The following is a 922,746-nucleotide window of genomic DNA, read 5'->3' as shown; positions in this document are numbered from 1 at the left end:
TGGGAAACTGTAGATGCCGAACAGCTCTTCCACTTTTACTGAACCTTTAACCGCTGATTTGGTCAAATCGTGACGAACCAAATCTACAATCATCACATTTTCTGACTGTTCCTTCACGTCGTGTCTGAGTCGGATTTTGATGTTCTCATCTTCACTTGGGTTTTCATTTCTCCTTGCCGTACCTTTAATAGGTTGCGAAATTAACTTCGGTCCCCGTTTGCAAAGAAAACGCTCTGGAGTAGCTGATAAGATATATTGATTGTAAACTTTGAAATATCCGGCAAATGGAGTAGGAGAAATCTTATTTAGTAGACTGAAAGTTTCCACAGGGTTAATTTCTGCATTCTCGGCAAAAAACTCCTGACAGAAATTGACTTCGTAGATGTCGCCACGAAGAATGTGGTCTTTGAGTTTTTCGACGCTTTCTATATATTGATTCCGGCTAATTCTTTGGTTAATGTTTACCTGATGTTCTATAACCTTTTCTGGTGGATTAAAATTATCGATTTCGTCTAACAATGAATCTGATCCAATTAAAACATCCGCTTTGCCATCTTTAAAGGCAATCAAATACTTCGGAATGAAAAAGTATAAATCTGGAAAATTTAAGTGATCGATGTTATTCGATTCAAGATTTTCAATTTCATTTTTAAGGTCGTAGCTGAAGAAACCAAACATCCATTGTTTGTCTTTTTCATAAAACATTTTCAATGCTTCAAAAGCATTTTCGCTAGAATGTTGCAGCTCTTCTTGAACACCAGCAGCGATAATAAAATCGTATGCCGAATAAGTATCTATATATTGGTTTGAATCTAAAAAGCAGCAAACTTCGAATTGGTTTGCCCAATGCAAAGCTTTTTGTTTAAAAGCAGATTTGGTTTGTGAGGTTTTCAAGCTGCGGCAAAGGTAACTAAACCCGACATAAGTGGAAAGCTCCCGAAGCACATTCTTTCAATTTCAACTAAGCTTTCAAACGGGACTTGAAACATTGGCGGGAGTAACGTTGATAGTAGCGGTTGCTGAGCTTTCCAAATAAAAAAAGCAACCCGAAATGGATTGCTTTAACGTTTTTATGGTTAGCTAATGAAACGATCTCTCCGTTACAGTCGAGATGAGTAGCCTACTAGCGTAATTCTAAAGTTTGTGCTCTATCTGGTCCTACTGATAGGAACTTAATTGGCACTTCTAATTCTTTTTCCAAGAATGCGATGTAATCGTTCAATTTCGCTGGAATCTCTTCAACAGAAGTAATTTTGGTTACATCTGTAGCCCAACCTTCAATTGCTTTCAACACCGGTTTTGGTTCAATCGAAATGATATCGTAAGGCATGTAATCGATCGTTTCACCATTATATTCGTAATGAGTACAAGCGTAAATCGTATCGAAAGTGTCCAATACATCGGCTTTCATCATAATTAATTCGGTAACACCGTTCAGCATGATTGCATATTTTAATGCAGGAAGATCGATCCAGCCACAACGACGGGCACGGCCTGTAGTTGCGCCAAATTCGTGACCTAAAGCACGAAGGTTTTCACCCACTTCGTTATCTAATTCGGTTGGGAAAGGACCGCCGCCAACACGCGTACAATATGCTTTGAAAATACCATAAACTGCACCAACTTTGTTTGGCGCAATGCCTAAACCTGTACAAGCACCTGCAGTGGTAGTGTTGCTCGAAGTTACGAACGGATATGAACCGAAATCAACATCTAACAAGGTACCTTGCGCACCTTCTGCCAAAACCGCTTTCCCTTCTCTTAGATAGCCATTAACAAAATGCTCGCTATCTACATGAGGTATACTTTTCAGGAATTCAATTGCTTCAAAGAAAGAAGCTTCTTTTTCAGTCAAATCATATTCGAAACCTTCATAATGCGAAAGAATTTCAGTATGTTTTTCTACCAACTTGGCATAACGCTCTTTAAAATCAGGAAGTGTGGTATCACCAACGCGTAAACCATTACGGCCGGTTTTATCCATATAAGTTGGACCGATACCTTTTAATGTCGAGCCAATTTTATTCTTACCCATCCGAGCCTCGTTAGCGGCATCCAATAATTGGTGGGTTGGTAAAATTAAGTGTGCTTTACGGGCAATCACCAATTTGCCTTCGGCAACCGGATCATGACCAGCTTTTTTTAAATTATCTAGCTCTCTTTTTAAAATGATTGGATCGATAACTACTCCATTACCAATAAGGTTCATGGTTTTTTCGTTGAAAATTCCTGATGGGATAGTGTTTAAAACGAATTTTTTACCATCGAACTCTAAAGTATGTCCGGCATTTGGGCCACCCTGAAAACGGGCAATAAGATCATATTTTGGACTGAGTACATCAACGATTTTTCCCTTTCCTTCGTCGCCCCATTGTAGGCCGAGAAGTACATCTACTTGCGTCATTATTAAAAATTTAAGCTGGTTTTATTGTGGATTGATTTAATTTGCTTCAAGCTTTGCCGCTCCGGCAGTTTCATTTACTTTTCTGGCCATGCTGCAATCTGAGCAAAAACCATACAGGTTTAAAGAGTGGTGTTTTACGTCAAATTTTAAAAGGTCACCCACCATTGTTTGAATTTGGTGAATACGGGGATCGCAAAATTCTACAACCTTTCCGCACTCAATACAAATCACGTGATCGTGTTGACGATAGCCATAAGATTTTTCGAATTGCGCCATGTTTTTACCAAACTGGTGTTTGGTAACCAGATCACACGAAACCAATAATTCCAGCGTGTTATAAACCGTAGCACGGCTTACGCGATACTTCTGGTTTTTCATGTGGATGTAAAGGGTTTCAACATCAAAGTGATCATTTCGGGAATATATTTCTTCCAGGATAGCGAAACGCTCAGGTGTTTTCCGTAGATTTTTGTTCTCTAAATAAGCCTCAAAAATCTTGCGAACGAGCTCATTTGTATTTTGTTCAGACATAGTTTTTAAACTCCGTTCAAAGGTAGTTAAATTGTTTGACTGTTTAATTTTTAGATTGTTGAAATGTTGTAATAAGTCCGAAGGTATCAGCCCTTGGTCGACAGTCATGAATCAAAAAACATTTCGATTTGCGAACTAGACTTCGGACTTATTATGCATCAAACCGGGTTACTCCTGTAACGCCTTTCACTTTTAACAAATTCCTAATCAGGTTCTCCAAATGTTCGGTGTCATTTACAAAGATCATAATAGAACCGTCAAAAATCCCTTCGTTCGTATCAACCGTAATCGATCTCATGTTAACTTTAAAGTCTGTTGAAATTACCCTCGTGATGTTATTGATTAATCCCACATCATCGATTCCAACAATACGCAGCCCTGTTAAGAAGGTTAATTCTTGCTGTTTATTCCACTTCGCTTTTACTACACGGTAGCCGTAATTAGCCATCAGTTGTGCCGCATTAGGGCAATTTGTCCTGTGGATTTTTATGCCATCACTAACCGTAATAAAACCAAAAACGTCATCGCCAGGAATGGGATTACAGCATGCGGCAAGCGTATAATCAATACGCTGCATATCTTCGCCAATCAAAAGAATATCAGAATCACCGCCTTTTATTTTATTTTTGATCCCATCAACAGATAGGTTTTCAGGGCGTTCTGGCGCACGGCTCTCTACTTCTTTCTCCGTATTTAGATACTCCTTAATGTCTTTAAGCTCAATTTTCCCTAAAGCCACATTGACAAAAAGCTCTTGTGTTGATGGCAGTTTAAAGAAATAGCTCAGTTTCTGCAAGTTGTCAGTATTGTAAGTGATCTTCAAAGATTTAAGTTTACGTTCTAAAATCTCCTTGCCATTATCAGCAATTTTGCGTTTTTCTTCTTTTAAAGATGATTTAATTTTTGACTTTGCCTTCGCCGTAACCACAATATTCAGCCAGTCTTCTTTTGGAGTCTGCTTACTGGAAGTAATAATCTCTACCTGATCTCCATTTTGGAGCTTGTAAGAAATTGGAACTAATTTGTGGTTAACCTTTGCTCCAATGCAGGTAGCGCCCACGCCGGTATGAATTTCGAAGGCAAAATCTAAAGCGGTAGCACCTAAAGGCAATTGAATTAATGCTCCTTTTGGTGTAAAGATGAAAATCTCATCTGAAAACAGATTCATTTTAAAATCATCAAGAAAATCCAAAGCATTGGCTTCCGGATTATTAAGCATTTCTCTAACTTTTTGAATCCATTGATCCAAACCGTTATCATTGCTCGATTCCTTGTATTTCCAGTGGGCTGCAAAACCTTTTTCGGCAATTTCATTCATCCGTTGCGTACGGATTTGCACTTCTACCCATTGCCCACGAGGCCCCATTACCGTGGTATGCAAACTTTCGTAACCATTTCCTTTTGGCGAAGAAACCCAGTCGCGTAAACGGTCGGGGTTTGGGCGATAAAGGTCGGTTACGATAGAATAAGCTTTCCAGCAATCGGCTTTTTCGTTTTCGTAAGCGCTATCCAAAATAATCCTAATGGCAAAAAGATCATAAACTTCCTCGAAAGGAATGTTTTTCTTTTTCATCTTATTCCAGATCGAATGAATAGATTTTGGACGGCCATATACATCGGCTACTAAACCCTGCTCATGAACGATCTCGTCAATCGGCTCAACAAATTTTTTGATGAATAATGCCCTTTCTGCCTTTTTCTCGTTTAGTTTTTTTGCAATAAATTTATAGGTATCAGGATCAAGATATTTCATCGAAAGATCTTCCAATTCTGATTTTATAGCGTATAAACCTAGTCGATGGGCGAGTGGAGCATATAGGTATATCGTTTCCGATGCGATTTTAAGTTGCTTATGGCGAGGCATAAAATCCATAGTGCGCATGTTATGCAAACGATCTGCAAGTTTGATCAGAATTACCCGAACATCATCCGCCAGCGTAAGCAACATCTTACGGAAATTCTCTGCCTGTAAAGAACTATTGGTATCGAAAACGCCTGAAATTTTGGTTAATCCATCAATAATTTTCGCAGTTTTCTTGCCAAATTCACGCTCAATGTCTTCTAAAGTAATGTCAGTATCTTCCACCACATCGTGAAGCAGGGCACAAACAATTGAGGTAGTACCTAAGCCAATTTCTTCTGCAGCAATTTGAGCTACAGCAATTGGATGATAAATATAAGGTTCGCCAGATTTTCGACGCATGTCTTTATGGCTTTCCAATGCCATATCAAAAGCTTTTCGAATCTCTTTTTTATCTCCTTTTTGCAGGGTAGATTTGCTTGCCCTCAGTAATGCCCTATATCTTTTAAGAATCTCTTGCTTTTCCGCCTCTAAATCAATCACTAACTCTGTTTTCATTTGTTTTTTTTGCGTAAAAATTTTCGTCTTATCTATTAATAAAACTTATATTAGTTCTGTTGAACGACTAATATATGAAATAACACCTAACTTTGTGAAGGTATAAATTTATGAAATTTAAAGGGCTAATCATTCTGTTTATTGTCATGATTTTTAGTGAAAAGCTAAAAGCTCAAGACCCTGTCCAACCGGTTTTTCCAAAACTGGGAAAAGCAGATACCATTCGTGTAGCATCAACAAATGATAATGGTGTGATGATTCCCTGGATGCAGCTGTTGGATGTGAGTATTTACGCAAACAGAATCTGGAAATCGCCTGCAGAGAAAGCTGCCTATAATCGCTTGCGTTACAACGTTTTAAAAGTTATGCCTTATGCTAAATTCGCGAAACGGAGATATGAGCAATTAGAGGAGGAAATAGCAAGAACACCTGAAAAGAGAGAACAAAAAAAATTGGTTAAACAGTGTGATAAGGAAATTAAAGACATGTTTAACCGCGAAATAAAGGAGTTAACCATTACGCAGGGACAAATACTTACTAAGCTTATTGACAGGGAAGTGGGCCGAACCACTTATGATATTGTTAAGCAAACCAAGGGTGGGTTCGCTGCATTCTCTTATCAGATTGTGGCCAGAGTAGTGGGGCATAATTTAAAAAGCACCTATAATCCTAACGAAGATAGAGATATAGAATCGATCATTCGTACTTCTGGATTTTATCAATAATCTAATGCAAAAAAGCATTCCTAATATTTATTCCTTTAAAGTTAAAAAGATCAATGGTGAAGATCAGCCTTTATCGGCTTATCGAAATAAAGTTGTTTTGATTGTAAACACTGCGTCTGAGTGCGGCTTTACTCCGCAGTTGAAAGAGCTGCAGCAATTGAAGGACGAAATCGATCATCCTGACTTCGAGATTTTAGGTTTCCCTACGAATGATTTTGGCAAACAAGAACCGCTAGATGGATCAGATATAGTCAGTTTTTGCGAAGTTAATCATGGCGTAAAATTTCCGGTTTTCGATAAAATTATGGTTCGTGGCGCAAATGCACATCCGCTTTATCTCTTTTTAAGTGAGAAGAAGCAGAATGGTAAGCTAAACGCTAAACCCCGGTGGAATTTTCATAAATATCTTTTGAATAGAAAGGGAGAGTTGGTTGATTTCTATTTTCCATTCACTAAACCTTTGAGTTCGAAAATCAAAAAGAAAGTCCATCAACTATTGAATGAAAATTCCAATCATAAATAATGAAGTTAGATATTTTAGTGATAGCCGTTCATCCTGATGATGCAGAGCTTTGCTGCTCAGGAACTATTTTAAAGCACATTGCCTTAGGTAAAAAAGTTGGAATTGTAGATTTAACACGTGGTGAATTAGGAACCCGTGGAACCGCAGAAACCAGAGATGAAGAAGCCGCAGATTCTGCTAAAATTTTAGGACTGCACGCACGCGAAAATCTTTGGCTTCGCGACGGATTTTTTCAAAACGATGAGTTTCATAGGCTCGAAGTGATCAAAATGATCAGAAAGTACCAGCCTGAAATTATTTTAAGCAATGCACTCGAAGATCGTCATCCAGATCATGGTAGGGCAGGAGATTTGGTGTACGATTCTGTTTTTTTATCAGGACTCCCTAAAATAGAAACTGAATTAGATGGTGTAAACCAGGCGGCTCACCGACCAAGATTGCTATTGCAATATATTCAAGATCGTTATTTAAAGCCAGATATTATCGTTGATATTTCTGATCACATGGATAAAAAAATTGAATCCATTAAAGCTTTCAAAACGCAATTCTATAATCCTGATGTAGATGGATTACAAACTTATATTTCTTCGCCAGAGTTTTTTGAAACTGTAATTGGTCGGTCGAGGGAGTTTGGTAAAAGCATTGGCGCTACTTTTGGCGAGGGTTTTACTTCAAGGAAATTACTAGGCGTTGATAATTTATTTGACTTGAGGTAATGCTAAAATTATTTAACCGCAAAGAAAAGGAAGTATTCGCAAAGAACACTAAGGCAAACTTTTTATAAAGCATTTTTCTACTCTTCTTTGGATAGACTTTGCTCTGTTTGTGGTTAACTCGCAAGTTCCAACAAAACCGTCACTCATTTGTTATTCTCAAAACGAATAATAATGGCGAATATATTCTCTTCACTTAAAAATGCGTACAATCTCTTTAAACACGTAGATTTTGCTAAGTTAGATGCTTTATCGAAAAAAGTTGACTTGCCTAAAATGGTCGAAACCATTTCAAATCTTGATCATAAGCAAATATCGGGAATGATGAAAATGATGGGTGGAAGCTCTGGTAAAAAGAAAGAATTGCCACCAATTGAAGGTGATTTTTATCGTTTGGGAGATGAAGCTCTGAAGGATGAAGACAGGGCTTTGCAATTAAAGGTGAGGGCTTTTTTAGAGAAAGAAGTCAAGCCAATTGTAAATCATTACTGGAATAAGGCAGAATTTCCTTTCGAAATTATCCCTAAACTCGCTGAGCTTAATATCTGTGGCTTAACTTATCAAGGTTATGGCTGTCCCGGAAAATCGAATTTGATGGAGGGGATTTTGGCAATGGAAATGGCCAGAATCGATACTTCGATATCTACCTTTTTTGGCGTTCAAAGTGGTTTAGCCATGGGTTCTATTTATTTATGCGGCTCGGAAGAACAAAAACAACAATGGCTGCCGCTTATGCAGCAGTTCAAAATTATAGGCGCCTTTGGTTTAACAGAACCTGAAGTTGGCTCAGCTGCTGCAGGTGGTTTAACAACAACCTGCAGAAATGTGGGCGGTAAATGGATTTTAAACGGACAAAAGAAGTGGATCGGTAATGCAACTTTTGCCGATATTTTAATCATTTGGGCTCGTGATGAAGCCGACAATGAAGTAAAAGGCTTTATCGTAAAAAAGGACAACCCGGGTTTTGCAGTAGAAAAGATGCAGGACAAAATGGCCCTTCGCATCGTTCAAAATGGAATCATTACGTTAACCAACTGTGAAGTGATGGAGGTAGATCGCCTACAAAATGCCAATTCATTTAAAGATACAGCAAAGGTTTTGCAAATGACAAGAGCAGGTGTAGCCTGGCAGGCCGTTGGCTGTGCCCGTGGTGCTTACGAAAATGCGCTGGAATATACCAGAACCCGAAAACAATTCGGCAAACCCATTGCATCGTTTCAGTTAATCCAGAATCATTTGGTAGAAATGTTATCGAATTTGACTGCGATGCAAACGCTGTGTTTTCGGCTTTCGCAATTGCAAGACCAAGGCCTTTTGAAAGACGAACATGCTTCGCTAGCGAAGGTTTTCTGCTCCTTACGTACCCGTGACGTAGTAAGCAAAGCCCGGGAAGTAATGGGAGGGAATGGAATTTTATTGGAGTATAATGTGGCCCGCTTTGTGGCCGACGCAGAAGCCATTTACTCGTATGAAGGTACTAAAGAGATTAACACACTAATTGTAGGTAGAGCGATTACCGGGTTTTCGGCATTTGTATAAGCACGATGAATTTGTTGCTTGGTGTTTGATTTGGAAATGAAAGTCAGTCTTTCATAGGTCCTTTAGTCCCGCCATTCGCTGTAGTCCCGATGAAAAATCGGGAGCTGCCGCTACTGTCTGGTTTATTGAACTTTGTTCTGCTTTTCAAACGGTGGGTCTGTTTACCCAAAAAGCATCAAACTTTATTTATAAACCCGGATGGACGGATGCCGGTTTTTCATCGGCAGGAGGGAAAACCGGGCTGAAAATGCCAAAAGTTTCAAACCGATTATTTTCAGATAATTAACCTATTATTTTTCTGTCTGTGAGGGCACATACCGAGGGGAAAAGCATTAGAATTCCCACCTGCCTGGGAAGAACGATTTTAAAATGGATACTTATTAAGTACCGCCTGGCTCATTGCACTTTTCTCGTATAAGGCGATGCATGATTTATTAAATTGGGGATCAAAGTTTACTTCTCCTGGCTGCAGTGCTTGAGGCACATTTGCGCTTTCCATAAAGAAGTAAACTTTGGTATTTCCATATTTGGTGTGTGGCATTAAATTACCATAATCTTCTATTCCTTTCCAAATGGAATCTTTAACAGTAACTACGTAAATACGCTGTACGGGGCCAGTATTATTTGCATTTCTATATTTCACTATTTCTTTAAATCCAGCTTTCATATCTTCAATTCCAGGTTGGTTAAAAGTATCTTTAACCATAAGGAAGACTAAAATTACAACCGCTCCTGAAACCAAATAGATAAGTGATTTTCTGTTCATGGCTACAATAAAGGCAATATTTTTTCCATAACCGTCAGGCCTTCGTCAATATGTTTTTGTTCTATGCAAAGTGCTGGGCGGAAGCGAATTGTTTTCTCTCCACAACCCAAAAACATAACGTTTTGTGCTAGTCCTTTGCTAAGAAAATCATTCCGCATTTCTTTATTTGGAAAGTCGAAAGAGCAGAGTAATCCCCGGCCACGAACGTTGCTCATTTTATCGAATTTATGGGCAAACGTGGAGAGGTTATCCTTAAGGTATGCTCCAACCTGAGCCGAGTTCTCGCATAATTTATCTTCTTCAACTATCTGAAGAATTTGCGATGAGCGAACCATATCTACCAAATTTCCTCCCCATGTCGAATTGATTCTGCTTGGCACTTTAAATACGTTTGTTTCAATCTGATCTACCTTGTTCCCAACTAAAATACCGCAAACCTGCATTTTTTTTCCAAATGCAACAATATCTGGTTGAGCTTTTTCACTGAAGTGCTGGTGACACCAAAATTTTCCTGTTAAGCCAACTCCGGTTTGAACCTCATCAAAAATCAAGAAAGCATCATTTTCATCGGCCAGTGTTTTGAGTTGAATTAAAAATTCCTCACGCAAGTGATTATCGCCGCCTTCAGATTGAATGGGCTCGATGATAATAGCACATATATCGTCCTTATTTTCAGCGAAGGCTTTTTTAATTTGTGCAATAGAATCTTCTTCGGTTTGGATAGCACGATCTAAATTGCTGTCTGAAAGGGGAAATTTAACATCGGGAATAGAAACCCTGGGCCAGTCGAATTTGGCAAACCATTTCGTTTTATCTGGTAGTGTATTTGTTAAACTCAAAGTATAGCCAGACCTTCCATGAAAAGCTCTTTCGAAGTGCAAAACTTTAAAGCCTTTTTCTTCGGTATAACCCTTGGCAAAGTTTTTCTGCACTTTCCAGTCCATAGCTACCTTAATTGCATTTTCTACGGCCAATGCACCACCAGCAATAAAAAAGGCGTGGGGCAAATAATCCGGAATGCCAACCCTTGAAAAAGTTTCTAAAAACTGGGCGTATTGTTGTGTGTATACATCAGAATTTGAAGGGTTTGCCATGGCAGCCAACAACAAGTTTTTCTTAAAGCTTTCGTCGTTAACCATTTTTGGATGATTATATCCTAGTGGCACTGACGCAAAGCAGGTAAAAAAATCAAGTAGTGTTCTATTGTGTTTTGAGTCATATATATATGCACCCTGGCTTTTCTCCATATCATAGGTCAGGTCGAAACCATCGGCCAAAATGTGTTTACTAAGAGACTCGTTAACGCGATCGGCGGGTACTGTTAATTGGTACATAAATTTGGTTTTGGTGTAAATCAAATTTAGTTAAATGTGCCTAAAATCAAAATTTAAGCACTTTTTGTACCATCAATGCAAAAAATAGGTTTAAACAGTTTAAAGTACGATTATAGACAAAAACATGTTTTGGACTTCTTTAATGTGGAAAACTTTTTTGGTAGAAACGGCATGATTCCGCTAAAATGTAGTGCTTTGAAATACAAAAATATCTTTTTCTGCAACAGCATTTGCCTTCGTACAATGAACTAAAACTTATCTTTCATTCCCAGTATTCCCAGTAAACCGCCGGTATGAATGGCTAATATTTTATCCGTTGCTTTAATTGCACCTTTCTTCTGAAGATCAAGGATGGAATAAAACATTTTTGCCGTGTAAACTGGATCAATTAATATTCCGGTTTGAGCGGTAAAGCTTTTAATGAATGCTATTAATTCAGGTTGCGTTTTGGCATAACCACCAAAATGATATGTGGTATGCAGGTTGAGATTTTCGGAGATTTTAGTGAATTTAGAAATTTCTTCAAGAATAAATTCTCCACCTTTTAATACGGGTATCACATGGAGTTGAGTATTCAGGCTTTTATTTTGTATCGCTTTTAACAGGCCAGCAGCTGTCGTTCCTGTTCCTGCTGCAACAAAGATGTGGTCGTAAGTTTCTCTTAGTTCATCAACAATCTCTGCGCAACCCTTCACGGCTTCTGTCGATGCGCCACCTTCATCAATAAAATAGGCATTATTATCCTGGCCGAATTTTTTTTCGAACAATAACGGTTTATCCTTGTAACCTTCCCGATCAGTAAAAATGAGTTGCATCCCATACAGCGAACAAAGTAAAAGCATTTCGTTTTTAACTTCTTCTCCGCGAACGAATGCTGTAGATTGAAATCCAAATTTGGCTGCTGCCGCTGCAGTGGCTACCAAATGATTAGAATATGCGCCTCCGAAGGTAACCAAGTGGTTTTTATTCTGCCGAATGGCACTTTCTAAAATATATTTTAGTTTACGCCATTTGTTCCCAGAAATGTAAGGATCAATTAAATCATCTCGTTTAACAAATAGATTGCTAAATGGATTAATTTTTAAGTTTTGGACCGGACTGTAGATATTTTGAAACACCTGTAAAAATAAAAAACACCTGTTGAATGCAAGTGTTTTTTTGGCGTTTTTTTTTAGATTTACTCTACTTAAAGTATATTTTCCTAACTAAATAAGGAAAAAAATTAAGCACAATCTTAACGTTTTGAGTAAAATTTTTCATAATTGTTATCGATTAGATCATCACAACTACAAAAAATAAGCCAATATTGTTTTGTTGACAAATAAATTAATTTCTTAACATGAATTTAACTTGTTGTCCATCAATAGGTATACATTTGTTTTTATTTTTAGCAGTGGTTGTATACTTTATAAATCAACCGACCTAATTTTAGTAAAACTTAATTACGGTAAAAAATCTTGGGCTCAAAAACCTATTTTTGCACCATGGAAAATGAGGTAGAATTGCAGGAATCGGAAGAGCAGGAATTATATGAACATTTAAAAATCATTGTAGACAAAGGGCAGTCTTTGTTGCGCATTGATAAATTTTTAATGGTTCGTGTGGAGAATGCTTCTCGGAATCGGATTCAAAATGCAATTGATGCGGGCAATGTTTTGGTTAATCAAAAGCAGATAAAGGCAAGCTATAAGGTGAAGCCTTTTGATGAAATTTCGATTGTTCTACCTCATCCTCCTCGCGACACTGAAGTTTATCCTGAAGATATTCCACTTGATATTATCTATGAGGATAGCGATTTGTTGGTCGTCAACAAAGTGGCGGGAATGGTTGTTCATCCTGGTTTTAATAATTATACAGGAACTTTAGTAAACGCACTTGCTTTCCATTTTGAACAATTGCCTCAACTACCAGGCAACGACGGAAGACCTGGGCTGGTCCACCGAATTGATAAAGACACCTCGGGACTGCTTCTTATCAGTAAAAACGAGAAATCGATTACGCATTTAGCAAGGCAGTTTTTTGATCACAGCATAACCAGAAAATACATTGCCTTAGTGTGGGGCGATATAGAAAATGATGGAACGGTTACCGGTTACATCGGTAGAAGTGTGAAAGACAGACGGGTGATGGACATTTACGATGAGGAAGCAAAAGGTAAATGGTCGGTAACGCATTATAAAGTTTTGAAGCGTTTAGGCTATGTTACGCTCATCAGTTGCGAATTAGAAACTGGTCGTACCCATCAAATTAGAGCTCACATGCAGCACATCGGACATCCGCTATTTAGCGATGCAATGTATGGAGGCGATAAGATTTTGAAAGGAACTACGTTTAATAAATACAAGCAATTTGTAGACAACTGTTTTGAGTTGCTACCCAGGCAGGCTTTACATGCACAAAGCTTAGGTTTTATTCATCCAACAACAAAAGAATATATGCATTTTGAATCACCTCTACCTAGCGATTTTAAAGCTGCATTAAATAAATGGGAAAATTATATTGCTGTATCATAAAATATGTCTCAACAGTACCTTCTTTTTAACGATGAATTTCATGCGGTTGATGTTCCCATCCTGACAGCTTCTAACAGAAGTTTCAAATTTGGCGATGGGCTTTTTGAAAGCATGCGGATGATTGACAATAAATTGCAGTTTGCAGATTTTCATGCAGACCGTTTAGTTGGCGGAATGAAGGCACTGAAAATGGATGGACATGCTTTGATGGACGATTATTTTCTTCGCCAAAAAACAGCCGATCTAGCTAAAAAGAATAGATGGAATGGTAATGTTCGGTTCCGATTATCTGTTTATCGTCAGGGAGCTGGAGTTTACACACCCGAAATTAATAAGGCTGGATATGTTTTGGAAGGCATACCGCTGCAAAGCAGTCGATACGAACTGAATAGTAAAGGGTTAATTATTGATGTTTACGACGAAATTACGAAGCCAATAAACAAGCTGTCAAACTTCAAAACATCCAACGCATTGCCTTATGTGATGGCGGGAATTTTCAAGAGCCAAAACCGTTTGGATGAAGCCATGATTTTAAATCAGAATGGTTTTTTGTGCGAAAGCATTAGTGCAAATGTATTCATTGTTTATAACGATCAGATTTACACACCAGCTTTAACCGAAGGTTGTATTAGCGGAGTAATGCGTAGCGCTGTAATGCAGTTATGTAGAATGAATGATCTAACTCTGACTGAGGCCCAAATAAACCCTGAAATTTTGAAAGAAGCTGAAGAAGTTTTCATCACTAACGCAGCTCAAGGTATTCAATGGGTAATGGGCTACGGCAGGAAACGTTATTTTAACGAGGTTTCGAAGTTTTTAATTGATAAGCTGAATAGTCTTTAAAATTGAATTATTACTAATAAGAATTACAACCTCATTCCTCGAAGAAAATCTTCAATTAACATTCGTTTTTTACCTTCATATTGAATATCAATCAGTTTGATAAAGCCGTCTTTCGCAGCAAATTTCAGGTAAGTTTTTCCGTCCGTTAAAAAGCCACCTGCTGCAATTCCTGGCTCTTTACTTTCCAGTTCCGCTTTAAAGACTTTTAGGGTTTTATCATTTAAAAATGTGAATGCTGTTGGATAAGGGCTCAGGCCGCGAACGAGATTATAGACCTGTTGTGCAGGCTGATTCCAATTTATTTTGCAATCTTCCTTAAAAATTTTTGGCGCATGTTTCAATACTTCGCTCTGTGGTTGAGGCTGTTCCTGGTAATTATCCTCCTTAATCGCTTTAACCGTTTTAACCAATAGCTCTGCGCCAATCTGCATTAGTTTATCATGCAGTTCACCGGCAGTTTCATCATCAGCTATTTGGGTAGTGGAGCTTTGAATAATATCGCCCGTATCAATTTCATGGGTTAAGAAAAAAGTGGTTACTCCGCTTTCCTTTTCCCCATTAATAATAGCGTGGTTAATTGGAGCAGCCCCCCGATATTGTGGCAGAAGCGATCCATGTAAATTTATAGTTCCCTTCTTTGGCATGTTCCAAACCACCTCGGGTAACATTCTAAAAGCTACAACCACTTGTAAATCTGCATCAAATGATTTTAGTTGCTCTAAAAACTCGGGGTTTTTTAATTTTTCGGGCTGTAAAACAGGAATAGTATGCTCAACAGCATATTTTTTTACTGCACTTTCATTTAGTTTTTGTCCGCGGCCAGCTGGTTTGTCAGGAGCAGTTATGACTGCTACAATATCGAAATCGGCTTTAACTAAAGCATCCAACGAAGCCACTGCAAAATCGGGCGTACCCATAAAAACTATTTTCATACGAAAGTGTTGTGTTTCTAAATCAACGTAAATATTTACATTAAGTTTTTTTTGCAAAATAACTAAAAATAAATCATCCTTATAGGTTAAAATGGTACAAGGGAAAGATGTGGTTAAAGCTAGCGGATTGGTCTACGTAACCGATTCCATGCCTGGTATTTATCGTAAAGGTAAACCCGGTAAATTTCATTATGAAGACAAAGATGGCCAACAAATAAAGGATGAAAAACATCTCGACCGAATCAAATCTTTGGTTATTCCGCCAGCCTGGCAAAAAGTATGGATAGCCAACAAGCCAAATGCTTATCTACAAGTTACGGGAATTGACGCTGCGGGGAGAAAACAGTATAAATACCATCCAAAGTGGACAAGCCGTCGCTCTGATGATAAATATTTTAGATTATATGAGTTCGGTAAAGCCTTACCCGAAGCAAGAAAAAAACTGGCTAAGGATTTAAAACGGAAAGAATTGGATGAGCGGAAAGTGCTTGCAATTTCTGTTGATGTTCTTCAAAAAACTTTAATTCGGGTTGGCAATGAAAGTTATAAGCAACTTTATGGCTCTTTCGGACTCACGACATTGAGAGACAAGCATGTTAAAATAAATGGAAGTAAAATTCATATCGATTTTATTGGTAAAAAAGGAGTTAAGCAAAACGTGGTACTCAACGACAGAAGCCTGGCTAAACTTGTAAAGAAATGTCGCGATATTCCCGGACAGGACTTATTCCAATATTATACAAATGGTAAGGAGCATAGAGGGATCGACTCGGGAAAAATCAACAATTACATTAAAGAAATAACAGGTAATGATTTTACTGCAAAGGATTTTAGAACCTGGGGTGGAACGCTTGAAGCCTTACGTCAGTTTTCTAAATGTGCTGCCGATAAAGATTGGGAACTTAATACCAAGAAAACGGTAGTTAGTGTTTTAGATTGTGTGGCTAAAAAATTGGGCAATACCCGGGCTGTTTGTAAAAGTTCTTACGTATATCCCATTTTGATTACTGCTTATGAGAACAATGAACTTGAAAAGTATTTGAAGAAAATGAATAACCACAGAGCCATCGGAAAAGTAGGTTTAGAGCATGATGAAAAAGTGCTTTTATCTTTTTTAAAAGCTACAGGCAGTAAGTAGATTGATTATTTTTGTTTAATAGTATGCGAATAAATTTACAAGACAAAGCTTCTTTATTTTCTATCATAACTGAAGAATCGGCGATGCCTATTGGTTTGTACGTAGGCGAACAACTCATCATTGAGATGGCCAATAAAGCGATTTTAAAGGCCTGGGGAAAAGATGAGTCTGTAATTGGAATGCCTTTAGAAGTTGCTTTGCCTGAATTAAATGGTCAGCCATTTATCCAGATATTAAAAAATGTTTTTGAAACCGGTATTGCCTACGAAGCAAAGGAAGATAAAGTTGAATTAATTAATAATGGTGTTCTTCAAACGTTTTACTTTGATTTTATTTACAAACCTTTAAAAGACGAAAGTGGTAAAGTTTGGGCAATATTAAATAATGCTACAGATGTTACAGAATTGGTAAACGCTAAGTTGAAGTGTAAAGAAAGCGAAGAGCTTTTTAGGCAAATGATTTACGATGCACCGGTTGCCATTGGGATACTTCGCGGTAATGATTTTGTAGTTGAAGATGCGAATGATGAGCTTCTTAAAATTTGGGGCAAAGACAAAAGTATCTTGGGACAAAAAATAATCGATGCCTTACCTGAAATCAAAAATCAGCCTTTTCCTAAATTATTGCAGGATGTTTATCAAAACGGCGTAGCACATTATGGTTATGAAACTTATGCAAAACTGGAATTCAATGGCTTACTAGAAGATTGCTATTTCAACTTTGTTTATGATCCCATTCGTGATAAAGATAACAATATAACAGGGGTAATGGTGGTTGCTAATGACGTAAGCATCCAGGTAAAATCTCGTCTGGCTTTTGAAGAAAGTGAGCGACGCTTTAAAAATTTGGTGCTTGATACTCCCATGGCCACAGCTTATTATGAAACAGAAGATATTATCGTATCTATCGTAAATGATGAAATGCTCAAGTTTTGGGGCAAAGATAAAAGCATTATTGGTTTGCCGTTTGATGAGGCAATTCCAGAACTTAAAGGCCAACCTTTTATCAACTTATTGAAAGAGGTCTATCGCACTGGTGTACCTTACCATGCAGATCAGCAGATGGCTTTTTTGCCTGTAGATGGAGAGATGAAGCCGCAGTGGTTTAACTTTACCTACAAGCCTTTGCGCAATGCCGAAGGAAAAGTTTACGCCATTTTGCATGGCGCTACTGATGTTACCAAGCTGGTTCAGCTTCAAAAACAGAAAGATGAGTTTTTAGGCATTGCCAGTCACGAATTGAAGACGCCTGTAACCAGTATTAAGGCTTACACACAAGTGTTGGAAAGGATGATTCGCAAAGAAGGCGATGAAAAGAAAGCCAATATGGTCCATAAGATGGACATACAACTTAACAGGTTAACTGGATTGATTGGCGATTTGCTCGACGTTACTAAAATTCAATCTGGAAAGATGACCTTCAACCCCGTTGATTTTAAGTTTGATGCGTTGGTAAATGAAATGGTCGATGAAATACAGCATACTACCTCACAGCATCGGATTGAATTAGATGTGAATAGCAACGCTTCAGTTTATGCCGATAAGGAGCGAATAGGGCAGGTAATTGTTAATTTTCTTTCAAACGCAATTAAATATTCCAATGATGCCGAAAGTATTTTTGTAGCGAGTTATTTGTATGATGATGAAGTAATTTTGAGTGTTCGAGATTACGGAATTGGGATTTCAAAAGACTTACAACATTTGGTTTTTGATCAGTTTTACCGCGTAGGTGGAAATCTTCAACATACTTACCCAGGCTTGGGGCTCGGGCTATACATCTCTTCAGAAATTGTCAAAAATGAAGGTGGCAGAATATGGGTTGAAAGTGAAGAAGGGGAAGGGTCGACTTTCTATTTCTCTTTGAAAGTAAAGTAGTTGTTAAAATGAAAGCCAAGTTCAAAAAACTTGGCTTTCATATAAATCTATTTAAATTATTCTTTGGGTGCCTTTTTAATTGGGTTTACCGGCTGTTCTTCATTTTCCCGCTGCTTAGCTGGATTTTCTGTTTTTGGCGGTTTATTTGGCAAGCTATCATTCGGTTTTCTCACCGTTTTATGATCTTCCGGCTCCCTGCCTTTAGGTACTTCTTCCTGATAATTACTTCCTGGATTATTATTTTCTTCTTTTGGACCGCTCATAATGTAAATAATTGATTTTTGTGTTAGACTATGATGAATGCCATTATCTCTTTTTAAAACAACGTTTTCAGCAGTATTGTTTCAATTATTGGTTCTGTTCACTGAATCGCTCATTCATTCACTCACTCACTCATTCCATCTTCACTCATTCCCACATTATTTATAAAGCAAGTATTTTAATCTCATTTTTTTGTAGGCACTCAATCCCGGCTCCCAACTTGCTCTAATTTCTTGTTCGCTTTTTCCATCAATTACTTGTTGCCTAAAATCGCCAACGCCTACTAGTTTTTCAATCGTTCCCATTTCTTTACTCAGCTTGTTGTTAAAAAAATATTCTTTCTTCGGCGACGCATTATATAATTCAATCAACCAGGAAATATTAACCTGTTTTGTTTTGCGGAGTTCAGCAGTATCATATTTCCTTAAATCTAAACCGTAGCAAACCTGATCTTGAAACAATGGCGTTTCTGACATGCCTTTGATACTTTTTGGTGTAAAACTGAAATTGAATTTCCCTTTCAGGTAAGGTGCACCAACAATGGTAAATGGAAACATTGTACCACGACCGTGGTTTAAATATGTTCCTTCGAATAAACAGGTAGATGGATATAGCAGTATAGATTGCGCAGTATTTAAATTAGGGGATGGTTTAACTGGCAACACGTATTCCATATCATGGTTGTAATTTGCATTTTTAATTACTGTGATTTTGCATTTTACCTTATCTTTTAGCCACCCTTCGCCGTTAAGCATTTGGGCATATTCGCCGACAGTTAGTCCGTGTGCAATTGGAATAGGTTGAATACCGATACCAGATTTAAATTTAGGATCAAGTAGTGGGCCATCAATTAAATAACCATTAGGATTTGGACGATCCAATATCAAGAGCTCTTTTTTATTGTTAGCACAAGCTTCCATAACATGTTGTAAAGTGTTAATGTAGGTGTAAAAACGTACTCCAACATCCTGAATATCAAATATCATCACGTCAATATCAGCCAAGTCTTCTGTAGTTGGGGTACTGTGCTTACCGTAAAGTGAAACAGCTTTAATTCCGGTTTTGGCATCAACGGCATCATCTATTTTGACCCCAGCACTTGCATCGCCTCTAAAACCATGCTCCGGGCCAAATATTTTTTGAATTTTAACACCGAGTTTCAATAAGCTATCAACCGATGTTTGTGTACCGATAATTGATGTCGGGTTAACAACCATCCCTACACGTTTTCCTTTTAAAAGCGGCAAGTATTTTTCGGTTTGTTCCGCTCCAGTTCTAATAGTTGTTTCTACAGGAGTATTAATTTTTCTAATAACTGTTTTTTTACTTGGAACGCCTTTTCCAACTTCTTGCTCTAAAGTTTTTGGTCCCTGCCCACAAGCAGAAAGGGCAATTAGTGAGGTTAGTGCAAAACTGATGTATTTTTTCATTTGGGATAAATTTTACGATTTGGTTTTGGATGTTAATCAACAAAACAATTTAGCAACTTATTTGATTATTGTTATTTGGATCTTGTTGTTTAAAGTTGACCAATATATTCCAAATATATACCATTTTTAAAAAGGATTTAAGCATTTTTGCTGTTACAAAATAATCAAATTGAATTTCGAATACTTTATAGCCGGCCGTATCGCTATTAAATCTGAGCGACCATTTTCCAAACTCATCGTTCGCATCGCCATTGCAGGTGTAATGCTTAGCCTTGCCGTAATGATTCTGACTATCGCCATTATTAAAGGCTTTAAAACCGAAATTCAAGATAAAGTCCGGGGCTATCTGGGCGACGTTCAAATTACCCGTTATGATTTAAACAACTCTTTTGAACATTCTCCATTTGTGCTGGATAGCGAAACGAGAAAGAAGCTAATCAACAATCCAGATGTAGAATATTTCTATCCCTTTGCTACCAAACCGGCCATTTTATCGGCTAATGATGAAATTGAAGGCATAAATTTTAAGGGTGTCGACAAAACCTACAACTGGGATTATATTAAACAACACATTATAAGCGGAACTATTATCGATTTTTCGGATAGCACTGCTGCCATGCAAGAATTGCTGGTTTCTAATTATACAGCCAATCGCTTGAAGCTTAAAACTGGAGACGATTTCATCATGTATTTTGTTCAAAACCAGTTGCGCCCACGTAAATTTAAAATTGTGGGGATTTATGATATTGGGGTGGAAGATATCGACAAAAGCTTTGTGCTTGGGAACTTAAATATCATTAAACGCTTAAACAACTGGAAGCCAGATCAAATTGGTGGGATCGAAATCCGGATTAAAAACTTTAAAGCTATTAATAAAGTTTCGGCAGATATTTTTGAAAGTTTACCGCAAACTCTGCGTTCGTTTTCCATTATCGAAAATTTTCCAAATATATTTACCTGGTTGGGCTTACTGGATGTAAACACGAGGGTTTTATTAATCCTGATGCTGATTGTAGGTGTAATTAATATGGTTACTGCATTGTTAATTATGATTTTGGAGCGTACAAATATGATTGGAATACTTAAGTCATTCGGGGCAAGCAACTGGAGCATTATGAGAATTTTCCTGTATAATGCCGCCTACCTTATTGGGATCGGCTTACTGCTTGGAAATATTTTAGGCCTCGGCTTAGGGTTCTTTCAACAGGCAACACATATTTTTAAACTGAACCAATCATCGTATTTTTTGGCTTATGCACCAATAGAATTTCATTTTTTAGATGTATTAGGTTTGAACGTTTTAACCGTATTGGTCTGTTTAATCGTATTAACTATTCCCTCTCTGCTTATCAGCAAAGTTTCGCCATTAAAAGCGATTAGGTTCAAATAAATTAAAAGAGGTTTTTAAATCTAGATATGCGCTTAGGTTTATTCCTCACTAGAGGAAAAAGCTTTGATTGTGTAGGTGTTATAGCTGGGAACAAAAATAAATAGGCTTTTCCCCATCCAGGGAAAAGACCTATCGTTTTTAACTAACCTATTCCAAACCTGGAACAGAACTAAGAATTAAGATTTTATAAGATGTAATATGAGCCTACCTGAGCCAATTCAGTTTGTGGCTTATCTTCCAGTATCTTGTTATCATCGATCATTTGGCAAAGATCACGCTCAATTGTTCTACAAATAGTAGTGGTCGGCGTATCGGTTGGCTTGTTTTCGAACGGATCTTGCAGATGAACAGCCATTTTCTCTACCAAAAGGAAAAACGCAGCAATTGCAACAACCAAGGGAACTTCCATGTAACCGAAATATTCAATCAAACCAAACGGCAATAAAACGATGAATAAATGAATCGACATATTAATATACTTGCTATAAGTTACCGGAAAAACGGTGTTTTTAATCCGTTCACAGCCTCCCATATGGTTACACAAAGAGGTAAGAGTTTTGTCGATTTCAATTTGTTGATATTTGTTAATCCAGCCTTTATTCAAAGCTTCCTTTAAATCCATCGCATGTAATTCCAACAATGTGGCAGTAACATTTTTACGTCTTTTAATGAACTCCATTTCATCAGCAGATAAATATTGTTCTAAGCCTTTGCGTGGATTAAAGCCTCTTAAAGCCTGACTTAGTGCATAAGTCCAGGCAATTTGCCTTTTGATGAATTTCTCTTTGAATTTTTCAATCTCATCAGAACCATATGGGTTTTCTACAAAAGAAAGAATCTGTCTGGAAAGTGATCGGGAATCGTTAACAATGGCACCCCATAAAATCCTGGCTTCCCACCATCTATCATAAGCTTGGTTCGACCTGAACGCTAGCAAAAGAGAAATAATTGTACCCAGCAAAGCTGGCACTGTAATGGGAATTGAGATTCGGGTAACATGAAAGTTTTGATAAAGAATGACGATTCCAACTGAATAAGCAATTACAAAAAGCAATTCTTTTTTAATCTTTCCAAATATATAGGTGAGGGGAATATTATTTCGTAACAGCATGGTCTTAAGTTTGTTTCGTTAATAATTAAGCGTTTGCCGCTTTTAATTCGTTTTCATGAATTTTAGTTTCAATTAAATTTTCTTGATTATGAAGCGTCATGATATTTAATTCCAACACTTCGCGGCCACAACGAGCGGTTAGTACTTTTGGATCGATACTATATTTGTTGATTTGCTTAAAGTTATAATCTTTAGGATAGGCAATAAAGTCTATATCAAAAGCTTCGATGAAATTTTTGAAAGCAACCACGGTGCTGCCATAGAAATACTCTATGCTAATGGTATCTATCTGATTAGCAAACTTCGCTTTGTAATTATTCAAAGTCTGGTAAAACTCGTCGCTAATGTTTTCGTAATCTCTGCTTCTTCGGCTTAACATTAGCATATCAGTAATAGAATCTGATAACTTAAATGCGTGGACAAAAATTATATTAAAGGTTTCGTTGGGTTGAGTCTGCGTTAAACCATCAATGATTTTTGTACTCTCTAAATTGAAATCTGTTGGTACTAATACTGTTTTCATGGCTTTATCTTGTTAAATGAATAAATATTTATACAAGTTTACAGCGATAAGATTACAGCGAAATAAGAATGAGATTAGAACGGAATTAGAATTTATAAAATCTAGAGATGCAGGTTGTAGAAATTGCGATTTTCAAAGATTTATATACAAAATTAGAAATTTTAAGGAATTTCAGAAAGAAATTCAACCAATAACTTAGTAAATACTGGTAAGCGGAAGTAAAACTTTAATTTCTGTTCCTATTCCTTCCTGCGATTTAATAGCAATGCTGCCGCGATGTAATCTAATGATGTTCAATGATAGAGGTAGCCCTATTCCGTACCCTTTAAAATCATTTGTGTTTGAAGCCCTGTAAAATGGTTCAAAAATATGTTGAATATCTGTTTGAGGAATTCCAATACCCTGGTCGGTAACTGCGATTGAAAGCGAATTAGCACTTGTTTCGATGGCAACGTTTACCAATTTATCGTTCGAATATTTACATGCATTGCTTACAATATTGGTGAGGGCAAGTTTAATCAGGTTTTTATTGATTTTCAAACTCAATAATTCATCGTCATCAGGAAGTTTAGAAAAGTCTATTTCTATTTTACTTTCTGGATGAACCTGATTTACCGAAGCCTTGATTTCCCAGAGCAACTCATCCATCCTAACCAGTTCCCAAGGTTGGTTTTTTCCATTAAAGCCAGATTGTGCAAGACCTAACAAACTGGTTAAAATATGTTCCAATCTTTCGGCCTCACCTTTAATTTTTTCTAAAGCTAACTGCTGCTTCTGTGGGTCGGTATTAGCCCTCATGGCCAGTTCTACCTCTCCACTAATTACTGTTAATGGTGTTCGAAGTTCGTGGGAAGCATTACTGATAAAATTATTCTGCGTTTCAAAGGCGGTCTCTAACCGGTTTAGCATGTTGTTAAATGTTTGCGCCAATTGTGACATCTCATCACTACCGCTTTTAACCTCTAACCGCATATGCAGGTTTTCTGCTTTTATCTTTTTAACACTTTTAATGATGTTCCGCAAAGGCATCAACATATAATTAGAAAATTTCCATCCAACCACAAATGAGAGTAGAACAGAAAGAAAAAATCCAATAATAAGGATCCGCTGAAGATCTTTAAGTTCCCTAAAACCCACCGGATCATTTGCAGAAACAATAACCAGATAATCTTTATTGTTTATTTTGAAGGCTTTGCCTGCATAAAAGTGATTTTCTGAACGGTAACGCGACATAGAGCCCGCATTTATTTTCTTATAAAAGCTTTGTGGCAAAACACTGTCAATTCGATGTTTACTGATGTCTTTAGCTTCGAAAATGAATGCTTTTTCCGATGGTAAACGTTCCAGATACCGGTTGCGCATTTTGGCGTAGGCAGGGTTATTGGCATCTTCATAAAGCTTGATTTGCGCAGAAATATTTACCCTGGCTTCTAAACGTTTATAAAAATCTTCAAAAGCAAACTCATTAGAAAAATACCAAACAAATCCACTTAATAATGAAATAATTACTGCTGAAAGTATGGCAAATAATAAGGTGATTTTTTTGGCAATATTCATTTTTTAACCTTTTAAAACATAGCCTAAACCTACCGCTGTATGAATCAGTTTTTGATCAGCATGCTTATCTATTTTTTTACGGAGGTAGTTTACATATACATCAACCACGTTGGTGCCCAAATTAAAATCAATATCCCAAACGCTTTCCAAAATGTCTATTCGGGATAAAATTTTAGATTTATTTTTAGCCATAAACTCCAATAGACGGTATTCTGTAGCCGTTAATATGATTTCTTGATTATTGCGCTTAACCGTTTTTGCAGTCAGATTAATCTGCAGATCTGCAATGTTAATAATCTGATCCAAATTAGCAGCACCATTATATCTACGAAGCAGCATTCGAATACGGGCAAAAAGCTCAGCAAATTTAAATGGCTTTATGAGGTAATCATCAGCACCGTTATCTAAACCATTAACCACATTTTCTGTAGTGCCTAAAGCGGTGAGCATAATAACAGGAACGTTTGGCGTTTCTGATTTAATGATTTTGCAAAGCTCCAATCCATTTATGCCTGGAAGCATGATGTCAAGTATAATTAAATCGAATTGATTGTTTGCCGCAAGCTGCTTTCCGATCAATCCGTCGGGCGCTACACTCACCGTAAAACCTTCATCACTTAAACCTCTCGAAATTACAGAAACCACGTTTGGCTCGTCTTCTACTAATAATATATTCATTCGTTGGTTAATAATCTAAAATAAGGAAATAAGAAAATCTACTGGTCGTAAATTTTAAGATTATTGATTTTTAAACGCAATAACGGCATAAATGTTTGTTTGTCAAAAAATAACCAAAAACAAAGCCCCTTAAGCGTAAAGTTAAGAAGCTTTGCAAAGAAGTAAATGATATTAATTCCCTTTCTCTGATTTTCCTTTCAGGCTTGCTAATCCGCTTTCAAAATCTTTACCGATCATTTTATCCATTCCACCCATTACTAAACACATCCATTTGCTAATGATGTTGTTTTCTCCGCTCATTGTCCAGGTTACTTTGTTAGCTGTTCCTTCTGGCGTAATATCAAATTTTGTATCAGCCAAGCTTTCAAAAGGCTCAATAAACATTAAATCGATATTGACGTTTTTATTGAGATTTACTGAAGTGATTTTCATATAACCAGCGCCGGTTTCTTTGCCTTTCCAGTTGTATTGATGACCTGGATTGTTTGGCGTTCCTGTAAATGATACCTGAGCGCTCGGCTCCATTTTTGCCCATGGATTCCATTTGTAGAATTCCTTAAAATCAGCGATGTTTTTATAAATAATGCTGTCTGGTGCATTAATTACTGTCGACCTGGAGACTGAGTAGTTCTTTGGCAGAAGTAAACCGCCAACTACAATAATGATTGCTAATACGACAATGATGCCTAGCAGTACTTTTAAAAATTTCATGTTTAATTTATTTGGTTATCTAAATTTAGTAAGAAACCATCAAAAATGAAACAATACTAAACGATATTGATTTTGAGTTTTGGTGAATTTAACTTAAAGTGCATTAAATCTGCTATAGATTGTGCTTTTTGCTTAATTACCGTAGCGTTTTCTCCCTCGAATAATTCATCAACGGTATTAAAAAAGATGTTTTTCCAGGTGTCAAATTCTTCGTTTTTTAAAGCTGCTTTTTTGTTAATATCGAAATGGGTGAGCATTGGATTTCCCTTGTATATTGCTTTTCCGAATAAGATGCTTTCCCAAAAGTCGTACATTTTCGGGAGGTGATGGCCCCAATCTACTTGCACTACCTGGTTAAATATCGGACCAATGCGCTCATTTTGCTGAACTTTTTGGTAAAATGAATCCACTAATAATACAATATCATTTCGATTAATAATATCTTTTTTCACTGGGATTATTTGTAAAGTCTAAGTGCCGATTTTTCGTAATTGATAACCGCTTTATATTGCATTAAAATATCACCACCAATAATTCCGATAATTGGTGGGTGGCCGAATTGCTGATAGGTATCAGTAACAGACTGCAAATCAAAAGCAACAGTTTCGTAGTTTTTAATCCTCAGCCTTCCTATCTTAACCTCAGGAATGGTAGCCTGAATGGTACTTGTTGTGGTAAATAATGTTGCCGCATTTATCTCTTCTGAAACTTGCAAAGTTTCAGCCAGATGTTGCTCAATTAATTTTTTATCGAATACACTTCTTGATGCACCAGTATCTAAAACGGCAAAATGCTTTTCCTTAAAAACAACAACTTCCACCAAAAGATGGAAGCCATCGTCTTGTAAGTTTATTAATTTTAATGGGATGGAAATTGGACTCATTTACACCAGTTTCATTTCAGCTAAAACGCTGTTCATGTTTCTAACCGCATCAGCACTTTTATTGAATGCCGCTTGTTCATCATCAGTTAATTTAAAATCGATGATCTTCTCCCAGCCACTGCGACCAATAATTACAGGGACGCCCAGGCATATATCTTCTTGTCCGTATTCTCCTTCGAGAGAAACACAGCAGGTAAATAATTTTTTTTCATCGCGAAGAATAGCTTCTACTAAAGCTGCTCCCGCTGCACCTGGTGCATACCAGGCAGAAGTTCCGATTAGTCCCGTTAAAGTTGCACCGCCAACCATCGTATCAGCAGCAACCTTATCAAGCGTAGCTTTATCTAACAAATTGCTTACCGGTAAACTTTGATAGGTAGCTAAACGAGTGAGCGGAATCATAGTGGTATCGCCATGGCCGCCAATAACAAAACCCTGCAAATCATTTGGATTGCAATCTAGTGCCTGCGATAAATAGAATTTAAAGCGAGAACTATCAAGCGTTCCACCCATACCAATGATGCGGTTTTTTGGTAAGCCTAAAGATTTTAAAGCCAAATAGGTCATGGTATCCATTGGGTTGCTAATTACTATAATGATCGCCTCAGGAGAAAACTTTAAAATATTCTCTGCAACACCTTTAACAATTCCAGCATTGATGCCAATAAGCTCTTCACGGGTCATGCCAGGTTTACGCGGTAAGCCTGAAGTAATTACAACAACATCAGATCCTGCTGTTTTACTATAATCGTTGGTTACACCAGTAATTTTTGTGTCGAAGCCCAAAAGCGTAGCAGTTTGCATCATATCAATGGCTTTACCTTCGGCAAAACCTTCTTTAATATCTAACAAAACGAGTTCATTCGCTAGTTCTTTTCTGGCAATATTATCTGCACAAGTAGCGCCAACTGCGCCCGCACCTACAACCGTTACTTTCATATATTTAATTTTAAAGGTTTGCTGTTAATTATCTATCGAAGATAAAAACAAATACGAGCTTATGAAACGCTTTTATCAACTTTATGTTTGCTGCTCTAATTTCGTCAATCCTGAGAAATTGATATCGTTTAAACACGATTTAGGTGAGCGTTGCGAACGGGATTTGTATTCCTTAATTATTGATGGTATGGATTTCAAACCCGCATCACATACAGCCGAGATTATAAATTTCGGTCGACAGCGCGCATCAACACTTTATTCTTTTGTTGATAAAATTTGACAAATCCGCTAGTCAAATTGCCTATTTTTGATGAACCGTTCATATTCTATAACGGCTAATTCTTTACAAATAATATGTACTTAATTTTTGATACTGAAACCACGGGTTTGCCACGTAATTACAATGCTCCAATTACCGATACGGATAATTGGCCGCGTTGCATTCAAATTGCCTGGCAATTGCATGATGAGATGGGGAGGATGGTTGAACATCAAGATTATTTAGTTAAACCAGAGGGATTTAATATCCCTTACGATGCGGAGCGAATTCATGGGATTTCTACTGAACTCGCAGCCGAGCAAGGCATATCATTAACTGAGGTTTTAGAAAAATTTAATGCTGTTTTATCAAAAGCGAAATTCATTGTAGGTCAAAATGTAGGCTTTGATGTAAATATTATGGGGTGTGAATTTCACCGTTTTGGCGTTGAAAACCGCATGGCAGAAATGCCTGTTTTAGATACCTGTACCGAAGTAACTGCAGAGCTTTTAAAACTTCCGGGAGGTAGAGGCGGTAGATTTAAATTGCCCACATTAACGGAATTACACTCTTACCTATTTGGCGTTCCGTTTAATGAAGCCCATAACGCCACTGCCGATGTGGAAGCCACAACGCGTTGTTTTCTGGAATTAATTAAAAAAGATGTCTTCAAAAAAGAAGAACTTTTAGTTGATGCAGAATATTTTCCGCGTTTTCGTGAATACAATTCCGGTTCCATTCCAGACTTCGGAATTCCACATGTTAACTTAAAGGCCGCTTCTGATGAGATTCGTAAACGCCTTCAAAAAGCTGAAGGTGGCGGGGTTTCTAAACAGGAGCTTGCAGAAAATAAACAGGAGCTTGCTGCGGCAACTTTTGTGCATTTACACAATCACACACAATTTTCGGTACTTCAAAGTACCATTAGCATCCCAGCACTTGTAAAAGCAGCGGCATCGCAGAAAATGCCTGCTGTCGCCATGACGGATCATGCCAATATGATGGGCGCTTTTCACTTTGTAAATGCGGTTTTAAATCATAATAAAGCAGCTGAAGCTAAGAACGCAGAAGCCATTGAAGCTGGAGAAAGACCAACTGAAGTGGTAATGACACCAATTATTGGAGTAGAGTTTTTTGTTTGTGATGATCACTTAAATAGAACGGTGAAGGATAATGGTTACCAAATGGTGCTGTTGGCGAAGAACAAAAAAGGCTATCACAATTTAGCCAAAATGTCGTCCATTGCCTACACAAAAGGCTTTTATTACGTTCCGCGTATTGATAGAAACGTAATTGAGCAATATAAAGATGATATTATTGTGTTATCTGGAAACCTTTCGGGAGAGATTTCGAATAAGCTTTTAAATATGGGTGAAAACCAGGCTGAAGAAGCTTTGGTTTGGTGGAAAGAAAAATTCGGCGAAGATTTCTATGTTGAAGTGATGCGCCACAATCAGGAGGATGAAGACCGCGTTAATGCTTCGCTTGTTGCGTTGGCACGGAAGCATGAAGTGAAGCTGATTGCGACCAATAACACCTATTACATCAATAAAAAGGATGCGAATGCGCATGATATTCTCCTTTGTGTAAAAGATGGTGAAAAGCAGGCCACTCCAATTGGTCGCGGCCGCGGTTACCGATATGGCTTGCCGAACCAGGAATACTATTTTAAATCGGGTGAGGAAATGAAAGCGCTTTTTGCTGATTTGCCCGAAGCAATTTTGAATATACAAGAGGTTGTAGATAAGATAGAAACCTATAAGCTTGCTCGTGAAGTGCTCTTGCCAAAATTCGATATTCCTGAAGAATTTTTGGTTGCTGAAGATGAGACTGATGGTGGAAAACGTGGGGAAAATAAATTTTTACGGCATTTAACCTATGAAGGAGCCAAAAAACGCTATGGCGTATTAACACCCGAGGTTACCGAACGATTAGATTTTGAGCTGGCTACCATCGAGAAAACGGGATACCCGGGTTACTTTTTGATTGTGCAGGATTTTATTGCCGAAGCCCGTCGCAGAGATGTGTCTGTTGGTCCGGGCCGTGGTTCAGCTGCAGGCTCTGTAGTAGCTTATTGCCTTTGGATTACCAACATCGACCCCATTAAATACGATCTCCTTTTTGAGCGTTTCTTGAATCCGGATCGTGTTTCCATGCCCGATATCGATATCGACTTTGACGATGAGGGTCGTGGTAGAGTAATGGAATACGTAATTAATAAATACGGCTCCAGTCAGGTCGCCCAAATTATTACCTATGGCACCATGGCAGCGAAATCTTCCATCCGTGATACTGCCCGGGTTTTAGATTTGCCTTTATTCGAGGCAGATAAAATAGCGAAGCTGATTCCAAATATGAAGCTCGCAAAAATTTTCAACCTGGATGAGAAAGCACTGAAAGATGCGCTTCGTCCGGATGAATACGAGCGTGTTCAGGAGTTAAAAGCGATGGGGCTTTTGAAAGACCTAAGTGCAGAAACCATTCAACAGGCACAGGTTTTAGAGGGTTCGTTAAGAAATACAGGTATTCATGCCTGCGGTGTAATTATCACGCCAAGCGATATCACCAACTTCGTTCCGGTAGCTACGGCAAAGGATTCTGATTTATATGTTACCCAGTTTGATAACTCCGTTGTAGAAAGTGCTGGTCTGTTAAAAATGGACTTTTTGGGTTTAAAAACCCTTACGTTAATAAAAGATACCGTTAAACTGGTAAAGAAAAGGCATGGCATTAATCTCGATCCGGATACGTTCCCAATTGATGATGTGATGACTTATGAGCTTTTCCAGCGTGGTGAAACGATTGGGATTTTCCAGTATGAGAGTCCGGGTATGCAAAAGTATATGAAGGAACTGAAGCCTACGGTTTTTGATGATTTAATTGCCATGAATGCACTTTATCGCCCAGGACCGATGGAATATATTCCAAGTTTTGTTAGGCGGAAAAATGGCGAAGAAGAAATACAATATGATTTAGATGCCTGCGAAGAATACCTGAAGGAAACTTACGGTATCACTGTTTATCAGGAGCAGGTGATGCTTTTATCCCAAAAATTAGCAGGTTTTACCAAAGGTGAGGCCGACGTTTTGCGGAAGGCGATGGGTAAAAAGCAGAAAGACGTTTTGGATAAAATGAAGCCTAAATTTGTAAAACAGGCAGCAGAAAAAGGTCATGATGCTACAACGCTTGAAAAAATCTGGAAAGATTGGGAAGCATTTGCCTCTTATGCGTTCAACAAATCGCACTCTACCTGTTACGCTTGGATTGCTTACCAAACGGCGTATTTGAAGGCGCATTACCCGGCAGAATATATGGCTGCGGTACTTTCCAATAATATGAGCGATATTAAACAGGTAGCTTTCTTTATGGAAGAATGTAGACAGATGGGTGTGACCGTTTTAGGTCCCGATGTTAACGAATCTGATTTAAAGTTCTCTGTAAATGTTAGGGGCGAGGTACGTTTCGGTATGTCGGCGGTTAAAGGAGTAGGCGAGAAAGCAGTAGAAAGTATTATCGAAGAACGATTGGGAAATGGTCCTTATGCTTCTGTTTACGATTTCGCAAAGCGATCTAACACCCGTATTGTAAATAAAAAGGCATATGAAAGTTTCGTTTATAGCGGTGCTTTTGATGCATTTGGTGGCCATCGGGCACAGTATTTTTATATAGGTCCGAATGATAAAATGAACGGGATCGAAAAAATCATCAAGTTTGCTAACGATTTCCAAAATAACGAAAGTACTTCGCAAGGGTCATTATTTGGTGGTTCAAAGGCCGATTTAATATTAGAGCCCACTTTACCGGTTTCTCCTGAATGGGCTTTGATGGATCGATTGAAGTATGAAAAAGATGCAATCGGGATTTTCCTTTCAGGCCATCCACTGGATAATTATAAATTGGAACTCGATAAGTTTTGTACCCATGGCGTAAGGCAGCTTAGCATCATCAATAAAGTAAGGATGGGCGATACTAACGAAGAAGTATTAGCTGAATTTGCTAAACTTCAAAACCGTGAACTTTGTGTGGGTGGTTTGGTCGTAGCGGCATCTCAAAGAATCACAAAGACAGGCAAACCTTTCGGGACATTTGTATTTGAAGATTATGAGGATGCTTGCGAAATGGCGCTATTTGGAGAAGATTTTCTGAAATTCAAATCTTTTTTAACCGAAGGTTACTTTTTACAAATCAGAGGTAGAGTAGGTGAACGCTTTGGTAAAGCAGGAGATTGGGAGTTTAAAATAACGGCCATCAATTTAATGTCTGAATTAAGGGATAAGCTAGCTAAGAGTTTAACCATACAAGTACCGATTGAACGTGTTAATGAAGAATTGATGCGAGAAATTGAACTCATTTTAGCAGACAATAAGGCAAATTCAGAGCAGCAAAACTGCCAACTTAACTTCGCTGTTTTCGATACCGAGAAGCAAATTATGTTGGATCTGCCTTCGAAGAATTTGAAAATCAATCCTAACAATAAGTTCTTAGAACAATTGGTCGGGCTCAATGTTGTAAACTATAAGTTAAACTAAGTTTCTTGAGATTAAGAGTAAAAATCTAGATTAGAAAGATTGTTTACTTGCTCTTAATAAGCGTTAAATGAAACAAACCACAACAATGTCAAATTGACATTACACTATAGTTGGCATTACAATTGAATACCTATATTTGAACATAAAAAAAATAATTATGGCATTAGAAATCACAGATGCAAACTTTGAGGAGCTTGTATTAAAATCAGATAAACCCGTATTAGTAGATTTTTGGGCAGAATGGTGTGGCCCTTGTCGCATGGTTGGTCCTGTAGTAGAAGAAATAGCGAAAGAATACGATGGTAAAGCAGTTGTTGGAAAAGTGAACGTTGATAATAACCCTCAAATTTCGACACAATTTGGTATCCGCAATATTCCAGCTTTATTATACTTTAAAGACGGTCAGGTTGTTGACAAGCAAGTTGGTGCAGTTCCAAAGTCAGTATTAGCTGAAAAATTAAACAAGCAATTAGCTTAAGAAAAAAGCTGAAGTTTTAAGCTAGGACAATTAGCAGTCTGAGCATTTAGCTTAAGCTTGTAACATATTTAAAACCCGGGTTCTTTAAAAGGATACGGGTTTTTTTATGAAAAAATATTTTCGTTTCTTTAAATTAAAAATCCATATCCCCATGAAATTAATTAACAACAAGGTATTAGGTATATTCATCGCTGCAGTAGCTGTAAATTGTTTTAGCGTTACCGATGTAGCTGCCCAAAATCCTGTAGAGTCCGGCAAACCAACTGCCGATTATAAACCAGCTTTCACTGGGCAAACGCGTATTACCGGCGTAAAAACTTCCACTCCTTTAGCAATATCGATCATCAATGGAAAGCTTGAAAATCCATGGGCAATTTCGGTTTTACCCAATGGCGGATTTCTGATTACTCAAAAGCAAGGAACCATGGTGGTGCTTACTGCTGATGGAAAATTAAGCAAGAAAATCACAGGCCTGCCAAAGGTAGATGCCTCTGGTCAGGGTGGTTTGTTGGATGTTACGCTAGATCCTAATTTTGCAAAAAACAGAATGGTCTATTTTGCGTATTCAGAACCGCAAACTACAGGAGTTGTGCTTGCAATAGCAAAAGGAAAATTGTCTGCTGATGAAACGAAGATTGAAAATCAAAAAGTAATTTATCGTGCAACACCGGCCCATACGGGTAAATTGCAGTACGGGTCGAGAATTGTTTTCGATAAAAACGGAGATATGTTTGTGAGCACCGGTGAACGTTCGGATAAAGAAATAAGAATTCAGGCACAACATTTAAATTCTTCTTTAGGCAAAATTCTTCATTTAACAACAGAGGGTAAAGCTGTAGCCAATGGACCTTTTGCTGGCAAAGCAGATGCTAGGCCTGAAATTTATGCTTACGGACTTCGTAATCCAGACGGTTTGGCCATCAATCCACAAACTGGCGATTTATGGGAAGCGGAATTCGGTCCGCGTGGTGGCGATGAGCTAAACTTAATTAAACCCGGCAAGAATTATGGCTGGCCAATTATCACTTATGGTATTGAATATAGTGGAAAGGCAGTTGGAGAAGGCATTCAACAAAAGGAGGGAATGGAGCAACCGGTTTACTATTGGAACCCTGTAATTTCTCCAGGCTCGATTGCTTTTTACAATAGCAATGTAATACCAGAGTGGAAAGGGAATTTGTTTGTTGGCGGATTAAGTGGCTCACATATTATTCGGTTAGTAATCAAAGAAAATAAGGTTGTAGGCGAAGAGCGTTTATTGGAAGGTAAAGGCGAGCGCTTTAGAGATCTGGTAGAAAAGGATGGAGTACTTTACGCAGTGACTGATAATGGTAACTTATATAAGATAGCTAAAAAGTAGTTAGTTTCGGCGGGTGGAGACACCAATGCTATTAACTTATCGTTATAAGTATTTGATATTCAAATATTTATGGCTATATTTGAATATCAAAACAACAGTAATAAGATGAGTATAATTTCTTCAAATCACAAAAGGGAGCAACATAAAGTGGCTCCTAAAAAAAACATTTGATTTCATTCAGGATAAAAATAATTTTTCTCAATATCTTAAAGAGCCAATCTTTTTTACGCGCAAGCGAAGTTTAAGCTTTCCAGTTGTGGTTTCTACAATATTGAATCTTTTTAAAGAATCTGTAGAGTACAACATTTTTACAATTTTGCCCAGTATATCATCAAAAGTGGTTACAGGAGCAGCCTTTTCTAAGGCTCGATATAAAATATCCCTTTCTTTTTTCAAGGATCTCAACGAGATACTGGCAGATCATCACAAATATCATCCATCACAACTTTGGAGGGGATATCAATTGATTGCCGGTGATGGCTCTACAGTTGGGCTACCACCTTCCCGACAGATAAAAGATTTTTTTGGAATATATTCACAAAAAGGTGAAAGTATAAAGAGTTGCCTGGCACAGATTTTTATGTTTTATGATGTTTTTAGTGGCGCAATTCTTTCCAAAAGGATATCAAAGATGGAGAACGTAGAGAGAACACTTTTTAATGCATGCCTTGAAGAACTACCATCCCGTAAATCCGTAGTTATTTTAGACCGGGGATTCGGATATTTTCATATTTTCAAAAAACTTTGCACACTCAAACAGGATTTCTGTATTCGTATAAGCAGTGCGCAGTCCTGTTTTGCAAAACGGATAGTTCAGGAGTGCGAAAATGATTTTATAACAGAGTGGCACCCCAGTCCAAAAGAAATGGAATCCTGCTTAAAGCATGGGTTAGATACTAAAACAATTACGGTCAGGGTTACCAAAATCGAGTTAAATACTGGGGAGATCGAAATTCTCGTATCCTCTTTATTAGACATGAATGATGTATGCACAGTGAATATGAAAGCTCTTTATGGGCAGAGATGGCCAGTAGAAGAAGGTTTTAAGAAATTAAAACCAAAGATGAAATTAGAACAGTTTGGTACTCGGAAACCCGATGGAATATTCCAGGAGTTTGAAGCCCATGTATTCATGATGAATCTGGTTGCATTATTTGGTATCCAGGCACAGCAGAAAATCGATAAGAACAAGAAACGAAAACTAAAATATAAATACAATTGGCAAAATGCTTACAGGTTTGTCAGAAAAGCAATTATTCAAATACTAAATACAGAACACCCGGAAGATATAATTCAATCTCTTATTAAGCTAATAGCATCATCTAAAATACCTATAAAACCGGACAGAAGCTTTCCTAGAATAACATTTAAAAAAAGAAAAAACAGAACGCATCAGACATATAAATAGCTTAAGTTAATAGCATTGGTGTCTTCACCAACCATCTTTTGAGGTTTCGGCAGGTGAACACACCAGCCGATAGCAGAAATCCTTCCTTCTAAATCTTGTGTCTCCCAAAACCGCGTTTTCAAAATATTCTTATTCTGCTTCTCTAAAATATTGTCGTTATGAATGCTAAAAACCTATTTTAATTCATAAATCTTTTATTAGCTTTACGATATGCAGACGGTAAGGTATGAAAGTGAAACCAGTTTTGGCAATCTGGAATTATTAGCAAAGCAAGTAGTTGAAGGCTTTATCACCGGGCTGCATAAAAGTCCTTTTCATGGATTTTCAGTAGAGTTTGCTGAGCATCGCCAATACAATAATGGCGATAACGTAAAAAATATCGACTGGAAGCTCTACGCTAAAACCGATAAACTTTATAGCAAGCGCTTTGAAGAGGAAACAAATTTGCGCTGCCAGTTTGTAATCGATGTTTCCTCTTCGATGTATTTTCCGGAACCGAAAAAAAATAAGCTCACCTTCGCCATCGAGGCCAGTGCTTCACTCATGTATTTATTAAAAAGGCAGCGTGATGCCTTTGGTTTAAGTCTTTTTGCTGACGAGGTATTACTGAATTCTCCTGCAAAATCTACAACCGCCCATCAAAAGTTTTTGTTTGCTCAGCTGGAAGATCTCTTGGAGAACCCAAAGCTGAATGCCCATACAAACTTAAGTGGCGCTTTACACCAGGTGGCAGAATTGATTCACAAACGTTCACTCGTAATTATTTTCAGTGATTTGTTTAGTACGAAAATCGACAACCAAGCCACCGACGATTTTTTTGATGCTTTACAGCATTTGAAATTTAATAAACACGAAGTTGTGGTATTCAACGTGGTTGATAAAGCAAAAGAAGTGGACTTTGATTTTGAAAACCGCCCATATCAGTTTGTGGATATGGAAACAGGAGCCACTATTAAAGTTCATGCGAACCAGGTGAAAGAGAATTACAAAGCTTCAGTTTCTGCTTACAGACAGGAGCTTGCTTTGAAATGCGCTCAAAACAAAATTGACTTGGTAAATGCAGATATCAACGATGGATTTTACCCGATTCTGCAGGCTTACCTCATCAAACGGCAGAAGCTCGGTTAGCAATTACATCAACTAAAAACAACATTTACTTACTCGTGTTGGTTATATATTTTAATTCTTAAAACCCATAACATGTTAGAAAAAGGAACCAAAGCACCAGATTTTGAATTGAATGCCACTCCCGATCAAAAAATTAAGTTAACAGATTTTTTAGGTAAAAATGTGATTCTGGCATTTTACCCGGCAGACTGGAGTCCGGTTTGCAGCGACCAAATGGCACTTTACAATGAAATGCTGAAGTATTTTAGTAAACACGATGCCCAGATTTTTGGTATTTCTGTGGATAGTGTTTGGTGCCACCTAGCTTTCGAAAAAGACAGAAATTTGCATTTCCCGCTCCTGGCAGATTTTGAGCCAAAAGGAGCAGTATCTAAGGCTTACGGCGTATATGATGAAGGGGTTGGCGAAAGTAAGCGGGCACTTTTTGTTATTGATAAAGATGGGGAAATTGCCTGGAGCTATTTATCGCCTACGGCAGTAAACCCAGGTGCTGATGGAATTTTGGATGCATTAGAAGCGTTGGATAAAAAATAGAAACTATGAGTAAGCTAAAACCGGAAGTTACGGAAAAAGATCATGCACAGGGAAAACAAAATGCACCAATTACCATTGTAGAATATGGCGATTATCAATGTCCTTACTGTGGGGATGCCTATCCAATTGTAAAAGAAATTGAAGAAACCTTTGGCGATCAAATCAACTTCGTATTTAGGAATTTTCCACTACAGGAAGCACATCCATTCGCTTTTCCGGCAGCAATAGCTGCTGAAGCAGCAGCCTTGCAAGGTAAATTTTGGGAGATGCATGATGCTCTTTACGAAAACCAATATCGTTTGGATGAAGATTTATTTGATGAATTAGCAGAAACGATTGGTTTGGATATTGAAAAATTTCAAGCGGATAGTACCAAGGTTGAAGTGAAACAAAAGGTAGAAGATGATTTTGAAAGCGGCGTGAGAAGTGGCGTAAATGGTACACCTTCATTTTATGTTAACGGAAACAAGTTTGATGGCGCAGCTACTGATTTATACCAGATGCTTAAAGAAAGTACAGAATAAAAAAACCTCATGTGTTTTGCAACACATGAGGTATCAGATAAGGGTAACCGGAAAACTAAAAAACTAATTATGAGTTTTTAGAATTTAACAAAACAGAAATCGCTTCGTATTTTGTTATTCAAAGGTGCATTTCATTTATGAAGTTTTAGTGAAGAAGATAATCCTGGTCGGATTCCCAGTCTGTAAACAGTCAGATTCGATTATTCCTTTTTCTGGCTGCAAACAATTGTAAGCAAGAGAATATTTATAACCTGTCATCATCATAGTGATGTTGATCATAATCTAAAATTGTATGGCCAAAAATGTTGCTGAGCAACTTGTAGAAATGCTTGTTGAAGCTGGTGTAAAAAGGGTTTATGCCGTTACTGGCGATAGTCTGAATTATTTCAATGATGCAGTAAGGCGAAATGGTAAAATTAAATGGATTCATGTCAGGAATGAAGAAGCGGGTGCTTTTGCAGCAGCTGCTGAAGCTGAGCTAGATGGAATAGCATGTTGTGCAGGAAGTTGCGGTCCGGGGCATGTTCACTTAATAAATGGCCTTTACGATGCGCACCGATCTCATGTGCCGGTGATTGCCATTGCATCTACTATTCCTACCGGCGAATTTGGAACTGAATTTTTTCAGGAAACCAACACCATAAAACTTTTTGACGATTGTAGTTACTATAATCAGGTGGCTACCACTGCCGAACAAGCTCCTCGTATGTTTCAAACAGCTATTCAAACCGCTATCCATAAAAAAGGCGTTTCGGTTTTTGGCTTACCTGGTGATGTGGCCGAAATGGATGCCGTGGAAAGTGTTACTGCGATGCAAATATTTCGCAACAAGCCTGTTATTCGTCCTTCAGATGGAGAATTAGCTGCATTGGCTGAGCTGCTGAACGAAGAAAAGAAGGTGATGGTTTATTGCGGTATTGGCGCATCTGAAGCACATGATGAAGTGGTTGAGCTGGCTTCTAAGTTAAAAGCACCAGTTGGCTTTTCATTCAGAGGGAAAATGGGTATTCAATATGATAACCCATATTCGGTGGGGATGACTGGTCTTTTAGGACAACCCTCTGGTTATCACGCCATGCATGAGGCAGATTTAGTACTGCTATTGGGAACTGATTTTCCTTACGTCAACTTCATGCCGGTGAAGAACAAAATTATCCAGATAGATGAAAGACCAGAGCGGCTTGGAAGAAGAGCGAAATTAACCATGGGTTTGTGTGGCGATGTAGCTGATTCTTTGAAAGCACTTCTCCCACTATTGACGGCCAAAACAGATGATAAATTTTTGAAATCACAACTTGAATTTTACGAAAAGGTAAAGGAAAACCAACAGGTTTATGTAAAGGATCAAGGTAAGGAAAATAAAATTCAACCTGAATTTGTGGCTGAAACCATTAACCGTTTGGCTGCTCATGATGCGATTTTTACGGTTGATACCGGAATGTGTTGTGTGTGGGGAGCTCGGTTTATTGATGGCACCGGCAAACGCAAAATGTTAGGCTCGTTTAACCACGGTTCTATGGCTAATGCAATGCCTATGGCAATTGGCGCTGCTCTTGCACATCCGGAGCAGCCAGTAATTGCTTTATGCGGAGATGGCGGTTTATCAATGTTATTGGGTGATTTGGCTACGATTAAACAGTATAACCTTCCTATAAAATTGGTTGTTTTTAATAATAGGGCGCTAGGGATGGTGAAACTCGAAATGGAAGTTGATGGCTTGCCAGATAATGAAACAGATATGGTTAACCCTGACTTTGCACTCGTAGCACAAGCCATGGGTTTCAAAGGTATAACAGTTTCAAAGCCTGATGAAGTAGAAACCGCTATTGCTAACGCATTAACCGAAAGCGGACCGGTGCTGCTAAATATCATGACAAATCCTAATGCGCTGGCCATGCCGCCAAAAATAGAGTGGGCTCAAATAAAAGGAATGACAGAATCGATGGCGAAGTTAATGCTGGGTGGAAAAATGACCGAGGTTTTCGATACCATCAAATCCAATTATAAACACTTCGGCGAAGTGCTTTAAATGAAAAGAAAAAGCCAGGTCATCTGGCTTTTTGTTTAAGTTATTTTTTTGAATACAGGTTTTGTAGGTGTAACAAAGAGGCAATCAGTTTGTCCTCATTTCCAGCCAAACAATAGTATTTAATCCCATTTTTATCGTTCTCTGGCTCGCCATCTCTTTTCTCGAAAATTGGATAGACGGTTTTCAACATTGTGTTGTTAGTTGACGGATGAACCTTAAAGCCTTTCCAATCGCTGATCATCGTAATACGGTCTTTTTTAATTGATTCATTTTCGCTCTCGAGTTTGATTACAAAGTGACCGCTCTTGTCGTCATCATCAACTTTAAAAGCATTTTCTGTGATTTTCAACTGAGTAATCTGCCCTTTAATTAAGATACTGTCAGTACCGCCAATAGCGCTAGCTAATAATTGATTGATGGTTTGAATTGTTTCGGATTTGTTTTGTGAAAATCCTTTGAATGTGATCATCAAAAGGATCAGCAGAGTCAATTTTGTTCTCATAATTATTTGGTTTTTTTGTGTGTACCTAAAACTAATCAAATAATTTGAAAAAGCACATACCTATAAATCAGTAAATAACAAAGCAATCTCATGTTAAAGAGATTGCTTCGTTCTCGAAATGACGACTTATTTGAAGAACCTATAAATTTCCTCTTAACTCTTGTTCACGTTCTAAAGACTCGAATAATGCTTTGAAATTTCCTGCACCGAAACTTTGAGCGCCTTTGCGTTGGATAATTTCAAAAAATAGTGTCGGGCGGTCTTCTACCGGTTTGGTGAAAATCTGGAGTAAATAGCCTTCTTCATCACAATCAACTAAAATCCCTAAACTTTCCAGCAACGAAATTTCTTCATCAATTTTGCCTACTCGCTGTGGCATCATATCATAATAGGCTTCAGGTGGCGCACTTAAAAATTCAACCCCCCGAGATTTAAGTTCTCTCACTGTTTGAACAATGTCTTTCGTAGCTACAGCAATATGTTGTACGCCTTCACCTTCATAGTATTCTAAGTACTCTTCAATTTGCGATTTCTTTTTCCCTTCTGCAGGCTCATTAATAGGAAATTTTGAGAAACCATTACCATTACTCATTACCTTGCTCATCAAAGCTGAATATTCCGTGTTGATTTGTTTATCATCAAAAGAAAGGATATTTACAAAGCCCATTACGTCTTCGTACCACTGCACTGCTTCATTCATTCTGTTCCAACCTACATTGCCCACACAATGATCGATGTATAAAAGCCCGGCATCTGCAGGTTTATAATCACTTTCCCAAACCCGATAACCTGGCATAAATGTGCCAGAATAGTTTTTTCTTTCGATAAACATGTGCACCGTTTCTCCATAGGTGTAAATGCCGCTCATTTTAACCTCACCATTTTCATCAGTTAAGGTTTTAGGTTCCATGTAGGATTTTGCGCCACGTTTCGTCGTTTCTTCAAATGCACTATAAGCATCATCAACCCAAAGGGCAAGCACTTTAACGCCGTCGCCATGTTTTTTAACATGTTCTGCAATCGCATGGTCAGATTTCAAGGCCGTGGTTAGGATTAACCTGATTTTTCCCTGTTGTAAAACATAAGATGCCCTATCGCGAACACCAGTTTCCGGACCAGCGTAAGCCAAGCTTTGGAAGCCAAAAGCCGTTTTGTAATAATGAGCAGCTTGTTTGGCATTGCCCACATAAAATTCTATATAATCTGTTCCATTAATAGGCAGAAAATCCTGTGCCTTGGCTATTTTCTCTGCGAATGTTAGTGTTTCCATATTTTTTTGATAGTCCGGAATCCGATTTAGATATCCGAAGATTTAAGTTTTTACTAAGTCCGAGGTCGGGCGGCCGAGATCGGATAATTTTATTTTAATAAGCCTAAAGTCAACTTTAATTGCTGTTTAACTACGCTATAGCATTAGACTTCAGTATCCCAACCACCTATTCTATATTAATCTGCCAGCTTTTGTGGTAATGTTCATCTTCTATATCAATTGCATCTTGCGTAAGCATCAGCGGTTTAAAAGGATCAATCATTACGGCTAACTCATCTGTTTTTTCTTTTCCAATTGATTTTTCCACTGTTCCTGGATGCGGACCATGAGGAATGCCGCCGGGATGGAGCGTAATTTGTCCTTTAACCACGCTTTTGCGACTCATAAAATCGCCATCGACGTAATAAAGCACTTCATCGCTGTCTACATTGCTATGGTTATAAGGTGCCGGGATAGAATCTGGATGGTAGTCGTATTTTCGTGGAACGAAAGAGCAAACCACAAAATTATGCCCTTCAAATGTTTGATGTACCGGAGGCGGTTGATGCAGACGGCCAGTTATGGGCTCGAAATCGTGGATCGAGAATGCGTAAGGATAATGATATCCATCCCAGCCTACATAGTCAAAAGGGTGTGTGCCGTAAGTGTAAGGGTAAATTAAGCCTTGTTTTTTAATGAGTACCTTAAAGTCGCCGTATTCATCATGCGTTTGCAAATTTTCAGGCAACCTTAAATCTCTTTCACAGTATGGCGAATGCTCCATTAATTGTCCATACTGGTTTAAGTAGCGTTTAGGAGGCCTGATCGGACTAAAACTTTCAACAATGAACAATCTATTCGCCTCACTGTCAAATTCCATTTGATAAATTGTTCCCCTTGGAATGATCAGATAATCTCCGTAACTAAATTTAATTTCTCCGAAACCCGTTTTCAGTTTTCCAGAACCCTCATGAATGAAGATCATTTCATCAGCCTGGCTGTTTTTGTAGAAATAATCAGTCATTGATTTTTTCGGAGCGGCCAACACGATGTGTAAATCGCTATTCACCAAAACGGGTTTTCTGCTTTTTAAAAAATCATCTTCAGGCTTGATATTGAAACCGATTAAGCTGGTATGTTTAAGGTGCTTTTCACGAGCAATTTTTGGTTCCGCGCTGTAAGGTTCACTTAAATGTTTTACAATGGTAGGCGGATGGCAGTGGTAAACCAAGGAATATAAACTCGAAAAACCTTCGGTTGAAACCAGTTCTTCGGCATATAAATTTCCATCGGGTTTACGGAAAACCGTGTGACGTTTTGCTGGTATTTGCCCCAATTTATGATAAACAGGCATAATGATATATGTTAGGTTAGAAATAAGATCTAAAAGAATAAGCAATCAAAACGCAGAGGCGTTTCAATTATAGGGAAAGGTGATGAGAATTACAGAGAATATTGAGCCATGATTAATTTAGATAGCATTTTATAGCGACGGGCAGCAATGGCATCGTTCACTAAATTGATATGTAATGCTTTTAAAATCATGGTTTTGATGATGCTAAAGTAATGATTTTATTTTTAAGATGAAATTTCTTTATCTTTAATTCTAAACTAACTTTGATGAAAATATTCTTAACGCTCCTCATCTGCTTCCTGACTTGCTTCACCGTATCGGCTCAAAAAAAATGGAAATATAAAATTAAGGTTGTTGAGCACTCTGGCAAGCGATACCGTGGTTTTTTCTATGCCGCAGAAGATAAACAACTTATTTTGGTGAGAAATAATGGTGATACCAGCGTACTGAAAGCGGAAAATATTGACAAGTTATTTATTCACAGGCGTGGAGTAGTGGCACCATTTGCAATTGCAGGTGCCCTTGTTTTTCTTGCCCTCTCGGTAGAAAGCTCAAATGTACTGGAATCGGTAGTTCTGATCATTGTTGGTATTCCTGTTGGCGTTTCATTGGGTCTGTTAACAGGTGAGCTTTTCGCGAACAAACGATATTATAAAAAGTTGGAAGCGAAAGATTTCCCATTAATTAAAAAAGATCTGCAAAAATATACTGAACTTAAATAGTGCAGGCATTTTTCTTTTCCTGTCCTAAATTATTAGCTTTACCACGTACTTTAACCAAATTTATATGAAATTAGTAAGTTATAAAACTGAAGATAGAGAGCGCCTTGGCCTGTTCATAGATGGCCACATCTATAATTTAAACAGTTGTGATAAGCTGCTTCCTGATACGATGAATGAATTTTTGCAAGGAGGAGAAGTACTGATGGAACGGGCAAAAAAGATTGATTTACAAATTAAAGATGGATCGTTATTGGCTAAAGAGGAAATCTTTTATGAAATTTTGGCTCCGGTTCCTCACCCATCCAGTTGTAGAGATGGTTATGCTTTTAGGCAACATGTTGCAGCAGCACGAAGAAACCGCAAAGTTGATATGATCCCTCAATTTGATGAGTATCCTATATTTTATTTTACAAACCATAATGCTATTGAAGGTACGGGAGAAATTGAGTGTATGCCAGATCACTTCGATAAATTGGATTTCGAACTTGAGCTGGCGATAGTGATTGGTAAAAAAGGCAGAAATATTAAAGCAGCAGAGGCTGATGAATACATCGCTGGCTATATGGTGATGAATGACATGAGCGCCCGCACTTTGCAAATGGAAGAAATGTTGCTCAATCTTGGTCCGGCAAAAGGGAAAGATTTTTCTACTGTGATTGGACCGTGGTTGGTTACGCCAGATGAACTTGAAAAATATAAAGTGCCAGCAAAGGTAGGCCATGTGGGGAATGCTTACGATTTGAAAATGACTTGTCGTGTAAACGGGATAGAGGTATCTCAAGGCAATGCTGCGGATATGGATTGGACCTTTGCCGAGATCATTGAGCGGTGTGCTTATGGGGTCGACATTCTGCCAGGCGACGTAATTGGGTCGGGAACGGTAGGTACGGGCTGCTTCCTCGAACTAAACGGAACCGGTTTATTAAATGATCCGAATTATAAAACACAATGGTTGCAGCCTGGCGATGTGGTGGAAATGGAAATTACAGGTTTAGGTGCGCTAACCAATAACATTACAAAAGCAGACACTGATTTTTCGATCTTGGCTTTGAAGAAATAAAACTTTTATCCTCTGTTAAAAAATTGAAACGTTTTAACGTTGAAACGTTCAGGTCGTATAGTCACAATACATGTAAATTAATCATTTAACGTTTTGGTTATGACAAAGATTGAAAAGTTTGAGGATTTGGAAATTTGGCAGTTGGCAAAACAAGTTGGGGTAGAGGCTTATCGTATTTCTGATTCTGAACCGATGAAATCTGACTTCGGTTTAAAGCACCAATTTCGACGAGCAGCCATGTCCATGTCTGATAATGTTGCTGAGGGTTTTGAATACAATAATAATCCTGATTTTGTACGTTTTTAAACTTATGCCAAAGGTTCTTCACGTGAGTTTAGAAATAAAATAATAGTCGTTCAGGCAGCGAACAAATTATCGCAAACTGATTTTAATTTTTTGTATGATAAGTGTATTGAATTTTCAGCAAAAACTAAGCGATTTATAGATTATTTGAGAGATTTTGAATTAAAAAAGAAGAACCTCAAGAGCAAAAAGTAGTATCAAACATTTATAACTTTAAAACATTCCAACTTTCCAACATTAGAAAACATTCCAACTTTCACGCTTTCCAACGTTAAAACATTTCAACAACTAAAACATTCCAACTTTGTTAACCCTAAAAACCGAAGATTTAAGTGCTGTGCAATTGCAGGATTATCTGCAATATGCTATTGCACCCCGTCCAATTTGCTTTGCCTCTACTATTGATGCTGACGGAAATATTAATTTGAGTCCCTTTAGCTTTTTCAATATGTTTAGTACAAAGCCGCCCATTTGTATCTTTTCGCCAGCAAGAAGGGTTCGTGATAATACCACAAAACACACATTGGAGAACGTACTGGAGGTAAAAGAATGCGTTATCAATATTGTAAATTACGATATGGTACAGCAAATGAGCTTGGCCAGTACCGAATATGCAAAAGGTGTGAATGAGTTTGAAAAAGCGGGATTTACGATGCTAACTTCTGATTTAGTCTCTCCACCGAGGGTTGCAGAAGCACCAGTTCAGTTTGAATGTGTGGTTAATCAGGTAATCCCTTTAGGCGATAGCCATGGTGCTGGTAATTTAATACTCGCTGAAATAAAGTTAATCCACATCAATGAAGATATTTTGGATAACAGTGGGAAAATCGACCAAAAGAAAATTGATTTGGTAGCCCGCTTGGGTGGCGATTGGTACTGCCGGGTTACTGAAAACAATTTATTTAAAGTGGCTAAACCTTTGGCTAAGCTCGGAATAGGAGTGGATGCTTTGCCTAAAGCGATTCGTTTATCTAAAGTGTTAACCGGGAATGATTTGGGGATGTTAGGAAATGTTGAAGTGCTGCCAGATGAGCAGGAAGTTGACTTGGTAAGCTCGCATCCTGAAGTGAAGGAAATTTTGGATGCCACAATAGGTGATGCTACCAATAGGGAACGAGAGCTGCACGGACTCGCCAAAACCTTTCTCGAGAGCGGGGAGGTAACACTTGCTTTAAAAGTCGTTTTACTTTAAATTTAATTTCTAAAACCAAGCACCATGCATACTATCGTTCAGGTTGATCAGTACATTATTAATTCTGCTGAATTCGCCATTCCAATTTTGGATCATTTAAGAAATCTAGTTCACAAAGCAGATGCCCGGATAGAAGAAAAGATGAAATGGAGCATGCCATTTTTTGAGCTAAAAGGTCCGGTTTGCCATATGGCTTCATTCAAAAACCATTGTGCTTTTGGTTTTTGGAAAGGCTCATTAATGACAGACGAACTCAATCTTTTCAAAGATCGAACGAACGCAATGGGTGCACTCGGAAAAATCAAAACGTTTGCAGATTTACCACCAGACGAAGTGCTGATGGCTTATATCCAGCACGCTATACAGCTTAATGAAGCAGGTATTAAACTTCCGCCGAAACCAAAAAGTGCTGAAAAGCCGCCGTTAATTTTGCCCCAGTTTCTTGTTGATGCTTTACAGAACGATCCGGTTGCATTACGTGTTTTTCAGAATTTTAGCGAATCAAATAAAAGAGAATATGTGATTTGGCTAGAAGAGGCAAAAACTGAAGCTACTAAACAAAAGCGTTTAGAAACCGCTTTGGAATGGCTTGGCGAAGGAAAGCCGAGAATGTGGAAGTACCTAAAGAAATAACTCTATAAAATACTTACAATCTTCATGAAGCGGTTTCTGTAATGTCCGTTAAGCTCGGTAATGGTTACACTATGAGCTTTTCCCGAAGAGGCGTGAATAAACTTTATTCCGTTTTCATCGATAGAATAAACGATGCCTACATGACCAATACGTCTTACTTTAGAGTTACTGCCTGTAAAAATTAAAACGTCACCAACTTTTGCGTTTTCCAGGTTGGTTTCTTTACCTGCGCCACTAAATTCACGTGATGAACGCGGTACCTTAAAACCAAAATTGCTAAAAACATAACTTACAAAACCAGAACAATCAAAACCTATTTTCGGATTGCTTGTAGCGTAACGGTAGCGAATACCTAACATGCTTTTAGCAAAATCGATAAGTGTTTCAGACTTTGTTTCTTGATTACCTGATGGAGCCTTAGCTTCTTTTGGTAGATTAGCAACCAGTTTTTTAACCATTTCCTGGTATTGTGCTGGTATGATGGTTTGAGCTTTTCCTGCGGTTGCAGACAAAATGAAAAACAGAATTGGAATGATTATTTTCTTCATATGTTGGAGCCAAAGATAGAAAAATAATCTAAGGCAGCTCAAAATGTGGAAAACCAGTTAAAACAAAAGAAGCTCAAGTAAACTTGAACTTCTTAATTAACTTTGAAATTTTATTATATTCCAGGAAACAAAGTCTGTGCTTTTTCTCCAATTAACGGAATTGGCTTTTTCTGACCATTAATTGCTCCAATTAAACCAATAATCCAAAGTACAAAAAGACCAATCTGAACGATTGTCGCAATAATCCCTAAAGAAGCAATATTAGTAGAAACAATTAAAATAGTCAATAAAATACTTAAACCCCATCCTAGCACCGTTGATACGATTGCAAAAAGCAACGTTTGTCTTAATTGATAGCTACCAAGTTCGGTTTTATTGTCTTTATGGATTGCGAAGTACGCAATTAGCCAACCAATGATGGTAAAATAACTTACGATGCCAGCCGTTTTGCCATCGCCCGTAGTGGTGAAGTTTTTGTTTGTTTCCATAAATTTAAATTCAGATTGATATATAGTTTATTCTCGGGACAATTAATTAGTATTTAATTTAGGAAAAGTAATCAAATCCTTTAAACAAAAAGATAAATTACCATTATAAAATTGTTATTAGGGTGTAGTTACCGCAACTGGCAATACTTTTCCATTAAAAAATTTGTACCCGGTTTTAGCGAAATCAGCAATATATTTACCCATCTCAAAGGCCATAACCGGACTTTGATATCCCGGAAACGCTGCCTCCAGCATTTCAGTTTGGGCAGAGCCTAAGGCCAAACAGTTTACTTTAATTCCGGTTTCGGCCAATTCAAAAGCCAGGCATTCCGTCAGTGTGTGCAAAGCCGATTTACTGGCAGAATAAGCCGCCAGTCCAGGAAATTTAACGCTGCCCTGAAAACCTCCCATACTTCCGATGTTAACAATGTGTCCGCCAGTTTGCATGAGTGGTAGAATTTGTTGAATCATCCTAAAATGAGAGATCACATTACTTTGGAGCATTTCGGCAAGATCTGCTTCTGTAGTTTGCAGAAAAGGTTTGTTAATTAATGCACCCGCATTGTTAATTAAAATATCTACATGTCCCAATCGCTCTTTCAAAAATGGAATAAGCGCTGCATAATCGTCATTTACGATGTCAAACTCTACAGGTAATAATGTACAATCAGGGTTAATTCCCTTCGCAATTTCTAGTAGCTTCCGCAATTTATCTGCAGTACGGGCTATGGCAACAATTTTGTTTTCTTTTTGTAAACTGAATTCTAAAGCTGTTTCGAAACCAATTCCGCTGCTTGCCCCGGTAATTATAATGTTCATTTTATTCTTTTGATTGATATCAGCTTGAAATTGCTGTTGTTTGCTAAATTAAAATTAGTTCGATATCAAAATCGACTTAAAACCTTTATCGGAGGTAACTAGTGGAATTTGCAAAAATTTTGAAGTGGCAGCGATTATCGCATCGGGAGTTTTTACTCGATATTGCTGACGAATTGAGATCGCAATATTTTTTATTTCAGAATTCAATTCAATTATTACACAATCTTCTAATAAAGATTTTAGTCCTAATCTCTCGTTCTCCTTAAGCAAATGCCAGCCTAATAATTCAATTTCAGATATTACTGAAACGATTGCAGTTCCATCTAGAAAGGGTTCGGTTTTTTCTAAACCCTCGTGAACATTAATGAGAAAGTTTGTATCAGCAACAAAACTAAATGAACTCATTTCTTATTTTTTGTTGATAATCAACGCCATCAAGTCCACGCTGAAGTTTGCCGAAGTGCTTACGTAAGCTTTTTTTTGCAGCTCCTTCCGACACTTTTTTTATTGCTTCTTGTACTTTTTCTTTAGTAACGGGTTGCTGAATTTCAATTATCATAATCAAATTTAATCAATTAAAATCAATTTTTGGCAGGCTTAAATTATTTGTATTTCGACTATTCCGCAACTAACTGGCTCACCGGATATTTAATCACATGCAAACCATCATTAATTAATTTACGATGATCGGCTTCTCTGGCTGCCTTAAGCTCAAGGTAAATCAAAACGTCTCTTTCCAGTTGATGGTAGATTTTTTTATGGTAAACAAGTTCCAGAATTTCCAAGGCACAAAGCCAGTCTTGCCTGTGGTTGGTTCTAAGTTGATCAAATATATCAGGCAGCTGTGCTAAGTGATCACCGCTTTCCCTAATCTCCCGAACGGTTTTGTATAGTTGATGAAGTTTTAAGGTCTTATCATCATAAACGATTTGCTGAGTTTTTTCCAAACTAACCAAGGTAATTTCTTCGAAAGCATCTTTATCTGCAGCTCCATTAAACACAGATACAATTTTATCTCCAACGGCCATGTCGTAAATTCCCCATTCGGGTTTAAATAAAACATTGCCATTGCCTTCGGTAACGGTACATTCCTCAAACGTTATTAATATTGTCTTTTCCCCTCTTTTTAAAATATTATTCACCTTGCCTGCTACAGTAATACCACTTTCAAAGGTCAAATTGGTTTTATTGCCGAGGTAAAGCCCAGCCAATTCCATTTCTTCATCACTATAATTTTCGAGGGGCTTTAGCGAACTTTTAAGTCTTCCAACGGGAGAGGAAAACCCATCTTTATGATAATCTTTGCCGTGATTTTCAAGCTGCTTTTCTGCGAAAGCCAATGCCGAAACGCCAGTAGTTTTAATAAATGTTACTTCATCATCAGCGTTTAGGCCAATATCAGTAAATACGCCGCTTACCTGCAAACCCGAGCTATACACTGCGGTAGCAACGTTCTTGCAAGCAATTGCTTTCATTACACTTTCTGCACCTCCAACCCTAAAAGCCATGGTATTTGCGAAGGTTTCTAAAACATCGATTAAATTTTGGAAAGTTTCTGTAACAAATAGTTGCGGCTGTGGCTTAGTAATGTCGTAAGCATAATTAATGGTATCCATGTTATACCAACTTTTTTCAACATCCCTTTGCATGCAACTCGCACTTTCACCGATGGAAGAAAGTAATCCGGCACCATAGATTTTTGGATTTTCCAAAGTCCCAATTAAGCCGTATTCCACTGTCCACCAGTGCAGCCGACCCAACAATGCCATTTCCGATGGTTCGCCCATATTCTCATTAATGTACCGAAGTTCTTTTTCTGCTTTGGCGATCTCGCTTTCGTTGGCATCAACAGCTTCCTTCAAAATAGAGAGCTTTCTAATGGCTTCATAAAGTTCAAAATCTTTGGCAGAGAACATCGCTTTTGCGCCAATAGAACCAAAATAACTGAGGTAATTGTTATAGTCAGTATCTGCAATGATCGGAGCATGCCCAGCGCTTTCGTGAATAATATCTGGAGCAGGCGTATATTCAATGTGGTTAATTTGCCTGATATCAGCCGCAATAACCAACACCCGATAAGCCTGGTATTCCATAAAGGCTGCAGGCGGAATAAAACCATCAACAGTAACTGCACCCCAACCAATTTTACCTAAATTATCATTCATGGTTTGCAAATCAGGAATATGTTCTATACTCAAACCCGCTCTTTGTAAACCCTTTATGTATGGATAATAAGCCACGTTTTTTAAGTAGCTATAATTTTGTCGCATCACATACCGCCAAACCGCCTGATCTATAGGCGTATATTTCTCGTAGTTTTGGTCAACAATAAACTGTTTTAAATGCTTGGGTAGTTTAGCTACCTGGGCATTATTAAAGTCATTAAAATGGCTCATGGTTTATGAAAATAAGTTGGTTGGGAGCTAATATATGGTGTTGCCTTTATGTTAGCAAATAAGCGACTGCTTAAATTAACAGCACAGCGTAATAAAGGTTTGAGGCAATAAATGCTAATTTTAATAAATAGATTAATCATTTGAAAAGCTAAACCTGCCTTTCATTTCAATGGGTAGCCGGGCTGTTCGCTAAATCTTTTACGCATTAAAAATGCGTAAAAAGGATACCGCTTCCATCCCGTTTAATCACACCAGGCTGTGCTCATCAACATGGTTTTTTTTGGGAATGTGCTCTCAACCATAAACAGAACAACGACCAAGGCTAGCTAAACCCGACTTAATGGAAAACACGCAATCCCGATTTTTCATCGGGAGCGGATTTGAAATGAGGGCGGGGCCGGATTAACCTAAATGCTGCTGACCCTGCTTTTCAAAAAGAAGTTAGTGCTTTTTGGCAACTTTTTTATCCCCGATTTTTTTAACTCTGAAGGTAAAGTAATGTTGGTAGAGATAACTAAATCCGGCAATGCCAACTGATACAACCAACCGCGAAATGGTAGGGTAAATTCCCAGCATTTCTACAAAAAATTTCAATAACACATAGTTTAACAACATGTTAATGAACTGCAGATTTAGAAATCGAAATAATTGAGTACGCGATTTAACTTCGCTATGCGTAAAAATTACATATTTATTGAGTAAAAAGCTGTAAGGAATCACAATTGCAAACTCAACAATTAAAGCCATCGTATTCCGTTTCAGCGTCATAGCTAAAACTTTAACTTCTTCTGTTAAAAACAAATAATTATAAGCCAGATAGAAGACAACCAAGCCGAGTACGAAAGTACTTCCGCCGGTAGCTAAATACCTGAAATTATGTAAGGAAATAAATCTTTTAAACGGTGGGTAAAAAAAATCGATAAAAGATAAAATGGCTTTACGCATTATGGAATTATTTGGCCAAAAATATAAAGATTTGGCACAATTGTTAAATAAAATGCAAAATGATGCTGGCTAAAGCCACTTTGAATAAGTTGAGTTAACTAATTAGAAGGCCCAGTATTTATTTCGCGTTGTTTTGGTAGGCGGGCTGTGCAACAAAATCAATCACTGCACACCAGGTGTATGTTGGGTGGCCTTGAATGCTAATACCAACTGTGTTAAGTTTGTTTTTTTGATCGATAATGTTAAATCGATGCCCTAGCTCGGGCACCCCGCAATCCAGAAGCAAATGGCAAACAATGTCTAGGCTTTTTGAATAGCCAAAATCAATATTTTCGCTTTTGGTGAGGTTGGGGAAAAACTTTGAAAGACGTTTTGTGAATGAATTGCCATTACTGCTTTCATGCGAACTTAAGCTGTATTTTTTTAAATCTAAGGCATGGCTCTTACTCAATGCACTCAATTTCTCATCAGGATAAAACATCGGCAAATTTTTAACGCCGCGTAAATGCTTAAGCAGTGAGGTATAGTAAGGGTTATCTTGGGTGATACGCAGTTGATTATAGTTGCGGTATTTTCGAACTTTAGCATTGTAGTTATAGATGTAATCATCCAGAAAAGTATAATAGAATTTTTCTCCATCCATGCGGATTAAATTCATGTACATCACAATATCTTTTTCTTCATTTGTTAAATAAGCTGCATTTGCGGCCGTATTGGCTCTATGGAATTCGGCGTCGGTCCAAGTTTGAGCTTTTACCTGCCTGCCGATAACAATAAGAAATAAAACGGCTAAAAATAGTTTGTTCATCAAAGTGACGGTATTCATCAATAACGCCGTTAAAAATCATTTATTTTTAGATATAGAAATTAAACCAAAATCTGGACAGGTAAGTGATTAGTTACAACTCATTGAATACTGAGATAATGGATTATTACTAATTTTAGAACATGATACGAATGTTTATTCTGGCTCTGCTACTTGGGACAACAATATCTTTAAAAGCACAGGTTGATACCGCCGCTTACAGGGTAATTGCTAACGCTGTAAAAAAAGAATTTGCGCCAGATAAGCGATCAGTTTACTTTAACGTTGGTTTTAAAGGCGATACCATTTATGCAGAAAGCACTTCTGAAAAAGCATTACAAAGTTTAGCTGCTAAGTTGAGCAAGGTAACCGGACTTGTAAAAATTAGCGAGCTTTTACCATCGAAATCACTTAATGGTTTGGAGTTTGGTTTGGCTAATCTTTCGGTTTGCAACAATAGGGCAGCGCCCCAAAACGCGGCAGAAATGATGACACAAATGACTTTGGGCACTCCTGTGCAAGTATTAAAAAAACAGGGCGGATATTATTTGGTTAAAACACCAGACGGCTATATCTCCTATACGGATGGAGCAGCGGTTAGCTTGATGAATCGTGAAAGCTTTGAACATTGGAAAAAAGCGAAGCGGATGATTTATTTGGCCGATTATGGTCACGCTTATAGCAAAGCTGATGAAAAATCTCTTCGGGTTTCTGACCTGGTGAAAGGGAACATTTTGGAAGTAACAGCTGAAGTGAAAAACTTCTATCAGGTGGTATTTCCTGACAAGAGAATAGGGTATATTAAAAAAGCCGAAGGAACTTCGTTTTCAACCTGGCAGAAACAAACCAACCCGACTGCGGATGGAATTTTAAGCAGTGCCAAAACACTTTTGGGCGTTCCGTATTTATGGGGAGGCACATCAGTTAAAGGCGTTGATTGCAGCGGCTTTACCAAAACCAGCTATTTTCTAAACGGGATTGTAATTCCTAGAGATGCCTCGCAGCAGGCGTTGATTGGTGAGAAAATTGAAGTGCTCGAAAATGATTCTACTAGCATTGATAAGTGCCTGAAGAATTTAAAAGCGGGAGATTTACTATTTTTCGCAGCCGCGAAATTGAGGGGTGACTTCAAGGGGCGAATAACGCATACGGCCATTTATATGGGCAATGGGGAGTTTATCCAGTCAGCAGGAATGGTTAGAATTAATAGCTTAAAGCCTGGAGTATTCAACTTCGATGAGCGGGAATATAAAACGCTGGTAGGTGCCAGACGGTATCTCAATCAAATCGGGAAGCCAGAGATTACCAGGGTAGATAACCATGAGTGGTACGGGATGTAGAAGGTTTTGTCTTCCTAAATGTGCTTTTAAAGCAGATTTTGAGTTTGTAAATTCTGTCTAAATAATGATGATTTGAATAGTGTTCTTGGCTTTTTTAAACAAAAAAAAGTCGCAAGTTTTTAAACCTGCGACTATATATGATGTGATGCTGCGCTAAATTCAAAGCCAAAGAATTGCTTTAGCGCATGTAGATTCTTTTATGCCAAAAGCGTTCTCCAGCTTACCGCTTTTCCCACAATGTCAGCTAAGTCTGCAATTGCAACACGTTCCTGATCCATGCTATCGCGGTGGCGAATGGTAACAGTATTATCTTCTAAACTTTGGTGATCAACTGTGATACAAAATGGGGTACCAACAGCATCCTGACGGCGGTAGCGCTTTCCAATGGCATCTTTTTCTTCATAAATACAGTTGAAATCAAATTTCAGAGTATCCATAATTTCCCTAGCCTTTTCTGGTAAACCATCCTTTTTAGTTAATGGGAAAACAGCCACTTTGTAAGGTGCCAAAGCAGGGTGTAAGCGCAATAACGTACGGCTATCTTGTTTTTCGTCGGTGCTTAAATCTTGTTCTTCGAAAGCATTAATCATCGTTAACAAGAACATGCGATCTAAACCGATAGATGTTTCGATTACATAAGGAACATAATTTCCGTAAGGTTTGCCATCTTCATTTAAATCGTTGTCGAAATACTGCATTTTCTTGCCAGAAAACTCCTGGTGCTGCGTTAAATCGAAATCGGTTCTGCTGTGAATACCTTCCACTTCTTTAAATCCGAATGGAAATTCGAACTCAATATCAGTTGCCGCATTTGCGTAGTGCGCTAATTTAACGTGGTCGTGGTAGCGGTATTTTTCTGATGAAGTTCCCAAAGCTTTGTGCCATTTTAAACGAGCCTCTTTCCAGTACTCAAACCATTTTTTGTCTTCTCCCGGACGCACAAAGAATTGCATTTCCATTTGCTCAAACTCTCGCATGCGCATAATAAACTGACGGGCGATTACTTCGTTTCTAAAAGCTTTTCCAATTTGTGCAATACCAAAAGGAATTTTCATTCTTCCTGATTTTTGAACGTTCAAAAAGTTTACGAAAATACCTTGAGCAGTCTCCGGACGAAGATAAACTTCATCACTACCTTCTGCCATAGCTCCAAATTGAGTGCTAAACATCAGGTTAAATTGGCGAACATCTGTCCAGTTAGATGTTTTCGAGATAGGGCAGATTACCTTATAATCAACAATTAAATCTTTCAGCTGTGCTAAATTCTCAGCTTTAAGTGCGAGGTTCATTTCTACCTCCAGGGCTAAACCTTTTTTAACAAATCTCCAGCTTGCTTCATCAACAAAAGGATATTTTGCGGTATCTAAAATTCCTTCCTCATCTTTAAAACTCGGTACCCAGCTTGCCTGTCCTTCATCGCTTAAATTTAAAATCTCCTGCTGAAATTCTTCAAATTTAACTTTGTTTTCAGCACTGAAATTAGAAAGTTCAGCATATAGTTCATCAATTTTATTCTCTAATAATTGATCGGCACGATAACGTTTTTTCGAATCCTTGTTGTCAATCATCGGGTCGTTGAAACCATCAACGTGTCCGCTTGCTTTCCAAACTTTCGGGTGCATAAAAATCGCAGAATCAATGCCCACAATGTTTTCATGCATTTGTACCATGGCTTTCCACCAGTACGTTTTAATGTTATTTTTTAACTCGGCACCCAATTGGCCATAGTCGTAAACGGCGCTTAAGCCATCATATATTTCGCTGCTTTGGAACACGAAACCGTATTCTTTAGCGTGTGATATTACATTTTTAAATTGTTCGTCGTTATTCTTTTGAGCCATAATGCAGGCAAAGATAATTATTTTGAGCTGAAAGACTAAAGCTGAAAGATTAAAGTAAAAACCCCTGCTTTGATGTTCTTAAATGCCTTAAATGTTTAAAACTTTTTCGAAAAGCAAATACAGTGCTTATCAGTTTATTTCAGTCCCGCTTTGCGCTTTACTTCGTTGCACTACGTGTTCGCTGCAATCGGGTTTAAGGTGGCTAAAGTTGCTAATCTATTCACGTTTAAAATGCACAACCCCAAGAATTCCATTTTACATCATCCATTTTTTCCTATTTTTGAAACATGAAATTTCACTATCTACTTTTCTTTGCTGCAATCTCAGTTTTTACTGCCTGCAAACAAGAAGAAAAAGTTCATCATTATATTAAATTCAATAAAACCGAAGAATTATATCAGTTCTTAAAATGGTCGCCTGAGAAACGCTTTCCATTAATTAGCGCTCACCGCGGCGGACCAATGCCCGGATTTCCTGAAAATTGTATTGAAACTTTCGAAAACGCCACCACGTATAACCCGATGGTGATCGAATTTGATATTGCATATAGCAAAGATTCGGTAATGGTGATTATGCATGATGATAAGCTGGATAGAACTTCAACAGGCAAAGGAGAAATAGGAAGTTATACTTACGAAGAGCTCCAAGCTTTTAACCTGAAAGATGATGATGGAAAAGAAACCAGTTTCAAAATTCCAACTTTGGATAGCGTATTGAGCTGGAGCAAAGGCAAGGTTTTGCTCACCATCGATTTAAAACGTGGAGTGAGTTATGCAAAGATAATTGAGAAAGTGAAGCAGTATAAAGTTGAAAGCAACTCAATCATCATCACTTACACTGCAAATCAGGCACAGGAAGTCCATCAGTTGGCTCCTGATTTGATGATCTCCGCATCGGTACAAAAAAAATCTGAACTGAAACGATTAAACAATTTGGGCATCCCAAATAATAGAATTGTAGCTTTTGTGGGGGTAAGTGCACCTGATAAAGAACTATATAGTTATCTACATGAAAAAGGTATCACAACCATTCTCGGTACAATGGGCAACATCGATAAAAGCTCGATTGCCAATCCTGCCAAAAATGTTTATTATCATTTGGTAAACAATGGAGCAGATATTTTGTCATCGGATAACATTGCCCAAGCTGCCGAACAATTGGATAAATTTCGGTACAATAAGAAGCTGAGTTCAGCCAATATTAACTAATATTACCGTCATAGCGATGTACAAAGCAATCTATATTGCCAGAGAGATTGCTTCGTGCCTCGCAATGACGACTGATTTATAAAAAAACAAAATGAGTATTTTAGTAAAAAATCTGTCCAAACACTATCATAACCAAAAGGCGGTAGATGCGATTAGTTTTGAAGCCAAACCGGGACGGATTTTAGGTTTCCTGGGGCCGAATGGTGCAGGGAAATCAACTACAATGCGCATGCTTACCGGTTATTTGGAACCCACTTCTGGCCACGCTGAAATTGCAGGAAGAAATATTTTAACAGAAGCCATTGAAGCAAAAAAGCATATTGGCTACCTGCCCGAAAACACACCGCTTTATACGGAAATGTACATCAAGGAATTTTTGAATTTTGTAGGCCAAACCTATAAAATGAAAAATTTAGCTCACCGTATTGATGAAGTAATTAAAATGGTTGGCTTAACACCTGAGCAACATAAAAAAATAGGAATGTTATCTAAAGGTTATCGTCAGAGGGTTGGTTTGGCTCAGGCTATCATTCACAATCCTGATGTTTTAATCTTGGATGAACCTACTTCTGGCTTAGATCCAAATCAATTGGTAGATATCAGGGGATTGATCAAGGCGCTTGGCAAAAACAAAACCGTAATTATCTCCACGCACATCATGCAGGAAGTTGAGGCCATTTGCGATGATATCATCATCATAAATAAAGGCAAGATTGTAGCTAACGATTCACTCGAAGGAATCAAAAACTCAAATAATAACAGCTCATTAGAAGCTATTTTTAGAAAACTTACAGCTTAATCTATGTTTAAAGTACGTTTCCTGGTTCTTGCTGCTATCCTTTTTTTATGCTTAAATGCGAAAGCACAAACTTCTTCTAATATCAGCATCGGTGCCGAATTCGGACTTCCATCTGGAAATTTCGTTAGTTTATCTGGAATAGGTTTGGGCGCTTCTGCGAAGGCAGATTTTCCAGTGTCATCACAAATAGCGCTAACCGTTAATGCAGGTTTTATGAGTTTCTTCGGAAAACGCAACCAATTAATCAATCTACGCGATTTAACTTATATTCCACTTAAAGCGGGGATTAAATACCAAAGCCAAAGTTTTTACGCTGAAGCTCAGGTAGGAGCAGGGTTGTCAATTAACGGGCAACGAAATGTATTTATCTGGTCGCCCGGAATAGGGAACCAATTCAAATTATCAGGTAATAACAAACTTGATGTTGGCATCCGTTACGAAGCTTGGGCAGGTAAAAATGAAACCAGCATTTTGGGTATTAATAATTCGAGCTCAAAGGGATTTGCAGGTATTCGTGTTGCCTATGTTTTTGGTCTGTAGAGTAATAAATAGAATTGGCACTATTAAATTAATTTTTTTGGTTTGATATTATTATTACTGATAATCAGGTAGATGTGATTTTTGTCGACCGATTTGCGTAACTATTTGATGATAATTAACGTCTATTGCATCAACTAAATATACGTTTAATCAAAAATCAAATGAAAAAAACATTATTATCTTTATTAATGCTTGCTGGCATAGGCTATGCAGCATCAGCTCAAACAAGTAAACCTGTAACCTTTGGCGTAAAAGCGGGTGTTGCTTTCCCAAGCATGAGTATTTCTGCTGGAGGTACATCAATTGGTTTCGACTCTAAAACATCATTTTATGTTGGTGGAACGGCAGAGTTTGCATTGTCAGACATTATTTCCATTCAACCGGGCTTAAGTTTTATTGGAAAGGGAAGCAAATTGGGCGGCGAAACTTTCGATTTCGAAGAATCAGATTTAACTAACGAGTCAGCTACTTTAAACTTGAATTATCTTGAGTTGCCAGTGAACGTTCTTGCAAATTTTAAAGTGAATAATGCAGGAAAAGTTTTTATTGGTGCTGGTCCTTATTTTGCTTATGCTTTAAGTGGAAACGTTAAATATGGTTCTGAAAAGGAAAAAATCGAATTTGATTCAAACGATGGTATCAAACGTGGAGAATTTGGATTAAACTTTTTAGCTGGTTTTCAATTCAATAGTAAATTAAATATCCATGCTGGTTATGGATTAGGTTTAAGTAGCGTTATTGATGAGCCAAGTGAAGTGGATGTTAAATTCAAAAATAAAGTATTTTCGGTAGGCCTGGGTTATTCTTTCTAAGCAATACAATCATATTTGAAAGCTTCTTGATTAATTTCAAGAAGCTTTTTTTGTTTAAAATGAATACTTACAACCCTGTTGTTGATCATTTCATTTTATAACTTGGGATCAGGACCATCCGGGCATCGGATTATAAAACCCAATCACGAAAGTATTACCGATGTCAGGGAATTATTTAAGGGGTATTTACTTCGAAATCATCTTTAATATGCTCAAATAAATGGTTAACTTCGAAGTTTTATTAGCACATGTACGCAGTTTTTAGACGCGAGTTATTCAGTTTTTTAAGTTCGATGGTTGCTTACATCACCATCGGCATTTTTTTATTGGTTTCTGGTCTTTTGCTTTGGTTTTTTCCTGATACCTCCATTCTTGATTATGGATATGCTGATTTAGGTGGCTTCTTCAGCCTGGTTCCCTATTTATTTATGTTTCTTATTCCTGCAATTACCATGCGATCTTTCGCTGAAGAAAGACGTGAAGGGACCTATGAATTGCTTATTACCCGGCCAATTACCATTTGGCAAATCATTATCGCAAAATACTTAGCCAGCTTAGTATTGATATTGTTTTCGTTGATCCCAACTTTAATTTACGCCTATTCTATATCAAAACTGGGATTTCCGGAAGGCAATGTAGATTCTGGAGCGATAATCGGATCTTATATAGGCTTATTTTTATTAGGTGCAACCTTTACTTCAATTGGCTTATTTTCTTCAGCGTTAACGAAAAATCAGGTTGTTGCTTTCGTAATCTGTGCGGCCTTATGTGCTTTTGCTTTCTTGGGTTTCGATTACAGCAGTCAACTTATTTCGCTGCAAAACATAGAAGGTTTTATTACCAATTTGGGTATAAATCAACATTATAACTCCATTAGTAGAGGTGTGCTAGATACCAGAGATTTAATCTATTTCATCACAGCCTCTTGTCTGTTTTTATTTTTTACCAAGTTAGTGATAGGAGGGAAACGATAATGGCTAAGAATAAAAAATGGATAAACTCAGTTGTATTTATTGCGGCCTTAGTTCTGCTAAATGTAGCAGGTAATTATTTTTTTCATCGCTTTGATTTTACTGCAGATAAACGCTTCACTCTAAGCGAAAAAACGAAAGCACTTTTAACCAATAACCGAAAACCAATTACGATTACCGTGTTTTTAGATGGTCAGCTCCCGCCAGCTTTTAAACGTTTGCAAGCAGGTGTTAAAGATTTGCTTTATGATTTTAAGGCTTATTCTACTGCTGAAGTGAAACTGGTTTACGTAGATCCTTTAGCGGGATTAACAGTTGAAGAGCAAGATACCGTAATTTATAACATGGCCCAGGATGGGATTGAGGCTACAAGAACAGCGTTAAAAACCGAGAGTGGTACTACCGAAAAAATTGTTGTTCCGGCAGCTGTAATTGAGGTTGATGGGATACAAATGCCGGTTAAACTGCTGCAAAACTTTAATGTTGCAGGCGGCTATGAAGAAAATATTAATCGATCGATAGAAAATTTAGAATATACCTTTACTTCTAATTTAAAAAAGGTGCTTAATGGTTACAATCCACGGATTGGTTTTACGGAATCTAACGAAGAATTGACCGATTTAGAATTGGAGGATGCAAGAGTAACTTTAGCTAATAATTACATTGTAGGCCGTGTCAATTTAAATACGATCACTAAAGAAGGGTTGGATAAGCTGGACATGATGATCATCGCGAAGCCTAAAAAACCTTTTACAGAAACTGAGAAGTATAAAATAAATTATTTTGTAATGAATGGCGGTCGTGTGCTTTGGAGCATCGATCAAAATAATGCAGATTTAGAAAATTTAAGAACCCAAAACGGCCAGCTGGCAACGGCAAGAGACCTGAATTTAGATGATATGCTGTTTATGTATGGCTCCAGGGTAAATTACAATATCATCGCTGATCCAGCGAACAATGTTGAAATTCCGGTTTCAACCGGAGCAGTTGGCGGCCAAAGTCAAATGCAGTTGATGCATTGGATTTATTATCCGATTCTACTTCCCGATACCACTCACAGCGTTGTAAAGAAATTAGATGGAATTAAATCTGAATTTCCAAGTACAGTAGATACAATTGGTGTAAAAGGTGTTCAAAAATCTTATATTTTATCCACTTCGCCTTATAACAAGATCTATAATTTGCCTAAACCTTTTAGTTTGCAGATGATTGCAGAGCAACTAGATCCCCGTGAGTTTCAAAGTTCACCACAGCATGTAGGTTTGATGTTAGAGGGCAATTTTCCGTCGGTTTTTGCAGGGCGACCACTACCTGCAGGGATTGATCAACCTTATACAAATGTCGCCAACAGTAAATCTTCAAAAATGATTGTGTTGGGAGATGGTGACATTTTTAAAAATCAGATTTCAGAAAAAGATGGTTCTGCATTTCCCCTAGGTTTCGATCGTTATTCGCAGCGCACATTCGGTAATAAAGCACTTTTATTAAATATAGTAGATTATTTTACTGATGATGATAACTTAATTACCTTACGTGATAAAGAAGTTAAAATAAGATTGTTGGATAAAGCCAAAATTAAACTCGAAAAAACCAAATGGCAGTTTATAAATGTAGTTGCTCCATTGCTATTGTTAATATTCTTTGCGATTTTTCAACATTATTACCGCAAATACAAGTACGCTAAATAATTTTTATATTTTTGAAGAAGACTAAATGATATCATGAGATTTATTGTATCCACATCAACTTTATTAAAACACTTGCAAACTGTAAATGGTGCGTCAAGCAGCAGTACAGTTTTACCAATACTAGAAAATTTTCTTTTCGAAATTAAAGACGGAAACTTAACGATCTCTGCAACCGATTTACAAACGAGCATGACAACTGCTTTGGCTGTAGAATCAAAGGAGGAGGGTAAGGTTGCGGTTCCATCTAAAATCTTATTAGATACACTTAAAACGTTACCAGATCAGCCAATTGCTTTCAATATTGATGATACTTCTTTCGCAATAGAAATTAGCGCTGGCGATGGAAAATATAAACTAAGTGGTGAAAATGGTGATGATTTTCCAAAAATCCCGGTGGTTGAAAATGCCTCATCCGTTAATTTGCCTGCATCAGTTTTAACTGAGGCCATTACCAAAACGATATTTGCAGTGAGTAACGATGAGTTGCGTCCGGCAATGACTGGTGTATTCTGCCAATTATCTCCTCAGCATATTACGTTTGTAGCAACTGATGCACATAAATTAGTTCGTTACCGCAGAATGGATAGTAAAGCTGATAAAGCAACATCATTTATTTTGCCCAAAAAAGCTTTAACACTTTTAAAGGCAGCTTTGCCATCAACAGATATCAATGTGTCAGTTGATTATAATGCTACAAGTGCATTCTTTAAGTTCGAAAATATCAACTTAGTGTGTCGTTTAATAGACGAACGTTATCCTGATTATGAAGCAGTAATTCCTCAAAATAATCCTAATAAACTGGTTATAGACAGGGGATTATTTTTAAATACACTACGTCGTGTAGTTATTTTTGCTAATAAAACTACCCATCAGGTAAGATTAAAAATTAACGGTAGCGAGTTGAATATCTCTTCAGAAGATTTGGATTTTGCGAACGAAGCACACGAGCGTTTAAGCTGCCAATATGATGGCGAAGATCTTGAGATTGGTTTTAATGCCCGTTTCTTAATCGAAATGTTGAGCAATTTGAGCGGTGATGAGGTTACTTTGGAATTATCCACTCCAAATAGAGCTGGACTTTTAATTCCTCAAACCAACGATGAAAATGAAGATGTATTAATGTTAGTGATGCCTGTAATGCTTAACAACAGTTATTAAAATATTGTTTCTAAAGTTAGAGTATTAAAGGTGGCTTGGTTTTTGACCGAGCCATCTTTGTTTACCGACCAAATAATCTAACTATGAAAATCTTTATTAAATGCTCACTCTTTCTATGCTTCGTATTATTTATTAACTGTATCATAGCCTGTAAAAAACCAGATCCAAATGTAGTAGTAAAAGGAGAGGCTAAAGTTAAATTCATAAATGCTACGTTAACAGAAGCCAATCAAGATATTTATGTAGATGGCCAAAAAAATTCGACCAATGCAATTGCCTTTACTGAATCAACTGACTATTTAAAAATTGTTTCGGGAAGTAGAAGCGTTAAATTCATGGGTTCAGCAAATCTCCCAACAGAATCTACCTTTAATTTTACCCCATCTTTAACTTACTCTACATTTTTAGTTGGTAATCGTACCGGAGCAAGAGAAATTATAACTTTTGAAGATAATTTAAGCAATACCGAAGCAGGCAAAGCCAAAATTAAACTCATTAACTTAACGCCTTTTTTTTTAACGGGCATAAATGTCAGCGTTCAAGCGGGCACTCAGTTTGTTAACGGTTTACTCTACAAAGAAGCATCTACTTATTTCCAGGTGGATGCTGGAATGAGCCTTAGGTATAATGTTGTAGGCTCGGGAAGTATTAAAACCATTGATGGAACTTTACTTGAAGCAGGAAAAATTTACACCATCTGGTTTAGTGGAAGCACAGCCACAGCTTTAGAAGCGCACATTATAACTGATAATTAATTCATAAGTTCATATGCTTTCCATTATCTTTACGTTTTATAACAACAGTATTCCTTTTTATGAAAAGACGTAATTTTTTGATTTCTTCAAAGCTGATAATTTTAATTTTTGCTGTTGTTTTATTTAGTGCTTGTATTAAAAACGATAATTCAATTGTTGGAGATGCAAAGGTGAGGATATTTAACACAGTCATTTCTGATACCTCTCAAAATTTTTATTTCAATCAAGCTTTATTTAATAGTGTTACCGGGGTTTCGGCTTTGGCAACCAGTACAAATACGGCGTATTTTGTTGTAGAAGGTGATAAAGAATATCTAATTGATTCCAGAAATAGCGTTACCGGCGTTACAAACAATTCTGTGAAACAAAGTTTTGCGTTAGGTAAAAATTATTCAATTTATTACACGATAAAAAACACTTTGGCTACCACAAAACCAGAAATGATTATTTATCAAGATACCGTTAGGCAAAATAATAACGTTGCACAAATCATGTTTATTAATTTAGGCCACACATTACGCTCCAAAGTAGAGATTAAAGATAAAAGCGGAAATATTGTAGAAAGCATTGGTTATGGAGAAAAAACAACTTATAAACAAATTTCTGATGTAGGCAGGAGTAATACATCGATCATACTAAACTTGGTAGATTCTACTGGCGTGTTAGATTCTATTTCATACACCAACTTTGCAAAAGGCAAGGTCTACACTGTAATTATTGAGGGTGCCAAAAATGGAAAGCTTAAAGAGCGATTAGTGGCAAATAATTAATTCTTAGAACAGTTCTCCATTATCCCTTCAATATTCATACTTTTGACAAATTAAAAATTAACATCACTTGGAATTTTTCGACTTACTCATACAATTACTTACTAATACAAAAGAAACGTTAGAAGTAATTATGCAGGAATACAAAACCTGGACTTACCTGATTCTTTTCATTATTATTTTCGCCGAAACCGGCTTTGTGGTTACCCCATTTTTACCAGGTGATTCCATGTTATTTGCTGTAGGCGCTTTAGTGGCTGGGGATGGAACAGGCTTAAACATCTGGTTTATGCTTCTTATTTTAATTGCTGCTGCTATTTTAGGTAACTCCGTTAACTATCAGCTTGGTAAATATTTTGGGATCAAAGTATTTAAAGAAAATAACAAAATTCTCAAACTGAAATATTACCACCAATCTCATGAGTATTTTGAAAAACATGGTGCTAAAGCCATTATTTTTAGCCGTTTTTTACCGATCATCAGAACTATAGCACCATTCGTAGCCGGGGCTGCAAGAATGTCGTTCGGTAAATTTACTTACTACAATATCTTAGGGGGTATTGCCTGGATTGCGAGTTTACTGTTTGCTGGTTATCTGCTCGGTAAAATCCCATTTGTAGAAAAGAATTTCGAAATTTTGGTGCTAATTATTGCAGTTGGAACTTTCGTGCCTGTAATTTATGGTGCTTTAAAGTCAATTTTTTCAAAGAAAAAAGTTGAAGAGATTATTGAAGAAGAAATAAAAGAAGACTAAAATAAAAGTTTGATACTTTAGGCCGCAAATAAGCAGATTTTACTGTTTATTTGCGGCTTTTTCATTTATTTTTACAGCTCCCTTCCAATAACGGTGCCCTGCTGATATTTCTTTTCCGCCTCTTCGGTTGCTTGCTTTTCGGCGGGGTCAGTCTCTAGCTTCACCAAGTTCTTAAGCTCCGGTTGTCCTGCATCTACCCAGGCAGAATACCAAAATGATCCGATTTTCTATAATAGCAGATCGCATTTGCCGCTCAACCATCTTATTCATTTAATCATGATAGGTTTTTGAATATTCTACGGAAAACTGTTTTAAAACGGTATTGTTTCGTTCAGAGAAGCTATATTTTTTATCGGAAGGAAAAGCTGCTGCCAGTGTTGCTTCCAAGGTTAAAACCGTATCCACCAGGCTATGGGTATGTTTAACGATCTTCCATGCTTCTTTTAAAGGATTTTCGATGTATTTCGCTTTGCCGACAACAAAGTTATAATTCGAAGCAAATAACTCCGGTAATCTACTCTCCCAAAAGGCATGAATGCCAACCTGATTTGTTAATTGGCCGTTGTGGTTTGCAGTAGTGTGCAACGGTACGTGAGCATCACCTATATAATGACCTAGATCTGCAGAATATTTTAAAATTTTAATCGAATCACGACTAGCAAATGCTTTTACCAGACTAAAATAGGTACGCTGAATTTGCCATGGCACTATCCCATTTGTATTGAGATGTTTTTCGCCATATTTCGCTAATGCATCGTTCCATTTTTCAGGAATACTATCGATATCTTTCTCATATTTTTCTACATCGAGATAGTGCCTGGGTGCTTCCAGGGTATCAGCATATCTTCGTTTATTAGGGTCTATGTTCAGTGATAAACTTTGTATTTTTCTTGTAAAATACGATCATGCCTTGCGGAAGGGTGAAAATTTCAATGTTGTTTATTCTTTGGTGCGCAAAGAAACCCCAGGAAGTGCATAGAATGAAAGAGATGATTAACACAATTAAATTCGTTAATCTTTTCATACTATGAATTTACATAAATAAATTAAATTCTAAGCTCCAAACTGATTTGAGTGATGGTCTAAGTGCTTGTAAAACATATTGTTCCATTCTGTTTTGGTTAGCTTCCCAATAGAGTGTGAATCTTTTCCGTTGAAATCATCTTCGCCCAACTCTTGTGTTTAATTGATGTAAGAAATTAAGCGATTTTTTTTCTCAAATTCCTTCTCATCAGTAACTACGAACGATGGCGCAGTTTGGCTATTTCTTTTATAAGGTTTTTCGCTTACGACAATGTTCTTTACAAGAGCTTTCATGATGAATTTCATAAATGGATTAGGCTTTGCATGTTTGGTATCATACACCAATTCATAACTTACATTGCAATGGGCCAGCATTTGAGAAACGTTCATTTTACCCCAAAGCTGTGAGGTATGTGGGCTTAATTTGTTATTCTTTCAATTACTTCGCTAGTTACTGCGAATTGAAAAATGTTCTTCATGTTTTTAATTAATCAGATGATCTCTGCATTTGTCTCTATATAATTAACATGAAATATCAAACTTCTTAGCATATCGAGTTTTCGATGTCATGCTTGACTTTTATTATAATAGGATCTTAATTCCTCAACATTTTAAATGAAAACCAACCTAACAATGCTATAATAACTGCCATTAATACCCATAACCAAGCCTTGTTTTCAAATAATGGTTTCTCAATTTTTTCAGTATACGCTGGATTTTGCTCCTCTTTGCCAATGGTTAAAGCAGCTAAAACAGACGGGATTTTGCTTTCAAACTTTTCAATTTCATAATTTGGGGCAACAACTGTGTTATTTCTATAATATAAAGCGTAATGGAGAGTTGGGATATCGAAACGAGCAACCAGTTCGAAAATATTTCCTTTCAGTTCTAGCCCGCTGACGCTTAAAGGTTTATTGTCGTTATTTTGTATGGTTATTTTCAATGTCGAGGCAATGGTGTTTGGAAAATTAAATTCTGAGGGCTCGAGCGAACTCAAAGTTCCGTTATATAACTCAGCATAATTAAATTGCATGCCTTTTTCTGTTCTGACACTGTCAGTAGCGTATTCGATTTTAAAAGATCGATAAAAGTCAAAGTCGCTGTTAACATTAAGCTTAAAATTTGATACAGGCGTTAGACGGGTTAAATCAACGGTTATGACTGTCTCCTTAGCTTTTGCATCATTATATAATTGATAAGTTTTATATTTTACATCCTGATAAGTGCCATTTATAGTATCGGTTTTAAAAATTTTTGCTTCTAATAATTCTGGCTGAACTGGGCTTTTCAAAGCAATTCTGAAATACTGATATTTTGAATCTGGAAAACTCAATTTAGTAAACTGATAATCGGTATCAATATTTTTAATTGAAAGAATGCGGTAATCTTTCAAAATAGAAAACCATTTTAAATTATCGTTGCTGCCTTCCAAAGTAGCCTGCCAATCAAAATTACTTTGTTTGAATGATAAATTAATTTGATTAATTGTAGTCGCCACATTGGCTTGAAATGTGAAATAATAAAGGCCTAAATCCGAACTTTTATTAATTATTGCAAAGTCTACTTCCTTCGAAATAAATTGATCTACCCGCTGCTTTAGCAAATAAGGAACTTCAGTGGTATCTTTTCCATTTACACCAAAAATCCTTAAGTCCTGGAAGCCCTTATTTTCGGCTGTATACAGTTGTTCGGGTAATTTTATGCTATGCCAAATTGCATTAACACCGCTAATATCTCTTTTAAATTTATAGCGGCTGGTTTGTGCTTGAGCAATTCCATGACCAAGCAAAAGCACTAAAAGAATACTAATTTTCAGTTTTAACATCATCAATAATTAAATGTTTGTATTTGTTGTAGAGAAAAGAAATTATAAGTAAAAGCACACCTAAAGAAACAAAAACCACAGTTTTAGCGATTGTACTCAACGAATAAATATCATAAAAGAAAAGTTTAATTAACGTTATGCCAAATAATACTATTGCTCCAATCCTTAAATGTTTTTTGTTTTTTGCAAGTCCCATTCCGATGAGGAATAAGGAGTAAATTCCCCAAAGAATGCTCAAACCAAGTTTGTAACTCTTATCTGTTCCGGATAGCTCCAAAATGTTAATCAACTCACTGCTAATTACCCATAAAATTGAAATGTAAAGCAGGTACTCGAACATAGTTTTGAAGTTCTTTTTAAGCAGCCCTGAGTTTTGCAAATAATAACATTGAGCGATAAGAAGTGCAAAAAATGCTATCGATATATATCGGATAACAATATTAAATGAACTGATATTAAAATATTCGTTTTTCGTTGATAAATAGTTATCACGCAGTTCACTAAGCGTGTATAATCCATTAGTTAGGAAAAGTAAAATCATCACCAGGTTGATGATAAGATTTGCAATGGCAAGTTCGTTTTTCTGAATTTTTTTAATATTTAGAAAGGTTAGCGCAGTTGCAAAAAACATAGAATAGATATAAAGCCAAGCCGTTGTAAGGGTTTCGTAATTATAATTGAAAGCATGACTTGCATCGTCAAAACCATTTCTTTGACGGAGTGTAACTTTTGTTGACTCTAATAAACCGCTGAAATAACGGACAATTTCTATTCGGAAAGTAATGTAAACAGTTAAAACAAGAATTGATGGAAGCGCATAATTCAAAATGCTTCTTATCCAGAGCCACTCGCCAGATTTTTGGGTTTCCTTAGTGTTGATGTTCAGCATCCAGGCAAAACTACCAATGAAGATACAAGCAGTTAAAAAGCTAACATTAAAGAATGGAAGCACATGTGGTGCATTTCCATAATCTATGTCGTTAAACCTTGCCCAATCTTCTAAAAGACTGAAGAATGCTAAAAGTATTAATGGAAATGATAACTTTTCGTAGATAGCAATTCCTTTAACCCTAGCCAAATAGAAGAGTACAGCGCCCTCAACTGCCCAGAAAATAGTTACCCAACCGCCATTAAGCTGCACCGGAACCGCCATCGTAATAAAAGTGATCACCATGGCTAAAATCAAGTAAAATAGGTTTTTGTCAGCAAGCTGCTTCTTGTAGATAATTAAGCTTACTGCAAAGTGGATCACTGCGTTGGCGAGCGTAAAAAGCCCCAGTAATTCAACACTATTTTTGTTAGCAGCTAGAATAAAATATCCGATTCCGTAGTAAATGAAAGAATTCAAAAGCAAAACAACGACATCACTAAAGCCAAACATTTCCTTTTTTGACATCTTATAAGCTAAATTGGTAATGTAAAAAATGATGAAAAACACTGAAGAAAATAAAAGCGATAGGGCGAAATGATCTTCTTGGCCTCTTAAATTTAATCGCCAGGAAAGAAATATGATCCAGGTTAGGCCGAAAGATGCATAAAAAAGTGGCTTCCAATATTTTTTAAAACTCAAAATCAGGATGCCGATGTTGATGATAGCCATATAGGTAAACAATACGCCAATCTTTCCTGAACCATCGCTGAGCAAAAATGGAACAGCATAAGCACCAACCAAACCAATATGGGCAATAACCTGTTTGTTGTATTTTATGGCAGCTACAACAGTAAAAGAAGTGAAGACAACCATCAGCAGAAATGCTAAGGCTTGCGGAATAAGCGAATAGAAATCATAAGCTGCATAGGTAATAAAATACATGATGGCGATGGCACCACTGACTAATACAGCCGAAAAGTTTTCGTATTTCTCTTTCAGTTTAATTGCGAAAGCCATTAATCCGGCACCAACCGCATAGCCCAAAACAATCCGGGTGAGCGGGCTGATCATATCATGATCTATAGCGTATTTTGCCCCGATGCATACACCAAGAATTAATATGAGAATACCAATTTTGCTGATCAGATTTTCTCCGATGAACTTCTCAAAATCCGATTTAACCATGTTTTCCCGTGTAAACCGATCTGCAAAATTACTTTGCGGTTGATTTACGGGCGGTTGGAATGGACTTGGAGCAGCTTGTGGTGCAGGGTTATTTTGATTTACCGTACTTGGCGGAGTATTTCTAGGTGGAGGTGCAAGAATAGGTTCGGCAATTGGTGTTGAAGGTTGAACATAAGTAGCGCCAGGCGATTGTAAAGCCCTCACTTCCTGTTTTAAAGCTTCTATTTCTGCCTCAAAACCTTGTTGCCTTATCAGTAAATTTTCGAGCTTCACTAAAAGCAAGTTTAATCTCTCTGAATTATCCATTCTATATTTTCGGTAGTCGTTAATTTATTAAATATAGGAATGAATTTTACAAGGTTAAGGAAAATATTCGATTGGTGTATTTAAATTGGTAGCTTTGAAAAAAAGATAAATGGAAATATCCTGTCCCATCTCTGCAGAAAGAGTAAATGAAAATGTAGTTAGATTGATTGCATTTATAGTTGCATGCATTGCAATTGGCTGTGTTATATTCTCAAATTATTGGGTGATGTTTTTCCTAACCGTCGATTTTGCTTTAAGGGCTTTTAGTTCTGGAAAGTTTAGTCCGATGAAGTTTGTAGCCATTAATTTAGCTAACGCTTTCAGCTTAAAGCCTAAAATGACCGATTTAGCGCCTAAAAAATTCGCGGCAACCATGGGCTTTGTCTTCTGCCTATTGATTACCGCGACATTTATACTGAATTTCTTAACAGTGGCCTTAACACTAACTGCTATAATAATAATTTTTGCCTTGCTCGAAAGCTTATTAGGCGTTTGTGTAGGTTGTTATGTTTATACTTTCGTCAATCTGATTTCGAAAGGTAACAAGTATTAAGCGTTTATTACGTGCTTTTTTTGAGCCGAGCCAAGAATTTTCAAAAACCGAAGTTTGCCATTTCAAAGATTTCTCAATCGCGAAAAGCTCATTTCGAAAGGACGATCTGAGACTATTTGCTCAAAGCTTTTCTCACTTCCGGGGCGATTTTGTGTCCGAAGATTTCTATCGATTTCATCATTGCCACATGTGAAGGTCCGCCAACGTCCATGTGTGCTGAGAAACGGGTTAAGCCAAAGGTTTCTTCCATAGCAAGGATTTTATCCACAGATTCTGCGGCATCGCCAATAATCAAAGCGCCGTTAGCACTTCTGCCAGCTTCAAATTGATTTCTTTGGAACGGAGGCCAACCACGGCTTTTTCCTACTCTATTCATTTGAGCGGAGTATAAGGGATAATAATAATCTGCTGTTTCCTGGCTATCCTCGCCAAATAGTGAGTGCATATGTACACCGACTTCAAATTTATTCATATCGTGCCCGTAAGCCTGATAAACTTTTTTGTAGTAATCAAATAGCGGTTTAAATTGGGAAGGCTGCCCACCAATAATCGCAAACATCACGGGTAAACCCAATCGTCCCGCACGTTCAACCGATTCTGGTGTACCCCCAACAGCCACCCAGATTTTTAAATGATCATTAACAGCCCGGGGTAGAACCTCCTGTTTAACCAGCTCTGGCCTGAATTTTCCCTTCCAGGTTATTTTTGGTTCTTCGTTAATTTTTAAAAGCAGCGCTAATTTCTCCTCATAAAGTTCATCGTAATCCTGAAGATTGTACCCGAATAATGGAAAGGATTCTATAAAACTCCCGCGACCAGCCATTAATTCGGCTCTGCCGTTTGAAATTAAATCGATAGTGGCAAAGTTTTGGTAAAGCTTTACTGGATCTGATGAGCTAAGAACCGATACCGCACTACTCAACTTAATATTTTTGGTAACCGTTGCGGCTGCAGCCAAAATAATCTCTGGACTCGAAACTGCATAATCAGGACGATGGTGTTCACCGATGCCGTAGAAATCTAATCCTACTTCATCCATCAATTTAATTTCTTCTATAATTTCCTGAAGTCTTTGTTGGGCGGGTTGAATTTCTCCCTTTGCATTAACTTGCAAATCGCCGAACATGCCGATACCTAATTCCATAATTGCTAAGATTTATATAGCAAAGTTAATAGGTTAGGGGCAGAGAAGTTTTGATGTATGGTAAGAAAAGGAGAATTAATTTTCCAGATTTCCTAAGGAATTGAATATGGTTTCTAGCTCCTCTATTGGATAATCAAAGTTGGTCGCATTAATCCTGATTTTTTTCCCATTATTCAATATTACATTTAAAAATTTATTCTTATTTCTATCATAGCTAAATAATGAAGTCCTTTCAGACTTTATGCTTTCAATTTCTCTCCATTCGTATTTCCCGATATTTCTGATTGTTATTTCATTCTCATCAGCAATAATTGCATAAACATCTTCTTGACCTTTCAAGAATTTTACAGCAAATACCATATAAATAATAAATATTATGAATATTACAATAAAAGCTTTCAAATAATCTAAACTAAAAATTCCAGAAGCCGCAAGAAAAAATAAAGGAAATAAGCAAATTGGGATTATTATAAATCCTAAGTTTCCATTGTCTTTAACCTTTATTTGAGCAACCATTTCCTTAAAATTTCCTATCCAATCTAGGATTTTGATTTCAGAGCTTAACATGACGAATTTTCAAAATTTTAAGAAGTGTAATTTTCATTAAAATCGAACTGCATTAAACTTCCTTAAATCTCTTAGATGGTAAATCAAAAAATCCGAAACACATTCAGCATGGCTATTTAACCTAAATTATCAAACACTCATCTTCAGCCTTACTCTATCTTCTTACCTTTCATCGCTGTGGAAATCGCCGCGTCCATTACACGTTCAGCAAACGGACGAGTGAACTCATTCAACTCATCGGCTTTTTTCAAAATCGTATCTTTTTCCTGTGTGGCTAAAGCCGTTTTCAAAGCTTCGATATGAACTTTTGTTTCTGCAATTTCTGCTTCTGTTAAATGTTCAGCATGCTTTTCAATAAACCGCTCTGCAGTGTAAAGGAGTTGTTCGCCCTCACTTCGAGCCTCAATTAACATGCGTTGTTCCACATCGCTTTGCGCAAATTCAATGCTATCTAACAACATTTTTTCAACAGTATCATCGCTTAAGCCATAACTTGGCGTAATCTCAATTTCCTGTTTTACACCCGAACGGAGTTCAATGGCCTGTACAGTTAAAATTCCATCAGCATTTAACAAAAAATTGATGTCTACTTTTGGCAAACCTGCAGGCATCGCCGGAATCCCTTTCAAATCAAATTCCGCTAGTTTACGATTCTCCTTTACCAAATCGCGTTCACCCTGGTAAACAGAAATTTTCATATTTACCTGCCCATCAATCGAAGTGGTGTATTGGCGACCAGCTTTGGTAGGTACTTTGCTGTTACGAGAGATAATTACATCCATTAAACCACCCATCGTTTCGATCCCAAGCGAAAGAGGCGTAACATCAAGCAATAAAATATCAGAACGATTTCCTGCCAAAACATCAGCCTGGATAGCAGCCCCTAAGGCCACAACTTCATCAGGATTAATATTATCCTGCGGTTTTTTGCTAAAGAAATTCTCTACCGCCTGCTTTACAAATGGCGTACGGGTAGAACCGCCAACTAAAATTACTTCATCAATATCTGCTGAAGTTAAATCTGCATCTTTCAAAGCATTTTTACATGCAGTGATGGTTTCATCCACCTTTGCGGTAATGAGTTGCTCAAAAGTTTGCTTATCCAAAGTACACCAGATTTCGCCAACCTGCTCGTTGTATAAATTTTGAGTAGAAAGCGCTTTTTTAGCTGCTTCAGCCTTTAAACGTAAGGTTTGCATTAAAATATTATCCGCAGCAACCGCTGCAAAATCAAGTTTATTATTTTCAATCCAATAGTTTAAAATCGCCCGGTCGAAATCATCGCCGCCGAGGTAAGTGTTGCCATTGGTAGCCAAAACCTCGAAAATTCCATTTTGAATTTGGAGGATAGAAACATCAAAAGTTCCTCCACCTAAATCGTAAACGGCAATGGTTTTTTGCTCAGTCGGATCAAGCCCGATTCCGTAGGCCAAACTTGCTGCGGTTGGTTCGTTAACAATCCGCATTACGTCAAGGCCGGCAAGTTTTCCGGCATCCCTTGTGGCCTGCCGCTGACTATCATTAAAGTACGCCGGAACAGTTATAACGGCCCGATTCACAGGTGTTTTTAAAGCATGTTCTGCCCTTGCTTTCAGTTCTTTTAAAATTTCAGCAGATAATTCGATTGGCGTATAAAAACGATCTCCTGCCTGAATTTTTACCAAAGCATCTGTGTCATCATCAATCACTTTGTAAGAAAATATATCTTTGTGTTCAGCAACATCTTTGTAAGAGCGGCCAAGTAATCGCTTCACTGAAAATATGGTGTTGGCTGGGTCTGTAGTTAAGAATTCTTTCGCTTCATTACCCACAATCGCTTCGTTTTGGCTGTTGAAATATACCACCGAAGGGACCAAAATCCCCTTACCAGCATCATTAATTACCTGCGGGTTTTTATCAGGATTGATAAAAGCAACCAAACTGTTTGTGGTGCCTAAATCTATACCTACTATAATTTCTTCCTTTTGAAACGAACCTGTAGCAAGGTTAATTGAAATTTTTGCCATGCTGCGAATTTACGCAGATTGTTGCAATGTTTAGAGATTGAAATGTTTTAATGTTGTAAAGAAAGCCGATAAGCCCAAGAGCGGAAAGTTCGGAGATAAAAGCCGTAAGTTCTGTTTCATCTTTCAATCCTAAAATCCTGGGCCGTAATCTTTTCCTATCCTGAAAATCTTTAAATCCTGATTGGAAATGAATGGTTCTGTAATCCTTCGCGAAAAGCAGCCCTGCTTTTGGTACAAGCCAAACAGAAAAAATTTGGGCTTTCCCCGCCAATCAGGTTTATGAACAGAAGTAAAACGCTTTTGGGAAGCAAACCACCCCCAACCCTTCCTTGAAAATAAGGAGGGGAGCTGAACACTGCTACTAAACAGGTAGAAACACTCGGCAGTGTTCATTTCTATCAAGAAAAAGGGGAAAGCCTGTCTGGCTAAGACAAACTACTTTCTATTCTTCTCTTCAATCCACAACGACATATACTTTGTGCTTTGCATAGTATGATGATTTAAAATCTGACCAATAAAATTATGCTGGCGATGTTTCTGGATATCCAGATTTTCCAAAACACTTATAAATGAGTCAGCAAAATGCGTAGACAAATATCGCTCATTAATGATCTTAATGCCATTTTGTTGAGCTACAGACCAAACCGTTTTATCATTGTAAAGCAAAATCGCTTTCTCGATAAAATCCACTAAGTCATCTTCAATAAATCCATCCCAATCCAGCGAACCTTTCATGGCCTCAGCACCAACTGAAGTGGTAATAGATGGCGTTCCGACTTGCATGGCATCGATAAATTTGCCTTTAACACCTGCACCGAACTGGATAGGAGCGAGTAAAATTCTGTGCTTCGAAATCGTTTGCCTTGCATCAGTGGCTCTTCCACGAATAAAAAACTTTTCGTTTTTATTTTCTAACTGTAACACTTTTTGAGAGGCATAAGAACCGTATATATTCATATTTACGCCAGGTAGTTTTTTCCTTAACGCTGGCCAGATTTTGGTTTTCAATACCTGGACGGTGTTCCAATTTGGTTCGTGTAAAAAATTACCGATGAAAACAAAATCTGCCCTTTCTTCAAAAGGTGTCCAATTTTTAATGGACTCTTCTGTGATTTCGTTTTCAAGAAACGGGAGGTAGTAGAGTAATGAAAGATCGATTTTAAAAGTTTCTTCCAAAATTTTCATTTCCACCTCAGAAATAATTAATGAAAGATCGCAACGCAGAATCGAAGCAATTTCTCTTTTTGCTGTATCAGAAAATAAATCGATTTCCGACTGCTTCTTATCACTTTGCTGTCTGGCACTTCGCAGGCTATGTAAATCTTCAGTGTCTAAAATCCGAAGCGCATCGGGGCATTCCTGCTGGACCCGCCAACCATATTGTTCCTCAACCATAAAGCGATCAAAGAGTACAATATCGGGGTTTAACTTTTGAAGAAATAAATTGAAACTTTCATCATTCAGTTTTATTGACTCCTCAACTACTGAAGTGTGTGAGAAATCAAAACTGAAATCACTTTTCGATGCCGCGGAGGCAAAAGTGACCTGACAACCTTTCTGCAAAAACAAATCAACCAATTGAATCATTCTTGTTCCCGCTGCTGATGAAGTAGGCTCAGGCCAAACCAATCCAATGATTAATATTTTTTTTGCACTCATTATTTAAAATTTCTGTAAAATAAAGGTTTTTATTCGGGTAGAATTAATTTTCCGTAGATTTAAGATGATAAGGTTCGCAGATGGTCGCGGATTTAGAATAGAACTTATGAATCTATTTCAATCTGCGGTTTTTAATTCTGCGTCGATCTGCGGGAAATTCTTAATTTTGCAGCTCACTTACACCACCACATGTTAGGATTAAAATTGTTGACAGACCCACGTTGGGCAAATATTGCGGAATCGAATTTAGAGGAAATTTTATCTGACCATGCCTGGTGCGAACAAAAAGCAGCATCAAACGCCATTACTTTAATCACTCAGAATTCTGAGCACCAGGATTTAGTTGATGAATTAACGGCCATTGCTATTGAAGAAATGCAGCATTTTCAAATGGTAATTGAAATCATTAAACACCGCGGTTACACTTTAAGCAGAGAAAGGAAGGATGATTACGTTGGCCGTTTAGTGAAGTTCAGTAAAAAAGACGGTAGCAGAAACCAGGCTTTTGTTGATCGGCTGTTGTTCGCCGCCATGATTGAGGCCAGAAGTTGTGAGCGTTTTCGAGTGCTGTCTTTGAATATTAAAGATGAAGAACTAGCGAAATTCTACCATGAGCTTATGGTTTCGGAGGCTGGTCATTACACTACTTTTCTAAATTTCGCCCGTAAATATTCTACAGATGTTGATGTTGATAAACGCTGGAAAGAGTGGCTTGAATTTGAAGGGGAGTTAATCCAAAGTTTCGGAACGAGAGAGGCGATACATGGATAGAAGTTGAAAGTTATAAGTGGTAAGTTCTCGTTTTAACTTTAACTTTCAACCTTTAACTCTTTTTTATGAATATTCCAGAGCCAAATCACGATATCTTGATAGCTATCAATTCCTTTAGGCTGGTTGTTGAGCTTTAAGAAACTATCGAAAGCGGCATCCATGTATCCAAACATGTCACCATTGTATTTTCGCCAGAACTCTTTTTCCGCTTTAAAATCAGCTAAAACTTTTTCAGATAATTTATCGTGAAGTATTTTGTAGTCCTCAGGAGATTTCATCCTGATCTCAAACAAAATATACCTCAACATCTCGTAATTAGCCGAATATTGGTAGTTCAAATCGGGACTATTGCTGGCAGTTAAATAACCAAGCAAATTAGCCTCATCTTCGTACGAAATGCCTAGTTGATGTGCAATTTCATGGCAAGAAACATACGGTTTTACAAAATCAGGCAAAGCCATATTCATGTTTGCCTCGCCTGTTAATGGCGCATAATAACCTTCTATTCCTGCTTTGCTCACTAAATAAGGACTTAAAACAGATTTTAAACAAGGGTTTTTGTAGCAGAATAATCGATTCCTTTTCTCCATTAAGTGATAAGCTTTTGATGAGCTAATTTCCAAGTACTTGATAGCGGAAGCGGGAATTTCCGTCTGCTTTAACTTTAAATCATTTGTTTTTTTAACAAAATGTTCTCCCAGTAAAACCAACTCTTTTACGCTATACTTTTCATTTCCAATACCTAGTTCGTTGCTCACACTTGGCCGACTGTAATTTAAGCCCCAAACCAATTTGAAAATAATGTTAAGAATTAAAAAAAAGTTTAAAACCTGTAGCGGTACAATAATTCTGTGTTCTCTCTTTAAAGATTTTGTTTTTTTGAAAAACCTGATGATCCGGTAAACGACAAAACCGATCAACAAGGCATAAACAATATCACCAATGGCAAAAGGGAAAATAGAGGATAGAAACCTTAGTGAAGAAGAAATGTAAGGATAAATACCTGTTGAATAATATTTTTGAACTAGGCTTGGGAACAGTCCGAAGATGTAAACTAACAGGGCTATGCTAAATATAGCGACAGTTTTTAAAGAAAGTTTTTTTATTGAGGTCATTATTTGTAATGGCCTTTTAAGGAATATATGTAAGGAACATCTCCTTTGACTTCATATATTATCCTATGCTCTTCGTTAATTCTACTAGACCGTTTATCAGAAAATTCGTGTTTTAGCGCTTCTGGTTTTCCTATTCCATCATATGGGTCTTCAAAAATGGCCAATATTAATTGCTCAATTTTCTTTTGTATAGCTTTATTCCCGGGTTTCTTCCAAAATTTGATATCTAATAAAGAATCGTCAACGAACTGAATTTCCATCTGCTATTTCCACAAATCCTCAACAGCAATCTTAATACCTTTTCCAGCTTTTTTTTGTTCTTGACCTCTTTTTATTTTAGCAACAAATTCTGGATTATAAGAACTCTTTTCAGTTTCAAAATCAATGTTCAAAACTTTCATAACCGCTTTCAAAGTAGTAGCCTGTTCTTCATTTTTAGGATGCACGATTAAAGTTTCCATTTTGATGTTGCTTGATAAACAAATATAACAAATCTATCTGGCAAAAGTTAGGCGCTTTCCAATCTGGTCGGTAGTGAATCTGCCTTTCTGATAAGCCAAATTTCCTGACACAAAAGTGTGTGTAACGCTTGCTTGGAAAGTATCTCCATCAAAAGGACTCCAGCCACATTTGTAGAAATTATTCAACTTGGTTACTTTCCATGAGTCTTTTAAATCAACCAAAACTAAATCTGCCCAATAGCCTTCACGAATAAATCCACGTTTTTCAATATCAAAACAGATAGCCAGGTTATGCGCGGTTTTCTCCACTATTTTCTCTAATGAAATTTTGCCTTGCAAATGCATTTCCAATAAAGCAGGCAAAGCATGTTGAACTAATGGTCCGCCTGATGGCGCTTGTGAATAAGGCTGTTGTTTTTCTTCCAAGGTATGTGGCGCATGGTCGGTGGCAATTACATCAATATTATCATTTAAAACGCCCTGAAGAATACCATTCTGATCCTCTTTGGTTTTAACAGCAGGATTCCATTTGATGAAGTTTCCTTTAGTTGCGTAGTCTTTATCATTAAACCAAAGGTGATGAACGCAAGCCTCCGCAGTTATTTTTTTATCTTTTAATGGGATGCTATTATCGAAAAGTGCAATTTCCTTCGCCGTTGAAATATGAAGAATGTGCAAACGCGTTTGGAAGGCTTTTGCCAGCTCAACCGCTAAAGATGAAGATTTGTAACAAGCCTCAGCACTACGAATTAAGGGATGCATTTCTATCGTTAAATCGTCACCGTATGTTGCCTTAAATTCGGCTAAATTATGGCGGATAGTGGCTTCATCTTCACAATGGGTAGCTACCAAAATAGCTGCTTTGCTAAAAATATTTTCTAAGGTTTTCTCATTATCAACCAACATATTGCCGGTGGAGGAACCCATGAAAATTTTAATGCCACACACATTTTTTGGGTCGGTTTTTAAAACTTCTTCAATGTTATCATTGCTGGCACCCATGTAAAATGAGTAATTGGCTAATGAAGTTTCTGCAGCAATAGCATATTTATCAGCAAGTAAATCTTGTGTTAAAGTATTTGGAACCGTGTTTGGCATTTCCATGAAAGACGTAATTCCGCCTGCTACAGCTGCCATACTTTCCGTAAAAATATCCGCTTTATGCGTTAAACCTGGCTCGCGAAAATGCACCTGGTCATCAATCATTCCTGGTAGAAGGTACTGTCCCTCGGCATTAATTTCCTGTACATTATCTGCAGAAAGGTTTTGGCCTATTTTGGCAATAAATCCATCTTTAATTAATACGTCGGCAACAAATTTCTGCCCTTCGTTTACAATTGTTGCGGCTTTTATCAAGTAAGCATTCATGGTTTCAAAGGTAGTGTTTTAGTAGAAAGTGGGAAGTATAAAGTATTAAGTAAAAAGTATAAAGTAGCGGGATTGGGCGGATGAGAGGTGTGAAATTAAGTTTGATGTTGCTGTTTTGACTTAAAACAAACCTAATAAAGTGGAAATACTTTTTCATTTGCAGCAACCCTGAAAATATTTGTCATGCTGAGGGTTAATTTATTTCATAAAATCAATATAAATGACGTAAAGTTAAAAACGTCAATGGTAGGTACGAAGCATCTGTAACCAATGAAAGAGATTCTTCGTGCCCCAGAATGACAGAAGTTAAAAAAGATTGGAACGATAGAAGAACTACGTTTATTGCTTTCCCCTAAATCTCTTTAAGTGATTTTAGCTTCATTAGCTCACGACTCCGAACTTCAGACTAGTTTAAGCCTTTCGGCTTAAAAAGCTTATCTTTGTGCGCTATGGGAAAACCGTTCGAAGAATTTAAGTTAAACAGGCAAATTTTAAATGCAGTTGCCGATGCAGGTTATACCGTTGCCACCCCGATACAGGAAAAAGCAATTGCACCGGTGCTATCAGGACAAGATATTTTTGGTATTGCCGAAACTGGAACTGGAAAAACTGCGGCTTTCGTTTTGCCCATTTTAATGCAGTTAAAATACGCTCAGGGTGAAAATCCGAGAGCTTTAATTTTATCTCCGACACGTGAACTGGCCATGCAAATTGCTGAGCAGGTGAAGCTATTCTCTACTTATACAGACTTGCGCTCGCTGGTAATTTTCGGCGGAATTGGTCCGAAAACGCAGAAAGAGCAAATAGCAAAAGGCGTTGATATTTTAATTGCTACGCCTGGAAGATTTTTAGATTTATATTTAGATGGAGATATTAACACGCAAAGCTTGAAATTTTTGGTGCTTGATGAGGCCGACAAAATGATGGATATGGGCTTTATCGGTTCGATACATCGGATTTTAGAAATCGTTCCACGCAAACGCCAAAACTTGTTATTCTCTGCAACAATGAGCGATTTAGTTCAAAAAATTGCTGGAGATTTCTTAAATAACCCCTTGGTGATTGAGGCATCTGCACAGGCTACACCTGCTGCCAATGTGACGCAAACCTTATATTACGTTCCAAATTTCAAAACCAAAATCAATCTCTTACAACATCTTTTAAAAAATGATGAGGCTTTTACCAGGTTGATTATTTTTTGTAAAACTAAAACAGTAGCAGATAATATCTTCAGTTTTATTGAGCGGAGATATGGTGCCGACAATGTTCGGGTGATTCATGCTAATAAAGGACAAAATACCAGAATTAACTCCATAAATAGTTTCAAAGAAGGTAACATCCGCGTACTAGTGGCCACTGATGTAGCCAGTAGGGGGATTGATGTAAGTGATGTAAGTCATGTTATAAATTTTGATGTACCTATTATTATCGAAGATTATGTGCACAGAATTGGCAGAACGGGTAGGGCTTTTGCCAAAGGCGATGCCATTACTTTTGCTACCGATGCTGAAAAATACTACATCCGCAAGATTGAAAAATTAATTCGCCAATATATTCCTGTAGCTGAAATTCCGGAAGGTGTTTACATTGATGAAACCCCTTACGAGGAACGCCAGCATATTGCCAAGGAAATTGACATGCAAAAACGCAAGGAAGATCCCGATTTTAAAGGTGCTTTCCATGAGAAAAAACATGCTGCAGCAATCGATAAGAAGGCAAGAGAAAAAGCTAAAGCTAAGGCTGGAAAAGAAGTGAAAAGTTTTAAAAAAGGTAAACGTTTCGATAAGAAGAAGTAGTGAAATGAAATTGAGGATTACCCCTTTAAACATCATTGGAGCCGCCGGTTTAGGCTTAGCGGTTTTTAATCTATTAACGGCTAAAGATACTGCACCACGACAGATTGACATGAGTGGTTTTTATCTGCTTATTTTAGGATGCCTGATCTTGGTTACTTTTATTACCGATTTAATTTTCCGTTTTACACTTAAAGATTTGAAGAAAATTTGGCTTGTAGAATCTATCTTTATCGTTATCACCGTTATCCTGATCATTATCATTAGAAAAATAGCGTAATTCAAGCGTAAAAAAATCTTTCCAATTCATTCATCGGTGCAATCAAATCAAAAAATAAGCATCTTTGCAACCGTAAAAATAAACTGATAACTGCATACTTTTTATCGGTATAATCAATTTTTGAAAATGAAGACAGCAGAAATAAAACTAACAGTTGAGTTAGACGAGGCAAATAATCCCGATAACATCCTGTGGGAAAGTACTGATTCTGGTAATGCGGATAAAGTACCAGCTAAAGCGATGTTTTTATCCGTTTGGGACCATAACTATAAAAATACTTTGAAAATAGATCTATGGACAAAAGATATGCCTGTTGATGAAATGAAACGGTTTTTCTACGAAACGCTGCAAACCATGGGCGATAGCTTTTTAAAGGCTACAAACGAAACCTTAATTGTGGAAGATTTACGTGATTACTGTGCGCATTTCGCGGAAAAGATGGGGATTATTGAAGGGCAGTAATTGAGTCGTTAGTCATTAGTCATTAAAAATGCGAAACTAATTAGTGATAAGATATGATCTAATAGCAAAATCAATTATTAAGATCTGTGAAATCTTTAAATCAGTGTAATCAACCCGCAGGAAAAAATTAAAATCTTGAATCAAAATGTTAATTCTAAATAAATTCAGAGCCTGGTTAGGCATTGTGTTATGTGTAGTGGCAGGTTTTTGTCCGATGTTAAAGGTGCCGATAAAAGGAAATTGGAACTTATATCAGTCTGATGCCCGTCTATTTTTTATTACCTATTCAATCATCGCAATTTCTGTTCTTTTCCTTTTTATCAGAAAAGCGGGTGCATTTCGGTTTATAAGTTTCGTAATGGCCATCTGGTATGTGCTGGCAGTTATAGCAGTTTATTTTACAGCCAATAATTATACTAAATATGGTTTTGCAAATAAGTTAATTGGAAAGGTAGTACATTTTCAATGGGGATGGATTGTACTTTTAGTAGGAGTGATTTTTATGCTTTTCAGTGCTAAAAAGGGAGAAAAATTAAGTAACCCAGGTTCTTTGAAGTAATTTGAAATGAGACACAATATTGCTCTATTTGTATCTAGTTAGCTGTAAAATGGTCATCAGCACCATCTTCCAGCGGGATATAAATCCTTTCCCATTCTTCTCCATCTAAAATTTCCCAGGTGTGTCCTTCACCAAATGTATCTGCAGCTATTAAAATGATTCCAGGTTCAAGAATGAAGGATTGACCGTTACTTACCGTAAATTTTAATTTCCCTTTCAGCGTAATAACGTACTGCCTGCGTGGCGCTGCATGGGGACTGTATTGTAAGGAAACATCCGTTTGAGCGAAGAAGTAATTAGCATTTATATGCTGCCTGATTGGTATTGTTCCTGATTCAAAATCACACTTCCCGTCGGTAATATTGATTAAACGAATGGCTTTTATATTTTTCGTATCGGCTTTATCTGATAATTTATCCATGCTAAAATTTTAATTCTGTTTGACCTTTCTTTGAAACCTCTCTTTCGTGTTGCAGCAACCATTGTTTTCGCCATAAGCCACCGGCATAACCCACCAATTTTCCGCTGCTACCAATTACTCGATGGCAAGGAACCACTATAGCAATATTGTTTTTGCCGTTAGCAGCAGCTATTGCCCGAATGGCTAAGGGTTGATGTGCAGAAAACTTAGCATACGAGGTAGTTTCGCCATAAGGGATGCTAAGTAGGTTTTGCCAAACCCCTTGCTGAAATTCAGTTCCTTTTTGTTTTATTGGAAAATCGAAAGCTTTTAAATCACCTTGAAAATAACTTTCAAGTTGCTTTGCCACAATTTTGGTCAACTCATTTTCCTTCAACTTATCAATATCTTGCTCTGAAAAAGTGATGGCGTAAACAAAATCATCATCAGCTAAGATGGTTATTGTTCCAATTGGCGATTCTAAAACTGATGCGTAGTCCATATTTTTTACCACAGATGTTCACAGATAAACACAGATTTTGGCTTACAATAACAATCAAATAACTTATCTGTGTTTATCCTTTTCATCTTTGGCTAATATTTCAGTGTATTCTGGGTTTCCGTGGCTGAGTCTCTTTTCTAACTAGCTTCGTCTTTCGTCGTTATAGTCCATAAAATATTTTTGCCACGGAAGCAGGGAGTTCACGGAATAAAACAATTATTATTTACTTTTTAAGTAATCTAACAGAAAGTTTTCCTTGTATTCTGTGTTTCCGTGGTTAATATTTAACAGCTAAAACTTTAAACAATATTACAACAATCCAACAAATTACCCTTACAATATTTATCAATAAAAGTATCTTTGCGGTTATGCAATTGGCCAATGAGGTTAAATATTTAATCCACAAGGAAGTGCTGTTAGAGTGGCGCTCCAAATATACTATCAACGGTGTATTATTGTATGTAGTTTCCACCATTTTTACCTGCTATTTATCTTTTGTCAGCTTAGGTGATAAGCTTGCCTGGAATGCATTGTTCTGGATAATTATTTTGTTTGCATCTATCAACGGAGTTTCAAAAAGTTTTTTGCAGGAAACTAAAGGACAACAGTTATATAGCTACGTTTTAGCAAGTCCGGCTGCGGTTTTAATATCGAAAACAGTTTATAACGTTTTGCTGATGTTGGTATTAACTACCATCGCATTGGGTTTTTATACTTTGGTGTTCGATTCGTTTACACCGCCCGATTTGCTTTTATATTACGTAGCCGTAGTGATGGGTAGCGTCAGTTTTTCAACGGTTTTTACTATGGTTTCAGCCATTGCAAGTAAAGCCGGAAACGGTGGGATGCTGATGGCAATTTTAAGCTTCCCGATTATTATTCCTGTACTCATACTTTTAATAAAATTAGCAAAGAATGCAGTTGATGGCTTGCCCTGGGAGAATAGTTATGATGAAATTGGAATGTTGTTGGTTGTAAATGTGCTTACCGTTGCCACCTCATTATTGTTATTTCCTTACCTTTGGCGGGACTAAAAAATGATTGAATGATAGAATGAATGATTGAGAGAATGTGAATTTCTATCGCTTAAAATCATTGAATAACAGCGGCAATATTCACTCCTTCAAAAATCACTCCTTCAAAATTAATATATGTATGAATAAAACTTGGTGGAAAATTTTAGGTTCAGTGCTGGTAGTTTATACTGCAATTGCAGGTTTGTTGCTTGGCGTGCCTCGTTTGCCTATTTTAAATGAATCAATCAGGAATTTATATTTCCACGTACCTATGTGGTTTGCCATGATTGTATTGTTCTCCATTTCTGTCTTTTACAGCATTAAATCTCTTAGCTCCAAAAGTGAAATTGATGATATGAAAGCTGTAGAAAGCGTAAATGCAGGGATCATTTTTGGTCTGTTAGGATTAGTAACAGGTGCCATCTGGGCAAAATATACCTGGGGCCAGTTTTGGAGTTTCGATCCTAAACAAAACTTTGCAGCCATTTCAGTTTTACTCTATTTTGCTTACTTAATTCTTCGCAATGCGATAGATGAGGAACAAAAAAGAGCTAAAATTTCTGCCATCTATAACATCTTCGCTTTCCCGATGATGGTGGTTCTGCTTTTCGTTTTACCACGTCTAAAAGATTCATTACATCCTGGTAATGGTGGTAACCCGGGTTTTAACAGCTACGATTTAGATAGCCGAATGCGGATGGTATTTTACCCGGCATGCTTAGGCTGGATATTAATTGGTTACTGGGTTTACACCATTAAATTCAGATTACGCTCCCTAGAAAACAAACAACAAGCAAATTAGATTAAAGAGCAAGGACAAAGGATTAAAGACTAACCATCCAAGATTAAAAACACCAAAAAAATTAAAAACTAACATGAAAAAGATATTGTTCTCCTTAATATTAATGCTTGTTACAATCCAGCTATCTGCGCAAGATAATGGCGTAGAAATGGCGGATGAGTTGCGTAGCGATGGTAAAATTTACGTTGTTGTTGCCTGCATAGTGATCATTTTGCTTGGATTATTGGCTTACCTTTTCTCTATCGATAAAAGATTAAAAAAAATCGAAAAAGAAAACTTACCTAAAAACTAAGTTTAAACAGTTTGAAGCTGTCTTTCTCTCCAGTTTTAATTGGTGTTGGCTTTACACTAAGTGTTTTTTCATTTGGATATATGCGTTTTTTTTAGGCAATTTTGCGGCATACTTAATTCATAAAAAAGAAATAATGGCTAATCTAGCAGACGAGAACAAGTTTTTTGCTGATGTATGCAAGAACTTTGACAGTGCGGCTCAATTCACCAACCATCCTGAAGGTTTATTGAACCAGATTAAAGCGTGTAATAGTGTTTATCGTTTCCAATTCCCAATTCGCCGTGGAAATGGTTTCGAAGTAATTGATGCTTGGCGTGTTGAGCACTCGCATCATATGAGTCCGACAAAAGGTGGTATTCGCTATAGCGAAATGGTTAACGAAGATGAGGTGATGGCGCTTGCAGCCCTTATGACTTACAAATGTGCCATCGTAAACGTTCCATTTGGTGGCGCTAAAGGTGGTATCAAAATCAACACTAAACAATATAGCGTTGCCGAGTTAGAAACCATCACTCGTCGTTATACAACAGAGTTAATCAAGAAAAATTTTATTGGTCCTGGTATCGACGTTCCTGCTCCTGATTATGGATCAGGCGAACGCGAAATGAGTTGGATCGCAGATACTTATATGACCATGAATCCTGGTCAGTTAGATGCATTAGGTTGTGTTACTGGTAAGCCAATTGCACTCCACGGTATCCGCGGACGTAAAGAAGCTACTGGCCGTGGTGTTGCGTACGCTGTACGTGAATGCGTAGATGTTGCAGAAGATATGGCTAAACTTGGTTTCAAAGCCGGTTTGGGTGATAAAAGGGTAATTGTTCAGGGTTTGGGTAACGTGGGTTATCACTCTGCTAAATTCCTGGCCGAATTTGGAGCAACTATAGTAGGTCTATGTGAGTACGAAGGAGCAATCTATAATCCGAACGGCTTAAATGTAGACGAAGTTTTTGCACACCGCAAAAATACGGGTTCAATCCTTGGTTTTCCAGGTGCTACAGATTTCAAAAACTCGATGGACGGCTTAGAGCAGGATTGTGATATCCTTGTTCCTGCAGCTTTAGAAAACCAATTTACAGAGCATAACATCCGCAACGTTAAAGCAAAAATTATTGCCGAAGGCGCTAACGGACCTACAACTCCAGAAGCTGAGGCTATTTTCACAGATATGGGCGGAATAATTATTCCAGATATGTATTGCAATGCCGGTGGTGTTACGGTTTCTTATTTTGAGTGGTTAAAAAATCTTTCTCACGTAGCTTTTGGCCGCATGGAAAACCGTTACGCAGCTAACTCGAATGCTAATCTGATTAATACATTAGAAAACTTAACAGGTAAGACTATCCTTCCAGAACACCGCTTAATGATTGTTAAAGGTGCATCTGAGATCGAATTGGTGAACTCTGGTTTGGAAGATACAATGATTCATTCTTACCACGAGATCCGTGAGACTTTGGTAAATAAACCAGCGACCCAAACATTAAGAACAGCGGCATTTGTTAATTCGATTGATAAAATTGCTGTTTCTTACATGAATTTAGGTGTTTGGCCATAAGCCTATCACAGTAATTGCGAATCTCGATTTTATCAAGATTCGCAATCTTATTATAAATCCTTGCAGATATAAAATTTGCAAGGATTTTTTTTGGAAATTTTAGTTCTTTGCTTTGAACGGTCGTCCTTGCGAGGTACGAAGCAATCTTATGATAAAATAATACCACAAATGAGATTGTACCAAAGGCATTCCTCGGGAGCTTCAATCGATAAAAATCGATTTCGCCTGAATGCCGCAGGCAAGCAACGACGCAAAGTTAAAACCTCAATGGTAAATCCTTATTCAGAGGAAGTGATACTCAATTCTTCCAAATCTAAACGCCATTCTTCTTTTCTGATAATATCGTCGTCGTAGTTTTTATTACTTTTCAAATGATGTAATTCATCCCTTTGAACCTGAATCAAAGCCAGCACAATTTCATGATATGCCTTCAAATCTACCTGATCAATCTGTCCAGCTTTAAAGGCTTTCAGGGTATCTTTCTTTTCAATTAACGAGTGTTGGAGTTCGGCTTTCAAATTTACCATTAACTCATTGTGGGTACATTGATATTGATAATCAGCTTTCAATTTATCCAACGAGAGATCAATTAATTTAAGTTTAATCTGGCTGGTCTGTTCCTGTTCAGATAATTTATGTTTCGGAGCTGGAATATTTAGCCACTTGATAAAAAAAGGTAGCGTTAAACCCTGTACCACCAGCGTTACGAATATAACCACGAAGGTGATAAATAAGATCAGGTTCCTTAATGGAAATGGAATCTGATCGGAAATCATTACCGGAATAGATAATGCTGCGGCCAAAGAAACTACGCCCCGCATTCCGGCATAAACAATTACTAACGAAGAATGCCAGGTCATGTCCTGGTAGCGCACTCTTGTTTTTTTGTTAAAAATCCTGGTGATCCTGGCAGTGGAGAAGAGCCAGATAAAACGCACTACCAAAGCAAGTACACTTATTCCCACCCCATAGCCTATTGCTCTACCTATCGGGTAATCTGGGCCAAGACCTGCTACGATATCTGGCAAAGCCAAACCTATCAAAATAAAAACTACACCATTTAACAGGAATATCAAGGCAGACCAAACCGAAACGGTTTTAATTCGCGAGCTTGAGGTTAAAATAATATGAGATTGACTGGAGAGTAATAAACCTCCAGAAACAACTGCCATTACACCCGAACCCTCAAAATGTTCTGCTACGATATACATGAAGTAGGGCGTAATTAGTGTAAGCACGGTATCAATGTTTTCGGTTGTTGGAAGCCATCTGTGTATGGCGTAAAATATACCGCCAATAGCCAAACCAACCAAAATACCACAACCCGCTACGGAAACAAAATCTATAGCTGCATCATGCAGAACGAAAGTTCCGGCGGTGACTGCGACCAATGCGAATTTAAACACGATTAAACTGGAAGCATCGTTTACCAAACTTTCGCCCTCAAGTAAAGCAATTACCGTTTTTGGAATTTTTAATCCTTTAAGTACTGCGGCTGCAGCAACGGCGTCTGGCGGCGAAATAATTCCACCCAATAAAAAACCTAAAGCCAAAGTGAAACCCGGTATAAATGCCACGGAAGCATAAGCTACAGCCATTGATGTAATAATTACCAAACCAACGGCCATTAAAAAGATCCCACCTTTGTATTCCCAGAAATCCTTCCAGGAGGTAAACCATGCAGCCTCATAAAGGAGTGGAGGTAAGAAGAGCAGGAAGACAATATCGGGATCGATTTTTATATGGGGGATACCAGGAATAAATCCGATAATTAATCCTGCTAATACTAAAAAAATAGGGTATGAAATCTTTAATTTCTGACCAACCATCACCAATAATGTCACGCCGAGTAACAAAATAAGGATTAAAATAAGATTGTCGTGGAGCATATTTGCTATTAGTTTGTTGCACTAAATTTATTAAGAATATAGGAATGATAAAATTCTAAAGGGTCGTCAAGAGTTGATAAAGGGCATTAATGTCTTGATTGTTCATTTCTAATTTTCCTTGTAAGGCGATTTTCTTGTCACGGGTAGCTTGAGCTGTGACGGTTAAATATTTCAGGCTTTCCAGATACCTGGAGATTATTGGCAAGCTAACCTGTCGGTTTAATTGTTTAAAATTGACATTCAAGGCAAGGAAGTTATTGTTTTTTTGCGAATATTGATGAAGGGAAGGTTCTTTCGTTGTGCTGAGGGTAAGTTGCTTGCTATTTCCCCCAACAAATACCTGGTAAAGAGGAAAGACTGATTTGTTAACCACGCCGCTATCCAGGTAAATAACGTTTTGACGGGCCAGGTAATTTTTTAACGGCAAAGCATCAGCAGAAATATTGATAAGGACATTTGGAACATCTTTTTGCTGAAGCGTTACTTTCTGCACCTTTTCGAAATCATCGTTGTATTCATAAGTAATAATTGAATCCGTTTGCTTTATGGTATTTATCCATTCCATATCAATGTGCCCCTGATAATATTTAACCAGGCTATCTTGCTCAATAACCACATTTTTTAGCTTGAATTCTTTTTTGATGTTTCGTTCGAAATCTGCATTCAGCCAAAAGTTCATTACATGGTTTGTATTGGCTGGCTGATGGCTGTTCAGCCCGCTCTTAATTTTCATTCCTTCTAGTGTATTAAAAATGCCATTGAAGCTGATTTCGCCACTTTTAAAATCAAGCTCCGCAAGCTGAGCATTTTCTTGAAAAGCGACGTGACTGCTAGATTTGATCAGCTGGCTAAATCCACCATCGCTCATTTCTTTAAAGTCTTTTTCATTCAAAACATCTTTCAGGACTGCATCAAAATTTGCAATCTGACTTGAAAAAACTACTGCAGCACTTTTTTCATCGTACCAAATTGCTACGTTACCCAATACAGATTTTGCATAGTTAAGCTTATTGCTCACCTTTTTAATTTTAAACCCTACGGCCTTGCTTAAAAAATCTTCAAAATTTTGGAGATTCCTGATTTTAAATCTGGCGAAAAACGAGGTATTCGGTTGATCCTTTATGGTATACAAATATAGGTTTGCAGGAATGCTTAATCCATGGTCTATGCGCTTAAATGAACGCCCAACATTTTTCCCGGTATCTGATTTAAAGTAATGAACCGGGTTTGAGATGGCATTGAAAGCCAATGTTTTTGCAATTTTATCAACACTTATCTTTACTAAAGAAGTGGTATTTTTTGGAATAGCTATTTGATTGGCACTGTAATTCCTGTACTTGAGCGTACCAAGAAAAAAAATCAGCAGCGATATTAAAATCACTGCTGCTATTTTTAGAAATTTCTTCATACGTCATTTTTTGCCGCAGATTTTCACAGATGAACACAGATTTTTAACAAGTTAATTTCGTGTTCGTCATTTTTACCTGTGGTTAATTGTTGAGTTATTTCGAAGCATTTTCAATTAATGAAAACAGATATTTTAAAGCATTCTCATGTCCATTAGGTATTTCAGCACTAATGTCTGCAGAAACTACATTTCCTTTAATTGGATTCGATTTCATATAGATATTTCCCATTTTGCCCAAAGTTTTATTGAATTTCTTTGCCGTTTCTTCGCCTCCAATTTCTTCGGTAGGAACTTTGCCTACCAGGTTTTTCGCATTGAATAAGAAACTAAAATTGTTTTTTGCCAAAAGCGTTTTATGCGATTTACTAATGGCCGGAACGAAAGTATTGTTGCTGATACTTTCCATTTCAGTTATTGAATTGCCAAAGAAAACGATACCATCTCTAATCATAAAGTAAATATCGATCGGGCTTTTCTTCTCCTCAATTTTATAAATGTTGTTGTTAACCGTAACATAGTTTTTATTCATGCCATACTTAATCAGCTTGTTCATCAATCGATGATCTTCTGATGAAAACATAAACAAGAAATCAGGTAAAGTTTCTTTTTTGGTTTTTGTTACTTCTTTTCGATTATAATCATCATCATAATCGTAAGTGGTGTAGGTAACATCTTTGGTATTTAAGCCATTAATTACAAACATGGCATCGCCTTTCACTACCATGCTTACCGCTTCTTCATCTAACAAAAGCGAAAATAAATCGGTTCCCAATTCAATTTCTTCTCCCATGTTTTTCCCTAAAAACGAACCATAAGTCTGTTTCATTAATTTAGGAAATTCTTCTAAATAGGCTTTTGTATCAATAGAATAACCCATAAAGCCAATTGCTTTATCACTATTAACATACTTCAGAAACTTTTTATTTAATTTCCTATTCATTATTTTTTTGTAGGCATCGGCTTGATCTTTGGCTAATTCTAAGCCTGTAGAAATGCGGAAACTTTTTTCATCCATAAAAAGCTTGGCATTTAAACTGCCATAACCTGTCATTAACCCCGATTTGCCGTAAGTACCAAATTCGGGAGCAATGGAATTGTAAGCATCCTGTAGGCTGGAAACCCAAAGTTCGGCAATGGCTTTGCTATCTAAACTAGAAGCATAAGATTTATTTTTTTCTATGGATTCATAATTCTCGGTGAATATTTTATTGGCTTCGGCAGTCATCCAAACCATAGCCAGCTCTTTTTTCAAGCTGTCCTGTTCTTCTCTTTCCTTTCGATATTCATCATACCGGTCGTCAGCATCGCCGGCTTCAGTCATTACAGCGGTGCTATCGGTTGTGTATCCTTCTTCCATGTAAGGTGAATCCACGACCTCAATCATTGGTTCCTTTATTTCTATAACTTTTTTTGGTTTTTTAGCAATCGCTTTAGGTTTGCTTTTTGCGCCCTTCTTTTTTCCTTTTGATTTCTTTGCAGCACTTTTCTTTTTTTGTGTCGGGTGCTTCTTTTTTACTACTTCACGGCTTTCCATTTGAGGATATGATTCGCCAATGGTGGGCGGTGCAGGAACGTCGACAACTACCACATCGCTGGCAACAGCTGCCGTACTATCTACAGTTGTAGTAATTTCTAGCGCAGCAACATCTCCATAATTAGTTTGATATTTAATGTCCTTAATGCCGTAGCGGGCAGAATTTGCCGAATCGGCAAAGAAAGAACTTCGGATGCTCCCTGTAATGAAATACAACATATCCTTATTCCACTTGATAATAACGCCTCCGTTATCGGGCATTTTCAATGTTCTCACATCGCCATCAACTATGATTTTTTTGTCTTTATCCTCTATCAGGCTTTCAAATTTCGTAGCATCTTTGAGCGGAATCAAAAAACAATTGTAGGTAATACTATCACTCAATTGGTTGAAATAGTACATGTTTTTTTCCAGATTCACACCAAAATCTTCAATACTATTTAGATTTTGATCAAGGGATTTTGATGTTTCTGTTAATAGTTTTTTGCCGAGAAACGACTCATTAAAATCTTTAACAAACATCAGTTTAAATACATTGTCGCCTTTGATGGTAGCAACAGTAAAAGCGTTTGAAGGGATTTTTTTGACTAGATCTTGAGCGTAATTTAATTTAGCGAGAAATAGAATGGAGACCGCAATTAGAATTTTTTTCATTTTTATTTAGATAGTTGTATTTGATTGGAAACATTAATTTTTCCATTAATTAAATCCATTACACTTGCTTTAAGCATAACCGCTTTTTTTGATTTTGATAGATTTGAGGCGGAATTGGTAGTACTGATAACTGGAGACTCAAAGCGGTAAATGCTGGTATACATTGCGCCATTAAACACCGCTTTATCTTTACTTTTAAGTTTATTGTACTCGGTTTTTGCTGATGCAACCGCTTGATATTTCCGGCTAAAAGTTTTGGTTGTTTTATTATAAGTGTATGAAGAGGTATTTGTTGCTTTGATTTTCTGCTGCGCAAGGATATTTTTGGTAATGTTGTTGATATTCGAAACATCCTTGAAAGAAAAACTGATGGTAGCGATGTAATTATTAAAATCGCTGGTGGTTTTAACATTGGTAATGCCTTCACTTTTACGCAAATAAGCTGCTGCCTCATTTAGTTCCTTTTGAATTTTTTGCTTACTGGGCACTTTATACCCTTGAACACTATCCAACAGCATTACTGATGCTACTTTAGTTTTACTTTGGCTCAAATTAATGGTTAACATCACATCGCCAGTGCCATCGTTTCGCATGGTAATCTCTTCAACAACCTGAAAACATGAACTCAATATGGGTATGATAAATGCAACTGCAACTAAAATGTAGAACTGTCTAAGGTTCATAAAAATTCTTTAAATAAATGGGACGCAATTGAGGAATAATCTGAAGCTTCAAACTTAATCATTAAAGACGAAATTTTAATCGATTTTCATTTCCAATTTGAAAGCACTGCCGATTTCGAAAGTTGAAGGACACTATCTGACAAGAAATTTTAAGAGGTGGTCGTTTCCATGCGGTTAACCTGGGTTAATAAACCCCACAGAAAGTGGTAGCCCCGAAAGCCAATTTTTCATTGGATGAGGGCTAAAGCAAATGGCGGGATTGATTAAGCTAAGAATTGCTATTTGGTCATTTTCTAAATATTATTTAATGAATTTTTTTAACAGTTATCGATTTATAAAATCTTAACCAAAATTTGGTTTCCGTATTAATCAGCTAATTGTCAATATAAAGACAAGAAAATTGTTAACTGGCGTTCGCTATGGCTATTTTTCTATCTTTGTTGCCAGCTTTTACACTAACATACAAAATGAAAAAAAGTGCAATCATCGGTTTGATTACCATTGCTATTTCGGTGGGAATCTTATTTAGCTTAAACGCCAATACAGATACTTATTCAAATTTCAAAGAAGCGGCTTCTTCACAAAAAGAGGAGCACGTAATGGGTTATTGGGAAAAATCAAAAGGAATGTATTATGATGCTGTGAAAGATGCTAATCATTTTGCATTCCATATGAAAGATGAAAAAGGAGAAGTTCGAGAGGTGATTTATAATGGCACAAAACCTCAGGATTTTGAAAAATCTGAGAAATTAGTTCTTATCGGAAAAATGGATAAGGACAAATTCTACGCGTCGAAAATTTTAATGAAATGCCCATCTAAATACAATGATAATCTCGTTGAAGTGAATAAAGATGGTAAGGTGGATACAGTTGGTAAGTACGGCGAAAAAAAATATAATTAATTTTAATGGATATTCAGTTTGTAGGCGAAAACCTGTTGCCGGGTAAAATCGGGCAGTTTTTTATTGTGTTGGCTTTTAGTGCATCGTTACTTTCAACAATTGCATATTTTTTTGCCAGTCGCAAAGAAAATTTAGAAGATAAATCTTGGCGTAACCTTGGTAGAATAGGCTTTTTGGTTAACTGGGCGAGTATAATTGGCATCGGCGTAGTGCTTTTTTACTTAATCCTTGGCCATTACAACGAGTATAATTATGTTTATTTCCACTCTTCGAAAGAACTTCCGATTTACTATATCGTTTCTGCTTTCTGGGAAGGACAGGAGGGAAGTTTCTGGCTTTGGGCTTTCTGGCAATCATTTTTAGGTGCACTTTTAATTTGGAAAGCTAAAACCTGGGAACGCCCTGTAATGACCGTTGTGGCATTTTCGCAAGTGTTTTTAACCTCAATGATGTTGGGAGTAGAAATTTTTGGCGAACGCATTGGTAGTTCTCCTTTTATCTTACTGAGAGATGCGGTTGATTTAAAAGCGATGGCTCCTGTAGTTTTCGCAAATCCTGAAAACTTTGCGAAATACTTAACATTTATAACCGACGGAAGAGGCTTAAATCCACTATTGCAAAATTACTGGATGGTTATTCACCCGCCAACCCTGTTTTTGGGTTTTGCAAGTATGGTGGTGCCTTTTGCTTACGGAATTGCTGCTTTGTGGCAAAAACGTTATAAAGACTGGATTAAACCTGCAATGCCATGGACGCTTTTTGCGGTGATGGTTTTGGGTACCGGAATTATTATGGGGTCATTCTGGGCTTACGAAGCGCTAAACTTTGGAGGTTTCTGGGCCTGGGATCCGGTTGAAAATGCTTCGCTGATTCCGTGGCTAACCTTAATTGGTGCAGTACACGTAATGATTGCTTACAAAAACACAGGTCATGCTTACTTTACCGCAATTGCCCTGGTTTTCTTAAGCTTCTTATTGGTATTGTATGCTTCATTCTTAACCCGAAGTGGAATTTTAGGTGATACATCGGTACACTCATTTACCGATATGGGCATGTTTGGCCACTTGATTTTATACAATGTGGTGTTTGCTGCCCTTGCTATATTCTTGGTGGTTAAAAGATGGAAAGAATTACCGATAACTACTAAAGATGAGGAAACTTATTCGCGTGAGTTTTGGATGTTTATCGGTGCGTTAGTGGTAACTGTTGCTTGTATTCAGGTGATTTTTTCTACCTCAGTTCCTGTATTTAATAAAGCATTCGGCACTAACTTTTCTCCTCCAATTGATGCAGTTAAATATTACAACAAGTGGCAAGCGCCTTTTGCGGTTTTGGTAACGTTAATTTCAGGTTTCTCTCAATATCTAAAATACAAAAGAACTGATCCGAGAAAATTTTACAGCAGCTTAATCTCAGTGATATTGTTTTCGCTGGTTTTAACCGCTGGTTTGGTATACGTTGCAGATATCTACACCAATACCATGTATATTCTGATCACGTTTAGCTGTATTTTTGCAGTACTTTCCAATGCGGCAATTCTCTATCAAGCTTTCGGAGGCAAGGTAAAACTGGCTGGTTCGGCAATAGCGCACATTGGTTTTGCATTCTTAATTTTGGGTGCCCTTATTTCTGCGGCTACGAATAAACCACTATCTATCAACGCAAATAATTTCATTCCTGTAAAGGATTTCGAGAAGACTGAAAAGCCGGGTGAAAACATCATGTTATATAAAAACGAGCCCAAACAAATGGGTAAGTATACGGTAACTTATGTTTCAGATACCACTCAACTGCCAAACACGATTTATACTCTTAATTTTAAGGTTTTAGATAAGGAAGGTAAAGTGAAAGAGGATTTCAATTTACATCCTCACGTTCAGGATAATGAAAAGATGGGATTGATTGCTTCACCAGATACCAAGCACTATTTAACTTATGATGTGTATACGCACATTACCAGTGCTGCGGTAAAGCAGGCCTCTCACGAAGATCATGAAGGTCATTCTGATGATGAAAATTATAAAGCACCAAGAATTGTTAAGGTTTCGGTAGGGGATACCATTCATACTTCAAGTGGAATTGTAACCGTAAAAGCGTTAAATAACAAACCTGTTGCTAAAGATTTGGTGTTGGCCCAAGGCGATTATGCTGTTGGCTTACCTTTGGAAATTAATGCCGCTGGTAAAGTTTATACTGCCGAGCCAATGTTTTTGATCAAAGGGAATAACACATTCGATTTTGCTCGTAAGGTGGATGAGTTGGATTTGAAATTCCGTTTTGCGCAGGTTTTGCCTGACGAGAAAAAGGTTGAACTTCAAATTTTTGAGAAACCTCAACAAGCAAAAGACTGGGTAGTTTTTAAAGCCATTGAGTTTCCTTTCATTAACTTATACTGGGCAGGTACTATTATTATGGTCATAGGTTTCTTGCTATCTATTTTTAGAAGACGAAAAGAAGCTAAAGTAGCATAAGTAGATGAACATTGTTTTAATAGGATCTGGAAATGTAGCCACACACTTAGCTAAGGCATTAGTTGCCAAAGCAGAAAATGTAGTGCAGGTTTATAGCCAGAATCTGTTAAATGCCAGTTTACTTGCGCAACAAACAAATGCCGAAGCAATAAATCAGTTATCCGAAGTTGATCAGACTGCCGATTTATACATCATCTCAGTTAGGGATGATGCTATTGAACACGTTGCTTCAGCTTTAAAAAATGTTGAGGGGCTTGTAATTCATACTTCAGGTACAACGGATATTTCTGCGATTAAGAATTACACAGCAAGAGCCGGAGTTTTTTATCCACTGCAAACTTTCTCCAAAGTGAAGGAAGTTTCTTTTGATCATATTCCGCTTTGCATCGAAGCGAGTAACATCAATGATCTAGAGATTTTGAAACAACTTGCTGAAAAGCTAAGTGATCAGGTTTATGAAATAGATGGAGAAAAGAGAAAAGCACTTCACCTTGCTGCTGTTTTTGCCTGTAATTTTCCAAACCATCTTTATGCTTTAGCAAATCAATTTCTTATAGAAAATGGGCTTGATTTCAACATTATCAGACCTTTAATTGCTGAAACCGCAGATAAGGTGATGGATAATTTACCAGAGAAAGTGCAAACTGGTCCCGCTGTGCGCGGAGATGAGAGCACTATGAATAAGCATTTAGGTTTGTTAGAAAGCCAACCTGAATTGCAGAACATTTATCAAACTTTAAGCAAGAGCATAAAATTAATACCTAAATAGCATTTTTACGGCTTTTGCTTCTTACTTTTGCAAAATATTATGAGCATTTTTAAACTAAAAATAAATTTCGAAGAAGCAGATCATGCACCTGTAGAATTACCTATAGCAGCTGGCGAGTCGGTTTTAGATGTTTGCCTGGATAATGGCATCGAACTTCAACACAACTGCGGCGGTGTTTGCGGATGCAGTACATGCCATGTTTATGTTACCCAGGGAATGGATAACATTGAAGAAATTTCTGATAAAGAAGAAGATTTTATTGACAGGGCGGTAAGGCCTCGAATAACCTCACGTTTGGGCTGCCAGTGTGTAGTGATTAATGGCGATATTGAAGTTACCATTCCTGATCAATCTGGATTTATGGGACATTAGGCTTCTTTAATATGAAGTTTTCAGTCTAGAATCCGAAGGTCTGAAGCTCCAAACTCGTAGCTTAATAGCCTTAAAACTTTCCAACAAAATTACCCAACATTACAACCTAAAAATAAAAACATGAACAACGATAAATTTGCCTTACCCTTTTACTGGAGTGATTATGAAGATATTGCAATGTCTTTATATGAGAAATTTGGAGATGAGTTTGGCGAAACTAAGATTTACCGCATCCGTTTTACCGATTTGTTAGAGTGGGTTTTGGAATTACCTAACTTCAAAGGCACCCGTGAAGAAAGTAGCGAAGGCCATTTAGAGCAAATTCAATCTGCCTGGGTTTACGAGTGGAGAGATAATCAAGATTAGTAATGAGTTACGGGTTGTAGGTTACAGGTTATAGGTTTGAAATTATCATTTTGACGCTCTAACTTGTAATATAATCCAGCAAATTTTGTGCGGTTTAAGGTTTTAAACACTCTGTTTACAAACCCTGACTAATAACCTGTAACTCTCAACCCACAACACAGCATGTTTCTCCAAAAATTAAAAGAAATTACAACCTTCATTTTTGATGTTGATGGTGTGCTTACCGATGGTTCTGTTCAGGTAACTGATAATGGCCAATCATTGCGTACTTTCAATATCAAAGATGGTTATGCCATGCAACTGGCGGTTAAAAAAGGTTATAACTTGTGCATTATTTCAGGAGGAGATGGTATTGCGATGGGAAAACGATTTTTCAATCTAGGCATAACTGATGTATTTTTGGGGGCTGGCGATAAGGTTTCCATCTTTAAACAATATCTATATGATAAAAAAATCACGGCAGGAGAAGTGCTTTACATGGGTGATGATATTCCTGATTTAAAAGTGATGAAATTAGTCGGATTGGCTACTTGTCCCGCTGATGCTGTGGAGGAAATCAAAGCTGTTTCTACCTTCATTTCCCCATATCCCGGTGGCAAAACCGCTGTTCGCGATATTATTGAAAAGGTGATGAAGGTGCAAGGCAAGTGGTATGATGAACATCCTAACGCTGCTGATTCAAGCAAATAATTATATTTCCTAAAACTGAGGCTGCTCTCTATCCGCTATTCGCAATCGAAAAGCCAATTCGATTTGCAACAGCGAAGTTACACTCTTCCTTTAAACTTTTGATTTCAGATTTACTCCAACAAGTCTAAATTTCAGAACAAAAAAAATGAAAAAATTAATGATGATTTGTGCATTGTTATTCTCAGTAATAACTTATGCAAATGCGCAGCAAGGTGGCGGTCGCGGCGGTATGATGATGAAACCGGAAGATCGTGTAAAACAACTTGATGAAAAGTTGAAGCTAAACGATGATCAAAAAACAAAGCTGACCACTGTGTTTACTGAGCAAGCTGATGCAATGAAAAAAATGCGTGAGGAAGCTCAAGGTGGAGACAGAGAGGCAATGAGAGAGAAAATGCAAAAATTTCGTGCAGATGGAGACGTTAAGGTGAATGCCGTTTTAACTGAAGATCAAAAAAAGCTTTATAAAACATGGCAAGAGGAGCAACGTGCTGAAATGCAGAAACGCATGCAGGAACGCGGTGGAAATAACTAAGTTTTAAATAAAATGATAATAACAAAAGCGGCTTTTCTGTCGCTTTTGTTATTTTAGCGCTTTCCGAAATATTATGTTGAATAAAATTCCCATTACACTCGCTTCAAAATCTCCACGCAGGCAAGAGCTGCTTAAACTTATGGGCCTTAACTTCAAAGTCGAACTTAGAGATGTGGATGAAAGTTACCCCGAATCTTTAAGTCCTGCTGAAATAGCCGTTTATATCTCAGAGCAAAAAGCAAAAGCCTTTGAAGCAGGCAACGAAGTAGTGATCACTGCCGATACAATTGTCGCCCTGAATGGAGAAATATTGGGAAAACCAAGAGATAAAAATCATGCACAGGAAATGCTTGCTAAGCTATCAGGAAATAAGCATGAGGTTTATACTGGCGTAACGCTTGTTAAAGGCAACAAAATATTTTCTTTCTATGATCGAACCGAAGTTTATTGTAAAGCTGTTACAGGCGAGGAAATCGATTTTTATATTGATAACTATAAACCATTTGATAAAGCCGGAAGTTATGGTGTCCAAGATTGGTGGGGACTTGTAGTGGTAGAACGCATTGAGGGATCTTATACTAACGTAATGGGTTTACCGACGGAGAAACTGTATCGAGAATTAGAAAAATTTGTAAGTTTTTAATCCCTCGGAGTTTTTTTTATTTCTATCTGTGGAATCCTAAACCATTTTTCATCATGTAAGCAAATACACCGAAAGATGAAAAATTCAAACGCACTAGTGACCATTGCTGAACCTTGCACTCAAAACTGGGAGGAGATGGATCAAAAAGATGGATTTAATTTTTGCCAGGCTTGCAATAAATGTGTGGTAGATTTTACCGGATATAGTAACGCTGATATTATTAAAACATTAGCCAATGGTTCGTCAGAAGTTTGCGGAAGGTTAACCGAGACTCAACTCAACCAGCTTAATTACCATCTGGTAGTGGCGCCTGCCAATAGAAACTGGATGAAATATATTGGGGTTTTAGCCATTGGCGTAAGCATTTTTACGCAGAACGTTAATGCTTCGGTACTAACGGAAAAGCCAGAAACGCAAATCGTCGAAAAACTGCGTAGCCATGCAGATGAGAAGAAACCAATTACCATAAAAAAGATTAGCGGCAGAATTTTAGATGAAAATAAAAAACCGCTGACAGGAGTTAGAGTGGTTATTCTGAATACTAAATATTATGCTTCTACTGATAAAAACGGTAATTACGAGATAAAATTCACCAGCGGAATCAGAAACGAAAACAAAATCCTTGCAGTTCAAAGCGCTCGGTTCTCTGGCAACATGACCTTAAATTATGCTGTAGAAAAGCAAGTTGATTTGCTCTTAAGAATGGAACCGATGATTGTAGGAAAAATAATGTATGTTCCGAAAAAGGGAAATACAATCTTATAAAAAGCCTGCAAGCGAACCCATTTTCAAATCGTAAGTGGAGAGGATGATTTCATTAATTTTTGCTCTGCCCAGTACGTAGTTTGTAATTAGCGTGGCCATGACAATCATATCTACCCGAAGCGGAATCATACCTTTCATGGCTGCTCGTTCCGAATGATTGTGATTTAAAAGTTCAATAGCGGTTTCGATGTATTCATCATAGTTAAATGCGTAGGTTTTGGCTGTCGCAATTTCTACCGGATAATTCTTTTTCTTGATGATCAGTTCAGCAAAGGTTTCAAGTGCACCTGCAGATCCAATTAAAATTTTGGGTTCGTACTGTTCACATTTCTCAAATAGCGCTGCTAATTCAGTTTGAATATGATATAAAAGTGCATTTTTGTCTTCATTATTAATAGGGTCGGATTTGAAAAACTGTTGCGCTAAACGGGCGGCACCGATATTATAACTCTTTTTCCAAAGCAATTTTTCGGTATCACAAAGGATAAACTCTACACTTCCGCCCCCAATATCCATAATCAAAGATGATTGTTTGATCGCACCGCTCAGCTTTACACCTTGATAAATCAGCTCTGCCTCATCATCGCCACTAATTACTTCAATCGAAATTCCGCAGGTTTGTAAAACAGCTTCAACGAAATCCTTTCCATTTTTGGCACTTCGCACAGCTGAAGTTGCGGTGGCCTTAAGCTGCTCTACCTTAAATTCTTTGATGGTTTCTGCAAAGTTTTCCAAACAGGCTATACCACGATTGAAAGCTGATGGTATTATGATATTCTCGTTAATCCTTCCTTCGCCGAGTTTAACTGGTACATTGGTTTTGTAAAGTATATCGAAGTTTTGCTGTGCAACTTCTGCAATAAGCAAATGAAAAGTGTTAGTTCCTAGATCGATAACTGCGATTCGCATTTTGTAATTATAAAATAAAACGGTGCAAGGGCTGCCATTGATAGTAGCAGAAAGTTATTTAATAAACCGGATTGAAGCGATATCTTCCGATGGCTTTGCCGAACAGTCGGCACTAAATACCATTGGGAATTTAGCAAAAAGCCGGACTTACCTTAAAGAATTCGCTGCTTTTGCTTTCCCGGTCAGAATAAATTCTTCAAACCATCAAAAATACTTTCGAAAAAGGTGCCAATATTCAAACCGCTACTGTGGTTAAAATAAACAAATATTAAAAAGGCTAGAACAACAAAAATGATGAGTTTCCTGAATGCAAAAGCAATAATCACCAGCGCAATAGGGATAATAAAAAGCCATAAGCTGCTAATAGCATAAGGGGTGAGGTCAGCATCTTTCTTATACACGTAAACCAGCTTGCTATGGGTGCCCGTATCGTTTTGATGTTTGATATACACAAATGTAGATTTATCGATAGGAAGGGGTAGCACCGCAATTCCATCGTTAAATTTTAATACCTGGGTAAAGCCGCTAACGCTAAAGGTATAGGTGCCATTAATATTTTCGTTTGGAACATTTAATGAATCGGCAGCTATGATGGCCAGCTTATTATTTTTAAGCAAATTTTCTTTTACGAGAAAATTATTGATGGCTGCAGTTTGTGCCGAGCTAAAAAAACCGATTAAACACAGGGATAATAGTAAAATGATTCGCTTCATTCGATAGAACGTTTATTGTAAATTAGATAACCGATATGTAATAATACACCATTTCTTTTAATTGCATCGTTATATAAATTGTAGCTTAAGCTTACAGGGCCCACAGGCGTATGATAAACTACGCCAGCTGTAGCCGCATAGCGTATTTTGCTTATGGCTTTCGCATAATCTACATCTTGAAAATTATTTAATTCGAACTCTTTATGTGGCAAAAATAAGTATCCTTCCAATCTAAAATCCAAATTTTTTCTAAAGTTATAAATGTTTTTTATTCCTCCTGCTGCGTATGTGGTGGCTCTAAACTTATCTAAAAAGAGCGATCGGCTATCTTGTATCGGGTAAAATGCCGGAGAAACCAAAAGAGTAGAATAATAATTACTAAACAGGGGTTGGTTCGAAATTACTCCCTCAACAATGTAGCCTAAAGTGTATTTGTTAAGGTGTAAAAAATAGTTTTCCTGGGTGAGTTTGATACTTCCCCATTGCCGTAACCTGCTTACGCCAATTGGTTTTGAAAAACCAGGGATATTACGTGATATGTTACCTGGATTATAATTTTCGCGACCGGTTGTGTAATTTACACTGAGAGAAAAACTTTGACCATTAGTGGCATATTGTTTTCTATTTAATGAATTTTTCTCCAGATTTAACGACCCTCTAAAACCGTTGAAAATAGTTTGATCCAATAAATCGCCTACCGAAAAAGTATTGTTAGGACTGTAGCGGTCGTTATTATTGATGAAATTAGCATGCAAAACTACCTTTGTATTGTAGTTCAATGGTACACCCATCATCAAATCTATTTTTCTATCCGACTGCTCTATATAAATGGGACGGGGATTTTCGATAAAAATTTTGCTCGTATTGTAGAAGTTCCAGTGGTTATAAGTAAGCTCAGCCGCTAAAAAAATGGGCAGTTTTGTGGGATAATCGATCCGGCCATTAACCTGAACAGATTCATAAAATCTGCCTGAATAAAAGCTGGTGCCAAAAGTATAAGCTTTTCTATTGAGGTAATTATATTCTGCACCCAAAAAAACGTTGCTTATTGGCCTGGTCGAAATGTTGCCACCTAAATCGAGTTTGAAGCTTTTTTTTGGTTGTGCAACCACCTCAAAAGTATAATTGTCAGTAACGGCCTGGTATGATATTTTAGGGTAAATGGTTTCAAAAGTTTGATCGGCGACTAGTTTATAGTAACCCCGTTTGATATCTTCAAGATTAAAGGTGGCCTTATCACTTTTAAAAAGCCGCTCTACATATTTTTTTTGCTGACTATTTACGCCGGAAACAATAATATTGCTAAAATTTAAATCGGGTTTACGCGAATTAAATGCTGCCCTTTTCCGTTCCAGCTCCAGTGGGTCGACTCTCTTTGCGATCAGGGCTTTAATTCGAGGCATATCAGCCATGGTGGCATCATATCCTTTTTTAATTAAATCCTCGACAGGCGCAAAATTGGTTACACTGTAAGTGCCCAAATCGGGCTGGATATAAATGCCGTTTTTGCCAATCATGGTAGAATCGGATTTAGATAGAAACATGTAAACCAAAAAGCGGTTCATCAGCCTATCATCAATATTTTTTGGATATTCGTTATAAGTTTTTGAAGAAACATTTGCGCCAATTACATAATCGGGTTTAAACTCTTTTTCCATTACATCGGCTGGAAAGTTATTGTACAAACCTCCATCAAAAACATATTTCCCATCCAACTTAATTGGCCTGTAAACAATGGGAACAGTCATTGTAGCTCTCACAGCTTCGGCTAAACTTCCTTTACTTACGGTGATGCTTTTCTGCGAAAGTACATCGGCAACCATACAACGATAAGGCACAAAGAGGTTATCAAAATTATCTTTCGAAACTGCCGATGCTTGAGAAAAGAGTTCCAAAAAAGCAAAATTAAGTGGAATATCGTTGATGATATTGGAGCGAAAGCTAAAGTGGAAACCAGTATCAATGGCCACTTTGGCTGTTAACATCGATGCATTTGGTGCGTTTTTTTGAAAGTAATACGTATAATCACTCGTGTATCTTCCGTTTACCCAGTTTTGAAATTCTTTGCTTACCGCAATTTGTTCAATTTGCTTAGGCGAATAGCCCGCGGCGTACATTGCACCCACAATCCCGCCCATTGATGTTCCGGTAATATAATCTATCGGAATTTGGTTTTCCTCTAATGCTTTAAGTGTACCAATGTGAGCAAGTCCTTTGGCGCCGCCACCACTAAATACAAGGCCTACTTTTTGCGCATGTAGCTCAGCACAGCACAAAATGAAGAGCATCAGCAAAAATCTTTTAAAAGCTACCACTCCTCTAAAATAGTGTTTTCTTTTAAAATTAATTCAACATGAAAATGCTATAAGTTAAAAATGATGCGAAACCTACCCAAAGAATATAAGGTATGAATAAATAGCCCGCCCATTTATCGATCTTGTGAAATGCAATAGCATTAACCACAATTACGATCAGTAAGATGAGGATTTCGAATAATGCGAAGCCTATTTCATGAAGGGAGAAAAAGATAAACGACCAGCATAAATTTAAGATCAATTGGATAAAATAGATCGCTAAAACCCTTGGAAAATGGGCGATTTTATCTCGCTTTATCCAAACTAAATAAGCCGCAATTCCAATTAATATGTAAAGGCTCGTCCAAACCGGAGCAAACAACCAGTTTGGTGGGTTAAAAGAGGGTTTGTTTAATGTAGGATACCATGTTTTAACCGATTCAGAAGTTGCCAAACCTCCTAAAGCGCCAATACCCAGGGTGATGACAATATTTATTAAGAACGCTACAGGTTTAAATTTCATCCTAATTTTTGGAAACTAAACAACCACAAATCTTAAAAGTTTCATTAGCGGCCAATTCCTGGAACCACAGGTAAACTCTCACTACCATCTTTACCAACACTTTGTACCGCAAATAAATAATTGTCTTTACTATAAGGGACCTTTAATTCGGTTGCTATAGTAAAAAATTTCTTTTCCCAAACTGGGCTGCTCGTTTCACGCATTAGCACATAATAACCTTTTACAGGGCCATTTGTTGGTGCTTTCCAATACAAATATGATGAATTGCTCAGGTTCTTTACATCGATTTTTACCTCTACAGGGCTCGATGGGGCTTTTGCCAGATTGGCCAAAACTGAAATGTTTACAGCAGTATTTTTCCGGAGATATTCAAAATCCATAAACTCCTGTAAATCGCCATAACGAATACCATTTTCGGTTCTTAAGTCCTGATGTTGGTGGTCAAAATTTTCGTTCATTTCAGTAATTCTCACTGCCGGAAATCCATTTTCAACAAATGGTGTATGGTCGCCACCACGCAAGAAACGGTCATTTCTATAAATAAGCTTCACTTCGAGTTGATCCACGTATCTTTCGCCAACTTCTTTTACATATCGAGCCAATTGCCGGCTTTTCCCATCATTTTCTAGACCAAACTGACGGATGGCTTTTGCATTCTTATCCAACTCGTAACTAGGTAAGCCTTCGCTAAAAACCCTCAGTCGGGTATTGTCGATAATTTGCGTTTCGCTGCTATTGTTACTGCCAATCATATCATTGTTGAGCATTGCATCAATATTCCAACCTTCTTTTTTGGCTTTGGCTGCCATAAATCCAGATCCTAATAATGATTGTTCTTCGCCACTCACCGCAACAAAAATAATTGTGGCAGAAAATTTATATTTACTCATAATGCGGGCCGCTTCAATCACACCTGCAACCCCACTACCATCATCATTAGCACCAGGCGCATCGCTGGTGCGGTTCATTACGTCGGTTACGCGACTGTCTAAATGACCACTAACAACATAAACCCGTTTATCATTTGTATCAGTTCCTTTTAAAATAGCTACCGCATTGCCTAACAAAGTTGCTTTATCAATTCGTTTTCCGTCTGATTGGAAAGTTGTAGTATCTAAAAAGGCTGTTAACCTTCCGTCGCTTTGCTTCGCAAATTGATTAAACTTAGCAACTACCCAATTTCTTGCTGCGCCAATTCCCCTGGTTTTACTTTTTATATCACTTAAAGTACTTCTTGTGCCAAAATTAACCATGGTCGAGATATACTGCTTAAGCGAATCCTTATTCACAGATTTTACCATCGATTCGATATCCTGATTTCGATTAACAATAGTTTGAGCCTGGGCATAAGCGCCAAAAGCAATCAGGAAAATAGTAGTGTAAATTTTATTCATCTTGAGAAATAAATTATTAGGCTAATATATCGAATGATTGCTGAATGTTTAGAGCGATTTAGGCAAAAATCTGTAACATTTAAGCATAAAAAAGCCCTTTGAAGTTTAATCAACGGGCAAAATCACTGCATTATATAAAGCTATTTTGAAGTTACTTCGTTTTGATACACTTTATTGGTGTTCCATAAACCGAAGGCCTTTTTCACTGAAGCTTTAGCCGAAACTGTGTTTACATCACCAGCAATCGTTAAGAATATTTTCTCCAGAGAGATTTCGTTGTAGAAGTTCAAGACATCGCTAAATGTTAAATTTGCTATTGAAGGTTCATTAACGATTCGATCGTAATCATAATCAACTTTAGGCTCAATAATAGTTTTGTCTTACCTGTATTAAATGTCTTCTCATTAATGTTTGCATTTTGCAAAAGAGAAGTCATACTTGAAAGTTCTTTATCGAAAGTATCTGCGGAGGCAGCTAATTGCCACTTTTATCTTTCAAAGATAAATTGTCGCTTGTTATGCTTTCGTTCAAAACTGCGTTTAGCATTTCAACTATACCGTCTTTGCTGTCAGCGAATGCTTCTTTATCTAAAGTAAAACTTGCATAAGCTTTTGGCGAGCGATTATTTTCTGAAATGATAATGTTCATTCCGTTTTTAAGTTTATAAGCAACAGGTTCCTTGAATGATTGTGCATGTAGAGAGATTGATACTAAGCTTAAGAGCGAAAGTGTAATTGTTTTAATTGTGTTCATGAGATTATTCTAATTTTTTAAATGATTTTCTGCTGTCAAAAGTATTTCTAAAAGCTTCTCAGGTAAATATTCTGTCGATAGAAAGGCACTTTTGCAAGCTGAATGGGATTACATACGTGTTGAAAATTTTATTGGTTTTTTGGTTTTGTAAACAATTATTCATTTCATTCATTTTAATTATGTTGGAATGACTTTTCAAGAAATTAGTTAGCTTTAGCGCACCGCTAAACCGATAAAATGAACTGTCTGATTATTGATGATAATGCAATAGCGAGAAGTGTCCTCAAAAATTTATTCAAAATTGAGGACTCTCTAAAGCTAATTGCAGAATGTGAGAATGCTGCAGATGCTTTTAAGATATTGGCAAATAATAAAATTGACTTACTACTTCTTGATGTTGAAATGCCAAGAATTACTGGTATTGAGCTTGTTAAAGTTTTAGGAGATAAAAGGCCCTTGATTGTTTTTATAAGCTCGAAACGAGATTATGCATCTGATACATACGATTTAAATGTAGTTGACTTTATTGCCAAACCCATAACGCCCGATCGGTTTTTAAAGGCGATTATCAAGGCGAAAGAAATTTACAAGAATCAAAATTTGTTTATGCCTTCCAAAAAGGATGAATTTATATTTATCAGGGATTCCAATATTATCGGGCGAATAAAGCTTGCAGACATCAATTATTTGGAGGCTAAAGGCGATTTTGTAAAAATTTATATGGATGAAAAAAATTACGCAACTCATTCCTCTTTAAAGTCAGTGGAAGATAAGTTGCCGATGGATATGTTTTCTCGGGTGCACCGTTCTCTCATCGTAAATATTAGTAAAATAGATACCATTGAGGGCGGAACGCTGATTATTCAGCAACATTTTGTTTCAGTTTCTGATGCTTATAAATCATCACTAGACAAGCGGATGCAAATTCTTTAATGTATTGAATAGATTTTTATGAGAGAACAAATTGACGTTTTAATAGTAGAAGATAACTTAATTGACCAAAAGCTAATAGCCAACTATTTAGGAGAATACGATTTTAGTTTCAAAATTGCCAGCGACGGACACGAAGCGCAGATTTTGCTCGAATCGCACTCATTTTTTTTAATAATGGTTGATCTTATGTTACCTAAAATAGATGGTTTCGAACTGACTAAAATCATTCGTCAGAAACTTAAGCTAGAGATACCGATTGTAGCAATAACGGCCTTTAATATTAACGAAGTTAAGGATAAATGCTTTGCCGCTGGCATGAATGGATATTTTAGCAAGCCTATCCAAAAGATTGAACTGGTTGGAATGCTTACGCAATTTTTACCAAAGGAGAAGCTAAAATCTGGAGATCAATATGCCTATGAAGTTATTGATTTAAGCTATTTAAAAGAGGTTAGTTTAGGTGATAAGGAATATGAGATCGAAGTAATCGAGAAATTTATCGAGACGATTGACCAGGACTTGTCAGAATTACAACAAAATTTCGCAGAAAAAAGAGGAGAAGAGATCAAGATGATTGCTCATCGTACGCTCTCAACAATTTATATTATGGGCTTAAGGTCTAAATTGGAGACCAGTTTACGTTCATTAGAAAACATGGATGTATCCGAGATGGGATCACGATTGAATTGTATTCAAGCCATATGCAATAAAGCAAAAGCGGAAGCCAAACATTTTATAGATTCAGTAAAGCAGAAATAAGCTAGGCATAGAGCTCATCACGTGTTGTGTGAAGAGAATGTAAAATAAACTGTGTCAAAAGTTAAATTACTAACTTTAGATACAGTTTATTATGACGAGAGAAGAACAGCTCGCTTATGAGTTAATGAAACAAAAAGCCCTTGAGCAATTGCGTTCGGGTAAATCCTTGTATGGCAAAGATGGTGCATTCGCTCCTTTGCTTAAAAGTTTTCTTGATTCTGCCCTTGAGGCAGAAATGGAAACCCACCTTGACGAGAATGAGCGTTTTTCAGGTAACCGGAAAAATGGTAAGACCTCGAAGGACATCAAAACCTCCGTTGGGACAATCTCAATTCAGACTCCCCGCGATAGAAACTCCACTTTTGAGCCTGAGATCGTCCGTAAAAGGGAGACCATTCTGGCTGAGAGCCTGGAGAGTAAGATCATCGGCATGTATGGTCTTGGGATGAGCCTTCGGGATATTTCGAGGCATATTAAGGATATGTATGATACTGATATCAGTCATACAACACTTTCCGCTATTACCGATAAGATTATACCCGAGGTAAAGGAATGGCAATCTAGGCCTCTTGAAGAGCTCTACACAATCGTTTGGCTTGACGCTATGCATTACAAAGTAAAAGAAGATCACCGAATGGTTTCACATGCTGTCTACAATATACTTGGAATAAACCGTCACGGACATAAAGAACTTTTAGGAATGTACGTTTCTCAGAGTGAGGGTGCCAATTTTTGGCTGAGCGTAATTACCGATTTGCAGAACCGGGGAGTTAAGGATATTCTAATCGCCTGCATTGATAACCTGAATGGATTTCCACAAGCAATCAATGCCGTTTACCCGCAAACGGAAATACAAACATGCATTGTTCACCAGATACGGAATAGTTTAAAATATGTTGCATCAAAAGATCAAAAGGCCTTCATGAAAGATTTGAGGCCTGTCTATCAAGCTGAAACCCTTGAGCTGGCAGAGCTGAGGCTAGATGAGCTCGATGAGAAATGGGGCAAGAAATATGAAAAGGTACTGGAGTCCTGGAGAAGAAACTGGTCCAAACTCACCGCCTATTTTCGATATGATGCTGCAATCAGAAAACTCATTTACACCACAAATACTATTGAGGGATTTCACCGACAGGTTCGAAAAGTCACCAAAACAAAGGGTGCATTTACTTCAGATATGGCGTTGCTGAAATTGATCTATCTGGCGCAAAAGAACATTAGCCAGAAATGGACTATGCCTCTGAGCAATTGGGCTACAACTGCTCAGAAACTTGCCATTTGGTTTCCTGATAGAATGATATTAGATTTGAACTAGATTTTTTTGAGAAGCATTATTTTAGATTGACACAGTTTGTTTTACATACCCTGTGTGAATATTTTCATGAGCAATAAAATTCTTAATCTCCCTTATGGTTTCTTCAGGTTCACTAATGTGTGGAAAATGCCCGGTCGCTTTCATCACCACAAAGAAGTTATTTCTTGTGTTTTGATGAATGTATTCACCCGCAGATAGGGGTGCCATGATATCATTGCTACTTTGCAGCGTTAAACTCGGAATATCAAATTTCTTTAAATCATCGCGGTAATCTGCTTTAAATGTAGCCATAGCGAAGGCCAGAGCAATGCTTGGCTCTGTTTCTTCAAAACAACCTTGTAGAAAACCAGCTAATTCTGGTTCTTCAGCTTTATTCATCACTATTGGCGCGATTGCTTTAGTCCAGCTAACATAATCTTCGGCAATTTGTGTGAAGATGGTTTTAATATCAGCGGCTTCAAACCCGCCAATATAATCCCTATCGTTAAGGTATCTAGGAGAAGGACCGATAAAAATAAGTTTCTTAAAAGCCTCGGGTTTTTGCAAAGCGGCAATCATCCCAATCATACTACTTACCGAATGTCCAACGAAAATAATGTCTTTTAGTCCAAGAGTTTCGATAATATCAAGAACATCACAGGCATAACCCTCTAAAGTGGAGTATTTGTGATAATCATATTGAGTTTTATCCGAACTGCCAGATCCAACGTAATCAAAGAGTATTACTTTGAAATCATCTAGAAATGCATCTGTCATGTACTTCCATGAACTCTGTGCGCACCCAAAACCATGTGCAAATACAATAACTCGATTACCTTTACCGAGTATTTTTACATTATTCCTGATGAGTATAGGATGCACGATACAGACGTTTAGATGAAAGAGATAATAAGCAGTTTGTGAAAGTTAGAAAAATCGGTGAATATTTTCAAATAAATTTAATAATGAACAGAAAAGCCTCATTCAGAGGCTTTAAAGTGGTTTTTTATTTATTTGAATGTGACTCAAACGTCTTGTTCATTTTTTTAAATCTGTTTGAGCGCAGCAAGAAACGCGATTTAATTCTGCACCTTAATTTCAGTTCTTCTGTTTACAGCTCTTCCTTCCTCACTTGCATTGGACGTAAGTGGCTCCTTTTCACCGTGACCCAAAATTGTGAAAATTGAACCATCTAGTCCGGCGTTAACAAAATATGATTTTACCGCATTCGCCCGATCGATTGAAAGCGACATGTTATGTTCTGGAGTACCTTCTGCAGATGAATGGCCATGGAGAACAAATTTAGTGTTTGGGGCTTTCTTCATTTCAGCTACAGCTTTATCTAAGATTGCAAACGAAGACGTTTTTAACACAAACGAATTGAACTCAAATTGAATATTATCTAAATTGAAGTTTGGTTTTTCAACAACTGCAACTTCATCTTTCGCTGGTGGAGCTGCAATTGGTTTCTTTTCTTCAACTGGTGGCGTAGGTTTTGAAACAGGAGCAGGATCTGGTTTGGTTATTAATTTCTTGCTCTTGCAAGAGTACATTGTTACAGTAGAAAGGCCAATAATTGCGGTTAAAAAAAGATTTTTGGTAATGTTCATGTTAAAATTTTTGTTTTAGGTTTAATTTGTGTTTCAATCAAAACTACAAATAACGATTAAACCTATAACGAAATTTTTTCAAAGAACTTGTATTGAATTCTATTTTATCAGGAACATCAACCTCAAGTTTTATTCAAATAATATTGATTTTACCTTCAATAATACAAGAAACTAACATTTTGATTTTCTATATTTGCAGCCTTGCTCCCGTAGTTCAATGGATAGAATTATGGTTTCCGGTACCATCGATATGAGTTCGAATCTCGTCGGGAGCACACCTTCAACCACCATAATTATTTTGTGGTGGTTTTTTGTTGGAATTAATCTCAGTTCTATCTTTTACCGATGCCTTTCTAAGTTGTTAATAATTCAGATATTGTGTTAGTTTGATTTAATAGGAAGTCAAAATTTAACATGCTGTTAACGTCTAAATTGGCATTTCTAAAAATAAAAATGCACCTTTGCGAACCGCTAATAAAGGTTTAGGCATGTAAAGAATAAAAGAATCGTTTATGGAAGAATTGGTTGTAGAAGAGGTTCAGCAATTGCTTGAAAAAGAGAATGATAAGGCGTTAAAGCGTTATCTTGATGAACTGAATATCTCGGATGTAGAAGAGTTAATTGACGAGCTTCCACAACACGCAGCCAAATTTATCGAAACGATATCTTCAAACAGAGCCGTTAACGTTTTCCGAATTCTGGATTTTCCTACTCAGGAAAGAATTATCAAGAAACTTACTGGAAATAAACTAAATCAGATCATTAAAGATCTGCCTCCAGATGATCGTACCGCACTTTTTAGCGAGCTGAAGGGTGATGTAGTTAAGAAAATGATTACCCTTTTGCCTCCAGAAGAAAGAAAAGAATCTCTTGCACTTCTAGGTTACAAAGAGGATAGTATCGGTCGTTTAATGACTCCAGATTACATCGCTGTAAAACCCGAGTGGTCAATCACCCGAGTTTTAGCACACATCAGGAGGTACGGTAAAAATTCGGAAACCATTGATGTGGTGTATGTAATTGATAAAGATGGGGTTTTGCTTGATGATATTCGAATCCGGGAAGTTCTACTGGCCGATCCTGAAGCGATAATAGGGGAGTTAACCGATAAACGTTTTATCGCGTTGAAAGCGAATGATCCGCAGGAAGACGCTATCAGCATTTTCAGGATGAATAATCGGGTGGCTTTGCCTGTTGTTGATGAGAATAATATTCTTTTGGGTATTGTAACCGTTGATGATATTCTCTGGATCGCAAACGAAGAATATACAGAAGATATTCACAAAATAGGGGGGTCTCAAGCATTAGATGAACCTTATTTGGATGTCCCTGTTTTTGAATTATATAAAAAGCGAGTGGTTTGGTTGATTGTTTTATTTTTCGGAGAGCTCCTAACTATCGCTGCGATGTCGAATTTCGAGAATCAAATTGCTCAGGTTGTAATTTTGGCAACATTTATTCCTTTAATCATTTCAAGCGGTGGCAATAGTGGTTCGCAAGCTGCAACTTTAATTATTCAAGCTATGGCTCTCGGCGAAGTTACCGTTAGAGATTGGTGGAATGTAATGCGACGAGAAATCTTCTCTGGCATATTATTAGGCTGTACTTTATGTTTGTTAAGCTTTGCAGTTATCGCCTCATGGCAGCTATTTTGGCCTGGCTTTACCGATCATTATATTAGAATTGGCCTGGTGGTAGGCTGCTCCTTAATAGGGGTTGTACTTTGGGGAACCTTAATGGGGTCTATGTTGCCCTTGCTTCTTAAAAAGGTAGGTGCCGATCCGGCAGTGTCTTCTACGCCTTTTGTGGCTACGTTGGTCGATGTTACCGGTTTAATCATTTACTTCTCTTTTGCCATATTGTTTTTAAGTGGAATCTTACTTTAATTTTTAAAAATGCAAACGAAAATTACTACGCTTTTCACCGATATTGGTGGGGTATTGTTAACAAACGGATGGGATAGGCAAGCAAGGGGCGAAGCTGCGGTATTATTTAATCTGGATTCTGTTGATCTGGAGGAACGCCATCACCTTACATTTGATACTTATGAGGTGGGAAAACTTACCTTGGATGCATATTTAGAACGCATTGTTTTCTTTCAAGAACGGTCGTTTAGTTATGATGACTTCAAAGAATTCATGTTTAGTAAATCCCTAGATTATCCTGAAATGGTTGCATTGGTTTGCGATTTAAAGAAAAAGTATCATTTAAAAGTTGCAGTAATCAGTAACGAAGGGAGAGAGTTAAATCAATATCGAATCAGCACTTTTAAATTGAATGAATTTGTTGATTTTTTCGTGTCATCGAGTTTCGTTCATTTCCGTAAACCCGATGCCGATATATTCAAAGTGGCGATAGATATTTCGCAGAGCGATGTAGAAACCAGTTTATATATAGACGATAGAATGCTTTTTGTTCAGGTTGCCGAAGGTTTAGGGCTGAAAGGCATTCATCATACCAGTTATGAGGATACAAAAGCGCAACTGGCAGCTTATGGTTTAGAAATTTAGTTTCGCTTGTGCCGGTTTGAAAAGAGATCGTAAGGTCGATTTTTAGTTTGTTTCGTTTGTTTGAAAAGCAAAGACAGCATCTCCTTTTATTGTCTGTTCCCGCTTTCCATTATATCCCTGATGAAAAATCAGGGGATGTCATTTCAACCGGGTTTAAGAAATTAAGATCGAGCAACTATTTAAGTTTTGCAGAGTTGGCCTTTCAATATTGCTATTCAAGCCTAATTCAATGTTTTCTGGCAAAATAAATCCAAAAAAAGCCACTCTCTCGAGTGGCTCTATACCTTTAAATTTCATTTAGAGAATTTATGGGTTATACATTGAACCTAAAGTGCATAATGTCGCCATCTTCTACTACATAGGTTTTTCCTTCTACGCCTAATTTGCCTGCATCTTTACAAGCATTTTCCGAACCCAGTGTTACGAAGTCATTGTATTTAATTACTTCAGCACGGATAAATCCTTTTTCAAAATCTGTATGGATTACACCGGCTGCTTGTGGTGCCGTAAAGCCTTTTGTTATGGTCCAAGCTCTTACTTCCTGTACTCCTGCAGTGAAATAGGTATACAAATTTAATAATTTATAAGCTGCACGAATTAGTTTGTTTACACCAGACTCATCTAAGCCTAAATCTGCCAAAAACTCCTGGCGCTCCTCATAGCTTTCCAATTCGGCAATCTCCGATTCGATTTTTGCTGAAATAACCAAAACTTCAGCTTTTTCATCTGCTACATTTGCTTTGACTAAATCAACATATTTATTTCCGGTTACTACCGATGCTTCATCAACGTTACAAACATACATTACTGGTTTTTGAGTAAGTAAGCCTAAATCTTCGATAAAATCGAAGTCTTCCTGAGGCATTGCTGCGGTGCGGATAGATTTTCCGTTTTCTAAATGAGATTTAACAATAGTTAAAATTTCATAAGTACGTTTAGCATCTTTATCGCCACCCGTTTTTGCCATCTTTTCCACCTTTTGAATACGTTTGTCAACAGTATCCAAATCCTTTAATTGCAACTCTGTATCGACTATTTCTCTATCGCGAATGGGATCAACAGAACCATCAACATGGATCACATTGCCATCATCGAAGCAACGTAAAACATGGATAATTGCATTCGTAGCACGAATGTTTCCTAAAAACTGGTTGCCTAAACCTTCACCCTTCGAAGCGCCCTTTACCAAACCCGCAATATCAACAATTTCAATCGTATTGGGTTGTACCTTGTTTGGTTTAACCAGTTCAGCCAGTTTGGTCAATCTATCATCAGGCACAGTAATTACGCCAACGTTTGGCTCAATTGTACAAAACGGAAAGTTAGCAGCTTGTGCCTTTGCATTTGATAAACAGTTAAAAAGAGTCGATTTTCCAACATTTGGTAAACCTACAATACCACATTGTAATGCCATTTATATTTTTTAATTTACGATTTACGATTTACGATTTACGATTTACGATTTCACTTCTCACTTCTCACTTCTCACTTCTCACTTCTCACTTCTCACTTCTCACTTCTCACTTCTCACCTTTTTCAGGCGGCAAAGATAAGCTTTTAAACCTTTATTTAGAGATTCGAATTTGTAGCGCCAGTATATTTTATCTAAGTTTATCGAAAATTAAAACAAGATGATAGAAGAATTTGAAGAGCAGAAACCGGCTGAAGTGAAACTAGCAGTAACAGAAGATATACGCAGTTATCTCTATGATATCACTAAATGGGCAAAATTTCTTTCCATAGTTGGTTTTGTTGTTTCAATTTTTGTAATTATTGCGGCCTTTAGCATACCTGCGTTAATCAATAGTAACCCTGCTGTGGCCACTCAAATGGGGCAATTGGGCTCAAGTGGAACAACCATAATAACGGTGATTTATTTCGTACTGGGTTTGCTGCTTTTTTATCCAAGCATTTTACTTAATAAAATAGCCAATAAAGGTAAACAAGGCGTCTTATTCGGTGATCAGGAAAGTTTAAATTCAGCAATGGCGAGCTTAAAATCCTTATTTAAATTTTGGGGATCGATTACCATTGCAATAATAGCGTTTTACTTTTTGCTAATATTTATGGTTGGTGCTGGCTTGGCCGTTGCATAATGCCGTAGAAAACTCAAGTACATAAAAAAGCCCTTGTTGATGAAACAAGGGCTTTTTATTTTGAAATTATAATTTATTAAAAAGAAAAATCATCATTTGTTTTTGTGCTATGTTCTCCGTTTTCAGAATATTCATAACGTTTTTCCACAACATCCTGGTGAGTTTTAATATAATCAACAGTTTCGTTTAATCCTTCAGCAAATTTTTCGAAATCTTCTTTATATAAAAAGATTTTATGCTTTACGAATACACCGTCTTCTAATCTTTTCTTGCTCTCGGTAACGGTCAAATAATAATCACCTGAGCGAGTAGCCTTCACGTCGAAGAAATAAGTTCTCTTACCTGCTCTTACTTTCTTTGAAAAAACTTCTTCTCTTTCCTTGTTGTCGAATTCTCCCATGGTTGGTATTGATGTTGGTTTTTGGTTTCGGTAAATATAAAGCAAATATTTAAAGTACAAAATACAATTTTGATACAATTTAAATTGTTCTTGTTTCCTCCTCCAATAATTGGTTATGATAAAGCTCAGTATAACTTCCGTTTAGGTTAAGCAATTCATCATGTGTACCTTGTTCTATTATTTTACCATCGTCCAATACCAAAATCTTATCTGCATTTTTTATGGTTGAAATCCGGTGCGCAATTAAGATACTGGTTTTATCTTTCATAATTTTGCCCAAATTCTGGAGAATTTCCTCTTCTGTTTTAGTGTCAACAGCGGATAAACAGTCGTCGAATATCAAAATTTTTGGAGATTTAATTAATGCCCTTGCAATGGATACACGTTGTTTTTGTCCCCCGGAAAGTGTGATTCCTCTTTCGCCCAACATGGTTTCAAACTTTTCATCAAAATCAATTATGTTATGATAAACCGAAGCATTTTTGGCAGCATCATATACTGCTTCATCCGTAACTTTATCTAAACCAAAAGCAATATTGTTTTTGATCGTATCAGAGAAAAGAAAAACCTCTTGCGGCACAAAGCCAATCTGGTTGCGGTAATATTTAAGGTTTAACGATTTTAAATTTTCCCCATCAACACTGATAGCTCCTTGCTCCACATCATACATCCGCATAATTAAGTTTGCCAATGTTGATTTTCCAGAACCTGTTTTTCCAATAATTGCCACAAACTCACCGCTCTTAATTTCAAAACTTAAGTTTTGAAGCGCTAGTATTCCGGTATCAGGATAAACGAAGCTAACATTTTCAAATTTGATGTTGCCTTGAATTTCTTTCTCTTCATTGTTTGTTGATTGAATATCCGAAGGAATGTCTAAAAATTCGTTAATTCTCTTTTGAGAAGCCGCCGCCCGCTGTATTAAAGAGGTTACCCAACCCAGCATGGTTACGGGGAAAGTTAACTGATTGATATAGATGATGAACTCAGCAATGTTTCCTGCTGTAATACTGCCATTCATTACCTGGTTGCCACCAACATAAATAGTTAAAATGGTACTCAAGCCAATTAATAAAAGCATTGTAGGGTAAAAAAGGGCAGAAACCTTTACCAAACTCATCGAATCTTTTTTATACTCATTGCTTTGAATCTCAAACATGTTGCGGGTATAATCTTCGCGTACATAAGATTTAATAATTCTGATACCTGAAAAACGTTCTTGCACGAAGCTTGATAGATCTGATAAACGTTCCTGGATTTTTCCGCTTTTTTTGAAAATCAAAGTGTTTACATAATAGATAATGATGACTAAAAAGGGAAGGGGCAACAAGCAATATATGGCCAATTTCGAGTTTACATCAAACATAGACCAGATGATGAGCACAGATAAAACAAATGTGTTAATGGTATACATAATGGCTGGTCCAACATACATCCTCACGCGATTCACATCTTCAGTTGCCCGGTTCATCAAATCGCCGGTATTGTTGCGGCGGTAAAAACCCAGACTTAATTTCTGATAATGCTGATAGATATCGTTTTTCATATCAAACTCAATGTGCCTAGACATGAGAATGATGGTTTGCCTCATAAAAAACAGGAACAAACCCCTTAATACGTACAATGCCACCACCAGCAATCCAAAAAATAATAGGTTGCTGCTAAAAATATCGTAAATGATTTCCTGACGATTAAAACCTCCAAAAAGATTATAAACCTGAACATTTTCAGTAATTAAATCTACCGCATAGCCGATTACCTGAGCTGGCACCACGCCAAAAATATTGGAGATGACCACGAAAATACTGCCCGGAATAATCCACCACTTATATTTTAAAAAGTATTTGTTTAATCTGCTAAGATGTTTCATGCAATACAAACTTAGATAAATTTGTTATTTCGTGCCGCATATTTATGTTTCAATAGCTAAGCTTTAAAAAAATAATGACATTATTAGGTTTTGAAAGGTTAAGCTAAAGAGATCGAGGAGGTTGTTTGATTTAACGCATTATCAATAACAGCTAATTAAATAACACAGTGCCTAAAAAATACCTTTTGTTAAGACACTTTAAGCTAAAACCAACAAATATTATAGCGCAAACCCGTCAAAATTTTGGCAATCGAGAGATTGTATTTGCAGAAATACAGCGGAAATTGCATTTGAGAAAACCATATAAATAATTGTTTGTAGTAGCAGCGCAAATAGTTTATTTATATAAGTGTATTAATCGTTTTTTATTTTAATTTTGCAGCAGATTAGCCGAACGTTCAATATGCCAGCAAATTCTTCGTCAGATTTTTCCATTTTAGAGCAATTGAGTGCTTACGGGCATAAAAAATTGGTTTTTTGTAATGATCCTGATACGGGCTTAAAGGCAATTATCGCGATACATGATACTACCTTGGGTCCGGCTTTAGGCGGAACGAGGATGTGGAGCTATGCAACTGAGGGCGAAGCTTTGGAAGATGCCTTGCGTTTATCGCGTGGGATGACCTATAAATCGGCAATTACCGGATTAAATTTAGGGGGCGGAAAAGGCGTAATCATTGGCGATTCTCGTAGAGATAAAACAGAAACTTTAATGCGTAGCTATGGTAGGTTTATTAAAAACCTTAATGGCGAGTTTATTACAGCTGAAGAAATGGGGACCAATACTCGGGACATGGAGTATATCCGCATGGAAACCAATTATGTAACAGGTGTTCCTGAATCAATTGGAGGTGCAGGAAATCCAGCTCCGTTTACGGCACAGGGGGTTTATTTAGGTATTAAAGCTAGTGTGAAAGAGGTTTTTGGAACCGACATGCTCGCGGGTAGGACAATTGTAGTACAAGGAATTGGCAACGTGGGCGAACATTTAGTAGCTTTGCTTAGAAAGGAAAATGCGGAGGTTTTAATTAGTGATATTAACCAGGAGCAATTGACTTATGTTGCCCGAAAATATAAAGCAAAACCTATTGAAGCTGATAAAATTTTTGGTTGTGATGCCGATGTTTATGCGCCATGTGCGATGGGAGCAACGGTTAATAATAAAACCATTGAAAAAATGAAGTTTGCAATTATTGCAGGTTCGGCCAATAATCAGTTAAAAGATGAGGTTTTAGACAGCGAACTGCTTTTGAAAAAAGGCATTTTATTTGCGCCTGATTATTTAATTAATGCTGGTGGCTTAATTGCTTGTTACTCTGAATGGACTGGCTTTGGAAAAAAACGTACAGTGCAACTTACCGAAAATATTTACGAGGCTACACGTAACGTAATCAAGTTGAGTAAAGCCGAGAAAATATCAACAAATATTGCTGCAAACAGAATTGCTGAAAAGCGTATTGCAGATGTTAAAAAAATTAAATCATCATATTAAATAATTATTAAAATAGGTTTTATAAACCGCACTCGTTCTTACATTCATGTTAAATAGAAGGCACTTAAGAATCAAAGCTTTGCAAAATATTTTTGCTTGGCACATGGCAGACAAAAAAGACATTAAAGGAGATTTGAAAACTTTAATGCAAAGTATTGATAGCGTGTACGAAATGTACATCTGGATGTTATCATTGATGGTTGAAGTTACAGAGTTTACAGCAAACGATGCTGCAGAACGTGCTAACAAATACCTTAAAACCGCTGAGGACTTAAATCCAAATATGAAACTGCTACACAATAAGTTTAGCGTTTTAATGCAGCAAAACCCAGAATATGTTTCTGCGGTAAAAAAATACAAAGTAGACTGGGGCTTCGATCCAGAAATTCGTAAAACAGTTTATAATTCTTTAAAAGCATCTCAGGAGTATGCCGATTATCTTGCAGATCCGAACGAAAGCTTAGAGTCGTCAAAAGATATTATCAAATATATTTTCAGAAAAATTATTTTAAAAAACCAGGGTATTATTCAGGTTTTCGAAGAGAAATTTATCAATTGGCAGGTAGATCACGAGGTGATGAAAGGAATGGTTGCAAAAACGTTGAAGAACTTTACGTCTGACGATCCTTTCAAAAATAAACTCACCGAAATAAGTGCTGATTGGGTAGAAGACAGCAAATTTGTGCAAGATTTATTTGTCCACACCTTGCAGAATGACGCTAAATACCAGGAATTGATTGCGGAGCGTACAAAAAATTGGGAGTCGGAACGGATTGCTTTAATGGATACCATTTTGATGAAGATGGCTATCTGCGAGCTTTTAAACTTTCCATCAATTCCTGTAAAAGTAACCATTAACGAATATTTGGAGCTATCAAAAGATTACAGTACGCCGAAAAGTAATTCGTTTATTAACGGTATTTTAGACAAAATTTTAGGCGACCTTAAGAAGACAAATACGATTAAAAAAATCGGTCGCGGATTAATTGAAGACTAATAATGAAAAAATTATTCATCCTTGCTATTGCAGCAATCTCTTTCACAGCTTGCCGAAATGCAAACAATTCTACAGATCAGGTTGCAGGAAATGATTCGTTGGCAGCAGCTACAATTGCCTCACCTGACGCACCAATAATTGTTTTTGAGAAAGATATTTTTGATTTCGAAAAAATTAACCAAGGTGAAAGTGTAGAACACCAATTCAAATTCAAGAATATAGGTAAAAGCCCTTTAATCATTTCAAATGCTACAGCCACTTGTGGTTGTACAGTTCCAGAAGTGCCGAAAGAACCCATTCAACCTGGAAAAGAAGGTGTAATTAAGGTTGTTTTTAATAGTACAGGAAAAGACGGAATGCAGGATAAAGTGGTAACAGTAACTTCAAATGCAAACCCAACAGTTTCAACGGTACACTTGGTAGGCGAGGTGCTTACAAAAAAATAAATGGTAAGGTTGGTTTTGTACCTATACCCTTACTTACAATCAATAATCAAATAAATAAGAAATGACATCAACAGTAATTTTACAAGCAGCAGGTGGATTTGGCCAATACGGACAATTAATTATGTTAGGTGCTATCGCGGTAGTATTCTATTTTTTTATGATTCGTCCCCAGGTTAAAAAAGCTAAAGACCATAAAAAATTAATAGAAGGATTAAAGAAGGGTGACAAGATTATCACTACTGCAGGTATTCACGGCCGTATCGCTGATATGAACGATACTACTTTCTTAATCGAAGTAGAAGGTGGAGTGAAAATTCGCTTCGATAAATCGGCGGTTTCTTTAGATGCAACTAAAGCAGTTGTTCCTCCTGTAGCAAAAGCATAATCAATGCATTTAGCATGAAAAAGGGTTCCGAATTTTGGAACCCTTTTTTGTTCGTGTGCGCCGGGCATGGCAATCGAGTATAGGGTTAGAGTCCCGAACACGCTTAGCAGTAGGTAGTGTTAGCTTAAAACAAGGGTGTCGTGGGTGACTGCGAATCTGAAGGAAGTTGGCGGCAAATATGGGGGTTTACGAACAGAAACTGTATACGAGGCGGATTTAGTCCGGGTGATGTTGCGAAACAAACAGAAGCCCAATACTGCACGGGGACTATTACGCAGATACAGAGGCCACATCCATAGCAAGTAGATTGTCTTACCTCGGGAGATCTGAATGAGTTCTGTCAATTGTAAGCGCGATTACAGGAGAAGAAACACTTAGCGGGGACGCTAAATGACTCATTTAGAAGTCAGCAGCGGTAATAGTACTGCATTTTAAGGTGCAGGAAGGACCAAATGTTAGGATGGCAAAGGAAACAGGAAGTTTATGGCAGAGCGTTTACAGCGGAACCACATTAGCGAACTGCTTATATGAGGGTAGGACGGAATCCGAGAGTAAAGTATAAGAGGAGCTGAGCCGAGCCGTGCAACCAATGTGCACAATGCCTGGGAAGGAGTTTTTTTTTAGTATTATGCTTGAAGAAATATTAGACATCCGAAATGTACAAAGAGCCTTTAAGCAGGTTACTGCCAATAAGGGTGCTGGTGGTATTGATGGTATGCAGACCGATGAACTTCGCGACTACCTGAGTGCTAACTGGCAGAGATTACGAGCTAATATTTTAAAAGGCGATTATCGACCAAGCGCTGTGAGAAAGGTAGAGATACCCAAAAGCAGTGGTGGTAAGAGGATGCTTGGCATCCCAACGGTCATTGACCGGTTGATCCAGCAGGCCATCTCTCAATGGCTGAGCCCCAAGTACGAGGGCGACTTTTCCTCTGATAGTTATGGTTTCCGGCCAGATCGCAATGCCCGTCAGGCAGTGCTAAAAGCTCAGGAATATCTTAACACAGGTTACACCTGGATTGTGGAACTTGACCTGGACAAATTTTTTGACCGGGTAAACCATGATAAACTTATGTACCTGCTGTCAGTAAAGATAAAGGATAAGCGGACATTGAAGCTTATCCGTCTTTATTTGAGCGCTGGTATCATGGAGAATGGATTGGTCCGCCCAAGAAAAGAAGGAACGCCACAAGGCAGTCCCAATGCTATTAAGTTAAGCTACTTATAGGCTTGATAAAGTCTGGGCTTATGTTTTGTGTCCCTAATTCTCACAAAAACTCTATCAGGTTTTATTGCTACTATCGATTTACAAATCTGAATCACTATACTTTCAACCAACTTGTTGATATCCTTATAGTTTATTAATTGAAGGATTTTGTGCCTTACGAATCTGAAAGCATTCTGCCAATTATATTTGTATTTAAGCTTTCGTCCCACACATCTTTTCTCTACTTCATCTTGCGCTTCGATACCCAGTAATGCCACCATGTTCATCATGAATATATGGGACTCAAATTCCTGAACTACACCTTCCGGTTTACGACTTCCAAACTGTTCAAGTTTCATTTTTGGCTTCAGTTTTTTAAATCCTTCCTCGATTCCCCATCTAAGCTTATACAGTTCATTCATTTGTAACAAGGTGAATATCTTAAACAGCTTTGGTGAAGATATGAGCACTTCAATTTCGCCTGTTTTGAGCCTAACCTTTGAAACTCTGACGATGATGCTTTTCTTCTCATGCTCGTGCCGCTTAAGGGTTTTTTTTCTGTTTTGCTTGGTTTCCATTCAGCAATAAAATCATTTGAGGGATTACTCAGTACCATTCTACCAAAGTCAGTGGCCGTTTTCAGTCTGATACAAAAATCCTTTTTCATATCTAAAAATCGTTTACAGGTAATGAAATGCCCAAATCCTCTGTCTAGTAAGATGATGTTGTTCCCATCTGGGAAATCACTGAGACAATCGCTTAGCAGCGTCCGCTCTGAGTTTCTCATCGTACTTATTCTACTGGCGATAACCAGATTTGTATTTAAATCATAGAGCATGAATATTTGGGCCATGCATTTCTTCACACCCTTATTCTCAGAATGAATACCATAATGCTTTTTCATCGTACTGGATGCTGGTAATGCAACAGTTGATCCGTCACCAGCTATTAATTGGAATCCGTGCCAAAGCTTCATCTGGTGCTCCTGGTGAAAATCGACAACTATCCTGTTAAGTTCCTTAAAGAAGGAAATATCAATCTTATAGCGTGCAAGCGAAAATGCTGCACCGGAAACGGGACTCAATTTGAAAAAGGGTAACAGCATTGAAATATTATACTCCACAGATTCCTTGAAAAGATTCAGTATCATACAAACCACTACCGGAAATGTTAAACTCCTGTTTCTGCTGAAAAAGATTGGTTTGAGGAAATACTTTTCCGTGGAAGAATTATTGTGGATAAAGTCAAATGTTTTTTTTAGAAGAAACTTTATGTTTCTCCCCGCTTGTATTCTGGGATATTAAGCTCATTTTTCTTTTTCTTTTGTACAGTAAATTTACTAAAATCCTACCAATAAACATAGTGAAATTTGCTTAACTTAATAGCATTGAAGGCAGTCCATTAAGTCCGTTACTATCAAATGTTATCCTTCACGAACTTGATGCGAAGCTCGAAGCGCGTGGACACAGGTTCGTACGATATGCTGATGATTGCAGTATCTATTTAAGAAGCAGGAAATCAGCACATCGGGTAATGGCAGGTATTTCAGTATATCTGGAAGAGGGGCTGAAACTGAAGGTTAACATGGAGAAAAGTAAGGTCAGCAGACCGGGCCAAAGTAGTCTGCTTGGGTTTTCATTCTATGGCAGCAAAGAGGGATGGAAGATGCGAATTTCATCCAAATCTCTAAGCGCGATCAAAGAGAAAATAAGGGAGCAGACCAGGCGCAACCAACCCTTTCCATTACACCAACGGATATCGAAGCTTCAGGAAATCATTCGTGGTTGGGTTAACTACTTCTCTATTGCAAATGCAAAGGGGTACATGGTAAAACTGGACGAATTGACGAGAACCAGACTGCGGATTGTTCTTTGGAAGCAATGGAAGAGTATAACGGGCAGAGCGCGGAACTTAATGAAGATGGGTTTGGAAAAATCAAGGGCCTATCAGTTGGCCAACACCCGTAAGGGGTACTGTAAGACTGCAAACAGCCCAACATTACTTACAACCCTTGACAAGAAGTTTTTTATGAGGCTTGGACTTGACGGATTTGGTAATTATTACTATTGGAAAACGACACACCAAACGAAGTTATTCTAGCAAACCGCCGTATACCGATCGGTACGTACGGTGTGAGGAGACAGCAGGGAAACTAATTCCCTGCTTCTTACTCGATTATTGTTGCGCCAGGTTGATATTGATATTGTAAGACACCTTTACTGGAATGCCATGTTGTAACCCCGGGTTCCAATTGCGGCACTCGTTCAAAACACGGATGGCTTCTTCCCTGGTTCCATAACCCAGGTCGTTTTTAAACTTATAATTAGATAACTTCCCGTCTTTTTCGACAACAAAACTGATAAATAATTTCCCCGATATTTTATTTCTTAGGGCTTCAGATGGGTATTTAAAATTTCTGGATAAATATCTGTAGAATTCAGTTATTCCACCCGGATAATCTGGCTTCTCTTCTTCGGTTCTATACTTTTTTGTCTCTCCGTTTTCAAATGTTGCAATACCGTCAATAAAATATCCATTATTATACTTTTCAACATAGCTATCTTTACCTATTCTACCTTTCCACTCACCATCTTTGTAACCATTCACATAATCTCCTTCTTCACGTTTATTCAGATTAAAGTGTCCGTTGCCATCTTTTATAAATTGATTTCCCAGCGAATCGAAACCCGAAATCAATTTGAAAGCAGAACGTTTCTGTTTATCAGATTTACCAGCATCATCGTATAGAATAACTCTTGCCAACTGCCCATTGGCATAATATGATGATGATTCGCCAATTGGCTTACCATTCAGATAATTAATTTTTTCAATTAAAATTCCTTTTTTATTAAAGCGTTTAAGCTCTCCCTCATAAACCAGATTGGGTTCAAATTTAGATAGCTTGCCAATTGTTTTATCCGTATTATCTGCGTAAAACTCGTAAAGGTTATAAAATTTCGAACCAGAGTCTGGTTCTTGGATAACCCTTCTGTAATCGGCTGACTCATTGTTTTTTACAGGAACTCCATCTTTAAAATAATAAACGTTTGAACGTTTTTGACTAAATGCATAACATGATAATGCGGAGAGAAGCAGTAATAAGATTTTTTTTTTCATAATTCAGATTGATGATGCTAATATAGAAAACCTCTTTTCAAAATCAGTTTTCTTTTATTACATAGGAATTAATAAATTGTTACATTTGGAAGAATTGCTTTATCGAGCACAAATGATGCGGTAAGTTGTTTAATTTATAATATGCCCTTTATTAGATTAACTAAAATTGAAAGACGACGTGTTTTAACACTATTAGCCTGTTTATTTTTGGCTATAGCGGCTTGGCTCTTCATGGCATTGAATAACAAATACAATTACATTGCGAAAACGGTTATTGTATTCAAAAATAAACCTGCTAAAAGAGCTTTTTATCCTTTACAAACTGATACACTAGATTTAGAGGTGGAAGGCACAGGTTGGCAACTTGTCTTTGCCCGATTGAGGATAAGTCCGCCATCAATTTCAGTTAATTTGAGTCAACTAAACGCAAGGGACTTTGTAGTTCTATCCGATCAGCTTTATAATATTAATAAACAGGTAGGAAGTGCACAAAAGGTGATATCGGTAAAGCCGGATACCTTGTATTTCGATTTTACAAAACAGATCATCAAGAAGGTAAATATAAAATTGGTAAGTCAATTGGCATTTCATAAACAATATGGATTGGCAAGTGAGGTACTACTTAACCCAAAAACAGTAACTGTAGCCGGTCCACAAGAAGAATTGAGCAAAATTATTGCTTGGCCTACAGATACTTTAAAAATCAATAATTTACAAAACAGCACCACAGCTCGAATCGGTCTCCAACATAGTATTCATAAAAACGTAAGTATTTATCCGTCATCAACCGAAGTAAAACTTTCAGTTGATGAGTTTACTGAGAAGACTGTTGAGGTGTCGTTAAAGATATTAAATAACAGAAATTACAACAGCATTAAGCTTTATCCAAAGAAAGTTAAGGTAACGTTTTTGGTTGCCTTGGGCAGTTATGCACAAGTTGATGCAAATTTCATAACGGCAACCATTGATGTTGATGAATGGAAAAACCTCAAGCATCGCCAGTTTGCTGTAAAAATCACAGAGTTTCCCGATTATTGCAAATTAATTAGCGTAAGTCCATCGAAAATAGATTTTGTAGTAGAAAAATAATGTATAAAGTTGGGATTACAGGTGGAATTGGTAGTGGCAAAACAACCGTATGTAAGGTTTTCGATGTTTTAGGTGTCCCTATTTTTTATGCTGATACTGAAGCCAAAAATATGATGGTTGAAGATGATTTGCTTATTGAAGCTATAAAATTAACCTTTGGTGAGGAAAGTTATTTCGAAGACGGAAAGCTAAACAATAAACACATCGCAAGTATTGTGTTTAATAATGAAGCCGAATTAGCAAAGTTAAACGCCTTAGTTCATCCTGCGGTTTTTAGGGCTTTTGATAAGTGGGAAGCCAATGTGAATGCTAACGCTCCTTACACGTTAAAAGAAGCTGCCTTGCTTTTTGAAAGTGGTTCTTACAAAATGTGCGATACAACAATTCTGGTTACAGCGCCAACGGATGTGAAAATAAACCGTGTGATGCAACGCGATAATAGCACTGCAGAGCAAGTTAAAGCAAGGATGAACAAGCAGATGACTGATGACGAAAAAGCTAAAATGGCCAATCATTTTATAATGAATGATGAAACACATTCTATTATTGAACAAGTTCTTGCCCTACACAAAGAGTTTTTAAACCTGGCCGCCAATCCGCTTAGTTAATACTCATCTCAAATATTTTATCAAATCATTTCTTTAATAATATGTCTAATAACCTAAAATCCTGCCTTATCCTCAAATCCAACAAATCCTGGTCATGATTTTGGACGATTTTATCACCATCACGCCAACAGGTTTATATTGTGTTTATGGGGATTTTTATTTAGACCCGCAACAACCTGTAAATGATGCCGTGGTTTCTCATGCGCATGGCGACCACGCTATCGGTGGAAGTCAGAATGTTTACTGTACGGTTGCCACAGAAAGCTTTATGAAACATCGTTACCGTAAATTTGCGGCGGTAGATTTTCAGCTTAAAAAATACCATGAAACGTTTAAAATTAAGGATGTAGCCATTACATTTTATTCTGCAGGGCATATTTTGGGTTCAGCGCAGGTTTTAATGGAATATCAAAATGTAAAATACCTTTACACAGGAGATTATAAGATAGAGCCAGACGCTACTTGCGAGCCTTTCGAGTTTGTGAAAGCAGATGTTTTAATAACGGAAAGTACGTTCGCCAACCCTGAAACCAAGCACCCTTCTCCAATTGATGAGATTAAGAAACTGAACGAAACTTCAGCCAATATTATGCTGGGCGCCTATGCTTTAGGGAAAAGTCAGCGTATTATTCAGTTGTTAAGCGAACATTGTCCTACAAAAAATGTGATGGTCCACCATAGCATTATGCCCTTTGTTAAAATTTACGAAGACTTCGGGATGAAAATTGGTAACTATAAAATGTACGATAGAAAGGTGATGAAGAATAATCATGAGCATCAGGTTTATATTGTTCCACCAATGGTTTTTCACAGTTACCACAAGGCGATAAATGTTGTTCGGGCTTTTGCATCGGGTTGGAAGAATCTGCAACAACAAAATGGAATTTCTCTTTACATCTCCGATCATGCAGATTGGGATGCGATTTTAGAAACTATTGAAAAAGTACAACCAAAACAGGTTTGGACCTTGCATGGAGATGGCAATCAATTAAAAGAATATTTTGAGGGTAAGCTGGAGGTAAAAATACTAAACTAATGAGCAGGATTTTTATTATTTAAGGATTTCAAGATTATGATGATTGCAAACATTCACTCATTCAAAATTCAATCATTCACTCATTAATTATGAAAGAGGGCGAAGATTTTTATTTTAACGAAGACGGATTAATGGTGTTTACAGCGGCATATCATTTAAAACGTGGATATTGTTGTAAAAATAAATGCAAGCATTGTCCCTGGGGTTATGGGAACAAGAAAGAAAAAAAATAAATTTCTAGAAACGAACTCGATTGTAAATATCACTCAAAACTACCTCAAAACCCATTGAAACAAACGTAACCGTGTCTTCAATTTGTTTGAATTCTATCAGTTCCCAGTTTTGTTTTTCGTTTAAGTAAAAAGCCTCAACTGATATGGATTCAGAATCAACAAGGACATATTCTTTAAGCGTTGGAAATATCTTTATAAAGGTCGAATTTATGCCTTCTATCATAATCCCTTGTTGATGGAGAAAGTATTTCGATAATTACTGGGAGTTCAACAAAGCTTTCTTCATCAATATTACTTTGGTTTAAGCCACTACAATAAATTGAAATGTCAGGATAAGTGAATAAACCATCTGCGGTTATCTGGCTACGAACGTCGATGCCATAAGTGAGGCAAGGTTTACCTTTCAGTTTACCTTCAATTTCTAAAAACAAATTGGTGAAATCTCATTATGATTTGTGCTTGCGCCAGCCATTGAAAATATTTCGCCATGAAAATACTCATGCTTTTCTTGCGATGCCTTTTCCATCTCTAGATATTCTGCAACAGTAAAATGCCTCTTTTGTATTCTACATTTGGCTCATTTACAATTTTTTCCATACTCTAATGTGCCGAAAAATTTTCAGTTTGAGATTTATCTTAGGCCGAAAAATACTAATGAGAATGCCCGGCAAAGAAACCAATTAATGCTACGCCAATTCCCAGTAGAACAGCAATCATTTTTCGGGTGTTAATTTTATGGTCTGCGCTCGATTCGAATAAAATCGTAGTGGAAATGTGTAGGAAAATACCAATTACAATTCCCATGATTTTGTTGAAATAAGCATCGATACCTCCAATGGTTCCGTTACTCAAACCAACACTTACATAAAAGCCAAGCGGGGCCATCATGGCGAAAATTATCAAATACATGATGATGCTTCCTTTTTTGAAATGGTTTTGCATTAAAATGCTTGCCAAAGCAAATGCCGCTGGAATGTGGTGTAATGAGATTCCAAAAATAAGTTCGTTATGCTGATCTTTGGCAAGTGGCATACCCTCTAAAAAAGCATGCAGGCAAAGGCTAATCATAATTCCGAATGGAAAAACATTTCCATCGTGGTGTTTATGGATATGCCCGTGTTCTACACCCTCAGAAAACTGCTCTAAAAAAACCTGCAATAAGAAACCTACCAATATAAAAATACCAATCTCGCCTTTGTCGGGCCCGCTGTAAGCGTCGGGTATAAGGTGCAGAACTGTAATAGCAAATAGGTAAGAGCCACTGAAAGAAAGGATTAATTTCAGTAGTTTTGATTTATCACTTTTGACCAAAAAAATGGCCGAGCCGCCTAAAAAAGCGCAGAAAAAAAGTACGGCAAATTTCCAAGCTTCCATTAAAATTGGGGTTGTAATTTTTTAAATATTCTCGAACAGATAAAACCAATTAAAGTTCCCAATAGTGCACCTGTAGTTACATCTATCGGGTAATGAACGCCCACGTAAACTTGTGCAAAGCTAATTATTCCTGCCCAAAATATCCCAAGAGGCAAAATAGGCTTCCAGCGACTGTAAAATACGCAAATTAAAAACACAGCAATAGCAAAATGATTGGTAGCATGGGCTGAGGGAAAACTTAATCCACTGCCGCATGGCACCCGGTGAATAATATCATTTGCCAAACTGAAATCATTGCAGGGCCTTACCCGAGCCACAAACGGTTTTATTAAACGAGATGCGATCAGATCTCCTGTGGCGAAGGTAAAAAGTACCATTCCAATAATATAGTATCCGTGTTTTTTGTACTGCTTAATGCAGAAAATAATAATAAAAATATACAGCGGCGACCAAAAAAAACGATTGCGCATTAAAGGCATCAGCCAATCGAAAAAGCCATTAGAAAGCCCACGGTGGATTTTCATAAAAAGCTCAACATCAAATTGCTGTATGCTTTCTATCATGCCTTTTTACAAATTAAAATTAAACGATCGGAGTTGCATTCGTCGAATTTGTCGAGCGCATAACTGCCAAAAGCTTTTTGAACCACCAGGCCTGCTTTGGTTAACATACGCTCAAAATCTTCAAAACAAAAAGCTTGCACCCGTTCTTCGAAATTGTATGTTTTGCCCTTATCATCGAAATTTATTTTTTTGATAATCTTGCCTTCCACTACATTTTTAGTGATATTGAAGGCAATGCCATCAAGCGATTTAATTTCGCAATGATTTAAATTTCTGACGATTTTTTCAGTATTAAAATAGTCTATAACCAGAGTTCCATTGGTTTTTAAACATTTTCTAAACGTTTTAAGCGCATTAACATGGTCTTTCTCGGTGTCGAAATAACCGAAACTGGTAAATAAGTTTAAGGCAACATCAAAATAGTTGATATAAAACAGTTTGCGCATATCATGTACCAAAAAATGCAGTTTATTGTTTTCGAATTTCCTGGCGTATTTTATACTTTGTTCTGATAAATCGATTCCTGTAACATCAAAGCCTTTTTTATTGAGATAAATAGAATGCCTACCTTTCCCGCAAGCAATATCAAGCATTTTCGAATCGACCGCCGGACTAAGATATTCTGTTAACTTATCGATGAAAAATTCGGCTTCTGCATCGTTTCTTTGTTGATAAAGAATATGATAATATGGCGAATTAAACCAATATTGAAACCACTTACGTTGCATATAAAAAGCCTTTTTGTTTTGGAATTTGCAAACTTAGATAAAATTGAGATAAACAAAGTACATTAATTTCACAGCGAAGCAATTTATAATTTATCGATAAGGAGATTGGTCTTTATATTTTGGAAATCGGCGTTCACATTTTGTCGGGACCTGCAGCCCTGCCATTCGCTGTAACCCTCGTAGAAAAACTCCGGGCTGCCGCTGTTGTCAGGTTTAATAATAAAGGCTTGTAACTTTTTGGTATGAACCCACCCCCCAACCAATCCTTGAAGTTAAGGAGGGGAGCAGGGTAGAGCAAATAAAATTAGCACAGAATTAGGTTTCGGGTTAAAAGTATATGCTTTAAAAATTGGCTAACTTGCCCTTCTTTGGCTACTCCCCTCCTAACTTAGCAGGGGCAAGGGGGGGGTAAAACTAACCTCAGGATTACGGAATAATCTTTCTAAAACCGACTTAGTGGAAAACCCGCAATCCTGATTTTTTATCGGGAGCGGATTTGCAACGGGGGCGGAACTGCAGAAACCGATGCACGATTGCGCTTGCTTTCCAAAAAAATAAAAACCAATCACACGTTTGACTAAAACCTTAGCCGAATTTCTATTAAATATATCGTATAAATAGATATAAAAACAATGTAAATTAACATGCCAAGGCCGCCTAAAATAGCTGCTATCTTGTTTTTTTTCTTATTTTTGAGCCTTAAATAAAATACACAAAGTGACTTTAATAAAATCGATTTCAGGAATACGAGGAACCATTGGCGGACAAGCTGGAAACGGCTTAACACCGATAGATATAGTAAAATTTACAGCGGCTTTTGGTAGCTGGGTAGTACAAAAAACAGGAAACAAAAGAATCGTATTAGGTCGCGATGCACGTATTTCGGGCGAAATGGTGAACAATTTGGTTATTGGCACCCTTCAAGGATTAGGGATTGAGGTAATCGATTTAGGCCTTTCAACAACACCAACAGTAGAAGTTGCTGTTCCGGATGAACACGCAGGAGGAGGAATTATTTTAACCGCCAGCCATAACCCGAAACAATGGAATGCCCTGAAGTTGCTAAACGCGGATGGAGAATTTATCAGCGATTTAGATGGAAAAGAAGTGCTCGATTTAGCAGAAAGTGCAAGTTTCGAATTTGCTGAGGTGGATCAATTAGGTAAGGTTATTCAAAATAATACTTACCTGCAGAAACATATAGATAAGGTTTTAGCATTGCCATTGGTTGATGTAGATGCCATTAAAAAAGCCGATTTTAAGGTTGTTATTGATTGTGTAAATTCGACAGGCGGAATTTTTATTCCTGCTTTGTTAAAAGCCTTGGGCGTAACAAGAGTTACCGAATTATATTGCGATCCTAACGGTCACTTTCCACACAACCCTGAGCCGCTTCCTGAGAATTTAACTGAAATTTCAAAAGAGGTACAAAAGCAAAATGCCGATTTAGGTATTGTGGTTGATCCAGATGTGGACCGTTTATGTTTTGTAAATGAAGATGGAAGCATGTTTGGCGAGGAATATACATTAGTTGCCGTTGCCGATTACGTGTTAAAAAATACGCCAGGAAACACCGTTTCTAACCTTTCTTCCACACGGGCTTTACGAGATGTTACCGAGAAAGCTGGTTCGGAGTATAATGCATCAGCGGTCGGCGAGGTGAATGTAGTTAACAAAATGAAAGAAACCAATGCAATTATTGGCGGCGAAGGCAATGGCGGCATTATCTATCCAGAATCGCATTACGGCAGAGATGCTTTGGTTGGTATTGCATTATTTTTAACTCATTTAGCCAAATTTGGAAAATCAATTTCATTGTTGAGAAGCAGCTACCCACAATACCATATTTCAAAAAACAAAATTACCCTTACACCAGAAATGGATATCGATAATTTGTTAAAACAGGTTGAGGAAAAGTACAAAAACCAACCTTATAGCACTATCGATGGGTTAAAAATCGAATTCGATAAAACCTGGGTTCATTTGCGCAGATCTAATACCGAGCCAATTATCCGTATTTATAGCGAAGCGGAGAACGAAGCCACAGCAGAAAATTTAGCGAACAAAATTATTTCGGACATCAAAGAAATACTTAAATTAAACTAGTACATGAAAAGAGTTTATTTAGATAATGCAGCTACAACGCCATTGGATAAAGAGGTAATTGCTGAAATGACCAATGTAATGGAAAACCATTTTGGCAATCCATCTGCTATTCATGCATTAGGGAGAGAGGTTAGAACGCTCGTAGAGAAGGCTCGTAAAACGGTTTCTGGTCTTTTAGGTGCATCACCTTCCGAAATATTTTTCACTTCTGGAGGTACCGAAGCAGATAATACTGCTATCCGGTGTGGCATTTCTGCTTATGGAATTAAGCATGCCATCACTTCTAAAATAGAGCATCACGCGGTAGAACATACCTTAAATACGATGCTTAAAAATGGCGAAATTGATAAATTAAGTTTTGTAAATATTGATGAAAAAGGTAATGTAGATTATGCCCACCTGGAAGAGTTATTGCAAAACAATGATCGCACTTTTGTATCGCTAATGCATGCAAACAACGAATTGGGTACTTTAACCGATATGCTTAAAGTTGGCGATATCTGCGAAAAATATAACGCCATTTATCATGCCGATACAGTGCAAACCATGGGGCATTACGTACACAATGTGCGTGAATTAAAAGCCCATTTCATTGTATGTGCGGCACATAAGCTACATGGTCCCAAAGGGGTGGGTTTCTTGTATGTAAATAGCAACATCAAGATTCCACCGATGATTTATGGGGGAGCACAAGAGCGTAACATGCGTGGTGGTACCGAAAATGTTTACGGTATTGTTGGCCTGGCCAAAGCGTTGGAAATTGCCTATGCAGAAATGGCATTGCATCAAAGCCACATTCAGGGGTTAAAAGATTATCTAAAAGAACAATTGATTGCAGAGATTCCGGGAATTGGTTTCAACGGAGAAACAGATGCAGACAAGAGTCTTTATACCGTTTTAAATGTGTCATTTCCGGAAATGGACATGGCCGATATGTTGTTGTTTAATTTGGATATCAATGGAATTTGTGCCTCTGGCGGCAGCGCTTGTTCTTCAGGCTCGAACATTGGTTCTCACGTTTTAAATGGCATCAAAGCCGACCCAAATCGCCCATCAGTTCGCTTTTCTTTTAGTAAATATACTACCAAAGAGGAACTGGATTACGTTATTGATAAAGTTAAAATGGTGGTAAAGCAAAATGCTTTAGCCTAAAAATATCACTAACCAAATAGGAAACAGTCTCGGAGCAATTCGAGACTTTTTTTTGAGATTTTTTTTGAAAGCAAGTGCAACTCATTTATTAAGGTTAGTCCTGCTTTCTATACTAACCAAAGCAGAAAAAGCTTTTGGTTTCCACGGCAATCAGTATATTTAACATGGGTTTGGGTGGTTGGGAAAGGCATTAAATTTTCAAAACCGCTGCTGAAGCAGGACGGCAATGATATTTATAGCTTCAGTTCTAAGTTGGTTGCTTTTCATTACTGTTAACTTCACTCAACGACAATTTTTAAATCCCTTGCAAATCTCAAAAGAAAAACTTATATTTAATTAAGATAAAGGCTATCCACAAGCCAAGACACATGAGTTCCTTAACGAAACCTTATCAAATATCTCTTTAGGATAAGGTTAGGCAATTATAAAACAGCTTTGCAGAATTTTCTTAAAAAGAGAAACAAACGCATTTTTTGAAAATTGAATTCACCCTCAAAAGCAGCTAATGCTTTTATAAATTTATCGTTATGGAAAATCAAAAAACTAATGCTCAAGCAGCAAATACTGATAATCTGAACTCGTTAGACAGCAGAAAGCATATTTACAAATTCATTTTATCACCGTTTTCCTGACTTTGTCGCTATTTCTTCAGTCAATTCATAAACAATTGATTCGCTGTTATTTACAAAAAATGCATCACCAATTTGGGTGACGCAAAGCGATTAAGCGCTATATTTATGAATGTTTGTCCGAAAAAAAAGAATCGTTCTGGCACTACCAGCATCGTTGTAGCGGTAAAGATCCAGGGTAAATTTAAGGAAGTTAAGACCATCGGTGTATCCAGGGATGATTTGGAGATTGAACGCTTCTATAATGAAGCTAAGGTTTGGGCAGATAATCAGGTGAAAGGAGAAGATTTATTTAGGCGGCATACTCAGGATACTGAGGAAGCATATCTTACCAATCTGTTCCTCTCAAATATAGAAAATATCCTTCATAATGGTGCTCAGCTCATATTAAATAGAGTCTATGAATCTATCGGCTTTGATACTATAGATGATTATATCTTGAGACAACTGGTTATCTCAAGATTAACTCAACCGATGAGTAAATCCGCAACCATTGAATATCTAAAATCACATTTTGATGAGGATCTTCAGCTCGGTAAAATTTACCGATATATGGACAAGCTCTATAATGCCCAGCAGGAATCTATTCAAAAAATCAGCGTTGAGCATACCAGAAAGATTCTTGGAGGTAAGATCGGTTTAATGTTCTATGACGTAACCACACTATATTTTGAATCAGATTACGGGGATGGTTTCAGGGAACCCGGCTTCTCCAAAGATGGTAAGCATAGTCAACCACAGATAGTTTTAGGGTTGTTAGTTAGTCAGGATGGCTATCCATTATCATATTCGATGTTCAATGGAACGCAATACGAAGGGCATACAATGATTCCGATTGTAGATGATTTTGTAAGGCGTTTCAAACTGGATGATTTTGTATTGGTCGCTGATTCTGGTCTTATAAATAAGAAGAATATAGATTTTCTAAAGGCACATGGATATAAATATATCATAGGTGCCAGGATAAAAAATGCAAATAAGGTTCAAAAAGATTGGATACTTTCACTACAAAAGGTCGAAGGTAATTTTAATGAAACTCCCGTTGGACAAGGTAGATTGATAGTGGGTTATTCGGAAAAGCGTGCAAAAAAAGATGCTTATAATAGGATCAAGGGAATTAGTCGACTGGAAAAAGCTTTTAGGGCAGGCACCATTTCTAAGGAAAATATAAATAAGCGTGGCTATAACAAGTTCCTGGTGATATCAAAAGATGTGCAGGTGAGCATTGACAAAAGCAATGTTGAGGAGGATGCAAAATGGGATGGATTGAAAGGATACATCACCAATACGGACCTTCCTGCAGCAGAGGTATATGATCAGTATAGCAGTTTATGGCAGGTAGAAAGAGCTTTCAGAATTACCAAAGGGACGGTTGAAATGAGACCGATGTTCCATTTCACACCTAAACGAATAGAAGCCCATGTATGCATCTGTTTTGTTGCTTATAAAGTCTACAAAGAACTTGAACGCATATTAAATGAAAATCACTATAAAATAAGTGTGGACAAAGTCTTGGAAATCGCTAAAACCATTACTACGCTAAAAATAAAATTGCCTCAAAGTGGGAGAACCATCAATAAAACAATGATTATTACTGAAAGGCAAAAGGAAATTGAGTTGTTATTTTCAGACGACTTTTGGAAAACTCAATTTGGGTGACGCATTGGCGAAGTCAGGAGCAGCTAATGCTTTTATAAATTTATCGTTATGGAAAATCAAAAAACTAATGCTCAAGCAGCAAATACTGATAATCTGAACTCGTTAGACAGCAGAAAGCATATTTACAAATTCATTTTATCACCGTTTTCATTCGAGTCATCCCATCATTTTAACAAAATTCATAAACGAAAATTCAATTCTTTTGGTTGTATTCACGAGTTGAGAAAGCTGTCAGGCTCAATGCTGTAAGTTCAAATTTAAAGCGAATAAGACTTTTCCATGGAAACGAGTGGGTATATTGTGTCAGAATGATTCCTTAAGGTATTAAAAAAAACAATATTCTATTTTCGCTTGTTGCTTTAGTATATCAATTTGAAATACTATGGAAACTAATAAAGAAAAGGGAAAAGTTATTCAGAATGACTTACTAGATAAAGAAGTTGAAGATGTAAGAGAGCATGATTCTCTTGACAATAATAAATCTTCTAAACAGGCTACGAATTTATTCGAAAAGGATAAAAACCGAAAGAACAATGCATTTGGACCAGGTCATGAGCCAGGTACTACACCGGGTTCTGGCATTTAGAGCATTGGTATTTCGGGTATAAATTTTTAAATTTAAGCCACAGCATTTGTTGTGGCTTTTTATGTTGATTAAAAAATGGAAAGAAGAAATTTTATTAAAAATTCTGCATTGGCAATGGCCTTGCTCTCAATTTATAAAACAGATGTTTTTGCTCAGCAAGAGATGTTGCGGGCGTATAACTTCAAGCCATTGAGAAACAACGTCGGTATTTTCACCGAGCAGGGCGGAACTATCGGCTGGTTAAATTCATCAAATGGCTTTGTTGTTGTTGATGCACAGTTTCCAACATCGGCACCGCATGTTATCGAAGAATTGAAAAAACTTGGCGAAAAACCTTTTAAATATTTAATCAACACGCACCATCATAGCGACCATACTGCGGGTAACATCGCTTTCAAAGGTTTGGCGGAAAAAGTCGTGGCGCATCAAAACTCGCTTGTTAATCAGAAAAGAGGGGCAGAGAAAGCAAATAGTTTAGATAAACAATTATTGCCAGATACTACATTCGGTATCGGCTGGAAAGCACCTGTAGGCGATGAAAAGATTAGCGCTTACTACTATGGTTCTGCCCATACAAATGGCGACGCTGTTTACCATTTTGAAAATGCAAACATCGTTCATGTCGGCGACCTGGTTTCCAATAGAAAATACCCTTATATCGATAGAGAAAATGGTGCTCATATCGGCAATTGGGTTACCGCTTTAGAAAAAATACATAATCAGTTTGATAACGATACCTTATTTATCTTTGGCCATAGCCGTGAGCCAGAAAAAGTTACTGGAAACAAAGCTGATATCAAGGCATTTCAAAATTATCTTCAAAATTTGCTGAGTTTTGTCGGCGCTGAAATAAAGGCAGGTAAATCAAAAGAAGATATATTAAAAGCAACTGCAATACCAAATGCTACGGAATGGCAAGGCGAAGGTATTCAAAGGAGTTTAACAGCTGCTTATGATGAGCTAAAAGGCGTTTAAATTTTTGCCGTAGATCTGCGATGTTTTAAAATTGACCTACAAATCTGCGGCTTCATTTTGCCAAATCTTTTTCCAATTTATAAACATTCTATATTTGAAAAATAAGGAGATAGCCATTTGTTAACTACTTAAAGCTACCTCTTATCTGTTATATTTGTCTATACAAATCCAATATCAGATATGGATGATTTTTTAGCGGCACGTTCGCAAATGGCTCTTTCCCTGGGCTTTCATATTATTTTTTCTTGTATCGGAATGGTGATGCCATTTTTTATGGCGGTTTCTCACTATAAGTGGCTACGAACTAATCAGGAAGTTTACAAAAACCTCACAAAAGCCTGGAGTAAGGGAGTTGCCATCTTTTTTGCCACCGGTGCGGTGTCTGGCACGATGTTATCATTTGAGCTGGGCTTGTTATGGCCAAGGTTTATGGAACACGCAGGGCCTATTTTCGGGATGCCCTTCTCTCTGGAAGGTACTGCATTTTTTATCGAAGCCATTGCGTTAGGCTTTTTTCTTTATGGCTGGAACAAGCTAAACAAATGGTTTCATTGGTTTACGGGGGTAGTTGTTGGTGTTAGCGGCCTGGCTTCAGGGATATTGGTTGTTGCTGCAAATGCCTGGATGAACAGCCCTGCAGGATTCGATTTTGTAAACGGCAGGTACTTGAATATCGATCCTATACAAGCTATGTTTAACAAGGCATGGTTTTCGCAAGCCTTGCATATGTGTTTAGCTGCTTTTACGGCTACAGGTTTTGCGGTGGCCGGCGTCCACGCACTTATGATTTTGCGGAATAAAAACAGAGATTTTCATTTCAAAGCATTTAAAATCGCGGCTGTTTTTGCTTGTATTGGAGCTATATTGCAACCTTTGAGTGGAGATATTTCTGCAAAAGATGTAGCTGAAAGACAGCCTGCAAAACTTGCCGCAATGGAAGCGCTTTATAAAACAGAAAAACCAGCGCCGCTATTAATCGGAGGAATTGTTAACGAAAAAGATAAAACTGTAAAGGGAGCGATAAAAATACCCGGTGCACTCAGTTTCCTGGCGCATGGCGATTTCCATGCAGAGGTTAAGGGCTTAGATCAAATTCCTAAAAATGAACATCCACCGGTCGCGATTACGCATTATGCCTTTCAAATTATGGTGGGTATCGGTACGCTCTTAGCTCTTATTTCAGCGATCTTCTTTATCAATATCATCAGAAAACGATCAGTTATAGATAAGCGCTGGCTGCTTAAACTCTTTGTAGCATCTATTCCTTTGGGCTACATCGCCTTAGAAGCTGGCTGGGTGGTAACTGAAGTGGGAAGACAACCATGGATTATTTATGGAATCATGCGTACGAAAGATGCCGTTACGCCTATGCCCGGTATTGCTTATTCATTTTACATTTTCTCAGCAATTTATATCTCGTTAAGCATTGTAGTTACTTTTCTCCTTTATAGGCAGATTAAAATGGTGCCCGTTGTTTACGATAAATCTGATAGCCACGATTTGAAATCATAATATGGAATATGTTGTAGTTACTTTCTTATGTCTGGCTATTTTGCTGTACTTCTTATTGGGAGGTGCTGATTTTGGCGCCGGGATTATCGAGCTCTTTACCTCTACGAAGAATAGAAGCCGAACCAGGAAAACAATGTATCAGGCCATTGGTCCCGTTTGGGAGGCAAATCACATGTGGCTGATCATTGCAATTGTGATTCTATTTGTGGGTTTTCCATACATTTATACCACCATGTCTGTGCATCTCCATATTCCATTGTTAATCATGCTCATTGGAATTATTGCCCGTGGTACGGCCTTTGTATTCCGTCATTACGATGCAATTAAGGATGACATGCAATGGCTTTACAATCGAATTTTCAGGTACTCCAGTTTCATCACGCCTTTATTTTTAGGAATCATCGCGGGCAGTGTAATTTCTGGCCACATTGATCTTGATGCCAAAGATTTTTTAACAGCCTACGTTTGGAGTTGGTTAAATTGGTTCTCTATATCCGTCGGCTTATTTACTGTGGCCTTATGCGGATTCCTTGCAGCCATTTACCTGATTGGTGAAACTGATGATGAACAAGATAAGCGAAGGTTTATTAAAAAAGCAGAGTACATGAATATTGCTGCCGTCGTATTTGGGGCAATGGTTTTTATTGCAGCACAGTTTGATGGGATTCCACTAATCGATTGGGTTTTCAAAAATACAGTTGGTCTTGCTTCTATCATTTTGGCAAGTCTGTCACTCATTTTATTATGGTATCTTCTAATAAAAGGAGAAACAAAAACGTTAAGGATTTTAGCCGGCTTTCAGGTAACAATGATTTTGTTAGCCATTAGTTATGCACACTTTCCGAATTTTATACTCTTGAAAAATGGTGACGCCATTTCGTTATTTGAGGCGATTGGCCCGCCAAAAACGATTTATAGTTTGGGCGTAGCCTTATTGTTAGGTAGCATTTTAATTTTGCCGTTTCTGGGTTATTTGTTTTATAAATTTAAGAAAAAAGAGGAGTAGTGGTTGTCTCTCCATTACCACGTATAAACCTTTCTCTAACGATTTAATTTGAAAAGCACTTGTAGTAGTTCTTCGGTTCCGAAAGTCCCGCTATCGTTCCAATCTTTTTTAACTTCAGTCAGCTTGCAACCATTCGTTAATGCTACAGGAGAATGACGAAGCAATAGTTTGAGTACGGGCTACAAAAAAGTATTTACACTTTATCGGGTTATGCTTAACGGCAATGCATTAACACATCCATCAAAGAAAAAGAGCATCCATTTCTGAATGCTCTCTTGATCTATTATTTGCTTACAACCCCCCTTTTCTGGTAGCTTTTCTTGCTTCGGGCCAGGTAACTTGTTTTCCCGTACGCTCGTTTACTGGTAAATCTGTTGCTTTCTCTGTCGAAGTTTTTTCAGGATCTTCACAAGCCATATAAACCATAATCGCAGCTAGAATTACATTGCTTCGAATTTCGTCGAAAACCAATTTGTCGTAGCTATCGCGATTGGTGTGCCAGGTGTAAGTTCCGTAATCCCAGCTTGTAGAGCTTAGCGAATAACCCAATGCTCCTGCAGCTACAAAAGATGCAAAATCAGAACCACCTGCTCCAGGCATCCCAGGGAAACTGGTTTTAATCTGATTTTTAATAGTATCCGGTACAGCCGCTAACCAACGGGTAATGTAATCTCTGGATTTTGCAAAACCTTGGCCACCTATATTAACCACACGGCCTGTGCCATTATCCTGATTGAATAGAGCCTGCAAATTACCAACAACTTCCGGATGATCTTCTACAAAAGCTCTCGAGCCATTTAATCCTTGTTCTTCACTTCCCCAATGGCCAACCAAAATGGTGCGTTTCGGATTTGGATAAAGTTTCTTCAAAATGCGCATCGCTTCCATCATCATAATTGTTCCAGAACCGTTATCGGTTGCACCGCTGGCACCATCCCACGAATCGAAGTGGGCCGACAGCATCACATATTCTTTTGGCTTTTGCTTGCCTTTAATTTCTGCAATGGTATTGAATGTTGGTACTACACCATTTTCCTTCGATTCAGACTCAATTTTTAACATAGGCTTATTCCCACTTTGTGCTAAACGATAAACTAAACCATAATCTTCAACCGATAAATCTAAAGTTGGGATTTTTGTAGTATTGGCGCCGAAAATTTTATCTACACCAAAACCTTGCGACCAATTATTGATGATAATTCCTGCAGCCCCTGCATTTTCGATAGCAAGTGCCAGTGCTTTTGCATTTAGCCCTGTTTTAGCGATGCCTGCTGCAAATGTCTTTAATGCTTCTGCTTTTTCCTTTTTATATTTTTCGAATAAATCTTTTGTTGCAAATTCTTCCCAGTTTTTCTCTGGTCTGCCAGAAATTTGATTCATAGAAATGAGAACCAATTTCCCTTTTGCGTTTGGTAACCATTTTTGAAAGGAAACAGAATCAGTAATTGCAGGCAGAATAATGGCTTCGGCATTGATCGCCTTTCCATTGGTAGATGGACTCCAGGCTAATTGCGTGCCTTCTAGAGTTCTTAACCGCGGACTTACCAAATCGATATGCGTAACACCTCTTTCCCATCCACGCCATTCGCCCCATTTTTCATTTTTGGCAGAAATTCCCCAATCGCTGTATTTCTTTACCGCCCAATCATTCGCTTGTTTCATTTGCGGTGAACCCACTAAACGCGGCCCAACAACATCTAAAAGCTCATGCGCTAATTTTTCTAATTGTGAGTTCTCATTTACTTCTTTTACAATGTTGTCGATTAACTTTTTGTCTTGTGCAAAAGCAAAAGAGGAAGTGAAGAGTAGTAATGTTGGCAACAGTAGTTTTTTATTCATCTGTATATATTTATTTTTTAGGTTGTCAGATGGAGTTACCATAATCTGTTTTTATGGTAGGTTCATTTTGTTTATTAATAGACTTCTAAATTAGGTAATAAGTCGGTTTTGAAGCTTTTTTAATAGAAATGTTGCAAAGGTTAATGTCAGTTGTGTAAGTCTGCTATCTTATGTTTGCATATTAATGTGCTGAAAAGAAACTTAACATATCATTTAGGGCATTTTCAGCATGCATTAAATCCCCATTATCAAGTGATTCCTTTGACACAATAGCAGCTCGTTTAAGCATGCTACTTTCATAGGTAGAAATAGCTTCAAGTAAAGTTTGATGCTGGTCTGACGTTAGATTTTCACTTAATTCGAGCGCATCAAGCATGGCCATATTTACGCCTTCTCCAGCGAATGGGGGCATAACATGTGCTGCATCTCCAATTAGAGTTAAATTAGATAGCGACTTCCATTTTTGATCTAGAGGCATGCAATAAATTGGGCGGGGAATGAATGGTACTGTTGTACATTCAAACAATTCGTTCCATATATTACTCCATCCTGTATAGTTTGCTTTAAACCAATCTAACATTTGGGCTCTATCGCTATAATTCAGTCCATTAAGTCCATTATTCTTAGCCCAGCTCTCATCAGTTTTAAAACTAGCATAAAATCCAATCTCTCCATTGCCTTTTTGACCCATCAGTATGTTTTGTTCATTTCCAAAAGCCATGATTTTTCCACCTCTTAATAGCTTAAAAATATTTGGAGCTTCTTTTTCCGCATTATATATATTTCCTTCGAGCATAGTGATACCAGAATAAAATGGTATGATGTCTGTAACGTAAGGACGGATTTTTGAATTGGCTCCGTCAGCAGCAATTACAATATCAGCATATATAGATTCCTTGTTTTTAAAATGAAGCATCCAACCATCGTTCTTCTGTTCCATAGCAATAAAGTGGCTATTCCAAATGATATGAGAAGGATCTATAGACGCTAACAAAATTTTCCTTAGCGCACCGCGATCTATCTCTGGACGGAAATGTTCGTTTTCGAAATTTTCTTCGATTTTATAGTCATGATCGCTAAAAAGTATTTCCGCATGCTCGTTCATGATGAGTTTTTTATCGGCTCCTGGAAGAAAATTATTTTTAAACTCTTTCAACAGATTTGCTTTGCGAAGCGCCGCCAAACCAGACTCGTCGTGCAGATCAAGAGGAGAACCTTGTACTCGTGCATTTTTATCGAAATCTCTTTCGTAAACTTTAATATCTGCACCTTTAAGTGCTAAGAGTTTGGCTAGTGTCAGTCCGCCGGGACCACCGCCGATAATGGCAATTGATTTATCTTGTAGTAACATAATTTAAAATTTATGCTACAAAATTATTTCTTGTCGTAAACTAAAAATTGTAAAAAACGGTCGTTTTCATTTTTAAATAACTCTTTCGGAGAAACGCCAGAAAGCTTTTTTATCTCTTTGATAAAGTGCGATTGATCGGTAAAGTTCAGCTGCGGAGAAAGTTGTCCGTCTTTAATGTGTGGAAGTGAGGCTTGAAAACGCAGGATGTTACAGTAGGCTTTTAATGAAATTCCTAGTTGCTGGTTAAAATAGCGATTGATTTGTCGTTCGCTCCAAGCTACTTTTTCAGAAAGTTCTTTGATGCTCATTTCGCCATTATTGGCAAAAATTAGATGAAATAGCTTTCGCTTGCGTTCATCTACTTCTTTAGAAATAAGTGATTTTATTTTACGTGATGCTTTTTCACAAAATTTGCCAAAATTATTGAGGTCATCTAAGCCAAAATCCCAAAAGTTGCTTTCTAATATTTTGCCGCTATTCAATATGTCAGCAATGGGTTGATGTAAGATGTATTCTATAGCAAGAGGCGTGAAACTAATGGAAAAAAATGATGAAACATTGAGTTTCGGTATCAATTTTGGCTTTGTTTCTAAACCCATTAAGGTGATTTGAAAATGATTGTCTACAGTTTTAGAGAACAATAAATCAATCCTCCCGTTTGGAATAATGATGCCATTGTTTGCGTCAGATAGATTTTCAAGTGACGAAAATCGATCCACAAAATCGGCAATTGAACATTCGGGTTTGATGTATTCGTAGCTTGGATTATCATTCATGAGGTACAAGTTGTTGTAATTTACTGAATTAATAAATCCAAATCTATTTTGGTTATCTTAAGTAAATCACATTCGGTAACACACTCCAAATTTTTTTTCGTTTTGTCTGATTGATAAAGCGGAAACTCTCCGTTATTTAAACCTGATTGCCGCGGTAGCTCCCGATCTTTTCGATCGGGCCTACAAGCAAAAAGCAGAACTGAAATAACCGAAGTTATCAAGCCCTGCTTTTCATATCTTTTTTTAAATCAATTAGTCATTTTGCACCAGTGAACCAATGACTAATGAACCAATGTCCGGTGAACTATTGACCAATGGCTATTGAACCAAATTAATTATTCATCATCTTAATAAAAGCGCCTATTTTAGCTTTCATAGCTCTTCTATCTACAATAAAATCAAGGAAACCATGTTCCAAAACAAATTCTGAAGTTTGGAATCCTTTTGGTAAGTCTTTTTTAATGGTTTCTTTAATCACCCTTGGGCCAGCGAAACCAATTAATGCGCCTGGTTCTGCAATATTAATGTCGCCAAGCATGGCATAAGATGCTGTAACGCCACCCGTCGTAGGGTCGGTAAGCAAAGAGATGTATGGAATTTTAGCCTGACTTAACAGCGCCAATTTTGCAGATGTTTTAGCCATTTGCATTAATGAAAATGCAGCTTCCATCATACGGGCACCACCTGATTTTGAAATCATCAGGAACGGAATTTTGTGTTTGATGCTATAATCGATTGAACGAGCGATTTTTTCGCCAACAACCGAACCCATTGAACCACCAATAAAAGCAAAATCCATACAGGCAATCACTAAATCCTGTCCTTCGATTTTTCCTACACCAGCACGGATAGCATCTTTTAAGCCGGTTTTAGCCTGACTTTCAATAATTCTATCGGTATAAGGTTTGTTATCGTTAAAATTTAAAGGATCGCCGGAGGTTAGATTCGGGAAAAGCTCTTTAAATTCGTTATTATCGAATAAAACTTCAAAATATTCTTTGGAACCTACTCTCAAGTGGTAGTTGCAGTAATGGCAAACGTACTTGTTTTCCTGTAACTCTGCCTGATGTAGCGGTTTTTTGCAATTCGGACACTTATTCCACACGCCATCTGGTGCCTCTTTCTTCTCTTCGGTTGTGGTAATGATACCTTTATTTTCTCTCTTAAACCAAGCCATATAATTTTTTAAAGAATTGGATTGCAAAGAAACGAAAAATATATGCAAGTTTGATATTAACCAATAATCAAATTTAAATTATCAAATTAATAAAGTAACGCTGACAATCTATTTTTATCGACAGACTCTTTTAAGCGTTACTGATGCGCTATTTCAACTTAATTCTAAGTAAGACTTGGTATATAAAAAAAAGCTGTTAGCGTTAAGAGTGTGAATTTTACACTAAGGATAATGTTATTTTTACACCAAACCGGCCTTATATGCTTGTAAGGCAAATAATTCTGTTGTTACAAAAGCTTGGATTGTAATTTTTTTTTATAACTTCGAACTTAATAAAATTAACAAGAGATGAGTTTAAAAGGCTACAAAGGCGTAATTTACGGAGATGCCGTTCAAGAATTATTTGAGCAGGCTAAGAAACATCAGTTTGCTTTACCAGCAGTTAACGTAACCGGTACAAACACGGTTAATGCGGTAATGGAAACTGCAAAGGCAGTAAATTCGCCAGTTATGATTCAGTTATCTAATGGAGGAGCGCAGTTTTACGCAGGTAAATCTTTGGATAACGAAAAATTGCAAGCATGTATTTTAGGTGCTGTATCGGCAGCTAAACATGTGCATTTATTGGCAGAACATTATGGTGTTGCTGTGGTTTTACATACCGACCACGCCGCTAAAAAATTGTTGCCTTGGATTGATGGCCTTTTAGAGCACGGTGAAAAATTCTTCGCTGAAACTGGAAAACCTTTGTTTTCATCACATATGTTAGATCTTTCGGAAGAGCCGATTGAAGAAAATATGGAGATTTCTGCAAAATATTTTGCACGCATGGCGAAAATGAACATGACCATCGAAATCGAGCTTGGTGTTACAGGTGGTGAAGAAGATGGTGTAGACAATAGCGATGTAGATAGCTCGAAATTATATACCCAACCAAGCGAAGTTGCTTATGCTTACGAAGAATTAAGCAAAGTTTCTCCTCGTTTTACTGTTGCTGCTGCATTTGGAAACGTACATGGCGTTTACAAGCCTGGTAATGTAAAATTACAACCGGTTATTTTGAAAAATTCTCAAGACTTTATCAAAGAGAAATTTAACCTGAGCGCTGAAAAACCAATTAACTTTGTTTTTCATGGTGGTTCTGGTTCTTCTCAAGAAGAAATCAGAGAAGCAATTTCTTATGGTGCTATTAAAATGAATATCGATACAGATATGCAATGGGCATTCTGGGATGGTATTTTAGAGTATTACAAAAAGAATGAGGCTTATCTTCAAGGTCAAATCGGTAACCCTGAGGGTGATGATAAACCAAATAAGAAATACTACGATCCACGTGTTTGGTTACGTAAAGCCGAAGAGGCTTTTGTTAAACGTTTAACCGTTGCTTTCGAAGATTTGAATTGCATCAATGCGAACGATAAATTATAAGTTGAACTGAATTTTTTAAGCTGAAATAGTTAATCAGTCATTCAAAAATCATCATTCGATATTTAGACGGAGGCGCCATAGGTTTAAAAACTTATGGCGCTTTTGTTTGTTTTTATTTTTACATTTAAGCAAACATATTGCGATGATAAATAGAACTAACGAACCAGTAAATAATAATTTTTTTGAACGTTTCGCTAATGCCGCCACCAAGTTTACAGGTAGCTCTGCTGCATTTATTGCAGCCACAGCAATTGTTGTAATCTGGGCAGTTACAGGACCAGTTTTTCACTATTCTGAAACCTGGCAGCTGGTTATTAATACTGGTACAACGATTATCACTTTCCTAATGGTTTTCCTGATTCAAAAGGCACAGAATAAAGATGGAAAAGCTATTCAGCTTAAATTGAACGAACTTATTGCTGCGCAACAGGGGGCAAGCAACCGGATGGTTGATATTGAGGATTTGAGTGAAAAAGAATTAGATCAGTTACATCACTTTTATGTAACCATTGCTGCACTTGCCAAGAAAGAGGCTGATATTCGCTGCTCACATTCTATAGATGTGGCTAAAGAATTAAATGAGGAAAAATTGAAATTGAATAAACACTTTAAAAAAGAAAAATAATGAGCTTACAGGTTCAAAAGGTGATTCACCCCGAAGATTTAGATAAAGTATTTGCCATTAGAAAAATTGTATTTGTTGATGAGCAAAACTGCCCACCAGAATTAGAATGGGAGCATGAAGATGAATCAATTCATTTCCTGGCTACGCACAATGGCCAACCTTGTGGTGCATGCCGTTGGCGCAAAACGGATTTAGGTTATAAATTAGAGCGCTTTGCGGTGTTGCAAGACTTTAGGGGTCAGGGTGTAGGGAGAGCACTCATTGCAGAAGCGCTTTCTGATTTACCTGAAGATGCACATTACATTTACTTAAATTCCCAATTAGATGCGATGAGTTTATATGCTAAGTTCGGCTTTGTTGCCGAAGGTGAACAATTTGAAGAGGCAGGGATTCAGCATTTCAAGATGGTGAAGAAAGTGTAGCTATTAACTAGTCTTCATTGCGAGGCACGAAGCAATCTTTATGCTTTTGCTATAGATTAAAAGGCTTTTGATGTAAATCATCAAGCTTGCGTTAGCCGACACAACCTTTGTAGAATTGCTTCATTATGGACTTGACTAAAAATATTTTATGATGGAGTGAGGTGGCTGTGTTTACATAATGACAAACTCCTTAATAATATTTATATGTTGGAGTCACATCCGAATTAGAAACTAGAATTTGGCAGCATAAAAACAATGAGTTTCCAAAGTGTTTTAACTTCGAAATATAAATGCTACAACTTGGTTTACTTTATGTTTTTCCAATCATTGAAGATGCAATTGCAGAAGGAAAAAGGATAAAGGGAGGGAATTGACATCAAAAGATTAATTACTTATTGAATTAAATCAGAATTCGAAAGATTTGTATGATGACTTAAATTACGTATGTCGTCATTGCAAGGTACGAAGCAATCTTAAAGCATTCGCTATAGATTAAAGGCATTTTAGAGTCAATTACTAAGTTTACATTCCTAACCCCAGTAGTAGGATTGCTTCGTGCCTCGCAATGACAACCATCTAAAAAGCACAATAAATTAGCTTACCCAAATATCTTTCCTGACAAAGCCATCGCCTCATTCCATTTATCCGTATTAAGATTAAGATCTTCACCTTTTGAGTTTAAAAAACTTATTACATCTTCAGTAGCGATATTACCTGTTAAATCGTCAGCAGCCATCGGGCAACCGCCAAAACCTTTTAAGGCAGAATCTATCCGTTTTGCCCCAGAGCGGTATGCGGCTTCAATCTTTTCAAATCGTTCTACAGGGGTAGAGTGCAAGTGAATACCAATTTCAGTTTTGTTGAATTTTGTAATCAGTTTTGGAAGTATGGATGTGAGTTTTTCAGGAGTTGAAACACCAACGGTATCTGCTAATGAAAGAATTTTAACGCCCTTAGCAACTAAAATGTCAGCCCACTTTTCTACAATTTCATAATTCCATTCATCTCCGTAAGGATTACCAAAACCCATGGAGAGATAAATAACAGCAGTTTTGTTGTTTTGATCACAAAGAGATAACATTTCTTGAACCGTATTTAAGGATTGCGAAATGCTCGAATTTGTATTGCGTTGCTGAAATGTTTCCGATATGGAAAATGGGAAACCTAAGTAACTGATTTGCTCGTATCTTATAGCGTCTTCTACACCCCTTAAATTCGCTACAATTGCCAATAGCTTTGTTGAGGTTTGAGTTAAATCTAAATCGTCCAACACTTTAGCTGTATCTGCCATCTGCGGAATAGCCTTTGGTGATACAAAACTTCCAAAATCGAGCGTGTCGAAACCCACTTGAAGCAAAAGATTAAGATATTCTGATTTCAAATCCGTTGGGACGAAATCATGTAAACCCTGCATGGCATCACGTGGGCATTCCACAAGTTTGAATCTTTGATTACTCATTTGGCTCAGTCGTTATTAATCGCAAAGTGCGTAAAGTTTTTCGCAAAGAAAAGAAGATTAAAGAAAACTGTGAGCTTCAAATCGAGTTTACCGTAATGACCAATGACCAATGACCAATGACCAATGACCAATGACCAACGACCAATGACCAATAACCAATGACCAATAACTAATGAACTTCCTTCACGCTGGGTACTTCGGCTCTGTAATCAACACTTCGGTCTTTGGCAAAGGTTCTGATAATTAATCTAGTTCCTCTATCATAACTAAAATAACTCCAAACCCAATTTACAAATACAATAATTTTATTTCTAAAGCCCACAAGGGTCATTAAGTGAACAAACATCCAGGTAAACCATGCAAAAACACCTTGAAAACGGATTTTACCGATATCAACCACAGCTTTGTTCCGGCCAACTGTAGCCATAGAACCTTTATCGAAATACTTAAATTTCTCTAACGGTTTATTTTCTTTGATGTTAATTAAGTTTTTAGCTAGATGATGCCCCTGCTGGATAGCGGCTGGTGCTACTCCGGGATGTCCGTTTGGAGTGGCCTCATCAATTATTGCCGCAACATCGCCAATGGCATAGATATTTTTATAACCGACAACCAGATTTTGGGTATCAGTTTTTAATCTGCCACCACGAACCACTTCTGCTTTGTCAAGGCCCGGCAATACCACGCCTTTTACTCCAGCGCTCCAAATTACGGTCGAACTTAATATTGGCGCCTTATCTTGTAAAGAAAGGGTGTGACCATCGTAACCTAAAACACGGGTATCGTTCATTACCTGGACACCCATTTTAATCAAAAATTCTTTAGATTTTTGTTGTGCCTGGGGTGACATTGGTCCTAAAAGCTCAGGGGAATTTTCAATAAGATAAATGTTCACTTTACTCACATCCATTTCTGGATAATCGTTAGGAATAACATGTCTTTTCAGTTCTGAAATTGCTCCAGCAGTTTCCACGCCTGTTGGGCCTCCACCCACTACCACGAAGTTTAATAGAGCGCTTTTCTTATCTAAATCCTTCTCGATTAACGATTTCTCGAAATTTTGCAAAATCAAACTTCTTAAATCTAAAGCCTCTGGAATAGATTTCATCGGCATTGAGTTCGCTTCAATTTCTTTGTTGCCGAAGAAATTACTAGTCGAGCCAGTTGAAATCACCAAATAATCATAACTCACCTTTCCAATATCTGTCATCAAACAGTTTTCAGCAGCATTTACTTCCGTCACTTTAGTTACCCTAAAGATTAGGTTTTTTTGTCCTTTAAAAATCTTTCTCAAGGGAAATGCAATGGAGTCAGCTTCCAATCCGCCTGTTGCTACTTGGTAAAGTAAGGGTTGAAAAGTATGATAATTATGTTTATCAAGCATGACTACTTGAAAAGGTTTATTTTTTAGTCGTTTAGCTAACTCTATTCCGCCAAATCCACCGCCAACTATAACTACTCTTGGGTATTCACTTTCAGGAAGTTGTAAATCCATTTTAAATCGCTTTATCTGTTATTAATGTAACAAAAAGATAGCCAAAAGGTTTAAGAATTAAGGTTCTGAAGCCAGTTTCTTAAGAGCTTCTATAGAGATATAACTTTGATATGACCGAGTTGGTTTTCGCTGGTTTTTAGGACTGTTTTGACTAAAATAAACCAGAGGGACACGAGCATGGATCGCAGTGAAATAAAGTGGACAGCAGGGCTGAGGTTGCCGAAGAAATTCGGGTTTTGCTTTTTAAAAAACCTCACCGTATTATTGTCTGTGGTATTGGGTATCTAGTGCACGTCAATCGTATATAGGCAATTAGAGAGATAAAGCCTCGCCCTATCAACGTTTGTGGTTATAGGAAGTTAGTGCAAATCCCTCTCGGGAAGAGAGGAACAAAATGATGTGGTTTGAACCGATGGGTTTAAATCACAGTCTGTCAAAACCTTGTCTTCCGGAGAGGGCGGCTGGAAAACTTTCCATACCACGAACTTCCAAAGGGTGAGGCTGTAAAAACAAACCGCCTTCCTGATTGATCAGGAAGGCGGTTAATATATTCTTAGAATCTAAATCTTATTTTTTCTTCTCTTCCGAACTTCCCAAATCGATTACGATAGGAGTGGAGATACATAATGATGAATACGTACCGATAACACGGCCGATTAACAATGCGAAGATAAATCCGCGGATGCTATCGCCACCAAAAATGAAAATCACCAATAACACGAAGAACACGGTTAACGAAGTCAAAATCGTCCGGCTTAATGTACTGTTTAACGCAAAGTTGATTAATTGGTTACGTTCTTCACCGTGTAAATCTTCTTTACCAGCTTCTTTTAGTTTCTCACGAATACGGTCAAATACAACAACAGTTTCTGTCATGGTATAACCCATTACTGTTAAAATTGCTGCGATAAAATCCTGACCAATTTCTAATGAGAATGGCAAAACACCATCTAAAATGGTATAGAAAGAAAGTACCATTAAAACGTCGTGTGCTAATGCCAATACAGCACCTAAACCATATTGCCATTTTTTAAATCTCACTACGATGTAGATAAACATAAAGATACATGAAATCAATACCGCGTAAAAAGCTCCATTAACAATATCGCTAGCGATAATTGGAGTCACTTTCTGTGAACTTACAATTTCATATTTAGAACCTGCTAAGCCTTTGTTTAAAGCATCTTCAACCACTTTATCAGTTTTCACATCTTGATCTTCGATGTGGAAAGTAGTGGTGATTTTAACCTGACTGTTTTCTCCTGCTGTTTTAACCTCAGGAGTTTCGTTACCGAAAACAGGAGTTAACTGAGATTTGATATCTTCAGTGTTAACCGCTTTATCGAAGTGTACAAGGTAAGTTCTACCACCTTTGAAATCTACGCCAAGGTTTAAACCACCATGTTTGAAATACATGCCGATACCAGCTAGGATGATCAATGTAGAAATGATATAATAGATTTTACGACGGCCAACAAAGTTGAAAGCTAAATTTTTAAATGCATTACGTGTAAATTGATTATCAAAGCTAATTTCCATTTTACGATCTAACATCGCTTCGAAAACCAATCTTGAAATTAATACAGCAGCAAATAATGAAGAAAGGATACCGATACATAAGGTAGTTGCAAACCCTTGAACCGGACCGCTTCCGAAAGCGTAAAGAATAGCACCTAAAATAAATACGGTAATGTTTGCATCTAAGATAGATGGCATTGCATGTTTAAAACCTTCTTTAATTGCACTAGGAATATTTTTGCCCAAGGCAAGCTCTTCACGTACACGTTCGAAAATTAGAATGTTCGCATCTACAGACAAACCAATGGTAAGCACGATACCGGCGATACCAGGCAATGTTAACACCGCACCAAGCGATACCAAAATACCGATGATGAAAAACAAGTTAACCAATAAGGCAAAGTTTGCAACCCAACCTGCACGGTGATAATACAATGCCATGAAGATCAGGATCACGATAAACGCAATCACAAATGAAATTAAACCATCATGGATAGCTTGTGCACCTAAAGTTGGACCAACGATATAACTACCAGCAATACGAGCAGGAGCAGGTAATTTACCAGCTTTTAAGATGTTTGATAAATCCTTAGTATCTGCCTGTGTGAAGTTACCGGTAATTGATGAAACACCACCACCAATTTCATTCTGAACAGTAGGAGCAGAATAAACCATGTTATCTAATACAATAGCGATAGATTTTTTATTGTTAGGATCAGCGGCAGCTTCAGCAGTAATTTTTTTCCATTTCGCAGCACCTTCGCTGGTCATGTACATGGTTACCTCTGGCTTGCCTTTTTGATCAAAGTCAGCACGCGAATCGCTGATTGCTTCACCACCTAAATCTGGTTTACCATCAGCACTGGTAACTTTAATAGCGTAAAGTTCAAACACTTTAGAACCTTCTCTAGGTTTAACGCTCCACATAAATTTCATCGTAGATGGAATTGCTGCGGCAACCTCAGGAAGTTTTAAGTAGTTATTAACTTTTGCAGTATCTTTTTGTAACGACATACCAACAACTGCACCTGGCATTAATTGTTGTTGTCCGTTTTCGCCTTGATAAATAGGAAGACTTAAAACTGCGTATAATGGATTTGATTTTGCTAATTCAGCTCTTACTGCGGTAGAATCTTTTTTACCTAAGCCAGCTAATTTGCCGCCTTTTGCAGTGGAGTCTTTAGCAGCATTCTCTAAGCCGGCTAATTTGCCGCCAGCTTTAGCAGCCGTATCTGTAGTAGCCGCGGGAGTTTCAGTTTTTAAAGTTGCCGCTAAAGTTTTGTTAATGTTTTCTAACAAAGGTGCTACTTCCTGTACCTGGTATACTTGCCAGAACTGTAATTCGGCAGAACCTTGTAAAAGTTTAGCAATACGTTCTTTATCCTGCACACCTGGCATCTCAATTAAGATGCGGTTACTACCTTCTTGTTTTTGCATGTTCGGACTCACAACGCCGAAACCATCAATACGAGAACGTAAAACAGTAAATGAGCGATCGATAGCACTTGTAGCCTCTTTCTCTAAGAAAGATTCAACTTCGCCATTGCTAGCACTTGGTTTTAATTGCGATGCATTGTCTTGATTAGAAAAATAGTCAGCAAGTTTTACACCTGGACTTAATTTTTCAAATTCATCAACAAAAATTTTGATGTAATCTTTACCACCAGCATTTAGCTGAATTTGTGCGTTCTGAACTGCTTTATTAAAGTTAGCATCAGTAGGGTTGCCCGCTAAAGATTTAACCAATTCCGCTAACGATATCTCCATCGTTACGTTCATACCGCCTTTTAAGTCTAGACCTAAATTAATCTCTTTCGATTTAACTTCGCCGTAAGTGAACCCAACAAGCGGGTAAACTTTCTCGGTACTCATCGAATCTAAGTAAGCCTTTTCTTTGGCTGCATCACCTTTCGCATAGTTTTTTGCGTCTTTCTCTACTTTGGATGCTACCAAAGTAAAGGAAAGTGCATACGCACAAACGATAGCCAATACTATCGCTATAAACTTAATAAAACCTTTTCCTTGCATTGTTTGTTTAAAATAATTTGTCTTTCGCTGTTTTTTAACAAGTCGGCAAATCTAATTAAATTTTTAAATTATAGAACCCCTTAGTTGATAATTTATTAAGATTAATTTTTGTCAGATAATTATACCCATGCATTCGATACATAGATCTTCTTTTTGCGCCAAAATTAAGGTCTGATTTATTTGGAAAGCAATTGCAGTAGCATTTGGCTTTTGTTCGGTCCTGCCAACCGCTGTAGCTCCGATCAAAAAAATCGGAGGCTGTCGCTATTGTCAGGTTTAAGTGGCCAGGGAGGTAATACTATTTTCGGCTAAATGCATAAACCTTCCCTGATTTGCAAGGTTTTTACCTAACCGGCAACAATAGGAAGATTTCAACCAATTATAAACGCAAACCTTTATAGCAAACGCATTAAGATTGCTTTGTGCCTCGCAATGACGACTTTTTCTGATTACTTCCTTTTAAGTACCTCAAAAGTATAATCATACTTGTTTTTCTCATCAGCTTTATGCGGATCGCTGCTCACAACTTCCCAATCATTTCTGTCGATCTCTGGGAAAAACGTATCAGCGTCAAAAGTATGATGAATTGTAGTTAAATAAAGTAGGTCCGTTTTTGGTAAAGCCTGGCGATAAATTTCCGCACCACCAACAACAAAAACAGGTTTTTCTTCTGCTTTGGTAATTTCTAATGCTTCATCAAGACTATTCACGATCTCAACGCCATCGATTTTTAATGATGAATCTCTCGTGATGACAATGTTTCTGCGATTTGGTAAGGGTTTACCGACAGAATCGAAGGTCTTGCGGCCCATTACAACCGTGTGCCCAGAAGTAGTTTGTTTAAAAAACTTTAAATCGGCAGGCATGTGCCACAAAAGCTGGTTGTTTTTTCCTATGGCGAAGTTTTCACCTACCGCAACTGCTATAGCAAGTGAAGGGTTTTTTAGTTCATTGGTCATTAGTTCATTAGTTTCATTTGTTCCTTAGGTTTATCTGTTCATGATTTCATGCCAGACTGACCTTTTCCAATGTATTTTATATAAGCGTTAAGCTTTATATGTACTGTTTCTAGTTTGGCAAAAAGTTGTGTGTAAATTTCTTCATTGACGAGCCCTCTATGTCGCGTTTTTCTTAAGAAAGACTTGGTTTCTAAAATAGAATCTCTGCTGTAGTAACAAAAGTTCTTATTTTCCTTGAAATGAAAACGACCATAACCTTCGGCAATATTTGCACTAATTGAATCTGCAGCCCTGCAAATTTGTTTCGTATGGTATCTTTAGCAAAAAAGTCCCATGTCGTTGTAATATCCCAAATTTCATTTGATAAATTTTCAGCAAGCATATACACCTCCAAATCTTCAATTCGATTGTAACTCATAATTATTTCGTTCACACATTAATTATAAGGGATTAATTTATAAATAGAGATTTTTTATAAGCGTTTAGCCTAATGATACTTATGAACTAATGAACTATTGAACAAATGACTAATAACCTATACCGCCACCACTCCTTTAATATGTGGATGTGCCTCGTAATTCTCTAATGTAAAATCCTCGAATTTAAAATCAAAGATGCTTTTTACTTCAGGATTGATTTTCATGGTTGGAAGCGGTTTCGGCTCTCTGCTTAATTGCAAATGTGCCTGTTCGATATGGTTATTGTACAAATGCGCATCGCCTAAAGTATGAACAAAATCGCCAGCTTCTAAACCACAAACCTGTGCAACCATCATGGTTAATAAAGCATAAGAAGCGATATTAAAAGGGACGCCCAAAAAAATATCGGCACTACGCTGATAGAGTTGGCAGCTTAATTTTCCATCGGCTACGTAGAACTGAAAGAAAGCGTGGCAAGGAGGCAAAGCCATATTCTCTATTTCTGCTACGTTCCATGCAGAAACAATAATTCTTCGCGAATCTGGATTGTTTTTAATCGTATTAATGATGTTGGTAATCTGATCGATGTGTTGTCCATCGGGAGTTGGCCAACTTCTCCATTGCGAACCATAAACTGGGCCGAGGTTTCCCTCTTCGTCTGCCCATTCATCCCAAATGCGAACGCCATTATCTTTTAAGTATTTAATATTGGTATCGCCAGTCAAGAACCAGATTAATTCATGTATGATAGATTTTAGATGTAGCTTCTTCGTGGTAACCATCGGAAAGCCCTCCTGCAAATCGAAACGCATTTGATAGCCGAAAACGCTAATCGTTCCTGTTCCCGTGCGGTCGTGTTTTTGAGCGCCGTGATCCAGCACATGTTGCATTAAATCTAAATATTGTTTCATAACTCCGAACCCTAAAGGGGCTTCCAAATCTTAAATAAATTATTAATTACAAATATGTAAAAAATCTTAATCACGAAATCTTTTAGTTTTCTACATTAACGGATTTTTAAACAAGCCTGACTTTTGTATGTTTGCATCAGCACTGTATTTGACTTTGAGGGGGAAATCTCAAATCTCAAATCTCAAATCTCAAATCCGAATGTTATCTTTTCCAAACGCAAAAATAAACCTGGGCTTAAATATTACTGAGAAACGCAACGATGGTTACCACAACCTCGAAACCGTTTTTTATCCTATTAATATCAAAGATTCCGTTGAAATTACCGATGCTGATTTCACCTCCTGCAAAATTCATGGCATCGATATTCCTGGTGATGCCAATGATAATCTGTGTATAAAAGCTTACCATCTCGTTAAACAAGATTTTGATATTCCTGCGCAGCAGATTAATTTATTGAAAAACATTCCCGTCGGTGCGGGTTTGGGAGGCGGCTCAGCAGATTGCGCTTTCCTGATAAAATTATTAAACGGTAAGTTCAAGTTGGGCTTATCGGTTACAGACATGGAGAATTACGCCCGTAAGCTTGGTGCAGATTGTGCCTTTTTTATCGAAAACACACCTGTTTACGCCTTTAACAAAGGGGATGAATTTGAAAAGTGCGAAGTAGATTTGTCAGCCTGGTTTAAAGTTTTAGTGAAACCGCCTGTACACGTGAGTACAGCGGATGCTTATGCGCTTGTAAAACCTCACAAGCCTTTGCAATACTTAAAAGAAATCATACATTTGTCGCCAACAACATGGAAGAATAAGGTTATCAACGATTTCGAGCCATCGGTATTCGCAAAATATCCCCAAATTCATCAAATAAAAACCAGTTTATACGATGCAGGCGCAACATTCGCTTTAATGAGTGGTAGCGGTTCGTCGGTTTTTGCAATTTTTAACGCACCTGTTAAATTGCCCGAACTGGAAAAAGACAATTTAGTTTATTATAATATTTAAAAAGAGCTGAAAGGTAAAGGATGAAAGACTAAAGCAAAATCGTCTTGATACTTGAAACTAAATACTCGATACTACAAAATGAATATAAATCTGATCCGCAAAAGCGGAAAATTTAATTTCGAAGCAGTAAATGAAAGCGGTTTTACCGTCGAATTAGATGCGAAAGTTGCTATTGGTGGTGAAGGCAAAGGTTTCAGACCTATGGAAATGCTTTTGGTTGGACTTGGTGGTTGTAGTGGAATAGACATGGTAAATGTGTTAACCAAACAGAAAGAACCACTTGAAGATATTAAAATCGCCATCAATGCCACCAGAAAAGATGAAGAGATGCCGCCTATTTTCGACGAAATTGAAATTCACTTCGATTTATCAGGCGATTTAAATCCGGCAAAAGTGGAAAGGGCTTTGGCTATGACGTTCGATAAATATTGTTCCGTATCGAACATTTTAGGTCGCTCCGCAAAAATTAATTTTACATACAACATAAATAAGGTTTAAGGTAAAAGGTTTATGGCTTAAGGTCTGGAATCTCGTATCACCAATCTCAATACTCATATCACAAAACAAAATGAAATCCGAAAATTTTGAAACCATAGCTATACGCACTCAAACCGAACGCAGTTCGCACAAAGAACACTCTGCACCAATTTATCTCACTTCGAGTTATAAGTTTGATGATGCTGAAGAAATGCGGGCTTTATTTGCAAACGAGAAAGAGGGCAATGTGTATAGCCGTTATTCAAATCCAAACACCTCAGAGTTTATAGAGAAGATGTGTTTGTTAGAAGGTGCTGAAGATGGTTTTGCTACTGCAACGGGTATGGCTGCTATTTTCACCACATTTGGTGCCTTCTTAAAAGCCGGCGACCATATCGTTTCCAGTCGCTCAGTTTTTGGATCAACACATCAGCTACTTACCAATGTTTTCTCTAAATGGGGTGTAACTTTTGATTATGCCGATTTGGATAAGCCTGAAGATTGGGAAGCTTTGATTAAGCCGAATACCAAAATGATTTTCGTTGAAACGCCATCAAATCCCGGTATTGATATTATCGATTTAGCTTTCCTTGGCGATTTAGCCAAAAAACATCATCAGCTTTTAGTAGTTGATAATTGCTTTGCAACGCCATATTTGCAGCAGCCGATCAAATTAGGTGCGCATCTTTCTATCCACTCGGCTACTAAATACATCGATGGACAAGGAAGAGTGCTGGGCGGAATTGTTTTAGGTACGAAGGAATTAATTACTGAAGTTGTTGCATTTGCCCGTCATAGTGGCCCGGCTTTGTCGCCATTTAACGCCTGGATTTTATCTAAAAGTTTAGAAACGCTGGCTGTTCGCATGGACCGCCACTGCGAGAGTGCTTTAAAAGTGGCTGAGTATTTGGAAAAACATCCAAAAATTAAATTAGTTAAATATCCGTTTCTTCCTTCTCACCCTCAGTATGAAATAGCTAAAAAGCAGATGAAGCAGGGTGGTGGTATCGTAACTATTGTGGTTGAAGGTGGCGTTGAAGGCGCCCGCAAATTTATGGATGGCCTGAAAATGTTCTCCATCTCTGCAAATTTGGCCGATACACGTTCAATCGCTACGCACCCGGCAACAAGTACGCACAGCAAACTTACAGAAGAGGAACGCAATATTGTGGGTATTGAGCAAGGCTCTATCCGTTTGTCAATCGGTTTGGAGCATGTTGATGATATTTTAGCAGATATTGAAGAGGCACTTTCGTAATTACGATTTTAGATTTACGAATTACAATTTTTAGAAAAATAAGTGCAGTGGGGCGTCGGTTGCGATAGCCCCATTTGTTTTGATAGCTTGCATGTCCTTATCGGTGATCAATTTCAACAAAGCTATATGGAGGACTCCTAACTTCGAACCGCTAGCTTGACACTCAAAACCCCAAACTTTCTTACCCTACATCAATGCACAGGTTTCAAACCTGCAGTAAATTTGTATCATAAACAAGAAAGGAAATTTATGTCACAGTTTATTTTGCACAAAGAAAACACCAGAGGCCATGCAAATCATGGTTGGTTAAATGCTCACCACTCATTCAGTTTTGCTAACTACTACAATCCTGAAAGAATGCACTTTGGAGTTTTGCGGGTTTTAAATGATGACTTGATTGATGGTGGAATGGGTTTTGGAACTCATCCACACGATAATATGGAAATCATTACGATTCCACTAGCCGGTGCCATTGCACACAAGGATAGCATGGGAAATTCGGCAGTGATTAAAAGTGGAGAAATTCAGGTAATGAGCGCCGGAACCGGGGTTAGCCATAGTGAATTTAACGCTTTGGCAGACGAACAGTTAAATTTATTACAAATTTGGCTGTTTCCTAACAAGAAAAATGTTACGCCACGTTACGACCAGCAGACTTTAGATGTTGAAGCTCGTCACAACAATTTTCAGCAGATTTTATCACCAAACCAAGATGATGCTGGAGTTTGGATTCATCAAGATGCCTGGTTCTCATTGGGTAAATTTGATGAAGGCTTCGAAACCGAATACAAAATCAAAAAAGCTGGAAACGGTGTGTACGCTTTTGTGATTAATGGAGAAGTTACCATTAACGGCCAAACATTAAACAAAAGAGATGGTTTAGGGATTTGGGATACGGACAGCATCAGCTTCAAAGCAAACTCTGCAGACGCAGAAGTGTTATTAATGGATGTTCCGATGGAATTATAATTCAGTTACGTGTTAAAAGTTGCGAGTGATAGGGCTAAAGCTCTTACTCGCAACTTTTTACGTTTAAATTTAACGAAAATATGATGCAAACTACTATACTTTATATCGGTCGAGACACAGAAATTACTATTGTAATGAACAGGTTGCTTAACGCCCGACCTGAATGGAAAGGCATTTGTGTTTGTACAGACCAGGAAGCCATGTCTGTTTTAGAAACGCAGGATATTGATTTGGTGCTTTTAGGTAACGGAATTGATCTTGAGTGTGAACAGGTGCTTAGAAAGCGTATAAAAGAGCTCAAACCTAATGTGAAGATTGTTCAGCATTACGGTGGCGGAAGTGGATTGCTTTATGGCGAAATTATGATTGCGCTAGGCTAATAGTCTTTGACTAGGATTTTTAAGATTAAAGGATTTCAAGAATTTGGTTTCCGAGGTCAAATCCTAAGGGCCTTTATCTCATTAAACTGGTCTTTTGTTTTCAGGATGATTGGTGTTATACACTCTTTTAAAAATCAAGCTCTTGCTACCAAAATTTATAAGCAAACCAACAGGAAGATTGTAAGCCTCTAAGTAATTTATGGCTTGATTTAAGTGTGCATCAGTTAATTCAGATACTGCTTTGAGTTCAAGCATGATCGTATCTTCAACAAAAAAATCTACTCTTCTTATACCAATCTGAATGTTATCGTAAAAGATGGTCATTTCCATTTCTCTGCTAAAACTTAAATTTTGTTTTTGCAATTCTATAGAGAGTGCTCGTTGATAAATCACTTCCTGAAAGCCCGAACCCAAAGTGCCATGTACTTTCATAGCACAGCCGATGATTTTTCCCGTTAAATCGCCATATTTCATTTTGGTAGAATTAAATTGTACTTTCTAGAAATAGGGATGATCTAATATTCATCAAATTTTTAATCCATTACAATTCCTCGGCAAATTATTTTCAAACCTAACAAACCTAGAACTAGTAAAATAGTTTAGTTCTGATCCTTTCAATTAAATTGATCTAGCATTGCAAATCCTAAAATCATTCAATCCTTGAAATCTTGGTAACTTCTGCTTTTAACTGATATAATCCCTGTCCTCATCACTTAATTCCTTTTTGTTGCTTACTGGCTGATTTTTCTCAATTTCATTATCGTAACTACTCACCGTTTTTCTAGGTCGGCCTGCGACGAAGCCGATAATAAAACCAATCACTACACAAACTCCGATCACGATCAGTTTAGAAACAAAAACACCATCCACAATAATGAAATTGAATGCTACTTCATCACTGTTTAGGAATAAGAAAGCAGTTAGTAATGCCGTAAGGATGATGATGAATATGGTTTTTCCACTCATAAGTCTGGTATTTGTTAAAACTGATTGATAAACAACAAATTGTATTATTGGTTTGCTTCTTTGTTCAAGTATGGTGAAAATACTCTTTTTTTTGATTCTGATGAAAGAAAAATCTTAACAAGAAAATGTTTTGCTTTACTTAAAATGAATAATTGAAAGAAAATTCTAATATCGGGTTTTGGTTGTAAATTTTGTTAACGAAAACCAATCTCACCCCAACATCAACAACGGGTTGATATCTTAAAAGATTTAAACTACTGTTTAGTTCTACACCATAGGTTTTAGGTTGGCCAATGTTGCTGTCTACACCAATGTTTTCATAATGACAAAACAAACCCGCTCTAAAATTTCGCACATAGGCTAAAGAGCTCAGCTCCCAATCTGGAAAAGCAAATGGAAAACGATAATTGAGAAGCAAGCTGTTTTGCAATTTGCTTTTCGCGAGGATATTGTTGTAGCCGTAAACCGTTGCAATTTCTGTAGCATACTGATTGGCACCGCTTGCTTTTTGGTAGTTGAAACTTGCCAGGAAAGAATGGTTTTTCGCTAGGCCTGGGAAGTACAAGAAACTTTCCAGTGCAAGGATTTCGCCAGTTAAATTTTTATCAAATGGTTGGTGGTTATAAGTTGCCCTTAAAATCTGTGCCCATCTTGGCGCAATGTCTCGTTCGGTGGTTCGCACACTGTGGTTAAAGGTAAAATTATATTCCATTGGAAATTTCAGCTCTCGAATGAAATTAGTCGGCATATTCTCTGCAAGGTATCGCTGTGTAAAACTGGTTGCCGCATTGAGTGTGAAAGAGTAGTTTTGATTCCTTGCATTAAATGATAGCGGTACCGATGCGTTAAGTTTGATGAAGTTCTCTCTCCAATTTCCTTGCTGAATCGCGTTTTTAGATCGATAGAACGTTCGTTTTGGTCGGTTGCGATATAGAACACTAAAAACAGGGTAAAGCGCCTTATAGCTAATATCTGCCGTATACTCAAAACGCTTTAAGTCCCGATGGTATTTTGCACCGGTGTAGAAGTCCATCGTATTAAGCAAATTGTTCGACTGCAGCTCAAGGCCGAAAACATATTCATTGTCGATTACGGGAATTACACTATGAAAACTGAACAGGTTTGAGCCCTGACGAAAGCGCTTGCTCTGGAAAACGCTGTCGGGAATATTTTCGAAAATATTACCCGCACGTTCTTGCTTTTCTGCTGCTGAAGAGAAATCTACAAAGGTGTTTTCTCCAACTGGATTTTCGGTTATTGCTTTCTCTGCAATTTCATAACCGTTGATATTATAATCGTTAAAAATGATTTTTTCATGATCAGTTTCGGTCGCGTTAAATGCGCCATATTTTGAATTGCTCAAAGCATTTATTTTTTTAGAATTGATACCAATACTGTAGATGTTATCGATGCCATTAAAGTGTGCGTTGAAAACAATTTTGTCACCGATAAAAATTGGCCGACTGAGTTGTTGTCTGCTGTTAGAAATGAGTTGCGTTTTTTTCTCGTCCTCTAGCAGCCATAAGTTTTTTCCATTCTCGCTTACGCTGATGTAGGCAATTCGCTTTCCGGTTTTGTCGAAGCTCGGTGTTTGTAAAATTTCGTTTTCAGTGTTAGGGTAAGTTTTCAAGATCTCACCAGATGAGGCATCAATTTCTACAAGGTTAAACTGATTGTTGAGTTCAACTTTTGCAGCGATTATTTTTTTGCCATCACTTGAAAGGCTAGGGGAGAAGAGTCGGCTTTGACTGCTGAGCTTTTTGAATTTTTTCGTGTTAAAATTGTATGAGCAAATTACACTGTAACTTCGCTGCTTGTATCTGGGGTCGTAGCGAATTTCATCCCAAACCAAAACGTTATTTTTGTAACTGAACCAGGGCTGTTCCTGGTAACCAATTCCAAATAATTTTCGTTCACTTTTATCTTCATTTATGATCACAAAATAATGGGCATCTTGCTTGCTTTCTTTTAGCGCTAAACTCTGGTTTTTATTTAAACGAACTGGAAGAAAATAGTTCGTTGCCAGTGAAGTTTCTTTATTTAAATTTTCATACTCATCTTTTGAAGTTTCTTTATCCTGTTTTTTCCAATTTTCGGTTAGCTTTTCTTGTGTGGAAAGGAAATATTTTTTTGTGTTTTTTCCGGTGATTTTTTTCAGGCTTTGCGAAAAAGGATAAAGCCTTAATGGTCTTTTTCTGATGTCGCCCATTAAGCTGTCGGAAATGAACTGTCCATGCCTTTCTCTCATGTCGGCAACCATTAAGTATCCGGTTTGATAGTAGCCTGGAGTTACCTCTTTGTTAGATCCGAAATAAGCTTTGCTGTAAGAGAATTTTTTGCCTTCTAAAACCGATGTCCGAAAAGGCATGATCCAATTGGGCTGCCTCCCTCGTCCTGATTGGGTGAGTGCAGTCTCATTCACCACGGCATCTCCCTCGAAAAACCAGATTGGTAAGCCGGCGCCGAAATAGGCGAAGTAAACTAGCTCTGGAAAGGGACGTCTTTGTGATCCTGTCAACTTGTCAAACTGAGCAATGTGTCGAAGTTCATGGACTGCGAGGTTATTCAGCCAATCTTGACTATCAAAATATTGTGGTGGTGTGGTGTAAAATTCAGACTTCTTCGGCCCCAGCTGAACGAAGCCATTTGCTATGGTTCCGCGGTTCTGTAAGAGCAGCGGGATGAAAGTATTTTGTTGCCTCAAGCCTAAACCGATTTTAGGGTAGATGAAGGGCAGTGTATTTGCCATTCTTTGTGCGTCTTTCTCCAGTTGTTGAGGATAGATAATTTTGAAGCCTCCAGACTGGATATAGTTCCATCTTACACTAAGTGGGTTCTGGGCTGTGCTGAAAATCTGCCCAAAAACGGATAGTGAAAAAAAGCTTAATATAATAGTAGTTAAATGCTTGATAAATAGTATAGTGTTTGTGTTATTTGAATGCATTTGAGGTGATTGCTAAAATATTTAGTTTTAATTGTTTTTTGACTTTTAATTTTTGTGCATTTTTTCTTGATATAAAAATATATAAGTTATTGATTTTGAAAATTATATGTAAATTAAGTAAATTTAGATGTTGCCACTTTTTATATAACAATTTAATTAATAATTGAGATCTAGTGGGATGATTTTATAATTTTTATAATCTTTCCAAATCTGCCATTAATGTACACTTATTAATCGATTTTCCTTTAAATTTTTTACTTAATGCTGCGAAGGGTGTTACGGATTTGAATTTATTTTTTCCGACTTTTATAGAAATTTTCGATGTGAACTGCGCTCAATTAACACCGATTTTTAAGTAAATTCTGAAACATTTGATGACATTTTTTTTGCTTTGGATCTTGGTTTTACCTATCAATTTTTCAGTGATAGACCTGGTTTTTTGTCATCATAATTGCCTCATGATCGCTAAAGTCATCTGGTGATTGTAGCTTGTAGGAAAAGTTAAATCGTTTAAACTAAACACTCCATATTTTAAGTACGATGACAATATGTCATTAAATCGTCTCGGCTGATATCTTTGAGAGAACCTCGTTTCCAAAGTTTTTTTAAGAGAATATAGTTTAACGGTTTTGGGTACTAGGCTCTTTCGAATCTATAAAAAGTATTATTTAACAATTTTTATACTTTGAAAATCAATCGTTTTTTTCGGTATTTCGGATTTAACTTTTCTCCAAAATGTATATTTTAAGGTGAGATTTAGGTATCAAAAATGCCTGATTTGCCTTTTTAAATTGCAATTCCTTGCAATATCCGTCTATAAATAAAAAAATATAAGCTATAATGAAAAACTCATTTTTTCGACTTAATTTACTGTTTATGAGTTGTTTATGATAATTTTGAATAAGTGATCTATCTTTCTATCACAAGCGGGAAATTTTATTAAATATTCACTTTCAGCTCGCACTAACGCTCAAATAGACAGCAAAAATTTAAATAGCACACCATTAAAATTTAGGTGCCTATTTGAGAAATTTACTGTTAGAATGCTTGATAATGTTTACTTAAAATTTGCAATTTTCCAGTTAAAATTATTGGTTGTCGAGTCGGGAATTTAACCAAAGTCTGGTCCTATGGAGATGTGAATTTATACGGTTTCATCGTATTAATTTGCTTCATTTTCATTGTCGAAAATTGCCAACAAATTCCATACAATTTGCAGTTCATTCGCACATGAGATCAAGCTAATTGAAGAGGAAATTATAGTATAAATTCCAGATTTAAATTATCCTTTATTATACCTCTTTTTATAAACAGGATAAAGAAATACAGCGCCTAAAATAATCATTGCTCCGATGTAAAAACCACCAGTCATTTGCTCTTTATCTTTAAAAAAAAAGTAAGCGAGTATGATGCCATAAACGGGTTCTAGATTGGTTACTAACGCTACGCGAAAAGCAGATAAAGTTCTCATTACTGAAACGCCTGCAATATAGGCAACGGAGGTGCAAAGTGTACCAAGAATGCCAATATAAATCCAGTTATTTACACTTAAATTAAAGCTCATATTTTGGAACGAACCATCATAAATGCGGTATATGGTAATCCAAAATAAGCCACCAACCAATTCATAAAACCCAATAATGGAAGGCTCACTTTTTTGAACGAGCGTAGAATTTATGGTAGAAAAAAGACTCGAGGCGACTGCTGCTAAAAGTCCGAAAATAATCCCCAAAGTATATTGGCCTTCGAATTTGAAGATCATATAAATCCCCAGAATTATTAGTAACCCGATTAGAACATCACCCATTTGAATGGATTGTTTTTTGATCAGCGGTTCTAAAATGGCTGTGAATAATGTAAAAGAGGAGAGGCAGACCAGCGTTACCGAAACGGTAGAAACCTTAATTGCATGAAAGAAAAATATCCAGTGAATGGCTACAATTCCGCCTGTTAAAAAGAACTGTATAAACTGCAGTTTTGTGATTTTTATATTCTTCTTAGTAGCGATAAACCAAAGGAAAAGAGTTGAGGTTCCAATCAAAACACGATACCAAACTAGCGGTACTGCATCTATCGAAATTACTTTCCCCAGCACTCCGGTGAAGCCCCAAATTAAAACCGTTAAATGAAGAATAATTAAATTCTTTTTATTGATGTCCATCTCTATTTTGGAGCTTTTCGGAGAAGGTAAATGCCTAACATACCGAATACGATTGTAGGTAAGATTACTGCTAAAAATGGGGGCAACCCACCTTTTGTAGAAAACATTTGTGTGAATTGATTAAACACGATATAGGCAAAGCTAATAAAGATGCCTATTCCCAATGATACTCCAACTCCACCGCGAACTTTTCGGGAGGATAAAGCAACACCAATCAACGTTAAAATGTAGGCAGATAAGGGATGTAAATAGCGTTTGAATTTCTCAAATTCGAGATCGTTCATGATACCAGTTCCGCGAATTTTCTCCTTTCTGATCTTCTCTGAAAGTTCCTTTGTAGATAGATTTTGAACCACATTATCATAGGCAGAAAAATCATCAGGACGCATGTCTAAAATGGTATCTTTTACTTTACCACTTCCATAAATCATGCTTTCTTTCAGCCCATCAATTTTTCTGATAGAATAGTTACTCAACTGCCATTTTCTCTTTAACGAATCCCATTTGATGTTATCTGCAACGATTTTTTTTACCATGACATCTCCATTGAAATTATCCAGAGTGAAGCGATATCCATAGTTGGTTTTATTATCGAAACTCTCAATATAAATGTAAGTTCTGTTATCCAGTTTCATATGGATATTTGATTTGGTTGAAGGGTCGTTTCGTTTTACAAAGGTATTTTCGAAGCTGTTTTTTAAAGTGTTGGTATAAGGTAAAATGTAAAGATTAGAAACCAAGTTTGCTGAAAATATGATGGTAGCCGATACAAAATAAGGGAACAAGAATCTATTAAAGCTTACACCGCCACTTAAAATGGGAACAATTTCAGTTTGATCAGCCATCTTCGCAGTAAAAAAAATTACGGCAATAAAGTTGATGAGTGGCGAGAGCATGTTGACGTAAAAAGGGATGGAGCCGGCGTAGTATTTGGTGAGTACACCCCAAAAGCTAAGCCCACTTTTCATGAAATCATCCATCTTTTCAGATAAATCAAAAACAACAATAATGATCACGAAAATAGCCAGGGTATATACGAAAGTACCCAGGTATTTACCAATAATATATTGATCGATAATTTTAATTCTCCCTTTTATTAGACTCATTTTATAGTTTATTGCCTAAAATTTTGACCATTTTGTTTTTCCATTCGTAAAATTCGCCAGCAATTATTTTTTCTCGGGCTTGCTTCACTAACCACAAATAGAAGTGTAAATTATGCAATGTTGCAATTTGTGCGCCAAGCATTTCTTTGCTATGAACCAGATGTCTGAGGTAAGCCTTGCTGGTCACCTGGTCGGCGTGTAAGTCACTTTCTGCATCTAAAGGAGAAAAATCATTTTCCCACTTCTTATTTCTGATATTGATTATTCCATTTCGGGTAAAAAGCATTCCGTTACGGGCATTTCTTGTAGGCATTACACAATCGAACATATCTACACCAAGCGCAATGTTTTCCAGGATATTAATTGGTGTTCCAACGCCCATTAAATAACGGGGTTTTTCGTAAGGTAATATATCGCAAACCACTTCCGTCATGGCATACATTTCCTCAGCAGGCTCTCCAACAGATAAACCGCCAATGGCGTTCCCTTCACGGTTCATGCTGGCAATAAATTCTGCCGATTTTATCCGCAGATCTTTATAAACCGACCCTTGTACAATAGGGAACAACGTTTGGTCGAAGCCATATTTTGGGTCTGTATTATCAAAATGAGTGCAGCATCGCTTCAACCAGCGATGGGTCATTTTAATTGATTCGGCCGCATAGGTATAATCGCAGGGATATGGGGTACATTCATCGAATGCCATGATAATATCAGCGCCAATAGTCCGCTGAATGTCCATAGCATATTCTGGTGTAAACAAATGTTTTGAGCCATCAATGTGTGAATGAAACGTTACGCCTTCTTCTTTTATCTTACGAACTTTACTTAACGAGTATACCTGATAACCGCCGCTATCTGTTAAAATCGGACGATCCCAGCCTATAAATTTATGCAAACCTCCAGCACCTTCTAAAATATCCAACCCTGGTCTTAGATATAAATGGTAGGTATTTCCTAGTATAATTTGAGCTTCAATATCTTCCTTTAGCTCTCGTTGATGCACAGCCTTCACAGTTCCTGCGGTGCCAACAGGCATAAAAATTGGTGTTTGTATCTCTCCGTGGGCGGTTGTAACCGTTCCTGCTCTGGCTTTTGATAAAGGATCTTTAGCCTGTAAAGTAAATTCCATATAGGTTGCAAAAGTAACAAATTTAGCGCACCTGTAGGTAATGTTCTAGCGTTTAGTGCCTAAAGCTAATGGATAGAATAATCCCTTAAATTTAATTATGGGTTTATGCGACCTATTTTTTTCAACATCAGGAGTATTGCAGATTAAAAATGTGAAATTTGCGCCTATTTATTTTAACATCGTGATATTAACCCTGCTAGAAATTATTTTGCTGTCTTTATTAGCTTTTTGCTTACTGGTACAGCTTTATTACGTTCTTTTCGTTCATTTGAAACTCGCTAATACCAGTATTGAAGAAGTACCCAAAATAGCTCAGAAGCCATTAAGTGTAATCATCTGTGCGAGAAATGAGATTAAAAATCTCGAACAATATCTTCCTTCAGTGCTCAACCAGAATTACCCGGATTTTGAAGTTGTGGTGGTTAACGACCGCTCTTGGGATGGTACAGAAGAATTTTTGGAGGCCTGGGAGAAAAAGTACGCTAATCTGAAAGTGGTGAAGATTTTAGATAATGACAAATTTCTGGCGGGTAAAAAGTTTGCTGTAACCATGGGAATTAAAGCTGCAAAATACGATTGGTTGGTTTTTACTGATGCTGATTGTACACCTGCTACTGATAGTTGGTTAATGGATATGCAACAGCCAAGCGATGAAAATGTAGAAATTGTTTTGGGCTACTCACCTTATTTAAAACAAAGAGGCCTATTAAATGCCTTAATTCGTTTTGAAACCTTTTTTACAGCGGTAAATTTTCTGGGTTTTGCTATAAAAGGGATGCCTTACATGGGAGTAGGTAGAAACATGGCCTATAAAAAATCGCTTTTTTTTAAGCACAAAGGTTTTGCCGCTCACATGCATATCCCTTCGGGTGATGATGATTTATTTGTTAACGCACATGCCAACAAGCACAATACCGAAATTAGATTAAATCAAGAAAGTCATGTTTGGAGTGAGCCGAACCATACCTGGGCCGGCTATCTGCGCCAAAAAAAGCGTCATTTCGGTGCGGGTAAAATGTATAAGCCGAAACATAAATTCATTTTAAGTCTGCAGATCATTATCCAATTTCTATTTTATGGATTCTTTTCAGGATGTATGTTTTTAAGCCGGGAAGCCCAGTACATTGCTGGTGGAATCTTGCTGCTGAGCATCGTGATCAGGTGTTTCGTCTATCCGAAATTGTTGAAACGTTTAAACTATGGCGATTTACGTTGGTGGTTCCCAATTTTAGATATACTTTTGTTTTTCTTTTTAACCCTTAACGGATTTCTTGCCCTATTTGGGAAGAAAAAAGTGAATTGGAAGTAAGTGAAAACCCTTTAAGAATTACCCCATGGCTGATGTAAAACCTGATATCATTCTAAAATATTTTCCCGATTTAACTGCGCAACAAATCGATCAGTTTGCGCAACTGTTTGAATTATACGTTTTTTGGAATGCTCAAATCAATGTAATTTCCAGAAAAGACATTGAAGAATTATATGAACGCCATGTTTTGCATTCGCTTGGAATAGCCAAGATATGCACTTTCAAAGCCGGAGAATCGGTTTTAGATGTGGGTACAGGCGGAGGTTTTCCTGGCATCCCATTAGCTATTTTGTTTCCAGAGACCCAGTTTCAATTGGTCGATTCAATTGGAAAAAAAATAAAAGTGGTTAAGGAAGTGGCTACTGCTTTGGGATTGAATAATTTAAAAGCCGATCATTTAAGGGCAGAACAGGTTAAAGAAAAATTCAACTTTGTTGTCTCCAGAGCAGTAACTCGTTTAGGCGAATTTTATCCTTGGATTCAAGGTAAATTCAAAAAAGACGCCATTAATGCCATTCCAAATGGTATTTTATATTTGAAAGGTGGCGATTTAGAGGAAGAAATAAAAGAATCAAAGCTGAAAGCAGAATTATATCCGCTTTCAGAATTTTTTGAGGAAGATTTTTTTGAAACTAAGTATGTGGTGTACGTTCCGCAGTAGCTAAAACTTATTTACCTTCTGCGGATTATCCATCATCCTCATTTTGTCTTTTAATGATTTTTGCAAACCAGTTTGTTTATCTACTGCTTTAACAACCTCTAGAACAGCATTCGCGGCATCGCTAAAAAATGGTTTAGTGATTGTAGAATACTCATCTGTTTCTTTATGATAATCTTTATGGTCTTCAACGCCAAAATATAAGAAAGGAATATTTTTAGCATTGAATGCTCCTTGGTCGCTTTGGTTTGTCCAATCATCATGCCCCATTTTGGGGTCATCATGACCTAAAATAACTTTGATTTCTTTTCTGTTGGTATCAATATATTTCTTTAACTCTGGATATTTGAATGTACCAGCTATGTACAGTTCACCTTTGTCGCTATGGCTAATCATATCCATATTTATGTTTACTGCGATGGTATTGATATTTACAGGAGGGTTAGCCACAAATGCTTTTGCGCCCTGTAAACCCATTTCTTCTGCATCAAATGAGGCGAAGATGATCGTATTGTTAGGCTTGTTCTTAGCAAAGTAGGCAGCAATTTTAAGTAAGCCTGCCGTACCCGATGCATTGTCATCGGCACCATTAAATACCTGATCCTTAACGACTCCCAGGTGGTCATAATGAGCTGAAACTACAATCACATCTGTTCCTTTGCCAGGAATGTAGCCAATGATATTTGTGCCGTTTACTTTTGCTCCACCTCTGGCATTAAATGTAAACTCTTGTGCGTAGTTAACATTTTGAGGATAAGATTTTAGACCAAGTTTTTGAAAACGCTCAATAATGTAAGCTCTTGCCATTTCAGCACCTTTTGTGCCGGTTTTTCTCCCCTGATAGGCGTCTGAAGATAAAACCTCCACATCTTTTAAAAGTTGGTTATCTAGTTTGCCTGAGCTGGCGGAAGTTTGATTTTTAACTGATGAACAGCAACTTAGCATCATGGCTAAGGGGATAATATAAAGGATTTTCATGTTTTTTTTTTCGTCATTGCGAGGCACGAAGCAATCCTAAAACTTAATTAGAAATTAAAGAAGGAGATTGCTTCATGCTTCGCAATGACGTGATGATTAAATTATGTTTAAAGATATTAATTATTGAGACATTGAAATGGAAATATATTTTTATGCTGTTGTGGAGTTGTGGTTTGCAGATGCTTCGTGCCTACTATTGACGGTTTTAACTTTCCGTCATTGCCTGCCTGCCGCAGTCAGACAATGGCGACCGTTCTTAAAGTCATTTATATTGATTTTTGTGAAATAAATTACCTCCTCAGCATGGCAACAGTTACATTATCGTCTTCAATTTAATAATGTTCTAGAAAGCATTTTTAGATATTAGTATTCTGCTTTAGCCACTAAGCTCTCAGCTTAAGCTGCAACTTCTCTTAAATCAACCGCTACAACTCTAGAAACACCTTGTTCTACCATCGTAACGCCATAAATAATGTCGGTACTGGCAATAGTTCTTTTGTTATGAGATACTATAATAAACTGTGATTGATCGGAAAATTTTCTAATAATATTGTTAAACTTATCGATGTTGGTATCGTCCAATGGGGCATCAACCTCATCGAAAATACAGAATGGAGCAGGTTTCAAAAGGTAAAGCGAAAACAGTAAAGCAGTGGCAGTAAGTGTTTTTTCACCTCCAGATAACTGGTTGATCGATAGCGGTCTTTTACCCTTGGGCCTCGCAACGATGTCGATATCTGCATCTAAAGGATTGTTGACATCAGATAAGATCAAATCACAGCTGTCTTCCTCGTTAAAAAGAGACCGGAAAACCACAATGAAATGTTCCCGTGCCTGTGTAAAAGCCTGCATAAATTTTTCTTTTGCAGTATCATCAATCTCTTTTATGGTTTGCAAAAGATCGGTTTTCGCTGCGTTGAGATCTTTTTTCTGATTTTGAATAAAGGTATACCGCTCTTCCATTTCCTTAAAGGCTTCCATCGCCATGGAGTTAATGGCGCCAAACTCATCCAGTTGGCGCTTCATTTTTTCTACTTTCTGACGAATTTCAAACTCACTTTCAGATGCTTCTACTTCGCTTTCCGTATCAAGAAGATCGTTAATGTCGATATTGAATTCTACTGCTAATCGCTCTTTTAGGGAGTTCAGGTCGATTTTAAGTGTATTTTTTTTATCCTTTATCTCGGTTAAAAGGAAATCCGTTTCCTCCCGGCTCTTGCGAATATTGGTCAGGTTATTCTCCAGCTCATTAATATTGCCTTTGCTTTCGAAGTACTCTTTTTCAACATCAGCAAGGCCTTTTTCCATTTCTTCACGCAGTTGATACATTTCCAAAAGCGTGTCATCGCTCAAATCGGTATGTTGTAAAGTTGCTGTAATTTGCGTTAAAGTTTCCTGAAGTTCTTTGTCATTTTGGGCAATGCGCTTATTCAATGCTTCTTCCTGTACAAACCGATAATCTAAATCTTTCTCCAGGCTCGATAGTTTGTTTTGTTGTTGATGGAAGCGGATATTGTCCTGGTTATACTTACCAGCTGAGTCATTTACCTGGTCGGCCAGCTCCTGATAATTGATTTGTTGTTCCTGAAGATTCAAATGGTCTTGCTGCTGCTTTTTCTGTAAATCAACCAAAGCAGGCAATTTTTCCGATAGAGATTTCTCTATGGAAACGATTTTCTGGGCGATATCGGTTTTGCGATTTTCACTGGTTGTAATAAATTCCTGGTACTGGTCGCGTCTGGTTTGAACAGAAATTTGTTCGTTAATGAAACGATTCAGCTCTTGTTGCAAAGCATTAATCTGGTTTACTTTTGATGCTTCTTTTAGATTAAAAATATTATCAGTTTCAGCGGTAATTGCCGCATTGTATTGATTGACTAGCGATTCTGAGGCTTTAATTTCCTTTGCTAAATTCTCCAGGTTTTTAGCACGACCGATTCTTTTACCCTCAAACAATCCTACTGAACCACCTGCCAAAGTGAACTTCGTCTGCGCATATTTTCCATTTTTTGCCAGAATGGTTGCGGTTTCGGTTGATTTGGTTCTGAAAAGATTTTCCTGCTCTTCAACAGCGATATATACATTTTGCAAAAGTAAGTTGCAGAGATGCTGGTACTTTTTATCTACTTCGATAACAGATAGGGCTGAAATTAAGCCTTCATATGTATTCAACGTTGGGTTTTTATTAGGGATATTTTCCAAAATGAAAAAGTTCGCCCGCCCACGACTGGCATCCGTTAAAAGGTTAATTGCGTGAACGGCATCGGAATATTGATCAACCACATAATGGTTCATTACCGGTTCCAGATAATTTTCGATTGCAATCCGGTAGTCCTCGTTACAGAATAAAATATCTGATAGGAGCAAAGCACTTTTTGCAAAAGCATTATTCTTTTTTAGGAAACGGATAGACTCTGGAAAGCCCTCCAGGCTATCTACAAGCGATTTTGTAAGGTTGTATTCATTCTGCTTGGCATCTTTCTTACGGTTTTCGGCGGTAAGTTTTTCCTTGTTAGTGCTTAAGTTAATTTCCGATTGAGCTAATTTTTCCTTTAAGATTTCTTCAGCCTCTTTTAGCTGTTTAATCTGGCTTTGCTTTTCCGTAACCTGAATATCCAATTCAGCCAAAGCGTGATCAAAAGCTTTCAGTTCTGATGTTTTCGTTTCAGTATCATCAACATTTCTGTTGGTTTCCTGTACCAGAGCATCCTTTTGGATGTTTAAAATGTCTATCTCCTTTTGCGATTGATAAACCTGGTTTTGTAATTCATTAACGGATTTTATCAGGTTATCAACTCTGTTTTTTTCTGTCTGCTGTTGTTCGCGAAGCGTATCCAGAGAAGATTTTAGAAGCTTTAAGTCAGATTCTAGTTTGTTGAAAACTTCTGTTTCAGTTAAAACTTCTTCATTTAAACGCTTGATATTGTATTTGATGTGGTTAACCTGGTTTTTATCTTTCTCCAGCTCCCCCGACAAACGCGTTTCTTTTTCTTGCAAAAAACGCATTTGTTCATTTTTTACTTTCTTCTCGCTTTCGTAAGCACGAATTTTTGAAACCAGTTCGTTAGTTGCTTTTTGCTGAATGGAAAGGTTTTTTTCTTGACTTATACTGCCCAGTTTGAGCTTTTGCAGTTCAGCTTCATGAGTATCGATTTTGGTGCTGAGTTCAGTTCTTAGCACCTGCTGGTTTCGCTCCTGGCTCTCCAAAGCATTTAAATCAGTACGGAAAAAGGCAATTCGATGGGTGGCCAATTGAACACTTAACTCACGATATTGCTCCTTTAATTTATAGTAGCGTTCGGCTTTACGAGCTTGATTTTCGAGGGTTTTTAAGTTTTTTTCGATTTCAAAAAGCAAATCTTCCACACGCTCAAGGTCGGCTTCAGTGTCTTTTAATTTACTGAAAGTTTGTTTCTTGCGGAGTTTGTATTTCGATATTCCTGAGGCTTCCTCAAACAAAGATCGTCGGCTATGTTCTTTATTTGTGATAATTTCATCGACCATTTTAAGTTCGATAATGGAGTAACTATCAGAGCCAATTCCGGTGTCTAGAAATAGGTCGGTAATGTCTTTCAAACGGCATTGAACATCATTCAAACGGTATTCGCTATCGCCATTCCGATAGAGTTTACGGGTTACTGTAACCTGAGAGTAAGCTGTCGGGAGAATGTTTTTGGTATTATCAAAGCTTAAGGAGACCTCTGCTAATTGGGCTTGTTTACGGTTTTTTGTGCCATTAAAGATGATGTTTTCCATCTTCTCAGAACGCAAGGCTTTTGTACTTTGCTCACCAAGCACCCATCTCATGGCATCAATTACATTCGATTTTCCACAACCGTTCGGGCCAACAATTGCTGTAACACCTTCATTAAAATTGATGGTCACCTTGTCGCCAAAGCTTTTAAATCCTTTAATTTCTAATCGGGTGAGTTGCATGGTGTTTCAACGAGAGAACGGAAGCCAATATTAAGGAAATTTTGGGGTTTTTCAAGTGTTTGTTGTCCACGAAATAAATAAATTACAACACATCAGTCAATTCTTAACACCAATATCAAATTCTTACTCATTGATACTGGCAATTCGCTAGGCAGTAACCGTTATTTGCTCATTTATCTGATTAACAGCTGTTTAAAATTACAACTTCGTATCAGCTTAATCGATTTAAGTGATGTAGTTAAAGAATTATCTTACCTCTTATTTAAACTATAAATGTTATGTCAAATTTATCATCATTAAAAGTTTCTGTAGAAGCTTTAAAAGGTTACAAGTTTCCTAAGAAACTAGAAACCGCGGTAATCTCAAGTATTGAGTCGAAGTTAAAAAAGCGCTTCGATGAACTGGGTGGAAGCAAATTTCTTGGTCAGCTTTTAAGGAAAGATGGGATTGCCTGGTACGGCGAATTGGCCTGTGTTTGTTACAATAGCAATACTAGATCGGTATTGGAAATCCATGGTGCCATTTACCAAAAGTGGGTTGCTTTAGGTGGCGTAAATTGGGGCATACCCAATACCGATGAATCGCCTTGCTGGGATGGAACAGGGCGATTTAATCACTTCAACGGCGATCAAGCCACCATCATATGGTCGCCACAGACTGGAGCTCAAGCAATTTGGGGCGACATTCGCAGGAGATGGGCAGAATTGGGTTGGGAAAGATCGTATTTAGGTTATCCAACCTCAGATGAAAGTAACTTTCCAGATGGTGGAAGGGTTAATTCCTTTCAACGCGGCGGTATTTACTGGTGGCCAGATACCGGTGCATTGGATTTAAATGATGTTGTGCTCCACTATACCGGCTTGGTTTGTTTGAGAGAAACAGGCGAAACATCTGGTGCAGATGAGCCATATGTATTGATGGGAGTAGTCTCACCATTTTCTGGTGCCGCCTTTAGATCGCAAACCTACAGCAGTGTAGATTCTGATACATCAAGACCTGACTTGATTGAAATTTACAGAGGCAAACCCAATGGTTTGATTCTTGAAATCACGTTAATGGAGAATGATCATGGTGATCCTGAAAAATTTAGAAAGGAAATTCAGGCCGCTATGACAGCAGCACATGGTTTAGGAACTGCCGCTTTGGGACTTATTCCTGTTGTTGGCGGTGCAATTGCAGCGGTGGTTGGCCCCTTGATTCAAAAATTTATTCCCGAGGTGGCCAAAGCGGTAAATAATTTATTTGGTTTTGGCGATGATAAGATTGGAAGCGAAAGGATTGTACTCACCGGTAAAGACCTTATCCTCCTGGCCAGACGAACCAACAATTCAAATTATAAAAATGTAGGTTACAAGTTTTCTACCAATAACCTTCGCGGCCACAATGCAAATTACAAAGTATATTTTGGCATAGTGCCGGCTTAAATGGGTTGTATTGATATTGTGTAAGGCAACTAGGCCTTATACAATATCAATTTTTCACAATCATCAATTTAGCAAATTTCAATAACAACTGCTTGTTGCCTAAACCCTGGAAAAATACCGTCGCTTTTACATCGGGTAAATTTCCTTCCAGACTAATAATCTTTCCAAAGCCAAATTTTTCGTGTTCTACTTCCATGCCACCTTGAAATTCGTGTGGTTGTGAAGGGGCAAAACCAGGGGTTGGAACGTGTGCTTTTGCCAATAGCGAAGTTGTTTTCGGACGAGGCGATGGGGCAGAAGTAGTGCTCGCAGGTTTTGGTTTGCTAAAGAAATCACGAGGTTGAGAAGTCCAGGTTTTGCGTTCATCATCAAAGTTGCCTTCAAAAACGTTGCTTTTAGCAGGTTTCACATCCAACTCTAAAAATCTGGGATTAATTTCGTTGATAAAACGGCTTGGTTCACAGTTAGTTAATGTTCCCCAACGGTAACGAGAAGTAGCGTAAGTTATGGTTAGCTTAATTTCAGCACGTGTAATGGCCACATAAAATAAACGGCGTTCTTCTTCCAAATCGGAACGGGAATTAACCGACATTTGCGATGGAAAAAGGTTCTCCTCCAGGCCGACAATAAATACGTTTTTAAACTCCAAACCTTTGGCAGAGTGAATCGTCATCAACGAAACCGTATCCTTGTTTTTGTCGCCGTCCTTATCATCATTGGTTAAAAGCGCTACATCCTGCATAAAAATATCCAGGCCTTTTTCTTCGATATCTTCACGCTCCGCAAACTCTTTTATACCATTTAATAACTCCTGAATGTTTTCGTATCTTGCTCTACCTTCAACGCTATCATCGGTATAAAGTTCCTTCAATATGCCTGCGTGTTGTGCAATAAACAAAGCTGAATCGTAAGCATCAAGCTTTTTAGCCTCTGCCTGAAAGCTCTGAACCATCATCGAAAAGTCGTTCAGCTGGTTAGCCAATCGACCGTCAACGTATTGATGCGCATTTGAAATTACATCCCACATGGTGATATTATTTTGATCTGCAGCTACGATGATTTTATCGATGGACGTATCTCCAATTCCACGTTTAGGATAATTAATTACCCTTTTAATGGCTTCTTCATCCTTCGGATTAAAAGTTAAACGGAAGTAAGCAATTAAATCCTTAATCTCTTTACGTTGATAAAAAGAAGTACCACCATATATTTTATAAGGAACATTCAGCTTGCGCAAGCCTTCCTCCATTGCTCTGCTTTGCGCATTGGTACGGTACAGAATGGCAAAATCGTGGTATTGATAACCTTTCAAACCGCGTTCCTGAATAATTGATTCAGCTACCAATTTACCCTCTTCATTATCGGTAAAAGCACGGGAAACCTTAATTCTATCGCCCTCTACATTTTCTGAGAAGACGTTTTTTTCCAGCTGATTTTTGTTGTTGGCGATAATGCTACTGGCGGCATCAACAATATTTTGGGTAGAGCGGTAGTTCTGTTCCAGTTTGTAAACCTTTAAATCGGGATAATCGCGTTCGAAGTTTAAGATGTTTTGAATGTTGGCTCCACGAAAGGCGTAGATACTTTGTGCATCATCACCAACCACGCAAATGTTCTGGTAAGCAGCGGCCAGTTTTTTCACAATGGTATATTGCGAAAAATTGGTATCCTGATACTCATCCACCATTAAATACCTGAATTTTTGTTGATATTTATTCAACACCTCAGGGTGTTCTTTTAACAGAATATTGGTTTTAAATAGTAAGTCATCAAAATCCATAGCACCAGCCCTGAAACAGCGTTTTGCATACTGCTCATAGATCTGGCCAATTAAAGGACGCTTATTTTGAATGTCTTCCGCCTGAATCTGATCGTTTGACTGATATTCACCCCAGGAAATAAGATTATTTTTTGCCGAAGAGATACGTCCAAAAACAAAGTTTGCGGCGTATAACTTATCGTCTAACTGCATTTCCTTTAAAATGGCACGGATAACACTCTTACTATCATCGGTATCGTAAATAGTAAAGTTGTTTGGATAACCAATTTTCTCTGCCTCTACCCGTAAAATCTTCGCGAAAACAGAGTGAAAAGTACCCATCCAAATGTTTTTAGCCTCAGCACCAACCACTTTTGAAATACGCTCACGCATATCTTTACTCGCTTTGTTGGTAAAGGTTAAAACCAGAATATTAAAAGGGTCGGTTCCTGTTTGAATGAGGTGTGCAACGCGATAAGTAATTACACGGGTTTTGCCCGAACCAGCACCTGCAACAATCATTACCGGTCCTTTTGTATTCTCTACTGCTGCTCTTTGTTGTGGGTTTAATCCTTCTAAATAGTCCAAATCGGCTCCTGTTTTTTTGAGGTTCAAAAATAACAATTCAAAAGTTTTTTATTGAATTTGTGGAGAAATAGAGGCCCGTTTTTTTTGAAAAGCAAAAGTCGAGTATAATATAAACTTCCCAATGATGATCACTAATCAAATCACGAATAGGAGAACTGCAATCTATGTTGAAGGAAATCTAACTGGCTAAATTAGTTCGTAAATTAGCAATCACTGATTTTTTTCTGCCAAAATTTCACCTTATCCATTTGGGAATAAAATTTGATATGTTTAAGTTATGGAAGAGAAAAAAATAAACAAGGACATAGAATTCACTAATATCCCAGAGGGAAACAGTACAGATATTTACGCTAACTTAAAAGAGAAGCTGGAAAGTGTAGAAAAGTTTCCAGGCATCTACAACTTTAAATTTATCTTGACGGGCGGTGTAGAGAAAATCCAAGATCTTCGTGCTGTTTTGCCAAATGATGAATTTTTAGAACAACCTTCTAAAACAGGCAAATATGTTTCGATAACAGTAAAGAAACAGATGCAAAATGCTGATGAAGTAATTGCGATTTATAAACAGACAGCAAATATTAAAGGTATAATGACGCTATAATTTATCCCGCAGATGTCTAAATAGTTTTGGTAGGAAAATCTGCGAAAATCTGTGTTATCTGCGGGAAAAATTTGCCACCTATTTCAGTATTTTGAATCTTTTTAGGCTTGCAGACTAAAGATGATTTCCGCAAAAAAAGAATGGGGTTAACCTAACTGATCTGTTGCAACAACCTTCAAGCCATTACATCCAATTTTCATTCCCACTCTCCACCTGGTAAAGCCAATAGTTCACTAAAGTTTTGATCTCGCTGTAATTCCCATATTTGAAATGAATTTGTCCAGCTGCAGTATGTAGGCACAAATGTCCCACATCTACGCTTTTGTGCCATGGATATTGTGAAGCCGTAATTGCCTGGATTTTGTGTGGAACGATTACTTCATTTGAAATATCCCAAATTCCACTTTTCTTGATAATAAACTGCTGATTTACGGAGATCCGGTGCCTTCGGTAACTGATGTAAATCATCAGAATTCCGACAATGAAATAGGCTGCTGCGAAGCCCAGAAAGGGTTTCACTTCTGGAACATTAAAAGCAACAAGCATAAAGATCGTCACTGGTAAGATCAGTTTAAAGAAAATAGGCAAATTCAAAAAGCGCCAATCGGGAACGAAAGTTTTCCCTATAGTTGGAACCTGTCCAAGTATCATCTTCAATAGTTCATCCCTTTCAAAAGTATCACATCCCACAATTTCGAGCGTATTGCCCTGCATTTCTTTACCCTTTTTACTTTCGCCAAAATGCGCCTGTTTTAAACTGATGTTGAGGAGATTAAGTTTCTTTTGAAAGTAATTTTGGCTATGTTTCGTAATCTGAACTTTAGTAGGGTTAATTAAGGTATTTTTTTTCGCAATCAGGCCAGACGATAACAGCAGGGAATTTTTATGCTGACTCACCTCCAGTTGGAAATACCGATAAAAAGTTCTGATGAGGTTGATTGACAATAGCACAATCAAAAAAATAACCACAATTACTGCAACAGAAAATAAGGTGGCCAAACCTAAAACAGTGCTTTGCACAGCTCCTTTATCAAGCCCGAAAATGTCCATAATATGCCGTGCTTCCTGAACGGTATACATAAAGAAGACGAGGATTACAGTTAAACTTTGCCCATAATTGGAGGTTAGCCCAACCTTAAACAGTGTCCAGGTACTTACCCTCAAAAACGGAATCTCATCGATTATTGGTAGCTCATTTGTTAATATATTGGCGTGTTCGGTAGCTTCAGTTTTGCCTTTTAATAAATGCTCCTTTAAATTATAAGCAGAAACTTCGTCAATGGCTTTGATACTTACTTCTTCTCCACTTGCCCCGGCGGTATCTATTTTGAGGCCATAAACGCCAATCATTTTCTGCAAGATATTTTGGTTGATATTAACCTGCTGAATCTTGTCTAACTGAACAATTACCTGATCGCGATTTAAAATTCCCTTGTTAACTACGAATTCCTGCTTTTCCTTATCTAGAAAAAAAGTAAAGTTTAGATACCATAAATAAGAAAAGACTACACAAAGCAAAATAATTACACCAACACCAAGAAGTACATATGCGGTGTAGGCTGCACTCATTTTTACAAAGGCATAAATAACCAGGAAAAATGTTGCCTTACCAATTTTAAAAGCAGTATGGGCTGCCATTACGATTATTCCGAAAGCAGACTCTCGTTGGGGTTTACTGAAATCGCTATTCATTAACTTTCAGTTTAGTTTCAATTTCAGGTGTCTCAAGCAACTCGAGTTTATTCAATAGCAAATCTCTTATGCTCTTTGCTTCATCAATTGGTATGCCCGCAATGTGGAGGTGACCTGTTTGGCCGCTTGCAGTAAATATTTGCAGCGAACCCAAATTAAACATTCTTGAAAAAAAACCTTCATTCAGTTCGATATGCTGAATCCTGTCTAGCGGCACAATCGTAGTTGATTCGGCAATGATGCCACTCTTATAAATTACATCCTTGGTTCTGATGGCATATCCACGTTTCTTAAAACTAACATAGAAAAGCAAAACGGTAACAATGGTAACTACTACATAAATGCCAACAATGATTAAGGCATGTGGCTGTATTTTCTCATTAAAAAAAAATAGTAAAACAGCAGTAATGCCAATAACTAGAAAAGTGAGGATTAAATTAATGCAAATGATTTTCCAATAATTGGAGTGGGGTTTTTTCAGAGAAATTTCTTCGTATTTCGGTAACGAATTAATATCAATTGCTTCGTTTGTAAAAGTGTCAGTAGGCATTTTTAAAGATATAAAACTAATTAATCTGTTTTAAGACTAAAGCAGTAATCTTTTGTTACCTCGCTACGATAAACTTTTTTGCGGCATTGTACTGCCCTGAATCGGAAGTGAGTTTGAAAAAATAGATCCCCGGTACAAAAGTAGAGGTATTTATTTCCAGAGTATGCTTACCAGTATTAATATATTCATTCAAAACAGTTTTTACCAACCTGCCCATCATATCATAAACCTGTATGGTAAGTTTATCTGTTTCTGGCAAAACCACATCAAGGTAAGTTTGTGTTCCGGCTGGATTTGGATAGTTTTGTGAAACCACAAACATTAAAAACTTATCAAAAATCGCTTTGTTAATGGCATCGAAAATGACATAGCTGATTAATCTATAACCTCTGGCGTTTGGATGAAAAGCATCCTGATACAAGGTGAAATCTCTCCGCATCGCTGCATTTACATCTGCTAAATATATTTTATATTCAATGGCCAAACGCCTATAAACAACATTTAGAGCCCTGACGTTTACGTTTGCCTGAGCCAGCGGAGCGCTGTTTCTATCGTCTACATTTTGTAGTGTACAAAGAATTGGAACCAGGTTTTGCTTTAAACTGATGCTAATCAAAGAACGCATGTTGGCCTCCGTTTCGGCCACGCTTCCTTTACCGTTAACCATTGCCAACGCATCATTAATGCCCATCGAAATTACAATAAAACCTGTTCGGTCTTTTATCGCATTATCTATTCGTAACAAGCCTTGAAAAGTAGTCTGACCGCCGATACCGTGGTTGGTAATATCAACAACTTTGTTTTGATAGCAATTCAAAAAGTTATTTCTCAGCATAGTTTGAAAACCAGCTCCATTAACCCCTTCAACTGTACTTGCACCAAAAGTTACAATGTTAATACTGTCTCTAGCGTAAAACTGAGCTGCTTCAGGGCAACTTACCCGAGGTGGGCTTGTTGTTTGCGTAAAACCAGAAATGCTGATGGAAAATAGCAATACTAAAAAAGTACTGAACTTTATGCTAATTTTCATTGTGAAGAATCATTTCTTGGCTTTTTGGATAATTTTAAAAGTGCAATTTACGAAAAAATGGTTTAAAAAATATTTCGTAAAGTTGAATTTTATTTAAAAACAACAATTACTTAACAAACTAAGTGTCTTGTCAAATTTAAGTGATATCAACTAATTTCTTCCTCAAAAAACACACCTTCTAAAAGTAAAATACAAACGATAAATCAAGGGCTTTTATGGTAAAATCATATATTTGCTCAAATTCATTTTGTTATGCAAGAGATTAAAAATTACGTAGAAACGCACAAACAACGCTTTTTAGACGAGTTGTTCGAACTATTGCGTTTTCCATCAGTGAGTGCCGACCCAAAAAATAAAGCTGATGTTTTAAAAACAGCTGACTATGTGGCGCAAAAACTAAAAGATGCCGGTGCGGATCACGTTGAAATATGTCCAACCGCTGGTTATCCAATTGTTTACGGTGAGAAAATAATAGACAGTGCTTTACCAACCGTTTTAATTTATGGTCACTACGATGTGCAACCTGCAGATCCCCTGGAATTATGGCATACACCACCATTTGAGCCGACCGTACGCGATGGAAAAATCTACGCCCGTGGTGCCTGTGATGATAAGGGCCAGTTTTACATGCATGTGAAGGCGTTCGAATTGATGATGCAAACCAATACTTTGGCCTGTAACGTTAAGTTTATGATAGAAGGCGAGGAGGAAGTTGGTTCGGCAAATCTTGGTATTTTTGTTAAAGACAATGCAGAACGTTTAAAAGCCGATGTGGTTTTAATTTCTGATACTTCGATGATCAGCATGGAGCATCCTTCAATAGAAACGGGTTTACGTGGTTTAGCATATATGGAAGTGGAAGTTGTTGGTCCGAACCGCGATTTACATTCGGGTGTTTATGGCGGCGCAGTGGCTAACCCGGCTACAATATTGTGCAAAATGATTGCTTCGCTACACGATGAAAATAACCACATTACCATTCCTGCATTTTACGATAAAGTGGTAGAATTGAGTGATGAAGAGAAGAAAGCTTTAAATGCTGCTCCTTATGATGAAACTGAATATAAGGAAGATTTAGCTATTGATGAGGTTTGGGGTGAAAAAGGTTACTCTACTTTAGAGCGTACAGGAACCCGCCCGACTTTGGAGGTTAACGGAATTTGGAGTGGTTATATTGGTGAAGGCGCTAAAACCGTGTTGCCAAGCAAAGCGAATGCGAAAATTTCGATGCGTTTGGTGCCAAATCAAAGTTCTGAGGAAATCTCAGAAATTTTTACCAAACATTTTGAAAGCATTGCCCCTAAAAATGTAAAGGTAAAAGTAACGCCTCATCACGGTGGCGAACCGGTGGTTACCCCAACCGATAGTATTGCCTATCAGGCTGCAGAAAAAGCGATTGAAGATAGTTTCGGTAAAAAAGCCATTCCAACACGTGGAGGAGGAAGCATTCCAATCGTAGCCTTATTCGAAGATGTTTTGGGTATCAAATCTGTCCTTTTTGGCTTTGGATTAGATAGCGATGCCTTGCATTCACCAAACGAGAAATACGACATCTACAATTACTATAAAGGAATTGAAACTTTGCCTTTGTTCCATAAATATTTTGCAGAACTAAGTAAATAAGTCGAATCTCATTTTAAATTATCCCTGTTTGTTTATTCAGACAGGGATTTTTTTTGAAAATGAAAGGCAGATTTTCATTGGTACTGTAGTCCTACCATTGCTCATAGTCCTTATTTCGCTGCGCTGCATTTCGGGCTATTTAGCGCTGTCAGGTTTATGGTTAACGGTTGTAATTTGACAGCACCATACTGGCAGTTTAAACCCGATCAAAGTGTATGCTCCCGATTTAAGCATCTGCATTTATTTTTTTTTGCATGCTTGCTTGTTGCACAGGTTTCATCGGAGCAGAAACGGCGAGCGGGGCTGAAGAAACCGATGGTAACGAGATCTTTGCTTTTCCCAAAATCATATTCAATTTTATAATTCATATTTTTTCATAAATTGTGCACATGAAATACATATTCTCATCTCTTTTACTTTTAGCAGGACTTAGTTCTTTTGCTCAAAGTACTAAAACGATTAAGCAGTCAGGAAATCCCATATTTCAGGGTTGGTATGCAGATCCGGAAGCGGCGATTTTCAATAACAAATATTGGGTTTATCCCACCTACTCTGCAAGGTATAAAGAGCAGGTTTTTCTGGATGCTTTCTCTTCTGATGACTTGGTTACTTGGAAAAAACATCCCCGTGTTTTGGATACTGCTGCGGTGAAGTGGGCAAATAAAGCCATGTGGGCCCCGGCAATTGTTCAAAAAGATAAAAAGTATTACTTGTTCTTCGGAGCAAACGACATTCAAAGCGACAACGAAGTAGGTGGAATTGGAGTTGCCGTTGCTGATAAGCCTGAAGGACCATACAAAGATCATTTAGGGAAGCCTTTGGTTGATAAATTTCATAATGGTGCACAGCCCATTGATCAGTTCGTTTTTAAAGATAAGGATGGTCAGTATTATTTAATTTACGGAGGTTGGAAGCACTGTAACATTGCCAAGCTGAACAAGGATTTTACCGGTTTTGTGCCTTTCGAAGATGGAACTACTTTCAAAGAAATTACGCCGGAAAACTATGTTGAAGGTCCTTACATGTTTATTAAAGATGGGAAATATTACTTTATGTGGAGCGAAGGTGGCTGGACTGGTCCGGATTATTCTGTAGCCTATGCCATTGCAGATTCGCCGTTTGGTCCGTTTAAAAGGGTTGATAAAATTTTAAAGCAAGACCCGGAAGTGGCAAGAGGAGCGGGGCACCACTCTTTATTGATTAACGAGAAAAAAGGTACTTATCACATTGTTTATCACCGCAGGCCATTAAGTGAAACGGATGGTAATCATCGGGTTACCTGCATTGATGAAATGAAATTCGATGCCGATGGGAAGATACTCCCTGTAAAAATTACAAACGAAGGCGTAAAAGCACAAAAGGTGAAGTAGTTTATACAGATAACAAATGGCGATTTGATAGTCGACCTTTAACAAGGTATTAATTTGTATAAAAAAGTTCAAAGCGGAGCAAATTTAAAATCTGCTTTGAACTTTTTTTAGTTATGGGTTCTGTGTTACAGGTTATAAATTGGAAGTACAAGATGGTAGTGTGGTGCTGTTAAGTTTACTAGCCAATGCCGTTTCAGACAGGAAGATCGTGCTCAACTTGGAACTTGGACCACTGAACTTTCAACCTTGAACTTTGACTTTAAACTTTCAACCCTCAACTCCCAACTCCAAACTTTCAGTTTTCACCTTCCCAAGCCCGTTAAATCCCCATGCGCAGCACAATAACATACAGGCAAGGCCGAACCAAAGCCAATTATAGCCCAGGTTTTTAGCAATGAAAAAACCAGCCAACGGGCCGATTACCTGAGCGCAAGACCAGCTCAAGGTATAACCAGCAGCATATAGACCTCTATTATGCTCGTTACTCCTGCTAATAACGATTGTGTTGATAAAGGGCAGCGAGAACATTTCCCCGCCTGTAAATATTACGATTACCAAAACTGCACCAACCAAATGGAAGCCAATTGGTGCGCTCAACATCAGGTAAGAAAGTGCGAAGAAAATCGCCCCGATGATGATAAAGAACATGGGTGGTCGTTTAGCTTCGATTTTATTGATCATAATCATCTCAAACAAAGCGATTACTGCGCCATTGATTCCTATAATAATCCCGATGGCAAACTCATCAATGTGCCATTGTTCTTTAAAGAAAACAGGAACTACCCTAAACATCAGGAAAGCACAGGTAATAAATATGGTGGTTAATAAGATGAATTTCACATAAAATATATCTTTCCAGGGTTTCATAATTACCATATTCAAAGCATTTTCTTTAGCTTTTTTAATGAATCCTTTTACCTGTGGAAGAAAAGATAAAATGAGCAAACCTACGATGATACTTACGCCACCTTCAACAATAAAAAGTAGTTTATAATTGAATGAGGCAATAATTCCAGCTAGACTAATGCCAACCGACCAGCCAATATTTACTGCCAACCTGTTTAATGAGTAAGACCTTGTGATGGTTCCTGCGGTAGCATAGTGTGCAACCGCCGTAAAATTCGCCGGTCGAAAGGCCTCTGAAAAAAAGCTGATCACCACTGCCAGTATACACAAGCTAGTAAAATGTGTAATGGTGGAAAATAAAATGAATAAAATGCCACCGATAATAGACGAAAGGATTTGCACTGGTCGGAAACCAATCATATCTGTTAATTTTCCGCCCGTTGCCGAACCCAGGATGGAACCCACGCCGAACAACGTGATAATTAGGCCGGCATCCATTTCGGAGCGGTGCAAACTTTGCGTAACATATAAACCCATAAATGGAACGGCCATGCTTCCGCATCTGTTAAACATCATTACAATGCTTAGAAGCCAGGTTTCTCGGCTTAATCCACTGAAAGACGTTTTATAGGTGTTGAGTATGAGCTTGAACATGATTTATCTGGTGCGCAAAAGTAATGAACTTTTTATTTAACTATTGGATTTAATTCCAGTTCGACAAAGTCAACATCCTGTCGAAGTATGCAGCAAAACCTTTTTATTTGTTCTTCATTTTCCTCAACTTAGTACCCTCAAATAAACTATGCCCCCAGAGAAGAGAAAAACCGTTACGAGAAAACCTGTTACCAGAAAACCTGCGGTACGTAAAAAGAAATCTAAGCCTTTTCCTACGCAGTGGAAGGTGGTTATTGCTGGTTTATTGCTGATTCTATTTTCCCCATTTTATTACGGCTACATTCTGAATGGCTTTGTGGCCACCTGGCGATGGATAAAAGATTGGGGGCAAGACCCCAACTATCGCACTTATGAAAGTTTCAACATTAAAATCCCGAAAAAATATACCATCCATGGAATTGATGTTTCTTATTACCAGGGAAAAATAAACTGGCAAAAAGTGAAAGATATGGAGGATGATGGGGTGAAAGTGAAATTCGCATTTATTAAAGCGACGGAAGGCCTTTTACAAGTTGATCCTTATTTTCAAAGAAATTGGCGTGAAGCCCCGAAAGTGGGGATTATATGTGGTGCTTATCATTTCTTCAGACCAAAGCGAGATGGAAAAACCCAGGCGAAGTTTTTTCTACAGGTGGTGAATATTGAAAAGGGCGATTTGCCGCCAGTGGTCGATATTGAAAGTTTAGACGGTGTTTCTCCAGGCAAAATGAGAGCTGAGCTGGCCGATTTTCTAAACTATGTGGAAGTTAAAACCAAAGTAAGGCCTATTATTTATTCAGGCTTGAAGTTTTATGAGGATTATCTCGAAGAACATTTCGATGAATATCCCTTATGGATTGCGCATTACTATCAACCAAAATTAAGGATGGATAAAAGTCGTTGGAAATTTTGGCAGCATTCTGATAAAGCCAAAATTAATGGCATTGGTCACGTTGTGGATTTTAATGTGTTTAATGGCGATAGTTTGGCGTTAGATAGACTATTAGTTCACTAGTCATTGGATCACTGGTCATTATTTAATCAGGAGTAATGCCTAACCGTTTTCGTGATTGCGAGAAGGCTTTTTTCAGCCGACAAAGCAATCTGTTATTAGGTTCAATTGGTCGTTTATCAATAATGAATTGGTATTGATCATTGATTAATCTTAAAATTCGCTAACGAATAAATTAATTTCTAAAGGCGCAGGTAGGAAAACTAATGAACGAATGGACAGCTGAACTAAATTGTCCAGCTTTCACATTTCTCCAGGAAAAATTCATCAGCTTCTGCGCCTATTCCAACTTCTTCAGGAACATCAAGAAAATAACCATTATAGGTTAAACCCCCAACGCATGGATCGGCTAAATGACCTAACAACGCTGTATCTAAATCAAAAAAGTCGACATTAGGACTGGCCAGTGCAAAATGAAGGTTAGCAGTCAAGGCTATTCTGCTTTCCAGCATACTCCCTATCATACATTTTACCCCAGTTTGCAGCGCTTCTTCGTGAATTTTTTGCGCTTCTAAAATTCCACCTGATTTTGAAAATTTGATATTCAAATAGGTTGTCGATTGGCTGTTGATCAGTTTCCGGGCATCGTGATGGTTGTAGCAACTTTCATCAGCCATTAACTTAATCGGGGAATTGACATTTAACTCCGGCAATTTATCATCGTACCAGGTTCTCATAGGTTGTTCACAAAACTCAATGTTGTATTTCTCCAATGCACCAAGGGCAAATAAAGCATCGTCAAAGCTCCAGCCTTGATTCGCATCCAGACGTAAAGTAATACCGTTGCCAACAGCCTCCCGAATATGTTTTACCCTTTCAATATCATCGCTCACTTTTTTGCCCAGCTTGATTTTAATGATTCCACAACCCTTTTGTACATAGCCTAGCGCTGTGGCTGCCATTCCTTCGGCGGTGTCAATACCAACGGTCATATCTGTTTCGATGGTTCTTCTTGTCCCGCCTAAAAACTGGTAGAGTGGTAAGCCCGCATGTTTTGCTGCAATATCAAATAATGCCATGTCAAAAGCGCTCTTTATGGTATTGTTATGGTCTGCATAACCCAGCAATTCGTTCATCCGCTCAGGAATTTCCAGAGGATCTTTTCCTTTCAATATAGCAGCAAAGTCTTTCGCCATTGCTATACAAGTTTCCTGAGTTTCACCCACAATCATCGGAAACGCCGAGCATTCGCCTATTCCATGAATTCCGGCATCAGTGTAAATTCTGATCAGCACATTTTGTGCAAAATGCATGGTGCCCGTGGCAATTACAAATGGCTCCATCGGGATGCTGAAGCGGTAGATTTCGGTATGGGTGATTTTCATTTTATGATCAAGTAGATTTCCAACTAAAGTATAAAAACAAAAACTAAATCGAAACAGGCTTGTAGATAATTTATAGATTTACATTTTTTAAATTGATCCAAATCGCCATGTCAAATACACATTCTGAGCCCAATAGTTTAATTAATGCATCCTCACCATATCTGTTGCAACATGCTTACAATCCTGTTCATTGGTACGAATGGGGAACAGAGGCATTAGAGAAAGCAAAAGTTGAAAATAAACTCATTCTGGTAAGTATTGGTTATTCTGCCTGCCATTGGTGCCATGTGATGGAGCGGGAGAGTTTTGAAAATCATGAAGTTGCCGAGGTGATGAACCAGCATTTTGTTTGTATCAAAGTCGACCGGGAAGAGCGGCCGGATATTGATCAGATATATATGTATGCCATCCAACTGATGACCGGGAGCGGTGGCTGGCCATTAAACTGTATTTGTTTACCCGATCAACGCCCAATTTACGGGGGGACTTATTTCAGGAAAAATGACTGGATCAATATTCTGGAAAATGTTGCCGCATTGTGGACAAACGAACCTGATAAAGCCATTCAGTATGCTGATAGATTAACATCTGGCATCAAGGATAGCGAAAAAATCATCCCGTCCCCGAAGGAGGAGGAGTATACAGAGGCGCATTTAACGGAAATTATCGAACCCTGGAAAAGGCATTTTGATATCGGTTTCGGAGGATATAATCGTGCTCCTAAGTTTCCGCTTCCCAATAACTGGGCTTTTCTTTTACGCTACGGATTTTTAAAAGACGATGAATCAGTGTTTACGGCCGTTTGCCATACACTAGAAGAGATGAGCCGCGGAGGAATTTATGATCAGACTGGAGGTGGTTTTGCCCGTTATTCCGTTGATGATAAATGGCATGTTCCCCATTTTGAAAAAATGCTTTATGATAATGCCCAGCTGATCAGCTTATATATTGAGGCCTACCAATGCACTAAATTTGATTCATTTAAGCAAACGGCTGTCGAATCAATCGATTGGGTATTTAAAGAAATGACCTCGCCAGATGGTTTGTTTTATTCAGCTTTAGATGCGGATAGTGAAGGTGTTGAGGGGAAATTTTATGTGTGGGATAGACAAGAGTTTGATTCCATATTGGGTGATGACGCAAAGTTGTTGGCAGACTATTACAATGTTACAACAGACGGGAACTGGGAAGAGGAGCAGACCAATATTCTAAGAAAAACAATTGCTGATGATGATCTCATTGAAAAATATGGAATTAATGCTGCAACGCTGTATGATAAAGTTCAATCTGCAAAAGCAAAACTCATCGAAGTAAGAGATAAGCGAATAAGACCTGGTTTAGATGATAAATGCCTTACCGCTTGGAACGGGATGATGATTAAGGCATTAGCAGATGCAGCAACAGTGTTAAACCATGAATTGTACTATTCCAAAGCTGCGGCTGCGGCGAAATTCATTCTGACAAATGTAAAAACCAAAAACGGTGGATTGTACCGGAATTTTAAAAATGGCAAAGCATCCATCACTGGATTTCTGGATGATTATGCATTTTTAATTGAAGCGCTTATTGGTTTATATGAATACGATTTTGAGGAGTATTGGCTGACTGAAGCAAAGGCGCTAGCCGATTATGTGATTACAAACTTCAGTGATCCAGATTCGCCAATGTTTTTTTATACTTCGGCCGAAAGCGAGAGTCTGATTGCCCGGAAACATGAGATTATGGATAATGTGATTCCTGCATCAAATTCTACAATGGCTCAAAATTTAAAAAAACTCGGTTTACTTTTCGATGTAGAAGCATATATTAACCAGGCAGACGAAATGCTGGCCGCAATTTTTCCTAAGATAAAAACCTACGGATCGGCCTATTCCAACTGGGCCATTCAATTGCTCAATGAGATACAGGGAATAAATGAGATTGCTATTGTTGGTTTAGAAACCGATGCTATTAAATTGGAGTTAAGCAATCATTATATTCCAAATAAAATTACATTGGGTGGAACAAAAAGTAACTTGCCGCTGTTAAAAGGTAAGCAAAGCAATGAAACAAAAGTTTATATTTGCCGAAATAAAGTATGCCAGTTACCGGTTAAAACTGTTGAGGAAGCATTAGCGTATTTACATTAAAACAATTTAAATGAATATTTCACCGAACACAGTAGTCGCAGTAACTTACGATTTGCACACTACTAACGAAGAAGGACAACAAGTTTTTGTTGAAAAAGCTGATGAGCAAAATCCTTTAGTATTTTTATATGGCGTTGGCATGATGTTGCCTAAATTTGAAGAACATTTAGCAGGCTTAAAAACTGGCGATGAATATGGCTTCGAATTATCTGCTGCTGATGGTTATGGAGAAATTGATCCAGGTGCTTTTGCAGATTTGCCTAAAACGATGTTTACAGAAGCAGGTGGTGAAGTTCCGGCTGTGGGAGATGTGATTCCTTTACAGGATAACAACGGAAACCAGTTTAGAGCTGGTGTTACTGCCGTTCATGATGAAACTGTTGCAGTTGATTTAAACCACCCAATGGCTGGAAAAAATCTTTTATTTGCAGGAACAATTTTAAACGTTCGCGAAGCAACTCAAGATGAATTAGCACACGGTCATGCGCATGGAGCTGACGGTCATTCTGGTCACTAGTATCAGATGATTTATAAAGAAAAATCCCGATTTATGATCGGGATTTTTTGTTTAAAGCAATTTCGAAGTGGATAAAAGCACTGGTGGATTATCCATCGTATTGGCGTTACTCAATTTTAGCACCCCTTTAACAGTGATGGGTTGATAAGTAAATTTTATAGGTTCGGCCATTTCTACCAAAACCATAATCGGAATTCCATTTTTACCACAATAAAAACATTGGTTGATAGGAAGGGTAGAGAGCATAAACTTAGTTTGCTTCATCCCATCTTTTATCGGAACAATATAGCCTGAAAGCTCAAAAGGCTTATTTTCAAATTTTTTAATCTTCGCATTGTAAACAGCGTATTTCTCTGTCGGTTTAACGGTTTTGAAACTGATGCCTCCAATTACATCCCAGTTTGGAGAATCCATCTGATCGCTTGGGTCATGTTGTGCTTTCGCACTAAAACCAATAAAAAGTAAGAATATAAATCCCAGCTGTTTCAGCTTTGCGCTCCTCTTAATCATCTACAAATATAATAAAGATGTATAATGGCAATTGTAACTCGTTTATAACAATCGTTAAAAATCGATTTTCAACCTTAAACCACCGTTTGTAAGGTTAAGGTTGTCATTTGAAAAGGTTTTCATCGGAAGCCTTAAAAATGGTTCGATGGCGAAATCGGTTTTCTTCGAGATTTTTTGTTTGTAACCTAATGAAAAGTTATAAAAGCCAATATACTTATCAGTAACCTGCAACGATTGGGCTTGAGTTTCTGAAACACGTTCGGTAACGATGAGCATTTTCTGTTCTGCAATGCCGGCAGTATTAGCCACGGTAATATTTCTGCCAGTGCTTACCAAATAATTATTGTCTTGTTTGTTGTTTAAAATAGCCAAGGCCGAAACCCCAACACCAGTATAAAACTTCTTGCTAATATTATATTTCAATTCCAGTGGAATATTAATGCCCCTAACACTGGCATTAACGGATTCTAAACTTCTCGAATTGCTTGAATAAGAGTTTATTGGACTCGAATTCGGCACAGAACTCGCTACAGCATCACTTGCGGCTCCAATTTGGGTTGATGGATTGCTGGTTGAACTCAATGATGAATAGGCAATTCCCGAACTTATAGAAAGTTTATCGGCTACGTTATATGAAAGTGAAAAACCGTAATTCATGTTCACTTTGTTATCATTTCCCATTGCAGGTGCCACGTAAATTCCAGGTTCCCATTTAGAATTAATTGGGGCTTTTGTTGTGCCTTTTAACGCACTCACTTTACTATCTTGGGCCAACAAATCCTCAAAAGTTGGCTTTTTGAATGTTTTTTCTTGTTTGTTTTCTCCTTTAATTTCAAATTTTCGGTTGCTGGATGAGCTTAGCGTAATGGAAGATAATGAATTGGCTAGCGTATTGCGAATGCTTTTTATAATAGGAGTGGTATTAGCGGGAACAGCCTCCTCAATTGGATTCACCGTTAATCTGGTTACCTCTATTGCTCTGTTTTGAGTTTGTGTATTATTTGCTAAGGGTGTATTTAAATGGCTTTTAGGCGTAGTATTCGGTTCCTGGGTTTTAGGCACATGATTATCTTCAACTCTTTTCTGCTCAATTTTTTTTGGCTTGATAACCGCTAAATCGCCTTGGTGATTTTGATTATTAAATACCAGGAACGTACCTCCAACAAGCAATAGTAAAGCAGCAGCAACCCACATCGGCCACAAAACGAAACGGCTTCGTTTATCTTTCTTTTCAGAAAAACGCTCCCATGCACCTGGAACGTATTGTTCCTCGTGCTGTTGAAGTTGTTTGGCGATATGATCAATTAATTCTTTATCCATTTTTCTTGTATGATCCAACCATTGTATTTTGATAAAGTGTGCGAAGTTTATTTTTAGATCTCGTGAGATAAACCCGACTGGAACTTTCTGGGATGTTTAGCATTTTCGAAATTTCTTCATGTGCAAAGCCTTCAATCTCATATAGGTTAAAAACCAGCCTTTGTGTATCGGGTAAGTGATTAAGCAAATTTAAAATGTCATTTACATGCAGTTCTGATGCAATAGAAACCTGCGTTACAGGATGTTCGTCTTCACCCAAATCATCAACATAAAATTGCGCCTTTGTACTTCTGATTTTATCTATCGCTGTTCTTGATGCGATTTGTGCAATCCAACCTTTAAAGGAGCGTTGTAATTCTTCAGGATTTTTCGGGGATTTAAAATTAGCAACGTGTTTAAATATTTTAATAAAGCTGTCGTTCACAAGTTCCTCACTGTCCGAAACGTTCTTTGTGTATCTTAAAATAATACCCATTAGGTAGCCATAGAAAGATTTATACATCATTTCTTTACAGCTATTGTCGTTTTTTACGCAGCCTTTTAAAATTTCCTCAAAACTGAGTATCTTTTTTATCACTCCTAGGAAGGACTATTTTTACTTTGATTAGTATGCTTGTTTTTAACTTTTCCGGTTGCAAAATTAACGAAATAACACCATTCCAATTTAGAACGATGTTATTTCATTGGTAGTTTTACTTGTTAGTCATTACAGCCAAACCAAATTTAGTACTGTCGGTAGTGCTGCTAAGTCCTTTTGCCCAAATGGTATAAATTTTTCCTTTTTCGATTTTTACAGCTGGTAAGCTTGCTTTAACCGTTGCCGAACCGGCTTCTTTTACCTGGAAGGTGTAGCTATCTGAAGGATTAACGGAACTGAAAGTAGAATATTCTTTAAATGCTTTTGCTGTAAACAATGCAGTAGCATTACCTTCAACTGCTAAATCTAACTTACCAGAACCTGGACTTAAGTTAATAAAGCGCACTTTGGCTTTGTCAGTTTCAGGAGCTTTCAAATCATCTTCAACCAATAAAATTTTGGTCGATTTCAATGTATCGACTACAAAAGCCGAATAGAAAGATCCGCCCTTTAGAGTTGCTGTACCACTTGTCAAATATTTCAATGAGTCTTTCTTTGCTACACCGATAATCCTGGTGCCTGGGTAAGCTGCGTAGTAACCCCGATCATTAGTGTAAGTAAAATTGCCGATTTTAGAGTTGTCTAGAACAAAATCAAGCGATCCGGTGCCTGGCGATGCATGAACATATCCAATACCAGCGGCTTCAATTGGGGTATCATCCCAATCTTTTTTACAGGCAGAAAATATAGTGGTTATAACGAGAAGAGAGAGAGTAATTTTTGTAGTTAAGCTAAAGTTTTTCAAATGAGTTTTCATGTTTTAAATCAATTTCTAAATAAAATTGGTTAATGGCCATTAACACTTTTTATCATAAAACGATTAACGAGATGAAAACGCTACAGCTGTAAGTAGATATTTTTAATCGACTGTAATTTTGCTTTCATAAATAATTTTGCTGGCAACGCGTCTGCCATTTACTATTGCAGGTGAAAATTCAAAATCTTCCTCTCTAAGTCTATTTAGATTTATTGTATCTATTTTTTCGTTGCCCGCCGATACGATTCTAATTTCGTATTTTGTCAACCTGCCATTATCGTCCAAATGGAAAATATAAAATAATTCATGTACTCCACGAAAACTCCTAATATTTGAGGGTATCTTAAAAAAATCGAGAAGGTAGTACATAGCATACGTAAAGCCTCCAATTTTAGCTGGATATACTAGCTTGTCGCCTGTTTTCAGTGAATCAATTACACAGTTTAGGTTTTTAGTTGATGCATTAGATTCTACTTTTTTTGTTGTGTAGTTATAAATTTGTTCAAGGCTATCTTTGCGATCGAAAAACCTTCATCTGCCATAACGCTTGTCATCTTTATAGATGCCCGATGCGATAACTTTTCTGCCAGATTTTATTTCAGCTTCTCCATTTCTGATGTACTTTTCGGATTTTAGTTCTGTAGCGTGTTCAATCGTTCCCCGAATATTCTGTAATAAATTCTTGTAGAATCACTTTTTTGCGCAAAGGTTGCGAGGCTTGAGCTTATGATGAGGAGAGTAAAGAGCGTTTTCATAGAACTTGATTAGTCTATAAAGAAAAAGCGTTTTGAGTTAATATCAAAACGCTTTTCAAAATATATTTTAGCAGTAACTATTATGCGTACATTTCCTCACGCAGTTTTGCAACATCAGGGCTGTTAATATACTCATCGTAAGTCATCAACTTATCAATAGTACCCTTTGGCGTAATCTCAATAATTCTGTTTGCCACCGTTTCCGTTAACTGGTGATCTCGTGAAGTAAACAAAATGGTTCCTTTGAAATCTTTCATACCATTATTTAATGCTTCGATTGATTCTAGATCCAAGTGGTTAGTTGGCTCATCAAACATTAAAAGATTGGCTTGTTGCAACATCATTCTGGAGAACATACAACGCATTTTTTCTCCTCCTGAAAGTACTTTAACGTTTTTCAACACCTCCTCGCCAGAGAATAACATCCGGCCTAAAAAGCTGCGTACAAACTGCTCATCAGCATCTGTTCCGGAGTATTCACGTAACCAATCGACAAGGTTTTCATCTTTTCCATCAAAATATTCAGAGTTATCATTCGGAATATCTGCTGTGCTGATGGTGACACCCCATTTAAATTCGCCTTTATCTGCTGGTGTTCTACCTGTTAAAACATCGTAAAATGCTGCGGTAGCTAAACTGTTTTGCGATAACACGGCAATTTTATCGCCTTTATTTACCATGAATGTTACTTTATCGAATAACACACCGTCATTTCCAGATTTTCCTAAAGCATCAACCTGTAAAATCTGGTCACCCGCTTCACGGCCGGTATTGTTAAAAATAATAGCAGGATATTTACGGCTCGACGCCTTAATTTCAGTGATATCGATTTTATCTAAAGCTTTCTTACGCGAGGTAGCCTGCTTCGATTTTGATGCATTGGCACTAAACCTGCGGATAAATTCCTGCAGCTCCTTCACCTTATCCTCCATCTTCTTGTTCTGGTCGCTACGTTGTTTTAACGCCAACTGACTCGATTCGTACCAGAAAGTATAGTTACCCGTATAGATGCTCATCTTCGCGAAATCGATATCCACAATGTGCGTACAAACGGCATCTAAAAAGTGCCTGTCGTGACTTACCACTAACACAATATTCTGGTAATCTGCCAAGAAATTTTCCAACCAGGCAATCGTTTCGATGTCCAAATCGTTGGTAGGCTCATCTAGTAATAAAATATCTGGGTTACCGAACAATGCCTGAGCCAATAACACCCGGACTTTTTGCGTATTATCCAGCTCTTTCAGCAATTTATAGTGGTTGTCTTCCGTAATACCAAGGTTGCTTAACATGGTTGCTGCGTTGCTTTCCATGTTCCAACCATCCATTTCAGCAAAGATATTTTCCAACTCTCCGGCACGCTCGCCATCCTTTTCGGTAAAATCTTCTTTCATGTAAATGGCATCTTTTTCTTTCATGATGGCATACAGTTCTTTATGGCCGATCATCACCGTTTCCAAAACCGAAACCTCATCAAATTCGTAGTGATTTTGTTTTAAAACCGCCATTCTTTCGCCTGGAGTAAAGGCAACGCTACCCGAAGTCTGGTTTACTTCACCCGATAAAATTTTCAAGAAAGTAGATTTACCTGCGCCGTTAGCTCCAATTACACCGTAGCAGTTGCCCTGGGTAAACTTTAAGTTAACATCTTCAAATAGTGTGCGTTTGCCGTATCGTAATGATAAATTAGAAACTGAAATCATAATAAATAGAAATAAGCCGCAAAGATAGGGTTTATAGTCCGAAGAGAAAAGGCAATAGTGGGGTAGTGTTTGCTTTTATTTGAAAATCAGTGTTCCGTATTTCATCGCAATTGCAGTCCCGCTTTCCCTCCAATCTTTTTGTTTCTGTGTGGGAAAAACATGTTAAAAATCTATAACAAAAAGTATTTCCGCTCAATCTGGTTTATTAAACAAAATTCGGTGCTTCGAATGGAGAAATGGCCCAAATCCTCAGATTCAATTTTTTACCAATTGGGAAATTAGAAATCGTCTTCTTGAACTTTTTTCGGCAGTCAGTTAATGATTCAATAACTTAACCCTAGTTAAAAGATTTCTCCGTTTCGATAGAAAGGGCGATAAGTGCAACGCAAATCGCTAATAATTAACCACCCCCCGAACCCCTCCTTGAAAATAAGGAGGGGAGCTGGAAATTACTCATTTTAATTTTTAGGGGTATATTGAAGTAGGTGGGTTTACAGTACCAAACCAGAATTTGCGTAAATACATCACCTTACTGCTAGCAATTCCCCTCCCAAGTTAGGAGGAATTAGGGGTGGTAAATGTGTTCATCTATCCTGCTAAAATACAAGGGTTCAGAAGGTGGTTTTGTTGAATTGGACTCTTCAAGGTAGTAAAAATAAGGAGGGGAGCTGGAAACCACTCATTTTAACGTTATGGGTATATTGAAGTAGGTGGGTTTACAGTACCAAACCCAAATTTGCGTAAATACATAACCTTACTACTAGCAATTCACCTCCTAAGTTAGGAGGGGTTAGGGGTGGTAAATGTGTTAATCTATCCTGCTAAAATACAAGGCTTGAGATGGGGTTTTTGTTAAATTGGACGCTACAGGTAGTTTGTCTGAGCGAAGTATTCATCAACCTTCCTCCGCTTATAGGTAAATGATTCAGGATCATAATATTTAGTATAATTCATCAATTTGTTTCTTTGAAACCATAAGCGGTGATGTGCATTTTTCTTGTTCATTGCCTTCGGCTTCAGCCGACGGAACTGAAAAAAATACCTAATTTTATGGTGCGATGCAAAATTTATTAGCTGTCATAAGCCGTCCTGTTGGGAAAGTTGAAGTTGAGGCGTTGGCCGCCATGGAAATTTTTTCTTCTAAAGATCTAATCGATTTAAGTTTTCATCATCATGAACAAATCTCTTTTAGGGCGGCTTGGATTTTAGAGCGTGTTTACTCCAATCATCAGGAACGCTTTTTGCCCTTCGCATATTATTTTCTCGAAAAACTCCCTTCACAACAAAATTTATCTTCACTTCGGCATTATGTCAAAATTTTGGCTTTTATGACGCATAAGAAAGCCACCACGGAAGTGCAAGAATTAGTAATGAACTATAATACTGATTGCATTGTTGAAGTGGTTTTTGCCTGGCTCATTGACGAAAAGATACCTGTTGCGGTAAAATCGCACTGCTTGAATATTCTGGCCAATTTAATTCCAAAACATCCATGGGTTAGAAACGAATTAATTGAAACAATGGAATTTTTAGTGGATCAGGAGAGTATCGCATTCTTTGCTAAAGTAAAGCAGATCAGGAAACAACTAAAAAAGTAGAAAGTGAAAAGTAGAAAGTTGAGAGTGGAAAGTGAAAAGTGAAAAGTGAAATTTTCGAGACAGTGGAAAGTAAAAAGTTTTAGGTTTTAACACATTTGATATATGCTTTAAGCTGTAATCTTTTTGCTTTTAACTATTTTTACCAAATGACCAATTACGAAATTGTATCTCAAATTATAAAAGAACGTCGCAGTATTTTTCCAGCGAGTTATATTAAAAAAGAAATCTCGGTTGAGGTGATCAATCAGATTTTAGAAAGTGCCAATTATGCGCCCACACATAAATTAACCCAACCCTGGCGCTTTACAGTAATTAGAAAAGCAGGTCTAAAAAAATTAGGGGAGGAGCTTGGAAGACTTTATCAGTCGCACGTTTCTCCGCAACAATTTCTTCAAAAAAAATATGATAGTTTTGCCGAAAAAACCGGTCAGGCAGATTGTATCATTGCAATTCAACTGGCAGTAAGCGGTAAAATACCCGAATGGGAAGAGTTAGCTGCGGTTTCTTGCGCTGTTCAAAATATGGCCCTAACTGCCGAAAGTTTAAAAGTTGGTGCTTATTGGAGTTCGCCACCATTAATCGATCATCTAGGAGGATTTTTAAGTTTAGACGAAAATGAAAAATGTATCGGGCTTTTCTATATGGGGTATCATAACGAAAAACCATGGATGCCAAACCGCAGTTCAATGGAAGAAAAAGTAAAGTGGATTGAATAATAAGTCTGGAGTTATTAGGCGTAAGTCGCAAGTCTCTTTGCTAGTTTCCATCATTTATTTTTCAATATTCATTTAATATTTTTCCCTAAAATATGTCAACATTAAAATCTCAACTTTATCAGTTGTGCTTAACTTTTATTCAAAATAGAATAGAAAATATTGAGTATTCCATGCTGCAAGCCAGGCAGGCATCAAACGACGATACGAAAAGTAGTGCTGGCGATAAATACGAAACTACGCGTGAAATGATGCAGCAGGAAATGGATAGAAACAGCAAATTGCTTTATGAGGCGGGTCAGCAAAAAATCGCTTTACAGCAAATTGAAAATGTTGATACAGCCAAGGAAGTAAAAAATGGTAGTTTGGTTTTAACTTCTGAGGGCAATTTTTACATCGGCATTAGTGCTGGCGAATTAAACCTTGAAAACCAAAAATTTATCGCTGTTTCTCAAGCGGCACCCATCGGAAGAGCGTTTATTGGGCGTAAAGTAGGCGACGAAATCAGCTTTAATGGAAATAAGTACTTGATCAAAGAAATTCTTTAGGTTTTCTTCGGTGGAGATTTTAGAAATTCGTTATTGGTTTGTGGATTTTTAAATCCACAATTCTAGTGTCTGGATTGCAAATCCAGACCAGCGAGCCATCAAAACTTTATCAGCATCATTAACTTATTCCGAGTCTTTTTGCGAAATCAGGTCTTAAATAGGTTTTTAACTCGCTAAAAGGAATAAATACAACAATCTGGCCTTGAGCGTAACTGGCAACCTCGTAAGGGTTATACATAAACGCCAGCCCATTTTTATTGAAGTAAAAGTTATTGTTCGGTTTTAAGAAATTATCGAACAAAACCGTACTGATTTGATCTTGAGGCTTAATATTGTATTGCTTGCGAAGGTTTTTTTCCAGCAAATCCTGCAGTGAGTTGGAATCAATCTTAACAATATCACTTAATGCCATCTGTTTTTTATTCACTACATCAAGGCAAAACATCGTGCTGCCGTAGTTACCATGCGCACCGCCTGTGTATGCATCCGTTAAGAAATCGATAACCACAAAACCATTTTGATTATAGGAGATAGATTGCTGACTGTTGCTCGAGTAGTTCATCCATAGCTCATATCCACGATCGGGACCAGATTTTTTTTCCGCTCCAATTTCTTTTTTGTAATCTTCCAGGTAGGTATTTGCAATTTTTTTGAAACCTGTTGCTCTATCAGCAGTTCCTTTGTCGATTCCCGAAATTAGCTTAAGTTGATCATCTAGCCATTTTCCAGCATCATCATTATTAACTGCCTTTAAATATTCGAAGCCGATAGTGGCATGGGGCGACTTGTCATTGCCTGCAAAAGCTTTAACAGAATCGGCATATGATCCGGTTGTAAACCGATAACTTCCCTCTGGGTACTTTTCTGCAAGTAAAACCGGGAAAGTTTTACTTCCGCTACCATCAGACCAAGTGCCTTTGAAGCCATTACCAGTCCATTTTAATCCTAAATGGTTTTGTTTTGCATCTTTATCAAAATAATAATCGTAAAAGCTATTCTCAAAAAGTACTACACTATCTTTACCTATCAGGGTATCGATAGACAGGTTTAACCAAGAGCCCTCGTAAAAATAGTTGCCTTCAATCTCGCCATTTAATCTTTGCAAGTTCATCACAACAGGCTTTCCTTCAATTGTTCCTTCAAGCCTTTTGTAAAAATTTTCTTTAAGTTCAGTTTTTACAGTAGACTCTTTGCCAGAATCATCTGTAGCAGCTTTATCGTTTTTGGAACTGTTGCAAGCAAATAAGAGCGCAACGCTTAGGAGCAACAAAAGGAAATTATTTTTCATCTGTATCAATAAATTTTTTTGAGGGATAAAAAGGTTTTATCTAAATCTACATCAGTTACAGATAGAACTAGCTTTTTGTTTTATTAAAGCTTTTATTAATGCTATAATACAGGTTTTTAGCTGAATACCTCCCCGGATCTATGATGCGGCGGATGGTGTAAAGTGGATAATTCTCATCCCTTGCTGTAGATAAAATAAAGGCCGCTTTAAATCCATGCTCTTTCAGTTTATGCAAATTTGCCGCTTTGAAAACGCCATAAGGATAGGCGAAATATTCGACCTTTTTCCCGATTATCTCCTCAAGTTTTTTTGTGGGTTCGTCTATCTGGGTTTCCCAATCCTCTTCGGAAAACTGTGCAAAGTTTTTATGATCGTAGGTATGACTGGCAATGGTATTTCCCTCGTCAGCCAATTGCTTAATGTTTTCTTTGGTCATATAACTGATGCGGCCTTTTCTTCCGATAGAAACCGTCATGATGAAATAAACCCCTTTAAAACCATATTTTTTAAGGGTAGAATTCCCAACTGTAAACTGATCCATGTCCGTATCATCAAAAGTGATCATGATTGGCTTTTCAGGCAGTTTAGTTCCATAAACCAAATAATTGTAAAGTTGAGCGGGAAGCACTGTGTGGTACCCGCTATCGGCCAGCATTTTGATGTGTTGCTTAAATTTATCAGGAGAAATGATATCATCACCAGCTCGTTTGCTATCGCTGGCTAAAGCATTTCTAATCTGGTGATAACATAATACCGGCACTTCCCTCCGGGCCAGGATTGTTTTCGCATCAGCGGGTTTTACTTCGGCTTTTGTGGTGTCGGGTATAGCTGTAACTGCATTATTTTTTTGTTCAGATTTTTTTTCAGCGCTATTGCTGTTGCACGAAGCTAATGTTAATCCAATCGATGTGATCAGCAGAAGGCGTTGAGCATTTTGTTTGAGATTCGAGATCAATTTTTGATGTATTTTACTGATCAAAGATACTGCGTTTTCAGATAAAATAAATTCTTTTTCAAAGGCATCCCATTCTTTATTACTAATGCCAGATTTTAAACCACGGACCTTTAAATCAAATTCAATTGAACTTCGTTTATAAAACAAAACCCCGACTTTCGACGAGGTTTATGATCATTAAAAACTATTTTTAATGCTGTTGCTTAATGTTTTAGGACTCCAATAGCCGCTTGCAATAATTCTACGGATGGTAAATAATGGATCCTTTTCATCGCGTTTGGTAGATAGTTGGTAAGCCATTCTAAAACCACGTTTTTTTAATTCAGGAATCCCTTCGGCATTCCACAATCCAAACGGATAAGCAAACTCCGTCATTTTTTTACCCGTAATTTCTTCTAAACGTTTTGTTGGTTTATCTAACTGCTCCTCCCAATCTTTACCTGCGTATTTTTTAAAGTTTTTATGGTCATAGGTATGAGAACCAATCACGTTTCCTTCATCAGAAAGTTGCTTAATCTGGTCGCTGCTCATGTAATCAACAAATTTTCCTTTTTTGCCAATGGAAACAGTCATGATGAAATAGACAGCTTTATAGCCCAGTTTCTTTAAAGTTGGGTTTACGATGGTAAACTGATCTAAATCCGTATCATCAAAAGTTAACATGATAGGCTTGCTCGGTAGGGCTGCACCCGTATTTAAGTAAGCATAAAGCTGATCGGGCAAAATGGTGTGGTAGCCACTGTCGGCTAACATTTTCATTTGGTCTTTGAAGTTTTGAATCTCTACAATATAATCTTTACCTACCTTGCCATCAGTTGGTTTCCAGTTTCTTACCTGGTGATAACACAAAATAGGAACTTGTTTTCTGGCTAGAATTGTTTTTGCATCTGCTACTTTTATCTTCGATACATCAACAGCAGTTTCCGTATTTTCTACTGATGTAGATGCTTGCGCTGTAGAATCCTTGCCATCAGCATCGCTGGTTTGAGATTTAGATTGACAGCTTGTAAATAATATTATTCCAGCTGATATAATCGTTAATAATTTGTATTTCATATTTATGTATATGATTACAAAACTATAAATTCTGCTAAGTTATTATACAGGTAAACAACCGTTGTTGATAAATATTTTCTCAATGAGAAAATAAAGCTAACTAACTGTTTTATTACAATCTGCGGGGATATAATCAGCTTTTATTAAATAATTTAGCGGCTCATAACCAACTTTGATGAACAAACTCTACAAACTCGTTCTTTGTGCGCAGTTTTTATCGCTAACGGTAGCGGCACAAAACAAAACTTTTACTTTAACCGAAAATAATCCGGCTCAGCCGAAGGCAAATTATCAACTTGCTTCGCGATTTTCGCCAAATAAGTTGAAGAAAATGGTATATTCTACCTCAGTTGACCCGCATTGGCTCAAATTGAGTAATCGCTTTTGGTACACTTTCGAAAGTCCGAAAGGAAAATTCTGGTATGTAGTGGATCCGGCTGCCAAAAGCAAAAAATTAATGTTTGATAATGCCAAAATTGCTGCAGACATTACGCTAATTGTACGCGATCCCTTTGATGCGGAGCACCTGCCTTTGGAGAATCTAAAATTTGCTGCCGATGAGAAAAGTGTTTCTTTTGAGGTTAAAAGCTCCATCGATGAAGTAAAGCCCGATCGTAAAGATAAAAAAGCGGCCGATTCATTACAGAAGAAAATCTTTTCATTTAAATATGATCTGGCTACGGCTAAACTCACCGAGGTTGCAAACTTCAGCAAACCAAAACCAAAACCAAGTTGGGGAGCTGTTGCGCCAGATTCATCGGCAATTATTTTTTCCCGGAACTACAACCTGTATTGGATGGATAAGGATAATTATAAAAAGGCCGTTAAAAACGAAGAGGATAGTACCATTGTTGAACATCAACTTACAAAAGATGGCGTTAAATTTTATTCTTATGGAAGTGATGGAGATGGTGAAAACAATGTAGAAAACGAAAAAAACAATAAAAAGCGTAGGGGTGCTTATGTACTTTGGTCGCCAAATGCTAAATATTTCATCCTAAATCGTACCGATTCCCGCAAGGTTAAAGATTTGTGGGTAATTAATAGCGTTACACCTGGTCGCCCAACTTTAGAAACTTATAAATACCAAATGCCGGGAGAAGCTGAGGCACCTCAAGACGAGATTTTGTTGTTCGATTTTGCAGCGAAATCCTTTAAGAAATTAAATGTTTCAGCCTTTAAAGATCAAAGTGTTTCCGTTTGGAGCAAACCTTCCCTGGCAAAAGATCGTGATAATGAATTTCGTCCTTCCATCTGGTTAGGTGATGACAGCAGATTTTATTTTTCACGTACCAGCCGCGATTTAAAACGAATTGATATTGGAACAATTGATATCGCCACGAGCAAAGTTAAGCCCTTAATTGATGAGCGATTTAATACTTACGTAGAGGTTAATCGCCCTGGTTTAGTAAATAACGGCAAAGAATTAATCCACTGGAGTGAACGCGATGGTTGGGCTCATTTCTACCTTTTCGATGGAAACGGCAAACTGAAAAATCAAATCACCAAAGGTTCATTTCACTGTGAAAGCATTGTGAATATCGATGAAAAAAATCGCATACTTTATTTCACAGCCAATGGGAGAGAGGCTAAAGAGGATCCATATTATTTGCATTTGTACAGCATCAATTTTGATGGCTCCAACCTTAAATTGTTAAATTCCGGCGATTACGATCACGCCATCAGTATGAATGATAATAACACTTTTTTCGTTGATAATTATTCGAGGGTAAACACGGCGCCGAAATCTACTTTAAATGATAAAAACGGTAGAAAGGTAATGGACCTGGAAACTGCTGATTTATCGCTATTAATGGTTGCAGGCTATAAATTTCCTGAACCTTTTACTGTTAAAGCTGATGATGGAATTACCGATCTCTATGGTGTAATGTACAAACCATTTGATTTTGATCCGAATAAGAAATATCCAATTATTGAATATGTTTATCCTGGACCACAAACGGAAGCGGTAAATAAAGCTTTCAGTAAATCAATGGATCGCACTGAACGCCTGGCGCAATTTGGTTATATCGTGATTACAGTTGGTAACCGTGGCGGAAACCCTTCACGCTCGAAATGGTACCACACTTACGGTTACGGAAACCTTCGCGATTATGGTTTGGCAGATAAGAAAACTGCAATTGAACAACTCGCCGCTAAATACAACTATATTGATGATACAAAAGTAGGCATCACCGGTCATTCAGGTGGTGGATTTATGTCTACCGCTGCCATGTTGGTTTATCCTAACTTTTTCAAAGCAGCAGTTTCTAATGCGGGTAACCACGACAATAGTATTTACAACCGTTGGTGGAGTGAAAAGCACCATGGTGTAAAGGAAATTGTATCTCTAAAAGGTGATACTTCATTTAAATATAGCATTGACAAAAACCCTGATCTGGCAAAAAATTTAAAAGGTCATTTATTATTGATGCATGGCGATGTAGATAACAATGTGCATCCGGCAAACTCCATTCGGGTTGCGAATGCCTTAATGAAAGCTGGCAAACGCTTCGATTTTCTGATAATCCCTGGTCAACGCCACGGTTTCGGCGATATGACAGAATATGCCTTCTGGAAATTAGCAGACCATTTTAACAAGTACCTGATTGGCGATTTTTCTGATCCGGCGGAAGTTGATTTGGTAGAGATGGATCGGGATGTGGAGAAAACCGGAAAGTAATTATTAAAATTTTTAATTCAGTATTTAAGAGGGTGTCATATCTTTTTTGACATCCTCTTCCTGTTTTTAAACGAAAAGGTTAATGATGTTCTTTAACCTAATCTTTTCTCAATAGCTCTTTACCTCATTAAAATCCGGTTTGTTTATTTTTCTTCTGAATAGCAGGAATTGCAGGGTGGTAAACAGTAGATAGGCTATCGAGAAGGTTAACAGATTTCTAAATATGGTAACCTCGTCGTGTTCTAAAAGCTTTTCAGGTATCATTACTCCTGCAATAAAAATAACACCGCATACTGGTAATCCTAGAAATGTTAATACCGAGAGGTAAAAATTATTTCTTATTTTATCAATCAAGTTAAGGAAAATCGCTGATGAACAAATCGCCATTGCGATTAGGTATATAAACGAATAGGCTAAGTTTAACAGTATGTCTAAAATCTGTAAAAGCCACATCCAAAAATCTCCGTCCTCATGATTTGTTTCCGATATCACAATTCTAAAGAAGATATATAAAGCTATGCCTGTCAGGATATTAGTTAACCAAAATCTAAATATTACGTTATTCATGTATTGTTGTTAGGAGCGTAATCACACTTTATTGGGAATCAAAAGATGCAACTACAGACAATCTTAAAGAAAAAAGGGTGATAGTTTACAACTTGTTTCGGTAAAATAAATATTCTGTCGGAACCTAGCAAATTACCACTACTGTTTATTAATTACCTTGATGTTCCTATTCTCACATCCGCCTTGCTTTTGGCAAGGTGCTGTTATATGCCGGTTTTCTTTCTACATTCGTTTACTAACGTGTTGGTCAATGAGTCAAATCGTTGTTGAAATTTGAGTTCTTCTCTTTCGTCTCTTACAGTTGTGTCTTTATTAAAAACAGTAAAGTCTGTGAAATGAATTGCTAAAGGAGAATCACTTGATGAAGCTCCATCCGGCATTGCTCTCCCCATACTACCTGAGCCACCTAATAATACTCCTGGTAATTCTGTCGTCTGTTGTTTGTAATCCCAAAGCCGATTTATTTTTTTTCGATTTCCTTTTTTGTCAACGAGGAAATATTCATGATCAATAGTCCCGGCTTCAAACTTCGGTTGAATGATTAATATTCCGTTTTCGGGGATATTTAAAACTCTTCGGTCGTTTTCAAGAGGTGGGTTGATGCCACACATTTCTCCATAAACGACTCTGAATTCTCCTTCAAAGTCATTGGGTATTAGATATGTTTCTTTTTCTGGATGTGTCAAATATGAACTTACAAAAGAAAATAAATACATACTGATAACTAAAAGAATTGATGTCAGCGGAAATGAAAGCAGGCCAAGTATAACCTTTGAAGCTTTTGGCTTTTGCGTCTGTTTTGGTAAACGCCAACAAAGAAATAGAAGTTGAAAAATTGAACCGCCGATCCATAAATAAAGAATCGGAATGCTAAAAGCACCAATCCAAGGTCCTAAAACTAAAGCTACACAATATGCCCAGCCGATTGAAAGTAGTCCAGCAGTTAAAACGATAAAGAGGAGTCGTAAGAGAAAATGTTTTGTCCGAAACAGATTTACGATTGTGTTGCCAGTTACGCTAAGTCCAACCGCGAGGGGAACAGTCCAGAAAAGAAAAGCGTAAGTGTCACTTTTGCCAAACCAGTCTTGTCGGTATAACACAATTGTCACGGCAACCAAACCAGTCAACATGTTAATTAGCCCGCTAATAATTTTTATGATAATTGGTCTGTCCATGGTTGTATTTAGATGGCTTATAACGTTTCGGGGCTTGGTGAAGATTAGGTAAAATTACTTAAAGATTGGAAAGGTTGAAGATGAATTTTTGGCCACTTTTGCCAGACCGCTTCAATTCTTTCGGCCTATATTTTATCGCTGTGATCAGGGTAAAGTCCAATATCTCCAACCGCTCCAGTGTTGTTTGTAATAATAACTAAAGTCTTTGTAGTCTGGTCTTGTGTCAAGATTTTTAGCTGTCAAGAAATTTAAATAACCATTCTCCTGTTCAAATGTATGAACACTGTTATCTGCTAAATCATAAACAAAATATTTTTCATCATAATTTTCATTTGCGTCTGTCAAACCATACACGAAATCGTTTGTAATTATAAATTTATTAAGAACCAACGCACTTATGCCTGTTCCTTGAATGTATGCTTGAGTTCCGTTGGTTTCCTGTATTTCACGCTGATGTCGAAGTGGAATTCTTGCACTGTCACCTAGTCCATGGTCACCATAATGAGTGAACATAAAAATGAAAAGTGTAATCGAAATAATTAAGCCACTTATAAACCAAAGCTGCATTTTTTTCTTTGAAACTCTATCAAACCAACTATCTGGATTATAATGTCCGATGATTTTAAAAGTTTCAAGTGTTAAGAACGCATATATGCTCCCTAAAATTGAAATTTTTAATAGTTCAAATACAAAGTGAAGTAACACTTCCATAGTCTGTTGTTTGTTGGTTTACGGTTGTCTTGGATTGACGAATAACGTTTCAGGGCTTTGCGAATTTCTAATTCTACTTAATGAAATTATCCTATGCTAACGTAATAAATAATTACTAAACTCGCATATCGCTTGTCGCCCAACAATTTGCAAAGCCGCTGCTATAAGCTGGCTTTACCTGTAAAATAATTTTCTAACTTTTTTAAACCCCTACTAGTAATTCCGAAATCTATAATTCCTTTACTTCCGTAGTCAGAGGCTTTTGCATTTAAATAATAAAAATCATTGTCAAATGCGATAAAGACATCTACTGAAACCCATAATTTACTTCTGTATTGAATTTTATAAATGTCTTTTTCGACCGACAAACTTTTAATGTTTATGGTCGTTATGAATTCCTCAATTATTTTCTTCTTTTGCTCTAAGGTCTGGTTGGATAAAACTTTAACAATCTTGTAATCCTTCGATATCCTCCATAGTCCATAACCGCCAAGAATTAATAGAAATAAGGCTGGAAAAATAACTTGATAAGTTTCACTATTTTGTAAGCTCCCCCGTTTTTCAGACCATTCAAAAGTATAATTTTGTCCTCAAATTTCCTGTAATAAATCTACCGGAGATTTGAAGTCTAATGCCTGGTGTGGTCGATGGTAATTGTAATCCACCATCCATTCCTCCACTTTCTCCCTTACATCATCCAGGGAGTGAAATATGTAAGCATTTAATAATTCTCTTCTTATGCTTCCATTCAATCTTTCAATATATGCGTTCTGTGTTGGCTCTCCTGGCTGGATAAAAACTAGTTCAACATTGTTTTCCTTTGCCCATTCATCCAACTTATGCGAGATGAACTCCGGCCCATTATCCATTCTTATTTTTTTTGGAAGCTCCCTATATTGTTTTAGTTCATCCAAGGCTCTTATAACTCGCAATGCCGGAAGTGAGTAATCTATCTCCATATTAAGGTAAGCAGCCTACCAATTACATCTTTTAAATAACTTTCACGATGTTTTTCTTTGCATAAAAGAAATATATGAGAACATCAGAAGAAAAAATGTTAGCAGTTGAGGCTTGGCGCACCAGTGGGCTTAGCCAGAATGAATACTGCAAGACCCTTGGAGTCAAACGTACCACTTTTGCTAACTGCGTATCGTGCAATAGACGAAAAAAAGCTGTTCCCAATTTTGTTAGAGTTACCATCCCTCCAGTTACAATTTCGACAGCTGTAGAGGTTGTTTACCCAAACGGAGTAATTATCAAGGCACCCGGCAATGACCTGAAAATGCTATCGCATTTAATAAAGCTGTACTAGCTATGTTTTCATTGAGTTCTTCCCATATTTATCACCTCTATAAGCCCGGCTGTGACATGCGCAAAAGTTTTGACGGCCTCTGCGGGCTGGTTAGTTCCGAGCTGGGCAGCTCCCCTATAAGTGGGGATGTGTTCATTTTTCTTAATAAAAGTGGCACACGCATCAAGCTTCTCCACTGGGAGCATGGAGGGTTTGTACTGTATTATAAAAGACTTGAAAGTGGTACTTTTCGCCGTCCCACCAAAGATGGTAATCTTATATCCTGGAGCGATCTTGTTCTGATGGTTGAAGGTATACACGTGGTGAGGAGTATAACAAAAAAACGGTATTCATTAGTCTAAAAACACACTTTTTACTTGCCCAAGCCATGGCTTTTTTGTATTTTTATGGTATGGAAACGGCACTGGAAAACTTATCAAAGGAAGATCTTTTAAAGATCATTTCCGCCCGTGACCAGATTATTTCCGAGCATAAAAAAGTTATTCAGAATCATGAGAAAGTTATTCAGGACCATGAAAAGATTATGCTCAATAATGAAACTGCCATTCTTGAAAATCACAGTACTATCTCGGCGCTCGGTGAGCAGGTAGACTACCTGAAAGCACAGGTTGCCATGTACAAACGCATGCAGTTCGGACAGAAGCGTGAACGCTTTGAGGGTGATCCAAACCAGGCAATGCTTCCCTTTGAAACTCCTGTTCAGGTGACCCTGTTACAGCAGGAAGAGGTCAAACAAAAGATAGAATATGTGCGCAAACGCCCCAATCACCATGGACGTGCAAAGTTACCATCCCACCTTCCCGTAGAAGAGATTGAGATCCATCCACAGGGTGATCTTACAGAAATGGTGTGTATTGGGAAAGAAATTACCGAGGAACTGGAATGTGAACCGGCACGCTTTTTCATAAAGCGTTATATCCGCTACAAATACGCAGGAAAAAACGGGGATGGGGTAAGTATTGCAGAACTGCCCGAGCGTGTCATAGATAAGGGAATACCGGGAGCAGGTTTGCTGGCCTCCATACTTACCGACAAGTATATCGACCACCTTCCCCTTTACCGGCAGAAGCAGCGCTTCGCCAGGGAGAATATCCAGATCCCTTCTTCCACAATCGAAGGCTGGACAAAACAGGCACTCGAAAAACTTGAACCACTATATGATCAGCTCGTCTTCAACACAAAAACAAAGGGATATCTACAAGTCGATGAAACCCCGATAAGGGTAATGGATAGTGACAAAAAAGGCGCTTGCCATCAAGGTTATTACTGGGTCTACCATTCTCCCTTGGATGGAACCGTATTATTTGATTACAGTCCTACCCGTGGGAGTAGTGCGCCTGTACCAATCCTGGGCAGCTTCAAGGGCTACCTCCAGACTGATGGCTATGCGGTATACCAAAAATATGCACAAAGCAAAGATATCATACACCTGGCCTGCTGGGCCCATGCCCGACGTGAGTTTGAAAAAGCACTTGATAATGATAAACCAAGAGCTGAAAAAGCCTTGTTGATGATCCAGAAGCTTTATGCTGTGGAACGAAAAATCAGAGAACAAGGTTTATCTGCAGATCAGGCAAAAGAACTCCGCCTGGAGAAATCATTACCAATGTTGAATGATATCGGCAAATGGATCTTTGAAGAAATCAAGATAACATTGCCCAAAAGCCAGATTGGAAAGGCAATGGCCTATGCTTATGCAAGATGGGATGCCTTAAGTGCATACCTTTATGATGGCAGCCTTCAAATCGACAATAACCTGGTAGAAAATGCAATAAGACCGGTGAGCCTGGGCAGGAAAAACTATCTCTTTGCAGGAAGCCACCAAGCGGCGCAAAGATCAGCAATGATCTATTCTTTCTTTGCGATCTGCAAAAAACATGAGGTTAATCCCTACAAGTGGCTTAAATACACGCTGGAAAATATTATGTCCATAAAACACAAGAAAATTAAAGACCTGTATCCACAGAACTTTAAAAATATAAATGGTTAATTAGATATGTACTTTATAGGCTGCATACGTCTTCTGTTCCAATATGCAATGTCCATTCATTATTGTCTGCTTGTATCGCGTCCAGGTGTTCTCCCGTCGCTGTGTCGAAGGTTATTTCGTCATTGATTTTGTCAAGCAAACAATAGGTTTCAAGCTTTTCGACAATTGAAGTCGTTTTTTCAATCCTAAAAATCCAGCCGAAACTGTCAGTCAAGCTGTCGCCATTATAAAGCGGGACTTTTATTTTAAATGAAACGATTTCAATTTTGTGTCCGTTTGTTTTAAAAATTTCCGAACTGCCGTTTTCATATTTCTGTGTTTCAATAGCACGGTCTCGTCCTTTACAGATAAATCCGCAACGAATAACTCCCAAAGGGGTCTTAAATTCTCGTTTTATTTCAGTTGTCAACAACAAATTCATCATTGAGCATAACTTTGGTTCCAGCAATAAAATCTTGATTTCTTTTCCATTTGTCAATTATGCGAAATATGTTGATACCTAATTTCTGTCCGTGTAGTCACAAAATAGTTCCCATTCTTTTGTCGGTGTGAACCATTCCCAAATTCTTGTGAAGTCTGCAACATTATCTCCTTCAATTTCATATAGGTCTTCAATAAATTCGTTCTTGAATTTATTGAGTTCGTCATCCTTTTTTTATCTAAAATATCAATCAAAAGATTTTCTGCTTTGTGTAACTCGTCAAACAATTCAAACAACTCCCATTTTTTCCAATATTCAATTTTGGAAAGTCCGTCAGATTTACGTTTTTGAAATAGTCGTTTGAACATAATGTTGGTTTTTAAGCTTGCAGCTAACGTTTCGGGGCTTGGCGTTCGGGCGGGATTTCGAACCACAGAAGCTGATATTATTACTAATGTTCAATTGAAAAATTGCTGTTGAATTTTGCACTTCTGCCCGCCTGACGCAAAACCCTTGTTAGCTGATGTTTATTTCCTTTTTCGTTAGTTCGTCTAAACTGTCAAATACATATCTTTCATTTGTCCCAATTCCGTATTCACCAAGTTGAAATTTTTTCAAGCCCAAGTCATTTTCAGCGATAAGAATTTCATCTGTTAAAGGGCAGTTTACTTCTCCATTATTTACTTCAATTGCTGAACAAATTAAAAAACTATTTTCAGTTCTAAATTCGATTTCTTGTGGAACAAAATATTTTCCCCAATTCGATTTCGTCCAATAAATTGCGGTATTTGTAATTTGTTGTCCGACAATTTCAGAAGGGTAAACAACAGGTTTCTTATCTTCAACGTTTTCAAAATCAGTGGTTTTCCCAACTAAAATATTCAGTCCATTATAATTTTTACCAAAGAATAAGTTACCTAAACAATATGTCTGTCCAGAAATTTTAATTTCGATTGCATTCAAAAGGCTTTTACCGTATGCGTTTGGCTGTTCATTAAAATCAATGTCATCTTCGTCCAAATAAAAAATAACTCGTTCGATTTTTTGTCCAACTAAAGTCTGGCAAGTCCTAAATAACTTGTCATATTCATTTGTTTCTTCTGTTGTCCAAGGTTCTGTCATAAAATATCAGCTAACATCTATCTTTACGCAATTGCGCAAATCTAAAATATATTCAGTGCATAAAACCTCAAAAAAAACATGGCTTTACGAATATCTTATTAAATAAATCAGCTCATACTAAAATTGGAAAAAATGATAAGAGCGTTCAGATATAATTTAATTCTACTAAAATAGAGAATATTTGCACGATCGCAATAGGGGGGAACCATAAATCGTTTCGCATCTGGAGCCTTAATATTTTACTGTTCTCGCCATCTAGCCCCGATAGTAATGATTAAGTTTTGATTTGTAATTACTTTCCTATCGCCAGCTTATCGATGTTTAAAACTTAAGATGGATAGCGGGAAGCTAAATCAAAAAAATGCTTCTGTTGGTGCGCTCCAGATCCTTAAAACATCGAATCGCTATTTTTTCTTAAATTACCAGCTTAAAATATTTTCAATGAACAAAATCTTATTTTACGGGGTGGCAATTGCCTTGTTTGCTCACTCCTGCAAGCAGGCAAAAGAAAATAGTATTAGCAACGGCCCAGATTCGCTGGCCATCAAAGCCATCAACGATTCGAGCTTAACTCATTATTTATCAGCAATTGCTGCAGACAGCCTGGAAGGGAGAAAACCCTTTACCAGTGGCGAAACTAAGACCATTAATTATTTGAAACTGGAATTTGAAAAATTAGGTTTACAACCCGGCAATGGCGATAGCTTTTTTCAGGAAGTGCCTATGGTGGAGATTAAATCCGTACCTGAAAGTAAGATGGTGATTCAAGGGAAATCAGGGAGTTTAATTCTGGATTATTTAACGGATTTCGTTGCAGGATCACGCCGTGTACAAGATGAAGTGAACATAAAAAATTCGCCTTTGGTTTTTGCTGGTTATGGCATTGTAGCTCCAGAATACGGCTGGGATGATTATAAAAATTTGGATGTGAAAGGCAAAACGGTTGTGGTTATGATCAACGATCCGGGCTTTTCGGATTCGACTTTGTTTAAAGGTAAAAACATGACTTACTACGGTCGCTGGACTTATAAATTCGAGGAAGCCTCGAGGCAGGGTGCTGCGGCAGTTTTAATTATTCATGATACTGAACCTGCAGCTTACCCTTGGACAGTGGTGCGCAGTGGCTGGTCGAAATCGAAACTGAATTTGCAATCGGTAGATAACGGCATGAATAGAACGGTTATTGAGGGTTGGATTTCTTTAGATAAGGCCAAGGCACTTTTCAAAATGGCTGGTCAGAGTGATGCCTTATTTTCGGCTGCCAGGAACAAAAATTTTAAGGCGGTAGATTTAAATGCAACCACTTCCTTAGTCGTAAAGAATACGATCAAAAAGTCGGTTACTTATAACGTTTTGGCAAAAATACCGGGCACTACCCGAAAAAATGAGGCTATTATTTATTCAGCTCACTGGGATCATTTAGGCATTGGTGAGAAGATTCAAGGAGACTCCATTTATAATGGTGCAGTTGATAATGCAACTGGTATAGCGTCATTGTTCGAACTCGCTTCGGCATTTAAGAAGTTGCCAAAAGCACCAAACAGAACTATTTTGTTCATCTCCTACACCGCGGAAGAGCAAGGTTTACTGGGATCAGAATACTATTCCAAACATCCTTCTTTTCCTCTAGATAAAACGGTTGCCAATATCAATATGGATATGATGGGGATTGCTGGCAAAACCAAAGACATTGTGGTTTATGGCTTCGGTCAGTCTGAGTTAGAAGATTACGCCTCTGCTTCAGCTAAAAAGCAGGGTAGGGTTGTGGTTCCAGATCCGGTTCCTTCTTCTGGTTTATACTACCGCTCTGATCATTTTAACTTAGCGAAAGTTGGTGTACCATCGCTATTTACGGGTTCTGGAGTTGATAATATAAAGAATGGCCGGGAGTGGGGTTTAAAACAAGTATCTGATTTTACCAAATTCAGATATCATTCACCGCAAGATAATTTTGATGCAAAAACCTGGGATTTATCAGGAATTGTTGAAGATGTGAGATTGGTTTTTGATATGGGTTACCGTTTAAGTAAGGAAGATGTTTATCCGAAGTGGAAAGATGGATCGGAATTTAAAGCGATAAGAGAAAAGAAATAAGAATCAGTAGTTCATTGATTTTTTTCACCCGTTCGGCCTCCTCAATTTATTTAAGGGTGTTACTCATTTTTTAAAGATTTCTCCACTTCGGTCGAAATGACGAAAGCAAAAAAAAGGCCTCAGAATCTGCGAATCTGAGGCTTTTTTTAAGATAAACCGTTCCGATTAAAAGTGGAACTGAACGCCCAATTTTGGAGCGAAAGTATTTGCTTCTAAACCGAATGAGTTTGAAGAAACTTCGCCTCCAGTGATCTCATTTTTAACATTTAGGTTATTGTATCCTAAACCGTTAACTGATACTTCGATACCAATTCTTTTGGTAGGAAAAAAAGCAAAACCAGGTGCAATGTTTACACCAATGCTGGTTGTAGAGGCTACTTTAGCACCAGTATCGCCATTATCGTTTACTATTTTATTGTTTCCAAACGCCATCGGAACTGATAATTGCCCGAAAAATTTGAATTGATCTGATAAACCAACATAGTAACGGCCAAAAGGTGCTACTACGAATGCCTGGTTTAAGGTATTTTCACTTACTTGTTTGTTGTAATTGTAACCTACGCCGGTACCAATTGCGAAATTATTGTCAACAAAATAACCAACACTTGGTACTACGCTGAAGCTAACATCAGATTTTGCCGCACCTTCTACTTTTGTAGAATTGAAGCCCACATTACCACCTAAAATTACTTTTCCTTTTTCTGTTTGTGCATTTGCTCCATACACTAAACCTGCAACTGCTACTACTGATAATAATAGTTTTTTCATCTTTTTTTATTATTTATTTGTTTAAAAAAACAGTCAGTTTTACTTTTTTAATATCTGACTATATTTGGTTAAAAGTCAATGTCAGTGCCAAAAAATGCTGTCAGCGTCATTAAAAAATCAGTTTTTAGCCAATCGCCTAATAGCGAATTAGATATAAAATCTATGTTAATTCTTTATTATTTTTGTGTGACTAAAACTTAATCGAGTGATTAATTTTTGGTAGGTGCCAAATTGACAATTTAGTTTATTTCCGATTCTTGTCAGTTTTTTTCGGAAGCTTTGACATCTTTTAGGAATATCACTGAAAGGAATTATTAGGTTGTAGTGGAGGATATCGAAGCTGAGCCTTCAATATGATTTAAGATTTGCAGTCGTGCTGCGGGTTCATTTAATCAAAGATAAAATCACAACTGTGAGAAGCAATTTTTGTTTACTTACAAAGTGAGAAGGCTGTATCATAAAGACCATTTTGCCCAGATGCTGTCCTGTTGAGCCTGTCGAAACACCTGGGCTATATTTGACCAAGTCTTTCGACAAGCTACGCAACCTCAACGGATAATAATCATCATTTCAAGCGAAGAGCCTATAATCTTTTGTAAAATCCCTTAAACCTTGGAGGCAACAATCAGGTTCTCAATCTTTCTCTTGATCAAATTGATGGTTTTCTCATCCGTTAGATTACCCTCCTCATCAAATTTATCTTGTGCTTGCGCAATTAAAACTTCCGGTTGCAAAACGGGGTTCATATTCAAAAAAGTAAAAATTGGAAGAAATGCAGTTTGCATTCTAACTGTACCCCACATGCCTTGAGTAGCACCTAGTAGCGCAACGGGTTTGTGCATTAATGGCGCATCTTTTCCTCTACTGGCCCAGTCAATTGCATTTTTCAATCCTCCGGGAACAGAATAATTGTACTCTGGGGAGGCAATGATAAAAGCATCTGCCTGAGCCAAAGCTTCTCTAAATTTAACTACGCTAGATGGTCTTTCTGGCATTTCAGGTGTATCGTAATCGGCGTTATAAACCGGAACATCATCATAAGAAACGATTTCAAATTCTGTACCGGCTGGTACTAACGTTCCAGCAAATTTAAGCAACATTGCGTTGTAAGAGCCTTTTCTAAGGCTTCCACAAAGGCCCACAATTTTTCTGTTTTTTTCCATAAGGATTAAACCACATCTCGGTAAAAATGTTTGAGAGTCACGCTGTAGCGCTTAATTATGTTAGAAATTTTTATCACTACTTTTGCCATCGTATTTATTTCCTTTTATGAACGAGCAGAATCCTTCTAAAGCCATTATCGAAAAAACCATATTCCCGATATTGTTTGCCTTAAGTTTTTCACATTTATTAAATGATACGATTCAATCGCTTATTCCGGCGATTTATCCTATCATTAAAACAAATTACAAACTCAGTTTCTCTCAAATTGGCTTAATTACGCTAACCTTCCAGCTGGCCGCCTCTTTATTGCAGCCATTTGTAGGGATGTATACTGATAAAAGACCGCAACCATATTCACTAGCGGTCGGCATGGGTTTCACTTTAATCGGCTTAATTACCTTGTCGCAATCCACCCATTTTTACACCATGTTAATTTCGGTGGCGCTAATCGGTGTCGGCTCATCTATATTTCACCCTGAAGCATCCCGAATGGCGCATGCTGCATCTGGAGGGAAAAAAGGTTTGGCACAATCGGTTTTCCAATTGGGTGGAAATGCAGGGAGCTCTTTAGGGCCGCTTTTAGCTGCTTGGATTATTGTACCCTATGGCCAATTTAGTGTGGTTTGGTTTTCTATCATCGCATTATTGGCCATTGTGATTTTGAGTTATGTAGGTAATTGGTACAAAGGTTTTGTCCTTTCCAGAAGCAAAAAAGCTGCTGTTGCTACTGTCGCCAATCAATTCTCGAGAAATAAAATTGTTTTTTCGGTAGTTATCCTGTTGTTGCTTATTTTTTCGAAATATTTCTACATGGCCAGTCTAACCAGCTATTTTACTTTTTACCTCATCAATAAATTTGACGTTTCTGTACAAACCTCGCAGATTTACTTATTTGTATTTCTATTTTCGGTAGCTGCGGGAACGTTATTAGGTGGTCCAATTGGCGATAAAATTGGGCGTAAATATGTGATTTGGGCTTCAATTTTAGGCACAGCACCATTTGCATTATTGCTACCTCATGCCAATTTATTTTGGATAGGTATTTTAATCGTTCCTATCGGGATGATTTTGGCTTCGGCCTTTTCTGCCATCCTGGTTTATGCACAAGAATTGATTCCTGGGAAGGTTGGCTTAGTAGCTGGATTGTTTTTCGGTTTTGCTTTTGGAATGGGAGGGATAGGCTCTGCACTTTTAGGTAAACTTGCAGATGCTACCAGTATTGAACATGTTTTTAATATCTGTGCCTTTTTGCCTCTGATAGGATTACTAACCGGATTTTTGCCAAATATTGAAAGCAATAAAAAATAATAAATCCCGCCGTTATCCAGGCGGGATAAATTTCTAAAAATGGAAATTTAAACCTAAATTAGGTAAAAATGTATTTAAGCCAAAAGTGAAACTATTGCTTTTATAAGCGGTTACGTTTTGATTATCATCATCGCCCTTACTGTTTTGTTTGCTGTACGCCAGCAGCGGAAAAGAGAACTCAACTGCCCATTTCTTCGCTGGAAAAAACGCGAAACCAGGGTTAATTGAAGCGTTGTAGGTTGTCGATTTGGATACTACACTTTGATAATCGAAGTTGCCGGTTCCGCTAAGTGATTGGTTAATTTTTCCAAATGCAACATCGAAATTAGCCTGGCCAAAAAATTTGAATTTATCTGTAATATCTAGATAATATCTCACAAACGGGCCGACATTAAATGACTTATTTCGTTGAATTGAAGTAGTTACTATTGGCGTATTGCCGATAGTGAAAAATTGATCTGATACATTTTTTGTTTCATTGTAGCCAATGCCTAAACCAATTGCTAGATTTTTGCTAAAGAAGTGGCCAACCCTTGGCACTACATTGAAAAAAGTAGATTCGCTAGCGCCATAATTTGTCGTATTGGCTGGTTTCAGCTCATTTTTACCATACCCGATTGATCCACCAATCATCGTGTTGCCCTTATCGGTTTGAGCATTCGAAATAAATGCAGCAGTACATAATACTGCTACTAATAATAGTTGTTTTTTCATTCTATGTGTTTATATTTTGGCGCAATTATAACACAAAAAAAAACAAGAACTAGCTTTTTAGGTGGTTTTAATGAAATGTTTAATTTTGGGAAAATGAAAAAGCATCGGCTCAAATGCCAATGCTTTTAAATGGTTGAATTTTAACTGAAAACTGCGATTTGTTAGGATACTATTTTCCTAAATCGAATGCAACGCCAATGTTAAAAGAGAATTGATTGTTCAATCGCTCATAGCCGATTGCATCATCATTATATTTTGCAATCGGAAATTGCGCTTCTGTAAAAAGCCCGAAGCCTTTATCAAAGAAAACTCTTCCGCCAACATGAGCGCCAAAGTTTTTTAGGCCCAGATTTAATCCAGGGTATAAGTCTACATTAGCGGGCAAGCCAATCACACTTCCTAAATTTGCGTTAAATCTGGCTTTAAGATCAAAACGGTCGCCGAAGCCTGGTTTTTCTATCCCATCAAAAGATTTTACGCCAAGTAAATAGCCGGCCTGTGCGCCGATGGAGAAGCTTTGGCCTAAGCCATAATCAAGCGTAGTCACAATTCCGGTACCCCATTTTTGGAGACTTGCACCAACCTGAAATCTTAAATCGTCTTTGCCTTTGTAGGCATCACTTTGTGCATTTGCCTGTGTGTAGGCAATAACCAGTAAAAATAAGCAAGTAATAATTCTTTTCATTTTAAACAATTGATTTTATGGGTAATTAATAAATTCTGGTCTTCATTCTCTGCCTGTATTCCAGAAACTAGCTTAGTGCGTCTGTTGGAAAATAATTTATCCCGATAGGAGATAACCGTTTACAAAGAAAAATTTAAATTTAATGCAGCTTTAATAAAGCTGGTATTACAGGATGTAATTGCTATAAGGATATTTAGCAAGCCGATTTGGCGATGGAAATATATAAGAAAAGATTTTTAAGGAAATTATAACGGAATAAATTCTGTCGGCTTATGGTTTAAATGGGTTTTCAGTGTATATTAAATAAAAAAGAGGAATGTATCATATATATTAAATGATAACCCGAACCTATCGTCCGACTTGCTCTAAAGCCTTGTAGCCGTTTCGAAAGGCTCAACGCGACAACGTTCGGGGGATATTGATTTATGATACATCCTATAAACTTCTAAATCTTAAATTATTGGCGATTTAACCGTTCAATTAAATAGTAATTGTCTAATGCATCTTCAGAATCCAGATCGTCACCTTCATTCTGAATAGATTTTACCTTGCCATCACTTTTTGGAGAATTAGTAAAATTGTATTCGAATTTAATGGAACCGATGGATTTTATTTTACCGGTGATTCCGGGCAAGGCAGATAAATAATATTCTACATTTTTATTGCCAATAGATTTTATTTTACCATTAAACTCTGGTATGGCACTGAGGTAATATTCTACTGAAATATTTCCAATGGCTTTAACTTTTCCATTAAATTCAGAAAGTGCACTCAGATAATATTCAATCTGTACATCATCAATGGATTTAATTTTTCCATCAAATTCAGATAGTGCACTACTGTAATAATCTATTTTCCCACGGAATCTTTGTGCATTTGCCTGCATAGTAATGACTAGCAGAATAACTACAACGGAACTTCTTAAGCCCATAACTTGGTTTAGCAAATTTTTCATATGAGTATGTTTAGAAGTGGAAGTTTATGGTAAAAGTGGGTGTGAAGTTATCAAGTGCCAGTCTCAGGTTATTTTTCTTATCAAAATTATATAGTGATTCTTCGGCATAATAATTTTGGTGGAAAAAGCTTAAGATTGGGAATGAAAAATCGAGGCTTGAATCATCAGATAATAGATAGGTGAAGCCAGGAGCTAAGCTAGCGCCCCAACCTTTTGCTCGTGCATCTGTTCGAATCAGATAACCTGCATCATCTACTCGATTGAAAGTGTTAATTTGCAGGAGCAGATTCGCCTGAACGAAAAATTTGAATCGTTCTTTAACCTCTATGTACTTGCGAATGAAAGGCGAGAGCCCGAAACTGAATTCTTTCGGACCATAACGGTCTTCGTAGCGCCCATCTTCTTCATCCCATGTAATGTAACTTTCACCGCGAAGCTTTGAAAGATTTAAAGGAATTTCAAGCCCGATAGCGAGATTATTTGCAATGAAATAGCCGCCCCTCGGCGTTGCCGTAAAGGTGTTAATACTGGCTGTAGCATCGTTTTGTTTCGAGGTTCCGAAGCTCAGGCTTATTCCGGCGAAGCCAGAACCTTTTTCAGTTTGCGCATGGCTACGCCAACTGATGGCGCATAGAAGCACCAAGATGATTAATTTAGGTTTCATTTGTGTTGTGTTTTTGTGTGTAATCAATAATAATCATTATCGATACAAAAAACAATAGCCTAAAATGAACGTATTGCATTGTAAAATCAATTTTACAGCTGCAGGTTTGTTGACGTAATAGGTGTTTAAATGCCAAAATGAACCGGCGTCATTCTCAGCTTGGCTGGGGATCTTAAAAATCAACGTTATCAGCCGGCATCACGATTCTGTTTTCACGTGAAGGACGAAGGGCCTAAAGAAGAAGAAAAATTGAAGACCAGGTATTAACGATAGTCATCCTTCGCTTAACTGCGAACATTAAAATGCATTGTTATGGGCGTAATCAAAAAAAATCCCGCAGAAATTAATCTGCGGGATTTCATTTACCGATATAATATTTAATCTTGTTTCTGGTTCAGGAACACAAAATTGTGATCAAACATATCTAACTTAATTTTACTGTCTTTATCGATCTTACCGGCTAATATTTCCTTCGATAATTCATTCAAGATTCTTTTTTGAATAACTCTTTTCAATGGTCGGGCACCAAACTGCGGATCGTAACCAAGCTGTGCCAACCAATCAAGTGCTTCCTCACTTGCATCCATTTCAATTCCCATTTCGGCAAGTGTTTGCTGTACATGTTTAAATTGTAATGCCACAATATCTCTAAGTTCATTGCGATTTAACGGCGTAAACATGATTAATTCATCAATTCGATTTAGAAACTCCGGTCTGATGGTTTGTTTTAATACCTCGAACAATTCGTTTTTAGTTTTTGCAATTACTTCATCCCGGTTTTCATCAGTTAGATTTTTGAAATTATCTTGGATTAAGTGCGCTCCAATATTCGATGTCATGATGATGATTGTATTTTTAAAATTCACCGTTCTGCCTTTATTATCAGTTAAACGGCCATCATCTAATACCTGCAATAAGATGTTAAACACATCCGGATGCGCTTTTTCAATCTCATCAAGCAATACAACCGAATAAGGTTTACGCCGAACAGCTTCGGTTAATTGCCCACCTTCATCGTAGCCTACATATCCCGGAGGCGCACCAATTAAGCGGGAAACAGCGTGGCGCTCCTGGTATTCACTCATGTCGATCCGGGTTAAGGCATTTTCATCGTTAAATAAAAATTCCGCCAAAGCCTTGGCCAACTCTGTTTTACCTACCCCGGTTGTACCCAGGAAAATAAACGAACCAATTGGTTTGCGCTTGTCTTGTAAACCTGCACGCGAGCGGCGAATCGCATCAGAAATGGCTTCTATAGCCTCATCCTGTCCGGCTACCCGCTGGTGCAATTCGTGTTCGAGGTTCAATAATTTCTCCCTTTCGCTAGCAATTAACTTGGTAACCGGAATGCCTGTCCATCTACCTACCACGCCTGCAATATCGTCAGCAGTTACTTCCTCTTTTAGCATCCGGCTATCTGTTTGCTGGTTTTCCAAATCGGCTTTCAGCTTTTCTACCTGATCCTGCGCTTCTTTAATTTTTCCGTAACGGATTTCGGCAACTTTGCCATAGTCTCCGGCACGTTCGGCCTGTTCAGCCTCTAATTTATAATGCTCAATCTGTTCCAGTTGATTATTTACCGCATCAACAAGGTCTTTTTCGCCCTGCCATTTTGCTTTCAGCTCATCGCGTTCAGCAGATAAATTGGCAATTTCTTCTGATAGATCCTGAACTTTACGGTCATCTTTTTCGCGTTTGATCGCCTCACGTTCAATTTCAAGTCGCATAATTTCGCGATCCAAAGCATCTACATTTTCTGGAACACTGTCCATTTCCATGCGTAATTTCGAAGCCGCTTCATCCATTAAATCGATGGCTTTATCTGGCAAGAAACGATCAGAAATATAACGCTGACTCATTTCTACTGCAGCGATAATTGCTTCATCTTTAATCCGCACTTTATGGTGGGTTTCATAGCGTTCTTTCAAACCGCGAAGAATAGAAATTGCATCCTGTGTATCAGGTTCCTCTACCATCACCTTTTGGAAGCGACGTTCCAAGGCTTTATCTTTTTCTAAATATTTTTGATATTCATCCAAAGTGGTGGCACCAATTGCCCTTAATTCACCACGAGCCAAAGCTGGTTTTAAGATGTTAGCGGCATCCATAGCACCTTCTCCGCCGCCTGCGCCCACGAGGGTGTGAATTTCGTCGATAAATAAAATGATGTCACCATCGCTTTGCGTTACCTCTTTCACTACCGCTTTCAATCGCTCTTCAAACTCACCTTTATATTTTGCTCCAGCAATTAATGCGCCCATATCAAGGGAATAAACGGTTTTACTTTTCAAATTTTCAGGCACATCACCTTTAATAATTCTGAAAGCAATTCCTTCGGCAATTGCCGTTTTACCCACACCTGGCTCACCAATTAAAATTGGATTATTTTTCGTTCTTCGAGATAATATTTGAATCACCCGACGGATTTCTTCATCACGGCCAATTACCGGATCGAGCTTTCCGCTTTCGGCATACTCATTTAAATTACGGGCATATTTGCCTAAAGCCTGATAAGTAGCCTCAGCATTTTGGTCGGTTACACGGTTATCGCCACGGAGTTCAGTAATGGCTTTTTTAAGGTCTTTTTCGTTAACACCTTGTTCCTTTAATAATTTGGATGTACTGTCATTCACTGCCAAAATTCCTAACAGGAGGTGTTCTACCGATACAAATTCATCTTTAAATTCTTTTAAAAATGTTTGTGCCTTTTGCAGAACACTATTTGTATTTGATGACAGATAGACATTGCTTCCGCTAACTTTCGGGAATCTTGCAATCTCTGCATCTAGATTTTGGTTGAGTAAATTAAGGTTCACGTTTAGTTTCTTCAAAACATAAGAAACCACGTTTTCATCAACAGTAAGCAAACCTTTAAGCAGGTGTGCCGTTTCAATAGCCTGTTGCTGGTTGCCTTGGGCTATTTCAGAAGCCTGTTGAATTGCTTCCTGGGCTTTTATTGTAAAGTTGTTGAAGTTCATATAACCGTTTTAATCAAAACAAATGCCACAGCAAATTTGATTTTGCAATCGGAAATTTTGTCTGTCTGATTCAAGTTATAATGACTAATTTACTGATTATTAAATATTTGTGCTGAAATTTTGTCTTGTTAAATAGTTTAAATGATTTGGAAACATAAGTAAGTGGTTCTTGGCAATTGTAGCCCTTCTTTCCATTAAAAGTCCCGATGAAAAATCGGGCGCTTTCCATTTCAATAAGGTTTAGGTGGGCAGAGTACTGCATGTATCAAAGAAACCTAAACGCACAAAAAAAGCATCTGCGTTTTTGGTCAACAGATGCTTTTCGATATGTTTTGGCCTATTAATGTTTTTAGGCTCATTTAATTAGTTTGGCAATTAGCGATATTTTACCCCAAAATTTCTTTTAATTTCTGGGTCTGATGATCGACCAATTTTTGAAGTGGACCAGAAGCCAACATTTTCATCATCATATTCAAATCTGCAGAGATGATGTGTTTTGCAGTGGTCGTGCCATTTCCATTATCGGCAACTGTCCATTTTAATTCCACCTCAAAAGGTGCTTTTTCAGTGGGAATTGCTGTTAATTCCTGGTTTTCAACACGATTAGAAATGGCGATCGCTAATTTTGCCATGTTTTGGATGGTGAAACGAGCTTCGTCTTCTGTAGATTCCCAGTTATAAATATTTTCGGGCATCAATTGTTGATGGTTATTCATGTTTGAGAGAAAAGCATAAACTTCCGCAACGGGCTTACTTACCTCTACAGCGCTTTCAATAATCGTCATTATATATTTTTATAGGGTTAATTTTAAATACTGCGAACTCTGGATTTAAGACTCAGGACTGATAACTTGTCCCCACTCTGATGGGTTTAAGCGCCATTTTCCTAATAACTCCATGTCGCTTTTGGCGATTATGCTGTGCTCGGCAGCATAATCAATTAAGGCAGCATAGTTTGATAAAGTTAGGTAACGACATTTAGCGGCAGCGAAGTTTTCATCTGCTTTTTCAAATCCGTAAGTGAAAATTGCAGCTAAACCAGCAACTGATAAACCGGCGCTTCTCAATGCATCAACAGCTTGTAAACTGCTTTTTCCTGTAGAAATGAGATCTTCAATCACTACTACTCGTTGCCCTTCTACCACTTCACCTTCAATTAAGCTTCCTGTACCGTGTTCTTTTGCTTTAGCTCTAACATAAATAAAAGGTAATCCCAACTCTTGAGCTACTAAAACGCCTTGTGGAATTCCAGCGGTTGCTACTCCAGCAATAACATCTACCGAACCAAATTCTTCTTGGATGGCCTGTGCTAATTTCTGGCGTATGTACGTTCTCACCTGTGGATGAGATAACGTAATTCGGTTATCGCAATAAATTGGCGACTTCCAACCAGATGCCCAGGTAAAAGGATTATTAGGTTGTAATTTAATTGCCTTTATTTGTAATAAAAATTCCGCTACCTTTAGTTCAATATCACTTTTATTATACATGGCCCAAAAATACAGAATTTATATTAACGATAACACCCTCTTTATATCAGATGTTCTACCAGAACAAAAAGAAAAAATTCAACAGCTTGAATTTCAGGATTTTGATTTGCAGACATTTTACAAAAAATTAAAAAATGGGTCTAAAAAAAGCTACATCTTCTTAACCAAAAACCCTCAGGAAACATTCAGGAAGCTTAAAAAGAACTGCGAAATTATAAAAGCTGCCGGCGGGTTGGTAGAAAGCGTTAACGGGAATTATCTCTTTATTTTTAGGAATAAAAAGTGGGATTTGCCAAAAGGAAAGCTGGAGGAGGGTGAAAATATGAAGGAAACAGCGGTAAGGGAAGTGGAGGAGGAATGCGGAATTAAAGTGGCTAAACGAGAAGAAAAGCTTTGTAAAACTTACCATGTTTATCCTTATGGTTCAAAAATGGTGATCAAGAAAACCAACTGGTATCGAATGACTGTAAAAGGCGAGCCAAAGTTGGTTCCTCAAAAGGAAGAGGGGATAGACGAGGCCGTTTGGCTTGATAAAAACCATCTTGGTCCGGTAGTGAAAAATACTTTTCCTTCCATTATGGACGTGTTGAGGGCTGGAGGGATTTTGTAATTAGCGATTAAATCGCTTTGTTATTTATGCGCTTGTTAGAAACGAGCGCAGGCGTAAATTCAGCATAACGATCGGTTAAAGAAAACGACCAATTCTCATTAAACTAATATTTACTCAAAATCCAGCTCATCAACTATAGTTTTAACACGTTTCAAATATCTTCCATAGTAGTACCATGCCCATAATTCAGTAATTACTCCAATAATTACAATGGTTATAAAACAATTTAAAAGTATGTAGGTTGGTGAAAGCTTGGCTAGAACTTTGTTTATTGCACCAGTTTTTTCGATAAGTAAATAAACAGATATAAAACCTACCCATATAAAAGCAATAATATATGTCAGTGCTTTGTATAGTTCTATATTCAGTTTCATCTCATAGAAAAACCAAAGAATACTTTTTCTACTATCCATAGTCATATCGCATGAGTTTTTGTAAAATCGGTAAAATTTAAAAAAATAATGAGCCGTGAAACCACACGTTATCGCAAAAAAAGCTAGGAAAATTAATTTCATATGGGGAGAAAAACCGAATAAGTAAGGGAATGCAGCCATTAAAATCAAAGCAACAATCTGGTAAGTAAATTCGTGTTTCATTTTTCTTCTGATGATATCAACAGGAGTTCGGGCTTGTTTTATTTTAAGCATATCCGCTGAGACATTAGGTTCTGATGAGCTTTCAGCATTCCAGTCGTTTTTCAAATCGTCAAAATTCATAGCCATTCTTCTTTATGATGAATTGTAATTTTTCTTTGGTTCTATTGAGCTTTACCCTTGCATTAACTTCTGTTATTCCAAGGTTTTCGGCAATTTCTCTGTGTGATTGGTTTTCAAGGAAAAGAAAAATCAAAGCCTTTTCTACAGCATTTAATTCTTGAACTGCCTTATATAAGTAAGCCAGTTTTTCTTCTTTTAATTCACTTTCATTTATATCAACAATGTCGATGTTTTCATCAAGAGGTGTTTTATCTACTTTTCTATTGTCCTTTTTAAAGTAAACCAGAGCCGTGTTTAATGCAACACGATACATCCAAGTGGAAAATTTGCTGTTCCCTTTAAAAGATGGGTAAGCTTTCCACAGCTGCATTACTATTTCTTGAAAAAGATCGCGTTGCAACTCTACATCGTTCAGATACATTTTCGAAACTTTATGTATAATCGCTTTATGCTGATTAATCAGGGTCAGAAATGTCGTTTCAGTTTCCTTCATTAATGGCATTCGATATTTACTTAATGACCAGAATTAGTGACGAATTCAAGAAACTTTTCATCACAGGAAAATCCACCAATCGAGTTTTCATTTATATTTATTTACTCCATTGGTAGCGGATTTTCGAAAACGTTACATTTTTTTTATCAGAAAATTGATTTGCCAGAAGGGCTATAAAAAACCTAAAGCCTCTTTGGGTACAAATGGACTTACATCGCCATGATTTCTTAAAATATCGCGGACGATAGTAGAGCTGATGGCTGAGTATTCTGGTTTACTCAAAAGTAGAATGGTTTCTACTTCGGGCATCATGGTTTGATTAATTTGAGCAATCGCTCTTTCGTATTCAAAATCTGAAGCAGAGCGAATACCACGAACCATATAAGTTGCATTTATTTTGCGGCAAAAATCTACAGTTAAACCTTCGTAAGTTTGGATTTCGATGTTTTGATAACCCGCAAAAACTGTTTCTAAAATTTGAAGTCGCTGCTCAGCAGTAAGAAAATTTTGCTTGGAACTATTTAAACCAATGCCAATTACAATCTTATCAAAAAGGGGAGTAGCACGTTGCAAAATGTTAACGTGAGCGATGGTAATGGGGTCAAAGGAACCTGGGAATAGCGCTATCTTCATATTTCAAATATAGATTTTTAAGCGGAAAGGAAAAAGGGTAGAGCACAAACCTTTTCATACTCACGTCATTGCGAGGTACGAAGCAACCTTAACCGGATATATACATTCCTAAAAAAAGATTGCTTCGTGTCTCGCAATGACGACCATTTAAGTAATCAGTTAAAACCTTTGTGCTCTTTGCGAAAATTAACTAAACTCAAAAAAACTGAAAGAAGAATTTCCATATTTTCTGGTTTCGGTGTAACCAGGCTGGCTATTTAGTTTCATATTACTTTGATGTTCCACAACCAAAAGTCCATCAGGCTTAAGTAGCTTTTGCGCTGCGACTAACACAGGTATTTGGGGAATGTTCGGCATGTTGTACGGCGGATCAGCAAAGATGATATCGTACGAACCCGTCATTTGATTCAGCAATTTGAACACATCTCCTTTGCGTACTTCAATTTGATTGAATTCGTACTTTTTTGTAGTAGATTTTACCCAGTTTACGCAACCGTAATCCATGTCGATTGCTAAAATCTTTTCTGCATTGCGGGAAGCAAATTCAAATGTCAGGTTTCCCGTACCACTGAATAAATCCAAAATGGTACAGCTTTCAAAATCAAACTGATTATTTAAAATATTGAAAAGAGCCTCTTTGGCCATATCCGTTGTTGGGCGAACGGGTAGATTTGCAGGAGGCTGCAAACGAATCCCCTTTAGTTTGCCTCCAATTATTCGCATAAATCTAAAGCAAGTAATCCGCTAAAATAGTGTTTAGGCATATCGGCCAACAATTCACTGTTTTGTTTTCCTGCGGGAAGAAAAAAGTAAAGGTTATTAAAATATTTTAGAAGTGTATTGTAATAATCGTCGTCTTCGTTGATGATGCCCTGCAAGTAAACCGGAATAGCATCCGTTAAACCCAATTGCTCTATAATCAATAATAAAAAGTAATTAAACTCTTCCGGATTCTCCGCTTCGTAGTGATTTTGAAAATTGACCTTCTTGTCTTTTACGAGAAGCACATTGAATGAAGATGCCGTAAAATCAATCAATAAAGCATCAGCTGATAAATGACTAAACAAAGCTAATAAGGGTGAAGACTGAGGATAAAATTTTGTGTCTTCAGGAAGTTTTTTCTCCACTTTTTCATCCAATGAGAAAAGTGTATTGAAGCCTAATTCATTATGGTGTTTGGTGTAAATTTTGCCGTCACCACCTAAAAATTTGGAGTAAACGGATAGATCAGCAGCATCAAACCATTCGTCAGGAATAAAAATGAAATTTGAGGTATGAATAGCAGCCTTTATCGCACCATAGTTTTGAGATAGATAAACATCAGTTTCAAAGGCAGATTTCAAATCTTTTTCCAAATCTTCGCAGCCTTGTTTATCAAAAATAATACTAACCTCATCAGAATCTTTGTTAATCACTGCATAAGAAAAGCTGTCATTCGTTATTTTTAACAATAAATGGCAGTTTACCGAGGCATCAGTTTTAATATTCGGATCGACTAATAAAAGACTGTTTTTACTCATTGAAACAAAAATAGAGTTTTTTAAGGATTAACCGAAAACCTCGCTAAGTTTTTCGCAAGGGGCGCAAACTTGCTGGGTTTTAGGCGGTCGTTATTTCTAAATTTAATTCGGGATGACATGATGCTTAGTTTTGCCACGAAAACACAGATTTACGCGAAAATTTACTATCTGTTTTCCATTCCGTGACTTCAGTGTTCCTGCGGCAAATACTTTACTCAAAATTTTACCTTATACGCTGCACCCAACTTCGTGTTTCTTGCGGCTTTTGTGGTTAACAAAATCTTTACACTCTTCGCGGTTAAAATCCTCGTAAATCTTTTTACCAAAATCAAACCTTTCGCTTATTTAGAATCTGAAATATTCAACCTAAATTCGGAACATGAGTTACAAGCCTACTTATAAAGCTGCCAATACTGTTTCGGCTAAAATTGAGCAACATTTTGTTAAACTGCATGCAAATGCAGCTGCCCAAGGTGAGCTCGATCTGGCCACCCAGCCAAATCGAAAAATCATCGAGGCATTGATTGATGTCGCTTTTTGGAGTAGCTTAAGAAAAGAAGAAGGACATTCGCCACGTATTTCTATTGCTTTTCTACCCCCATCGCAAACCTCCAAACCTTTAAAATTTGCTAAGCCACTACAACTTAATGCGAATACCATAACTAAGGTTGCGCCTGGTGTAGAACGTTCGGGTATTCACCTTGGTGTGTGGGAGGAGGATGGCGAACTTTATATTTGGGGAACAACTTTAAATATACCTAATTTCTGTTTCGTTGTTGATGTTTCGGAGCCAGGACTCATCGTTATTAAGCACCGCAGAATTTACGGAATAGGCAAGTACACCAACGTTGCCGTATTAAAAGGCGAGCAGATTAGAATTGTAGATGATACATCTTGTTCTAACCGTGATTGCCCACCGATTTTGAAAGCATTATTGGATTTAACCGTATTGGCTAGTTGGAACGATCCGATTAATATTTTGATCCAATTTTCGGTTTCGATGCGGAGCCACGGAAGGGGCGGCGCACTGCTAATTGTACCTAAAAACGATACCAAGTGGCAGGAGTCAATCATTCATCCTATACAATATCTGGTTGAACCACCGTTTTGTGGTCTATCAAATCTGGCTAAACAAGGTGGAAATCAAACGGAAATTTTTTCTCAAGGCGCCTTGCGTCGGGAAGTAGAACATTTAGCTGGATTAACCGCGGTTGATGGTGCTACTATCATTAACGAGGATTTCGATTTGATTGCTTTTGGCGCAAAGATTGGCCGGGCGAAGGGTAAACCCACCGTAGAACAAATTGCTTTTTCGGAACCAATTGTTGGGGGTGAAGATGCAATTTTGTATCCTGGGCAATTGGGAGGAACCAGGCATTTTTCGGTCGCACAGTTTGTTAATGATCAACCGCAGGCGATTGGTTTAGTGGCCTCGCAGGATGGACATTTTACTATTTTTAGCTGGAGTAAGCAGCAGAATATGGTGATGGCACATCGGATTGAAACGTTGTTGTTGTAAGTGAAAAGTCGTCATTGAGAGGTATGAAGCAATCTTAATCCATTTAGTTCAAGCCGGCAATTTTTCTATTTAAGTTAATGTTTTGGCTTTTTCCATTTCGCCGGGACTAACATTAAAAATACCTCTATATTTGCCACCTAAACCGTATTGCAGCGGCATCTTTTTAAATTGCAGCAAATCGTTTACATAGTCATTCTGAGGCACGAAGAATCTGCAAACGATGAAACACCTGCCTGCGGTAGGCAGGGATGCTTCGTGCCTCAGCATGACAGCAGTTTTTAAAAGATACAGCGCCCGCCTGCCGGACGGGCAGGGAAAGACGGACTGCAGCAACTGATTAGCAAAACTATTGCTTTCCAAATTATTAAAACAAACGCTGCTTAAAACAATTTTAAAGTAGAACCATTCAACAATCCATGTACCTCGATAAAAGTGAACTCATTGCCCAAGCTTATGCACACACGCCGACAAAAGAACAGTTGCTTTTTTGCGAGCGGATGTCGAAATTTCTGCAGGAGGACGATGAGTACAGGTGTTTTGTGTTGAAGGGTTATGCCGGAACCGGTAAAACGACCTCCGTGGCCGCGTTGGTAAAAGTATTGGCGAAGTTTAATTTGAGGAGTGAATTATTGGCTCCAACCGGGCGGGCAGCCAAAGTAATGAGCCAGTATTCTTATCGCAAAGCCTTAACCATCCATAAAAGAATTTACAGAAAACGTTCAGCAGCATCACCTGAAATGCAGTTTCAACTGGCGCCAAATCTATCAGAGAATACTCTTTTTATTATCGATGAGGCCTCAATGATCGCTGATGAATTCAATGAAACAGGTTCTTCGATTTTGAGAGATTTACTCGAGTTTGTGTACAATACCAAAAACTGTTTCCTGCTTTTTGTGGGTGATACGGCACAATTGCCCCCTGTTGGAAGTTTGGAAAGTCCTGCTTTAAACGAGCAATATTTGAAAGATAAATTTGCATTGACAGTCACTTCAGTGGAATTGAAGGAAGTGGTTCGACAGGAAAAAAAATCGGGCATTTTAGCCAATGCAACCATGTTGAGGAACCAGATTTCTAAAAATCCTGAAAATCCTTTGCCAAAATTTTTAACGAAGAATTATAAAGATATTTACAACATGGCAGGCGCCCGGTTGGTTGAAGGCTTGGAATATGCTTACCGAAAATTTGGAATGGAAAATACGCTGGTGGTTTGCCGCTCGAATAAATCTGCAAATGTTTACAATCAGCAAATCAGGGCCAGGTTGTTGTATCGCGAAGAGGAATTGACCGGTGGTGACCAGATTATGGTGGTTAGGAACAATTATTTCTGGCTTCCTGAAAACGAGGAGACAGCTTTTATTGCCAACGGCGACATGGCCAAAGTAATTAGAGTAAGGGGAGAAGAAGAGCGTTACGGTTTTCGCTTTGCCGATGCCACGTTAGAATTTATGGATTTCTCTGCTGCTGGGCAAATAAGTTGTAAAGTGATGCTGGATACGTTGAATCTCGAGTCAGCAAATCTACCTTATGAGCAAAATAAAAAACTTTTTGATGGTTTGAATGAAGATTATGAACATATAGCAAATAAAAGGGAGCGGATGCTGGCTATCAAGGCCGATCCGTTTTACAACGCTTTGCAGATTAAGTTTGCCTATGCGGTTACTTGTCATAAAGCTCAGGGTGGCCAATGGGATGCTGTTTTTGCCGACCAGGGCTATTTGACAGAAGAAATGATTGATTTGGATTTCCTGCGCTGGTTGTATACGGCGGTAACCAGGGCCAAAAAGGAGTTATATTTGGTTAATTTTGCGCCACAGCTTTTTGCGAAAACTGCACAGGAAGATTATTTTTAGATGATGATTGCACAGATTTACTTGCCCTAATAAAATATTAACCACGGATGGACAAGATAAACACAGAGAGAATTACCGTTATAGCAGATTAAAATATTAACATAACAGACATTCAAGAACATAGTAGATTAATTGTTCTTATGGTTAGAAATGATATCTTTTGCAGTTATTACGCTTTAATTCTTACCTTGACTCGCTAACCAAATCTATACTATGAAATTCGCATTTAGCCTTAAAAACAAACTGAAGATAGCTTTCTTATTGTTTTGCATTATGTGCTGCACTTTGCTCATTCGGTTTTTGGAAGATAAAAGTGTAGATAAAATTAACGAATCTTTCATCTCAATGTATAACGACAGATTGGTGCCAGCGACCGATTTATACTTTGTTGCGGAAAATCTTTACCATAAAAATACCATTCTCCAGGATGCTTTGGTAAACAATGAAAGTCATTCCTTAAATAACCAGTTACAGATTAAAAAACACAATCAAAAAATCGATTCCGTTATCAATAAATACGAATTAACCTTACTGGTAAAACAAGAAAAAGCTTTTCTTAAAGATTTAAAAATTGCGCTAAATATTCAAGAGCAATTGGAAAGTAAGATGCTTGCGCTTACAGGTAATGAACGAAAACAAATCTACGAGTCAATTGGGAGAAGTGCCACTGCTCAAACGCTAACAAAACTTTCGGCCCTAATTAAAATCCAGTCGAAAGTGGGCGATGAACTGATTAGGGATTCTAAAATCTTTGTTTCAGGAACGAAAATCTATTCAACCTTTCAAGGTATTCTGGCCGTTTTTATCGGAATTATGATTGTGTCGATTATCTCGGCATCAAACATGGTAAAAATCCAGAATGATAAGTTTAATTTGAATTAAACTCTGCCGCAGATTCGCAGATTATCTCAATTGATGAAGAAAAAATATCCTGCAAATCTGTGGCGAAAAGTCTATTTATTCTGCATCATCGTCAGTTAGTAACCGAATCGAATCATCAGAAAGTACAATTAAACGCTCTTTATAAAGTGAACCAATCGTTTTCTTAAAAGCACTTTTGCTGATCTGGAAACAGTGGTAAATTTCTTCGGGAGAACTCTTATCGCCCAGTTCAATGATACCGCCATTTTTCTTTAATTCGGCTAAAATCATTTCTTTCGAATCCAGAATATGACCATATCCGCTCGGTTGTAAAGTCAAATCTATTTTGCCCTCTACACGGATCTTTTTGATCCAGCCTTTACGCTGCTCTCCAACCTGAATATTATCAAAAACTTCATTATGGTACAGTAAGCCAATGTAAGTGTTATTAATAATCGCGTTGAAACCCAAATCTGTTTCTTCAGTAATTAACAAGCTCACTTCATCGCCCTCTTCGAAATCGAAATCTTCCTCCTCAACAAAATCGTATAATTTTGACGAAGCCAAAAGGCGTTCGTTATTTTCATCTAAATATAAATAAACCACATATTTATAGCCTTTTTGCATCGGCCGTTTTTGTTCTTTGGTCGGTACATAAACATCCTTATCAATACCCAAATCGATATAAGTGCCAACTTCTCCATCCGAAACAACTTTTAGAAAAGCAAAATCGCCTACTTCGGCATAAGCTTTCTGGGTAGTTCCTGTAAGGCGACCATCCTTTTGGATATAAACAAAAACGTTTACATTGTCGCCAATTTCCAAGCCTTTTGGTACATATTGGTATGGCAGAATAACCAATTTATCGCCGTCTGTTAGGTTTAAACCAGCCTCTGTTTTGCTTAAAACCCTTAATTCGTTATATTTTCCTATTTCAATCATAATATGGAAACCATTTTCTTCAATGGTTGTGCCGTAAAGGTAGCAATGTTTGCTTGTATTATGTTTTAAAAATTATTTGGAAAGGTGCTGAAGTACTTCATCGGGAATTGCAGCCGGGCTGTTCGCTAAATCTTTTTGTAAAAAGAGTTTTGACCAATTTCTTTCTACAGCGCTATTAAAGTTGTCAAATCTCAAAAAGGATATTGCTGCCATCCCGTTTAGTAACAAAGGATGGAGCAAAGCGATGCCGTTCTGCCTTACAAGATTCCCGCATTTGCGAGAATAAAGGTAGATTGGGTTACCAGGTTAACTTCAATAATTTAAATTAAACATAACATCTATTCAGATAATTGGGTTAAATTTGAATTTTACAAAAGTTCGTATCCAACATGGCAAAACCCAAAGAGGCTAAAAAACCGAGTGTTTTTAGTTTGCTTGCATCATACAAAGGCTTAATTTTTCTGCTGATCTTATTCGCATTGTTAAGTAATGGAATTAATTTATTGCTACCGAAAATTATCGCTCAAGGAATCGATTCTTACACCAACAACACGTTTAATTTAAATTCGATATTACTTCAATTTGCCCTGGCAATTGTGCTGGTTTTTATCTTCACCTACTTGCAAAGTATTGTACAAACGTATGCCTCCGAGAAGGTGGCAAGAGATCTGAGAACTAAACTTTCCGACCAGATTTCGCGTCAGAGTCATGCTTATATTCTTCAGGCAAATCCTTCAAAATTGCTTACAAACCTTACTTCCGATGCCGATTCGATCAAGATGTTTGTTTCTCAGGCCATTGTTTCGCTTGCCTCATCAATATTTTTAATTGTTGGTGCCAGTATTTTACTACTGATGATTAATTGGAAGCTTGCCCTTTGCGTTATTGCGATTGTACCTATTATTGGCGGCGCTTTCTTTTTTGTACTAAAAAAGGTGAGGGTATTGTTTATCAAAAGTCGCGAGGTAATCGATTGGCTAAACAAGGTCATTAGCGAAAGTATTTTAGGCTCGGCGCTTATTCGGGTAATTAATTCGCAGCAACTCGAGTATAATAAATTTCTCGATGCAAATGCAAAAGCCAGAGATTTAGGCTTATCCATTCTTCGTTTATTTGCAGGTTTAATTCCTATTATCGTTTTCGTGGCCAACTTATCTGGCTTGACCATTTTAGTACTGGGTGGGCACTTCGTGATTGCCAATAGCATGAGTTTGGGTGAGTTTGCAGCCTTCAACAGCTATTTAGCGCTCATCATTTTTCCTATTTTGGTAATTGGTTTTATGAGTAATGTAATTGCTCAGGCAACAGCTTCCTATCAACGCATTGAAGGTGTTTTAAATGCGCCAGAAATTAAGCATCCGGGTTTGTTAACAGCACCGATTATCGGTAATGTAGAAGCCAAAAACATTTCGCTAACCATCGGACAAAAACCAATCCTGAAAGCGATTTCATTCAGTGCCAAGGCAGGTTCGAGAACTGCTGTAATAGGTCCGACAGCTGCAGGGAAAACGCAATTGCTATACATCTTAACAGGATTAATTACTCCAAACTCTGGGGAAATACTGTTTGATGACAAGGACCTGAATCAATATGATCAGGAGAATTTCCATAAACAGGTTGGTTTTGTCTTTCAGGATAGTATTATGTTTAATATGAGTATTCGCGAAAATATTGCTTTCAGCGATACCGTAACTGATGAATCTTTGGCAAAAGCAATTCAAACTGCCGAACTGAAAGATTTTATAGAAAGTCTTCCAGAGAAGTTGAATACCATCGTTTCCGAGCGGGGCAATAGCCTTTCTGGTGGGCAAAAGCAGCGTATCATGTTAGCTAGGGCATTGGCGGTAAATCCGAAAATTTTATTGCTTGATGATTTTACCGCCAGGGTAGATACCAACACCGAAAAACGGATTTTAGAAAATATCCAACAAAATTATCCCGGTATAACCTTGTTATCCGTTACTCAAAAGATAGCCTCCGTCGAAAATTACGATCAAGTTATTCTGCTAATGCAAGGCGAAATTATCGCGTCAGGAACCCATCAGGAACTGCTAAAAACCAGTCCTGAGTATGTTCAAATTTATAATTCACAACAGAGCACCAGTAATTATGAAATACAATCTTAACCAGCTGCAATCACAGCAGGAAAAGCAATCCACCTATCAGGCGCTTAAAAGATTGCTCCAATTCATTTCTGGCGAGCATAAAAATCTTTGGTTGGCTTTGATTGCCATTTTAGTAAACTCAGGATTGTTACTGCTCGGACCGCTTTTGGTTGGACATACTATCGATGCGTACATCAGGACCAAGCAATTTCATGGTGTGTTGGTTTTTGGTGGAATTTTATTGGTAATGTATCTTATTGCCATGGTTACCGGCTATACGCAGACGAAATTAATGGGTGGAATTGGGCAGAGGATGCTATTTACGCTGCGTAATGCTATTTTTAATAAACTCCAGGAATTACCAGTTTCGTTTTTTAATGAGAACAAGGCTGGCGATTTAATTTCGAGGGTGAACAGCGATACCGACAAGCTTAATCAGTTTTTCTCGCAATCGTTAATGCAGTTTGTAAGCAGCATTATCACCATGATTGGTGCCGGTGTTTTCCTTTTGTCCATTCATTTTGAACTGGGTGCTGCAGCGCTTTCGCCAGCAGTTCTTATCGTTATTTTTACCATGGCTTTGTCTCCATGGGTGAAAAATAAAAATGCTAAAAACTTAAAAAGTGTTGGCGGTTTAAGTGCCAAAATTCAGGAAAGCTTAAACAATTTCAAGGTTATTATTGCTTTTAACCGTCGCGATTATTTTAGAAAACGTTTTGACGAGGCAAATAAAGAGAATTACAAAACAGCTATTGGAGCCGGATTAGCCAATAATATTTTTGTTCCAGTTTATGGCTTACTCTCTAGCTCGGCACAATTAATTGTTTTGCTATTTGGTATTTATCTAATTTCTTTTGGTCATTTTTCCTTGGGTTTACTGGTAAGTTACCTCTCTTACTGCACTAACTTTTATAACCCTTTAAGGCAGTTAGCCGCACTTTGGACTAGTTTCCAGGTAGCAATGGCAAGCTGGGATAGGGTTTCGCAGATCCTGTTTTTACAAACAAATTTAGGTCAGGTTGAAGATTCAAAAGCCACTACATCTGATGCTTTGTTGGAATTTAAGAATGTTCATTTCTCTTACGATGATTCGAAAGAGATTTTGCATAACATCAATTTGAAATTCGAGAAAGGTAAAACTTATGCTTTAATCGGACCCACAGGAGGTGGAAAAACAACTACTGCTTCATTAATTTCACGCTTATACGATGCCACAAAGGGAACAGTGTTACTTAATGGCAAAGATATTCGTTCGTTTACTGCAGAAGAACGTACTAAAAAAATAGGTTTCATATTGCAAGAGCCGTTTTTGTTCACCGGAACCGTGAAAGACAATATCCTTTATGGCAATAGCCAATACCAACAAGTGAGTGATGATGAACTGAAAAAAATTATTCATGATGCAAACCTGGATGCCCTTTTGGCTATTTTTGATGAAGGATTAAATACACCAATTACTTCTGGCGCTGATAGTATTAGTTTAGGACAAAAACAATTAATTGCCTTTATGAGGGCAGTTTTACGCAACCCGGAATTGTTAATTTTAGACGAAGCCACTGCAAATATCGATACTATTACCGAACAACTGCTGGGAAGCATTCTAGCAAAATTATCAAAGGAAACTACGTTGGTAATCATTGCGCACCGCTTAAATACCATCGAAAACGCCGATGAAATTTACTTTGTAAACGAAGGCGAAGTGCAGAAGGCTGGAACCCTTAATGATGCGCTTGATATGTTACTCAAAGGAAAACGAGTAAGTTAACTAGCGTACCTGCTATTGCAACATTAAAGCCTTCCTTGGGCACCTTCTTTGGGCAGGCAGACTCTAGTATGGCAATTTATTTTTCCCTTTTCTGTCATTCTGGATGAAATGAAGAATCTGTAAGCGATGAAACGCAGAATCAATTAAAAGAGGTTCTTCATTTATGTTTTCTGTGACGAATTGGTTAGGGATTCTTTACTGCGCTCAGAATGACAGTGCAAAATAATTACACAACATTTTTACTTGCATCGCAATAGATAAATCCCCACTTTGCCCAACCAAATATCAACCCATGAAAAAATATTTTTCCTTCTCTTATCTCATCTTAGTCACCTCATTTTCATATGCACAATCTCCAAAGCCAATCTTTGTTCAGGATAGTCTAAAACTTATTTCTTCTCAGTTCAAATTTACCGAGGGTGCCTCAGTAGATAAACAAGGAAATGTTTTTTTTACCGATCAGCCTAATGATAAGATATGGAAATATGATACGAATGGAAAGCTGAGTTTATTTATGGATAAATCGGGGAGAGCTAACGGCACTTATTTTGATAAAAAAGGAAACCTGATTGTTTGTGCTGATGAAAATAATGAAATCTGGTCTATCGATAAAAACAAAAAAATAACGGTTTTATTTTCCGATTTTGAGGGTAAAAAAGTTAACGGACCGAATGACATTTGGCTGGATAACAAGGGAGGAATTTACTTTACCGATCCCTATTATCAACGCAATTACTGGAAAAGGGAAAAACCAGAACTCGAAAAGCAACGCGTTTATTATCTTCCAAAAGGCAAGAAAATTGCCATCATTGTTGCAGATGATTTACAAAAACCAAATGGAATAGTTGGAACACCCGATGGGAAATTCCTGTACGTTGCTGATATGGCTGCCAATAAAACCTATCGATATAAAATTAATGCTGATGCTTCTTTAAGTAATAGAGAAGTTATCATCAATCAAAATTCTGATGGTATGACGCTAGATAGCAACGGAAATATCTTTGTAACAGGAAAAGGCGTGAATATCTACAAGCCAACTGGCGAACAGATTGGTCATATTGACATCCCCGAAGAATGGTGTGGTAATCTTTGTTTTGGAGGAAAAAACAAAAATATCTTATTCATCACCGCATCAAAATCCCTTTACAAGATAGAGACTACGGTGAAAGGCATTGAGTAAGTGCGCAACTAGTTATTGCTTTTCTTGAATTAGTTGTAATTAATATTTTATTTTCAGTATATTTTGAAAGTTTGAGATATTAATTTATGTTTGTTTAAAGATTAACGCAATGAATCAATCAAACAAAAAGATTTTAGGTTTCGTCATTCCAAACCTGATCATCCTATCTATCATCGGTAATAATAAGATGCTTAACCCATCCAGTGGGGGTGTATTGGTATTTTCCGAATTTATTATTCTACCAATGCTAATGGGAATTATGAGCGCCTGGTTTTGGAAAGACTATAAATTATCTAACAAAACCTTGATATGGAATTCTATTTTAAATGGTTTTATCGCAATATTACTAAGCTATTTTTTTCTTGGAGAAGGTACAATTTGTTTGATAATTGTATCTCCATTGATATTTGCATTTGTAGTTACCGGAGCATTTATTGGAAAGGTGATGTTTAAAAGGCGTGGCCAAAAAATGAACATCAGCTTTGTTTCCCTTCTTTTATTAATCTTTATTGCCGATTCGGTATCCGACCACCAATATGAGAATATGGTTTCAGACGAGATCATCATTAGAGCAACGCCAGATAAAATATGGAAAAATGTTATTGCATTTGAAAAAATTAAGCAGCCAAATCAATATTGGTTATTCAAGCTAGGCATGCCGAGTCCGATGCAAACCACAGTTACCGCAAATAAACTTGGCGCCGGTAGAAAATGTATTTTTAGCAATGGATATACATTCGATGAGAAAATAGTTGCTTTTGAAGTGAATAAAAACCTAACTTTTGATATTGTCAATCAACCTCAAGATCCAGAGATTATGGGGCATATCGATATTGATAAAGGACAATTTATTTTAAAAGACAATGGCGATGGAACCACAACACTTATCGGGAATAGTTGGTATAGACTTCATGTCTTTCCAATATGGTATTATGATATTTGGGCAGAAAGCATTACCAGGAATGTTCATTTAAGAGTTATGGATCATATCAAACTATTGAGCGAGAAATGATATTTCGCTTTGTTATAAAATATTTAGATTTTTTAAAATCTGTCCCGTTATTCGGTTTGATTTACGATAGTTTAATAAAAATATGGATATGCATTTCAAATCCGCAAATGCTTTCTTGGTTCGACGAAATCGAAGAAGAAGTATTGAATTGGGACGGTACGTCTATCTCTTTACACAAATTCGGCGGTACGCAATTTAACTATCAGCAAAAAGAATTAGGACATTTGCACAGCAATGGTATTCTTGACATACGTTTTAGTGTACAGACAAAAAAGGCACTTATTGCCGATGGAATTGCACGAGAGCATCACATTTTTGCAAAATCGGGTTGGGTAAGTCTTTATATTAAAAACCAAACTGATGTAGAAAATGCGCTTTCGTTGTTAAGTTTAGCCTATAATAGAAGGCAGAAACTTTAAATCATTTCAAGAAATAAATAATTCTGTTCAGTTTATTCATACCTCAAAATTATTAACCATGTTAGTTAATTTTGTTATTCCTAGAATATAGGGATAGACAACAAAAAAAGCCCTTTCAGGATTGAGGGGCTTTTTTATTTTAAAAAAATCAGCATTAACTAGGCTGTTTAAAATAATCTTCAATTAAATGATGGGTATCCTTTGATAGGGGATGATGAGTATAATTAATTAATTTATGTTGAGATGAATTATACTTCTCAATAAAAGTTGCTTCGGTGTTACTAAATTTCAAATAACCCTGCTCGAAAAATCTTTCCTCTATTTCTGCCGATGAATCCATCGACCGAAACCATAATTTAACCATTGAAAAGGTCAGCTTATCCAGGTATAGCCAGTGATAGACCTGTGCGATATCAGTACCTTCAGGTAGATCAGTACGCTTAACTTCCATGATCAGGGTTTCAGCGTTTTCAAAAAGATATAGTATTTTATAGTTGGACAACATTGTAGGCAAAAGTAATACATCCTTGATTACTTATGGGATGATGTTTTCAACAATTAAACAAACTTATTATATAAATAATGGCTCATCTATGGATTTCGGTGATGAAAACTAAAATCTTTCATGTGTTAATAATTTTATCTTAATTATAAGGCATTAATAGAATGACTGAATATTGTAAATTCCATCTTCTTTAATTACTTCCAAATATCCATTGGTATATTGAGAAAAATCTACCCCCATAACTGTTTCGTCCAATGCAAAACTTTGTCCGGGATTTAAACCAGAGCCATTATATGTTACTGGCACCTTTGGGTTGATGCTGCCTTCGACAACATCAAATATTTCTGAAAAGCTTACCTTCATAATTATTCTTTTAGTAATTAACCAAAAAAGTAACTGAAGGTTTTGACTGAAATTACTGCTTAGGTTTTATTGAAATAATATTTGATGAATAAATTTAGGAGAAATCTGAGATTAAATATTTTCTTCAGCTATCTTATGTGTCTATTTGGCTTGCTTTTTGTATATTTGCAGTCCTGTTTACAGTTGGTTTGATGTTATGTTAAATAATTGAGAACTATCAACTGAAAACGAACTGGGGCCGTTCTTGGATTTGACAGGGTGGCGAAGGTTATGTTAGCATGCAGTGCGTTGTACGGAGAGCACTTAAAAGAGAACGTTCACATTTTAGTTGGCGAAAATACTTACGCCTTAGCTGCTTAGTTTAGAACTAATTAGCTTTTGTCCCTCTAACTGCTGCATTGTTGGGTTAGAATCTGGGGCATCGAAACAACAAAGCTGGCTTCAAAGAGATGCGATTTGAAGTGAGATAAAGCATCTAAGGATTTAAATAAGGTCGGTTTTCAGCCCGTTTATTTCCCGAAAATCAATTGAAAAATAAGCATGTAGAAGGTATAAGTTATCTCACAACTGGACAAGGGTTCGACTCCCTTCGGCTCCACCGAAAAAAGACTCACATATTAAGTTATGTGGGTCTTTTGTTTTAAAATGCTATTTTTATTTGAATAATTTAGATTATTAGATGCAATTTTAGGCACTAAAAAAGGTACTTAGTCAGTACCTGAAATAAAATTGGTGTTGAGATTTTAAATGCACACGTGACACGCGTGCGCCAGCGAAGGGAATATACTGGCTCCACAACAAAGAGGTTGTAGCATAGACGGAAGATGTCATCCTGAGCCTGTCGAAGGACTCGTTAAAATTGGTTTAAATAGCGTTTCGATAAACTCAACGTGACAATATCCAGGGAGAAATTGATTTATGATACAACCCCTTTTTAGTTTAATCTAGCTTCTATTATATTTTCCTTCCTGGATATTGTTGTAACGCAACTTCCAAGCAGTCCATCGCTGTATTTAAATCAGCAATATTTAACACGTAGGCCATGCGAACTTCATTTTTGCCAGAACCGGGTGTAGAGTAAAAGCCAGTAGCTGGTGCCATCATCACGGTTTGGTTCTCATAACTGAAATCTTCCAAAATCCACTGACAAAATTTGTCGGCATCATCAATAGGAAACTTTGCAACCACATAAAATGCACCCCCTGGATTAGGGCAAAAAACACCTTCAATGTTATTTAAACGGTTAACTAAAGTATCTCTACGTAAAGTATATTCAGTATTTACTTTTTCAAAATAACTATCAGGCGTATCAACAGCTGCTGCACCAGCAATCTGTTCAACCATGCCTGGACTTAATCTCGCTTGCGCAAATTTCAATCCCGAAGCAATAACATCTTTGTTTTTAGTAATTAAACAGCCTAACCGAGCACCGCAAGCGCTATAACGTTTAGACACTGTATCCATAATCACCACATTTTCATCTAATCCATCCAGATGCATCGGCGAGATAAATTCCCGGCCATCATAGCAAAATTCGCGGTAAGCTTCATCAGAGAATAGAAACAAATCATATTTTACACACAATGTTTTTAAAGCTTCTAATTCTTCTCTCGAATATAAATATCCTGTTGGATTGTTAGGATTACAAATGATAATCGCCTTAGTCTTCTCTGTGATTAGCTTCTCAAATTCGGCAATTGGGGGCAATGCAAAACCATTTTCGATATATGATAAAATTGGTTTTACAACCACATTACTCATGCAGGCAAAACCATTGTAATTTGCATAAAAGGGTTCAGGAATAATGATTTCATCGCCCTCGTTAACGCAAGTTTGCATGGCTATGGTAATGGCTTCTGAGCCACCAACAGTTACTAGGATATTTTCTGGCGTAATATTGTAGCCTAGCTTATTATAATATTCCGTTAATTTTAAACGATAAGCCAATGTACCTTCTGAGGGGGTATATGCCCAAACATTAAAATCGATGTTTTTTATAGCATTTAGCATTCCTTCAGGCGTTTCGATATCTGGCTGGCCTATATTAAGGTGAAAAACTTTTTTTCCATCCTGTTTTGCTCTATCTGCGAATGGAGTTAATTTTCTGATTGGCGAAGCAGGCATCTGCAGGCCTTTTTGTGAAATTTTTGGCATGATACAAAAATAAAAAAGTCCCGATGAAAATCGGGACTTTTAACTATAATTTAAATTAAATATTATTTAGATGTAGCTGCAACAGTTTCACCTTTAATATAAAGCACTTTAATAGGTGTTTTAGCATTTGAAGAAATGGTTACTGCTTTTGAAAACGGTGATGGACCTGCAGCTGCGTTAAAAGTAACTGAGATTACACCTGATTCGCCTTTCTTAATAGGTGTAGTTGTGTATTTTGGAACTGTGCAACCACAGCTTGCTTCTGCTTTTGAAATAATTAACGGCTCTTCACCCACGTTTGTGTATTTGAAATCAAAGGTAACAGGCTTATTTAAAGCGATTTTTCCGAAATCGTGAGTTTCAGATTCAAATTTAAATTCAGCTGGTTTAGCCTGCGCATTTGCCGCGATACCAAAACCTAAAACAAAAGCGAATAATACTAAGATCTTTTTCATGTTATGTTGAAATTATTTTCCAATTTTTATTAAAACAAATTTAATGTTTTCAGTTTAAAACAAAAACTATTCCAATTATATTTTCTCCTCCCATATATAATTTTACAATTCAAGATAAAGGCAAACTTTTAATTTTGTATATATTTGCCGCAACCAATATTTGATTATGATGCAGAATGAAAAATTTATAACCAACTCTATTGACCGTTCCGAATTAAGTTTTAACGATTTTAAAAGTATCGTTATTAATGATTATAAAATCGCCTTTGAAAGCAGACAAGCTAGTGTTTTAGGGCGTAGGGAAGTGTTAACAGGGAAGGCTAAATTTGGCATTTTTGGCGATGGTAAAGAAGTACCGCAGGTGGCAATGGCTAAAGCTTTTAAAAACGGCGATTGGCGTTCCGGGTATTACCGCGATCAAACATTTGCATTTGCTACGGGTATATCTACCATCAAGCAATTCTTCGCACAGTTATACGCAAATCCAACCGATGGGGCAGATCCATTTTCTGGCGGAAGACAAATGAATTGTCACTTTGCTACCAAATCTATCAATGAAGATGGAAGCTGGAATGATTTAACTCAAATAAAAAATTGCTCATCTGATATTTCTCCAACTGGGGGTCAAATGGCCCGACTGGTAGGTTTAGCTTATGCGTCTAAACTTTTTAGAAATAACAAGGAGCTTGACTATCTCAAAAATTTCTCTGTAAATGGAAATGAGGTGGCTTTTGGTACAATAGGCAATGCCTCAACATCAGAAGGTGTGTTTTTTGAAGCCATAAATGCTGCAGGAGTATTACAAATTCCAATGGCTATTTCAATTTGGGATGATGCTTATGGCATTTCAGTTCCGGCTAAATACCAAACCACAAAGGAAGATATTTCTGAAGTTTTAAAAGGTTTTCAAAGAGATGCACAACAACCGGGTTACGAAATTTTCAAAGTAAAAGGATGGGATTATCCGGCTTTATGCGAAGTTTACGAGAAGGCTATTGCCGTTTGTAGAGAGGAGCATGTACCTGTTTTAATCCATGTTACCGAGCTTACGCAGCCACAAGGACATTCTACTTCTGGTTCTCATGAACGATACAAATCCAAAGACCGATTGGCTTGGGAAAATGAGCATGACTGCATATTAAAAATGCGTGAATGGATGCTTGATTCTGCTGTGGCATCCGACGAAGAAATTTTAGAAATAGAAAAAAATGCAAAAATATTTGTTCGCAATGCACAAAAAGAAGCATGGAACGAATTTTTGGATAGTATAAAACCAGAGCAAAAAAAGGTTGTCGATCTTGTAAATAGAATGGTTCAACACCAACCAGAATTGGCAAAAATCGCGGCTCAATTGGCGGCAACGGCAGATGCGCAACGCCGGGAAGTGTTTACTTCTGCCAGGAAGGCTATTCGCTTATCAACAAAATTTCCATCAACAGAAAGAGATGAACTGCTAAAATGGTATAAGGCGCAAGAGGTGTTGAATCAGGAGAGATACAATTCCAAACTCCATACAGATGGTAAGGAAAGTCCCGACCAAATTGAAGTTATTAATCCAGTTTACGACGATCAGTCTAAAATGGTTGATGGCAGGGAAGTGCTGAATGCTTGTTTCAACGAAAATTTTGCTCGCGACCAGCGATTGGTTGCGTTTGGGGAAGATTTAGGAAACATTGGTGATGTAAATCAAGGTTTTGCCGGCTTACAAGCCAAATATGGTGAATTGAGAATTACCGACACCGGTATTCGCGAAATGACTATCATGGGGCAGGGAATAGGTTTGGCCATGAGGGGATTAAAACCTATTGCTGAAATTCAATACCTGGATTATTTAATATTTGCACTGAATGTGTTAAGTGATGATTTAGCATCATTATCTTACCGAACAAAAGGAATTCAAAAAGCGCCGGTAATTGTACGTACCCGAGGACATCGTTTAGAAGGGGTTTGGCATTCGGGTTCGCCAATAAGCATGCTTTTAGGTTCTTTAAGAGGAATGCATCTGTGTGTTCCTCGTAACATGACTCAGGCTGCGGGGATGTATAATACGCTTTTCAGGGCTGATGAACCGGCAGTGGTTATCGAGTGCCTTAATGGTTATCGCTTAAAAGAAAACCTGCCCAGCAATGTGGGCGATTTTACCATTCCGGTTGGCATTGCCGAAGTTTTAGAAGAAGGAACAGATATCACCGTAATTTCCTACGGTTCATCCTTAAGACTGGTTCAGGAAGCGGCAGAAGAATTGGCAACGATGGGTATCTCGGTCGAAATCATTGATCCACAAACATTATTGCCTTTTGATAAAACTAACATTTGCGCAAGCTCATTAGCGAAAACAAACAAGTTATTAATTGTAGATGAGGACGTGCCAGGTGGCGCCTCAGCTTATATTTTACAGAAGATATTGGAGGGTCAGAAAGGGTATTTTAGCTTGGATGGCCAACCTAAAACATTGACGGCAAAGGCTCACCGGCCGCCATTTGGGTCAGATGGAGATTATTTTAGTAAACCTTCGGTTGATGATATTATTGAAACCATATACGAGATGATGCATGATGCCAACCCATCAAAATATCCTTCTATCTATTAAGTTTCGTTTAAAAAAATGTAATATGCGCAGATTCGGAAGGCACTTATAGAATATTATTGATAATTCAGTTACGTTTGTAATAAAACAGTTATATTACGAGGTTATAAGTTTATCATCCCTACTATGTTTCCTATTTCCCAACTGCGCATCATTGATGCTATAAATTCTTCCTATACTTATCTTTCTTAAGGTTTCAATATTTTGTGGAAGTTAACAACATATTTCAGCGGGAGGAGATCTTATACGCGTATAGATAGCAAGCTTTTGTTATTTGCGCTGTTTATTATCTGTGCACTCTTGTTTCCGTTATTTTCAATAGGTCAAACTGCAGATCAATACAAACAGCTTGATAGCTTACTGGCTAAAAATCAGAGTTATAATCAGTTCGACAGCACTAAAGTTAAAATACTTACCGAAGTGTATCGGCAATACATGCGCATGAAAGATGTAGATCGCATGGAAGATTATGCCGATCGTACAATACAGCTGGCTCAGCAATTAAAACTTAGAAAGTATGTTGCAGTCACTTTTTATCGAAGAGGTTTGTTTTATCATGGTCGCGCCAATTATGGTAAAGCTGAATCCAATTATCTTTTCGCAATAGCTGAGTATAATCAGCTCAAAACTTTAGATATGATTGCGGGTACCTATTTAAACTTAGGAGCCATGTACGCCGGAATACCAGATTATGCCAAATCACTAGAGGTAAACCAAAAAGCGATAGCCATTTATGAAAAAATGGGGAATGAAACAGACATGGCGAGTTGTTATGCCAACATCGCCAGTATATATCAGAATCTTGGAAAAGCCAGTCAATCACTAATTTATCTTCAAATGGCCCTTAAGGTTTTTATGAAAGATGATGAAAGTTTTAGAGGAGTTTCTGTGGTCTATAATTTAATGGGTTCTGCCTATTTCTATGCTTCAAAGGAGGAATTAAACAAGATGGGCAACTCAGATAAAGAACGTTTGCAAATTGCTCTTTTCAACTTTGAAAAATCTCTGGCCCTCGCCGAGTTATTAAAAGATAATGGATTAATCGCATCAAATAAGTGCAACATCGGGAACGTTTACAATGAAATGGGTGAAAATGATCTGGCCTTAAAATCTTATCAAAAAGCTATTCAAATAAGTCAGCTTGGTGACGATAAGAGTATGTATGCTGAATGTCTTTATGCGCTAGGCAACTTTTACCACAAGCAGAAAGATTTTGATAATGCAATAGTACTCTATTCGAGCAGTTTTGCAATTGCGAAAGAAAATAATTTTTTAGAAACAAAGCAAAACGCGGCTCTAGGGTTAAGCGATGTTTATGAAGTTTCAAATAATTACGATGAATCATTGGCGTTTTACAAAGAATATATTCTCGTACGAGATCAAATTTTTAATAAGGAAAAGGAACGAGAAATTACCCGCAGGCAAATGCAGATCGATTTCGGTTTTAAAGAAAAGGACTATCAGTTTAAACAAAAGATAACCGATATTGAGTTACAAAAACAGGTTTTATTAGCCAGGCAACAACAACAGGAACTATTTTTAAGAAAGCAGCAACTGATTTTGAGTGATAAGGAGAAAACACTACAGCGCTTTACCTTTTTAAAAAAACAAGCTGATCTGGAGATGGATCGGCAATTGCAAAAGAACAAGTTTGAAAGAGCAAAGCTGCAATCAAAGTATGAAACTTCGCTACGCGATAAACAAATAATCAAGCAAGAACAGCAAATCAACTTTGATTGGCGGGTTAAAATATTTCTTACAGTTGCAATTACGCTGGTGCTTCTAACTGCATTTCTTATTTTTTTAAATCAAAGGAAGACTACTCGCCTGAATATCATTATCAATACCCAAAAAAGGCAGTTAGAACAGTTAAATAGAGTAAAAGATCGAATATTCAGTGTGGTGAGTCATGATATGCGAACGCCTATAAATTCACTCATATCATTTATACAACTCCTGGAAGGTGGAAATATAGAACAGGAGAAATTAACGAAATATGCCTCATCTTTAAAAAATAATTTAAGTTATACTTCAACGATGATGGAAAATTTATTGAACTGGGCAGCCAGCCAAATGCAAGGCTTTAATCCACATTTGGAGGTGCTCAAACTTCAAGAGCTAGTGGAAGAAGTGACAAAATCAATGCAAGATCATGCTCAGCAAAAAAATATTTCCATAGCAAATCATATAAACGAACAAGTGAAGTGTAAAGCAGATGCAAATATGCTGGCGCTCGTCATCCGGAACCTTTTAACAAATGCAGTTAAATTTACACCTCAAGGCGGTGAAATTACATTGAGTTCCATATCAAGTGCGAATAATATTGAAATAAAAGTTGCCGATAGTGGTGTTGGACTAAGTTCTGGCCAGATCAATCATTTCAACAAATCAGAATATTTGGTGACTGGTGAAAGTAGTTTGGGCACCAATAATGAGAAGGGGACTGGGCTAGGATTAATGCTCTGCCGAACATTTATAACTTTAATGGAGGGCCATATAAGGGTAGAGCCAAATGAGGGTGGAGGAACTACATTTACGATAACCTTACCTAAATAATGGGATTGGTTGTTAGTCAAATCTAAACTCTATCTGGTCAACAGAAAGAATCAGTAACTTATTTAGTAAATCTGGATAGTATTTTTTTATCTATTGAGTTTTCCATCAATTCTTGTCTATTTGCCGAACTAATTGGAACTACGAAATTGAAATCTAAATGAACCTCATGGTTGGTTAATGTGGCAATATGGTTTATATTGATGATATATTGCTTGTGCACACGTGCGAAGATTTCTTTCGGAAGCTGCTTTTCCAGATTTTTTAGGCTAACTAAGATAATGTGTTTATCGCTGCTGGTAAACAGTTTGGAAAAGTCTCCCATACTTTCGATATAGATTACATCATCATATTTTAGCTTGCTTATGCCTTTGGTTTCCTTAAAATAGAAAAAATCTTTTTGATCATTTTTAGATTGGCTATGATCGGTTCCATCATTAATGAATTGTTTTTTTAACTCGAGATATTCAATTGCTTTGTTGGTAGCCTTTAAAACTCTTTCGAATGTGGCTGGTTTCACTACAAAATCAATCGCATCTAAATCGTAGCTCTCTACCGCATATTGACTATGCGAGGTAATGAAAATAAATAAGGGCTTTTGTTTAATAATCTTTAACAGGGAAGTTCCAGATAGCTCAGGCATGTCAATGTCGGAGAACACAATCTCGATATCAGTATTGGATAATATGCTAGCTGCTTCAATAGCGTTTGTACAAACCTTTACAATTTCTAATGATGGAATTTTTTTGAGGTGCATTTCGAGAGCATCTCGCTCAATTTCATTATCGTCAACGATAATACATTTATACAACATTGTTGGATTTATTAAATTTATAATAATACAGGCTTAACACCGTATTGTTTTAAATATACTTCAAAATAATGTCGATTGATATAAAATTTTTTTAATAGCGCTATTCGTTATTATTACTGTTCTTATTTCTTATGTTTTTTTTCTCCTGTAAATTTTTTTTCTCCTGCTTTTATGGCTAATTCCAGGTTGTTCTCTTCTGGAGGGACCGGGCAGCGATAACCATCGCTATAAGCACAATAAGGATTGTACGCTTTGTTAAAGTCCACTTCTATTTTGTTATTATTAATTTCTTTGGAGCTCAGGTCGATATATCGGCCGCCGCCGTAAGATTCTACATTATTCGTTTCGTCAGTAAAGGGCAGAAAAAGTAAATCTTTATAAGCTGGGTTACTGGACAAAGCAATGCTTTTGTATAAAATCATCGTTATGGCATTATCATTTAAATTGAAATTAATCTTTGCATAGCGATAAAATTCCTTGCTCGTTCCATCGTAGGTCGGCATTTTGAAAACCTTCTCATTTTTTAGCATCTCCACATCGGCTGAAATTTTATAATTGCTGTCTGCATCATAAAAGTGAAGATTTTGCAAATCGTGCTCTTTCAAAGGAGAATTGGATTCTTTTATAAAAGCTTGTTTATATTTTTCGCGGTGTGTCCTAATTTGCTCGGAATAGGATTGAGCGAAAGAGTTTAAACCAAAGAAAAGAAATAGGATAGGGAGGAGTTTTATCATGATCTATCGTTAATATATGTTGTCAGCCTGAACTTGTCGAAGACTTTTTAAGTGCTTTCGGGTTGAGTGTTAAGAAAGGAAGAAATCCTGGAATCAAGTTTATTATCCAAAGATTTCTCCACTGCGGTCGAAATGACGGCTTAAATCTAGATCACACTAACTTTATTTCTCAAAAACTGGTCTGCCAATACTAATGCTGCCATGGCTTCAACAATTACAACCGCTCTTGGTACCACACACGGATCGTGGCGGCCTTTCCCTCTAATTTCGGAAACCTCACCGGCTGCATTTATCGTTTGCTGATTGTGCATAATGGTAGCAACAGGTTTGAAAGCCACTTTGAAAGTAATATCCATTCCATTGGAAATACCTCCCAGAATGCCACCAGCGAAATTTGTAGTCGTTTTAAATATTTTTGAATCAGCAGTTTTTGCTTGAGGAATATCGTTGTGTTGAGAGCCTCTTAATTCACTTCCGGCGAAGCCAGATCCGTATTCAAATCCATGTACGGCATTGATGCTTAACATCGCTTTACCTAAATCGGCATGCAGTTTGTCAAAAACAGGTTCACCTAAACCAGCCGGACAGCCTTTAATCACGCAGCCAATTTTACCGCCAACGGTGTCACCATCTTTTCTAACGGAGTCGATAAATTCAATCATTTCATGAGCCGTAGCCGGATCTGCACAACGAACAATGTTTTCTTCCCGAATCTTAAGCAAAGCTGGTAAATCGTTGCTTTCTAAATTTGGAGCCTCGATGGTTCCAACTGAAGTTACATGGGCGAAAATTTCGATCCCTTGTTGCTTTAAAAACAATTTGGCAATTGCACCTGCGGCAACTCGGGCAGCGGTTTCACGGGCCGATGAACGTCCTCCTCCTCGATAGTCGCGGATCCCATATTTTGCATCATACACATAATCTGCATGGCTAGGGCGATAGACATCAACATTATGGCCATAATCTTTCGACCGTTGATCTTCATTTGGAATTAACAAAGCAATCGGCGTTCCTGTGCTTTTCCCTTCGAAAATACCAGATAGAATTTGAACAGTATCACTTTCTTTCCTTTGTGTAGTAATTTTAGATTGACCTGGCCTGCGTTTATCCAGTTCGGTTTGGATAAAATCCATGTCGATATCCAATTGCGCCGGACAGCCATCAATAATTACCCCAATAGCTACGCCATGAGATTCGCCAAAGGTGGTGATGCGAAATAGTTGTCCGAATGAGTTGCCTGCCATATTATTTTAGATGTTAGATTTGGGATATTAGATTTGAGATTTCCCCTCAAAGTATATCTAAATTTGATTGATTTCTTTTATTGTTATTTGAGTCTCACATCTAGTGTCTCAATTCTCATTTCTCTTTCACGTCGAATCCAGCTTTTTTCAAATCCTCCCAAAAATAAGGATAAGATTTTTCTACAACTTGCATTTCTTCAATTTCTACTTCATCAATTAATAATGCAAGAGGTGCAAAAGCCATCGCCATTCTATGGTCTTCATAAGTTGCAATGGTAATCTTATTAGAAAAATGAAGTTCGTCGGTATTAAGTGTGTAAACCAGGTTGTTTTCAGTGAGCGTAACGCCGATTTTAGCAAGCTCATTTTGTAATGCCGCAATGCGATCAGTTTCCTTAATCTTTAAGGTTTCCAAACCTGTAAACGACATATTCTTGCCTAAGGCTGCTGCGATGACAATAATGGTTTGCGCTAAATCAGGGCAGGTTTTTAAATCTAGAACCTGCGTTGTTTCCAACAATAAGCCTAAGTTGCTGATGGAAATCCCCTTTTCAGTTTTATTGGTAGCAATCCCGAAAATCTTCATTATTTTCTGGATTTGACTATCGCCCTGTAAACTTTTTTCTTTTAGGGCAGGCAAATCGATTTTAGCTTCATCAGCTAAAGCCGCAATGCTATACCAATAAGAGGCTGCACTCCAATCTGGTTCAACAACCAATGTTCCTGGTTTAAACAACTGTGGTTTTATCGTAATAGAATTGCCATTCCATGAGTGTTCAATACCAACTTCGGCCAGCATATCCAAGGTCATATCTACATACGGCTTTGAAGTAAGTTCACCTTCTATTTCCAAAGTTAAACCCTGAGGCAGAATAGGGGCAATCATCAATAAAGCCGAAATATATTGACTACTGATATCACCTTTAATTTTTACCTCGGCTGTCTTTTGATGCAATGGACCAATGATGTTTAATGGCGGAAAGCCGTCGTTTTCTGCGTAAGAAATATCCGCACCCAATGTTTTCAAAGCTTCTGCTAAGATTCCAATTGGGCGTTGTTTCATACGCTCGGTTCCGGTTAATAAAAAGTTTCCATTCTTGGCAGAAAGATAAGCCGAAAGAAAACGCATCGCTGTTCCCGCAGGACCAACATCTACTGTTTTAGATTCCTGGATTTCTACATCTAACTCTTCTTCAAGATTATTAAGGATACCATTAAGTGTTACTGTATCGGCTGCATTTGATAAGTTTTCTACCTTAACCAATTTTTTGCTTAAAGCGCTTATAATCAAGGCTCTGTTACATTCGCTTTTCGAGCCTGTTAACTGGATTTCCGTATTAATATTCTTGGTTCCCTTAAAAGAAACTAAGGCATTTTTAGACATTTTATTCTGGTTTTATTCTCGATGCGTTATTTTTTTTCGCTTGTCATGTTGAGCCTGTCGAAACGATGTTAAAAGTTCTTCGACAAGCTCAAAATGACAATGTATAAAATACAACATCATTATATTTTGTAATCCTAATTACGAGGATAAGTAAATTCTAATGTTTTGAACATTAAGATTGCTTCGTGCCTCGCAATGATGTGTTGTGGAGAAATTAACGATTAAGTATTTAGTTTTAACTTTGCCTTAAACTTTAAACCCTCTACCTTATTTCGAAACCTCAGTATGTTGCTCAGCAGCGATTCCTTTTGCAGCTTTGCCAGCATTCATGATTTCAGTTTGTTTACGGATTGACTCACCGTGCATCAATTCCAGGAATTTCTCTGTAAAGTTTAAATCTAATTTCAAAGCCTTTGCAAAAGCATGACCTTTTTTGATGATGGCATCCCAACGGTTAACCTGTAAGATAGTTACTTGATTATCGCGTTTGTATTCACCAATTTTCTCTACAATAGCCATCCTTTCAGCTAGTTTTTGCAATAATAGATCATCAATTTTGTCAATGTTTTTACGCAGATCGGCAAGTTTATCAGCAAAAGCTTCATTCGGTGCCTCTGGCTCACGAACAGTTAAACGATCTACCAATTCAGCAAGTGCTGCTGGCGTAACTTGTTGTTTAGCATCTGTCCAGGCTACTGATGGATCAACATGCGACTCAATCATCAAGCCTTGCATATCCAAATCTAATGCTTTTTGTGAGATGTATGGGATTAATTCACGGTTCCCGCAAATGTGACTTGGATCATTGATGATTGGCAAATCCGGGCATAAAGTTTTTAATTGAATAGCCAATTCCCACATTGGTTCGTTACGGAAAGAGCTTTTTTCGAATGAAGAGAAACCACGGTGGATTGCTCCAATTTTGGTAATGCCAGCTCCGTTAATTCGCTCAATAGCACCAATCCATAGTTGTAAATCAGGGTTCACCGGGTTTTTAATTAAAACCGGAACATCGTGACCTTTCAAAGCATCAGCAATTTCCTGAACCGTGAAAGGGTTTACTGTAGAACGTGCTCCAATCCAAAGAATATCAACACCAGCTGCTAAAGCCTCTTCAACGTGTTTTGCATTGGCAACTTCAACAGCGGTTGGTAAACCAGTTTCGGCTTTAGCACGTTTCAACCACTCTAAACCAATGCTTCCAATGCCTTCAAATTCTCCCGGGCGTGTACGTGGTTTCCAGATACCAGCTCTTAAAACGGATACTTTACCTGTTGCAGCCAACAAGTGTGCTGTAGTGAGTAATTGTTCTTCAGTTTCTGCACTGCATGGTCCCGAGATGATTAATGGTTCGTTGTTAACGTTTAACCAGGTGTTTAATGGTTGGATGTTTAAATTAAGTTTCATGATTTATGGGTTGTTTTTTAGTCCGGATTCTGAAGTCCGAAAATATATTTTGATAGTTTTTTAATTTTTTAATCGTAATTCGTAGGTCTAAAATTGTTACTCTTCTACACTTTGTCGTTCTTTTGATATTCGCCCAATATGTTAAAGTTTGAAGTATATTTAAGCACTTTTCGGACCGCTTTGTCGTATTTTTCAGTGCTGGGCCATTCTAAATCAACGTAAAAATAGTATTCGTTTCTTTTCCCTAACACCGGCATAGATTGTATTTTTGTTAAGCTTACCTCTTGTTCTGCAAATATGTTTAATACTGTTGCCAATGAGCCTGCCTTGTGACCTACCTGAAAGCAGATAGATGCCTTGTTTATTTTTTTACCCTCATCGGTTTTGTCTTTTTTAAGGATAAGAAAACGGGTATAGTTTTTTTTATTTGATTCAACCCTTCTTTCTAGAATATTAAGGCCATATAACTCTGCTGCTAAACTATTTGCAATAGCCATTGTATCTGTTAATTTTTCCTCCTGGATACGTTTTGCGCAAGCTGCTGTGTCATTACTTTCAACGATTTTAATATGTGGGTAATCGTAAAAAAAATCGATGCATTGGCGGATGGCGATAGGATGTGAGGTGACGATTTTGATATCTTCGAATTTTACACCAGGCAAGGCCATTAAATGTAATTGGATAGGCAAATAAATCTCCCCAACTACCGAGAAGCCATAATCTCTGATTAAAGTGTAGTTTGGTAAAAGACTGCCAGCAATTGAGTTTTCGATAGCCATCACTACGAAGTCGGCATCATTTTTCTCTAACTTATCGCAGGTTTCTTTAAAGGAATTACATTCTACCGTTTCAATGTTTTTACCAAAGAACTTGTAGGCTGCTTCTTCATGAAAAGATGCTTTAATACCTTGAATTGCTACTCGTTTTGTCTTTTCCATTTTTGCGTAAAACAAAAAAGTCCCGGCTGTTTGCCGGGACTTTTTTATACATTTTAATATTGTTATCTATCATTTTGCATATTAGCCCCGGCTCTTACTAAAATAGTAAAAGTAACCAAAGTAATATGTGTTGAATAATTTCATTTTCGTTTTTGAATGAGCCAAATGTAATAACAAAATTTAATTTGTCAATAGGAAAGTTAAAATATTTTCAATAAAATTTAATTTTTTCTGATTTAGACCGTTTTGGAGATGAGTATGAAAGATAGATTTAAAGTCTTTACAGGCTGTCGATTATTTTCTGAATATCTTTCTTTGAAACTGTTACTTCTTCAGATTTATTATAAATGTAAACCATTGTGATGTCATCTTCAGTGTGAAGATAGGTAATGAATCTGTAACTTCCACTCTTGCCTTTCACAGCGAGTCTTATTCTAAAAACTCCATTACCTAGATCGCTGCCGGTGGTTGGCTTATATTTCAGTCGCGATCCCATTTCACTTAAATCATTTACTAACGATTGATGTTTCTTTTTTAATTTTTTTGATGAAAATAGGAGAAGAACTTATTTTGATTCCCGTTGTCATATATCACTTTTGTCATATATCACTTAAAGATAAAGGGGCAATTTTTCCATTTTTAATACCTTTAGCTCTGTCATTATGAGGGTTAATTTATTTCATAAAATCAATATGAATGATATTAGGAACGGTCGTCATTGCTGCCTGCGGCAGGCAGGCGAGGCACGAAGCAATCTCCTTTAATAAAATAATATAACAAATGAGATTGTGCCAAAGGCATTCCTCTGGAGCTTCTCTCGATAAAGAATCAGGATCGCAAAGACGGAAATTATTACGTTAATGTTAGGCACGAAGAATCTGCAACTATGAAACAATCTACCTGCAATAAGCACATATTCTTCGTGCTAAGAATGACATAAGTTTTTTAACAATTGAACAGCAGCACTCAATAAGCCAAAAGTACCGAGCCATTCATTTCCAAAATCTCCTCAAACAAAAAACGATCTGTTAGATACAGACCGTTCGAATATTATCCTGTTGAACTTAGCGCTCGCTGTTTTTCATTAAAACCTTTAACATTATTGGTTGCTAATGCTTCGGCTTCGCGTAATTCTTGCTGCATAATTTTCGCAATCTTGGTGCTTCCATCGTGGCTCCAACCCGGAGGATTAAAAATATATTTTACCTTATCCATGAAAGTAGGAGCCTTTTTAACATCAGCAGAAAGGGCAATAAACTCGTGGAAAATAATATTAACGGGGCCAGTATCTTTTGGCTGAGTTGTTAAGCCATATTTGATTTTATCTTCAGGCAGTTCGGCTTGGAAAGTGCCAAACATTCTATCCCAAAGGATTAAAACCATTCCCATGTTTTTATCCAGGTAGCGCACATTACTGGCATGATGAACTCGGTGATGTGATGGCGTTACAAAAATATATTCGTACCATTTGGGAAAATTAATTTTATACTGAGTATGAACCAGGTTTCCGTAAATCTGCGTTACCAGATAAGCGAAAAGGATATCCATTGCTGTAAACCCCATAAAAGCTAGGGGCAAATAAAAGAGTACCCTATAAAGCGGCTCAAAAACCGTAGACCTGAAACCTGTAGTTAAATTAAAATGCTCTGACGAATGGTGCGTAACATGCATTGCCCAAAAGAAGCGAACATAATGGCCAACTGTATGCAGAAACCAATAAAGAAAATCCTGTGCCAAAACAAGGACTAACCAATAGATCCAAATATTAGAGATTTCAAAAAGACGGAACTGATAACAATATTCCAGAAGGAAAAATGTTGCAGTTTTCATTCCAAGGTTAATCACCACGGCAACAATCATCAGATAAATATTTGTCCAGGTATCACGTTTGGTATATAGCTTTTTATCGTGTGCATAGCTGAAATACATCTCCACCAGGGTGAGTACAATCACAAAGCCAAACAAACCTCCAACCGATACGTCGCTTCCGGTAAACTTCATTTTATAAACTATTATAGTACGCTAAACTGCTTAAAATATCGGCTGTGCTTACACGGCAGTTGAACGTGCATTTGCCTGTTGTTTCTAAAAGGGAGAACAGAATATTTCCATTCTCGTTTTTTTTGTCGCTTTTCATTAACTCTAAAAGTGTTTCGAAACTTTCATTTTCAATCTCATATTTAGGATATAACGATAAAATATAATCGCTGATATCTTTCAATTCTTCCTTTGCTAGCCCGCTGTTTTTAACAGATAAAGCTGCCTCACAAACGAAACCAATAGCAATTGCTTCCCCATGAGTTAAGGGATTTTCGTCATTAGCGAGTGAATAACTTTCTACGGCATGCCCAATAGTATGGCCGAAATTCAGGATCTTCCGCAGATTTTTTTCGTGTGGATCAATCGTTACTACTTCGTTTTTAATTTCAACTGACCGATAAATATCTCCGGCAGATGGTGTTAAATAATCAGTAGTTTTTAACTTCTCGTAATAGGCTTTGTCGTAGATTAAACCGTGTTTTATCATTTCGGCAAAGCCTGATAGCAATTCGCGTTTGTGCAGGGTTTTTAAAAATTCAGTTTCGATAAAAACCATTTGAGGTAGGGTGAAGGTACCTACCATGTTTTTTACATTATCGATGTCAATGCCGGTTTTACCACCAACAGAGGCGTCAACCTGAGAAAGTAGAGTAGTAGGAACATTGATAAAATCAATGCCGCGTTTGTAGGTTGAGGCAATAAAACCACCCATATCCGTAATTACGCCACCCCCTAAATTTATCATCAAACTTTTACGGTCGGCTTCAAAATCCAAAAGGGTTTTCCAGATCCCAATACAGAAGTCGATGTTTTTGTTTTCTTCTCCTGCAGAAGTTTCAATCAAGTCGAACTCCGCGAAATCATCCATCATCGATTGAAAAACGGGCAAGCAAATTTCGCTGGTATGTTCATCAGCAAGAATAAAAACCTTGCTGTATTTATTGCTTTCAAGAAGATTTTTTAAGGCATCTAAATTACTTTCGAAGTAAAGCGAATGGCCGGCGCTAGTTAAAGTTTCCATTATATTACCTCGATTTTATCTTGTTCAAAAGAGATGATATCGCCAACCCTTACTTTGTATCGCTTGCGGAATTCTACTTCGCCGTTGCATTTTACCAGACCATCCATCACAGCCGCCTGAGCGTCGCCACCAGTGCCAACCAATCCGGTCGCCTTTAACAATTGGATAAGTGGAATAAATTCGCCTTCTAATTTAAATTGTATCATTTTGCTGCAAAAATACGATTATTTAGAGGTTTTACGTTCGTAGAATGGATGCTTTTTATAATTTTGCATCTATCTGACTTATTATATAACAAATGATTGAATCATCACCCAATAAACAACCTAATTTCGACAATACAGAAGTAGCCTTTCGTCAAAAAAGCAATGCTGAACTAAAAAAAGCATTTTGGTTGTTTAAAATGATTGGGAGCAACTTTCTAACGAAAGTTGGCCCGCCGATCACTAATTTCTTTCTTAATATAGGTTTACCTATTCAAGGAGCCATTAAAGCCACTATTTTTCAACAGTTCTGTGGAGGAGAAACCATTGCCGAATGCGATAAAGCTATTGAACAACTGGCGAAAGGTGGTGTTGGAACGATCTTGGATTATTCGGTTGAAGGTGAGGAAGAAGAGGTGGTTTTTGATGAAACATGCCAGGAAATTATTCGTACTATTTTGCGTGCTGATGGCGATAAAAATATCCCGATAACAGTTTTCAAAATTACAGGAATTGGTCGCTTTGCATTGTTAGAGAAATTAGATGCGAAACAGGCTTTAACTGCAGATGAAAATGCAGAGTTTGAAAAGGTGAAATTACGTTGTGAAATGATTTGTCGCACCGCTTTTGATAGAGGCGTACCAGTAATGATTGATGCAGAGGAAACCTGGATTCAAAATACGATTGATGAATTAGCGCTGGATATGATGCGTAAATTTAATAAGGAACGCATAATTGTTTACAATACTTACCAGATGTATCGCCATGATAAGCTAGCCGATATGAAGGCAGATCACTTAATTGCTAAAGCTGCTGGCTTCATTTTGGGGGTAAAAATGGTTCGTGGTGCCTACATGGAAAAAGAACGGAAACGTGCTGCAGAGATGGGTTATCCTTCTCCAATTCAGCCAGATAAAGCTTCTTCAGATAGAGATTACAATGAATCTTTACGTTATTGTATAGATCATATTGAGGAAATTGCCATCGTTTGCGGAACGCATAATGAGGATAGCAGTCGATTGTTAACATATCTTTTAGATGAGAAGAAGATAGCGCATAATCATCACCATGTTTATTTTGCGCAGCTTTTAGGGATGAGTGATAACTTGAGCTTTAATCTTGCCGATGCCAACTATAATGTAGCAAAATATGTCCCTTACGGACCGATAAAAGCGGTAATGCCCTATCTATTTAGAAGAGCGCAGGAAAATACTTCTGTTGCCGGACAAACGGGTAGGGAATTAGGCTTAATTGAAAGGGAATTGAAAAGAAGAAAGCTTTAATTGTTTCTCAAGGATGCTGTTGATGATTTGGAAATGAGCGTTCAGTATTTTTTCGGATAATTCAGTCCCGCTTTTTGCTTCAATCTTTTTGTCATTTTCAGCCTAAGCTTGTCGAAGATGTGCACCAAAAAGTATTTACGCTGCAATCGGGTTTAAAGAACTTAAGTTGGTTGGATAATCCGCAATTATTCATTTTTGCGTGTGTTCTGTGTTTCCGTGGCAACCTTTTGCTATGGATAAGATCCTAGATGAAATGGAGAAGAGGACTCTACTATTTCTTCGCCACAAATTCCTGTTTTCCTGTTAGCAAATCATAAAAAAGAATAAAATCGCTGGCTAAACTATAACCTGGATATTGAAATGTAGCAGGTTTTTTTTTCTCGAAAAAGAAATGCCCCACCCAGGCAAAGCCATAACCCAAAACCGGCATTGCTAAGAAGAAACGCCAATCGTGGAATAAAAAGCCTGTAAAAAACGCCAACACCACTAGGCAAGTTCCAATAAAATGAAGTATTCTGGATGTTGTGTTGCTATGTTCACTTAAATAGTAAGGATAAAATTCTTTAAGTGATTTGAATTTCTGTTCTATCATTGTTCAACTACAAAATGCCATTTTTCCTCAAGAAATTATCAAGTTGAGCAGGTTTTTCGGTCATCAACAGGGTGTTTAATCCCACCTTTTTCGCACCTTCAATATGTTGAGGACTGTCGTCGATAAATAAAGTCTCGGCTGGATCCAAATTATTTTCTTTCAAAACCTGTTCGAAAATATTTGTATTTGGCTTACGCAATTTCATGTGTTGAGAAAAGTAAGCTCTCTCAAAATAGTCATCGTAATTATTTAGTTCAAAAGTAGTTTTTAAGTAATTGATGATCCAATCGTAATGAATTTCATTGTTATTACTCAACAAAAATGTACGGTATTTCTTCTTTACCTCTAATAATAAAGCATGGTTCTCCTGAATTGTTCCGACTAATAAACTATTCCAGGCTTCATCAATTTGTGCATCCGTTAGGTCTGGTTTATTTGCAGCATTTCTGATACCAGCTCTAAACTCGGCTGGTGAAATTGCGCCTGTTTCAAAATCATCAAACAATTGATTATGTGCTTTATGCGCAAAGAAATTTTCTATATCAGTTATGCCAAGCTTTTGAAACGAAGCTTGAGCGATTTTAAAATCAATATCGAAAATTACGTTTCCGTAATCAAAAATGATGTTTTTAATGTGTTGCATGAGTAGTTAAACTTTTTGCAAATATCTCCAAATATTTAATAATGTAGGCAGAAAACTGAAAAACACTGTTTGCAGTCGCAATTATTTAATTACCAGAATCGTTCCATCATCTTTGATTTTATAATAGTATTGTTTCTCTTTTTTTCGATCAAGTATCTCAATTTGTTCAACTTCACCTTTTTTTCCAGTATCATCTTTGATCAGATCTCCTTCTTTAACATCATCAAGCACTTTCGATGACGTTTTTTTATTTACATTTTTCATGATAGGAATATTTTTTTGTTATATAATATTAAACATTTCTTAACGATTATAAGTTTTTTTAGATGCCAAAGCTTTGCTCGCTTTAAGTAATCAACTTTTAATCATTTAAAATCGAATATTTGAAATTGCATGTCTACTACATCGCATTCATTAATTCTAATTTAATAGCTTTACACAAACGCTCAACTAAATAAACCATGAACGGTGTAATTACAGCTTACAATAAGCAGAGAGGTTTTGGCTTAATCTCCCAAGAATTAGTAATACCAAGTATATATTTTGATATCTTATTGCAAAGCAAAAGGACTATATATTGGTAGCGCGGTAGAATGCGATCTTGCTATAACGAAGAAAGGAACAGTTGCCAAAAACATTATGGGCGTCTCCAAAAAGGTTGGAGTATAAACGACTTATGGACATTACCTAGAACATCGCTAAACTCTTTCTTTAATTAGCAATTGTGTAAAAACCAAAACTATAGGTTGTATTTTACATAAATCATTTCAATGTCATGGAAAATGTTGTAGCTTACATAAATGGACGACAAATTGAACTTTATCTTAGGCCTTGTATTTATTTTGAGTGGAATTTCTGTGTTTTGGGTAATTTTTGCAAGTAAGAAAATATAGCTAAACCAGCCATAGATATCGCACATTTAAAAAATTGCAATCATTGTAAGTCTTCATGATTTTGGTGTTATCCACTAAACTCTGGTTTAGCAGGTTCCTTTGCAATTTCCTTTCCAAGCTATTAAGTTTTTCAAACTTTATTTATTTTGATTTGTTTATAATCTAAAACGTTCAAAATAAATGCAAGGCACAGTTAAATTTTACAATGAATCAAAGGGTTTTGGTTTCATTAAAGCTGAAAACGGAGAAGAAATCTTCGTTCACATTACGGGATTGGTTGATAAAATCAATCAAGATGACGAGGTAGAGTTCGAGGTCACTCAAGGAAAAAAAGGATTAAATGCTGTAAACGTTAAATTGGTTTAAGTGATGCGGTTAGGAACAGTAAAATTTTATGATGATGAAAAGGGATTCGGCTTAATAACGCCTTCAAACGGTGGGAAAGATTTGGTTGTTTCCGCTCAAGGATTGGTAGATAAAATTAAAACAAAAAATATTGTGGTCTTTGATTTGAATTTTTCTAATAGTAACGTGGAGGTGATTAAAGTTTCAGTATTAAAATCTTAAGTCATCATCTATTAATAATATTTAAAAAGCGAACTAATACTAGTTTGCTTTTTTTTTGAGTAAAATTCGGCGTCCGGATGCATTGATATGCTATATAGCTTGCGTTTAAAATGAAAGACCATTTGATAAAAATGCAGCGCTAACTCTTATATGGATTGCGGTTCAAAAGATATCTTCTGAAAATTTAATGCACTGCAAAGACGCTAAAATTATAAAAACTTAATATATTGTACCTAATATCTAAATCACTGTCTCATATACAATGCGAACGAAATCCTTTAAAAAAGCTTAATACCTCTATGATACAGCTGGAGGTTATCACCGGACATTACAAAAGTGAAATGGCGTTGCCAGCCAATTTCCCAATGAGAATATTGGTTGTAAAAGAGGCTCGCGGATGTTTGCGCATGAATTCTGGAGATTACGATTTGTTAAATGGAAGAATATTTTTTATCCCTGAGGAAGGTTTAGTTCGGTTGGATGGAGAAGTAATAACAGCCTATTGGTTAACTTTTAGTAGTGTTTTGTATGCAGAATTCCTCCTTCAACACCTCGATCCGTTGGCAAAAAATCTTTTTCTTAAACTCTCATACCAGGATTTAGATGAGAACGGGTCGAAAAAGACTTTTAGTTTGCTCAAACAACTTCAAAAAGAGATTGATGCGCAAAAAGATGCTGCATACCTGTCACAATATTTGTCGTTATTTTTAGGTTACACCGCAAATTTAGATGGCTATCTGGCTGCACTCAGCCTAGATGAACTTCAACAAGTTTTACGCTTTAGGGCAATTTTAGAACAATTTTATAAGCAAGAACGTTCTATTAAATTTTACGCCGAAGGCATGGGGATAAGTCCAAGGAAATTGAACTTGTTTTTGGACCATGTTTTAGGCAAAAGTCTATCGGCACTGATTAAGGATAGAATAATGAGAGAGGCAGAAGAACTTCTGTTACATTCTGATTATTCGGTAGATGAAATTGCAGCTATTCTGGGTTTTGAAAGAACTTCTAACTTTACAACAAACTTTAGAAGATACAAGGGTATTTCGGTAAATCAATTTACGCTTCAGGAATAAAAAATTAATGCTGCTTTTAAGAAATAGATCTGATTAGATTTAATTTCTTGCAAGAAACAGGTTTTATTACCTCACCACATATCTTGCCTCGGCGCCATACGCGTAAAGTAGTCTGGCTGTTTCTATTCAGCCGCATTAATTTAAAGCTAAATTAAAAATTCTATTTTAAAAACAAGAAATTTTAATCCAAATTAAATGTCAATAACGAGCTAAAGGTAAGGGTTAATGCTAATCTTCAAAGAGATATCCACTATAAGCTAATCCCTTCGCCACACTTTTAAAGTTATCTCCAGAATTTAGCGGAATATGGGGGAATTTGGTTCTAAATAAATTCTGTATCGCAGAAACCATCGATGTTCCTCCAGTTAAAAATAAACAATCGATCTCATTGGCGTTTATTTTATAAGTCTCCATAAATTGATTGAGGTAAACTTCTATCTTATTTACATCCTTTTCGATAATGTCATTGTATTGATTTAATGAAATATTCTCATCAATTTCAATATCCATGTTAGAATACTTAAAGTCGGAAGCAGGAAGGTCAGACAACTCTATTTTTGTTTTTTCTATCGATCTAAATAAGGAGTAGCCGAGGTTATTTTCTATCAGTGTAATTAAATTTTTAAACTTCGGATCATTTCCTGAATAATAATAATACTCCTCAATCTCTTTTTGAATCTTTAAACCATTAAAGAAATTCATTTTATCCCAAGTACAAATGTTAGCAAATAGCGATTTAGGAACATTTAATATTTTGCCTGGTGTAGCTTGATAGGTAGTATTTTTTCCAAAGTATGGTGTTCCTCTATCCCACATAAATGCAGAGTCCAAACTATCGCCACCAATGTAAATGCCTCCCGAAGCTATCATATCATTCTTCCTGTCTTTGCTGCCAACTTTTTGCGGATCTAGAATTAAATAGGTGAAATCTGTTGTTCCTCCCCCTAAGTCGGCTACCAACACCCGTTCTTTGTTAGTAATCGTTTTTTCATAGGCAAACGCGGCGCCGATCGGTTCAAATTGGAAACGGACATCTGTAAAGCCCGCATTTTCTGCGGCTTTCTTTAATCGGCTCTGCGCCAGACTATCTTTTTGGGTGTTATCATCATCAAAAAACACCGGACGTCCGATTACTGCCTTTTTGCATTCCCCACTAATAATTTTATCAGCTTTTGCCTTTAGATCTTGCAAAATCAACGTTACCAAATCGGCTGCGGTGTATCTTTTGTTATGGATCCTGGTTTCGGTAAAGGTTGTTCTTGATAGAATTTGCTTAATAGATTTGATAAATCTGCCTTTCATTCCATCATTCAAATAGGCTTCAATTGCCTTTTCGCCAACAATATGACTTTCGCCATTTACAAAGCTTTTCGCTTCTGTAAAATAAATTAAAGAGGGTATGGAGATGGTTTCCACAATCACTTTTTTTTCTTCATCATATATAGATAGCGCCGAATTGGTTGTCCCAAAGTCGATACCGTACAGAAACTTACTCATGGTTAACGAATTTTTGTATGTGTTTAAGAAATCCTTATTTTAAGCAGGATCTATATTCAGCTATGCTGAAATGATATGATAAAACTGATTAAACAAAAGCTAAAAACTACTTTTTCGTAATAATTTAAGGCGCAAATGTTGCAAAAAATTGCTTGATAAATAACAATATTGAAATTTATTTTAAAGCGATAAAATAAGCGCCTGAAAACCAAAGTATATCATATTACGTTCATATCTTTACACGTCATCCAATTGTGGATGTCATCTTGATGAACTCGGAGTATCGCCCCTGTACAGCGGGTAGGTAAAACCAGAAAAATGAAAATCATCACCAAATTTCCTTCAGCAGGTTGTAACAGTTTTTATGCAGAAGTTAGGCAAAGGGTAAATCAAGGTTTTATAAATCGCGGTTTAACGATTAATGCTGATGGATTTATGTGGCTGAAAACAATTATATTTCTAAGCATTTTCTGCATCCTGTATTTTACCATTTTATTTTCGGATGTAAAGTTTATTTATTTAACGCTGCTCACTTTGAGCCTGGGCGTTACCTGTGCATTTATAGGTTTTAATGTTTGCCATGATGCCATTCATGGTTCATTTTCTGCAAATAAAAAGGTAAATAAAGCGTTAGGGATGATCTTCCACTTGCTTGGCGCCAGTCCGTATGTTTGGAATATTACACACAATGTGGTTCACCATACTTACACTAATATTCCTGGTCATGATGAAGATATTGAGATTGCGCCAGGACTAATTCGAATTTGTAAGGAAGATGAACTAAAGCCGCATCAACGCTTTCAACAGTGGTACGCTTTTCCATTATACGGCTTGGCCTCGATCTCATGGGCATTGCGAAAAGATTATAAAAAATTCTTTCAGAAGCGGGTTGGTGCGAGGGAAAATGTTCATCCGAAAATCGAATATTTTAATCTGTTTTTTTATAAGTTTCTATATTATTTTTTATTTATTGCGGTTCCAATTCTGGTGATGGATGCTGCCTGGTGGCAGGTGTTAATTGGTTTTGTGATCTTGCATATTGCGCAAGGGGTAACCATGGGGTTAGTTTTTCAATTGGCACACGTAGTCGAGGGAACGGCCTTTCCTGTTCCTGATGCCGTTGGTAATATGGAAGAAGTTTGGGCTGAACATCAAATGCATACCACAGCAAATTTCGCTACAAATAGTCCTGCTGCTGCCTTTTTTCTTGGCGGATTAAACAGGCAAATTGAACATCACCTCTTTCCGAAAATATGCCATGTTCATTATGGCTGGATATCAGGAATAGTAAAAGCAACAGCATCCGAATTCGGATTGCCTTATCATGAAAACCCGACTTTCTTAAAAGCCTTGGCTTCCCATTATCGCATGCTTAAAAAAATGGGTACTAACGAAGTTTAATTTTTATAATAGTCGGTTTACCATTTATTGACTTTTAAAAATGATCATCTAGGAAGATCAAACTCGTACTATTTATTATAAATTGGCATTTCTTAAAATTTATTTATTTATGGCAAAATTAGAAGTTTGGCAGAGAGGACCATTACAGGACCTCGAACCACTGTTACAGCCCGTGGGACATGCGATTTTACAGGCGCAAGAAGAATTACAAGACTATTTGCTCGATTTTCCTGATACACTTTTGTGGCAAAAGCCTGCCGGTATGGCATCTGTAGGCTTTCATCTGCAACACCTTTCAGGTGTGTTGGATCGTGTTTTTACTTACGCCAGAAATGAAAGTTTAACACCATTTCAGTTTAGGCAACTGGAAGACGAGGGGTTTGATAGTGAAACCCGATACACTGTCCAATCATTGATGGAGAGGTTTGATGGGCAAATTATTATCGCCATGAAGCAACTTAGAGAAACTGACATAAATACCCTGACTGAGTTTAGAGGGATCGGTAGAGCGGGTTTGCCTTCTACCGTTATGGGCTTACTTTTTCATGGAGGGGAGCATACCATGAGGCATTTAGGACAATTAATGGTCACAGCGGCTGTGGTAAAGGAAAACTATACAAATCAATAGTTCATATCTAAAGCAATTACATCTTCGGCTTTGATACCATGTTTGATTTCTATCTGTCTTTTGGCTTTGTCAAGATGACTTAACTCATCAGAAATTTGTTTTAAAAACAGTTCTGCTTGCTTATTGGCCAAGTAATTTCCTGTTTTTTGAATGATGGTATCAGCCAAAAATATTTGGATACCCAGAAAGGAAACTAAAAATATATAGTGAGAAAAAATAATTTGCTTTGTCCCATTTAAGCCTAATCGATAAGCCAAATAATCTAAAATAATTGGAATAATTAGTATAGGAAGAAGAGAATAAAGCTTGGATTGGAGCTGTATCTTTTTTTCAGTTTCTTCAACCTGCAATAGTTGTCTTTCTAATTTCGCTTTTAAAGGCAAATCTCGATTGGATCTTGATTGGTCGATTTCTGCTAATTGTTTCCCAAACGCAACGTCTATTTGGCTCATGCTTTCCAGCAGTGAAAGCTCATCATCATTTAATTTTTCCTGATCGGCAACAATCGCTTCCTGCTCGGTAATTAAACGCTCCATTTCATCCAGGTCTTCTGGAATCCCTAAATAGAGTTTCTGTTCAACAACTAAAATCCTATCTTCTATCGTTTGTCTGATATCTTTAAGTTTTTGGTGCTGCTTCCTTAATGCTTCTTTTTGCAAATCATAATTGCCTTGAACCTGCAATAAGTTTACTGCAAATTCCAATTTTTCCAATTCGGTTTCATTAACAGATACACGTTTGTAAATTTCTCTGATTAATTCAAATTTATCTTTGGTTGAGGATAATTGTACAAGCTGCTTATCGTAGTTTGAAAGGTCTTTTGGCGAAAGAGAAAAGATTGGCATTAATGATTAATGTTAGGAAGTAAAATTATAAAATTTATTTAATGACACGTGTTTAAATAACGCCATATTTCATAGTATGGTTTTTTTAGTTTCAGCTGTTTAGATAAAAAAGATATCGCTCAAATTTTAGACTACCGAACGATGAGTTTAATAAAACTACATTTCCGGTCCCCTGAAGCATATTTTTTAAAGCGAATGCTACATTTGTTATAGATTTAGAAACAATTTTTATACCGCTTTATAGCGCAAAGCATTAACATTGCTATTGTTAAATCTCTTTTCGATTTGACAAACTAACCGATATAAACTTATTTCTAAATGATGAAAAAAAGCCGAACATCTTTGCTTAAAATCTGTCGTATAACAGACGGATATCTACTTCTCTCAACAAAACAAAACCAAATGTAAACATTATGAAAAAAAGAAATTTACTCAATCTATTTCATGTCCATCAGGTTGGTAACTTCAAGCGCTTAGTTGCTTTGCCCTTGGTAATGGCAGCGATTATTACGCCGGGTTATGCCTCCTCAACAAATAAAAATGCTTTAGAGATTAAAGCTTTTAAAGCCGACATTCAAATTTCAGGAACGGTAAAAGATGCCAGCGGTGAAACGCTGCCTGGAGTTTCTGTTAGCGTTAAAGGCGGTGGTAAAACAGTTGTTACTGATGCAATGGGAAAGTACAGCATCACCGTACCGGAAAATGCTACGCTAGTTTTTAATTACATCGGCTTCAGCGCAAAAGAAGTTGTTGTCGGGTCAAATGCTGTAATTAATGTAACCTTAGAATCATCTAATACTGCTTTAGATGATGTTGTGGTCATTGGTTACCAAACCATCAGAAGAAAAGATTTAACCGGTGCAACGGGTTCGGTAAATACCGGAAACACTGAAAAACTAGTTTCCCGCTCACTTCCCGAAGCACTTCAGGGTCAAACACCTGGTGTTTCTGTTCGGAATGGTGGAGCACCAGGACAAGAGGCTGTAGTTAATATTCGTGGTTTAGCCACGTTCGGTAATGCAAGTCCGCTTTATGTTATTGATGGAATGATTGCAGACCCGAATACTACCGTTAATCCAAATGATGTAGAAGACATTCAAATTTTGAAAGATGCATCTGCAGCTGCCATTTATGGTTCAAGGGCAGGTAATGGAGTTATATTAATCACTACGAAAAAAGGTAAAGAAGGGCCAGCCAAAATCAGTATTGCAACCAGATACAGTATTTCTCAGGTTCCAAAAACTTACGATATGATGGATGCTGCAGAATATGCGGCAACAAACACCCGTGCTTATCAGGCATCAGGAATGGCTATTCAACCTGGTGTGGCAAACTACAATGGTAGAATTAATACCGATTGGGTGGATGAAACATTAAGAACAGGTTCTGTTCAGGATTACAATGCCAGTATCTCTGGTGGTGGTAATGGTTCAAAATACCTTATTTCTGGTGGTTATTTCAAAGATAAAGGCGTATTAATTGCCCGTGAATTCGAACGTGCATCCTTCCGTGTTAATACCGAAACAACTAAAGGTCGCTTCAAATTTGGCGAAAACCTTGCTTTCTCTACTTCTACCTCGAAATCGCCGTTTCAAGGTGGTGCCTTTGCCGGCAACCCATGGTACGATATGTTTTCAAGTGTTCCATTAATTCCGGTTCAGGAAAATGCTTTAATCAGTACTGCAAATCCAGGAGGGTGGGGTTATGGTTCAAATGCGAACATCAACACTTTTTCACGTAATCAGGTTGCCATTTCCAACATTACTTCTGTTAGATCTAATTTTGCAAAGTTAATCGGTAACGCTTACGTCGATTTCAAAATTATCGAAGGCTTAAATTATAAGTTTAATGCCGGTATAGAAACCAGTTTTGATAAAAGTAAATCGGTTAGGAAAGATGGTTCATGGTATCAAAATCAGTCGCCAGAACTTAGTCAACTAGGCGAACGTCGCTCACAATTTTTAAGTTATTTGTTAGAGCACACGTTAAATTACAATTATAACATCGGTAAACACAGCATTAATGGCGTTGTAGGTTATACGCAGCAAACTACACAAACCGACTTTGTTTCAGGTAACGCTAACAGCCTCACTCAACTTAATGGCGAATACTTTACTACGCTTGTTTCTAGTCCAACGGCCAGCAGAACATCTTCTGGTGACTTGTATAAAAGTTTATTGGATTCTTATTTAGGCAGACTAAACTATACTTATGATGAAAAATACTTAGCCACTTTTACCTTTAGAGCGGATAAGGATTCTCGTTTCTCTCCTCAATTTAGAACAGGTTATTTCCCATCTGGTGCTTTAGGATGGAGAATTTCCAAGGAAGATTTCTTTAAAGTTGATTGGGTTTCTGATTTGAAATTACGTGGGTCTTATGGTGTGCTGGGCGTGAATACATTGAGTCCGTTTCAATTTATCGGTTTCTTAAACCAGGCGCCAGACGTAGTTTTGGGGCCAAATCAGGTAACTACAGCAGGTGCGATACAAGCAAAACTTGCTTCTGGAGATTTAAGATGGGAAAAGAAAAAAACAACCAATTTAGGTTTTGATGCATCTCTTTTTAAAGATCAGTTTACTATCAACTTTGATGTGTTTAGATCAGTTTCTGAAGATGTATTGCTAAGCCAGCCGTTGCCAAGATATTTGGGTAACTTACAGGGTGATCCTATTGTTAATATTGGTTCCATCCAAAATAAAGGGGTAGAACTTAATTTAGGGTATCGCCCAAAATTACAGGGCGATTTTAAATGGGATATTGCTGGTAATATCAGTATCGTAAGAAACAAAGTATTATCGTTAGGTAATTTGGGTATTGATACCGAAACAGGTTTACCAAAAGATTATATCCAGTCTGGCAATACCAGAACGCAGGTTGGTCGATCGATTGGAGAATACTTCGTTTTAAAAACTGATGGCATTTTCCAGAATCAGGCAGAAATTAATGCACACCGGGCACAAAGTGCTTATGCGAAACCAGGCGACATTCGATATCAAAATACTGTTGATGGCGGAACAAATGATGATATAAACGATAAAGACCGCGTTTATGCAGGATCAGCATTTCCGAAATTTACAAGCGGTTTGCAATTCAATTCCAGATTTAAAGATTTCACCCTTTCTATCCAGTTATATGGCGCTTTCGGACAAAAATTATATAACGATGTATTGAGAGATTTAGACAGCTACGGTAACTCAAACTACAGAAGAGATATTAATCCATGGACACCCAATAATACCGATACGACTTTCCCTAGATTGGGCTATCAATTTGCTGCTAACGATAGAGGAATCAATGAAAATGCAAGAGGAAATAGCGACAGATGGGTTGAAGATGGTTCTTTCTTAAGATTACGTAATGTAGAATTGGGTTATAGTTTCCCGCAGAAATTAATTTCTAAAGCCAACATCAGCAGCGCAAGATTGTATGTGAGCGGACAAAACTTGTTCACCATTACGAAATATAGCGGTTTAGATCCTGATGTGGTAGGTGCAAATCCAAACCTTGAGCCAGGAGTAGATAACGGAAATTATCCATCCTCAAGAATCATTTCATTTGGTTTAAGTGTAGGTTTTTAATTTAATAATAGAATCATGAAAAAATATATAGTTATATTAACTGTTACGATTATAGCATTAGCAGGCTGTAAGAGAGATTTTGATGCAGTTAACCCAAATGCACCAACAATTGCAAGTTTCTGGAAAAACGAAACTGATGCGACAAAAGGAATTAATGCAGTTTACGGTACTTTTTACCGTACGGCGAGTTTATATTCCCGATGGATTTATTACCATGGAATTTTAAAATCTGATGAAGGTTTTGGATCCGGTGGAGATGGTGGATTGAACAATCTAATGCGTTTCAATCAAACCAATTACAATGATGGGCTTACAGCCGATACCTGGCAAACACTCTATGTTGGTGTTTTCAGAGCCAATCAAGTGATTGCAAATGTGCCTAACATTACAATGAATGAAACGACCAAGAAAAGAATTATTGCTGAGGCAAAATTTCTAAGAGCATTATTCTATTTCAATTTGACGCTTTATTATGGTCGCCCGCCGTTAATGTTGGCGCCTTCGCAACCGAAAGATGTCCCGAGAAATGCCACTACAACGGAAGCTTATGCTCAGGTGGCAAAAGATTTAACTGAAGCCATTGTGGATTTACCGGTAAGTTATCCGCCAGTTGATTTAGGTAGGGCCACAAGAGGTGCGGCTTATGCACTTTTAGGTAAAACTTATCTTCAGCAAAAAATGTATCAGCAAGCAGCTGATGCCTTTGCGTACTTGGTTACTGGTGCAGGTGCTTCAACTTACACTTTAACAGCCGATTATCGCGACAATTTTATCATCACAAAAGAAAACAACAGCGAATCTATTTTTGAGATTCAGTTTAACGAAAATGTAAATGAGAATACAGATGATGATGTAAATGAGGGTGCGATTAACAATACCGGTACCTCAATTGCACAATTTTTTGCGCCTCCGGGTGTAGGGTTTTCTGATGGTGGTGCCCGCAGATGGGTAATTGACGAGTTTTTGCAGGAAGGAACCGTAGCCAACGCGCAAGATCCACGTTTAGCAGCATCGTTCATTTTTAATAATGCAAATCCAGCGGGCCCAACTGCAACAATCGTTTATGGCCAAACCTTTCAAAGTCGTTATGGCAATGGACCTGATGCGAATGGCGTTTGGTTTCGTAAATTGTTAAATGATCACTGGAAAAATCAGGAAGGTTTCCGCTCGCCTAACAACTATCGGTTAATTCGCTATGCAGATGTTTTGCTGATGTATGCAGAGGCACTAAATGGCTTAAACAGAACTGCCGAGGCTTATCCTTATGTAGATAGGGTGCGCCAGAGAGCTGGATTAGCCACCTTATCAGCAGCAAAACCAGGTTTAAACCAGGCTCAGTTTTTAACACAGTTGAAACATGAGCGTGTAACAGAATTGGCTGGAGAAGGCTGGCGCTGGGCAGATTTGCAACGTTGGGGCGATTTAAGTCCGGCGTTAGCTACCAGAGATGCTGATTTCACCGGATTTATTGTTGGCAAACACGAAGTTTATCCAATACCACAGGGTGATATTGATTTGAATTCTAATTTGACGCAAAATCCAAAATATTAATTATACTAAGGTTAGCTGTATGGCTGCTAACCTTTTTAACATCACCTATATGAATATTTCAAAATCAAAAGGACTAAAAATTCACCTGCTTTGGTTAGGGATTGCGGTCTCGGTGGGTTTATCCTGCGGAAAAACGACTAATCCAACACCCATCGATCCTGAACCACCGGTAGCGGTTAGTACATTCTCCAATCCGTTAATGAACGGTGCCGATCCATCGGTATTTCAAAAGGATGGTGTGTATTATTATCTGCAGACTAACGGCGTTTCCATTAATTTATGGAGTACTACAGCCATGTCTAAACTAAGTTCTGCTGTGCCAAAAACGGTATTTACGCCAGTTGCTGGTGCTGCAAACTCCAGAAATGTGTGGGCACCAGAATTGTTCTTCTTCGATGGTAAATGGTACATCTATTACACTGCAGGAAATGGTGCAGACCTTAGTCAACGAACATGGGTATTGGAAAACAGTAGTCCAGATCCAACAACGGGAACCTGGGTAGATAAAGGCAAAATTTTCAGTCCAAGTGCTGATTTTTGGGCAATTGACGGTTCTGTTCTTGAAGTGAATGGCAATAGGTATTTCATTTGGTGCGGGCGTCCCGATGTAACGAATGTGAATTTGACACAAAATATTTACATCGCTAGAATGACCAATCCAGTTACCTTAGAAGGAACGGTAACAAAGTTAACCGAGCCAGAATTTGCCTGGGAAAAGAATGGATTTGGCGTTAATGAAGGCCCGCAGGCACTAATAGGGCCAGATAACAAACCTTTTATAATTTATTCTGCCAGCTATTGCGGAACAGATGATTATGCCTTGGGTCAGCTTAGTTTAAAAGCGGGAGGAAATCCTTTGGTAAAAGCCGACTGGACAAAATCTACCGCTCCGGTTTTTAGTAAACAACCCGGCAGCAATGCATTTGGCCCAGGGCATAATTCGTTTTTCAAATCTCCGGACGGGAAAGAAAACTGGCTCATTTATCATGCGAACTCTGCAACCAATCAGGGCTGTGCCGATTTAAGAAATGTGAGGATGCAAAAATTTACGTTTAAAGCAGATGGAAGTCCGGATTTCGGTACTCCTGTAGCAACAGGATTGCAAATTCCCAGACCATCAGGAGAAAAGTAATATGAATAAAAAAAATAAAATCTATAAGGTTGCCCTTACAGTTTGTATCCTTCTAGTTGCAAAGTTGGGTTTGGCGCAAACCTTCACCAATCCTTTGCTGCCTTCTGGTGCAGATCCGTGGAGCATTTACAAGGATGGCTATTACTATTACACCCATTCCATGCAGAACAAGCTGGTCATTTGGAAAACCAAAAATCTGGCTGATTTAAAAACGGCTGAAAAGAAAACCATCTTTATACCACCGCCTAACACTGCCTATTCTAAAGAACTTTGGGCACCAGAAATTCATTTTATTGCAGGCAAATGGTACGTGTATTTTGCTGCTGATGATGGGAACAACAATAACCACCGGATGTATGTGCTTGAAAACTCATCAAAAGATCCGCTAAAAGGAGAATGGATTTTTAAAGGGAAAGTGGGCGCTGCAACCAATAAGTGGGCTATCGATGGTTCGGTGTTTACCTACAAAAAACAGTTGTATATGATTTGGGCTGGCTGGGAGGGAGACATCAACCAGAAACAAGAAATATACATTGCAAAAATGAAAAACCCCTGGACAATTGATGGTGCAAGACATAAAATTTCTACACCACAATTTGAATGGGAAAAACACGGTGATTTAAACGATCCAGGCAATCCGCCACATGTTGATGTAAATGAAGGACCGCAAATTTTGTTCAACAAAGACAAGGTGTTTTTAATTTATTCTGCTAGTGGCTGTTGGACTGATTTTTATGCTCTGGGGATGCTCACATTGAAAGGAAAAGATCTTTTGAATGTTTCATCCTGGGAAAAAAGCCAGCAACCAGTGTTCAAGCAATCACCAGAAAATGGAGTTTACGCTCCGGGGCATAATTCGTTTTTTAAATCTCCTGATGGAAAAGAAGACTGGATTTTATATCATGCAAACTCGGCACCCGGACAAGGCTGCGGCGGACAACGATCGCCAAGGGCACAAAAGTTTACCTGGAATGCCGATGGTTCGCCAAATTTCGGGGTTCCTGTAAAAAGCGGTCAGGAATTGCAAATTCCATCACAAACTAAATAATTAATAGGGCTTAAAAGTCCTGCTAAAATTTACATCATGAAAAAATATTTCAGTTACTTATTAGTAACTTTTTTGGGTCTCAGCACTTTGGCTAATGCTCAGGAACCTACACCGGTTGTTGGAAAGGTATGGTCGATAGAAAAGGCAAATGCCTGGTACAAACAATATAAATGGATTAACGGAGCAGATTTTTTGCCAAGCACAGCCATCAATCAGTTGGAAATGTGGCAGGCTGATACTTTCGATGCGGCAACCATCGATAAGGAATTGGGTTGGGCAGAAAGCATCGGGTTTAATACCATGAGGGTATATTTACATAGCCTGGCCTGGAAACAAGATAAAGAAGGCTTCAAAAAACGAATGGATCAATATCTCAGCATTGCTGATAAGCACAAGATCAAAACCATCTTTGTGTTTTTTGATGATTGCTGGAATAAGCAAGCGAAAATCGGCAAGCAACCTGCCCCAAAACCGGGTATTCACAATTCGGGATGGGTTCAGGATCCAGGCGACCCAGATTCAAAAAACGAGGCAAACTTTCCGGCTTTGGAGAAATATGTGAAAGATGTAATGAGCCGTTTTAAAACTGATAAACGCATTTTGCTATGGGATTTGTACAACGAGCCAGGAAACTCTGGTAAGCTGACCACCTCATATCCCTTACTAAAGGCGGTGTTTACATGGGCACGAGCGGTAAATCCAGAGCAGCCAATTAGTGTCGGACTTTGGGCTTGGGATTACAGAGAGCTGAACGCCTTCCAGGCCTTAAACTCTGATGTAATTACTTACCACGACTATGAAGAACCACAATGGCATCAACGCGTTATCGATATGTTAAAATCTCATGGCAGGCCGATGATTTGTACCGAATACATGGCTCGTACAAGAGGTAGCCGCTTTGAAACGGTGATGCCAATTTTGAAAAAGGAAAATATCGGTGCCATTAACTGGGGTTTGGTGGATGGCAAATCAAATACCAAATATGCCTGGGATACGCCACTACCAAATGGAGAAGAACCCAAAGAATGGTTTCATGAAGTTTTTAGAAAAGACGGAACACCTTACAAAAAGGAAGAGGTAGAAGTAATCAAAAAACTTAACGATATAAAATAGCGGTGCTACACAGCAAAGATCGCTATATTGTGTGCCCTATCTAGCCATTATATGAAATTCAAAAAACTAAGCAGGGCGATAGCTCTGCTACTTTTTTTTAGTTTTTTTCTGACGATAAAAGGATCTGCCCAAAAGATTTTTTTTCGGCATTATACCGTTAGTGATGGATTGTGTGCCAATACCATTTGGGATATTGAGCAAGATGATCAGGGTTATATGTGGTTTGGAACCAAATATGGTTTAAGCAGGTTTGATGGCTACGATTTCAAGTCTTTTCAATACCAAAAAGGCGTTTCAGGAACATTAGGTAATAATTTTATCAGAAAAATTTTCGAATATGATTCAAAAACCTTTTGGATCGGAACAGATGAAGGTATTTATGTTTTCAATTTAGAGACAGAGAAGTTTACGCTCTTTCAACCCCTCAAAAATTTTTTCATAAACGATATCATGCGCTCCAAAGATGGGAAAATTTGGATTGCGACCAAGGAGAAGGGCATCTACTGCTACACGCCGAAAACACGGGGATTACTCAATTTCTCCACTTCCTCGGCTGTTAAAATTTCATCGAACGAAGTGCCGAAAATTTTGCAGGACAATACCGGCGACATTTGGCTGGGGACCTACGGAAAGGGGATCGATGTTTTAAACCCCAAAACACATCAAGTTCGCCATTACACCACTTCTTCAACATCAAAGTTATCCAGCAACGTAATTCTTGATTTGTATAAAGATGACAGCGGAGATATCTGGATTGGTACGATGGCAGGCGGTTTAAACCTATGGAATCATCAAACCAATCAATTTACCATCTATCAAAAATCTGCCGGAAACTCGATTAGCGACAATATCGTTCGCACGATTTATGAACCCAAACCTGGCTACATTTGTCTGGGCACCGAAAAAGGCTTAAACATCTTAGACCGGGAAAATAATCGCTTTACAGTTTATCAAAACAAAAATAACGATCCATTCAGTATTAACGACGATGCCGTTTACAACGTTTTTAAAGATAAAGAAGGGGGTATTTGGGTTGGAACTTATTTTGGCGGATTGAATTATTACCACGAGGGAAGCTCAGGTTTTGAATTCTATTATCCATCGGGAGTTAAAAATTCGCTATCTGGAAATGCGGTAAGTGCATTTTTAGAAACTAAACCCGGCCAGATGTGGATCGGAACTGAAGATGGTGGCTTGAACTTTTTTAATAGTGCTGATAAAACTTTTAAGAAGTTCCCATTTTCGGCAGGGCAAGACAGTCTATCATACCACAACATTCATGCACTTTACAAAAGCAAATCTGGAAATATCTGGATTGGGATGTACACGGGAGGTTTAAATATCTTAAATCCATCAACGGGGAAGATAAAAAGATACAAAAGCGATCCGAATAATGCTAATACCTTAAGTGATAACAGTGTTTATTCGATAGAAGAAGATCGGCAGGGTAGAATTTGGGTGTCCACCATTTCAGGTTTAAACCTTTATGATGAAAAAAATGATAGATTCATCAGAATAAAAGGAAAGAACCTGGAAAAGAGTTGTATTTATCAGGTTTATCAGGATGCAGAAAACATTATATGGATTGCCACTTACGATAATGGATTGATTCGAATGGATCCGAATAATCAACTTACGCAATATGCTTACTCGAAAAATGCAGGCGCTATAAGTTCGAACAAGGTAATTTGTATCCTAGATGATGGAGAAGGCAATCTTTGGTTGGGAACTGATGGAAGCGGACTTAACGTGCTGAACAAGAAAACAGGTAAATTTAAATCATACGATGATGAAAACTGGATAAAAAGTGCCGTGATTTATGGTATCGTGAAGGATGATTTCGGTAAAATGTGGTTTTCTACCAATAACGGGGTGTTTGAATTTGATCCTAAAACGAAGGCAAAAAAGAGCTTTGGTAAATGGGATAATCTTCAAAGTCAGCAATATAATTACAAGGCGTATTACAAAGATTCATCGGGCAAATTATACTTCGGCGGTATAAATGGTTTTAATGCTTTTTATCCCAACCAGGTTCAAAGCAGTACAACAAACCCGAAAGTCTCTTTTACCAACTTTCAGTTATTTAACAAAGATTTAGATCTGAATGATGAAAATAGTCCATTAAAACGTTCCATTAATTATACGGATGAGGTGGTGTTAAACCACAATCAATCGGTTTTGAGTATCGAATATGCCTCTTTGAGTTTCATAGCGCCTAACAAATTGCAATACGCATTTAAAATGGAAGGTTTTGATAAGGGCTGGAATAACGTGGGCAGTCAGCGTAAGGCAACTTATACCAATCTTCCAGCGGGTGAATATAGCTTTCAGGTGAAAGTAATTGATGATTTAGGCGCAGATACGGGAAAGATTTCCAGTATTAAAATTAACATTCTGCCACCATTTTATAAAACCATACCGGCTTACATTTTTTATTTTCTGATCCTTGTTTCGGGTGCTTTTTGGCTGCGAGGATATGTTTATGCGAAAGCACGTAAGCGCAATGAAATTAAACTTGAGCGACTTAAAAATAAAAATGAGCAGGATTTTTACAAACAAAAAATCGAGTTTTTCATGGCTATGGCCCATGAAATCCGTACGCCATTATCGTTGATTATCGCTCCGCTAGAAAGGCTTTTATCCCGAAAGGAAAAAGACGCCGAAAGCTTGAGCCAGTTACAGGTGATGGAAGAAAACTCAGACCGGTTGCTCACTCTGGTTAATCAGTTATTGGATTTCAGGCGGATTGAAAGTGATATTTTCGAAATCCATCCAGAACCCATTGAACTTATTTATTTGATAAACAGCATCCGCGATCGCTTTGCCCCAATTGCTACCAAACGCGAATTAGCGTTTTCTGTACAAAGCCATTTTAAAACATTAGAAGTAAACGCTGACCCAGAGGCCTTGATGAAGATATTGAGCAATTTATTAATCAATGCGTTTAAATTTGCAAGAGAGAAACTGGAAATAAAAGTTAACGATTTATACACGAGTGAAAACGGGGTACAAATGATTTCCATTAGCGTGGAAGATGATGGAATTGGGATTCCGAAAGCACAATTGGACTCAATTTTCAAGAAATTTTTTAAGGTTTCTACAGCAGAACATCAATATACAAACTTAGGCGGAACAGGGATTGGCCTTGCTTTGGCAAAATCGTTAACGGAAAAGCATGGCGGTAGGTTAGAAGTGCAAAGCTCCGAAGGTGTAAAAACAACTTTCACCGTTTTAATCCCGTTTATTCAAAACGAAATAAGCATCACTGATGACTTGGACACTTTAAATGACGATCAGGAGGGCAAACAAATAGTATTGGTAGTAGAAGATGATCCCTCATTGTTAGATTTTTTGGTAAAAAGTTTTATTGCTGAAGGTTATCATACTTTAAAAGCAAAAAATGGAAAAGACGGGCTGAAACAACTGGATAATCATCAGGTCGATTTAGTTATTTCTGACGTGATGATGCCGGTGATGGACGGGATTGAGCTCTGTAAAATCATAAAAAATGATATTGATTACAGCCATTTGCCCGTAGTGCTGCTTACGGCTAAAACCAATACCGATGCAGAAATACAGGGATTGGAAAGTGGAGCAGATGCTTATATTTCAAAACCATTCAAGTGGAAACAGCTTTCGTTAGTCATCAAGAATCTGTTGGAGCTGCAATCGAATTTGAGGCAACGCTTTGCTCAAAGCCCCTTGGAAGGAACTGAAATTTTAATCAGTGGCAATAGGGATAAAAAATTCCTTGAGAAAATTACGCAGATAATCGAAGGTAGGATTTCCGACCCGCAATTATCAGTAGAAGATTTAGGTAGGGAAGTGGGTTTAAGCCGATCGAGTTTATACAAGAAAATTAAAGCTAAAACCGGTCACGTACCTAACGAGTTTGTTCGATTGATCAGGTTAAAAACAGCTGCAAAGTTACTGGTAGAACAAGAATACACGATCTCAGAAATTGGTTACATGGTAGGTTTCAACTCCCATTCGTATTTTAGCAAATGCTTTTTTACGCAATTTGAACTCACGCCAACAGAGTTTGCTGAAAAATATAAACGGGATATTCCTGTAGATTAACTATTGCAACATCCCGAAATAAACCTGTTTTTTTTAGTTTTGTAGCTGTTTTGTACCTGCTTTGTAGTAAAGCTCGGCTATCGTTTTTTGGTAACTCGAAATCATACTTTCTTGTTTAATTTTCATGTCGATTAACTTTGTTTCCCTACTGTTAATTAAAAACAAGTTACTTTCTCCGAGTGTAAATTTTTGATTTTCGCCGTTAACCAAAACTTGCTGATTCTCTATGCTTTTTTGTTGAAGAGCCAATTGAGCGGAGTAGGCAGCAACGTCATTGTATGATGCTACGATGTTGTTTCTAATTTCCCTGGCAAATTGCTGCAGCTCAAAATTTAGCTCTTGCTGTTTTATCTTTACTTCTCTAAGCTTACCACGTTCAGATCGTAAAAATAACGGGAAGGCAAATTCGATCCCTAACTTGTAATTGCTCCAGTTAAAATCATAGTAACCTGGAATATCACTGTTAAAGCTGGTTCTGTTCGAAATTAAATTACCAATAACATTTAGTTTAGGTTTCAACAATTCCTGGCGGTAACTTCTTTCAATGGCTAATTGAGCACCTTTTGTGCGCAACTTTACCAACTCTGGGTGTTGGTTTGCCGATTGGCCCAATAGCGAATCCAGAATTAAAGGGTTTATCTTAGCAGGGGTTTCGGTTGCATTTTGCGGAATAGCATCGGCAGGTAATTCCAATGGATTTCCATCTTCATTCCAAAGGTGGTTTGACAAAACCAATCGAGCATTCTGCAGCTCTATTGCTGATTTAGCCCGCTGGATCATCCTTTCTTGAACGGTAATATAAGCTTCTACTGAATCAATACCGGGTTTATCTCCCAATATGGTTTGCCTACTTAATGCCTTAAACCGTTGGTCGGCCAAATCAAGTCCCTCCTCAATCAACTCATATTGCTTATAAGCATAATACCAGTTCCAATAATCTTTGGCCACCCCATACCAAACACCGTTTATTTGTTTAAGTTGATCAGCTTCTGCATATTCCACCATAATTTTCGATTGGCGCAAGGTGTTCCTACGGGCATCAATAATTAAACCTTGTCCTAGCGGGATGCTGATGCCAATTGCCGAAAGACCCTGTGAATTGGTTTGACTCTCTGGATTAACGTAAGTTCCAACGTTGCGGTCGTAACCCACTTTTAAATCCGCACCGGCCAACCATAAAGGGATTTTAAGCTCGCTATCCCATTTATTATAATATTCAGTGTTTCCAAACAATTTTCTGGCGAACCCTGTTTTTAGTGTAGGGTCAAAATAGCCCAGCGACTGCAAAACATTAGCCCGTGCAGCCTCACTTAATAATGCCGCTTGTTTAATAATTGGATGATATTTAAATACCAGCATTTGTAAATCTTCCAAAGAGAAAACACGGGCGGTATCGTAACTTTTTTTAATAGCCACATTCGGCTTTAGCTGTGCAAAACTAATTTGGCTTATTAACAAAATCCATATTAAGCAGACAGAAAAGCTTTTCAATTTTATGTTCATCTTAAATGCTTCTTTATTTTGTATCTGTCAAACTTTTTGGAGGTTCTCTTTCTAAACTTGGAGGGAAACCATTAAGTTGCCGCCAGATTTCATACCATAATGGAACAGACCTAAGAATAATGCGGCCGAAAACACCAGACCCCTGACGTAATTGCGGTGGCCAGGGCTCATCGTCTTTAGGTACTGGATTGGTTTGGCTAATTAAAACGCGATATTTTCCATCAGGGCTGCTTACTTTATCAATAGAGAATATTTGGCCAGCAAAGGTGCCCACTGCAACAGATGGCCAGCCCGAAAATTGAACAGATGGCCAACCTTCAAATTGCAAACGTACATTGCTGGTATCCAGGATTAGTGGAACATCCATGGCGCTCACGTATAATTCTGCTGCTACCATTGGCGATTTTGGTTGCAAGGTGGCTACTGATTCTCCTTCTTTTATATTTTCGCCAATACCAGCCTTAAGCGTTTTTACCACATATCCATTTTGTGGTGCACGAACAACGTATAAACTTCTCCTTACATTAATGTTGGAAATATCGTTTCTCAATTTGGCAATTTCACCCTGCGCACTTGCCCTGCTAGAAATAGCCGAACTCATATCAGACTGCGCTTTTGCTAGCGATTCTTGATACTTCGCCCTGATGTTATCCAGTTCGATAATCGAATTCAATAGATTTTGGCGGGAGTTACCCAACTTATTTTGCTGGCTGATTACTTTTGCATTGTCTTCTTGTAATTTTAATCTACGGGTTTCGATATCTGTTAAAGAGAATAGGCCGTTTTTGTAACCCGCTTCATATCGTTCTAAACGAGCTTTTGCAGTTTCATAAAATTTTTGACCAGCTAAAAGATCTGCACTATCTATGCTTAAGTAGTTCCTGGCCTGAAGAACCTTGTTTTCTGCAGCTTTCATTTGGAACCGCAAGCCATCGCTCAATGCATCAATTTGAGATCTGGTGGCATCCATTTTTTGTGCTGCTGCTGTTTCGCTTCCGCGTTTTGCGTCTAATTGCTCATTTAGCCGGGTGGGTAGTTCTGGATCGAAGTACGACTGGCTCGTTTCAGAAATCACCAAAATAGTATCTCCTTTTTTTACTTCCTGACCTTCTCTAACTGCCCAATGTTCAATTCTTCCCCCAATTTGATTCTGTACAGTTTGAGGTCTATCTTCAGGCCGCAAAGCGGTAACTGTACCTCGGCCAGGTATAGTTTGTCGGTATGGAAGAAATAGGAGGATAATGAAGAAAACAAGTACAAACAATGCAACCTTCCCTAACCGTTTCGAACCTTTGGCATCAATAATTCTGCTATTTGCATATGTTGAAAGCTCTTCCCAATTTTTAATCTGAGCCAAATTGTTGCTAATTTTACCCATGGTTCAAGTCTCCTTCCTCTAATTCTAAATCGGTTACAACGGCTAGTTTTTCGCTTCCGGTAACCATATCAAACACCGTATTTAAATTGGTCATCAACTTCTCGATCGCATAACTAATTTGTACGATAATCACTTCTGCTGCCACAAACTGACCAAAAGTGATTTGTCGTTCTACTACAAAGTAAGATCCCATTAGCAGTAGTGCTCCCATTAAAACGGTACGCAATGCCACTGCGCTCATAAAAAAGTTTCTTAAAACAGTGAAATGATCATTACGGGCTTGAATATAATTTGCGGTAATTTCATCAGTGCGATCTATAATTTCTTTCCTTTTCGAACTGCTTTGGCGGTAAGTATCTAAGTCTCCGGCAATCTCTTCCAGATATGCTACCACTTCATATTTATAGCTCGATTCTTCCATGCTGGTTTGTACACCTCGACGATAATATAGCACCAACACCAAAACAATTACAAACAATACAAATGTTCCGAAGGCCATAAAAACAGGATGATAGAACGATAACAAAATCACGCTGAAGAATATTTGGACTCCAGCCGCAATAATGTCGACCAGTAATTTTGTTAAGCCTTTTTGAATGGTTAAAATATCGAAGAAACGGTTAATTAATTCAGAGGGGTTCTCACCTTCCAGCGCTTTCTTTTTGATCCTAGGTAAACGAAACGCAAATTCTAACGCAGCCTTGGTGAATATTTTTTGCTCTAAAAATTCGACCAGCGTAAGTTGGCCAATTAATAAAATTCCACCGATTACAATGCCCACCAGGATTACTGCAATGAGGATATAGGTTGAACTATAAACAGCTCCATTAGATAGTAAGTTAAAAACTGCACTTGTTCCCAGAGGAAGGGACAAGCCAATTAGACCGATAAGTAGCGCATATACATAGATGTAATTGATGGTTTTTCGCTCTAAATGGAGCATGCGTACTAAACGTTGCCAGGGCGTTGGTGCACCGGCAATATGTTGATTTTTCATTTATATTACGATTAAAAATAGTTTAAATGCTTTGCAGAAAACTGAAGGAGATAGCAGGATGTAATAGGAGACCTAATCACGTCCGTTCATCCTGTTTGAAATGAATCAAATAGATTATATCAAAAAGTCGGGAGGCGGTGTTGGAACATTACGGGGAGGAAAGATATGCAGTTTCGTTTTTTGCATTTGAGCGGGAAGTAACATCCGGTTAATGTAATGCAAATTTTCCTTTTGAGTTGCTGAAGATTCGTAAAGCTGAAGTTTCTTTTTTGCTTTCTCAAAAGACTCCTCATCTTTATCTTTGTTATCTTCTGCGCCTTTTTCGGTGGAATATGAACTATTTGATGATGTGAATGTAGAAATAGAATAAGAAAAGAATTTTAACATCAGCATGCTCAGCAGCAAAAAGCCAAAGGTGCTTTTGGTGAAATTATTTCTCAGGTGCTTCATCATCATCGCTTATATACAAAGATAGGGGCTAAAATGTTTGTATCGGATACTAAGCTTCATGCAAAAGTCAATTTCATAAAGTTTGAACGTTTAATAACTTAAATGTTATACTATTATTAAAACAGGATTAGAAAAGGAGTGAGTGGAAATTATAGACTAGCTATAGTCGCTTAATGTTAACGAATTTGCCCTGAAAATCCGCGAATAATAATTGGAGGAGATTTTTAATGTAGGAGGTTGTTATTTTTAACGACAGAAATTTAAACTTATTCATTATAAGACTAAATGATATGGGAGAGAATACAGCAGCACCATCTAAAAAACTAACCACCGGCGGAATTTTAGTTCTCTTATTCGTGGTTCTGGCTTTTGTTGGCTACGGCTATTATGAATTGGTTTGGAAAGCAAAAATCAACGGTTCTACTTTAATTGATAATCCTACAAATAAGGCTTTAATAGTTACCATCGACAATCAGCAATACGAAGTTCCAGCAAATACGTTTTTAAAAGTCGATTTAGAAATGGGTCATCATAAAATTGACTGTAAAGATTATAATATAGCTGGCGAGGATTTATATCTACATCCGACAGAATACAGTGTAATAAATCCAACAAAGTCAACGTATGTAATTTATAATATTATCTACACCAAAAAAGATTTAAAAAGTCAGTTTAAAGCTTATGCAGTAGAGGGCCGGGAATTTATTCGCTTTTAGGCAAACCTGAAGTGACCACCGATTTATTTATTCCTGACAGAACAATGGGCAAGGGTAATATCGACGATGAAGAGCCGGATTTTGAAGATTATAATCGCGTTAATCAGGATAATTCTTACCTCACAAAAATTTTCAGATTGAACGACTTTTTCAAGTTTTATGATAAAAACAATAAATAGAGTTCTCCTTATTCTTTAGCCAACTGAAAAACATCTTGAGGCACCAGCTGTTATCATTATATAAATTACTTGTTATCGATGATGCTTTTTTAATGCCAGTTTACATCCTTACACTCAGAATAGATCAAAAATGCCAGGCTTTTTTTGATCAGCAACGCAAGGCCTATTTTCCAAAAGACAGAAATTTACTTGATGCTCACCTAACGCTTTTCCACCATTTGGTTAATTATGACGACATTGTGAATTTTTTGAAAAGCCTGGTTGTCAAACAATTTGATTTGGAAGTAAACTCCCTGCGTTTTTTAGGCAATGGCGTAGCTTATAAAATTGAAAGTAAGGAATTAAACACCTTTAGATCAAAAATTGCGCAACATTTTTGGAATAACTTAACGGCACAAGACAGGCAAGGTTATAGGCCTCATATCACTGTTCAAAATAAAGTTAAGGCAGAAGCGGCAAAAGAACTTTACCATACACTCTCCGGAAATTTTGTTCCATTCACTTGCTATGCATTAGGTTTGGAGCTGTGGGAATATCTTGGCGGACCTTGGAAGCATGTTGATTATTTTCCACTTGCTTAAAATTTATTGCTGAAATACAATGTTTTGAATATTTAGCCAATAATTTTTTTCAAAAAGATTTGCCAATATTCGAAGCAAATTTGTAACATTGCACTCTCAAAAAAAACGAAAGTTTTTTGGGCCTATAGCTCAGCTGGTTAGAGTAGAAGACTCATAATCTTTTGGTCCCTGGTTCGAGCCCAGGTGGGCCCACATACAAAAAGTCGCCCTTCAGTTTGTTCTGAAGGGCTTTTTTGTGATTTGTTCATTACTTGCATTTCAATATGAGATTACTCAATCTCCTCAACTGTAACCGCTCCATCTACACAATAAATTAATGCTTTAGTATCATCACGTTTATCATTTACCAAAACTTTGGTATTGATAATGCACAATTTGGCGGCAAGTTCATCAGATATTTCCGACCATTCTTGGCTTACTCTTTCTAAGTGCGCAATTTTACGCTCCCTTTCTGCATAATTAGTCACATATTTTTCTGCTTCATCCGCAGAGATATAATCTTCCTCGGAAAGATCTTTCAATGGCGTTTCATCAATATTTTTCTTCGCTAATTCAACCTCCAATATAATATCTTGGTATTGATCGAAAAGTTGTTGTATGCTTAGTCCATTCATGAAGATATAACCAATTAAAGTTTATTAGGTTTTAATTTTAGCAATCAATTGTTTAGCAAAGTGCTAATGGCAACAACAATTACCTCGAAATAGATGTTGAATAGTAGCTTATGAACGACATCAACACTGAAAAATATTATCTTGGAACAAGTGGTTTGCTTTTGCCAGTACCAAATAAATCTTTCTATCCGATAGAATTTCAGGACAAATCGAGGTTGTTTTACTACAGCAGTTTAATGAATAGCATAGAAATTAACAGTTCTTTTTATAAAATTCCGCAACCATCAACAGTAAGCAAATGGCGGGAAGAAGTTGGAGAAGACTTTAAGTTTAGTTTTAAACTGTTTAAGGGAATTACCCACCAAAAAAAACTGGCATTTGATCCTGCAGAAATATCACAATTTTTTAATGTAATCAACTGTGTTGAGGATAAGCGAGGTTGCCTATTGGTTCAGCTACCGCCGAGTATTCGCCTTGGCGATTTCTCGCAGCTCCGAAGCTTGATGGAGAATTTACACAGTTACAATATCGGTAACAAATGGAAGATTGCGATAGAGTTTCGGCACCCATCTCTTTATGTGGAAGAAATTAGCGAATTGTTAACCGAATTTAGTTTCGCTTCTGTTATTCACGATAAGTCCTTTAGTGCTAGTCGGATGGAGTTTAATGAAGTTTCATTTTTGTACTTGCGGTTTCATGGACCTGGCGGAAATTACAAAGGGAGCTATGACGAGGCATTTCTTTCTGAATATGCTAGCTATATAAAAGATTGGATGATGGAAGGAAAGGAAGTTTTTATTTACTTCAACAACACAATGGGTAATGCACATGGGAATATAAGTACACTTCAATCTATGATTAGAGAATCAAGCAATATCGGCGAATACTAAAACCAGATGTACGTGAAGGATCGTTCAGCAAAAGAAAAATTATCCACGCCGTCCTATCTCAAATTTGACATCTTCAAATATGCCTGGAAGCCAGATGTCGATTATAGGGAAAATCCAGAAAAGTACAAGGTTGGAAAAGGTGAACAAGGCGTTTTAATCTGCGAACCCTATAAATCAGAAATCGGTCCGTTTTGGCGATTTAAAAATCCGGAAATCGCAAAGGAAAGCGCTGAAAAAATCTATCAATTATTTGAAACTTATTTATCAAACAACGAATTTGTTGGTGCTGATCTTGCCAGGAAATACCTGCAAATGGGTTATACCAGGGCAAGGAGATATGCAAACTATAAAGGCGGCAAAAAGTACGATGCAAATAACGGTTACTCACCTCTAGAGCGTGGCACTGGTGAGGAGGAGAAAGCACAAGCTGCCCATATATTTTACCGGTTTTGGAAAAGGGCAGAGAATGATCCGGATTATCGATTTCAGAAACAGCAATGGAAAATTAAATTAGGTTAGCTTAAATATAAGTTTCATTGCGGGGGTTAATTTCTTAACATCGACGGTATAAAACTTAATTTGATAAAACAAAGCCTCCAAATAAATGATTGTGTTATTAATTGGATAGTTAAAAACTGATAACATTTATCGCAATGGAAAGAGAAATTATCGGAAAAGATCATGTTCCAGTACATCAAAGTGGAGCTGAAACAGATGCAGTAGAAAATGTTGAATTCGACAGCGAGCAAGAAGCTACCGCATTTTATCAAGTTGTTAAGCATCGGTTATCGGATGTAAATAATTGGGGTTCGTTATCCAGCATTCCATTATCATCTTTCAAACTTTTTGATCGTGCTGGCCGTGCCTGCGATCGTGAAGTGGAGGAGGGGGACTACATCCGAATTGATATTCCCGGACCAGGAACGCGATTAGGAAAGGGTTACGATTGGGTACATGTAGAAGCAGTGTTTTCAGAAGTAGATTTCGATCAGGACATTTTTACCATTCGGGTTCGTCCATCATCTCATCCACTCGAGCCAGATGGAAAAATCGCTCACTTTCTAACTTCACGAGCCACCTCTACATTTCAAATTAAACGAATCAAAAACTTCGTGTATGCAGAGGAACATGCCCGAAACGAATCGCCAAATTTTGAAACCGGTAATGGCTTAGATAATATACGAAATGCTATAGTAGGTACGGCCGCCAGAATTGGGTTTTCTTATCCACAATGGAAAAGCCTGGTAAGAGGCTTACTTAAAGTGAATTAAAATTAATATTACAGAGAGGATAAATAGAAACCCTTTTATTCTTTCTGTTTCAATATTTATCCCTCGTTAATATGGCGATGTAGATATTCTTCAACGTTAATTAAATCGTGATCAACCTGCTCTTTAGCTGTTGCCGAATCATAATGTAAGGAGTCCTCGGCGAATTCGCTTAGTAAGGTGATTTTTAAATCTTGATCATCGTCTGATGCATGCGATTCATTACTGCGACCTACTACTATGAATATTCCTTCTACATTATCATGTAAAAAACTATATTTCACTTCAAACCGATCGCTATCTTCGGTTGGCACTTCTGCAATTTCGGTGTATTCCCGTTCTTCAACGGTTTCTAACCCTTGCTTTAACAATTTTATTGCTTGTTGTTTTTTTTCTTCAGTCATAATATCGGATATTTTTAAAACAAACACATCTTCTTACACAAGGTTTTATTAGGCCTTATATTATACACCTAATGGTTAGCATCTGCGGGAGCATTTGTTGTAGAATCTGCCATGTTGTTTGCGTTGGTACTATCTTTTGTCGTCGTACCCAAAGATGTTGAATCAGTGTATTGATTCATTTTATCGGCATTTTCCTGATCGGCTTGTTTGCCATTACACGCTGCAAAAGATGTACAAATAGCTAAGCCAATAATTATTAATTTGGTTTTCATAATCGATTTGTTTTAGTTAATGTATTTACCCAGCGGCTGAAACCGATTCACTCAAAGCGCCAACATATTCGAATGTGGCAAAAGCATTTCCATGTTTTGTACGAACAATTCCTCTAAAGCTTGATGGATAATCTCCAACAGATTCCCAAACCAATTTTGCCGCATTGGCATAAACAACCAAATCGGTATCATCTTTTACAATAATGGTCATCGTGTTGTCTCCTTCAACGCCGCCCCGAAAACTATTTATAAATTGGGTTCTGTAATAATCATTGGGAATTAATAATCCCTCGTCACTTATTTTCATCATAGAATTTTAAATGTATTAAGCGCAACCGAACTGAATTGGCCTAGTAACTTAACATGATCTTTTTAAATAAGTTTGGAAAATTGAATCATTGGAATGAAAAACAATTAGTTAATTCATATTATTATTGGATCATCATGATATTTAAAAAGTTGTTAATTTATCCTACAACTATAATGTTTGTAAACAAACTTTAGAGGCCTCATTTTGTTCCGTTGATAAATCATTCACTTTGGAAAATTCTCGCCCAATTGATCTTGCTTTATTAGTTCAGCACAAACTTCGTCTTACCAGGAGGAAGCAATTGCTTCCAGAATTAGCTGTGTTAGAAAATTTGTTCGATTGTCTCTTTTATTCTAGTATGTGCAAAGAGGAAAGTGATTTGACCCGAGTTACAGTTACGTTAATCAATCCCGATAATCCCGATCCTGCTCCGCCAGCAAACTTAGTTCCAGAGCGCTGGAGTTGTATTGCTTTCGAACGAAGAATCCCCATGACGACCAAATCATTGGCCAAATTATCAAAAGCAGCTGACCCTTCGAGCACTTCTTTGGCAGTATATTTTGACGATAAGGGGTGTCTTTATGTTTGGGGAATGATTGATCAGGCCATGCACTATCAAAATTTTCTCAACTACGAATCTGACATGTACTCTGAACAACCAGGGTTATTTCAGGTGGCTGTAAGCGATATTGGAACACTGCATGTATTTTTTGATTATGAACTTTTAGCTACACTTAAACAAAATGTTCTGGTTAAAAGGTACCTGGACGTACTTACCATTGGACCAATATCTAAAATGATTAAGAAAAATGCTGACTTTTTGAAAGTTGCATTGAGAACTTATATCGATCAGGTTCATCCAATGGAACAATACACAGAGTGGGAAGAGTTTTTGGATGGTTTATGGATTCAAACTTTTTCAAGACTGTTGTTGAAGATTCAAAACTATCAGCACGGTGGTGCAATTTTAATCGCTCTAGACACAATAGACTTAGATGTTAAATACAAAATCCATTACGATCGGCTTGCACAGGCCTTGATTGCACATGCAAAAGCATCAATAGACCAGTATGTAGTTGAAAATAGAATTTACAATGATTTTAAAAAAGGGCGAAAATCAGTTGCCCGAAATACCTATCAAAAAGAAACAGAGCTGTTCTTCCATAAAAAAGGCACAGCTGATGAAATTAAGGGCGCTATTAGTTTTATAGCATCGCAAAGTTGCGTAGATGGCGTGATATTATTTAATGAAAACATGGTTGCAAATGGTTTTGGAGTAGTTTTAAGATCGAAGAAAATGCCTCGAAAAATCTTTGTTTCAAATACTTCTACAGCTACTCCGAAATCGCTTGTACCGCATGATCCTAAACATTACGGAACCAGACACAGATCTATGATTTCCTATTGTTGGAATCATCCTTCGGCGCTTGGTTTCGTGATTTCGCAAGATGGAGAAATTAGAGCCTTTTCTAAAATTGAAGATAAATTAATTATGTGGGAGAATATAAAAACACAGCAGTATAAAACCAGCCGCTCGGGCAGGCGAAACCAACAGTAGATATTCAGACATTCTAAATCTTTCACAATCAATAATAGAATTGTAAAATATAGAGCTGAATACAAGTCTGAACCTTCCTGCGTCACTTTTGTAAAATTTAGCGTAATTTTATATTTAATATTGGCAAACAATTTTGGCCTTAAAGTATTTAAAGAAAATGCATTTCTTCCAAACAAATAAATTAGTACAATTAGAATCTATTCATGAGCTATAAACAATTGCAGGAGAACGTAGAAAAGTACGTAAGCGATTATTTTCGCAACCACAGCGATCCGCGATTGGTTTATCATAATTTCGAGCATACTGAAGAGGTCGTAAAGGCCGCTCAGCAAATCGCTAACCACTACCAGCTTAGTGATCAGGATTTCTTCACGGTAACCGTTGCAGCATACTTCCACGATACGGGTTATTACGATGATGCTTTAAATCATGAAGTTAAAGGGGCCGAGCTTGCAGATAAATTTTTGGTTGAGCAAAATGTGGAAACTGAAATTAGAGACCAGGTAAAAAGTGCTATTATGGCTACAAAAGTACCACAGTCTCCTAAAAATCAGATCGATAAAATTGTTTGTGATGCAGATTTGTTTCACCTTGGATTACCAGATTTTCGCAAAAAGGGAAAGCTAATGCACAAGGAGGCCGAGCTCATCCATAAAAAAGACATTAGTAAGTTGGAATGGCGAAAAAAAGATATTCAGTTTATGGAATCTCACCGCTACCAAACCGATTATGCCATTCTTTTACTTAACGACCAAAAGCAAGCCAATATTAGCAAGCTGAAAAGCAAGTTAACGCCTCAGCAAGTTATCAATACCGAATTGCAGGAGCCGAAAAACTTTGCGCCGGCAATAGATTTGTCAAAGGTTAAAAAGAAAGATAAAGATGATCGGCCAGACAAAGGTATTGAGACGATGTTTAGGATTACGGCAACGAATAACCAGCGTTTAAGTGATATGGCTGATAATAAAGCCCACATCCTGATTACCGTAAATTCTATTATGCTTTCCTTAATTGTGAGTTTATTGCTAAGAAGGTTAGAAGATCATGGAAACTTAATTATTCCAACGTTTATTCTGCTTATTGTTAGTTTAACCTGTGTCGTGGTTTCTATTTTATCAACCAGACCTTCGATCCCCAAAGGAGAATTTACGCAGCAAGACATGGATGATAAGAAGGTTAATTTACTTTTCTTTGGTAATTTTTACAAAATGAGCCTGCCTAGTTATACCGAAGGTATGATCAAAGTAATGAACGACAAAGATTTTCTTTATGGAACTTTAATAACCGATGTGTATTCGCAAGGGGTAGTATTAGGGAGGAAGTATAAACTGATTCGTTTAGCCTATAATATTTTTATGTGGGGGTTAATTGCTGCGGTTTTTGCATTTGTAATTGCTTATGCGGCTTACGGTAAACTTTAATGGCTGCAATGATCGAAACTTCTTTTTTTAACCGCGATTTAAGCTGGCTGAAATTTAATGAACGTGTGCTAATGGAAGCCGAACGCGAATCGGTTCCATTGCTGGAAAGAATTAAATTTTTATCGATTTTTTCATCTAATCTTGATGAGTTTTATCGGGTACGCATGCCGGTACTTTTAGCTTTGGAAAAATTGAGCAGTAGAGAAGATAACGATATCCATATCGAGGAAGATTTGTTAAAAAGAGCCAATCAATTAATTTCTGATCAGCAACAGCGCTTCGGAAAAATATTAAAAGGCAATATTATTCCAGCCCTTAAATCGAATAAAATAAATCTCGTTTATGGAGAGATTTATCCAGCAGATATTCAAAAATCAATCACCCAATATTTTTTAAGTCAGGTTTTAGCTTTTTTGCAGCCAGTTTTTATTGATGAGAAAACACAATTCTTTCCAGCTAATAATGAGCTTTACTTCTTAATTACAATAAAAAAAGATTCAGATACTAAAGCTGTTATTTTAAATATTCCCTCAAATGAATTGCCTCGTTTCTATAAAGTAGAATCGGCGAATGAAACCTTTGTTGTTTTTTTGGATGATATTATCCGTTTTCATTTAAATCGCATTTTTCCGAATGATGAGATTACTGGATGTTTTAGTTTCAAAATAACTAGAGACGCGGAGATTGACCTCAAGGATGAATACTCCGGAAGTTTGTCGGAGCAGTTAGAGAAGCAATTGCAAAAACGCGATTTAGGTTTAGCTACCCGTTTTCTCCACCAGCCTGGAATTCCAATTAATGTGTTGGTATTAGTGAAGAAAATCTTCAATCTAAAAAAAGCCAACAATATAGAGGGAGGTCAATACCACAACCTGAAAGATCTGATGTCCTTTCCTATAAAATCGGATAAGCTTTCCAATGGTTCCTGGCCTAAAATATGTAATACCGATCTTATTGACGGTTCTTTAACTGAAGCTATTTACAAAAATGATATCATTGTACACACCCCTTACCAGAGTTACGATAGTGTTTTACGTTTCTTTAATGAAGCTGCCATTGACGAAACTGTACAGGAGATCTATGTTACACTCTATCGCGTAGCTAGCGATTCGAAAATTGTAAATGCCTTGATCAGCGCTGCAAAAAACGGGAAAAAAGTAACTGTTTTAGTAGAGCTTAAAGCCCGTTTCGATGAAGCAAACAACATTAAATGGGCAAAAAAAATGAAAGCGGTTGGGGTAGATATCATCTACAGTGTTACTGCTTTAAAAGTACATGCAAAAGTTGCCTTGGTTAAGCGCAAGGTTGAGGGTAGAATGCATTACGTAGGCTTATTTGCTACTGGCAATTTCAATGAAATAACCGCTGGTTTTTATACAGATCATATCCTGATGACGGCCAACAAAGAGATGTTACGCGAAGTAGAACTGCTTTTTATTTTTCTGGCCAAACGTGTTAAACCAAGCGCAAATAATTTTATCGAATTTGATGAGTTATTGGTAGCGCAGTTTAATTTGCAACAAACGTTTATTTCACTTATTGAGCGTGAAATTCAATATGCAAAACAAGGAAAAGCTGCCGCGATTACCATAAAAATGAATAACCTTGAAGAAAAGGTTTTAATTAACAAATTATATGAAGCCTCTATTGCGGGTGTGCAAATTGAAATGATTATTCGCGGCATTTGCAGGCTGATCCCAGGCGTAGCGGGCATGAGTGAAAATATTAAAGTTATCCGAATCGTCGATCGTTATTTAGAACATGGTCGGGTTTTTGTTTTTTATAATCTTGGCTCAGAAGAGGTTTATATGGGCTCGGCCGATTGGATGAACCGGAACATTTACCGTAGGATAGAGGTTTGCTTTCCTATATATGATCAAAAAATAAAGCAAGAATTATTAGATATTATCAACCTCCAGAAACAGGATAATGTGCAAGCTGTTTTTATAAATGAAAACATGGATAACGTATCAATTAAAAACGATCAAAATCAAGTTTCATCACAGCATGCTATTTATCAATATTTAAAAAATAAAAATTAATTTTTTTCCCCATGATTAAAAATAGATCTAAAACAGCAACGGCTATTGCGTTAATGGCTATCGCTTTTATTGGTGTTTCTTGTGTAAACGAAAAACGCGACGATAACTCAAAAACTACCGAAACCGCTCAAAATAGTGAGGCTAAATCCAACCTGCCTTATGATTTAGAAAATCCCGTCAAATACAATATGCCACAAAATCTTTTTGAAATTTCTGGTATTGTTTTTCACAAAGGCGACCCAGGTAAGGTTTTCGCTATTCAGGATGAAGATGGAGATTTGTTCTATCTGGGCTTGAGTGAAAAGGAATCTAAGTTTACCAAATTTGGAGGAAAAGGCGATTATGAAGACGTAGCGATTGTAAAGGATTATGTGATCGTGTTAAAAAGTAATGGCGAACTGCATACTTTTCCCATTTCAGAAATTAATAAGCCTGAAGCAGCAAATGTGGGGAAAACGAAAGACTTGGTTCCAAAAGCTGAATATGAAGGCTTAGCAGCCGATGAAAGTACAGGAATGGTATATGTTTTAACTAAAGAGGTTAAAAAAGAAAAGAAAGAAGCAACTGATATTTTTGCTTTTAAATTCGAGGGAGGGAAATTTACCCCTGCTGGAATTTTCTCCTTACCATATAAAGGAATCGCTGATTTGGCAGGTGAATCAAAACTTAAATTTCGTCCTTCGGCTTTGGCTAAAAATACTTCAACAGGCGAATGGTATGTTCTTTCTTCGGTTAACAAGTTATTGGTAATTACCGATGCTGACTTTAAAGTGAAGGCAACTTATCCATTAATAGGTACTTCATTCAATCAGCCGGAAGGAATCGCTTTTGATCGGGACAACAATCTTTATATCTCAAACGAAGGTGGTGAGTTATCTGCCGGAAATATTTTAATGTTTAAGCTGAAAAAGTAAGCAGTTTAAATTATCCTATCTTTATACAAACGCCTGGCTATGATTAAAAGATTTACCCTTTTAGCAATCTTATTTTTAACCCAACTTATTGCCTTTGCGCAAAGCGATGTAAAATATCGTGTTATTCTTTTCGGCGATGCCGGCGAGATGAATACCGCTCAAATGCAGGATTTAAAGAATGCTGCAAAACAGATTATCCCTAAAAAAACCACAGTAGTTTACTTGGGCGATAACATTTATCCAACGGGTATGGGTTTACCAGGAAGTTTGGAAGAAGAAGATACCAAGAAAATTTTGCGCTCTCAGTTTGAGCCTATGCGCTCAATGGGTGCTACGGTTTATTTTATTCCTGGTAATCATGACTGGGATAAATCCGGGCCAAAAGGCTTGGCAAAAATTAAAGCACAAGATGATTTTTTAAAGGCTCAGGGCGATCCGCTTTTAAAATTAATTCCTGATAATGGATGCCCCGATCCGGTAGCTATTAAATTAACAGATAAATTAACCGTTATTGCTTATGATAGCGAATGGTGGCTGTTTCCTTACAACAAAGCCAATGCGGCCAGTGAGTGCGATTGCAATACAAAGGATGAGGTTTTAGTGAGAATGGAAGAATTGCTGGAGCAAAATAAAGACAAAGTAATTTTGTTGGCTTCGCACCATCCGTTTCAAAGTTACGGCCCTCATGGCGGTTACTTTAATCTAAGAAATCACCTTTTTCCCTTAACTTCTCTTAGCAAAAACCTTTATATCCCAATGCCGGTTTTAGGATCGGTTTATCCTTTTCTAAGGTCAACGCTTTTAAGCCCTGAAGATCTAAATCATCCAGCGTATAAAGATATGATCAGATCGGTAAACGGAGTATTTGGCGATTATCCAAATGTAACTTATGTAGCTGGTCATGAACATGGTTTACAGTTAATCAAAGGAAAGCAACTTCAGATTGTGAGTGGTTCGGGTTCAAAAACCTCTCCAAATAAACAAGGTAAAACCTCTCTTTTTCATGCGATGGAGCAAGGTTATGTTGTTGCCGATCAGCTAATGAATAACGATATGCGTTACGAGTATTATGTTTATTCTGATACCAGTGTTAAAAAAGTATATAGCTATGTCAAGAAGTTCGAAACCATTCCTTCAAAGGTTCGTAACCGCGATAAACCAATTACCGCTGATAGTATTTTTGTGAAAATTAAACCTGAATACGATAGTGTTGGGCGTTTTCATCGCTATGTTTTTGGCGAAAATTACAGAAAGGAGTATGCTGAGCGAACCAAAGTTCCGGTACTTCATGTTTCAAGAATGATGGGTGGCTTAAAAGCAACTCAGCGTGGAGGTGGTAATCAATCACGGTCTTTACGTTTAGAAGATAAAAACGGAAAAGAATACGTTCTACGCAGTGTAGAAAAATTTCCCGAAGTATTGCTACCAGAAGGCTTAAGAAATACTTTTGCGAAAGACATTATTAAAGATAATATGTCTGCACAACATCCTTTTTCTGCATTGGTAGTGCCAGAATTGGCTAAAGCTGCAAACATACCACATTCAAATCCGATAATAGGCTGGGTTTCACCAGATGATGGTTTAGGTGAGTTTGAATCTGCTTTTGCCAATACATTATGCTTGTTCGAAGAGCGTGAACCTGTTGGAGAATCAGACAGTTCGCCAAAAATGGATAAAAAACTAACTGAAGATAATGATAACAAATTAGATGGTCATGCTTGGGTGAAAGCAAGAGCATTGGATGTTTTACTGGGCGATTGGGACAGGCATGAAGACCAATGGCGGTGGAAGGAAACGAAAACCAAAGAGGGCTCAACCTATTCTCCGGTTCCCCGCGATCGGGATCAGGTTTTCTTTCGTGGCGATGGAAAATTACAACGCTTTACGCAATCCTCTTCATTATTACCTATGATGCAGGGCTACGAACGCCCAATTCAAAATATCAATTGGTTTTTATGGGAAGGAAGAGAAATTAGCAGTCGTTGGACGGCAAATATAGACGAGGAAGAATTTAACAAGATTGTTAAAGATTTTTGCGCAAACTATAATGATGAAGTTTTTGAAAAAGCATTAAAGAAACTGCCAGAACCTAGCTATTCCCTTCATCACGATGCATTTTTAACCACACTGCGTGAGCGTGTAGCCAACTTGCCAAAAATGATGAACGATTATTATCATTTTTTCAATCGCATTGTCGATATTGAAATGACCGATAAACACGAACTTATTAAAGTTTCAGATACCGAGCATGATGGGTTAAGGGTTAAAATTAATAAGATATCAAAAGAAGGAAATATCAAAGATGAGCTGTTTGATCGCAAGTTTGATCCTAACGTAACAAAGGAGCTCAGGATTTACATGCACAATGGTAACGATAGTTTGATTTTGGATAATAAAAACTCTAAGATCAAAATTCGCATTATTGGTGGTAAGGGAAATAAGTTTTATGATTTTGCAAATAGCAATAGTACCGTAAAGTTGTACGGAAGAACCGATAAAGCTACTTATCAAGGAGAATCTCAGGATAAAATCCTAAAAATAATTTCTAACGATACTGCCAATTTTAGCTACATTCCAAAAGATATGTACGTTAGAAGATCGTACAACCTTAATGCAGGTTACAACAGAGATGATGGAATTTTACTGGGATTAGTCTACAAGCAAACCAACCCTGGTTTTAGGAAACAACCTTGGGGAAACTCGCAGACTGTTTCGTTTTTGCATTCATTTTCTACCAAAGCATTCCGTTTTAATTACAAAGGAGAGTGGTTAAAGGCTTTGGGTAAAGGCGATTTGCTGGTCAATGCCAATGCTTATGCTCCGAACAATACGCAAAACTTTTTCGGTTTAGGTAATGACACCCGTTTTGATGAACATGGAGATGATATCAGGTATTATCGTGCTCGATTTAATCTTTACCAGGTTGATGCCGCCATTCGCTGGAGAAGACCCAAGTCTACTCTTTCTATTGGTCCATCTTATCAGTATTATAAATTTAACAAAGAGGACAACGATGGTCGTTTTATTTTAAATCCTGGTCAGCTTCATTCAGCTGACAGTTTGACAGTTAGGAATGAAAAAATGTTTGCAGGGGCGATTGTAAATTTTGTAAATAATACACGTGATAACGACTTGCTTCCAACGTTAGGAAGCTATGTAGATTTCAAATTGCTTGCGTATAAGGGTGTAAACAAGTATTCCAATTCTATTGGTCAGCTTACCGCCAGTGTATCAGTGTACAAAAACTTAGATGGAAGAAAAAATTTCATTCTGGCCGATCGTTTCGGTGGAGGAGTAACCGTAGGACAACCAGCTTTTTACCAGGCCTTATATCTTGGCGGACAAGGCAACCTTCAAGGTTATCGGCAGTTCAGATTCGCTGGAGAGCATATTTTTTATAACAATTTAGAGTTAAGAGCAAGACTTGGTGATTTAGTCAGTTACGTTTTACCCGGACAAGTTGGCTTACTTGGCTTTTATGATGTGGGCAGGGTTTGGAAACGCAATGAAATTTCAACAACATGGCACCATGGCGTTGGGGGCGGCATTTATTTCGCTCCAGCATCACTCACAGTTGTAAGATTTGTAATGGGACATTCGTCTGATGGCTGGTATCCATACCTATCATTAAATTTTAGGTACTAAATTTGTGTAACATCCTTATAGATACTAAATCCAAGTATTACGTTTCAAAGACGATTTTGATTTAACCAGTGCTTACCTTTGCAACGGATTAATAATTAATTAGATAACTATAAAATTTACACTATAGAAAAACTTATACAATGAATACCAACGTAATAAAAATACATAAAAATGAATGTATAGGTTGCCAGGTAGAATCTTCTCTGTCTTTTCGACCCCTTGTGGAGTACTTAAAAGATAGATTAAAAACAGAAAAATCAGTTAAGTCTGAATTTTACAGATTTTTACTCGAAAAAATTGAAAAAGATAAAGTGCTTTTAACAAGCATCAGCGCTGAAGAATTATCTAAATACAAAGATACATTAGAGTTAATTTTTACCATCCTTACCCCTTTAATGGGTGATGAAGATGATTTGTTCTGGGCATTAAGTACGCCAATACCCGATCAGATTTTCTTTAGTACTAACGCTTTTTATAAATTTTTCAAAGATCACGATCCGAAAAATAAAGTAACAAAAGATAGTGAGCCTGTTGAAAAAAAACAGCTTAAATTTATTTATAATATCATTTTAAGCCGTTTTTATAACTTCAGTTATGTACTTAAAAATGAAATTATTTACGGGCATGTTAACGAAGAATCGAAGCTTACACAGTATTATAATATTCAAACCGATACCAAATTTGTAGATATTAAACATAAAGGCGATCTGCCTAAAATTAATTTTGAGGAATTAGGGCGTTATTTTCAGGAAGATAATGAGCTGGAATATTTGATTACGCATTTGCCATTGCAAAACTTCCGCTTTGAAGGTTTCAGTATCATCTCCATTACCGATGTTACCTTGCAAAACTCAATAGATGGTATTCGTGATGCTCTGGTAAATCACAACTATCAAACCGAGGCTTATACCCACGTTATTCAGGCTTTAAAAAGTTTAAGTGGTAATGGGGATTTAGAATTTGGACTAATGCCATTTCTAACTGTAAATAATAAGCTGGTTTTCGATAATAAAGAGTTTTCTCAGAGTATGTTGATCAATTCGGCAAAGGCAGCAAACCTCGAAGAGGAAGTATTTTATTCATTAGTTGATAAATACAAGGAAAATCCAAAGGCGATATTTGTAAGCGCCATTAATGACGATCAAATTTCGAAAGATCCATTTTTAAGGGTGTTAAAAGCAGCCGGAGTTTGTTCTTATTCTGTTTTACCAGTGTACTACAATAACCAGCTAGCTGGTGTATTAGAAGTTTATTCTACCCATGAAGTATTAGTTGATGATAAATTGCTTTCCAGGTTACGTCCGGCAATGCCGTTAATTGGCCAGCTTTTTCAATATAGCATTGAAGAGTTTGATGCCAAAATGGATGAGGTATTGATGGATAAGTTTACTGCTTTGCAACCATCAGTTCAATGGAAATTCAATGAAGCGGTATGGCATTTTCTTCAAAGTCAAAATTCAAATAGTAAAGTAAAAGAAATAGAAACTGTTACTTTTAAGCATATGTACCCATTATTTGGTGCAATCGACATTAGAAATTCGACAACAGAACGCAACAAGGCACTTAAAGATGATTTAAACGTACTATTAAATCATTTAATGGATGCACTAAAGGCCATAAAAAAAACAGTTAAACTTGATCTTATTGATAAGCTTTTATTTAATTGTAAAGATTGGATTAAACAGATTGGAAGTTTTGCTTCATCGAATGAAGAAAATCGTTTAAGAGAATTTTTAGAGATGGAAGTTTATCCGTTCTTATCGATTATCAAAACAAATCATCCAGAAACTGCAGAAATTGTTGATGAGTATTTTACTGTAATTGTGCCCGAAACCGGAGCTGCCTATACAAATCGTCGGCAATTGGAAATTTCGATGCAGTTAATCAATACGGAAGTAAGTCAATACTTAGAAAAATCGCAGGCTAATTTGCAGGCATCTTATCCTTGTTATTTCGCCAAGTTTAGAACTGATGGGGTAGAATATGATATTTATATCGGACAGGAAATTGCTCCAGAAAAACCATTCGATATTTTATACTTAAAAAATATCCGATTATGGCAATTGACTTCGATGGTTGATATTGCCCGCTTATCGAAAAGCCTAATTGGCGAAATGCCACGGCCTTTAGAAACAACACAGTTGATATTTATCCATTCAAACGCCATTGATATCAGTTTCAGAAATGACGAACGACGTTTCGATGTAGAGGGCGCTTATAATATCCGCTATGAAGTTGTTAAGAAGCGAATAGATAAGGTTTTGATTAAGGGTACTAGCGAACGCTTGACGCAACCACATAAAATTTCGATGGTTTATTTTAACCAGGAAGAAGCTAAGGAATATCTTGAATACATTAAATACATGCAGGTTCAAGGTTATTTAACTAACGATGTTGAATTACTCGATCTAGATGAATTACAAGGCGTTTCAGGATTAAAAGCTCTGCGTGTAGGCGTGAAGTATTTAGATGACAAACGCGATGCTACCAAGAAGCTAAAGCCAAGAGAACTCAAATCAATTGAAAAAGAGATAGCTAAAATGCTCCAGAATTAGCATCATAAAATATTTGATGCCTAATTAAGGAATAGTGTTGAAGATTGTAGAGAAATGTATAGATTTTAGATTATCTTCAACAGAATTTTAGCGATAAATTAAAAAGGGCTTTCTGATTACCTCAGAAAGCCCTTCGTTTTATTTGTGTGTTTGAACTATTAGTTTATTGAAGCAATTTCCTTTTCGATAGCAACTGTTTCTACCGAGCTCATGTTCGTTTTCAAAGCTGCAAACTTATCGATAGTTAGTTTTTGAGTCTTGCCCATTACCAATGTGTGGCTGTCGGTAGAACCGCTTAATTTTAAATCGGCATTATCTTTAATTACTGTGTATAACCCTTCGGTGCTGGTGTTGATATCTGCATGTGCGTTGCCATTCAAGAAAATTTGTAAAAATTTGGTAGTCAATTTGCCTTCAGTTTTAACAATGGCATTTTCCGATGCCTCTATCCTAAAAATATCATTAACATAAACGATTACTTTGGTTAGGCCCTTATCCGATGATGAGATTTTTAAGTTATCTCCATCTTGAAAAACTTTTGCACTTCCAATATTATCATCTGCATAGGTTACTCCAGCTTTTGATCTTTGAATTAAAGTAATTTCAACATTTCCTTTCACCGAAATTCTTTTAAAATCACCAACTCTCGAAACTTTTACTAGTGCAACTTCGGTAGCCGAAATGCTGGTAGAAAATAGAGTTGTAGATAAAACGATTGCTGTAAATGAAGATGTGATTAGGGTTTTGATTGAGGTTTTCATAATGTTTTTTATTTAATAATTAAATGTTAATTAATTGTTATTGAATTGTTTAAGTGATTTTGTTCTTGTTTTGTAGATAAGACGCTCCCAAATCGAAAACGTTGCAAGCGTTTTGTGTGTATTATACCAGTCTCATGTAATTCTCGACGAACGGGCATAAATTCAAGACGAAAACATGAGACTTTCTAGAAGTTTTTGAACCACGTTAATTTGAAACTTCAAGTGTACACTGTTGTTGACACGTAAAAAAAGTAATAGTGTCTCTTGCAACTATTCTTTTTGCTATATTTATGGATTAATATTCCTATTTAGTTTATGAAGAAAAAGGTTGTACTTGTTCAGGATAATAAAGATATTCTTGATATAATGGACCAAGTGTTAGATGAGGAGGGTTTTGATGTTACGCCATCTTTAACCACCGAACCTATCGAGAATATAGAAAAAATTGATCCTGATTTAGTGATAGTAGATGACCATATCAAGGGAAAAGTTAAAGGATCTGAGATCATAAAGGCACTAAAATCTGATCCGGAGACGGAAGATGTTTCTGCAGTACTTACATCAACTTCTGCCGATTTGCCAAAAACCGCAGAAGAGTGTAAAGCTGACGATTACATCGAAAAACCATTTGATATAGATCATATGGTTGACGTAGTAAAGAAAAACGCTTAACGTTAAGCCGCTATTAAACTTCTCACGCCAATTCTGATGAAAAATAGTCCTTATCGTATCTTAATATCCGTGATGATTTTGCTCCTTATTTCTTGTAAAAAAGATCAGCCAATCGGAAAGTGGAAAGATAATATCAAATTATCTCAGAAAGCGGCGACATTAAACGCCAATTTAAATTCGATAACCATTAATACCGAATCAACTAGTTGGTGGCTAAATAACATCATGCTTAACAAAGTTGATGTTAATTTGTTGATAGTAAAAAAGACAGATAAAAATTTCGTTGTCAATAATGCTGATTTCAGAGTGGAAAGAATAAATGGCAATACAATAGTTATTACCATGAATCGAAATACGACCGGCTTTGATAGATTGTTAACCATAGGTTTGCAAAACGGAAATTATTTCGATGAAATAGAAATCACGCAGCAAAAATAACATCTAAATTTGGCACAAAAGTCTGAAACTACCTATTAAGCGTTGGCTCGTAAGTATCCGTGCTAACCGTAGCCTGTAGCTCATGCAGAATTTGATAAAGCCCAAAATTCGTTCTGTTTACATAGATAAAATGCTTTACGCCTCTAGCTTGTTTAAATTCAGGCATTCTAGAAATTTTTTCGCCATAAGCATATAGTTGATCAAAAAACTCAGGTTTACTAAAGTCAAATATCTTATTGATATAGGGCTTAGCAAAAAGGCTGATCATTTCTTTATAGGCTTTATAATAAAATTCGACTTGATTTTCCGTATCATCATTGTGAATCATATCAAGCCTTCTAAAAGCATCAATGGTTTTTTGTTTATCATTGATTACATCAGTAGAAATTAATGAGAAAAATGGATAGTAGAAATCATTTGGTAATTCTTTAATACAGCCAAAATCAATTACACCTAAATCTTCATTTGGGGTAATCATAAAATTTCCCGGATGTGGGTCGGCATGTACAGCTCTTAACTCATGCTGTTGAAAATTATAAAAATCCCACAAAGCCTGCCCAATTTTATTTCTTAGCTCCTGTGATGGATTTGTTTTCAAAAACTCTTTTAAATGCAAACCCTCAAGCCAATCCATCGTGATAATGCGCTTACCAGAAAGCTCAGGATAGTATTTTGGGAAAACAACGTGATCTAAGTTCTGGCAATCCTCTGAAAATTGAATAGATCTTCTGACTTCCAATTCATAATCGGTTTCTTCCAATAGCCTTTCTTCAACTTCTTTAATATAGATGTTAAGTTCTCTCTCAGACATGCCCAGTAGCCGAAATGCGAACGGTTTAACCAGTTTTAAGTCTGAGGAGATACTGTCCCCAACACCAGGATATTGAATTTTTACAGCGAGTTTTTTGCCATTTAAAGTGGCTTGATGCACTTGGCCTATTGAAGCAGCATTGCTTGAGTTAAGGTTAAAGGTATCGAAAATCTGGTCAGGCGTTTTACCGAAATTTTTGGTAAAAGTTCTCACAATGAGTGGTCCGGAAAGGGGAGGAGCATTATATTGTGATTGCGTAAACTTATCTACATAAGATTTAGGCATGATATTCTTATCCATACTCAGCATTTGAGCAATTTTCAATGCACTGCCCTTTAGCTCACTTAACGATTTGTAAATATCGGTGGCATTATCTTCGTTAAGCTGTTCTCTATCCATGTCAGGATTGAACAATTTTTTCGAATAATGTTTAATGTAATTGCCCCCAATTTGAAAACCTGTTTTAACAAATTTTGCTGAACGTTCTACTTTTGTTGTCGGAATACTGTCTTGTGCCCTCATCAATTCTAAAATCCCATCTTTTCTTTAAACTTTCCGTTACGCGATAAAAACTTTCCGTAATCAATCAAATTATCTATAGGAGAATGTTGAAAGAGATCGAAAGTTACATTAATGCCTTTTTCAATGGCTTCGTCACTTTTTTCAAAGCCATCGCTGTCATCATTGATCCAAAAATTAACTATAAATGAAAACTGAACCCAGAGTGCATCTTTATATCTTTTAGTTAAAAATTTGCGTTCCGCTAATTCCCCGCTATCGAGGCCTTCATCAATAATTTCTTGAGCAAAGTTTTCAAAAATAGGTTTCACTCCTGCCAAAACATTAGGTATAGAAAATTTACCCTGATAATTTTTAAGGCTATAAATTACAAAGCTACGTTCGCTTTTTAAGTTCTCCAGGTAGCTGTAGAAAAAGGATAGCATTTTCTCTCTGGATGTATATTGGTGCCAAACTTCCTGGTCTTTAATTTTACTAATCGTTTCAAAAGTAAGATCGAACCAAATGGTCTTTTCAATGCTTTCAAATGAGGAGTAGAACTGATAAAATTCTGCCTCAGTAATTTTTAATTTCTTAGCAAAACTATATACCGTTTTTGGTTTCTCATCGTTGGTTAAAACAAAGTCAATATATGCAATTCTTATTTGTTGAGCAGTGGCCATATTATTCCTTTTTTACAATGATAACGTTAAATATCAAACCTTGTTTTCTGATGATAATTATTGTTAATCATGCAATTGTAATAATAGCTTTCAAAATAATTGAAAGTTGGTTTTTTGCCTAGTAAATTTAGCAAATATAATGCTACTGTGGAAATAAAAAATTTTATAAAACTAAAAATATTAGTAATATTGAGCTCAATTTAATCTTCATTAATATGATCCAGCTAAACGACTTTTTATATGGTAAAATGGAATTTCCACAACTATTCTCTGACCTGCTAAATACTGAAGCTTTAAAACGTTTAGCTGGAATTCATCAAAGCGGCGCTATTTTTTTGGTAAATCCCGACATTTGCCATTCACGACTGGAGCATGCAATAGGAGTAACAATGCTAATCAAAAAGTTAGGAGGTTCGGAATTGGAGCAAATAGCTGGTTTATTACATGATGTTTCGCATACCGCCTTTTCTCACGTTGGCGATTATGTGTTTGAGCACATGGATGAAGATTACCACGAGAAGGTTTTTGCTGAGGTAATTTATAAATCGGAAATTCCTGACGTTCTGCTGAACTATGGTTATGATGTGAATCAAATTCTTTACGGAAAGTTTAACATTTTAGAACAACCATTACCATCACTTTGTGCGGATAGATTAGATTACACTTTAAGGGATGGTGTACATGGAGGGATTATATCACGGCAAAGAGCTCGTGAGTTTCTTAGCGCTATAGTGATCAATGAAGGTAAAATTGCTGTGAATGATAATGCTCAGGTAAATTGGATAAATGACGTTTTTGAAAAATTGAACAATGAGTTTTTTAAGCTTCCGCTACACTTATATGCTAACGGCAAAATGGCCGAGTTAATAAGAAGTTTTATTAATAAAGGTATTTTAAAAGAGAGCGATATGTTTAAAACGGATACACTGCTGCTAAATAAAATTAGAACCACCTACGCAGGTTACGAAGCAATTAAATCCATTAAGCAGCTTCGTGGGTTTGCAGAATATATCCGACATGGAGATTTGCCTAAAATAAAACCCAGAACCTTGAAAGCTTTGCTTGTTTAATTAAGCTGGAAATAGAAACAATTATATTTCTTTGCTGTATATTAAACAAAATTGTATGATATGTCTATAATAGAAATTATTTTAATAGGTGTAGTTGTAGTATTAATTTTTGGTGGCAAGAAACTGCCAGAGTTAATGCGTGGAATTGGAAAAAGCGTTAAAGAATTTAAAAGTGCAAAGGAGGAAGGTTCAAGTAAATAATTTTTATTTATCATTAATACCTTTCCAATAATGACATCACGATTCAAACTTTAAGTTAACTTTTGTGTTTTATTTTAAACGCAAAAAGCATGGAAATTCAGGGTCAAGAAAAATCAAAGAAAAATTCGAGCGAAATAATTGAGAAAGATTCTTCTAAGGGTTTGAATGATTGGAACGATCGTTTAGATGAAAATCTTGAACCAGAAGATCGTAATGATACTACCGCAGACATTAAGGCAAAGGAATACTCTGAGAAGTTTGACGGTAAAGCGGATTAATGAATACATATAGTTTGAGCACTTTGAGTCAATTTCTGTAGTAGTCATCATTTAATGGTGTGTCCAAATCTTATGAGGAAAAGATCATGTTGCTGTAAGACACAATTTCCTCTGTTTCTTTAATATCATATAAAGCGCCATCTAGCTTTTTAATAGTTGCGTCCAGTTGATTCTTATCCGTGTCGTCTAACTGATTTTTGATTAATCCGAAACCATCTTTTATTGCGTTATTAATATTTCTCTTAAAAGAGAAAAACGCATTTCGATAATTCAAAAATAAAGATTCATCTTTTTTAGAAGCATGTTCTAGTCTAAATGTGCTTTTTCAACTTCTTTATAAAGTTCCAAATCTGCCCCTTCGTTCACTCTCGCAGGATAAATTTTTTTATTAAGTAATGGTAGAAATTAATTAGCTTTTCCATCTTTTACAATCTTAAATTGATAAATGGGATGAATGCCGTTGTATTAGGGAATAATTATTTGAAACGGCTTAGAACGTGATTTGGTATTTTTAATATTTTTTTTACATCAACCCCTTAGATTATTACACGAAATGGCTATTATGCTCTTTGAAAATTTATAAATCTTCATAACCTATTTTTCTTATCTGCTATAAATAGTATATTGCATCTCTATAACTTTCCAAATGAATTACCTTTCTAATTAGCTAATACCAATGAAGCGAGCTGGATTATTAGCTTTACTAATATTTTTATTGGTTTCAATGCGCTCTCGTGCTCAAAACGTTTCCAACGAAGGGACAGATTTTTGGGCAGTTTTCCCCACGCATGTACCTAGCCAAAATAGCTTAGCTAACATTACGGTTTTTGTAACTTCCAAATTCAATACAGAGGTTACGGTTAGTTGCGGCACATGGTCGTTAAAAAAAACAATTCCAGTCAACCAAGCTATACGATTTGATGTACCTAGAGCGTCGGCGTATATCGAAGAATCAGAATCAAATACAGTTTTATTAGATAGGGCAATACGCATTCGAGTAACCGATGGTTTACCCAAAGTTTCTGCATATACCCACATCTGGGGAAGAGCTAGATCAGCTGCTTCGTTGATACTTCCATTTGAAACACTTGGCCAAACCTATTATTCCATGAACTACACTCAATCTGAAGGGGGAAAAAATTACTTGGCCATCGTAGCTGCAGAAGATAATACAAGTGTTATTATTCATGAAAAAGGTGGCAGTACTTTACCAGTTACTTTAGCCAAAGCAGGCGATGTATACGAATACATCACCGGTACGGGAGATTTAACCGGAGTTTATGTAGAAACAGATAAAATAAAATCATCTTGCAAACGATTTGCTGCTTTTTCTGGCTCATCTGCAATTGTAATAGGCCCCTGTACCGGTTCTCAAGATCCACTATATCAACAACTTTATCCAACGGCAAGCTGGGGAAGAAACTATGGCGTTGTTCCATTCAAAGATAGGCGGTACATCTTAAGGATTTTGGCTCAAGAAGACAATACAAAATTCACTTTAGATGGTACTTCTATTACTTTAAATAAAGGCGAATTCTATGAAAGTGGCATTTTAACCCAATCTACATTTATCTCTGCCGATAAACTAATTAGTGTTGCACAATATTCACTTACTCAAAATTGTTCTTCAGCTTTGGGTAACGCTATCATTGGCGATCCGGAAATGGTTATTCTTAATCCAGTTGAATTCAGCATTAAAACAGTTACTGTTTTTTCATCCGACTTGGAATCAATAGTGGATAAGTACATCAACGTTCTAATTAGAACAAATAAAGTAAGCAGCTTTAAAATTAATGGAGTAGCGCCAGCAGCATCATGGAGTACATTTATTGGCAATTCCACCTATTCGTTTGCTCAGATTCCTGTTATAGCAAGTAGTTTAACGTTGACCGCTGATGACGGATTTAATGCAATTGCGTATGGATTTGGTAATGCCGAATCATATTCCTATTCAGCAGGGACTAATTTATCATCAAACAATTATTTAACGGTTATTGATGAAACCCGAAATGAGGAAAGTCCTAATGGTTGCATTGGCCAAACTGTTGATTTTAAGGTCAATTTGCCATATGAACCAGATCGTATCACCTGGACTTTGGAAGGTGGGGTGCCAGAAACAGTTCTAAATCCTGAACCAGATAAAAAAGTTGTAAACGGACAAACTAGTTATGTGTACAGATATCCCGTAAATAAAACCTATACTCAAACCGGTGAATACCATTTAGAAGTGGTTTCGCATGTACCAACGAATGCGAATAATTGTATCACAGGCGATATTACCACCAACTATGTTTTTAATATTTACGATTTGCCTATAACCGATTTTGAAGCCAAGTTGACGGGTTGTGCTAATACTGAAGTTCAGTTTACTGATAAAAGTGATTCAAAAACAACCGATTTTTCGATTGTAAATTGGCTCTGGGATTTTAGAGATGGCACAACCTCAACCGATCAAAACCCAAAACATGCTTTTTTAAAAGAAGGTAAATACAAGGTTTTATTAACGGTAAAATCTGGAACAGGCTGTTATTCTGAACCCGTTGAAAAAGAAATAGAAATTTACCCACGGCCAGTTTCAAATTTTAAATCTCCTGCTGAAACTTGCACCAATACCGAATTTACAATTCAAGACTTATCAGAGATAAGCAATGATATATCTGTAAATACCATTCAAAGCTGGGCCTGGAATTTTGATGACGGAACAGCAATTTCAACTGATCAAAATCCAAAACATAGCTATACTAAAATAGGAAAGTATACCATTTCATTGGTAACAACCTCGTCGAATAATTGCGTAAGCGAAGCAAAGAAATGGGAAATCAATGTTACAGAACTACCAAAAGCAGGTTTTAAAATGCCAGATATCTGTTTGAAAGATGCTGTTGCTAATTTTACCAGTACAGCAGTAAATATAGACGGTACGGCTGACGGATTAACTTATAAATGGGATTTCGGAGACAAATATTTATCGGCAGCTGATTTGGTAAAAAACACATCAAGTGCGAAAGATGGTTCACATACTTACACTGTAGCCGATAATTACGATGTTACCCTGACCATAACTAACACTACTGGATGTACTGATATTGTTAAACAACAATTTACCGTAAACGGATCAGTCCCCAAGGCCAACTTTGAACCCTTGATTACTAATAATTATTGCAGCAATACGGTAATTTCAATTAAAAATACATCAACGGTAGATTTTGGAAAGGTAACCAAGATTGAAGTTTATAAAGATTTAGATAATCAGCCAGAGAGCATGGAAACTTTTAATTTTCCAATACCAGATCAAATAGATTTGAATTATGCGCCTTTTGGCTCTCCGCTAACTAAAAATGTTCAAATTAAAGTAGTTGCCTATTCGGGAGGGCAATGTTCTGATTTTATCATTAAAACCATTACTTTGAACGCATCACCAACAATAACAGTTGATGAAATTTTGCCTGTGTGTGAGAATGATGGTAGTGTTGTTATCAATCAATTTCATGAAACCACCGGAATTTCAGGTATTGGAGTTTATAGCAGTGATGGAAATGGTTTAAAGCCTGATGGAACGTTTAATCCGAAACTGGCCGGGCTTGGGCCTCACAATATCACCTATACTTTCACAGCAGATAATGGTTGTAGTGCTACCGTTACAAAATCAATTTTTGTAAATAAATCACCAGTGGTTGATGGCGGCTCAATTATTTATATCTTAGCAGGAGGAGAAATACAAATTCCTGCTGTAGCAACAGGCGAAGGATTGAAATATGAGTGGTTACCGGCTACAGGGTTGAATAATAACAAAATCATGAATCCAATTGCCTCACCAGAAAAAGATATTGACTATACCTTAACTGTGACTACCAGCCCGGAGCAATGCACTACAGTACTACGGGTATCGGTAAAGGTTTTACAGGCTGTTAATCCTCCAAGTAGTTTCACTCCAAATGGTGATGGAATTAATGATGTATGGAATATCAAGTATTTAGAAAGTTACCCAAAGGCAACTGTACAAGTGTTTAACCGGAATGGGAGCCGAATATTTTTTAGTGCTGGATATAGAACCCCATTTGATGGGAATTATCAAAATGAACAACTTCCGGTCGGTGTTTATTACTACATCATAAATCCACGAAATGGAAGAAAAAACGTTACCGGACCGCTCACAATAATCAGATAAATTTTGAAAAAGTACATCCTCATATTTGCCTTACTTGTTTCTACCAAAGCTTTTTCACAGCAAAAGCCGCAATACACCCAGTACATTTTTAACCAATATTTGCTCAATCCGGCACTTTCGGGGATAGAAAATTATATTGATTTTAAAGCAGGTTATCGGAAACAGTGGGCTGGAATTAACGATGCGCCACAAACCTCTTTCATATCAGCACATTGGGCGTTGGGCGATAATCAATTGTGGAGTAATGCGCTAACTTCATTTCCCGAAGAAACAGGCAATCCAATGGATCGGAATTACATGCAGAATTATACTTCGTCACCGCCACATCATGGCATGGGTGTTACCGCCGTTTTGGATAAAACAGGCCCGATAAAGAGATTGGATGCCAATGTTACTTACGCCTATCATTTGCAGTTGAGCAATAATTTTAATTTATCTGCAGGTGTTGCAGCAGGTTTATCTAGTATTTCGTTAGATATAAATGCATTGACATTCGAAAATCCTTATGAACCATCACTCAATAGAGCAATAACCAACCAACTACGTCCAGATTTAAGCGTTGGCGTTTGGTTATATGGTGCAAGAATATTTGCAGGAGTATCGGCTCAACAAATATTGTCTCAAAAATTAAGTTTTTCAGGAGATGAAGCCTATAATCAAGGAAAGGCAGTTCCGCATTTCTTCGGTACAGTGGGATATAAATTCTTTCTTGATGATGAAATTGCTGCAATTCCTTCCGTTATGGTCAAATATGTGCAGCCAGCGCCAGTATCGGTAGATGTAAATATGAAAATAGCCTTTAAAGACAAGTTGTGGCTTGGGGGAAGTTATCGTAAGGACGATTCATTTTCGGCAATGGCCGGTTTCAATATTGGTAAGATGTTGAATTTGACCTACTCTTACGATTTTACCACTTCAGATTTGAATCAGGTAAGCAATGGCAGTCATGAAATTGTTTTGGGATTACTACTCAACAACATTTATAAAGTACCTTCTTATATCCGAATGTGGTAAAGCAGTACTTATGTAATTTCTTTTTAAATGGATAGCCAAACTGATAACCAGAAACTGAATACTGATGGATACCACCTGAAAACTGAAAATTGCCGCGTACTAAAGTTCCTTTCTTAACCTCGCCACCGGAATATTCATTTGCTCTCTGTATTTAGCAACAGTTCTACGGGCGATGTTATAACCTCTTTCTTTTAAAATATCGGTCAATTTCTCGTCGGCAAGAGGCTTGCGTTTATCTTCATTTCCAATACAATCTTCCAGTATTTTTTTTACTTCTTTGTTCGATACCTCTTCTCCATTTTCTGTCTGAATGGCTTCTGAGAAAAAAGATTTTAATAAAAAGGTACCAAATTCAGTTTGCACATACTTCGAATTGGCTACACGAGATACGGTAGAAATATCCATGTCAATTTTATCAGCAATATCTTTTAAAATCATTGGACGCATTTTGCGCTCATCAGCTGTTAAAAAATACTCGTACTGATAATGCATAATTGCATTCATCGTTTTTAACAAAGTTTGTTGCCTTTGTTTAATGGCATCGATAAACCACTTAGCTGAATCTAATTTTTGCTTCACAAACTGCACAGCTTCTTTAAGTTTTTTATCTTTTGATGAAGCTTTGTCGTAATGCTCAAACATTTCCTGATAAGAGCGGCTTACTTTTAACTCAGGTGCATTTTTGGAGTTCAGCGTTAAAATTAAGATTCCATCATTATTACTAATATGAAAATCCGGAATGATTTGCATTTGTTTGGTTGTTACCTGATTTGCATCACCTGGTTTTGGATTTAAACGCAAAATCTCGTTAACTACCTCTTTAAGTTCTTCGCTATCTAGTCCTAAGCTTTTTTCGAGTTTGTCGTAATGTTTTCTCGTGAATTCGTCCAAATAGTTTTCTACAACATTCATTGCTTTAACTATTATCGGATTATTTGGGTCTTTCCTTTTTAATTGAATGAGTAAACATTCTTTCAAGTCTCTTGCGCCAATGCCTGGAGGGTCGAAACTCTGAATAAGTTTTAACATTTCCAATACATCTTCTTCCTCAACCATTACATTTTGAGAAAAAGCCAAATCGTCAATCATAGAACCCAATGGGCGACGTAAATAGCCATCATCATCCAAACTTCCGATAATTTGCTTACCGATAATAAAATCCTGGTCTGATAGAGGAATAAGATCTAATTGCTCTTGTAAACTTTCAAAGAAGGTGCTTTCAATAGCGATTGGAGTTTCTTTTTTCTCTTCGTCATCATCACCATTGTTGTAATTTGTACTATAATCGTTGGTATTGTCATCTTGCAGATAATCATCTACATTAAACTCATCCATGCTGGTATCTTCAGATGGTCCATCGAAGTCTTCAGGGCTGTCGTTTAAGTCATCATATTCGCTTTTAGGCTCATCCTGTGTCATCAAACTAGGATCTTCTAAAGCAGGATTATCTTCTAATTCTTCTTTTACACGCGTATCTAAAGCAACCGTTGGCACCTGTAACAACTTTATAAACTGAATTTGTTGGGGTGATAACTTTTGTAATAATTTTTGTTGTAGATGTTGCTTTAGCATATTTTGTATTCAGGATTGCAGCAAAAATAAACAAATCATTTCAGATATTCTTTCGAATTAATGTAAATGCTTTTGAATGTTTGGTTTAATTGTTTGCTAAACATTTGGATTCAGTTGAATGTTTGCTATTTTCGTATATAAATCATCTAAGCTTAAAAATTATGGGTTTTGTTAAAGAATTTAAAGACTTCGCGGTTAAAGGGAACGTGCTTGACCTAGCTGTCGGTGTTATCATCGGTGCTGCATTTGGAAAAATTGTAAGCTCACTAGTGGAGGATATTATTACGCCATCAGTGCTGGGCCCGGCGTTAAAAGCAGCCGGATTAGAAGATCTAAGCCAACTCACTATTGCGGGTACAGCAATAAAGTACGGAAATTTTCTATCGCAAGTAATTACGTTTATTATTGTGGCTTTGGTGTTATTTGTGATTATTAAAGGTGCCAATAACCTCAAAAAAAAGGAAGTTGCGGCTCCTGCAGCTCCATTACCACCAACAAAAGAAGAAGTTCTTTTAGCTGAAATAAGGGATTTGCTTAAAGCAAAAGCATAAAAAAACAAAGATCTGCTCAATGGTAAATCTTTGTTTTTAAAAACTTCTTTTCACTTTCGGATCCGTGATTACAATATAATCGCCAAGGTTTCGATGTTTTTCCCACTTCGGATTCTCAAAATTTTCATCACTAAATGAAGAAATATTAAGAATTTTTAGCGTTGGAGCATATTTTTGAAGTTTGGCCAATGTTCCAAGCTTTTCATCGCTATGAAATCGGCCATTTAGTTGTAGAATTTTAATTCCTTTATTTGCTTTCGCAAACTTAGCGATTGACCAAGCCATGGTAGCATCCCAAAAATTTTGAGTCTGATAGACTTTCATCAAACCCATGCTATGCCCTCCCAATAGTTCAGTGAATTTTTCCAGATATCTTCCGGTAGCCGTATCAATAGGGAGAGGTGCCAAATTGTTTAGGGATGATTTAGGAAAGCCACTTAAAACAGTCAACCCATTTTTGGTCACTGCATTGCTATAGCGAGTGGCGGCGTTGCCAGCAATTACAGCAAGCTTGTTTTTTTTGGCATATTCAACTAAGGGTTTATAGTCTTTGTAGTTTGACCACGCCCTTCCTTCTTTAATGAAATTCTTTTCTGATATTAAGTCGGCTAGATATTCATCTACTATGGGTTGAATATCGGTATGGAACATTTCTAAACTAAGAGCGGTTTTTTTAGGGAATTGTTCAGCTAATTTTTTGAAAATAATAAATTCCAAAATATGCCCTATTGAATCGTTATGCTCTTCTCCAAAAAATAAAACATCAGCCTTATGCATGTCGGTAATTACTTCATCTAAAGAAATTACTTTTTGCTTTTTAACATCATAAACTTTATAGTGTGATATTAAATCTTGGGCAAATACATCATAATTGAAAATAATGAAGCTTATAAATAGTAAATATTTCATGTGCTCAAAATAAGAAAATATTTTTCGCCGATGAAATGATACCACTTACCGCCATTCTGCGCATGCTGAAGAAAACAACAGTTGTTAACTTTTAATTTATAAATACTTTTGAATATTAAATAAATGAAAACATGGAAAATGTAAATGAAAATAATCACATCAAAAACTCGGGTAGAGTTTGGAGTGGTTCCATCATATTAATCATTGGGCTAGCATTTTTACTAGATAATTTGGGTTTGAATATTCCAGGTTGGGTATTTAGCTTTTGGACATTTCTAATTGCGCTTGGGGTGTTTATTGGTGTAAGAAAAAATTTTAGGGGCGTTTGGTGGCTTGTTCTTATTTTATTTGGCGTATACCAAACGGTAGATGACATGGGCTTCGATTTCGATATATCTAAATACGCCCTGGGAATAGGTTTAGTAATTGTTGGTGGCTTTTTAATTTTTAAACCAAAGGATACGCTAAAAAGGAAACAATCATTTAAAGGTGCACTTAAGAATCAGTTTGGTGTAAATGATGAGATAGATCTTGATGAAGAAGCAGATAAGAAAGCAAATAGAAATGACATAATTGATGTCGCAGCGGTTTTTGGGGGATCAAATCAAACCGTTTATTCTAAAAATTTTAAAGGAGGAGATGTTACTGCAGTTTTCGGCGGATCGGATATTATAATGACACAAGCTGACTTTACGGATTCTGCGGTGATTGATGTAACTGCAGTTTTTGGAGGTATCAAATTAATTGTGCCACCAAATTGGGCAATACAATCTAATGTTACAGCAATATTTGGTAGTGTAGAAGACAAGAGGGGACACATGTTGCCGATAGATCAAATGCAGAAAACCTTAGTTTTAGATGGAACTGTACTTTTCGGGGGAATCGAAATCAAAAGTTTTTAAAACCATAATCAAAAGTAAATGATCAGAGATTTTCTGGTCGTTTACTTCGTTTATCATTACCTAAACAAATAACGCTTTGACAACTAGACCTCTATCCATCCCACAAATTCAAAAAACCTCTGCAGCTATAGCTGTCGCTTGGTTTATTCTATGTGCTGTTGGCCTACATTATGTGGTGAATTTTTCTTGGTTAATTTCATTTGCAGATAGCTTTTTGAGTAATTTCTTACTGGTGATGGCCTGCATTGCCATAAGTAATATGCTGGGCTACTATCAGCCAAAAAACGAACGAATATTGTATGTGCTCATCATTACATTGGCGCTTACGTTCGTAATTATTTATGCTGCAAAATATGCGATGCTATACATATTTTCAGATTTTAAGGAGTATTTGGATTTTTATAATTTCTCTTTTGCCTTCCGTGGTTTAATTTCCTTTATGTGTTTGGGCTGGTGTGCATTGGCCAATATTTTATGGTACAGACTGGAGGAACAATCGGAAACACACGAAAGGCTTTCGGCGGCAAAAAGTTTGGCAAAAGAAGCCGAGCTAAACAAGCTTCGTCACCAATTGCAACCCCATTTTTTGTTCAATAGTTTAAATTCGGTATTTGCGCTTACAATGGTAAACCCTAAAGAGGCAGGTGTAATGATTACCAAGTTAGCTTCTTTTCTTCGGGGAACCTTAAAACGAGATGACGAATTGTGGGTATCTGTAGAAGAAGAAATGGAATATATCCAGCTTTACCTTGACATTGAAAAGGTACGTTTTAGCCATCGCTTAAATATTGAGGTAAATGTAGCTGACGATACTTTGAATTTATGTCTGCCGGGAACTTTACTACAGCCGATTGTAGAAAATGCCATTAAGTTTGGTTTGTACAATACATCTGCCGGTATAACTATCAAGGTTGATGTAACAGTTGATCGTAATATTCTGGAGCTGCGGGTGCAAAATCCTTTCGATCCGGAGATGAAAGCCGCAGGAGGAACTGGCTTCGGTTTAACGGCTATTAAACGTAGATTATATTTGTTATTTGCAAATCCGCATTTGCTGCAAACCGAAATTGAGGCAAATAATTTATATATTACCACTCTAAAAATCCCACAAAAAAATGATCAGAACGATATTAATTGATGATGAACCTTTAGCGAGAGATATTGTTAAATTTTATCTTACCGATCATCCTGAAATTGAAGTTGTTGCTGAATGTTGCGATGGTTTCGAGGGATTAAAAGCCATCACTTTACATAAGCCCGATTTAATATTTCTTGATATTCAAATGCCAAAAATTAGTGGCTTCGAAATGCTGGAATTGGTTGAAGATAAGCCCGCTGTAATTTTTACAACTGCTTTTGATGAATATGCCATTAAAGCTTTTGAAGTTAATGCCGTTGATTATTTGCTCAAACCAATTGATAAGGCACGTTTTGATGCTGCCATCAAAAAGCTGCCTTCCAGATTAAATCAAACAGAAAATACGGAAGCTGTTTTGGATGCCGCTGCTTTGAGTCCTGCACAAAATAATAGAGTAGTAGTTAAAAAGGATGGCGTAATTAAAATTATTCCAACTGGAGATATCAATTACCTTGAGGCTGATGATGATTATGTTAAGTTAAGTACAGCAGACGGTGTTTTCTATAAAAATAAAACGATGGCTTACTTTGAGCAAACTCTTGATCCAGGCCAATTTATCCGTATTCATCGCTCTTATATTATTAACCTTGCTCAGGTTACAAAAATCGAATTAAAGGAGAAAGATAGTTACGTGGTGCTGCTCAAATCAGATATCTGGCTGCCAGTGAGTAAAACTGGATACATAAAATTGAAAGCAGCGTTGGGCTTGTAATCTCGGATCTCTTTATGTTTATCGCTGTGGTAATTTTCAGGCTGGATAAACAATAGTTTTTGGAAAGCAATCACATCGTAACACATATCGTTAGTCCTGTTTTTAGTTTCAATCTTTTTGCGAATGGCAGCTTAGAATAGGTTTTTGGGTGTACCAAAAAGGATTTCCACTACAACCAGGTTTAGTTGGCATGGCTTTTAATTCTCTTTAAGATTGTTTCAGATGAACTATAAACAAGAAATGTTCCTATGGAACGAACAAACAAACCTTCATATATTTTTTCTACCGATGAGTCGTCCTTACGGGACGGTAAGCAACTTTTCTTGCGGTGTTGAGCTAGGCTGTGTTTTAGAATGAAACCTCGAATACTTTGTTTCAATTTGGTCGATTTTTGTTGCACTTAAGATTGTCGATTTTGCACACAAAACCTTCCTAAGGAACGAAAAATGAAACGTTTCATAGATTTTTTCTACTGTTGAGTCGTCGCTACGTTACGGGGGGGACATTTTTCTTGCGGTGTACAGCTAGGCTGTATTTTTACATAAAACCCTGAATGCTTTTTTTTTAATTTGGTCGATCTTTGTTGCGCCTAAGATTGTCGATTATGGGTACAAAACGTTTCTACTGGATGAAAGAAGCAAACTGTTCATAGATTTTTTCTATCGATGATTTTTTCCAATGAGATGAGAGATAATTTTCTCGGAGTGTTTTGAAAAATGATATTTTTATACCGAGAGCTAATTTACTACCGTCCAGTAGGGCGCCTCCTCGGTAGCAAAAATTGTTTTGCAATCGTTTCGTTCCGTAGGAACGTTTTATGAATTATCGCGTGTAGGATATCATTACATCATTGTAGTGGCCAATATAAAATAAACCCGACCGAAGCGAAATGCCGGCTTTTTCTGCCGGCAGAAGCGGGGGCGGGACTGAATTTTAAAAAGAATTACTACATTTGCTTTTCAAATAAAAAATAAAACTAAACAGACTTGCATTTATAGAGAAATCGCTTTATATTTGCTCCTCTTAATTTTGAAATTATAATAAGATAATATACAGTCATGAAAAGAACATACCAACCTTCGCAAAGAAAGAGAAGAAACAAACACGGCTTCCGCGAAAGAATGGCAACAGCTAACGGCAGACGAGTATTAGCATCACGTCGTGCTAAAGGAAGAAAAAGATTAACAGTTTCTGACGAACGCAAGCATAAAGCATAATTTTTGATTGCTTTTCCGATTAATCGGAATCGGCAGATCAAAATCTGCAATTATCAATCAAAATATATGTACACATTCAGAAAAGAAGAACGGTTATGCAGCAGAAAACATTTAGATCTGCTGTTTAAAAAAGGTTCTTCTTTTTTATTATATCCTTTTCGTATTTCTTACATGTTTATTAATGAAGCTGCTCATGTTCCGGCGCAGGTAGTAATTAATGTTCCTAAAAAGAGATATAAACGAGCTGTAGATCGCAACCTGCTCAAGCGCCGCATTCGCGAGGCTTACCGACTAAATAAACAAGAAGAGTTTTACAGTCAATTACCTGATGATAGAGGATTATTGCTTTTTTCCATCCAATTTGTGGGGAAGGAGAAGTATGAATTTATTTTTATTCAAAAAAAATTGGTGTCAACTTTTAAGCGCTTTAAAACTTTAATTCAGCCAAATGAAGTTCATTAATAATATATTTGGTTCGCTTTTTTTGGGGTTGATAAGGATTTACCAATATGCCATTTCGCCTATGCTTGGCGCAAATTGTAGGTTTACCCCAACTTGCTCGCAATATGGGATTGAGGCTATTCGGAAATTTGGCCCATTTAAAGGTGGCTGGATGGCCTTAAAGCGTATAGGTCGCTGCCATCCATGGGGCGCACATGGACACGACCCTGTTCCGTAACTTTTAGTTATCAATTGCGAGTTATGGCTTGCGAGTTACCAGTTTGAATGCAAAAACATTGAGAATCGTGGATTTTGATGCAGAAAAAAACAAAAAAATCAACTTATTAAACCTTCGGAGAAAACAATTATAAACCCATAACTCATGTAAAATGGCTAAAATATTTCAAATAGAAACAGCTACACAGGCTTGTTCTGTAGCTTTATCGATTGATGGGGAAACAGTTTCTACCAAAGAAGAGATTGGTCAAAACTTGCACGCCAGTAACCTTACTTTATTTATTGATGAGGTGATTAAGTCTTCTCACTTCACTTATAATGATTTAGACGCCATTGCGGTTAGCAAAGGCCCAGGATCTTATACGGGTTTGAGGATAGGCGTGTCTACAGCAAAAGGGCTCTGTTATGCATTAGATAAGCCATTGATTGCTGTTGAAACGCTAGAAATGATGGCTAATGGTTTTATGACTGAAAACCCGACATACGCTGGACTAATTTGCCCTATGATTGACGCCCGAAGAATGGAAGTTTACAGCGCTGTTTTTGATAGCAATTTGAATGTTTTGGAGCCAACCTCTGCTAAAATAATCGATGAAAATAGTTATTCAGAATTGCTCCAGAAAAATGAAATTACTTTTTTAGGAGATGGAGCTGCAAAATGTAAGGAAACTTTAAATCATCAAAATGCGCTTTTCAACGATAATAATTTTAACTCTGCAAAGTATATTTCGGGTTTAGCATACCAGGCATTTCAAGCGCAAAATTTTGAAGACGTAGCGTATTTCGAACCTTTTTATTTAAAAGACTTCGTAGTTACGCAACCAAAAAAGAAAGTTTAGGTTACTTCCGTTTAAAAATTGAAAATAGATTTTTAAAGAAACTGCCCCCTTCATTGTCATTTATACCAGGCATCACATCGCTGAACTGGGGGTGATTGACAACATTTCCAAATTTAATCCCTATACCCATATATACTGAAGCGCCGACTCCGTTAGTAGAAGATCCTGTACTTCCATTGCTGGATATTATGCCCTTAGTAGTATAGGCAGTAGAAACTAAATTGTCTGATCCAAGAAAAATTTCGAAGTTTGGCGTTTGATATTTACCTTGTAAACCAACCATAAAAATATTGTTAAGGTTGTAAAGCGGCGTAACACTTCCAGAGAAATTTTTATAATTAAAGGTGTTAACCAAAGCAATATCTCCACCCTTGTAAAAAAGACTTTTCGACACAATAAACGAAGGTTTGTAGAAGCCATATATTTTTGAAACATATAGATCAATCTTTGCATTTGTTGGAGCAAGGAATTTTTTGCTTTCCTGAGCTTCAGTAAATATATCGGTAATGCTATTATTAATGTTGTTTCGATTTGCAAAAGTATTTATCGTAATATTCGATGAGTTGACGATTGTTTCTTGAGTACTTTTTCTCCACCAAATAAAACCCAAATCTTTAATGTTTGCCATCAACATTAAACCTTTTTTTGAGGTATAATTCGTTCCAAAGCTCAACGATAATCCAGGATTTTTGAATGGAAGCAATGTTTTTTTTCTGAGTTCTCTTCCCTCTGTAAAATTACTTCTATAGTTGGCTGCCAACCCTAAATTGAGGGTGTTTGATTCTGGGTCTGAATATAAATACGAATCAGTGATGTCGATTTTATTGTACAAAATACCACTTAATAAACTAGCTTTTAAACCAAAGGCTAATCGCTTATTGTAATTTTCGCGGTAGCTTATACTAAATTGATGATAAGATTGTTGGTATCCGGATGAATTGAAAATTCCACGTAACGGAGTATTGATTGGAAATTTATTGGGAGAATCAAAAATTGCAAGCGTTTCATTGGTGTAATCAATTTGCGCATCAGAACGGATTTGCCACGCCAGGCCGATTTCTTTTTGGTATTTGTATGAATGAAATAACCTGAAAGTGGCAACATAAATATTGCTGTTTTGGTAAAAGTGGTTTACATCACCATTCAATAGGGGTAAGTCTTCCGTATCAAGATATCCGGTTTGAGCAAGTCTCCTGATTACGTTATTTGCTTCACCCTTGTTTGCCGCATTAATGCCGAAATAGGGCATGAAAAAATTAGAGGAGAATTTGCGAGAGGAATCTAATGTGAACGATTTCTGAGAAGGATTCTCGAAAGCATCGAACATAGTTTTCGTGCCAAAAAGGGCGTATTGCTGAGCGTTTGCAGCCTTAAAACTAGCAACTATAAGTAAAGCAAGTAAAAATTTCTTCATAAATGTATTGGTTTTCAGGCTGGTTTTCTTATTAACGGATACTAAGTGAATCTGGTATTGGTTGTTGTACATATTTGTTTAATAGTACATTAGAGATGAATTTATTCTTATCGGCTATCAGTTGGTAGCAGAAAGTATCGAAAGTTTTAAGGCCACTATCTGCCCTAAAATGTTTGTAGTATTTTGATGAAATATTATCTCTCAAAATATTCTCAGATTTTCGAAGATCTACATAATAGCTAATATTCGAAGTAGTAGAGATTTGATTCATGGCATCCATGTAAATAGGATTCTGGATCATTAACCTATTGTTTTTATAGCTGTTTAAAAAGGATGCTATTGTACTTGCATTGTTAGCCACAATTAAATAATTATCGATAATGGCATAAAATGGTTTATTAAAATTTTTAAATGCGTCTCCAAAATATACTTGAAGAATGTTTGCAGACTTAAAAACTTTAATTTCATCACTATAATCTGTACTTACGTCAAATAATAATTGTTTCACTTTCTCTCCATTAGTAAGTTGTATTGCCCCCAGTTTTTCACTGGTACTTAATTGAAATGTTGCAAATTGATTTTTAGCATACAATGGAAATATTAAATTTAAATCTGTTCTATAATCATTTTTAATTGAACTAATCGTTTGGTCTGCCTGGGTAATTTGATTGGCTTTAATCTGTAGAGCTTTTAGGTTTTTAAACCAGGTTTTATAATCATCAAATGCGTAGATCGCATAATTTGCCGTATTATCAGGTAAGATATTTTGAATATTTGTAGCCTGCGCTGCGCTTTGTTCAAATAATTTGAGGTAGCTAGAATCATCTTTTAACGTAGTGCTGCCGTTAAAAAGAATACGCTCTTTGCTAAAATTATAACTTAAAGAGGCAAATGCATTTTGCTTATTTAAAACTTCAATACTTCCATTTAATTTACCAATCAAAATGTTCTTTAGCACCAGTGGTATATGATTAAAGTTGATATAGATTTGTGCCAAGGCACTTCTGCTAACAGCATTATTCCCTTTTATATAATCAGTGAAAGGATTTTCAGCTAATCGAATAGCAGCATCATTGATAAGTTTTAGCGAGGTTGACAGCGTTATTACTCTATCATTGAGATTTGCGTAAGCAGAAACACTATCTTTAAGCTTCAAGGAATATTGCCCGTTCTGTAATGGGGTAATGTAGTTTTTCGATTTGATTACCTGATTAAATTTATTCAGGTCTTCATCTGCCTTAAGTTGAACAGTGATTAAAAAATTAAGGTTTTTATTGGAGTCTGGAAGTACGCTAACATAAATATACTGATCTTGAAAAAAATTATTTAGCGCATTATCGTTAATAATTAAATCCTTAAGCTGAATCAGTAATTGAATTTTATCTTCGCCTAATACCTGCTGAATAAGGTTTTGCGCTTTAATAATTTCATAAAATCCCTTATCATTTTGAAATGAAAATACTATTGCAGCATTATTCGTTGCAGATTGCAATGCTAAATCTTTTGCATTATTTTCATTGCCCAATTTTGAGAAATATAGATATGCCATCCCTGCAATACCCAAAAATAATGCAATGGCTAAAATGATAATTTTTTTCATGTGCGTGCAACAAATTTAATTTATTACATTGATTACAGCGAAGTTCTATGTCATTTTATTAATTTAGCGATTGCTTCAAGCAATAACTATGAATAAACGAATTATACTTACTGCTTCTTTTTTTGGCGTAGTGGCTGTTTTACTTGGCGCTTTCGGTGCTCATGGTTTAAAGGCCGTAATAGATCAACCCTCAATAGAAATTTGGCAGAAAGGGGTAGAATATCAATTTTATCACACCTTTGCGCTTTTGTACCTTTCAACTTTTGCCAGATATAGAAACAAGTTAATCAACATTGCCTATTTCTGTTTTACATTCGGAATTGTTCTCTTCTCGGGATCTTTGTACTTGTTGGCAACCCGAAGTATGTTAAAGTTGGATTTTGTCAATCTAATAGGCCCAATCACGCCTATTGGTGGTCTTTTGTTTGTTTTAGGTTGGATAATGCTGTTCTTCGCTGCATTTAAAGATAAATAATGGATAGCTTTGGAAACGATATTTTTGCAGAAAGAGAAACACTTTTTGTTGAAGTTATCTTGCCTTTGTCTTTGGCAATAAACTATACCTATAGGGTACCATTTGATTTAAATGATCAGGTTGCGATTGGGAAAAGAGTTGTTGTTCAGTTTGGTAAGCATAAAATATACACCGCTTTAATCAGTGCCATTTCTAAGAATCCTCCCGGAGTTTATGAGGCGAAATATATAATCGATATAATTGACAGTGAGCCGGTAGTAACCCCCACCCAACTAAAGTTTTGGAGTTGGATGACGAATTATTATATGTGTAATGAAGGAGATGTGATGTCTGCGGCGTTACCCGCTAGTTTGAAACTTGCCAGCGAAACCATACTCGTTCTTCGCGATGATTTTACGGATGAGATTGTACTTACCGAAAAAGAGGAGATAATTATTTCGGCGCTAAAAAAGCAAGCAAAACTGACAGTAAATGATGTTTCAAAATTGTTAGGTCAAAAAACAATTTATCCAATCATAAATCATTTATTAGAAAAAGAGCTAATTCTGGTGGCAGAAGAAGTGGTGCAAAAGTACAAACCTCTTTTGAAATCGTTTGTGACTTTAAATGAGTTCTATACGGATGAAGAGAATTTAAAGGAACTTTTTAACGTTCTTGAGAAAGCACCAAAACAACTTGATGCTTTACTTGCCTATCTGAAACTGCAAAAATTAAATCTTCCAATCTCTAAAGAACAGCTTTTAGAAGAGAGCAACTGTGGTGTAAGTGCCTTAAAATCACTAACAGATAAAGAGATTTTTATAGTGATGAAACGTCCTGTAAGTAGGTTAGCTAATCATGATGAAGAGTTTAGTGTCAATTTTCAATTAAATACCGGACAACAGACCGCTTTAAATCTGATCAATCAATCGTTCGAAGAAAAGGATGTTGTTTTACTTCACGGAGTAACTGCTTCGGGGAAAACACAGGTTTATATTAAATTAATTGAAGAAATTATTCAAAACACTGATGGACAAGTTCTATTCTTATTACCTGAAATTGCTTTAACCACTCAAATAGTTGAGCGTATTAAGCGTTATTTTGGAAATGCAATTGGCGTTTATCATTCGAAATTTAATAATAGCGAAAGGGTTGAAATTTGGAATAAGGTAAGGACAGGCGCATATAAGGTAATACTTGGAGCAAGGTCAGCCGTATTTCTACCATTTCAACACTTAAAATTAATTGTGGTAGATGAAGAGCATGAGCCATCTTACAAACAATATGATCCCGCTCCTAGATATCAGGCGAGAGATGCCTCGATTTATCTCGCTCATTTGCATCAGGCTAAGGTTATTTTGGGCTCTGCAACTCCATCACTAGAAAGTTACTATAATGCGCTGCAAGGAAAGTATGGGTTAGTTGAGATGAAGGATCGCTTTGGCGGTGTGCAATTACCCAATCAGCAGGTGGTTAGTATTGCTGAGGAAACCAAGCGTAAAACCATGGTTTCATACTTCTCTAGCGTATTAATTAAAGATATTGATCTTGCCTTATCAAAAAAGGAGCAAATTGTTCTTTTTCAAAATAGAAGAGGCTACGCAACCATTTTAATTTGTGCAACCTGTGGCTATACTCCAAAATGTGTGAATTGCGATGTAAGCTTAACCTATCATAAAAGTAGTGGTAAACTGCATTGCCACTATTGCGGTTTTCAACAGAGCAGCGTTAATATTTGTCCGGCATGTGGCTCTGTTCACGTAGAGCAGAAAGGCTTTGGAACGGAGCGTATCGAAGAGGAGCTAAAATTACTGTATCCAGATATTACTATTGCCCGTTTGGATATGGACAGCACACGGACAAAAAATGGTTTGCAACAAATTTTAACCGATTTCCAGGAAAAGAAAACGGATATTCTGATCGGTACGCAGATGGTTGCTAAAGGCTTAGATTTCGATAATTTAAATTTGATTGGCGTTATTAACGCAGATACACTTTTGGGTTATCCAGATTTTAGGGCTTATGAACGTAGTTTTCAGCTGTTAGCGCAGGTTGCAGGAAGGGCTGGGAGACGAGCTGACCAAGGAAATGTTTGCATTCAAACTTACGATGCCGATAATCGGATTATTAAACAAGTTGTTAATAACGATTACGAAGGCATGTACAATGATGAAATAGCAGAGCGTGATAAATTTCTATATCCGCCATTTTCTCGGATGATATTTCTTTACGTCAAACATAAAGATTCTCATGTATTAGATCATGCAGCACTAACATTGGCAAATATTCTTAAAGCTAAATTCGGTAAACGTGTATTAGGACCGGAGCAGCCATTAATCAGCCGTGTACGTAATCTGTACATCAAACAAATTATCATTAAAGCCGACAAGCATACCGCCATTCAAAAAGTTAAAGATGCGCTTCGTGAAACACTAACGCAATTCAATGCTACTAAAGATTTTAAAGGCGTTTTTACTCAAATTGATGTAGATCCGTACTAATTTTTACTATTAAAATTAAATTGAATACCTGCAGAAACGGGGTTTAATAGAAATTCCCATTTGTTAAATGTAGTTACAGTTCTATCTGCAACATTTATAGGCGTTCTATCTTGTTTTTCGTAAGAATAATAGAAATCTAAGCTACTTTCGGCGAAGATTGATAGATAGGGTATAATGTTGACCTTAAAGCCTAAAGTGGGCGTAATAACTAATCCGTTTTTTGTAGCATCTGCTGATTGATTCGTGGTTCCTATTGAGCCATTTGTAGGCGTTAATGTACCTGTAAAACGGTTTGATCTGTATCCTAGATCGAATGCAAAATAGGGTTGAATTCTTGAATAGTTGAAGTTTTTTTCAAATCCAATCTTGAATGAGTAATCTGTTACTTTTCCACTAGCTATTTCGCAGGTTTCGCAAGTATTTTGAAAACGAACCATCGGATCGCGAAAATAATTCCCACTTATTCTATAGCTAATTTGATTGTCGTTAAATTTCAAAATTGCACCATTGCCGTACATTTTGGTGTAATCCTGAGTGTTTGTTTGGTTTAAAATTTTGGGCAGCTGCATTAAACTAAAACCTCTAGCGGCTATGGAGTAGTTAAAGTCCGCTCCAGTTTGAGCGAAGCTTGAAAATGAAATACACGCAACAAAAACACTAAGTATAATTTTTTTCATAAAGAAGAAGGCAATTCAATTTGTAATTGGACTCAAAAGTAAAGATAATTCCTTAATACACACAATTGATGCATTTGCTTTGTCAAAAGACAAAGATTTTAGTTTTGATTTACTGTAAGTTATATTAATGTTGATTTCTTTATCTTGTATCACCGCTTGAAAAAGCTAATTTTGAGACTTCATGGCCTATAAATTTGTTGATAATTACCGAGAGCGTGGCGCGAGAAAGAAGTTGGTTGAACTCCTAAAATCTCGCGGAATTGAAGATGAAAATGTACTAAAAGCAATTGGCAAAGTACCACGTCATTTCTTTTTTGATGAGACTTTCTGGAATCAGGCTTACAAAGATATTGCCTTCCCAATTGGTGATGGACAGACCATTTCGCAGCCCTACACTGTTGCCTATCAAAGTGAGTTGTTACACATTAAAAAAGGTGATAAAGTTTTAGAAATCGGAACTGGTTCCGGATATCAAACATGTATTTTAATGGAACTTGGTGCAAATGTTTTTACCATCGAAAGACAAGAGAACATTTATAACCGAACCATTCAGGTATTGCCTGGCATGGGCTACAGACCAACATTTTACTGTGGAGATGGTTCAAAGGGAATTGCAAAACATGCTCCTTACGATAAAATAATTGTTACCGCTGGTGCCCCGCTTGTTCCAGAGATTTTATTGAAACAATTGAAAATTGGAGGTATTTTAGTTATCCCTGTTGGAGATGAAAGCACGCAAAAAATGGTTACCGTTATTAGAGTAAGTGAAACGGATTATGATAAAATAATATTAGATACGTTTAGATTTGTGCCTTTGGTGGGCGATCAGGCATGGTAATAGTTAGCAATTTTCAGTTCAAACTGAACTGAAAATTGCTAACTATAGACTATCTTTTCAATGCTCTATCTAACTCACGTTTAGTATCTCTATCCTTAATGCTATCACGTTTATCAAATTCCTTTTTACCTTGGGCCAACGCAATTTCCATTTTAGCGAAACCTCTTTCGTTAATGAAAATCCTTAAAGGCACTATGGTATAACCCTTTTCTTCACCCTTAAGACGAAGTTTTCTGATTTCCTTTTTTTGAAGTAGTAATGCTCTATCTCTTTTTATATCATGATGATAAAAGGAGCTATGACTATATTCAGAAACATGAAGGTTTCGAACATACAAAATTCCGCCTATGAACATGCAAAACGCATCGGTCATATTGGCTTTACCTTGTCTAATGGCTTTTATTTCTGTTCCCAAAAGTGCAATACCTGCCACATATTTATCAAGTAAATTATAGTCAAAGTATGCTCTTTTATTTTTTATATTGATATCGTTTTTCAAACTATTTGTATTTCTGGGTAGATTTGCTTCTACATTTAAAAACAGCAAAATGCTGGGTTGCAAATATCTTAAAATTTGATGTTATAATTTCGTTTTTATTTATTTCGTTGTCAGCTATTAGTAACACTTTGTTATCTTCATCTGTTTGTAAAAGCTAAACGATAAATCTATTGCTTGTAAAAATTATATTTATGTTTGATTTTTAAACATTATTATGAAATTTAAAATCCTTGTTTTAGCATTATCTTTTTTCTTCTTCGCTCATGTGAAAGCACAGCAACCTACAATTTTGCCGCAATTCACATTTTTTAAATTAGATGGTAAAGCATTTTCGAATAAAAATCTTGTTCCGGGCAAACAGAATCTGTTTATGCTTTTCGATGTAACCTGCGAGCATTGCCAACGAGAAACTAAGCTGCTCGGTGCCAATTATGCCCAATTTAAAAACGTAAATATCTATATGATTACCTTGGATGAGGCTTATATCATTCCACAATTTTTTAATACTTACGCTAAAGGTTTGAATGCAAAACCAAATGTGACCGTTCTTCAAGATAAAAATAAACTTTTCATTCCGTTGTTTTTGCCAAAAATGTATCCTGCTATGTATTTGTATTCTCCAGCAGGAAAACTTATCATTCATAATTCGGGTGATGGAGGAATTAAAAAGTTAATGAAAGTAATTAAAAATTAGTTATCTAATAATTAATACGGGAATATTCACTTTGTGCCTCACCGAATCTACTGTTGTACCAAAAATCAAATCTTTAAGTCCTTTATGACCATGAGCGCCCATTACTAAAAGTTCCAGTTCGTTTTTATTACTAATATCTGCAATTTCTTTAGCAGTGCTTCCAAAACCTATAAATGGCGTTGAATCATAACCCAAGTCTCCTAAGTTAGCTTTGTATTTTTCAAGATTTTCCCGGTCACTTTGTGTTTCATGGTCCATAACTTCTTGGCCGTGATATCTGGCGGCGGCAGTTTCTACTACGTGGATTAGGTAATAGTGAGCATCTTTTCCACCTTGAATAAGTGCGTGTCGGATGGTATTCCGGTCATTTTTAGAAAAATCTACTGCAATACCAATTCTGGAATAGCTAATCTTATCAATTTTCCCAATGTCCAAAGCATTACCATGCGGAACCATTTGCCTGTTTCTATTTTTTTCTTCAATCATCGGATGAAAGAATACATAAAGTAGTAGAAACACAATAAATATTAAGGCGGGAACGATAATTACATAAATCCACCAGGTATTGGCTTCTTTAGTCCACCCACTTATTTCTTCAACTACCAGTTTGACATTTAAGGCGATGATAGCCAATGCACTGGCCCATGCTAATACTTTAACCCATGTTTTTATCGCAAAATCTTTCATCAGTTTTTTATCTGATGTAAAGTGGATTAAGGGTATAATCGCAAAGCCCAGCTGCAAACTCAACACCACCTGACTCAAAACCAAAAGTCCACCCAGAGCATCATCACCATAATGAAGAATAGTGAAAAATGCGGGAATGATTGCCAATAATCGGGTAATCAATCTTCGTAACCAGGGCTGGATTCTTAGATTAATATGTCCCTCCATGATAATCTGACCAGCCAATGTACCCGTAACAGTAGAACTTTGCCCTGCGGCAATTAAAGCAATTGCGAAAAGAGCTGGCGCAACATCACCAAAAATATTTGATAATAATTTGTGTGCATCTTGAATTTCTGCCACTTCGTGTAATCCATTTTTATAAAACGCAGCTGCAGCCAATATCAAAATCGCCGCATTTACGAAAAAAGCCAGGTTCAGTGCAACCGTGGTATCGATTAAATTAAATTTTAAAGCCTCTTTAATGCCTTTATTTGTCCGTTCGATTTTTCTGGTTTGAACCAATGAAGAGTGCAAATACAGGTTGTGTGGCATTACAGTAGCGCCAATAATGCCAATAGCAATATATAAAGCATCGCCGCCTAAAATAGAAGGTTCGAAACCTCTAACAACTTCTTTTAATGAGGGTTCAACAATAAACATTTCCACTAAAAACGATATTCCAACAATGAAAACCATTGAAACTATAAAGCCTTCCATTGCTCGCATTCCTTTGTTAAGAAGAAATAGAAGCAAAATGGTGTCAAATATGGTAATGGAGATTCCCCAAATTAACGGTAAACCAAAAAGTAACTGTAAACCGATTGCCATCCCAATAATTTCAGCTAAATCGCAGGCAATAATAGCGGTCTGCGCTAATCCAAATAAAGGAATATTTGCCCAGCGGGGGTAAGCATGTTTAGAGGCCTGTGCCAAATCTAATCCTCTAACAATGCCTAAACGAGCACTTAACGATTGAAGTAAAAGCGCTATTAGATTTGACATGAGCAACACCCATATCAGTTGATATCCAAATTTACTTCCACCTGCTAAATCTGTAGCCCAGTTTCCTGGGTCCATATAGCCTACGCTTATTAAATAAGCAGGTCCAATAAAAGCTAAAATGCGACGCCAACCTTTTCTTTTGTCTGTGCTTACACTTTGGTGTACCTCACTAAGCGATTCAGTTTTTGCCATTACTGCTAATTAAAATATGCTTTGCCACTTCTCTACTAATATTAATTTGTTTGTCTGAAATCACAATTTCTACAGAACCATCGAAATCGGTAACATCATTAATTTGAATTTGTTTGCCTAAGGTCAATCCCAACTTTTCAAGATGTTTAAGAAATGCTGAACTGTGTTGACTAACACCAGTGATTGTTCCTGAATCCCCGATTTTCAATTCGATCAGTTTTGTAAACTGCGTTTTTGCAAACCTTCCATTTTTATCTGGAATAGGGTCGCCATGAGGATCTGATTTCGGGAAACCAAGAAACTCATCTAACCGTTCGATTAACGAAGTTGATTTTATATGTTCTAATTCCTCGGCAACATCGTGCACTTCATCCCATTTGAAATTAAGTTTGTCAACTAAGAAAACCTCCCAAAGCCGGTGTTTGCGTACAATATCTATAGCGGCATTCCTTCCTTTTTCTGTCATGGTAACGCCTTGATATTTAACATAATCTATAAACCCCTTGTCGGCAAGTTTCTTAATCATATCCGTTACTGATGCGGGTTTGGTCTGCATTTGCTCAGCAATGGCATTGGTTTGTACGTTATTAGTATTTTCTGCTAAATGATAAATTATTTTAAGATAATTCTCTTCAGTAAAACTTTGCATTTATATCTATCTAATTAAATTTTTAGGTAAATCTAAAAAAAATAATTTAAAATATATTAGATAAATTTTGTTAAAATTTAGAATATAATTTGGTTATGTTTGTGTTCTCAATACCTTTGAACTAATATGGCATCAGAATTAGATAAGATCGATTTTAAAATTTTAAGAATCTTACAAGAAAACGGTAGAATTACTAACTTACTTTTATCACAAGAAATTGGATTATCGCCCGCACCAACTTTGGAGCGTGTTCGTAAATTGGAAATGGCTGGTTTTATTAAAAGCTACCATGCTTTAGTAGACGAAGAAAAATTAGGTTTAGGCATTAAGACTTTTATTCAAATTCAACTTGACTTCCATAAAAACAATACCATTCAGATTTTTCTTGATGAAGTAAACCAAATTAAAGAAATTACTGAGTGTCACCACGTAACAGGCCAGGCAGATTTCCTTTTAAAAGTTTATGTGAAAGACATCAAATCTTATGAACGATTGATTATGGAAAAAATCAGCAAAATTTCTGTTGTTAAAACTTTTCAAACCATGATGATTATGTCGACAACAAAGAAAGAACCTATTGTTCCTTTGGAATATTAACCCAAACCTAAGGAGGAGTTTTTCTAGCCATCGCCATCGATATTTTCGATTTTTATCTGAACGGGGCAATCTTATGCGTTGATGATTAATTGATTGATGATCTCCGAGATTTCGGCTGCATTTTGATAAACCATGAAATGGGTTCCATTTTCAATTACAAAATCGGGTTTAGATTTTTTTGCATACAAAATTTTATCTTTCGTGCCGTGAATGTGAAATAATCGTTTAGGTATTAAATCGTTTCTCCAGCTCAAAATACTTCCAATTGCCCATTTTAGGAATCGTCGATCGGTATCGTTAATAATCTTTGTTAGTAGTTTTTTTTCAGCATTTGATTGCGTACCAAAAAGAAATTCTGGGTAAGCCTGTTGGAGGACTTTATCAACCATGACGGAATTATTTCAACCAACTTCAGCTTACCTGCAAGTTTATAAAGCGGAGGTAATGTATTACTTAGAATGGTACTCGAGATTACAATTGTAAAAACCGGATTTAGAATTTTAGCGATCTCAACCGCAATCATTCCGCCAAAGGAAACGCCAACCAATGCAAATTCTTCCGAGGTATCTATTATTTCGCTTAACCTTTTGGCATATTCAGACAGCGATTCTTTCCTTAATGGATTGATCCATTCAACATGGATAATGTTAATGCTTCGGTGTAATTTTAAACGAGAAAATATACGTTTATCAGCGCCTAATCCGCTAATGAAATAGGTATTCATTAAGCGGGTAAATTCCAGTCGACTGGTTTCAGATTATTCTGAATCAGCAGCTGGTTTGTTTTTGAGAACGGCCGGGAACCCAAAAAGCCAGTATGTGCAGAAAAAGGAGAGGGGTGAGCAGAAGTTAGAACATAATGTTTTTTTTGATCAATTAAGGTCGCCTTTTGTTGCGCATATTTCCCCCAGAGTAAGAAAACTACATGTTCTAGTTTCTGAGAAATGGCCTTGATAATTTCATCTGTAAAAATTTCCCATCCACGATTCTGGTGTGATCCTGGTGTAGATGCTCTGACTGTTAACGTCGCATTCAATAGCAAAACACCCTGTTCGGCCCAGTGGGTTAAATGACCATGATTAGGAGCTTTGAACCCTTCGATATCGCTTTCCAATTCCTTGTAAATATTTTTTAACGATGGGGGGACAGCCACGCCACGCTGAACAGAAAATGATAATCCATGAGCCTGGCCTGCTCCGTGATACGGATCCTGACCCAAGATCACCACCTTTACCTTATCGAATGGAGTGGTGTTCAGCGCATTAAAAATATCTGCGTTTTTAGGATAAATGTTAACACCCGCGTCCTTTTCAGCTTTGAGGAAAGACTTAAGATTGATCATATAATCTTTTTCAAATTCCTGCTCTAAAACAGATAACCAACCAGGTTCGAGTGCTGCAGACATGTATTTATTGTTATATTTTTAAGAGTTAGTAGTTACTTTGTTGGAGGTAAAACCAAAACCCGCACCTAAAAGTTTTATGATTTCTTTTTATAGATTTCCAACAAATCTGCTTCAAGTGTTGCTTTAGGATGTTCCACTATTCTACCCAATTCTTTTCCTTTCTTGTCAAAAACGATAAACGTTGGTACTCTTTGGATATCTAACCCGTCAATAATGCCGTTTTCTGCTTTCTTGTTTCCATCAACAGCAATTATTTCTACATTCTTTTCTTTGAAGTGAAGCGCATCTAAAACTTTGAAAAAATTAGGAACATTCACTTTGCTATCTCCGCACCAAGTGCCGAAAACAATTTTGATCTTTTCGTTCTTAACCAGCTTTTTCAATTCAATCAGTGTAGCTGCATCAGGAACATAAGCCGCATAAATTGGATCGTACATTTCCTTAAATTCTGGGAATGTGGTGATACCTTCCCTTGTACACACATTTATTAATACATCTTTATTTCTAGCTTGGTCGTGAATTTTTTTGTTGATTTCTTGAGCTGAGACGTTCATGGCAAGTACAATTAGGGTTATGGATAAGAGAATTTTCATATTAATTTGATGAATTGTTTACACTGTGAAATTTTTAATGAAATTATTGTTTTAAAATCTAAATTATGCCATTTAAAAACGATATTTGCAAAAAAAAATAATTAGAATAAATTTTATGCCAAATATTATCAGATTAATTGCGGGGGTTGTTTTACTGGGTGGCGCAGTAGCTTTATTTATTTTCGGTTTTTGGCCATGGGGAATTGTGGCTATTTTATTAGGGCTAATTATATTGGTAACCTTCTTTTTTAACGAAAACATGCTTTTAGCACAGTGGTTTCTAAGAAAAGACAATATGCCAAAGGCAAAGGCTTACTTAGATAGAATTACAAATTATGAAAAGCAGTTGATTAGGGTGCAACATGGTTATTATAATTTACTTGTTGGTTTAATTGAAAGTAGAACTGCTCCATTAAAATCAGAAAAATATTTTAAAACGGCCTTGAACCTAGGCATGCAGATGGAACATAATGTTGCCTTGGCAAAGTTAAGTTTAGCTGGAATTGCAATGGCTAAGCGCAATAAACGTGAAGCAACGATGTATTTAGCAGAGGCTAAGAAAGCCGATAAAAATAAATTATTAGCTGATCAGATAAAACAAATGAAAGATCAGATGGGGATGATGGACAAACAACAGCAAGTTCGTTATAGATAAATTCCCGATATTGAAATAAATTAAAGCCGATGCGAATCGGCTTTTTTTGTGCTTAAAAATAGACCAATTAAAGTCATAATCTAAAAAATAATTTAGACTAGTCGAAATTATTTAATATTTTGGGGATTTACGTATCCTTCAAGAATATTTATGGAATTATATTACTCTTTCTCCGTTCTCATCGTACTAGCCTCCTTCTTTTCCTACCTCAATCTTCGCTACCTCAAACTACCATCAACCATTGGTATAATGATTATTGCGATGTTAAGTTCAATAGTTTTGGTTTTTACTGGGAGTTTGTTTCCAAAAACCTTCGATCATTTCTCTACTCTTTTACAAGATGTAGATTTTACAGAAGTGTTGATGGGAGCGATGTTGAATTTTCTATTATTTGCTGGAGCAATTCACATCAATTTGGTCGATTTGAGAGAGCAACGTGCTCCCGTAATCATATTTTCTACCGTTAGTGTAGTGATATCTACTTTGGCAGTTGGTGCACTAGTGTTTTATATTTCCCCACTATTAGGATTTCAGGTGTCGTTTATTTACAGTTTATTATTTGGAGCCTTGATTTCACCAACCGATCCCATCGCAGTGATGGGTGTTTTGAAGGATGCCAATGTGCAAAAATCTCTGGAAACAAAAGTTGCAGGCGAATCACTATTTAATGATGGTGTTGCAGTAGTAATTTTTGCGGTTATTCTTCAGCTAGCACAGGGAAGTGATATCGCCATCAGTTTCACCAATATTTCCTGGTTACTAATAAAAGAAGCCTTTGGTGGATTTCTATTGGGGACGTTGTTGGGCATTGGTGCTTCTAATGCCATGAGAAAGATTGATGATTACAAAGTTTCAGTTTTGATTACCTTGTCAGTGGTGATGGGCGGTTATTTACTTGCACACTCCATTCATATTTCTGGTCCTTTAACTATGGTTGCTGCAGGTATTGTAATAGGTAATTATGGAAAACGGACTGCAATGTCTGCAGTTACCAAAGATTACCTTAACAAATTTTGGGAGCTTATCGATGAAATCTTGAACGCCATTTTATTTTTATTTATTGGCTTCGAATTGTTAATCATTAGAAATATTACAGATTACTGGTTGATCGGATTATGCGGTATTCTCATCGTCTTGTTTTCACGTTTTCTATCCATTTATATTCCTGTTAAGGTTATTCCATTTAAAAACAAGTTTAGTAGCGGAACCATAAAAGTTTTAGTATGGGGCGGGCTGCGTGGCGGTGTTTCGATTGCACTAGTGTTATCAATGGATGAAGGTCCGTACAAACCACTATTGGTAGGAATAACTTACTTTGTTGTGGTATTTTCTATTATTGTACAGGGATTAACAGTGGGTAAACTGGCTAAGAAAGTTCTTTCTGTCGAAGAAGTTTAGCCTACGTTTGAAAGCCATGCTTTCACAATTTTGAATATCTAAATTCAGGTTTATGTTTGCTAAACCTGTTAGAACGGTTGTACTTTTTGTTGCACAAAGTTTAAATAAACGATAGCCGCTCGCAAAAAGATATTAGTGATAGCAGGGCGAACCTGGATAGTAGCAATTACATTGCTTTTCAAAATTTAAAACTAAACTCGCATTCTTATTGTAGTAAATAGAAAATTCTATACTATGGCAACATCACAAGAAGGAAGTACTAACAATACTCAGGAAGAAGATAATATTAAAGATTTAGGTGGCAAAGAAGCGGTTGAAAAATTACGCAGCCTTGCTGAAAAGGCAGAAAGCTGCTTTTTTTGTACCAATATTAAAACCGGAGTTCCTTTATCGGTAAGGCCAATGGCTATTCAGCAGGTTGATGATGAAGGAAATATTTGGTTTATGAGTATGAAAGACAGTCATAAGAACGACGAAATAGCTACTGATCCATTTACACACTTACTATTCCAGGCGGGTGCACATTCGGGCTTTGTGAACATTTATGGCATTTCTGAAATTAGCAGAGACCAGGCTAAGATTGATGAGCTGTGGAGTCCATTTATTAAAACCTGGTTTCAAGGTGGGAAAGAGGATCCAAATATCACGTTGATAAAAGTGATCCCATCAGAGGGTTATTATTGGGACACTAAAAATGGAACGGCCGTGGCATTTTTAAAGATGGCAGCCTCGGTTATTACAGGCAAAACAATGGATGATTCGGTGGAAGGTACGTTGGATATAGATTAGTTAGTGAATGGTTAAAAGTTAAATTTTGTATTTACAACTTTTGATTTTTAACCTATTTATCGTCTAAATTATCATATCCTTCTAACTCTTCTCTTTGAGATCTTTTGCTCAAAATATCATCATCTTCATTTTGAACTTTAGAGAAGAATAATGCTTCGGCTTGTATTCTTTTAATTAATTGGCGGACAAGGGTTAAATCAAATGCATCTTTACTCAGTTTGATGCAGTATTCTCTTTCGTTAATTTCTAAGCTTGAAGTATTCATAAGGCAATCTTTTTCTATTGATTGCTGTAAATATAGAAAAGGCTTGCTAAACAATTGTTAGCAAGCCTTTTAAATTTTTGTTATGTTTATGTTAAGGTTTTTATTTATGCGACAAAAACAAACCTTCGTCGGTTTTGGTAACTTTTAAAACCCCTTTACCGGTAAGACCTTTAAGGGTGGTATCCCACTTTTTGTTGCTCCAATCTGTAAGTTTAGCCTTAACAACGGTTAATAAAAGTTGTTCGTCTTCTTTTACCAAAACAAATAATTCAGTTTCTTCCGGAGATAATTCAATCTTCTTTTGCTCAGGGCGCATTTGTGGGAAAAATAATACTTCCTGAATGGTGCTTTGGTTGGTCATTAACATTACAATTCTGTCGATACCGAAACCTAACCCTGATGTTGGCGGCATACCATATTCCAAAGCACGAACAAAATCTTCATCCATGGCCATTGCCTCATCATCACCACGATCTGCAAGTGTCAATTGATCTTCAAAACGTTCTTTCTGATCGATAGGATCATTTAACTCTGAATAAGCATTTCCGATTTCTTTACCATTTACAAAAATCTCAAAACGTTCTACTAAACCAGGAGCAGACCGGTGTTTTTTAGCTAACGGCGTCATTTCGATAGGATAATCGGTAATGAAAGTAGGCTGAATGAGGTTCGCTTCTACTTTTTCACTGAAAATCTCGTCTACCAATTTACCACGACCCATGGTAGAATCGGTTTGAATACCCAAAGTTGCACAGGTTTGAAGCAACGCTTCTTCATCCATTGCAGAAACGTCAATTCCTGTATATTTTTGAATTGACTCGTACATGGTTAATTTCTCATACGGTCCTTCGAAATTGATATCGTTATCGCCCACTTTAACCACAGCTGAGCCGTTGGTTACAATCGCTACTTTCTCTAAACATTCTTCAACCATGGCCATCATCCAGATATAATCTTTATAGGCTACATATATTTCCATTGAAGTAAATTCAGGGTTATGGGTACGATCCATTCCTTCATTACGGAACATTTTACCGAATTCATAAACGCCATCGAAACCAGCAACAATCAATCTTTTTAGGTACAACTCATTTGCAATACGCAAATAAAGCGGCATATCTAAAGTATTATGATGCGTAGCAAAAGGACGAGCGGCTGCACCGCCGTGAATTGGTTGAAGAATAGGCGTTTCTACTTCCATCCAACCTTGTTCATCAAAATAGTTGCGCATGGAGTTAATTACCTTACTCCGTTTGATGAAAATTTGTTTGTAATCTGGATTTACGGTTAAATCAACGTAGCGCATTCTATAACGCAATTCCGGATTAGTAAATCCATCGTAAACGTTGCCCTCATCATCCCGTTTAACAATTGGAAGGGGGCGAAGTGATTTCGCTAATACTTTAAATTCGGTAACGTGGATAGAAATTTCACCAGTTTGAGTAGTGAAAACATAGCCTTTAATCCCAATGAAATCGCCAATATCCAAAAGTTTTTTGAATACGGTATTGTATAATGTTTTGTCTTCGCCTGGGCAAAGCTCATCTCTTTTCAAATAAACCTGAATACGGGCAGTAGAATCTTGAATTTCGGCGAAAGAAGCTGCGCCCATGATGTTACGCCCCATAATACGACCAGCCAAGCTAACCGTCTTATAAGCAGTTTTATCCTTTTCGTAGTTCTTCAATATATCAGCAGCACTTACATTTACATCATAAGATTCTGCAGGATAGGGCTCGATGCCTAACGCTCGTAATTGTTTTAGCGACTCACGTCGTAATATTTCTTGTTCTGATAATCCTATACTCATTTCGGGTATTTTTTGCAAAAGTAAGAATTTTGCAAGATGTTTAATAATAGTATTTGCCTCTCCTCACGCAGAAAAGATTTATACCTTTTTATTTTTCCTGTTGGAGTTGCTTTTAATTGAAATGGTAAAGGAATATTACGTTGCCGGTATAGGCTGTTTTGGTTTGGCCTTTAATATCAAGATTGGCTTCGATTACCACTTTTGTAATGCCTCTTAAATCAGATATTGCTTTCAGTTTCGCCCTTAATTGAACTTCATCATTTACTAAAACAGGTTTGTTAAACTTAAACTTTTCAATTCCATAGTTTACCTCCATTTTTACATTCTGAATGTCAGCGATTTGTTTCCATAAATAGGGGATAAGAGATAGGGTCAAATAGCCATGAGCAATAGTAGAACCGAATGGTCCTTCATCTTTAGCTTTCTGTTCATCACAGTGGATCCATTGAAAATCCAAAGTTGCCTCGGCAAATTTTGTGATTTGTTGCTGATCTATTTTGTGCCATTGAGAGCTGCCAATTTCTTTTCCCAAAAATGATTCGTACTCTTCGAAACTATTAATTATAACCATATTCACTTCCGTCGCGTTTAAAAGAGTGATGTGAATTACATTACTCTGACAGTTGAAAGGTAGGTAATTTTTATAGGATAAAAGAAATTATCAATTTAAAGCCATTAATCGATAATAGCTAGGGTAAATGATGAACGTAATTAATAGCAAGTTACTCTTTATGATTCTGCCTCGATCCCTTCTTCATACATTGAATCGATTGTATCACTATATTTCTTTTCTACAATTCTACGTTTAACCTTCATTGTAGGTGTAATCTCACCTTCATCAATACTAAATGGATTGCGTTTGATTTTGAAATTCTTGATGCGTTCGAATTTGGCAAGTTCGTTTGAGATTTTCTTGATGTCTTGCTCCATCCAGTCAATTATTTCCTGTTCGCGTATAAATGGATCGGCAATCTCGAAATAAGATGATTTTAGTTTAAACGTTTCTTCTAATGTTTCCCTATTTGGAATTATGATAGCGGTAATGAATTCTCGTTTATCTCCTATTAAAAATAACTGATCGATCTTCGGGCTTTTTAGATAGATATTTTCTACAGGAGTTGGGTAAACGTTTTTGCCATACGCATTGACGATCATGTTTTTGAGGCGATCTGTTATTTGTAGGTTACCTTTATAAAATCGACCAATATCACCAGTGTGGAACCACATGTCCCGATCGATTGCTTCAGCTGTTTCTGCTGGTTTATTGAAATATCCTTTCATTACACAGTGGCCCCGAACAATTATCTCGCCTTCAGCGCACTGAAAATCTTCGTTAAATGTGTCATGCGTTTGGATGTTAATGATTTCCTTGCTTTCTACATCCTGAACGCCCACTTCAATACCTGGAATTATGCGACCCACGGTGCCATAAACCTGGCGATGGTATTCGGTTACAGACATTACCGGCGAAGTTTCGGTTAAGCCAAAACCTTCCAATACTTTAATCCCTAAATCGCCGAAAAACTCACCCACATTTTTCGGTAGGGCAGCCCCGCCAGATATCATAAACTTTAAACGGCCTCCGGTTTTCTCCTTAATTTTACTGAAAACTAATTTCTCGGCAACTGCCTTTTTAGTCGAAAGAATAAATCCAGGATTTTCACCTGCCTCTTTTTTTACACGATATTTTTTGCCGTTTTCTAGCGCCCAAGTAAATATTTTAGCCTTAGTACCTCCGCCAGCTTTACCAGATTTAATTGCTTTATCATGTATCCGTTCCAATAATCTAGGTACGCAACTCATTACCGTCGGCCTAACTTCGCCCATATTTTTCGCCAGTAGTTCCAAGCTTTGAGCGAAAGCAATTTTACAGCCTTGAGTGCAACAGACATGATAGGTGGCTGTGCGCTCAAACACATGCGACAGAGGTAAAAATGAAAGGAAAGTTTCGGTTTGATCGATTACCGGGATTTGTTGCAGACAGACCTCCACATTTTTAACAAAATTATGGTGCGTAAGCATTACCCCTTTTGGCGTTCCTGTAGTACCCGAGGTATAAATCAAAGACGACACATCTTCTGGTAGCACTAAACTTCTGCATTGATCTATTTCTGCTTTTTCTGCTGCTGTAGTTTGGTGCTTCAAGGCCAAGATGTCGGAAAAGGATATAATTTCTACATCAACATCTGATGGCACTTTTACTTTCTCGAAATCTTTAAACGCGGGAATAATATATTTTAGATCTTTACAGTTTGACGCAACTTTTAGTACCTTTCTATAGAGAAAATTGTTACCAACTAATATTCCTTTAATGCCAGAATCATTAATGATGTAGCCTACTTCTTGTTCTGATAGCGTTGGGTAAATAGAAACATTTATTACGCCAATTTGCTGAATGCCTTGATCATAATAGACATATTCGGGTGAGTTTTCGATCATTAATCCTAACCGATCGCCTTTCTTTATTCCTTTTTCCAAAAAGAAAGCAGAAACTGCATCAGCTCTTTTTAAAGTATCTTCAAATGATATCTCCACCCATTCAGCACCTTGTTTATGTATTAAAAAAGTTTCTTCGGGTTTGTGAATGTTTTTTACAACATTTCTTAAAAGGGTAGGGATGGTTGAAAATTCGTTAATTAATGGCATCGCTCGTTATTTGGTAGTCAATATAATTAACAATAATAATGCTTTTTGGTTTAAAAAAGCAAATCGATATACGCTCGCCCGTTTTGATTGGAATATGTTTTCCCGTAGATTAGAGAAATCTACGAAGTTTTGGATTAAAAAATCCGTTATCTTTTTAAAATCTAAGCTCAGAAATCATTTTTAGTCTGCGAGATCTGCGTTAATCAGCGAGAGAAGATATTGGTGTTCCTGAGAATTTGATTTATATCATGTTGATAAAATTTATATCCCGCAGATTAACAAGATTTACGCGGATTATAGTATAATCGCCACAGCGAGGAAAAAATTAATCTCCTTTATTCTTTGAAATCAGATTGTTTCATCAGCAATAATAAGTGCTTTAAACGCAAAAAGGCCTCGAAAAATCGAGACCTTTAAATATTATTTGTTAGAAATTCTAAACGGAGAAACTCTCGCCACATCCACAACTGCGACTGGCATTTGGATTGATAAAGTTGAAACCTTTTCCATTCAATCCATCAGTAAAATCTAACTCCGTACCCGCCAGGTAAAGGAAAGATTTCATATCTAATGCGATTTTAATTCCTCTGTCTTCAAAAAACTGATCGCCTTTTTGTTCTTCGTTATCAAAATCCAGGTTATACGATAAGCCAGAACAACCGCCACCTTTTACGGAAACACGTAAGAAATAATCAGAACCCATTTCTGAATCCTGCATTAAATGCGTGATTTTTTCTTTTGCTTTATCTGTTATAGTAATCATTTCTTTTCGTATTTAGTATAAAGTAGCTAGATCAAATTCGTAATCATCCTACTTTTAATAACATTGTAGAAAGACAAATAGCGTACCAATCTAAGTACCCAATACTTTCTACTATATACTTTTCTAGTGGTGTGACTTTTCCAATACAATTGCCTCTAAACCATTTTTAACGCGGTAATCGTTAATGGCAGATTTAATTGCATCTTCTGCCAACACCGAGCAGTGAATTTTTACTGGAGGTAAAGCCAATTCTTCAACAATATCCATGTTATCGATAGATAAAGCTTCATCAATTGTTTTTCCTTTTAACCATTCTGTAGCTAAAGACGAAGATGCGATAGCCGAACCACAACCGAATGTTTTAAATTTAGCATCGGTGATGACATTATCTTCTCCAACCTCAATTTGTAAACGCATCACGTCACCACACTCAGGTGCGCCCACCAAACCAGTTCCTACAAATTTGCTGTCTTTATTTAATGTACCTACGTTGCGTGGGTTATTGTAATGGTCAATTACTTTTTCTGAATATGCCATGATTTATATTTCTTTAAATCCCTTGCGGGATGGTTTTAATTTTTGTTATACGTTTCTAGTTGCGAGTTAAAGGTCAGGTGTCAAACAAGTTGCTTATGCTCCCGGACTTAAAACTTGTGACTTACAACTTTTAACTCATAATTTGCTTCGCAAATTAATGTTCTGCCCACTCAATTTTACTCAAGTCAATTCCTTCTTTAAACATTTCCCAAAGCGGAGAAAGTTCTCTTAAGTGATTAACTGCTTTTTGAGTAACCGCAATTGCCTGGTCAATTTCTTCTTCGGTAGTAAATCTTCCTAAGCCATAACGGATAGAAGAGTGTGCTAAATCATCAGATAAACCTAAGCTCTTTAATACATAAGATGGCTCTAAAGATGCTGAAGTACAAGCTGAACCCGAAGATACCGCTAAATCGCTCATGGCCATCATTAAACCTTCACCCTCAACGTATTTAAAAGAGATGTTTGCTACATGTGGTAAACGGTGTTGTGTATTACCATTAACATAACTTTCTTCCATTTGGTTTAACGTCGATTCTAATTTATCACGTAAACCAGATAAACGAATTGCTTCGCTTTCCATCTCTAAACGACAAAGTTCGCATGCTTTACCCAAACCAACAATACCAGGAACGTTAAGTGTACCAGAACGCATGCCACGCTCGTGGCCTCCGCCATCCATTTGTGAAGTAACTTTAACTCTTGGGTTTTTTCTGCGAACGTAAAGTGCACCAACGCCTTTCGGCCCGTACATTTTATGTGCTGAAAACGCCATTAAGTCGATTCCGTCTGCATTAACATCAACTGGAATCTTACCAACTGCTTGCGTAGCATCCGTCATAAATAAAGCACCATGTTTGTGTGCAATTGCCGAAATTTCTTTAACCGGTTGGATTACGCCAATTTCGTTGTTACCATACATAATCGATACTAAGATCGTTTCCGGAGTCATTGCAGCTTCTAACTCAGCCAAGTCAATTAAACCATCTTCTTTAACGCCTAAGTATGTCACTCTAGCGCCGTTTTTCTCCAGGTGTTTACAAGTATCTAAAACGGCTTTGTGCTCTGTAACCGCAGTAATAATGTGGTTACCTTTATCTTTATACATTTCGAACACACCTTTAATAGCCAAGTTATCAGCTTCGGTTGCGCCCGATGTAAAAATTACTTCTTTTTCAGTACAGCCGATTAATTTGGCTACCTGCTCACGAGCATAATCTACTCCCTCTTCAGCCACCCATCCAAAAGCGTGATTACGGCTTGCGGCATTTCCAAATTTTTCAGTAAAGTAAGGTAGCATCGCTTCCAACACTCTAGGGTCTAAAGGTGTTGTTGCGTTATTATCTAAATATATCGGCTGTTTCATCTCTATTCTGTTAATTATGATCACAAAGATACAAAAAAACTTTTTGAACAATTATAATTAATAGCTATGACCTTATAGATAAAACACTCATTTTTACATTCAACCAACCTTTTTAAACGATGAACAAGATAGAACATATCGGTATTGCCGTAAACAACCTCAATAAATCAGTTCCACTTTATGAACTCTTATTAAATACCTCCTGTTATAAAACGGAAATTGTTGCATTAGAACACGTTAACACTGCATTTCTAAAAGCAGGCGAAAATAAAGTTGAACTTTTAGAAGCGACTTCCGACGATAGTATAATCGCGAAATTTTTGCAGAAAAAAGGAGAGGGGATTCACCATATTGCCTTTGCGGTTGATGACATTATCGAGGAGATGGAGCGACTAAAAGCCAATGGTTTTACACTGCTTAACGACGTTCCAAAAAAAGGCGCCGATAATAAAATGGTATGTTTCGTACATCCAAAAGATACGAATGGAGTTTTAATAGAGCTTTGCCAGGAAATTAAATGGGTTTAGAAAGATAGGTGATGGTTATTGAGAATAGGAATTGACAAGGTTGACGAATGCGACTAATTTGTTTTATTTGAAAATGAACGGTTCTGATTTTATCGCTTACGGCAGGCCTGCTAACCGCTATAATCTCGATGAAGAATCGGGAGCTACCGCTTTTATCAGGTTTAATTTAACGTCATGCAGTAATTCTAACCTAACAAATAACCAAACTAAGCCTAAAATCTTTCAATCCCAAAATCTAGTTTCATGTCGCTAATTAAAATTATAAATAAAGATTTTGATCTTCCTGATGAACTTTCTGAACGCCAACTTCGGGAAACATTGGTTGATGCATTTGCTTACCTAGTGGATAATGACTTTCCTAAACTCGTTCAAATTTTATATAAAGCAGATGTTGATCAGTACAAATTGAAAGAGTTGTTGGAAAATGTGGAGGGAAAAAGTTCAGCAGAAGTAATTGCAGATGCCTATCTCGCCAGACAAATTGCAAAAATTGAAACCTGGAAAAAATATAGTAAGTAGCTGCCGACAAATTTATTATAGTCTAATTATTTGTATTTTGATACCTTTAAATAATGAGTTGCCGTTTCCTGACCATCTTACTGTTTCCTGTTTTAGTTTTGGCTCAAAGAAATTCGAATTCCGAACTTGAGAAGAACGATCAGGATTTCGTTTTAAAAGCATTTAACAATGCTGATAATTACATGAATTCTGATCATTATGACTCTGCACAGCTATGGCTAAATAAAATTTATTTAAAAGTCAGCTATCGTAAACCATCTCTTTTCTCTTATTTCCTAACTTCCCGACAAGCTGAAGTATACTATTACAATAACCTGCATGAACTAGGCTTGCAAGAGGCTTTTAAGGGTGAAAACATCGCATCGATATTAAAAGACAGCATCCTTATGGCCGATGCTTGCAACTTTATCGGCTTGTTTTATATGAATAACAATAAGCTAAACAATGCAGTTAAATATTTTAAACGGGCACTAAATTTTGCTCATCAACCTCCATATCCATCAAAGTATATAGATCTATCCAAACCTCATCATATTTATGGCAATTTGGCCGAGGCATTTGAAAAGCTTAAAAAGCTGGATAGTGCAGTTTATTACAGTCGAGAATCACTCAAAGAGGCAAAAGAAATAATTGCTAAACGAGGTATTGCCACAGCCTATTTAAATTTAGGTAGCGCTTTCATCCAAAAGAATTCTAATGATAGTGCAAGTAAATATTTTGATTTAACACGTATTGCAGCAATGAATGGGCAAGATTTCGATGTCGAGTTGAATAGTTACAGTGGTTTAGCGAGTTGTGCAGCGAGAACGAATGAAAAAATAATAGCCTTTAATCATTTGAAAAAAGGATTCTCTTTGCTTAAAAGATATCCTCAATTAAATGATTTTTATGCGCTTATTTTTTTAGAAACCGCAATTGAAGTTTACAGGAAATACAATAGTCAGGCAGATTTAATTAATACCCTCGAACTTAAAAATCAAATACAAACGGCTACTTACGCCCGAAATAACACACAAATACAAACCCTTTTATTAACAGGGTTAAAAAATGAAAAACTCATTTTCAATTTAGAACTGGCTAAAGCGGAAAATAAGCAGAGTTTGGCCAATACCAGAGTTTATGTATTGTTGTTAACCTTACTTTCTATCATTATTGCCTTCATTGCTTATCGGTATTATGCACTGCAGCGTTTGCGCTTGGCAAATCTGAGAAGCAAAATCAGTCAAGATTTACACGATGAAGTGGGTGCTACCTTAAGCGGAATAGCCATGTACAGCTACATTACAAAAGAACAGATCAAAAACGAGGAGCATGTCGCCGTTAACAATTCTCTCGATATTATTAAAGACAATGCAGGCGAAATGGTCTCAAAACTTAACGATATTGTTTGGGCTGTTAATCCACATGAGGATAACCTTCTTTCGCTTTTAGAAAGACTAAAAGATTTCGCCGCTCAATTGGTGGCGGTAAAAGAAATTGAGCTAAATTTTAATATTCCAGAATCACTTGGCGTTTTAAAGTTATCAATGGAACAGAGAAAGAATGTCTATTTAATATGTAAAGAAGGTATCAACAATGCCGTGAAATATAGCGACTGTAAGCATATTATAGTGGAAGTTTATCATCAAAATAAAATGATTAATATTCAATTAAAAGATGATGGGAATGGTTTTTTGCCTGATGAAGCACGGAAAGGGAATGGACTAACAAATATGAGGAATAGAGCAAAAGAAATTAATGCTGTTCTAAATATCGCTTGTAATATTGGGTTGGGTACAAAGATTAATTTAAGTTGCAAAATCACCTAATGGGGGATATGTTTAAAATATAAAACTGCTCATATTTATGCCTGAAACTGAAGTTGTGGAAATCAAGATAGCGATATTCGAAGATAATAAACTCATTCGTGAGGCATTGCAGACCATTATAGACGGGACTCCAGGCTTTATTTGCACGGGCACGTTCCCTAACGCAAACCAAATTGAAGCAGATATACGCTTTAGTAGGCCAGATGTGATATTAATGGATATTGAAATGCCTGGAAAGACAGGCATTGAAGCCACAAAAATAATCACAGCACAATTTCCAGAAGTGAAAGTGCTGATTCAAACAGTTTTTAATGATAATGACAAAATATTTAATGCACTTTGCGCTGGGGCTTCAGGCTACATTTTAAAAACCGATTCGCCTTCAAAGCAGCTTCAGGCTATTGAAGAGGTCTACAATGGTGGCGCTTCCATGTCATCAGCAATTGCCCAAAAGGTGATGCAGTTTTTTGTGCGTAAGAACGTCATTCTGGTGCAGCCACAAGAAACTGACTTTGATTTGAGTGCCCGTGAAAAGGAAATTCTCTTATTGATGACGGAAGGAAATCACTATCGTAGCATCGCTGATAAAGCTTTTATCAGTTATGAAACAGTTCGGACCCATGTTAAACACATCTATAAAAAACTTCATGTTGCTTCCAGATCCGAAGCGATTTTAAAGGCTAAACAACAGGGATTGTTTTAGTAAAATCACTCATTGGGGTATTTCCAGGCGCTGATTTATGCTTCAATTTTGATTAACAAATCAGAATTAAACATAAATTAAGAAAACATGAAAACAATTACGAAAAGCCTAAAGTGGTTATTAATTATTTTTCTTATCACAGCCGTTGTGGCCTGTAAAAAGAAAGAGCGTGATGATGCAGTTGAAACCATCAACAAGGAAGAAATGAAGCGTAAAATTGCAGACATTATTCCAGTGCAGTACCAGGATACCCTCACCAAACTGGGTATTTCACTTAATCAGGAAACGACACCACCGATGCTTGAAGGAGCTTATGCGTTTAAGCCTCTTCGGTTATTGAAAAGTAACCGTACTCAAGATGTCGCCAATATGTCGTTTGTTGATGGCTCAATTAAATTTTTCGCACAAGACAGCGAGAATAACATCAAGCTAATTGGCAAATCTTTATTAAATAGTGCAGATACAAGCTTGGTTACGGCAATAAGTGGCAATGGAAACAATTTTACAGTTTACGGAAAGGTTAAATCTGTTCGTGGTAGCGATTCTGCTATATTTGGAATAATTATCTCTGGTGAGAAAGATGGAACACAACTCAGAAATATTCGCTATGGCTTAATTAATATTGATAACTCAAAAGGGGGAACATCGTTTATTAAACAAGGTGAGGCGAGGGTAGTTTTTGATACAGATCAAGTTTCGCCAACTATTTCGGTGTTTTAAAATATTTCTAAAAGTCTCTTGTAAATCAAAAATAAAATTAGGATATTTGCATCCTCTAAAATAGAGGTTAGAAAAGACTAATAGAAATTATCATAAGCGTTGTTGCCAGCAAATTGCAAGAATGTTCTTGATGCTTTCACACAAATAACTTAAAATAATATTCAAATGAAAAAAGATTTGCACCCTACAAGCTACAGACCAGTTGTTTTCAAAGATATGTCTAACGAATATGCTTTCTTAACAAAATCTTGTGTAGATACTAAAGAAACTATTAAATGGGAAGATGGTAATGAGTATCCTCTTTATAAATTAGAGATCTCTCATACTTCACACCCTTTTTATACTGGTAAAATGAAATTGGTTGATACTGCAGGACGTATCGATAAATTCAAAAACCGTTACGCTAAGAAATAATTTTAGCTGTAAAAAGCATTTTTTGAAGTCCCTTTGCCAAAAGCATCGGGACTTTTTTTATTTTTGTTGCTTATGACAATCAATTTATTTGATGATGCTTGCTGGGCGTCTCTCCGTCCGCTTACGTTTACAAGGCCCGTTGCTGATTTGCGAATTGGTATTTTAACCATCGCAGAAAAATGGGCGAAATACTTAAATGCCGACTTCGGTTTCCAAACTCAAGAATATCTTTCTATAAAATATGCAGTCAAGAAAAACGCTAGTCTTTTTATAAACGGTTCAATTTGTCCTGATCAAAGTTTGCTCGATGCAATTTCAGGACTTAAAGAAGGGGAATTTCTTGTAGCTAAAGATGTTATTATTGCTTTCAACTGCAATGAAGAACTGACTTATAAGCAAGCAGAACAGCAATTAAAGCCCATAAATTACGAGTTTGAGTTTATTAGAATAACCTACCCAGAAAACATTTTCGCAAATAATCCAGCAGAAATTAGGAAAGATTTCGAGTTGTTAACCAAAGGGCGTACTTCTGCAAAAATCAGTAGCACGAATCAATTGTTGGGCGATGAAATCTTTTTTGAAGAAGGTGCTAAAGCCGAATGCAGCGTTTTAAATACTGGCTACGGACCAATTTATGTTGGGAAAAATGCTGAGATTTGGGAAGGAAGTTTAATACGGGGATCTTTTGCGCTTTGCGAAAATTCATCAATTAAAATGGGTGCGAAGATTTATTCAGGTACGACCATCGGACCAAATAGCCGTGCAGGTGGCGAAATTAATAATTCGGTAATTTGGGGAAATTCCGCCAAAGGACATGAGGGATATTTGGGCAACTCGGTACTTGGTGAATGGGTTAACATTGGTGCCGATACCAATAACTCGAATTTGAAGAACAATTATGCCGAAGTAAAGCTTTACGATTACGAAACTAAAAAAATGCGTAATACCAATTTGCAGTTCTGTGGCTTAATTATGGCCGATCATGCTAAATCGGGCATTAACACGATGTTTAATACGGGCAGTATTGTAGGCGTGAGCGCAAATATTTTTGGGGGTGGCTTGCCTCCAAATCATATCCCGGATTTTAGCTGGGGTGGTGCAGATGGCTTTTTGGATTACAAACTAGATAAAATGTTCGAAACGACGGAGAAAGTATTCGCAAGAAAAAATGTAATTTTCGACAATACAGAAAAAGATATTCTAACAAAGGTTTTTGAATTAACAGCTCCTCACAGATACTTTTAATATTTAACCACGATTTCAATGGAAATCATCAAATTAACAAAATAAAACACAATGAGAAAACAAATAGTAGCCGGTAACTGGAAAATGAATTTAGATTATAACGAAGGTATTTCGTTATTCAGTGAGATTGTAAATATGGTTAAGGATGAACGTAAAGGGAATCAATTAGCTGTTGTTTGTGCTCCTTTTATTCATTTAAATAGTTTGGCCAAGTTGGGTGGAAATGATGTTAAAATAGGAGCTCAAAATATTCACGACAAAGAAAGCGGTGCTTACACAGGCGAAATTTCCGCAAAGATGATCAAATCTGTTGGCGTGGAGTACGTAATTTTAGGTCACTCTGAGCGCAGACAATATCAGGCTGAAAGTGATGAGCTTTTGGCTGCAAAAACCAAAACTGCTTTGACTCACGGGTTAACACCAATTTTCTGCATCGGCGAAACTTTAGATGAACGTGAAAACGGAAGCTATTATGAAGTATTGAAGAAGCAATTGGTTGAAGGTGTTTTCAGTTTAAGTGATCTTGATTTTTCTAAAATCGTAATCGCTTACGAACCAGTTTGGGCGATTGGTACAGGTTTAACCGCTTCGCCAGAACAAGCACAAGATATTCACGCATTCATCCGTTCGGAAATAGAGGCTAACTATGGTTTCAAGATCGCAGATGATACCACAATTCTTTATGGCGGAAGTTGTAATCCAGGAAATGCGGCAAGTTTATTTGCTCAAAAAGATATTGATGGTGGTTTAATTGGTGGTGCATCGTTAAAATCTCGGGATTTCACAGATATTATTAAAGCATTAAATAGCTAAATGCAATACTTAAAAGCAATATTTAAATTCGAAAGTATCGAAGACTATCAGCAGGATCTACTCATCAGTGATCTTGCTGATTTAGGTTTTGATACATTTGAGGATAGTGAGAATGGGTTCACTGCTTTTGTAATGAAAGATAATTACAGTGAGCAGGCATTGAAAGAACTGCTTGCTCATTATACCGATGATTTTGTAACAAATTATACCTTAGAAGATGTTGCCGATGAAAACTGGAATGCCGAGTGGGAAAAGAATTTCAATCCGTTGATTATTGATGATGTATGTTACGTGAGAGCAACTTTTCATGAGCCGCAACCATCTTATCCTTATGAGATTGTGATCGATCCGAAAATGTCTTTCGGAACAGGTCACCATCAAACTACATCAATGATGATGCAGTATATTCTAGCTGCAGATTTAAAAGATAAAACTGTTTTGGATATGGGGTGTGGCACCGCAATCCTCGCAATTCTTGCCGCTAAACTTGGTGCAAAGGATTTGGTAGCGATAGATTATGATAATGTATGTTACGAAAGTACCATCGAAAATGCGACGTTAAATAACATCTCTAATCTGAAAGCGCTTTGTGGCAGTAAAGAAGTTATTCCAAACGAAGAATATGATGTTATTTTTGCGAACATCAACAGGAATATTCTGCTTGATCAAATTCATCGTTATGCAGAGGTGCTTCAATCAGGTGGAAAAATCTTTTTCAGTGGTTTTTATTTAGATCCCGATTTAGGAATGATCACTGCTGAGTGTGCTAAATATGGTATTCAATACCTCGATCACAAACAAAATGGTGATTGGGTTGCTGCCCAGTTTGAGAAAAAATAATGATTGAATTTTAAATGAGAGAATGATAGAATGTTTTCATTTACATCGCTTTACCATTTAATCATTCTCTAATTCTCTCATTCAAATAATTAATTTATATGCGTATACATTTTATTGCAATTGGCGGAAGTGCGATGCACAACCTGGCCATTGCACTTCATAAAAAGGGTTATCAAATTTCCGGTTCTGATGATGTGATATTTGAACCAGCAAAATCTCGTTTGGAAAAGTATGGTTTATTGCCGGCAGAAATGGGATGGGATGAAAATCGCATATCAACTGATCTTGAAGCTGTTATTTTGGGCATGCATGCTCGTATTGACAATCCTGAGCTAATTAAAGCGCAAGAACTGGGTATTAAAATTTATTCCTATCCAGAATACGTTTATGAGCAAAGTAAGAATAAACTGCGTGTAGTAATTGGCGGCAGTCATGGTAAAACTACCATCACAAGTATGATTTTACATGTGCTCAATCATTACAATCGTGATTTTGACTATTTGGTTGGGGCACAACTCGCTGGTTTCGAAACCATGGTAAGAATCACAGATGCTGCACCGGTTATGATTATCGAAGGCGATGAGTATTTATCGTCACCGATTGATAGACGGCCAAAATTTCATCTTTACAAAGCAAATGTAGCAGTGATCAGTGGCATCGCCTGGGATCATATCAATGTTTTTCCTACTTATGCAGATTATACTTTGCAGTTCGATAAGTTTATCGATACCATTGAGGAAAACGGAACATTGATATATTGTGAAGCAGACCAAGATTTAAATGAAATTGCTTTAAAATCAAAAGCAAAGATTCACAAGATAGGTTATGCCATTCCTGAACACGACATTAGAAATGGAATAACCTATTTATTGCCAAAGAAAACTGCTTTAAAAATATTTGGCGACCATAACTTGATGAATTTAAATGCAGCTAAATTAGTTTGTGAGCAGTTAGATATAAATCAAAACGATTTTGATACTGCAATAGCCTCATTTACCGGCGCTGCAAAGCGTTTAGAAGTAATTTCAGCTGATGACTCTACCAATGTTTACAAGGACTTTGCCCATTCTCCATCGAAACTAAAAGCTACTATTGAGGCTGTTAAAGCACAGTTCACAGATCGCAGGTTGGTTGCTTGTATCGAATTACACACCTTTAGTAGCTTGAATAAGGATTTTTTAAAGGAATATGCTGGCGCAATGGACAAAGCTGATGAAGCAATCGTCTTTATTGATCTTAAAAGTTTTGAGCAGAAAAGAATGGAGCCATTTTCAGAAGAAGATGTTCAACAGGCTTTTGCCAACCCGATGCTAAAATTCTTTAACGATGCAGCTCAACTGAAAGCCTATTTGTTAAGCTTGAACTATAAGAATGCAAATCTTTTAATGATGAGCTCTGGAAACTATGCAGGCTTTGATTTGCCTGAATTAGCTGCGGCTTTACCAAAATAATAGTTAATCTGTACATGAAGTTTTTAGGAGATCGTATTAAGCAGAGTAGGGTTGCGCTTGGACTAAATCAAGCGGAAGCTGCTAAAATGCTTAATATTTCTACTCCCGCGTTTTGTAAAATAGAAACCGGGCAAACAGATTTGAATATCTCACGCTTATTGCAAATTTCTAAAGTATTTGAGGTATCAATAATTAAATTACTAACCGGAGAAGAGGAGTCATCAAATTCATCAGAAGATTTAGTTGACCTGAAAGAACAACTTCTGGAAAAAGATGAAGAAATCAATAAACTTCGAAAGAAGGTTATTGATCTTTATGATAAATTGGGAATGTAGATAAGAGGAATAAAGATGAACGAGCAAAGAATAGTAAGGCCAATTAATCTAGGCTACTTAATCTTTATTCCTTGTTCTTTGCTCACTGATGCTTAAGCTGCTTAAAACACTTTCCGCATCGTTAAATGCTTCTTACCAAACGTAGCGCCAGTAGCTTTATGTATAGCAATCATTTGCTCGTTAAAATCGCCAACCCAACTCAATTCCAGTTCTTTGTATTGATTTTTTGGCAACACATATTCACCTAACCTGATAAAGAGAACTGATTCTAAGCCATGTTTCTGGAATTTTGGTTTTGTACCCATCACGATTGCTCTCATGCGTGTAACACCCACCCATCGGCGATAAGCAAATTTAAGCTTCTCTAATAAACCAAGCTTTCCATTAAAACCTTTAATCATCTGGTTGGCATCAGGAATTAAAACCACAAATGACGCGGGCTCACCATTAAAATAAGCAAATTGAATCAAGTGCTCATCCATAATGGGTTCCATACTTTTGAAGCTTTCTTCGAGAGTTTCCTTTTTTATCGGAACGAAGTTTTCAAAATCCTGCCAGCCATCATTGTAAATTTCCATCAAATCCGCAATGTACTTTTCGGCGTTTGCTTTGCTAAAATATTCGAAAGTGTAGCCAGGCTTGTTCCTTACCCAATTGGCTATCTTGGTAAATCGCTCTGGAAAAGGAATGGTTAAGTTAATATGGTTGGTTAACTGTTCATATTCGGTTACGAATCCGTAAGCATCAAAAAATTTCTGGTAATATGGAAAATTGTAATTCATTCCAAATGAAGGAGGAGTGAAACCTTCAACTAACAAACCCCAAAATGAATCGTTTTCGCCAAAGTTGATGGGGCCATCCATTGCTTTCATTCCATTTTCGATAAGCCATTCCTTTGCGGTATCAAAGAGTAAAAAGGCAGCTTTTTCATCTTCAATGCATTCAAAAAAGCCCATTCCGCCAGTTGGTTGATCGTAATTAAATGCTTTTTTTTCGTTAATAAAAGCAGCAACCCGACCGATTAAATCTCCAGCATCATCTTTTAAAATCCAACGTGTACATTTTCCATGACTGAAAAAGCTATTCTTCTCTGGGTTGAAAACATTTTCAACTTCACTATCTAAAGGACAAATGAAATTTTTGTCGTTTTTATAGAGGATTTTTGGAACCGTTAAGAAGTCTTTTTTTAGTGATGAATTGCTTACTGATATAATTTGCATGGGCAGATTTTAAAATTAAAAAGCACCCAGCCTAATGGCAGGATGCTTTTTCAAATATATAGTTTTTTAATGATTAGTAATCGTCATCGTCATCATCGAAGTTGTCGAAATTGTCAAGGTCATCTAATGGCAAATCAAAATCGTCTTCATCTTCATCTTGAGGCTTTTTTTTCGTGGTTTGAATATCGTCATCTTCAAGATCATCGTCTTCATCTACCTGTTTTTTGGTAGTCGGCTTAGTAGGGAGTTTCTTTGGCGCTTTCATATCACAAAAATAAAAATTGCTTTTCTACTTTAAAAATACAAAAAAACTTTTTCTAATAACAACCTGAAAACAAATAAATTAATTTCTTCTATTCCGCATTTTCACCTACCTTATTTTCCTCCTTCGTAATATCTTTTAGCTGTGGAAGCTGGGTTAAATTGTTTAAACCAAAATAGTCCATGAAAATATTACTAGTGCTATAAAGAATTGGCCTACCGGGAGTTTCAGCTTTACCATCAATACTTATAAGTTCTTTTTCCAGCAATCGCTGAACAGAATAATCAGAATTTACACCTCTAATTTGTTCAATTTCTAATTTTGTAATCGGCTGGCGGTATGCGATAATGGCTAAGGTTTCCATAGCAGCCTGACTCAGCTTTTTCTTTGAGCGATGCAATTGAAGTTGATTTACCGTTTCATGGTAATCCTTTTTTGTTAGAAACTGATATCCTTTATTCAGGTTTACCAATTCGATTGCGAAATCATGATGTTTATACTTTTCTTGAATAAGATCTAAGCTTTCAAAAATTTGTGTTTCAATAAACTCTGCTTCGAAAACCGCATTTAAAGCTAAGATGATCTCTTGAACGCTAATGCTTTGAACAGAAGAGAATATGAGCGCTTCTATGTGCCTGGTAATATTGGTTTGGGACATATACAAAAATATAATTTTTGGACATTAAAAAAGCGGTCTCGCTTTTTAAAAAACAAGACCGCTTTCAACACACAAATGAAACCTGAATTAAGATATAGTTTTAGGTTAGGTTATTAAATATCTATATCAATTCTATAAGAACGTTTTGATAAACACTATCGTTTATTTCTAACACAAGTTTAAGGCTAAACGAGATTCGGTGTAAGTTCTATTTAGTGAGTGGTATTAATAATTGAGTAAACGGTAAAAAATCTATTTTAAAGGGATAGATATAGAAACGATTGTACCATTTATGGCCTTTTGTTTAACACTGAGGTGTATAGGTTTTGCTGCAATCTGTCCTAACAAATGCAATCTTTCTTTAGTTAGCTGCATGCCTTTGCTAATGTGCGTTTCCTTTTTCTCCTTCAAAGAATTGTCAATACCAACACCATCGTCAATTATCTCGATGTTTAAATACTCTGGAACATCAATTTTAATATTGATTTGTATTTCGCCACCCGTTTCTTTCGGCATAATGCCATGCCAAATTGCATTTTCTACGTAAGGCTGTAACAACATCGATGGGATTAAAGTTTCTTCCTTATCTATTTGATCATCAATTAAAAAGGAGTATTTTAACTTATCTCCAAATCTATTTTTCTCGAGCTTTAAATACAAATTCAAATATTCAAGTTCTTCTTCCAAACTGATATAGCTTTTGGTACAAATTTCCAGGTTTTTTCGTATTAACCGAGCAAACCCGGTTAATACCCGATTAGCTGATGCTGTGTTCTGCGTATTAATGTAATGCTGTATAGAATTCATCACATTGAATACAAAATGTGGATTCATCATTGCCTGTAAAGCCTGCTGCTCTAACATTAACACCTTGTTTTTTAGCAAAAGCTGCTCTTGTTCCTTATCCTTTTGTTTTCTGGTGATGTAAACCGCAACTTTATAAAAAATGTAGGCCACCAGAAGGATCAAGATGGATAAAAACCATAAGCTTTGCCAAAAATGCTTGGTAATGGTAAATGAAATTTTTGCGGATGGTCCCCAGTTTCCGTTTTGGCTTTTGGCCGAAACTTCGAAATTATATTCTCCGGACTGAAGCGATGAAAAATCTAAACGGCGAGTTCTGGTTTCTACCCAGGCAGAATTTTCACTCAACCGATAACGATAAGTAATGTCGCTTGTGGTAAAGTCTACCGCACTAAAGGTGAATAAAATGGTATTATTTCCTGTTTCGAAGGTGAAGTTTTTTTGATTTACAGGCAATCTATCCTTGTCTTTAATGATCGAGGTTACATAAACCTTCGGTAAATTTCTGCTGATGTTTTTATTGTTGTACTTGAAAAGAATCAGCCCTTTGTTGGTAGCGAAATAAGCTGTGCTGTCATCAATAAATAAACTGTTGATATCATCACTCAATAAATCTTTCCCATAATCGAAATTGGCAACGCTAAGCTTTTCCGGATAATTGGCAATTTTATTAACGCCCTTGTTGGTGAGCACCCAGATCTCGTTATTTTTTACGAATATTTTAGTACAGATATCATTGGTTAAGCCATCTTTTTGAGTGATCTGTTTTACAATTTGGTCATTTTTGTAAAACAGCAATCCATATCCATCTGTAGCCAAAATCAATGTGCCATCAGCCAATTGTCGAATATCATTAATTCTTTTAGTGAGTAGTGGATGTTTTTCAAAATGCTTGACTAGTTTTCCGTTTACAAACTGAGATAAGCCATTGATATTTGAAAACCACAAATTACCTGTTCGATCGTAAAACACATGGTAAGAGCGATCTTTAAAGAAATCTTCCTTCTCCCGATATTTTAAGGAATTGAACTCAAAGTTGTTTATTCTATCAGATAAAAAAACAACTCCTGAAGAAAGTGCCAGGGCTAAACGATTGCTTTTTTCATCAACGCTAAAATGTTTAATTACAAACATGGAATTATTAGCTTCCTTTAAATAGTTTACTTCATTTGTGGTGCTGTAGATATTTTTGAAAACACCCATTCCATAATCTGAAGAAAAATATATCGATTGATTTTTTGGGTCGAAGTTTAGTTGCTTTATGGTTTTGTATTTCTTAAAATCATCTAACCCAATTTCATTTACCTGATAGTTATTGATAGTCAAAACATCAATAACAGCATCATCCGTACCTAGCCAAAGTCTGTTTTTACCATCTTTGGTAATGCTTTTAATTACATTACTGCTCAAGCCAGATTCTGCATCAATAATGGATAAACGATTGCTAGCATTTGGTAACATATAAATTCCAACATTGGTGGCAAACCACATATTCTTATTGCTATCTTTTATTACCTGGTTTACGGGAATATCCTGAAGGTATTGAACTGTTTTTCCATTTTTATCCAATGCAAAGGAACCATTCGCATTGGCAATCCAAACCTCTTTAGCTGCGCTATCATAATAGAAATAACCCGACATATTTTTTATCAGGTTTTGGGGAATGGAAATTATGCTATTGATATTCCCTTTGCTCAATTCTTTTAGTCCACTTTTATCCAGATAAATTAACGACTTCGATTTAGTGTTTATCGCTGTCATGTAAGAAAGCGGCTGAACATTAGATTTTAAGATCGAAAAAGTAGCGCCATTAAATTTCTGAACACTTAAATCGCTATACGAATAGATGTCGCCATTTTCGTCTTCGTGAATAAACGCGTTGATGAATTTATCTTTCGGATTTGGAGAAACGTATTTTCTAATTCTTTTACCATCCCAACAAACAATTAAATTTGAGTTTGTACCTAGCCAAATTCTTCCTTGCTTATCCATCAAAAAAGAAACAATAACAGTGTTTAGGCTAAGTCGCTTTAATAATTGACTGTTATCCTGATTATAAAATTTGCCGTCTTGTAGATAACTTAATTGCCCATTTAATGCAAAAAACCAAATTCTTCCAAATTTATCTTCTTTCATTTGAAGGATTTGCGTGTCGGGCAAGCCATCTTCAATGGTAAAATTTTGAAAGTTTGTGCCATCGAAACGGCTGATTCCATTATCGGTTGCAATCCAGATAAAGCCCTTCTGATCTTGCAAAATATAATAACAATTGTTGCTTGCTAAACCATTTTTAGAGGTATAATGTGGCAGATAGGTCATTTGTGCCACAGCATTTGATCCGTTAATCAATAAGAAAATCAGAAGTAAAAAAGCAATTGAAAAACCTTTCCTACAGATAAGAAGTAAAGCCTTTGAGACTATATTAGATGCTATTTTAGTTGATTTAATGATCACTTCCAGCTTTTGTAAATGATTTTATCTTGTCAAAAAAATCGCTGGCTCTTCTTCTAGAGATGTTGATGCTTTCGCCATTTTTTAAAAAAACCTGCAAACCATTTTTCGAATTGTATTCTTTTAAGTGATTTAGATTGATAATGTTCGATTTATGTACCCTAACAAATTGTTCGGTTGGTAACAATTCTTCGAATTCTCTCAATACCTTCGAAACGGTAATTTTTTCCTGATTGCTTAAATGAACGATAGAATAATTGCTATCGGCCTCAATGTAAATAATATCATCTACATCTATCATTTTAAAGCCCTGGCCATAAGGGAGAGTGAGTTTTCTAATGTCCGATCTGGAAGTTAATGTAGAAGCCAGATTACTAATCCGTTCATCATTCTCATTTCGATTTTTAAAAAGCTTAATGTGTTGCGATACCTTATCAACGGCAGTCTTAAGTTCGTCGATATCTATAGGCTTCAACAAATAATCAAGGGCATTCGCCTTAATAGCTTTCAAAGCATATTGATCGTATGCGGTAGTAAAAATAACAGCAGCATTTTGCTTTTGTGCAGCGGGGATTAGATCGAAACCATTGCCACCTGGCATGGCGATATCTAGAAAAATGAGATCGATATTATGATTTGCCAAAATATCCTGTGCTTCGGCTACAGATCTGGCTATTCCGGTAATTTCTACCTCGGCACAATTTTGCTGAAGCAAAAAAAACAGTGAAGAACGTGCAAACTCCTCATCATCAACAATAATGGCTTTTAGTACTGTCATAATTATAGGTTTGTGAATGTATCAAAATCGATCAATAAAAAAAAATGTAAAAACAAAAAACCGACGACAGAAATGTCACGTATGTATCATCAACGAATTTAAAAAACCCTAAACATAGTCACTATGAAAAACAATGAACTAGAAACAAAAAGTGAACTTCAAGAGGAAAGTTTATTAAAAAGCACTGTTGGTAGGAGAGGTTTCCTTCAATATGCTGGTGCAAGTGCAGCAGCCTTAGCCTTAGTAGCTGCTGGTTGTAGAAAAGACCGTAACTACACTGATCCTGTAGCCGGTGTAACCCTTGATTTTAAAGATGATTTTGGTGTATTGAATTATGCTTACGCTTTAGAGCAATTAGAGGCTGCGTTTTACATCCAGGTTGCTAACTCAAATCCATCAGGTTTTACTGCAGCACAGAAAGCATATTTTCAAGATGTACAATTTCACGAAATTGCACATAGAGAATTCTTTAAAAAAGCATTAAGTACAGCTGCAATTGGAAGTTTAGAAGTAAATTTCTCAGCAGTAGATTTTACAAGCGGTGCTAGCGTTTTAGCTACAGCAAAAACATTTGAAGATTTAGGCGTAGCCGCATATAACGGTGCTGGAGTAAGATTAAAAGATACTGGTTTCTTGGTAATTGCTGGTCAGATTGTTTCTGTTGAAGCTCGCCACGCGGCATACGTAAGAGATCAGATTTCTAACGGTACGTTTGCTGATTTAGGTACATTAACCGCATTCGGCGCTGTAGATGCAAACGGATTAGATGGAGCATTAACTCCAGATAAAGTATTGCCATTAGCTGCCCCTTTCATTAAAACAAAAATTAACGTTATCAACCTATAATCTTAAACTCAGAAATCATGAATATCATAAATATATTAGACGAAATTGAAAAAGTTGATGGAGAGATCTACGAAAGATTAAATCCACGTAGAGCAGCAATGAAGAGTTTCTTCAATGTTGGAAAGAAAATTTCTTTGGCAGCTTTACCATTGGCTTTAGGTTCTATGTTTCAAAAAGCTTATGGTCAATCAAACCCTGCAAATGTTACAGAAGTATTAAACTTTGCTTTGGCTTTAGAGCATTTAGAATATAATTTTTACAACAGAGCATTGTTAAGTACTGGTCTAATTCCAGCAGGTGCTGCAACAGGAGCAATTACGACCATTCGTGCTCACGAGTTAGCTCACGTAAACTTGTTAAAAAGCGCAATTACTGGTGCTGGTGGAACGCCTATCGCCTTGACAGAAGCTAACTTCGATTTTACAGCTGGAAATACTTTCGGCGATGTTTTCACAAATTATGGAACATTTTTAAAAGTAGCAACAGCTTTTGAGGATACAGGTGTAAGAGCTTACAAAGGTCAGGCGCCAGTGTTAAAAGGCATGCCAGTGTTGACAACTGCACTACAGATTCACTCAGTAGAGGCTCGTCACGCTTCTCACTTACGCCAAATGACAGCAGCGTTTTTAAATGTTCCGTTGAAACCATGGGTAGGTTTAGGTGCTAACGGTGTTTCAAACGATACTGGTGTTCCTCAGGTAGACCCGGTTTATGCTCGTGAAAATAACACAGTTCAAGCTAATATCGAAATTACAGGTATTAATGGTACCGCTGTAACAAGAGCTGCAGCAGCAGAATCGTTCGATGAGTTTTTAACAGGTGCTGAAGTTAAAACAATTGCAAACTTGTTCCTTAGAACAGGTTCGAAATTAACCTAAGCCAAAATAGAATTTACATTATTGATTAGGTAATGTTTAGTTTAAGGTAGGGAGGCAGAACTGAGTTCTGTTTCCCTTTATTTTTGATCAGGATTTTTGAGGATTTAAGGATGATAAGATCAAAGTCTTCCTCAAGATGGATTAAGTTCCATATCTCTGCATTCGCCTTTACGTTTTTGATAGAATACAGATTTTTAGTACAGCAGGCTTCAATTAATGAGCCAGTCTTCTAAGATGGATTAATACAAATCAACTAATTAGCTCGTTTACTAATCCTCACATCCGCCAATTCATCCTAGTAAGTGATTACCTGTTCTTCCAGGTGTTCTGGTAAATCTCGATAATTATATTTTTGTCCTCTTAATTGCGGTTCGAAGCCTGCTGCTTTTATTGATTGTTGAATACCATTCGCTGTAAAACGATGCGGTGCACCAGCAGCAGAAACTACGTTTTCTTCAATCATAATTGATCCAAAGTCGTTTGCGCCAGCATGTAAGCAAAGTTGTGCTGTTGCTTTACCCACCGTTAACCAACTTGCCTGAATATTTTTAACGTTTGGCAACATGATTCTGCTTAAAGCAATCATACGGATATATTCATCGGCAGTTACGTTATTGCTTATTCCGCGTAAACGTTTCAATAAAGTTCCATCATCCTGAAATGGCCATGGAATGAATGCCAGGAAACCATTGGCATCAGCAGGTTTTTCACTCTGTACCTGGCGAATCCAAACCAAATGTTCAAAACGCTCTTCAATGGTTTCGACATGGCCAAACATCATGGTTGCCGATGTGGTTATATCCAACTGATGGCAAGCCCTCATCACATCAAGCCATTCCTGACCGCCGCATTTTCCTTTAGAAATAAGCCTGCGTACGCGGTCGTTTAAGATTTCAGCGCCAGCACCTGGAAGTGAGTCCAGGCCAGCATCTTTTAAAGTTTGCAAAACTTCGGTATGTGAAATGCCCTCCAGTTTTGCAACGTGTGCAATCTCCGGCGGGCCCAATGCATGAAGTTTTAAATCAGGGTATAATTCTTTTAACTTTCTGAAAAGATCAGCATAGAACGCTAATCCTAAATCAGGGTGGTGCCCACCTTGCAAAAGCAGTTGATCGCCACCTAAACGGAAAGTTTCTTCAATCTTAATTTTATATGTTTCAATGTCAGTAATGTAACTCTCCTCATGACCAGGTCTGCGAAAGAAATTACAGAATTTACAGTTAGCAATACACACATTAGTAGTATTTACATTGCGGTCTATTTGCCAGGTAACCTTACCACTCGGAACTTGAATTTTTCTTAGCTCATTTGCTACAAACATCAACGATGCAGTATCGGCATTATGGTATAAAAAAACACCTTCCTCTTGGCTTAAAAAATCAAAATGCAAGGCCCTTTGCAGTAAATCGGCTGTATTCATAGCACAAAGATAGTTAAAAGTCCTAAGTCGAAAGTCGAAAGTCGTCAGTCTTTAGTCAAAGATTTTAAGGTCGAAATAAACTATCGTTAATCCCTTCAACATTATGTCTTCCATCTTACATTTTCCATCTTACATTTTACCCTAAAAGTATATCTTTACGATTCTAAAAAATTATATGGTAGATTTTAATCGTTTTACACTTGCTAATGGATTAAAGGTTTTGGTTCATGAAGATCCAACAACTCCAATGGCAGTTCTAAATATTTTATATGATGTTGGGGCTCGTGATGAAAGTCCTGAAAAAACTGGTTTTGCGCACTTATTTGAGCATTTGATGTTCGGGGGTTCTATCAATATTCCTAATTATGATGAGCCTTTACAAAGGGTAGGAGGTGAAAATAATGCCTTCACCAGTAACGACATTACCAATTATTACATCACTTTGCCAGCTGAAAATATTGAAACAGCTTTTTGGCTGGAAAGCGACCGTATGTTAAGCCTGGCTTTTTCAGAAAAGAGCTTAGATACGCAGCGTAACGTAGTGAGTGAAGAATTTAAACAGCGTTATTTAAACCAGCCTTATGGTGATGTTTGGTTAAAACTTCGTCCACTGGCTTATAAAAAACATTCGTACCGTTGGGCAACGATTGGAAAGGATCTTTCCCACATCGAAAATGCTACGATGGAAGATGTTAAGGCATTTTTTAAGAAACATTATACGCCACAAAATGCTATTTTAGTAGTAGGTGGAAATGTGAAAACCGAAGGTGTTAAAAAACTGGCTGAAAAATGGTTTGAGCCCATCCCGGCAGGAGAAAAATACGAGCGTGACCTAGTTCAAGAAGATCCTCAAAGGGAAGAAAGAATTGAAACCGTTAAGGCAAATGTGCCTTTGAATGCTATTTATATGGGTTTTAAAATGCCTGGTCGTTTAGATCCAGATTATTATGCTTTCGATTTGTTATCAGATATTATGTCTCGAGGGCAATCCTCACGATTGTACAATAGCTTATTAAAAGAGCAAAAGTTATTCAGCGATATCAATGCTTATATATCAAGCAGTCTTGATCCTGGTTTATTTGTCGTGGAAGGAAAACTGGTTGAAGGCATCACAACTGAACAGGCAGAACAGGCAATTTGGAAAGAGCTCAATCAGTTGAAGGCAGAACTGGTAACTGATAACGAACTTACTAAAGTAAAAAATAAGGTCGAATCTGTTCTTGTGTTTTCGGAGATGAGCTTATTGGATAAAGCGATGAATCTTGCTTACTATGAATTGCTTGGCGATGCAGCTTTATTGAATAAAGAAGCAGGCGAGTTTTTAAAAGTTACTGCTGAAGATATCCAACGTATTTCGAATAATACCTTCAAAAAAGAATCATCATCTACCTTGTACTATTTAACAGAAAATAATGCTTAACAGACAACAGGCGCCTGATTTTAAGCAGGTATCAACCATAAATATTATCCAGCCACAGCAGAAAAAGCTGCAGAATGATGTTCCGGTTTACATCGTATATTCTGGCGAACAAGATTTAGTACGCATTGAATTTATATTTAACAATGTGAATTGGAATGTGGGAAAACCATTGCAGGCCATTGCTGTAAGTGCTATGCTTAATAACGGAACCAGCAAGCTTTCATCAAAAGAAATAGCAGAACAAATTGATTTTTATGGCGCATTTTTCCAAACCGAATATGCTCAGGATCAATCTACGGTAACACTTTATACCTTAAACAAGCACTTGGCTTCGGTTCTTCCAATAGTTAAAGATGTATTGAGTGATAGTCAATTTCCGCAAAAAGAACTTGACATTTATATTCAAAACCAAAAGCAAAAAATGCAGGTAAACTTGCAGAAGAATGATATTTTGTCACGGAAGGAATTTGCTCATGCCTTATTTGGAGACACTGCTTATGGTGTAGATATCCAGGCAAAACATTACGACGAGCTGAAAAGGGATGATCTGGTTGAGTACTTTAAAGTGGCATATACGCCAAATAATTGTACCATAGTGGTATCTGGAAAGTTTGATGAGGCGAGCTTCGACTTGCTGAACCAGCAATTTGGGAACACTTGGGAGAAAAGTGATTCGATTACGAATAAATTCACATTTGCGACTTCAATGAATCAATCGGTTTACCGGGAAAGACCTGAAGCGATCCAATCGGCCATTCGGATTGGTAAAATAGCAGTTAACCGTACGCATGAAGATTTCCCTGGGTTGCAGATTTTAAACACAGTTTTGGGTGGATATTTCGGTTCTCGTTTAATGAACAACATTAGGGAAGATAAGGGCTATACCTATGGCATCGGATCAGGAATATCATCATTACAGGATGCCGGCTACTTTTTTATTGCGACAGAAGTTGGCGCTGAGGTTTGCGCAGATGCACTGGTGGAAATTTATAAAGAGATTGATTTACTTAAAAATGAGTTGATTGGCGAAGAGGAACTCAATCTGGTGAAAAACTATATGCTGGGCTCCATGCTGGGCAGTTTAGAGAATATTTTTTCTCATGCTGATAAGTTTAAGAATATTTACTTCTTTGGTTTAGATTACGATTATTATGATCGCTACATCGCAAAAGTAAAAAGTATAACTGCCGAAGAAATAAAAGATTTAGCCAACAAATATTTGAATACCAGCGAATTTACCGAGGTCGTAATCGGGAAGAAATAATAAAAAAAAGTAAGTCAGATTTTTTTAGCTGACTTACTTTTTTTATCGATACTGACAAATGTAGGCGGTTTGAACAAGCGTTTTAACAGAAAATGAAGAGTTAGCCTGAACAGTGAAATGCGAACCTTTCTCAAAAGTTCTCCATTCCGTGTCGTTAGGTAAAAGTACAGTTAATGTTCCCTCAATAACATGCATTACTTCTAACTGTGCGGTTCCAAATGTATATTCACCGGCGTTGATTACTCCAACGGTTGATTTTCCGTCTCCGGTTTCATAACCTAAAGATTTTACATTTCCTTCAAAATAGGTGTTTTCTATTATCATATTTGGGGCTTTAGAATAATATGCAATTATAACAAAGCAATTGAACAAACTGTAAATCTCCATAAAAATTTCATTTGTCACCTCAGCTCAATATTTACCCATTTTTATCTTTGCCCTTTGATTTACCTGGCTTTTTTGTATCTTTGCCTGGCAAATAATAAATCGTAATTTATTTGCTATGCAACTCGACTCCACAAAATTTATTGCTACAGGTTTGACTTATGACGACGTACTTTTGGTACCCGCATATTCAGAAATTCTGCCTCGTGATGTTAATACAGCCACTTTCTTAACCAAAAAAATTAAGCTTAACGTTCCATTGATTTCTGCAGCCATGGATACGGTGACAGAAGCTGAGCTTGCCATTGCCATTGCGCAAAATGGGGGGATCGGTATGTTGCACAAAAACATGACGATCGACAGACAAGCGGAAGAGGTGAGAAAAGTTAAAAGATCGGAAAGCGGAATGATTCAAGATCCGGTTACGTTATTGGAAACTGCGGTAGTTGCTGATGCTTTCAAAATCATGAAAGAACATAAAATTGGTGGCATTCCGGTAGTTAGCAGCGATAATAAACTGGTAGGCATTATTACCAATCGCGATTTACGCTTTCAGAAAGACATGGCAAGACCAATTGTCGAGGTGATGACCAAAGAAAACCTAATTACTGCTCCGGAAGGAACAAATCTGATTCAGGCTGAAGAAATTCTTCAAAATTATAAGATCGAGAAATTACCTGTTGTTTCTAAAGATGGTTACTTAAGTGGATTAATTACTTTTAAAGATATTTCGAAAGTTAAGAACTATCCTGCCGCATGTAAAGATGATCGCGGCCGCTTACGTGTTGGAGCTGCGGTTGGCGTAACAGCCGACACCTTACAACGTGTTGATGCATTGGTTCACGCCGGCGTTGATGTGATTACAATTGATACGGCTCATGGCCACTCAAAAGGAGTAGTGGATAAACTAAAAGAAGTTAAAGCAAAATATCCTGATTTACAGGTGATCGTTGGTAACATTGCAACGGGTGCTGCTGCAAAATTCTTAGCGGATGCTGGTGCTGATGCTGTTAAAGTTGGTATTGGTCCGGGTTCTATTTGTACCACCAGAATTATTGCCGGTGTTGGTGTTCCGCAGTTATACGCAGTTTATGAATGTGCTAAAGCATTAAAAGGTACAGGAGTTCCGGTTATTGCCGATGGTGGAATTAAACATACAGGCGATATTGCCAAAGCAATCGCATCTGGTGCAAGTACGGTAATGGCAGGTTCGTTATTCGCTGGCGTAGAGGAAAGCCCAGGCGAAACCATTATTTATGAAGGACGTAAGTTTAAATCTTACCGTGGAATGGGTTCTATCGAAGCAATGGAACAAGGTTCTAAAGATCGTTATTTCCAGGATGTGGAAGATGATATTAAAAAACTAGTTCCTGAAGGAATTGTTGGTCGCGTACCATTTAAAGGAACTTTAGCTGAAGTGATGTATCAATACATTGGCGGTTTACGTGCCAGTATGGGTTACTGTGGTGCAGCAAGTATCGAAGCTTTACAAGAAGCGCAATTTGTTCAAATTACAGCAGCGGGTATGCGTGAAAGCCACCCACATGATATCACCATTACTAAAGAAGCACCGAACTATACGAGGTAATTTTAGTCCGGAGTCGGAAGTCAAGAATTCACACACATAATACAAAGCAGGGCGTCGTCTATGATAGCCCTGCTTTTTTTTGATGCTTGTTTGAAAATTAATAGTCATTGCGAGGGTTAATTTTTCATAAAAACATATTTGCGTACGGGGTTAGTTTGTTGGCTGCTTAGTTTTTTCGCACATTCCGTCATTTCGAAATAAGCCCTTCGCGATTGAGAAATCTTTCTTCGGGATAAACTTCTTAGATGAGATTGCCACAGCCCTGAAAAACGGCTTGGCTTCTCGGTTAAAAAATCTTCCTTATTAAAATGCCTTTTACAATAGCTGTGCACATTTTCAAGAAGAGTCGTTATTGCGAAGCCGGGCTTGTGCGAGGTGAAGCATCTTTCTTAGCTAAATAGATTGCTTGTCCCGGCTATTCGGGAAAGCAATCTTAAACTACTAAATATTAAGATTAAGTTCAGATTTTTGATAACATCGGCTTCTTTGAATTTAGCTTTCTCACCGAAATAATCGAAATTAATATTCCAAAGCCAAGGAAGAAGTAATTTTTATCAATAGGGCATTCCACCATCGTAAATGTGCCTTTGACGCCGAGGTATGATCCACCAGCTTTACAGTTTCCTGGGGTATTAAATCCCCCAATGCAAATTTCGCATATTGGCGATGAAATACTCGGTGCCCAGGAGCAATAATTAGATGATAATTGGGTTTTTGGACCTACGTAGTCGAACCTATCAGAAGTTGGGTGAGCTGAAGTATAAACTATATTGTTATACAAGCAACCAGCAGCTGATCCTTGAGCAAAGCAATAATTATTTGCAAATGCTAATATAATTATCAAAAAAGATAATAAACTAAATTTTCCCACAATTTAAATGATTTGTGGGATGCGAAAACAATAGGATTTGAATTTCTAAGTGTACAAAATTTTAAGCAGTTTGCCTAAACTTCACCTACTTAAATAAATAAACAAAATAAAATTTGGTAAATACATTTTTTTAATATATTTGTCGACTAAATCTATAGGGTTTATATATTTTAATATGAAGCAAGCAAAAAACATTAAACGCAATTGTTGTTGTAGCCATCAAAAAATCACATTCAACTATTTCCGAAAGGATAACTAAAAGATAAAATCTAACCCAAAACACATTAATACGATCATGAAACGAAGTTTACTACTCATTTTTTCTTTAATACTTTCAGCTTCCGCTGTACTCGCTCAAAATACAGTAAAAGGAATTGTAAAAGGGGGCAACGGTACTACAATACCTGGAGCTACTATTACAGTACGTGGTACTAAAATTGCCACCATTACAGATACAAATGGTGCTTTTACAATCGATGCCAAACAACAACCTCCATTTTATATCCGGGTAAGTTATGTGGGTTACAAGCCTCAGGATTTTCAAGTTTTGCAGCTGCAGGAAACGCCAATTGAGCTGATTTTGGTTGAAGACACCCAGCTTGACGAAATCGTAGTAACCTCTAGAAGACGCTCGGAAGTCTTACAGGATGTGCCCATTCCGATTACGGTTATTGGCGGACAAGCAGCAGAAAATGCAGGTGCTTTCAACGTCAACCGGTTAAAAGAGTTGGTTCCATCAGTTCAATTATATGCTTCAAATGCCCGTAATACCACATTAAACATTCGTGGTTTAGGTTCAACTTTTGGCTTAACGAACGATGGTATCGACCCCGGTGTAGGCTTTTATGTTGATGGTGTTTACCATGCCCGTCCGGCTGCAACTTCAACAGATTTTCTTGACATTGAACAAATTGAAGTAATTCGGGGTCCGCAGGGCACTTTGTTTGGTAAGAACACCACTGCTGGTGCTTTTAATATTACCACAACTAAACCAACACAAACCCCAACAGCTAAAGTGGAAATGAGTGTGGGTAATTATAATTTTATTCAGGCGAAAACATCAGTTTCTGGTGGTGTAGCAAAAAATCTTGCTGCAAAAATCTCCATTTCTGGAACACAACGCGATGGTACGATTTGGAATTCCAGAGAAGAACGCCGTTACAGCGGACAAAATAACCTCGGTTTTAAAGGTCAGCTTTATTTTACACCATCAGATCGGTTGAAAATTCTTTTAAGTGGAGATGTGAGCGTTCAGCATCCGGCAGGCTATCCATTGGTAATTGCTGGTGTTACGCCAACCGAAAGAAGCGCTTACCGTCAGTACGCCCGAATAGTTTCTGATTTAGGCTACCAACAACCCAGAATAGATCCATTTTCAAGAGAAATAAATACCAATACTCCTTGGAGACATAATCAATCGATAGGTGGAATTTCCTTAAACGTAGATTATAAAATTGGCGGGGGAACTTTAACTTCCACCACAGCATGGAGATTCTGGAACTGGGATCCAACAAATGATAGAGATTTCTCCGAATTGTCAGCCCTTACTAAATCACAAGGAAATTCCCGTCACGATCAGTATTCGCAAGAAATTAGATATGCAGGTAACATTACAGAAAAGTTAAGTGGGGTAGTAGGGGTGTTCTTACTTGGGCAAAATTTACAAGGCTTAGGGCAAACTGAAGAGGTAGGCAAAGATCAATGGAGATTTGTACAAACTGCCAATACAGGCGCACAGGCACTATATTCTACACCCGGATTGTTAGATGGTTTTGGCATCAGAACAAACTCTACCATCAAATCGCTTAGTGCAGCGGTCTTCGGTCAGGTGGATTGGGAAGTGCTTAAAAATCTGCATGTTTTACCAGGCCTTCGGTTTACTTATGATAAAAAAGATGTTGATTATGACAGAAACACTTACGGTGGTTTGCAAACAACTGATGCCGCTTTGTTAGCACTAAAATCAGCAGTTTACAGCAATCAGCAATTTAATACCAGTACCAATAACAATAATTTGTCTGGAAATATTACAGTTTCCTATCGTCCTACACCAAAATTAAATGTTTATGGAACTTTTTCTACCGCTTACAAACCAGTTGGGGTAAATGTGGGTGGCTTGCCAACAGCTTCCAACGGTCAGGCCGATTTGAGTTTGGCAGTAGTTAAACCTGAATATGTAGAACACTACGAACTCGGCCTGAAAACAAAGCCATTTAAAGGTGCAATTTTAAATGTAACCGCTTTCAACACCGACATAAAAGATTATCAAACCAACGTTCAATCGCCGCAGTTAGGGGTAAACAGAGGATATTTAGCGAATGCTGAAAAGGTAAATGTAAAGGGTTTGGAGATTGATGGAACCTACCAGTTAGAAAGATTTTTAACTTTAAATGCTGCATTGGCATACCTGGATGGTAAATATGTAAGTTTTACCAATGCGCCACTACCTTTAGAAGAAACCGGCCACACCGAAACGATAAATGGTGTTGCTACACAGGTTGCATTTAAAGATGCATCTGGTGGCAGGTTGCCAGGAATCTCCAAATGGAATGTTTCTGGTGGTGCAGAATTGAGTACGCCGGGTAATTTGGCTACTAAAGCTGGTCGCTACTTTATTGCTGGCGATGCAAGTTACCGCTCTACCTATTCCTCAAATCCAACACCTTCAAGTGTGTTAAATGTTCAGGGGTATTCATTGCTTAACGCCAGGTTAGGGTTTAGATCAGAAAAGTTTTCTGTGTTTGTGTGGAGTAGAAACATTGCTAATAAAAATTACTTCGAGCAATTGCAGGCTGCGGCAGGTAACTCTGGTTTATACGCTGGGGTGCTCGGCGACCCAAGAACTTACGGCGCAACCTTCCGTTATAGCTTCTAACGTTCTCTGTTATATTTGATTGAAGGCGTCGGCATTGTCCGGCGCTTTTTTTTGTTTTGGAGAGCAGGCTTCGGTACCTTTCGGTTACGGTAACCCTGCTGTACGTTCAATCTTTTTGTGATGCTTGTAGTTAAACCTCGTAGGTTTTTGTTAGGGCAACAAAAAGTATTTCACTTCCATCAGGTCTACTTTACGCTGGTCAGTGTTCCTTTTGCCAGCCAAAGTGCCTAAACCTTATAGAGCGGAAAGCCCACAGCCCCGATTTTTTTTCGGGGCGAGGACTTGAAGCGATAGAAGGGCAAACTTTAAAATAAACTTCTGCAACTGCTTTCCAAATCTTTTAAAAAATGATTGTTAACCATCTTGTGCAGAATTAAAATTTACAGAAAGCCGATAAAATCTTAACTTCGAAAAATTTTAATCCAAATGAATAAGCTTAAAGCAGTTTGTGTGTATTGTGGCTCAAACTTTAATGGCGATCCGGAATTGCGGAATGCGATAAAACAACTGGCGGATGTTTTGGTGAAACAAGACATTAAGTTAGTTTACGGTGGTGGGAGCGTAGGCGTAATGGGTGTAATAGCCGATGATGTGTTACAATCAGGTGGTTCGGTTACTGGCGTTATTCCTCAGTTTTTGATGGATAAAGAAGTTGGACACAAAGGCGTAACGGAAATGATTATCACCGAAAATATGCATCAGCGTAAACAAAAAATGGCTGATTTAAGCGATGGATTTATCATTTTACCAGGTGGATTTGGTACGCTTGAAGAATTTTTTGAAGTTTTAACCTGGTTACAGTTAGGCTTACACAATAAACCCATTGGCGTTTTAAATGTAGGTGGTTTTTACGATCCATTATTTGCGCAAATGGAAATGATGGTGAAAAGCAGATTTTTAAAACCAGCAAACCGTGATTTGGTTTTTAACGAAGCAGACGCAGAAACTCTGGTTAATAAAATGGATGAGTTTTCTGCTGTTCCGGATGAAGTTTGGTTTAAAGACAGAAACTTAACTTAAGAAGATTATAACATACATTAAACAATTTTGAACCGCTCTCGCTAAAACGCGGGGCTAAAATATTTTCCAATGCAAATTATTACTTCACACGCAGAGTTTGAACAACATTTAGGTAAAGAGCTTGGTGTATCCTCTTGGCATACCATTACCCAAGAGCAAATTAACAAGTTTGCCGATGCTACCTTAGATTATCAATGGATTCATACCGATGAGGAGAAAGCAAAGAACGAAGGTCCGTTTGGAGGTACCATTGCACATGGATATTTAACACTTTCATTAATCCCATTTCTATGGAAAGAGATTGTTGATATTCAAAATTTAAAAATGGAAATTAACTATGGCATCGAAAGTTTAAAATTTGCACAACCTGTATTGGTGAATAGTAAAATCCGGTTAAAAGCTAAATTAGCTTCAATAGTTAATTTGCGAGGGGTTACAAAAGTGCACATGGGTATCGAGATGGAAATAGAAGGACAAAAAAAACCTGCTTTTACAGGCGAGGTTGTTTTCTTGTATCATTTTATTACTGCCTAAGCTGTAATAAAAGGATTTTAACTTAGCTTTTTTTTATCCTTGGCTTATTCAATTTTTTTAAATTTCTTTTTGATAAATCCACCTAGAGATTCACTTTCTAAATCTTCCAAGGTACTAAGTTCGAGTTCAAGTGCTTTTGTGCTGATTTGGATTTCGATTAAAGAAATGATCAACGATATCATGAAGAATATCAAGCTTAAAGCAAAAAGAATTTCTGCAACAATATTCCATTCGAGATAAATAAAGAACATGCAAAAAAGGCAAAGACAAAAACTTAAAACGCCAAAAGCCTGCATGTTTTTAATAAGCTTTAATCGGTAGCGCAAATTTTTGATTTGGTTTTGCAAACCGATATTTTTCTCACTTTCTTCGTATTTTGCTTTTAAACTTCTCACCAGGGCAGCCAGTGCTAAAAAGCGATTGGTATAGGCCAACATGATTAAGCTAATGGCAGGAAATAATAATGCAGGGATATTTACGGTGAGTTCCATTTATTGAGATTTATTCAAAAATATTATTTTAATTGGATATCTGTTTATTTAACCACAAAGGGCGCAAAGTTTTTCGCAAAAAACAAAAGCCCAATTGCCAAAGGCCATTGTTCCCCCTCTTAAAGGAGAGGGATTGTTACACCAGAACAATTATTACTGACTTTAATAGGGTGAGGCTTTTATTTCCCCTTCGCCTATTTCTCTATGCTTTTTTGTCTATTTATTTAACCGCAAAGGGCACAAAGTTTTCGCAAAGAACACAAGGTTGAGTATTTCTTTGTTTGAGAATAAACCACGGAGCACACAGAGTTTTGACAGAGAATACAGATTTAGGTAAATATTTTCTCTGTTCTCTCTGTTATTTTTTCTCCGTGTACTCTGTGGTTAAAACTGTCTTTGTTTCCCTCTCTTCAAGGAGAGGGACTGTAATAGAAGAGCAAATACTACTTACTTTAATAGGGTGAGGTTTTATATTTCAAGGTCAATATTTTCTTCGTACCACTCCATGCTTTCTTTGTACTCCATATTTAATATTCACCCCGATAGACTAGAAACCATTTCAGTCTTCTCAATATTTCTGAAAATAAATTTAAATTGCCACCATGGATATCGAATTCAACAAAAATGAGGATGTAAATAAACAGCTTGTTTACGAGCTTAAAACCAAACTCAAAAAGATTTATCAGGGTGGTGGCGAAAAAAACGCGGCTAAACAAAAAGAGAAAGGGAAGTTATTGGCCCGGGAGCGCATTGCTTATCTTATTGATAAAGATTCTGATTTCCTGGAAGTTGGCGCTTTCACTGCTGATGGAATGTATCAGGAGCAAGGCGGTTGTCCTTCTGCGGGGGTTGTTTGCGGTATTGGTTATGTAAGCGGTCGCCAATGTATGATTATTGCTAACGATGCCACGGTTAAAGCCGGCGCCTGGTTCCCGATGACAGCTAAAAAGAATCTTCGGGCTCAGGAAATTGCCATGGAAAATCGTTTGCCTGTAATTTATTTAGTTGATAGTGCGGGTGTGTATTTGCCCATGCAAGATGAAATTTTTCCAGATAAGGAACACTTCGGGAGAATGTTCCGAAATAATGCAATAATGTCTGCCGACGGGATTGTACAAATCTCCGCTATTATGGGTGCTTGTGTGGCCGGTGGGGCATACCTACCCATTATGAGCGATGAAGCCATGATTGTCGATAAAACCGGATCAGTATTTTTGGCCGGATCTTATTTGGTTAAATCTGCTATAGGAGAAGAGGTTGATAATGAAACCTTAGGCGGTGCGACCACACACTGCGAAATTTCTGGGGTTACCGATTACAAACATCCCAATGATCAGGCCTGTTTGGATAGTATCCGAAACATTATGAGCATGTTGGGTGCACCCCAAAATGCCGGTTTTAATAGGATTAATCCTGCTAAACCGAAAGCCAAAGAGGACGAGTTGTATGGGATTATTCCTGAAAACAGAGATAAGCAGTATGAGATAATGGATATCATTAACCGTTTGGTTGATGATTCTGAATTCGAGGAATATAAGCAGGGCTATGGACAAAGCATCGTTTGCGGTTTGGGCCGTATCGATGGTTGGGCAGTTGGAATAGTGGCCAATCAGCGCAAGGTTGTTAAATCTAAAAAAGGAGAGATGCAGTTTGGGGGCGTAATTTATTCTGACAGTGCAGATAAGGCAAGCCGTTTTATCATGAATTGTAACCAAAAGAAAATTCCATTGGTGTTTTTACAGGATGTAACCGGTTTCATGGTTGGCAGTCGATCAGAGCATGGCGGAATTATTAAAGACGGTGCTAAAATGGTAAATGCTGTGGCCAATTCAGTTGTGCCAAAATTCACTATCGTAATGGGCAATTCTTATGGAGCTGGCAATTATGCTATGTGTGGAAAAGCCTACGATCCAAGATTAATTTATGCGTGGCCGACGGCTAAAATAGCAGTAATGGGCGGTGCACAGGCGGCTAAAACGTTGTTGCAAATTCAAGAGGCTTCGTTAAAGGCGAAAGGAGAAGTGATAACGCCAGAGCGAGAAGCGGAGATGTTGAAAGAAATTACTGACAAATATGATAGTCAAACTACTCCTTACTACGCCGCATCCCGACTTTGGGTAGATGGCATTATCGATCCTTTAGAAACCAGAAAAGTGATATCAATGGGTATTGAAGCTGCAAATCAGTCGCCGATAACAAAACCTTTCAATGTTGGTGTGATCCAAACGTAATATTCGTATGGTATGATATTTGGTGACGTTAAAGGGAATTTAATCCAACCAAATATGAAAAATCTAGGAAAGATTGCTTGGCTATTTGTGCTTACGTTTTTATGTACAATGCCTCTAATTTCGCAAGCACAGACGACCAATAAGGAAACATCGGAAACGATAAATGTTGTCGGCAGCGGTATCACCAAAACAGTTGAAGCTACAGGAAATGAAAATATCAATATTTCAGGTAGTGATCAACGTAACCATCATTGGGGCATGTAATACCATAACGGTTACTGGCGCAGCCATCAAAGTGAGGGCGCAAAGTGTAAGAACCATTAGGGTTCAAGGTGCAGATTCGGGCGTGGCGTATAAATCAAGTCCAAATAAAAATGGAAAAGCAATTCAAGTGTAACTGGCGATGATGCTTACGTCACTAAAATTAAATAGCAAAATTAAGATTAGGCATTTGAATGATTAAAAGTTCAAATGCTTAATTTTAATTTATGAAAACCCTTTATTTTTTTCTCTTTTTTGTGCTGCTTCAAAGCAAAATCCTGGCACAAGTTTCAAATCAAATTCACCAGGAAGCTATCGTAGTTGATACCCATGGTGATATTCTTTTCAATCAAATTAAATCAGGAATTGATATTGGAAAACTCCAGTCGAAAGGGAATTTCGATCTTATCCGTGCAAAAGAAGGTGGTTTGGATGTCCAGTTTTTTTCTATTTGGTGTGATGAAACCGGGGGTTATGCACTCGCTAATCAAGAAATAGATTCGCTATACAGTTTAATTAAAAGATATCCAGAAAAAATTCAATTGGTTAACACTGCCACTGATTTGGACAGAGCGGTGAAGCAACAGAAAATGGCTGCGATGATCGGTGTGGAAGGCGGGCACATGATTGAAAACCGTTTAGATTATATCGATAGCCTGGCCAAACGCGGAATGGCCTATTTAACCTTAACATGGAACAATAGTACACCTTGGGCAAGCTCAGCAGCCGAAGAAACTTCTGGAAAAGTGAAACCAAAAAATGCTAGATTGAATGCTTTTGGTAAGCAGGTAGTGAAAAGGTTAAATAAACTTGGTGTAATGGTCGACTTATCTCACGTAGGCGAAAAAACTTTCTATGATGCCATTGCAGCCTGTTCAAAACCTGTAATTGTATCCCACAGTTGTGCATACAGTTTAAATCCCGTTCCACGAAATTTGAAAGATGATCAAATTAAGGCTGTTGGAAAAAATGGAGGCGTAATCTGCATCAACTTCTACAGCGGATTTTTAGATTCAACATTTACTAAAAACCAAAAGCTATTTTTAGCAAAATACGATCAGGAATTAAAAATTCTTTCCGCTAAATATGGAAGGAGCAGTGCTATCGATACGCTAATTTCAAACCATGGCGCTGATGCCGAAGCTATTCGGCCGCCGATTGCTTTAGTGGTGAAACACATTAACCATATTGTGAAATTAATTGGAGTAGATCATGTAGGTTTAGGTGCTGATTTTGATGGGGCAGAATCCTTTCCTTCAGGGATGAATAGTGTTGCCGACTATCCTAAAATTACTGCTGAGCTGATTAAGAATGGTTATTCGAAAAGTGAAATTAAGAAAATCCTTGGTGGAAATGTGATTCGATTAATTAGGGAGAACAAGGGATGGTAGTTGAACGAACATTTTACATATGTGGGAAATTTCGTATCTTTAAATCATATTTTAATGAAAAATATTAACGATGAATTACGAAATATCATTGTCGGCGATGGATCAGTTAGCGAAACAAGCCAACTCAAAAAAACGCAAAATTTCCTTAGAAGATATGCGCAGACAGGCTTCAGAGCTAAAAAACAAAAGTATCTCAAAAGTGAAGAAGAAATCAGATTAATTGATTTCGCTATTAGAGAAAATCTCATTTATTCGAACGAAATTTCAGAAGAAGAGTTCATAAGCGCCGGAGCCGAACAAAGAGTTTATCGAGGTGACGAGTGCAATGTCGTTAAGCTGAACGACTCTGTTTTTTATTAACATTGGTTAGATTACTTCAACAGTTTATTTATTCACAATTATTTCTTTCAAGCGACAGCTTACAATTTTTTAGGTTTTAAATTAATAGATGAAAAGCTTTTCGCAGTTGTAAAGCAAGAATTTATAATTGCGAACGAACTTACAAACTTAACATCTGTTAAAAAATTTCTTTTGTTCAATAATTTCGTAAATAACAGAAATCACGATTATATCAATAAAGATTTTCGAATTATTTTCGAAGATTTACACGATGAAAATGTGCTCTCGAATAATGGAATAGTATATTTTATCGATACAATTTTTTATCTCCAAGATAACTTTTATGAGGGGTGAAGCATGGTATTTTCAATGTTAATAAGTAAACTATGTTGACAATGCGCATTTGCTAACGATTATTTAATGCGTTAAATTTGCATTACAATTAATGAATTTCAAACACACCATATAATGTCACAAGAAAACGAACACGTTCAGTGTTTAATTATAGGTTCTGGTCCGGCAGGATATACAGCAGCGATTTACGCAGCTAGAGCAGATTTAAAACCAATTATGTATACCGGTATGCAAGCCGGCGGTCAGTTAACTCAAACCACTGATGTAGAAAATTTCCCTGGCTATCCGCAAGGAATTATGGGTCCGGAAATGATGGAAGATTTTCGCAAGCAGGCGGAGCGGTTTGGTACTGATATCCGTTTCGGTTATGTAAGTTCTGTTGATTTTTCTTCTGCTCCACACAAGGTCGTAATTGATGAAATTAAAACCATCACTGCCGATACCGTAATTATTGCTACAGGGGCAACTGCAAAATGGTTGGGTTTACCTAGTGAGCAACAATATAATGGATTTGGGGTTTCAGCTTGTGCCGTTTGCGATGGTTTCTTTTTTAAAGGCCAGGATGTTGCAATTGTAGGCGCCGGAGATACGGCTGCTGAAGAAGCTACTTACTTAGCTAAGCTTTGTAAAACTGTCCATCTATTGGTGCGTCGCGATGAGTTTAGAGCTTCAAAAACAATGGTGAGTCGTGTTTTAGCAACTCCAAATATCGTAGTACATTATAATACCGAAACTCAAGAAATTTTGGGTAATGGTAAAAATGTAACCGCTGTAAAAGTGCTTAATAATCAAACCAGCGTAACTTCAGAAATTCCTGTCGAAGGTTTCTTTGTTGCCATTGGGCACAAACCAAATACCGATATTTTTAAAGGTCAGTTGGAAATGGACGAAACGGGTTACTTGTTAACTAAACCAGGTTCTACATTAACTAATATTGAAGGTGTTTTCGCTTGTGGCGATGTTCAAGATATGTATTATCGCCAGGCAGTAACCGCTGCGGGTTCAGGCTGTATGGCTGCCCTAGATGCTGAGCGTTATCTTGCTGCTAAAGAACATCCGGTGGAGGCATAAACTCATTTGACAATATTTTAAATCTCCTCAACTTTTGAGGAGATTTTTTTTGTCTCAAATTTCGCAAAACAAACGTTTGATTAAGATTGTAACAAAAAAGTGAGCTATACATTCTTTTCGTAATCTATATCTTAGGTAAGATTTAAAAACTATTTTTCTAAACCAAAACCAATCATGAACAAAGCATTATCGATTTTTATTGGAGTATTAATCAGTACAAGTGCATTTGCGCAGGGCGATCCAAACCTCGGGATAATTCCTGCACCAGTATCTATTACCCGAGCGAGTGGCAACTTCATCCTCGACAAAACAACTATTTTAATTAATCAAAGTGTCGATGGCGCAAAATCGGCCGATTTATTAAATGCCTTCATTGTAAACAGAGCTGGTTTCGCATTGCGAGAAAGTAAACTACCTCAACCAAACCAAAAGAGTATTTTACTAACATCAGCTGGAGCAGATAAATTGCCTGCAGAAGGATATACAATTAAGGTTGGCCCAACTCAGATTGTAATTACTGGAAAAGGAGCGGGTTTATTTTACGGGGTGGAATCTGCCATGCAAATGATACCAGAGAAAAGCGGGGACAAAATAACTATTCCGGCGGTGATGATCAACGATTACCCTCGTTTTGGTTACCGTGGCGCCATGCTGGATGTTTGCCGTCACTATTTTCCAGTTTCATTTATCAAAAAATATATCGATCAGCTGGCTTACTATAAAATAAACACTTTCCACTGGCATTTAACTGATGATCAGGGATGGCGGTTGGAAATTAAAAAATATCCAAAGCTTACTCAGATCGGTTCTACCAGACCTGGTACAATCATTGGCAATTATCCTGGCAATGGCAATTATTTAACCGAAGTAAAGGGTTTTTACACACAAGATGAAGCTAAGGATATTGTAAAATATGCCGCAGAGCGATACATCACCATAATACCAGAAATCGAATTGCCTGGCCATGCATCAGCAGCAATTGCGGCCTATCCAGAATTAAGTACATTCCCCAACCGTGATACATTTATAAGTGATAAAACACCTTGGGCAGGGGCAAGAAAAGGAAAGTTAGTTCAGCAAACCTGGGGCGTTTTTGATGATATTTTCACCCCGACAGATAATACGTTTACCTTTTTAGAAAATGTGTTGGATGAGGTAATTGCAATTTTTCCTTCTAAATATATCCATATTGGAGGAGATGAAGCGCCGAAAACGTATTGGAAAGAATCGCCATTTTGCCAGGCTTTGATGAAAGAAAAAGGCTTGAAAGATGAACACGAATTACAAAGCTATTTTATTCAAAGGATTGAAAAACATGTAAATGGCAAAGGACGTTCAATTATTGGATGGGATGAAATTTTAGAAGGTGGTTTAGCGCCAAATGCAACGGTGATGAGTTGGAGAGGTGAAGCGGGGGGCATTGCCGCGGCTCAACAAAATCACGATGTAATTATGACCCCAGGTTCTATGGGGCTATACATCGACCATAAACAATCAAATTCTCCTGATGAACCTGTTACAATCGGTGGTTTTGCACCTTACCAAAAAATTTATGCTTACGATCCTATTCCGAAAGTTTTAACAGCCGATCAGCGAAAATACATCAAAGGAGTGCAGGCTAACATGTGGACTGAATATATTAAAACACCTGAGAAAGCAGAAAACCATGCCTTTCCACGCTTATTGGCACTATCTGAAATTGCCTGGAGCCCGGTTGAACGCAAGGACTTAAAGAATTTTTCGGAGGAACGTTTACCGAAACATTTAGCTCGTTTAGATAAAATGAATATCAACCTTTGGGTGCCAACACCTATTGGTCAAAGTGATAAACCTTTAACTGGAGGCGATTTTACAATTGATTTAAAAGTTCCGGTTACTGGCGGTAAAATTTACTATTCACTAGATGGTTCAAGACCGTCGGAAAATGCATTTTTGTACACTTCGCAAATTAAAGTTAGTGTTCCACAAGGCGAAAAACGGGTTTTAACAACAATAGTTGTTGCGCCGAGCGGAAAAAGAAGTGTTACGACAAAAACAATTTTAGATAATGGCGCTCCAGCTGAAAAAAATGAAGCAAAGAAATAAAAATCTCAGAATCAATGTAAGAGTTAGGGTTTTTTAAAAAAATCATTATAGAACCTTTTAAAGCAGCATCTCTAGCTATTTGCAGAGATGCTGCTTTGTTTTGATAAATGCTCATTTTTTTATGCTATTTAGTAAATTGCGAAATGCAAGAAAATCGCAAATTCTCAGTAATAGATAGAATTAAAAGCTTTAAATATGCTTTTAATGGATTGCGGTTATTTTTTATTAATGATCATAATGGCAGAATTCATCTATTTGCAGCGCTAATCGCTATTGGCTTATCGTTCTACCTACAGCTTTCTGCATCGGAGTGGATTGCAATTTTGGCTGTCATTATTTCGGTAATTGTAGCCGAAATAATCAATGCCTCGATAGAAAAATTAGCCGATGTTGTTTCTCCAGAATATCATCCTAAAATTAAAGTTGTTAAAGATTTAGCCGCCGCCGCGGTGTTAATGGCTGCTTTGGTGGCAGTTGTTGTGGGATTGATTATCTTCCTTCCAAAATTATCGCGAATCATTGGCTAAGGTAGCAGCTCGAGATTCGGCCATCTTATCTTCAATAATTTTATCCCAACGTGCCTGCATCTTATGGTTGCTTCCGTGTTCGGTTTCCTCATCATAATTGCGCTGCATGGTGTCGAAATAATTGCTTAGTTCGTTCGCTAACTGAGAAATTTGAGCCTTATAATTTTTTATTGAATAATTTCTGTTTTTTAGAACACGCTCCGCCTCCGAAAGTAAAATATATTGAATATTAACATGTCCTTGTTCATGGTGAAGCAAGCTGGCACTCACATTCGGATCTTTAATTTTATCCCACTTTACCCATGAGCGGTCTTTATCAATACTTATTTCATTTTTAAGGTTGATAGCCACTCGATTTCTATAGATGGTAGATTCGTAACTGTATTTCCATGTCATTGCAGTGAGTGCGAAAAACGGTGAACGCATATCTGGCTTTCCTTTAAAATAAGTTTCCCAATCTAGTTGAACGGGCTGAGTAAAATCTTGCTTAAAACCGAAAGTAAACGGCAGTATTAGTATAAGCAGTAAAATTGCAAGAGGTGTTTTCATCACAAAATTGGATTGAAAAAACCGTGCCTAAAATGTTATGGCATTGAAATTTGTGCACTTATTCTTTCAAATTTTTCAATTAGTAGAGAGATACGCTCCTTTTCGCGTTTTATAACCGCATTTCTAAGAATTGTAGAGCAGAACAGAATCCACAGAAATGTGAAACCAACTGCTACAATCGTCATGGTAATACTTAAGTGTGCAAGTATCTCAATGAAATAGAAAATCAGTCCAAGTGAGAGTGCTACAGTATAAAACCAATAAAGGGAATTGTACAGTTTATATCTATTTAACTGGTATACTCTTAAATCACTGAGATATTCATTTGGGTGAAGAGTATAATCGCTTTTTGAAATTAACCGATGATCCCGGTATAAAATTAAAATATATACGCCTATCGCTAGCAAAGTAATGCTAATTCCTACATGTGTGGTCCACGATTCGAAATGAAAGAATACCCATAAAACAGCGATTGCAATAAATGATGCAAGCATACCAAGGATATTTAAAGCAGATTTTAACTTCAAACCATTCACTTCTTTCTTTACTTGCTGTAACATTTCATCAGCAGAAACCTTAACTTCTACATCGTGTTTTTGCCACAACTCTTGTATTTGATCAAACGCTTGCATACTGGTTATATAGTTCTGTTAATTTTTGTTTAATACGATGAATTTTAACCCTCAAATTTCCCTCACTTATTCCTGAGATGTCGGCAATTTCGTGGTATGGAAGCTCATCAAGCACCATGGTAATAATTAAACGATCGTTTTCCTCAAGCTTCGATATGCATTTATAAAGCAGGGCTACCTGTTCATTTTTTTCTGAAAACTCTTCAATTTTGTTTTCGATAATGTTATCTGTCAACTCGTCTTTTGCTTGTCTTTTTTCCGATCTGAGGTAGGTAAGGCAAGTGTTTACGGCAATTCTATAAATCCAGGTTGATATTAATGATTTGTTTCTAAACTTGTCCAGATTCTGCCAAACCTTTAAAAAGGTTTCCTGTAAAAGATCATTAGCAGCATCGGTATCGCCCGTGTAACCATAACATAAATGGAAGATCTTTTTGGAATTCGAATCGAAGATTTCTTTAAATAGCTTGTCTTTTTGTTCCATTTATGGTTTGTAGGTGTTTTTTAGATGGAGGTTAGCGTTTTTTGTTACAGCGAAATTAGAAAATTAAATAATTTTTAAACACCCTGGCGATCAAAATTTGTTAGCCACGGTAAATATCGTAGTTTTACCAAATTAACAGAGCCACAAACTTTTTATATTCATGAAGAAAAACAAACTCACGCTGTTCATTTTTATAGCGCTGATTGCCGGAGTTGCATTAGGCTATATTCTGAACGTTAATTCCATTGATGTTTACAATCAGAAAATTCTCAATGCCGATGCGCAGGTAAAGAGCATAGAGGTAGCCATTAAAAAAACTACCGATACAACATCTGCAACTTTTACCCAGCTTAAAGCCGAAAGAAAAGCGAATGCTCAAATTAAAAAGGAGAATGAAGATATTCGGGAAAAGAAGCTTGAATATTTTACGCTTTTGAGTGATATTTTTCTTCGCTTGATAAAAATGATTGTGGCGCCCTTGGTTTTTACAACTCTGGTGGTAGGTGTGGCTAAAGTTGGCGATATTAAAGCCGTAGGCCGGATTGGCGGTAAAACTTTAGGGTGGTTCATGGCGATGTCGCTAATGTCTTTAGTACTTGGATTAATTTTAGTAAACCTGTTCGAGCCCGGAAAACACATGCAGTTAACCTTGCCGGATCAAATGGTAAATACCGGGATCCAAAAGGCTGCGATGAGCGTGAAAGATTTTATCGCCCACGTTTTTCCTAAAAGTATTGCAGAATCTATGGCCACCAATGAAATTCTTCAAATCGTTGTATTTTCTTTGTTTTTTGGTGTAGCCACAGCTGCCATTGGCGACTTAGGACAGGTCGTAATTAAAGCATTCGACGCCATTGCTCATGTGATTTTGAAAATGACGGGTTATGTGATGAACTTTGCGCCATTAGCAGTTTTTGGTGCGATGACAGCCATAGTAGCCAAGCAAGGATTAAATGTGCTTAATACCTACGCTATTTTTATTGGAGAGTTTTACCTGGGTTTAGGTATTTTATGGGCAATGCTGATTTTTATCGGCTTTTTAATCCTTAAAAAACGAGTTTTCAAGCTAGTAAGCGATATGAAAGAGCCTGCAATTTTGGCTTTCAGTACAGCTAGTAGCGAGGCTGCTTACCCCAAAACCATGATGTTGTTAGAACGTTTTGGCTGCAAAGATAAAATTGTGAGTTTCGTATTGCCGTTGGGCTATTCGTTCAATTTGGATGGCTCCATGATGTACATGACTTTTGCATCGCTTTTTATAGCGCAAGCTTATGGCATTCATTTAGGTTTTGAACAGCAAATTTCAATGTTATTGATTTTAATGTTAACCAGTAAAGGTATTGCGGGTGTACCAAGAGCTTCATTGGTAGTAATTGCAGGAACCATTGCCAGTTTCAATATTCCAGAGGCAGGTTTGGCTCTTTTAATTGGTATCGATCCGCTATTGGATATGGGCCGCTCGGCAACTAATGTTGTTGGTAACAGTATCGCAACTGCAGTAGTAAGTAAGTGGGAAGGGGAGTTGAAAGATTCGTAATTGCAAGCTCTAGTCATCCAGCTGAAGTTTTTAGTTTAGTATGTATCTAATAAATGATTTTGGGATGTTTCGATGTTCACTAAATTTTTTAAACTTTGCATCGTTTTGGATTAACTAAAAATTTGATAGTCCAATAATTCAGTCATTCAAAATTCAATAATTAACTCAAGTGTCAAGTAGAGGAAAAAAAATATTCTTAGCCATTACCATCATCGTACCGATGATTATTTACTGCTATATCTATTACAAGCCCATTATTCAGAATGCACCATTTCGCAAGGCTGATTTTGTTTCCATGCAATTTTGCTACGGTTTAAAAGATACCCTTGAAAATAAATATGATTCAAAAACGGGTGTTTATCAATATGTAAATAATAGAGATTCGGTAATAACCAAGAAAGTTTTCTTAAAAAGCGACGATATTTTGTACATGCATAGAAAGGCGAATGAGATTGGCCTTTGGAATTTTCCTGATACGATTGGTCAAAAAAGTGCTAAATCGAAAGCAGTTCCACGTTACGATATCACCTTCAATTATAAAGAAAAGTCGAAACATGTAGTGATATATGGTGATTTTGATGGAAACCCAAAGTTGTTGGATGCTGCCGTTCAAATGCGTAAAGTTATTCAGGAAACTTTAAACCAGGCAGAGATAAGATCCGGAAAGTAGTTTCATCACGAAAAATATTGAAAGGCTTAATTGTGAACCTAAAGTTAGGTTTTCAACTAAGTCTTTTCTTTTTAGGATGATTTCGTATATTTACGATATATTCGTAATTGATGGAGAAGTTAACATTACAGGAAGAAGAAGCGATGCTTGCGGTTTGGCAAGTTGGCAAAGGTTTTATCAAAGATTTTATGGACACAATGCCTGATCCTAAACCTCCGTACACAACATTAGCGTCGACCATCAAAAATCTGGAGAAAAAGGGTTATTTGATTAGTGAGCGCTTCGCCAACGCCAATCGTTACAGCGCAAAAGTAAAAGAGGTTGAGTACAAAAAGCGCTTCATGAATGGTTTTGTAAACAATTATTTTCAAAGTTCGTATAAAGAGCTGGTCGCTTTTTTTGCAAAAGATAAAAAGATAAGTGCAGAAGAATTGAAGGAAATTATCAACTTGATCGAAAACCCTGAAAAATAATGTCATGCCACAATTTTTCCTTGTACTATTGAAAACTAATCTGGTGCTGATTTTATTTTCGGCTACCTATTATCTTGTGCTTAGAAGATTGACGTTTTATTCCTTAAATCGTGTTTTTCTTGTTTTTGGAATTGTTTTTTCATCAGCCTATCCATTTATCAATTTAACAGATTCCTTTTCCGGAAAACAACCAATTCCTGGTTTCATTCCACAATTAAATCAAAATCTCAATCAACTTATTCAGCAAGATTCAGTTTCAGTCTTCTGGTATTCTTTAAGTGTGCTTTTTTATATAGGTTTTTTGTTAATGGCAGTAAGGCTATTGATCCAATTTGTATCACTCCGTCAGATGCATAAAAAATCTACACTTGGTAAGGTACGAGATTTTAATGTCAGGATTTTGAGTGAGCAAGTAAGTCCCTTTACTTTTTGGCAAACAATTTATATCAATCCGGCATTACACCAAGCTCAGGATTTAAACAATATTCTAGAGCATGAAAAAGTACACGTTGAGGAATTGCACACTTTGGATATCATTCTTGCAGAAGTTTGCGTGGTTTTTTACTGGTTTAATCCTGGTGTTTGGTTGATGAAAAAGGCTGTTAGGGAGAACATCGAGTTCATTACTGATGCCAAAATACTGAAAAAAGGTATTGATAAAAAAGCTTATCAATATAGTTTGTTGAATGTGGGAAGCTTACAACCGTCTATTGCCATCGTGAATAATTTTAATCTTTCAGACCTTAAAAGGCGAATTAAGATGATGAATGCTAAACGTTCGTCAAAAGTTAATCTTTCTCGTTATTTATTGGTTTTACCAGTTTTACTTTGCGTTACACTGGCCTTTACTATAGATAAGAATGCTGTTCAGAAAACGATGGCACCGCTAACTACAATGATAAAAAGTACTTTGCCAAAGCGTAATATTCAATTTATCATCAAGAAGCCAGAGAAAACCAAACGAAAGATTGATGTTGAATCTACTCAGGAGTTAAAGAAAGGAGTTGATTCCGTAAAAAAAATGACCTTCGTTTTTAAAACACATTTTGAAACTACCGATACGAGCTATCAATCTATTTCAAGCGAGTTGGATAAGCTTGTTGGAAAAGTGATTGATCTGAGATCTGCTAAAGGTGCACAAACAAAAACAATGGTGCAGCATTTCACTTTTAAAGATAGCTCAAGAATTGATCCGACTATAATGGGTGTTTTTTTGCGAGATGTTGATGGACCGAATACCTACAAACCGATAAAAGCCACTGTTAATAAAGTTTTGCTGATAAAAACCCACAGTAAGGCTGCAAATGATCAAAATGGAACAGAAATAACGCCCAAATCTGTTGGGGAAACAGATTATTATATTAACGGGGTCAAAGCTACTCATGAAGATTTTAAAGGTATTGACCCCAATAATATTTTAGCTATTAAGGTTTTGAAGGGGAATAACCCGGCAATACAAATTACAACTAAGCCATAAAATTTTAATAAACTTTTCTCATTTTCTTTCATGGTGAGTCTGTCAATATGCTTTAGATCAATTTATAATTTTCTTTTTGACAATCTCCATTGATATTTATTCTCCTTGCTAACCATCATTTTTAGCGAGCTCCAAAAAATCTTCGGACTTCTATTAGTTCAGTGATTTTTCCTTGGCTAATTTTGATAGCGATTTATCTAACGGTTAATCTTTGCGATTTAAACCAATTGGATCTATTTAAAAGCTGAATGTCGCTTTTAGCATCGCCACCCTTCCAGGGATAAGATAAGTTCCTGTGGTGAGAGAATTTGCCGAAATGTAAATGGCATCGAATTGTTTGATGTTCGCTAAGTTTGTTACCCCAAATTCAAGATCTGTTTTAAACTTCAGTATTTTGTATTTTACATTTGCGTCGGCAAATAGATAATTCAAATTCGATTGGCTGGCCTGGTGTGTAAATAAATGTTCAGCAGATAAATTCAGGTAAACATTACTAACGGTGGCGATAGCCAGCGATGTTTGTTGCCTTAATTGCTGAAAATTGGTAGTGATTGCATTTGCAACCTCAGCTTTGTTATTGGTAACGGAGTAAATAGCATTGTACGACCAGTTCATAAACTTCGTCAACTTAGCTTCAATTCCTGCTTTGTACGACATTGTTTGGGTATTGAATGGTAAAAGTTCATTATTTTGAAGTTGGCTATATCTACTTTCTGAATAGTTAAGGCTGGCATTAGCTGTGCTTTTCAAAGCGAAAATATATTTGCTTGCGTTTGCAGTGACGAACAGATTTTTTACATGATTTTGTAACGGTAATACCATTCGCTGTTGAATATTATTACTCAAGCTGTAAGACGAAATAGTATTAAGTTTAGTGTTGCTGTATCCCGCTGACGTATTAAAGAAAAACATCTGCATGGCTCTCCTAAAGTTAAACTCGCCGCGAAAGCTATGTGTTTCTGATTCAGAAATGGGGGCATTATTTGCAAATAACGAACGGTAGTTTTTTAAAACTGTGCCACGGTACACGTCATCAATTCCACCGAGATCGTTTTTATAGAAGTAGTTAGCAGAAACATAGTTTTCGATCCCTGTTTGGTATTTAATATTCAAGGATGGATTTAGAAAAAGTTTAGTCAAACTATTATTCAAGGCATTTACCGGATCGTTGTAGTTGATATGGTTATAACTAAAAGGCAGAGTCAATGCTGCTTTTAGTTTATCATTGGTGTATTCGTAAGTGGCATCAGCGTAAGCTCGTCCTTTAAACCAGTTTAAATCATTTACTGTATTCTGCGAAACGAGTTCGGAAGTTTGATCTTTCTGGATACGATAAAGTTCAGAATCTAAATTTTGCTGCTGAAGATTAAACCCCACCTTAAAGGTTTGGGCGAAACCACCCTTAACAAAAGCAAATGAAACGTAATTGTTAGTGTACCAAGTGGGCAATTTGACATATTGATTTAAGCCCAGATAACTATTACCATTATTAAGGATGTCGGCATTTAAACCTGGCGAAATATTCAAAGTTTCTGGTTGCGATGTCTTGTTTAAATAGGAGTAAAGGTTAATTATATTTTCGGATTTTAATTTCTTGCGGTAATTGAGCTCATTAGAAATATCGAAGGTTTTTTGCCATAAATCTTGCTTCGCCGCCACATTATTGATAGAGAAAGCTGAAGTGGTTTTAAATGGCAGGTAATCTAAAGAGAAATTATTGTTAAAGTAATCATTTTCTGCGTTCTTGTTCAAATTAAACTGCGCTCTTAATTTCTGCGGGTTAGTCTTATTGTTCTGAAACTCGGTGTAACTAAAAATTTGATTTCCTAAATAAGTTTCTGAAAACTTATTGTATTGTTGCCTATGGTCATCGTAGAGGTAAGAAATGTTTGCCCTTAACTGTAAATCCTGATTAAACTTATATAAACTATTGAGATTTACAACACCAGCCTTGTTGAACAGATATCTGCTTTGAGGCAATGAAGGTACTCCGGCTACGCCGGTAGATAGTAAGCCATTTGGTTTAGTATTATCTAAACGTTTCTGGTAGTCAGAAAAATTGTGGGAGGTTAAATCTATACCTGGGTCAATGCCAATGTTGTTGCCCTTAATGTTGTTAATAAACTTCAATTTTTTGTTGAACAACATCGCGGTTAAGTTTTCATCAAAGCGATTTGGTGCTCCAGCACCTATGGTAGCGTCGCCCATTACCCTTAGTTTCGCCTCATCTTTAAGCACGAGGTTTAGTGCAACATCATCACTCATATTGTTTTTGCGCATCATTTTAATCGGCTGATCATTTTGGATCACTTGTACTTTATCAACCGCACCCTGTGGAATGCTTTTCGTACCGATATTATACTTGTCATCAAGCAAGTTGTCACCATCTATATACAAATTAGAGATGGATTTGCCATTATAGCTAATTTTTCCATTTTCTGCCACTTCAATACCTGGCATTTTTTTAAGTACATCGCCAATAGTACGGTCTTGCTTATCTACAAAATCGGATGTTTTATAGTTTAGTGTATCTCCTTTAGTGGTTAACAGGGGACGATTTTTGACTATGACCGTTTCTAAATTAGTTTCACTTGCTTGTAAAACCAGATCCTGATTCCTGTTAATATCCTTAATAGCAATGCTTTGTTTTTTATAGCCGATGCTCGATGCTTCAATGCGATAACCAATAATCTGCTCATTTTTAACGACTAGGTTAAACGCACCGTTTTTATTCGTCCTGGTAAAACTAATTATATTTCCTTCATTATCTTTTAGGTTCACATTTACAGATTCGATAGCCTTGCCTGTATAGTCTTTCACACTTCCTTTGATGATTTTTTGAGCAAAAGCTACTGCTACACCAGAAAAAAACATCAGTGTAATCAAAATGACCGCTCTCATTTTTTCTCAGGAATTTCTATAGGATTATTGATTTCAGGCTTAATTATTGGCTGACCGATAGGCGTAGATACGCTTCTTTTAAAGGTTCCTTGGATGCCATTTGCAGCCATTTGAGCTTGCATAAAGCCTTCAGGGTCTTTATCTCGGGCTGCTTTAAGTTTATCAAGATCCTTTCGCGTTGTTTTTATCGCATTGGCAGGCAGTCTAATTTCCGACCCTAAGTAAGCGGTATTAGTTTCTATTCCTGCAATTCGCAGAGTTCCTGTTGAACCATTTGGCATGGTAATTTTTTGATCTCCATCTGAAGCATTTTTCGCATCATCTGCGATTACGTTTTCAAGTCCGGCAAATTCAAATTTTACTTCTTTCTTTTCATCATACGCCTCAATTATTAAACCTGGTAAACCATTTAGTTTCCACGGACCGCTTTGAAAAGGAATATCGGTAGCGTACCAGGCAATCCAATTTCTGCCTTTAAAATTAGCCGTGGCTTTTTGGCAAGGGATACCCGAAAAATTCATGGTATCTTTTGTTATCTTCCAACCTATTTGTGGCGCCGTTTCTTCAATCAAATAATTATTAAGCAGTTTTTCTTTGCTAAACATTTTACCTTCGTTGGCAAAAAAGAAATAATCTACAGCGGAGGTTGGCGATTTCATTTCACTTTTAATTTCGATTTTCATGCTATTGCTGCCTGTTTGGTTTTTAATCTGCTCTTCAATTTGCTTTTTCGCATTTAAAGCTTGATTCAGTTTATCATAGCTTGTATACACAGAAGCGTTTTTTCCAGTAACCAGCAACATGTTTTCTTTGTGCGGCTTGTCTTTTTGTGTGGTGTCTTGAATGTGGGTATAGGTGTATCTCACTCTGGCAAGTGCCTTATCAGGGTTTTGAGCAAATGTTGAAATGGCAAATAATGCCATCACTGAGTAGATGAGGATGCTTTTCATAAATTTGGTGCAGCTAAGTTCGTTATTTAATTTTCGTAAATCTACGAAATATTCGTAATAAAGAAAGTAGTTTAACATTTTTTAACTAATAGCAAGTTTTTAGTTTAAGCGTTTTGATTTGGAAATGAATGTTTGGTTGTTTGCTGCGGTATTCAGTCCCGCTTTCACTGCAATCTTTTAAACAACTTCTATCATGCTGGCACGAAGCATCTGTTTATAAGTTGCAGATGCTTCGTGCCTCAGCATGACAAAAGTATTTAAGGTAATGTACTTAAAAAGTATTTTCGTTCAATCCGGTTTATAAACAAAGGCATGTTTTCTATAGCAGCGCATTTAATAAAATTGTTTGTAAAGTGCGAGGGGGAGGGAACAACAGTTTGAAATACTGGCCTGCGTAAAATAAACCTGATGGTAATGAAAAGCCCGAAGCGCAGCGAGGACTTGGAATAAATAGTAGGGCAGGAGTAATCTAATATATTCAGGTTTTGCTTTCCAAATCGTATCAAAAAGATATTACAATTCGATCTTGAAATCCGGTAATCCTATAAATCTTGGTTTCGTAGGATTATAGTTAAAAATATTTTCGATATGTGTTTGTGTGTTAATTGAATTTGTTCTATATTTGCACCTCGTTAAATAAAAATTAAAAAACTAATATTTAAACAATGTACGCAATAGTAAATATAGCAGGGCAGCAATTTAAAGTTGCTAAAGACCAGCACCTTTTTGTACACAGATTGCAAGGAGATGAAGGCGCTAGTATTGAATTTGATAATGTATTGTTGGTTGATAATGGTGGTGCAATCACTGTAGGAGCTCCTGCGGTTAAAGGTGCTAAAGTTTCAGCTACTATCGTATCTCATTTAAAAGGTGATAAAGTAATCGTTTTCCACAAAAAACGTAGAAAAGGTTACAAAAAGAAAAATGGTCACCGCCAGTTTTTCACAAAGATTCAGATTTCTGATATCACGTTATAATTCATTAGTTAACCAATAATTCGCTTTTAGCGAGTTAAAAAATATAAAATCATGGCACACAAAAAAGGAGCCGGTAGTTCGAAAAACGGACGTGAATCGCATAGTAAGCGTTTAGGTATTAAAATTTTCGGTGGTCAGTTAGCGATCGCTGGAAACATTTTAGTACGTCAACGTGGTACAAAACACCATCCAGATAAAAATGTTGGTTTAGGAAAAGACCATACATTATTCGCTTTGATTGATGGTACTGTAGTTTTCAGAAAGAAACAAGATAACAAATCTTATGTATCTGTTCTTCCTATCTCTGATGCTGAAATAGAAGAAGCATTAACTAAAAAACCAGCTGTTAAAAAAGAAGCTGCTGCTGTAGAAGTTCCTGCTGAAGCTGCTGCTAAAAAAGCACCTGCTAAAAAAGTTAAAAAAGACGAAGCTACTGAAGAAGCTGCTGTTGCAGAATAATTAATTAGTACTAATCGATATTTGAAGAGTCCTGATGAAAATCAGGACTTTTTCTGTTTATAGGAAAATGTATAACTTATCATCTGCTACAATTGACGACCGTTCTTAACATTATTTATATTGATTTTTGTGAAATAAATTATCCCTCAGCTTGACTGGGCATCTAACTAAAATAGAAGAGCATTTCTGTCTTCTATTTGCATTACGATTCCCGTTTTCACGAGAGTTACGATTTATGAAGTATCGTTTTCTCTATTGAAATATAAATTATTTTGCAACAACCCCTTTCTAAATAATCAAAATGAAGACGTTATATGTGCTAGTATTCTCTAGCCATTAGCTGATTAGTTAATGTGAGCAGATTGTTTTTTTGCTCAGTGCTCACATTAATTTGCTCAAAAAAGTTTAATGCCTTGTCCAGGTAGCTATTCATCGTTTGTTTAGCAATATTTTGAATATCCAAAGTATTGTAAACTGAAGTTACTGTTGCGACTTTTTCCTTAATGTCAAAATCTTTATAACCCGTCCAGGTATCTAAAGACTCCTTGATGTCGCCTTCTGCCAGTTCAAATGCTTTTAGTAGTAAGAATGTTTTTTTGTTTGCGATAATGTCTCCGCCAACCTGCTTTCCAAACTTTTCAGGATCAGCATAAACATCCAGAATATCATCCTGTAATTGAAAAGCAATTCCGATGTTTTCTCCAAACTGGTAAATCAAATCAGCATCTTTTTCTGAAGCCCCTGCAATGATCGCACCTAACTTTAAAGCGCCACCCAGCAGAACTGCCGTTTTTAACCTGATCATATTGATGTATTCTTCAATACTAACATCATCACGGCTTTCAAATTCCATATCGAGTTGCTGTCCTTCGCAAACGCCTTGAGCCGTTGCGTTAAAAGTATCTAAAACATCTTTCAGGAAGATTGGATTAACCTTGGCTAGGTTTTTATTTGCCTCAACCATCATCACATCTCCACTTAAAATAGCCGTATTGGTGCTCCATTTCTCGTGTACGGTTGCTTTACCCCGACGCAGAGGCGCATTATCCATTATGTCATCATGCACCAACGTAAAGTTATGAAAAACTTCAATTGCCATGGCTGCATGGATGGAGTCGTGAGCATCCTTACCAAATAGTTCGGTTGCCATTAAAACCAGAAGTGGCCTAACTCGTTTTCCGCCCAGGTTAATGATATAAGTTATCGGATCGTAAAGCTGTTTAGGCTGATCAGGAAACTTTAAATTTTTTATTGCTGTATCTAAGATTTGTTGTAGTTGTTCTGTTGTATGCATCTTTTACGTAAACACGGTGTCTTTGGGCACGAATGTCTTAAATTATTAATCAGGAATAAGGGTGAAATCAATTTGTCGTTTAGAAAGGTCGACTTTCTTTACCCGAATCATCACTTCATTACCAAGTTGATATTTTTTCTTTTTTCTTTGGCCAACAATGCAATAATTTTTCTCATCGAGTACATAAAAATCGTCAGAAATATCACGTAAACGAATCATTCCCTCACATTTATTTTCTTCGATCTCAACATACATACCCCATTCGGTAACTCCAGAAATAATCCCTTTGTATTCAGTACCAATATTGTTTTCCAGGTATTCGGCTTGTTTGTATTTAATTGATGCTCTTTCTGCATCAGCAGCACGTTTTTCCATTGCAGAAGAATGAGCACATGCTACTTCGTAAAATTCTGCATCAGCAGATTTACCACCATCTAAATAGGTTTGGAGCAGCCTGTGTGCCATTACATCGGGGTAACGACGGATTGGTGAGGTAAAGTGGGTGTAGTATTCAAAAGCCAGGCCATAATGACTCGTCTTTTTAGTTGAATAAATTGCTTTCGCCATTGACCGGATGGCCAATGATGTTAATATATTCTGCTCTTTCTTTCCTTCTACATCAGCCATTAAATGGTTGAGCGATTTCGCTATTTCCTTATCCGATTTCGTATTGATTTTATAACCGAAACGGGATGCAAATGTGGCGAAAGAAGTGAGGTTTTCCATATTTGGCGAATCGTGAACCCGGTAAACGAAAGTTAGTTTCTTTTCGCCCTTTTGCTTTTTAGCCACAAATTCTGCCACTTTTCGGTTGGCTAAAAGCATATAATCTTCAATTAATTTGTGTGCATCTTTCCGCTCTTTTACATAAACTCCGATTGGTTTGCCAGATTCATCAAGCTTAAACTTTACTTCGGTACTTTCGAAACTGATGGCACCATTTTTAAATTTACGATCACGCAAAATATAAGCAAGCTCGTTAAGTTTTAAAATTTCTGTGGCGTAATCACCAGCTTTATTTTCTATTACTTCCTGCGCCTCTTCATAGCTAAAACGTCTATCAGAATGAATGATAGTCCGCCCGTACCATTCAGCTTGAATATTGGCCTGCTCATCGAGTTCAAACACTGCAGCAAAACACAATTTGTCTTCATTTGGACGAAGCGAGCAAACGCCGTTACTTAAACGTTCTGGCAACATTGGGATTACGCGATCAACCAAATATACCGACGTTGCACGACTGTAGGCTTCTTTATCTAAATCAGTTCCCTGAATAACGTAATGAGAAACATCAGCAATATGAACCCCAATTTCATGGTTTCCATTCGGAAGTTTCTGATAGGAAATAGCGTCATCGAAATCTTTAGCGTCTGCAGGATCGATGGTGAAAGTAAGTATATTTCTAAAATCTTTACGCTTTGCAATTTCTTCCGCAGGAATTTCCTCGGGGATTGCATTTGCCTCTTTTTCTATCTCTGGTGGAAATTCTAACGGAAAACCATATTGAGCCAAAATAGCGTTCATTTCGGTGTTGTTTTCACCCTGGTTCCCTAATACATGTTTTACAATACCAATAGGATTCTTAGCGCTTTCCGGCCAATCAGACAAGGTTACTAAAACCCGTTGACCGTTTTTTGCATCCAACGTATCAGCCAATGGTACAAAAATGTCATGCATCATCTTTTTATCGTCAGCGATAACAAATGCAAATCGATCGGATATTTTAATTACACCCGTAAAATCTGACTTGGCCCGTTTCAGGATTTCTACAACCTCGCCTTCATTTTTTCGTCCACTTTTTTTGGCAAATACATAGGCTTTGACGGTATCGCCATGCAACGCATTTTTCAATTTCCTAGGCGCTACGAAGACGTCTTTCTCAAATTCGTCTTCCGGAACGATATAGGCAGAACCATCAGCGGTCATATCGACAGTTCCGATTATAAAATTCTGAAGATCTTTAAGCTTGAATTTCCCTTTTTCTAGTTCAAGGAAAATACCGGCGCCTTTGCCTTCTTTTAATATTTCCAGGATGGTTTCTCTTGATTCCTGATCATTAAGATTTAATTTAGCTGAAACCTGTTTATAGTTAAGAACCTGATTGTTGTTTTTTTCAAATACATCACTAACCAATTGATTTAGAACCAATTTTATATTTGCCGATTTCTTCTTTGCCATACGCTAAAACTGAATTTACCGAAGATACAGAAAAGATATAAACGATGGTTAATGTGTGGTGTAAAATGGATGACGAATGACGTAAATAAACACTGAAATTTAAGACATAATAGCTGGAATTAATAAGGTTGCGGTATAGCCATTATTTATCTCACATCATTACATTTTCAAGAAAGAGCCGAGGCAAATGCATTAAAATAATTTTGTCTTGGCCAGACAGGCCTTCCGCTTTTTCTTGATAAAAAGCCGAGCAAAAATCAAGGCTTGCCATTATTTTGGTAAAAATTCGTCAAACCACAATGAAAATAATTTGAGGCCTCCCTCTGCTTTTATGCCACCACACGGCTGAAAATTATTTTGGACACTGCAGTTTGAACGGTTTTTAAATTGGTTTCAACGTTTTTCCCTCAAAATAATGGCTAGGACAATGCGCTTTTGGCTGTTGTAGAGATATTATTTAAGTACATCCATACGTAGTGCTCAGTTGTAATACGTTTGCCCTGCATTAAGAGCCAGGTATCGCCTCAATTAGTTTTTTGGTGTATGCTGCCTTTGGTGCATAGAAGATTTGTTCCGGAAAACCTTCCTCTTCAATTTTACCTTTATTCATTACTAAAATACGATCTGATATATGTTTCACCACCGCTAAATCATGTGAAATGAAAATGTATGTCAAACCGAATTCGCGTTGAAGATCTCTAATTAAGTTCAGTACTTGCGCTTGTACAGAAACATCCAATGCCGAAACGGATTCATCACAAATAATGAATTTTGGTTCTAAAGCCAAAGCTCTGGCAATGACCACACGCTGCCGCTGCCCACCGCTAAATTCATGGGGATAACGGTTAAAATGCTCCTCTTTTAAACCTACCTTGTTCAATAGTTCCAGCACTTTTTGCTTTCTTTCTGCATCATTTTTGTATAAACGATGTACTTGCAGGGGCTCTAAAATTGATTGGCCAATGCTAAGTTTTGGGTTTAAGGAGGCATATGGATCTTGGAAAATAATTTGAATATCTTTTCTTAATTTCCTCAATTCAGATTTGCTGATTTTTGTGATATCTTGACCGTTGAACATGATACTTCCTGATGTAGGTTGAATCAATCGTAAAATTGTCCTGCCAAGAGTTGTTTTACCACAACCAGATTCTCCGACCAAGCCTAAAGTTTCTCCGGGAAAAACCTCAAAATTAATCTGGTCTACTGCTTTCACGTAATCGAAGGTTTTTCCAAACAGACCATTGTGAATGGGATACCAAGTGCAAAGTTCTTTAACCTGAAGCAAAGGTTTTTTAGCGTAAAGTAATGCTCTACGTGAGGCAATTTCTTCTTCCGTTAACTGGTTAGATGCGTTGAGGTGTGCATTTGCATCGGCAATTTTTCCGGTTAAAAAATCGGCTACAACCGGCAGTTTCTTCAATTGCAAGCTAGGAGAGGGGCGACAAGCTAGCAAGCCTTTCGTGTAAGGGTGTTGAGGATTTTCAAAAATTGATTTTGCTGGCCCTTGCTCGACTATTTCGCCTTTGTACATTACAGCAACCTCATCTGCAATTTCATTTACCACACCTAAATCATGCGAGATAAAAATCATGGCCATGTGCCGCTCTTCTTTCAGCTTTAAGAGCAATTGAAGAATGGTTTTTTGAACCGTAACATCGAGGGCAGTGGTAGGTTCATCAGCAATTAAAAGTTTTGGGTTGCAGCTTAAAGCCATTGCAATCATCACCCGTTGTTTTTGTCCACCAGAAATTTGATGCGGGTAACTATCAAATATTTTTTCTGGTCGCGGCAATTGAACCTCATTAAAAAGGTCGATAGTTTTTTCTTTAGCCGTTTGTTTATCAACTTTTTGGTGAAGTATGATGGCTTCTGCCACTTGCTCGCCACAGGTAAAAACAGGATTCAATGAAGTCATTGGTTCCTGAAAAATCATCGAAATCTGATTTCCCCTTATCTGACGGATTTCATTTGAACTTAAGTTGAGCAAACTGATATCTTCAAAATCAATATCGCCGGTAATTTTAGCCGAGCGTTCATCATGCAAACGCATAATGGAAAAAGAAGTTACGGATTTGCCCGATCCAGATTCTCCGACAATACCCAAAACAGTTCCTTTTTTAACGTTAAAACTGATTGTTTTAACTGCTTTAAACCAGGTTTTTTCTTCTTGATTGTAGAAATCGATATTTAGATTTTCAACGTTTAGCATCAGGATACAATGGTAATGTTTTCTGCTGAAATAATATCCATTCCTTTAAATTTTAGTAACACTTGAGCAGTAGTCACTACATCTTTTTGGCAATAGGTTACAATTCTATCCAAATTTTTGCTCTTCATAATAAACCTGCCTAACCTGGCTTCCATCAATGTCGTCTTTTGGCGATGGAATATTCAAAATTGTAGCTAATAAATTCAACGAAGTGAAGTGTTTATGATCGCCAAACTTCCACATTTCCATGGTATCCAGGTGATTAATTTCCCAGGGTTTCTTACCTGAGATATCTAGTTGAGTTGGAATTTCTAAGCCGTTGATCAGCAGTCGTCTGCAGATATAAGGATAATCAAATTCTTTTCCGTTATGGGCGCAAAATGCCAATGTAGGCACTTGCCTGTTAATTAGGTTAGAAAATTCTGTTAAAATTTCTTTTTCGTCGTGGCCATAAAATGATTTCAGACGTAAGGAATACGATTTTTTTTGATAGCTGAAAATCCCTAAACTGATACAGATGATCTTTCCAAATTCGGCTAAGATGCCAGCTCGCTCGTAAAATTCGTCTGCGCTTTGATCAGCTGTCCTTTGAAAATGCGTTTTCTGCTCCAAAAGCTCTTGTAAATGAGGAGGAACATCACTGAAGGATGGATATTGAGGAACTGTTTCAATATCTAATACTACAACCTGACTTAAATCGAGCGTTTTTAGCATGAAACAAGATACTAATTTTATGAATAATCAAAAAGCAATACCGAATTTTCAGTGAAAATATCTTCAATTAATCAATCTAACAATCTGATAATATTTTTTTAAGTTTGAGTATGGCAAAAGGTAAATTTGAGCAATCGCTAGAAGATGGTGCTCACCAGAAACTAAAAGATATTGTTGGCAGTTGGAAAGGAACAGCTAAAACCTGGTTCGAAAGCGATGTATTAGCAGATGAGTCTCCTGCCGAAGCTGAAATAACTTCGATTTTGGATGGGCGTTTCATTTCATACGATTATCAAAGTAGTTTAAACGGAAAGCCTTTGGAAGGTAAGATGATTATTGGTTTTGATATTCCATACCAGAAATTTACCTTCAGTTGGATCGATAGTTTCCACATGGGTACACAGATTATGCAAGCTACGGGTGAAGCGACAGAAAAAGGCTTTTCTATTTTAGGTTCATGGGGAAACCCCGAATATGGCGACCAACTTTTTGGCTGGCGTACAGAACTGGAAATTGTTAGTGCAGATGAAATTGTTTTTTCTGCTTATAATATTATGCCAGGAGAGGAAGAGGCGAAAGCAATTGAGGCGGTATACAAACGCATTTAACCTCGCAGGTTTTTAAAACCAGCGAGGTTTTTCCATTTAAAACAGTGATGGAGGATTTGAATTAGCCATTACCGAAATTTTTAATTCTGTTCCGACAGCTTTATTCAACTTTTCTGTAAAATAAGCTGAAAATAATGGTGATGAAAGCTCAACATTCTGGTGTACGAAAAAATAAAGATTTTCAAGCCCCTGCTTTTTCCATTCCACAATTCTACCTATCCAGTCGTCTAAGCGTTTTTTGTCAATCACATCATCATTTGCCCCAACAAAACGTACAAAAGCGGTTGGTGTTGTCAACCTCATGTGCAGCATGTCTCTTCTACCAGCGGTATCAACAATGATATTGGCCACTTTATTATCTTCGAAAAGTGTAGCAAACTCGCCGGCAATAGTCGGGTTAGAAAACCACTCTGCATTTCTCACTTCAACACCTAACGGAATCACTTTTGGAAACTCTTTCACTACAATTTTCAGTCGCTCGAAGTCTTTCGGTTTAAAGTTATCATGCAGTTGAAGAAAAGCCATGCCCAGTTTGTCTTCAAAGTTACTGATCGCATCAGCGAATTGTTCAACAGGTTCTTTAACGTTAATTAGCCTTTTAAAATGACTCACCGTGTTGGTTAATTTAGGGAAGAATTTAAAGTCAGCAGGTGTTTTTTCCTTCCAGGTAATCACCTGTTCACTGCTTGGCATTCCATAAAATGTGGCGTTTAATTCAATCGAATTGAATTGTGTAGCATAATAGATTAACTCATCTTTTGTTCCCTTCGGATAAAATCCTTTTAAATCTGCTTTATTCCATTTGGCGCAACCCACATAAGCCTGAAAATTTTGTTGAGGTTTATTTGTTGCTAAGATTCCTGCTGTTTCAGGGGCATCTGCGGGGAGGGTGAAATCTATAATCGAAGGGTCGTCTACTTTACCGAATTGCATATTAATCTTTATTTATTTCAAATATATCTAAATCTCCATAGATAAGTTGATGGATAGCATCAAAAATTTTAGCTCTTAATTTTTGGTAAAGAACCTTATTGGAACAATTCCCAAAAGCTAAGAAAATCAACTTGGGTGGAGTGCCTTTCCATGCAACTAGGTCACGAAAATCAATATCCTTTGAAATAATTATTACCTTACTTCTATTTTGAGCTAGATGGTAGATTTCGAGATCTGATGTATTGGCAAGCTTAAGAAAGTGAAATGAAATACATTTGATTTTGATTTCATCCATTAGCCATTTTGAAATTATGGGAGATATATTTTCATCTATACAGAATTCCCAATCATTCGCAGATGTATTCATCCCTAAGTTGTTTCGCACTAAAAAGCAACGCCGCCTTTATGTCATCAACTTCGAGGATGGGATGCTCCTCTAAAATTTGTTCGTGTGTCATTCCTGACGATAAAAGTTCGATAATATCGATAACTGTAAATCGATTACCTCTAATTGTTGGCTTTCCGCCCATTAGTCCAGGGATGAATGTAATTCTTTCCAATAATTTACTTTCCCCACTTTTCATAAATAAATATACAAAATATTAGGACACAAAAAAAGCACCAAGTATAAACTCGGTGCCATTTACAGAAATTTTTGTTCGTTGCGGTAAATTTAATAACCCAGTATCTTCAAAACCTGCTTGCTATTCTGTTCTTCACCAAAAACTTCGAAGTTGAAGCTTTCATCTCGGTTTCTGCGAATAAGCACATGTTTCGGACTAGGCAACAAACAATGATGTATACCGCCGTAACCGCTTAATACCTCTTGATAAGCTCCGGTGTGAAAGAAACCAAGGTATTGAACTTTACGTGTTTTCGGCATAAATACACTGTTCATGTGCGCCTCCTGATTATAATAATCCTGTCCGTCGCAAGTGATGCCGCCTAAGTTAACACGCTCATATTCAGCATCCCAGTTGTTAATTGGCAGCAAAATGTACTTTTGGTTTAATGCCCAAACATCTGGTAAATTGGTAATGAAAGAACCATCCAACATCAACCAGCGCTCACGATCATTTTGTTGTTTTCTACCTAAAACTTTGTATAAAATTCCGGATGCTTCTGCAACCGTGTATTTACCAAATTCAGTAATAATATCGGGTTCCATCACATCATGAATGGCACAAATTTCTTTAATCCTTTTTACAATTTCGTTTACCATGTACTCGTAATCGAAATCGAAAACCAAGGAATCTTTAAATGGCATACCGCCACCAATATCCAGGGTATCTAAGTCAGGATTAATCTTTTTAAACTTGCAGTAAAGCGTTACATACTTCTCTAGTTCGTTCCAGTAATATGGCGAATCCGTGATACCCGAATTAATGAAGAAGTGCAACAACTTCACACGGAAATTAGGATTATGAACGATTTTGTTGTTGTAAAAATCGATAATATCTTCCATCCGCACCCCTAAACGCGAAGTATAAAACTGCGAATCAGGCTGCTCTTCAGCTGCTATACGGATACCAAGATTACATGGGGTATCAATGTCAACCTCATCATCAAATAGGTTAAATTCCTCCTTATTATCTAGAACGGGGATGATATTGGTATAACCATCATGCAACATATCAATAATATATTGCTTGTACTGGTAAGTTTTAAAACCGTTGCAAATAATGGTTGTATCCTTAGTTAAATGACCTTTTTTCTCCAAAGCATCAACCATAGGCATATCAAATGCAGATGAAGTTTCAAGGTGAATATTATTCTTCAATGCCTCCTCTACAATGTGGCGGAAATGCGAACTTTTTGTACAGTAGCAATACTTGTAATCGCCGCGATAATTGTTTTTTAAAATGGCAGTTTGGAAAAGAATTTTCGCTTGCTGAATCTTCTTAGTTACCATTGGTAAGTAGGTGAAACGTAGGGGAGTACCGTAGGTTTCAATCATTTCCATCAGGTTTAAATCCTGAAAATATAATTCATCATCTATCACATCAAAGCCTTCTTGTGGAAAGCCAACGCTTAGATCGAGAAATTCTGAGTAACTCTGCATTTACTTTTAAATAATTTTTGCAAAAATGTAATTTTAAATCGAGAATTAATCCATATTAAAAATATTTTTACTGTAGAGAAACGCTTTAGTTTTACACAGAATATTTCGGCAGTGAGTTTCTAAAATACTTTCGAGCAATGTGTAAGGTTATTTTCCATAAGTGCTCATATTTTCCCGCAGATTGAGAGGATTTACGCAAATTTTAAGTCATTTAATTTGAGAGAATTAGTTTAAATCTTCGAGAGAAAGCTTTTTCCGACTTGGAAAGCAAAACCTTATATAATTTTAATGTTAGTCCCGCTTTCCGTTTTATTTTCCCGATAGAAGAATCGGGATTCATGTTCACTTCAATCAGGTTTAGTACTAATCCGATTGTACAGCTATTCACGTCCAAAGGTACCTTGTCAAGGAAAATTAAGGTATTAATCTCAGTATTGTACCATATTGCTTTTCCTTTATTTCAGTATCAGACAGAATTTCAAAATCGAACTTCATCTGATCCGTGCTAACCTTTAAATTTTTGCCGTTAATCTTATACGTTCCCCTATAAATTATATCCCCACCTGTTGCAATATCAACTACACCATCAGGTTTTAATGTTACTCCCCAGCCTCCATCATAAGGATTTGAAGGGTCAGGTTTGAAACCCACTTCCGCAAACCGCTTCTCTTCATTTATTGTTAACTGATCCTTTTTGCAGCCACAGAAAAATATAGATAACGTTAAGATGAAAGCTGCGATGGGTAATATAGTGATTGAGAAAAATTTAGACTTCATGATTTTAGGTTTAATTCATAATCAAAACGATCACTGTCGTGTGAATGCTACATTCTTTGCGAGATTAATTTTAAGTGCCATGGAATCAACAAATTGAAATTATTTACATTTATTTTAAAGTAATTCTAATTTTCATTCGTCTCTACTCCTGAAAACCTAAAATTTTACTTAAGAAATTACCCTATGATCTCGATTTTTAAAACGAATATTCAAACAGGAGTTGAACTCAATAAAATCGCCCAGCATTTAAACAACTTACTTTCTGGAGCAACCTGGAGTGTTGATCTATTAGACGCTGATAAAATCCTTAGAATAGATTCAAGTGTTGATAAAATTGGGGATGCGGTTTCTTTACTTACCAAATTCGGTTACAATTGCGAAAACCTGCAAAACTTTTATGCCCCACCCGTTTGGTAATAATTAATCAGCCATTACCTTTTCTGTGTGATCAAATAAGCTGTAATCCATAACCGTTTTGCCGGCCTCGTTGTGGTAATGCATAATCTTAAATTTTGCATTCCATTCAATATCTTCATCCTGATAGCTGGTACGGGTATGGATTGTTTGCGCAAACGTATCGTCGAATGCCCTTAAAATCACAAAAATTTCCACTTCGGCTAATTTTAGTTCATCTAAATTTTTTTCGAAAATGGGGCTGTCTTCATTTATAGGATGTACCAAAGTCCAGTTCAACGAAAGAAAAGCAATTTTACTGCGCTCCAGTTCTAATGGATAAAAGCTACGTTTGAGTTTTCCATCAACGGTTTCGTTAAAAGTCATAAACATTTCCACCTCAACATCTATTAAAGAATTTTTTCTGAGGTTGGCAAGCCGACACATTAAACCTAGGCCGTTTTGGTAAGGTGCGATAACCATTTTTTTACTAAAAGTTACCTTGGAAGTAGGCCTACTGAAACGGCCATAGAGCAATCCGGTAGCCAGTGCGAAAGCCAACAAGCCCAACATACTTTCGAAAGCAGCCAGAACGCTGGTAATAAAACCTTGCGGAGAAATGTGGCCATAACCAACGGTAGAAATGGTTTGTGCGGAAAAGAAAAAAGCATCAAAGAATTGATCTCGAAGGGTTTTGCCATTTGCTCCATTCAAATTTTCGATTCCAATAACGTTGTAAGCAACAGCGAATAAAGTATTTACAATAAGGTAGGCAATGAGTATCACCAGAAAAAAACGAGGCCAACTCATGGTAACTAACCGAGTATACGTATCATCAAATTTAAACCAGGGTAAGCCTGTACGTTCAATATTCGGAGTGCCATCGGTATTTAGAACGCGTTGATTTTTGATTACGGGGCTCGAGCCGAAACCCAAATCATCATTAAACTGTACTTTTCGCTTAAAAAATGCCATAGATTGTTAAAAAGATTTTGGAAATATAAAAAAGTATATCAATATTTGTTCTATATAAACATGATAATTAAAAACTTAAATAACAATTGGTGGTGGCATAACGAAATTCGTTAGGCAAATTCTGTTGTTATATATTTTAAAATATTTTATAAACGATGAAAAGGATTGCCCAAAAAGCAATCCTTTTTTTATGGGCTGTCGTCATGCTGAGTTTATTTCGGCATCTGGTAAAAATGATTCTGAACCAAGTTCAGAACGACGAACGAGGGAAATAATAAAAATGAAAAAAATCTTAAATCATTTATTCGAAAATAAAAGTTTCAGTAGGGAAGAGGCAAAAAATATACTCATTTCCATTACACAGGGGGAATTTAATTCTTCGCAAATTGCCGCTTTTATTACTGCTTATGCCATGCGTAATATCACTGTTGATGAGCTTCAGGGTTTCCGCGATGCCATGCTGGATTTGGGCATTAAAACAGATTTTTCTGATTATGAATTAATTGATCTTTGCGGTACCGGTGGAGATGGAAAAGACACTTTTAACATTTCCACCCTTTCCTCTTTCGTGGTGGCTGGTGCAGGACATAAAGTAGCAAAGCATGGTAATTATGGCGTTTCTTCAGGTTGTGGTTCATCAAACGTAATGGAATATCTGGGTTATAATTTTACCAATGATCAGGATATTTTGAAACGGAACCTTGATGCCGCTGGAATATGTTTTTTACACGCTCCTTTATTTAACCCGGCAATGAAAATTGTGGCACCGATACGGAAAGATTTGGGCATCAAAACCTTCTTTAATATGCTGGGACCAATGGTTAATCCATCACAACCAAAATATCAAATGGTTGGGGTTTTCAGTTTGGAACTTGCCCGTTTGTATAATTATTTATATCAGGATACTACCAAAAATTACACGATTGTGCATGCGCTTGAGGGATACGACGAGATCTCGCTCACTTGCGATGTGAAAACTTTCAATAACAAAGGTGAAAGTATTTTGACCTTAAGCGATATGGGTTTTGAAAAGGTTGCAGTAAATGACATCAAGGGTGGAGATACGGTAGGATCATCTGCAAAAATATTTATGAATGTACTTAATGGTGAGGCTACTGATGTACAAAACAATGTAGTGCTCTGCAACTCAGCATTAGCCATCAAAACAATCAAACCAATCGCCAGCTTTGCAGATTGTTTTTACGAAGCCGAAGAATCATTGGTAAGCAAAAAGGCGTTGGAAAGTTTTAAAAAATTGGTAGCTTGATGAGAAGTTTAAAGCTAAAGGTTTGCGGGATGAAGTTTGGAGCGAACATTGCTTCTGTCGCTGCGTTACAACCAGATTATTTGGGCTTCATATTTTATGATCAGTCGCCGAGATTTATTTCTGATGTTTCTGCCGAATTGATAAAATATGTGCCTCATCAAATTAAAACTGTTGGCGTTTTTGTAAACGAAGATTTGGAGGTTGTTAAGAAAAAAGTAAATCTTTATCAGTTAAAAGCTGTTCAGTTACATGGCAATGAATCGGTTGAATACTGTAACGAATTGAAACAGTCATTTAATAGTTTGGAAGTAATTAAAGCTTTTGGCGTAGAGGAGGAGTTTGATTTTTCTGTTTTAGATGTTTATGAAAATGTAGTTGATTTCTTTTTGTTCGATACAAAAACAAAAGCGCATGGTGGTTCAGGGAAAACTTTCGACTGGAAGATTTTGGAGAATTATAAATTAAATAAGCCTTATTTTTTAAGTGGAGGAATAGATTTAGAACATGCAGCAGCGATATCAAAAATTGAGAATTCGAGATTATATGCGTTAGACATTAATAGTCGGTTTGAAATTGAGGCAGGAGTTAAGGATGTACAGAAAATTGGAGAGTTTTTTGCAAAACTCGGTCATTAGTTTTCCTTATGCTATCCGTTTGGAGTGGAAAGGGAGTAGAATTTGATTATATTTTGTCCTAGCCGGACGGGCTCTTCTCTTTTTGATGTCAAAAAGAAACAAAAAACACGGGCTGAAAATCTCACTATTAAAGTTAGAGGTTTGGCTTGGATAATGCATTTCGAAAATTTGTTAGGCCGGATTAGAGTGAAACGGAGATGGAGTGGCAAGGCTTTGCAGAATGGAATAATAAGTGGCTAAGAAATAAAAGATTGAAAGTTCACTACCGTCGGTTTTAAGCGACGCAATATTGATTAAAGATATTATGAAATACAAAGTAAACGAAAAAGGATATTACGGAGATTTTGGTGGAGCATACATTCCGGAAATGCTCTATCCAAACGTGGAAGAATTGCGTCAAAACTACTTGAAAATTATTGATGATGCCGATTTTCAAAAGGAATTTCATCAACTTATGAAGGATTATGTAGGTCGCCCTTCGCCATTGTATTTGGCAAATCGTTTATCAGCAAGATATGGGGCGAATATTTTCTTAAAAAGAGAAGACCTAAATCATACTGGTGCACACAAAATCAACAACACAATAGGTCAAATTCTTCTGGCAGAAAAGCTTGGAAAAAAGCGAATCATCGCCGAAACAGGTGCTGGTCAGCATGGCGTGGCAACCGCTACCGTATGTGCCCTGCGTAATTTGGAATGTGTAATTTATATGGGCGAAGTAGACATTGAGCGGCAGGCACCAAACGTTGCCCGGATGAAAATGTTGGGCGCTAAAGTGGTACCGGCAAGTTCTGGAAGTAAGACACTTAAAGATGCCACTAACGAGGCGATGCGAGACTGGATCAACAATCCGGTTGATACCCATTATATTATCGGTTCGGTGGTTGGGCCACATCCTTACCCAGATATGGTTGCCATTTTCCAGTCTATTATCTCTGAGGAAACTAAAAAACAATTGATCGAGCAAACTGGAAACGATCAACCAGATTATGTTTTGGCTTGTGTTGGTGGTGGAAGTAATGCCATGGGTATGTTTTATCATTTTATGGAAGATGAAAATGTGAAATTAATTGCTGTTGAAGCGGCTGGAAAAGGTGTTTCAAGTGGTTTTTCTGCAGCAACTACTTATCTTGGAAAAGAAGGAGTTTTACATGGAAGCCGGAGTATTTTAATGCAAACAGATGATGGACAGGTGGTGGAGCCGCATTCGGTTTCTGCTGGTTTGGATTATCCGGGAATTGGTCCGCAACATGCCCATTTATTCAAAACTGGCCGCGGGAAATACGTTTCCATTACCGATGAGGAAAGTTTGGATGCTGGCTTGTTGTTAACACAATTGGAGGGAATAATACCCGCAATAGAAAGCGCACATGCATTAGCCTATTTAGAAAAAATGGAATTTAAAGGTGGCGAAAATGTGGTGGTTTGCTTATCAGGACGGGGCGATAAGGACTTAGATACTTACATTAAATATTTTAAATTATAAAGATAAGTCGTCATTGCGAGGTACGAAGCAATCTTAATGCTTTGGATTTATTAACCTTGCTATCGTTTTAGGATTGCTTCGTGCCTCGCAACGACGAAAAGTTGAAAACAATGAACAGAATCAAACAACTCTTCGAAGAGAAAAAAAATATATTGTCAATTTATTATACCGCTGGTTTCCCAAATATTGGCGATACGATTAAAATTGCTGAAGCTTTAGAAAAATCTGGTGCTGATATGCTAGAGATCGGATTCCCATATTCAGATCCTGTTGCTGATGGTCCGGTAATTCAGGCCAGTAGTAAAAAGTCGCTAGATCAAGGCATGAACTTAAAGCTGCTCTTTGAGCAACTTAAGGATTTGCGCAAAAGCGTAACTATTCCTGTTTTACTCATGGGATATGTAAATCCGGTTTTGCAATTCGGTGTAAAAAACTTTTGTAAAGCTTGTGCTGAAGTAGGAGTAGATGGCTGCATTGTACCCGATTTGCCGATGGTAGAATACGAAGAATTTTACAAAGGCTGTTTCGAAGAACACAATCTGAGCAACGTATTTTTGATTACTCCACAAACCGCTGATGAGCGTATCCATAAAATTGATGGCTTAACAAACGGTTTCATTTACCTGCTTTCTTCTTCAGCAACAACTGGTAAAAACCTCGAAGTAGGCAATACCACGGAAAATTACTTCAGCAGAATTAAGAATATGAATTTAAAACATCCAACCATGATTGGATTTGGGATTAGCGATAAGCAAACTTTTGATAAAGCCTGTTCTTATGCAAATGGGGCAATAATTGGTACCGCTTTCGTAAAAGCTATCGAGAATGGGAATATCGAAGAGAATGTAAGTGAGTTTATGAAGAAGTTTAAATCTTAAGGTCGTGACCGTAAAGCAAATTTCGTCATTGCGAGGCACGAAACAATCCCCAGTTCTGGTCGTAGCGTCTCGCTACGATCTTTTGTTTTTTTGTCCTGGCCGGAATGGCTTTTTTTGTTGATTCTAAAAGGAAAAAAACATCGACTGAAAATACCTCACCCCGCCCTCTCCTGAAAGAGAAGGAGCTGTTCGTGAAATTTAGGCTATATTGAAGAAAACGGAGATGATGTGGTGGGGCTTAGTTGGATATGAAGTTGTGCGAGTAAATTTTATAAATCGTCATTTTAACCGTAGCAGAGAACTCTTTTAGATGAGTTGGTACAAGATTCAAAGATTTTTCCATTGTGCTGCGTTTCATTCGAATTGACGGCTTTTTGTGTTTTTATCTTATCCAATCTTCATAACTCATTTCAAACTTTACTTCCCCTTTATTTACCATCCCGACATTTTTCCAGCCTTGTTTTTCGTAAAACTTTTCGGCTCTGGTGTTCGGTGCGGTTCCTAGCCAAACCATTTTTTTTGTTTGGTTGAAGTACCAATCCATCATCAATCGATGGAGCGCTTTGCCGATTCCCTTTTCTTCAAATTCTGGCATTACGAATAAAGCCCAGATATTGTTCTCCTTCAAATCAACGATAGAGAAGCCTACTATATTTCCATCAATTTCGCAGACCCATCCTCGGCCACGTTGGGTTAAAAATTCCTCACAATCTGCATCGGTGACGAGTAAAGGGTCAGACAAGGTGTTCTCCTTAACGGAATGTCGAACGATTTGGATTTTAGCGATATCGGATATTTCTGCCTGGCGGTAAATCATAAAACTAAAATATTGAATTTTTTTTTATAAATCGTCCTTTAGATTTGTATCAGTATCTTATTTAGGGGTTAATTGAATTTTACAATTAGTTTAGCTTTGAATAAAATATTTAAAAGATTACCTAATCGGTAGCGGCACATTAATGGTTCGTCAAGGTTTTATACCTATGAAATGATGCAATCCGCTACCGATTTTCTCCCTTGGTGACCAGATAACAATTAGGGCAGTACCCATTATTAAGGACTTGGATCGATGGGTTGGAAATTAGGTAACCGTTACAAACATAAAAAATAACATGATGATTAGCACCACAAAATTCTTTATCGGTATTGATGTTTCGAAACCCTACTTTGATGCTTCTCTGATGGCGGTGGTTAATCATTTAAAGCAGCCCGTTGAGACTGCCCGCTTTGACAACAATGCCACAGGGACCAAGACCTTTGACAAATGGCTTAAAAACCATAAGGTAACCTTTGATGAGCAGTCTCTTGTTGTCATTGAAAACACGGGAATCTATCACCGTCTGATTTGGTCTTTCTGCAGTAGGAAACACCTGCCCATCCACATTGGCAATGCGGCACATATCAAGTGGAGCTTTGGCATAGCCAGGGGAAAGAATGATAAGATAGACAGCCTCCGTTTATGTAATTATGCCTACAGGGAATCGGACACCTTAACTGCTATAGCGCCTTTGAGCCCCGTTCTGCTACACCTTAAAGACTTTATCTCTGCCAGGACAAAACTGCTCAAACAGATCACAAGCCTGGGGGTTTCCATTAAGGAACTGGGAAACGTAAATGAGAAACCACATCAGAAACTGATTGAGAGATCACTAAGATCAGCCATTGATGGCATAGCTAAATCCATCAGCAATATTGAGACCGAAATCAAGAAAATAATTGAAGAGAACAAAGCTTTCAAAAGCAATTATAAATTGCTGCTCAGCATCCCGGGAATAGGACATGTAACTGCTGTATATCTTATCGGTTGCACGGCTAACTTTGCAGGTAGCCCCAGCGGAAAACAACTAGCCTGCTATGCAGGCGTAGCGCCGTTTGAGCACAGCAGTTGCATAAGCATAAAAGGTAAGACAAGGTTTCATAGAATGGCCAACAAGGAACTCAAAAGATTGTTGCATCTGTGCGCCCTATCTGCTATTCAACACAACCTAGAAATCAAAAACTACGACAACAGAAAAAAGGATGAGGGAAAGCATGGCATGAGTATTTTAAATGCAATTAGAAACAAAATAGTGCTTAGGGTCGCGGCGGTTGTCAAAAACCAGATGCCTTTTAAAAATAACCATAAAATAGCAGCATAAAACTTGTATTTATCATAACAATCATTTCGAGCGCAGTGGAGAAATCTTTGTCTTAGTGGTTGGTATCTTACCATCCACGTGTTTATGATCGTTTCGGTTGATGAGACACCAATGCTATTAACTTAGCGTTATAAGTATTTGATATTCAAATATTTATGGCTATATTTGAATATCAAAACAACAGTAATAAGATGAGTATAATTTCTTCAAATCACAAAAGGGAGCAACATAAAGTGGCTCCTAAAAAAAACATTTGATTTCATTCAGGATAAAAATAATTTTTCTCAATATCTTAAAGAGCCAATCTTTTTTACGCGCAAGCGAAGTTTAAGCTTTCCAGTTGTGGTTTCTACAATATTGAATCTTTTTAAAGAATCTGTAGAGTACAACATTTTTACAATTTTGCCCAGTATATCATCAAAAGTGGTTACAGGAGCAGCCTTTTCTAAGGCTCGATATAAAATATCCCTTTCTTTTTTCAAGGATCTCAACGAGATACTGGCAGATCATCACAAATATCATCCATCACAACTTTGGAGGGGATATCAATTGATTGCCGGTGATGGCTCTACAGTTGGGCTACCACCTTCCCGACAGATAAAAGATTTTTTTGGAATATATTCACAAAAAGGTGAAAGTATAAAGAGTTGCCTGGCACAGATTTTTATGTTTTATGATGTTTTTAGTGGCGCAATTCTTTCCAAAAGGATATCAAAGATGGAGAACGTAGAGAGAACACTTTTTAATGCATGCCTTGAAGAACTACCATCCCGTAAATCCGTAGTTATTTTAGACCGGGGATTCGGATATTTTCATATTTTCAAAAAACTTTGCACACTCAAACAGGATTTCTGTATTCGTATAAGCAGTGCGCAGTCCTGTTTTGCAAAACGGATAGTTCAGGAGTGCGAAAATGATTTTATAACAGAGTGGCACCCCAGTCCAAAAGAAATGGAATCCTGCTTAAAGCATGGGTTAGATACTAAAACAATTACGGTCAGGGTTACCAAAATCGAGTTAAATACTGGGGAGATCGAAATTCTCGTATCCTCTTTATTAGACATGAATGATGTATGCACAGTGAATATGAAAGCTCTTTATGGGCAGAGATGGCCAGTAGAAGAAGGTTTTAAGAAATTAAAACCAAAGATGAAATTAGAACAGTTTGGTACTCGGAAACCCGATGGAATATTCCAGGAGTTTGAAGCCCATGTATTCATGATGAATCTGGTTGCATTATTTGGTATCCAGGCACAGCAGAAAATCGATAAGAACAAGAAACGAAAACTAAAATATAAATACAATTGGCAAAATGCTTACAGGTTTGTCAGAAAAGCAATTATTCAAATACTAAATACAGAACACCCGGAAGATATAATTCAATCTCTTATTAAGCTAATAGCATCATCTAAAATACCTATAAAACCGGACAGAAGCTTTCCTAGAATAACATTTAAAAAAAGAAAAAACAGAACGCATCAGACATATAAATAGCTTAAGTTAATAGCATTGGATGAGACACCAACCGATGGAAAAAAGTATTAAATTCATTTTCATTGTCATCATTTCGACCCTAGTGAAGGAACTTTAAAGCAAGTTTGGCATGATTCAAAGATTTCTCAATTGCGCTGCGCTTCATTCGAAATGACGATGAGTTGCTTTCCAAAAAGAAAAACGTCTGCTTGTCACGATTTTTGTGAGTCACCAAAATCTGTCTACAATATTAATTACTTCTAGAATCCTTGTTTAAACTATCTGCAGGTAATAGTTACCATGTCCAAATTTCATTTGACAATTCAATGATTGTCAATTTCTGAAATGGTTCTACATTTGCTTAACGGTGTTAGATTATTTACACTTAATAAATTCCAGTCATGGGAAGCAAAGAAAGAATTTTACGTTTAAAAGAAGAAACCAGAACCAGTATTCTGGATGCAGCCTTGAACATTGTTCAAACGGAAGGGTGGCAGGCTTTAAGTATGCGTAAAATTGCCGACCAGATTGAGTATACAGCGCCGATCATTTATGAATATTTTCCAAATAAAGAAGGTATTTTGCTGGAATTAACAAGAAGAGGTTATCAGATTTTGGGCAAAGCGATTCGTGAAGCCCGTGATGATCACGAAAAGCCTGAAGATAAAATGGAAGCCATGTGGGTAGCCTATTGGAACTTTGCTTTTTCACACAAAGAATTTTACCAGTTAATGTATGGTGTGGATATGGTTTGTTGCACAGTGAAAAATTCTATGCAAGAAGCTGAACAAGTTTCTGCCATGCTAGGTGATGTGATTGAATCTTTATTTACAAACAAACCAGTATCTGAAGATGATATCTGCATGAAGTACTATACCTACTGGTCTATCATTCACGGGTTAATCTCAATCAATCTAGTACGCCCAAATGGTAGAACAACTGACGATCTTAACCAACAAATTTTAAAAGACGCCATCAAAGGTATCACGCTATCTATTAACAGTTAAAAATTTTTTAATCTATCATTTAACACTGTTAGATTATTTATACACTTTAAATCCATAATAAATTATATTTCATATGAATGCTATCCATCGCCTATTTATTTTACTTAACACTGTTAAACAGTTTAATAATGTTAAGTCAGTGTTAATTTTATTTACACTCTCTGTAGCTTTAGTAAGTTGTAAATCATCGCCTGACCAAGCTGCAGCTGCACCACCACCGCCTGTTTTGCCTGTTAGTATGGTCAATGAAAGCACAGAAACAACTTTCATCGAATACCCAGCATCTATTCAGGGAGCGGTTGATATTGATGTTAGACCACAAGTTAGCGGTTATTTACAAAGCGTGTTGGTTAACGAAGGAGCCTTTGTTTCAGCTGGGCAAACGCTTTTTAAGATCAATGAAAACCCATACCGTGAAGCACTGAACAATGCAAAAGCAAGTTTGCATGCAGCGGAAGCTGCCATTCTTAATGCACAATTGGAAGTTGATAAGCTAACACCACTTGTTCAGAATAAGGTTGTTTCTGAGTTTCAGTTAAAAACAGCTAAAACAGCCTATAAAATTGCCCAGGCAAATGCCGAGCAAGCTAGAGCAAGTGTCGCTTCAGCCAAAATTAACCTGGGTTATACCAATGTTAAGGCAACGGTTAGTGGCTACATCGGCCGCATACCTAAAAAGCAAGGAAGTTTGGTCTCGCCAACCGATCAAACTGCTTTAACTCAATTATCTGATATCCACGAAGTGCATGTTTACTTCGCACTTGCAGAAAACGATTTCAACAGTTTCAATACAAATTATCCAGGTAAATCTCCTGCAGATAGAATCAAACATCTTCCGGCTGTTGAGTTGGTTCTTGCCGACAATTCTATCTATCCGATCAAAGGAAAGATTGATATGATTGATGGTCAGTTTGATAAAAACACTGGTGCAATTACATTAAGAGCAAGTTTTCCAAATGCCAGCGGAACTTTACGTTCGGGAAATACAGGCAAACTTCGCCTTGGTTTGAAACACGATGATGCCATTCTAATTCCTCAGTCGGCTACTGTAGAAATGCAGGATAAAGTTTTTGTATTCGCTTTGAACAAAGGCAACAAGGTGAGCAAAATGCCTATCACTGTTATCGGTAAAAGTGGAAACAACTACCTGATCAAAGACGGCGTAAAATCTGGCGACCAAATCGTGCTAAGTGGCTTAGATCGTTTGCAGGAAGGACAGGTGATTACCCCTGAAAAAGCTACTGATAAAGCAGCGAGCTTAAAGAAATAGTTGGGAGTTTGAGGTCTTGAGTTTGGAGGAAAATTCCTTGATTTCGAGACTAAAAAACTTAAAGCATACAATAAGAACAAAAAATAAATAAAAAACAATGTTCAAGATATTTATACAAAGGCCGGTACTGGCAACCGTAATCTCCATTTTATTGGTGATATTAGGTGTACTTGGTCTTACGAAGTTGCCTTTGCAACAATTCCCTGATATTGCGCCGCCATCGGTTTTGGTTACAGCTGTATATCCGGGTGCGAATGCCGAAACGGTTTTACGTTCGGTTGCACCATCGCTAGAAGAATCCATCAATGGGGTAGAAAACATGACTTATATGAGTTCTACTGCAAGTAACGATGGTTCGTTAGCCATTACCGTTTTCTTTAAATTAGGTACAAATGCAGATCAGGCTGCGGTAAATGTTCAAAACCGTGTGGCCCAGGCTACGAGTCAGTTGCCGACCGAAGTGGTACAACAAGGGGTAACCACGGCAAAACAGCAAAACAGTTTCATCATGGCCATTGGTTTATACACCGATGATGAGAAGAAATATGATCAGACTTTCATTGCCAACTATGCCCAAATCAACATCATCCCGGAGATCAAACGTATCCCTGGAGTAGGTTCGGCCGCTATTTTTGGTGGAGTAAAAGATTATTCGATGCGGGTTTGGTTAAATCCAACCCAAATGGCTACTTACCAGGTTACGCCAAATGAAATCATGAAAGCCATTCAGGATAAAAGTTTGGAGGCAGCTCCAGGTAAATTTGGCGAAAAAAGTAAAGAGGTTTTCGAGTATGTAATTAAGTATAAAGGTAAACTAACTAAACCCGAAGAATATGAAAATATAGCTATACGTGCAAATGCCGATGGTTCTGTTTTGCACCTGAAAGATGTAGCGAGGATAGAACTTGGGGCTTATTCTTACAACAGTATTACCCGCATCAACGGTAAAAAAGCGATCGTAATGGGCATTATCCAGTTGGCGGGGTCCAACTCGAACGATATTCAGGTTGCGATTAACAAGCTGATGGATAAACAGGAAAAAAGTTTTCCAGCCGGAATTAAAAAGAATATTTTCTACAGTACAAAAGTTTCTTTAGATCAATCTATTGAGCAGGTAGAGCATACTCTTGTTGAAGCCTTTATATTGGTATTTATCGTGGTATTCCTGTTTCTGCAAGATTTCCGCTCAACCCTGATCCCAGCTATTGCTGTTCCAGTAGCCATTTTAGGTACTTTCTTTTTTATGCAGTTGTTTGGATTCTCCATCAATCTGTTAACACTTTTCGCCCTCATTCTGGCCATTGGTATTGTGGTTGATGATGCGATTGTCGTGGTGGAAGCAGTGCATGCGAAGATGGAGCACAAGCATTTAGGTCCGAAAGCGGCAACCCATGAAGCGATGCATGAAATTACCGGTGCCATCATTTCCATTACTTTGGTTATGGCTGCGGTATTTCTACCTGTCGGTTTTATGGAAGGTTCAACAGGCGTATTTTACAGGCAGTTTGCCTTTACCATGGCCATCGCCATTGTAATTTCTGCAGTAAATGCGTTGACTTTAAGTCCGGCACTAGCGGCCTTGTTTCTAAAAGACAATCATTCCACACCTAGTGACAAGCCAGCTGTTAAACCAAACTTCAAGCAAAGGTTTTTCAACGGGTTTAACCACAGTTTTAACTCCTTAACTAACCGTTACGTTGGCGGATTAAAGTTTTTGGTTCGACACAAATGGTTGAGCATGGGTGGTTTAGCGTTAATTACATTGGCGACGGTTTTTATGGTTAAAACTACTCCTGCGGGCTTTATTCCAACCGAAGATCAAGGTTTTATTGCCATTGCAGTAAACACGCCTTCGGGAACTTCATTGGATGGAACGCAGAAAGTAATGACACAAGCAGAGGATTTGTTGAGCAAGCTTGATGCCTCAAGAGATGTTACCGCCATTTCCGGCTTCAACCTTTTAACCAATTCTACCAGTCCATCATCGGCTGTAGTGTTTGTACTCTTGAAACCAAATGAAGAACGGGGTGCTGTAAAAAATATTGAAGAGATTATGAACCAGGTTCGTGGTCAATTAGGTGCCATCTCTGGTGGAAGTTTCTTTGTATTCAGTTTCCCAACTGTACCAGGATTTAGTAATGTGGAAGCGCTGGATATGGTGCTTCAGGATAAAACAGGTGGTAAACTGGATAAGTTTAGTGGCATTTCGCAAGAGTTTATTGGCGAGTTGATGAAACGTCCGGAGATTGCGGTAGCTTTTACGAGTTTTAAGGCAGATTATCCACAATTACAACTGGATATTAATGATGAAAAAGCCGATCAGCTGGGCGTGAATGTGAAAGATATTCTGCAAACGATGCAAACCTATTTCGGTAGTGCACAGGCTTCAGACTTTAACCGCTTTGGTAAATATTATCGTGTTGTTGTTCAGGCTGATGTTCAGGACAGGGCAGACCCATCGACCATTGACAGGGTATTTGTGAAAAGTAACCGGGGCGAAATGGTACCGATTAACACGCTGGTGAAATTGAGCCGTATTTATGGTTCTGAAACCGCGTCGAGATATAATTTGTTCAACTCTATCTCTATCAATGCCATTCCAAAACCAGGCTATAGTTCAGGACAAGCAATTAAAGCCATTGAAGAAGTTGCGGAGAAACAATTGCCTGCCGGTTACAGCTACGAATTTTCAGGACAAACCCGTGAAGAGATTTCTTCAGGCGGACAATCTACCGTGATATTCTTACTGTGTCTGGTATTTATTTACTTCCTGCTTTCGGCACAGTATGAGAGTTATATCTTACCATTGGCGGTAATTTTATCTATTCCTGCCGGAATATTCGGGGTATTTGTTGCGATTGGTTTAACGGGAATCCAAAATAACATTTATGTACAGGTAGCATTGATTATGTTGATTGGATTGCTCGCCAAAAATGCAATTTTAATTGTGGAGTTTGGTGTTCAACGAAGGAGGGCAGGACAGCCCTTGGTGGCTGCGGCTTTAGAGGCTGCAAAATCGAGGCTCCGTCCGATCATTATGACTTCCCTGGCTTTCATTGTTGGTTTGATACCGATGATGGGGGCAACTGGCCCATCGGCGCAGGGTAACCATTCGATTAGTATCGGGGCTGCCGGAGGTATGGTTTCGGGGGTATTTTTAGGTTTGTTTATCATTCCTGTACTCTTTGTCATCTTCCAGGCCATCCAGGAAAAATTTTCAAAAAAATCACAAGAGGAGGTTCCACATTATTATGAAGAAGCTCCTATAAATCATGAATTATATGAAACGGTTTAATATTCTTACCATCCTGCTCCTTGCTTTAATCTGGAGCGGATGTTCAGTTTCCAAAGATGTATCCTTGCCAAATCTTGTGCCGGGGTTATTTAGAAACGCCATACAAAAAGACTCTTCGAGTGTTGGAGATTTGCCTTTAAAAAACTTCATCAACGACCTTACGGTTCAAAATTTAATTGATACCGCTTTGGTTAAAAATGTTGATATGCAACTTGCTTTGAAAAACATCGATGCTGCAGAAGTTTTGTTCAAACAGTCGAAGTTGGGTTATTTACCAGAATTGAAGTTGCAGGTTGCCGCGAGTTCCAGCCGCCCATCTGATAATAGTTTGAACGGCTTAAGTTTGAACCAGTTTACTGGCTCAACTCATATTGAAGACTATACGGCCAACCTTGGCGTACTTTGGGAAGCCGATATCTGGGGTAAAATCCGCAATCAAAAAGCTGGCGCTTTAGCCAGTTTTTTGCAAACCGAAGAAGCCCGTAAAGCAGTTCAAACCAGATTGGTAGCCAATGTTGCACAAGGCTATTATAATTTGTTGATGTTGGATGCGCAACTGGAAATCGCCAGGAAAAATTTAAAGCTAAACGATAGCACTTTGCGGATTATCAATTTACAGTTTGATGCCGGGCAAGTTACTTCGCTTGCTATTCAGCAGGCAGAGGCGCAGCAGTTAAATGCAGCGCAACTGATTCCAAGATTGGAGCAAAATGTTACTTTACAGGAGAATGCGCTGAGTGTTTTAATCGGCATCTTGCCAAAGGCAATAGATCGTACGAGCCGTTTGGATAAAATGGCTATTCCACAGGATTTGAATGCGGGCTTTCCTTCCTCACTGTTAAGTCGCAGACCCGATATTAAATCTGCAGAGCTGGCGCTGAATGTAGCCAATGCCAAGGTTGGGGTGGCTACTGCAAGTTTATATCCTTCTTTAGTGATCAGCGCAAGTGGTGGGGTTAATTCTTTCAAAGCAAGCAACTGGTTTAGCATGCCGGCATCATTATTCGGGTTAGTTTCCGGAGGAATTACGCAGCCGATTTTCCAACGGGGACAGCTGAAATCTAACCTGGCACTGGCAAAGATTGACCGCGAAAAAACGGTTATTCAATTCCGCCAGTCGGTGATTAATGCGGTAGGTGAGGTTTCTGATGAGTTAACAAAAGTAGAAAAGTTAAAAACACAATACAGCATTGCTGCCAAGAGGGCACAAACGCTACAGCAGGCTTCGAAAAATGCAAGCTTATTGTTTAAAAGCGGTATGGCCAACTACCTGGAGGTAATTACTGCCCAGGGAAATTTGTTGCAAAGCGAACTGGAGTTGACCACCATTAAAACAGAGCAGTTAAATGCCGTGGTGGGTTTGTATAGAAGTTTAGGCGGAGGCTGGAATTAGCCCCCATCTGCCCTGCGGGCACCTTCCCCCTGAAAGGGGAAGCATAGCATGATGGAAAGGGCGGTGTGCAATAGGGTTGTTATGTTTGTTATAATCCTATTAAGAAATGCGAATGCTCAATGTTTTTAATTACTCTTTCCTAATATAAATAAAAAGCACAGAGAATCTTGTTTAGTGTGATCAGTTCTCTGTGTTTTTTTTTGTGAAATCTGAGTTTCCTCTGTGGTTAATGTTCTAAACTGTACCCACATTTCCTTAACCAAACCATTGCTTCATCTGCAGAATGGAAGAATTCAATTTGTGAAGTTTTTTCTTCGTTATCGACACTTTTTTGTGCTGATAATTGGCTAAATACACTGGCTGAGAAAATCCAAGCGAAGAATTGCAGGCCTGCTAGTTCCATTAATGGCAGCCAGGTTTCTGCGGCCCAATCAGATGCCTCAGACCAGGTTCCTAAAACGAGGCGATTGTCGTTAAATACTTTTGAACGAGGATTCGCTTTTAAATATTCAATCATTAATGCGCCTCCATGTTTAACAGATCGCATGTCTTGATGGCCCACCCATTCCACGTACATGATGTCATCATTTTCGGGGCAGGAGATGGTCAGGTATCGATCTTTATAATGATCTGTAGTTCTCATTTCGGGCACAATCGGTCGGCTAGGGTCTAAAGGTAATTTAAAGGAGAAAACGGAACCCTTCCCTAGCTCGCTTTCTATCCAAAAACTTCCACCATGACGTTTGATGATTTCTGCAGAAATAAAAAGGCCTAAACCCAAACCATCGAAACGGGCAGAAGAATTGTCAGCCCGATAATAACGATCGAATAATTTACCCAGATGCACTGTTTCGATGCCTATCCCAAAATCCGTTACGGAAACGATCACATTTCCATCCTTTAAGGCCGTGGTAACCACCACGCGATCTGCATCAGGCGAATATTTTACCGCGTTGGAGAGGAAATTTTGCACCACTTGTTCTAAGCGGTAATGATCGCCCTCAAACTGAAGATCGAGCTGGTTATCCAGGATGATCTGGTGATTGGGCGAAAGTTGCTGCATTGCGGTGATGGCTTCCTGTAACATCAGCGAAAAGTTGAAACTTTCGATGTTCAAGAGCATTTTTCCCGCATTGATTTTACTCACATCCAGGAGATCTTTAATCAATTTTTCGAGCCTGCTCAACTGGCCTTCCGTACGCAAAAGGTAGGCTTTAATGGCTTCGTCTTCCACTTTGCGAAGCAACATCTGGTTATAGCCTTTTATGGAAGTGAGCGGCGTTTTGAGTTCGTGGCTAGCAATGGAAATAAATTCATCCTTACGGAATTCGATGTTTTTGTGGTCTTGTATATTGGTATTGGTTCCCACCCAAAAGTTGGGTTTACCTTCGCGTTTTACCAGTACGGCCCTTGCCAGGTGCCAATAATAGTGGCCGTCGGCAAATCGCAACCGGAACTCTGTGGTATATTCTTTTTCTGTTTTGAGCGATTCGTGCCAAATATGTAAGCTTTCGGAAAGATCTTCGGGATGTAGAAAGGATTCCCAACCGCTTTGGATGATGGTGGATTGTTCATGGCCGAAATCACGGCAAATGGTATCGTTCACATAATCGATCATGCCCTCAGCGTCTGCTTTCCAAACCTGTTGCGGAAGCGCATTCAGGAGGAGCAGTGAGGTGAGGTCGTCCCCATTTGGATTGAAGTTTTCGGGGAATTTTTGCGCCTCATCCGGTGCATCACCAATGTTTTTCATCTTCAAATTTAGCGAAAGGGCTAAAAATAAATGCTTCTTAAAGTAAAAAAAATGTGGTGTGGAGATAAATCAATATTTTAATGCAGGTAGTGTATTTATGCTTCTGATCTGGTTTTGCAAACTTGGACCTGTTTAATATTTTCCGAAGAATGCATTGGGTTCATTGAGCGAAAGTGCCGGAGGAAATGCGAAAAAATTACCCTTTACCCACGTTATCCTATTTAAATAGCCTTATTTTTGCGGTTAGAAAAAGGAAACATGAATAATCAAGATACCATTATTGCGTTATCTACCCCATCAGGATCGGGCGCCATTGGCGTGATCCGTTTATCTGGACCGGATGCTATTGAACTTACTAATGCTGTTTTTGCCGGTAAGAACCTGGCGGAACAGGCTTCACATACTTTGCATTTTGGTTTAATTAAAGATGGCGATCATATTGTTGATGAGGTGGTGGCCGGGTTATTTGTTGCGCCAAAATCGTATACCAAAGAAAATGTGGTGGAAATATCCTGCCATGGTTCCAATTATATTATTCAGCAAATTATTAATCTGTTGATTGCCAAAGGTGCAAGAGCAGCCAAACCTGGCGAATTCACTTTGCGGGCATTTTTGAACGGGGCTTTTGATCTCAGTCAGGCAGAGGCCGTGGCCGATTTGATTGCCTCGAACTCGAAAGCATCACATGATGTAGCCATGCAACAGATGCGTGGAGGTTTTGCCAATGAGTTGAAAGCTTTGCGGGAACAATTGATTCATTTTGCTTCAATGATTGAGCTTGAGCTGGATTTTGCTGAAGAGGATGTAGAATTTGCCAACCGGGAACAGCTGACGAATTTAGTAAATAAAATCAATCATGTTTTGAGGCGCTTGATTTCTTCGTTCGAGATGGGGAATGTAATCAAAAATGGTGTTCCGATTGTGATTGCCGGCAAACCTAATGTAGGTAAATCGACCCTTTTGAATGCCTTACTGAATGAAGAACGGGCTATTGTTTCTGACATCGCAGGTACCACCCGAGATACTATTGAAGATGAACTGACGATAGGGGGCATTGTTTTCCGCTTTATTGATACCGCCGGCATCCGGGATACTGCCGACATCATTGAGGCTTTGGGCGTAGAGCGGACGCTGGAGAAAATGAAGCAGGCGAAGCTGATTATTTATATGGCCGATGCTGCCCAAAGCATCGCTGAAATTGAGGAGCAGGTGAGGGGACTCAGCCAATTGGAAATTCCCTATCTGGTTCTGGTTAATAAAGCAGATTTAATCATCCCTGATCAACGAAAAGCCTATGGAGATATAAATGTTGTTTTCATTTCAGCTAAAGAAAAGCAAGGAATAGACGAGTTGAAAAACACCTTGTTGGAGCAGGTTAATCTGCATCATATTAACACGAGTGAAACTTTAGTGACTAATATCCGCCATGTAGAAGCTTTAAAACAAACCGAAAATGCTTTGCAACGTGTACTGGCTAATGTAGATAATCCGGTTACGTCTGACTTTTTAGCGATGGATATTAAACAAGCTTTACACTATCTGGGGGAAATTACGGGTACAGTTACTACCGACGACTTACTGGAGAATATTTTTACCAAGTTTTGTATTGGGAAATAAATACCATTTCTTTTAGTTTTCTTTAGTTTCTTTTATTTGACTATCAAGTATTTAAGTCAAATAGTTCTTTTCTTTATTATACCTTATTGCTATATTCGTTACACTTAATGTACATCTCTTAACAAAATAGATGTACAAATGTACACCTATAAACAAAAGATGAAAATAACACTTAAGGAAAAGAAACTAAAAAATGGTATGGCAAGCCTTTATATCGAGTGTTACAAGGGCTCTACCATAGATGAAAATGGTAAACGCATACATATTAGAGAATTCGAATATCTCAAACGTTACCAATATCTAGATCCTAAAACTGCTAGTGAAAAGAAAAACAACAAAGAAAACCTTGCTTTTGCTGAAGACGTTTTTGCAATTCGAAAAGCAAATTTTGCTCAAGGTAAATATGGGATTAAGAATAATATTAAAGCCAAGAGACCTTTTCTAGATTACTTTAAAGAGCAGACAGACGACAAAGTCAATTCAGTGAAGAACTATGGCACCTGGACTTCTGCCTACATCCACCTAAAGAATGTCATTAGTCCCAATCTTATATTCGATGAAATTAACGATGATTTTATTAAGAGGGTACGGTATTATTTTAATGTTGAAGCTCGAACTAAGAGCAAGCTCCTTTTGTCCGCAAATTCTAAATATACTTACTATAATAAGTTCAAAGCTTGTTTACGCAGTGCATTTGATGAAGGCTATCTAGCTGTAAATTATGCTAATAAAGTAAAGGGCTTTGAGCAAGCTGAAAGCCAAAGAGAATATTTGACATTCAATGAGCTTCAGAATCTGGTTAACACTCCATGTAAATATCCAATACTAAAAAGTGCCTTTATATTTTCATGCTTAACCGGATTGAGATGGTCTGATTGCAATACACTAATGTGGTCGGAGGTTCGTGATGAAGGACCAAATCTTTTTCGAGTTAATTTTAGGCAAGAAAAAACAGATGGTGTGGAGTACTTGTACATATCTAAGCAGGCTAGGGATTTACTAGGTGCCCGTCATGGAAATAGCGACCGTGTTTTTATTGGATTAAAATATAGTGCTGTTTATAATAATGAAATAGTGCGGTGGTGCAACAGGGCATCGGTTTTTAAGCACATCACATTTCATAGTGCTAGGCATACCAATGCGGTTCTTCTATTAGAAAACGGAGCAGACTTGTATACCGTGCAGAAGCGTCTCGGACATAAAGAAATAAAAACTACCGCAATTTATGCGAAGATTGTAGATGAAAAAATGAGAGAGTCTGCACACATCATCCCTGAACTAACCCAATTATCGATATGACATCAGAAGAACTAAGAGAAGAAATTCGTAAGATCATAAAAGAAGAAATATCTTCGATATCTTTTTTGAAAAAAGAATTAAACGGTCCATTAAGTCGTTACATACGAGGTCAGATATTTAGCGAAATTAAAAGCTATAAGATGTTCCAAGCAGGATTTCGTCCTGATGATGGTACCACATACATAATTAGTAATGAAAGGCCAGCATCGCTTTCATTTCAAGTAGGAATACATATTGATCTTTACATGGTTTACTGCGAACTTTTAGAAGAGAAAAAAATTGATTGTACATTCGATACGTTCAACTCTATTATAATATTTGAGCAAAAAGGTGACGAGAGAATAAACTGGGTCCACAAAATAGTAAGGACAAAAGGGATAAATCAACAATCCATATTTGACTTGCTTTATGATTAGGATAGCCGAATTATACATTATAGCACTTTCAGAAGAAAACGGTTTATAAAATTTGTCTGCCGATCCTTCACAAAAGATGGGAAAGTACTTTTGGAAGATAAAATGGATAATAGCTTTTCTAAATGGGTTAATTCAAAAATATAGAGCAGATTTAAGAGATAACGGTATCTGCTCTATTTCCCTATGGATAGGGAGTTTTCTATTGCTTTTCTTTGGTACTATAAGTCAAATTAAAGAAAGTAAAAATGGAAAATGAATTAATATTACATAAGCTAAACCGGATTGAAAAATTCATGTTTGGGTTAAAAGACATTCTAAATGTCGAAGAACTTGTTGAATACACGGGGTATTCAAAAAGTTATATTTATAAATTGGTCCACACGTCTCGCATTCCCTATGCTAAACCAGAGGGAGGTGGAAATAAACTATTTTTCGAAAGAAAGAAGATTGATAATTGGCTGCTGCATAATAGTCATAAATGTGAATCAGATTCCACAAAAGATGCGTTTAACTACTTGGCGGGAAAAAAATAAAGTGAATACGGTAATATTCACTTTATTTAATCAAGGAAAATCTATTTGACTGCTCAGTCCAAAGATAAGATTTTCAATTCTTTAATGCAATAATTTAAACTTCATGAATGAAAATTCCGACTTCCCTTTTATAAGGGTTAGGACCTCCTATTATAAAAAAATTCAAAAGCCCTTATTATCTGGAGACTTTGTTGAATGCTTATGTCCCTGGTCACTTGACGTCATAAAACAAGATTATGGAAGAAAGTGGATTCAGTTATTTGAAAAAATGCCAAAATATGATGGTTTCTGCAACATACCAGATCATTTAAAATATATGCGTTCGTTTAAGGGATTCTATAATCAATACGAACCACTAACCGTTGTACCTGATGAAGGTCGCTATGATGCTGTTGAAATGTTTTTAAAACACATATTTCAAGATCAATTGCAGATAGCAGTAGATTACTTGACAATACTGTTTCAGAAACCAACTGAACGGTTGCCAATTTTGTGTCTAGTAAGTAAGGAAAGAGGGACTGGAAAAACGACCTTCTTAAACTTGTTGAAAGAAATCTTTGGTGCAAATATGACCTATAATAACAATGAGGACTTCAGATCGAATTTTAATGATTCATGGGTAAACAAATTAATCATTGCGGTTGATGAAGTGCTACTTGACAGAAAGGAAGATTCTGAAAAAATTAAGAACCTTTCTACAGCTAAATCATATAAGGTTGAATCTAAGGGGATTGATCGAACTGAGGTTGAGTTTTTTGGCAAATTCATACTATGCTCAAACAACGAAGATGATTTCATTTTTATTGATCCCTTAGAAACACGCTATTGGATCAGAAAAGTGCATCCGTTAGAGCATGCTGATCCTCTAATGCTTGAAAGACTCAAAGCGCAAGTACCCGCCTTTGTTCATTTTTTAAAAACTCGGAAAATAGCCAGTGAAAGGAAAAGTAGAATGTGGTTTGCTCCTGAAGACTTGACTACGGAATCTTTAACCAGAATAAAAAGAAGATTTAGAAACAAGGTTGAATCGGAGCTATTGGAGATTATTACTGAAATATTGGATAATCATGATATTGAAGACTTTCACTTTACAAATAAGGATGCAATCGAATTACTCCGTAGTAATAATGTCCGGGTAAATCGAGGTGAAGTCAAACGGATTTTAGATAATTGGCACCTGAGAATACAAGATAATGCTTATAACTACATAGCATACAAATATGATACCTCAGGAATAGTTTATCAGGTGCCATTAAAGGGGCGCTATTATTCTATAAACAAGTCTGAGATTTCTACAATATTGATGATTTGTTGATGGGGATACTTAACATTCTAATTATTAAATAATTAATTGATCAACAAACTATCAACAATCCATCAACAATCAACAAAGGTCCCTGTCAATAAAATTATGTTATCAACTTGGATCATCAAAGTATGATCCTTTGTTGATAGATCGTTGATGGATTAAAAATCTAAGGATCAACGTTTTACTTTGTATTGTCAACAAAACAACAAAAAATAGTGTAATATGTCACCCAAAGAAATAAACAAAACCAGCATAGTGAACTATTTAGCTACCATTGGAATCCATCCAGCTAGAACATTCAATGGATATTACATGTATTATTCTCCACTGAGGCCACATGAAAAAAGTCCCAGTATGAAAGTTTCAAGTTCTAATCTTTGGATTGATTTTGGAAATAATAATGAGGGAGGAACACTGATTGACCTAATCTTAAAGCTTAACCCCGATTTCACCGTTAGCCAAATTGTGCGTAATTATAATAATGGTACTTTTTCTTTTCAACAGCCAATTTCCTCAATCGAACGAGAGATAAAAAAAGAAAATCATAGTAGCATCAAAATAATGCAGGAATTACAGAATCCCATATTGATCGATTATCTAATAGGGAGGAAACTAAATATAGACTATTGTAAAAAGTACTGTGCGGAAATATATTATGAAGTAAACAATAAAAAATACTTCGGAATCTCATTTAAAAATCTAAGCGATGGATATGAGGTTAGGAATAAATATGCTAAACTCTGCCTTGGAAAAAAGGACATAACAAGAATTGAGAATGGGTCTAGTTCCTGCGTGGTGTTCGAATCGTGGTCAGATTTCATAGCGTTTTTAACACTATACCCCAAAGTGGAACCTTCCAACGATTTTCTAATTTTAAATTCAACGATGATGTTGCCTCGGATAGACTCCCAAATTAACAATTATAAAACAATTTATACTGCGCTTGATAACGACGAATCAGGCAAGTGGGCAACTAAGGCATGTCTGACAAAATTCCCAGGAAAGGTCGTTTCATTAAACCACCTTTATTTGAATTTTAAAGATGTAAACGAATATCTTAAGCATAAATCACTCGTGTAAGGATCCTTTGTGATTTATATAAATATATAAAAACGGATGGTTTAGAAAATATATAAATATATAAAACCAAAGCCCATAAAAAATATACAAATGTATAAACATGACCAGTTTAGGATATATTCAAATATATAAACCAGAGAGACAGAAAATATATACAAATGTATAAAAATCAAAAATATACAAATGTATAAAATGAAGTGGTCATTAATCCGGCGATACGCCTGGGATTTGCTTTGTATTTTTTGCACTGCAAGATGTACTTTGTGACGTCCACTTTATAAATAAAGCGACGGCTCAAACTTTTGCCATTTCGGGAGAAATGGAACTTAAAAACTCGGAACTCATTTTAATAATTGAATATGAAAAAAACATTCCAAACAGGAAAAAGCCTGCAAGAATAACTCTTCGATTAGATCAAGGAATAAAGGATAAATGGGTTAACCTTTGCAAGGAGAAGAACAACCCTTTGAATAACTTCATCACTAACACTGTAGAAGGTAAACTCACCTACTGCGAACGCCGAGAAATCATGAAAGCAATTGAAGAAGGATCTGGTGATATATATAGAGTCGGTAACAATATTAATCAAATAGCTAAGTATTGCAACACTAAACATAATTTTCCTGAGGAACTTTTGATGGTGTATAATAAGCTATTGAGCGAATTCACTGGACTATTTATTCAACATAATGAGTGTCTTAGAAAAATTTATCGGGAATTAGCAAAATGACTAAATTGGCATTAAGTCCAATTTAACTTTGGTAAAATTCAACAAGTTCATCAAAATCTTCTCGTCTGATATAGGTCTTAATTAAGTACTCATCCGAGATTGCAATTAGGTCTTCTACCTTATTGCAGATACATTCGATCAAAATGCCTTCTACGATATCCTCATTGTAAAATATGTCTAGCAGAGTATCTAAATACTCTGCTATCTTTTCATCTGAGGGTTTTATACCATCATTTTGAAACACCATTAAATTCCTAAGAATAAATATGCTATCTAAATAAAAGGCTTTTAGTGAAGCACGTTTTTCGTCCCCAAGCTCAAATAGCGTCTGAACAATGTTAACTCTGAGCCATTGATTTTGAAAGCTATTGGAACGAAGGAAAGAGTTCTGTTCCTGAATAAAGTCGTTACTAAAATAAAGTTTATCCTCCTTAAGTTGGACATCTTCGAATAAAGTGCGGCATACAATTTTTAATATAAGCTGCCGAGTAAAGTCATTTTGCATTATATGAGTATGATCATTAGTGAACTGGTTCTAGTCTTATGCTAGGTTTTTTTTGATTTTCTATTGATTAAGAAATACAAACCCCATGTCAGCGCAACATATAGCAGACCTCGACCCGGATTTCCGGTCATATTTTCTGCCATTGTAACCCCTGTTGTAATAAATATTGCAAGGATAAATGTGATTAACTTCATAAGCGAAGATAATAAAATACTCGCATATATGTAGGTGTTTTCGACTGCGTACTTCCTCATACTTGCATATAGATATGCAGAGAGGGTCAGCGAATTCCGATATTGAGCAATATGTTATTGACAAAGTCAAAGAAATCCGTAATTCAAGAGGTATTTCTCAGGCCAAACTTGCCCATCTTATTGAGCTTTCCGTAGGTTTTATTGGAAATGTGGAAAATCCTAAACACATAGCCAAATATAACCTTAATCATCTTAATCGAATTTCTAAGGAGCTGGATGTGCCTTTTAAGGATTTCTTTCCTGAAGAGGCTATTTAGTGTTGAGATTTCTTGTAGATTATAAAAAATAAAGCCCGGGAATAGTTCTAATCCAGTTATGCATAACTAGGAAAGGTTTACGTGATATAAATAAGCCCCGATATTACGCAGGATTTCCGATATATTGTTTATTGAATCTTCGGAAGCGTCTATTAATTTGTTTTTTTGCGAATTTTTTTATTCCCGCAATGTTGCTCACATAAGCCAGAATCTTTCTGCTTTTTTTTGAAATACAATCTTGCTCAATGCCATTTATTGGGTATTCTTTTTTATCATTATTCATAATACAAAAAGTTATTAAATCCTGTAAAGATATCTAAATTATGCTTGATTTATGAATGAGGGAAGTCACATTGCATCTGTATCGGCTTGTTTGTTATAATGGTTTTCGAAAATCACCCCTAATTACTTTTAAATGTAATTTGTCGCTCGGTATACCATTAAGCTTATTGGAGTCCGCCCTTCATCTTTTATAGCGTTGATTTACATACTATAGATAAATAATCCTTTTTTTATTGAAAGCTAAAATGTAGATTTATCCACATATAATGCAGATTATCATGAAGAATAAGGCAATAAACCGTCTTAAAGCTGTTTTGGCTGAACAAGGCAAAACCAATAAATGGCTAGCAGTTGAATTGAACAAAAATGAGACTACTATTTCTCGCTGGTGTACTAATGAGGTTCAGCCATCAATGGATAATCTGGTCATTATTGCTGAACTTCTAAAAGTCGACGTAAGAGACTTAATCAATTCAACACAAATTAAACACACTTAATGTATTTTAACGAAGACTCTAGAGTAAAAATACCTGCGTTGTTACACTTAGTGCGCTTAGGTTATACCTATATAGTCAGAAGCAAACATGATAGGATTGAAGAAACGAATATTTTCCCGGATCTATTTATACTGAGCATCAGTAAAATTAATCCCGGTGTTGATGTGCATGAAATTGAGCGCTTATTGGCCGAGCTAACCCTAAAACTTGATTTTGATGATTTAGGTCGGGAGTTTTATAAAAGTTTAACCACAACCTCAGGCATTAAGCTAATCGACTTTGGAAATTTTAACAACAACAGTTTCCATGTTACCACAGAACTGACGTGTAGAAATGGAGAAGATGAATTTAGGCCAGATATAACAGTGTTTGTCAATGGAATGCCGTTGGTATTTATTGAAGTTAAAAAGCCAAATAATAAAGATGGGGTATTAGCAGAACGTAAGCGCATTAACGACCGGTACAAGAATAAGAAATTTAAGCGTTTTGCTAACATCACCCAAATGATGTTGTTCTCTAACAACATGCCTTATGAAGATGGGGTTATAGAACCTTTGCAGGGCGCATATTACGCAACATCGGCTAATGCGGATTTACAATTCAACTATTTTAGAGAGGAAGAAAATTTAAATCTGACCACACTACTGGCACCAGAAAATGATGAAGTTGAGAATCTTGTATTGAAAGATAACAATATTATCGCAATCAAACATTCGCCAGAGTTTATTATTAATAAGCACTACAATAGCCCTACAAATACATTATTGACTTCATTACTAAGTAAGGATCGGTTAGCATTTATTTTGAAATATGCTATTGCTTATGTTGATGAAGAGTTTAAAGGCAAACTAGTTACGCATAAACATATTATGCGTTATCCGCAAATGTTTGCTACGAAAGCAATAGAACAGAAGCTGAACGAAGGTATAAAAAAAGGCATTATCTGGCACACCCAAGGCAGTGGTAAAACGGCATTGGCATATTACAATGTTAAGTTTCTAACAGATTATTACCAAAAGAGAAACATTATCCCTAAATTCTATTTTATTGTAGATCGGATTGATCTGGCCAACCAAGCCCATACTGAGTTCGGCAACAGAGGTTTGGTTGTTAATCGTGTAAATTCCAGAACCGAGTTTTTAGAGGATATCAAAAAAGTAAGTGTTGTACATAACAGCTCTGGTGATAGGGAAATATCTGTTGTCAACATTCAAAAGTTTACCGAGGAAACCGTTGCCGTAAAAGATTTGGCTTACGATATAAATATTCAACGGATATACTTTATCGACGAAGCACACCGCGGTTATAATCCAAAAGGAACTGCGCTGGTAAACCTACTTCGTTCTGATGAAGACGCCATTAAAATTGCTTTAACAGGAACGCCTTTGTTGAGGGAAGTTGCTAAAGAATTTGATAGCAAAGCACTGTTTGGCGAATATATCCACAAGTATTATTACAATATGTCCATCGCTGATGGCTATACCTTGCGTTTAATTCGGGAAGGGATTGATACCACCTACAAAATGCAAATGAAGGAGGTGCTAGAACAGATTAAATTATTGCAGGGCGATATCGATAAGAGTGAAGTATTTGCGCATAAGAAATTTGTTCGGCCGATGTTGGATTATATCGTTAAAGATTTAATTCAATTTAGAAAAACCGAAGGCGACAATAGCTTGGGCGCAATGGTAGTTTGTGATACCAGTAAACAGGCTAAAGGTTTATTTGATTATTTCGAAGAATTGTACGGCTTACAAGAAGTGCAATCATTAGGGATGGTGGCTGAACCAATTGAAGGTTATGGTAAAAGCAAAAAAGATTTAAAAGGCGCTTTAATTCTGCATGATGTAAATTCTAAAGACGACCGAAAAGAACAGGTTATACAATTTAAGGCGGGTGAAATTGATATTTTGTTCGTTTTTAACATGTTGTTAACTGGTTTTGATGCCAAAAGGTTAAAGAAATTGTATTTAGCGAGGGTTGTTAAGGATCATAATTTGCTACAAACTTTAACCCGTGTGAACCGGCCTTATAAAAAATATAAATACGGTTATGTGGTTGATTTTGCGGACATCAGCTCGGCTTTTAGGGAAACAAACGATAATTACTTTAAGGAGCTTCAGTATGAGTTGGGTAATGAAATGACCAACTACAGCAATCTTTTTAAAACGCAAGAAGAGATTGATGCAGAAATTTTGGAAATAAAAGAAAAGCTTTTTCATTTTGATGCCTTAAATGCTGAAATATTTAGTCAGCAGGTAAGCGAAATTAAAGAGAAAAAGGATTTGCTGGAACTGGTTAAAGTGCTCAGCAACGCCAAGGAGCTTAAAAATATTATCCGTTTAAAAGGGTTGGATGAACAGCTGGATAAACTCAATTTCTTTAAACTGAACCAATTGCTAAGTGTGGCGAAGGCACAATTGGATAAACTCAATTTGATCGATAACATCAACAACGAAGCCGATACCACCAATTTGCTTAATTCCGCTTTAGAAGACGTGATCTTCTTGTTTACCAAAGTAAGCGAAGAAGAACTCATTCTGGCCGATCAACTGCGTGGACAATTGAAGCGTACCAGAGAGGCGTTGTTATTCAATTTTGATCAGAAAGACCCTTCGTTTATCTCACTACGCGAAGAATTGGAACGCATATTTAAGAAAAAGAATTTGGGTGAAGTAGACCAAGAAGATATGCGAGATAATATCCTGCTCTTGCAATCCATATATGATAGGGTAACAGAACTCAATCGTAAAAACAACCTGCTAAAAGCCAAGTACGAGCAAGATGAAAAATATGCCCGTTTACATAAACGTTTGGTAGAAAACAAAGGCATCTCTGCTAAAGAAATTCAGTTGCACCAAGCATTGATGAATGTAAAGCAACAAACCGACGACCAATTACTCAATAACCGTAACATTATGGATAACGAAGCTTTTTTCAACCGTTATCTACTCAACTTGGTAGCAACCGAGTTTGTAAAAAAACAAAACATCAAATTAGATTATAATACGACCAAAACAATTAACACAATGATTGCTGGCGAATACCTGCAACAATATAATAATTACATTTAATGACCGATTTAACATTTATCACTAAAACCAAACAGCTAATAGATAGCTTAAAGAGTGTTTGTGCCAATTATGGATTGGGCAACGATGGCAACGAGTTTAAAATTATTACGCAGGTTTTCTTGTATAAGTTCATGAACGATAAGTTTGCCTATGAAGCTAAAAAGCTGGAAGATTTTAAACTAGGCAATACATCGAACTTTCAGGAAGCATTAGAAGCATTGGATGAAGAGCAATATAATTTTCTTTTGGCTTTTATTGATGCCAATACACCACAGTTATATCCGCACCAGACCATTACTTATTTACATAATAAACAAAATGGTAACGATTTTGCCAAACTATTCGATGATACATTGAGAGAAATCAGTTTTAACAATGCTGATGTATACTCAGTGAAAGAAGCTGATGGCTCAAAATTAAAATTGTTTGATGAGCTAAGCCAGTTTGTTAGCTCTGCTTCGCAGCGTGATGCTTTTTGTAAAGCTTTAATCAGCAAGTTGTTTGAATTTAGCTTTGAAGGAATGTTTAATGAGAAATATGATTTCTTTGCGACCATTTTCGAATATCTCATTAAAGATTACAACACTGATAGTGGTGGTAAATATGCGGAATATTATACTCCACATGCAGTAGCTAGGATTATGGCAAGCATAATGGTTAATGATAAACCAAAGGGTGTTAAGGTATACGACCCAAGTGCAGGTTCTGGCACTTTATTGATGAACATTGCCCATGCCATTGGTGAGGATAATTGCAGTATTTATAGCGAAGACATTTCGCAAAAATCCAGCAATATGTTGCGTTTAAATTTGGTGCTAAACAATTTGAGCCATAGCATACCGCACATTATTAAAGGCAATACCATCTTAGAACCTTACTATCGAGAAGAGAAATTCGATTATATTGTTTCTAATCCGCCTTTTAAATTAGATTTCTCTGATTTTAGCGTAGCCTTAGATAAAGACATCAACAAAACCCGCTTCTTTGCCGGCATTCCCAATATCCCGAAAGCCAAAAAAGAAAGCATGGCCATTTACCTATTATTTATTCAGCACATTATGTACAGCTTAAGTACAAGTGGGAAGGGTGCTATCGTTGTGCCGACAGGTTTTATTACTGCACAAAGTGGCATAGAACGTAAAATTCGAGAAGCGATGATTGAGCGTAAACTGTTACGTGGTGTAGTAAGTATGCCGAGTAATATCTTCGCCAGTACAGGAACAAACGTAAGTGTTTTGTTTTTAGACAACCGAGCCGATGACGAACATATTGTATTTGTAGATGCCAGTAAATTGGGCGATACCATTAAGGAAGGTAAAAACCAACGTACTGTTTTAACACCAACAGAAGAACAACGCATTATTGATGCGATGAATGAAAAAGTGGCGGAGGATGATTTCAGCGTGGTAGTATCTGCCGAGGAGATTAAAGCGAAAAACTATTCTTTTTCTGCGGGTCAGTATTTTGAAGTGAAGATTGATTATGTAGATATTACGGCTGAGGAGTTCAAAGAAAAGATGACGGGTTTTGAGAATACACTGAGTAGTCTCTTTGCTGAGGGAAATGTTTTGGATGTTGAAATTCAGAAGCAATTGAAGGGATTGAGGTATGAAAGAGGTTAGTTTGAAAGAGCATATCCTTGAGATATCAATGGGGCCATTTGGTTCTAATATTAAAATAGACAATTTTATTTCATTTGGTGTTCCTGTTTTAAATGGCTCAAACCTGACAAGTCATAAATTGGTTGAGGACGGTTTCAAATATATAACAGAGGCGAAGGCAAATTCGTTGGGAAAAGCTAATGCAAAACGAGGTGATATTGTAATTACACATCGAGGAACCTTAGGCCAAGTTGCATATATTCCATTTGACTCTAAGTTTGAAAGATATGTGATTTCTCAAAGTCAATTTAGGGTTAGATTTAAAGATTCTGTTAACCCAATTTATTTTGCCTATTTAATGATTAGTAAATATGGTCAAAAGAAGCTTCTGTCTTTTAAAAATCATGTTGGAGTACCTGCATTAGCTCAAGCAACAACTAACTTTAAATTACTTGAGCTTTTTATACCTGACATTATAAGTCAGAATAAAATCGCTTCTGTTCTTTCCGCTTTAGATGATAAAATAGAGCTGAATAATAAACTAAATGCCGAGTTAGAGGCGATGGCCAAAACGCTTTACGATTATTGGTTTGTGCAGTTTGATTTCCCAAATGTAGGTGGCAAACCTTATAAATCATCTGGTGGAGAAATGGTTTATAATAAGGTTTTGAAAAGAGACATACCGAAGGGATGGGAGGTTTCTGTATTTAATGATTGGGTAGCAAAAACAAAAACTGGAGATTGGGGAAAAGAAGAAATTGAAGGAAATTATACAGAACATGTTTACTGTGTTCGCGGTGCTGATATTAATGGCTTAAATGGTAAAGGAGAAGTTAAAGCACCTGAAAGGTATATTCTGAAAAATAATCTGTCTAAAGCTTTACAACCAAACGATTTTATTATTGAAATTTCTGGCGGTAGTCCAGTACAATCTACCGGCAGAATTGCCTTGTTGACAGATGCTACATTTGAAAGATTTGGATCGAAAGTAATTTGCTCAAATTTCTGCAAAGCTATTTCTTTAAAAGATGAAAAATATGTTTTCAATTTTCTACAAGAATGGCAAAGGCTTTATAATGCTAATGTCTTCTTTGGTTTTGAAGGTAAAACAAGTGGTATCAAAAATTTCTTATACGATACATTTATGGATACCTATCATATTGTAAAACCATCAAAATATGTTACTGAAAAATATCATGGTTATGTCCAATCCTTAGAAAATAAAAAGCAATCAAATCTAAAACAAAACCAAGAATTAGCTTCCTTAAGAGATTGGATATTGCCTATGTTAATGAATGGGCAGGTAACGGTTAGAGATGCTTATGAAATGGTGGAAGAAGAATTGAGAATGGTGGCGGAGGCAGAAGGGGTTTATAAAAGGATGATTAATTTAAGACATGTTTAAGATTGGAAATTTCTATTACCCTGATAGTGGTGGTTCTTTTTGGACAGATTTATTGATTTCTCTGTTTTCTACCGCTATTGGCGTGTTGTTCGCTTGGTTTATTTTTAGAAGAACAATAAAGCACGAAAAGCAAACTGATGATTTGAGAAAAGAAGAATATCTAATTGGTAGGATGAGATATCTTTTAATTTTGCTAAAAGAAGTAATATCCACTACTGAAAAACAAGCTGAAAACTTTGTCTTGCAGGCCGAAAATATTTTAGCGAATCCTTATGAATATCACTTGGTCAAAATACTTGCTTCCAATCAACTTGAGCGTTTAACTAAAATTGATAACCAAGATGTTTTTGAGGCTTATACATTTTTGTTTGACAATAATCAAACTACAGTTAAAGAGTATGTTAAACTTCTTAACTATTTTGATTTCTTGGAGAAAAGATTATCTCAAGCCCATTCTTCCAACGAAAGTAATACCAAAACTGTCGGAAATAGGCAAGACCAAATGAAAATATATGTAGATCAATTGTATTCGGATTTTCCAAAGTTTTGTAATGCAGATGCTGCAATGAAAATTATTTGGGAGAAACATTTCCCAATTTTTGACTCCCATATTGGAAGTGGGAGAGTTAACGTTGAAAAACTCCATACTCAATTCCTTATTCCCCTGTTTGAAAACGTAAAATCGCTAAATGCTGAGGATAAAGAAAATCAAAGGTTGTTTATTGCGAGTATTAGGAGTGCTACTACAACTGTCGAGCACTACAGAAATAATAATTTCAATTATGGAGTAGATGAAGCTTTAAATGTAAAGAGAGATTTGCAGGATGTTCTAACTTCTTTAAAAGTTTACAGTAAGAATATAAAAGAAAAATTAATTGCTATTAAGTAGATATTTCAAGATTCTAAATTGTAGGTTCAAAATGATTTATACAAAAACAACTCCAAATATTAGTTACGATGAGTTTTTCAAATTAATTGTACCTGTTAAGTCTTTCAGCAGTTTAACCGGAAAGCCATATCAGGTTCTAAAAATCGAAGGCTCAGAAATGAGCTTTGTCCGTAAGACAAGTGGAGTGCAATGGAAGATGGACTTAAAGGAAGTTCATCAAGCTTATTTGCTGTTAACAGACTTTAAAACAATCAATTTTAAAACATTTGTGAAAAGAACACATTCGCCAGCGTTGGGGTTGTTGTTGCATTTGGGGTTGTTGGTAAAATAAAATAAAAAATAATGCAGTTATGGAAGTTAGGTTGTAGATGGGGCGGTGGTACTCCGCTTTTCTATGATTATCTATTGAATAAACAATTTGTTATTGGTTGGATTGATAAAAATTACCAACCAGGAGATTGGTTATTGCTAACTGATGGCTTTAAGGTGTTAGCATTTGCTAATGTTTTAGAAGAAAGGATTTCTGTTCTCGAACATCCAGAACTCGAAGCTGAATTTAAGGATCTGGAAATTCCTTTTTTTGATAAGATTTTTATTTCAAAAGCATCTTTTAAAATTCTCGGTGAGGAGGATCGATTTAGTTACCCATTACAACAAGGTATAATAAAAGTAAAAGGGGCTGAGTATATTAATAAATTTAATGAATTGTTGATTAAATATTCTATGGATGAATTAAGCAAAATTAATGAACTTTTGAAGTACAAAAAGCAAATTATTTTACAAGGCCCTCCAGGTACGGGTAAAACAAGGTTAGCAAAAGCAATCGCTCAAGACATTATATCAAGTGAAATACCTCAATTTGCTATATCAAAAGAAATAATTGTGAAATATATGGTACCTGGTCTTAAATTTCCAAGTGCCAAAGATCGTATAGAATATGAAGTTGAAAAGGTTGAAAGTTCCGGAATTAGCATTATAGCTTCATCTAAAAAAAGTTACGTTCCATTATTTGGCGAAATAATTACGGCTTATAACAACAAAGTTTGGGAAAAAGAAGGGGCAATTACTAAGGGAAATGATTCTTACAGCGCTGCGATTGCAAAATACATTGCAAATGAACAATTAATTGCGAGCAAAAGTATAGAGAATTCTGATCAATTTAAATTGATTCAATTTCATCCATCATATACTTACGAAGACTTTGTAAGGGGTATTATGGTTAAACCAAATCCAGATGGAGATGGTGTACTTTACGAAGCTGAAAATAAAGTATTGGGTGCATTTGCAAATGAGGCCTTACAGAATTATAAATTAAGTAGAGAGCAGGTTTCTATATCGGTTTCTGATGTTGAATTATTCGATTTATTCATCAATGATATTAAAGAAAAAATAGCAGATAGCGATGAGCAAAGATTCTCATTAACAGATGCAGTGTATCTTTTTGAACCTGACGAAAAGCGTTTCAAATACAAGGGCGATAATTGGATTGCTCATAGCAAGGGCTTGAATATGAAATTTTCTGAATTACAGAAGATTATTGCTACAAACATTACCGAAAGAGCTCAAGTTAAGCAACTTGACGGAGTGGAAGAGTTAACCAAGCAACACGCCACTTATTTTATTAAAGTAGTTGAAATGTTTTATGAGTTTAAAAGGAGACATCCTTCAAACCAAACCAACAAAGAAATAAAAACAGCGCTTAAAAACTATGTTTTAATTATAGATGAAATCAATAGAGCTAATCTTTCTTCGGTTTTGGGAGAGTTGATATATGCGCTAGAGTACCGTGGCGAAAGCGTTGACAGTATGTACGCTGTAGATGGCGATAATAAACTGATATTACCACCAAATTTATTCATTATTGGAACTATGAATACAGCGGATAGAAGTGTTGGTCATATAGATTATGCAATTAGAAGACGTTTTGCTTTTGTTGATGTGTTGCCAAAGCAATTGAACGATGCTGAAATTGTTTTTCATACTGAATTGTTTAAACAAGTTGCCAGTTTGTTTATCAAGAATTATGATACTTATGTTTTAAATAATTCAATTCCATTGGAAAATCAAAGAGATTATTTATCAGCAGAATTCGAAGCAAAGGATGTTTGGTTAGGTCAGTCTTACTTTATTCAAAAGAAGATAAAAGACACCGCAACCCTTGAACCTGATAATTTCAATATTAGAATTAAATATGAGATTATTCCAATCCTAAGAGAATACGTTAAAGATGGGATTCTAAACGAAAAGGCTATTGATGAAATTGATAAAATAGAAAACGCACATCTTATTTTATAGCATTAAGATGGGAATTGTTTTATCAGAACATTGTGAGTGTAGTGTTGTATTCGACGTCTCTAAAAATGAAGGTTACTCACTAATACAACCTCGTAAGTTTCCCTCAAAGAAAAAGCGAAATGACTGCTTTATAGCAAGAGTTGAAGCTAATAATCTTTATTTAAAGGCTGATTATTATATTGGTGTAGATTGGTTGATAAGAGGAAAACGATATATTCAAGTAAAACCTAAGGTAAATGTTAAACTGGTTAAAGAGTTTGAAAAAGAAACCGATACAGAAGAGTTTCACGAACATGATTTGACCAGTACTCCAATTTATGATGATGAGAAGGATTATAAACAATTAAATTATCTTAAACTCTTGATGGATGCTGGCCAACATCCGGAAATCTCAAGATACACCGATAATTTAGCGTTAATTGATTGGCAGTCTGAACAAATACCTATAGACCAGGAGGATGATGCTTTAACGCCTTTTCTAGTTGTTCAGTTTTTGAACTTACTGAAACAGATCGTTAGAAAAGGTTTAAAGAAATCCTATTACAAAGTCCAAGAAAACTTAAATAATCGGATAAAAGGAAAAATATTAGTTGGCGCAAATATTAAACAAAATGTCTTAAAAAACAGGTTAACCAAAACCTATTGTGAATATCAGCAATTTGGAATAGACCATCAAGAAAATCGATTTCTTAAAAAAGTACTTTACTATTGTAGCAATTATGTCCATCAAAATGCTAGTTTTTTTGCTAGCAATGAAAACAGTTTAGAACAGCTAATCAATTATTGCAAACCTGCTTTTGAATTGGTGAGTGATGAAACAGAAATTGCAGCTTTAAAAAACATCAGACACAATCCCTTTTTTAAGGAATATAAAGAAGCAATTAAAATAGGACAATACATTTTGAAACGTTTTGCTTATAATATCAGCAATACTGCAAAAAGCAAAAAAATTAAAACCCCACCTTTTTGGATAGATATGCCCAAATTATTTGAGTTATATGTTTATCATCATCTTTTAAGTGCATTTAACGAAAGTGAGATCAAATTCCAGTTTTCTACTTACGGTAATGCATTAGATTTTTTAATCACTAAGGAAGGAAGCGAGATGGTGGTGGATGCTAAATATAAGATGCATTACCGCTCAAGTCATATTCATGAAGATATTAGGCAGGTTGCTGGTTATGCTCGGTTAAATAAGGTTTATGAAGTTTTAAGAAAAACTAAAACCCCAGAAGACATCATAGCTTGTTTAATCATTTATCCAACTGATACGAGATTGACCGATGATTATAAGTTCGAATGTATTTTAAATGAATCATCTGAAATCAAAGCTTACAATAAAGTTTATAAATTGGGTATACCTATGCCTTATATAAAATAGATGTCTAGGATCATAGCGTTATAAGTACATCTTCTGTACGGATTGCTGTTGGTAATGTTCTGGTATTCAGTTATATGTTAGATATTGTATCGGAAAATAACATGTTTTTTTAATTTTATAAAAAGCTATCCGGTGTTTATCAACGAGCTATACTAAATAATTGACAGGCTTTGCTTGCTTACACCAGTTTTTTTAGCGTGTAAATTGGATTAACGAATACAGTTTATTCCATCAATTTTTTATGATCAATTATGATGTATGCCTTAAGATGCCTTTATCCTGCCTTCATCATGCCTTAGGGATGCAATGGGCCTGCAGTAAGAAGCCTAGCCTTGATGGATAGCCTATTGGTTAAATTGTAATTTTAGAATTAATGCATTGCTGTTTTTGGGATTGGTTAAAAATCCTAAATATCCTCATTAGTGTTTAGCGGCTAAGTATAAAACGGTGTATTGCATGTTTTTAATGCAGACTTATTTCAGTGTTACATCTAAATAAACGGAATGGCGGCCATAGGTATTGTAAAATGGTTTGAATACAGCATCACCAATTGTAAACTGTAATTCTTCAGCATTTCCTGTAATACTTTTACTAATATCGTTTGCATCAAGCGTTATTTTTCGCCAATCTTTTCTGGCTTCAGGTTCTTGGGCAGCTAATAAAATGGGCCCGTAAAATAAACTGGCCACGTTTTGCTGATCCATAACCGGATCGAGATAGAAGGTAAAAGGCATTTTCAATTCAATGGTATCGTTGTTTTTCCAGTTTCGATTTAATTTGATATAGCTGCCGGGCTTAGCATCGAATTTTTGTGTTACTCCGTTTATTTTTACAAAGAAACCTTTGCTTGCCCAACCTGGTACACGCAAATTAACATCAAACTTTCCATTGCCCTTTATGATTAATTTGGTTTCATCTTTTTTTGGAAAATCCGTGATCTGTTCAATCTTTATCTTTTTTTCCGTCCAATCTAATACCGATGGAATATATAGATTTACAAATAGCGCCTGGTTATCTTTACTTTTAAAATAGATCGAATTCTGCAGTTTGGTACTACTTTCTATCGCTGTACCATTGCAACAGGTAAAACCGGTCATGTCGGCGTTACCAAATTGCTTTATTGATCCGGGCCGGAGTGGAACGTGGTAAGTATTTGCCGGACTGTTTTCGGCCACTGAGGCTAAAATGTGATTGTATAAACCACGTTCATAATAATCCATTAATTCTCCCCTTTGATCATAAAGAAAAAGATCTCCGGTTAATTTTAACATGTTGTAAGTTGCGCAGGTTTCGTTTTGTCCACCTTCAGAGAAACCATTTTCGTAAAGCGATGCCGGCTGCGCAATAAAACATTCGGCATTTGCAGGGTTTCGTGCACCCGCTACTCCTCCAATGCTATACATGTAATCATCAATCATTTTATGCCAAAAGTTATCGGCAATTCTATAATATTCAGGGTTGTTGGAGGCACGATACATTTCTATACTGCCCACAATTTGCGGGATGTGCTGGTTGGCATGTAAGCCTCTGAAAATATCAACATTTTTAGCCAAGCCATGCGAGTGGGCTGTATCGCCGTAAAACACTTTAATGTTATCAAACAACTGTGCCGTTTTAAGATGCTCTGGTTTTTTTGTTATTCGATACAAATGCGCCATAGACTCATTCATGCCACCAAATTCACCTGCGATGTAGGTGTTCCACATTTTTATAAGTGTTTCCTGCGGTACACGACTTAAGCGGGCGTAAACCCAATCGCCCATATTTGAAGCTATTTCAAGTGCTTTTTTATTTCCGGTTACTTCATAAACATCAATTAAACCTGCTAAAATTTTGTGTAGTGTGTAATATGGTGCCCAAACCTGATTTTTTTGACCCCCATATTTTGCGCCTCGCTCCAACATAATAAACTGATCAGGCGGATAGGCACTGATAAAGCCCTTGCCCCAATTCCAGTAATCCGTTCTGATCCCGGCGCCGCTTAAATCAGAGTCATAATCTGTTTTACCCGGTCCTGGAGGAATTGCAGTAGGATCGGCGATATAAGTACCACCTTTTTTTTGTGGTTTACCAGATAATTGTGATAATTCATAAAGCGTATTGACCATATAATCCATTTTTTTGGCGAAGACCGCTTGTAATGCTGGATCATAGGTTGTGCCTGCATAGGCCTGCGCAATTGCTGAAAGGTAATGTCCGGTTGCATGGCCGCGTAACTTGGTATCTTCCGTATCCCAAACACCTAAAGGTTTAGCCTCATCAGGTTGCTTTTGCCCGAATGCATGGCGAAACATATATAGAAATGAATTCGGATCGGTTTTAGCTAATGTAGTTAGAAATTTGTTCCGATTTTCGAGAAACTTTGTCTCATGCCCATCTGCATCTGTTTTGAGCGACACCTGATTTAGCTGAAAAGGTTCTAATTTTAATGATGGTGAAATGGACGGATTTGCATCTTTTACGGTAACAGCTGCGGTTGGTTTGAAGTTTGTACCAGGAACACTTCCTATGATGTTGTAAGTACCCGGTTTTAAAACCGATGCGTTATCTGTTGGTGAAGGCCAGATGACACGGACTTTTGGGCCAGCACTTGTATTCTTATAAGTTCCGGTAACATAAGCAGGTAATCTTGGTAAGTTTCCTGTTGACGTTGTCACCTTAACATTCGCTACACTGGTTAAATTAGCATTGTAAAGTTGCGCCGTATTCGTTGCGAAAACAGGAAGATTATCTTCAGGTTTACTGTTCGTATTCACCTGACTATCATTATCGCCTTTATTCGCATTTCGATAAATGCCTGCAATCTGCCTGCCATTTAGCGGAACACGGTAAATTCGAAAGTCGTGTAACAAGGCATTAAGATTTGGATTACCATCTATAAGTGATTTCCCAATGTATAGAACGTTTTTGTTTTTACCTGATTGGCCAAATACAGCAGCGAGATCTAATTTTATATTTTGAGTATTGCCTACCGGTTTTCCATCTAAATAAGTCATGATTAATTTTGAAGGGATATCAATCACTATGGCAAAATTTACCCATTTGTTAACTGGCAATGATGGTGAAACCACACTGTTTTTAGTTTTATCTGTTGCAAGGTATGCTTGAAAACCCTCTTCACTTTGGATCCCAAAAGGGGCAGCAAAAAAATGTTGAGTGCTGTTTTTTCCAAAATCCAGAAGAAACTGGCCGGATTGTTTTGAACGGAGATATACCCAGCCTGTAATACTTAAAGATTCTAAATCATTTAAGGCTTCTGATGGCAGGTTGAGGAAGGAATTGTTTTCGCCAGATAATGAAAGCACCACTCCAAAACGTGTATCATTTATAAATTTAATGCCATTGCTGGCAGATTTCGCGTGTAAATTATTTCGTGACCAATCCTTTAAATCTCCATTGAAAATATATCGGGCGCTCATGCCGGTCTCGCCAATGCCATCTAGTATCTGATCGCCACTTTGTGCCCAAATTTTATTGATATTGCACATCGACAGGAATAAGATTAAAGCATAGACTACCAGGTAAGTTTTATTTCTATGGGTAAACGAAATTGATTTGCTCATGTGTTTTTAGTTATTGTATGAGTTACTATATCCTGATCATAAATCCCTGATAATGGCGTTACAAATTATCGTTACTTTCAATGGATACTGAATCATTTTAAATCAGGATAAAATTATAAATAACATTGGCGCTTTTATGATTATTTTTTATCAGATAGCTACATGATTTTAACAAACTGTAAATGGCTTAACGGTAAACGGGTGAGCCTGTAGGGATCTGCAAATCTGCAAAGTTTCCATTCTTTCATTTTCTAATATTTTTCGCTACCTTGGGATAAGCAATTCATTCATCAATATAAAATTGCTTCACCTACCATAAAAACTTATTGATCAAATCAGCATGAGAATCGAAAACCCTAAAGATGCAATGTCCGATTTTGTTATCTCTCATTTCGGCCTGTTTAAAGCACAGGATCATGAATTTATTGATGTTTCGGAGCAAAAACAGCATACTTCTGAAGCAATCTCCAGCCTAGGATTGCTTTCGAAATTCAAACTGTTTTTTATCAAGCTAGTCAACATCAAATAATTTCAATAAGATCAGTTTCTTTTTGTGCGGAGAAAAAATCATGGTAAACAGCTGTGAGATAGCAACTCAATAGTAACCATAATTAAGCCTATTATTTCCCGATTTTACCTAAAGTAAATGGAGTTGGTAAACCTTTGTTTATTAAGACTATTTTTGGTTTTGCATTATGTTTTCAGCTAATCGTTAATCAACCATGAATATACATTTACGCCTATTACAAACCCTTATTTTAACTTGTATTTTTACTTTTACAGTTAACCATTTAAACGCACAGTCGCCCTGGGTTAACTTGGCAAAAAAGCCTTCTACGTTAGATTTAAATAATGGGTTTCTGTCGTTTGATGCCGGTGGATTTAATCTGAAACTGGTAAAATCATCACAAACTGTAGCGGGTTTGAAACCGAAAAATGTGGAGGGTTTCGATTTTGTGCCGAGTGATAGCTTAAAGGTGAGGAGTTCAGATGGTTTGTATCATCTTGGAGATATCAATTTTCGATTAAGAATTGCTGGCGAGGTAGAATGGAAAAAATATAATAGTGCGGCACAGCGCAAACAGGTTCGGGCATTGCCTGTTGCAGGGAAGGTATTTGCGGCAGCTGATCTTTCCGCAACTTTTCCGGCTGATAATCCATTAGCGGTAAAGCGGATCTGGGAAGTTTACAATGGCAAACTTTCTTTAAAATTTGAACTGAAAAATAAAACCGCTACTCCTGTAGAAATTGGTGCCTTGGGTATCCCGATGATTTTTGATAATATATTAGAAGGAAGAACACTGGAGCAAACGCATGCTAAAAATGTTTTTTATGATCCATATATTGGCAATGGTGCTGGTTATTTGCAGGTAACACGCTTAAGCGGACAGGCGCCTTCATTAATCGTAGCGCCAGTAGGCAAAACTCCTTTCGAAGCCTATAACCCCCTTAACGATGATCGCACACCCAGGGGAATTGCCTTTGAAGGCTTTTATGAGTGGATGGTGCATAGCAAAGCATATGCAGAAATTGAATGGAAAACCGCAGAACAATGGAATGTGCCAACATCAATCATCATCAAACCTGGAGAGACGAAAACATATGCTTTGCAGTTTATTTTATCGGGTAAAGCGGAAGATACAGAACGTACACTTATTGAAAATAAAAGGCCAGTTGCAGTTGCTGTTCCCGGATATGTAATCGCGCAAGATGTTAATGCCAAATTATTTATTCATTATGATAAAAAAATTAAATCGATTACCTCTTTCCCTAAAAACGCCTTAACCTTTGCTGCTTTGCCAACAACTAAAAATGGCTGGAAAACTTATGCTGTAAATGGCAAATTATGGGGAAGGGCAAGGTTATCTATCGTTTATGAAGATGGTTTGGAACAAACTATTAATTACAAGGTAATTGCTCCTGAAAAAGATGTAATTGCCAGTTACGGCAAATTTTTAACCACAAAACAATGGTTTGACCAACCTGGCGATGTTTTTAAACGATCTCCATCGGCCATTACTTATGATTACGAGAAACAACAGCAAGTGGTGCAGGATAACAGGGCATGGATAGCGGGACTCAGCGATGAAGGTGGAGCAGGTTCATGGTTAGGAGCAATAATGAAACAACTGGTGCAGCCTGATCAGGCTGAGATCAATAAGCTGCAAAAATTTGTAGATACTGTAATGTTCGGACAAATACAGCTGAAAGATGGTCCGAAAAAATATGGTGTTAAAAAAAGTTTGTTTTACTATGAACCCGATTCAATGCCTAAAAACACCTACGCAACTGATTTAAATTTTAAAGTATGGTCTGCCTGGCCTAAAAAGGAAGCTGATAATTTAGGCCGTTCATACAATTATCCTCATGTGGCCGCTGCTCATTGGATGATGTACCGACTGGCTCGGAATTATAGAGGTTTGGTGATTCAGTCGACATGGAAACAGCATTTGATTGATGCTGCAGAAACCGGTTTGGCCATGGTAAATATTGCCCCTTACTATGCACAATTTGGCCAAATGGAAGGAACTGTTTTCTATTTGATCTTAAATGACCTGAAAAACGAAGGTTTGAATGATGAGGCAGGAAAATTAGAGGAAGCCATGAAAAAGAGGGCTAATCACTGGCGTTCCCTTCAATATCCTTTTGGTAGTGAAATGCCTTGGGATTCTACCGGGCAGGAAGAAGTTTACGTATGGTCTAACTATTTTGGCTACGATGATAAGGCAAGAGTTACCCTTGATGCGATTCTAGCTTATATGCCTGTTTTACCACATTGGGCATATAATGGCAATGCCCGCCGCTATTGGGATTTTCTTTATGGCGGCAAGCTTCAGCGGGTAGAAAGAATGATTCACCACTATGGTTCTGCCTTAAACGCTATTCCTGTTTTGATGGACTACAGAAAAAATCCGGATAATTTTTACCTTCTACGTACTGGTTATGGTGGATTAATGGGCTCCATTTCTAACATTACCAAAGATGGATTTGCACCTGCTGCCTTCCATGCTTATCCGTCAACTTTAAAAAATGATGGTATTACAGGCGATTATGGATCTGGATTTTTTGGCTATGCCGTTAATACTTCTTCTTATATTCTGAAGCATCAGGATTTTGGCTGGCTGGCTTTTGGGGGGAACTTAGACATTAAGGGGAACAAGGTAAATGTCAAGCTTACCAACGCTGCCAAATCTTCAGTTTATATTGCTCCAATTGGTTTATGGATTGCATTAGATGCAGGAAAAATAGAATCTCTGAGTTATAATATTTCATCAGGTGAAGTTTTGCTAAAGGTTCAAAAGGCAGATGATTTTACACCTGAAGCAATTGTTAGGATTTCTCAGCCTGCAAAATTATCTGGTGTTGCTACTTATCAGATTAAAACGCCGGGTAAGCAGGAGCGGGGAGCAACAATGATTAAACTTTCTGAAGCTTCTACAACAACGATCAAAATTCAATAATTATATCCCTGTCTTTTTTGGGAAAGCCCTGCGACTTGCAGGGCTTTTTCTGTTGTATTCCATTGCGGATTTTCGGGCTTAGCATCTCATTCACGGGTGTTCTTGCAATTAACCTTCCTAAGCAAATTCAGCATGAGGCGCATTGTGGTTAGCAGTCTAAATTCTGTAACCAGCGACCTCGCCACTAATGTTCATAATGGTTTTTGAATGGTCTCATTCATCGCATCATCCTTTTCACATCAATCAATTGGGGTTAAAACAGCACACCAGCCACCACCTTTCTCCATTTTAATAGTTATTTTATCGGTTTGGTTCACTTTCGTACTTGAAATTTTATAATCTGCAGCATGCCGATCGGCATTTATGCCATCACTTAAAATATCAATGCGATAGGTTTTGCCACCGAGGAATGATAGCTGTTGATTCAAGCTTCGGGCATCCCAATTCGTCATTGCAGATATGAACCATCTGTTGCCATTTTTTCGGGCTATCGCTGCATATTCGCCTACTTTTCCATCTAAGGCAATGGTTTCATCCCAAACAGTAGGGATTTGAGCAATAAATCGTGTGCACAGGCTATCTTTCAAATAGTTGGATGGATTGTCGGCGAGCATTTGAAGCGGGCTCTCATACATTACATACATAGCCACCTGATGTGCCCTCGTTCCCATACTTATAGGCTCACTGTAAACAATGTTAAAATTCTTTTTGGTAGCATTAATCATTGCGCCAGGCGTATAATCCATTGGTCCGGCAGCCATCCTGATGAAAGGCAACGTTACATTATGTGTGGGCGTAATTTCGGTGCTCCATTTGTTGTTTTCCAAACCTCTCACTCCCTCATAACTTAAAACATTTGGATATTTATGGTTCAGGCCAACGGGCTTATAAGCGCCATGTAAATCTACCATTAGCTCATACTTTGCCGCAGTTGCAGCCACTCTTTCATAAAAATTAACCATATACTGGTCTGCCCTGGCCATAAAATCAACCTTAATTCCCACTGCTCCCCACTTTTTATAAAGGGCTAAAATATGGTCCATGTCTTTATCCAGCGGCCCCCAAAGTGTCCAAAGCCATACGCCGACGTTTTTCGATTTACCATAATCGATAATTTCCTGAATGTTGATGTCGGCTGTAGTATGTGTCAAATCGGTGGTGGTTTTTGTCCATCCTTCATCCAACATAATATATTCTAAACCATATTTAGAAGCAAAATCAATATAATACTGATAAGTTTTGGTGTTGATGCCTGCTTTGAAATCAACGCCATAGATGTTATTGTCGTTCCACCAATCCCAGGCTACTTTACCAGGTTTAACCCAATTTGGGTTATTCAGGACTGAAGCACTTGATAGTTTATAAGTCAGGTTTGTCACCAGTAAATCTTTGTCTTCATCGCAAATGGCAATACTTCTCCATGGGAATTTTCTTTTGCCCGACGTTTTCGCCAGGTGTGTTTCTAATTTGGTAATTTTAATTCCTCTATCTCGAATCGGGGTACTTTCGGCGATATTTTTTGGATAGCCCGCTGTGAGTTTATTATTGCCCGAACCAAATAAAAACATATTTGGATAATCATAAAGATCTGCCTCGCTGATGAGCATTTTAACACCCGATTTGGAATAAATTAACATAGGTAAGGCAGCATGTTGCTGATGATTAAAGCAATTTAATGTCGAATCCTTGTATAAACTTTCAAAGTGCGATTGGAATTCAGGATCATTTTCCTGAGGCCAGAACACGCGGTTATTGTTCCCAAAGTCAAAATCTGCAATTTCATTTTCAACTTCAATGCGCTTAGCTTTCAAATTGGTTTCGAACCGATAAGCTACCCCATCGTTATATGCCCTAAAATAAATACTGTAATTGCCTTTGAAATCTAATTTCAACTCATTATAATGATCAATGATAGTTTTGCTCTTCACCGGGATATCGGCCACAATAACTTCATCATGTGAAACTTGCTTCTGACTGTTTAACTGAGGGTTTATTCCCAAGTTAATACCATTTTTTATGAACAGGGCTAGCTGGCTAGGCTGTAAAATTGTTTCAGCATTTCGCTTTATGCTCCAAGTAATTTTGTCATTTACGTCAATTCGAACTTTAGTTTTTCCATCTGGTGATTTCAGTTCAAAATCTTTAGCGAAGCTAATGCTGAAAGAACTTACAATAGCGATAAAAGTTAGTAATATGGTTTTATTCATTTCATGAAAATTTACAACTAAAATTACATAATGGTCGGGGGAATTGAATCTCTTTTTTTAGTGAGTTTTAGGCATATATTAACCAATCGTGGCACGCCAACTGACTGAGAAAACTGCGTTTAGCCTTTATTACTTCCTGGATTAATCTTTTGTAAAATTTCTGTTAATATTAGGTTACAACTGGCTAAAATTATTGTGTAGGATGCGTTTGCGCAAAGCTAAATTTGATATGGACAAACAAACTAACAAGATGATTACTAAACTAAAAACTACTTGCATAGGTATTTTTGTTTTCTGCTTCATGCTGGCATCCGCACAGGCACAAACAGAAAATTTTACCGGCAAAGTAAACGATCAATCAGGTGCAGCTGCACCTGGTATTTCGGTTAAAATTAAAGGTACTTCTAATGGGACATCAACCAATAGCGAAGGAAAATTTTCTCTGGTCAAGATTAATCCTTCGACATTAATTTTTAGTGGGATCGGTTATCAAACTAAAGAAGTGGCTTACACTGGTCAAAGTAATTTAACGGTTGTGTTGATAGAAGATCAGCAAATCCTGAGCGAAATTGTGGTTACTGCTTTAGGGGTAAAACGCGAAAAGCGAAATTTAACCTACAGTTCGCAGGAAGTAAAAGGCGACCAACTTACCCAAACCAAAGAACCAAATTTGGTAAATGCATTAGCGGGTAAGGTTTCGGGCGTTCAAATCACCAGTTCATCTGGTACTCCAGGCAGTTCATCGCGAATTGTAATCCGTGGTGCCAACTCACTCTATGGTAACAATGAGGCATTGATGGTAATTGATGGTATTCCGGTAAATAATGATGAAACAGGAAACTTAAATTCTGGTCCGGGTACCAACCGTATTGCCGATTTAGATCCAAATATTATTGAAAGCATTAACGTGTTGAAGGGGGGAGCAGCTACCGCCCTTTATGGTTCTGATGGAGCAAAGGGCGTTATCATCATTACTACTAAGGCTGGTGCTTTAAATAAAAAGCCATCATTAAATTTTACTTCTTCTTTTTCATTTGAGAAACCACTCATCCCTGAAATTCAAAACAAGTATTCTTTAGGGTCAAATGGGGTGTACTTTGATGGTGTGAACCAAAAAACAAGTACATCATGGGGCGCAAGGATGGATACTTTAAAAATAAACGGGCAACCAGCGCAGGTTTACGATCAATCTGATTTGTTTTTCAAAACGGGCAAAACATATACCAATACACTTGCCTTAAACGGCGGCGGAACGTATAGTTCTTACTATCTTTCTTATACCAATCTATCTCAGGATGGAACTGTTCCATCAACCTCATTTGATCGGAATACTGTTTTTGGAAAATTTTCTACTCAAGTTATCAAGGATTTAAATATTACATTTTCGCTTAATTACGCCAATACTAAAAATAACAGACAACCAGAGGGATATGCCTTGGAGAGCCCGGTGTGGACCATTTTCTCTGCCCCGGTTTCCTATGATTTACAACCTTCAACCAACCCTGATGGATCGCAGCGTTTGTATCGTTTTTCCAGAAATAATCCTTACTGGGTATTGGATAATATCAAAAACACTTCAGTTGTCAATCGCTTTTTGCCAACATTCAATGCCGATTATAAGATATTACCCTGGTTAACTGTGATTGAGCGTTTCGGAGCCGATGTATTCGTGGAACAGGGTAAGTATATAGAGTCACTGGGGTCTGTTTCTAATCCCAACGGAAGAATTGTAAATAATAATACCAATTTCAGACAATATAACAACGATTTAATATTAAGCGCAAATAAAACCGCCGGCGATTTTACCATAGATGCACTTTTGGGAAATAATATTATTTCTACTTACAGTCAAAATTCTTACGCCAATGGTTTGGGTATCACTGTGCCTGATTTTAATAATATCAGTAGTGCCTCTACGGTTAAATTTACAGAAAATAGCTACCTCACCAGAAAAATAGGTTTTTATCTTCAATCTAACATCGATTACAAAAAGTTTATCATTCTATCGCTTACCGGAAGATATGACGGTACTTCGGTGCTGGCTAAAGAAAATAATTTCTATCCTTATGGTTCTGCAGCCACCAGCTTTATCTTTTCTAAATTCTTTTCTAAGGGATTATCAGATGTAATGAATTTCGGAAAGCTGAGGTTTTCTTACAGTACGGTTGGAAATGCCAGTATAGGTGCTTACAATTTACTCACGCCTTATGAATCGCAAAATATCAGGAATATTGCCTTCCCTTATCAGGGGCAATCTGGGTTTCTGATTAGCCCTACCCTAAATAACCCTAATCTACGAAATGAACGTATTAATGAATTCGAAGTAGGTTTAGAACTTGGTTTCTTTAAAAACCGTTTAAGCCTGGAGACGTCTTATTTTGATAAGAAGACGGGTAATGGAATAATACCCACTGTAGCACTTGCTGCATCAACAGGTTACAATTCTACGAGTGTTAATTCGGCAGTTATGCGTAACAGGGGAATAGAGGTATTGTTAAATGCAAGTCCCATTAAAACCGAAAATTTCAATTGGGACCTGACAGTAAATTTTAGCCGAATCAGAAATAAAGTGTTATCGATAGGTCAAAACCTCGAAATGATAGGTAATGGTTTTACCTATGTTATAGTAGATCAGCCATATGGCGTAATTTACGGCTCAAAATATGCCAGAAATCCAGAAGGGAAATTATTGATCGGAGATGATGGATTGCCATTTCAGGCAGATGAGCAAGGTATCATCGGTAACATCAACCCAGATTACATGGCGGGAATTGTTAACAATTTCAAGTATAAACAATTTACTTTCAGTTTTGCTTTTGATATGAAAAAGGGAGGGGATATTCAAAACAATGTGGATGGCTATGGTTATTTTTATGGAACACCAAAAGTTACCGAAAACCGTGAGCCCAGAGTTGTTGAAGGGGTAAATGTAAATACGGGTCAGCCCAATACGGTTTCTGTAACTGGCCAGGCTTATTACCAACGTGCTAATGGTGTGTTAGAATCAGTTATTCAGGATGGTACCTACGTCAAATTACGTAACGCAAGCATCGGCTATAATTTCAATCCGAATTGGATTAAGAAAACAGGTTTTAAAAACATATCATTAAATGTTACCGGCAGAAATTTATGGATATATGCCCCGCATTTTACAGGTGGTGATCCTGAGGTAAGTTCATTTGGATCATCAAATGGCTCTCAGGGGATATATTCATTCTCTACGCCAACTTCCCGATCCATCGATTTTACATTGAAATTAACGTTGTAATCAATTATCAATTAGAAAGAAAAATTATGAAAAGGATATATTTTGTTATCGCGGTTTTATACCTGGTATCACTTACTTCGTGTAAAAAATATTTAGATGTGAATACCGATCCCAACAGGCCGATTGATGTAAAGGAATCGTTGATTTTACCACCGGTTCAAATGCTGATATCTCAAAACATTAATGCCTCTGGTGATGCAAGTTTAAGCATTATTTTACAGCAGTATGTTCAGGTAATTGCCTTAAACCAGGTGGCGCCGAACCAAGGTACTTATTTAATGTATAATATTGACATGGACGGAGATTGGAACAATGTTTATGTAAGAACGTTGAACAATTTAAGCTTATTGAATACGAAAGCAACAGCCAATGGCAATTTTAAATATGCCGCAATTGCAAAAATTCTAACCGCTTATTGTTTAGGTTATGCTACCGATGCCTGGGGCGATATTCCATACAGCCAGGCTTTCAAAGGATCGGAAAATACTAAGCCTGCTTATGATACACAGCAGCAAATTTATGTTCAGATACAACAGTTATTAGATCAGGGGATTGAAGATGCCAACAAAAATGCGGGTTTAAGTCCGGGTGGTGATGATTTTATGTATGCGGGTGATATGGCAAAATGGAAAAAATTAGCCTATACCCTTAAAGCCCGTTACTATATGCATTTAATTAAAGCACCAGGTTTTACCGCTGCAGCACAGGCACAACTTGCCCTTACCGCCTTGAATAACGGAATGCAAAGCAATGCTGATGACTGTAAAGTTGCCTTCAGTGGTGCGGCAGGAGCTGAAAATCCATGGCAACAAAACTTTTTACCTGCCAGTACGCTTGTGCTAGCCAATACTTTTGTTGATGGATTTAAAACCCGAAACGATCCTCGGTTAACTAAAATGATTGCTCCTGCTGTTCAAACTGGTTTGTTCACCGGTAGACAAATTGGCCTCGATGATATTGGAAGTTTAGAGTCTTACTCTATTCCAGCATCTTTTTATGCCGGGGCAAATGCCAATAATTATTTGGTAAATTATACTGAAGCACTATTTTTAAAAGCTGAAGCCACTAACATTATTTCTGGCGCAACGGCAGCTCAGCCCATTTATCAGGATGGAATTCGGAAACACATGGAAAAAGTTGGCGTAGCTACAACAGATATTAATGCTTATTTATCGGCAAGAGGAACACTAACCGCGACAAATGCATTGCGATTCATTATCGAGGAGAAATTTATAGCAAACTTTTTAAACGCAGAGAATTTTACCGATTGGCGTAGAACCGGTTTTCCGGCATTAACAAAAGTTAGAAATGCCTTATCCGAAATCCCAAGAAGGGTGTTATATCCAAATTCTGAAATAACGGCTAATCCGCAACCACAGCAAAAAGCAAAAACAACCGATCGTTTATGGTGGGATGTTAATTAATCACGACTTAAATCCTGTCAAGCAAGATGAAAAATTTTATTTGTGTCCCGATTTTGTTATTGCTCATGCTTTCAAATACCATGTTGTTTGCGCAGGATACTAACCGCTACACGCGAGCCGATACACTTCGCGGAAGTTTAACACCCGAGCGCACGTGGTGGGATGTTCAGCGTTACGAACTTGCTTTTAACCCCGATTATACTCACAAAAGTATTTCGGGTGCTAATGAAATTGTGTACAAGGTAGTGCAGCAGAATGACGGAAAGATTAACATGCAAATCGATCTCCAGGAACCATTGGTTATTGATAGCATTCAGTACAATAATCAATCGAAGCTGAAGTTTGATCATGTTGGAAGTGTTTGGTATGCCCAGGTTCCACCCCAAAAAATAGGGATGAATAATCGGGTAAAAATTTTTTATCATGGGCAGGTGCATCAGGCTAAACGTGCCCCTTGGGATGGTGGGTTTATTTTTAAAGTGGATTCATTATCGCGACCATGGATGACCGTTGCTTGCCAGGGTTTGGGCGCATCTGTATGGTATCCAAATAAAGACCATCAAAGTGATGAACCCGATCTGGGGGCATCCTTAACGATGACCGTTCCCGATACCCTTGTTGGGGTAGGCAACGGAAAGTTGGTTTTTAAGAAAAATAACAATGATGGCACTGTAACCTATAAATACAACGTGGTTAATCCGATCAGCAACTATTGCATCATTCCATACATTGGTAAATATGTAAAATTTACAGAAAGTTACCCCGGAGAAAAAGGCAAACTCAACTTAAACTATTGGGTGTTGGATTATAACCTTAAAAAGGCTAAAAATTATATGCCAGATCAGGTTCACAAAATGCTGAAAAGCTTTGAGTACTGGTTTGGGCCTTATCCATTTTATGAAGATGGTTATCAACTCATCGATGCCTCACATACCGGGATGGAGCACCAGTCGGCTGTATCTTATGGAAATAAATACAAATTTGGTTATTTAGGCAGAGACATGTCGGGCAATGGTTGGGGATTGAAATATGATTTCATCATTATCCACGAAAGTGGCCATGAATGGTTTGGCAACAACATTACCACAAACGATTTGGCAGATATGTGGGTGCACGAAGGCTTTACAAATTATAGCGAAACACTTTTTATAGATTACAATTTTGGAGAAAACGCTGGAAATGAATATAATTTTGGCATCAGAAAAGGAATTAAAAATGATCGTCCGATTATTCCATCTTATGGTGTAAATGCTCAGGGCAGTGGCGATATGTATCCAAAAGCAGGAAACATGCTGCATTCAATTCGGCACAGTCTGGACAACGACGGGCTTTTCAGATCAATCCTCAGAGGGCTAAACAAAACATTTTACCATAAAACAGTAACGAGCGCCCAGATCGAAACTTATTTCTCGAAAAAAGCTGGTTACTCTTTTGCAAAAGTTTTTGATCAGTATTTAAAAACTACTCAAATTCCCGTGTTGGAATATTTTATAAAAGATGGTGTAGTGAATTATCGATATAGCAATTGTGTTGAAGGCTTTAACCTACCACTGATATTAAAAAAAGCAGGGGTTTCAACTTTAAAAATTTTCCCTTTAAGTAAATGGAATCAGATGAAAATTGCCGCTGGCCAGGCAGCATTATTCGATAAATCAGCAATAGAATCAATGTATTATATCCAGGTTAAGCAACCTAAATAACGAAAAGTTAAATGGTGTATTTATAGTTGATATCGGTTAAAATACAATAAATCTACCCTAAAGCTATACCTTAACTTTGAAAGAATGTTTTTAAAACGACTTTTACCTTATCATTTATTCAATGATGGTATGGCAAACCGCCTAAAAACATCATCACATTCAAAAAGAAATTATTATCAATAAAAATTTTAAAAATGGCAATAAACTGGACTGGGGTTTTCCCGGCTGTAACCACAAAATTTACAGCAAATGACGAATTGGATTTTGCAGCATTTGATTTAAATATCGAAGCGCAATTAGAAGCTGGAGCTAATGGAATTATTCTTGGCGGATCACTTGGAGAAGCCAGCGTACTTACTGATGATGAAAAGTTTGGCTTGTTATCTCATACATTAGCATTGGTTAATGGTAGGGTTCCGGTTTTATTAAATATTGCTGAGGCAACCACCAAAAAAGCAATCGAAGTTGCTAAAAAGGCCGAATCTCTTGGAGCACAGGGTTTGATGTTATTACCGCCTATGCGCTATTATGCTTCTTCAGCTGAAACTTTGGTGTTTTTTGGCGCAATTGCAGAATCAACAGATTTGCCCATTATGATTTATAACAATCCTGTTGATTATAAAATTGAAGTGACGCTGGATATGTTCGAGGAGTTGACGAAATATCCAAATATTCAGGCCATTAAAGAATCTACAAGGGATGTTTCCAACGTAACTAGATTGATTAACCGATTTGGTGACCGTTTTAAAATCTTTACCGGAGTTGATCCTCTGGCAATGGAAAGTATTGTAATGGGGGCACATGGATGGGTAGCAGGGTTAGTTGATGCCTTTCCTAAAGAAACTGTAGCGATTTTTAATCTCATCAAAGAGAATAGAATTAGTGAAGCTCTAACTATTTACCGCTGGTTTTTACCAGTATTGGAACTGGACATTCATCCAAAACTTGTTCAGTATATCAAGCTGGCTGAAGTGGCGACCGGGTTAGGTACTGAAGCAGTAAGAGCGCCGCGTTTACCAATTGAAGGAGAAGAAAGAATTAAAGTGTTGAAGATTATAAATGATGCACTAGCTGTTCGTCCGGAGCTTCCGGCTGGAAGCTGGGGCAAATAAATATTACTTATGAACGGAAGAAATATAGTTGCCAGTGAGTTTGTAGCGGGTAATGAAGCTAATCTGAGAGCAATAAATCCGGCAACGGGTTTGTTGCTGGATGGCGATTTTGTTAAAGCAAGCGAAACAGCGGTTAACGATGCTTTGATGGCTGCGACAATTGCGTTTAAAAATTATCGTGTACTTCATAAAGATAAAAAGGCAGCTTTTTTAAACGCAATTGCTGATGAAATTACGAATATAGGTGAAGTTTTGGTTTCACGGGCATCTGCGGAGAGCGGCTTGCCATTGGCCAGATTACAGGGAGAGCTGGGCAGAACAACAGGACAACTGCGGTTATTTGCAAATCTTGTTGCTGAAGGCTCGTGGGTTGATGCAGTTATTGATACCGCCATGCCGGAAAGGCAACCGCTGCCCCGGCCCGATATTCGTAAAATGCTTGTGCCCATCGGTCCCGTGGTAGTTTTCGGGGCAAGTAATTTTCCATTGGCGTTTTCCGTAGCCGGTGGCGATACCGCTTCGGCTTTAGCTTCTGGTTGTCCGGTAATAGTAAAGGCACACCCGGCACATTATGGTACCAGTGCCCTGGTAGGAGAAGCTATCGTTAAAGCGGTAGAAAAAACGGGCATGCCAAAAGGTGTATTTTCTTTATTATTTGATGATGGTTATTCAATCGGATCAGCACTGGTGTTGCATCCTCAAACCAAAGCAGTAACCTTTACCGGTTCTTATCATGGTGGTATGGCCTTGGTTAAACTGGCACAAGAACGTAAACAGCCGATTCCGGTTTTTGTCGAAATGGGAAGCATTAACCCAATTGTTTTGCTGCCCAATGCCATAAAAAACAAAGCCGAGGAACTGGCTAAGAAGTATGCTGCATCTATCACTTTAGGGGCCGGACAGTTTTGCACCAATCCAGGTTTAATGTTGGCCATATCTTCAGCAGAACTGGAAACATTTAAGCAGGTATTGACTGATGAAATTTCGAAAGTTCCATCAGCAACAATGCTTACTGAAGGAATAGCAAAGAATTATGCAAAGCTTTCTACAGAAATCACCGCGGAAGATGGTGTTGAACTGATCGCGGCATCAGCGGTAAAAAACGAATCGCTACAAAATCAATCTGAGGCCAGAATCGCGTATGTAGATGCGGCTAAGTTTATTCAAAATCCAAAACTTCATGAAGAAATTTTTGGACCTTATTCGCTCTTAGTGGTATCAAAAGATATAGCCGAGCTTGAAAAAGTAATCGCTGTACTGGAAGGTCAATTAACCGTTACCATTATGGCCGATTCAAATGAGCTTCAACAATACCAGTCGCTTGTTCATCAACTTACAGATAAAACTGGGCGAATCATTTTAAATGGTGTGCCTACAGGTGTAGAGGTTTGTGCCGCCATGCAACATGGAGGGCCTTTCCCTGCCACAAACGATAGTCGGTTTACTTCGGTTGGTTCATCTGCAATTTATCGCTTTGTCCGTCCGCTTGCCTACCAGGATTGGGAGCAGGAACTTTTACCGGATGAGTTAAAAGATGACAATCCTTTTGGAATTTTTAGAATGGTAAACCAGCTACTTACAAAAGACATATGAGTAAAACTTTTTTTTGTGTAGATGCACATACATGCGGAAATCCGGTGAGATTAGTAGCTGGGGGCGGCCCGCAATTAGCGGGCGCCAACATGAGCGAAAAACGACAACACTTTTTAAAGGAATTTGATTGGATAAGAACGGGTTTAATGTTTGAACCACGTGGACACGACATGATGTCTGGCAGCATTCTTTATCCGCCTCACGATCCTGAAAACGATGTTGCCGTACTGTTTATCGAAACCAGTGGTTGTTTACCCATGTGCGGCCATGGTACAATCGGAACCATCACTATCGCCATTGAAGAAGGATTGATTCAGCCGAAAATTCCAGGCATCATCCGTATGGAAGCACCTGCAGGATTGGTGCAAATTGCTTACCTGCAAGAAGGAAAAAAGGTTAAATCAGTTAAGCTCAAAAATGTAGCTTCTTATCTGGCGGCAGAAAATCTCAAAATTGAATGCCCCGATCTTGGTGTTTTAACATTCGATGTTGCCTACGGCGGTAACTTTTATGCGATCATTGATCCACAAACAAATTTCCCAGGGCTCGAAAATTATACGGCTTCGCAGTTAATTACCTGGAGCCAGATCATTCGCAAACGAATCAATGAGCAATATACATTTATACATCCGCAAGATGAAACCATCAATGGATGCAGCCATATATTGTGGACAGGTAAAACGTTAGATCCTACATCGACAGCCAGAAATGCTGTTTTCTACGGAGATAAAGCAATCGACAGATCACCTTGCGGCACAGGTACATCGGCCCGTATGGCACAATGGTACGCCAAAGGAAAACTTAAATTAGGTGAAGATTTTATCCATGAAAGTTTCATCGGCAGCAAATTTACGGGAAGAGTAGAAGAAGAAGTTGACTTAGCTGGCTTTAAAGCTATTATACCAAGTGTAGAAGGATGGGCAAAAGTTTTTGGTTACAACACCATAAAAATAGATGCTGAAGATGATCCGTATGCACATGGATTTCAAGTAATTTAATCAGGGGCTTTTTAGTTTAAAACGAAAAATAATGTCGAAAGTATTAATAATAGGTGGAGGAATCGTTGGACTAAGCTCAGCATATTATCTTCAAAAAAAAGGTTTTCAGGTAACGGTTATTGATAAGGGTGATATTACAGATAATTGTTCTTTCGGCAATGCCGGGATGATTGTGCCAAGTCATTTTGTTCCCCTGGCTGCTCCGGGCATGATTAGCCAGGGAATACGGTGGATGTTTAACAGTAAAAGCCCTTTTTATGTTCGTCCCTCATTAAATGCAAACCTTATTGGCTGGGGTTTAACCTTTATGAAACATGCCAATGAAAAGCATCTTGCTAAATCTGCAGAACCGCTGCGTGATTTATCTTTACTCAGCAAAAAGTTATATGAAGATTTAGCTAAAGCGTCTGATTTTAGTTTCGAGCTAACCAATAAAGGAATTCTTGCTTTTTACAAAACAGAGAAAGCAGGCGAGGAGGAAGCCCATTTGGCCGAAAAGGCAAAAACACTGGGTTTGGATATGGGCGTTTTATCGGCACAGGAATGTAAAATATTACAACCCGATCTAAATTTAGACGTTTTGGGTGCTGTGCATTACCGTTGCGATGCGCATTTATATCCCGCCAAATTGATGAACGCGTTGCTGGATTATCTTAATAAAAATGGTGTAGATATTATTCGTGGCAAGGAAGTAGACAAGATCGAATTCAATGGAGATCAGATCACAAAAGTATTTTCAGGAGAAACCTTTTGGGAAGCAGATCAATTCGTGCTTGCCACAGGTTCGTGGTCGCCTGCAGTAGCTAGAATGGCCGATTTAAAAGTGTCCTTAATGCCCGGCAAGGGTTATTCATTTATGGAAAAGGAACCTCAAAACCGCCTGACCATTCCTGCCTTATTGTGCGAGGCCAGAGTAGCAATTACGCCGATGAACGGAAGCATCCGTTATGGCGGAACGATGGAACTCGATAAAATTAATACCAGAATAAATATGCAGCGAGTAAAGGGGATTGTCGAATCTATTCCCAAATATTTTCCTGATTTAAACCCTGCGGTTCCTGATGAAAAGGATATCTGGTATGGCTTCCGGCCTTCATCGCCCGATGGCTTACCTTATATTAGTCGCAGTGTTAAAAGGAAGAATTTGATTATCGCAACTGGCCACGGGATGATGGGTTTGAGCTTAGGTCCGGCAACAGGTTTATTGGTGAGCCAGATTATTGCTGAGGAAAAACCTGAAATGGACATCAAGGCTTTTGTCGCTGAACGCAGTTAATACTTGCTAAACCATAATTTAAGTACCCAATCTATCGCATAAAATCAATTTCAACCCGTTTTATGCCGGTCGTAATTACGACGAACCATCCTTTGAAGACTATCAAATCAACCTCACTCGATCAAAAAAACATTCGATTGAGGTTTTTTATTGCTAAAAAATCCCTTCTGCAGAAGATAAGATATCAATTCTGGCAGTAAACGATTAAAGGTTCCGTTAAACATTATTGTTAAAGTAATGACTCTAAACTAAAACGGCATCTTTATTTTGATCTTTTCAAGTTAAACCTAAATCAAAAAAACTACATTTTTTTTGCGTTTTGTAGAATATTAGCGAATAGTAGCAGGATTTTAACCGTATTTAGATTTTACTCGGTTTTTTAAGTTAATATCCTTATATTCATATTGTCAACCAACCAACTAAACAAATGAAAGTATTACCATTTACTATGCTTGTCCCTGATGACAAGAGCGTGATTTCGGAGCACATTTGCATACCTCATTTTTATCAATATCTTCACAGGCATGATGAATGGCAAATCACTTTCATCGAAAAAGGAGAGGGAACCCTAATTGCCGGCAATGATATGCATACTTTTATGCCGGGAGATGTGTTTGTAATCGGCGCAAAGTTGCCGCATCTCTTCAAAAGTAACCCTGAATATTTTACCAACCAGGATATATCAGTCGCTGCCTGTTCTGTTTATTTTAATCCTACCGGGATTCTAGCCTCTTTATTTGATCTTCCTGAAATGAAACTGGCCAGCGCTTATCTATCCAAAAATAAGCATGGGTTTAAAATTTCTGCCGGTTACACCAAAAAAATATCACAAAAGATGTTCGATGTACATCACGCTTCAGGTTCTGATACACTCTTTGCTTTTCTAAATCTGATTACAGGCCTTCAGGATCTGGGAGAAAATATAGAACCACTGTGTTCGGATCTTTACTCTTCAAATGTTTCTGAAAACGAAGGGATGAGGTTAAGTAAAATCATCAATTTTATTACTGAAAATTACAATAATCAAATCAGCCTGGAAGATGTGGCAAATGCAGCTTTTATGACTCCACAGGCATTTTGCAGGTATTTCAAAAAACACACAGGTCATACTTTTGTATCGTTCCTCAACGAAGTAAGGATTAATGACGCGTGTAAAAGTCTTCTTTCTGGTCAGAAAGCAGATTGTATTTCTGGTGTGGCGTACAAAGCTGGTTTTAATAGTATTACCAACTTTAACAGGGTATTTAAGAGCATAATCGGCCAGTCTCCAAGGGCTTACATTGATACATACAACAGCGTGAGCAGAGTTACTTACGTTAGTGCTTAAAACAAAATAAACGTCAATTTTTTATTGAATGCTATGGCTATCTTTTTTTGATGGAGGCATTTGCTATATCTTTTTTTTAATAATTATGTTCAGCGTAACCCAAAAATTAATCTTTTTTCTGATCTGTTTATGCTCCTTTTTTGTTGATGCCAAATCCCAGACTGTAACACCAGAAATGTTTGAGCAAACCAGTGAAATGGGTACGCTAATAATTGGTTATCAACAAGATATCAATGCATTAAATGATTACTATTTTCCTTATGCCCAGAGTGGCTATTATGCCAGGCCGAGCAAAACTTATAACAGCCCTGACCAACGCAAGCGTTTGCTCGAAGTTAATAAAGAGTATTTAGCAAAACTTGTGTTAGCTAAGTTTGATTCATATAGCATTTATGGAAAGGTAGATTACATTTTATTAAAGAAGGAAATTGAAAGTTCTATTTTCAAGCTTAACGAGGAGGAAGAAGAATATAAAACTATACAAAAGTATTTTCCCTTTGCCGATGTGATATATGGCCTAGAGAAAGGAAGAAAGCGGGGGATCTATCAGGAAGGATCGCTACTCGCATCACAAATTAATGTACTTTGCAAACAAATTGATACGGCAACAATATCACTCAAAAAGAAGGGAATTGTAAATGCCGGTCAGCTTAAAACTGCAGCCATGGTGAGCTCAGGATTAAAAGCCAGATTAGCCAGTTTCTATCAGTTTTACAATGGTTACGAACCTGGTTTTAGCTGGTGGGTTCCAAAACCCTATCAACGAGCTGACTCGTTGCTAACAAGTTATCAAAATCTGTTTACCTCAAAAATAGACTCCAATGCAAATGTTAAAGTTGATAAGCTTAACATCAAAGGCGATCCAATTGGAAGAGCAGAATTAATCAGGCAACTTAAGGAAGAGTTTATCCCTTACACGCCTGAACAACTTATCCAGCTGGCTGAAGAAGAATTCGCATACTGCGATCAGGAGCTTTTAAAAGCATCAGCAGAAATGGGATTTGGAAAAAACTGGAAAGCTGCACAAGAGAAAATCAAGAACAGTTACGTGCCATTGGGCAGGCAGGCAGAATTAATAGTGAAACTACAGGATGATGCGCTTCGTTTCATCAAAGCCAATAACTTAATTGATATTCCACCCCTTGCAGAGGAAACCTGGGGCATGGTAATGATGTCGGAAGAAAGGCAACTGGTTAATCCATTTTTTACCGGTGGCAGAGAAATCAGCATCAGTTACCCTACAAGCAATATGCAGGAGGAAGATAAGCTTATGAGCATGCGGGGTAATAATCCTTACTTTTCCCGGGGAACGGTACAGCATGAGTTACTGCCTGGCCACCACTATCAATATTACATTAATAGCCGGTACAGAAGTTACCGTAACATTTTTAAAACGCCATTTAGTGTAGAAGGTTGGCCATTATATTGGGAACTTCTGCTTTATGAAAAAGGTTTTGCCAAAACACCTGAAGAGAAGATGGGTATGTTGTTTTGGAGAATGCACCGATGCGCCAGAATTCTCTTCTCGCTCAATTTTCACCTTGGGAAATGGGACCCACAAAAATGTGTTGACTTTTTAGTTGATCGGGTTGGGCATGAACGGGCAAATGCTGAAGGCGAAGTAAGGCGATCTTTCAAAGGAGATTATAGTCCGCTATACCAGGTAGCCTATTTAACCGGAGGACTACAGCTTTATGCTTTAAAAGCACAACTGGTTGATAGTGGTAAGATGACTTTTAAAGATTTTCATGATCAAATTATTAAACAAAACCTGATTCCTGTTGAATTAATCCGGGCCACTTTAACTAACCAGACCATTACCAGGGATTTCACTACCAGCTGGAAATTTTATGAAACGCTGCGTTAAATGAACATACCTTAATTGCTAAACTGTAACCTAAACCAACAACTGATGAAAGAAGAAGCCACGGAATTTAAGCCCACGTTAACATTAATGGATGCGACAATGCTTGTTGCAGGGAGCATGATTGGATCGGGGATTTTTATTGTAAGTGCAGATATTACCCGAAATGTAGGCAGTTCTGGCTGGTTGTTAGTGGTTTGGCTGATTACGGGTTTTATGACTTTAACTGCTGCTTTAAGTTATGGCGAGCTTAGTTCTATGTTTCCAAAAGCCGGCGGTCAGTATATCTATCTAAAAGAGGCATATAATCCTTTGGTTAGCTTTTTGTATGGATGGAGTTTTTTTACTGTCATCCAAACGGCAACAATTGCCGCAGTGGGGGTTGCCTTTGCCAAATTTACTGCTTATTTAATTCCCGCACTGAGCGAAGATTTAGTTGCGTTAGATTTAGGATTCATTACTATTTCCCCGGCTCAGCTACTTGCCATTGGAATTATCGTGTTGCTCACCTACATCAACAGCAGGGGGGTTAGTGCAGGTAAAGCCATTCAAACTACTTTTACAGTGGCCAAACTGCTCAGTTTATTTGGTTTGATCGTTTTTGGGTTATTTTTCCTTGATAAAACAATTTGGAAACAAAACTGGGATAATTTGTGGACTTTAGGTGCATTATCTGCCGATGGAAACATTAGCTCATACACCACACTTGCAGCTTTTGGTGCAATTGCAGCTGCGATGGTGGGCTCTATATTTAGTAGCGATTCATGGCACAATGTAACTTTTATTGCAGGAGAAATTAAAAACCCTGCCCGTAACATCGGATTGAGCTTAGCCCTTGGAACCATCATTGTTACAGTACTTTATGTATTGACTAATATGATGTATACCGGAGTTTTAACTTTGCATGATATTGCCTACGCCGACAAAGATCGGGTAGCAGTATCTGCCGCAAACCATATTTTCGGCACCGCCGGTACCATTACTATCGCTGTAATGATTATGGTTTCTACATTCGGTTGCAACAATGGCTTGATTATGGCCGGAGCCCGGGTTTATTACTCAATGGGGAAAGACGGTTTGTTTTTTAAAAAAGTTGCGGAGTTAAATAAAAATGCAGTGCCAGGTTTTGGACTTTGGATTCAATGTGTTTTTGCCTGTTTATGGTGTCTTAGCGGCAAATATGGCGATCTGCTCGATATGATATCTTTTGTTGTGGTTGGCTTTTATATGTTAACCATCTTTGGAATTTTTATACTGCGCAGAAAACGCCCCAATGCTGCCCGCCCATACAAGGCTTTTGGCTATCCGGTATTGCCAGTTATTTATATTTTAATGGGACTTGCTTTTTGCATTCTGCTGATTATTTTCAAGCCAAAATTCACCTGGCCAGGATTGATTATTACACTGGTTGGAATTCCGGTATATTATTTAATCAAACGCATCAACGTGCAGCGATAAATTTTTTGATGGTAATGATTAGAACAGGTTGGTTAAAATATTCATGTTATATATCAATATCTAAAGGTAATCGCTTTAGCGTATCTGTTATATTTACAACTTAATATAGCTGTAATGAAAACTAATTCCCTGTTTCAAAAGGCAATTGCCCTTACCTTTTTATCTGTATCCTTTTCTGTAGTAAATGCACAAAAAGTGCCTTATGCACCTAATCAGTTGCAGGTTGTAAATGCCTATAAAAAAGCCAATGACTTAGATAGCACTTTACGCAACATTCCCACTAATAATGAAATTATCCCTTTCTGGAAAAAAGATGGGTCAGCTTTCTGGTATAAGAAAAATCTTCCAAACAAAAACTGGGAATATATTTACGTAGACCTTCTTTCCGGTCAGAGAAAGCCTGCTTTTGATGCTGTAAAGCTTGCTGAAAGCATTGAGAAAACCACGGGTAAAAAGCAAAGTTCTGCCCGTTTGCAGCTTAGTGATTTATATTTTATAGACCAAAACAATATTAAAGTTAAAGTTTCGAACAAATGGTATGGGGTGAATTTAAATGATTATGGCCTCATCAATGCTACTGATACCGCTACTTTTAAATATAATGCTAAGCGGCCATTGCAGCAAAAACGCTCACGCTGGGAGTGGAACCGGTCTATCAGTAAATCTCCTGATGGGAAGAATGAAATTCAGATTGTTGGTGGAAACATCGTGGTTAAAAACCTGGATTCGAAGGTGGAAACCACATTAAGTACCGATGGCTCGGTTGAAAAGCCTTACGGTAACTTTGAGTGGTCGCCTGACGGGAAAAATATTATCGCTTATAAAATTGATCCAAAGGAAACCAAAAAAGTTTACTACGTGTTGAGTTCGGTGCCAGGAACAACAAGAGGAGAATTAAAATCTCGTGAATATGCACAGCCAGGCGATGATTTTACCACTTATCAGCCTTATATTTTTAATGTAGCCACTAAAACAGTTATAAAAGTTGATGTGGAACCCACTGATTTTTTTGGTCCGCAGCCTTTGCACTGGCGAAATAACAGTAGCCGATATTATACTTACGAAAAAGCAGATCGTGGCCATCAGCGGTTTCGGGTGATTGAGGTTGATGTGCAAACAGGTAAAATCAGAAATGTTATTGATGAAAAAACAAAATCATTTATTTATGAAAGCAGGATTTACACCCGTTATCTGCCAAAAACAAATGAAATACTTTGGAGCAGTGAGCAGGATGGTTGGCAACACCTGTATTTGGTAAATGAAATCACCAAAAAACAACAATTAATTACCAGGGGAAACTATGTTGTACGTGATATTGATAGCGTTGATGTGGTGAAACGACAGGTATGGTTCAAAGCGAGCGGAATGAATCCTGGTGAAGATCCATACTTTATCCACTACTACCGGATTGGTTTTGATGGGAAAGGACTAATCAATTTAACCCCGGAAATTGGAAATCATGCGTTAACTTTCTCACCCGACAGGAAGTATTATCTTGATACTTATTCGCAGGTTAATGTTGCGCCGATAACAAAATTGAAATTAACGGCTAGTACCAAGGCGTTGCAGGAAATTGAACACGGAGATGTTCAGGTTTTCTTAAACACTGGTGTGAAATTGCCGGAGGTTTTTGTGGCGAAGGGCAGAGATGGAAAAACGGACATATGGGGGCTGGTATGTCTGCCATCCAAGATCGATTCCAGTAAATCCTACCCGGTTATCGAATATATTTATGCCGGTCCGCAGGATAGTTTTGTGCCGAAAAACTTCCTGCCATTTAGCGAAATGCAAAGTATGGCAGAATTGGGTTTTATTGTAGTACAAATGGATGGCATGGGCACAGCCAACCGATCAAAAGCCTTTCATGATGTTTGCTGGCAAAATCTGGCCGACGCTGGTTTTGCTGATCGTATTTTGTGGATGAAAGCAATGGCCGCAAAATATCAGAATGCCGACCTTGATAAGGTTGGGATCTATGGAACTTCAGCTGGTGGGCAAAATTCTACAGGAGCGTTGCTCTTTCACCCCGAATTTTATAAAGCTGCAGTTTCTGCATGTGGATGCCATGATAATCGAATTGATAAACAATGGTGGAATGAGCAATGGATGGGATATCCCGTTGGACCACACTATGGAGAACAATCCAACATTACCAACGCAGCCAAACTGCAGGGGAATTTATTTTTAATTGTTGGTGAGGCCGATGAAAACGTTCCACCAGAATCTACCTATCGCCTGGCCGATGCACTGATTAAAGCCAATAAAGATTTTGATATTCTGAGTATTCCAGGGATGGGACATAGCGATGGAGGCATTTATGGCCGCCGCCGAAAAAGAGATTTTTTTGTTAAACATCTCTTAAATGTCGAGCCTCCAAACGTCAACTCGGTTACTCAGGTAAAGTAAATTACTCTAACGTATTCGTTATTGAAACGGAATTTCCGCACAGAGGCATTGTTTTTTTTGAATCAGTTTGCTTCAATTGATAAGTAAGCGGCATCTCGCAACAGGAAATCCTGAGCATTACAGGATCAAAATTAGAAATAGCAAAATTTATGATAAATAACCTCCATTTAAAGCTTTCACTATTTTTGATGTTTTGCTGTCTTTGTGAAATGCTTCATGCGCAAAAAGCACATTTAAGTAAATCGCAGGGCAACCCGATTATTCCTGGTTATTTCGCAGATCCGACAGTGAAAAAATTTGGTGATACGTATTACATTTACGCCACCACCGATGGAAATGGAGGTGGTTTTGGTCCTTCGCAAGTATGGAGCTCAAAAGATTTTGTGAATTGGACCATGCAAGATATGAATTGGCCAACCACTCATCATTACTGGGCGCCAGATGCCATGCAGGGTGCCGATGGCAAATATTATTTATATTACTGCCAGCCGGTCGAAATATTTGGTGCATCTTCAAACTCACCAGTAGGCCCGTGGATGCCACTGTTGCCACCCGGAAAGCCCATTGTTCCTAACTTTTTGGTGCCTAATGTGATTACCCTCGATGGACAAACTTTCAAAGATGACGATGGCAAAAATTACATGTACTGGGGAACCTGGGGTATTTATCCCAATCATGGTTGCGGCGTAAGTTTATTAAACGATGATATGAAATCGTTTGCTAAGCTTGCACAAATTCCTAATACTGATGCGAAAGATTTTTTTGAAGCACCTTTTGTGTTTAAAAGAAAAGGTATCTATTACCTAACTTATTCATCCGGATATTGTGAGGATGGAACCTACAGGGTGCAATATGCCACATCAAACCATCCCATGGGACCATTTAAATATGCTAGCCAAAATCCAATTCTGGCTACAAATGCAGATGGCACCGTACATGGCCCCGGCCATCAATCGGTTTTACAGCAGGGCGATGATTTTTATTTGATTTATCACCGACACAACAATCCGCATAACGATGGCGGTTACCACAGACAGGTTGCTGCCGATAAGATTGTTTTTGATGAGCAGGGAAACATCCTCAAGCTTGTGCCCACACATACGGGCGTTGGTTATCTGGCAAAAAATGTCAATCCTTATCCAAATTTAGCTTTAGCAAAAGCCACAACAGCTTCGTCATTCTATGATGATGATTTTAAAGCAGATTATGCCGTTGATGACAATAACGGAACGCTTTGGAAAGCTAAGAACAATATTGGTTCGGCATGGTTACAGGTGGATTTAGGCCAGATTCAAGCTATAAAAAGTGTGCATACGCAATTTGAATATGCCACCTGGTACTATCAATATAAAATCGAATATTCTACCGACGGTAAATTGTGGAAATTATACGCCGACCGCAGTAAGAACACCCAGCATGGTAGCCCGATGGTTGATTTTGGGAATGTAAAGGCAAAATACCTCCGTACTACAATTTTACGCACTGAATATCCCGGTTTAAACAAAGCAATTTGGAATATCAAAGTTTATAGCAATGATGCCTATAAGCCTGTGATGAATACAAAAATAAAGCCTTGGGAATCATTGCAACGGTTTGAATCAAAAGGTCTGGTTGTCAATTTGGATCTGGATAGCCTCCGCATTGGTGCAATAGTTAATCAGGTTCCGAATAAAGGAAAGTTAGGTGGTGTATTTAGCCCTATTGATGCAAATAAACCCGTTACATCGATCATTGATGGCAAAAAAGTACTGGTTTTTTCTGGTGATGAACGGCTGTTATCAACTCATGTGGCACCTTCATCCTTGCTTGGGAACAGCAGTTATAGTGTAAGTATGTGGGTTTTAAATCCTGATATTGAGAAAGAAGAAACCATCGTTTCGTGGACAGCTAAAAGTGGAGACAATCTAACTCATGTTGCTGTGGGTTATGGTAACCATAAAAACGCTGGTGCTGCCAGCCATTTAGGTTGGGCAGATTTAGGCTATAAACAGTTGCCAAAAGCAAACCAATGGCATCACATTGTGATGGTTTTTGATGGTACAATGGAGCGGATTTATGTTGATGGAAAAATCGATCGGGCAGAACGAAGAATGCTTTTTATCAAAAACCTCAGCCGTTTCGTTATCGGGGGAAATTCAGATGGCAGTGCAGGATTTACGGGGGCTTTGGCATCGCTGAAGATTTATGATATTCCTTTAGATGAGGAAACCATAAAATCGGCTTTTGCAGAAGGAATTAAAAATAACACTTTGGCTTACGCCGATGCAAAAAACCTTGAATATGGCAAGCTCAACAACTGGGCGAATAATGGCGCCGCCTTGGGTGAATTTAAAATCAATGGGAAAGTGGAAGATGTGAACGGTAAAATTGCTGTAATCCTCGCCAACGACGGTGAAGTTTTATTAGATGAAAGATTGCAAAAAAACTTAAATTTTTCGAAACCATTTACAGCTATTTTTTCCATTCAACCAACATTGGGTGCACAAACCAGGTTATTTTTTGGTAAAAATCTTCAAACAGTTAAAATTGATGGTAACGGCAAATGGCAACAGGTAATTTGCGCTTATCGCCAGGGAAAACTGAATATTTACATCAATGGGAAACAGATGAATCATGTATTGGTTCCCCATCAACAGGCAGAACCAAATCTTTTAATGCAGAATGCTGGCGAAACAACGATAAAATATACAGCCATATCAAACATTTCAATTTATAATTACGGCCTAAGCGAAAAAGCATGTTTAGATGAATTTGATTTCTGGAAAAGAAACACAATTACTAGTCAATTAAAAGCATTTTTTACTACAAAACCATTGGCATTAACTCCAGAAATGATTTATATGGTAGCTAATAAACCTGAGTTACCTGGAACCAATCTGGAATATCTTTTCTCCAGGGTTGATCAGCAATTGAAAGCCAAATGGTCAAAATCTGCAGCTTACATTGATTTTTTTGCCAAACAAGAAAGCGAATACAGTTATCAGGTAAAGGTTAAAGATAATTTCGGAAATGTAACGTTAGCTTCTGTACCCGTTTTAGCTAAAACTGATACCTCACTTTTTCTCATCAGGAAACAATCGGGATCCTCTTACTCGATCTCAAACCCAACGCATAACTTGTCTGGAACATCCTGGGATGGTTTCTTGGGTACTGTAGATACCTTGGTACAGCAATCGGGAGTATTGAAAATGATTTCACATAATACTTTTTGGGATGGATCTGATTCTACGGGGCCTTTTGCTTATTTTAAAGTTAAGGGCGATTTTACCGCAGAAGTAAAACTTTCGGATATGCTGGGACTGAACCAAAAGAAAGCTTATGGAGCCAACGAAGCAGGTATAATGATCAAGGACATGCAAAATGGCAAAAGAATTATTCAGAATGGCATTATGCCGGGCTGGGGAATAGGTAATATCGTTACCGACCTTAATTCCAGAGGTCGTAAACAGACCAATAATCTTTCGGGATGGGGTTTTTATCAATACCTTCAATTGCAACGAATTGGAAATACTTTTTTTTTAAGGGGAAGCGCAGAAGGAAAAGATTGGAAGAATCTGCCAGGTAGTCCTGTTCAACGGGCCGATTTTCAAGATGCAGTACAAGTTGGCGTTTATCATGCCACCTACGGAGACATTTCAGGTTATGCAGCGTTTAGCGATTTTAAAATTATCCAAAGGAAGTAGCAGAAGTTTTAGGCCATTGAAATGCTCTCTTTGACCAGAATTATCGATAAGTTATATCGATAACAATGTTTAGTCGTGTTAAATCAAAACCTGTCGCTGTTTTATTTTAGGTGATACAAATAGGTAAACCAAAATAAATAGCGAGAGCAAGCCAATAAAGAACCAATAATAATCTGCTCCTTTGAATTGTGCAAAAAAACCACCATTAGATATGCTTCTGTTTACCAGTGCAGTGAATAAATTACCAATAGCCGTAGTGAGTAGCCAAATGGCAATCATGGTACTTTTCATCGATTTGCTAGCCTGCCTGTAAGCATATTCCAGCCCCGTGATAGAAACCAGCACCTCAGCTGCAGCAAGAATGGCGTAAGCCAGAATTTGCCACCATATTGTTGGCTGTGCTCCAGCATCAATACGGGTTTGAATGAACGCAATGATGACGAAGGATACGGCCAGCAGAATGAGTCCTGCACCAATTCTTCTTAAAGGCGTGGTTTTCAGTCCTTTTTTATCCAGAAAAGGATATAGCCAATAGTTGAAAATCGGGATGCAAACAAGCAAAAAGAACGGGTTAACAGTCTGGATTTGCTCGGGTAAGAGATTAATGCCAAGAATATGCCGATCCATTTTTGTGGCCTGTAATATCCATTCAGAAAGGCTTTGATCCCAGAGTGCCCAGAAAATAGGGATAAAAGCAAATACAGCCAAAACATTATAAACCGATTTTACATCATCAACCTTTTTATGATCGAATTTCGCCTTGGCTACATCCAATAGCGATTCGTTTTTTTGTTTCTTTCGCCAATTAATCAGGGCATACACAGAAATAAAGACAAAATTATTCTTATTTACACCAGAAGGAGGAACATTAACATATGTTTTTCTGCCAGCAACAAATATAAAGGTTGCAAGTGCCATCAATATTCCCGGAATACCAAATGCCCATTTTGCGCCATAACGATCATAAATCAGCGGAATTAGAATGGTTGCCAGTACAGAACCGGCGTTAATGCTAAAATAAAACCAGCCATATACTTTCGACATTAAATGACTATTTTTTTCTGTAAACTGATCACCAAGGTTGGCCGAAACGCAGGATTTAATGCATCCTGCACCCACAGCAATCAGGATTAATCCATAGGTGAATTTCTCCAGATCATCATCAAAAATTGCCAGGCACAGATGGCCAATGCAATACACCAGCGATACATATAAAATCACCCTGAATTTCCCGAAAAACCAATCGGCTAGCAGGCCGCCCACAAAGGGCATAGCATAAGCCAGTGATACAAAAAAATGTGTGGTTTCGTTCGCTTTAGCTTCAGCGGTAATTTGTAAAGCCGGGTTTAAGGTGGGATTAAAAAAATGCACCACTAAAAATGTGGCTAGTATTGAACGCATTCCGTAGAAACTAAATCGTTCTGCGCCTTCGTTTGCAATGATATATCCAATGCTTTTCGGATAGCTACTTGATTTTGTATCTGTTCTTTGCATTTTATAAAGTTGCCTTAAATGGTGCGATCAATCTTTACGAATATTCCCCCTCTAATGCAGTATTTTATCCAATTTGATATTATCACCTCGTTTTTTATCGCTTTTACTACTTTTGGATAATTATAATTATCATCAATATAAAATACTTAAAAATGTTTCCTACCCATGTTTATGTAGCAAGAAGAGCAGCGTTAGCTAAACAGTTGAAATCTGGTGTGCTGCTTTTTTTAGGCAATGCAGAAAGTCCGATGAATTATGCTGATAATACCTACAGCTTTAGGCAGGATAGTACTTTTTTGTATTACTTTGGCATAGCTGCACCTGGCCTGGCTGCCATTATAGATGTTGATCAGGGTACAGAGACCATCTTTGGTAATGAGATGAGTATAGATGATATCGTTTGGATGGGTAGGCAACAAACTCTTCGTGATAAGGCTTTAGAAATCGGTGTGGAAAATCTTCAACCTTTTAATGCTTTGGAAAACTATTGTAAGGTTGCTAACAATCTGAAACGAATGATTCATTTCCTGCCTCCCTATCGCAGCGAAAATAAACTATTATTGGCCGAACTGCTAAATTTAAGCGTAAATGAACTACAAGACAGGGCATCGGTTAATTTGATTAAAGCCGTTGTTGCACAGCGTGCTGTAAAATCTAATTTGGAGATTAGTGAAATTGAGAAAGCTGTTAACCGAAGTGTAGATATGCATTTGCTGGCCATGCATAGTACAAGGCCGGGAATGAAGGAAGCAGAAATTGCAGCCGTAATACATGGTGCAGCTTTAAAAACCGGAGGCAATATTGCTTATCCTATCATACTTACGGTTCAGGGAGAAATTTTACACAATCATTTTCACGGCAATACCATGAACGATGGGCAGATGGTATTGAACGATTCGGGTATGGAAACGGAGATGGGTTATTGCGGCGATTTAACACGAACATTCCCTGTTGGAAAAAAATTTGATACCAGGCAAAGTGAAATTTACACGATTGTACAAAATGCCTTAAATCATGCAGAAGGGATACTTAGCCCTGGCAGGCGTTTTATTGATGTACATTTTGAAGCTTGCAAAACCCTTGCCGAAGGAATGAAAGCATTGGGATTGATGAAAGGTGATATCGATGAGGCAGTAGCTGCAGGTGCACATGCACTTTTTTTTCAATGTGGTACCGGACACATGATGGGGCTTGACGTGCACGATATGGAGGATTTAGGCGAACAATATGTTGGTTATGATGATGACTTGAAAAAAGAAACTGCTCTTTTTGGTTTAAAATCACTTCGCCTGGGTAAATCACTTCAGCCAGGGTATGTATTTACAATTGAACCAGGTATTTATTTGATTCCTGAGTTAATTGATTTATGGAAATCTGAAAATCGATTTGGGGATTTTATCAATTATTCAGCGGTTGAAAAATTCAAAGACTTTACCGGGATCAGATTGGAAAATAATTATACAATGACGAACGATGGTTATCAGCTTTTAGGTAAGCCGCTGGCTATTGATCAAAAAGATGTAGAAGAAATTAGAAACAATGCCTATTAATTTATGACTTATCAAGATCAATTGAATGCCATAAGGGCAAAAATGCTAGAAGCGAATGTCGATGCCTACATCATCCCATCTTCCGACCCACACATGAGCGAATACGTGCCAGACCGGTACAAATGTATCCATTTCGCATCGGGCTTTACCGGCTCTGCAGGTACCTTGGTAATTACTGCGAATTTTGCAGGCCTGTGGGCTGATTTTCGCTACTTCGAACAGGCCGAAGCGCAGCTTAATGGCAGCGGGTACGATTTAGTTAAGTTAAAAGTTCAGCACACGCCAGAATATATTGATTGGTTAATAGACGTGTTGCCAGCCGGCGCTCAGGTAGGTTTCGATTATCAGTTGATGTCTGCAGCATTAGGAGAGGAGATTGAAAACTCCTTGGCCATCAGCCGGATTGCTGTTAGAGATTTGGATAGTATTGATGAGATTTGGACTGACAGACCCGCATTACCGCAGAAAAAGGCATTTTTATTGCCTGAAAAGGATTGCGGACAAAGCTTCGAAAGCAAACTTTCGGATATAAGAACAGTATTGGTCAAACAACGTTCAGATGTTCATATCATTTCCAGTCTGGATGACCTCGCCTGGCTTTTCAATCTTCGCGGAAATGATGTAAATTACAATCCAGTGGTGTTATGTTATGCCTTAATCACACCTAATGAGATAACCCTCTATATTGACGAAAATAAATTATCATTAACCGATTTAAAGATATTACAAAACAGAGGTGTGGAAATCAAAAGCTATCACGAGATCAAAACCGATTTATCCACACTGAGCAATTGCTCAGTACTCATTGATGAAAAAAGGACTTGTTACCAGTTTTTATCAATTTTTTCGTCTTCAGTTAATGTGATTAAAAGCATCAATCCAACGGTGTATTTGAAATCAGTGAAAAATAGTGTAGAAATTGAAAACATCAAACTTGCCATGATTCAGGATGGCGTAGCCTTAACGCGTTTTTTTAAGTGGCTGGAAGAAAATATCGGAAAAATTAAGATCACAGAAATATCTGCTTCAGAAAAAATAAAGGCTTTTAGGGAAAGTGGAGAAGGTTTTGCAGGTTTAAGTTTTGCCTCCATTGCGGGTTATGGTTTGCATGCTGCTTTGCCACATTATTGCCCCAATGAAGATAGCGATATTGAACTCAAGCCTGAGGGTCTTTTTCTGCTGGATTCTGGCGGGCATTATTTTTATGGCACAACTGATGTAACCAGAACGGTGCCACTGGGCAAAACAACAGCAGAAGAACAGCGGGATTATACGCTTGTGCTCTCTGCAATGATATTTGGTTCAGCGGCTAAATTTCCGCAGGGAACTAGAGGATACCAACTTGATGGCATTGTTCGGCAGCAGATGTGGCAGCAGGGCATTAATTATGGTCATGGCACTGGTCATGGCGTTGGTTATTACCTGAATGTTCATGAAGGTCCTCAAAACATTGGTCCATCAAATGCCGCATTTTCGGTTGATTTAGGGATGCTCACTTCAATAGAACCCGGTATTTACCGGCCAGGAAAGCACGGTGTTAGAATAGAAAATTTAGTGATTACTGTTCCTGCTGAAAGCACCGATTTCGGTGATTTTTTACAATTTGATACCGCTACACTCTGTTATATAGATACTTCAATTGTATTATCTCATTTGCTTCTTCCTCAGCAAATTGAATGGCTTAATCGGTATAATCAAAAAGTTTATGATGGATTGAAATCATACCTGAATGCTGATGAATTGACTTGGTTAGCTGGAAAGTGTAAAGCGATTTAATGATCCGTTCATCCGGTATAATGATAGAGAAAAAAATCCCCGTAATTTTTTAAAACTTATTTTAAAAGGGTGGTACCCCTTAGTTTAATCTGATATGGCCATTGTTCATCATTTTCATCTTTACCGTCGGTAATATGCTCCCAATGTTTGGTTGGCGCTCCGCTTAATACCAGCCATAAAAATTGTGTTTGATCTGGAATAGTAAAGTTTATCGAACCTTTTGTATCTTCATGGGTTTTTCCATAAACAGGGGTTCCATCTTTTTTCAAAGCAACGAAACTATATCGCCAACCAGCATTTTCGGTATTGATCTTTCTAAAACCATCTGCTCCGGCTATTCCTTGAAAATTAAGCTTAATTTGTGTGCCTTTTGCCGGAATACTTAGCGGTATACCATTGAAGCCGTAATTTTGTGGACAATTAACAGGCGATATTCTGAGCCATTTATCGGGTAGAGAATCTAAAACCGTTTTATGTTGATTGGTGTACGATTGAGTTGATTTTTTAGCCTGATCCAAATCCCAGGTAAGAAATTTTGTTGCGGCTTCATGCATTTCATTATTAAATTTCGACTGACTGATATTTGTTAGTCGCTTATAAGCCATTACAGCATCTTCACCTTTTAGCGCATTTTGCCACAATTTACCAATGAACTTAACGCTATGTTTGTTTGCCCAGTATTCCAACACATAAGGAGAATGATATTGATTGGTTTCATGCAAAAAAGCATAGTGTGTTTTTTTAAGGTAAGCCTCTAAATGGTAGTTTTCAAAGGTTCTCCATTCGGGATAAACATGCCAAAGCATAAATTGCGATGTCATTTCAAAAATGGACTGGCCTTGACTGCCTTTCGGTGATGAAGTAAATGCCCAGGCACCATCGCCGTGCACCAGATATTGAAAAGAGTGCCCAATTTCATGAGCCAGTGCTCCAAACGGCGCTTTGCTGATCCTCGAAAGGGGAGTCCAGGCAATGCCCACTTTCTTATCCTCACCGCCACCGAAAGCGGTACCTTCTTTTCCCTTAAAAACAAAAATCAACAGTTTATATCTATCAGTTACCGATTTTCCCTTATTCACAAAACTCAAACTATCTACATAAAAATTATAAAATCGATCGCATTCCCTTAAAATTTGATTGATGTCTAGACGAAGTGAAGAATCGGGGTTTTTGGATAGATCCGATCCAAATTCCTTTGACCAGAAAATAGCAATATCATCAGATTCAGCCATTCTTTTGTAACTAAACTCACTTTCTTCATTATTAAAATCATTCCCTTCAGGAACCATCCACACTTTGGCTGGGATATATCGCTGCTTTTTAAAATCAACTTTATCTGGCTGCGGTTTAACTTGCTGGCTTAATGCTTTTTGATTAACTATAAAGCTGATCAGGAATATGCTTAACACTTGAAGGTTGGTTTTTAGTTTAGCTAAAAACTGTTTTATTCGGAACGCGAATGACGAGGTGTGGTACATAAGAGATTGTCAATGTGAAGCTTATAGGTTGCGTTTAGTGTGAATATAAAAACCCAGAATCGTTTTTATCCGACCTGGGTTTAACCGTTGACTGAGTTATTAAGGTTTTTTTGTTATAGCAGGGATTTGGATCGTTACTGTATAACTTCCTGGCGACAATGCTTTAAAGCCGAAAAAAACAGGGTTTGCATTTCTATTTTCTTCGGTAAACCTTGCCGGAATTCTATAATAATTGCCTGTTCCATTGGCACCATCTTTTATTGGAAACCCATTTGGTAAATCAATAAATTCCCATTCCAAAGCAGTACTTGTTCTTACCAATGGGTAGTAAGGATTCATTTGTGAAAAGTTTCCTCTATCACCCCTGGTTGTTACCTGGCCCGCCGATGGATCGAATGCAGTTCCGTTTTTATCTAAGAAGACAAAACGGATTTTATTAGGGCCTTTGTTATCGTAGGTGATGGTAATAGGTAGGGGCGCTTGTCCGCTAAAACCGGTTTCTGCTGTCGCATCAGAAGTGGTGAAAAACGGGCCAGAATCAAGTGTGAAATGTGTTTTTGGTAACAACTGGATTTTGCAAGCATTCAAAATTTCGCGTGTGCCTTTTATATTTGATACCTGCACATCAATTACGTAATTTCCTGTAGGTACAAAGGCTGTAGCCTGAGAAAGTGAAATTCTGCCACCAATTTCACTCACTTCGAGCGGAAAGGCAGGTTTCATTACAATTTTTTTATTTACCAAAGCCACTGTAGAATCGGCACTGGTCACCTGAGCTAGAAATTGTTTAATGCTAAATTCTTTAAGCATATCGGGTGTTGGCTGCCCCGTATCAGAGTTTCTTACTGCCAGCAGTTTAACGGTGACGGGGCCAGTGGTTCCATCAAGTTCGATGGCTTTGGAGTTGGTTACGTTTCCCTGTGTGGCAATAAGCGGATTAGGACTGTAATACATAAAGTCGCTAATGAAGCCCTTTTCTATCTTCTTGCATCCGGATAAACAGCCTGCCAAAAGCAGGGCAGAAAGTGACGTGATTATAAATCTTTTATTCATGATTTTTGCTGTTGCGATTCCAAACTAGAATCTGATGAACGTATGGGTATTACTAAGCACATGGAGCATTCCTCCCGATGAAGGCTCAATGCCTGTAGTTTGACACTGCGCCTTTAAATCTGTATTTGGATCATTAGGCTGAATAGTTGAATTCGGCGGATCCAGATCACCTCTTACCTTAATAAAAAACAGATAGTAAATCGGTGCCGACGACCAGGATTCGCCAGGTTTTGGCTGCAAAATACGTTGAACAGCAGTTTTGATATTCGCATTATTGGCTAAAATAGTAGGTGTAAGCGGGGTTGAGATTAACTCAATACGCGATTTTGACAAGTAAAGACGCAACGAATCTGCCTTGATCTGTTGATACATATCGCTAAGCGTATAGGTATTGTTTTCGTTGATTCGCCTTACGGAATCTCTTTTTATTTTTAAATAGTTATTGATGGAGTGGTTGGTGGGTGCAAAAAAAGTTGCAGCTCCATTTACCTCTTCCTTCATGTTATAATGATCAATAACCATAATCAAGGTATCAAACAAACGATATTTATGCTGTTTGAGGTATTCATAAGTAGTTAATGGCGATTTAGCCTGGCTCAAACCTCCATCAGTCAGGTAATCACTCTTTTTACAGCTTGCAAAATATGCCAGCCCCAGGCTGCATATTATAAAACACAAAATTTTATTTTTCATGGTGCTTATATCTTTGAACTCCAAAATGGTGTCTGGGTCAGTTTCTTGTTAATATTCATCAATGCAGGATCAAGAGGCCAATAATATTTACCGGCATCGAAATCGCTTTTGGTCATTTTTTCTGCACCAAACTTCATGATGCCGGTCTTTCTTCCCAATCTTACTAAATCATAAAACCGGTGTCCTTCTAAAAAGAGTTCTCTTCCACGTTCATCAATAATTCCTTCAAATAAGTTGGCATCAGTTCCTACCCAGTCGCCTATACCGGCCTGGCTACGAACCTCGTTAAGTACAGTTCTAGCCTGCGAAAACTGATTGAGAGCTGCAAGCGATTCTGCTTTTAGCAATTTAATGTCTGCTAATCGGAAAATGATGATGTTATTGTGCGCTACCGATCTGACAACGTTTTGCCCCGTAACGAACGTAATGTTCGAGTACTTGATGCATAAGGGGTTGGTGGTATTGGTAAGTGCAAATGCGTTCGAGTAACGCTTATCATTTGGAGTATTGTAAAGGCTTGCCAAAGTAGTGGCATTAAGCTGAGCGATAGAAGTGCCTGTTACACTTGTAATGTACGGGCTTTTCAAAGTAAGTAATGTAATTCCATCTATATAGCCTTCATTTTCATCACTTTGAGCAATTTCAAAAATGCCTTCAGTTGATTTGCCTTTGTAGATATTCAGATAATTATCCCTGTTAACATACTGATAAAAATTTTGACTGATAATTTTATCTGTAGTAAGGTTGGCATTTTGATAATCTCCCTGCCAGGCATACAGGTGGGCAAGTAGCGCATAAGCCGATCCTTTATTTGCCCTGACAGCACGGTTTGAGGAGTTGGCATAATCCCAGCTTAGAAGCGAGATAGCCTGATTAACATCAGCTAAACATTGCGCTTGCACATCAGCTGCTTTTGTTCGTGGAAGATCTACCGCATCTGCAATGGCCCCTGTTTCGGTTATTACAGGGATATCACCCCAGATTCTGGTCATGTAAAAATAATTGAAAGCCCTTAAAAAATAAGCTTCGCCTAGCAGGTTATTTTTAATATTCGTTGATGCAAATTTATTATCAGGAATAGTAGGGATGAATTTGATACAACGGTTGGCCTGGTCGATTGCACTGTAGAAAGTATCATACCGTCTCATTACCTGCATTCTATCATTTACATCGGCTGCCGGAACGGAAATGCCCAATTCCATTCTCATTATGTTATCAAAGCGGTACGAGCCTATTGCCGAAAATTCATCAGTTGGAAAATCGCCGTACGCATAGAAAGCATTTCCATCTGCTTTATTTAATGTTTTTCTTAATAAGGCATAACCTGCTGCCACCCCTTTATCGGCATCTGCCTCATTTTTCCAAAAGGTAAGATCTGTGGATACACTGATGGGCTTTTCATCTAAAAACTTTTTGCAGGAGCTTGCTGTGGTCAACCCGATTACACAGCATATATATATTGTTAATTTTTTCATTTTCGTAGAATTAGAAAGTTAAATCGATACCAAATGTGTACTTTTTAGGAATTGGATAATCATTTCCTCCGGAATATCCATCAGCGCCTACCGCTTCCGGATCTGGAACAGTAGATTTAGACCACACTTTAACGTTATCCATCACCCCATAAAACCTCACCATACTCAGACCAAGCTTTTTAGTTACTTTTTGAGGTAAGGCATAACCTAACCTGATATTTTTGATGCGAAGAAAACTGGCATCCTCAATAAACATGCTCTGGCCAATGTGCCATTTATCTACATTGTTGGTAATCAAACCCGGATATTTGGCTACATCGCCTGGTTTGTTCCAGAAATCACTTACATTAAAGTTAGAAGCTGGACCTGAACGTGGCCCCCAAAGAAAGTAGGGGTCTGAAGTGCCTGCATCCTGAAATTTATCCGACAGGTAACCGTTACGCAGGCTTCTGCCTGAAATAAAGGTAACCAGCACATCTAAAGAGAATCCCTTATAGGAGAAAGAGTTGTTCATCCCTCCGGTGATATCGGGATTTGGGTTTCCGTAAGAAACATAATCGAGATAATCGATATTATAATCTCCATTCTGATCAACTCTTGCAGGATCCCCGGCACTAAATTGTGCACCACCAAATTGCGTAACTCTTCTTCCGGTTTTTGGATCTACAGGAACATCCGCATCTCGGGAATAGATACCATTTACTTCCCATACTTTGTAGGTGAAAAGTGGCTCTCCTACGCTTAAGGTTTGTTGTAACCAAGGCGGACCGAATGTGAAATCTCTTCCGCCATTTGGCAGCCTGGTGATGTAATTATCGTTATAAGCAATATTAAAATTGGTAGTCCATTGTAATTTCGACCTTGGTCCTAAATTTCTGGTTGTTAAAGTAAATTCTATCCCTGTGTTTCTTAGATCTACGTAGTTATTGGAAATTAAAGAATAGCCAGTAGTTAAGGGAACTCCAACATCGAAAACCTTACTTTTAGAATCTCTGATGTAGTAATCAGCAGTTAAACTAATTCGATCTTTAAAAAATCCAAGATCAATACCTGCATTAAACTGGGGGCTTCGTTCCCAGCTAATGGAAGTGGCAGAAGCTGCGCCGTAATAATCGGGATATAAAACCTGAGTACCATTGTAGGTAGTTTGAGCCCCGAAAACGCCATTGCCAAGCACCGAGGTGCCGTAGTTGGCATTTGAAATTAACGATTGATACTGCGCATAATAAGCACCGGGATCGTTACCTGTAATACCGTAACTAGCCCTCAACTTTAAGTAGGAAACAATGTCTTTTGCGGGGCTGAAAAAACTTTCTTCAGAGGCATTCCATCCGGCTGATACCGATGGAAAAGAACCCCATCTGTTATCTGCACTATACCGTGAGGAAGCATCGGCACGATAAACCGCCTGAAACAGGTAGCGACCTTTATAGTCGTAAACAAAACTTCCCATCCACGATAGGCGAGAGCGTTGCTGTACCACATTGCTTACTGATAAATTTGGGCCAGCAGCAATACCTGTTACTGTTTTTACCGCATCAGGGTTTCCTATACTTCTGCTGAATGTACTGTTGGCCACATTGCGCTCCATACCCTGAAGCAAAATTGCGTTGAAATTATGGCCGCTTTTTAACGATTTGGAATAATTAAGCGTGTTTTCCAATTCCCACCTGTTGGTTTGCTCTATCGCTCCAGAAGCCTCGTTCTGGCCGCTTCCGCTCAACAAACTTGGTGTAAAATAGCTTCTGGTATTGTTAATCACATTGTACGAAATTGTACTCTTTAAATTAAGGCCAGGTAAAATGGTGTATTGTGCCATTGTATTTCCATTTAAACTGGTCGTTCTATCATCATCCCGAAGTTCATCGTACCGGCCTGAATATAATGCCTGTTCTACTTCTCCGATGCTCCAGAATGATGAAGGGAATCCCCAGGTAGTAAAAGGATATTTCGTTCCATCACCCTGGCCGTGTTTAGCTTTAGTAAGCCCCACAAACAAATTGGTTTGTACCAATAAATTTTTAGTAGGCGATACCTGAAAGAATAAACTCGGAGTGATTCTGGTAATATCATAACCTTTCATTACGCCTTCTTCATAGTAGCGGTTAAATGAGAATCTATATTGATATTTATCGGTTGCTCCAGCCACACTTGCATCAATGTTACTGATGTTTCCGGTCTGAAGAAACAGACCTTGCCAATCGGTGTTGTTGTTAAATGCGCTGTTTAAACTGTCGGTAAGCATCATGTTCAGGTTTTTTAACCTGTCGTAACTGCCGTTGCCGCCATATAGCAAATCCATTTTAAGTTGTCTTTCTGCGGCACCCGTTTGGATCGGTTTTAATGCAGGCTTATTCGCAATACCAAAATAACTGGAAAGCCTGATTTGGGGGGGTGCCCCTACAACAGCACGTTTGGTTTTAACGATAATAACTCCATTTGCAGCCCTTGCGCCATAAACAGCAGAAGCTGAAGCATCTTTGAGTACATCAACCGATTCGATATCATTGGGGTTGATGGCCTGAAGCGGACTGCTGCCATAAGCTGAACTAATATCGTTTACATCATAAATTACGCCATCAATAACATATAGCGGAGAGCTGGTTTGTCCCAGATTTACATTACTGGCCCCCCTGATATTTACAATATTATTTCCGCCAGGTTCGCCTGAGGTACTTAATACTGTTAATCCCGCTACTCTTCCCTGAAGCATGGCATCAAACGTAGAATAAGGAGTGTTTTCAAAATCTTTACCTTTTACTGAAGAAATGGCTCCTGCTGTGTTTTTCCGCTGAATATTCTGGTAACCAATGGCTACCACCTCTTGTAGGGAGTTATCATCTTCCGCAAGTTCAATGTTAATACTCGTTTTACCTGTAGTAGAAACTTCTCTGGGTTTATAACCCACATTGGAAATAACCAGAAGGGGCGATCCCTCTCTCAAAGTCAGGGAAAAATTGCCCTTATTATCAGAGGATGTTCCATTGGTTGTGCCCTTTTGTTTAATGGAAGCGCCTGGTATGGCTTGCTTGTTGCCATCAGTTACCGTACCGGTAATTTTGGTTTGTGCGAAGGTGAGAAAAGGTATCAGCGAAAAAATGATGATACCCAATAACCTACTTCGGCTCAAAGTAAATTTTAATTTCATTAGCTTATCGGTTAGTTTAAATGTTAGTTTAACGTTTATAAATTTACCGTTGTAAAGCAGTGGAAATTTCGAATATTTTACCTGATTCAAATCGTTTTTTAACCTTTCTAATGTCTTTTGTATGAATTACTTATAAAGAAAGATAAGTAGTGGGGTTTCGGTAGTTATCTTTAGAAGCCCATTAGCGGGTGAAGGATTAATATTATCAGATAAGTACTAACCAATACTACAAAAACCAAAAAACTCCCTGCCTTATATAAGAAACAGGGAGTTAGAAATGAGATTTAAACAACACTATTTAACTGCCCACTCGTGGACACCCGCTGCATGCTCTGCCGGCAGTTGTATCTCCATCCTCAAAGCAGTTGTATTCACAGGTTTAAATTTTGCGATGTTAAATTTATCTTTACTAATTTCTAGAGGGGAAATCATTTCTACTGGAAGCCATTGATCTCCATTTTTGTAAAACAGTTTATAAGATGCTGGAATTCTGCATCCGCCCCACGGACTATCATCATACCAATATATTTTTGATTCGCTGACATTTTGCGTTGAAGCAAAATCGTATTGGATAAACTCTTTGGTATTTTTTGCAGGCCACCAATGCAGGTAAGGATAATTGGTATCTTTTGAATCTGCCGGCTCATACTGATCCTTAATTGCAGCGAACATTCTGCTGTTTTTAACTGATGATGACACTTTACTCATGCTTGCCACAGTTGGTGCAGGTTTTGGTTTTGCGGCCGATTGCTCATAAGGAATCCAAACGGTCATCTCACTTGGGCCTCGGTTTGCCCAGGCATAATAGGGTATGGCATTCACATTTTGATTTGAAATCAGCAAACGATCACTGTTAAGCTGTCTTTTAGTACTTTGCCCCGGAATACTAATCACATCAACACCATTTAAAAGGTTTGCCTGGTATGCTGTAGTAGCTACTGCATTTTTATCGATCATAATATTTTGCACTACACTATCCCTGTTATCAGGCCCTTCAAGACAGTAAACAATCGGGCCACGTTGCAACACAAATCGCGAGGCATCATCTTTAACATTTCGGTTGGCAACCACTTTATTAGTCTCCATAGGAAGAACCAAAGCAATGCGGTCTCCTTTTTTCCATTTTCTGCTGATGATGGCATAACCTTTTTCAGTATTGAAAGTAATTGATTTACCGTTAAGCGCTATGGTTATAGGTGTATCCTTTTTATCTAAAAATGAATATAGATCACCAGGAGCGGCCTCTCGATTCGCCCATCCAGGTAATCTTAACCTTAAGGTAAAATCAGCCGTTTTTTCCGGGTTAATCGTTAAGTCAACATTGCCTTTCCAGGGATAATCTGTTTCTTGAACAACTTCCACATCAGTTGACTCAAGTCCAATTTTACTGGTATTTCCCATGTAAAGGTTTACATAAAGTTCATTCTTGTTTTGTGCATATACATAACCAGGTAATGAGGGTAAAAATCTTGCCATGTTGCTAATGCAACAGGCACAACTAATCCATGCACTACGCTGATGTTGAAACATAGATGCCAGCGGATTGGGATAAAAAAAACGATCGCCACTTAAGGAAACGCCTGATAAAAGACCATTATAAAGCGTTTTTTCTAATACATCAATATATTTTGAATCACCGTGCAACAGGAACATCCGTTCGTTCCAATAAACGTTGCCAATGGCTGCGCATGTTTCTGCATAGGCAGACATGTTTGGCAGTTGGTATGCTTCGCCGAAAGCTTCGCCAGCACCAGTAGCACCAATACCACCTGTAATGTAGAGTTTTTTGTTAACTACATCTCCCCAAATGTCATCAATCGCAGAAAGATATTGAGTGTCGCCGGTCAAGGCTGCTATATCAGCCATTCCTGTGTACATATAAGCAGCTCTTACGGCATGGCCAACAGCTTCGTGTTGCTCAATAACCTTCTTATGTGCCTGATTATATGGATCGCCTTTTGGCCCCCTTATATCAAGAAAGAATTTAGCCAGTTCCAGATATTTTTGATTATTGGTGATCCGATACATCTTTGATAAACCAATCTCCACAATTTGGTGACCTGGATAAGCTGCAATTTTGCCTTTGCCAAAGGTTTTAACCAATAAATCAGCATTTTTTATGGCAATATTTAAGAAATTATTTTTTCCGGTTGCCTCATAATGCGCCACTGCAGCTTCATATAAATGCCCGGCATTATAAAGTTCGTGGCTTAAAATTTCTTCCTTCTCCCAACGTTTAGCACCGATCCATTCATGCGGTTTCTTAGCATTTACAGTTCTGAAGGTGAATAAATATCCATCTGGTTCCTGTGCTTCACCAATAATGGTAATTAGGGTATCAATATAGGCTTCTAGTTTAGGATTAGGTTTATTCTGTATCGCATATGACGCACCTTCAATTGCTTTGTAAACATCAGTATCATCAAACGGAAATTCACTCATTTTATCCCCGCTTAACTTTTTTCCTGCCCTTAAAAAATTATCCATACGGCCATTTGCCCTGCATTGCGCAATTACATAAGGAATGGTAACATTAGCATTTACCTCCATTTTTGGTTGCCAAAAGTGATCATGTACGTGAACTTTGGTAAACGCTACAGGTTGTATAGGATAATCTTTTCTCTGAGCAGAAAGATTTAATCCCATTAAAAGAATGAATAACAGGGTGATAATTGCTTTTTCCGGTTTTTTTTTCATTATTGGTTAGGTAGTTTTATTAATCGGTAAGATCTTGAATGTTGTTGTTTTCTGACAACATGCTTATGACACTGCACGTTATTTTTATTTTAAAATGTTATGCGATTAGCTGATCGAGCCTGTAGTTTCACGACACTAAAATAATTTGTTTCTGAGTAAACGGGTTAATGATAATTGACAATAGATAGCTATATTTTAACAATTTGATGGGAACGATTTAATTTCAATTACAACCACTGATAGGTAAGATTATCAACAGTTTTTTAAGTTTTTTTCCATCTGTTCGGTTGAGAAAGTGGTTGTATCTTGTCTATAGCCTGTTAATAAAAAAGCCTTATCCTATTAGATAAAGCTTTTAATTGAAGCGGGATGAACTTTTTACCCGAATTACCTAATGATTTAACTTACAGGTATTTATTATCTATACAACTGCTAACTTTTTGACATCAATTCCGTTGTTCATGGCGTTTGTGTTGCCCATTACCAGTTACTTTTTCTTCTCTTCGCGGGCGGGTTCCTGCATTTTTTCCATTTGCGCTGCCTGCATACTATCGGGCGTGATGTTACCCATGGCTACGGTCATTTTGTTTTTGAAACCTTAAACCACCATATCCTGGCCAGCGAGCAGGGCTTCGTAACCGTCTTTTGCCACTTTTGCAGCATCATCTAGATTACCCTCTTGCACAATTTTGGATTCAAGCATGTCAGCTTTGTTGAAGAAATCTGTATCGGTTGGGCCAGGCAGCAGTGAAGTAACAGTTACGCCGGTATCTTTTAATTCCCTTCTTATAGATTCACTAAAGGAGTGTACGAATGCTTTTGTACCATGATAAACTGCTTGATATGGCCCCGGCGCTTTACTGGCAATGGATGCTACATTCAAGATTTTGCCAGTCCCACGGGCAACCATGTCTTTTGCATAATATTTAGTAAGGGAAACCAGCGATGAAATGTTGAGCTGTATAATGTCTAATTCACGTTCCAGATCATTCTCAATGAACTTTCCATAAACACCCTGACCGGCATCATTGACCAATACATCCACTTCATATCCTTTTTGTTTAATTTCTTCGTATAAATCAGTCGCTGCATCTGGCTGAAAAAGATCTTTACTGATGCCGCAGACTTCGATACCGTTTTGTTTTAGGAGGCTTTCAGCTTCGGCTAATTTTTCCTCCTCTCTTGCTACGATAATCAGGTTGTGACCATCCTGAGCAAATAGTTTTGCCAATTCTAAACCGATGCCGCTACTGGCTCCGGTAATTAGTGTGAAAAGTTTTGTGTGTTCCATGTCTCGATTGTTGATATTAAGTCAACATGGTGAAATAAAAAAAAGTTTTATCGGATTTTTTTGAGGAGATCAATGTCGGTAGCATCTATCGGTAAAACTTGGATTTAAAATCTGATTCGAAATGTAATTTGAACCCGCAATTAAGGAGGAAGCAGGAATAAAACTATAGTGTTTTAACCGCACTGTGTTTGGCGATCATTGATTTTAGCTTTGGCCAAACGTTATCTGCTATGATTTGATAACCTGCTGCCAGGGGATGAACCCCATCAAACATATTGAGGTGTTTTTTCCCTTCTACGCCTTCCAATAAAAATGGGAACAGTTCGCAATTATTTTCCTGTGCAAGTTCCTGATAGATGGTGCGGTAGCCTGGAGCACGGTTCTCCGGAATCCATGCTGGAAGCCTCATGCCTAAAATTAAAATATCTGCTTTGGGATATTTAGTCTTTACTTTAGTTAGGATTTGCTGCATATTGGTTTTCAGGATATTAGCCTGATGACCTCTGAGTAAATCGTTGGCGCCAAGCTCTAACACGAAAATGTCGATTTCCTGATTCAATGCGGCATCAATCCGGTTTAAACCAGTGGTGGAGGTATCGCCACTCAGTCCGGCATTGATGACCTGAAAGTTCCAGTTCTCTGCTGCAATTTTCTCGCTGAGCCGTGCGGGTAAAGATTCCCGCAGTGGATCTTTCAAGCCGTATCCAGCAGTTAAACTATCGCCAAAAAATAAAATTACAGGCATTGTTTAACGTTTAGATTTACTCAGTAGCATAATTCCGGCAGCAATGGCCAGTACACCGAGAGAGAGATATTTATGATGGGCTCGTGGTTTACCAGGTATTCCCCAGCCGCCATGTACAGCGTTGCCATATTTTACGGTATTGAAAATATTTCCATTAGTAGCGGGAAGCTCAGCCGCATTTTTTAAATATCCTGATATTACATAGCCAGCTATTCCCCTTGTTAAGCCTGGGGCGAGTGCGTACGCATAACGCAAAAAGATGGCTGTACTGCCCATCATTGTCGATGGTTGTGGCTGGCGTGAAATTTTCAAAACGTCTGCAGCAATTCGGCTGGGATCGTATACTGGTGGTGCAGGTTTTAGCTGTCTGCCTGTATAGTTTGCGGCATGCTGGATGCCTGGAGTATCAAGAAAGGCAGGGAAGGCGTCGCATACATGAATGTTTTTGAAAGCAGAAAGTTCCGCTTTCAGTGCGGCGCTAAATCCACGCAGGCCAAATTTACTGGCAGAGTAACCTACCCCATAAGGAACCGGTAAAAATCCACCTATGGATATATTGTTGATCAAGATGCCGTAGCCTTGTTTTTTGAAGTAAGGGAGGATGGCATGTGCGCCATTCATGTAGCCTAACAAGTTTGTTTTTATCACTTGTTCGGTTACTTCCATGGGTGTTTTGTCGAATTCGCCCACCGCGAGCACGCCTGCATTATTAATCCATACGTCAATCGTATTTCCAAAATCGGCCGCTGCCGCTGCCAGATTAATCACATCATGATATTGAGCGGTATCAGTTTGGATACATTTAACTTTCGCCCCAAGAGTTTCACATTCTTCGGCAAGCTCTTGTAAGGCAGCCATATTTCTCGAAGCCAGGATGAGTTGATCGCTATTCGCCGCGAACGCAAGTGCAATGGCTCTTCCCACACCACTTGATGCGCCGGTAATGACAACAGTTCTTTTTTTATCGGTCATATCATTACAACCAGTGGCCAATATAAATTGTTTAGAAAATGGCTGCTACGGCATCAAAAAGCAAAACTACTTTGTTTAATTGAAAACTTTTGATGACGGGAAATTGGCTTAGTCTATTTGTAGTTTAGGAAATATTAATGGCATTTCAAAGCAATAGCCTCATACATTTGTTATCCATTTATGGTGATGTTATCAGAAATATCAAAAGCCATCTTAGCTGAGGCGGATAAACGTGGACCAGATAAAAGTACCTGTCCTTCGGAGATTGCCCGTATGCTTTTTGGTGATGACTGGCGAAAGGAGATGGGGAAGGTGCGGGACGTGGCTATCGGTTTGCATCGGAAAGGTAAGGTAGTGATCACACAAAAAGGAGTACCTGTTGATTTGGATCATATCAAAGGGCCAGTACGAATCAAAATTAGCCAGACGGAAAATATCAACGACTAATGTTTGTTCGCGGTTACCCGCTGCACAAAACAAAAGCTTCGTCCTTTCGGAGAAGCTTTTGTTGGTTGAAATGATATCGGTGATCAGTTTTTAGTTGAAATCCATTACATTAATTCATCAAAGTGAATAGGTAACTTATAGATTCTTTTGCCAGTTGCATTAAAAATTGCATTCGAAATGGCTGCGGGCATTCCTACCAGACCAATCTCACCCACACCCTTAGTACCAATTTCGTTAATTAATTCATCTTTTTCTTCTACGAAAATAACCTCCAACTGGCCGATATCGGCATGTACAGGGATATGGTATTCGCCGAGATTGGTGTTCATATACTTGCCGAGGTTGTGATCCATAAAGGTCTCTTCGTGCAGTGCTTTACTTATCCCCCAAACCATTGATCCAGATATTTGACTGGCAGCAGTTTTAGGGTTAATTATTTTTCCGGCAGCTACCGCAGTTACCGCTCTGGTTACCATAACGGTGCCGAGATCTTGATCTACCTCTACCTCGACAAAAGAAGCGCTGTGGGTGGCCAAACTGTATTTTCGAAGTTTTAGCATGTGCGGTTTGCCCATATTGGTGGTTTTAATGGCTTTGCCATTGTTAAAGGCAATAATGTTTTTTAGGGATACGAACACATTGGGCTGATCTTTTAAATGCATGTTTCCTGCGCTGAAAAATACCACCCCATCTTCCGAATTTTTAAACGGAGAATCTGGCATTTTTGCCGCTTTTTTCAATAGTTTTTTGCGCAGTGCTTTTGCCGCTACCACGATGGCTACTCCGGTAGATGAAGTAATGGACGAACCACCCTGGAACATCGAGAATGGCTTTTTGCTGTCGCCATAATTGAAATCTACCTCTTCCAGCGAAAGACCAAGCTCGTCTGCTGCAATTTGAGTCATCACAGTTAGTGTACCTGTACCAATATCGGTTGTGGCGTTGTTTAATACCATCCGTCCGTCTTTGGTAATCATGGCTTCTACCCGTGCAGGAAACTGAAAGGCATCCCAGATTCCTGTAGCCATCCCGTAACCTACCCATTTATTTCCACGCTTCGTAGATCGGGGTTCAGGATTTCGGTTGCTCCATCCAAATTTATCTGCGGCCTGAAGATAGCAATCGCGAAGGGCTTTGCTGGTGTAAGGTTTATTGCTCGATGGATCGATCTCCGAATAATTGATTAGGCGAAATTCTAAGGGATCAATTTTAAGCTTGTGTGCGAGTTCATCCATAGTGCATTCAATGGCATGCATGCCTGTGCATCCACCCGGTGCCCGCATGTCAAGCGGCGTATACACGTCAAGGGGAACCACTTTATGATCGAAAAGCGTATTTGGAGCAGGGTAAAGTTTATGGCTCCAGTTGGCAATCGCTTCTGTATAGTCTTCAAAATTGGAGGTTTCAGAAAAAACGCTATGGCCCAGGGCGGTAACGTTACCTTCTACATCACTGGCGAAGCGCAGGTTTTGTTTCACCGGGGGGCGATGGCTAAAAAAGAACATTTGTTTACGCTCTAATACCACACGAACATTTCTTTTAAGGTGAAGAGCAGCCATCACACAGAGGAAGAGCTGGTATTGCGGACGGAGGCCAGAACCAAAACCACCACCAACGAACGGAGCCAATACCCTTACGTCTTTATAGTGTAAACCGAAAATGTTGGCCACATAGAGCTGGTTATTAATGGTACCTTGTGTTTTATCGTAGATCGTTAATTTCCCTTTTCCTTCGTATATCGTTGTTGTGGCAAACAGTTCGATGGGGTTGTGGTGCTCTGTACCATGCTGGAAGGTTGCAGCAACTTTTACAGGTGCCTGTTCAAAAGAATTCAGGAAATCGCCTGTTGGTGGGGGTGGAGGCGGTTTCAAAGCTGTGGCAAATCCTTTTTTTGCGGAACGGCCATTTGGAATATTGTTTTCCAGATCGGTTTGGAAAGTTTCCTGCTCGTACTCAAAAATAACTTGCGTGGAGGCGTATCTAGCCGTTTCGTAGCTCTCGGCCACTACCAGGGCGATGGGTTGCCCGTTGTAAAGAATATTTTCATCGGCCAGTGGTTTAAAAACCGTTCCTGGCGGCGCATCCATATCGGTATATTGTAAATCAAACCAGGCCAGTTTTGTACGGTTTTTATGTGAAAGGACATCTACCACACCGGGGATAGCCATTGCTTGAGTGATATCGATATTGATAATCTTCCCTTTGGTTATCGGGCTGCTCACTACATAACCATGAAGCAAATTATCTGCTTCATATTCTGCGGCATATTTTGCCTGACCTGTTACTTTTAGCTTTCCTTCTAAGCGGCTAACGGGTTGACCAACATTTTTGTTAAAATCCATTTTTGTTCATTTGTAGTTTAAGCAGATGGTTTCGCTCCCGGAAGCTGCGATTGAGGGTTTAACGCCATGAGGCCATTGCGAATAATCGCTTTTTTAGCGAGGGCGATTTTAAAGTCGTTATGGCCGTAACCTTTTGCATCTCTTAAAATAATATCAGCCGCGGCGGCAAAATTTGATTCATTTGCACTTTTACCCATCAGGAAATTTTCTGCTTCTGTTGAACGCCAGGGTTTATGTGCTACACCACCAAGTGCGATTCTCACCTCTTTTATCCTATCTCCATCCATTTCTAATGCAGTAGCAACTGAAACGAGTGCAAAGGCATAAGAATGTCTGTCGCGAAGTTTGAGGTAAGAATAGTTTTGGGCGAAACCTTTATCTGGGAGATCTATTGATGTGATGAGTTCGCCAGGTTGGAGGTTATTATCCAAATCTGGCCGATCGCCTGGCATACGATGGAAATCTGCGAAAGCAATGGTTCTCTTTCCTTCGGGGCCTTCTACATTAACCAGCGCATTTAAGGCGGCGAGCGCCACGCACATATCCGATGGGAAAACCGCAATACAATGATCACTCGTTCCTAATATTGCATGGATTCTGTTGTATCCCTCTTTGGCAGGGCAGCCCGAACCTGGATTTCTTTTGTTACAAGGCACATCAGGATCGTAAAAATAGTAACAACGGGTGCGTTGCAATAAGTTGCCACCATTACTTGCCATGTTTCTAATTTGAGCAGATGCGCCGGCAAGAATGGCTTTAGAAAGTAGGGGATACTTGTTCTCAATGATGGGATGATAGGCGGTATCGGCATTTTTGAAATTGGCGCCAAGTCTAACTCCTCCATTCGGCAGTTCTTCAATGTCTGCGAGACCATGAATTCGGTTGATGTCTACCAGTCCGCTTGGGTTGGTGAGGTTATATTTCCAAAGGTCTAGTAAATTGGTGCCACCAGCTAAAAACTTTGTGTTATCTTGTTCACTGATGAGGTTAATGGCTGTAGCAATATCTTCAGCTTGCTTGTATTCGAAGTTATTCATGGTCGCCTCCTGCTTTTACCTCCATAATGGCATCGATGATGCCAATGTTAGCGCCACAGCGACAGAGATTTCCACTCATCAGCTCTTTTACTTCCTCTCTGGTTTGCGCTTTTCCTTCTTTAATCAGTCCAATAGCACTGCAAAGTTGGCCGGGAGTACAGTAACCACATTGAAAAGCATCATGATCGATAAATGCCTGTTGTATTGGATGCAATTCGTTGCCATGAGCGATGCCTTCCACAGTAGTAATCTCGGAGCCGTTTTTCATTACAGCAAGAGTGAGGCAGCTTAAGATTCGCTTATCATCGCATATAACTGTACATGCCCCACATTGGCCGTGATCGCAACCTTTTTTAGTCCCTGTTAAATTTAAATGGTCTCTCAAACCATCCAAAAGGCTAACCCAAGGTTGCACCTGAAGAATTTTTTGTTCACCGTTTACGGTCAGGTTTACCGAACAGTCGCCTTGCTTTAAATGGTTAAGGTTTTGCGTTTCGCTTCGCATCATGCTGAATTGTTAGTGGTAGGTACTCATTTGCTAACATTCAAAAACGCGGATAAGTTTGAGCTTTTTAAGTTTCTTTAACAATTATATCCTTACAAATGGTCTTTCGATGCTTTGAACAGTATTAGGTAAATTCCTCATAAGAAAAGATTTTTTAAAGCAATTTATCTGGAGTAATCGGAAGTGAACGAACCCGTTTGCCAGTGGCATTGAAAACAGCATTTGCTACTGCGGCGGCTACCCCCACAATTCCTACTTCGCCAATTCCTTTTACGCCCATTTTATTTGGAATGAAATCCTTTTCATTGATAAACATAGCATCGAGATCACCAATATCGAGGTTAGTAGGCACGTGGTAATCTGCAAAAGAACGGGTTGCAAAATTTCCGTAACGTGGATCGATGATGGATTCTTCGGTTAATGCCATACCAATGCCCCAAACAATACCGCCAATAATCTGCGATCGGGCAGTTTTAGGGTTCAGGATTTTTCCAGCACCCGTTACGGCTAAGAAACGCGTAACCTTCACCATCCCATTTACGCTATTTACCCTTACCTCGGCGAAGTTGGCGTTAAAGCTATGGGCAGAATACTTTTCTGCTTCTGCTGGTGCTTTAGAGTCTGACCGGGTTTGGAAATCGGCTATATTTTCTGAAATCATCAGATCGGCTGCTGTCGGTCTCACGAAAAACTGTTTGCCAGACTTCATCAATAATTCATCGGTAATTTTGATGCAGGCATCGTTAACAGCGTTTGCAAAACTCGATGCGCCTACAGAACCTACTGAGCCTGCCGCAGGGGGCAAATCAGAATCACCAAGTTTCACATTGATTTGCTTTACCGGCAAACCCAATCCATCGGCGGCGGTTTGTGCCAATATGGTATTGGTTCCGGTTCCTAAATCTGAGGCGGCAATTTCTATGGTTGCATACACTACTTTGTTTTTTAAACTGAGTTTGATTACGGCTGAGCTATCCCTTTGCCTGGCCGGGTAGGTGCCACAGGCTACGCCATAACCGATCAAATCATCGCCAATTTTATTTGTGCCTGGTTCAGGTTTTCTTTTCGCCCATCCAAAAGCTTTTGCACCTTCCTGCAAACATTTAACGGTTGTTCTGGATGACCAGGGTTTTCCGTTGGAAGGATCTTTTGCGGGTTCATTTTTTATTCTCAATTCAATGGGATCCATTTTTAAAGTGTACGCCAATTCGTCCATTGCCGATTCGAGCGCAAAACTTCCTGTCGATTTTCCCGGGCCACGGGTATAAGTAGGCAAGATGAGGTTCATGGGAACCACGCGGTAACTGATTAAACTGTTCGGAACTTCATACATCACTTTTGTACAATCTCCGCAGGGCTCGATATATTCACTATCTACCGCAGTGTGCGAAATTGTTTCGTGTGCGAGCGTGAGCAGCTTGCCTTCTCTGGTTGCGCCTATACTTAATTGTTGTATGTTTCTTTGGCGTAAACCTACCGAGTTGAACATTTGTTGTCTGGTAAGCGCCAATTTTACTGGCCGGCCAACCATTTTAGCGGCTACAGCTGTCAGTACTAAGTTTGCCCATTGTCCACCTTTCGAACCAAAGCCGCCACCAATAAATGGCGAAATGATTCTGACCTGTTCTGGTTTGATATTTAATGTAGCTGCCGCAGCGGTTTGAGCACCGTTTATAATTTGTGATCCATTATATAGTGTTACCTGGTCGCCCTCCCATACCGCTACTGTAGCATGTGGCTCCATTGGATGGTGGTGTTCAATTGGCGTTTCGTAGCTCGCCTCTATTTTAACTTCCGCATCTGCGAGTGCTGATTTTCCTGCCCCCCGTACTAAATCGGCCAATTCCTTTCCCTTAGGCATTTCAGGTGTTTTGGCGAGTTTGTTAAAGTCGATTTTTTCTTCTTTCTGATTGTATTCTACTGTAATTAAATGAGCAGCTGCAGTAGCCTGTTCAAAAGTTTCGGCTACCACTATTCCAATGTGCTGGCCATGAAAAATAATTTCTGGACTCTGCAACAGCGCACCGCCCCGCAAACCTCCTTTGGTATTTAAGGGCAGAATATTCTCATGGGTAATTATTTTGATCACACCCGGATATTTCTGCGCTTCTGTACTCCCGATACTTTTTATTTTACCTGCAGCAATGGTGCTTTTAAACAATACCGCGTAGGCCATATTCTTTGCGGGATAATCTGTGGCATAAGTGGCTTTACCTGTAATTTTCAAAATCCCGTCGATGCGGTTTATCCCTTTGCCAATGGATTTGTTGCTGTCTTCCATATTCTACAATTAAATATTTCCTTTGAAAGCTGTTTCCAGCGCATTGATCAAAGCTTTTTTACCCATTTCTATTTTAAACTTATTGTGTGCTAAAGGCTGTGCCAACGCCATTTCGGCTTCGGCAGCTATTGCAAAGTTGGCGGCAGTTGCAGCTTTGTCTTTTAAATAGGCTTCAGCATTTAGTGCTCTCCAGGGTTTATGTGCTACGCCACCCATTGCAATACTGGCAGTTTTGATTGTATTCCCATTTAACGTTAAACCGGCAGCAACGGAAACCAAAGCAAAAGCATATGAATTTCGATCACGTATTTTAATGTAGGCTGAGTGTTCGGCGAAATCATTTTTCGGCACTTCAATAGCTGTGATCAGTTCACCATGTTGGAGGCTATTGTCTTTTTCGGGGTGGGCCCCTGGAAGGATATGAAAATCTTGAAAAGGAATAATGCGTTCCCTTTCACTACTTAGCACTTTAACATTGGCGTTTAAAGCGGAAAGGGCAATGGACATATCTGAGGGATAAACTGCTACACATTCTCGTGTCCAACCAAAAATGGCATGCATCCTATTAAATCCTTCAAGCGCAGCACAGCCGCTTCCTGGATTCCTCTTGTTACAAGGCATAGCGATATCATAAAAATAGCTGCAGCGGGTTCTTTGTAATAGATTTCCGCCATTCGTAGCCATATTTCTAATTTGCGCAGAAGCACCAGCGAGTATCGCCTTACTAAGCACGGGAAAGTTTTTACGGATAAGCGGATGGTTTGCCGTCTCGGTATTTTTGGCTAAAGCACCCAAAGAAATCCCTGAAGCAGTTGCTTTAATTTCTTTTAGCGAGAGTTTTCCAATATCAATAATTTCATTTGGAAGGGCAACATGCTCTTTCATTAAATCGAGCAGATTGGTTCCTCCACCCAAAAAGGCAGCATCGGTATTTTTGTTGATTAAGGTAATTGCCTCAGCTGGATTATTTACGGCACTAAATTTAAAGGGTTTCATAACTGCGTCGGGTTAATCGGTAAATAGCCAGTTTTGCGGAATATTTTTGCCAGTTTGGGATTCCTTTATTGCGGCAACAATGTTTGGATAAGCACCACATCGGCAAATATTTCCCGACATACGCTCTGCAATTTCTTCATCGGAGAGTATAATAGATTTTCGATCAGTACTTAATTTTTTTGTTGCAAAGCTTGCCTGTCCTTCTTTAGCTTCTTTCATCAACGCTACGGCAGAGCAAATTTGTCCTGGTGTACAAAAGCCACATTGAAAACCATCATGTTTAAGAAAGGCCGCTTGCATGGGGTTGAGTTCGTTATCTTTTGCAAGGCCTTCAATGGTGATTACGGATTTTCCCTGGCAGGTTGCAGCTAAAGTGAGGCATGACAGAACGCGTTGGCCATCTACAATTACCGTACATGCACCACACTGGCCATGATCGCAGCCTTTTTTTGAGCCGGTTAAACCTATTCTTTCCCGAAGTGTATCCAGCAAGGTCATTCGCGAATCGACAAGTACATTGCGGGGAATAGAGTTCACCTTGAAATTTACCGTAACGCCATTTTCAATTGCTTCGGGTATCAAGTCAGGAATATCTTCCATTTCCACAGCCCTGGCAAAAAGTTGTTCTGCGCCGAGGGCATAACTTGCCAATAAACCAGCAGTGGCCAGGCCCATTAGTTTTACAAAGTGACGGCGGTTAAATCCGGAGTGAAGTACATCTTCTAACTCTTCGGGCATGAGGTCGCCAAAAAGTCGGTGCTCTTCGGGGGTTAGCTTTGTTTTGTTGTTTTTCATGTTGCTGTTTTCAGGTTAAAACAGTTGATATCGCGTTGATTAGACAACACCAATGAAGTTTAAACAGCAGTGTTGGATTATGGTTTTACTTCCCATAAAAAATGTGCGTTTCTCTTAAGGCTGAAGTAATGTTGATGACTTACCCTGTGAAGTAATTAGCGATGGTGCGAAATGCTGATAATAAGCAAGCAATACAATGGAATAATATAACGCCATAACGAAATGAAGTCAGTTTTTATTCTTTCGGGTTTAGGTTTATAACAGCAAAAAAAACCTCTTCTCACAACCTGAAATTTAACGGTTGCAAGAAGAGGTTTGAAGCTTTAAAAATTTCAATGGGCTTTAAGGCTGTCCTCCGCCGCCCATAGCGCCATAAATTTGGCCTGTCGAATAACTTGCGCTATTATCAGCCAACTGAACATAAATTGAAGCAAGCTCCGCCGGTTGCCCAGGTCTGCCCATTGGGGTTGCTTTTCCAAATTCCATCAATTTTTCATTGGTGGCGCCGCCTCCAACTTGTAATGGTGTCCATATTGGTCCTGGTGCTACACCATTTACCCGCACGCCTTTTGGAGTTAAAAATTTTGCTAATGAACGTACTGTACTGGTGTTTGCTGCTTTGGTTTGAGCATAGTCAAACAATTCTGGTGAAGGATCATTTGCCTGTTCTGAAGTAGTAACGATAATGCTCGATCCGGGTTTAAGATGTGGAATTGAAGCCTTAAGCAACCAGAAAGGACCATAAATATTTGTTTTCATTGTGGCATCAAAATCTTCGGTGCTAATATCCAGGATTGATGGTTTTGTTTGCTGTCGGGCGGCGTTACTTACTACAATGTCTAATCCGCCTAAGCGTTTTACACTGTCATCCACCAACTTTTTACAGAAAGATTCTTCTCTTAAATCGCCAGGAATGGCAAATCCTTTTCTGCCAGCTTTGGTGATCAGCGCAATTACCTCTTTAGCATCTTCTTCCTCTGCGGGCAAATAATTAATCACTATATCTGCACCCTCGCGGGCAAAAGCAATGGCTGCGGCTCTACCCATCCCCGAATCGCCACCGGTAATGAGTGCTTTTCTTCCAGCTAAACGTCCTGAACCTTTGTATGATTCCTCGCCATGATCTGGCCTTGGATCCATTTTGCTGGCTAAACCTGGAAAAGGTTGCTGTTGCGGTTTAAAAGGCGGACGCGGATACTTGGTTGTCGGATCTTGAAGTGCAGCTGCTGCAGCGCCAGTTAGAGGGACTCCGTCGGCACCGAAAACTGGCGAAACGGCCAGTCCCGCTAAGCCAACGCCGAGGCCTGTTACTGCCTGCCGCCTTGTTATTAATTCGTTTTTCATGTGATATATTTTAGGTAGATGTTTATGTTTTCAAATAGATTTCTGTACACTTGATTTTTAAAATCTCATTGCAATGGATCTTACATTAATGACACCGACCAATTGAAAAAGGTTTTATAAATGAGGCTGTAATTCATTCTTGGTTGGAGTATAGGAAGCTTTTATCCATTTGCAGATTCAGATTAACGTTGTTCATTGAAGAGTTGGGGCAGCCTGATTTAACGTTAATGATAATTTTTACGCAAACCATAGAAGGTCTTATTTGTTTGTTACCAAAATTACTTATGAAGAAAATCGACCTACCCAAATGGACAATTGCGCTCCCAATAATTAGTGTCATCGTATATTTATTTAGCGGTAACGATTCAAGTGTCTATCTAAAAGTTGCTTTGGCCGCATTGTTAATAGGTAGTGTTTTAGCATCAGTTCATCATGCAGAAGTAATCGCCCATAAAGTTGGCGAGCCCTTTGGTACCATCATACTTGCCCTGGCCATTACTACCATTGAGGTTGGCTTAATTGTTTCTTTAATGCTTGCCGGTGGCGAACAAACCCGCTCTCTAGCGAGAGATACCGTTTTTGCCGCCGTAATGATTATCCTTACCGCTATCGTGGGCATCTGCTTACTGCGTGGAGGAATCAAATTCAAAGAACAACTTTATAAATTACAGGGTGTAAATGCTGCTTTAATTACGCTGGCGGCTATTTTAGTGCTTACTTTAATTCTTCCAAATTATACCATTAGTGGTGCAGTAGGAGAATATACGGTAAGTCAGCTCGTGTTTGTTTCCATTGTTTCGCTCGTTTTATACGGCGGTTTTATTTTTATGCAAACCGTGAGACATCGGGATTATTTTTTACCCAAAGATACCAGCTCGGAAGACGAGCATGTGGAAGCGCCCAATGGGATCACCGCAGGTAGCAGTATGGTTTTACTGGTGATAAGTCTGGTCGCCGTTGTGTTGCTGGCTAAATATCTATCGAAAGATATAGAAGTGATGGTAATTAGTTTAGGTGCTCCTCAATCGGTCGTGGGCGTAATTATTGCGGCAATTGTGCTTTTGCCAGAAGGAATGGCTGCTTATCGGGCAGTAAAATCTGATCGTTTGCAAACCAGTTTAAACCTCGCTTTGGGATCTGCTTTGGCAAGTATTGGCTTGACCATCCCTGCAGTAGCTACCGTTTCTATTGTATTCGGCATGCCCATTACCCTCGGTATCGACATGAGTTCGACGGTATTGCTTTTGCTGGCCATGATTACCATTATGTTTTCGTTGGCTACCGGCAAAACCAATGCCCAGCAGGGTGTAGTGCTTTTGGTAATCTTTGCTTCCTATTTATTTTATACCATTGTTCCTTAGATATTGTTGATAGATTCATCATCATGATTTAGAGTAGGGAACCGTATTAATCAGGATAGAAATACGCAGAACTTTATTGTTTCCATCATGTTGTAAATCTGATACTAAGAATTTACACCCTTTATGGATTCCACACTTCATCTAAAGTCCGAACTCTGCTTTCCCGAATCTCCAAACTCGTTTTTGCGATTATCCGTAATCGTTCCGGCAAAAAACGAAGCACAGTTTATTGTCTCGACGCTTCATGCGCTTCGAAAACAATTCGACGATTTTGGAAATCCTGTTTCGCATCAGCTTTATGAGGTTTTAGTGTTGGCTAACAATTGCAGTGACGAGACATTCGAGATTTGTAAAAGGTATCAGCAGGAATTTCCAGGGTTTAACTTATATGTTCAATGTTTAGAATTGAATAAGGATGTAGCTCATATTGGTACGGCCAGACGGCTCCTGATGGATGCTGCATTTTCTCGTTTGAATCAGGTTGCCGGAAATAAAGGCATCATCGTATCAACCGATGCAGATAGCGAAGTTGACGGCTGCTGGATACATCATATCCTGACCGAAATGGAGCAAGGAGTAGATGTTGTAGGAGGACGAATTATTCCAAGCGATACACCCAACTTATCAAAAATTCATCACTTGAGAGATGTCACCTATCGGTTTTTGAAAACGAGGATGGAGGCAGAAATCGATCCTTGTGTGAAAAATCCCTGGCCAAGACACTTCCAATGTTATGGTCCGAGCCTAGCCGTTACCTGCGATATTTATGAAAGGGCTGGAAGAATTCCGGCTATTCCTTTTTTGGAAGACGAAGAGTTTAGAAAGGCACTTAAAAGGGTAGATGCCATTATGCGCCATTCGCCAAAGGTTCGCGTTTATACTTCTTCACGCTTGCAAGGGAGAGTAGATTTTGGGTTTTCCGTTCAGCTTCAGCAATGGGAAAATATGAGTTTGAAAAGAGAAGAACAAATGGTAGAATCGTTGGAAACGGTTATGACTAAGTTCTCCTTCAAAAAGGAATTAAGGCAATTGTGGGAAAGTGCCAAAGCGGATAGGCAGGTTATTCGTGATATTAATTTAATGGCTTTTAAACTTCATTTCGATAGCGACGCATTACTGGCATTGATTAATGAACATCAATATTTCGAATCACTCTGGGAGCTAATGGAACAGCATTTAACCGAAAATTTTCCCGATTTATTAGTGTTGATCCCGATATCAGAAGCAATAGCAGATTTCAGAAATTATTTTGCAGCACAAACGACTGTTGATAGCGAGGAAACTGAATTGAATGATATAGCCATGGCAGTTTAAAATGAGCATATCTGTTTTAACCATAGTAAAAGGTCGAGCCGGTGCCTTGAACAATTTAATTAAAGGCTTGGCTGCGAATACTATTTTGGCTGACGAGCTTGTTATTGTATTTATGAATGAGCCTGAGCGTAACCTTCCAGATACGCCGTTTATTATTAAGCAGTTTTCTTTTTCACATCGTGAAGATTTGCCATTGGCCGCGGCCAGAAATTTTGCGGCTAAAAATGCAGCAGGAGATAGGTTGATTTTTTTGGATGTGGATTGCATTCCCTCATCGCTCCTCGTAGAGACGTATCTCAATAATTTTCAAGTGGGCTTTTTAGTAAATGGTGAAGTTCGTTATCTACAAAATGGCTTTGATAGACATGCAGATTGGTTTTCGGAGCTGGAGGCAAGCAGTGAACCAGACCCCATTAGGTTTGGAATGACAACACTACCACACGAACTATTTTGGTCGCTTAATTTTGGATGTTTTGCAGAAGATTACAGGAAAATTGAAGGTTTTGATGAAAGGTTTGCAGGTTATGGAGCAGAAGATACTGACTTCGCCTTTACCGCCAGGGAACAGGCAGTCGGTATGAAATTAATAGCTGCATTAGCCTATCACCAATATCACGAGCAGTACAAACCACCGCTTAATCATTTCGATGATACCGTACGTAATGCCAAAGTATTTTTCAAAAAATGGAAAAAATGGCCCATGGAAGGGTGGTTGAAAAGCTTTGTTAATTTGGGTCTTATCACCTGGGATAACGATCAACTTCGTATCCTCAGAAAGCCTAATCAACAAGAAATATTAAAAGCCAGAAAAGTTTAAGATTTAAAGAATTTGTTGCCGGTGTTCACAATGGCTTTGGCCATATTATCGATGGCGTTTGGTAAAATTACATCGCTCCAATCTGGTTCCTCTCGAATAATTTGATCAAAAATATCTTGCCATTTGGTACGCCACAAGTCATCTCTACTAACAATATAAATTCCTCGCCGCCCGGCTACTGCTTCTGCTTTTTGTTCTTGTTCGGCAAAAGGCCTCGATTCAGGAATGCCGATAAACCGTTTATTTAAGGTAGCCACTTCCATCACAGTGTTATGACCGGTATTGCCAATAATAATACTGACAGATTCCAATAACGCTTGCGGATGATCAACTCTTCCATGCCAGAAAATGTTGGCGTTTTCATCATCTTTTATCTCCTCCCCAATAACATGGAAAATAAGAGTCGGAGATTGTTGAGCAATGTGTTTGATTAAACTGGCATTTATAGAAGTGCCGCCAGCACCGATGAGAATGGCGATTTCATTTTCCTTCACTTCATGTCTTCCATCAGGAATGAACCTGGAAAATCCGCCAGTGAAAAATGTTTTATCGTATACCCAATCGCGCGCGCCAACATAAAGTGATTCAGAAAATGGTGCGAGGATCAACCCTGCACTTTGAAATGCCATTAAGTGTGGCAAATCATTTCGCTTTCCATGCTGCGCCATTACGATGGTAGGGATGCCGCACAAACGGGCGAATAAAGTAATTTCTACTGAAACATCCACCACTAAAATCATCGATGATTCTTTCTTAAAAACGTTGGACATTATTGCCATTCTATTTCTTATGCCAGGTACATTCAGTGGCGCATAGTGAAAGGTTCCGGGAAGTGTATCGTTTGGCCCTTCGTCAAGACTTGCATCATCGAAATCTAGCGGTAAATGAATGAGTGTTACATTTGGTAAACTAGCAAGATCTACCGTTTGTAGAGCGCTTCCAAACAAAATGATTTTATGATCAGGAAGTGCTTTTACTATTTGTATGGTGCGCATCCAATGGCCTGAGCCATGATGGTGAACATAAAATGCGATGGTGAAAGGCATCAGTTTAATTTTTGTAACACGTCTAATCGATAGTCTGTAGTGGCGCTGTGGTGTAGGCGAGAAAACCCCTGATCTGTAAAGCAATTGTGTACTTCATCTCCAGTTAAGGGATAGTCGGCCACAAAATGGGTCCAGTGGACCAAAACCAGGATCCCATTCTGATTTAGGGCATTTGATATTTTTGCTCTTGTCAAGAGAAGATCCTCCATAGAGAGATAATAACCTACCTCACTCATTAAGATTAGATCGAAATTCCCTTCTGGAAAAGCTGTAGGAATGCCGCCCAATCGAAATTCGACATTCGAAACAGATTTAAGGCGTTCTTTTGCTTGAGTTAAAGCCGTATTGCTGATATCAATTGCCACAAGATGGTTGGAAAGTGTTGCAATCTTCTCGGTTAAAACGCCAATAGAGCAGCCAATTTCTAATGCTTTATTATAACTGCCGGCTGGGATAGCTGCAATGGTAGCATTATATTTTTCTTCTTCATATTTACTTGTTTCAAAATTCCATGGATCCCGATTTTTCGAATACATCTCTTCAAAATAATTTTCGGATAAGGTGGCCTCCGGATTGATTTTTTTTCGCTCCATGAAATACTCTCGCTCCGTTAAAAAATTGTCAATTACATCTGGTAACAAGATAAAACCATTTGGATCATCATCGATTAAGTGGCTTACCTGCGATTGGTGCGCATTGATACATTTTACCTTAAGCGGTAAATAATTGCTCACCTCAAGCGCTAACAATTCCCCTTCATCGAGCTTCGGTATATCTTCTTCTATGGCATTTTCATAAAGCCAAATGGGATATTCCCAGATTTTGGGGCGACCAATTTTCGATTGTTCAAGCGCAGAAATAAGCAGTTGATGCGTTGCTCTATGATCACAATGTGGATCCAACTCATAGGGAACCAGGATCAGGTCGGGTTTAATTTGTGTCAAATCTGCACATAGCCGATCAACTAATTCTATAAATCCTGGCGCTCCTTTTCCGGGCATTGCTGCATCTTCAGCACCATAAAATCGCCAGTTTTCTTCTTTTGTACCCAATAAATTTAAGGCATTTTTAAGCTCTGATAACCTAAGTTCAGCCAGTTTTTCTGCTGGATATTTTCGCGAATCTGGATGAGATTTGCTTCCATCTGTGGTGAGAATAATAACAACTTCCACATTCAGGCTAATCAAGGTAGCAATAAGTCCGGCACAAGCCAAAGATTCATCATCGGGATGAGGGACCATGACCAGGCAAGTGCTATAGTTTTTTAAATCTTGTGGGGCTACGGAAATGGCAGTTTTCCAAAATTTTTGTTTATCGAAAGGATTATTCATGAAAAGCTGATGGATTATTGATAAAAAATTTTGCAACATTAAGTCGGGTTGCATCTGGTGCTGGCTGCCTTAAATAAAAGGTCAGGTCGCGGAAAATTCGACCCAGATTTCCAGTTTCCATCAACCCCCTTGCCCCAACACATCTGTTGCTGTTATCCATCACGGTGAGGCAAATTTCCTCAATATTTACCCTTGTCATATTGGCAAAGGCAATCAGGTCTTCATCATGATTACCTTCGTTTACCCAACTATCGAAATATTTACCAGCCTGCTCCAGCCACAAACGACCTGACATTACCGCCGACATGATACACGACAGCCGCAATTGCTGGAAAGGATCGTCGGTTCGATTTAACTCTTTGAGGTAATTAGCGGTATGTTCCGCGATGGCTTCTGCTCCACCAAGTTGTACGGCAGCAAAACGAATAGCTCCTCCATTAAAATAAGGCTGTTTTAAATAAATACCAGGTTCGCCCAATAGTTCCGAATCATCTAACTGGTATCCACTAAAATCTACGGTATAACTCCCAGAAGCCTTCATTCCAAGGGGTTTCCAACTCTCTTTATCTATCTGATCCTTGGAAATTCGATCCATATCAATAATAGCCATCTGCCAACCATCTCTTTCAACAGTCTTAATGTTGCCGGTAATAAGTGCTTTATTAACCAGCATTGCACCGGAACAAAATGTCTTACTCCCGGCTATTTCCAGCTGGCTATTTGTTTCTGTGTACTGGATTCCATTCTGATTTTGCGTATTCCAAATGCCAAAAATATCGCCGTTTTCTACTACCCCATTGTACCATTTATGGCGTTGATGAGGAGTTGCATATAAATGAATAAGGTACAAGGTATTGATATGACCCTCAAAAATTCGACCTACGGAAAGGTTTGCTTTGCCAATATCCTTTAGCAGTTGCAATAAGGCTGGCGTATTTGGACGGCTGAAATCCAGGGCATGATCTGGTAAAACCAGCTCCAGTGCACCGCAGTTATGTAACAATTCAAATTCTTTTACAGGGCCGTTTGGGTCATTTTCAGTTTCAGCCGCCATGGCTTCAATTTCGATGAGAACTTGTCTAAACCGAAACCAATCAAAAGTTGTAGGTTCTGCTAGGGTATCATTCTCAAGTTTCATCCGGCGTATTTTAGGTTTTTCCTTTTTTCGGCTACTTCTTCCATAAAGCACACATAATTTGCTATCATTTTATCGAAACTAAATTTTTCATTGGCATACTCATGAATGTATTTTCTATCTAGCTTCGTCACGTTTTTTAGGGCTTCAGCTAATCCCTCAGTATCTCCAAAATCGACCAAGATGCCCGTTTCTGGAGCAACCAACTCAGGCAATGCGCCCATTTTAAAACCGGCAATAGGAGTACCACAGGCCATCGCTTCTGCAACTACAAAACCAAAGGGTTCTTCCCAACATGGCGTAATCAGGCAAGCGCTGGCCTGGCAAATTTCTTTACTTAATTGCTCATGATTCAATAGCCCAAGCAATTTGATATCATCACCTAAAAGCGGTTTAATTTCTTTGTCGAAGTATTTTTGATCGGCGATGCCGCCTGCAACATGTAATGGTATTCCGGCAGTTCTCGCCGCTGCAATAGCCAGGTGCAATCCTTTATCAGGATGAATTCTTCCGAACCAAAGTGCATGTTTTGCTATGATTGTGCTCGGATTAAAAGGCCACTCAGCTAACTTAATTCCATTTAATATGACGGCACAGTCTGATACTACATCACTCCAATTTCGGGCATTTTGCTGCGATACGGTGATGTATTCAATTACTGGCTGGCGGCGCTCGGCTTCGATTGCCATTTTAAGTTCGTAAAAAGGTGGCGTGTGCAAAACCGTTATCATCGGCGTTTCCAGCGTAGCAGCCATGGTGATGGGAATGTAGTGGAGGCTATTATTAAAAATAACGTCGAGTTCATAATCATCAATATGCATCATCAGGTTAAAATAAGCATGGTGCTCTGCTATATATTCTGATGGAAGATCCTTTTGCTTTTTTCTAACCTTAATTTTTTTATCGTAATATTCATCAGAATAGATGGGTTCTAAAGGCAAGGTTTGATCTGATGCATCGCTGGCAAAAAGTATAACTTCGTGCCCCAGGGCTTGCAAGCTTTTGGTTACCTGATGGGTAAAAACTTCAAGGCCGCCAGCAAAGGGCGCAACAATAGGATGCTTGAGATGCGCTATGATTCCAATTTTCATAAATATAGGACACAGTTAATGTTTTGTATAAAGACTACATGAATAAAAGAAGAAAGTTTTCCATTTGCCACAATATCTTCGGTACAAACATTTGAGGAATATATTGAAACTGTTTGTTTGCAATAATTATGGTGTATTTTGCTAACTGCAAATCAGTTTGGCCATAAACGATGTTATAACGCTATGATGAACCCGATGATTTCGCAAAATAACCGCAATTTGCAATTTCAACCAGGCTTAGCTATCAAAGAGGCGCTTTTTTATCATTATGGAGGTGAAATCAGTTCTATCCGGTTTCAGTCGCCTCACCTTATTTCGATCCGTTTCCGATCTCTGATAGCATACGGCGTTGATGAGCGTATAAAAAAAATTGTCTTCGACATGCAGTTGAAAGCAACAAATAACTTTACTTTCGCTATTTACCAGGCGGAGGTTTTTCGTTTTCAGTTTTCAATTAATAATTTTGGTGATTCGGTTTATGATTTCGATACTTATCTTCCCAAAACCACTTATTTTTAGGGGAGAAGAATGCCCATGTTAATTGATTCGCCTATTTATCAGTTGGAGAAAGCAGATTCAAATCCAAATTTGGAAACATCCGTCAATACTGCTCTAAAATCAAACACCAATAATCCTAAACTCCCCAAAGCCACGGTTGGATTATTGGTTTTTTTTGGCTTATTAAAATTTACGCTTCATGTGTTCTTTCTTCCGCGGTACGGATTACATGCCGATGAGTTGTACTACATCCATTTAGGGAAAGATTTTCAATGGGGATTCCCGGATATTTCTCCATTAGTTACCTGGGTAGCGGGCCTATCGGCAAAATTATTTGGCGATAGTGTTGCGGCATGGCGCATTATTCCCACGTTGTTTTCTAGTTTCACGGTAGTGCTCACTGGTTTAATAGCACATTATTTAGGTGCTAAAAGGCTAGGGATTATTGTCGCTTGTTTGGCAATAATCTGGTCGCCGTCTTTTTTAGCCACCTCTTATCTGTTGCAACCCGTAGTTTTTGATGAATTTTTGTGGACGCTTTTTGCGTTTGTGCTTTTACGTTATTTTCAAACCCAAAAACCGACTTACTTATTGCTCTCTGGTGCGGTACTTGGCATCGGGATGTTAAATAAGTATACCATCTTCATGTATTTGGTGACGCTTGGCCTAGGCTCGCTTATCGTTTTTAAAGAGCGTTTAAAGGTGGGATTGCCTGCACTGACTGGTGCTTCCATTCTTTTCCTTATTATGATGATGCCCAACATTTTATGGCAGGCACAACATGGTTTTCCTGTTTTTAATTTTTTAGGTTTAGTGGGTCAACAAGCTTTTGTTTTAAACATCCCCGATTATTTATTTCAGCTCGTATTTTTTCATGGTGCCGGCGTTTCTGTGTGGATGGCGGGTTTTCTATACCTGTTGCTATCCAAAAAGGGTGGACGATATTTGTTAATCTGGCCTATATCAACATTGCTTTTGGTGGTGGCTTTGGCCTTGTTGAAAGGCAAACTGTATTATGGCTTAGGTATGTTTCCTTTTCTATTTGCTGCGGGTGGATATTGCTGGGAAATCATGCTAACCAGGTTGAGCCGACTGAAGAAGACCATCTTTCTGTTGATGATCTCATTATTTGGAATATTAAGTTTGCCTTTGGTCATTCCGATATTATCGATGGGCAATTGCCGAACATATATCAGGCAAATGGTGGCATTAACCAGTTTTTCTCGGCCTATGACTTGGGAAGATGGTTCTCAGGGCTCGATACCACAGTTTTTTGCTGATATGTCTGGCTGGGAAATCGCTGCAAATAAAGTTGGTTTAGCCGTAAATGAAATCGAAAATCAACCTGAAAAATATATTTTGACTGATGATTACGCTATTGCAGGCGCCCTGAAACGATATGTAAAGGTCAATAACTTGCAGATTATCTCGGCCAGCAATAGTTTCATTTTAGAATCTCCACCCGAGTTGATTGGCACTTCGTTGATTTACCTTTCTAAAGAACCCATTTCAAAAGTTGAGCAAATGGCCCAGGGGGTTAGTTTTATAGAAGCGTTGGATGTGGAGAATTCACATTTGAAAGGAGTTAATATTTACGTTTTAACTCGTGTAAACGAAAATTTTAATGAAGTTTACCAGCTGAAAAGAAATCAATTTTATCCTTATGCAGCTGGAAAAAGTACAAGCCTCTATAAGCCCAACCTTGGTTTTTGGTTTACGGTTAACAATTGGTTTACCGACTAATAGATTGTAAGTACCGATAGAGAAGCGTGGCACAATGGCTCACTGTTGCAGCGATGATTTCTGATTTATTGCCGTCGAATTTTATTCGCTCTGCAAAGATAGGCGCACCCTGAAAGCTGCCATATATAAACATCGTGCCTACCGGTTTACTTTCACTTTCGCTACCACCAGGACAAGTTAGTCCTGTTACCCCAATATGAATGTCGGCTTTGATAATTTTACTTAAGCCAAAGGTTATCTTTTCCGTAACCTCCATACTTTCTGGTGTATACTTTTCAATAAGTTCATGGTCAACGTGAAGCATGTCTTCTTTAATGCAGGCGTCATAACAAACTACACCACCTTTTAAAAATTTTCCAGCATCTTCAATTAGAGAAAAATCAGCTGATAATCTTCCGGCAGTGGCGCTTTCAGCAAATGCAATGGTAAAATCATGCGCTATTAACAGTTCGCCAATCTTCTCGTATAAATTTTTATTGTCCATTTTTAAGTCTGAAAATATTTTTCCAAATTAAAAATTAGTATTTCTTAACAGAATCACGATTATCTAAATTGGTAGGCTTTTGAACCGAATCTTTCTTAACCGTATCCTCTGTATCTTTATAGTGATTTCCTTTCTCAGGCTTGTAGTTCGTGCAGGCTGTTAATATTGCTACTAAACACAAAGCTACTGTCGATTTTATTTTCGTTTTCATAGTCGTATAAGTTGTCTTTATAAAATCCTATTGGTTAAAATTTTGTTTTGTTTTTTTAAAATTATTGAATTTTTTGGCACTCAACCTTTAGCCGTTTTTTGCATGGGATGACATCATATCTGCTATCGAAAAAATGAATTAGCTAAAACATTCTCTAAAATAGGAGGGTTGTTTTTAAGTAGAATTGATGAAACACCTCAGCTAAAGAAGATCATTTTATGAAACAAGTCATACTCATTTTTACATTAATCACATCGGTACATTTCACTTTACTGGCGCAGGTACCTACAGGAACCAGGCAACGAAGCACGAATGATACTTTGATAAAGAAACCTGTGCCTAAAGCAGGTAAGTATAATCCCAAAGCGACGAAGTGGCCAAAACGCGACAGCTTAAAAGCAATAGATAAACGGCAGGACTCTTTGAAACGTAAAGTGGCCAAAAAAGATTCAACTAAAAAACGTCCTATTAAAAATTAATGCTGATGAGTGGAGGAAAACATCTTAAGCACCTTATCTTACTAAAATTCACGTCGTTCGTCTGGGCTATTATTTTGCTCTTGGGCGCCTGTAAACAAGATCCCAAAAAAATCTCAGCTAAAGTAGCACCAGCATGGTACAGAAACAGTATCATTTACAATCTGGATATAGATATTTTTAAAGATAGTGATGGGGATGGTATTGGAGATTTCAAAGGCCTCACACAAAAATTGCCTTACCTCGATTCTTTAGGAGTAGAAGTCATCTGGCTTTCGCCATTTCAGCCTACTCCGGATCATGATGATGGCTACGACGTTACAGATTATTATGGAATTGACCCGAGACTCGGAACCATGGCCGATTTCGAAGCTTTTATGGTTGCCGCCAAGCAACGCAATATCAAAATCGTGATGGATATGGTCTTGAATCATACCTCAATTGAACATCCCTGGTATATAAAAGCCCGCACCGATAGCACAGGTAATTTTCAATCCAGATATGTATGGTCTGCAACCAAGCCCAAAGACTTTGACAAGGGTATGGTGTTCGAAGGTTTTCAATCTCAAACCTGGACTTATGATGAGATTGCAAAAAAGTACTACTTCCATCGTTTTTATGATTTTCAACCAGATTTAAACTATCAAAATAAGCAGGTTCAACAAGAAGCAATTAAAATTCTTCGTTATTGGTCGGCAAAAGGCATAAAGGGTTTCAGGTTAGATGCCGTCCCCTTTATCATCGACGTACCTGAATCTGGTGCCGCAAAGCCAGCAAAAATGTTTGGTGTATTAGATTCGATTGTAACAGCTGCAAAATCTATAGACAAGGAAACTGTATTATTAGGTGAGGCGAATGTTTCGCCTAAAGAAAACATTGAATATTTCGGTGAGAAAGGCGACCGTTTACAAATGATGTTTCATTTTTATGCCAACCAACATTTGTTTTATGCAATGGCCGATGAAAATGTTTCGACGTTTAAAGATGCCTTACATGAAACCCGCATAAAGCCCGAGCCTTCACAATGGGCTTATTTTCTTCGTAATCATGATGAAATTGACTTGGGCAGATTAAGTAAAGCGGAACGGACCAAAGTATATGAAAAATTCGGGCCCGAACCCAATATGCAGCTTTATAACAGAGGCATCAGGCGACGACTGGCGCCGATGTTAGGCAAGCCAGAACAAATAAAAATGGCATATAGTGTATTGTACTCGCTTCCGGGGGCGCCAGTTATCCGCTCGGGAGAGGAGATAGGCATGGGCGATGATCTTACCCTTGCCGAGCGCCTTTCGGTTAGAACACCTATGCAATGGAACAGAGCGAAAAATTCAGGATTTAGCACCGCATCGAAAACAATAAGACCGGTAATTTCCTATGGAGATTATGCCTATCAAAAGGTAAATGTCGAAGATCAATCTAAAGACCCAAACTCGCTTTTAAACTTCATTAGAAAACTAATCACGTTAAGGCGTTCGCTACCCGAAATTGGCACTGCCGATTGGGAACTGTTGGAAGCAAAAAACAATTCGGTACTCGGCATAAAATATGTTACTCCGAAAAAAGAAATCATTGTTTTGCATAATTTTAGTAACAAGCCAACAACCGCTTCTTTTCCATTGCAAGGCAATGAAAAGGCATTGATTGGTAATTTAAAGGTGGTCAACAAAGACAAAATTCAACTCACTCCTTATGCTCAGCTGTGGTTGAAGACAGAACGATAGGGAATTGATATCTGGGTCAATTCTATTCATAGCCAAAGCTCATTTCGGGCTGTTAGTCGATTGCCTAAGATCGAAAGTGCAAAACGTGATCTTTCAATAAAAAGGTTGCATTTATCTGCTTTCGTTTATATTTGCAAAATCATTTAAAATTATAATTGTGATTAATGTAAATAACATTTCCGTTTCCTTTGGCGGAACAACTCTTTTTAGCGACGTTACTTTTTCCATCAACGAAAACGATAAAATTGCCCTGATGGGTAAAAATGGCGCAGGTAAATCGACCATTTTAAAAATCATTGCCGATGTTTCTAAACCTACCACTGGCAATGTGACTGGTCCGAAAGAAGCGGTAATCGCCTATTTACCTCAACATTTGCTTTCACAAGATAAGGTAACTGTTTTTGAAGAAACAATGAAAGCCTTTCAAGAGGTAAATCAGATGCAAAAAGAATTGGACGAGTTGAACGAGCAACTCACTATTCGCACCGATTATGAGAGCGATGATTACATGAAGCTTATTGAAAGGGTATCAGAATTAAGCGAAAAATTCTATTCCATTGAAGAGGTTAATTATGATGCAGAAGTAGAGAAAGTTTTAAAAGGATTGGGCTTTGAGCGTAAGGATTTTACGCGGCAAACTTCGGAATTTTCTGGAGGCTGGCGCATGCGGATCGAACTGGCGAAAATACTTTTGAAGAAGCCAGATTTGATTTTGCTTGATGAGCCTACCAACCACATGGATATAGAAAGTATTCAATGGTTGGAAGATTTTTTAATCAATTCGGCCAAAGCGGTAATGGTTATTTCGCACGATAGGGCCTTTGTAGATAACATTGCCAATCGCACCATCGAAGTAACCATGGGCAGGATTTATGATTATAAAGCTAAATATAGTCACTATCTCCAATTAAGGGCTGATAGAAGGATTCATCAGTTGAAAGCTTATGAAGAACAGCAGCGTTTTATTGCAGATAATCAGGAATTTATTGATCGGTTTAGAGGCACCTATTCGAAAACGCTCCAAGTACAGTCAAGGGTTAAAATGCTCGAAAAACTGGATGTTATTGAAATTGATGAGGTAGATACATCAGCTTTGCGATTGAAGTTTCCACCTTCACCGCGTTCGGGCCAATACCCTGTAATGGTAGAAGAGCTGACCAAGAAATATGGTGATCATGTGGTGTTTGAAAAAGCATCGATGGTGATTGAAAGAGGTGAAAAGGTAGCTTTTGTAGGAAAGAACGGCGAAGGTAAATCCACGATGATTAAAGCAATTATGGGCGAAATTGACTTTGAAGGTTCTTTAAAAGTTGGGCACAATGCCAAAATCGGTTACTTCGCTCAAAACCAGGCCGCTTTGCTTGATGAAAGCTTAACTGTTTTTGAAACCATTGACCAGATTCCGCTAACGGATGGAACCATTAAAATTAAAGATTTATTAGGCGCATTTATGTTTAGCGGAGATGATACCACTAAAAAAGTAAAAGTGCTTAGTGGTGGGGAGAAAACACGTTTAGCCATGATTAAGTTATTGCTCGAGCCTGTAAATGTGTTAATTCTGGATGAGCCTACCAATCATTTGGATATGAAAACAAAAGACATTATTAAAGATGCTTTGAAAGATTTTGATGGCACTTTAATCTTAGTTTCCCATGATCGTGATTTTTTAGACGGATTGGCGACAAAAGTTTTCGAATTCGGAAATAAGCGGGTAAGAGAGCATTTCGAAGATATCAAAGGATTTTTAGCCAACAAAAAGATGAGTAGCTTAAAAGAAATTGAGCAACGCTAAACATAAGTCGGATCCAATGGGTCAAATTTCTCAAACCTATTGGATCCTCTCTTTAAAACCCCACCATCGTATTTTCGCTGCTCAGATCCTTCCGCCTTATTTGTCGAGGTTAATAGAAAGCTGTTCTGTCGTTACGGCCCCATCTTTATAATATTCGTAAAACCAATTTCCTTTTTTCTTGAAAACAATGCCCGTTGTATTAATTGTATTGGCAATAAAAACATCTGTTAAAGAAGTTTTTAATAGGGTAAATATTTTTTTTGATGTGGCATCTAATAAATCGAAGCCAAGCGCATTGGCTTGAGGAATTAGCGTGGCCGCCGACGGTTTGTTTTCTTTGGCTGTAGCTGGCGAGGCTTCCTGTTTTACTGCCTTTACAGGTTCCGTTATTACCGCTGCTTTTACAGGTTCGGTTTGAGGTGCTGTGGCAATGGGTTTTGCCTCAGTTATTGGCGTTTTGCTAAAATCAGGGAGCGATGCAAAAGCTGCATTCAGCGCTTCATTGTAAGAAGCCTGGTAATCTTTTTCTCTGCTTTTTCCTTGCTTACTTTTTAATACTAAAGCGCCTTTACAATCTTTTAGTAAAAGGGTGAGGTTGGTAGAGAACATGCTGTTATTCTCTTCAATATCAACAGTTAAAGCCTTGCATTTATCGCTGGCAATTTCAGTTGGTAATTCTAAATTATCGTAATAAACGGTGAAACCTCGTTCTTCGAACAAGCTTTTCGTAAGTGCATTTAAATTGTATTGATTAACCTTTTTTAAGAAGCTAAACCTTTCAGGCACAATGATATATTTATAATTGTTCATGATGGTTTGTGCCTGCAAGGATAATGTGCTGGCTAAAAAAATGATTAGCAGAAATCTTTTCATGGGTTATAATACTTTAAGACTGTTCTCAATTTATGCAAAGCAAATTAGAAAATCAAATTTGAGGCATGAAGATTAATTATAACGGGTCATTTGTAAGCATTAATGTTCAACAATGGATTTTAAAAAACAATCAAATGACTACGAATTGTAATCGAAACCCAGCGAATTATAATTGGCGCTAGTTAAAACAGCAGATTATGGATATGTTTAATCCTTAAACTATTCAATCATTTTACATAATAGGATATGATAATCTTCGGAACAAGATCAAAAATTTTAACAGGTAGTGGAGCCAAGGCGAATTGCCACAATTGTGGATCTACGCAAACTGTGAGCTTAGTTTTTGCGGTTAAATATTTTCACATCTTTTGGATTCCCATGTTTCCATATAGCAAAGTTGGGGCGAGCCAGTGCAGCCATTGCAAACAGGTTTTATATAATAACGAAATGCCTGATGGATTGAAAACGGTTTACGAGCAAGAAAAGTCCCAAGCAAAAACACCATGGGTATACCGCACCGGCTTAATTTTAATTGGTTTGTTTATGGCATTCGTTATTGGCGTTGTTGTTTTTGGTGGGGCTAGCAAAGCTGATATTAAAACACCCATTGTTAATGATGTTTATCAAGTAAAAGACGGAAATAGAAACTATGCTTTGTATAAAGTAATTGCCGTAAACGGCGATACGGTTACTGTTGTAAAGCACAATGAAGTTGCACGTAAGCCAAGTCAGCTTGATCAATTAATGAAGAATGAAGCTGATAATTATTCAAAGAATGAAACCAAATTTACAAAGAGTGAATTAGAGCAGATGATTAGCGATCGAAAACTGATCGATGTTGAAAAAGCTGAAAAATAATTGTTGAAATCATTTTATAAATAAAAATCAAGAACGATGTCAAACGTTACATTCTTTTTAACCAATAAGGAGCGATTAAAATTCTTGCTTAAATGCATTGCTATTGGTATGCCGATATTATTGTTATCAGCCTGGGCTATAAATTCATTTGAGGATAACGAAGCAGAAAAAGGGGAAGCCAATGATAAAGGTGGTATGAATTATTATTACCGCGAAGGTTCGGGGGCCGATAAATATCCCGAACCGGTGGCCAAACTATTACAAATGTATCCAGGTAGCCAGGCTACTTATATTAATGTATCAACCGATAAGAACAATGAATTGGAAGGAGATATCTATTCTTTTACATCTGATGATATCAGTAAAGTTTATTCTTTTTATAAGCATGGTGCAAAAGTTATTGATGATACTCCAGAACGGATAGAACTGGAAAAAAACGGTCAAAATTTTGTGATTACCAAAGAAAAAGTTTTAGAAGACGACCCCATAAAAGGAGAAACAAAATTCGGTATTACTTTCTATAATCAGGCAACGGTAAATAAATATAAAACCAACTAATTGTAGGCAAGCAATATGACACGATTGATAGCTTTTTTGGTAATAATTTTTATTGCTGTTGGTTGCAATAATAAGCCTAAAACACAAGATGCCGAACAGTTAAGAGCGGATACGCTAACATCAATTGCGGCACCGGTTGATGAACCCAAGAAAATGGTAGATAAAACTACTACGGCTACGCCAGTAACGGATAACGAAACAGTTGAAGTTGAGCCAAACTATTGGGATGCTATAAATTTTGAAAAATATGCTGTAGAGGAAGACAAAAACTTTACAAAAGCACCCTTAAATTGGGCAGATTACCCAGAAGCGAAAGATTTTAAAACCAAAATTACCGAAGCGTACGAGCGAGATGAAGTTGATTTCGCAGGACATTATATTTTAGCAACTTTTGGTTGTGGTGCCAGTTGTATTATGGGTTTTATGATGGATGTTCGGGATGGGAAAATTTACGATTTGCCTTTGGGCGAAGAAAACTCATGCCTTTTTGCCGAAGATCGTGTAGTTTGCAAATCTACCAGCCAACTATTTATTGCTGGTATTTGTAAGGAGAAAATGGATGACGAGGCTGTTTATTACAAATCGTATTTATGGGATGAAGAAGGAAAGGAATTCATAACCATCGACGCAAAAGAATTTTTAAAGAAGCCCTGAGTAACTTTTACGGTTTTGTTTAAGGATCAATAAAACCTAAAAGCAGCGAACCCCAAATTAGATTTACTGAGTTAAGCGAATGGTTTCGAAGGAGTGCCACTGAAAAGCTTTAGAAATCGTTAAAAACAGAATGTTTAGTTTAAATAAATCATAAAATATGCACATCAAATTAAAAACAGCCCTCATCCTAAGTTTCGTTCTCGTTTCTAATATTTCGTTTGCCCAAACGAAAAAGCTGGTTAAGTGTTTTAAGCTTGGTACGGTAAGTTATGAGTTGTTTGAAAGTAAAGGGGCAGCGAAGCGTGAAAGAGATACTACATTTTACCAACTTCTTCGGGTGGGAAAATTGAAGCCAATAGCTAAAGAGTTTAAATCGATATATGATAAAAACAGTGGTGATACCATCGCGTCAGCAAGCTTTAAAATCAATCCAAATTCTATTGTTTTTTATCAATCGGCATCAAATGCATTTTATCATAGAATTTATACCCAGCAAAAAAGTGGGTCAATAACCTTTAAAAATAATTTTATAAAAACCATTAGGGAAGAGCGATTCCTGCCAGCCGCCTTATCCGCATCTGATTCCGGCCGTATTCGTGTTGCTTCTAATGAGTCGGGCAATGTTGATTTTCCTGCAGAATTTCCTGGGGGGATAAACGCCATACGGGCTTATATTGCTAACAATTTGCAGTATCCTGACGATGCAAGAGAAGAGGAAATTGAGGGAAAGGTATTTGCCTCATTTGTTGTGACTAAAGATGGCGTAGTTACCAATATTCAAATCGATAGGAAATTAGGTCATGGATGTGATGAAGAAGTGATTAGGGTATTGAAGAGAATGCCAAAATGGATACCTGCCAAGTTAGATGGCAAAGCGGTAAATTACCGCTTTAGTATCCCGGTAACATTTGCTTTGCAGTAACATCAACCCGAATACTATGGTTAAGAAGATTCTTAAAGTTGTACTTATTCTCGTCGCGATTGTGATAGCAATTTGTTTGTTATTGTTCGGGATAATCTGGGCTTCGATGGAATGGAATAGATATACCAAAACAAAGGAAAAAAATCGTTATCAAAAAGAGGTTTGCGATACCATTACGACTGTAAATGAAACGGTTCAGTTGAAGATATTTGGCTTTAAGGAAAAGGAATTAAAAAAGGTTCATTTTTATTTGCAGCAGGGAAAGTTATTACAAAAAGATACCATAATGAAGGTAGATTTTAATCCGAAATATGCTGCACAAGATGTATTGCTTCCTTTTAAATATTTTAACAAAAAAGATCGGGTGATCGTAAATGTAGGTGATCGATATTTTGTCTTATCTGGCATTAGGCACTATGCATCCTTCAATTACGGAATGTTTGGTCCGGTTGGCAGCTGCGATTGTGAGATGGGGAATTTCGAAATCATCAATGGCAAAAAGGATAATTCTGCTATGCTGACAAAGGAACAAGGTTTCCTGAATGATCCGCTTCTAACAAAATAATTAAAGAAAAGGTTGAAAAAGGTGTGGATGAACAATAAATTGAAAGTAGGCATTTGTTTTTTAATAGCTACCTGGTTATTTACGGGCATAAAATGTGGTGATGAGTTTTATGAATACAGCTTGTTTTTAAAGTATCGGCCAACTTTTCAATATTATTTCGAATCGCCTTTGGGTATGCAAGATATGCCTGAAAACTACCCTAAAGAATTAGCAGTAAAAGAAGCCATCTACGATGAATTTATAAATGAAAAACATTGGAGCGACAATAAATTTCTAGAGATAAGTACTTGTGGGATCTTAATATTAGGCTCATTATATTTTTTAACCTCAGGACTGATTAAACAATTTAGGACATGATAAATAAAGCAATAACGATAACCGGAGTTTTGGCTTTGGCTTTGTGTTCAATTTGCGCTTGCCGAAACGAAAAAAAACAGCAAACTATCGATACCGTTTCGGTCGTTAAAACTAAGGTTGACACGGTAAGCGTAAATACTAAACCTGATACTAAGCTAGAATATCCGGAACCCGATTTTCCTACAAGCGGGAATAAAATCGAAGAGTTAATTCCGCAATATTTCGATATCGATATGGAAGCAAGTGGCGATTTAAATCATGATGGATTGGAAGATAAGGTTCTTGTCTTAATCAATACGAGAGATACCACCGCTCTCCGCCCAACTTTGGTGGTGTTAAAAGTAGGTGACGCTTACAGTGTTGATGCGAAATCTTTTGCGGTGATGGAGCCAAAGTATCGGGAAGATGGTTATCAGAATTACGATTTTGAAGACGTAACCATTGATAAAAACGGAAATCTTCTTTTCTCTCAACAAGCCACTGGACCTAACGGAACTTTAAATAGCACGTTTAAATATGTCAATAACGAGCTGGTTTTAACTGAGGTTAGTAGTTTTGCCATGGGTGCTGGTGGGCAAACAGCACTCAAATTAGATTTGCTTAAGGGTATTTTTGAACAAACGGATATCAATACCATGAAAGAGGATATGCCCAGCAAAACAACCACACAAAAATATAAGCTTGGTAAAGTTTTGTTTGCTGACAGCGATCCAAGGGAAATTATAATAAAAGCTTTTCAGGATAATGGCAAGTAGTTTTTTAATGCATAGCTTAATAATTGGTCAGATTATTCTTGAGAAATTTAGAATTTATGATCTATCAATGATTCGATCAGTTTTAAAAAGATGAAGCAAATGAATACAGAACAACTTGCTTTTTTAGCGCATTTTATGAGGAAGAACCAATTTGTTAAAAAGCTCATATTAAGTTGCTGCTTGGCAATTTGTATAATTATTCCATTGGTATTTTTTATTTATAGCGTTAACGAAACCAATGGTTTCGGAAAAGATTTATTGGGCGCTGAAAGATATAACGACCGCATGAAAGATAGCTACCTATATGCTGCAGTAATGTTCATTGCTCTTTTGGTTGTGATTTTTCCATTTGCACTTTTGCTCCATCAGTTTTTTAATCGATATCATATAATTTTAAACTCACTTGAGGCTAAAGATGTAGATAGGCTTAAAGCACTTACGGCTAAGGTTGGTATGATGGAAAAATATAATCCCTCTTGTATTTTCAAAAAAAATACAGTTACTTTTTTCACGCTCTTTAAAGCACACACAGTTTCTTTTTTTGATATCAACCGCATAAATATCACCCGAGCAAGTTATAAAGGAATTAGTTATGTAATTGCCATTGAAACCGTATCTGGAACGCTCAATTACAGGTTTGGCGATTTAATGTTAACCAGAAGTTTGATTGATGAGGCTTGTTTGGCAAATCCAAGAATAGCCACCAATTCCTACAACAGTTGGAATTTTTAGCGGCGTAACCGTGCTTATGGTATAAATAAACGATCATTCAAACCCAGCGACTTGCAAATTCATTTATAGCGTTTAATTTAACAAAAGTACTTTCAGTATCAATAAAAGATATTGTAAAATCAGTCGTTGCAAATTCAAATATCACAGAGAAAGAACCATACACAATGAAAAATTATCTATTGATTTTAATCTTTTTAACTGCAACACCAGCGTTCGCACAAATCGAAAATAGTATGAAAAAAAATACTTCTGGCATGTACGGACAAGGGAGTCAAGGCGGCATTTACGTTTACGATGATGGTACTTTTGCGCTATTCGGTTATGCCACCCTCGTTTTGGGAAAATATACGCTAACTGATAACCATATCAACTTCATCCCCGATATTCCAAAACAAGCATTCACCGTTTTGGGTAGAAAAAATCCGAATATTAAAGGAGGTGTAAAGTTTACTTTTACCCGAGCGTTTCTAGATGATGGCCCAACTTACCTCAAACTCGATAATGATAGTTTGATGAATACTTTTGAGGAAAATTACGATGGTGGAGCTTCAGATTATGTAAGCAACTTACCTTACCATCCGGAGACGATAAGCTTAGTACACAACACGGTAAACCACTTGTACAGATACAACACCAATAGCTTCAAGCTGGATAGTGCTTACAACGATTTTCTGCTTTTTTACCACCGAACGATTAGCGAGCAAAGGCCTTTTTCGGCAACCATTAAAACCGAAAAGGGTAAAACTGTACTTGAATCTCATTGGGGTGAATTTAGAAAATATGAATCGGGTAAGGATACAGAGTTCGAAACGTTTTTAAATAACTATAAAAAGCAAGCCCTTAAAGATAAGGATGTTAAGGTGTTTTACTTTAACGATCAGCTAAAAACAGCTAAAGGTTTCAATCACCTCTCAGAAGAATTTTCCATCTTCGATATTAATAATTATGTTTTAGATGAGGCTTCGAATAAATTTATCCGTAAGGATATTTATAAAAAAGGAACGGATTACAGCAAAGCTTTGGTCAGCGATTATCATGACGAAAGTTACATCTTGAAATATGACAATATCGATGTAGATGAACAAACATTAACCGATTTTGGTGAAGTAAAAGTAGGTACGCAAGCACTTTTTAAAATTGCTGATCAAAACAAACAAACAGATGGAAATGGATTGGATGAAAACTTTTCGACGCCTAAACTGATGCAAACTACGGAAGTTCAAGGACAGCAACCCACAATAGTAGCGCCTACAAAAGTTGAAAAGCCAAAGTTGAAAAAGAAAAAGCCATCGAATAAATAGACAAGAAGCCATGAAACTTGAGAATAATACTATTTCAACCTCATCCAAATCATAAAATAGAATGGCGAATTGGCATTTTGACTTGTTATGAATAGCTTGGTGATTTATGGCTGATCAATTTCGTTAGGGAAAGGTTAATAATTAATTTGGGAAATAAATGAATAGGTGCTTAACAGCTTCACACTCATCAAACTGATAAAGCAATGGAGTTAAGAAAAGAAATTGAACCTGATTTTGATACTGCAGAGAAATGTTATGCCGAAGTTTTAAAACTCATTTTGGAATATACTGAATATTGCGAGAAGCATGGAGATAAAGACCATGCTGAATATCTAAAACTTGAAAATACACTTCATGAAATAACAGGAAAAGATATCTCCAAATTTAACCTTTGGGAGTGGTGGGAAGAGGAGGGCGCCGAAGTATTGGCTTTTAAAATTTCACTTCCTGATCCAAAAATCATCGATCAACTCACAAAAGAAGAGTTAACAGAAATTGTAAACCGAAAGAAAATTTTTGTTATTAAAGATGAAGATGATGAAAGCTTGAAAGCACAGTTTCATTATCATATCGAATACTATTTTACTGATTTTTTAGCGTTGAATTTTAAGACGTATACCCACAAACTTTTTCAAAGACAGCAAGATCGCAAAGGTGAGTACTTCGAACACAGTCAAGATGAAGTTGTTGAAAAATTGTGGAATAATGGGAATTACAAATAGATGTTTGCTGATGATCAGCCTTCTTGTAAACAAATTAACAAGCCTAACACAGCATGAAAGCTAAAGAAATAGGATTAAATATTGGCTGTCTTTTAATAATGGGTATTGGCTTGGTGTTGTTTCTAGGTTTGGCTTTTAGTCTAATTCTTGTTCCTATATTACCTCCAGTGATGGGTATTTTAATATGGTACGTTACCAAAACGCAGCGCAAATTAGTACGAACGGAAACAACGCCCATTTATCAGATTGCCGAAGGTTGGGTTAAAATACAAGGCAACGTGAGCGCACTTAAAACTTTCGTAACCCCATATTTTAAACAAGAGTGTATTGCCTATACTTATGAAGAAGGAAATATAACTTACGACAGTGAAAGTGGCTCGGAGCATGTTAGCAAAACTTCGTCAAGAAAAGAATTTCAGGATTTCCATTTAAGCAACGGGACGGGTAAAATCAAAATCATAATAAAGGACTTAAATTTAACGCTTTTAGAAGCTAAATCGGATACAAAACATAGCATCAAATATGCTGTTGATGATATTCGCTATACAGAGAGAACCCTAAAAAACGGCGATTTAATTAGTGTTTTAGGTTATGCTGTAAAGAACAGTAACTATGCTTACGAACTTACAGCGCAAGCCAATCAACCCTTAGTTATTGCCACGCCCGATTTTGAAGATAAAACCATCAAATCCTTCAGGGTTTTTAAATATTTGATGCCTTATTTGGTTCTGATGTACCTGTCTGTAAATTATTTTTTGTTTTTAGCAGCCGGGAGACCTCGTGAAGAACAAAATACAGCATTTGCAATTTCGAGCTTTTTTGGGGTACCCATTTTAGGCGTTTTGTTTGGCGTTATTGGCGCCAAACTTTCAGGTTTTGGCAAAGATTTTTTCTTTTGCCTTGGTGGCATTTGCTTCTTTGTTGCATTATTAAGCTTCCCCTTGCTTTGCCTTTTATACATGGTCGAAACTAACCAATCTACCATCATTCGAGTTTGGGCAAGTATTTTTATCTGTACTACCTTAACGATGGTACTAAATTACAGAAAGTTAGAAGGTGCTTTCGATAAACATTAATCAATCTAGTTGCCTTTCATTTTTTGCTAGTTAGCCTTAGCAGTTTTAATCAGAATTAGTTTCAATCTGCGTTGATTCCATAATTTATCAAGACAAAATTTACAATTACGGGTTCCTCACATGGCTCCGGCTAGACAAGCATCTCAAAAAAACCTTTCTCAAAAGCTGCCGAAACCAATTATATTCTTCCTTCCAAAATCGCAAAAAGTGGTTCTTCATCTACGAATTATAATTCATCCCCAGCGAATTATAATTGGTTCACTTAATGTTATTCGCTAGCGCTATAATTGCAGATCAAACAATTAAACAGAAAAATTTCATCTAAGAAAAAATTCAAGGGTTTTTCGGATTGCTTATTATCAATCAAAATATAACTAAATGAAAATATATATCAGCATTTTACTGCTATTGGCAATGGTGGGCAAAGTTAGCGCACAAGATACCGTAAAACTTGCCGAAAAGGATTTCTATAAAATGTCTACCACTGCTTTTGGTAACGCAATTGTGTATAGTCAAAACAATGTACAACTTAAAAAAGCAGGTAACTACAAGGTGAGCACTATCGATGGCGATTTTAGCTTTACGCTGAATAAAAACTTTTATGTTGATGGGCCCTCGTTGAGAGTTTATAAAAATAGCAACTCTTATAAAGAAACTTATAAAAATGGCATCTTAACTTCATCTATAGCGATTAATTCTTATCGTACAGAAAGCAAAAAGGTTGATGTAAAAAAGGAGAAAAACGATTACCTGATTACCATAACCCAAACTTTTAGACGAGAGAAACGAAACGATAGTACCATTATGGTATACCTAAATGAAAAGCCTTTGCTTAAAGAAAAATTTAGTGATGGAACATTGATTTTAAGGAATGATCGTAAAAGGAAACGGTAAACATTTATGATAAATATGGCAACCTGGAAGAAAAGCATTTCGGCGATGTTGAAGAAAAATACCTAAGCAATGGCGAGGTTTATTTCAAGAAAATACTTCTTAAAAATAGAACAGAAGAATATCGGTCTGGTAAATTGAGCCGAACTTTTGATTTTATTAATAAGCCAAATAGTAATGATTTAGATAAAATAATTGTGACCGATTATGACAAAGCTGGGAACAAAATAAAAGTTGAAGAAAGAATGCCTTGGGATGAAGTGGCACCTGACTATATGATTTTTAATTTAAACAAAAATGAATTAGAAGGCTACAAGGCGATTGTTAATGAGGGAACTGTTAAGACTAAAGCTCAAAGATAAAGTTCAAAACCCATCAAGTTTTTAATTCAAAAAAGTACCGTATTGATTATTGAAATGAGATAGCCTCAGTTCGGAAATTGATAATAGAATGTCGTGATGTTTATTGATAAACGATGAAGCAAGCAAATAAACGATGAAGCAAGCAAATAAATGGAAATGGTTTTGGCGTATTAACTATGCCATCAGTTTTTATATATTTTTAAGTTTGGTTTGCACTGGTTTACAGTTGGGAGGTTTAGATACTAACTGGTTAAATGCCATTTATAAAATTTTAAATCCAATTTGGATGCACTATTTTGGGCTTTACATTTTAACTTTCCAGCTGATTTTTTCAGTCTTGCTTACCATTATCTTTAAAAGAGAACGAACCGATTTCTTCAACTATTTGTACATGAGTTTATTAGTCTTTACCGGGATATCACTCATTGGATTGAACATGATTCTTGGCGGTGTAGTAGGTCGATAAATGTTCAGTTTAGCGGATTTTTAGTAAAAGGCTCAAAAGAAATACAGTTTTAAAGATTAAAATTAAAAAATGAACAGACTAATTTTAATGTGTTTTTTATTTCTTGCATCATCAGCTTCATATGCACAAGAAAAATTAGTCAAGGATCTAGATTTTGATGGCATTCAGGATAACGTTTATTTTGACACGGAGAAAAAGGTAATTATAGCCAAACTTTCGTCCACGAAATTTAAAGCTATTTCAAGCAAGCCGATAAATATTGAATATTCATCAGAATACGGCATTCGCAACAATAGAAATGGCTTCGAGTTTTTTATCAATTATAGCCGCTACGGTAGTGTAAGTCAGTTTAAATTCGAAAAGAAGACAAATACAATTAGACTTATCGGTATGCAGCATCGCGAAAGCGGTTTAACAGAATACGATGCCAACGGAGAGGCAAGTGTAAATTTGCTTCTTGGAAATTACATTGGTAACTGGGCATATAATGATGTAAAAAAAGAAAACTATCTGATCGAGATTCCAACATTTAAGACAAAAATGCCTTTTAAGAAAATATATTTAACCGATTTCAGCGAGCGTATTTATGATAGCTTTTTGAGCAAATCTTCGGCCCTCTTTGTTAAGCATAAGGAAATTGCGATCAGTAAACAAAATTAGTTGTTATGAAAAAATACCTCATCATATTCGCGATTCTAATTTCTTATAATTCAGCTTTTTCACAGCAGAAATTGGTTAAAGACATCGATTTTGATGGCATTAGGGATACTGTTTATGTGGATTTGAAAACTTCAAAAATCGTTTGTCGATTATCCACTTTGAAATTCAAGAAAATTTCAAGTAAAGGCAGCGAGACATCCACAGAAAATTCTATTATTGAACCTACAAAAAATGGTTTTGAGTACCGGGTCGATTGGATTCGTGCCGGTTATGCCAATCAATTTAGATACAATAAAAGCCTAAAAAGGGTACAATTGATTGGCATGAGCCGATACGCATTGGGTAATGCTGCTAATGATGGGAGCGGCGAAAGCAGTGTAAACCTGCTTACTGGAGATTACATTGGTGAGTGGAATTATTTTGACCCTTTAGCTAATAATGAACGTGGAGCGTTAGTTAAATTACCAGCCATTAAAACGAAAATGAGTTACAATAAAATTTTTCTGGAAGATTTTAGTGATGCCACATATTATAGTTATGCAGATAAGTGTAGCGAATTATTTGAGTTTGCCAGAAAAAAAACAAAGCAGCTTAGAAACAATGGGAAATCCTAAACTTTACCTCATACTATCAATAGCCGCGGTAATTTTATCATGCCTTACTTTACGGAGCTTTCAGCTTTCAGTTTAACCTTATCCATTCTTATTTTGGTGCTAAGTACCAAAGAGTTAAAAATGCCGGTGGAGCGTTTTACGCCACAAGACTTTCAAAATCTAAAAACGGCTAAACGGTTATCTATTATTGGAATAGTGATTTCGTCGCTAATCATTATCTATCTATTAATCATATTAGTTGTAATTAAAATGGGCTTTTTTAGTTGGTGAGAATGCGTGTTTTTTAATTTGATCAGTTGTTTTTAAACGAATTATAATTTATCTCCAGCGAATATCAATCGGAACGATTTATATGTTACTTTTTACTCATATTTAGGGATGAAGGTTCTAATTTTTACCGTATTCATGATTTTAAGTAAATTGGTTTTCGCTCAAAATACCATCACAGTTAGTGGTGTTTTTAAAGAAAATTATCGGGCAGTTAGGCTTAGCAATGAAGTAAATAGGTTACTCTTTATCAAAACTAAAGGCCATTTAAAACTTCCAGAATATGGTAACGGTTATTTTCTTAATCTCACCAAAGAAGATGCGGCTAGAGTCGGTTTCGATGATATTTTGGTCATTCCTTTAAGATCAGAAATTTATCAAAGCGATAAAAATTTGGTGAAGCTAGATTTGGTGCAGTTAAGTGAAAATGAACCCTCGGTTTTTTATACCAAACAAAGTAAGGCTGATAGCGAAGCAACTTACGGGACTAAAATATTTGAAAATCCTTCGCTAAAAGATACTGTGGATTGGAATAAGATTACCCGATCTGATTTGCTATATACCAAACAATGGATTGATAATTTAGATAATGAGAAGCAGGTAACGCTAAAAAGTTATATCCTTTACGATACCGATAAGGGCAGCGGTTCATCGGTACAATTCTCGAAAATAATGATGAAAGAATTAGCGGAAGAACGCCTGCATCGTGTTAATAATTTATTTAATGGAGATAGCAGAGAATGGACTAAAAAACAATGGCAAGTCTGGTTTCAGAAAACCATTAACTATCAGGAACCAGCGCTTAAAGACTGCAACCCGAACCAACATAGTATCAGCCAAATTTATAAATATGATGATGGCAATACCATGATATTTGGTACAGATTATAGTAGTGGTAAAATTATTGGGGCACAAATGTTATCATATAACGTAGATCAATATCAAGGTAGACAAATGGTGGCGATTGATAGTTCAAAGTATGCTAAATATGACTATTACACAGGGCTACAGAAGCAGGTTTTTAACATCAGAGCCTTTGAAAGCGTAGATAAAAACTTATACTTTTTTGACTATTACGGGAATTGGAGCCTTTTTGAGTTCGATACCGCTGAAAATCAATATAAATTTAAAGCGAAAAAAGAAATCTCCATTCCAGAAAGTGCTGGCAGAAGAGCCGATAGTTACGTCGAAAAGCTACAAACTAGTGAGAAGTTAACTTATACCATCACAAAAAATGACAAAACAAAGGAATTTTATGCCCTCGTTTTAAAAACACAAACCGGAGAAAACTTGATAACGAAGTCTTTGAAAGATATATTATTTAGTACGGCAATTGACTACCGGAAAAATTTTGAGCTAGTTGATCTGAAATATGGGTTAAAAAGTAGTAAAGACTTTGTTTTCGGTATTAAGCAGGGCGATGATTATTATCTGGTAAAAACCGATGAAAAACTGGAAAATGTAAAGTGCATTAAAACGATGAAAGCCTTGCGCCATTCTACTTTGTTTGTTCATGATAAAACCATTGATGTATTGAAATTAGATAACAATCATCTGTCGAAGATATCCTTTGATAAAGCTTTAATAAAGCAATTAAGCGAGCAACACAAGTTGATAGAAAATTGGTATTATGATGAAGATGGCTTAGTGGTTTATGATGGTTCGAACTATAAATTGTTTGCGCCATTTCAGCTCGAACAACATTCTGGTATCCAATTACTAACCTTAAGCAGTGATTTGGAAATTACAAATAAGCAGTGTGTTTATCAATTTCTTCCGCTAGAAGAGCCTGAATATACCAACATGATCCACTTGCAGTATGCAGCAAAGTTAAATAATGATTGGTGGTTACTGTTTCGGCAGGAGAGTAGTTTGAATTATATAAAGGTCTATTGAGATTGTTTTAATGCAAATAAAATGAAATTAAGGATGTTAAATTGGAAATTATATGTATTGATTGTTGCGGCAGTCGTAATTATTTCGTGTAATGAAAGAAAGAAATCAGAGCAAAAGCCTGTTATAGATACTATAGAAAATAGGCCGAGAGTAAAGGAGAAGGGAGCTGTAAATTCGAAGAAAGATTTTAGCCGCATCAAAAAACAATCTTTTGCGATTAGTTGTGGCTCTGGTTGTGCAATGACTTATAATGTAAAAGATATCAATCAACTTAATACAACATCAATTAGGGTGGTATTTGAAGTTGATACCTATATTGATGAGGAGCAGACTGAAAATTTAGTAGAGACCTACATTTTCGACTATAACAGTGAACATAGCATAGAAAAAATTACCCGTGAGGGTGAAAATGAGAATGTTTTGGATAACCTAATTGGTGGTGCACAACAGACTTTCAAAGAGTTTGCGGCAGAACTAATTAAATAAAACTGGTAATGAAAGCGTTTAAAATTCTGCTCATATCTTATGCAACCTTCCTGTTTCTTTTGCTGGGATTGTTTTGTTGGCTGATTGCACCAGAATATTTCGCATGCGAGAAAACAATGTTTGAAGGTGAGCAAGGTTTAACCATTTTTGGAGATCAGGTTGACTGCTCAGGTGAAAATCAAGACGTTGGTGAAGCTATGTTTCAGGTATCTTTACTGGTTTTAACTGTGGGATTTTTAATTCTAATTATTGGTTGGTATTTCTACTCAAAAGCGAAAAAGAAACTACTGATTAGCAAGTCGTCTCCTGCAAAACAAAGAAAATTACTAAGTCAGAGGCACCCATATTTGTACTTTTTGGCAATCTGGACAAGGCGATTAAAACGCCGGCTGGAATGGACTTTCGATGGCAAAAAATATGCGAAGACGAAAACTGAAGATAAATTGCAATTCAGGATCAAAAAGCATCAATCGGTATTGCTCAAAAAGCTAGGTGAAAATAATGAGCAGTTGCAATTGAACAAAATTACCAACCTCAAAATTGCTGCTGCGCAAATCAACGGAATTGTTATTAAGCCTGGCGAAACGTTTTCTTTTTGCAAGCTGGTGGGTTTACCTACAAAAAGTAAAGGGTATTTACCAGGAATGGAACTTTCATTTGGTGAAGCAAAAGCAGGCATTGGCGGTGGAATTTGCCAGATTTCCAACCTCATCCACTGGCTGGTTATCCATAGTCCGCTTACGGTTACAGAGCGCCGCCACCATTCTTTCGACCCATTTCCAGATGATGGGAGAGTTTTACCTTTTGGCAGCGGAGCCACAGTTTTTTACAATTATATAGATTACCAGTTTATCAACAACACAGAACATATTTTTCAAATTAACTTATGGTTTAGCGATAAGTGTTTGGAGGGCGAGTTACGCATTAATTCCGAATTAAACTATGCTTATCATGTCGTGGAAAAAGACCATCGATTTTTGAAAATCGATGGTCAATTTTACCGGAAAAATGAAATCTGGAGAGATAAACTGATGAAGTTTGAAGGCGGTAAAATTGTTGAAACAGAATTGATAATGAAAAATTTTGCCCGTGTTACTTATGAACCAGAAAGCTATGAGGAAATGGAGGATTATGAGAAAACCTCTCATTGAATTTGCACAAATACAAGAAAGGACTTGTGATAAATAAATCTAGATACCTCAAAACAAAAAAAAATGGCAACAGACGGAGTAAAAATTATTAATAGCGATTTGGCCGAAGACCTATATGCTCACTTTATGGATAGTTTTCAAGAAGGTAGAAATTTTACCCAATTGAACAATCAATTTTTGGATAGCAAAGCTCAGTTTTCTGAGAACACAAAAGAGTATGAGATTTGTGTTACCGTTTATGGATTAGCTTTTTGGGAAATTGGCGCTTTAACAGAAATTATGCTCCAAGAAGTGGAAACGGTCATCAACCAAAAGAATACGGTTAATTATTGGGCAAAAGGAGTTGGAAAAGAAACTGCGGAATCAAGACAAAAAGAACTAGATGAGCTTCTTGAGAAAATAAGTAAGCCCAATCTTAATCCAATTAAAAGAGTAAAAAAGCAGCCGAAACCCAATCTGTTCAATATCGGCGACGTGTTATCGTTTCAGTACCCTGACAGAAATTATGGAACAGCTTTTATAGTAGATATTTATAAAATGTCTGGCTTCAGTCTTTACTCCATTTGCCGAACCTGCGATACAACAGTACATAAGCCAACCATGCAAGATTTTTTGCAGAGTACATTTTATGCATCAGGAACACCAACAGTGGATGATTTAGGTGCAATGACTACCAAACTATCCGTTTGGGTAAACCAAGTTGAAAGAAACGAGTTGGAAAAATTTTTTGACCGTTTCAGTAAGATTGGAAAAATTGATTTTACGTTACCATGTGGGCAACCAATCATTACCAATGATTATCAAAAATTTTGTGATAATTCGATTTACGAATCACACATTGCCTACTCAAATAGCTTGGGCAGAGCTGTAGATCAGTTCAAAACAGTCGAATATGCAAAGGTGCTTGAGTAAACAGCTGCCCAATCCCGATTTTTTCTTCTCAATTGGGGCATGCTCCAAGAACTTAACTCCAACCTACCAAAGTTTGCGCATAGATTGCTTCGTTGCCAATAGCAGGCGACGCTAATTTAACCTATTTCTCAACGAATTATAACCCAAACCCAGCGAATTATAATTGGCGAAGATTATTTCTCGGCTAAATGGTATGTTTATATAGAACATAGCATTTTATGAGGACAAAAATATTTCTGTGGGCAGTTTTATTATTTTCGGGTTTGATCAGCAAACTTAGTGCACAAGATTTTTATCCAACAAATCTGACGGCTATCATTTATACCGATGACAAAATGTAATTAAGATCAATGACAACTACATTAACCACAAAGGCTTTTTATGCCAAATGATAGCACGTATGCTAAAAAAGATTTGTCTGGAGTGATACAAGTGACATCGAAAAACAGCGATAAATCTTTATAAGTTCAGATAAATTATTACCTCACAAACAAAAATTTGGACCGCTTTATAAAACGTGCCGCAAACAGTGGCCTAGATAAAACTGGTGTAGATAAATTCGAAAAAACCTATAAAGGAATTTATTATAAAATTGAGATTAAAAGAGCAGTTTCTTTCGAAAATAAAACATACAATTTAATCAGTTTTACACAGCGTAATGAGTTAGATTCTGCAAATCTAGATAAAAATCAAGAGCCTAAAAAAAGGTTTGAATATGTTGAAAGTTATCCGTTCCAGAACACCCTATGGTATTTAGACACCAAAAAAACTGAGGTTAAGAATAAAAATGAAGATATAAGCAAGTACGTAATCTCACTTACAAAAAATAAAACTACTGATGTTAAACTCGATTTTCTGGATGATTTTAATATGAAACTAACCTATGGGCCTCCTCAAAAAAAACAGTATCTCCTGGGTACTTATCATTTTTATAGAAACTCGATTGGTCATGGCCTTTACGAAAACAAAGTTCAGTTTGAAATGGCACCTGCATTTAAAAAACCAACCAAACCTTGTTATAAAGTGTTTGAGTTGGTAGGTATGGTCGAAAGCGCTCCAAAAAATACAACAAATTATTTTAGATATTGGCTTAGTTCCTTTGATTATGAAGTTAAATGGGGGAAAGGGAGCAGCTTTAACCTGACTAGAGAAGTGGATAATAACACGCCAGTATATGCTGTTCCAACTTCTAAAAACTAACAAATTGGTGATGAACTTACTCTTAAAATATTTCAGCGGATTAATGTTGCTACTCTCGCTTTCAACAATGGCTTTGGCTAGCGAATGTTATAACAATGGTACCAGCCTCACCTTTAAAATTTTGAAAAAACGTGATGGTATTTACTATCAGTTTACGCAAAAAGATCAAAATGGATTCAGCTATGTAAAACAGCAAAGTGTGCTGCTAAAAGGGATTGATGCTTCAACATACAAGGCTACGGGCGAAGATGAACAAACGCTGATGTTTGGCGATAAAAATGGTTTCTATATTCTTCCGAAGAGAGAACAATACGATAAAAACACATCGGTTTATTTTAAAATTCTTGGTGCAAACCCCAATCAGAAACATATAAATGGCAGGCTATTTTTATTAAATGGAAAATGGACTTACCTGGATGCATGGGAAAATAGCATCACTAAAGTTGTGCTAAACGAATTACCGCAAAACATCACTAATATTAAAAGTTATGCCTATGGTTTTTATGTTAAAAGTGATAAAAATGTTTTTGTAGTCAGTGTTGATCAAGCCTCGTCGCCAAAATACAAGGTTGCTATTGTTCCTGATTTAAACCCTGCAACAACGATTTATTATGCTTTTAACCCATTAAATAATGAAGATTTTCTTGCTGATGCGAGCCATCTTTATTCGATCAGGAGAGAGGGATCTGCAGATAACCTAACGCCTCAAATGCTGGCTTTGGGACTGAAAACCGATATGAATAAACTTACAATTATCGATACTAATTTGCCATCGTGGTATTTAAATGGTCAACTGCTAAAAAAACGAGAAGGTACATCAACCACAGGTAGAGATCCAGTATCAGGTGAGGAAATCGATATCGATTACAGTTTTTCTTCAGGCAAAATTTTGCAGCCACTTTATGGTAACAGTAATTACACGCTCTTTCGTGGTAAAATCTATCCTATTTGGGATGATCATTTTAGTCAGCCTTATGATGTGAAAACTAATGCAAAGAGCTTAAAACTAATTGAAGGGAAACTATTTCGAGGGGATGACTTTTATTATATCGAAGGGGATGATGATTTCAAAATCATCAGTACCAATATCTCAGCAGATGCAAAATTTTTTCCAAGTATTGGAAGCTACCTTAGTTATTTGCCAAAAGCTTTGATTGATGATAAATACATCTATTTTATTGGCGACAGGTTTAATATCCACATAGAAAATAAAAAGGCGCTAACCAGTAAAATTGTAAAGCAGTTGGGAATGTTTTATTTGTTTAACCACTCGCTATATGATGGAGAAAAATTGTATCCAATTACCGCTGATGAGGAAACCTTAACTTATTTAGGTTCATTTGTCGAAGTTATAAATGAGTGCGCTGACAGTATGCCCAATTCACCATCGGTTAAGGTTAACTATTATAATTTTTTTAAAGATGCCAATCATGTTTATTATTTCGACAATGAGAAACATCACTTGCAAATTATACAGACTGCCGATGTAGAAAATACAAAAATAGATGACTACGAAACCCTCCAGTCACTTTATAAAATTAAGGATGTGAAAGGTTCGATTAAAAAAAAAGTTAGCGAACCTTTGAACTATTATTTAATTGCTACCTGCGTGATGTTAGTGTTAGGAATTGGAGTTTATATCTTTAAAAGAAGAGATACTCATTAAAATGAATAGAAACAGCATATTTCACCTGCTAAAACGCATTCTGATTCCGATCATAATTCTCGGGATTTTGCTTGTTTTTATTTTGATTTTAAATCCAAATCTGTTCGATGTAAGCCCCATACATAAACATGAACTTGTGCCTTCCAATCCAAGTCTAATACTCAATTTATTGGCATTTTTTTATGTTCTTTATTTGGCAGTAGAAATGGTTTTGCTTTTCGTGAAAAACAAAAAAACATTGGCAGTTTGCAATTTCTGCATCTTGGTGTTATTCGCAATTTCATCATTAATGTTCCTTAATTTTTAACCAGAATGGAAAACAGAAAATGGTTTTTAATTGCTTCTGGGATAACCTTGTTAGTGAGCCTTTGCGTTATTTTTCGAATAGAAAAAAAGAGTGAGTTTATTTCAGATCTGGTTTACACATTCATAACATTAGGTATCGCAACGCTTCTAGGCATGTATGGCTTAATGGGAAAAAAATTTCTCGGTGGGTTATTAGTCCTTCTGATGAGCGTGATCATCAGTTTTATTAGTTGGTATATAGTTTTTTACAATGATTTTTGGGGGATAGTACCTGCTATTTATGGAGGCATTCCATCAGGCGTAGTTGCTGGGTTACTTTTTCTAATTACAGATGCTAATTTTTTAGCTGATGATAATAAATATAAACGCTTTATTAAAAGACTTTCAACCTATTCGGTTCTTCTAATTATCATTTCTGTACTATTTGCAAAAGGTGGCGATTGGATTTTCGAGATTTCAGAATATTTTAAAAACAAAGCAGGGCGATGAAAAAACTAATTTACACAGCTTTCTTTTTAATTATTTGTGCATCAAAGGTTTTTGCTCAAAAAACAGATAGCACAAAAACAAAATTGGTGGCTAATTATTACAAATTAAATAAAGTACAAAAGGAAGTCGCTCAATTTTATTTAATGTCGTTAAAACTGTCGCTAACGGGAATGTACACCTATTACAGAGCAAGGCCACAACTGGTTGGCATTGGCAAAGATGGCGAATTGTACAGTTTTGAGCGATACAAAACCCTTTATGAGGATGCGAAAGAATACCAAGAAGATTTCAGTATTAACCTGTTTTATATGGTAAATGTACGCACAAATAAAAAGGGCGAAATTTTCCTGGCTTACACTTTGTTAGATCCCCATTGGGATGATGCCCCAGAAGTAAAAAGTTATATTGGTAGAATTGATTTCGGTATTGAAAACAATGATTTTAAAGATTTAAAACAAATACATCGCCCGCAAAAAGTGAAAAAGTTGGGTAAAACATTTATCTTCTTTCATTGTAATAATTATGATTAGGAAAGACCAACACACAGAAAATTTTAAATGATATGATGAGCTCTAAAGTCTTGCCTGTATCAATCGCAATATTACAGCTGCTGAGTTTGGCACATTTATATTATAGTTATAAGTACGGCAGCAGTCAATTCCCAGTAGCATTTATCGAGCTCAATATTTTGGCATTGGTTAATCTACCTATATTAATTATGGCTTTGATTTATGCCAATAAGTCGAAGCAAAAATCTGCAATATGGTTAATGCCAGCAACGCTGGCTTTTATTGTGGTTTTGCTGCTTACAATTTGTTATATTGTAATGCTGGCAGATAAATACGATTAATCGAGATCCAATGCATAAAAAGATCATTGTAACATTAGCGGTTTCCTTGCTCTGTTTTATTGTAGCCGTTGTTCTGATGTTTTCCACCAGCGGTAAATATTATAAAACTTTCAGTCCGGATAGGCAGTATTCTGTTTATGCCTCCAAATACTTTTACGAACGTTTTTTATTCAAGATGCCTGGCGACTCTGGCGATGCTTCAGGCAAGGTTTACTTATACGATGAGATAAAACATCAGGTAATTAACAGTGCATCTGTAGCTATCATGTGGACGATCACCGATATCCAGTGGGAGGAAGATAAAGCCTATTTTGTTGGCGAAGACGCTCCGACCATATCAAATCCCTGGCTTTTGCCACGTGCCATAAAAATGCCTTACACCAAAACTGAAGAGCAGGATACCATAAAAACAGTGAAGGAATATAGTTCATTTGATAAAATACAGTCTATCACCATTCTTAAATCCATCAGTTCTTGCTGGAAACCATTAAGTTATCAAGCATTCGATGATACGGGTAATAAGATCTCCAGCTGGACAAAGCGTTATTTTCAATCACCAAATAGCACTTGCGATTTTACGCCGTATTTTATGCATGCTTTAGAATTTGACAAAGGGGCATTGGTTAAAGAGTATTCGTACAATGCGGCATGCGATGATTGCGAAACCTTTCCCTGTGGCACAGAAAGTACTTGGGATCATGATGGAAAAGTGATTGCAAAAAAGGTTTACAAAGGTTGTGAGATATTTAAAAGCAAACCTTAACCAGTTCTTTTCAGTTCATGCATCGATCCATTAGTTTCTTTCCGAAAAACAGTAAAAAGCCAGCGAATTATCATTTAACTCCAGCGAATTCACATCAGCTAAAATACTTTAATGCTGAAACTTTATTTTTAGAGTTATATTGAACTTAGCGACTAAAAAAATGCAATCAGTTCCTGGAAGAAAATCGAAATCAAAAAAAATATTGAAAATTGTTGGCCTATCTATCATAGGTCTAGTTATTATCATTATTGGGATAGAATATATGTACAAAGACAGTTTAGAAAGTCCGATGTATAAGGTACAGCAATATTTAACCTATAGCAAAGAAGATTGGGCTAATTACGAAAGTATGAAGCGTATGCAGGCCGAAACAAATACAAGGCCGAATATGGTAGATGTGTTGATAGAGGCACCTCAAAGTCCTGTAGATACAACGATGTGGACGAATGCCATCAAAAATAAGGATTTCATTCCTGAGAGTGTATTGGAGGATATCAATAGATATAAAAAGCGAGATTTCTCTAAGCTCAAAATTGACGAGGATAAACCAAGTGACGATGAAGCACAACAGGCAATTGTTAGAAATTATCAGAATGAAGTGACAAGCTTGCTTTTAAAATATAAAGCCCATATAAAAATTGGAGCCTGTTATGCTGCCCCTTTACAAAAACTGGATGGAGATACAGAAATAGCCAGAGTAACGGCAATGGTTTCGGCATTTAATAAAGAGCATGGAAACCTGGGTAATATTCAGGCGCCTTTAAATGTAATTTATGATTTTGTAAAATATCAATCAGACGCTACAACCTGGCACCTGGCCGATTTTAGCCAAAGCATTCCATATGATTATGTATTAAATAAAAAACCATGGTAAGATTTTCAATCCTTTCTTTGCTGATTTTGTCACTGCTTTCTTGCACTAAAAAAGAGCAAGATCAAGCCAAGAAAACCCTGTATTTAACCACCAGCGCAAATGATGTATATGCATTTAACCTGGCAGACAAGAAGTTGTTGTGGCATGTTGAAGCGTTTAATAAGGCAGAAAATGATGAGGTTAACTTTTTTACCGTTGACGAAAAACATTTGACCAAAGCTTATATCGATGGCTCAATTATACAACACGATAAAAAAACGGGCAATAAGGTGTGGGAAATAAAAGATACTGATGGGCCAGAGGCAAAGCTCTATAATTTTGATTTCAATGAGGTAGCATTTCGATTGTTTTACCAATACCCATTATTGGTAAACGGCAATCTTATTTTTGCCAACAGCCACGGTGAAATAAAATCGATAAACATAGCGACTAAAAAAGTGAATTGGATTTATTACAATCCCAACATCATTTATTCGAGTCCTAAAGTGTTACAAAACCTGGTAATGGTCAGCTTAAACGGAAGTATGATTGCGATTGATATCAAAACCGGCAAAAAAGTTTCCTCTGTTAATTATGATGAAAACGAACCTGTTACCAATGAAATGGTGATCGATGGTGGTAATATTTTTACACTTAGTCAGAACAATTTGTTATCATCCTTTACACCTGAATATAATTCTATTTGGGATTATAAAGCAGACAATACTTCGCAAAGTTCTACCCACAACATGCTTATTACAGACAAAGCCGTGTATTTTGGCGGCTCCACCTTATTTGCCGTAGATAAAGAAAAGGGGGAGTTGCTTTGGAAAACCGAATTGTATAAAGATGACAATGCATTGCTTAGTGTGGCCAAATGTGATGATGGCGTGATGGTGAGCACCCGAAAAGAGTTATTAAAGTTAGATGACGATGGCAAAATTGTAGCTCGTAAAAAACTGGCTAACGAAGCTTATGGCATCCTTTATCTTGCCAATAACAACTATTACTATACTTGCCAAAACGGGGTAATGTATAGCATTGATGCAGGCTTGCAGCATGAAGCGGTTTTTTACAAAGGCATTAATATAGATCCCGAACACAGGGTGGATAATACCTATATGTTTGCGGAATAGGATGCTGCAGAAATTATAAGAGCCGAATTCATTTACAACAGATGAAAAACTATATTTTGATTATTGCCTTACATCTACTTACCTCTTGCAATGCCCAGGAAGGGCCTAAACTTACTCCAGCCGAAAAAAAGGAACTTCAGGACTTTTTTGGCGTAAAAGAAAATGTGAAGGAAGTAAGTACTAGCATAGAAGCCTTAACAACGCTGGGTAAAAGACAGTTTACTACAGCTACAACGTTTTACAAAAACGGAGCGCCAAAGGAAACCAAGATGTACGAGAATGGTAAATTTAAAAGCACTGAACCTTGGCGGGCGAGCGAAAAAAACGACGACAAAGGGTGGGAATTCATTGAGAGATTTGATGATAAGAAACGCGTAATAAAAACGATTAAATACAATTCTGGAAAGATTGTTTCTGAAATCGACTTTAAGTATGAAGCCTCAGGAAATAAAGTTGAAGAATTTGATAAAGTCAGTAATGTCAAAAAGAAATTTAAGTATAATAGTTTCCATAAAATAGCCGAGGAAGTAGAGTATCAGCAGAACGGTGAGTGGTACTCGAGAAAAAAATACAATTACGATGCGAAAAAGGACAATGTCGAAACCTTGGTTTACTACTATCCTGAAGAAAAAGTGCCCAATGGCAGACTAGTTTATCAATATGACAAAAATGGCGACATGATTAAATGTGTCACCTACGATAAAAGCAATGTAGTTATTGAAACTAAAATTCGAAAAATATCATATTACTAAGAGAATATCAGGGAAGGTTGGGATGAGTCAATTTTAAAATTACCTTTTTACCTATAATATAATATATCCCCAAAAACATAATTGCATTTGGGGATATAAAATCTATGCAGCATGTACTACTTCGAAGCCACCGTACATGGCCATCTCTGCAGAATGTTTAACGGTTAATCTTAGTTTCATTTTTTCTATCAATTCTTTAGCTGCGGTAATACTTCTGTAAACATCGTTATTGCCTCTTATTTCTATCCCTCTGCTCAATAACTTAAACTTACTTGGCTGAAATTTTTCAATAAACTGTTGAAGATCGTTTGGTGGAGTAGTTGTCTTTTGCATATTATTCGTTTTTAGATAACAGTTAAAGGACTTACCTTAACATTTGTTTGATTGATTTTTTCAACATCATCGGGTTTTTAACATTTTGATAAGGATGTGCTTGATTACCTGTGATTTATTTAATTATATTCTTTCGATTTTAATTTTTGAAAGCCTTTTTCTTCTAGACACTGTTGTTTTGTTAAAAATCTAATTTGTTATGAATACGGATCCAAAACACAAAATTCAGAATGATGATCAGGATGATCAGCATAAAGAAACAGGCTATAAGCAAGAGACAAACGAAGACAACGATGTTCAGGAGGGGCTAACAGGCGAGATGGATGAGGATGAAGATGTAGCTGGAGATTTAGCTGGCAATGCAGCCGGAAACCCTGAAGACTAAATTTAATCTTCCACTTTTACAACTTTAGTAGTAAGATAATAAAAGTTAGCTATGGCTATCGGTGCCCTGGCTAGCTTTATTAATCAGGCTCCAGGCAAATAGAGTCCAAATACAAATTACTGTACTAATTCCCAACTCAAAATCTGAAATCTTTTGTGAAACGAATACTGCAGCAGCAGATATCAGAGAAGAAAATAGGAAAAATAGGAAATTTTTCATAATGATCTGATTTAGTTGCTGTTAATTATCGTGAATATAGCAAATTGACTTTTCTTTCCCAAATATTTAATAATATATTTTATTAATAGCCAGTTATTTAGCTACATTTTAGGCTGTTTTTGAGAATTTTCACTATTGTATCTGAATTTCATCTAAGATCCAAAGCTTTGTCGCAAAAAAAAAAGGTGCACCTGAATATTTTCTGCTGCACCGACTAAATAAGTTTTCGTATTTTTTGATATTAAGATTTATCTATGCGATACAATCTTCCACCGTCAGTTATTGCATATAAACAATTATCGCTACCCTGCGTAATATCCCTAAACCTTTGATTCTCGCTTGCCAGCAATCGCTCTTCGCCAATTACCCTATTATTTTCGATGACTAGACGGACGATATGCGTACCGCTTAGGGCAGCAATGAACAAATTATTTTGCCATTCAGCAATTCTATTGCCAGTATAAAAAACCATACCGCTTGGAGAAATAACTGGATCCCAATAATAGGAGGGTTGTTCCAGGCCATTTTGCTGTTGTATGGCACCGCCAATAGCGGCTCCACTGTATTCTATTCCATAAGTAATTGTTGGCCAGCCGTAATTTCGTCCAGCTTGCAGCCTATTAATTTCATCACCACCACGCGGGCCATGTTCGCTTTGCCAAATTTCTCCGGTAGTCGGATGAAGGGCCAACCCTTGAGGATTTCTATGTCCAATGCTGTACAGCTCTGGCAATGCTGCACTATTAGAAAATGTCGGGTTTGCAGATGCAGGTTGCCCACTAGTATTAATACGGATAATTTTACCAAGTCCTGCAGTTACAGACTGTGCAAGTGGTCTTGTTGCCAGGTCTGACCGTTCACCCGTACTTACAATCAAATTCCCTGTTTTATCGAAAAGGATTCTGCCGCCATAATGAAGAGTTCCATTATAGGCTGGCCCAGCCCGATAAATTACTGTTGCGTTTTCTATTGACAGTTCATTCTGTGCCAAACTTCCTTTTGCAACCGATGTTTGTGTGCCACCGGTAACATTTTCTGAAAATACCCAGTATACCATTCTGTTGCTGGCAAATTGAGGATCGATACATAAACCAAGCAATCCACCTTGCCCAGCTGGATTAACTGCTGGTATACCCGTGATGGGGCCACTAAGCGTACCAGTTGTAGTTGCGATGCGCATTGTTCCAGCCTTTTGGGTTATTAACAATCTGCCGTCAGGAAGTGCTGCCACTCCCCAAGGTGCATTCAATCCTGTACTAATAGCCGTACCTTGAAATGCAACTGTTGTCCGCACAGCTCTTACTCTGGTCTGGCCTGCAAAAGCAGGAGAGTAACTGGTATTTGGAGCAGTAGTTTCAACACCTGGCCCATCGCTAATACCAGGGTCAACTTCTTTTAAATTTTCATTTTTCGAGCAACTAGATAAGATCAATAGGAAAAATCCTATAAAAATGGAGTTAATTGTGAATCTCATAGGTATGTATTTAGTTTCCTATTATGATTAACAGAGCAATAACTAATTGGTTTGCAAATATTTAAAAACTCCACTAGCCGGTATATATAGTAAGCTATTTTCACAAAAAAAAGATCAGGCTTGGGGTGCCCTGATCTTTTGCTGTAGGTTGATATCAATTTATACCGCGGTGTATCCACCATCAGTAATAATGTATGCACCTGTTGTAAATGATGATTTATCAGAACTTAAAAATGCAACTAAATCAGCGACTTCCTGAACGGTTCCCAATCTATTAATGGCACTTTTTGCAGCTATCGCTTTTAAGCCTTCTTCATTTAAATTTGCAGTAAGTAAAGGGGTTTCGATATAGCCAGGGCCTACAGCGTTACATCGAATGTTTTTCTGGGCATATTCTACTGCAATATTTTTAGTTAAACCTACTACAGCATGTTTGGAAGCCGTGTAAGCTGGACTATTTGGTGCAGCTACCTGTCCGTGAATGGAAGCGATATTAACAATGGAACCACCTCCATTCTTTTCCATTTGAGCCAGTTGATATTTACAGGCATAAAATACACCATTTAAATTAAGATCAATTACCCGATCCCATTCCTCTGGCTCGTATTCAGCTGTTGGTTTAGCTGGTCCGCCCATGCCTGCATTGTTACACGCAATATCCAGGCGACCATACCTTTGAACGACCTCATCTATCAGCCTTTTGTTTTCTTCAGCTTTGGAAGAATCTGCTTTTACTGCAATTGCTTCGCCGCCAGTGTCTGTAATTAATTTGACTGTTTCAACTGCATGTTCTTCATTGATATCAGCCACCACCACTTTCGCACCTTCTTGTGCATAGGTAATGGCAATTGCTCTGCCAATTCCTGAGCCGGCGCCTGATACCAAAGCCACCTTGTTTTTTAGACTTGCCATATTATTTGTTATTATTATACAGAAGTAACGGTTCTCTAAACTTTATGTTTGTCAGCAGAAAGTGTTTTATAAAACCTAATGGATAAATGATCGAAGGATTTAAGATTTACATCTCACGGTTTAAAAGTATGGAAGTATTTTTCAATTAATAAAACATTAAATGAACGATGTTGTTGTAAATCCATCTACCAATTATAGAATCATAATTTACTATGGAAAATCAAGAAAAAACAGTTGAGGTATTAAATGACCTTATTCAAATTAACAACGACAGAGCAGATGGTTTTGATAAAGCATCGAAAGATTTAAGCGATGAGAACATCGATTTAAAAGCGACTTTTGAGAAACTTTCTTCAGACAGTAGAGACAACGTGACCGAACTTGCAGGTCTTGTGGGTAGGAATAACGAAGATCCAGATACTGGAAACACGATATTAGGTACATTGCACAGAGCTTGGATCGATATCAAAGCAAGTTTTGGTGGTGATGATCGCCATAGCATTTTAGCAGAATGCGAAAGAGGTGAAGATGCAATCAAAAAAGCTTACAGAGATGCACTTCAAGAAAACGAATTGGGCGAAAATGTAAGAACTGTTTTGTTAAAACAACAAGATGGAATTAATATTAGCCATGATGCGATTAAAGCATTAAGAGATGCACATAAAGCATTATAAAATTTAACCTGAAAGCCCGCTGAAAGATCTCCAGCGGGCTTTTTTTTGTCATCTTTTTTGGATGAGGTTTTCTAAGTTTACTCAGCGAACTTGATTCGCTGTAATAACAAAAATCTATCTCTCGTGGTGTCGCGTTCTATTTCTACTTTACTCGGCAAACCAATTCGAAGATATTCTTGTTTTGCCCCTGCTGTTTGTTGCGGCCAATTCACAAGCGTTACCTTGTTGCTTCCTATATTTGGATTACTATTGTGAATAAAATTTGAGAAATAAGCCTGCATTTGTTCCGAAACCTGATAGTCTGCCGGCTTCCATGCATAATTTTTTTGTACTTCTAAATTCCCTAAAGCATACTCAATTTCAGCTGCGTGAAAAGCAGAACCTGTAATAGCTCTATTAATCATTTTCTTAAGCAGCACCTGAAAAACGTTGCCATCTTTAATGGTTTTTGGTGTTAAACCAGGGTGGGGTTGATCAAATAAGTATCGATAAACAGGTGCTGAGCTCTTTGCATGAAGTTCTGCCAACCGCCAGGTACCAAAATTAATAAGCCAATCGCTACCTACTTTTGCACCTGCTATTTTTGCCTCCTTCTTCGTTTTTACTGGATAATATTTTAGTACCTCGGCTGCATCTTCTCCATAAATTTTTCGCACTCTCTTATAAAAGTTTTCTGGTGTCGCCCTTTTTAACCTGTAAAAAGCCAGGGAAGGTACTTCATCAGCATTCCAGCCAACAAGTAACGGAACTTTAGCTTGTTCACCAGCTTCGAAAACCTCCGTTGGGAATTTTGGTAAAAAGTAACCATCAACCGTTGGCTTAAAGCGCCGTGGATCTCCTTTAGATGCAAGCTTCAGCAAAGTTTTTTCATCAATGGATCTCATTTCTTCAATGGAAGTGCTTTTGGTGAAAAGGGCAAAGTCAGTTCCCAGTTTTTCTGATGCTTGTTTTGATCTGATTAGTCTTCTTGAATCGAGTAAAGAACTGCTTTGTGCGATGGCCGCAGAAAATAACCCTTTAGATAACGGCGAGGCCATATGAGCGCTTATAGATTGAGCGCCAACAGATTCGCCACCAATAGTGATGTGTTTCGGATCTCCACCAAAAGCACTAATATTTTTCTTTATCCACTTCAATGCAGCAACCTGATCTAACAAGCCATAATTACCCGATGCACCAAATTGATTCTCTTTACCCAAATCAGGATGCGCTAAAAAGCCAAAAACACCTAATCGGTAATTGATGGAAATATAAATAATACCCTTTTTCGCCATGCTTTCGCCATCATAAGCGGGTTGAGATCCATCTCCATGAATAAATGAGCCGCCATGAATAAACACATAAACCGGATGTGGCTTATCGTCACGTCTTGCAGTGGACCAGATATTAAGATAAAGGCAATCCTCACTCATGGTTTCTGATCGAAACTCGTATAAGATACCAGATTTTTGAACTGGACGGGCACTAAAATCTGTCGCTTTGCGTATGCCAGACCAGTGGGCTAGCCGTTGAGGTGCTTTCCAACGTAATGGCCCAAGGGGTGGCGCAGCATAAGGCACACCTTTAAAAACAAATACATCGTTTTCAATTCTGCCTTGTAATTTTCCTTCATTAACAGTTACATATGCAACAGATGAAGGTGAAGACTGCGCAAAAGATTTATTTAACGTAGTGAAGAAAATGAGCAGGACGATACTTACTTTAAGTATGCAATTGGGCTTGATGGGGATATTCATTTGTATCACAAAGATAGATAAACTCACCATCAGCAATAGCGTAGAAACGCAACAATCTTATTATCAATTTGTAATCATTATCCATCTAAACTTAATCTGCCTCGCAACTCTTGCTCTTCGAAAACCGGTAGGCATAAAACGGCAATTGCACCTTTTGAATCTGCTCCAGATTGCAGCGTAAAGCTTGCACAGTCATTATATTGTTTATTAATCATTTTGATTCTTTCTTTTATAGATGCCAGTCCTAATGATTGTTCTTTTATATCAGCAAATCTCGAAGGTTTTTCTTTGTGATTCAATCCTACTCCATTATCGGCTACCGTAATGCAAATCCCGTTTTCAATCTTTTTAATGTTTACAGATAAATGGCCATCTTTTTTATCACTTTGTATTAACCCATGTAAAATAGCATTCTCTATCAAAGGCTGAATAAGCATAGGTGGGAGGTAAGTTGTTTTTAACTGAATATTCTCATCTACTTCAAAAGCATAAGTAAACGCACCAGCATACCTCATGGCTTCCAATTCGGTATATAACATCAAGGCTTTCCATTCCTTATCTGCCGTGACTAAGCTTTTGGTTGAATTTTCCAATATCAATCTACTTAATGCAGCAAATTTTTGAATTAGGCGGGAAGCTGTTTTTTTATCATTTTCCATGATATAAGACTCTATGGAATTTAATACATTGAAAATAAAATGCGGGTTCATTTGCGAACGAATTGATTTAAGTTCGCTCTCTGAAAGTTGGTATTGGTGCATTAAATTGAGCGCATTTTGTTCGGCTTGTTTTTGTTGTAAGGTGTTTTTATACCTCAGCTGCCTAATGCGGTAGATGCTGAAAATAAAAATTATAATAGCTATTGAAGCAATTAATAAAATGACAAAATTTCGTTCTTTTTGGCTGGTTTTTACGTTCGCAAGTACCAATTTTTGCTTATTTATGAATAAACTGTCTTGCTTCTGGCGTAGCTCGTATTTTGCACCCATTTCAGCAACGGCGTTACCAATACTTTCGGTATTGATTTTATCCTTCGTGATATTTTCTAAATTTTTGAAGTAATATGCCTTATCGAATTGTTGTTGTTGGCCATAGACGTAAGCAAAATTGTGGTATAAAACAGCTTTGTTTGCGTCGGTAATGTAAGGTGATAGATATTTCTCTGCCTTTCTTAAATTTTCAATACTCTCATCAAATTTATTCTGTTGCATAAGGCAATCGCCAATATTTGCGTAGGCTGCATATAGACCAATACTATCTTTAGCCAATGCTAAGCCTTTAATGGCTTGTTTGTAATTGGCTAAAGCACTATTATAGTTCTTTTTTAAAGAATAAATATCTGCAGTAAATAGTAATGCCGTATTTTTAGAATTGTTAAATTTCGACGGATCTTGCGTCACTTTGTTGAAGTAAAAAAGTGCACTATCGAGTTTATTTAAGCTTTTGAATGACAGGCCAATATTATTTAAGTTATCAAATAAGTAGGTGCTATCTTTTAGGATTTTGTCAAAATAGAGCTGTTTCTTAAAGTAGCTAATTGCAGTAGGATAACGCTTTGTAAAGCTTAATTCGATGTTGCCTAGCCGACTGAATAAAAACGATAGGGCAGGATAATCTTTTTTGCTTTCACAAAATTTAATCGCTTCACCATAATAAAATATGCTCGAATCTATTTTGCTTAGCGATTCATAATTGTTTCCCAAATGCATGTTAATTCTCTCCGAGTAGTTTTTATCTATTCCTTTAAGTGCTTTGGCTTTAAATAAGAGGTTAATTGCATCTTGATATTTGCCACTTTTGGTATAGAGCCTTGCAGAATCTACCAATAGCTTGTACTTACTTTGAGAAAACCCCAAGAAATGAATTAATAATAAACTGGCAACTAAGCAATATCTCGGGGAAAGCATCGATAGCTAAAGTTTTATCTGATTAGCCTGTTTAAATTCAATCGTAGGGATAGGAGGTGGAGTTGGTTTTGGTTTCACTAGAATTACCTGCTCGCTTATAGGTACACCTTTTAAAAGAAACTTAGTGACAATATTATTCCCCTCGAAGGTGATTCTAATTTCACAATCATTAAAATCTACATCTTTTCCTACTACAAACTGGATTTTTTTTGCCGGATTTAATTTCTCGAATAATTTTGGTTTTGCAGTTTTGCCAGCCACTGAAGATTTGCCGATGTTGGCGTTTTTTTTAGGTGCGTTCATCCGAATTTGGTTAAATTTTGGAGTAAATTATTGTTACATATCTCTGCAAGTTTATACGTATAAAACTGTGCAGATTTATTTATACCTAAATTAGAATAATAAATGTAAAAAGGAATGAATGTTCAATCATTAATTCTAGTATTCCAATCATTTTAAATGCCCTTCTATCAGTAGGTTAGTATTGATGTTCCGATAAAGAAGCTAATTATGCGGTGGTAGGATATTATTTCTATGTTTTATGATGAGGAAATATAGCCCAAGTAAAAAGTGGAATTTAGTTTGCCACTGGCTTAATTAATGAATCAATTAGGATTAAACGATTTTCTACTTAGGTTTTCACATAAATCTCAAATCTCATACTTTTTGCGTTCCATGCTTCCTCCTCGCATAGGTAACTCTATTCAATTTTTTTACTCATTGTAAGCCTGTATTCACTCATCAACACTACGCCTGCAATCATTACCAGAAAATGTGAAGAATATGGGTTATAAATTTACAGAGGAAAGGCATCTAGCGGATCAATCTCGGTCAGATTTATCCGAATATGTTTAACTACCTTTCTATTAAATTTTGTTTCAAGTTGCTTCCAAAAAATAAATACCCGAAATTTAGTAAAAATGATGAATCGATGTTAAGAGCAGCAATTTTAGACGATGAAATTAGAGGAAGCAAATTGCTTGCGCACAAGCTTGATGTTTTTGAAAATGAATTACAGGTGGTTGGCGTATTTAATGATGCTACACTAGCTGTTGATGCTATTGCTAAACTAGATTTAGATGTGCTCTTTTTAGATGTTGAAATGCCAGGAATGAACGGCTTCCAGGTTTTGGGACGCCTGGGCACATTCAACTTTGAAGTAATTTTTACCACTGCTTATGACAGTTACACTTTGGAGGCACTCCGTTTAAGCGCTGTTGATTATTTAATGAAACCTGTAGATGAGGACGAGTTGAAAACGGCCATTAACCGACTTAAGAAAAGAGTATTCGAAAAAGCTTATAGCAAAGTTATTATACGAGAAAAAAAACCTAAGAATAAACTAGCCTTGCCCACTGCCGAGGGGATTTATTTAATCGATAAGGTAAATATAGTGCGGGTTGAGGCTATGAGTAATTATAGTGTTTTTATACTTGCAGATGCCAAAAAAATTGTGGTCTCGAAAACATTGAAAGAATATGAACCTGTTTTGGATGATGCCCAATTTATGAGGGTAAACCGTTCGGTGATTGTTAATTTAGATTACGTGGTAAAATATCGAAAAGGAGATGGAGGGACACTAGAATTATCAGATGGTGCAGAAATAGAGGTCTCGGTTCAAAAAAAGGAAATGTTGATGCAAAAACTGTTTTAAGATTGATCTTCAGCACTGCTAAACACTTTCATGCCATAGAAAACTCTAAGCAAAATAAGATTTACCAACTTGTATCTTTCGATTTTTGTTTACATATGTCAATTTTCTACTCTATAACTAAAACAATTTTGCATATTGGTGGTTTCACACAGTGAATAAGCATTTGCAAACTAATTTTTGACTTAGAATTATATGGGTAAGAAAATATGCCTGCTCGAGGATGATCAGGGTATTAAAGAGATTATTGAATTGATTTTAACTGAAGAGAATTATGAAGTTTTTGGATTTTCGAATGTAAAAGAGTTCATGGCCTTTGATGATAAAGGTTCTCAAGATTTATATTTGTTAGATGTAAAACTTCCTGATGGCAATGGAATTGATGTGTGCGAAATGCTTAAAAAAGATCCGGAAACTAAGAATATTCCCATTATGATGATGAGTGCACATGCTGCGCTTAGCGAAATGAAGAAAAAATGTGGGGCGGAGGATTTTATTGCAAAACCATTCGATATATTTGATCTATTGCAAAGAGTAGGAGGGTTTGTCGGTCAACATAATTAGTCAACCGACAATAAAATTGCTAAGTTAAAGGGTATCAGATGCCATAACTTCCTTTATAATTTTTCAAGTACTTTTTTAGTTCTATACGTGCCTGATGGATGTGGGTCTTCACCGTTCCGATAGGTATCCCTAACTCTTCTGCGATTTCGTGGTATTTATATCCCTCAAAGTAACGTTGGAAAGGAATGCTGTAATTTTGTGGAATACTGGCGAGTGCTTTTTGAATATCACCCATGATAAACTTCCCTTCAGATGCGTTTTTAGAAGCACTTTTTAGTAAATGTGCGCTCGAAATATCTTCTTCTGTCGTAATTAGTTCGTTCCTTTTCTGGTCTTTTCTGTAATTATTGATAAAAGTATTCCGCATGATTACGTATAGCCAACCTTTAATATTGGTGCCTTCGTCAAAATTATGACAGAATCTAATGCCCTTCATCAGCGTGTCTTGAACCAGATCTTTGGCTTCGTCTTCATCTTTGGTAAAACGTATCGCATGCGAATATAGGGATGTAGCATGCCGATCGGCATTGTGGCTAAATTCTATTTGATCCATATTATAGGGATTTGGTTAAATATCTTTATCAATCACATGATTGATAATTTTCTTTATCAAATATTATAACATGAATGCTAGAACATGGTTTGCAACTTGGTACCAGAAACAGCCGTATTGATATTAATTACGTAATAAATACGGTTAAATTTTGTGGTTAATACAACTGATTCTCTATTTATTGGTTTAGAAGCTGCATTGACGCAAGTAAAAGTAGAAGCAAGGAATGGTAAATACTTGGAATTAACCTGTAGCTGAAAGCTGTTGATGATTATTTTCAATGGCTGTTAAATCGTATCTTTTATATTCGTAAGCTATAGCCATTTTTCGAAGATCATTTAGCTCTGATGATAAAAATATCGACTGGATATTGGTGTTTTCTGAGAGTTGTTTAAGTCTTGCTATAACTTTCTTGTAGTCTTGGTCGTTATTTATTTTGATCATTTGGTATGTATTGAGTGGCTAATTTCCGGATGATAACAAGACATCAGGACAAAAAGTTTTAGATAAATATTAATAAACAACAGGCTTATAGCATCGAACTTTTTTTATCAATAAGTTTAACTTAGAAACCTTTGCGACAGGAGTTTGTTATGGAAAGATGAAAAACAATACTGCTAAAAATATCGCCAGGATCATGTTAGGCACCGGACTGATTATTGCCGGCGTTGGTCATTTAACTTTTGCCCGGAAAGAATTTCAGGCACAAGTACCAGATTGGGTTCCGCTGAAAAAGGATGACACTGTTATTTATTCGGGCTTAGTTGAAATTGCAATGGGAACCGCACTGGTTTTTGCTCCAGTAAAATACAGAAGTACAGTTGGCATTTTAGCTGCCTCGTTATTTGTTGCAGTTTTTCCCGGTAATGTTTCTCAATACTTAAACAAACGTGATGGCTTTGGTTTAGATACTGATCAAAAACGGTTGATGCGATTATTTTTTCAACCTGTACTTATTTTTTGGGCAATAAAAGGTACAAAACAAAAGCGGTTAGCGGCTTTGTAATGTCGATGAATATTTTTATTTTCAATCTTACTTTGAAAATAAAACTCACGCTCCATGTTTAAAGACATTTTCTCTTTTTACGGTCGAATTCGCCGTACCGAATACTGCATTACTTTTCTTGCCTATTGGCTGTGTCTTTTTATCATTAGCGCTCTGGCTGAAAGCCCAGGAATGGAATGGGCAGGTATATTTGTTCTTTTGCCGGTTTTTATTTTAATCTCGCAGGGAGCGAAAAGATGTCATGATTTAGGCAATTCTGGTTGGTATTTGCTTATCCCATTTTATATTTTCGTAATGCTGTTTAGTGCTGGTGATTACGGCGCTAACGAATACGGCGACAACCCCAAAGGTGAAGGCAATGAACCCAATGTAGATCCTTTTGGTTATGATGTTAAAACAGGAACCTTTGCTGAACAGCAAACCACTCCAGATCCATTTCTTTCTAAAAGTGAAGATTCATTTACCAGCTAAAGGCGAAGCCGTTCAAACAATGAACCGCTTTCCTCGTTTTACTGCTGTAATAACTTAACATGAAACACTACGACGTCATTATCATTGGAGCCGGACAGGCGGGAATTCCGCTTGCTAAAAAATTAGCAAATGCAGGAATGAAAACTGCGCTTGTTGAAAAAAGAATTGTGGGTGGTACCTGTATTAACGACGGTTGTACACCAACAAAAACAATGATTGCCTCAGCCCGGGCGGCATTCCAAGCCAAAAATGCCGGAAAACTTGGTGTTGTAATTGGAGATATTAAAGTTGATCTTAAAGAAATAAAAAAGCGGAAAGACGGAATTGTAAAACTATTTCAAGAGTCAGCTCAAAAAGGAATTGAATCAACGAAGGGTTTGAAGCTATATATGGGTGCCGCTACTTTCACAGGGAAAAAGGAACTCAAAGTGGAAATGAATGATGGAGGAAGCGAAAACTTATCAGCAGATTTAATTTTCATCAATACCGGTGCGAGTACGGTAATTCCAGATATTAAAGGTTTGAATGAAGTGGAATATCTCACTTCAACTTCTATATTAGATTTAACTGAAATTCCAGAGCATCTTGTTATCATTGGTGGCAATTATATTGGTTTGGAGTTTGGCCAAATGTTTAGCCGCTTTGGCAGCAAAGTAACTATTCTCGAAAAATCATCCCATGTTTTAGCAAGAGAAGATCATGATGTTTCTGATGAAATTTGCAAAGTTTTAGGGAACGAAGACATTAAGTTCTTGACTTCGGTAGAAGTGTCTGAAATTAAGAAAGTGAAAAGTGGGTTAACAATTAGTCTAAAGCAAAAATCAGAAAATAAAAGCATTAATTGTACTCATATACTGGTTGCGGCCGGTAGAAAACCACAAACCGAAAATCTGGGTCTAAACTATTGTGGGGTAAAAACCAATGAGAAAGGTCATGTCGCTGTGAATACGAAGTTAGAGACTAATGTTAAAGGTATTTATGCTTTGGGCGATGTTAACGGCGGTCCGGCATTTACACATATTGCTTATAACGACCATGTAATCATTTACCAAAACCTGGTGAAAAAGGAAAACCTTTCTACAAAGGGACGGCCGGTTCCGTATTGCATGTTTACTGATCCGCAAATGGCAAGGATAGGAATTTCGGAAAACGAAGCAAAGGAGCGAGGTTTAAATTATAAAGTTGCCGTGTTGCCAATGGCTAATGTTGCCCGAGGTATTGAAACCGGAGAAACATTTGGTTTGATGAAAGCCGTGGTTGATGCTAAAACCAAGAACATTTTAGGAGCTACAGTAATTGCTGCGGATGGGGGCGAAATTATGTCGGTTTTGCAAATGGCTATGCAAGGCGGTATTACCTATGATAAAATTCGATATGGCATTTTTGCTCACCCAACTTATACAGAATCATTGAACAATCTTTTTATGAAATTGGATGATTAGTGTTAATGGAATAAGTAAAAGTTTTGGCGGCAATGAAGCCGTTAAAAAGATTTCTTTTGACGTATTGCCAGGAGAAAGCTTGATTCTTCTGGGCACAAGTGGTTGTGGCAAGACAACTACCCTTAAAATGATAAATCGACTGATTGCACCAGATTCGGGACAGATAAACATTAACGGCAAAAATATTGCGGGAGAAAAACCAGAGATTTTGCGTCGAAGCATTGGTTACGTGTTGCAGAATAATGGCTTGTTTCCACATTACACGGTGGCAGAAAACATTGCCATTGTACCCAAACTTCTGGGCTGGGATAATAAAAAAACGATATTAAGAACTCAGGAAATTTTGGAAAAGCTCCATCTATCAGAACAGTATTTATCTATGTTTCCAAATGCATTAAGCGGTGGACAGCAACAACGCGTTGGCTTAGCCAGGGCATTGGTAACCGATCCATCTATATTATTGATGGATGAACCCTTTGGCGCTCTGGATAATGTAACCCGAACCAGCATCAGAAAAGAATTTAAGGCTCTGGAAGAACTTAAACGGAAAACAATGGTGATGGTGACGCATGATATTCATGAAGCTTTTGAGCTTGCAGACCGCATTTGTTTAATGGATAAAGGTAAAGTTATCCAGATTGGAACACCAAAAGAGTTACTTTTTAAGCCCGTAAATAAGTTTGCAAAGGATTTTTTGGCAGGCGAAAAGTTATCATTAGCCTTTAAAGCTGTTTCATTAGATGATTTATGGGATTTTTTACCATCATCTGAGACACAAACACCCACCGCTATTCCATCTACCGAAAGCGTATGGGATACAATGGGAAAGCTGCAAATGCAAAACAGTATTGAGGTTAAAAATCAATCTGGTAGTTATAAAAATATTGATTTCGATAAATTAACAGCGGCATTTAGTTTATATCAAAAAAGGAATCGCCATGAATGAGAACCAGCAAAGCCTGTGGCAATTCATGGCCGAACAGTCAGATAAGCTGTTCAATCAAACCCTCCAACATTTAGGTTTAACATTTATTTCGCTGTTTTTTGCGGTTTTGGTTGGTTTGCCTTTGGGCATTTCAATAGCCAGAAAGCGCAACTTATCAGGGTCGGTTTTAGCTTTTGCAGGTGTTTTGCAAACTATTCCGAGCATTGCCTTATTGGGATTTATGATTCCATTATTAGGAATTGGTGCGAAGCCCGCTATTGTTGCGTTGCTCATCTATGCGCTTTTGCCCATTATCCGAAACACTTATACGGGCATTGTTGGCATAGATGCCAATGTACGTGAGGCTGCGAAGGCGATGGGAATGAGTGCGAAACAAATTCTGTTTAAAGTAGAGCTTCCGATAGCCATGCCTGTAATTTTAGCTGGAATACGAACCGCTACCGTCATCAATGTGGGGGTCGCAACGCTGGCATCCTACATCGCTGCGGGTGGTTTGGGTGAATTTATTTTCGGGGGAATATCATTGAACAATACCAACATGATTCTCGCTGGTGCAATCCCGGCAGCAGTGTTGGCCATTTTATTAGATGCTTTACTGGCGCTCCTTCAAAACCTCAATATCAAGAAACTAAAGCGGGTATTGATCATTCTTCCTATTGTGATTTTAATTTTGGGTGGCTTTTATTTGCTGCCGAAAGCTTACGGAAGTTCGCTGACTGCTGGTTTTACGCCAGAGTTTATGGGTAGGCAAGATGGCGATTTAGGGTTGAAATCCGTTTACGGTTTAAAAATCCATACGATTGTAATTAGTGATGCGGTAATGTACAAAGCTGCTTTTGAGAAGGAATTGGATGTAATTAGCGGATATTCTACCGATGGAAGATTGAAGGCATTCGACCTAATCATCTTAAAGGATGACAAAGGTATTTTTCCACCTTATTATGCAGCACCAATTGTTAGAACATCTTCCCTAAAAAAGTTTCCTGAATTAGAAAAAACACTAAATCTTCTTGAAGGCAAAATTAACGATTCTATAATGACTGATCTTAATTACAAAACGGATCAGCTACACCAAAGTCCTGAGCGGGTTGCAAAGGAGTTTCTGGAAAGTCAGAAGTTGTATAAGTCGGCGCTAAATGGTAAGGGAGAAACGGTACGCATTGGTTCTAAAATTTTCGGCGAACAGTACATTTTAGCAGAAATGTATAAAATGCTTATTCAGGGAAATACCAATTATCAGGTGGCTACTAAAACGGGTTTGGGCGGCACAAAAATTTGCTTCGATGCATTGGTTAACGATCAGATAGATTTTTATCCTGAATATACAGGAACCGGATTGTTGGTTTTGCTACAACCAGATGCAGATTTTGCAAGGAAAATTGCTCATGATAAAGATAAAACCTACAACTACGTTAAAGATGAATTCATCAAGAAATTCGGAATTAAATGGTTAACTCCAATTGGTTTTAATAATTCTTATGCTTTAATGATGCGCCGAAAACAATCAAAAGAACTTGGTGTTTATTCTATCACAGATCTGAAGCAATATCTAGACAACAACAAATGAATTTAAGCGAAGAATACTTGCTAATTAGAAAGCATTCTGAAGAAATATGTGAGCCTCTGCAAACGGAGGATTATGTAGTTCAACCGATAGTTGACGTTAGCCCTCCAAAATGGCATTTGGGCCATACCACCTGGTTTTTCGAAACCTTTATTTTGAAACCCTTTTCGCCAGAATACCAAGAGTTTAATCCAGATTATAATTACGTTTTTAACAGCTATTATGAAACCGTTGGCGCAAGGGTAATCCGTACCGATCGTGGTAATTTAAGCCGGCCAAGTGTGAACGAAGTTTATCAATATCGTGCTTATGTAGATGAAGCCATGGCTAAATTACTTTCTTGCCCTGTAGATGAGAAGTTAACAGAATTGCTGCATTTGGGTTTCAATCATGAGCAACAACATCAGGAACTCCTGCTAACTGATATCAAATATATTTTAGGTAATAATCCGTTGTTTCCAGTTTACGATATAAATTGGAAAGATAAAAGCTTACCGGCATCTGAAACACAAATGATAGGTGTTCCGGAAGGCGTTTATGAAGTTGGATACAGCGGTAATGGCTTTTGCTTTGATAATGAACTATCGAGACACAAAGTATATCTTCAGAATTTCGCAATAAGTACTGCTTTGGTAACTAACGGAGAATATTTGGATTTTATTGAGGCTGGTGGTTATAAAAATTTTAGCCTGTGGCATGCGGAAGGTTGGGATTGGGTAAACAACAATCAAATTGTAGCACCCATGTACTGGAGCAAGACGGATGATGCCTGGTTTGTTTACACGCTTAATGGCTTGCAATCGATCGACCTCAAAGCGCCTGTAACGCATGTAAGTTATTACGAAGCTTATGCCTTTGCCAGTTGGAAGGGTTTGCGTTTGCCTACTGAATTTGAGTGGGAAATAGCAGCACAGCAATTGACTTGGGGGGCAAGATGGGAGTGGACTGAAAGTGCTTATTTGCCGTATCCAGGTTTTAGTAAAGCGCAAGGTGCGCTTGGAGAGTATAATGGCAAATTTATGGTAAACCAAAAAGTGCTTCGTGGTGCATCGGTTGCTACACCTCTAGGACATGAACGCAGCACTTACCGCAATTTTTTTCATCCACATTTAAGGTGGCAATTTACAGGCATAAGATTAGCAAAGTAACCTATGGATTCTATTATTACCAATCAGATTGCGTCAGTTGGTACATCATTTTTAACTGATGTTTTACAAGGATTGCAAAGTAAACCTAAGTTTTTAAGCTCCAAATATTTCTATGATGAAAAAGGCGACCGCATATTTCAGCAAATCATGGATATGGATGAATACTATCTTACTGATGCAGAGATGGAGATTATGGAGCAACAATCTTCAGAATTAGGGAGATTTATTGTTGTTGATGATCAACCCTTTGATTTGATTGAGCTTGGCGCTGGCGATGCGACCAAATCTATTCATCTATTAAATGCCTTGTTAAAACAACAGCTTAATTTTACTTATTTTCCTATTGATATTTCAACGCATGTAATCAACGATCTGGAAGAAAATCTACCTAAAAAACTTCCTCAGTTGAAAATGGAGGGACTTAATGGCGATTACTTTAAGATGCTTAAAAAAGCAAAGGAAATTTCGAGTCTCCGGAAAGTGGTTTTATTTATGGGAGCCAATATCGGTAATATGGACTTAAGCGACGCCGAACAGTTTTGCAATGATTTACGGAATGAGCTTTCCCCAAATGATTTGCTGATTATCGGATTTGATTTAAAGAAAAATCCGAAACAGATTTTGGCAGCCTATAATGATTCTGCGGGGATTACGCGTTCGTTCAATTTGAATCTTCTGGATCGGATAAATAATGAATTAGATGGTGATTTCGATGTTTCAAAGTTCGATCATTACGCATCATACGATCCAGAAACCGGAGCTTGCAAAAGTTATTTAATCAGTTTGCAAGAGCAGTGGGTAAACGTAGGCGATGAAACCATTCACTTCGACGCAAATGAATTTATCTACATGGAGATCTCACAAAAATATTCTCTTGAAGATGTGGATGCGTTGGCTAAAAAATCTGGCTTCAACCCAATACATCGTTTTTTCGATCATCAGAAATATTTTACAGATGCCGTTTGGAAAGTAGATTAACTTTTTCCATCAATCACATCAAGCAGTTTCTGTAAATCATCCTCAGTATTATAAAAATGGAACGAAAATCTCGTTCCGGCGCCCCTTGCTGAACATAGAATGTTAGCTTCAGCCAGTTTTTGGACTAATTTTTCTTCCAAAGGTAAGCTGATAATGGTTGATTGGCTTTCTCTTTCTGTCATCCAAACTGGGAGTAAACCTCTATTAAAAAATTTTAATCTTGCCTTTTGGCAAAGGAGTTGGTTGCTTTTTTCGATGTGCTCAAACCCGGTAGATTGTAAGAAGTTAAGGCTGTGATAAAGCGAGCCGAAATTTAAGGTATCTAAATGGCCAGGTTCAAAACACATATCCAAATGACTTTTTCCATTTAAAAATGGCGCTGTTGGAAGTTTTTTATTCACTCTATCTTGATAGAGTTCGCCAATTAATTGTTCTGATAACAAAGTGAATCCATTTCCAAATCCAGAAAGTAACCATTTATAGCCACTCGAAATGAGTGCATCTAAGCCTGATTGTTTAAAGTTAAATGGGGTTGTGCCACAAAACTGGGTTCCATCGGCCATCAACAAAATCTGCGGATAGGTTTGCTTGATTTTCTTGATAAAATCTTCTGATAATTTATAACCGCTAATATACTGCACCATACTGAATGCAAATGCGGTAGGTTTAAAATCTTCAATTGCTTTAATAATATTCTGCTCCAAGTTAACATCAATATCAACCTCTGTAAATTCAAAACCTAAAGTTTTTACCGGATAGGCAAGAGAAGGATAATCTTCTTTTAGAAGCAAAAATCGATGGTTTTGATCTAGCCCATTCAGTAAGGTATTAAATCCAAAAGAAAAGTTTGGGGTTAAAAAGATATTTTCTGCCTGGTAAATTTCAGCAAGTTTCTTTCTCAAATATTTGATTATCGTAGCCTGTTTTACCCTAAAATTGCTTCCTTCATTTAGATACTCAACATCGTGTTTGTTGCGCCATTCTAATAGCGGTTGGCTTAGAATGCCAGAATAAGCAGTATTTAGGTAGGTGCTGTGATTTAAAACCGGAAATAAATCTTGAAAGTTCATCATCAAAAGTAACAGAAAATAACTACCCAAACCATAAGCTTTCTATTTTGTTAATTCTTCTATACCGTAACCAAATGGAAAATCATACTTCAATTTTAATTAACGAACTTAAAAAATTATTGAGTGGCGGAGGAGCGCATGTAGGTTTGAAAGAAGCACTTGCAGATTTAACGATTGAGCAGGTTTCAAAAAAGCCTGATCTCCTACCTTACAGCATCTGGCAATTGGCAGAGCATATCCGTATAGCTCAATGGGATATGCTTGAATTTAGTAAAGATGGCAATCATCAGTCTCCGAAATGGCCTGAGCAGTATTGGCCGGAAGAGGTTGCTCCAGAAAGCGAAGAAGTCTGGATTAAAACCATCGCCAGTATAGAAACTGACCTAAAAGAGTTTATCTCATTGATGAAATCGAAAGATCTTTATCTCCAAATTCCGCATGGGCAGGGACAAACACTACTTCGCGAAGCGCTGCAAATTGCTGATCATAATGCTTATCACACTGCAGAAATAGTAGTAATAAGAAGATTAATCGGTGCCTGGAAGAGTTAACTGATACAAGCGCCCCAAATATTGTTTTACTAATTTTTATATCATCATGTTACAAACAAGCAAAGCATTTAGTTTATTCTCTGTAAAGAACATTGAAGAGGCAAAAGCATTTTATGAGTCAATTGGTTTGAAAACCAAAGTAGGAGAGATGGGCCTTTTGGAGTTGGCACTGGAAGGGAATGAAAACATCATGCTCTACCCAAAAGATAATCATCAACCGGCAACTTTTACTGTATTAAACTTTCCTGTGAACAATATTCATAAAGCTGTAGATGAATTGATTTCTAAAGGAATAAAATTCGAACAATACGATTCAGAATATCTTAAAACTGATGAAAAGGGCATCTCGAGAGGCGAGCAAGGACCGAAGATTGCCTGGTTCAAAGATCCATCAGGAAATATTCTATCGGTTTTGGAGGGGTAAAATTGAATTCATCAATCAGCTGAAAGGAGCTGATTGATGAATTTTTAATTAGGCCAATAGCCCGTAACATTGGTAGGCAATTTCGTATTCTTCATTGGTTGGGATCACCAGAATTTTTACTCGGGATTCGTTGGTACTTACATCTGCAATTCCGCCCGAATAGTTTAAGTTACTCTCGGCATCCATTTCAATACCGAGAAAATTCAGCTCATCGCAAACGGAAGCACGCATTAATTTGTCGTTTTCTCCAACACCGGCTGTAAATACGACAGCATCAAGGCCATTTAAAATTGCTGCATAAGCACCGATAAATTTTTTAATTCGGTAAGCATAAAGCTGGAGTGCTAAAATTGCACCACCACTACCTTCAGCAGCCAGCTTTCCAATGTCACGCATATCGCTCGAACCGCCTACGCCTAATAATCCCGACTGTTTATTAAACAATGTACTCAACTGATCGAGGCTATAACCCGCATGCTCTATTAAATGAAAAATCACCGAAGGGTCGATATCGCCAGAACGCGTACCCATCATTAATCCACTTAAAGGGCCAAAACCCATGCTGGTATCTATCGATTTTCCATTTTGAACGGCAGTCATGCTGCAGCCATTTCCCAGATGGATGGTGATGATTTTGGAATCTTTTTGATCCAGCCATTTAATTGCTTGCTCACTCACATACTTGTGGCTGGTTCCGTGAAATCCATACACACGAATTCCATGTTCCTTGTAGTACCGGTTTGGAATGGCATACCTAAATGCTTCCTGTGGAATGGTTTGGTGAAAGGCAGTATCAAAAACTGCAATTTGTTTAGCTTTTGTAAATGTTTGTTCTGCAACTTCTATGCATTTCAAATTAACAGGATTATGGAGTGGGGCCAGAGAAAAAAGCTTTCTAATCTGCGCCTTCACTTCCTCTGTTATTAAGGTAGGTCCCGAAAAGTGTTCACCTCCATGTACCACACGGTGGCCAACGGCAGCAATATCATCTGGACTAGCAATAACCGCTCTTTCGCCCTCGCTTAGCAAAGCTAAAACTTGATTCAAACCTTCGCTGTGATCGGCAATGAAACCATTTTTTTCGGTTACAAATTTCTCTCCGCCTGCGTAAACCGTATGTTTAATATAAGAGCCTTCAATGCCAATGCGTTCAACCAATCCACTACAAATTGGCGCCTGCACAGGCATTTTAAAAAGTTGATACTTAAGAGAACTGCTCCCAGAATTTATCACTAAAATATTCATTTTATTTTTTTTATAGGTCTTGACATTGTATCGCGGTAATCACTACCGTATTAAAAATATCATCAACAGTACAACCCCGACTGAGGTCGTTAATAGGTTTATTTAATCCCTGCAACATTGGACCAATGGCTAATGCGCCAGTTTCGCGTTGTACAGCTTTGTAGGTGTTGTTCCCTGTATTTAAATCCGGGAAGATCAAAACACTTGCCCGGCCTGCAACTTCCGAATTCGGCATTTTTTGCTTACCAACTATAGGATCTACAGCGGCATCATATTGGATCGGTCCTTCGATTTTAAGCTCAGGATATCTTTCCCTAACAATTGCGGTAGCTTCTCTTACGCGTTCTACATCTTCACCTTCCCCAGAAGTGCCGGATGAATAGGACAGCATAGCAATTCTCGGTTCAATGCCAAATTTTGCGCTACTTTCTGCTGATGAAATAGCAATTTCTGCTAGTTGTTGTGCGGTTGGATTGGGGTTTACAGCGCAATCGCCAAAAATGGCTACTCGTTCGGGTAAACACATAAAAAATATTGATGAAACAACAGAAACTCCTGGTCTCGTTTTAACAAACTGCAAGGCCGGGCGGATGGTGTGTTGAGTGGTGTGCACTGCGCCAGAAACCATTCCATCGGCATCGCCCTTATAAACCATCATCGTTCCGAAATAAGAAACATCTGTCATCATATCCCGAGCCATTTCCAGATTTACATTTTTTGCCTTTCTTAACTCGTGCAAGGTTTCCACATAAGAATCGTATTGCTCGGAAAGCGCAGGATTGTGGATATGAATGGTGTTCAGGTCTAGGTTTAAGCCAAGTCGTTTAATAGAATTACTAATCTCCAATGGATCGCCCAACAAAGTAATGTCAACAATATCTTGCGCAATCAATTTCTCAACTGCTTTCAGAATTCGCTCATCATTTCCTTCGGGAAGAACAATGTGTTTCTTTTCTCTTTTGGCCCATTTTACCAGTTGGTATTGAAACATGTGCGGGGTGATACCCTGATAACTGAATGTGATAATTTTATCATCAAGCGCTTTTAAATCGACATGTTTTTCAAAAATATCTATGGCTAACTCAATTTTTTTCTTGTTATCTATCGTGATTTTAGAATGAATAGAGCCAATAGTTGTAGTGGTTTCAAACGTTCCCTTTTGAACCGCAATAATTGGAATAATGGTTTGTAAACCTTCGATAAGCTTAATCATTGGTTCATCGGGTAAACTTCCTGCTGTAAGTACAATTCCGGCAATTTTAGGGTAGTTAGCGGATAAATTGGCTTGCAACGATCCGATGATAATATCGCCCCGGTCACCAGGGGTTACAATAAGCAGATTATCTTTAATGTGCCTTAAAAAGTTTGGCAGCATCATCGCACCGGTTACAAAATTATCAACCTGATTATCGAGCAAATCTGCACCGAATAAAATATCAGCATCAAGCGCAGCCGCAATTTCTTTCATAGTTGGGCTTTGTAAACCACTTTCGATGGGAATTACTGCTATTAATAATTCTGGCGGTAATTGATTGGTTAAGGCCTGTTTAATACGTTCTGCTTCTTCAGGGTTAACCATATTGGCCACCACACCCAAAACCTGCACATCTCTTAACAAAAAGTTGCGGTAAATATTGATGGCGCTTTTAAATAACTGACTTGCCGTTTTTCCCTTTCCAGATACTACAATCAAGACAGGAGCACCCAGATTTTTGGCCATCAACGCATTCGATTCAAATTCAAAGGCGCTGCCTTCGCCTAAAAAATCGCTTCCTTCTATTACAGTGAAATCATAATTATCCTCTAATTTTTTATATTTACTGATGATCGTATTGATAATTGTGCCGCTATCTTCAGCCTGGTGAAGCATATCTTGTCGGGTAAAGGCAAAAGCATCTTCGTAACGAATCGGTAATGCGAAGTAATCAAGCATTGCTTCTACGTGTTCGTCTTTTTGATTTGGATCTTCTTGAGCAATGATTGGCTTAAAATAACCTACTTTTTGCGTTTTAGCCAGCAGCATGTTTATCATTCCAAATGCAATCACTGATTTTCCGGTATAAGGCTCTGCAGATGCTATAAAGATGTTCTTCGTCATAAAAAAAGGATAAGGCTAATTAGAATAACTAACTTTTGCCAATATAGTTGGAAATTTTTTAAATCTATATTAAAAAAGTAGCCGACCTATTTGCAGCTGAAAATTTGAAATTAAAAAGGCTAACAAAAAGATATTGATATATTGGTAAAATGAAACCTACAATCACCATTGAATATTGCCCGAAATGCGGATGGATGTTGCGATCGGCCTATATGGCGCAAGAAATTTTGAACACTTTTACAGATGAAATTAGGGGCGTGATGCTAGTTCCAATCGAAGCGGGTGGTAAATTTACCATCACTATTGATAGCCAAATCATTTTTGATCGAAGCGTAATGGAACGTTTTCCGGAAATCAAGGAACTGAAAAAATTAGTTCGAGATCATGTAAGTCCGGATAAGGATTTAGGACATACCGATCGTAAATAATTGCTAAGCATTCGATTCGATAATCAATTTAAGGGTCTTAAGCCTATAAATAAGCGGCTGATTTACTTTAGATGTGAGGTTGGCCTTTAACGGCTGGAAATGACTTTGCAAAAAATGATCGTAATCTGTAATCTCTGTTGCTTGGTTCAAAAAAATAGGCACAGGTTGTTTTCCTGCTTTTGTAAAAAAATCTTCTAGTTCCTGGAGCTCCTGCATTGTCATGCCACTAAGTTACAAATGAAAATTTAATAGATTTCAATATAACTGGTTCATTTTATTATTTAGCTATCACTCAATACCTTTTATTTTTACGGCCAAGTTTTCAAAAGCTATCATATAGCCTTAAAACGCCGTTAATAAAATAAATAAAACCATATCGCATTATTTGGTGTTCATGAATTGCTTTTGATGCCTAATTAATACACCACCAAATGAAGGAGATAAGTACTGAATTATTTTATAAAATTGGGGAAAGTGCTAATGATGGATACTTCATCTACAATTTGCAAACTGAAGATTTTATTTACATTAATACTGCATTGGCCCATATTTGGGAAGTCGATAAAGAATCTCTTCTGCAGAAACCAAAATTATTTCTAGGCAAAGTTTACAGTGATGATGTAGAACATGTTATTTCCTGTTACGAAGAATGTTTGGAAGACATGGAGCCTAAGAAATATGAATTTCGACTAGGTTTTGAAAATTCCAGAGAGAAATATGTAAAAGTGAGTTTGTATCCAATTAAAAATGAGGAAATAATTATTTGTGGAATAGCAGAAGATATCACTGTAGAACGTCATAATAAGTTGCTTGTTGATCAAATCAATTACAGGAAAAATATTACACTCGAAGTTTTATCACATGATTTAAAGGAACCTCTTGGCATGATGAAGTTAACCGCATCATCGATGGAGAAAGATGTAGCTAAAATTGGTGATAAAAATCTTCAAAAGTCATTAAGCTTTATTGTAGATATGTGTGATCGAAATACGCGATTAGTGCGGAGCGTTATCAATCACGAATTTATAAAGAGCAACATCATAGAAGTTAATAAAGACAGGTTGGAATTGGTGTGGGAGCTAAAAGATGCCTTACGTTATTATAGACGATCAAGGTTGAGCAATGTTCGTAATTTTAAGTTTAGCAGCAACCAGGATAAAATTTACCTATCGATTGATGGAATGAAATTTCTACAGGTAATTAACAATTTAATTTCTAATTCGATAAAGTTTACCGATGAAAATGGTACCATTGGCGTAACCGTAAATGATGTAGGGAATGCGGTAGTGATTTCAGTTTATGATAATGGCAGGGGAATACCGGAAAACATGAGGGCAGATTTGTTTGAAAGGGCAGAGCGAGGCTTTCGGGCTGGCTTGGTTGGCCGGGATTCTGGTGGCTTAGGAATGGGCATTATTTACAACATTGTAAAGTTGCACAACGGACGAATTTGGTTCGAGACTGAAACGGGAAAAGGGACCACTTTTTTTGTAGAATTACCCAAATAAATACTTGAATCGCTGCTTTTCGAGCCATATTCGCTACTAAGCGAAATGCCTCATTTTCTGAATCAATTTCCTTCAATTATATTTGGTTTATGATCAAAATAATCCTGGTAGATGACCATCACTTGATGCGTGAGTCGCTTACCGCACTTATGGATAAATACGAATCGGTTGAAGTTGTAGCCGATGTTGCCAATGGAAGAGAACTACTTAATTTAATTGATACTGGCATTCAGGCTGATATCATTTTATCGGACGTAATGATGCCCGAAATGGACGGTATCGAAATGATTCCGCTGGTAAAAAAGAAATCTAAAAACCTAAAAATTGTATTGCTTAGTGTGCTGGAGGATGAAAAATATCCATCTAACGCTTTTTTAGCTGGAGCGAACGGCTATTTATTAAAAAGTGTAGGTGCCGATGAATTGATGTTTTGCCTTCAACATGTAATGAAAGGGCATAAATATATCTCGTCGAGTTTATGTATTTCTATATTGGAAAGGTATAATAGTCAGCTAGTTATGTTGTCTCCTGAGCAAAATCATCGTCTTCAGTTTTCAGAAAGGGAATTAAGTGTTTTAAAGTTGATAGGCGAGGGAATGACCAATCAGGAAATGGCTGATAAACTCTTTCTGAGTAGAAGAACAGTTGAAGGTTTAAGGCAAGCGTTAATTGATAGAACAGGTTGCAAAAATACGGCAGCTTTAGTACGTTTTTCTATTCTGAACGGCTACGCTATCTAATCAAAAGGCCAAATTTTCGAACGGAAATTTGGCCTTTTTCAAAATGAGTATATTATCGCGTACTAATACTTTTAGGGGTTAGTCTGTTAGCCCTCTATCAAATCAAACGTTTATTGGTTTTGAGTGAATTTTTTGGCTGTAGCAATTACTTCATCAATTTCAAATGGCTTATAAATTATACCATCTGCTTTCGATTGGATCGTATCGATTTGATTGGGCAACATCGCAGAAATTAATATGATGGGTAACTTTTTGGCGCCTAACCGATCTTTAATTTTATTGCATAATAATCTCCCGTCATCGGCACCTAAATGAATATCTAAAAAGAGAATATGAGGATTGAAAGTATTTATGATTTCGAAAATGTTCAATGCTGAATAAATGCACTTAGTTTGGTAACCTTCTTGTTCTAAAAACATGCAGAGCACATCTCCATTAGAGGGGTCGTCATCCAATACCAAAATTCGATTGTGCATAAACTTAACTGGTTAAAACGATAAAGTTAACCATTCACAGTTCAAACGAACCCGAATAAATACGTTAAAAATTACGTTTAATAGGTTTTTAATGGCGTTCTAATGAGCAAAAGCCTTTGTAAAAAAGTTGTGGAGATGTAGAGTTTTCTAGGTAAAGCGGGATAGATTTGCTATTTTAAGACAATCAAATTCTTAATTATGGAAAGAAATTTAGAGTACATTAAAATTCCTAATTTCCTCAATCGTATTAGGAACGAATGGCCAGGAATGATTGATCGTTTCGAATTTAAAACACCAACAGTGATTTACGTTCACTTGAAAGAAGGCATCTCAAGTATAGACTTTTTGGGGCGACTATCAAAGAAGGTAGAAAGGATGATCGATTTTTCCATTCCAATCATTTTATACCACGTAGAACGCGACGGAATGAGTCTTCGATCTCATCCTATTAATTGGTATTCTACTATCGAAAGTGCCTAGCGAATAGAGAATCCCATCAATAATTCTCTGTTTCAATAAAAAGAATAGTTTAAGTGAAACGGGAGTTGCAATGCTCCCGAAATTTCCTTGGCACTATGGCAATGCCCAGTTAAGCTGGGCATTACTTAGTAACTATTTCTTCTATCATAGAGAAATCGAATTGATGATATTTCTTCAGTATCTAGTCTATTTTACTGATCGATTTTTCGGCAAGCTAGCCTGGTAAATTATGGCTGCCGCCAATATAGAGGTTAGAAAAAATCCTTCCACAATATTTGCTTTTTTGCTTTTTTTCAAGCCTTGGTAGAAGCGATAAACCGCTATTCCACCTAAACCAGCCAGCTCGAAAGTTAGCGGACTGGAAAATGCTCTCTCAGGCGAATGTGATAGCGTTTTATTAATGCTTGAATCAGCTAAATTTACACTTTTCGCTATTCTTTTTTCTATCGTTGGTCGCGGCAAATAAATTCCTAATCCCATGCCTATTGCACTAAGGCCATCAATGAGGAGATTGTAGGGTTTGTGTGTATTGCGTTTTGTCATCATTATTAACTTAGTATTAATATAATATTAGAATATTTTTCTGTTTGTAAAACATTCTCTGGTTTTAATTGTCTTTGATCTACTATCCCTATAATTTATTCTTGATTTAACATGGAACAAGGCAGAAGACCTGATCAAATGGAATTTAGCTCCAAAGCTAGTTTCTATTGTATTTTAGCAGCATTTGTATTGGCAGTAATTTTCTCCTTTATTCAGCCTGCTTTGAAAAAAGGCTTTCCAGAAATGAGCATGATTTTTAAAAATCGTTAAGGAGTATTTTATTGCCTTGGGTCATTTCCTTGCCCTGTTTTCTGCGCTCTTAGCTCTTTCTCAAGTTTCTTACTTTGTCCATATGTAACTTCCCACTTAGGCTTAGTAAGTGTTGCGAAGGCTGCTATGTCTGCATCTTTGGAAGTTGTTGCCTGTCCAAAACGATCTATTGTCTTTTGATATTCTTCGATAACCGACTGAAGAAAATATTCATTTCTATCTTCCTTTTCATAAGTCTCTAGTTTTTTTACATTTTGAATTGGGGTTTGAGGAAGCGTTTTTGGCAATTGATAGCCTTTCTTCTTCGCTAAGTTTTCCAATGAAACCTGATAGGCTTTATGATCGGAAACTAGTTCTTTCGCCAATGAAATTAGATTAGGTTTCGCTCCCAGTTGAATCATCTTATTTGCGAATTCGATTGTTGTTAAATTACTTACTGCAACATTCTTTAAAAACTTTGTTTCGGTACTGTCTAACGTGATTGATTTGCTAATCTGGCTAATTCCGGTATCGGCAACTATAGTATCAGAAGCTAGTTTTTGACCGCTCTCGGATTTATTTTCTGAACTTGTACAGCTTGCTAAAACTGTAAAACACAATGCCGCTAGTATATAATGGGTATCTCTCATGTTAATCCTTTAAAAAATCAACACCATTAGTATTTTAAAGTTTTGAGAATTTGAAAATGGTTGCTGCCGAAAATAGAAATTGATTGGTATCGACTGTGTTGACTAAAGCTAAAGCATTGATGCTAGTTCTTATTGAAAGCAAAGGAACTGCCGTTAGACAAAAATAATTAACACTGATTAAGCTGCTTGTTGCTCTGCGATAATGTTTTAAAACGAACAGGAAGATAAGATTACAGCTAACAAAAATTAAAAACTTCAAACTTTTAGCTATTAGATTGATTGTTTAATAAGAAATATCAAGCTTATGAACACGGACAATCAAAGAAAGAATCATCAAGAAAAGGATGAAGACAAAAAAGATAAGTTAGGAGTGATACCCAATGAGGAGTTAGATGGCAGTGATGCTGATAAAGCTTATGATGCGAATGGTGATTTTAACCAGTTAGGAGATGTTAGCACGGATCAAAGTGGTTCTGATGCTGATGCAGATGAAAAATCAACCTAAATACAAAACCCCGATTTTCAATCGGGGTTTTGTATTATGGCGGGTATGTAAAACAAACTGTGTCAATCTAAAATAATGCTTCTCAAAAAAATCTAGTTCAAATCTAATATCATTCTATCAGGAAACCAAATGGCAAGTTTCTGAGCAGTTGTAGCCCAATTGCTCAGAGGCATAGTCCATTTCTGGCTAATGTTCTTTTGCGCCAGATAGATCAATTTCAGCAACGCCATATCTGAAGTAAATGCACCCTTTGTTTTGGTGACTTTTCGAACCTGTCGGTGAAATCCCTCAATAGTATTTGTGGTGTAAATGAGTTTTCTGATTGCAGCATCATATCGAAAATAGGCGGTGAGTTTGGACCAGTTTCTTCTCCAGGACTCCAGTACCTTTTCATATTTCTTGCCCCATTTCTCATCGAGCTCATCTAGCCTCAGCTCTGCCAGCTCAAGGGTTTCAGCTTGATAGACAGGCCTCAAATCTTTCATGAAGGCCTTTTGATCTTTTGATGCAACATATTTTAAACTATTCCGTATCTGGTGAACAATGCATGTTTGTATTTCCGTTTGCGGGTAAACGGCATTGATTGCCTGTGGAAATCCATTCAGGTTATCAATGCAGGCGATTAGAATATCCTTAACTCCCCGGTTCTGCAAATCGGTAATTACGCTCAGCCAAAAATTGGCACCCTCGCTCTGAGAAACGTACATTCCTAAAAGTTCTTTATGTCCGTGACGGTTTATTCCAAGTATATTGTAGACAGCATGTGAAACCATTCGGTGATCTTCTTTTACTTTGTAATGCATAGCGTCAAGCCAAACGATTGTGTAGAGCTCTTCAAGAGGCCTAGATTGCCATTCCTTTACCTCGGGTATGATCTTATCGGTAATAGCGGAAAGTGTTGTATGACTGATATCAGTATCATACATATCCTTAATATGCCTCGAAATATCCCGAAGGCTCATCCCAAGACCATACATGCCGATGATCTTACTCTCCAGGCTCTCAGCCAGAATGGTCTCCCTTTTACGGACGATCTCAGGCTCAAAAGTGGAGTTTCTATCGCGGGGAGTCTGAATTGAGATTGTCCCAACGGAGGTTTTGATGTCCTTCGAGGTCTTACCATTTTTCCGGTTACCTGAAAAACGCTCATTCTCGTCAAGGTGGGTTTCCATTTCTGCCTCAAGGGCAGAATCAAGAAAACTTTTAAGCAAAGGAGCGAATGCACCATCTTTGCCATACAAGGATTTACCCGAACGCAATTGCTCAAGGGCTTTTTGTTTCATTAACTCATAAGCGAGCTGTTCTTCTCTCGTCATAATAAACTGTATCTAAAGTTAGTAATTTAACTTTTGACACAGTTTATTTTACATTCTCATTATGGCCTGTAGTAGGCGTCTGTTTTGTAATTTTTGAGGTTTTTCTTTAATTCAATTCTGGCCTGATGGATATGTGTTTTTACAGTACCGATGGGTAAACCCAATTCTTCTGCTATTTCATGGTATTTGTAACCTTCGAAGTAGCGCACAAATGGATCGCGGTAAGCTTTTGGCAATCTATCCAATGCACCTTGAATATCGTTCATCATAAACTTGTTCTCAGCCACATTTCTGGTTGCGCTATGACTTAAATTTGCATACGTGATTTCTTCCTCTGTGGTAATCAGTGCATTTTTCTTAGCTGTTTTACGATAATCATTGATAAAAGTATTACGCATGATTACGAAGAGCCAGCCTTTTAAATTCGATCCTTCCTCAAATTTGTGAAAAAACCGGATAGCTTTCATCAATGTATCTTGAACAAGATCATTGGCGTCGTCCAGGTCTTTGGTAAATTGTAACGCATGAGAGCGGAGCGAGCTTGCATTGCTATTAACAATGCTGCTAAATTCTGTTTTATTCATGGGATAATGTTTTAAGGTGATTGTCTATCAACGGACAAACTTCATACCGCTAACATTAACTGTTATTTATTCGCGTATAACTACTCATGATGATTTCGCTAAATGCATTTTTATTAATAATAGCTTATTTGCATTACACTACCACTAGTTCCATTACAAGTACTTTTAATTGGATAAATACTGGAAAATCAGTTATTGTAAAGGATTTGATATACAAGATGATAACTTTCATGGTGACTATAGCACACTACAAAAACTGATGAAAAAATACACAATTTGTTGCCTTCAATGTATACTACTTACCTACATTTCCTGTTAAATGACGCATTTGTATCTTGAAGGTCATATAACAATTGAGAAGATGCAAGCCATGTTTTTTAAAGATATTTTTGTGCTTTAATTACAAAAAGCGCACATGAATATCACTTCATTAAAACATATTCCTTATTCCGTTCTCGATTTAGCAACCGTATTAGATGGCTATACTGCAGCCGATACGTTTAAAACAAGTTTAGAAATTGCCCAACAATCAGAAGCTCTTGGCTATACCCGTTATTGGTTTGCCGAACACCACAATATGGCAGGCGTAGCAAGTTCGGCAACAGCGGTATTGATAGGTTTTATTGCCGGAGGTACCAAAACTATTCGTGTAGGTTCGGGTGGGATTATGTTGCCGAATCATTCTCCGTTAATTGTAGCAGAGCAATTTGGAACGCTGGCTTCACTTTATCCAAATCGAATAGATTTAGGATTGGGCAGAGCACCAGGAACGGATCAAATTACTGCAATGGCGATTAGAGGAGAAAATATGCATGCTGCACATAACTTTCCAAAAGATATTGAGCGATTACAGCAACTGTTCTCTGCCGATAATCTTCATTCAAAAGTTCGTGCCATTCCAGGCGAAGGACTCGATATTCCAATTTGGGTATTAGGCTCTAGTACCGATAGTGCAAGATTAGCAGCAGAGAAAGGATTACCTTACGCTTTTGCCAGTCATTTTGCACCAGCATTATTTGAACAGGCAGTGGCTATTTATAAAAATAATTTTAAACCTTCTGCTTTTCTTGCCGAACCTTATGTTATCGCTTGCGTTAATGTGGTTGCGGCCGATACAGATGAGCAGGCTGAATTCTTATCGAGTTCGGTTAAAAAAATGTTTTTAGGTGTGATCACAGGTAGGAGAGAGCGACTTAAGCCACCTGTAGAAAATATCAATGCCATTTGGGATCAGCTGGAAAAAGAAGCTGTTGAGCAAATGTTATATTATTCTTTTATTGGCAGTAAAGAGACCATTAAATTAAACTTAGCCGCATTTGTTTCCAAATTCGGAGTGAATGAAATTATGAGTACTTCTCATATTTACGATCATCAGGCGAAGCTTTATTCAAACAAATTGTTCGCCAGTATTTTTGAATAAACTTGATGTTATTTAATCCTGCAATTATGCAGCGCAACTGCCCATTCCTCATGGTTACAATTTGGGCAAAGAAAGGTTGACTCTTCATTCACTGTTGCTACATGTCCACAAAATGTACAGGCATAGTTGGTATTTGGTTGAAGTATTTTGGTTTTTTTAGCAAATAACTCTGGCAAGATGGGCAAGCCAGGTTTTACTTGATCATCTGTGTAAAAGAATACGCTCAGTGTACCAGATGTTTCAAGGATAGCAGTATCTATTTGCCCTAAATGGGAAATGCTCTGCTGCCTCAGTTCTGAGAAAAACTCATCTTGTGCAAGTGTTTCTTTCTTAAACTCTTCAATATTGAACTGCCCGTTTTTGATTAGATAAACAGGTTTGCCTTCTATCAGATCATCTAGTTTTTCGCTTTTTGCAGTTAAAAATGTGGTGAGCCGATAAGCGCCAACAATAATAAAAAATATGATTACAGGGATCAATAGCCCAACCTCTTTATAAAACATCGGATCTCCGGCAGCAGAACCTAAACTGATAATCACTACCAGTTCAAAAACGGAAAGCTGCCTTACGCCACGTTTTCCTAAAAGCCTTAACCCAACTAAAATTATAAAATACATAATAAAAGTTCGGAGTGCTATTTCTAACATAAACTCCCAGTTCTCCTCTCCAATGAAGAAATTTTTCCAGTCGATGTTTAAGATCATAGTAATATGCGGCAATAGATTAGGGCAGTTAGAGAAGAAATGATTTTGGGATTTTTAAAGATGTATTTGAAAAAATGTTAGATGCATAAGTGCATCTAACATTTATGGATTTTAAAATTTAAGAGCTGCAGCTCCTGCACTTGCTACTTCATGGTCTTGCTCAACGCTTCCTCCAGAAACGCCGATGGCGCCAATTACCTTACCTGATTCATCTTTCAAAACTACCCCACCTGGAAAGCTAATTAATCCTCCGTTTGAGTGTTCTATATTGTAAAGTGGTTGACCAGGCTGTGATAACTTGCCGATTTCGCCAGAATCCATGTCAAAAAATCTTGACGTTTTTGCTTTTTTTATGGAAATATCAATAGATCCAAGCCAGGCATTATCCATTCTATGAAATGCTTTTAAGTTTGCACCTTCATCTACAACAGCAATGTTCATGGGAACACCAATTTCAGTTGCCTTTGCTTTAGCGGCGGCTGATATTTTTTCTACTACTTCTAATGTTAAACTCATAATTTTTCAAATTGGTTTTTATGATAAAGTTAACATTCAGAACTTGTTATTGTTCTGATTGGAAAATATGTTTCAGAAATTTATTGATTTTCGCAACGATATTAAAAAAAAAGCCCAGACAAATCATCTGGGCTTTCAGTTTATTTACCTCGGTGGTAATTTCCTTGTCGTATCTCTTTTCATTGTATCCCTTTTCATGGTATCTCTCTTTGAGGGATCTTTTCTATCGGGTTTCTTTTTAGGCCATTCAGTTTTCTTTTTAACGGTATCTGGCCGGGTTTGCGCAATAGTGCCCAAGCTAAAACTAGCAAGTAGCATTACAATCATTAACTTTTTCATAGGAATAATTTTTGTTTTAACTACTTGTAAAACAGCGCCGTTATTCCAAAGGTTTTGTCTCTTTTTAAAAAAAAACAGTTAAGAATGTATAGCCTCCAGATTAAGTTTTAAGAGTATCGAATTGGAATAATGAAACGCCTATCTAAAGTCTAATCTTTTTTGCTTTTGTCTCGTTTTTTTCTGGTATTTGTATAGAAAGGATGAGATCAATACTTTCCGAATTCGTTTCGTAATCAGCAGCGATTTTTTCCCATTTCGCTAACTCTTGTTGAAGGCTTTCGATTTCTTTGCCTAAAGATTCTATTTTACTTTGTATAGATTTTCTAACGTTCGTGTTTGCCATAACGCAAAATTATAATTTGAATGTGAAATTGAAGTATCCAAATTTCGATAAAGATAAAATCACGAGCTTTTCATCTGTTTATCAATTATTTAAATCGGGTAAAAATTTTCAACATCTTCTATCATTCAATTAAATTTTGCTTTTCCTTATAAATGAGATGGGTCAGTTGATTTGAGGTCAAAAATATTTGTCTAAACTTAAACCGTAGGTGAAATTTAAATTCTCTCTTTCTGTGATATTCAATCTATTATAGTTCAGCGTAGTAGTTAGGCTAATCCACTTTCTTAGCTTTAAGCCTATTGTTGTAGATGATCTGATAATATAGTCGCCACCTCTTGAAAAAGAATTTTGTAAAAAATGGCTTCCATCTAGGGTTATAATTTCTTTAATTGCGAAATGGAATTGTAACCGGAGCGAATTACGTAAGGTATTATAACGCTCGCCAACCACTAAACTACTTTGATCGAAAAGAATGCCGTTACTCAAATTGATGTAGGAATTCGGTTCATCAAGAAAACTGTAGGCAATACCACCGCCGGCAAGTAATTGATTTTTTAGCTTTAACGAATAGCTGGTGTTGTAATTGATTAAACCCCAATAATAAAAATGTTCTGGTCCTTTAAACAGGTTGAAGTTAAGCGTACTCGAGAAATCATTATTGCTTAAGTTGTTGTTTTGTTTTCCATAAAGCCAACTGGTGTTAGAGTTTAAAACGAAGGTTTCCTTCTTCATTCCAAAATTTAAACCATTGTTTAATAAATAGGCACGCTGATCATCTGTTCTGTTAATTGAACCTGTAGAGGAAAGCAAAAGATGGTAATTCGTACTGTCGCTATATTGTGCCGATGCATTAAGAAATACGAAGATGAAATTGAAAATAAGTAAAAGTTTCTCCATACTCAGGTTAACAGATTTACAATGATTAATGTTTAGTAAGCAATTTACAAACAGTTTTTTTCCGCTCCAGATCCTGATCCGATAACTTGCTTCGCTCAATTGCTATCTCGGAAAATGTCTCTATTATTAGACCAAATGATTATTTTTACTGCATGAAACCAACAACATCTAAGCATTGGCGTTTCCGTTTGCACGAGGTGATCTACGAGTCGAATACCCCTGCAGGCAAAGCTTTTGATGTGGGTTTACTCATTGCTATATTTACCAGTATCATAGTAGTAATGCTTGATAGTGTTGTTAGCATCCACAATAAATACGGTAACTTATTTTATCATGTGGAGTGGGTGTTTACCGGCCTGTTTACCATAGAATACATCTTAAGGTTGATCAGCATTAAAAAGCCAGTGAGGTATGTATTTAGTTTGCTGGGGATTATAGATCTTATCTCATTATTGCCCTCTTATTTAAGTATATTTTTTATTGGTGCACAATCGCTTTTGGCTTTCAGAGCATTAAGATTATTAAGGGTTTTTAGGATTTTTAAACTCGGAGAATTTCTAAGCGAAATTAATTTCCTTACGCAGGCGCTGAAAAACAGTTTTAGAAAAATTAGCATCTTCCTGCTTACCGTATTAACGATCACCGTAATTTTAGGTTCGATCATGTATCTGGTAGAGCAGCGGGAAAATGGTTTTTCGAATATTCCGGAAAGTATTTATTGGGCAATAGTAACCATTACCACGGTTGGCTACGGCGATATTTCTCCAATTACCCCAATGGGAAAATTTGTTGCCTCAATGGTTATGCTTATTGGTTACGCCATTATCGCTGTACCGACAGGAATTATTACTCACGATATTGCTGTTGCTGCAAAATCTAAAAAGGAAATGCCCGAATCTTGCCCAAGTTGCAGCCTTGAAGGGCACGATTCTGATGCGCTTTTTTGTAAGCATTGTGGCTCATCGCTTTTTCGATAAACTAATTCGGTAAATAACGTTCTACACGACCTGCAAAATCATTCAAGTCGAATGGTTTGTTAATAAAATCTTCTGCCGTACATTTCGCTTTTACCGCGTTTAAGTGATTATTTGCCGACATCATCATCACCGGAATGTGATGGGTTTTAACATTGGCTTTCAATTGTGTACAAATTTCAATGCCATTTCCATCAGGCAACACGATATCCAAAATCACCATGTCTGGAATGTTTAGCCGCATTTGTTTCCAAAAATCGCTAGTATTGCGACAAGCTTTAACTTCATACAATTCCTCCGTGAGCAAGAACTCGATAATCTCTCTGATGTTGGGATTATCTTCTACTACAAATATGCACTTTTTCATAAGCTTTATGTTGAGTAATATGTGCTTAACGTCTTTCATTTTCAGATGTTTAAGTTATTTGTTCACATTGCCTGAGTTATTAACTTCTTTTATTCACCGTCTATTTCAAATCAAATTTTTCGCAAACTTTTTTATGCTTTTTTAAGTTGATTAACTACATCAGCTAGTAAAATTATGAGAAATCTTAAATCAAGCTTTGCATTCGTTATCGGCTTATCAATTGCCGCAAGCGCTACCGCATCAGAACGTATTACGCCTTCAGTAAATGTGATCAGCCACGAACGAAAACAAAATGTTCTTCCGCCTGAAGTTTTCATGGCCCAAGCCATGCGGTATGGAATAAAGAGTTTACAGATGAGCGGATTAGCCGCTGAAATTTCTAAAGATCAAAAAATTAGGAGTTTTTCAACAAGCGTTCTCGACTTGCATACAAAAGCAAACCAGGAGCTTTTAAGCCTGGCAAAAACAAAAAACATAAGTTTACCAACGAGTAAATTGCCGGAAGGACAAAGGCCCGATGGCAGAGTGGATTCGGCTCCTACAAATTTGTTGGATACCTCGCGAAATCAAAATCAAGGTGAAGCAGGAAATACAGGTCAGCCAAAAGGTGTTATGGTTGAAGGCTTTGCGATGCTTAGTGATGCTGATATGCAACAATCAATCACGAAACTTAACCAATTGAAAGGCGAAAATTTTGACAACGCTTATCTTGCAGCTAGCTTAAAGGATCATCAAAATGTTGTTGCACTTTTCGAGGCAGGGTCTAAATCATCGGATAAAGATGTGAAAAAATATGCCCTTAAATATTTATCGAAACTTAAAGCACATTTAGCTCAGTTAAGTGCGATGATGAAATAAAAATAAAGAGGTAGCGATGAAAATAGCTACCTCCTGTAAAATTAATGCGAAGCGTTACTCTCAAAACCGAAAATCGTTAATCGAACTGGTTTTGAAGATACTTTGTACTTTGCGGAAACGCTGAAAGTGTCGAGGTCAATCTGATGTACTTCACCAGATCCTGGTAAAGCGATGTAAGCGAATTTTGCCGTCGCTTCTAAAACAGGCTTATAGGTGTCAGTGCTTAAGGTTGCTGAAATTACAGCACCTTCTTTTTTCAAAGCTCCAGTCGCTAAATCATAAACACGAAGTTTTCCATCCAAAGTTAACACTAACAAATTTTTTCCGGCATAATCAACTTTGCATTGAAATGCATCAGCACCGCTGTAAATAGGGGTGATCTTATCCCCAGCCAGATCAATTAAATAAGCCCCTTTGGTAGCCACATAACCAATAAATTTCTTTGCCGATTCTGCATAGTAAATGCTACCCAACCTAAATGCGCCAAATCCATCGGGATTTGGAATCAACCGTTGCTCACCGTTAGATTTCACCACCAAAACGCCACCTGCAGTTGCAGCGGCATTGGTAAAACCACCGAAAACAGCGTGTGTACCATCAGTTGCGTTACCATGGATCGCCCCAAGGGCTAAGGTTGAAGCAAATACGGTTTTGCCGCCTTTACCAATGATTAAAACCCTGTTGGGCGATGCTCCAGCTGCTGTTGTAGAAGTTACCGCATAGGTTCCGTTTGTAAATTGTGCCATTGCACCATGATGAGGCAATAAACCGGCGTTCACAATGGAAAATCTTGCTCCTACCGTGTTAAAATCACTTTCCATAGCCCTGCTCAAAGTTCCGTCGCCATCATTAAAAATTAAACTTTCATTAGCTTTTGATTTGAAGTGGGTTGGCTTTATGCCATTTGCAGTAATACTGGCCCATTTTGGATTGTGCAATACATCGATATGATCTACATGTGATGACAAACCGCTATCAAAAACCTCCGCTAGATTTTGAGTACCATAAAGCACTGCAGCATACCTGCCGGAAGAAGTAGCATAAAGATTTGCCACTGGATATTTCGCATCGAAAGATGAAATAGCTGACGAAAATGGGTCAACTAAAGTTAGCTTATTTGAAGTTTCATCTGATGTAAGTAAACGTACATATTTAAACTCCTTTACAACATTTGTAGGTTCCTCTTCAGGTTGTTGATTGTCTTTTTTACAAGCGGTAAATGCTGCAGCAACGGCAATAAGCAGGGCAGCTTTCTTAAAATTGTTTTTGGATAACATTGGGTTTGATTTTAATTGATTAATTAATTTTTATGCTGATTCCTTTAATTGTTTGCCATCCGGCTTTATCGGTGATTCTGATCAAAAAATGGTAATCACCTGGATCTATATCTGCCGGGACATTGATGGTTGCTGTGGCTTCATAATTTTTTTGCCCTGCCGGAATATTGATTTCTCGGATGAGTAGATAGGGTTTTACGGGAGTTTTAATTGCTTCCATATTGCAGCTGTTTACCTCAGTACTGTGCGAATGATGGTCGAAGTTGTGGTGGATATCAATGCTCATGGAACCAAGTTCTACGTTATCACTTACCTGAGCTTTAAAGGTGAAAGATTCGCCACGTTTAACAATGCTACACTGTTGTGGAAAAGCGCTTGCACTCGCAACAATTTCGGGATAGCTGGTATCAATTTCTTCAGTTTCTTTTTTGCAATTGCTGAGGAGGAACACCATTGCGAGGCCTAAAATCAGATAGCCCGTTCTTTTTGGATTAAATTTATTTTTCATCATGTTTTATTTATCAAAATGTTCTTCAAATTCATTTTCTTTCCCCAGCTGATCGACTATTTTAAGGTGTACATGGTAATGGCCTTTTGGTGCTGCGGTAACATCGAGGTGTTTATGGAAATTGTAGTTGGTTAAACCAACCATCGAAATATAGGTGAACGAAAAGTCCTTCTCCCAAGCCGATCCATCCACTTCAACTTCAATTTTGGCGATTTTATTAATGGCAGAAACTGATGCTTCTACATGCAAATCAATGCCAGCAGTATTTAAAACCACTTCAAAACCTGTGGCATTGGGTAGTGTTGGGTCGTATTTGATTTCTAAATCATTCACAATTACTGTCGATTTACCTAATACGTCGGTGACGATAATGGTTACGAGGTAGCTACCCAAAGCAGCCGTGGTTGGTACATCAATGTGTTTATGAAAAATTGCATTTTTAATGTTAGCAAAGCCCTCCGTATAGTTTTGGCTAAAGTTCCAGCCCGAGCCAGATTTGGGCTTGATGGTTAACTGAACGCCGGCTAAATTGCTAGCCGAAAAAAGATCGGCCTCCAGGTGGATGTCCGTTCCTGGGTAAGCGGTTTTGTTGTTATTGGTGCCAATTTCTAAGTTTGTGATAGAAGGCGCATCTGGAATTACTTCTTCTTTTTTACAGGCTGTAAAAGTTGCTGCAATCATCAACAGTCCTAAAAAGGGCTTTGTAAATTTGTTCATAATGGGTGTTTTTAAGGTTATAACTGATTATTTATTTTGAAAAGGGGATTTTTACCGAGAGAATGAGGTTTCGTCCTGCTTCAGGAAGCTCGATAAGGCGATAAAAACTGGTATGATTGAGGTATTTTGTGTCGAATAAATTCTGTGCCTGAATACTGACTTGAATTGGATTTTCGAAAAGTGATATTTTAGTTCCAATCTGGATATTCATCAGTTGGTAGCCAGGCGTTTTTTTCTCTGGAGGAACAATATTTTCCTGTTTACTGGTAATGCGGTAGTCCACCGAGAAATAGGTATTGCTCAACTTGGTATTAAGTTTAGGAGAATAGGTGAGGTTAAACAAGGCAGAAGCTGGTGGAGAAAATGGCAGCGTAAATCCCTCTTTATCTCCAGATAATTGCTTCGCCTGCAATATTTCTCCTAAAAATTGGGTGCTTAGATTTTGAAAAATCTCATATTTCAGTTGAATCTCTCCACCAAAGCGCTGTACGCGACTCTCTTCATACTCGAATATCTGATTGCCCGCACCATAAGAATAATCATGACTAGAAGTCGGATTCAGGTAAATATAATTTGGAAAATAATTGTAAAAGGGACTAAGTTGAACCGACCATTTTGCATCGCTCCAGCCGAGCGTTAGATCTACTTGATATGATTTTTCAGCGGAAAGATTCGGGTTCCCTTTTTCGTAGCTGAAGTAATGATAGTTTACTCCATTTGCACCTAGTTCTTTTGCAATCGGCATTCTGAAACTTTTGCCAATATTAGCCTTTAAACTGAAATTCGATAGATTGTAATTTAATCCAGCAGACCATACCAAGCTGTTGAAAGTGCGATTCAAATTGGCAGCCCGTTGCAGGTTTTGCTGTTCGAAATTGCCGTTTCTATTAACTTGCGATGGAAACCAGTCCTTGTATTCAAACATGTTAATTTGTGCTCTATCGTACCTTATCGCACCATGCAGCAATAAATTTTCGCTGATTTTGAACTTATCGTACGCAAAAGCGCCAATTGTACTTTGGTTAAATGCCGGAACCAGAAAGCTCCATCCGTTGATGTTGTTACGCTGCCATTCTGCATTTATTCCAACGGTTAATTCGTGAGCATCAATTTTGACTCTATCTTTTAGATTTGCCGAGTAAACTGATTTATCGAACTCCCTTTCTAAATCGCTTTGAATCAATAGCGAAGAAGGGTAAATAGGTGGCATAAAGCCATGATTGACGTATTGACTAAATTCCTGCCTAAAGTTTTTTTGATAACCTAATTCAGCTTCAATGTTGTGGTTTTCTAATTGAAGGCTCGATCTGTTAATGATTTTAAAATGGTTAACCGATTGATACGGATGTAAAATATCCCGATCTGAATTATCGTGGAGCTGCTTATCAACACGTCTTGGCTCCAGTCCGTGGGCATTGGCAAAAAAACCACTTTTGGTGTAGGTATTACTTAGATGAAATATCGATCTAAACTTATCTCCAACAAAACCAGTATTGAAATGAATTCCAGTTTCTTTTCCTGCGGTATTTCTTAAGCGATTGTTATTTAAATTTACTTCGTAGTCATACACATAAACCTTGGTTGCAGGTACCCGGTAATCAGCATAATTTTGGTAAGTAAATCGCGAATCGAAAAACCATTTTTTGTTTCTGCCATAAAGATTTGTCGATGTTCCGTATAGGTTGTTATTACTTTTTCCAATTAAATCTACCGAACCCCCAAGGCTATTTGGCGCTGGAACGGCAATCGGTAATATGTCAATTACGCCTCCAATGGCATCACATCCATAAATAAATGAGGCAGAACCTTTAATTAGTTCAATTTCGCCAGTGGCAAATTGATCAATTTCCAAACCATGATCGGCTCCCCATTGCTGCCCTTCATGTTTAATACCCTTCTCAACAACAACAACTCTATTAAAGCCCAAGCCTCTAATTAACGGTTTCGATTGTCCTGAACCGATGCCAATGGTCTTAATTCCTGGCAAGCGCTCCAGGCTTTTCATCAGGCTTCCACCCAAATTTCGTTGGATAAAATCCTGGTTAACAATTTCTATATTCAACGATTCCGCTTTACGGCGATTTTCTACATGTTTATCTTTTATGATGACGTCAGCTAGTTGCTTGACCTCTTTTTGAAGAACCACATTTTTGATAACAGCCTGATCGCTTCCTTCTATTGTGATTGTTGTTTTGGAAAAGCCTACTGCAATAACCATCAGGTGATAAACTCCTTTTTCCAAAGCTGGAAATGTGAAGTTACCCCGATCATCTGTACGGGTTGAAATTGGCGACTGAACTAGCTGGACCGTAGCGTTTGAGATCGGTTTTAGTTCGTAAGAAACGGTTCCACTGAGTTGAAATTGTTGCGCATATACCTGCACAGTTCCAAATAAGGAAAATAATAAAATTAAAAATTTACGCATTGCCGATGGCCTAAGCCAATAGTTAAAGGATTAGCATATGCAAAGCATTGGCATACTAATCATGTCAAAAAAATTGAGAAAAATATTGGAGGTTGGAAATACCGATTACGGCATTCTAGGCAGAAATAGGCGGGCCTTTATTGGTAAAGCCTTGAAGTGTAAATTTGTAATTGGCTAAAAATGTGCCTGTATTAAGCAGGTTTACTTTTGGTAAAGGATATGAAATAGAAAAGGGTAGAGGCAACAAGATCTCTTTCCCATGTTTATGTGCCAAATAATCGCACACCGAACATTTTTCGGTAAAAGAAATATTATCTTTTTGATTACCCACCTGCTCAACATCGTCAGTGTTGTGGTTGTGGATGATTTGAATTACAGAAATAAACGAGAAAGTGAGAATGAGCAGTGCGCTCACCGCCTTCACTAAATCAGTTCTTTTTTTTAGTTTCCTGTTATTCATTTACGCCACAAAGTTGCATTTATTTTTGAAAATAACAATTGATTTTTCAAAAAATAAATATTTTGGGCTTATTGAGAAGATTAATTATTTGTAATCGTTTGATAATTAAACTAAACGCTTAAATAGATGTTGTAGAAGCCATCTCAAAATTGCGAATTTAATATTTTCCAAGATTACTATTTTGAGAAATCTTGATGCCTGGGAACGGCGATATTCAAGATTTTTTTTGTCTTTTCATTTATCAAATTGATTTTGAGACAGCTTCAATTTAATTAAATCTGACTTGGTTCATCATCATCTTCTAACTCGTCATCTTCTAGTTCGTCACCTTCTAGTTCGTCATCTTGTAATTCGTCATCCTCTAGCTCATCATCTTCTAACGCCTCATCTCCTTCTTGCTCATCGATAACTTCATCAAGCTGAGTTCCTTCTCCATCAGCAAAAGGAATCTCATCTTCGGTGTAACTTTCATCATCATTTTCTTCGTCTGGGGCATGGCCTTCTGCTGCATTGCCGTTTGAGCGATCGACTTGAAATTGCGCTATGTTTGGAATTTCATCGTCTTTAATTGGTTCTTGATCTGGATTTTTCATAGTATGATTTTTATATAAACAACATTGATTTTTTAGCATAAGTTTTGATGAAAGATGATAACAACATGGAGGAATATCATTTTTCCCGCTCCAAATGTGCTATTCTGGCTTATTTTGCAATAAAACTTTCTGTTTAAATTATTTTTTGCTTTCTTGCCGAATAATTCACGTTCACCTAAATGAAAAATCTCTCCATAAGTTTAACTCCAGCTAAATGTGAGCTTTTGGACAATATCCTTAACGAATTTGAGGAGGAAGTTTATATCAAATCCGATAGGGTACTTAAAATATTTAGAGGAAATGGTACGCTGGCTTCTGATTATCTGGATGTTTTAGTTCAAATGAATCTCGTTATTTTAGTGGGACAGGTAGATGGCGTTCCATTACCGGCAATGGTGGGTAAACAAGCAGGTGTAGATATGTTTATTAGCGAAGGCGGTTTTAAACGGCGCTACGCTTTAAACAAATTAGAAGAAGATACCGGAAAAAGCATATTCGATCTTAAAACTGAAAATTTAGACCTCAAAGAAAAGGTAGAAAAGCAAGAAGTTTTACTCAAAAACCTCGAGAAAAATATCACTCAACAGGGCCAAAGTATCTTAAATAAATGGCTTGCTCGTGTCGGCTTCATGTTTATCGGAATTGTGTTAACCGTTTGCTATTTTTTATTTTTCAAGTAGTTACAAAGGTTAGAATAATGTGCTAGCACCCATAAAGCTGTTCACAATCTTCATAATCTCTCCTCCCAAATCAACGGCGTTACCAATTCCTACTCCTCTTATGGCTGCGAGTTGATCGGTAGTTTTCGGTGGTCTCGATGCAATGTTCACCAAAGCAACATCAGAAAGGATAGTGTGTTCAGGAACGTTTCTTTTCCTACTCAAATCACTGCGCCAATCAAGTAAGCGCTGATAAAGTTTTTGATTGGCGATTTCTTTAGGAATATCAATTTTAGCTACAAATGTTTTCCTGGGTGTAATCTCGTATTTATTACCGGCATCTAAAAAAGTTTTGGTGTAATCTGCAATCGAAAATTTTGCCCACGGGAAACCAAATAAGGCCAGTTTCACATTTAAGGTATTTAAAATTGATATCAGCGTAATCACCGTTCTTTCCGACTTTTCATCAGCCAATAATTTTAAAGATGTAAACTTGGATATCTCTTCAATTACTTGATTTATTTTTGGTGTAAAATAGGTTGAAGCTTTACTTAATCGGTCTAGAAATAGTTTCTCGTCAGCAACATCGGTTTCCTTTGAAATTTTGGCAATTTCCTGACTTCTAAATTTTGTGCCTACTCTAATCAGTTGAGCATCCAAAACTTCGGAAGTATTATTTAACATGTTTTTAAAGGCCGAATTCTCATCGAAAGCATTAAAACTAACACCTTTTATGTTGGCCCAGCTTTCGCTTACAGAAGTAAAATCGAACAAGTCTTCAATCAAATCCCAGGTGTATTTTTTAACATAGAGCACTAAATTTTGATCAGTTGGAACCTTGGTTACCGCCTTTGATGTAAAACCGATAATTCTTTTATCGGTAATAATATTCTCCATCTTCACCGGGGTTTTCAAAATTAATCCAGCCAAACTTTTGCACCTGCTTAGCGCCACATAAGCCTGTCCATGGGTAAAGGATGCGCTAATATCAACAATTGCCTTTTCGAACGTTAAGCCCTGGCTTTTATGAATGGTAATTGCCCAGGCTAGTTTAAATGGATATTGAGAAAATGAGCCCGTATTCACCTCTTCAATTTTATTCTCTTCCTGATCAAGGTTGTATTTCAAATTCTTCCATTCCTCCCGCTCCACTTCAAAATGAGCCGAATCATCTAAAAATTGCACTTTAATGGTGTCATTGGAGATAGACACAATTTTTGCTGCCTTCCCATTGTAATACTGCTTTTTACCCGACGAATCGTTTTTGATAAACATCACCTGGGCACCTACTTTAAGCTGCAGTAGTTCATCAACAGGATAAGCATCTTTAGGGAAATCGCCTGTTATTTTTGCACTAAAGGTGTGAAGCTCACCATCTAATTTCTCAAGACAATCTTTGTTAATTTGGGTAACTAAATTATTGTGTGTGGTTAAGGTGATGTACTCATCTTTCCAATTATCTTCTAAACTTGGATCGTAATGTGAATTGAGTTTATCTAAAAGTGCTGTCGTTAAATCATTCTCTCTAATTCTATTCAAAATATCAATGAATAACGGATCGGATTGACGATAAACTTTTTTTAACTCAAAGGTGGTTAATGAAATTGATTTAAGAATATGGCTATCAAAAAAGTAAGGACTTAGGTAATATTCTTTCAAAATATGCCATGCATCATGTGCAATGGGCGATAGTTGATATAAATCACCAATCATTAAAACTTGTACACCGCCAAATGGCATGTTAGAACCTTTTACTTTTTTTAAAGATTGATCAATAAAATCGAGCATGTCTGCCCGAACCATACTAATCTCATCAATAACTAAAAGTTCCAGGCATTTCAAGAGCTTTATCTTTTCTTCATTGTATTTTACTTCTTTAAATTGCTGGTCGTTAGCCACGGGAATAATTGGTCCAAATGGCATTTGAAAGAACGAATGAATGGTAACTCCACCTGCATTTATTGCGGCAACAGCAGTTGGCGCCACTACAGCGAAATTTTTCTGTGTAGTTTCTTTGATCTTTTTTAGCAGCGTGGTTTTTCCGGTTCCTGCTTTTCCGGTTAGAAAAATAGGTTGATTTGTGAACTTGATAAAATCGAGAATAAGTTGGTTATCGGGAGCGGATTGATTAGTATCGGTTTCGTTCATCTTATGCAGGGATCCTTCTTAATTGATCAAAATATTTATGCAAAGATGCACAGAATGTCACTAAAGCTTTGCCTGATTACAAGCCGATTTATTCACATTTGTAGTTTAATCATGACTTGCTATTTTCATGATTTCAAATACAATTTAAACCAATATGATGATTAGCCTGACCTCCAAGGAGAACGATTTAAAAGTTAATCTCCTTTTGTTTGCTTAAATTTTCTTCCCTTATTAATTTTTATTCTTCTGTAAATCAATTGGTTTAAATCGATTGATGTTTAAGCGATAAAAATAACTGTTTATATTTTTGTTTGCTAATTATTTTAGTATAAATTTGTTTAATTCGCTACTGGCGATTCATTAAACAATTAAGGAAGAAAGCTGTTTATAAGGCTTTCAAACGAAGAGGAGTGATATGACTGTTACAGTTTTAGCAATATTAGAAACAGATTTTAAACCAGATCTTTCTTTAGGGAAAATCATGAATGAGCGATTGAAAAACGCAGCCGATGACTTAAGAGATATTCATTTGCAGGCTTTACAATCTGTGGGACAACGTACTGATGATGTGGTCGTTTATATTAGCTATAACCCAAAATATAAAATCCGTTGGCGCATAGTAAATGATGTACCTGATGAAGTGGAAGGATTTGTAGCAAAAGTTTGTGGCGATTTAGGATACATTCAATGGAAAACTGCCGTAATGAATATTTTTAAAGGCAACGAATAGTTACATCAATCATGCAGTTTGCGTTGTTAAACGGAAATCGGGTTGAAGCTTTAAAAGGCAAAAGTGCCGTTTGTTTAGGTTGTGGGCAAAAAGTAATTGCAAAATGTGGATTTATAAAAATCCATCATTGGGCACATGTTTCTCTTAGCCATTGCGATTCCTGGTGGGAAAGCGAAACTTTGTGGCATCGCCAATGGAAAGAAATTTTTGCACCCGAATTTCGTGAAGTAAGCTTTTATGACGAGTCTTTGAACGAATTTCATCGGGCAGATATCCATACGGCATCAGGTCTAACCATCGAACTTCAAAATTCGCCCATAACCACCGAAGAGCTTCAATCAAGAGAACGATTTTATCCCAAGTTAATCTGGGTGGTAAATGGTTTGAAGTTTAAAGGTTTCAAAATCTTAAAATCCATTCCAAATCCGCTTAGCCCATTATTAGATCCATTTGAATTTTGCGCTTCTGAGCATTTATCGGTCATCCGTAAAATCGATGCTCTAATTAAAAATCCTCAACCAGAAGTGCTAAATTTTTACCATAAGGAATTAAAATCAATCCCAGTCTCATCTGATTTTTATTCTTTTAGTTGGCGTAATGCGCACAGAGCATGGCTAAATGCTTCGTGTCCAATTTTCATCGATTTTGGTGGCCATTTTTTATACCGATTAAGAAAGCGCCATCAAATCTCCACCGATTACAACTATTTGCAGCTGATTAATAAAACAGCATTTATCGCTAAATACAGTGAATTGGGAAAGGATGTTAAATTAGAAACAGCATCCGGCAAGTCTTTCAATGATATTGTTGCACAATAAAAAGTTAAATCTTTGCACTTGTTAAACTAATATTTTGATCTTTAGGTATGAAAAGAATATCTTCAATCACATTCTTATTTTTAGCAATTATTGTATCAAAAACCATGGCTCAGAAACCAGCTGTAATTAATCACATCGCTGTTTACGTGAACGATTTAACGAAATCGACAAGCTTCTATCAAACTGTTTTTAGTCTAAAAGTAATTCCAGAACCATTTAAAGATGGCAAGCATACTTGGTTCTCACTGGGAAATGCTGGTGCACTTCATTTAATTGAGGGTCAAAAGGCCAATCAAATCTTTGATAGAAATGATCATTTGTGTTTCAGCGTTTCATCAATCGATGAATTTATTTCCGCTTTGAATAATAAAAAGATTCCGTTTGAAGATTGGGCGGGTAAAGTTGGCGCCATCAACTTAAGGCTTGATGGAGTAAAACAGATTTATTTCAAAGATCCCGATGGTCATTGGCTGGAGGTAAACGACGCTAAATAAATATTTCTACGCTATTATAATTTCCAACTTATGATTAAAATTTCTTTAAAGATGATGTTCGTGTTGTTATGGATCAGCACGACTATTTATGCGCAAAATGAAAAAGCAGAAGCTGATTTTAAGGCTGTAATGCAAAAATTTAATGCGGTAGGTGCTTCAGTGGCGGTAGTAAAAAACGGGAAAATAATTTATACACACTCTTTTGGACTAAAAGATTTAGATAAAAAAACGGAGCTGACCGATCGCGATATTTTTCGTATTGCTTCTATTTCAAAATCCTTTTCGGCAACGTCCATTATGCAATTGGTAGAGGCGGGTAAACTTTCGCTGGATGACGATTTTGGAGATTTAGTAGGGTTTAAGATCAGAAACCCGAAATATCCAGATCAAAAAATAACATTGAAAATGGCGCTTTCGCATACCTCGAGTCTTAATGATTCTCAGGGATACTTAAACCTCGATTTGATTAATCCGGACAAAAATCCAAATTGGGACAAGTGTTACAATGATTATGCTCCAGGAAGCAAGTTCGATTACTGTAATTTGAATTTCAATATCATTGGAGCGATTATAGAGAAGAAATCTGGTAAGCGATTCGATAATTACGTTAAAAATCATGTTTTAAAGCCCTTGGGGCTTTATGGCGGTTACTGTGTAGATTCGTTAGATAGCACCCGATTTGTGAAGCTTTACGAATACAACTCGAAGACGAGCGAATTTACCAACGCAACAGCAGCGTATGCACCACGCAGAACTGAAATTAAAAATTACGTTATGGGCTATTCTACACCCATATTCTCTCCAACCGGAGGAATGAAAATATCGGCAACAGATTTGGCAAAATACATGATGATGCATATGAATTATGGTCAATCAGATGGAGTAAGGCTTATTTCAAAAAAGCATTCGAAATTGATGCAAACTGCTATTACGGCTGATGAAAGTTACGGATTAGCAATCAGAAGTGCCGATAATTTTATTCCAAATGTTAAGTTAAAGGGTCATACCGGATCGGCTTACGGGCTTTATAGTACGATGTTTTTCAATCCAAAAGAAAAGTTTGGTTTTGTCATTATTACCAATGGGATAAATCCTACCTACACAGATGGTTTTCCTGATTTCAGTCGCGATGCCATCAATAGCCTTTATCAAAACTTTGTTAAATAAGGTTATTCTCAGTTTAGTTAGCTTTTTGTCGATGATAAATTTTCAAAACATTTCATAAGTCAAACGGATTGTTAAATCAAAGACGAGTTGTGATTTACGAACGATCAGATTTATAGTATGGCTGAATATTTACAATTTCCCGGGGAAGCTTATCCTTTGGGCGCAACATGGGATGGAAACGGCGTTAATTTTGCGCTTTATGCTGAAAGCGCAACCGCTGTAGAGTTGTGTTTCTTCGATCATGAACATGCTGAAGAAGAAACGGTGAGAATTAATATTCAGGAAAGGTCGCACCAAATCTGGCATTGCTATATCCCTGATATAAAGCCAGGGCAGTTATACGGTTATCGGGTATTCGGACCTTACCGTCCATCGCAAGGCCATCGTTTTAACGGCAACAAAGTACTTCTAGATCCTTATGCTAAGGCCATTGCCGGCAATATAAAATGGAACGAAGCTCTTTTTGGTTATCAGTTAGGATCAGAAGAAATGGATCTGAGCTTCAATGAAGCGGACAGTGCAGCATACATGCCCAAGTCTGTTGTGATTGATTCAAAGTATGATTGGGAAGATGATAGGCACCCAAAAATTAATTATAATCAAACGGTTATCTATGAAATGCATGTTAAGGGTTTTACAAAAACCCACCCCGATATCCCCGAAAATTTGAGGGGAACTTACGCAGGGCTTGCTCATCCGGTATCGATCAACTACTTAAAAAATTTGGGTGTAACGGCGGTCGAACTTATGCCTGTACATCAATTTATTTCTGATCATCACCTCGAAGAAAAGGGATTAACAAATTATTGGGGCTACAATAGCATCGGTTTTTTTGCCCCCGATTCTCGATATGCTTCTTCAGATATTCGGGGCGATCAGGTTCGCGAGTTTAAGGATATGGTAAAGGCTTTACATAAAGCTGGAATCGAAGTGATTTTAGATGTAGTTTATAATCATACAGGAGAAGGAAATCACCTTGGCCCAACCTTATCATTTAAAGGGATCGATAACCACTGCTATTATAGATTGGAAAACGATAAAAGGTATTATACAGATTATACCGGCACTGGAAATACGCTAAATTCGATGTTACCGAACGTGCTCCGATTTATTATGGATAGTTTGAGGTATTGGATTTTGGAGATGCATATTGATGGTTTTAGATTTGATCTGGCCTCCACTTTAGCCAGGGAATTACATGAAGTTAACCGGTTAAGTGCATTTTTTGATATTATCCACCAAGACCCAGTGATTTCACAGGCCAAGTTGATTGCCGAACCCTGGGATGTGGGAGAGGGAGGTTACCAGGTTGGAAAGTTTCCTCCTGGATGGGCCGAATGGAATGGCATGTATCGGGATGTAATGCGTGATTATTGGCGTGGCAACCCGAATATGCTTGGCGAATTTGCACAGCGATTTCTCGGAAGCCCGGATTTATACAAAGAAGATTATCGCCGCCCAACTGCGAGTATTAACTTTATTACGGCGCATGATGGTTTTACGCTTCATGATTTGGTTTCTTATAATCATAAACACAATGAGGCCAACTTAGACGATAACAATGATGGCGAAGACCATAACAAATCGTGGAATTGTGGGGTAGAAGGAGAAACTGATAACGAGGAAATCATCAACCTACGACTGCAGCAGAAGCGCAATTTCTTGGCGACACTATTTTTATCGCAGGGAATCCCTATGCTTGTTTCTGGAGATGAAATGGGGAAAACCCAGCAAGGAAATAACAATACCTACTGTCAGGATAATGAGCTTTCATGGCTGGATTGGGCAAATGCCGATCAATCATTATTAAATTTTACACAAGAGTTGATTCAATTGAGGCAAAATCACCCCAGCTTAAGAAGGAGAAAGTGGTTTATTGGTAAAGAAGTAGGTGAGGATGGCATAAAAGATATTGCCTGGTTTACACCTGATGGAAATCCTATGAAAGGACATAACTGGGAAAAAGATTTTGCCCGTTCAATTGGAATTTACTTTCACGGAGAAGGAATACAAAGTAAAGGCCCGATGGGCGAAGATATTCTCGATAACCACTTTTTTATCATTTTCAATGCACATTACGAAGCTTTAGATTATAAACTTCCACAGGAAGAATATGGGAAAAGCTGGAAGAAAGTTTTAGATACTGCGACTGGTGAAATTGCTAAAGATGGCCTCGGTTTATTTACTGCATCTGAAGGGTTAGAAGTTGCCGGAAGATCCGTAACCGTTCTCAAATCAGCATAAAAAGAAAGCAGGTTTTAAGGAACCTGCTTAGCATTTAAAGTAAATTTGATAAACCGTTTTTGGGATTAAAAACAGTTAATATTTTAATTGTTGCTTTTGGGTTGCGAACAGCATTATCAGTAATTTTCTTAGAGAAAACGCTGGCTTGAGGGGGTAAATCAATCAAATGAGCACAATCTGTTATTAGGGCATCAGGTTCAACCTGATGTTTTCTAGCTTCAAATTTGTTATCCATTTCAAAATTTTAATGGTTAACGAAACGTTGATAAGTGCTTGCAGATTTAATTTTTTCTAAGCTTAAATAATCCTTTAATTTAGAAAATTCCATGCTTTGTACCGCTTTAACGGCAGACTTTAATTTCTCGCTGCTTACGCCTAGTCTTGTTGCCCAGTAGTTGCGATCTTGCTCATCGGCAATTTCAACCACTTCTTTCCTCGCTGTTGTCGAAATGTTTTGGTATATCATAGGTTTATAAATTGGTTAGTGATAATATATTAAAAACACTATCTCTGTCGCTTTAGTTTTGAGAAATGAATTTTTTATTTGAGAAGTGATTATTTATGTTTTTTAGGTGATATAAATGTCTAATTGAGATAGAAAGCCGGCTATGTGCGTTTAAAACTTTTTGGTTTAAAGCACTGTTTAATTGTTATCTAATCAAAATTATTATGGATGATAAAACTAAAACAGGTGGTGCTGATCGCAGCAGAATCTACATCAACGAAGGTTATGAGCTAGATTATTGGTCTAACAAATTTGCAATGAGCAAAGATAAACTTAAGGCTGCGGTAGAAACGGTTGGCACATCAGTTACTGCCGTTGAAAATTTTTTGAAAAAGTAAAATAATAATTATGAGCCTGGAAAAGTATGTAGCTAAACGAGATTTCTCAAAAACAACCGAACCGAAATCGGGTAGGAGTAAGAGTAAAACCAAATTGATGTTTGTGATCCAAAAACACGATGCATCTCGTTTACACTATGATTTTAGGTTGGAAATGGATGGTGTATTAAAGAGTTGGGCAGTCCCTAAAGGTCCTTCAACAGATCCAAAAAATAAACGATTGGCGATGATGGTTGAAGATCATCCCTTTGATTATAGAAATTTCGAGGGTATTATTCCACAGGGAGAATATGGGGGAGGAACAGTAATTGTTTGGGATGAGGGAACCTACGAGCCTATCGAAGATATCAAAGGCAAAAAAGCACAAGAGAAACATTTACTCAAGCAATTGGAGGCTGGTTCGGTTAAAATAAAATTGAACGGCGAAAAGTTGAAAGGTGAATTTGCCTTAGTTAAAACCCATGGAATGGGCGAAAACGGTTGGTTATTGATTAAACATAAAGACGATTTTGCTTCAACCAAAGACATTACAAAACAAGACAAATCGGTTTTATCTGGTAAAACCATTGAAGGAATGGAAAAATCTTCTGAAAAGGTTTGGAAAGATGGGAAGGAACAGACACTAAAGCCTGAGAAAAAAAATCCTGTAAAATCTAAAAAAAAGAAGACTAAAGAAGTCGGTGAAACTGTAGCGCTAGATCCGAAGGAAATCTTAAAAAAGGCACCAAAAACAGCAATCCCCAAAAATATAAAGCCCATGCTGGCCACACTGGTTGATGAACCTTTTGATGATGAGGACTGGCAATACGAAGTAAAATGGGATGGTTATCGTGCTTTGGCCTTTATCAATAAAAAGCAGGTGAATCTTCTTTCCCGAAATAACAAATCGTTCAACGAAAAATTTTACCCGATATACGATCTGCTTCAAGAATGGAGCATCAATGCGGTTTTGGATGGCGAAATTTTAGTATTGAATGAAAAAGGAATTTCGAACTTCGGATCATTACAAAACTGGAGAAGCGAGGCTGACGGGGAGCTTGTATTTTACGTGTTCGACTTGCTTTGGTATGAGGGTAAAAATTTAATGGAGTTACCACTTTATCAAAGGCAGGCTATTTTAAACGAAGTTTTGCCAACAGATGATGATCGGGTTCGCCTTGGTAAGGTTTTTAAGGCCAGCGGAATAGATTTTTTCGCTGCAGCCGAGAAAATGGGTTTGGAAGGTATCATTGCAAAGAAAATTGAAAGTACTTATGTGGCCGATCGCCGATCAAAAGATTGGTTGAAAATTAAAGTGCATAAACGCCAGGAAGTAATTATTGCAGGCTACACCAAAAATGAAGACACCTCTAAATCTTTTAGCTCTTTGCTCCTTGGCGTTTATGAAAATAAAAAGCTTCAATATGTAGGTAAAGTTGGGACAGGTTTTTCGGATAAACTGCAAAAGGAGTTGGTGAAGCAGTTCGACAAACTAATTATTGATAAAATCCCTTTTGATGAATTGCCTGATGTAAACAAACCATCAAGGTTTCGCCCAAATCCTCCAAAAGCAAAAGCTACATGGCTAAAACCAGAACTTGTTTGCGAAGTGGCATTTACTGAAATTACCGATGATGGTGTTTTTCGTCACCCGTCTTTTCAAGGCATGCGTGAGGATAAAAAAGCGGCGGATGTGGTTAGGGAAACAGAAGTTCCTACTGAAGCGATCATAGATCAGGCATCAGATCAAAAAGAAACACATTCGGAAGCCATCAATCCACCAAAAGGAAAAGATAAAAAAACGCTGCTTAATCCGAAAGATGAAACACAAGTGCGGAAGATTAAAGGGCACGAGCTAAAATTTATCAACTTAAGTAAAATTTACTGGCCCGAAGATAAGGTGACGAAAAGGGACATGTTTAATTATTATTACCAGGCCGCCGAGTATATCCTTCCATACTTGAAAGATCGGCCACAGTCGCTAAATCGCTTCCCAGGGGGCATTCATGGCAAAAGTTTCTACCAAAAAGATGTTAAGGGAAAAGCGCCTGATTGGGCAAAAACTTTTCCTTATGAAAACGGCGAAGGAGAGAAGAAAGAATATCTGGTGGGCACTGATGAAGCTTCCTTGCTTTGGATGGCCAGTTTAGGCTGCATTGAAATGAATCCATGGTTTAGCCGCGTTCAAAGTCCCGATAATCCAGATTATTGCGTAATTGATCTTGATCCGGATAAGCATTCCTTTGATCAGGTGGTAGAAGCGGCATTAGAAACAAAAAAGGTATTGGATGCGATAGACGTACCGAGTTTCTGCAAAACCTCAGGCTCAACGGGTATGCATATCTACATTCCGCTAAACGCAAAGTACAGTTACGATCAGAGCCAGATGTTTGCTAAAATTATTGTTAACTTGGTGCATGATCAAATACCGGAATATACTTCCTTAGAGCGCATGATCTCGGCCAGAAAAGGTAAAATGTACTTAGATTTTTTGCAAAACAGGCCAGGTGCTACCATTGCGGGGCCATATTCCCTCCGACCAAGAGTTGGGGCAACCGTTTCTATGCCTTTGCATTGGGATGAGGTTAAGCCAGGATTAAAGATGCAGGACTTCAATATTTTTAACGCAATAGATCGGTTAAAAGTAGAAGGCGATCTTTTTAAAGGCGTGTTAGGAAAAGGAATTGATTTAAAGAAAGCCATTAGCAAGGCTAAAAGTGTTTTCGGCTAAGTCTAATGATCATTCTGCAATTTATTATATTTGGGAAAAAAATAGAAAATAATGATATCCCACCACGTTTTATTTTGGCTTAAAGCCGATACCACCGACGAACAGAAAACTGCATTCCGTAAAAGCCTACAAACATTAGAGAATATTGAAGTGGTGAAAAACTTCCACGTAGGTACGCCTGCACCTATCGAAAGGGCTGTTGTAGATACTACTTATACATTCAGTTTGATTTTGTTTTTCGAAGATTTAGCCGCACATGATGTTTACCAGGTTCACCCGTTGCATAAAGCTTTTCTAGATGAGTTCAAAATCTTCTTCGATAAAGTGATCATTTACGACGCACATTAAGATTTAAGAAAGTTGGATTGCAATTACCAATTCAGTATTTACTTTAACATTTAATTTGCAATTCCGTCATGCCCAGCTTGACTGGGCATCCTAATGTATTAAAAAGACTTTTCGCTTTTCATGAAGCATTAAGATTCCCGCTTTCGCGGGAATGACGCTTTTTCAGATATCATTTTATCTTTTTGAACTCAAAAATAGATTTTTACTTATAATCTGCAATTTTAAGCCACATTCATTTTTAGCTGCCTATCCCGAAGTGATAATCACGGCAAGTTTTTTTACATAAATATCAATCTTTGTAAAATTAACCCTACTCAATAATAGGTAAGCTTTAATTCCGCAAATCCATATTACTTTGCTCAACGTAAATATTGAAAAAGGGCAATCATGGATAAATTAAAACTCCTAAAACGAGCTTCAATAAACATTTTGCAGCTTGAAAATATTAAGATAGGCGATCTTATTGCTGATGAATTTGGTCATAGCGGAAAGGTTATAGAGATAGAAAAAATTAGTTGTAATAAGCAGTTTCACTACTATTTTTATCTTCACAAACAACATACTATTTTGATGATTGTGTAAACTGTAAAATATTCAAATGCTTTTGCATCAGTTTCGTAAATTATCTCACTATATTGGTTTTTATGATAACAACCGATCAGGATCATTTTTATTCCAATCTTCAAATTCACAAAACGCCTCTGCATCAACTTCTGTTGAGAAAAGATTTATTTAAAGAAGTTCCAACTGACTGGCACATTATCATTACTGATATTAAAAGTTCTACGCAAGCAGTTAATGCTGGCTTGCACGAAAATGTAAACCTTATTGCAACCGGAAGCATTGTTACTGTGCTCAATATCGCTTTTAAGGCAAATATTGCCATACCATTTTTCTTTGGTGGAGATGGCGCAACTTTTATTGTTCCTGCACTTATTGTAGATAAAGCAATGAGCGCCTTGCAGGTTTACAGAAGAAATACCTTGCAAAATTTCAATTTAGATCTTCGTGCGGGGATCGTTCCGGTTAAAGAAATATACGAATTAGGCCATCTATTAAATATTAGCCGATACAGTATCTCGAAAGTTTTCTCCATTCCCATCATTCTGGGAAACGGATTGGATTATGCAGAAAAAATTATCAAAGGAGAAAACTACTTATTTGCCAAAGATGATGCTTTCGATGAAGAACTGGATTTGAGTGGGATGCAATGTCGCTGGGACAAAATTCAACCACCCGAAAATAGTGAGGAGGTAGTTACTTTGATCGCCGTTGCACAAAACCTTAATCGGCAAGCGGAAGTATTAAGCCATGTGATAAGACAGCTGGATATCATTTATGGTACTCCGGAAAAGCGCCAACCTATTTCTATTCCTAAACTGATTTTTAGAACAAGTTTCAACAATCTGGGTAGAGAAATGCGGCATCGGCTGGGTGAAATAAAGTTTTTCGAACTTATTAAAACCTGGTTCATCAACGCATATGGATACATTTATTTTCGAACAGAAAGCGGCAAAAAGTATTTAAATCAAATGGTCGAAATGTCGGATACCTTGGTGATCGATGGAAGGTTAAATACAGTAATTACAGGTACTAAGCTGCAACGGACCAAGCTTGAAAAGGCATTAGACCTCCTGGAAAAAAATGGCGAAATTTTATACGGAATCTATGTTAGCGGCGAATCGGTAATGTCATGCTACGTACGCGATTTAGAAGATGACCATATCCATTTTGTTGATGGTGCAGAAGGTGGTTACACCAAGGCTGCAGCAGTTTTGAAGGCGAAAATTAAAGACATGCAATAATCTTTGTCTAGATAAAAAGGATCTTTCCAAACGATAAAGAAAAATTATCGAACACAATTTTTTGTACTGGGTTGTTAGAATTATAAGGGCTGAAATCGTATTAGGTTTTTTTGCCAGATGTTACAGCAGTTTAAAACCTGCAGAATTGCAATCAAATAACTCATATTAAATAACAACCTATGAAAGCGATTAGAATCCATGAATTTGGTGGTCCGGAAGTTTTATCTATTGATGATGTTGACATACCAAAGCCAGGTAAAGACGAAGTACTAGTTAAAATTCATGCTACAAGTGTTAATCCTGTTGACTGGAAAATCAGGGCCGGTTTAAGCAAAGAAAAATTTCCTTCAACCTTTCCGCTAACCATTGGCTGGGATTTTTCTGGAGTAGTAGAAGAATTGGGCGAAAAAGTGGGAACATTTAGAAAAGGAGATGAGGTTTTTGGTAGGCCGGATTTAACAAAAAATGGAACCTACGCAGAATATGCTGTTGTCAAAGCCAATACCATTTGCATAAAGCCCTTAAGTATTGGCCATACCGAGGCAGCAGCAGTTCCGCTGGCTGGTTTAACTGCCTGGCAAGGTCTGTTTGATCACGGTTTATTAAAAGAAGGGCAAAAAGTTTTAATCCATGCAGCTGCTGGCGGTGTTGGTACCTATGCGGTTCAATTTGCTAAAGCGATAGGGGCGTACGTAATTGGAACATCTTCTGATTATAATATCGATTTTTTAAAGCGATTGGGCGCCGATGAGGTGATTGATTATAACATGGACGACTTTGAAAAAGAGTTAAGCGATATCGATCTTGTTTTCGATACGATTGGCGGAGAAACGCAACTGAAATCTCTCGATGTCTTAAGAGAAGGTGGCAGATTAGTTACTGTTTTGGCACCGGAATATGTAGCTGAAGCCAAGGCGAAAAAAGTGCACCTCATTGGTTTTACTGCTCAATCTACGGCCAATCAATTGAAGGAGATTGGTGAAATGATAGACAATGGAAAAGTGAAGCCAATTATTGAAACCATTTATACGCTAACCGATGCTAGAAAAGCACATATCGAAAGTGAAAATGGGCATGCGAGAGGTAAAATTGTTTTGCAGGTGATTTAAAATAAATAACCTAAAACATAAAAAAGCACCAAATTGATTAAATCACTTGGTGCTTTTTCGTTAAAGTTATTTCAAAATCTCATCAATTAATTTAATCTCTTCGTCGCTAAATGTAGTGTTGTCCAAAGCTTTAATTGAATCTGTTATTTGTTCTGGTTTGCTGGCGCCAATCAAAACGCTGGTAATCCGCTTATCTTTTAAGATCCACGAAAGTGCCATGTGCGAAAGTTTTTGTCCACGAGATTTTGCCAACTCATTCAATTGAGTAACTACTGCTAGTTTTTCTGGAGTAATATTGGTTTCTTTTAAGAAAATCCCACTTGTGGCCACCCTTGAATCGGCTGGAATACCATGCAAATATTTATCGGTTAATAAACCTTGTGCTAGAGGTGAAAAAGGAACACAGCCTACACCATTTTCCTCCAATACGTCCAGTAAACTATTTTCTACCCAGCGCTCAAACATGGAATATTTCGGCTGATGAATGAGACAAGGCGTTCCGTTTTCTTTTAGGACTTTAATTGCAGCAGCAGCTTCTTCTGCACTATAGTTGGAGATGCCAACATATAAGGTCTTCCCTTGTTTTACCATCAAACTTAAAGCGTCCATGGTTTCTTGCAATAGCGTCTCAGGGTCTGGGCGATGGTGATAAAAAATATCCACATAATCCAGTTTCATTCTTTTTAAACTTTGATCCAGGCTGGAAACCAGATATTTTTTCGATCCCCATTCACCATAGGGGCCATTCCACATATGATAACCGGCTTTACTCGAGATTACCATTTCATCGCGATAGCCTTTAAGGTGTTGATGAAGAATTTTACCAAAAACCTCTTCGGCTGATCCCGGCGGCGGTCCGTAATTGTTCGCAAGGTCAAAATGTGTAATGCCGTTGTTGAAAGCGGTGTAAATAAGCTCTTTGCTGTTTTCGAAAACATTAACATGCCCGAAATTGTGCCATAACCCTAAGGAAATTGCAGGTAGTTTCAATCCGCTATTACCGCAACGATTATATAACATTTTGTCGTAGCGATTATCTGATACAATATTGTTCATCATTTTTAAAGTTATTGGCAATAATAAACAGAATCTAAGTTTAATTTATAATTAAGTTTCGCAAACAAACCAGGTTTCATTAAAAGGGGAATTATGTTTCTTCTTTCTATATCACAATAGATACAAAAAACGATCACACTATATAGATCTAAATCGTTTTATTTGTAATAAAAGAAATATTAATTAAGCTTCTATTAGCCCATTATCTAACCCAATATTAATAAATGATGAAAATAAAATCTTATACAGGTCTATGTTTTCTTTCTATACTAGGTTTAGCTTCCTGCCAGTCTGAAAGCGGAAAATCCAGCAAAGAAAATACACAAACTACTGATTCAATTACTGTTGTAAAATTAGTTGCAGATTCTTTTCAAAAAGAAATTGATGGTAAAAGGACAGGTCTTTATACCTTAAAAAACAAAAACCAAGCAGAAGCTGTTTTTACCAATTATGGCGGGCGGCTAGTGAGTTTATTAATGCCTGATAAGGATAAAAAAATTGTCGACGTAGTGGTAGGATTTAAGAGTGTTTCGGACTATCAAAACTCCACCGAACCCTATTTTGGTGCCACTATCGGTCGATTTGGCAATAGAATAGCCAAAGGGAAATTTACTTTGGATGGGAAACAATATCAGTTATTTACGAACAACGGGCAAAACACTTTGCATGGCGGTAAAAAGGGTTACCAGGATGTAGTTTGGGACGCTAAGCAAATTAACGAACACACCATTCAGTTCGATTATTTATCAAAAGATGGTGAGGAAAATTTCCCTGGAAACCTAAAAGTAACGGTAACTTATACCTTAACGGATGATAATGAACTGAAGATGGACTATCAGGCTAGTACCGATAAAACTACCGTATTAAATTTAACGAATCATGCATTTTTTAATTTAAATGGTGAGGGGAGTGGTGATATTTTAAATCATGAGGTTAAGATATTTGCCGATGAATATACACCTGTTGATTCTACACTAATTCCGACCGGGAAAATTGAAAAAGTTAAAAATACCCCATTTGATTTTACTACGGCCACTAAAATTGGTGCAAAAATTAAGGATAATAATGAGCAGTTAACTTTTGGCAAAGGATATGACCACAATTATGTGCTCAACAAAACAGAGGCTATGAATATGTTCCAGGCTGCAAGTGTAAAAGGCGATAAATCTGGAATTGTAATGGATGTTTACACGCAAGAACCTGGGTTACAATTTTACAGTGGTAATTTTATGCAAAGCAAAAATAAATTTAAAGGAGGAAGTAAAGACGATTTTAGAACCGCCTTTTGTATGGAAACGCAACATTTTCCTGATTCTCCAAATCAGCCAGGCTTTCCCTCAACAGTGTTAAAACCCGGGCAAGTTTACAAAACGAGTTCTATTTATAAATTTTCAAATTAATGATTAGACCTAACAAAAAGAACTGCGATTAAGCAGTTCTTTTTGTTTAAAATAAATCCTGCAAAGCAGGATCATTATAATCTTCTACATACGCGATGATGTTGTTGTATGCCGAAAATTCATCGGCGGTATGCATTGTGGTCAAAACCACACAACTCATTCCTGCATTTTGTGCAGCTTCTACACCTTTTGGTGCATCTTCAAAAACTACACATTCTTCAGCAGCGACGCCTAAAAGCGCAGCGCATTTGCTAAACGTTTCTGGATCTGGTTTGCTATTTTCAACATCTTCTGCACTCACAATGGCTGAGAAATACGATCGAACATTCAAATTATCCAACACAAAATTAATGTTAAAGGGTATTGCTGCCGAGCCAATGGCCATCAATATTCCTGATTCTTTTGCCTTTTCTAAAAACTGATCTAAGCCAGAAATCAATGTTAAATGTTTTTTGTATGCGGCTTGATAACGGTGTTCTTTTTCGATTGATATTTGGTCGATTTGTTCTTGCGAAAAGTGACCAACCCCAAAAACCCGCTCCAAAAGATCTTGATTTTTGCCATACATCTCTTTCTTAACAGCCTCGAAAGTAATACTCGCTCCCAAATCTTTTGTTAGGATGGAATGCCATGCATGGTTATGAAATTCCATGTCATTTATCATAGTGCCATTTAAGTCGAAAAGAAAAGCCTTTGGTTTTTGATTCATCATGCCGTAAAATTATCAGAAATTTTAAGGAATGCGTTAAATTAATTTAATCATTGGATTTTGACGGAAGAATTAAAATTTTCCAAAATGTTCATCTTCAAGAATATCTACTTAAAAATAGTTTAAGCCATCATATTTTGTTTGGAAAATCTACTTACAAATAATACATTGCAGTAGAATTACCCCTAACTCTAAATTTTGTTTTTATGAGCCATATTAAAGATGACGGCGAGCGCTTAATTGAATTTTTAAATAGCCTTCATCCCCTTAGTAAGAAGGTAATTGCATTGGCTCGAAAAAAAACCTTTCAAATTATTGTCAAAAAAAATGAGCTGATTCCGAGTATAAATAATACTGGCGAGGAATGCATTTTTATTGTCCTAAAAGGTATTGTTAGAGGATTTATTTTAGATAATGGAAAAGATATCACTACTGTAATAACTGATGAAAATAACATAGTAGGCCACGTTCGTAATCCTGGAGTGGCTCAATCCGTTTATGAGGAACAGTTTCAAGCACTAGAAAATTCTGAATTATTAGTTTTAGAATATTCTTTTATCGATGCACTTTACAAGAAATATCCCGAAATGAATATTTTGGCAAGAAAGCTACTTGCGCTTCATTTCAACATGTCGCAAGAGCGCTCTATTTTATGCAGAATACCGTCTGCAGAAGTAAGATACAATAAGTTTAGGCTCGGTAATCCAAGACTGAAAAACCGAATACCAGTCAAATTTTTAGCTACCTATTTAGGAATGCGAATAGAAACATTAAGTAGGATAAGGAAAAAAGAAAAATTGGAATCAGCTGCCTAATTCGAGTCTATATTTGTGTTTTCCTTTTTAAGATAGAAGTAGCACAATGGGAACAGGCATATTAAGCCTAGTAAAAATCCACCTAATGTATCAGTAAACCAATGTGCACCTAAATATATCCTCGAGGGTGCAATAAAGATCATCAGAAATGCAGAAAGATAAGTGACAACGTTCCGAGTAGTTTTCGGAATAGTAGTCAGGCGGTCCATCAAAAAAATCAGAAAACCAAAAAATAGCACGTAAGACAGCACATGCCCACTCGGGTAACTTTGAAACCTATTTACCTCCACTAAACGAACATAGAATGCAGTAGGCCTTGGGCGGTTGATCAGATTTTTGATCGCCAGAATAATCAGCCCCGACACTAAAATAGAGGCAATATACAAGCCTTCACGTTTATATTTTTGCCAGTAGAAAATAGCCGCAACCACCAGAACAGATAACAAAGACCAGGGCAATTCGCCAAAAAAGCTGATAGCGAGCATTACCTTATCCAGCCAATCTGCTTGGTACTGCTGGATAAGTAAAGAAGCCCGGGTATCAAATGGCAATATGGGGTTATGATCAATAAAAATACTTAAAATGGTGAAAGCTAGAATCAATAGAAATAAGATGATAAGACCTGTATTACGTTTTAATTGCATTTAAGATTGGTTGAATGTTTCAAAACTATCATTTTCCAATGATTGCCAAACATTTTTTATGCAAAAAGTTAATTACTCAGGTTTAAAACATTAGCACCCAGGGTTTCTTCTTTTACTCTTTCTAATTTCTGTTGGTGTACAGTGATAGTTATTTCTACCGATCCGGTTCCTACTGTGGCAGAAAGCAAATGCCCGCCATAGGCTTTAAAATCTTTTCCAGTTACCGTTCCATGAGTATGTAGTGAAGGTTTACCATTTTGCCAGGCTATGGAGCCACTCATGTTTGCCAATTCTACACTCTCAAATTCTTTAGGCTCATATGCCTTCGTTTTGAAGTTGAAGAAACCAAATTTCGCATTTACGAAACCCATTCCCGAATAACTTGCACTTGGGATGTTTTCTTTGAGGGCAAAATTTTCCAATTGTGCCAATACATCATCACCCTGGCGCAGCACCATAAAAAATCCTGTAGGCGTTTTGATATATCGTTTTGTAGTATCCTGTTGCGGTTCTTGAGCGAAAGTGCTTGTACTTATTGCAAGTATAAGTGATAAGAATGAATAGATAAACTTTTTCATGGAACTGAATTTTATTAGAAACACATGCTGTAAAGAGATTGTTTGCAGCGGCTGTAGTAAACAATACCCTATAAAAATGAGTTTATTAGTTATGGATAGGAAGCCATACAACAATAAAGAAGCGATAAAAGTTCCTCGCTTTGAAGAAAGTGCAGGTTTTTACACCACGCCGGGCAGAAGCAAAAATATGGCGAAAATTGGTGCGAAAAATAGCCTGCCAGAATTGTTGTTACGTAAAGCGCTTTGGGCAAAACACATCCGCTTTCGCATTCATCCCAAAAGTTTTCCTGGTAAGCCCGATATAGTGATTAATAAATATCGATTGGCCATTTTTGTTGATGGTGATTTTTGGCATGGCTTCGATTGGGAGAATAGAAAAGCTGCAATTAAAACCAATAAAGGGTTTTGGATTCCAAAAATCGAACGAAATATACAACGGGATCAAGAAGTAAACGAACTGCTCAGCGCAAAAGGTTATACGGTGATGCGCTTTTGGGAGCATGAGGTTAAAGAAAAGTTATTGCTTTGCATTAATCAAATCGCCTTATTTATTGAAGCTGCAAAATTGGCTGTGATTCCCATTATCATTGATTAATTACTTCACAACAATTTGCTTGGGTTCAGTAACAACGATTTGATACTTGCCCTTAAATTCGGTAACCACACCCGTTACACAGATATTGTTGCCCATAAACATCGAAGCCGGTTCAGAAGTAAATTTGGCTTGGTCTTCTTTATTAACCACAATAGTTAACAGCTCTTTAGGGTAAGCACCGCCAAGATTTATCAGGCTTAACTTTTCCAATGCTTTTGTTCCGTACACAGAATCACACACGCTGACACTTTTACCCACATATTGTGCTGCATCTTTAGCTAAAATTAAGGTTTGGCTTTTTGCTTTGTAAGCAGTGATGCAGATGAATAAAATAAGAGATAACTTTTTCATAATAGATGGATGATTGGGTGGCAACAAGCTTTTAGCAGCTGTTTGGTAGCACAAAGTTAAATATCGGCAGCTTATAAAACAATGTGTTTGTGTAAATACCGCGATATACTATCGATACGGCGATGGCTCATTTTTATTTCGATGTAAATCCGTCTAACAGTTCCATTGTTTTGATGGCTTCTTGGGCACTGCATGGGTTTTCTGCTTGATCGAGAAAATAGGATACGACTTTTTCGATCATGGGTTGCTCTACATGTTGAAGCGCTTCGAATTTCAGTGTTTCTGTTTTTTCGTTGATGGTCAAATTTATCTCATGCCCAAACATTGGGAAGCTTATCTTTCCTTTTGATCCATAAATTTCGCAGATGTCTTCGTTCGCTCCGTTGGCAACCGTAAAACACCAAACGCCAGTAAATACAATGTCGTTTTCGAATAAAATATGCCCGGTAACCAAATCATCTACGTTTTCTTCTCCAGACTGATTAACTGAAATGCCATGAAAACTTTTGGTGTTGCCAAAATAGTAAAGCATTAAGTCGAGTTGGTGCGGCGCTAAATCATGGAATAATCCACCTCCTGCAACAGCAGGATTCAGGCGCCAATTGTCTTCTGCCTTTGCAATTAAATCGTTGTTTTTAGGTTGTAGCATTTTCAAATTAACAAAGCGGATATCACCGATGGAATGCTCTGCTAACAAAGATCTAATTTTTAAGAAGAGCGGCTGTTCTCTACGGTAATGTGCTACGGTTAATTTTACGCCATATTGATCAGCAGCGGCAGCCATTCTTTTAGCGGCCTCCGCATTTATAGCCATTGGTTTTTCTACATAAACAGGTTTTCCAGCTGCAAGCGCCTGAATGGTGTATTCCTCATGTTGAAGTGGGGGAGTAGCAATATACACGGCATCTACTTCGGGGTCGTTAATTAAATCCGTTGCATTGTCGTACCATTTGGCTACACCATGCCGCTTGGCATAATCTGCAGCCTTTATGGCATCTCTTCGCATTACCGCAACCAGCGATGACTTCGGAACTTTATTAAAAGCAGGTCCGCTTTTTACTTCTGTCACATCGCCACAACCAATAATGCCCCATTTAATGTGTTTCATATTGTAAGAATGATTTGGGATGAAGATAAGGATTTAAGGTCAATTGATGTATGTAGATGATTTTATAAAGAAAATCAATAGGGGTAAAAATCCCATTAACGGTTAGGTTGATTAATGGAATTATGAGTATGGTTCGTTCACTCGAAGAAGAAAGTTGGACGCGAATATTATACCATATGCATCGAATGATAAACCAAACACGTCAAATACCAATCATTCCGTAAATGGAAAATAATAATCTCCATCTTTAATCAAGATCTATGTAGCTAATGAAAAAACTGAAATACGCTCTTTTGTTTTTGTCGACGTTTTTAACATTGACCGTTTTTGCGCAAAGCACCCGAAAAATTGTGAAGGATTTTGATGGTGACTTAAAGAAAGACACTATCCGTATTGATGGTGACCGGAAAGCATTGGTTTTGCGGTTATCAACTCAGCAATATAAAATAGTAATCAGCAAACCTATTGACTACCTAAATTTTGGTAATACCTTGGTGGCTACCAGAAACGGATTTGAATTTTGGAACAACTATGACCGTTCAGGTTTCATCAGCGTTTTTTTATATAGCAAAACGGCTAAAAAAATGCAGCTGGTGCAAATGCGTAGAACGGATGATGTGCTCGGCAGAGACCATCCCAATGAAGGGCTTTTTGAGTCTAGCATCAATTTGTTAACCAACAAATATGTTGGAGTGATTAAAAGAGAGGTAAAAGGTAAAACATTAACAACATTGATAAATTCTGAAATTACCTATCCGAAAACTTATTTAGAGACGTTCGGCGACGCCATTAATTTCGACTATCAGGAACAATGCATTGCGAAATACGAGAAGTTTAATTCAAAGAAGTAGATTTTAGCCTCAGATTTAGCTTGAGCACACACAACTCATCAACATAAATACTAACTTTTAATCGATTATTTATTATGAAAACAGTAAACAAAATTTTTCTTTCGCTCGCCACTGTAGTTGCATTAAGCGCTTGTAATAATGATAAAAAAGCTCCGCAGAGCGCTCCAAAAAACCCAAACACCGAACTGGAGGCGAATAAAGTAGATGTAGATGAAGCGATGAAAGGCATGCCAACATTTTCTTCACCTGAAATTCAAATGGAAGCACAAGAATGGTTTACTTATTTCAAAGAGGGCATGAAAGAAGCACAGCAGAAAGCAAAGCTGGCTAATGGAGATCAGGCTAAAATGAAACAGATAGGGAAAGAAATGGCTCAGAAATTTGCACCATGGAAAGAGAAAATAGCGGCTTTAAAAATCAAAATGAATGCTGAAGATAAAGTGAAGTTTGAGCAATATGGAACTAAAATAGCACAAGACATCGTTGCGCAGGCACGACGAAATTAGTAAAAGCACATGATGATTTATTGGCTGCTTTGATACTAACCTGCAGTGCGCCAATAAATCATTAAAAAAAAATAATTCTACGGCGATTCCATCAATTGTAAACTATCTATCTCAGGCAACAACAATATTCGTAGATTGGATACCAGATTCCAATATTCACAGCGAATATCGCTCCATTTAATCATATTTTCTTTTCCTTATTAATCTTAATTTAACACAGCTGATCGTTCTTTGTCGAAAAATCAATCAGCATGAAAATTTATTTTTCTACCTTCCTCCTGTTACTCTGTTTTTCGCTGGGTGCTTTTGGGCAAGATGTAGGATTCGACAGCATCCGAGATACCATTCCTCAAAAACCAATTGAATCGCTTGCCGAACTCAAAAAGAGATATGCTGAATCCATCGAGCAGCATGATGTAATCTTGGAAGGAGAGTGCTTACAACAAATGGGCAGGATATGTTATCGACAAGGGCATTTTCGGCAAGCATTGGACTTCTTTTTAAAAGCAGAGAAAATCTTCAATACCAACAATAAACCTTTATCACTTGCAGATAACCTGAGTGATATGGGTATCTTGTATTATTATCTTAAGCAGCCAGAAAAAGCCATGAAGAATTACACCTTGGCGCTGAATATTTATAGAAAGCAGCATTATGCTAAAGGTCAGGCAACGGTATATGGCCATATTGGCCAGCTTTATGAAAAGCGTAGGAACTTTGATAGCGCATTTATCTACCAGAAACTGGCACTAAAAATCATTGAAAAGACAAATGACATCAGCGGTTCTGCGAAGATTTACGAAAATCTGGGTAGCATTTATGAAGACCTGGAAAAATATGATCTGGCTGGTAGCCACTTTAAAAAGTCGCTCAGTTTGTATCAGCAGGATCGAAATGAATTGGGCAGTATCGAAGTGATTAACAACTTAGGAGATATCCTGCGCAAAACCGGGCGATATAAGGAAAGTATTGTGGAAACCAGGTTGGCGATGCAACTTGCCGGCAAGTTGCGGAATGCTTATCAGCTGGCTTCTTGCTGCAGGGATATGGGCAAAGCGTATGAGTTGTTAAACCAAATGGACAGCGCTTACCACTACATTCAGTTAGGTTATAAGCACACTTTGGACCTATATTCGGAAGATGGTGCCAAACAAGTTGCTTTTTTACAGGTGCTTTATGATATCAATAAAAAATCGGATGAGATTAATCAATTGCAGGCTGATAAAAAGATCAACCGTATCCTTGCTTTTTCTGCAACGGTAGTCATACTGTTACTTATTGTACTTGGATTTGTTATTTTTAGCAGGCAACGCTTTAAATTAAAAGATCAGAAAATGCTAGCCAGGCAAAATCAAATTGAGCACGATTTGACCAGCCTTGAACTTAAAAATCTTCAGCTGGAAGAGCAAAATTTAAAACAGCAACTGGAAGTGAAAAGCAGGGAGCTATCTACGCATACTCTAAACCTGATAAAAAATAATCAGTTCCTCGATAACCTTCGCAATACCTTGCAGACGATGGTAAAAGACGATAAACGAGATCAGAAAAAACAGATGAACCAGATCCTGACTGAAATTAACCAAAGCTTCAATCATGAAAGAAACTGGAAGGAATTTACGGTAGCTTTTGAGCAGGTTCATCATCAGTTTCTGGAAAACTTAAAAAAGTTTAGCCATGAACTTACTTCAGCCGATATGCGTTTAATTGCCTTGCTGAGAATGAATCTGGATTCGGCTGATGTAGCCAGCTTACTGGGTATTTCCACCGATAGCTTACGAGTTTCGAGATATCGGTTGAGAAAAAAACTAAGTCTGGCGCAGGGCGATAATTTATCGGCATTTATCCAGGCGCTTTAATCGTTACATCAATGGTCTGAAAATTTTGTTTTTTAGGTGATTTTCTCTGCTTAACAATTTGTTAATGTAACGGTAATAAAAGCATAACGGCGTTTTGGGTTAGTATTATGTATCTGATTAACAGTTATTTATGTTATTTTGTTGCTTTTTTATATACGCTCTTGTTAACGGTGTTGCCTTTATGTAACCCCGAAAGTTTTTCTGTATCGAAGTGTGTACACACCTTTGCTCCGTCAAGAATAAAAACACTTGACCAAACAAATGAATAAACTTTTACGAATTCTGTTTTTACTCCTTATTTGTGCCGGCACCGCTCAGGCAACTAAAATAAAAGGGCACGTTTATGATAAGCAAACCGGAGAAGCGATAGTTGGTGCCACAGTAGTGCTTGAAAACCCAAGACGCGTAACCAACACCGGTTTGGATGGAACATTTGAGTTTAAAGGCATGGTAACGGGTTCGGCTAAAATTAGCGTCAGTTACATCACCTATCAAACCATCACGAAAACAATTATGGTGGAGAAAGAAGATAATGAGCATTTGAAGTTCTATATGGAAAGCGATTCAAAAGCCCTTGACGATGTGACCATTAAATCCAATGTAGTTAGTTCTACCGATCAGGGCGCCCGTAGATTAGAAAAGAACGCAACTCAGATCATGAATATTGTTTCTGGTAGAGCAATTGAGATCTCGCCTGATTTAACAGTGGCGAATGTGATGCAACGGGTTTCTGGCGTTTCCATTGAACGGAACAGTAATGGAGATGGGCAGTATGCCATCCTTCGCGGGATGGACAAGCGGTATAACTACACTTTGGTAAATGGCGTGAAGATTCCAAGTCCGGACAATAAATACCGTTATGTGCCTCTTGATTTGTTTCCTTCAGATTTGCTTGATCGTTTGGAGATTTACAAAACCTTAACCCCAAACCTAGAAGGAGATGCAATTGGTGGCGGTATTAACATGGTGATGAAAAACGCACCTGGTAAATTTCAATTGAATGCCAACGTTTCATCTGGCTATAGCCAACTATTTATCGACAGAAAATTTGCCAGCTTTAATTCATCAGATATCAATTATAAATCTCCATATGAATTGAACGGAAAAAATTATAACGCTACCCAAAACGATTTTACAAAGGCTACACTGGATTATAAATACAAAAACCCGGCACCTAATTTAATTGGTAGCCTATCGTTAAGCCAGAGATTTTTAGACAATAAGCTGGGTGTGGTACTGGCTGGAAGTTATCAAAATACCTACCGCGGAAGCAACAGCACTTTTTATAATACAGCCGTAAACGGGACCGACGCCTTTGCAGTGATTACCAATAAAAGCTACAGAGAATTCTCAGAACAGCAGCAACGCACCGGTTTACATGGAAAAGTCGACTATGTTTTCAACAAAAATCACCAGTTAAGTCTTTACAATGTGTACGTTAATTTGAAAAACCAGCAGCTTAGAGATGCAGTGACCACAACCTATAATGGTGTTTACAATCCAACTGTAGGAAATGCCGAACTGGTTTACAATACCCGTAGCCGTTTAACCGAGCAACAAATTTATAACAGTACACTTCACGGCGACCATAAATTTTTTGATGAGAAATTTAAAGTGCAATGGTCAGCGGTTTATTCGTCTGCAAAAAATGATGTACCGGAAAATACCAGTATCAGTTTAAACGGCATACAGCAAAATTTCCAGAGCCGCCGTTTGAGTTTGGTGAATACCTCGCCTGTAAATCGCAGATGGGAACGCAATACCGACGAGGATTTAGCAGGATACCTGGACTTAGGCTACCGTTTTGATATCGGTGCTGACAAATTAGAAGTTATGGCTGGTGGTTTATACCGGGACAAACAGAGAAGTAGCTTTTTCAATAATTACACTTTGGCCCCAAATGCTGCCGATGCAAGTAAGGTTTACGGTGTTGATTATCAAAACTACACCGAGCTTAATTTAGTGGTCAGCAACCCAACAGGTGCTGTGGCCAATCCACTTACTTATGATGCAACCGAAAAAATTTCAGCAGGTTATGGCATGTTTAAGTATACAGCCGCTAAGTTAGAAGTTACTGGAGGTGCAAGGGTAGAACACACTAATCAAGGCTATAATCTGCTTTTCCCTGCCGGCGAGACTTTTCCAAAAGGGCAACAGGTTTATACAGATGTGTTGCCTAGCTTAACAGCTAAATATTTCTTAACAGATAAGGCACAGTTGCATGCTTCATATTATAAAGCGCTTAATCGCCCAGGCTTTTACGAAATTGTGCCAGGCAAAGTAGTAAACGAGGAATTTCAGGAACGTGGAAACCCTGATTTACAACGTGCGCTTGCCGATAACTTTGACTTACGTTACGAACTTTTTCCGGGTGCATCAGAACAATTACTTGTAGGAGCATTCTACAAACGGATAAAAAACCCGATTGAATATACCTTCCGGGCAGATGCTGTTCGTGGACAGGACATTTATTACACTCCTGGCAATTTTGGAACCGCTAAAAACTATGGAGCAGAGGTAGATTATATCAAATACTTCAGTAAAATAGGGGTAAAGGCAAATTACACTTATACCCATTCAAGCATTACCACACCAAAAACAACCAGAACCATCAACCCTACTACTGGCGATATACAGGCACTTTCGGTTGACCAGAAACGTCCACTATATGGGCAATCTGAACATATTGCCAATGCTTCTTTACTATTTAAGGATACCAAAAAAGGCTGGGATGCGCAGATTGCCGGAGCTTACACAGGTCCGCGGATTAACACGGTTTCTCAATTTTTAAACAATGATTTATGGCAAAAAGGCTTCATTCAGATGGATGCTTCGGCCGAGAAAAGATTTAAAAGCGGCATTAGTGTTTTCGTAAAGGCAAACAATATCTTAAATACACCAACGAAGCTATTTATCAAAGGAACCAATCCTGAGAATAACAAGATCAATGAAAATTTGGTAAAGAATGGAAACACTTTGGTGAGAAGTGATTATTACGGACAGAATTATCTGATCGGCTTTAGATACAAGTTTAATTAAGCTAAATTTTTAAAAATAAAAACATGAAATCAAATCAGATTTTTAAATTGCTAATGCTTGCCCTGCTGGCACTTGCCGGCTGCGAAAAAGCAAATATCGATGTGGATACTACAGTTGTAGATGGTTCGGCGATTGGAGAAGTTTCAGGTGTATGGGCAAAAGGAAGTACCCAGGTAATTAAGGGTGATATCGTTATCCCGGAAGGCAAATCGCTCACCATTGAAGAGGGGGTAACGGTATTAATGGATACCCTTGCTAAGCCGGAAATTATAGTGAAAGGTAATTTGTACGCCTTAGGCACTGCCGAAAATCCAATTAAGTTTACTGTGAATGAATTTTACAAAACTGCACAGAAGAAATTTGGTAAACTATGGGGAGGTATTTTGGCAGGCCCAACCTGCGAGGAGCTGGTGTTGGATCACGCCGTTATTGAATATGCAGGTTCAACCACTTCTGATGCATCAACATCAGTAAAAATGGGATTATACAAGGCAGTTGCCGGAGAAAATTTACCAGCATTATGGTTCTCGAATGCAAAAGGAAAGCTAGTGGTGCAAAATACGGTGTTCAGAAATCTTCAGGAAGATTGCACTTACATCGAGGGCGGCAAAATCATTTTCGCGAATAACGTATTCTACACCACAGGTGTTACCGGTGGCGAAGCGATGAATTTCAAATCTGGTTGTTTAGCCGATATCGCTTATAATCTGGTTTATAGTACAAATACCAATGCACTGAAACTTTCGAATACCGGAGATAAGACGCCACAAACCTATATTATCATTTACAATAATACTTTGGTAAATACAGGCTGGAGAAGACCAACAGCCAAAGGCGGTTCTGTTTGGGTGGAAAGCACCGTTCGTGCTGATTTGTACAATAACCTTTTTGCCAATACCCGTTTTGGGATAAAAAGAGATCCTAAAAAACCTGAGGATGCCCGCTCTGCTTACAGCAATAACTGGTATTATGGTTTTGATCAGGTAACGGTTAATCAGTTTCAGCCTGGGAGTAATGATGTGATAGGCGGAAAAAATGATGTAATTAGTAAAGTGGCGGGAGAAAATGATCCCAAATTTGTAAACTATCCGCTAAATACGGCGGTGAACAATGCTGATTTCAATACCTCATGGGATTTTCACCTGCAAGGTAATTCGCCGGCATTGGCTAAAGGCATTACCAATTTCACCCGTCATCATGCGGCAGGTATCGTAATGAAAAACGGTATCACTTACATTTCACCAGCACCATCTACCTTTGTTGGCGCATATGGAACTAAAAATTAATATGAAGAAAACGAATATCATAAATGTTGCTACAGCAGGCCTTTTATGCCTGATCCTTTCTTGTAACGGAACCGCCCAACAGGTAGATCAGGATGCAGTAAAGCCGCTATATATATCCGATCCTGTTGATTTTGATACCGACGATCCTGCGATCTGGGTGAATGCGAAAGACCCGGCGCAATCGTTAGTTATTGGAACAGATAAAGATACCAAAGGGGGCTTATACGTTTTTGACCTCAAGGGAAAAATTATCCCTGCAAAAACTGTTAAAGGGTTAAAAAGACCTGATAATGTAGATATTGCTTACGGACTTGATCTCGGTGGGAAAAAAACTGATATCGCGATAACTACAGAGCGTTATACACATAAGCTGAGAATTTACAGTCTTCCAGATATGAAACCGGTTGATGGTGGAGGAATACCTGTTTTCGAAGGAGAAACCCAGGCTGAGTTCAGGGATTTAATGGGTATTGCAATGTATACTAGCGCTGACGGGAAAATTTATGCTGTTGTTGGCCGCAAATCAGGGCCAAAAGAGGGCGGTTATTTGTGGCAGTATTTGTTATCAGATAATGGTAAAGGAATAGTAAAAGCAAGCTTGGTAAGAAAGTTTGGAAAGTACAGTGGTAAGAAAGAAATTGAGGCCATTGCGGTAGATAACGAACTTGGATATATTTATTATTGCGATGAGCAGTTTGGTGTGCGTAAGTATTATGCTGATCCAGCCAAAGGAAATCAGGAGCTTTCCCTATTTGGACAGGGCGATTTTGCTGTGGACAATGAAGGGATTGCGATTTATAAAACCAAAGGGAACAATGGCTATATTTTAGTTTCAGATCAAGGTGTCAGACAATTAAAAGTGTACAACAGGACCGGTCAGGCTGGCGCTGTGAATAAACATCCGCTAATAGCCACCATTAAATATGCTGCAAATCAAACTGATGGAATTGATATAGTTTCAGTACCATTGAATGCCGATTTTAAACATGGGCTTTTGGTGGCAATGAGCGATGATAAAACCTTCCATTTTTACCGATGGGAAGACCTTGCAGGAAAAAAATTGGATGTGAATCCATAAATACTCTTATTCACTATCTTATATTGGGATCATCGAATTTCAGAAAGTGAAAAAGATAAGGCGATAGAATTTTTAAAGTACCGTTTCTATTAAGAACAAGGCAGGTTATCTACAAAAATAACCTGCCTTTTTTTTGTAAACGAGCTTTGGTTTGAGAGGATGCTTCGCAAAGGAATATTACGCAGCTATACAATTAACTGATCTTGTAACCAAAAATGTATTAACGACAGGTCAATACGTAAGTAAACTCCAGAAATCGATCTGTCATCAAATGTGATAAAACCCTTTTATCACATTTGCTTCACTATAAAAACTAATCCGAGAATCTAAAGCAAACTTTATTTATAAATATTGCTAAAACAGCCTATACGGCGCATTTTGACTCCTTTTGACGAAAAATTAAATGTTAATTGACGGATATGTGTATGTCCGTGCCTGATTAAATCAGTTAAGTTTGATTTCGAAAACCAATTATAAATCCTTTCATTGATGAGCAGCTACCCTCCACAACTTACGAGGCTAACTCACCTTTTTTGAGTTGATATTTCCCAAGGGATTATCAAAACGAAAGAAATTAATTTGATCGTTTCTCGAAACGAATTCGAATGTCATCAACTGTAATCGGACGAATAATCGCTATTCGAAACGCTTATACTTTAAACCAAATATAATATGAGAATCCTGAAAATTTTCTTTTTCTGCGTAATGTTATGGGGTATTCCCACATATTCATTTGCACAACGTAAGATTTCCGGACAAGTACTAACCGAACAAAATGAGCCTCTTCCGGGAGTAACTATTTTGGTAGAAGGTTCTGTTCCGAGAGAAATCACAACTACAGATGCCGATGGCCGGTTCCAGCTTACGGCAACCAAAGGTACCTTACTGGTAACATACATCGGGTACAAAAATCAACGCATCACGCTAACCGACAAAATGCAATTAAATATTGTTTTGCAAAGCGATGATCAGGGTTTGGATGAGGTTGTTGTAGTGGGTTACGGTAAACAATCTAAACGGAACATTACAGGTGCGGTAAGTAATATTAAAGCTGAAGATATTGTGCGTACTTCTTCTACCACTGCTGCTGGTGCGCTTGCCGGAAAAGTACAAGGTGTATCGGTCCGGGCAAAAGATGCTCGTCCGGGCAGAGGCGCAAGTATCGAAATCCGGAATATGGGTAACCCATTGTATGTAATTGATGGGGTAGCTTATGGCGGTGAAGGTGGTACGGATTGGGTTGGTACCCAGAATGCATCTGGTGCCGATATTTTTAACGCTTTAAACCTGGAAGATATTGAAAGTATTTCTATTTTAAAAGATGCTGCAGCAGCTGTTTATGGCTTTCGTGCCGCAAAAGGTGTAGTGCTAATCACTACAAAAAAGGGCTCGAGAAATGAAGTAGCCAAAATTAACATTAACGGCTATCAAGGCTGGCAAAACTTAACGCGTTTTCCTACCATGGCCAACGCAGCGCAATATACCCGAGGATTGGTTGAGGCGGCTCAGAATGATCCAAACGGTAATCCTACGCAAGTATATACACGTGATGAGTTGGCAAAATGGCAAGCCGGAACTTTACCGGGCTATCAGGGCTACAATTATGAAGACATTGTACTTCGTAAAAATATCCCTCAACGCTACATCAATTCAAACGTTTCTGGCGGAGCCAAAAAATCAAATTATTTTCTTTCTGTTGGTCACTTAACGCAGGATGCCGTAATTAAAGATTTTAACTACAAACGTACCAATCTGCAAGCCAACATGGAGGCGACCATTTTAGAAGGTCTAACTGTTGGAGCACAAATTTCTGGCAGACAAGAAAATACCGAAGATGTTGGTTTGCCTGGCGGCGATGGATACTTTTCATCAATACTTGCAATCTTCAAAAACAGACCAACTGTTGGTCCGTATGCAAACGACAATCCACTTTATCCAAATCAAACAAATGAATTCGCCTATAATCCGGCCATTTTCAGTAGAGATATTGCAGGTTATAAAGACAATAAGTACTTAAGTGGAAACGTGAATTTAACTACATCTTACAAAACTAAGTTTGGTTTATCTGCTAAAGGAACGGTATCCTACAATTACACCAACAATAAGTTTGATGGCTTTCAGTATACTTATGATGTATATCGCTACGAAAACAACAACTATGTTCGAAGTAATGGAACCAACTCTGGTTGGAGATATAAAACTGACCGCGTTGCAGTATCACGTTTCGCCCAATTTCAGTTAGATTATACCAAACAAATTGGAGATCATAATTTCTCGGTAATGGCGGGTTACGAACGTTCTGACTGGGACAGAACTTACAATGCGATTGGTTCAAATCCAACCAACAACTACATTCCTTTGGTTAATCAGGTTGCAGAATTAAACAGCATTGCTGATGGATGGTCATACGAGGCGAGAGCAGGTTTTATTGGTCGTTTCAATTACAACTACAAAGGCAAGTACCTTGTTGAGGTTTTGGGTCGTTATGATGGATCTTATTTGTACTATGAAGGTAAAGAATGGGGTCTTTTTCCTGGCGCCAGTTTAGGATGGAGAATTTCTGATGAGCCGTTTTTCAAATCAATAAAAAATGTAGTTAACGATTTAAAATTGAGAGCATCTGTTGGTCAGACAGGTTTAGAAGAGGGTGTTGGAATGCTTGATTATTTGTCTGGTTACAACTTCGGTTCGGGAAGCGCTATTTTGAATGGTACTTTTTATCCAGGTATCCGCCCGAAATCGCTTCCAATAAGAAATTTATCATGGGTGAAGAACACCAACTATAATATCGGTATCGATGTAGGGATGTTCGATAACAAGTTAACCATAACTGCTGATGCGTTTAAAATTATCCGTACCGGATTTCCTGGAAAAAAATATGATGTTTTATTGCCAAGTGAAGTAGGTTATGAGTTGCCAAACGAAAATTTAGGTAAAAATGGCTACTACGGTGCAGAGGGTATCATTACCTACAGCAGTAAAGTTGGCGATTTAAATTATGTTGTGAGTGGTAATGTTACTTTTTCGAGATTCAAAAACCTTGAATCGTACAAACCACGTTTTAGTAACTCGTTAAATGAATATAGAAACTCTGCTGAAGATCGTTGGGGTGGTGTATGGTGGGGCTACCAGGTAATTGGTCGTTTCCAATCAGAAGAAGAAATTCGCAACTATCCGGTTAATAATGATGGTAATAACAATAGAAACCAATTACCGGGCGATCTTATTTACAAAGATGTTAACGGTGATGGAATAATCAACGATATGGATGAACGTCCGATTGGTTATCCAACAGGATGGGCACCAATGATCACCTTTGGTGGAAGAATCGGCTTAAACTACAAAGGAATTGATTTGAATGTTGATTTTGCTGGGGGCGGCATGCAGTCGTGGAACCAGGATTATGAATTAAGAAACGCTTTCCATGGTGGAGGTAACTCACCTGCCTATTTATTAGAAGATAGATGGCACCGCGAAGATCCTTACGACAGAAACAGTAAATGGATTCCGGGATACTATCCTGCAATACGTAACGGAAATAGTGGTCCGAATGGTAGAAATAGCGATTTCTGGTTAACTAATGTACGGTATTTACGGGTGCGGAATTTAGAATTGGCTTACACACTGCCTCAAACAATTTCGCAGAAAATTAAAGCGCAAAAAATCCGCGTTTATGTAAATGGCTCAAACCTGATTTCTTTCGATAATGTGAAAGATTACCAGATTGATCCGGAAATTGAAGCAGCAGCAGCGGTAGTTTATCCTCAGCAAAGAGTATTTATGGCTGGTTTTAATGTAACCTTTTAACAAAGCAAAAAAATGAAAAAATTATATATAGGTATTGTGGTTTCCTGCTTATGGCTTAGCAGCTGCAAGCACGATGAATGGTTTCAACGCGAATCTAAAACAACCATCACCGATGAACAATTGTGGAACGACCCTAAACTCGTTACGTCGCAATTGGCCAATTATTACGATCGTCTACCATCCTTACATGGAGTGTTTAACACTGGCGGTATGACCGAAATTGACGATGCTATGTGGTCTGGGACACGAGATCAGAATGGAAAAAATGATTTTCAGTACGGAAGTGATTATGGCCGCTACTGGGATTATGGTCTCATTCGTGATTTGAACCTTTCGCTTGAAAGCATAGAGCAGTTCAGTATCAAACTTACTCCTGAGCAGAAAAACCTTTTCAAAGCAGAAATGCGCTTCATGCGGGCTTTTGTTTATTTCGAGATGGTGAAGCGGATGGGTGGAGTGCCTTTGGTTACCAGACAGCTGATTTACGATTTTAGTGGTGACCCGACGCCTTTACAAACACCAAGAGCTAAAGAACATGAAGTTTACGATTTCATTTACAGCGAAATGGAAGCGATTAAAAATGATCTGGCCACCAATAATGGGATCAAAACTCGGGCAAACAAATATACTGCGCTGGCGCTAGAAAGCAGAGCGATGTTATATGCGGCGTCGATTGCAAAGTACAACAGCTTGATGGCTGCGCCAATTAGTACTCCTGGTGGCGAAGTTGGCATTCCAGCTGCTATGGCTACAGATTATTACAACAAATCGTTAACGGCCTCAAAAGAAATCATGAGCGGTCCTTTTGCTTTGTTTAATGAAAACGCAGATAAGGGCGGCAATTTTTATGACATGCTGAATAAAAAAACCGGTAGTGAGGTAATTTTTGCTAAAGACTTTGCCGTTGGTTTAAAAGTGCATCGTTTTACTTACGATAATATTGTGAAAAGCATGACTGAAGATAATGAGGCTTCATCTGCAATATCGCCTTCATTAAGTTTGGTAGAAAGTTTTGATTATCTAGACGGAACCAGAGGAACTTTACGTGATAAGGATGCAAATGGTAACTACATCGCTTACAGTAACCCGATGGAAATTTTTGCTGGAAAAGATGCCCGTTTATTTGGAACAGTAATTTACCCGGGTACTACATTTAAAAGCAGTCCGGTAAGGTTACAGGCAGGTGTTGCTGTTTGGAATAACACTTCCTATCAACTATCTACTTCGGCCGAGCTGGGTAAAAACTATACCGATGGCCAAACCTGGACAGGGTTTGACGGGCCGAAAGATGACGCTGTTGATGTAAGTAATACAGGATTTTATATTCGCAAAATGGTTAGCGATGCGCCAGCTGCAAGTACAAGAGGCACATCTGCAGCAAATTGGTGGCCATTGTTTCGCCTGGGCGAAATTTACTTGAACGCTGCAGAAGCTGCTTTTGAATTAGGCAGACCAGAAGCCCTAGGATATGTAAACTCCATCAGGGCAAGAGCTGGTTTTCCAGCAAATAGCCTTAGCGCATTAACCAATAACATCATCCGTAACGAACGCCGTGTAGAGCTTGCTTTTGAAGATCACCGTTATTTTGATTTGAAAAGATGGCGTATTGCCCACCTGGTTTGGGATGGCTCAGAAACTGATCCAAATGCAGTGGTTATGGGCTTGTATTCTTACCGGGTTATACGTCCTGGGCATCCAGATAATGGCAAATACATCTACGCAAGAGTACGACCAACACGTTTCAGACGGGCAAGGTTTTTCCGTATGACGAATTATTATTCATCAATTGCACAAGATGTTTTAAACAACAATCCAAAAATTGTTAGAAATCCTTTCCAATAACACAAATTATGAAACTAAAATTTTTAATCATATTTACAGCAGCTGCCAGCCTGTTTCTGTCGGGCTGCGGATACGATAATTTCGATGCGCCAGAGCTTACCTTATCGGGTCGTGTGGTTTATCAAGGTAGTGCACTTAGTGTGAGAAATAATGGACCACAGCTCGAACTTTGGCAAGATGGCTTTCCGCTGCGTTCTCCCATTACGGTTTACATGCAACAGGATGGAAGCTTTTCTGCTAAACTTTTTGCAGGCCAATACAAATTTGTACGCCGGGCAGATGCGCCATGGTTGCAACAGGCAACAGATACTGTTCGCGTTAACCTGACTGCAAATATGAATCTTGATGTTCCGGTAACGCCATATTTTACCATAACAGGAGAATCTTTTGAGAGATCAGGAACCAGTATTGTTGCAAAATTAGTCGTGAATAAGGTGGTGCCTACAGCCAATCTAGATTTTGTACGCCTATATCTGGGCAAGTCTATTTTAACCGATCAGGTACAACGCGAGGTAAGGGTAGATGCCAGTTTAGGCAATGTAGTTTTAGGACAGCAATTGCAAATTTCTTCAGGCGCTTTGCCTGATAATTTAAAAAATCTCGACTTTGTTTATGCCAGAGTAGGGGTTAAATCTACCTCGGCTGGAGAATATATTTATTCGCCGGTACAAAAAATTAGTTTAAAATAAATTAAATTAAGTGCTGGAAATACGCCTCCTTGTATTTTCAGCACTTTCTATTGAAAAATTGATGATATCCCACAAACTACAATTCCGAATCTTCCTTATTGCGCTGCTGCAGCTTTTTTCACCATTCAATCTTTTTAGTCAACAGTACAAGGCAGGGCCTGCCGATAAAGATTATGCAGGTTATTTGTTTGTGTATTTTAAAGGCAACGCCGTAAACGATGAAGCACTTTGTTATGCCATCAGTACCGATGGATATAACTATAAAGCTTTAAACAATAATCAACCGGTGCTAGCTTCTGATAAAATCAGTTCCACTGGTGGAATCCGAGATCCTCATATTCTTCGCGGCGTAGATGGTAAAACCTTTTATATGGTGCTTACCGATATGACTTCTTCAAAAGGTTGGGATTCTAACCGGGCAATGGTGATGCTTAAATCAACTGATTTGGTGAACTGGAAACATTCCATTGTTAATATTCAGCAACTTTATAAAGGACAGGAAAATTTAAAACGGGTTTGGGCCCCACAAACCATTTACGATCCATCAAAAGAAAAATATATGGTTTACTGGTCTATGAAACACGATCAAGGACCTGATATCATTTACTATGCCTATGCCAATGATGATTTTAATGGCTTCACTTCAGAACCAAAAGTGCTCTTCACGCCGAAAAATGGTAAGTCTTGTATCGATGGAGACATCACCAATAAAAATGGTTTATTTTATCTCTTTTACAAAACTGAAGGGAATGGAAACGGGATAAAATTGGCCATCACCGATTCGTTAACGAGCGGGAAATGGATTGAGCAGGATGGATACAAACAGCAAACCAGAGATGCTGTTGAAGGTTCGGGCGTTTTTAAACTAAACAATTCTGATAAATATATTTTGATGTATGATGTTTACGGAAAAGGGAAATATCAGTTCTGCGAAAGTTTAGATTTGGATAAGTTTAAAGTAATCGATCATGAAGTAACGATGGATTTCCATCCAAGACATGGTACCATTATTCCACTTGCACGTCAGGAAATGCTTAATGTTACTGCCCGTTGGGGAACACCTAAAGGAATGGAATTGGCTTTTCGTAAAAATCCGGTATTAGATGGTTTTTATGCTGATCCAGATGTGATTTACTCCAACCAGACAAAAAAATATTACATCTATCCAACCAGCGATGGTTTTGATGGATGGGGCGGTTCTTATTTCAAAACTTTTTCTTCTCCTGATTTAAAAACCTGGACAGATGAAGGCGTTATTTTAGATTTGAAGAAAGATGTGAGTTGGGCAGACCGAAATGCCTGGGCGCCAACAATAGCCGAGAAAAAAGTGAAAGGAAAATATAAATACTACTACTACTTTACCGCTGCGCAAAAAATTGGTGTTGCCGTTGCCGATCATCCTGCTGGACCGTTTAAAGATTCTGGAAAACCATTGGTAAACTTCAAGCCGGATGGCATTAAACGTGGTCAGGAGATCGATCCGGCGGTATTTACCGATCCAAAAACGAAACAAAGTTATTTGTACTGGGGAAATGGCTACCTGGCTGTAGCAGAACTTAACGATGACATGATTTCGTTGAAGCCCAACAGCATTAAAACCTTAAACACTGATAAGACTTTTAGGGAAGGTTGTTATGTATTTTTTAGAAAAGGAACATACTATTTTATGTGGTCAGAAGATGATACGCGAAGTGAAAATTACCGTGTTCGTTACGGAATATCTAAGTCTCCACTTGGACCTATCGAGATCAAAGAAAACAATCTGATTCTACAGAAAGATCCATCAAAAGGTATTTACGGTACTGGTCATAACTCGGTGCTTCAGGTGCCTGGAAAAGATGAATGGTATATCGTTTACCATCGATTTAATTATCCAAATGGGATCACAATGGGCGATGCAGCTGGTTTTAACCGTGAAGTTTGCATCGATCAGATGTATTTTGATGGAGAAGGAAATATTGTGCCATTTAATCCTACACTATAATTAAGAATGATACGAATGAGAAAATATACCATTTTTTTTCTGGCTGCAATCCTGTTGAGCCTGAATACTTTTGCCCAGCCAGGTTTCGGAAAAGCCGAAAAAATTAATGATAACTGGAGGTTTCATCTTGGAAACATTGATGAAAAAGCAGCCTTGGAAGACAATGGCAAATCCTGGAAAAACGTACAGCTGCCTCACGATTGGAGCATTAAACAACCATTAAGCCCAACGTTGGCCAGTGCTACCGGTTATCTCCCAGGAGGCTTGGGCTGGTATCAGAAACAAGTTACCATTGCCAAAGAAGATCAGGGGAAAAAGTTTTTCATCTATTTTGAGGGGGTTTACAATCGAAACGAAGTTTTTATCAACGGACAATCAGTTGGTAAACGTCCTAACGGCTATATTTCATTCGCATACGAAATAACGCCGTTTTTAAAATTCGGCCAGGAAAATAAAATTCAGGTAAAGGTAGATCATACACAAGATGCCGACTCTCGCTGGTACACCGGCTCTGGCATTTATCGCGATGTATGGTTGGTAAAAGCTAATCCAGTTCATTTAGCACAATGGGGCGTTTATGCCTTCGCCACTGTGCAAGGCGCTAACGGAAATTTGAAAGTACAAACCACGTTGAACAACGAAATGCCAACAGCGGTCAAAGTTACCGTGATTAATGAGTTGCTTAACCAGAGCGGTGCAGTGGTGGCTAAAAAAGAAGCAAGGGCAAATTTAACGGGACAATCCAACCTCGAACTTTCGGTTGATTTGAAAGTTAATCAGCCAAAATTATGGAGTATCGATGAACCAAACCTGTACACTCTTCGAACCAGGGTAGTTCAGGATGGTAAAACAATAGACCAAACCAGTACTATCACTGGCTTTAGAGATATTCGTTTTAATCCTGATCATGGCATGACGCTAAATGGTAAGGCACTTAAGGTAAAAGGTGTTTGTCTGCATCACGATTCAGGTGTTTTAGGTTCAGAAGTTTACCCCGAAGTTTGGCGACGCAGGTTGCAAACTTTAAAAGGTCTCGGCGTAAACGCCATTCGTACCAGTCACAATCCGCAGGCTTCATCGCTTTACGCGTTATGTGATGAGCTAGGTATTCTGGTTTTGAATGAAGCTTTTGACGAGTGGGAATTCGCCAAGAGAAAATGGTTGCAGGGCTGGAATGTCGGTACTCCAGGTTTCCAGGGTTCTTTTGATTATTTTAAAGAATGGGGCGAAAGAGATTTGGCAGATATGGTAAAACGCGATCGGAATCACCTTTCTATCTTCGCATGGAGTATCGGTAACGAGGTTGATTACCCTAACGATCCATATTCTCACCCAATTTTAGCTGGTGCAAAAGAAGGTGGATTTACACAGCCAATTTTTGGAGGCTACAAAAAAGATGCGCCGAACGCGATGCATCTGGGTGATATTGCTAAAAAGCTTGTTGCGGTGGTTAAAAAATACGATCCATATCGTCCGGTTACGGCGGGTTTGGCTGGCGTAGCAATGTCTAACGAAACCGAATATCCTGGAGCGCTTGATATTGCAGGATACAATTATACCGAAAGCCGTTACCAAACCGATCACCAACGCTATCCAAAACGTGTTCTTTTTGGTAGCGAAAACCGACATGATTTTGAAGCCTGGAAAGCCGTTCGTGATAACGAACATATTTTCGGTCAGTTTTTATGGACGGGTATCGATTACCTTGGCGAATCTGGTCGCTGGCCTGCCCGTGGTTTTTATTCGGGTTTGGTTGATTTTGCTAGTTTCGTTAAGCCACGCGGATATTTCCGCCAGGCGCTTTGGTCTAACAAGCCAATGGCTTACCTGGGTACTTATCCGCTTAAAGATGGTGGAAATGCTCAAGATGCCTGGTCGCTTTTGGAGTCTGGCCAGGGAGGGAAAAAAGATATTGCACCATCAATGGATGCTTGGCCAATCTGGAACTACCAGGAAGGGCAGCAAATTCGTGTGGTTTGTTATACCAATGCGAAAAAAGCAAAATTAGAACTCAACGGCAAACAGATTGGAGAAACCAAGCCATACGATGATAAATATGGTATCATTTATTGGGATATACCTTATGCAGCTGGTCGTTTAGAAGCGGTAGGGCTTGATGAGAATGATAAAGAGATAACCCGTCACGAATTACAAACAAGCAAAAACCCAAACGCCATCAAAATCCTGCAAGGTTCAGAAATGAAGGTTAATGGAAATAAAGGCGTTGCGCAAATAGAAATTCAAATTGTTGATGAAAACGGCATAGGCGTGGAACTGTCTGATAATGAAATTACCTGTAAAATTGTTGGTAATGCAAGATTATTAGGGATGGAATCTGGAAACAATAGCGATATGGGCGACTATACCGACAACCGCCAAAGGGTTTTTCACGGTAAAATGGTTGTTTATGTACAAGCGACTGGAAAAGCTGATGATGAGGTATTGTTGAGGTTTAGTTCTCCATGGCTTAATAAAGCCGACGTTAAAGTTAAAGTATTTTAGAATAACTATAATTTAATTGTAGATGATCAGATATAAACCGCTAAAAATCAAAATTTTAAATGAATTTATATAAAAGTAAAGTGTACATCTTCAATCTTAGGTTTTTTGCGTTATTGATGTTAAATTTTTTATTGGGACTAACATGTATTCATGCGCAGAATAAAATTGTTCAGCGAAGCCCCGATCAGAAACTCAGCCTTGAGTTGGAGATAAAGGAAGGAAAACCGACCTGTCAAATCAGCTATAACGATAAAGTTTTTATGGACAAATCTCCGCTTGGATTAATCACTTCTGTAGGAGATTTTACCCAGGGGCTAAAACTCAAAAGTTATCAAGTGAAGCAAATTAAAGAGCGCTACAATTTATCACACTCCAAAGTAAGTAGTGTAAATTATAACGCAAACGAATTAAGTTGTCGGCTGGTAAATTCGAAAAACGATGCTATTCAGATCATTTTTAGAATCACTAACCGAGATGTGGCTTTCAGCTATCATCTTCCGAAAAGGAAAAATGGCGAAACAGATGCAACAATTGAATCAGAAGCCACAGGTTTTCAGTTACCAGATGAAAGTACAACTTTTATCACTCCGCAGGCACCAGCTGGAAGCGGTTGGGAAAATACCAAACCTTCTTACGAAGAAGCTTACACCATTGAAGAGCCGATTAACACCAAATCTAAATACGGATTAGGTTACACTTATCCGGCGCTTTTCCATCTGGGCAACTTAGGCTGGATGATGATTTCTGAAACCGGAGTGGATCAAAATTATGTCGGAACTCGTTTAAGCGATTCGAAGGATGGACTTTACAAAGTTTCATTCCCTCAGTCAGGCGAAAATAAAGGTGTTGGTGCAAACACAGTTACGGCCAAATTGCCTTTTCAAACCTCCTGGAAAACGATTACCCTTGGTACAAATTTGAGTGCGATTGTTGAATCAACAGCAGCTACGGATGTGGTTAAACCATTGTCGGCACAAACAAAAATCTTTAACCCTGGCAGAGCAACCTGGAGCTGGATTGTTTGGCAGGATGCCAGCTGCAACTACGACGATCAGGTGACATTTATCGACCTTGCGGCTACTTTAAATTGCGAATACATTCTAATAGATGCTTTGTGGGATACCCAAATTGGTAGGGATAAAATGGCTGAACTGGTAAAGTATGCCAGTAAGAAAAATGTAGGCGTACTGCTTTGGTATAACTCTAACGGCAGTTGGAATAGTGCACCACAAACACCAAAAAATTTAATGAACACTGCTGAAGCCAGACAAAATGAAATGGCCTGGTTGCAAAAGATAGGTGTTAAAGGCATGAAAGTGGATTTCTTTGGTGGCGATAAGCAGGTGACGATGAAGCTTTACCACGATATTTTAATGGATGCCGCGAAATTTGGGTTAAGCGTTAACTTCCATGGCACAACCTTACCGAGGGGATGGGAACGCATGTATCCCGCATTTGCTACCAGTGAATCGGTGATGGCATCAGAAAATTTAGTTTTTGAACAAAGTTTTGCCGACCGTTATGCACAAACGGCAACCATCTACCCGTTTACCCGGAATGCGGTTGCATCTATGGATTTCGGTCCTGTTTTCTTAAATGATAGGTTAAACCGAGACCCTAAAAAGGGTACCATACGCAAAACGACCGATGCCTTTGAAATTGCGACTGGCGTCTTGTTCTTTTCTGCAATACAGCATTGGGGAATTACACCAGAAAATCTAAAAGAAAAGCCATCTTTCCTGTTCGATTTTTTAAAAGTTGTTCCAACCGTTTGGGATGAAACAAAACTGATTGACGGTTACCCGGGCAAGTTTTGCATTCTGGCCAGACGGAAAGGTGTGAAATGGTATATCGCCGCTGTTAACGGAGAAAATACTGCAAAAAAAGTGAAAGTGACATTTCCAATGCTAGCTGGTCAAAATGCAATAATTATCAGCGATGGTATTGGAAAGGACGCTAAATTAGATACTAAAAAGTTTGATCAGAATACGATGTTTGAATTCGATTTGGCGCCAAATGGTGGAACAGTAATTTACATGAAATAAGTAATTGCTGGCTGCATGAATTTGAAATGATAGTTGGGTATTTGCTAAAATAAAATAAGGGAATAGGCCGAAAATAATTCCTTAAATTAAAAGACTAAAATCAGTCCATTTATAAATGTTATTTTAACGGTTATTGCTATATTTGAAAAGACCAAATATATCGCTGATACTATTTTTCCAGTTTTTCGCATGGAAGCAAGATAGTTTCAACACAAATGCTATGAATAAGAAAATCCACAAAAGTTTTATTAACAGACTGAAAGATTGTGGCTTTTTAAGTGGTCTTATTTTGGTGTTGCTATTACACTTGTCCGCTCTCTCGTTTGCTCAGGAAGGAAAAACGAAATACCTTTCTTTACAAGATGGATTATCAAATCAGCAGGTTTTAGATGTCGTTCATGATCACGATGGGTTTATTTGGGTAGCAACTGAATTAGGATTGAATCGTTTCTCGAGCAATTCGTTTAAACACTTTTACAAAGCGGAAAAGCCGGATGGTAAATCAGTAAATAGCAGTGAAATAAATACGCTTTTGTACGATAACCAAAAGCTTTATATCGGCACCCGATCTGATGGTTTAAACGTACTGGATTTAAAAACGAACACCTTTTCCTATTTCGTACATCACCCCAAGGATGAAGGTTCAATTTCGACGAACGACATTACTGATATCATTAAAAGTAAAAATGGAAAACTTTGGTTGGCTACATTTCACCAGGGGGTTCAACAATTTAATACGGCTTCAAAAAAGTTCCTCCATTTTAACCAGAAGAGTGTTCTGGCAATGCCAGAGAATAGTGTATGGTCGCTTGCTGAAGATAAAAACGGTCTTTTGTATATTGGCCATGTAAATAAAGGGGTTTCGATATTAAATCCGGCAACCAAAGAACTTCAACTGCTGGATGTAAAAACTACGGGTGGAATTCTGCCAGATAATGAAGTGAAATCGCTCTTTTGTGATAGCAAAAATAACATCTGGATTGGCACGAGAAAAGGGCTCGCTGTTTATAACCCGGTTTCAAAAAAACTGAATCAAGTTAAACTCAGGAGTAAGTCGATTAAACGTAATGAACCGTTTATCTTTTCCATCAAAGAGGTACAACATCAAATTTGGGTGGGAGCAGAGTCTTCTCAGTTATTTGCTTTAACGCCCAATTTCAATATTAATAATGACGAAATTTCTTACAGCGTGTCGCTGCCATTGGCGCTTACCCATGGAAGCAATACCTCCGTCCAGAACATCGATCAGGATCAGTTTGGGAATGTTTGGTTAGCCATTTATAGTGGTGGTTTGGCCTTTTCCTCTCACTTAAAACCGTTTTTTTCTATTCTTCCACAGCAAGAATCTTCGAGCGAAAGAAATAAAACGGCTACCGTTACGGCCGTCATTAACGATCAGCAAAACAAAACCTTGCTGGCTACTACCGGTGAAGGTATTCTACAGATAGACAATAATGGCCGTGTTGATCATATCAATGCCAATAACAGCTTGCTGGGAGATGATTTCCTTTTGTCGGGTTTTGAAGATGAAAGCGGCAATAAATGGTTTGGTTTACAAAAGGGAGGCGTTTCCTGTTATCAACCAGCTAGCAATAGCTGGAAGAAAATTGATGGCGGAAAACGCATGTCGGAAGTTAGGGCAATTATGCAGGATAGCCGAAAAAATATCTGTTTTGCCGCACAGGAAGGCCTATTTATTCTCGCTCAGGAAATAGACACGCTGCGGAAAATCACCATCACCACGCCGATGATGGGCGATTTTTCTCCACGAACTTTGGTAGAAGACCATCTTGGTAATATGTGGGTGGGCACTTACGGTCAGGGGATTTATATTTACGATCGAAACTGGAAACTAATCAAACGCGTCAGCAAAGCGGAAGGACTGGTCAGTAATACCATTAACCATGTGTATCGCGATTCGGAAAATACGATTTGGATTGCGACAAATGAAGGTTTGTCTTATCAATCATCGGGTAATCAACTGGGGAAAATTGAAACTCTTCCACTTCATCTCGGAGATGCCTGGCTAACGATCAATTCCATCACGGAAAGCCCGAAAGGAAATATTTGGTGTGCAACGAAATTGGGGTTAATCCGTTACCTTCCGGCTCAAAAAAGGCTTTTAAGTTACGATCAGGCCTTTGGATTGCCACTCGGCGGCTTCATCAACAACAGCGTATCCAAAGATAAAAACGGACGACTCTTTTTCGGAATGCCGAGTGGCGCTTGTTATTTTGATCCGGTAAACATCCCGTTAAAACTTCCTTCATCACCAATTAACATCAGCCGACTGATGGTTTTCAACACGGATGAACGCAGGGCACAAACTGAAAAATTTCCAGATGCTGAAAAAAGAATTCATCTGAAGCACGGCGAAAACAGCTTCCGCATAGAATTGGCTGTGATGGATTATGCCATGAATGATCTTCTGGAATTCAGTTATAAGTTGCAGGGCTTTGATAACAAATGGATTTCTCTCGGTGATGAAAAAAATATAGATTTCCGCAGTATTCCCTACGGCAGTTACGAACTTAAAATTAGAACCAGACAAAAAAATGAGCAGTGGTCTGAAGATTATGAAAGCCTCCACATCACGATCAAGCCGCCTTTTTACCTAAGCATATTGGCCATTGCATTTTATATCGTTGTGGTTTTGGCCACCGTAATCGCATTCTTTTTCTTTTACATTAAACGAATAAATGCAGAAGCGCAACTCAGTTTAAAAAAGCAGCAACTGGAACAAGAAGGAAATTTGCATACCGAAAGGATGAATTTCTACACCAATGTTACGCATGAACTACGTACACCGCTAACATTGATTTTAGGTCCGCTGGAAGATCTTTTGCATGAAAACCAACTGTCGCCTAAACACCGGGAACGGCTTTCAATTGTTCAAAAAAGTGCCACCAGGCTTTTTTCGATGGTTAATCAACTGTTGGAATTTAGAAAAGTTGAATCTCAGCATAAACCACTTGCTTTGCAGCCTGGATTTTTAAGGCAACTTTTAGAAGACATTGTTCAAAAATATGTTGAGGCTAGTCAAAGCAAAAATATCAACATCAGTTTAACGGCCAACACTGAAGATTTTGAAACCATTTTCGATCGAGAAATTGTACAACTCATTGTCGACAATCTCTTATCAAACGCTTGCAAACACACAAAAGCTGGCAGCGTAATGGTTTCTTTAGCTTATGAGCAAAATAGCCAGGGAAACTGGGCAGTTATAAAAGTGAAAGATACAGGTAGTGGAATAGCGTCAGCACATCTGGAAAAAATATTTGAAAAGTTTTATCAGGTTCCTCAAAATACAGGCGATGGCGCTGGTGTCGGCTTATCACTGGTGAAACAATTGGCCGCCATCCATCACGGGCAGGTGAGTGTAAAAAGTGAATTGGATTGGGGAAGCGAATTCTGTGTCAGGTTATTGGCTAATCCGGTATCGCCCCAAATTCCTTATCTATCCGAACACGATGCAGTGCTTGATGAACAAAAGAAACCACAGGTAGAATCGTTGCCAATGGTTTTGCTGGTAGAAGACGATGTTGATTTGCGGGCTTATTTATCTACTTTGTTAGCATCAAAATACAATGTGATTACTGCAGAGAATGGTAAGCAAGGCTTTCAACTTGCAAAAAGCCATGTTCCGGATATCATTGTGAGCGATTTAATGATGCCTGAAATGGACGGGTTTGCCATGCTCCAGGCTTTGAAACTGGAACGCGAAACCAGCCATATTCCAACGATTTTACTCACTGCGAAAAGTTCTGAAACGGATAAACACCGTGGCTACGAGCTGGGTTTGGATTCTTATCTCACCAAACCGATTAGCACACAATTGCTTTATGGAAGGATAGATAATTTGCTTTCCAAACGGAAAAGTTTATATGAAGAAGTGCTGTCTCAGTTATCTAATCAAATAAAAACTACAGAAGTTATAGCTGCTGAAGTGGAAGCCGACCCCTGGCGTGAAAATGATTTTGTTAAGGAGTTTGCAAATTTAGTAGAAAAATTAATGCACCAGGAAGTTTTGGACGCTGCTACATTGGCCGAAAATATGAATATGAGCCAATCTACTTTATACCGGAAATTGAAAGCGTTAACAGGAAAAAATATTAATCAGCTGGTAAGAAAAGTGAGAATGCAAAAGGCTGCCCAATTGCTTGATTCGGGGAAATACAACATCAACGAAGTATCGTTCATGGTGGGAATAAACAGTTCCATTTATTTCAGGCAGTGTTTCAAAGAGGAGTTCGGTCAGCTTCCTTCCGAGTATCAAAAAAATAAAGTGTAAACAAGGAATAATATCGAAGACGCCAATCAAATATTATCTTAAACCCATAAACCACAATGAATAGAAGAGATTTAATTAAGCAGCTTGCCATTGGAGTGCCGGCTTTAGCACTGGGAAAAAATCTTAATGCAGCCCAAAACATTTTCAATGCACCAGGGATAGGATACCTGCCGGGTCCGTTCAAGCCGACCTGGGAATCGCTTTCTGCTTACAAAACACCAGATTGGTTCCGCAATGCAAAGTTTGGAATCTGGGCTCATTGGGGTCCGCAATGCGAACCTGAGTATGGAGATTGGTATGCCCGGGAGATGTATATGGAAGGCAGCAAGAAGTATAAATACCACCTCGAAAAATATGGACATCCTTCTAAATTTGGTTTTAAAGACGTAATCAATGAATGGAAAGCCGACCAATGGAATCCGGAGGAGCTGCTAAGCTTGTATAAAAAAGCAGGAGCAAAATATTTTATGGCGCTCGCCAATCACCACGATAATTTTGATCTGTATAAAAGTACTTATCAGAAAAAATGGAACTCCACCCAAATTGGCCCAAAGAAGGATATTATAAAAGGTTGGGAAAAAGCAGCCCGGGCAAATGGAATGTATTTCGGCGTAAGCGTTCATGCGGCACATGCCTGGACCTGGTTAGAAACTGCCCAACGTGCTGATTTGAAAGGTGATTTAGCGGGCGTTCCTTATGATGGAAAGCTAACAGCTGCCGATGGAAAAGGAAAATGGTGGGATGGTCTAAATCCGCAGGATTTGTATGCTCAAAATCATCCGCTTAGCGAAGATAGTCAGGATAACGATGCTTCTGGCAAACAGTGGGATTGGGGAAACGGAGCCGCTATCCCTTCTAAAGCCTACTGCGAAAAGTTTTACAATCGTACTGTCGAACTGATTGATAATTATGGTCCTGATCTTATTTATTTCGATGATACAGCCTTACCACTCTGGCCAGTGAGCGACGTCGGATTGCGTTTAGCATCTTACATGTACAATAAAAGTATTCAGAAAAACAACGAACTTGAAGCGGTCATTTTCGGGAAGATACTGGATAAGCAGCAGCGTAAATGTATGGTTTGGGATATTGAACGCGGCCATAGCAATGAAATAGAACCTTTGCCATGGCAGGCCGATACTTGCATCGGTTCCTGGCATTACGACAGAACCATTTACAATAAAAAAAGCTATAAAAGTGCAAAAACCGTAGTGCAGATTATGGCCGATGTAGTGAGTAAAAACGGTAACTTTCTGCTGAGCATCCCTGTGCGTGGCAACGGCAGTATTGATGAATTGGAACGAGCCATTGTAGAGGAGGTTGGAGAATGGATGCAGGCCAATAGTGATGCGATTTATGATACCCGGCCATGGAAAGTTTTTGGTGAGGGTCCTTCAACTGAAAATAATCAGGCTTTAAAAGATCAGGGTTTTAATGAAGGTAAAAGTAAGCCTTTTACACCGGAAGATATTCGCTTCACCACCAAGGGAAATGCAATTTACGCCGTGGTGATGGCCTGGCCAGAAAATGGTATCGTACAGATAAAATCGATGAAACAAGGGAGCAGTTATTTGGAAAAAGCGATTAGCAGCATTGGCTTATTAGGTACGGGGCAAAATCTTTCTTTTAAACAGAATGAAAATTATCTGGAGATCGACATTAAAGATTATAAACCTAAACTTGCTTACACCTTTGCTTTGAAAATTGTTTAATTAAGCCAAGAGGCAGATAACCATTGGGTTATTGATGACATCACAATTTATAGCTATGAAAAAATATGCACTTGCGCTTGATCTGGTAAACGATGAAAAACTGATCAGTGAATATGAGGAATACCACAAAAATGGTTGGCCGGAAATCACCAAAAGTATAGTAGATTCTGGCATTACCTCAATGGAAATCTATCGCATTTCGAACCGTTTATTTATGGTGATGGAAACAACAGATGACTTTACGTTTGAAAATAAGAAGATGATGGACGAAGCAAATGAGAAGGTATTGGAATGGGAAGCGTTGATGTGGAAATTTCAACAGCCTTTGCCCGGGTCGGTGCCAGGAGAAAAATGGCAATTAATGAAACAGGTTTTTGAGTTAAATCCAAATAAATAATACTGCAAACGGAAACCGCATTGATGTTTAAATAATTGCTAAACCTATTGACTCATAGCTGCGACTTAATTTCAGCATTTAAAACGAAATCTTTAAAGGCAACAAAACTTAAATCCTATAAATGAAGCCGATTTTACTGACCATTATATTGCTGCTGAATTTAATGCCAAAGCTATTTGCTCAGGATTTCGTTTTTTCACCTTTAACCGTTTCACAGGGACTAAGTGATAACCAAATACGGTACATCATCCAGCTTCCAGACGGCCGAATGGTTTTTAAAACCAGTGGGAACCTCAATATTTTTGATGGTTCGCGTTTTACCTATATTCATGATAAAAGTAAGCAAGGCTATGCGTTGAAAAGTTACGATGGTTTCTATCGGATTTACCAGAGTGGGGATTCCATTCTCTGGATAAAAGATCATCATAAATTAATGCGGGTTGATTTGTATGAAGGAAAATATCAATCAAACCTTAACCGCTATTTCGAAACTGCTGGTTTTAACGGCCCGATTGATGATTTTTTTCTAGATTCAGATAGTAGAATGTGGCTTCTTAACAACCAAAAGTTACAGTCGAAAAATCATCAATATTCAATAGATCTAAATCATAATGTTGGGCTACTGCAAGATGTGAGTAATGAAAGAGACGATTTATTTCTTTTTTACAGCACCGGCGAAGTAATTTGCTACAATTTGAAAGCAAAGCGTCAGCAATTTAAACTGGCTGCATATCCTGCTGCTCACCAGTCTAAATTTCAAAGTACATCACTTGTGGTGAAGGCGAAAAATGGATTTTATCAACTTCGGAATGGGAGTAATGGTGGCTGCTTCTTTTTTGATACCCGTAAACGCGATTGGAAAAAAGTATTGGAAACGCCATATCATCTCAATACTCTGGTGGTAGATTGGGATGGAAAAGCAACCATCAGCTGTGCGAATGGAATTTGGATTGTGGATGTAAAGCATAACAACAGCCAGTATATTCCAGTTATTGAGCAGGCAGATGGAACTAAACTCAATACAGAAATAAGTACGCTATTATACGATAAACAAGGTGGTTTATGGCTCGGAACCGCTAATCAAGGATTATTATACCATCATCCGCATCGGTATTTATTTAACACCGTAAAAAAATCTTCGTTTCCTGGTAGTACTTTTAAAGAGGTGATGGTTCAGTCATTTGCCGAAGATGATCTCAGCAACATCTATGTTAAAACGCAGTCTGGAGTATATTTGTACAAGCCCGGAGTTGGAAACGAAGATTCGCTACGACCTCTGCCCCCAAAGTTAATTCCCTCTGGAGTACTTAAAGGATTGAAAACGGAGGTATTAAACTTGCCTGGCAACCAAACAGCCAAATTTAAAGATAGTAAGGGTTGGATTTGGACGGGCACCACAGATGGTTTGAGTGTATTAAATCCTGTTACTGGTAAGGAACAATTTTTCTATACTCAAAACGGGCTCTCCAACAACTTCATACAATCGATTTTTGAAGATAGCCGTAAAAATATTTGGATTGCCACAAGTTATGGAATTAACCGGGTGCAACTTAGTAAAGCCGCAAAGGATGTCACATTTATCAACTACGATGCTTCGACAGGTGCCTTGGAAGGCGAATATTTGCTGAATGCTGTATTTGAAAGCAAAAATGGAACACTTTACTTTGGTGGCGTAAATGGCTTTTCGGTTTTAAACCAAAATATTGCACAGAATGATAAATTACCATTTAAACCGGTTTTTACTGATTTTTTGGTGCATGGAAAGAAGATAGATGTTGAAGGGGATAATAATATCTTGGACAAAACGGTGCCTTATACTAGCGGCTTAGTTTTACTATACGACCAAAATTTTCTCACCTTCCGTTTTTCGGCACTTAACTATCAAAATCCCGCCCAAACTTACTATCGTTACAAACTGATCGGTATAGACCAGGAGTGGAGAGAAAACCGAAGTGCACAGGGAAACGATTTTTCTGGAAGGGATGGAGTGCTCACAATAGCTTACACCAATCTAACGCCAGGAAAATATGAACTTCAGGTAATGGCTTCTACTACCAATTTGGAATGGCCAGGAGAAATCACCACAATCAACCTAACCATTAATCCTCCATGGTGGCGAACTACGGTGGCATATTTTTGCTATTTTGGTTTAATGGTTGTAGCCATTTGGCTTAGCATTAGGTTTTATTTGCGTAACGCCAGAAAAAATGCAGAACGAAATCGGAGGGAAGATCTTCTCCTGCTCAGAATTAGGAGCTTAATTGATCAGCAAAATTTATTAAGTGGGAAACTCGAATTTGCAAATCCTTCTTCCCCGCCAAGAACAGAAATTCCTCAGTACACGGAAAACATGAACCCGATGGAAGCTACGTTTTTAAAGAAAGCAATGTTGCTGGTCGAGAATAATTTAAATGTAAGCGACTATTCTGTTGAGCAGCTTAGCAGCGATTTGAATATGGACCGTACCGGGTTGTATCGCAAATTGATTACCTTACTTGATAAATCTCCCTCGCTATTTATCCGTAACATCAGGTTGGAAAAAGCTGCAGAATTACTTCTTGAAGGAACCCTTAATGTTTCTGAAATTGCCGATCGTGTAGGCTTCAGCAGTTCGAGCTATTTGAGCAAATGCTTTCAGGAACGTTATGGCTGTAAACCTTCTGAATATGCTCAAAATGCGAAAAAATCAACCTAAATACCAAAAAAATCAACATTGGTGTTGTCTCTATTGAGGTTGTTGAATCTATTTTTGCTGTCATCAAATACCAAATATAAACCTATAATATGAGAATTTATCGAAGGCTTTATTTTATAACGGCAGTGCTAATGCTGACTTTTTCGGGAGATTTAAACGCACAGTCAGTTCAAAAACTTCCGCAGGGGATTTCCTTTTCCACTCAGGGAATGGATATTAAAATTGAATATTATTCGCCGAGCATTGTGCGTGTGTTTAAAACACCTGGCGGAAAACCATACGACAAAAAGAGCCTCTCTGTGGTTGGTAAAGCGGTGAAAACCCCGATTGAATTTTCTCAGATGGGAAAAAATACGCTGATTAAAAGTGATTCAATTCAGCTAGAAGTAAACGTAGAAACAGGTGGTATTTATTTTTCAGATCGTTCGGGAAATAAATTGTTGAATGATAAAGATTATGGAACACAATTTTCTCCCCTAGATGATGCTGGTACACCATCGTTTAAAGTTCGAAACGGTTTTTTGCTGGATAAAGATGAGGCCATTTATGGGGTAGGACAAGTTTTGGATAACAAGTTTAACCGCCGCAATTCTGCTCATCACATGCAAAATGAAAATATGTCAACCTATTCGCCGTTTTTTCATTCGGTTAAAGGTTATGGCGTTTTTTGGGATAACTATTCCATTTCAGAATTTAATGATAATCCTCAGGAACTTTCTTTTGAAGGTTTAGGTCACTGTTCAGATTACTATTTTATGTACGGTAAAAATGCGGATGGCGTAATTTCAAAAGTGCGAACTTTAACGGGGAAAGCTCCCATGCTTCCATTGTGGGCATTTGGTTTTTTTCAGAGTAAGGAGCGATATAATAGTCAGGATGAAAGTTTAAATGTGTTAAAAAAGTATCGCGATTTAAAAGTTCCGCTTGATGTGGTAATCCAAGACTGGCGTTACTGGCCCGAATATAATAAAAGTGATAGTGCATGGAACTCTCAAAGTTTTGATAAAGAACGCTTTCCAGATCCAAAAAAATGGGTGGATCAGATTCATCAGTTAAATGCTAAACTGCTTATTGTTACGTGGCCTGGCTTTGGTCCAAAAACGGATCAGCGCAAAGAGTTCGATAGTAAAAAGATGATCATTAATTTTGATACCTGGCCACCAAACAGCGGGGCGAGGCCTTATGATGTTTTCAATCCTAAGGCCTTAGATATTTATTGGAAATATCTGGATAAAGGTATTTTTAGCTATATCGGAAACGATGGTTGGTGGCTGGATTCTACAGAGCCGGATCACATCAATAAAAAAGAATCTGATTTCGATTTGCCCACTTACCTGGGCAGTTACCGAAGTGTAAAAAATGGTTTCAGCCTGATGCATAATAAAGGCATCGCAACCCACCAGCGGGAAACGAACAGCCAGAAAAGGGGCGTCATTCTCACCAGATCTGGCTTTATCGGTCAACAGTTGTATGGTTCTAACACCTGGAGTGGCGACGTAAGTTCTACCTGGGATATGCTCGAAAAACAAATTCCTGCGGCTTTGAATTATACGCTTATGGGCATTCCGAACTGGAACAGCGATATAGGTGGCTTTTTTGCTGGTCGCTGGCGTAATGGAGGTGGAAATAAAAATCCCGAATTTCAGGAACTTTACGTTCGTTGGATGCAGTTTGGAACTTTTAGTCCTATGATGCGTTCTCATGGAACAGACTTGCCAAGAGAAATCTGGAATTTTGGCGACCGCGGTACCTGGTGTTTTGATGCACAGGAAAAGTTTATCAAGCTCCGTTACAGCTTGTTACCTTATATTTATAGCACCTCGTGGGATGTTAGTAAAAATGATGGAACCTTTATGCGTCCGCTGGTGATGGATTTTGCTGCCGATAAAAAAACACATGAAATCGGTCATCAATATCTGTTTGGCCGATCGATTTTGGTTGCTCCGGTAACAAAATATCAGACTAAAAAATGGCCTGTATATTTGCCAGAGGGAAGCGGTTGGTATAATTTCTGGACCAACCAATATTACAACGGTGGGAGAGAGGTAAACACTGATGCGCCAATAAACATCGTTCCACTTTATGTTAAGGCTGGATCAATTATTCCAATCGGACCGGATGTTCAATACTCAACAGAAAAAAAATGGGATAATTTAACTGTTCGTGTTTATGGTGGGGCCGACGGTGAATTTGTATTGTACGAAGATGAAAATGATAACTATAATTATGAAAAAGGAAAGTTCTCTACCATCACATTTAAGTGGAATAATCAAGAAAAAACATTAAGTGTAGGCGATAGAACCGGTAGTTTCAAAGGGATGTTAGGTGCCAGGAAATTTAATGTGGTATTAATTGCTGATGGTAAATCGGCTGGGCGTTCGAAGTCGATTACCTACAATGGAAAGTTGATTAATATGAAGCTTTAATTCGAGGCTAGCCAATCTCGACTGCACAAATAAAAGTAATTTGAAGGGTTAGCAATTCAGAATGTTGCTAACCCTTAAGTTTTGATCTATTTGCTCTGACTCTTGCGAATTTTCTTGATAATAAGAAATAACACTGCGCTAATAATTGTCTACCAGTTGTTCCGGTTGCGGGCCGATGATCAGTTCCTGGTCTGGGACCCAATTAATGTCACAGTCAATAAGTTGAACGTAGTTTGCAATAATATTCATCAGCTTGTAATACTCTGCATTAATTTGCGGTTGCAATTTCCCAAAGCTGATTACAAGGGTGTTTTCAATCAATAATGATTGAACATTGAAAGCAAAAGAATCATTTTCCAACCATTCAAAATTCTGATCAGATAATAAGACTATCGAACAGTCAACTTTCCATTTCCGGCGAGACGCTGTTACATGGTAAGTCAGCTGGAAATCTAGTATTCCATCATTGGTCGAATCAAAAAGTATATTAACCTTCTTTCCCATTTAACGTTTACAGTAAGCATGTTTCCATATTTAAAAAGTACCCTTAAAGCATATTGAGCACAATTAAATTTAAATTATGGCTGGCTTGATGTCTATTGTAAATTGTAAAAAAAAGACGTCGATTTACTAAATCTGAGCTACTTTATTTGCGTAAACGTTTACGTAAAAAACCGCATTTGCTTAGCTCAATTAATATGCTTCGTTTTCACCGGAACAACCTTCATGAGTTGGTTTTTATTGTCGTATTTAAGGCTATCCAAACAAAGTTCCCTAAGCACATACTTTTCCTTTTGCGGAACAATGCGATGGTATAAAACGTAATCCTGTTTTCCTAAAGTGACTACGGTATGATGACCGGGGCCTATTGTTGCTGTACCAGGTATAGTTGAAAGAATTGGACTATTTTTTCCCTTTTGGAAAGGACCAAAGGGCGTTTTGCCTACTGCATATCCTATTCGATAGGTTTCATCAATTGCTTTTCCTTCAGAAAACATCAGCAAGTATTCGTTATTTCTTTTAATCAGGTGTGGTGCTTCGAAATAACCGGATGGTGTTACCTCCACTGGCTTATTTACAAAACTGAACATATCTGGCTTTAACTTTACAGCCATGCATTTTCCATTAATCCAGTTAAATCCCGAACCCCAGTAGAGATAGGCATTGCCGTTATCATCGACAAAACAATCAGCATCAATGTTATGAACGGCAGGAAAATCCTTCGCAGCAATTAGCGGCGTGTTATCTTTTTTGAGGTTTTTCCATGGCCCCAAAGGTTGATCACTTACTCCAGCCCAAACCTCGCTCCCGACAGATACGTACATGTAAAACTTCTTATCTTTACCTCTGACAACAGAAGGTGCCCAAACCATCGAATTATTGGAGGTTGGGCTGTTACAGGCTTTTTTGGTTGGCCAATTTAAATGGTGGCGTGTGAAGTTAACAAAGTCTTTCGTTTCAAAAACACCCAGTTCATCTCCGCCCCATGGATCAATAGTGGCATAAATATAATAGGTGCCATTTTGCTTTACAACCGTTGGATCGGCAAAATACCCGGGGATAATAGGATTACTTACCTGCTGCGCCATCGATGATAGCGAAATAAGCATCAGCATCAGCAATGCTGAAAAACTGCCAATATTTTTGTTGTTTCTATTTATCCGCATCTCTTTCTGTAAAATTAACTGATTTAATTTTAGTTACATCCTTTGTTTCCAATGCTTTACCTGCATAAGAAGGTTTGGCTTTACCCCAAATTACTTCGCTGTTTTGTAAACTGATGTAGCCTGTATTTTCGAAATAAAAACCAGCAATATCACTTTTTACCATCCCCTCTACATTGCTCGGCCTGCGGTCATAAACTCCGCCAGGCTGCTTAGTTGTTTTCTCCATTGCAACAGTTACCTGATCAAAATAAATGTTCGAAATCTTCTCAGGATTTTCGCCGCTAATGTAAACTCCACCTTCTCCAGTGCATCGAATATTGGAGAAATAAATATTTGTTACAGCACCCACGCGGCCTTTTGTCTCACCTTTCGGTAACCGCCAGCCCGCATCTTTGTTATTGCTTGTTGCTCGTGGGTACGCGGTAATGTAAATAGGCTCGGCTTTGCCCCACCATACATCTGAGAATAATTTGGATTCGATAACCAGATTTGAAAAAATTACATCACTTACCGTTCCTTCATCTCTGTTTTGAATGCCTATGCCTCGATTACTATTAACGATATTACAATTGTTGATCAGTACTTTACTAATGCGGTCCATATTTTCAGAGCCGATTTTGATGGCACAAGAGCTGGAAGTCATAGTACAATTGCTAATGACAATATTTTCGCATGGACCATATTTTTCAAATTCACGTCTGTTTTTTAAGCAGATACAATCATCACCCGATTCGATATAACAATTGGTAATCCTTACATTTTTACTATGATCGATATCGATACCATCGCTATTTCTAATTTTGATACTATTGAGCAACGTGATATTTGAAATCGCAACATCGTCACAACCTATTAAATGAACCGTCCAGTAAGCAGAGTTTTTAAAAGTAACGCCGTCGATATTTAATTTTTTACAACCAATTAAAGTGAGTAAATGTGGCCGCGGATCTACAACATTAAAAGGCTTGAGCACATAAGAATCGTCTAGTTCTTCTCCCATAAATGAAATGCCATTTCCGTCAATTTCACCGCTACCCGTAATGCTTACCTGCTGCAAATCTTTTCCACCAATCCATACGGTTCCTTCCCCTTTGTTATCGCCAAAGGCACTTTCCGTATAAAGTTTTTCATCCGGACTTGCTAAAATTTTGGCTCCGCCTTCTACTCTTAACTCTACAAATGATTTTAAGTTGAAGGGCCCCGAAAGATAAACATGCCCGGCGGGAACAACTACCTGGCCACCGCCAGCTTTTGAACACGCATCGATAGCTTTTTGAATCGCCACTGCATCATTGGTTTTGCCGTTGCCAACCGCACCATAGGTTTTAATATTAAATTTTGATTGCGCATTGGCAAAAAAGCCCGAAAGAAGGAAGATTGCTAGAATTAATTTTAACTTCATCTATGTTATATTTAGCGTACTATTTAATTTTTACCAAAAAACTGTATAAAGGGCGGCCATAATGCCTACAATAATTACAGATGCAACCATAAATGCAGGCGTAACTTTAAACATCGTTTTGTCAATCTCTAAGCCCTGCGGATTGTTCTTACTTTTAGGATCGGTAAGTGTGATTACCACCATCACCACGATAATAGTCACAAAAACCCACGACATTCTATTTAGAAAAGGAATATCATCAATTAAACCCTGACTTATTGAGGGCAGGAATTTGAAGAAGATGGAAAGAGGAATGGTTAGCAGTGCGGCACAAAGTGCTGCCCTTGATGTTGTTCGTTTCCAGAAAAAGCCAAGTAAAAAAATGGCAAATACACCCGGCGAAATAAAACCGACATATTCCTGGATAAACTGATATACCTGATCAAAGCTTCTTAACGCCGGAGCAACAATAATGGCAATTACCGATGCGATGACCACTGACCATCGCCCAACGGCAACCATCCGTGTTTCGCTTGCAGTAGGATTAATATATTTTTTATAAATATCTAAGGTGAAAATGGTGGCAATACTGTTTGATTTTCCTGCTAGCGAAGCCACAATAGCTGCCGTTAATGCTGCAAAAGCCATTCCTTTTACGCCAATAGGTAATAAGTTCATTAAGACCGGATAGGCATGATCTGGTTTGAGTACGCCTGAACTGTCTAACATTTCTGCCTGAAAATAGCCACGCTGGTAAAGCACAAAAGCAGCAATACCCGGAATCACTACGATAACCGGAATTAGCAATTTTAAAAAGGCAGCGAAAATCAATCCGCTTCTTCCGGTTTTTAAATCTGCCCCCAAAGCCCTTTGAACGATGTATTGATTGCAACCCCAATAATTGAGGTTGTTAATCCACAAACCGCCAACCAATACAGCCACACCTGGAAGTTCGTTGTAAAACTTATCGCCCTTTGAAAATATCATGTGAAAATGATCAGCAGCCTCGGTGCGTAACATCGGCAGCGCACCTAAAACGGTATCTACATTCAGTTTTTCCGACACGAGTTTTAGCGCCATGTAGCAAGTGATTAATCCGCCGATAACTAAAACAAAAACCTGGATGACATCTGTATAGCCAATCACTTTCATCCCCCCAAGGGTAATTAATGCAGAGAATATGGCCAGAAAAATGATACAGGTACTAAAAGGAATTCCTGTAATGGTTTCTATGGCGATAGCACCTAAAAAAAAGATAGAGGTAAGGTTAACAAACACATAAACCAGTAACCAAAAAACAGCCATTAAAGTACTCACGGTATTGTTATACCGGGTAGATAAAAACTGTGGCATGGTATAAATTTTATTTTTAAGGTAAATTGGTAGGAAGAAAACCGCTACAATAATCAGCGTTGCTGCAGCCATCCATTCGTAACTGGCGATGGCCAGTCCCATGGCAAAGCCAGAGCCAGACATACCGATAAAATGTTCTGCAGAAATATTTGAAGCAATGATGGATGCGCCAATAGCCCACCATGTCAAAGATCCTTCAGCCAGAAAATAGTCTTTAGTATCTGTTTTCTTTTGTTTCTTAGATCTATAAACATAATAACCGTAGGCCGAAACGATAACGAAGTACAAAAAGAAAACGGCACAGTCAAGCGCTGAAAGGTGATTCATAGCGTTGTAATATATTTGGTTTTTTTAAAAGTCAGAAAAAATCCGAATCAAAGCGGATGAAAGAAGGTATTTAATTACGTAAACGTTTTCGGGTTTTAACCGATTTTAAGCAGGTTTTTCTTAGCAACCAGTTGATTCTCTTTTGATGAGCACTGATTTGAGCACAATATTTTGATCATCTCCAATACCACGTTTAGTTAAGATTTTAAACAGGCATTTAGCAGCCTCAATCCCGATTTCAAATGCAGGTTGCGTAATTGTTGTCAAAGAAGGATTGAGCAACTTTGCAGAACTCAGGTTAGAAAAGCTGATAATTTTTACATCATCTGGAATTTTAAGTTTTAATTCCCTGCAAGCAAGGTATGCCGGAATTGCAAATTCTTCTATTGAGGAGAAAATTGCATCTGGCTTATGCGATTGGAACAAATTGATAATGTTGGCCACATTCTCATTTTCTTCTGGCTGATAATGTAAAATTAGGTTTTCATCGATGCTGATGCCATGTGCTGCAAGTGCATCTTTATATCCGGCAAATCGCGTTCGGCCGGCAGGTAGTTTTTCCAAACCGTATAAATAGGCAATTTGAGTACAGCCACACTCAATTAAATGTTCGGTGGCATTAAAGGAAATCTGGTAATCATCAGTGGTAATTTTAAAGGCATCTAAAGATTCGTACACCCGATCGAAAAAAACCAGCGGGATTTTTTTAACCAGATCGCGGTAATAATCATTATTGTATTCGTTGCTCGATACAGAAGTCAAAATGCCATCTACCCGGCCGTTTAGTAAACTGTTCGTAAATAACATTTCCATCTCAATATCTTCATGTGTTTGATAAATGAGGACATGATAACCATATTGCCTGGCAATTTCTTCGATCCCTTTGATGGCCAGGGAAAAGAAGTTGTTAGCAATGTTCGGTATAATTACCGCAATGGTTTTAGTTTTGTTGCTACGTAGATTACTGGCCGCAGGGTTTGGAGTGTAGTTAAGTTCTTTTGCCAGTGTTAATACCCTGGTTTTTGTTTTTAAGCTAATTTCGTAGCTATCATTAAGTGCTTTTGAGACAGTTGCTATCGACAGGTTTAACTCCTGCGCAAGTCTTTTGATATTTACCTCTCCCGACATTTGGTTACTCGTTTTGTTAGTTAATCAGGATAACCAAAAACATTTTTCATCTCGTAATGATGATCATTTCAGCTGGATTTACAAACCAAAATTGGAAGATATATATCCAATGCTAATATGCCTTGTTTCTCCACGACTCACTTACAGGGATGATTGTCTGGTTATCAAAAACGAATTTGAAAGTTGCATGCAACGTAACAAATTCGTTGCTACTAAACTAAGGAATTATAATAACAATTTGCCTACCTGCTTTAGTTATTTAGGTGCCAGCATTCTTGGTTGCTTAATAAAACCCAACGCTGCATCAATCTGTACAGAGTCAAAGTACAAGAGATTATAAGTCAGTTAGTTATATTAAATTATCTTGATTTACTTAATCGTTTACGTAAATAAAAATCCCAAATCATAAAAATCTAAGGTTTCAAAAACTCAACTTTAGATCATCAAACAAAGCATATTTTAACCAAATTATTTCTAGCCTTATGAGAAACGAAGAAATATTTTCGAAGGAAGATCAGAATCCATTGAAGAATATTGATCAATGGGAAGAGGATTTATTAATCCGTTATCCAGACCCGTCCAATATCAATTCAGACAAAAAAGAAGAACAATTTAGAAACTACGACGAAACCGAAAAAGATGGTGTAAAAGAGTTTTATAAACTGAACCACACTTACCAAACTTATGATTTTGTTCAGCAGAAAAAAGCTGATTATTTGAAGTTTGATAAGGAAGAAATGCCTGTGTGGAGTGCTTTTGATTTTCTGAATAAACTAGTTGATGATTCTGATCCGGATACAGATTTAGATCAAATGCAACACCTGCTTCAAACATCAGAAGCGATTAGAAATGATGGCCACCCGGACTGGATGGTGCTTGTGGGTTTAATCCATGATATGGGAAAAGTGCTTTGTCTTTACGGTGAGCCGCAATGGGCAGTTGTGGGCGATACATTTCCGGTTGGTTGTGCTTATTCAGATAAAATTGTTTATCCGGAGTTTTTTGAACTGAATCCTGATTTCAAGAATCCAGAGTACCAAACTAAACTGGGTGTTTACAGTCAAAACTGCGGCCTCGATAACGTTCACATGTCTTGGGGGCACGATGAGTATGTTTATCACATGATGAAACCCTATATCCCTGAACCAGGATTATACATGCTGCGTTACCACTCATTTTACTCGCAACATAAAGAAAATGCTTACGATCATTTAATGAGTGAGAAAGACCACGAAATGTTTAAATGGGTAAGATTATTCAACCCTTATGATTTATACTCTAAAAATCCTAATCAAAAAAGCTGGGAAGAATTAAAGCCTTATTACGAGGCGCTTGTTAGTAAATACCTTCCAGCAACCATTAAATTTTAACACAAAAACAAAACATATACATTAAACAAATTTAACTAACCATTTATGAACCTAAATCTACAAAAATCATGAGGTTTAATTTTACGAGCATAAAGTATGGCGGCTTTCTTTTGCTGTTCTTACTTATCGGCCAGTCTTTCAATATGGCATTTGCCCAAACAGAAAGAAAAATCTCCGGTAACTTAATAGATAATACCAAACAGCCTATCATAGGTGCTTCGGTTTCTGTAAAGGGAACCAGCAAAGTTACCTCAACAGGTGCAGAAGGATCTTTTACGATCTCTGCAAAAACTGGCGACAAAATCCTTTTTAGCTTTTTAGGTTATCAAACCAAAGAGCTAACGGTAGAGGCCGCTTCAACATATCAGGTAACCATTTCAGAAGCAACGGCATCACTAACTGATGTTGTAGTGGTGGGTTATGGTAAAAGCACCCGAAAAGCGTTAACAAGTTCAATATCAACCGTTAAAGGCGAAGATTTAAATAAAGGCGCCATTAGTGATGTTGGCCAGATGTTACAGGGTAAAGTTCCGGGACTAAATATTAGCCGTAGTGGAGATCCAAACCGTAACGCCGCGATTATCATGAGAGGTGCATCTACACTTCGTGAAGGCGCTCAATCTCCTTTATTCGTTATCGACGGTGTAGTTGGCGCAGATATTTCGATTATTGCACCAGATGATGTGGCTTCTATTGATGTATTAAAAGATGCGGCTGCAGCGGCTATTTATGGTAACCGGGCGGCAAACGGTGTAATTATGGTGACTACTAAAAAAGGCGTGAGTGGGCAAACACAAATTTCATATAACGGCTATTTTGGAATTGAAAATGTTTCCAATCGCTATGACATGATGAATGCAGACCAGTTGCGGGCTTTTTTAGCGAAAACAAACTCTGCTCTAACACCAGCAAATGATAAAGGTGCAAATACAAACTGGCAGGATGAAGTGCAAAGAAGCGATGCCATGTCTCAAAACCATAACGTTTCATTAAGTGGTGGTACCGAAAAAACAACCTATAATGCAAGTGTTAACTATTTCAATCAGCAGGGGATAATTAAAACAAGCGGATTAGATCGGTTTATTGGTCGTATTGGCGTTGAGCAAAAGGCTTTCAATGATAAATTGAAAATCTCTTTCAACTTAAGCAACTCTGTAAGTAATGCAGATCTGGTTCCTTACAGAAACACGATATTATCGCAAATGCTTACTTATTTGCCAACTGCACCGGTAAGAAATGCCGACGGTAGTTATTTTGATAACTTGGTTCAAACCAGTTATTATAACCCGGTTTCGATGTTGGAGAATGCGAAAGAAAATTTAAAAACTAAAAATATTTTGGGGAACTTGAGTGCTAACTTAAAACTTCCTTTTGGTTTTACATATGATGTAAATGTATCTTATCAAAATACCCAAAATGTGTATGGTGCGTTTTACAATAGCATTTATACTTCTCGTTATAACAACGTAAGAAACACACCAGATCCGCCAGCAAACCCAACGTTCGTCTCTTTAGTGGGGCAGAATGGTGTGGCAGTAAGAAACGCTTATCAAAATACAAATAAGATTATAGAAACTTATCTTACATGGAACAAAAAGTTTGGCGATCATGATATTAATGCGGTAGTTGGTTATTCTTATCAACAATCTTTAAATAATGATGGTTTCCAATCAACTTCTACTAATTTTCCTGTAAATGAGGTGGGTTATAACAACTTAAGTTTAGGTAATCCTTACGCGGTAACCGATTTCAGGGTAGATTTTAACCCTGGTGTTACCTATCAGGAAATTCTGTTGATTTCTGATTTTGCCAGAGTAAACTATAATTATAAAAACAAGTATTTACTTCAAGGATCGATTAGAAGGGATGGATCTAACGTATTCGGTATAAATGAAACCTGGGGTTACTATCCATCAGTTGGTGCAGCATGGAACCTTGACCAGGAAAATTTCATGAAAAATCAAAACGTGGTTAGGTCATTGAAATTACGTGGAAGTTATGGTATTGCCGGAAATTCATTGGGTTTTGCGCCACTAACAACCAAATTGATTTATGGTCAGGTAGGGCAGTTTTATTACAACGGTTCACCGAGAGAGGGTGCATATGGCGCCATCCAAAATGAAAACAAAGATCTACGCTGGGAAAGAACAGCAACCACAAATTTAGGTGTAGATTTTGGTTTATTCGGTGGTAGAGTAGGTGGTTCGGTAGATTGGTATAACAAAAAAACTACTGATTTAATTTTAACCTTCGATGTTGATCAAAACCTTTATCCTTCTGGTCAGCTTACCGCAAATGTGGGCAAACTAAGTAATAAAGGTATAGAGGTGGTTTTAAATGGTACGCCAGTGATTAGCGATAATTTCAGTTGGACAACAGCCATCAATCTTGCCAGAAACGTAAATAAAATCATTACCTTATCTGATACTCGTTTCAATATCGATAACAGGTTGACGGTAACTCCTGATGGCGCTGGTCAAAGTGGAGCATCATTACAGATTTTAGCACCAGGCCAGGCGATTGGAACATTCTACACTTTTAAATATGCAGGGAAAGATGCCAACGGTGTTTCGCAATACTACGATGCGGCAGGCAATATTAAAACGCAGGGTTTACTAAATAGAACTGACTATTATATTTTAGGAAATGCACAGCCAAAAGCATTAATCGGTTGGAGCAACAATGTTCGTTACAAAAACTTCGATTTAAGTATTTTTATGAGAGCCGTTTTGGGTAACAAAATCATGAACGTAACCCGTGCCGATTTGTTCCGCCCAAGCACAGCACAGTTCACCAATATACCGGTTGAGGTAGAAAACGAATCAGCATCAGATTTTAACTCCTACAAATATTCAAGCCGCTTCTTAGAAAACGGTAGTTACTTGAGGTTAGATAACGCCACCCTGGGTTACACATTCAAAAAAGGACTGATCCCGGGTGTAAACTCGTTGAGGTTGTATACTACTGCTAACAATCTTTTTGTGATCACTGGTTACAAAGGCATCGATCCGGAAATTAACCAGGGCGGTATTGCTCCAGGTGTAGATACCAATAACTTTTATCCTAAAACCAGAACATTCTTGTTCGGCTTAAACGTATCATTTAATTAAAATCAAAAAAGATGAAAAGTCTTATTAAATATATCGCAGGTGCAGCTTTAACATTAGGTGTGTTAAGCTCTTGCCATAAACTGGATTTAAAAGTTGAAACTCAGTTAACCCCAGAAACATTTCCGCAAACGGCACAACACTTTGTTCAGCTTACTGGCCAGGTGTACGTACAGCTTCGTCAGGGTTGGAGTACCGATTATTTCTTCATGCAAACACTAAGTACCGATGAGGCGATTATGCCTGCAAGAGGTGGTAACTGGTATGATGGCGGAACTTATGAAATGCACCACAAACATACCTGGACTAAAGATAACGGACATGTGAGTAGTGGTTGGGGATGGCTTTCGGGTGTGATTAGTAAAGCAAACCAGAGCTTGTTTCTACTAAAAGATGCCCCAGAATCACCTGCGAAAGTTACCTCAATAGCCGAGCTTCGTGCAACAAGAGCTTTAGCACTTTTTATGATGATGGATTTGTGGGGCAATATCCCTATTGTAACTTCATTCGGCGAAACAACTTCTCCAGAAACCAAACCGAGAGCAGAAGTATTTACTTTCATAGAGGCAGAACTTAAAGATATATTACCAAGCCTAAGCATAGCCACTGGTGCAGCAAATTACGGCAGACCGAACAAGTACACCGCTTATGCAATTTTGGCGAAGATGTATCTTAACTCTGAAGTGTATACCGGAACCGCCCGTTATAATGAAGCCGTAGCCATGTGTGATTTGATTACAACGGCAACAGGATCACCTTATAGTTTAGAATCTGATTTCAGAAAGATGTTTTTTATTGATAACGGACCTCAAACAAAAGAATTTATTTTTGCTATCCCTTACGATCCGGGATACAGCAATGGTTTTATGATTTATTCGAGGTATTCTTTACCACGATCATTGCAGGCGAAATATAGTCTTAAACATACGCCAAGTGCACCAATGAGTACTTTGCCAGAATTTTATGCAAACTTCAACGATCCTAATGATAAAAGAAATGCGCAATGGATTAGAGGTTTACAAACTTTTTATGATGGCCGCCCGGTTACTGTAGCTACAACCAAAAAAGGTTACGACCAGTTTTACACTGGTGCAGATGCTTCCGCTCCAATTACTTATCAGGTCGATATTACACCTAATTTAACCTTGAGAGATGCATCGAGACCATTCGACGTTGGAAATGATGAAGTGGCCTGGAACATGGGTTACCGCAACAATAAATTCTATTGCGATAGTACTTCCTCAAACAGAAATCAAAATAATGATGTGCCCATTTTCAGGTTATCAGATATTTTGTTGATGAAAGCAGAAGCGATATTAAGAGGCGCTACTCCAACACAAGGTCAAACTGCATTATCTTTGGTAAATCAGTTAAGAGCAGTGCGAACCACTTCACCAGCGTGGACTTCTGTAACCTTGGAAGATATATACAAAGAGCGTTGCAGAGAGCTTTCGTGGGAATGCTGGCACCGCAACGATATGATTCGTTTTGGTAAGTACGAAGGGTCGTGGGGTTTCAAAACCGATGCACAAACTTTCCACCGCCTGATGCCAATTCCTAATTCGGCAATGATCTTAAACCCGAAATTAAAACAGAATCCTGGTTACAATTAATTGGGATAACATGAAAAGAAATTTCTCTAGCTTATCTTTAGAGAAATTTCTTTTTTAAAATTTTATCCATTTCATTAAAAAGACCCCATTCATTTTCATGAATAAACGACTACTATTTCTTCTTCCACTTATTTCTGCAGGATCTTTATTTGCGCAAATCATCACAAAAAATCCTTCAGAAACGGTTGCTGCAACAAAAACCCTCAAAAAAGAAATTGGTACTTTAAATTTTATTGCCATGGGCGATTGGGGCAGAAATGGTGCCGATCACCAGAAACAGGTAGCGAAACAAATGGGAATTACTGCTGCAGATGTTAAGGCTCAATTTATAATCTCTACAGGTGATAATTTTTACCCTAGCGGTGTCATCAGCGAAAGAGATCCGCTGTTTAAATATTCGTTTGAAGATATCTACACTGATTTTTCATTGCAATGGGACTGGTATGTTATTCTAGGTAACCACGATTATAAGTCAAATCCTGATGCGCAGGTTGAATACTCAAAAATCAGCAGACGCTGGAAAATGCCTGCAAGATACTTTTCAAAGAAATTCCCCATCAATGGAGATCTGAATAATCAGGTTTTAATTGCTTTTATAGATACCAATCCATTGATTCCTGAGTTTTACAAAAACGCAGAATACGGACCAAATGTGAAAGGTCAGGATACTACTGCTCAAAAAAAATGGCTCGAAAAAACACTTGCCGAAAAAGATCCCTCCATAAAGTGGAAAATTGTGGTAGGCCATCATCCTATGTTTACCGGAGGTAGCCGAACGGAAGGTTATGATACCAAAGCCATTAGAAATTCATTGAAGCCATTGCTAGATCGCAACGGGGTTGATGTATATTTAACCGGGCACGAGCATAGTTTGCAGTATATTAAACCTGAAGGCAAAACGCATCATTTCATTTCTGGTGCAGCTTCAGAGAAAACGCCGGTTAAACTGATTCCTGATGCCCAGATGGTCGCATCAGAGTATGGCTTTATGCTGTTTTCTGTAAGCAATAACAGCCTAAATGTTCAGGTGATTAACGATGAAGGCTACGTGATTTATCAAACTGCAATAAAGAAATAGTTCCTGCGGAAGCAAAAATTAATCAATAATCTTCACCACCAACATTTAAATGAAATTAACCGCCAGGGTCGATTTGCCAGTAAGTAAACCAAAAAGATTAATTTCTTTGGATGCCTTGCGTGGTTTCGACATGTTTTGGATTATTAGCGGCGAAGGGATTTTCCATGGTTTAGCTAACGCCGTAAAGCAAAAGCATGGCCTTGCTCAAAACCATCAAGACTGGCAGATTATAGGTACAGAAAATTTGTCGCTTTTAGAGCGAATGATGGTTGGTATCAGCAATCAGCTGCACCATTCTCCATGGAACGGGTTCACTTTCTACGATTTGATCTTTCCCTTGTTTATTTTTATTTCTGGCGTATCAATGCCTTATTCGTACCAAAAATATTTTGAAAATAGGGCGAACGACAAAAGCCTTTCTAATCAGGTTTATTATTCGTTGATCAAACGAACCTTGATTTTAATTGTACTGGGTTTTATTGTGAATGGATTATTGCAGTGGAATGGTTTTGAAAATACCCGCTTTGCCAGTGTACTCGGACGAATTGCTTTTTCTACTTTTTTCGCTGCGCTGATTTATCTTAACTTCTCGCTACCAAAACAAATCATTTGGTTTTTAGCCATCCTTTTCGGTTATTATTTTATCATGATGTATGTTCCGGTTCCTCATTTTGGTGCTGGTGTGCTAACACCTGAAGGCAATTTATCAGCCTATATAGATCGCTTACTTTTGCCAGGGAAACTCCATCGCATTGTATACGATCCGGAAGGGATTTTAAGCACTATTCCTGCAATTTGTTCTGCGATGATTGGCATATTTACTGGTACTTTTATTAAATCCGAATCAAGCTCACCCAATCAAAAAGTACTCAAATTATTTCTTGCAGGTCTTGCATGTATCGCTTTAGGTTTACTTTGGTCGATCATTTTTCCCATTAACAAAACCATGTGGACCAGTACTTTCGTATTATTTGCTGGCGGATGTAGCATTTTGTTATTTACCCTATTTTATTATGTTATTGATGTGCAATCGATTAAAAAATGGTGTGTTCCATTTCTTTGGATTGGCAGCAACTCCATCCTCATATACGTTTGTGCCCATGGCCTTATTAATTTTGAATCTACGGCGGTTTTTATTTTCGGTGGCTTAGTTCAAAAGATTCCGGCAATCTGGCAATCGGCACTTTTATGGACTGCAATCCTCGGCATCCAATTATTTATCCTTAAATTTCTTTACGATAAGAAGTGGTTCTTAAAAATTTGATATGAAATTGAAATTCCTTTTTGTTCTTGCAATCTGTTTATTGGGCTACGGCAAATCGTGGTCGCAAGATTATTTAAAAACATCAAACGAACTTATTGCAAGGGTGGTTCCAAAGCACCAATCATATTTTCTGACAGAAAAACTGAACGCCAAAGATGGAAAAGATATCTTCGAAATTGAAAGCAAGGGCAACAAAATCCTATTAAGAGGTTCAAGCGGCGTGGCCATCGCTTCGGCATTTTATCACTATTTAACGGAGTATGCACACTGTCAAATCACCTGGAACGGCACTAATTTAAAACTGCCTGCTACGCTTCCAAAGGTACCAGCCAAAGTGAGAAAAGAAACGCCTTACGAATATCGTTACTACTTGAACTACTGTACATTTAACTACAGTATGAGTTGGTGGGACTGGGCAAGATGGGAAAAAGAGATTGATTGGATGGCTTTACACGGAATCAATATGCCGCTGGCCATTACGGGCGAAGAGTATACCTGGTATCTTTTGTATAAAGAAATGGGTTTTTCTGATGAAGAATTAAGTGGCTTTTTTACTGGTCCGGCATATTTCTCATGGTTTTGGATGGGCAACATCGATGGATGGGGTGGTCCTTTACCCGTTTCATGGATGAAAGAACACTTCGATTTGCAAAAGAAAATTTTACAAAGGGAGCGGGCACTTGGTATGAAACCTGTGCTTCCGGCATTTACTGGTCACGTTCCTGCCGCCTTTAAGGCAAAATACCCGAATGCAAAATTAAAAGCAACCAACTGGACCAATGGTTTTGCAGATACTTATATTCTGGATTCTGAAGATCCGATGTTTGCCCAAATAGGTAAAAAGTTCCTGGAGAAGCAAACGGAACTTTTAGGAACGGATCATCTCTATTCTGCAGATACCTTTAATGAAAATGAGCCACCATCATCAGCACCTGATTATTTAGGTAAACTGAGCGCAAGAATTTATGATGGAATGTCTCAGGCCGATCCAAAAGCCGTTTGGGTGATGCAGGGATGGCTTTTTTATAGTGACAGAAAATTTTGGAAAGAGCCGCAAACCGAAGCTTTGTTGAAAGCAGTTCCGGATGATAAAATGATTTTATTGGATCTGGCTACAGAAATTGAACCCGTTTGGAAACGAACGGAAGGCTTTTATGGTAAACCCTGGATTTGGAATATGCTTCACAATTTCGGTGGCAACACTAATCTGTTTGGTCGCATGGATGTGGTGGCAACCGCACCCGCCGAAGCGCTGGCAAATCCAAAAAGTGGTAAAATGAAAGGTATCGGTTTGAGTATGGAAGGGATAGAACAAAATCCGGTTTTATATGAGTTGATGATGGCCAATACCTGGCAAAAAACACCAATCGATTTAAATAAATGGCTTCCTAAGTTTGTTACCAACCGTTATGGAACCAATGATCAGCATGCACAAGATGCCTGGAAGATTTTAAGAAAAACGGTTTACAATGTACCTGCTGACAAATATATCAGAGATGGTGCAGAATCTATAATTCAGGCCAGACCAACTTTAGATTCCCTTTCACGATGGGCGAAAACTACACTGAACTATCATGAGGAGGATTTACTTCCAGCATGGGATGCGTTGATAAAAGCCAGTGAAAATTGTGAAGCCAGTGATGGTTATCAATACGATATTGTTGATTTAACCCGCCAAGTACTCGCCAATTATGCCTTGCCGATTCAAAGAAAATTTGTTGCTGCATATGAAAGAAAGGATCTTCAGGCATTCCAGATCGAGAGCAAAAGATTTTTAAATTTGATTGATGACATGGACAAACTATTAGCCTCAAGACAAGACTTTTTACTTGGTCCATGGGTAAGTGATGCGAGAAGATGGGGGAAAACCGAAAAAGAAAAGGCGCTTTACGAAATGAATGCGAAAGATTTAATCACCCTTTGGGGCGATGCTAAAAGTCCCCTGAATGAATACGCTTGCCGCCAATGGAGTGGATTATTAAGTGATTTTTATAAACCACGCTGGGAAATGTTTATTGCTAAAGCCGGTAATGCGATCATCCAAAATAAGAAGCTGGATATTGCAACCATTCAAAGTGAATTAGCCGACTGGGAATGGAAGTGGGTGAACAAACGCCAGGATTATCCTACAAAAACAGTTGGAAATCCGGTAACCCTTTCCGTTGAGATGTATGCGAAATACAGAAAAGAAGTTGGAGGAACCTATCAGAAAAAATAATGACTCAATCGATTAGCACTAATTACTCGACAGATTTGGCCGAAAAAGCGGTTATTGGTTTTTTTAAACATGCATGTGCATTCTCCGTGAAGATTACGTTGATCATTTGCCTGTTTTCTAGTTCTTCTTTTGCGCAACAAAAGGATTTGATTCGATATGTCCAGCCATTTTCTGGAACTTCTGGCAGTACCACGAAAGCAAGCCAACATATTGAGGATAAAACGGAGCGCTTGGCCAATACCATTCCGGCAGTTGCACCGCCTTTTGCAATGACGCAGTGGACACCGCAAACACAGCTTAGCGAGAAGAAATGTCTGGCGCCATATTATTACAATAACGATAAAATTTTTGGTTTTAGAGCCAGTCACTGGATCAGTGGTTCTTGTACGCAAGATTATGGCAGTTTCACCATCATGCCAATTTCCGGAAAACTGAAAACTGCTTCCAATGATTATGCCGAAAATTATAGTCATCAAGGGGAAATTTCGCAGCCGGATTATTATAAAGCAGTGTTTCAGAAATATCAGTTGGAAACAGAAATCACGGCTACGCTCCGCAGTGGTATGCTTCGGGTAAAGGCACTAAAAGCAGACAGTATTTATCTGTTAATTAGCCCAAATAGCGATCAGGAAAAGGGTTTCATTAAAATTGATCAATCAAAGGGTGAAATTTCTGGCTACAATCCTGTTCATCGTATTTATCAGGGCTGGGGAGAGCCTTCTGGTTTTAGCGGCTACTTCTTCATCAAAATTAATAGGAAATTTACTAGAAGTGGTGCTTTTAGCGAAGGCAGAACGGACACTGCAACATCCATAATCAATAAGAAAAATATTGGCGTTTATGCTGGGTTCAAACTGGAAAATGGCGAGCAAATCGTCATATCTTCCGGAACATCTTTTACCAGTATAGCAGCTGCAAAAGCCAATCTGGAAGAAGAAATTGGCTCCTTAAGTTTCGAGGAGGTGAGAAGCCAGATCAGAAAAAGCTGGTCTGAATCGCTTTCACAAATTAAAATTGTAGGTGGCGATGAGAAAAAGAAAAAAATATTCTACACAGCACTTTATCATGCCCAGCAACATCCAAGGCTTTTTAATGATGTTGATGGCGGTTACCCTCGTTTTGCAGGAAACTATCAACGCGAAATAGCTAAGGGAAATTATTACGATGATTTCTCCATGTGGGATATTTACCGGGCTCAGCTCCCTTTGGTGGAATTGTTGCAGCCAAAGCTGGCCAATGCCTTTGTTCAATCGTTAATATCAAAAGGTGAGCAGGGTGGATGGTTACCTATTTTTCCATGCTGGAATAGCTATACTGCTGCGATGATTGGCGATCATTCAACGGCCTTTATTGCTTCTGCTTACAATAAAGGGATTCGGGATTATGATATCCAGAAAGCTTATCAACTCATGAGGAAAAATGCTTTCGAGATGCCAGACTCTGCAGATTATCTAAATGGAAAAGGCAGACGGGGAATAAACAGCTATCTAAAATATGGCTATATTCCGATGGAAGATAGCATTCCGAATGCGTTTCATAAAAAGGAGCAGGTTAGCCGAACGCTGGAATATGCATTTGATGACTATGCATTAAGTACAATCGCGAAAGATTTGGCTAAAACAGAAGATTTTAAGATGTTAGATAAAAGGGCATTAAACTATAAAAATGTTTTCGATACCAGTGTCGGGATGGTTAGAGGGCGCTACAAGAATGGAACTTGGTTCGAACCGTTTCTTGCCGATCACCGTGAACCTTATATCACAGAAGGGACGCCGAGACAGTATAGTTTTTATGTGCCTCAAGATGTACCAGGTTTGGTTAAGTTAATGGGTGGACCTAAAAAACTAGAGAATGAATTAGATTCTTTGTTTAACAAACAGGAATATTGGCATGGAAATGAGCCTGGTCATCAAATACCTTTTCTGTACAATTTTACCGCTTCGCCATGGAAAACCCAGCTGCAGGTTAACAAAATCCTGAATGAAGAATACGATGAGGGAGCAGGTGGCTTAAGCGGAAACGATGATGCTGGCCAAATGTCGGCCTGGTACGTTTTTGCCTCACTCGGATTTTATCCGGTAGATCCGGTTTCAACATTTTATGAAGCAACTACACCCGCATTTAATGAAGTATTGGTGCGCTTCCCAAATGGTAAAACCTTAAAAATAAAAAAGATATCAGGACAGAAAAGTAAAGGCTACATTGAAAAAATAGTATTCAACGGGAAAACTATAAAAGGCTATAGATTAAATCACGCAGATTTGATTAAAGGTGGTGAACTGATTTACTACACGTTCTAATTTCGTTCTGCGGTCAGCCACAATTTTCCTCGACTGCCATTCAATTTTATCATGATAACGAAGCTTGTTGCAGGTGAAATTGCCTACATCAAGCTCATTTTTGAATAGTCGAACAAGATGTAGGCAAAATGAAAATGGTTTTAACTTTGATCGATTTGGCCGGGAATAAGGCGGATTTCTTCCAGTCCGTGTTCAATCTTCCAGTTTTCTATAATGGGCTGTTCGAGCTCAATCTGCCGATATTGATCAGGCGACATAATGGGCACACCATGTACAATGGGATAGTTTCTTTGGCATGCTGAGCAGGATAAAATGCCTTCCAGTACATTCAAGTTGGTGTCTTTTACAAAAATTTTCAATTGAAGATCCGCCTTATCAAAAGGACAGCATAACTTATTTATGGTTTTCATTCTCATATCTTATTCTTTTGGTCATTTAGTGCAAGTTGAAAGGCCTTTGCTTCCTTTTCGGGATTGCTCGCTCCCAGTATTCCTGAAATTACAGCAACACCATCAAATGGTATTTTCAGTTTTAACATGGCGGTGTTGTCTGGAGTCATTCCACCTGAAACGAAGAATGGAATATTGGTAATCGCTCTGGCTTGCCGGACCGTTTCTGGCGAAACGATATCACAGCTCCCAGCTGAGCTTGATGGAAACATGGCGCAAAAGGAAATGTAGTCAATGTTGTACTGGTTTGCGCTTTGGACGGTATCCAGATGGCCCGAGCAGGTTACTCCGATAATAATTTTTCTTCCTACAGCCTGTCTAATGTTCAGCAGGTCATCTGGTAGTTGATCAAAATGTACACCGTCGAGGTGATCGGTTTCAAGTAGCAATTTCCAATCTTCATTAATCAGTACCGGAATGGAATAGGGGGCGCAAAGACTGGCGATTTCGCTAATGAGCGACAACTTATCAACTTGCGCAGGCCAGTTGTTCCATATTTGTACGATGTTTATTCCTCCAGCCAATGCCGATTCAATGCTTTTGAGTAATGTTTCCCTTTCCATAGCGGGATCAACCACCAAATAAACGCCGCCATCTATTGTTTTTTTAACTATTTCCATCCTTTTTGTTTTGAAGTAAAAAATGCATTCCAATAAGGGTCAGTAGAAAAGTAGGGTAAATCACTAGCCTCTCCATTGCTGATGAGCTTGTATCCACGCTCTCTGGCCGTAAACTTTCCGATGATGGTGGCCTGAATATGCTGGTCTGCTAATTTTTTTATAAGTGCATTTGCCTGAAATTTATCTACTGCCATAACCATGCTGCCGGCACCTACAGTAAATCTTGGATCAAGCCCGAACAGATCAGAAATTTCCTGTACGGTCTCGCTTACGGGAATTACACTGTTTTCAATTTCGACCCCGTTACCGGAAGCAATGGCCATTTCATAAACCGCTCCTAAAACTCCACCTTCCGTTACATCATGCATGGCCCTAACAGCATTGTTCCCAAATTCTTTTGCTATTAAAGCCTCAGCCAAACTGGATGTTTGATAAAACAAGCTACAAGCCAGATCATAATGTTCTTTTCCGATGGCATTCTTCACCGTTTCGGGGAAACTCATCGCCAAAATTGCTGATGAAGATAACGCACAGGCTTTGGTTACGAGGATCAGGTCGTCTTGTTGCGCATATCGGCTTAACAAAATGCTTTCGCGAGGGGCGTAAAGCATCATGGTACCACCTCCGGAAATCGTAGAGTTCTGTCCTTCAATTCTTCCGGTATGCCCGCCCGTAATGGCTACGCCAATCGAGCTGCAATATTGATGCACAAAGGTCCAATAGGTATTAAAATCCTGTTCGCTGAGTGAAGTGGGCAGATTTAAAACCATCTGTGCGTACATGGGTGCAAAGCTGGTGGTAGCCATGTCGTTAGCCATGAGATGCACCGATAGCCAGGCCGACTCTTGCAAACCGAGGGATGGAATCAGCGTAAGTGGGTCACTGGTCATGGCCAATGCCAGGCCATTCGGCAGATTCACAACAGATACATCTACTCCGAAAGCAGGTCCACAGTGTATTTCGCTACGGGCTTTTCCGGTTTTTTTCAAAATGATATCCTCAAATTCAGTATTGTTGATTTTTCCTGAACTCATCTTTTATCAGTCATTAAATCGAACATATAAACCGAAAAAATCACCAATCGGTAAGCTCCACTGCTGCATAGGAAACCATTTCGGAAGTCCTGTACAGGTCCATTCTATGGTATATTCACGCCCTTTTAACGCTTCATGAATTTTTTGGCTGAGCAGCTTTGGGGTGTAAAATGTTGCGGTAAGATAAAAGGGGTTTTGGCCAAAGATTTCCTGAACTCGTCTTCTCAACACTTTTGGTGAGTTTCTATTCATCATTCCGAATGCAATTCCTTTTTTGCCTACCCGAGCAGCCTCCCTGATCACCTGTATGGGATCGCGATAGTATTCGAATGTGGTAATGAAGGCCACGGCATCAAAGCTGTTGTTTTTGAAGGGCATAAAGTGTGAATCGGCATTGACCAGATCGCCATCAAAAAGATGAACTGCCTGACCCAGCATAAATGGCGAAAGATCGCCGCCAGTAGCTTCAATCCCTATTTCTTTCCACCATCTGGTGAAGCGGGTTGTGCCACAGCCAAATTCCAATAACTCGCTAATGTTTTTATCCTTCCCCACAAGTTCAGCCATCACCTTTTTTTGCCAAACTTCGGCACGTTTGTACCGTCCTTCATACCACTGTTCATAAGTGTCGGTATGTTCACGGTTGAAAAACCATTCCTTTCGGCCCTGCCAGTTGCTGAGCTTTTCGGAAAGTACATTGAAACTTTTTTGTTCTAATTGCATATGCTTGAAAATTTTAAACGCCTTACTGTTTACCGGAATTCGGATAGTGAACAGCGCTTAAATTCAAACAGCCAGGTGGCCGCAATCTATTTGAGCAGGTGCATCCCTACGCCGGTATTATCCGTGTCAGGTTCGCGGGTATTCATCTCAGCCTTTAACATTTTGTTAAAAGCACCCCGTGCAACAGCAGCAAATATATAAATTCTGATTAGAGTTGGAAATTTTCTGACATCATATAATGAATCAATGTATTTGCTTTCTTGTTTGCATTTTGAGGATTGTCAAAACAACATGCTTCATCCCTGCAGGAAAAAAAATAAAAATTTTAAACTTTAAAAAGTCTGGACATGTTTACTACTAACAGATTTGATCATCATTTTGGGCGATGACGAACACAATTATCCTTGAAGATTTTAAGAAAATATTAAACCATCACAAAACATATTTAATGCGCAGATTGATCAGTAAACAAATTTCTCTAAAAAAAAGAACAGGTGTTTTTGGACTTCTTTTGTTGATTGGAATGTTCATCAGTGCCTGCCATAAAGAAGATGAAAAAGGCTATGTGATGGATGCCAAACAATTTGCCATCTCTGTGAAGCAGGAGCACCTTTATCAAAACGAGATATTGGCTAAGTTGGAAAAAGGCCAGGGAAATCCTGCACTTGCTGACCTTGCGAATAAAAGAAGATTATCGTCCGTTGCTTATCATAACGATCTGGCTAGCTTTGATTTTTTAAAGGATACGGATAGCTTCAATCTCTCAGAGAGTCATGTCTTTAACCTGGAGAATGCTGATAAAAAGATGGGAGCGGAGCATTTGCGTACGCTCTTGTCAATGCTTATCGATTCTGATCAAACCCTGATCGGACTCCATGTAAAAGCTTCATCCAACCAGGGTGTGCAGGATGAACGACTGCGGCTTTGGGCAAGAGAAAAGATTTCTTCGTTACAAAGCAATCTTGATGAGGCGCAAAAGATAAAATTATAGCAACTTGAATATTTTAGAAGCATCGACCTTGAGATCTTATTTCACCTTTAAGATATAACCGAGTCCATAAACATTTTCTATACTCACCTGGGCAGAAGCTTTAAAAAGCCTCCTCAGCCGGGAAATAAAAACCTCCAGACTTTTGCCATTGAAGTAATCATCATTGCCCCATAAAGCCAAAAGCAAGTCTTTTTTCTTTACAACCTGATTGATGTTTGCTGATAGATGATCCAGAACTTCGGCTTCCCTCACTGTCAAAGAGATTTCTTTCTCATCAGGTAAAAGCACAAAAAGCTGATCTTTTTGATAGCTGATATCACCAATTTTAATGATGCCGGCCACCTGCGTTTTGGAGATAATCGTGGTATCTGAGAACTTATTCACGATGTTTCCAATCCTAAGCACCAGTTCCTCAATTTCGAATGGTTTGGAAATGTAATCAATGGCGCCAATTTTCAATCCGCGTAAACGATCTTGCTTTTCATTATGTGCCGTTAAAAAGAAAAATGCCTGGTTGGGGTTAAGCTTCATAATTTCTGTACTCAAATCGAAGCCGTTCATATCAGGAAGTTGAATATCCACAATCATGAGTTTATTATCGAGTTGATGCTGGCGGTAATGTTCAAGTGCTTCGGTAGCCGTTTTAAACCAGAGTACGCTAAAACCCCGAAGTTTTAAATACTCCGAAATCACATTTCCCAAGTCAACCTCATCTTCAATAATTATGATATCATATTTCATGTTCAACTTTAGTTTACGTGCTCATTTGTGTTAACAGGATTTTTAGGGATGTGTACCATAAATTCGGTGCCTGAACCGAGATGTGAATTTACTTCAATATTCCAGCCATGCAAATCAAGGCATTGTTTAACATAATATAGTCCCAAGCCCAAGCCAGAAACAGTTTTTTCACGGTCTGCTCTAAAAAATTTATCAAATAGCTTTGGCTTACTACTTTCTTCTATGCCTTTGCCATTATCCGCGATGTGAAGGACATAGTCATTATCGTTTTCAGTAATAAAAATGGAAGTTTTTTTAACGGTACTTTGATTGTGTTTGAAAGAGTTATCGAGCATGTTTTGCAGCATGGTTGTAAAAACAAATGGGTCGATTACTAGCAAAATTTCGTGGTGATAGGGATCAAAAGTAAGGGAATGTGGATCTTCAACTTTAATGCTAAAATCGTTAACAATAGTGAGTACCATATAATTAAGATCAGTCTCTTCCAGGTTGATGTTGTTGTTTATCTCAGAAATTTCGAGCATTTGGTTGATGTGAGAATGCAACCGCATTGCTTGTCGTTCCACAATATGAACCAAAGCTTTTACCCGGCTCCTGTCGTTTAGCACTTCCTCTTCATCCAGGCTTTTGCTGGCTACTAAAATGGTCGTAATTGGGGTATTAAACTCATGTTTGATGCTGTTTAAAAAGTCTGATTTTACCTCAGCCTCTTTCTTCTGGCGCATCCAATTGATGTAGGTGTAATAGTTTATGCCTACAATTATTACAATGCACAAGGCCACCAGCAGAAACGTTGGAAGCATTTCCATCGCCACTTTTAATGGTCTGCCCGGAGCATCAACAAACAAATTAAAGGTAATGCGATAATCGTAAACCAATGTTCCGCTTACAGAGAGGTTAGTTACGCGATTTTGGCTATTCGGGCTACCGAGCGTGCCATCAATAATTACCCCAAAAGGATTTACAGCTGGAAGTAAGGTTTCATTGTTGCTTTTCTGTTTAAAGATGAACACGTTTCCCATTTTCTTGGTAAAAGTAAGTTCAATGGATTCGAAAGTAAGCAGATACTGAAGGTTAGCATCTAAGCCGTTACGCTTAACAATTGATTTAAAGATACTATCCATCGAGCTATTTGCTTTCAGATTAAGCAATAACGTATCACTCACTTTTTGTGATAAGGCTTTAAATTCATTTTTATTGGCATAGTAGGCAGCTTTAAGCCGCGACATATTCCTGGATAAAATGGTATCGATGATCTTTCCGCCGCCAGGATACAACTTATCATCAGAAATACTCCGCCCATATTCATCATTAATCAAAGTTTTATCCTTGATGCTGTATTCTCTATCGCGAAGCATGTAAGTATTGTAGGTTAATCTCAGCTGAACCAAAAGCAGGATGAGAAAACTAACCAATACGACGGATTTATAGATGCGATCTTTCATTTTATGCCTAAAAATAGGTCTATTATTCCGAAATATTATGCTGTTAAGTTTTTGTTAGGCTTTTGTTAGGTTTCCGTTAGATAAATTATTGCCTTAGCCACACTAGCTTTGGATTATAGAAACATCGATTGCTCCTGTGCGTTGATTTACAGTGAATTGTAACCGATCAGTTGTTTCTTAAATGAACCTTTAAAAACCCTACAAACCTAAATTTCCAGTAAAGATGACTATTAAAAAAATCATAGCGCTTCTCCTTTTCGTTTCAGCACTGACTTCTGTTGAGCAGGTTTCTGCCCAACAAAATGCAAAAAAGAAAAACTTAACCGATTTACAACAAGATTTTGTTGATCTGGGTTTAGGCATGTTCATCCACTACGGTATGCCAACTTTTATGGATCAGGATTGGTCTGATCCAGATGCAGCGCTTAATTTGTTTCAATCGCCAAAGCTTGATGCCGATCAATGGGCGAAAGCGGCAAAGTCGGCAAATATGACTTACGGTTGCTTAACTACCAAACATCATAGCGGTTTCCCGATCTGGAATACCAAAACAACCAGTTACAATGTAATGAATACGCCACTTAAACGCGATGTGGTTAAGGAATATGCTGATGCATTTCGGAAGAATGGCTTAAAAGTGATGTTGTACTATTCTATTCTGGATACTCATAATGGTATTCGCCCAAACCAAATTACGCCAGCCCATATCAAATTAATTAAAGAGCAGATTACGGAGTTGTTAACCAACTATGGAGAAATTACCGCACTGGTTATTGATGGTTGGGATGCTCCATGGTCGAGAATTTCTTATGATGATGTTCCTTTTGAAGATATCTACTATCTGATTAAATCTCTACAGCAAAACTGTTTGGTAATGGATTTAAATGCAGCTAAATACCCAACGGAAGCACTATTTTATACGGATATCAAATCTTATGAGCAGGGAGCCGGACAGTTTATCTCTAAAGAAAGCAACAAATTACCTGCTTTAGCCTGCCTTCCCTTGCAACAAAATTGGTTTTGGAAAACATCATTTCCAACTACGCCTGTTAAAGATGTAAATGAGTTGGTGAACAAATTCATTATCCCATACAATGGTGCCTATTGCAATTTCATTTTAAATGTTGCTCCTAATAAAAATGGTCTGATTGATGATAATGCCCTTACCGCATTAAAAGAAATGGGGAAACTTTATAAGCCTTCGGCTAATCCACCAAAATTGCCACAACATCCGGCTCCAATTATTTCAAGCAACATTGCAAAAGGCGTAATCAGTAACAGTACCTGGAGCGATGACATGAATATCATGGATTTTGCAAACGACGACAATTTCAGGTCGAGCTGGTCTTCTAATCCTACTGTTAAAGCACCATGGTACGAGGTAAAACTTGAGAAATCAATGCCTTGCAACATGATCGTGATTACCGCTGGTAATTCTTCAGGTGCCAGATATGATCTGGAATACTTTGCAGATGGAAAATGGCTACCACTAAAAGCACAAGCAGCCGGAGAGAAAAAGGTGAGCATTTTCAGATTTGAGAGAATCTGGTGTGAGAAAATCAGGGTGAACCTTTCTGGTTTCAAACATGCGCCGGCAATAGCAGAGTTCGCCGTATTTGATGAACGCAATTAAGTGCCGACCCTCCATTTACCTCAATATTAAATTACGCTTAATACGCTGTACTCATGAAATTTAAAACGCTTTTATTACTGTCAGGATTCTTGCCCTTTTTTGCACTTGGGCAAGCAAACGACTTCACGCTATCCGGCAAAATTGGAAACCTTAGTAAGCCTGCAAAAGCCTATTTGGATTATATGGATAATGGCGTGAGCCACGAAGATTCGACCGAAGTGGTGGATGGATCCTTCCAGTTTACAGGGCCGCTTTCAGGAGTGGCAAATGCCAGACTGGCGTTGGATCATCATGGTGGAGGAAAGCAAAAAGCAATCTATACCGGCGACGTGGTTTATATCTATTTCGGTAAGGAAAAAATTGTTTTTACTTCGAAAGACTCTTTACAAAATGCTGTTGTGAGTGGTTCGAAAGTTTACGATGAATTTGTAGCGTACAACAAACAAATCGGCGGGACCATCATGGCGCTAACAAAAGCTGTAAATGCAGACTTTAACAGTGGTACGCCAGAACAACAGCGAGACTCTGCTTACATTAAAGCGGTAGATGCCCGTTTCAGGAACAATATTAAAGCGAGAGAAGCAAAACAATTTTTATTTGCCAAAACACATCCAAATTCATATTTCGGTTTAGTCGCTTTGTCCGAATCTGCTGGAACGAGTGTAGATGTTGCCAAAGTTTCGCCGGTTTATCAGGCACTTGCGCAAAACCTGCGAGATACGGATATGGGAAAAGAATTGGCCCAGCGAATTGCAGCAAATAGTGCCACCGCAATTGGTTCTTCTGCACCCTTATTTTCTCAAAATAATGTGATTGGCAAACCCGTATCGCTTGAGCAGTTAAGAGGAAAAGTTGTCCTTTTAGAGTTTTGGGCAAGCTGGTGTGGTCCATGCAGAGCAGAAAATCCCAACCTGGTGAAAGACTACAGTAGATATAAAGAAAAAGGTTTCGAAATTCTTGCGGTATCGTTAGATCAATCAAAAGAAAACTGGTTAAAAGCCATTGAACAGGATGGGTTACCATGGCTTCATGTTTCCGATTTAAAAGGCTGGAACAATGAAGTTGGCCGATTATACGGAATACGGGCAGTACCAGCCAATTTCCTTTTAGATAAGGATGGAAAAGTGATCGCCAGCAATTTGAGGGGCGAAGATTTGAATAAAAAATTAGCTTCACTATTTAATTAATAACTGATAGTCAATTCATTATGCGATTCAAGAGTGTTGTGCTTCTTCATTGGTTTTCGATCTTTGGTCGTGTCGCTTTATGCTGCATCCTGAGTACCCTAACAAGCTATGCACAAAAGAATGGCGCAAAAGTATTGGAGCAGCATGTTGCATCAGCAGTGGACAAAGCTTATCAGGCAAGTGTGCGGATTTGGGGTTTCGATACGGTAAGAAATGAACGTACTTCCGCACAGTTTAGCGGGGTTGTGGTAACTAGCGAAGGCTATATTCTAACCGCCGCACATGTTATTCAGCCAGGTAAAAGCTACAAAGTTTTCTTTCCTGATGGAAAAAATGTTATCGCTGTGGCACTCGGCAGAATAGATGTGAAAGAAACTCCAGGCATACCAGATGTTGGTATGATGAAGATTAAAGGTAATGGAAAATGGCCATACGCTGCAATGGGATTTTCGTCCTCGTTAAAGAATGGTGCACCTTGCCTCAGCATTTCTTATCCCGAAAGTCTTAACCAGGAATTGCCTACTATTCGTTTCGGGAATATTTTAGATAGAAAAAACCAGTATGGATTTGTACAGTCGTCTTGCAAAATGGAACCTGGCGACTCTGGCGGACCATTATTTGACCTTGACGGAAAAGTAGTTGCGATTCATAGTGCCATTGACGTTTCGGAAGATATGAATTTTGAGATACCGGTAGATATTTACCGGAAATATTGGTCGGCCTTGCAGTTAGAAAAAAATTACAGTGCATTGCCAGCTATTGTTGATAGCAGCACCGAAAATTCTCCGAACCTCAGCTTAGCCAAAAAGTACGCTTTTAACGAGTTAAGTACAGAGCAGAATGCTAAACAAGCATTCCTGGTGATTAATAGTTTTATAGACGGGGAGCAGCTGGAGGTGTCAGCGAGTGTATTTAACCTAAGAAACAATCTTGGTAAACCAGTGCAGGTTTTGGTGAGCAAAAGCAGTATGATTGGCGATTCTGCCCATCTTGTTTACGATGGCAAACTTTACAACCTGAACATTTTAGCCCGTGATCAAACCAATGATCTGGTCATGCTAGCGACTACAAAACACTTTAAGTATGGAGTAAAGTTGGACAGTAACTACCACGTTAATAACCCGAAGTTGAAGGGCGAATTTGTTTTTACAAAGCAGGCAGATGGTAGAGTGGTGGCGAGCATCATCGGAAGCGAGGAGATCACTTTGCCCAAAATAATGAGTCAGCCACTTTTGGGTGCAATGGTGGTGTATGAATCTAGTCCGGCAGTTTTTTCATTGATTAAACAAAAAAGCCCTGCAGAAGCGCTTGGACTAGAAGTAGGTGACGAGCTGGTGAGCTTCGGTGGGCATGAGCTAAAAAGCAGCAAGGAATTTGTAGCTGCGGTTTCTCAGTACTGGCCTGCCGATGAAGTGCTAATAAGCTGGAAAAGAAAAGAAAAGCTCTACAAAGGAACCGTAACTTTTGCATGGCAGGCACAAAGTGTTTCAAAGCATCCGGTAGATCGGTTTGCCGGCGGGAAATCAAAAAGGAGAGATGGTTTTGATGCCGTTTATACCCATGACTTAGCGTTGTTGCCCCAACAAATAGGAACTTCTGTTTACGATTTAGAAGGGAATTTTGTGGGAATTAATATCGCCAGATTTAGCCGGACTTCCACATTGATCATGCCTTCTTATAAAATTGCAGCTTTCATTTATCAATATAAATTTAAAACCCACTCCTAATTGCAGCCTATGATGTAACCATTACAAGTAACCAATTAACTGTGCTGATGATTCAGTAAAAATAAACTATAACCAACCAAACTTATGAACCAAAATTTTACTATTCGGGTAAGGCGCAGGCCTTATTCAGGAAATCTGTGGATACTATTTGCCATTCTCGGAATCGGAATTCTACAACTTATAAACCCTGCGATGGCGCAACAGGGCACCACATTTAAAATCACGGGAACCGTTAAAGATTCTCTTGGATTGGGTATACCAGGCGTAAGCTTGCAGGTAAAAGGACAAAGCAATATGGGTAGCGTTACCGATGGCGATGGAAAATTTACCTTGAATGCCATTGCCAATGCAACAGTCGTGGTGTCTTCAGTAGGTTTTAAAACCAAAACATTTATCGCCAGCCTGGATAAAACAAGGGTAGACCTGATTTTAAGCAGTGATGATAATAACCTGAGCGACGTTGTGGTCACTGCTTTCGGCAAGAAAGAACGCAGGGAAGCAATGGTCGGATCGGTAACCAGTATCACGCCATCTAAACTCAAAATTCCATCAAGTAATTTAACCAATGCTATGGCCGGACAAATTGCGGGTGTAGTGGCTTATCAGCGCAGCGGACAGCCCGGCCTTGATAATTCGACGTTTTTCATCAGAGGGGTAACTACTTTTGGATATAAACAAGACCCCTTGATTTTGGTAGATAACGTAGAGCTCACTGCCAACGATCTTGCCCGTTTACAGGTTGATGATATTGCTAGTTTCTCCATTTTAAAAGATGCCAGTGCAACTGCACTTTATGGCGCCAGGGGTGCAAACGGAGTAATATTGGTCACCACCAAAGAAGGTGTTGAAGGTAATGCAAAGGTAAATGTGAGGTTTGAGAATTCTATTTCCCAATCCACCCAAAACCTGGATATTGCTGATCCGATTACATTTATGAAGATGTATAACGAAGCGATTACCACCCGTAATCCGCTGGGCGTTCCTCGTTTTACACAAAATGATATCTTTAACCGTGAGCAAACCATTAACAATGCTCCGGGAAGCAATAAATATGTTTATCCGGCAGTAAATTGGATTGATGAATTATTTAAAGAAAGTACAAATAACCAGCGTTTAAACGGAAGTGTGAGTGGTGGCGGCAAGGTAGCCAGATATTACATAGGAACATCTTACAACCGTGATAATGGAATTTTAAAGGTGAGTCCAGTCAACAATTTCAATAACAATGTGAAGCTGGAAAATTATCAGCTGCGCTCTAACGTGAATATCAACGTAACAAAAACTACCGAAATTGTGCTTAGGCTTTCGGGTACTTTTGATGAGTATAACGGTCCAATTACAGATGATGGCTCATTCTCTGCCGATCTGTACAAAAAAGCGTTGCATACCAGTCCGGTACTTTTTCCAGCATTTTACCCTGCTGATCCTTCGACAGGTATCGACACACACATCTTGTTTGGAAATAGCTCAACAGAAGGCACTGGTAATACCGTGGGTTATTCAAATCCTTATGCAGACATGATGAAAGGCTATAAGTCGTTTTCAAGATCCAGAATGTCGGCTCAGCTTGAACTTAATCAGGATTTAGGATTTTTAACAAAAGGCCTTTCGTTTAAGGGTATGTTTAATACCAACAGGTATTCCTATTTCGATTTAACAAGACAATATTCTCCGTTTTTTTACAATGTTGCCTCTTACGATAGAATCAGCAATCAATATTCGTTAAACTGGATCAATAATCAGCCAGGGCAGGCCTCAGAATATTTGAGTTTTGAGCCAGGCTTTAAGGATGTGAACACTTTTGTTTACATGCAGGGGGTGATAGATTATTCGAGACAATTGGGTAACAAACACAATATCAGCAGTACCATTATTGCCACCAGGCAACAACGGCTATATGCGAACGCAACTGATCCGCAAACTAATTTACCAAGTTTACAATATTCACTTCCTTACCGAAATGTGGGCATATCTGGTCGTTTGGGCTATTCTTATGATAGCCGTTACTTCGCCGAGTTCAATTTTGGATACAATGGTTCAGAGCGTTTTGCCGAGAAGAACAGGTTTGGTTTCTTTCCGACCATTGGCGGCTCATGGGTAGTATCAAACGAAGCATTCTGGAATTCGGATGTTAAAAAGGTGATGAATAAGTTAAAGGTTAGGGCCAGTTATGGCTTGGTGGGTAATGATGCGATTGGTGCGCAACGCTTTTTCTATCTCTCGAATGTGAATTTAAATGGCGGCAATCCAGCTTTCTTTGGTCAAAATAATGGCGTTACCCGTCCGGGTGTAAGCATTACAAATTATGCAAACGATGCAGTAACCTGGGAAACATCTCGCCAAACGAACATTGGTTTAGAGATGAGCTTTTTTAACAGCCTAAACATTATCGCGGAGGTTTATAAACAACATCGTTATAATATTTTAATGGAAAGAGCTTCGATTCCCACCAGTATGGGTTTAGAATCAGCAGTGAGTGCAAATTTGGGTACAGCCGATTCGAGAGGGATAGATTTCTCTGCCGATTACAGCAAAACCTTCCGCGGTGGCTTTTGGATGTCGGGCAGAATGAACTTTACATTCTCGCAAAACAAATATGGCCAATACGAACAACCCGCTTACCGCGAACCTTGGAGAATACTTTCCGGTCAAAAAATCGGTGTACGCTGGGGTTACATCGCCGAACGTTTATTTGTGGATGATCAGGAGGCAGCGGCATCGCCGGCACAGCTTTTCGGTTCAGGCGCTTCTGCACCAAAAGGAGGAGATATTAAATACACCGACCTAAACAATGATGGCAAAATTACCGAGGCCGATCAGGTTTTCCTTGGTTTGCCGTCTACACCAGAAATTGTGTATGGAGCAGGTTTATCTATGGGTTTCAAAAAGATCGATTTATCGATGTTTTTTCAAGGCGTAGGCAGAACCAGCTTTTTCATTAATCCATCTGATGTGAGTCCGTTTTTACAGAACCGCCAGGTGCTACAGGTTTTTGCCGATAGCCATTGGACAGAAGAAAACCAGGATTTGTATGCAAAATATCCACGTTTAGGTACAACTGCACCAGAAATCAGCAACAATCTGCAAACAAGCTCATGGTGGATGAGAGACGGTGCTTTTATCCGTTTAAAATCGGTGGAAATTGGTTATACCTTCCCTGATAAACTGGCGAAAAAGGCTTTCCTTTCTAACTGCAGAATTTACTTTAATGCCTTGAATCCATTTACATGGAGCAGGTTTAAAGATTGGGATCCGGAGTTGGCTTCGAACGGCTTTAGCTATCCTATCCAGAAAGTATATAACATTGGAATCAACGTAAATCTTTAAGCAGATCACATGAAACTCAATTATAAAATAATCATACTTATCGCAATTGTTGCGGGTATGGTGCAATCCTGCAAAAAATACCTCGATGTTACGCCAGATAATGTGGCCACCATCGATTACGCTTTTAGAAATAGAAATGAGGCGGAGAATTATCTCTTCACTTGCTATTCTACCTTGCAAAATATGGTACCATCTAACAATGATGCGGCCTTTACCACTTCTGGTGAAATTTATTTTCCAAACACGCTTACCGAAGCTACCTTGGGGAACAGGGAAGCAGAACAAGGTTTCCATTTAATTAGAGGGGTACAAAATACCGACAATCCATCGCTAAATTACTGGGATGGGGAGCAACTTGGCCAACCCATTTTTAAAGCCATCAGAAGGTGCAATATATTTCTGGAAAATATTAGCAAACCAAAAGATTTACCACAGTTTGAGCGAAACAGGTGGATTGCTGAAGTGAAATTTTTAAAAGCCTACTATCATTTCTATCTGTTGAGAATGTATGGTCCTATTCCTTTGATTAAAGATAATTTGGCAATTGATGCAGGAACAGAAGAAGTGAGGGTAAAGCGTGAACCAGTTGATGCCTGTTTTCAATACATCACCTCGCTATTGGATGAGGCCACGCCAGATTTACCAAGAACAATACAGGATCCGGCACAAAGTTTAGGTAGAATTACGCAACTGATCTCTCTTACTTTAAAAGCCGAGATACTAACCACTCAGGCCAGTCCGCTTTTTAATGGCAACCGTGATTATGCCAGTTTCAAAGATAAAGACGGCATAAATCTTTTCCCTGCAGCTTTTCAGGCAGAAAAATGGTCAAAAGCGGTGTTAGCTTGCCAGGAAGCTGTAAAAGCATGTGAACAGAGCAATATGTCGCTTTACCACTTTGTTTCTCCGGGTAACCTTCCAACTATCCCTGCGCCGCTAAAAACGGTTATGGATATCAGGCAGAGTATAACCGAAAATTGGGAAAAAAATTCGGAGGTGATCTGGGCGTTAAATTCAACTTTCAACTTGCAATCTATGGCAATGCCAAGATTAACCGCTGCGATGGTACAGAATATGGGCGGAGCACCAGGAAACTTTGCCGTACCTATCGGGATGGCCGAACTTTTCTATTCAAAAAATGGCGTTCCAATTAACGAAGATCCAGGTTACGATTATCGCGGAAGGTATGCCGTTGCAACAGTTGCAGCAGATCATAAATATTATATGAAAAGCGGTTATCAAACCATTAAAATGCACATGGATAGAGAGCCGAGATTCTATGCAGATTTATCTTTCGATGGAAGCTGTTTCTTTGGAAACGGTCAAACCGATCCTGAAAATATGTTATTTGTTCAAGCCCGTGGCGCAACTTCTATCGCTGGCCCTAAGGATAATATTCGGGTAAATGTATCGGGTTACTGGCCAAGCAAACTGGTAAACTATCAATCCGTTTTCGGAACTGAAGTTACTCAGGCAGGTTTTAAACTGCCGCTGATGCGCTTAGCTGGCCTGTATTTACTTTACGCAGAAACGCTTAATGAAGTAAACGGACCATCGGCAGAAGCCTACAGCTACATTGATAAAGTTCGTGCCCGTGCTGGTTTGAAAGGTGTTCAGGAATCGTGGTCATTATATTCGTCAAATCCGGGTAAGGCGGCTTCTAAAGATGGTTTAAGAGCTATCATCCAACAGGAGAGAAGAATTGAGCTTTGTTTTGAAGGACGTATAGGCTGGGATCTTCGCCGCTGGAAAATTATACAGGATGTTTTAAGTAAACCATTGCAAGGTTGGAACATTCAGGATGCTACGCCTGAAGGTTATTACAGACAGCGAAATCTCGTGATTCCATCCTTCGGCCTTAAAGATTATTTATGGCCAATAAAATATAACGACTTAATTGTCAATCCAAATCTTGTTCAAAACCCTTACTGGTAATTTAAAAACTAAGATGATGAAAACGAATTCAATAAGATATATTGGTTGGAGCATGGTGCAGCTTATGGCTGCCCTGCTTCTTCTATGCTCGCTTAATGCGTGTAAAGAAACAGAAGGTTTTAACGATGTGGTATCTCAGGATATGGCGAAACCGGGCATCATTACCGGTGTGCGGGTAGATAACCAGGCTGGAGCGGCAGTGCTTTCTTATCAGCTGCCCAATTCTGGAAACCTGCTTTATGTACAGGCAGAATACCGGATCAATTCGCGTACAGTACGCCAGTCTAAAGCTTCTTATTACAGCGATACCTTAAGGGTAGAAGGTTTTGAAAAAGCCGGTGATTATGAAGTAACGCTTTACGCAGTATCGCGTGCGAATGTTAAAAGCGATCCTATTAAAGTTAATGTAAGGCCAACCACCCCGGCTTACCTGATGGCTTATCCCACTATTCAAGTTCAGGCCGATTTTGGAGGTGTAAATATCTCGGCTACCAATCCATCAAAAAAAGCCATTGGGGTTATTGTTATTTCTAATGATAAAACTACTGGAAAATTATTGCCTGTAGAACAGTTTTACACCGAAGCCGAAACCATAAATTTCAGTGTTCGCGGTTTTGATACGTTAAAGAGAGATTTCGGTGTGTACGTTACAGATAGATGGGGAAATATTTCTGATACGCTGTACAAGTCTATCAATCCTATTTTCGAAACTCTGGTTCCAAAAACAAGGTTTAGCGAGTATCGCCTGGCTTCAGATTCTCCTTTAGGTGCTACTAGTTTGGGTTGGAATACCACCAGGTTATGGGATAACAATACCAACGATCCTGGCTGGCATACCGAAGCTGGATTTGGTAAGCCTTTACAGCTTTGTACTTTTGATATGGGTGTTTTAGCTAAGTTGAGCCGGTATAAGTTATGGGAGCGGGGCGAAGCCTATGGAAATGATTACTCTTATAATCATGGTAACCCGAAAACGTGGACACTATGGGGTTCTTCTAAAACGGCCCCTGTTGATACAAATTTACCGACTACCTCTGCAAAAGGTACCGTAGTGGGTGATTGGGTAAATCTTGGCAACTTCACCTGTCCGCCGCCGCCTTCGGGCAATGCACCAGGGCAAACCACTCCTGCAGATTTAGCAGCCGTAAAAGCTGGTTTCGAATTTAACATTGGCATTGATGCGCCGAAAGTGAGATTTATCAGACTGGCTGTAAACAGTACCTGGGGCAATGCAGATTTTGCTCACGTAATGGAACTATCATTTTGGGGAAACACCAATTAAAAGGAAAACATGGCAACTAAAAATATAACGCGGATTTTATTAGCCTTGGTGGCTATCGCATTTTTTTACGGATGTAGCAAAGATGCGCTTGATTATAAAGATTATTTAGACGGTAAGGAAAAGATTTATCCCGGTTTCCCTGAAAAGGTAACCGCCTCTCCCGGAAACTATCGTATTAAGCTTACCTGGAAGGCAAGTCCTGATCCAAGTGTAAGCCGCTATATGATTTATTGGAACAATGCACAAGATTCACTGGCATTACAGGCGCCAGACCGGTCGGTGGCTAACGTTTCAGTAATTATTTCAAATCTGGTAGAATACAATTATTCATTTACCATTTACTCATTTGATAAAGCTGGAAATAAATCGGTTCCGGTACAAATTAACAATGTTAAAGTATACGGAGATAGCTATAAAACGAGTTTAACCAATCGTTTCCTTGTGGCTAGTGCGCCTTACCAGCTTGATGACAACGGCATCACTTTGCAGTTTGAACGCCCCGATACGATCAACATCAGCACCGAAATCCGATATACTTATAAAGATGGAACCGTTCGCCAGGCAAAACTTGGGCCTGATGCAAATTCGATACGTTTAGCAGATTACAAGGTTGGAACTAAAGTGTATTTCAGGTCGTCCTATGTTCCTGTTCAATCTGCTATTGATACATTTTATACCGCAGGTTTCGACTCCTTGAGTAACATCATGGTTCCAGTGGATAAATCGTTGTTTAAACCCTTAAAACTGACTAATGATGTGGGTACGTATAGCAGTGAAACTTCATTATCGAAACTATGGAATGGAAATAAGGCGCCAACAGGTTATCCTGATATTTTTCATAGTGATGATAGCACACCATTGCCTCACCACTTCACTTTTGATATGGGAAAACAGGTGGCAAACCTTGCCCAGTTTGAAATCATTGGTCGCGATTGCTGTAACAACCCAACTAAATTTGAAATTTGGGGAATTGCCGATTTAACAGGTGCCCAAACGCAATCGCCGGCAGATTCACCTGGATGGACCGCCGAATCTAATGGTCGCGGCTGGAAATTACTTAAAACGGTTGAACGAAGCGATGACGGATCTGCGCCTTTCAAAGTGGCATTTCCTGATGGATTACCCACGGTAAGATATATTCGAATACGGGTAATCTCTGTTGCCAGTGGCGATGCTTACTATAGCAACATTAGCGAAGTTTCTTTCTGGAACAAATAACGAAAAGGGTGGGCATATTGATCTGAATGATCTTGCCCACCTTTATTTTTCAATGGATTATTATTGGTCTTTTCACCAATTAATCCTCATCTCTGTCATTCTTTAAACACCTATTTTATACATGAACATTTTTTCTAGCGGAAATCATTACTACTTCGTGCTGCTCCTTACTTTATTTTTTTCTTCACAAGAAATACATGCCCAACAGTTAGCTGCTGATGTCTCTTCTACCAGTCAAAAGCCCCTCGATAGCCTATGGCAAGAACATTGGTTTGAGCATAAAAAGCAACTTAAGTTGGTAGGAAGCAATGATGATGTTGCGGTTTACTATGACGAGCAGATGCCAAACTCCGTACGTTGGCCAATAGGGTTGATGGGTAAGTGTTGGGCGTATGTGAAACAAAATTATGGTGCTTTTGGTGCTGATCCAAAATTATACGTCATCCTCCACCAGGTAAATGGCAAAGATTATGGTGGTGGGCATCCTTCGCCATTTTTTGATCGAAGCCACGATTATAAAAACGTAATCGATTGTGGGCTTGGAAACTGGACTAATCCCGTAGGCGAGCAGATTGGTATGCCTATTCACGAAATGGGCCACATTGTTACCAGTGCCAGTCATGGTGCAAAAGGTTCGCCATCTGATGCGCTTTGGGGCGACAGTAAATTTATGGAAATCTTCAATTACGATGTACTGTTAAATATTGGAATGAAAGCAGAAGCAGAAAAGGTGTTTACCCAGATGCAATCACAGTATGATGATTTTCCAAGAGCCGGAACGCAATGGTTTAAAAATTGGTTTTATCCGATCTATAGCGGTTATGGAAAGGGCAAAGTTTTAAACAAATATTTCGCGTTGCTGGCACAGTATTTTCCAAAAGGTAGGGGTAACCGCTTTCAACGTGATTTAAACTATGGGGAATTTGTTCATTTTTGGAGCGGGGCTGCGGGCGTAGATTTAAAGAAAACCGCTGAAAAAGCTTTTGGCTGGCCAATGGAATATGAACTCCAATTGCAACAAGCTAAAAAAGAGTTTTCAGGGGTGATTTATTGATCGTTTTCAAATCCTAAATATTCCTGTCAGTCAGTGATTTAAAAAAAGGTCTATCACATTTGTCAACCATCACAGTATTCGCGGTGAAATCGTACAAAAATATGATCATTGTCTACTTCATCGATCTTATTTTGAATGTTAAATATTACAAAATTACACGAATAATGATGATAAAAGTCAAAAAAACGCCTATTTTGTAGTTGTAAACAGTCATGTTTGCTATTAAACGTTTAATTTTTTTTAGATTTGAAACATGAACCACGAAAAAGAAATTTCATCAAATATCATGGGGATTGATACTCAGGATATTAAAATGATAGAATTAATTGCTGAAGGACGAACTTACAGTGAAATAAGTGAAGCACTTAAAGTTAAGCTTAGCAAGGTTGAGAACATACGAAAGCTTCTGATCAGCAAAACACGAACGAGAAATACCGCTTCTTTGGTATCGTTTGCGTATAGATATGGATTACTTAAGGTTTAACAGTTGAAAAAGTGTGGTTTAGTTTTTACCAACGAAAACAATTTCATAAGGTTTGCTTTTCTATCTGGAGATCAACCATTTCAATAATTGATATTTGAATATAATACGGTAGCGGAGAACAATCGAAATCCTTTTCCTGAGCCAATAAATAAAGGGATTATTTCATCAATAATCCCTTTATTTATTACAAATCTCGTTTGTTTAAATTAAATCATCAGGTTTCGTCGCGATATATTGTTCAGCATTTTCTTGCCATTGCTTTTGCTCAGGTAACGGAGTTTCATCATCTTTAATCTGCTGATTTGCAGTTGCTTTATTTTGATTCAGGAACTCAATAAGTGCTTTTGCGGTTGGGCCAGCGGATAACGGATTTTGACCAGTAATAAGTAAACCATCCGTTTCCACATGCGATAAAAACGGAACCAATGCCGTTTTAACTTCCGCACCTAGTTCCTCGAGTTTTGATTGCAACAAAAAAGGAACATTTCCACTTCGACCCACCATCGTTTCTTCGGTGTTGCTAAAAGCAGAAATAGTTTTCCCTTTCAAAAAGCCTGGGCGTTGGTTTTCTGCGCTAATTAAAGCAGCGCTACCATGGCAAACGGCAGCAACAGGTTTACCTGCATCAATAAAATCAAGAATCAAAATTCCGCTGTTGTTATCTTTAGCTAAATCCCAAATCGGGCCATGGCCGCCAGGATAAAACACGGCATCAAAATCCGAAGCATTCATCTGATTTAGCGGCTGCGTATGCGAAAATGCAGCTTTTGCAACCTCATCCTCTTGAAACCTTCTGTTTGCACCCGTAATATTTTCGGTGAGCTCACTCATAGGGTCAACGGGTGGTCTTCCGCCTTTTACACTCGCAAGGGTAACGTTAAATCCAGCATCAATAAATTCGTAATATGGATCTGTAAATTCACCCAGCCACACGCCTGTCTTGCCATCGGTATTTTCCATCTCGCTGTGCGAGGTTAGTATCATCAATATATTTTTCATCTCTCTTTATTTAATATCTTCTGCATCCAGTTCGTTTCCTTCCTCATCTATGCGCTGATGCTCATCCCAATTCGTTTCTTCTTGTTTAGCTTGCGAATCACTAGGTTGCGTTTGTTCGTTTTCCGCCTCGTTGTTTTTGTCTTTTGGGTCTATCATAACTCTTAGTTTTAGTAAAGGGATAACAGTACTTATGCTTTAAAGGTTCGCAAAAGTTCAAAACATGACAATTCTAATTGAGTCAATATATATTTCAACATCAGTTTAATTGGAAAGATACAACCTGCAAACTTTTTAGTGGATTTGAGAGTTTAATGAGGTAAATATTAAATCATGATAAGCGAAATAAGCAAGGAAACCCAGGCAAAATTTGATCAAGGTGTTGTAGAATCAATATGGAGTGAAAATGGCGAGCTGAGCTATGTAATTAAAGATGGCCTTAACATTGAAGAATATGCGATAGTGATTAAGGAGGTTTTGGAGTCGCAAAAAGAAATTGCTCATGACTTTGCCGGCACGGTTACAAACGAAAGTAGAACAGTATTTGCCAAATTTGAATATAAATCTGGCTGGTTTCTGGAAGGCTTAGCTGATGGCGAAATCGAATAATCAGTTTTGACAAAAAGATAAGACGATCAGGTGCAGAGCAAAAAAAGCTGCTTGATAGGTCGATTCTCTTCAGTTGTTATATGCGACGATAAGCTGAATGATAGATTCGCTTGAATACGAAAATTTTTGCTTTCAACATTTATTTTCCGACCAATACCGTACCTCCATCAGGCAGTAATTTAATTTTGATATGGTTGCTGCTGTTTAACGAAAGTTTATTGAGTTGAGGTTCACGGTTTGTGCCATCACTATAAACTTGCAGACTTTTATTGGTTAGCATTGGTAAGGCAATATCCATTTCTTTTTCAGTTTTTTCGGCATTAATTGCAGCAATGTACCAGGTATCTTTATGGCGACGGGCGAGTACTACAAATTTGCCGGGATAACCATCCAGTAAAATCGTTTCATCCCATGTGGTGGGTACGTTCTTCATAAAATCAATCACATGGGCAGGCATATCCGTCAAGTTATTTGGAGTGATGCCAAAATTTTGCACAGGTGTTTGAAACAAGATAGCGGTTGCCAGCTGAAAGCTTTCAGTAGTTTTGCGTATTTTCCCTCCGTTATTCTCTTTGTTATGAAATTTATTCAGCAACACAGGACCAAAATCCATCGCACCTACAGCATTTCTAATAAATGGGTGTAAACTGGCGTTATATGCCTCATTATCATTTGCTGCTTGCGTAAAAATTAGGTTTTCTGAGGCCAATACTGCCTCACTACCTACAAAATTCGGATACATCCTTTCCCAGCCACGCGGCAAGGTGCAGCCATGAAAAATTACGCTAAGCCCATAAGTATTGGCATCCGACAAAATATCTTCATAAAGCTTCATTGTTTCCTGCTTGTCGCCACCAAAGAAATCCACCTTAATTCCTTTTATCCCGATGCTTTGCATCCATGCCATTTCCTTTTTTCTGGCAGAAGCACTGTTCATTTTGTTTTTTGGCGTCTGTGGCGCATCGTTCCAAAAACCATTTGAGTTGTACCATAAACAAACACCCACGTTTTTACCTTTGGCATATTTTGCCAGCGCTTCAATTTTTTCTTTGCCGATTTTGGCATCCCACCAATTGTCTACCAATACAAATTTATAACCCATGGCCGATGATAAATCAACAAATTTTTTCTGGTCATCGAAATTGATACTATTATCTTGCCATAGTAACCAGCTCCAGGTAGAACGGCCAAAGCTGTAGTTTTTCGAAGCCTGATATTGAGGTTCTACAACATCAAATGGGATGGTCGTTTCTACAATCGGCTTCAAATCATTGCCAACTGTAATGGTTCGCCATGGCGTATAAGCTGGAAGCGACATTGCTGGTTTGGCACTTCCTAATCCATTGTTTTCTCCCATTTCCGGGAAAGCGATTTGATACAATCCATCTTTGGTACCCTCGCTAAGTTTAGATCCGCAGTACAAACTGTTTACGCCAGTTTCCGATATCAGCAGCCAGCCTTTATTACCCAAGTGAAAAAGACCAGGAAAGGTATATCCAATGCCGTATTTGGAAGCTGTCCCCATCGGTTGATCGGCAATATATTCTTCTTCGTAGCTGGGTTTGGTTTTCATCCAGCCAATCATTGGGCTGGCTTGTGGTGTTAAAAATGTTGTGGTAGCTGCAGGAAAATTGAAACCGCTCAATTCTTTTTCTACTGTAAAATTAGCGGGTTCGCCAACCTGCGGAATGTAGTAACGGAAAGCTATATTGTTATTGCTCACCTGAAAAATTACCTGTAGTTCGTTTTTATTCGCGGTTGCAAATTTGCAAGTAAGCTCATTGGCCTGATACCTAACAGTGCTTTTTTTGATTTTGGCTTCCGAATAAGTCTCGTCAATAGAACGCGACTGCTGGCTTACAAAATTTAAGCCGGCAGACAAATCTACTTTCGTACCCTTTAAACCCAAAGGAGATTTTTCAAGCATTTGTGTGCCTGCAAAGTTCACTTCGTAGAAAAGTTTTCCATCTGTTAAGTTAAGTTTAACGTTAAGTTTTTTATCAGGACTAGAAACCATTAGTTCTTGGGCTGATGATGCTAAAAAACTAAATAGAAGTAAGCATGCACAAGAAATTTTTTTAAACGAAGTCATAAAATAGTCGATTAGATAAAATTGGTTAAACCAAACACTAAATGGTCAGCTTTATAGCAATTGCTTACCCTTACGCAAAAATTGATTTGAACAAAATCGGTTTTTAGCGCTTGTCTGGCTGGTTTTAATATTTGGTTTTATGGCAGAAAAAGTACGGATAATTTTTTAAATGTCACTAACACGTTTATAATTACCTGATTTTTAATGCAGAGCAGCTGATAACTTTGTTATGATTTAATCCTATTTTTTATGTAACTAGTTGATAAATAGTATTTTATATGTCTTTTAAGCCTTAGCTTTAAAGAAAAATCGATAAAAAAAACTTCCATAACATAACTAAAAACTCATGGATTTGATCGATCTTCAACAAATTAATATAGATAAAGATGAGACAGAGATCTCAAATTGAGTAATAGAAAAGCTTGATAACCAAATAAAATGATCAACCAAAACAATGAGAAAAAATAAAACCATCAAGCTGATTTTGTTCCAGGTACTTTTTGCATTTTCATTTACCCATGCCCAGGAAAGTGAAGCTGTTCTTGCTCAAATAAATCTGGCAAATCATTATTGGCAATCCAATAACAAACCGCAGGTAAGGGCATTTTGGGACCACGCGGCCTACCACACAGGGAACATGGAAATTTATCAACTCACCAAAAATGAAACTTATAGGAAGTATTCGGAAGATTGGGCTAACCATAACAATTGGATGGGTGCTAAATCAACTGATAAATCTCACTGGAAATATACATACGGTGAGAAAGACGATTATGTGCTTTTTGGCGACTGGCAAATCTGTTTTCAAACCTATATCGATTTATACAATATTCAACCTGATGAACATAAAATAGCCCGGGCGAAAGAGGTAATGGGCTATCAAATAAATACGGATAAAAATGATTACTGGTGGTGGGCCGATGGATTGTTTATGGTGATGCCAGTAATGACCAAACTTTATAAGCTTACGGGAGATAAAAAATACCTGGAAAAACTCCATGAGTATCTCATTTATTCCAACAGTATCATGTACGATAAGCAGGCGAGGCTTTACTATCGTGATGCCAAATATGTATATCCAAAACATAAATCGAGCAATGGCGGAAAGGATTTCTGGGCCCGAGGGGATGGATGGGTTTTCGCTGGATTAGCGAAAGTGCTTAAAGACTTACCTAAAAATGATCCTCACCGGAAGGAATATCTTAAAATTTATAAAGGTATGGCCACCGCTATTCTTAATTCGCAACAAAAGGAGGGCTATTGGACCAGAAGCATGCTTGATCCACAACATGCACCAGGACCAGAAACCAGTGGAACCGCATTTTTTACTTACGGCTTATTTTGGGGCATAAATAACGGGATTTTAAAAGAAAAACAATTTCTACCATCAGCTAAATTAGCATGGAATTATCTCTCTCAAACTGCGCTTCAAAAGGACGGAAGGGTTGGTTTCGTACAGCCAATAGGAGAAAAAGCCATCCCGGGGCAAATTGTTGATGCAAACTCTACAGCAAATTTTGGAGTAGGCGCATTTTTACTTGCTGGCTGTGAATATTATCGTTTTCTAACCAAACACAAATCAATTTTCCATGACTATAAAAAGTAAATACCTGATTTTGCTCTTCCTGAGCATGATGACTTCCATCACTTTTGCGCAAAAGAAAACCAAAATTAAACAAAACCAAGTGCTTACCGATCGTCAGTTTTGGTTGGCCCAGATGGATAAGATGGTTCGGCCTGTAATTTATAATCTGGCCAAAGACAGTTTACGCATAGCCATGCCGCAGGTAACCTCCATCCATGTCGATAACAAGGCAAATCGGATTAAAGTTCAATATGTTGAGGTTTTAGGTCGCGTATTAAGTGGAATTGCACCTTGGCTACAGTTAGAAGGAGGGAGCAAGCAAGAAGTTGAACTCAGAAATCAATATCGGGAATGGGCCTTGCAAGGAGTGAAAAATGCTTTGGATTCTAATGCAAAAGATTTTATGAACTTTGATATTGGAGGGCAACAACTTGTTGATGCTTCATATTTGGCCATTGCATTTACCCGGGCGCCATGGCTTTGGGAAAATCTAGATAAAAAAAATCAGTTGTTATTGGTTAAATCAATCGCGACAACGCGAAGGTTTAAACCAGTTTTTTCTAACTGGTTGCTTTTTTCTGCGATGAACGAAGCTTTTATGGCCAGGTTCGGCTTTGATTGGGATCCGATGCGTGTTGATTATGCACTACAGCAGATGGGACAATGGTACACTGGCGACGGTATGTACACTGACGGAACAAGTTTCGCTTTTGATTATTACAACAGCTATGTCATTCATCCTTACCTGGCAGAGATTGCTGATATCATTGGTAAAAAGACCAACGCTTACAATGCGATGTTCGAGAAAATTCGCAAGCGAAATGAGCGTTACGCCATTATACAGGAGCGCTTAATTAATGCAGATGGAAGTTATCCTGCTACGGGTCGATCTATTATTTATCGTGGTGCAGCTTTTCATCATCTGGCCGATGTTGCTTTGAGAAAGACATTGCCGAAACAGCTTAGTCCTGCGCAAGTTAGAGGTGCGTTGACTGCTGTTATCAAGAAAACTTTAGAAAGCCCAACGACCTACAAAGCAGGCTGGTTAACTATCGGATTGTATGGAGCACAGCCTTCGTTAGGCGATTTTTATAACAATCAAGGTAGTCCTTACATCGCTACTAACATCTTTCTTCCATTAGGATTATCAGAAAACGATCCATTTTGGGCAAGTCCTGCAGAAAAATGGTCGGCACAAAAAATATGGGGTGGAGAAGACTTTCAGAATGACCATAGTGAGAGTTTAAAGTAATATATATAGTTACATGGATTTACATTTTACACACGCTAATCGCTTTGAGATCTTAATGAACAAACAATTGTTTATCCGTGCTTTAATGCTGTCTCTATTGGCGAGTTTTGCTAGTGCAAACGCACAAGAAATCAGCACGATTGCTTCCAATGGTTGGGCAAATAACTCTATCAATGCAGTCATTTTTAGGAAAAATTCGTTGGTAACCTCCAAGGGAAATCAATATGCCGCTTATTACGATGACGAACAATTTTTGGTTTTAGCGAAAAGAAAGTCCGGAGATCAAAACTGGACTATCGAAAAAACTCAATACAAGGGCGATGCTACTGACGCTCACAAATCCATCAGTATAATGGTTGATGGTGCTGGTTTTTTACATGTAGCCTGGGATCAGCATAACAATGCCTTAAATTATGCAAAGGGTATTTCGCCAGGTTCGATCAAGCTTGGAGAGAAGCAAAGCATGGTTTCGAAAAAAGAAGGAAAGGTGAGTTATCCTGAGTTTTACAAGTTGCGTAATGGAGATCTTCTCTTTTTTTACAGAGATGGTGGTTCTGGGAATGGGAATTTAATGATTAACCGATATAGTGTTAAGGAAAGTACCTGGAAGCGTATTCAGGATGGAATGATAGATGGCGAGGGCAAGCGAAATGCATATTGGCAGGTAGCCATCGATCAGGCTGGCACCATACATTTATCCTGGGTATGGCGAGAAAGCCCGGACGTGGCCAGTAACCACGACCTTTGTTACGCAAAATCGAGAGATGGGGGAGTAACCTGGCAGAAATCGACAGGTGAATTATATACCTTACCAATAAAGGCAGCGAATGCCGAATATGCGGTTAAAATTCCTCAGAAGAGTGAATTAATTAATCAAACGTCAATGTTCGCTGATGATGCCGGCAGAGTTTTTATTGCCAGTTACTGGCGCAATGCAGTGGATAAAGTTCCTCAATATCACATCGTATTTAACGATGGAAAACGCTGGGCAGTGAACGACCTAGACTTCAGAAAAACAGCGTTCAGTTTGAGTGGAGGTGGAACAAAAAAGATTCCGATTTCACGTCCCCAAATTATCACCTGGAAAAATGGAAAACATCACGCTGCCGGCCTCCTTTTTCGAGACCTGGAAAGAGGAAACAAAGTTTCGATGGCGGTAAATAATGATATCATGAGCCGAAACTGGAAAATTAATGACTTAAGCACCGAGTCGGTTGGAGATTGGGAACCCAGTTACGATACTGAACTCTGGAAAAGTAAAAAAATGCTCAACCTGTTTTTGCAAAACGTGGTACAGGTTGATGGAGAAGGTAAAACAAAAGCGGCGCCAACTGCTATACAAGTTTTGCAGTGGAAACCTGATAGATAACTACCTATAATTGGCTTGCGTCTCATATCTAATATCTTTATTGATTATCGCTCTAACAATAAATAAAAACCTGATGCAGGTAGCATCAGGTCAATCTCAACCAGAAAGTGTCATCCGTCTAAATTAAGGCTGGTTCAAAATAGCATCATTAACGATGCGCTAAATACCTAAAATACTTTTTCTATACTGCGCTAAATACCTGGCCTAACCGATTGATAAAGTAATTTCATCTAGAGATTTGCCGCGATGATTTGTAAGTATCCAATTGTGCTTTTAATGTTGTTTTAGAGCAGTTTATAGGGTATGAAAAACCACAATTATTAGGTGTTTGGCACGGTTTTGGGTTTAAGTATATAAACAAATTAATTATGGAAAGAATCTTAAATGCTGAAAAGGTTTTGTTTAATCAATTACACCTTTTATCAACTAGTTTTCCAAACATAAACTTAGAATTGAACAGCGATGCGATTAATGGGTTAATATCAGCAATGAACATCCATACTTTGCAATACCTAAATCCTGTAAAAGATTTACTAAAGCAATTATCGAAGTTGAAGCATATTGATTTGCCAATAGATGAAATAAATCATTTGCAGGATACAATTGCGACGTTTTTTAATAAGCTATAATAGCTAGAACCAATTAGGCACAATCGCTCATTTCGAAATTTCAATATCCAGGCGCCCTTTGAAGGGCGTTTTTCAGTTAACACAAAAGCCTTCAATATTATTGAAGGCTTTCTAACGTAAACTAACCAAAGTATATGTTTGTCATAGGTACTGACGAGTTAACAACCATTAATTCATCCTTTTGTTTGAGAATTTCTCATTTCCCGATAAAAAATTTTTAGAAGTCGAGGTTTGATTCTCTTTTTCAGCATTTTGATTTACAATCAAGCAAGTTGTCGACTGACTTTATCTGTATTGAAATCTACTTTTTTATTGTAAAAATATGCCTGTGGTGGTTATTTCGCTTCAATCTTCATTTACATTAACCAATAATTTTTTTCTGACAAAACCGGGCGACCTTTTCTAATGTTGTTATCATGACCAAAAAAAAAAGGAGCATGATGAACAGCGCAGAAGGATGGTTTGCGGATTCCACACAACATCAAGAGTTGCTTCATACGGAGGTTAATAAGATTTTAAAATTAACTCCTGTTACGAAGAAAAATCCGTCTTTGGCCAGGGAAAACGCCCTAACCCAGACAAAGAGTCTGAACAAAGAGACCAACAGCAAGATGATCAGCGGTAAGTTTAAACCATTGATCACTTTGGCAACAGTAAATGGTCTTCGAGGGCTACTCTAAAAGCGTGGGCGGCAAGACTGCCCATGTTTTTTATTAACTGCAAATTGATTTTCTAACCAAATGCGTATGAATAATAATGCTACTTCGGCCCCGGTTCCTAATGGCAAGCTGATGGTCATCGGTGGTGCAGAGCAAAAAGAAAGTAATAATCGACCGGAATCACACCAGGATCTTTTACTCCACTTTTTAGAGTTGTGTGGAAAATCCAAACACATTGAAATTATTACTACGGCTGGTACAGAAGAAATAGATGAAACATATAAGCAATACGATGACTGTTTTCGGAAACTAGGTGCAAAATCAACCGGCCACATTCATCACGATTTGAGAGAGCAGGTTAGTGATGACCTTTTGGAGCGTATAAACCTTGCAAACGGTTTTTTTTTTACCGGTGGAGATCAGTTAAAATTGACCTCAATTTACGGAGGAACTAAAATGATGAGTCAGCTTAAGCAACGCTATATCGACGATAAAATCATTATTGGGGGAACCAGTGCAGGCGCTATGGCCATGTCGACGCCAATGATTTTTGCAGGAAGTGGTGAAACTGAAATGGTGGCGGGGGAGGTGAAAATTACAACTGGTTTTGAATTTTTGAAAGATGTTTGCATTGATACTCATTTTGTACATCGAGGTCGTTTTGTTAGAATGGCTCAAGTAATTGCAACTAATCCGGCCTGCATTGGGATAGGGATAGAAGAAAATACCGCAATTATCATCAGCGAAGGGTTGAAAGCACAGGTAATGGGCTGTGGTGTGGTCATTAGTATCGATGGCGAAAGGAGCCGGGGTAGTAATATTACTAGGTTTGACGAAAACAGAAAAATAACCATCCGCGATCTGAGGGTTTCCATCCTTTCCGATGGCGAAACATTTGAGCTACCGGTAAGAAATCCTCCGCATTTGTAAATAGTCGGAGGTCTTTCAACTAGGCGATTACGTCCATTCGCTTTTTAACAAAATCTAAACTCAACATTTACACATCAAAAATTTTAATAGAGATGTTCAGAAAAAAAACAAATCACAAAAAATCCGGAAATAAAAAGAGTGATACAGGGGCGGTTTTGTCAGCGAAAAGTTCAAGCGTTTCTTTTCCCGAATATGATGTTAAACAATTACTCAACTTAAGCCAAAACTTGAATTACGATGGCCAATAAACGCAGGTCTTTTTTGTACAAGAACGGGCTTAGTATCGTTTTTATATCGCTATTTTTAATTACACTGGTTGCACAAGCATTAACCGGCTGGAAACAGCATAATCAGGAACTGATGGAGTTGAAGCAAGATCAGCTAGCATTTTCAGTTTATTTACAAAGCGGACACTTTATATCGGCCACTTTTGAAAATTTTGAAAGCGAGTTTTTGCAGATGGCATTATATGTGCTACTTACGATTTTTCTTCGGCAAAAAGGGTCAGCCGAATCCAAAAGCCTGGAAGACAAGGAGGAAGTTGACCGCGAACCTGTTAACAGGCCAGATGCTCCGTGGCCTGTAAAAAAGGGCGGATGGGTGCTAATGGCGTACAGAAATTCTCTTTCCATCGCCTTTGGGATTTTGTTTCTGTTCAGTTGGGCAATGCATCTTTATGGAAGTTGGGAAAACAACAACATTGAACAGCTTGCGAAGAACCTTCCTCAACAAAGTGTTTTCCAGTACCTCACAGAACCTGAGTTTTGGTTCGAAACTTTTCAAAATTGGCAGAGTGAGTTTTTATCTGTTTTTTCAATCGTATTTCTTACCATTTATCTGCGGCAAAAGGGTTCGCCCGAATCTAAGCCTGTAGATGCACCTCACATGGAAACTGGAAAATAAGTTTTTTCTAAATGTGGTGATGGCCTTATATAAGCGAGAGCAGCGTTGATTTGTCTTCAAGTCAGCACATCTGTGTGGTTATAGAATCTGGTTTAGCATTAAGCTTAAGGTATTTCCATTCATCCATTGATCCCCATGCAATGCCTTAAATCCCGTATCAAAAAAGGTATTTATGCGGTAAACCAAGTCATTCTCATGCTTGTTTTTATTACAGGCATTTACAATGATCTACTTGGGTGGAAATGTCCATCTCATTTAACCGCCAGACAATAAAGCAGTTCAGTGGAAACAGTTTGCAATGCAAAACGCAGTTTCGAGACTGTATAAAAGAGGCTAAATGATTTGAAATAAGATAATACAATCACTATGAAAACAACAAAGACCAACACCCGCCGGGATTTTATGGCAACATCGATCAAAACAGCAATTGTACTGGGTGCCGGTGCATCTATTGTAGGCAATGCTTTAAATCCAATTGCAGCCTTGGCTCAAAGTGCCGATTTGACCTTACAAGCGAAGATTGCGGTATTGGGTACTGCATCGCTTCAAACCAGTCAGCTTGCATTAACCAAGGCATCTAATCCCGATGTGAAGCTCTTCGCTAAATTCGAGGCTGCCGAACAAGAGGTGATGGGCAAGATTTTGAAGGACTTGGGAACGCCAACACCTGCACCAAGTGAAGAGGGAAAAGCGATGCTCTCCAAACTACAAACATTAAGCGGGGCTGCCTTTGATAATGCATTTATGCAAGGACAGGTAGACACCCATAAAAAACTGAAGGATGCTGTAAGTGCACTGATGAATGCCAGCAGCAATAAACACATCAAAAATGTAACGGCACTGGCTTTGGCAACTATTCAGGAACATACCGAAAGAGGGCAGATGCTTTTGGGTAAGCTATAGGGGAATTTTGCTCAGTTTTTGGCCGGTAAGATGAGCTACTTCACTATTAAGGTATCTATCAATAAAAAATTAAATGAAAAAGCAGATGGATGATGAAAACGAACAGACTCCGCAGCAAGATAAGGAGCTGGCAGAGGAACCTGATTATCGTGGTATAGCCGGATCAGGTAGTTTAAATTCAACAAAAAAGAAACTCCATTTGGATGATATTGAAGATGAGCCTAGTCAAGATCAAGAGAACCCGCTAACCCGTGGAATTTAGCATTAAAACAAAAACTAGCTTGGCATTTTAGTTGAGGTATGCAATAGGTTCTAGTCAGTCGACGATCACTTTATCAGTGTAAACCATAATGAACTCTCGTTTCAATCAACGATTTAGGCGAGAGTTCATTCAAAAGACTTTATCTTCTTAGTTTTCTAACCAAACCATTTGGGTATAGGCGCCATTGGCTGCAATATCCCAGGCTTCAACTCTTATCCATTTTCTGCCTGATAAGTTTATTGACCAGATAAATTGTTGTTGTCCAAACGCTCGTGTATTGGATAAATCAATTCTCTCCCGGTAAATTTCCTTGCCATCGCCAGAAACAATATCTACGTGATTTAAAGGAAAAGTCCAATCAAGATTCATATTCACTTTTACATTTCCACCCTTGTTTAGGCTTAACGTTTCTCCAGATTTTTTTCCATTTATATTGAAAGCTGGAATCAATACTTCACCAGTTGACACGAAGAATTTCCCCTTACGAATGGCATCCAATACGCTTTGCCATCCTTGCTCGTAATTTGGCAGTTTATCCATTTCCAGATAATTCACATTGAGGTGGGCATACATTTCATTTTGATGCGTGATGGTAAATATATCCGCCTCGGAGATTACATGTTTTTTCAATCCCCAATTGGCCATGTCATCCATTAATTTAAGCACCCGTTGACTGAGCGTTGGAATCGAAAGGTCTGCTGGAATAGCTTTCCAGGCAGCTCCAAGGAAGGTTTCTGATTTGAAGAAGTCTTCGTCTTTATAGGCTTCGGGATATCCGGTAGATGCTTTAGTTCTGGCGTGAGCGGTCCAGGCTAAACCCTTTTCCAATTCCAAGAGTTTCAACATTTCGGCTTTATCCCCGATGTGATACACTTTTCCTAGTTTAGGATCATTCATCACAAATTGCTCATTTCCCTTTCGCGACATCACCCAATACACTGGCTTAGGAAAAAAAGCAAGCCAATGGCCTCCGTAAAAGTTATTTGCCTCTTCACCCGGAAGCAGGAGAAACTTATTATCTGATAATCTTTTGGTTTGCTCAAATAATGCTGTTAACTCTTTCAATCGATCATTATCTGGTCCTTTTGGATGCCCTGGTCCATGAAATTCTGCCAATTTCACAATATCTAATCCATGTTTTTTAAGTACATCAACAAATTCGGGTTTTTCCGGAATAGGTTTTCCCGCAAGTACCACATCAGATATAAATTCATTATGGAAATGTGTAGCCATTGTTTTATATCCGGAAACTGGTTTGTAAGCATCATCGTGGGTGAATTTTTTCACCTGCGCCAACGCAGATGCTGCATTTCCTAAATCAAGTAAGCAAAAGAAATTTAATCGCTGCTTAGTTTTCGGTGGCGCATTAAACCATGGTACATATCTGTTATCACCATAAGGATCCTGGCGAATACCCATCCCGAAACCTGAAATCAAATTATGATAGTTATTTCCATACCAGGTAAACTTCAAATTAAAGGCTTCATCCAATGGATAAAAATACTGATGTGGCGCAGGAAACAACGCCAGACTACCTGTAGCATTTTCACCAATAATTGTGCGGTACTTTACTTCTAGATTTCGACTACTATCGGCCGCTTGTGGAGTAGCTTGTTGCAGCTCATCCTGAACGTTTGCCCAAGCCATCTTTTTCCAGATCGCCTTTTTATTCACCAACCCGGCATCGTACAAAATTGCTGTAGAATCTATTTCGGTCGCTATTACCGCGGCAACATTAAAAAGTGGACTTCCATTATACAGTGTAATTTCAACAGTACCTTTAAGACGGTCGGCATTTGCGCCATCGATGGTTACAATAGTCTGTTGCCCTTTTGTGCTTACCTTAGCGTGCTGCTTGTCTATCGTAACCGGGTAAGATTGAAATGGTTTCTTCGGTACCCGATCAAAAAAAACATCCCATCCGCCGCTTGATGGACTTAAAGAGCGTTTTCCGATGGTGAGTACAAATGCAGGATCCAGATCAGCTCCAATTTCCTTAAAAGCTTTATTATTTCCCAACTGAACGCTCTTTAGCATCGGACGATCTTTCTCTAAGTCGATAAGCATTTTGCCGGTCAAATTGTTTCCGGCAGGCCATGTTAAAGTAATTACTTTTTGTTTAACAGTAACTTCAGAGCCATTTTTTTTAAATGCAGAAAGATCTACGGATTTGGTTTGTGCACAAACTTTAAGAGAGAAAATTAGTGCACAAATAAGGAAAGGTTTTCTCATAATAAACTAAAATAGATAAAATATAAAACAGATAAGATTACCTCGTGTAATAATCTTATTATACAGTTTTAATACTTCCTAAATCGTTTTTATGAGTGATTTTTGGTAGTGTTAATTTGTCCGTTCAGGATCGATATTTAAGTCTGCGAAATCTGCTTACTCTTCTTTTTCGTTTCCTTGCTCATAACGCTCATCTCCTTTTTTATCTTCATATACAATCAGAGAATCGGGAGCTGGGGCAGCATTATTTGAGCCGGTTCCTGAAGTTTTTGGAGTGCTTAGGATGTCATTGTCGCTTTGATCTAGTTGATCATTTACATCTGTATTACCTAATGCTTTTTGGCTCAATTGCTCTTGATCTGATCTTTCATTTTTAAGATCGACATTGTTTTTATTATCGTTTTCCATATTGATAAGAACAGTTAGGAAAAGTTAAAGTTTCAGAAAACCTCGAAACATGATAATAGATTTTGGCTATCAAATTATAGAATTAAATGATTGGGATTATCAGTGTTAATCCGTTACTTTTATAATACTATCAAAACACAGATAGTTAGACTGTAAAACCTTAATGTATTATTATAATGGAGAATGACTCAAACGACATCAGTAAGTGCCCGTTTCATAATGGCAGCATGAAGCAAAATGTAGGTGGCGGCGGAACCAGAAATCGCGACTGGTGGCCAAATCAACTGAAAATTAATATTCTACGTCAGAATTCTTCTTTGTCTGACCCACTAGGTAAAAATTTTAATTATGCTGAAGAATTTAACAGCCTCGATTTAGAAGCGGTTAAACGTGATCTTCATGAGCTGATGACCGATTCGCAAGAATGGTGGCCAGCAGATTTCGGTCATTATGGTGGTTTATTCATCCGGATGGCTTGGCATAGTGCAGGTACTTATCGGGTTGGCGATGGCAGGGGAGGCGCAGGTGCAGGGCTACAACGTTTTGCGCCACTAAACAGCTGGCCAGATAATGTAAGTTTGGATAAAGCCAGAAGATTGCTATGGCCTATTAAGCAAAAATATGGTCAAAAAATCTCTTGGGCCGATTTAATGATTCTTGCTGGTAACATGGCGCTAGAATCAATGGGTTTTAAAACTTTTGGCTTTGCTGGTGGACGAGAAGATGTTTGGGAAGCTGACGAATCTGTTTATTGGGGGTCGGAAAAAACCTGGCTTGGAGGTGATGTTCGTTATGCGCATGGATCTGAGGGCGTTAAGGATGAAGGCGTTTTGGTTAGTGATGATAATGCGGATGGAGATGTGCATACCAGAAACCTGGAAAAACCTCTTGCTGCAGTTCAAATGGGCTTAATTTATGTTAACCCTGAAGGACCTGATGGCAACCCTGATCCAATTTTAGCGGCGAAAGATATTCGTGATACATTTGGAAGAATGGCTATGAATGATGAAGAAACGGTTGCTCTAATTGCAGGCGGACACACGTTCGGCAAAACCCATGGGGCTGCATCATCAGATCATGTAGGTAAAGAGCCAGAAGCTTCTGATATCGAGAGCCAGGGATTTGGCTGGCATAATAGTTATGGTTCAGGCGCTGGTAAAGATACCATAACAAGCGGTTTAGAGGTCACTTGGACCACCACTCCAACGCAATGGAGTAACAATTTCTTCGAAAATCTATTTGGGTTTGAATGGGAATTGACTAAAAGTCCGGCGGGTGCACACCAATGGATCGCAAAAAATGCAGATGATATAATTCCTGATGCCTTTGATGCGACGAAAAAGCACAAACCTACCATGTTAACTACAGATCTTTCCTTGCGTTTCGATCCTGCTTATGAAAAGATCTCCAGAAACTTTTTGGAAAATCCTGATCAGTTTGCTGATGCTTTTGCAAGAGCCTGGTTTAAATTAACGCATCGCGATATGGGCCCGGTTGCAAGATATCTTGGTCCTGATGTTCCAACTGAGGAATTACTTTGGCAAGACCCAATTCCAGCAGTTAACCATGCCCTGGTAACTGAATCCGATGTAGAATTATTGAAATCGAAAGTATTGCAATCGGGCTTAAGCGTTTCCGAATTGGTTTCTACCGCATGGGCTTCAGCCTCAACTTTTAGAGGATCTGACAAACGGGGCGGCGCCAATGGTGCACGTATTCGTTTGGCGCCACAGAAAGATTGGAAAGTGAATAACCCGGCGCAACTGCAAAAAGTATTGTCTGTTTTAGAGAATATTCAAAGAGATTTCAATGCTTCACAGGTTGATGGTAAACAAATTTCTATCGCAGATTTAATTGTTTTAGCTGGTTCGGCTGCTGTTGAAAAAGCGATCAGCGATGCTGGATTTACCAATAAAGTACCTTTCACTGCAGGGCGGATGGATGCTTCTCAGGAACAGACTGATATAGAATCGTTTGGATACCTGGAGCCACAAGCAGATGGTTTCCGTAACTACAGCAAAACGCGTTTCACCGTTTCTACTGAAGAGTTATTAATTGATAAGGCGCAATTACTTACGTTAACAGCGCCAGAGTTAACCGTGTTGTTAGGCGGTTTAAGATCACTGGATATCAATTTCGATGGATCTAAAAATGGTGTTTTAACGCTAAAACCTGGCCAGCTGAGTAACGATTTCTTTGTGAATTTGTTGGATATGAATACCGCATGGAAAGCAGTTTCTGATGATAAGGAAGTTTATTTGGGCAGCGACAGAAAAACTGGCCAGCCAAAATGGACGGCTACACGTGCCGATCTTGTTTTTGGTTCAAACTCAGAGTTAAGGGCAATTGCCGAAGTTTACGCTGGTTCGGATGCTAAAGAACGGTTCGTTGCTGATTTTGTGGCAGCATGGGTTAAAGTAATGAATCTAGATCGTTTTGATTTGGTTTAAAATAAAGGCTTATACTAATAAAAAAGGGCGCCATTTAGGTGCCCTTTTTTGTTTTATAGAGATCTTATTATCGGTGGAATATCACTAACCTTTCGAGATTATTACACTTGAAATTCAGATTATAATAAACATTTTTTCGTTCATTATGTTAGAAATATTAATCAAAACATTTTTAACTATGGATATCAATCACGACAATCACTACAACAATAGTCAGGAAAATGAATCAGTTTCTAATTCACACAATAAGGAACAAAACCGAACGGTTGCAGGTATTAACGACATCAGTAGAGCATTTTGGGATGAGATTAACAACGAAATCGCATCAAACGATTTGCCGCTCTGGAGAATGTGGCGCTAAATTTTATGCATGGAACATTTGTTTTTTAAAGATTGGCCAGCTGTATTTCACATCGTCATCTGTGCAGTAACATCATATGTTGTCCTTTTCATATTTATCCGGATTTCAGGAAAAAGAACACTTGCCAAGCTTAATGCATTTGATTTTGTAGTTACCGTTACACTTGGTTCCACATTATCGTCGATGATTTTAAAAAAGGTACCGCTTGTCGAGGGTTTCGTTGCCCTAATCACCATTATTGCCTTACAATATCTCCTGGCATTCCTGGCTAAAAACTCTTCAAAAATGGAGGATGTGATCAATTCTACTCCTACACTCTTGTTTTATAATGGAAAATTTATTCTACCCGCCATGAAGAAGGAAGTGATTACCGAAGAGGAGATTTATTCTGAGATCAGAAAATATCGGCTTGAAAGTCTGGAAGATGTTCAAGCGGTGGTAATGGAGTTAAATGGAACTTTTACGGTAGTTAAAAAATCAAATAAAGTTGGCCCAAGTTCGCTTGATGATATTGAACTTGAGCACTAAAGTAACTTTCATTAAAGGGGGATTTCAAACCAAAATTCTGACCCTTTATTTTCTTCACTAATTACGCCGATCTCGCCTCCGTGTCTTTCAATAATTTCCGCCGAGATATATAAGCCTAAGCCCAGTCCAGAGAATAAGTGGGAAGATTCTTCGACTCTAAAGAACCTGTCGAAAATATAATCGGCTTTGTCTTTTGGAATCCCAATACCAAAATCTTTTACAGCGACCCGTAAACTGGTTTCTTTTAGCTCTGTTTTAATAATAATTTCATCTGAATGTGGCGAATATTTCAACGCATTAGAAAGGAAGTTAGAAACCACTTGCTCAATTCGGTTCTTATCAGCATGTACAATAACATCTTTTTCCATTTCCATGGTTACCGAGTGTTTTCCCAAACTTCCTTGCATGCCATCAACTGATTCTTCAATTACCTCATTGATATTAAAGTCTGAAAATGTAAACACCATTTTCCCAGCCTGAATCCGGGTAACATCCAGTAAATCATCAACCAGCGAAGTCAATTTGCCTATTTGTTTAGTGGCCTTATCAATAAAACCCGAAATATGTTCGAACTTTTCTTGTTGAGCCATTTTAAGCGCAAATTGTAAATAACCTTTAATGCTGGTGATAGGGGTTTTTAATTCGTGGCTGGCAATACTCATGAACTCATCTTTTTTGTTCATCAGATCTTTAGTCGCCTCTTGCGCAATCATCAAATCGGTTACTTCGAAAGCAAAAAATGCTACACCATCAATTGCACCATTATCAGAGAAAACAGGGTTAAGGATAATATCGAACCAACTGTCTTTTATTGCTCCGGTGTTTTCGTCCTTTTGCTGAAGTTTGTAGGAGTTCGCAATAAATGTTTCTCCGGTAGCTAATACCTTCTTTTCGATATTTTTAAGCTCTTCAGTTTCAAACTGCGATCCTTCCTGGAGTCGTATTTTTCCAATGTAATTGCTGCCCCCGTCAAATTGAATAAAAGCTTCGTTTACAAACTCATAAACTAAATCTTTACCTCTTCTGATGGAGATTAATGCAGGAGCTTTTTTGAAAATACTATAGAATTCATCCTGCTGCTTTTTGATTAACTTTTGAAGCTCGTTGCGGCGTTTTTCATTATGTTTCTGCTTGCTAATATCAATAATGTACGAAACAGCATCTTTTCCATCTTCATCATCTAAAATGGCAGAGCCTACCAATACATCTATCGTTTTACCGCTTTTAGTAATGTACTGCTTTTCAAATGGCGGACAAAAACCTTCGTTTTTAACCATATCGGCCGATATTTTGCTAATCGGAATAAAATCAGGAGGGGTAATGTCATTCCATTTGATTATACCTTTCTCTAGATCCTTAGAAGTATAACCGAGCATATCAATGAAAACTTTGTTAGCTGTTTCAATTCTTCCGGTTTTAACATCAGAGAAGATCATCCCGATTACGTTCGAATCGAAAATTTTGCGGAATTTCTTTTCTGTTGAATTCAGTTTTGTTTCTGTGTCAATTAAAACAGTAATATCCAATATAGAGCCTACCATTCTATATGGAACTCCGTTATCATCTAACAAAATGCTGCCCCGGTCGAGAATGGTAGCATAGCTTCCATCGGCTTTTTTAAGTCGATATTGCGAGGTCCACTGCGTTTCAGAATTATTAATAGCTTCGTAAACACTGTCTTTTACCCGTTTTCTGTCATCAGGATGAATGTTTTCGAAGAAAAAAGAAATGTTCTGACTACCCGGATTGTTTTCATAACCAAACATTGTGGCAAAGTTATCGTTCCGCCACATGGTGTTATTGGCCAAATCCCAATCCCAAATGGTGTCATTGGTAGCCTGAGATACAAGATTAAAACGCTCTTCGCTTTCGGAAAGCCTAACTGTACGCTCCAGAATTTTTTGTTCCAATTCTGTATTTAATTCTTTTAAGTTTTCTCTGGTGCCTAGTAACTCGTTATAGTTGCGTTTTAACTTTTCTTCTGCTAATTTCTGTTTTGTGATATCAGTTATGGTGGCAGCAAAACCATCAGCCATTTTCACGGCAACAATTTCTAACCAAACCTTATCGTTAAGTTTTAACTCAAACTGTAAAGATGTGCCTTTCTCTACTACATTGATGTATTTATTAAAAATATTTCCTTCAGCAATTTCAGGCAAATGTTCGAGAAGTTTTCCGCCAGCAAGTTCTTTTTCATTCTTGCCAAGAATTTTTAAGGAAGCCTCATTAAAAGATAAACATTCAAAGTCGGTGATGAAATGTTGCTTATTTCGAACTGCTTTAAAAGCAATTACACCATTTAAACTGGCATTAAAAACTGCAGTAATGATGTTACTTAGCTCGGTTAGTTTCGAGATATCAACAAATGTAATCACCACACCATCAATTTTCTTGTCTTTTCTGATGTATGGCATAATCCGCATCAAACTGCTATTGCCATTTTTGATGTGGATTTCTTTTTCTACAATCTTGCCTGTTTTGATAACCGAATCTATATCCCTATTTAAGTTGTCCGTTTTAATGTTGTTAGAAATATGTTCAATTGAGCGACCGATATCAGCTTCAATTAAATTTACCATACTAATTGCAGCCGCGTTAAACTTGCGGATGTACATCCCTGAATCAACAAAAATCTGCCCGATATCGGTACTTCTGAAATAGTTATCCAAGTCATCATTGAGTTCAATTAACTCCTTTATTTTAACCTGATGCTCGGTGTTTAGGGTATGCAATTCCTCATTCAATGATTGTAATTCTTCATTACTCGATTGCAATTCCTCATTTGCAGAAAGCAGTTCCTCGTTGGTAGATTGAAGCTCCTCATTGGTGGTTTCCATTTCTTCAACTGCCAATTGAAGATTGTTCCGGGTTTCGTTCAGCTCTGCCTCCAGCTCAAAAATATATTCATTTTGATCGCCAGTGTGGTAATTTACCGAGCCTAAATCATCTTTATCGGGAATAGTTTCTAAAGTGCTTTCTCCAAAAACTACCAGGGTGAAGGTACTGGTATCTGTAGATTGTGGCGGTTGTACCGAGATGTTTAAATAGGTTTCTTTGTCGTTTGAAGAAAATCTAACTCTTTTTAAATGGGTAATTTTGTTGTCTTTCCAAGCGCTTCTCAAAGCCGTATTTAAAATGATAGAAATTTCTTTCGGTACCATTTTCAATATATTCAGCTCCAGTTTATCTTCAGGGAGAAAAAGAAATTTGCGATAATCACCAATCGCATCTTGCATCAAGTACGATTTATCTATGTAAATGCCCACGTAGCCTAAATCTCTTGTTAAAAAGTTGTTGAAACTTTTTTCAATTGGGCTAACGGCAAAATCGCTGGAGCTGCTTTTCTTTTTGCCTTGATCTGAAGTCTGCCTCGATCCGGTGTTGTAGGTATTATAGCTGGAATAGTTGATCACTCCAGTTTTCTGGTAAATTTTCCATTTGCTCGAAACCTCGGTTAATCCAGCTCGCAAAGATGATGCAGTTTCACTTGAGCCCAGCATTAAATAACCGTTCGATACCAAGGAAAAGTGGAATATGGACAGTATTTTCTCTTGCAAAACACTATTCACGTAGATCAGCATATTTCGGCACGTAATCAAGTCATTCTTAATAAAAGGAGGCGACTTAATTACATCGTGCTTGGCAAAAACAACTTGTTTCCTAATGCTAGGAATTGCTCCATAGAACTTGCCATCCTGATGAAAATATTTTTTGAAATATTTCGGTGGCACTTCATTACTGATACTCGCAGGATATTGGTTTCTGGAAGCAATTTCGATACTTTTATCATCAATATCAGTAGCAAAAATTTTGATATCAATTTTCTTTTTCGATTTCTCTACACATTCATTGGCTATAATGGCAACAGTATATGCTTCTTGTCCGGTGCTACAGGCACAAACCCATATCTTCAGCGTGTCACCAGCAGATTTTTCTTTTAAAACTTGATTTACCTGATCGGCAAATGCTTCAAAAGCACCTTTATCTCTAAAAAATTTAGTTACTCCAATTAAAAAATCCTGCCCTAAAATGGCAACTTCCTTTTCGTTTTTTCTCAGAAATGCGACGTATTGATCGAGCGTTTTGATACCATTCTCGTTCATCCTTCGCCCAATTCTCCTGATGATTGTTGGCGTTTTATATAAATTAAAATCGTTGCCACTCTGTAAATGAACGAGTTTAAAAATCTCATCCAAGAGCTTTTCATTTATTTTGCCATTCTCAAGCACTTTTACAGGCTCCTCATTCACATAGTTGAAAAGTTCCTTGTGCATATCTGGCGCAGCAAGTATATGATCTACATTGCCAGATGAGATTGCACTATTGGGCATTCCATCAAACTTTGCGGTTGAGGGTTCTTGAACGATAACCATACCGCCATTTTCTTTAATGGCCTGAATCCCTTTGGTACCATCAGTACCTGTGCCTGAAAGTATTACGGCGATTGCTTTTTCTCTTTTATCTGTGGCTAACGTGTATAAAAAATGATCTATCGCCGTGTTAGGTGCTTTGATAACGGACTTGTCTGCCAGTTTTAATCGCCCCTGGCTTACAGTCATTAATTTATTGTTGGGGATGATATAAACACAATCTTGTTGAATAGCCATGTTATTGGCTGCTTCAAAAACCTTCATGTGGGTATGCTTGGCGACAAGTTCTACCAGCAAACTTTTATAATCTGATGAGAGATGTTGAATAACTACAAAAGAGAAGCTGGTGTTGCTAGGCATGTGATCAAAAAACTCATGTATAGCTTCTAAACCACCTGCCGACGCTCCAATTGCAACAATATATTTATCGTATCTTTTTGAAGTTTCTTTAACTACTTGCTCAGTCATTCCGTTTAATTATAAATTTGTTTAGCCCTAAATTCAAAAAGGAAGTTTCTTAAAGATTCCGCCATTTCCAACTCAGTATCTTGCCAATCGCTAGATTGCCCGTAAATAGTTTGTAACCATTGTTTAAATGAATTTCTTGGATGATAATTAACACCGTCTTTTTCGAATCTTATAGCCTGATTAGGATCTCCGCCCCACTGAATATTTTCTATCACTTCGGGCCTAAAGCAAATCAAAAACTCTCCTTTGCTTGATTCAATTGGAATAACCAGTAAACCACTCGCTACAGGAGCATAGTTTTTCGCCTCCTCGTAAATTTCTCCTAAATTTTCATTCGCAAAAACTTTATTAACCCCTTTTCCTTCAAGCCAAAGTACAAGATTTTCCAAATCATCCATATCTGGTACAGTGCCTAAAGTTTTAATTTTTCCGTTTAAGCTCAAGGCCGCACCAGTAGCATTAAACAACGAAAGCAGGTTTTGGTTTTCGTCTGTTAAAATTCCTTTAACGATGTCGTTTTCGGAGTAAACTAAGTCCGTAATTACACTTCGTTGATGCAACAATTTAGCGTGATCTATTAACTGCTCATGTTTTATAATGGACGAAATCCGATAGGAAATTTCCATGCTTAACCAATCAAAAACTGATCTGCTTTCTACGCTGAGGTATTTGCTGGTAATGTGGTGGCACGAGATTAAACCCCACAAAGCACCATCGACCATAATGCGTATAGACATAGATGCCGTTACATTCATATTGGCCATATATTCCAAATGTACGTTGGCCACACTGCGTAAATTACAATCCGAAAGATCTAAGAAACCATTGGTAATAGGATTAATAACCGGGAAAAGTTTAATGGTTTGATAATTTCTATTCGGAATCAAACGAAATGGATTTTTCAAATACAGTGCTCTGGCTTGTTTGGGAACGTCAGAAGCAGGAAAGGTTTGTCCTAAGTAACTTTCTAAATCACCAGTTATCTCTTCAGCAATTACGGTTCCGTTCCAGTTTTTATCGAAACGATACATTCTAATCCCATCAAAACCAGAAATTCTTCTAATCTCTTTAATACTCGCCTCACAAACATTTTGCAGGCTTTCGGTACTTTCTAATGTGGAAATAAACGATCTTACTTCCTGAAATACTTTGGTAAAACTTCGCTCAGTTTCGTCATCTATCTTTTCTATTTCAAGGATGATAAATTCTTTTTTAACATGAGCCAGAATATTTACTGGTTCAGCAAGCGATCCATTTTTTAGTGAAAACTGGAAGGGCAAACGACTTCTCAAGCCTTTACTCACTGCGGCTTTGAAGTGTTCAAAATCTTCATCAGATAAGTATTGCTGAAAAGGGTTAGATATGCATTCTTTGGCGATACAACCAATTATTTCGTTAACATTTTCACTGGCTTGAATGATATTAAGATTTTCGGTATCTAGAACTAAAAGATATCCGAAATCTTGTATGGAGTTGGTTTGATGGATGGCAAGATTTCCACAAAATTCTGCATCGTAATTATTTTGTTGACTCATTTTTTTATTTTTCACGCCCTGTTTTAAGCTGGGTTTAGGAGATAGATTTACTGTTTGGAACTACATGTTATTAAATAGCAATTAATTAAGTTTTTAATTAATAGCATTTGAATTATGAACAGCTCTGAACGCATAAAAATATACAAAAGCTATCTAAAAACCATTCTTTATATCTAAAATGGTACTCCTTTTAATTTTAGAAAAAGTGCTTCCGTTATCTACAACAAGTGCTAGTCGTTTTTTAAATCTTTTAAAACATTATAGGCCAAACAGAACTTTAGTATTTAAAATTTGATGATGAATCGTTACGAAAATAAAATAGCGCTGATTACAGGAAGCAGCCAGGGAATAGGAGAGGCTTGCGCATTGAGATTGGCCAAAGAAGGTGCTGACATTATTTTAAATGGACGCAAATTTGACGAACGCGGAGAAAAATTAATCGCCGAAATCGAAGCAATGGGCAGAAAAGCCAAATTTTTAGCTGCTGATGTGAGCAAAACCACTGAAGTTTTAAAGCTGATTGATGATGCAACAAAAGTTTTTGGATCGCTGGATATCTTAATCAATAATGCAGGCTTAGAAAAAAAGGCAGATTTCTGGGAGGTAACAGAAGAAGATTACGACATTGTAATGGATACGAATTTCAAAGGTGTTTTTTTTGGTATTCAGGCTTTTGTTAAATATTGTAAGAGAGAAAAGCGGGCGGGTACCATTATTAATATGAGTTCTGTTCACGAAGAGATCGTATTTCCGCACTTTGCAGCGTACTGTGCCAGTAAGGGCGCTTTAAAAATGTTATGCAGGAACTTGGCTACCGAACTTGCACCTTTAAATATTCGAATTAACAATGTTGCACCAGGTGCGGTAACTACTCCAATTAATCAAGATTTGTTAAATAATAAAGCACAGTTGGAGAGTTTGTTAGAGAATATTCCGATGCGGCGCATGGGTAAAGTGGAAGATGTTGCTGCAGTAGTAGCCTTTTTGGCTTCTGATGAAGCTGGTTATGTAACAGGCTCTACTTATTTTGTTGATGGTGGTTTAACTTATCACTACGAAGAACAGTAAGCTAAAACTTACTGGTTCTTCTTTCTATTTGTTTATTTAATTCTACTGCTGCGCTAATTAAAGCCAAATGGGTAAAGGCTTGAGGAAAATTGCCTAGGTGTTCCCCTTTTTTTCCTAATTCCTCACTGAACAAATGCAGGTGATTGGCATAACCTATCATCTTTTCGAAGTTCTCTACCGCACGTTCTATTTCTCCACTTTTAGCCAAAGCTTCAATGAACCAAAAAGAACACATATTGAAGGTGCCTTCTTCCCCTTCAAGGCCATCGATATTTCTTAAGCCGTTATTGTAGCGATAAACCAGAACATCAACCAATAATTCTTCATCAATAACCTTCATAGTAGAAAGCCAACGCGGTTCTATAGGAGAAATAAAATGAGTCAAAGGCATCAGTAGAACGCTAGCATCTACATGTGTCGCTCCTTTATATTGTACCCACGCACCCAGTTTTTCACTCCAGAAGTTGTGATAGATATCGTTGTAGATATCACTCCTAATTTGATGCCATTCATTTTCAGGATAGGGAAAAGAGCGATGTTCAGCTATTTTAATTGCCCTGTCGAGTGCAACCCAACACATCAAACGCGTATGGAGAAACTCTTTTTTCTCACTTCTAATTTCCCATATTCCATGATCAGCCTTTTTCCAGTTTTTGATCACTTGGGCAATTTGTTTTTCGATCAGGGTCCAAAACTCATAGGTGATTGGTTTATACGATTTATTATAGATGTAAATCGTGTCAATCAGCTCACCATAAATATCAATTTGCAATTGTTTTGCTGCCGCATTTCCAATCCTGACGGGCTTAGAAGAACGGTAGCCTTCAAAATGTTTCAGCTCTTTTTCTTCGATGCTTGTTTCTCCATCAATTTGATAAACTAACTGCAAATCAATTTGTTGGCAGAGGCTAAAAATCCAGTCGATGAATGCGGTTGCCTCATCATTAAATCCTAATTTTAAAAAGGCATACATGGTAAAGGCCGCATCGCGAATCCAGGTATAACGATAATCCCAATTTCGGTTTCCTCCAATGGCCTCTGGAAAGCCAAAAGTAGGGGCGGCTACAACAGAGCCATGTTTTACAGAAGTAAGAAGTTTTAATGTAATAGCCGATCGTCGTATCAGTTCACTGTATCTTCCGCTGTAACTGGTTTTGTTAATCCAGTTAATCCAAAAGTCTTTCGTTTGGTGATAGGATTGCTCTTTATAAAACTTAAAGTCTTTTCCTGCTTCATCATTTTCCAGGAATTCGATGACGATTGTGGCCACTTCGCCCTCCTTTAAGGTAAATTCACTATAACCGTTTTTCTTGGTCACCCTTAGGGCTTTATCCGAAATCATATTGATTTGCAGATTTTCTTTCTTGCAGGTAAACTTAATTTCTGTTTCCAAACATTCGGTTTCGTAGTCGCTTTCCGAATAACCAAAGCGAGGAACGCAACTTACCTTGAAATTTATACTTCCACGTACGGTTTTAATTTGTCTTACGATAGCACTATTAAGCGCAACATTCCCTTTTTCAATAGGCATGAAGTCGGTTAGCTCCGCTATTCCTGCATCAGAAAAATAGCGGGTCAGTAAAATTGCAGTGCCAGGCAAATAGAGTTGTTTGCTGGTGAAATTTTCTAAATCGGGTTCAACAGCGCAAAAACCACCTTTTCTCGAATCGAGCATGGTGGCAAATACGGTAGGAGAATAAAAATTTGGTGCACACATAAAATCAATCGACCCTTGTAAGGATACTAAAGCAACGGTTTTGAGGTTGCCGATGATGCCGTAATTTTCAATTGGCTGAAAAGGTCGTTTTGTGTGATTCATATCTGCTAATAATGGGTCAATTCCTTTAATAAATAAGTTTAAACGTTTTTTGTTTGCTTACCTCAGCATTTGGCTAGCACCTGCAAGAATGTTTGGGCAAAAAAAATCCCGACTAAATTTTCGTTAGTCGGGATCATTATATCTTCTGGAGGTGTTTACACTAAGAAACCGCCACCCAGTAAGTCGTTTCCTTCATAAAAAACCGCAGATTGTCCTGGTGCAATTGCCGATACATTATGATCAAAAACTACACGCATTCTATCTTTTTCTTGTACAATGGTACTTAACATTCCGGCATCTTTATAACGGATTTTGGTAATCACATCGTTCATTGGTTCTTCAATGCTTGCATATTTAATCAGGTTAATGTTACGCACCATTGCTTCTCTACGTTCCAATTCTTCAGCTTTTCCTAAAACAACGGTATTGCTTTCTGGCAAAATTTGCGTAACAAACATAGGTTCGCCAAACGCCACACCTAAACCTTTACGTTGCCCAATGGTATAGAACGGATAACCTTTATGCTGGCCAACAACCATTCCATTGCTTAGAATAAAATTTCCGCCGGCAACTCTGTCTTCCAAATCCTCAACTTTATGTTTCAAGAAAGCCCTGTAATCATTATCAGGTACGAAGCAAATCTCGTAGCTTTCTGATTTTTTAGCCAACTCTTCCTGGCCCATATCCAGTGCCATTTGTCTGATTTCGGACTTTGCAAAACTTCCTAAGGGGAATTTAGTTCGCGAAAGATTTTCTTGCGAAACACCCCAAAGCACGTATGATTGGTCTTTATTTTCGTCTTTTCCTTTTGAAATAACATAACGCCCGCTATCTTGCTGGCGGATGTTTGCATAATGACCAGTAGCAATAAATTCGCAATCCAGTTTATTAGCACGTTTTAACAAGGCTTCCCATTTAATATGCGTATTGCACAAAACGCATGGATTTGGAGTTCTTCCAGCTAAGTATTCATCAACGAAGTTATCAATTACATAGTCGCCAAATTCATCGCGAATGTCTAAAATGTAGTGTGGAAAACCATAGTTTACCGCAAGTGTACGGGCATCGTTAATACTATCTAAAGAGCAACAACCGGTTTCTTTGCTACTTCCACCTGCGCTGGCGTAATCCCAGGTTTTCATGGTTAAGCCAATTACTTCATAGCCTTGCTCATGCAACATTACTGCCGCTACCGAACTATCAACCCCGCCACTCATGGCTACCAGAATTCTACCGTGTTTACTCATTTCAAAATAATTGGATGCAAAAATAAGGTTTATTTACCTCAATTTTTTTAAAGCAAGTCAGTTACTTGTAAAAAGCAGATAGTACATCCTTTCAAATCTTGACTCAAAAAGCCTTTCTGAATGCCTATTTCCTTATGATTCGCTATTTCTCATTCAGCGGTTCCCGATTTTTCATCGGGATAAGCAAAGAGCAGGACTGAAATAAACTAAAAGCACAGAAACATGCTTTCCAAATCAAAAATAGGTTTCCATGTCAATTGTATTTTTTCTATTGATTAAACGATTTAGTTTAAGATTTTATGCAGATTAGTTTTTTAATTAATACCTTAGAATCTTCAAAATATAAAGTTTCAATTTTAAACAAATATGATTAAAAAAGTTATCCTGCCTTGTTTGTTATTGTCGTCATTTATGGCCTCGGCACAGCAGAATTTAGTTCAATATGTTAAACCTATTATTGGTACCTCAAAAATGGGACATACGTATCCCGGAGCTACGGTTCCGTTTGGTGCGGTACAGTTAAGTCCGGAAACGGATACGCTATCTTACGAGGTAAATGGCAAATATAATGGCGACGTTTATAAATACTGTGCAGGTTATAAATACGAAGATAAAACGATAACAGGCTTCAGTCATACACATTTTAGCGGTACAGGCCACTCAGATCTGGGTGATTTTTTAATTATGCCTACCCAAGGAAAGCTCCAGTTAAATCCGGGTACGGCCGACAATCCAAAAGGCGGATATCGCTCTGCATATTCTCATGAAAACGAAAAAGCTGAAGCGGGTTACTATAAAGTAAAGTTGGATGACGACAATATCACTGCTGAATTAACAGCGACAAATAGAGTCGGGATGCATCAGTACACCTTTCCGAAATCAGATCAATCGCACATCATTCTCGATTTGATGGCTGGAATTTACAACTATGAGGATAAAACCGTATGGACTTATGTTCGCGTAGTTAACGATACTTTAGTGACCGGTTACCGCCAAACCAATGGTTGGGCAAGAACACGTACCGTTTATTTTGCTATGAGTTTTTCTAAACCTTTTAAAAGCTATGGACGTAAGAGTTATGATGCTAAACAAGCTTATCGCGGTTTCTGGGGCAAGTTTAACCAAGACCAAAACTTTCCTGAAATTGCTGGTAAAAAGCTAAAAATGTATTTTGATTTTGATACGCAGGAGGGAGAGAAGGTAAAAATTAAGTTTGCCCTATCTCCGGTAAGTCAGGAGAACGCCTTACAAAATATGCGTGCTGAGATCTCAGGATGGGATTTTGATAAAGTTAAAACGCAAGCACAAACTACCTGGAATAAAGAGTTAAATAAAATTCAGGTCACTACTTCAAACGATAATAAGATTAATTTTTATACTGCACTATATCACTCATTTATTAATCCAACAACTTACACTGATGTAAATGGAGAATATAAAGGTTTGGATCAGGGCATTCATAAAGCAGAAGGCTTTACCAATTATACTACTTTTTCGCTATGGGATACCTACCGGGCTTTGCATCCCTTCTTTAACATTATGCAACCAAGTAGAAGTAATGACATGGTAAAATCGATGATGGCCCATTATGATCAGAGCAGTTTAAAAATGCTGCCGATTTGGTCGCATTATGCAAACGATAACTGGTGTATGAGTGGCTACCATAGTGTTTCTGTTTTGGCGGATGCAATTATTAAAGGTACCTACAACGGCGATGCAAACAAAGCTTTAGATGCTTGTGTAAAAACGGCTAAACACCGCGATTATGAAGGGATTGGTTACTATATGGATAAGGGTTATATTCCTGCAGAAAAAAGTGGCGTATCAGTTTCAAACACTTTAGAATATGCTTATGATGATTGGGCGATTGCACAATTGGCAAAAAAATTAAACCGAATGGACGTTTATAATGAATTTATTAAAAGGTCTAACAACTGGAGAAATAACTACGATGCTGCCTCGGGTTTTATGCGTCCTCGCTTAGCTGATGGAACTTTTAAAAAGGCTTTTGACCCCAAAGATACAGAGGGACAAGGCTTTATTGAAGGAAATAGCTGGAATTACAGTTTCTTTGTGCCACATGACCCCACTTCTTTAGTGGAAGTGATGGGCGGAAAAAAGAAATTTGCAGCTCGTTTAGATTCTTTATTTAGCATGCATTTGCCTGATGAGTTTTTCGCTCATACTGAAGATATTACACGTGAAGGTATTATTGGCGGTTACGTTCATGGAAATGAGCCCGCACATCACGTGGCCTACCTGTACAATTGGACGGATGAGGTTTACAAAGGGCAGGCACAAATTCGCCACATTCTAAATATGCAATATAAACCTACTGCTGATGGCTTAGGTGGCAACGACGATTGCGGCCAAATGAGCGCCTGGTATATGTTCTCAGCAATGGGTTTTTATCCGGTTGCACCAGGTTCAGATGTTTACTCATTAGGAAGTCCGCTGGTTAATAATGCTGTGATTAATTTAGAAAACGGAAAAACCTTTGCTGTTGAAGCAATTAAGCAAAGCGATAAAAATGTGTACGTTCAAAAAGTAATGTTGAATGGTAAGGAAATTACAAACCATCAAATAAAGCATACTGACATTACCAATGGTGGAAAGCTAACTTTTTATATGAGCGCTAAACCAAAGAAATAATATTCAAAATCATCTTTATTGTTGTTTAAACCGCTGGCTAAGGCCAGCGGTTTTTTTTGTGGGGTTAAGTGCCTAAACGATCAATTGGCTGCGTAAGAATATTTTGCGATAATCTATCACTAACAGATTTAAAGAAACTCTTCTAATTTTAAGATAACCAATAACATTCGATCAAAAAAAATGAAACGCCCAATGAAGCTACCCATTTTTAATTGATGGAATTCTCTAGGTAAACAAAGATTTTGATTGATAATTTTCAAATAATTGTAGATAAATTTCACTATTTTCACAGATAAGTTTATGGTAATCATTCAATTACAAGTATAATCTTACATGAAATTTGCCTATGATCAACACTGCTCTAGATTTCATTTCGAAAGAAATTAATGGCTATTTCAACCATCTTATCGGAACAACAAACGAAGATTATATTGTTGTTTCGAATCTCGTTTACGATGGTAAATTAGCTATTCCTCATCAAAGCCTGGGCTTAACCTTAATTAACATTGAAGAAGATCTTATTGCCAAAAATCAGTTTGTAAATGTAAGAAACATGCCGGGTGAGAGTGAATCCAGAAATCCTGGTATGGGTCTTAGCTTATACATCCTAATCTCCGCAAACTTTCATTACGAAGCAACTATAACGCCCCGAACGGATTATCTGGAAGGTTTGGAAAGGTTATCGCAGGTAATTTCTTTTTTCCAGAATAAAAATGTTTTTACACCGTCCAATTCGCCTCAATCATCTATCATAGATTCTAACACTGAACAATTAAGTATAGCGCTTGTGAATCTTAATTTCGAACAAATAAACCATTTATGGAGCGCTATCGGACACAGTTATCTTCCGTCGGTGATGTACAAACTCCGTATGTCAAGCGTTTGAGAGCACGTACAGCAGGTTACGCATGGAAGAGTTGCATTTATTTCCATTAACAAATTTGAATACCTGGAAATCAACACTTTTAAAAGAAATGCAACATAAGCTTGAAAAATCAATCACTTAAAAAATGGCTTTAAAATACAAAAATCCGGGAGTTTATGTTGAGGAGATTTCAATTTTTCCACCCTCCATTGCCCAGTTAGAAACTGCTATACCGGGTTTTATTGGTTATACCGCTAAGCGGGAAAAAAACGGAATTGCTTTCGATGTAAACGTACCTCAACGCATTACTTCGCTTTTAGAATTTGAGCAATATTTTGGGCTAGCGTATCCTGAGCTTTTGGAAGTTACTATAGAAAATCCGGATAAGGGTTCTACTATGCCGAAGATTGCAGTAAATCCAACAACTACAGTTTCGGGCTATCTACTTTATTATCATGTAAAAATGTTTTATGATAATGGTGGCGGTCCATGTTTCGTTGTTTCTGTAGGTGATTTTGCCGAAACACCAGTCATAGTTAAAAGCGATTTAAAAAATGGATTAGACGCGTGTGAAAAAGAGGATGCGATTACTTTACTCGCTATTCCAGAAATTACAGCGCTATCATCGGCATCGGAAATACTAGAAATGAACGATGCCATGCTTGCCCAGTGCGCAAAGTTGAAAGATCGATTTTCCATACTGGATGTACCACAATCTGGCTCGGCTACGCCTATTCGCGATGCCGATACATTTCGCAGTGATTTTGTTAGCGCTGCTCATTTAAAGTATGGAGCAGCTTATTATCCGAAAATTCAAACAAAAGCTATCTATAATCGTACCGCTGATGATTTTATTAAGATTGCAGCTGATAATAGGGGTATAGGGACAAACAATGGTATTTACAAGAAGGTTGGCGATACTAAACAGTCAATTACCAAAATGATTGATACATCTAATCCCGTTACTGCATTGAAGGCCTCTGGAACTATAACTTTCGAATCTAATGATCTTGAAAATCATTCTATTTCCATAGCAGGGATCAGTTTTAAGTTTGGAGGAAGTGATGGTATCCCTTTAGGAAGCGGGGAGGTATCTGCCGAATCACTTAGGGCAGCTATTGCGGCTCACCCCGATCTTTCTGCTATGGTAGTTGCAACTGTATATGTCGCTGTTGTTACCTTAACTGCGGGCACCGCCGGAAATGAAGGAAATAACATTACCATGGTTTATGATCCGAAAGGAAACACACCCGCTGTTACTTTGAGTGGGCCAGCTTTAACTGGCGGTTTTGATAGCATAGATTTTACGTTATTTCACGAAATTAAGGCTGCATTAAATGCATATACCGTTCCACTCTATCCATCAGGAATGGTGGCTGGAGTAATGGCCAGGGTAGATAACAATAGAGGCGTTTGGAAAGCTCCGGCAAATGAAAGCATCATAACAGTTGATAAACCGCTAGTTAAAATTAGTAATGAGGAACAAGATTACCTAAATGTCGATCCGATGGGAGGAAAAAGTATAAATGCCATTAGGAAATTTGATAGTAAAGGCACTTTGGTTTGGGGCGCCAGAACGTTAGCGGGAAATGATAATGAATGGCGATACGTTCCTATTCGAAGATTATTTATCATGGTGGAGGAATCTATCAAGAAAGCAACCGAGTTTGTTGTATTCGAACCAAATGATGCAAATACCTGGATTCGGGTAAAAGCCATGTGCGAGAACTTTTTTAATCAATTATGGCGCCAGGGTGCACTTGCAGGGGTGAAACCAGAACATGCCTATTTTGTAAATGTAGGTTTGGGCGTAACCATGACATCCCTAGATCTTTTAGAAGGAAGATTAATTATTGAAATCGGTTTGGCTGCGGTTCGGCCGGCCGAGTTTCTTATATTGAAATTCTCTCTTTTATTAGTAAAATCCTAAAACAATGAACCCGAATACAAAACGCTGTGATGAACATGGAGAACCAGTGAAACACCTAACATTACCTTTCTCAAATTAGATTAATCCGTAATTTTCAGCATGTGTTTAGAGTCAACTTTAGAAATTCTCGAGATCTGACCATTTTTCTTTTGTACCAATCCAAATTTCACTCGGCTTAATAGAATTATCCCATCAAAGCAAAAAAATAATTTCATACAAAGTCAAATTTATCCTCTTCAAGAAAATCGATTTAGGAATAGCTTAACTGGCTTTTTTATTTTGATGTTAATGAAATTATACTAATATTTGTTTTTAGTGCTAACCGAATATTTTTATAGCTTATTATTAAACGATGGAATTAATTATTAAGTGAAGATTACTGAAAAAATAGCCTGCTTAAAAACCGCCATTAATGAGATACATCTTTAGACTATTCTTTTTAACATTCACTGCACTTTTTTATGTTGCCTCAAGCTATGCGCAACATAAAACAGAAAAGTATTTGAAGAGGGTTGATATTATCGAAAATAATATCAACAGATATTTTTTAGTAAAAGATAAAGGCTTGTATTTGGAAAACATTGGGAAGCATGAGAAACCATATTCCTACTTGTGGCCTTTATGTGCTTTAATCCAGGCGGCAAATGAAAGTGAGGCCATTGGACGAAAGCAAGCCATGAAGCCTGTAATTTCTGCGATAGACCAATATTATACCACAGCATCGCCCTTGCCATCCTATCAATCGTATATCAATAAAAGTTCACGCTTTTACGATGACAACCAATGGATTGCAATCGCATATCTGGACGCATACAATCGGACGAAAAATTCGATTTATTTAACAAAAGCCAAAGAGATTTACCAATGGCTATTAACCGGCTACGATGAAAAACTTGGTGGAGGATTATACTGGAAAGAGGATGAAAAAACATCTAAAAATACCTGTTCAAACGGGCCGAATGTTTTGGTTTCACTACGATTATACAAAGCCACTAAACAAAAGAAGTACCTGGATACCGCATTGCTTGTTTATAATTGGACGAATAAAATGCTTCGATCTCCAGAAGGCATATTTTATGATGCCATCAGCATAAAAAATTCAAAAATCGACTCGGCAACATACACATACAACACTGGTACAATGTTGCAAGCAAATGTAATCCTTTATCAAATTACAAAAGATAAAAAGTATTTAGATGAAGCGAAGTTTATTGCCGGCAATGCCCAAAAACATTTTTACAGAAATAATAAACTTGGTGATCACTATTGGTTCAATGTTGTTTTAATGCGTGGTTATCTCGAGTTGTTCGAAGTTGAAAAAGATCCTCGTCGACTATCATTTCTAATTGATGAAGGCGAGCGAATTTGGGCGGAAGAACGAGACGACAATGATCTTTTAGGTAAACAAAAAAACAAATCGCTAATTATGCAAGCGGCAATGTTGGAATATTATGCCCGGTTGGCGCAACTTAAATTAACCAAATTATAATAAACATCCATAATGAAAAGACGAACATTTATACAAAACACCGGTTTATTAGGCGCTGGGGTTTTGGCATCAAAATTTTCTCTGGCAGCAGATCTTGTACCCGAGTTTCCAGTAGTAAGGGTTGCAGCGGGGAAGAGACATTTTCAAAGCAAAGCAGTAGATGCTGCTATCAAAACATTCCAATCGAATGTTAAAAATCCAGAGTTAGCCTGGCTCTTCGAGAATTGTTTTCCAAATACTTTGGACACCACTGTTTATTACGAGGAAAAAAAAGGCAGACCCGATACTTATGTAATCACTGGTGATATTGATGCGATGTGGCTTCGCGATAGCTCTGCGCAAGTTTGGCCCTATCTTCAATTTATTAATGAAGATGAGCCACTAAAAAAACTTATAGCTGGGGTAATTATCCACCAAACTCAATGTGTATTAAAAGATCCATATGCCAATGCTTTTTATGGCGATCCAAATAAGGTAGGTGAGTGGAAAACTGATAAAACTGCCATGCAGGCTGGTGTGCATGAGCGTAAATGGGAGATCGATTCTTTATGTTATCCGATTCGCTTAGCTTATCATTATTGGAAAAAAACTGGTGATAAAACTCCATTCGATGCCGATTGGAAAAAAGGCATTGAAGCCACCTTAAAAACTTTCAAAGAGCAGCAACGCAAAGCGGATAAAGGACCATATCACTTTCAACGTGAAACCACTCAACCGACAGATTCATTGCCAATGGCAGGTTACGGTTTCCCGGTAAATCCTGTTGGCTTAATTTGTTCGGCTTTCCGTCCGAGTGATGATGCAACTATTTTCCCATTTTTGGTTCCATCCAACTTTTTGCGGTATCAAGTTTAAAACAAGCTGCAGAAATGATCAAGGCATTACAGCCTGATAAAACATTAGAAAGCAGCCTGTTAAATCTTTCCAGTGAAGTGAGTGCTGCGCTCCAAAAACACGCCATTATCAATCATCCAAAATATGGCAAAATTTATGCCTTCGAGGTTGATGGTTTCGGAAGTGCCTATTTAATGGATGATTCTAACGTGCCAAGTTTACTTAGTTTACCCTATTTAGGCGCCGTAAGTGTTGATGATCCTATTTACAAGAACACCCGAAAATTTGCACTCTCAAAAGATAATCCATACTTTTTTAAAGGCACCGCTGCGGAAGGTATTGGCGGTCCTCACGCTGGTCAAGATATGATTTGGCCAATGAGTATCACCATGAGGGCTTTAACCTCAAAAGACGATACAGAAATTAAATATTGTATCGATACGCTTCGTAAAACTCATGCAGGAAAAGGTTTTATGCATGAATCGTTTAACAAAGATAATCCGGCAAACTTTACCCGTGCCTGGTTTGCTTGGTCAAACACGCTATTCGGCGAGTTATTATGGAGAACATACCATGAACGACCGAACTTATTAAAAGCATAAATATTTGGCTGCCCGATTGTTTTAATTCGGCAGCCAAATATATATTTAGGTTTTCAGAGCTGATCGGGTATCTTGTGTAAAACGAATGTTATAAAAGTAAGCGGCTTTTCTTCCCGAATTTATTTTTGTAAATTGTGCAACATTATCCCTATTAACACTTGCAAACAAATAACAATAACATTCTTGCTGATATAGAATCAATTGGCAAAATTCCTGCAGTAGCAAACATATTAGAAATAGTTTGCAATGCTACAGGCATGGGTTTTTCTGCAGTTGCCAGAGTAACCTCAGACAAATGGGTGGTTTGTGCCGTTAATGACAAAATAAATTTTGGGTTGGTTCCTGGCGGGGAATTAGATTTAAAAACCACAATTTGTAATGAAATCAGGCAACATCATGATCCGGTGATTATCGATCATGTTTCCGAAGATGAGCAGTTTGCTAACCATCATACGCCAAAAATGTACGGCTTTCAAAGTTATATCTCTGTTCCAATCGTAAGAAAAGATGGTGATTTCTTCGGTACACTTTGCGCCATCGATCCTAAACCAGCAAAACTTAACAACCCTACTATAATAGGGATGTTCAAGATGTTTGCTGATTTGATTGCCTTTCATTTAGATACGATGGATCAATTGGCGGCATCAGAAGAGCTTCTAAAAATTGAGAAGGAAACCGCTGAAGTTAGAGAACAGTTTATTGCCATTTTAGGTCACGATCTACGCAATCCATTAAATGCAATTTCTAATAGTGCGCAATTGTTGGCCCGTATCAATCACGAAGACCGAACGCAAAAGTTGGTTAACATCATAAAAGATTCTTCATTCCGGATGAATGGCTTGATTGAAAATATGCTCGATTTTGCAAGCGGCAGATTGGGAGGCGGGATTAACATTTCTCCAACTCCTGATGAAGATTTAGAAAAGATTTTGTACCAGGTTATCGAAGAGATTCACGCCATATCTCCTGATAAGAAAATGAAACTGAACTTTGATATTGCACATCCCATTCATGCCGATGGAAAGCGGATTGCGCAACTGTTTTCTAATTTGTTGGGCAACGCCCTGGCTTATAGTTCAGCAGATTCTACTATCGATATCTCGGCGGTAACCAATGAAAGTCAGTTTACACTTTGCGTAGCTAATCCTGGTAAAAAAATACCTGAGGCTGCAATGGAAAGGTTATTTCAACCATTTTCGAGAGGAGAGGTAGAGCCAAACCAAAAAGGACTTGGTTTAGGTTTGTACATTTCTTCTGAAATTGCAAAAGCACACGGTGGATCACTTGAGGTTACCTCTAACGAAGATAATACTTGTTTTACGCTTATTCTACCGATTTTAAAATGATTGTAAATGATGATCTTCCTACATCGACACTGTTAGAACTCAAATTAGGGCAATACATTGAAAATGCGAATGCTTCTGGTAAAATTACGAAAATAGAAATTCAGGAAACTGATGAGTTTTTACAATTTTTATTCGGATTGGATAGCCAGAAGCAAATTGTAGTGCGAAAGCTAAAACAGGTTTGTTAATTAAGTCCCGTAGCCGAAGATTAAATTACTTATTACAATTTGATAGGTAATAATAGCAAACTGCAAGTCTGTTAGGTAATTATGCCGATAATTCATCTTATTTGCGAGTTCGATCCAGCTACTTCAAAAATCTTCCTCTTCAAGCAATGTAATTCTATACAAAATTGTTATGATAGTATTTTTAAATTTCATCATATTTGATTTTTTGATGAAGTTCCAGCACAAAAGCATCTGATTTTCTAATCGATATAATTTAACTAATCGCAAATATTTTTTAAATTGTAAAAATACTCTAACCAAATATTTTATTCATGAAAGTAGATTACATCGCTTTATCTGTTCCTGTATTTTTTATTCTGATTGGGATAGAGCTTGCTTATAACTTTTATAAAAAGTTGAATTTTTACAGGCTAAATGATAGCATCTCGAACTTAAGTCAGGGGATAGGGCAGCAGCTTACAGGTATTTTCATGAAAACGACCTTGTTCTTTGGTTATAGATATATTTTCGAACATTGGCGCTTGTTTGATCTGCCAAAAACCATTTGGATTTGGATCATACTTTTCATAGGTGTTGATTTTTTCTATTACTGGTTTCATCGGATGAGCCATCAGGTAAATGCACTTTGGGCGGCACACATTGTTCACCATCAATCAGAAGAATATAACTTGACGGTAGCGCTTAGACAAAGCTGGTTTCAAGGTTGGTTTAGCTGGGTTTTTTATTTGCCTTTAGCCTTTGCAGGTTTCGACCCAATTATGTTTTTAACATTAAGCTCATTCAATACGTTGTACCAATTCTGGATTCATACAAGAGCGATCAAATCAATGGGTTTTCTAGAATATATCCTAAACACGCCGTCGCATCATCGTGTTCATCATGGCTCCAACCCAAAATACATTGACAAAAACCATGCAGGAACGCTCATTATTTGGGATAGGCTTTTTGGTACGTTTCAAAAGGAAGAAGAAGAAGTTTATTATGGGATCACTAAGCCTTTGGCCAGCTGGAATCCCTTTTGGGCAAACATCCATTATTGGGATGATTTAGTTAAAACAGCTCGGCAATCACCAAAAATAAGCGACAAGATCAAGGTTTTTATCAATCCTCCAGGATGGTTTCCTGATCACTTGGGAGGTTTTCAAAATGCACCTGAAATAGTAACAAGCTACAAAAAGTATAATCCCAAATTTCAGTCAAAGCTTATGGGATATGTTTTAGTACACTTCCTAATAGCCTTGATTGCTGGCTCAGTAATATTGTTTTCTTATACCAAATTAGATACGATATCACTCGTTTCAGGTGCTGTTTTCACACTTTGTACATTAACAACATGTGGCGCTTTGTTAGAGCAGAAGCAATGGTTAGCAAAATTTGAATATTTTAGATTAGCACTCGGTTTTCTCTTGGTGGTAGTTTTAAAATTTCCAATAGGCTATCAAGTAATATTTGCAGGCATACAGTTAATATCCGTAATTTGGTTCTTCAATTTGCAACAGGCAAACCCTAATACTGATGAAAACTAAGCTATTCTCTTTTATTTTTGCAATCGTATTTATTATTCAGCTTTATGCAGAAACAGTTGGCAATATCCAATTGCGTAACTTCTCCAAACCGCTAATTGTTATTACTCTTCTGGCATGGCTTTACTTAAGCACAAATCTTAAAGGCAGGTTCCATAAACGTATTTTTACAGGTTTGGTTTTTGCCCTAGCAGGAGATATATTTTTAATGCTGCAAACAGGTCGATCTGGTTTTTTTATATACGGATTAATCGCTTTTTTGCTTTGCCACATTTTTTATATCAGGGCATTCATTCTAGATCATAAATCAAACCCTAGCCTAAAAAGTGGATTTTTTTTATGGGTTGTAGGTGCTTTGATCATTTTTTGTGTGGGCTTGTTTTTCTACCTACAACCTTTCCTTGGCGCCATGCAATTTGCCGTTTTATTTTACGCCATTATTATCACTTTCATGGCGATAATGGCAGTAAACCGGTACGGTAAAGTAAATATCTTTAGTTACAAATTGATTGTTTACGGAGCCTTGTTTTTCCTGTTGTCAGATAGTGCGCTGGCCGTAAATAAATTCGCACTGCCCATTCCACAGGCAGGCGTTTTGATTATGGCAACTTATATGATTGCTCAATATTTAATTGTCTACGGAACAGTAGAAAGGAAGTTAGTGGTTACGAAGACGGAGATTTAAGAAATGCTTTTAGTTTTTGGAAAGCAGTGTTCTGCAATTATCGGTTACGGCAGTCCCGCTATCCTTTCTCCCGATGAAAAATCGGGATTCATTCTATCGGGTTTATTAAACTCAAGAAATTGCAAAAAAATACCTCTTCATAGCCAACAAGCAACCGTCGACTGAAGTCGACGGCAATGAAGACTGAAGTCAACGGCAATGAATAGGCAAACGGCAAAAAAATATTCGCTTTAATTTCTGAATTTTGATCTTTAATCCTTCTACTTTTTTTCCTTATCCAAGACAGTAAAAACCTGTACTAATCTTTCTCCATTTTCATCAACCAAAGTTAAGGTATGTTTACCTGGTGCCGGACTAATAGCCAATTGATGGTAATTGCTGGTGGTGGCTACATATTCATTGTCGATATGCCAATAAATTTTGGAATTCTGATTCCGATGTGCCGCATTCAATACGATTTTACCTCTTGTTCCATCGAGTTCTAAAGGAATATAAACAACTGCACCGTTTTTAGGATAAATCAATTCCATTACGTTATTACCGCCGTTGTTCTCACAGCCGATCATAAATGCAGGTAAGCTTTTGTAATCGCTATTTTTAATTTTATAATAATATTCCATCGCCGGCGGTAAAATAAACCAGCTTTTGTGTTGCATATTGGTTACGCTTTCGCACTGGTCGGTTACCCGGTAAGTTCCAGTTCTATCCAGGTGAACCAGCTTGTGAAAAGGGCAGGCTGCTGTTTTCTCTCCAGAAGCGGGGATCCATTCATTCACAACATCAGGGCAATTTTCTCCTGCCTTGTAACCACTCTGTTTGCAGACTCTAGTTTTTCGAAGTTTTGTAGTTGGTGTTTCAAACCATTTTCCGTTAGGCAGCAACCTAAAGATATCAAATAAAACTGGTGCAGCGGCCTCAATACCAACCAATCCTGGCCGGCCCTCACCATCGGCGTTGCCCACCCACACACAAACAACATAATTCGGTGTCAGGCCAACCGCCCAGGCATCCCGAAAGCCAAAACTCGTGCCTGTTTTCCACGCCACTCTTTGAGAGGATGAAAACTGCTCCCATAAACCTTCATCACCAGGGCGCATTACTTCTTCCATAGCATTAAAAGTGGCACAAATAGCACCATGGTCTAAAAATGAATTTCGTTGATAATCTTTTTCATCCTTTTTATCGGAAGCAAAATAAGTAGCTTGATTATAATCGTTTGGATTATACAAACCTTTATAAGTGTTGAAGTGGTTCAACGTACGAACCATGCCCATGTACGTATTGGCTAAATCCCACATCGTCACTTCACTGCCACCTAAAATTAGCGATAAACCGTAATGATCGGCAGGTTGATTTAAGGTGCCGATTCCAAGCTTTTTTAGCTTATCATAAAAACGTTCATACTTATATTGCTGCAACATTTTTACCGCTGGAATGTTGAGGGAGCGGCTCAATGCTTTATCAGCTGAAATGGCGCCATCGTATCCTAGATCATAGTTTTGGGGAGAATATCCGGCTATCTGAGTCGGGATATCAGGGACCAAAGTGTGAGGCAAGATAAATCCGTCATTGAGCATGCTTGCATAAAGGAGTGGCTTCAATGTACTGCCCGGACTGCGTGGTGCTTTAATCATGTCTACATGACTCTCCAAATCGGCATTTTCAGGTTGATAGATATTTCCAACATAACTAACTACATGCCCGGTTTTCGCATCCAGCACCAACGCGGAGATATTGTTAATGTCGTTTGCTCTATATCGGTTATTGTATCGCTTTAAAATTGAATTGATTTTAAGTTGAATATCTTCGTTCAGTGTCGATCTAATCTTGGTAGAACTTATCTTAAGACTTGCTCTTTCTGCTTTAAACCGGTTAAGTAAATGGGGTGCGTTTTGAGGTAAGGGGAGCGGTTTACCAGGAACAGGTTCGAGTTTAGATAGATTCGCGGTAGCTTGGTCTATGTATTTCAGCCTAGCTAATTTATCCAGCAAATCGTTTCGTTTTTTTATTAAACGGGCAGAATTTTTGCCTGGATGAACCAGTGACGGACTATTTGGAAGAACAGCCAAAGTGGCCATTTCACCCCAGGAAAGTGTCTTAGCGTCACGGCCATAATAGCGCCAGCTTGCGGCCTCCAACCCAACAACATTACTGCCAAAGGGTGCATTGGCCGCATAAAGATTGATAATTTCTTCCTTTGAATACTTTAATTCTAAGCGTAAAGCCAAAATCACTTCTAATAACTTTTGCCAAATGGTTCGGTCTTGCTGTCGCGATAATCGAATTACCTGCATGGTTAGCGTACTGCCTCCGCTCACTACACTTTTGGCTTTAAAGTTTTGCCGCATAGCTCTGCCCATCGCTAAAAAATCAAGGCCAAAATGATCGTAAAACCGTTTATCTTCAAAAGCAATAATGCAGGTTTTAAATTTTACCGCAACTGAATCAACCACGGGGAAACGCCACTGTCCATCGCTTGCAATAGCCGCACTAAGCAAATTTCCATTGTTGGCTTCAATAACAAAAGAGGTGGGAGATTTGAAGAGTTTTGAAGGTAAAGAAAAAAGAAAAACCAAAAGCATGACGAAACAAGCGATATCGGCAATTAAAAATGCTTTTGGGATTTTGTTCATTGGTTTGGTAAGAATCGATTTGCTTTACCACCCCTAACCCCTCCTAAAATAGGAGGGGAATTGTAAGAGATAAGGGTAATTTTCTGCATTTAATATTGGTTTTGGGATTAAACCCACCAGCTTAAAAATTATTGTAAAATTTTCAACCCGCAGTGTCCAATTCCCCTCCTTATTTTCAAGGAGGGGTTAGGGGTGGTTTTTCATCGCCATTATGGCGTGAACTTTCTTAAAGAAACCACTATTTCACTACCTGTACCCATTTCCCAGCTTGTGTTGCTGAAATATCGTTGTTATACATCGCCTCACATTGAACTGCTGATAGATAATATTTTCCAACATACGACGCGTTGAGCAATACTTTGTACACCAGGCTTTCGTTTTCTCTGATATTGAAGTAGGTGAAAACCCGATCGTCACGAATATCTTGATACGTAAACGGAGATGAAGCCAGGATACTTTGGTTATCGTTAACACGGGTATTAATAATTTCCCAACCCGAAGGGAAGATTTGGGTTAACGCCATTTGTTCGTAATAGCCCATTCTTCCTGGATTTTTTACAGTTACTTCAGCATAAAAATCGGTTCCCTGTTTTAATGTTGTCGGATCTAAAGTTGTTCCGTTTAAACGTTTGTAGCTTACGTTCATATCCAAAACTTCAGGTCTGTTTGGTAAAAAGTTGTTCTGACCTGCAACAGGTTGTCCTTCTAAAACCAAACGAACAAACAACACGTTATTGCCATTGTTGGTGATCGAAGCCGTACTGCCTTTGAAGCTAACTGGAGTGCTATTCAGATATTGATCTGAATTGACAGGAACTGATTTTCCATCTAACACGTATTGATATTGTAGTTTATTTGATGACTGATTAGAACCGCAGAACTTACCAATAGCCAATAAACTATAGGCCGTTGTTTGCGTACTGTACCAGGTATTTTCACCCAGTTTGGCAGCCAATGGTTGAAGTAAACTCGCCGCTTTTGCTTTTTGGCCAAGCAATGTAAGTGTTTCCAAAATCATTGCCTGATCGCGAACGTCAGAACCGTAAGTGCCTCCGAGCTGTTTGTAAGGCTGAATTGAAGTGTCTAACCCACTAATCATATTTGAGGCAACATTGCTTTGTCCGGCCAATTTATACGCCGCTGCTAATCGCCATTTTGCGGCCACTGACAGATATTCGAATGCTTTCAAACGGTTCATTGCAGCCATTTCTGGTTTTTTTGCCAGCGCAAGCATGTATAAACGATATGCCTGAGATAAATCTCCACCGTAAAAATTATTGCTGTTAGGAGCCCAATTTGCAGCTTTTGTTTTTTGATAACGTAAAAGTTCATCCAGTAAACCAACCGGTAACGTATAGCCAGCATTTTGCGCTTCCACTAAGAAATGACCAGCATAGTTAGTTCCCCATTCATCAGAACTGCCTTCGCCAGGCCAGTAAGATAAGCCTCCATCAGTGGTTTGGAAACCTTTCAATCGGGTAATTCCAGCCTTGATGTTTTTCTCTGTTTTGGCTTTTTGCTGTTCATTTAAAGGACTTAACCTATCCAGATACAATTGAGGGAAAATACCCGAAGTAGTTTGCTCAATACATCCGTGAGGATATTGGATTAAGTAACCCAATCGCTTGCCTAAATTAATGGCTGGAATTGAAGAAACTTCCAGTGAACCCGAGTTGGTACCTGCCATCCCGATAGGTTGATAGTTTACGGCCCATTTGGTATGCGGTTGAACGGTAGCTGAAACCACATTGGTGACATAAGGATTAGGATTTCTGATGTCCATCTCTACATCGTAGTCCGTTTTTTCGTTGCCACTTTGAGCGGTCACTTTCACTTTTGCTATGCCCACTTTATCTGGTGCTTTAACTTCAAAGTAAGCCATTTGTTCACCAGTTTTTTGATAGTAGAGTTGTTGTTTATTAGTTCCTTGAACAATTAAATTACTCGCTTGAAGTTGAACAGAAACGTTTTTCAAGTTGTTTTCTGTGGCAAAAACAGTAACTGGTAACGTAAACGTTTCACCCGGACCAATAACTCGCGGTAGGGTAGCTAAAACCATTAAAGGCTTTTTAACCTGAACAGATTTTTCTGCAAAACCATAGGCGGCATCTTGTCCGGCAACTACCATCGCTCTTAATGCACCAATGTATTGTGGTAATTTGAATTTATGCGTTTTGCTTTCGCCTTTACCAATCGTATACGGCCCCATAAATTTCACCACCGCTTTAAATCGATTTGCCTTTGCAGGGTTTAGATTTTTATTGATGCTTCCATCGCCACCAATACTTAATATGCGTTCCAGATTTCCACCCCAAGCACCCAACACATAATCAAATAAATCCCATGTTTTAACACCTAAACCTTCGCGGGCATAAAATGCACCATGTGGGTCTGGAGTTTTAAAACGTGTTAAATCCAATAGGCCTTCATCAACCAAAGCAATGGTATACGTCATGGCTTTACCGTTTTGTTCTCCAACGGTAATCGTATTTTCGGTTTCAGGCTTAATTTTATCCAACATTTTAATTGTTGGTTTCAAAATTGTTTGTGGGTCTTCAACAGAAATAGGTATTGCACCGTACATTCTGATTGGTAGATCGTTTACCGTTTGCGCATGAGGCTGTAACAAAGTAATGTTTGCAAAAACGTTTGGTGCCATTTCTTTTTCTGCCTTAAATTTATATTGCGTTTGGCCGGCTTTGGTATCAATCCAAAACGTTTTTAAAACGCGACTTCCATTCTCGATAGAAATCAGTGCCCTGCCATCTTTTGCGGTTGGAATAGTTAAAGTAATATCTTCGCCAACGGTAAATTTTTCTTTGTTAGCTGTAAACGATAACATCGATGCCTCTGTCGGATTTGCACTTTGTTCACGCTGTGCCCATCCCGGCCAATCTACATAAACTGATTTTCCGGTTACGTGACCACCATTTTCATCCCGAACGAGAATCAAATAACGACCCCATTCTGGTTCATCGATCCGTAAATTCCAACTGCCTTTCCCGTTTGATAAATTAACCTGGTGCGTTTCGACCAACTTATTGTATTGATTTTGAGTAAAATTTGAATAGGTGTTTTGGTTATCTTGTTCCCACCACCAACGCCATTGCGTTTTATACAATTCTATTTGAACAGTTTTACTTCCAGCCAATAATTTTCCATCAGTATTTACATTTACGATTTCAATTTTATGGTCTTTTCCTGTAACCAGCATACCGCTTAGCTTATCGCCTTTTTCCGGACGGACACCCAGATAGCTCTTATAAACATGGTAAGGAATGCTGAAGTTATCGATACTGAAATTACCACCTGGCTCGAAAACTTTTGTAGTAAAGTTGGCTCTTAAAACCCCCGGAGCAGTATTGTTCTCATTTAAATTGGTGTTGATTTGGGCACTTCCAGCTCCATTTAAAGAACCCTCGAAAATAGTTTTTACCTGAGATTCGAAATTAATGGTAGGATTATCAAAACTAAAACCTTCAAAACCTTTAAACTTGGTCTCGGTAGTATTTAAGTTAACATCAACCTTAGCTTTTAAATTTTGCGCCGGAGAACCGAAAAGCCATTTTGCCGTTAAGGTTGCCGCAGATGTACCAGAACTCAAATAACTTCTGTTGCCTACATTAAAATCAATTTTTAAACGGTTGGGCATTACCGTTTCAATCTTAAGCGTTTTAGTAAATGTGGCGCCACCGGCTTTTACTTTTGCCATCCAGTTTCCGGTAGGAGCGGTATTTTCGGTTGCAGTTTTGAAGCTGTAAAATCCATTTAACGGTTTGCCGTTAATCAACCGTTTATATAACTGCCCTTTCGGGTTATAGAACTCCATGGTAACTGGATAGTTGGCAGGTAATTTTTTCTGCTTGTCTTCTAATATAAATGACACAAATAAACTATCACCCGGACGCCAAACGCCCCGTTCTCCATAAATAAATCCTTTCAAACCACTTTGAACTACGTCACCACCAACATCAAAGCGACTCAATGGCAATGAACTTCCATCATCTAATTTTAAATAGCCACGTTCCGAGCCATTTTTTGCAATTAAAAGAAATGGTTGTCGTTTCAAATCGAATCTGGCAAAACCATCTCCATCTGTTTTGGTGGTAAAAATAATTTGCTTTTGATAATCCATTAATTCCAGATCGACACCGCTTAAAGGCTTTGCCGTTAATAAATCAGTGGCTACAATGAGCATGCTATTGTCATTTCCACGTTTCGCAACCAAACCAATGTTCGATGCAATTAAGTTTCTGCTGGCCCAACGTTGGGTGGTATAAAATGATGAGGTACATGGATTATCCTTATCAGCCCAACGATAGTTTTGTGGGTAATAATTGTTATAACGCATCCAAAAATCGTCATCTTCGTCAATTTTCTCTCCGTAACTATCGCCATCTCCATATTCTTCTTCGCCGTCTCCATCGCCTGCCGTTTCTTCACCGGCTTTACAGTTATAGGCATTATATTCTCGGCGAAAAGCAATGGTAACCCGATACATAGCGCCCGGTTCAGTACGAATCATCTTATCCAAATCTAAAGTGAAACGATTTTTCTTATGAAGGTTTAAAGATTTATCCTCATCTAAACGAACTGTTTTTTGAAGGATTGGCTTAGCTACCCGTCGGAGTTCATTACCATCTTTATAACTATTGGTTTGGAAAAATTGAGGGATATTGTTTTCGTATATTTTAATTACTGTTACATCTACAGCCTTTAAATTGATGGCCTCAAAAGGCAAAACCAACTTTCCTGAATTTGGTAAGATTGTTCCTCCACCGGCTATTGTTACCGAAGGAATTTTATCCTCGAAAACCAGATTTGCTGTTTTTCCACCGGTTAACGTTTTGCCATTAATATTTTCTACGCCATTGTTCACGTTGAAAGTATAATCGCCTTTCAGCTCTTCAGCGGCGTAAACTTTAACCTGGCTGGCATCTATGGTATAACGCAAATCGCTCAGGTTACCAAGTGAAATCAATCCGGTTAAATCTTGCCCTACACCAATCGGCTCCGAAAACTGTACCAAAGCGTAATCTTCTTCACCTTGGATGGCTTTCATATCCAGAATTTCGAACTTGTTTAAAGAAGGGATTCTAATTTCTTCTTCACCTTTTTGGTCAGCATCAATGGCATCTCCGTCCCATTCAATTTTCAAAGTTTGATCGGATGCCTTTTTCTTAATACTATCGATAGTGAATTTCGAAATGTTCTTCGCAGGGTCGTGTTGCCACTTTACTTTTAATTTTTGATCAAAATCGAGCTCGATGATCTTTTCAATCTTCGAAATTTCTTCAGCATCTGCGGTTGCTACTTCTCCGGTTAACTTCATATAATCCATAGAAGTATTATTTTGAGAAACCAAACCATTTTGCGAAAGCATCACGCCAGGTGTAATCACTTTAAACTCAAAATCGAAATCTTCCAAACCTTTTTCGGTGGCAGAAACTTCAGAGAGTTTAAAAGTCGCTTCATATTCTTTGCCTGGTTTCATGGGTTCATCTGGACGAAATTCCACAGTTTGCGGATCTATCCAATAGGTTTTTCCAGAAATAGATGGCGAAAAATCGAATAAATCTCTTGAATCAGCCTTGCCTAAATCTTGCATTCCACTAGCAGCATTGGCTAAATGTACCCGAATAAAACTCTTTTTTGAGATGGTACCTGAGGTATAAGCCTCAATGTATTTTGCATAAGCCTGGTTCTCTTCATTTGTTTTTTTCTTGCGACCGAAATAAATAAAGAGAATTGCGGCAATTGAAATGACCAGTAATCCAATAAAAATAAATTTCTTTTTAGAGGATGATTGATAGGTAGAGGGCTGTTCCATTTTCTGAATGCTGATTAGATGTGATTCAAAATAAACTAAAATTCCTGTTAAACTGAATTTTGTTGAAAATTAGGGTCTTGTTGGGATTTAGCTACTTAAAATTTGTATATCCATAAAGCTATTCTTTTTTAATTATCGATTTTTTCCAGATGTATATTTGTAGAAACTTCTTTATTTTTTGCCCGCTTCGAACTATTATTTGTATTGGTTTGCTTGAGACTTTTACACATTTGAACTTCCTTTAGCGTTTTCTATTTGTACTTTTCGTTGGATTTAGATAAGTTTACAAATCACCTAAAGAAACCAGATATGTTTAAGAAACTTTTCATTTTTTCCGCTCTCATTATGATAGTAAATTTTTCTTTTGCGCAAAAAAATGAAGTGGAGAATGCAGTAAATAAGCTAACGGAACTGATGATTACTCCTGATAGTTTAGCGTTAGATAAGTTGATTTTGAATAATTTAAGTTATGGCCACTCCAGTGGAAAAATAGAAACCAAACAACAGTTTATGCAATCGCTGTTGTCTGGATCATCTGACTTTGTCGATATTAACTTAACCGATCAAACGGTTACCATTCAGAATAAAACAGCTTTAGTGCGGCACACGCTAAATGCGAAAACCAACGATAAAAATGTTCCCGGAAATGTGAAATTAAATATCCTGCTGGTTTGGAGTAAGGAAAAAGCAGGGTGGAAGTTGCTTGGTAGACAAGCGGTTAAGGTGCCTTAGTTGGTCTAAAGTCTCTAGTCCAGAGTCTGAAGTCTTGGATTCGGATACTATATCAATTGGTCTTTTTTATCAGCCAGGGGTTGACTAATGACTCAGCACTCACGACTCATTTGATCATCACGCCAGGTCTATTTACCAATGGAATTTTAATCAAATTAGAATCGATAATACTTTCAGGCAGGAAAATAAATTTTTTATCGTAAATGGTTGAACCGACATAATAGCTTAACCAATATTCATTCGTTAACCCGAAAACTTCTGGATCAATGGCTTCAACACCCTTGAAATCCTGAGCTTTCATATCGCCAATGAAATGCCTTAAAACGGAGGTTTTTACTTGCTTGCCATCTTTTTCACCATAACCTTTTGAGCTGATTAAAACATTTGTAATTGGCTCGCTTTTTAAATTAACAAGATAAACAGTCCAGTTTTTTACTTCTGGAGTTTCACTCATTAATACAACAGCCATTGCAATATCTTCAACTGAATTTTCTGGTAAATCGGCTTTCATTGAGATTAAGGATAAAAGAACAAGGAACAAAGACGATAGATTTTTAGAGTTTTACTTCTAATCTTTAGTCCTTGTTTATTTTTTTGTTCTAAATTGTTTTTTCTGGATAAAAGGACAAGGACTATATATTTCTTAGGTATTTACCCTTAATCCTTGTTCCTTATTCTTTATTAAAGGTTTACTTCTTACTTGCTACAGTCTTTTTTGCCGGAGCTTTCTTCTTAGCCGGAGCTTTTTTCTTCACCTCAAAAGCTTTAGGTACCTGTTCGACAATCATTTTTTTAATTACCTCCAAATCTACATCAGCTAATTCTTCAGCTGTATATTTTTGTTTAGTAGCTTCGTTGTTCCTCAATTTCAGCATCAATTTGCCAAAACGGATGAAGGGTCCCCAACGGCCATTTTCGATTGAAATTTTTTCAGCATCCCAGGTTTTGATATAGCGGTTAGCCTCTTTTTCTACTTTTTTGCCAATTAGTGTTTCGATATCAGCTTGTGTTAAGTTATCGAAATCATAACCTTTAGCGGGAATATTAATAAACAAGTCGTTCCATTTGATGAAAGGACCAAAACGGCCCTTGCCTTTAGTTACACCTAAACCATCATAGTAGGCGATTGGTGCATCGGCATCCATTTTCTCTTGTATAATTTGAACGGCTCTATCATAAGTAACAGAAAGAGGTTCTTCATTTTTGGGTAGCGAAATAAAAGCCTCGCCCCATTTAACGTAAGGTCCGAAACGGCCAACACCAATCATTACCTCTTTGCCTTCAAAATCGGGTAATTGCATTGGTAATTTAAACAATTCCAGTGCTTCATCTAATGTTATAGTAGCAACTGATTGGCTACGCATTAAACTCGCATAACGTGGTTTCTCTTCTTCATCAAGCTCGCCGATTTGTACCAGCGGACCGAACTTACCAACCTTTGTGTAAACATTTTTACCTGTTGCCGGATCCAGCCCTAATAAGCGTTCACCTGTAGCACGTTCTGCTGTCTCTAAAGTCGTTTCAACTTCCGAATGGAAAGGATTGTAGAAAGAATGCAGCATTTTGGTCCACTCTTGCAAACCTTGGGCAATCTCGTCAAATTCTTTCTCCACCTTAGCTGTGAAGTTGAAATCTACAATTCCTTTGAAATGTTCAACTAAAAAATCATTTACTACTTCGCCAATATCAGTAGGGAAGAGTTTCTGCTTTTCAGCACCCGTAATTTCTGATTTCGTATCCTTGGTTACTTTTCCATCAGCCAAAATAATGGCCGTAAATTTACGCTGTTTACCATCTCTATCTTCTTTAACCACATAACCACGATTTTGAACCGTCGAAATGGTTGGTGCATAAGTAGAAGGACGGCCGATGCCCAGTTCTTCCAGCTTCTTAACTAAACTGGCCTCCGTATATCTTGCTGGCGGACGAGAATAACGTTCGGTTGCCTGCATTTCTTTTAAAAATAATTCTTGCCCTTTGGCTAAGGGAGGTAAAATTGAACCGCCTTCTTTTTCTTCGCCTTCTTCATCATCCGTAGATTCTAAATAAACTTTTAAGAAACCATCAAACTTCAAAACTTCTCCTTCTGCAACTAGATGCTCTTTTCTGGTAGATGCCGTAATCTGGGCAGTTGTTTTTTCGAATAAAGCTTCGCTCATTTGCGATGCGATGGAGCGTTTCCAGATTAAATCGTACAAACGTTTCTCTGAAATATCGCCATCAACGGTATGTCGATCGAAATAGGTGGGGCGGATGGCTTCGTGAGCTTCCTGCGCACCTGCCGATTTTGTTCTGTAAACTCTTTGTTGGTGGTATTTGTCGCCATACGCTGATTTAATTTCAGCGGCAGCAGCGTTTAAAGCAGTTTCTGATAGGTTTACAGAATCTGTTCTCATGTAAGTAATCTTTCCAGCCTCGTATAGGCGTTGGGCAACCTGCATTGTCCTTGCTACCGGGAATCCTAATTTACGCGATGCTTCCTGCTGTAGGGTAGAAGTCGTAAACGGCGCAGCAGGATTACGTTTTGCTGGCTTGGTTTCTAAACTAGTGATGTCAAACTTAGCCGAAGCACAATCTTGAAGGAATTTTTCTGCATCGGCTTCACTTTCGAATCGTTGTGCCAATTCGGCCTTAACAACCTCTTTTCCTTTACCTGTAGAAAATTGAGCAGTGATTTTATATGCAGCAGCAGCCTTGAAGTTTTGAACTTCTCTTTCTCTATCAACAATTAAACGAACTGCTACAGATTGCACACGACCTGCTGAAAGAGAAGGTTTAACCTTTTTCCACAATACAGGAGAAAGTTCGAAACCTACTAATCTATCTAAAACACGACGAGCCTGTTGGGCATTAACTAAATTATAATCAATGCTTCGTGGGCTGTCTATCGCTTTTAAGATTGCCGGTTTAGTTATTTCATGGAAAACGATACGTTTTGTTTTTTCTACTTTCAGTCCTAAAGTTTCAAACAAGTGCCAGGAAATGGCTTCCCCTTCACGGTCCTCATCGGATGCTAGCCATACCATTTCGGCATCTTTGGCAAGTTTCTTTAATTCGGCTACCAATGCCTTTTTATCGGCTGGCACTTCATAGGTCTGGGCAAAATCGTTTGCAATATCAATCGCCATATCGCCTTTAGCTAAATCCCGAATATGGCCATAGCTCGATTTCACAAGGAAATCTTTGCCTAGGTAGCCTTCTATAGTTTTAGCTTTTGCGGGAGACTCGACGATTAATAAGTTTTTAGCCATGAAATAACGATTTTGTGCAAATAAAGCTATAATTAAAGTATAAATCCAAACTTGCGCATTATTTAATACAATTTTTTTTTGAATTTTTCTTAAAATTTAACGTCAGAAAAGCTTGATTGACCCGAATCATCACTTAATTTATCACAGCATTTATTTTTTGCCAAAGCGCATTATCAAATCCCGAAACGGCGAACGATGGATTGGCTGGGTCGGATGCATTACCCATACGCACGATAACCATACTTTTGCTCGGTATTACATAAATACGTTGGTCTGATGCGCCCATAGCAGTATACATATCGCCTGGCGCATTCGTAACTAAACTGCCTTGAAAAATACTTTGACTTCCCGGTATCATATAACTCCCTTTACCATTTAACCACCATAAATAACATAAGAAAGATTTATATTTTGTGATGTATTTGTGCTTTCAGAGAAGAAGGATTCATTCAAAATTTGCTCGTTGTTCCATTTTCCCTTGTTTAAGGCTAGCAAACCAAATCTTGCCATGCTTCTGGTACTGCTGTTATATATTTTAAAAATAAATCCGTCATTCCAAAAACCATCCATGCCTAGTTTATTTCTTATTTTAGCATTGAAATAGTTTTCAAAATTTTGCTTGCTTGCTGCAGAAACCACATCCATCAGTTTTTGAAAAACATTAGCATAAGCCCACCGATTCCCAGCATCAGCTACATAAGTCAATTTCGATTTGACGCCTAATTCGCTGCTTTCATCCAATCCTGATGTCATAGTTAAGAGGTGTTTTACGCTAATTAGATTTTCTTTAACGAGAGGTTCGCTGGTCCAGCCCGTGCCTAGATACTGAGATACTGCATTGTTCACCTTTAATAGGTTTTCTTGTTGGGCAATACCGGTTGCGGCAGAAACGAGTGTTTTACCGGCACTATTCCATTCCCAGGTGGCGTCTTTTGTATGGCCATTAAAATATTCTTCCAATACAATCCTTCCGTTAACTAAAATCATAAATGATTTAGAATTTTTCTCTGCAAGATATTTTTTTAAGTCCTCTACAGCATTTTGTTTCCAGCCGAGACTCGAAATCGATTTTGTTTCCCAATCGCTTGTATTAGTAGGAGGAAAATACATGTGCTCAGAATTTGTCGGAGCTGGTTCATCAATTTTCTTTTTGCATGCAAGAAGTGATACAGATATAATTATAAGTATGAGCTTAATTTTCATAGCAACAAAGTTTGGTTCATTGGTACGACATAGATTTATACTTTTGGTTTAATTTTGAGGATTATCATTTAATTTACATGCAAATCACATGAGTGAAAACTATTTGTGTCTATATTCGTATATAAAAACAAAAAAACAATGATCAATACTATCCTTATCCTATTAAACTTTTTGGTGCCAAATCCGCCAAAGAATGTTTACGATTTCAGCTTCAAAACTATTGATGGCAAAGAGGTCAAATTATCTAAATTTAAAGGCAAGAAAATTTTAATTGTCAACACGGCCTCCAAATGTGGATTTACGCCGCAATATGAAGATTTAGAAAAACTCCAAAAGCAATATGGTAAAAAAGTGGTGCTAATTGGCTTTCCAGCAGGAAATTTCGGTGAGCAAGAGTTTTCTACCAATGCTGAAATTAAAGAGTTTTGCACTGGCAAATACAATGTATCTTTCATGCTTGCCGAAAAAAGCAGTGTAAAAGGCGATGATATTAGTCCGCTGTTTAAATATTTAACTTCGCAAACCAACACAGAAGAACAAGGTGATATTAAATGGAACTTTGAGAAGTTTTTGATAAATGAAAAAGGGGAGTTGGTTCACCGTTTCCGCTCAAAAACAAAACCAATGGATCAGGCGATTGTGAAGAATTTATAAAAAATAAACATCTGTGGCTTCAAAACCACAGATGTTTATTTAAAAATTAATTTTCGCTGTCGAGTTGCTCGTTTATTTCTCTTAGATAATCTTTCCTCATAAAATAAAAGACACTAACGCTTATTATTAGGAGAAACCATCCCAAAAATGATCCTGATACGTTATTAAGTTGTTTTTTCTGGTATTCCAGATCGTCGTGAGCATTTTCAGAATGAATATTTGGATTACTGGGAAGGTAAACTACCGATAGCGTATGGCTTACCGGGACCTCTAATATCTGTTTATCTTTTTTGTATATTTTATCCTTTACCTTATAAAAGTAGGAAATTGTCATGTATTTGCTTGTTTGACCTCTTCTATGGTAATCACTATACACCGTGTCGTACGTTGTAAGAATTGTTTTTCCTTCTTTAATAAGTAATTCAGAAAAATGAATCTTAGCAGTTATATCGTTTTTCTCTGTATTCATGTAATGTCTAATCAATAAAAATATTGATAGGGAAAATACAGCAACACAGAGAATAAGTATTTTTAGTTTTGCTTTGCTATTCATTCTTTAGCTCTTCTCTAAAACGCTTTTCCAAACTAGTGCGCTCAATACTGCACCTACAATTGGCGCCGCAACAAATAGCCAAACTTGTTTTAAAGCTTCTCCTCCAGCCAATATCGCCGGACCGATGCTACGAGCAGGATTCACAGAAACTCCTGTTATTTTGATGCCTACAATATGAATGAGTACCAATGAAAGACCGATGGCTAAGCCTGCGAAACCACCATTGATATTTTTAGTAGAAGTTGCTCCAAATATCACCAACAAGAAAATAAAGGTGAATACAGCTTCAGCAATGAATGCAGCAGTAGAGTTATACTCTGCAAAATAACCTTTTCCCCAGCCGTTCGAGCCTAAAGCCCATTCTTTCATTTCAAAATTTTCCTGGTTACTTACAATTAGATAGAGCAAACCAGCACCTGCAATAGCACCCAAAATCTGGGCAACAATATAATATGCTGCTTCCCCGGCTTTCATACGGCCAGCTACTACCATACCAATGGAAATTGCCGGGTTAATGTGACAGCCGGAAATGTGCCCGATCGCGTAAGCCATCGCAACAACAGATAAGCCAAATGCAAAAGAAATACCGAGTAGGCCAACGCCCGTAGTGCCGTCTGCTCCGGCTATTACGGCGCTACCGCAACCCATTAAAACTAATACTAAAGTGCCTAGAAATTCGGCGCTAAATTTTGAGAATTTACTTGTCTCCATTTTATTTTTATTAAAAGATTTAAAAAAAACAATAGGGGGAGATTTTGCTCAAATGTAAATTAAAAATTATGATTTTAAAATTAGGGCTTGATATATTCTGAATTGAAGTGGTTTGGAAAGAGAAAGGGGCTTAAATCCTTAAGCCCCGAATAAACCAAACAAACTATTTATGAAGTATATAGATAACCAATAGCTCAAAAAAAAGTTTGAAAAAAAATAAATTTGCTATTTTGCTTTGAGAGATTTTTTTCTAAGCCTATCTAAACCCCATTTTGTCAACTAAATAAGTTTAGCTGATCAGGAACGTATTCCGTTGGATTAAAATGGTATGTAGATTTTTGAACATTGTTGTTATTTACATAAAATAACGGAGTTTCCTGATCACGCGATGCTACCTGAACAAACGTTTCTCCGGCTACGTTTTTGAAAATTTCTTCAACTAAAACAGGGTTATTATTATCTTTTGAAAGGTGACTAAGCAATAGATGGGTCATAAAAGCAGGCTTATGATTTTGAAAAAGCTCAAGGGCCTGTGTGTTGCTTAAGTGCCCGTGGCCACTTGTAATTCTTCGCTTTAAAAAATAAGGGTAGCTTCCGTTAGCGAGCATATTGGGACAATAATTTGCCTCTAAAAATGCTGCATGGCAGGTTTTGAACTGCGTAACCAATCTATCGCAAATGGCGCCAATATCAGTAAAAACGCCAACCCGCACATCATTGCATTCTATAGTAAAGCTATACGGATCTGCAGCATCATGAAATTTAGAAAAAGCAAGAATGTTCAATTTGCCGATTTTAATTTCTTGTAAATGAGAAATAGTGAAAACATTATCTTCAATTAAAGTCAGCTTGCTGCTCTTATAAGTAGGCGTACTAATATAAACAGGTAGCTGATGTTTTTTTGCAAAAACGCTCAAACCTTTAATGTGATCGCTATGTTCGTGTGAGATGAAAATGGCTTTGATTTTTTTTAAAGATAAACCAAGCCGATTGATTCGGGTTTCTACCTCTTTACAAGTTAATCCGACATCTACCAAAACGGCTTCGTCATCGTTACCAATGTAATAACAATTGCCGTTGCTGCCAGAATTTATAGAAGTAAAATATAATGCCATTTTGAACTTGCAAGGTACGGCTTATTTGCATAATCATAAAGTAAATTATACCCTTGCACCATTATGTTCTACCAAACGAGATAGTAAGGGGAGAAAAGCTTGTATAAGCATAATCTCTTCTGATGAGAAAATCTTTTCCATGGTTTGTACAAGCCACTCTTCTTTAATTTTTCTTGTGGCGATGATATGTTTTTCGCCCAGTTTAGTTAAGCTGATGAAGGTTTTTCGTTTGTCGTCTGCACTTGGTTGGCGTTCAACACATTTCGCCTCTACCAACCGGTTGATGATTTGAGAGATTGCCTGCTTAGAAACCCGTTCCAAATCTGCCAGCTCTGTAGATAACATTTTACCATGTTGTTCCAGTAACGACATCGTCAGTAATTCAGCATTACTAAATGAAGAACTCACATTCTGTTTCCGCAACTGTCTGGTTAAACGGGTAACTGTGCTTCTTAATTTAGCGGCAATTTCTTGAGTTTCTGTTGGCATTTTTAGTAAATAAGCTTTACAAATATACGGTAAATATTAATTTATTATTCTCTCCTGATCCAAAATAATGTCTCTTTTATGATTTTAAAATGATTAAATATCCTGTTTACAATTTCTTGTATCCCGTTTAAAATCTTACTTTTGTAAAGTTACTTTACTATTTTAGATATGGGTATTTTTCGTTCATTAAAACATTACAATTATAGATTATTCTTTACAGGCCAAGCCATTTCGCTGGTAGGCACCTGGATGCAGCGTGTTGCGGTAAGTTGGTTGGTGTACCAAATCACCGAATCTGCATTTTTACTGGGTTTAATTACTTTTTTGAGTTTGATCCCATCTTTGGTTTTGGCGCCATATGCCGGGAGTTATGTGGATAGACATAACAAGTACAAAATCTTAATGATTACTCAAATCATCCTGATGCTTCAAGCTGGAGCGCTTGCGGTAATGATTTGGTTTAAAGTTTATGATATATTTTGGATTGCTGCTTTATCGCTTGTTCAAGGCCTGGTAAATTCGTTTGATGTGACTGCCCGACAATCGCTTATGGTTAATTTGGTAGAGGACAAAGAAGATTTACCAAATGCTATTGCGCTTAACTCTTCGGTTTTTAATGCAGCGAGATTGGTTGGGCCAGCCTTGGCAGGAGTAATTTTAAGTACTCTGGGAGAGGATATGTGTTTTTTGATTAATTTCCTCAGTTTTATTGCAGTAATTGTTTGTTTAGTGATGATGAAACTGAAACTGCAAGAGCACCCAAAATCAAGAGAAAATATATGGGTTGATCTTCGAAAAGGTTACGATTATTTAAAATCATCGCCAGATTTAGCATCAATGATTATAATGATGGCAGCGTCAAGTCTGTTAGTCATCCCATTTACAACCTTATTGCCTGTTTTTGCAAAAGATATTTTCAATGGAACAGCCACCACTTTCGGCTGGTTTGAGAGTGCTGCAGGTTTCGGTGCCTTTTTCGGGGCAATTTATATGGCCACACTAAAGGTGAATCAAAACTTACAAAAAATAGTGATGGTTTCAGGCATCTTGTTGGCTGTTTCTGTAGTGGCGTTGGCCATTAGTCCTTCGTTAATTTTAGCATTAATCTGTACCGGTTTGGCTGCGCTGGGTTTAATGGCGCAAACCTCATCAATAAATACTTACTTGCAAACGCATGCTGATGATTTAATGAGGGGAAGGACCTTGAGCTATTATATTATGGCTTATCAGGGCGTTTTACCAATAGGAAGTTTGCTTATGGGGTATCTCGCACATCAATTTGGTACACAAACAGTTGTAGCTTTCGAGGGCCTAGCCGGGTTGCTTATTGTTGGTGCTTTTATTTACAATGAGAAACATCGAAATGAGATTAAAAATAATGCTGTTTCGCTTACGTAAACAAAGGAAACTTCCTCGTAGAAAACTTGTTACCTTGTTCTTTTAAAATCAAATCCAACTCAAAGCCTTTCAAATAATTCAATATATTTGGCATTGTTATTTGCGTTAAATTACTTTATGGGGGTAGCTTAATCGTCTAAAATTGCTTTTATACATTCCGAAAGCATGATAAGTAAGTACTGCTACCCTAAAAATTAAATCATTATGCCCAATTTAAAATTTAGAGTTTTTTTACTTCTATTTACGCTTCTTTCATCCATTTGCTTCTCACAAGTTAGTTCAATCCAAAACATTCAAGGTAGAAATATTCAAAGTCTAAACGGCAAATGGAATTATATTATCGATCCTTATGAAAATGGATACTACGATTATCGTCATCAGCCGTATGATCAATCCAGAACAGGAACAGGAGGTTTTTTTGACGATCGGGAACAGAAAGATAAATCTGAATTGATAGAATACAATTTTACTGGTTCTCCTCAAATGAATGTACCGGGTGATTGGAATTCGCAGTCGGAAAAACTCGAACTTTATGAAGGCACAATTTGGCTGCGTAAAAGATTTGATGCCAAACCAGAGAAGGGTAAGAAATATTTCGTCTATTTTGGAGCTGTAAACTACGAAGCCCATGTTTATTTAAACGGTAAAAAACTCGGTGTGCATAAAGGTGGTTTTACGCCTTTTCAATTCGATGTAACCAATAAATTAAAAACTGGCGAGAATTCACTCGTTGTGAAGGTTGATAATACCAGAAGGCCGGATGAAATTCCAACTGTAAATACCGATTGGTGGAATTATGGGGGCATTACACGAGAGGTGTATTTGGCTGAATTCCCTGATCATTTTATCAGCGATTATAAATTGCAGCTGGTAAAAGGAAACAATAATTTAGTTAGTTTTTCTTTAAAACTATCAGATGCCACTGCTGGACAAGATATCACACTATCAATTCCGGAATTAAAACTTGAGAAGAAATATAAAACAGATAGTGAAGGAAAAGTTAATGATGAATTTATCTGGAACAATCTAAGCTTGTGGTCGCCTGAAAACCCAAAGTTATATGCTGCAAACATTAAATCTGATAAAGAAAATATTGATGATAAGATTGGTTTCAGAACGATAGAGGCTAAAGGCGATAGCATTTTGTTAAACGGGAAATCTGTTTTTTTGAGGGGAATTTCGCTTCATGATGAGAATCCTATACTGGCAGGACGCCTGCGTTCTGATGGGGATATGCGAATGATGCTGCAATGGGCAAAAGATATGAACTGCAATTATGTTAGGCTGGCACACTATCCTCACAATGAAAAAATGCTCCGTTTGGCCGATGAAATGGGCCTAATGGTTTGGGCTGAAGTACCGGTTTATTGGACCATCAGCTGGACGAACCCAGCCACCTATGCCAATGCCAAACAGCAGCTTACAGATTTAATTGTCCGTGATAAAAACCGGGCAAGTGTAATTATTTGGTCGGTTGGGAATGAAACGCCATTAAGCGATGCCCGTTTAAGTTTCATGAGTAATTTGGTAGAAACTGCCCGCACTTTAGATGATACCCGTTTAATAGCAGCTGCACTTGAGGTACATCGCGAAGGAAACACGATGATTTTGAATGATCCGCTCGGTGAAAAAATTGATTTAGTTAGCTTCAACGAGTACGCAGGTTGGTATTTTGGCGGTGTGCCAAGTGAAATTACAAAATACGATTTCAATATTAAATATAATAAGCCAGTGGTAATAAGCGAATTTGGTGGCGATGCATTAGCGGGTTTCCATGCTGATGAAAATACACGCTGGAGCGAGGAATATCAAGAGGCATTGTACAAAAATCAAATTACGATGTTGAGCAAAATAAAATCATTAAGAGGGATTACCCCTTGGATTTTAACGGATTTCAGATCGCCGCGTAGGCAGCATCCAGTTTACCAAAATTTTTGGAATAGAAAAGGACTTATTTCTGAAACTGGCGAGAAGAAAAAAGCTTACTTCGTATTGAAAAATTTTTATGGTGAAATGCTGGAGAAGTATAAGTAATAATCCAGCACATTGGCTATAGTCCTTGATAGATAAATGGTTATCTAAAAAGTTAAAAAATAATTACTAAAAATCGTGGTTTTGTGACTTTAATGAATCTTTTATTCGGAAATTCGAAGTTTCAAATGAATGATGGCCAAACAAACGGCTGTTGATTTAAAAAATATAAAATGAAACAAAAGCTAAGTATCCTATTGGTTTTAGCAACTGCATTTACGGCAGCTGCGCAACAAAAAAAATCTAGTCAAACAGTTGAAAAGTATAACATCGGAAATAAAAAAGTAACGGTTTATACTACCGCTGAAAAAACGGACTATCGAATAAGCAAAACAGAAACTTTAAATTTTGTAGAGAATAAGCAGCCTTTTGAAACAGAGCCGACTATTTTTGTAGATCCTACAATTAAGTATCAAACGCTCGTAGGCATTGGTGGAGCACTTACAGATGCTTCTGCAGAAACATTTGCCAAACTTTCTAAGAAAAACCAGCAAGAATTACTAGCAGCATATTACAATAAAGATAAAGGTATTGGTTACACTTTAGCACGTACCAATATAGCTAGTTGCGATTTTTCGAGCGGAAGTTATGCCTATGTTCAAGATAACGACAAAGATTTAAAAACATTCAGCGTTGCGCATGATGAGCAGTATAAAATTCCATTAATTAAGCAGGCAACTGCTGCTGCCGGAGGAAAGCTAGCGCTTTATGTAAGTCCGTGGTCGCCCCCAGCTTGGATGAAAGATAATAACAGTTTAATTAAAGGTGGACATTTATTGCCCCAGTATCGCCAGAGTTGGGCCAACCATTATGTAAAATTCATTAAAGCCTATGAAGCCATGGGCATGCCAATTTGGGGTTTATCTGTTCAAAATGAGCCAATGGCGAAACAAATCTGGGAATCTTGCGTGTACACAGCAGAGGAAGAACGTGATTTCATTAAAAATTTTTTAGGGCCAACTTTGCAAAAATCAGGATTGAGTAGTAAAAAATTAATCGCTTGGGATCACAATCGTGATCAGATTTTCCAAAGAGCAAGTACAATTTTAAACGATAAAGAAGCTGCAAAATATGTTTGGGGAATTGGGTTTCACTGGTATGAAACATGGACAGGCAGTGGAATGCAGTTCGGAAACGTTCGCCAGGTGCATGAAGCCTATCCCGATAAAGCGTTAATTTTTACTGAAGGATGTAAAGAGAAGTACGATGTGAATAAATTGGGCGACTGGACTTTAGGCGAACGCTACGGTTATTCAATGATTAACGATTTTAATGCGGGTACGGCTGCCTGGACAGATTGGAATATTTTGTTAGATGAAAACGGAGGTCCGAACCATGTAGGCAACTTCTGTTTCGCTCCGGTGCATGCAGATACCAAGAATGATAAGTTGATTTATACCAATGCCTATTATTATATGGGGCACTTTTCTAAATTTATTCGTCCTGGAGCGAAAAGAATAGGTTCTGCATCCAGCCGTGATCTATTACAATCTACGTCGTTTTTAAATGCTGATGGAAAATTAGTGGTTGTGGTGATGAATCAATCGGATGAAAAGCTAAAGTACAGTTTATGGATAAAGGGTATGGCAGCAACAACGACTAGCTTGCCGCATTCCATCGCTACATTAGTGGTAGAATAACAAGATAGAAAAACTAATAGCAGAAATATCCAGCAACGGTTTTTTATCAAGAATGAGGTCGTTGTGCTAGCCAGACTTTTAGGGAGAGCGTTTAGAGACGGACTTTCGCTTTGTAAAAAAAAATGGGTTGACGGCGGTTTTGGTGCTTTTTCGGGAGTTTAAATTATGGAAATGAAATATAAAAAACTGGAACAAACCTGGCGCTGGTATGGTCCGAACGACCCGGTAAGTCTGCAGGATGTTAAACAGGCCGGTGCCACCGGAATTGTAACTGCTTTGCACCACATTCCACATGGCGAGGTTTGGCCCTTGGAAGATATCATGGAACGCAAAGCTATTATTGAGGCCGCAGGTTTAACCTGGTCGGTAGTGGAAAGCGTACCGGTTCATGAGGCGATCAAAACCCGTAGGCACGATGCAGAACACTACCTGGAAAATTACCGAACCTCACTGCGCAACCTGTCGCAGTGCGGCATCAAAACGGTATGCTATAATTTTATGCCTGTTCTGGACTGGACACGTACCCAACTCGATCTGGAAATGGCCGACGGATCAAAGGCCCTTTATTTCGACTGGATCGATCTGGCCATCTTTGATCTGCATATACTGAAGAGAGAAAATGCGGAGGCTGATTACAATTCATCCATCCTGAAAAGAGCAAACGAAAAATTTGCCACGCTTAACGAGACGGAACTGCAAAATCTGCGCATCAATGTACTGATGGGCATTCCCAACGAAAAGGAAATTGAACTGGAAACCCTGAGGGCGAGCATAAACGAATATGCAGCAATAGGTACACAAGGTCTGAAAGAAAACCTAAAATTTTTCCTTAACGCCATTGCCGGAGTTTGTACCGAAGAGGGGATAAAGATGACGATCCATCCTGATGACCCGCCTTATCCAATTTTGGGTTTGCCCAGGATAGCGAGTACGCTGGAAGATTTTGAATATATCATCAACGAAGTAAATCAGGCCTTTAACGGCGTTTGTTTTTGTACCGGATCTTTAGGTGCGGGAATGAAAAACGACACCCTTGCGATTTTTAATGCAGTTAAAGAGCGGGTTTATTTTGCGCATCTGCGCAACGTTAAAAAAGATGATGACGGCAGTTTTTACGAGGCCGACCATTTGGGTGGCGATGTAAACATGTTCGAGATAATGAAGGCACTGACGGAAGAAAATGCCAAAAGGGAACAGCCGATTCCTTTCCGCCCGGATCATGGGCACCAGATGCTGGACGATCTTGCAAAGCAGACCAACCCAGGTTATTCGGCTATTGGGCGTTTACGCGGACTTGCAGAACTGAGAGGTTTGGAAGTAGGAGTAACCGGAAACTATTAATTTTTATAACAATACCTGCCGAATAATAGGCGGGTATTGTTTTTTACAATCAAGTTATGGCTTGAAATTTGATCAACTCGCATTATGGAAAACAAATCTAATCCCGGTAAAAAAATTTTAACTCCTTCAGTCATTCATGATGATTTACCAGAAGTTAAAAAACCAGAGCACCTGCGTAAAATAGCATCGCAACATGATGATATGTTACCTGAAAATCCAGAAAGAAATTACCACCACGATGAGCTTTTCAAGTCATCAACATCTAGCCATGATGAGATAAAACATGCGGATGATGATGTTTGGAATGGGGAAGATGCCTAGCTATTTCATGCTGATATTAGCTTTCATTAAGTAAACATTATAGGGCTCCCACTGCGACATAGTGAAGTATAAATGATCGTCGTTATTTTTTAACGGATAAATATAAGGACAGTATAATCCTTTAAATTGGTTAACATCGGCTAATATTTTTAGATTGCTCCAGGTTCCATTAATACTTTTGGCATCGCGATAAACCATGGCATGGAATTTACTTTTCGCCATTGGATCATAAGCTGAATCATAGCTGTAAGCAATGATCCATCGCTTAAATTTCTTATGATATAGGAGGGAGGCTTCGCCAATGGGTCCGGGAATTATAATGGTCGCTTTACCTTCATCAGCTTTGAACCACTTTTTCGAATCACCATTCCAATATTCGTATTGATCTAAATTCAGCATATCTATTTCCTTAATCCTGGCCAGATATCCGGGCCCACCACGACCGGCTAAGCTTCCTATCATATAAACAAAACCTTCTTTTTTAGCATAACAGATCTGTGAAAACTTACTATTTCCATTAAAGGTTACTGCCTCTTTTCTCGTCCAGGTTTTTCCATCATCTGTTGAGGCATACAACGAAGAAAAGTTAGTAAGCCATCGGCCATTTTTACCGGCCCAATCAAAAATGTTCATGTAATGCACATAATCTGTTTTACCTACTCGAATAGCTGCTGTTGGAATAGAGGTGTTGTATTTTTTAGGATTTGTCTTTCCACCAGCACAAATTTCTCGGGCACTTCCGTTTTCATCCAATACCATAGAATCAATTGTGATTCCATCCTCCAGATTATTGTCGCTTGAAAATGCCAGAACATTTGACCGCCAATTAGCACCATTGCCACCGCCTTTACCATCTTTTTCAGCAATAAATTCTCTTCCATGAGTATCACCGAAAAAGATCCCGACTTTTGAACCTTCCATTTGCCAAAAAATTCCCAGATCAGTTCCACCAACATCATAGTCCTTTGAAGTATTATTCGGACTGGGAAGTTGTTCACCTTTGAGTGGTGTTCCTGTTAAACGAGCGATTTTTTTGACATTACTCAATTGTAATTCAGGAGTTTTATTGTTTTGTGCCAAAGCGCAAAGGCTATTGAAAGTAAGGAAAGCAAAGGCTAGACTAAAAGGTTTTAGTAGTTTATTAAATTGATACGGTGTCATTTTGGTTTTCATTTGGTTAGCAGACTAATGTAAGTATATTAGCGAAGAAAGAAACCAATATAAATGATTTGTTACCGAACATTTCCTGCAAAAGTTACCGAGTTTTAAATATGGAGATTTCGAAACGTTTGTAGCTCTTTTTTGTTATTTTCATCTACATATTAATAGTTTCAATGCGAAAGTTTTTACAAAGATTATTAGGTAAATGGGTAATTAGCCTCTCTAACAAGTTTGGTTCTCGACCTAATCAGATACGTATTCACGAAGCATTGACGAAACTTTATGAGACTATTTTGGGCGAGCCCGGCAAACGAGGACTAGTTTTCGATATGCAACCGGACGATAAATTTATCATCTTTTCCGATCAGCATAAAGGCGCAAGAGACTATGCTGATGATTTCGCTCTGGCAGAGAAAAACTATTTAGCGGCGCTTGCTCATTATCATCGAGAAAATTTTCATTACATCAACCTGGGAGATAGTGAAGAGCTATGGGAAAATTTAATGGAATCTGTAATTAAACACAATAAAGCTACTTTCGAGGCAGAGAAGGCATTTATACTCTCTGAATCGTTTACAAAAATATTCGGTAATCACGATTTGTATTGGGATAACGATCCACTTGCTGGCCTCAACCTTAATAGAATTTACGGAAAAAAGATACCCATTTATGAGGGTGCGATTTTAAGAACGACTATAGCGGATAGAAAGTTAAATATTTTCCTTACTCATGGCCATCAGGGAGATTTACAAAGTGACGGAAATTGGTTTAGTAAGTGGTTTGTTAGTACGATTTGGGCACCTCTGCAATCTTTTTTGCGAATTAACCCTAATACTCCGGCTTACGATAATCAGCTTAAAACCGAACATAACAGTATGATGTATAGCTGGCAAACAAAACAACAAAATACCTCGCTGATTACCGGGCATACGCATCAGCCAGTTTTTGCTTCGCTTACCCATTTGGAGCGGATCTATTTAAAGCTAAAAAGAGCGACCTTAAGTAATAATCAACAAGAAATTGACTTATTAAATGCCGAATTGAAGAAAAGAATTCGGGAAGGGGATGAGGCGCCAGAATTTAAACAGTACAAACCGGGCTATTTTAATAGTGGTTGTTGTTGTTTTAGTGATGGCGACATTACGGGCATTGAAATTGAAAATGGAGTAATACGTTTAATCAAGTGGTCATTTCTGAAAAATGGAACTCCAGAACGAATTGCGCTTGAGGAAATGAGCTTAGCAGAATTGCTCGATTAATTATTTGATAGGTAGCTGAACAAAAAAAGTCGTGCCCTTATTTTTGCCTTCACTCTCTGCCCAAATTTTACCTTTATGCATATCTACAAACATTTTCACAGCTGTAAGTCCCAAGCCATTAGAATTTTCGCCATGAGTTGGTATGGCGCTTAGATCTGCAAATTTTATAAAAAGTCTTTCCAAATCAATATCATTTAAGCCTACGCCCTCATCTTTAACAGCTATCGTAATTAGATTTTCTTCTTGCTGATGCGACAATGTGATGCTTCTATTTTCAGGAGAAAATTTAATTGAGTTATGTAAGATGTGATAAAAGAGCGCCGTTATCTTTTCGTCGTCGCCAAAAATTTGTAAAGCCGAATTTATTTTAATATCAAAGTTTTGACTTTTTTTATTAGCTAGTGGCTCTAGTTTTTGGCTAACTGAATTTAAAATTTCTCTGAGATCAATTTTATTTTTTTGTGGTTTAAATGAACCATTTACTTTTTTAGCCGAGCTTAAAATTTCGTTTAAACTACCGACCATTTTTTTTGATTGCAAATTAATTTTTAAAGCAATCAAGCCCGCTTTTTCATCGATGTTTGGCATTCTACTCACCAATTCCGATTGTAGAGAAATAGTAGTCATCGGATTTTTTAAATCGTGAATGAGCACATGCAAGCGATCATCCTGTGCAGTTAGTGTTTGTCTGATGGCAATCCTGGTTTCTAATTTATCAATAACTAGTTCTGCTAATTTTGATAACACTTCTTTTTGTTTTTCCGTTGGTTCTGCCGTGATATTGCCCAACACATAAAGCGCTCCAATTATAAAATGATCAGGAGATTTGATGGGTACAGCTATATATTTAGTTTGCTCATCACTTTTTGAGCTATCATTCGTTGTTACCGCCCCGTCTTTTAAGTATTCTGGTGATAGAAAATTATCATTCTTTGACAATTCAATCTTCTTTCCAACTTGCGATTTTATAAAAATATCATCGTTGGTTATAAAGCAAATTCCAGCATTTTCCACCTCAAAAATTGCAGCCGCCAACCAGCTGATATTGTCGTATGTGTGCTCTGCTGGTGAATTTAAAATTTCATAATATAAAAGTTTTTCTAATCGGCTGTCGCTATTAATTGGGATAATGTTTTCAGGCATGATTGTATTTTTAGAATGCTGATCCCGATGAGAACAGCAATAATGTTAAAGGTAAAGATTATCCTCAAAAGGATAAAAAAAGAAACAATTATATAGTAAATTTAGTTAATATACATATTGAAAACATTCGGATAAAGAATTCGAATGAACGATCAAATTAACATAGAAATGAGATTATACATAGAACGAAAACCCGTTAAGGTAAACCCCGATACCAAACGTGTTATTGCCCGTTTTTTTTTTAACGGAGAGGAAAGAGCACTTGAGGTGATAAGAAAAGTTTTAGAGTTTTCTGACGAAAAAGTTTTCTCCTTAATTTCGCCAATTCTGCAGGAATACTCAAAACGACATAGGAATATCACAAAGATTTTAAATCGACATTGTAAAAAACTTAAAAAGCAGTTTACCATATTAAATACCGATATGGAAGACCTTGATCAATATAAAAGGTTATTGATCGGTGCTTACTTTACACACGAATATTCAATTGAATCTGCTGCTTTTTTCAATCCCAGTATTGTAGATGATCCTGATCAAACGGATTTAGTCGAAGGCGAGAAAAGAGTAATTATTAGCTTCAGGGCTGTTGGAGAAGGCCACATTTCATCGATTGTTTTCAGAAGGGCATTAATTGATAAAAATAATAATATTCAGGTGCTGCCGGTAGGCGATTATGTTGATGAGGCTGAGGTGGTGAAAAATGCAATTTATGTTAAAAAGCTTTTTCTTAAAAAAGCTGCTTACGCACAAATAGATCCTTCGGTTTTGGAGGAGATTGAGGCTAAATTGGATGATAAGTTTGAGTATACTGCATTAAGTAATATCATTAAAGATTCTAAAAGCTTACATAAAGATAACCCAGTTAAGTCGGTTGAATTTGATAAAGTGCTTTGGCTTTCTGATACCTACCACACGATAAGTTTTTCAAAAGATACCGATATTTCAGATCGTGTTATTTTCCCGATCTCAGAGTTTGAACGAAAAGGAATTGAAGATGCCAGGTTTGTAAAATTTATAAAAGATGATGGAAGAGTAGTGTATTACGCGACTTATACCGCATTTGATGGATCGCTTATTATTCCGAAATTGGTACAAACGGAGGATTTCTATGAATTTAAAGTGATTCCGCTTTATGGAGATGGCGCACAAAATAAAAATTTAGCATTATTCCCCCGTAAAATAAACGGAAAATATGTAATGATGAGTAGGATAGATGGTTGGAATAATTACATCATGTTCTCTGACAAAGTGAATGTTTGGGAAAATCCAATTTTGCTAAAACAGCCACGTTACTGTTGGGAGCTTGTACAGATAGGAAACTGTGGTTCGCCGATTGAAACTGACAAAGGTTGGCTGGTTATAACCCATGGTGTTGGCCCGATGAGAAGATATTGTATCGGAGCAGTGTTGTTAGATTTAGACGACCCAACCAAAGAAATCGGGCATTTAATGGAACCACTAATTATACCAAATAATGATGAGCGTGAAGGTTATGTTCCAAACGTGGTCTATTCTTGTGGATCAATTATCAGTAATGGGGAACTTATTATACCGTATGGTTTATCAGATTACAGTTCTTCATTCGCAACCGTAAATCTAGAGTTACTTCTAAATCGTTTATTAGAAAACAACGATAAATAGTTAAACTCTAATGCACAAAAAAAGGCTGATTCAAACAATGAATTAGCCTTTTTTATTTGCTCGAACAGTCTATTTTGCTAATTTTTCGTTTTCTACTAACGGAGAAGATAATGTTGCATATTCAGCCTCGGCAGCCTTTAATACAGCTAGGTGTGAGATGAAATAAGCTAGCGTACTTTCAGCGCCTTGATTTCTGTTCACACTGTTAAATTGCAAGCCATCGGCACAGCCATGCGTTTCAAAATCGTAGAGAGGAATATGTAGGCTGTTTTTGCCTAAAAACCACTCGTAACTCACCTGCATTAAGTTAAGGTATTTCTCTTCTTTGGTAATCTCGTAGGTTTTGGCATAAAGCAATACCATCGCCATTGTTTCAATAGCTTGCTGATCATATATTGGATTTTTACCATGCTTTTTCATCCAACCATCATTCCCAACTGGATTCAAATAACCATTTTCAAATGAAAAATTATTTAAAAACTCAATACTCTCCATAGCAATTTTATACGATTCTGTATCACCGGTAGCTTCATAGTGATGAAGAAGCGCCAACGGTAAAATGGCGTTATCGTAAGTCAAAATATCTTCAAACCAATGCCATTCGCCATCTTTATTAATGTTATACGCTTGTTTAAGTGTATTTGCCAAGGTGTTAATTTCATTGATTAACAATTCATCACCATGGTGGGTTTTTAAATAATAAGCTACTCCAATGATGGTGTTAGCCTGGCCTCTCAAATATTTCAAACTTTTAAAATGAGAAACGGAATGTGAGAATAATTCTCTTCCGAATTCTCGGTAAGAGTTATTTGGCGCAACATTTATCAAATAACCTAATGACCAAATGGTACGACCAAACGAATCTTCAGATCCAACTTCATCCAGATAATTTCTATTAAAGCTTAAAAAATTCCTAAAATTTCCATCTTCCCGCTGCATGTATTGAATGAAACTTAAATAGACTGGAATTAACTTCAGCGCTTTTTGATTTTTATCTTGCTCAAAAGCCATTAAAGCCATAATTAATGCTCTGGCATTATCATCTATACAGTATCCTTCCTTCAAATTCGGAATTCCAAAACGGGCATGCTGTATAATTCCTGTATCATCAGTCAACAAAGAGATATGACTTAAATTTAGAGCCGGCATTCCTTCAACATCAATAATCGGCGGCACAACTCTCGATGGTTTCTGACCTGCGAATAACGCCTCCTCCAAAACGTTCATGTAAACATTTCCAATAGCCGGCCACCTTAAATTTAACCCATATTGGTATGAATTTGATTTAAGTTGTTGATGCTTATTTTGATCATTTAATAATTCATTCACCACATTTGCTAGCTGCTCATCGTTTTTAAAATCGAACAACTTACCTCTGTTATCTGCAAGTAATTCTTGCGCATGCCAATACGGAGTAGAAACTACAGCTGCACCTGCTCCAATAGCATATGATAATGTTCCACTGGTGATTTGCGCTTCATTTAAATATGGGGTAACATAAATGTAGCAGGCAGTTAAATATTGATGTAATTCTTCTTCAGAAACAAATTTATTTACGAATGCAATGTTATTTTCCACACCCAACTCCTCAGCCAAAGCTTTAAGGCTATCGCGATATTCCTCTCCATTATGTTTAACAACACCTGGATGTGTGTTTCCTAAAATCACATATAAAACATCAGGATGTTGGGCGACAATGCTCGGAAGCGCTTTTATCATCGTTTCTAATCCCTTATTACGACTAATTAAGCCAAAGGTGAATAGCACTTTCCTATTTCTAAATAATTTACTTTGAGCAACTTCATTATTTAAAATCGGCTCCAGATCTGGAACGCCATGTTCGATTAATTTTATTGATGATTGTGGTATTTGGTAAATGCTGGTTAAAAATAAAACTGCTTTTTTACTCATCACCACTATTTTCGAAGATTTTAATGCAATCTCTTTAATAATGGTTTGCTGCATGAAATTGGGTTCTTTTAATACCGTATGCAAGATGGTAATGAAAGGCTTTTTTAATCTGTTGATAAATGAGAGTAAAAATACCCCGCTATTACCACCATAAATTCCAAATTCGTGTTCGATGATGCAGGTTTCGATATCACTGTTATTTATGAAATCTGCAGCTTCTAAATAATCTTGCTGATTCTGCTGTCTGATTACAAACTTAACTTCCTTCGGATAGGCATGCTCATCAAGATTATCTGATTCATTTAATGCAACAACAAAACTGTTTTGAGCATCATAAGAAGAGTTTAAGCTTAAAGCGTTAACTAAATTCTGATTGAATGTTGCTAACCCGCATTCGCGTGGAGGATAAGTGGATATGTATGCAATCTTCATAAGTACTAATAGGTTGATATACCTTATTTAACATAGCCAATGGTAAATGGTTTTGTTTTCGATAGATTTCTCTTGATTATGACAAAACAATATGAATTATCGCCTTGTTACCTATAAAATTTAAACATTATTGCTATGAGATCGATTTGGAAAGGTTCAATTGGATTCGGTTTAGTTAATATTCCTGTAAAATTGTTTTCAGGAGTGCAAACTACGCACCTGGATTTTGATATGCTTGATGAACGCGATCATGAAAAAATTAGGTACATGCGTGTAAATGATAAAACGCATAAGGAAGTACCTTTTGATAAAATTGTTAAGGGACATTTTCTGAAAGACAAATACATTATTTTAGATAAACACGATTTCGAAGAAGCTTCACCGGAAAAAACTAAAATTATTGAACTCGAAAATTTTGTCGATATCAAAGAGATTAATCCTATTTATTACGAAACATCATATTATACCGAACCAGAGAAGCAGGGTCGAAAGGCTTATGCACTGCTATTAAAAGCATTAGAAAAATCTGGCAAAGCCGGTGTAGCTCGCTTTGTTTTAAGAAATACCGAAAACCTTTGCGTTATTCACCCTATGGAAGGCGTTATTGTGGTTACCAAAATTCGGTTTGAACAGGAGATTAGAAGTTTATCAGAAATTAATAAAGTAACGGATATCACAATTACTAAAAAGGAGATGGATGTCGGTTTAGCGCTGATTAAACAATATAGTTCGAAATTTGATTTAAGTGCTTTTAAAGATGATTATAGCGAAGAATTGTTAAAGATAATTAAGGCAAAAGCTAAAGGCAAAAGGGCTACAGTGAAGAAAATGAAACCACAAAAAGCGACGAGCGATGATTTATACGATCAATTGATGCAAAGTTTGGGATCAAAAAAAGGAGCTTAAGGATGTTGGATAAAAAAAAAGGAGGCCTTATCGCCTCCTTTTTCGTTATCTTATTTGAAGGCAGCCTTTAGCTGTTCTGCGGCATAAGCTTGAGCCGCTTTAGCTTCTGGAACAACAAGTGCCATTCCGAAAAATTCATGTGTTACGCCTTCATAATTTCTGCTGTTCACCTTCACGCCAGCTTCAGATAGTTTATTGGCTAATATTGTTCCATCATCATGCAGAGGGTCAATTTCTGCAGTGATAATTGTGGTAGGAGGTAAGCCTTTTAGATTGGCGCTTACCAGCGAAATTTTTGGATTTTGTGCTTCAATCATTGTGGTTAAGTATTTTTCTGTAAACCAACCCATCATTGCTTTATTTAATGGTTTAGAATTGGCATAAAGCTTATAAGATTCTGTATCCATATTTGATTGTGCAATGGGATATATCAAAACCTCGTGTAAAGGAATCATTATATTTTTATCTCTTGCCGTAATAGATACATTCGCTGCTAAATTACCACCGGCACTCTCGCCAACAACAGCAATTTTCGCTGGATCACCTTTTAGGCTAACTGCGTTTTTAACTACCCATTCATAGGCTGCAAACGCATCATTGTGCGCCGTCGGGAATTTATTTTCTGGAGCAAGCCTGTAAGCAACTGATACCACTACAGCATTAACCTGCTCTGCTAATCCCTGTGCAGAAGCATTGTAAACATCTAAATTGGCAATAACAAAACCTCCACCGTGATAATAAACAATCAAAGGATAAGGGCCGTTTCCTGCTTTAGGCGTATAAATGCGAACATGAATTTTTCCACCAGCAACATTGATGTCCTTACCGCTGGTATCAACTTTAGGTGCTGGAACTTTGATTTCATTTTGCTTCACTAAATCCATAACGGCATCAGTTGGCGTGTGGTTTTTACGAGCAGCAGCTGGATCTAAGTTTTCCAATGGCTGATCTCCATAACTTGCTAGTTTTTCAATTACAGTTTGCATTTCCGGTTTAATTGTTTTGCCCCATTCTGGCGGAGGACCGGCTGGTTTCAACGCTACGACAGTTGACGAATCGGCCATTACAGAATCTGTAGTGTTTGTTGTTTTATCTCCACTGGTGCAGGCAGATAGTGAGATCGCCATCGCAAAAAGTGCAGATGACAACTTTAATAAATTGGTTTTCATAGGAATTTTAGTTTTTATAAATGCTTTTTCTATAACGTTATCAGGAAGTTAGAGTTTGGTTATACATACAACCTTTTAGAATTTAATCCCTTTCCAAACATCTACACCAATTAACTTGTTCTATAAAAAATTAAATAATATGTTAACAGAAATTACAGGGTTACCCGATAATGTATTTGGTGTGAGGGCTACCGGCGAAGTTACCAGTGATGATTTGAAGAACGTATTGTTACCCGGCTTAAAACGAACGGCAGATCGATTTGACGAAATAAGGTATTTATTGGTGTTGGAAACTGATGTAAGGAATTTTACCGCTGGTGCCTGGGTTCAAGATGCTAAGGCGGGGTTACAAAATTTCACAAAATGGAAAAAAATAGCTGTTGTAAGCCACGAGAAAAGTGTAGAATGGTTTTCAGATGCATTCTCAATAGCAACTCCAGGTTCATCAAAAGGTTTTAAACCAGATGAACTAGAAGAAGCCAAAGCGTGGTTAATTACTGATAACTAAATTAAATATTCAACTATGAAATCCGCTCCCTTTCACGCCGTAATCGGGATGAATAATTCAGGTAGCGCATGCAGTGAGTAGGGTTTTGTTTACTTAAATAATTAAAAACAGATGAAAAATTCAAAAACTTCGGCAGAAAAAAGCAAAGCTACTGCACCAAAAGATGAAAAAGCAAAAGGAGCCGATGAAAAGGTTACTTCGGCAAAAGACGCTAAAAAAGTAGATGTGAGTAAGGAGTCGCCTAACAAAGACAAAAGTAAGTGAGTTTAATTTATGAAGATAGATTCGGATAATATTAATCGGTTTTACGATAAAATTTTTGATTGGGTAATAGCGAAAGGTCCGGCTGTTCTTTTAGGCATTGCTGTATTAATTTTTGGTTTATGGCTCATTAAAATTTTTAGTAAATGGTCAAAAGCAGCAATGACGAGGAGGGCAGTAAATCCTTCATTAACACCATTTCTTACTAGTCTAATCATCATTACGTTAAGAGTGCTTTTGGTTTTAACCGTAATGCAGATTATCGGAATCCAACTGACATTTTTAACTGTATTAGTGGGTGGTATTGGAGTAGCCGCCGGTTTAGCACTATCAGGTACTTTACAAAATTTTGCAAGTGGGGTGCTGATACTATTGCTCAAACCATTTGTAGTAGGGGATAATATTATTGCTCAGGGTCAGGAAGGTACAGTAAAATCAATACAGATTTTCTATACCATTGTGAAAACTTTCGATAACAGATCAGTAGTAATACCGAACAGTAAATTATCGAATGAAGTAATCATTAACATCAGCAAAGAAGGCGTAAGAAGGCTAGATATTGAAATTAAGTTTAGTTATGGTATTGAATTTGAGCAAATAGTCAAAGTTTTTAATCAAACGGTTGACGAATTTAAAAAATGCCTCAACACTCCAGAACGTAGAATAGGGGTATCGACTTTAGAAGATAGTGGTTACAAAGTGGCCATGAACATTTGGGTGAAAGCTCATGGGTTTATGGATACCAAGTTATCTTTTCAGCAAGAGTTAATGAAAAATTTAAAAAATGGCGGGATAAAATTACCTGGAATGCCAGACTAATTTATGCTTTCAGAAGTGCATAAATCTTATCCATCAGCTCATCAATATTAAACGGCTTTGCCATAAAGTCATCTGCAGAAACTCCATCAAGAGTATAATTAGTGGCGTTATAACGGGCGGAAATCATTAACACAGGAATATGGCTGGTTGAGTCTTTCTCTTTCAATTCTTTCAAAAGAACTCTTCCGTCAATATCCGGCAGCATGATATCCATGATGATAACATCTGGATTAAACTCGGATACATGCTCAATAAAATCTGCGCCTTTGTTTAACCCCGCTACATTAAAAGCTTCGCTTTCTAAAATAAGAGTAATAACATCTAAAATTGCATGGTTATCTTCTATAACCAAAATGTTCTTTTTTGACAAGGTTGGGATGATTTTTAAATTTTGAACAAAGATAAAATAAAAAATAAATCTCTAAACTGAATATAGCAAATTAGAGTCATTCTAAAAGAACAGTAATATTTGCCATTTAGAAAATTCTAATACTTTTGTAAGTGCTAATACATCCTATGAATAAATTTTCTGTTGATTTAACCAATTGTGATAAAGAGCCTATTCACATTCCCGGCAAAATTCAGTCGCATGGTTTTCTAATCGCTATCAATAAAATTGATTTCACTATCACCTATATAAGTGAGAACACAAGCGATTATCTTTCTACTCCAGCTAAAAATTTATTGGATCAGCCTATTTCAGTATTGTCAAATCATTTCGTTCATGAACCTGATTTTAATATCGAAAACTTATTAAAGTTAGGGGTAATCAGAAAAAGCTTCGATGCTATTAGTCCATATCCTATTGAAATAAATGAAAAGCCATTTTATCTTATTATAAATACTTCAGTTAACGATTGGCTTTTAGAATTCGAGCCAGTAAGTTTACAATATGATATTCAAAGTTTAGTTGGCAGATCGGCCTCTGCAATGCTGCAAGGTAAATCGGTATCAGCCTTATTAAAAGGAGCCGCTTCCGAAGTTAAAAAGCTTATTGGTTATGATCGTATCATGATTTATAAGTTTTTAGATGATGGACACGGAGAAGTAGTAGCCGAAGAAAGGGAAGATCATTTAGAGCCATTCTTTGGTTTACATTATCCAGCGACAGATATTCCGAAACAAGCAAGAGAATTGTATAAGCTAAATTTAACACGCCTAATTGCAGATGTTAATACCGATGATTCTCCTATAATAACTTTCAACGAAGCCACCGCATTAGATTTAACTAACGGAAGTTTGCGAGCTGTTTCGCCTATCCATATCCAATATTTAAAAAATATGGGGGTGTATTCGAGCTTTAGTATTTCGTTAATCGCAAATGGCGAGTTATGGGGTTTGATTGCTTGTCATAATTATAGTCCTAAATTTATAGATTATAAAGCTCGCGAAGGCGCTAAGCTCATTGGCGAAATTTTGTCTTCTGCATTGGAATACAGACAGGAAGAAGAAAATTCGGAAACAGTGGAATTATTCAACAACACTGCAAATGTACTATCTGAACACCTCAATAGAGATAAGTATCTAGTTGAAGCACTAACCAATTACGATAAAACGTTACTGAATGTTACTCATGGAACCGGTGTGGCGATTGTTTTCGAAAACGAGCTAAAAACAATTGGTGAGGTTCCGGATGATGAGTCAATATGGGAGTTAGTAGCGTGGCTTAAAGATAATAGCGACGAATCGATTTATTATACGCATCGGCTTTCCGAAATTTTTCATCCAGCGAAAAAGTATAAAGACATAGCATCTGGAATATTGGCATGTTCGCTAAGTAAAGATCCTGTTGAAATCATGATCTGGTTTAAGCCGGAACAAATATCTACCGTTAATTGGGCAGGAAATCCTGATAAACCTGTAACCGCTTTTGTGGATGGATTAGCGAGTCTATCTCCAAGAAAGTCTTTCGAAACTTGGTCAGAAGTGGTTAATAATACCTCCGAGAAATGGATGCCGGAAGAGATTACTTCCGTTTTGCGCATCCGGGAAATCATCGTTGCTCACATTAATAAGAAAGCCAACGAGATTAGATTGTTAAATGAGAAACTACAATCAGCTTATGAGGAACTGGATACTTTTAGTTATACCATTTCTCACGATTTGAGAACACCACTTACCTCTATAAAAACCTATGCAGAGCTGATGTTGAAAAACAAAACGCTGGATGATAAGGGAAAAAGCATGCTGGATAGGATTGTTAACAGTGCTAATAAAATGAATTTTCTAATCAAGGAGATTTTAAATTTAGCTCGTGTAGGCCGTTCTGAAATCGTTTTTGAGACGGTAAATATGCAATCGTTGTTAGCTGAGGTTAGCGCTGAAGTGTGGTCGGCTTTTAAAGCAGACAATGCCGAATTGATTTTAGGGCAATTGTTTGATCTGAAAGGTGATAAAACAATGATCGCTCAAGTTTTTACAAATCTTATCAGCAATGCTGTAAAATACTCATCAATGGTTAAAAGCCCTAAAATTGAAGTGAGTGCTGTTATAGATGGTGGAGAAACTATTTATGCGATTAAAGATAATGGTATGGGAATTGATAACCGTTATTACGACAGGGTCTTTGAGCTTTTTAAGCGCATGGAAAATGTTAAGGATATTGAGGGAACAGGTGTGGGTTTAGCCATTGTAAAAAGAATAGTTGAAAGACATAACGGTAGGGTTTGGTTTGAAAGCAAACTCCATGCAGGTTCAACTTTCTATGTGGCTTTTAAAAATAAATAGAATGACGCCAGACATATTTTATGTAGAAGATGATACGGATTATGCATTTTTTATGCAGAACGCCGTACAAGAAGTTAAAGAAACACTAAATTTAAGTATTGTAGAAGACGGCAAAGAGGCTTTGGAAAAATTGCAGGCTTTCGCTGATACTAAAACAAAACCTAAATTAATTTTATTGGATTTAAACTTACCAGGTTTATCTGGGTTAGATTTATTGAAATTTATCAGAGATATTCCTTACCTAAAATCTGTTCCGGTTATTTTATTCTCCACCTCAGATCATCCGGATGATGTAAAAGCATCAATAGAGTTTGGTGCCAATGCTTATTTAACCAAACCCGATGGCTATGATAACTTACTGAAATGTGTTCACTCCGTACACGATTTTTGGTTTAACCAGCATTTACGTTTGAATTAATTTTTCTAGATATAACAATAAAGATTCGGGCTTCAATCCGAATCTTTTCTTTTTTACAATTTAATTTTAGATATCACTTAGATATGATTGCCAATTTATTGAGAACGGAAACCGCTGAAAATCATGCGGCATTAGAATCTTTAATGTTTGTAAATGAAATTATGAACAATACATTAAGCATTGAAAACTATAAAAAACTATTAACCATTAATTACATTATACATCAAAAATTAGAAAATAAGTTAGCCAATATGTTAGATAATGATTTGGCTGATCGATTGGATATGAAGAACAGACTAAAATTAGCTGCGCTGGAAAAGGACCTGGCGTATTGGCAAATTGATAGTTTGACTTTGCCAGCGCTTAACTTCGAATTATTTGTGCCTGAAAAAAACAATGCAGAAGTGTTAGGCGCATTATATGTGCTGGAAGGCGCTACACTGGGTGGAAACGTAATTAAGAAGCATATTTTGGCTAACCCTAATTTTTCTAATCACGAAGGCGGTTTAAGCTATTATGGGGTTTATGGGGAAGAGTTAGGCTCAAATTGGAAAAATTTTGTAACTATACTGAATGAAAGTGTTATAAGTGCTGATTACGAGCGATGCGTTAGAAGTGCTAATGAAACCTTTAATAATTTGATCAAGTTATCAAAACAGCTTAATTAGGTTTCCAAATTCGGCCTGATAAAATCAAAAAAATACATCTATAATACTGCTGAGGCATTTTTTTGATTGTTAGAATGTGCAAAACTTCTTTCAAATTAAAATTTGCTTTCTGTTGTTAATTCAAGGTAAATATGTATTATTGAAAAAAATAAATTTTTTAAACCTTAAAAACATCAATTAGCGATGGAAAAATTCTCAAAAGTTAAAGCTGCTGTTGCTGCGATTGAAGCAGATGTAGAAAAATTTTATAATGCTGGCAATGCAGCTGCTGGTACTCGTGTGCGTAAAGCAATGCAAGATCTTAAAGTTTTAGCACAAGAAATCCGTGCAGAAGTAACTGACAAGAAAAACTCTGGAAAATAATATTTCGCGAGTAAGAACAAAAAGGGTTTCGGTATGCCGGAGCCCTTTTTGCGTTTAGTTAATTTTGAGCAGCTATAGTTATTCCAAACTTACTATCTGCAAAAGAGTGGGCATCTTAATTATTAGTTAGCAGCTTGTAACGTTGCTAACGCTAACAGGCAATTTGCTTATTAGAGATAGTAACTTTTAAAAGACAGTTTGGGAATTAGCATGTGACAATGCAACAATAGATCAATCCAACAATTAACCCGAAGCCCTATATAAGATAAAGCTCCCCATCGCGGGGAGCATCTATCCAACTAACAAAACATATTTTTAATTGAGAGCAAATAATTCAAGCTAACCTTTTTTGACCAACTTATATTCAAATACAGGTTTTCCACGCTCACCACCATCGCTTCCAACACCCATACTTACGAATCTTAATTTATAAATATTACCAGCGTCATCTTTAACAACATAGAAACGGTCAGTTTTAATACCTGTCCCTGTAGTTGATCTCCACTTACTTCCTATGGCATCTCTGGTCGTCAAAAAAGTTAAAGTTGATAGATTTGATTCGGCGAAGGATGCATATGTTAATGTGCTTGTATTTAGAACTTCCGCTGCAGAAACACCCGTTAGATTGTTAATCGCGATATAATCTTGAAACCAATAAGGTGAACCTAAGCCAGAATTGTATGTTCCATAACTCCAGGCAAAATCCCATTCTGTTTTTCTAGGTTCAGCACTTACAGCTTTATTATTCTCTAGTGAAACGGAAACCAGGTTATAATCGGCATTCTTTGCAACATCCAAAGTTTTAATGGCTGTTTCACCTAATCTTGCATATTGAATTTTATAGCCAGCTCCATTACGGGTAATCTTAACTTTAAACCACTTTTCTTTTTCTTTGCTTCCTTCAAAACTGATTAAGAACACTTTATTCTCCGCATCAACAGCGCTTATTTCAGGGATTGCCGTTTTAGTAACGTCACCATCCCAATTATCAACAAGTGAAACAGTTGTGGGGTCGGAGATGTCATGATTCAGGTTTACAGAGGTGCCCGGATCTGCGACTGTCACAGCAGAGACATCACTTTTTGAGGTAGTTACAGCTGTTGTTTGGTAGGCTGCATTTAGAACAACTCTAAATCTGCTATCTGAAGTTAATCCAAAATTGAAACTTTTCCTGTCAACAGCAGTCGCTTTATCAGTGCTTAAATCAGCATAAACAATATTTGCGTAATTCGATTCAGCAGTTTTACCGCTAAGGGTTAATGTACTTCCATCAGAAGGGGGCACTACAATTATAGGTTCTTCGCTATCTTTTTTGCAAGCCGTAAAAGTTATCGCCAAAGCAGTAATCGCAATCATTGAGTTACGTTTATTCATGTTTTTATTTATTGGGTTCAAATTATTTGTTCCAGTTAAAAGTTAAGCCAAGTACATAAGAACGGCCATAGCTATAGGGTACTGCACCACCACCCGTATCATGTGCGCCTCCAGATGCGGTAGAAGTATTGCTCAAACGGGTTACATTAAACAGGTTTTTAACACCTGCATTGATGGTGATGTATTTGTAAATGCTTTTGTTCAACATTAAATCTGCTAAGCTGAACCCACCAATCTCAACCAATTGGTAATCTGTAATATTGGTATTTACACTTTGATAACTCGGAACAACACCCGAATATTTGTAGAATAGACTGATGTTTCCTCTAATTTTTGGAAGGCTGTATAGGATCGTTGCGGTAATTTCTGGCGACCACGAAAATTCAGGTATTGTCAACTCGGGATTATTTTCTAATTGTTCATTATATCTGCCGATGTAGGATGCACCAATGGTTGCGTTTAAATTTTTATAGATGATGGTATTATCGAAGGTAAATCCTACAGTTTTAAATTTTGATACATTAAATAGCGTAGTCATCGTTGCATCTTGTGCCGATTGTGCAAATGAGATTCGGTTTTTAAAAAGATTATAGAATCCTGCCAAGGTTGATCTGACTTGTAAATCGTCAAGTTTTAAGCCCGTCCAGGTTAATGAGCCATTAAAGCTATTTGACTCTTCTGCTTTCAAGTTTGGATTACCAATAATGTTATGACTGGCATCAACAAAATCATAGTATAACTCTCTCAGCGCTGGCGATCTAAAGCCACGGGCGTAAGCCAATCTCAAATCGAAATTCTCGCCTAAAACAAACTTTGTGTTTAGTGATGGAATAACAGGAGGAGCGGGGTATACCGAATTTTTGACAAATCTTAATCCCGGCCTGATATTTATCCCTTCAATAGGTTTAATCTCTGATGAAATGAAAAGCGCATAATCGTTTATTACTGGCGAACCATTAATTCGTTGCCCACTTGCTGCATCTCTGTTAAATTCAAAACCTGGTTGAAAGGAAATTTTGGAATTTAAAATATATTGTGCTGTAGCCCTGAAAATAGTGGAGTTAAATTTGGCAGTATCCTGCTTTCCTTGTTCGGTACTGAGCACATCTGCACCTGTACTGAAATTGTGATTAATAGTTTTAGTTAAACGTTTCAAATCTGAATAACCAGCTATGGCAGTTAATTGTAATGAATTACTTAACCTCCATTCAGATTGTAATTGATTGGTGTAACGCATGGTATTATAAGTCTGCCATTCAGCGATGTAATTCAGCTTATTCATACCGCCACGGCTAATAATTTCTTCCTTAAGGCCATCCAATCTGTACCAAATATTAAAATCTTTATTTCTATACCCAATCTTTGTATTGGCAAGCCACTGCTCTTTTGGTTTCCACCGATTGCCACTCGCCAAATCCTGATCAACAATGTCTCTGGAAGTAGTGCTTGGTTTAATGTTCCAGCCAGCAAAATTGTTATGCGTTATGCCAAACAAGGCACTCCAGCCGTTGTCTTGCCAACTTAACCCAAAATTTTGAACGTGATTTCCTTTGTCCGAAAATGCTTTGTACTCGTTTCCAACAGTTTCCTCTTGCAATCTTGCTGTGATATTTAACAAGGATTTTCCAGCACGTTTGGTAATAATATTAATCACACCAGCTAAGGCATCAGCCCCGTAAACAACCGACATTGGCCCTTCAACAATTTCAATACGTTCAATGGTATTAATATCAATTTGGTTTAAACTTTCCCTTGTATCCGATCGATCAATCATGGGTACACCATCCAGTAAAACCTTAACATTTCTACCTGTCATGCCCATTATGGTTACATCGGTAGTCCCTAATGTTAAATCATTACTAAACCTGAAACCTAATTCTGTATTTAAAACTTGCTGTAAGTTAACAGCTCCACGTAAAAGAATTTTTTCTGCACTGATCGTTCGCACATTGTAAACTGAATTTTTTAACGATTGAGGACCAAACTGACCAGTAACCACAACATCTTTCAAGTCAGTTGCCTTGATGGTATCTGTTCTAATTTCCTGAGCAACAGTTAAAAATCCACAACACATTAAAAAGATGGATAAATATATTTTCATTTATTTAGACTAATTATAAATAATTGTGCAAATTTGTCGATAATCAGAAACATCAGATAACGCCAAACGGATAATTAATGCCGTGATACGGATTAAAAAAAATGGGAATTAAAATATCAGACTATGCTACAGAAGAGCCTATTTATTCAAATACATGTCCATATAATTTCGAAGTTGCAAAGGATATTGATGAACACAGTAGCGAAATAGCGAATGCTGATTATCAAATAAAAATCAGCGAGAAATGGTTTGAAGGCATCCATGTTACTGTTGCAGACATTGAAAGCAATCGGCCTAGAGATTTTAGATACAGCTCAGCTCAAGAAAATATTGGCTTTCTGTATTGCATTGAAGGAGTACTTTTCATTAATAATGCCGATGAAGCAAGTGACCCGGTCATTATAAACGCTAATCAACAGTCTATTGCTTTCGGGCAATTAAACAATACCGTACTCCATATTAATGGGAGGGTTAAATATTTATATATTCAACTTACCTCATCCTACTATCAAAGAATCGCCAATAAAACATTCGAAGCAGAATCGTTTCAAAAAGAGAAAACGGTAACATCAGAAATGGAGCTACTATTTCAATCCATTATCAATTCAAAATATGCTGGTAGAGCAAATCGGTTGTTTATCGAATCTAAAATTTTTGAACTGATTATTTACTATATCGATCAGCAACCTAAGCCAGAGAGCTTTCTTATTAAGAAAGATGATGTGGATAAAATTCTATTAGCAAAGAAGCTGGTGGAGTCTGATCTCCAAAAACCGCATTCGCTTGTCGAGTTAGCAAGAAAGGTTGGTATAAACGATTACAAGCTTAAACGTGGTTTTAAAGAAATTACGGGATATACCGTATTTGGTTATTTGTATAAAATTAGAATGGAACAGGCTTACCATTTCCTAACTCAGGATAAAAAAAGTGTAAGTGAGGTATCGTATTTAGTAGGTTATAAAAATCCACAGCACTTTATATACGCTTTTAAAAAGCTTTATAAAATTTTACCAGGAAGTTTGAACAAAATCTAAAACTCCACGCAAACGTTTGTGTTGATTAATCTTTGCCTTCGTTTACAATCAGGTCTGATTCTACTATGGTGTTATAAAATGCCTGGTTTTCTGACTTAGGACTATTCATTAAATCGAGAAGAATGTTTGCGGCCTTCTGTCCCTGTAAATAGGGATATTGTTCTACTGATGCAACTGGAGAATGATCTATATAGCTTATAATGGGTAAATTAGCGTAACTAACGATATCGAAATCATTAATTACATTGATTTTCTTAAAATATTTGATCAAAAATAGGGCAACATAATCATTGAAGGCTACAATTGCAGTTGGTTTCCTTTTATGATTTAAAAATTGATTGGCAGCTTCTATAGTGCCTTTTTCAGTTAAATCGCAGTTAACAATTAAAGACGGATCGAACTTCAGCCGGTTAAAGGTAATGGCTTGCATATAACCATCTTTTCTTTCGTCGCTCGCGAACAAGGTGGTCGGGCCATTTATCATTCCAATGCTTCTATGGCCTTTTTTAAGTAGGTAATTTATAGCCTTAACCGTTGCGCTTTCTAAGCTGCAAGCTACATAATGAACATTTTTAAAGGGAGGAATGCGGTCGAAAAAAACGACAGGAATATTAAAAGAATTTAATTTTTCAAAGTGATCAAATTTAGAAGTGTCTTTACTGATAGAAACCAACAAGCCATCAACACGTTGGTTTTTCATCTTTTCTACCAACTTCACTTCCTGATCATAATCATCGTGCGATTGGGCAAAAATTACAGTATAATTCTTTTTTAATGCCTCATCTTCAATCGCAGATATAGCTGTGGAGAAAAAATGCTCTGATAGTTCAGGTAAAATTACACCGATGGTATAGGTTTTGCCCTTTTGAAATAAAATTGCAGCATTATTTGGTTCATAGTTAAGTGATTTTGCCAACTGCTTAATTTTCTCTCTTGTTACTGCTCCAATACTGGGATGATCATGTAAGCCTCTAGATACGCTAGAAGGAGAAATGTTCAAAAGCCTGGCGATTTCTTTTATAGTGGTTGGTTTGGATTGCATTTTGACTGCTAAACTACTTCTTCGTGATGTAATATTACGAAATTAATCAAACGTTTGCGTTGTTTTTTTACTCCATTTCCTATAATCAAGATCTAAATATCGATACATTCGAATATCTTTAATTGGTAACCAATATAAAATATTTGAGCTTTATGGACAGAAGACAGTTTGTTAGAAACGCAGGATTAACCACTGCTGCTTTTGCAGCCCTTCCAGATCAATCTATTTTTGCATCACCCGTTGATGATAAAATTAAAGTGGTGATGATCGGAGTAGGTTTAAGGGGCCAAAACCATTTGGAATTGCTTTTGAAAAGAAATGATGTAGAATTGGTGGCTATCTGCGATATAGACGACAGAATGTTAACAATGAGTAAAGCCATAGTTGCGAAAAGCGGTAAGCCAATGCCAAAGATTTTTACCGGTGATGAAAATGCCTGGAGAAAAATGTTGGAACTAAAAGGCATTAAAGCTGTAATCATTTCTACTCCATGGGAACTGCATAAACCAATGATGATCGGTGCAATAGATGCAGGCATAAAATACGTAGGATCCGAAGTATCGTTGGGAATTAACCTGCAAGATCATTGGGATGTGGTACACGCTGCAGAAAAAGGTAATGCACAAGTGATGATGCTTGAAAATGTTTGTTACCGGAGAGACGTTCTTGCAGCGTTGAACATGGTTCGCCAGGGTGTTTTCGGAGAGATGATTCATTTTCAAGGCGGTTACCAGCACGATTTAAGGGAAGTTAAATTTAACGATGGTGTTAATCCATACGGACATGGGGTAGAATTTGGGGAGAAAGGATTTTCGGAAGCCAAGTGGAGAACAAACCATTCTGTTCATCGCAATGGTGATTTATATCCTACACATGGTGTCGGCCCGATTGCTCAATGTATAGATATTAATAGGGGAAACCGGTTTTTGAAGTTAAATTCCTTTGCAACCAAATCTCGTGGCTTGCATAACTATATTGTTGAAAAAGGAGGTGCAAACCATCCGAATGCTAAAGTGAATTTCAGATTAGGAGATATTGTAACGACCACAATTGATTGTGCAAATGGCGAAACGATTATTTTGCAGCATGATACTAATTTACCACGCCCTTACTCTTTAGGTTTCCGTTTTCAGGGTACAAAGGGTTTATGGATGGATGTGAACAAGAGTATTTATGTAGAAGGCATAAGCAAGCCACATGCCTGGGATAATGCTAAAGAGTGGCTCGAAAAGTATGATCATCCGCTATGGAAAAAATACGGAAATGATGCCCAGGGTGCAGGACATGGAGGTATGGATTTCTTTGTGATAAACGCGTTCATCGAATCAGCCAAAAGAAACGTACCTACACCGCTTGATGTTTATGACGCTGCAACCTGGAGTGCCATTACACCGTTAAGTGAACAATCAATAGAGTTAGGAAACGAAACAGTGGAGTTTCCAGATTTTACAGGAGGCAAATGGATGAGCAGAAAGCCAATATTTGCTCAAAATGATGATTATTGATAGGAAGCGATTTTGCGATCACTAAGCAAGTGATGAAGTAAAACGAGAAGTGTTATAACCACTCCCCGTTTAATGGCACTTCAAATAAATGAATTCACTTGAATTACATAAGTTATCTAAGCTATATGTTGAGCCGATATCAAAGTTATCACTTTAAAACGTTCAAAATTAATTTTTATTGAAATTACCAAAGGCCCCAGCACATTTCTGGGGCTTTTTATTTTGCTTTCCGCTGACTTAAGTATTGAAGTGATGGTCAATCTAATCCGTACATTGGCCAAAATTTTTCTTAATGATTGCGCTATATTTTTTACTCTTATTTGTCGTCTTATTTTTAGTGATCACCAACCTTCCTGTTTTTGGAAGATTACCAAGAGGATTAAGACTTGAGAGAATCCATCAATTGAGCAATTATCGTGATGGTGCTTTACAAAATCAATCGATCACCCCAATGCAGCCTGAAGGCGTAAGTTTCTTGAAGGTACTGAAAGCTTTCTTGTTCGATAAACATCCAAATAAGATTCCTCAAAAATCTTTAAAACATATCCAACCGGATTTAAATAGTAAACCAGCAACGGCTGCTCCAGAGATTATTTGGTTTGGCCACTCTTCTTATTTAGTTAAAATAGATGGTTTAAGGATTTTAGTTGATCCAGTTTTTAGTCAGGTACCGTCTCCATTTTCTTTTATTGGGAGTAAAGCTTTTGCGGGGACTGACTTTGTGAAAGCTGAAGATTTTAAAGATCTTGATGTGATTTTAATCACTCATGATCATTATGATCATTTGGACTATCAAAGCATCATAACATTGGCTCCCAAAACCGCCAACATTATTACATCAATAGGGGTGGGCTCACATTTGGAAAGATGGGGGATTTCTCCAACAAAAATTAAAGAGTTGTGTTGGAATGAATCTACTAGTTTGTTGAATGGAATTACCTTTACAGCGGTACCGGCAAAGCATTTTACAGGACGAAAATTCAAACGTAATCAAACACTTTGGTCGGCGTTTGTGCTGGAGTATAAAAATTGGAAACTTTTTCTAGGCGGAGATTCCGGATACGATAATCATTTTAAAGAAATTGGAACCAGGTTCGGTTCATTTGATATTGCTCTACTCGAATGTGGGCAGTACAATGCCTATTGGCCTCATATACATATGTTTCCCGAAGAAACTGTACAGGCGGCGATTGATTTAAATGCAAAAGTGCTAATGCCTGTGCACTGGGGCAAGTTCAGCTTAGCCATGCATCCTTGGGATGATTCTATACGAAGAGTGGTTGATGCAGCCCATGAAAAACAGATGCCAATTGTTACTCCTCAATTAGGCGAAACCGTGGTTTTAAACACTGAAATGCCAACTTTCAAATGGTGGCTTGATTAATAAAATTTAAACAAAAATATAGTTCTGCTGTTTAAAAACTAAAAATCAACTGATATGAAAACCGATCTTGTAGAAATTTTTCAAACCATAAGAGCCAGTGTACAACCATATGCCACTCGAGGTTATACGGTACACGAAAATTCTGAAACGGGTTACGATCTTTACAGCGAAAAAAATATTCAATACGACGACATTAAAGTTACTGAAAGATTTTTCGTGGGCTTGTACATCAATGGAAGCGAGGTAGAACTTAAGCTGAACAGCAAAGATTTCACATTTAAAAACCAAGACCTTGTTAGCTTTGGGAATGATAAACTGGGATTGAAAATTTCAGAATTAGATGAAGCTAAATTGAAAGAGATAGAAACGTTAGTTGAAATTCTTCACACTCACTTTAAAGAAAATGAATGGATTTAAAGTTGTTTGATTAATTTTGCGCCAATCAGCAAATTAATCGAATAATTGAACAGTATCCAACCACCCATGATATTTGCATGGCACACACAACTTAAATCTGCGCTAGCTGATTTCAATGTGGAGTGCCGTTTTTTTTTGGAAGATGAGTTTAATTTGCTTTCTATTCATAATCAATCCGTTGTTATCCATTTAGTAAATATCGACAATACGTTTACGCCTAGCCAACTCATTGATCTACAGCAATCATACTTAATCAAGGGAATCAAGCTTATTCATTTATGGGAAGATGTTTGGTTTAATAACTCTAACCAGGTTTTGGGAAGAATTGCGTCTATCTTAGGATTAAATAAAAGGATACACGGAAGAAAAACCATTGTTCAGAAAATTGATAAGTCTGTTGCGCAAACATTTCTAAACGAAAATCACTTACAGGGTTTTGTAAGTAGCAGGCACAAATTTGGGTTGTTTGAGAAAGATAAATTAGTAGCTGTTGGTACTTTTTCTGCACTTCGCAAAATGAATTATGAAGAAAATTATAAATCAGCAGAATTGATCAGGTTTGCGGTGAAGTCTGGATATTCTGTTATTGGAGGACTAAGTAAGGTCATCACGCACTTTTCAGCGTTGTATAATCCTGATGATATCATGACTTATGCTGATCGGGATTGGTCGGCGGGAGATGTTTACCAAAAGTTAAACTTTATTCAAACCGATCTATTAAATCCACAGTTTTTTTCGTTAGATATAAATTTAAATCGGATCATAATCAAAGAGAATTCATTGTCATCTGCCGCCGTATTTAACACTGGAAGTCTAAAGTATATCCTGAAATTTTAACATGAAAGATTTTAATCTTATTATTATTTTGGGAGCAACTGCTTCAGGTAAAACAAAATTAGCAGCCCATGTTGCACACGCCATTAACGGAGAAATAATTAGCGCCGATAGTCGCCAGGTCTTTAAAAAAATGGATATTGGAACTGGGAAAGATCTTGATGAATACACGATTCAAAATAGTAAAATACCATATCATTTGATAGATATCCTGGAGGCTGGGGAAAGATATCACGTAGATGCCTTTAAAAACGATTTTTATCGGGTATTTGCCGATATTACTGCTAGGGGTCGAGTTCCTGTTTTATGTGGTGGTACTGGCATGTATATCCATAGCTTACTTCAAAGCCAGGAATATACCGCCGTTCCTGTAAATGAAATTTTAAGAGAAAAATTGCAACTTGAAACGAAGGATGAGTTAATATCGAGGCTTAAAGATTATAACGATGTAGATTATGTTGATTTGAATTCTAAGAAAAGATTGATAAGGGGAATTGAAGTTGCTACTTTTTTAGCGCACAACGATATAACCATAAATACAGCTCCAAAAATAAATCCTATTGTTTTCGGACTTAAAAGCGAGGTTGAAGTAACCAGAGCGAAGATTTTAAAACGATTGGATGATCGTTTATCATCAGGCATGATCGATGAAGTTGAGAATTTAATTTCAGGCGGAGTTTCAAAAGATATGCTAGTTTTTTATGGGTTGGAGTATAAATTTATTGTGAACTACTTAAATGGCCTATTGGATTATGATGAATTTAAATTGAGGTTAGGAATTGCTATTTGCCAATATGCGAAACGCCAAAATACATTTTTTAGAAAAATGGAAAAAGACGGTGTTCTAATAAATTGGCTTAATGCATCATTTCCTACTAACCAAATAACTAAACAGATTTTGGCAAAAATTTCATTTTAGTTTATTTTCGGAAAATCATAATAAGCACGTTCTTATTACGTTAACCGCTTCATTAAACAAAAAAGCTCTTTTGGCACATATTTTGTATTTGTTTCACATATAGTTTAACTCAAAAAAATAACTTATAATGAAAACAATTACTAAAATTATTGCTACCTCAGCAGCTGTAGTGGCTCTATTCTTTACAACAAATGTTAATGCACAATCTCGTAACTTCGGTATTGGGCTAAATGTTGGCGTACCGACTAGCGATGCTTATAGTTTCGCAATTGGCGGAGATCTTCGTTACCAATTTAATGTAGACAAACAATTATCAATCCCTGTTACAGCGGGTTATACTCACTTCAGCGGTAAAGAAATTGGCGATACAGGATTTAATTATCCTAGCTTCGGATATATCCCAGTTAAAGTTGGTGCTAAATATTTCTTTGATCAGTCTGGATCTGGCTTGTATGGCTTAGCAGAATTAGGTGCTGGTTTTGGTACTAATGAAGGTAGCGGAACATCATTTGTTTATTCACCAGCAGTTGGTTATTCTTGGGATAATGGATTGGATTTAGGTGTAAAATATGAAGGATTATCGCAAAATAGTGTTAACACTGGTTATTTCGGTTTACGTTTAGCTTACGGATTTAGCTTGTAATCCATCAATAAAATAATTCGAAAAAGCCTTGACGAAAGTCAGGGCTTTTTTTTATTTTAAAAATTTCTGAATAAAATGAAAATTGTAAAATCTGTTAGAATCAATTTATCGTATATAATCCAAAACCCTTAATTAATAATTTAAATTTATCTAACATGAAAACAATTACTAAATTTTTTGCAGCTGCACTTGTCGCAGGTGCTGTTTTTACAGGATCAAACCTAAATGCACAAACCATGACAACTATGGATGCCGGATCTACCAACAATGGAATGGCCTTTAAGGTAGGAGTGGGATTAAATGGTGGTTTGTTCAAGAAAAGTTCTCCAATGGAGTATGCTTATGGCGCCGATTTAAAACTTCAATGGGATTTAACTAAAGATGTTGCTATTACAGCATCTGGAGGTTATACAAAACTTAAAGGCAGAAATAACTCTTTAGATTTTGGTTTTATTCCAGCCAAAGGTGGTGTTAAAGTTTTTGCTATTGAAAGAATGTATTTAGCTGCAGAAGCTGGTGCAGGTTTCGGTATTGAAGATGGCGCTAAAACTAACTTTATTTATACAGGTGGTCTTGGTTACGAGTGGGATAATGGTCTTGATATTGGTGCAAGATATGAAGGTTATGTAAATGACGTAGCTTCTACAACTTATTTCAGACAAACAGGTCAGTTTGCTTTAAGAATCGCTTATAATTTTAAATTATAATTATAGCATCATATATTTAATGAGCCTCGCAATTTGCGGGGCTTTTTTTGTTTAATTAATATTATAATTGCTATTTTGAGCGGAAAACCAAATACAATGAAAAAAATATTCGGCATTGCCATATTTGCTACATTACTGGCCTGCAACCAAGCGGAGAAAAAAGCTACAGGAGATAAAGACACTTCCCAGAACAACGCAGCGAAGGCATCAAATGAGGTAAAGATCAACGATGTTAAAAAATCAGAAATATTAAATCAATATGTAGATCTTAAAAATGCGTTGGTAGCTTCAGATTCTGCAGTTGGGCAAAAATCTGCTAAGGCGTTAGAGAAAAGTTTAGCAAATTACGAAGGCTGTGAACCCACGGCAGAAATAGCAGCTAAAATTGCCAGTGCTAATGACCTTGACGTACAGCGCAAAAATTTTACCGTTTTGAGCGCAGATATCATTGCCTTATTCAAATCAACAGAGATAGAATCAGGAACACTTTATGTTCAACATTGTCCAATGGCTAACAAGGGAGATGGAGGAGACTGGCTATCGAAAGAAAAGGAAATCAAAAACCCATATTATGGTAATGAGATGCTTGAGTGTGGAAGAGTTGCAGAGGAGATTAAATCAAAATAGCATGAATGTCGGGAAAAATTAAGCATGATTGTTACGTCTTTTTGACTGATTATTCATATTAATTTAACAGATTTGTTATGCATGTATATTAATTTTATATAATTTAGAAAGCTATAAACACAATACAATAATATGTCAGATATTGCAGAGATTAAAGTTGATGGTAAGACAGTAGAATTGCCAGTAATTACAGGAACAGAAGATGAAAAGGCCATTGATATCTCTAAGTTAAGAGATCTTACAGGCTTTGTAACCTTAGATACTGGTTTTAAAAATACTGGTTCTACAAAAAGTAAAATCACTTTTTTAGATGGTGAAAAAGGAATCTTAAAATATAGAGGATATTCTATAGAAGAACTTGCCGAAAAATCCAGCTTTTTAGAGGTATCATATTTGATCGTATATGGTGATTTGCCAACTCAAGAGCAATTAGATGCATTCCAAGGCGAAATAAGTAAGCATACCTTGATTCACGAGGATATGAAGAAATTTTTCGATGGTTATCCGTCAAGATCTCATCCAATGGGTCAACTTGGTTCTTTAATTTTCTCACTATCAACATTCTATCCAGAGTGTTTAAAGCCTAACCAAACTGCTGAGGAGCAAAATCTAACCATCATTAAGTTATTGGCTAAGCTACCTACAATCGTCTCCTTTATTTATAAAAAATCATTGGGTCATCCGCTTATTTATCCTAAAAATAAGTATGATTATGTAACCAATTTCCTATGGATGACATTTGGACAACGTACTGAGGATTACGATGTAAACCCGGTTGTTGTGAATGCCATGAACAAGTTACTGATTTTACATGCAGATCATGAGCAAAATTGCTCAACATCTACTGTTCGAATAGTGGGCTCATCAGATTGTAATTTGTATGCTTCGGTTGCGGCAGGTATCGCGGCACTTTGGGGGCCATTACATGGTGGTGCAAACCAAGCTGTTATCGATATGCTTGAGCTAATTAAGAACGATGGCGGAGATACAGAGAAATGGATTGCCAAAGCGAAAGATAAAAATGATCCTTTCCGTATGATGGGATTCGGACACAGAGTTTATAAAAACTTTGATCCAAGAGCAAAAATCATCAAAAAAGCTTGTGATGATATTTTGGAAAACTTGGGTATTGATGATCCTATTTTAGAGATAGCTAAAAAATTAGAAGAGGCAGCATTAACTGATCAATATTTCATCGATAGAAAGTTATATCCAAACGTAGATTTCTACTCAGGCATCATTTACAGAGCATTGGGATTTCCATCTGAAATGTTTACCGTGTTATTTGCTCTGGGTCGCTTACCGGGATGGATTGCTCAATGGAAAGAAATGCATGAAAATAAAGAGCCGATTGGTCGTCCACGTCAAATTTACGTTGGTGAAACTGATAGGGCGTTCGTTGATATTAAGAGCAGAAAATAATAGTTATTTAGTCCATAAAAAAAGCTTCAGAATTTCTGAAGCTTTTTTTATACCCTTTATTTTGATCAGGTTACTACGTAATAAATTAAGTTGAGCATCACCATTTCAGTTAATTTCAGTGATAGGAAGTATAATATAATGATCATGATCATCTTCCCAACTACTTTTTTCCGTTGGTAAAATATTTTCAACGCATTAAACATATACCAGCAGATCCACACGAAAATAGCTATTCCGATGAGGCTTGACATATTGGAATCTTCGCCGAAAATATATTTTATTAATGGTTTGGTAAATATGGAAACGATAAAGAATGCAGTCATTCCATGTATTGTGAAGATCAAGTGGTCCAGATAATAAATGTGATTTCTTCTAAAATTCCACATAATGAAAAGTGCAAGTAATGGCATCATCAGAAAATATTGCTTCGGTCTGTTGTGTTCGAGGGTTTCCTGAATAACTTCCGCTTTTTCTCCGATCGATATAGCTCGCTTCTTGATCATTCTATCTAACCAATTATCCTGCTCTATAGGATTTAAAGTTTTCTGCCTGGCTAAATATGCAGCATAAGTACTGTCATTTCGATCATCGTGAATTTCACTAAACTTTCCAATTACCTTAGTCAGCGAATCCGATCGATTGGCTTTGTTCAGCTTTTTCAGATTTTCTAAGGCTATTTTTTGGTCTTTGAAACTTAAGGCTTTGAAATCTTCTCGATCTAAATCCTCAGCGATATGCTTCGTGGTTTCATTCATGATGCCTGGTACTGCTTTTACCAGTCCGGCGTTTTTCAATACTTTGTTTACACTATCTAGTGTAGCTTTTCTTTTTTGAGTTTCGGCGGCAGTTACTGGCTTGTGTTCGTTTTCTATTTTGACATGAGTAGGCGAGTAGGCAACCAAAAAATAAACAATAGACACAAAAATGTACATGCTTACCGGATTGATATACCTGGCTCTTTTTCCAGCTAAATAATCTAACGTTACCTGACCAGGTTTAGTTAAAAGGGGAACAAGTGTTTGAAAAAATTTATTATCGAAATGGAAGTAATGTGCAATGCTATGGCTAATGAAGCCCCAAAAACTTTCTTTTAATTCTAGATTGGGTTGCCCACAATTGCTACAATAATGTTTTTCTACATGCGAGCCACAATTTAAACAATTGTGTTCTTTTCTATACTTACCAGCTGACATAGGTGATTTCGAAATATTTAGTGGGTAATGGCATCAATAGCTTTCTCTTCTGCTTTGGTGTGTTTGTGCTTAAATAATAATGCAAATAAGACGGTAATGATTAACGCATAAATGGCGAATGTTAGCCACACGCTGTGCCAGTTTATAACCGGTATTGCTCTACTCAATTGACCATTATCTAAAACAGAAATTCCTTTTGAACCTAGGAAACTAATTAATAGCTTATTATTAGGTTGTGCTGAAACTAATGTTGCTAATTCTTGAATAGTAGTGTATGCGCTTGTAAAATATTTTTGAATGATCCAGCCCGATGTTAAACTTCCTAATATTGCTCCAAATCCATTTGTCATCATCATAAACATACCTTGCGCTGAAGAACGCATTTTTGGAGTAGTTGAGGTTTCAACAAATAATGATCCTGAAATGTTAAAAAAGTCAAATGCCATTCCATAAACAATACAACTTAAAATGATCATCCACAATCCGTCTGCTGGGTTTCCGAAGGCAAATAAACCAAATCTGAATACCCAAGCCAGCATAGAAATAACCATTACGTTCTTAATCCCATACCTTTTTAAGAAAAAGGGGATGGCTAGAATAAATAGTGTTTCGGAAATTTGCGAAATTGATAAAATTAAGGTGGATCTTTTTACTACATAGAGTTCAGCATATTGGGGAAACATTTTAAATTCATCAAGAAACACATCTCCATATGCATTTGTTAATTGCAATGCTCCACCTAAAAACATTGAGAAAATAAAAAATAATGCCATTTTATAATCTGCGAATAATTTGAACGATTCTAGTCCTAATTTTTGCACCCATGATTTTTTTTCGCTGATTAACTTTAATGGTTTACACGCAGGAAGAGTAAATGAATAAATACCTAATGCAAAAGCACTTACTCCAGCTATGTAGAATTGATTTGCACTTGCTTTATTACCTGTTAAATTGGTAATCCACATGGCCACAATAAATCCTACGGTTCCCCAAACCCTTATTGGTGGAAAACTTTTAATAACATCAAATTCGCTATTTTTAAGCGTTGTATAGCTAATAGAATTGCTTAATGCGATGGTTGGCATATAAAAACACATTGCCAATAATATCACCCAAAAGAAGCTGTTAGGACTTGTAACTTGTGGTAAGTAAAACATTACACAGGCGTACAAAATATGTAAAACTGCATACAGTTTTTCTGCATTAATCCATTTGTCTGCCATAATACCAGTTAAGGTAGGCATAAATAGAGAGGCAATTCCCATTGTAGAAAATATGATTCCAAAGTCTGCACCATCCCATTGTTTGGTTCCGAACCAATAGTTTGCAATTGTAATAAGCCATGCTGCCCACACAAAAAATTGCATAAAGCTCATCAAGGTTAAGCGGAACTTAACATTCATCATATTCGTTTGTTTGATTTTTTTGAAAGTAAAGGCTGAATATAGAACTATTTTAAAACATTATTCAAAAATGAACCCAAATTATTTTAAACAATTTGGGTTCATTTTAAATTTCCATTTTCTTGAAGGATTTTATGCAAGAATCAATAAAAATTTATTAGGAAGTTCCTCTTTTATTTAACTCATCTCTTAATCGGGCAGCTTTTTCATAGGCTTCGTCAGCAATTGCTTCCTGGAGTTTCTGTTGAAGTTCTTCAATTGTTAAATCACCAAATCCTTGCTGTTGAGAGGAACTTGGCGTTACATCAGCATCAGGTTCCTTAGCAATCGAATCCATGTTTTCTAAGAATAGAAAATCATTGCCTTCAATTACAATCCCTGCAGAGGCCAGTATAAATTCGTAGGTATAAATTAAAGCGTTAAACCGAACTGCTAGTGCTATTGCGTCTGATGTCCTGGCATCAATTTCGTGGGTTGTTTTTCCATCGCTACAGATTAGTTTTGCATAAAACACACCATCGACCAAATTATAAATAATGATTTCTTGTATGTTGATATGAAAAGTATCAGCCATTGATTTAAATAAATCGTGGGTTAATGGCCTGCTGGGAGCCATCTTTTCAATTTCAATAGCAATTGCCTGAGCTTCAAATGCGCCTATAATAATGGGTAATCTTCGGCGGCCATTTACTTCTCCTAAAACCAGCGCATAAGCACCAGATTGCGTCTGGCTGTAAGATAAACCTACAATATCTAATTTAACTTTTTTCATATATCGTTTTCAAACCTCACATATTTTCAGATATGCGAGGTTTAAAGTAATTTATTATCCTTTATGTGCTTTTAAAGCTTCTATTAATTTTGGTACAACTTCAAAAGCATCACCAACAATACCGTAATCTGCTACTTTGAAAAAAGGAGCTTCAGGATCTTTGTTGATCACCACGATTACTTTTGATGAACTAACGCCAGCCAAATGTTGAATTGCACCAGATATGCCGATTGCAATGTACAAGTTGGGGCTGATGGAAATTCCTGTTTGACCCACGTGTTCTGAGTGCGGTCTCCAATCTGCATCAGAAACTGGTTTTGAACAAGCGGTTGCAGCACCTAATAAACCAGCTAATTCTTCAATCATTCCCCAGTTTTCAGGGCCTTTTAAACCACGTCCGGCAGATACCACTAATTCTGCATCTGGAAGCGAAACTTTATCAGTTGCTCTTACAATATCTTTGATAACAGTTCCTAAGTCTGATTGTTTAACATCAGCGGAGAAGGTTTCAATAGCTGCTCCAGTGCTATTTTCTTTCACACCAAAGGCATTCGGGTTTAAGGCTATTACCTTATTTGCCGACGTTAATTCGGTAATGGCAAAGGCTTTACCAGAAAATGCAGTTTTTTTAACCGAAAATTTTCCATCTGTACTAGGCAACTCAACAGCTCCATCTGCCAAACCAGCTTTAAGTTTCACTGCAATACGAGGTGCTAAGCCTTTACCAGAGAATGAATTCGATAATACGACGATGTCTGCATTTTCTTGTCCGGCAGCTGCAGCAATTACGCTTGCGTAAGCCTGGTTTACAAACGTTTTTAACTGATCTACACTTACATTTAAAACCTTCGATGCACCGTATTTACCTAACTCTTTTAATTCACTTTCCGCAACATCGCCAATAGAAATGGCAACTAAATTGGTCGATTGTTGATCGGCAATGGCTTTGGCGTATGAAACTGCCTCGAAAACAGATTTCTTAAACTTCCCTTCAGCTTGTTCTACATATACTAATACTGACATATTTTTATCTTAAATCTCCAATGGAGATGTTTATCTACTCAATTAATTATCTCTGTTTTTTTCAAGTTCAAACTTAACCGGATCCGTTAAATCACTTTCGCTTCACTATGTAGCAAGCCAATCAACGACTCCGTTTGATCTGCAGGAATTAATTTCACTGTACCGCGTGGAGCTGGAGTTTCATATTTTGTCACCTTGGTAACTTCCTCAATCGAAACTGGATCAACAACAGTTAAAGGTTTTGTTCTTGCGCTCATAATACCACGCATGTTAGGGATTTTAGGTTCAGCAACCCCTTCAGCACAGCTTGCTACAAACTTACCAACAACGGTAACTACTTCTTTTCCACCTTCAATTTCTCTTTCTACAGTTGCATTGTCTCCATCGATGTCAAGTTTTTTGATGATCGAAATTGAGGGTATGTCTAAAAATTCTCCGACCATTGCGGCTACCTGATTTCCATTATAATCAATAGACTCCCGTCCGGTTAAAATGATATTGAAATCTTTATCCTTTGCATATTCTGCAATTTGTTTAGCTACGAAATAGGCATCACGTGGAGCAGCATTTACTCTTATGGCATCATCTGCGCCAATTGCAAGTGCTTTCCTGATGGTTGGATCGTTTGCAGCTTCGCCAACATTGATTACAGTTACTGTTCCTTTATCCCCTTCAGTTAGCTCAATTGCTCTTGATAACGCAATTTCATCATAAGGATTAACAATATATTGTACTCCGGCTGTATTGAATTCGGTATTATCATTGGTAAAAGTTATTTTTGTCGTCGTGTCGGGCACGTTACTGATACAAACTAATATTTTCATATGTTAATTTGGGTTTTAGTGAATATGAAATTATCAAAGCTTTAAGTAAGGCTCCTGATTAATCATACTATTGGTCTTATTTATATATGGTCTTTCTGCAAATTTAATTAAAAAAGCAAGGAAATAAAATGTCATCAAGCCGTTTAGCAAAGTTATTGGAGTTTTTAGAAAGTGATCCGAACGATCCGTTTATACTATATGCCTTAGCCACAGAGTATAACACTCAAAATGATAAAGAAAAGGCCTATTCTTTTTACCTTCAGTTAACGGATAAACATCCAGATTATGTAGGAACTTATTATCATTTGGGTAAGTTATTGGAAAAAGATGACCAAAAAGATAAAGCGATTGAAGTATATCAAAAAGGAATGGCTGTAGCCCGTAATAAGCGAGATATGCATGCATTTTCTGAGTTACAAGGTGCGTACAACACTGCTGCAGGTTTAGATTATGAAGATGAATAATTTAGTGAGTCCTTTTCAATTATTTGTTTATTGCTAATCAGCTAGAATAAATGCAAGCTAAACCCATCGCTGCTAAAAAGCAGTGGCTATTTATCAGGAATGTCGTATTGTTCACTTTCACTTCTTTCGGTGGCGCACAAGCACATTTAGCATTGCTGTTAAAGTATTTCGTTAAAAATTCTAAGTTTATTTCGGAAGAGGAGTTACTGGAACTGAATGCTTTAGCACAAGTTTTACCTGGGCCAGCATCTACACAAACACTGGTGGGGATAGCCTGGAAAGTTGGGAAACTGAAGCTAGCAATCCTTACTTTTTTGATTTGGATCTTGCCAACAGCAGCAATTATGACATTTGCTGCGATTAGCTATGCCTTGCTTGATCAGAAGCAAAAGTTTAGTGATATTTTGGAGTATATTCAGCCTATAGCGTTGGGTATTGTAGCTTATGGAGCCTGGCAGTTGGGTAAAAAAGTTTTGTCATCCCAAGTCTCCATTTTCTTAGCCATATCTTCCGTTGTGGCAACATTTGTTCTCCGTAATGCCTATGTATTTCCGCTAGCGATTTTAGTTGGTGGGATAATTTCTTCCGCAATTGAAACGCCTAAAGAGGAAACGGAATTACGAGTTAAACTTTTTTCGAATATTAACCCTAAAAAGATGATTTACTTTTTAGGTGCATTACTTTTATTTGCACTTGTTGGTGCCATTATCAACAGAACATCGCCTTTCAGCTTGCCAATTCGTTTATTAGAAAACTTTTACAGGAACGGAATATTGGTTTTCGGTGGTGGCCAGGTGCTTGTCCCGTTAATGTTTACGGAGTTTGTAGAGATGAAGCATTATCTGCCTTCATCAGGTTTTTTATCAGGTTTTGCCTTACAGCAAGCACTACCCGGCCCAACATTTTCATTCACCAGTTATCTGGGTGCATTAAGCATGAAGAATTTTGGCTACGGCGTATGGGGACAGGTGCTGGGCGGCCTAATTGGTGTAATAGGAATTAATTTACCAGGATTAATTTTGGTTTTATTTATTGTTCCTTTTTGGGATGATTTGAAAAAAATCTCAAGGATTCGCTATAGTCTTTCTGGTATCAATGCGGTAAGCGTAGGTTTCATTATTGCCGCCTTTATCCTGTTGCTTATCCCGATGGGTTTTAACTGGTTGTTCTTAGGGATAATGGTAGTTACATTTTTACTTTTAAACTTCACCAAAGTGAGCCCGCCTGTTATTGTTTTAGCAGGAATATTATTCGGATATCTTTTCTAAATAAAAAAAGGGAAATTTTTCGATTTCCCTTCAACTATTTACCCCCATTAAAATGGTGGATCATCATCATTATAATCGTCCATTTTGGATGGTCGAATAATAACATTGCTTTGTTTTTCAAAATCTTGTGATGGGTACATTCCTGCCGATGGATCTGCTGACGCAAACGAAGTTGGTGCTGTGAAATCTTCCTCTAAATCGGTAAACTTCACAAACTTACCAACGAAACGTAATGGCACAATTCCGGTTTCACCGTTCCTGTGTTTGGCAATAATTACTTCGCCAATTCCTGCTTGCGATCTTCCTTGCTCGTCTTCGGTAATGCCATAATATTCAGGGCGATAAAGGAATAACACCATATCTGCATCCTGCTCAATCGAACCCGATTCACGCAAATCGGATAGCATTGGTCTCTTTCCCTGCAAACCAGGTCGGCTTTCTACCGCACGACTTAACTGTGACAAAGCTAAAACAGGAACATCTAATTCCTTTGCGACTGATTTCAAAGCCCTTGAAATACTACCGATTTCTTGCTCCCGGTTACCACCACCTTTACCGCCTTCACCTTTACCATGCATCAACTGCAAGTAATCTACAATAACCAATTGAATATCGTATTGAGATTTAAGCCTTCTACATTTAGCCCTAAATTCAAAGATGTTTAGCGCTGGCGTATCATCAATAAGTAGGGGAGCTTCGGTTAAGCGACCGATTTTACTGTGAAGCTGTTGCCATTCCCACTCTTGTAAATTTCCTTTTCTTATTTTTTCTTGCTCTATTTCAGCTTCCCCCGATATTAAACGGTTAACTAACTGAACAGAAGACATCTCTAAAGAGAACACTACTGTCGGTTTTTGAAAATCGACTGTTGCATTCCTTGCGCAAGTAAGTACGAAGGCGGTTTTTCCCATCGCCGGACGAGCAGCGATAATCACTAGATCTTGTTTTTGCCAACCTCCGGTGATGCGATCTAATCCGGTAAATCCAGTCGGAACACCCGTTAAGCCATCTGTTTTTGTTCGAAGTTCTTCTAGGGTTGCTAGTGATTGTTTGATAATATCGTCCATTTTCTGCGTATCTCTCCGCAAGTTATTTTGGGCAATATCAAACAATCCTTTTTCCGCATGATCTAATAAATCGAAAATATCAGTGGTATCTTCATAGGCATTCGTAATAATATCAGTAGAAATTCTAATCAATTCACGCTGAATATATTTTTGGGAGATAATGCGGGCATGATATTCAATATTTGCGGCAGAAGCTACACGGTTAGTCAGGTTAGTGATATAATAAGCTCCGCCAACCATTTCTAAAGTACCCATCTGGCGCAGTTCCGATGTTACTGTTAAAATATCGACTGGTTTCGACTTTTCGAACAGCATATGGATGGCTGCAAATATTTTTTGGTGGGCTTCATGATAAAAAACCTCAGGCTTTAAAATGTCGATAACAGCCGAAAGCGCATCTTTTTCCAACATCAATGCACCTAAAACTGCCTCTTCCAAATCTAACGCTTGGGGAGGCAATTTACCCATTGAACTCACTGTTGTATTTAATCTTGCTTTTCGGGATGATATACTATTCTTTCCGCCTTGTTCGTTATCGATACTCATTTTACAAAAGTAGTTAATTTTTGATCCGAATGTTTTAACAAGTTCTTAGCTGTTTGTTAACAAATTGAAGAAGAATAAGATTAAGTTTTCGTTATTTTAAAAAGATCTCAAATCTCTGAACAATAAAATGTTAATAATGAAAGGGCGATAAACATGGGTTTATAGGGAATGGATAACTGAGGGAATAGGGAATTGGTAATTGAAAATAGTGAATAGGCAATAGTGAAGAGGTAATGAGGAATAGGTGATTGGCTATAATACAAAAGATAGTAGTACTTTTCTTAAGTTAGACTAATCAACTTCCTATTTCCAATTATTTATTACCTCTATAATTCGATTGCCAATAAAAATCAATCCTCTGATTTATTCCCATATTTTCCAATAGCAAATAATTTTGCTTGCCTTGCGGGAAAAACAATTACTTTTGCAAACAATTTTACATCATGGATAATTTTAGAAAACCACAAAGAGCAAAGGAAAATAATGAGTTTGTATTTGGCATTAGAGCTGTAATTGAAGCAGTTAAAGCTGGCAGAGATATTGAAACGATTTATCAACAACGTGGTCTGGGAGGAGAATTATTTCTGGAATTAAAAGCTTTACTTAAAGATACTTTGATCCCATTGAACGCTGTTCCAATTGAGAAATTGAATAGAATGTCTCAAAAAAATCATCAAGGTGTTATAGCTGTTATTTCTCCCATCACTTATCAAAATATTGAGGATATTGTTCCTGCTGTTTTTGAAAAAGGCGAAGTGCCTTTAATATTGGTGTTAGATAGTGTTACCGATGTACGTAACATGGGTGCAATTGCTCGTACAGCTGCTTGCGTGGGTGTGCATGCTATTGTAGTACCGTTAAAAAATGCCGCACAAATTAACGCAGATGCTATTAAAACTTCTGCGGGAGCACTATTTAATATCCCAATTTGCAGACATGCTAACCTTCATAAAACCTGTTTGTTTTTGCAAGAAAGCGGTTTGCAAATTGTAGCCTGTACCGAGAAAACTACAGACTTAATTTACTTGCCAGATTATACCATGCCAACAGCAATCGTTATGGGTTCGGAAGATGAGGGGATTTCCAACGATCTTTTAAGAGTGGCAGATCATTTAGCAAAAATTCCAATGGCTGGCAAAATAGAATCATTAAATGTGTCAGTTTCTGCGGGTGTTATTTTATATGAGGCTGTAAGACAAAGAACTACCTAAGGATGGTGTCCTTTTAATTTCTTAGTTAGGAATATAATTATGTATTTTTAATTAGAAATTCCACTTATGCTTCCTGCAAAGAACATTACCGAAGTTATCACTCATTTAGATGATATTATAAACCAAAGTATAGCAAAGAAATCCAGAGCAGGATATTTTGCTTGCTTGTATCGAAAAATGACCGTAGCTGTTCAAAATGGGATAAATGATGGCTTGTTTGAGGACGGACGGCGGATGGAAAAGCTTGATGTGATTTTTGCAAATCGATATATCGACGCTTATTTCTGTAATTTGAACCAGACTCCACTAACTTCTTCATGGAAATCTGCTTTCGATGCCAGTTTACAGCCTTACACTGCCATTCAACATTTATTAATGGGCATGAATGCACATATTAACTTGGATCTAGGCATCGCTGCTGCTGAAACTGCAAAGGATTCTGATATCCAGTTGATTAAAAAAGATTTCAATCTTATCAACAATATTATTGGTAGCTTGATAAATATAATCCAAAAGGATTTAGAAGAGATTTGCGCCCCAATGAAATTATTAAAATATGTTGATAATAAAAGCAAAGAGTCTGTAATCAATTTTAGCATTACAGCGGCAAGAAACACAGCTTGGGCAAATGCTGTTGGCCTCTCCGTTCTGCAAACGAATATGTATCAGGGCTACATCAAAAATCTGGATGATAAAATTAATGTAGTAGCCAGAAATATTATAAATCCTAACTTTTCTCAAAGCTTAGTTTTAAGAACAGTTAGGATTTTCGAACCAAAAGATGTTGGCGAGATTTTAAGATTTTTAAAAGATTAAATGAATTTATTGCCGAATCTAGATTTAACTTCGGCTACAAATTCTTTTACTTTTTGCTCCTCATTACGTGGGCAAATCATTAACATATTGTTGTTTTCCACTACAATGTAATCATGTAATCCTTGTAGAATGACCAGTTTATCTTTCGGTACATTCACCATACAATTCGACGAATCGAACATAATTACCTGTTCTGACGGAATTACCGCATTACCAACGTAATCCTTCTCAGCCATTTCATAAATTGAAGCCCAGGTACCTAGGTCAGACCAGCCAAAATCAGCAGGTAAAACGTAAACATTGTCTGCCTTCTCCATAATACCAAAATCGATAGAGATATTGGTGCATTGCAGATAAGCATTATTTATAAAATCATTTTCTCTTTCGTTATTCATTTCTGAACGACCTTGATTGAAAATCTCGTACATGTCTGGTAAATGCCTTTCAAAGGCCTTCAAAATTGATTTTGCTGACCAAATAAAAATTCCGGCGTTCCATAAAAAATCACCACTTTGGATAAATGATTTGGCTAGTTCCAAATTTGGCTTTTCTGTAAATGTTTTAACGCGATGTAAATCAGTATCGGTATTTAGAACATGATCGGTGTGCTGAATGTAGCCGTAACCAGTATCAGGCCTGTTTGGCTTAATACCCAACGTAATCAGACAATCATTTTTCGAAGCGGCATCAAGCGATTGCTCAATGGAATCGATAAAACCATCTATGTTAGCAATAGTATGATCGGATGGCGCTACAACTATAGTCGCGTTGGGATTAAGCTCATGTATTTTTAAACTTCCATAAGCTACACAAGGGGCTGTATTTCTTAATAAAGGTTCCGCCAAGATTTGATTATCTGAGAGTTGTGGTAACTGTTCTTTTACAAGATCAGCATAAATCTCATTGGTAACGATAAATATATTTTCTGGTAAACAGATTTTTAAAAACCTTTCGTAAGTGCTTTGAATCAGTGTTTTACCAACTCCAAAAAAATCGATAAATTGCTTAGGGTATTCTGTTCTGCTCACCGGCCAGAAGCGACTTCCGACTCCGCCAGCCATTATTAGGGCGTAATAATCTTTATTCATTTTATGATTTAAAATTACACTATTCCTTCATTCAAAAGATCGTGCAAATGGATAATTCCAAAGTAAGTGTTTTGTTTCAGTACTAGCAACTGTGTAATGTTATTTTCCTTAATTATGTGTAGTGCTTCTACTGCAAGAGCGTCATACTGTATGCTTTTTGGCTGCTTACCCATAATATCTTCGGCCTTCAGTCCAGTAACCGAATCATTGTTCTCAAGCATGCGTCTGATATCGCCATCGGTAATTACACCAATAACACTATTTTCCTCATCAACAACAGCAACAGCACCCAAACGGTTTTTGCTAATTTCTATTAATACATCCTTAACGGAGGCCGAGGGATTTATTGAAGGTTTTTCATTAGAAAGGGCCAGATCTTTGGCCTTTAAATAAAGTTTCTTTCCTAATGATCCTCCGGGGTGATATTTTGCAAAATCAGACTCATTAAATTCTCTACATTCTAAGAGACAAATAGCCAATGCATCGCCCAGGGCAAGTTGAGCTGTAGTGCTGGTTGTGGGTGCTAAATTATGAGGGCAAGCCTCTTTTTCAAATGAGGTATTTAATACAAGATCTGCCTGTTCGGCTAAAAAAGATGCCAATTCCCCAACCATTCCGATCAGTTTATTTCCTGCAGATTTAAGCAATGGAACCAACACTTTTATTTCTGGAGTATTTCCGCTTTTTGATAAACAAATAATGACATCATTTCTTTGAATCATACCCAAATCGCCATGAATTGCATCTGCGGCATGCATAAAAATAGCAGGCGTGCCAGTAGAATTAAAAGTAGCAACAATTTTTTGAGCGATAATAGCGCTTTTGCCTATGCCCGTTACAATAACTCTTCCATCACAATTTAAAATGGTAGATACCACTTGCTCGAAATCATCGTTAATGTTTTTCGCAACATTTAGTATCGCTGCTGCTTCAAGCTCTAAAGTGCTTATGGCTGATTGGATTATGTATTTTTTACTTTTCAAAGAGAAAATAATTGTTGGTGAATACTTGAAATTCTTGTAAAATTATGTTATTTTGGATAGAAAAATAGCATCGCATATTTTATTACACAAAATGGACGTGAAAAAGTCGTTATTTGATAACCTACAAAATTTCTTTGGGTTTGATAATTTCAAAGGTGATCAGGAGTCGATCATAACAAATATATTAGAAGGCAATAATACTTTCGTTATTATGCCAACCGGCGGAGGAAAGTCTATTTGCTATCAATTGCCAGCATTAATGAGCGAAGGAACGGCGATTGTAATTTCTCCTCTAATTGCATTAATGAAAAACCAGGTGGATCAATTAAGGGCATTTGGCGGAAATGATAGTATCGCACATTTTCTTAACTCATCTTTAAATAAGTCTGAAATTACACAAGTTAAGTCTGATCTTTTAAGTGGCCAGACGAAGTTGTTATATGTTGCGCCAGAGTCGCTGGCTAAGCAAGATAATATTGAATTCCTTAATTTAATAAAGATCTCTTTTGTTGCGGTTGATGAAGCACATTGTATATCGGAATGGGGTCATGATTTCAGACCTGAATACCGTAAAATAAAGCAGGTGATTGCAGGCTTGGGCAATAATATTCCTATTATAGCTTTAACAGCTACTGCCACACCGAAGGTTCAGCAAGATATTATGAAAAACCTTGGCATGACCGAGGCTACACTATTTAAATCGTCATTTAACAGGCCCAACTTATTTTATGAAATCCGCCCAAAAAGGGATATCACAAAAGAAATCATAAAATATATTAAATCGAATCCAGGGAAATCAGGAATCATTTATTGTCTCAGCCGTAAAAAAGTTGAAGAAGTTGCAGAAGCGCTAAACCTTAATGGAATTAGTGCTTTGCCATATCATGCTGGTTTAGAACCGAAAATTAGAGCTGAAACACAAGATCGCTTTTTGATGGAAGATGCAGAAGTGATTGTAGCGACAATTGCTTTTGGTATGGGGATCGATAAACCTGACGTTCGTTTCGTTATCCATCATGATGTGCCTAAAAGTATGGAAGGTTATTACCAGGAAACTGGGAGAGCTGGCCGTGATGGTGGCGAAGGAGTTTGTATTGCTTTCTACGCTCAAAAGGATGTAGATAAGCTTGCTAAATTTATGAAAGATAAGCCGGTTTCTGAACGCGAAATTGGTACACAAATTTTAAAAGAAGTTATTGATTATGCTGAATCTGGCGTTTGCCGACGTAAGCAGATACTTCATTATTTTGGAGAAAATTTTAATGAAACAGGTTGCAATTGCATGTGCGATAACTGCAAAAAACCTAAAAAACAATTTGATGCGGAAGAGCAGCTATCAACCTTGTTAAAATTTATCGAAAAAACAGGAGAGAAGTTTGACGATGCACATTTACTAAACGTGTTTTTGGGCTTAGAAACAGCACAAACCATTGCTTACGAGCATCGCAAAGTTCCGGAATTTGGAATCGGTAAAGAGGAAGGAATTTTGTTTTGGAAATCAGTTATCCGGCAGGCCGTTCTGAATAATTACCTTTTTAAGGATATTGATAATTATGGTTTATTGAAGCTAACTAAACAAGGAAGAGACTTTATTATCAATCCTTACAGCTTGAAATTTATCTTAAATGAACCGATTGAAACGGGCGCAGATGATGATGATGATGATGTAAAACAAGGTCCTGGAGCATTAGATAACCACTTGCTACAGCTGCTAAAAGATTTACGTAAAAAAATTGCCAAGCAAAAAAGTGTTCCACCCTTTGTTGTTTTTCAAGATCCATCTTTGGAGGAAATGTGTACGCATTATCCAATTACAATGGAAGAACTTCGACAAATACATGGTGTTGGCTCTGGTAAAGCAATGAAATTTGGTAGCCCTTTTATTGAATTAATCAAGAAATATGTAGAAGATAACGACATTGAGCGACCAATTGATTTGATTATAAAAACTCAAGCCAATAAATCGCAAATGAAGGTTTCTATTATTCAAAACATCGATAGACAGATTGGTTTAGAAGATATTGCGGATTCAAAAGGAATTACTTACGAAGAAATTTTAAAAGAGGTAGAATCAATTGTAAACTCAGGTACCAAACTTAATTTAAACTATTTTATTGATGAAGTCATTGATGACGATAGACAAGATGAGGTTTTTGATTACTTCCGTTCTGCCGAAAGCGATTCGATCGATGAAGCACTTAATGAACTTGGCGAAACTGACTATACCCGCGAAGAAATCCAATTGATGCGAATAAAATTCATGTCAGAACTAGGGAACTAAAATTAGATTTGAGATAAAGAGACTAGATTTTAGACGGTTGACGTTTGAAATTTCAAATCTCAAATCTCAAGTCTTAAATCTCAATTATGCTAAACTATTTAGATAAAATAAAAAATACAGAATCCGGAAATTTTTTTTTGATGGCTGGTCCATGTGCAATAGAAGGTGAAGATATCGCCATGCGCATTGCTGAAAAGATTATTACGATTACAGATAAACTTAAAATCCCTTACATCTTCAAGGGTTCTTATCGCAAAGCAAATAGGAGCAAAGGCAGCTCTTTTACAGGGATTGGCGATGAAAAAGCCTTACGAATTTTGGAGCGTATTGGTCGCGAATTTGGCGTGCCTACCGTTACAGATATCCACGAAAGTGGTGAGGCTGCAATGGCTGCTGCATATGTAGACGTTTTGCAGATCCCTGCTTTTTTGTGTCGCCAGACTGACTTGTTGATTGCTGCTGCCGAAACTGGTAAAGTAGTTAATGTAAAAAAAGGTCAATTTCTTTCTGCTGGTTCAATGAAATTTGCAGTTGAAAAAGTGCGGGAAGCTGGAAACGAAAAAGTAATTTTAACGGATAGGGGAAATACTTTTGGCTACCAGGATTTAATTGTTGATTATCGGGGTTTACCAGAAATGCAAAGCTTCGGTGTTCCCGTTGTGATGGATTGTACGCATTCGTTACAGCAACCAAATCAGGCAAGTGGTGTAACCGGAGGTAAACCCGAGTTAATTTTAACTATTGCTAAAGCAGCCATTGCAGTTGGTGCAGATGGCTTGTTTATCGAAACTCACCCAGATCCAGCAAATGCGAAATCAGATGGAGCTAATATGCTGCATTTAGATTTATTGGAAGAAACTTTAACCAAGTTGATCCGGATTAGGCAGGCTATTCTTTAAAAATGACAAACTCAAAGGTATTTCTTACTGCCGAATGGCGAAAACTTGCTTTGGCACAATATGCTGTGGATAAGGCTGTGCTTTTGAAATACCTACCGCCCAATACAGAATTGGATGATTGGCAAGGTAAATACTATGTGAGCCTAGTTGGTTTTATGTTCGTAGATGTAAAATTAAGGGGCTTTAATATCCCGTTTCATACCAATTTTGAGGAAGTTAATCTTCGTTTTTACGTTAAATACAAAGATGGTGAGGAGTGGAAGAGGGGCGTTGTTTTTATAAAAGAAATTGTGCCGTTGCCAGCCATCACCTTTGTCGCAAATACAGTTTACAAAGAGAATTACCAAACTCTGCCGATGAAACACGTTTGGATTGAGCAAGAACATCAACTTGAAGTAGATTATCATTGGAAGAACAAAACCTGGAATAAATTTTCTGTTACCGCTTTGTCAAAAGCTGAGGAAATTGCTGTGGGCAGCGAAGAAGAATTCATTACCGAACATTATTGGGGTTATACTAAGATTGGATTGAATAGAACTTCTGAATATGGCGTAGAACATCCACGCTGGGAAGCTTACCCAGTTAAACAATACAAAATTGAAGTTGATTTTGGGATTAATTACGGAAGTGATTTCGGTTTTCTTAACCATGCTGAACCAGATTCAGTAATGCTCGCAGAAGGCTCAGAAATCAGGGTTTTGAAAGGGAAAAAGTTTTAAGTGTTAATAGTATTTTCATAGGCTGGTTCGCTATAAACCGGTCGTCATTGCGAGAAACTATTTTTCATAGTTTCGTGGCAATCTCACTTGATAAAATAATACCACAGATGGGATTGTGCCAAACGCACTTCTCTGTAGGTTCAATCGATGAAAAATCGATTTCGCCTGCCTGCCGCAGGCAATGACGGAAAGTTAAAAACGTCAATGGTAATGGAGCGAAAAATCTGTTGACAAACAACACATGCCTTCTAATAATCAAAGACAAATTTTGTTTTCTATTAAAAAATTAAACTTTAGTTATCAAAAACGATGTTCTTCTATTGCTTTTTCGCCCAAGCTCGGTTTTATTATCTGCAATTGGTTTATTTGCCCCAAAGCCTTTGAACGTGAGTCTTTTGGCTTCAATATTGTTTTTTAATAGATATTCATAAACGGCATTCGCCCGATTAAGTGATAACTTTTCGTTCAATTTAGCATCGCCTATATTATCTGTATGACCTTGAATTTCGATATCTACCGTTGGATTTTGAGTTAAGAACTCAATCAATAAATCCAGTTCTCTAATTGATGACGGCAAAAGATTGTACTTATTAGTGTCGAAGAAAATATTTCTCAAAGTTACATTACCACCTTGTTTAATTTTTTCGATGTAGACTTCTATTTGATAGGGCTTGTTGATATCACCGGCCTTTAATTCAAAGTTTTCAGAATAAAACAAATAACCTTCTGCATTAACATTGAAAAGATAATTACTTCCGATAGGCATAACAGCTAGAAACTGGCCAGTTTCGGGGTCGGTATAGTCATCAAAAACTGTATTGTTTGATTTTAAATCGATAACCTGAACATTGCTTTCTATCGTTTTCTTGGTGTCCTTATCTCTCACAATTCCTTTTACATACGATACTTTCAATGGTTTCGCAATTTCCGGCAAACCGAAACTATAAATATCCTGACCACCGAAGCCGTCTTTTAGGTTAGAGGAAAACATTCCCGTATTTCCATCAGCACTAACAATTAAACCGCTCTCATCATTAAATGAATTTATCGGATAGCCGATATTAACAGGTTTTTGAAACTTTCCTTTAGCATCCATTCTGCTGTAGTAAATATCTTTGTTTCCAAAACCTGGCCATCCATCTGAGGAAAAGTAAAGTGTCTTTCCATCAGCGTGTAGAAAGGGTGTGTTTTCATCGTAAATTGTATTTATTTCAGGACCAAGATTTATAGCAGGTCCCCATTTGGCATCATCAGTAATGGTGCTTTTCCAGATGTCGTAGCCTCCTGAACCGCCGGGACGGTTGCTGATGAAATACAAAGTTCTACCATCTGGACTTATTGCTGGTTGTGACTCCCAATACTCAGAATTTACAGGTTTGCCAATATTATAAGGTTCGCCCCAATCTTTGCCTTCACGGTGAGAAACATAAATATCACATCGACCCAGCCCATCTGGGCGATTACATCCCGTAAAAAATAAATATTTTCCATCTGGAGATATCGTTTGAGCGCCTTCATTGTATCTAGTCGTATTAATGTTGGCTGATAAAGGCGTAGCTAAATTCCATGAATTATTCTTGAATTGAGAAGTCCAAAAGTCTTCGTTCCCGTTCGTTAGGCGGGTAAATACTAATGTTTCTCCATCGGCTGTCAAAGCAGGGAAATACTCTGAGTCGTTTGTATTAACGCCATTTCCTAGGTTAGCTGGTGCGTACTTAACGGGCTTCTTAATTTCAAGGGATACAAAATCACAGTCCATTAAGTATTTCTTTGCTCGTTTTGCCCGGTCAGAAGAATTATCTAAAGATAAGAATTCGCTAAAATGTTGTTTTGCCTGATCATATTCTTGTGTGGCAAATTCCATCTCGGCTAAGCCATACATCACTTCAGAAGCTACATTTTTATTGATCAGTAACGCTTTTTGGTAAGCGGCTTTAGCATCTGAATATCTCTTTTGCGCTTTGTAAACGCCGCCGAGTAAGACGAATGCATTTTGAAATAGGGGATCTGCCTCCACAGCACTTTTCAAAACGTGCTCGGCAGATGCATAATCTAATTTCTCAATGTATGGTCCTGCTTTTTCGAAAAAAGTTTGTGCTTTTCTATTAGGTGAACTTTGAGCATAACAGAAAACAATTGATATACTTAAAAATAAGAGAAACCAGTATTTCATTACATCAACATTTGGTGATCAAAGCTAATGTAGACTATTTAAGGAATATTTAAAAATTTATGCGTTTGCAAAGAGATCTCCCATTTTGGGTTAGCCATTACGTACTCGATAATCATTGGGGTAATTTCCTTGGATTTTGACCACTCTGGCTGAAGATAAAGCTTACAGGTTGGCGATACCATTGCCGCATATTCCTCTGCCCATTTAAAATCACTTTTATTAAAAACAATAACTTTCAACTCGTGGGCGAAAGGGGTAATATCGGGTCTGGGTGCTTTAAATTTTTTTGGTGATAAACAGATCCAATCCCAATGGCCTGAAAGAGGATAAGCACCCGAAGTTTCAATAAATGTTAAGATACCTCTATCTCTTAGTTTTTGAGTGAGGTAGTCAAGATTGTAAATAAGCGGCTCACCGCCAGTAATTACCACAGCTTTGCCCGGGAACTTATCTGCATTTTCTACAATTACATCAGCAGGAGTTAAGGGATGCATTTCAGCGTCCCAGCTTTCTTTCACATCGCACCAGTGGCATCCGACGTCACAACCGCCTAAGCGAATAAAATAAGCTGCTTTTCCGGTGTTGAATCCTTCGCCTTGTATCGTATAGAACTCTTCCATTAAAGGAAGTAATGTGCCGTCTTCTGCTATATCTTGTTTCATTTTTGAGGATGCAAATATCTTAAAAAAATACGGTGTAGCAGTTCCTCTTTTAAAAATTAATGTAAAGATGAAATAAGACTGATATTTAAATAGTTATTTTAGCTGGATGAAGTGGTTCAAAGCGCTAAATATTAATCAAATCCCTAATGCCAACTCAATAAAGACGCTTGAGGTTAATGGAAAACAACTCTGCGTAATCAATAATGAAGAAAAAATTGTGGTAACCCAATCTTCTTGCCCACATGCTGGCGGTCACTTTTCTGGTGGTTGGTGCAAAAATGGAAATCTGATCTGTCCGATACATCGCTATGAATACAGTTTGGAAACCGGAAGAGGTGCTGAGGGTCAGGGCGATTATATTGATATTTATCCATGTGAGTTAAGAGAAGATGGCTTGTATGTTGGTTTTGAAGAAGGCTGGTGGAGTAAGCTTTGGGGATAAGTTAACCACAGATAAAAAAGGATGGACACAGATAGACTTAAGCAAAAATATTAGCCACCGAAACTTTAATGAATAGAAACGAGCTTAACTTCTGTGTTTTCGTTGCTAACAAATCTGTGTCCATCTGTGGTTAAATCAGTTTAGTAAATACCTTTTAAAAAACTCTTGACAATTTAAAACTTCTATCTCAGCAAAATAGAAATCATCAACATTTTCGGTAATGATGCATTTACAGTTAACAGATTCTGCCGCATAATATTCTAATCCATCTTCAAAATCATGAATAGACTTGTTTGCAAGTGTATCTGAAACACCTTTTGATAAGTTTTCAGCAATTTTAATATGTTGACAGAGCAAATCTATTTTCTGTTTCGCTAACAGTGATTCATGTTTTTTTTCTGCAAAGTAAAAAGCAATTGCTAGGCAAAGTGGCGAAGTATAAACTTCAAATTTTGGATGAGATGCCAAACTTAAAATCCTTGAAGAATAAGTAAAAAGGGGATATTCTTTATTCAAAACTGAAACTAAAACGTTTGCATCTAAAAATATCTTCATCGATTATTTTTTAGAAGAGAAGAACTCATCTTTTGATGCTTTGCGGCCAGCCTTAACGGTTTTTTTATATTCTACTTCGCCCTCTGCAACCATACTTACCCAATCAGAAATGGGGTAATCTTCTAGCGATTTATAATCACTGGAAGTAACTTGAGTTAACAAATGCTCAATTAAACGCGATAGGCTAATATTGTTATCAGCAGCGTATTTTTTAGCCTTTGTTACTACGTCTTGGTTAAAGCTTAAAGTTAGTTTCGAATCCATAACATTATATTTATAATCAAATATAATTATTTTACGTATAATAAAAAATATTTACACGTAAAAAAAGCAATCCATTATTTGAATTGCTTTTAATTATTTTTGAACCGTGGATTTTTCGCTTTGGCGTTTAAGCTTTCAGCTTTAAGAATAAATTTCTTTCCTGGCTGATGCTAATGTATTCTTTAACAAACCTACAATCGTCATTAAACCGACTCCACCGGGAACAGGTGTAATATAAGATGCAATTGGCGCTACGTTTTCGAAATCTACATCTCCATATAATTTGAAACCAGATTTTGTTTCGGTAGATGTTTCACGGTTGATGCCCACATCAATAATTATTGCGCCCGGTTTTACCATGTCGGCGGTGATGAAATTCTTTTTGCCAATTGCCGCAATAATAATATCGCCTTGTAAAACCTGCTCTTTTAAATCTTTTGTACGAGAGTGGGTAAGCGTAACTGTACAGTTGCCTGGGTTTGCATTCCGGGCCATTAAAATACTCATTGGACTACCAACAATGTTACTTCTTCCTACTACTACACAATGCATCCCAGAGGTATTAATGTTATATTCCTGTAACATCAATAAAATTCCATAAGGTGTAGCAGGGATGAAGCAGGGTAGATTACGCATCATTCTGCCCAAGTTTACCGGATGAAAACCATCTACATCTTTACGGTAATCAATAGCTTCCGTAACTTTCTCAGGGTCTATATGTTTTGGTAAAGGGAGCTGAACAATTAATCCATCAACATCAGCATCTTTGTTAATTTCTTCGATTTTAGCCAATAATTCAGCCTCAGTAACCGAATTATCATAGCGATGAAGTGAAGACTTGAAACCCACCTTCTCGCAGTTTTTCATTTTACTGGCCACATAGGTTTCGCTTCCGCCATCGTTGCCCACTAAAATGGCAACCAAATGAGGCTTGCGTCCATTGCTATTTAAAAATTCTGCAGCTTCTTCAGCAATCTGAACTTTAACTTTTTCTGATACGTATTTACCGTCTAATAATTTCATTCTTGAAGAGATGTTAAAAATGAGATTTGAGATCTGAGATCGAACAAATTGTCTAACGTCCCATGCCTATTATCTCATATCTAAATTTTTAATCCAATTTCAAAACCGCCATAAATGCACTTTGTGGAATTTCTACGTTTCCAACCTGGCGCATGCGTTTTTTACCTTTTTTCTGTTTCTCTAATAATTTACGCTTCCGGGAAATATCACCACCGTAACATTTAGCTGTAACATCTTTACGTAAAGCACTAAGTGTTTCACGAGCGATCACTTTTGCACCAATAGAAGCTTGAATTTTAATTTCGAACTGTTGACGAGGGATTAACTCTCTTAATTTCTCGCAAATTTTCTTTCCGAAATCGTAAGCGTTACTTCTGTGAATGAGTGAGGAAAGCGCATCAACCGGTTCATCATTAATTAACATATCTAAACGAACCAAATCTGACTTGCGGTAACCTACCTGGTGGTAATCGAAAGATGCGTAGCCCTTTGAAATGGTTTTTAACTTATCATAAAAGTCGAAAACAATCTCGCCCATTGGCATTTCGAAAACCAGTTCAACGCGATCGGAAGTTAAGTAGGATTGATTTACAATCGTTCCTCTTTTCTGTATACAGAGCGACATTACCGGTCCGACAAAATCGGCTTTAGTAATGATATTGGCTTTGATAAATGGTTCCTCAACAGAATCCAGTTTGCTTGGATCAGGGAGGTCTGATGGATTGTTTACAAAAATCTCATCTCCTTTTGTAGTATGAGCGATGTAGGATACGTTAGGAACGGTTGTGATTACCGTCATGTCGAATTCACGCTCTAAACGTTCTTGAATGATCTCCATGTGCAACATACCCAAAAATCCGCAACGGAAACCAAAGCCTAAGGCTGCCGAACTTTCAGGTTCAAATACGATAGATGCATCATTCAGCTGCAGCTTGTGCATTGCCTCACGAAGTTCTTCGAACTCATCGGTATCAACAGGATAAATCCCAGCGAAAACCATTGGTTTAACTTCTTCAAAACCTTGAATTGCATCTAAAGATGGTCTTGCAGTTGTTGTAATGGTATCACCAACTTTTACTTCTCTGGCTTCTTTTATCCCTGAAATGATATAACCCACATCTCCGGTTTTAACTACGCTCCGTGGTGCCATATCCAGTTTCAAAATTCCTACCTCATCAGCAAGGTATTCCTTTCCTGTATTAATAAACTTAACCTTGTCGCCTTTTTTAATCTCGCCGTTTACCACTTTGTAATAAGCGATAATTCCTCTAAAAGAATTAAAAACCGAGTCGAAAATTAAGGCTTGTAACGGCGCTTCAGGATCGCCAACGGGTGCTGGAACGCGATCTACAATGGCTTGAATAATATCGGGAATTCCTAAGCCAGTTTTGCCTGATGCAGGAATAATATCTTCACGTTTACAGCCAATTAAATCAATAATCTGGTCTTTAACTTCCTCAGGCATCGCCCCAGGCAAATCCATTTTGTTTAAGATTGGAATAATTTCGAGGTCGTGTTCTAAAGCTAGATACAAATTCGAAATGGTTTGTGCTTGAATCCCTTGCGAAGCATCTACAATTAATAAAGCGCCTTCGCAAGCAGCGATAGAACGCGAAACTTCATAAGAGAAATCGACGTGTCCTGGGGTATCAATCAAGTTAAAGTTATATTCAATATCTCCAACCTTATAGTTCATTTGTATGGCATGACTTTTAATCGTTATGCCTCGCTCACGCTCCAAATCCATATTATCGAGCAATTGCGCCTGCGCTTCACGCTGCGAAATTGTCGCTGTATATTCTAATAACCTATCTGCCAAAGTGCTCTTGCCATGGTCGATATGTGCAATAATGCAAAAATTACGTATATGCTTCATCTTTGCGCAAAGATATGCTTTTTAATGGAAAATTTACCGTCGAAAATGGAATGCTAAGCGGCCAATTTTTTTATAAAACAAGGTAATATTTGCTGATTAGAAAATTAATGACTTCTTCCGTTCAGGAGCAAAAATGTTTAGTCGTTTCGTTATCTTTATTCTCCGAAAAAAAATCGGTTATTTCGAAGGAGCAATCTCAATTAATAGCATTAATAAAATGCATAGTTACTATTGAATTTAATTGCTAAAGCATGCCTTATATCAAATTAGCTGCTCAAAAGTCAACATTTTTTGCTTTTCAGCGTCAGGTATTGTAGTTGGTCTTTTTGTATTAGGGTCAATCGCTATGCAAACTGTTTTTCCTTTACTGCAAATTACTTCTTCGGTTCCCTTTAGTTTTACAATTTGATACTCCAAGTCAAAGCTTGTATTGCCAATTCGTGATGTTTTCACATGAACTGCTATTTTATCATTCATCACAATCGGCAGGATATAATCCAGTTCAGCATGAGCAATGACGATTCCAGTTTTATTCCAATCCCACTTTACAATTTCTTCCCAATACTTAGTTCTCGCAATTTCCAAGTAGGTAAAATATACTGAATTATTCACATGGCCCATTAAATCAAAATCAACAAAACGAAGATGAATGTTCGTTTTATAGTTGAATTTGTCGGAAAAATCACGTATTTCTGACAATTTGTCTTTTGATTTCGATTTGTTTTGCCAAAATGTCTTAAAAATCATAAAAATTTGGTTTGGTATGTAAGTTGAATAACGACTGATATCAGATTAAAAAAATAAAATTAAAGATATGACACTTGTAAATTTTAACAACAGAACCCGCAACACAGCACCTTACTTTAACAATGTTTTCGATTCATTGTTTAGTGAAGCAGTAAGTAAAAACAAAATGGTTGATAAATCGCCAAACGTTAACATTCAAGAAAATGAGACTGCATATGTGATTGAGTTGGCGGCACCAGGTTTGAAGAAAGAAGATTTTCAAATCAATTTAAAAAGAGATACGCTTTCTGTTTGGGCAGAAGTTAAAACAGAAGAAACACAGGTTGCAAAGGATTATACCCGTAAAGAATTTGATTTCAGCTCGTTTGCCAGATCATTTAATTTGCCAGAAACTGCAGATGGTGAAAAAATTACGGCAGAATATAAAGATGGTATTTTGGTAATTAACATTGGCAAAAAAGACGATACTAAATTACAACACAAAGAAATAGTAGTATCGTAGAACAAAATATTCTCGAAAGAGGGTTTTTCATAATAGTTTAAGTTTAGGTTTTATAAGGTTAACGTTGGATGACGTTAACCTTATTTTTTATATTTAGATTGATTTTAAGTTAAAACATCAAGTTAGCCTAACGTCATTTTTTTGTACTTTTGCGCCATGGAAAGAGAAATTCTGGATACTAAACGTAAAGCACTTAAGATTAATCTTGACCCAAGGATATACGGTACTTTTGCCGAAATTGGTGCAGGACAAGAAGTTTCGAGGAACTTCTTCAACGCTGGTGCAGCTTCCGGAACCGTTGCAAAAACGATGTCGGCCTATGATATGACTTTTAGCGATGCGATTTATGGTGCTGAAACTAATGGTCGTTATGTAAGCCAGAATAGACTTTTGCAAATGCTCGATCATGAATTTGGCCTACTTAACGAAAGATTATCTGGCGAAAAATATGAAAGTAGAACATTCTTTGCTTTTGCCGATACGGTTACCACGCTAAATTATAAACGTACAAATGAACCTCACGGTTGGGTAGGACTTCGTTTCCAAAACGAGCCTGGTGGTGCTCCAAATGAAATATTTTTCCATGTCCGCTTGCTTGATACCGATGTAAATATGCAACAGCGTGTGCTTGGTATTATTGGCGTTAATTTAGTTTATGCAGCCTTCTATCTTAATGAAGATCCAAAATTAATGGTTGAATCTTTAGCGGATAACTTAACGATTGGTTCTGTTGAAATAGATCTAATCTCGGTTAAGGGCCCGGCATTTCCTGGGGTAGATAATATCTTACTTAATTTATACATGATTATGAAAGATTTTTCTGCGGCAGCTATCTTTGACGCAGATACACACCCACGCCAGGCTAAAGATTTATTGTACAAAAAGGACATCATGATTTTACGAACCAAATATGGTCAGAAATCATTACCCAATTTTAATTTATTTAATAAGGCTACAGAGCAATTTAAACGAACCAATAAAGTAGAAGAGGGAAACATTGCTGTTATGATTGAGGTTCTATTGACCAATGTTTTAACGGATGAACAAGAAACTCCAGATCATATTGATTTAGAATCGGTTGCTAAACGTACGCAAGAAATGTGCGATACTGGAAATATTGTGATCGTTTCAAATTTCACACGTCATAATCGGTTAGCTAAGTATTTGGCTCGTTGTAAGCCAAAAAGTGTTGGCCTTGCTACCAATATTAACAACTTGAAGTTCGTTTTTAACTCTACAAATTTTAAAGGTGAGAATTATTCTGGTCAGTTATTGAGCTATGTTAACGACATGTTCAACACAAATGTTCGTTTATTTGCCTATCCGTTTTTAGATAAAAAAACAAATGAAGTAATTACAACTTCGAATATGCCTGTTACGCCTGAGGCAAAGCCACTTTTTGATTTCCTTTTAGTTAACGGGTACATCACCGATATTAAAGATTACAGTGAAGATGAAGTAAAAACGGTTTAGTTTATACGTTATCATCCCCGAGAACTCTACTTTGATATTTTAAATGATCATTAAAGGCTTTGAAGGGTAGTTCCTGTTTCAGTAACTCTCAAACTATGTTTTGCGCCACATTTTAGTGCAAAATTATTTCGTTGATGTCCTACAGGGAAGTCAAATGCGATCGGGTAGTTGTAGTTTTTAACTTTTTCCAACACTATCTCATAAATAGTTTTGCCAAACTCTTCGCCAGTATCATCTGGTTTAACTTTGAAACCTCCGATTATCAAACCTTTGAGGTTTTTTAGTTTACCGCTACGTTTCAAGTTCCATAACATCCTATCGATGCTGTAAAGGTATTCACCTGTATCTTCGATAAAGAGAATTTTATCTTTGGTGTCCAAATCGGAATCACTGCCAGACAGTGTTTCAATAATACTCAGATTTCCACCAACTAAAACTCCTTCTACGCTTCCTGGTTTATTATTTATGTTTGTGGGGGCTGAATATCCCATTGGTGCTCCAATTAAGGCATTTTTTATTGATAAGATGGTTTCGATCTGAATGGGTTCTGCTTTAGCCCAATCATCTGGGAAACTGTTACACATTTTGGAGTGGATAGAAGCAATGCCATAGTTTTTGGCAAGATGGCAATGTAAAACAGTGATATCACTAAATCCGATAATCCATTTTGGATTTTTTTTAAATGATGAAAAATCTAATTGATCTATAATTCTGACGAAGCCATATCCGCCCCGGGCACACATGATGGCTTTTATATTAGGGTCGTCCAACATCGTTTGGAAATCCTTCAATCTTTCCTCATCTGTGCCGCCGTAAGTGAAATCGCGTTTTCCAATTGTTTCACCTATTTTTATTTGGAAACCCCAGCCTTGCATTTGCAAAATTGAAGGCTGCACTTGTTCAGTAGTGATAAAACCAGCCGGACTTGTTATTCCAATCCAATCGCCTCGATTTAAATAAGGTGGTATCTTAAATGATGAAGTTTCGCTTTCAATACTTTTGCCGAAGCTTTTAAAAATGGGCATTACGGTAGCAGCTGCGATAAAAGAGGAAAGGAATTTTTTTCTGTTCATCTGGTTTAAAGAAGTGATTGATATTAAAAGCTAATATAAAGTAAATAATTTTTGCTCAAAAGAAAAGGGATCTATATCCATAAATCCCTTTTTTAAACCAAACAAATTAATCTGTAAAAGATTAGTATAATGTGAATTATATAGATAACCCCTGATAAAATAAAAAGTTTGATGTTTGATGAATTTATTTTTTGCTACCCGATTTGGGCATTAGTTTAAAGTTCAATCGATATAACTAATACACTTGATTATTATATTTTATATATTTTAGCAAATCAATTTTTACTAGAGATAATTCAGTTAAGCTGGAGTCTCCAATCCCGAATTTAAATGAATAAAGCTATTTTTCTAGACCGTGATGGCGTTTTGAATCACGAAATTTATGATTACATCTGCCGTGTTGAAGATTTTAAGATCCTGGAGTATCAAATTCCCGTACTGAAGAAATTATATGATGAAGGTTTTCTGCTTATTGTAATTACAAATCAAGGCGGCATTGCGTTAAAAAGGTATAGCGAGCAAGAGCTGGCAATTATGCATCAAATGTTGAGAAATGCCTTTGTAGCAAAAGGCGCTGATATTGCTGGATTTTACTATTGTCCACACCATCCAACTGTTGGCGGGGAGTGTAAATGTCGCAAACCTGCCTCTGGAATGATTCTCGATGCTATTGATATGTATGACATCGATCCTGCTCAATCGCTAATGATTGGCGATAAGCCAAGAGACGTAGAGGCTGCAAATGGGGCAGGAGTGAAGGGTATCCTGATCGAGCCCGACGAGCAGATTAGTTACGAGAAGGTGAAGGAAGTTTTGAGTTTAGAGTTTAAAGTTGGAAGTTTTTAGTTTGGAGATCGGCGTATGCTAAGCGCTCAAGCCGAAAGACTCATACTTTCCTTATTCATCTAATATCTTTAAAAATAAAAAAGTCCTAAGTAAGAGTTAAACTCCATGCTTAGGACTTTTTTTAGACTCCAGACTCTCGACTGAAGACTCCAAGCTTATTTCCCTGCTGCCTTAGCGTGATCTGCTAAGAAAGTAGCTAAACCGCTATCAGTTAATGGGTGTTTTAGTAAACCAACAATTGCAGCTAATGGAGCTGTAATTACGTCTGCACCTAATTTAGCACAGTTTACAATGTGTAACGGTCCACGGATTGATGCTGCTAAGATTTGAGTTTCGTAACCGTAGTTATCAAAAATTGTTCTGATATCTTCGATCAATACTAAGCCATCGCTAGAAATATCATCTAAGCGGCCTAAAAATGGAGAAACATAAGTTGCGCCAGCTTTAGCAGCTAATAATGCCTGTCCGGCAGAGAATATTAAAGTACAATTTGTTTTAATCCCTTTTGATGAGAAATATTTGATGGCTTTAACACCATCTTTAATCATCGGAACTTTAACAACTATTTTTGGGTTTAAAGCAGCAAGTGCTTCACCTTCTTTAACGATTTCATCAAAGGTAGTCGAGATCACTTCTGCACTTACATTATCTTCAACGATATCGCAAATGGCTTTGTAGTGGTTAATTACATTTTCTTCGCCAGTGATACCTTCCTTCGCCATTAAGCTTGGGTTAGTGGTTACGCCATCTAAAATGCCTAAATCATGTGCTTCCTTGATCTGATCAAGATTTGCTGTGTCAATAAAAAATTTCATGGTTATAAATTCTTAAGTATTTGAGTTTCAAAATTGAACCCTGAAGAATTTAATTCCCCCTTCAGGGGATTAAGGGAAAAGAAAAAAAGGGCAAGCACCTTCTATCGCACCGCTACAACCTTCTACCCTTGCTATGTTCCCATCCTGGGGGAGTTCAAAGGGAGCTGGTCGTAAAAGACTTGCCCGCCACAAAGGTAGAAAAAGATGTTGTTTTGCAAAATGCATTTTTTTAAATTTTTAGTCATTTAGGCTATCTCACTGATTCATACCAAAATAAAATTAAGGGAGGAGCACTGTTGCGCAATGCATCTATATAAATGCAACTGATGAAGTTACTTGAACATGATAATTAATTTAGTAACAAACCAGTGATACTGAAATTTTATTAATAAACGTTATTTTCATATATGATTTTCTTTGCTAAATCGTTTTTGTATGATAAGGCCTGAAAAACGCTATAATTTCGAGGAAAAACCGAATTATGAAATCCGTAAATAATTGATTTTAAAATTAATTATTTAGCAAATTATATGTCGAAATTTGCTTTTAAACTAAAATAATCCTAAAAAGTATAACAACTCTGTAATTTAAAATTCGTTTTTTGTATCTTAGTGTTTCCTATACACTAACAACTAACGAGCAAAGAATGGAACCAAACAGTGGATTGTACGATGCGCAATTTGAACACGATGCCTGCGGTATTGGGTTTGTTGCACATGTGAAAGGGCGAAAATCGCATCAAATCATCTCCGATGCACTTACTATTTTAGAAAATCTAGATCATAGAGGGGCATGTGGAGCAGAACCAAATACGGGCGATGGTGCCGGTATAATGATTCAAATTCCCCATGAATTTTTTTATGATGAATGTTTAAAAGCTGGCTTTAGCCTACCAGAAACCAATAATTATGGTGTGGGTCAGTTATTTATGCCAAAGGATATCCGATCAAGAGAAGAGTGCCGTGAACTTATTTACCGTGCCGCAGAGAAACTTGGTCTTGAGATCTTAGGATTTAGAAAGGTTGATGTAGATACTACTGATATCGGTAACATGGCGCTTTCTGTGGAACCAGAAATTGAACAGGTTTTTATCGGTCGTCCGTACACAGTTAATCCCGGTGCTGATTTTGAGCGCAAGCTTTACATTTTTAAAAACTACCTCATTAAGCTAATCGTAAACACGGTTCATGGTGGTAAAGATTTTTATATCGTTTCCCTTTCTGCGCAAACGATCATTTACAAAGGTCAGCTTACTTCTTTACAGGTTCGTACCTATTTTAATGATTTAAGCGACAAACGTGTGGTTTCTGCTTTAGGGTTAGTTCACTCACGTTTTGCAACGAATACTTTTCCCTCATGGAGATTAGCTCAGCCATTCCGCTTTATAGCGCACAATGGAGAGATCAATACGTTACAAGGAAACTTAAACTGGTTTAGAGCTGGGGTAAAATCTTTTGCGTCTGCCTATTTTACACCAGAAGAACTGGATATGTTATTGCCAGTGATCGATGAAACGAACTCAGATTCAGGCTGTTTAGACAACGTTATTGAGTTATTGCTCCATGCTGGAAGAACGTTGCCTCATGTATTAATGATGTTGGTTCCTGAAGCTTGGGATGGCAATGAAGATATGGATCCCGTAAAACGATCGTTTTACGAATTCCATGCTACTTTGATGGAGCCTTGGGATGGACCGGCTGCAATTGCATTTACCGATGGCAAGTTAATTGGCGCTACGTTGGATCGCAATGGTTTACGCCCATCGCGTTATGCCATCACTTCCGATGATCGTGTAATTATGGGTTCTGAAGCAGGCGCTTTAGCAATCGATCAAAGCACTATTATTGAAAAAGGACGTTTAACACCTGGTAAAATGTTCGTCGTGGATATGGAACAGGGTAGGATTATCAGTGATGAAGAAATTAAAACTCAGGTTTGTAGCAAAAGCCCGTATGCTGATTGGATTAACCAATATCAAATTCGTTTAGAAGAGCTGCCAGAGCCGCGTGTAATGTTTACCGGGCTATCTGAAGAATCGATTTTTAAATATCAGCAGGTTTTTGGTTACAGCAGAGAAGATATTGATTTGTTGTTAAAACCTATGGCGGTAGAAGCTAAGGAGCCAATCGGTTCAATGGGGACAGATACGCCACTTGCCATTTTATCAAAACGTCCTCAACATTTATCAAACTACTTCAAGCAGCTTTTTGCACAAGTAACTAATCCTCCAATCGATCCGATTCGAGAAAAAGTGGTAATGAGTTTGGCTAGCTTTATGGGTAGCAATGGCAACTTATTAGAGGAAAATCCATTGCAGTCGCATTGTGTGGCCATCAAACATCCAATTTTAACTAATCAAGAGTTAGAGAAATTAAGAAGTATTGATACCGGGGTTTTTCAAGCAAAAACATTGCAAACCTATTTTAGGGCAGATGGAAAACCAGGTGCAATGGCGAAAGCTTTAGATCGCTTGTGTCGTTATGCAGTTGATGCCGTAGAAGATGGTTTCCAGGTGATTGTCTTAACGGATAGGGCGATCGATTCGGAACATGCTGCAATGCCATCATTATTGGCTGTTTCAGCAGTTCACCACCATTTAATTCGTAAAGGTTATCGTGGTGCTGTAGGTATTGTAATTGAGGGTGGAGATATTTGGGAAGTTCATCATTTTGCTACTTTGTTAGGTTTCGGTGTTACGGCAATAAATCCATATCTGGCCTTAGAAACAATCAGCGGTTTTCAAGAAGAATCTGGATTATCAGCAGAGCAATTAACAAAAAACTACATCTATGCGGTAAACAGTGGCTTGCTTAAGATTTTCTCTAAAATGGGCATCTCAACCTTGCAGTCTTACCAAGGTGCACAGATTTTCGAGATATTAGGTCTGAATAAACAAGTGGTAAACACTTATTTCACGGGAGCAGTTTCTCGTATTGGTGGTTTAGGATTGGATGAAATTGCCAAGGAAACGTTAATTAAACACCACCGCAGTTTCGGACCAGCAACACAAACCGAGAATTTATTGCCGGCAGGAGGAACTTACAAATTCCGTCGCAGGGGTGAGGCACATTTGTTTAACCCGCAAACGATACACTTGTTGCAAAACGCGACACGTAAGAATGATTACAACATTTTCAAGCAATATTCAAAGTTGGTAAATGAGCAAACACAACAAGCTTATACCATCCGTGGACTGTTTGATTTTAATTATACTCGTCCATCGGTTCCATTAAATGAAGTAGAATCTACCGAGGCAATCTTAAAAAGATTTGCAACTGGAGCAATGTCATTTGGTTCAATTTCTCACGAGGCACACTCTACTTTAGCTATCGCGATGAATCGCATTGGCGGTAAAAGCAATACTGGCGAGGGTGGTGAGGATGAAATGCGCTACACAAAAATGGAAAATGGAGACAGCATGCGGTCTGCCATTAAACAAGTTGCATCTGCCCGTTTTGGGGTAACCAGTTACTACCTAACCAATGCTGATGAGTTGCAGATTAAGATGGCTCAAGGTGCAAAACCTGGTGAAGGTGGTCAATTACCTGGTCATAAAGTGGATGACTGGATTGCAAAAGTGCGCCACTCTACACCAGGCGTAGGCTTGATTTCTCCGCCACCGCACCATGATATTTATTCAATCGAAGATTTAGCTCAATTGATTTACGATTTGAAAAATGCCAATCGTGCTGCCAGAATCAATGTTAAATTGGTATCTAAAGCTGGAGTTGGAACCATTGCAGCAGGTGTAGCTAAAGCACATGCTGATGTTATTCTGGTTTCAGGTTTTGATGGGGGTACAGGTGCATCGCCATTAACTTCTATTCAACATGCTGGCTTACCTTGGGAACTTGGTTTAGCAGAAGCGCACCAGACTTTGGTTAAAAACAGATTACGTAACCGCATCGTTCTGCAAACTGATGGACAGCTAAAAACAGGTAGAGATATTGCCATCGCAGCGTTGTTAGGTGCTGAAGAATGGGGGGTAGCTACTGCTGCCTTAGTTACTGCTGGTTGTATCATGATGCGTAAATGCCATTTAAATACTTGTCCGGTTGGAGTGGCGACACAAGACCCGGAGTTAAGAAAATTATTTAGTGGTGATGCAGCTCACGTAGTAAATCTTTTCCATTTTCTCGCTGAAGAATTACGTGAGATTATGGCTGAACTTGGTTTCAGAACCATTCATGAAATGATTGGACAAGCCGATATTTTGAAGGTTAGGGAATTGCCAGAAGAGGATTGGAAATTAAAGTATCTGGATCTTTCTGCAATTCTTTTTAAAGCGGAAGATAACGGATTGCCTTTATTTAATACGGAAGAGCAGGATCATGGCTTGACACACGTTTTAGATCATCAACTAATAGCAGCTGCACAACCTGCAATTACCAATAATGAGCCTGTTTTTGCGAGCTTTAACGTGAAAAATACCGATCGTTCATTGGGAACTATGTTGTCTAACGAGATTTCTAAAGTGCATTTGGGTGCAGGTTTGCCACCCGATACCATCAACTTCAAGTTTGTAGGTTCGGCAGGACAAAGTTTCGGTGCATTTAACACCCGTGGAGTTACATTATCTTTAGAAGGTGAAGCAAATGACTATGTAGGTAAAGGTTTATCTGGAGCTCGTTTGGCCATTTATCCTTTTTCAAATTCTACTTTCATTCCAGAGCAAAATATCATCATTGGTAACGTAGCACTTTATGGTGCAACTTCTGGTGAGTTGTTCGCCCGTGGTAAAGCTGGTGAGCGTTTCGCAGTTCGTAACTCGGGTGCCACCGCAGTAGTAGAAGGCGTTGGAGATCACGGTTGTGAATACATGACAGGTGGTGAAGTGCTGATTCTTGGTGATACTGGAAGTAATTTTGCAGCAGGAATGAGCGGAGGTGTAGCTTGGGTATATGATGCCAAAGGAACTTTTGCCCGTAAATGCAATAAAGAAATGGTCGATCTTGATCCATTACAAACTGAAGATGAACAACGAATTCTCGCTTTACTTAAAACGCATATCCGTTTGACTGATAGTAAAGTAGCTGAATTTATCTTAAGCGATTGGAAAACACAATCCAATCATTTTGTAAAAGTATTCCCTAAAGAATACAAAGCAGTTTTAGCGAAACGTAATCAACAAGTAAAAACACACTAAGCCATGGGAAAAGTAACAGGATTTCAAGAATACGATAGAGTTGCGCCCACAAGAGAAGAGGCTAAAACTCGTGTAAAACATTATGGGGAATTTTTAAATGAATTACCCGCACAAGAATTAAACAATCAAGCTGCCCGTTGTATGGATTGCGGCGTTCCATTTTGTCAATCAGGTTGCCCATTGGGTAATGTGATCCCAGAATTTAACGATGCCGTTTATCAAGGTAAATGGGAGCAGGCAGCAGAAATTTTATTAAGCACTAACAATTTTCCTGAATTCACGGGTCGAATCTGTCCGGCACCATGCGAATCTGCATGTGTTTTAGGTATCAATCGTCCGCCAGTTTCTATTGAGGAAATTGAAAAGCATATTATCGAAATTGCTTTTGATAAAGGTTTTATTAAAGCAAAAGCGCCATTAATCAGGACAGGTAAAAAAGTTGCCGTTATTGGTTCAGGTCCGGCAGGCTTAGCCGCTGCTGCTCAGTTGAATAAGGTTGGACATGAAGTGACGGTTTTCGAACGTGATGACGCACCTGGTGGTTTATTAAGATATGGTATTCCGGATTTTAAATTGCAAAAAAATGTGGTCGATCGCCGCATCGATTTAATGAAAGAAGAGGGAATAATCTTTAGAATAAATGCCAATGTTGGAGTGAATGTTGAAATCAGCACGCTTTTAAGAGATTTTAATGCTGTAGTTTTGGCTGGAGGTTCTACCATCCCTCGTGATTTGCCAATACCTGGCCGCGAGGCAAAAGGGGTTCACTTTGCTATGGATTTTCTGAAGCAGCAAAACAAACGTGTTGCAAATAGAGAAATCATTGCTGAAGATATTTTGGCTAACGGTAAAAATGTGATTGTAATTGGTGGTGGAGATACAGGCTCTGACTGTATCGGAACCTCGAATCGCCATGGCGCTAAATCGGTAACTCAATTCGAGATTATGCCAATGCCGCCTCAAACGCGAACTGAAAATATGCCTTGGCCAAATTACCCAATGCTTCTGAAAAATACTTCATCTCACGAAGAAGGTGCTCAAAGAGCTTGGTCGGTAAATACGAAAAACTTTATTGCTGACGAAAACGGAAATTTGAAAGCTTTGAAGGTTGTGGATGTAGAGTGGGAAATTGATGCTGTTGGACGTCCGGTTTCATTTAAAGAAGTTGCTGGTACAGAAAGAGATTTACCATGTGAATTGGTTTTCTTGGCCATGGGTTTCTTGCATCCACAAAAAGAAGGACTGCTCGAAAAGTTGGGTATTGAATTGGATAATAGAGGAAATGTAAAAGCTTCTGAGCATACTTATCAAACTAATATCGCGAAAATTTTTGCAGCAGGGGATGTTCGGAGAGGACAATCGCTAGTAGTTTGGGCAATCTCTGAAGGGAGAGAAGCCGCTCGTAAAGTAGATGAATACTTGATGGGAACTACAAAACTAGCATCGAGAGATGCTGTAGCTTATGCTTAGTTAACAGGTTTTTTAATTTTTATATTTTTAGGGTCGTGGTGCAAGCCACGACCTTTTTTATAAAGTAGTCGTCTTTGCGAAGCCAATTTTTCTTTGGCTGTGGCAATCTCTTAAGTCGTCATCAAGTTTAGGTGGTGTTGAAAGCAGCGACCTTCTTTTGTGGGTTATTGAAACTTAGTCGAAGTTAGTTTTTTGCCACGGAAACACTGAAGTCACGGAATGGATATCGAACTTTCGTCACGCTGAGAGGTGATTTATTTCATAAAAAATCAATATAAATGACGTTAAAAACGGTCGTCATTGCGAGGCACGAAGCAATCTCCTTTAATAAAATAATACAACAAATGAGATTGCGTCTCCCGATAAAATCGGGATTGCCTGCCTGCCGCAGGCAGGCAATGACGGAAAGTTAAAAACGTCCTTGGTAATTTATTTCAACATCTATCTCATTATGTTTATTGACTCCGGCATTTTTTCAGCATCTGTCAAAACAACCTTAGCTGGTCATTTTTGGGTGGTTTCTCTTTTCCAAAAATTGTTCTTCCTCCATATTTCCAGCTTTCAGCTCTTTCTTTTGCAATTACTTTATCGAAATCCATATTCGGGGAGAAATCCGCTTCTGCATTCCGAGCGATTTGATGTAAAGATTTTATAGCTTGTTGTTTATCTGCATTTCCGATTTTAGCTTTTTCAACTGCATTTTGAAGTACGCTGATGGTTTCATCATATACATTTACCAGAACAGGGAAGGGATGACCATCTTTGCCTCCGTGAGCAAATGAATACCTTGCAGGATCGGAAAAACGTGAGGGCATACCATAAATTACCTCGCCTACCAAAGCTAATGATTGCAAGGTCCGTGGCCCCATTCCTTCCAATAAAAGTAATTCTTCAAAATCTGCTGGTTGCTTTTCTTGTGCCAGCCATAAAATACTGCCTAATCTTTTTAAATCAATGTCTTCTGCTTTTACATCGTGATGTTTCGGCATGACTAACTTTTGAATCTCTGAAATCATTTTCACTGGAGATTCTTCAGTAATCTCCATAATCGTTTGCCTTGCAATATTTGCCTGGCTCGAAGTTAAGTTGAGAATCTGCCCCTGATTAATACCGCAAATTCCGGTGTGCGGTTCCTCGACAAAAGACTTGAGGTTTTCTGAATGCCAATGATAACGCCGAGCAGTTGAGCTTTCGTTGCTCATGCCTTGCTGCACGACTGCCCAATCACCATCGTTACTTAAAATAAAGCTGTGTAGGTACAATTGAAAGCCATCTTGAATCGCCGTATTATCTACTTTGGCACTCAATTTACTGGCTCTTACCAACTCCGTTCCATTAAGACCTGTTTGATCTGCAATTCTTAACAGTTCATTTGGCGTTTCTCGACTGAACTTGCCTTTTCCACCACAGATGTAAATGCCTAAATCTTTGGAGAGTGGGTTAATTGCTTTCTTTAAAGCGCCCATTACAGATGTGGTGATGCCTGATGAATGCCAATCCATTCCCATAACGGCACCCAAACTTTGAAACCAAAATGGATTGCTCAGTCTTCGAATTATTTCAGCTTTTCCATACTCCATCAAAATAGATTCTGTAATCGCCAAGCCAAGTTTAGCCATGCGTTGCGCCAACCAAGGTGGTACCTGGCCGTAATGTAAAGGTAAATCTGCGCTTCCTGATTTTTTCAATGCTAACAAAATTAGTAAAAAAAATGAATTTGAAGATAGATGGCTGGTAAATAAAAAAACCTTCAACTCTTTAAAGTTGAAGGTTTAAATTGTACCCCGGAAGGGACTCGAACCCCTGACCCTCGGTTTAGAAAACCGACGCTCTATCCAGCTGAGCTACCGAGGCCCGTTTTGTAACGAGTTGCAAATATAGAAGTTCTATCTAATAAGCAAAAATATATTTTAATTATTTCTGTTGATTTTTTTAGCTCGCTTTTAAAGCTTTAAAAACTAATTAATTAGCTTGATTACAATCTTTACAAATGCCCGAAACAATCAGGTTCATATCCTCAATTTTGAACCCTTTCTCTATTTTCAATGATGGGATTTTAACATCATCAAGGCAATAAACCCTTAAACAGTTATTGCAATTGAAATGAACATGTTCGTCGTGATGGTGATTTTCTGTACATGAACTAGAACAAATGGCATAATTGGCCGTTCCCTGTTTATCTAATACCCGATGTATAATCCCCTTTTCTTCAAAAGTTTTCAAAATCCGATACAAGGTAACCCGATCGATATCCTTTCCAATTACATTCTCCAGGTAGGGTTGAGATGTGGCCGAATTTCGATGAGTAAGCACATCCAGCACTTGTAATCGAGCGCCAGTTCTTTTCAAACCATTTTTCAACAATAAATCCTCGTAGGCTTGCGCTTCAATAGTATTCATAACCTTATTTTTAAATAATCAACTTCGCATTTACAATAGAAACCGGTGGTTGGTAAGTGGCATTATCATTAGTTAACTTTAAAATGCCTTTAACCCTAATCGGTTTATCAGTAAATGCTATAGCATTTTCCATTTCTATCATCACCATTATTGGAACACCGTTCTGTCCACAAAAATAACATTGATTTATGGGTAAAGTTGCCAGTAAAAATTTTTGATGCTTCTGGCTATTTTTTATGGGAATTAAATACCCCTGCAAATCAAACATTTTATTTTTAAACCTGGTGATGTTTTCACCATAAATAGGCAGTAACTCATTTTTCTCCGTTAGTTCGAATTTCACCGTTCCAATTACATCCCAATTCAATGATCTTAATTGATCGTTGTTGTTGTGTTTTTTAGTTTGGGCTGATGCTATTTGAACCACCAGAAACATCAGAATGATTAATCCATTTCTCATTTTAGCAGTTTTGCACCCAACAAAAAGAATTCTGATCGGTTATCTCCAGAATTATTGATTACAAATTTACCTTGTATTTTAATGGGCTTCTCCGTAAATGGGAGCGGGGTGGCCATTTTAACTTCTATCATTGATGGAATATCGCCCGTTCCACAAAATGGGCATGACTCGATCGGAACAATTGATAAAAGAAATTCTGAAAACTTAGATCCCACTTTGGTTGGATAGATATAACCGGGCAATTCTATGATTTTATTGTTGAGTGCCATCAGTTCTGGAGGGAAAATACTTGCCCATTTTAATGGCTCGACCTGCTTTTCATACCTCATCCCAATTAAGTTCCAATTTTTGGTACGCATATCTTTATGCACTTTTACTTGTGCTTTTAATTCAAGCATCGAGATGAATAATAAGGTGATGATTACTATTTTTTTCATTATTTCTCTTTTGAAAGTGTACGGGCAATATCAACTTGATATGTTTGAATGGCTGGCAATATAGAAGCAACGACGCCAATGATTAAACCGGCTATAATGAGGTAAAGTTCGTCAGTTACAAAGTATAATCCTGTTAATCTGGCTTGCGATGATTCTTGATAATGGCCAATAATGTGTAATGCTAAGTGTCCGATGAACAATCCTAAAATGGCACCACTTACCGTAATTTGCAAACCTTCCAGCATCACCAAGAAAAATAATTTTGATTTGGAGGCACCCAAAGAACGCATAACAGCGAGGTCGTATTTTTTCTCTTTCATAGCGTTGTATAAACTGATAAAGACGCTCAAGGCTGATATTGCCATGATCAATACAGCGAACCATTTCAAAGTTTCTATACCCACACCAATTAGCGAGAACAACCTAGCGCTTTCCATCGCCGGCGATGCAGCTTGCATATTGGTGCTTTGATTTACCATTCTGGGAAAAATGACAACCGACATTGGCGACCTGTATTGAATAAGGATGGAGGTAATTTCCTTATTGTTAATTTCAGCTTTTTCATGCGCTTCGTGTTCATCATGATCAGGCTCATGCATTTTATAGACACTACCAATATTGGTTAATATCAAGTTGTCCGTAACATTTCCCTGCGCTTGCAGAATTCCTGTCACGGTGTATGCATGGTGTTTGTGTTCGTCGCTTGCATCACTTAAACCATGTGCGCCGAAGAATTTATCACCCACTTTTAAATGCGCTTCTGCCGCCACACCGCTACCGATTGTCGCTTCTAAATCTCTCGACCAAAACTTCCCTGCAGCCAAGTTTAAACCATATAAACTAACAAATCCCGAATCAGTACCCACAATTCTATGTCCTTGAAAGTTATCTCCCAAAGCCAAAGGAACCGCTCGTTTAACCATTGGGTTTTGCATCAGTTCGGTTGCATCTTTTAACGGAATATTGCCGGTTGGGAAATCGATATGGTAAATGCTACTTAAGATTAACTGAAGCGGACTTCCTTTAGCGCCGACGACTAAATCGATGTCTTTCGCATTTTGTTCCAGCTTATTTCCAATTTGTGTAGATGCCAAAAAAAGGATAGATAAAATGGCTACACCAAATGCCACCAATATAATATTTAGAAACGTGGTGAGCTTATTCCTTAATAGGTTTTTTATACTTAGCTTGAGTATGTTCATTACAATAAATATTCCTTGTTAAGTTTATCTTTTACTCTTTTATCGTGTGTGGCAATAATCAGCGAAGCGTGATTTTCGGCAGCCTGTCGAGTCAAAATTTTAAGTACATTATCAGCATTTTCATCATCTAAACTAGATGTTGGTTCATCAGCAATCAACAAAGCGGGTTTGTTAACCAATGCCCGTGCAATGGAAACCCTTTGCAGTTGTCCTTGACTTAATTCTTCAGGATAGTTTTTTGTTTTATCTGCTAAACCCAAAGAAGAAAGCAGATCCATTACCCTTGATTGATTAACTTTTACTCCCGCCAAAGAGGAAGCCAGGGCCACATTGTCGAATATATTTAAGCTTTTAATTAAGTGAGGTTTTTGAAATACAATGCCAATATTTTGTCCTCTGAAACGATCCATTTCTTTTTGAGATAGGCTGTAAATATCAGTCTCGTTTAATTTTATTTTGCCATTTTCTGGTTTCAGTAAACCTGAAATGATGTTTAACAATGTGCTTTTCCCACTTCCCGATGCACCTAATAACAACCACTGTTCTTCATTAAGTATTTCCCAATCTGGAAATTTTAAAGTAGGGCCGTTATGGTAGTTGTGGGTTAGCGATTGAATACTGATCATATTTATTTTGATTTTTTTATTACCTGAATGTTTTTGATTGCGTAGCGGCGATAAAGTTCTTGTGCATTATCGGTGCCGTGCTTGCAAGCAGGGTTTAGGGTGCAAATGAAAGAAAGTGCAGCAACAAAAAGTAGTTTAATTTTTCTTTGCATGGTACAAATATATAATCCTTTTCTAGTAGGTAAATTGTTTGAATAGGATAGTTAAAATATAATTGATTGTTTTATTGATGGATGTGCTTACAGCTTTTTGACAGTTTTAGGTTGAAGAAATGTGCTCCAGCAATTGTAAATCCGCCAAGCGGAATTAAAATGGGTTCTAATGTTTCGATGCCTGAGAAATGCCCAAAAAGTATGGCGCCAAAACCGAGTCCTAAAATTACCATCGGATAGAAGTTATGATGAACTTTTCGATAGGATGTGCTTAAAGCCCATACGCCAATAAGGAGGGAAAGAAGAATCATCGAAATTTCTAATGCTGGAGTGGCTAAGAACTCTAATCCCCACAAGGGTAGAAGCGTAAATACAAATGGCAGAAGTGCACAATGAATAGCGCAGGCAGTAGACGCGGTTATTCCCAGTTTATCAAGATTTATCGTTTTAAAATTTTTCATCAGAATAAGTTTACTAGTCAAATATAAAAGCAATTATGTTGCATTTATTATTTTTGCAACTAAATTGCATTTTCATGATAATTGCTTCGACGTTCGTTTGTCAAAATTTATTATTTGATATATTTAAAAATAAATTTAGATTTGTCTAAAAATATATTTAGATAATATCATTTCATGAAAATAGCCATACTACTTATTTTAATTGCTTGCACGTCGTCCAATAGCTATTCCCAAAATGTAATCACAGGTAAGGTTTCGTCAAAAGGAAAAGTACAGGAGAATATCAATGTGAAAATTGTTGGAACCAACAAATCCACAAAAACCGATCAAGCGGGTTGGTATCAGATTAGCAATGTTCAAAGTGGTCCAGTTGAACTGCAGTTTTCGGGGATCAATTATCAATCCAAGCGGATAAAAGCCCAAGTGCAGAATGATACACTGCATTTAAATGCAGAAATATCGGAGACTGAATCGAACCTTAACGATGTGGTGATAACAGGTGTAAACCGAGCAACATCGCTAAGAAAAAGCCCAGTGCCAATTGCAGTCTTATCTAAAAAAACAATGGATCAGAATGTGAATACAAACCTAATCGAAGCGATTGTAAAGGGCGTTCCTGGAGTTACGGCGGTTACAACAGGGCCAAATGTATCTAAACCATTTATACGCGGACTTGGGTATAACCGGGTGTTGACTTTGTACGATGGCCTGCGTCAGGAAGGCCAGCAATGGGGCGATGAGCATGGAATTGAGGTAGATGAGTATGGAATTGTAAGGGCTGAAGTGGTGAAGGGTCCAGCTAGTTTAACCTACGGATCTGATGCATTGGCAGGGGTAATTAACATGATTCCCTATACGCCAAATTTCGAAGATGGCAAGTTGAAAGGCGATTTTACCACTAACTTTCAAAGCAATAATGGAATGTTTGGTTCGTCACTGGGTTTAGCTTACATTAAAAATGATTGGAAATATACTTTACGTGCTACAGGTAAGGCGGCCCATAATTATTACAACAAAGTTGATGGGTATGTTTATGGAACTGCATTTAGAGAATATAATCTTTCCGCAAGTGCGAGAGTAGATAAAGACTGGGGTTATTCAAAAACGGCTATCACTTACTACGATAACCTTATGGAGATTCCGGATGGGAGCAGAGATTCTACCACTCGTAGATTTACGAGACAAATTTTTGATGATGGAGACGATATTAAAAACAGACCGATAGTGCCTTCAAGTGATTTAAAGACCTACACTATAAATCCTTTACATCAGCATATTCAGCATTTCCGTTTTTATAATGCCAGTCAATTTAAGTTTGCAAATAGCGATTTAAACATATTAGTTGGTGGACAGCAAAGTGTAAGAAGAGAATATAACCATCCAACTATCCCAAATCAGGCTGGATTATACGTGGTTTTGAATACTTTGAACTATAATATAAAATACAACCTCCCGAATTTTAGCGGAATTGAAAGTACATTAGGTATCAATGGGATGTACCAAACAAATCGCAGTAAAGATGCTACAGATTTCCCTATTCCAGATTATGACTTGTTTGATATCGGAGCATTTTATTTCGCTAAAAAGTCTTTTGGGAAATTGGATATTTCAGGAGGCGTGAGGATGGATAGGAGAAATATTAATTGGAGTAATTTCTATGTCGGAACGAATGTTTTAACTGGTTTTGGGCAAAAATCTGATGTGAATGATGCCAACGCTGATTTGCAGTTCCCATCATTTAATAAGAACTATTATGGCTTTTCCGGTAGTTTAGGATTAACCTATAATCTATCAGATAAATTTTTAATCAAGGCAAATTTAGCAAGGGGATATAGAGCGCCCAATATTACTGAAATTGGTTCAAATGGTTTAGATCCTGGCGCACACATTGTTTATCTGGGAAACAGAACTTTTAAGCCAGAGTTTAATCTACAGCAAGATATTGGCATTATCGCCTATTTAAAAGATATAGATATTAGCATGGAAATATTCAACAATAACATTCAAAACTACATCTATCAATCGCGTTTAACGGATGTGAACGGAGATCCGGTAGTTATTGTTCCTGGAAATTTAACTTATCAATATCAGCAATCAAAAGCCCGCTTGTATGGCACTGAGTTGGCTGTAAACATACACCCATCAACATTAAAGTGGTTTACCTTTAACAATAGTGTTGCTTATGTAGTGGGCTTAAATAAAAATGAAACTTTATTGAATTTACACGGGAAAGCAGCAAAATATTTACCATTTATTCCACCATTGCAAATCAGATCTGAAATAAAATTGACGGCACAAAAGAGTATCGGCTTTTTGGATAAACCATATTTTAAAATTGATGCTGCAATATTTGCAGATCAAAATAAGTTTTATGCACTTGATGATACTGAGACTTTTACTAAAGGATATACTTTGATTAACGCTGGCGTTGGTTCCTCTTTAAAAGCTAGGTCTGGGAGAACTGTATTGGATATTTTTATTCAAGTGGATAATGTGTTTAATATCGCATATCAATCGCACTTAAATCGGTTAAAATATTTCGAGTATTATGAATCATCACCCAACGGCCGCTCTGGAATATATAATATGGGCAGAAATATGAGCTTTAAAGTGATTTTGCCTTTTTGAGGATCGGAAAATGAGGAATAGGAAATAGGGAATTGAAAATGTAATACTGATCATGTAGGAAGGACGTTTTTCAAATATTTGTGAAGAGAGAAAAAAATGTTCTTTCAACCTTAAACATCGCATTTCCATTGCTATATTTACTTCACCCATCTAAGCTTAATATAACCTACATAAAAATGGAACCATCAATAAGTGAGCAACGATTAAATTTTCTAAGGCAATCTATTGGCAAGGTGATTTCTAATTCGCCCTCTAATTTTATGAATTGGTTGGCGCCGGTTTTAATCAAAGCAGAAAATGGAATTTTAGTATGTCAATATACCATTCGTAAGGAGATGACTAATCCTTATCAAATTTTGCATGGTGGCGTTACCGCCGGAATTATTGATGATTTAATGGGTGCAACAGTTTACACTATGGGTTTAAATGATCGTTACACTACCGTAAATAATTATATCGATTACTTTGCACCTGCGAAAGAAGGAGACGAGGTTGTTGCTGAAACATCAATTGTGAAGCGAGGGAAAACAATTTTAAATCTACAATGTGAGATATATTTACCATCAAAAAAACGTTTAATAGCCAAGGGATATTCGAACATGTTAAACATAGGTTAACACATTCTTTAAAGCTTTAAAATAATTTGTTAATTCCTTTAAATTAGCGAAACATTCTCATTAATACATTGTTGTAACTTAACCAAAAATATAATGAGCCATGTTAGAAAATTATTCCACCCTGCAATTCATTGTTAGAGGCAAGATTTTTAAAGGATTTTGCATGCGTATTCAAGATGATTTTCATGAAACTTATGCCGTTGTTTTAGATGGCTACCATTCTTTTTGTATCTGGTTAGATAATAAAAACGAAAAATGGTGTGCATCTAAAAATGTGGCTATTGATCCAGATGCGATCGATGAAATCATCAACAGGATATCGCCTCGTCCGCAAGTCTCTTAACAATCCATCAGAATAATGCTCAAAAAAAATCCCTGCTTAAGTAGTTTCTAAAGCAGGGATTTTTTACGTCTGACATTTTCTATCCAAAGAATAAATAAGCCAAGCCAATTGCGGTACAAACACCCACTAAATCTGCCAATAACATTGCGCCAACGGCGTAGCGTGTATTTTTGATGCTTACTGACCCAAAATAAACGGCGATGACATAAAAGGTTGTATCAGAAGCACCTTGAAATATACCAGATAACTTACTTGGAAATGAATCGGCACCATAAGCCGTCATTGTATCCACCATCATTCCTCTGGCGGCACCTCCACTTAGCGGCCGAATCAAAGCAGTTGGCAGCGCCTCTACAAAACGGGTATCGGCTCCAAGCATTACGAATAAATTTTTAATACCCATAATTACCACATCAAATGTTCCACTGGTACGCAACATACTGATGGCGACCAACATACCAACGAGATAAGGGATAATTTTTACTGCAGTTTCGAATCCATTTTTTGCGCCATCAATGAACGCATCAAAAACATCGATTTTTTTATATAATCCACCCAGCACAATTACTAAGAAAACAAATAGAATTAATCCGTTGCTTAATAAGCCTGAAAATGATTTAATACCATCAGCATTTAATGAGGTTACATACAAAACAAGCAATGCAATTACTATAGATATGCTCAAAACCCAACCAATAATTACAGGCTGGAGTAAGTTGATCTTTTGCTTAAAAGAAACGATTAACATGGCTGCCATCGTTCCAACAAAAGTTACAATTAAGCATGGGATAAAAACGTCAGTAGGATCAGAAGCATTTTGCGAAGCACGTATCGCTATTACACTCACGGGAATTAAACTTAAACCCGCTGCATGCAGGCACAAGAACATAATTTGAGCATTTGATGCAGTGTCTTTACTCGGGTTTAATTCTTGAAGACTTTCCATCGCTTTTAAACCAAATGGGGTTGCAGCATTGTCTAATCCCAATAAATTTGCAGAAAAATTCATGATCATGTGCCCCATTGAAGGGTGACCTTTAGGGATTTCTGGGAAAAGTTTTGAGAAAAAAGGACCCACAATTCTTGATAATAAGCGAATTCCGCCAGCACGTTCAGCAATGCTCATAAAGCCCATAAATAAGGCTAGAATTCCAATTAATTTAAGGCACAACTCTACTGATGTCCAGCAGGTTTCGATGATGCCATTAACTTTCGTGAGGTTGGTTGGATCATCTGCCTTACCAATCACCATCCAACTAAAAATTTCAGTTTGTCCGAAAAAGAAGCACTTTACCGCCGCTACTAAAATTGCGATAACAATAAATCCAGACCAAATTCTACTTAATGCCATTAGGGTTGTTTAGTTTTTTAACTGGTGTAAAATAGGGGTTTTAGTTTGTAAATCCATGGCCAAGTCCAAAGTCTGCAGTCATACGTATTCAGTCTTAAGTTTACAAATTATGAAATCAAAAAAGTCCATAGTTCCTAGTATAAAACTAAAGACTATGGACTTCAGACTTTAAACTCTGTACTAGCTAAGGTTTGTCATCAGTTAACTCGAAACCCCATATTTTTCCTTTTTCAGTTGCCGGGATTCCACTGGTCATCCAGGCAGGCGCTTTTGCACCTTTTAAATAATAATCGAAAAACTGTTGTTCACGAATTTGAATATCTTTACGATTTTGGCGTTGAACTAAATTATGTGCTTCCCCATTATAGTTTAACATCCAAACTGGTTTGCCCAATCGGCGTAAGCCAGTAAACATTTCTATTCCCTGGTACCAAGGCACCGCTCCATCGGCATCATTGGCCATTACCACCACTGGTGTATTTACCTTTGGAAACATAAATAGAGGGGAGTTTTCGGTGTATAATTCTGGCTTCTCCCAAAGGGTTGCACCAATTCTACTTTGTGTTTTCTCATATTGAAACTGACGGTTCATCCCGCTTTCCCAACGAATACCGCCGTAAGCCGAGGTCATATTTACCACTGGTGCTCCTGCCCAAGCTGCAGCATACATATCATTTTGAGTAATTAAATAAGCTACCTGATAACCACCCCAGCTTTGTCCTTGAATACCAATTTTTGTTCCATCAACCCAACTGTTTTTCTTTAAACTCTCTACGCCCGAGTTGATAAATTCGACTGCCGATTGACCTGGATGACCAGTTTCGTAACTAATATCTGGAGCGAAAACCAAATACCCATTACTCACAAAGAAAGAAATGTTTAATCTTGAAGGGGTAGGCGCTGGAGCCTGATAAGTGTACAATCCATCAGAAAGCTTTTCGTAGAAATAAGCAATCATTGGATATTTTTTATTCGGATCAAAGTTTTCTGGTTTGTACAAAATACCCTCGGCCTTATATCCTTTTGGTGTGGTCCATTTAACCAACTCTGCAGTACCCCAATTGTAATTTTGCTGTTGAGGATTGGTATTGCTTAATTTTGTTTCTGTTTTAAAATCATTCGTAACATAAACATTTGGCGATTCCGTGTAGTTTGCTTTATCATAAATATAAACATCCACATCTTTGGCTTTGACCAAATTCGAGTATTTATATTTTGCCATGACCACCAATTCTGGTGCTTTTGCCGAACCTACATTCGTTCTGTAGAAACCATTTTCTTTAGTCACGTTATTAAATCCATCTAACCAAACCAATTCGTTCGCTTTAACAAACTTATTATCCATCATGCGATTGAAGGGATTATTATCTTGTTCAACGCGTTCATAACGGAAGGTGATTTTATTTGCTCTACCGAAACCAGCAGTAATATTTTTAGCAGGCGATTTTCCATCTGGAGAAAACGACCAAATGTCATATCGATCATTTAATAAAACTGCTTTGTCGCCTTCTGTCCAGGTGGCAACTCCGTAAGCGGATGGAAGATCTGGAACATCGTTGTCCTCATCAACAAATTTTACGTTTAAGCTTTCTGTTAAGGCTACAATTTTGCCGGTTGCTACAGCGTAAGTGTACCAATTACCGTTTTTTCTATCGAAATACAAAATGTAATTACCACCCGGAGAAGCCATGGCATAGCCATTTAATTCGCTGATGATCTTTTTGCGTTGGCCATTTTTAGTATCCACTAAATAATAATCTTTCGATGTTGCACCACTCCATTGCGATTCGATTCTACGCCCGAAATCTGTAGATGCCAAAACGAAGTTTGCATCGCCTTCTGCAACCATGTTAGCGTCAGGTAAACTCAAATCTGTTAACGGGATTGCTTTTGGATCGCTGCTATAAACGTCAATAACTGATAAATAACTTTTTTTGCTATCGCGATCTGCATTTTTCAATTGCATTGGCTGCAAGTAATCGTCCTTATAATTCCATACGTCAACTTTAGCCACTTCAAAATCTACGATAGTCGTATCTTTTGGCTTTTTAATAGGAGAGATGCCAAAAAATAATTTCTTACCATCTTTACTAAAAGTCACCCTGCCATCGCCGTTAACCGACCATTTTGCGGGTAAACCTGGCATATCATAATCTACAATGGTTTGTGCGGTATCTAATGTTAAAGAGTTGTAATAAACATTGTAATTTTTAATTTCCTTTTTCTCTGGATCCTGCTCGCCAACAAACGCTAAGTGCTCACTTTCATCATCGAAGGCAAAATTTTTAAAACTGCCTTTTCCCTTGATCAACGTTTTAAGGGTTCCTTTTTCGGTATTTAATAGGAACACGCCTTGAGGAGCCGTTTTATCCTTCTTAGATCCGCTGCAAGCAAAAACCAATTGTTTTCCATCTTTACTAAAGGAATAATCAGTCACATATTTATAGGTTTTATCGGTTCCGGTTAGTAAATTTTTAACAATAAGATCAGTTCCTTCTTCTGTTTTTCCTTTACCAGCTGGTTCATCATCAGCAAAATCTATTTCCGAATCTTTCTTTTCAACAGGCTTAGCTGGTGTTTTTTTTGCCGTGTCTGGTTTTTCAGTTAAGTAAGCCATAAAGCCATTGCCATCTTCAGGAAATTTAAACGATTTTACACGAGGCACTTTGGTAATTGCATTTGTGGTCAAGTTTGCAATACCTAAAGAATCCTTGGGCATTTCATCAGGTTTTTTTTTCTTTATTTTTGCCTGGCGTAAATCTTTGTTTAATGGACGGATATTGAAAACAGCAAATTTAGAGTCATTGCTAAATTGTGAATTCATTCCGCGAGGGACATTTATTTTAGCGTTTGTTTTGATATTGGTAATATAAAGTTGCGCATCGCCCTCTTGCTGCAACACACTATACATTGCCCAAGTACCGTTGTTTGATAATTGCTTGGTACCTATTGACTCCCATTTATCATAAACACTATGATCTAATGGTTTTTTCTGAGCATAGGCAATGCCGACAACGAAAAACAGAATAATAGTTAGTCTTTTTTGCATTTTTTGAAATGAATTAATTTGTTGGTGGTGATTTAATCTCCTAAAATTGGAAATTTTTAGGTCATTTGAAAACTTGTACGCCAAATATTACATTGTAAAAATGTTTTTGGCGTCTATTTGACCAATACTTTAATGAGAAATGATTTTAGCGAATTTTCAACGGTAATGATAAAGATGTGTCTTGGCTAGAATTTCGAACAAAAACTGTTTTTACAACTCCCGTGCTAGGTTGACTAGAAATCCCTTTAGTTTTTCTAATGAATCAATAATTCTTTGATTCTCTTTAACATCGCCTTTATTATTTTTTAAATGCTCTTTTGCTCCCTTTAAAGTGAAACCTTTTTCATCAACAAGGTTGAAAATAATCTTTAGGTTTTCAATATCTTCAGGAGTAAATAATCGGTTGCCCTTTTTGTTTTTCTTGGGTTGAAGAATGTCGAATTCCTTTTCGTAAAAACGGATTTGTGAAGCGTTCACATTAAACATTTCAGTCACTTCACCCATGGTATAATACATTTTATTAATCTCTCTTTCTTTATAGGGCATAAATTGTGCTTGATTATTAGGGTATTACAACGATTAATTAAAGTATTCAAATGTAGTGCGATTTTTCCTTATTAACGCAATAAAATTTTAATTTTGTTCCTCCAATCATAAAGTAATGACAGCTAAAGAAATTAGACAAGCCTTCCTAAATTTTTTCGAACAGAAACAACATCATATCGTTCCATCGGCGCCAATTGTTGTGAAAAACGACCCAACTTTGATGTTCACCAATGCCGGAATGAATCAATTTAAAGATTTGTTTTTGGGTGAGGCTGCTATAAAATATTCGAGAGTTGCTGATACTCAACGCTGTTTGCGTGTATCTGGAAAACACAACGATTTGGAAGAAGTGGGTATTGATACTTATCACCACACGATGTTCGAAATGTTGGGCAACTGGAGTTTTGGCGACTACTTTAAGAAAGATGCAATTGCCTGGAGCTGGGAGTTATTGACTGAAGTTTACAAAATTCCGAAAGAGAAATTATACGTTACTTATTTTGAGGGTGATGAAAAGGAGGGGTTAGAGAAAGATCAGGAAGCTTATGACCTTTGGAAGCAATATGTGGATGAAAGCCATATTTTACCTGGAAATAAAAAAGATAATTTCTGGGAAATGGGCGATACAGGTCCTTGTGGTCCTTGTTCTGAAATCCACGTAGACTGCCGTACTGATGAGGAAAAAGCTTTAGTTAATGGTGCCACATTGGTAAATGCCGATCATCCGCAGGTAATCGAAATATGGAATAATGTATTTATGCAATTTAACCGTTTAAAAGATGGTTCGTTGCAAAGTTTACCGGCCAAACACGTTGATACTGGAATGGGTTTCGAGCGTTTGGTGCGGGTATTACAGGAGAAAACTTCAAACTACGATACTGATGTTTTCCAACCGATGATTCAGTTTATTGCTGAGAAATCGCAGATTAAATATGGTACTGACGAAAAAACTGACATTGCCATGCGTGTAATGGCCGATCACATTCGTGCCATTTCGTTTGTAATTGCAGATGGACAGTTGCCATCAAATAACAAAGCAGGTTATGTTATTCGCAGAATTTTACGCCGTGCTGTGCGTTATGCCTATACTTTCTTAAACTTCAAAGAGCCATTTTTAAATCAGCTGGTTCCATTATTAGCCGAACAGTTTAATGGTGTTTTCGATGAATTGATTTCACAACAGGATTTCGTTCAGAAAGTTGTACTGGAAGAAGAGGTTTCGTTTTTAAGAACTTTATCTACTGGTATTCAACGTTTCGAAAGATATCAGGCAGCCAATAATTTAGTAGAAGGAAATTTCGCTTTTGAATTATCTGATACCTTCGGCTTTCCTATCGATTTAACAGAATTAATGGCTAGGGAAAAAGGTTGGAGTGTTGATTTAGCTGGATATGAGCAAGCGCTTCAAAAACAAAAAGATGATAGTCGTGCTGCTACTGCAATCGATACAAGCGATTGGATTATCGTAAACGCCGATGACCAAAGCGAATTTGTGGGTTATGACGATCTGGAAATTGAAACTGAAATTTTAAAATACCGTAAGGTTAAAGCTAAAGGAAAAGAGCAATATCAAATTGTTTTGCGGCAGACACCTTTCTATGCCGAAAGTGGTGGTCAGGTGGGAGATACCGGTCGTTTAGAGGATCACAGTCGCCAATTTTGGGTTGATATAACAGATACTAAAAAAGAAAATGGCTTAACGGTACACTTTACAGATTTGCTTCCTGACAACCTGGAAGGTAAATTTTGGGCAGTTGTTGATGAAGATAAACGCATTCTGACGGAGGATAATCACTCGGCTACACATTTGTTGCATGCTGCTTTAAAGCAAGTATTGGGTAAACATGTTAATCAAAAAGGTTCATTGGTAAATCCCGATTATCTACGTTTCGATTTTTCTCATTTCGCTAAAGTAACAGATGAAGAATTGGCTCAGATTGAGGTAATTGTAAATCAGAAGATCAGACAGAACATTAAATTAAAAGAGCAAAGAAATGTGCCTTATCAAGATGCGATTGAAAGCGGGGTAACTGCGTTGTTCGGCGAAAAATACGGCGATTTCGTTCGTATGATTACCTTCGATGACCATTTTTCGAAAGAGCTTTGCGGTGGCACGCATGTAAAGGCAACAGGTCAAATCGGATCTTTCAAGATCATTTCTGAAAGTGCTGTTGCAGCTGGAGTACGCAGAATTGAGGCAATTACTGCAGATAAAGCAGAACAGTATTTCCTTTATCAACGTAAAGAACTTGGCCATTTGAAAGCATTGCTAAACGGATCTAAAGACTTATCTGCATCGGTTCAAGCCTTGCTTGATGAAAATGCAAAGCTTAAAAAAGAGATCGAAAAATCCACTTTAGAACGTGTGGGCGCTTTGAAACACGAAATTGTTCATCACGTTCGTGGAATAAATGGCGTTAATTTAATTGTGAGACACATCGACCTACAAAGCGCCGATGCTATTAAAAACCTTGCTTTTTCATTGAAAGATATGATTGATAATCTGTTTCTGGTTTTCACTACAGAAATTGAAGGAAAACCTGGAATAACGGTCATGCTTTCAGATGATTTAGTGAAAAAAGGAATGAATGCCTCGAATATTGTGCGGGAGCTGGGTAAAGAAATTCAAGGTGGTGGCGGTGGTCAGCCTTTTTATGCCACTGCCGGAGGTAAAAATCCTGCTGGTTTAACAGCCGTTTTAGAAAAAGCTGAAGGATTTATTCCAGGATAGATCGTTTTCATATCTGTTAGAAGAGCGGAGAAATTTTTAGAATTTGGCGACAAGTTTTAAAGGTTTCTCCATTTTTTTTTGAAAGCCCAATTTTTAATGGGGGAAGCCTAAGATTGTAAAAAATCTATATTCCTTTTCAGGCCAACAAGTTTGGTGCGTTTAACAGCCGACCCTTTAAAAACCTTTTTAAAAACTTCGTCGGTTATTTCGATAAGATCTTCCTTTGTTAAATCCAACAAGCCGTTTTCAGGTTCGAAAGCAGGTTCGTTATGTACTTTCGAAAACCGGTTCCATGGGCAAACGTCCTGGCAAATATCACATCCAAATGCCCAATTGCTCATTTTATCCTTAAATTCAGTTGGGATTTCATTTTTCAATTCTATAGTGAGGTAAGAAATACATTTGGTTCCGTCTACCACTTGTGGTGCAATAATCGCATCAGTGGGGCAAGCATCTAAGCAACGGGTGCAGGTGCCGCAATGGTCAGTTTGGAACGCATGATCATAATCCAACTCTAGATCGACGACCAACTCTGCCAAAAAGAAAAAAGACCCTTCTTTTTTGCTGATTAAATTTGAGTTTTTACCAATCCATCCAATACCTGATTTTTTTGCCCAGGCACGGTCTAAAACCGGAGCCGAATCTACGAAAGCTCTTCCTGAAACCTCTCCAATATGCTCGTGAATAAATTGTAAAAGTGATTTCAATTTATCTTTTATCACATGATGGTAATCTTGCCCAAAGGCATATTTTGAAATTTTTGGCGCCTCCGGATCTACCTGTTTTTCATCAGTATAATAATTTAACGATAAAGAGATTACTGACTTTGCATCATCAACCAGGAGGCGGGGATCAAGACGTTTATCGAAATAGTTTTCCATGTATTTCATTTCGCCGTGATGGTTTTGAGCTAACCATTTTTCCAGTCTGGGTGCTTCTTCTTCTAAAAATTCTGCTTTTGAAATGCCGCAAGACAAAAATCCCAAACGAAGGGCTTCATCTTTAATTTGTTGGCTATATTTTGCAGTATTACTAAACACGAAATACAAAGATAAGGCTTAGGAAGCAAAACCTTTTTAACAATCACTTGTTCTATCTACAGAAAACTAAATTAATTAATTGCAGTTCTTCAAAATTCGATGAATTGGATTAAAAGGAACTTAACTCACAACATAAATGGAAAACATAGATCCAAAACATACGGAATCGGGAGAAGCTCCTAAACCGATAGAACAAGATTACGAAAACCATAAAGAAGATCCAGGACCAGCACAACCTGCAGTTACAGAGCGTGACGAAAATGGAGCAGGTTCTGTTTTAAAATGGATCATCCCAATAGCAGTTATTATCGGATTGATAGTATGGTTTGCAATGAAAAAGTAATTAGCTTTAGATTATAATTGAACGCCGGTTGTTGATGCGACCGGCGTTTTTTTGTTTAAATAACTTCTGGTTTAGGTAATTAGCCCCGACTGAAAGCGATATCCCGATTCATCAAACGATCAGTGAGCACCTAAGGATCGGGATTTAGAAAAAGGCGGGAACAAATTTTATGAGCTGCAGATACTTGCGCTTCAAAAACTATTTAAGCAGTTTTACCTGATACAAGTCATTTCGTCTGTCTTTTAACACTTTAACTGTTCCATAATGGTGCAATTCGTCAAGAAGATGCAAATCTACATCGACCACCAAAACCATTTCCGTGTTTGGAGTGGCCTCTGCTTTCACTGCATTGGTGGGAAAAGCGAAATCAGAAGGGGTGAAAACAGCAGATTGTGCAAATTGAATATCCATATTGTTCACCTTTGGTAAATTGCCTACGCAGCCCGCAATGGCAACATAACATTCATTTTCTATTGCTCTTGCCTGTGCACAATGACGTACCCGGGTATAGCCATTTTGTGTATCAGTTAAGAAAGGTACGAACAAAATCTGCATGCCTTGATCGGCATAAATGCGGCTTAACTCAGGAAATTCTACGTCATAACAAATTAAAATGCCGATTTTACCACAGTCGGTATCAAACACCTGCACCTTGTCGCCACCAATCATTCCATAATATTTTTGTTCGTTGGGGGTGATGTGAATCTTTCTATACTCATCGATTTTTCCCGTTCTATGGCATAAGTATGTAGCATTATAAAGTTTTCCTCCGTCAAGTAAGGGCATGCTTCCGGTAATAATATTCACATTGTAGCTTAGTGCATACTCATGCATTCTGTCCACAATTTCCTGAGTTTTCTCTGCCAGTTTACGCATGGCTTCAATTTCTGGAAGATGGTTGTAAGGCTGTAGCAATGGTGTATTAAATAACTCCGGGAACATAATGAAATCGGATTTGTAACCACTTAACGCATCGACAAAAAATTCCACTTGCTCATAAAAAACGTCCATATCTGGAAACAAACGCATTTCCCACTGCACCAAACCTAAGCGAATGGTCATTGCTGAACGGGCGGAAGCATCGATACCCTGATAATAGATGTTGTTCCACTCAATTAACGTTGCATATTCTTTCGACTCTTTATCGCCGGGAAGATAATTTTTCAATACTTTTCTAACGTGAAAATCATTAGAGATTTGAAAGGTTAGGGTAGGATCATAGATTTCCTTAGCCTTTACTTTATCGATGTATTGCCTTGGCGTTAAAGTTTCTGAATAGGTATGGTAACCAGGAATTCTCCCACCAGCGATAATGCTTTTTAAATTTAAGCTCTCGCAAAGCTCTTTACGTGCTTCATATAGTCTGCGTCCTAATCTTAAACCTCTAAATTCAGGGTGAACAAATATTTCAATTCCATATAGTGTATCACCATTAGCATCGTGAGTGCTGAAAGAGTAATCGCCGGTAATTAGTTTGTAAGTATGTCTATCGCCATATTCGTCGTACTCTACAATAATTGAAAGTGAACAAGCTACTACTTTATCATCGACAGCAATACAAAGCTGTCCTTCGGGGAAGATACTTAATAATTTAGCAATGCTTGATTTTGGCCAGATTGAACCTCCCATGCTATCGTAGGCTTGTAACATTGATTCTTTTAAATCGGCATAATCTTCAAGCGTGAGCTTACGTAATTCGATATTCATAATTTGTTGGTTTTATAGATAAGGAACAGAAAAGTTAGTTTAATGTTTTTGTAAATTGGAAGCCAATAGTTTTTGAAGATACTCTTTTAAGGAATATTTCCTAAGTTTATAAATGACAGAAAATGAATTATCATATGTTATTCGAGGTTGTATATTCAAAGTTTATAATGCTTTAGGTCCAGGTTTGTTGGAGTCGGCTTATGAAGTAGCATTAAAATACGAACTTTTAAAAGAGGAGTTGGAAGTGCAGAGTCAGGTCGCATTGCCTCTAATTTATGAAGATTTAAAAATCGGTGTTGGTTATCGGCTTGATTTGATTGTAGGGCAAAAGGTTATTGTTGAAATCAAATCTGTTGAGATGATTGCAAATGTTCATCACAAACAATTGTTGACTTACCTTAAATTGTCTGGATTGAAATTGGGTTTACTTGTGAATTTTGATACAGACAATATAGCAGATAGCATTTTTCGAAAAGTTAATAGGCTCTAATGTATCTATTTCGTTCCCGCTGAATTTCGCTGATAAGATGCGCAGATATAAAAAGATCAAACTTTGACACTCACACGTTGAGGCTCAAAATTTCAGTTTAAATCTCCGTATTTATCTATTTAAATCTGCGGGAGCCTACCTTAAAACAACTTTCCAGTTTGCCCAGGATAATTCTTTTTCAAATGTTTGTAAGCAGCTTCCGTCACTTCCCTTCCCCGGGAGGTACGCATAATGTAACCTTCCTGGATTAAAAAAGGTTCGTAAACTTCTTCAATTGTGCCTTCATCTTCTCCAACTGCAGTAGCTATAGTTTTTAAACCCACTGGGCCTCCTTTAAATTTATCAATGATCGTAGATAGGATTTTGTTATCCATTTCATCTAAACCATGTTCATCAACATTTAAAGCATTTAAGGCATAGTTTGCTATTTCAGGATCGATATTTCCATTTCCTTTTATTTGTGCAAAATCTCTAGTTCTACGCAAAAGTGCGTTTGCAATACGGGGCGTTCCACGACTACGACGGGCAATTTCATAAGCGCCTTCGTCGTCAATTGGTGTATTAAGAATATCAGAAGAACGAAGTACGATTGTAGTCAAAAGCTTTGCATCATAATAAGCCAAACGACAATTGATACCGAAACGAGCCCGTAGTGGTGCGGTTAACAAACCTGAACGGGTTGTTGCGCCAACGAGCGTAAACGGATTGAGCGAAATTTGCACCGAACGGGCATTGGGCCCGGTTTCGAGCATAATGTCGATTTTAAAATCCTCCATGGCAGAATAGAGATACTCTTCAACCAAAGGTGATAGGCGATGGATTTCATCAATGAAAAGAATATCGCCTGTATCTAAACCTGTTAGCAAACCCGCCAAATCGCCGGGTTTATCCAATACGGGACCAGAAGTTACCTTAATGCCAGCACCCATCTCATTGGCGATGATATAAGATAGTGTGGTTTTTCCCAATCCTGGAGGCCCGTGTAATAAAACGTGATCAAGGGCTTCGCCACGAAGTTTTGCAGCCTGAACAAAAATTCGAAGGTTTTCCATCACTTTCTCTTGCCCGGTAAAATCTTCAAAAGCCTGTGGTCTTAATACCCGTTCAATATCTTTGTCCGTAGGACTTAAGCTGCTTGCGTCTGGATCAAGATTTTCGTTCATACAGCAAATATAAAATTAAATGCTAAAAAAATTAGGATTATTTGAATTTATCGGCCACCACCAGCTCTTTTGATCCAGCTATATATTTATAAAAACCTTCACCCGATTTTGCACCTTTTTTTCCGGCAGCAACCATATTAACCAATAACGGACAAGGAGCATATTTAGCATTTCCAAATCCATCATGAAGAACTTTTAATATTGCTAAACATACGTCTAAACCTATAAAATCAGCCAGTTGCAATGGACCCATAGGGTGAGCCATTCCTAATTTCATTACAGTATCGATTTCGTAAACACCAGCGACGCCTTCGTATAAGGTGTATATGGCTTCGTTAATCAGCGGCATCAAAATTCTATTGGCTACAAAACCCGGATAATCATTCACTTCAACAGGCGTTTTTTCCAGGCTTTTAGAAAGCGACATAATCGTTTCCGTAGTTTCATCGCTGGTTTGATATCCCCGAATCACCTCAACCAATTTCATCACCGGCACTGGGTTCATAAAATGCATACCAATTACTTTATCTCCACGATTGGTGGCTGCAGCGATTTTAGTAATTGAAATAGATGATGTGTTGGAAGCCAGGATAGCATTTTCTGGTGCTGCATCATCCAGATCTTTAAAAATTTGAAGCTTTAATTCTATATTTTCCGTAGCTGCCTCAACTATTAAATCAGCATGTTTAACGCCTTCTTTTATCGACGTGAAAGTAGAAATGTTCTTTAGTGTTAGTGTTTTTTGATCTTCAGTAATTAGTCCTTTCGCAACCTGCCTGTCTAAATTTTTAGTAATGGTTTGTGTGGCTTGATCGAGGGCTGTCTGATTAATATCTACCAAACTAACCGAGTAATTAAATTGAGCAAACACATGTGCAATTCCATTGCCCATAGTTCCCGATCCTATAACTGAAATATTCTTTATCATTAAAATTTTGGTTAGGGGTTTCTGTAATGTTTTATTTTCGAAGTTTCCAAAGATATTACTATTGCTGAAAGTATCTTGCTGGTTACAGAACACTTATGTTTTTCGATATAGATTTGCATCTTATTTCTGACAAAAATCTGATTGAACAGGAAAACAAAAACGCTTTATGATTGCTTGATAATGAAAGAAAATAATCGTCAATTTTTCAATGACGTCTTTATAACAGCACTTCCTAGTATCATTTAGGTTAGTTAATGATTAGTTAAAATAGAGATCTGGCTGGATAGCAGATCTCTATTTATTTGAAAATACTTTATGGCGCTAACCTGCTTTTAACCCAGCTACCCTTAACAAGTTCAAAATTAATTCGATCGTGCAACCTGCTTCGGCGACCTTGCCAAAATTCTATGCGAGTTGGCTTTACAATGTAACCCCCCCAGTGTGCCGGCTTGGCGATGCTTTTACCCTCGCTTTTTTCTTTCAGCTCTTCAAACTTTTCTTCTAAAAATTTTCTGTCGGGAATAACCTGACTTTGTGGAGAGGCTACCGCACCAATCTGACTGGCTACTGGCCTGGTTACAAAATATTCTTCAGAGGTTTCTTTATCTAGTTTTTCTACCGTGCCTTCAATTCTAACCTGGCGTTCTAAATCTGGCCAGAAGAAAACCAATGCCGCGTAGGGGTTACGTTTCAACTCCTTACCCTTGGCACTTAAATAGTTAGTGAAAAATCTGAAACCATTTTCATCAACGCCTTTTAGTAACACAATCCTGGCATCTGGTCGGCCGGCTTTGTCAGCTGTGGCCAATGTCATCACATTTGGTTCATAAACTTGTGCTTCAACAGCATTTTCAAACCACTTTTGAAATTGCGTAATAGGATTGTTATCTACGTCAGCTTCATCTAACGTGGCGCTTTTATAATCTTGGCGCAGGTTTTGTAGAAATTCGTTTGTAACTTGCATAGAACAAAAATAGGCATCTTTTATGGTGCTTCAAATGATTATCGTGATGCTGAACAATATAAAACCGAAAACCGGAAGATTATTAATTTCTGAACCCTTTATGGCTGATCCCAATTTTAAACGTTCGGTGGTGTTATTAACCGAGCACGGAGAAGATGGAACAGTTGGCTATATTTTAAATCAGATGGGAAACTTGCTGGTTAAAGATGTGATTCAAGATTTATGGGAGGCCAATAACCACATCTATTTTGGTGGGCCAGTTGCCGCAGATACTTTGCACTTCATTCACCGGGCTTATGATAAGTTGCAAAGTGGTGAAGAAATTGGCAATGGTATTTATTGGGGAGGCAATTTTGAAACACTAAAAATTTTAATCAACAACAATGCGATTGATGAAAGCGAGATTAAGTTTTTTATGGGTTACTCAGGTTGGGATAACGGACAATTAGCAAGAGAGCTGGAGCAGAATGCCTGGATGGTGAGCGACATCTCACATCCTGAAATTATTTTCGGCAATGATGAAGAAAAACTTTGGAGAGATGTAATTGTAAACCTAGGCCCAAAATATGCCCACGTAAGCAATTTTCCAATAGATCCCAGTTTAAATTAATATTGAGCTTGTCGAAGGATATTGAGCCTCGACAAGCTCAACCAGATATTTATAGTCCGCTCATTTCAGCAGCACTTTCTTCTACCTTTCTTCTAAGCCCATCTTTATAATCCTGCATTTTTACAGTCAGCGATTCATCAGCTGTAGCTAAAATCTGAGCAGCCAATAAACCTGCATTTTTCGCCGAATTTAATGCAACCGTAGCCACGGGAATACCGTTTGGCATTTGTAGGATTGATAAAATACTATCCCATCCATCAATAGAATTGGATGATTTTACAGGCACACCAATTACAGGTAAAGTTGTGATCGATGCTACCATTCCAGGTAAATGTGCAGCACCGCCGGCACCAGCAATAATCACTTTTAAACCCCGTGCTTGTGCCTCTTTTGCATAATCGAACATGCGTTCAGGAGTTCTATGTGCAGAAACTACGGTAATTTCATATTCAATTCCGAATTCTTTTAATATATCAGCAGCATCTTGCATAACAGGCAAATCAGATTTGCTGCCCATAATTATTCCAACTCTCGCACTCATTTTTTGTGTTTTAACTTTAAAATCTTTAGTCTTTGTTCCTTACTCTTTAATCTTCTACGCAATCACCTTCAATGTTTTCTGTACATATCTAGCTTTTTCAATAGCTTTATCTCTATCGATATCAACAATAGTTACATGGCCCATTTTGCGAAACGGTTTGGTATATTTTTTACCGTAAAGATGGACGAAAACGCCATCAATGGCCAAAATCTTCTCCAGATTTTCATACTTAGCTACACCTTCCGAGCCTTTTTCACCAAGCAAATTAATCATCACTGCATTGGTAATGCTTGTGGTATCGCCAAGCGGCAAATTATAAATTGAGCGCAAATGTTGTTCAAATTGAGAAACGTAATTGCCTTCAATTGTTTGGTGCCCGCTATTGTGTGGACGCGGCGCCACTTCGTTTACCAAAAGTTCACCATCACTACAAACAAACATTTCTACTGCCAAAATACCAGTAATATTCATTGCAGAAGCGATACTTTTTGCGATGTTTTCAGCTTTTTGTTGCAGGCTTTCTGCAAAAGTTGAGGGCGAAATAAGAAACTCAACTAAATTGGCTTCAGGATTAAATTCCATCTCCACCATTGGGAAGGTTTTCATGTCGCCATTTGAATTTCGGGCAACAATCACGGCAACTTCCTTTTCAAAATCAACCAATTTTTCTACAATACATGGTGCATCAAAGGCCTTATCTAAATCGGCAGCACCATTAATTTTCATCACCCCTTTGCCGTCGTAGCCATCTTTACGCAACTTTAAAATATAAGGATAGGGGATCGCACTATTTAACATATCCTCTTTGGTATTTGCGATATGAAAAGGAGAGGTAGGAATATCGTTCTCTTTAAAAAACTGCTTTTGTACGCCTTTATCCTGAATTAAACGAATTACCCTTGACTGTGGAAAAACTTGCTTGCCTTCTTTTTCCAGTTGTTCCAAAGCATCAATATTTACCTTTTCAATTTCTATGGTAATAATATCGGCTTTCTTTCCAAAGTTATAAACGGTGTCAAAATCGGTAATCGAACCGTTTTCAAAATAATTTGCAATGTGTTTGCAAGGAGCATCAGGGTCAGGGTCTAAAACTAAAGAGGTAACGTTATAGTTAATGGCTTGCTGAATGAGCATTCTGCCCAACTGACCGCCACCAAGAATACCTAACTTTAATTCGCTAATCTGTTTTGCCATTAATAAAGTAGATTTTTTGAATCGCAAAAATAGCAAAAAATAAAACGCCAATTGGGATTTTGTGAAATCATTTAACCACAGATAGAAAGGATGGACACAGATAATAAATCCGTGTTTATCTGTGTCCATCTGTGGTAAAAACTACAACGTTATAGTTAAAACTTATAACTTTGCCATAATGGATGCAGAGGCAATAATTATTGGTGCAGGTGCTTGCGGGTTAATGTGTGCGGTACAAGCGGGCTATCTGGGGAAGAAAGTAATTGTACTGGAAAAGAATGAAAAACCAGGTGCCAAGATTTTGATTTCTGGTGGCGGTCGTTGCAATTATACCAACCAGTTTGCTTCAGCAGAACAATTTATTTCTGCAAACCCCCACTTTATTAAATCGGCTTTTACGCAATGGACGGTCGATGACACCGTAAGTTTTTTCGAAACTTATGGGATTCATGGTAGGGAAAAAACATTGGGACAATTGTTCCCCGACGAAAAGAATGCAAAAGATGTGGTACAAGTTTTTACATCCATTTGCGAAGATTTTGGTCAGGAAATTCGCTGCAATGCCGACGTTAAGGATATTGAAATATTACCAGATGGTTTTAGGATTACTTATGAGAAACATGGAAAAAATATCAAGGTAACGGCCGCAAAACTAGTTGTGGCTACTGGAGGTTTACCCATTCAAAAAATGGGTGCAACAGATTTTGCTTTGCGTTTTGCCCGGAAGCATGACTTAAAAATTGTAGAAACAGCACCAGCGCTGGTGCCTTTAACCATCACAGGTAAAGATGAAGAATGGTTTGCCCAGCTTTCTGGTAATTCGGTTTTTTGCGAAGTCAGCAATGATGAAATTTCTTTCGAAGAAAATATATTGTTTACGCATTGGGGTTTGAGCGGTCCGGCAATTTTACAGATTTCGTCCTTCTGGAGAAGAGGAGAAAGCGTAAATCTTAATCTACTGCCCGGTCAAAATATTGTTTCAATATTATCTGAGGAACGCCAAACAAATGGGAAAACACTTTTATCCACTTTGTTAAACCGTTTTTATACGAAGAAATTTACTGATGCTTTAGGGAAATTTTTGCCGCTAACTAAACCGGTTGCGGCCCTAACGAATGCGGAAATCCAGTTAATTGAACAAACGATCCATCACTTTAAAGTGAAACCAGCCGGTGATAAAGGTTATGATAAAGCCGAAGTGATGCGTGGCGGAATTGATACCAATGAAATTTCCTCTAAAACTTTGGAATGTAAAAAGATTCCTGGCTTATTTTTCGGCGGGGAATGCATGGATGTTACGGGTTGGCTGGGTGGTTATAACTTCCAATGGGCCTGGGCAAGTGGCTTCGTAATTGCGCAAAATATTTAGAGCTATTGCCTTTGCGAGGTATCAAGCAATTCTAATATTCTTTTCTACAAGCATTGCGCATTAAGATTGCTTCGTACCTCGCAATGACGACCGTTTTATTAAATGCCAGATCTCCGTGTATTCTGTGTTTCCGTGGCAAAAAAGTTGTTATGTATCTATTGCATAAAATGTGAAGAAGCACTTCTTTATAACTTTTGCAATAGATTATATTGCTTCGTGTCTCTCCATGACGACTATTGACTAACTTATTGCCTGTTCCCTTGGCAAAACCTATAGATAAACATTGGGCATTATTTCCCAGGCCCAAGGCTTTTTGAATGTTTTAAATGTTCTCAACTGAGAGAAATATAGAACTTCACTCGTTTTTCGGTTCGCGATATCTCTTCTGTGTAAATTCCCAACCGTAGTAAATAACTCGCGGGTTTTAAAATCGTAAACACGTTCAGTCATGTCGCCGGTATTCTGGTTAAAATAGAGGTTTATTGCACTGGTTAGAAACCAATCTTTGTTTTCGAATTTAAAAGTATAGCCCAGTTCCCAGCGCCATTCTGCCCCTCCCTGAAAACGCAAATAGAGCTGCTGATCTTTGATTCCGATTTGATTGAGCGGATCTCCGAGTTTACCGCCTTCTTCAGATCTCAGAATAAAATCATTGTTCTGGGTAGATAAGCGGAAATTTCCTGTAGAGTGATCTTTAAAATAAATCACTAAAATTCTTGGTTTCTGCGTTTCCTTTATAATTTCCGAATTATTATCCCCGTAAGTTCTGGTCTCATCAATCTTTTTATCAAATTCAAAAACAACAGCCATATCCTCAACACCATCGTGATTTAAATCTCCATTTGCTGTTCCAATTACTGTCCAGTTTGTGGGCGTAAGTTGCTCAACAGAAACGCCTTGCGGCTTCACTCTAGGGCAAATGAATGTTTTTTGAGCGAAACAAAGATGTGTTGCTAGAAGAAAAGTAAGTAAATAAAAATATTTCATTCAGATAGAAAAGGTATTGATATCCATTTAAAACGCTTGGATTTGGGTTTTAGTTTAATGGCTATCTTAACCAAATCGTCATGCTGAATTTTTTTTAGCATTTCAATAGCTTCTCCTCAATCTGAATTTAAACAACCAGACATAAAAATTATCGAATGTTCTGTGAGGACACAAACCTTGGAAATTTGACTTATAATAAATCCCTAAGTTCTAAAATTCCTTTACTTTTGCAGAAAAACAAATCTTTTGAAAACCGAAATCTTTGCCATTACGCCGCCATTTACTCAACTGAATACCCCGTATCCGGCAACAGCGTATATAAAAGGATTTTTAAACACTAAAAATATCTCCTCCACACAAGCAGATTTGGGGATTGAAGTAATATTAGAACTGTTTTCAAAAAATGGATTGGCTGATTTGTTTGAAGTTTCTAGTTCGAAACCAAAAAGTGATAATGCCAAACGCATTTTTGCATTGAAGGATGAATACCTGAAAACTATTGATTCGGTAATTGCCTTCCTTCAAGGTAAAAATCCAACGTTGGCATTGCAAATTTGTGGAGATGATTTTCTTCCACAGGCGGCTCGCTTTGAACAATTAGAAGAACTCGATTGGGCATTCGGAGCAATGGGAACGCAGGATAAGGCGAAGCACCTGGCAACATTATACCTCGAAGATATTTCCGATTATATCGTAGAATGTGTAGATGAAAATTTCGGTTTCAGTCGCTACGCAGAACGTTTAGGCAGAAGCGCCAATTCTTTCGACGAATTATATACTGCGTTACAAAATAAACCAACTTACATCGATCAAATTCTTATTGAAATTTTAAAGGATAAGATAGCAGCGATTGAGCCCAAGTTGTTTTTGATTTCTGTTCCTTTCCCAGGTAATTTATATAGCGCTTTTCGGTGTGCGCAGTGGGTAAAAGCAAATTATCCTGAAATTAAAATTTCTATGGGTGGTGGCTTCCCAAACACGGAGTTGCGCTCACTTTCTGATGAACGTGTTTTCGAATTTTTCGATTTCATCACGTTGGATGATGGAGAATTACCGATTGATTTGCTCATTCAAAACATCGGCGGAACCTTGCCGCAGGAAATGCAAATGTATAAGCGTACATTTTTGTTGGAAAATGACAAGGTGGTTTACAAAAACGATTCCTTTAGAAAAGACTACAAACAAGCTGATGTTGGTACGCCCGATTACAGCGGATTGTTGCTTGATCAATATATTTCGGTAATAGAAATCGTAAACCCAATGCACCGAATGTGGAGTGACGGCAGGTGGAATAAACTGACCATGGCCCATGGATGCTACTGGGGAAAATGCACATTTTGTGATATCTCACTGGATTATATAAAGGTTTACGAACCAGTTCAAGCCAAACAAATTGTTGATCGGATTGAAGATTTATCTACCAAGACAGGGCAGAATGGGTTTCATTTTGTTGATGAGGCTGCTCCACCTGCTCTGATGCGTGAAGTTGCACTTGAAATTATCAGAAGGAAATTAGCGGTTACCTGGTGGACAAATATTCGTTTCGAAAAAAGTTTTACAGCAGATTTATGCTTGCTGCTAAAAGCATCGGGCTGCATTGCTGTTTCAGGCGGTCTCGAAGTAGCCTCCGATAGGCTACTAAAACTGATCGACAAAGGTGTAACTGTTGAACAGGTTGCCCGGGTAACGCGGAACTTTACAGCAGCAGGCATCATGGTTCATGCTTATTTAATGTATGGCTATCCCACACAAACGATACAGGAAACTGTAGATAGTTTAGAAATGGTTCGTCAACTATTTGAGGCTGGCGTATTGCAATCGGGTTTTTGGCATCAGTTTGCAATGACGGCACACAGTCCTGTGGGCATGTACCCCGAAAAGTTTGGAGTGGTAAAGGAAACAGAAGCAATTGGCACTTTCGCTAACAACGACATTAACTACTTCGATAAAACCGGCATCGACCATAACAAGTTTAGTTACGGGTTGAAAAAGTCGTTATTCAATTTTATGCATGGCATTTGTTTTGATTACGATCTGCAAGACTGGTTCGACTTTAAGATCCCAAGAACCAAAATTCCGGCTGATTTTATCGAAGGTGCTTTGAGTAATGATGATCATTTTCATACTAAACCAACCGCTAAAGTGGCTTGGTTAGGAGGGAAGCCAACTGCTGAATATTTTACCAAATCGAAAAAGGGGAATAGCTGGGAAATGGCATCTTTAATTTTTCATGATAGAAAACAAAGCTTTACCGTTCAAACCAATAAAGGTGAAGGCGAATGGTTGGTTTCGATTTTAGATAAAATTCACATCTCAAATGAAAAGGTTTACACCTTTGCTGAAGTTAAAGCAGATTTTGAAACCGAAATGGAAAACTTTGAATTGTTCTGGTATTCAAAACCTGTGAATACTTTAAGAGAATTTGGTTTGTTGGTTTTGTAGTTATCTCCGCTCATCGTCATGCTGAATTTATTGCAGCATCTTAATGCATAATTACCTCACCCTATTTACGTCAGAAGTATTTTATCTCCAATACCGTCTTTCTCCTTAAAGAGAGGGAAACAAAGTTCCAATGTGTAACTCATCCAATACTACTCTTTAATCCCTCTCTTCAAGGAGAGGGAGAGTACAAAACTTGATTAAAGAAGCATCTTGAATAGGGTGAGGTTTTAAACTAAGATTCATTTAAGCTGAATGCCTAACATTTTCTTATATGATAAGCAACTCAATTAATCACAATGTGGAACGGTAAAAGTCCATGTTTCTGATTCGCTATTCGGAATTACAAATCCGTTGCCTTTTGCGCTTTCGAACCATAACTTCCCGCGAAGTTTTTCTCTTGTTCCCACTTCATTCATGGTGGCGCTATCATACAGCCTGCCGTTAATCATCACATACTTAATCTTTTCGGAGTTCCTGATGTCGTCTAAAGGATTGGCATCCATGATGACTAAATCTGCTAATTTGCCAACTTCCAATGAACCGATTTCTTTGTCCATTCCTAAATAATGTGCGCCATTTAAAGTCGCATTTCTAATGGCTTGCAATGGCGAAAATCCACCTTGAACAAACATCCAGAGTTCCCAGTGTGCACCCAAACCCTGTATTTGTCCATGGGCACCCAAGTTTACTTTCGTACCACCATCTGCAATTTGTTTAGTGGCTTTTGCAATATCTATATGGTTGTAATCGCTATATTCTGAAGTGGTTCTGCGTCTTGCCCTCGAATCAATAATAGAACGCGGTGTGTAAGTCATCAGCTTTTCATTCTCCCAAACATTTGTTCTATCATACCAGTAATTTTCTCCCCACTGACCGCCATAAGCAACGATTAATGTTGGCGTGTAACCCACTGTGGTGTTGTTCCAAAGCGTAGTTACATCTTTATAAACCGGTAAAACCGGAATGCTGTGTTCAATTCCCGTATGTCCATCGGCAACCATGTTCATATTATGGAAAAATGTAGAACCGCCCTCTGGCACCACTTCCATTTTTAGCTGTCGGGCAGCTTCCAAAATTTGCTGGCGCTGCTCTCTGCGAGGCTGATTGTAAGATTTTACTGAAAAAGCGCCAACTGCCTTAAGCCGTTTCAAATTAGCCAATGCATCGTCAAGACTATTGATTACCACTTTGAAATCGCCATCGGCTCCATATAAAATAGAGCCGGTCGAATATACCCTTGGCCCAACCATTCGTCCTGCTTTTAGCATTTCATTCTGGCTAAAAACCATTTCAGTATTGCTTGATGGATCATGCGAAGTGGTGACACCGAAAGCTAAATTAGCCATATAGCTCCAATCATTTTGTGGCGAAATTCCATCAGGACTGGTGCGTAAATGCGCATGAACATCAATAATTCCAGGCATAATTGTTTTGCCGTTTACATCAATAACCTTCGCATTTGCAGGTATCGCCACTGCATCAGCTTTCCCTATTGCGGTAATTTTATTTCCGTCTGTTAAGATTGTTCCGTTTTCAATCACTTCATCACCTTTCATTGAAATAATTCGGGCGCCTTTTAGGGCTACAATTCCGGTAGGAGCATCACTTTTTAAAGTGAGGTTGATATCAATTGAACTGGCTTGTGTTTTCGGGGTAGCACCATCAAAATTGAAAGCATTTTTCACATCAATAGTGAGATATTTCGGGCCTAATGTCCAATGAAGATTTTTGCTATCAGCGCTCCACTGCATGTAAGTACCACCATCTGTTGTAACTTTTGCCACAGGAATGGCTTTATTTCCGGCCGATGCATCCTGGGCCGTTCCTACATTTATCATTGGGGTGATATACACATTAAAAAGCTCATTAAAAGCAAGCCATTTGTTATCAGGACTCACCACAAATTGATTTGCATATTGTGATGTAAAATGTGTTCTCTCGTTAGCACCATTTAAATCGATACTTTTTAAAGCCTTTTTACCATCGGTATAACTTTGAAAATAAATTCGCGTATCAGAATTGTTAAAAGACGGTTTTATTCCATTATCTGAAACCAACGTTTTAGTACCGCCAGCAGCAGGCATAATAAAAATTCCCGTTCCACGACCATAATTATAGCCTAAAACATCGTTACCGCTTCCTTTTCTAAACACAATTTTATCACCTTTGGTAGAATACTGAGGAGAATAATAAAATCCTTTTTCATCGCTCAAAGTAATGGTTTTGCCAGATTTAATATCGGTTCTTTTAATAGCTCCGCGGAGTTCATCACTCCAGGTAGTGTAAATTACAAACTTGCCATCGGAACTAAAACTGGGCTCAAATTCGAAATCCATTCCACTTGTTAATCGTTCAGGTGTTCCAGTCGGTAACTCTTGTTTGTATAAAAATCCGGCTGCGTTGAATACTATCGTTTTTCCATCTGGTGATGTTGTTAACTGGCGCAACATCTTTACTGAAAAATCATTATTGTACACTTGCTGTTCGAAATGCAAGGCTTGCTGAACCGTTTGAACCGTATTGGCTTGAAAGGGAATAGTTGATGTTATCAGGCTAGCGATTTCTGTTTTTCTGATTTTGCCCTTCGCATAAAATATTAAACTTTTATTATCTGGCGTCCAGGCGAAGTTGGGGTAAACACCAAAAATAGCCCAGGTTTCTTGTTGGTCGTGAGATAAATCTTCGTTGACAGGCCATTCTTCTCCTGTTTTGATATTCTGAACATAAAGCGTTGATTTTAAACGAACCCGCTTAACAAACGCAATTAAATTACCATCAGGTGAAACCTGCGGACGGCAGGCGCCACCTTGTTGATTAATAAGGGTAGTTAATTTTCCGGTGTTTAAATCTAATTGGCGGATGGCATAAATGGTTCCGTTTGGATCTTTACTGTATTCGAAATTTGGTCCGGGACTAACATCTTCGCTGAAATAGAGATAGCGTCCATCTGGCGAAACGTTTGGCTCACCTGCATCTTGTTGGTCGTTCTTGCGTTTAGTCAATTGAATTCCATCGCCACCGTTGATGTTATACATCCACATTTCGCCGGCACCCAATGAGCGGCCTGCTGTAAAGTGCTTACGGGCTACAATATATTCGCTGTTGGGCATCCAGGTGGCGTTATTTAAAAGCCTGAAGCTTTCTTTAGTCACCTGCTTTTTGCCAGAACCATCACGATTCATAATCCAAATATTGTCACCACCACTTTTATCGCTGGTGTAAGAAATATATTTTCCATCCGGACTAAACCTTGGCTGTACGTCGTATGCAATGCCACCACTAATTAGCTTAGCCTGTCCTCCAGAAACGGGCATGGTGTAAATATCACCCAATAAATCAAAAACAATTTCTTGTCCGTCGGCACTTACGTCCAAATTCATCCAGGTTCCTTCATCGGTATTTAGCGTGAAATTTTTCGTAGTTCCCTGATATTTTTCAACATCCCATTTTTTTTCCTGGGCAGTTAGGTTTAAAAATAAAAGCGAAAGTGCAGATAGAAGGTAGAGGTGTTTCATTCTATATTTTTGATTAATTGTGGCGCAATTTAGCAATATCAACAGCTTTTTTATAGTTTTGATACCGCCGATTTATGACAGCAATAGAGATTTTACAAAAATATTGGGGCCATCAAGCTTTCAGGCCTTTACAGCAAGAAATTATTGCTTCGGTTTTAGAGGGCAAAGATAGCCTTGCGCTTCTACCAACCGGTGGCGGTAAGTCGATCTGTTTTCAAGTTCCTGCATTGGTAAAAGAGGGGATTTGCATTGTGGTTTCGCCGCTTATTGCGTTGATGAAAGACCAGGTAGAAAACTTAAAATCGAAAGGTATTGAGGCCATTGCCATTTATGCCGGTATGGGCAAACGCGAAATTGATATCTTATTGGATAACTGCATTTACGGCAAAATTAAATTCCTTTATCTTTCTCCTGAGCGATTGCTTTCTGACCTGGTGCGTGTACGTATTTCTTACATGAACGTAAACCTGATCGCTGTTGATGAAGCGCATTGTATTTCGCAATGGGGTTATGATTTTCGTCCACCATATCAACAAATTTCTAAGTTAAGAGAGATTCTTCCGGGGGTGCCGGTTTTGGCACTCACTGCAACGGCTACAGAATTTGTGCGCAAAGATATTGTAGAGAAACTGGAAATGAAAGACCCGCATGTTTTTGTGAAAAGTTTTGCTCGAGATAATTTGAGTTATGTTGTATTCGGACAGGAAGATAAATATAAAAAACTGATAGCGATTTGCCGAAATGTTAAAGGCACTGGACTGGTTTACGTTCGCAACAGAAGAGAGACCGCTGAGGTTTCAAACTTCATAAACCGCAATCAAATTAAGGCCGATTTTTATCACGCAGGCTTAGAACGGGATGTGCGTTTTCAAAAACAGGAAGATTGGAAACTGAACAAAACCAGAATAATGGTGGCCACAAATGCCTTCGGGATGGGGATTGACAAAGCGGATGTTCGGTTCGTAGTTCACCTGGATTTACCAGAAAGCCTTGAAGCGTATTACCAGGAAGCAGGAAGGGCAGGCCGCGATGAAAAAAGAAGCTATGCGGTTTTGCTCGCGAATCAATCTGACGTTTTAAGTCTTGAATCTCGCTACATCAATAGTTTTCCATCTCCGGATGAGATCAGAAAGGTGTATCATTACCTGGGAAATTATTTCCAGCTGGCGTTTGGTGCCGGCGAAGGATTGACCTTTACCTTTGATATCGCTGATTTTTGTAAGCGATTCAATATTAGTGTATTAAAAACGATATCAGCGTTAAAATTTTTGGAGCATGATGGTTACATCACACTTTCAGAAAGTGTATTTCTGCCATCAAGGCTGATGTTTATTGTTGGGCATGAGGACGTGTATCGGTTTCAAATAGAAAATAAAGCATACGATGGGGTAATTAAAACAATTCTTCGTTCTCACGGCGGCGCTTTCGATGGTTTCGTTAAAATAAATGAAGCCGATTTAGCCAAGAAACTGGGTATTTCCTTCAAGGATGTGATTGCCATATTAAACAAACTCCAGTCTATTGAAATGTTAACCTACATACAGCAGACTGATCAACCGCAATTACAATACTTTCGTCCACGGGTAGATATGGATCACTTTGATCTGGATGTGAAATACCTTGAACTGAGAAAAGAAATTCTACTAAAGCAGGTAAGTGCTGTGATGGCTTACACCAGCACAAAAAAATGCAGAAGTATTCAACTACTAAACTATTTCGATGAACATACGGCGACAAAATGTGGGGTTTGTGATGTTTGCCTGGCAGAAAAAAGGGCAGAAAACGAAGTTCAGCTAAACGATGAAATAGAGTTTGAAATCATTTCTTTGCTTCAACAACAGCCAATAAGTTTAGATGATTTGGTTAAGCATATAAAAAATGGAGCTGAAAATGAACGGATAGCTGCCATTCGCGAATTATTAGATGCAGGCAAAATAAAAACTGATGGGAAGAAGTATTACATTTGATTTTAGATTTAAGAATTGCGATTGAAGATTTGTGAAAACGCCACTCAATTTGTGAATTATTATTAGTTTTGATATCCGTATAATCCAATAATCAGTATAATCATCCGCGAAGCGAAAAATGATAGAAAAAAACAACAAGAAAACCATTCGTTCTTGGGCTTTCTTTGATTGGGCAAACTCTGCCTATAATTTAGTCATTACCTCAACAATTTTCCCTGCCTATTATACCATTATTACCACCACCAAAGAGCATGGCGATAAAGTAACTTTTTTAGGCAGAACATTTGTTAACACATCTTTGTCTAACTACGCTTTATCTTTTGCCTACCTGATTATGGCGCTGGCCTTGCCCATCCTTTCGTCTATTGCAGACAGGAGGGGGAACAAAAAATCTTTTATGAAATTTTTTACCTATATGGGTGGTTTGGCTTGTATGGCTTTGTATTTTTTCAAACTTGATACCTTGCAAATCAGCATTGTTTTCTTTGTGCTGGCGGCAATGGGCTACATTGGAGGCGTATTGTTTAGTAATTCCTACTTACCTGAAATCGCCAGTGAAGATCATCAGGATCGCGTAAGTGCTCAAGGCTTTTCTTATGGTTACATAGGTTCAGTAGTGCTCCAATTAGTTTGTTTTCTTTTTGTGCTCAAGCCGGAATGGTTTGGGATTGTAGATGCTTCATTTCCTCCAAGGTTATCTTTTCTTTTAGTAGGTGTTTGGTGGATTGTTTTTTCACAGATTCCGTTCTCCGTTCTTCCCAACGGCACGCCTCAAATAGGCAAAGTAAAAACCAATATTATAAAGGATGGCTTCAGTGAATTGGCGAAAGTTTGGACCCAATTGAAGCAAATCAAAAGGCTAAAAGGCTTTCTATTTTCGTTTTTCTTTTACTCAATGGGCGTACAAACCATTATGTTGGCCGCTGCAGGTTTCGCTGAAAAAACGTTAAAATTAGGAACAGCTAAACTAATTGCTGTGATTCTTATTATTCAGCTCGTTGCCATTCCGGGGGCATTGCTTATGTCATTTTTAGCAAAAAAATGGGGAAATGTTAACGTGTTAATGATGGTTGTAATTATCTGGATTGGCTGTTGTATCTATGGTTATAACATTTCGAATGAATATCAATTTTATTCGTTAGCAGCTATTGTTGGCTTGATTATGGGCGGAATCCAATCCTTATCCCGTTCTACTTATTCAAAATATTTACCCGAAAATACGCCAGATAGCACTTCATTCTTTAGTTTTTACGATGTTACCGAGAAACTGGCCATCGTAATCGGACTTTTCAGCTTTGCTTATATCGAGGATTTAACCGGAAACATTCGCTTCTCCATTATCGCTTTAGCTTCATTTTTTATTATTGGATTGGTGTTTTTGGTAATCTTGAAAAAAATCGAGCGCAAAGAAACAGTAAAATTGTAAGTTTGTAAGCTAAAGAATATTTGTTGATGAAAGTAGAATTGTTTGTTCCCTGTTTTGTAGACCAATTATATCCTGAAACCGCTTTTAATACGTTAAGGTTATTAGAAAAATCGGGATGCAAAGTTGAATACAATTCAAAGCAAACTTGTTGCGGTCAGCCAGCTTATAATGCTGGATATTGGGATGAAGCAAAAGAAGTAGGTACTAAATTTTTAAACGATTTTACGGAGAACACCTACGTAGTTGCACCATCAGCATCTTGCGTGGGTATGGTTAAAGGCGGTTTTAATGACTTATTTACCAATACAATCGTTCATAATAAATGTCGCAGCTTACAATCAAACATCTGGGAACTTTCTGATTTTTTGGTTAACGTAGCTAAAAAAGACTATTTCGGTGCCGAACTTGAGGGTAAAGCGGTTTACCACGATTCTTGCAGCGCACTTCGTGAATGCAAAATTAAAGACGAACCTCGGCAGCTGCTATCTAAAGTACATGGTTTAGAGATGCTAGATCTTGTTGATAATGATATGTGTTGTGGATTTGGTGGTACTTTTGCGGTGAAATTTGATGCCATTTCATCAGCCATGGCCGAACAAAAGGTAAACCATGCTTTAGCACAACAAGCTGATTATATTATTTCTACCGATTTATCATGCCTCCTACACCTTCAAGGTTACATCGATAAAAATAAACTTCCTATAAAAACCATGCATATTGCCGATGTTTTATGTAATGGTTGGTTAGAAAGCACCGAATATTAACGAAGATATTACTACTGATTTTTAAGTATTTAACACTTTTTAACAGGTTTTACATTAAATCTAAAATATCTTTATTAAACCTTTTCTCAGCTTTCGTATCTAAAACACAAAACACAGAACCCATGAAAAAAATAATTTTCGCTTTACTAGGCGTTTTATCTTTTGCATCAGTAGCAAATGCGCAAAAGAAAACTTCGGGAGCAATACAATTTGAAACCATTACAGATCCAGCGGCGATGATGGCCGCAAGTGGCGTCAAACTACCCGAACAAGCGATAGCCCGGATGCCATCGACAAGTAAAGCCAATTTTGAATTGCTGTTCACTGCAACCAATGCTAGTTATATGCCTGTAGAAGAAACCGAAGACAGTAACGGTGGTGGCGGTGGCGGCGGTATGGGCCGTATGATGATGCGTTTTGGTGGTGCAGGCGGAAATAGAGAATATTATTATTCGTTTGCAGATCAAAAATTATCAGAAGTGTTTGATTTAAACGACACCACTTATTACATGCCTAGCAAGTTAACACTTTCAACTTCGGGTCCGATTGGTTCATTTAGAATGGGAGGTGGAAATCCAGGTGATACTACAAAACCCAAACCTGTTGTTGCACCAAAAATCGTAATAGAAAAAACCAATGCAACAAAAAAAATTATCGGTTTTGATTGTAAGGAAGTGATTGTAAAATCTATCAGATCAATGAAGATTTTGGGTGAAGATAGAGATATAACTGAAGAAACTCATATTTGGTACACCAATGATTTGGGTTTCAATTTTTCTCCGAATCCTAAAATGTGGACTGAAGGTGCAGTTTTAGCTATAGAAAGTAAGGGTAACAGTACCATGGCTAAAAGCATTGAATACCGGGGTGTGAGCACCAAAGATGTTACCGCTCCAAAAAAAGCAAAGCTTATTACAGAAGACGAGTACAAAGTTAAAATGGAAAACATGATGAAACGTTTCAGAAATAATCGCCCAGGTGGAAACTTCGGCGGAGGCAGAACGGTAGTAATCGGCCAATAATAGTTAAAAATATTTTTTCCTACTGAAGCTTGCTCACTCAAATGAGCAGGCTTTTTTTATGCATCTAACTGTTGTTTTCTTGAAGCATAATTTAGTGTTTCATCCCCATTAATTCAAAATAGTAGGGAAAATTCATTATCTTCGCGACAATTAAAAATCACTTTGTATGTGATTGCGAACTAACATTTTTTTTAAACCGTTCTAAAGCTTTCCCGTAAAGCGATTAAGAACAAATCATAGTTGTAGATGATTAACATTACTTTACCTGATGGTTCTGTCCGTCAGTACGAAAAGGGCACATCTGCCCATCAAATTGCATTATCAATTTCTGAGGGCTTAGCCCGCAATGTTTTAGCTGCCGAAGTTAATGGCGAAGTTTGGGATTCAACCCGTCCAATCGAAGCTGATTCATCGGTAAAACTTTTGACCTGGAATGACACTGCAGGTAAATCAACTTTTTGGCATTCATCAGCCCACTTAATGGCTGAGGCTTTAGAGGCACTTTATCCAGGTACAAAATTTGGTATCGGCCCGGCTATTGAAACTGGTTTTTATTATGATGTAGACTTTGGCGACAAAGAATTTTCATCTGATGATTTTAAAGCCATTGAAACCAAAATGATTGAGTTGGCTAAACAAAAGGAAACTTTTGTACGTGAAAGCGTAAGCAAAGCTGATGCAATTAAATATTTTACAGAAAAGGGCGACGAGTACAAGCTGGATTTAATTGATGGATTAGAGGATGGAAAAATTACTTTCTATACTCAAGGTCAGTTTACTGATTTATGTCGCGGCCCGCACATTCCGAACACTGGGTTTGTTAAAGCAGTAAAATTAATGAATGTTGCCGGTGCTTACTGGCGTGGTGATGAAACCAAAAAACAATTAACACGTATCTACGGTGTAACGTTTCCGAAGGCTAGCGAGTTAACTGAATACCTGGCGATGATCGAGGAAGCGAAAAAACGCGATCACCGTAAACTGGGAAAAGAATTAGAGTTATTTGCGTTCTCAGAAAAAGTGGGGATGGGTTTACCGCTATGGTTGCCTAAAGGAACTGCTTTGCGTGAACGTTTGGTTAACTTTTTAACAAAAGCACAAGCGAAAGCCGGTTACGAACAAGTAGTTACGCCACATATCGGTCACAAGAATTTATATGTAACTTCTGGCCACTGGGAGAAATATGGTAAAGATTCTTTCCAGCCAATTAAAACGCCGCAAGAAGGAGAGGAGTTCTTCTTAAAACCGATGAACTGCCCGCATCACTGCGAAATTTACAAAACAAAACCACGTTCTTACAAAGATCTTCCGGTTCGTTTTGCAGAATTTGGTACCGTTTACCGCTACGAACAAAGTGGCGAGTTACACGGTTTAACTCGTGTACGTGGCTTTACTCAAGATGATGCACACTTATTCTGTATGCCGGAGCAAGTGAAAGAAGAGTTCAAGAAAGTAATCGATTTGGTACTTTATGTTTTCAAATCTTTAGGTTTTGAAAACTATACTGCTCAGGTTTCGTTAAGAGATCCGGAGAACAAAGCGAAGTACATTGGTTCTGACGAAAACTGGAGATTATCTGAAACTGCGATCATTGAAGCTGCTGCTGAAAAAGGTTTAAATACGGTAGTAGAATATGGTGAAGCAGCCTTTTATGGTCCGAAGCTGGATTTTATGGTTAAAGATGCTTTAGGTAGAAAATGGCAATTGGGTACTATTCAGGTTGATTATAACTTGCCTGAACGTTTCGAGTTGGAATATACAGGTAGTGATAATCAAAAACACAGACCTGTAATGATCCACCGTGCGCCTTTTGGTTCATTAGAAAGATTTATTGCAGTATTGATAGAACATTGCGCTGGGAATTTCCCTTTATGGTTAAGTCCAGAGCAATTTATTATTCTTCCTATCTCAGAAAAATATGAAGAATATGCAAAAAAAGTTTTAGATGAACTAAATAATTCCGATATTCGCGGGCTGATTGACTTTCGAGACGAGAAAATCGGACGTAAAATCCGTGATGCGGAAGTTAAAAAGATCCCATACATGCTCATTATCGGTGATAAAGAGATGGCTGAAGGTAAAGTTTCAGTACGTAAACATGGTGAGGGAGATTTAGGCGAAATGACGTTGGAGGAATTCAACAATTTATTAAGAAAAGAAATAACGGTTTAAATTAAAATAATACACATTTGGCATTAGGAAGACCAGGATTTAACAGGGGACCACGTCCACCTTTTAAGAAAAAAGAAGCAGAACATAACATTAATCAGTACATTAAATCGCCTGAAGTGCGTTTGGCTGGCGATAATGTTGAACCGGGGATTTATCCTTTGGCAAAAGCTTTGGCACTTGCTGATGAACTTGAATTGGATTTGGTAGAGATATCTCCAAATGCGGTGCCTCCAGTTTGTAGAATTATTGATTACAGTAAGTTCGTTTACGAACAAAAGAAAAAGCAAAAGGAAATTAAAGCCAATGCTAAACAAACTGTAATTAAGGAGATTCGTTTCGGTCCTAATACGAACGATCACGATTTTCAATTTAAACTTAAACATGCAGTAAGCTTTTTAGAGAACGGTGAAAAAGTTAGGGCTTATGTGCATTTTAAAGGTAGAGCAATTGTTTACAAAGAACAGGGTGAAATTTTATTGTTAAAGTTTGCCCAGGCTTTGGAAGATGTAGGAAAAGTAGAGTTATTACCTAAGTTAGAAGGTAAACGTATGTTCCTTACAGTTGCGCCTAAAGTAGTAAAAAAATAAAAATAGGTTTATAAATTAAAAAACAGGTTATGCCAAAAATGAAAACCAATTCCAGTGCTAAAAAGCGTTTTTCGCTTACTGGAACAGGTAAGATCAAAAGAAACAAAGCATACAAAAGTCACATCTTAACAAAGATGAGTACTAAACGTAAACGTGCTCTTGGAAATGCAGGAATTGTAACAGATGCAGATTCAGGTAACGTTAAACGTATGCTTTGTATCGGAAAGTAATTTATTAATTCACCAGGTATCAGGCATTAAAGATTCTTAAATGAACGCCGCTTACCAAAAAACAACAACAACATGCCACGTTCGGTAAACGCAGTAGCTTCGAGAAGAAGACGGAAAAAAGTCCTTAATATGGCCAAAGGCTATTGGGGCGCAAGAAGTAAAGTTTTTACGGTTGCTAAAAACACAGTAGAAAAAGGTTTGCAATATGCATACCGTGACCGTAAAGTTAAGAAAAGAGAATTCCGCGGATTATGGATCCAACGTATTAATGCAGGTGCTCGTCAGCACGGTATTTCTTACTCTCAATTAATCGGTAAACTTGCTTCAAAAGAAATCGGTTTAAACCGTAAAGTATTGGCAGATTTAGCAATGAATCACCCAGAAGCTTTCAAAGCTGTAATTGATGCAGTAAAATAGAAATTCTCGCTTAGGCGTTAATGATATTAAAAAAAGGGAACCAGTTTGGTTCCCTTTTTTATTTAGATGAGGCTGTTGGTAAACTTCATTTTTATTCCGCTTTGAAAATTTAAGATGGTCTTAAATATTTCGATTAAAGTAACTTTTTCAATTTTTGTTAAATTATTAATTTCAATGAGGTTATTTGGCGACCTGTTTTCTTTGATAATTTGGTTCGCCTGGTTTTTTAGCCGCAAACCCATCAAGTAATAATAAGACTGTGTCAACTCATTGAATTGGCTTTGGCTAAAAACGCCTAAGTCTTTCAAAGCCCTCAGGCGTTCACCTGTGTTTTCCTTTTGGAAAATTCTATTTTGAAGCGCATAAACTCTTACCAAATCCACAATCGGTGTCATAGCCGTTTTAATGTCGAATACCTCTCTACTCTCTATCTTCTGTGTTTTTATATTTCTGAAATAGGTTAAAGGCGGTTCGTAAAGCAGCGCATTCTTGGCTAGGTAAACATAAAATTTTTCAATGGGTTTCTTCAACTCGTCGTCAACAAAATAACGTAGATCATCCATAATTTCAGCGTCGCCATATATTGCCCGGCAATCGAAAAAAGCCGCGAACTTAACCGCTGCTTCCGGTAATGCTTCTTCTATCCAGTTTTTATAATTATATTTCCAATGTGATAAGGAATGCGTCCAATTGGGATTTGTAGCCATGTAATCGCCATCGCAATACACAAAACCTACATAATTTAATTTATCCGAAACCTGAGTGGCAAAATCGAGGAAATAGCTCCTAACCATTGCTCTTTGATCTTCAGGAGTGTCTTCGTAAATAATAGCATTGTCCTGATCTGTTTTTAACGAAAGTTCCTTTCTTCCCTCACTTCCAAGTACCATAAATACAAATTTGGCAGGCGGTGGACCAAGTTTACGGATCACATCTTCTATAATTTTATTCGAAATCGTGTCGGCAATGGTGGTAACCACTTCATTCACAATTTCGGCATGCACCCCACGGTCGAGTAGTTGCGCTACTATGGAAGGTACTTTTTGCCATTTTGCTTTCAACTCTTCATTGCTTGTGGCGCTCTTCACCGATTGTATAAATACTAAAGGAGATTTTGTTTGCTCACTCAACAGCCTGTTTCTGCTCAGAAAACCGATGAATTTACCCTCATCTTCTATCAGTAGATACCGCGACTTACTGCTAAACATCAGTAATATGGCTTCATAAACATAGGCGTTGGTGGAGATGCTGATGATTTTATCATCCATAACATTGCTGATCTGCAGCTTCGGATCTATTAAACCAGCAATTACCCGATCCCGGAGTGTAATATCTGTTACGAAACCTACATATTGCTCCTGCTCATCTCTTACAAAGAGGCAGCTGGTTTTATTCTCCGCCATTTTAATTGCAGCTTCGAAAATTGGGGTATTTTTATTACAATAGATGATTTGCCTGTAGCCAATGCTTCTTATTTTCGAAGAATAAAGTTGATCAACAACTAAATAATTATCTTCAAGTGATCCGTTGGTCTTGTAAAAATGAGCGTATTCATCATCAAGCATTCTCTTGCCAAAATCATTTGCAAAAAAGTCGAAGAACTCCTCATATTCGGCACAAATTGCTTTGAAAATTTTTCTTGGTAATAAAAGAGCCTTCGTACCCGCCTGTGCCACAACTGTTTTAATAGGCTTCCTTTTATTGAACAAGATTGAAATTCCCCCACAGGTAGTTCCTGGTCCATATATTTCTACCTTGCGTCTTGCTTGCTGACTATCTAAGAAAAAAGTTTCAAAACTTCCTTCTATGATAATATGAACTCCCTTAACCTTATGGCTTCCCTCATCGAATAGCCTGGTGTTTTCAGGGAAGTCGACTTCTTCAACCAGATTAGCTAATTCTTCTAAAACTTGATCGGGCAGCACACTGTAGGGAAGGGTAGCGGCCAGAAAATCAATTTTTTCTTTCATGAATTATAACGGGAATAGGCGATTGATAAAATTACGGGATTTTTCAGTTTTTTGTTCGTTTGCTTTTAACAAATTATCAGATTGTTTTCTTATCGCATCATGATCAACCATTCCGGTTTTCAGGAGATGAAAAAATATTTTTGATGTATTTAATGTATCTGCCAGTGCGTTATGGTAATCCTCAGGTGCCTCATCAAACAGCTCTTCGTAAAACTCATTCAATTTAAGCAGTTCTACAGAAGGGTTTCTAACATAAGGCCTGCTTGCACTCATGGTACAAAAGAAATCGATACCATTAAAGATATCATTTAATCCCAGGCGGGAGAACTCCACATTAATCATATGGAAATCGAACTCAATAAAGTGACCAATTACCAAGGGTTTATATTGGTCAATATCTTTTTTAAATTCCATCATTACTTCTAATCCTGAAGCGCCGTTAGCCTCTAAAAAATCATGAGTAATGTGATGGATTTTCTGCGAAGCTACATCTAAAGCAATGTCGGAATTTTTAATGTAATGGTTTTTCCTCTGAATTTCGATATAATGTTCATCGTAAATGATCCAGGCGATTTGGATGATATGTGGCCAGTTATTCTCCTGAGTATAGGAAGCTTTCCAGTTTCTGGGCAGGCCTGAAGTTTCGGTATCAACAACGAGAAAATAATTTTGCACAGGCTTATACTTGATTAGTTCGATACCAAATATAGGAATTTATCCTAAGCCTAAATCCTGTCTTGAAGCCACGTTGTAGCCAGAAACCAATAAAATCGGTGAATCTAATTTCAATAAGCGAAAATTTAATTGAACTATTATTACCTCAACTTATTAAGAAAAAATCTTCACCGCTTTTACAGTGAAGATTCTATTTTATAAGTTTAGAGATAAATAAAGCAAAGCAGCTAAAGTTGCTCCAATGATTGGACCGGCAATTGGAACCCAGCTGTAGGCCCAGTCGCTTGTACCTTTTCCTTTCATGGGGATGAGCGCATGAACGATCCGGGGACCTAAATCTCTAACGGGGTTAATTGCATAACCCGTTGTACCTCCGAGTGCAAGGCCAATTACCCAAACTAAAAATGCAACTGGAATTGCACCTAACGAACCTAAGCCAATGGGTGTTTTATCACTGCCCATCTCGGCATTTGTAAAGTAGAAAATCACGAAAATGAGAACAAATGTTCCTATGATTTCTGAGAATAAATTTGATTTTAGATTCCTTATAGCAGGCGCTGTTGCGAATGGGGCAGCTTTTAATCCCTTATCTTCGGTAGCATCAAAATGATCTTTATACATTATCCAGACTAAAAAAGAGCCAACAATAGCACCACAAAGCTGGGCTAAAATATAATATGGAACTTTAACCCAATTAAATTTTTGTGCAATGGCTAAGGCGATGGTTACCGCTGGATTTAAATGTGCCCCGCTGAAGGGCGCCGCGATAACTACCCCTACAAATACAGCCAATGCCCAGGCTGTGGTAATTACAATCCAACCGCTGTTATTTCCTTTTGTGCCATTGAGTACAACATTTGCCACTACGCCATTTCCAAGTAGAATCAGCAACGCTGTGCCAATAAATTCTGCAACAAATTCTGTCATGATGAATATTTGGTTAAATATTTTTGATACGATTAAAATTAGTCAACGGCACTTGCTTTCGCTGCTTTTATTGCTCTGTTCCATCCCTTAATCCGAGCCGCGTTGTCAACCCCATCTTCGGCAACAAAAGTTCTATCTACTTTCCATTGAGATCGAATCTGATCTACACTATCCCAAAAACCTGTAGCTAAACCAGCTAAATAAGCTGCACCTAATGCGGTAACCTCTGTAACCTGAGGCCTTATCACTTTACAATTTAGTAAATCGGCCTGAAACTGCATCAATAAATTATTCGCTGTGGCGCCACCATCTACACGAAGTTCGGCGATATTTACACCTGCATCCGCTTCCATTGCCTTGAGTACATCCATAGTTTGATAAGCAATACTCTCTAACGCGGCTCTTGCAATATGCGATTTATTGGTGCCTCGGGTGAGACCTGTTATTGTTCCTCTGGCATGTTGATCCCAATGTGGTGCCCCTAAACCCGCAAATGCAGGCACTACGTAAACACCATCAGTATCTTTTACTTTTTGGGCAAGCGTCTCTACATCGGCAGATTTAGAGATTAGTCCCATTTCATCTCTGAGCCACTGTACAACTGCACCGCCAATAAAAATACTGCCTTCTAACGCATAATGCACCTCATCATTGATCTTCCAGGCGATGGTAGTTAACAGATTATTTGAAGAGAGTTTGGCCTCGGTACCAATGTTCATGAGCATGAAACATCCTGTGCCATAAGTGTTTTTCACCATCCCGATTTCGGTACACATTTGTCCGAATAAGGCCGACTGCTGATCGCCGGCAATACCTGCGATGGGTATTTTAGCGGCAAGAATTCTTCCGGCCGTTTCACCATACACTTTGCTTGATGATTTTACTTCTGGCAACATGCTTTTGGGAATACCGAATAAGTTAAGCAGTTCATCATCCCAAGCTAGAGTATGGATATTGTAAATCATCGTTCTGGAAGCATTGGTGACATCAGTTACATGTTTTTCTCCTGCTGTCAACTTCCATATAAGCCAGGAATCAATTGTACCGAACGCTAATTTTCCCGCTTCAGCTTTTTCTTTAGCCCCCTTAACGTTCTCTAAAATCCATTTTGCTTTGGTGGCTGAAAAGTATGAATCGATAATTAAGCCTGTCTTTTCTTGTATCTTTTCGGACAAGCCTTGTGCTTTAATTTCATCACAGTAAGTGGAAGTTCTTCTGTCTTGCCAAACAATAGCATTATATATAGGCTGCCCGGTTTCCCGATCCCAGACAACAGTTGTTTCTCTCTGGTTGGTAATTCCGATTGAATCGATATCGGTTGCCGATAATCCAGCTTTTACGATTACCTCAGCTGCTACCGATAGCTGGGTCGACCAGATTTCCAATGGATCATGTTCTACCCATCCAGCCTGGGGATATATTTGTGTAAATTCGCGTTGGGCTATGGCAACAATTTCGCCATTATGATTAAAAATGATCGCTCTTGAACTTGTGGTTCCTTGATCAAGAGACATGATAAACTTGCTCATAATTATATTTGGTTAGGTTTTATTAGGTTAAGGCTTTCTCAATTTGCGTTGAGTCAATGTAGTAAATATAGCCGTCGGCTAATTTATTAAAATTATCTACTTGATCATTTTCCCAACTAATTTGTTGCTTAAATTCTTTAGCTAGGAGTGAGGCTACTTTTGGTGCCATCTCTTTAGCCGCGTTTGCATCAATAAACAGTATTCGTAATCTTCTGCTTAGAATATCCTCAACGGTTTCTGCCATTTCATTTCTGGCCGACCAAACCACTTCTGCAAGTAGGTACGGAAAATTTGGGTGAAGTTTGTGATTTAATTCTGGATCTTGTTGCGCTAAATTTTCGATATTCTGACGATCGGAACCATAAATATCCAAATGGTGATCCCCAGCTATTTCAGCACTGCCATGAATTTTTAACTCTTTGGTAATGCATGGTTTTGCGTTTAAGCCAGCATGAGTAATGGCTAAATCAACCGTTTCTTCTGCCATGCGGCGGTAAGTGGTCCACTTGCCGCCGGTAATAGTAATTAATCCTTTGGCAGATACCATTAATTTATGATCTCGACTGATCTCTTTTGTGCTATTTCCATCCCCATTTGTTGGTGCAGCTAGAGGCCGTAAGCCAGAGAAAACACTTAAAATGTCTTTTTCCAAAGGTTTTCTGTTGAAATAGGTGGCTGCTGTGGCCATTATAAAGTCTACTTCTTCTTTTAATGCCCTTGGTTCTAAACTGTGCTCATCCAAGGGTGTGTCGGTTGTGCCAACCAATAAATGTTGGTGCCATGGAACAGCGAAAAGAACCCTGCCGTCTGACGTTTTTGGTATCATCAATGCTGATTCGCTATCTAAAAAGCTTTTATCCAATACCACGTGAACACCTTGACTAGGGCGCACCAATTTTTTAGATTGAGGATTATTCATCTGCAATATATCATCAACAAATACTCCCGTAGCATTTATAATAACTTTCGCATATTGTTTCGATGTTTTGCCAGTGATTGTATCTTTAATTTCGATACCGTTCACTTCATTGTCGGTATTTTTTAAGAAGGCAATAACTTTCGTATAGTTACATAATGTAGCGCCATTTTCAATGGCTGTTTGCGCAATGTTAATGGCTAGGCGGGCATCATCAAATTTGCCATCATAGTATCTGATACTGCCTTTTAAACCCTTTTCTTTAATGCCGGGCATCAAAGCTAAAGTTTGACTTTTACTAAAGAATTTTGATTTTCCAAAACTGAACTTTCCAGCAAGCCAATCGTAAAGGGTTAGTCCTGTTAAGTATTTCGCTACAGAAAACCAATCGTAACAAGGAATTAAAAATTCTTCTTTGTTAACCAAATGATTGGCGTTTTTTTGTAAATAACCTCGTTCGCGTAACGCATGTTTCACCAATCCAATATCACCCTGGGCCAGATACCTTACACCACCATGTACGAGTTTAGTGCTGCGACTAGATGTGCCTTTAGCATAGTCTGATTGTTCGACTAATAAAGTTTTTAACCCCCTGGTGGTCGCATCTAATGCTGTGCCTAATCCAGTTGCACCACCACCAATAATGATGATATCCCAAGTATAATTATTTGGTAAAAGATGATGATGGAGTCTTTCCATTTATGTCTAAAAAATAATAAAACGAAACAATACGCAATTATAAGTAATCATTATAGAAATAATATAATATCCATGTTAAAAAAATATTAATTATCTGACCGAATCAGATATGAGAATTTTATTTGCTAATTTGCAGCATAAATAAATGATTAGATTTTATGATGAATTTAGCTGAAAGGCACCAATTTATTTTGAATCGCCTGCAGAGAGACCAATATATTAATGTGGTGGATTTATGTAAGGAGTTGAAAGTATCATCTGTAACAATTAGAAAGGATTTAAAACTCCTTGAGGATAAAACGCTACTTTTTCGAACCCACGGGGGGGCGACAATAAATAATCCATATACAGTAGATCGGCCAGTAAACGAAAAAGAGAAAATACAGTCGACTGAAAAGAATAAAATTGGGTTAGCGGCTGTTTCACTATTAAATGAGAACGATTCTATTGTAATCGCCTCTGGCACTACTGTATTCTACTTCGCCAAAAATATTCCTTCAGGTACAAACTTAACGGTTGTCACTTCTGCACTAAACGTAGCTTTAGAATTAATGAGAGAACCTAGTATTGAGGTGATTCAGCTGGGCGGTTTGCTAAGGAAAAGTTCATCATCTGTTATGGGATCCTACGCTGAGCAGGTTTTAGGCGATTTTTATTTTAATAAGTTATTTTTAGGGGTAGATGGCATTGATTTAGATTTCGGTTTAACCACTACGAATGCTATGGAAGCGCACCTGAATCGCAAAATGATTAGCGCATCGCAAAAAACAATTGTATTAGCAGATTCAACTAAATTTGGGAAAAGAGGTTTTGGAAAGATTTGTGGCTTAGACGAAATTGATCATATTATCACTGATAAAGGAATTTCTGAGCAAATTGTAAAACATTTAGAAAGTTTAGGTGTTACTGTTACTATTGTATAGTTTATACTTACGAACGAACCAAAACGATATAATTTGAATATGGAAACTAAACGAATACACATTTTAGAAGACGATCAAGAAATAAGAAATGTAATTGAAATCTTATTAAAGGAAGAAGGTTTTGAATTACAATTATCATCAACCTTTGCCGAATTAAAAAAGAATATCCAGGATGCTATGCCTGATCTTTTTCTGTTAGACGTGATGCTACCAGATGGAAATGGTGCAGAAATTTGCGAAGATTTAAAGACTGATATTTTTACGAAACATATTCCGATAATTGTAATGTCTGCACAAAACAATAGCGAACAAAAAGCTATTGCTGCTTTTGCAAATGATTACATCAGTAAACCATTTGATATTGATGACGTTTTAGAGCGTATTAATAAACAATTGAAAATTAGTTCGGAGAAAAGCGCTAGTAAAGCATAATTATTAGGGCATTTGAAACATAAAGAGAGGCATTGCCTCTTTTTTTTTACACTAATTTTCAACTTTTGTAAGTTTATTTTTTTGAGTTACCCGAAATTTGATTAATTTGCTTGCTCTGAATCGTCCTGATTGTTAATCTAGTTTAAGTATTTTTTAAAATTTAAATTAACAGCAATGAGTGTCGACTTTGGTCAGGTTCTTGAGCGTGTAGTACGCCGAGATAGTATGGGAATTAGTGAGCTTTCCCGAAAGTTAAACGTAAGTAGAAGAACCATTTACAATTGGTTCGATCAGAAAAGTCTAAATCTAGAAATTCTATTGAAGGTTGGCCATGTAATAGGTCACGATTTTTCTAAAGAGTTACCCGAAGCTTTTTCGAACAGCAGTTATATAACTCACAATACTTACAATCATCCAAATCAAAATAATTCTACCAATGGCGATAGTAAGTCCGTTTACTTCTGGATGGATAAGTACATTAAGCTATTGGAAAAATACAACGAACTTCTTGGTCAACTGTCGGATGAGAAAAAGGGTACAGAAACTAGTCAGGATCGCTTAATTTCACGTGATTTTAAGTCGTCTACTATTCTTTCCTAGCTAACAATCATTAGTATTGAAGGGAACAATTTATCTTTTTCATTGTCGTGGAAACTAGAAAATCGAAAACCCTCGCGAAATTCATAAGGTTTTAATTGTAACATCCAATTGATTTAACCTATTTATTGTCTGCAGAGGAAATTCATCGCAAAACTAAACGTAAAAAATTTTTGTTAGGTTTTAGAGTGTTAATCAGCTCTTTGCCAAAAGGTATTGATCATTAAGATATTTCATTACTTAGTATAGGAACAGTTTCTAGACCCTCAATGAATATGAATACAAGAAGAGATTTTTTACAAAAAATGGGGACATCTGCACTGATGCTGCAATTGAGTTCATTATCAACATTTGCGAACTATTCCGAAAAGAAAGATCAGCCTTATCAAGGGAAAGTGCTCAGAGTTGCTATTATGGGTTTAGGCGGGTACGGAACCCGTGTTGCGGAAGCAATGAAAGCCTGTACTAAGGCAAAACTTGTGGGGGTGATTAGTGGTACGCCATCCAAAATTAACGATTGGCAACTGAAGTACAATATTCCAACGCAGAATTGCTACAACTATGAGAATTTCGACGAGGTAAAAAACAATCCTGATATAGATGCGATTTATGTCATAACGCCGAATGCACTTCATCACGATCAAGTTATCCGTGTGGCCAAAGCTGGAAAACACGCCATTTGCGAAAAACCAATGGCCATGAATGCCAAACAGGCGCAAGAAATGGTTGCTGCTTGCAAAAAAGCAAATGTGAAATTACTTGTGGGTTATAGAATGCACTTTGAACCGCGGACGCTGGAAGTGATTCGAATGAGGAAAGCTGGCGAATTTGGAAAAGTTATGTTTTTTCAGGGGCAATGCGGCTTTAAAGCGGGCGACCCAAACCAGTGGCGATTAAATAAAGCACTGGCTGGTGGCGGAGCAGTGATGGACATTGGAATTTATGCGCTTAATGGCGCAAGATATATGGTAGGGGAAGAGCCTGTTTGGGTAACGGCACAGGAAACCAAAACCGATCCGGTGAAATTTAAGGAAGGCGTAGATGAAACCATACAATTCCAATTAGGTTTCCCTAGCGGCGCTATAGCTTCATGCTTGTCTAGTTATAATATCAACCACCTGGATAGATTTTTTTTGAGTGGCGATAAAGGCTTTGCAGAGATGCAGCCATCAACAGGTTACGGTCCGATAAAAGGGCGAACACATCAAGGTGAACTCAACCAACCCATTACGACCCATCAAACAGAACAAATGGATCAAATGGCAGCCATTATTTTCGAAAATAAACAGCCTGTTGTCTCTGTCGATGGTGAGGAGGGTTTGAAAGATCTTAAAATTATTGAGGCGATTTATCAAGCTGCGAAGACCGGAGAAAAAGTCAAACTCCCTGGCTAATGTTTTGGTAATAAAATCCAAGCTTCTTATTTAAAGTTGATAACATTTATTGCTTTACAGCATAGTACTTAGCTTATCATACGTTTCGAATTCTTTAATTTTTCAATTAGGGATTTTTCTTCTATTCATCATTATAATTTTTCTGCCTGGTTGGTACTTCTTGCGCTATTCCATTAGTGCAGCGTATCGATATTTCTTCCACAATCTGCTTCGGCACAATGAATGAGCTAAAATCAAGTATTTATGACCCTTGATAACGGGTATTTACTGTTCAACAAAAAAATAATCTGGCTGGTTATAAAATTATAATCATCGTTCCATCTATATGGAAGATCAGAATTAAACAAATCGGTTTGAATTTGCTCGACGTGTCAATATGGATGTAAGCGGTAACAGGTTTAACTTGAAATAATATACTATGGAAGATTTCAATTCTCATTTTAGCAGTGCCTTTTTAGGCAAGAAAATATTGATAACTGGCGGCAGCACCGGAATCGGAAGAGCATCTGCAATTTTGTTGAGTTCTTTGGGAGCGAAATGTTTAATCTGCGGCAGGAATGATGAACCTTTGCGGGAAACACTAGCAGCCATCAAAAGTAAAAAGTTACCCGATGCAATTGCGGTCGAAGCAGATTTGTCATCAGGAGAAGGCATACGGAAAGTTTTCGATGCTGTGGATTCTGAACTTGGCGGACTGGATATTCTTATCAACAATGCTGCACTCGGTTACGGAAGTATCACGGATGGTGGTTACGAGGATTGGCAATATATTTTAAATACGAATTTGCTAGCCTACATGGCCTGTAGCCAGGAGGCAATAAACCGTTTTAAATCCGCCGGAGCAGGACAAATTATCAATATTGGATCCATGAGTGCCGATGTGCGGGAAGAGAAAAGCAGTGTTTATGTCGCAACAAAAGCTGGGATTCAAGGCTTTTCTGAGGCATTAAGAAAAGAAATTAATCCATTGGGGATTAGACTTTCACTTATCGAACCGGGAGCTGTTGATACTGATATGCAGCCGGCTAGCAAAGAAGAGAAATTGGAACAGATAGAAAAACATGAAATGCTTCCTGCAGATGACATTGCTTGGGCTATCGCATTTTGTATTGCCCAACCACCTGCTTCGGATGTTGTGAACCTAAAAATCCGCCCACATTTGCAGCTTATTTAATGTTTTTTATATAACGTTTAATGATATCGAATGAGCATTAAAATGAAAGCAGCCTTAAAAGAGGCGGACGGAACGTTCAAGATTGAACAAGTAGACAGGGTTAAAATTCCAGCCGACGACTGGGTTTTGGCCCGCATTAAAGTTTCGGGTATCTGTGGAACAGATTTACGGCACTGGAAAAACATGAGCCAGATCTCGAATGTAAAATTATGGGACATGAAATGTCTGCAGTTGTTGTGGAAACCGGACCGGCAGTTCGAAATGTGAAGCCGGGCGATAGGGTGGTGGTAGAAACCTTGCTAGGTGATGGCACCTGCGACTGGTGCCGGGTTCAGCAATATAACCTTTGTCCAAATTTGTATAAGGTAAGGATGGATACCATATCCAGATCTTTTGCTGAATACGTTGTTGGCCCCTCTACCAAATTCCATATTCTTCCCGATAACGTGAGCGATGAAGAAGCTGCTTTGTTGGATACATTTTCCGTTAGCCTGCACGCACAAAAGCTTAGCGGACTGAGAATAAATAATAAAGTTGCGATAATAGGTGCGGGGCCAATAGGGTTGGCCCAACTTCAACTGGCCAAATTATCGGGTGCTGAAGTAATTGTATTCGATATTGTTCAAAGCTCTTTGACTCTGGCTAAATCTTTAGGAGCAGATAGGGTAGTGAATCTCGAAACGGAAGACCCGCAAGTTTGCATGAAACTTTTCAACAATGGAAGAGGAGCAGATTTGACTTTTGAGTGCGCCGGAGGCGAATCGATGACCACCACGCTTCCTTTAGCGGTATCAATCACTCGAATTGGCGGGAAAGTAATTATTGTGGGGGGCTTTGAAAATGGAAATACTGCCATGGAATTGAATTGGCAGGATTTACAAAAATCGGAGATCAGTTTGATCCCAAGCGCCAGTTATGGCTTTTGGGATATTTATCCAGAAATGTCGATTTGTGTGGAACTGCTTGCCAAAGGAAAAATCAATGCAAAGAAAATGATCACTCATACTTATCCATTAGATCAAATAAACGAGGCATTTGAAACTGCTCAGAATAAAAAAGAAACGGGAGCAGTGTTCGTAGCCTTAACGATTTCATAGTTTAACTAAAATCTTAATTTAATACGTTAAAAATATCCTGGTGAAGGCATTTTCACCAGGATATTTTTATTTTCTCATTGCCGGAAACGCTGAATTCGATAGCTTGTTTATCTACTTTCATCGGTTCAACTGCGTTGGAATCATTCCCGATATAGACAGTAAAGTTGTACGTATCTTTTGGTTCCTGAGGTAGAAGAACTATCCGGCAAGATAATCGCTGGTCGCCTTGGGTAGCAAAACTAACGGACTTCCCACGTTTTCGAAAACCGCTTATCGGATAATCGCAGAATATCATAAAGGATTCATCTTTTACTTTGTGGTATTGTTTTTCTATAACGCCAAAAGCAACACCAGCACCATACACCTCCTGACCAACTTCGCCAGATTGTTCCCAGCCATCATGAAGATCTTCAAGCGCAATCCATAAAGAGGGGTCGATTTCGCCGGTTTTGGATTTTTCGACTATCGCATCGGTTTTAAGCATTGTAGGATAATAATATACCACGCGGCCAATGATGTGTTTCACAAACTCCGCAATTAGAAGCCTGATGGAAGGAAGCACTTCCAGATCCTGAATTTGAACAAGATAATCGCACAAAGCAGAATAAACCTCCTGCTCTTCATAGGCTGCTGTATATGGTGCATCTTTTAATGGAAATATGCCAAAAAAGGTAGGGAAGTTTTTGGCGTGCCCGTAATTGCATTCCCATAGTTGCATATTATCAAACAATGCTGCAATGCAAACGTAACTCAGTTCGAGATATGTTTTGTCACCCGTTTCCTTGTAAAGCCTAATCATTGCTCCTGCAGAAAATGCAGTATTGTTCGCCTGGTAAAATACTTCGAAGCTAAGGTTTTTAAGCTTTTCAGCTGCCTGCCTTGCTTCTTCAAAATATTTTTTGTCACCCGTCATTTTCCATAACCTGAGCATCAAATCTGCATAGGTTCCTGGTACGTCTTTTTCGCCGCCTTCACCTTCAGCAGTTTCGGCTTTAATAACTTCTAATGTATCCATCTGATAAAAAACAGGCCACTCATACTTAAAATGTTGTGCCACCTTGATTGCGTAATCAATGGAATCCATGAGAAGGGTTTTTGCAGTATTATTATTACGATCGCTCAACCTCGCCAAATTCATTAGTGGATGATGTAAGTACCAGGAATCCATTACACGAGGCTTCTTTTGTTCCTCTGAGTGGTCGAGGTTGCTCTCCAGAGCCGGCAACCAACGCACAATAGTTTTCATTTTTGGTTCATAAAAAGCTGGCAAACCTGCTATCAGTTCATCAACTAATTTATGGTCGGCCTCACCTTTCCATTCCAGATATTCGAGCATTGGCACTAACACGGCTAACTGAACCATTACCTCTGGTGGCGATTTGTAGTCAGCTACGTAGGCGTTCAGATAGGAGTGGCCGCCCGCAAATGTCCAGCAACCCTTATGATAAACCAGATCCTGGAGGCCCTTGTCGGCGGTATCCAGCCATTTATAATAAGTGGTTTCAGGCCGGGGAAGCTGCAGATAAACATCAGCAAGCTTATCAAGGTATTGAACAGATATGTCAGCAGGTGTTGTGGGAACTTCCTTTGAAAATACAACGAAGCTATCGTTCAGGATATAGGATTTGTTCTTTTTCAGACTGGCATTTGAAGCGGGTAAGGAGAATCCGATTTCCGGCCATTCACCACCAACTGTTTCACCTGCGCTAGATTGTGTACCCTCGCAATAATCATTTAAAGCCGTTAGGTTTTGAAAGTAAAATACTGAACCAGACTCCCCATCGTTGAAGTACATGATGCCTGAACGTATACCTCGTTGCTGAGTATGTATTGTACCTTTCTACTTGATTTTCCTCTTTCTATCAAAACTTAGGATATCTTTTGGCCAATAAGGAATTAAAAGCGGGATCTTAGGCGTAGCATTTAAAGAATATCTCAGCTGGCCATTTTCAGGATTCCAGGAGATGTCTACCTGATAACCTAGTGAGTCAGTCTCCAATTTAACGCTGGCTTTATTTGCTTTGAGATCCATGTTTTCCAAGGTTAAAACACCTGATGGAGAAAATGCCGTTCTAAATCCTATGCTCGAGTCATCTTGCCATCGTTTCACCAGCCATAAAGTATCACTGGTTAAATAAAGAGACAAATCCATTTCTTCAGAAAGCGCTGCAATTGGTTTTAAATTTTTCAGTTCTGATTGAGCATTAGCCGCCCATGCTGATATTGGTTCCATATATAAATTCTTACCTATTTAAAACGATTGAGCCGATAACCATGTTTAGCGTATAAATACCTGATTTGGATGGTTAATACCTGGTTCGAAGGTCTCAATACCACAATACATCAATCAAAGCTACATAGTCAAAAGGGTGAAATACCTGGTGATCCAATTGACGAGAAAACAAGAGTTTCAATAGAAAGCCTGCAACCCATTTCCATTATTAATGTTTTATAGAAGGCGTGTATTTGGTGTCAGCGCAATGAAAAAATTCTAAATTTGGAAATGACTAATAGTACAATCGGTTTGTTGAATCTTGACTATAGTGATATACTTTTGCCTATCATCATTATTGCAGGCATGAGTTACAGTATTGTGGCCAGAAAACTCACTGTTCCCGCATCCTTTACCGGAGGCTTGATGGCTTGTATAATCTTTAGGGCTTCGGGCTTTGTTGGTGTGATGATGATGACTGCCTTTTTTATTATTGGATCAGTTGCTACTTCGTGGAAAAGGGATCAAAAGCGGAATTTTTCTGATCTGGATGAGAACAAAAATGGCAGAACAGCCGCTCAGGTTTTTGCTAATGCGGGTGTGTCTACTATCACGGGTGTTATAGTCATTGTTTTTCCTCAATATGCTGCCCTTATGTTGCCTACAATGGCCGCGGCTTTTGCATCTGCTACTGCAGATACGCTTTCCTCAGAACTTGGAGTAATCTACGGCAAGCGATTTTATAATGTAATCACGCTGAAATCGGATCAACGTGGGAGGGATGGTGTGATCAGTTTAGAAGGTACTTTGATTGGTGTGATGGGAAGTCTGGTGATTGCGTTGGTATATGCAATTGGTTTTGGATTTGATATTAACTTCTTGTGGATTACTCTGGCGGGTACAGCAGGTAATTTATCAGATTCAATACTCGGAGCATTGTTGGAACGCAAAGGGTTAATAGGAAATAATGTAGTCAATTTTTGTAGTACGCTAGCTGCAGCAATGATCGCTTTGATGTTGCTCGCTTTTTCGTGAAAATTTAAAGTTCAATCTAAATATCATCCTTCTAAGCTTCGACATACCTCTTTTCTTAAAAGAAGAAGGCAATGAGTTTATAGCAACCGATCAATTCCTGCCCAATCGATTTGTGAAAAATACTTCCAGAGAGAGAATTTACTTGATTTACATTTTAGCAGAACAGAGCCAATAAAAAGCTTGTTGTTTGAGTATCTAAGTTTTTGAGGTGAAGGCACCCAAAATCTTTTGGAAAACAAAATCCTGATAAAATGTAACTAGGAAATATGGAAGGAATCGACATTCTTGGAATAGTGGCGGGTATATGTACATCGTCGTCTATTCTTCCCCAGATTATTAAAACCTTGAAAAAGAAAAAGGCAGAAGAGGTATCTATATTCATGTTTATTGTTTTGATGACCGGAAATGCGCTTTGGATTTATTACGGATTCGTGAAGTCAGATATTGCGATAATTTCCACGAACTTCTTTGCGCTGGCATTGAACATTGTGATGATCGTACTCAAATTTCGATATCGCTAAGTTGTGCACGATGAATTCTGAATTATAAACCCTACTAAAATTTCTTAAAATGACAATAGCTTACCATGCTTCACACGAACAATTTGCCCCTAGCGTTTTACTCGAACTTAGCAAACTAGCGCAAGATTGTGGGTTTAATGCTATCTCCTCATCAGATCATTTTCATCCCTGGAGTGAGCGGCAGGGTGAAAGCGGCTTCTCTTTTGCCTGGCTTGGCGCAGCACTTCAATCTACAACTTTACCCTACAGCGTAGTTTGTGCTCCTGGCCAACGTTATCATCCAGCCATAGTGGCTCAGGCCATTGCCACGCTCAATGAAATGTTTCCCGGACGGCTATCGGTTGCTCTGGGAAGTGGCGAAGCTTTGAATGAAAGTATCACTGGAGATAAATGGCCAGAGAAATCTGTAAGGAATGCTAGACTTTTGGAATGCTACCAAGTAATTTCAAGGCTTTTAGATGGGGAAGAGGTTAACCACAGAGGCCTGGTTAATGTAGAGAAGGCAAGACTATATACGTTGCCAAAAGAAAAACCACTGTTATTTTGTGCGGCAGTTAGCTTGGAAACTGCAAGGTGGGCGGGGGAATGGGCAGACGGCTTATTAACGACACATAAACCGCATCATGAACTCGAAAAAGTAGTGCAGGCGTTTAGAAGCAATGGCGGCGCAGGGAAACCCATTCATTTAAAAGTTCAGTTATCTTATTCACGATCGAAGGAGGAGGCAGAAGCTGGCGCATATGACCAGTGGCGCAGCAATATTTTTCAGGGAAGTGTATTGGGTGAATTGCCAACAGTGTCACACTTTGATGCTGCGGCACAATTAGTAAAGCCTGCTGATATGGAAAAACACGTGAGAATTTCCTCCAGCCTAAATCAGCATACAAAGTGGATTGAACAAGACCTAAGTTTAGGAATCGATCGTGTGATCTTACACAATGTAAATCGAAATCAAAAGGAATTTATCGAAGATTTTGGTGTCGAAGTACTTCCTAATCTTCGTTTTTAAATAGAAACATTCTCGCTATTCGTTTATGAAAAGGCATTCGATATGATTTCTTTTTGTTAAGTGAGCTTACTGAGAAGTAAGCTCACACATAAATTAATGATGATATCAAAATTAAAGCCTTATTTTTTTTTCCTGCAAAGCAGATATAAAGCGATGCCAACTGCTACTGTGGTCAACGCTTTTTTGGCGAAAGGGCCAGCATTGTATTTCATTTCCGATTTCATGCCTCTCTCAGCAAAAATATTAGGAATTGTTCCTTTTTTTAAATCATCAACAATCCCTTCCCAAGCGTTCACGCGGTCGGCTAGAATAAGCGGAATCCAATGTCGGTAACGGTCTTCACTATGTTTAAATGCATATCTTCTAATCATTCCACTTAAACCTGATGGAGGAATCGACTCCCCAAATACCATACTAAACGCTGGCCTTTCGTTCGATTTAAGTAATTCAATGTTCACCGGTTGTGGCTCTGACCGCTCATAAACACTACGCTTATGGTCGTCTCCCGTATAGTTTTTCATTGGATAAGTGGGTTCGTTTTCAGGGTCTATATCTATTCCCCAACCCGGAATGCTTTTGTAATCTATCGAATTTGTTTTCATCTTATTTAATTTTTTGTTGAAGGAATTAATACCGTTTTGATACACTCGTCAAGTTTCTTCGAGAAAATGTTATAGGCATCTGCAATTTCTTCCAGTGGAACACGATGGGTAATTAAATCTTTCGGACTAAGCCTGCCGGATTGCACATGATCAATTAATTTAGGAAGAAGTCTTTTTACTGAAGCTTGATTGGCACGTAACGTTATTCCCTTGTTGAGTACATTTCCAATAGGTACGTAATTAAACGGTGGACCATAAACACCCACCACTGACACAATACCGCCTTTTTTCACGGAATTAATGGCCCATTGTAGTGCTGTGGCAGCACCCGCCTGCATCAGCGTAATTTTTCCAGTGAAGGTTTGCAATGCGTTCCCTTCTGCCTCGCAACCCACGCAATCGATACACACATCCGCACCATACCAATCGGTTGTTTTCTTAAGGAATAAAACCGGATCAGCCATAGATTTGAAGTTGTACGCTTCACACTTCGCATAATTTTTTGCAAACTCTAAGCGATAGTCCACGTGGTCGATGATGATGACCCTTGCAGCACCAAAAAACCAGGCACATCTTGCGGCCATAATTCCAATAGGTCCGGCACCAAAAACTACTACGGTATCGCCTTCTTTAATACCACCCATTTCTGCCGCCTGATAACCAGTGGGCACCACATCGGTAAGTAACACCGCGTCATCCGGATCCATATCTGGAGGAATCACTGTTGGTCCCACGTTAGCATAAGGCACTCGTACATATTCAGCTTGTCCGCCATTGTATCCTCCCGCCGTATGGGAATATCCAAAAATGCCACCCACTGCAGTTGCCATCGTATTTGATTCATGGCAATTTCCATATAGGCCTTGTTTGCAGAAATTACACTTTCCACATGCAATATTAAATGGAACCAGAACCTGATCGCCTACTTTGACATTGGTCACCAGTGGCCCAACTTCTTCGATAATTCCGATAAACTCGTGCCCGAAGGTTGATCCCACCCTCGTATCGGGCACCATACCATGATAAAGATGAAGATCAGAACCACATATACACGTTCTGGTTACTCTTACGATGGCATCCTCAGGATGAAGAATTTCTGGCATTGGTCGTTGCTCAGCCCGGACCCTGAATGGTCCTCTATAATTCATTGCTAGCATTTCAAAAAAAATTAATGGTTTAAGGATTTAGTTATTTGAAATTGATATCGATATGAAAAAATTAGAGGAATAGATGGTGAAACTTTTATTTTTTTCATAGCGAAAAACTCTTGGTTGTTAGTTGAAAAACATGCCCTAAGAAGCAAAAGTTTTGTAAATATTCGTTTCAATATATCTTCAGCAAGATTATTGGTAATCACCTCGTTTCTATAAAGGTCTATTATCGTTGGCTTTCTACATACTAAAGCGGTGCGATTTGAAATGTATCTGTCTGATCTACATAATCGCTTTTTCGCCGCTATAAAAAATCGATGTTGCCGCAAAATGATAAAACCATCATTTGAAATTCTTGGTTTTTAGAAAAGGACTAATGTAAACCGTTTGAGAGGAGCTGATCGCAGTTTAAAGTATTACTGAAAATCTTTCTGCAAACGTGAAATTGAAGAATCGAAAGCTTATGGAAAAAATATCTCAAAGTGAGGATAATCATTTTATCCCAATGACTTCATCATCCAGCTATGATGATGGAGTAATTTCTGGTGATGTATACTATTACACCAATCAAATTGTGAATATTGCTATGGTGGGTAAACCTGGCGAATCGTGGTTTTTAGTTGATGCTGGAATGCCAACTTCGGGAAAAGAGATTCTCAAAGTTGCAACAGAAAGATATGGAGATCGAAAACCTGACTTTATTTTGCTCACTCATGGTCATTTTGATCATGTCGGAGGTCTAATTGAACTTCTTGAAAAATGGCAAGTTCCAGTCTATGCACACCAGGCAGAGTTTCCTTTTCTAAATGGCACACAAGATTATCCTGAACCAGATGACACTGTTGAAGGTGGGCTTCTGGCAAAAATCTCGTCACTATATCCACACAAAGCTACAAATATCACCCTTTATTTAAAAGTTCTGCCTGAGAACCAAACCTTGCCAGGATTTGAAGATTGGAGCTGGATACATACGCCAGGACATTCGCCCGGGCATATTTCCATTTTCAGGCCAATAGATCGTGTACTGATTAGCGGCGATGCTGTTGTAACCGTGAGGCAAGATTCACTTTATAAAGTTCTCTTCCAGATTAAAGAAGTTAACGGCCCGCCACGGTATTTGACTACTGATTGGGATGCTGCCCATCAATCGGTGAAAACGTTAGCCAGCCTTGATCCGGAGTTTCTACTTACCGGGCATGGCCAGGTGATGGAAGGTGAAGAAATGAGATCGCAATTAAAAGATTTAGCCGAAAACTTTCACGAAAAAGCGGTACCGAAACATGGGAGATTTAGCTAAGATAGCGTCTGCCATTTAATTATGATGGATACTAATCAGAAATCAATATGAAATATTAAAACGACATCAAAGACATGAAACTTACAGATACGTTAATTAAGGTAATTAATAAGGCCTATCCGGAAAATGAATTTATTGAAACAAACTTTGGTCGTTATGATCTTTCGCTGAAAACAGACGATGACGGCAGAGCAATTATGATTTTTATTGGCAAGATGGATGCAAATGGAAAAATCAGAGGCGAGCGCTACGCCAGAAGGCTTAAATTCGGATCGAATGGTGAGGTTATTAAAGACCATTGGGAGCATAAAGGCCCTGCCACTCCTTAATAGAAACGGACGCGGCGCAATTGAATGGTTGCGCAGCGTCCATTAGAATACAATAAAAAAAGTTATAAAAGGGCATTAGCTGATAAGCATTAGGATCACTGTATAAAATAAGCTAACTCACTTAATATTTCTTCCCAGCTCATCTAGCAGTTCTTTCTCCTTTTTTAATCTCGGTAACTCGTCTTTTACAAAAGCTTTTACCCTTTGTTGTCTTGCGTTATAGGCATCCTCATAAGCTTCAATGTTTTTATTCAACTCAACTGATAATTGTTTATAAAATGGTCTGTCGAATGCTATACCTACCTGGCGAGATAACCAACGAAGTGAATCAACTTGTTCGATCCGCAATGCCTCATTTAAAAGCACTTTATTTTTATTGCAAAAACCCTCCAAGTTTTTTTTATAAAATCTGGTGCGTTCACGTGCTTTTTTTGCATATGTTTTAATTTCTTCACTGCTTCCGGAAGACAAAGCCGCAGTAAGTAAACTATCCTGAACAACTAGAGATTGGCTCGCTGCTTTCAAATATCCTGCTGCATCTTCCTCCATATTTGTTTCGAATGTTTCAACCCCTCCAACGTGATCTTTAACAGCAGTATCATTTCCAACGCTGTCTTTTTCCATTGATGAACGTTTGTCGGCTATATTGCAGCCCAAGCCAAGGTTGGCTAGTGCTATAATGGTAATTGTATTTCTCCACTTAAATGTTCTTTTAATCATAATATTATATTTTATCTTCTTGAAAACATCGCTCCTTAATTGTTTGTTGATGCGACCTGTGATAGGAGAGAAAAACACGTACATTTTGAAGCTAAGCAGGTATTTAACTTCGGTTTAGAAAAGATTGAGACTAATGAGATCTAATTCCGTTCAAATGAAGTAGCTCGTCAAATGGTGGTCTTAGAAATTCAAATCGCGATTGATTTGGGTTAGAAGTAATTAACCTGAGGTGATCAAAACCAATTCATGCCAAATATGTTGTCTTTCATATTAGCTATGTTATGCAATCGTATAGTTTCAACATCAATACCTACAAAGTTGAGGTAAGTCAGTTTAATAATGAATACCATGTCAGTCTTGATGGGGTTCATGCAGGTGTGATATTTCCCGAAAAACTTGAGGAACCGCCATTTACAATCTGGAAAACCAGTGATCTTATTCCTGAAGATTTGGTCCAAAAAATCGGCGCAGCGATTGAGCAAGAACAGCAATAATTTCAATGGAAGTCTAGTTAGCCGTTAATTGGTTGGTTTTTGTAGGGAAACGTTCGGAATGTAAATGAAAAGATTTAACCATCTTTTATCTTAATACGCTACTTTAGTTTAACTCCATTACGTACTGAAATCCAGTTTTTTATTTCCCTCATTATCAACGTTTAGATCTTATATTTTAATTTAAAAAAATGGAAACGCTTATACCAGGTTTGTTCTTGTATCCAGATTTTATTGATCTAGCAAAAGAAACAAAATTATTAAATGAAATTGATGGTCAGTCATGGATAGTTGATTATCAAAGAAGGCTTCAATATTATGGCTTTAGAAATGAACTGGAGGCACCCTACAATCTGGTGAACTATCCGATCGCTATTCCTCAGGAAATAGATCAACTGGCGCAGGAAATTGTTGAAAAGCATATTTTAGATCATCAGCCTGATCAGGTAATAATCAACGAATACCTTCCTGGTCAAGGCATTAAATCACATAAAGACCGGGCTTATTATGAGAATCAAATTTGCGGGATCAACCTCGGAAGTGGATGTGTGATGAAATTTACTAATACCAGCACTTTTGAAGTTATCGACGTGGTGATTCCCAGGCGATCTTTATATGTGATGCAGGATGATGCCCGCAAAAAATGGAGTCATGCAATTCCGCCAAGAAAAAAAGATATGATCGATGGAAATATAGTTCATAGAGATAGGAGAGTTTCGATCACTTATCGAAAAGTGAAACCATCCAAGGTGCAGCCACTCCATCCAAACGGAAAAGTTGCCCAAATGTTAGCCGAAAACTTAGGTGTTTAAATGATGTTGTGACACGAACTTAGCGTTCACTGTAAGCCTTTCGCCATGGTTTTTTTTTGGTTATAGAGAATGTTGCTTAAGCTTTAGGATAACGGCAAAAAGCATTAATTGAGCTGCTACAGATTTACAATTTCCTTATGACACATAGTACGGACATTGGATAAAGGAAATTTTATTCTACTATTTTTCAAATAGTAGGAAATGCTGTAAGGGGAGAAATTTGCCGTTCTTAACCAGCTTAAATCCACTGGCTTCGAGCTCTTTTTTCACTTGCTTTACACTCATTTTGTGCTCTGGTTTGATTGCTACCTGTGGGTTTTCTGCTTTATACTCTAATAGCAGCAGCTGACCATTAGGTTTAAGCGCTTTGCTTATCGCTGCGAGGTATGCTGCAGGGTTTTCTAATTCATGATAAACATCTACCATAAATGCCAGGTCAATTGAATTGGCTGGTAAATTGGGTGAGGTATCTGAGCCTTTGATCACTTCCACGTTTTTAACACCATCGTCGAATGCTTTTTTCTTAAGGTGATTAATTGCATCATTTTGGATTTCGACTGCATATACTTTACCCTTCGGAATACGTGTAGCAATCCGGAAAGTATAAAATCCAGATCCTGCACCAATATCAGCAACAACGGTGTTGCTCTTTAGTGGCATCGACGCCAAAGCCAGATTAGTGTTTTCTTCCGCTGTCCGGCTGTTTCTTTCCAACCATTCTACGCCTTCGAAGCTCATTACCTGGGCAATCTCGCGGCCCATATATACCTTGCCTGTACCATTTGCAGATGTTTTTTTGAAAGTGTAAGGCGATTGTTGTTGCTGTGCAACGGCCGTTTGAAGCAATAACACCAAGAAAACGGGAAAGACAAAATTTGATATTTTCATAGTAATGAAGTATAATTTATGGGAAATTATCTATTTCTAAAACGATGTCATGAGGTTATAAAATCGACTAAACAAATGTACATTTCTTTTTTGGTGATGTTTTTTATCTCTACGAACGGGAAAAGATCAAATTATGATTTTCAACGGCGGAAGTTTTGAGTTTTGACCTAAACTCCTCATCACTTTTAAACCTGAGCTGCGTTATTGTTCTGGTTTCATAGCTGACTGAAAATTGATCTGTTTCAAAAGGCCATGGCTCAACAATGAGTGATTCTTCTTTTTGAAAGAGGAAATAGGGAAGTCCGTTAGGTCCGGTACTGATTTCTACCTTGCGACCTTCAGGCGGGATTTGCGACTGACAGATCAATAAGGAAAGGGCATCTGAAAATTCCAAAAGAGCGTAAGCCAGGTCAATTGATTTTTTTGTAACTTCTGTATCCTTAAGCCATCGGGGTTCGTGCTTTTTTAGATTTGTTATAAAACTTTTGGCTAATGGATCGCTCCCGTGGGTAAAAGAAATGTGTCTGGCGATTAATAGCGCAATAACCCGGCTTTTGGTCAATGCCATGTCCATCAATCTCGTCGAACTGTCCAGGTCAAATCTGGTACTCTTAAAATTGATAGGTGCTCCATTCTCATCAATAAGCGGACTGCGTTCGAATTCATTGTAAACGTCATCATGTTCAGCTGTTGCGATTAAGGTCTCAACCCATTTTTCGGGCTGATCCGTAACTTTCCATCGAGCGCAAATCTGCCCGGCGAGCAATCCGTGTGAACGCTGGGTAACGATGTGCCAGCCTTTTTCATCATATTGTACAATCATTATTAATTGACCTTTTCTTTCGGGTCCAAAAGATCAACAGAATTTAATTCAATAGGTTTTATCAATGTTTTGACCAGCAGTACGAGACTAAATTTATAAAAAAACAGACTTAATATCCCCATTCTAAAATCGATTGCTGTTTATCTTGATAGATGATCCCCACCATAAAAGTTATCTGGTAGTTTCTAATTCCAAAGGCCGATGCGGCACCATTTTGTATCTAAAGCAAAATTCTGGTTACGCTTACTAATTTTGCGCTTCGGAAGATACTTTATGTCACCCTCCTTGCTACCTTTAAAGTCTAGAAGTTTTGCAAATGAAAAACAACCTTTCAATATTATCTCTTTTAGCAGGCTGGTTTTTGATGCTACCTGTGATCGCTCATGCTCAAAATAAAGGCTATCCTGCTCAATACGGTCAGCCGTTTACGGGCGTTCCCGATACCAGGGATGTGATGCTTTATCAGGTAAACACTCGGGTCTTCAGTAAAACAGGTGATTTTGCAGGCGTAACTCAAAGATTGAACTCGATTAAAGAGCTTGGTATTAATGTGATCTACTTAATGCCCATTTATCCAGTAGGTAAACTCAAAGGCGCAAATTCTCCTTACGCAACAATGAATTATGATGAGGTAGGAAAAGAATTTGGTACGCTGAACGATTTACGAAAGCTGGTGGATGAGGCGCATAAAAGAAATATTGCCGTAATGCTTGATATTGTGGCTAATCATACTTCGTGGGACCATCCCTGGATAAACAAACCGGGTTATTATCTGCGTGATAGTTTGGGTGAAATCAAATACCCAGAAACATGGCGGGATGTTGCCCAATTAGATTTTCGCAACCAAGAATTGAGGTTGTCACTGATTCATTCCATGAAGTCTTGGGTATATAAAGCAAATATCGACGGCTTTCGTTGTGATTATGCTGATGGTCCTCCACTTGATTTCTGGAAACAGGTAAATGATAGTTTGAAGACCATTAAAACCCATAATCTTTTGATGTTGGCCGAGGGCAGTAGTCCCAGATATTTTACTGCTGGTTTTGACTACTTTTTTGGTTTCAATTATTTCGGGAATCTGAAAAGTATCTTTAGCAATAATAAATCTGTAAAGTCGATTGATACGTTAAATAATAGTGACTATAAAGGTGCAAAGAGTGGCCAGGCAGTGGTTCGATACTTAACAAATCACGATGTAAACGGATCAGATGGCACGCCGCTTGAGCTTTTCGGTGGCAAAAAAGGTTCTGCTGCCGCCTTCGTTGTTACCGCCTACATGAAAGGCGTTCCAATGATTTATAACGGACAGGAGATAGGAACGCCATTCAGGCTTACCTTTCCTTTTACGGAAAAATCAATCGACTGGTCTCTCGAAGAAACTAACCGGGATGTGCTGGCGGAGTATAAGAAAATAGTTGGTTTCCGAAACAAAAGTAAGGCTGTACGGAGGGGTGTTATGGTTTCATACAGTAGCGATGATGTTTGCGTTTTTACCAAAACCCTCGAAAAGGAAACTGTACTTGTATTAGCTAATTTGAGAAATAAACCTGTTGCTTACAGTCTTCCAGATAAGCTTGCGGGCAATTGGAAAAACATCTGGGATGGTTCAAAAACCAACCTGACGAAAGTAATCAGGCTGGAACCTTTTCAATACTTAATTCTTCAAAAATAGAAATCATCAAGTTTGATATTGCCTTACTCATAAATTTAAGCCACCTTTTTTATAATATCCTTCGTCTCACTAAACTTTTGCGTCAGCGTATTGTTTGTTGGCATATGGAAAAACTTAGCCTCTCTGTAAATACGCTGTTTCTTTTTGTGCTGGCCTTTGGCGGACTGTATTTTGCCGCTCCATTCTTGATTCCGGTAACACTGGCTGCAGTGTTGTCGATGGTTTTCATTAGGCTATCCAACTTCTTTGAACGCAAGGGGGCTTCGAGGGCCTTTGCTTCTTTTGCGTGTATATTGCTGTTCGTTCTTGCCATGGGGCTGATCATTGCGCTGTTGTCCATCCAACTTGGAAGTCTTGCTGATCATCTCGACGGGATGGAGAAGCGAATAGTTGGGATGTTGGAGTCGTTAAAGTCCTGGATCAATGAAACGATTGGGATCAAAAAAGCGGAGCAGCAAAAGGCCATTGAGCAAGGTACTAAGGGTAAATCAGGTGGGTTAATCTTATCTTTTGCTTCTGGTTTGATGGGCGTTCTGATCAACACCGTTCTTGTGCTGGTTTATATGTTTCTTTTTCTTTCCATGCGTGGCCACATCAAAAAGTTTTTGCTGAAGCTGGTTCCAAAAAAGGAAAACGAGGATACAACTGAAGTCATTCACCAGGCAGGGAAGGTGTCGCAGAAATATCTTAGTGGTCTGGCTGCCATGATCGGTGTATTATGGATCATGTATGGAATAGGTTTTAGCATTGTTGGGGTGGAAAGCGCCATTTTTTTTGCTGTCCTTTGCGGCCTTCTCGAAGTGATCCCATTTATTGGAAATCTAACCGGTACCGGTTTGACTGTGCTCGCCGTTGTAGCCCAGGGTGGAGATGGAAAGATGATTATTGGTGTTTTAATTACCTATTTTCTTGTGCAATTTTTGCAAAGTTATATCCTGGAACCCGTTATTGTTGGTGAGCAAGTTAACATTAACCCACTTTTTACCATTATGGCGATTGTGCTAGGTGAGTTGGTGTGGGGCGTCGCGGGAATGATTTTGGCAGTGCCGTTATTGGGGATGGCTAAAATCATTTGCGATCACTATCCGCATTTGCAGCCCTATGGTTTTCTTATTGGTCCCGAAAATCCCAGAAAACCAAAAACCTCCGTTTTGGATTATTTTAAAAAGGTGTTTGCTAAAAATTGATTTTAAGGATTTAAGAAGCTCTCGTTGTACTAGCTTCCCTGTTGCCTTCCAGATTATTCATCCATCAGTTTTATAAATAATTTTTCCGCTTTGATAATCTTCCTCTTGGTATTGCTTTAAGCTTCAAAAGCATTTTTCATTATATGATGAGCAGAGTTTACGCAAATGTTATCTTTGCGAAAATGAAAAAATCAGGAAAGGAAAATCTTCATGAAATTTACGGTAACATCGACATTTATCTTTTCGATCAACTCCTGAAAGGGACTTATGATCATTGTGAGAAAATACTGGATGCGGGCTGCGGTGAGGGTCGCAATCTGGTGAATTTTCTTCGAAGTGGTTTCGAGGTTTTTGGGGTTGATCAGCAGCCCGAAGCGATTCAGCAAGTTGAGGAACTTGCCCACATTTATGCTGCGAAACCTTTATCCGGTCATTTTCAGGTGGCCAATATTACTTCGCTTCCCTTTCCAGATGCAGATTTTGACCTTGTTATTAGCAGTGCGGTTCTTCATTTTGCGGAAAACATGAAACATTTTGAAGCCATGCTTAACGAGATGTGGCGGGTATTAAAACCAGGCGGATATTTATTCTGCCGGCTCGCCTCTGATATTGGAATTGAATCAAGTGTCCACTTTATTGGCAACGGACGTTATATTCTCCCGGATGAGTCTGAGCGATTTTTAGTTAATCAGGAAATGCTTATCCGTTTAACCAGAAAGATGGGAGGTGAGCTGCATGAGCCCATAAAAACCACAAATGTTCAAAACCTTCGCAGTATGACCACCTGGTGTGTACAAAAACAATAGAATCACTTTTCATCTCCGATATTTAAGAACAAGGCTCTAGTGCTGCAGCTAATCTAGTTTTGCGAGTTATCAATCGCTAACTTAACGGTAGGATAACCTGTTGATGGAATGAACCGCCCGAGACCATGATTTTTTAGTTGTCGGATAGCGGTGAACTGCTATGCCATATCATTCGCTTGAGCCACTTACCAAAGTTGCCAGATTTGGAAATATATTTCTATAATTGCATAAATCATTCCCTAACCAAATGATAAAAACGCTGATATTCCTGCTTGCTCTTTTCGTCGCCGGTAATTCCATGGCGCAGGAATTGCTGGGCACACCCAAAATCGTCAATTATACAAATGAAGTGTATAAGGGAGGAATTCAGAATTGGGATGTGAAACAAGATCGGGGCGGCATTCTTTACTTTGGAAACAATGAAGGATTGCTGACCTTTGATGGCAGATACTGGAATCTGCATCGTTTGCCTAATTTTACCGCTGTACGATCTCTAGGGATTGATTCCAGAAGGAGGATTTATGTAGGCGGCCAGGATGAATTTGGTTATTTTTTTCCTGATGCGCAAGGAATTCTCCGCTATCATTCGCTTTTATATTTACTGCCAGAGGACTTGAGGAAACTAGCGGACATCTGGGATATTTCAATCGTAAAGGATGAAGTTTTTTTTCGTTCAAACAATGCTGTTCTGCACTACAAGAATGATGTGATCAAATATTACAAAACCGCTACCACCTGGCTTCACCTTGGAGAAGTGAACGGAAAGGTTTTTGCTCAGGTGAGAGAAAAAGGGCTGCTCCTGTTTGACCAAGGTATCTGGACTCCCTATTGTGCAGACACTGTACTAAAGCAAGCCAGCATTACCTCTATCATGCCATTTGGAAAGGATTCTATTCTCATATCTACATTGAAAAGAGGATTGTTTATCATTTCAAAAGGAAAGCTAACCTCATTTGAAACTGGGTTTGATCCGGTACTGTTCAATGACAGGATTTTTTTTGCTAGCCAAATCAGTTCAGGTCAATACGCAATTGGTACCACTTCGGGAGGAATTTACATTATGAATAGGGAAGGTCAGGTGGTTCAAAAATACAATTATCGGGAAGGTTTACAGAATAACAATGTCCGGGGTATTTTGCTAGACAAGCATAAAAATGTGTGGCTCGCCCTTGATGATGGAATTTCATATATAGCCATTAACAGTGCGATCAAGAATATCTTTCCGGATAGAACTAAGCAGATCACCAGTTATGCTTTCCGGAAGCACAATCAATCTATTTACATCGGTACATCTAACGGACTTTACCGTTCCGCAATCACTGGCAATTCTGCTGATATAAGCTATTCTGTTTCTAACTTTCAGGAAGTGAAAAACACCAAAGGCCAGGTTTGGGGACTCAATGAATTCAACAACCAATTGCTTATGGCCCATGAAGAAGGGACATTTCTGATCAATAATAATGTAGCGGTGCCCATGTTTAGTTTGCCAGGCACGTGGATGTTCGAGTCTCTTGAAAACATCTTTCCCGTTACAGATGTGATTGCCGGAACTTATACCGGACTTCAAAAACTTGCCTATAGCAATGGAAGATTTGGCAATATGGGCAAGGTTGAAGGCATCAAAGAGACCCTTAGGTTCATCGTTGCAGATAACAATAATCCTGACTTAATTTGGGCTTCGCATCCATACCATGGCGTTTATAGAATTTTGCTGAAGCCTGATCATAAAAGCATTTTAAATGTTAAAATGTTTACTGATGTAGATGGGCTACCTTTCAAACTCTACAACTACGTTTATCGGATCAAGAATAGGGTAGTGGTCGCAACCACTAAAGGAGTTTATGAGTTCGATTCAAACAAAAATCGGTTTGTCCGTGTCAGCTTGTTTGGAAAGTTGTTGGATGATACACCGATTCAGTATCTCAAAGAAGATAACGACGGAAATGTTTGGTTTGTAAGTAATAAAAGGGTTGGGGTTATTGATTTTAGCAGACCTTCTGGTAAAAGTAATTTCAGCATTTTTTACATGCCTGAACTTGATGGGAAAGTGGTGGGAGGATTTGAATCAATCTATGCCCTGGATGATAAAAATATTTTTATTGGGGCAAATAAGGGAGCGTATCATATTAATTACAGCAAATATATACGGAATATAACCAGACCAAATATTGTGCTCGGAGCTGTAAAGCTACAAGGCAAAAGCGATAGCCTGGTTTTTGGGGGATACTTTGTAAAGAACAATGCGATTACCGAGCGGCAGGACGTCTCTCATATTCCAAGCTTTAACAATGAGCTAAACTCAATTCATTTTGAGTTTTCATCTACACTTTTTGAACAGGATAAGAATTTAACTTTCAGCTATCAGTTGGTTGGTTTCGATGATCATTGGTCAGTCTGGAGCGATAAGAGCGAAAAAGACTACACCAACCTCCCGGCCGGGTGCTATACTTTCAATGTCAAGGCAAGGTCTCATATCAATAACGAATCGAAGGTTTTGAGTTATGTTTTTGAGGTTAAGCATGCCTGGTACGATACCTGGTGGATGAAAATAATATACATCTTGTTAACTGCGCTTGCGATTAAAGTGTTGATCAAATGGCAGAAAGCAAAACATCAGAAGGCCCAGCATCGCATGAGTTATCTGCATCAGCTTGAGCTTGATCGAAATGAGAAAGAAATTATCAGACTGCAGAATGAGAAATTGGAAGCCGAAGTGAATTACAAGAACAAGGAGCTTTCTACCATGACCATGCACTTGCTGCAACGTGGAAAAGTTTTGGCCAAAATCAAGGAAGTTATCTCGGCAGTTGTTAAAAACCATGATATTACCGATAGTAGCACCAGCTTTCGGCATCTCATCCGGCTGATCAAAGATGTAGAGCGAAAGGATCAGGAACTCGACCACCTGAGTGTGCATTTCAGCCATGTGAATACCGACTTTTTCAATAAGTTAAAATCCAGATATCCTGAACTCAGTCAAAATGACTTAAAATTCTGTGCTTATTTATCAATGAACCTTTCTACAAAAGAAATGGCCCAGCTGATGAATGTTACCATCAAAGCGGTGGAAGTGGGCCGGTACAGACTTAGAAAAAAGCTACAGCTTAAGCCTGAAACTAATCTTTATGAGTTTTTGAATGAAATTTCCAAAACAAAAATGATCTAAATCGCCTCTTCAAAATCAACTTTAATTTGTATCAACCAAGTTAGAATTACGCTTGATTTGATGCTATCCCTTTCATTATGCGGTGCTGTCCGATTGGTTCGTCAGATTAATTTCTATACTGAAGGATAAGCTTATCATGAAATTGATTATTAATTAGAATTGGCTTTATTAACAGGTTGTTAATGCTATTATTTCAAACGATTGAAACGTTAAGAAAAGTATCTTTTTGTAGTATTTTAATTAGGCTATTGTATTCTTTATCTGTCTTGTTGGTAAATTTAAGAAAAGCAACTATCAATCATTTAGAAAACAGACAGTCCTATCATTTCCCTCAGTACAGCCTCCAGGAGATTGTCTGAGCAGCTTAACAAATCAGTTCATTTCTAACCAAATTCTTATGAGTTCAAAAATCAATTTATTATTGGCGGGCATTGCCATGCCATTATTTTTAAGCATCTTCTCTGGCTGTTCTAAGGAGGAACAAAGTCAAAATCAGTTCTCTACCGCTACTGAAGAGAAAGTTAGTTTGGAGAAAACCATGGCAACAGCTGCCGCCCAGGCCTATCCCAGTAATATTAATACGCAGTTTAGTCGAGCCGATGGTCCGTATAGTTCCAGTGCCGCAAGTGCGGATTTTGGTGGGACAACACTTTCTGGCTGGAATCAGGATCGTGCCTACATTTCAAGTGGCTGGGCCAGGGCTACGCTGGCCCCTAATGCAGTCTCCAATGGCTTGATTGCCGGTGCAGATATATCCGATGGATCAGCATATGAGGCTAATTTTAAAGTCCGTTTTCATTCTCAGTTCGACTGGAGCCGTGGAGGTAAAGTGGGCTTTGGGTTTCTGATTGGCGAGGGCAACACTGGTTGTGATATTGCTACCGATGGCAATGGAGGAAGTCTGCGATTGATGTGGTACAATAACGGAAGCCGAGTTTACTTTCAACCATATGTGTACCATAGGGATATGGCCGGTCCTTGTGGAGATACCTTTGGAAAAAGTTATCCTTCGAGCGGAAGCCTGGTAAAAGGTCAGAGTTATAATGTTCATCTCTACGTGAAGGCTAACACCGGATCTAGTACAAACGGTTGGGTGCAGGTGCGAATCAACGGAACCGCTGTCCTCGATCAGGCCATTCGGTGGACGACCAATGATGCGCAAAGGCTGATCAAGCGCCTTTCCTTGCATAATTTCCGTGGTGGAAAGGATGTGGCCGTATGGGGAAGCAGTCAAACCAGTTACATCTATTTCGATGACCTGGTGGTAAATAAAATTCAGTAAACTGGCGCTTCAAAGCGTGAAGCTTTAACCAGTCGTAAGCATAACTGCAACAGTCCCGGGCATGGATATTCCTGCCCGGTCTTTATTCCTTTTTACCTAATTAGACATCCGCTGAACTTCTTAAAGCATGACTTTACATCTAATACATAAAACTCAGAGTATGTTTTTTCAAGTCTCTGTTTATCAGTTTTTTGTATTGTACGTGTAGGGTCAATGTAGGGGCGGTTTGTAATTTTTTGTCATTTGAGGAAGCCTTTGTATGGTTGCTGTAGTAGTGCTGAATTGTGCGATTTTCATTTACCGCTTTAGATTTGATTCCATCATCCGGCAACCAAATCCGGCTGTATATAACTAACCAAATATTAATTTAAAATTGATTTTCTATGAGAAGAAGATTTACATTCGTATTCTTCATTTACTGTCTCTTGGCATTTCCCTTTGTACTTTATGCTCAGGATATTGCCGTTACAGGAAAGATCACCGACCAAAAGGACGGTAGCCCATTACCGGGCGTAACAATTAAGCTTAATGGATCTTCCAGGGCAGCATCTACCGATCCTAACGGTGTGTTCACTATCCAGGCGCCTGTTGGTGGAACGCTTACGATCAGCCTAATCGGGATGAACACTCAAACGGTTACTGTACCTTCGGGAGGGAAAGTTAATGTATCATTAACAACCAATTCTCAGGACTTGACTGACGTTGTCGTGATCGGTTACGGCGTGCAAAAGAAAAGTGTGGTAACTGGTGCGATCTCAAGTGTTCGTGCTGCGGATTTGGAGAATCAACCAACAACCACCAGGATTGAGCAAGCGCTTCAGGGTCGTACTTCCGGTTTAACAATTGCTGCACAATCTGGCCAGCCTGGCTCGGCATCAACTGTTCGGCTCCGTGGATTTACTTCCTTTGGAGGTAAAAATGATCCTTTGTGGGTAATTGACGGGGTTGTGGTAGACAATGGTGGTATTGGTTATCTTAACCAAGCTGATATCGAGTCGATTGAGGTGCTTAAAGATGCGGCTTCAGCAGCTATCTATGGCGCCAGAGCTGCTTCAGGTGTGATCATCGTGACTACCAAAAAAGGAAAACAGGGTAAAATTGAAATGAGCTACAATGGCTATTACGGACAGGCTAAGGCAGCAAAGAAACTCGACCTCCTAAACGCCACGGAATATGCGACTCTAAGAAATGAGGCATATACCAATGATTATGTTTCAGGAACATTTACATTGCCTTTCGCCAATCCAGCTGCATTTGGCGAAGGTACCGATTGGCAATCCACGGTATTCAATGATAATGCAGGAAGACAAAACCACGAATTCTCCATCAGTGGAGGTGGTGAGAAATCTACCTTTTATCTTTCAGCAGGTTATTTCAAGATTGATGGGATTGTAGCAAAGGACGTCTCAAAATTCAACAGGGCAAACATCAGGATCAATTCTACACATAAACCCTATAAATGGTTGACTATCGGAGAAAACCTTGGTTACAGTCATGCCATTACTAATTCTGTGGGCAATACCAATAGTGAGTTCGGTGGACCATTGAGTTCTGCGATCAATTTAGATCCCATCACTCCTGCCATCATCACTGATCCGGCTGTTGCCGGAGCTGCTCCCTACAGTACCCAACCAGTATTTCGCGATCAATTTGGAAATCCTTATGGTATTTCCACAAGAGTGGCGCAGGAGATTACCAATCCACTTGGAGACATTCGAAGAAGAATCGGTAATTACTCGTGGGACCATAACATTGTGGGAAATGCTTTCCTGGAAGCGGAACCGATTAAAGGACTTCGTTTTCGTTCCACTTTGGGTTCAAAACTGGCTTTTTATGGCAGCGATGGATTCAATCCCATTTATTACTTAAACTCTTCTACAACTAATACCAGAACGCAGTTTTCACGTAACATCAATTACGTAATTACCTATAACCTGGAAAATACGTTGTCTTACACCCGCTCTTTTGGCAATCACAATCTAAGCTTACTAGTTGGTCAGGGTTCCTATAGCGACGGGTTCAGTAGAAGTGTAAGTACGACCTTTTTCGATGTTCCTGCCCAGGATTTTTATTCTGCCTCGATGAGATTCAAACCTGTTGCTACAAACAGAACTTCCGACGGCAGTGAGGGCACTGATCATAAAGTATTCTCGCTTTTCTCCCGGTTGACTTATGATTATAAGGAAAAGTATCTGTTTTCGGCATTAATCAGAAGAGATGGTTCATCACGCTTCGGTGCCAATAATAAATACGGTTATTTCCCTTCAGGACAGATTGGTTGGGTGCCAACCAAAGAAGACTTTTTTCCTCAAAACAAGGTGGTTAACTTTTTAAAACTTCGTGCCAGTTACGGAGTAACCGGTAATGATGGAATTGGAGATTTCGCTTATGTGCCTTTAGTGGGAAGTGGCAGAAACTACACTTTCGGTAATGAGAACATCGTGAATATCGGTTACAGTCCTGCGGCTTCCGCGAATCCAGATTTAAAGTGGGAAGAAACCCGTCAAACCAATATAGGTATCGACGCCACATTGCTCGAAAATGTTAATCTGGTTTTGGATTGGTATAAAAAGAAAACAGTAGGTATCCTCCAGAATCCACCTGTACCGGGCTACATCGGAAGCGGAAGTCCGGCGGCCAACATTGCAGATATGTCCAATTCTGGATTTGAGTTCGAGCTTGGCTATCGCAAGAAGTTCGGAGAGATCAACTTCAGCATCAGTGGCAACGGATCATTCCTGAAAAACCGAATTGATAAATTGAGTCCTGGTATCAACTTCATTGATGATTCTCAGGCCACTTTCCAGACACTGGGAAACATTACCCGTACACAGATCGGTCATTCGTACAATGAGTTTTTTGGCTATGTAAATCAGGGAATTTTCCAGAGCCAGGCAGAAATTAATGCTTACCGTGGTCCAAATGGAACAGTGTTACAACCTTTGGCAAAACCGGGTGATGTAAAGTTTGCAAATTTAAATAACGATGAAGCGATTGATGTGAACGATAGAGACTTTATCGGAAATGGTCTTCCAAAATTCACCTATGGAATCACGCTGAATCTGGGATTCAGAAACTGGGACCTGATCGCTTTCGGTAGCGGCGTGGCTGGCAACATGATCTTTCAGGGACTTAGACGCCTGGATATACCAAACGCGAATTATCAGACTTCAAGGCTGGATCGTTGGACACCAACCAATTCGTCAGCAACCCAACCAAGGTTAACAGATGCAGATCCGAATAAAAACCTGACCAAATTTTCTTCCCTGTATCTCGAAAAAGGAGATTATTTCAGGCTGAGGACTTTTCAGATCGGATATACTTTGCCTAAATCCATAGTCAGTAAAGTAGGCCTGCAAAAATTCAGAGTCTATGTTTTATCTGAGAACCTGTTTACCGCCACAAAATACACGGGCTACGATCCGGAACTGGGCTCAAATAACAGTGGTAATGCTTTCAGCATCGACAGAGGTCTATATCCTCAGGCCCGCTCTTTTGTATTTGGTATCAACGCTAATTTTTAAGGAAATGAAAATGAAAAATAAATTGACTTATGCCATCATCATTGCCGCAGGTTTAGCGACAGTGGCTGGCTGTAAAAAATATCTCGAAATCAATCCGCAGGAACGTATTCTGTTGGATAACTATTATAAAACCCCGCAAGAGGCAAAAGCCGCACTTATTGCCATTTATGACCGTTTTGGTTTTCAGGCAGGTGGTTTATATGATAAAATTGCGATTATGGATGCTGCTTCTGATGATCAGATCGCCGGTGGTGGAGGTCCTTCAGACATCAATGATCTGCAAGTAGTAAATAATTTTACCCTTAGTGCCACCGTAGGCCCGCAGGGATATCTATGGAATAAAGGCTACGCTGGCATATTCCGGGCAAATGTTTTTCTATCAAAAGTGGGAGATATCAGCATGGATGCAACCACTAAGGCCAATTATATCTCCGAAGCTAAAACTTTAAGGGCCATCTTTTATTTTGATCTGGTTCGTTTTTTCAAGAACATTCCTTTACTCACCGCGGCGGTTGATCCGAAGGAAATTTATAATGTAACACAGGCTGCCCCGGCTGATGTTTATGCACTTATTGAAAAAGATCTCACTGAGGCAATTCCGGGACTTCCTAACACCGTGGTGGCTAGAACAGATGGAGGCCGCATTACAAAAGGTGCAGCACAAGCTATTTTGGGGAAAGTTTATTTATGGCAGGGAAAAAATGCGCAGGCGGCCGAGCAGCTTGCCCTTGTGAATGGAACTACACCTGGACAAGCCAATTCGGTTTATGGATATAGGTTGTTAAGCAATTATGGTGACCTGTTTAAGGTGGCCAATAAATTCAATGCCGAATCCATCCTGGAAATTGTTCACTCTAATTCTTCTAATGGAGGTTGGAATGATGCGGGTGCTTCTGAAGGGAATCTACTCAACATCATCACCGGACCACGTGGTTATAAACCAGGTCCTGGCGCTCCGGATTATTATTCGGGATATAGTTTTCTGCTTTTCACCAAAGAATTTTTTGATTTTATTCATTTTGATCCGCGAAATAAAGCTACTGTAGCCAATTTAGACAGCTTGCAGCGAAATGGAATCGCCACCTACGAAGCGGGCTATCAGAACACCGGTTATTTTCTCGAAAAAACAATCGGAAGAGTAGCCGATAAAGCGCCTACCGGACAAACTGAGCTTAATTTCCCACAGAATGCTTATGAAATTCGTCTTGCAGATACCTATCTTCTTGAAGCCGAGGCATTGCTAGCCAGTAACGCAGCAGTAGGAACGGGGAGCAGGGCGTACCAACTGCTTAATGCGGTTCGTGCCCGGGTAGGATTAAACCCTGTTGCCGTTACGCTTGATAACATCATCAGAGAAAGAAGGGCTGAACTGGCAGGCGAAGGCCATCGTTTTCTCGATCTGGTTCGTTGGGGTAAGGCGGCGAGTTTGTTGGCTTATAAAGGCTTCAAAGCCGGAAGAAATGAAATTTTTCCAATTCCGCAGGCAGAATTGGCCAATACCAAACTGGAGCAGAATAAAGAGTACGGGGGTACAAAATAAGTTGGTTAGTACTATTGTTTAATTGTTAGCAAGAGAGGGGGCGATCCTCTTTCCTGTTTTTTAATCTATGATCCGATATGACGAGACGAAAACCCTTAATTTTTTTAGTATTTTTTTTGCTTCTGAACGGCTTTGTTAAGGCCCAGGTTGTGCAACAATGGCTGACCATGGCTGATCGATCAGTGCTGTTTACCCGGCAGGCTGATCTTCAGCCTTCTACTGCTTCAAAAAATAACGCACCAACGATCACCATTGACGATCGGCAGAAATTCCAGTCTGTAGATGGTTTTGGCTTCGCTTTAACTGGCGGAAGTGCACAGCACATCATCAAGATGTCGCCACCTGCGAGGGCAGCACTATTGCAGGAACTTTTTGCCACCGGGGGAAATTCCATCGGTATAAGTTACCTCCGGCTGAGTATTGGCGCTTCTGATCTGAACGAGAAAGTATTTTCATATAATGATTTGCCCGAGGGGCAGACCGATCTTTCGCTTCAGCACTTTGATCTTTCTGAAGATAAAAAGGACATTATTCCGGTGATGCGGGAGATTTTGGCCATCAATCCAAAAATAAAAATTATGGCATCGCCCTGGTCGCCGCCGCTCTGGATGAAAACCAGTTACGATGCACGTGGAGGAATGCTGAAGCCGGAATATTATGATGTGTACGCCCGCTACTTTGTTCGTTATATCCAGGAAATGAAAAAAGAGGGCATCGCTATTGACGCCATTACAGTACAGAATGAGCCACTGCATCCAGGAAATAATCCCAGTTTGTTGATGGCGGCTCCAGATCAGGCGATTTTCATTAAAAACAATTTGGGACCGGCATTTAAGGCCGCTAATTTAAAAACGAAAATCATCATCTATGATCATAATGCAGATCGTCCGGATTATCCTATCAGTATTTTAGATGATCCGGGGGCCAGTCAATACATCGACGGCTCGGCATTTCATCTTTATGGTGGCAAGATAGAAGCATTGAGCGATGTTCACCAAGCCCACCCTGATAAAAACATCTATTTTTCCGAGCAGATGGTGGTTGAACCGCCTGATAGCAAAACAATCAATATTATAAATCCTGTCAGGAGACTGATTATCGGTGCGATGAGAAACTGGAGTAAAAATGTAATTGAATGGAACCTTGCGGCCGATCCGGATAATAAACCTTTTACCGACCGCGGCGGCTGCTCCATGTGTCAGGGTGCAATTACCATCAATGGCGATCGCTTTACGAAAAACCTGGCCTACTATTCTATTGCCCATGCCTCAAAATTTGTGCGGCCGGGGGCGGTAAGAATCGCCTCTAACGAAATAGTAGATTTACCAAACGTTGCCTTTAAGACTGCCGATGGTAAAACGGTTCTAATCGTGGCCAATACTGGCAAGGAACTTATTAAATTTAATATCACTCATCGCCAAAAACAACTTAGTGCCAGTTTGCAGAAGGGCGCAGTGGCAACTTATATTTGGTAACTCATTAATTAAAAAATATGTCTCGTTTATATTCAGCTCTCTTCGTTATTTTAATATCTGGCTTAAGTTTAAATGGCTTTAGTCAGGGTTTTTTGAGGGCAGACGGAAAAAAGATTGTCAATGCTAAGGGCGAAAACGTGCTGTTGCGTGGTATGGGACTTGGTGGCTGGATGTTGCAGGAAGGTTATATGCTCAAAATTGAAAAGGAAGGCCAGCAATACAGAATACGCGAACGCATAGAAGCGCTTATGAGTCCGGTACAAACACAGGAGTTTTATGATGCCTGGCTGGCCAATCACGTTCGCAAAATTGATGTAGATTCTATGAAACGCTGGGGCTTCAATTCTGTTCGCTTGCCTATGCATTATAACCTTTATACGTTGCCAGTGGACAAAGAACCTGTGGCCGGCGAGAATACCTGGCTGCAAAAAGGGTTTCAGTTGACTGATAGTCTGCTTTCGTGGTGCAAGGCTAATAATATGTATCTCATTTTAGATTTACATGCCGCTCCTGGTGGTCAAGGTAATGATGTGAACATCGCAGACCGCAATCCTGCTAAACCTAACTTGTGGGACAGCGAGGCTAACCAATTGAAAACGATTGCTTTGTGGAGGAAAATTGCTGAAAGATATAAGGATGAACCGTTTGTTGGTGCTTATGATATTTTAAACGAGCCAAACTATGGATTCCAAAATCCTTCGGCAGACCCTAACGGCACCCAGGAGAAGCTTAATGCGCCTTTAAGAAAATTAATGATGGAGATCACCACTGCTATTCGTGATGTGGATCAGCAACATATGATTATTATTGAGGGCAATGGTTGGGGCAATAATTACAATGGAATTTTTCCCCTATGGGATAAAAACATGGCAATCAGTTTCCATAAGTATTGGAATTACAATGATCAGGCTTCCATTGCACATATGATTAAAGCCAGGGATGATCAAAATGCGCCAATATGGCTAGGGGAAACCGGAGAAAATTCAAATGTTTGGTTCAGGGATGCCATCTCACTTCTGGAAAGCAATAATATTGGCTGGTCGTGGTGGCCTTTGAAAAAAATTGGCGTGAATAATCCTTTGGAGATCCGATCTAATCCAAATTATGATGCCCTGGTAAAATACCTCAATAAAGGGGGCAACAAGCCCAAAGAGAGTAACGTGTATAGCGGCCTGATGGAACTTGCAATTTATAGCCGACTGGAACAAACCATTATCCATAGGGATGTTATTGATGCCATGCTTCGTCAACCATCCAGTAATGAAACTAAGCCTTTCAAAAATCACCTGATCAAAAATGGCTCGATGATATATGCCGTTGATTATGATTTGGGCAGGAACAATATTGCTTATTTTGATCGTGATACGGCCGATTATCATGTTTCGACTAAAAAGCGCTCTGCAGGAAACAGGGGTAGAATTTACCGGAATGATGGTGTAGATATTGCCAAAGATTCTACGGAATATGAACGTTATTATGTAAATAACATTGAAAAAGGGGAATGGTTGCAGTATACGGTCGATGTTCCGAAGAGTGATAATTTTAAGCTTAAAATGAATACTGCTGCCGCTCATGGGAATGGAAGGATGACCATTATCGTGGATGGGAAGGTGATTGTCAAAGCTGTGGCTATTCCAGAAACAGGCAGTGAGAAGAAATTTGTTCCGTTTGAGATTAAGGATGTACCGCTTAAAAAGGGAACGCACAAAATCAGGATCGTAGCAGATGAAGGTGGCTATAATCTTAGCTATATTCAGTTCATCAAATAACCAATTATAATATCCCTTTGAAAGCTTCTATTCGCATCTCCTTAATTTTATCTGCCCTATTTTTTATCATAATAGGGCTTTCCAGGTGTATGAATACAGATGACGCTTTGCCAAAAGATCAAAGGGGCGAAGATTATGCGGGGGCTAAGGCTTGCATGAAATGCCATCAGGATCTTTCCACGAGCTATGCGCACAGTGCTCATGGCTCCACCTCAAGGCCTGTAGTAAATGCCGAGTTACTCGCGATATTTGATAAGGATTCCAATACTTTTCATTACGACGGGCAGCGAAAGGTAATGATTGAACAAAGGAAAAACGGCATTTTTCAAACCGCTTATCTGGATGGAAAACAGGATCATTCAGAGCGGTTTGATATTGTGTTCGGCTCTGGGGAAAAGGCTTATACCTATGGTTATTGGAAGGGGAAAAAGTTGTATGAGCTGCCCTTGTCGTATTTTAGTGCAATCCAAAATTGGGCCATCAGTCCCGGCTTTCCAGGCAACAATTATTACTATGAACGCGGCATTACCAGCCGTTGTTTTGAATGTCATGGATCGTACGTTGAAAAAAAACTGACTCAAAATTCCGCATTTTCCCAGGAGGAAGAAATGGAGAAAGGATCAATTATCTATGGTGTTGATTGTGAACGCTGCCATGGTCCGGCAAAAGCACATGTGGTTTTCCATACCGAAAATCCAGATGAAAAATCAGCGAAGTTTACTACCGTTTTTAAATCGTTAAGTAGAAAACAGAAAATGGATGCTTGTGGCGTATGTCATTCAGGAAATACTCTAATGAGCCAAAAATCCGTTTTTTCATTTAAACCTGGAGATAATCTCGATGATTTCTATGTTCAGGATTTTAGAGGTTTTGGAGGGGCTGAATTGGATGTGCATGGAAACCAGAGTACCATGCTTCAAAGCAGTGCCTGTTATGTTAAATCATCAGCGATGACCTGCCAATCCTGCCATCAAACGCATGAAAATATTAAAGGAAACCTGAGCGCTTATTCGCAGAAATGCATGGGCTGTCATCAGTCAGTAGCACACAGCAAAAATACGCTATCGAAAGGGATGTTAACTGCTAATTGTATTGATTGCCATATGCCAAAAGTAGCCTCAAAACTGATTTCTTTTAAACAGGCCGGACGCGATCAGGTTAGTCCATATCCTTTACGTTCCCATCGTATAGCTATTTATTAATTCTGCGCTTCCTAGCGAGCATAGTATCCCATTAGGCACAAAAAATCGAAAAAATTTGAGTTAAACCCCGGGGAAATCACGAAGGCCCTAAACGGAATACCTACCTTAACGATATTTATGCCAAGCCTCTGTACCTTTATTTTCCTGCTGGTATTTTACGCTTTATCCGACTTAGGGTTTCAGGTGCTATTCCGAGATAGGACGCGATTAAGTGTTGCGGTATTCGGTTGCTTACCTCCGGATTGGTTTCAATAAATTCACTATACCTTTCACTGGCAGAGTAGGTTATGGAATTTCGAAGTCTACGTTCTTTGGTCACAATACTATTCTGGTATAAAATTCTGAAAAACCTGTCCATTTTGGGCACTTGAAGAGTGAGCGCTTCATAGTTTTCTTTGGAAATCAAAAGCAACTCAGCATCTTCCAGGGCGTCAATGAAGGATACTGATTTTATTCCTGTTAAAAAACTACTGAAATCAGATAGCCACCAGCCTTCCCATCCGAAAATACTTACACGTTCGATTCCTTTTTCATCAACATTGAAAGTTTTCAGCAAGCCGCTGCACACAAAGGCCATATTCCTGCACACTTCACCCTCACTTAACAGGTATTGCTTTTTCGCTAATTGTTTAGGTATAAAATGCTCGAAAACCATATGCTTTTCTTCAGGAGAAAGCGATATTTTTCGATCAATGTGACTGAAGAGGATTTCAAAACTGTTCATGAACTTTTTTGGTTTGGAATATCGGTACTACCTGTTATTTGAAGATATGGATTTGCCCTCTTGACAAATATCAAGTGTATTTCAATATCTCGACTATAACTTTGCACAAATAAAAAGAAAAATATGAAAAGGATAGCATTAGTGGTTGGAGCAAGTGGCATCACGGGAGGAAATCTGGCGGAAAAACTGATTGAACAGGGTTGGGAAACATACGGCCTTTCCCGAAATCCAAATTCGGAGAATGAAAAACTTATATCTGTTGCTGCAGACCTGCTTGATTTAAAAAGTTTAGAAACCGGACTTACTAATATTTTGCCGACGCATGTCTTTATTACCACATGGATGCGCAATAATACGGAAGCGGAAAATGTTCGGGTAAACGGATTAATGGTGCGAAACCTGCTGAGCGTCCTTTCGCCAAAACAAACAGTGGAACATGTAGCACTGGTAACCGGGTTGAAACATTACCTCGGACCATTTGAGGCTTACGCAAAAGAAGGTTTTCTTCCTGAAACACCTCTCAGAGAGGAACATCCCCGCCTGGATTTGGAAAATTTTTATTATGCTCAGGAAGATGAAGTTTATGCCGGAGCTGCGAGAGATGGTTATACCTGGAGCATACATCGGCCGCATACAGTAATTGGCCATGCTGTTGGTAACGCCATGAATATGGGAACTACACTGGCAGCTTATGCCACGATCTGTAAGGAAACTGGAAATGCTTTTGTTTGGCCAGGTTCAAAAGCACAGTGGGAAGGAATATCTGATGTAACGGATGCAAGAATTTTAGCTGCTCATTTAATTTGGGCTTCGACCACAGATTCTGCAAAAAATCAGGCTTACAATGTGGTAAATGGAGATGTATTTCGCTGGAACCGGCTTTGGAAAAAAATTGCCGATTACTTTGAAATTGCTAGTGTTGGCTTCAACGGGGATATAAATCCATTGGAAGATCAGATGAGTAATGCTTCTTCAGTATGGGCAGATATCGCCAGTAAATATCATTTAAAAGAAACGAACCTGGATCGATTAGCCTCAGCCTGGCATACTGATCTGGATCTGGGCAGGCCAATAGAGGTGATGACCAGCATGTCAAAAAGCAGGAATTTCGGGTTTATGGAATATCAAGATACAGAGGAAACATTTTTCAATCTGTTCGAAAGTTTGCGTGATAAAAAATTGATTCCTTAAATAAAGTTTTTTATCAAAAAAGAAACTTATCAGCTAGATTTTTTTCGGATGGAGCTTAAGCAATTCATCAGGCAATCGATTATAAAAAAGAATGTTTAAGCGGTAAAATCATACACAAGCATCCCGATTAAATCGAGCAAAAATGGTGGAGGTGCGCTGTCATAATAGAGACGTAAAATGAATTTTGGTATTTTAATAATTTCTGCTTAGTGTTTTTGATAGATAAAATTAATTTGAAATTCTAATTTAGCGCCGAGATTGACTTTAGTAACATTGTTTTATTCTGCTATATGAGGTATAACACCATTCGGTTTTGCGCTATAATTTTCTTTTTTGCCTCCGCTTTGCCTTGCTTTGGACAACTTACTACCAGTAATGATCTTGGGATTGTACGGGAAATTCCAATTAAATCTTTTATAGGAAAGCGCTTCAAGGCAGGAGTGGATATCAAGAATATACCATCCGACAGTATTGGCCTGGCGGGATTCTTTTTTCTTCAGGTTGGAAAAGGAGATTATGATTTTGTTCCCGGAACAAGGCAATCGAAACCTGCTACTAATAAAGATTCTGCCTGGCATCACTATGAGATCGCCGGAACAGTAGCGTCAAGTGCACAAAAGGTATGGTTATATGTGAATACCCGTGGAAATGGGGATTTTTATTACGATAATTTTAGCTTCGAGGTGGAAACGGCTGCTGGTTTGTGGAAAAAAGTGGTTATCCCTAATGCTGATTTCGAAGAATCGCCATTGCCACTTAAAGGCTTTAGGGGCACTGAAACTTTAAAGGAAAAACAAGGGGTAAAAATAGAACTGGCCTTGGATAGCGATCAAAATATTCTTCACCATCTGCATATACACTCCAGGAATGCAAAGGTCATTTATCCTTATGGACGTGATAAGCTCAAAGGTAAATACATCGATGTTGCGGGCTCAAAAATTTACTATGAAACTTATGGATCAGGCGAGCCTTTGCTGTTGCTACATGGTAACGGTGGATCTATTAGTGATTTCAAATCGCAGATAGGGGAGTTTGCTAAGCACTTTCAGGTAATCGCAGTAGATACCAGGGCACAGGGAAAAAGTTCAGGAAATAGGTCTGAATCCCTTTCGTATGATCTATTTGCGGAAGATATGAAAACGCTTTTAGATAGTCTACATCTCAAAAATGTGAGTATTTTAGGTTGGAGTGATGGCGGAAATACCGGTCTTACTCTTGCCATTAAAAATCCTGATTACGTTAAAAGATTGGTAGTGATGGGCGCTAACCTTAATCCTGATGAATCCGCTGTTAGTCCGAAAATTTTGAAGCAAACTAAAAGTGATCTGAATAAGCTAAAGGCGAAAAACAATCCTGATGATAAGAATACCGTGCTGCTCCTCGAGATGTTATTAAAGGAGCCGCAGATTGATCAAAAGTCGCTTAAAAAGATAACCGCCAAAACACTGGTACTTGCGGGTGAGAAAGATATTATTTTAGAGGAGCATACCCGATCTATTGCAGAGGGAATACCCGGAGCAGAAGTACAGCTGCTACAGGGTGCAACCCATTTCGCTCCCAAGGAAAATCCGTCAGCTTTCAACAAAATTGTGTTGGATTTTTTGATGAGGAAATAATTGTTCTCATCTGCGTTCAGTCGGCTATTTTCTGTGAAGAGATCTAGGGTTTATTCAAGATGTTTGAGCAAGAGTGAGATCTAAATCCATCTGAGTAAATAGCCGAAAATACTTTCTAAATGTTATTTGATTCGGCCACTTTCATTCTCTAAAGCAGAAGTTCGGGTTCTTGGACCTTTTGAGTTTCCGGTAGAAAACTTGTAACTGAAGCTCAGTTTTAGTTGTCTGGTTTCAAAATAGCTATAGTTTCGGATGGTAAAATCCCCTATGCTTTGAAAGGAGTTTGCCTTGCTTCCTTTGAAAATATCACTATAAACAACTCTTAAAGTTCCATTCTTTCGCCAAAAGCTTCGCTGTAATCCTATGTCTACCTGACTATTGGGTTCAAAGAACTGATTTGCTCCAACAAGGCGTTTAGAGTTGTAAAATCCCATCAGTTCGCCAACAAAACCCTTGGGCAATCGGAATGTCTGCTGGAGACTTAATCTCGCAGCTGTTTGTTTAAGATCAAGGGTTCGGCTATTCCCGAAATCAATGTTGTTATTAAGACGGAAAAGCGTTCCATTAAAGGTAATATCCCACCAAGCCACAGGCTTTAGCGATTGGGTTAGTGTTAATGCAACATGCTGTTGATTGCCCAGGTTTCGGGGAATCATAACAATTTTCGATGAACCGATGGTATCCGTTACCTCCATGCTAAAATCATTGGTATACGTATAACCTAAGCCGATGATGGTGCTTTTGTGTACATATTGTATTAGTCCTCGATGGCTGATCTGAGGTTTCAGGAATGGATTTCCTTGCCAGAAAGAAAGTTCATCCAATAAATAAATAAAGGGATTTAGATTTTGGTAAGCTGGCCGATCTATCCTTTTGGAATAACTAAAAGAAAAGCTATGTGAAGGGGAGGCCGTTAAACTGGCGGAAAAGAAAGGGAAGAAGTTCGTGTAGTTTCGGTTGATAGTTTGCTGATTGCCTGAAATTTCGGAAACTTCTTCGAGCATACCTCTCGAACGTGAATTTTCAACCCTCAAACCGCCCTGGAGTTGCCATTTTCCAAATGGTTTCTTATAGTTAACATAACCACTGCTAATGTTCTCCTCGAAAGAGAATTTGTTCGATCTTGAGGGATCCAGCACTTCACCTGCCGGCTGGATTTCCAGAAACCGGGAGTTGTTTGAAGAGGATACGCTTGAATATTTCACCCCAGTCTCCAGTTTTCCTTTCCAAAGATTTGTCGTGTAATCGACTTTAACCGCACCTAAACTAATATCAATACCATTTAATGAGCGATAAAGGTTATCACTGAGTACAGTTTGATCATTCAGCGTATACTTGTTAGATTGAAGGTTTCCTGCTCGTTTGGTAAAATTCCCATAGTCCGCGTCAATATTCAGAATTCTGCCTAACGTATCTTCAAATTTATAATTCGCGTTAAAATTATATCGTTGGGTACCTTGCGCATAATAGTCGTTCACTGCAGTAAGCGTTTGCTCCACTATCTTCGTCGACTCCAGGCCAATTTCGGTTTTGGTATCTGTTATTCCTCCACCAAAAAGGAAATTACCATTTAGTAATATGCCTACAGTACTTTTTTTATTAATCATAAAATCTGCACCAATTCTCGATCCGATTTTATTTCTTTTGTCAACGTCATCGGTGAAGCTATTATAGAATCTACCCTCTTGAATTCGGTCTCCTCCGTAGAGATAAGAATAATAGCCGAAAAAATGACTATAGGAACCATAAAAATTGAATCTGTTTTTTCTATAGTTGATGGAAAGATCCTGATTGTTTCTCAAATAAACGCCATAATTTAGCCCTGAGGTGATGCTCATGTTCAAGCCATTTACAGTCGATTTCAAAGTCTTTACATTGATAATCCCAGCCGTACCTGCAGCATCGTATTTGGCTCCGGGACTGTTGATGATTTCAATTGATCTGATATTGGAGGATGACATCGTCTTAAGTAGTTCTGCAACTTCTCCGTTAGATAAATAACTCATCTTTCCATCAATTAAAATCGATGCCCCCGATTTACCATTCAACGAGATGGAATTATCACTGGCAACGCTGACACCTGGTGCCCGGGCTAACAGTTCAAGTGCATTTGTGCCCTGTGCGCTGATGCTTTTGGAGACGTTGAAGACAATATTTCCGTCATTCATTTCAATTACCCTTTGATTTCCATTAACCTGTACCGATTGTAGATTTTTAGATTGGGATTCGAGGGTGATCTTTCCAAAATCTTGTATCCCGATAGGATATTTATCCACTGGCAATTTTAGAATCAGGTTGTCGTATCCAAGGGAAGTTAGCTTCAAAGTGAAACCATTATTTTTTCTCAATGGATAGGAGAATTTAAAATTTCCATGCTCGTCTGCAATGGTTCCACCTACCAACACTCCGCTTTCTAAAAGTGAAACTGTTACAAATGGAACTCCATGGTCATTGCTATTCATAACTTTTCCAGAAATGATCACTTGATTAGGGCTGGATTTTTCAAGCTCCATCTCTTTGCTTCGAATCACAATCAATGATGCTGAAAGTGTTTGAGAAAATAGGTTTTTGAAGGCTAGGACGCTATCCAGTAATTTATTTACGTTTATTTTATTTGCCTCAATTGATATCAACGTAGAATCGGAAACGATTTCGTTACTGTAAATAATGGAGTATCCTGTTTGACTCTGGATCTGCTTAAATAGCTCTATAATAGGTTTTTTATCAAGTTTTACTGTAACCTGTTGCGCATTCGCTGATAAACTCGCAACGATGAATAACGCAAGCGTGATAATGAAATAACGATATTTTTTAGCAGTCATAGCCAATACTCTTAAAGTAGTTAATTACCCATCCTTCTATTTTCCTCTTTATTGCTTTGCTCAATGTTGTGTTGATTAAACTTATTACCGAGGCTGAAATTATAGCTGAAGGATAAACTAATATTCCGGGTTTGTCGCTTTTGATAAAAATCGATTATGGTGCCGTTATTAAACGAAAATTCCTTTTCTCCCACGGTATTAAATACGTCGGAAAGATAAATTCGCACCACTCCTTTTTCTTTAATTATTTTTTGTGAAAGCATCAGATCAACGTAGAACAGATGCCCGAGCCTCGTGTTACCGGAAAGCGATGGGGATTTATATTCTGAAATGATATCCAAGCTCGGTAATTTTTTGAAACTTATGGTCTGCATAGATTTTGCGGCCAGCGTAGTCTTTGTATTGCCCAGGTTATTTGTAGAAGCTGAAGCCCGGTAAAGGGAAAAGCTGTAGTTGCTCTTCCAGGCCTTCGAAATTTGCGGTGAAGCATTTAAGTTCAAGCCGTATTCCGTACCTTTTCTAAAGTTGAATGATTTGTATTCAACAACATTATTGGCAATTGTATTAGCCAGCAAGGCAATCAGATTAGAGGTTGAAGAGAAATAAACATCGAAATTGTAATGGCTCAAAAAATTATAACCTGCCTGAAAATTATGCGAATATTGCGGCAGTAGATCAGGATTTCCCGTTAAAATCATGTAATCGTGAACTTGCAACCGATAAGGATTAAGATCATTAAAAGATGGTCGTTGAAGCCTTTTGGAGTAGTTGAGGAACAGCGATGAACCTTTATCTTCATTTAGCGTTCTCATTAAGTAAACCGATGGAAATAGGCTAAAATATTTTCTTTTGAAAGCATCGGCCGATGTAACTGAAAGTCCGTTAGAATGGGTTTGCTCAGCTCTTAATCCAATTTTGAGGCTGTTTAGGCCGATAGTTTTTTCAAGCGTTGTATACACCATGGCCAACTGTTCTTTATACAGAAACTGATTACTGATTAGCGGATTATTTATCCAGAGGCCCTGAATTAGGTTTTCGCTTATGCTTTCATTATCTCTGTGGATAGCACTGTACTTTATTCCACTCTTCAATTCAAATTTATTTTTCCAGTTTTTGGTGTAATCAATTTGGCCGGCATAAATTTCTGTACTGCTCGGTGTCAAGGTTCTGGATTGCATGTTGCTTAACGGGGAGCTATAAGTTGTTAAAAGCTGGTTTTGCTCCTTTTTAGCATTTTCAGAATAATCTCCAATCACCTTTAATGAGGAGCCAAGACTGTCGATCTTCCATGTATAGTTAAGCGTAGTGCTATTGAATTTAATTTTTCTATCCCAATCTGCACGGGCATAACCTGTTCTGGTGGTGATATTTCGATAGATGATATCTGTTAAAAATTGTTGCGATGGTTGGTTCTTTGAACCTGTATTTTGTATTGCCAGTGATTGATTTGACGCAATGTCGTAAACCGCACTGAAACGATATTGATACCTCGAAATTTTGTTGCTGCGAACCGTTGTATTGCTAAACGTGCTTGCATCAGGGTAGTAAAAGGTTTCCTCACCATAAGAAGAATTTTTATCATTGGTGTATGAGCCATTACCAGCTAGATAAAGCCTTTTCAGCTTGTAAGCCAACGAACTTCCACTAGTGATCAATCCCTGCTTTCCCTGTTTTTGATACCTCGCATTCAGGGATCCGTTAAGACCATCTTTCCGGGATTTTTTAAGCACGATGTGAACGATCCCACCCGTTCCTGCGGCCTCGAATTCTGCAGGCGGGTTATATATCACCTCAATTTTACTGATGTCTTCGGACCTAAGTGATTTTAGGTATTCTGCTAAGTCATCCTGCGACATCCGCTGAACAACGTCGTTGATCATCACCATCACAGATTGATTTCCCTTAATCCTGATACTGCCATCCTGATTTACCCAAATTCCAGGAGATTTTTGTAGTACCTCGAAAGCTGATAATCCTTGGGCTAGTGAACCGTTCTCCACATTAACGATGTAACGGTCGGTTTTTCTTTCGATGAGTGGTTTAGTGTTGACGACTGTTACGGTTTGCAAGGTTTGTGCGTCTTCAAACATCACCAGCTTCTGTAAATGCGAAATATCTACAAGGGTAAAGGAAATTTCGAGCGGCTTATAACCGACAAAGGTTGCCAGTAGCCGATAGCCATGTTCGGGTAAAAGAGGAGAGTTGAGCTGGTAACGACCGTTATCATCACTTACTGTTTTTTCAATAATATCTGATGATCGCAGTAGGGTTAAAGATACAAAGGGGATGCCTACGCCATTTTTATCTGTTATTGTTCCGGAGAATGCCGACCTGGAAACCTCGCGGTTTTTCAGCGGGTAATTTTGATAGCCAACAGCAATCAGTTTTTCGGAGATTAAATGAAAAACCAATCTATGGGCTTTAAGAGCCGTCCCAAGCACGTTGGAAACAGCCATGTCTTTTACCTTGACAGATACCAGCATCGTATCCTGAACTACTTCATCACTGTATATAAAACCATAATCGCAATGTTTTTCGATTTTTTTAAACAATTCTTTAAGCGGTTGTTGCCGTAACGTCAAGGTTAATTTTTTTTCCTGAGCCGAAATATCGGAACCCACTATCCACATTAGCGCAAGGAGCATTATCGCTTTTCTCATTCCTGCTCCTTAATTACAACCAACCTTTTGTTAATTGTATAGTTCAGTGGGTATGACAATTTAAGGGAAGCTATTGCCTGTTCGATCGTTTCGTTTATGAATATTCCGCTAAACCTTTTTTCCTTTAGCGCTTCGCTTTGGATATCTATTTTAACATCGTACTTTTTCTCAATTTTAAGGGCCAAATCCTTAAGTTTTTCTTTTCTGAAAACAAGGGTGTCCGCAATCCATCTTGTTTCAGCCAAAAGCACAGCTGAATTTACTAATTTAATTTGAAGGTTACTTTCTTTATCCTTTTGTTGTGTGTTGCAAATAATTTTTTGATTGGGGCGCAATAATAAGCTGTTGTTTTTATTTAGTCTGTCACTAATTTCAATGAGTCCTCTTAGTAGTGCTACCTCAATATCTTTGCTATTCTTTTCAGCTTTGACATTAAATGCGGTGCCTTTTACCTCAATATCAATATTTCCAGCGTGAACATACAGCGGAATCTGGTTGTTTTTGACCACATCAAAATAGGCTTCGCCTTCTATTATTATTTCTCTTGCACCTGTGCCAAAGCCCTTATTGTAACGTAAGGTTGAATGTTTGTTTAACCAAACTTTGGTGCCATCGTCCAGCATTTTAAAAGTCTTCACTTCTTGAGTGGTTAGCTGCTCAAATTTAGTAGGTTGTTGCCTGTTTAGAAGTCGGTAAAGCAATAAACCTGCAAAGAATATGATAACTATTGCTGCAGCAGATCTAATCCATATTGCCGAGCGGACAATTTTATTTGGTTTGGAATAGCTGTATTTACCCTTGAAATGTTCATTTTCATTTGCCCCAATAGTGGCCCAGATTTGGTTTAATTGCTGCTGACGATCCGGACTGACGTTTGTAGGTTGCTTAGGTAGATAGTTTTCCAAATCGTCTGCCAATGCTTTATAATGTTCATTTTCGCTGATCGCGACGTTTAAAAGATCTTGGTTCTCGGCATTAATTTCACCCGAAATTTTTTGGGAAAATAATTTAATGAATTTTTGTCTGTTCATCATTCCATGCTTTTACATTAAAGACAGTTTCAATTTGAAAACTACTCACTACGGTTAGAAAAAAAAGGAAAGAAGCCATTGAGAAGCCACGCTACGTTTTTTCCTGTTTTGAGGGTGATAACCTAAATATAGACTCAGCGTATCCGCCAAAGATTTGACAGCTTTGTATAGCTGGTTTTCAACCGTCCTCGCCGAAATCCCCATAATTTCTGCTACAGCCTTGGTCTTTAATCCATCTTCTTTAATAAGAATAAAAATAATTCTTCGCTGTTCTGGGAGCCCAGCCACTGCTTCATCGAGCAGTTTGTATAACTCCTGATCAGCCATACCCGAATTTTCTTGATTTATGGGTTCTTCTGCAGAAGAAGAGAGGCTGAAGATCGAGTTTCTCTTTTTTTCAGCTCTAATCAGATTGAGGCAGGCATTTTTTATTGAAATGAACAAATATACTTCTGGATTGATCACCTGAGAGAGATTGTGCCGTTTGAGCCATAGTTTCACAAAGAGTTCAGATGTGATTTCTTCAGCGCCTTCCTTAGTTTTAATATATTGTTTTGCCAAACACAGTAGCTTATGGTGATATAGCATGAAAAGCTCATCGAAAGCAGCTTTGCTACCCTGCTCAATGTTTTCAAATAGCGATAAAATCTTAAGTTCTTTCTCTGACATTAACAGGCAATCTCTTGTTGTCGTATGTTTTACTAGGCACTTTGTATTAAAGACACCGATGTTTCAAGATATACTTATTCCAACAGAAAATAAATTATTTTAGAAGAAAACGATGAGGAGTCATTATATGCTGATAATAGAAACGAATAAATTATCCTTAAATGATTTATCAGCTTTAACTATTGTTTCAACAACTTCTTTCGAGAAGAGTTTTATAGTTAGATTTCTTAAGCCAGGCGAAAGCCGACCATCATCTGTTGATTGAATCAGAAACATTCTTTACGATCTGCTGATTTACCGTGTTAAGGAATCTTTTAAAGCCAATAGGTTTCACTAAAAAAGCATCTGCATTTACTTCAAATGCGGAGAGGGCATTTTCAACATGACCGCTGGTAATAATAATCGATTTTACCTGATTACGAACCATTTTTGCAATATCCAATCCTGATATCTCCATATTGATATCAAGGAATAAGATATCGGCTTTGAGTCCGCCTTGTAGGGCTTTCAAACCCGAAACTGGGTCAAGATAAAATTTAAGTAGCTCAAGTTTTGGTATCTTGGAGATATATTCTTTTAATATCTCTATCGAACTAAATTCATCATCAATAATTACACAGCTGTATCTTTTTCCGGCATCTTTCATCGTAAGAAAAAACGGGGCAAAGTATAGAATGTTTTCTGCTAACAACCAGGTGAAGTAGGGTATTAACAAATGCGTATAAAGCAGCGTATTTCTCCCGTAACTGAGAATATAAATGTCTGATGTTATGTCTTCCATCCTGATTTTTGTTTTCCTGGATTTAAGTTTGTATGCTGTTCCCGTTTAAGTGAATTGAGGATATCTGAGTGATCGCAAAAATAAGACGGGAGCGTGCGATAGCTTTTGCTAGGCTGCTATTATATTTTTATTTTAGCCATTGCTCATTACCACTATTATTTATATGAGAACATCAATTGATACCTTACAGGAATTATTGTTTGATTTAGCCGGGATTATGCCTGCGGATACCGGGCCTTTATTTGCCATGACCACTGTGGTATCGCTGGAAACAAATGAAGCCTATATCCGCGAAGGCGAAAATAGCCGCAGACTGGCTTTTATAGAACAAGGTATCATTCGGGTATACATCATTAAGGAGAATGGTGATGAAGCTACTCTTCTTCTGCGTGGCGAAGGCAAGTTTATTGCCTCACACGATACTATTATTAACCGCCAACCTTCAAGATTTATCTACCGTGCTCTTGAACCTGTAAAGTTATTACAGATTGACTATGATGTTTTGGAGGAAATTTTGAAGACACACCCGGAGTACGAACCGCTCCGAAATTTTTTTCTGATGAAAATGCTGGCGGAATCCTTAAAAATGTTGGAATCGTTTGTTACGCAATCGCCTGAGGAGCGCTACCGGGAACTTCTTACTGAGCGTTTTGACCTGGTAAACAGAGTGCCAGATAAATACATTGCCTCCATGCTCGGTATTACTCCGGTTTCTCTAAGCCGTATTCGAAAAAGAATGTATACAAAAGGCAAGCAATGACATAAATTATCTTTTGTTAAGCTGCTAAATTATCTTTTGTTAACGGCGCAAAATCTATCTGTTCTATACTTTTGAGAGACAAAAATAATATAGATATGGAAAAGATAATAGAATCCGCCGTTGGTATTTTTAGTATTTCAGCCATCCGGTATTTTGTACTTGCCGGAGTTCCTTTCATGCTGTTTTATCTCTTGATGCCTGCTAAACTGAATAAGTTTAAAATTCAGCAAAAGTCGGCAACAAAAAAAGACTTCATCCGTGAGGTATGGCATTCCATGCAGAGTACGTTTGTATTTTCAATCATCGCAGTGGTGTTAATTTTCACCCCACTTAAGCAGTACACCAGAATTTATAGTCAGATCGATGATTTCCCGGGATGGTATATCGGTGTTGCTTTGGTTTTGAGCCTCGTAATCCATGATACTTATTTTTATTGGATGCACCGACTGCTACATCATAAAAAACTTTTCAAACTTGCCCATCTGGTTCATCATAAAAGCACTAATCCGTCACCATGGACTTCTTATAGTTTCCATATACTGGAAGCCTTTACCGAAGGCTTTGTTTTGGTGCTAATTGTGATGCTGTTGCCGATGCATCCCTTAACAATATTGCTGTTTACTGTGACAGGTTTCATCATAAATGTGTACGGCCATCTTGGCTATGAAATCATGCCTAAATGGTTTCGCTTCACCCTGGCGTTTGAAGTTTTGAATACTTCAGTTCACCATAACCTGCACCACAGTAAATTTAAGGGAAACTATGGACTGTATTTCAGGTTCTGGGATAGGGTAATGGGCACCGAACATCCGGATTATGTGAAGGAATACGACCGCTTGCAGGATCAGCGCTTTGCTCGGGATCCTTTTGATAAACGAGAGTTGAAGATACAGCAAAAGGAGAAATATGAGCAGGCGCTCTAACATCAGGCTCGGAAAAATATTTTGTTACAAAAATGCCCTGGAAACATTTGGGTTTCCAGGGCAAAATTACTTTTTCAGTCTGAGATAAAGCTAGACTAATTGATATCAAACCATAATTTGGTGGTCAGCAGGTCAGCACCCTGGGTGGCCACCGCATTTTTATAGCTTTGTCCATTTAGGGATTGCTCTGTACCCGGATAAATAAAACGTACCGGAATCTGGCCATTTAGTACGGTATTCACCGAAGCGGTAAGTTGCGGGTAATCCAATCGGCGACGCTCTGCCCATGCTTCCAAACCCTGACCAAAAAGCGCAAGCCATTTTTGCTCACCGATTGATTTTTTATAATTAGCAGCATCATATTGAACTGATGCCTGCGCCAGATAAGCATTGGCTGCAGCATCTGATACACCAAATTGTTTCAGCGAAGCTATGATGCCTTGCTTGTAAAGATCTGCAGCATTTTCTGTAGTTAAGCCTCTTGCAGCAGCCTCGGCTCTATCGAAAAGTAATTCTGCATAGCTGAAAATTACGGCAGGGGATTGTGGCGCAAGAAAATAAGTTCCTGGCTTGGATGTTTTGGCAAAACCCAGGTTACTGGCTTCTGAATTGGTTAATCCATTGGGCAAACCAACATATTCTTCAGGGGTTGCGGTTTGTGTTCTGCTTGCATAAACTGGCAGGCGTGGGTCATTTAGCGAAAACAGCTTATCAACTATTGTTTTGCTAATCCGGTAATCATCACGGGTATCAAATTGTGCACTTACAGGGTTCTGTTGTGGGGAGATCTGGTAAATCAATTGGGCAATATCGGTATTATCACTGATATATTGATCGCCATCAGCCTTAATTTCATCCAATACCTGCTTTGCCTTTGCAGGTTCTCTGTCTGCAATTCTCAAAGCGATTCTTAACCGTAAAGAGTTAGTGAACTTTTTCCATTTACCAATATTTCCACCATAGATAATGTCACCTGTAATGGCTTTCCCTGCTGGATCAAGAGCATTTTTAGCATTTTTCAGATCTTCCAAGAGGCCAAAATATACGTCTTTTTGTTTATCATAAGCTGGTGTAATGAATTCGTCTAATTTTCCTGCCTGACTGTAGGGAATATCACCATAGGCATCTGTAAGCAACAGGAATGACCAGGATCTTAAAGTCAAAGCCACACCCCGGTAATTTGGATTGGCGGTGGTATTTCCAATCTCAATGATCTTGTTAAAACCGGTGATACTTTGGGAGTACAAAGTAGACCATAAAGAGATAAAACTACTGTTCGAATAAATAAAGCGATCTTCTTCGGTATACTGGACCTTTGCCCAGTGTTGCGCAAAAAGAAGACTCGAATTCATGTTGTTTGTTGTTCCCCAATAGGCATCGGCTGTGTTTTTTATCGCAGCAGTAAGCAGATAATCAGGCTGTGCATTTTCAGTAGCGTTCGGATTGATGTTTACTTCGTCGAGTTCCTTGCCGCAGGAGGCCGCTAAAATTGAAACGAAAGCAGTGATATATAGGAATTTATTTTTCATGTGGATAGGATTAAAATTTAATATTCAAGTTAATGCCATAGCTGCGGGTTGTTGGGTTGGAAAGGCTCTCAAGCCCCTGGCCATTACCAGTGTTAAAGGCTACCTCCGGATCGATATCGGCTACATTGCGGTGCAGTATCGCCAGGTTTCTACCTACTAGTGATACCGATACGCCTTGCAGACTTAACGGACGTATCCATTTCGAGGGTAGGTTATAACTTAGTTTAATTTCGCGGAGTTTGACGTAAGAGGCATCAAATATATTGGCCTCATCAATGGTGCGAAACGACTTGTAATAGGTTTGTGCAGAAAGTATTTTCTCATTGCGTTTCCCATCAGCCGTTACCCCATCGAAAATCATTCCGTCATCGTAAACCGTTACACCGGCAGGCGCCGTAGCACCATCAGCCAGTCTTACCGTTCCATTTGCTTTCACATTTCCCGGATAATAATAGGAAATTCCGCCAAATTCTGCTGCTCTGCCTGGCAGGGTAGAGGCCAGCACACCTGTATAGGTTCCTGTTGCATAGGTGCCGTTGTAAATTGAGCCGCCAAAGCTGGCATCAATCAACACGCCCAAACTAATACCCTTATAGGTGAAGGTATTGGATATGCCGCCTATCCAATCTGGTGTATATTTACCCAGAACCCTTTTGGTAGGATCAGTCTGTGGAGCTCCTGTTGCATTGACAATGATATTTCCACTGCCATCTCTTAAAAAAGCGTTACCGAAAAGCGTTCCATAAGGTTGGCCGACAGCTGCGATGACTTGAGCAGAGTTTGTTGCCACGACATAGTTTTGCAACAGCCCAGCTTGATCTAGCTCGATAACCTTACTTCTGTTCGCTGCATAATTCACATCAATATCCCAGGTCAGCTGCTTTCTGATAGGAGTAACCCCCAATTGTACTTCCACGCCTTTATTGTTGATTTTTCCTGCATTTAATAATTTGGACCTAAATCCGGTACTTTGACTAACATCCACACTTAAAATCTGGTCGTAGCTATTGGTATTGTATAAACTTACATCAAAACGAAGGCGCTTGTTGAACAACACAGCTTCTGCTCCTAATTCAGATGAGGTAGTGGTTTCAGGTTTCAGATCAGGATTCAAATCTGTGGCCGAAGGGCTGAGTTGAGGATTGCTCCCAAAAGGGGCACTGAAAGAATAAGTGTTAATCAGGCGATATGGATCGGCATCCTTACCTACTTTTGACCAACCTCCACGGATTTTAGCATAATCGAGCACCTCGCTCTTGATATCAAAAGCCTCTGTCAGCACAAGGCTTCCATTAAAGGAAGGGTAAAAATAAGATCTGTTCTGGGCCGGCAATGTTGATGACCAGTCGTTACGGGCCGTTACATTTGCAAAAAGGTAATTCCTAAATCCAATTTGCGCCGATGCATAACCACTGTAGGATTTCAATTTACTATAATTATTTGAAGAGGTAAGCGGATCTCTGGAATTGTTCAAAGTGTATAAGCCAGCGACAGCAAGCCTCGGTGCACTCTGATCATTTTGTTCGATATATCTCGAACGTATATTCGTTCCCAACAAAGCTTCCACGCTGAAATCATCATTAAGCTGTTTAGTGTAGTTCAAGGTTGCATCGGTATTGCTTTCGTTCACGGTAAAAGCACTTTCGGTATAGGAGCCAAAGGGAGTTCCATTGGTACCATATGCAATCTTGATCTTACGACGATCATTATAATAGTCTGTTCCCGAACGGAAGTTAAAGTTAAGACCGTCAGTAATTTTATAATTCAGGCCAATGTTTCCGATAATCCTGTTCCGGTTTTGGGATACTGTATTTTCATAGGCCACCCAGTACGGATTACTGTAGTAACTGTTGTTCCAGTTGAAAGTGTTTCCGTTTTCATCCCGGTAGTTTTTCAATTGATTAATGTCTACCTGTCTGCCAAACCAGGTAAACTGAAGCATGGTACTGGTCGACCTGGAACCGCCTGTTCCTGGTAAGTTGTCAGAACCAAGTTTACTGTAATTTGCATTTGCTGTTAGAGTTAGCTTTGGCGTAATCCGTAGGGTGGTGTTCAGAGCAAACGAATTTTTATCCTGCCCGGAGTTAGGCACCACACCAACCTGTTTTAGATTGTTGTAGGATAATCGGTAATCAAATTTCTCTCCTGCATCTTCAACGGCAATGCCATTGGAAAGAGAATAACCAGTTTCAAAAAAATCACGAACATTATCTGGATTGGCTACAAATGGAACGGCTACTCCTTTTGAAAAAAACTGGGGAATCAGCCTGCCATCCATTCTCGGGCCCCAGCTTTCATCAACACCGTCATTCGTTCCGGCACCCTTGCCATCTACATAGCTAAACTTGCCTTCTGATCCCTGACCAAAAACATCCTGGTACTTTGGCAGTGTAAGTAAACTTTCAATAACCCCATTGGAGTTAAAACTGACCCCCAAACCCTTTTTCGATTTTCCGGATTTTGTTTTGATAATAACTACTCCGGCCGCTGCCCTTGAGCCGTACAAAGCCGCTGCGTTAGGGCCTTTAAGCACACTGATCGATTCTATATCATTTGGATTGATATCGGAAATTGTATTTGCGTAATCTCTCGCGCCAGCGGAATTGAGCTGCGAATTATCCACGGGTATACCATCCACTACAAAAAGTGGTTGGTTATTGCCAGAAATAGAAGTCTCTCCTCTAATCACTATGCGGGAAGAACCCATATCGCCCTGGCTATTGGTCACCCTCACGCCGGCAACCTTACCCGCCAGCGCATTTACCAGGTTGCTTTCCCTCGCTTCAGTCAAGCTCTCACCTTTGAGCTCCTGTACGGCATAACCGAGCGATTTTTTTTGTCTCGAGATACCCAGAGCGGTAACCACAACTTCATCCAAAGCATTATCCGCATCATTTAAAACTACGTTGAGCACCTGTGTATCGCCAGATACTTCCACTTCTTTAGTGGCGAAGCCGATATAAGAAAATACCAATGTGCTTTTGCCAGTTACCGTAATGGTAAAACTGCCGGCACCATTACTTGTTACTGCCTGTTTGGTACCTTTTACAAAAATGGAAACACCGGGCAGAGTTTCTCCTGATGAACTTTTAACCGTGCCTGATATGGAGATGTTTTGTGCACGTACGAATGGGGAAAGCAATAGCAGAAATAATATTGCCGGAAGCTTAATCTTGTTGAACATAATAGATATTGTTGATGATTAATTAAGGGATGATGTCGCGAAATTTAGGCAAAGCTCTTCCACTCCGCTTTTGACGAATTTTTAACACACTGATAATGAAAATTTAAGTTTTTGTGGTATTTGCTGACTTTAGTCTATACAAATACCCGTTCGCATTCGGTCTCTTTTATTTAGGTTTGAAATGAATGCGTAAATTGATTTTTGCTCGTTAGTTTTTTCCATTTAATTTATTTTTCTGATAGATCAACACTTATCAATTGTAGCAATCCGCTTATAAAAAAAGCACTCCTATAAATCAGGAGTGCTCTCATATTCATCAACAATGATTTGGCCTTCAACTGACTTAACTATCCCAGACTTTCCGGGATGGAATTAGCACCATACCTAAGGCTGGTTGCTAAGGTTTCACAGGGCCATTCCCTCCACCTTTCTTGATAAGTATTTTAAAATAACTGGCGCAAAGATAATAGAAAAATCATATTGTCTAGTAATTCTATAGATTTTGTTGAAATATTTTTTTCTTAAGGCTAATCATGCCTACATTTGCGCTGTTAATTGATCAACATCCCATGAAAATAAAATATATTTTAATAGTTGTAGCGGGACTTTTCCTACAGAATACATCAGCGCAATCAAAAAATGAAATCAAAAGCAATAGTGTCGGATCTCCGAAATCTTTTCAGGCAGATGGAATCTGGAGAGGTGTCTTTAATCTCAAACCCGGTGTTGAAGTACCATTTAATTTTGAAATTAAAAATAGAAACGGTGATCAACCCTTTCTCAGCTTTTTAAATGCCGATGAGCGCTTCGACGGGGGAGTTGTAAAAAGGAAAGGAGATTCATTGTTGATTAACCTGGATCAGTTCGACAATGTTCTTGCTTTTAAAATCCAGAAAGATTCACTTGTCGGCGTATTGAAGAGACAGGATGGATCTGGAAAACCACTGCCCGTGTATGCCAGTAAAGCAAAGCAATATCGTTTTGCAACCAGTGGTCAGGCACCAGATGCAGATTTTTCTGGAAAATACGATATTGTTTTTCAGTCACAGAATGGCAAAAGTGAAAATGCGGTAGGACTTTTTAAGCAGGCCGGAAATAAAATTACAGGTACATTTCTCCGCATTACCGGCGATTCCCGCTATCTTGAAGGCAGTGTTGAAGGAAACCATTTTTACCTTTCCGGTTTCATCGGTTCGAGTCCTGCTTACTACAAAGGCACATTTTCAAAAGACGGTAAAATTGTGGGAGAAGTAGTGAGTGCAAGGGGGAATACGCCCTTCACCGGAACTCAAAATCAAAATGCGGCTCTCCCGGATGCGACCAAATTAACTTTTTTAAAAGAAGGGTATAAAACGCTCGACTTTTCGCTTCCGGATGTTAATGGAAAGAAGATCTCGTTAAAGGATGAGAAATTTAAAAATAAAGTTGTGATCCTGACGATTACCGGAACCTGGTGCCCTAATTGTGTAGATGAGGCAGCATTCATCGCTCCATGGTACAAGGAAAATCGCAGTCGTGGCGTTGAAGTTATTGGCATTCATTATGAGCGGCAATTGGATTCGGCTTATGTAATAAAAGCATTAGGAAGATTCCGCGATAAGTTCGGCATTGAATATGATCAGGTGATTGCTGGCAAACCGGATAAAAAACAGGTTGCAGAATCACTTCCCGGATTAAGTAATTTCCTTTCTTTTCCGACGATGATCATCATAGATAAAAATGGAAATGTTGCTCAGATCCATACAGGTTATAGTGGACCAGCAACGGGAAAATACTACACTGATTTCGTCAAAGCATTTAATGATGAAATTGATGGATTGTTGTCAAAAAAACTGCTGTAGAAGAGGCTCTAACAAGAAATTAGTTTGTTTAGAGGTCCTTTTCCTAACATTCGATTTCATAAATATTTCGAATACTTTGAAAAACAAAAAAGCCCGCTATCTTAGGATTTGCGGGCTTTTGAAATTTTGATATTAAATCTGCGGAAAGCGAGGGATTCGAACCCCCGGACCTGTTACAGTCAACAGTTTTCAAGACTGCCGCATTCGACCACTCTGCCAGCTTTCCGGAGGCAAAAGTACAAACTCCGGTTAAATCTGCAAATTAAGAATGCATTTTTTTTATATTAAATTGATAATTGCTTAACGCAGAGGTAGAAAAATTTATTTTTTTTGGATATTTCCTTCGATTGGATCAGATTTTTTGAACAAATTGAAAGTAGGTCTTATTATTTTAACGCTGCGTTTACTTACATCAACGCTTGCATTTAATTCAAAACCGATTAATAAAATGAGAGAGTTTAGATATAACCAGATCATCACCACGATTAGGGTTCCGATAGATCCGTAAACTTTGTTGTACGATGCAAAATGATTAATGTAGTAGGAGAATCCCCAAATGGTTAAAAAAGCTAAAATAGTTGCCAGCCACGAGCCGGCACTAAATAACTTCCACTTTTTCGTATGTGAAGGTCCATATCTGTACAAAATTGAAATGGTGATGAAATACAAAATGGCCAACAATGCCCATCTTGTAAATTGAATGGCAAAAACTGCCAGGCTATCCTTGATGTGTAATTCGCCTTTAATGTAATTTAATGCCACTTCGCCTATTGCCATGGCACTAATACAAATAATAATAGACAAACATATTACTGTGGTTAAAATAAACGCTATTAATCTTTGCTTCAACCAGCCTCTGGTTTCTATAATGAGTGAAGATTTATTAAAGGCCTTCATTAAGTTTTTAACACCATTGGTGGCAAAAAATATAGCCGATAGAAAACCAAGAGACAACAAACCTGTATTTTGATTTTTGACAATATCTTTCAATGTTGACTCAAAAGCATCGTAAGCATTGTGAGGTAAAACCAGCTCAATTAAACTTAGCAATTGGTCTTGGAAACCATTAATTGGAATGAAAGGGATTAACGTAAAAAGGAAAATTATTCCAGGGAATATGGCTAGCATGAAACTGTAAGCCAAAGATGAAGCTTTGTTCACCAACGTATCTTTACCAATTTCCCTAAAAAAAAATGTTGCAACGGTGTAGAGTGGCAGTGGGCTAAACCCAGGCAATACACATCCTTTGGTCCATTCGATAAAATTAGAATAGATTTTAAGATGTAGCAATTGCCGATGTAACCATTCCATTTGTTTTTTCTAAAAATACTGTTTCACACTGTCCATAAAATTCTGGGGTGGGTGGCAAGGTCTTCTGGTTTGTTTGTCAACAAAAACAAGCACAGTTTTTCCAATGTTGATTAACTCTTCCTTTTCATTATAGATTTCGTACTCTACTTTTAAACGTACTGTTGGCAAATCTTTTACAATACATTTAACGGTAAGCAACTGATTGTATAAAGCAGGTTTCAAAAACTTAGATTGGAGCTCTAATAGAGGAAGCATTACACCTTCCGCCTCCATCGATTCGTAGGTAATGCCAGAACACGCTTCAAAACACTCTGTTCTAGCTAATTCATAATACAAAGCATAGTTTGCATGATGAACAACTCCCATTTGATCCGTTTCGGCATAACGTACTTTTACTTTTGTTTCATGTACAAACATTACCTGAAGATATTTCTTTTATTTAAGGCGTCACGATATTTTTTTGCATTAATTTCATGCTCTGTTTTAGTTTCTGCAAAGTTATGATAGCCAGAAAAATCTTCCTTCGCACACATATAAATGTATTTGTTTTCATTGCGATTTAAAACGGCATCAATAGCATTAATACTAGGCATCATAATGGGCCCTGGAGGTAAACCTGCATATTTATAAGTGTTATATAATGATTGCACCTGTAATAATTTTCCCGTAACGCGTTTCACCGTGAAATCATCATTTGCAAAAATAACAGTAGGATCGGCCTGCAATAAAATCCCTTTATTTAAACGGTTGAGATATAAACCAGCAATGATGGGCATTTCTTTATCGTAAAGTGCTTCTGCATCTACAATCGAAGCCAACGTGTAAACTTGCGCAGGACTTAGGTTCAAACTTGCAGCTTTTTGTTTACGCTCTGCGGTCCAGAATTTATCGTATTCATTATGCATGCGTTCCAAAAAATCGGTAGGCTTAATATTCCAGTACATCTCATAAGTATTCGGGATGAACATGGTATAGATATTATCCTTATTGAAACCGTATTTGCTAATCAATGCAGCAGAATCCAAAACGTTTATAAAACTGAGGGAATCGGCTTCTAAATTACTGGCTAAATAGGCGGCAAAATTCTCTTTCTTACGAATATTTTGAAATTTCAGTTTAACAGGTTCCTGATTTCCAGCTTTAATTAAATTGATTAACGTTCTGTTAGTCATCCCTTTTTTCAACCGGTAACGACCAGGTTTTAAGTTGGCAGGTAAATTCATCTTCCCAGCAGCAGTAGCAAATGAAGAGGCGCTATTCAAGATATCTCTTTTCTTGATTTCGAATAGAAGCTCGTCATAACTTTCACCGGTTTTAATGTATAGATATTTTTGGTTCTCGGTTACATTGGGGGCAAAGTAAAGCCTATAAAAATTTAAGGCAAAATAACCTGCAATCAAAACAATGACTACAGCTATGGCAATAACAGCTTTTTTACCGGTACTCGTTTTCTTTTTTTCTACTTCGATCATTGTATCTTATTGTTCTTTATTCGAAAGCGTAATGTTAATTCGTGTTCCGATAGCTACTTTTGTTACCGAATCGGCTGGCATGGGGTCTTGTTTGGTAATCACTGCATTTGCACTGTCGATAATATTGCCCTCATAAATAATATCCCCCAAACTTAAGTTCGATCCTTTTAAGCTAAACTTAGCCTCATCAACAGTTAAGCCTACCAATTGCGGCACATCTACTTCCTGACTTCCTCTACCATCTCCCAATACCAAATTGATTCTCGATCCTACAGGGATAATATCGCCGGCTGCAATGGCAGAGCCACCGAACGAAGCTTCTAAAACTACATCTTTACTCACGTCCGGTTTGTAAGTAGTATCACCAAGTTTTAATCTGGAACTTTCAATGATAGCCTGTGCTTCTCTGAGTGTTTTAAAAGCAATATCAGGAAATTTTGTGTTAGGCGTTTTACCTGCGTTTATAGTCAAATAAATAGTTCTGTTGTCCTTAACAAAGGTGTTAGGGTCAGGATCTTGGTCGATTACAATCCCGGCAGGCTGATCCAGGATAAAAACAGAATCTACCTCGTATTTTAAACCTACATCTTCCAGTTTTTTTACCGCTTGATCAAATGATAATCCCTTAACCATTGGTACATTTAATCCCTGACCGTGTTTGGTATAATACCTTAAACTGAAAAAAGCAATAAGTAGTAGTAAAACCACTGTGATAATGGCAGCTAAAATATTGTTTCTAAAGCTTTTGGTTTTTAAATAATCTATAAATTTAGACATGAATCTTTAATTCTGGGGTTAAGCGTATAAACTCAAATGTAGTTAATTTAATTTTCGAAAGCATTTTGCAAACAATCGGGTTCATTGCTTTGAGCAAATATAATACCATCAATCATCAATTCTCTGGATCAAAATTAAACAATGCGCAAAGATATTTATATTTTTGATGATATAATTACGATCAAATTCTATTTACAAATAAGGATTTTAAAGATGAAGAAAACTATTGCGTTGTTAACAGGCGGTACCACAGGCGAATGGGTTGTTTCTGTAAAAAGTGCAGCAACTATTGCTCAAAATATCGATACCGATTTGTTTGATGTTTATAAAATAATGTTAAACGATAAGGGATGGTTTTACGAACCTGCAGATTCCGTTAAAATAGATATTGATAAAAATGATTTCTCTCTAATGTTGGAGGGTCGTAAAATTAAATTTGACGGCGTATTCATTGCCATACACGGATCGCCGGGAGAGGACGGGAAACTGCAGGGATATTTCGATATGTTGGGAATACCTTACACCACTTGCGATGCCTTAACTTCATCAATAACGATGAATAAAGGTTATACAAAAGCAATTGTGGAGGGCATCGATG

At 37.8% G+C, this 922,746-nt stretch carries 815 protein-coding genes, 4 tRNA genes, 2 other RNA genes, 4 pseudogenes and 2 riboswitches (2 of these 827 running past the window's edge); of the genes and pseudogenes, 459 read left to right on the top strand and 366 right to left on the bottom strand.

The features are described 5' to 3' along the window. From AC3ITD_RS12260 to AC3ITD_RS12245, 4 genes are all read right to left on the bottom strand, one after another. Positions 1–894, bottom strand: the 5' portion of a protein-coding gene (locus AC3ITD_RS12260; protein WP_489360097.1) for an anthranilate synthase component I family protein. 366 nt of this gene lie to the left of the window's left edge; only the first 894 of its 1,260 coding nucleotides appear in the window; it begins with the start codon at positions 892–894; its stop codon lies off the left edge, out of view. A gap of 229 nt (positions 895–1,123) precedes the next feature. Further along, the gene (locus tag AC3ITD_RS12255) at positions 1,124–2,404 is read right to left on the bottom strand and encodes an adenylosuccinate synthase (RefSeq protein ID WP_265801677.1); all 1,281 of its coding nucleotides are present in this window, start codon (positions 2,402–2,404) and stop codon (positions 1,124–1,126) included. Between the two features lie 36 nt (positions 2,405–2,440). Next, the gene (locus AC3ITD_RS12250; RefSeq protein ID WP_056851415.1) at positions 2,441–2,935 is read right to left on the bottom strand and encodes a Fur family transcriptional regulator; all 495 of its coding nucleotides are present in this window, start codon (positions 2,933–2,935) and stop codon (positions 2,441–2,443) included. 151 nt (positions 2,936–3,086) lie between these two features. Further along, complete coding sequence (locus AC3ITD_RS12245) at positions 3,087–5,294, bottom strand: RelA/SpoT family protein (RefSeq protein ID WP_056851414.1); 2,208 nt, start codon at positions 5,292–5,294, stop codon at positions 3,087–3,089. Positions 5,295–5,404: 110 nt separating this feature from the next. Here AC3ITD_RS12245 and AC3ITD_RS12240 point away from each other — a divergent pair, with 110 nt between their 5' ends. The 4 genes from AC3ITD_RS12240 (at position 5,405) to AC3ITD_RS12225 (ending at position 8,794) form a co-directional block, all read left to right on the top strand. Further along, complete coding sequence (locus AC3ITD_RS12240; RefSeq protein WP_056851413.1) at positions 5,405–6,019, top strand: DUF4294 domain-containing protein; 615 nt, start codon at positions 5,405–5,407, stop codon at positions 6,017–6,019. A 4-nt stretch (positions 6,020–6,023) separates the two neighbouring features. Further along, entirely contained in the window at positions 6,024–6,542 is a 519-nt protein-coding gene (locus tag AC3ITD_RS12235) for a glutathione peroxidase (RefSeq protein ID WP_489360093.1), read from the top strand. After that, entirely contained in the window at positions 6,542–7,258 is a 717-nt protein-coding gene (bshB1, locus tag AC3ITD_RS12230; RefSeq protein WP_489360091.1) for a bacillithiol biosynthesis deacetylase BshB1, read from the top strand. Before AC3ITD_RS12235 ends, bshB1 begins: the two co-directional genes overlap by 1 nt. A gap of 171 nt (positions 7,259–7,429) precedes the next feature. Beyond that, entirely contained in the window at positions 7,430–8,794 is a 1,365-nt protein-coding gene (locus tag AC3ITD_RS12225; protein WP_489360089.1) for an acyl-CoA dehydrogenase family protein, read from the top strand. 364 nt (positions 8,795–9,158) lie between these two features. Here AC3ITD_RS12225 and AC3ITD_RS12220 read toward each other — a convergent pair whose 3' ends face one another. From AC3ITD_RS12220 to AC3ITD_RS12210, 3 genes are all read right to left on the bottom strand, one after another. Continuing rightward, positions 9,159–9,560, bottom strand: coding sequence for a hypothetical protein (locus tag AC3ITD_RS12220; RefSeq protein ID WP_489360087.1), 402 nt, complete (start codon positions 9,558–9,560; stop codon positions 9,159–9,161). 2 nt (positions 9,561–9,562) lie between these two features. After that, complete coding sequence (lat, locus tag AC3ITD_RS12215) at positions 9,563–10,894, bottom strand: L-lysine 6-transaminase (protein ID WP_489360085.1); 1,332 nt, start codon at positions 10,892–10,894, stop codon at positions 9,563–9,565. 248 nt (positions 10,895–11,142) lie between these two features. Beyond that, entirely contained in the window at positions 11,143–12,012 is an 870-nt protein-coding gene (locus AC3ITD_RS12210; protein WP_489360083.1) for a 1-aminocyclopropane-1-carboxylate deaminase/D-cysteine desulfhydrase, read from the bottom strand. A gap of 366 nt (positions 12,013–12,378) precedes the next feature. On the opposite strand from AC3ITD_RS12210, the gene AC3ITD_RS12205 reads away from it, so the two are divergent. Continuing rightward, positions 12,379–13,407: an RluA family pseudouridine synthase gene (locus tag AC3ITD_RS12205; RefSeq protein WP_056851406.1), complete on the top strand. Its 1,029-nt coding sequence runs from the start codon at positions 12,379–12,381 to the stop codon at positions 13,405–13,407. A gap of 3 nt (positions 13,408–13,410) precedes the next feature. Continuing rightward, complete coding sequence (locus tag AC3ITD_RS12200) at positions 13,411–14,250, top strand: aminotransferase class IV (RefSeq protein ID WP_265801689.1); 840 nt, start codon at positions 13,411–13,413, stop codon at positions 14,248–14,250. A gap of 23 nt (positions 14,251–14,273) precedes the next feature. Here AC3ITD_RS12200 and fmt read toward each other — a convergent pair whose 3' ends face one another. Further along, positions 14,274–15,182 (bottom strand): methionyl-tRNA formyltransferase, encoded by a 909-nt coding sequence (fmt, locus tag AC3ITD_RS12195; RefSeq protein WP_489360080.1) that lies wholly within the window; start codon positions 15,180–15,182, stop codon positions 14,274–14,276. A gap of 91 nt (positions 15,183–15,273) precedes the next feature. On the opposite strand from fmt, the gene AC3ITD_RS12190 reads away from it, so the two are divergent. Together AC3ITD_RS12190 and AC3ITD_RS12185 are read left to right on the top strand one after the other, a co-directional pair. Then, positions 15,274–16,320 (top strand): DNA topoisomerase IB, encoded by a 1,047-nt coding sequence (locus AC3ITD_RS12190; RefSeq protein ID WP_489360077.1) that lies wholly within the window; start codon positions 15,274–15,276, stop codon positions 16,318–16,320. A gap of 23 nt (positions 16,321–16,343) precedes the next feature. Further along, entirely contained in the window at positions 16,344–18,194 is a 1,851-nt protein-coding gene (locus AC3ITD_RS12185) for a PAS domain-containing sensor histidine kinase (protein ID WP_489360075.1), read from the top strand. 56 nt (positions 18,195–18,250) lie between these two features. Here the strand turns inward: AC3ITD_RS12185 and AC3ITD_RS12180 are convergent, their stop codons facing one another. Beyond that, positions 18,251–18,457: a hypothetical protein gene (locus AC3ITD_RS12180; RefSeq protein ID WP_265801696.1), complete on the bottom strand. Its 207-nt coding sequence runs from the start codon at positions 18,455–18,457 to the stop codon at positions 18,251–18,253. Positions 18,458–18,613: 156 nt separating this feature from the next. Beyond that, the gene (locus AC3ITD_RS12175; protein ID WP_489360072.1) at positions 18,614–19,885 is read right to left on the bottom strand and encodes an exo-beta-N-acetylmuramidase NamZ family protein; all 1,272 of its coding nucleotides are present in this window, start codon (positions 19,883–19,885) and stop codon (positions 18,614–18,616) included. A 169-nt stretch (positions 19,886–20,054) separates the two neighbouring features. On the opposite strand from AC3ITD_RS12175, the gene AC3ITD_RS12170 reads away from it, so the two are divergent. Then, entirely contained in the window at positions 20,055–21,275 is a 1,221-nt protein-coding gene (locus AC3ITD_RS12170; protein ID WP_489360070.1) for an ABC transporter permease, read from the top strand. 184 nt (positions 21,276–21,459) lie between these two features. Here AC3ITD_RS12170 and AC3ITD_RS12165 read toward each other — a convergent pair whose 3' ends face one another. From AC3ITD_RS12165 to mdh, 8 genes are all read right to left on the bottom strand, one after another. Then, positions 21,460–22,386, bottom strand: coding sequence for a bestrophin family protein (locus AC3ITD_RS12165; protein WP_265801702.1), 927 nt, complete (start codon positions 22,384–22,386; stop codon positions 21,460–21,462). Between the two features lie 25 nt (positions 22,387–22,411). Next, entirely contained in the window at positions 22,412–22,909 is a 498-nt protein-coding gene (locus tag AC3ITD_RS12160; protein WP_265801703.1) for a hypothetical protein, read from the bottom strand. Between the two features lie 195 nt (positions 22,910–23,104). Further along, on the bottom strand, positions 23,105–24,466 hold the full coding sequence (locus tag AC3ITD_RS12155; RefSeq protein WP_265801704.1) for a sensor histidine kinase: 1,362 nt from the start codon (positions 24,464–24,466) through the stop codon (positions 23,105–23,107). Positions 24,467–24,469: 3 nt separating this feature from the next. Further along, positions 24,470–25,144: a response regulator transcription factor gene (locus AC3ITD_RS12150; RefSeq protein ID WP_489360067.1), complete on the bottom strand. Its 675-nt coding sequence runs from the start codon at positions 25,142–25,144 to the stop codon at positions 24,470–24,472. Positions 25,145–25,315: 171 nt separating this feature from the next. Continuing rightward, on the bottom strand, positions 25,316–25,855 hold the full coding sequence (locus AC3ITD_RS12145; protein ID WP_265801706.1) for an SRPBCC family protein: 540 nt from the start codon (positions 25,853–25,855) through the stop codon (positions 25,316–25,318). 56 nt (positions 25,856–25,911) lie between these two features. Then, positions 25,912–26,307: a group III truncated hemoglobin gene (locus AC3ITD_RS12140; protein ID WP_489360064.1), complete on the bottom strand. Its 396-nt coding sequence runs from the start codon at positions 26,305–26,307 to the stop codon at positions 25,912–25,914. A gap of 5 nt (positions 26,308–26,312) precedes the next feature. Then, positions 26,313–26,738 carry a retropepsin-like aspartic protease gene (locus tag AC3ITD_RS12135; RefSeq protein ID WP_265801709.1) on the bottom strand — a complete coding sequence of 142 codons (426 nt, stop codon included), beginning with the start codon at positions 26,736–26,738 and terminating at the stop codon, positions 26,313–26,315. Next, the gene (gene mdh, locus AC3ITD_RS12130; protein ID WP_489360061.1) at positions 26,739–27,677 is read right to left on the bottom strand and encodes a malate dehydrogenase; all 939 of its coding nucleotides are present in this window, start codon (positions 27,675–27,677) and stop codon (positions 26,739–26,741) included. A 354-nt stretch (positions 27,678–28,031) separates the two neighbouring features. On the opposite strand from mdh, the gene dnaE reads away from it, so the two are divergent. From dnaE to AC3ITD_RS12090, 8 genes are all read left to right on the top strand, one after another. Further along, on the top strand, positions 28,032–32,465 hold the full coding sequence (dnaE, locus tag AC3ITD_RS12125) for a DNA polymerase III subunit alpha (protein ID WP_265801714.1): 4,434 nt from the start codon (positions 28,032–28,034) through the stop codon (positions 32,463–32,465). 157 nt (positions 32,466–32,622) lie between these two features. Further along, entirely contained in the window at positions 32,623–32,943 is a 321-nt protein-coding gene (trxA, locus tag AC3ITD_RS12120) for a thioredoxin (RefSeq protein ID WP_056851389.1), read from the top strand. 151 nt (positions 32,944–33,094) lie between these two features. After that, positions 33,095–34,303, top strand: a complete 1,209-nt coding sequence (locus AC3ITD_RS12115) for a PQQ-dependent sugar dehydrogenase (RefSeq protein ID WP_489360058.1) — start codon at positions 33,095–33,097, stop codon at positions 34,301–34,303. 124 nt (positions 34,304–34,427) lie between these two features. Then, positions 34,428–35,711: an IS4 family transposase gene (locus AC3ITD_RS12110; protein WP_489366659.1), complete on the top strand. Its 1,284-nt coding sequence runs from the start codon at positions 34,428–34,430 to the stop codon at positions 35,709–35,711. Between the two features lie 210 nt (positions 35,712–35,921). Further along, positions 35,922–36,839: a DUF58 domain-containing protein gene (locus AC3ITD_RS12105; protein WP_265799910.1), complete on the top strand. Its 918-nt coding sequence runs from the start codon at positions 35,922–35,924 to the stop codon at positions 36,837–36,839. 72 nt (positions 36,840–36,911) lie between these two features. Further along, the gene (locus tag AC3ITD_RS12100; protein WP_489360055.1) at positions 36,912–37,373 is read left to right on the top strand and encodes a redoxin domain-containing protein; all 462 of its coding nucleotides are present in this window, start codon (positions 36,912–36,914) and stop codon (positions 37,371–37,373) included. A 5-nt stretch (positions 37,374–37,378) separates the two neighbouring features. Beyond that, complete coding sequence (locus AC3ITD_RS12095; protein WP_265799906.1) at positions 37,379–37,897, top strand: DsbA family protein; 519 nt, start codon at positions 37,379–37,381, stop codon at positions 37,895–37,897. 292 nt (positions 37,898–38,189) lie between these two features. Further along, complete coding sequence (locus AC3ITD_RS12090) at positions 38,190–39,926, top strand: thiamine pyrophosphate-dependent enzyme (protein ID WP_265799905.1); 1,737 nt, start codon at positions 38,190–38,192, stop codon at positions 39,924–39,926. 40 nt (positions 39,927–39,966) lie between these two features. Here AC3ITD_RS12090 and AC3ITD_RS12085 read toward each other — a convergent pair whose 3' ends face one another. From AC3ITD_RS12085 to AC3ITD_RS12075, 3 genes are all read right to left on the bottom strand, one after another. Beyond that, positions 39,967–40,428: a hypothetical protein gene (locus tag AC3ITD_RS12085; RefSeq protein WP_489360051.1), complete on the bottom strand. Its 462-nt coding sequence runs from the start codon at positions 40,426–40,428 to the stop codon at positions 39,967–39,969. A 139-nt stretch (positions 40,429–40,567) separates the two neighbouring features. Then, complete coding sequence (gene hppD, locus AC3ITD_RS12080) at positions 40,568–41,698, bottom strand: 4-hydroxyphenylpyruvate dioxygenase (RefSeq protein ID WP_489360049.1); 1,131 nt, start codon at positions 41,696–41,698, stop codon at positions 40,568–40,570. A 166-nt stretch (positions 41,699–41,864) separates the two neighbouring features. Further along, entirely contained in the window at positions 41,865–43,031 is a 1,167-nt protein-coding gene (locus AC3ITD_RS12075; RefSeq protein WP_489360047.1) for a homogentisate 1,2-dioxygenase, read from the bottom strand. 266 nt (positions 43,032–43,297) lie between these two features. On the opposite strand from AC3ITD_RS12075, the gene AC3ITD_RS12070 reads away from it, so the two are divergent. The 5 genes from AC3ITD_RS12070 (at position 43,298) to AC3ITD_RS12050 (ending at position 46,941) form a co-directional block, all read left to right on the top strand. Next, on the top strand, positions 43,298–43,753 hold the full coding sequence (locus AC3ITD_RS12070; protein WP_489360045.1) for a hypothetical protein: 456 nt from the start codon (positions 43,298–43,300) through the stop codon (positions 43,751–43,753). Between the two features lie 64 nt (positions 43,754–43,817). Next, positions 43,818–44,813 carry a fumarylacetoacetate hydrolase family protein gene (locus tag AC3ITD_RS12065; RefSeq protein ID WP_489360043.1) on the top strand — a complete coding sequence of 332 codons (996 nt, stop codon included), beginning with the start codon at positions 43,818–43,820 and terminating at the stop codon, positions 44,811–44,813. A 99-nt stretch (positions 44,814–44,912) separates the two neighbouring features. Then, positions 44,913–45,119: a four helix bundle protein gene (locus AC3ITD_RS12060; protein WP_489360041.1), complete on the top strand. Its 207-nt coding sequence runs from the start codon at positions 44,913–44,915 to the stop codon at positions 45,117–45,119. Positions 45,120–45,420: 301 nt separating this feature from the next. Beyond that, positions 45,421–46,308, top strand: coding sequence for a flavin reductase family protein (locus AC3ITD_RS12055; RefSeq protein ID WP_265799894.1), 888 nt, complete (start codon positions 45,421–45,423; stop codon positions 46,306–46,308). 24 nt (positions 46,309–46,332) lie between these two features. Then, positions 46,333–46,941, top strand: coding sequence for a YdeI/OmpD-associated family protein (locus AC3ITD_RS12050; RefSeq protein WP_489360038.1), 609 nt, complete (start codon positions 46,333–46,335; stop codon positions 46,939–46,941). Positions 46,942–46,943: 2 nt separating this feature from the next. Here the strand turns inward: AC3ITD_RS12050 and AC3ITD_RS12045 are convergent, their stop codons facing one another. From AC3ITD_RS12045 to AC3ITD_RS12010, 8 genes are all read right to left on the bottom strand, one after another. Beyond that, positions 46,944–47,489 (bottom strand): C40 family peptidase, encoded by a 546-nt coding sequence (locus AC3ITD_RS12045; protein WP_265799890.1) that lies wholly within the window; start codon positions 47,487–47,489, stop codon positions 46,944–46,946. A gap of 113 nt (positions 47,490–47,602) precedes the next feature. Beyond that, positions 47,603–47,977, bottom strand: a complete 375-nt coding sequence (locus AC3ITD_RS12040) for a DUF4870 domain-containing protein (protein WP_056851375.1) — start codon at positions 47,975–47,977, stop codon at positions 47,603–47,605. Between the two features lie 117 nt (positions 47,978–48,094). After that, the gene (locus tag AC3ITD_RS12035) at positions 48,095–48,796 is read right to left on the bottom strand and encodes an SDR family oxidoreductase (RefSeq protein ID WP_489360036.1); all 702 of its coding nucleotides are present in this window, start codon (positions 48,794–48,796) and stop codon (positions 48,095–48,097) included. Between the two features lie 54 nt (positions 48,797–48,850). Then, positions 48,851–49,201, bottom strand: coding sequence for a type II toxin-antitoxin system VapC family toxin (locus AC3ITD_RS12030; protein ID WP_489360034.1), 351 nt, complete (start codon positions 49,199–49,201; stop codon positions 48,851–48,853). After that, positions 49,188–49,355 (bottom strand): hypothetical protein, encoded by a 168-nt coding sequence (locus AC3ITD_RS12025; protein WP_157255777.1) that lies wholly within the window; start codon positions 49,353–49,355, stop codon positions 49,188–49,190. The genes AC3ITD_RS12030 and AC3ITD_RS12025 overlap by 14 nt, the downstream gene beginning before the upstream one ends. A gap of 58 nt (positions 49,356–49,413) precedes the next feature. Next, entirely contained in the window at positions 49,414–51,192 is a 1,779-nt protein-coding gene (locus AC3ITD_RS12020) for an aromatic amino acid hydroxylase (protein ID WP_489360031.1), read from the bottom strand. Positions 51,193–51,633: 441 nt separating this feature from the next. Next, positions 51,634–52,137 carry a GtrA family protein gene (locus AC3ITD_RS12015; protein WP_489360029.1) on the bottom strand — a complete coding sequence of 168 codons (504 nt, stop codon included), beginning with the start codon at positions 52,135–52,137 and terminating at the stop codon, positions 51,634–51,636. 118 nt (positions 52,138–52,255) lie between these two features. Then, positions 52,256–52,945 (bottom strand): CAP domain-containing protein, encoded by a 690-nt coding sequence (locus tag AC3ITD_RS12010; protein WP_489360027.1) that lies wholly within the window; start codon positions 52,943–52,945, stop codon positions 52,256–52,258. A gap of 140 nt (positions 52,946–53,085) precedes the next feature. Between AC3ITD_RS12010 and AC3ITD_RS12005 the strand changes: the two genes are divergently transcribed. Next, on the top strand, positions 53,086–54,282 hold the full coding sequence (locus AC3ITD_RS12005; protein WP_489360025.1) for a C40 family peptidase: 1,197 nt from the start codon (positions 53,086–53,088) through the stop codon (positions 54,280–54,282). 197 nt (positions 54,283–54,479) lie between these two features. Here AC3ITD_RS12005 and AC3ITD_RS12000 read toward each other — a convergent pair whose 3' ends face one another. After that, on the bottom strand, positions 54,480–56,123 hold the full coding sequence (locus tag AC3ITD_RS12000; protein ID WP_489360023.1) for a glycine--tRNA ligase: 1,644 nt from the start codon (positions 56,121–56,123) through the stop codon (positions 54,480–54,482). Positions 56,124–56,410: 287 nt separating this feature from the next. Between AC3ITD_RS12000 and AC3ITD_RS11995 the strand changes: the two genes are divergently transcribed. From AC3ITD_RS11995 to AC3ITD_RS11950, 10 genes are all read left to right on the top strand, one after another. After that, positions 56,411–57,331 (top strand): glycerophosphodiester phosphodiesterase family protein, encoded by a 921-nt coding sequence (locus tag AC3ITD_RS11995; protein WP_489360021.1) that lies wholly within the window; start codon positions 56,411–56,413, stop codon positions 57,329–57,331. A 91-nt stretch (positions 57,332–57,422) separates the two neighbouring features. Beyond that, the gene (locus AC3ITD_RS11990; protein WP_489360019.1) at positions 57,423–58,130 is read left to right on the top strand and encodes an ATP-binding cassette domain-containing protein; all 708 of its coding nucleotides are present in this window, start codon (positions 57,423–57,425) and stop codon (positions 58,128–58,130) included. Between the two features lie 3 nt (positions 58,131–58,133). After that, complete coding sequence (locus AC3ITD_RS11985) at positions 58,134–58,670, top strand: hypothetical protein (RefSeq protein WP_489360017.1); 537 nt, start codon at positions 58,134–58,136, stop codon at positions 58,668–58,670. A 161-nt stretch (positions 58,671–58,831) separates the two neighbouring features. After that, positions 58,832–59,482 carry a porin family protein gene (locus AC3ITD_RS11980; RefSeq protein ID WP_489360015.1) on the top strand — a complete coding sequence of 217 codons (651 nt, stop codon included), beginning with the start codon at positions 58,832–58,834 and terminating at the stop codon, positions 59,480–59,482. A gap of 248 nt (positions 59,483–59,730) precedes the next feature. Next, positions 59,731–60,456 carry a gliding motility-associated ABC transporter permease subunit GldF gene (gldF, locus tag AC3ITD_RS11975; RefSeq protein ID WP_489360013.1) on the top strand — a complete coding sequence of 242 codons (726 nt, stop codon included), beginning with the start codon at positions 59,731–59,733 and terminating at the stop codon, positions 60,454–60,456. Next, on the top strand, positions 60,456–62,141 hold the full coding sequence (gldG, locus tag AC3ITD_RS11970; RefSeq protein ID WP_489360012.1) for a gliding motility-associated ABC transporter substrate-binding protein GldG: 1,686 nt from the start codon (positions 60,456–60,458) through the stop codon (positions 62,139–62,141). Before gldF ends, gldG begins: the two co-directional genes overlap by 1 nt. A 33-nt stretch (positions 62,142–62,174) precedes the next feature. After that, positions 62,175–63,299, top strand: coding sequence for a DNA polymerase III subunit beta (dnaN, locus tag AC3ITD_RS11965; RefSeq protein ID WP_056851361.1), 1,125 nt, complete (start codon positions 62,175–62,177; stop codon positions 63,297–63,299). A gap of 83 nt (positions 63,300–63,382) precedes the next feature. Next, complete coding sequence (locus AC3ITD_RS11960; protein ID WP_265799861.1) at positions 63,383–64,054, top strand: DUF4397 domain-containing protein; 672 nt, start codon at positions 63,383–63,385, stop codon at positions 64,052–64,054. Between the two features lie 59 nt (positions 64,055–64,113). After that, positions 64,114–64,824: a hypothetical protein gene (locus tag AC3ITD_RS11955; protein ID WP_489360009.1), complete on the top strand. Its 711-nt coding sequence runs from the start codon at positions 64,114–64,116 to the stop codon at positions 64,822–64,824. A 67-nt stretch (positions 64,825–64,891) separates the two neighbouring features. Next, positions 64,892–65,575: a VTT domain-containing protein gene (locus tag AC3ITD_RS11950; RefSeq protein WP_322975070.1), complete on the top strand. Its 684-nt coding sequence runs from the start codon at positions 64,892–64,894 to the stop codon at positions 65,573–65,575. Between the two features lie 270 nt (positions 65,576–65,845). Here AC3ITD_RS11950 and AC3ITD_RS11945 read toward each other — a convergent pair whose 3' ends face one another. The 4 genes from AC3ITD_RS11945 to AC3ITD_RS11930 all read right to left on the bottom strand — a co-directional run bounded on the left by AC3ITD_RS11945 (position 65,846) and on the right by AC3ITD_RS11930 (position 70,785). Then, on the bottom strand, positions 65,846–66,283 hold the full coding sequence (locus tag AC3ITD_RS11945) for a zinc dependent phospholipase C family protein (RefSeq protein ID WP_489360007.1): 438 nt from the start codon (positions 66,281–66,283) through the stop codon (positions 65,846–65,848). Positions 66,284–66,757: 474 nt separating this feature from the next. Next, a complete protein-coding gene (locus AC3ITD_RS11940; RefSeq protein ID WP_265799857.1) occupies positions 66,758–66,988 on the bottom strand; it encodes a hypothetical protein in 231 nt (76 codons plus the stop codon). Positions 66,989–67,193: 205 nt separating this feature from the next. Then, positions 67,194–68,426: a hypothetical protein gene (locus tag AC3ITD_RS11935; RefSeq protein WP_489360004.1), complete on the bottom strand. Its 1,233-nt coding sequence runs from the start codon at positions 68,424–68,426 to the stop codon at positions 67,194–67,196. Further along, the gene (locus tag AC3ITD_RS11930; protein WP_489360002.1) at positions 68,404–70,785 is read right to left on the bottom strand and encodes a DUF2339 domain-containing protein; all 2,382 of its coding nucleotides are present in this window, start codon (positions 70,783–70,785) and stop codon (positions 68,404–68,406) included. The genes AC3ITD_RS11935 and AC3ITD_RS11930 overlap by 23 nt, the downstream gene beginning before the upstream one ends. Positions 70,786–70,894: 109 nt before the next feature. On the opposite strand from AC3ITD_RS11930, the gene AC3ITD_RS11925 reads away from it, so the two are divergent. Continuing rightward, entirely contained in the window at positions 70,895–71,338 is a 444-nt protein-coding gene (locus AC3ITD_RS11925) for a DUF4395 domain-containing protein (RefSeq protein WP_489360000.1), read from the top strand. Between the two features lie 112 nt (positions 71,339–71,450). On the opposite strand, the gene AC3ITD_RS11920 is transcribed toward AC3ITD_RS11925, so the two are convergent. From AC3ITD_RS11920 to AC3ITD_RS11905, 4 genes are all read right to left on the bottom strand, one after another. Further along, complete coding sequence (locus tag AC3ITD_RS11920; protein WP_489359998.1) at positions 71,451–72,482, bottom strand: LLM class flavin-dependent oxidoreductase; 1,032 nt, start codon at positions 72,480–72,482, stop codon at positions 71,451–71,453. Between the two features lie 75 nt (positions 72,483–72,557). Next, a complete protein-coding gene (locus tag AC3ITD_RS11915) occupies positions 72,558–73,049 on the bottom strand; it encodes a hypothetical protein (protein ID WP_489359996.1) in 492 nt (163 codons plus the stop codon). Positions 73,050–73,198: 149 nt separating this feature from the next. Continuing rightward, the gene (dnaK, locus tag AC3ITD_RS11910; RefSeq protein WP_489359994.1) at positions 73,199–75,055 is read right to left on the bottom strand and encodes a molecular chaperone DnaK; all 1,857 of its coding nucleotides are present in this window, start codon (positions 75,053–75,055) and stop codon (positions 73,199–73,201) included. 435 nt (positions 75,056–75,490) lie between these two features. After that, entirely contained in the window at positions 75,491–76,714 is a 1,224-nt protein-coding gene (locus tag AC3ITD_RS11905) for a glycosyltransferase (RefSeq protein WP_489359992.1), read from the bottom strand. Positions 76,715–76,903: 189 nt separating this feature from the next. On the opposite strand from AC3ITD_RS11905, the gene AC3ITD_RS11900 reads away from it, so the two are divergent. Further along, positions 76,904–77,485: a MiaE family protein gene (locus tag AC3ITD_RS11900; protein ID WP_265799845.1), complete on the top strand. Its 582-nt coding sequence runs from the start codon at positions 76,904–76,906 to the stop codon at positions 77,483–77,485. Between the two features lie 38 nt (positions 77,486–77,523). On the opposite strand, the gene AC3ITD_RS11895 is transcribed toward AC3ITD_RS11900, so the two are convergent. From AC3ITD_RS11895 to AC3ITD_RS11880, 4 genes are read right to left on the bottom strand one after another with little or no spacing between them, the layout of a single operon-like run. Next, on the bottom strand, positions 77,524–78,600 hold the full coding sequence (locus AC3ITD_RS11895) for a DUF3810 domain-containing protein (RefSeq protein ID WP_489359990.1): 1,077 nt from the start codon (positions 78,598–78,600) through the stop codon (positions 77,524–77,526). Next, positions 78,600–78,860: a Txe/YoeB family addiction module toxin gene (locus AC3ITD_RS11890; protein WP_265799843.1), complete on the bottom strand. Its 261-nt coding sequence runs from the start codon at positions 78,858–78,860 to the stop codon at positions 78,600–78,602. The genes AC3ITD_RS11895 and AC3ITD_RS11890 overlap by 1 nt, the downstream gene beginning before the upstream one ends. 3 nt (positions 78,861–78,863) lie before the next feature. Continuing rightward, positions 78,864–79,061 (bottom strand): DUF2683 family protein, encoded by a 198-nt coding sequence (locus AC3ITD_RS11885; RefSeq protein WP_265799842.1) that lies wholly within the window; start codon positions 79,059–79,061, stop codon positions 78,864–78,866. Positions 79,062–79,094: 33 nt separating this feature from the next. Further along, on the bottom strand, positions 79,095–80,429 hold the full coding sequence (locus AC3ITD_RS11880; protein WP_489359989.1) for a dihydroorotase: 1,335 nt from the start codon (positions 80,427–80,429) through the stop codon (positions 79,095–79,097). Positions 80,430–80,878: 449 nt separating this feature from the next. Here AC3ITD_RS11880 and AC3ITD_RS11875 point away from each other — a divergent pair, with 449 nt between their 5' ends. The 4 genes from AC3ITD_RS11875 (at position 80,879) to AC3ITD_RS11860 (ending at position 83,523) form a co-directional block, all read left to right on the top strand. Beyond that, entirely contained in the window at positions 80,879–82,225 is a 1,347-nt protein-coding gene (locus tag AC3ITD_RS11875) for a DEAD/DEAH box helicase (protein WP_265799839.1), read from the top strand. A 4-nt stretch (positions 82,226–82,229) separates the two neighbouring features. After that, on the top strand, positions 82,230–82,502 hold the full coding sequence (locus tag AC3ITD_RS11870; protein WP_056851344.1) for a hypothetical protein: 273 nt from the start codon (positions 82,230–82,232) through the stop codon (positions 82,500–82,502). 126 nt (positions 82,503–82,628) lie between these two features. Further along, positions 82,629–82,964, top strand: a complete 336-nt coding sequence (gene gldC / locus AC3ITD_RS11865) for a gliding motility protein GldC (RefSeq protein WP_010602534.1) — start codon at positions 82,629–82,631, stop codon at positions 82,962–82,964. A 145-nt stretch (positions 82,965–83,109) separates the two neighbouring features. Continuing rightward, positions 83,110–83,523, top strand: coding sequence for a hypothetical protein (locus AC3ITD_RS11860; RefSeq protein WP_265799834.1), 414 nt, complete (start codon positions 83,110–83,112; stop codon positions 83,521–83,523). 34 nt (positions 83,524–83,557) lie between these two features. Here the strand turns inward: AC3ITD_RS11860 and AC3ITD_RS11855 are convergent, their stop codons facing one another. Continuing rightward, the gene (locus AC3ITD_RS11855; protein WP_489359988.1) at positions 83,558–83,944 is read right to left on the bottom strand and encodes a cupin domain-containing protein; all 387 of its coding nucleotides are present in this window, start codon (positions 83,942–83,944) and stop codon (positions 83,558–83,560) included. A 1-nt stretch (position 83,945) separates the two neighbouring features. Next, complete coding sequence (locus tag AC3ITD_RS11850; protein ID WP_489359987.1) at positions 83,946–84,425, bottom strand: methylated-DNA--[protein]-cysteine S-methyltransferase; 480 nt, start codon at positions 84,423–84,425, stop codon at positions 83,946–83,948. Between the two features lie 368 nt (positions 84,426–84,793). On the opposite strand from AC3ITD_RS11850, the gene AC3ITD_RS11845 reads away from it, so the two are divergent. The 4 genes from AC3ITD_RS11845 to AC3ITD_RS11830 all read left to right on the top strand — a co-directional run bounded on the left by AC3ITD_RS11845 (position 84,794) and on the right by AC3ITD_RS11830 (position 88,090). Further along, a complete protein-coding gene (locus tag AC3ITD_RS11845) occupies positions 84,794–85,459 on the top strand; it encodes a heme exporter protein CcmB (protein ID WP_489359986.1) in 666 nt (221 codons plus the stop codon). A gap of 79 nt (positions 85,460–85,538) precedes the next feature. Next, a complete protein-coding gene (gene ccsA, locus AC3ITD_RS11840) occupies positions 85,539–86,243 on the top strand; it encodes a cytochrome c biogenesis protein CcsA (RefSeq protein ID WP_489366672.1) in 705 nt (234 codons plus the stop codon). Between the two features lie 73 nt (positions 86,244–86,316). After that, positions 86,317–86,535: a CcmD family protein gene (locus tag AC3ITD_RS11835; protein WP_489359984.1), complete on the top strand. Its 219-nt coding sequence runs from the start codon at positions 86,317–86,319 to the stop codon at positions 86,533–86,535. A gap of 133 nt (positions 86,536–86,668) precedes the next feature. After that, positions 86,669–88,090: a Glu/Leu/Phe/Val family dehydrogenase gene (locus AC3ITD_RS11830; RefSeq protein WP_489359982.1), complete on the top strand. Its 1,422-nt coding sequence runs from the start codon at positions 86,669–86,671 to the stop codon at positions 88,088–88,090. A gap of 278 nt (positions 88,091–88,368) precedes the next feature. On the opposite strand, the gene AC3ITD_RS11825 is transcribed toward AC3ITD_RS11830, so the two are convergent. From AC3ITD_RS11825 to AC3ITD_RS11810, 4 genes are all read right to left on the bottom strand, one after another. Then, positions 88,369–89,979 (bottom strand): Na+/H+ antiporter, encoded by a 1,611-nt coding sequence (locus AC3ITD_RS11825; RefSeq protein WP_489359980.1) that lies wholly within the window; start codon positions 89,977–89,979, stop codon positions 88,369–88,371. A 55-nt stretch (positions 89,980–90,034) separates the two neighbouring features. Next, positions 90,035–91,387, bottom strand: coding sequence for a hypothetical protein (locus tag AC3ITD_RS11820; protein WP_489359978.1), 1,353 nt, complete (start codon positions 91,385–91,387; stop codon positions 90,035–90,037). Between the two features lie 94 nt (positions 91,388–91,481). Then, a complete protein-coding gene (locus AC3ITD_RS11815; protein ID WP_489359976.1) occupies positions 91,482–93,575 on the bottom strand; it encodes a hypothetical protein in 2,094 nt (697 codons plus the stop codon). A 2-nt stretch (positions 93,576–93,577) separates the two neighbouring features. Next, positions 93,578–94,258 (bottom strand): hypothetical protein, encoded by a 681-nt coding sequence (locus AC3ITD_RS11810; protein WP_489359974.1) that lies wholly within the window; start codon positions 94,256–94,258, stop codon positions 93,578–93,580. Positions 94,259–94,725: 467 nt separating this feature from the next. Between AC3ITD_RS11810 and AC3ITD_RS11805 the strand changes: the two genes are divergently transcribed. The 9 genes from AC3ITD_RS11805 to AC3ITD_RS11765 all read left to right on the top strand — a co-directional run bounded on the left by AC3ITD_RS11805 (position 94,726) and on the right by AC3ITD_RS11765 (position 101,771). Next, positions 94,726–95,160, top strand: a complete 435-nt coding sequence (locus AC3ITD_RS11805; RefSeq protein WP_056851333.1) for a cytochrome c maturation protein CcmE domain-containing protein — start codon at positions 94,726–94,728, stop codon at positions 95,158–95,160. A 5-nt stretch (positions 95,161–95,165) separates the two neighbouring features. After that, positions 95,166–97,631: a heme lyase CcmF/NrfE family subunit gene (locus tag AC3ITD_RS11800; protein WP_489366611.1), complete on the top strand. Its 2,466-nt coding sequence runs from the start codon at positions 95,166–95,168 to the stop codon at positions 97,629–97,631. A 4-nt stretch (positions 97,632–97,635) separates the two neighbouring features. Further along, positions 97,636–98,400, top strand: coding sequence for a Rossmann-like and DUF2520 domain-containing protein (locus AC3ITD_RS11795; RefSeq protein WP_489366609.1), 765 nt, complete (start codon positions 97,636–97,638; stop codon positions 98,398–98,400). A 39-nt stretch (positions 98,401–98,439) separates the two neighbouring features. Next, positions 98,440–98,772, top strand: a complete 333-nt coding sequence (locus AC3ITD_RS11790) for a 2Fe-2S iron-sulfur cluster-binding protein (RefSeq protein WP_056851330.1) — start codon at positions 98,440–98,442, stop codon at positions 98,770–98,772. Between the two features lie 120 nt (positions 98,773–98,892). After that, entirely contained in the window at positions 98,893–99,138 is a 246-nt protein-coding gene (gene iscX / locus AC3ITD_RS11785; RefSeq protein WP_489366606.1) for a Fe-S cluster assembly protein IscX, read from the top strand. Positions 99,139–99,300: 162 nt separating this feature from the next. Continuing rightward, the gene (locus AC3ITD_RS11780) at positions 99,301–99,828 is read left to right on the top strand and encodes a KdsC family phosphatase (RefSeq protein WP_489366604.1); all 528 of its coding nucleotides are present in this window, start codon (positions 99,301–99,303) and stop codon (positions 99,826–99,828) included. Positions 99,829–99,973: 145 nt separating this feature from the next. Continuing rightward, positions 99,974–100,363, top strand: coding sequence for a DUF4890 domain-containing protein (locus AC3ITD_RS11775; RefSeq protein WP_265799816.1), 390 nt, complete (start codon positions 99,974–99,976; stop codon positions 100,361–100,363). Between the two features lie 73 nt (positions 100,364–100,436). After that, entirely contained in the window at positions 100,437–101,006 is a 570-nt protein-coding gene (locus tag AC3ITD_RS11770; protein ID WP_265799814.1) for a Maf family protein, read from the top strand. A gap of 75 nt (positions 101,007–101,081) precedes the next feature. Next, the gene (locus AC3ITD_RS11765; RefSeq protein ID WP_265799813.1) at positions 101,082–101,771 is read left to right on the top strand and encodes a carboxypeptidase-like regulatory domain-containing protein; all 690 of its coding nucleotides are present in this window, start codon (positions 101,082–101,084) and stop codon (positions 101,769–101,771) included. Here the strand turns inward: AC3ITD_RS11765 and AC3ITD_RS11760 are convergent. From AC3ITD_RS11760 to AC3ITD_RS11730, 7 genes are all read right to left on the bottom strand, one after another. Further along, a complete protein-coding gene (locus AC3ITD_RS11760) occupies positions 101,766–102,680 on the bottom strand; it encodes a Ppx/GppA phosphatase family protein (RefSeq protein WP_489366601.1) in 915 nt (304 codons plus the stop codon). The two genes, AC3ITD_RS11765 and AC3ITD_RS11760, sit on opposite strands and share 6 nt — an antisense overlap. A 182-nt stretch (positions 102,681–102,862) precedes the next feature. After that, positions 102,863–103,393, bottom strand: coding sequence for a hypothetical protein (locus AC3ITD_RS11755; protein ID WP_265799811.1), 531 nt, complete (start codon positions 103,391–103,393; stop codon positions 102,863–102,865). Next, positions 103,390–105,681, bottom strand: a complete 2,292-nt coding sequence (locus AC3ITD_RS11750; RefSeq protein WP_265799810.1) for a patatin-like phospholipase family protein — start codon at positions 105,679–105,681, stop codon at positions 103,390–103,392. The genes AC3ITD_RS11755 and AC3ITD_RS11750 overlap by 4 nt, the downstream gene beginning before the upstream one ends. A 55-nt stretch (positions 105,682–105,736) precedes the next feature. Further along, positions 105,737–106,210, bottom strand: a complete 474-nt coding sequence (locus AC3ITD_RS11745) for a TspO/MBR family protein (protein ID WP_265799809.1) — start codon at positions 106,208–106,210, stop codon at positions 105,737–105,739. Positions 106,211–106,254: 44 nt separating this feature from the next. Next, the gene (locus AC3ITD_RS11740; RefSeq protein ID WP_265799808.1) at positions 106,255–107,604 is read right to left on the bottom strand and encodes a M28 family metallopeptidase; all 1,350 of its coding nucleotides are present in this window, start codon (positions 107,602–107,604) and stop codon (positions 106,255–106,257) included. Between the two features lie 140 nt (positions 107,605–107,744). Further along, a complete protein-coding gene (locus AC3ITD_RS11735; protein ID WP_489366598.1) occupies positions 107,745–107,894 on the bottom strand; it encodes a hypothetical protein in 150 nt (49 codons plus the stop codon). A 184-nt stretch (positions 107,895–108,078) separates the two neighbouring features. After that, positions 108,079–108,357, bottom strand: coding sequence for a hypothetical protein (locus AC3ITD_RS11730; protein ID WP_489366596.1), 279 nt, complete (start codon positions 108,355–108,357; stop codon positions 108,079–108,081). Positions 108,358–108,594: 237 nt separating this feature from the next. On the opposite strand from AC3ITD_RS11730, the gene AC3ITD_RS11725 reads away from it, so the two are divergent. The 3 genes from AC3ITD_RS11725 (at position 108,595) to AC3ITD_RS11715 (ending at position 111,364) form a co-directional block, all read left to right on the top strand. Continuing rightward, entirely contained in the window at positions 108,595–109,290 is a 696-nt protein-coding gene (locus AC3ITD_RS11725) for a LytR/AlgR family response regulator transcription factor (RefSeq protein WP_489366594.1), read from the top strand. A gap of 18 nt (positions 109,291–109,308) precedes the next feature. Then, positions 109,309–110,049 (top strand): response regulator, encoded by a 741-nt coding sequence (locus AC3ITD_RS11720; RefSeq protein ID WP_489366592.1) that lies wholly within the window; start codon positions 109,309–109,311, stop codon positions 110,047–110,049. 91 nt (positions 110,050–110,140) lie between these two features. Beyond that, complete coding sequence (locus tag AC3ITD_RS11715; protein ID WP_489363466.1) at positions 110,141–111,364, top strand: IS256 family transposase; 1,224 nt, start codon at positions 110,141–110,143, stop codon at positions 111,362–111,364. 21 nt (positions 111,365–111,385) lie between these two features. Here AC3ITD_RS11715 and AC3ITD_RS11710 read toward each other — a convergent pair whose 3' ends face one another. Then, the gene (locus AC3ITD_RS11710) at positions 111,386–112,225 is read right to left on the bottom strand and encodes an alpha/beta fold hydrolase (protein WP_489366590.1); all 840 of its coding nucleotides are present in this window, start codon (positions 112,223–112,225) and stop codon (positions 111,386–111,388) included. Between the two features lie 197 nt (positions 112,226–112,422). Next, entirely contained in the window at positions 112,423–112,953 is a 531-nt protein-coding gene (locus AC3ITD_RS11705; RefSeq protein ID WP_265799803.1) for an OmpA family protein, read from the bottom strand. 203 nt (positions 112,954–113,156) lie between these two features. Here AC3ITD_RS11705 and AC3ITD_RS11700 point away from each other — a divergent pair. From AC3ITD_RS11700 to AC3ITD_RS11690, 3 genes are all read left to right on the top strand, one after another. Continuing rightward, a tRNA-Arg gene (locus AC3ITD_RS11700) sits at positions 113,157–113,228 on the top strand. A 237-nt stretch (positions 113,229–113,465) separates the two neighbouring features. Further along, complete coding sequence (mgtE, locus tag AC3ITD_RS11695; protein WP_265799802.1) at positions 113,466–114,839, top strand: magnesium transporter; 1,374 nt, start codon at positions 113,466–113,468, stop codon at positions 114,837–114,839. A 9-nt stretch (positions 114,840–114,848) separates the two neighbouring features. Beyond that, complete coding sequence (locus AC3ITD_RS11690) at positions 114,849–115,463, top strand: HAD hydrolase-like protein (protein WP_265799801.1); 615 nt, start codon at positions 114,849–114,851, stop codon at positions 115,461–115,463. A gap of 313 nt (positions 115,464–115,776) precedes the next feature. Here AC3ITD_RS11690 and ychF read toward each other — a convergent pair whose 3' ends face one another. Beyond that, complete coding sequence (gene ychF, locus AC3ITD_RS11685; RefSeq protein WP_489366586.1) at positions 115,777–116,877, bottom strand: redox-regulated ATPase YchF; 1,101 nt, start codon at positions 116,875–116,877, stop codon at positions 115,777–115,779. A gap of 217 nt (positions 116,878–117,094) precedes the next feature. On the opposite strand from ychF, the gene AC3ITD_RS11680 reads away from it, so the two are divergent. Beyond that, on the top strand, positions 117,095–117,559 hold the full coding sequence (locus tag AC3ITD_RS11680) for a DUF5362 family protein (RefSeq protein WP_265799798.1): 465 nt from the start codon (positions 117,095–117,097) through the stop codon (positions 117,557–117,559). 76 nt (positions 117,560–117,635) lie between these two features. On the opposite strand, the gene AC3ITD_RS11675 is transcribed toward AC3ITD_RS11680, so the two are convergent. Continuing rightward, positions 117,636–117,959 carry a DUF3276 family protein gene (locus AC3ITD_RS11675; protein ID WP_265799797.1) on the bottom strand — a complete coding sequence of 108 codons (324 nt, stop codon included), beginning with the start codon at positions 117,957–117,959 and terminating at the stop codon, positions 117,636–117,638. A 79-nt stretch (positions 117,960–118,038) separates the two neighbouring features. Beyond that, positions 118,039–119,829 (bottom strand): ABC transporter ATP-binding protein, encoded by a 1,791-nt coding sequence (locus AC3ITD_RS11670; protein WP_265799796.1) that lies wholly within the window; start codon positions 119,827–119,829, stop codon positions 118,039–118,041. 403 nt (positions 119,830–120,232) lie between these two features. Here AC3ITD_RS11670 and AC3ITD_RS11665 point away from each other — a divergent pair, with 403 nt between their 5' ends. The 5 genes from AC3ITD_RS11665 (at position 120,233) to AC3ITD_RS11645 (ending at position 124,380) form a co-directional block, all read left to right on the top strand. Then, a complete protein-coding gene (locus tag AC3ITD_RS11665; RefSeq protein WP_489366582.1) occupies positions 120,233–121,321 on the top strand; it encodes a Glu/Leu/Phe/Val family dehydrogenase in 1,089 nt (362 codons plus the stop codon). 46 nt (positions 121,322–121,367) lie between these two features. After that, positions 121,368–122,318 carry a transcription antitermination factor NusB gene (gene nusB, locus AC3ITD_RS11660; protein WP_265799794.1) on the top strand — a complete coding sequence of 317 codons (951 nt, stop codon included), beginning with the start codon at positions 121,368–121,370 and terminating at the stop codon, positions 122,316–122,318. A 2-nt stretch (positions 122,319–122,320) separates the two neighbouring features. Beyond that, positions 122,321–122,764, top strand: a complete 444-nt coding sequence (locus AC3ITD_RS11655; protein ID WP_489366580.1) for a DUF1573 domain-containing protein — start codon at positions 122,321–122,323, stop codon at positions 122,762–122,764. 61 nt (positions 122,765–122,825) lie between these two features. Beyond that, positions 122,826–123,149: a preprotein translocase subunit YajC gene (gene yajC / locus AC3ITD_RS11650; RefSeq protein ID WP_056851304.1), complete on the top strand. Its 324-nt coding sequence runs from the start codon at positions 122,826–122,828 to the stop codon at positions 123,147–123,149. Positions 123,150–123,777: 628 nt separating this feature from the next. Further along, positions 123,778–124,380 (top strand): reverse transcriptase domain-containing protein, encoded by a 603-nt coding sequence (locus AC3ITD_RS11645; RefSeq protein ID WP_489366577.1) that lies wholly within the window; start codon positions 123,778–123,780, stop codon positions 124,378–124,380. Here the strand turns inward: AC3ITD_RS11645 and AC3ITD_RS11640 are convergent. Next, a complete protein-coding gene (locus tag AC3ITD_RS11640) occupies positions 124,371–124,937 on the bottom strand; it encodes a transposase (protein ID WP_489366575.1) in 567 nt (188 codons plus the stop codon). The two genes, AC3ITD_RS11645 and AC3ITD_RS11640, sit on opposite strands and share 10 nt — an antisense overlap. A gap of 53 nt (positions 124,938–124,990) precedes the next feature. Then, a pseudogene (locus AC3ITD_RS11635) lies at positions 124,991–125,335 on the bottom strand (transposase); the annotation flags it as partial. A gap of 410 nt (positions 125,336–125,745) precedes the next feature. Between AC3ITD_RS11635 and AC3ITD_RS11630 the strand changes: the two are divergent. Continuing rightward, positions 125,746–126,459: a group II intron maturase-specific domain-containing protein gene (locus AC3ITD_RS11630; protein ID WP_489366670.1), complete on the top strand. Its 714-nt coding sequence runs from the start codon at positions 125,746–125,748 to the stop codon at positions 126,457–126,459. 75 nt (positions 126,460–126,534) lie between these two features. Here the strand turns inward: AC3ITD_RS11630 and AC3ITD_RS11625 are convergent, their stop codons facing one another. Beyond that, positions 126,535–127,476, bottom strand: coding sequence for an energy transducer TonB (locus AC3ITD_RS11625; RefSeq protein ID WP_489366573.1), 942 nt, complete (start codon positions 127,474–127,476; stop codon positions 126,535–126,537). Positions 127,477–127,617: 141 nt separating this feature from the next. Here AC3ITD_RS11625 and AC3ITD_RS11620 point away from each other — a divergent pair, with 141 nt between their 5' ends. The 4 genes from AC3ITD_RS11620 to AC3ITD_RS11605 all read left to right on the top strand — a co-directional run bounded on the left by AC3ITD_RS11620 (position 127,618) and on the right by AC3ITD_RS11605 (position 130,442). Continuing rightward, positions 127,618–128,565, top strand: a complete 948-nt coding sequence (locus AC3ITD_RS11620) for a YbbR-like domain-containing protein (RefSeq protein ID WP_489366571.1) — start codon at positions 127,618–127,620, stop codon at positions 128,563–128,565. Beyond that, positions 128,565–129,173 carry a dephospho-CoA kinase gene (gene coaE / locus AC3ITD_RS11615; protein ID WP_489366569.1) on the top strand — a complete coding sequence of 203 codons (609 nt, stop codon included), beginning with the start codon at positions 128,565–128,567 and terminating at the stop codon, positions 129,171–129,173. Before AC3ITD_RS11620 ends, coaE begins: the two co-directional genes overlap by 1 nt. 94 nt (positions 129,174–129,267) lie before the next feature. Beyond that, positions 129,268–130,209, top strand: a complete 942-nt coding sequence (locus AC3ITD_RS11610; protein WP_489366567.1) for an exonuclease — start codon at positions 129,268–129,270, stop codon at positions 130,207–130,209. 89 nt (positions 130,210–130,298) lie between these two features. Next, positions 130,299–130,442 (top strand): C1orf53 family protein, encoded by a 144-nt coding sequence (locus AC3ITD_RS11605; RefSeq protein WP_489366565.1) that lies wholly within the window; start codon positions 130,299–130,301, stop codon positions 130,440–130,442. Between the two features lie 173 nt (positions 130,443–130,615). Here AC3ITD_RS11605 and AC3ITD_RS11600 read toward each other — a convergent pair whose 3' ends face one another. The 4 genes from AC3ITD_RS11600 to AC3ITD_RS11585 all read right to left on the bottom strand — a co-directional run bounded on the left by AC3ITD_RS11600 (position 130,616) and on the right by AC3ITD_RS11585 (position 133,107). Next, positions 130,616–130,873, bottom strand: a complete 258-nt coding sequence (locus AC3ITD_RS11600; protein ID WP_489366563.1) for a Uma2 family endonuclease — start codon at positions 130,871–130,873, stop codon at positions 130,616–130,618. 220 nt (positions 130,874–131,093) lie between these two features. Further along, complete coding sequence (locus AC3ITD_RS11595; RefSeq protein ID WP_489366561.1) at positions 131,094–131,816, bottom strand: ZIP family metal transporter; 723 nt, start codon at positions 131,814–131,816, stop codon at positions 131,094–131,096. Beyond that, entirely contained in the window at positions 131,816–132,379 is a 564-nt protein-coding gene (locus tag AC3ITD_RS11590) for a phosphatase PAP2 family protein (RefSeq protein WP_265799787.1), read from the bottom strand. Before AC3ITD_RS11590 ends, AC3ITD_RS11595 begins: the two co-directional genes overlap by 1 nt. Further along, complete coding sequence (locus AC3ITD_RS11585; protein WP_265799786.1) at positions 132,376–133,107, bottom strand: class I SAM-dependent methyltransferase; 732 nt, start codon at positions 133,105–133,107, stop codon at positions 132,376–132,378. The genes AC3ITD_RS11590 and AC3ITD_RS11585 overlap by 4 nt, the downstream gene beginning before the upstream one ends. Before the next feature lie 717 nt (positions 133,108–133,824). Here AC3ITD_RS11585 and glmM point away from each other — a divergent pair. From glmM to AC3ITD_RS11550, 7 genes are all read left to right on the top strand, one after another. Beyond that, on the top strand, positions 133,825–135,213 hold the full coding sequence (gene glmM, locus AC3ITD_RS11580) for a phosphoglucosamine mutase (RefSeq protein WP_265799785.1): 1,389 nt from the start codon (positions 133,825–133,827) through the stop codon (positions 135,211–135,213). 3 nt (positions 135,214–135,216) lie between these two features. Further along, the gene (locus AC3ITD_RS11575) at positions 135,217–136,365 is read left to right on the top strand and encodes a cysteine desulfurase family protein (RefSeq protein ID WP_265799784.1); all 1,149 of its coding nucleotides are present in this window, start codon (positions 135,217–135,219) and stop codon (positions 136,363–136,365) included. A gap of 737 nt (positions 136,366–137,102) precedes the next feature. Next, positions 137,103–138,653, top strand: coding sequence for an IS1634 family transposase (locus AC3ITD_RS11570; RefSeq protein WP_489361489.1), 1,551 nt, complete (start codon positions 137,103–137,105; stop codon positions 138,651–138,653). Between the two features lie 382 nt (positions 138,654–139,035). Continuing rightward, entirely contained in the window at positions 139,036–139,239 is a 204-nt protein-coding gene (locus AC3ITD_RS11565; RefSeq protein ID WP_056851293.1) for a hypothetical protein, read from the top strand. Between the two features lie 75 nt (positions 139,240–139,314). Next, entirely contained in the window at positions 139,315–140,214 is a 900-nt protein-coding gene (locus AC3ITD_RS11560; protein WP_265799781.1) for an MBL fold metallo-hydrolase, read from the top strand. Positions 140,215–140,394: 180 nt separating this feature from the next. Further along, positions 140,395–141,726 carry a cytochrome ubiquinol oxidase subunit I gene (locus tag AC3ITD_RS11555; protein WP_489366556.1) on the top strand — a complete coding sequence of 444 codons (1,332 nt, stop codon included), beginning with the start codon at positions 140,395–140,397 and terminating at the stop codon, positions 141,724–141,726. A 1-nt stretch (position 141,727) separates the two neighbouring features. Beyond that, positions 141,728–142,732 carry a cytochrome d ubiquinol oxidase subunit II gene (locus tag AC3ITD_RS11550; RefSeq protein WP_265799778.1) on the top strand — a complete coding sequence of 335 codons (1,005 nt, stop codon included), beginning with the start codon at positions 141,728–141,730 and terminating at the stop codon, positions 142,730–142,732. 291 nt (positions 142,733–143,023) lie between these two features. Here AC3ITD_RS11550 and AC3ITD_RS11545 read toward each other — a convergent pair whose 3' ends face one another. From AC3ITD_RS11545 to accD, 4 genes are all read right to left on the bottom strand, one after another. Next, positions 143,024–144,571: a M20/M25/M40 family metallo-hydrolase gene (locus AC3ITD_RS11545; protein ID WP_489366553.1), complete on the bottom strand. Its 1,548-nt coding sequence runs from the start codon at positions 144,569–144,571 to the stop codon at positions 143,024–143,026. 181 nt (positions 144,572–144,752) lie between these two features. After that, positions 144,753–145,922, bottom strand: coding sequence for an FAD-dependent oxidoreductase (locus AC3ITD_RS11540; protein ID WP_265799776.1), 1,170 nt, complete (start codon positions 145,920–145,922; stop codon positions 144,753–144,755). A gap of 23 nt (positions 145,923–145,945) precedes the next feature. Then, the gene (locus tag AC3ITD_RS11535; RefSeq protein WP_265799775.1) at positions 145,946–146,698 is read right to left on the bottom strand and encodes a helix-turn-helix domain-containing protein; all 753 of its coding nucleotides are present in this window, start codon (positions 146,696–146,698) and stop codon (positions 145,946–145,948) included. 331 nt (positions 146,699–147,029) lie between these two features. Further along, positions 147,030–147,875: an acetyl-CoA carboxylase, carboxyltransferase subunit beta gene (gene accD / locus AC3ITD_RS11530; RefSeq protein WP_056851287.1), complete on the bottom strand. Its 846-nt coding sequence runs from the start codon at positions 147,873–147,875 to the stop codon at positions 147,030–147,032. Positions 147,876–148,223: 348 nt separating this feature from the next. On the opposite strand from accD, the gene fbaA reads away from it, so the two are divergent. The 4 genes and pseudogenes from fbaA to AC3ITD_RS11510 form a co-directional block, all read left to right on the top strand. Further along, a complete protein-coding gene (gene fbaA / locus AC3ITD_RS11525; RefSeq protein WP_489366550.1) occupies positions 148,224–149,303 on the top strand; it encodes a class II fructose-bisphosphate aldolase in 1,080 nt (359 codons plus the stop codon). A 142-nt stretch (positions 149,304–149,445) separates the two neighbouring features. Beyond that, on the top strand, positions 149,446–149,928 hold the full coding sequence (locus AC3ITD_RS11520) for a low affinity iron permease family protein (RefSeq protein ID WP_265799770.1): 483 nt from the start codon (positions 149,446–149,448) through the stop codon (positions 149,926–149,928). Next, positions 149,928–150,350 carry a GNAT family N-acetyltransferase gene (locus AC3ITD_RS11515; protein WP_056851284.1) on the top strand — a complete coding sequence of 141 codons (423 nt, stop codon included), beginning with the start codon at positions 149,928–149,930 and terminating at the stop codon, positions 150,348–150,350. The genes AC3ITD_RS11520 and AC3ITD_RS11515 overlap by 1 nt, the downstream gene beginning before the upstream one ends. Positions 150,351–150,559: 209 nt before the next feature. Then, positions 150,560–150,640, top strand: a pseudogene (locus AC3ITD_RS11510) (hypothetical protein); the annotation flags it as partial. 308 nt (positions 150,641–150,948) lie between these two features. Here AC3ITD_RS11510 and AC3ITD_RS11505 read toward each other — a convergent pair. From AC3ITD_RS11505 to AC3ITD_RS11480, 6 genes are all read right to left on the bottom strand, one after another. Next, positions 150,949–151,809 carry a hydroxymethylglutaryl-CoA lyase gene (locus AC3ITD_RS11505; protein ID WP_265799768.1) on the bottom strand — a complete coding sequence of 287 codons (861 nt, stop codon included), beginning with the start codon at positions 151,807–151,809 and terminating at the stop codon, positions 150,949–150,951. Positions 151,810–151,978: 169 nt separating this feature from the next. Beyond that, the gene (locus tag AC3ITD_RS11500) at positions 151,979–153,304 is read right to left on the bottom strand and encodes an NAD(P)/FAD-dependent oxidoreductase (protein ID WP_489366546.1); all 1,326 of its coding nucleotides are present in this window, start codon (positions 153,302–153,304) and stop codon (positions 151,979–151,981) included. Between the two features lie 567 nt (positions 153,305–153,871). Continuing rightward, a complete protein-coding gene (gene secDF, locus AC3ITD_RS11495; RefSeq protein ID WP_489366544.1) occupies positions 153,872–156,850 on the bottom strand; it encodes a protein translocase subunit SecDF in 2,979 nt (992 codons plus the stop codon). A gap of 449 nt (positions 156,851–157,299) precedes the next feature. Then, entirely contained in the window at positions 157,300–157,809 is a 510-nt protein-coding gene (locus AC3ITD_RS11490; protein ID WP_265799764.1) for a dihydrofolate reductase, read from the bottom strand. A gap of 38 nt (positions 157,810–157,847) precedes the next feature. Continuing rightward, complete coding sequence (locus tag AC3ITD_RS11485) at positions 157,848–158,075, bottom strand: four helix bundle protein (protein ID WP_489366669.1); 228 nt, start codon at positions 158,073–158,075, stop codon at positions 157,848–157,850. Between the two features lie 269 nt (positions 158,076–158,344). Then, complete coding sequence (locus AC3ITD_RS11480; protein WP_489366542.1) at positions 158,345–159,139, bottom strand: thymidylate synthase; 795 nt, start codon at positions 159,137–159,139, stop codon at positions 158,345–158,347. A 199-nt stretch (positions 159,140–159,338) separates the two neighbouring features. Here AC3ITD_RS11480 and ispE point away from each other — a divergent pair, with 199 nt between their 5' ends. The 5 genes from ispE (at position 159,339) to AC3ITD_RS11455 (ending at position 163,226) form a co-directional block, all read left to right on the top strand. Beyond that, a complete protein-coding gene (ispE, locus tag AC3ITD_RS11475; protein ID WP_489366541.1) occupies positions 159,339–160,142 on the top strand; it encodes a 4-(cytidine 5'-diphospho)-2-C-methyl-D-erythritol kinase in 804 nt (267 codons plus the stop codon). A 78-nt stretch (positions 160,143–160,220) separates the two neighbouring features. Further along, on the top strand, positions 160,221–160,640 hold the full coding sequence (locus tag AC3ITD_RS11470; protein WP_265799759.1) for an OsmC family protein: 420 nt from the start codon (positions 160,221–160,223) through the stop codon (positions 160,638–160,640). Positions 160,641–160,710: 70 nt separating this feature from the next. Further along, positions 160,711–161,877: an O-succinylhomoserine sulfhydrylase gene (locus tag AC3ITD_RS11465; RefSeq protein ID WP_265799757.1), complete on the top strand. Its 1,167-nt coding sequence runs from the start codon at positions 160,711–160,713 to the stop codon at positions 161,875–161,877. Between the two features lie 249 nt (positions 161,878–162,126). Continuing rightward, a complete protein-coding gene (locus tag AC3ITD_RS11460) occupies positions 162,127–162,846 on the top strand; it encodes a pirin family protein (RefSeq protein ID WP_265799756.1) in 720 nt (239 codons plus the stop codon). Between the two features lie 80 nt (positions 162,847–162,926). After that, positions 162,927–163,226 (top strand): response regulator, encoded by a 300-nt coding sequence (locus AC3ITD_RS11455; RefSeq protein WP_489366540.1) that lies wholly within the window; start codon positions 162,927–162,929, stop codon positions 163,224–163,226. A gap of 81 nt (positions 163,227–163,307) precedes the next feature. Here the strand turns inward: AC3ITD_RS11455 and AC3ITD_RS11450 are convergent, their stop codons facing one another. The 6 genes from AC3ITD_RS11450 to tgt all read right to left on the bottom strand — a co-directional run bounded on the left by AC3ITD_RS11450 (position 163,308) and on the right by tgt (position 171,535). Further along, positions 163,308–163,700, bottom strand: coding sequence for a GxxExxY protein (locus tag AC3ITD_RS11450; protein ID WP_265799754.1), 393 nt, complete (start codon positions 163,698–163,700; stop codon positions 163,308–163,310). 210 nt (positions 163,701–163,910) lie between these two features. Continuing rightward, complete coding sequence (locus AC3ITD_RS11445; RefSeq protein ID WP_265799753.1) at positions 163,911–164,192, bottom strand: LapA family protein; 282 nt, start codon at positions 164,190–164,192, stop codon at positions 163,911–163,913. Between the two features lie 139 nt (positions 164,193–164,331). After that, the gene (locus AC3ITD_RS11440) at positions 164,332–167,136 is read right to left on the bottom strand and encodes a TolB family protein (protein ID WP_489366537.1); all 2,805 of its coding nucleotides are present in this window, start codon (positions 167,134–167,136) and stop codon (positions 164,332–164,334) included. Between the two features lie 1,282 nt (positions 167,137–168,418). Further along, positions 168,419–169,297, bottom strand: coding sequence for a DMT family transporter (locus tag AC3ITD_RS11435; RefSeq protein ID WP_489366535.1), 879 nt, complete (start codon positions 169,295–169,297; stop codon positions 168,419–168,421). 2 nt (positions 169,298–169,299) lie between these two features. Continuing rightward, on the bottom strand, positions 169,300–170,403 hold the full coding sequence (locus AC3ITD_RS11430; RefSeq protein WP_489366532.1) for an LptF/LptG family permease: 1,104 nt from the start codon (positions 170,401–170,403) through the stop codon (positions 169,300–169,302). Position 170,404: 1 nt separating this feature from the next. Then, complete coding sequence (tgt, locus tag AC3ITD_RS11425) at positions 170,405–171,535, bottom strand: tRNA guanosine(34) transglycosylase Tgt (RefSeq protein ID WP_489366530.1); 1,131 nt, start codon at positions 171,533–171,535, stop codon at positions 170,405–170,407. A gap of 136 nt (positions 171,536–171,671) precedes the next feature. Between tgt and AC3ITD_RS11420 the strand changes: the two genes are divergently transcribed. Both AC3ITD_RS11420 and rsmG read left to right on the top strand, forming a co-directional pair. Beyond that, positions 171,672–172,844, top strand: a complete 1,173-nt coding sequence (locus AC3ITD_RS11420) for a glycosyltransferase (protein WP_489366528.1) — start codon at positions 171,672–171,674, stop codon at positions 172,842–172,844. 25 nt (positions 172,845–172,869) lie between these two features. After that, a complete protein-coding gene (rsmG, locus tag AC3ITD_RS11415; RefSeq protein WP_489366526.1) occupies positions 172,870–173,505 on the top strand; it encodes a 16S rRNA (guanine(527)-N(7))-methyltransferase RsmG in 636 nt (211 codons plus the stop codon). Here the strand turns inward: rsmG and AC3ITD_RS11410 are convergent, their stop codons facing one another. Both AC3ITD_RS11410 and smc read right to left on the bottom strand, forming a co-directional pair. Further along, positions 173,506–174,480 carry a M28 family peptidase gene (locus AC3ITD_RS11410; protein ID WP_489366524.1) on the bottom strand — a complete coding sequence of 325 codons (975 nt, stop codon included), beginning with the start codon at positions 174,478–174,480 and terminating at the stop codon, positions 173,506–173,508. Between the two features lie 396 nt (positions 174,481–174,876). After that, on the bottom strand, positions 174,877–178,416 hold the full coding sequence (gene smc / locus AC3ITD_RS11405) for a chromosome segregation protein SMC (RefSeq protein ID WP_489366522.1): 3,540 nt from the start codon (positions 178,414–178,416) through the stop codon (positions 174,877–174,879). Positions 178,417–178,694: 278 nt separating this feature from the next. Here smc and AC3ITD_RS11400 point away from each other — a divergent pair, with 278 nt between their 5' ends. Continuing rightward, complete coding sequence (locus AC3ITD_RS11400; RefSeq protein ID WP_489366520.1) at positions 178,695–179,840, top strand: LGFP repeat-containing protein; 1,146 nt, start codon at positions 178,695–178,697, stop codon at positions 179,838–179,840. Positions 179,841–179,886: 46 nt separating this feature from the next. On the opposite strand, the gene AC3ITD_RS11395 is transcribed toward AC3ITD_RS11400, so the two are convergent. Further along, positions 179,887–182,187 carry an ATP-dependent helicase gene (locus AC3ITD_RS11395; RefSeq protein WP_489366667.1) on the bottom strand — a complete coding sequence of 767 codons (2,301 nt, stop codon included), beginning with the start codon at positions 182,185–182,187 and terminating at the stop codon, positions 179,887–179,889. A 277-nt stretch (positions 182,188–182,464) separates the two neighbouring features. Between AC3ITD_RS11395 and AC3ITD_RS11390 the strand changes: the two genes are divergently transcribed. After that, the gene (locus tag AC3ITD_RS11390; RefSeq protein WP_489366518.1) at positions 182,465–182,788 is read left to right on the top strand and encodes a DUF493 family protein; all 324 of its coding nucleotides are present in this window, start codon (positions 182,465–182,467) and stop codon (positions 182,786–182,788) included. 183 nt (positions 182,789–182,971) lie between these two features. Here the strand turns inward: AC3ITD_RS11390 and AC3ITD_RS11385 are convergent, their stop codons facing one another. Genes AC3ITD_RS11385 through AC3ITD_RS11375 form a run of 3 tightly spaced genes read right to left on the bottom strand, consistent with a single transcriptional unit; the run spans position 182,972 to position 186,060 of the window. Further along, positions 182,972–184,480, bottom strand: coding sequence for a PH domain-containing protein (locus tag AC3ITD_RS11385; protein ID WP_489366516.1), 1,509 nt, complete (start codon positions 184,478–184,480; stop codon positions 182,972–182,974). After that, positions 184,473–185,030, bottom strand: coding sequence for a PH domain-containing protein (locus tag AC3ITD_RS11380; RefSeq protein WP_265801193.1), 558 nt, complete (start codon positions 185,028–185,030; stop codon positions 184,473–184,475). Before AC3ITD_RS11380 ends, AC3ITD_RS11385 begins: the two co-directional genes overlap by 8 nt. A 55-nt stretch (positions 185,031–185,085) precedes the next feature. Next, entirely contained in the window at positions 185,086–186,060 is a 975-nt protein-coding gene (locus AC3ITD_RS11375; RefSeq protein WP_265801195.1) for an SGNH/GDSL hydrolase family protein, read from the bottom strand. A 252-nt stretch (positions 186,061–186,312) separates the two neighbouring features. Here AC3ITD_RS11375 and AC3ITD_RS11370 point away from each other — a divergent pair, with 252 nt between their 5' ends. Both AC3ITD_RS11370 and AC3ITD_RS11365 read left to right on the top strand, forming a co-directional pair. Continuing rightward, positions 186,313–187,683, top strand: coding sequence for a dipeptidase (locus AC3ITD_RS11370; protein ID WP_265801196.1), 1,371 nt, complete (start codon positions 186,313–186,315; stop codon positions 187,681–187,683). A 389-nt stretch (positions 187,684–188,072) separates the two neighbouring features. Further along, the gene (locus AC3ITD_RS11365) at positions 188,073–189,053 is read left to right on the top strand and encodes a glycoside hydrolase family 43 protein (RefSeq protein WP_265801199.1); all 981 of its coding nucleotides are present in this window, start codon (positions 188,073–188,075) and stop codon (positions 189,051–189,053) included. A gap of 267 nt (positions 189,054–189,320) precedes the next feature. On the opposite strand, the gene AC3ITD_RS11360 is transcribed toward AC3ITD_RS11365, so the two are convergent. Further along, positions 189,321–190,553, bottom strand: a complete 1,233-nt coding sequence (locus AC3ITD_RS11360) for an MFS transporter (RefSeq protein WP_489366512.1) — start codon at positions 190,551–190,553, stop codon at positions 189,321–189,323. 148 nt (positions 190,554–190,701) lie between these two features. Here AC3ITD_RS11360 and AC3ITD_RS11355 point away from each other — a divergent pair, with 148 nt between their 5' ends. Further along, positions 190,702–191,568, top strand: a complete 867-nt coding sequence (locus AC3ITD_RS11355; RefSeq protein ID WP_489366510.1) for a glycoside hydrolase family 25 protein — start codon at positions 190,702–190,704, stop codon at positions 191,566–191,568. A 224-nt stretch (positions 191,569–191,792) separates the two neighbouring features. On the opposite strand, the gene AC3ITD_RS11350 is transcribed toward AC3ITD_RS11355, so the two are convergent. Beyond that, a complete protein-coding gene (locus tag AC3ITD_RS11350) occupies positions 191,793–192,890 on the bottom strand; it encodes a mandelate racemase/muconate lactonizing enzyme family protein (protein ID WP_489366507.1) in 1,098 nt (365 codons plus the stop codon). Positions 192,891–192,997: 107 nt separating this feature from the next. Here AC3ITD_RS11350 and AC3ITD_RS11345 point away from each other — a divergent pair, with 107 nt between their 5' ends. Continuing rightward, entirely contained in the window at positions 192,998–195,019 is a 2,022-nt protein-coding gene (locus AC3ITD_RS11345) for a thioredoxin domain-containing protein (RefSeq protein ID WP_265801205.1), read from the top strand. A gap of 10 nt (positions 195,020–195,029) precedes the next feature. Beyond that, complete coding sequence (locus AC3ITD_RS11340) at positions 195,030–195,536, top strand: FKBP-type peptidyl-prolyl cis-trans isomerase (RefSeq protein ID WP_265801206.1); 507 nt, start codon at positions 195,030–195,032, stop codon at positions 195,534–195,536. 51 nt (positions 195,537–195,587) lie between these two features. Here the strand turns inward: AC3ITD_RS11340 and AC3ITD_RS11335 are convergent, their stop codons facing one another. The 5 genes from AC3ITD_RS11335 to AC3ITD_RS11315 all read right to left on the bottom strand — a co-directional run bounded on the left by AC3ITD_RS11335 (position 195,588) and on the right by AC3ITD_RS11315 (position 201,218). Then, positions 195,588–196,046, bottom strand: coding sequence for a hypothetical protein (locus AC3ITD_RS11335; protein WP_489366504.1), 459 nt, complete (start codon positions 196,044–196,046; stop codon positions 195,588–195,590). A 54-nt stretch (positions 196,047–196,100) separates the two neighbouring features. After that, entirely contained in the window at positions 196,101–197,366 is a 1,266-nt protein-coding gene (locus AC3ITD_RS11330; protein WP_265801208.1) for a hypothetical protein, read from the bottom strand. Next, complete coding sequence (locus AC3ITD_RS11325; RefSeq protein ID WP_082455101.1) at positions 197,359–197,943, bottom strand: RNA polymerase sigma factor; 585 nt, start codon at positions 197,941–197,943, stop codon at positions 197,359–197,361. The genes AC3ITD_RS11330 and AC3ITD_RS11325 overlap by 8 nt, the downstream gene beginning before the upstream one ends. A gap of 115 nt (positions 197,944–198,058) precedes the next feature. Then, complete coding sequence (locus AC3ITD_RS11320) at positions 198,059–198,760, bottom strand: DUF4397 domain-containing protein (RefSeq protein ID WP_265801210.1); 702 nt, start codon at positions 198,758–198,760, stop codon at positions 198,059–198,061. A gap of 835 nt (positions 198,761–199,595) precedes the next feature. Further along, a complete protein-coding gene (locus AC3ITD_RS11315) occupies positions 199,596–201,218 on the bottom strand; it encodes an ABC-F family ATP-binding cassette domain-containing protein (RefSeq protein ID WP_265801213.1) in 1,623 nt (540 codons plus the stop codon). Between the two features lie 1,058 nt (positions 201,219–202,276). On the opposite strand from AC3ITD_RS11315, the gene AC3ITD_RS11310 reads away from it, so the two are divergent. The 3 genes from AC3ITD_RS11310 to AC3ITD_RS11300 all read left to right on the top strand — a co-directional run bounded on the left by AC3ITD_RS11310 (position 202,277) and on the right by AC3ITD_RS11300 (position 204,077). Continuing rightward, the gene (locus AC3ITD_RS11310) at positions 202,277–202,816 is read left to right on the top strand and encodes a hypothetical protein (RefSeq protein WP_489366500.1); all 540 of its coding nucleotides are present in this window, start codon (positions 202,277–202,279) and stop codon (positions 202,814–202,816) included. A 146-nt stretch (positions 202,817–202,962) separates the two neighbouring features. Further along, positions 202,963–203,532 (top strand): nitroreductase family protein, encoded by a 570-nt coding sequence (locus tag AC3ITD_RS11305; RefSeq protein WP_489366498.1) that lies wholly within the window; start codon positions 202,963–202,965, stop codon positions 203,530–203,532. A gap of 92 nt (positions 203,533–203,624) precedes the next feature. After that, positions 203,625–204,077, top strand: coding sequence for a 3-oxoacyl-ACP synthase (locus AC3ITD_RS11300; RefSeq protein WP_265801219.1), 453 nt, complete (start codon positions 203,625–203,627; stop codon positions 204,075–204,077). Positions 204,078–204,195: 118 nt separating this feature from the next. On the opposite strand, the gene AC3ITD_RS11295 is transcribed toward AC3ITD_RS11300, so the two are convergent. The 3 genes from AC3ITD_RS11295 to AC3ITD_RS11285 all read right to left on the bottom strand — a co-directional run bounded on the left by AC3ITD_RS11295 (position 204,196) and on the right by AC3ITD_RS11285 (position 207,376). After that, on the bottom strand, positions 204,196–205,365 hold the full coding sequence (locus AC3ITD_RS11295; protein ID WP_489366495.1) for a DUF3298 and DUF4163 domain-containing protein: 1,170 nt from the start codon (positions 205,363–205,365) through the stop codon (positions 204,196–204,198). A gap of 67 nt (positions 205,366–205,432) precedes the next feature. After that, positions 205,433–206,467, bottom strand: a complete 1,035-nt coding sequence (locus tag AC3ITD_RS11290; RefSeq protein ID WP_489366493.1) for a polysaccharide deacetylase family protein — start codon at positions 206,465–206,467, stop codon at positions 205,433–205,435. A 30-nt stretch (positions 206,468–206,497) separates the two neighbouring features. Beyond that, complete coding sequence (locus AC3ITD_RS11285) at positions 206,498–207,376, bottom strand: polysaccharide deacetylase family protein (protein ID WP_463485726.1); 879 nt, start codon at positions 207,374–207,376, stop codon at positions 206,498–206,500. A 175-nt stretch (positions 207,377–207,551) separates the two neighbouring features. Here AC3ITD_RS11285 and AC3ITD_RS11280 point away from each other — a divergent pair, with 175 nt between their 5' ends. Next, positions 207,552–210,059 (top strand): S9 family peptidase, encoded by a 2,508-nt coding sequence (locus AC3ITD_RS11280; protein WP_489366490.1) that lies wholly within the window; start codon positions 207,552–207,554, stop codon positions 210,057–210,059. 108 nt (positions 210,060–210,167) lie between these two features. Here AC3ITD_RS11280 and AC3ITD_RS11275 read toward each other — a convergent pair whose 3' ends face one another. The 5 genes from AC3ITD_RS11275 to AC3ITD_RS11255 all read right to left on the bottom strand — a co-directional run bounded on the left by AC3ITD_RS11275 (position 210,168) and on the right by AC3ITD_RS11255 (position 213,471). Further along, a complete protein-coding gene (locus AC3ITD_RS11275) occupies positions 210,168–210,626 on the bottom strand; it encodes a hypothetical protein (RefSeq protein WP_265801228.1) in 459 nt (152 codons plus the stop codon). Positions 210,627–210,829: 203 nt separating this feature from the next. Further along, a complete protein-coding gene (locus tag AC3ITD_RS11270) occupies positions 210,830–211,801 on the bottom strand; it encodes a DUF6843 domain-containing protein (protein WP_489366488.1) in 972 nt (323 codons plus the stop codon). 144 nt (positions 211,802–211,945) lie between these two features. Further along, positions 211,946–212,512: a hypothetical protein gene (locus AC3ITD_RS11265; protein ID WP_265801232.1), complete on the bottom strand. Its 567-nt coding sequence runs from the start codon at positions 212,510–212,512 to the stop codon at positions 211,946–211,948. A 161-nt stretch (positions 212,513–212,673) separates the two neighbouring features. Next, positions 212,674–212,880: a hypothetical protein gene (locus tag AC3ITD_RS11260; RefSeq protein WP_489366485.1), complete on the bottom strand. Its 207-nt coding sequence runs from the start codon at positions 212,878–212,880 to the stop codon at positions 212,674–212,676. Positions 212,881–213,102: 222 nt separating this feature from the next. Next, positions 213,103–213,471 (bottom strand): integrase core domain-containing protein, encoded by a 369-nt coding sequence (locus AC3ITD_RS11255; RefSeq protein ID WP_489366483.1) that lies wholly within the window; start codon positions 213,469–213,471, stop codon positions 213,103–213,105. A 74-nt stretch (positions 213,472–213,545) separates the two neighbouring features. Here AC3ITD_RS11255 and tnpA point away from each other — a divergent pair, with 74 nt between their 5' ends. The 3 genes from tnpA to tnpC are packed head-to-tail and all read left to right on the top strand — an operon-like array spanning position 213,546 to position 215,814. Continuing rightward, on the top strand, positions 213,546–213,824 hold the full coding sequence (gene tnpA / locus AC3ITD_RS11250; protein ID WP_489366481.1) for an IS66 family insertion sequence element accessory protein TnpA: 279 nt from the start codon (positions 213,546–213,548) through the stop codon (positions 213,822–213,824). A 2-nt stretch (positions 213,825–213,826) separates the two neighbouring features. Then, positions 213,827–214,165, top strand: a complete 339-nt coding sequence (tnpB, locus tag AC3ITD_RS11245) for an IS66 family insertion sequence element accessory protein TnpB (RefSeq protein ID WP_489366479.1) — start codon at positions 213,827–213,829, stop codon at positions 214,163–214,165. A 50-nt stretch (positions 214,166–214,215) separates the two neighbouring features. Further along, complete coding sequence (tnpC, locus tag AC3ITD_RS11240) at positions 214,216–215,814, top strand: IS66 family transposase (RefSeq protein ID WP_489366665.1); 1,599 nt, start codon at positions 214,216–214,218, stop codon at positions 215,812–215,814. 13 nt (positions 215,815–215,827) lie between these two features. On the opposite strand, the gene AC3ITD_RS11235 is transcribed toward tnpC, so the two are convergent. From AC3ITD_RS11235 to AC3ITD_RS11225, 3 genes are all read right to left on the bottom strand, one after another. Continuing rightward, positions 215,828–216,292, bottom strand: a complete 465-nt coding sequence (locus AC3ITD_RS11235; protein ID WP_489366477.1) for a hypothetical protein — start codon at positions 216,290–216,292, stop codon at positions 215,828–215,830. Then, positions 216,289–216,603, bottom strand: coding sequence for a hypothetical protein (locus AC3ITD_RS11230; protein WP_489366475.1), 315 nt, complete (start codon positions 216,601–216,603; stop codon positions 216,289–216,291). The genes AC3ITD_RS11235 and AC3ITD_RS11230 overlap by 4 nt, the downstream gene beginning before the upstream one ends. A gap of 148 nt (positions 216,604–216,751) precedes the next feature. Then, positions 216,752–217,357: a hypothetical protein gene (locus tag AC3ITD_RS11225; RefSeq protein WP_489366473.1), complete on the bottom strand. Its 606-nt coding sequence runs from the start codon at positions 217,355–217,357 to the stop codon at positions 216,752–216,754. A 441-nt stretch (positions 217,358–217,798) separates the two neighbouring features. Between AC3ITD_RS11225 and AC3ITD_RS11220 the strand changes: the two genes are divergently transcribed. Then, positions 217,799–219,451 carry a M28 family metallopeptidase gene (locus AC3ITD_RS11220; protein WP_489366471.1) on the top strand — a complete coding sequence of 551 codons (1,653 nt, stop codon included), beginning with the start codon at positions 217,799–217,801 and terminating at the stop codon, positions 219,449–219,451. Between the two features lie 165 nt (positions 219,452–219,616). On the opposite strand, the gene AC3ITD_RS11215 is transcribed toward AC3ITD_RS11220, so the two are convergent. Continuing rightward, positions 219,617–220,219, bottom strand: coding sequence for an outer membrane beta-barrel protein (locus AC3ITD_RS11215; RefSeq protein WP_489366469.1), 603 nt, complete (start codon positions 220,217–220,219; stop codon positions 219,617–219,619). A gap of 605 nt (positions 220,220–220,824) precedes the next feature. Further along, entirely contained in the window at positions 220,825–221,382 is a 558-nt protein-coding gene (locus AC3ITD_RS11210; RefSeq protein WP_489366467.1) for an NADPH-dependent FMN reductase, read from the bottom strand. Between the two features lie 106 nt (positions 221,383–221,488). Between AC3ITD_RS11210 and AC3ITD_RS11205 the strand changes: the two genes are divergently transcribed. Beyond that, positions 221,489–222,691 carry an MFS transporter gene (locus AC3ITD_RS11205; protein WP_489366465.1) on the top strand — a complete coding sequence of 401 codons (1,203 nt, stop codon included), beginning with the start codon at positions 221,489–221,491 and terminating at the stop codon, positions 222,689–222,691. 33 nt (positions 222,692–222,724) lie between these two features. Here AC3ITD_RS11205 and AC3ITD_RS11200 read toward each other — a convergent pair whose 3' ends face one another. The 7 genes from AC3ITD_RS11200 to pyrE form a co-directional block, all read right to left on the bottom strand. Beyond that, positions 222,725–223,405: an outer membrane beta-barrel protein gene (locus tag AC3ITD_RS11200; protein WP_489366463.1), complete on the bottom strand. Its 681-nt coding sequence runs from the start codon at positions 223,403–223,405 to the stop codon at positions 222,725–222,727. 169 nt (positions 223,406–223,574) lie between these two features. Further along, complete coding sequence (locus AC3ITD_RS11195) at positions 223,575–224,090, bottom strand: DUF6646 family protein (RefSeq protein ID WP_489366461.1); 516 nt, start codon at positions 224,088–224,090, stop codon at positions 223,575–223,577. Between the two features lie 457 nt (positions 224,091–224,547). Beyond that, complete coding sequence (locus tag AC3ITD_RS11190) at positions 224,548–225,045, bottom strand: hypothetical protein (protein ID WP_265801259.1); 498 nt, start codon at positions 225,043–225,045, stop codon at positions 224,548–224,550. Positions 225,046–225,055: 10 nt separating this feature from the next. Then, the gene (locus AC3ITD_RS11185; protein WP_265801261.1) at positions 225,056–225,709 is read right to left on the bottom strand and encodes a hypothetical protein; all 654 of its coding nucleotides are present in this window, start codon (positions 225,707–225,709) and stop codon (positions 225,056–225,058) included. A gap of 377 nt (positions 225,710–226,086) precedes the next feature. Next, positions 226,087–228,687, bottom strand: a complete 2,601-nt coding sequence (gene clpB, locus AC3ITD_RS11180) for an ATP-dependent chaperone ClpB (RefSeq protein WP_489366459.1) — start codon at positions 228,685–228,687, stop codon at positions 226,087–226,089. Positions 228,688–229,073: 386 nt separating this feature from the next. Continuing rightward, the gene (locus AC3ITD_RS11175; protein ID WP_265801264.1) at positions 229,074–229,472 is read right to left on the bottom strand and encodes an SRPBCC family protein; all 399 of its coding nucleotides are present in this window, start codon (positions 229,470–229,472) and stop codon (positions 229,074–229,076) included. Positions 229,473–229,517: 45 nt separating this feature from the next. Further along, positions 229,518–230,177, bottom strand: a complete 660-nt coding sequence (gene pyrE / locus AC3ITD_RS11170; RefSeq protein WP_463485755.1) for an orotate phosphoribosyltransferase — start codon at positions 230,175–230,177, stop codon at positions 229,518–229,520. Here pyrE and AC3ITD_RS11165 point away from each other — a divergent pair. Further along, positions 230,176–230,787, top strand: a complete 612-nt coding sequence (locus tag AC3ITD_RS11165) for an NUDIX hydrolase (protein ID WP_056851230.1) — start codon at positions 230,176–230,178, stop codon at positions 230,785–230,787. The genes pyrE and AC3ITD_RS11165 overlap by 2 nt on opposite strands. 110 nt (positions 230,788–230,897) lie before the next feature. Here the strand turns inward: AC3ITD_RS11165 and AC3ITD_RS11160 are convergent, their stop codons facing one another. The 5 genes from AC3ITD_RS11160 to AC3ITD_RS11140 all read right to left on the bottom strand — a co-directional run bounded on the left by AC3ITD_RS11160 (position 230,898) and on the right by AC3ITD_RS11140 (position 234,149). Further along, a complete protein-coding gene (locus tag AC3ITD_RS11160) occupies positions 230,898–231,503 on the bottom strand; it encodes a hypothetical protein (protein ID WP_489366456.1) in 606 nt (201 codons plus the stop codon). Further along, entirely contained in the window at positions 231,493–231,996 is a 504-nt protein-coding gene (locus AC3ITD_RS11155) for an RNA polymerase sigma factor (protein ID WP_489366454.1), read from the bottom strand. Before AC3ITD_RS11155 ends, AC3ITD_RS11160 begins: the two co-directional genes overlap by 11 nt. Positions 231,997–232,167: 171 nt before the next feature. Next, positions 232,168–232,629, bottom strand: a complete 462-nt coding sequence (gene coaD / locus AC3ITD_RS11150) for a pantetheine-phosphate adenylyltransferase (RefSeq protein WP_056850396.1) — start codon at positions 232,627–232,629, stop codon at positions 232,168–232,170. A 186-nt stretch (positions 232,630–232,815) separates the two neighbouring features. Next, positions 232,816–233,352 carry a 16S rRNA (guanine(966)-N(2))-methyltransferase RsmD gene (rsmD, locus tag AC3ITD_RS11145; protein ID WP_489366453.1) on the bottom strand — a complete coding sequence of 179 codons (537 nt, stop codon included), beginning with the start codon at positions 233,350–233,352 and terminating at the stop codon, positions 232,816–232,818. After that, positions 233,343–234,149, bottom strand: a complete 807-nt coding sequence (locus AC3ITD_RS11140; protein ID WP_489366451.1) for a DUF3822 family protein — start codon at positions 234,147–234,149, stop codon at positions 233,343–233,345. The genes rsmD and AC3ITD_RS11140 overlap by 10 nt, the downstream gene beginning before the upstream one ends. A gap of 379 nt (positions 234,150–234,528) precedes the next feature. Between AC3ITD_RS11140 and AC3ITD_RS11135 the strand changes: the two genes are divergently transcribed. Beyond that, positions 234,529–235,668 carry a putative sensor domain DACNV-containing protein gene (locus AC3ITD_RS11135; protein WP_265801273.1) on the top strand — a complete coding sequence of 380 codons (1,140 nt, stop codon included), beginning with the start codon at positions 234,529–234,531 and terminating at the stop codon, positions 235,666–235,668. 69 nt (positions 235,669–235,737) lie between these two features. Here the strand turns inward: AC3ITD_RS11135 and AC3ITD_RS11130 are convergent, their stop codons facing one another. Beyond that, positions 235,738–235,935 (bottom strand): hypothetical protein, encoded by a 198-nt coding sequence (locus AC3ITD_RS11130; protein ID WP_265801275.1) that lies wholly within the window; start codon positions 235,933–235,935, stop codon positions 235,738–235,740. A gap of 149 nt (positions 235,936–236,084) precedes the next feature. Between AC3ITD_RS11130 and AC3ITD_RS11125 the strand changes: the two genes are divergently transcribed. Both AC3ITD_RS11125 and AC3ITD_RS11120 read left to right on the top strand, forming a co-directional pair. After that, a complete protein-coding gene (locus tag AC3ITD_RS11125) occupies positions 236,085–237,518 on the top strand; it encodes an ATP-dependent DNA helicase (RefSeq protein WP_265801277.1) in 1,434 nt (477 codons plus the stop codon). A gap of 213 nt (positions 237,519–237,731) precedes the next feature. After that, positions 237,732–238,400: an MCP four helix bundle domain-containing protein gene (locus AC3ITD_RS11120; protein WP_265801278.1), complete on the top strand. Its 669-nt coding sequence runs from the start codon at positions 237,732–237,734 to the stop codon at positions 238,398–238,400. A 75-nt stretch (positions 238,401–238,475) separates the two neighbouring features. Here AC3ITD_RS11120 and AC3ITD_RS11115 read toward each other — a convergent pair whose 3' ends face one another. Then, positions 238,476–239,321 carry a CvfB family protein gene (locus tag AC3ITD_RS11115; RefSeq protein ID WP_489366447.1) on the bottom strand — a complete coding sequence of 282 codons (846 nt, stop codon included), beginning with the start codon at positions 239,319–239,321 and terminating at the stop codon, positions 238,476–238,478. A gap of 389 nt (positions 239,322–239,710) precedes the next feature. Between AC3ITD_RS11115 and AC3ITD_RS11110 the strand changes: the two genes are divergently transcribed. The 5 genes from AC3ITD_RS11110 (at position 239,711) to AC3ITD_RS11090 (ending at position 245,802) form a co-directional block, all read left to right on the top strand. Further along, complete coding sequence (locus AC3ITD_RS11110; RefSeq protein WP_265801280.1) at positions 239,711–241,447, top strand: ABC transporter ATP-binding protein; 1,737 nt, start codon at positions 239,711–239,713, stop codon at positions 241,445–241,447. Next, the gene (locus AC3ITD_RS11105; protein ID WP_489366445.1) at positions 241,392–243,191 is read left to right on the top strand and encodes an ABC transporter ATP-binding protein; all 1,800 of its coding nucleotides are present in this window, start codon (positions 241,392–241,394) and stop codon (positions 243,189–243,191) included. The genes AC3ITD_RS11110 and AC3ITD_RS11105 overlap by 56 nt, the downstream gene beginning before the upstream one ends. Before the next feature lie 292 nt (positions 243,192–243,483). Continuing rightward, positions 243,484–244,371: an SMP-30/gluconolactonase/LRE family protein gene (locus AC3ITD_RS11100; protein WP_489366443.1), complete on the top strand. Its 888-nt coding sequence runs from the start codon at positions 243,484–243,486 to the stop codon at positions 244,369–244,371. 109 nt (positions 244,372–244,480) lie between these two features. Beyond that, positions 244,481–245,383, top strand: coding sequence for an SRPBCC family protein (locus tag AC3ITD_RS11095; protein WP_489366441.1), 903 nt, complete (start codon positions 244,481–244,483; stop codon positions 245,381–245,383). A 107-nt stretch (positions 245,384–245,490) separates the two neighbouring features. Next, a complete protein-coding gene (locus tag AC3ITD_RS11090; RefSeq protein WP_489366439.1) occupies positions 245,491–245,802 on the top strand; it encodes a luciferase domain-containing protein in 312 nt (103 codons plus the stop codon). Between the two features lie 154 nt (positions 245,803–245,956). Here the strand turns inward: AC3ITD_RS11090 and AC3ITD_RS11085 are convergent, their stop codons facing one another. Continuing rightward, a complete protein-coding gene (locus tag AC3ITD_RS11085) occupies positions 245,957–246,253 on the bottom strand; it encodes a hypothetical protein (protein WP_265801287.1) in 297 nt (98 codons plus the stop codon). Positions 246,254–246,460: 207 nt separating this feature from the next. Beyond that, complete coding sequence (locus AC3ITD_RS11080; RefSeq protein WP_265801289.1) at positions 246,461–246,670, bottom strand: hypothetical protein; 210 nt, start codon at positions 246,668–246,670, stop codon at positions 246,461–246,463. A 234-nt stretch (positions 246,671–246,904) separates the two neighbouring features. On the opposite strand from AC3ITD_RS11080, the gene ssrA reads away from it, so the two are divergent. Continuing rightward, positions 246,905–247,271, top strand: a transfer-messenger RNA (tmRNA) gene (gene ssrA / locus AC3ITD_RS11075). Positions 247,272–247,624: 353 nt separating this feature from the next. Here the strand turns inward: ssrA and AC3ITD_RS11070 are convergent. Both AC3ITD_RS11070 and AC3ITD_RS11065 read right to left on the bottom strand, forming a co-directional pair. Continuing rightward, positions 247,625–248,824 (bottom strand): pyridoxal phosphate-dependent aminotransferase, encoded by a 1,200-nt coding sequence (locus tag AC3ITD_RS11070; RefSeq protein ID WP_265801291.1) that lies wholly within the window; start codon positions 248,822–248,824, stop codon positions 247,625–247,627. A 62-nt stretch (positions 248,825–248,886) separates the two neighbouring features. Next, the gene (locus tag AC3ITD_RS11065; protein WP_056850381.1) at positions 248,887–249,279 is read right to left on the bottom strand and encodes a DUF1573 domain-containing protein; all 393 of its coding nucleotides are present in this window, start codon (positions 249,277–249,279) and stop codon (positions 248,887–248,889) included. A gap of 166 nt (positions 249,280–249,445) precedes the next feature. Here AC3ITD_RS11065 and AC3ITD_RS11060 point away from each other — a divergent pair, with 166 nt between their 5' ends. Together AC3ITD_RS11060 and AC3ITD_RS11055 are read left to right on the top strand one after the other, a co-directional pair. After that, entirely contained in the window at positions 249,446–251,869 is a 2,424-nt protein-coding gene (locus tag AC3ITD_RS11060; protein ID WP_489366436.1) for an alpha-ketoacid dehydrogenase subunit alpha/beta, read from the top strand. 297 nt (positions 251,870–252,166) lie between these two features. Beyond that, entirely contained in the window at positions 252,167–254,422 is a 2,256-nt protein-coding gene (locus AC3ITD_RS11055; protein WP_489366434.1) for a tetratricopeptide repeat protein, read from the top strand. Between the two features lie 58 nt (positions 254,423–254,480). Here the strand turns inward: AC3ITD_RS11055 and AC3ITD_RS11050 are convergent, their stop codons facing one another. The 10 genes from AC3ITD_RS11050 to AC3ITD_RS11005 all read right to left on the bottom strand — a co-directional run bounded on the left by AC3ITD_RS11050 (position 254,481) and on the right by AC3ITD_RS11005 (position 264,207). Further along, positions 254,481–255,233, bottom strand: a complete 753-nt coding sequence (locus AC3ITD_RS11050) for a LytR/AlgR family response regulator transcription factor (protein WP_265801296.1) — start codon at positions 255,231–255,233, stop codon at positions 254,481–254,483. 122 nt (positions 255,234–255,355) lie between these two features. Next, a complete protein-coding gene (locus AC3ITD_RS11045) occupies positions 255,356–255,967 on the bottom strand; it encodes a DUF1684 domain-containing protein (protein ID WP_489366432.1) in 612 nt (203 codons plus the stop codon). 146 nt (positions 255,968–256,113) lie between these two features. Then, positions 256,114–257,211: a chorismate synthase gene (gene aroC / locus AC3ITD_RS11040; protein WP_489366430.1), complete on the bottom strand. Its 1,098-nt coding sequence runs from the start codon at positions 257,209–257,211 to the stop codon at positions 256,114–256,116. A gap of 115 nt (positions 257,212–257,326) precedes the next feature. Next, entirely contained in the window at positions 257,327–258,595 is a 1,269-nt protein-coding gene (aroA, locus tag AC3ITD_RS11035; protein WP_489366428.1) for a 3-phosphoshikimate 1-carboxyvinyltransferase, read from the bottom strand. Between the two features lie 267 nt (positions 258,596–258,862). Continuing rightward, positions 258,863–260,002: a chorismate mutase gene (locus AC3ITD_RS11030; protein ID WP_265801300.1), complete on the bottom strand. Its 1,140-nt coding sequence runs from the start codon at positions 260,000–260,002 to the stop codon at positions 258,863–258,865. Between the two features lie 104 nt (positions 260,003–260,106). Continuing rightward, positions 260,107–260,940: a prephenate dehydratase gene (locus tag AC3ITD_RS11025; protein ID WP_265801301.1), complete on the bottom strand. Its 834-nt coding sequence runs from the start codon at positions 260,938–260,940 to the stop codon at positions 260,107–260,109. Between the two features lie 280 nt (positions 260,941–261,220). Continuing rightward, entirely contained in the window at positions 261,221–261,436 is a 216-nt protein-coding gene (locus tag AC3ITD_RS11020) for a type II toxin-antitoxin system RelE/ParE family toxin (RefSeq protein WP_489366425.1), read from the bottom strand. Between the two features lie 554 nt (positions 261,437–261,990). Continuing rightward, positions 261,991–262,941, bottom strand: a complete 951-nt coding sequence (locus AC3ITD_RS11015) for a sterol desaturase family protein (protein ID WP_489366423.1) — start codon at positions 262,939–262,941, stop codon at positions 261,991–261,993. A gap of 1 nt (position 262,942) precedes the next feature. Beyond that, positions 262,943–264,001: a 3-dehydroquinate synthase gene (gene aroB, locus AC3ITD_RS11010; RefSeq protein ID WP_489366421.1), complete on the bottom strand. Its 1,059-nt coding sequence runs from the start codon at positions 263,999–264,001 to the stop codon at positions 262,943–262,945. Next, positions 264,001–264,207: an RNA-binding S4 domain-containing protein gene (locus tag AC3ITD_RS11005; RefSeq protein ID WP_056850370.1), complete on the bottom strand. Its 207-nt coding sequence runs from the start codon at positions 264,205–264,207 to the stop codon at positions 264,001–264,003. Before AC3ITD_RS11005 ends, aroB begins: the two co-directional genes overlap by 1 nt. Before the next feature lie 92 nt (positions 264,208–264,299). On the opposite strand from AC3ITD_RS11005, the gene AC3ITD_RS11000 reads away from it, so the two are divergent. Next, complete coding sequence (locus AC3ITD_RS11000; protein WP_489366419.1) at positions 264,300–265,487, top strand: proline dehydrogenase family protein; 1,188 nt, start codon at positions 264,300–264,302, stop codon at positions 265,485–265,487. Positions 265,488–265,758: 271 nt separating this feature from the next. Here AC3ITD_RS11000 and AC3ITD_RS10995 read toward each other — a convergent pair whose 3' ends face one another. The 3 genes from AC3ITD_RS10995 to AC3ITD_RS10985 form a co-directional block, all read right to left on the bottom strand. Beyond that, positions 265,759–266,079, bottom strand: coding sequence for an Mpo1-like protein (locus tag AC3ITD_RS10995; protein WP_489366417.1), 321 nt, complete (start codon positions 266,077–266,079; stop codon positions 265,759–265,761). 7 nt (positions 266,080–266,086) lie between these two features. Continuing rightward, a complete protein-coding gene (locus tag AC3ITD_RS10990) occupies positions 266,087–266,722 on the bottom strand; it encodes an HAD family hydrolase (protein ID WP_265801308.1) in 636 nt (211 codons plus the stop codon). A gap of 81 nt (positions 266,723–266,803) precedes the next feature. After that, positions 266,804–266,986, bottom strand: coding sequence for a hypothetical protein (locus tag AC3ITD_RS10985; RefSeq protein ID WP_056850367.1), 183 nt, complete (start codon positions 266,984–266,986; stop codon positions 266,804–266,806). A gap of 809 nt (positions 266,987–267,795) precedes the next feature. Between AC3ITD_RS10985 and AC3ITD_RS10980 the strand changes: the two genes are divergently transcribed. From AC3ITD_RS10980 to AC3ITD_RS10970, 3 genes are all read left to right on the top strand, one after another. Next, entirely contained in the window at positions 267,796–267,981 is a 186-nt protein-coding gene (locus AC3ITD_RS10980; protein ID WP_265801310.1) for a cold-shock protein, read from the top strand. A 3-nt stretch (positions 267,982–267,984) separates the two neighbouring features. Continuing rightward, the gene (locus AC3ITD_RS10975) at positions 267,985–268,182 is read left to right on the top strand and encodes a cold-shock protein (protein WP_056850364.1); all 198 of its coding nucleotides are present in this window, start codon (positions 267,985–267,987) and stop codon (positions 268,180–268,182) included. Between the two features lie 299 nt (positions 268,183–268,481). Then, positions 268,482–269,258 carry a helix-turn-helix domain-containing protein gene (locus AC3ITD_RS10970; protein ID WP_265801311.1) on the top strand — a complete coding sequence of 259 codons (777 nt, stop codon included), beginning with the start codon at positions 268,482–268,484 and terminating at the stop codon, positions 269,256–269,258. Between the two features lie 228 nt (positions 269,259–269,486). On the opposite strand, the gene AC3ITD_RS10965 is transcribed toward AC3ITD_RS10970, so the two are convergent. Further along, positions 269,487–270,755: an Hsp70 family protein gene (locus tag AC3ITD_RS10965; RefSeq protein WP_265801312.1), complete on the bottom strand. Its 1,269-nt coding sequence runs from the start codon at positions 270,753–270,755 to the stop codon at positions 269,487–269,489. A gap of 318 nt (positions 270,756–271,073) precedes the next feature. Here AC3ITD_RS10965 and AC3ITD_RS10960 point away from each other — a divergent pair, with 318 nt between their 5' ends. Both AC3ITD_RS10960 and AC3ITD_RS10955 read left to right on the top strand, forming a co-directional pair. Continuing rightward, positions 271,074–272,156, top strand: a complete 1,083-nt coding sequence (locus AC3ITD_RS10960; protein WP_489366413.1) for a fatty acid desaturase family protein — start codon at positions 271,074–271,076, stop codon at positions 272,154–272,156. Between the two features lie 109 nt (positions 272,157–272,265). Continuing rightward, on the top strand, positions 272,266–272,784 hold the full coding sequence (locus AC3ITD_RS10955) for a DinB family protein (protein ID WP_489366411.1): 519 nt from the start codon (positions 272,266–272,268) through the stop codon (positions 272,782–272,784). Here the strand turns inward: AC3ITD_RS10955 and AC3ITD_RS10950 are convergent. Further along, a complete protein-coding gene (locus AC3ITD_RS10950) occupies positions 272,778–273,497 on the bottom strand; it encodes a hypothetical protein (protein WP_489366409.1) in 720 nt (239 codons plus the stop codon). The genes AC3ITD_RS10955 and AC3ITD_RS10950 overlap by 7 nt on opposite strands. Positions 273,498–274,042: 545 nt before the next feature. Here AC3ITD_RS10950 and AC3ITD_RS10945 point away from each other — a divergent pair. From AC3ITD_RS10945 to AC3ITD_RS10920, 6 genes are read left to right on the top strand one after another with little or no spacing between them, the layout of a single operon-like run. Next, positions 274,043–277,210, top strand: coding sequence for a SusC/RagA family TonB-linked outer membrane protein (locus AC3ITD_RS10945; RefSeq protein WP_489366407.1), 3,168 nt, complete (start codon positions 274,043–274,045; stop codon positions 277,208–277,210). A gap of 15 nt (positions 277,211–277,225) precedes the next feature. Further along, a complete protein-coding gene (locus tag AC3ITD_RS10940) occupies positions 277,226–278,761 on the top strand; it encodes a RagB/SusD family nutrient uptake outer membrane protein (RefSeq protein WP_489366405.1) in 1,536 nt (511 codons plus the stop codon). Positions 278,762–278,810: 49 nt separating this feature from the next. Further along, positions 278,811–279,893, top strand: coding sequence for a glycoside hydrolase family 43 protein (locus AC3ITD_RS10935; RefSeq protein ID WP_489366403.1), 1,083 nt, complete (start codon positions 278,811–278,813; stop codon positions 279,891–279,893). Position 279,894: 1 nt separating this feature from the next. Beyond that, positions 279,895–280,941: a glycoside hydrolase family 43 protein gene (locus AC3ITD_RS10930; protein ID WP_489366401.1), complete on the top strand. Its 1,047-nt coding sequence runs from the start codon at positions 279,895–279,897 to the stop codon at positions 280,939–280,941. Positions 280,942–280,977: 36 nt separating this feature from the next. Beyond that, entirely contained in the window at positions 280,978–282,054 is a 1,077-nt protein-coding gene (locus AC3ITD_RS10925; protein ID WP_489366399.1) for a cellulase family glycosylhydrolase, read from the top strand. Positions 282,055–282,105: 51 nt separating this feature from the next. Beyond that, on the top strand, positions 282,106–286,134 hold the full coding sequence (locus AC3ITD_RS10920) for a hybrid sensor histidine kinase/response regulator (RefSeq protein ID WP_489366397.1): 4,029 nt from the start codon (positions 282,106–282,108) through the stop codon (positions 286,132–286,134). 33 nt (positions 286,135–286,167) lie between these two features. On the opposite strand, the gene AC3ITD_RS10915 is transcribed toward AC3ITD_RS10920, so the two are convergent. The 4 genes from AC3ITD_RS10915 to AC3ITD_RS10900 all read right to left on the bottom strand — a co-directional run bounded on the left by AC3ITD_RS10915 (position 286,168) and on the right by AC3ITD_RS10900 (position 290,468). Then, the gene (locus tag AC3ITD_RS10915) at positions 286,168–287,592 is read right to left on the bottom strand and encodes a TolC family protein (RefSeq protein WP_489366395.1); all 1,425 of its coding nucleotides are present in this window, start codon (positions 287,590–287,592) and stop codon (positions 286,168–286,170) included. 58 nt (positions 287,593–287,650) lie between these two features. Then, entirely contained in the window at positions 287,651–289,015 is a 1,365-nt protein-coding gene (locus AC3ITD_RS10910; RefSeq protein WP_489366393.1) for an HlyD family secretion protein, read from the bottom strand. Next, positions 289,008–290,012 carry an ABC transporter transmembrane domain-containing protein gene (locus AC3ITD_RS10905; RefSeq protein ID WP_056850351.1) on the bottom strand — a complete coding sequence of 335 codons (1,005 nt, stop codon included), beginning with the start codon at positions 290,010–290,012 and terminating at the stop codon, positions 289,008–289,010. Before AC3ITD_RS10905 ends, AC3ITD_RS10910 begins: the two co-directional genes overlap by 8 nt. A gap of 114 nt (positions 290,013–290,126) precedes the next feature. Then, positions 290,127–290,468, bottom strand: coding sequence for a hypothetical protein (locus tag AC3ITD_RS10900; protein ID WP_489366391.1), 342 nt, complete (start codon positions 290,466–290,468; stop codon positions 290,127–290,129). 284 nt (positions 290,469–290,752) lie between these two features. Between AC3ITD_RS10900 and AC3ITD_RS10895 the strand changes: the two genes are divergently transcribed. The 4 genes from AC3ITD_RS10895 (at position 290,753) to AC3ITD_RS10880 (ending at position 292,130) form a co-directional block, all read left to right on the top strand. Next, positions 290,753–291,178: a hypothetical protein gene (locus tag AC3ITD_RS10895; protein ID WP_489366389.1), complete on the top strand. Its 426-nt coding sequence runs from the start codon at positions 290,753–290,755 to the stop codon at positions 291,176–291,178. An 11-nt stretch (positions 291,179–291,189) separates the two neighbouring features. Continuing rightward, on the top strand, positions 291,190–291,357 hold the full coding sequence (locus AC3ITD_RS10890) for a hypothetical protein (protein WP_489366387.1): 168 nt from the start codon (positions 291,190–291,192) through the stop codon (positions 291,355–291,357). A gap of 35 nt (positions 291,358–291,392) precedes the next feature. Further along, complete coding sequence (locus AC3ITD_RS10885; RefSeq protein ID WP_489366385.1) at positions 291,393–291,938, top strand: 2'-5' RNA ligase family protein; 546 nt, start codon at positions 291,393–291,395, stop codon at positions 291,936–291,938. A gap of 118 nt (positions 291,939–292,056) precedes the next feature. Continuing rightward, a tRNA-Ile gene (locus AC3ITD_RS10880) sits at positions 292,057–292,130 on the top strand. A gap of 77 nt (positions 292,131–292,207) precedes the next feature. Here AC3ITD_RS10880 and AC3ITD_RS10875 read toward each other — a convergent pair. Beyond that, complete coding sequence (locus tag AC3ITD_RS10875) at positions 292,208–292,552, bottom strand: hypothetical protein (RefSeq protein ID WP_489366383.1); 345 nt, start codon at positions 292,550–292,552, stop codon at positions 292,208–292,210. A gap of 110 nt (positions 292,553–292,662) precedes the next feature. Between AC3ITD_RS10875 and AC3ITD_RS10870 the strand changes: the two genes are divergently transcribed. From AC3ITD_RS10870 to AC3ITD_RS10860, 3 genes are all read left to right on the top strand, one after another. Then, positions 292,663–293,442, top strand: a complete 780-nt coding sequence (locus AC3ITD_RS10870; RefSeq protein WP_489366381.1) for a DUF72 domain-containing protein — start codon at positions 292,663–292,665, stop codon at positions 293,440–293,442. Positions 293,443–293,454: 12 nt separating this feature from the next. After that, positions 293,455–293,961 (top strand): DUF4385 domain-containing protein, encoded by a 507-nt coding sequence (locus AC3ITD_RS10865; RefSeq protein ID WP_489366379.1) that lies wholly within the window; start codon positions 293,455–293,457, stop codon positions 293,959–293,961. A 134-nt stretch (positions 293,962–294,095) separates the two neighbouring features. Then, complete coding sequence (locus tag AC3ITD_RS10860; protein ID WP_489366377.1) at positions 294,096–294,713, top strand: hypothetical protein; 618 nt, start codon at positions 294,096–294,098, stop codon at positions 294,711–294,713. Between the two features lie 56 nt (positions 294,714–294,769). On the opposite strand, the gene AC3ITD_RS10855 is transcribed toward AC3ITD_RS10860, so the two are convergent. The 3 genes from AC3ITD_RS10855 to AC3ITD_RS10845 form a co-directional block, all read right to left on the bottom strand. Beyond that, positions 294,770–295,114, bottom strand: a complete 345-nt coding sequence (locus tag AC3ITD_RS10855; protein ID WP_489366376.1) for a hypothetical protein — start codon at positions 295,112–295,114, stop codon at positions 294,770–294,772. A gap of 68 nt (positions 295,115–295,182) precedes the next feature. Then, entirely contained in the window at positions 295,183–295,386 is a 204-nt protein-coding gene (locus tag AC3ITD_RS10850; RefSeq protein WP_489366374.1) for a hypothetical protein, read from the bottom strand. Positions 295,387–295,411: 25 nt separating this feature from the next. After that, positions 295,412–295,696, bottom strand: coding sequence for a hypothetical protein (locus tag AC3ITD_RS10845; protein ID WP_489366372.1), 285 nt, complete (start codon positions 295,694–295,696; stop codon positions 295,412–295,414). Positions 295,697–295,925: 229 nt separating this feature from the next. Between AC3ITD_RS10845 and AC3ITD_RS10840 the strand changes: the two genes are divergently transcribed. The 6 genes from AC3ITD_RS10840 to AC3ITD_RS10815 all read left to right on the top strand — a co-directional run bounded on the left by AC3ITD_RS10840 (position 295,926) and on the right by AC3ITD_RS10815 (position 307,831). Continuing rightward, positions 295,926–297,254, top strand: coding sequence for a putative sensor domain DACNV-containing protein (locus AC3ITD_RS10840; RefSeq protein WP_489366370.1), 1,329 nt, complete (start codon positions 295,926–295,928; stop codon positions 297,252–297,254). A 203-nt stretch (positions 297,255–297,457) separates the two neighbouring features. Further along, positions 297,458–298,675: a Pycsar system effector family protein gene (locus AC3ITD_RS10835; protein WP_489366368.1), complete on the top strand. Its 1,218-nt coding sequence runs from the start codon at positions 297,458–297,460 to the stop codon at positions 298,673–298,675. An 8-nt stretch (positions 298,676–298,683) separates the two neighbouring features. Further along, positions 298,684–300,717, top strand: coding sequence for a polyphosphate kinase 1 (gene ppk1, locus AC3ITD_RS10830; protein WP_489366366.1), 2,034 nt, complete (start codon positions 298,684–298,686; stop codon positions 300,715–300,717). Between the two features lie 11 nt (positions 300,718–300,728). After that, complete coding sequence (locus AC3ITD_RS10825; RefSeq protein WP_489366364.1) at positions 300,729–301,631, top strand: SdiA-regulated domain-containing protein; 903 nt, start codon at positions 300,729–300,731, stop codon at positions 301,629–301,631. Positions 301,632–301,670: 39 nt separating this feature from the next. Then, entirely contained in the window at positions 301,671–305,276 is a 3,606-nt protein-coding gene (locus AC3ITD_RS10820) for a BamA/TamA family outer membrane protein (RefSeq protein WP_489366362.1), read from the top strand. A 140-nt stretch (positions 305,277–305,416) separates the two neighbouring features. After that, positions 305,417–307,831, top strand: a complete 2,415-nt coding sequence (locus tag AC3ITD_RS10815; RefSeq protein ID WP_489366360.1) for a GAF domain-containing protein — start codon at positions 305,417–305,419, stop codon at positions 307,829–307,831. A 158-nt stretch (positions 307,832–307,989) separates the two neighbouring features. Here AC3ITD_RS10815 and AC3ITD_RS10810 read toward each other — a convergent pair whose 3' ends face one another. Next, on the bottom strand, positions 307,990–308,592 hold the full coding sequence (locus tag AC3ITD_RS10810; protein ID WP_489366358.1) for a GIN domain-containing protein: 603 nt from the start codon (positions 308,590–308,592) through the stop codon (positions 307,990–307,992). A 315-nt stretch (positions 308,593–308,907) separates the two neighbouring features. Here AC3ITD_RS10810 and AC3ITD_RS10805 point away from each other — a divergent pair, with 315 nt between their 5' ends. Both AC3ITD_RS10805 and AC3ITD_RS10800 read left to right on the top strand, forming a co-directional pair. Further along, positions 308,908–309,264: a response regulator gene (locus AC3ITD_RS10805; protein WP_265800217.1), complete on the top strand. Its 357-nt coding sequence runs from the start codon at positions 308,908–308,910 to the stop codon at positions 309,262–309,264. Between the two features lie 72 nt (positions 309,265–309,336). Further along, positions 309,337–309,702, top strand: coding sequence for a hypothetical protein (locus AC3ITD_RS10800; protein WP_265800218.1), 366 nt, complete (start codon positions 309,337–309,339; stop codon positions 309,700–309,702). A gap of 28 nt (positions 309,703–309,730) precedes the next feature. Here AC3ITD_RS10800 and AC3ITD_RS10795 read toward each other — a convergent pair whose 3' ends face one another. Beyond that, a complete protein-coding gene (locus AC3ITD_RS10795) occupies positions 309,731–311,035 on the bottom strand; it encodes an ABC1 kinase family protein (RefSeq protein WP_489366355.1) in 1,305 nt (434 codons plus the stop codon). 5 nt (positions 311,036–311,040) lie between these two features. Further along, positions 311,041–311,694, bottom strand: a complete 654-nt coding sequence (locus AC3ITD_RS10790; protein WP_489366353.1) for a TetR/AcrR family transcriptional regulator — start codon at positions 311,692–311,694, stop codon at positions 311,041–311,043. 215 nt (positions 311,695–311,909) lie between these two features. Between AC3ITD_RS10790 and AC3ITD_RS10785 the strand changes: the two genes are divergently transcribed. The 5 genes from AC3ITD_RS10785 to AC3ITD_RS10765 all read left to right on the top strand — a co-directional run bounded on the left by AC3ITD_RS10785 (position 311,910) and on the right by AC3ITD_RS10765 (position 318,425). Further along, positions 311,910–312,764 carry an HD domain-containing protein gene (locus AC3ITD_RS10785; RefSeq protein ID WP_489366352.1) on the top strand — a complete coding sequence of 285 codons (855 nt, stop codon included), beginning with the start codon at positions 311,910–311,912 and terminating at the stop codon, positions 312,762–312,764. A gap of 60 nt (positions 312,765–312,824) precedes the next feature. Next, positions 312,825–312,965, top strand: coding sequence for a twin-arginine translocase TatA/TatE family subunit (gene tatA, locus AC3ITD_RS10780; protein ID WP_265800222.1), 141 nt, complete (start codon positions 312,825–312,827; stop codon positions 312,963–312,965). Positions 312,966–313,054: 89 nt separating this feature from the next. Continuing rightward, a complete protein-coding gene (locus AC3ITD_RS10775; RefSeq protein ID WP_489366349.1) occupies positions 313,055–313,243 on the top strand; it encodes a hypothetical protein in 189 nt (62 codons plus the stop codon). Positions 313,244–313,919: 676 nt separating this feature from the next. Next, positions 313,920–317,411 (top strand): PKD domain-containing protein, encoded by a 3,492-nt coding sequence (locus AC3ITD_RS10770; protein ID WP_489366347.1) that lies wholly within the window; start codon positions 313,920–313,922, stop codon positions 317,409–317,411. 3 nt (positions 317,412–317,414) lie between these two features. Then, on the top strand, positions 317,415–318,425 hold the full coding sequence (locus AC3ITD_RS10765) for a PorP/SprF family type IX secretion system membrane protein (protein ID WP_265800227.1): 1,011 nt from the start codon (positions 317,415–317,417) through the stop codon (positions 318,423–318,425). Between the two features lie 99 nt (positions 318,426–318,524). Here AC3ITD_RS10765 and rpoN read toward each other — a convergent pair whose 3' ends face one another. Then, positions 318,525–319,997 (bottom strand): RNA polymerase factor sigma-54, encoded by a 1,473-nt coding sequence (gene rpoN, locus AC3ITD_RS10760; RefSeq protein WP_056850328.1) that lies wholly within the window; start codon positions 319,995–319,997, stop codon positions 318,525–318,527. Between the two features lie 161 nt (positions 319,998–320,158). Here rpoN and mscL point away from each other — a divergent pair, with 161 nt between their 5' ends. Next, on the top strand, positions 320,159–320,548 hold the full coding sequence (gene mscL, locus AC3ITD_RS10755) for a large-conductance mechanosensitive channel protein MscL (protein ID WP_265800228.1): 390 nt from the start codon (positions 320,159–320,161) through the stop codon (positions 320,546–320,548). A gap of 36 nt (positions 320,549–320,584) precedes the next feature. Here mscL and AC3ITD_RS10750 read toward each other — a convergent pair whose 3' ends face one another. Beyond that, positions 320,585–321,457, bottom strand: a complete 873-nt coding sequence (locus AC3ITD_RS10750; protein ID WP_489366344.1) for a ChaN family lipoprotein — start codon at positions 321,455–321,457, stop codon at positions 320,585–320,587. Positions 321,458–321,588: 131 nt separating this feature from the next. Between AC3ITD_RS10750 and AC3ITD_RS10745 the strand changes: the two genes are divergently transcribed. The 7 genes from AC3ITD_RS10745 to tsaB all read left to right on the top strand — a co-directional run bounded on the left by AC3ITD_RS10745 (position 321,589) and on the right by tsaB (position 326,943). After that, on the top strand, positions 321,589–322,359 hold the full coding sequence (locus AC3ITD_RS10745; RefSeq protein ID WP_265800230.1) for a LiaF transmembrane domain-containing protein: 771 nt from the start codon (positions 321,589–321,591) through the stop codon (positions 322,357–322,359). Positions 322,360–322,435: 76 nt separating this feature from the next. After that, the gene (locus tag AC3ITD_RS10740) at positions 322,436–323,497 is read left to right on the top strand and encodes a sensor histidine kinase (RefSeq protein WP_489366342.1); all 1,062 of its coding nucleotides are present in this window, start codon (positions 322,436–322,438) and stop codon (positions 323,495–323,497) included. After that, on the top strand, positions 323,475–324,209 hold the full coding sequence (locus AC3ITD_RS10735) for a LytR/AlgR family response regulator transcription factor (RefSeq protein WP_265800232.1): 735 nt from the start codon (positions 323,475–323,477) through the stop codon (positions 324,207–324,209). Before AC3ITD_RS10740 ends, AC3ITD_RS10735 begins: the two co-directional genes overlap by 23 nt. Before the next feature lie 1,058 nt (positions 324,210–325,267). Beyond that, positions 325,268–325,426: a 50S ribosomal protein L34 gene (gene rpmH, locus AC3ITD_RS10730; RefSeq protein WP_010601723.1), complete on the top strand. Its 159-nt coding sequence runs from the start codon at positions 325,268–325,270 to the stop codon at positions 325,424–325,426. A 66-nt stretch (positions 325,427–325,492) separates the two neighbouring features. Then, the gene (locus AC3ITD_RS10725; protein ID WP_489366339.1) at positions 325,493–325,888 is read left to right on the top strand and encodes a ribonuclease P protein component; all 396 of its coding nucleotides are present in this window, start codon (positions 325,493–325,495) and stop codon (positions 325,886–325,888) included. Further along, positions 325,875–326,105, top strand: a complete 231-nt coding sequence (gene yidD / locus AC3ITD_RS10720; RefSeq protein ID WP_489366337.1) for a membrane protein insertion efficiency factor YidD — start codon at positions 325,875–325,877, stop codon at positions 326,103–326,105. The genes AC3ITD_RS10725 and yidD overlap by 14 nt, the downstream gene beginning before the upstream one ends. Before the next feature lie 151 nt (positions 326,106–326,256). Continuing rightward, positions 326,257–326,943: a tRNA (adenosine(37)-N6)-threonylcarbamoyltransferase complex dimerization subunit type 1 TsaB gene (tsaB, locus tag AC3ITD_RS10715; protein WP_489366335.1), complete on the top strand. Its 687-nt coding sequence runs from the start codon at positions 326,257–326,259 to the stop codon at positions 326,941–326,943. 1 nt (position 326,944) lies between these two features. On the opposite strand, the gene AC3ITD_RS10710 is transcribed toward tsaB, so the two are convergent. Both AC3ITD_RS10710 and AC3ITD_RS10705 read right to left on the bottom strand, forming a co-directional pair. Continuing rightward, positions 326,945–328,357 (bottom strand): DUF5723 family protein, encoded by a 1,413-nt coding sequence (locus AC3ITD_RS10710; RefSeq protein WP_489366333.1) that lies wholly within the window; start codon positions 328,355–328,357, stop codon positions 326,945–326,947. Positions 328,358–328,388: 31 nt separating this feature from the next. Beyond that, positions 328,389–329,957: a hypothetical protein gene (locus tag AC3ITD_RS10705; protein ID WP_489366331.1), complete on the bottom strand. Its 1,569-nt coding sequence runs from the start codon at positions 329,955–329,957 to the stop codon at positions 328,389–328,391. Between the two features lie 88 nt (positions 329,958–330,045). Between AC3ITD_RS10705 and AC3ITD_RS10700 the strand changes: the two genes are divergently transcribed. Both AC3ITD_RS10700 and priA read left to right on the top strand, forming a co-directional pair. After that, entirely contained in the window at positions 330,046–330,432 is a 387-nt protein-coding gene (locus tag AC3ITD_RS10700; RefSeq protein WP_265800240.1) for a DUF423 domain-containing protein, read from the top strand. After that, complete coding sequence (gene priA / locus AC3ITD_RS10695) at positions 330,432–332,912, top strand: replication restart helicase PriA (RefSeq protein ID WP_265800241.1); 2,481 nt, start codon at positions 330,432–330,434, stop codon at positions 332,910–332,912. The genes AC3ITD_RS10700 and priA overlap by 1 nt, the downstream gene beginning before the upstream one ends. Here the strand turns inward: priA and AC3ITD_RS10690 are convergent. Beyond that, positions 332,909–333,589 (bottom strand): hypothetical protein, encoded by a 681-nt coding sequence (locus tag AC3ITD_RS10690; protein WP_265800242.1) that lies wholly within the window; start codon positions 333,587–333,589, stop codon positions 332,909–332,911. The two genes, priA and AC3ITD_RS10690, sit on opposite strands and share 4 nt — an antisense overlap. 181 nt (positions 333,590–333,770) lie before the next feature. Here AC3ITD_RS10690 and AC3ITD_RS10685 point away from each other — a divergent pair, with 181 nt between their 5' ends. Beyond that, positions 333,771–334,427 carry a protein-L-isoaspartate(D-aspartate) O-methyltransferase gene (locus AC3ITD_RS10685; protein ID WP_265800243.1) on the top strand — a complete coding sequence of 219 codons (657 nt, stop codon included), beginning with the start codon at positions 333,771–333,773 and terminating at the stop codon, positions 334,425–334,427. Between the two features lie 49 nt (positions 334,428–334,476). On the opposite strand, the gene smpB is transcribed toward AC3ITD_RS10685, so the two are convergent. Further along, positions 334,477–334,926 carry an SsrA-binding protein gene (smpB, locus tag AC3ITD_RS10680; RefSeq protein WP_056850421.1) on the bottom strand — a complete coding sequence of 150 codons (450 nt, stop codon included), beginning with the start codon at positions 334,924–334,926 and terminating at the stop codon, positions 334,477–334,479. A 214-nt stretch (positions 334,927–335,140) separates the two neighbouring features. Between smpB and AC3ITD_RS10675 the strand changes: the two genes are divergently transcribed. Beyond that, positions 335,141–335,620 carry a TlpA family protein disulfide reductase gene (locus AC3ITD_RS10675; protein WP_489366327.1) on the top strand — a complete coding sequence of 160 codons (480 nt, stop codon included), beginning with the start codon at positions 335,141–335,143 and terminating at the stop codon, positions 335,618–335,620. Here the strand turns inward: AC3ITD_RS10675 and AC3ITD_RS10670 are convergent, their stop codons facing one another. Continuing rightward, positions 335,621–337,483 carry an Nramp family divalent metal transporter gene (locus AC3ITD_RS10670; RefSeq protein WP_265800249.1) on the bottom strand — a complete coding sequence of 621 codons (1,863 nt, stop codon included), beginning with the start codon at positions 337,481–337,483 and terminating at the stop codon, positions 335,621–335,623. Next, entirely contained in the window at positions 337,470–338,132 is a 663-nt protein-coding gene (locus AC3ITD_RS10665; protein WP_489366325.1) for a metal-dependent transcriptional regulator, read from the bottom strand. Before AC3ITD_RS10665 ends, AC3ITD_RS10670 begins: the two co-directional genes overlap by 14 nt. A gap of 126 nt (positions 338,133–338,258) precedes the next feature. Here AC3ITD_RS10665 and AC3ITD_RS10660 point away from each other — a divergent pair, with 126 nt between their 5' ends. Then, positions 338,259–338,729 (top strand): Lrp/AsnC family transcriptional regulator, encoded by a 471-nt coding sequence (locus AC3ITD_RS10660; RefSeq protein WP_056850310.1) that lies wholly within the window; start codon positions 338,259–338,261, stop codon positions 338,727–338,729. 310 nt (positions 338,730–339,039) lie between these two features. Here AC3ITD_RS10660 and AC3ITD_RS10655 read toward each other — a convergent pair whose 3' ends face one another. The 3 genes from AC3ITD_RS10655 to AC3ITD_RS10645 all read right to left on the bottom strand — a co-directional run bounded on the left by AC3ITD_RS10655 (position 339,040) and on the right by AC3ITD_RS10645 (position 340,726). Next, on the bottom strand, positions 339,040–339,453 hold the full coding sequence (locus tag AC3ITD_RS10655) for an alpha/beta fold hydrolase (protein WP_489366323.1): 414 nt from the start codon (positions 339,451–339,453) through the stop codon (positions 339,040–339,042). Then, positions 339,453–340,133, bottom strand: a complete 681-nt coding sequence (ung, locus tag AC3ITD_RS10650) for a uracil-DNA glycosylase (RefSeq protein ID WP_489366321.1) — start codon at positions 340,131–340,133, stop codon at positions 339,453–339,455. The genes AC3ITD_RS10655 and ung overlap by 1 nt, the downstream gene beginning before the upstream one ends. A gap of 74 nt (positions 340,134–340,207) precedes the next feature. Further along, positions 340,208–340,726, bottom strand: a complete 519-nt coding sequence (locus tag AC3ITD_RS10645; RefSeq protein ID WP_489366319.1) for a thioredoxin family protein — start codon at positions 340,724–340,726, stop codon at positions 340,208–340,210. A 115-nt stretch (positions 340,727–340,841) separates the two neighbouring features. On the opposite strand from AC3ITD_RS10645, the gene AC3ITD_RS10640 reads away from it, so the two are divergent. From AC3ITD_RS10640 to AC3ITD_RS10630, 3 genes are all read left to right on the top strand, one after another. After that, positions 340,842–341,381: a YgaP family membrane protein gene (locus AC3ITD_RS10640; RefSeq protein WP_489366663.1), complete on the top strand. Its 540-nt coding sequence runs from the start codon at positions 340,842–340,844 to the stop codon at positions 341,379–341,381. A gap of 150 nt (positions 341,382–341,531) precedes the next feature. After that, positions 341,532–342,779: a cation:proton antiporter gene (locus AC3ITD_RS10635; protein ID WP_489366317.1), complete on the top strand. Its 1,248-nt coding sequence runs from the start codon at positions 341,532–341,534 to the stop codon at positions 342,777–342,779. A 234-nt stretch (positions 342,780–343,013) separates the two neighbouring features. Then, on the top strand, positions 343,014–343,568 hold the full coding sequence (locus AC3ITD_RS10630) for a pyridoxamine 5'-phosphate oxidase family protein (RefSeq protein ID WP_056850306.1): 555 nt from the start codon (positions 343,014–343,016) through the stop codon (positions 343,566–343,568). A gap of 52 nt (positions 343,569–343,620) precedes the next feature. On the opposite strand, the gene AC3ITD_RS10625 is transcribed toward AC3ITD_RS10630, so the two are convergent. The 7 genes from AC3ITD_RS10625 to AC3ITD_RS10595 form a co-directional block, all read right to left on the bottom strand. Next, positions 343,621–343,833: a hypothetical protein gene (locus AC3ITD_RS10625; protein WP_489366315.1), complete on the bottom strand. Its 213-nt coding sequence runs from the start codon at positions 343,831–343,833 to the stop codon at positions 343,621–343,623. 100 nt (positions 343,834–343,933) lie between these two features. After that, positions 343,934–345,643 carry a lysine--tRNA ligase gene (gene lysS / locus AC3ITD_RS10620; protein ID WP_489366314.1) on the bottom strand — a complete coding sequence of 570 codons (1,710 nt, stop codon included), beginning with the start codon at positions 345,641–345,643 and terminating at the stop codon, positions 343,934–343,936. 112 nt (positions 345,644–345,755) lie between these two features. After that, complete coding sequence (locus AC3ITD_RS10615) at positions 345,756–346,214, bottom strand: MaoC family dehydratase (protein ID WP_489366661.1); 459 nt, start codon at positions 346,212–346,214, stop codon at positions 345,756–345,758. Between the two features lie 158 nt (positions 346,215–346,372). After that, positions 346,373–348,289: an AMP-dependent synthetase/ligase gene (locus AC3ITD_RS10610; protein ID WP_265800267.1), complete on the bottom strand. Its 1,917-nt coding sequence runs from the start codon at positions 348,287–348,289 to the stop codon at positions 346,373–346,375. A gap of 436 nt (positions 348,290–348,725) precedes the next feature. Further along, the gene (locus AC3ITD_RS10605; protein ID WP_025142623.1) at positions 348,726–349,052 is read right to left on the bottom strand and encodes a HesB/IscA family protein; all 327 of its coding nucleotides are present in this window, start codon (positions 349,050–349,052) and stop codon (positions 348,726–348,728) included. Positions 349,053–349,175: 123 nt separating this feature from the next. Next, positions 349,176–349,589 (bottom strand): Fe-S cluster assembly scaffold IscU, encoded by a 414-nt coding sequence (gene iscU, locus AC3ITD_RS10600; RefSeq protein WP_025142622.1) that lies wholly within the window; start codon positions 349,587–349,589, stop codon positions 349,176–349,178. Between the two features lie 154 nt (positions 349,590–349,743). Next, on the bottom strand, positions 349,744–350,955 hold the full coding sequence (locus AC3ITD_RS10595) for an IscS subfamily cysteine desulfurase (RefSeq protein WP_056850300.1): 1,212 nt from the start codon (positions 350,953–350,955) through the stop codon (positions 349,744–349,746). 119 nt (positions 350,956–351,074) lie between these two features. Here AC3ITD_RS10595 and mce point away from each other — a divergent pair, with 119 nt between their 5' ends. The 11 genes from mce to AC3ITD_RS10540 all read left to right on the top strand — a co-directional run bounded on the left by mce (position 351,075) and on the right by AC3ITD_RS10540 (position 360,330). Further along, positions 351,075–351,482, top strand: coding sequence for a methylmalonyl-CoA epimerase (gene mce / locus AC3ITD_RS10590; RefSeq protein ID WP_265800275.1), 408 nt, complete (start codon positions 351,075–351,077; stop codon positions 351,480–351,482). A 243-nt stretch (positions 351,483–351,725) separates the two neighbouring features. Continuing rightward, positions 351,726–352,001, top strand: a complete 276-nt coding sequence (locus AC3ITD_RS10585; protein WP_265800277.1) for a P1/P2 acidic ribosomal protein — start codon at positions 351,726–351,728, stop codon at positions 351,999–352,001. A gap of 53 nt (positions 352,002–352,054) precedes the next feature. After that, positions 352,055–353,809 (top strand): tetratricopeptide repeat-containing sensor histidine kinase, encoded by a 1,755-nt coding sequence (locus AC3ITD_RS10580; protein WP_489366309.1) that lies wholly within the window; start codon positions 352,055–352,057, stop codon positions 353,807–353,809. A gap of 37 nt (positions 353,810–353,846) precedes the next feature. Beyond that, a complete protein-coding gene (locus AC3ITD_RS10575; protein WP_265800279.1) occupies positions 353,847–354,512 on the top strand; it encodes a response regulator transcription factor in 666 nt (221 codons plus the stop codon). Between the two features lie 87 nt (positions 354,513–354,599). Then, positions 354,600–355,232: a hypothetical protein gene (locus AC3ITD_RS10570; RefSeq protein WP_265800281.1), complete on the top strand. Its 633-nt coding sequence runs from the start codon at positions 354,600–354,602 to the stop codon at positions 355,230–355,232. A 165-nt stretch (positions 355,233–355,397) separates the two neighbouring features. After that, positions 355,398–355,646 carry a type B 50S ribosomal protein L31 gene (locus AC3ITD_RS10565; RefSeq protein ID WP_025142617.1) on the top strand — a complete coding sequence of 83 codons (249 nt, stop codon included), beginning with the start codon at positions 355,398–355,400 and terminating at the stop codon, positions 355,644–355,646. A gap of 72 nt (positions 355,647–355,718) precedes the next feature. Continuing rightward, positions 355,719–356,891, top strand: a complete 1,173-nt coding sequence (locus AC3ITD_RS10560; RefSeq protein WP_489366305.1) for a putative sugar nucleotidyl transferase — start codon at positions 355,719–355,721, stop codon at positions 356,889–356,891. Positions 356,892–356,942: 51 nt separating this feature from the next. Then, positions 356,943–357,704, top strand: coding sequence for a triose-phosphate isomerase (gene tpiA, locus AC3ITD_RS10555; protein WP_265800285.1), 762 nt, complete (start codon positions 356,943–356,945; stop codon positions 357,702–357,704). Then, the gene (gene prmA / locus AC3ITD_RS10550) at positions 357,705–358,544 is read left to right on the top strand and encodes a 50S ribosomal protein L11 methyltransferase (RefSeq protein WP_489366302.1); all 840 of its coding nucleotides are present in this window, start codon (positions 357,705–357,707) and stop codon (positions 358,542–358,544) included. Positions 358,545–358,642: 98 nt separating this feature from the next. Next, positions 358,643–359,995, top strand: coding sequence for a UDP-N-acetylmuramate--L-alanine ligase (locus tag AC3ITD_RS10545; RefSeq protein WP_489366300.1), 1,353 nt, complete (start codon positions 358,643–358,645; stop codon positions 359,993–359,995). A gap of 14 nt (positions 359,996–360,009) precedes the next feature. Beyond that, on the top strand, positions 360,010–360,330 hold the full coding sequence (locus AC3ITD_RS10540; protein WP_265800288.1) for a helix-turn-helix domain-containing protein: 321 nt from the start codon (positions 360,010–360,012) through the stop codon (positions 360,328–360,330). A gap of 101 nt (positions 360,331–360,431) precedes the next feature. Here the strand turns inward: AC3ITD_RS10540 and AC3ITD_RS10535 are convergent, their stop codons facing one another. The 5 genes from AC3ITD_RS10535 to AC3ITD_RS10515 form a co-directional block, all read right to left on the bottom strand. Beyond that, the gene (locus tag AC3ITD_RS10535; protein WP_265800289.1) at positions 360,432–361,550 is read right to left on the bottom strand and encodes a GNAT family N-acetyltransferase; all 1,119 of its coding nucleotides are present in this window, start codon (positions 361,548–361,550) and stop codon (positions 360,432–360,434) included. A gap of 73 nt (positions 361,551–361,623) precedes the next feature. Beyond that, on the bottom strand, positions 361,624–361,815 hold the full coding sequence (locus AC3ITD_RS10530) for a hypothetical protein (protein ID WP_056850291.1): 192 nt from the start codon (positions 361,813–361,815) through the stop codon (positions 361,624–361,626). Between the two features lie 88 nt (positions 361,816–361,903). Next, positions 361,904–362,470, bottom strand: a complete 567-nt coding sequence (gene scpB, locus AC3ITD_RS10525; RefSeq protein ID WP_265800290.1) for an SMC-Scp complex subunit ScpB — start codon at positions 362,468–362,470, stop codon at positions 361,904–361,906. 252 nt (positions 362,471–362,722) lie between these two features. After that, positions 362,723–365,623: a ligand-binding sensor domain-containing protein gene (locus AC3ITD_RS10520; protein WP_265800291.1), complete on the bottom strand. Its 2,901-nt coding sequence runs from the start codon at positions 365,621–365,623 to the stop codon at positions 362,723–362,725. A 94-nt stretch (positions 365,624–365,717) separates the two neighbouring features. Next, on the bottom strand, positions 365,718–366,503 hold the full coding sequence (locus tag AC3ITD_RS10515) for a LytR/AlgR family response regulator transcription factor (protein WP_489366296.1): 786 nt from the start codon (positions 366,501–366,503) through the stop codon (positions 365,718–365,720). Between the two features lie 123 nt (positions 366,504–366,626). Here AC3ITD_RS10515 and AC3ITD_RS10510 point away from each other — a divergent pair, with 123 nt between their 5' ends. Together AC3ITD_RS10510 and AC3ITD_RS10505 are read left to right on the top strand one after the other, a co-directional pair. Further along, positions 366,627–367,349, top strand: a complete 723-nt coding sequence (locus AC3ITD_RS10510) for a ferritin-like domain-containing protein (protein WP_265800293.1) — start codon at positions 366,627–366,629, stop codon at positions 367,347–367,349. A gap of 17 nt (positions 367,350–367,366) precedes the next feature. Then, the gene (locus tag AC3ITD_RS10505) at positions 367,367–368,227 is read left to right on the top strand and encodes a ferritin-like domain-containing protein (RefSeq protein WP_489366294.1); all 861 of its coding nucleotides are present in this window, start codon (positions 367,367–367,369) and stop codon (positions 368,225–368,227) included. A gap of 295 nt (positions 368,228–368,522) precedes the next feature. Here AC3ITD_RS10505 and mqnC read toward each other — a convergent pair whose 3' ends face one another. Next, positions 368,523–369,647, bottom strand: coding sequence for a cyclic dehypoxanthinyl futalosine synthase (gene mqnC / locus AC3ITD_RS10500; protein ID WP_489366292.1), 1,125 nt, complete (start codon positions 369,645–369,647; stop codon positions 368,523–368,525). A gap of 175 nt (positions 369,648–369,822) precedes the next feature. Between mqnC and AC3ITD_RS10495 the strand changes: the two genes are divergently transcribed. Both AC3ITD_RS10495 and AC3ITD_RS10490 read left to right on the top strand, forming a co-directional pair. Further along, positions 369,823–371,067: a M16 family metallopeptidase gene (locus AC3ITD_RS10495; RefSeq protein ID WP_489366290.1), complete on the top strand. Its 1,245-nt coding sequence runs from the start codon at positions 369,823–369,825 to the stop codon at positions 371,065–371,067. After that, the gene (locus AC3ITD_RS10490) at positions 371,060–372,331 is read left to right on the top strand and encodes a M16 family metallopeptidase (protein ID WP_489366288.1); all 1,272 of its coding nucleotides are present in this window, start codon (positions 371,060–371,062) and stop codon (positions 372,329–372,331) included. The genes AC3ITD_RS10495 and AC3ITD_RS10490 overlap by 8 nt, the downstream gene beginning before the upstream one ends. 42 nt (positions 372,332–372,373) lie before the next feature. Here the strand turns inward: AC3ITD_RS10490 and ppnP are convergent, their stop codons facing one another. After that, positions 372,374–372,655, bottom strand: coding sequence for a pyrimidine/purine nucleoside phosphorylase (ppnP, locus tag AC3ITD_RS10485; RefSeq protein ID WP_489366286.1), 282 nt, complete (start codon positions 372,653–372,655; stop codon positions 372,374–372,376). Positions 372,656–372,833: 178 nt separating this feature from the next. Between ppnP and guaB the strand changes: the two genes are divergently transcribed. The 4 genes from guaB (at position 372,834) to AC3ITD_RS10465 (ending at position 379,603) form a co-directional block, all read left to right on the top strand. Next, positions 372,834–374,303 carry an IMP dehydrogenase gene (guaB, locus tag AC3ITD_RS10480; RefSeq protein ID WP_489366284.1) on the top strand — a complete coding sequence of 490 codons (1,470 nt, stop codon included), beginning with the start codon at positions 372,834–372,836 and terminating at the stop codon, positions 374,301–374,303. A 1,166-nt stretch (positions 374,304–375,469) separates the two neighbouring features. Further along, positions 375,470–378,049: a TonB-dependent receptor gene (locus tag AC3ITD_RS10475; protein ID WP_489366282.1), complete on the top strand. Its 2,580-nt coding sequence runs from the start codon at positions 375,470–375,472 to the stop codon at positions 378,047–378,049. A gap of 426 nt (positions 378,050–378,475) precedes the next feature. Continuing rightward, complete coding sequence (locus tag AC3ITD_RS10470; RefSeq protein ID WP_489366280.1) at positions 378,476–379,069, top strand: LOG family protein; 594 nt, start codon at positions 378,476–378,478, stop codon at positions 379,067–379,069. A gap of 69 nt (positions 379,070–379,138) precedes the next feature. Beyond that, positions 379,139–379,603 (top strand): MaoC family dehydratase, encoded by a 465-nt coding sequence (locus AC3ITD_RS10465; RefSeq protein ID WP_265800309.1) that lies wholly within the window; start codon positions 379,139–379,141, stop codon positions 379,601–379,603. Positions 379,604–379,647: 44 nt separating this feature from the next. Here the strand turns inward: AC3ITD_RS10465 and AC3ITD_RS10460 are convergent, their stop codons facing one another. Further along, complete coding sequence (locus AC3ITD_RS10460) at positions 379,648–380,094, bottom strand: DUF2721 domain-containing protein (protein ID WP_489366277.1); 447 nt, start codon at positions 380,092–380,094, stop codon at positions 379,648–379,650. A 602-nt stretch (positions 380,095–380,696) separates the two neighbouring features. Between AC3ITD_RS10460 and AC3ITD_RS10455 the strand changes: the two genes are divergently transcribed. The 7 genes and pseudogenes from AC3ITD_RS10455 to AC3ITD_RS10425 all read left to right on the top strand — a co-directional run bounded on the left by AC3ITD_RS10455 (position 380,697) and on the right by AC3ITD_RS10425 (position 388,353). Next, positions 380,697–382,325 carry an acyl-CoA carboxylase subunit beta gene (locus AC3ITD_RS10455; protein WP_489366275.1) on the top strand — a complete coding sequence of 543 codons (1,629 nt, stop codon included), beginning with the start codon at positions 380,697–380,699 and terminating at the stop codon, positions 382,323–382,325. Between the two features lie 208 nt (positions 382,326–382,533). Next, positions 382,534–382,722 carry a DUF3060 domain-containing protein gene (locus AC3ITD_RS10450; protein ID WP_265800312.1) on the top strand — a complete coding sequence of 63 codons (189 nt, stop codon included), beginning with the start codon at positions 382,534–382,536 and terminating at the stop codon, positions 382,720–382,722. A gap of 91 nt (positions 382,723–382,813) precedes the next feature. After that, positions 382,814–383,977: a dipeptidase gene (locus AC3ITD_RS10445; RefSeq protein ID WP_489366273.1), complete on the top strand. Its 1,164-nt coding sequence runs from the start codon at positions 382,814–382,816 to the stop codon at positions 383,975–383,977. Positions 383,978–384,031: 54 nt separating this feature from the next. Continuing rightward, positions 384,032–384,670, top strand: a pseudogene (locus AC3ITD_RS10440) (putative polyvalent protein kinase domain-containing protein). 114 nt (positions 384,671–384,784) lie between these two features. Beyond that, positions 384,785–385,741 (top strand): thioredoxin-disulfide reductase, encoded by a 957-nt coding sequence (gene trxB / locus AC3ITD_RS10435; protein WP_265800317.1) that lies wholly within the window; start codon positions 384,785–384,787, stop codon positions 385,739–385,741. A gap of 174 nt (positions 385,742–385,915) precedes the next feature. Beyond that, a complete protein-coding gene (locus tag AC3ITD_RS10430; protein WP_489366270.1) occupies positions 385,916–387,826 on the top strand; it encodes a beta-N-acetylhexosaminidase in 1,911 nt (636 codons plus the stop codon). A gap of 143 nt (positions 387,827–387,969) precedes the next feature. Continuing rightward, positions 387,970–388,353 carry a diacylglycerol kinase family protein gene (locus AC3ITD_RS10425; protein WP_265800319.1) on the top strand — a complete coding sequence of 128 codons (384 nt, stop codon included), beginning with the start codon at positions 387,970–387,972 and terminating at the stop codon, positions 388,351–388,353. On the opposite strand, the gene AC3ITD_RS10420 is transcribed toward AC3ITD_RS10425, so the two are convergent. The 3 genes from AC3ITD_RS10420 to AC3ITD_RS10410 are packed head-to-tail and all read right to left on the bottom strand — an operon-like array spanning position 388,333 to position 390,018. Further along, entirely contained in the window at positions 388,333–388,902 is a 570-nt protein-coding gene (locus AC3ITD_RS10420; RefSeq protein ID WP_265800320.1) for a DUF922 domain-containing protein, read from the bottom strand. The two genes, AC3ITD_RS10425 and AC3ITD_RS10420, sit on opposite strands and share 21 nt — an antisense overlap. A gap of 35 nt (positions 388,903–388,937) precedes the next feature. Next, positions 388,938–389,534, bottom strand: coding sequence for a hypothetical protein (locus AC3ITD_RS10415; RefSeq protein ID WP_489366267.1), 597 nt, complete (start codon positions 389,532–389,534; stop codon positions 388,938–388,940). Next, positions 389,521–390,018, bottom strand: coding sequence for an RNA polymerase sigma factor (locus tag AC3ITD_RS10410; RefSeq protein ID WP_029286005.1), 498 nt, complete (start codon positions 390,016–390,018; stop codon positions 389,521–389,523). Before AC3ITD_RS10410 ends, AC3ITD_RS10415 begins: the two co-directional genes overlap by 14 nt. A 160-nt stretch (positions 390,019–390,178) precedes the next feature. On the opposite strand from AC3ITD_RS10410, the gene AC3ITD_RS10405 reads away from it, so the two are divergent. The 4 genes from AC3ITD_RS10405 to AC3ITD_RS10390 all read left to right on the top strand — a co-directional run bounded on the left by AC3ITD_RS10405 (position 390,179) and on the right by AC3ITD_RS10390 (position 394,175). Next, entirely contained in the window at positions 390,179–391,555 is a 1,377-nt protein-coding gene (locus tag AC3ITD_RS10405) for a dicarboxylate/amino acid:cation symporter (RefSeq protein WP_056850267.1), read from the top strand. Positions 391,556–391,724: 169 nt separating this feature from the next. Next, positions 391,725–392,225, top strand: a complete 501-nt coding sequence (locus tag AC3ITD_RS10400; RefSeq protein WP_265800323.1) for a hypothetical protein — start codon at positions 391,725–391,727, stop codon at positions 392,223–392,225. Positions 392,226–392,335: 110 nt separating this feature from the next. Beyond that, complete coding sequence (locus tag AC3ITD_RS10395) at positions 392,336–392,698, top strand: BlaI/MecI/CopY family transcriptional regulator (RefSeq protein ID WP_265800324.1); 363 nt, start codon at positions 392,336–392,338, stop codon at positions 392,696–392,698. Positions 392,699–392,702: 4 nt separating this feature from the next. Further along, positions 392,703–394,175, top strand: a complete 1,473-nt coding sequence (locus AC3ITD_RS10390; protein ID WP_265800325.1) for a M56 family metallopeptidase — start codon at positions 392,703–392,705, stop codon at positions 394,173–394,175. A 237-nt stretch (positions 394,176–394,412) separates the two neighbouring features. On the opposite strand, the gene AC3ITD_RS10385 is transcribed toward AC3ITD_RS10390, so the two are convergent. Beyond that, positions 394,413–397,076: a TonB-dependent receptor gene (locus tag AC3ITD_RS10385; protein ID WP_489366263.1), complete on the bottom strand. Its 2,664-nt coding sequence runs from the start codon at positions 397,074–397,076 to the stop codon at positions 394,413–394,415. After that, complete coding sequence (locus AC3ITD_RS10380) at positions 397,073–398,026, bottom strand: GLPGLI family protein (protein ID WP_265800327.1); 954 nt, start codon at positions 398,024–398,026, stop codon at positions 397,073–397,075. Before AC3ITD_RS10380 ends, AC3ITD_RS10385 begins: the two co-directional genes overlap by 4 nt. A gap of 665 nt (positions 398,027–398,691) precedes the next feature. Between AC3ITD_RS10380 and rplU the strand changes: the two genes are divergently transcribed. After that, a complete protein-coding gene (rplU, locus tag AC3ITD_RS10375; RefSeq protein WP_010601215.1) occupies positions 398,692–399,003 on the top strand; it encodes a 50S ribosomal protein L21 in 312 nt (103 codons plus the stop codon). 51 nt (positions 399,004–399,054) lie between these two features. Next, a complete protein-coding gene (rpmA, locus tag AC3ITD_RS10370; RefSeq protein ID WP_265800329.1) occupies positions 399,055–399,462 on the top strand; it encodes a 50S ribosomal protein L27 in 408 nt (135 codons plus the stop codon). Positions 399,463–399,781: 319 nt separating this feature from the next. Here the strand turns inward: rpmA and AC3ITD_RS10365 are convergent, their stop codons facing one another. The 5 genes from AC3ITD_RS10365 to AC3ITD_RS10345 all read right to left on the bottom strand — a co-directional run bounded on the left by AC3ITD_RS10365 (position 399,782) and on the right by AC3ITD_RS10345 (position 405,857). Continuing rightward, positions 399,782–400,756 carry a polyprenyl synthetase family protein gene (locus tag AC3ITD_RS10365; RefSeq protein WP_265800331.1) on the bottom strand — a complete coding sequence of 325 codons (975 nt, stop codon included), beginning with the start codon at positions 400,754–400,756 and terminating at the stop codon, positions 399,782–399,784. A 45-nt stretch (positions 400,757–400,801) separates the two neighbouring features. After that, positions 400,802–402,934, bottom strand: a complete 2,133-nt coding sequence (gene rnr, locus AC3ITD_RS10360; protein WP_489366259.1) for a ribonuclease R — start codon at positions 402,932–402,934, stop codon at positions 400,802–400,804. A 505-nt stretch (positions 402,935–403,439) separates the two neighbouring features. Next, positions 403,440–405,143, bottom strand: coding sequence for an ABC transporter ATP-binding protein (locus tag AC3ITD_RS10355; RefSeq protein ID WP_489366257.1), 1,704 nt, complete (start codon positions 405,141–405,143; stop codon positions 403,440–403,442). Next, positions 405,143–405,271, bottom strand: a complete 129-nt coding sequence (locus tag AC3ITD_RS10350; protein ID WP_489366255.1) for a hypothetical protein — start codon at positions 405,269–405,271, stop codon at positions 405,143–405,145. The genes AC3ITD_RS10355 and AC3ITD_RS10350 overlap by 1 nt, the downstream gene beginning before the upstream one ends. Continuing rightward, positions 405,249–405,857 (bottom strand): 3'-5' exonuclease, encoded by a 609-nt coding sequence (locus tag AC3ITD_RS10345; RefSeq protein WP_489366253.1) that lies wholly within the window; start codon positions 405,855–405,857, stop codon positions 405,249–405,251. Before AC3ITD_RS10345 ends, AC3ITD_RS10350 begins: the two co-directional genes overlap by 23 nt. Before the next feature lie 110 nt (positions 405,858–405,967). On the opposite strand from AC3ITD_RS10345, the gene AC3ITD_RS10340 reads away from it, so the two are divergent. Next, on the top strand, positions 405,968–406,465 hold the full coding sequence (locus AC3ITD_RS10340) for a DUF1579 domain-containing protein (RefSeq protein ID WP_489366251.1): 498 nt from the start codon (positions 405,968–405,970) through the stop codon (positions 406,463–406,465). A gap of 36 nt (positions 406,466–406,501) precedes the next feature. Here AC3ITD_RS10340 and AC3ITD_RS10335 read toward each other — a convergent pair whose 3' ends face one another. From AC3ITD_RS10335 to AC3ITD_RS10315, 5 genes are all read right to left on the bottom strand, one after another. After that, entirely contained in the window at positions 406,502–407,398 is an 897-nt protein-coding gene (locus AC3ITD_RS10335; protein ID WP_265800337.1) for a DUF72 domain-containing protein, read from the bottom strand. A 1-nt stretch (position 407,399) separates the two neighbouring features. Beyond that, entirely contained in the window at positions 407,400–407,765 is a 366-nt protein-coding gene (locus AC3ITD_RS10330) for a DUF5615 family PIN-like protein (RefSeq protein WP_489366248.1), read from the bottom strand. Then, complete coding sequence (locus tag AC3ITD_RS10325; protein WP_489366246.1) at positions 407,746–407,982, bottom strand: DUF433 domain-containing protein; 237 nt, start codon at positions 407,980–407,982, stop codon at positions 407,746–407,748. The genes AC3ITD_RS10330 and AC3ITD_RS10325 overlap by 20 nt, the downstream gene beginning before the upstream one ends. A gap of 89 nt (positions 407,983–408,071) precedes the next feature. Beyond that, on the bottom strand, positions 408,072–409,460 hold the full coding sequence (locus AC3ITD_RS10320; protein WP_056850254.1) for an arginine decarboxylase: 1,389 nt from the start codon (positions 409,458–409,460) through the stop codon (positions 408,072–408,074). 414 nt (positions 409,461–409,874) lie between these two features. Further along, positions 409,875–410,237 (bottom strand): hypothetical protein, encoded by a 363-nt coding sequence (locus AC3ITD_RS10315; RefSeq protein WP_489366244.1) that lies wholly within the window; start codon positions 410,235–410,237, stop codon positions 409,875–409,877. A 183-nt stretch (positions 410,238–410,420) separates the two neighbouring features. Here AC3ITD_RS10315 and AC3ITD_RS10310 point away from each other — a divergent pair, with 183 nt between their 5' ends. Then, positions 410,421–410,654: a hypothetical protein gene (locus AC3ITD_RS10310; RefSeq protein ID WP_489366242.1), complete on the top strand. Its 234-nt coding sequence runs from the start codon at positions 410,421–410,423 to the stop codon at positions 410,652–410,654. Positions 410,655–410,657: 3 nt separating this feature from the next. Here the strand turns inward: AC3ITD_RS10310 and AC3ITD_RS10305 are convergent, their stop codons facing one another. Continuing rightward, complete coding sequence (locus AC3ITD_RS10305) at positions 410,658–411,605, bottom strand: ion channel (RefSeq protein WP_489366240.1); 948 nt, start codon at positions 411,603–411,605, stop codon at positions 410,658–410,660. Positions 411,606–411,885: 280 nt separating this feature from the next. Between AC3ITD_RS10305 and trpD the strand changes: the two genes are divergently transcribed. The 4 genes from trpD (at position 411,886) to trpA (ending at position 415,871) form a co-directional block, all read left to right on the top strand. Further along, on the top strand, positions 411,886–412,872 hold the full coding sequence (gene trpD / locus AC3ITD_RS10300; RefSeq protein WP_489366238.1) for an anthranilate phosphoribosyltransferase: 987 nt from the start codon (positions 411,886–411,888) through the stop codon (positions 412,870–412,872). Beyond that, positions 412,872–413,507 carry a phosphoribosylanthranilate isomerase gene (locus AC3ITD_RS10295; protein WP_489366236.1) on the top strand — a complete coding sequence of 212 codons (636 nt, stop codon included), beginning with the start codon at positions 412,872–412,874 and terminating at the stop codon, positions 413,505–413,507. Before trpD ends, AC3ITD_RS10295 begins: the two co-directional genes overlap by 1 nt. Before the next feature lie 304 nt (positions 413,508–413,811). Beyond that, positions 413,812–414,993: a tryptophan synthase subunit beta gene (trpB, locus tag AC3ITD_RS10290; RefSeq protein WP_265802095.1), complete on the top strand. Its 1,182-nt coding sequence runs from the start codon at positions 413,812–413,814 to the stop codon at positions 414,991–414,993. Between the two features lie 110 nt (positions 414,994–415,103). Beyond that, positions 415,104–415,871 (top strand): tryptophan synthase subunit alpha, encoded by a 768-nt coding sequence (trpA, locus tag AC3ITD_RS10285; RefSeq protein WP_489366234.1) that lies wholly within the window; start codon positions 415,104–415,106, stop codon positions 415,869–415,871. A 382-nt stretch (positions 415,872–416,253) separates the two neighbouring features. Here trpA and AC3ITD_RS10280 read toward each other — a convergent pair whose 3' ends face one another. After that, positions 416,254–416,688 carry a GNAT family N-acetyltransferase gene (locus AC3ITD_RS10280; RefSeq protein ID WP_489366232.1) on the bottom strand — a complete coding sequence of 145 codons (435 nt, stop codon included), beginning with the start codon at positions 416,686–416,688 and terminating at the stop codon, positions 416,254–416,256. Positions 416,689–416,983: 295 nt separating this feature from the next. Between AC3ITD_RS10280 and AC3ITD_RS10275 the strand changes: the two genes are divergently transcribed. The 6 genes from AC3ITD_RS10275 to AC3ITD_RS10250 all read left to right on the top strand — a co-directional run bounded on the left by AC3ITD_RS10275 (position 416,984) and on the right by AC3ITD_RS10250 (position 426,447). Next, positions 416,984–418,009 carry an IS110 family RNA-guided transposase gene (locus AC3ITD_RS10275; protein ID WP_489366230.1) on the top strand — a complete coding sequence of 342 codons (1,026 nt, stop codon included), beginning with the start codon at positions 416,984–416,986 and terminating at the stop codon, positions 418,007–418,009. 210 nt (positions 418,010–418,219) lie between these two features. Next, positions 418,220–419,503, top strand: coding sequence for an IS4 family transposase (locus tag AC3ITD_RS10270; RefSeq protein WP_489366659.1), 1,284 nt, complete (start codon positions 418,220–418,222; stop codon positions 419,501–419,503). A 380-nt stretch (positions 419,504–419,883) separates the two neighbouring features. Beyond that, positions 419,884–420,489: a TetR/AcrR family transcriptional regulator gene (locus AC3ITD_RS10265; RefSeq protein ID WP_265802044.1), complete on the top strand. Its 606-nt coding sequence runs from the start codon at positions 419,884–419,886 to the stop codon at positions 420,487–420,489. Between the two features lie 73 nt (positions 420,490–420,562). Then, entirely contained in the window at positions 420,563–421,759 is a 1,197-nt protein-coding gene (locus tag AC3ITD_RS10260; RefSeq protein ID WP_489366227.1) for an efflux RND transporter periplasmic adaptor subunit, read from the top strand. A 97-nt stretch (positions 421,760–421,856) separates the two neighbouring features. Continuing rightward, entirely contained in the window at positions 421,857–425,054 is a 3,198-nt protein-coding gene (locus AC3ITD_RS10255) for an efflux RND transporter permease subunit (RefSeq protein WP_265802040.1), read from the top strand. Further along, positions 425,041–426,447, top strand: a complete 1,407-nt coding sequence (locus tag AC3ITD_RS10250) for a TolC family protein (protein ID WP_489366225.1) — start codon at positions 425,041–425,043, stop codon at positions 426,445–426,447. The genes AC3ITD_RS10255 and AC3ITD_RS10250 overlap by 14 nt, the downstream gene beginning before the upstream one ends. A 226-nt stretch (positions 426,448–426,673) precedes the next feature. Here AC3ITD_RS10250 and AC3ITD_RS10245 read toward each other — a convergent pair whose 3' ends face one another. Further along, the gene (locus AC3ITD_RS10245; RefSeq protein WP_265802037.1) at positions 426,674–428,200 is read right to left on the bottom strand and encodes a sensor histidine kinase; all 1,527 of its coding nucleotides are present in this window, start codon (positions 428,198–428,200) and stop codon (positions 426,674–426,676) included. 258 nt (positions 428,201–428,458) lie between these two features. Here AC3ITD_RS10245 and mnmE point away from each other — a divergent pair, with 258 nt between their 5' ends. The 7 genes from mnmE to mobC all read left to right on the top strand — a co-directional run bounded on the left by mnmE (position 428,459) and on the right by mobC (position 435,184). After that, positions 428,459–429,817, top strand: a complete 1,359-nt coding sequence (mnmE, locus tag AC3ITD_RS10240) for a tRNA uridine-5-carboxymethylaminomethyl(34) synthesis GTPase MnmE (RefSeq protein WP_265802035.1) — start codon at positions 428,459–428,461, stop codon at positions 429,815–429,817. Positions 429,818–429,955: 138 nt separating this feature from the next. Further along, a complete protein-coding gene (locus AC3ITD_RS10235; protein WP_489366222.1) occupies positions 429,956–431,116 on the top strand; it encodes a tyrosine-type recombinase/integrase in 1,161 nt (386 codons plus the stop codon). Further along, a complete protein-coding gene (locus AC3ITD_RS10230) occupies positions 431,113–431,532 on the top strand; it encodes a hypothetical protein (protein WP_489366220.1) in 420 nt (139 codons plus the stop codon). Before AC3ITD_RS10235 ends, AC3ITD_RS10230 begins: the two co-directional genes overlap by 4 nt. 245 nt (positions 431,533–431,777) lie before the next feature. Next, a complete protein-coding gene (locus AC3ITD_RS10225; RefSeq protein WP_489366218.1) occupies positions 431,778–432,065 on the top strand; it encodes a helix-turn-helix transcriptional regulator in 288 nt (95 codons plus the stop codon). 103 nt (positions 432,066–432,168) lie between these two features. Further along, complete coding sequence (locus AC3ITD_RS10220) at positions 432,169–433,380, top strand: primase-helicase family protein (RefSeq protein WP_489366216.1); 1,212 nt, start codon at positions 432,169–432,171, stop codon at positions 433,378–433,380. A gap of 216 nt (positions 433,381–433,596) precedes the next feature. Continuing rightward, positions 433,597–434,454 carry a DUF8464 domain-containing protein gene (locus AC3ITD_RS10215; RefSeq protein ID WP_489366214.1) on the top strand — a complete coding sequence of 286 codons (858 nt, stop codon included), beginning with the start codon at positions 433,597–433,599 and terminating at the stop codon, positions 434,452–434,454. A 319-nt stretch (positions 434,455–434,773) separates the two neighbouring features. Then, entirely contained in the window at positions 434,774–435,184 is a 411-nt protein-coding gene (mobC, locus tag AC3ITD_RS10210; protein WP_489366212.1) for a plasmid mobilization relaxosome protein MobC, read from the top strand. A 22-nt stretch (positions 435,185–435,206) separates the two neighbouring features. Here the strand turns inward: mobC and AC3ITD_RS10205 are convergent, their stop codons facing one another. Continuing rightward, positions 435,207–435,689, bottom strand: a complete 483-nt coding sequence (locus AC3ITD_RS10205) for a hypothetical protein (protein WP_489366210.1) — start codon at positions 435,687–435,689, stop codon at positions 435,207–435,209. 268 nt (positions 435,690–435,957) lie between these two features. On the opposite strand from AC3ITD_RS10205, the gene AC3ITD_RS10200 reads away from it, so the two are divergent. Next, entirely contained in the window at positions 435,958–436,200 is a 243-nt protein-coding gene (locus AC3ITD_RS10200) for a helix-turn-helix domain-containing protein (RefSeq protein WP_489366208.1), read from the top strand. 103 nt (positions 436,201–436,303) lie between these two features. Here the strand turns inward: AC3ITD_RS10200 and AC3ITD_RS10195 are convergent, their stop codons facing one another. Then, entirely contained in the window at positions 436,304–436,483 is a 180-nt protein-coding gene (locus AC3ITD_RS10195; protein ID WP_489366206.1) for a hypothetical protein, read from the bottom strand. A gap of 277 nt (positions 436,484–436,760) precedes the next feature. Here AC3ITD_RS10195 and AC3ITD_RS10190 point away from each other — a divergent pair, with 277 nt between their 5' ends. From AC3ITD_RS10190 to AC3ITD_RS10155, 8 genes are read left to right on the top strand one after another with little or no spacing between them, the layout of a single operon-like run. Continuing rightward, complete coding sequence (locus AC3ITD_RS10190; RefSeq protein ID WP_489366204.1) at positions 436,761–436,979, top strand: helix-turn-helix transcriptional regulator; 219 nt, start codon at positions 436,761–436,763, stop codon at positions 436,977–436,979. Continuing rightward, complete coding sequence (locus AC3ITD_RS10185; protein WP_489366202.1) at positions 436,979–440,053, top strand: type I restriction endonuclease; 3,075 nt, start codon at positions 436,979–436,981, stop codon at positions 440,051–440,053. The genes AC3ITD_RS10190 and AC3ITD_RS10185 overlap by 1 nt, the downstream gene beginning before the upstream one ends. Beyond that, positions 440,053–441,675, top strand: a complete 1,623-nt coding sequence (locus tag AC3ITD_RS10180; RefSeq protein ID WP_489366201.1) for an HsdM family class I SAM-dependent methyltransferase — start codon at positions 440,053–440,055, stop codon at positions 441,673–441,675. Before AC3ITD_RS10185 ends, AC3ITD_RS10180 begins: the two co-directional genes overlap by 1 nt. Beyond that, positions 441,662–443,059 carry a restriction endonuclease subunit S gene (locus AC3ITD_RS10175; protein WP_489366199.1) on the top strand — a complete coding sequence of 466 codons (1,398 nt, stop codon included), beginning with the start codon at positions 441,662–441,664 and terminating at the stop codon, positions 443,057–443,059. The genes AC3ITD_RS10180 and AC3ITD_RS10175 overlap by 14 nt, the downstream gene beginning before the upstream one ends. Next, positions 443,052–443,948, top strand: coding sequence for a hypothetical protein (locus tag AC3ITD_RS10170; protein WP_489366197.1), 897 nt, complete (start codon positions 443,052–443,054; stop codon positions 443,946–443,948). Before AC3ITD_RS10175 ends, AC3ITD_RS10170 begins: the two co-directional genes overlap by 8 nt. A 31-nt stretch (positions 443,949–443,979) precedes the next feature. Continuing rightward, positions 443,980–444,279: a hypothetical protein gene (locus tag AC3ITD_RS10165; RefSeq protein WP_489366195.1), complete on the top strand. Its 300-nt coding sequence runs from the start codon at positions 443,980–443,982 to the stop codon at positions 444,277–444,279. 11 nt (positions 444,280–444,290) lie between these two features. Continuing rightward, positions 444,291–446,243 (top strand): AAA family ATPase, encoded by a 1,953-nt coding sequence (locus tag AC3ITD_RS10160; protein ID WP_489366193.1) that lies wholly within the window; start codon positions 444,291–444,293, stop codon positions 446,241–446,243. 7 nt (positions 446,244–446,250) lie between these two features. After that, positions 446,251–447,624, top strand: a complete 1,374-nt coding sequence (locus tag AC3ITD_RS10155) for a 5-methylcytosine restriction system specificity protein McrC (RefSeq protein ID WP_489366191.1) — start codon at positions 446,251–446,253, stop codon at positions 447,622–447,624. Positions 447,625–448,097: 473 nt separating this feature from the next. On the opposite strand, the gene AC3ITD_RS10150 is transcribed toward AC3ITD_RS10155, so the two are convergent. After that, the gene (locus AC3ITD_RS10150) at positions 448,098–451,187 is read right to left on the bottom strand and encodes a beta-L-arabinofuranosidase domain-containing protein (RefSeq protein WP_265802033.1); all 3,090 of its coding nucleotides are present in this window, start codon (positions 451,185–451,187) and stop codon (positions 448,098–448,100) included. Positions 451,188–451,527: 340 nt separating this feature from the next. Between AC3ITD_RS10150 and AC3ITD_RS10145 the strand changes: the two genes are divergently transcribed. Both AC3ITD_RS10145 and AC3ITD_RS10140 read left to right on the top strand, forming a co-directional pair. After that, positions 451,528–451,716, top strand: coding sequence for a hypothetical protein (locus AC3ITD_RS10145; protein WP_265802032.1), 189 nt, complete (start codon positions 451,528–451,530; stop codon positions 451,714–451,716). Positions 451,717–451,909: 193 nt separating this feature from the next. Next, positions 451,910–454,648: a DUF5695 domain-containing protein gene (locus tag AC3ITD_RS10140; RefSeq protein ID WP_489366188.1), complete on the top strand. Its 2,739-nt coding sequence runs from the start codon at positions 451,910–451,912 to the stop codon at positions 454,646–454,648. A 239-nt stretch (positions 454,649–454,887) separates the two neighbouring features. Here AC3ITD_RS10140 and AC3ITD_RS10135 read toward each other — a convergent pair whose 3' ends face one another. Beyond that, complete coding sequence (locus tag AC3ITD_RS10135; protein WP_489366186.1) at positions 454,888–456,855, bottom strand: glycoside hydrolase family 97 protein; 1,968 nt, start codon at positions 456,853–456,855, stop codon at positions 454,888–454,890. Between the two features lie 250 nt (positions 456,856–457,105). On the opposite strand from AC3ITD_RS10135, the gene AC3ITD_RS10130 reads away from it, so the two are divergent. From AC3ITD_RS10130 to AC3ITD_RS10075, 12 genes are all read left to right on the top strand, one after another. Further along, the gene (locus AC3ITD_RS10130) at positions 457,106–460,123 is read left to right on the top strand and encodes a SusC/RagA family TonB-linked outer membrane protein (RefSeq protein WP_489366184.1); all 3,018 of its coding nucleotides are present in this window, start codon (positions 457,106–457,108) and stop codon (positions 460,121–460,123) included. A 26-nt stretch (positions 460,124–460,149) separates the two neighbouring features. Then, positions 460,150–461,547 carry a SusD/RagB family nutrient-binding outer membrane lipoprotein gene (locus tag AC3ITD_RS10125; protein ID WP_489366182.1) on the top strand — a complete coding sequence of 466 codons (1,398 nt, stop codon included), beginning with the start codon at positions 460,150–460,152 and terminating at the stop codon, positions 461,545–461,547. A gap of 26 nt (positions 461,548–461,573) precedes the next feature. Next, a complete protein-coding gene (locus tag AC3ITD_RS10120; protein ID WP_489366180.1) occupies positions 461,574–463,247 on the top strand; it encodes a M1 family metallopeptidase in 1,674 nt (557 codons plus the stop codon). A 194-nt stretch (positions 463,248–463,441) separates the two neighbouring features. Further along, positions 463,442–464,359, top strand: coding sequence for a dihydrodipicolinate synthase family protein (locus tag AC3ITD_RS10115; RefSeq protein WP_265800680.1), 918 nt, complete (start codon positions 463,442–463,444; stop codon positions 464,357–464,359). Between the two features lie 9 nt (positions 464,360–464,368). Further along, complete coding sequence (locus AC3ITD_RS10110) at positions 464,369–465,952, top strand: aldehyde dehydrogenase (NADP(+)) (RefSeq protein WP_489366177.1); 1,584 nt, start codon at positions 464,369–464,371, stop codon at positions 465,950–465,952. Continuing rightward, positions 465,949–466,950: a 4-hydroxyproline epimerase gene (locus AC3ITD_RS10105; protein WP_265800676.1), complete on the top strand. Its 1,002-nt coding sequence runs from the start codon at positions 465,949–465,951 to the stop codon at positions 466,948–466,950. The genes AC3ITD_RS10110 and AC3ITD_RS10105 overlap by 4 nt, the downstream gene beginning before the upstream one ends. 31 nt (positions 466,951–466,981) lie before the next feature. Further along, positions 466,982–468,226 carry an NAD(P)/FAD-dependent oxidoreductase gene (locus AC3ITD_RS10100; protein WP_489366175.1) on the top strand — a complete coding sequence of 415 codons (1,245 nt, stop codon included), beginning with the start codon at positions 466,982–466,984 and terminating at the stop codon, positions 468,224–468,226. 427 nt (positions 468,227–468,653) lie between these two features. After that, positions 468,654–469,553, top strand: coding sequence for an AraC family transcriptional regulator (locus tag AC3ITD_RS10095; RefSeq protein WP_265800674.1), 900 nt, complete (start codon positions 468,654–468,656; stop codon positions 469,551–469,553). A gap of 85 nt (positions 469,554–469,638) precedes the next feature. Next, positions 469,639–471,420, top strand: a complete 1,782-nt coding sequence (locus AC3ITD_RS10090; RefSeq protein WP_489366172.1) for a DUF885 family protein — start codon at positions 469,639–469,641, stop codon at positions 471,418–471,420. Between the two features lie 45 nt (positions 471,421–471,465). Continuing rightward, positions 471,466–472,875 carry an APC family permease gene (locus AC3ITD_RS10085; protein WP_489366170.1) on the top strand — a complete coding sequence of 470 codons (1,410 nt, stop codon included), beginning with the start codon at positions 471,466–471,468 and terminating at the stop codon, positions 472,873–472,875. Positions 472,876–472,989: 114 nt separating this feature from the next. Continuing rightward, on the top strand, positions 472,990–475,281 hold the full coding sequence (locus AC3ITD_RS10080) for a S9 family peptidase (protein ID WP_489366168.1): 2,292 nt from the start codon (positions 472,990–472,992) through the stop codon (positions 475,279–475,281). A 149-nt stretch (positions 475,282–475,430) separates the two neighbouring features. Beyond that, a complete protein-coding gene (locus tag AC3ITD_RS10075) occupies positions 475,431–478,964 on the top strand; it encodes a family 43 glycosylhydrolase (protein ID WP_489366166.1) in 3,534 nt (1,177 codons plus the stop codon). A 78-nt stretch (positions 478,965–479,042) separates the two neighbouring features. On the opposite strand, the gene AC3ITD_RS10070 is transcribed toward AC3ITD_RS10075, so the two are convergent. Beyond that, entirely contained in the window at positions 479,043–480,458 is a 1,416-nt protein-coding gene (locus tag AC3ITD_RS10070; RefSeq protein WP_489366164.1) for a POT-type proton-dependent oligopeptide transporter, read from the bottom strand. A gap of 152 nt (positions 480,459–480,610) precedes the next feature. Here AC3ITD_RS10070 and AC3ITD_RS10065 point away from each other — a divergent pair, with 152 nt between their 5' ends. Further along, positions 480,611–482,008: an aminopeptidase P family protein gene (locus tag AC3ITD_RS10065; protein WP_489366162.1), complete on the top strand. Its 1,398-nt coding sequence runs from the start codon at positions 480,611–480,613 to the stop codon at positions 482,006–482,008. Positions 482,009–482,011: 3 nt separating this feature from the next. Further along, on the top strand, positions 482,012–483,784 hold the full coding sequence (locus AC3ITD_RS10060; protein ID WP_489366160.1) for an aminopeptidase P family protein: 1,773 nt from the start codon (positions 482,012–482,014) through the stop codon (positions 483,782–483,784). 56 nt (positions 483,785–483,840) lie between these two features. Here AC3ITD_RS10060 and AC3ITD_RS10055 read toward each other — a convergent pair whose 3' ends face one another. The 9 genes from AC3ITD_RS10055 to AC3ITD_RS10015 form a co-directional block, all read right to left on the bottom strand. Continuing rightward, on the bottom strand, positions 483,841–485,193 hold the full coding sequence (locus tag AC3ITD_RS10055; RefSeq protein WP_489366158.1) for a DUF6055 domain-containing protein: 1,353 nt from the start codon (positions 485,191–485,193) through the stop codon (positions 483,841–483,843). Between the two features lie 168 nt (positions 485,194–485,361). Beyond that, a complete protein-coding gene (locus AC3ITD_RS10050; RefSeq protein ID WP_489366156.1) occupies positions 485,362–486,315 on the bottom strand; it encodes a hypothetical protein in 954 nt (317 codons plus the stop codon). A 24-nt stretch (positions 486,316–486,339) separates the two neighbouring features. Further along, positions 486,340–487,008, bottom strand: coding sequence for a hypothetical protein (locus AC3ITD_RS10045; RefSeq protein WP_489366154.1), 669 nt, complete (start codon positions 487,006–487,008; stop codon positions 486,340–486,342). Between the two features lie 5 nt (positions 487,009–487,013). Then, the gene (locus AC3ITD_RS10040; RefSeq protein ID WP_489366152.1) at positions 487,014–488,483 is read right to left on the bottom strand and encodes a RagB/SusD family nutrient uptake outer membrane protein; all 1,470 of its coding nucleotides are present in this window, start codon (positions 488,481–488,483) and stop codon (positions 487,014–487,016) included. A 10-nt stretch (positions 488,484–488,493) separates the two neighbouring features. After that, on the bottom strand, positions 488,494–491,631 hold the full coding sequence (locus AC3ITD_RS10035; RefSeq protein WP_489366150.1) for a SusC/RagA family TonB-linked outer membrane protein: 3,138 nt from the start codon (positions 491,629–491,631) through the stop codon (positions 488,494–488,496). Between the two features lie 294 nt (positions 491,632–491,925). After that, complete coding sequence (locus AC3ITD_RS10030; RefSeq protein ID WP_489366147.1) at positions 491,926–494,328, bottom strand: glycoside hydrolase family 127 protein; 2,403 nt, start codon at positions 494,326–494,328, stop codon at positions 491,926–491,928. Between the two features lie 598 nt (positions 494,329–494,926). Further along, positions 494,927–495,619, bottom strand: coding sequence for an SDR family NAD(P)-dependent oxidoreductase (locus AC3ITD_RS10025; protein ID WP_489366145.1), 693 nt, complete (start codon positions 495,617–495,619; stop codon positions 494,927–494,929). A 163-nt stretch (positions 495,620–495,782) separates the two neighbouring features. Then, positions 495,783–496,364, bottom strand: a complete 582-nt coding sequence (locus AC3ITD_RS10020) for an arylesterase (RefSeq protein WP_489366143.1) — start codon at positions 496,362–496,364, stop codon at positions 495,783–495,785. A gap of 3 nt (positions 496,365–496,367) precedes the next feature. After that, on the bottom strand, positions 496,368–497,336 hold the full coding sequence (locus AC3ITD_RS10015) for an SDR family oxidoreductase (protein ID WP_489366141.1): 969 nt from the start codon (positions 497,334–497,336) through the stop codon (positions 496,368–496,370). A gap of 186 nt (positions 497,337–497,522) precedes the next feature. Between AC3ITD_RS10015 and AC3ITD_RS10010 the strand changes: the two genes are divergently transcribed. Continuing rightward, positions 497,523–497,783 carry a DUF3253 domain-containing protein gene (locus AC3ITD_RS10010; protein ID WP_489366139.1) on the top strand — a complete coding sequence of 87 codons (261 nt, stop codon included), beginning with the start codon at positions 497,523–497,525 and terminating at the stop codon, positions 497,781–497,783. A 104-nt stretch (positions 497,784–497,887) separates the two neighbouring features. Here AC3ITD_RS10010 and AC3ITD_RS10005 read toward each other — a convergent pair whose 3' ends face one another. From AC3ITD_RS10005 to AC3ITD_RS09975, 7 genes are all read right to left on the bottom strand, one after another. Then, entirely contained in the window at positions 497,888–500,125 is a 2,238-nt protein-coding gene (locus tag AC3ITD_RS10005; RefSeq protein WP_489366137.1) for a xanthine dehydrogenase family protein molybdopterin-binding subunit, read from the bottom strand. Between the two features lie 17 nt (positions 500,126–500,142). Continuing rightward, complete coding sequence (locus AC3ITD_RS10000) at positions 500,143–501,162, bottom strand: FAD binding domain-containing protein (protein WP_489366135.1); 1,020 nt, start codon at positions 501,160–501,162, stop codon at positions 500,143–500,145. Continuing rightward, positions 501,155–501,670, bottom strand: coding sequence for a (2Fe-2S)-binding protein (locus AC3ITD_RS09995; RefSeq protein ID WP_489366133.1), 516 nt, complete (start codon positions 501,668–501,670; stop codon positions 501,155–501,157). Before AC3ITD_RS09995 ends, AC3ITD_RS10000 begins: the two co-directional genes overlap by 8 nt. A gap of 151 nt (positions 501,671–501,821) precedes the next feature. After that, positions 501,822–503,948: a xanthine dehydrogenase family protein molybdopterin-binding subunit gene (locus AC3ITD_RS09990; protein WP_489366131.1), complete on the bottom strand. Its 2,127-nt coding sequence runs from the start codon at positions 503,946–503,948 to the stop codon at positions 501,822–501,824. 9 nt (positions 503,949–503,957) lie between these two features. After that, positions 503,958–504,944: an FAD binding domain-containing protein gene (locus tag AC3ITD_RS09985; protein ID WP_489366129.1), complete on the bottom strand. Its 987-nt coding sequence runs from the start codon at positions 504,942–504,944 to the stop codon at positions 503,958–503,960. A gap of 12 nt (positions 504,945–504,956) precedes the next feature. Continuing rightward, positions 504,957–505,739 carry a (2Fe-2S)-binding protein gene (locus tag AC3ITD_RS09980; protein WP_489366127.1) on the bottom strand — a complete coding sequence of 261 codons (783 nt, stop codon included), beginning with the start codon at positions 505,737–505,739 and terminating at the stop codon, positions 504,957–504,959. Between the two features lie 342 nt (positions 505,740–506,081). Next, positions 506,082–507,083: an SDR family oxidoreductase gene (locus tag AC3ITD_RS09975; RefSeq protein WP_489366125.1), complete on the bottom strand. Its 1,002-nt coding sequence runs from the start codon at positions 507,081–507,083 to the stop codon at positions 506,082–506,084. 284 nt (positions 507,084–507,367) lie between these two features. Here AC3ITD_RS09975 and AC3ITD_RS09970 point away from each other — a divergent pair, with 284 nt between their 5' ends. The 3 genes from AC3ITD_RS09970 to AC3ITD_RS09960 all read left to right on the top strand — a co-directional run bounded on the left by AC3ITD_RS09970 (position 507,368) and on the right by AC3ITD_RS09960 (position 510,575). Beyond that, positions 507,368–508,444 carry a calcium:cation antiporter gene (locus AC3ITD_RS09970; RefSeq protein ID WP_489366123.1) on the top strand — a complete coding sequence of 359 codons (1,077 nt, stop codon included), beginning with the start codon at positions 507,368–507,370 and terminating at the stop codon, positions 508,442–508,444. Positions 508,445–508,567: 123 nt separating this feature from the next. Next, positions 508,568–509,758 (top strand): glycosyltransferase family 2 protein, encoded by a 1,191-nt coding sequence (locus tag AC3ITD_RS09965; RefSeq protein WP_489366121.1) that lies wholly within the window; start codon positions 508,568–508,570, stop codon positions 509,756–509,758. Between the two features lies 1 nt (position 509,759). After that, entirely contained in the window at positions 509,760–510,575 is an 816-nt protein-coding gene (locus tag AC3ITD_RS09960) for a glycosyltransferase family 2 protein (RefSeq protein WP_489366119.1), read from the top strand. Here the strand turns inward: AC3ITD_RS09960 and AC3ITD_RS09955 are convergent. The 4 genes from AC3ITD_RS09955 to AC3ITD_RS09940 are packed head-to-tail and all read right to left on the bottom strand — an operon-like array spanning position 510,572 to position 515,178. Further along, positions 510,572–511,621: a glycosyltransferase gene (locus AC3ITD_RS09955; protein WP_489366117.1), complete on the bottom strand. Its 1,050-nt coding sequence runs from the start codon at positions 511,619–511,621 to the stop codon at positions 510,572–510,574. The two genes, AC3ITD_RS09960 and AC3ITD_RS09955, sit on opposite strands and share 4 nt — an antisense overlap. Further along, positions 511,621–512,952: a PIG-L family deacetylase gene (locus AC3ITD_RS09950; RefSeq protein WP_489366115.1), complete on the bottom strand. Its 1,332-nt coding sequence runs from the start codon at positions 512,950–512,952 to the stop codon at positions 511,621–511,623. Before AC3ITD_RS09950 ends, AC3ITD_RS09955 begins: the two co-directional genes overlap by 1 nt. After that, the gene (locus tag AC3ITD_RS09945) at positions 512,945–514,090 is read right to left on the bottom strand and encodes an acyl-CoA dehydrogenase family protein (protein ID WP_489366113.1); all 1,146 of its coding nucleotides are present in this window, start codon (positions 514,088–514,090) and stop codon (positions 512,945–512,947) included. Before AC3ITD_RS09945 ends, AC3ITD_RS09950 begins: the two co-directional genes overlap by 8 nt. Beyond that, complete coding sequence (locus AC3ITD_RS09940) at positions 514,087–515,178, bottom strand: glycosyltransferase family 4 protein (RefSeq protein WP_489366111.1); 1,092 nt, start codon at positions 515,176–515,178, stop codon at positions 514,087–514,089. The genes AC3ITD_RS09945 and AC3ITD_RS09940 overlap by 4 nt, the downstream gene beginning before the upstream one ends. A gap of 183 nt (positions 515,179–515,361) precedes the next feature. Here AC3ITD_RS09940 and AC3ITD_RS09935 point away from each other — a divergent pair, with 183 nt between their 5' ends. Together AC3ITD_RS09935 and AC3ITD_RS09930 are read left to right on the top strand one after the other, a co-directional pair. Then, positions 515,362–515,697: a hypothetical protein gene (locus AC3ITD_RS09935; RefSeq protein WP_489366109.1), complete on the top strand. Its 336-nt coding sequence runs from the start codon at positions 515,362–515,364 to the stop codon at positions 515,695–515,697. Between the two features lie 9 nt (positions 515,698–515,706). Continuing rightward, a complete protein-coding gene (locus AC3ITD_RS09930; protein WP_489366107.1) occupies positions 515,707–517,419 on the top strand; it encodes an ArnT family glycosyltransferase in 1,713 nt (570 codons plus the stop codon). Here the strand turns inward: AC3ITD_RS09930 and AC3ITD_RS09925 are convergent. Both AC3ITD_RS09925 and AC3ITD_RS09920 read right to left on the bottom strand, forming a co-directional pair. Beyond that, the gene (locus AC3ITD_RS09925; protein WP_489366105.1) at positions 517,409–517,903 is read right to left on the bottom strand and encodes a CinA family protein; all 495 of its coding nucleotides are present in this window, start codon (positions 517,901–517,903) and stop codon (positions 517,409–517,411) included. The genes AC3ITD_RS09930 and AC3ITD_RS09925 overlap by 11 nt on opposite strands. A gap of 34 nt (positions 517,904–517,937) precedes the next feature. Then, positions 517,938–518,114 carry a hypothetical protein gene (locus AC3ITD_RS09920; RefSeq protein ID WP_463485933.1) on the bottom strand — a complete coding sequence of 59 codons (177 nt, stop codon included), beginning with the start codon at positions 518,112–518,114 and terminating at the stop codon, positions 517,938–517,940. 218 nt (positions 518,115–518,332) lie between these two features. Between AC3ITD_RS09920 and AC3ITD_RS09915 the strand changes: the two genes are divergently transcribed. The 3 genes from AC3ITD_RS09915 (at position 518,333) to AC3ITD_RS09905 (ending at position 522,106) form a co-directional block, all read left to right on the top strand. Further along, a complete protein-coding gene (locus tag AC3ITD_RS09915) occupies positions 518,333–518,593 on the top strand; it encodes a hypothetical protein (RefSeq protein ID WP_265800628.1) in 261 nt (86 codons plus the stop codon). A 5-nt stretch (positions 518,594–518,598) separates the two neighbouring features. Then, entirely contained in the window at positions 518,599–520,314 is a 1,716-nt protein-coding gene (locus tag AC3ITD_RS09910) for an alpha-amylase family protein (protein WP_489366102.1), read from the top strand. Between the two features lie 157 nt (positions 520,315–520,471). Beyond that, positions 520,472–522,106 (top strand): ABC-F family ATP-binding cassette domain-containing protein, encoded by a 1,635-nt coding sequence (locus AC3ITD_RS09905; protein ID WP_489366100.1) that lies wholly within the window; start codon positions 520,472–520,474, stop codon positions 522,104–522,106. 96 nt (positions 522,107–522,202) lie between these two features. Here AC3ITD_RS09905 and AC3ITD_RS09900 read toward each other — a convergent pair whose 3' ends face one another. After that, entirely contained in the window at positions 522,203–522,979 is a 777-nt protein-coding gene (locus AC3ITD_RS09900) for a hypothetical protein (protein WP_489366098.1), read from the bottom strand. A 246-nt stretch (positions 522,980–523,225) separates the two neighbouring features. On the opposite strand from AC3ITD_RS09900, the gene AC3ITD_RS09895 reads away from it, so the two are divergent. The 30 genes from AC3ITD_RS09895 (at position 523,226) to AC3ITD_RS09750 (ending at position 547,199) form a co-directional block, all read left to right on the top strand. Then, positions 523,226–523,837 (top strand): zinc-ribbon domain-containing protein, encoded by a 612-nt coding sequence (locus AC3ITD_RS09895; protein WP_265800622.1) that lies wholly within the window; start codon positions 523,226–523,228, stop codon positions 523,835–523,837. Between the two features lie 36 nt (positions 523,838–523,873). Next, positions 523,874–524,395, top strand: coding sequence for a hypothetical protein (locus tag AC3ITD_RS09890; protein WP_489366095.1), 522 nt, complete (start codon positions 523,874–523,876; stop codon positions 524,393–524,395). Positions 524,396–524,410: 15 nt separating this feature from the next. Continuing rightward, entirely contained in the window at positions 524,411–525,049 is a 639-nt protein-coding gene (locus tag AC3ITD_RS09885) for a hypothetical protein (RefSeq protein WP_489366093.1), read from the top strand. 157 nt (positions 525,050–525,206) lie between these two features. Continuing rightward, positions 525,207–525,971, top strand: a complete 765-nt coding sequence (locus AC3ITD_RS09880) for an energy transducer TonB (protein WP_489366091.1) — start codon at positions 525,207–525,209, stop codon at positions 525,969–525,971. 16 nt (positions 525,972–525,987) lie between these two features. Further along, positions 525,988–526,536 (top strand): hypothetical protein, encoded by a 549-nt coding sequence (locus tag AC3ITD_RS09875; protein ID WP_265800617.1) that lies wholly within the window; start codon positions 525,988–525,990, stop codon positions 526,534–526,536. Positions 526,537–526,563: 27 nt separating this feature from the next. Then, the gene (locus AC3ITD_RS09870) at positions 526,564–526,893 is read left to right on the top strand and encodes a hypothetical protein (protein WP_265800615.1); all 330 of its coding nucleotides are present in this window, start codon (positions 526,564–526,566) and stop codon (positions 526,891–526,893) included. After that, a complete protein-coding gene (locus AC3ITD_RS09865) occupies positions 526,890–527,648 on the top strand; it encodes a hypothetical protein (protein WP_489366088.1) in 759 nt (252 codons plus the stop codon). The genes AC3ITD_RS09870 and AC3ITD_RS09865 overlap by 4 nt, the downstream gene beginning before the upstream one ends. 99 nt (positions 527,649–527,747) lie before the next feature. Then, positions 527,748–528,380 carry a hypothetical protein gene (locus AC3ITD_RS09860; RefSeq protein WP_489366086.1) on the top strand — a complete coding sequence of 211 codons (633 nt, stop codon included), beginning with the start codon at positions 527,748–527,750 and terminating at the stop codon, positions 528,378–528,380. Between the two features lie 233 nt (positions 528,381–528,613). Beyond that, complete coding sequence (locus AC3ITD_RS09855) at positions 528,614–529,681, top strand: hypothetical protein (protein WP_489366085.1); 1,068 nt, start codon at positions 528,614–528,616, stop codon at positions 529,679–529,681. A 203-nt stretch (positions 529,682–529,884) separates the two neighbouring features. Then, positions 529,885–530,403, top strand: a complete 519-nt coding sequence (locus AC3ITD_RS09850; protein ID WP_489366083.1) for a hypothetical protein — start codon at positions 529,885–529,887, stop codon at positions 530,401–530,403. 53 nt (positions 530,404–530,456) lie between these two features. Continuing rightward, on the top strand, positions 530,457–531,479 hold the full coding sequence (locus AC3ITD_RS09845) for a hypothetical protein (protein WP_489366081.1): 1,023 nt from the start codon (positions 530,457–530,459) through the stop codon (positions 531,477–531,479). A 378-nt stretch (positions 531,480–531,857) separates the two neighbouring features. Next, the gene (locus AC3ITD_RS09840) at positions 531,858–532,373 is read left to right on the top strand and encodes a hypothetical protein (protein ID WP_489366079.1); all 516 of its coding nucleotides are present in this window, start codon (positions 531,858–531,860) and stop codon (positions 532,371–532,373) included. 134 nt (positions 532,374–532,507) lie between these two features. After that, positions 532,508–532,732: a hypothetical protein gene (locus tag AC3ITD_RS09835; protein ID WP_489366077.1), complete on the top strand. Its 225-nt coding sequence runs from the start codon at positions 532,508–532,510 to the stop codon at positions 532,730–532,732. Between the two features lie 133 nt (positions 532,733–532,865). Next, positions 532,866–533,198: a hypothetical protein gene (locus AC3ITD_RS09830; protein ID WP_489366075.1), complete on the top strand. Its 333-nt coding sequence runs from the start codon at positions 532,866–532,868 to the stop codon at positions 533,196–533,198. Positions 533,199–533,267: 69 nt separating this feature from the next. Further along, on the top strand, positions 533,268–533,858 hold the full coding sequence (locus AC3ITD_RS09825) for a hypothetical protein (protein WP_265800605.1): 591 nt from the start codon (positions 533,268–533,270) through the stop codon (positions 533,856–533,858). Positions 533,859–533,863: 5 nt separating this feature from the next. Continuing rightward, the gene (locus AC3ITD_RS09820) at positions 533,864–534,472 is read left to right on the top strand and encodes a hypothetical protein (RefSeq protein ID WP_489366073.1); all 609 of its coding nucleotides are present in this window, start codon (positions 533,864–533,866) and stop codon (positions 534,470–534,472) included. A 39-nt stretch (positions 534,473–534,511) separates the two neighbouring features. Further along, the gene (locus AC3ITD_RS09815; RefSeq protein WP_489366071.1) at positions 534,512–534,742 is read left to right on the top strand and encodes a hypothetical protein; all 231 of its coding nucleotides are present in this window, start codon (positions 534,512–534,514) and stop codon (positions 534,740–534,742) included. A gap of 108 nt (positions 534,743–534,850) precedes the next feature. Continuing rightward, on the top strand, positions 534,851–536,635 hold the full coding sequence (locus tag AC3ITD_RS09810; RefSeq protein WP_489366069.1) for a hypothetical protein: 1,785 nt from the start codon (positions 534,851–534,853) through the stop codon (positions 536,633–536,635). 21 nt (positions 536,636–536,656) lie between these two features. Then, the gene (locus AC3ITD_RS09805) at positions 536,657–537,121 is read left to right on the top strand and encodes a hypothetical protein (RefSeq protein ID WP_265800601.1); all 465 of its coding nucleotides are present in this window, start codon (positions 536,657–536,659) and stop codon (positions 537,119–537,121) included. A gap of 8 nt (positions 537,122–537,129) precedes the next feature. Then, complete coding sequence (locus AC3ITD_RS09800) at positions 537,130–538,272, top strand: VanW family protein (RefSeq protein WP_489366065.1); 1,143 nt, start codon at positions 537,130–537,132, stop codon at positions 538,270–538,272. Positions 538,273–538,335: 63 nt separating this feature from the next. Beyond that, on the top strand, positions 538,336–539,184 hold the full coding sequence (locus tag AC3ITD_RS09795) for a hypothetical protein (RefSeq protein WP_489366063.1): 849 nt from the start codon (positions 538,336–538,338) through the stop codon (positions 539,182–539,184). Positions 539,185–539,682: 498 nt separating this feature from the next. Beyond that, a complete protein-coding gene (locus tag AC3ITD_RS09790) occupies positions 539,683–540,384 on the top strand; it encodes a hypothetical protein (protein WP_489366061.1) in 702 nt (233 codons plus the stop codon). Between the two features lie 10 nt (positions 540,385–540,394). Next, entirely contained in the window at positions 540,395–542,050 is a 1,656-nt protein-coding gene (locus tag AC3ITD_RS09785) for a hypothetical protein (RefSeq protein WP_489366059.1), read from the top strand. 312 nt (positions 542,051–542,362) lie between these two features. Continuing rightward, positions 542,363–542,845, top strand: a complete 483-nt coding sequence (locus tag AC3ITD_RS09780; protein WP_489366057.1) for a hypothetical protein — start codon at positions 542,363–542,365, stop codon at positions 542,843–542,845. Then, complete coding sequence (locus AC3ITD_RS09775; protein WP_489366055.1) at positions 542,842–543,375, top strand: hypothetical protein; 534 nt, start codon at positions 542,842–542,844, stop codon at positions 543,373–543,375. The genes AC3ITD_RS09780 and AC3ITD_RS09775 overlap by 4 nt, the downstream gene beginning before the upstream one ends. Positions 543,376–543,407: 32 nt before the next feature. Then, positions 543,408–543,695: a hypothetical protein gene (locus AC3ITD_RS09770; RefSeq protein WP_489366053.1), complete on the top strand. Its 288-nt coding sequence runs from the start codon at positions 543,408–543,410 to the stop codon at positions 543,693–543,695. A gap of 10 nt (positions 543,696–543,705) precedes the next feature. Then, entirely contained in the window at positions 543,706–544,458 is a 753-nt protein-coding gene (locus tag AC3ITD_RS09765) for a hypothetical protein (protein ID WP_489366051.1), read from the top strand. A 160-nt stretch (positions 544,459–544,618) separates the two neighbouring features. After that, positions 544,619–545,332, top strand: coding sequence for a hypothetical protein (locus AC3ITD_RS09760; RefSeq protein WP_489366049.1), 714 nt, complete (start codon positions 544,619–544,621; stop codon positions 545,330–545,332). Beyond that, positions 545,326–546,447, top strand: a complete 1,122-nt coding sequence (locus tag AC3ITD_RS09755) for an outer membrane protein assembly factor BamB family protein (protein WP_489366047.1) — start codon at positions 545,326–545,328, stop codon at positions 546,445–546,447. Before AC3ITD_RS09760 ends, AC3ITD_RS09755 begins: the two co-directional genes overlap by 7 nt. A gap of 41 nt (positions 546,448–546,488) precedes the next feature. Further along, a complete protein-coding gene (locus AC3ITD_RS09750; protein WP_489366045.1) occupies positions 546,489–547,199 on the top strand; it encodes a hypothetical protein in 711 nt (236 codons plus the stop codon). Positions 547,200–547,301: 102 nt separating this feature from the next. Here the strand turns inward: AC3ITD_RS09750 and AC3ITD_RS09745 are convergent, their stop codons facing one another. Beyond that, complete coding sequence (locus AC3ITD_RS09745) at positions 547,302–547,532, bottom strand: hypothetical protein (protein WP_463485965.1); 231 nt, start codon at positions 547,530–547,532, stop codon at positions 547,302–547,304. A 199-nt stretch (positions 547,533–547,731) separates the two neighbouring features. On the opposite strand from AC3ITD_RS09745, the gene AC3ITD_RS09740 reads away from it, so the two are divergent. Further along, entirely contained in the window at positions 547,732–547,917 is a 186-nt protein-coding gene (locus AC3ITD_RS09740) for a hypothetical protein (RefSeq protein ID WP_265800583.1), read from the top strand. A gap of 45 nt (positions 547,918–547,962) precedes the next feature. Here AC3ITD_RS09740 and AC3ITD_RS09735 read toward each other — a convergent pair whose 3' ends face one another. The 3 genes from AC3ITD_RS09735 to AC3ITD_RS09725 all read right to left on the bottom strand — a co-directional run bounded on the left by AC3ITD_RS09735 (position 547,963) and on the right by AC3ITD_RS09725 (position 550,522). Continuing rightward, positions 547,963–548,136 (bottom strand): hypothetical protein, encoded by a 174-nt coding sequence (locus AC3ITD_RS09735; protein WP_463485967.1) that lies wholly within the window; start codon positions 548,134–548,136, stop codon positions 547,963–547,965. 241 nt (positions 548,137–548,377) lie between these two features. Continuing rightward, positions 548,378–549,610 (bottom strand): PQQ-dependent sugar dehydrogenase, encoded by a 1,233-nt coding sequence (locus AC3ITD_RS09730; protein WP_489366042.1) that lies wholly within the window; start codon positions 549,608–549,610, stop codon positions 548,378–548,380. A gap of 159 nt (positions 549,611–549,769) precedes the next feature. After that, positions 549,770–550,522, bottom strand: coding sequence for an SDR family NAD(P)-dependent oxidoreductase (locus AC3ITD_RS09725; RefSeq protein WP_265800578.1), 753 nt, complete (start codon positions 550,520–550,522; stop codon positions 549,770–549,772). Between the two features lie 212 nt (positions 550,523–550,734). Between AC3ITD_RS09725 and AC3ITD_RS09720 the strand changes: the two genes are divergently transcribed. Further along, positions 550,735–551,196, top strand: coding sequence for a PA2169 family four-helix-bundle protein (locus AC3ITD_RS09720; protein WP_265800575.1), 462 nt, complete (start codon positions 550,735–550,737; stop codon positions 551,194–551,196). 77 nt (positions 551,197–551,273) lie between these two features. On the opposite strand, the gene AC3ITD_RS09715 is transcribed toward AC3ITD_RS09720, so the two are convergent. From AC3ITD_RS09715 to AC3ITD_RS09705, 3 genes are all read right to left on the bottom strand, one after another. Next, complete coding sequence (locus AC3ITD_RS09715) at positions 551,274–552,932, bottom strand: carboxylesterase/lipase family protein (RefSeq protein WP_489366039.1); 1,659 nt, start codon at positions 552,930–552,932, stop codon at positions 551,274–551,276. Positions 552,933–553,009: 77 nt separating this feature from the next. Continuing rightward, on the bottom strand, positions 553,010–554,839 hold the full coding sequence (locus tag AC3ITD_RS09710; protein ID WP_489366037.1) for a tetratricopeptide repeat-containing sensor histidine kinase: 1,830 nt from the start codon (positions 554,837–554,839) through the stop codon (positions 553,010–553,012). Positions 554,840–554,845: 6 nt separating this feature from the next. Then, on the bottom strand, positions 554,846–555,142 hold the full coding sequence (locus AC3ITD_RS09705; protein ID WP_265800570.1) for a hypothetical protein: 297 nt from the start codon (positions 555,140–555,142) through the stop codon (positions 554,846–554,848). A gap of 628 nt (positions 555,143–555,770) precedes the next feature. Here AC3ITD_RS09705 and AC3ITD_RS09700 point away from each other — a divergent pair. Together AC3ITD_RS09700 and AC3ITD_RS09695 are read left to right on the top strand one after the other, a co-directional pair. Next, positions 555,771–556,493 (top strand): LytR/AlgR family response regulator transcription factor, encoded by a 723-nt coding sequence (locus AC3ITD_RS09700; RefSeq protein ID WP_489366034.1) that lies wholly within the window; start codon positions 555,771–555,773, stop codon positions 556,491–556,493. Between the two features lie 192 nt (positions 556,494–556,685). Continuing rightward, positions 556,686–557,054: a response regulator transcription factor gene (locus tag AC3ITD_RS09695; RefSeq protein ID WP_489366032.1), complete on the top strand. Its 369-nt coding sequence runs from the start codon at positions 556,686–556,688 to the stop codon at positions 557,052–557,054. Between the two features lie 34 nt (positions 557,055–557,088). Here AC3ITD_RS09695 and AC3ITD_RS09690 read toward each other — a convergent pair whose 3' ends face one another. Next, the gene (locus tag AC3ITD_RS09690) at positions 557,089–557,607 is read right to left on the bottom strand and encodes an RNA polymerase sigma factor (RefSeq protein WP_056850180.1); all 519 of its coding nucleotides are present in this window, start codon (positions 557,605–557,607) and stop codon (positions 557,089–557,091) included. Positions 557,608–557,850: 243 nt separating this feature from the next. Then, positions 557,851–558,051: a hypothetical protein gene (locus AC3ITD_RS09685; RefSeq protein ID WP_489366030.1), complete on the bottom strand. Its 201-nt coding sequence runs from the start codon at positions 558,049–558,051 to the stop codon at positions 557,851–557,853. A gap of 157 nt (positions 558,052–558,208) precedes the next feature. Between AC3ITD_RS09685 and AC3ITD_RS09680 the strand changes: the two genes are divergently transcribed. From AC3ITD_RS09680 to egtD, 7 genes are read left to right on the top strand one after another with little or no spacing between them, the layout of a single operon-like run. After that, positions 558,209–558,613 carry a DoxX family protein gene (locus AC3ITD_RS09680; RefSeq protein ID WP_489366028.1) on the top strand — a complete coding sequence of 135 codons (405 nt, stop codon included), beginning with the start codon at positions 558,209–558,211 and terminating at the stop codon, positions 558,611–558,613. 54 nt (positions 558,614–558,667) lie between these two features. Then, positions 558,668–559,084 (top strand): DUF805 domain-containing protein, encoded by a 417-nt coding sequence (locus AC3ITD_RS09675; protein ID WP_463485977.1) that lies wholly within the window; start codon positions 558,668–558,670, stop codon positions 559,082–559,084. A gap of 59 nt (positions 559,085–559,143) precedes the next feature. After that, positions 559,144–560,526: a mercuric reductase gene (locus AC3ITD_RS09670; protein WP_489366026.1), complete on the top strand. Its 1,383-nt coding sequence runs from the start codon at positions 559,144–559,146 to the stop codon at positions 560,524–560,526. Beyond that, on the top strand, positions 560,519–561,472 hold the full coding sequence (locus tag AC3ITD_RS09665; protein WP_489366024.1) for an ABC transporter ATP-binding protein: 954 nt from the start codon (positions 560,519–560,521) through the stop codon (positions 561,470–561,472). The genes AC3ITD_RS09670 and AC3ITD_RS09665 overlap by 8 nt, the downstream gene beginning before the upstream one ends. After that, entirely contained in the window at positions 561,465–563,039 is a 1,575-nt protein-coding gene (locus AC3ITD_RS09660) for an ABC transporter permease/substrate-binding protein (RefSeq protein ID WP_489366021.1), read from the top strand. The genes AC3ITD_RS09665 and AC3ITD_RS09660 overlap by 8 nt, the downstream gene beginning before the upstream one ends. Further along, complete coding sequence (gene egtB / locus AC3ITD_RS09655) at positions 563,036–564,184, top strand: ergothioneine biosynthesis protein EgtB (RefSeq protein WP_489366019.1); 1,149 nt, start codon at positions 563,036–563,038, stop codon at positions 564,182–564,184. The genes AC3ITD_RS09660 and egtB overlap by 4 nt, the downstream gene beginning before the upstream one ends. Positions 564,185–564,187: 3 nt before the next feature. Beyond that, positions 564,188–565,162 (top strand): L-histidine N(alpha)-methyltransferase, encoded by a 975-nt coding sequence (gene egtD, locus AC3ITD_RS09650; RefSeq protein ID WP_489366017.1) that lies wholly within the window; start codon positions 564,188–564,190, stop codon positions 565,160–565,162. Here egtD and AC3ITD_RS09645 read toward each other — a convergent pair. Beyond that, a complete protein-coding gene (locus AC3ITD_RS09645) occupies positions 565,159–566,235 on the bottom strand; it encodes an aminotransferase class V-fold PLP-dependent enzyme (protein ID WP_489366016.1) in 1,077 nt (358 codons plus the stop codon). The genes egtD and AC3ITD_RS09645 overlap by 4 nt on opposite strands. A 71-nt stretch (positions 566,236–566,306) precedes the next feature. Here AC3ITD_RS09645 and AC3ITD_RS09640 point away from each other — a divergent pair, with 71 nt between their 5' ends. After that, positions 566,307–566,783, top strand: a complete 477-nt coding sequence (locus tag AC3ITD_RS09640) for a DinB family protein (protein WP_489366014.1) — start codon at positions 566,307–566,309, stop codon at positions 566,781–566,783. 46 nt (positions 566,784–566,829) lie between these two features. Beyond that, positions 566,830–567,207, top strand: coding sequence for a VOC family protein (locus AC3ITD_RS09635; protein ID WP_489366012.1), 378 nt, complete (start codon positions 566,830–566,832; stop codon positions 567,205–567,207). A 48-nt stretch (positions 567,208–567,255) separates the two neighbouring features. Here AC3ITD_RS09635 and AC3ITD_RS09630 read toward each other — a convergent pair whose 3' ends face one another. Next, entirely contained in the window at positions 567,256–568,452 is a 1,197-nt protein-coding gene (locus tag AC3ITD_RS09630; RefSeq protein ID WP_489366010.1) for an acetate/propionate family kinase, read from the bottom strand. Between the two features lie 10 nt (positions 568,453–568,462). Further along, positions 568,463–570,550, bottom strand: coding sequence for a phosphate acetyltransferase (gene pta, locus AC3ITD_RS09625; protein ID WP_056850169.1), 2,088 nt, complete (start codon positions 570,548–570,550; stop codon positions 568,463–568,465). 149 nt (positions 570,551–570,699) lie between these two features. On the opposite strand from pta, the gene AC3ITD_RS09620 reads away from it, so the two are divergent. After that, positions 570,700–570,978, top strand: coding sequence for an Rdx family protein (locus AC3ITD_RS09620; RefSeq protein ID WP_489366008.1), 279 nt, complete (start codon positions 570,700–570,702; stop codon positions 570,976–570,978). A gap of 3 nt (positions 570,979–570,981) precedes the next feature. Here AC3ITD_RS09620 and AC3ITD_RS09615 read toward each other — a convergent pair whose 3' ends face one another. Continuing rightward, positions 570,982–571,194, bottom strand: a complete 213-nt coding sequence (locus AC3ITD_RS09615; protein ID WP_231426863.1) for a DUF6965 family protein — start codon at positions 571,192–571,194, stop codon at positions 570,982–570,984. Between the two features lie 215 nt (positions 571,195–571,409). Between AC3ITD_RS09615 and AC3ITD_RS09610 the strand changes: the two genes are divergently transcribed. Next, positions 571,410–572,486 (top strand): PAS domain-containing sensor histidine kinase, encoded by a 1,077-nt coding sequence (locus AC3ITD_RS09610; protein WP_489366006.1) that lies wholly within the window; start codon positions 571,410–571,412, stop codon positions 572,484–572,486. 89 nt (positions 572,487–572,575) lie between these two features. Next, positions 572,576–573,226, top strand: coding sequence for a response regulator (locus AC3ITD_RS09605; RefSeq protein ID WP_056850165.1), 651 nt, complete (start codon positions 572,576–572,578; stop codon positions 573,224–573,226). A 110-nt stretch (positions 573,227–573,336) separates the two neighbouring features. On the opposite strand, the gene AC3ITD_RS09600 is transcribed toward AC3ITD_RS09605, so the two are convergent. Beyond that, positions 573,337–573,702, bottom strand: a complete 366-nt coding sequence (locus AC3ITD_RS09600) for a response regulator transcription factor (RefSeq protein ID WP_489366003.1) — start codon at positions 573,700–573,702, stop codon at positions 573,337–573,339. A 198-nt stretch (positions 573,703–573,900) separates the two neighbouring features. Here AC3ITD_RS09600 and AC3ITD_RS09595 point away from each other — a divergent pair, with 198 nt between their 5' ends. Continuing rightward, a complete protein-coding gene (locus tag AC3ITD_RS09595; RefSeq protein WP_463485992.1) occupies positions 573,901–574,182 on the top strand; it encodes a hypothetical protein in 282 nt (93 codons plus the stop codon). Between the two features lie 186 nt (positions 574,183–574,368). Here AC3ITD_RS09595 and AC3ITD_RS09590 read toward each other — a convergent pair whose 3' ends face one another. Continuing rightward, positions 574,369–574,728, bottom strand: coding sequence for a hypothetical protein (locus AC3ITD_RS09590; protein WP_489366001.1), 360 nt, complete (start codon positions 574,726–574,728; stop codon positions 574,369–574,371). 108 nt (positions 574,729–574,836) lie between these two features. Between AC3ITD_RS09590 and AC3ITD_RS09585 the strand changes: the two genes are divergently transcribed. After that, positions 574,837–574,995 (top strand): hypothetical protein, encoded by a 159-nt coding sequence (locus tag AC3ITD_RS09585; protein ID WP_489365999.1) that lies wholly within the window; start codon positions 574,837–574,839, stop codon positions 574,993–574,995. Positions 574,996–575,003: 8 nt separating this feature from the next. Here AC3ITD_RS09585 and AC3ITD_RS09580 read toward each other — a convergent pair whose 3' ends face one another. Continuing rightward, on the bottom strand, positions 575,004–575,624 hold the full coding sequence (locus tag AC3ITD_RS09580) for a DUF4142 domain-containing protein (protein ID WP_489365997.1): 621 nt from the start codon (positions 575,622–575,624) through the stop codon (positions 575,004–575,006). Positions 575,625–575,928: 304 nt separating this feature from the next. Between AC3ITD_RS09580 and AC3ITD_RS09575 the strand changes: the two genes are divergently transcribed. Next, on the top strand, positions 575,929–576,129 hold the full coding sequence (locus AC3ITD_RS09575; RefSeq protein ID WP_489365995.1) for a hypothetical protein: 201 nt from the start codon (positions 575,929–575,931) through the stop codon (positions 576,127–576,129). Positions 576,130–576,221: 92 nt separating this feature from the next. On the opposite strand, the gene AC3ITD_RS09570 is transcribed toward AC3ITD_RS09575, so the two are convergent. Beyond that, positions 576,222–577,445, bottom strand: a complete 1,224-nt coding sequence (locus AC3ITD_RS09570) for an IS256 family transposase (protein ID WP_489363466.1) — start codon at positions 577,443–577,445, stop codon at positions 576,222–576,224. 59 nt (positions 577,446–577,504) lie between these two features. After that, the gene (locus AC3ITD_RS09565) at positions 577,505–578,029 is read right to left on the bottom strand and encodes an RNA polymerase sigma factor (protein WP_056850159.1); all 525 of its coding nucleotides are present in this window, start codon (positions 578,027–578,029) and stop codon (positions 577,505–577,507) included. A gap of 415 nt (positions 578,030–578,444) precedes the next feature. On the opposite strand from AC3ITD_RS09565, the gene AC3ITD_RS09560 reads away from it, so the two are divergent. After that, positions 578,445–579,449 (top strand): LLM class flavin-dependent oxidoreductase, encoded by a 1,005-nt coding sequence (locus tag AC3ITD_RS09560; RefSeq protein ID WP_489365992.1) that lies wholly within the window; start codon positions 578,445–578,447, stop codon positions 579,447–579,449. An 8-nt stretch (positions 579,450–579,457) separates the two neighbouring features. Here AC3ITD_RS09560 and AC3ITD_RS09555 read toward each other — a convergent pair whose 3' ends face one another. The 5 genes from AC3ITD_RS09555 to AC3ITD_RS09535 form a co-directional block, all read right to left on the bottom strand. Further along, on the bottom strand, positions 579,458–580,153 hold the full coding sequence (locus tag AC3ITD_RS09555) for a DUF421 domain-containing protein (protein ID WP_265800534.1): 696 nt from the start codon (positions 580,151–580,153) through the stop codon (positions 579,458–579,460). Between the two features lie 111 nt (positions 580,154–580,264). Beyond that, positions 580,265–580,669, bottom strand: coding sequence for a GlcG/HbpS family heme-binding protein (locus tag AC3ITD_RS09550; RefSeq protein ID WP_463487215.1), 405 nt, complete (start codon positions 580,667–580,669; stop codon positions 580,265–580,267). Positions 580,670–580,813: 144 nt separating this feature from the next. Next, a complete protein-coding gene (locus AC3ITD_RS09545) occupies positions 580,814–581,008 on the bottom strand; it encodes a hypothetical protein (RefSeq protein ID WP_265800530.1) in 195 nt (64 codons plus the stop codon). 142 nt (positions 581,009–581,150) lie between these two features. Further along, positions 581,151–581,351 carry a hypothetical protein gene (locus AC3ITD_RS09540; RefSeq protein WP_265800528.1) on the bottom strand — a complete coding sequence of 67 codons (201 nt, stop codon included), beginning with the start codon at positions 581,349–581,351 and terminating at the stop codon, positions 581,151–581,153. 177 nt (positions 581,352–581,528) lie between these two features. Further along, positions 581,529–582,248 (bottom strand): DUF481 domain-containing protein, encoded by a 720-nt coding sequence (locus AC3ITD_RS09535; RefSeq protein ID WP_265800526.1) that lies wholly within the window; start codon positions 582,246–582,248, stop codon positions 581,529–581,531. Between the two features lie 152 nt (positions 582,249–582,400). On the opposite strand from AC3ITD_RS09535, the gene AC3ITD_RS09530 reads away from it, so the two are divergent. Next, positions 582,401–583,225: an ion transporter gene (locus tag AC3ITD_RS09530; protein ID WP_489365990.1), complete on the top strand. Its 825-nt coding sequence runs from the start codon at positions 582,401–582,403 to the stop codon at positions 583,223–583,225. 1 nt (position 583,226) lies between these two features. On the opposite strand, the gene AC3ITD_RS09525 is transcribed toward AC3ITD_RS09530, so the two are convergent. Continuing rightward, on the bottom strand, positions 583,227–583,589 hold the full coding sequence (locus AC3ITD_RS09525) for a response regulator transcription factor (RefSeq protein ID WP_265800524.1): 363 nt from the start codon (positions 583,587–583,589) through the stop codon (positions 583,227–583,229). A 174-nt stretch (positions 583,590–583,763) separates the two neighbouring features. Between AC3ITD_RS09525 and AC3ITD_RS09520 the strand changes: the two genes are divergently transcribed. Further along, positions 583,764–584,447, top strand: coding sequence for a DUF4142 domain-containing protein (locus AC3ITD_RS09520; protein WP_489365988.1), 684 nt, complete (start codon positions 583,764–583,766; stop codon positions 584,445–584,447). A gap of 41 nt (positions 584,448–584,488) precedes the next feature. On the opposite strand, the gene AC3ITD_RS09515 is transcribed toward AC3ITD_RS09520, so the two are convergent. The 6 genes from AC3ITD_RS09515 to AC3ITD_RS09490 all read right to left on the bottom strand — a co-directional run bounded on the left by AC3ITD_RS09515 (position 584,489) and on the right by AC3ITD_RS09490 (position 590,427). Next, on the bottom strand, positions 584,489–585,724 hold the full coding sequence (locus tag AC3ITD_RS09515; protein ID WP_489365986.1) for a hypothetical protein: 1,236 nt from the start codon (positions 585,722–585,724) through the stop codon (positions 584,489–584,491). 19 nt (positions 585,725–585,743) lie between these two features. After that, positions 585,744–586,235, bottom strand: coding sequence for a DUF4625 domain-containing protein (locus AC3ITD_RS09510; protein ID WP_265800520.1), 492 nt, complete (start codon positions 586,233–586,235; stop codon positions 585,744–585,746). A gap of 3 nt (positions 586,236–586,238) precedes the next feature. Beyond that, the gene (locus tag AC3ITD_RS09505; protein WP_489365984.1) at positions 586,239–586,949 is read right to left on the bottom strand and encodes a DUF4625 domain-containing protein; all 711 of its coding nucleotides are present in this window, start codon (positions 586,947–586,949) and stop codon (positions 586,239–586,241) included. A 31-nt stretch (positions 586,950–586,980) separates the two neighbouring features. Beyond that, entirely contained in the window at positions 586,981–589,374 is a 2,394-nt protein-coding gene (locus AC3ITD_RS09500) for a TonB-dependent receptor (protein ID WP_489365982.1), read from the bottom strand. A gap of 115 nt (positions 589,375–589,489) precedes the next feature. Then, positions 589,490–589,834: a hypothetical protein gene (locus AC3ITD_RS09495; protein ID WP_489365980.1), complete on the bottom strand. Its 345-nt coding sequence runs from the start codon at positions 589,832–589,834 to the stop codon at positions 589,490–589,492. Positions 589,835–590,106: 272 nt separating this feature from the next. Continuing rightward, positions 590,107–590,427: a hypothetical protein gene (locus AC3ITD_RS09490; protein WP_265802065.1), complete on the bottom strand. Its 321-nt coding sequence runs from the start codon at positions 590,425–590,427 to the stop codon at positions 590,107–590,109. A gap of 179 nt (positions 590,428–590,606) precedes the next feature. On the opposite strand from AC3ITD_RS09490, the gene AC3ITD_RS09485 reads away from it, so the two are divergent. Further along, positions 590,607–591,107, top strand: coding sequence for a hypothetical protein (locus AC3ITD_RS09485; RefSeq protein ID WP_056850145.1), 501 nt, complete (start codon positions 590,607–590,609; stop codon positions 591,105–591,107). A gap of 9 nt (positions 591,108–591,116) precedes the next feature. On the opposite strand, the gene AC3ITD_RS09480 is transcribed toward AC3ITD_RS09485, so the two are convergent. After that, positions 591,117–593,234, bottom strand: coding sequence for an HRDC domain-containing protein (locus tag AC3ITD_RS09480; protein WP_489365977.1), 2,118 nt, complete (start codon positions 593,232–593,234; stop codon positions 591,117–591,119). A 415-nt stretch (positions 593,235–593,649) separates the two neighbouring features. Between AC3ITD_RS09480 and AC3ITD_RS09475 the strand changes: the two genes are divergently transcribed. From AC3ITD_RS09475 to glgX, 5 genes are all read left to right on the top strand, one after another. Next, positions 593,650–593,964, top strand: coding sequence for a hypothetical protein (locus tag AC3ITD_RS09475; RefSeq protein WP_265802069.1), 315 nt, complete (start codon positions 593,650–593,652; stop codon positions 593,962–593,964). A gap of 11 nt (positions 593,965–593,975) precedes the next feature. After that, complete coding sequence (locus AC3ITD_RS09470) at positions 593,976–594,782, top strand: competence protein CoiA (RefSeq protein WP_489365974.1); 807 nt, start codon at positions 593,976–593,978, stop codon at positions 594,780–594,782. Between the two features lie 47 nt (positions 594,783–594,829). Beyond that, positions 594,830–595,276, top strand: a complete 447-nt coding sequence (locus tag AC3ITD_RS09465; protein ID WP_489365972.1) for a VOC family protein — start codon at positions 594,830–594,832, stop codon at positions 595,274–595,276. 30 nt (positions 595,277–595,306) lie between these two features. Further along, positions 595,307–596,443 carry a serine hydrolase domain-containing protein gene (locus tag AC3ITD_RS09460; RefSeq protein ID WP_489365970.1) on the top strand — a complete coding sequence of 379 codons (1,137 nt, stop codon included), beginning with the start codon at positions 595,307–595,309 and terminating at the stop codon, positions 596,441–596,443. Between the two features lie 117 nt (positions 596,444–596,560). Continuing rightward, positions 596,561–598,687 (top strand): glycogen debranching protein GlgX, encoded by a 2,127-nt coding sequence (gene glgX / locus AC3ITD_RS09455; RefSeq protein ID WP_489365968.1) that lies wholly within the window; start codon positions 596,561–596,563, stop codon positions 598,685–598,687. A gap of 34 nt (positions 598,688–598,721) precedes the next feature. Here glgX and AC3ITD_RS09450 read toward each other — a convergent pair whose 3' ends face one another. Beyond that, positions 598,722–598,922 carry a hypothetical protein gene (locus AC3ITD_RS09450; protein WP_265801482.1) on the bottom strand — a complete coding sequence of 67 codons (201 nt, stop codon included), beginning with the start codon at positions 598,920–598,922 and terminating at the stop codon, positions 598,722–598,724. 9 nt (positions 598,923–598,931) lie between these two features. After that, the gene (locus AC3ITD_RS09445) at positions 598,932–599,153 is read right to left on the bottom strand and encodes a DUF3606 domain-containing protein (protein ID WP_265801480.1); all 222 of its coding nucleotides are present in this window, start codon (positions 599,151–599,153) and stop codon (positions 598,932–598,934) included. A 203-nt stretch (positions 599,154–599,356) separates the two neighbouring features. Here AC3ITD_RS09445 and AC3ITD_RS09440 point away from each other — a divergent pair, with 203 nt between their 5' ends. From AC3ITD_RS09440 to AC3ITD_RS09415, 6 genes are all read left to right on the top strand, one after another. Continuing rightward, entirely contained in the window at positions 599,357–599,530 is a 174-nt protein-coding gene (locus tag AC3ITD_RS09440) for a DUF3606 domain-containing protein (RefSeq protein WP_489365965.1), read from the top strand. A gap of 10 nt (positions 599,531–599,540) precedes the next feature. After that, complete coding sequence (gene ligD / locus AC3ITD_RS09435) at positions 599,541–602,240, top strand: DNA ligase D (RefSeq protein ID WP_489365963.1); 2,700 nt, start codon at positions 599,541–599,543, stop codon at positions 602,238–602,240. Positions 602,241–602,291: 51 nt separating this feature from the next. Continuing rightward, positions 602,292–602,588 carry a Dabb family protein gene (locus AC3ITD_RS09430; protein ID WP_489365961.1) on the top strand — a complete coding sequence of 99 codons (297 nt, stop codon included), beginning with the start codon at positions 602,292–602,294 and terminating at the stop codon, positions 602,586–602,588. A gap of 387 nt (positions 602,589–602,975) precedes the next feature. After that, the gene (locus AC3ITD_RS09425) at positions 602,976–603,170 is read left to right on the top strand and encodes a hypothetical protein (protein ID WP_056850135.1); all 195 of its coding nucleotides are present in this window, start codon (positions 602,976–602,978) and stop codon (positions 603,168–603,170) included. A gap of 62 nt (positions 603,171–603,232) precedes the next feature. Continuing rightward, positions 603,233–604,393 carry a DUF3095 family protein gene (locus tag AC3ITD_RS09420; protein ID WP_489365958.1) on the top strand — a complete coding sequence of 387 codons (1,161 nt, stop codon included), beginning with the start codon at positions 603,233–603,235 and terminating at the stop codon, positions 604,391–604,393. Positions 604,394–604,572: 179 nt separating this feature from the next. Continuing rightward, complete coding sequence (locus tag AC3ITD_RS09415; RefSeq protein WP_489365956.1) at positions 604,573–605,502, top strand: NADP-dependent oxidoreductase; 930 nt, start codon at positions 604,573–604,575, stop codon at positions 605,500–605,502. A 66-nt stretch (positions 605,503–605,568) separates the two neighbouring features. Here AC3ITD_RS09415 and AC3ITD_RS09410 read toward each other — a convergent pair whose 3' ends face one another. After that, positions 605,569–606,558 carry an aldo/keto reductase gene (locus tag AC3ITD_RS09410; protein WP_489366656.1) on the bottom strand — a complete coding sequence of 330 codons (990 nt, stop codon included), beginning with the start codon at positions 606,556–606,558 and terminating at the stop codon, positions 605,569–605,571. Between the two features lie 224 nt (positions 606,559–606,782). Between AC3ITD_RS09410 and AC3ITD_RS09405 the strand changes: the two genes are divergently transcribed. Beyond that, positions 606,783–607,958 (top strand): aldose epimerase family protein, encoded by a 1,176-nt coding sequence (locus AC3ITD_RS09405; protein ID WP_489365954.1) that lies wholly within the window; start codon positions 606,783–606,785, stop codon positions 607,956–607,958. 46 nt (positions 607,959–608,004) lie between these two features. On the opposite strand, the gene AC3ITD_RS09400 is transcribed toward AC3ITD_RS09405, so the two are convergent. After that, a complete protein-coding gene (locus AC3ITD_RS09400; protein WP_489366654.1) occupies positions 608,005–608,667 on the bottom strand; it encodes an HAD family hydrolase in 663 nt (220 codons plus the stop codon). Between the two features lie 206 nt (positions 608,668–608,873). Here AC3ITD_RS09400 and AC3ITD_RS09395 point away from each other — a divergent pair, with 206 nt between their 5' ends. Then, positions 608,874–609,482, top strand: coding sequence for a Crp/Fnr family transcriptional regulator (locus AC3ITD_RS09395; protein ID WP_489365952.1), 609 nt, complete (start codon positions 608,874–608,876; stop codon positions 609,480–609,482). On the opposite strand, the gene AC3ITD_RS09390 is transcribed toward AC3ITD_RS09395, so the two are convergent. Then, positions 609,479–610,126 (bottom strand): phosphatase PAP2 family protein, encoded by a 648-nt coding sequence (locus AC3ITD_RS09390; protein WP_489365950.1) that lies wholly within the window; start codon positions 610,124–610,126, stop codon positions 609,479–609,481. The genes AC3ITD_RS09395 and AC3ITD_RS09390 overlap by 4 nt on opposite strands. A gap of 68 nt (positions 610,127–610,194) precedes the next feature. Next, on the bottom strand, positions 610,195–610,704 hold the full coding sequence (locus AC3ITD_RS09385; protein ID WP_489365948.1) for a PPC domain-containing DNA-binding protein: 510 nt from the start codon (positions 610,702–610,704) through the stop codon (positions 610,195–610,197). A 76-nt stretch (positions 610,705–610,780) separates the two neighbouring features. Here AC3ITD_RS09385 and AC3ITD_RS09380 point away from each other — a divergent pair, with 76 nt between their 5' ends. Next, a complete protein-coding gene (locus tag AC3ITD_RS09380) occupies positions 610,781–611,299 on the top strand; it encodes a very short patch repair endonuclease (RefSeq protein ID WP_489365946.1) in 519 nt (172 codons plus the stop codon). Here AC3ITD_RS09380 and AC3ITD_RS09375 read toward each other — a convergent pair whose 3' ends face one another. Beyond that, a complete protein-coding gene (locus AC3ITD_RS09375; RefSeq protein ID WP_489365944.1) occupies positions 611,300–611,650 on the bottom strand; it encodes a hypothetical protein in 351 nt (116 codons plus the stop codon). Positions 611,651–611,783: 133 nt separating this feature from the next. Beyond that, positions 611,784–612,758 (bottom strand): Gfo/Idh/MocA family protein, encoded by a 975-nt coding sequence (locus AC3ITD_RS09370; protein ID WP_489365942.1) that lies wholly within the window; start codon positions 612,756–612,758, stop codon positions 611,784–611,786. A 269-nt stretch (positions 612,759–613,027) separates the two neighbouring features. Between AC3ITD_RS09370 and AC3ITD_RS09365 the strand changes: the two genes are divergently transcribed. The 17 genes from AC3ITD_RS09365 (at position 613,028) to AC3ITD_RS09285 (ending at position 645,764) form a co-directional block, all read left to right on the top strand. Beyond that, positions 613,028–613,609, top strand: coding sequence for a hypothetical protein (locus AC3ITD_RS09365; protein WP_489365940.1), 582 nt, complete (start codon positions 613,028–613,030; stop codon positions 613,607–613,609). A gap of 74 nt (positions 613,610–613,683) precedes the next feature. Continuing rightward, positions 613,684–614,115, top strand: a complete 432-nt coding sequence (locus tag AC3ITD_RS09360; RefSeq protein ID WP_489365938.1) for a hypothetical protein — start codon at positions 613,684–613,686, stop codon at positions 614,113–614,115. A gap of 251 nt (positions 614,116–614,366) precedes the next feature. Continuing rightward, positions 614,367–615,971 (top strand): tetratricopeptide repeat protein, encoded by a 1,605-nt coding sequence (locus AC3ITD_RS09355; protein ID WP_489365935.1) that lies wholly within the window; start codon positions 614,367–614,369, stop codon positions 615,969–615,971. Positions 615,972–616,232: 261 nt separating this feature from the next. After that, positions 616,233–619,010, top strand: a complete 2,778-nt coding sequence (locus AC3ITD_RS09350; protein WP_489365933.1) for a TonB-dependent receptor — start codon at positions 616,233–616,235, stop codon at positions 619,008–619,010. 23 nt (positions 619,011–619,033) lie between these two features. Next, positions 619,034–620,296: a right-handed parallel beta-helix repeat-containing protein gene (locus AC3ITD_RS09345; RefSeq protein ID WP_265801461.1), complete on the top strand. Its 1,263-nt coding sequence runs from the start codon at positions 619,034–619,036 to the stop codon at positions 620,294–620,296. Position 620,297: 1 nt separating this feature from the next. Further along, positions 620,298–621,374 (top strand): phytase, encoded by a 1,077-nt coding sequence (locus AC3ITD_RS09340; RefSeq protein ID WP_489365931.1) that lies wholly within the window; start codon positions 620,298–620,300, stop codon positions 621,372–621,374. Positions 621,375–622,046: 672 nt separating this feature from the next. Beyond that, on the top strand, positions 622,047–625,181 hold the full coding sequence (locus AC3ITD_RS09335; RefSeq protein WP_489365929.1) for a SusC/RagA family TonB-linked outer membrane protein: 3,135 nt from the start codon (positions 622,047–622,049) through the stop codon (positions 625,179–625,181). A gap of 12 nt (positions 625,182–625,193) precedes the next feature. After that, positions 625,194–627,023, top strand: a complete 1,830-nt coding sequence (locus tag AC3ITD_RS09330; RefSeq protein WP_489365927.1) for a RagB/SusD family nutrient uptake outer membrane protein — start codon at positions 625,194–625,196, stop codon at positions 627,021–627,023. Between the two features lie 8 nt (positions 627,024–627,031). Next, complete coding sequence (locus AC3ITD_RS09325; RefSeq protein WP_489365925.1) at positions 627,032–627,712, top strand: DUF3823 domain-containing protein; 681 nt, start codon at positions 627,032–627,034, stop codon at positions 627,710–627,712. 61 nt (positions 627,713–627,773) lie between these two features. Next, positions 627,774–629,696 (top strand): glycoside hydrolase family 43 protein, encoded by a 1,923-nt coding sequence (locus AC3ITD_RS09320; RefSeq protein WP_489365923.1) that lies wholly within the window; start codon positions 627,774–627,776, stop codon positions 629,694–629,696. 15 nt (positions 629,697–629,711) lie between these two features. Then, positions 629,712–632,198 (top strand): glycoside hydrolase family 2 TIM barrel-domain containing protein, encoded by a 2,487-nt coding sequence (locus tag AC3ITD_RS09315; RefSeq protein WP_489365921.1) that lies wholly within the window; start codon positions 629,712–629,714, stop codon positions 632,196–632,198. A 59-nt stretch (positions 632,199–632,257) separates the two neighbouring features. Further along, entirely contained in the window at positions 632,258–634,243 is a 1,986-nt protein-coding gene (locus AC3ITD_RS09310; protein WP_489365919.1) for a glycoside hydrolase family 97 protein, read from the top strand. A 220-nt stretch (positions 634,244–634,463) separates the two neighbouring features. Then, positions 634,464–638,534 (top strand): hybrid sensor histidine kinase/response regulator transcription factor, encoded by a 4,071-nt coding sequence (locus AC3ITD_RS09305; protein WP_265801450.1) that lies wholly within the window; start codon positions 634,464–634,466, stop codon positions 638,532–638,534. 56 nt (positions 638,535–638,590) lie between these two features. Next, the gene (locus AC3ITD_RS09300; protein ID WP_489365917.1) at positions 638,591–640,246 is read left to right on the top strand and encodes an alpha-L-fucosidase; all 1,656 of its coding nucleotides are present in this window, start codon (positions 638,591–638,593) and stop codon (positions 640,244–640,246) included. A 55-nt stretch (positions 640,247–640,301) separates the two neighbouring features. Continuing rightward, positions 640,302–640,643: an L-rhamnose mutarotase gene (locus AC3ITD_RS09295; protein WP_265801447.1), complete on the top strand. Its 342-nt coding sequence runs from the start codon at positions 640,302–640,304 to the stop codon at positions 640,641–640,643. A 121-nt stretch (positions 640,644–640,764) separates the two neighbouring features. Next, complete coding sequence (locus AC3ITD_RS09290; protein WP_489365915.1) at positions 640,765–643,338, top strand: helix-turn-helix domain-containing protein; 2,574 nt, start codon at positions 640,765–640,767, stop codon at positions 643,336–643,338. A gap of 89 nt (positions 643,339–643,427) precedes the next feature. Further along, positions 643,428–645,764 carry a glycoside hydrolase family 31 protein gene (locus AC3ITD_RS09285; protein WP_489365913.1) on the top strand — a complete coding sequence of 779 codons (2,337 nt, stop codon included), beginning with the start codon at positions 643,428–643,430 and terminating at the stop codon, positions 645,762–645,764. Positions 645,765–645,902: 138 nt separating this feature from the next. Here AC3ITD_RS09285 and AC3ITD_RS09280 read toward each other — a convergent pair whose 3' ends face one another. The 5 genes from AC3ITD_RS09280 to AC3ITD_RS09260 form a co-directional block, all read right to left on the bottom strand. Further along, a complete protein-coding gene (locus tag AC3ITD_RS09280; protein ID WP_265801444.1) occupies positions 645,903–646,268 on the bottom strand; it encodes a hypothetical protein in 366 nt (121 codons plus the stop codon). 185 nt (positions 646,269–646,453) lie between these two features. Then, a complete protein-coding gene (locus AC3ITD_RS09275; protein WP_489365911.1) occupies positions 646,454–647,431 on the bottom strand; it encodes a family 43 glycosylhydrolase in 978 nt (325 codons plus the stop codon). Then, on the bottom strand, positions 647,418–648,833 hold the full coding sequence (locus AC3ITD_RS09270) for a glycoside hydrolase family 28 protein (protein WP_265801442.1): 1,416 nt from the start codon (positions 648,831–648,833) through the stop codon (positions 647,418–647,420). The genes AC3ITD_RS09275 and AC3ITD_RS09270 overlap by 14 nt, the downstream gene beginning before the upstream one ends. Before the next feature lie 30 nt (positions 648,834–648,863). Beyond that, complete coding sequence (locus AC3ITD_RS09265; protein ID WP_265801441.1) at positions 648,864–650,492, bottom strand: sodium/sugar symporter; 1,629 nt, start codon at positions 650,490–650,492, stop codon at positions 648,864–648,866. Between the two features lie 120 nt (positions 650,493–650,612). Further along, complete coding sequence (locus tag AC3ITD_RS09260; protein ID WP_489365908.1) at positions 650,613–651,620, bottom strand: LacI family DNA-binding transcriptional regulator; 1,008 nt, start codon at positions 651,618–651,620, stop codon at positions 650,613–650,615. Between the two features lie 482 nt (positions 651,621–652,102). On the opposite strand from AC3ITD_RS09260, the gene AC3ITD_RS09255 reads away from it, so the two are divergent. The 7 genes from AC3ITD_RS09255 to AC3ITD_RS09225 all read left to right on the top strand — a co-directional run bounded on the left by AC3ITD_RS09255 (position 652,103) and on the right by AC3ITD_RS09225 (position 664,570). After that, positions 652,103–652,990, top strand: coding sequence for an inositol oxygenase family protein (locus tag AC3ITD_RS09255; RefSeq protein ID WP_265801438.1), 888 nt, complete (start codon positions 652,103–652,105; stop codon positions 652,988–652,990). A gap of 68 nt (positions 652,991–653,058) precedes the next feature. Further along, entirely contained in the window at positions 653,059–656,100 is a 3,042-nt protein-coding gene (locus AC3ITD_RS09250) for a SusC/RagA family TonB-linked outer membrane protein (RefSeq protein ID WP_265801436.1), read from the top strand. A gap of 11 nt (positions 656,101–656,111) precedes the next feature. After that, positions 656,112–657,710: a RagB/SusD family nutrient uptake outer membrane protein gene (locus tag AC3ITD_RS09245; protein WP_463486049.1), complete on the top strand. Its 1,599-nt coding sequence runs from the start codon at positions 656,112–656,114 to the stop codon at positions 657,708–657,710. A 97-nt stretch (positions 657,711–657,807) separates the two neighbouring features. Continuing rightward, complete coding sequence (locus AC3ITD_RS09240; protein ID WP_489365905.1) at positions 657,808–658,788, top strand: purple acid phosphatase family protein; 981 nt, start codon at positions 657,808–657,810, stop codon at positions 658,786–658,788. Positions 658,789–658,837: 49 nt separating this feature from the next. After that, positions 658,838–660,052: an acyltransferase family protein gene (locus tag AC3ITD_RS09235; protein WP_265801433.1), complete on the top strand. Its 1,215-nt coding sequence runs from the start codon at positions 658,838–658,840 to the stop codon at positions 660,050–660,052. 1 nt (position 660,053) lies between these two features. Beyond that, positions 660,054–662,270, top strand: a complete 2,217-nt coding sequence (locus tag AC3ITD_RS09230; protein WP_489365902.1) for an alpha-N-acetylglucosaminidase — start codon at positions 660,054–660,056, stop codon at positions 662,268–662,270. Next, a complete protein-coding gene (locus tag AC3ITD_RS09225; RefSeq protein ID WP_489365900.1) occupies positions 662,270–664,570 on the top strand; it encodes a GH92 family glycosyl hydrolase in 2,301 nt (766 codons plus the stop codon). The genes AC3ITD_RS09230 and AC3ITD_RS09225 overlap by 1 nt, the downstream gene beginning before the upstream one ends. A gap of 140 nt (positions 664,571–664,710) precedes the next feature. On the opposite strand, the gene AC3ITD_RS09220 is transcribed toward AC3ITD_RS09225, so the two are convergent. The 4 genes from AC3ITD_RS09220 to AC3ITD_RS09205 are packed head-to-tail and all read right to left on the bottom strand — an operon-like array spanning position 664,711 to position 667,396. After that, a complete protein-coding gene (locus AC3ITD_RS09220; protein WP_489365898.1) occupies positions 664,711–664,980 on the bottom strand; it encodes a Trm112 family protein in 270 nt (89 codons plus the stop codon). 2 nt (positions 664,981–664,982) lie between these two features. Next, positions 664,983–665,639, bottom strand: a complete 657-nt coding sequence (locus tag AC3ITD_RS09215; protein WP_489365896.1) for a thiamine phosphate synthase — start codon at positions 665,637–665,639, stop codon at positions 664,983–664,985. After that, on the bottom strand, positions 665,630–666,673 hold the full coding sequence (locus AC3ITD_RS09210) for an AIR synthase family protein (protein WP_265801426.1): 1,044 nt from the start codon (positions 666,671–666,673) through the stop codon (positions 665,630–665,632). The genes AC3ITD_RS09215 and AC3ITD_RS09210 overlap by 10 nt, the downstream gene beginning before the upstream one ends. A gap of 6 nt (positions 666,674–666,679) precedes the next feature. After that, a complete protein-coding gene (locus AC3ITD_RS09205) occupies positions 666,680–667,396 on the bottom strand; it encodes a class I SAM-dependent methyltransferase (RefSeq protein ID WP_265801424.1) in 717 nt (238 codons plus the stop codon). A gap of 86 nt (positions 667,397–667,482) precedes the next feature. Beyond that, a riboswitch (TPP riboswitch) is annotated at positions 667,483–667,585 on the bottom strand. Positions 667,586–667,844: 259 nt separating this feature from the next. Here AC3ITD_RS09205 and AC3ITD_RS09200 point away from each other — a divergent pair. Then, positions 667,845–668,387 (top strand): hypothetical protein, encoded by a 543-nt coding sequence (locus AC3ITD_RS09200; RefSeq protein ID WP_489365894.1) that lies wholly within the window; start codon positions 667,845–667,847, stop codon positions 668,385–668,387. A 36-nt stretch (positions 668,388–668,423) separates the two neighbouring features. On the opposite strand, the gene AC3ITD_RS09195 is transcribed toward AC3ITD_RS09200, so the two are convergent. Beyond that, on the bottom strand, positions 668,424–669,128 hold the full coding sequence (locus AC3ITD_RS09195) for a response regulator transcription factor (protein ID WP_265801422.1): 705 nt from the start codon (positions 669,126–669,128) through the stop codon (positions 668,424–668,426). Positions 669,129–669,136: 8 nt separating this feature from the next. Continuing rightward, the gene (locus AC3ITD_RS09190) at positions 669,137–670,573 is read right to left on the bottom strand and encodes a sensor histidine kinase (RefSeq protein ID WP_489365891.1); all 1,437 of its coding nucleotides are present in this window, start codon (positions 670,571–670,573) and stop codon (positions 669,137–669,139) included. Positions 670,574–670,796: 223 nt separating this feature from the next. Between AC3ITD_RS09190 and AC3ITD_RS09185 the strand changes: the two genes are divergently transcribed. The 9 genes from AC3ITD_RS09185 to AC3ITD_RS09145 all read left to right on the top strand — a co-directional run bounded on the left by AC3ITD_RS09185 (position 670,797) and on the right by AC3ITD_RS09145 (position 684,420). Next, positions 670,797–672,206: an alpha-L-fucosidase gene (locus AC3ITD_RS09185; protein ID WP_489365889.1), complete on the top strand. Its 1,410-nt coding sequence runs from the start codon at positions 670,797–670,799 to the stop codon at positions 672,204–672,206. A gap of 53 nt (positions 672,207–672,259) precedes the next feature. Beyond that, a complete protein-coding gene (locus AC3ITD_RS09180; RefSeq protein WP_489365887.1) occupies positions 672,260–673,393 on the top strand; it encodes a redoxin domain-containing protein in 1,134 nt (377 codons plus the stop codon). Between the two features lie 20 nt (positions 673,394–673,413). Further along, the gene (locus AC3ITD_RS09175) at positions 673,414–675,120 is read left to right on the top strand and encodes a trypsin-like peptidase domain-containing protein (RefSeq protein WP_489365885.1); all 1,707 of its coding nucleotides are present in this window, start codon (positions 673,414–673,416) and stop codon (positions 675,118–675,120) included. A gap of 84 nt (positions 675,121–675,204) precedes the next feature. Further along, complete coding sequence (locus AC3ITD_RS09170; RefSeq protein ID WP_489365883.1) at positions 675,205–678,447, top strand: SusC/RagA family TonB-linked outer membrane protein; 3,243 nt, start codon at positions 675,205–675,207, stop codon at positions 678,445–678,447. Between the two features lie 9 nt (positions 678,448–678,456). Next, positions 678,457–680,382, top strand: coding sequence for a RagB/SusD family nutrient uptake outer membrane protein (locus AC3ITD_RS09165; RefSeq protein ID WP_489365881.1), 1,926 nt, complete (start codon positions 678,457–678,459; stop codon positions 680,380–680,382). Positions 680,383–680,395: 13 nt separating this feature from the next. Beyond that, the gene (locus tag AC3ITD_RS09160; protein ID WP_489365879.1) at positions 680,396–681,664 is read left to right on the top strand and encodes a DUF5000 domain-containing lipoprotein; all 1,269 of its coding nucleotides are present in this window, start codon (positions 680,396–680,398) and stop codon (positions 681,662–681,664) included. A 9-nt stretch (positions 681,665–681,673) separates the two neighbouring features. Beyond that, positions 681,674–682,882 (top strand): DUF4998 domain-containing protein, encoded by a 1,209-nt coding sequence (locus AC3ITD_RS09155; protein WP_265801414.1) that lies wholly within the window; start codon positions 681,674–681,676, stop codon positions 682,880–682,882. A gap of 121 nt (positions 682,883–683,003) precedes the next feature. Next, positions 683,004–683,936, top strand: a complete 933-nt coding sequence (locus AC3ITD_RS09150; protein WP_489365877.1) for a hypothetical protein — start codon at positions 683,004–683,006, stop codon at positions 683,934–683,936. Between the two features lie 253 nt (positions 683,937–684,189). Next, positions 684,190–684,420, top strand: a complete 231-nt coding sequence (locus AC3ITD_RS09145; RefSeq protein ID WP_489365875.1) for a helix-turn-helix transcriptional regulator — start codon at positions 684,190–684,192, stop codon at positions 684,418–684,420. A gap of 201 nt (positions 684,421–684,621) precedes the next feature. On the opposite strand, the gene AC3ITD_RS09140 is transcribed toward AC3ITD_RS09145, so the two are convergent. After that, positions 684,622–685,419 carry a type 1 glutamine amidotransferase domain-containing protein gene (locus tag AC3ITD_RS09140; protein ID WP_489365873.1) on the bottom strand — a complete coding sequence of 266 codons (798 nt, stop codon included), beginning with the start codon at positions 685,417–685,419 and terminating at the stop codon, positions 684,622–684,624. Positions 685,420–685,425: 6 nt separating this feature from the next. Then, the gene (locus tag AC3ITD_RS09135; protein WP_463486069.1) at positions 685,426–685,575 is read right to left on the bottom strand and encodes a hypothetical protein; all 150 of its coding nucleotides are present in this window, start codon (positions 685,573–685,575) and stop codon (positions 685,426–685,428) included. Between the two features lie 174 nt (positions 685,576–685,749). Between AC3ITD_RS09135 and AC3ITD_RS09130 the strand changes: the two genes are divergently transcribed. Continuing rightward, complete coding sequence (locus AC3ITD_RS09130) at positions 685,750–686,025, top strand: hypothetical protein (protein WP_489365871.1); 276 nt, start codon at positions 685,750–685,752, stop codon at positions 686,023–686,025. Between the two features lie 139 nt (positions 686,026–686,164). Here the strand turns inward: AC3ITD_RS09130 and AC3ITD_RS09125 are convergent, their stop codons facing one another. After that, a complete protein-coding gene (locus tag AC3ITD_RS09125) occupies positions 686,165–688,117 on the bottom strand; it encodes a glycoside hydrolase family 97 protein (RefSeq protein WP_489365869.1) in 1,953 nt (650 codons plus the stop codon). Between the two features lie 454 nt (positions 688,118–688,571). Between AC3ITD_RS09125 and AC3ITD_RS09120 the strand changes: the two genes are divergently transcribed. The 9 genes from AC3ITD_RS09120 to AC3ITD_RS09080 all read left to right on the top strand — a co-directional run bounded on the left by AC3ITD_RS09120 (position 688,572) and on the right by AC3ITD_RS09080 (position 696,609). Further along, positions 688,572–689,723 carry a glycoside hydrolase family 88/105 protein gene (locus AC3ITD_RS09120; RefSeq protein WP_489365867.1) on the top strand — a complete coding sequence of 384 codons (1,152 nt, stop codon included), beginning with the start codon at positions 688,572–688,574 and terminating at the stop codon, positions 689,721–689,723. After that, positions 689,707–690,954, top strand: a complete 1,248-nt coding sequence (locus AC3ITD_RS09115; protein WP_489365865.1) for a DUF2264 domain-containing protein — start codon at positions 689,707–689,709, stop codon at positions 690,952–690,954. Before AC3ITD_RS09120 ends, AC3ITD_RS09115 begins: the two co-directional genes overlap by 17 nt. Before the next feature lie 55 nt (positions 690,955–691,009). Then, the gene (locus tag AC3ITD_RS09110) at positions 691,010–692,323 is read left to right on the top strand and encodes a BNR repeat-containing protein (RefSeq protein ID WP_489365863.1); all 1,314 of its coding nucleotides are present in this window, start codon (positions 691,010–691,012) and stop codon (positions 692,321–692,323) included. A 368-nt stretch (positions 692,324–692,691) separates the two neighbouring features. Next, the gene (locus tag AC3ITD_RS09105; RefSeq protein ID WP_265800997.1) at positions 692,692–692,952 is read left to right on the top strand and encodes a hypothetical protein; all 261 of its coding nucleotides are present in this window, start codon (positions 692,692–692,694) and stop codon (positions 692,950–692,952) included. A 437-nt stretch (positions 692,953–693,389) separates the two neighbouring features. After that, entirely contained in the window at positions 693,390–693,632 is a 243-nt protein-coding gene (locus AC3ITD_RS09100; protein WP_489365861.1) for a hypothetical protein, read from the top strand. Positions 693,633–693,698: 66 nt separating this feature from the next. After that, positions 693,699–694,541 carry a cyanophycinase gene (locus AC3ITD_RS09095; protein ID WP_489365859.1) on the top strand — a complete coding sequence of 281 codons (843 nt, stop codon included), beginning with the start codon at positions 693,699–693,701 and terminating at the stop codon, positions 694,539–694,541. Positions 694,542–694,778: 237 nt separating this feature from the next. After that, positions 694,779–695,444 carry a DUF6766 family protein gene (locus AC3ITD_RS09090; RefSeq protein ID WP_489365857.1) on the top strand — a complete coding sequence of 222 codons (666 nt, stop codon included), beginning with the start codon at positions 694,779–694,781 and terminating at the stop codon, positions 695,442–695,444. A gap of 366 nt (positions 695,445–695,810) precedes the next feature. Further along, positions 695,811–696,347: a DUF4142 domain-containing protein gene (locus AC3ITD_RS09085; RefSeq protein ID WP_489365855.1), complete on the top strand. Its 537-nt coding sequence runs from the start codon at positions 695,811–695,813 to the stop codon at positions 696,345–696,347. A 73-nt stretch (positions 696,348–696,420) separates the two neighbouring features. Then, the gene (locus AC3ITD_RS09080) at positions 696,421–696,609 is read left to right on the top strand and encodes a hypothetical protein (protein WP_489365853.1); all 189 of its coding nucleotides are present in this window, start codon (positions 696,421–696,423) and stop codon (positions 696,607–696,609) included. Positions 696,610–696,756: 147 nt separating this feature from the next. Here AC3ITD_RS09080 and AC3ITD_RS09075 read toward each other — a convergent pair whose 3' ends face one another. Together AC3ITD_RS09075 and AC3ITD_RS09070 are read right to left on the bottom strand one after the other, a co-directional pair. Next, the gene (locus tag AC3ITD_RS09075; protein WP_489365851.1) at positions 696,757–698,841 is read right to left on the bottom strand and encodes a CehA/McbA family metallohydrolase domain-containing protein; all 2,085 of its coding nucleotides are present in this window, start codon (positions 698,839–698,841) and stop codon (positions 696,757–696,759) included. Positions 698,842–698,997: 156 nt separating this feature from the next. Further along, positions 698,998–699,249 carry a hypothetical protein gene (locus tag AC3ITD_RS09070; RefSeq protein WP_489365849.1) on the bottom strand — a complete coding sequence of 84 codons (252 nt, stop codon included), beginning with the start codon at positions 699,247–699,249 and terminating at the stop codon, positions 698,998–699,000. A 176-nt stretch (positions 699,250–699,425) separates the two neighbouring features. Between AC3ITD_RS09070 and katG the strand changes: the two genes are divergently transcribed. The 3 genes from katG to AC3ITD_RS09055 all read left to right on the top strand — a co-directional run bounded on the left by katG (position 699,426) and on the right by AC3ITD_RS09055 (position 702,588). Further along, the gene (gene katG, locus AC3ITD_RS09065) at positions 699,426–701,699 is read left to right on the top strand and encodes a catalase/peroxidase HPI (protein ID WP_489365846.1); all 2,274 of its coding nucleotides are present in this window, start codon (positions 699,426–699,428) and stop codon (positions 701,697–701,699) included. Positions 701,700–701,844: 145 nt separating this feature from the next. Continuing rightward, entirely contained in the window at positions 701,845–702,060 is a 216-nt protein-coding gene (locus tag AC3ITD_RS09060) for a hypothetical protein (protein WP_489365845.1), read from the top strand. Between the two features lie 9 nt (positions 702,061–702,069). Then, positions 702,070–702,588, top strand: a complete 519-nt coding sequence (locus tag AC3ITD_RS09055; RefSeq protein ID WP_489365843.1) for a DUF421 domain-containing protein — start codon at positions 702,070–702,072, stop codon at positions 702,586–702,588. Between the two features lie 11 nt (positions 702,589–702,599). Here AC3ITD_RS09055 and AC3ITD_RS09050 read toward each other — a convergent pair whose 3' ends face one another. Beyond that, positions 702,600–707,426 (bottom strand): chemotaxis protein CheB, encoded by a 4,827-nt coding sequence (locus AC3ITD_RS09050; RefSeq protein WP_489365841.1) that lies wholly within the window; start codon positions 707,424–707,426, stop codon positions 702,600–702,602. Positions 707,427–707,431: 5 nt separating this feature from the next. Beyond that, positions 707,432–708,961, bottom strand: a complete 1,530-nt coding sequence (locus AC3ITD_RS09045; RefSeq protein WP_489365839.1) for a GAF domain-containing protein — start codon at positions 708,959–708,961, stop codon at positions 707,432–707,434. Between the two features lie 294 nt (positions 708,962–709,255). Between AC3ITD_RS09045 and AC3ITD_RS09040 the strand changes: the two genes are divergently transcribed. Then, complete coding sequence (locus AC3ITD_RS09040; protein WP_489365837.1) at positions 709,256–710,029, top strand: SDR family NAD(P)-dependent oxidoreductase; 774 nt, start codon at positions 709,256–709,258, stop codon at positions 710,027–710,029. A 1-nt stretch (position 710,030) separates the two neighbouring features. Here AC3ITD_RS09040 and AC3ITD_RS09035 read toward each other — a convergent pair whose 3' ends face one another. Both AC3ITD_RS09035 and mnmA read right to left on the bottom strand, forming a co-directional pair. Further along, complete coding sequence (locus AC3ITD_RS09035) at positions 710,031–711,848, bottom strand: glycoside hydrolase family 15 protein (RefSeq protein WP_489365835.1); 1,818 nt, start codon at positions 711,846–711,848, stop codon at positions 710,031–710,033. A 155-nt stretch (positions 711,849–712,003) separates the two neighbouring features. Further along, positions 712,004–713,095, bottom strand: a complete 1,092-nt coding sequence (gene mnmA, locus AC3ITD_RS09030; RefSeq protein WP_056850069.1) for a tRNA 2-thiouridine(34) synthase MnmA — start codon at positions 713,093–713,095, stop codon at positions 712,004–712,006. Positions 713,096–713,461: 366 nt separating this feature from the next. Here mnmA and AC3ITD_RS09025 point away from each other — a divergent pair, with 366 nt between their 5' ends. The 9 genes and pseudogenes from AC3ITD_RS09025 to AC3ITD_RS08985 all read left to right on the top strand — a co-directional run bounded on the left by AC3ITD_RS09025 (position 713,462) and on the right by AC3ITD_RS08985 (position 725,209). Beyond that, positions 713,462–715,747: a GH92 family glycosyl hydrolase gene (locus AC3ITD_RS09025; RefSeq protein WP_489365833.1), complete on the top strand. Its 2,286-nt coding sequence runs from the start codon at positions 713,462–713,464 to the stop codon at positions 715,745–715,747. A 346-nt stretch (positions 715,748–716,093) separates the two neighbouring features. Beyond that, entirely contained in the window at positions 716,094–716,633 is a 540-nt protein-coding gene (locus AC3ITD_RS09020) for a Pvc16 family protein (protein ID WP_489365831.1), read from the top strand. A gap of 124 nt (positions 716,634–716,757) precedes the next feature. Continuing rightward, entirely contained in the window at positions 716,758–718,542 is a 1,785-nt protein-coding gene (locus AC3ITD_RS09015) for a phage tail sheath family protein (protein ID WP_489365829.1), read from the top strand. Positions 718,543–718,954: 412 nt separating this feature from the next. Then, positions 718,955–720,031 (top strand): glycoside hydrolase family 76 protein, encoded by a 1,077-nt coding sequence (locus AC3ITD_RS09010; RefSeq protein WP_489365827.1) that lies wholly within the window; start codon positions 718,955–718,957, stop codon positions 720,029–720,031. A 12-nt stretch (positions 720,032–720,043) separates the two neighbouring features. Next, positions 720,044–721,467 (top strand): annotated as a pseudogene (locus AC3ITD_RS09005) (glycoside hydrolase family 125 protein). A 158-nt stretch (positions 721,468–721,625) separates the two neighbouring features. Next, positions 721,626–722,813, top strand: coding sequence for a GAF domain-containing sensor histidine kinase (locus AC3ITD_RS09000; protein ID WP_489365825.1), 1,188 nt, complete (start codon positions 721,626–721,628; stop codon positions 722,811–722,813). Continuing rightward, positions 722,810–723,001, top strand: coding sequence for a hypothetical protein (locus AC3ITD_RS08995; RefSeq protein WP_265801019.1), 192 nt, complete (start codon positions 722,810–722,812; stop codon positions 722,999–723,001). The genes AC3ITD_RS09000 and AC3ITD_RS08995 overlap by 4 nt, the downstream gene beginning before the upstream one ends. Positions 723,002–723,312: 311 nt before the next feature. After that, complete coding sequence (locus tag AC3ITD_RS08990; RefSeq protein WP_489365823.1) at positions 723,313–724,527, top strand: sterol desaturase family protein; 1,215 nt, start codon at positions 723,313–723,315, stop codon at positions 724,525–724,527. Beyond that, the gene (locus tag AC3ITD_RS08985; protein ID WP_489365821.1) at positions 724,517–725,209 is read left to right on the top strand and encodes a lysoplasmalogenase; all 693 of its coding nucleotides are present in this window, start codon (positions 724,517–724,519) and stop codon (positions 725,207–725,209) included. The genes AC3ITD_RS08990 and AC3ITD_RS08985 overlap by 11 nt, the downstream gene beginning before the upstream one ends. Positions 725,210–725,469: 260 nt before the next feature. On the opposite strand, the gene pbpC is transcribed toward AC3ITD_RS08985, so the two are convergent. Together pbpC and AC3ITD_RS08975 are read right to left on the bottom strand one after the other, a co-directional pair. Continuing rightward, positions 725,470–727,842 (bottom strand): penicillin-binding protein 1C, encoded by a 2,373-nt coding sequence (gene pbpC, locus AC3ITD_RS08980; protein ID WP_489365819.1) that lies wholly within the window; start codon positions 727,840–727,842, stop codon positions 725,470–725,472. Positions 727,843–728,080: 238 nt separating this feature from the next. Continuing rightward, the gene (locus tag AC3ITD_RS08975; protein WP_489365817.1) at positions 728,081–733,672 is read right to left on the bottom strand and encodes an alpha-2-macroglobulin family protein; all 5,592 of its coding nucleotides are present in this window, start codon (positions 733,670–733,672) and stop codon (positions 728,081–728,083) included. A gap of 345 nt (positions 733,673–734,017) precedes the next feature. On the opposite strand from AC3ITD_RS08975, the gene AC3ITD_RS08970 reads away from it, so the two are divergent. After that, positions 734,018–734,404: a nuclear transport factor 2 family protein gene (locus AC3ITD_RS08970; protein WP_489365815.1), complete on the top strand. Its 387-nt coding sequence runs from the start codon at positions 734,018–734,020 to the stop codon at positions 734,402–734,404. Positions 734,405–734,510: 106 nt separating this feature from the next. Here AC3ITD_RS08970 and AC3ITD_RS08965 read toward each other — a convergent pair whose 3' ends face one another. The 4 genes from AC3ITD_RS08965 to AC3ITD_RS08950 form a co-directional block, all read right to left on the bottom strand. Next, positions 734,511–734,915, bottom strand: coding sequence for a hypothetical protein (locus AC3ITD_RS08965; protein ID WP_489365813.1), 405 nt, complete (start codon positions 734,913–734,915; stop codon positions 734,511–734,513). Positions 734,916–735,093: 178 nt separating this feature from the next. After that, on the bottom strand, positions 735,094–737,655 hold the full coding sequence (topA, locus tag AC3ITD_RS08960; protein ID WP_489365811.1) for a type I DNA topoisomerase: 2,562 nt from the start codon (positions 737,653–737,655) through the stop codon (positions 735,094–735,096). Positions 737,656–737,788: 133 nt separating this feature from the next. Continuing rightward, positions 737,789–738,013, bottom strand: coding sequence for a hypothetical protein (locus tag AC3ITD_RS08955; RefSeq protein ID WP_489365809.1), 225 nt, complete (start codon positions 738,011–738,013; stop codon positions 737,789–737,791). A gap of 17 nt (positions 738,014–738,030) precedes the next feature. Then, a complete protein-coding gene (locus AC3ITD_RS08950) occupies positions 738,031–738,858 on the bottom strand; it encodes a serine hydrolase domain-containing protein (RefSeq protein ID WP_489365807.1) in 828 nt (275 codons plus the stop codon). A 138-nt stretch (positions 738,859–738,996) separates the two neighbouring features. On the opposite strand from AC3ITD_RS08950, the gene AC3ITD_RS08945 reads away from it, so the two are divergent. Continuing rightward, positions 738,997–739,512, top strand: a complete 516-nt coding sequence (locus AC3ITD_RS08945; RefSeq protein WP_489365805.1) for a glutathione peroxidase — start codon at positions 738,997–738,999, stop codon at positions 739,510–739,512. A gap of 46 nt (positions 739,513–739,558) precedes the next feature. On the opposite strand, the gene AC3ITD_RS08940 is transcribed toward AC3ITD_RS08945, so the two are convergent. The 4 genes from AC3ITD_RS08940 to AC3ITD_RS08925 form a co-directional block, all read right to left on the bottom strand. Next, positions 739,559–739,846, bottom strand: a complete 288-nt coding sequence (locus tag AC3ITD_RS08940; RefSeq protein ID WP_489365803.1) for a hypothetical protein — start codon at positions 739,844–739,846, stop codon at positions 739,559–739,561. Positions 739,847–740,068: 222 nt separating this feature from the next. Continuing rightward, positions 740,069–740,776: an aquaporin Z gene (aqpZ, locus tag AC3ITD_RS08935; RefSeq protein WP_265801031.1), complete on the bottom strand. Its 708-nt coding sequence runs from the start codon at positions 740,774–740,776 to the stop codon at positions 740,069–740,071. A 275-nt stretch (positions 740,777–741,051) separates the two neighbouring features. Next, positions 741,052–741,891 (bottom strand): MBL fold metallo-hydrolase, encoded by an 840-nt coding sequence (locus AC3ITD_RS08930; protein WP_265801032.1) that lies wholly within the window; start codon positions 741,889–741,891, stop codon positions 741,052–741,054. Between the two features lie 45 nt (positions 741,892–741,936). Continuing rightward, positions 741,937–742,380, bottom strand: a complete 444-nt coding sequence (locus AC3ITD_RS08925) for a MarR family winged helix-turn-helix transcriptional regulator (protein WP_056850051.1) — start codon at positions 742,378–742,380, stop codon at positions 741,937–741,939. Positions 742,381–742,548: 168 nt separating this feature from the next. Here AC3ITD_RS08925 and AC3ITD_RS08920 point away from each other — a divergent pair, with 168 nt between their 5' ends. From AC3ITD_RS08920 to AC3ITD_RS08900, 5 genes are all read left to right on the top strand, one after another. After that, positions 742,549–743,778, top strand: a complete 1,230-nt coding sequence (locus AC3ITD_RS08920) for an MFS transporter (RefSeq protein WP_489365800.1) — start codon at positions 742,549–742,551, stop codon at positions 743,776–743,778. A gap of 204 nt (positions 743,779–743,982) precedes the next feature. Then, positions 743,983–745,812 carry a glycoside hydrolase family 2 protein gene (locus AC3ITD_RS08915; RefSeq protein ID WP_489365798.1) on the top strand — a complete coding sequence of 610 codons (1,830 nt, stop codon included), beginning with the start codon at positions 743,983–743,985 and terminating at the stop codon, positions 745,810–745,812. 170 nt (positions 745,813–745,982) lie between these two features. Continuing rightward, positions 745,983–747,449 (top strand): glycoside hydrolase family 30 protein, encoded by a 1,467-nt coding sequence (locus tag AC3ITD_RS08910; protein WP_489365796.1) that lies wholly within the window; start codon positions 745,983–745,985, stop codon positions 747,447–747,449. 171 nt (positions 747,450–747,620) lie between these two features. After that, entirely contained in the window at positions 747,621–748,790 is a 1,170-nt protein-coding gene (gene uxuA, locus AC3ITD_RS08905; RefSeq protein ID WP_489365794.1) for a mannonate dehydratase, read from the top strand. An 84-nt stretch (positions 748,791–748,874) separates the two neighbouring features. Further along, positions 748,875–749,111 carry a hypothetical protein gene (locus AC3ITD_RS08900; RefSeq protein ID WP_489365792.1) on the top strand — a complete coding sequence of 79 codons (237 nt, stop codon included), beginning with the start codon at positions 748,875–748,877 and terminating at the stop codon, positions 749,109–749,111. On the opposite strand, the gene AC3ITD_RS08895 is transcribed toward AC3ITD_RS08900, so the two are convergent. Further along, positions 749,112–750,284, bottom strand: a complete 1,173-nt coding sequence (locus AC3ITD_RS08895) for a glycoside hydrolase family 183 protein (RefSeq protein WP_489365790.1) — start codon at positions 750,282–750,284, stop codon at positions 749,112–749,114. A 161-nt stretch (positions 750,285–750,445) separates the two neighbouring features. Between AC3ITD_RS08895 and AC3ITD_RS08890 the strand changes: the two genes are divergently transcribed. After that, positions 750,446–751,531, top strand: coding sequence for a metallophosphoesterase family protein (locus tag AC3ITD_RS08890; RefSeq protein WP_489365788.1), 1,086 nt, complete (start codon positions 750,446–750,448; stop codon positions 751,529–751,531). On the opposite strand, the gene AC3ITD_RS08885 is transcribed toward AC3ITD_RS08890, so the two are convergent. Beyond that, entirely contained in the window at positions 751,532–752,674 is a 1,143-nt protein-coding gene (locus tag AC3ITD_RS08885; protein ID WP_489365786.1) for a sensor histidine kinase, read from the bottom strand. A gap of 168 nt (positions 752,675–752,842) precedes the next feature. On the opposite strand from AC3ITD_RS08885, the gene AC3ITD_RS08880 reads away from it, so the two are divergent. After that, a complete protein-coding gene (locus AC3ITD_RS08880) occupies positions 752,843–754,315 on the top strand; it encodes a glycoside hydrolase family 130 protein (RefSeq protein WP_489365784.1) in 1,473 nt (490 codons plus the stop codon). 69 nt (positions 754,316–754,384) lie between these two features. Here AC3ITD_RS08880 and AC3ITD_RS08875 read toward each other — a convergent pair whose 3' ends face one another. After that, entirely contained in the window at positions 754,385–756,658 is a 2,274-nt protein-coding gene (locus AC3ITD_RS08875; protein ID WP_489365782.1) for a glycosyltransferase family 4 protein, read from the bottom strand. 135 nt (positions 756,659–756,793) lie between these two features. Here AC3ITD_RS08875 and ku point away from each other — a divergent pair, with 135 nt between their 5' ends. Continuing rightward, positions 756,794–757,564 (top strand): non-homologous end joining protein Ku, encoded by a 771-nt coding sequence (gene ku, locus AC3ITD_RS08870; protein ID WP_489365780.1) that lies wholly within the window; start codon positions 756,794–756,796, stop codon positions 757,562–757,564. A gap of 50 nt (positions 757,565–757,614) precedes the next feature. Here ku and AC3ITD_RS08865 read toward each other — a convergent pair whose 3' ends face one another. Next, the gene (locus tag AC3ITD_RS08865) at positions 757,615–758,733 is read right to left on the bottom strand and encodes an alpha/beta hydrolase (RefSeq protein WP_489365778.1); all 1,119 of its coding nucleotides are present in this window, start codon (positions 758,731–758,733) and stop codon (positions 757,615–757,617) included. 139 nt (positions 758,734–758,872) lie between these two features. Between AC3ITD_RS08865 and AC3ITD_RS08860 the strand changes: the two genes are divergently transcribed. The 3 genes from AC3ITD_RS08860 (at position 758,873) to AC3ITD_RS08850 (ending at position 760,321) form a co-directional block, all read left to right on the top strand. Next, positions 758,873–759,241, top strand: coding sequence for a SpoIIAA family protein (locus tag AC3ITD_RS08860; protein ID WP_489365776.1), 369 nt, complete (start codon positions 758,873–758,875; stop codon positions 759,239–759,241). 111 nt (positions 759,242–759,352) lie between these two features. Then, positions 759,353–759,505, top strand: a complete 153-nt coding sequence (locus AC3ITD_RS08855) for a hypothetical protein (protein ID WP_265801052.1) — start codon at positions 759,353–759,355, stop codon at positions 759,503–759,505. 9 nt (positions 759,506–759,514) lie between these two features. After that, entirely contained in the window at positions 759,515–760,321 is an 807-nt protein-coding gene (locus AC3ITD_RS08850; RefSeq protein WP_489365774.1) for a mechanosensitive ion channel family protein, read from the top strand. A gap of 1 nt (position 760,322) precedes the next feature. Here the strand turns inward: AC3ITD_RS08850 and AC3ITD_RS08845 are convergent, their stop codons facing one another. Further along, positions 760,323–760,691 (bottom strand): response regulator transcription factor, encoded by a 369-nt coding sequence (locus AC3ITD_RS08845; protein ID WP_463486119.1) that lies wholly within the window; start codon positions 760,689–760,691, stop codon positions 760,323–760,325. Positions 760,692–760,837: 146 nt separating this feature from the next. Between AC3ITD_RS08845 and AC3ITD_RS08840 the strand changes: the two genes are divergently transcribed. The 4 genes from AC3ITD_RS08840 to AC3ITD_RS08825 all read left to right on the top strand — a co-directional run bounded on the left by AC3ITD_RS08840 (position 760,838) and on the right by AC3ITD_RS08825 (position 764,497). Beyond that, positions 760,838–763,048: an ATP-binding protein gene (locus AC3ITD_RS08840; protein WP_489365772.1), complete on the top strand. Its 2,211-nt coding sequence runs from the start codon at positions 760,838–760,840 to the stop codon at positions 763,046–763,048. A 1-nt stretch (position 763,049) separates the two neighbouring features. Then, positions 763,050–763,466 (top strand): response regulator, encoded by a 417-nt coding sequence (locus AC3ITD_RS08835; protein WP_056849278.1) that lies wholly within the window; start codon positions 763,050–763,052, stop codon positions 763,464–763,466. A gap of 83 nt (positions 763,467–763,549) precedes the next feature. After that, on the top strand, positions 763,550–764,134 hold the full coding sequence (locus tag AC3ITD_RS08830) for a biliverdin-producing heme oxygenase (protein ID WP_489365769.1): 585 nt from the start codon (positions 763,550–763,552) through the stop codon (positions 764,132–764,134). A 183-nt stretch (positions 764,135–764,317) separates the two neighbouring features. Beyond that, the gene (locus AC3ITD_RS08825; RefSeq protein WP_010602585.1) at positions 764,318–764,497 is read left to right on the top strand and encodes a hypothetical protein; all 180 of its coding nucleotides are present in this window, start codon (positions 764,318–764,320) and stop codon (positions 764,495–764,497) included. A gap of 339 nt (positions 764,498–764,836) precedes the next feature. Here AC3ITD_RS08825 and AC3ITD_RS08820 read toward each other — a convergent pair whose 3' ends face one another. Together AC3ITD_RS08820 and AC3ITD_RS08815 are read right to left on the bottom strand one after the other, a co-directional pair. Further along, positions 764,837–765,871, bottom strand: coding sequence for an HmuY family protein (locus AC3ITD_RS08820; protein ID WP_489365766.1), 1,035 nt, complete (start codon positions 765,869–765,871; stop codon positions 764,837–764,839). 22 nt (positions 765,872–765,893) lie between these two features. Continuing rightward, on the bottom strand, positions 765,894–767,972 hold the full coding sequence (locus tag AC3ITD_RS08815) for a TonB-dependent receptor plug domain-containing protein (RefSeq protein WP_489365764.1): 2,079 nt from the start codon (positions 767,970–767,972) through the stop codon (positions 765,894–765,896). 101 nt (positions 767,973–768,073) lie between these two features. Here AC3ITD_RS08815 and AC3ITD_RS08810 point away from each other — a divergent pair, with 101 nt between their 5' ends. Continuing rightward, complete coding sequence (locus tag AC3ITD_RS08810; protein ID WP_489365762.1) at positions 768,074–769,006, top strand: helix-turn-helix domain-containing protein; 933 nt, start codon at positions 768,074–768,076, stop codon at positions 769,004–769,006. 25 nt (positions 769,007–769,031) lie between these two features. Here AC3ITD_RS08810 and AC3ITD_RS08805 read toward each other — a convergent pair whose 3' ends face one another. Next, on the bottom strand, positions 769,032–770,048 hold the full coding sequence (locus AC3ITD_RS08805) for a LacI family DNA-binding transcriptional regulator (RefSeq protein ID WP_489365760.1): 1,017 nt from the start codon (positions 770,046–770,048) through the stop codon (positions 769,032–769,034). Positions 770,049–770,200: 152 nt separating this feature from the next. On the opposite strand from AC3ITD_RS08805, the gene AC3ITD_RS08800 reads away from it, so the two are divergent. The 9 genes from AC3ITD_RS08800 (at position 770,201) to AC3ITD_RS08760 (ending at position 778,506) form a co-directional block, all read left to right on the top strand. Further along, a complete protein-coding gene (locus tag AC3ITD_RS08800; RefSeq protein ID WP_489365758.1) occupies positions 770,201–771,553 on the top strand; it encodes a Gfo/Idh/MocA family protein in 1,353 nt (450 codons plus the stop codon). A 292-nt stretch (positions 771,554–771,845) separates the two neighbouring features. Further along, a complete protein-coding gene (locus tag AC3ITD_RS08795) occupies positions 771,846–772,937 on the top strand; it encodes an MBL fold metallo-hydrolase (RefSeq protein WP_489365756.1) in 1,092 nt (363 codons plus the stop codon). Between the two features lie 54 nt (positions 772,938–772,991). Then, positions 772,992–773,354 (top strand): hypothetical protein, encoded by a 363-nt coding sequence (locus AC3ITD_RS08790; protein ID WP_489365754.1) that lies wholly within the window; start codon positions 772,992–772,994, stop codon positions 773,352–773,354. 66 nt (positions 773,355–773,420) lie between these two features. Beyond that, positions 773,421–774,191: a hypothetical protein gene (locus tag AC3ITD_RS08785; protein ID WP_489365752.1), complete on the top strand. Its 771-nt coding sequence runs from the start codon at positions 773,421–773,423 to the stop codon at positions 774,189–774,191. A 1-nt stretch (position 774,192) separates the two neighbouring features. Continuing rightward, positions 774,193–775,107: a tRNA (adenosine(37)-N6)-dimethylallyltransferase MiaA gene (gene miaA, locus AC3ITD_RS08780; RefSeq protein ID WP_489365750.1), complete on the top strand. Its 915-nt coding sequence runs from the start codon at positions 774,193–774,195 to the stop codon at positions 775,105–775,107. Positions 775,108–775,234: 127 nt separating this feature from the next. Next, the gene (locus AC3ITD_RS08775) at positions 775,235–775,750 is read left to right on the top strand and encodes an outer membrane beta-barrel protein (protein ID WP_463486131.1); all 516 of its coding nucleotides are present in this window, start codon (positions 775,235–775,237) and stop codon (positions 775,748–775,750) included. A gap of 155 nt (positions 775,751–775,905) precedes the next feature. Next, complete coding sequence (locus tag AC3ITD_RS08770) at positions 775,906–776,457, top strand: hypothetical protein (protein WP_463486132.1); 552 nt, start codon at positions 775,906–775,908, stop codon at positions 776,455–776,457. 96 nt (positions 776,458–776,553) lie between these two features. After that, positions 776,554–777,084, top strand: coding sequence for a DUF3347 domain-containing protein (locus AC3ITD_RS08765; RefSeq protein WP_489365747.1), 531 nt, complete (start codon positions 776,554–776,556; stop codon positions 777,082–777,084). Positions 777,085–777,216: 132 nt separating this feature from the next. Then, positions 777,217–778,506: a citrate synthase gene (locus AC3ITD_RS08760; RefSeq protein WP_489365745.1), complete on the top strand. Its 1,290-nt coding sequence runs from the start codon at positions 777,217–777,219 to the stop codon at positions 778,504–778,506. Positions 778,507–778,571: 65 nt separating this feature from the next. Here the strand turns inward: AC3ITD_RS08760 and AC3ITD_RS08755 are convergent, their stop codons facing one another. From AC3ITD_RS08755 to AC3ITD_RS08735, 5 genes are all read right to left on the bottom strand, one after another. Beyond that, entirely contained in the window at positions 778,572–779,699 is a 1,128-nt protein-coding gene (locus tag AC3ITD_RS08755; RefSeq protein ID WP_489365744.1) for a DUF3667 domain-containing protein, read from the bottom strand. Positions 779,700–779,716: 17 nt separating this feature from the next. Further along, a complete protein-coding gene (locus AC3ITD_RS08750; RefSeq protein ID WP_489366652.1) occupies positions 779,717–781,102 on the bottom strand; it encodes a nucleoside permease in 1,386 nt (461 codons plus the stop codon). A 157-nt stretch (positions 781,103–781,259) separates the two neighbouring features. Further along, the gene (locus AC3ITD_RS08745; protein ID WP_489365742.1) at positions 781,260–781,874 is read right to left on the bottom strand and encodes a bifunctional nuclease family protein; all 615 of its coding nucleotides are present in this window, start codon (positions 781,872–781,874) and stop codon (positions 781,260–781,262) included. Between the two features lie 54 nt (positions 781,875–781,928). Then, a complete protein-coding gene (locus tag AC3ITD_RS08740) occupies positions 781,929–782,897 on the bottom strand; it encodes an electron transfer flavoprotein subunit alpha/FixB family protein (RefSeq protein ID WP_489365741.1) in 969 nt (322 codons plus the stop codon). An 86-nt stretch (positions 782,898–782,983) separates the two neighbouring features. Beyond that, positions 782,984–783,721 (bottom strand): electron transfer flavoprotein subunit beta/FixA family protein, encoded by a 738-nt coding sequence (locus AC3ITD_RS08735; protein ID WP_489365739.1) that lies wholly within the window; start codon positions 783,719–783,721, stop codon positions 782,984–782,986. A 128-nt stretch (positions 783,722–783,849) separates the two neighbouring features. Here AC3ITD_RS08735 and AC3ITD_RS08730 point away from each other — a divergent pair, with 128 nt between their 5' ends. Beyond that, on the top strand, positions 783,850–784,185 hold the full coding sequence (locus AC3ITD_RS08730) for a tetratricopeptide repeat protein (protein WP_265801085.1): 336 nt from the start codon (positions 783,850–783,852) through the stop codon (positions 784,183–784,185). Between the two features lie 50 nt (positions 784,186–784,235). Further along, on the top strand, positions 784,236–785,453 hold the full coding sequence (chrA, locus tag AC3ITD_RS08725) for a chromate efflux transporter (protein WP_489365736.1): 1,218 nt from the start codon (positions 784,236–784,238) through the stop codon (positions 785,451–785,453). 47 nt (positions 785,454–785,500) lie between these two features. On the opposite strand, the gene dnaB is transcribed toward chrA, so the two are convergent. Next, the gene (dnaB, locus tag AC3ITD_RS08720; protein WP_489365734.1) at positions 785,501–787,066 is read right to left on the bottom strand and encodes a replicative DNA helicase; all 1,566 of its coding nucleotides are present in this window, start codon (positions 787,064–787,066) and stop codon (positions 785,501–785,503) included. Between the two features lie 443 nt (positions 787,067–787,509). Between dnaB and rlmB the strand changes: the two genes are divergently transcribed. Together rlmB and AC3ITD_RS08710 are read left to right on the top strand one after the other, a co-directional pair. After that, positions 787,510–788,277 carry a 23S rRNA (guanosine(2251)-2'-O)-methyltransferase RlmB gene (rlmB, locus tag AC3ITD_RS08715; protein WP_489365732.1) on the top strand — a complete coding sequence of 256 codons (768 nt, stop codon included), beginning with the start codon at positions 787,510–787,512 and terminating at the stop codon, positions 788,275–788,277. A 66-nt stretch (positions 788,278–788,343) separates the two neighbouring features. Further along, positions 788,344–789,093, top strand: a complete 750-nt coding sequence (locus AC3ITD_RS08710) for a DUF5995 family protein (protein ID WP_489365731.1) — start codon at positions 788,344–788,346, stop codon at positions 789,091–789,093. On the opposite strand, the gene AC3ITD_RS08705 is transcribed toward AC3ITD_RS08710, so the two are convergent. Further along, complete coding sequence (locus tag AC3ITD_RS08705) at positions 789,090–790,181, bottom strand: mannose-1-phosphate guanylyltransferase (protein WP_489365729.1); 1,092 nt, start codon at positions 790,179–790,181, stop codon at positions 789,090–789,092. The genes AC3ITD_RS08710 and AC3ITD_RS08705 overlap by 4 nt on opposite strands. Positions 790,182–790,195: 14 nt before the next feature. Next, positions 790,196–791,164, bottom strand: a complete 969-nt coding sequence (locus tag AC3ITD_RS08700; RefSeq protein ID WP_265801093.1) for a KpsF/GutQ family sugar-phosphate isomerase — start codon at positions 791,162–791,164, stop codon at positions 790,196–790,198. Positions 791,165–791,255: 91 nt separating this feature from the next. Between AC3ITD_RS08700 and recQ the strand changes: the two genes are divergently transcribed. The 3 genes from recQ to AC3ITD_RS08685 all read left to right on the top strand — a co-directional run bounded on the left by recQ (position 791,256) and on the right by AC3ITD_RS08685 (position 795,063). After that, positions 791,256–793,445, top strand: coding sequence for a DNA helicase RecQ (gene recQ, locus AC3ITD_RS08695; protein ID WP_489366650.1), 2,190 nt, complete (start codon positions 791,256–791,258; stop codon positions 793,443–793,445). Positions 793,446–793,531: 86 nt separating this feature from the next. After that, positions 793,532–794,344 carry a 3-deoxy-8-phosphooctulonate synthase gene (gene kdsA, locus AC3ITD_RS08690; protein ID WP_489365727.1) on the top strand — a complete coding sequence of 271 codons (813 nt, stop codon included), beginning with the start codon at positions 793,532–793,534 and terminating at the stop codon, positions 794,342–794,344. A 2-nt stretch (positions 794,345–794,346) separates the two neighbouring features. Beyond that, the gene (locus tag AC3ITD_RS08685; RefSeq protein WP_489365725.1) at positions 794,347–795,063 is read left to right on the top strand and encodes a YqjF family protein; all 717 of its coding nucleotides are present in this window, start codon (positions 794,347–794,349) and stop codon (positions 795,061–795,063) included. Positions 795,064–795,349: 286 nt separating this feature from the next. Here AC3ITD_RS08685 and AC3ITD_RS08680 read toward each other — a convergent pair whose 3' ends face one another. Next, a complete protein-coding gene (locus AC3ITD_RS08680) occupies positions 795,350–797,236 on the bottom strand; it encodes an OmpA family protein (RefSeq protein WP_489365723.1) in 1,887 nt (628 codons plus the stop codon). Between the two features lie 38 nt (positions 797,237–797,274). Next, positions 797,275–797,898: a 7-carboxy-7-deazaguanine synthase QueE gene (locus AC3ITD_RS08675; RefSeq protein WP_489365721.1), complete on the bottom strand. Its 624-nt coding sequence runs from the start codon at positions 797,896–797,898 to the stop codon at positions 797,275–797,277. A 106-nt stretch (positions 797,899–798,004) separates the two neighbouring features. Here AC3ITD_RS08675 and AC3ITD_RS08670 point away from each other — a divergent pair, with 106 nt between their 5' ends. Then, positions 798,005–798,340, top strand: coding sequence for a Rieske (2Fe-2S) protein (locus AC3ITD_RS08670; protein ID WP_489365719.1), 336 nt, complete (start codon positions 798,005–798,007; stop codon positions 798,338–798,340). 135 nt (positions 798,341–798,475) lie between these two features. Here AC3ITD_RS08670 and AC3ITD_RS08665 read toward each other — a convergent pair whose 3' ends face one another. The 5 genes from AC3ITD_RS08665 to AC3ITD_RS08645 all read right to left on the bottom strand — a co-directional run bounded on the left by AC3ITD_RS08665 (position 798,476) and on the right by AC3ITD_RS08645 (position 802,805). Next, entirely contained in the window at positions 798,476–798,895 is a 420-nt protein-coding gene (locus tag AC3ITD_RS08665; protein ID WP_489365717.1) for a type II toxin-antitoxin system VapC family toxin, read from the bottom strand. Positions 798,896–798,898: 3 nt separating this feature from the next. After that, entirely contained in the window at positions 798,899–799,159 is a 261-nt protein-coding gene (locus AC3ITD_RS08660) for a DUF6364 family protein (protein WP_463486146.1), read from the bottom strand. 141 nt (positions 799,160–799,300) lie between these two features. After that, positions 799,301–800,182 carry a bifunctional 5,10-methylenetetrahydrofolate dehydrogenase/5,10-methenyltetrahydrofolate cyclohydrolase gene (locus AC3ITD_RS08655; protein WP_489365714.1) on the bottom strand — a complete coding sequence of 294 codons (882 nt, stop codon included), beginning with the start codon at positions 800,180–800,182 and terminating at the stop codon, positions 799,301–799,303. Between the two features lie 88 nt (positions 800,183–800,270). After that, the gene (gene lepA / locus AC3ITD_RS08650) at positions 800,271–802,058 is read right to left on the bottom strand and encodes a translation elongation factor 4 (protein ID WP_056848806.1); all 1,788 of its coding nucleotides are present in this window, start codon (positions 802,056–802,058) and stop codon (positions 800,271–800,273) included. A gap of 261 nt (positions 802,059–802,319) precedes the next feature. After that, positions 802,320–802,805, bottom strand: a complete 486-nt coding sequence (locus AC3ITD_RS08645; protein WP_489365712.1) for an acyl-CoA thioesterase — start codon at positions 802,803–802,805, stop codon at positions 802,320–802,322. Positions 802,806–802,872: 67 nt separating this feature from the next. Here AC3ITD_RS08645 and AC3ITD_RS08640 point away from each other — a divergent pair, with 67 nt between their 5' ends. Both AC3ITD_RS08640 and AC3ITD_RS08635 read left to right on the top strand, forming a co-directional pair. Continuing rightward, positions 802,873–803,307: an Hsp20/alpha crystallin family protein gene (locus AC3ITD_RS08640; protein WP_489365710.1), complete on the top strand. Its 435-nt coding sequence runs from the start codon at positions 802,873–802,875 to the stop codon at positions 803,305–803,307. 156 nt (positions 803,308–803,463) lie between these two features. Beyond that, entirely contained in the window at positions 803,464–804,780 is a 1,317-nt protein-coding gene (locus tag AC3ITD_RS08635; RefSeq protein WP_056848809.1) for a hypothetical protein, read from the top strand. Between the two features lie 50 nt (positions 804,781–804,830). Here the strand turns inward: AC3ITD_RS08635 and AC3ITD_RS08630 are convergent, their stop codons facing one another. Further along, complete coding sequence (locus AC3ITD_RS08630; protein ID WP_489365707.1) at positions 804,831–805,853, bottom strand: S66 peptidase family protein; 1,023 nt, start codon at positions 805,851–805,853, stop codon at positions 804,831–804,833. A gap of 330 nt (positions 805,854–806,183) precedes the next feature. Between AC3ITD_RS08630 and AC3ITD_RS08625 the strand changes: the two genes are divergently transcribed. Then, on the top strand, positions 806,184–806,699 hold the full coding sequence (locus AC3ITD_RS08625) for a D-glycero-alpha-D-manno-heptose-1,7-bisphosphate 7-phosphatase (RefSeq protein ID WP_489365705.1): 516 nt from the start codon (positions 806,184–806,186) through the stop codon (positions 806,697–806,699). Between the two features lie 155 nt (positions 806,700–806,854). On the opposite strand, the gene fsa is transcribed toward AC3ITD_RS08625, so the two are convergent. Both fsa and ffs read right to left on the bottom strand, forming a co-directional pair. Next, entirely contained in the window at positions 806,855–807,514 is a 660-nt protein-coding gene (gene fsa / locus AC3ITD_RS08620; RefSeq protein WP_265801112.1) for a fructose-6-phosphate aldolase, read from the bottom strand. A gap of 85 nt (positions 807,515–807,599) precedes the next feature. Further along, an RNA gene (gene ffs / locus AC3ITD_RS08615) (signal recognition particle sRNA small type) lies at positions 807,600–807,699 on the bottom strand. Between the two features lie 461 nt (positions 807,700–808,160). On the opposite strand from ffs, the gene gltB reads away from it, so the two are divergent. Both gltB and AC3ITD_RS08605 read left to right on the top strand, forming a co-directional pair. Then, positions 808,161–812,660 carry a glutamate synthase large subunit gene (gene gltB / locus AC3ITD_RS08610; protein WP_489365703.1) on the top strand — a complete coding sequence of 1,500 codons (4,500 nt, stop codon included), beginning with the start codon at positions 808,161–808,163 and terminating at the stop codon, positions 812,658–812,660. A gap of 3 nt (positions 812,661–812,663) precedes the next feature. Continuing rightward, complete coding sequence (locus AC3ITD_RS08605; protein WP_489365701.1) at positions 812,664–814,130, top strand: glutamate synthase subunit beta; 1,467 nt, start codon at positions 812,664–812,666, stop codon at positions 814,128–814,130. Positions 814,131–814,615: 485 nt separating this feature from the next. On the opposite strand, the gene AC3ITD_RS08600 is transcribed toward AC3ITD_RS08605, so the two are convergent. The 9 genes from AC3ITD_RS08600 to AC3ITD_RS08560 form a co-directional block, all read right to left on the bottom strand. Continuing rightward, positions 814,616–815,818 carry a DUF763 domain-containing protein gene (locus tag AC3ITD_RS08600; RefSeq protein ID WP_489365699.1) on the bottom strand — a complete coding sequence of 401 codons (1,203 nt, stop codon included), beginning with the start codon at positions 815,816–815,818 and terminating at the stop codon, positions 814,616–814,618. A gap of 92 nt (positions 815,819–815,910) precedes the next feature. Next, a tRNA-Arg gene (locus AC3ITD_RS08595) sits at positions 815,911–815,984 on the bottom strand. A 108-nt stretch (positions 815,985–816,092) separates the two neighbouring features. Further along, the gene (locus tag AC3ITD_RS08590; protein WP_463486256.1) at positions 816,093–816,530 is read right to left on the bottom strand and encodes a Fur family transcriptional regulator; all 438 of its coding nucleotides are present in this window, start codon (positions 816,528–816,530) and stop codon (positions 816,093–816,095) included. Positions 816,531–816,540: 10 nt separating this feature from the next. Then, a complete protein-coding gene (locus AC3ITD_RS08585; protein WP_489365697.1) occupies positions 816,541–816,990 on the bottom strand; it encodes a hypothetical protein in 450 nt (149 codons plus the stop codon). After that, entirely contained in the window at positions 816,987–817,427 is a 441-nt protein-coding gene (locus tag AC3ITD_RS08580) for a hypothetical protein (protein WP_489365695.1), read from the bottom strand. Before AC3ITD_RS08580 ends, AC3ITD_RS08585 begins: the two co-directional genes overlap by 4 nt. Then, on the bottom strand, positions 817,427–818,629 hold the full coding sequence (locus tag AC3ITD_RS08575; protein WP_489365693.1) for an ABC transporter permease: 1,203 nt from the start codon (positions 818,627–818,629) through the stop codon (positions 817,427–817,429). The genes AC3ITD_RS08580 and AC3ITD_RS08575 overlap by 1 nt, the downstream gene beginning before the upstream one ends. Then, positions 818,629–819,255, bottom strand: a complete 627-nt coding sequence (locus tag AC3ITD_RS08570; RefSeq protein WP_489365691.1) for an ABC transporter ATP-binding protein — start codon at positions 819,253–819,255, stop codon at positions 818,629–818,631. Before AC3ITD_RS08570 ends, AC3ITD_RS08575 begins: the two co-directional genes overlap by 1 nt. 2 nt (positions 819,256–819,257) lie before the next feature. Next, positions 819,258–819,407, bottom strand: coding sequence for a hypothetical protein (locus tag AC3ITD_RS08565; RefSeq protein ID WP_463486261.1), 150 nt, complete (start codon positions 819,405–819,407; stop codon positions 819,258–819,260). Between the two features lie 71 nt (positions 819,408–819,478). Then, positions 819,479–819,868, bottom strand: coding sequence for a MerC domain-containing protein (locus tag AC3ITD_RS08560; protein ID WP_489365689.1), 390 nt, complete (start codon positions 819,866–819,868; stop codon positions 819,479–819,481). A gap of 174 nt (positions 819,869–820,042) precedes the next feature. Between AC3ITD_RS08560 and AC3ITD_RS08555 the strand changes: the two genes are divergently transcribed. The 3 genes from AC3ITD_RS08555 (at position 820,043) to AC3ITD_RS08545 (ending at position 823,456) form a co-directional block, all read left to right on the top strand. Next, positions 820,043–822,496, top strand: coding sequence for a TonB-dependent receptor (locus tag AC3ITD_RS08555; RefSeq protein ID WP_489365687.1), 2,454 nt, complete (start codon positions 820,043–820,045; stop codon positions 822,494–822,496). A gap of 176 nt (positions 822,497–822,672) precedes the next feature. Beyond that, entirely contained in the window at positions 822,673–823,113 is a 441-nt protein-coding gene (locus AC3ITD_RS08550; protein WP_489365685.1) for a PaaI family thioesterase, read from the top strand. Positions 823,114–823,213: 100 nt separating this feature from the next. Continuing rightward, positions 823,214–823,456, top strand: coding sequence for a hypothetical protein (locus AC3ITD_RS08545; protein ID WP_010602041.1), 243 nt, complete (start codon positions 823,214–823,216; stop codon positions 823,454–823,456). A gap of 79 nt (positions 823,457–823,535) precedes the next feature. Here the strand turns inward: AC3ITD_RS08545 and AC3ITD_RS08540 are convergent, their stop codons facing one another. The 3 genes from AC3ITD_RS08540 to AC3ITD_RS08530 all read right to left on the bottom strand — a co-directional run bounded on the left by AC3ITD_RS08540 (position 823,536) and on the right by AC3ITD_RS08530 (position 828,402). Next, positions 823,536–824,807: a nucleoside recognition domain-containing protein gene (locus AC3ITD_RS08540; RefSeq protein ID WP_489365683.1), complete on the bottom strand. Its 1,272-nt coding sequence runs from the start codon at positions 824,805–824,807 to the stop codon at positions 823,536–823,538. Between the two features lie 184 nt (positions 824,808–824,991). Beyond that, entirely contained in the window at positions 824,992–827,856 is a 2,865-nt protein-coding gene (locus AC3ITD_RS08535) for a S9 family peptidase (RefSeq protein ID WP_489365681.1), read from the bottom strand. 210 nt (positions 827,857–828,066) lie between these two features. Further along, on the bottom strand, positions 828,067–828,402 hold the full coding sequence (locus tag AC3ITD_RS08530) for a MerR family transcriptional regulator (protein ID WP_489365679.1): 336 nt from the start codon (positions 828,400–828,402) through the stop codon (positions 828,067–828,069). Positions 828,403–828,517: 115 nt separating this feature from the next. Between AC3ITD_RS08530 and alaS the strand changes: the two genes are divergently transcribed. Further along, complete coding sequence (gene alaS, locus AC3ITD_RS08525) at positions 828,518–831,133, top strand: alanine--tRNA ligase (protein ID WP_489365677.1); 2,616 nt, start codon at positions 828,518–828,520, stop codon at positions 831,131–831,133. Positions 831,134–831,240: 107 nt separating this feature from the next. On the opposite strand, the gene queG is transcribed toward alaS, so the two are convergent. After that, a complete protein-coding gene (queG, locus tag AC3ITD_RS08520; protein ID WP_489365675.1) occupies positions 831,241–832,173 on the bottom strand; it encodes a tRNA epoxyqueuosine(34) reductase QueG in 933 nt (310 codons plus the stop codon). 136 nt (positions 832,174–832,309) lie between these two features. Here queG and AC3ITD_RS08515 point away from each other — a divergent pair, with 136 nt between their 5' ends. Continuing rightward, positions 832,310–832,516 carry a hypothetical protein gene (locus AC3ITD_RS08515; protein ID WP_056848826.1) on the top strand — a complete coding sequence of 69 codons (207 nt, stop codon included), beginning with the start codon at positions 832,310–832,312 and terminating at the stop codon, positions 832,514–832,516. A gap of 198 nt (positions 832,517–832,714) precedes the next feature. Here the strand turns inward: AC3ITD_RS08515 and AC3ITD_RS08510 are convergent, their stop codons facing one another. Further along, the gene (locus AC3ITD_RS08510) at positions 832,715–834,223 is read right to left on the bottom strand and encodes a carbon-nitrogen hydrolase family protein (RefSeq protein WP_265798647.1); all 1,509 of its coding nucleotides are present in this window, start codon (positions 834,221–834,223) and stop codon (positions 832,715–832,717) included. Positions 834,224–834,335: 112 nt separating this feature from the next. Between AC3ITD_RS08510 and AC3ITD_RS08505 the strand changes: the two genes are divergently transcribed. Next, entirely contained in the window at positions 834,336–834,713 is a 378-nt protein-coding gene (locus AC3ITD_RS08505) for a GxxExxY protein (RefSeq protein WP_489365673.1), read from the top strand. A gap of 140 nt (positions 834,714–834,853) precedes the next feature. On the opposite strand, the gene ruvB is transcribed toward AC3ITD_RS08505, so the two are convergent. The 3 genes from ruvB to pdxH form a co-directional block, all read right to left on the bottom strand. Continuing rightward, positions 834,854–835,876, bottom strand: coding sequence for a Holliday junction branch migration DNA helicase RuvB (ruvB, locus tag AC3ITD_RS08500; protein WP_056848828.1), 1,023 nt, complete (start codon positions 835,874–835,876; stop codon positions 834,854–834,856). Between the two features lie 37 nt (positions 835,877–835,913). Continuing rightward, complete coding sequence (locus tag AC3ITD_RS08495) at positions 835,914–836,804, bottom strand: 3-hydroxyacyl-CoA dehydrogenase family protein (protein ID WP_489365671.1); 891 nt, start codon at positions 836,802–836,804, stop codon at positions 835,914–835,916. A 313-nt stretch (positions 836,805–837,117) separates the two neighbouring features. After that, entirely contained in the window at positions 837,118–837,768 is a 651-nt protein-coding gene (gene pdxH / locus AC3ITD_RS08490) for a pyridoxamine 5'-phosphate oxidase (protein ID WP_463482266.1), read from the bottom strand. A gap of 46 nt (positions 837,769–837,814) precedes the next feature. On the opposite strand from pdxH, the gene AC3ITD_RS08485 reads away from it, so the two are divergent. Beyond that, a complete protein-coding gene (locus AC3ITD_RS08485) occupies positions 837,815–838,378 on the top strand; it encodes a YqgE/AlgH family protein (protein ID WP_265798650.1) in 564 nt (187 codons plus the stop codon). A gap of 49 nt (positions 838,379–838,427) precedes the next feature. Here AC3ITD_RS08485 and purE read toward each other — a convergent pair whose 3' ends face one another. Next, the gene (gene purE / locus AC3ITD_RS08480) at positions 838,428–838,919 is read right to left on the bottom strand and encodes a 5-(carboxyamino)imidazole ribonucleotide mutase (protein ID WP_489365668.1); all 492 of its coding nucleotides are present in this window, start codon (positions 838,917–838,919) and stop codon (positions 838,428–838,430) included. Positions 838,920–838,973: 54 nt separating this feature from the next. Next, positions 838,974–840,113, bottom strand: coding sequence for a 5-(carboxyamino)imidazole ribonucleotide synthase (locus tag AC3ITD_RS08475; protein WP_265798652.1), 1,140 nt, complete (start codon positions 840,111–840,113; stop codon positions 838,974–838,976). A gap of 178 nt (positions 840,114–840,291) precedes the next feature. Here AC3ITD_RS08475 and AC3ITD_RS08470 point away from each other — a divergent pair, with 178 nt between their 5' ends. Then, positions 840,292–841,482: a BaiN/RdsA family NAD(P)/FAD-dependent oxidoreductase gene (locus AC3ITD_RS08470; RefSeq protein ID WP_489365666.1), complete on the top strand. Its 1,191-nt coding sequence runs from the start codon at positions 840,292–840,294 to the stop codon at positions 841,480–841,482. A 270-nt stretch (positions 841,483–841,752) separates the two neighbouring features. Here AC3ITD_RS08470 and AC3ITD_RS08465 read toward each other — a convergent pair whose 3' ends face one another. After that, on the bottom strand, positions 841,753–842,469 hold the full coding sequence (locus AC3ITD_RS08465; protein WP_489365664.1) for a hypothetical protein: 717 nt from the start codon (positions 842,467–842,469) through the stop codon (positions 841,753–841,755). 246 nt (positions 842,470–842,715) lie between these two features. Between AC3ITD_RS08465 and AC3ITD_RS08460 the strand changes: the two genes are divergently transcribed. Then, positions 842,716–844,911, top strand: a complete 2,196-nt coding sequence (locus AC3ITD_RS08460) for a B12-binding domain-containing radical SAM protein (RefSeq protein WP_489365663.1) — start codon at positions 842,716–842,718, stop codon at positions 844,909–844,911. Positions 844,912–845,198: 287 nt separating this feature from the next. Here the strand turns inward: AC3ITD_RS08460 and AC3ITD_RS08455 are convergent, their stop codons facing one another. Continuing rightward, complete coding sequence (locus AC3ITD_RS08455) at positions 845,199–848,426, bottom strand: amidohydrolase family protein (RefSeq protein ID WP_489365661.1); 3,228 nt, start codon at positions 848,424–848,426, stop codon at positions 845,199–845,201. 74 nt (positions 848,427–848,500) lie between these two features. On the opposite strand from AC3ITD_RS08455, the gene AC3ITD_RS08450 reads away from it, so the two are divergent. The 8 genes from AC3ITD_RS08450 (at position 848,501) to rplT (ending at position 857,011) form a co-directional block, all read left to right on the top strand. Then, the gene (locus AC3ITD_RS08450; RefSeq protein ID WP_489365658.1) at positions 848,501–850,393 is read left to right on the top strand and encodes a RecQ family ATP-dependent DNA helicase; all 1,893 of its coding nucleotides are present in this window, start codon (positions 848,501–848,503) and stop codon (positions 850,391–850,393) included. A gap of 118 nt (positions 850,394–850,511) precedes the next feature. Continuing rightward, positions 850,512–851,819, top strand: coding sequence for an MFS transporter (locus AC3ITD_RS08445; RefSeq protein ID WP_489365656.1), 1,308 nt, complete (start codon positions 850,512–850,514; stop codon positions 851,817–851,819). A gap of 26 nt (positions 851,820–851,845) precedes the next feature. Continuing rightward, the gene (locus AC3ITD_RS08440; protein ID WP_056848838.1) at positions 851,846–852,583 is read left to right on the top strand and encodes a (Fe-S)-binding protein; all 738 of its coding nucleotides are present in this window, start codon (positions 851,846–851,848) and stop codon (positions 852,581–852,583) included. Positions 852,584–852,705: 122 nt separating this feature from the next. Beyond that, complete coding sequence (locus tag AC3ITD_RS08435; RefSeq protein WP_489365654.1) at positions 852,706–853,605, top strand: hypothetical protein; 900 nt, start codon at positions 852,706–852,708, stop codon at positions 853,603–853,605. A gap of 246 nt (positions 853,606–853,851) precedes the next feature. Next, a complete protein-coding gene (gene thrS, locus AC3ITD_RS08430) occupies positions 853,852–855,777 on the top strand; it encodes a threonine--tRNA ligase (RefSeq protein ID WP_489365652.1) in 1,926 nt (641 codons plus the stop codon). 17 nt (positions 855,778–855,794) lie between these two features. Further along, positions 855,795–856,364 (top strand): translation initiation factor IF-3, encoded by a 570-nt coding sequence (gene infC / locus AC3ITD_RS08425; RefSeq protein ID WP_056848841.1) that lies wholly within the window; start codon positions 855,795–855,797, stop codon positions 856,362–856,364. Between the two features lie 29 nt (positions 856,365–856,393). Next, positions 856,394–856,594 (top strand): 50S ribosomal protein L35, encoded by a 201-nt coding sequence (gene rpmI, locus AC3ITD_RS08420; RefSeq protein ID WP_010600880.1) that lies wholly within the window; start codon positions 856,394–856,396, stop codon positions 856,592–856,594. A 72-nt stretch (positions 856,595–856,666) separates the two neighbouring features. Beyond that, positions 856,667–857,011, top strand: a complete 345-nt coding sequence (rplT, locus tag AC3ITD_RS08415; RefSeq protein ID WP_029285460.1) for a 50S ribosomal protein L20 — start codon at positions 856,667–856,669, stop codon at positions 857,009–857,011. A gap of 62 nt (positions 857,012–857,073) precedes the next feature. Here the strand turns inward: rplT and AC3ITD_RS08410 are convergent, their stop codons facing one another. The 5 genes from AC3ITD_RS08410 to AC3ITD_RS08390 form a co-directional block, all read right to left on the bottom strand. After that, the gene (locus tag AC3ITD_RS08410; RefSeq protein WP_489365648.1) at positions 857,074–858,981 is read right to left on the bottom strand and encodes a DUF294 nucleotidyltransferase-like domain-containing protein; all 1,908 of its coding nucleotides are present in this window, start codon (positions 858,979–858,981) and stop codon (positions 857,074–857,076) included. Between the two features lie 3 nt (positions 858,982–858,984). Next, positions 858,985–859,656 carry a 3'-5' exonuclease gene (locus tag AC3ITD_RS08405; RefSeq protein WP_489365646.1) on the bottom strand — a complete coding sequence of 224 codons (672 nt, stop codon included), beginning with the start codon at positions 859,654–859,656 and terminating at the stop codon, positions 858,985–858,987. 195 nt (positions 859,657–859,851) lie between these two features. Next, complete coding sequence (locus tag AC3ITD_RS08400; protein ID WP_489365644.1) at positions 859,852–860,583, bottom strand: MIP/aquaporin family protein; 732 nt, start codon at positions 860,581–860,583, stop codon at positions 859,852–859,854. Between the two features lie 38 nt (positions 860,584–860,621). Beyond that, positions 860,622–862,112 (bottom strand): glycerol kinase GlpK, encoded by a 1,491-nt coding sequence (gene glpK, locus AC3ITD_RS08395; RefSeq protein WP_489365642.1) that lies wholly within the window; start codon positions 862,110–862,112, stop codon positions 860,622–860,624. Positions 862,113–862,134: 22 nt separating this feature from the next. After that, the gene (locus tag AC3ITD_RS08390) at positions 862,135–863,727 is read right to left on the bottom strand and encodes a glycerol-3-phosphate dehydrogenase/oxidase (RefSeq protein WP_489365640.1); all 1,593 of its coding nucleotides are present in this window, start codon (positions 863,725–863,727) and stop codon (positions 862,135–862,137) included. Positions 863,728–863,885: 158 nt separating this feature from the next. Here AC3ITD_RS08390 and AC3ITD_RS08385 point away from each other — a divergent pair, with 158 nt between their 5' ends. From AC3ITD_RS08385 to AC3ITD_RS08355, 7 genes are all read left to right on the top strand, one after another. Then, positions 863,886–864,650 (top strand): DeoR/GlpR family DNA-binding transcription regulator, encoded by a 765-nt coding sequence (locus AC3ITD_RS08385; RefSeq protein ID WP_265798668.1) that lies wholly within the window; start codon positions 863,886–863,888, stop codon positions 864,648–864,650. 39 nt (positions 864,651–864,689) lie between these two features. Continuing rightward, positions 864,690–865,082: a response regulator transcription factor gene (locus AC3ITD_RS08380; protein ID WP_056848848.1), complete on the top strand. Its 393-nt coding sequence runs from the start codon at positions 864,690–864,692 to the stop codon at positions 865,080–865,082. Between the two features lie 174 nt (positions 865,083–865,256). After that, positions 865,257–865,682 (top strand): helix-turn-helix domain-containing protein, encoded by a 426-nt coding sequence (locus tag AC3ITD_RS08375; RefSeq protein ID WP_489365637.1) that lies wholly within the window; start codon positions 865,257–865,259, stop codon positions 865,680–865,682. A gap of 272 nt (positions 865,683–865,954) precedes the next feature. Next, a complete protein-coding gene (locus AC3ITD_RS08370; RefSeq protein WP_265798670.1) occupies positions 865,955–867,073 on the top strand; it encodes a Gfo/Idh/MocA family protein in 1,119 nt (372 codons plus the stop codon). A gap of 418 nt (positions 867,074–867,491) precedes the next feature. Beyond that, complete coding sequence (locus AC3ITD_RS08365) at positions 867,492–868,247, top strand: SDR family oxidoreductase (protein ID WP_489365635.1); 756 nt, start codon at positions 867,492–867,494, stop codon at positions 868,245–868,247. Positions 868,248–868,277: 30 nt separating this feature from the next. After that, positions 868,278–868,514, top strand: a complete 237-nt coding sequence (locus AC3ITD_RS08360) for a hypothetical protein (RefSeq protein ID WP_489365633.1) — start codon at positions 868,278–868,280, stop codon at positions 868,512–868,514. Then, on the top strand, positions 868,469–869,344 hold the full coding sequence (locus AC3ITD_RS08355) for a zinc-dependent alcohol dehydrogenase (protein WP_489365631.1): 876 nt from the start codon (positions 868,469–868,471) through the stop codon (positions 869,342–869,344). Before AC3ITD_RS08360 ends, AC3ITD_RS08355 begins: the two co-directional genes overlap by 46 nt. Positions 869,345–869,396: 52 nt before the next feature. On the opposite strand, the gene AC3ITD_RS08350 is transcribed toward AC3ITD_RS08355, so the two are convergent. Further along, entirely contained in the window at positions 869,397–871,139 is a 1,743-nt protein-coding gene (locus AC3ITD_RS08350; RefSeq protein ID WP_489365629.1) for a hypothetical protein, read from the bottom strand. A gap of 45 nt (positions 871,140–871,184) precedes the next feature. Then, positions 871,185–871,577, bottom strand: a complete 393-nt coding sequence (locus AC3ITD_RS08345) for a hypothetical protein (RefSeq protein WP_489365627.1) — start codon at positions 871,575–871,577, stop codon at positions 871,185–871,187. A gap of 270 nt (positions 871,578–871,847) precedes the next feature. On the opposite strand from AC3ITD_RS08345, the gene AC3ITD_RS08340 reads away from it, so the two are divergent. From AC3ITD_RS08340 to AC3ITD_RS08330, 3 genes are all read left to right on the top strand, one after another. Continuing rightward, positions 871,848–872,591 carry a DUF92 domain-containing protein gene (locus AC3ITD_RS08340; protein WP_489365625.1) on the top strand — a complete coding sequence of 248 codons (744 nt, stop codon included), beginning with the start codon at positions 871,848–871,850 and terminating at the stop codon, positions 872,589–872,591. A 266-nt stretch (positions 872,592–872,857) separates the two neighbouring features. Beyond that, positions 872,858–873,112, top strand: coding sequence for a SemiSWEET family sugar transporter (locus tag AC3ITD_RS08335; RefSeq protein WP_265798677.1), 255 nt, complete (start codon positions 872,858–872,860; stop codon positions 873,110–873,112). 49 nt (positions 873,113–873,161) lie between these two features. Then, positions 873,162–874,121 (top strand): TIGR03885 family FMN-dependent LLM class oxidoreductase, encoded by a 960-nt coding sequence (locus tag AC3ITD_RS08330; protein WP_489365623.1) that lies wholly within the window; start codon positions 873,162–873,164, stop codon positions 874,119–874,121. 119 nt (positions 874,122–874,240) lie between these two features. On the opposite strand, the gene AC3ITD_RS08325 is transcribed toward AC3ITD_RS08330, so the two are convergent. Beyond that, positions 874,241–874,723: a hypothetical protein gene (locus AC3ITD_RS08325; protein ID WP_265798680.1), complete on the bottom strand. Its 483-nt coding sequence runs from the start codon at positions 874,721–874,723 to the stop codon at positions 874,241–874,243. Between the two features lie 5 nt (positions 874,724–874,728). After that, positions 874,729–875,871: a zinc-dependent alcohol dehydrogenase gene (locus AC3ITD_RS08320; protein WP_463482292.1), complete on the bottom strand. Its 1,143-nt coding sequence runs from the start codon at positions 875,869–875,871 to the stop codon at positions 874,729–874,731. A 466-nt stretch (positions 875,872–876,337) separates the two neighbouring features. Here AC3ITD_RS08320 and AC3ITD_RS08315 point away from each other — a divergent pair, with 466 nt between their 5' ends. Both AC3ITD_RS08315 and AC3ITD_RS08310 read left to right on the top strand, forming a co-directional pair. Beyond that, positions 876,338–877,171, top strand: coding sequence for an MBL fold metallo-hydrolase (locus AC3ITD_RS08315; RefSeq protein ID WP_489365620.1), 834 nt, complete (start codon positions 876,338–876,340; stop codon positions 877,169–877,171). A gap of 74 nt (positions 877,172–877,245) precedes the next feature. Then, positions 877,246–877,500, top strand: coding sequence for a hypothetical protein (locus tag AC3ITD_RS08310; RefSeq protein ID WP_489365619.1), 255 nt, complete (start codon positions 877,246–877,248; stop codon positions 877,498–877,500). Between the two features lie 117 nt (positions 877,501–877,617). Here the strand turns inward: AC3ITD_RS08310 and AC3ITD_RS08305 are convergent, their stop codons facing one another. Further along, positions 877,618–878,220: a DUF4142 domain-containing protein gene (locus AC3ITD_RS08305; RefSeq protein WP_265798684.1), complete on the bottom strand. Its 603-nt coding sequence runs from the start codon at positions 878,218–878,220 to the stop codon at positions 877,618–877,620. A gap of 281 nt (positions 878,221–878,501) precedes the next feature. Between AC3ITD_RS08305 and AC3ITD_RS08300 the strand changes: the two genes are divergently transcribed. Both AC3ITD_RS08300 and AC3ITD_RS08295 read left to right on the top strand, forming a co-directional pair. After that, positions 878,502–878,714, top strand: a complete 213-nt coding sequence (locus AC3ITD_RS08300; protein ID WP_489365616.1) for a hypothetical protein — start codon at positions 878,502–878,504, stop codon at positions 878,712–878,714. Positions 878,715–878,902: 188 nt separating this feature from the next. Next, positions 878,903–879,523, top strand: a complete 621-nt coding sequence (locus AC3ITD_RS08295) for an alpha-ketoglutarate-dependent dioxygenase AlkB (protein ID WP_489365614.1) — start codon at positions 878,903–878,905, stop codon at positions 879,521–879,523. 180 nt (positions 879,524–879,703) lie between these two features. On the opposite strand, the gene AC3ITD_RS08290 is transcribed toward AC3ITD_RS08295, so the two are convergent. Next, positions 879,704–880,411, bottom strand: coding sequence for a class I SAM-dependent methyltransferase (locus AC3ITD_RS08290; RefSeq protein WP_489365612.1), 708 nt, complete (start codon positions 880,409–880,411; stop codon positions 879,704–879,706). A gap of 109 nt (positions 880,412–880,520) precedes the next feature. Continuing rightward, positions 880,521–881,234, bottom strand: a complete 714-nt coding sequence (locus AC3ITD_RS08285) for a DUF3891 family protein (RefSeq protein ID WP_489365610.1) — start codon at positions 881,232–881,234, stop codon at positions 880,521–880,523. Positions 881,235–881,550: 316 nt separating this feature from the next. On the opposite strand from AC3ITD_RS08285, the gene AC3ITD_RS08280 reads away from it, so the two are divergent. From AC3ITD_RS08280 to AC3ITD_RS08235, 10 genes are all read left to right on the top strand, one after another. Then, positions 881,551–882,906 (top strand): alpha-amylase family glycosyl hydrolase, encoded by a 1,356-nt coding sequence (locus AC3ITD_RS08280; protein ID WP_489365608.1) that lies wholly within the window; start codon positions 881,551–881,553, stop codon positions 882,904–882,906. Then, positions 882,819–884,093, top strand: coding sequence for an AI-2E family transporter (locus tag AC3ITD_RS08275; RefSeq protein ID WP_265798690.1), 1,275 nt, complete (start codon positions 882,819–882,821; stop codon positions 884,091–884,093). Before AC3ITD_RS08280 ends, AC3ITD_RS08275 begins: the two co-directional genes overlap by 88 nt. A 182-nt stretch (positions 884,094–884,275) precedes the next feature. Continuing rightward, positions 884,276–884,899 (top strand): class I SAM-dependent methyltransferase, encoded by a 624-nt coding sequence (locus AC3ITD_RS08270; RefSeq protein ID WP_489365605.1) that lies wholly within the window; start codon positions 884,276–884,278, stop codon positions 884,897–884,899. 247 nt (positions 884,900–885,146) lie between these two features. Further along, on the top strand, positions 885,147–888,065 hold the full coding sequence (locus AC3ITD_RS08265) for a triple tyrosine motif-containing protein (RefSeq protein WP_489365603.1): 2,919 nt from the start codon (positions 885,147–885,149) through the stop codon (positions 888,063–888,065). 397 nt (positions 888,066–888,462) lie between these two features. After that, the gene (locus tag AC3ITD_RS08260) at positions 888,463–889,347 is read left to right on the top strand and encodes a polysaccharide lyase (protein WP_489365601.1); all 885 of its coding nucleotides are present in this window, start codon (positions 888,463–888,465) and stop codon (positions 889,345–889,347) included. Positions 889,348–889,730: 383 nt separating this feature from the next. Continuing rightward, on the top strand, positions 889,731–892,871 hold the full coding sequence (locus AC3ITD_RS08255; RefSeq protein ID WP_489365599.1) for a SusC/RagA family TonB-linked outer membrane protein: 3,141 nt from the start codon (positions 889,731–889,733) through the stop codon (positions 892,869–892,871). A 10-nt stretch (positions 892,872–892,881) separates the two neighbouring features. Then, entirely contained in the window at positions 892,882–894,411 is a 1,530-nt protein-coding gene (locus AC3ITD_RS08250; protein ID WP_265798696.1) for a RagB/SusD family nutrient uptake outer membrane protein, read from the top strand. Positions 894,412–894,578: 167 nt separating this feature from the next. Further along, the gene (locus AC3ITD_RS08245) at positions 894,579–895,886 is read left to right on the top strand and encodes a glycoside hydrolase family 30 protein (RefSeq protein WP_489365596.1); all 1,308 of its coding nucleotides are present in this window, start codon (positions 894,579–894,581) and stop codon (positions 895,884–895,886) included. Between the two features lie 17 nt (positions 895,887–895,903). After that, on the top strand, positions 895,904–897,655 hold the full coding sequence (locus AC3ITD_RS08240) for a cellulase family glycosylhydrolase (protein WP_489365594.1): 1,752 nt from the start codon (positions 895,904–895,906) through the stop codon (positions 897,653–897,655). 89 nt (positions 897,656–897,744) lie between these two features. Further along, positions 897,745–898,857, top strand: coding sequence for a cytochrome c3 family protein (locus tag AC3ITD_RS08235; RefSeq protein ID WP_265798699.1), 1,113 nt, complete (start codon positions 897,745–897,747; stop codon positions 898,855–898,857). Between the two features lie 136 nt (positions 898,858–898,993). Here the strand turns inward: AC3ITD_RS08235 and AC3ITD_RS08230 are convergent, their stop codons facing one another. Further along, positions 898,994–899,581: a Crp/Fnr family transcriptional regulator gene (locus AC3ITD_RS08230; protein ID WP_265798701.1), complete on the bottom strand. Its 588-nt coding sequence runs from the start codon at positions 899,579–899,581 to the stop codon at positions 898,994–898,996. Positions 899,582–899,704: 123 nt separating this feature from the next. Here AC3ITD_RS08230 and AC3ITD_RS08225 point away from each other — a divergent pair, with 123 nt between their 5' ends. Next, complete coding sequence (locus tag AC3ITD_RS08225; RefSeq protein ID WP_265798702.1) at positions 899,705–900,772, top strand: SDR family oxidoreductase; 1,068 nt, start codon at positions 899,705–899,707, stop codon at positions 900,770–900,772. A 290-nt stretch (positions 900,773–901,062) separates the two neighbouring features. Continuing rightward, the gene (locus AC3ITD_RS08220) at positions 901,063–902,388 is read left to right on the top strand and encodes an alpha/beta fold hydrolase (RefSeq protein ID WP_489365590.1); all 1,326 of its coding nucleotides are present in this window, start codon (positions 901,063–901,065) and stop codon (positions 902,386–902,388) included. Positions 902,389–902,510: 122 nt separating this feature from the next. Here the strand turns inward: AC3ITD_RS08220 and AC3ITD_RS08215 are convergent, their stop codons facing one another. The 5 genes from AC3ITD_RS08215 to AC3ITD_RS08195 form a co-directional block, all read right to left on the bottom strand. Continuing rightward, the gene (locus tag AC3ITD_RS08215; RefSeq protein ID WP_489365588.1) at positions 902,511–905,210 is read right to left on the bottom strand and encodes a TonB-dependent receptor; all 2,700 of its coding nucleotides are present in this window, start codon (positions 905,208–905,210) and stop codon (positions 902,511–902,513) included. 20 nt (positions 905,211–905,230) lie between these two features. Next, positions 905,231–907,870 (bottom strand): outer membrane beta-barrel protein, encoded by a 2,640-nt coding sequence (locus tag AC3ITD_RS08210; protein ID WP_489365586.1) that lies wholly within the window; start codon positions 907,868–907,870, stop codon positions 905,231–905,233. After that, positions 907,867–908,904, bottom strand: a complete 1,038-nt coding sequence (locus AC3ITD_RS08205) for a FecR family protein (protein ID WP_489365584.1) — start codon at positions 908,902–908,904, stop codon at positions 907,867–907,869. The genes AC3ITD_RS08210 and AC3ITD_RS08205 overlap by 4 nt, the downstream gene beginning before the upstream one ends. Before the next feature lie 51 nt (positions 908,905–908,955). Continuing rightward, entirely contained in the window at positions 908,956–909,570 is a 615-nt protein-coding gene (locus AC3ITD_RS08200) for an RNA polymerase sigma-70 factor (protein ID WP_489365582.1), read from the bottom strand. A gap of 250 nt (positions 909,571–909,820) precedes the next feature. Continuing rightward, positions 909,821–910,351 (bottom strand): LytR/AlgR family response regulator transcription factor, encoded by a 531-nt coding sequence (locus AC3ITD_RS08195; protein WP_489365581.1) that lies wholly within the window; start codon positions 910,349–910,351, stop codon positions 909,821–909,823. 163 nt (positions 910,352–910,514) lie between these two features. Between AC3ITD_RS08195 and AC3ITD_RS08190 the strand changes: the two genes are divergently transcribed. After that, positions 910,515–911,111, top strand: a complete 597-nt coding sequence (locus AC3ITD_RS08190) for a Crp/Fnr family transcriptional regulator (protein WP_265798709.1) — start codon at positions 910,515–910,517, stop codon at positions 911,109–911,111. Between the two features lie 95 nt (positions 911,112–911,206). After that, entirely contained in the window at positions 911,207–912,034 is an 828-nt protein-coding gene (locus AC3ITD_RS08185; RefSeq protein ID WP_489365580.1) for a sterol desaturase family protein, read from the top strand. Between the two features lie 95 nt (positions 912,035–912,129). Here AC3ITD_RS08185 and AC3ITD_RS08180 read toward each other — a convergent pair whose 3' ends face one another. Together AC3ITD_RS08180 and AC3ITD_RS08175 are read right to left on the bottom strand one after the other, a co-directional pair. Then, positions 912,130–913,563: a SusD/RagB family nutrient-binding outer membrane lipoprotein gene (locus AC3ITD_RS08180; RefSeq protein WP_489365578.1), complete on the bottom strand. Its 1,434-nt coding sequence runs from the start codon at positions 913,561–913,563 to the stop codon at positions 912,130–912,132. Positions 913,564–913,573: 10 nt separating this feature from the next. After that, entirely contained in the window at positions 913,574–916,747 is a 3,174-nt protein-coding gene (locus AC3ITD_RS08175; RefSeq protein WP_489365576.1) for a SusC/RagA family TonB-linked outer membrane protein, read from the bottom strand. A gap of 340 nt (positions 916,748–917,087) precedes the next feature. Further along, positions 917,088–917,188, bottom strand: a riboswitch (SAM riboswitch). A gap of 92 nt (positions 917,189–917,280) precedes the next feature. Here AC3ITD_RS08175 and AC3ITD_RS08170 point away from each other — a divergent pair. Beyond that, positions 917,281–918,588 (top strand): peroxiredoxin family protein, encoded by a 1,308-nt coding sequence (locus AC3ITD_RS08170; protein WP_489365574.1) that lies wholly within the window; start codon positions 917,281–917,283, stop codon positions 918,586–918,588. 141 nt (positions 918,589–918,729) lie between these two features. Here the strand turns inward: AC3ITD_RS08170 and AC3ITD_RS08165 are convergent. From AC3ITD_RS08165 to AC3ITD_RS08145, 5 genes are all read right to left on the bottom strand, one after another. Then, positions 918,730–918,814, bottom strand: a tRNA-Ser gene (locus AC3ITD_RS08165). 95 nt (positions 918,815–918,909) lie between these two features. Beyond that, complete coding sequence (locus AC3ITD_RS08160; RefSeq protein ID WP_489365572.1) at positions 918,910–919,899, bottom strand: YihY/virulence factor BrkB family protein; 990 nt, start codon at positions 919,897–919,899, stop codon at positions 918,910–918,912. A gap of 9 nt (positions 919,900–919,908) precedes the next feature. Beyond that, complete coding sequence (locus tag AC3ITD_RS08155) at positions 919,909–920,316, bottom strand: acyl-CoA thioesterase (protein WP_489365570.1); 408 nt, start codon at positions 920,314–920,316, stop codon at positions 919,909–919,911. Continuing rightward, positions 920,316–921,371, bottom strand: a complete 1,056-nt coding sequence (gene mltG / locus AC3ITD_RS08150; protein ID WP_489365568.1) for an endolytic transglycosylase MltG — start codon at positions 921,369–921,371, stop codon at positions 920,316–920,318. The genes AC3ITD_RS08155 and mltG overlap by 1 nt, the downstream gene beginning before the upstream one ends. 6 nt (positions 921,372–921,377) lie before the next feature. Beyond that, positions 921,378–922,148 carry a PASTA domain-containing protein gene (locus AC3ITD_RS08145; RefSeq protein ID WP_489365567.1) on the bottom strand — a complete coding sequence of 257 codons (771 nt, stop codon included), beginning with the start codon at positions 922,146–922,148 and terminating at the stop codon, positions 921,378–921,380. 213 nt (positions 922,149–922,361) lie between these two features. Here AC3ITD_RS08145 and AC3ITD_RS08140 point away from each other — a divergent pair, with 213 nt between their 5' ends. After that, positions 922,362–922,746: the beginning of a D-alanine--D-alanine ligase gene (locus AC3ITD_RS08140; protein WP_489365565.1), read on the top strand. It continues 602 nt past the right edge of the window; 385 of the gene's 987 nt are visible here — the first part of the coding sequence; it begins with the start codon at positions 922,362–922,364; the stop codon falls past the right edge of the window.

Source organism: Pedobacter sp. KH_004 (assembly GCF_057840755.1).
This window is presented reverse-complemented; position numbering and strand designations above follow the sequence as displayed.

Coding starts and splice junctions, on each gene's coding strand:
- AC3ITD_RS11755 (WP_265799811.1), bottom strand. CDS start 103,393: ATGAAGCGAATCATTTTACTATTATCCCTGTGTTTAATCGGTTTTTTT.
- AC3ITD_RS09025 (WP_489365833.1), top strand. CDS start 713,462: ATGATTAAAAAAGTTATCCTGCCTTGTTTGTTATTGTCGTCATTTATG.
- AC3ITD_RS09325 (WP_489365925.1), top strand. CDS start 627,032: ATGAAACTAAAATTTTTAATCATATTTACAGCAGCTGCCAGCCTGTTT.
- AC3ITD_RS08270 (WP_489365605.1), top strand. CDS start 884,276: ATGAAAAAATCAGGAAAGGAAAATCTTCATGAAATTTACGGTAACATC.
- AC3ITD_RS09720 (WP_265800575.1), top strand. CDS start 550,735: ATGGAAAATCAAGAAAAAACAGTTGAGGTATTAAATGACCTTATTCAA.
- AC3ITD_RS11060 (WP_489366436.1), top strand. CDS start 249,446: ATGATGCAGAATGAAAAATTTATAACCAACTCTATTGACCGTTCCGAA.
- AC3ITD_RS10935 (WP_489366403.1), top strand. CDS start 278,811: ATGAATATTTCAAAATCAAAAGGACTAAAAATTCACCTGCTTTGGTTA.
- AC3ITD_RS10395 (WP_265800324.1), top strand. CDS start 392,336: ATGGAGAAGTTAACATTACAGGAAGAAGAAGCGATGCTTGCGGTTTGG.
- AC3ITD_RS11130 (WP_265801275.1), bottom strand. CDS start 235,935: ATGCTGAGGCACGAAGCATCCCTGCCTACCGCAGGCAGGTGTTTCATC.
- AC3ITD_RS08990 (WP_489365823.1), top strand. CDS start 723,313: ATGAAAGTAGATTACATCGCTTTATCTGTTCCTGTATTTTTTATTCTG.
- AC3ITD_RS09700 (WP_489366034.1), top strand. CDS start 555,771: ATGTTAAGAGCAGCAATTTTAGACGATGAAATTAGAGGAAGCAAATTG.
- AC3ITD_RS08685 (WP_489365725.1), top strand. CDS start 794,347: ATGACAAACTCAAAGGTATTTCTTACTGCCGAATGGCGAAAACTTGCT.
- AC3ITD_RS10010 (WP_489366139.1), top strand. CDS start 497,523: ATGTTATCAGAAATATCAAAAGCCATCTTAGCTGAGGCGGATAAACGT.
- AC3ITD_RS09965 (WP_489366121.1), top strand. CDS start 508,568: ATGGATTCCACACTTCATCTAAAGTCCGAACTCTGCTTTCCCGAATCT.
- AC3ITD_RS11850 (WP_489359987.1), bottom strand. CDS start 84,425: ATGGACTACGCATCAGTTTTAGAATCGCCAATTGGAACAATAACCATC.
- AC3ITD_RS09290 (WP_489365915.1), top strand. CDS start 640,765: ATGAAGCCGATTTTACTGACCATTATATTGCTGCTGAATTTAATGCCA.
- AC3ITD_RS11775 (WP_265799816.1), top strand. CDS start 99,974: ATGAAAAAATTAATGATGATTTGTGCATTGTTATTCTCAGTAATAACT.
- lat (WP_489360085.1), bottom strand. CDS start 10,894: ATGTACCAATTAACAGTACCCGCCGATCGCGTTAACGAGTCTCTTAGT.
- AC3ITD_RS09810 (WP_489366069.1), top strand. CDS start 534,851: ATGAAGGTTCTAATTTTTACCGTATTCATGATTTTAAGTAAATTGGTT.
- AC3ITD_RS12180 (WP_265801696.1), bottom strand. CDS start 18,457: ATGAGCGGTCCAAAAGAAGAAAATAATAATCCAGGAAGTAATTATCAG.
- AC3ITD_RS08465 (WP_489365664.1), bottom strand. CDS start 842,469: ATGAAATATTTTTATTTACTTACTTTTCTTCTAGCAACACATCTTTGT.
- AC3ITD_RS09570 (WP_489363466.1), bottom strand. CDS start 577,445: ATGACGAGAGAAGAACAGCTCGCTTATGAGTTAATGAAACAAAAAGCC.
- AC3ITD_RS08455 (WP_489365661.1), bottom strand. CDS start 848,426: ATGAAACACCTCTACCTTCTATCTGCACTTTCGCTTTTATTTTTAAAC.
- AC3ITD_RS11935 (WP_489360004.1), bottom strand. CDS start 68,426: ATGATGTTAAAACTGAAAATTAGTATTCTTTTAGTGCTTTTGCTTGGT.
- AC3ITD_RS12225 (WP_489360089.1), top strand. CDS start 7,430: ATGGCGAATATATTCTCTTCACTTAAAAATGCGTACAATCTCTTTAAA.
- AC3ITD_RS11215 (WP_489366469.1), bottom strand. CDS start 220,219: ATGAAAAAACTATTATTATCAGTAGTAGCAGTTGCAGGTTTAGTGTAT.
- AC3ITD_RS08370 (WP_265798670.1), top strand. CDS start 865,955: ATGAATACAAGAAGAGATTTTTTACAAAAAATGGGGACATCTGCACTG.
- AC3ITD_RS10245 (WP_265802037.1), bottom strand. CDS start 428,200: ATGAAAAACATTGGTGATGCACCGGATGAGGCGCAAAAATTCCCCGAA.
- AC3ITD_RS08765 (WP_489365747.1), top strand. CDS start 776,554: ATGAAAAAAATATTCGGCATTGCCATATTTGCTACATTACTGGCCTGC.
- AC3ITD_RS10425 (WP_265800319.1), top strand. CDS start 387,970: ATGCAAGAAAATCGCAAATTCTCAGTAATAGATAGAATTAAAAGCTTT.
- AC3ITD_RS10670 (WP_265800249.1), bottom strand. CDS start 337,483: ATGGCAAAAACTGAATCGCTTAGTGAGGTACACCAAAGTGTAAGCACA.
- AC3ITD_RS11450 (WP_265799754.1), bottom strand. CDS start 163,700: ATGAAATATGGCGATTTAACGGGAAAAATCATCGGCTGTGCTATGAAA.
- AC3ITD_RS08175 (WP_489365576.1), bottom strand. CDS start 916,747: ATGTTCAACAAGATTAAGCTTCCGGCAATATTATTTCTGCTATTGCTT.
- AC3ITD_RS09115 (WP_489365865.1), top strand. CDS start 689,707: ATGACTATAAAAAGTAAATACCTGATTTTGCTCTTCCTGAGCATGATG.
- nusB (WP_265799794.1), top strand. CDS start 121,368: ATGTTAAATAGAAGGCACTTAAGAATCAAAGCTTTGCAAAATATTTTT.
- AC3ITD_RS08675 (WP_489365721.1), bottom strand. CDS start 797,898: ATGAAACAAGATATAGCAGAAGACGGCACATTACTTCCTTTAATGGAA.
- AC3ITD_RS08575 (WP_489365693.1), bottom strand. CDS start 818,629: ATGAACATACTCAAGCTAAGTATAAAAAACCTATTAAGGAATAAGCTC.
- AC3ITD_RS09820 (WP_489366073.1), top strand. CDS start 533,864: ATGAAAAAATACCTCATCATATTCGCGATTCTAATTTCTTATAATTCA.
- AC3ITD_RS09445 (WP_265801480.1), bottom strand. CDS start 599,153: ATGATATACCAAAACATTTCGACAACAGCGAGGAAAGAAGTGGTTGAA.
- ppk1 (WP_489366366.1), top strand. CDS start 298,684: ATGATCGAAACTTCTTTTTTTAACCGCGATTTAAGCTGGCTGAAATTT.
- AC3ITD_RS10420 (WP_265800320.1), bottom strand. CDS start 388,902: ATGAAAACACCTCTTGCAATTTTACTGCTTATACTAATACTGCCGTTT.
- AC3ITD_RS09095 (WP_489365859.1), top strand. CDS start 693,699: ATGAATAATAATGCTACTTCGGCCCCGGTTCCTAATGGCAAGCTGATG.
- AC3ITD_RS11810 (WP_489359974.1), bottom strand. CDS start 94,258: ATGAACCTTAGACAGTTCTACATTTTAGTTGCAGTTGCATTTATCATA.
- AC3ITD_RS09350 (WP_489365933.1), top strand. CDS start 616,233: ATGAATAAACTTTTACGAATTCTGTTTTTACTCCTTATTTGTGCCGGC.
- AC3ITD_RS11990 (WP_489360019.1), top strand. CDS start 57,423: ATGAGTATTTTAGTAAAAAATCTGTCCAAACACTATCATAACCAAAAG.
- AC3ITD_RS10735 (WP_265800232.1), top strand. CDS start 323,475: ATGATCAGAACGATATTAATTGATGATGAACCTTTAGCGAGAGATATT.
- AC3ITD_RS12155 (WP_265801704.1), bottom strand. CDS start 24,466: ATGAATATTGCCAAAAAAATCACCTTATTATTTGCCATACTTTCAGCA.
- AC3ITD_RS10090 (WP_489366172.1), top strand. CDS start 469,639: ATGTTCAGCGTAACCCAAAAATTAATCTTTTTTCTGATCTGTTTATGC.
- AC3ITD_RS10615 (WP_489366661.1), bottom strand. CDS start 346,214: ATGGTTATAATTAATAGTTTCGAAGAGTACGAATCATTTTTGGGAAAA.
- AC3ITD_RS09725 (WP_265800578.1), bottom strand. CDS start 550,522: ATGGCAAGTCTAAAAAACAAGGTGGCTTTGGTATCAGGCGCCGGCTCA.
- AC3ITD_RS11760 (WP_489366601.1), bottom strand. CDS start 102,680: ATGCGAATCGCAGTTATCGATCTAGGAACTAACACTTTTCATTTGCTT.
- AC3ITD_RS08400 (WP_489365644.1), bottom strand. CDS start 860,583: ATGACAGAATTTGTTGCAGAATTTATTGGCACAGCGTTGCTGATTCTA.
- AC3ITD_RS09715 (WP_489366039.1), bottom strand. CDS start 552,932: ATGAATATCCCCATCAAGCCCAATTGCATACTTAAAGTAAGTATCGTC.
- AC3ITD_RS09305 (WP_265801450.1), top strand. CDS start 634,464: ATGAATAAGAAAATCCACAAAAGTTTTATTAACAGACTGAAAGATTGT.
- AC3ITD_RS11085 (WP_265801287.1), bottom strand. CDS start 246,253: ATGGAAGTTAAGCGTACTGATCTACCTGAAGGTACTGATATCGCACAG.
- AC3ITD_RS11770 (WP_265799814.1), top strand. CDS start 100,437: ATGTTGAATAAAATTCCCATTACACTCGCTTCAAAATCTCCACGCAGG.
- AC3ITD_RS09530 (WP_489365990.1), top strand. CDS start 582,401: ATGAAACCAACAACATCTAAGCATTGGCGTTTCCGTTTGCACGAGGTG.
- AC3ITD_RS10665 (WP_489366325.1), bottom strand. CDS start 338,132: ATGCAAAGTTTTACTGAAGAGAATTATCTTAAAATAATTTATCATTTA.
- gltB (WP_489365703.1), top strand. CDS start 808,161: ATGGAACCAAACAGTGGATTGTACGATGCGCAATTTGAACACGATGCC.
- pyrE (WP_463485755.1), bottom strand. CDS start 230,177: ATGTATAATAAAAGTGATATTGAACTAAAGGTAGCGGAATTTTTATTA.
- AC3ITD_RS08730 (WP_265801085.1), top strand. CDS start 783,850: ATGTCATCAAGCCGTTTAGCAAAGTTATTGGAGTTTTTAGAAAGTGAT.
- rpmI (WP_010600880.1), top strand. CDS start 856,394: ATGCCAAAAATGAAAACCAATTCCAGTGCTAAAAAGCGTTTTTCGCTT.
- rnr (WP_489366259.1), bottom strand. CDS start 402,934: ATGGCAAAGAAGAAATCGGCAAATATAAAATTGGTTCTAAATCAATTG.
- AC3ITD_RS08750 (WP_489366652.1), bottom strand. CDS start 781,102: ATGAATGTTAAGTTCCGCTTAACCTTGATGAGCTTTATGCAATTTTTT.
- AC3ITD_RS09995 (WP_489366133.1), bottom strand. CDS start 501,670: ATGATGCGAAGCGAAACGCAAAACCTTAACCATTTAAAGCAAGGCGAC.
- AC3ITD_RS08435 (WP_489365654.1), top strand. CDS start 852,706: ATGAAAAAAATAATTTTCGCTTTACTAGGCGTTTTATCTTTTGCATCA.
- AC3ITD_RS11280 (WP_489366490.1), top strand. CDS start 207,552: ATGAACAAACTCTACAAACTCGTTCTTTGTGCGCAGTTTTTATCGCTA.
- AC3ITD_RS10095 (WP_265800674.1), top strand. CDS start 468,654: ATGAAAGTATTACCATTTACTATGCTTGTCCCTGATGACAAGAGCGTG.
- AC3ITD_RS11465 (WP_265799757.1), top strand. CDS start 160,711: ATGAAATCCGAAAATTTTGAAACCATAGCTATACGCACTCAAACCGAA.
- AC3ITD_RS11225 (WP_489366473.1), bottom strand. CDS start 217,357: ATGACAGAACCTTGGACAACAGAAGAAACAAATGAATATGACAAGTTA.
- AC3ITD_RS10160 (WP_489366193.1), top strand. CDS start 444,291: ATGCAGTTATGGAAGTTAGGTTGTAGATGGGGCGGTGGTACTCCGCTT.
- AC3ITD_RS09100 (WP_489365861.1), top strand. CDS start 693,390: ATGATGAACAGCGCAGAAGGATGGTTTGCGGATTCCACACAACATCAA.
- AC3ITD_RS09500 (WP_489365982.1), bottom strand. CDS start 589,374: ATGCGTAAATTTTTAATTTTATTATTTTCCTTATTTGGAACTGTGCAG.
- AC3ITD_RS10115 (WP_265800680.1), top strand. CDS start 463,442: ATGGCAATAAACTGGACTGGGGTTTTCCCGGCTGTAACCACAAAATTT.
- AC3ITD_RS09450 (WP_265801482.1), bottom strand. CDS start 598,922: ATGGATAACAAATTTGAAGCTAGAAAACATCAGGTTGAACCTGATGCC.
- AC3ITD_RS08375 (WP_489365637.1), top strand. CDS start 865,257: ATGAGTGTCGACTTTGGTCAGGTTCTTGAGCGTGTAGTACGCCGAGAT.
- AC3ITD_RS09580 (WP_489365997.1), bottom strand. CDS start 575,624: ATGAGAGATACCCATTATATACTAGCGGCATTGTGTTTTACAGTTTTA.
- AC3ITD_RS11515 (WP_056851284.1), top strand. CDS start 149,928: ATGAGCTTACAGGTTCAAAAGGTGATTCACCCCGAAGATTTAGATAAA.
- AC3ITD_RS11835 (WP_489359984.1), top strand. CDS start 86,317: ATGAAAAAGATATTGTTCTCCTTAATATTAATGCTTGTTACAATCCAG.
- AC3ITD_RS11545 (WP_489366553.1), bottom strand. CDS start 144,571: ATGAATAAAAAACTACTGTTGCCAACATTACTACTCTTCACTTCCTCT.
- AC3ITD_RS08515 (WP_056848826.1), top strand. CDS start 832,310: ATGGAAAACATAGATCCAAAACATACGGAATCGGGAGAAGCTCCTAAA.
- AC3ITD_RS11155 (WP_489366454.1), bottom strand. CDS start 231,996: ATGAAGGAAACTGAAACGACATTTCTGACCCTGATTAATCAGCATAAA.
- tnpA (WP_489366481.1), top strand. CDS start 213,546: ATGAGAACATCAGAAGAAAAAATGTTAGCAGTTGAGGCTTGGCGCACC.
- AC3ITD_RS11335 (WP_489366504.1), bottom strand. CDS start 196,046: ATGATTAAGAGGAGCGCAAAGCTGAAACAGCTGGGATTTATATTCTTA.
- AC3ITD_RS11160 (WP_489366456.1), bottom strand. CDS start 231,503: ATGAATTTTGACGATTTGAAAAACGACTGGAATGCTGAAAGCTCATCA.
- AC3ITD_RS10295 (WP_489366236.1), top strand. CDS start 412,872: ATGAGAAGTTTAAAGCTAAAGGTTTGCGGGATGAAGTTTGGAGCGAAC.
- AC3ITD_RS08445 (WP_489365656.1), top strand. CDS start 850,512: ATGATAGAAAAAAACAACAAGAAAACCATTCGTTCTTGGGCTTTCTTT.
- AC3ITD_RS09950 (WP_489366115.1), bottom strand. CDS start 512,952: ATGAATAATCCTTTCGATAAACAAAAATTTTGGAAAACTGCCATTTCC.
- AC3ITD_RS08900 (WP_489365792.1), top strand. CDS start 748,875: ATGGAAAACAAATCTAATCCCGGTAAAAAAATTTTAACTCCTTCAGTC.
- AC3ITD_RS09045 (WP_489365839.1), bottom strand. CDS start 708,961: ATGAGTCAACAAAATAATTACGATGCAGAATTTTGTGGAAATCTTGCC.
- AC3ITD_RS08510 (WP_265798647.1), bottom strand. CDS start 834,223: ATGAATATCGAATTACGTAAGCTCACGCTTGAAGATTATGCCGATTTA.
- AC3ITD_RS08560 (WP_489365689.1), bottom strand. CDS start 819,868: ATGAAAAATTTTAAAACGATAAATCTTGATAAACTGGGAATAACCGCG.
- AC3ITD_RS09110 (WP_489365863.1), top strand. CDS start 691,010: ATGAACAAACAATTGTTTATCCGTGCTTTAATGCTGTCTCTATTGGCG.
- AC3ITD_RS11555 (WP_489366556.1), top strand. CDS start 140,395: ATGGATGATTTTTTAGCGGCACGTTCGCAAATGGCTCTTTCCCTGGGC.
- AC3ITD_RS12085 (WP_489360051.1), bottom strand. CDS start 40,428: ATGAGAACAAAATTGACTCTGCTGATCCTTTTGATGATCACATTCAAA.
- AC3ITD_RS10310 (WP_489366242.1), top strand. CDS start 410,421: ATGATCTCGATTTTTAAAACGAATATTCAAACAGGAGTTGAACTCAAT.
- AC3ITD_RS08160 (WP_489365572.1), bottom strand. CDS start 919,899: ATGGAATGGTTACATCGGCAATTGCTACATCTTAAAATCTATTCTAAT.
- AC3ITD_RS11815 (WP_489359976.1), bottom strand. CDS start 93,575: ATGAAAAAAATTCTAATTGCGGTCTCCATTCTATTTCTCGCTAAATTA.
- AC3ITD_RS09890 (WP_489366095.1), top strand. CDS start 523,874: ATGTCAAACGTTACATTCTTTTTAACCAATAAGGAGCGATTAAAATTC.
- AC3ITD_RS10035 (WP_489366150.1), bottom strand. CDS start 491,631: ATGAAATTAAAATTTACTTTGAGCCGAAGTAGGTTATTGGGTATCATC.
- AC3ITD_RS11505 (WP_265799768.1), bottom strand. CDS start 151,809: ATGAGTAATCAAAGATTCAAACTTGTGGAATGCCCACGTGATGCCATG.
- AC3ITD_RS09145 (WP_489365875.1), top strand. CDS start 684,190: ATGAACCACGAAAAAGAAATTTCATCAAATATCATGGGGATTGATACT.
- AC3ITD_RS10645 (WP_489366319.1), bottom strand. CDS start 340,726: ATGAAAATTCTCTTATCCATAACCCTAATTGTACTTGCCATGAACGTC.
- AC3ITD_RS08315 (WP_489365620.1), top strand. CDS start 876,338: ATGGAAAAAATATCTCAAAGTGAGGATAATCATTTTATCCCAATGACT.
- AC3ITD_RS11365 (WP_265801199.1), top strand. CDS start 188,073: ATGAAATACATATTCTCATCTCTTTTACTTTTAGCAGGACTTAGTTCT.
- AC3ITD_RS09275 (WP_489365911.1), bottom strand. CDS start 647,431: ATGCGGATAAATAGAAACAACAAAAATATTGGCAGTTTTTCAGCATTG.
- AC3ITD_RS11790 (WP_056851330.1), top strand. CDS start 98,440: ATGAGCATTTTTAAACTAAAAATAAATTTCGAAGAAGCAGATCATGCA.
- AC3ITD_RS08345 (WP_489365627.1), bottom strand. CDS start 871,577: ATGGAACCAATATCAGCATGGGCGGCTAATGCTCAATCAGAACTGAAA.
- AC3ITD_RS11375 (WP_265801195.1), bottom strand. CDS start 186,060: ATGAAAATTAGCATAAAGTTCAGTACTTTTTTAGTATTGCTATTTTCC.
- AC3ITD_RS08355 (WP_489365631.1), top strand. CDS start 868,469: ATGTCTGCAGTTGTTGTGGAAACCGGACCGGCAGTTCGAAATGTGAAG.
- AC3ITD_RS12065 (WP_489360043.1), top strand. CDS start 43,818: ATGAAATTAGTAAGTTATAAAACTGAAGATAGAGAGCGCCTTGGCCTG.
- AC3ITD_RS09300 (WP_489365917.1), top strand. CDS start 638,591: ATGAATAGAAGAGATTTAATTAAGCAGCTTGCCATTGGAGTGCCGGCT.
- AC3ITD_RS09815 (WP_489366071.1), top strand. CDS start 534,512: ATGCCTTACTTTACGGAGCTTTCAGCTTTCAGTTTAACCTTATCCATT.
- AC3ITD_RS10770 (WP_489366347.1), top strand. CDS start 313,920: ATGAAGCGAGCTGGATTATTAGCTTTACTAATATTTTTATTGGTTTCA.
- AC3ITD_RS10200 (WP_489366208.1), top strand. CDS start 435,958: ATGCAGAGAGGGTCAGCGAATTCCGATATTGAGCAATATGTTATTGAC.
- AC3ITD_RS11890 (WP_265799843.1), bottom strand. CDS start 78,860: ATGGAAATTCAGTTCGTTGACGATTCTTTATTAGATATCAAATTTTGG.
- AC3ITD_RS10230 (WP_489366220.1), top strand. CDS start 431,113: ATGACATCAGAAGAACTAAGAGAAGAAATTCGTAAGATCATAAAAGAA.
- AC3ITD_RS10250 (WP_489366225.1), top strand. CDS start 425,041: ATGAAACGGTTTAATATTCTTACCATCCTGCTCCTTGCTTTAATCTGG.
- AC3ITD_RS09750 (WP_489366045.1), top strand. CDS start 546,489: ATGAAAAACTATATTTTGATTATTGCCTTACATCTACTTACCTCTTGC.
- AC3ITD_RS11540 (WP_265799776.1), bottom strand. CDS start 145,922: ATGTTACTACAAGATAAATCAATTGCCATTATCGGCGGTGGTCCCGGC.
- gldG (WP_489360012.1), top strand. CDS start 60,456: ATGGCTAAGAATAAAAAATGGATAAACTCAGTTGTATTTATTGCGGCC.
- AC3ITD_RS10040 (WP_489366152.1), bottom strand. CDS start 488,483: ATGAAAAAATTAACAATATATATATGCTGTGTAATCGGGTTGACCACA.
- topA (WP_489365811.1), bottom strand. CDS start 737,655: ATGGCTAAAAACTTATTAATCGTCGAGTCTCCCGCAAAAGCTAAAACT.
- AC3ITD_RS12010 (WP_489360027.1), bottom strand. CDS start 52,945: ATGAACAAACTATTTTTAGCCGTTTTATTTCTTATTGTTATCGGCAGG.
- AC3ITD_RS09780 (WP_489366057.1), top strand. CDS start 542,363: ATGGAAAACAGAAAATGGTTTTTAATTGCTTCTGGGATAACCTTGTTA.
- AC3ITD_RS09590 (WP_489366001.1), bottom strand. CDS start 574,728: ATGATGACAAAACGCAATACACACAAACCCTACAATCTCCTCATTGAT.
- AC3ITD_RS10015 (WP_489366141.1), bottom strand. CDS start 497,336: ATGACCGATAAAAAAAGAACTGTTGTCATTACCGGCGCATCAAGTGGT.
- AC3ITD_RS08665 (WP_489365717.1), bottom strand. CDS start 798,895: ATGAAGATATTTTTAGATGCAAACGTTTTAGTTTCAGTTTTGAATAAA.
- ispE (WP_489366541.1), top strand. CDS start 159,339: ATGTTATCTTTTCCAAACGCAAAAATAAACCTGGGCTTAAATATTACT.
- AC3ITD_RS11390 (WP_489366518.1), top strand. CDS start 182,465: ATGGAAGAGAAAAAAATAAACAAGGACATAGAATTCACTAATATCCCA.
- AC3ITD_RS09495 (WP_489365980.1), bottom strand. CDS start 589,834: ATGAATAACAGGAAACTAAAAAAAAGAACTGATTTAGTGAAGGCGGTG.
- AC3ITD_RS11590 (WP_265799787.1), bottom strand. CDS start 132,379: ATGATAGAAAGCATACAGCAATTTGATGTTGAGCTTTTTATGAAAATC.
- AC3ITD_RS10445 (WP_489366273.1), top strand. CDS start 382,814: ATGAAAACCCTTTATTTTTTTCTCTTTTTTGTGCTGCTTCAAAGCAAA.
- scpB (WP_265800290.1), bottom strand. CDS start 362,470: ATGTCCCAAACCAATATTACCAGGCACATAGAAGCGCTCATATTCTCT.
- AC3ITD_RS10455 (WP_489366275.1), top strand. CDS start 380,697: ATGGATATCGAATTCAACAAAAATGAGGATGTAAATAAACAGCTTGTT.
- AC3ITD_RS08790 (WP_489365754.1), top strand. CDS start 772,992: ATGAAAACCGATCTTGTAGAAATTTTTCAAACCATAAGAGCCAGTGTA.
- AC3ITD_RS12040 (WP_056851375.1), bottom strand. CDS start 47,977: ATGGAAACAAACAAAAACTTCACCACTACGGGCGATGGCAAAACGGCT.
- AC3ITD_RS09765 (WP_489366051.1), top strand. CDS start 543,706: ATGCATAAAAAGATCATTGTAACATTAGCGGTTTCCTTGCTCTGTTTT.
- trpA (WP_489366234.1), top strand. CDS start 415,104: ATGAACAGAATCAAACAACTCTTCGAAGAGAAAAAAAATATATTGTCA.
- AC3ITD_RS12045 (WP_265799890.1), bottom strand. CDS start 47,489: ATGAAGAAAATAATCATTCCAATTCTGTTTTTCATTTTGTCTGCAACC.
- AC3ITD_RS10450 (WP_265800312.1), top strand. CDS start 382,534: ATGAAAATATCAATATTTCAGGTAGTGATCAACGTAACCATCATTGGG.
- AC3ITD_RS08825 (WP_010602585.1), top strand. CDS start 764,318: ATGGAAAAATTCTCAAAAGTTAAAGCTGCTGTTGCTGCGATTGAAGCA.
- AC3ITD_RS09170 (WP_489365883.1), top strand. CDS start 675,205: ATGAACCAAAATTTTACTATTCGGGTAAGGCGCAGGCCTTATTCAGGA.
- AC3ITD_RS11310 (WP_489366500.1), top strand. CDS start 202,277: ATGCAAAATTTATTAGCTGTCATAAGCCGTCCTGTTGGGAAAGTTGAA.
- AC3ITD_RS11655 (WP_489366580.1), top strand. CDS start 122,321: ATGAAAAAATTATTCATCCTTGCTATTGCAGCAATCTCTTTCACAGCT.
- AC3ITD_RS09865 (WP_489366088.1), top strand. CDS start 526,890: ATGATAAATAAAGCAATAACGATAACCGGAGTTTTGGCTTTGGCTTTG.
- AC3ITD_RS08880 (WP_489365784.1), top strand. CDS start 752,843: ATGAGATTATACATAGAACGAAAACCCGTTAAGGTAAACCCCGATACC.
- AC3ITD_RS09150 (WP_489365877.1), top strand. CDS start 683,004: ATGAACATTTTTTCTAGCGGAAATCATTACTACTTCGTGCTGCTCCTT.
- AC3ITD_RS09320 (WP_489365923.1), top strand. CDS start 627,774: ATGATATCCCACAAACTACAATTCCGAATCTTCCTTATTGCGCTGCTG.
- prmA (WP_489366302.1), top strand. CDS start 357,705: ATGCAATACTTAAAAGCAATATTTAAATTCGAAAGTATCGAAGACTAT.
- fsa (WP_265801112.1), bottom strand. CDS start 807,514: ATGAAATTTTTTATTGACACAGCAAATCTTGATCAGATCAAGGAAGCA.
- AC3ITD_RS09050 (WP_489365841.1), bottom strand. CDS start 707,426: ATGACTGAGCAAGTAGTTAAAGAAACTTCAAAAAGATACGATAAATAT.
- AC3ITD_RS09645 (WP_489366016.1), bottom strand. CDS start 566,235: ATGATGAACTTTCAAGATTTATTTCCGGTTTTAAATCACAGCACCTAC.
- AC3ITD_RS08850 (WP_489365774.1), top strand. CDS start 759,515: ATGAAGATAGATTCGGATAATATTAATCGGTTTTACGATAAAATTTTT.
- AC3ITD_RS12160 (WP_265801703.1), bottom strand. CDS start 22,909: ATGAAAACAGTATTAGTACCAACAGATTTCAATTTAGAGAGTACAAAA.
- AC3ITD_RS11200 (WP_489366463.1), bottom strand. CDS start 223,405: ATGAAAAAACAACTATTATTAGTAGCAGTATTATGTACTGCTGCATTT.
- AC3ITD_RS10820 (WP_489366362.1), top strand. CDS start 301,671: ATGATTAAAAGATTTACCCTTTTAGCAATCTTATTTTTAACCCAACTT.
- AC3ITD_RS10325 (WP_489366246.1), bottom strand. CDS start 407,982: ATGAAAAGTGGGGAAAGTAAATTATTGGAAAGAATTACATTCATCCCT.
- dnaN (WP_056851361.1), top strand. CDS start 62,175: ATGAGATTTATTGTATCCACATCAACTTTATTAAAACACTTGCAAACT.
- AC3ITD_RS08325 (WP_265798680.1), bottom strand. CDS start 874,723: ATGAAAACAAATTCGATAGATTACAAAAGCATTCCGGGTTGGGGAATA.
- AC3ITD_RS12020 (WP_489360031.1), bottom strand. CDS start 51,192: ATGAGCCATTTTAATGACTTTAATAATGCCCAGGTAGCTAAACTACCC.
- AC3ITD_RS11690 (WP_265799801.1), top strand. CDS start 114,849: ATGCAAACGAAAATTACTACGCTTTTCACCGATATTGGTGGGGTATTG.
- AC3ITD_RS10845 (WP_489366372.1), bottom strand. CDS start 295,696: ATGATGAAAATAAGTGACGAGGGATTATTAATTCCCAATGATTATTAC.
- AC3ITD_RS08410 (WP_489365648.1), bottom strand. CDS start 858,981: ATGAAAGAAAAAATTGATTTTCTGGCCGCTACCCTTCCCTACAGTGTG.
- AC3ITD_RS11930 (WP_489360002.1), bottom strand. CDS start 70,785: ATGGATAATTCAGAGAGATTAAACTTGCTTTTAGTGAAGCTCGAAAAT.
- AC3ITD_RS08680 (WP_489365723.1), bottom strand. CDS start 797,236: ATGAAATACTGGTTTCTCTTATTTTTAAGTATATCAATTGTTTTCTGT.
- chrA (WP_489365736.1), top strand. CDS start 784,236: ATGCAAGCTAAACCCATCGCTGCTAAAAAGCAGTGGCTATTTATCAGG.
- AC3ITD_RS12050 (WP_489360038.1), top strand. CDS start 46,333: ATGCATACTATCGTTCAGGTTGATCAGTACATTATTAATTCTGCTGAA.
- AC3ITD_RS09955 (WP_489366117.1), bottom strand. CDS start 511,621: ATGCCTTTCACCATCGCATTTTATGTTCACCATCATGGCTCAGGCCAT.
- AC3ITD_RS09415 (WP_489365956.1), top strand. CDS start 604,573: ATGAAAGCGATTAGAATCCATGAATTTGGTGGTCCGGAAGTTTTATCT.
- AC3ITD_RS09855 (WP_489366085.1), top strand. CDS start 528,614: ATGAAAAAAAATACTTCTGGCATGTACGGACAAGGGAGTCAAGGCGGC.
- AC3ITD_RS09365 (WP_489365940.1), top strand. CDS start 613,028: ATGAAAAAACTGAAATACGCTCTTTTGTTTTTGTCGACGTTTTTAACA.
- dnaE (WP_265801714.1), top strand. CDS start 28,032: ATGTACTTAATTTTTGATACTGAAACCACGGGTTTGCCACGTAATTAC.
- AC3ITD_RS11980 (WP_489360015.1), top strand. CDS start 58,832: ATGAAAAAAACATTATTATCTTTATTAATGCTTGCTGGCATAGGCTAT.
- AC3ITD_RS11100 (WP_489366443.1), top strand. CDS start 243,484: ATGAAAAAATATTTTTCCTTCTCTTATCTCATCTTAGTCACCTCATTT.
- AC3ITD_RS09940 (WP_489366111.1), bottom strand. CDS start 515,178: ATGAAAATTGGAATCATAGCGCATCTCAAGCATCCTATTGTTGCGCCC.
- AC3ITD_RS08380 (WP_056848848.1), top strand. CDS start 864,690: ATGGAAACTAAACGAATACACATTTTAGAAGACGATCAAGAAATAAGA.
- AC3ITD_RS09915 (WP_265800628.1), top strand. CDS start 518,333: ATGAAACAAGTCATACTCATTTTTACATTAATCACATCGGTACATTTC.
- AC3ITD_RS08540 (WP_489365683.1), bottom strand. CDS start 824,807: ATGGCATTAAGTAGAATTTGGTCTGGATTTATTGTTATCGCAATTTTA.
- AC3ITD_RS09870 (WP_265800615.1), top strand. CDS start 526,564: ATGAACAATAAATTGAAAGTAGGCATTTGTTTTTTAATAGCTACCTGG.
- AC3ITD_RS10565 (WP_025142617.1), top strand. CDS start 355,398: ATGAAAAAAGATTTGCACCCTACAAGCTACAGACCAGTTGTTTTCAAA.
- AC3ITD_RS11440 (WP_489366537.1), bottom strand. CDS start 167,136: ATGCATTCAAATAACACAAACACTATACTATTTATCAAGCATTTAACT.
- AC3ITD_RS08250 (WP_265798696.1), top strand. CDS start 892,882: ATGAAAAATAAATTGACTTATGCCATCATCATTGCCGCAGGTTTAGCG.
- AC3ITD_RS10405 (WP_056850267.1), top strand. CDS start 390,179: ATGAAGAAAAACAAACTCACGCTGTTCATTTTTATAGCGCTGATTGCC.
- AC3ITD_RS11070 (WP_265801291.1), bottom strand. CDS start 248,824: ATGCCAAAAATTTCACAAAAAGGCCTGCAGATGCCTGCTTCGCCAATC.
- AC3ITD_RS10905 (WP_056850351.1), bottom strand. CDS start 290,012: ATGAAAAATCAACATATTGCCGGTGCACCAACGCCCTGGCAACGTTTA.
- AC3ITD_RS11825 (WP_489359980.1), bottom strand. CDS start 89,979: ATGCTCCACGACAATCTTATTTTAATCCTTATTTTGTTACTCGGCGTG.
- AC3ITD_RS09160 (WP_489365879.1), top strand. CDS start 680,396: ATGATGAAAACGAATTCAATAAGATATATTGGTTGGAGCATGGTGCAG.
- AC3ITD_RS09740 (WP_265800583.1), top strand. CDS start 547,732: ATGAATACGGATCCAAAACACAAAATTCAGAATGATGATCAGGATGAT.
- AC3ITD_RS10085 (WP_489366170.1), top strand. CDS start 471,466: ATGAAAGAAGAAGCCACGGAATTTAAGCCCACGTTAACATTAATGGAT.
- AC3ITD_RS11175 (WP_265801264.1), bottom strand. CDS start 229,472: ATGACGATTATTGAAAGCGCTGTAGAGGTAAGTAAGCCCGTTGCGGAA.
- AC3ITD_RS12235 (WP_489360093.1), top strand. CDS start 6,024: ATGCAAAAAAGCATTCCTAATATTTATTCCTTTAAAGTTAAAAAGATC.
- AC3ITD_RS09395 (WP_489365952.1), top strand. CDS start 608,874: ATGAGCCATATTAAAGATGACGGCGAGCGCTTAATTGAATTTTTAAAT.
- AC3ITD_RS10700 (WP_265800240.1), top strand. CDS start 330,046: ATGAATAAACGAATTATACTTACTGCTTCTTTTTTTGGCGTAGTGGCT.
- mnmE (WP_265802035.1), top strand. CDS start 428,459: ATGAATAATCAAGATACCATTATTGCGTTATCTACCCCATCAGGATCG.
- AC3ITD_RS09440 (WP_489365965.1), top strand. CDS start 599,357: ATGGATGATAAAACTAAAACAGGTGGTGCTGATCGCAGCAGAATCTAC.
- AC3ITD_RS08945 (WP_489365805.1), top strand. CDS start 738,997: ATGATCAATACTATCCTTATCCTATTAAACTTTTTGGTGCCAAATCCG.
- AC3ITD_RS11270 (WP_489366488.1), bottom strand. CDS start 211,801: ATGGACAGACCAATTATCATAAAAATTATTAGCGGGCTAATTAACATG.
- AC3ITD_RS10185 (WP_489366202.1), top strand. CDS start 436,979: ATGTATTTTAACGAAGACTCTAGAGTAAAAATACCTGCGTTGTTACAC.
- AC3ITD_RS08385 (WP_265798668.1), top strand. CDS start 863,886: ATGATGAATTTAGCTGAAAGGCACCAATTTATTTTGAATCGCCTGCAG.
- AC3ITD_RS08240 (WP_489365594.1), top strand. CDS start 895,904: ATGTCTCGTTTATATTCAGCTCTCTTCGTTATTTTAATATCTGGCTTA.
- AC3ITD_RS11860 (WP_265799834.1), top strand. CDS start 83,110: ATGTTAATTCTAAATAAATTCAGAGCCTGGTTAGGCATTGTGTTATGT.
- AC3ITD_RS11210 (WP_489366467.1), bottom strand. CDS start 221,382: ATGGAAAAAAACAGAAAAATTGTGGGCCTTTGTGGAAGCCTTAGAAAA.
- AC3ITD_RS08220 (WP_489365590.1), top strand. CDS start 901,063: ATGAGGTATAACACCATTCGGTTTTGCGCTATAATTTTCTTTTTTGCC.
- AC3ITD_RS08630 (WP_489365707.1), bottom strand. CDS start 805,853: ATGAACAGAAAAAAATTCCTTTCCTCTTTTATCGCAGCTGCTACCGTA.
- AC3ITD_RS11955 (WP_489360009.1), top strand. CDS start 64,114: ATGAAAAGACGTAATTTTTTGATTTCTTCAAAGCTGATAATTTTAATT.
- AC3ITD_RS09035 (WP_489365835.1), bottom strand. CDS start 711,848: ATGAATCACACAAAACGACCTTTTCAGCCAATTGAAAATTACGGCATC.
- AC3ITD_RS11455 (WP_489366540.1), top strand. CDS start 162,927: ATGATGCAAACTACTATACTTTATATCGGTCGAGACACAGAAATTACT.
- AC3ITD_RS08985 (WP_489365821.1), top strand. CDS start 724,517: ATGAAAACTAAGCTATTCTCTTTTATTTTTGCAATCGTATTTATTATT.
- AC3ITD_RS10460 (WP_489366277.1), bottom strand. CDS start 380,094: ATGGAACTCACCGTAAATATCCCTGCATTATTATTTCCTGCCATTAGC.
- mnmA (WP_056850069.1), bottom strand. CDS start 713,095: ATGAGTAAACACGGTAGAATTCTGGTAGCCATGAGTGGCGGGGTTGAT.
- AC3ITD_RS09785 (WP_489366059.1), top strand. CDS start 540,395: ATGAACTTACTCTTAAAATATTTCAGCGGATTAATGTTGCTACTCTCG.
- AC3ITD_RS10465 (WP_265800309.1), top strand. CDS start 379,139: ATGCAAATTATTACTTCACACGCAGAGTTTGAACAACATTTAGGTAAA.
- AC3ITD_RS10145 (WP_265802032.1), top strand. CDS start 451,528: ATGAGAATCGAAAACCCTAAAGATGCAATGTCCGATTTTGTTATCTCT.
- AC3ITD_RS08470 (WP_489365666.1), top strand. CDS start 840,292: ATGGATGCAGAGGCAATAATTATTGGTGCAGGTGCTTGCGGGTTAATG.
- AC3ITD_RS11140 (WP_489366451.1), bottom strand. CDS start 234,149: ATGAGTAAAAACAGTCTTTTATTAGTCGATCCGAATATTAAAACTGAT.
- AC3ITD_RS08350 (WP_489365629.1), bottom strand. CDS start 871,139: ATGTACTTCAACGATGGGGAGTCTGGTTCAGTATTTTACTTTCAAAAC.
- AC3ITD_RS08335 (WP_265798677.1), top strand. CDS start 872,858: ATGGAAGGAATCGACATTCTTGGAATAGTGGCGGGTATATGTACATCG.
- AC3ITD_RS08555 (WP_489365687.1), top strand. CDS start 820,043: ATGAAAATAGCCATACTACTTATTTTAATTGCTTGCACGTCGTCCAAT.
- AC3ITD_RS09660 (WP_489366021.1), top strand. CDS start 561,465: ATGAATGAGAACCAGCAAAGCCTGTGGCAATTCATGGCCGAACAGTCA.
- AC3ITD_RS09215 (WP_489365896.1), bottom strand. CDS start 665,639: ATGGAAATAGTTAAAAAAACAATAGATGGCGGCGTTTATTTGGTGGTT.
- AC3ITD_RS11880 (WP_489359989.1), bottom strand. CDS start 80,429: ATGAATGCTTACTTGATAAAAGCCGCAACAATTGTAAACGAAGGGCAG.
- AC3ITD_RS11015 (WP_489366423.1), bottom strand. CDS start 262,941: ATGAAGTTTACCGGAAGCGACGTATCGGTTGGAGGTTTGTTTGGCTTT.
- AC3ITD_RS08920 (WP_489365800.1), top strand. CDS start 742,549: ATGGGTATTTTTCGTTCATTAAAACATTACAATTATAGATTATTCTTT.
- AC3ITD_RS11020 (WP_489366425.1), bottom strand. CDS start 261,436: ATGGGATCGCGACTGAAATATAAGCCAACCACCGGCAGCGATCTAGGT.
- AC3ITD_RS08800 (WP_489365758.1), top strand. CDS start 770,201: ATGGACAGAAGACAGTTTGTTAGAAACGCAGGATTAACCACTGCTGCT.
- AC3ITD_RS11005 (WP_056850370.1), bottom strand. CDS start 264,207: ATGATACAATTTAAATTAGAAGGCGAATTTATTCCACTTATCCAATTG.
- hppD (WP_489360049.1), bottom strand. CDS start 41,698: ATGGAAACACTAACATTCGCAGAGAAAATAGCCAAGGCACAGGATTTT.
- AC3ITD_RS10855 (WP_489366376.1), bottom strand. CDS start 295,114: ATGACTGAAGAAAAAAAACAACAAGCAATAAAATTGTTAAAGCAAGGG.
- AC3ITD_RS10595 (WP_056850300.1), bottom strand. CDS start 350,955: ATGAAACAGCCGATATATTTAGATAATAACGCAACAACACCTTTAGAC.
- AC3ITD_RS10575 (WP_265800279.1), top strand. CDS start 353,847: ATGCCTGAAACTGAAGTTGTGGAAATCAAGATAGCGATATTCGAAGAT.
- AC3ITD_RS11795 (WP_489366609.1), top strand. CDS start 97,636: ATGAACATTGTTTTAATAGGATCTGGAAATGTAGCCACACACTTAGCT.
- AC3ITD_RS11915 (WP_489359996.1), bottom strand. CDS start 73,049: ATGTTAAGCTCTGAAATCAAAATCCTAGATTGGATAGGAAATTTTAAG.
- AC3ITD_RS08310 (WP_489365619.1), top strand. CDS start 877,246: ATGAAACTTACAGATACGTTAATTAAGGTAATTAATAAGGCCTATCCG.
- AC3ITD_RS10515 (WP_489366296.1), bottom strand. CDS start 366,503: ATGACAGTACTAAAAGCCATTATTGTTGATGATGAGGAGTTTGCACGT.
- AC3ITD_RS11905 (WP_489359992.1), bottom strand. CDS start 76,714: ATGAGTGCAAAAAAAATATTAATCATTGGATTGGTTTGGCCTGAGCCT.
- priA (WP_265800241.1), top strand. CDS start 330,432: ATGGATAGCTTTGGAAACGATATTTTTGCAGAAAGAGAAACACTTTTT.
- AC3ITD_RS08805 (WP_489365760.1), bottom strand. CDS start 770,048: ATGCAATCCAAACCAACCACTATAAAAGAAATCGCCAGGCTTTTGAAC.
- AC3ITD_RS08225 (WP_265798702.1), top strand. CDS start 899,705: ATGAAAAGGATAGCATTAGTGGTTGGAGCAAGTGGCATCACGGGAGGA.
- AC3ITD_RS12220 (WP_489360087.1), bottom strand. CDS start 9,560: ATGAACAGAAAATCACTTATCTATTTGGTTTCAGGAGCGGTTGTAATT.
- AC3ITD_RS09920 (WP_463485933.1), bottom strand. CDS start 518,114: ATGAAAACGAAAATAAAATCGACAGTAGCTTTGTGTTTAGTAGCAATA.
- rsmG (WP_489366526.1), top strand. CDS start 172,870: ATGGCTGATGTAAAACCTGATATCATTCTAAAATATTTTCCCGATTTA.
- AC3ITD_RS09080 (WP_489365853.1), top strand. CDS start 696,421: ATGAAAAAGCAGATGGATGATGAAAACGAACAGACTCCGCAGCAAGAT.
- AC3ITD_RS11110 (WP_265801280.1), top strand. CDS start 239,711: ATGGCAAAACCCAAAGAGGCTAAAAAACCGAGTGTTTTTAGTTTGCTT.
- AC3ITD_RS11550 (WP_265799778.1), top strand. CDS start 141,728: ATGGAATATGTTGTAGTTACTTTCTTATGTCTGGCTATTTTGCTGTAC.
- AC3ITD_RS11205 (WP_489366465.1), top strand. CDS start 221,489: ATGAACGAGCAGAATCCTTCTAAAGCCATTATCGAAAAAACCATATTC.
- AC3ITD_RS11720 (WP_489366592.1), top strand. CDS start 109,309: ATGAGAGAACAAATTGACGTTTTAATAGTAGAAGATAACTTAATTGAC.
- iscU (WP_025142622.1), bottom strand. CDS start 349,589: ATGGCATATTCAGAAAAAGTAATTGACCATTACAATAACCCACGCAAC.
- AC3ITD_RS10125 (WP_489366182.1), top strand. CDS start 460,150: ATGAAAAGGATATATTTTGTTATCGCGGTTTTATACCTGGTATCACTT.
- AC3ITD_RS10570 (WP_265800281.1), top strand. CDS start 354,600: ATGAAAACAATTACGAAAAGCCTAAAGTGGTTATTAATTATTTTTCTT.
- rplU (WP_010601215.1), top strand. CDS start 398,692: ATGTACGCAATAGTAAATATAGCAGGGCAGCAATTTAAAGTTGCTAAA.
- AC3ITD_RS09975 (WP_489366125.1), bottom strand. CDS start 507,083: ATGAAAAACGAATTAATAACAAGGCGGCAGGCAGTAACAGGCCTCGGC.
- AC3ITD_RS09425 (WP_056850135.1), top strand. CDS start 602,976: ATGGATAAATTAAAACTCCTAAAACGAGCTTCAATAAACATTTTGCAG.
- AC3ITD_RS08645 (WP_489365712.1), bottom strand. CDS start 802,805: ATGATTTTTAAGACATTTTGGCAAAACAAATCGAAATCAAAAGACAAA.
- AC3ITD_RS10835 (WP_489366368.1), top strand. CDS start 297,458: ATGAGCTATAAACAATTGCAGGAGAACGTAGAAAAGTACGTAAGCGAT.
- AC3ITD_RS10925 (WP_489366399.1), top strand. CDS start 280,978: ATGAAAAAATATTTCAGTTACTTATTAGTAACTTTTTTGGGTCTCAGC.
- AC3ITD_RS10495 (WP_489366290.1), top strand. CDS start 369,823: ATGGTAGATTTTAATCGTTTTACACTTGCTAATGGATTAAAGGTTTTG.
- tgt (WP_489366530.1), bottom strand. CDS start 171,535: ATGGAATTTACTTTACAGGCTAAAGATCCTTTATCAAAAGCCAGAGCA.
- AC3ITD_RS09930 (WP_489366107.1), top strand. CDS start 515,707: ATGCCCATGTTAATTGATTCGCCTATTTATCAGTTGGAGAAAGCAGAT.
- AC3ITD_RS09850 (WP_489366083.1), top strand. CDS start 529,885: ATGGAGTTAAGAAAAGAAATTGAACCTGATTTTGATACTGCAGAGAAA.
- AC3ITD_RS12005 (WP_489360025.1), top strand. CDS start 53,086: ATGATACGAATGTTTATTCTGGCTCTGCTACTTGGGACAACAATATCT.
- AC3ITD_RS09960 (WP_489366119.1), top strand. CDS start 509,760: ATGAGCATATCTGTTTTAACCATAGTAAAAGGTCGAGCCGGTGCCTTG.
- AC3ITD_RS11595 (WP_489366561.1), bottom strand. CDS start 131,816: ATGGAAGCTTGGAAATTTGCCGTACTTTTTTTCTGCGCTTTTTTAGGC.
- AC3ITD_RS11900 (WP_265799845.1), top strand. CDS start 76,904: ATGTTAGGATTAAAATTGTTGACAGACCCACGTTGGGCAAATATTGCG.
- AC3ITD_RS09575 (WP_489365995.1), top strand. CDS start 575,929: ATGAACACGGACAATCAAAGAAAGAATCATCAAGAAAAGGATGAAGAC.
- AC3ITD_RS09370 (WP_489365942.1), bottom strand. CDS start 612,758: ATGAAACACATTAAATGGGGCATTATTGGTTGTGGCGATGTGACAGAA.
- AC3ITD_RS10155 (WP_489366191.1), top strand. CDS start 446,251: ATGGGAATTGTTTTATCAGAACATTGTGAGTGTAGTGTTGTATTCGAC.
- lysS (WP_489366314.1), bottom strand. CDS start 345,643: ATGAGTATAGGATTATCAGAACAAGAAATATTACGACGTGAGTCGCTA.
- AC3ITD_RS10970 (WP_265801311.1), top strand. CDS start 268,482: ATGATACAGCTGGAGGTTATCACCGGACATTACAAAAGTGAAATGGCG.
- AC3ITD_RS10475 (WP_489366282.1), top strand. CDS start 375,470: ATGAAACGAAGTTTACTACTCATTTTTTCTTTAATACTTTCAGCTTCC.
- AC3ITD_RS10410 (WP_029286005.1), bottom strand. CDS start 390,018: ATGGAACAAAAAGACAAGCTATTTAAAGAAATCTTCGATTCGAATTCC.
- AC3ITD_RS11045 (WP_489366432.1), bottom strand. CDS start 255,967: ATGATAAAACTCCTCCCTATCCTATTTCTTTTCTTTGGTTTAAACTCT.
- coaD (WP_056850396.1), bottom strand. CDS start 232,629: ATGAAGATAGCGCTATTCCCAGGTTCCTTTGACCCCATTACCATCGCT.
- AC3ITD_RS08970 (WP_489365815.1), top strand. CDS start 734,018: ATGATAGTAAATTTTTCTTTTGCGCAAAAAAATGAAGTGGAGAATGCA.
- AC3ITD_RS12175 (WP_489360072.1), bottom strand. CDS start 19,885: ATGAAAAAATACATCAGTTTTGCACTAACCTCACTAATTGCCCTTTCT.
- AC3ITD_RS09600 (WP_489366003.1), bottom strand. CDS start 573,702: ATGCACAATCGAATTTTGGTATTGGATGACGACCCCTCTAATGGAGAT.
- AC3ITD_RS10795 (WP_489366355.1), bottom strand. CDS start 311,035: ATGAGGGCACAAGACAGTATTCCGACAACAAAAGTAGAACGTTCAGCA.
- AC3ITD_RS10030 (WP_489366147.1), bottom strand. CDS start 494,328: ATGAAAAAAAAACCGGAAAAAGCAATTATCACCCTGTTATTCATTCTT.
- AC3ITD_RS11480 (WP_489366542.1), bottom strand. CDS start 159,139: ATGAAACAATATTTAGATTTAATGCAACATGTGCTGGATCACGGCGCT.
- AC3ITD_RS10020 (WP_489366143.1), bottom strand. CDS start 496,364: ATGCCTGTAATTTTATTTTTTGGCGATAGTTTAACTGCTGGATACGGC.
- tnpC (WP_489366665.1), top strand. CDS start 214,216: ATGGAAACGGCACTGGAAAACTTATCAAAGGAAGATCTTTTAAAGATC.
- AC3ITD_RS09775 (WP_489366055.1), top strand. CDS start 542,842: ATGAAAAAACTAATTTACACAGCTTTCTTTTTAATTATTTGTGCATCA.
- yidD (WP_489366337.1), top strand. CDS start 325,875: ATGAAGTTCATTAATAATATATTTGGTTCGCTTTTTTTGGGGTTGATA.
- AC3ITD_RS11805 (WP_056851333.1), top strand. CDS start 94,726: ATGAAAAAAAGTGCAATCATCGGTTTGATTACCATTGCTATTTCGGTG.
- AC3ITD_RS11845 (WP_489359986.1), top strand. CDS start 84,794: ATGCAATTGGCCAATGAGGTTAAATATTTAATCCACAAGGAAGTGCTG.
- AC3ITD_RS11665 (WP_489366582.1), top strand. CDS start 120,233: ATGCCAGCAAATTCTTCGTCAGATTTTTCCATTTTAGAGCAATTGAGT.
- coaE (WP_489366569.1), top strand. CDS start 128,565: ATGTATAAAGTTGGGATTACAGGTGGAATTGGTAGTGGCAAAACAACC.
- AC3ITD_RS08260 (WP_489365601.1), top strand. CDS start 888,463: ATGAGTTCAAAAATCAATTTATTATTGGCGGGCATTGCCATGCCATTA.
- AC3ITD_RS09685 (WP_489366030.1), bottom strand. CDS start 558,051: ATGATCAAAATAAATAACGACCAAGACTACAAGAAAGTTATAGCAAGA.
- AC3ITD_RS11680 (WP_265799798.1), top strand. CDS start 117,095: ATGATAGAAGAATTTGAAGAGCAGAAACCGGCTGAAGTGAAACTAGCA.
- AC3ITD_RS09260 (WP_489365908.1), bottom strand. CDS start 651,620: ATGTCGGGAGAGGTAAATATCAAAAGACTTGCGCAGGAGTTAAACCTG.
- AC3ITD_RS09230 (WP_489365902.1), top strand. CDS start 660,054: ATGAAATTGAAATTCCTTTTTGTTCTTGCAATCTGTTTATTGGGCTAC.
- mscL (WP_265800228.1), top strand. CDS start 320,159: ATGGGTTTTGTTAAAGAATTTAAAGACTTCGCGGTTAAAGGGAACGTG.
- AC3ITD_RS12015 (WP_489360029.1), bottom strand. CDS start 52,137: ATGCGTAAAGCCATTTTATCTTTTATCGATTTTTTTTACCCACCGTTT.
- AC3ITD_RS11030 (WP_265801300.1), bottom strand. CDS start 260,002: ATGAAACTTAATTTAAACATCCAACCATTAAACACCTGGTTAAACGTT.
- AC3ITD_RS09885 (WP_489366093.1), top strand. CDS start 524,411: ATGACACGATTGATAGCTTTTTTGGTAATAATTTTTATTGCTGTTGGT.
- AC3ITD_RS11470 (WP_265799759.1), top strand. CDS start 160,221: ATGAATATAAATCTGATCCGCAAAAGCGGAAAATTTAATTTCGAAGCA.
- AC3ITD_RS11165 (WP_056851230.1), top strand. CDS start 230,176: ATGGCCCAAAAATACAGAATTTATATTAACGATAACACCCTCTTTATA.
- AC3ITD_RS10345 (WP_489366253.1), bottom strand. CDS start 405,857: ATGCTAAAAACGCTCGATTTAAGTCAGGTTGTAGTATTAGATATTGAA.
- AC3ITD_RS11360 (WP_489366512.1), bottom strand. CDS start 190,553: ATGTTCAAGCTCATACTCAACACCTATAAAACGTCTTTCAGTGGATTA.
- AC3ITD_RS10075 (WP_489366166.1), top strand. CDS start 475,431: ATGATAAATAACCTCCATTTAAAGCTTTCACTATTTTTGATGTTTTGC.
- AC3ITD_RS10135 (WP_489366186.1), bottom strand. CDS start 456,855: ATGAATAAAACCATATTACTAACTTTTATCGCTATTGTAAGTTCTTTC.
- AC3ITD_RS08660 (WP_463486146.1), bottom strand. CDS start 799,159: ATGGATTCGAAACTAACTTTAAGCTTTAACCAAGACGTAGTAACAAAG.
- ligD (WP_489365963.1), top strand. CDS start 599,541: ATGAGCCTGGAAAAGTATGTAGCTAAACGAGATTTCTCAAAAACAACC.
- AC3ITD_RS12145 (WP_265801706.1), bottom strand. CDS start 25,855: ATGAAATTTTTAAAAGTACTGCTAGGCATCATTGTCGTATTAGCAATC.
- clpB (WP_489366459.1), bottom strand. CDS start 228,687: ATGAACTTCAACAACTTTACAATAAAAGCCCAGGAAGCAATTCAACAG.
- AC3ITD_RS11725 (WP_489366594.1), top strand. CDS start 108,595: ATGAACTGTCTGATTATTGATGATAATGCAATAGCGAGAAGTGTCCTC.
- AC3ITD_RS10180 (WP_489366201.1), top strand. CDS start 440,053: ATGACCGATTTAACATTTATCACTAAAACCAAACAGCTAATAGATAGC.
- AC3ITD_RS08535 (WP_489365681.1), bottom strand. CDS start 827,856: ATGCAAAAAAGACTAACTATTATTCTGTTTTTCGTTGTCGGCATTGCC.
- AC3ITD_RS11565 (WP_056851293.1), top strand. CDS start 139,036: ATGGAAACTAATAAAGAAAAGGGAAAAGTTATTCAGAATGACTTACTA.
- AC3ITD_RS11185 (WP_265801261.1), bottom strand. CDS start 225,709: ATGAAACCTAAATTAATCATCTTGGTGCTTCTATGCGCCATCAGTTGG.
- AC3ITD_RS12060 (WP_489360041.1), top strand. CDS start 44,913: ATGACAAAGATTGAAAAGTTTGAGGATTTGGAAATTTGGCAGTTGGCA.
- AC3ITD_RS08955 (WP_489365809.1), bottom strand. CDS start 738,013: ATGATACCGGGAAGTCAAAGTATTTTTCAAGGCAGTTTAGTTACGAAT.
- AC3ITD_RS11490 (WP_265799764.1), bottom strand. CDS start 157,809: ATGACCAATGAACTAAAAAACCCTTCACTTGCTATAGCAGTTGCGGTA.
- AC3ITD_RS10165 (WP_489366195.1), top strand. CDS start 443,980: ATGATTTATACAAAAACAACTCCAAATATTAGTTACGATGAGTTTTTC.
- AC3ITD_RS10280 (WP_489366232.1), bottom strand. CDS start 416,688: ATGATTTACCGCCAGGCAGAAATATCCGATATCGCTAAAATCCAAATC.
- mltG (WP_489365568.1), bottom strand. CDS start 921,371: ATGATCGAAGTAGAAAAAAAGAAAACGAGTACCGGTAAAAAAGCTGTT.
- AC3ITD_RS09845 (WP_489366081.1), top strand. CDS start 530,457: ATGAAAGCTAAAGAAATAGGATTAAATATTGGCTGTCTTTTAATAATG.
- AC3ITD_RS10505 (WP_489366294.1), top strand. CDS start 367,367: ATGAATATCATAAATATATTAGACGAAATTGAAAAAGTTGATGGAGAG.
- AC3ITD_RS12025 (WP_157255777.1), bottom strand. CDS start 49,355: ATGATAATTGAAATTCAGCAACCCGTTACTAAAGAAAAAGTACAAGAA.
- AC3ITD_RS11255 (WP_489366483.1), bottom strand. CDS start 213,471: ATGGAGATAGATTACTCACTTCCGGCATTGCGAGTTATAAGAGCCTTG.
- trpD (WP_489366238.1), top strand. CDS start 411,886: ATGAAAAAAATCTTAAATCATTTATTCGAAAATAAAAGTTTCAGTAGG.
- AC3ITD_RS08655 (WP_489365714.1), bottom strand. CDS start 800,182: ATGAAATTATTAGACGGTAAATACGTATCAGAAAAAGTTAAAGTTCAG.
- AC3ITD_RS09385 (WP_489365948.1), bottom strand. CDS start 610,704: ATGAAAAAGTTTATCTATTCATTCTTATCACTTATACTTGCAATAAGT.
- AC3ITD_RS10800 (WP_265800218.1), top strand. CDS start 309,337: ATGATTTTGCTCCTTATTTCTTGTAAAAAAGATCAGCCAATCGGAAAG.
- AC3ITD_RS10610 (WP_265800267.1), bottom strand. CDS start 348,289: ATGCCATTAATTAACGAATTTTCAACCATCCCTACCCTTTTAAGAAAT.
- AC3ITD_RS10000 (WP_489366135.1), bottom strand. CDS start 501,162: ATGAATAACTTCGAATACAAGCAAGCTGAAGATATTGCTACAGCCATT.
- AC3ITD_RS12165 (WP_265801702.1), bottom strand. CDS start 22,386: ATGCTGTTACGAAATAATATTCCCCTCACCTATATATTTGGAAAGATT.
- AC3ITD_RS09105 (WP_265800997.1), top strand. CDS start 692,692: ATGGAAAGAATCTTAAATGCTGAAAAGGTTTTGTTTAATCAATTACAC.
- AC3ITD_RS10535 (WP_265800289.1), bottom strand. CDS start 361,550: ATGCAAATTATATCAGTAAGCAATTCATCACTAAAAAAAGACTTCTTA.
- AC3ITD_RS12105 (WP_265799910.1), top strand. CDS start 35,922: ATGCAGACGGTAAGGTATGAAAGTGAAACCAGTTTTGGCAATCTGGAA.
- uxuA (WP_489365794.1), top strand. CDS start 747,621: ATGAAATATAAAAAACTGGAACAAACCTGGCGCTGGTATGGTCCGAAC.
- mdh (WP_489360061.1), bottom strand. CDS start 27,677: ATGAAAGTAACGGTTGTAGGTGCGGGCGCAGTTGGCGCTACTTGTGCA.
- AC3ITD_RS09830 (WP_489366075.1), top strand. CDS start 532,866: ATGAAGCAAGCAAATAAATGGAAATGGTTTTGGCGTATTAACTATGCC.
- AC3ITD_RS10385 (WP_489366263.1), bottom strand. CDS start 397,076: ATGAGAGCGGTCATTTTGATTACACTGATGTTTTTTTCTGGTGTAGCA.
- AC3ITD_RS11560 (WP_265799781.1), top strand. CDS start 139,315: ATGGAAAGAAGAAATTTTATTAAAAATTCTGCATTGGCAATGGCCTTG.
- ruvB (WP_056848828.1), bottom strand. CDS start 835,876: ATGAACGAAAATCTTGATCCAGACGCAAGCAGCTTAAGTCCTACGGAC.
- AC3ITD_RS09805 (WP_265800601.1), top strand. CDS start 536,657: ATGAAATTAAGGATGTTAAATTGGAAATTATATGTATTGATTGTTGCG.
- AC3ITD_RS12090 (WP_265799905.1), top strand. CDS start 38,190: ATGGCCAAAAATGTTGCTGAGCAACTTGTAGAAATGCTTGTTGAAGCT.
- AC3ITD_RS09755 (WP_489366047.1), top strand. CDS start 545,326: ATGGTAAGATTTTCAATCCTTTCTTTGCTGATTTTGTCACTGCTTTCT.
- AC3ITD_RS11190 (WP_265801259.1), bottom strand. CDS start 225,045: ATGAAAAATTTGCTAAACCAAGTTATGGGCTTAAGAAGTTCCGTTGTA.
- AC3ITD_RS10805 (WP_265800217.1), top strand. CDS start 308,908: ATGAAGAAAAAGGTTGTACTTGTTCAGGATAATAAAGATATTCTTGAT.
- AC3ITD_RS10175 (WP_489366199.1), top strand. CDS start 441,662: ATGAAAGAGGTTAGTTTGAAAGAGCATATCCTTGAGATATCAATGGGG.
- AC3ITD_RS10775 (WP_489366349.1), top strand. CDS start 313,055: ATGGAAATTCAGGGTCAAGAAAAATCAAAGAAAAATTCGAGCGAAATA.
- AC3ITD_RS08300 (WP_489365616.1), top strand. CDS start 878,502: ATGCAATCGTATAGTTTCAACATCAATACCTACAAAGTTGAGGTAAGT.
- tsaB (WP_489366335.1), top strand. CDS start 326,257: ATGGCTAAAATATTTCAAATAGAAACAGCTACACAGGCTTGTTCTGTA.
- AC3ITD_RS09010 (WP_489365827.1), top strand. CDS start 718,955: ATGAGATACATCTTTAGACTATTCTTTTTAACATTCACTGCACTTTTT.
- AC3ITD_RS11855 (WP_489359988.1), bottom strand. CDS start 83,944: ATGGATAAATTATCAGATAAAGCCGATACGAAAAATATAAAAGCCATT.
- AC3ITD_RS10580 (WP_489366309.1), top strand. CDS start 352,055: ATGAGTTGCCGTTTCCTGACCATCTTACTGTTTCCTGTTTTAGTTTTG.
- AC3ITD_RS11195 (WP_489366461.1), bottom strand. CDS start 224,090: ATGAAAAGAATTATTACTTGCTTATTTTTACTGGTTATTGCCTACACA.
- rpoN (WP_056850328.1), bottom strand. CDS start 319,997: ATGCTAAAGCAACATCTACAACAAAAATTATTACAAAAGTTATCACCC.
- AC3ITD_RS09190 (WP_489365891.1), bottom strand. CDS start 670,573: ATGAAAGATCGCATCTATAAATCCGTCGTATTGGTTAGTTTTCTCATC.
- ychF (WP_489366586.1), bottom strand. CDS start 116,877: ATGGCATTACAATGTGGTATTGTAGGTTTACCAAATGTTGGAAAATCG.
- AC3ITD_RS10605 (WP_025142623.1), bottom strand. CDS start 349,052: ATGATTACTATAACAGATAAAGCAAAAGAAAAAATCACGCATTTAATG.
- AC3ITD_RS12245 (WP_056851414.1), bottom strand. CDS start 5,294: ATGAAAACAGAGTTAGTGATTGATTTAGAGGCGGAAAAGCAAGAGATT.
- AC3ITD_RS08830 (WP_489365769.1), top strand. CDS start 763,550: ATGATTGCCAATTTATTGAGAACGGAAACCGCTGAAAATCATGCGGCA.
- AC3ITD_RS11125 (WP_265801277.1), top strand. CDS start 236,085: ATGTACCTCGATAAAAGTGAACTCATTGCCCAAGCTTATGCACACACG.
- AC3ITD_RS08265 (WP_489365603.1), top strand. CDS start 885,147: ATGATAAAAACGCTGATATTCCTGCTTGCTCTTTTCGTCGCCGGTAAT.
- aroC (WP_489366430.1), bottom strand. CDS start 257,211: ATGGCAGGCAACTCATTCGGACAACTATTTCGCATCACCACCTTTGGC.
- AC3ITD_RS11115 (WP_489366447.1), bottom strand. CDS start 239,321: ATGATTGAAATAGGAAAATATAACGAATTAAGGGTTTTAAGCAAAACA.
- AC3ITD_RS09245 (WP_463486049.1), top strand. CDS start 656,112: ATGAAAAGTCTTATTAAATATATCGCAGGTGCAGCTTTAACATTAGGT.
- recQ (WP_489366650.1), top strand. CDS start 791,256: ATGGACGTGAAAAAGTCGTTATTTGATAACCTACAAAATTTCTTTGGG.
- AC3ITD_RS08910 (WP_489365796.1), top strand. CDS start 745,983: ATGAAACAAAAGCTAAGTATCCTATTGGTTTTAGCAACTGCATTTACG.
- iscX (WP_489366606.1), top strand. CDS start 98,893: ATGAACAACGATAAATTTGCCTTACCCTTTTACTGGAGTGATTATGAA.
- AC3ITD_RS10980 (WP_265801310.1), top strand. CDS start 267,796: ATGCAAGGCACAGTTAAATTTTACAATGAATCAAAGGGTTTTGGTTTC.
- AC3ITD_RS11305 (WP_489366498.1), top strand. CDS start 202,963: ATGACCAATTACGAAATTGTATCTCAAATTATAAAAGAACGTCGCAGT.
- AC3ITD_RS09130 (WP_489365871.1), top strand. CDS start 685,750: ATGATAAGCGAAATAAGCAAGGAAACCCAGGCAAAATTTGATCAAGGT.
- AC3ITD_RS10625 (WP_489366315.1), bottom strand. CDS start 343,833: ATGAATACTTCAAGCTTAGAAATTAACGAAAGAGAATACTGCATCAAA.
- AC3ITD_RS08865 (WP_489365778.1), bottom strand. CDS start 758,733: ATGAAAACCAATTTATTAAAGTTGTCATCTGCACTTTTTGCGATGGCG.
- egtB (WP_489366019.1), top strand. CDS start 563,036: ATGAATTTAAGCGAAGAATACTTGCTAATTAGAAAGCATTCTGAAGAA.
- AC3ITD_RS10050 (WP_489366156.1), bottom strand. CDS start 486,315: ATGAATAAAAGATTTATAATCACGTCACTTTCTGCCCTGCTTTTGGCA.
- AC3ITD_RS10825 (WP_489366364.1), top strand. CDS start 300,729: ATGATTAAAAATAGATCTAAAACAGCAACGGCTATTGCGTTAATGGCT.
- AC3ITD_RS10815 (WP_489366360.1), top strand. CDS start 305,417: ATGAATACCAACGTAATAAAAATACATAAAAATGAATGTATAGGTTGC.
- AC3ITD_RS08855 (WP_265801052.1), top strand. CDS start 759,353: ATGAAAAATTCAAAAACTTCGGCAGAAAAAAGCAAAGCTACTGCACCA.
- AC3ITD_RS09695 (WP_489366032.1), top strand. CDS start 556,686: ATGGGTAAGAAAATATGCCTGCTCGAGGATGATCAGGGTATTAAAGAG.
- AC3ITD_RS09935 (WP_489366109.1), top strand. CDS start 515,362: ATGATGAACCCGATGATTTCGCAAAATAACCGCAATTTGCAATTTCAA.
- AC3ITD_RS10110 (WP_489366177.1), top strand. CDS start 464,369: ATGAACGGAAGAAATATAGTTGCCAGTGAGTTTGTAGCGGGTAATGAA.
- AC3ITD_RS09800 (WP_489366065.1), top strand. CDS start 537,130: ATGAAAGCGTTTAAAATTCTGCTCATATCTTATGCAACCTTCCTGTTT.
- AC3ITD_RS11895 (WP_489359990.1), bottom strand. CDS start 78,600: ATGACCTCAATAAAAAAACTTTCTTTAAAAACTGTCGCTATATTTAGC.
- AC3ITD_RS08740 (WP_489365741.1), bottom strand. CDS start 782,897: ATGTCAGTATTAGTATATGTAGAACAAGCTGAAGGGAAGTTTAAGAAA.
- AC3ITD_RS11095 (WP_489366441.1), top strand. CDS start 244,481: ATGAATCAATCAAACAAAAAGATTTTAGGTTTCGTCATTCCAAACCTG.
- AC3ITD_RS10340 (WP_489366251.1), top strand. CDS start 405,968: ATGGCAAAAGGTAAATTTGAGCAATCGCTAGAAGATGGTGCTCACCAG.
- AC3ITD_RS09475 (WP_265802069.1), top strand. CDS start 593,650: ATGACTGTTACAGTTTTAGCAATATTAGAAACAGATTTTAAACCAGAT.
- AC3ITD_RS11940 (WP_265799857.1), bottom strand. CDS start 66,988: ATGAACGTTTCTCAAATGCTGGCCCATTGCAATGTAAGTTATGAATTG.
- trxA (WP_056851389.1), top strand. CDS start 32,623: ATGGCATTAGAAATCACAGATGCAAACTTTGAGGAGCTTGTATTAAAA.
- aroA (WP_489366428.1), bottom strand. CDS start 258,595: ATGTCTAAAAATGCCTTAGTTTCTTTTAAGGGAACCAAGAATATTAAT.
- AC3ITD_RS09180 (WP_489365887.1), top strand. CDS start 672,260: ATGAAATTTAAAACGCTTTTATTACTGTCAGGATTCTTGCCCTTTTTT.
- AC3ITD_RS08485 (WP_265798650.1), top strand. CDS start 837,815: ATGCTGAACAATATAAAACCGAAAACCGGAAGATTATTAATTTCTGAA.
- AC3ITD_RS09330 (WP_489365927.1), top strand. CDS start 625,194: ATGAAAAAATTATATATAGGTATTGTGGTTTCCTGCTTATGGCTTAGC.
- ku (WP_489365780.1), top strand. CDS start 756,794: ATGAGATCGATTTGGAAAGGTTCAATTGGATTCGGTTTAGTTAATATT.
- AC3ITD_RS10195 (WP_489366206.1), bottom strand. CDS start 436,483: ATGAATAATGATAAAAAAGAATACCCAATAAATGGCATTGAGCAAGAT.
- AC3ITD_RS09295 (WP_265801447.1), top strand. CDS start 640,302: ATGAAAAAATATGCACTTGCGCTTGATCTGGTAAACGATGAAAAACTG.
- AC3ITD_RS12100 (WP_489360055.1), top strand. CDS start 36,912: ATGTTAGAAAAAGGAACCAAAGCACCAGATTTTGAATTGAATGCCACT.
- AC3ITD_RS11535 (WP_265799775.1), bottom strand. CDS start 146,698: ATGAATGATAATCCAAGCTACGAATACATCAAACCCGAATGTTCAATT.
- AC3ITD_RS11350 (WP_489366507.1), bottom strand. CDS start 192,890: ATGAAAATCACCCATACCGAAATCTACCGCTTCAGCATCCCGATGGAG.
- AC3ITD_RS08590 (WP_463486256.1), bottom strand. CDS start 816,530: ATGAATACTATTGAAGCGCAAGCCTACGAGGATTTATTGTTGAAAAAT.
- AC3ITD_RS09355 (WP_489365935.1), top strand. CDS start 614,367: ATGAAAATTTATTTTTCTACCTTCCTCCTGTTACTCTGTTTTTCGCTG.
- AC3ITD_RS11995 (WP_489360021.1), top strand. CDS start 56,411: ATGAAATTTCACTATCTACTTTTCTTTGCTGCAATCTCAGTTTTTACT.
- AC3ITD_RS11445 (WP_265799753.1), bottom strand. CDS start 164,192: ATGAGTGGAAAAACCATATTCATCATCATCCTTACGGCATTACTAACT.
- AC3ITD_RS09565 (WP_056850159.1), bottom strand. CDS start 578,029: ATGAATAAAACAGAATTTAGCAGCATTGTTAATAGCAATGCAAGCTCG.
- AC3ITD_RS09310 (WP_489365919.1), top strand. CDS start 632,258: ATGAATTTATATAAAAGTAAAGTGTACATCTTCAATCTTAGGTTTTTT.
- AC3ITD_RS10545 (WP_489366300.1), top strand. CDS start 358,643: ATGCGTATACATTTTATTGCAATTGGCGGAAGTGCGATGCACAACCTG.
- AC3ITD_RS09240 (WP_489365905.1), top strand. CDS start 657,808: ATGAATAAACGACTACTATTTCTTCTTCCACTTATTTCTGCAGGATCT.
- AC3ITD_RS10045 (WP_489366154.1), bottom strand. CDS start 487,008: ATGAAAAATAAAATTTTGTGTTTTATAATATGCAGCCTGGGGCTGGCA.
- AC3ITD_RS10220 (WP_489366216.1), top strand. CDS start 432,169: ATGAATGAAAATTCCGACTTCCCTTTTATAAGGGTTAGGACCTCCTAT.
- AC3ITD_RS10275 (WP_489366230.1), top strand. CDS start 416,984: ATGATGATTAGCACCACAAAATTCTTTATCGGTATTGATGTTTCGAAA.
- AC3ITD_RS11875 (WP_265799839.1), top strand. CDS start 80,879: ATGGGAAAACCGTTCGAAGAATTTAAGTTAAACAGGCAAATTTTAAAT.
- AC3ITD_RS09020 (WP_489365831.1), top strand. CDS start 716,094: ATGATCAACACTGCTCTAGATTTCATTTCGAAAGAAATTAATGGCTAT.
- mce (WP_265800275.1), top strand. CDS start 351,075: ATGAACAAGATAGAACATATCGGTATTGCCGTAAACAACCTCAATAAA.
- AC3ITD_RS10870 (WP_489366381.1), top strand. CDS start 292,663: ATGAACGACATCAACACTGAAAAATATTATCTTGGAACAAGTGGTTTG.
- AC3ITD_RS08640 (WP_489365710.1), top strand. CDS start 802,873: ATGACACTTGTAAATTTTAACAACAGAACCCGCAACACAGCACCTTAC.
- AC3ITD_RS08170 (WP_489365574.1), top strand. CDS start 917,281: ATGCCTACATTTGCGCTGTTAATTGATCAACATCCCATGAAAATAAAA.
- AC3ITD_RS10560 (WP_489366305.1), top strand. CDS start 355,719: ATGACAATCAATTTATTTGATGATGCTTGCTGGGCGTCTCTCCGTCCG.
- AC3ITD_RS09140 (WP_489365873.1), bottom strand. CDS start 685,419: ATGAAAAATATATTGATGATACTAACCTCGCACAGCGAGATGGAAAAT.
- AC3ITD_RS10315 (WP_489366244.1), bottom strand. CDS start 410,237: ATGAAGTCTAAATTTTTCTCAATCACTATATTACCCATCGCAGCTTTC.
- AC3ITD_RS09640 (WP_489366014.1), top strand. CDS start 566,307: ATGGAAAATCATACTTCAATTTTAATTAACGAACTTAAAAAATTATTG.
- AC3ITD_RS08530 (WP_489365679.1), bottom strand. CDS start 828,402: ATGCCCTATAAAGAAAGAGAGATTAATAAAATGTATTATACCATGGGT.
- AC3ITD_RS10960 (WP_489366413.1), top strand. CDS start 271,074: ATGAAAATCATCACCAAATTTCCTTCAGCAGGTTGTAACAGTTTTTAT.
- AC3ITD_RS11920 (WP_489359998.1), bottom strand. CDS start 72,482: ATGGAATTAGGTATCGGCATGTTCGGCGATTTGCAAGTTAATGCAAAG.
- AC3ITD_RS09745 (WP_463485965.1), bottom strand. CDS start 547,532: ATGCAAAAGACAACTACTCCACCAAACGATCTTCAACAGTTTATTGAA.
- AC3ITD_RS09250 (WP_265801436.1), top strand. CDS start 653,059: ATGAGGTTTAATTTTACGAGCATAAAGTATGGCGGCTTTCTTTTGCTG.
- AC3ITD_RS11090 (WP_489366439.1), top strand. CDS start 245,491: ATGCTTTCTTGGTTCGACGAAATCGAAGAAGAAGTATTGAATTGGGAC.
- AC3ITD_RS09135 (WP_463486069.1), bottom strand. CDS start 685,575: ATGATAGACCCAAAAGACAAAAACAACGAGGCGGAAAACGAACAAACG.
- AC3ITD_RS08200 (WP_489365582.1), bottom strand. CDS start 909,570: ATGTCAGAGAAAGAACTTAAGATTTTATCGCTATTTGAAAACATTGAG.
- AC3ITD_RS10260 (WP_489366227.1), top strand. CDS start 420,563: ATGAATGCTATCCATCGCCTATTTATTTTACTTAACACTGTTAAACAG.
- AC3ITD_RS08760 (WP_489365745.1), top strand. CDS start 777,217: ATGTCAGATATTGCAGAGATTAAAGTTGATGGTAAGACAGTAGAATTG.
- AC3ITD_RS12190 (WP_489360077.1), top strand. CDS start 15,274: ATGGTACAAGGGAAAGATGTGGTTAAAGCTAGCGGATTGGTCTACGTA.
- AC3ITD_RS10365 (WP_265800331.1), bottom strand. CDS start 400,756: ATGCATACAACAGAACAACTACAACAAATCTTAGATACAGCAATAAAA.
- AC3ITD_RS08280 (WP_489365608.1), top strand. CDS start 881,551: ATGAAAAACAACCTTTCAATATTATCTCTTTTAGCAGGCTGGTTTTTG.
- AC3ITD_RS08210 (WP_489365586.1), bottom strand. CDS start 907,870: ATGAGAAAAGCGATAATGCTCCTTGCGCTAATGTGGATAGTGGGTTCC.
- AC3ITD_RS11220 (WP_489366471.1), top strand. CDS start 217,799: ATGAACAAAATCTTATTTTACGGGGTGGCAATTGCCTTGTTTGCTCAC.
- AC3ITD_RS11025 (WP_265801301.1), bottom strand. CDS start 260,940: ATGGAAAAGACAAAACGAGTAGCAATTCAAGGTATTAAAGCATCTTTT.
- AC3ITD_RS12240 (WP_056851413.1), top strand. CDS start 5,405: ATGAAATTTAAAGGGCTAATCATTCTGTTTATTGTCATGATTTTTAGT.
- AC3ITD_RS08550 (WP_489365685.1), top strand. CDS start 822,673: ATGGAACCATCAATAAGTGAGCAACGATTAAATTTTCTAAGGCAATCT.
- AC3ITD_RS08580 (WP_489365695.1), bottom strand. CDS start 817,427: ATGAAAAAAATAGTAATCATCACCTTATTATTCATCTCGATGCTTGAA.
- AC3ITD_RS11230 (WP_489366475.1), bottom strand. CDS start 216,603: ATGTTCAAACGACTATTTCAAAAACGTAAATCTGACGGACTTTCCAAA.
- AC3ITD_RS10190 (WP_489366204.1), top strand. CDS start 436,761: ATGAAGAATAAGGCAATAAACCGTCTTAAAGCTGTTTTGGCTGAACAA.
- AC3ITD_RS10585 (WP_265800277.1), top strand. CDS start 351,726: ATGTCGCTAATTAAAATTATAAATAAAGATTTTGATCTTCCTGATGAA.
- AC3ITD_RS10355 (WP_489366257.1), bottom strand. CDS start 405,143: ATGCTAAACGTTGAAAATCTAAATATCGATTTCTACAATCAAGAAGAA.
- smc (WP_489366522.1), bottom strand. CDS start 178,416: ATGCAACTCACCCGATTAGAAATTAAAGGATTTAAAAGCTTTGGCGAC.
- AC3ITD_RS11370 (WP_265801196.1), top strand. CDS start 186,313: ATGCAAGAGATTAAAAATTACGTAGAAACGCACAAACAACGCTTTTTA.
- AC3ITD_RS08810 (WP_489365762.1), top strand. CDS start 768,074: ATGGGAATTAAAATATCAGACTATGCTACAGAAGAGCCTATTTATTCA.
- AC3ITD_RS11285 (WP_463485726.1), bottom strand. CDS start 207,376: ATGAAATACAAATTATTAACGATTATATCAGCTGGAATAATATTATTT.
- AC3ITD_RS12255 (WP_265801677.1), bottom strand. CDS start 2,404: ATGACGCAAGTAGATGTACTTCTCGGCCTACAATGGGGCGACGAAGGA.
- bshB1 (WP_489360091.1), top strand. CDS start 6,542: ATGAAGTTAGATATTTTAGTGATAGCCGTTCATCCTGATGATGCAGAG.
- fbaA (WP_489366550.1), top strand. CDS start 148,224: ATGAGTTTAAAAGGCTACAAAGGCGTAATTTACGGAGATGCCGTTCAA.
- aqpZ (WP_265801031.1), bottom strand. CDS start 740,776: ATGGAGACAAGTAAATTCTCAAAATTTAGCGCCGAATTTCTAGGCACT.
- AC3ITD_RS09405 (WP_489365954.1), top strand. CDS start 606,783: ATGATGAAAATAAAATCTTATACAGGTCTATGTTTTCTTTCTATACTA.
- AC3ITD_RS09880 (WP_489366091.1), top strand. CDS start 525,207: ATGCACATCAAATTAAAAACAGCCCTCATCCTAAGTTTCGTTCTCGTT.
- AC3ITD_RS11820 (WP_489359978.1), bottom strand. CDS start 91,387: ATGAAGAAATTTCTAAAAATAGCAGCAGTGATTTTAATATCGCTGCTG.
- AC3ITD_RS10205 (WP_489366210.1), bottom strand. CDS start 435,689: ATGCAAAATGACTTTACTCGGCAGCTTATATTAAAAATTGTATGCCGC.
- AC3ITD_RS10690 (WP_265800242.1), bottom strand. CDS start 333,589: ATGAAAAAAATTATACTTAGTGTTTTTGTTGCGTGTATTTCATTTTCA.
- AC3ITD_RS08390 (WP_489365640.1), bottom strand. CDS start 863,727: ATGGAAAGACTCCATCATCATCTTTTACCAAATAATTATACTTGGGAT.
- AC3ITD_RS08365 (WP_489365635.1), top strand. CDS start 867,492: ATGGAAGATTTCAATTCTCATTTTAGCAGTGCCTTTTTAGGCAAGAAA.
- AC3ITD_RS08875 (WP_489365782.1), bottom strand. CDS start 756,658: ATGAAGATTGCATACATATCCACTTATCCTCCACGCGAATGCGGGTTA.
- AC3ITD_RS09375 (WP_489365944.1), bottom strand. CDS start 611,650: ATGAAAAAGTTATCTCTTATTTTATTCATCTGCATCACTGCTTACAAA.
- mobC (WP_489366212.1), top strand. CDS start 434,774: ATGGAACTTAAAAACTCGGAACTCATTTTAATAATTGAATATGAAAAA.
- AC3ITD_RS10660 (WP_056850310.1), top strand. CDS start 338,259: ATGGCATCAGAATTAGATAAGATCGATTTTAAAATTTTAAGAATCTTA.
- AC3ITD_RS10635 (WP_489366317.1), top strand. CDS start 341,532: ATGGAATTATATTACTCTTTCTCCGTTCTCATCGTACTAGCCTCCTTC.
- tnpB (WP_489366479.1), top strand. CDS start 213,827: ATGTTTTCATTGAGTTCTTCCCATATTTATCACCTCTATAAGCCCGGC.
- AC3ITD_RS08705 (WP_489365729.1), bottom strand. CDS start 790,181: ATGAATAAAGATTATTACGCCCTAATAATGGCTGGCGGAGTCGGAAGT.
- AC3ITD_RS11640 (WP_489366575.1), bottom strand. CDS start 124,937: ATGGAAACCAAGCAAAACAGAAAAAAAACCCTTAAGCGGCACGAGCAT.
- AC3ITD_RS11765 (WP_265799813.1), top strand. CDS start 101,082: ATGAAAAATTCAAACGCACTAGTGACCATTGCTGAACCTTGCACTCAA.
- AC3ITD_RS08285 (WP_489365610.1), bottom strand. CDS start 881,234: ATGATTGTACAATATGATGAAAAAGGCTGGCACATCGTTACCCAGCGT.
- AC3ITD_RS08190 (WP_265798709.1), top strand. CDS start 910,515: ATGAGAACATCAATTGATACCTTACAGGAATTATTGTTTGATTTAGCC.
- AC3ITD_RS09900 (WP_489366098.1), bottom strand. CDS start 522,979: ATGAAAAGATTTCTGCTAATCATTTTTTTAGCCAGCACATTATCCTTG.
- AC3ITD_RS08770 (WP_463486132.1), top strand. CDS start 775,906: ATGAAAACAATTACTAAATTTTTTGCAGCTGCACTTGTCGCAGGTGCT.
- purE (WP_489365668.1), bottom strand. CDS start 838,919: ATGAGTGCGAGAGTTGGAATAATTATGGGCAGCAAATCTGATTTGCCT.
- AC3ITD_RS08330 (WP_489365623.1), top strand. CDS start 873,162: ATGACAATAGCTTACCATGCTTCACACGAACAATTTGCCCCTAGCGTT.
- AC3ITD_RS10150 (WP_265802033.1), bottom strand. CDS start 451,187: ATGAGCAAATCAATTTCGTTTACCCATAGAAATAAAACTTACCTGGTA.
- AC3ITD_RS10120 (WP_489366180.1), top strand. CDS start 461,574: ATGAAAAATTTTATTTGTGTCCCGATTTTGTTATTGCTCATGCTTTCA.
- AC3ITD_RS09085 (WP_489365855.1), top strand. CDS start 695,811: ATGAAAACAACAAAGACCAACACCCGCCGGGATTTTATGGCAACATCG.
- AC3ITD_RS09090 (WP_489365857.1), top strand. CDS start 694,779: ATGGCCAATAAACGCAGGTCTTTTTTGTACAAGAACGGGCTTAGTATC.
- AC3ITD_RS10430 (WP_489366270.1), top strand. CDS start 385,916: ATGAACAAAGCATTATCGATTTTTATTGGAGTATTAATCAGTACAAGT.
- AC3ITD_RS09055 (WP_489365843.1), top strand. CDS start 702,070: ATGGAACATTTGTTTTTTAAAGATTGGCCAGCTGTATTTCACATCGTC.
- AC3ITD_RS11410 (WP_489366524.1), bottom strand. CDS start 174,480: ATGAAAATCCTTTATATTATCCCCTTAGCCATGATGCTAAGTTGCTGT.
- AC3ITD_RS09420 (WP_489365958.1), top strand. CDS start 603,233: ATGATAACAACCGATCAGGATCATTTTTATTCCAATCTTCAAATTCAC.
- AC3ITD_RS12075 (WP_489360047.1), bottom strand. CDS start 43,031: ATGCCTGTTTATCATAAATTGGGGCAAATACCAGCAAAACGTCACACG.
- AC3ITD_RS09040 (WP_489365837.1), top strand. CDS start 709,256: ATGATGAATCGTTACGAAAATAAAATAGCGCTGATTACAGGAAGCAGC.
- AC3ITD_RS08775 (WP_463486131.1), top strand. CDS start 775,235: ATGAAAACAATTACTAAAATTATTGCTACCTCAGCAGCTGTAGTGGCT.
- AC3ITD_RS08545 (WP_010602041.1), top strand. CDS start 823,214: ATGTTAGAAAATTATTCCACCCTGCAATTCATTGTTAGAGGCAAGATT.
- AC3ITD_RS10025 (WP_489366145.1), bottom strand. CDS start 495,619: ATGGAACACACAAAACTTTTCACACTAATTACCGGAGCCAGTAGCGGC.
- AC3ITD_RS10975 (WP_056850364.1), top strand. CDS start 267,985: ATGCGGTTAGGAACAGTAAAATTTTATGATGATGAAAAGGGATTCGGC.
- AC3ITD_RS12185 (WP_489360075.1), top strand. CDS start 16,344: ATGCGAATAAATTTACAAGACAAAGCTTCTTTATTTTCTATCATAACT.
- AC3ITD_RS10785 (WP_489366352.1), top strand. CDS start 311,910: ATGATCCAGCTAAACGACTTTTTATATGGTAAAATGGAATTTCCACAA.
- AC3ITD_RS11400 (WP_489366520.1), top strand. CDS start 178,695: ATGTCAAATTTATCATCATTAAAAGTTTCTGTAGAAGCTTTAAAAGGT.
- AC3ITD_RS09270 (WP_265801442.1), bottom strand. CDS start 648,833: ATGAAGTTAAAATTAATTCTAGCAATCTTCCTTCTTTCGGGCTTTTTT.
- AC3ITD_RS11575 (WP_265799784.1), top strand. CDS start 135,217: ATGAAAAGAGTTTATTTAGATAATGCAGCTACAACGCCATTGGATAAA.
- AC3ITD_RS08475 (WP_265798652.1), bottom strand. CDS start 840,113: ATGGCAAAACAGATTAGCGAATTAAAGTTAGGTATTCTTGGTGGCGGT.
- AC3ITD_RS09760 (WP_489366049.1), top strand. CDS start 544,619: ATGCAATCAGTTCCTGGAAGAAAATCGAAATCAAAAAAAATATTGAAA.
- AC3ITD_RS08745 (WP_489365742.1), bottom strand. CDS start 781,874: ATGAAAAAAGTTAAATTAGATATTGTAGGTTTATCTTACAGCCAGACG.
- AC3ITD_RS08710 (WP_489365731.1), top strand. CDS start 788,344: ATGCTTCCTGCAAAGAACATTACCGAAGTTATCACTCATTTAGATGAT.
- AC3ITD_RS09520 (WP_489365988.1), top strand. CDS start 583,764: ATGAGAAATCTTAAATCAAGCTTTGCATTCGTTATCGGCTTATCAATT.
- AC3ITD_RS08290 (WP_489365612.1), bottom strand. CDS start 880,411: ATGAAAATATCAAATTTTGTCTTTCCCGTTTTCTTGGTGTTATTGCTT.
- AC3ITD_RS10685 (WP_265800243.1), top strand. CDS start 333,771: ATGGCCTATAAATTTGTTGATAATTACCGAGAGCGTGGCGCGAGAAAG.
- AC3ITD_RS10940 (WP_489366405.1), top strand. CDS start 277,226: ATGAAAAAATATATAGTTATATTAACTGTTACGATTATAGCATTAGCA.
- AC3ITD_RS09465 (WP_489365972.1), top strand. CDS start 594,830: ATGAAAAGAATATCTTCAATCACATTCTTATTTTTAGCAATTATTGTA.
- AC3ITD_RS09220 (WP_489365898.1), bottom strand. CDS start 664,980: ATGAAAACCATAAATAAGTTATGCTGTCCTTTTGATAAGGCGGATCTT.
- thrS (WP_489365652.1), top strand. CDS start 853,852: ATGATTAACATTACTTTACCTGATGGTTCTGTCCGTCAGTACGAAAAG.
- AC3ITD_RS08605 (WP_489365701.1), top strand. CDS start 812,664: ATGGGAAAAGTAACAGGATTTCAAGAATACGATAGAGTTGCGCCCACA.
- AC3ITD_RS09460 (WP_489365970.1), top strand. CDS start 595,307: ATGATTAAAATTTCTTTAAAGATGATGTTCGTGTTGTTATGGATCAGC.
- AC3ITD_RS10350 (WP_489366255.1), bottom strand. CDS start 405,271: ATGAAGAGCAAAAATTTGGATAGAATTGTAACCTATTGCCAAAAAGAT.
- katG (WP_489365846.1), top strand. CDS start 699,426: ATGGAGAATGACTCAAACGACATCAGTAAGTGCCCGTTTCATAATGGC.
- AC3ITD_RS09390 (WP_489365950.1), bottom strand. CDS start 610,126: ATGCAATTAAAACGTAATACAGGTCTTATCATCTTATTTCTATTGATT.
- AC3ITD_RS11625 (WP_489366573.1), bottom strand. CDS start 127,476: ATGAAAAAAAAAATCTTATTACTGCTTCTCTCCGCATTATCATGTTAT.
- trxB (WP_265800317.1), top strand. CDS start 384,785: ATGTCACAAGAAAACGAACACGTTCAGTGTTTAATTATAGGTTCTGGT.
- AC3ITD_RS09165 (WP_489365881.1), top strand. CDS start 678,457: ATGAAACTCAATTATAAAATAATCATACTTATCGCAATTGTTGCGGGT.
- AC3ITD_RS10225 (WP_489366218.1), top strand. CDS start 431,778: ATGGAAAATGAATTAATATTACATAAGCTAAACCGGATTGAAAAATTC.
- AC3ITD_RS10100 (WP_489366175.1), top strand. CDS start 466,982: ATGTCGAAAGTATTAATAATAGGTGGAGGAATCGTTGGACTAAGCTCA.
- AC3ITD_RS09315 (WP_489365921.1), top strand. CDS start 629,712: ATGAGAAAATATACCATTTTTTTTCTGGCTGCAATCCTGTTGAGCCTG.
- AC3ITD_RS11275 (WP_265801228.1), bottom strand. CDS start 210,626: ATGAATAACGTAATATTTAGATTTTGGTTAACTAATATCCTGACAGGC.
- AC3ITD_RS08235 (WP_265798699.1), top strand. CDS start 897,745: ATGAATACAGATGACGCTTTGCCAAAAGATCAAAGGGGCGAAGATTAT.
- AC3ITD_RS11670 (WP_265799796.1), bottom strand. CDS start 119,829: ATGAAACATCTTAGCAGATTAAACAAATACTTTTTAAAATATAAGTGG.
- AC3ITD_RS08320 (WP_463482292.1), bottom strand. CDS start 875,871: ATGAATTATAGAGGACCATTCAGGGTCCGGGCTGAGCAACGACCAATG.
- AC3ITD_RS10510 (WP_265800293.1), top strand. CDS start 366,627: ATGAAAAACAATGAACTAGAAACAAAAAGTGAACTTCAAGAGGAAAGT.
- AC3ITD_RS11120 (WP_265801278.1), top strand. CDS start 237,732: ATGAAATTCGCATTTAGCCTTAAAAACAAACTGAAGATAGCTTTCTTA.
- AC3ITD_RS12250 (WP_056851415.1), bottom strand. CDS start 2,935: ATGTCTGAACAAAATACAAATGAGCTCGTTCGCAAGATTTTTGAGGCT.
- AC3ITD_RS10750 (WP_489366344.1), bottom strand. CDS start 321,457: ATGAAATATTTACTATTTATAAGCTTCATTATTTTCAATTATGATGTA.
- AC3ITD_RS10790 (WP_489366353.1), bottom strand. CDS start 311,694: ATGGCCACTGCTCAACAAATAAGAATTGCATATATTGACTTTGTTTTA.
- AC3ITD_RS11570 (WP_489361489.1), top strand. CDS start 137,103: ATGAATGTTTGTCCGAAAAAAAAGAATCGTTCTGGCACTACCAGCATC.
- AC3ITD_RS09795 (WP_489366063.1), top strand. CDS start 538,336: ATGGCAACAGACGGAGTAAAAATTATTAATAGCGATTTGGCCGAAGAC.
- AC3ITD_RS10005 (WP_489366137.1), bottom strand. CDS start 500,125: ATGGATTTTAACAAAAATGTTGGTCAACCCGTTAGCCGCTTAGAAGGA.
- AC3ITD_RS11800 (WP_489366611.1), top strand. CDS start 95,166: ATGGATATTCAGTTTGTAGGCGAAAACCTGTTGCCGGGTAAAATCGGG.
- trpB (WP_265802095.1), top strand. CDS start 413,812: ATGAAATACAAAGTAAACGAAAAAGGATATTACGGAGATTTTGGTGGA.
- AC3ITD_RS09635 (WP_489366012.1), top strand. CDS start 566,830: ATGTTACAAACAAGCAAAGCATTTAGTTTATTCTCTGTAAAGAACATT.
- AC3ITD_RS08195 (WP_489365581.1), bottom strand. CDS start 910,351: ATGGAAGACATAACATCAGACATTTATATTCTCAGTTACGGGAGAAAT.
- AC3ITD_RS09340 (WP_489365931.1), top strand. CDS start 620,298: ATGAAGAAAACGAATATCATAAATGTTGCTACAGCAGGCCTTTTATGC.
- AC3ITD_RS10530 (WP_056850291.1), bottom strand. CDS start 361,815: ATGAAAGCGCCAAAGAAACTCCCTACTAAGCCGACTACCAAAAAACAG.
- AC3ITD_RS12030 (WP_489360034.1), bottom strand. CDS start 49,201: ATGAGTTCATTTAGTTTTGTTGCTGATACAAACTTTCTCATTAATGTT.
- AC3ITD_RS09555 (WP_265800534.1), bottom strand. CDS start 580,153: ATGATCTTAAACATCGACTGGAAAAATTTCTTCATTGGAGAGGAGAAC.
- AC3ITD_RS08305 (WP_265798684.1), bottom strand. CDS start 878,220: ATGATTAAAAGAACATTTAAGTGGAGAAATACAATTACCATTATAGCA.
- AC3ITD_RS11605 (WP_489366565.1), top strand. CDS start 130,299: ATGAAAGAGGGCGAAGATTTTTATTTTAACGAAGACGGATTAATGGTG.
- AC3ITD_RS08670 (WP_489365719.1), top strand. CDS start 798,005: ATGAAGTGGTTCAAAGCGCTAAATATTAATCAAATCCCTAATGCCAAC.
- rpmH (WP_010601723.1), top strand. CDS start 325,268: ATGAAAAGAACATACCAACCTTCGCAAAGAAAGAGAAGAAACAAACAC.
- AC3ITD_RS08245 (WP_489365596.1), top strand. CDS start 894,579: ATGGCTGATCGATCAGTGCTGTTTACCCGGCAGGCTGATCTTCAGCCT.
- AC3ITD_RS08340 (WP_489365625.1), top strand. CDS start 871,848: ATGACTAATAGTACAATCGGTTTGTTGAATCTTGACTATAGTGATATA.
- AC3ITD_RS09620 (WP_489366008.1), top strand. CDS start 570,700: ATGAAACCTACAATCACCATTGAATATTGCCCGAAATGCGGATGGATG.
- AC3ITD_RS08975 (WP_489365817.1), bottom strand. CDS start 733,672: ATGGAACAGCCCTCTACCTATCAATCATCCTCTAAAAAGAAATTTATT.
- AC3ITD_RS11780 (WP_489366604.1), top strand. CDS start 99,301: ATGTTTCTCCAAAAATTAAAAGAAATTACAACCTTCATTTTTGATGTT.
- AC3ITD_RS10060 (WP_489366160.1), top strand. CDS start 482,012: ATGACTTATCAAGATCAATTGAATGCCATAAGGGCAAAAATGCTAGAA.
- AC3ITD_RS08860 (WP_489365776.1), top strand. CDS start 758,873: ATGTTAACAGAAATTACAGGGTTACCCGATAATGTATTTGGTGTGAGG.
- AC3ITD_RS09155 (WP_265801414.1), top strand. CDS start 681,674: ATGGCAACTAAAAATATAACGCGGATTTTATTAGCCTTGGTGGCTATC.
- AC3ITD_RS10380 (WP_265800327.1), bottom strand. CDS start 398,026: ATGAAAAGCATCCTCATCTACTCAGTGATGGCATTATTTGCCATTTCA.
- AC3ITD_RS08585 (WP_489365697.1), bottom strand. CDS start 816,990: ATGAGAAATGGATTAATCATTCTGATGTTTCTGGTGGTTCAAATAGCA.
- AC3ITD_RS09200 (WP_489365894.1), top strand. CDS start 667,845: ATGCGCAGATTGATCAGTAAACAAATTTCTCTAAAAAAAAGAACAGGT.
- AC3ITD_RS10065 (WP_489366162.1), top strand. CDS start 480,611: ATGTTTCCTACCCATGTTTATGTAGCAAGAAGAGCAGCGTTAGCTAAA.
- AC3ITD_RS09840 (WP_489366079.1), top strand. CDS start 531,858: ATGAAAATATATATCAGCATTTTACTGCTATTGGCAATGGTGGGCAAA.
- AC3ITD_RS09595 (WP_463485992.1), top strand. CDS start 573,901: ATGGAAAGAAATTTAGAGTACATTAAAATTCCTAATTTCCTCAATCGT.
- AC3ITD_RS09735 (WP_463485967.1), bottom strand. CDS start 548,136: ATGAAAAATTTCCTATTTTTCCTATTTTCTTCTCTGATATCTGCTGCT.
- AC3ITD_RS09690 (WP_056850180.1), bottom strand. CDS start 557,607: ATGGATCAAATAGAATTTAGCCACAATGCCGATCGGCATGCTACATCC.
- AC3ITD_RS10305 (WP_489366240.1), bottom strand. CDS start 411,605: ATGGCATTTTTTAAGCGAAAAGTACAGTTTAATGATGATTTGGGTTTC.
- AC3ITD_RS11885 (WP_265799842.1), bottom strand. CDS start 79,061: ATGGAAACTTTAATCGTGCATCCTAAAAATGAAGAACAGGCTACTACT.
- AC3ITD_RS09255 (WP_265801438.1), top strand. CDS start 652,103: ATGAGAAACGAAGAAATATTTTCGAAGGAAGATCAGAATCCATTGAAG.
- AC3ITD_RS08835 (WP_056849278.1), top strand. CDS start 763,050: ATGACGCCAGACATATTTTATGTAGAAGATGATACGGATTATGCATTT.
- AC3ITD_RS11355 (WP_489366510.1), top strand. CDS start 190,702: ATGCCCCCAGAGAAGAGAAAAACCGTTACGAGAAAACCTGTTACCAGA.
- ppnP (WP_489366286.1), bottom strand. CDS start 372,655: ATGATAATAGAAAACACCTATTTTGAAGGAAATGTAAAATCTTTAGGT.
- AC3ITD_RS09825 (WP_265800605.1), top strand. CDS start 533,268: ATGAACAGACTAATTTTAATGTGTTTTTTATTTCTTGCATCATCAGCT.
- AC3ITD_RS10330 (WP_489366248.1), bottom strand. CDS start 407,765: ATGAATACATCTGCGAATGATTGGGAATTCTGTATAGATGAAAATATA.
- rpmA (WP_265800329.1), top strand. CDS start 399,055: ATGGCACACAAAAAAGGAGCCGGTAGTTCGAAAAACGGACGTGAATCG.
- AC3ITD_RS11645 (WP_489366577.1), top strand. CDS start 123,778: ATGCTTGAAGAAATATTAGACATCCGAAATGTACAAAGAGCCTTTAAG.
- AC3ITD_RS11620 (WP_489366571.1), top strand. CDS start 127,618: ATGCCCTTTATTAGATTAACTAAAATTGAAAGACGACGTGTTTTAACA.
- AC3ITD_RS10170 (WP_489366197.1), top strand. CDS start 443,052: ATGTTTAAGATTGGAAATTTCTATTACCCTGATAGTGGTGGTTCTTTT.
- AC3ITD_RS11105 (WP_489366445.1), top strand. CDS start 241,392: ATGTTCAAATTTATAATTCACAACAGAGCACCAGTAATTATGAAATAC.
- AC3ITD_RS09060 (WP_489365845.1), top strand. CDS start 701,845: ATGTTAGAAATATTAATCAAAACATTTTTAACTATGGATATCAATCAC.
- AC3ITD_RS11745 (WP_265799809.1), bottom strand. CDS start 106,210: ATGAAATTTAAACCTGTAGCGTTCTTAATAAATATTGTCATCACCCTG.
- AC3ITD_RS11315 (WP_265801213.1), bottom strand. CDS start 201,218: ATGATTTCAGTTTCTAATTTATCATTACGATACGGCAAACGCACACTA.
- AC3ITD_RS11380 (WP_265801193.1), bottom strand. CDS start 185,030: ATGCCTACTGACACTTTTACAAACGAAGCAATTGATATTAATTCGTTA.
- mqnC (WP_489366292.1), bottom strand. CDS start 369,647: ATGAATACAGCCGATTTACTGCAAAGGGCCTTGCATTTTGATTTTTTA.
- AC3ITD_RS11295 (WP_489366495.1), bottom strand. CDS start 205,365: ATGAAAAATAATTTCCTTTTGTTGCTCCTAAGCGTTGCGCTCTTATTT.
- AC3ITD_RS08495 (WP_489365671.1), bottom strand. CDS start 836,804: ATGATAAAGAATATTTCAGTTATAGGATCGGGAACTATGGGCAATGGA.
- AC3ITD_RS10130 (WP_489366184.1), top strand. CDS start 457,106: ATGATTACTAAACTAAAAACTACTTGCATAGGTATTTTTGTTTTCTGC.
- AC3ITD_RS08815 (WP_489365764.1), bottom strand. CDS start 767,972: ATGAAAATATATTTATCCATCTTTTTAATGTGTTGTGGATTTTTAACT.
- AC3ITD_RS09615 (WP_231426863.1), bottom strand. CDS start 571,194: ATGCAGGAGCTCCAGGAACTAGAAGATTTTTTTACAAAAGCAGGAAAA.
- AC3ITD_RS10320 (WP_056850254.1), bottom strand. CDS start 409,460: ATGCAGAGTTACTCAGAATTTCTCGATCTAAGCGTTGGCTTTCCACAA.
- AC3ITD_RS11065 (WP_056850381.1), bottom strand. CDS start 249,279: ATGAAAAAGATCTTAGTATTATTCGCTTTTGTTTTAGGTTTTGGTATC.
- AC3ITD_RS08995 (WP_265801019.1), top strand. CDS start 722,810: ATGATTGTAAATGATGATCTTCCTACATCGACACTGTTAGAACTCAAA.
- AC3ITD_RS10895 (WP_489366389.1), top strand. CDS start 290,753: ATGGGAGAGAATACAGCAGCACCATCTAAAAAACTAACCACCGGCGGA.
- kdsA (WP_489365727.1), top strand. CDS start 793,532: ATGCTAAACTATTTAGATAAAATAAAAAATACAGAATCCGGAAATTTT.
- AC3ITD_RS09875 (WP_265800617.1), top strand. CDS start 525,988: ATGGTTAAGAAGATTCTTAAAGTTGTACTTATTCTCGTCGCGATTGTG.
- egtD (WP_489366017.1), top strand. CDS start 564,188: ATGGATTCTATTATTACCAATCAGATTGCGTCAGTTGGTACATCATTT.
- AC3ITD_RS09360 (WP_489365938.1), top strand. CDS start 613,684: ATGAAAACAGTAAACAAAATTTTTCTTTCGCTCGCCACTGTAGTTGCA.
- AC3ITD_RS09545 (WP_265800530.1), bottom strand. CDS start 581,008: ATGAAAAAGTTAATGATTGTAATGCTACTTGCTAGTTTTAGCTTGGGC.
- AC3ITD_RS11080 (WP_265801289.1), bottom strand. CDS start 246,670: ATGAAGGTAAGCTTTTCAGAAATATTTGATGTTGTCGAAGGCAGCATC.
- AC3ITD_RS12150 (WP_489360067.1), bottom strand. CDS start 25,144: ATGAATATATTATTAGTAGAAGACGAGCCAAACGTGGTTTCTGTAATT.
- AC3ITD_RS09535 (WP_265800526.1), bottom strand. CDS start 582,248: ATGGAGAAACTTTTACTTATTTTCAATTTCATCTTCGTATTTCTTAAT.
- AC3ITD_RS08965 (WP_489365813.1), bottom strand. CDS start 734,915: ATGAAAGCCGATTTACCAGAAAATTCAGTTGAAGATATTGCAATGGCT.
- AC3ITD_RS12035 (WP_489360036.1), bottom strand. CDS start 48,796: ATGAACATTATAATTACCGGGGCAAGCAGCGGAATTGGTTTCGAAACA.
- AC3ITD_RS11000 (WP_489366419.1), top strand. CDS start 264,300: ATGATTGAATCATCACCCAATAAACAACCTAATTTCGACAATACAGAA.
- AC3ITD_RS09710 (WP_489366037.1), bottom strand. CDS start 554,839: ATGCTTTCCCCGAGATATTGCTTAGTTGCCAGTTTATTATTAATTCAT.
- tatA (WP_265800222.1), top strand. CDS start 312,825: ATGTCTATAATAGAAATTATTTTAATAGGTGTAGTTGTAGTATTAATT.
- AC3ITD_RS08505 (WP_489365673.1), top strand. CDS start 834,336: ATGACAGAAAATGAATTATCATATGTTATTCGAGGTTGTATATTCAAA.
- AC3ITD_RS09510 (WP_265800520.1), bottom strand. CDS start 586,235: ATGATGAAAAATAAATTTAATCCAAAAAGAACGGGCTATCTGATTTTA.
- AC3ITD_RS11705 (WP_265799803.1), bottom strand. CDS start 112,953: ATGAACATTACCAAAAATCTTTTTTTAACCGCAATTATTGGCCTTTCT.
- AC3ITD_RS09210 (WP_265801426.1), bottom strand. CDS start 666,673: ATGAGTTCAGGAAAAATCAACAATACTGAATTTGAGGATATCATTTTG.
- AC3ITD_RS11345 (WP_265801205.1), top strand. CDS start 192,998: ATGTCAAATACACATTCTGAGCCCAATAGTTTAATTAATGCATCCTCA.
- AC3ITD_RS08925 (WP_056850051.1), bottom strand. CDS start 742,380: ATGCCAACAGAAACTCAAGAAATTGCCGCTAAATTAAGAAGCACAGTT.
- AC3ITD_RS11330 (WP_265801208.1), bottom strand. CDS start 197,366: ATGGATAAAGAATTAATTGATCATATCGCCAAACAACTTCAACAGCAC.
- AC3ITD_RS09970 (WP_489366123.1), top strand. CDS start 507,368: ATGAAGAAAATCGACCTACCCAAATGGACAATTGCGCTCCCAATAATT.
- AC3ITD_RS11585 (WP_265799786.1), bottom strand. CDS start 133,107: ATGCAACGTAAGTGGTTTCAATATTGGTTTAATTCGCCATATTATCAT.
- AC3ITD_RS08145 (WP_489365567.1), bottom strand. CDS start 922,148: ATGTCTAAATTTATAGATTATTTAAAAACCAAAAGCTTTAGAAACAAT.
- AC3ITD_RS11985 (WP_489360017.1), top strand. CDS start 58,134: ATGTTTAAAGTACGTTTCCTGGTTCTTGCTGCTATCCTTTTTTTATGC.
- AC3ITD_RS08295 (WP_489365614.1), top strand. CDS start 878,903: ATGGAAACGCTTATACCAGGTTTGTTCTTGTATCCAGATTTTATTGAT.
- AC3ITD_RS09945 (WP_489366113.1), bottom strand. CDS start 514,090: ATGAAACTTGAGAATGATACCCTAGCAGAACCTACAACTTTTGATTGG.
- AC3ITD_RS08185 (WP_489365580.1), top strand. CDS start 911,207: ATGGAAAAGATAATAGAATCCGCCGTTGGTATTTTTAGTATTTCAGCC.
- AC3ITD_RS09630 (WP_489366010.1), bottom strand. CDS start 568,452: ATGAATATTTTAGTGATAAATTCTGGGAGCAGTTCTCTTAAGTATCAA.
- AC3ITD_RS09910 (WP_489366102.1), top strand. CDS start 518,599: ATGAGTGGAGGAAAACATCTTAAGCACCTTATCTTACTAAAATTCACG.
- AC3ITD_RS09860 (WP_489366086.1), top strand. CDS start 527,748: ATGAATACAGAACAACTTGCTTTTTTAGCGCATTTTATGAGGAAGAAC.
- lepA (WP_056848806.1), bottom strand. CDS start 802,058: ATGAAGCATATACGTAATTTTTGCATTATTGCACATATCGACCATGGC.
- AC3ITD_RS09490 (WP_265802065.1), bottom strand. CDS start 590,427: ATGAAAAATCCAGATCAAGAACCAATTAAAGACGATGAAATTCCAAAC.
- AC3ITD_RS10415 (WP_489366267.1), bottom strand. CDS start 389,534: ATGCAAGCGTTTGATCAAATACAAGAGTTGTGGCAAAAACACGATGTA.
- AC3ITD_RS11135 (WP_265801273.1), top strand. CDS start 234,529: ATGAGTTACAAGCCTACTTATAAAGCTGCCAATACTGTTTCGGCTAAA.
- gldC (WP_010602534.1), top strand. CDS start 82,629: ATGAAGACAGCAGAAATAAAACTAACAGTTGAGTTAGACGAGGCAAAT.
- fmt (WP_489360080.1), bottom strand. CDS start 15,182: ATGAAAATAGTTTTTATGGGTACGCCCGATTTTGCAGTGGCTTCGTTG.
- AC3ITD_RS09235 (WP_265801433.1), top strand. CDS start 658,838: ATGAAATTAACCGCCAGGGTCGATTTGCCAGTAAGTAAACCAAAAAGA.
- AC3ITD_RS10070 (WP_489366164.1), bottom strand. CDS start 480,458: ATGCAAAGAACAGATACAAAATCAAGTAGCTATCCGAAAAGCATTGGA.
- AC3ITD_RS09675 (WP_463485977.1), top strand. CDS start 558,668: ATGTTTAAAGACATTTTCTCTTTTTACGGTCGAATTCGCCGTACCGAA.
- AC3ITD_RS09585 (WP_489365999.1), top strand. CDS start 574,837: ATGGAACAAGGCAGAAGACCTGATCAAATGGAATTTAGCTCCAAAGCT.
- AC3ITD_RS11960 (WP_265799861.1), top strand. CDS start 63,383: ATGAAAATCTTTATTAAATGCTCACTCTTTCTATGCTTCGTATTATTT.
- AC3ITD_RS09560 (WP_489365992.1), top strand. CDS start 578,445: ATGAATATCACTTCATTAAAACATATTCCTTATTCCGTTCTCGATTTA.
- AC3ITD_RS12070 (WP_489360045.1), top strand. CDS start 43,298: ATGAAAATATTCTTAACGCTCCTCATCTGCTTCCTGACTTGCTTCACC.
- AC3ITD_RS08895 (WP_489365790.1), bottom strand. CDS start 750,284: ATGAAAACCAAAATGACACCGTATCAATTTAATAAACTACTAAAACCT.
- AC3ITD_RS10860 (WP_489366377.1), top strand. CDS start 294,096: ATGGAAAGAGAAATTATCGGAAAAGATCATGTTCCAGTACATCAAAGT.
- AC3ITD_RS09075 (WP_489365851.1), bottom strand. CDS start 698,841: ATGAGAAAACCTTTCCTTATTTGTGCACTAATTTTCTCTCTTAAAGTT.
- AC3ITD_RS09470 (WP_489365974.1), top strand. CDS start 593,976: ATGCAGTTTGCGTTGTTAAACGGAAATCGGGTTGAAGCTTTAAAAGGC.
- AC3ITD_RS08930 (WP_265801032.1), bottom strand. CDS start 741,891: ATGGCATTATATTTTACTTCTATAAATTCTGGCAGCAACGGCAATTGT.
- AC3ITD_RS08635 (WP_056848809.1), top strand. CDS start 803,464: ATGGAAAGAGAAATTCTGGATACTAAACGTAAAGCACTTAAGATTAAT.
- AC3ITD_RS12200 (WP_265801689.1), top strand. CDS start 13,411: ATGTCTCAACAGTACCTTCTTTTTAACGATGAATTTCATGCGGTTGAT.
- AC3ITD_RS09400 (WP_489366654.1), bottom strand. CDS start 608,667: ATGAATCAAAAACCAAAGGCTTTTCTTTTCGACTTAAATGGCACTATG.
- AC3ITD_RS09205 (WP_265801424.1), bottom strand. CDS start 667,396: ATGCAATTAGAACAAAAAAGTTTCAATGTACTTTCCGAAAAGCTCAGC.
- AC3ITD_RS10955 (WP_489366411.1), top strand. CDS start 272,266: ATGGCAAAATTAGAAGTTTGGCAGAGAGGACCATTACAGGACCTCGAA.
- AC3ITD_RS09120 (WP_489365867.1), top strand. CDS start 688,572: ATGAGAAAAAATAAAACCATCAAGCTGATTTTGTTCCAGGTACTTTTT.
- AC3ITD_RS09680 (WP_489366028.1), top strand. CDS start 558,209: ATGAAAAACAATACTGCTAAAAATATCGCCAGGATCATGTTAGGCACC.
- pta (WP_056850169.1), bottom strand. CDS start 570,550: ATGACGAAGAACATCTTTATAGCATCTGCAGAGCCTTATACCGGAAAA.
- AC3ITD_RS11520 (WP_265799770.1), top strand. CDS start 149,446: ATGATAAATAGAACTAACGAACCAGTAAATAATAATTTTTTTGAACGT.
- AC3ITD_RS09895 (WP_265800622.1), top strand. CDS start 523,226: ATGATAATCTTCGGAACAAGATCAAAAATTTTAACAGGTAGTGGAGCC.
- AC3ITD_RS08785 (WP_489365752.1), top strand. CDS start 773,421: ATGATATTTGCATGGCACACACAACTTAAATCTGCGCTAGCTGATTTC.
- AC3ITD_RS10675 (WP_489366327.1), top strand. CDS start 335,141: ATGAAATTTAAAATCCTTGTTTTAGCATTATCTTTTTTCTTCTTCGCT.
- AC3ITD_RS09505 (WP_489365984.1), bottom strand. CDS start 586,949: ATGAACAAATTTACAAAGCCCTTTTTAGGACTGTTGATGATTGCAGCA.
- AC3ITD_RS08230 (WP_265798701.1), bottom strand. CDS start 899,581: ATGAACAGTTTTGAAATCCTCTTCAGTCACATTGATCGAAAAATATCG.
- AC3ITD_RS09485 (WP_056850145.1), top strand. CDS start 590,607: ATGAAAAATCTCTCCATAAGTTTAACTCCAGCTAAATGTGAGCTTTTG.
- AC3ITD_RS08440 (WP_056848838.1), top strand. CDS start 851,846: ATGAAAGTAGAATTGTTTGTTCCCTGTTTTGTAGACCAATTATATCCT.
- AC3ITD_RS12000 (WP_489360023.1), bottom strand. CDS start 56,123: ATGGCTCAAAAGAATAACGACGAACAATTTAAAAATGTAATATCACAC.
- AC3ITD_RS08180 (WP_489365578.1), bottom strand. CDS start 913,563: ATGAAAAATAAATTCCTATATATCACTGCTTTCGTTTCAATTTTAGCG.
- AC3ITD_RS08820 (WP_489365766.1), bottom strand. CDS start 765,871: ATGAATAAACGTAACTCAATGATTGCGATTACTGCTTTGGCGATAACT.
- AC3ITD_RS12095 (WP_265799906.1), top strand. CDS start 37,379: ATGAGTAAGCTAAAACCGGAAGTTACGGAAAAAGATCATGCACAGGGA.
- AC3ITD_RS09515 (WP_489365986.1), bottom strand. CDS start 585,724: ATGTTATCCAAAAACAATTTTAAGAAAGCTGCCCTGCTTATTGCCGTT.
- AC3ITD_RS11340 (WP_265801206.1), top strand. CDS start 195,030: ATGAATATTTCACCGAACACAGTAGTCGCAGTAACTTACGATTTGCAC.
- tpiA (WP_265800285.1), top strand. CDS start 356,943: ATGAGAAAACAAATAGTAGCCGGTAACTGGAAAATGAATTTAGATTAT.
- AC3ITD_RS09285 (WP_489365913.1), top strand. CDS start 643,428: ATGAGAATTTATCGAAGGCTTTATTTTATAACGGCAGTGCTAATGCTG.
- AC3ITD_RS10335 (WP_265800337.1), bottom strand. CDS start 407,398: ATGCAATTCGGTAAAGTAGACGACCCTTCGATTATAGATTTCACCCTC.
- AC3ITD_RS09185 (WP_489365889.1), top strand. CDS start 670,797: ATGACTATTAAAAAAATCATAGCGCTTCTCCTTTTCGTTTCAGCACTG.
- AC3ITD_RS10875 (WP_489366383.1), bottom strand. CDS start 292,552: ATGAATGGACTAAGCATACAACAACTTTTCGATCAATACCAAGATATT.
- AC3ITD_RS09125 (WP_489365869.1), bottom strand. CDS start 688,117: ATGACTTCGTTTAAAAAAATTTCTTGTGCATGCTTACTTCTATTTAGT.
- AC3ITD_RS10630 (WP_056850306.1), top strand. CDS start 343,014: ATGGCAACATCACAAGAAGGAAGTACTAACAATACTCAGGAAGAAGAT.
- dnaK (WP_489359994.1), bottom strand. CDS start 75,055: ATGGCAAAAATTTCAATTAACCTTGCTACAGGTTCGTTTCAAAAGGAA.
- alaS (WP_489365677.1), top strand. CDS start 828,518: ATGACAGCTAAAGAAATTAGACAAGCCTTCCTAAATTTTTTCGAACAG.
- AC3ITD_RS10255 (WP_265802040.1), top strand. CDS start 421,857: ATGTTCAAGATATTTATACAAAGGCCGGTACTGGCAACCGTAATCTCC.
- AC3ITD_RS10995 (WP_489366417.1), bottom strand. CDS start 266,079: ATGATAGAACAGAAATTCAAATCACTTAAAGAATTTTATCCTTACTAT.
- AC3ITD_RS11715 (WP_489363466.1), top strand. CDS start 110,141: ATGACGAGAGAAGAACAGCTCGCTTATGAGTTAATGAAACAAAAAGCC.
- AC3ITD_RS10235 (WP_489366222.1), top strand. CDS start 429,956: ATGTACACCTATAAACAAAAGATGAAAATAACACTTAAGGAAAAGAAA.
- AC3ITD_RS09980 (WP_489366127.1), bottom strand. CDS start 505,739: ATGAAAAACAACAAAACAAAGCTAACCCCCGAAGAGCACCGACTTTTT.
- rsmD (WP_489366453.1), bottom strand. CDS start 233,352: ATGCGAATAATTGGAGGCAAACTAAAGGGGATTCGTTTGCAGCCTCCT.
- AC3ITD_RS10140 (WP_489366188.1), top strand. CDS start 451,910: ATGAATATACATTTACGCCTATTACAAACCCTTATTTTAACTTGTATT.
- gldF (WP_489360013.1), top strand. CDS start 59,731: ATGTACGCAGTTTTTAGACGCGAGTTATTCAGTTTTTTAAGTTCGATG.
- AC3ITD_RS09265 (WP_265801441.1), bottom strand. CDS start 650,492: ATGAATCACCTTTCAGCGCTTGACTGTGCCGTTTTCTTTTTGTACTTC.
- miaA (WP_489365750.1), top strand. CDS start 774,193: ATGAAAGATTTTAATCTTATTATTATTTTGGGAGCAACTGCTTCAGGT.
- AC3ITD_RS10725 (WP_489366339.1), top strand. CDS start 325,493: ATGTACACATTCAGAAAAGAAGAACGGTTATGCAGCAGAAAACATTTA.
- AC3ITD_RS11830 (WP_489359982.1), top strand. CDS start 86,669: ATGGCTAATCTAGCAGACGAGAACAAGTTTTTTGCTGATGTATGCAAG.
- AC3ITD_RS10105 (WP_265800676.1), top strand. CDS start 465,949: ATGAGTAAAACTTTTTTTTGTGTAGATGCACATACATGCGGAAATCCG.
- AC3ITD_RS08570 (WP_489365691.1), bottom strand. CDS start 819,255: ATGATCAGTATTCAATCGCTAACCCACAACTACCATAACGGCCCTACT.
- AC3ITD_RS09480 (WP_489365977.1), bottom strand. CDS start 593,234: ATGAACGAAACCGATACTAATCAATCCGCTCCCGATAACCAACTTATT.
- AC3ITD_RS12135 (WP_265801709.1), bottom strand. CDS start 26,738: ATGAGTCCAATTTCCATCCCATTAAAATTAATAAACTTACAAGACGAT.
- AC3ITD_RS08950 (WP_489365807.1), bottom strand. CDS start 738,858: ATGAAAATTAAGCTCATACTTATAATTATATCTGTATCACTTCTTGCA.
- AC3ITD_RS12115 (WP_489360058.1), top strand. CDS start 33,095: ATGAAATTAATTAACAACAAGGTATTAGGTATATTCATCGCTGCAGTA.
- AC3ITD_RS10900 (WP_489366391.1), bottom strand. CDS start 290,468: ATGATGATGAAGCACCTGAGAAATAATTTCACCAAAAGCACCTTTGGC.
- AC3ITD_RS11730 (WP_489366596.1), bottom strand. CDS start 108,357: ATGAACACAATTAAAACAATTACACTTTCGCTCTTAAGCTTAGTATCA.
- AC3ITD_RS10965 (WP_265801312.1), bottom strand. CDS start 270,755: ATGAGTAAGTTTCTGTACGGTATCGACTTTGGGACAACCAATTCGGCG.
- AC3ITD_RS11750 (WP_265799810.1), bottom strand. CDS start 105,681: ATGCTCTTCATTTTGTGCTGTGCTGAGCTACATGCGCAAAAAGTAGGC.
- glpK (WP_489365642.1), bottom strand. CDS start 862,112: ATGAGCAAGTTTATCATGTCTCTTGATCAAGGAACCACAAGTTCAAGA.
- AC3ITD_RS08940 (WP_489365803.1), bottom strand. CDS start 739,846: ATGACAATTTCCTACTTTTATAAGGTAAAGGATAAAATATACAAAAAA.
- AC3ITD_RS10655 (WP_489366323.1), bottom strand. CDS start 339,453: ATGAATACCTATTTCATTAGCGGATTAGGCGCTGATAAACGTATATTT.
- AC3ITD_RS08755 (WP_489365744.1), bottom strand. CDS start 779,699: ATGTCAGCTGGTAAGTATAGAAAAGAACACAATTGTTTAAATTGTGGC.
- rplT (WP_029285460.1), top strand. CDS start 856,667: ATGCCACGTTCGGTAAACGCAGTAGCTTCGAGAAGAAGACGGAAAAAA.
- secDF (WP_489366544.1), bottom strand. CDS start 156,850: ATGCAAGGAAAAGGTTTTATTAAGTTTATAGCGATAGTATTGGCTATC.
- AC3ITD_RS08840 (WP_489365772.1), top strand. CDS start 760,838: ATGAATAAATTTTCTGTTGATTTAACCAATTGTGATAAAGAGCCTATT.
- AC3ITD_RS11460 (WP_265799756.1), top strand. CDS start 162,127: ATGTCACAGTTTATTTTGCACAAAGAAAACACCAGAGGCCATGCAAAT.
- mgtE (WP_265799802.1), top strand. CDS start 113,466: ATGGAAGAATTGGTTGTAGAAGAGGTTCAGCAATTGCTTGAAAAAGAG.
- AC3ITD_RS08735 (WP_489365739.1), bottom strand. CDS start 783,721: ATGAAAATATTAGTTTGTATCAGTAACGTGCCCGACACGACGACAAAA.
- dnaB (WP_489365734.1), bottom strand. CDS start 787,066: ATGAGTATCGATAACGAACAAGGCGGAAAGAATAGTATATCATCCCGA.
- AC3ITD_RS08215 (WP_489365588.1), bottom strand. CDS start 905,210: ATGACTGCTAAAAAATATCGTTATTTCATTATCACGCTTGCGTTATTC.
- AC3ITD_RS10985 (WP_056850367.1), bottom strand. CDS start 266,986: ATGAAAAATGTAAATAAAAAAACGTCATCGAAAGTGCTTGATGATGTT.
- yajC (WP_056851304.1), top strand. CDS start 122,826: ATGACATCAACAGTAATTTTACAAGCAGCAGGTGGATTTGGCCAATAC.
- AC3ITD_RS08885 (WP_489365786.1), bottom strand. CDS start 752,674: ATGCCTGAAAACATTATCCCAATTAATAGCGACAGCCGATTAGAAAAA.
- AC3ITD_RS08155 (WP_489365570.1), bottom strand. CDS start 920,316: ATGTTTGTACATGAAACAAAAGTAAAAGTACGTTATGCCGAAACGGAT.
- AC3ITD_RS09665 (WP_489366024.1), top strand. CDS start 560,519: ATGATTAGTGTTAATGGAATAAGTAAAAGTTTTGGCGGCAATGAAGCC.
- AC3ITD_RS09605 (WP_056850165.1), top strand. CDS start 572,576: ATGATCAAAATAATCCTGGTAGATGACCATCACTTGATGCGTGAGTCG.
- AC3ITD_RS09990 (WP_489366131.1), bottom strand. CDS start 503,948: ATGGAAGACAGCAACAAATCCATTGGCAAAGGGATAAACCGCATCGAC.
- AC3ITD_RS10810 (WP_489366358.1), bottom strand. CDS start 308,592: ATGAAAACCTCAATCAAAACCCTAATCACATCTTCATTTACAGCAATC.
- AC3ITD_RS11050 (WP_265801296.1), bottom strand. CDS start 255,233: ATGTTGTATAAATGTATTATCGTTGACGATAATGAAATTGAGCGAGAT.
- AC3ITD_RS08205 (WP_489365584.1), bottom strand. CDS start 908,904: ATGATGAACAGACAAAAATTCATTAAATTATTTTCCCAAAAAATTTCG.
- AC3ITD_RS09335 (WP_489365929.1), top strand. CDS start 622,047: ATGAGAATCCTGAAAATTTTCTTTTTCTGCGTAATGTTATGGGGTATT.
- AC3ITD_RS08450 (WP_489365658.1), top strand. CDS start 848,501: ATGACAGCAATAGAGATTTTACAAAAATATTGGGGCCATCAAGCTTTC.
- guaB (WP_489366284.1), top strand. CDS start 372,834: ATGCAACTCGACTCCACAAAATTTATTGCTACAGGTTTGACTTATGAC.
- AC3ITD_RS09925 (WP_489366105.1), bottom strand. CDS start 517,903: ATGGACAATAAAAATTTATACGAGAAGATTGGCGAACTGTTAATAGCG.
- AC3ITD_RS09015 (WP_489365829.1), top strand. CDS start 716,758: ATGGCTTTAAAATACAAAAATCCGGGAGTTTATGTTGAGGAGATTTCA.
- ung (WP_489366321.1), bottom strand. CDS start 340,133: ATGTCTGCAGCACTCGAACCTGGTTGGTTATCTGTTTTAGAGCAGGAA.
- AC3ITD_RS11610 (WP_489366567.1), top strand. CDS start 129,268: ATGATTTTGGACGATTTTATCACCATCACGCCAACAGGTTTATATTGT.
- AC3ITD_RS10990 (WP_265801308.1), bottom strand. CDS start 266,722: ATGCAACACATTAAAAACATCATTTTTGATTACGGAAACGTAATTTTC.
- AC3ITD_RS09345 (WP_265801461.1), top strand. CDS start 619,034: ATGAAATCAAATCAGATTTTTAAATTGCTAATGCTTGCCCTGCTGGCA.
- AC3ITD_RS11265 (WP_265801232.1), bottom strand. CDS start 212,512: ATGGAAGTGTTACTTCACTTTGTATTTGAACTATTAAAAATTTCAATT.
- rlmB (WP_489365732.1), top strand. CDS start 787,510: ATGGATAATTTTAGAAAACCACAAAGAGCAAAGGAAAATAATGAGTTT.
- AC3ITD_RS11870 (WP_056851344.1), top strand. CDS start 82,230: ATGAAATTGAGGATTACCCCTTTAAACATCATTGGAGCCGCCGGTTTA.
- AC3ITD_RS11925 (WP_489360000.1), top strand. CDS start 70,895: ATGGAAATATCCTGTCCCATCTCTGCAGAAAGAGTAAATGAAAATGTA.
- AC3ITD_RS08360 (WP_489365633.1), top strand. CDS start 868,278: ATGAGCATTAAAATGAAAGCAGCCTTAAAAGAGGCGGACGGAACGTTC.
- AC3ITD_RS10540 (WP_265800288.1), top strand. CDS start 360,010: ATGAAGTTTTTAGGAGATCGTATTAAGCAGAGTAGGGTTGCGCTTGGA.
- AC3ITD_RS10910 (WP_489366393.1), bottom strand. CDS start 289,015: ATGGGTAAAATTAGCAACAATTTGGCTCAGATTAAAAATTGGGAAGAG.
- AC3ITD_RS10710 (WP_489366333.1), bottom strand. CDS start 328,357: ATGAAGAAATTTTTACTTGCTTTACTTATAGTTGCTAGTTTTAAGGCT.
- AC3ITD_RS09380 (WP_489365946.1), top strand. CDS start 610,781: ATGAGTTTATTAGTTATGGATAGGAAGCCATACAACAATAAAGAAGCG.
- AC3ITD_RS11300 (WP_265801219.1), top strand. CDS start 203,625: ATGTCAACATTAAAATCTCAACTTTATCAGTTGTGCTTAACTTTTATT.
- AC3ITD_RS10080 (WP_489366168.1), top strand. CDS start 472,990: ATGAAAACTAATTCCCTGTTTCAAAAGGCAATTGCCCTTACCTTTTTA.
- AC3ITD_RS09525 (WP_265800524.1), bottom strand. CDS start 583,589: ATGAAAAAGTGCATATTTGTAGTAGAAGATAATCCCAACATCAGAGAG.
- glgX (WP_489365968.1), top strand. CDS start 596,561: ATGGCTGAATATTTACAATTTCCCGGGGAAGCTTATCCTTTGGGCGCA.
- AC3ITD_RS09540 (WP_265800528.1), bottom strand. CDS start 581,351: ATGGCAAACACGAACGTTAGAAAATCTATACAAAGTAAAATAGAATCT.
- AC3ITD_RS08915 (WP_489365798.1), top strand. CDS start 743,983: ATGCCCAATTTAAAATTTAGAGTTTTTTTACTTCTATTTACGCTTCTT.
- AC3ITD_RS10640 (WP_489366663.1), top strand. CDS start 340,842: ATGCCAAATATTATCAGATTAATTGCGGGGGTTGTTTTACTGGGTGGC.
- AC3ITD_RS11675 (WP_265799797.1), bottom strand. CDS start 117,959: ATGGGAGAATTCGACAACAAGGAAAGAGAAGAAGTTTTTTCAAAGAAA.
- AC3ITD_RS10470 (WP_489366280.1), top strand. CDS start 378,476: ATGAATAAGCTTAAAGCAGTTTGTGTGTATTGTGGCTCAAACTTTAAT.
- AC3ITD_RS10705 (WP_489366331.1), bottom strand. CDS start 329,957: ATGAAAAAAATTATCATTTTAGCCATTGCATTATTTTTGGGTATTGCA.
- AC3ITD_RS10265 (WP_265802044.1), top strand. CDS start 419,884: ATGGGAAGCAAAGAAAGAATTTTACGTTTAAAAGAAGAAACCAGAACC.
- AC3ITD_RS09430 (WP_489365961.1), top strand. CDS start 602,292: ATGATATCCCACCACGTTTTATTTTGGCTTAAAGCCGATACCACCGAC.
- AC3ITD_RS10930 (WP_489366401.1), top strand. CDS start 279,895: ATGAATAAAAAAAATAAAATCTATAAGGTTGCCCTTACAGTTTGTATC.
- AC3ITD_RS10745 (WP_265800230.1), top strand. CDS start 321,589: ATGGAAAATGTAAATGAAAATAATCACATCAAAAACTCGGGTAGAGTT.
- AC3ITD_RS09610 (WP_489366006.1), top strand. CDS start 571,410: ATGAAGGAGATAAGTACTGAATTATTTTATAAAATTGGGGAAAGTGCT.
- AC3ITD_RS10490 (WP_489366288.1), top strand. CDS start 371,060: ATGCTTAACAGACAACAGGCGCCTGATTTTAAGCAGGTATCAACCATA.
- AC3ITD_RS11430 (WP_489366532.1), bottom strand. CDS start 170,403: ATGAGTCTAATAAAAGGGAGAATTAAAATTATCGATCAATATATTATT.
- AC3ITD_RS09985 (WP_489366129.1), bottom strand. CDS start 504,944: ATGAAACCCTTTAAATTTAGTGCCGTAAATAATCCAGCTGAGGCAATT.
- accD (WP_056851287.1), bottom strand. CDS start 147,875: ATGGCTTGGTTTAAGAGAGAAAATAAAGGTATCATTACCACAACCGAA.
- AC3ITD_RS08795 (WP_489365756.1), top strand. CDS start 771,846: ATGATTGCGCTATATTTTTTACTCTTATTTGTCGTCTTATTTTTAGTG.
- AC3ITD_RS10850 (WP_489366374.1), bottom strand. CDS start 295,386: ATGAAAACCAAATTAATAATTATTGGCTTAGCTATTTGTACATCTTTT.
- AC3ITD_RS12205 (WP_056851406.1), top strand. CDS start 12,379: ATGGAAAATGAGGTAGAATTGCAGGAATCGGAAGAGCAGGAATTATAT.
- AC3ITD_RS09410 (WP_489366656.1), bottom strand. CDS start 606,558: ATGAACAATATTGTATCAGATAATCGCTACGACAAAATGTTATATAAT.
- aroB (WP_489366421.1), bottom strand. CDS start 264,001: ATGGAAACTTTAACTAGCGCCGGCCATTCGCTTTACTTCGAAAGTAAT.
- AC3ITD_RS10920 (WP_489366397.1), top strand. CDS start 282,106: ATGAAATTCAAAAAACTAAGCAGGGCGATAGCTCTGCTACTTTTTTTT.
- AC3ITD_RS09670 (WP_489366026.1), top strand. CDS start 559,144: ATGAAACACTACGACGTCATTATCATTGGAGCCGGACAGGCGGGAATT.
- AC3ITD_RS09705 (WP_265800570.1), bottom strand. CDS start 555,142: ATGAACGCACCTAAAAAAAACGCCAACATCGGCAAATCTTCAGTGGCT.
- AC3ITD_RS11320 (WP_265801210.1), bottom strand. CDS start 198,760: ATGAAAACTCATTTGAAAAACTTTAGCTTAACTACAAAAATTACTCTC.
- AC3ITD_RS11435 (WP_489366535.1), bottom strand. CDS start 169,297: ATGGACATCAATAAAAAGAATTTAATTATTCTTCATTTAACGGTTTTA.
- pdxH (WP_463482266.1), bottom strand. CDS start 837,768: ATGCAAGTTACAAACGAATTTCTACAAAACCTGCGCCAAGATTATAAA.
- AC3ITD_RS08890 (WP_489365788.1), top strand. CDS start 750,446: ATGCGAAAGTTTTTACAAAGATTATTAGGTAAATGGGTAATTAGCCTC.
- AC3ITD_RS09195 (WP_265801422.1), bottom strand. CDS start 669,128: ATGAAATATGATATCATAATTATTGAAGATGAGGTTGACTTGGGAAAT.
- AC3ITD_RS09225 (WP_489365900.1), top strand. CDS start 662,270: ATGACTCAATCGATTAGCACTAATTACTCGACAGATTTGGCCGAAAAA.
- AC3ITD_RS11740 (WP_265799808.1), bottom strand. CDS start 107,604: ATGAATAAAATTTACACTACTATTTTCCTGATTGCTTTTGGCGCTTAT.
- AC3ITD_RS09730 (WP_489366042.1), bottom strand. CDS start 549,610: ATGAGATTCACAATTAACTCCATTTTTATAGGATTTTTCCTATTGATC.
- AC3ITD_RS09550 (WP_463487215.1), bottom strand. CDS start 580,669: ATGAGTTTAACATTAGAAGTAGTAGAAAAAATATCAGCCGCCGCTAAA.
- pbpC (WP_489365819.1), bottom strand. CDS start 727,842: ATGAACAAAATCCCAAAAGCATTTTTAATTGCCGATATCGCTTGTTTC.
- AC3ITD_RS08565 (WP_463486261.1), bottom strand. CDS start 819,407: ATGCAAAGAAAAATTAAACTACTTTTTGTTGCTGCACTTTCTTTCATT.
- AC3ITD_RS10390 (WP_265800325.1), top strand. CDS start 392,703: ATGCCACAATTTTTCCTTGTACTATTGAAAACTAATCTGGTGCTGATT.
- AC3ITD_RS10215 (WP_489366214.1), top strand. CDS start 433,597: ATGTCACCCAAAGAAATAAACAAAACCAGCATAGTGAACTATTTAGCT.
- AC3ITD_RS09070 (WP_489365849.1), bottom strand. CDS start 699,249: ATGGAAAACGATAATAAAAACAATGTCGATCTTAAAAATGAAAGATCA.
- AC3ITD_RS08255 (WP_489365599.1), top strand. CDS start 889,731: ATGAGAAGAAGATTTACATTCGTATTCTTCATTTACTGTCTCTTGGCA.
- AC3ITD_RS09175 (WP_489365885.1), top strand. CDS start 673,414: ATGCGATTCAAGAGTGTTGTGCTTCTTCATTGGTTTTCGATCTTTGGT.
- AC3ITD_RS08625 (WP_489365705.1), top strand. CDS start 806,184: ATGAATAAAGCTATTTTTCTAGACCGTGATGGCGTTTTGAATCACGAA.
- AC3ITD_RS09280 (WP_265801444.1), bottom strand. CDS start 646,268: ATGGGAAAGAAGGTTAATATACTTTTTGATTCGACCAATGATGGAATA.
- AC3ITD_RS10945 (WP_489366407.1), top strand. CDS start 274,043: ATGAAAAAAAGAAATTTACTCAATCTATTTCATGTCCATCAGGTTGGT.
- AC3ITD_RS09770 (WP_489366053.1), top strand. CDS start 543,408: ATGATGAGCTCTAAAGTCTTGCCTGTATCAATCGCAATATTACAGCTG.
- AC3ITD_RS11385 (WP_489366516.1), bottom strand. CDS start 184,480: ATGAATAGCGATTTCAGTAAACCCCAACGAGAGTCTGCTTTCGGAATA.
- AC3ITD_RS11500 (WP_489366546.1), bottom strand. CDS start 153,304: ATGGATTTACAACTTCCTGAAAGTGAATACCCAAGAGTAGTTATAGTT.